Annotated in this window: 741 protein-coding genes, 4 tRNA genes and 17 pseudogenes (2 of these 762 running past the window's edge); 378 read left to right on the top strand and 384 right to left on the bottom strand. The window is 47.2% G+C overall.

The genetic code is table 11. From position 1 onward, the window contains the following. The 5 genes and pseudogenes from H3H32_RS08645 to H3H32_RS08630 form a co-directional block, all read right to left on the bottom strand. Positions 1-305: pseudogene (locus tag H3H32_RS08645) on the bottom strand (oxidoreductase); its annotated part reaches 592 nt to the left of the window's first position; the annotation flags it as partial. An 18-nt stretch (positions 306-323) separates the two neighbouring features. Further along, on the bottom strand, positions 324-446 hold the full coding sequence (locus tag H3H32_RS37800; RefSeq protein ID WP_256432983.1) for a hypothetical protein: 123 nt from the start codon (positions 444-446) through the stop codon (positions 324-326). Positions 447-536: 90 nt separating this feature from the next. Next, entirely contained in the window at positions 537-1,184 is a 648-nt protein-coding gene (locus tag H3H32_RS08640) for an NUDIX hydrolase (RefSeq protein WP_182462299.1), read from the bottom strand. A 12-nt stretch (positions 1,185-1,196) separates the two neighbouring features. Further along, complete coding sequence (locus H3H32_RS08635) at positions 1,197-1,868, bottom strand: DsbA family protein (RefSeq protein WP_182462298.1); 672 nt, start codon at positions 1,866-1,868, stop codon at positions 1,197-1,199. A gap of 107 nt (positions 1,869-1,975) precedes the next feature. Beyond that, a complete protein-coding gene (locus tag H3H32_RS08630; protein WP_182462297.1) occupies positions 1,976-2,863 on the bottom strand; it encodes a helix-turn-helix transcriptional regulator in 888 nt (295 codons plus the stop codon). Positions 2,864-2,998: 135 nt separating this feature from the next. Between H3H32_RS08630 and H3H32_RS08625 the strand changes: the two genes are divergently transcribed. From H3H32_RS08625 to H3H32_RS08585, 9 genes are all read left to right on the top strand, one after another. Then, positions 2,999-3,556: a TetR/AcrR family transcriptional regulator gene (locus H3H32_RS08625; RefSeq protein ID WP_182462296.1), complete on the top strand. Its 558-nt coding sequence runs from the start codon at positions 2,999-3,001 to the stop codon at positions 3,554-3,556. 123 nt (positions 3,557-3,679) lie between these two features. Continuing rightward, positions 3,680-4,054: a DsrE family protein gene (locus H3H32_RS08620; protein ID WP_182462295.1), complete on the top strand. Its 375-nt coding sequence runs from the start codon at positions 3,680-3,682 to the stop codon at positions 4,052-4,054. Positions 4,055-4,121: 67 nt separating this feature from the next. After that, complete coding sequence (locus H3H32_RS08615; protein ID WP_182462294.1) at positions 4,122-5,045, top strand: PNPOx family protein; 924 nt, start codon at positions 4,122-4,124, stop codon at positions 5,043-5,045. A gap of 2 nt (positions 5,046-5,047) precedes the next feature. Next, positions 5,048-6,109 carry a 2Fe-2S iron-sulfur cluster-binding protein gene (locus H3H32_RS08610; protein WP_182462293.1) on the top strand — a complete coding sequence of 354 codons (1,062 nt, stop codon included), beginning with the start codon at positions 5,048-5,050 and terminating at the stop codon, positions 6,107-6,109. Positions 6,110-6,112: 3 nt separating this feature from the next. After that, a complete protein-coding gene (locus H3H32_RS08605; protein WP_182462292.1) occupies positions 6,113-6,520 on the top strand; it encodes a nucleoside deaminase in 408 nt (135 codons plus the stop codon). A 30-nt stretch (positions 6,521-6,550) separates the two neighbouring features. After that, complete coding sequence (locus H3H32_RS08600) at positions 6,551-6,763, top strand: hypothetical protein (RefSeq protein WP_182462291.1); 213 nt, start codon at positions 6,551-6,553, stop codon at positions 6,761-6,763. Positions 6,764-7,181: 418 nt separating this feature from the next. Further along, positions 7,182-7,463: an SDR family NAD(P)-dependent oxidoreductase gene (locus tag H3H32_RS08595; RefSeq protein WP_182462290.1), complete on the top strand. Its 282-nt coding sequence runs from the start codon at positions 7,182-7,184 to the stop codon at positions 7,461-7,463. Then, complete coding sequence (locus H3H32_RS08590; RefSeq protein WP_182462289.1) at positions 7,390-7,977, top strand: SDR family NAD(P)-dependent oxidoreductase; 588 nt, start codon at positions 7,390-7,392, stop codon at positions 7,975-7,977. The genes H3H32_RS08595 and H3H32_RS08590 overlap by 74 nt, the downstream gene beginning before the upstream one ends. 11 nt (positions 7,978-7,988) lie before the next feature. Beyond that, on the top strand, positions 7,989-8,903 hold the full coding sequence (locus tag H3H32_RS08585) for a helix-turn-helix domain-containing protein (RefSeq protein WP_182462288.1): 915 nt from the start codon (positions 7,989-7,991) through the stop codon (positions 8,901-8,903). Between the two features lie 189 nt (positions 8,904-9,092). Here the strand turns inward: H3H32_RS08585 and H3H32_RS08580 are convergent, their stop codons facing one another. Then, positions 9,093-9,911: an NADPH-dependent F420 reductase gene (locus tag H3H32_RS08580; RefSeq protein ID WP_374191818.1), complete on the bottom strand. Its 819-nt coding sequence runs from the start codon at positions 9,909-9,911 to the stop codon at positions 9,093-9,095. A 152-nt stretch (positions 9,912-10,063) separates the two neighbouring features. On the opposite strand from H3H32_RS08580, the gene H3H32_RS08575 reads away from it, so the two are divergent. The 3 genes from H3H32_RS08575 (at position 10,064) to H3H32_RS37115 (ending at position 11,716) form a co-directional block, all read left to right on the top strand. After that, positions 10,064-10,438 carry a winged helix-turn-helix transcriptional regulator gene (locus H3H32_RS08575; RefSeq protein ID WP_182462286.1) on the top strand — a complete coding sequence of 125 codons (375 nt, stop codon included), beginning with the start codon at positions 10,064-10,066 and terminating at the stop codon, positions 10,436-10,438. 169 nt (positions 10,439-10,607) lie between these two features. Continuing rightward, entirely contained in the window at positions 10,608-11,069 is a 462-nt protein-coding gene (locus tag H3H32_RS37120) for a helix-turn-helix domain-containing protein (protein WP_220472550.1), read from the top strand. Beyond that, positions 11,066-11,716 (top strand): IS630 family transposase, encoded by a 651-nt coding sequence (locus H3H32_RS37115; RefSeq protein ID WP_220472671.1) that lies wholly within the window; start codon positions 11,066-11,068, stop codon positions 11,714-11,716. The genes H3H32_RS37120 and H3H32_RS37115 overlap by 4 nt, the downstream gene beginning before the upstream one ends. Here the strand turns inward: H3H32_RS37115 and H3H32_RS08565 are convergent. Both H3H32_RS08565 and H3H32_RS08560 read right to left on the bottom strand, forming a co-directional pair. Then, positions 11,713-12,126 (bottom strand): alpha/beta hydrolase, encoded by a 414-nt coding sequence (locus H3H32_RS08565; RefSeq protein WP_182462285.1) that lies wholly within the window; start codon positions 12,124-12,126, stop codon positions 11,713-11,715. The genes H3H32_RS37115 and H3H32_RS08565 overlap by 4 nt on opposite strands. 65 nt (positions 12,127-12,191) lie before the next feature. Then, positions 12,192-12,587 carry a hypothetical protein gene (locus H3H32_RS08560; protein WP_182462284.1) on the bottom strand — a complete coding sequence of 132 codons (396 nt, stop codon included), beginning with the start codon at positions 12,585-12,587 and terminating at the stop codon, positions 12,192-12,194. Positions 12,588-12,814: 227 nt separating this feature from the next. Between H3H32_RS08560 and H3H32_RS08555 the strand changes: the two genes are divergently transcribed. Then, entirely contained in the window at positions 12,815-13,234 is a 420-nt protein-coding gene (locus H3H32_RS08555) for a nuclear transport factor 2 family protein (RefSeq protein ID WP_182462283.1), read from the top strand. Between the two features lie 307 nt (positions 13,235-13,541). Here H3H32_RS08555 and H3H32_RS08550 read toward each other — a convergent pair whose 3' ends face one another. Then, positions 13,542-16,631: an ATP-binding protein gene (locus tag H3H32_RS08550; protein ID WP_182462282.1), complete on the bottom strand. Its 3,090-nt coding sequence runs from the start codon at positions 16,629-16,631 to the stop codon at positions 13,542-13,544. A gap of 152 nt (positions 16,632-16,783) precedes the next feature. On the opposite strand from H3H32_RS08550, the gene H3H32_RS08545 reads away from it, so the two are divergent. From H3H32_RS08545 to H3H32_RS08540, 3 genes and pseudogenes are all read left to right on the top strand, one after another. After that, entirely contained in the window at positions 16,784-19,291 is a 2,508-nt protein-coding gene (locus H3H32_RS08545; protein ID WP_182462281.1) for a cellulose binding domain-containing protein, read from the top strand. Next, positions 19,257-19,331: pseudogene (locus H3H32_RS38455) on the top strand (hypothetical protein); the annotation flags it as partial. The gene H3H32_RS08545 and the pseudogene H3H32_RS38455, both read left to right, overlap by 35 nt. Positions 19,332-19,340: 9 nt before the next feature. Next, a complete protein-coding gene (locus H3H32_RS08540; RefSeq protein WP_182462280.1) occupies positions 19,341-20,162 on the top strand; it encodes a cellulose binding domain-containing protein in 822 nt (273 codons plus the stop codon). A gap of 251 nt (positions 20,163-20,413) precedes the next feature. On the opposite strand, the gene H3H32_RS08535 is transcribed toward H3H32_RS08540, so the two are convergent. Beyond that, positions 20,414-21,418: an IS701 family transposase gene (locus H3H32_RS08535; protein ID WP_182462186.1), complete on the bottom strand. Its 1,005-nt coding sequence runs from the start codon at positions 21,416-21,418 to the stop codon at positions 20,414-20,416. A 384-nt stretch (positions 21,419-21,802) separates the two neighbouring features. On the opposite strand from H3H32_RS08535, the gene H3H32_RS08530 reads away from it, so the two are divergent. The 4 genes from H3H32_RS08530 to H3H32_RS08515 all read left to right on the top strand — a co-directional run bounded on the left by H3H32_RS08530 (position 21,803) and on the right by H3H32_RS08515 (position 27,099). Further along, a complete protein-coding gene (locus tag H3H32_RS08530) occupies positions 21,803-23,524 on the top strand; it encodes a right-handed parallel beta-helix repeat-containing protein (protein ID WP_182462279.1) in 1,722 nt (573 codons plus the stop codon). Beyond that, positions 23,451-24,398, top strand: a complete 948-nt coding sequence (locus H3H32_RS08525) for a PA14 domain-containing protein (protein ID WP_182462278.1) — start codon at positions 23,451-23,453, stop codon at positions 24,396-24,398. The genes H3H32_RS08530 and H3H32_RS08525 overlap by 74 nt, the downstream gene beginning before the upstream one ends. Before the next feature lie 26 nt (positions 24,399-24,424). After that, positions 24,425-24,592 (top strand): hypothetical protein, encoded by a 168-nt coding sequence (locus tag H3H32_RS08520; protein WP_182462277.1) that lies wholly within the window; start codon positions 24,425-24,427, stop codon positions 24,590-24,592. A gap of 434 nt (positions 24,593-25,026) precedes the next feature. After that, positions 25,027-27,099, top strand: coding sequence for an ANIS5 family metal-binding protein (locus H3H32_RS08515; protein WP_240543717.1), 2,073 nt, complete (start codon positions 25,027-25,029; stop codon positions 27,097-27,099). A gap of 124 nt (positions 27,100-27,223) precedes the next feature. Here the strand turns inward: H3H32_RS08515 and H3H32_RS08510 are convergent, their stop codons facing one another. Beyond that, a complete protein-coding gene (locus H3H32_RS08510) occupies positions 27,224-27,520 on the bottom strand; it encodes a hypothetical protein (protein WP_182462276.1) in 297 nt (98 codons plus the stop codon). A 353-nt stretch (positions 27,521-27,873) separates the two neighbouring features. Between H3H32_RS08510 and H3H32_RS08505 the strand changes: the two genes are divergently transcribed. Together H3H32_RS08505 and H3H32_RS08500 are read left to right on the top strand one after the other, a co-directional pair. After that, entirely contained in the window at positions 27,874-28,623 is a 750-nt protein-coding gene (locus H3H32_RS08505; protein WP_182462275.1) for an SDR family oxidoreductase, read from the top strand. Between the two features lie 56 nt (positions 28,624-28,679). Next, the gene (locus H3H32_RS08500) at positions 28,680-29,552 is read left to right on the top strand and encodes an RNA polymerase sigma factor (RefSeq protein WP_182462274.1); all 873 of its coding nucleotides are present in this window, start codon (positions 28,680-28,682) and stop codon (positions 29,550-29,552) included. Positions 29,553-29,891: 339 nt separating this feature from the next. Here the strand turns inward: H3H32_RS08500 and H3H32_RS08495 are convergent, their stop codons facing one another. Continuing rightward, positions 29,892-30,557: an ABC transporter permease gene (locus H3H32_RS08495; protein ID WP_182462273.1), complete on the bottom strand. Its 666-nt coding sequence runs from the start codon at positions 30,555-30,557 to the stop codon at positions 29,892-29,894. A gap of 372 nt (positions 30,558-30,929) precedes the next feature. Beyond that, positions 30,930-33,122 (bottom strand): catalase, encoded by a 2,193-nt coding sequence (locus tag H3H32_RS08490; protein WP_182462272.1) that lies wholly within the window; start codon positions 33,120-33,122, stop codon positions 30,930-30,932. Between the two features lie 515 nt (positions 33,123-33,637). Here H3H32_RS08490 and H3H32_RS08485 point away from each other — a divergent pair. From H3H32_RS08485 to H3H32_RS08465, 6 genes are all read left to right on the top strand, one after another. Further along, complete coding sequence (locus H3H32_RS08485; protein ID WP_182462271.1) at positions 33,638-35,878, top strand: CocE/NonD family hydrolase; 2,241 nt, start codon at positions 33,638-33,640, stop codon at positions 35,876-35,878. Between the two features lie 397 nt (positions 35,879-36,275). Then, the gene (locus tag H3H32_RS08480; RefSeq protein ID WP_182462270.1) at positions 36,276-37,469 is read left to right on the top strand and encodes a transposase; all 1,194 of its coding nucleotides are present in this window, start codon (positions 36,276-36,278) and stop codon (positions 37,467-37,469) included. A 157-nt stretch (positions 37,470-37,626) separates the two neighbouring features. Beyond that, entirely contained in the window at positions 37,627-37,944 is a 318-nt protein-coding gene (locus tag H3H32_RS08475) for a helix-turn-helix domain-containing protein (protein ID WP_182462269.1), read from the top strand. Between the two features lie 95 nt (positions 37,945-38,039). Then, positions 38,040-38,465 carry a transposase gene (locus tag H3H32_RS37110; protein WP_220472619.1) on the top strand — a complete coding sequence of 142 codons (426 nt, stop codon included), beginning with the start codon at positions 38,040-38,042 and terminating at the stop codon, positions 38,463-38,465. Positions 38,466-38,469: 4 nt separating this feature from the next. Then, on the top strand, positions 38,470-38,610 hold the full coding sequence (locus H3H32_RS37105) for a hypothetical protein (protein ID WP_220472587.1): 141 nt from the start codon (positions 38,470-38,472) through the stop codon (positions 38,608-38,610). Between the two features lie 200 nt (positions 38,611-38,810). Continuing rightward, positions 38,811-38,972, top strand: coding sequence for a hypothetical protein (locus H3H32_RS08465; protein WP_182462268.1), 162 nt, complete (start codon positions 38,811-38,813; stop codon positions 38,970-38,972). Between the two features lie 255 nt (positions 38,973-39,227). Here the strand turns inward: H3H32_RS08465 and H3H32_RS08460 are convergent, their stop codons facing one another. The 3 genes from H3H32_RS08460 to H3H32_RS08450 form a co-directional block, all read right to left on the bottom strand. Continuing rightward, positions 39,228-39,398 carry an IS3 family transposase gene (locus H3H32_RS08460; protein WP_182462267.1) on the bottom strand — a complete coding sequence of 57 codons (171 nt, stop codon included), beginning with the start codon at positions 39,396-39,398 and terminating at the stop codon, positions 39,228-39,230. A gap of 180 nt (positions 39,399-39,578) precedes the next feature. Next, positions 39,579-39,803 carry a transposase gene (locus H3H32_RS08455; protein ID WP_182462266.1) on the bottom strand — a complete coding sequence of 75 codons (225 nt, stop codon included), beginning with the start codon at positions 39,801-39,803 and terminating at the stop codon, positions 39,579-39,581. A 397-nt stretch (positions 39,804-40,200) separates the two neighbouring features. Continuing rightward, a complete protein-coding gene (locus H3H32_RS08450; RefSeq protein ID WP_182462265.1) occupies positions 40,201-40,602 on the bottom strand; it encodes a hypothetical protein in 402 nt (133 codons plus the stop codon). A gap of 84 nt (positions 40,603-40,686) precedes the next feature. Here H3H32_RS08450 and H3H32_RS08445 point away from each other — a divergent pair. The 3 genes and pseudogenes from H3H32_RS08445 to H3H32_RS08435 all read left to right on the top strand — a co-directional run. Next, positions 40,687-40,887: pseudogene (locus H3H32_RS08445) on the top strand (transposase); the annotation flags it as partial. Between the two features lie 78 nt (positions 40,888-40,965). Further along, positions 40,966-41,970 carry an IS701 family transposase gene (locus tag H3H32_RS08440; protein WP_182462186.1) on the top strand — a complete coding sequence of 335 codons (1,005 nt, stop codon included), beginning with the start codon at positions 40,966-40,968 and terminating at the stop codon, positions 41,968-41,970. A gap of 144 nt (positions 41,971-42,114) precedes the next feature. Next, positions 42,115-42,897: a transposase gene (locus H3H32_RS08435; protein WP_240543715.1), complete on the top strand. Its 783-nt coding sequence runs from the start codon at positions 42,115-42,117 to the stop codon at positions 42,895-42,897. A gap of 226 nt (positions 42,898-43,123) precedes the next feature. On the opposite strand, the pseudogene H3H32_RS37390 reads toward H3H32_RS08435, so the two are convergent. Continuing rightward, a pseudogene (locus H3H32_RS37390) lies at positions 43,124-43,237 on the bottom strand (IS3 family transposase); the annotation flags it as partial. 236 nt (positions 43,238-43,473) lie between these two features. Between H3H32_RS37390 and H3H32_RS37385 the strand changes: the two are divergent. Genes H3H32_RS37385 through H3H32_RS37375 form a run of 3 tightly spaced genes read left to right on the top strand, consistent with a single transcriptional unit; the run spans position 43,474 to position 44,513 of the window. Further along, positions 43,474-43,641 carry a hypothetical protein gene (locus tag H3H32_RS37385; RefSeq protein ID WP_240543714.1) on the top strand — a complete coding sequence of 56 codons (168 nt, stop codon included), beginning with the start codon at positions 43,474-43,476 and terminating at the stop codon, positions 43,639-43,641. Positions 43,642-43,669: 28 nt separating this feature from the next. Next, entirely contained in the window at positions 43,670-44,122 is a 453-nt protein-coding gene (locus H3H32_RS37380; protein ID WP_240543713.1) for an IS110 family transposase, read from the top strand. Between the two features lie 34 nt (positions 44,123-44,156). Further along, entirely contained in the window at positions 44,157-44,513 is a 357-nt protein-coding gene (locus H3H32_RS37375) for a transposase (protein WP_240543712.1), read from the top strand. Here the strand turns inward: H3H32_RS37375 and H3H32_RS08425 are convergent. Next, positions 44,427-44,753: a hypothetical protein gene (locus H3H32_RS08425; protein ID WP_240543869.1), complete on the bottom strand. Its 327-nt coding sequence runs from the start codon at positions 44,751-44,753 to the stop codon at positions 44,427-44,429. The genes H3H32_RS37375 and H3H32_RS08425 overlap by 87 nt on opposite strands. Before the next feature lie 135 nt (positions 44,754-44,888). Here H3H32_RS08425 and H3H32_RS08420 point away from each other — a divergent pair, with 135 nt between their 5' ends. The 12 genes and pseudogenes from H3H32_RS08420 to H3H32_RS08365 all read left to right on the top strand — a co-directional run bounded on the left by H3H32_RS08420 (position 44,889) and on the right by H3H32_RS08365 (position 58,100). Beyond that, a complete protein-coding gene (locus tag H3H32_RS08420; protein ID WP_182462263.1) occupies positions 44,889-45,053 on the top strand; it encodes a hypothetical protein in 165 nt (54 codons plus the stop codon). 83 nt (positions 45,054-45,136) lie between these two features. Then, a pseudogene (locus H3H32_RS38180) lies at positions 45,137-45,299 on the top strand (integrase core domain-containing protein); the annotation flags it as partial. 552 nt (positions 45,300-45,851) lie between these two features. Then, complete coding sequence (locus H3H32_RS08410; protein WP_182462261.1) at positions 45,852-46,712, top strand: M12 family metallopeptidase; 861 nt, start codon at positions 45,852-45,854, stop codon at positions 46,710-46,712. A gap of 418 nt (positions 46,713-47,130) precedes the next feature. Then, a complete protein-coding gene (locus H3H32_RS08405) occupies positions 47,131-47,874 on the top strand; it encodes a response regulator transcription factor (protein ID WP_182462260.1) in 744 nt (247 codons plus the stop codon). Positions 47,875-48,008: 134 nt separating this feature from the next. Beyond that, on the top strand, positions 48,009-48,260 hold the full coding sequence (locus H3H32_RS08400; protein WP_182462259.1) for a hypothetical protein: 252 nt from the start codon (positions 48,009-48,011) through the stop codon (positions 48,258-48,260). Then, entirely contained in the window at positions 48,220-51,759 is a 3,540-nt protein-coding gene (locus H3H32_RS08395; RefSeq protein ID WP_182462258.1) for a sensor histidine kinase, read from the top strand. The genes H3H32_RS08400 and H3H32_RS08395 overlap by 41 nt, the downstream gene beginning before the upstream one ends. Positions 51,760-51,805: 46 nt before the next feature. Beyond that, positions 51,806-52,171 carry a response regulator transcription factor gene (locus H3H32_RS08390; RefSeq protein WP_240543711.1) on the top strand — a complete coding sequence of 122 codons (366 nt, stop codon included), beginning with the start codon at positions 51,806-51,808 and terminating at the stop codon, positions 52,169-52,171. A 154-nt stretch (positions 52,172-52,325) separates the two neighbouring features. Continuing rightward, positions 52,326-55,733 carry a PAS domain S-box protein gene (locus tag H3H32_RS08385; RefSeq protein ID WP_182462257.1) on the top strand — a complete coding sequence of 1,136 codons (3,408 nt, stop codon included), beginning with the start codon at positions 52,326-52,328 and terminating at the stop codon, positions 55,731-55,733. A gap of 205 nt (positions 55,734-55,938) precedes the next feature. Continuing rightward, positions 55,939-56,295, top strand: coding sequence for a helix-turn-helix domain-containing protein (locus tag H3H32_RS08380; RefSeq protein ID WP_182462256.1), 357 nt, complete (start codon positions 55,939-55,941; stop codon positions 56,293-56,295). 62 nt (positions 56,296-56,357) lie between these two features. After that, the gene (locus H3H32_RS38175; RefSeq protein ID WP_182464284.1) at positions 56,358-56,699 is read left to right on the top strand and encodes an IS30 family transposase; all 342 of its coding nucleotides are present in this window, start codon (positions 56,358-56,360) and stop codon (positions 56,697-56,699) included. Between the two features lie 392 nt (positions 56,700-57,091). Continuing rightward, on the top strand, positions 57,092-57,568 hold the full coding sequence (locus H3H32_RS08370) for a helix-turn-helix domain-containing protein (protein ID WP_182462255.1): 477 nt from the start codon (positions 57,092-57,094) through the stop codon (positions 57,566-57,568). After that, a complete protein-coding gene (locus tag H3H32_RS08365; RefSeq protein WP_182462254.1) occupies positions 57,561-58,100 on the top strand; it encodes a transposase in 540 nt (179 codons plus the stop codon). Before H3H32_RS08370 ends, H3H32_RS08365 begins: the two co-directional genes overlap by 8 nt. 708 nt (positions 58,101-58,808) lie before the next feature. On the opposite strand, the gene H3H32_RS08360 is transcribed toward H3H32_RS08365, so the two are convergent. Further along, on the bottom strand, positions 58,809-59,336 hold the full coding sequence (locus H3H32_RS08360; RefSeq protein ID WP_182462253.1) for a GNAT family N-acetyltransferase: 528 nt from the start codon (positions 59,334-59,336) through the stop codon (positions 58,809-58,811). Positions 59,337-59,809: 473 nt separating this feature from the next. After that, the gene (locus tag H3H32_RS08355; protein ID WP_220472616.1) at positions 59,810-60,661 is read right to left on the bottom strand and encodes an SDR family oxidoreductase; all 852 of its coding nucleotides are present in this window, start codon (positions 60,659-60,661) and stop codon (positions 59,810-59,812) included. A gap of 176 nt (positions 60,662-60,837) precedes the next feature. On the opposite strand from H3H32_RS08355, the gene H3H32_RS08350 reads away from it, so the two are divergent. After that, on the top strand, positions 60,838-61,185 hold the full coding sequence (locus tag H3H32_RS08350) for a winged helix-turn-helix transcriptional regulator (protein ID WP_182462252.1): 348 nt from the start codon (positions 60,838-60,840) through the stop codon (positions 61,183-61,185). Positions 61,186-61,640: 455 nt separating this feature from the next. Here the strand turns inward: H3H32_RS08350 and H3H32_RS08345 are convergent, their stop codons facing one another. Beyond that, complete coding sequence (locus tag H3H32_RS08345; RefSeq protein WP_182462251.1) at positions 61,641-62,795, bottom strand: FAD-dependent monooxygenase; 1,155 nt, start codon at positions 62,793-62,795, stop codon at positions 61,641-61,643. Positions 62,796-62,903: 108 nt separating this feature from the next. Between H3H32_RS08345 and H3H32_RS08340 the strand changes: the two genes are divergently transcribed. Next, on the top strand, positions 62,904-63,773 hold the full coding sequence (locus H3H32_RS08340) for an AraC family transcriptional regulator (protein WP_182462250.1): 870 nt from the start codon (positions 62,904-62,906) through the stop codon (positions 63,771-63,773). 124 nt (positions 63,774-63,897) lie between these two features. Here the strand turns inward: H3H32_RS08340 and H3H32_RS08335 are convergent, their stop codons facing one another. Beyond that, entirely contained in the window at positions 63,898-64,851 is a 954-nt protein-coding gene (locus tag H3H32_RS08335) for a helix-turn-helix transcriptional regulator (RefSeq protein WP_182462249.1), read from the bottom strand. 91 nt (positions 64,852-64,942) lie between these two features. On the opposite strand from H3H32_RS08335, the gene H3H32_RS08330 reads away from it, so the two are divergent. Together H3H32_RS08330 and H3H32_RS08325 are read left to right on the top strand one after the other, a co-directional pair. Beyond that, a complete protein-coding gene (locus H3H32_RS08330) occupies positions 64,943-65,923 on the top strand; it encodes an FAD-dependent monooxygenase (RefSeq protein WP_220472615.1) in 981 nt (326 codons plus the stop codon). Between the two features lie 382 nt (positions 65,924-66,305). Then, positions 66,306-67,019: a hypothetical protein gene (locus H3H32_RS08325; protein WP_182462248.1), complete on the top strand. Its 714-nt coding sequence runs from the start codon at positions 66,306-66,308 to the stop codon at positions 67,017-67,019. 103 nt (positions 67,020-67,122) lie between these two features. Here H3H32_RS08325 and H3H32_RS08320 read toward each other — a convergent pair whose 3' ends face one another. Both H3H32_RS08320 and H3H32_RS08315 read right to left on the bottom strand, forming a co-directional pair. Beyond that, positions 67,123-67,461 carry a hypothetical protein gene (locus H3H32_RS08320; protein WP_182462247.1) on the bottom strand — a complete coding sequence of 113 codons (339 nt, stop codon included), beginning with the start codon at positions 67,459-67,461 and terminating at the stop codon, positions 67,123-67,125. A 241-nt stretch (positions 67,462-67,702) separates the two neighbouring features. Next, positions 67,703-68,707, bottom strand: a complete 1,005-nt coding sequence (locus tag H3H32_RS08315; RefSeq protein ID WP_182462246.1) for a TlpA family protein disulfide reductase — start codon at positions 68,705-68,707, stop codon at positions 67,703-67,705. Between the two features lie 613 nt (positions 68,708-69,320). On the opposite strand from H3H32_RS08315, the pseudogene H3H32_RS08310 reads away from it, so the two are divergent. The 6 genes and pseudogenes from H3H32_RS08310 (at position 69,321) to H3H32_RS08285 (ending at position 73,730) form a co-directional block, all read left to right on the top strand. Next, a pseudogene (locus H3H32_RS08310) lies at positions 69,321-70,500 on the top strand (IS256 family transposase). A 95-nt stretch (positions 70,501-70,595) separates the two neighbouring features. Continuing rightward, positions 70,596-71,081 carry a hypothetical protein gene (locus tag H3H32_RS08305; protein ID WP_182462245.1) on the top strand — a complete coding sequence of 162 codons (486 nt, stop codon included), beginning with the start codon at positions 70,596-70,598 and terminating at the stop codon, positions 71,079-71,081. A gap of 137 nt (positions 71,082-71,218) precedes the next feature. Next, entirely contained in the window at positions 71,219-71,434 is a 216-nt protein-coding gene (locus H3H32_RS08300) for a Tn3 family transposase (protein ID WP_182462244.1), read from the top strand. Between the two features lie 15 nt (positions 71,435-71,449). Further along, positions 71,450-72,175, top strand: a pseudogene (locus H3H32_RS08295) (Tn3 family transposase); the annotation flags it as partial. Between the two features lie 121 nt (positions 72,176-72,296). Then, positions 72,297-72,530 carry a Tn3 family transposase gene (locus H3H32_RS38170; RefSeq protein WP_182464281.1) on the top strand — a complete coding sequence of 78 codons (234 nt, stop codon included), beginning with the start codon at positions 72,297-72,299 and terminating at the stop codon, positions 72,528-72,530. Between the two features lie 174 nt (positions 72,531-72,704). Beyond that, positions 72,705-73,730, top strand: a complete 1,026-nt coding sequence (locus H3H32_RS08285; RefSeq protein ID WP_182462243.1) for a sensor histidine kinase — start codon at positions 72,705-72,707, stop codon at positions 73,728-73,730. Positions 73,731-74,158: 428 nt separating this feature from the next. On the opposite strand, the gene H3H32_RS08280 is transcribed toward H3H32_RS08285, so the two are convergent. Next, entirely contained in the window at positions 74,159-74,614 is a 456-nt protein-coding gene (locus tag H3H32_RS08280) for a hypothetical protein (RefSeq protein WP_182462242.1), read from the bottom strand. 218 nt (positions 74,615-74,832) lie between these two features. Next, on the bottom strand, positions 74,833-75,963 hold the full coding sequence (locus H3H32_RS08275) for a sensor histidine kinase (RefSeq protein WP_240543710.1): 1,131 nt from the start codon (positions 75,961-75,963) through the stop codon (positions 74,833-74,835). A gap of 301 nt (positions 75,964-76,264) precedes the next feature. Between H3H32_RS08275 and H3H32_RS08270 the strand changes: the two genes are divergently transcribed. From H3H32_RS08270 to H3H32_RS08205, 14 genes are all read left to right on the top strand, one after another. Beyond that, a complete protein-coding gene (locus tag H3H32_RS08270) occupies positions 76,265-79,273 on the top strand; it encodes a sensor histidine kinase (protein ID WP_182462241.1) in 3,009 nt (1,002 codons plus the stop codon). Next, entirely contained in the window at positions 79,270-79,959 is a 690-nt protein-coding gene (locus H3H32_RS08265) for a response regulator (protein WP_240543709.1), read from the top strand. The genes H3H32_RS08270 and H3H32_RS08265 overlap by 4 nt, the downstream gene beginning before the upstream one ends. 118 nt (positions 79,960-80,077) lie before the next feature. After that, entirely contained in the window at positions 80,078-82,621 is a 2,544-nt protein-coding gene (locus tag H3H32_RS08260) for a TonB-dependent receptor domain-containing protein (RefSeq protein WP_182462240.1), read from the top strand. A gap of 553 nt (positions 82,622-83,174) precedes the next feature. Next, a complete protein-coding gene (locus H3H32_RS08255) occupies positions 83,175-83,468 on the top strand; it encodes a hypothetical protein (protein ID WP_182462239.1) in 294 nt (97 codons plus the stop codon). Positions 83,469-83,525: 57 nt separating this feature from the next. Further along, the gene (locus H3H32_RS08250; RefSeq protein ID WP_182462238.1) at positions 83,526-84,002 is read left to right on the top strand and encodes a cupin domain-containing protein; all 477 of its coding nucleotides are present in this window, start codon (positions 83,526-83,528) and stop codon (positions 84,000-84,002) included. Positions 84,003-84,229: 227 nt separating this feature from the next. Continuing rightward, positions 84,230-85,042: a carboxypeptidase-like regulatory domain-containing protein gene (locus H3H32_RS08245; RefSeq protein ID WP_240543708.1), complete on the top strand. Its 813-nt coding sequence runs from the start codon at positions 84,230-84,232 to the stop codon at positions 85,040-85,042. Between the two features lie 49 nt (positions 85,043-85,091). Then, positions 85,092-86,450: a hypothetical protein gene (locus H3H32_RS08240; RefSeq protein WP_182462237.1), complete on the top strand. Its 1,359-nt coding sequence runs from the start codon at positions 85,092-85,094 to the stop codon at positions 86,448-86,450. Positions 86,451-86,497: 47 nt separating this feature from the next. Beyond that, complete coding sequence (locus tag H3H32_RS08235) at positions 86,498-87,973, top strand: PKD domain-containing protein (protein ID WP_182462236.1); 1,476 nt, start codon at positions 86,498-86,500, stop codon at positions 87,971-87,973. Between the two features lie 246 nt (positions 87,974-88,219). Continuing rightward, entirely contained in the window at positions 88,220-89,302 is a 1,083-nt protein-coding gene (locus H3H32_RS08230; protein ID WP_182462235.1) for a sensor histidine kinase, read from the top strand. Between the two features lie 167 nt (positions 89,303-89,469). Then, entirely contained in the window at positions 89,470-90,606 is a 1,137-nt protein-coding gene (locus H3H32_RS08225; RefSeq protein WP_182462234.1) for a sensor histidine kinase, read from the top strand. A gap of 178 nt (positions 90,607-90,784) precedes the next feature. Beyond that, on the top strand, positions 90,785-91,891 hold the full coding sequence (locus H3H32_RS08220; RefSeq protein WP_240543707.1) for a sensor histidine kinase: 1,107 nt from the start codon (positions 90,785-90,787) through the stop codon (positions 91,889-91,891). Further along, entirely contained in the window at positions 91,888-92,682 is a 795-nt protein-coding gene (locus H3H32_RS08215; RefSeq protein WP_182462233.1) for a LytR/AlgR family response regulator transcription factor, read from the top strand. Before H3H32_RS08220 ends, H3H32_RS08215 begins: the two co-directional genes overlap by 4 nt. Before the next feature lie 560 nt (positions 92,683-93,242). Next, positions 93,243-94,022, top strand: coding sequence for a hypothetical protein (locus tag H3H32_RS08210; protein WP_182462232.1), 780 nt, complete (start codon positions 93,243-93,245; stop codon positions 94,020-94,022). 217 nt (positions 94,023-94,239) lie between these two features. Further along, the gene (locus H3H32_RS08205; protein WP_182462231.1) at positions 94,240-94,431 is read left to right on the top strand and encodes a hypothetical protein; all 192 of its coding nucleotides are present in this window, start codon (positions 94,240-94,242) and stop codon (positions 94,429-94,431) included. A 196-nt stretch (positions 94,432-94,627) separates the two neighbouring features. Here H3H32_RS08205 and H3H32_RS08200 read toward each other — a convergent pair whose 3' ends face one another. Then, positions 94,628-94,936 carry a hypothetical protein gene (locus H3H32_RS08200; RefSeq protein ID WP_182462230.1) on the bottom strand — a complete coding sequence of 103 codons (309 nt, stop codon included), beginning with the start codon at positions 94,934-94,936 and terminating at the stop codon, positions 94,628-94,630. Positions 94,937-95,482: 546 nt separating this feature from the next. On the opposite strand from H3H32_RS08200, the gene H3H32_RS08195 reads away from it, so the two are divergent. Further along, positions 95,483-97,117 carry a S41 family peptidase gene (locus H3H32_RS08195; protein WP_182462229.1) on the top strand — a complete coding sequence of 545 codons (1,635 nt, stop codon included), beginning with the start codon at positions 95,483-95,485 and terminating at the stop codon, positions 97,115-97,117. 1,174 nt (positions 97,118-98,291) lie between these two features. Here H3H32_RS08195 and H3H32_RS08190 read toward each other — a convergent pair. After that, positions 98,292-98,540 (bottom strand): hypothetical protein, encoded by a 249-nt coding sequence (locus H3H32_RS08190; RefSeq protein WP_182462228.1) that lies wholly within the window; start codon positions 98,538-98,540, stop codon positions 98,292-98,294. A 105-nt stretch (positions 98,541-98,645) separates the two neighbouring features. On the opposite strand from H3H32_RS08190, the gene H3H32_RS08185 reads away from it, so the two are divergent. The 3 genes and pseudogenes from H3H32_RS08185 to H3H32_RS08180 all read left to right on the top strand — a co-directional run bounded on the left by H3H32_RS08185 (position 98,646) and on the right by H3H32_RS08180 (position 100,868). Then, positions 98,646-99,257 (top strand): DUF3575 domain-containing protein, encoded by a 612-nt coding sequence (locus H3H32_RS08185; RefSeq protein ID WP_182462227.1) that lies wholly within the window; start codon positions 98,646-98,648, stop codon positions 99,255-99,257. A 303-nt stretch (positions 99,258-99,560) separates the two neighbouring features. Then, positions 99,561-99,797: pseudogene (locus tag H3H32_RS38165) on the top strand (ELWxxDGT repeat protein); the annotation flags it as partial. After that, a complete protein-coding gene (locus tag H3H32_RS08180) occupies positions 99,798-100,868 on the top strand; it encodes a hypothetical protein (RefSeq protein WP_240543706.1) in 1,071 nt (356 codons plus the stop codon). It begins immediately after the preceding pseudogene. A 91-nt stretch (positions 100,869-100,959) separates the two neighbouring features. Here H3H32_RS08180 and H3H32_RS08175 read toward each other — a convergent pair whose 3' ends face one another. Both H3H32_RS08175 and H3H32_RS08170 read right to left on the bottom strand, forming a co-directional pair. Further along, positions 100,960-101,148, bottom strand: a complete 189-nt coding sequence (locus H3H32_RS08175; protein ID WP_182462226.1) for a hypothetical protein — start codon at positions 101,146-101,148, stop codon at positions 100,960-100,962. 129 nt (positions 101,149-101,277) lie between these two features. After that, the gene (locus H3H32_RS08170) at positions 101,278-103,044 is read right to left on the bottom strand and encodes an amidohydrolase family protein (protein ID WP_182462225.1); all 1,767 of its coding nucleotides are present in this window, start codon (positions 103,042-103,044) and stop codon (positions 101,278-101,280) included. A gap of 166 nt (positions 103,045-103,210) precedes the next feature. On the opposite strand from H3H32_RS08170, the gene H3H32_RS08165 reads away from it, so the two are divergent. The 7 genes from H3H32_RS08165 (at position 103,211) to H3H32_RS08135 (ending at position 108,736) form a co-directional block, all read left to right on the top strand. Then, complete coding sequence (locus tag H3H32_RS08165) at positions 103,211-103,432, top strand: hypothetical protein (RefSeq protein ID WP_182462224.1); 222 nt, start codon at positions 103,211-103,213, stop codon at positions 103,430-103,432. A 313-nt stretch (positions 103,433-103,745) separates the two neighbouring features. After that, on the top strand, positions 103,746-103,910 hold the full coding sequence (locus tag H3H32_RS08160; protein WP_182462223.1) for a hypothetical protein: 165 nt from the start codon (positions 103,746-103,748) through the stop codon (positions 103,908-103,910). Between the two features lie 328 nt (positions 103,911-104,238). Next, positions 104,239-105,024 carry an alpha/beta fold hydrolase gene (locus tag H3H32_RS08155; RefSeq protein WP_182462222.1) on the top strand — a complete coding sequence of 262 codons (786 nt, stop codon included), beginning with the start codon at positions 104,239-104,241 and terminating at the stop codon, positions 105,022-105,024. Positions 105,025-105,184: 160 nt separating this feature from the next. After that, the gene (locus H3H32_RS08150; protein ID WP_182462221.1) at positions 105,185-106,114 is read left to right on the top strand and encodes a ring-cleaving dioxygenase; all 930 of its coding nucleotides are present in this window, start codon (positions 105,185-105,187) and stop codon (positions 106,112-106,114) included. Between the two features lie 322 nt (positions 106,115-106,436). Further along, complete coding sequence (locus tag H3H32_RS08145) at positions 106,437-106,910, top strand: Dps family protein (protein ID WP_182462220.1); 474 nt, start codon at positions 106,437-106,439, stop codon at positions 106,908-106,910. A gap of 224 nt (positions 106,911-107,134) precedes the next feature. Then, entirely contained in the window at positions 107,135-108,028 is an 894-nt protein-coding gene (locus tag H3H32_RS08140) for an AraC family transcriptional regulator (protein WP_182462219.1), read from the top strand. A 174-nt stretch (positions 108,029-108,202) separates the two neighbouring features. Continuing rightward, complete coding sequence (locus tag H3H32_RS08135; protein WP_182462218.1) at positions 108,203-108,736, top strand: DsbA family protein; 534 nt, start codon at positions 108,203-108,205, stop codon at positions 108,734-108,736. A gap of 31 nt (positions 108,737-108,767) precedes the next feature. Here the strand turns inward: H3H32_RS08135 and H3H32_RS08130 are convergent, their stop codons facing one another. From H3H32_RS08130 to H3H32_RS08120, 3 genes are all read right to left on the bottom strand, one after another. Further along, positions 108,768-111,107, bottom strand: a complete 2,340-nt coding sequence (locus H3H32_RS08130) for a tetratricopeptide repeat-containing sensor histidine kinase (protein WP_182462217.1) — start codon at positions 111,105-111,107, stop codon at positions 108,768-108,770. An 80-nt stretch (positions 111,108-111,187) separates the two neighbouring features. Beyond that, a complete protein-coding gene (locus H3H32_RS08125) occupies positions 111,188-113,476 on the bottom strand; it encodes a tetratricopeptide repeat-containing sensor histidine kinase (RefSeq protein ID WP_182462216.1) in 2,289 nt (762 codons plus the stop codon). Positions 113,477-113,489: 13 nt separating this feature from the next. Then, complete coding sequence (locus H3H32_RS08120) at positions 113,490-115,550, bottom strand: sigma 54-interacting transcriptional regulator (protein WP_240543705.1); 2,061 nt, start codon at positions 115,548-115,550, stop codon at positions 113,490-113,492. Between the two features lie 428 nt (positions 115,551-115,978). On the opposite strand from H3H32_RS08120, the gene H3H32_RS08115 reads away from it, so the two are divergent. The 7 genes from H3H32_RS08115 (at position 115,979) to H3H32_RS38160 (ending at position 120,943) form a co-directional block, all read left to right on the top strand. Continuing rightward, complete coding sequence (locus H3H32_RS08115) at positions 115,979-116,446, top strand: nuclear transport factor 2 family protein (protein ID WP_182462215.1); 468 nt, start codon at positions 115,979-115,981, stop codon at positions 116,444-116,446. A gap of 16 nt (positions 116,447-116,462) precedes the next feature. Further along, positions 116,463-118,043, top strand: a complete 1,581-nt coding sequence (locus H3H32_RS08110) for a Na+/H+ antiporter (protein WP_182462214.1) — start codon at positions 116,463-116,465, stop codon at positions 118,041-118,043. A 149-nt stretch (positions 118,044-118,192) separates the two neighbouring features. Beyond that, positions 118,193-119,014: an alpha/beta fold hydrolase gene (locus H3H32_RS08105; RefSeq protein ID WP_182462213.1), complete on the top strand. Its 822-nt coding sequence runs from the start codon at positions 118,193-118,195 to the stop codon at positions 119,012-119,014. Between the two features lie 261 nt (positions 119,015-119,275). Then, positions 119,276-119,506: a molybdopterin-binding protein gene (locus tag H3H32_RS37370; protein ID WP_240543704.1), complete on the top strand. Its 231-nt coding sequence runs from the start codon at positions 119,276-119,278 to the stop codon at positions 119,504-119,506. A gap of 1 nt (position 119,507) precedes the next feature. Further along, complete coding sequence (locus H3H32_RS37365; RefSeq protein WP_240543868.1) at positions 119,508-119,891, top strand: molybdopterin-dependent oxidoreductase; 384 nt, start codon at positions 119,508-119,510, stop codon at positions 119,889-119,891. Continuing rightward, a complete protein-coding gene (locus tag H3H32_RS08095) occupies positions 119,892-120,632 on the top strand; it encodes a ferredoxin reductase (RefSeq protein WP_182462212.1) in 741 nt (246 codons plus the stop codon). A 158-nt stretch (positions 120,633-120,790) separates the two neighbouring features. Then, positions 120,791-120,943 (top strand): recombinase family protein, encoded by a 153-nt coding sequence (locus H3H32_RS38160; protein WP_374191875.1) that lies wholly within the window; start codon positions 120,791-120,793, stop codon positions 120,941-120,943. 892 nt (positions 120,944-121,835) lie between these two features. Here H3H32_RS38160 and H3H32_RS08085 read toward each other — a convergent pair. Both H3H32_RS08085 and H3H32_RS08080 read right to left on the bottom strand, forming a co-directional pair. Beyond that, positions 121,836-122,576 carry a LytR/AlgR family response regulator transcription factor gene (locus H3H32_RS08085; protein WP_182462211.1) on the bottom strand — a complete coding sequence of 247 codons (741 nt, stop codon included), beginning with the start codon at positions 122,574-122,576 and terminating at the stop codon, positions 121,836-121,838. Positions 122,577-122,638: 62 nt separating this feature from the next. Next, complete coding sequence (locus H3H32_RS08080; protein WP_220472613.1) at positions 122,639-123,607, bottom strand: sensor histidine kinase; 969 nt, start codon at positions 123,605-123,607, stop codon at positions 122,639-122,641. Between the two features lie 192 nt (positions 123,608-123,799). Between H3H32_RS08080 and H3H32_RS08075 the strand changes: the two genes are divergently transcribed. The 8 genes from H3H32_RS08075 (at position 123,800) to H3H32_RS08045 (ending at position 131,189) form a co-directional block, all read left to right on the top strand. Then, positions 123,800-124,606: a hypothetical protein gene (locus H3H32_RS08075; RefSeq protein WP_182462210.1), complete on the top strand. Its 807-nt coding sequence runs from the start codon at positions 123,800-123,802 to the stop codon at positions 124,604-124,606. A 38-nt stretch (positions 124,607-124,644) separates the two neighbouring features. Beyond that, on the top strand, positions 124,645-125,802 hold the full coding sequence (locus H3H32_RS08070) for an acetyltransferase domain-containing protein (RefSeq protein ID WP_182462209.1): 1,158 nt from the start codon (positions 124,645-124,647) through the stop codon (positions 125,800-125,802). A 68-nt stretch (positions 125,803-125,870) separates the two neighbouring features. Next, positions 125,871-126,299: a VOC family protein gene (locus H3H32_RS08065; protein WP_182462208.1), complete on the top strand. Its 429-nt coding sequence runs from the start codon at positions 125,871-125,873 to the stop codon at positions 126,297-126,299. After that, positions 126,296-126,673, top strand: a complete 378-nt coding sequence (locus tag H3H32_RS08060) for a nuclear transport factor 2 family protein (protein ID WP_182462207.1) — start codon at positions 126,296-126,298, stop codon at positions 126,671-126,673. The genes H3H32_RS08065 and H3H32_RS08060 overlap by 4 nt, the downstream gene beginning before the upstream one ends. A gap of 201 nt (positions 126,674-126,874) precedes the next feature. Then, complete coding sequence (locus H3H32_RS08055; RefSeq protein WP_240543703.1) at positions 126,875-127,900, top strand: hypothetical protein; 1,026 nt, start codon at positions 126,875-126,877, stop codon at positions 127,898-127,900. Continuing rightward, positions 127,863-128,300, top strand: coding sequence for a carboxylesterase family protein (locus H3H32_RS37360; RefSeq protein ID WP_240543702.1), 438 nt, complete (start codon positions 127,863-127,865; stop codon positions 128,298-128,300). Before H3H32_RS08055 ends, H3H32_RS37360 begins: the two co-directional genes overlap by 38 nt. 107 nt (positions 128,301-128,407) lie before the next feature. Further along, positions 128,408-130,333: a glycoside hydrolase family 97 protein gene (locus H3H32_RS08050; protein ID WP_182462206.1), complete on the top strand. Its 1,926-nt coding sequence runs from the start codon at positions 128,408-128,410 to the stop codon at positions 130,331-130,333. Positions 130,334-130,751: 418 nt separating this feature from the next. Continuing rightward, positions 130,752-131,189: a response regulator gene (locus H3H32_RS08045; protein ID WP_182462205.1), complete on the top strand. Its 438-nt coding sequence runs from the start codon at positions 130,752-130,754 to the stop codon at positions 131,187-131,189. A 201-nt stretch (positions 131,190-131,390) separates the two neighbouring features. Here the strand turns inward: H3H32_RS08045 and H3H32_RS08040 are convergent, their stop codons facing one another. The 5 genes from H3H32_RS08040 to H3H32_RS08020 all read right to left on the bottom strand — a co-directional run bounded on the left by H3H32_RS08040 (position 131,391) and on the right by H3H32_RS08020 (position 137,189). Further along, the gene (locus tag H3H32_RS08040) at positions 131,391-131,804 is read right to left on the bottom strand and encodes a hypothetical protein (RefSeq protein WP_182462204.1); all 414 of its coding nucleotides are present in this window, start codon (positions 131,802-131,804) and stop codon (positions 131,391-131,393) included. An 88-nt stretch (positions 131,805-131,892) separates the two neighbouring features. Further along, positions 131,893-133,170 (bottom strand): TlpA family protein disulfide reductase, encoded by a 1,278-nt coding sequence (locus tag H3H32_RS08035; protein WP_182462203.1) that lies wholly within the window; start codon positions 133,168-133,170, stop codon positions 131,893-131,895. 216 nt (positions 133,171-133,386) lie between these two features. Further along, positions 133,387-134,748 (bottom strand): thioredoxin family protein, encoded by a 1,362-nt coding sequence (locus tag H3H32_RS08030; RefSeq protein ID WP_240543867.1) that lies wholly within the window; start codon positions 134,746-134,748, stop codon positions 133,387-133,389. 666 nt (positions 134,749-135,414) lie between these two features. Next, positions 135,415-136,305: a helix-turn-helix domain-containing protein gene (locus H3H32_RS08025; protein ID WP_182462201.1), complete on the bottom strand. Its 891-nt coding sequence runs from the start codon at positions 136,303-136,305 to the stop codon at positions 135,415-135,417. 65 nt (positions 136,306-136,370) lie between these two features. Next, entirely contained in the window at positions 136,371-137,189 is an 819-nt protein-coding gene (locus H3H32_RS08020; protein ID WP_182462200.1) for an SDR family NAD(P)-dependent oxidoreductase, read from the bottom strand. Positions 137,190-137,405: 216 nt separating this feature from the next. Here H3H32_RS08020 and H3H32_RS08015 point away from each other — a divergent pair, with 216 nt between their 5' ends. After that, entirely contained in the window at positions 137,406-138,374 is a 969-nt protein-coding gene (locus H3H32_RS08015; RefSeq protein ID WP_182462199.1) for an HD domain-containing protein, read from the top strand. Between the two features lie 353 nt (positions 138,375-138,727). Here H3H32_RS08015 and H3H32_RS08010 read toward each other — a convergent pair whose 3' ends face one another. Both H3H32_RS08010 and H3H32_RS38155 read right to left on the bottom strand, forming a co-directional pair. Further along, positions 138,728-139,054: a S41 family peptidase gene (locus H3H32_RS08010; protein WP_182462198.1), complete on the bottom strand. Its 327-nt coding sequence runs from the start codon at positions 139,052-139,054 to the stop codon at positions 138,728-138,730. Beyond that, the gene (locus tag H3H32_RS38155; protein ID WP_374191873.1) at positions 139,009-139,188 is read right to left on the bottom strand and encodes a hypothetical protein; all 180 of its coding nucleotides are present in this window, start codon (positions 139,186-139,188) and stop codon (positions 139,009-139,011) included. Before H3H32_RS38155 ends, H3H32_RS08010 begins: the two co-directional genes overlap by 46 nt. A 275-nt stretch (positions 139,189-139,463) precedes the next feature. On the opposite strand from H3H32_RS38155, the gene H3H32_RS08000 reads away from it, so the two are divergent. Together H3H32_RS08000 and H3H32_RS38150 are read left to right on the top strand one after the other, a co-directional pair. Next, the gene (locus tag H3H32_RS08000) at positions 139,464-140,678 is read left to right on the top strand and encodes a carcinine hydrolase/isopenicillin-N N-acyltransferase family protein (RefSeq protein WP_182462197.1); all 1,215 of its coding nucleotides are present in this window, start codon (positions 139,464-139,466) and stop codon (positions 140,676-140,678) included. A 192-nt stretch (positions 140,679-140,870) separates the two neighbouring features. Next, complete coding sequence (locus H3H32_RS38150; protein ID WP_182464273.1) at positions 140,871-141,080, top strand: hypothetical protein; 210 nt, start codon at positions 140,871-140,873, stop codon at positions 141,078-141,080. Positions 141,081-141,587: 507 nt separating this feature from the next. Here H3H32_RS38150 and H3H32_RS07990 read toward each other — a convergent pair. After that, positions 141,588-142,190: a DUF421 domain-containing protein gene (locus H3H32_RS07990; RefSeq protein WP_240543700.1), complete on the bottom strand. Its 603-nt coding sequence runs from the start codon at positions 142,188-142,190 to the stop codon at positions 141,588-141,590. 458 nt (positions 142,191-142,648) lie between these two features. Further along, positions 142,649-143,272, bottom strand: a complete 624-nt coding sequence (locus tag H3H32_RS07985) for a hypothetical protein (protein WP_182462195.1) — start codon at positions 143,270-143,272, stop codon at positions 142,649-142,651. A gap of 1,406 nt (positions 143,273-144,678) precedes the next feature. On the opposite strand from H3H32_RS07985, the gene H3H32_RS07980 reads away from it, so the two are divergent. Together H3H32_RS07980 and H3H32_RS07975 are read left to right on the top strand one after the other, a co-directional pair. Continuing rightward, positions 144,679-145,056, top strand: coding sequence for a hypothetical protein (locus H3H32_RS07980; RefSeq protein ID WP_182462194.1), 378 nt, complete (start codon positions 144,679-144,681; stop codon positions 145,054-145,056). Beyond that, positions 145,011-145,979: an IS3 family transposase gene (locus H3H32_RS07975; RefSeq protein ID WP_374191872.1), complete on the top strand. Its 969-nt coding sequence runs from the start codon at positions 145,011-145,013 to the stop codon at positions 145,977-145,979. Before H3H32_RS07980 ends, H3H32_RS07975 begins: the two co-directional genes overlap by 46 nt. A 686-nt stretch (positions 145,980-146,665) precedes the next feature. Here the strand turns inward: H3H32_RS07975 and H3H32_RS07970 are convergent. The 15 genes and pseudogenes from H3H32_RS07970 to H3H32_RS07910 form a co-directional block, all read right to left on the bottom strand. Beyond that, entirely contained in the window at positions 146,666-147,814 is a 1,149-nt protein-coding gene (locus tag H3H32_RS07970) for a DUF885 family protein (RefSeq protein ID WP_374191871.1), read from the bottom strand. Beyond that, the gene (locus tag H3H32_RS07965) at positions 147,789-148,427 is read right to left on the bottom strand and encodes a DUF885 domain-containing protein (RefSeq protein WP_182462192.1); all 639 of its coding nucleotides are present in this window, start codon (positions 148,425-148,427) and stop codon (positions 147,789-147,791) included. Before H3H32_RS07965 ends, H3H32_RS07970 begins: the two co-directional genes overlap by 26 nt. A 164-nt stretch (positions 148,428-148,591) precedes the next feature. Continuing rightward, a complete protein-coding gene (locus H3H32_RS07960; protein WP_182462191.1) occupies positions 148,592-148,918 on the bottom strand; it encodes a hypothetical protein in 327 nt (108 codons plus the stop codon). 77 nt (positions 148,919-148,995) lie between these two features. Next, positions 148,996-151,098 (bottom strand): M13 family metallopeptidase, encoded by a 2,103-nt coding sequence (locus H3H32_RS07955; protein WP_182462190.1) that lies wholly within the window; start codon positions 151,096-151,098, stop codon positions 148,996-148,998. A gap of 40 nt (positions 151,099-151,138) precedes the next feature. After that, on the bottom strand, positions 151,139-151,333 hold the full coding sequence (locus H3H32_RS07950) for a DUF885 family protein (protein ID WP_240543699.1): 195 nt from the start codon (positions 151,331-151,333) through the stop codon (positions 151,139-151,141). Between the two features lie 13 nt (positions 151,334-151,346). Next, positions 151,347-151,553: a peptidylprolyl isomerase gene (locus H3H32_RS37985; protein ID WP_309547141.1), complete on the bottom strand. Its 207-nt coding sequence runs from the start codon at positions 151,551-151,553 to the stop codon at positions 151,347-151,349. Further along, positions 151,546-152,076 carry a peptidylprolyl isomerase gene (locus H3H32_RS07945; RefSeq protein ID WP_309547140.1) on the bottom strand — a complete coding sequence of 177 codons (531 nt, stop codon included), beginning with the start codon at positions 152,074-152,076 and terminating at the stop codon, positions 151,546-151,548. Before H3H32_RS07945 ends, H3H32_RS37985 begins: the two co-directional genes overlap by 8 nt. 60 nt (positions 152,077-152,136) lie before the next feature. Further along, the gene (locus H3H32_RS37960) at positions 152,137-152,313 is read right to left on the bottom strand and encodes a GDCCVxC domain-containing (seleno)protein (RefSeq protein ID WP_374191870.1); all 177 of its coding nucleotides are present in this window, start codon (positions 152,311-152,313) and stop codon (positions 152,137-152,139) included. A gap of 496 nt (positions 152,314-152,809) precedes the next feature. Further along, the gene (locus tag H3H32_RS07940) at positions 152,810-153,940 is read right to left on the bottom strand and encodes an FKBP-type peptidyl-prolyl cis-trans isomerase (RefSeq protein WP_182462189.1); all 1,131 of its coding nucleotides are present in this window, start codon (positions 153,938-153,940) and stop codon (positions 152,810-152,812) included. A gap of 85 nt (positions 153,941-154,025) precedes the next feature. Further along, positions 154,026-156,104, bottom strand: a complete 2,079-nt coding sequence (locus H3H32_RS07935) for a M3 family metallopeptidase (protein ID WP_240543865.1) — start codon at positions 156,102-156,104, stop codon at positions 154,026-154,028. Positions 156,105-156,193: 89 nt separating this feature from the next. Then, positions 156,194-157,975: pseudogene (locus H3H32_RS07930) on the bottom strand (DUF885 domain-containing protein). Positions 157,976-158,022: 47 nt separating this feature from the next. Further along, positions 158,023-158,391: a hypothetical protein gene (locus H3H32_RS38405; protein ID WP_445265557.1), complete on the bottom strand. Its 369-nt coding sequence runs from the start codon at positions 158,389-158,391 to the stop codon at positions 158,023-158,025. A 165-nt stretch (positions 158,392-158,556) separates the two neighbouring features. Next, complete coding sequence (locus H3H32_RS07920; protein ID WP_182462187.1) at positions 158,557-158,967, bottom strand: helix-turn-helix domain-containing protein; 411 nt, start codon at positions 158,965-158,967, stop codon at positions 158,557-158,559. A gap of 187 nt (positions 158,968-159,154) precedes the next feature. After that, on the bottom strand, positions 159,155-162,391 hold the full coding sequence (locus H3H32_RS07915) for a hybrid sensor histidine kinase/response regulator transcription factor (RefSeq protein ID WP_240543698.1): 3,237 nt from the start codon (positions 162,389-162,391) through the stop codon (positions 159,155-159,157). Positions 162,392-162,531: 140 nt separating this feature from the next. Then, positions 162,532-163,536, bottom strand: a complete 1,005-nt coding sequence (locus H3H32_RS07910) for an IS701 family transposase (RefSeq protein ID WP_182462186.1) — start codon at positions 163,534-163,536, stop codon at positions 162,532-162,534. Between the two features lie 960 nt (positions 163,537-164,496). Between H3H32_RS07910 and H3H32_RS07905 the strand changes: the two genes are divergently transcribed. The 8 genes from H3H32_RS07905 to H3H32_RS07870 all read left to right on the top strand — a co-directional run bounded on the left by H3H32_RS07905 (position 164,497) and on the right by H3H32_RS07870 (position 181,358). Continuing rightward, positions 164,497-167,784: a SusC/RagA family TonB-linked outer membrane protein gene (locus tag H3H32_RS07905; protein ID WP_182462185.1), complete on the top strand. Its 3,288-nt coding sequence runs from the start codon at positions 164,497-164,499 to the stop codon at positions 167,782-167,784. Positions 167,785-167,800: 16 nt separating this feature from the next. Next, complete coding sequence (locus H3H32_RS07900; protein ID WP_182462184.1) at positions 167,801-169,543, top strand: RagB/SusD family nutrient uptake outer membrane protein; 1,743 nt, start codon at positions 167,801-167,803, stop codon at positions 169,541-169,543. Between the two features lie 57 nt (positions 169,544-169,600). Then, entirely contained in the window at positions 169,601-171,274 is a 1,674-nt protein-coding gene (locus H3H32_RS07895; protein ID WP_182462183.1) for a carboxylesterase/lipase family protein, read from the top strand. 131 nt (positions 171,275-171,405) lie between these two features. Continuing rightward, positions 171,406-172,176, top strand: coding sequence for a ThuA domain-containing protein (locus H3H32_RS07890; protein ID WP_182462182.1), 771 nt, complete (start codon positions 171,406-171,408; stop codon positions 172,174-172,176). Between the two features lie 38 nt (positions 172,177-172,214). Next, positions 172,215-175,670: a ThuA domain-containing protein gene (locus H3H32_RS07885; RefSeq protein ID WP_240543697.1), complete on the top strand. Its 3,456-nt coding sequence runs from the start codon at positions 172,215-172,217 to the stop codon at positions 175,668-175,670. A gap of 121 nt (positions 175,671-175,791) precedes the next feature. After that, a complete protein-coding gene (locus tag H3H32_RS07880) occupies positions 175,792-176,793 on the top strand; it encodes a FecR family protein (RefSeq protein ID WP_182462180.1) in 1,002 nt (333 codons plus the stop codon). Between the two features lie 181 nt (positions 176,794-176,974). Then, positions 176,975-180,499: a SusC/RagA family TonB-linked outer membrane protein gene (locus H3H32_RS07875; RefSeq protein WP_182462179.1), complete on the top strand. Its 3,525-nt coding sequence runs from the start codon at positions 176,975-176,977 to the stop codon at positions 180,497-180,499. A 151-nt stretch (positions 180,500-180,650) separates the two neighbouring features. Beyond that, entirely contained in the window at positions 180,651-181,358 is a 708-nt protein-coding gene (locus tag H3H32_RS07870) for an RNA polymerase sigma factor (RefSeq protein ID WP_182462178.1), read from the top strand. A gap of 392 nt (positions 181,359-181,750) precedes the next feature. On the opposite strand, the gene H3H32_RS37795 is transcribed toward H3H32_RS07870, so the two are convergent. After that, positions 181,751-181,882, bottom strand: coding sequence for a hypothetical protein (locus H3H32_RS37795; protein WP_256433003.1), 132 nt, complete (start codon positions 181,880-181,882; stop codon positions 181,751-181,753). Between H3H32_RS37795 and H3H32_RS07865 the strand changes: the two genes are divergently transcribed. The 6 genes and pseudogenes from H3H32_RS07865 to H3H32_RS38400 all read left to right on the top strand — a co-directional run. Continuing rightward, positions 181,847-182,299, top strand: a complete 453-nt coding sequence (locus tag H3H32_RS07865) for an IS110 family transposase (protein ID WP_182462177.1) — start codon at positions 181,847-181,849, stop codon at positions 182,297-182,299. The two genes, H3H32_RS37795 and H3H32_RS07865, sit on opposite strands and share 36 nt — an antisense overlap. 20 nt (positions 182,300-182,319) lie before the next feature. Further along, positions 182,320-183,093 carry a transposase gene (locus tag H3H32_RS07860; protein ID WP_182462176.1) on the top strand — a complete coding sequence of 258 codons (774 nt, stop codon included), beginning with the start codon at positions 182,320-182,322 and terminating at the stop codon, positions 183,091-183,093. A gap of 42 nt (positions 183,094-183,135) precedes the next feature. Further along, complete coding sequence (locus H3H32_RS07855) at positions 183,136-183,579, top strand: hypothetical protein (RefSeq protein ID WP_182462175.1); 444 nt, start codon at positions 183,136-183,138, stop codon at positions 183,577-183,579. A 389-nt stretch (positions 183,580-183,968) separates the two neighbouring features. Continuing rightward, positions 183,969-184,403, top strand: a complete 435-nt coding sequence (locus H3H32_RS37355; RefSeq protein WP_240543696.1) for an IS110 family transposase — start codon at positions 183,969-183,971, stop codon at positions 184,401-184,403. Continuing rightward, positions 184,400-184,945 (top strand): transposase, encoded by a 546-nt coding sequence (locus tag H3H32_RS37350; RefSeq protein WP_240543695.1) that lies wholly within the window; start codon positions 184,400-184,402, stop codon positions 184,943-184,945. The genes H3H32_RS37355 and H3H32_RS37350 overlap by 4 nt, the downstream gene beginning before the upstream one ends. A 52-nt stretch (positions 184,946-184,997) precedes the next feature. Beyond that, positions 184,998-185,414, top strand: a pseudogene (locus H3H32_RS38400) (transposase); the annotation flags it as partial. Positions 185,415-186,098: 684 nt separating this feature from the next. Here H3H32_RS38400 and H3H32_RS07840 read toward each other — a convergent pair. Next, complete coding sequence (locus H3H32_RS07840; protein ID WP_508614202.1) at positions 186,099-186,923, bottom strand: transposase; 825 nt, start codon at positions 186,921-186,923, stop codon at positions 186,099-186,101. A gap of 104 nt (positions 186,924-187,027) precedes the next feature. Here H3H32_RS07840 and H3H32_RS07835 point away from each other — a divergent pair, with 104 nt between their 5' ends. The 3 genes from H3H32_RS07835 to H3H32_RS07830 are packed head-to-tail and all read left to right on the top strand — an operon-like array spanning position 187,028 to position 189,265. Then, the gene (locus tag H3H32_RS07835) at positions 187,028-187,612 is read left to right on the top strand and encodes an acetylxylan esterase (protein WP_240543694.1); all 585 of its coding nucleotides are present in this window, start codon (positions 187,028-187,030) and stop codon (positions 187,610-187,612) included. Between the two features lie 12 nt (positions 187,613-187,624). Next, positions 187,625-187,789: a hypothetical protein gene (locus H3H32_RS37345; RefSeq protein WP_240543693.1), complete on the top strand. Its 165-nt coding sequence runs from the start codon at positions 187,625-187,627 to the stop codon at positions 187,787-187,789. A gap of 33 nt (positions 187,790-187,822) precedes the next feature. Next, the gene (locus H3H32_RS07830) at positions 187,823-189,265 is read left to right on the top strand and encodes a family 43 glycosylhydrolase (protein ID WP_182462172.1); all 1,443 of its coding nucleotides are present in this window, start codon (positions 187,823-187,825) and stop codon (positions 189,263-189,265) included. A 341-nt stretch (positions 189,266-189,606) separates the two neighbouring features. Here the strand turns inward: H3H32_RS07830 and H3H32_RS07825 are convergent, their stop codons facing one another. The 7 genes from H3H32_RS07825 to H3H32_RS07795 form a co-directional block, all read right to left on the bottom strand. Then, positions 189,607-190,434, bottom strand: coding sequence for an IolE/MocC family protein (locus H3H32_RS07825; protein WP_182462171.1), 828 nt, complete (start codon positions 190,432-190,434; stop codon positions 189,607-189,609). A gap of 3 nt (positions 190,435-190,437) precedes the next feature. After that, the gene (locus H3H32_RS07820) at positions 190,438-191,499 is read right to left on the bottom strand and encodes a glycoside hydrolase family protein (RefSeq protein ID WP_182462170.1); all 1,062 of its coding nucleotides are present in this window, start codon (positions 191,497-191,499) and stop codon (positions 190,438-190,440) included. Positions 191,500-191,769: 270 nt separating this feature from the next. Continuing rightward, positions 191,770-194,262, bottom strand: coding sequence for a glucosidase family protein (locus H3H32_RS07815; protein ID WP_182462169.1), 2,493 nt, complete (start codon positions 194,260-194,262; stop codon positions 191,770-191,772). A gap of 54 nt (positions 194,263-194,316) precedes the next feature. Next, the gene (locus tag H3H32_RS07810) at positions 194,317-195,129 is read right to left on the bottom strand and encodes a phytanoyl-CoA dioxygenase family protein (RefSeq protein ID WP_182462168.1); all 813 of its coding nucleotides are present in this window, start codon (positions 195,127-195,129) and stop codon (positions 194,317-194,319) included. A 59-nt stretch (positions 195,130-195,188) separates the two neighbouring features. Continuing rightward, positions 195,189-197,639 carry an alpha-L-rhamnosidase C-terminal domain-containing protein gene (locus tag H3H32_RS07805; protein WP_182462167.1) on the bottom strand — a complete coding sequence of 817 codons (2,451 nt, stop codon included), beginning with the start codon at positions 197,637-197,639 and terminating at the stop codon, positions 195,189-195,191. Between the two features lie 120 nt (positions 197,640-197,759). Further along, positions 197,760-199,304, bottom strand: coding sequence for a RagB/SusD family nutrient uptake outer membrane protein (locus H3H32_RS07800; RefSeq protein WP_182462166.1), 1,545 nt, complete (start codon positions 199,302-199,304; stop codon positions 197,760-197,762). An 18-nt stretch (positions 199,305-199,322) separates the two neighbouring features. Beyond that, a complete protein-coding gene (locus H3H32_RS07795) occupies positions 199,323-202,382 on the bottom strand; it encodes a SusC/RagA family TonB-linked outer membrane protein (protein WP_182462165.1) in 3,060 nt (1,019 codons plus the stop codon). A gap of 427 nt (positions 202,383-202,809) precedes the next feature. Here H3H32_RS07795 and H3H32_RS07790 point away from each other — a divergent pair, with 427 nt between their 5' ends. Continuing rightward, on the top strand, positions 202,810-203,694 hold the full coding sequence (locus H3H32_RS07790; protein ID WP_182462164.1) for a helix-turn-helix domain-containing protein: 885 nt from the start codon (positions 202,810-202,812) through the stop codon (positions 203,692-203,694). 258 nt (positions 203,695-203,952) lie between these two features. Here H3H32_RS07790 and H3H32_RS07785 read toward each other — a convergent pair whose 3' ends face one another. The 11 genes from H3H32_RS07785 to H3H32_RS07735 form a co-directional block, all read right to left on the bottom strand. Next, positions 203,953-205,095, bottom strand: coding sequence for a glycerate kinase (locus tag H3H32_RS07785; RefSeq protein WP_182462163.1), 1,143 nt, complete (start codon positions 205,093-205,095; stop codon positions 203,953-203,955). Positions 205,096-205,127: 32 nt separating this feature from the next. Continuing rightward, a complete protein-coding gene (locus H3H32_RS07780; protein WP_182462162.1) occupies positions 205,128-206,021 on the bottom strand; it encodes an NAD(P)-dependent oxidoreductase in 894 nt (297 codons plus the stop codon). Between the two features lie 149 nt (positions 206,022-206,170). Then, positions 206,171-207,100, bottom strand: coding sequence for an IolE/MocC family protein (locus tag H3H32_RS07775; protein ID WP_182462161.1), 930 nt, complete (start codon positions 207,098-207,100; stop codon positions 206,171-206,173). A gap of 189 nt (positions 207,101-207,289) precedes the next feature. Then, positions 207,290-208,912: a carbohydrate-binding protein gene (locus H3H32_RS07770; RefSeq protein WP_182462160.1), complete on the bottom strand. Its 1,623-nt coding sequence runs from the start codon at positions 208,910-208,912 to the stop codon at positions 207,290-207,292. A 39-nt stretch (positions 208,913-208,951) separates the two neighbouring features. Beyond that, positions 208,952-210,721 carry an L-lactate permease gene (locus H3H32_RS07765; RefSeq protein ID WP_182462159.1) on the bottom strand — a complete coding sequence of 590 codons (1,770 nt, stop codon included), beginning with the start codon at positions 210,719-210,721 and terminating at the stop codon, positions 208,952-208,954. Positions 210,722-210,756: 35 nt separating this feature from the next. Continuing rightward, positions 210,757-213,060: a GH92 family glycosyl hydrolase gene (locus H3H32_RS07760; RefSeq protein WP_182462158.1), complete on the bottom strand. Its 2,304-nt coding sequence runs from the start codon at positions 213,058-213,060 to the stop codon at positions 210,757-210,759. 106 nt (positions 213,061-213,166) lie between these two features. Continuing rightward, the gene (locus tag H3H32_RS07755; protein WP_182462157.1) at positions 213,167-215,473 is read right to left on the bottom strand and encodes a GH92 family glycosyl hydrolase; all 2,307 of its coding nucleotides are present in this window, start codon (positions 215,471-215,473) and stop codon (positions 213,167-213,169) included. Positions 215,474-215,610: 137 nt separating this feature from the next. Continuing rightward, positions 215,611-217,050, bottom strand: coding sequence for a RagB/SusD family nutrient uptake outer membrane protein (locus tag H3H32_RS07750; protein WP_182462156.1), 1,440 nt, complete (start codon positions 217,048-217,050; stop codon positions 215,611-215,613). 28 nt (positions 217,051-217,078) lie between these two features. Next, the gene (locus H3H32_RS07745) at positions 217,079-220,564 is read right to left on the bottom strand and encodes a SusC/RagA family TonB-linked outer membrane protein (protein WP_182462155.1); all 3,486 of its coding nucleotides are present in this window, start codon (positions 220,562-220,564) and stop codon (positions 217,079-217,081) included. Between the two features lie 27 nt (positions 220,565-220,591). Further along, positions 220,592-221,605, bottom strand: coding sequence for a FecR family protein (locus H3H32_RS07740; RefSeq protein WP_182462154.1), 1,014 nt, complete (start codon positions 221,603-221,605; stop codon positions 220,592-220,594). A 37-nt stretch (positions 221,606-221,642) separates the two neighbouring features. Beyond that, positions 221,643-222,290, bottom strand: a complete 648-nt coding sequence (locus H3H32_RS07735) for an RNA polymerase sigma-70 factor (RefSeq protein ID WP_182462153.1) — start codon at positions 222,288-222,290, stop codon at positions 221,643-221,645. Positions 222,291-222,568: 278 nt separating this feature from the next. Here H3H32_RS07735 and H3H32_RS38145 point away from each other — a divergent pair. Further along, positions 222,569-222,834: pseudogene (locus H3H32_RS38145) on the top strand (xanthine dehydrogenase family protein molybdopterin-binding subunit); the annotation flags it as partial. Here H3H32_RS38145 and H3H32_RS07730 read toward each other — a convergent pair. After that, complete coding sequence (locus tag H3H32_RS07730; RefSeq protein ID WP_182462152.1) at positions 222,824-223,108, bottom strand: transposase; 285 nt, start codon at positions 223,106-223,108, stop codon at positions 222,824-222,826. The pseudogene H3H32_RS38145 and the gene H3H32_RS07730 sit on opposite strands and share 11 nt — an antisense overlap. A 349-nt stretch (positions 223,109-223,457) precedes the next feature. On the opposite strand from H3H32_RS07730, the gene H3H32_RS07725 reads away from it, so the two are divergent. Next, positions 223,458-223,700, top strand: coding sequence for a hypothetical protein (locus H3H32_RS07725; protein WP_182462151.1), 243 nt, complete (start codon positions 223,458-223,460; stop codon positions 223,698-223,700). Positions 223,701-223,819: 119 nt separating this feature from the next. On the opposite strand, the gene H3H32_RS07720 is transcribed toward H3H32_RS07725, so the two are convergent. From H3H32_RS07720 to H3H32_RS07710, 3 genes are all read right to left on the bottom strand, one after another. Then, the gene (locus tag H3H32_RS07720) at positions 223,820-224,113 is read right to left on the bottom strand and encodes a TIGR03643 family protein (RefSeq protein ID WP_182462150.1); all 294 of its coding nucleotides are present in this window, start codon (positions 224,111-224,113) and stop codon (positions 223,820-223,822) included. A gap of 101 nt (positions 224,114-224,214) precedes the next feature. Then, a complete protein-coding gene (locus H3H32_RS07715; RefSeq protein WP_182462149.1) occupies positions 224,215-224,916 on the bottom strand; it encodes an SDR family NAD(P)-dependent oxidoreductase in 702 nt (233 codons plus the stop codon). A 348-nt stretch (positions 224,917-225,264) separates the two neighbouring features. Continuing rightward, positions 225,265-225,582 (bottom strand): hypothetical protein, encoded by a 318-nt coding sequence (locus H3H32_RS07710; RefSeq protein ID WP_182462148.1) that lies wholly within the window; start codon positions 225,580-225,582, stop codon positions 225,265-225,267. Between the two features lie 211 nt (positions 225,583-225,793). Here H3H32_RS07710 and H3H32_RS07705 point away from each other — a divergent pair, with 211 nt between their 5' ends. Beyond that, a complete protein-coding gene (locus H3H32_RS07705; RefSeq protein ID WP_182462147.1) occupies positions 225,794-226,999 on the top strand; it encodes an FAD-dependent monooxygenase in 1,206 nt (401 codons plus the stop codon). A gap of 256 nt (positions 227,000-227,255) precedes the next feature. Then, the gene (locus H3H32_RS07700) at positions 227,256-228,065 is read left to right on the top strand and encodes a hypothetical protein (RefSeq protein WP_182462146.1); all 810 of its coding nucleotides are present in this window, start codon (positions 227,256-227,258) and stop codon (positions 228,063-228,065) included. Between the two features lie 129 nt (positions 228,066-228,194). Here H3H32_RS07700 and H3H32_RS38140 read toward each other — a convergent pair whose 3' ends face one another. The 4 genes from H3H32_RS38140 to H3H32_RS07685 all read right to left on the bottom strand — a co-directional run bounded on the left by H3H32_RS38140 (position 228,195) and on the right by H3H32_RS07685 (position 231,070). Further along, positions 228,195-228,371, bottom strand: a complete 177-nt coding sequence (locus H3H32_RS38140) for a DUF4113 domain-containing protein (protein ID WP_182462145.1) — start codon at positions 228,369-228,371, stop codon at positions 228,195-228,197. Between the two features lie 607 nt (positions 228,372-228,978). After that, positions 228,979-229,629 (bottom strand): IS630 family transposase, encoded by a 651-nt coding sequence (locus H3H32_RS37090; protein WP_220472671.1) that lies wholly within the window; start codon positions 229,627-229,629, stop codon positions 228,979-228,981. Next, the gene (locus H3H32_RS37085) at positions 229,626-230,087 is read right to left on the bottom strand and encodes a helix-turn-helix domain-containing protein (protein WP_220472550.1); all 462 of its coding nucleotides are present in this window, start codon (positions 230,085-230,087) and stop codon (positions 229,626-229,628) included. Before H3H32_RS37085 ends, H3H32_RS37090 begins: the two co-directional genes overlap by 4 nt. A gap of 107 nt (positions 230,088-230,194) precedes the next feature. Beyond that, a complete protein-coding gene (locus H3H32_RS07685; RefSeq protein ID WP_182462144.1) occupies positions 230,195-231,070 on the bottom strand; it encodes a pirin family protein in 876 nt (291 codons plus the stop codon). A gap of 167 nt (positions 231,071-231,237) precedes the next feature. Here H3H32_RS07685 and H3H32_RS07680 point away from each other — a divergent pair, with 167 nt between their 5' ends. Both H3H32_RS07680 and H3H32_RS07675 read left to right on the top strand, forming a co-directional pair. After that, on the top strand, positions 231,238-231,594 hold the full coding sequence (locus tag H3H32_RS07680) for a winged helix-turn-helix transcriptional regulator (protein WP_182462143.1): 357 nt from the start codon (positions 231,238-231,240) through the stop codon (positions 231,592-231,594). 241 nt (positions 231,595-231,835) lie between these two features. After that, positions 231,836-232,876, top strand: a complete 1,041-nt coding sequence (locus H3H32_RS07675; RefSeq protein ID WP_220472611.1) for a GNAT family N-acetyltransferase — start codon at positions 231,836-231,838, stop codon at positions 232,874-232,876. A 384-nt stretch (positions 232,877-233,260) separates the two neighbouring features. Here H3H32_RS07675 and H3H32_RS07670 read toward each other — a convergent pair whose 3' ends face one another. Next, positions 233,261-233,656, bottom strand: a complete 396-nt coding sequence (locus H3H32_RS07670; RefSeq protein ID WP_182462141.1) for a T9SS type A sorting domain-containing protein — start codon at positions 233,654-233,656, stop codon at positions 233,261-233,263. A gap of 456 nt (positions 233,657-234,112) precedes the next feature. Then, a complete protein-coding gene (locus H3H32_RS07665; RefSeq protein WP_182462140.1) occupies positions 234,113-234,787 on the bottom strand; it encodes a DUF429 domain-containing protein in 675 nt (224 codons plus the stop codon). Positions 234,788-235,136: 349 nt separating this feature from the next. Here H3H32_RS07665 and H3H32_RS07660 point away from each other — a divergent pair, with 349 nt between their 5' ends. The 12 genes and pseudogenes from H3H32_RS07660 to H3H32_RS07605 all read left to right on the top strand — a co-directional run bounded on the left by H3H32_RS07660 (position 235,137) and on the right by H3H32_RS07605 (position 247,951). Then, positions 235,137-235,874, top strand: coding sequence for a LytR/AlgR family response regulator transcription factor (locus H3H32_RS07660; protein WP_182462139.1), 738 nt, complete (start codon positions 235,137-235,139; stop codon positions 235,872-235,874). 517 nt (positions 235,875-236,391) lie between these two features. Next, positions 236,392-237,327, top strand: coding sequence for an NAD-dependent epimerase/dehydratase family protein (locus H3H32_RS07655; RefSeq protein WP_182462138.1), 936 nt, complete (start codon positions 236,392-236,394; stop codon positions 237,325-237,327). A gap of 51 nt (positions 237,328-237,378) precedes the next feature. Then, positions 237,379-238,485: a nuclear transport factor 2 family protein gene (locus H3H32_RS07650; protein WP_182462137.1), complete on the top strand. Its 1,107-nt coding sequence runs from the start codon at positions 237,379-237,381 to the stop codon at positions 238,483-238,485. A gap of 71 nt (positions 238,486-238,556) precedes the next feature. Beyond that, positions 238,557-239,096, top strand: a complete 540-nt coding sequence (locus H3H32_RS07645) for a nuclear transport factor 2 family protein (protein WP_182462136.1) — start codon at positions 238,557-238,559, stop codon at positions 239,094-239,096. Between the two features lie 59 nt (positions 239,097-239,155). Then, a pseudogene (locus H3H32_RS07640) lies at positions 239,156-240,215 on the top strand (proline iminopeptidase-family hydrolase). Positions 240,216-240,243: 28 nt separating this feature from the next. Continuing rightward, a complete protein-coding gene (locus H3H32_RS07635; protein WP_182462135.1) occupies positions 240,244-240,747 on the top strand; it encodes a RidA family protein in 504 nt (167 codons plus the stop codon). A 108-nt stretch (positions 240,748-240,855) separates the two neighbouring features. Further along, entirely contained in the window at positions 240,856-242,100 is a 1,245-nt protein-coding gene (locus tag H3H32_RS07630) for an acetyltransferase domain-containing protein (protein WP_182462134.1), read from the top strand. A gap of 14 nt (positions 242,101-242,114) precedes the next feature. Next, complete coding sequence (locus H3H32_RS07625; protein ID WP_240543692.1) at positions 242,115-242,732, top strand: GNAT family N-acetyltransferase; 618 nt, start codon at positions 242,115-242,117, stop codon at positions 242,730-242,732. Between the two features lie 31 nt (positions 242,733-242,763). Next, a complete protein-coding gene (locus H3H32_RS07620) occupies positions 242,764-243,324 on the top strand; it encodes a cupin domain-containing protein (RefSeq protein WP_182462133.1) in 561 nt (186 codons plus the stop codon). A 414-nt stretch (positions 243,325-243,738) separates the two neighbouring features. Then, on the top strand, positions 243,739-244,143 hold the full coding sequence (locus tag H3H32_RS07615) for a hypothetical protein (RefSeq protein WP_182462132.1): 405 nt from the start codon (positions 243,739-243,741) through the stop codon (positions 244,141-244,143). An 18-nt stretch (positions 244,144-244,161) separates the two neighbouring features. After that, positions 244,162-244,674 (top strand): YybH family protein, encoded by a 513-nt coding sequence (locus tag H3H32_RS07610; RefSeq protein WP_182462131.1) that lies wholly within the window; start codon positions 244,162-244,164, stop codon positions 244,672-244,674. Between the two features lie 28 nt (positions 244,675-244,702). Continuing rightward, complete coding sequence (locus tag H3H32_RS07605; RefSeq protein WP_182462130.1) at positions 244,703-247,951, top strand: histidine kinase dimerization/phosphoacceptor domain -containing protein; 3,249 nt, start codon at positions 244,703-244,705, stop codon at positions 247,949-247,951. A 342-nt stretch (positions 247,952-248,293) separates the two neighbouring features. On the opposite strand, the gene H3H32_RS07600 is transcribed toward H3H32_RS07605, so the two are convergent. From H3H32_RS07600 to H3H32_RS07530, 15 genes are all read right to left on the bottom strand, one after another. Continuing rightward, complete coding sequence (locus H3H32_RS07600) at positions 248,294-251,245, bottom strand: sensor histidine kinase (RefSeq protein WP_182462129.1); 2,952 nt, start codon at positions 251,243-251,245, stop codon at positions 248,294-248,296. Beyond that, positions 251,229-251,822 carry a ligand-binding sensor domain-containing protein gene (locus H3H32_RS07595; protein ID WP_182462128.1) on the bottom strand — a complete coding sequence of 198 codons (594 nt, stop codon included), beginning with the start codon at positions 251,820-251,822 and terminating at the stop codon, positions 251,229-251,231. The genes H3H32_RS07600 and H3H32_RS07595 overlap by 17 nt, the downstream gene beginning before the upstream one ends. 211 nt (positions 251,823-252,033) lie before the next feature. Next, positions 252,034-254,007, bottom strand: a complete 1,974-nt coding sequence (locus H3H32_RS07590; protein ID WP_182462127.1) for a response regulator — start codon at positions 254,005-254,007, stop codon at positions 252,034-252,036. Positions 254,008-254,304: 297 nt separating this feature from the next. Continuing rightward, positions 254,305-254,688: a response regulator gene (locus H3H32_RS07585; RefSeq protein WP_182462126.1), complete on the bottom strand. Its 384-nt coding sequence runs from the start codon at positions 254,686-254,688 to the stop codon at positions 254,305-254,307. Between the two features lie 15 nt (positions 254,689-254,703). Next, positions 254,704-256,854, bottom strand: coding sequence for a sensor histidine kinase (locus H3H32_RS07580; protein WP_240543691.1), 2,151 nt, complete (start codon positions 256,852-256,854; stop codon positions 254,704-254,706). Between the two features lie 11 nt (positions 256,855-256,865). Then, on the bottom strand, positions 256,866-258,941 hold the full coding sequence (locus H3H32_RS37955; protein WP_305791897.1) for an ATP-binding protein: 2,076 nt from the start codon (positions 258,939-258,941) through the stop codon (positions 256,866-256,868). A gap of 9 nt (positions 258,942-258,950) precedes the next feature. Continuing rightward, a complete protein-coding gene (locus H3H32_RS07570) occupies positions 258,951-261,110 on the bottom strand; it encodes an ATP-binding protein (protein WP_182462125.1) in 2,160 nt (719 codons plus the stop codon). A gap of 9 nt (positions 261,111-261,119) precedes the next feature. Further along, the gene (locus H3H32_RS07565; protein ID WP_240543690.1) at positions 261,120-263,624 is read right to left on the bottom strand and encodes an ATP-binding protein; all 2,505 of its coding nucleotides are present in this window, start codon (positions 263,622-263,624) and stop codon (positions 261,120-261,122) included. Between the two features lies 1 nt (position 263,625). Continuing rightward, complete coding sequence (locus H3H32_RS07560; protein ID WP_182462124.1) at positions 263,626-267,777, bottom strand: sensor histidine kinase; 4,152 nt, start codon at positions 267,775-267,777, stop codon at positions 263,626-263,628. Between the two features lie 242 nt (positions 267,778-268,019). Then, positions 268,020-269,849 carry a CocE/NonD family hydrolase gene (locus H3H32_RS07555; protein WP_182462123.1) on the bottom strand — a complete coding sequence of 610 codons (1,830 nt, stop codon included), beginning with the start codon at positions 269,847-269,849 and terminating at the stop codon, positions 268,020-268,022. Positions 269,850-269,897: 48 nt separating this feature from the next. Next, positions 269,898-271,373: a serine hydrolase domain-containing protein gene (locus tag H3H32_RS07550; RefSeq protein ID WP_182462122.1), complete on the bottom strand. Its 1,476-nt coding sequence runs from the start codon at positions 271,371-271,373 to the stop codon at positions 269,898-269,900. Between the two features lie 30 nt (positions 271,374-271,403). Beyond that, a complete protein-coding gene (locus tag H3H32_RS07545) occupies positions 271,404-274,670 on the bottom strand; it encodes a S41 family peptidase (protein WP_182462121.1) in 3,267 nt (1,088 codons plus the stop codon). 258 nt (positions 274,671-274,928) lie between these two features. Beyond that, a complete protein-coding gene (locus H3H32_RS07540) occupies positions 274,929-276,347 on the bottom strand; it encodes a DUF418 domain-containing protein (RefSeq protein ID WP_182462120.1) in 1,419 nt (472 codons plus the stop codon). A 19-nt stretch (positions 276,348-276,366) separates the two neighbouring features. Further along, positions 276,367-278,799 (bottom strand): outer membrane beta-barrel protein, encoded by a 2,433-nt coding sequence (locus H3H32_RS07535; RefSeq protein ID WP_182462119.1) that lies wholly within the window; start codon positions 278,797-278,799, stop codon positions 276,367-276,369. Positions 278,800-278,815: 16 nt separating this feature from the next. Then, the gene (locus tag H3H32_RS07530) at positions 278,816-278,953 is read right to left on the bottom strand and encodes a hypothetical protein (RefSeq protein ID WP_182462118.1); all 138 of its coding nucleotides are present in this window, start codon (positions 278,951-278,953) and stop codon (positions 278,816-278,818) included. Positions 278,954-279,063: 110 nt separating this feature from the next. Between H3H32_RS07530 and H3H32_RS07525 the strand changes: the two genes are divergently transcribed. The 3 genes from H3H32_RS07525 (at position 279,064) to H3H32_RS07515 (ending at position 282,190) form a co-directional block, all read left to right on the top strand. Next, a complete protein-coding gene (locus H3H32_RS07525; protein ID WP_374191869.1) occupies positions 279,064-279,228 on the top strand; it encodes an IS3 family transposase in 165 nt (54 codons plus the stop codon). A gap of 495 nt (positions 279,229-279,723) precedes the next feature. Continuing rightward, positions 279,724-280,896, top strand: a complete 1,173-nt coding sequence (locus H3H32_RS07520; protein ID WP_240543689.1) for an acetyltransferase domain-containing protein — start codon at positions 279,724-279,726, stop codon at positions 280,894-280,896. Between the two features lie 916 nt (positions 280,897-281,812). Next, the gene (locus H3H32_RS07515) at positions 281,813-282,190 is read left to right on the top strand and encodes an FEKKY domain-containing protein (RefSeq protein WP_182462116.1); all 378 of its coding nucleotides are present in this window, start codon (positions 281,813-281,815) and stop codon (positions 282,188-282,190) included. Positions 282,191-282,363: 173 nt separating this feature from the next. Here the strand turns inward: H3H32_RS07515 and H3H32_RS07510 are convergent, their stop codons facing one another. Further along, positions 282,364-282,819 carry a nuclear transport factor 2 family protein gene (locus tag H3H32_RS07510; protein ID WP_182462115.1) on the bottom strand — a complete coding sequence of 152 codons (456 nt, stop codon included), beginning with the start codon at positions 282,817-282,819 and terminating at the stop codon, positions 282,364-282,366. A 744-nt stretch (positions 282,820-283,563) separates the two neighbouring features. Further along, the gene (locus H3H32_RS07505) at positions 283,564-285,159 is read right to left on the bottom strand and encodes a glycosyltransferase family protein (RefSeq protein ID WP_182462114.1); all 1,596 of its coding nucleotides are present in this window, start codon (positions 285,157-285,159) and stop codon (positions 283,564-283,566) included. 242 nt (positions 285,160-285,401) lie between these two features. Between H3H32_RS07505 and H3H32_RS07500 the strand changes: the two genes are divergently transcribed. The 5 genes from H3H32_RS07500 to H3H32_RS07480 all read left to right on the top strand — a co-directional run bounded on the left by H3H32_RS07500 (position 285,402) and on the right by H3H32_RS07480 (position 288,176). Next, positions 285,402-285,551 carry a hypothetical protein gene (locus tag H3H32_RS07500; protein WP_182462113.1) on the top strand — a complete coding sequence of 50 codons (150 nt, stop codon included), beginning with the start codon at positions 285,402-285,404 and terminating at the stop codon, positions 285,549-285,551. Between the two features lie 257 nt (positions 285,552-285,808). Next, positions 285,809-286,309: an alpha/beta hydrolase family protein gene (locus tag H3H32_RS07495; RefSeq protein ID WP_182462112.1), complete on the top strand. Its 501-nt coding sequence runs from the start codon at positions 285,809-285,811 to the stop codon at positions 286,307-286,309. A 5-nt stretch (positions 286,310-286,314) separates the two neighbouring features. Beyond that, a complete protein-coding gene (locus H3H32_RS07490) occupies positions 286,315-286,629 on the top strand; it encodes an alpha/beta fold hydrolase (protein WP_182462111.1) in 315 nt (104 codons plus the stop codon). A gap of 225 nt (positions 286,630-286,854) precedes the next feature. Next, on the top strand, positions 286,855-287,250 hold the full coding sequence (locus H3H32_RS07485; protein WP_182462110.1) for a hypothetical protein: 396 nt from the start codon (positions 286,855-286,857) through the stop codon (positions 287,248-287,250). Between the two features lie 23 nt (positions 287,251-287,273). Then, positions 287,274-288,176 (top strand): IS3 family transposase, encoded by a 903-nt coding sequence (locus H3H32_RS07480; RefSeq protein ID WP_182462109.1) that lies wholly within the window; start codon positions 287,274-287,276, stop codon positions 288,174-288,176. 397 nt (positions 288,177-288,573) lie between these two features. Here the strand turns inward: H3H32_RS07480 and H3H32_RS07475 are convergent, their stop codons facing one another. After that, positions 288,574-288,972, bottom strand: a complete 399-nt coding sequence (locus H3H32_RS07475; RefSeq protein WP_182462108.1) for a hypothetical protein — start codon at positions 288,970-288,972, stop codon at positions 288,574-288,576. A 277-nt stretch (positions 288,973-289,249) separates the two neighbouring features. Here H3H32_RS07475 and H3H32_RS07470 point away from each other — a divergent pair, with 277 nt between their 5' ends. Then, positions 289,250-289,687 (top strand): hypothetical protein, encoded by a 438-nt coding sequence (locus H3H32_RS07470; protein WP_182462107.1) that lies wholly within the window; start codon positions 289,250-289,252, stop codon positions 289,685-289,687. A gap of 194 nt (positions 289,688-289,881) precedes the next feature. Then, positions 289,882-290,214: a hypothetical protein gene (locus H3H32_RS07465; RefSeq protein WP_182462106.1), complete on the top strand. Its 333-nt coding sequence runs from the start codon at positions 289,882-289,884 to the stop codon at positions 290,212-290,214. An 11-nt stretch (positions 290,215-290,225) separates the two neighbouring features. Here H3H32_RS07465 and H3H32_RS07460 read toward each other — a convergent pair whose 3' ends face one another. The 4 genes from H3H32_RS07460 to H3H32_RS07445 all read right to left on the bottom strand — a co-directional run bounded on the left by H3H32_RS07460 (position 290,226) and on the right by H3H32_RS07445 (position 291,469). Further along, on the bottom strand, positions 290,226-290,468 hold the full coding sequence (locus H3H32_RS07460; protein ID WP_182462105.1) for an IS3 family transposase: 243 nt from the start codon (positions 290,466-290,468) through the stop codon (positions 290,226-290,228). Between the two features lies 1 nt (position 290,469). After that, a complete protein-coding gene (locus H3H32_RS38135) occupies positions 290,470-290,646 on the bottom strand; it encodes a DDE-type integrase/transposase/recombinase (RefSeq protein WP_220472610.1) in 177 nt (58 codons plus the stop codon). Further along, a complete protein-coding gene (locus tag H3H32_RS07450) occupies positions 290,624-291,025 on the bottom strand; it encodes an IS3 family transposase (protein ID WP_182462103.1) in 402 nt (133 codons plus the stop codon). The genes H3H32_RS38135 and H3H32_RS07450 overlap by 23 nt, the downstream gene beginning before the upstream one ends. A gap of 225 nt (positions 291,026-291,250) precedes the next feature. Beyond that, positions 291,251-291,469, bottom strand: coding sequence for a transposase (locus H3H32_RS07445; protein WP_182462102.1), 219 nt, complete (start codon positions 291,467-291,469; stop codon positions 291,251-291,253). Positions 291,470-291,612: 143 nt separating this feature from the next. Here H3H32_RS07445 and H3H32_RS37075 point away from each other — a divergent pair, with 143 nt between their 5' ends. Together H3H32_RS37075 and H3H32_RS37070 are read left to right on the top strand one after the other, a co-directional pair. Then, positions 291,613-292,074, top strand: coding sequence for a helix-turn-helix domain-containing protein (locus H3H32_RS37075; RefSeq protein ID WP_220472550.1), 462 nt, complete (start codon positions 291,613-291,615; stop codon positions 292,072-292,074). Then, complete coding sequence (locus tag H3H32_RS37070; protein WP_220472671.1) at positions 292,071-292,721, top strand: IS630 family transposase; 651 nt, start codon at positions 292,071-292,073, stop codon at positions 292,719-292,721. The genes H3H32_RS37075 and H3H32_RS37070 overlap by 4 nt, the downstream gene beginning before the upstream one ends. 317 nt (positions 292,722-293,038) lie before the next feature. Here H3H32_RS37070 and H3H32_RS07435 read toward each other — a convergent pair whose 3' ends face one another. The 11 genes from H3H32_RS07435 to H3H32_RS07385 all read right to left on the bottom strand — a co-directional run bounded on the left by H3H32_RS07435 (position 293,039) and on the right by H3H32_RS07385 (position 303,569). Continuing rightward, on the bottom strand, positions 293,039-295,291 hold the full coding sequence (locus H3H32_RS07435; RefSeq protein ID WP_182462101.1) for a xanthine dehydrogenase family protein molybdopterin-binding subunit: 2,253 nt from the start codon (positions 295,289-295,291) through the stop codon (positions 293,039-293,041). Between the two features lie 9 nt (positions 295,292-295,300). Beyond that, positions 295,301-295,780: a (2Fe-2S)-binding protein gene (locus H3H32_RS07430; protein ID WP_182462100.1), complete on the bottom strand. Its 480-nt coding sequence runs from the start codon at positions 295,778-295,780 to the stop codon at positions 295,301-295,303. Positions 295,781-295,837: 57 nt separating this feature from the next. Further along, the gene (locus tag H3H32_RS07425) at positions 295,838-296,971 is read right to left on the bottom strand and encodes an XdhC family protein (RefSeq protein ID WP_182462099.1); all 1,134 of its coding nucleotides are present in this window, start codon (positions 296,969-296,971) and stop codon (positions 295,838-295,840) included. A 426-nt stretch (positions 296,972-297,397) separates the two neighbouring features. Continuing rightward, positions 297,398-297,892, bottom strand: coding sequence for a cupin domain-containing protein (locus H3H32_RS07420; RefSeq protein WP_182462098.1), 495 nt, complete (start codon positions 297,890-297,892; stop codon positions 297,398-297,400). Between the two features lie 42 nt (positions 297,893-297,934). Further along, positions 297,935-298,588, bottom strand: a complete 654-nt coding sequence (locus tag H3H32_RS07415) for a carboxymuconolactone decarboxylase family protein (RefSeq protein ID WP_240543688.1) — start codon at positions 298,586-298,588, stop codon at positions 297,935-297,937. A gap of 144 nt (positions 298,589-298,732) precedes the next feature. Beyond that, positions 298,733-299,860 (bottom strand): alpha/beta hydrolase, encoded by a 1,128-nt coding sequence (locus H3H32_RS07410; RefSeq protein WP_182462096.1) that lies wholly within the window; start codon positions 299,858-299,860, stop codon positions 298,733-298,735. 23 nt (positions 299,861-299,883) lie between these two features. Further along, positions 299,884-300,531 carry a flavodoxin family protein gene (locus tag H3H32_RS07405; RefSeq protein WP_182462095.1) on the bottom strand — a complete coding sequence of 216 codons (648 nt, stop codon included), beginning with the start codon at positions 300,529-300,531 and terminating at the stop codon, positions 299,884-299,886. Positions 300,532-300,546: 15 nt separating this feature from the next. Continuing rightward, on the bottom strand, positions 300,547-301,530 hold the full coding sequence (locus tag H3H32_RS07400; RefSeq protein WP_182464265.1) for an aldo/keto reductase: 984 nt from the start codon (positions 301,528-301,530) through the stop codon (positions 300,547-300,549). Positions 301,531-301,550: 20 nt separating this feature from the next. Beyond that, entirely contained in the window at positions 301,551-302,033 is a 483-nt protein-coding gene (locus tag H3H32_RS07395; protein WP_182462094.1) for a nuclear transport factor 2 family protein, read from the bottom strand. A gap of 175 nt (positions 302,034-302,208) precedes the next feature. After that, positions 302,209-302,676, bottom strand: a complete 468-nt coding sequence (locus tag H3H32_RS07390) for a nuclear transport factor 2 family protein (protein WP_182462093.1) — start codon at positions 302,674-302,676, stop codon at positions 302,209-302,211. A gap of 41 nt (positions 302,677-302,717) precedes the next feature. Next, positions 302,718-303,569, bottom strand: a complete 852-nt coding sequence (locus H3H32_RS07385) for an aldo/keto reductase (RefSeq protein WP_182462092.1) — start codon at positions 303,567-303,569, stop codon at positions 302,718-302,720. Between the two features lie 155 nt (positions 303,570-303,724). On the opposite strand from H3H32_RS07385, the gene H3H32_RS07380 reads away from it, so the two are divergent. The 6 genes from H3H32_RS07380 (at position 303,725) to arsB (ending at position 308,496) form a co-directional block, all read left to right on the top strand. Beyond that, positions 303,725-304,639, top strand: coding sequence for a helix-turn-helix domain-containing protein (locus H3H32_RS07380; RefSeq protein WP_182462091.1), 915 nt, complete (start codon positions 303,725-303,727; stop codon positions 304,637-304,639). Positions 304,640-305,222: 583 nt separating this feature from the next. Beyond that, positions 305,223-305,555, top strand: coding sequence for an ArsR/SmtB family transcription factor (locus tag H3H32_RS07375; RefSeq protein WP_182462090.1), 333 nt, complete (start codon positions 305,223-305,225; stop codon positions 305,553-305,555). A gap of 64 nt (positions 305,556-305,619) precedes the next feature. Further along, complete coding sequence (locus H3H32_RS07370) at positions 305,620-306,522, top strand: arsenite methyltransferase (RefSeq protein WP_182462089.1); 903 nt, start codon at positions 305,620-305,622, stop codon at positions 306,520-306,522. A 20-nt stretch (positions 306,523-306,542) separates the two neighbouring features. Next, positions 306,543-306,983 carry an arsenate reductase ArsC gene (locus tag H3H32_RS07365; RefSeq protein WP_182462088.1) on the top strand — a complete coding sequence of 147 codons (441 nt, stop codon included), beginning with the start codon at positions 306,543-306,545 and terminating at the stop codon, positions 306,981-306,983. A 2-nt stretch (positions 306,984-306,985) separates the two neighbouring features. After that, on the top strand, positions 306,986-307,435 hold the full coding sequence (gene arsN2 / locus H3H32_RS07360; RefSeq protein WP_182462087.1) for an arsenic resistance N-acetyltransferase ArsN2: 450 nt from the start codon (positions 306,986-306,988) through the stop codon (positions 307,433-307,435). Continuing rightward, entirely contained in the window at positions 307,432-308,496 is a 1,065-nt protein-coding gene (gene arsB, locus H3H32_RS07355; protein ID WP_182462086.1) for an ACR3 family arsenite efflux transporter, read from the top strand. Before arsN2 ends, arsB begins: the two co-directional genes overlap by 4 nt. 126 nt (positions 308,497-308,622) lie before the next feature. Here arsB and H3H32_RS07350 read toward each other — a convergent pair whose 3' ends face one another. The 4 genes from H3H32_RS07350 to H3H32_RS07335 all read right to left on the bottom strand — a co-directional run bounded on the left by H3H32_RS07350 (position 308,623) and on the right by H3H32_RS07335 (position 313,931). Then, entirely contained in the window at positions 308,623-309,822 is a 1,200-nt protein-coding gene (locus tag H3H32_RS07350) for a dipeptidase (RefSeq protein WP_182462085.1), read from the bottom strand. A gap of 286 nt (positions 309,823-310,108) precedes the next feature. Beyond that, positions 310,109-312,661 carry a TonB-dependent receptor gene (locus H3H32_RS07345; protein WP_240543687.1) on the bottom strand — a complete coding sequence of 851 codons (2,553 nt, stop codon included), beginning with the start codon at positions 312,659-312,661 and terminating at the stop codon, positions 310,109-310,111. A gap of 163 nt (positions 312,662-312,824) precedes the next feature. Next, entirely contained in the window at positions 312,825-313,280 is a 456-nt protein-coding gene (locus H3H32_RS07340; protein WP_182462084.1) for a PepSY-like domain-containing protein, read from the bottom strand. An 84-nt stretch (positions 313,281-313,364) separates the two neighbouring features. Then, positions 313,365-313,931 (bottom strand): sensor histidine kinase, encoded by a 567-nt coding sequence (locus tag H3H32_RS07335; RefSeq protein ID WP_240543686.1) that lies wholly within the window; start codon positions 313,929-313,931, stop codon positions 313,365-313,367. A 313-nt stretch (positions 313,932-314,244) separates the two neighbouring features. Between H3H32_RS07335 and H3H32_RS07330 the strand changes: the two genes are divergently transcribed. Then, complete coding sequence (locus H3H32_RS07330) at positions 314,245-314,919, top strand: phosphatase PAP2 family protein (protein ID WP_240543685.1); 675 nt, start codon at positions 314,245-314,247, stop codon at positions 314,917-314,919. A gap of 126 nt (positions 314,920-315,045) precedes the next feature. Further along, entirely contained in the window at positions 315,046-315,369 is a 324-nt protein-coding gene (locus H3H32_RS07325) for an SRPBCC family protein (protein ID WP_182462083.1), read from the top strand. Between the two features lie 108 nt (positions 315,370-315,477). Here the strand turns inward: H3H32_RS07325 and H3H32_RS07320 are convergent, their stop codons facing one another. Both H3H32_RS07320 and H3H32_RS07315 read right to left on the bottom strand, forming a co-directional pair. Further along, positions 315,478-315,966: an RES family NAD+ phosphorylase gene (locus H3H32_RS07320; RefSeq protein ID WP_182462082.1), complete on the bottom strand. Its 489-nt coding sequence runs from the start codon at positions 315,964-315,966 to the stop codon at positions 315,478-315,480. Beyond that, positions 315,966-316,382 carry an Xre family toxin-antitoxin system antitoxin gene (locus H3H32_RS07315; RefSeq protein WP_182462081.1) on the bottom strand — a complete coding sequence of 139 codons (417 nt, stop codon included), beginning with the start codon at positions 316,380-316,382 and terminating at the stop codon, positions 315,966-315,968. The genes H3H32_RS07320 and H3H32_RS07315 overlap by 1 nt, the downstream gene beginning before the upstream one ends. Positions 316,383-316,754: 372 nt before the next feature. Here H3H32_RS07315 and H3H32_RS07310 point away from each other — a divergent pair, with 372 nt between their 5' ends. From H3H32_RS07310 to H3H32_RS07300, 3 genes are all read left to right on the top strand, one after another. Further along, a complete protein-coding gene (locus H3H32_RS07310) occupies positions 316,755-317,054 on the top strand; it encodes an acyl carrier protein (RefSeq protein ID WP_182462080.1) in 300 nt (99 codons plus the stop codon). Positions 317,055-317,102: 48 nt separating this feature from the next. After that, positions 317,103-317,480: a hypothetical protein gene (locus H3H32_RS07305; RefSeq protein ID WP_182462079.1), complete on the top strand. Its 378-nt coding sequence runs from the start codon at positions 317,103-317,105 to the stop codon at positions 317,478-317,480. A 67-nt stretch (positions 317,481-317,547) separates the two neighbouring features. Further along, entirely contained in the window at positions 317,548-317,961 is a 414-nt protein-coding gene (locus tag H3H32_RS07300) for an EamA family transporter (RefSeq protein WP_182462078.1), read from the top strand. A 36-nt stretch (positions 317,962-317,997) separates the two neighbouring features. Here H3H32_RS07300 and H3H32_RS07295 read toward each other — a convergent pair whose 3' ends face one another. The 5 genes and pseudogenes from H3H32_RS07295 to H3H32_RS07275 all read right to left on the bottom strand — a co-directional run bounded on the left by H3H32_RS07295 (position 317,998) and on the right by H3H32_RS07275 (position 324,803). After that, positions 317,998-318,957 (bottom strand): hypothetical protein, encoded by a 960-nt coding sequence (locus H3H32_RS07295; RefSeq protein ID WP_182462077.1) that lies wholly within the window; start codon positions 318,955-318,957, stop codon positions 317,998-318,000. A gap of 29 nt (positions 318,958-318,986) precedes the next feature. Beyond that, positions 318,987-320,084 carry a DUF3500 domain-containing protein gene (locus H3H32_RS07290; RefSeq protein ID WP_240543684.1) on the bottom strand — a complete coding sequence of 366 codons (1,098 nt, stop codon included), beginning with the start codon at positions 320,082-320,084 and terminating at the stop codon, positions 318,987-318,989. Positions 320,085-320,148: 64 nt separating this feature from the next. Then, positions 320,149-320,919 carry a LytR/AlgR family response regulator transcription factor gene (locus H3H32_RS07285; protein ID WP_182462075.1) on the bottom strand — a complete coding sequence of 257 codons (771 nt, stop codon included), beginning with the start codon at positions 320,917-320,919 and terminating at the stop codon, positions 320,149-320,151. Further along, complete coding sequence (locus H3H32_RS07280; RefSeq protein WP_182462074.1) at positions 320,916-322,124, bottom strand: sensor histidine kinase; 1,209 nt, start codon at positions 322,122-322,124, stop codon at positions 320,916-320,918. Before H3H32_RS07280 ends, H3H32_RS07285 begins: the two co-directional genes overlap by 4 nt. A gap of 47 nt (positions 322,125-322,171) precedes the next feature. Then, a pseudogene (locus H3H32_RS07275) lies at positions 322,172-324,803 on the bottom strand (TonB-dependent receptor). 309 nt (positions 324,804-325,112) lie between these two features. On the opposite strand from H3H32_RS07275, the gene H3H32_RS07270 reads away from it, so the two are divergent. Next, on the top strand, positions 325,113-327,917 hold the full coding sequence (locus H3H32_RS07270) for a bifunctional aconitate hydratase 2/2-methylisocitrate dehydratase (protein WP_182462073.1): 2,805 nt from the start codon (positions 325,113-325,115) through the stop codon (positions 327,915-327,917). Positions 327,918-328,003: 86 nt separating this feature from the next. Here the strand turns inward: H3H32_RS07270 and H3H32_RS07265 are convergent, their stop codons facing one another. Beyond that, positions 328,004-328,912 carry a LysR family transcriptional regulator gene (locus H3H32_RS07265; RefSeq protein ID WP_182462072.1) on the bottom strand — a complete coding sequence of 303 codons (909 nt, stop codon included), beginning with the start codon at positions 328,910-328,912 and terminating at the stop codon, positions 328,004-328,006. Positions 328,913-329,014: 102 nt separating this feature from the next. Between H3H32_RS07265 and H3H32_RS07260 the strand changes: the two genes are divergently transcribed. Next, positions 329,015-329,437 (top strand): hypothetical protein, encoded by a 423-nt coding sequence (locus tag H3H32_RS07260; RefSeq protein WP_182462071.1) that lies wholly within the window; start codon positions 329,015-329,017, stop codon positions 329,435-329,437. A 44-nt stretch (positions 329,438-329,481) separates the two neighbouring features. Beyond that, positions 329,482-330,525: an EamA family transporter gene (locus H3H32_RS07255; protein WP_182462070.1), complete on the top strand. Its 1,044-nt coding sequence runs from the start codon at positions 329,482-329,484 to the stop codon at positions 330,523-330,525. A 56-nt stretch (positions 330,526-330,581) separates the two neighbouring features. Here H3H32_RS07255 and H3H32_RS07250 read toward each other — a convergent pair whose 3' ends face one another. From H3H32_RS07250 to H3H32_RS07230, 5 genes are all read right to left on the bottom strand, one after another. Then, positions 330,582-332,294 (bottom strand): tetratricopeptide repeat protein, encoded by a 1,713-nt coding sequence (locus tag H3H32_RS07250; protein WP_182462069.1) that lies wholly within the window; start codon positions 332,292-332,294, stop codon positions 330,582-330,584. 106 nt (positions 332,295-332,400) lie between these two features. Continuing rightward, complete coding sequence (locus H3H32_RS07245; RefSeq protein WP_182462068.1) at positions 332,401-333,498, bottom strand: peroxiredoxin family protein; 1,098 nt, start codon at positions 333,496-333,498, stop codon at positions 332,401-332,403. 426 nt (positions 333,499-333,924) lie between these two features. After that, positions 333,925-335,301 (bottom strand): DUF3748 domain-containing protein, encoded by a 1,377-nt coding sequence (locus H3H32_RS07240; RefSeq protein ID WP_182462067.1) that lies wholly within the window; start codon positions 335,299-335,301, stop codon positions 333,925-333,927. A 22-nt stretch (positions 335,302-335,323) separates the two neighbouring features. Further along, positions 335,324-335,971 (bottom strand): gluconate 2-dehydrogenase subunit 3 family protein, encoded by a 648-nt coding sequence (locus H3H32_RS07235; protein ID WP_182462066.1) that lies wholly within the window; start codon positions 335,969-335,971, stop codon positions 335,324-335,326. Further along, positions 335,968-337,713, bottom strand: coding sequence for a GMC family oxidoreductase (locus H3H32_RS07230; protein WP_182462065.1), 1,746 nt, complete (start codon positions 337,711-337,713; stop codon positions 335,968-335,970). Before H3H32_RS07230 ends, H3H32_RS07235 begins: the two co-directional genes overlap by 4 nt. Positions 337,714-338,091: 378 nt before the next feature. Here H3H32_RS07230 and H3H32_RS07225 point away from each other — a divergent pair, with 378 nt between their 5' ends. Together H3H32_RS07225 and H3H32_RS07220 are read left to right on the top strand one after the other, a co-directional pair. Next, positions 338,092-338,973, top strand: coding sequence for an SDR family NAD(P)-dependent oxidoreductase (locus H3H32_RS07225; RefSeq protein ID WP_182462064.1), 882 nt, complete (start codon positions 338,092-338,094; stop codon positions 338,971-338,973). Positions 338,974-339,063: 90 nt separating this feature from the next. Next, positions 339,064-339,984 carry a helix-turn-helix domain-containing protein gene (locus tag H3H32_RS07220; protein ID WP_182462063.1) on the top strand — a complete coding sequence of 307 codons (921 nt, stop codon included), beginning with the start codon at positions 339,064-339,066 and terminating at the stop codon, positions 339,982-339,984. A 179-nt stretch (positions 339,985-340,163) separates the two neighbouring features. Here H3H32_RS07220 and H3H32_RS07215 read toward each other — a convergent pair whose 3' ends face one another. The 3 genes from H3H32_RS07215 to H3H32_RS07205 are packed head-to-tail and all read right to left on the bottom strand — an operon-like array spanning position 340,164 to position 344,093. Then, positions 340,164-341,747 carry a TolC family protein gene (locus H3H32_RS07215; RefSeq protein WP_240543683.1) on the bottom strand — a complete coding sequence of 528 codons (1,584 nt, stop codon included), beginning with the start codon at positions 341,745-341,747 and terminating at the stop codon, positions 340,164-340,166. Further along, the gene (locus H3H32_RS07210; RefSeq protein ID WP_182462062.1) at positions 341,744-343,096 is read right to left on the bottom strand and encodes an HlyD family secretion protein; all 1,353 of its coding nucleotides are present in this window, start codon (positions 343,094-343,096) and stop codon (positions 341,744-341,746) included. The genes H3H32_RS07215 and H3H32_RS07210 overlap by 4 nt, the downstream gene beginning before the upstream one ends. After that, a complete protein-coding gene (locus H3H32_RS07205; RefSeq protein ID WP_182462061.1) occupies positions 343,089-344,093 on the bottom strand; it encodes an ABC transporter transmembrane domain-containing protein in 1,005 nt (334 codons plus the stop codon). The genes H3H32_RS07210 and H3H32_RS07205 overlap by 8 nt, the downstream gene beginning before the upstream one ends. Positions 344,094-344,523: 430 nt before the next feature. On the opposite strand from H3H32_RS07205, the gene H3H32_RS07200 reads away from it, so the two are divergent. The 3 genes from H3H32_RS07200 (at position 344,524) to H3H32_RS07190 (ending at position 346,934) form a co-directional block, all read left to right on the top strand. Continuing rightward, positions 344,524-345,495, top strand: a complete 972-nt coding sequence (locus H3H32_RS07200; RefSeq protein WP_182462060.1) for an NADP-dependent oxidoreductase — start codon at positions 344,524-344,526, stop codon at positions 345,493-345,495. Further along, positions 345,495-346,415, top strand: a complete 921-nt coding sequence (locus H3H32_RS07195) for a helix-turn-helix domain-containing protein (RefSeq protein WP_182462059.1) — start codon at positions 345,495-345,497, stop codon at positions 346,413-346,415. The genes H3H32_RS07200 and H3H32_RS07195 overlap by 1 nt, the downstream gene beginning before the upstream one ends. A gap of 354 nt (positions 346,416-346,769) precedes the next feature. Continuing rightward, on the top strand, positions 346,770-346,934 hold the full coding sequence (locus H3H32_RS07190; protein ID WP_182462058.1) for an isocitrate lyase/phosphoenolpyruvate mutase family protein: 165 nt from the start codon (positions 346,770-346,772) through the stop codon (positions 346,932-346,934). Here H3H32_RS07190 and H3H32_RS07185 read toward each other — a convergent pair. From H3H32_RS07185 to H3H32_RS07165, 5 genes are all read right to left on the bottom strand, one after another. Then, the gene (locus tag H3H32_RS07185) at positions 346,931-347,506 is read right to left on the bottom strand and encodes a dihydrofolate reductase family protein (RefSeq protein ID WP_182462057.1); all 576 of its coding nucleotides are present in this window, start codon (positions 347,504-347,506) and stop codon (positions 346,931-346,933) included. The two genes, H3H32_RS07190 and H3H32_RS07185, sit on opposite strands and share 4 nt — an antisense overlap. A 154-nt stretch (positions 347,507-347,660) precedes the next feature. Next, entirely contained in the window at positions 347,661-348,296 is a 636-nt protein-coding gene (locus tag H3H32_RS07180) for a DNA-3-methyladenine glycosylase family protein (RefSeq protein ID WP_182462056.1), read from the bottom strand. A gap of 208 nt (positions 348,297-348,504) precedes the next feature. Beyond that, positions 348,505-349,017 carry a methylated-DNA--[protein]-cysteine S-methyltransferase gene (locus H3H32_RS07175; protein WP_182462055.1) on the bottom strand — a complete coding sequence of 171 codons (513 nt, stop codon included), beginning with the start codon at positions 349,015-349,017 and terminating at the stop codon, positions 348,505-348,507. Between the two features lie 37 nt (positions 349,018-349,054). After that, positions 349,055-350,512, bottom strand: coding sequence for an MFS transporter (locus tag H3H32_RS07170; protein ID WP_182462054.1), 1,458 nt, complete (start codon positions 350,510-350,512; stop codon positions 349,055-349,057). A 1-nt stretch (position 350,513) separates the two neighbouring features. Next, complete coding sequence (locus H3H32_RS07165; protein ID WP_182462053.1) at positions 350,514-351,077, bottom strand: TetR/AcrR family transcriptional regulator; 564 nt, start codon at positions 351,075-351,077, stop codon at positions 350,514-350,516. A 201-nt stretch (positions 351,078-351,278) separates the two neighbouring features. Between H3H32_RS07165 and H3H32_RS07160 the strand changes: the two genes are divergently transcribed. After that, positions 351,279-351,692 (top strand): hypothetical protein, encoded by a 414-nt coding sequence (locus H3H32_RS07160; RefSeq protein WP_182462052.1) that lies wholly within the window; start codon positions 351,279-351,281, stop codon positions 351,690-351,692. 220 nt (positions 351,693-351,912) lie between these two features. Here H3H32_RS07160 and H3H32_RS07155 read toward each other — a convergent pair. The 13 genes and pseudogenes from H3H32_RS07155 to H3H32_RS07095 form a co-directional block, all read right to left on the bottom strand. Then, positions 351,913-352,557 (bottom strand): annotated as a pseudogene (locus H3H32_RS07155) (IS630 family transposase); the annotation flags it as partial. Then, the gene (locus H3H32_RS07150; protein WP_182458126.1) at positions 352,512-352,970 is read right to left on the bottom strand and encodes a helix-turn-helix domain-containing protein; all 459 of its coding nucleotides are present in this window, start codon (positions 352,968-352,970) and stop codon (positions 352,512-352,514) included. The pseudogene H3H32_RS07155 and the gene H3H32_RS07150, both read right to left, overlap by 46 nt. 146 nt (positions 352,971-353,116) lie before the next feature. Next, a complete protein-coding gene (locus H3H32_RS07145) occupies positions 353,117-354,322 on the bottom strand; it encodes a glycoside hydrolase family 88 protein (protein WP_182462051.1) in 1,206 nt (401 codons plus the stop codon). A 7-nt stretch (positions 354,323-354,329) separates the two neighbouring features. Continuing rightward, positions 354,330-356,186, bottom strand: a complete 1,857-nt coding sequence (locus H3H32_RS07140) for a glycoside hydrolase family 97 protein (RefSeq protein ID WP_240543682.1) — start codon at positions 356,184-356,186, stop codon at positions 354,330-354,332. Positions 356,187-356,329: 143 nt separating this feature from the next. Continuing rightward, on the bottom strand, positions 356,330-358,687 hold the full coding sequence (locus tag H3H32_RS07135) for a heparinase II/III domain-containing protein (protein WP_240543681.1): 2,358 nt from the start codon (positions 358,685-358,687) through the stop codon (positions 356,330-356,332). A 118-nt stretch (positions 358,688-358,805) separates the two neighbouring features. Beyond that, entirely contained in the window at positions 358,806-360,425 is a 1,620-nt protein-coding gene (locus H3H32_RS07130; RefSeq protein WP_182462049.1) for an alpha/beta hydrolase family protein, read from the bottom strand. Between the two features lie 37 nt (positions 360,426-360,462). Beyond that, a complete protein-coding gene (locus H3H32_RS07125) occupies positions 360,463-362,322 on the bottom strand; it encodes a glycoside hydrolase family 97 protein (RefSeq protein ID WP_182462048.1) in 1,860 nt (619 codons plus the stop codon). A gap of 6 nt (positions 362,323-362,328) precedes the next feature. Beyond that, positions 362,329-364,287 carry a glycoside hydrolase family 127 protein gene (locus H3H32_RS07120; RefSeq protein ID WP_182462047.1) on the bottom strand — a complete coding sequence of 653 codons (1,959 nt, stop codon included), beginning with the start codon at positions 364,285-364,287 and terminating at the stop codon, positions 362,329-362,331. Positions 364,288-364,476: 189 nt separating this feature from the next. After that, entirely contained in the window at positions 364,477-369,057 is a 4,581-nt protein-coding gene (locus H3H32_RS07115; protein WP_182462046.1) for a cellulose binding domain-containing protein, read from the bottom strand. A gap of 115 nt (positions 369,058-369,172) precedes the next feature. Beyond that, positions 369,173-370,921 carry a RagB/SusD family nutrient uptake outer membrane protein gene (locus H3H32_RS07110; protein WP_182462045.1) on the bottom strand — a complete coding sequence of 583 codons (1,749 nt, stop codon included), beginning with the start codon at positions 370,919-370,921 and terminating at the stop codon, positions 369,173-369,175. Between the two features lie 70 nt (positions 370,922-370,991). After that, positions 370,992-374,534, bottom strand: coding sequence for a TonB-dependent receptor (locus H3H32_RS07105; RefSeq protein ID WP_182462044.1), 3,543 nt, complete (start codon positions 374,532-374,534; stop codon positions 370,992-370,994). 288 nt (positions 374,535-374,822) lie between these two features. After that, positions 374,823-375,953 carry a FecR family protein gene (locus tag H3H32_RS07100; RefSeq protein ID WP_182462043.1) on the bottom strand — a complete coding sequence of 377 codons (1,131 nt, stop codon included), beginning with the start codon at positions 375,951-375,953 and terminating at the stop codon, positions 374,823-374,825. Between the two features lie 222 nt (positions 375,954-376,175). Beyond that, a complete protein-coding gene (locus tag H3H32_RS07095; RefSeq protein WP_182462042.1) occupies positions 376,176-376,769 on the bottom strand; it encodes an RNA polymerase sigma factor in 594 nt (197 codons plus the stop codon). A gap of 556 nt (positions 376,770-377,325) precedes the next feature. Between H3H32_RS07095 and H3H32_RS07090 the strand changes: the two genes are divergently transcribed. From H3H32_RS07090 to H3H32_RS07080, 3 genes are all read left to right on the top strand, one after another. After that, positions 377,326-378,369: an SDR family oxidoreductase gene (locus H3H32_RS07090; RefSeq protein ID WP_182462041.1), complete on the top strand. Its 1,044-nt coding sequence runs from the start codon at positions 377,326-377,328 to the stop codon at positions 378,367-378,369. Positions 378,370-378,467: 98 nt separating this feature from the next. Beyond that, complete coding sequence (locus tag H3H32_RS07085; protein ID WP_182462040.1) at positions 378,468-379,274, top strand: helix-turn-helix domain-containing protein; 807 nt, start codon at positions 378,468-378,470, stop codon at positions 379,272-379,274. A gap of 21 nt (positions 379,275-379,295) precedes the next feature. Next, positions 379,296-379,778 (top strand): GNAT family N-acetyltransferase, encoded by a 483-nt coding sequence (locus H3H32_RS07080; RefSeq protein ID WP_182462039.1) that lies wholly within the window; start codon positions 379,296-379,298, stop codon positions 379,776-379,778. 119 nt (positions 379,779-379,897) lie between these two features. On the opposite strand, the gene H3H32_RS07075 is transcribed toward H3H32_RS07080, so the two are convergent. From H3H32_RS07075 to H3H32_RS07045, 7 genes are all read right to left on the bottom strand, one after another. Continuing rightward, on the bottom strand, positions 379,898-380,512 hold the full coding sequence (locus tag H3H32_RS07075; RefSeq protein ID WP_182462038.1) for an HAD family hydrolase: 615 nt from the start codon (positions 380,510-380,512) through the stop codon (positions 379,898-379,900). Positions 380,513-380,524: 12 nt separating this feature from the next. Then, positions 380,525-380,914 (bottom strand): VOC family protein, encoded by a 390-nt coding sequence (locus H3H32_RS07070; RefSeq protein ID WP_182462037.1) that lies wholly within the window; start codon positions 380,912-380,914, stop codon positions 380,525-380,527. Between the two features lie 157 nt (positions 380,915-381,071). Next, positions 381,072-381,881 carry a helix-turn-helix domain-containing protein gene (locus H3H32_RS07065; protein ID WP_182462036.1) on the bottom strand — a complete coding sequence of 270 codons (810 nt, stop codon included), beginning with the start codon at positions 381,879-381,881 and terminating at the stop codon, positions 381,072-381,074. Positions 381,882-381,920: 39 nt separating this feature from the next. Further along, a complete protein-coding gene (locus tag H3H32_RS07060) occupies positions 381,921-382,892 on the bottom strand; it encodes an aldo/keto reductase (protein WP_182462035.1) in 972 nt (323 codons plus the stop codon). Between the two features lie 374 nt (positions 382,893-383,266). Next, positions 383,267-384,511, bottom strand: coding sequence for a hypothetical protein (locus H3H32_RS07055; protein WP_182462034.1), 1,245 nt, complete (start codon positions 384,509-384,511; stop codon positions 383,267-383,269). A 71-nt stretch (positions 384,512-384,582) separates the two neighbouring features. Then, complete coding sequence (locus tag H3H32_RS07050) at positions 384,583-384,885, bottom strand: winged helix-turn-helix domain-containing protein (protein ID WP_182462033.1); 303 nt, start codon at positions 384,883-384,885, stop codon at positions 384,583-384,585. Then, the gene (locus H3H32_RS07045; protein WP_182462032.1) at positions 384,882-385,505 is read right to left on the bottom strand and encodes a hypothetical protein; all 624 of its coding nucleotides are present in this window, start codon (positions 385,503-385,505) and stop codon (positions 384,882-384,884) included. The genes H3H32_RS07050 and H3H32_RS07045 overlap by 4 nt, the downstream gene beginning before the upstream one ends. A 338-nt stretch (positions 385,506-385,843) precedes the next feature. Between H3H32_RS07045 and H3H32_RS07040 the strand changes: the two genes are divergently transcribed. Further along, complete coding sequence (locus H3H32_RS07040; protein ID WP_182462031.1) at positions 385,844-386,662, top strand: helix-turn-helix domain-containing protein; 819 nt, start codon at positions 385,844-385,846, stop codon at positions 386,660-386,662. Positions 386,663-386,713: 51 nt separating this feature from the next. Further along, on the top strand, positions 386,714-388,258 hold the full coding sequence (locus tag H3H32_RS07035) for an FAD-dependent monooxygenase (protein ID WP_182462030.1): 1,545 nt from the start codon (positions 386,714-386,716) through the stop codon (positions 388,256-388,258). A 297-nt stretch (positions 388,259-388,555) separates the two neighbouring features. Here the strand turns inward: H3H32_RS07035 and H3H32_RS07030 are convergent, their stop codons facing one another. The 4 genes from H3H32_RS07030 to H3H32_RS07015 form a co-directional block, all read right to left on the bottom strand. After that, positions 388,556-389,983 carry an efflux transporter outer membrane subunit gene (locus H3H32_RS07030; protein ID WP_182462029.1) on the bottom strand — a complete coding sequence of 476 codons (1,428 nt, stop codon included), beginning with the start codon at positions 389,981-389,983 and terminating at the stop codon, positions 388,556-388,558. 2 nt (positions 389,984-389,985) lie between these two features. Next, positions 389,986-393,183 (bottom strand): efflux RND transporter permease subunit, encoded by a 3,198-nt coding sequence (locus tag H3H32_RS07025; protein ID WP_182462028.1) that lies wholly within the window; start codon positions 393,181-393,183, stop codon positions 389,986-389,988. Positions 393,184-393,330: 147 nt separating this feature from the next. Next, on the bottom strand, positions 393,331-394,503 hold the full coding sequence (locus H3H32_RS07020; protein ID WP_182462027.1) for an efflux RND transporter periplasmic adaptor subunit: 1,173 nt from the start codon (positions 394,501-394,503) through the stop codon (positions 393,331-393,333). A 215-nt stretch (positions 394,504-394,718) separates the two neighbouring features. Continuing rightward, complete coding sequence (locus tag H3H32_RS07015; RefSeq protein WP_182462026.1) at positions 394,719-397,055, bottom strand: TonB-dependent receptor; 2,337 nt, start codon at positions 397,053-397,055, stop codon at positions 394,719-394,721. Between the two features lie 289 nt (positions 397,056-397,344). On the opposite strand from H3H32_RS07015, the gene H3H32_RS07010 reads away from it, so the two are divergent. The 5 genes from H3H32_RS07010 to H3H32_RS06990 all read left to right on the top strand — a co-directional run bounded on the left by H3H32_RS07010 (position 397,345) and on the right by H3H32_RS06990 (position 403,669). Continuing rightward, positions 397,345-398,406: a sensor histidine kinase gene (locus H3H32_RS07010; protein WP_182462025.1), complete on the top strand. Its 1,062-nt coding sequence runs from the start codon at positions 397,345-397,347 to the stop codon at positions 398,404-398,406. Further along, positions 398,375-399,082 (top strand): LytR/AlgR family response regulator transcription factor, encoded by a 708-nt coding sequence (locus H3H32_RS07005; protein WP_182462024.1) that lies wholly within the window; start codon positions 398,375-398,377, stop codon positions 399,080-399,082. The genes H3H32_RS07010 and H3H32_RS07005 overlap by 32 nt, the downstream gene beginning before the upstream one ends. Positions 399,083-399,362: 280 nt before the next feature. After that, positions 399,363-400,847: an ankyrin repeat domain-containing protein gene (locus tag H3H32_RS07000; RefSeq protein WP_182462023.1), complete on the top strand. Its 1,485-nt coding sequence runs from the start codon at positions 399,363-399,365 to the stop codon at positions 400,845-400,847. A 4-nt stretch (positions 400,848-400,851) separates the two neighbouring features. Further along, positions 400,852-401,355: a DUF2271 domain-containing protein gene (locus H3H32_RS06995; protein ID WP_182462022.1), complete on the top strand. Its 504-nt coding sequence runs from the start codon at positions 400,852-400,854 to the stop codon at positions 401,353-401,355. A 118-nt stretch (positions 401,356-401,473) separates the two neighbouring features. Beyond that, the gene (locus H3H32_RS06990; RefSeq protein WP_182462021.1) at positions 401,474-403,669 is read left to right on the top strand and encodes a PepSY domain-containing protein; all 2,196 of its coding nucleotides are present in this window, start codon (positions 401,474-401,476) and stop codon (positions 403,667-403,669) included. Between the two features lie 251 nt (positions 403,670-403,920). On the opposite strand, the gene H3H32_RS06985 is transcribed toward H3H32_RS06990, so the two are convergent. Further along, complete coding sequence (locus H3H32_RS06985) at positions 403,921-404,907, bottom strand: FAD:protein FMN transferase (protein WP_182464260.1); 987 nt, start codon at positions 404,905-404,907, stop codon at positions 403,921-403,923. Positions 404,908-405,110: 203 nt separating this feature from the next. On the opposite strand from H3H32_RS06985, the gene H3H32_RS06980 reads away from it, so the two are divergent. Beyond that, entirely contained in the window at positions 405,111-406,688 is a 1,578-nt protein-coding gene (locus H3H32_RS06980; protein ID WP_182462020.1) for a DHA2 family efflux MFS transporter permease subunit, read from the top strand. 91 nt (positions 406,689-406,779) lie between these two features. On the opposite strand, the gene H3H32_RS06975 is transcribed toward H3H32_RS06980, so the two are convergent. Together H3H32_RS06975 and H3H32_RS06970 are read right to left on the bottom strand one after the other, a co-directional pair. Further along, positions 406,780-408,339, bottom strand: coding sequence for an MFS transporter (locus H3H32_RS06975; protein ID WP_182462019.1), 1,560 nt, complete (start codon positions 408,337-408,339; stop codon positions 406,780-406,782). A 46-nt stretch (positions 408,340-408,385) separates the two neighbouring features. Beyond that, the gene (locus H3H32_RS06970; RefSeq protein ID WP_182462018.1) at positions 408,386-408,727 is read right to left on the bottom strand and encodes a winged helix-turn-helix transcriptional regulator; all 342 of its coding nucleotides are present in this window, start codon (positions 408,725-408,727) and stop codon (positions 408,386-408,388) included. Between the two features lie 106 nt (positions 408,728-408,833). On the opposite strand from H3H32_RS06970, the gene H3H32_RS06965 reads away from it, so the two are divergent. Beyond that, positions 408,834-409,430, top strand: a complete 597-nt coding sequence (locus H3H32_RS06965; RefSeq protein ID WP_182462017.1) for a short chain dehydrogenase — start codon at positions 408,834-408,836, stop codon at positions 409,428-409,430. Between the two features lie 11 nt (positions 409,431-409,441). Here the strand turns inward: H3H32_RS06965 and H3H32_RS06960 are convergent, their stop codons facing one another. After that, a complete protein-coding gene (locus H3H32_RS06960; protein ID WP_182462016.1) occupies positions 409,442-409,780 on the bottom strand; it encodes a winged helix-turn-helix transcriptional regulator in 339 nt (112 codons plus the stop codon). Between the two features lie 114 nt (positions 409,781-409,894). On the opposite strand from H3H32_RS06960, the gene H3H32_RS06955 reads away from it, so the two are divergent. The 4 genes from H3H32_RS06955 (at position 409,895) to H3H32_RS06940 (ending at position 412,890) form a co-directional block, all read left to right on the top strand. Further along, positions 409,895-410,302, top strand: coding sequence for a DoxX family protein (locus tag H3H32_RS06955; protein ID WP_182462015.1), 408 nt, complete (start codon positions 409,895-409,897; stop codon positions 410,300-410,302). 30 nt (positions 410,303-410,332) lie between these two features. Beyond that, positions 410,333-411,247: a helix-turn-helix domain-containing protein gene (locus H3H32_RS06950; RefSeq protein WP_182462014.1), complete on the top strand. Its 915-nt coding sequence runs from the start codon at positions 410,333-410,335 to the stop codon at positions 411,245-411,247. Positions 411,248-411,352: 105 nt separating this feature from the next. Further along, the gene (locus tag H3H32_RS06945; RefSeq protein ID WP_182462013.1) at positions 411,353-412,240 is read left to right on the top strand and encodes an NmrA family NAD(P)-binding protein; all 888 of its coding nucleotides are present in this window, start codon (positions 411,353-411,355) and stop codon (positions 412,238-412,240) included. A 491-nt stretch (positions 412,241-412,731) separates the two neighbouring features. Beyond that, positions 412,732-412,890, top strand: coding sequence for a hypothetical protein (locus tag H3H32_RS06940; protein ID WP_182462012.1), 159 nt, complete (start codon positions 412,732-412,734; stop codon positions 412,888-412,890). 17 nt (positions 412,891-412,907) lie between these two features. Here H3H32_RS06940 and H3H32_RS06935 read toward each other — a convergent pair whose 3' ends face one another. Next, positions 412,908-415,808 carry an RCC1 domain-containing protein gene (locus H3H32_RS06935; RefSeq protein ID WP_182462011.1) on the bottom strand — a complete coding sequence of 967 codons (2,901 nt, stop codon included), beginning with the start codon at positions 415,806-415,808 and terminating at the stop codon, positions 412,908-412,910. Positions 415,809-416,059: 251 nt separating this feature from the next. Between H3H32_RS06935 and H3H32_RS06930 the strand changes: the two genes are divergently transcribed. Next, complete coding sequence (locus H3H32_RS06930; protein ID WP_182462010.1) at positions 416,060-417,343, top strand: MFS transporter; 1,284 nt, start codon at positions 416,060-416,062, stop codon at positions 417,341-417,343. Positions 417,344-417,356: 13 nt separating this feature from the next. Here the strand turns inward: H3H32_RS06930 and H3H32_RS06925 are convergent, their stop codons facing one another. The 9 genes from H3H32_RS06925 to H3H32_RS06885 form a co-directional block, all read right to left on the bottom strand. Next, the gene (locus H3H32_RS06925; protein WP_182462009.1) at positions 417,357-418,430 is read right to left on the bottom strand and encodes an alpha/beta fold hydrolase; all 1,074 of its coding nucleotides are present in this window, start codon (positions 418,428-418,430) and stop codon (positions 417,357-417,359) included. Positions 418,431-418,477: 47 nt separating this feature from the next. Beyond that, positions 418,478-420,433: an SGNH/GDSL hydrolase family protein gene (locus H3H32_RS06920; RefSeq protein ID WP_182462008.1), complete on the bottom strand. Its 1,956-nt coding sequence runs from the start codon at positions 420,431-420,433 to the stop codon at positions 418,478-418,480. A 136-nt stretch (positions 420,434-420,569) separates the two neighbouring features. Continuing rightward, positions 420,570-421,949 (bottom strand): enolase C-terminal domain-like protein, encoded by a 1,380-nt coding sequence (locus H3H32_RS06915; RefSeq protein WP_508614201.1) that lies wholly within the window; start codon positions 421,947-421,949, stop codon positions 420,570-420,572. Between the two features lie 284 nt (positions 421,950-422,233). Beyond that, positions 422,234-424,429: an outer membrane protein assembly factor BamB family protein gene (locus tag H3H32_RS06910; RefSeq protein WP_182462007.1), complete on the bottom strand. Its 2,196-nt coding sequence runs from the start codon at positions 424,427-424,429 to the stop codon at positions 422,234-422,236. 136 nt (positions 424,430-424,565) lie between these two features. After that, on the bottom strand, positions 424,566-425,534 hold the full coding sequence (locus H3H32_RS06905) for a hypothetical protein (RefSeq protein ID WP_182462006.1): 969 nt from the start codon (positions 425,532-425,534) through the stop codon (positions 424,566-424,568). Positions 425,535-425,695: 161 nt separating this feature from the next. Continuing rightward, the gene (locus H3H32_RS06900; protein ID WP_182462005.1) at positions 425,696-427,426 is read right to left on the bottom strand and encodes a RagB/SusD family nutrient uptake outer membrane protein; all 1,731 of its coding nucleotides are present in this window, start codon (positions 427,424-427,426) and stop codon (positions 425,696-425,698) included. Positions 427,427-427,467: 41 nt separating this feature from the next. Beyond that, entirely contained in the window at positions 427,468-430,929 is a 3,462-nt protein-coding gene (locus H3H32_RS06895) for a TonB-dependent receptor (RefSeq protein WP_182462004.1), read from the bottom strand. Between the two features lie 292 nt (positions 430,930-431,221). Next, positions 431,222-432,340, bottom strand: a complete 1,119-nt coding sequence (locus H3H32_RS06890) for a FecR family protein (RefSeq protein ID WP_182462003.1) — start codon at positions 432,338-432,340, stop codon at positions 431,222-431,224. 109 nt (positions 432,341-432,449) lie between these two features. Beyond that, a complete protein-coding gene (locus H3H32_RS06885) occupies positions 432,450-433,061 on the bottom strand; it encodes an RNA polymerase sigma factor (RefSeq protein ID WP_182462002.1) in 612 nt (203 codons plus the stop codon). A gap of 292 nt (positions 433,062-433,353) precedes the next feature. On the opposite strand from H3H32_RS06885, the gene H3H32_RS06880 reads away from it, so the two are divergent. The 5 genes from H3H32_RS06880 to H3H32_RS06865 all read left to right on the top strand — a co-directional run bounded on the left by H3H32_RS06880 (position 433,354) and on the right by H3H32_RS06865 (position 437,287). Beyond that, complete coding sequence (locus tag H3H32_RS06880; protein ID WP_182462001.1) at positions 433,354-433,749, top strand: hypothetical protein; 396 nt, start codon at positions 433,354-433,356, stop codon at positions 433,747-433,749. A gap of 11 nt (positions 433,750-433,760) precedes the next feature. Then, positions 433,761-433,910 carry a DUF5989 family protein gene (locus tag H3H32_RS37065; RefSeq protein ID WP_220472609.1) on the top strand — a complete coding sequence of 50 codons (150 nt, stop codon included), beginning with the start codon at positions 433,761-433,763 and terminating at the stop codon, positions 433,908-433,910. A gap of 3 nt (positions 433,911-433,913) precedes the next feature. Beyond that, complete coding sequence (locus tag H3H32_RS06875) at positions 433,914-435,776, top strand: carbamoyltransferase family protein (protein WP_182462000.1); 1,863 nt, start codon at positions 433,914-433,916, stop codon at positions 435,774-435,776. Between the two features lie 314 nt (positions 435,777-436,090). Then, on the top strand, positions 436,091-436,486 hold the full coding sequence (locus tag H3H32_RS06870; protein WP_182461999.1) for a hypothetical protein: 396 nt from the start codon (positions 436,091-436,093) through the stop codon (positions 436,484-436,486). 465 nt (positions 436,487-436,951) lie between these two features. Next, positions 436,952-437,287, top strand: coding sequence for a hypothetical protein (locus H3H32_RS06865; protein ID WP_182461998.1), 336 nt, complete (start codon positions 436,952-436,954; stop codon positions 437,285-437,287). Between the two features lie 78 nt (positions 437,288-437,365). Here H3H32_RS06865 and H3H32_RS06860 read toward each other — a convergent pair whose 3' ends face one another. Further along, positions 437,366-439,366 (bottom strand): FAD-dependent oxidoreductase, encoded by a 2,001-nt coding sequence (locus tag H3H32_RS06860; RefSeq protein ID WP_182461997.1) that lies wholly within the window; start codon positions 439,364-439,366, stop codon positions 437,366-437,368. A 63-nt stretch (positions 439,367-439,429) separates the two neighbouring features. Continuing rightward, positions 439,430-441,190: an FAD-dependent oxidoreductase gene (locus H3H32_RS06855; RefSeq protein ID WP_182461996.1), complete on the bottom strand. Its 1,761-nt coding sequence runs from the start codon at positions 441,188-441,190 to the stop codon at positions 439,430-439,432. A 403-nt stretch (positions 441,191-441,593) separates the two neighbouring features. Between H3H32_RS06855 and H3H32_RS06850 the strand changes: the two genes are divergently transcribed. After that, positions 441,594-442,595 carry an IS110 family RNA-guided transposase gene (locus H3H32_RS06850; RefSeq protein WP_182457633.1) on the top strand — a complete coding sequence of 334 codons (1,002 nt, stop codon included), beginning with the start codon at positions 441,594-441,596 and terminating at the stop codon, positions 442,593-442,595. Positions 442,596-442,727: 132 nt separating this feature from the next. On the opposite strand, the pseudogene H3H32_RS38130 reads toward H3H32_RS06850, so the two are convergent. The 12 genes and pseudogenes from H3H32_RS38130 to H3H32_RS06795 form a co-directional block, all read right to left on the bottom strand. Further along, positions 442,728-443,316: pseudogene (locus H3H32_RS38130) on the bottom strand (RraA family protein). A 181-nt stretch (positions 443,317-443,497) separates the two neighbouring features. Continuing rightward, on the bottom strand, positions 443,498-444,358 hold the full coding sequence (locus H3H32_RS06840; RefSeq protein WP_240543678.1) for an SMP-30/gluconolactonase/LRE family protein: 861 nt from the start codon (positions 444,356-444,358) through the stop codon (positions 443,498-443,500). Between the two features lie 3 nt (positions 444,359-444,361). After that, positions 444,362-445,618, bottom strand: coding sequence for a spinster family MFS transporter (locus H3H32_RS06835; RefSeq protein WP_182461995.1), 1,257 nt, complete (start codon positions 445,616-445,618; stop codon positions 444,362-444,364). A 2-nt stretch (positions 445,619-445,620) separates the two neighbouring features. Beyond that, positions 445,621-448,479 carry a glycoside hydrolase family 2 protein gene (locus H3H32_RS06830; protein WP_182461994.1) on the bottom strand — a complete coding sequence of 953 codons (2,859 nt, stop codon included), beginning with the start codon at positions 448,477-448,479 and terminating at the stop codon, positions 445,621-445,623. Positions 448,480-448,492: 13 nt separating this feature from the next. Next, positions 448,493-449,281 carry an SDR family NAD(P)-dependent oxidoreductase gene (locus H3H32_RS06825; protein ID WP_182461993.1) on the bottom strand — a complete coding sequence of 263 codons (789 nt, stop codon included), beginning with the start codon at positions 449,279-449,281 and terminating at the stop codon, positions 448,493-448,495. Between the two features lie 111 nt (positions 449,282-449,392). Beyond that, positions 449,393-450,583: an enolase C-terminal domain-like protein gene (locus tag H3H32_RS06820; protein ID WP_182461992.1), complete on the bottom strand. Its 1,191-nt coding sequence runs from the start codon at positions 450,581-450,583 to the stop codon at positions 449,393-449,395. Between the two features lie 29 nt (positions 450,584-450,612). Beyond that, the gene (locus tag H3H32_RS06815; protein ID WP_182461991.1) at positions 450,613-451,953 is read right to left on the bottom strand and encodes an endo-1,4-beta-xylanase; all 1,341 of its coding nucleotides are present in this window, start codon (positions 451,951-451,953) and stop codon (positions 450,613-450,615) included. Between the two features lie 122 nt (positions 451,954-452,075). Further along, positions 452,076-453,452: an endo-1,4-beta-xylanase gene (locus H3H32_RS06810; RefSeq protein ID WP_182461990.1), complete on the bottom strand. Its 1,377-nt coding sequence runs from the start codon at positions 453,450-453,452 to the stop codon at positions 452,076-452,078. 49 nt (positions 453,453-453,501) lie between these two features. Continuing rightward, positions 453,502-453,624, bottom strand: a complete 123-nt coding sequence (locus H3H32_RS37790; protein ID WP_256432978.1) for a hypothetical protein — start codon at positions 453,622-453,624, stop codon at positions 453,502-453,504. 100 nt (positions 453,625-453,724) lie between these two features. After that, positions 453,725-455,230, bottom strand: a complete 1,506-nt coding sequence (locus H3H32_RS06805) for a RagB/SusD family nutrient uptake outer membrane protein (protein ID WP_182461989.1) — start codon at positions 455,228-455,230, stop codon at positions 453,725-453,727. Between the two features lie 28 nt (positions 455,231-455,258). Then, positions 455,259-458,255 carry a SusC/RagA family TonB-linked outer membrane protein gene (locus H3H32_RS06800; protein WP_182461988.1) on the bottom strand — a complete coding sequence of 999 codons (2,997 nt, stop codon included), beginning with the start codon at positions 458,253-458,255 and terminating at the stop codon, positions 455,259-455,261. A gap of 189 nt (positions 458,256-458,444) precedes the next feature. Further along, positions 458,445-459,182, bottom strand: coding sequence for an IclR family transcriptional regulator (locus H3H32_RS06795; RefSeq protein WP_182461987.1), 738 nt, complete (start codon positions 459,180-459,182; stop codon positions 458,445-458,447). 223 nt (positions 459,183-459,405) lie between these two features. On the opposite strand from H3H32_RS06795, the gene H3H32_RS06790 reads away from it, so the two are divergent. The 3 genes from H3H32_RS06790 (at position 459,406) to H3H32_RS06780 (ending at position 461,733) form a co-directional block, all read left to right on the top strand. Continuing rightward, positions 459,406-460,074: a class I SAM-dependent methyltransferase gene (locus tag H3H32_RS06790; protein WP_182461986.1), complete on the top strand. Its 669-nt coding sequence runs from the start codon at positions 459,406-459,408 to the stop codon at positions 460,072-460,074. A gap of 105 nt (positions 460,075-460,179) precedes the next feature. Beyond that, on the top strand, positions 460,180-461,256 hold the full coding sequence (locus tag H3H32_RS06785) for a cytochrome-c peroxidase (RefSeq protein ID WP_182461985.1): 1,077 nt from the start codon (positions 460,180-460,182) through the stop codon (positions 461,254-461,256). Positions 461,257-461,358: 102 nt separating this feature from the next. Then, entirely contained in the window at positions 461,359-461,733 is a 375-nt protein-coding gene (locus H3H32_RS06780; protein ID WP_182461984.1) for a nuclear transport factor 2-like protein, read from the top strand. 21 nt (positions 461,734-461,754) lie between these two features. Here the strand turns inward: H3H32_RS06780 and H3H32_RS06775 are convergent, their stop codons facing one another. After that, on the bottom strand, positions 461,755-462,366 hold the full coding sequence (locus tag H3H32_RS06775; RefSeq protein ID WP_240543677.1) for a Crp/Fnr family transcriptional regulator: 612 nt from the start codon (positions 462,364-462,366) through the stop codon (positions 461,755-461,757). Between the two features lie 178 nt (positions 462,367-462,544). On the opposite strand from H3H32_RS06775, the gene H3H32_RS06770 reads away from it, so the two are divergent. From H3H32_RS06770 to H3H32_RS06760, 3 genes are all read left to right on the top strand, one after another. Then, positions 462,545-463,528, top strand: coding sequence for a quinone oxidoreductase family protein (locus H3H32_RS06770; protein ID WP_182461983.1), 984 nt, complete (start codon positions 462,545-462,547; stop codon positions 463,526-463,528). A 194-nt stretch (positions 463,529-463,722) separates the two neighbouring features. Continuing rightward, on the top strand, positions 463,723-464,544 hold the full coding sequence (locus tag H3H32_RS06765) for an alpha/beta fold hydrolase (protein ID WP_182461982.1): 822 nt from the start codon (positions 463,723-463,725) through the stop codon (positions 464,542-464,544). 408 nt (positions 464,545-464,952) lie between these two features. Then, positions 464,953-466,818, top strand: coding sequence for a glycoside hydrolase family 2 protein (locus H3H32_RS06760; RefSeq protein ID WP_220472608.1), 1,866 nt, complete (start codon positions 464,953-464,955; stop codon positions 466,816-466,818). 187 nt (positions 466,819-467,005) lie between these two features. Here the strand turns inward: H3H32_RS06760 and H3H32_RS06755 are convergent, their stop codons facing one another. The 4 genes from H3H32_RS06755 to H3H32_RS06740 all read right to left on the bottom strand — a co-directional run bounded on the left by H3H32_RS06755 (position 467,006) and on the right by H3H32_RS06740 (position 473,502). Beyond that, complete coding sequence (locus H3H32_RS06755) at positions 467,006-469,024, bottom strand: M13 family metallopeptidase (protein ID WP_182461981.1); 2,019 nt, start codon at positions 469,022-469,024, stop codon at positions 467,006-467,008. 184 nt (positions 469,025-469,208) lie between these two features. Next, on the bottom strand, positions 469,209-470,135 hold the full coding sequence (locus tag H3H32_RS06750) for a ketopantoate reductase family protein (RefSeq protein WP_182461980.1): 927 nt from the start codon (positions 470,133-470,135) through the stop codon (positions 469,209-469,211). Between the two features lie 32 nt (positions 470,136-470,167). Beyond that, on the bottom strand, positions 470,168-472,066 hold the full coding sequence (locus H3H32_RS06745) for a CocE/NonD family hydrolase (RefSeq protein ID WP_182461979.1): 1,899 nt from the start codon (positions 472,064-472,066) through the stop codon (positions 470,168-470,170). Next, the gene (locus tag H3H32_RS06740) at positions 472,063-473,502 is read right to left on the bottom strand and encodes an aminotransferase-like domain-containing protein (protein WP_182461978.1); all 1,440 of its coding nucleotides are present in this window, start codon (positions 473,500-473,502) and stop codon (positions 472,063-472,065) included. Before H3H32_RS06740 ends, H3H32_RS06745 begins: the two co-directional genes overlap by 4 nt. Before the next feature lie 315 nt (positions 473,503-473,817). Between H3H32_RS06740 and H3H32_RS06735 the strand changes: the two genes are divergently transcribed. From H3H32_RS06735 to H3H32_RS06725, 3 genes are all read left to right on the top strand, one after another. Next, positions 473,818-475,017, top strand: a complete 1,200-nt coding sequence (locus H3H32_RS06735) for an aminotransferase class V-fold PLP-dependent enzyme (protein WP_182461977.1) — start codon at positions 473,818-473,820, stop codon at positions 475,015-475,017. 253 nt (positions 475,018-475,270) lie between these two features. Further along, positions 475,271-476,191: an SDR family oxidoreductase gene (locus H3H32_RS06730; protein WP_182461976.1), complete on the top strand. Its 921-nt coding sequence runs from the start codon at positions 475,271-475,273 to the stop codon at positions 476,189-476,191. Between the two features lie 12 nt (positions 476,192-476,203). Beyond that, complete coding sequence (locus H3H32_RS06725) at positions 476,204-477,130, top strand: helix-turn-helix domain-containing protein (protein WP_182461975.1); 927 nt, start codon at positions 476,204-476,206, stop codon at positions 477,128-477,130. A 29-nt stretch (positions 477,131-477,159) separates the two neighbouring features. Here H3H32_RS06725 and H3H32_RS06720 read toward each other — a convergent pair whose 3' ends face one another. From H3H32_RS06720 to H3H32_RS06710, 3 genes are all read right to left on the bottom strand, one after another. Beyond that, complete coding sequence (locus H3H32_RS06720) at positions 477,160-478,608, bottom strand: glycoside hydrolase family 140 protein (protein ID WP_182461974.1); 1,449 nt, start codon at positions 478,606-478,608, stop codon at positions 477,160-477,162. Positions 478,609-478,861: 253 nt separating this feature from the next. Beyond that, complete coding sequence (locus H3H32_RS06715) at positions 478,862-479,986, bottom strand: FAD-dependent monooxygenase (RefSeq protein ID WP_182461973.1); 1,125 nt, start codon at positions 479,984-479,986, stop codon at positions 478,862-478,864. A 41-nt stretch (positions 479,987-480,027) separates the two neighbouring features. After that, positions 480,028-480,861: an AraC family transcriptional regulator gene (locus H3H32_RS06710; RefSeq protein ID WP_182461972.1), complete on the bottom strand. Its 834-nt coding sequence runs from the start codon at positions 480,859-480,861 to the stop codon at positions 480,028-480,030. Positions 480,862-480,994: 133 nt separating this feature from the next. Here H3H32_RS06710 and H3H32_RS06705 point away from each other — a divergent pair, with 133 nt between their 5' ends. After that, entirely contained in the window at positions 480,995-481,177 is a 183-nt protein-coding gene (locus H3H32_RS06705; protein WP_182461971.1) for a hypothetical protein, read from the top strand. Between the two features lie 205 nt (positions 481,178-481,382). On the opposite strand, the gene H3H32_RS06700 is transcribed toward H3H32_RS06705, so the two are convergent. The 5 genes from H3H32_RS06700 to H3H32_RS06680 all read right to left on the bottom strand — a co-directional run bounded on the left by H3H32_RS06700 (position 481,383) and on the right by H3H32_RS06680 (position 484,339). After that, positions 481,383-481,895 carry a putative immunity protein gene (locus H3H32_RS06700; protein ID WP_182461970.1) on the bottom strand — a complete coding sequence of 171 codons (513 nt, stop codon included), beginning with the start codon at positions 481,893-481,895 and terminating at the stop codon, positions 481,383-481,385. 39 nt (positions 481,896-481,934) lie between these two features. Then, positions 481,935-482,630 carry a hypothetical protein gene (locus H3H32_RS06695; RefSeq protein ID WP_182461969.1) on the bottom strand — a complete coding sequence of 232 codons (696 nt, stop codon included), beginning with the start codon at positions 482,628-482,630 and terminating at the stop codon, positions 481,935-481,937. A gap of 8 nt (positions 482,631-482,638) precedes the next feature. After that, positions 482,639-483,295, bottom strand: a complete 657-nt coding sequence (locus H3H32_RS06690) for a hypothetical protein (RefSeq protein ID WP_182461968.1) — start codon at positions 483,293-483,295, stop codon at positions 482,639-482,641. A 113-nt stretch (positions 483,296-483,408) separates the two neighbouring features. Continuing rightward, entirely contained in the window at positions 483,409-483,726 is a 318-nt protein-coding gene (locus tag H3H32_RS06685) for a DMT family transporter (protein ID WP_182461967.1), read from the bottom strand. Between the two features lie 415 nt (positions 483,727-484,141). After that, a complete protein-coding gene (locus H3H32_RS06680) occupies positions 484,142-484,339 on the bottom strand; it encodes a hypothetical protein (protein ID WP_182461966.1) in 198 nt (65 codons plus the stop codon). 378 nt (positions 484,340-484,717) lie between these two features. Here H3H32_RS06680 and H3H32_RS06675 point away from each other — a divergent pair, with 378 nt between their 5' ends. The 3 genes from H3H32_RS06675 (at position 484,718) to H3H32_RS06665 (ending at position 485,879) form a co-directional block, all read left to right on the top strand. Then, positions 484,718-485,041, top strand: coding sequence for a hypothetical protein (locus tag H3H32_RS06675; protein ID WP_182461964.1), 324 nt, complete (start codon positions 484,718-484,720; stop codon positions 485,039-485,041). 120 nt (positions 485,042-485,161) lie between these two features. Beyond that, entirely contained in the window at positions 485,162-485,506 is a 345-nt protein-coding gene (locus H3H32_RS06670; RefSeq protein WP_182461962.1) for a hypothetical protein, read from the top strand. A 37-nt stretch (positions 485,507-485,543) separates the two neighbouring features. Beyond that, positions 485,544-485,879, top strand: a complete 336-nt coding sequence (locus H3H32_RS06665) for a DUF6686 family protein (protein WP_182461960.1) — start codon at positions 485,544-485,546, stop codon at positions 485,877-485,879. 13 nt (positions 485,880-485,892) lie between these two features. Here the strand turns inward: H3H32_RS06665 and H3H32_RS37060 are convergent, their stop codons facing one another. Continuing rightward, positions 485,893-486,543 (bottom strand): IS630 family transposase, encoded by a 651-nt coding sequence (locus tag H3H32_RS37060; RefSeq protein ID WP_220472671.1) that lies wholly within the window; start codon positions 486,541-486,543, stop codon positions 485,893-485,895. Beyond that, positions 486,540-487,001 (bottom strand): helix-turn-helix domain-containing protein, encoded by a 462-nt coding sequence (locus tag H3H32_RS37055; RefSeq protein WP_220472550.1) that lies wholly within the window; start codon positions 486,999-487,001, stop codon positions 486,540-486,542. Before H3H32_RS37055 ends, H3H32_RS37060 begins: the two co-directional genes overlap by 4 nt. A 164-nt stretch (positions 487,002-487,165) precedes the next feature. Here H3H32_RS37055 and H3H32_RS06655 point away from each other — a divergent pair, with 164 nt between their 5' ends. From H3H32_RS06655 to H3H32_RS06620, 8 genes are all read left to right on the top strand, one after another. Continuing rightward, positions 487,166-487,312, top strand: coding sequence for a hypothetical protein (locus tag H3H32_RS06655; protein ID WP_182461958.1), 147 nt, complete (start codon positions 487,166-487,168; stop codon positions 487,310-487,312). Positions 487,313-487,879: 567 nt separating this feature from the next. After that, entirely contained in the window at positions 487,880-490,171 is a 2,292-nt protein-coding gene (locus H3H32_RS06650; protein ID WP_182461956.1) for a TonB-dependent receptor, read from the top strand. Between the two features lie 143 nt (positions 490,172-490,314). Beyond that, entirely contained in the window at positions 490,315-491,703 is a 1,389-nt protein-coding gene (locus H3H32_RS06645; protein WP_182461954.1) for an HmuY family protein, read from the top strand. A 69-nt stretch (positions 491,704-491,772) separates the two neighbouring features. Then, the gene (locus H3H32_RS06640; protein ID WP_182461952.1) at positions 491,773-492,648 is read left to right on the top strand and encodes a heme/hemin ABC transporter substrate-binding protein; all 876 of its coding nucleotides are present in this window, start codon (positions 491,773-491,775) and stop codon (positions 492,646-492,648) included. 6 nt (positions 492,649-492,654) lie between these two features. Then, the gene (locus H3H32_RS06635; protein WP_182461951.1) at positions 492,655-493,746 is read left to right on the top strand and encodes a FecCD family ABC transporter permease; all 1,092 of its coding nucleotides are present in this window, start codon (positions 492,655-492,657) and stop codon (positions 493,744-493,746) included. Positions 493,747-493,764: 18 nt separating this feature from the next. Further along, positions 493,765-494,562, top strand: a complete 798-nt coding sequence (locus tag H3H32_RS06630) for a heme ABC transporter ATP-binding protein (protein ID WP_182461949.1) — start codon at positions 493,765-493,767, stop codon at positions 494,560-494,562. Between the two features lie 20 nt (positions 494,563-494,582). Beyond that, positions 494,583-495,611, top strand: coding sequence for a hemin-degrading factor (locus H3H32_RS06625; RefSeq protein WP_182461947.1), 1,029 nt, complete (start codon positions 494,583-494,585; stop codon positions 495,609-495,611). 475 nt (positions 495,612-496,086) lie between these two features. Continuing rightward, a complete protein-coding gene (locus H3H32_RS06620; protein WP_182457633.1) occupies positions 496,087-497,088 on the top strand; it encodes an IS110 family RNA-guided transposase in 1,002 nt (333 codons plus the stop codon). A gap of 186 nt (positions 497,089-497,274) precedes the next feature. On the opposite strand, the gene H3H32_RS06615 is transcribed toward H3H32_RS06620, so the two are convergent. From H3H32_RS06615 to H3H32_RS06590, 6 genes are all read right to left on the bottom strand, one after another. Continuing rightward, positions 497,275-499,704, bottom strand: a complete 2,430-nt coding sequence (locus H3H32_RS06615; RefSeq protein ID WP_182461945.1) for a TonB-dependent receptor — start codon at positions 499,702-499,704, stop codon at positions 497,275-497,277. Between the two features lie 197 nt (positions 499,705-499,901). Continuing rightward, positions 499,902-500,177 carry a hypothetical protein gene (locus H3H32_RS06610; protein WP_182461943.1) on the bottom strand — a complete coding sequence of 92 codons (276 nt, stop codon included), beginning with the start codon at positions 500,175-500,177 and terminating at the stop codon, positions 499,902-499,904. A 67-nt stretch (positions 500,178-500,244) separates the two neighbouring features. Further along, complete coding sequence (locus H3H32_RS06605) at positions 500,245-501,216, bottom strand: Kelch repeat-containing protein (protein WP_182461942.1); 972 nt, start codon at positions 501,214-501,216, stop codon at positions 500,245-500,247. Positions 501,217-501,354: 138 nt separating this feature from the next. Beyond that, complete coding sequence (locus tag H3H32_RS06600) at positions 501,355-502,200, bottom strand: hypothetical protein (RefSeq protein WP_182461940.1); 846 nt, start codon at positions 502,198-502,200, stop codon at positions 501,355-501,357. A 262-nt stretch (positions 502,201-502,462) separates the two neighbouring features. Further along, a complete protein-coding gene (locus tag H3H32_RS06595) occupies positions 502,463-503,659 on the bottom strand; it encodes a DUF2252 domain-containing protein (protein WP_182461938.1) in 1,197 nt (398 codons plus the stop codon). A 77-nt stretch (positions 503,660-503,736) separates the two neighbouring features. After that, positions 503,737-504,789, bottom strand: coding sequence for a DUF2278 family protein (locus tag H3H32_RS06590; protein WP_182461936.1), 1,053 nt, complete (start codon positions 504,787-504,789; stop codon positions 503,737-503,739). Positions 504,790-505,110: 321 nt separating this feature from the next. Here H3H32_RS06590 and H3H32_RS06585 point away from each other — a divergent pair, with 321 nt between their 5' ends. Then, positions 505,111-506,139, top strand: coding sequence for a sulfite exporter TauE/SafE family protein (locus H3H32_RS06585; protein ID WP_182461934.1), 1,029 nt, complete (start codon positions 505,111-505,113; stop codon positions 506,137-506,139). A 137-nt stretch (positions 506,140-506,276) separates the two neighbouring features. Next, a complete protein-coding gene (locus H3H32_RS06580; RefSeq protein WP_182461932.1) occupies positions 506,277-507,125 on the top strand; it encodes an SMP-30/gluconolactonase/LRE family protein in 849 nt (282 codons plus the stop codon). A gap of 362 nt (positions 507,126-507,487) precedes the next feature. On the opposite strand, the gene H3H32_RS06575 is transcribed toward H3H32_RS06580, so the two are convergent. Genes H3H32_RS06575 through H3H32_RS06565 form a run of 3 tightly spaced genes read right to left on the bottom strand, consistent with a single transcriptional unit; the run spans position 507,488 to position 511,525 of the window. Next, positions 507,488-509,749, bottom strand: coding sequence for a CocE/NonD family hydrolase (locus H3H32_RS06575; RefSeq protein ID WP_240543676.1), 2,262 nt, complete (start codon positions 509,747-509,749; stop codon positions 507,488-507,490). Positions 509,750-509,774: 25 nt separating this feature from the next. After that, positions 509,775-510,473 (bottom strand): LytR/AlgR family response regulator transcription factor, encoded by a 699-nt coding sequence (locus H3H32_RS06570; protein WP_309547138.1) that lies wholly within the window; start codon positions 510,471-510,473, stop codon positions 509,775-509,777. Further along, positions 510,470-511,525 (bottom strand): sensor histidine kinase, encoded by a 1,056-nt coding sequence (locus H3H32_RS06565; RefSeq protein WP_182461931.1) that lies wholly within the window; start codon positions 511,523-511,525, stop codon positions 510,470-510,472. Before H3H32_RS06565 ends, H3H32_RS06570 begins: the two co-directional genes overlap by 4 nt. Positions 511,526-511,982: 457 nt before the next feature. On the opposite strand from H3H32_RS06565, the gene H3H32_RS06560 reads away from it, so the two are divergent. Beyond that, positions 511,983-512,681 carry an SDR family NAD(P)-dependent oxidoreductase gene (locus H3H32_RS06560; protein ID WP_182461929.1) on the top strand — a complete coding sequence of 233 codons (699 nt, stop codon included), beginning with the start codon at positions 511,983-511,985 and terminating at the stop codon, positions 512,679-512,681. A 141-nt stretch (positions 512,682-512,822) separates the two neighbouring features. Here the strand turns inward: H3H32_RS06560 and H3H32_RS06555 are convergent, their stop codons facing one another. Together H3H32_RS06555 and H3H32_RS06550 are read right to left on the bottom strand one after the other, a co-directional pair. Further along, the gene (locus H3H32_RS06555; RefSeq protein WP_182464253.1) at positions 512,823-513,722 is read right to left on the bottom strand and encodes an alpha/beta hydrolase; all 900 of its coding nucleotides are present in this window, start codon (positions 513,720-513,722) and stop codon (positions 512,823-512,825) included. A 126-nt stretch (positions 513,723-513,848) separates the two neighbouring features. After that, positions 513,849-514,820: a DUF4886 domain-containing protein gene (locus H3H32_RS06550; protein ID WP_182461927.1), complete on the bottom strand. Its 972-nt coding sequence runs from the start codon at positions 514,818-514,820 to the stop codon at positions 513,849-513,851. Between the two features lie 484 nt (positions 514,821-515,304). On the opposite strand from H3H32_RS06550, the gene H3H32_RS06545 reads away from it, so the two are divergent. Then, a complete protein-coding gene (locus H3H32_RS06545) occupies positions 515,305-515,805 on the top strand; it encodes a hypothetical protein (protein ID WP_182461925.1) in 501 nt (166 codons plus the stop codon). A 110-nt stretch (positions 515,806-515,915) separates the two neighbouring features. Here the strand turns inward: H3H32_RS06545 and H3H32_RS06540 are convergent, their stop codons facing one another. The 19 genes from H3H32_RS06540 to H3H32_RS06450 all read right to left on the bottom strand — a co-directional run bounded on the left by H3H32_RS06540 (position 515,916) and on the right by H3H32_RS06450 (position 537,871). Continuing rightward, on the bottom strand, positions 515,916-516,671 hold the full coding sequence (locus H3H32_RS06540) for a WecB/TagA/CpsF family glycosyltransferase (protein ID WP_240543675.1): 756 nt from the start codon (positions 516,669-516,671) through the stop codon (positions 515,916-515,918). Positions 516,672-517,571: 900 nt separating this feature from the next. Next, positions 517,572-518,594, bottom strand: a complete 1,023-nt coding sequence (locus H3H32_RS06535; RefSeq protein ID WP_182461921.1) for a glycosyltransferase family 4 protein — start codon at positions 518,592-518,594, stop codon at positions 517,572-517,574. Positions 518,595-518,917: 323 nt separating this feature from the next. Next, positions 518,918-520,309, bottom strand: coding sequence for a cellulase family glycosylhydrolase (locus H3H32_RS06530; RefSeq protein ID WP_182461919.1), 1,392 nt, complete (start codon positions 520,307-520,309; stop codon positions 518,918-518,920). Positions 520,310-520,328: 19 nt separating this feature from the next. Next, positions 520,329-521,513 carry a glycosyltransferase gene (locus tag H3H32_RS06525; protein ID WP_182461917.1) on the bottom strand — a complete coding sequence of 395 codons (1,185 nt, stop codon included), beginning with the start codon at positions 521,511-521,513 and terminating at the stop codon, positions 520,329-520,331. Between the two features lie 453 nt (positions 521,514-521,966). Then, the gene (locus H3H32_RS06520) at positions 521,967-523,280 is read right to left on the bottom strand and encodes an O-antigen ligase family protein (protein ID WP_182461915.1); all 1,314 of its coding nucleotides are present in this window, start codon (positions 523,278-523,280) and stop codon (positions 521,967-521,969) included. Beyond that, positions 523,267-524,406, bottom strand: coding sequence for a motility associated factor glycosyltransferase family protein (locus H3H32_RS06515; RefSeq protein WP_182461913.1), 1,140 nt, complete (start codon positions 524,404-524,406; stop codon positions 523,267-523,269). Before H3H32_RS06515 ends, H3H32_RS06520 begins: the two co-directional genes overlap by 14 nt. A 36-nt stretch (positions 524,407-524,442) precedes the next feature. Then, positions 524,443-525,876 (bottom strand): lipopolysaccharide biosynthesis protein, encoded by a 1,434-nt coding sequence (locus tag H3H32_RS06510; protein WP_182461911.1) that lies wholly within the window; start codon positions 525,874-525,876, stop codon positions 524,443-524,445. Positions 525,877-525,981: 105 nt separating this feature from the next. Continuing rightward, a complete protein-coding gene (locus tag H3H32_RS06505) occupies positions 525,982-526,710 on the bottom strand; it encodes an SDR family NAD(P)-dependent oxidoreductase (RefSeq protein ID WP_182461910.1) in 729 nt (242 codons plus the stop codon). Positions 526,711-526,713: 3 nt separating this feature from the next. Further along, positions 526,714-527,658, bottom strand: a complete 945-nt coding sequence (locus H3H32_RS06500) for a phosphoglycerate dehydrogenase (RefSeq protein ID WP_182461908.1) — start codon at positions 527,656-527,658, stop codon at positions 526,714-526,716. Continuing rightward, on the bottom strand, positions 527,655-528,338 hold the full coding sequence (locus H3H32_RS06495) for an acylneuraminate cytidylyltransferase family protein (RefSeq protein ID WP_182461906.1): 684 nt from the start codon (positions 528,336-528,338) through the stop codon (positions 527,655-527,657). The genes H3H32_RS06500 and H3H32_RS06495 overlap by 4 nt, the downstream gene beginning before the upstream one ends. Before the next feature lie 21 nt (positions 528,339-528,359). Further along, on the bottom strand, positions 528,360-528,998 hold the full coding sequence (locus H3H32_RS06490) for a cyclase family protein (RefSeq protein WP_182461904.1): 639 nt from the start codon (positions 528,996-528,998) through the stop codon (positions 528,360-528,362). Positions 528,999-529,210: 212 nt separating this feature from the next. Beyond that, positions 529,211-529,936 (bottom strand): glycosyltransferase family 2 protein, encoded by a 726-nt coding sequence (locus H3H32_RS06485; protein WP_182461902.1) that lies wholly within the window; start codon positions 529,934-529,936, stop codon positions 529,211-529,213. A 2-nt stretch (positions 529,937-529,938) separates the two neighbouring features. Continuing rightward, the gene (locus tag H3H32_RS06480) at positions 529,939-530,607 is read right to left on the bottom strand and encodes a sugar transferase (protein WP_182464252.1); all 669 of its coding nucleotides are present in this window, start codon (positions 530,605-530,607) and stop codon (positions 529,939-529,941) included. A 179-nt stretch (positions 530,608-530,786) separates the two neighbouring features. Continuing rightward, entirely contained in the window at positions 530,787-533,114 is a 2,328-nt protein-coding gene (locus H3H32_RS06475) for a GumC family protein (protein WP_182461900.1), read from the bottom strand. Between the two features lie 12 nt (positions 533,115-533,126). Further along, positions 533,127-533,933 (bottom strand): polysaccharide biosynthesis/export family protein, encoded by an 807-nt coding sequence (locus tag H3H32_RS06470; protein WP_182461898.1) that lies wholly within the window; start codon positions 533,931-533,933, stop codon positions 533,127-533,129. Positions 533,934-533,942: 9 nt separating this feature from the next. After that, on the bottom strand, positions 533,943-535,061 hold the full coding sequence (locus H3H32_RS06465; RefSeq protein WP_240543674.1) for a YjbH domain-containing protein: 1,119 nt from the start codon (positions 535,059-535,061) through the stop codon (positions 533,943-533,945). Between the two features lie 11 nt (positions 535,062-535,072). Beyond that, entirely contained in the window at positions 535,073-535,912 is an 840-nt protein-coding gene (locus H3H32_RS06460) for a YjbH domain-containing protein (RefSeq protein WP_182461896.1), read from the bottom strand. A 126-nt stretch (positions 535,913-536,038) separates the two neighbouring features. Further along, complete coding sequence (locus tag H3H32_RS06455; RefSeq protein ID WP_182461894.1) at positions 536,039-536,758, bottom strand: hypothetical protein; 720 nt, start codon at positions 536,756-536,758, stop codon at positions 536,039-536,041. Positions 536,759-536,812: 54 nt separating this feature from the next. Next, on the bottom strand, positions 536,813-537,871 hold the full coding sequence (locus H3H32_RS06450; RefSeq protein ID WP_182461893.1) for a hypothetical protein: 1,059 nt from the start codon (positions 537,869-537,871) through the stop codon (positions 536,813-536,815). A 978-nt stretch (positions 537,872-538,849) separates the two neighbouring features. On the opposite strand from H3H32_RS06450, the gene H3H32_RS06445 reads away from it, so the two are divergent. Next, the gene (locus H3H32_RS06445; RefSeq protein ID WP_182461891.1) at positions 538,850-539,182 is read left to right on the top strand and encodes a LytR/AlgR family response regulator transcription factor; all 333 of its coding nucleotides are present in this window, start codon (positions 538,850-538,852) and stop codon (positions 539,180-539,182) included. Between the two features lie 94 nt (positions 539,183-539,276). Here H3H32_RS06445 and H3H32_RS06440 read toward each other — a convergent pair whose 3' ends face one another. Further along, complete coding sequence (locus tag H3H32_RS06440; protein ID WP_182461889.1) at positions 539,277-539,942, bottom strand: hypothetical protein; 666 nt, start codon at positions 539,940-539,942, stop codon at positions 539,277-539,279. A gap of 4 nt (positions 539,943-539,946) precedes the next feature. Next, complete coding sequence (locus tag H3H32_RS06435) at positions 539,947-540,480, bottom strand: COG3415 family protein (RefSeq protein WP_182461887.1); 534 nt, start codon at positions 540,478-540,480, stop codon at positions 539,947-539,949. A gap of 275 nt (positions 540,481-540,755) precedes the next feature. On the opposite strand from H3H32_RS06435, the gene H3H32_RS06430 reads away from it, so the two are divergent. Beyond that, complete coding sequence (locus H3H32_RS06430; protein WP_182461885.1) at positions 540,756-541,097, top strand: LytTR family DNA-binding domain-containing protein; 342 nt, start codon at positions 540,756-540,758, stop codon at positions 541,095-541,097. A gap of 31 nt (positions 541,098-541,128) precedes the next feature. Next, a complete protein-coding gene (locus H3H32_RS06425; protein ID WP_182461884.1) occupies positions 541,129-542,700 on the top strand; it encodes a M81 family metallopeptidase in 1,572 nt (523 codons plus the stop codon). Positions 542,701-542,784: 84 nt separating this feature from the next. Here H3H32_RS06425 and H3H32_RS06420 read toward each other — a convergent pair whose 3' ends face one another. The 4 genes from H3H32_RS06420 to H3H32_RS06405 form a co-directional block, all read right to left on the bottom strand. Then, on the bottom strand, positions 542,785-543,951 hold the full coding sequence (locus H3H32_RS06420; protein ID WP_182461882.1) for an endonuclease/exonuclease/phosphatase family protein: 1,167 nt from the start codon (positions 543,949-543,951) through the stop codon (positions 542,785-542,787). A gap of 49 nt (positions 543,952-544,000) precedes the next feature. Next, on the bottom strand, positions 544,001-544,951 hold the full coding sequence (locus H3H32_RS06415) for a DUF8428 domain-containing protein (protein WP_182461880.1): 951 nt from the start codon (positions 544,949-544,951) through the stop codon (positions 544,001-544,003). A 174-nt stretch (positions 544,952-545,125) separates the two neighbouring features. Continuing rightward, the gene (locus H3H32_RS06410) at positions 545,126-546,502 is read right to left on the bottom strand and encodes a sensor histidine kinase (protein WP_182461878.1); all 1,377 of its coding nucleotides are present in this window, start codon (positions 546,500-546,502) and stop codon (positions 545,126-545,128) included. Then, the gene (locus tag H3H32_RS06405; protein WP_182461877.1) at positions 546,502-547,182 is read right to left on the bottom strand and encodes a response regulator; all 681 of its coding nucleotides are present in this window, start codon (positions 547,180-547,182) and stop codon (positions 546,502-546,504) included. Before H3H32_RS06405 ends, H3H32_RS06410 begins: the two co-directional genes overlap by 1 nt. A 224-nt stretch (positions 547,183-547,406) precedes the next feature. On the opposite strand from H3H32_RS06405, the gene porU2 reads away from it, so the two are divergent. The 3 genes from porU2 to H3H32_RS06390 all read left to right on the top strand — a co-directional run bounded on the left by porU2 (position 547,407) and on the right by H3H32_RS06390 (position 552,842). Then, complete coding sequence (gene porU2 / locus H3H32_RS06400; RefSeq protein ID WP_182461875.1) at positions 547,407-550,847, top strand: putative type IX secretion system sortase PorU2; 3,441 nt, start codon at positions 547,407-547,409, stop codon at positions 550,845-550,847. Continuing rightward, entirely contained in the window at positions 550,844-552,055 is a 1,212-nt protein-coding gene (locus H3H32_RS06395; RefSeq protein WP_182461873.1) for a hypothetical protein, read from the top strand. The genes porU2 and H3H32_RS06395 overlap by 4 nt, the downstream gene beginning before the upstream one ends. A 502-nt stretch (positions 552,056-552,557) precedes the next feature. Further along, the gene (locus H3H32_RS06390) at positions 552,558-552,842 is read left to right on the top strand and encodes a hypothetical protein (RefSeq protein WP_182461871.1); all 285 of its coding nucleotides are present in this window, start codon (positions 552,558-552,560) and stop codon (positions 552,840-552,842) included. A gap of 130 nt (positions 552,843-552,972) precedes the next feature. Here the strand turns inward: H3H32_RS06390 and H3H32_RS06385 are convergent, their stop codons facing one another. Continuing rightward, positions 552,973-553,233, bottom strand: coding sequence for a hypothetical protein (locus H3H32_RS06385; RefSeq protein ID WP_182461869.1), 261 nt, complete (start codon positions 553,231-553,233; stop codon positions 552,973-552,975). A 123-nt stretch (positions 553,234-553,356) separates the two neighbouring features. Between H3H32_RS06385 and H3H32_RS06380 the strand changes: the two genes are divergently transcribed. Together H3H32_RS06380 and H3H32_RS06375 are read left to right on the top strand one after the other, a co-directional pair. Further along, positions 553,357-553,935: a Crp/Fnr family transcriptional regulator gene (locus tag H3H32_RS06380; RefSeq protein WP_182461867.1), complete on the top strand. Its 579-nt coding sequence runs from the start codon at positions 553,357-553,359 to the stop codon at positions 553,933-553,935. 130 nt (positions 553,936-554,065) lie between these two features. After that, the gene (locus H3H32_RS06375) at positions 554,066-555,397 is read left to right on the top strand and encodes a ferredoxin reductase family protein (RefSeq protein WP_182461865.1); all 1,332 of its coding nucleotides are present in this window, start codon (positions 554,066-554,068) and stop codon (positions 555,395-555,397) included. Positions 555,398-555,425: 28 nt separating this feature from the next. Here H3H32_RS06375 and H3H32_RS06370 read toward each other — a convergent pair whose 3' ends face one another. Then, a complete protein-coding gene (locus H3H32_RS06370; protein ID WP_182461859.1) occupies positions 555,426-556,103 on the bottom strand; it encodes a porin family protein in 678 nt (225 codons plus the stop codon). Positions 556,104-557,217: 1,114 nt separating this feature from the next. Between H3H32_RS06370 and H3H32_RS06365 the strand changes: the two genes are divergently transcribed. Beyond that, entirely contained in the window at positions 557,218-557,427 is a 210-nt protein-coding gene (locus H3H32_RS06365; protein WP_182461857.1) for a YtxH domain-containing protein, read from the top strand. 975 nt (positions 557,428-558,402) lie between these two features. Here H3H32_RS06365 and H3H32_RS37330 read toward each other — a convergent pair. The 4 genes from H3H32_RS37330 to H3H32_RS06325 all read right to left on the bottom strand — a co-directional run bounded on the left by H3H32_RS37330 (position 558,403) and on the right by H3H32_RS06325 (position 565,471). Then, a complete protein-coding gene (locus H3H32_RS37330) occupies positions 558,403-562,128 on the bottom strand; it encodes a PAS domain S-box protein (protein ID WP_240543673.1) in 3,726 nt (1,241 codons plus the stop codon). 481 nt (positions 562,129-562,609) lie between these two features. Next, a complete protein-coding gene (locus H3H32_RS06335) occupies positions 562,610-563,692 on the bottom strand; it encodes a ligand-binding sensor domain-containing protein (RefSeq protein ID WP_182461855.1) in 1,083 nt (360 codons plus the stop codon). Positions 563,693-564,488: 796 nt separating this feature from the next. Further along, complete coding sequence (locus H3H32_RS06330) at positions 564,489-564,920, bottom strand: hypothetical protein (protein WP_182461853.1); 432 nt, start codon at positions 564,918-564,920, stop codon at positions 564,489-564,491. Beyond that, positions 564,917-565,471, bottom strand: a complete 555-nt coding sequence (locus H3H32_RS06325) for an RNA polymerase sigma factor (RefSeq protein ID WP_182461852.1) — start codon at positions 565,469-565,471, stop codon at positions 564,917-564,919. The genes H3H32_RS06330 and H3H32_RS06325 overlap by 4 nt, the downstream gene beginning before the upstream one ends. 113 nt (positions 565,472-565,584) lie before the next feature. Here H3H32_RS06325 and H3H32_RS06320 point away from each other — a divergent pair, with 113 nt between their 5' ends. Further along, positions 565,585-565,905: a hypothetical protein gene (locus H3H32_RS06320; RefSeq protein WP_182461850.1), complete on the top strand. Its 321-nt coding sequence runs from the start codon at positions 565,585-565,587 to the stop codon at positions 565,903-565,905. Between the two features lie 86 nt (positions 565,906-565,991). Here the strand turns inward: H3H32_RS06320 and H3H32_RS06315 are convergent, their stop codons facing one another. Beyond that, positions 565,992-567,659, bottom strand: a complete 1,668-nt coding sequence (locus H3H32_RS06315; protein WP_182461849.1) for a DUF3863 domain-containing protein — start codon at positions 567,657-567,659, stop codon at positions 565,992-565,994. 334 nt (positions 567,660-567,993) lie between these two features. Between H3H32_RS06315 and H3H32_RS06310 the strand changes: the two genes are divergently transcribed. Beyond that, positions 567,994-568,860 (top strand): DMT family transporter, encoded by an 867-nt coding sequence (locus tag H3H32_RS06310; RefSeq protein ID WP_182461847.1) that lies wholly within the window; start codon positions 567,994-567,996, stop codon positions 568,858-568,860. A gap of 107 nt (positions 568,861-568,967) precedes the next feature. On the opposite strand, the gene H3H32_RS06305 is transcribed toward H3H32_RS06310, so the two are convergent. Then, a complete protein-coding gene (locus H3H32_RS06305; protein WP_182461845.1) occupies positions 568,968-569,564 on the bottom strand; it encodes a Crp/Fnr family transcriptional regulator in 597 nt (198 codons plus the stop codon). A 64-nt stretch (positions 569,565-569,628) separates the two neighbouring features. Further along, complete coding sequence (locus tag H3H32_RS06300) at positions 569,629-570,120, bottom strand: hypothetical protein (protein WP_182461843.1); 492 nt, start codon at positions 570,118-570,120, stop codon at positions 569,629-569,631. A 408-nt stretch (positions 570,121-570,528) separates the two neighbouring features. Here H3H32_RS06300 and H3H32_RS06295 point away from each other — a divergent pair, with 408 nt between their 5' ends. The 6 genes from H3H32_RS06295 to H3H32_RS06270 all read left to right on the top strand — a co-directional run bounded on the left by H3H32_RS06295 (position 570,529) and on the right by H3H32_RS06270 (position 579,015). Continuing rightward, positions 570,529-572,394: an alkaline phosphatase gene (locus H3H32_RS06295; protein ID WP_182461842.1), complete on the top strand. Its 1,866-nt coding sequence runs from the start codon at positions 570,529-570,531 to the stop codon at positions 572,392-572,394. Positions 572,395-572,396: 2 nt separating this feature from the next. After that, a complete protein-coding gene (locus tag H3H32_RS06290; RefSeq protein WP_182461840.1) occupies positions 572,397-573,776 on the top strand; it encodes a purple acid phosphatase family protein in 1,380 nt (459 codons plus the stop codon). A 31-nt stretch (positions 573,777-573,807) separates the two neighbouring features. Beyond that, positions 573,808-574,077, top strand: coding sequence for a hypothetical protein (locus H3H32_RS06285; RefSeq protein WP_182461839.1), 270 nt, complete (start codon positions 573,808-573,810; stop codon positions 574,075-574,077). Between the two features lie 217 nt (positions 574,078-574,294). Beyond that, positions 574,295-577,504, top strand: coding sequence for a TonB-dependent receptor (locus tag H3H32_RS06280; RefSeq protein WP_182461837.1), 3,210 nt, complete (start codon positions 574,295-574,297; stop codon positions 577,502-577,504). A gap of 125 nt (positions 577,505-577,629) precedes the next feature. Next, positions 577,630-578,496 (top strand): glycerophosphodiester phosphodiesterase family protein, encoded by an 867-nt coding sequence (locus tag H3H32_RS06275; RefSeq protein ID WP_182461835.1) that lies wholly within the window; start codon positions 577,630-577,632, stop codon positions 578,494-578,496. Between the two features lie 135 nt (positions 578,497-578,631). Then, entirely contained in the window at positions 578,632-579,015 is a 384-nt protein-coding gene (locus H3H32_RS06270) for a VOC family protein (protein ID WP_182461833.1), read from the top strand. Positions 579,016-579,087: 72 nt separating this feature from the next. Here H3H32_RS06270 and H3H32_RS06265 read toward each other — a convergent pair. Further along, positions 579,088-579,161, bottom strand: a tRNA-Arg gene (locus H3H32_RS06265). 171 nt (positions 579,162-579,332) lie between these two features. Here H3H32_RS06265 and H3H32_RS06260 point away from each other — a divergent pair. Further along, the gene (locus H3H32_RS06260) at positions 579,333-579,668 is read left to right on the top strand and encodes a hypothetical protein (RefSeq protein ID WP_182461831.1); all 336 of its coding nucleotides are present in this window, start codon (positions 579,333-579,335) and stop codon (positions 579,666-579,668) included. A gap of 39 nt (positions 579,669-579,707) precedes the next feature. Here the strand turns inward: H3H32_RS06260 and H3H32_RS06255 are convergent, their stop codons facing one another. Then, positions 579,708-582,596 carry a glycoside hydrolase family 9 protein gene (locus H3H32_RS06255; RefSeq protein WP_182461830.1) on the bottom strand — a complete coding sequence of 963 codons (2,889 nt, stop codon included), beginning with the start codon at positions 582,594-582,596 and terminating at the stop codon, positions 579,708-579,710. A gap of 303 nt (positions 582,597-582,899) precedes the next feature. Between H3H32_RS06255 and H3H32_RS37785 the strand changes: the two genes are divergently transcribed. Further along, positions 582,900-583,028, top strand: coding sequence for a hypothetical protein (locus H3H32_RS37785; protein ID WP_256432974.1), 129 nt, complete (start codon positions 582,900-582,902; stop codon positions 583,026-583,028). A gap of 55 nt (positions 583,029-583,083) precedes the next feature. Continuing rightward, positions 583,084-584,934, top strand: a complete 1,851-nt coding sequence (locus H3H32_RS06250) for a beta-L-arabinofuranosidase domain-containing protein (RefSeq protein WP_220472607.1) — start codon at positions 583,084-583,086, stop codon at positions 584,932-584,934. 356 nt (positions 584,935-585,290) lie between these two features. Here the strand turns inward: H3H32_RS06250 and H3H32_RS06245 are convergent, their stop codons facing one another. Further along, complete coding sequence (locus H3H32_RS06245; RefSeq protein ID WP_182461828.1) at positions 585,291-585,647, bottom strand: nuclear transport factor 2 family protein; 357 nt, start codon at positions 585,645-585,647, stop codon at positions 585,291-585,293. Positions 585,648-586,058: 411 nt separating this feature from the next. Here H3H32_RS06245 and H3H32_RS06240 point away from each other — a divergent pair, with 411 nt between their 5' ends. Then, entirely contained in the window at positions 586,059-588,503 is a 2,445-nt protein-coding gene (locus tag H3H32_RS06240) for a TonB-dependent receptor (RefSeq protein WP_182461827.1), read from the top strand. Positions 588,504-588,646: 143 nt separating this feature from the next. Here H3H32_RS06240 and H3H32_RS06235 read toward each other — a convergent pair whose 3' ends face one another. The 5 genes from H3H32_RS06235 to H3H32_RS06215 form a co-directional block, all read right to left on the bottom strand. Beyond that, positions 588,647-589,318 (bottom strand): TetR/AcrR family transcriptional regulator, encoded by a 672-nt coding sequence (locus H3H32_RS06235; RefSeq protein ID WP_182461825.1) that lies wholly within the window; start codon positions 589,316-589,318, stop codon positions 588,647-588,649. Between the two features lie 158 nt (positions 589,319-589,476). Beyond that, positions 589,477-589,650 carry a hypothetical protein gene (locus H3H32_RS06230; protein ID WP_182461823.1) on the bottom strand — a complete coding sequence of 58 codons (174 nt, stop codon included), beginning with the start codon at positions 589,648-589,650 and terminating at the stop codon, positions 589,477-589,479. 192 nt (positions 589,651-589,842) lie between these two features. Next, complete coding sequence (locus H3H32_RS06225) at positions 589,843-590,040, bottom strand: hypothetical protein (RefSeq protein WP_182461822.1); 198 nt, start codon at positions 590,038-590,040, stop codon at positions 589,843-589,845. 43 nt (positions 590,041-590,083) lie between these two features. Beyond that, on the bottom strand, positions 590,084-590,422 hold the full coding sequence (locus tag H3H32_RS06220; protein ID WP_182461820.1) for a hypothetical protein: 339 nt from the start codon (positions 590,420-590,422) through the stop codon (positions 590,084-590,086). Between the two features lie 788 nt (positions 590,423-591,210). Then, positions 591,211-591,579: a hypothetical protein gene (locus H3H32_RS06215; RefSeq protein WP_182461818.1), complete on the bottom strand. Its 369-nt coding sequence runs from the start codon at positions 591,577-591,579 to the stop codon at positions 591,211-591,213. A gap of 526 nt (positions 591,580-592,105) precedes the next feature. Here H3H32_RS06215 and H3H32_RS06210 point away from each other — a divergent pair. Continuing rightward, the gene (locus H3H32_RS06210) at positions 592,106-592,285 is read left to right on the top strand and encodes a hypothetical protein (protein ID WP_182461816.1); all 180 of its coding nucleotides are present in this window, start codon (positions 592,106-592,108) and stop codon (positions 592,283-592,285) included. 294 nt (positions 592,286-592,579) lie between these two features. Here H3H32_RS06210 and H3H32_RS06205 read toward each other — a convergent pair whose 3' ends face one another. Then, positions 592,580-592,816 (bottom strand): hypothetical protein, encoded by a 237-nt coding sequence (locus H3H32_RS06205; protein WP_182461815.1) that lies wholly within the window; start codon positions 592,814-592,816, stop codon positions 592,580-592,582. Positions 592,817-593,120: 304 nt separating this feature from the next. Beyond that, a complete protein-coding gene (locus H3H32_RS06200) occupies positions 593,121-594,368 on the bottom strand; it encodes a DUF819 family protein (RefSeq protein ID WP_182461813.1) in 1,248 nt (415 codons plus the stop codon). Between the two features lie 170 nt (positions 594,369-594,538). On the opposite strand from H3H32_RS06200, the gene H3H32_RS06195 reads away from it, so the two are divergent. Continuing rightward, positions 594,539-595,567, top strand: coding sequence for a LacI family DNA-binding transcriptional regulator (locus H3H32_RS06195; protein WP_182461811.1), 1,029 nt, complete (start codon positions 594,539-594,541; stop codon positions 595,565-595,567). A 122-nt stretch (positions 595,568-595,689) separates the two neighbouring features. Here the strand turns inward: H3H32_RS06195 and H3H32_RS06190 are convergent, their stop codons facing one another. From H3H32_RS06190 to H3H32_RS06180, 3 genes are all read right to left on the bottom strand, one after another. After that, the gene (locus H3H32_RS06190) at positions 595,690-595,821 is read right to left on the bottom strand and encodes a RagB/SusD family nutrient uptake outer membrane protein (protein WP_220472606.1); all 132 of its coding nucleotides are present in this window, start codon (positions 595,819-595,821) and stop codon (positions 595,690-595,692) included. Positions 595,822-595,868: 47 nt separating this feature from the next. Next, a complete protein-coding gene (locus H3H32_RS06185; protein WP_182461809.1) occupies positions 595,869-597,947 on the bottom strand; it encodes a SusC/RagA family TonB-linked outer membrane protein in 2,079 nt (692 codons plus the stop codon). Positions 597,948-598,103: 156 nt separating this feature from the next. Then, a complete protein-coding gene (locus tag H3H32_RS06180; RefSeq protein ID WP_182461808.1) occupies positions 598,104-598,772 on the bottom strand; it encodes a DUF3826 domain-containing protein in 669 nt (222 codons plus the stop codon). A 507-nt stretch (positions 598,773-599,279) separates the two neighbouring features. Between H3H32_RS06180 and H3H32_RS06175 the strand changes: the two genes are divergently transcribed. Next, on the top strand, positions 599,280-600,167 hold the full coding sequence (locus H3H32_RS06175) for an AraC family transcriptional regulator (protein WP_182461806.1): 888 nt from the start codon (positions 599,280-599,282) through the stop codon (positions 600,165-600,167). A 131-nt stretch (positions 600,168-600,298) separates the two neighbouring features. Here H3H32_RS06175 and H3H32_RS06170 read toward each other — a convergent pair whose 3' ends face one another. From H3H32_RS06170 to H3H32_RS06160, 3 genes are all read right to left on the bottom strand, one after another. Further along, positions 600,299-601,228: a dihydrodipicolinate synthase family protein gene (locus tag H3H32_RS06170; protein WP_182461804.1), complete on the bottom strand. Its 930-nt coding sequence runs from the start codon at positions 601,226-601,228 to the stop codon at positions 600,299-600,301. A 93-nt stretch (positions 601,229-601,321) separates the two neighbouring features. Next, positions 601,322-602,911 carry a sodium:solute symporter family protein gene (locus H3H32_RS06165; protein ID WP_182461802.1) on the bottom strand — a complete coding sequence of 530 codons (1,590 nt, stop codon included), beginning with the start codon at positions 602,909-602,911 and terminating at the stop codon, positions 601,322-601,324. Positions 602,912-603,028: 117 nt separating this feature from the next. Continuing rightward, on the bottom strand, positions 603,029-604,582 hold the full coding sequence (locus H3H32_RS06160) for an MGH1-like glycoside hydrolase domain-containing protein (RefSeq protein WP_182461800.1): 1,554 nt from the start codon (positions 604,580-604,582) through the stop codon (positions 603,029-603,031). A 271-nt stretch (positions 604,583-604,853) separates the two neighbouring features. On the opposite strand from H3H32_RS06160, the gene H3H32_RS06155 reads away from it, so the two are divergent. Beyond that, positions 604,854-605,834, top strand: coding sequence for a hypothetical protein (locus H3H32_RS06155; RefSeq protein ID WP_182461798.1), 981 nt, complete (start codon positions 604,854-604,856; stop codon positions 605,832-605,834). A 107-nt stretch (positions 605,835-605,941) separates the two neighbouring features. On the opposite strand, the gene H3H32_RS06150 is transcribed toward H3H32_RS06155, so the two are convergent. Next, positions 605,942-606,454 carry an RICIN domain-containing protein gene (locus H3H32_RS06150; RefSeq protein ID WP_182461797.1) on the bottom strand — a complete coding sequence of 171 codons (513 nt, stop codon included), beginning with the start codon at positions 606,452-606,454 and terminating at the stop codon, positions 605,942-605,944. A 155-nt stretch (positions 606,455-606,609) separates the two neighbouring features. On the opposite strand from H3H32_RS06150, the gene H3H32_RS06145 reads away from it, so the two are divergent. From H3H32_RS06145 to H3H32_RS06125, 5 genes and pseudogenes are all read left to right on the top strand, one after another. Continuing rightward, on the top strand, positions 606,610-607,002 hold the full coding sequence (locus tag H3H32_RS06145; protein WP_182461795.1) for a hypothetical protein: 393 nt from the start codon (positions 606,610-606,612) through the stop codon (positions 607,000-607,002). Positions 607,003-607,199: 197 nt separating this feature from the next. Then, the gene (locus tag H3H32_RS06140; RefSeq protein ID WP_182461794.1) at positions 607,200-611,540 is read left to right on the top strand and encodes a CusA/CzcA family heavy metal efflux RND transporter; all 4,341 of its coding nucleotides are present in this window, start codon (positions 607,200-607,202) and stop codon (positions 611,538-611,540) included. 14 nt (positions 611,541-611,554) lie between these two features. Then, entirely contained in the window at positions 611,555-612,730 is a 1,176-nt protein-coding gene (locus tag H3H32_RS06135; protein WP_182461792.1) for an efflux RND transporter periplasmic adaptor subunit, read from the top strand. 80 nt (positions 612,731-612,810) lie between these two features. Beyond that, positions 612,811-613,695 carry a cation diffusion facilitator family transporter gene (locus tag H3H32_RS06130; protein ID WP_182461790.1) on the top strand — a complete coding sequence of 295 codons (885 nt, stop codon included), beginning with the start codon at positions 612,811-612,813 and terminating at the stop codon, positions 613,693-613,695. 174 nt (positions 613,696-613,869) lie between these two features. Then, a pseudogene (locus tag H3H32_RS06125) lies at positions 613,870-615,019 on the top strand (aldose epimerase family protein). 103 nt (positions 615,020-615,122) lie between these two features. On the opposite strand, the gene mtgA reads toward H3H32_RS06125, so the two are convergent. Further along, complete coding sequence (mtgA, locus tag H3H32_RS06120) at positions 615,123-615,986, bottom strand: monofunctional biosynthetic peptidoglycan transglycosylase (RefSeq protein WP_182461788.1); 864 nt, start codon at positions 615,984-615,986, stop codon at positions 615,123-615,125. 106 nt (positions 615,987-616,092) lie between these two features. Continuing rightward, the gene (gene hemW, locus H3H32_RS06115) at positions 616,093-617,229 is read right to left on the bottom strand and encodes a radical SAM family heme chaperone HemW (protein WP_182461787.1); all 1,137 of its coding nucleotides are present in this window, start codon (positions 617,227-617,229) and stop codon (positions 616,093-616,095) included. Between the two features lie 138 nt (positions 617,230-617,367). Here hemW and H3H32_RS06110 point away from each other — a divergent pair, with 138 nt between their 5' ends. Further along, positions 617,368-618,747, top strand: coding sequence for a hypothetical protein (locus tag H3H32_RS06110; protein WP_182461785.1), 1,380 nt, complete (start codon positions 617,368-617,370; stop codon positions 618,745-618,747). A gap of 468 nt (positions 618,748-619,215) precedes the next feature. Here the strand turns inward: H3H32_RS06110 and H3H32_RS06105 are convergent, their stop codons facing one another. Genes H3H32_RS06105 through H3H32_RS06090 form a run of 4 tightly spaced genes read right to left on the bottom strand, consistent with a single transcriptional unit; the run spans position 619,216 to position 621,323 of the window. Then, positions 619,216-620,046, bottom strand: coding sequence for a PhzF family phenazine biosynthesis protein (locus H3H32_RS06105; protein ID WP_182461783.1), 831 nt, complete (start codon positions 620,044-620,046; stop codon positions 619,216-619,218). Positions 620,047-620,077: 31 nt separating this feature from the next. Next, positions 620,078-620,767 carry a hexitol phosphatase HxpB gene (gene hxpB / locus H3H32_RS06100; RefSeq protein WP_182461781.1) on the bottom strand — a complete coding sequence of 230 codons (690 nt, stop codon included), beginning with the start codon at positions 620,765-620,767 and terminating at the stop codon, positions 620,078-620,080. 27 nt (positions 620,768-620,794) lie between these two features. Next, on the bottom strand, positions 620,795-621,007 hold the full coding sequence (locus tag H3H32_RS06095; RefSeq protein ID WP_182461780.1) for a hypothetical protein: 213 nt from the start codon (positions 621,005-621,007) through the stop codon (positions 620,795-620,797). A 28-nt stretch (positions 621,008-621,035) separates the two neighbouring features. After that, positions 621,036-621,323 carry a YciI family protein gene (locus H3H32_RS06090; protein ID WP_182461778.1) on the bottom strand — a complete coding sequence of 96 codons (288 nt, stop codon included), beginning with the start codon at positions 621,321-621,323 and terminating at the stop codon, positions 621,036-621,038. Positions 621,324-621,557: 234 nt separating this feature from the next. Here H3H32_RS06090 and H3H32_RS06085 point away from each other — a divergent pair, with 234 nt between their 5' ends. Next, complete coding sequence (locus H3H32_RS06085; protein ID WP_182461777.1) at positions 621,558-624,059, top strand: alpha/beta fold hydrolase; 2,502 nt, start codon at positions 621,558-621,560, stop codon at positions 624,057-624,059. 69 nt (positions 624,060-624,128) lie between these two features. On the opposite strand, the gene H3H32_RS06080 is transcribed toward H3H32_RS06085, so the two are convergent. Next, positions 624,129-626,432, bottom strand: a complete 2,304-nt coding sequence (locus tag H3H32_RS06080; protein WP_182461775.1) for a T9SS type A sorting domain-containing protein — start codon at positions 626,430-626,432, stop codon at positions 624,129-624,131. A 165-nt stretch (positions 626,433-626,597) separates the two neighbouring features. Continuing rightward, entirely contained in the window at positions 626,598-627,113 is a 516-nt protein-coding gene (locus H3H32_RS06075; protein WP_240543671.1) for a hypothetical protein, read from the bottom strand. Positions 627,114-627,523: 410 nt separating this feature from the next. On the opposite strand from H3H32_RS06075, the gene H3H32_RS06070 reads away from it, so the two are divergent. The 3 genes from H3H32_RS06070 (at position 627,524) to H3H32_RS06060 (ending at position 630,514) form a co-directional block, all read left to right on the top strand. Further along, complete coding sequence (locus H3H32_RS06070) at positions 627,524-628,264, top strand: proteasome-type protease (RefSeq protein ID WP_182461774.1); 741 nt, start codon at positions 627,524-627,526, stop codon at positions 628,262-628,264. 219 nt (positions 628,265-628,483) lie between these two features. Next, positions 628,484-629,896, top strand: coding sequence for a phosphoglucosamine mutase (gene glmM, locus H3H32_RS06065; RefSeq protein ID WP_182461772.1), 1,413 nt, complete (start codon positions 628,484-628,486; stop codon positions 629,894-629,896). A 255-nt stretch (positions 629,897-630,151) separates the two neighbouring features. Next, positions 630,152-630,514, top strand: coding sequence for a YtxH domain-containing protein (locus H3H32_RS06060; RefSeq protein ID WP_182461770.1), 363 nt, complete (start codon positions 630,152-630,154; stop codon positions 630,512-630,514). A 178-nt stretch (positions 630,515-630,692) separates the two neighbouring features. Here H3H32_RS06060 and H3H32_RS06055 read toward each other — a convergent pair whose 3' ends face one another. From H3H32_RS06055 to H3H32_RS06045, 3 genes are all read right to left on the bottom strand, one after another. Then, positions 630,693-631,241, bottom strand: coding sequence for a DUF2911 domain-containing protein (locus tag H3H32_RS06055; protein ID WP_182461769.1), 549 nt, complete (start codon positions 631,239-631,241; stop codon positions 630,693-630,695). 185 nt (positions 631,242-631,426) lie between these two features. Continuing rightward, positions 631,427-632,959 (bottom strand): glutamine-hydrolyzing GMP synthase, encoded by a 1,533-nt coding sequence (guaA, locus tag H3H32_RS06050; RefSeq protein ID WP_182461767.1) that lies wholly within the window; start codon positions 632,957-632,959, stop codon positions 631,427-631,429. A gap of 100 nt (positions 632,960-633,059) precedes the next feature. After that, positions 633,060-635,276, bottom strand: a complete 2,217-nt coding sequence (locus tag H3H32_RS06045) for an ATP-binding protein (protein WP_182461765.1) — start codon at positions 635,274-635,276, stop codon at positions 633,060-633,062. A gap of 128 nt (positions 635,277-635,404) precedes the next feature. Here H3H32_RS06045 and H3H32_RS06040 point away from each other — a divergent pair, with 128 nt between their 5' ends. Continuing rightward, a complete protein-coding gene (locus H3H32_RS06040) occupies positions 635,405-636,631 on the top strand; it encodes an ABC transporter permease (RefSeq protein WP_182464246.1) in 1,227 nt (408 codons plus the stop codon). Positions 636,632-636,654: 23 nt separating this feature from the next. Here H3H32_RS06040 and bla read toward each other — a convergent pair whose 3' ends face one another. Continuing rightward, entirely contained in the window at positions 636,655-637,551 is an 897-nt protein-coding gene (bla, locus tag H3H32_RS06035) for a class A beta-lactamase, subclass A2 (protein ID WP_182461763.1), read from the bottom strand. A 90-nt stretch (positions 637,552-637,641) separates the two neighbouring features. Beyond that, positions 637,642-638,475: an SdiA-regulated domain-containing protein gene (locus H3H32_RS06030; RefSeq protein ID WP_182461761.1), complete on the bottom strand. Its 834-nt coding sequence runs from the start codon at positions 638,473-638,475 to the stop codon at positions 637,642-637,644. 225 nt (positions 638,476-638,700) lie between these two features. Between H3H32_RS06030 and H3H32_RS06025 the strand changes: the two genes are divergently transcribed. Beyond that, entirely contained in the window at positions 638,701-639,462 is a 762-nt protein-coding gene (locus H3H32_RS06025; RefSeq protein WP_182461759.1) for a TssN family type VI secretion system protein, read from the top strand. Between the two features lie 66 nt (positions 639,463-639,528). Here the strand turns inward: H3H32_RS06025 and tnpA are convergent, their stop codons facing one another. The 23 genes from tnpA to H3H32_RS05910 form a co-directional block, all read right to left on the bottom strand. Next, positions 639,529-639,990 carry an IS200/IS605 family transposase gene (gene tnpA, locus H3H32_RS06020; RefSeq protein WP_182461758.1) on the bottom strand — a complete coding sequence of 154 codons (462 nt, stop codon included), beginning with the start codon at positions 639,988-639,990 and terminating at the stop codon, positions 639,529-639,531. A 254-nt stretch (positions 639,991-640,244) separates the two neighbouring features. Beyond that, a complete protein-coding gene (locus H3H32_RS06015) occupies positions 640,245-642,041 on the bottom strand; it encodes a type VI secretion system Vgr family protein (protein ID WP_182461756.1) in 1,797 nt (598 codons plus the stop codon). A gap of 3 nt (positions 642,042-642,044) precedes the next feature. After that, entirely contained in the window at positions 642,045-642,551 is a 507-nt protein-coding gene (tssD, locus tag H3H32_RS06010) for a type VI secretion system tube protein TssD (RefSeq protein ID WP_182461754.1), read from the bottom strand. 26 nt (positions 642,552-642,577) lie between these two features. After that, on the bottom strand, positions 642,578-642,952 hold the full coding sequence (gene tssD, locus H3H32_RS06005; RefSeq protein WP_182461752.1) for a type VI secretion system tube protein TssD: 375 nt from the start codon (positions 642,950-642,952) through the stop codon (positions 642,578-642,580). A gap of 19 nt (positions 642,953-642,971) precedes the next feature. Next, on the bottom strand, positions 642,972-643,517 hold the full coding sequence (gene tssD / locus H3H32_RS06000; RefSeq protein ID WP_182461751.1) for a type VI secretion system tube protein TssD: 546 nt from the start codon (positions 643,515-643,517) through the stop codon (positions 642,972-642,974). 19 nt (positions 643,518-643,536) lie between these two features. Next, positions 643,537-643,938 carry a type VI secretion system tube protein TssD gene (gene tssD, locus H3H32_RS05995; RefSeq protein WP_182461749.1) on the bottom strand — a complete coding sequence of 134 codons (402 nt, stop codon included), beginning with the start codon at positions 643,936-643,938 and terminating at the stop codon, positions 643,537-643,539. Between the two features lie 53 nt (positions 643,939-643,991). Next, positions 643,992-644,546: a type VI secretion system tube protein TssD gene (gene tssD / locus H3H32_RS05990; RefSeq protein ID WP_182461747.1), complete on the bottom strand. Its 555-nt coding sequence runs from the start codon at positions 644,544-644,546 to the stop codon at positions 643,992-643,994. Between the two features lie 27 nt (positions 644,547-644,573). Then, positions 644,574-644,954, bottom strand: a complete 381-nt coding sequence (gene tssD / locus H3H32_RS05985) for a type VI secretion system tube protein TssD (protein WP_182461746.1) — start codon at positions 644,952-644,954, stop codon at positions 644,574-644,576. 37 nt (positions 644,955-644,991) lie between these two features. Next, entirely contained in the window at positions 644,992-646,353 is a 1,362-nt protein-coding gene (locus tag H3H32_RS05980; protein ID WP_182461745.1) for a DUF5458 family protein, read from the bottom strand. Positions 646,354-646,480: 127 nt separating this feature from the next. Continuing rightward, complete coding sequence (locus H3H32_RS05975; RefSeq protein ID WP_182461744.1) at positions 646,481-646,927, bottom strand: hypothetical protein; 447 nt, start codon at positions 646,925-646,927, stop codon at positions 646,481-646,483. Positions 646,928-647,064: 137 nt separating this feature from the next. Further along, positions 647,065-647,367, bottom strand: a complete 303-nt coding sequence (locus H3H32_RS05970; protein WP_182461743.1) for a PAAR domain-containing protein — start codon at positions 647,365-647,367, stop codon at positions 647,065-647,067. 63 nt (positions 647,368-647,430) lie between these two features. Beyond that, positions 647,431-649,989 carry an ATP-dependent Clp protease ATP-binding subunit gene (locus tag H3H32_RS05965; RefSeq protein ID WP_182461742.1) on the bottom strand — a complete coding sequence of 853 codons (2,559 nt, stop codon included), beginning with the start codon at positions 649,987-649,989 and terminating at the stop codon, positions 647,431-647,433. A gap of 149 nt (positions 649,990-650,138) precedes the next feature. After that, positions 650,139-651,059, bottom strand: coding sequence for a hypothetical protein (locus tag H3H32_RS05960; RefSeq protein WP_182461741.1), 921 nt, complete (start codon positions 651,057-651,059; stop codon positions 650,139-650,141). Positions 651,060-651,211: 152 nt separating this feature from the next. Further along, positions 651,212-652,369, bottom strand: a complete 1,158-nt coding sequence (locus tag H3H32_RS05955) for a hypothetical protein (RefSeq protein WP_182461740.1) — start codon at positions 652,367-652,369, stop codon at positions 651,212-651,214. Positions 652,370-652,465: 96 nt separating this feature from the next. After that, complete coding sequence (locus H3H32_RS05950; protein ID WP_182461738.1) at positions 652,466-653,401, bottom strand: hypothetical protein; 936 nt, start codon at positions 653,399-653,401, stop codon at positions 652,466-652,468. A 42-nt stretch (positions 653,402-653,443) separates the two neighbouring features. After that, complete coding sequence (locus tag H3H32_RS05945; protein WP_182461736.1) at positions 653,444-655,312, bottom strand: type VI secretion system baseplate subunit TssF; 1,869 nt, start codon at positions 655,310-655,312, stop codon at positions 653,444-653,446. Positions 655,313-655,410: 98 nt separating this feature from the next. After that, positions 655,411-655,842: a GPW/gp25 family protein gene (locus H3H32_RS05940; protein WP_182461735.1), complete on the bottom strand. Its 432-nt coding sequence runs from the start codon at positions 655,840-655,842 to the stop codon at positions 655,411-655,413. Positions 655,843-655,857: 15 nt separating this feature from the next. Further along, positions 655,858-656,793 (bottom strand): hypothetical protein, encoded by a 936-nt coding sequence (locus tag H3H32_RS05935; protein ID WP_182461734.1) that lies wholly within the window; start codon positions 656,791-656,793, stop codon positions 655,858-655,860. Positions 656,794-657,949: 1,156 nt separating this feature from the next. Continuing rightward, entirely contained in the window at positions 657,950-658,747 is a 798-nt protein-coding gene (locus H3H32_RS05930) for a bestrophin-like domain (protein WP_182461733.1), read from the bottom strand. 264 nt (positions 658,748-659,011) lie between these two features. Further along, on the bottom strand, positions 659,012-660,166 hold the full coding sequence (locus tag H3H32_RS05925) for a glycosyltransferase family 4 protein (protein ID WP_182461732.1): 1,155 nt from the start codon (positions 660,164-660,166) through the stop codon (positions 659,012-659,014). 444 nt (positions 660,167-660,610) lie between these two features. Continuing rightward, positions 660,611-661,720, bottom strand: coding sequence for a DUF4249 domain-containing protein (locus tag H3H32_RS05920; protein WP_240543670.1), 1,110 nt, complete (start codon positions 661,718-661,720; stop codon positions 660,611-660,613). Between the two features lie 432 nt (positions 661,721-662,152). After that, positions 662,153-662,236 (bottom strand) — tRNA-Thr (locus H3H32_RS05915). 139 nt (positions 662,237-662,375) lie between these two features. Next, positions 662,376-664,649: a DUF349 domain-containing protein gene (locus H3H32_RS05910; protein ID WP_182461730.1), complete on the bottom strand. Its 2,274-nt coding sequence runs from the start codon at positions 664,647-664,649 to the stop codon at positions 662,376-662,378. Positions 664,650-664,732: 83 nt separating this feature from the next. On the opposite strand from H3H32_RS05910, the gene pdxH reads away from it, so the two are divergent. From pdxH to H3H32_RS05885, 5 genes are all read left to right on the top strand, one after another. Further along, complete coding sequence (pdxH, locus tag H3H32_RS05905; RefSeq protein ID WP_182461729.1) at positions 664,733-665,374, top strand: pyridoxamine 5'-phosphate oxidase; 642 nt, start codon at positions 664,733-664,735, stop codon at positions 665,372-665,374. Between the two features lie 143 nt (positions 665,375-665,517). Beyond that, positions 665,518-667,092: an MFS transporter gene (locus H3H32_RS05900; protein ID WP_182461728.1), complete on the top strand. Its 1,575-nt coding sequence runs from the start codon at positions 665,518-665,520 to the stop codon at positions 667,090-667,092. A gap of 100 nt (positions 667,093-667,192) precedes the next feature. Next, a complete protein-coding gene (locus H3H32_RS05895) occupies positions 667,193-667,414 on the top strand; it encodes a DUF6814 family protein (RefSeq protein ID WP_182461727.1) in 222 nt (73 codons plus the stop codon). Between the two features lie 134 nt (positions 667,415-667,548). Further along, positions 667,549-669,444, top strand: coding sequence for an acetate--CoA ligase (gene acs / locus H3H32_RS05890; RefSeq protein ID WP_182461726.1), 1,896 nt, complete (start codon positions 667,549-667,551; stop codon positions 669,442-669,444). 121 nt (positions 669,445-669,565) lie between these two features. Next, a complete protein-coding gene (locus H3H32_RS05885; protein WP_182461725.1) occupies positions 669,566-670,543 on the top strand; it encodes an ADP-ribosylglycohydrolase family protein in 978 nt (325 codons plus the stop codon). 18 nt (positions 670,544-670,561) lie between these two features. Here the strand turns inward: H3H32_RS05885 and H3H32_RS05880 are convergent, their stop codons facing one another. Then, positions 670,562-671,089: a hypothetical protein gene (locus tag H3H32_RS05880; protein WP_182461724.1), complete on the bottom strand. Its 528-nt coding sequence runs from the start codon at positions 671,087-671,089 to the stop codon at positions 670,562-670,564. Between the two features lie 216 nt (positions 671,090-671,305). Between H3H32_RS05880 and H3H32_RS05875 the strand changes: the two genes are divergently transcribed. The 4 genes from H3H32_RS05875 to H3H32_RS05860 all read left to right on the top strand — a co-directional run bounded on the left by H3H32_RS05875 (position 671,306) and on the right by H3H32_RS05860 (position 675,797). Further along, positions 671,306-673,078, top strand: coding sequence for an ABC transporter ATP-binding protein (locus tag H3H32_RS05875; RefSeq protein ID WP_182461723.1), 1,773 nt, complete (start codon positions 671,306-671,308; stop codon positions 673,076-673,078). 284 nt (positions 673,079-673,362) lie between these two features. Beyond that, positions 673,363-674,763, top strand: a complete 1,401-nt coding sequence (locus H3H32_RS05870) for a PQQ-dependent sugar dehydrogenase (RefSeq protein ID WP_182461722.1) — start codon at positions 673,363-673,365, stop codon at positions 674,761-674,763. A gap of 96 nt (positions 674,764-674,859) precedes the next feature. Beyond that, entirely contained in the window at positions 674,860-675,246 is a 387-nt protein-coding gene (locus H3H32_RS05865; protein ID WP_182461721.1) for a helix-turn-helix domain-containing protein, read from the top strand. Between the two features lie 167 nt (positions 675,247-675,413). Continuing rightward, a complete protein-coding gene (locus tag H3H32_RS05860; protein ID WP_182461720.1) occupies positions 675,414-675,797 on the top strand; it encodes a VOC family protein in 384 nt (127 codons plus the stop codon). Positions 675,798-675,851: 54 nt separating this feature from the next. On the opposite strand, the gene H3H32_RS05855 is transcribed toward H3H32_RS05860, so the two are convergent. After that, complete coding sequence (locus tag H3H32_RS05855) at positions 675,852-677,351, bottom strand: DUF952 domain-containing protein (RefSeq protein ID WP_182461719.1); 1,500 nt, start codon at positions 677,349-677,351, stop codon at positions 675,852-675,854. A 671-nt stretch (positions 677,352-678,022) separates the two neighbouring features. On the opposite strand from H3H32_RS05855, the gene H3H32_RS05850 reads away from it, so the two are divergent. The 6 genes from H3H32_RS05850 to H3H32_RS05825 all read left to right on the top strand — a co-directional run bounded on the left by H3H32_RS05850 (position 678,023) and on the right by H3H32_RS05825 (position 690,211). Then, complete coding sequence (locus tag H3H32_RS05850; RefSeq protein ID WP_182461718.1) at positions 678,023-678,463, top strand: hypothetical protein; 441 nt, start codon at positions 678,023-678,025, stop codon at positions 678,461-678,463. Then, the gene (locus tag H3H32_RS05845) at positions 678,393-683,984 is read left to right on the top strand and encodes an SdrD B-like domain-containing protein (protein ID WP_182461717.1); all 5,592 of its coding nucleotides are present in this window, start codon (positions 678,393-678,395) and stop codon (positions 683,982-683,984) included. The genes H3H32_RS05850 and H3H32_RS05845 overlap by 71 nt, the downstream gene beginning before the upstream one ends. A gap of 251 nt (positions 683,985-684,235) precedes the next feature. Then, on the top strand, positions 684,236-686,791 hold the full coding sequence (locus tag H3H32_RS05840) for a DUF7133 domain-containing protein (protein ID WP_182461716.1): 2,556 nt from the start codon (positions 684,236-684,238) through the stop codon (positions 686,789-686,791). A gap of 116 nt (positions 686,792-686,907) precedes the next feature. After that, a complete protein-coding gene (locus H3H32_RS05835; RefSeq protein ID WP_182461715.1) occupies positions 686,908-687,966 on the top strand; it encodes a sugar phosphate isomerase/epimerase family protein in 1,059 nt (352 codons plus the stop codon). Positions 687,967-687,975: 9 nt separating this feature from the next. Next, a complete protein-coding gene (locus H3H32_RS05830) occupies positions 687,976-688,761 on the top strand; it encodes an SDR family NAD(P)-dependent oxidoreductase (protein WP_182461714.1) in 786 nt (261 codons plus the stop codon). A 115-nt stretch (positions 688,762-688,876) separates the two neighbouring features. Further along, a complete protein-coding gene (locus H3H32_RS05825; protein ID WP_182461713.1) occupies positions 688,877-690,211 on the top strand; it encodes an MFS transporter in 1,335 nt (444 codons plus the stop codon). A 58-nt stretch (positions 690,212-690,269) separates the two neighbouring features. On the opposite strand, the gene H3H32_RS05820 is transcribed toward H3H32_RS05825, so the two are convergent. Next, positions 690,270-691,223, bottom strand: coding sequence for a hypothetical protein (locus H3H32_RS05820; RefSeq protein ID WP_182461712.1), 954 nt, complete (start codon positions 691,221-691,223; stop codon positions 690,270-690,272). A gap of 1,289 nt (positions 691,224-692,512) precedes the next feature. On the opposite strand from H3H32_RS05820, the gene H3H32_RS05815 reads away from it, so the two are divergent. Beyond that, on the top strand, positions 692,513-696,427 hold the full coding sequence (locus H3H32_RS05815; RefSeq protein WP_182461711.1) for a PAS domain S-box protein: 3,915 nt from the start codon (positions 692,513-692,515) through the stop codon (positions 696,425-696,427). A 353-nt stretch (positions 696,428-696,780) separates the two neighbouring features. On the opposite strand, the gene H3H32_RS05810 is transcribed toward H3H32_RS05815, so the two are convergent. Further along, positions 696,781-696,951, bottom strand: a complete 171-nt coding sequence (locus tag H3H32_RS05810) for a DUF1059 domain-containing protein (RefSeq protein ID WP_182461710.1) — start codon at positions 696,949-696,951, stop codon at positions 696,781-696,783. A 395-nt stretch (positions 696,952-697,346) separates the two neighbouring features. Here H3H32_RS05810 and H3H32_RS05805 point away from each other — a divergent pair, with 395 nt between their 5' ends. Continuing rightward, the gene (locus H3H32_RS05805) at positions 697,347-700,316 is read left to right on the top strand and encodes a glycosyltransferase family 117 protein (RefSeq protein ID WP_182461709.1); all 2,970 of its coding nucleotides are present in this window, start codon (positions 697,347-697,349) and stop codon (positions 700,314-700,316) included. A 408-nt stretch (positions 700,317-700,724) separates the two neighbouring features. Here H3H32_RS05805 and H3H32_RS05800 read toward each other — a convergent pair whose 3' ends face one another. Then, positions 700,725-702,965 carry a beta strand repeat-containing protein gene (locus H3H32_RS05800; RefSeq protein ID WP_240543669.1) on the bottom strand — a complete coding sequence of 747 codons (2,241 nt, stop codon included), beginning with the start codon at positions 702,963-702,965 and terminating at the stop codon, positions 700,725-700,727. A 499-nt stretch (positions 702,966-703,464) separates the two neighbouring features. Between H3H32_RS05800 and H3H32_RS05795 the strand changes: the two genes are divergently transcribed. After that, a complete protein-coding gene (locus H3H32_RS05795; protein WP_182461708.1) occupies positions 703,465-705,408 on the top strand; it encodes a hypothetical protein in 1,944 nt (647 codons plus the stop codon). A 37-nt stretch (positions 705,409-705,445) separates the two neighbouring features. Beyond that, complete coding sequence (locus H3H32_RS05790; protein ID WP_182461707.1) at positions 705,446-706,057, top strand: carbohydrate-binding protein; 612 nt, start codon at positions 705,446-705,448, stop codon at positions 706,055-706,057. A 17-nt stretch (positions 706,058-706,074) separates the two neighbouring features. Here the strand turns inward: H3H32_RS05790 and H3H32_RS05785 are convergent, their stop codons facing one another. Then, entirely contained in the window at positions 706,075-706,953 is an 879-nt protein-coding gene (locus tag H3H32_RS05785; RefSeq protein ID WP_182461706.1) for an N-acetylmuramoyl-L-alanine amidase-like domain-containing protein, read from the bottom strand. A gap of 63 nt (positions 706,954-707,016) precedes the next feature. Further along, entirely contained in the window at positions 707,017-708,744 is a 1,728-nt protein-coding gene (locus H3H32_RS05780; RefSeq protein ID WP_182461705.1) for an alpha-amylase family glycosyl hydrolase, read from the bottom strand. A 130-nt stretch (positions 708,745-708,874) separates the two neighbouring features. On the opposite strand from H3H32_RS05780, the gene H3H32_RS05775 reads away from it, so the two are divergent. The 3 genes from H3H32_RS05775 to pgmB all read left to right on the top strand — a co-directional run bounded on the left by H3H32_RS05775 (position 708,875) and on the right by pgmB (position 713,329). After that, on the top strand, positions 708,875-710,746 hold the full coding sequence (locus H3H32_RS05775; RefSeq protein ID WP_182461704.1) for a glycoside hydrolase family 13 protein: 1,872 nt from the start codon (positions 708,875-708,877) through the stop codon (positions 710,744-710,746). A gap of 66 nt (positions 710,747-710,812) precedes the next feature. Then, positions 710,813-712,396 carry a sensor histidine kinase gene (locus tag H3H32_RS05770; RefSeq protein WP_182461703.1) on the top strand — a complete coding sequence of 528 codons (1,584 nt, stop codon included), beginning with the start codon at positions 710,813-710,815 and terminating at the stop codon, positions 712,394-712,396. 276 nt (positions 712,397-712,672) lie between these two features. Continuing rightward, positions 712,673-713,329, top strand: a complete 657-nt coding sequence (pgmB, locus tag H3H32_RS05765) for a beta-phosphoglucomutase (RefSeq protein ID WP_182461702.1) — start codon at positions 712,673-712,675, stop codon at positions 713,327-713,329. A 110-nt stretch (positions 713,330-713,439) separates the two neighbouring features. Here the strand turns inward: pgmB and H3H32_RS05760 are convergent, their stop codons facing one another. Continuing rightward, the gene (locus H3H32_RS05760; RefSeq protein ID WP_182461701.1) at positions 713,440-713,976 is read right to left on the bottom strand and encodes an RBBP9/YdeN family alpha/beta hydrolase; all 537 of its coding nucleotides are present in this window, start codon (positions 713,974-713,976) and stop codon (positions 713,440-713,442) included. A 60-nt stretch (positions 713,977-714,036) separates the two neighbouring features. Next, positions 714,037-714,609 (bottom strand): hypothetical protein, encoded by a 573-nt coding sequence (locus tag H3H32_RS05755; RefSeq protein WP_182461700.1) that lies wholly within the window; start codon positions 714,607-714,609, stop codon positions 714,037-714,039. A 312-nt stretch (positions 714,610-714,921) separates the two neighbouring features. On the opposite strand from H3H32_RS05755, the gene H3H32_RS37780 reads away from it, so the two are divergent. The 8 genes from H3H32_RS37780 (at position 714,922) to H3H32_RS05720 (ending at position 722,660) form a co-directional block, all read left to right on the top strand. Further along, a complete protein-coding gene (locus H3H32_RS37780; protein WP_220472605.1) occupies positions 714,922-715,497 on the top strand; it encodes an NAD(P)H-dependent flavin oxidoreductase in 576 nt (191 codons plus the stop codon). Next, the gene (locus tag H3H32_RS37775) at positions 715,409-715,993 is read left to right on the top strand and encodes an NAD(P)H-dependent flavin oxidoreductase (protein WP_445265556.1); all 585 of its coding nucleotides are present in this window, start codon (positions 715,409-715,411) and stop codon (positions 715,991-715,993) included. The genes H3H32_RS37780 and H3H32_RS37775 overlap by 89 nt, the downstream gene beginning before the upstream one ends. Positions 715,994-716,310: 317 nt before the next feature. Further along, positions 716,311-717,276, top strand: a complete 966-nt coding sequence (locus H3H32_RS05745; protein ID WP_182461699.1) for a Kelch repeat-containing protein — start codon at positions 716,311-716,313, stop codon at positions 717,274-717,276. Positions 717,277-717,362: 86 nt separating this feature from the next. Continuing rightward, on the top strand, positions 717,363-718,259 hold the full coding sequence (locus H3H32_RS05740) for a 3-keto-disaccharide hydrolase (RefSeq protein WP_182461698.1): 897 nt from the start codon (positions 717,363-717,365) through the stop codon (positions 718,257-718,259). Positions 718,260-718,522: 263 nt separating this feature from the next. Then, positions 718,523-719,680 carry an acetyltransferase domain-containing protein gene (locus H3H32_RS05735; RefSeq protein ID WP_182461697.1) on the top strand — a complete coding sequence of 386 codons (1,158 nt, stop codon included), beginning with the start codon at positions 718,523-718,525 and terminating at the stop codon, positions 719,678-719,680. Between the two features lie 34 nt (positions 719,681-719,714). Continuing rightward, positions 719,715-720,470: an SDR family NAD(P)-dependent oxidoreductase gene (locus H3H32_RS05730; RefSeq protein WP_182461696.1), complete on the top strand. Its 756-nt coding sequence runs from the start codon at positions 719,715-719,717 to the stop codon at positions 720,468-720,470. Positions 720,471-720,648: 178 nt separating this feature from the next. Then, a complete protein-coding gene (locus tag H3H32_RS05725) occupies positions 720,649-721,839 on the top strand; it encodes a sensor histidine kinase (protein WP_182461695.1) in 1,191 nt (396 codons plus the stop codon). Between the two features lie 44 nt (positions 721,840-721,883). Next, positions 721,884-722,660 (top strand): LytR/AlgR family response regulator transcription factor, encoded by a 777-nt coding sequence (locus H3H32_RS05720; RefSeq protein ID WP_182461694.1) that lies wholly within the window; start codon positions 721,884-721,886, stop codon positions 722,658-722,660. 102 nt (positions 722,661-722,762) lie between these two features. On the opposite strand, the gene H3H32_RS05715 is transcribed toward H3H32_RS05720, so the two are convergent. The 3 genes from H3H32_RS05715 to H3H32_RS05705 all read right to left on the bottom strand — a co-directional run bounded on the left by H3H32_RS05715 (position 722,763) and on the right by H3H32_RS05705 (position 730,549). Continuing rightward, on the bottom strand, positions 722,763-723,830 hold the full coding sequence (locus tag H3H32_RS05715; RefSeq protein WP_182461693.1) for a CVP-CTERM putative sorting domain-containing protein: 1,068 nt from the start codon (positions 723,828-723,830) through the stop codon (positions 722,763-722,765). Continuing rightward, positions 723,808-726,447: an SdrD B-like domain-containing protein gene (locus tag H3H32_RS05710; protein WP_182461692.1), complete on the bottom strand. Its 2,640-nt coding sequence runs from the start codon at positions 726,445-726,447 to the stop codon at positions 723,808-723,810. Before H3H32_RS05710 ends, H3H32_RS05715 begins: the two co-directional genes overlap by 23 nt. Before the next feature lie 85 nt (positions 726,448-726,532). Next, positions 726,533-730,549 (bottom strand): beta strand repeat-containing protein, encoded by a 4,017-nt coding sequence (locus H3H32_RS05705; protein ID WP_182461691.1) that lies wholly within the window; start codon positions 730,547-730,549, stop codon positions 726,533-726,535. A 482-nt stretch (positions 730,550-731,031) separates the two neighbouring features. On the opposite strand from H3H32_RS05705, the gene H3H32_RS05700 reads away from it, so the two are divergent. Continuing rightward, the gene (locus tag H3H32_RS05700) at positions 731,032-731,955 is read left to right on the top strand and encodes an RluA family pseudouridine synthase (RefSeq protein ID WP_182461690.1); all 924 of its coding nucleotides are present in this window, start codon (positions 731,032-731,034) and stop codon (positions 731,953-731,955) included. 103 nt (positions 731,956-732,058) lie between these two features. On the opposite strand, the gene H3H32_RS05695 is transcribed toward H3H32_RS05700, so the two are convergent. Next, the gene (locus tag H3H32_RS05695; protein ID WP_182461689.1) at positions 732,059-732,742 is read right to left on the bottom strand and encodes a glycosyltransferase family 2 protein; all 684 of its coding nucleotides are present in this window, start codon (positions 732,740-732,742) and stop codon (positions 732,059-732,061) included. A gap of 28 nt (positions 732,743-732,770) precedes the next feature. After that, positions 732,771-734,234, bottom strand: a complete 1,464-nt coding sequence (locus tag H3H32_RS05690) for a glycosyltransferase family 39 protein (protein WP_182461688.1) — start codon at positions 734,232-734,234, stop codon at positions 732,771-732,773. A 393-nt stretch (positions 734,235-734,627) separates the two neighbouring features. Here H3H32_RS05690 and H3H32_RS05685 point away from each other — a divergent pair, with 393 nt between their 5' ends. From H3H32_RS05685 to H3H32_RS05675, 3 genes are all read left to right on the top strand, one after another. Beyond that, complete coding sequence (locus tag H3H32_RS05685) at positions 734,628-737,429, top strand: TonB-dependent receptor domain-containing protein (protein ID WP_182461687.1); 2,802 nt, start codon at positions 734,628-734,630, stop codon at positions 737,427-737,429. 176 nt (positions 737,430-737,605) lie between these two features. Beyond that, the gene (locus H3H32_RS05680; RefSeq protein ID WP_182461686.1) at positions 737,606-738,322 is read left to right on the top strand and encodes a DUF4405 domain-containing protein; all 717 of its coding nucleotides are present in this window, start codon (positions 737,606-737,608) and stop codon (positions 738,320-738,322) included. Positions 738,323-738,615: 293 nt separating this feature from the next. After that, complete coding sequence (locus H3H32_RS05675) at positions 738,616-741,150, top strand: DUF5686 family protein (protein ID WP_182461685.1); 2,535 nt, start codon at positions 738,616-738,618, stop codon at positions 741,148-741,150. A 196-nt stretch (positions 741,151-741,346) separates the two neighbouring features. Here the strand turns inward: H3H32_RS05675 and H3H32_RS05670 are convergent, their stop codons facing one another. Further along, entirely contained in the window at positions 741,347-744,088 is a 2,742-nt protein-coding gene (locus tag H3H32_RS05670; protein WP_182461684.1) for a carboxypeptidase-like regulatory domain-containing protein, read from the bottom strand. 95 nt (positions 744,089-744,183) lie between these two features. Next, entirely contained in the window at positions 744,184-744,645 is a 462-nt protein-coding gene (locus H3H32_RS05665) for an Lrp/AsnC family transcriptional regulator (RefSeq protein WP_182461683.1), read from the bottom strand. A 173-nt stretch (positions 744,646-744,818) separates the two neighbouring features. On the opposite strand from H3H32_RS05665, the gene ald reads away from it, so the two are divergent. Both ald and H3H32_RS05655 read left to right on the top strand, forming a co-directional pair. Further along, positions 744,819-745,952: an alanine dehydrogenase gene (gene ald, locus H3H32_RS05660; RefSeq protein WP_182461682.1), complete on the top strand. Its 1,134-nt coding sequence runs from the start codon at positions 744,819-744,821 to the stop codon at positions 745,950-745,952. A gap of 196 nt (positions 745,953-746,148) precedes the next feature. Continuing rightward, positions 746,149-746,631: a group II truncated hemoglobin gene (locus H3H32_RS05655; RefSeq protein WP_182461681.1), complete on the top strand. Its 483-nt coding sequence runs from the start codon at positions 746,149-746,151 to the stop codon at positions 746,629-746,631. Between the two features lie 7 nt (positions 746,632-746,638). Here the strand turns inward: H3H32_RS05655 and H3H32_RS05650 are convergent, their stop codons facing one another. The 5 genes from H3H32_RS05650 to H3H32_RS05630 all read right to left on the bottom strand — a co-directional run bounded on the left by H3H32_RS05650 (position 746,639) and on the right by H3H32_RS05630 (position 750,736). Then, positions 746,639-746,932 (bottom strand): hypothetical protein, encoded by a 294-nt coding sequence (locus tag H3H32_RS05650; RefSeq protein ID WP_182461680.1) that lies wholly within the window; start codon positions 746,930-746,932, stop codon positions 746,639-746,641. Between the two features lie 199 nt (positions 746,933-747,131). Continuing rightward, positions 747,132-747,923, bottom strand: coding sequence for a DUF3298 and DUF4163 domain-containing protein (locus tag H3H32_RS05645; RefSeq protein ID WP_182461679.1), 792 nt, complete (start codon positions 747,921-747,923; stop codon positions 747,132-747,134). Positions 747,924-748,007: 84 nt separating this feature from the next. After that, entirely contained in the window at positions 748,008-748,742 is a 735-nt protein-coding gene (locus H3H32_RS05640; RefSeq protein WP_182461678.1) for a LytR/AlgR family response regulator transcription factor, read from the bottom strand. Positions 748,743-748,840: 98 nt separating this feature from the next. Continuing rightward, entirely contained in the window at positions 748,841-749,950 is a 1,110-nt protein-coding gene (locus H3H32_RS05635; protein WP_182461677.1) for a sensor histidine kinase, read from the bottom strand. A 147-nt stretch (positions 749,951-750,097) separates the two neighbouring features. Further along, positions 750,098-750,736, bottom strand: a complete 639-nt coding sequence (locus H3H32_RS05630; protein WP_182464244.1) for a histidine phosphatase family protein — start codon at positions 750,734-750,736, stop codon at positions 750,098-750,100. Positions 750,737-750,918: 182 nt separating this feature from the next. Between H3H32_RS05630 and H3H32_RS05625 the strand changes: the two genes are divergently transcribed. The 9 genes and pseudogenes from H3H32_RS05625 to H3H32_RS05585 all read left to right on the top strand — a co-directional run bounded on the left by H3H32_RS05625 (position 750,919) and on the right by H3H32_RS05585 (position 759,726). After that, a complete protein-coding gene (locus H3H32_RS05625) occupies positions 750,919-751,335 on the top strand; it encodes a hotdog fold thioesterase (protein WP_182461676.1) in 417 nt (138 codons plus the stop codon). Between the two features lie 28 nt (positions 751,336-751,363). Next, the gene (locus tag H3H32_RS05620) at positions 751,364-752,392 is read left to right on the top strand and encodes a hypothetical protein (protein WP_182461675.1); all 1,029 of its coding nucleotides are present in this window, start codon (positions 751,364-751,366) and stop codon (positions 752,390-752,392) included. Positions 752,393-752,462: 70 nt separating this feature from the next. Beyond that, complete coding sequence (locus H3H32_RS05615; RefSeq protein ID WP_182461674.1) at positions 752,463-754,730, top strand: NADP-dependent malic enzyme; 2,268 nt, start codon at positions 752,463-752,465, stop codon at positions 754,728-754,730. A 109-nt stretch (positions 754,731-754,839) separates the two neighbouring features. Continuing rightward, positions 754,840-755,817 (top strand): tryptophan--tRNA ligase, encoded by a 978-nt coding sequence (gene trpS, locus H3H32_RS05610; RefSeq protein WP_182461673.1) that lies wholly within the window; start codon positions 754,840-754,842, stop codon positions 755,815-755,817. Positions 755,818-755,927: 110 nt separating this feature from the next. After that, positions 755,928-756,161, top strand: coding sequence for a response regulator transcription factor (locus H3H32_RS05605; RefSeq protein ID WP_182461672.1), 234 nt, complete (start codon positions 755,928-755,930; stop codon positions 756,159-756,161). A gap of 162 nt (positions 756,162-756,323) precedes the next feature. After that, the gene (deoC, locus tag H3H32_RS05600) at positions 756,324-757,091 is read left to right on the top strand and encodes a deoxyribose-phosphate aldolase (protein WP_182461671.1); all 768 of its coding nucleotides are present in this window, start codon (positions 756,324-756,326) and stop codon (positions 757,089-757,091) included. Between the two features lie 45 nt (positions 757,092-757,136). Continuing rightward, positions 757,137-758,050: pseudogene (locus tag H3H32_RS05595) on the top strand (sugar phosphate isomerase/epimerase family protein). Positions 758,051-758,052: 2 nt separating this feature from the next. Then, positions 758,053-758,637: a phosphatase PAP2 family protein gene (locus H3H32_RS05590; protein WP_182461670.1), complete on the top strand. Its 585-nt coding sequence runs from the start codon at positions 758,053-758,055 to the stop codon at positions 758,635-758,637. A gap of 81 nt (positions 758,638-758,718) precedes the next feature. Then, positions 758,719-759,726: a ComEA family DNA-binding protein gene (locus H3H32_RS05585; protein WP_182461669.1), complete on the top strand. Its 1,008-nt coding sequence runs from the start codon at positions 758,719-758,721 to the stop codon at positions 759,724-759,726. Between the two features lie 117 nt (positions 759,727-759,843). On the opposite strand, the gene rlmD is transcribed toward H3H32_RS05585, so the two are convergent. Then, positions 759,844-761,292: a 23S rRNA (uracil(1939)-C(5))-methyltransferase RlmD gene (rlmD, locus tag H3H32_RS05580; protein ID WP_182461668.1), complete on the bottom strand. Its 1,449-nt coding sequence runs from the start codon at positions 761,290-761,292 to the stop codon at positions 759,844-759,846. Between the two features lie 72 nt (positions 761,293-761,364). On the opposite strand from rlmD, the gene H3H32_RS05575 reads away from it, so the two are divergent. Then, a complete protein-coding gene (locus H3H32_RS05575; RefSeq protein WP_182461667.1) occupies positions 761,365-763,620 on the top strand; it encodes a T9SS type B sorting domain-containing protein in 2,256 nt (751 codons plus the stop codon). Between the two features lie 124 nt (positions 763,621-763,744). Beyond that, positions 763,745-764,554 carry an SDR family oxidoreductase gene (locus H3H32_RS05570; protein ID WP_182461666.1) on the top strand — a complete coding sequence of 270 codons (810 nt, stop codon included), beginning with the start codon at positions 763,745-763,747 and terminating at the stop codon, positions 764,552-764,554. A gap of 74 nt (positions 764,555-764,628) precedes the next feature. Here the strand turns inward: H3H32_RS05570 and H3H32_RS05565 are convergent, their stop codons facing one another. Beyond that, positions 764,629-765,372, bottom strand: coding sequence for a tetratricopeptide repeat protein (locus H3H32_RS05565; RefSeq protein ID WP_182461665.1), 744 nt, complete (start codon positions 765,370-765,372; stop codon positions 764,629-764,631). A 55-nt stretch (positions 765,373-765,427) separates the two neighbouring features. Here H3H32_RS05565 and H3H32_RS05560 point away from each other — a divergent pair. Beyond that, positions 765,428-765,500, top strand: a tRNA-Lys gene (locus H3H32_RS05560). A gap of 45 nt (positions 765,501-765,545) precedes the next feature. On the opposite strand, the gene H3H32_RS05555 is transcribed toward H3H32_RS05560, so the two are convergent. Next, on the bottom strand, positions 765,546-765,953 hold the full coding sequence (locus tag H3H32_RS05555; protein ID WP_182461664.1) for a DUF3127 domain-containing protein: 408 nt from the start codon (positions 765,951-765,953) through the stop codon (positions 765,546-765,548). 151 nt (positions 765,954-766,104) lie between these two features. On the opposite strand from H3H32_RS05555, the gene H3H32_RS05550 reads away from it, so the two are divergent. From H3H32_RS05550 to H3H32_RS05505, 10 genes are all read left to right on the top strand, one after another. Continuing rightward, a tRNA-Leu gene (locus tag H3H32_RS05550) sits at positions 766,105-766,186 on the top strand. Between the two features lie 508 nt (positions 766,187-766,694). Next, positions 766,695-767,564, top strand: a complete 870-nt coding sequence (locus H3H32_RS05545) for a hypothetical protein (RefSeq protein ID WP_182461663.1) — start codon at positions 766,695-766,697, stop codon at positions 767,562-767,564. Further along, complete coding sequence (locus tag H3H32_RS05540; RefSeq protein ID WP_182461662.1) at positions 767,521-768,432, top strand: SEL1-like repeat protein; 912 nt, start codon at positions 767,521-767,523, stop codon at positions 768,430-768,432. Before H3H32_RS05545 ends, H3H32_RS05540 begins: the two co-directional genes overlap by 44 nt. Before the next feature lie 221 nt (positions 768,433-768,653). After that, positions 768,654-770,141: a glycosyltransferase family protein gene (locus H3H32_RS05535; RefSeq protein ID WP_182461661.1), complete on the top strand. Its 1,488-nt coding sequence runs from the start codon at positions 768,654-768,656 to the stop codon at positions 770,139-770,141. 269 nt (positions 770,142-770,410) lie between these two features. Next, positions 770,411-770,590 (top strand): hypothetical protein, encoded by a 180-nt coding sequence (locus H3H32_RS05530; protein WP_182461660.1) that lies wholly within the window; start codon positions 770,411-770,413, stop codon positions 770,588-770,590. 146 nt (positions 770,591-770,736) lie between these two features. Continuing rightward, positions 770,737-771,429: a response regulator transcription factor gene (locus tag H3H32_RS05525; RefSeq protein ID WP_182461659.1), complete on the top strand. Its 693-nt coding sequence runs from the start codon at positions 770,737-770,739 to the stop codon at positions 771,427-771,429. Positions 771,430-771,668: 239 nt separating this feature from the next. Continuing rightward, positions 771,669-772,934: a TolC family protein gene (locus H3H32_RS05520; protein WP_182461658.1), complete on the top strand. Its 1,266-nt coding sequence runs from the start codon at positions 771,669-771,671 to the stop codon at positions 772,932-772,934. Positions 772,935-773,023: 89 nt separating this feature from the next. Continuing rightward, positions 773,024-774,103 carry an efflux RND transporter periplasmic adaptor subunit gene (locus tag H3H32_RS05515; RefSeq protein WP_182461657.1) on the top strand — a complete coding sequence of 360 codons (1,080 nt, stop codon included), beginning with the start codon at positions 773,024-773,026 and terminating at the stop codon, positions 774,101-774,103. A gap of 105 nt (positions 774,104-774,208) precedes the next feature. Beyond that, a complete protein-coding gene (locus H3H32_RS05510; protein ID WP_182461656.1) occupies positions 774,209-777,319 on the top strand; it encodes an efflux RND transporter permease subunit in 3,111 nt (1,036 codons plus the stop codon). A gap of 608 nt (positions 777,320-777,927) precedes the next feature. Then, on the top strand, positions 777,928-778,278 hold the full coding sequence (locus tag H3H32_RS05505; protein ID WP_182461655.1) for a hypothetical protein: 351 nt from the start codon (positions 777,928-777,930) through the stop codon (positions 778,276-778,278). Positions 778,279-778,382: 104 nt separating this feature from the next. On the opposite strand, the gene H3H32_RS05500 is transcribed toward H3H32_RS05505, so the two are convergent. Further along, entirely contained in the window at positions 778,383-778,646 is a 264-nt protein-coding gene (locus H3H32_RS05500) for a hypothetical protein (RefSeq protein ID WP_182461654.1), read from the bottom strand. Positions 778,647-779,504: 858 nt separating this feature from the next. Between H3H32_RS05500 and H3H32_RS05495 the strand changes: the two genes are divergently transcribed. Both H3H32_RS05495 and H3H32_RS05490 read left to right on the top strand, forming a co-directional pair. Continuing rightward, the gene (locus H3H32_RS05495; protein WP_182461653.1) at positions 779,505-782,384 is read left to right on the top strand and encodes a PAS domain-containing hybrid sensor histidine kinase/response regulator; all 2,880 of its coding nucleotides are present in this window, start codon (positions 779,505-779,507) and stop codon (positions 782,382-782,384) included. 37 nt (positions 782,385-782,421) lie between these two features. After that, the gene (locus H3H32_RS05490) at positions 782,422-782,829 is read left to right on the top strand and encodes a VanZ family protein (RefSeq protein WP_182461652.1); all 408 of its coding nucleotides are present in this window, start codon (positions 782,422-782,424) and stop codon (positions 782,827-782,829) included. A 41-nt stretch (positions 782,830-782,870) separates the two neighbouring features. Here the strand turns inward: H3H32_RS05490 and H3H32_RS05485 are convergent, their stop codons facing one another. Both H3H32_RS05485 and solA read right to left on the bottom strand, forming a co-directional pair. Next, positions 782,871-783,230, bottom strand: a complete 360-nt coding sequence (locus H3H32_RS05485) for a hypothetical protein (protein WP_182461651.1) — start codon at positions 783,228-783,230, stop codon at positions 782,871-782,873. Positions 783,231-783,335: 105 nt separating this feature from the next. Next, the gene (solA, locus tag H3H32_RS05480) at positions 783,336-784,499 is read right to left on the bottom strand and encodes an N-methyl-L-tryptophan oxidase (RefSeq protein ID WP_182461650.1); all 1,164 of its coding nucleotides are present in this window, start codon (positions 784,497-784,499) and stop codon (positions 783,336-783,338) included. A 271-nt stretch (positions 784,500-784,770) separates the two neighbouring features. Here solA and H3H32_RS05475 point away from each other — a divergent pair, with 271 nt between their 5' ends. Further along, entirely contained in the window at positions 784,771-787,209 is a 2,439-nt protein-coding gene (locus H3H32_RS05475; protein WP_182461649.1) for a PAS domain S-box protein, read from the top strand. 129 nt (positions 787,210-787,338) lie between these two features. Next, complete coding sequence (locus tag H3H32_RS05470; protein ID WP_182461648.1) at positions 787,339-787,782, top strand: response regulator; 444 nt, start codon at positions 787,339-787,341, stop codon at positions 787,780-787,782. Between the two features lie 48 nt (positions 787,783-787,830). Here H3H32_RS05470 and H3H32_RS05465 read toward each other — a convergent pair whose 3' ends face one another. Next, positions 787,831-788,028, bottom strand: a complete 198-nt coding sequence (locus H3H32_RS05465; protein WP_182461647.1) for a hypothetical protein — start codon at positions 788,026-788,028, stop codon at positions 787,831-787,833. Positions 788,029-788,317: 289 nt separating this feature from the next. On the opposite strand from H3H32_RS05465, the gene H3H32_RS05460 reads away from it, so the two are divergent. Beyond that, positions 788,318-789,019, top strand: coding sequence for a DsbA family oxidoreductase (locus tag H3H32_RS05460; RefSeq protein ID WP_182461646.1), 702 nt, complete (start codon positions 788,318-788,320; stop codon positions 789,017-789,019). An 86-nt stretch (positions 789,020-789,105) separates the two neighbouring features. On the opposite strand, the gene H3H32_RS05455 is transcribed toward H3H32_RS05460, so the two are convergent. Further along, a complete protein-coding gene (locus tag H3H32_RS05455) occupies positions 789,106-789,411 on the bottom strand; it encodes a putative quinol monooxygenase (RefSeq protein ID WP_182461645.1) in 306 nt (101 codons plus the stop codon). A 74-nt stretch (positions 789,412-789,485) separates the two neighbouring features. Further along, positions 789,486-790,010: a type 1 glutamine amidotransferase domain-containing protein gene (locus H3H32_RS05450; RefSeq protein ID WP_220472603.1), complete on the bottom strand. Its 525-nt coding sequence runs from the start codon at positions 790,008-790,010 to the stop codon at positions 789,486-789,488. A 455-nt stretch (positions 790,011-790,465) separates the two neighbouring features. Here H3H32_RS05450 and H3H32_RS05445 point away from each other — a divergent pair, with 455 nt between their 5' ends. Both H3H32_RS05445 and H3H32_RS05440 read left to right on the top strand, forming a co-directional pair. Further along, the gene (locus tag H3H32_RS05445) at positions 790,466-793,519 is read left to right on the top strand and encodes a SusC/RagA family TonB-linked outer membrane protein (protein WP_182461644.1); all 3,054 of its coding nucleotides are present in this window, start codon (positions 790,466-790,468) and stop codon (positions 793,517-793,519) included. A gap of 10 nt (positions 793,520-793,529) precedes the next feature. Further along, a complete protein-coding gene (locus H3H32_RS05440; RefSeq protein WP_182461643.1) occupies positions 793,530-795,215 on the top strand; it encodes a RagB/SusD family nutrient uptake outer membrane protein in 1,686 nt (561 codons plus the stop codon). Positions 795,216-795,728: 513 nt separating this feature from the next. On the opposite strand, the gene H3H32_RS05435 is transcribed toward H3H32_RS05440, so the two are convergent. Continuing rightward, the gene (locus H3H32_RS05435) at positions 795,729-796,379 is read right to left on the bottom strand and encodes a deoxynucleoside kinase (RefSeq protein WP_182461642.1); all 651 of its coding nucleotides are present in this window, start codon (positions 796,377-796,379) and stop codon (positions 795,729-795,731) included. Between the two features lie 194 nt (positions 796,380-796,573). Here H3H32_RS05435 and trhO point away from each other — a divergent pair, with 194 nt between their 5' ends. Further along, entirely contained in the window at positions 796,574-797,545 is a 972-nt protein-coding gene (gene trhO, locus H3H32_RS05430) for an oxygen-dependent tRNA uridine(34) hydroxylase TrhO (protein ID WP_182461641.1), read from the top strand. A gap of 327 nt (positions 797,546-797,872) precedes the next feature. On the opposite strand, the gene H3H32_RS05425 is transcribed toward trhO, so the two are convergent. The 11 genes from H3H32_RS05425 to H3H32_RS05375 form a co-directional block, all read right to left on the bottom strand. Next, entirely contained in the window at positions 797,873-798,832 is a 960-nt protein-coding gene (locus tag H3H32_RS05425; RefSeq protein WP_182461640.1) for a D-2-hydroxyacid dehydrogenase, read from the bottom strand. Positions 798,833-798,953: 121 nt separating this feature from the next. After that, complete coding sequence (locus tag H3H32_RS05420) at positions 798,954-799,865, bottom strand: sugar phosphate isomerase/epimerase family protein (protein ID WP_182461639.1); 912 nt, start codon at positions 799,863-799,865, stop codon at positions 798,954-798,956. Between the two features lie 19 nt (positions 799,866-799,884). Continuing rightward, positions 799,885-801,654 carry an L-lactate permease gene (locus H3H32_RS05415; RefSeq protein WP_182461638.1) on the bottom strand — a complete coding sequence of 590 codons (1,770 nt, stop codon included), beginning with the start codon at positions 801,652-801,654 and terminating at the stop codon, positions 799,885-799,887. 155 nt (positions 801,655-801,809) lie between these two features. After that, complete coding sequence (locus H3H32_RS05410) at positions 801,810-803,987, bottom strand: alpha-amylase family protein (RefSeq protein WP_182461637.1); 2,178 nt, start codon at positions 803,985-803,987, stop codon at positions 801,810-801,812. A gap of 18 nt (positions 803,988-804,005) precedes the next feature. Further along, positions 804,006-806,177: a beta-N-acetylhexosaminidase family protein gene (locus H3H32_RS05405; RefSeq protein WP_182461636.1), complete on the bottom strand. Its 2,172-nt coding sequence runs from the start codon at positions 806,175-806,177 to the stop codon at positions 804,006-804,008. Between the two features lie 146 nt (positions 806,178-806,323). Then, the gene (locus H3H32_RS05400) at positions 806,324-808,033 is read right to left on the bottom strand and encodes a GMC oxidoreductase (protein WP_182461635.1); all 1,710 of its coding nucleotides are present in this window, start codon (positions 808,031-808,033) and stop codon (positions 806,324-806,326) included. A 159-nt stretch (positions 808,034-808,192) separates the two neighbouring features. Further along, positions 808,193-808,753: a gluconate 2-dehydrogenase subunit 3 family protein gene (locus H3H32_RS05395; protein ID WP_182461634.1), complete on the bottom strand. Its 561-nt coding sequence runs from the start codon at positions 808,751-808,753 to the stop codon at positions 808,193-808,195. 213 nt (positions 808,754-808,966) lie between these two features. Then, the gene (locus H3H32_RS05390; RefSeq protein WP_182461633.1) at positions 808,967-810,418 is read right to left on the bottom strand and encodes a RagB/SusD family nutrient uptake outer membrane protein; all 1,452 of its coding nucleotides are present in this window, start codon (positions 810,416-810,418) and stop codon (positions 808,967-808,969) included. A gap of 169 nt (positions 810,419-810,587) precedes the next feature. Continuing rightward, entirely contained in the window at positions 810,588-814,046 is a 3,459-nt protein-coding gene (locus H3H32_RS05385) for a TonB-dependent receptor (RefSeq protein WP_182461632.1), read from the bottom strand. Between the two features lie 249 nt (positions 814,047-814,295). Beyond that, positions 814,296-815,426 (bottom strand): FecR family protein, encoded by a 1,131-nt coding sequence (locus tag H3H32_RS05380; protein ID WP_182461631.1) that lies wholly within the window; start codon positions 815,424-815,426, stop codon positions 814,296-814,298. A gap of 114 nt (positions 815,427-815,540) precedes the next feature. Continuing rightward, complete coding sequence (locus H3H32_RS05375; protein ID WP_182461630.1) at positions 815,541-816,158, bottom strand: RNA polymerase sigma factor; 618 nt, start codon at positions 816,156-816,158, stop codon at positions 815,541-815,543. 242 nt (positions 816,159-816,400) lie between these two features. On the opposite strand from H3H32_RS05375, the gene H3H32_RS38125 reads away from it, so the two are divergent. Together H3H32_RS38125 and H3H32_RS05365 are read left to right on the top strand one after the other, a co-directional pair. Beyond that, the gene (locus tag H3H32_RS38125) at positions 816,401-816,688 is read left to right on the top strand and encodes a DUF4160 domain-containing protein (protein ID WP_182461629.1); all 288 of its coding nucleotides are present in this window, start codon (positions 816,401-816,403) and stop codon (positions 816,686-816,688) included. Position 816,689: 1 nt separating this feature from the next. Continuing rightward, complete coding sequence (locus H3H32_RS05365) at positions 816,690-816,950, top strand: DUF2442 domain-containing protein (RefSeq protein WP_182461628.1); 261 nt, start codon at positions 816,690-816,692, stop codon at positions 816,948-816,950. 308 nt (positions 816,951-817,258) lie between these two features. On the opposite strand, the gene H3H32_RS05360 is transcribed toward H3H32_RS05365, so the two are convergent. The 4 genes from H3H32_RS05360 to H3H32_RS05345 all read right to left on the bottom strand — a co-directional run bounded on the left by H3H32_RS05360 (position 817,259) and on the right by H3H32_RS05345 (position 822,265). After that, positions 817,259-818,518 (bottom strand): threonine synthase, encoded by a 1,260-nt coding sequence (locus H3H32_RS05360; RefSeq protein ID WP_240543667.1) that lies wholly within the window; start codon positions 818,516-818,518, stop codon positions 817,259-817,261. Between the two features lie 3 nt (positions 818,519-818,521). Beyond that, positions 818,522-819,427: a LysR family transcriptional regulator gene (locus H3H32_RS05355; protein ID WP_182461627.1), complete on the bottom strand. Its 906-nt coding sequence runs from the start codon at positions 819,425-819,427 to the stop codon at positions 818,522-818,524. 76 nt (positions 819,428-819,503) lie between these two features. After that, positions 819,504-820,649 (bottom strand): alpha/beta hydrolase-fold protein, encoded by a 1,146-nt coding sequence (locus H3H32_RS05350; protein ID WP_182461626.1) that lies wholly within the window; start codon positions 820,647-820,649, stop codon positions 819,504-819,506. 629 nt (positions 820,650-821,278) lie between these two features. Then, complete coding sequence (locus tag H3H32_RS05345; RefSeq protein ID WP_182464242.1) at positions 821,279-822,265, bottom strand: phytanoyl-CoA dioxygenase family protein; 987 nt, start codon at positions 822,263-822,265, stop codon at positions 821,279-821,281. Between the two features lie 284 nt (positions 822,266-822,549). Between H3H32_RS05345 and H3H32_RS05340 the strand changes: the two genes are divergently transcribed. From H3H32_RS05340 to H3H32_RS05330, 3 genes are all read left to right on the top strand, one after another. Further along, the gene (locus H3H32_RS05340) at positions 822,550-823,395 is read left to right on the top strand and encodes an AraC family transcriptional regulator (protein WP_182461625.1); all 846 of its coding nucleotides are present in this window, start codon (positions 822,550-822,552) and stop codon (positions 823,393-823,395) included. Positions 823,396-823,497: 102 nt separating this feature from the next. Continuing rightward, positions 823,498-824,274: a 5'/3'-nucleotidase SurE gene (gene surE, locus H3H32_RS05335; RefSeq protein WP_182461624.1), complete on the top strand. Its 777-nt coding sequence runs from the start codon at positions 823,498-823,500 to the stop codon at positions 824,272-824,274. A gap of 80 nt (positions 824,275-824,354) precedes the next feature. Continuing rightward, positions 824,355-825,899 carry a GH3 family acyl-acid amido synthetase gene (locus tag H3H32_RS05330; protein WP_182461623.1) on the top strand — a complete coding sequence of 515 codons (1,545 nt, stop codon included), beginning with the start codon at positions 824,355-824,357 and terminating at the stop codon, positions 825,897-825,899. A gap of 80 nt (positions 825,900-825,979) precedes the next feature. Here the strand turns inward: H3H32_RS05330 and H3H32_RS05325 are convergent, their stop codons facing one another. Together H3H32_RS05325 and H3H32_RS05320 are read right to left on the bottom strand one after the other, a co-directional pair. Then, a complete protein-coding gene (locus tag H3H32_RS05325) occupies positions 825,980-826,618 on the bottom strand; it encodes a LysE family translocator (RefSeq protein WP_182461622.1) in 639 nt (212 codons plus the stop codon). A gap of 108 nt (positions 826,619-826,726) precedes the next feature. Then, positions 826,727-827,275 (bottom strand): NUDIX domain-containing protein, encoded by a 549-nt coding sequence (locus H3H32_RS05320; RefSeq protein ID WP_182461621.1) that lies wholly within the window; start codon positions 827,273-827,275, stop codon positions 826,727-826,729. Between the two features lie 250 nt (positions 827,276-827,525). Here H3H32_RS05320 and H3H32_RS05315 point away from each other — a divergent pair, with 250 nt between their 5' ends. The 3 genes from H3H32_RS05315 (at position 827,526) to H3H32_RS05305 (ending at position 831,985) form a co-directional block, all read left to right on the top strand. Continuing rightward, positions 827,526-829,088, top strand: a complete 1,563-nt coding sequence (locus tag H3H32_RS05315) for a M28 family metallopeptidase (RefSeq protein ID WP_182461620.1) — start codon at positions 827,526-827,528, stop codon at positions 829,086-829,088. A gap of 136 nt (positions 829,089-829,224) precedes the next feature. After that, the gene (locus H3H32_RS05310; protein WP_182461619.1) at positions 829,225-830,058 is read left to right on the top strand and encodes an alpha/beta hydrolase; all 834 of its coding nucleotides are present in this window, start codon (positions 829,225-829,227) and stop codon (positions 830,056-830,058) included. Positions 830,059-830,164: 106 nt separating this feature from the next. Further along, on the top strand, positions 830,165-831,985 hold the full coding sequence (locus H3H32_RS05305; RefSeq protein ID WP_182461618.1) for a M61 family metallopeptidase: 1,821 nt from the start codon (positions 830,165-830,167) through the stop codon (positions 831,983-831,985). A gap of 153 nt (positions 831,986-832,138) precedes the next feature. Here H3H32_RS05305 and H3H32_RS05300 read toward each other — a convergent pair whose 3' ends face one another. Then, positions 832,139-833,131 carry an amidohydrolase family protein gene (locus H3H32_RS05300; protein ID WP_182461617.1) on the bottom strand — a complete coding sequence of 331 codons (993 nt, stop codon included), beginning with the start codon at positions 833,129-833,131 and terminating at the stop codon, positions 832,139-832,141. A 303-nt stretch (positions 833,132-833,434) separates the two neighbouring features. Here H3H32_RS05300 and H3H32_RS05295 point away from each other — a divergent pair, with 303 nt between their 5' ends. After that, complete coding sequence (locus H3H32_RS05295) at positions 833,435-834,445, top strand: cation diffusion facilitator family transporter (protein ID WP_182461616.1); 1,011 nt, start codon at positions 833,435-833,437, stop codon at positions 834,443-834,445. Here the strand turns inward: H3H32_RS05295 and H3H32_RS05290 are convergent. Genes H3H32_RS05290 through H3H32_RS05280 form a run of 3 tightly spaced genes read right to left on the bottom strand, consistent with a single transcriptional unit; the run spans position 834,435 to position 839,371 of the window. Then, the gene (locus tag H3H32_RS05290) at positions 834,435-836,807 is read right to left on the bottom strand and encodes a TonB-dependent receptor (RefSeq protein ID WP_182461615.1); all 2,373 of its coding nucleotides are present in this window, start codon (positions 836,805-836,807) and stop codon (positions 834,435-834,437) included. The genes H3H32_RS05295 and H3H32_RS05290 overlap by 11 nt on opposite strands. Before the next feature lie 18 nt (positions 836,808-836,825). Further along, positions 836,826-837,923: a DUF4249 domain-containing protein gene (locus H3H32_RS05285; protein ID WP_182461614.1), complete on the bottom strand. Its 1,098-nt coding sequence runs from the start codon at positions 837,921-837,923 to the stop codon at positions 836,826-836,828. Positions 837,924-837,976: 53 nt separating this feature from the next. Continuing rightward, positions 837,977-839,371 carry a Kelch repeat-containing protein gene (locus tag H3H32_RS05280; RefSeq protein ID WP_182461613.1) on the bottom strand — a complete coding sequence of 465 codons (1,395 nt, stop codon included), beginning with the start codon at positions 839,369-839,371 and terminating at the stop codon, positions 837,977-837,979. 414 nt (positions 839,372-839,785) lie between these two features. Here H3H32_RS05280 and H3H32_RS05275 point away from each other — a divergent pair, with 414 nt between their 5' ends. The 5 genes from H3H32_RS05275 to H3H32_RS05255 all read left to right on the top strand — a co-directional run bounded on the left by H3H32_RS05275 (position 839,786) and on the right by H3H32_RS05255 (position 845,097). Next, positions 839,786-840,811, top strand: a complete 1,026-nt coding sequence (locus tag H3H32_RS05275) for a YheT family hydrolase (protein ID WP_182461612.1) — start codon at positions 839,786-839,788, stop codon at positions 840,809-840,811. A gap of 14 nt (positions 840,812-840,825) precedes the next feature. Next, positions 840,826-841,116, top strand: a complete 291-nt coding sequence (locus tag H3H32_RS05270) for a nucleotidyltransferase family protein (protein ID WP_182461611.1) — start codon at positions 840,826-840,828, stop codon at positions 841,114-841,116. Between the two features lie 54 nt (positions 841,117-841,170). Further along, a complete protein-coding gene (serA, locus tag H3H32_RS05265; protein WP_182461610.1) occupies positions 841,171-843,090 on the top strand; it encodes a phosphoglycerate dehydrogenase in 1,920 nt (639 codons plus the stop codon). Positions 843,091-843,172: 82 nt separating this feature from the next. After that, positions 843,173-844,246, top strand: coding sequence for an aminotransferase class V-fold PLP-dependent enzyme (locus H3H32_RS05260; RefSeq protein WP_182461609.1), 1,074 nt, complete (start codon positions 843,173-843,175; stop codon positions 844,244-844,246). A 155-nt stretch (positions 844,247-844,401) separates the two neighbouring features. Beyond that, positions 844,402-845,097: a hypothetical protein gene (locus H3H32_RS05255; RefSeq protein WP_182461608.1), complete on the top strand. Its 696-nt coding sequence runs from the start codon at positions 844,402-844,404 to the stop codon at positions 845,095-845,097. A gap of 28 nt (positions 845,098-845,125) precedes the next feature. Here H3H32_RS05255 and H3H32_RS05250 read toward each other — a convergent pair whose 3' ends face one another. Then, complete coding sequence (locus H3H32_RS05250; RefSeq protein ID WP_182461607.1) at positions 845,126-845,635, bottom strand: DinB family protein; 510 nt, start codon at positions 845,633-845,635, stop codon at positions 845,126-845,128. 102 nt (positions 845,636-845,737) lie between these two features. On the opposite strand from H3H32_RS05250, the gene H3H32_RS05245 reads away from it, so the two are divergent. The 3 genes from H3H32_RS05245 to H3H32_RS05235 all read left to right on the top strand — a co-directional run bounded on the left by H3H32_RS05245 (position 845,738) and on the right by H3H32_RS05235 (position 848,035). Next, on the top strand, positions 845,738-846,193 hold the full coding sequence (locus tag H3H32_RS05245) for a DUF4920 domain-containing protein (RefSeq protein WP_182461606.1): 456 nt from the start codon (positions 845,738-845,740) through the stop codon (positions 846,191-846,193). A 74-nt stretch (positions 846,194-846,267) separates the two neighbouring features. Beyond that, positions 846,268-846,678, top strand: a complete 411-nt coding sequence (locus tag H3H32_RS05240) for a hypothetical protein (protein WP_240543666.1) — start codon at positions 846,268-846,270, stop codon at positions 846,676-846,678. A 79-nt stretch (positions 846,679-846,757) separates the two neighbouring features. After that, the gene (locus H3H32_RS05235; protein WP_182461604.1) at positions 846,758-848,035 is read left to right on the top strand and encodes a metal-dependent hydrolase family protein; all 1,278 of its coding nucleotides are present in this window, start codon (positions 846,758-846,760) and stop codon (positions 848,033-848,035) included. A gap of 92 nt (positions 848,036-848,127) precedes the next feature. Here H3H32_RS05235 and H3H32_RS05230 read toward each other — a convergent pair whose 3' ends face one another. The 3 genes from H3H32_RS05230 to uxuA all read right to left on the bottom strand — a co-directional run bounded on the left by H3H32_RS05230 (position 848,128) and on the right by uxuA (position 851,814). After that, a complete protein-coding gene (locus H3H32_RS05230) occupies positions 848,128-848,991 on the bottom strand; it encodes an alpha/beta fold hydrolase (RefSeq protein WP_182461603.1) in 864 nt (287 codons plus the stop codon). Positions 848,992-849,000: 9 nt separating this feature from the next. After that, positions 849,001-850,413, bottom strand: coding sequence for a glucuronate isomerase (uxaC, locus tag H3H32_RS05225; protein WP_182461602.1), 1,413 nt, complete (start codon positions 850,411-850,413; stop codon positions 849,001-849,003). A 213-nt stretch (positions 850,414-850,626) separates the two neighbouring features. Continuing rightward, on the bottom strand, positions 850,627-851,814 hold the full coding sequence (uxuA, locus tag H3H32_RS05220; protein ID WP_182461601.1) for a mannonate dehydratase: 1,188 nt from the start codon (positions 851,812-851,814) through the stop codon (positions 850,627-850,629). A 168-nt stretch (positions 851,815-851,982) separates the two neighbouring features. Here uxuA and H3H32_RS05215 point away from each other — a divergent pair, with 168 nt between their 5' ends. The 4 genes from H3H32_RS05215 to H3H32_RS05200 all read left to right on the top strand — a co-directional run bounded on the left by H3H32_RS05215 (position 851,983) and on the right by H3H32_RS05200 (position 857,066). After that, entirely contained in the window at positions 851,983-853,359 is a 1,377-nt protein-coding gene (locus H3H32_RS05215) for an MFS transporter (RefSeq protein WP_182461600.1), read from the top strand. A gap of 98 nt (positions 853,360-853,457) precedes the next feature. Then, a complete protein-coding gene (locus H3H32_RS05210; RefSeq protein ID WP_182461599.1) occupies positions 853,458-854,450 on the top strand; it encodes a sugar kinase in 993 nt (330 codons plus the stop codon). A gap of 178 nt (positions 854,451-854,628) precedes the next feature. Further along, positions 854,629-856,167 (top strand): tagaturonate reductase, encoded by a 1,539-nt coding sequence (locus H3H32_RS05205; protein ID WP_240543665.1) that lies wholly within the window; start codon positions 854,629-854,631, stop codon positions 856,165-856,167. A 149-nt stretch (positions 856,168-856,316) separates the two neighbouring features. Next, complete coding sequence (locus tag H3H32_RS05200) at positions 856,317-857,066, top strand: hypothetical protein (protein ID WP_182461598.1); 750 nt, start codon at positions 856,317-856,319, stop codon at positions 857,064-857,066. Positions 857,067-857,111: 45 nt separating this feature from the next. Here the strand turns inward: H3H32_RS05200 and H3H32_RS05195 are convergent, their stop codons facing one another. The 3 genes from H3H32_RS05195 to greA all read right to left on the bottom strand — a co-directional run bounded on the left by H3H32_RS05195 (position 857,112) and on the right by greA (position 861,896). After that, positions 857,112-860,798 (bottom strand): M12 family metallo-peptidase, encoded by a 3,687-nt coding sequence (locus tag H3H32_RS05195; protein ID WP_182461597.1) that lies wholly within the window; start codon positions 860,796-860,798, stop codon positions 857,112-857,114. A 145-nt stretch (positions 860,799-860,943) separates the two neighbouring features. Beyond that, positions 860,944-861,333, bottom strand: coding sequence for an HIT family protein (locus H3H32_RS05190; protein WP_182461596.1), 390 nt, complete (start codon positions 861,331-861,333; stop codon positions 860,944-860,946). An 89-nt stretch (positions 861,334-861,422) separates the two neighbouring features. Continuing rightward, positions 861,423-861,896: a transcription elongation factor GreA gene (gene greA, locus H3H32_RS05185; RefSeq protein WP_182461595.1), complete on the bottom strand. Its 474-nt coding sequence runs from the start codon at positions 861,894-861,896 to the stop codon at positions 861,423-861,425. 306 nt (positions 861,897-862,202) lie between these two features. Here greA and fmt point away from each other — a divergent pair, with 306 nt between their 5' ends. The 3 genes from fmt to H3H32_RS05170 all read left to right on the top strand — a co-directional run bounded on the left by fmt (position 862,203) and on the right by H3H32_RS05170 (position 864,794). Next, positions 862,203-863,126 (top strand): methionyl-tRNA formyltransferase, encoded by a 924-nt coding sequence (gene fmt / locus H3H32_RS05180; RefSeq protein WP_240543664.1) that lies wholly within the window; start codon positions 862,203-862,205, stop codon positions 863,124-863,126. Between the two features lie 84 nt (positions 863,127-863,210). Then, positions 863,211-864,194: a polysaccharide deacetylase family protein gene (locus H3H32_RS05175; protein WP_182461594.1), complete on the top strand. Its 984-nt coding sequence runs from the start codon at positions 863,211-863,213 to the stop codon at positions 864,192-864,194. Between the two features lie 99 nt (positions 864,195-864,293). Continuing rightward, positions 864,294-864,794, top strand: a complete 501-nt coding sequence (locus tag H3H32_RS05170) for a dihydrofolate reductase (protein WP_182461593.1) — start codon at positions 864,294-864,296, stop codon at positions 864,792-864,794. A gap of 110 nt (positions 864,795-864,904) precedes the next feature. Here the strand turns inward: H3H32_RS05170 and H3H32_RS05165 are convergent, their stop codons facing one another. From H3H32_RS05165 to H3H32_RS05130, 8 genes are all read right to left on the bottom strand, one after another. After that, positions 864,905-867,004, bottom strand: a complete 2,100-nt coding sequence (locus H3H32_RS05165) for a beta-galactosidase (protein ID WP_220472602.1) — start codon at positions 867,002-867,004, stop codon at positions 864,905-864,907. Positions 867,005-867,016: 12 nt separating this feature from the next. Continuing rightward, complete coding sequence (locus tag H3H32_RS05160; protein ID WP_182461592.1) at positions 867,017-867,946, bottom strand: sugar phosphate isomerase/epimerase family protein; 930 nt, start codon at positions 867,944-867,946, stop codon at positions 867,017-867,019. 178 nt (positions 867,947-868,124) lie between these two features. Beyond that, entirely contained in the window at positions 868,125-870,464 is a 2,340-nt protein-coding gene (locus H3H32_RS05155; protein WP_182461591.1) for a glycoside hydrolase family 3 protein, read from the bottom strand. A 117-nt stretch (positions 870,465-870,581) separates the two neighbouring features. Further along, on the bottom strand, positions 870,582-872,123 hold the full coding sequence (locus H3H32_RS05150; protein WP_182461590.1) for a carboxylesterase/lipase family protein: 1,542 nt from the start codon (positions 872,121-872,123) through the stop codon (positions 870,582-870,584). Positions 872,124-872,234: 111 nt separating this feature from the next. Then, positions 872,235-876,380, bottom strand: coding sequence for a glycosyl hydrolase (locus H3H32_RS05145; RefSeq protein WP_182461589.1), 4,146 nt, complete (start codon positions 876,378-876,380; stop codon positions 872,235-872,237). Positions 876,381-876,484: 104 nt separating this feature from the next. Beyond that, the gene (locus tag H3H32_RS05140; RefSeq protein WP_182461588.1) at positions 876,485-877,360 is read right to left on the bottom strand and encodes an alpha/beta hydrolase; all 876 of its coding nucleotides are present in this window, start codon (positions 877,358-877,360) and stop codon (positions 876,485-876,487) included. Between the two features lie 207 nt (positions 877,361-877,567). Further along, positions 877,568-878,722: an esterase gene (locus H3H32_RS05135; RefSeq protein ID WP_240543663.1), complete on the bottom strand. Its 1,155-nt coding sequence runs from the start codon at positions 878,720-878,722 to the stop codon at positions 877,568-877,570. A 156-nt stretch (positions 878,723-878,878) separates the two neighbouring features. Continuing rightward, a complete protein-coding gene (locus tag H3H32_RS05130; protein ID WP_182461587.1) occupies positions 878,879-880,063 on the bottom strand; it encodes an esterase in 1,185 nt (394 codons plus the stop codon). Positions 880,064-880,323: 260 nt separating this feature from the next. Here H3H32_RS05130 and H3H32_RS05125 point away from each other — a divergent pair, with 260 nt between their 5' ends. The 9 genes from H3H32_RS05125 to H3H32_RS05085 all read left to right on the top strand — a co-directional run bounded on the left by H3H32_RS05125 (position 880,324) and on the right by H3H32_RS05085 (position 887,893). Next, on the top strand, positions 880,324-881,985 hold the full coding sequence (locus tag H3H32_RS05125; RefSeq protein WP_182461586.1) for a glycoside hydrolase family 28 protein: 1,662 nt from the start codon (positions 880,324-880,326) through the stop codon (positions 881,983-881,985). Positions 881,986-882,530: 545 nt separating this feature from the next. Beyond that, on the top strand, positions 882,531-882,767 hold the full coding sequence (locus H3H32_RS05120; RefSeq protein WP_182461585.1) for a hypothetical protein: 237 nt from the start codon (positions 882,531-882,533) through the stop codon (positions 882,765-882,767). Positions 882,768-883,218: 451 nt separating this feature from the next. After that, positions 883,219-884,466, top strand: a complete 1,248-nt coding sequence (locus tag H3H32_RS05115) for a hypothetical protein (RefSeq protein ID WP_182461584.1) — start codon at positions 883,219-883,221, stop codon at positions 884,464-884,466. Positions 884,467-884,788: 322 nt separating this feature from the next. Further along, positions 884,789-885,004: a hypothetical protein gene (locus H3H32_RS05110; protein WP_182461583.1), complete on the top strand. Its 216-nt coding sequence runs from the start codon at positions 884,789-884,791 to the stop codon at positions 885,002-885,004. Between the two features lie 485 nt (positions 885,005-885,489). Beyond that, positions 885,490-885,981, top strand: coding sequence for a hypothetical protein (locus H3H32_RS05105; RefSeq protein WP_182461582.1), 492 nt, complete (start codon positions 885,490-885,492; stop codon positions 885,979-885,981). A 123-nt stretch (positions 885,982-886,104) separates the two neighbouring features. After that, positions 886,105-886,422, top strand: coding sequence for an IS30 family transposase (locus H3H32_RS05100; RefSeq protein WP_182461581.1), 318 nt, complete (start codon positions 886,105-886,107; stop codon positions 886,420-886,422). Positions 886,423-886,470: 48 nt separating this feature from the next. Continuing rightward, entirely contained in the window at positions 886,471-886,683 is a 213-nt protein-coding gene (locus H3H32_RS05095) for a dihydrofolate reductase family protein (RefSeq protein ID WP_220472601.1), read from the top strand. A gap of 243 nt (positions 886,684-886,926) precedes the next feature. After that, positions 886,927-887,388, top strand: a complete 462-nt coding sequence (locus tag H3H32_RS05090; RefSeq protein WP_182461580.1) for an SRPBCC family protein — start codon at positions 886,927-886,929, stop codon at positions 887,386-887,388. Positions 887,389-887,590: 202 nt separating this feature from the next. Then, positions 887,591-887,893 carry a DUF1330 domain-containing protein gene (locus H3H32_RS05085; protein WP_182461579.1) on the top strand — a complete coding sequence of 101 codons (303 nt, stop codon included), beginning with the start codon at positions 887,591-887,593 and terminating at the stop codon, positions 887,891-887,893. Positions 887,894-887,924: 31 nt separating this feature from the next. Here H3H32_RS05085 and H3H32_RS05080 read toward each other — a convergent pair whose 3' ends face one another. Continuing rightward, on the bottom strand, positions 887,925-888,953 hold the full coding sequence (locus H3H32_RS05080) for a LacI family DNA-binding transcriptional regulator (RefSeq protein WP_182461578.1): 1,029 nt from the start codon (positions 888,951-888,953) through the stop codon (positions 887,925-887,927). A 279-nt stretch (positions 888,954-889,232) separates the two neighbouring features. On the opposite strand from H3H32_RS05080, the gene H3H32_RS05075 reads away from it, so the two are divergent. The 7 genes from H3H32_RS05075 to fbp all read left to right on the top strand — a co-directional run bounded on the left by H3H32_RS05075 (position 889,233) and on the right by fbp (position 898,545). Further along, positions 889,233-890,762, top strand: a complete 1,530-nt coding sequence (locus H3H32_RS05075; RefSeq protein ID WP_182461577.1) for a tagaturonate reductase — start codon at positions 889,233-889,235, stop codon at positions 890,760-890,762. Between the two features lie 99 nt (positions 890,763-890,861). Beyond that, the gene (locus H3H32_RS05070) at positions 890,862-892,517 is read left to right on the top strand and encodes a UxaA family hydrolase (protein WP_182461576.1); all 1,656 of its coding nucleotides are present in this window, start codon (positions 890,862-890,864) and stop codon (positions 892,515-892,517) included. A 94-nt stretch (positions 892,518-892,611) separates the two neighbouring features. Beyond that, positions 892,612-894,057 carry a glucuronate isomerase gene (gene uxaC / locus H3H32_RS05065; RefSeq protein WP_182461575.1) on the top strand — a complete coding sequence of 482 codons (1,446 nt, stop codon included), beginning with the start codon at positions 892,612-892,614 and terminating at the stop codon, positions 894,055-894,057. A 152-nt stretch (positions 894,058-894,209) separates the two neighbouring features. Then, the gene (locus H3H32_RS05060; RefSeq protein WP_182461574.1) at positions 894,210-895,241 is read left to right on the top strand and encodes a sugar kinase; all 1,032 of its coding nucleotides are present in this window, start codon (positions 894,210-894,212) and stop codon (positions 895,239-895,241) included. An 80-nt stretch (positions 895,242-895,321) separates the two neighbouring features. Further along, positions 895,322-895,990: a beta/alpha barrel domain-containing protein gene (locus H3H32_RS05055; RefSeq protein ID WP_182461573.1), complete on the top strand. Its 669-nt coding sequence runs from the start codon at positions 895,322-895,324 to the stop codon at positions 895,988-895,990. Further along, positions 895,987-897,306, top strand: coding sequence for an MFS transporter (locus H3H32_RS05050; RefSeq protein WP_182461572.1), 1,320 nt, complete (start codon positions 895,987-895,989; stop codon positions 897,304-897,306). Before H3H32_RS05055 ends, H3H32_RS05050 begins: the two co-directional genes overlap by 4 nt. A 222-nt stretch (positions 897,307-897,528) precedes the next feature. Then, positions 897,529-898,545: a class 1 fructose-bisphosphatase gene (gene fbp / locus H3H32_RS05045; RefSeq protein ID WP_182461571.1), complete on the top strand. Its 1,017-nt coding sequence runs from the start codon at positions 897,529-897,531 to the stop codon at positions 898,543-898,545. Between the two features lie 82 nt (positions 898,546-898,627). On the opposite strand, the gene H3H32_RS05040 is transcribed toward fbp, so the two are convergent. Continuing rightward, a complete protein-coding gene (locus H3H32_RS05040; RefSeq protein ID WP_182461570.1) occupies positions 898,628-899,182 on the bottom strand; it encodes a hypothetical protein in 555 nt (184 codons plus the stop codon). Beyond that, positions 899,179-899,352: a hypothetical protein gene (locus H3H32_RS05035; RefSeq protein WP_182461569.1), complete on the bottom strand. Its 174-nt coding sequence runs from the start codon at positions 899,350-899,352 to the stop codon at positions 899,179-899,181. Before H3H32_RS05035 ends, H3H32_RS05040 begins: the two co-directional genes overlap by 4 nt. A 230-nt stretch (positions 899,353-899,582) precedes the next feature. On the opposite strand from H3H32_RS05035, the gene H3H32_RS05030 reads away from it, so the two are divergent. From H3H32_RS05030 to H3H32_RS04985, 10 genes are all read left to right on the top strand, one after another. Beyond that, positions 899,583-901,661, top strand: coding sequence for a glycoside hydrolase family 97 protein (locus tag H3H32_RS05030; RefSeq protein ID WP_182461568.1), 2,079 nt, complete (start codon positions 899,583-899,585; stop codon positions 901,659-901,661). 64 nt (positions 901,662-901,725) lie between these two features. Continuing rightward, on the top strand, positions 901,726-902,304 hold the full coding sequence (locus H3H32_RS05025; RefSeq protein WP_182461567.1) for a hypothetical protein: 579 nt from the start codon (positions 901,726-901,728) through the stop codon (positions 902,302-902,304). Positions 902,305-902,438: 134 nt separating this feature from the next. After that, on the top strand, positions 902,439-902,861 hold the full coding sequence (locus tag H3H32_RS05020) for an OsmC family protein (protein WP_182461566.1): 423 nt from the start codon (positions 902,439-902,441) through the stop codon (positions 902,859-902,861). A gap of 115 nt (positions 902,862-902,976) precedes the next feature. After that, positions 902,977-904,332: a pectate lyase family protein gene (locus tag H3H32_RS05015; RefSeq protein WP_240543662.1), complete on the top strand. Its 1,356-nt coding sequence runs from the start codon at positions 902,977-902,979 to the stop codon at positions 904,330-904,332. A gap of 258 nt (positions 904,333-904,590) precedes the next feature. Continuing rightward, positions 904,591-905,292, top strand: a complete 702-nt coding sequence (locus H3H32_RS05010; protein ID WP_182461565.1) for an NUDIX hydrolase — start codon at positions 904,591-904,593, stop codon at positions 905,290-905,292. Positions 905,293-905,719: 427 nt separating this feature from the next. Then, positions 905,720-907,357 (top strand): ribulokinase, encoded by a 1,638-nt coding sequence (locus H3H32_RS05005; RefSeq protein ID WP_182461564.1) that lies wholly within the window; start codon positions 905,720-905,722, stop codon positions 907,355-907,357. Between the two features lie 108 nt (positions 907,358-907,465). Next, complete coding sequence (gene araA, locus H3H32_RS05000; protein ID WP_182461563.1) at positions 907,466-908,950, top strand: L-arabinose isomerase; 1,485 nt, start codon at positions 907,466-907,468, stop codon at positions 908,948-908,950. Between the two features lie 143 nt (positions 908,951-909,093). Continuing rightward, entirely contained in the window at positions 909,094-910,635 is a 1,542-nt protein-coding gene (locus tag H3H32_RS04995; protein ID WP_182461562.1) for an alpha-N-arabinofuranosidase, read from the top strand. Positions 910,636-910,725: 90 nt separating this feature from the next. Beyond that, complete coding sequence (locus H3H32_RS04990; RefSeq protein ID WP_182461561.1) at positions 910,726-911,424, top strand: L-ribulose-5-phosphate 4-epimerase; 699 nt, start codon at positions 910,726-910,728, stop codon at positions 911,422-911,424. A gap of 131 nt (positions 911,425-911,555) precedes the next feature. After that, the gene (locus tag H3H32_RS04985; protein WP_182461560.1) at positions 911,556-912,716 is read left to right on the top strand and encodes an aldose epimerase family protein; all 1,161 of its coding nucleotides are present in this window, start codon (positions 911,556-911,558) and stop codon (positions 912,714-912,716) included. Between the two features lie 333 nt (positions 912,717-913,049). On the opposite strand, the gene H3H32_RS04980 is transcribed toward H3H32_RS04985, so the two are convergent. Both H3H32_RS04980 and H3H32_RS37770 read right to left on the bottom strand, forming a co-directional pair. After that, on the bottom strand, positions 913,050-913,199 hold the full coding sequence (locus H3H32_RS04980) for an IS3 family transposase (RefSeq protein WP_182461559.1): 150 nt from the start codon (positions 913,197-913,199) through the stop codon (positions 913,050-913,052). Between the two features lie 280 nt (positions 913,200-913,479). Beyond that, a complete protein-coding gene (locus tag H3H32_RS37770; protein ID WP_256432973.1) occupies positions 913,480-913,602 on the bottom strand; it encodes a hypothetical protein in 123 nt (40 codons plus the stop codon). Between the two features lie 7 nt (positions 913,603-913,609). Here H3H32_RS37770 and H3H32_RS04975 point away from each other — a divergent pair, with 7 nt between their 5' ends. The 8 genes from H3H32_RS04975 to H3H32_RS04940 all read left to right on the top strand — a co-directional run. Then, entirely contained in the window at positions 913,610-914,041 is a 432-nt protein-coding gene (locus H3H32_RS04975; RefSeq protein ID WP_309547135.1) for a hypothetical protein, read from the top strand. Between the two features lie 19 nt (positions 914,042-914,060). Continuing rightward, complete coding sequence (locus H3H32_RS04970) at positions 914,061-916,310, top strand: DUF7133 domain-containing protein (protein WP_182461558.1); 2,250 nt, start codon at positions 914,061-914,063, stop codon at positions 916,308-916,310. A gap of 64 nt (positions 916,311-916,374) precedes the next feature. Further along, a complete protein-coding gene (locus tag H3H32_RS04965) occupies positions 916,375-917,208 on the top strand; it encodes a ceramidase domain-containing protein (protein WP_182461557.1) in 834 nt (277 codons plus the stop codon). Between the two features lie 385 nt (positions 917,209-917,593). Further along, positions 917,594-919,039 carry a sulfatase family protein gene (locus tag H3H32_RS04960; RefSeq protein WP_240543661.1) on the top strand — a complete coding sequence of 482 codons (1,446 nt, stop codon included), beginning with the start codon at positions 917,594-917,596 and terminating at the stop codon, positions 919,037-919,039. Positions 919,040-919,867: 828 nt separating this feature from the next. After that, complete coding sequence (locus H3H32_RS04955; protein WP_182464609.1) at positions 919,868-920,080, top strand: hypothetical protein; 213 nt, start codon at positions 919,868-919,870, stop codon at positions 920,078-920,080. An 11-nt stretch (positions 920,081-920,091) separates the two neighbouring features. Then, positions 920,092-921,159, top strand: a complete 1,068-nt coding sequence (locus H3H32_RS04950; protein WP_182461556.1) for a sterol desaturase family protein — start codon at positions 920,092-920,094, stop codon at positions 921,157-921,159. Between the two features lie 12 nt (positions 921,160-921,171). Further along, on the top strand, positions 921,172-922,287 hold the full coding sequence (locus H3H32_RS04945; RefSeq protein WP_240543660.1) for a formylglycine-generating enzyme family protein: 1,116 nt from the start codon (positions 921,172-921,174) through the stop codon (positions 922,285-922,287). Between the two features lie 225 nt (positions 922,288-922,512). Next, positions 922,513-922,746 carry the beginning of a SusC/RagA family TonB-linked outer membrane protein gene (locus H3H32_RS04940; protein ID WP_182461555.1) on the top strand. 2,838 nt of this gene lie beyond the right edge of the window, so the window shows 234 of its 3,072 coding nt (coding positions 1-234); the start codon lies at positions 922,513-922,515; its stop codon lies beyond the right edge, outside the window.

Here is a 922,746-nt window from a genome sequence, read left to right as displayed (position 1 = left end):
AACGCGCCGTGCACGGCAACCCCATCAAACCCCGCCTGTTGGGCTCTTTTGGCGGCTGCGATGAAGCTATCCCGAATTAGCTCCACTTCCTGGGTCGAAATTGCCTTGACGCCCGGTACGGTGTAACGCGAAGCAGGGGCTGGTATTCCCCCGATTAGCGGGTTAGCCCGGTGACCGGCATGGTGTAACTGCACCGCCGACAAGCCGCCCCCTGCCCGGATCGTAGAGGCCATCCGGATTATACCCGGCAAATGGTCATCACGATGTATGCCTAACTGACGCGCAAAGGCAATGCCGCCCTCTTCTACGGTTGTGGCACAGGTTTAGATTAAGGCGTATCCACCTTGTGCAAGCTGTTCGATCCAACTATAGTCGTATGGAGAGGCTGTACCGTCCAGTTCGCTTTGTTGATTGGTCAGCGGTGCCAGCATGAATCGATTTCTCATGGCTTGGCCATGCAAAAGGGTTAGTGGCTTGAATAAACCAGAAACTGACATTGTTCGTAAAATTTATTGGTAATCGCGTGACGACAGTTCCTACACGTCGTTTGTGAGCGGACGCTTTACATCCAGTACCATCAAGAGTTCGGCTATCATCTTGGCTGTGGCTCCCCACACTTTATGGCCTTCTACCTCGTAATACGGAGTAACGACCCGATCGCCGGGAATCCGTATTTCACTGGAGCGAACAAGGTTTGGGTCGCAAAAGTGATCGAGTTTACTTTCAAGAATTGCCTCTACTTCCCGATCGCTGGGTACAAAGTCTGGCCTGAATGGAATGTATCCGATGACGGGCAGGACAAGGAAATTGCTGGGGCCAATGTAGATTTCGGTCAGTGTCCCCAGGATTTTAACGTCATTGGGCTTCACACCGACTTCCTCCTGTGCCTCGCGCAGAGCCGTATGAATCAAATCGTTATCGGTCAACTCGTACCGACCACCAGGGAAAGCAACCTCACCCGAATGAAATCCCTCATAGGCAGGCCGGACAATCAAAGGGAAAGAGACTTCATCCTTGATTGGGTACAGGAGCATCAGAACTGCACTCCTCCGTGTCTTCTCATCAGGATTCACAGTCAGGTAAGCCGCTGACGAAGCCTCCATAACCGCGTGAGCCATTTCCGCAGGCAACGGTTTTTTCAACTGCTTACTCAAATGCTGAATGAATGAGGAAAACGGTTTCATGGCCTCGATTTTTCAGTATTCGCAAAAACCGTCAGCGCAAGCAGGTCCATGAGCTGAATCAGACAGGCTCATTTTTCTAATCAACCCATCGATACTCACTTTCAGATTCTCAAACGACTGGAATCCGCGCGTAACGACATTAACGGCACCATTTTCCATGGTCAGCAAGGTTGGAAAACCCTGAACACCTGCGTTTCGGCTACATTGAAATCCCCGGATTGTTTTCTGCTTCATGGCTTCTGAATTGAAATGCTTAAAAAAAACAGATTTATCAACGCCAATTCTCTCCGCCAATCCCGCCAGTACAATCCCATTAGTAATGTCCTTTCCCTTCACATAAAATGCCGTTTGCATCAGGCTCAGAAACTCAAAATCCCGCTCTGGCACGATTGTCTGGATAACGGCTAAGGCACGACTGGATGGTTCGGTATCATAATGAAATGCTTCCGTAGCAAACTTCATGGAATGGTCGAATGGCTGGCCGCTTCGGAGGTTTACATTTCGCCAATGAAATTCTAGAAACTCCTTGTACTCAGGAGTAATCGTTTGCTTGCTGAAGGGAGAAAATCCACCGGGAATAATTTCCAGCTCAATCTCGGGATAGTTCTCTTTTAGTTTTTTCAGCACTGGGCTGAATCCATAACACCACGAACACATCGGGTCCGTGAAATAGAACAGTTTCATTTTCGTATTGCTTGTGATTTAACAACACAAAATTAGCCCCTTGGCAAGAGGGGCTATTTCATGAAACGTTCTAAAAATGTTCTGTAAAGTTCAGGTAGCCAGCGCGGTCAAAACCGTTGCTGTACTTGCTTGGGCGTGTTCCTATATTTCTGCTTGAAGGAAGCGATAAAATGGGAGGGCGTCTCAAAACCTACCTCATAGGCTATTTCGGTAATGTTCTTTTCCGAACCTTGAAGCAATTCATAGGCCGTCTCTAACCGGCGCTGCATGATCCACTTACCGGGGTTCATTTTAAAGGTCTGCTGGAACTTTCGCTTAAACGTCGACAGGCTACAATTCGCCAGCGAAGCATATTGTTCAAGGGATATATTCTCTTTATAGTTGTTTTGCATCAGCACCATCAAATCGGGCGATATATACGAATCAAGGCTACGCAGCTGTCTTTCCAGATGATGCCCCTCCGGCGCAGAAATGAGTATCTGAAACAATTCCGTAATCTTGGCAGGCAATAGAAACCGCTTTCGTTCGGGATCGGCATTTCCCGTAATACAGGCTTTGAGCTGCAACGTTAATGCACTCATCAGGTCATCTGCCGGGAGTAATGCCACGCCTGCCGTGGGTTGCGCCAATTCGTCTGGCGGCACTACGCTCGTACAGGCAAATATGCTACCAGCCTGGGCACGTAACCAGGCTTCCGAAAACAGAATCGTAATTTCTTCATACGCACCCGTACGATCATCTACTTTTTCGGCAATACCATAAGCGCCTTTCTTCATAAAAAAGCCAGATCCAGCCGGAACAACCATTTGGCAATTACCCTCAACGATTTCCTTTTCCCCATTGATGACGATACTGATCATATTCATGTGCACAATAGTGTGGGTAGGGTTTATTTCCTGATGGTGGCGATGGTGCATCAGGTAAATCTCCTCATCCCAGGACAAGACGGCTGGACTTTCTTTGATCATCACGCTGCAATTACGGGTATTCGTCATGGTGCAACCGGGTTGTGTTCATTCAATTCATCAATTTTACCAAACGGTCGGAATAATTTGTTAGTTCCTTTAATTTTTCGATCTTCATGAACTAATAATTTTTACCGATCGTTCGGTATTTAAAAGAAACAAAAAGTGGCACACGCAAAAGTTGAACACGATGTCGTTATCGACAAACTAATGGAAGTCTTCCGATCATCTGGCTACGACGGTTCAAGCATGGCTACACTAGCGGAAGCGACGCAATTAAAAAAGGCAAGTTTGTACCACAGGTTCCCTCGGGGCAAAGAGGAAATGGCCCATGCTGTGCTGAGCTATGTTGCCGACTGGACACAGAACAGAATTGTCGATGTGCTTTTTTCAACCAACACGCCAAAAGAACGTTTAGAAGTGGCATTTAAAGCCATAGACGAATTGTATGATGGTGGTCGACTTGACTGTATTCTTAGGGCGTTGTCACACGGATCGGAGGCTAATGTTTTCCAGCAAGAAATTGCCGCGATTTTCCAGCTGTGGATCGATGCTTTCACTCATTTAGCGCTCGATTTCGGCCACAATCAAACCGAATCAGACCGGCTGGCAAAACTGGTGATCACTAAAATTCAGGGTACGCTTATTCTGGCCAGGGCCCTTCAGCAGCCTTCGCTGTTTCAAGAAGCGCTGGATGAATTGAAAACTTCATTTATCAGCTAGTAAATAGGAAATTGGCATGAGATAAATGCCTCTACCAGTTCGCATGAATACATAAGTATGCTCAAAGATTTTACCGAACGTTCGGTAATTATTTCAATAATTCATATAAACCAAACAAATGAGATGACGAATCCTGCAAAAACAGCCCTTATTATTCTTTCAGACCCCAATTCAGGCTCGGATGACGCAAATGGCAAACTATTCAACGCCCTGGCAGCAGCTTACGACTTTAAGCAAGCCAATCAGGAAGTAACTATTCTATTCCAGGGAGCTGGAACGCGCTGGCCAGCTCTGCTGGAACAATCTGATAATCCGTTTTATGGCTTATTTGCCGCTGTAAAGGATAAGGTACAGGGAGTTTCCAGTGGTTGTGCCACTGTTTTTGGCGCTGTTCCCACGGGCTATGATTTGATCACCACCAACGCAGTGCCGGGCACATCAGGACTTCCCAGCTTTGTTGAACTGCAACGGGAAGGGTATCAAATCATCACATTCTAGGAAACGATCCATTTTCCAGTCGTCATCAGGCTGTCTTGATGACGACTGTATCTCCCCTCTTTGTGCAATGGACACAACCCCATTTCATTCTGGCGAACGGCAAATACAGGCCCGTGCGGGCGAAGCGCATATAGCTACTCGAAACGGCAGGCTTATTGCCAACCGGATACCTTCTGGAGCGCTAAAATTCGTTGATAAACAACCCTTTGTGGTGGCAGCAAGCCTCGATGATCAGCAGGCTATTTGGGTATCAATGCTGGCCGGTCAACCGGGCTTTCTGAAGGCTGAAAGCCCAGAAGTTGTTCAGCTTAGCACCGACTATTTACTATCAGCTCCAGATGATCGTTTCTGGACAAACGTGGCTCAGCATCCAGTGGCAGGCCTACTTTTCATCGAGCTTAGTTCACGGAAGCGCTTGAAAGTAAACGGTACGGTGTCAGTTGCCTCGAATGAAGTCGGTTTAACTGTACGCGTACAGGAAGCCTTTCCACTTTGCCCCCGCTATATCCAACGACGGGAAGTGGCCATAACTGCTATCGATCAGCCGACTAATCAGGCCACTCTAACAGGTTCCCAACTAACTCCTGAACTGAACGCTTGGATTGCTGAGACTGACACCTTCTTTGTGGGTAGCGCACATGACGACGACCACCTGGATGTAGGTCACCGGGGAGGAAAACCTGGTTTTGTCCAGATCCTTGATAATCAAACTCTGCAAATCCCGGATTACAATGGTAACAGCATGTTCAATTCATTAGGAAACTTTTCGATCAATCCCCGAGCAGGTCTCCTGTTTGTCAACTTTGAAACGGGCGAAAGCCTACAAATCACTGGGCATGCTGATGTTCAATTTACCGAGCCATCCCCCGAAGACCCTACCGGCGGAACCGGTCGTTATTGGCAAATTCACATCCATAGCTGGCTTCGCCAATCGAGCTTATCGGGATTAAGCTGGACCTTTTTAGAATATTCACCGTTTAACGTTAAGTAAGCATGTTCACTCCCGTTCAAGTGATTGATAAAGTCAGGGAAAGCCAAACTATTTATTCCTTCTATCTGAAATCACTAGATGAAAAACCACTTGCTCCCTACCGACCGGGCCAACACGTACTGGTTCGACTATCGCTGCCCGGACAGGTGAATCCCGTCCTGCGTTCCTATATCTTATCGACTGCCCCCGGACAACCGCACTATCGCATTACCGTCAAGCGAGAAGGCAACCATACTTCACCAGGAATAGCTTCTGCCTTCTTACATGACCAAGTTTTTCCTGGCGATACGTTATGGATCAGCGAACCGCAGGGCGCATTTGTATTACCAACGGCATCACGACGACCTGTCGTTTTAGTAAGTGCGGGTGTGGGTATTACGCCCATGCTCAGCATGCTGGAAACCATTGCTCAGGAGCCTAACCCACGCTCTGTTTGGTTTTTTCATGGGAGCCGAAATAATGAGGTGCAACCAATGAGCAAGTTGGTTCGGGCGTTGGCTTGCGAGCATTCGCACATCCAGGTCTTCATCCATCACAGCCAGCCTTTCGAACATGAGATCATCGGGGAGGACTACGATACCAGGGGGCGGATCGATCTGGATTTTCTAAAACGTCATTTACCCACGGCTGACGCTGATTTTTACCTTTGTGGGCCAGGTTCCTTTGTTAATGTTTTAACGGAGGGACTAAAATTGTGGGGGGGTACCGATGCGCAATTGGCTTACGAATACTTTGGCACAGATCAATCAACGGCTGTACCCGATCAGGAAATCAACCGTATCCCTTCGGCAAATGTGCCGAACTCATTGATACGCCGGGTATCCTTAGTACGTTCCAACCAATCGTTTGTGTGGAATGATACCGACGGGAGTATATTAGACCTACTAGAGAGCCAGAATATCTTTCCACCCAGCAGTTGCCGACAGGGAACTTGCATGAGTTGCAGCACCAGTTTATTATCAGGAACGATACGTTATTCGCCAGAGCCGTTTGCGGAGCCCTTTGAGGGCGAAATTCTGATTTGTTGCGCCCAGCCCCAAACTGATATCGAATTAGATCTTTAAACCATGAATGAGCACTTGCGATTTATAGAACGTTGCCGTCAGTTGGCTAAAGAAGCGTCTGAAACCGGTAATACGCCCGTAGGTTCAGTCATTGTTCGGGATGGTGTCATTATTGGCGAAGGGCGCGAGGCCACCCGACCAGCCAATGATATTACCAGACACGCCGAAGTGGAAGCCATTCGAGATGCCCTTGCCCATTTGGGCTCGTCAAAATTAACTGGTTGTTTGCTATATACTACCCACGAACCCTGTATTCTTTGTTCGTACGCCATCCGACACTATCAATTAGGATGGGTTGGTTTCGAGACTAAAGTACCGACAGTTGGTGGCTTCAGCTCTGGCTGGCCGATTCTCACTGCCACCGATATTTCAATCTGGTGTCATCCGCCCATTGTGGAGGTTCTTGTCTAATTTTTCACTATCTAATTACCTACTAATTGCATGACTACCGAGAACAAATTTACTGACTTAGACGATGCTCCCTTTGTGAATGAAGAATGTGGGGACACCATGTGGGATGAATCTATACTCGATCGACTTACTGAATCCACAACCAACCAACTAGGCCCCAGTTTATCAATAGCTGTTTGTTCACCTTTAGATAATACGAGCAATGCCAAAACCGGCCAATCGAAACAAGACAATCAGGAATAGGGTGAAACAGATAGTCTTTGTGAAAGATGGCTGACTGTTAGTTGTTGGTCCTAACGATGTGATTTGGGTGATGTAACTGCTACTAGGCACAGTTTATCAGAAGTGATATGGTTTAATTTTCTTTTTGTTCAAAAATCCTCAAATTCTCAAGAAACGCTCCCCAAGATGAGACAATAGCACTTTATGTATAATTTGACTAAGTCGTTTAGGGCGGTGCAGTTTACTAATTGATTCTAGGTTGCCAATGAAGTTGCTTCCAAGGGCTGGTTAAGCCTTTCGGCAAACACCATACAGTACTTCTAGCGCCTTACCAATCGTAAAGTCCAGGATCATCGATGATTTGAACACAACCAACCGTTATTTGAACACGATTTTCAGTACGACCTATCTCAATTTTGCCCTATAAACAGAATAAGATATGGACGTAACCCTAATAACCGGAGCTTCAGACGGTATCGGTAAAGCCCTGGCTACCCAACTGGCCGAACGAAAACATAATTTGTTGCTGGTAGCCCGTAGTGCCGACAAACTCGACAGGCTTTGTACTCAACTCACTAAAACATACGGCATCCAGGCGCACTATATTCCAGCAGACCTGAGTAAGCCAGATGCCGCCGGGCAGGTTTATGAAGAATGTCAGAAAAAAAAAGCTGACAATTACGCTGTTGGTCAACAATGCAGGCATTGGCTCCAGTGGTGAGTTTGTGAAAAATGATTTGCAAGCTGAGTTGGCCATGCTGCACCTGAACAATGCTTCGTTGGTGGCGCTGTGTCACCTGTTTCTGCCCCAGATGATCGCGGCCAAAATGGGCGGTATCATCAACGTAGCCTCGCTAGCTGCATTTTTTCCAAGCCCGTATATGGCGGTTTATGCAGCTTCCAAAGTATTTGTCCGCTCGTTTTCGGAAGCCCTTACCCAAGAGTGCAAACCCTACGGCATTCGGGTACTTTTGTTTAGTCCCGGTTTCACCAGCACCAATTTTATGAATACGCCCGCCAACGATAATGCCTGGGGTAAAGCCCTGACCGATGGGGCTTATACCCAGACGGCCGAACAGGTTGCCACTGAGATGATACAAGCCTGGGAAAAGAACGAAACTTTTCACGTATCGGGCCGCTTAAATGCCTGGGGCGTACGGCTGGGAGCGTTAATACCCAATGCCACCATCGCCCGGTTGTTTGCCAGCCGAAAACGAAAACAAATGAACAGGTAAACTGCGTTGATATGCAAAAAGATAACCTGACAACCCTCCGGATAGAAACCATCGCCCAAAGCCATAAAGCCCTGGGCTTGGTCAAACCAAAGCATCCGTTGTTCAGCATTCTGCGGTTCGAGGATATGCCTAGAGTAAACAATGATGCGCGGGTGCGATTGATTTTTGATTTTTTCCATATTGTTCTAAAAAAAGATTGTCCCGGCAAACTTCAGTATGGGCAAACTCCATACGATTTTGACGAAGGCGTCATGTCTTTTTTTGCCCCCAGGCAGGTCAGTATTCTGGAACCAGGCGACGTATTGGCCAAATCCGGCTGGTTACTGATGATTCACCCTGATTTTTTCAGAACGTTTCCGGTAGGCAAAAAAATAAAGGACTATGCCTTTTTTGACTACGCGGTTAATGAAGCCCTGATTCTGTCGGAAGACGAGGAACAATCGATTGATAGCCTCTTTCAGCATATTGAAAAAGAGTACCATTTGCCTATCGATACGTATAGTCAGGATGTGGTCTTGTCGACTGTGGATTTGTTGCTCACCTACTGCAATCGGTATTACAACCGGCAATTTATTACCCGCAAACCCAAACACAGCGAGTTGCTGAACCGGGTTGACCATGTGCTGAATGAGTCGGTGCGAAACGCAGCCGAGCAGGGTCTACCCACCGTTAATGTCCTGGCCTCGCAGATGAACCTGTCGGCAAACTACCTGAGCGATTGTCTGAAGCACCTGACTGGACAAACGGCCCAGCAGTACATTCACGAAAAACTGATCGAGTACGCTAAAGATATCCTGGTCACCACCGAATTGTCTGTCAGTGAAATAGCTTACCAATTGGGGTTTGGTTACCCGCAGTCTTTCAGCAAACTGTTCAAGAGCAAGACCAATCAATCGCCCCTGGCGTTCAGAGCCTCCTTCAACTGACCAGCTACCAATCGGTGCGTCCCGCAGGACTTTTCACGAAAACGCTCCTTCCTAAGACGAAGTGAGATTTGTGGATTCGTAATTCGGGCGATTCAAGCGACAATATCATGCTGGCACTGGTACTAGCTGAAATCTTTTTGATGAAACAGCCGTAGCCCACATACGCAATCGCCAACGCTAATCCGACTGCTACTGCCGGGACCGTGGGGGCAAGCCATGGTACGCCCGGAAAATGTCTACACTGTGGTCCACAAAGTTGTCCGGGAAGTTGCCGCTCACTAAGCTGTGTATATACTCCTTGCCTTGGGCCATGACTTTTTGTATCAGAAAGTCATAGTTAGCCTGCGCGTCTTCTCGTATAGCCCCAGCTCGGGCGGATGGAGCCTCAGCCAGCGTCAGATTGGTGCAGTAAGCTGGCGTACCCGGCTGCTGTCGCCACGAATCGGCGAGGGGGCCAGCGTCGTACCCATCAAAACCCGTTTGGTTAACGAGCTCAATAATTGTTTGTTTGGCCGCTGCGTCTTCACCCGAGACGCTCAGGGCAATACGGCCGGACGTCCCAGCGGGCCTACCCTCAGCCATCAGGCTATAGGAGCCAATTGTGTTAAAAGCCTTAATAACCGGGTGACTAATGATTTGCGCCACCCAAGCACTATGAGGCAGACCCTGCTCAATGGCGTCAATCACGCCATCTCGAGCTGGAAGGTAGTTCATCGTTTCCACCACGATGGTCGCTTGGGGCACCTGCCGAAAAGCGTCTTTAATGGTCAAAACTTGGCCAAACGGGATCGTGAGCATAATCACGTCGCTCCCCTGCATGGCCTCGGCTACGGTCACGGCCGTGACGCCAGTTTCCCGAACGAAGTCTTGCAGCGACTCAGGGCCGCGCGAATTGGCCAGGCGCACCTGGTGCCCGTGGGCCTGTAGTTTACGGGCCAGGGTAGTGCCCATTCTGCCGGCCCCGATAATTCCAATGTTCATGTTTACGAGCGAGTTAAGTAATGGCAAAGAGGGGTGAATAGGTCGCAAATAGTCATCCGCAAAGGCCTTTAGGTAGTTGTCCGGAACACCATTTTTCGTAGTGCAAACCTAGGTATATTTGTTTTCCGATGAGTAGCGGTAAACAAAAGGTTAGTAGTAACCTCTAGATTAGCAACTGCATGAAAACTAACGCCTGTTCGTTCAATAAGAACCCTCACCCTTCGCCTAGCGCATCGCTAAAGGCAATCGCCGACACGATTTACGTGATCGGCGGCAAGTGGCGACTCCAGATCATCGTTGCGGTATCGGAGCGTCCAAGGCGCTTCAATGAGTTGCAACGATTGTTGACGGGTATTTCCGCTCGTGTACTGTCGAATGAATTAAAGGAATTGGAGCTGATTGGGTTTATTGTCCGCCGTGTTGACGCTCAAACGACCCCTGTGCTTATAAACTATACGTTGGCCGACTACAGCTTCTCTTTACATGAAGTTGTTCAAGCGATGATTCGTTGGGGGTTGAGCCACCAGGAACTCGTGAAACACAGCAAGCCATAAGGTTTTACAGGGAGATTGAGGGCAATACCCTCTTTGACCACTCAGCATGCCTGTCAACTCAGATTCGAGATTTGCAACTTAAACTCGCCCCCGTTAGAAGCCCTAACTAGTGTTACTTAAAGAGTAGTCTGGCGGCTTTTTGTATTTTTGATGCTGTAACTCATCTTCCATGACTAAGCATCGACTGACTCTAACGGCCACCGAACGTACAGAATTACTGGCTAAAGTCCAAAAAGGCAAAACAGCCGCTAAACTCATCCAAAAAGCACAGGTGCTTTTGGCCAGTGACGAGGCTGTCGAACGCCAGAGCCAAACTACGATTGCCGCCACCTATCATCTCTCCACACGCAGTGTTGAGCGGATTCGCAAAGAATTTTGTGAGCAGGGCATGGCGGTCTTTGATCCAAAGCCCCGCCAGCCCCGTTCCGACAAAAAGCTGACGGGGGAAGTGGAAGCTCACTTGATTGCCATTGCCTGTAGCGAACCACCAGTCGGTGAAAGCCGCTGGAAATTACAGGCTATTGCGGATCGACTGGTCGAACTCCAAGTAGTTGAAACGCTTTCTCACACGAGTGTGGCAACGGTGTTAAAAAAAACCAACTTAAGCCCTGGCGGGTCAAGGGATGGGTGATTCCGCCCAAGCAAAGTGCCGATTTTGTGTACTATATGGAACAGGTTTTAGCTGTTTATGAGCGACCTTATGATGAGCGGTTTCCCGTTGTTTGTGTGGACGAATCACCCAAACAACTAATCGAAATCAAGCAATATCGTTCCGCCGACGGCACACGCATCCAAGATTCCGAATACATCCGGCGGGGCGTAGGCGAGATTTATATGGCCTTTGAACCCTTGGCAGGGCAACGGTTTGTCGAAGTCAAAGACGATCACAAGGCCATTACGTGGGTGGGTGTGCTAGCCAATTTATTGGACGGCCCTTATACAGACTGTGTAAAAATGACGGTGGTTGGAGATAATCTGAGTGCCCATAAACCCAGTGCATTTTATACAGTTTTTGGGGCCGAGAAAGCCAAAGCGTATCTGGATCGATTGGAGTTTGTCTATACCCCCAAGCATGGCAGTTGGCTTGACATGGCTGAGATTGAGTTGTCCATCTTACAGCGTGATTGCCTGAATCGGCACATTGCGACCAAAGAGTTGCTGGTAGCAGAAATTACCGCCTGGCAAGCAAACAGAAATGCCAAACAAGCGAAGGCGAACTGGCAGTTTACCACCAAAGATGCCCGAGTAAAATTACATAAGCTATACCCGACAGTTTAATCTTTAGACAACACTAGATACCTGGCTGCCGCTACGATATCCTGCGCTTTGGCCATTGGATCTTCCATCGATCGGGGTCGCCCGGTGCTTTGGCCCCAACTGCGAAAATCGAATACCAAGGCTGCGTACCCCCGAGCGGCCATTTGACGGGCATAGCCAGCTGGCATCTGTTCTTTCACCGTTCGCCAGGCTCCCGTAATTATCAGCACCGGATAGGGTCCGGGTTTTGTGGGTAGATAGAGATCGCCGACCAGTGTTTCGGTCGAGGAAGGAAAGGTAACCCGTTCCATACGAACCGTTTGCGGACTGGCTACCGGTTGACAGCCCTGACTAGCTTGAGGCTGGGCTTGACCACTGGGGTCAGTGAGCAAAACGGTCGTAGTAAGCCAGATCGCTGATGTTGTGTTCATTGCGTTTACAATGAAGAGAATGATTCAATAAAGGGTATGTAAAAACTAGTGGTATTGGATTCCGCTTAGTTGGCCTCGTGCTGCATGTCCCACCACAAAGCACCAGCGATCAATAGCGCACCCGCTATTTCCCAAACGGCAGCAGCCCTATAGGTTTGGGGCATTCGGCCTATCGCCATTAAGCCTAGAAAGCCAACCCCCATCAGCAGGCGGGCACCGATCAGGTACCGTTTAACGTGCTTCCAGCGGTGTATGACGCCGACTATATATAGAATACCTACATAACTAGCGGACAAAGACGCGGAGCCTAAAAGAGCGGGGATGACATTGCCCAAGGCCGTCAATCCAAGCATCTTGTATTGAAAATGGGGGTTGAGTATCCCTTCGGCTCCCAATAAAAAGCCGACTACCCCCAGCAGGATGACGGTCCAGTCGGATGCCGTTTTGTTCAATGTTGCCATCTTCTTGATTTTTCTTGGAGCAAAATTGGGCATCGGTCCATGGATCGGCTAAGCCATATCGGGGAACGTCTTAGCCATTTTGAGGCTACCGCTACTGAACGTCAAGATTCACCGATAAAATCAGTGTACTTTGCTTCATGACCTACCCAGTGAAAAGCGATTGTGTGCCCTAGCGAAATCTGATCGTTCTACCTTAGCCTACTTAGTCTCAAAAAAGCCATCCAGTTATGTTAACGATAAACGATATGGAGACCAAACAGACAGTTCAACATTATTTTGATGCCATCATAGCCGGCAAGTTCGAGGAAGCCCAGCAATGGAAAGCACCGGATGAAAAACACTGGATAAGTGGAGAGGGCTCCTGGCCTTTTGGGGGGTGGCAGACTGCCGATCGTATGGCCCGGATCCATGAAACCATCCGAAGCCGGTTCCCTAAAGGGCTTCAGATTACGATCAACTCCATCCTAACCGAGGGGGAGCATGCTGCCGTGCACCTTAGAAATTATACCGAGCGTATTGATGGCCGCATCTACGACAATCAAATTGTCTTTTTGATGCGGGTGAAAAATGGCCTGATCGTCGAGGAAAAAGAATTTCTGGATACAATCCTGGTCAATGAACTCGTTTGTGGTAAACTTGATGAATAAGGCGTAGTATGCCGGCAAGATGGATAAAACGACAACGTGGACTTGACACTAAGTAACAATTGTCTGGAATTGGCACCACTCTAATCTCCTAAATCGCTCCTACCTGAGACGATAAATCTTTCATGTATCTGCTACTCAAAAAGGGCGTTTGGTGAGATAATAGTGGTTATTACAACAAAATTGACCACCGCTGGGCGGCCCCGCTTATTTCTCTTTTAGTAGGCACGGGAGCATCCGTTTGGTGAAATAGTAGCAGTGGCCACCGTGACGCGGTCAAACGACCAAAGTCTGCCCACAGTGTTGGCCCTTATCCCTTTCGCATAGTAGGTAGATAACCGGTCTGTTCCTGAAATATTTTCGTGAAATACGACTGCGAACCATAGCCAACCGCCTGGGCAAGCTGCGCCACGTTTAGCTCGCCCTGTTGTAAGAGTTCTACGGCCCGTTGAATACGAACACTGTGAATAAAGCGCGTGGTACTCATACCTGTCAGGGTGGTTAATTTGCGGTGAAGGTGGGTCCGACTCATACCCGCCTGTTTGGTTAGCCAGTCAACGTCAACCGCTTCGTCGGTCAGGTGGTCGAGAATAACGTGTCGTAACCGGGCCAGAAACTCCTCTTCTCGGACCAACTGGGGATCGGCGTAATCCGCGTTAGCGCTCCGGTCGGCGGCTAGATGCTGCATCAGCCAGCGTTGCCAGTTCTGACGGGTGCGCAGGCAGTTACCAAGACGTAGGGCAAGTTCAGCTAAACTAAAGGGCTTACCCAGGTAATCGTCGGCCCCCACGCTCAAGCCCGTCAGGCGGCTGTCAGCGGACGATTTGGCGGTGAGCAGTACTACCGGAATGTGACTGGTTCGCGCATCGGCTTTCAGGTGCTCCACCAGAGCGTAACCGTCCATCTCCGGCATCATCACGTCGCTCACAATCAGGTCGGGTACTTCAGCCAGGGCCAGTTCAAGCCCCCGCCGACCGTTTCCGGCAGTATACACTCGGTACTGAGCCGACAACGATTCGGCCAGGAACGACCGGAGTTCTTCATTATCTTCCACCACCAGTAACAATGGCCGGTTGGCCTCGTCGGCGGGTTCGCTATCCGCACCATTGTCCGGCTCCAGACGGTGCCGGACGGCCGATCCGGGTAAGTCTGGAACAGACAACTTCGCCCCGCCGGTAGCTTGGGCAGCGTCAGTCGGTGTAAGCGGTAACCTGAGGGTAAATACACTCCCCTGACCCACTGTACTTTCAACGGATACACTGCCACCGAGCCAGTCGGCCAATTCCTTGACCAACGCCAGGCCAATGCCCGTGCCAGAGTAGGCCCGCGTGGAGGAACTGTCGACCTGGTGGAAACGCTCAAAAATGCGCGCCTGCTGGTCGGCGGGAATACCAATGCCCGTATCGGCCACCCGCAGCAAGAGGGTAGCCGGAGCGATTACCCGGCATTCAATCTGTATAGAACCGTGCGCTGGTGTAAACTTAAGGGCGTTTGAGAGCAGATTATAAGTAATCGTTTCGAGCTTCTCATCGTCAAAGCGGTAGGGCTGTTGGCGGGTGGATTGATCCAGCCAGTCGAGCCGAAGTTGACGGTGTTGGGCCAGGCCCTGAAACTGCGCCACCACCTGCCCCACAAAGGCCACCGGATCGCCGGTTCGTTCCCGTCGGTCGAGTTTACCGGCGTCGAGTTTGGCCATGTCCAGGGTTTCATCAATGAGCCGGCTTAGCTGCTGGGCATTCCGTTGAACCGAGTGCACCCGTTGCTGATCCGACACGCCCAGGGGGGCTTGGCTCAACTGTTCAGTGGCGTTGAGGATGATGGTTAAGGGCGTACGCAGTTCATGGGTGATATTGGTAAAAAAACGGCTTTTCAACTCGTCTACTTCGCGCAACGCGGCCGCTTCAAACTCTCGGCGGGCCAGTTCCTGCCGCAGTCGGCGCCGTCGGGTCCAGTTCTGAAGAAACCCCGCCCCAAAGGCTCCGACAATGACCAGCACAACACTCCAGAACCAGCCGGTTTTCCAGAACGGAGGTTGCACAAGGATGGTTAGGGTCGAGACGACCTTCTCCCAGCCGGAGGGCCAAACAAATCGGTTGAGCAGGAGCGTGTAAGTGCCCGCCGACAACTCATAAGAGACGAGGTGGGTGGGATCTTCGGTCACCGTCCATTGGTCGTAGCCTTTCAGACGTAGCCGAAACGGCCCGGTCCGGTTTGCGGCCACGTAGGGCGAAACGGTTAGCCCAATCAGATCGCCCTCCTGTACCGTCAGGGTGGGGTGGCCGAGTGAGTCGCGCACCAACTGCTGGCGGGCACTGGCGGCCGTTAGCGGGGTGCCGTTGATCAACACATCCAACAGGCTGAAGGCGGGCACCGGGCGCAGGCGGGCCAGATCATACTCGATCAACGAGTGTCCCGCCGTTACCCAAAGCCGGTGATTGCGGCCGGGATAGAGAAACCCCACTGGATAGGGAATTCCCCCCAATTCAAGTTGCTCTAAATCGCCCCGATTCGTGTAGCGGTAATGCGCTTTGAAGGTTGAGAAATACGTGTTTCCCTGGGGATCGTCGTAAAAGTCATAGACCACTTGATTCGAATCGGCCTCATTCGAGAGCAGCTTCAGCCGAGTCACCCGGCCGGTAGCTGGCTGGATGACGGCCACTTCGTTGCTCAGGCCGACGAGAATAGTACTATCCCGCCGGGCGTGAATCCCGATGGCAAACTTGCCGTTGGCGGGACGGCGTTCGAATTCTTCGCGGTAGCGTTTGAGCGCACGCGAGACCGGGTTGTAGGCGTAAACAGCCTCGTTGGTGGTAAACCAGATGATACCCTGCTGATCCTGCGTAAGCCGACGAACTGCTTCGCCTTCCCGGTCGAAAATGGGCTCGATGGCGTAAGTGCGGGGATTAAACCGAATGAGCCCCTTTTGGCGCAGGCCGATCCACAGGTTGGCGTCGGCATCGGCAAAGAGGTAGTTACTCCGCCAGGGCACCAGATAATCCCGGACCAGGCGGCTCGAATCGGGCACCCGCACGATTTTATCTTCTTTGGAATTGATGTAGGACAGGATGCTGCCGCGGCCCTGTTTGCACCAGATGCGGCCATCGGGCGAGGGAACAACGTGGAAGTAATCGTCGCCCTGGCGCAGCACCGGATCGTGATAGGCCCGAAACTGCCGGCCATCGAAGCGAACTACGCCCTCCTGGGTGGCAAACCAGAGGTTACCCCTGGCGTCCTGGGTGGCGTCTACCGTGTTAAAGTTGATCGTTGAGGGCACCGGAATTTGCCGGATAAAGGCGGGCATCACCTGCTGGGCCTGGGCCAGGAGGCACATTCCCAACCCCAGCAAAGCTGCGAAGAACCGGATACGAAACAAGGAAAACATAGAAACATTACGAGCCATGACGGCCCGTCGAAGGTACAACGATCCGCTTAATCAGCAAAATGGAACAATGGTGCTAAAGATGGAACATATGTGATAGATTTTTAGGGGTGGCTTTCCCCAGTTTTACGGCGAAGTTTTCACCCATAAAATCATGTTAACTAACTCAGTTTATGAAACAATCTTTACACCCCCATCCCTCCATTAGTACGAAGGGGCGAAGTTACTGGCTGTTGTGGCTGCTGCTGATCCTGCCCTGGCTCGCTCAGGCCCAGTGCCCGACTGGCGACGTAACCTTATCGAGTCAGGCGGCCGTCAACGCCTTCCCACCGGGCTGCGTAAATTTTCCAGGTAGGTTAACCATCAAAGGGGATGATATTACCGACCTACGGCCTTTAGCTAAGCTGCAAACCGTGGGCTCAGACTTACAAATAGTCAGTAATGGGACGCTCACCAGCTTGCAGGGACTGGGTAGTCTGACTCGCGTCTATAACTTAGTCATCGACAACAATGCGCAACTCACCAGCCTGGCTAGCTTAACGGCCCTCACCCAGACGGGTAACTATTTAGAAATCACCAATAATGGCTCGCTCACCAGCCTGCAGGGACTGGAAAGCCTGACTCGCGTAGGCCATAGTGTACTCATCACCAACAATACGAAACTCACCAACCTGGCTGGTTTGACGGCCCTTACTCAGATAGGCTTTGATTTACAAATCGAGGATAATAGGGCGCTCACCAGCCTGCAGGGGCTAGGTAGACTGACTAGTATACCTGGCAACTTATCTATCAGTGACAATGCGCAACTCACCAGTCTGGCTAGCTTGACGGCCCTCACCCAGACGGGCCAGAGTGTACTAATCATAAATAATGGCTCGCTCACTAGCCTGCAGGGACTGAGTAATCTGACTCATGTAGGCGGCAGCTTAGCCATTAGTAACAATGCTCAGCTTACCAGCTTGGCGGCCTTAACTAAACTGACCCAGATCGGCGACGATTTGGACATTCTCAACAACCCCGTCCTGAGCGCCTGTGCCATTCCGCCCATCTGTCAGTACCTGACTAGCCCTAATGGCAGGATTACCATCTCGGGCAACGCGCCCGGCTGCCAATCCCGCCAGGATGTGCAGGCCGACTGTTTTCCGCTCAGCATCACCCAGCAGCCCGCCAGTTCGTCGGTGGTTTGTATAGCTACGCCCGTCTCCACCTCGGTTGGGGTAGCCGGCAATGCCCGCTTTTACCAGTGGTATCAGAACGGAACGGCCCTGACTAGTCAGACCTCCGCGACGCTGACGCTGCCCAGCCCCACCACGGCTGACGCGGGTCGTTATGTGGTGGTCATCAGCAACTCGGTAACCAGCCTGACCTCTACGGCCTTCAACCTGACGGTTAATGCTTCATCCGTCAGTCTGAGCAACAATGGCCCCCTGACCTGCACCCAGACCAGCGTCGCGCTATCGGCAAGTGGCACCACCGGAGCTACTTACGCCTTCCGGGGTGTAAATGGCGCCATCGCCAGCAGTGGCAATACCGCCAGTGTGAGCAGCCCGGGCACTTACACCGTCACGGCTAGTCTCAACGGCTGCTCCAGCACGACGACCACCACGGTGGGCAGCAACACCACTCCGCCGACGGTCAGCATCAGCCCCTCGGCGACGGCCATCTGCGCGGGTCAGAGCGTTACCCTCAACGCCAACGCCATGACTAGCGGGGGCACCTTGAGCTACCGCTGGAACACCAATGCCACGACCCACAGCATTTCGGTCAGCGCCACCGGTCCTTACTCGGTGAGCGTCATCCGCTCGGATAACGGCTGCGTAGCGACGGCCACTGCCAGCGTGACGGTCAACCCCTTACCCACGCCCAACATCCTCGGTCTGGCCAGCGCTTACTGCCAGAATGCCGGTCAACAGCCACTGGCCGGTAGCCCGTCGGGGGGCGTGTTCACCGTCGACGGCAGCTCGGCGACCAGCTTCAACCCGGCTGGCCTAACCATCGGTCAGCACACAGTGGTCTACTCCTACACCAACACCAGCGGCTGCTCGAATACAACTGCACAAACCGTCACGATTAAGGAAGTGCCCCCTGCGCCTACACTAGTGACCGCTAGCGGCTACCCCTACCCGGCGGGACAATCCCGTTTAACCACCTCTCAGAACGTGGGGCCCGTCAGCCTGACAGTTCTGGGCTGCTCGGGGGGTATGCTCATGGCCAACGGCAACGCAGCCAGCAGCTTCACCATCACTACGGCTATGACCGGCACTCAGACCTACACGGCCACCTGCACCAGCAACGGCTGCACAAGCCTGGCGGGTAGTTTTCAACTTACCGTGCTGCCCACCACGCTGTCGGTGCTGCACCGCGATGCGGATTACGGTAACACCCAGAATAACGTCATCAAGCCCTATCTGGAACTGGCTAACGCTGGTGGGCAGGCCATCCCCTATAGCGAGGTAACCGTGCGCTACTGGTTCACCACCGAAGGCCAGGCCCCGCCCACCAACCTGGCGGTATACTACGCCCAGTTAGGGGCAGTGAGTATGAGCTATGTGCCGCTGAACCAGCCCCGCCAGGGCGCTTTCGGCTACGTCGAATACAGCTTTCCCGGCGGGGGGGAGCCTGGCCGGGGGCGCCAACTCGGGACCCATCCAGAACGCCATCCAGAAAACCGATGGCAGTAATTTTAACGAAACAGATGATTACTCGTATGCGGCCAACTATCAAGATTACGTGCCCAACCCCCACATCACGGCCTATCGCAACGGCGTCATTTTCTATGGTCAGGAGCCGACTACAGTGATCTCTCAACCGGCGGTGCAGGTCTACTCGGCGGCCAAGGATAGCCCCAGGACGTCGCAGATTCAGCCCCGCCTGGAGCTGCGCAATACGGGCAACGTAGCCCTGGCGGTGGCGAATTTGAGACTGCGTTACTACTTCACCTCCGATAACAATCAGCCGGCCAGCGTCTACGTAGACTATGCCAGCATCGGAGCTTCCAACGTAGCCGCCCGGGTGGTCAAGCTGCCCTCGCCAGTGAACGGGGCGGACAGCTACGTGGAGCTGAGCTTCCCCGGCAGTACCATGATGGTCAATGCGCTGAGCAGTCTGGGCGTGATTGACTTCCGGCTGGTACGTTCGGACAACGGTTTGTTTGACCAAACCAATGACTACTCCTATGCCCCTAGCTATGGTAACGTGGGTTTAAACGACCACGTGACGGCGTACGTCAACAATCAACTGGTGTTTGGCACTCCGCCCTCGGGGGCTTCGGCCCGAGTTGGGGCCAGTGAGCCTGCCGCTGAGTTGGTCGTCAGGGTGCTGGGCAACCCGGTGGTGGGCAGCAGTGCCCAGGTCGAGATTCGGGGCGCTGAGGGGCAGGCAGTGAGTCTGCGCCTGGTGGATTTGCAGGGCCGGTCGGTGCATGAGCAGCGCATCGAGCAGGCGGGGGAGACTGAGCTGGTGAGTGTGCCACTGGGTCAGAGCCGGGGCCTGTTGCTGTTGAACGTAAGCACCCCCAGCCAGCAGCAGCGTTTAAAGCTGGTGCGGCCCTAGAGTCGACTGTATTTACATACCTATTCGGTCTATTAACTAATACCCACCTTGACTGAGGTGGGTATTTCTTTTACGAAGGTATTATCTCACAAAACGCTCCTATTGGTGAGATGGCTATTTATACAACTTTGGGTGTGTTTGCCGTTTCGTACAAAATCCGTCACTTGACTGATTTGATCGACTTAGCGGCTTTCAGAGGTTAAGGTTCAATAAGCAACACCTTTCTGAACCACAGGTAATTAGTATAGGACTTACGCAAAGGCAACTGAAGGATTCGCCAACTCTTGACGAAGGTAAGCATCTAATAAGCCTTGTTTGAGTTGGTAAACCGTTTTCTTAGTCTGATAAGCCAACTGTTTAAAACGTAACCAAGTCAGAGCCGCTAAGCCAATGTGATTGCGTTGACTACGAGCTAATCGACATTGACAACATTCCAGACCCGTGATCTGCTTATCTTCTCGATGAAACTGCTCAATTGTCCAACGAATACCACTTTTTTCTTCAGCGGCACTCGTCTCATTTTGAGCTAAATCGTTGGTGACGATATAGTCCGTCCGGTGGGTAGACACCAGTACGCGGAACAGTTTAAGATAGGTGTTTTGAGGCATCTTGTGTACTTTAACCAGCTTACCCTGCTGCACCTGTTGAGCTGACCAGCTCAGATAGCTGACAGGTTGATACGGTTCTTTGCCACCTGAATCATCGACCTTACGGTTGCTCTTGATAGGACAGTAAAACAGTTTTTCATTGGTAATGAGCCACTTGAAGAGGTCGGTCACAGCATACCAACTGTCCATTAAGACGATTCGATAACTGATCTGGCGGGGTGCTAGTTGGTTAAGCATGTCCAACACATGATCCAACTTGCTTTTTCCATCCTCATCGGGATTAAAAATACGGTAGTCAATGAGCCAGAACTGATTAATTTTAGGATTGAAGTAGACACAATTAACCACACCGATGCCTTTGATGATTCCATGAGCATTTCCACTGTATTGCCGACGAACCAGTTCAATTTTATGACTATGTTCTTTATTGAGCACGGTATCATCAAAGAGGATATAGCCATCGGTATCCAGTTGAATTTGGTGGCGGACATGTTGCCAGACCTGGCGAGGTGCCACTCGGCTAGCTTTGAGAAAGTACTGCACATTGTCATGGGTGATCCCTTCCAGGTGATCAGCCAAGTAGGTAGCCGTATAGTTGATCTGGCTACTCAGTAGAAACTGTCCGTAAAGTTGTGCGGTGACCTTCAAGCTATTTTTTATTTCAATTTACCACTTTTGCGTAAGTCCTATAGTAATTTAAATGCTTGAATTAACTCAAAAAATAGGTCCCCAAACTATTCTGGTTTTTATTTTATGAACCCGGCTTTCTAAATCAATTTTCTTGATAATCAGTTAGTTGTAAACTTGATGCCGCCCAAGTGACGGTTTTTGTACGAAACGGTAAAAATACCCTACCTATATATACCTGTAAGCATTCATTATTCTTCCGGCTCCAGACAATCAACTTTTCGGTTTGATTTTCTTAGATTCACCACAAATCTGCAACTTAAGATAAAGCGAATTTTAGTGAAAGTAACCACCATAGACCACAATCGTTTTCTCATTCTTATAGCATTGGTATGCCAAGCAGCCATGGGCTACGCTCAAACGACTTACTACGTAGCCAGCTCCGGCAGTGACTCCAACAACGGCCGCGCCAGTGATGCCCCCTTCCAATCTATCAACAAGATTAATTCATTAGCCCTGCAGCCCGGCGATCAAATCCTATTTCGACGAGGGGATACTTTCCGGGGAACCTTGCAAATTACCCAATCCGGTTCGTCAATGAGTCCAATTGTCATTGATGCGTACGGTGCAGGCAACAAGCCTGTACTAGCCGGCTCTTCGCTGGTAAGCAACTGGACCAATATAGGCAATAACCTATGGCAGGCTACCTGCTCCGCTTGTGGGGATCGGGTGACGGGTGTGTACCGGAACAACGCAGCCTTGCCATTAGGGCGATATCCCAACCTTGACGTCTCAAATAAAGGATACTTAACCGTTCAGTCCCATTCGGGTCGGTCATCCTTAACGAGCCAGCAGGCCTTAATCACAAACTGGACCGGCGCAGAAGCCGTATTCCGGCCGGTCAACTGGATTTTGAACCGGTCAATCATTAGAGGTCAGAGTGGTAACACATTACAATTAGATGGGTCGGGGAATTTTAATGTTAGTGACAATTGGGGCTATTTTATTCAGAATCATCCCTCAACACTCGATCAAGTGGGCGAGTGGTATTATAACCCAGCTACGAAAACGATTCAGTTATTTGATAATCAAGCCAATCCTAATAACTCCTCCATTACGGCTACAACCCGCGCTCAGTCGATTGTGCTGACGAGCGTAGCCTACATTACGATTCGCAACCTGCAGCTTGCCCAATCCGTAGCAACTGGCATTTTGGCTACGAACACGTCAAATTTAGTGTTTAGCAGTAATGATGTCGTGCAATCGGGCGAAGATGGTATATCGCTCCAAGGATCGGGTAGTCAGATTCTGATGGAGGGTAATTTAATTGAGGATGCCAACAATAATGGGCTTATCATTGGCGCTTATCAGAATTTCACGTTTCGGGGGAATACCGTTCAAAAGATAGGACTGCTTCCGGGGCGGGGCAAAAGTGGCGACGGAACGTACATAGGCATATTGATGGCGACAACCGCGAATACGCTATTTGAAAACAACATCATTGATAACATTGGCTATAACGGCATTACTTTCTCGACCAGTACGACTATTCAGCATAATCAGGTCAGCAATTTCTGCATGACCAAAAGCGACGGGAGCGGGCTCTACATCTGGAACGGCAATCAGCAGGTCATGGCCAATATGCACCTGCTGTCGAACGTCGTGTTTAACGGGATTGGAGCGCCTGAGGGAGCACCCAGTGACCAGCCCGCCGAAGCCAACGGGATTTATCTGGATGACTGTACAACTAACATTGAGGTAGCCAACAACACGGTCTATAATTGCGCCGGCATGGGTATTTATTTTCACGGCACGTCGAACAGTAAGCTGACGGGCAATACCCTCTTCAATAACAGCGAAGCCCAGTTTGTGATTCGTAACGTGAACGGCTGTCCCCCCCAAACCAATGTGATTAAAGGTAACCAGTTCGTCAGCCGATTAGCGACTCAACCCACGGCGAAGTATGAAGCGAGCAGTGTAGCAGAGGTGGCTAATTTTGGCCAGTTTGATAACAACGTATACGCCCGCCCTTTTGAGGATGTCAATAAAATTCATGTTTACTACGGCAACGTCACGGGGGGGGACGGATATCTCGTTAGCTCAGTGGCAGAGCCAATTCGGGCGTGACCTGAGCTCAGCCAACAGTCCAGTTACCTATTCATCGGGTAATCCGGATGACGATATCAAATTTACCGTGAACCCTACGGCAGCCAGTGGTCAGGTTTCGCTCGATGGCACTTATCGCGACCCGTTGAGTAACGTGTATTCAGGTCAGGTAACGGTTGGGCCTTATTCTTCACTAATTTTATTCAACGACGGATCGGCTGCTGCTTCGTTACGGACAGCCGACAACCCGGCTAACGCCATGCCGGGCTTGGACTATAAGTATTACGAAGGCAACTGGAGTCTGCTGCCTGATTTTAGTACGCTGACAGCGGTAAAATCGGGCAGTGTCACCATTCCCAATCTTACCCGCGAAGCCAATCGAACTTACAACTACGCCTTGACGTATACGGGTTACGTGCGTGTACCGGCGGATGGTAGTTATACCTTTTACACCGCTTCGGATGACGGCAGTAAGCTTTACATCGGTAGCACGCTGGTGGTCAACAACGATGGTCTGCAAGCGCTGACCGAGCGCTCAGGTACGATTGGGCTAAAAGCAGGTCAGCATGCCCTTACGATTCAGTATTTACAGGGGGGAGGTGATCAGGCCTTGACGATAAGTTATAGTGGGATTAGTTTAAGCAAACAGACCGTTCCCGCTTCGGCTTATTACCGGGTATCGACCCCTTGCGAGGGTATGTACACGCTGAAATCTGGCAATTGGAGTGATGTTAGCGTTTGGTCGTGTGGCCGACTTCCAACCAGCACAGATGTCGTCAGGATTATGAGTGACCACACAATTGTTTTGAATGTCGATGGAACGGTCAAAAATCTGGTCTATCTGGGTGGAACCCTTCACTATTCAGCTACTACGAAGTTGGTTATCAATGACTAATGAGGTAGTTTATGTAGCGGGGCGGTTTGACGAAAATACAGGGTGGTGATACCCTGACGCAGTTGGGTGGGAAAGGTATCCAGCTCACGGTCGACAAACTTGTTGTCATTGAGCATGGGCCGGGTGATATAGTGAGTGTCAATGAAAATAATATTCAGCCGCTCATGTACCCCCTTTCTTTGTGTTCAAGATAACAGTTCTGCCATGGTCGTTCCTAGTTTATTGTCCCTGTCTGACAATTCTCAGGAAAACGCTGATATTACCTGATACATCTTACGTTAGCGAATTTGGTCGTTAACAAACAGGTAGTATTGAGCGAATTATTAGCGAAAAGCCATTATACCTTAGAGTAAATTAGTGGGCTAAGATAGACAAGATCCAATCAATAAATATACCAAAGGACTTAATTGGTTTGAACGACATTCCCTACTCCTTTTTGTTTGTCGTCGATAAACGGCATTAGTCGATTTTTCTCTACATTTTAACCTATAATTTAGCCGTTGGTCGATTAACTGAACCTGCCATACAATAGATGACTAACTTTCCACAAATCTATTGAACGTCACGTATGAAGTTGAAGCTACTACCCTGCTGGTCACCATCTCGAAGGAGTCTGATTGTATGTCTGATGAGTGCCTTGTCCGGTAATTGGGGTTTAAGTCATGCCCAGAATTATGTCGTCACAACGCCCAACTCCGTTACCCCAGTTTATGGGAATACTTTCGTGGGGCCCTATGCCGCAGGGGCCAATGTAGTTTCTGGCACTTATAATACGTTTATGGGTTTTAACTCTGGCTATGCGAATACGTCTGGTTCAGGTAATGCTTTTGTTGGAGCGAATGCGGGCAATTCAAATACCTCAGGCAGCGGTAATGTCTTTATAGGTTCTGCTACGGGCTATTCCAACACAACAGGTACTGATAACGCTTTTGTCGGTGGAGCGGCAGGAAATGCCAATACGACTGGTGTGGAGAATGCTTTTGTTGGAACTTATGCAGGCTATCGCAATACGACTGGCAGTAATAATGCTTTTATAGGCTCTGGTTCAGGGAGTTTAAACACAACGGGGAGCGATAATGCCTTTGTTGGATTTGAAGCAGGACAGGCCAATACGACCGGTGGGCTGAACGTCTTTTTAGGCGATAAGTCAGGTTATTTTAATGATGTGGGGTCGCAGAATACGTTTGTAGGTGCCAGCGCTGGCTATTCCAACACATCAGGCGCGAGTAATATTTTCATTGGCAATTTTGCGGGTAACTCGAACACATCAGGAGGCTATAATGCGTTTATAGGGTCATCGGCTGGGTACTTCAACACGACGGGAACGAACAACGCTTTTCTGGGTAATTCTGCCGGTTTTCAAAATAGTTCAGGCTCGTACAATTCCTTCGTTGGAGACAATGCCGGAAGCAGTAATACAACGGGCCATCATAACGCCTTTATTGGCTCCACGGCGGGAAAATCGAACACATCTGGTGCATATAACGTGTTTATCGGAACTGATGCAGGCAATCGGAATACCATCGGTAATTACAATTCCATGATGGGCTATCATACTGGTTTTTATAACTCAGCAGGCAATTACAATGTCTTTATGGGTTATTCAGCGGGCTATAACAGCACAACCGGTAGCCATAGTGTCTTTATCGGTGTTTCGGCAGGAAATTTAAATACGACCGGATATAGTAATTTATACATCGGCAAAGAGTCAGGTTATTCGAATACAACCGGTCATAATAATGTAGCTATTGGTGATTCAGCCGGATACCATTCCGCCGTATCAAGTAGCCTTTTCGTCGGTTCTAAAGCTGGTTATGCCAATGTTAATGGGAAACTCAGCACGTATATTGGCTATCAAAGTGGCTTCAATGCCGTTGCCGACTCCAATACCTTTGTGGGCTATCAGGCAGGCTATCAAACTAGCTCTGGTCGAAGTAATACCTTCTTTGGTGTCAACGCGGGTCGCAACATTTCTACCGGCTCGCACAACACCATCATCGGGAATCAGGCTGGCCCAGCTTCGGTGAATGCCGATGACAATGTATTTATTGGTTATCACACCGGGCAGCATGACGAGGGTAGTCAGAACACATTGATTGGTAGCCAAACCGATGTTTTAACGGCCGATAGCGGTGGATTAGCCTTACATAATGCTACGGCTATCGGCTATCGAGCAACGGTAGCCATTAGCAACGCGGTTGTGCTGGGAAATCAGGCTAATGTGGGTATCGGTACCTCTACTCCAACGTCTCGCCTACATATACGAAGTGATGAGCCTAATACATCAGGCGTACGGTTTGAGCGCTTAAGCAGCCAGAGCCCAGCGGTGTTGCAAACTGATAAATTTCTCAGTGTCAGCACTCAGGGGGATGTTGTATTGGCCCGTTATCGACTTCAGTATAGCGACCTAAACGAATGGGCCGATAAGGTATTAGCCCCAGGATACCAGCTTCAGTCATTAGCTGAGGTAAGCCAGTATATCCGGGCATATGGCCATTTACCAGGTATTCCATCTGCCATTGAGGCAGTTAAAGATGGGGTTGACGCTGCCCAAATGAATGCCATCTTGCTCAAGAAAGTAGAAGAGTTGACGCTGTATAGTATCCAGCAGCAAACAGACATTGATCAGTTAAAGCAACGCCATCGACAAGAGATAGACGAGCTAAAAAAATTGGTGAAGCAGCTGCTAGAGAAAAAGTAATCAAAACCAGATCAGCTAAGCACTAATCAAGGAAGCTCTGACAGATGGTCAAAGCTTCCTTGGTAAAAGATTTTGTAGAAGATCATTTTATAAGTAGGGTATTAATTATCAAAATACCCTGCTTTTACCGACTGCGTATAGAGATGATTTCTATTCGCCCCGCTTTCCCTTGACAAGGGCCTGTATCGGCTTGGTACCGAATCCAAACGGGCGTGTTTGGTTTGTCGTAAGCGGCTGGAATGGTGTTGGTGTAATAATAGTCAGCATCAATTTGGATTCGATAGCCTGCACAGCAATTACAGTATACAGTTGGACCAGGCAGGGTTAGGTCGATAACTGTTGCCGGTTTCTCGGGTTGTTGCAGGGGCTGACAACCGGTCACGGATCCAATCAAGAAGCTGAGTAAAAGAAGCCACTTCATACGAATGATCTTTACCCATAAGACCCAGCCAGGCGTCTATTGGTTGGTTTTGCTTCTGGTTAACTGGGTTTATGCGAGCGACTCTGCTCAAATTTCAGGTGTTCTAGTGTGCTTTCATAGTCTCAAAAATGGCTCTCTTCTCGTTTCACTGTAACGACGGCCCAGCCCTTTTGTTCTCTTTCTGTTGACGATGTACAGTTGGATTGACCGTGCGGCAATCGCCAAGTTAGCGGAAACCCTGTGAGACCACAAAACCTACCTGTCCCAATAAATCACAAACTTTTGTAACACGCCCCATTTTCGCTTGTCCAACTAGTGGTAACAGTGAAGTTGCTCGTAAAGCATAGCTAAAAATGGACAAGTTAAAAAACAAAGTTGCCGTAATAACGGGCGGTGGTAGTGGAATTGGTTTTGCGACAGCCAAAGAATTTATCGCAAATGGTGCAACGGTTGTCATCTTTGAACGAAACAAACACTCGATTGACAAAGCAACACAAGAGCTGGGTTCTATGAGCTATGGAATACAGGGCGATGTAACTAATCTGTCAGATTTGGAAAAATTATTCACCGAAACTAAATCAAAATTTGGTGGAATAGATATTGTCTTTGTAAACGTAGGACAAGGAAAATTGGCCCCAATTGCTGACACATCAGAAACCTTTTTTGATAATATGATGAACGTAAATTTGAAAGGAGCGTATTTTTCTTTGCAAAAAGCAATTGCACACCTAAACCCAAACGCTTCTATTATTATTACTACTTCTTGGTTGAATGAAATTGGTTTTGCCGGAAGTAGTTTGTTGAGTGCCAGCAAGGCCGCACTTCGTTCCGTCGTACGTGTAGCCAGTGCCGAACTTGCCGCACAGGGAATTAGGGTAAATGCCGTAAGCCCGGGCCCAATAGGAACACCATTTTGGAGCAAAATTGGATTGCCGGATGATGTGTTACAAGGGGCTGCAGAAGCAATAACGAATCAGACAGCTCTAAAACGATTTGGACAGCCGGATGAAGTAGCGAAGGCAGTATTATTCCTTGCCTCAACTGATGCTTCGTATATTACTGGGCACGAAATAGCCGTGGATGGTGGTATAAATCAAGTTTAACCAATAAGGTCGCCAACTGCAAACGATTACGTTTGCAGTTGGTTTTATTTTAAAACATGGACAATCCTTTTCAACTTAATTATACTGACCAAGTGGATACAGACTTGGTACAATTAGCTGTTAGTGGCGATAAGAAAGCATTGCAAAATCTTATTATCAGACATCAACTGTTTGTCTATAATCTTGCTTTAAAAATGACAAAGTGTGTTGAGGATGCGGAAGATTTAACCCAAGAGGTATTTATAAAATCGATCACAGCGCTTTCTAAATTTGAAGGGAAGAGCAAGTTTAGGACTTGGCTTTATAGGATAACGGTTAATCATTTTTTAACTACTAAAAAGCGAAAATCAGAATTGGAAATAGTTGATTTTGAAACCTATTTTAATTCGATTGATAAAATGCCGAATCAGGAATTATCGAATCAGGAACAAACTGATTTGACAGATTCAATAGAAGAGTTAAGAATTAGCTGCACAGCCGGTATGCTACTTTGCCTGGACAGAGAGCAACGAATGATTTATATACTTGGCGAACTGTTTACCATAGACCATAATTTAGGGTCTGAAATTTTAGGCATTTCAGCGGGAAACTTCCGTATTCGTTTAATGAGGGCTAGGCAAGATTTGTATAATTGGATGAATGAACGATGCGGTTTAGTCAATAAATCTAACCCTTGTCGATGCTCAAAAAAAACGAAGGCCTATATAGAAGCCGGTTTAGTTGACCCTACTAATTTAAAATTCAATACGCGATACAAGAAAAAAATATACGAAATTTCAGAACAAAATTCAGGTGCAATTACGGACACAATTGAGGATTTAACTAAAAGCATATTCCAGCAACATCCTCTACAAGAACCCTTGGAATCGTCAAAGATAATTGGCGAAATTTTTAATAACAATCTGATAAAACTAATTTTAAATTCCTAAATTTTGCTTACCTAAACTCTTCAAGGGCTTTATGTAAGTGGGGCTACTGAAGTTCTAATCAGCATCAGTGCTAATATCCCAAAGGAGCGTTTGCAGCCCAAGCCGCTGGGTGTGTTAGTTACAAAGGCTAGTCAAAGTAGAATAAGCCATCATGGTAATAACACAATTCAACATCGACGGTCACTACTTCATCAAATTGTTCCTTATTGATTATTTATCAATAAGGAACAATCTCAAAAAAAGCTCTTGACTGAGACTAGGGCGTGTCTATAATTCGGGCGTTTTCTGCGATAAATTTAGTCATACTTATTCAGGGTCAGCAGAAGCCCCCCACCCACCTTACTCGCTCCGCAAACTCATGACCGGATTCATCAACGCGGCTTTCACACTTTGAAAGCTTATTGTTAGTAAGGCAATGCTGACCGCTAGACCACCGGCAACCACAAATGTCCACCACTTGATGGCCGTTTTATAAGCGAACCCCTCTAACCACCAACTCATCGCATACCAGCCCAGCGGGGAAGCTAGTAGAACAGCCAGACCGACTGGCTTGAGAAAAGCCTTGGCTAACAGCGTGACAATACTTTCAGTACTGGCTCCCAGTACTTTACGAATACCAATTTCCTTAGTGCGCTGTTTAGTCGTGAAGAGAGCCAGCCCTAAAAGACCTAAACAGGCAATTCTAATCGCTAACACCGCCAACCAACTCAACAGAGAGCCTACCCGCTCATCCGACTCGTATTGTTGCGGAAAATGATCATCCAAGAAAAAGTAGTCAAAGGCATTACCGGGAAAGCTTTGGTTAATGATCACCGCGTCGTTATCCAGCACTAACTCGTTATCAAAGTTACGCCCCGCTAACAACTTAATGTGACAGGTCGGAATAAAGTCTTCGTCAACGGCCAACATCCGGCACAGTTTATACTCGGCGGCTGGCTGATGGAACCGCTGCCATTCGTCGGTCCAAAAAATCTCTTGGCCCGGAACCTCGGAGGAAGCTGTCACCTGCTGAACACCCGTATGCGCCAACAGCCTATCCTTAAAATAGCGAATGTCATTAACCGATTGCGCCCACAGTTAAATAATCTCAAAATACCCCCTAACTGAGACGAGTGAGTAACTATAATTCGGACATTTAATGAGACGGTACGATTCAACTGAACAAACTGTTTTCCTCAAAGACCAATCGCTCCCTTAATTTTAGAAAATACGTCCGATTGCTCGTCGATCCTTCACCACATCACCCTTACCCAACAAGATCAGCAATTGTTTGATTTGATCCTAAATATCCGTACCCGAAGTTTATTAAGTTTCAGATACGGATATTTAGGACCGTATCAGGAGCGCCAATTATCACGAATAGGCGCTAAACTGACCTTACGCGGCTACCGTTTCTACCAGTGATCGCTGCCAGTACCGCTTCCCAACGGCCTTCACAAACTGCTCAATCGTGGCCTGCGCATTCTGGCCGGTTTGGGTCAGTACACCCGCGTTTGCGTCGATGGCTCCCTCGGGCAGGGAATTCTTCAACAGGGCAACGCTTTCGCCTATGGCTGCTACCGGCTTGCCGTGTTTGTAGGCTTGAGCCAGAAAAACGTGGGCATCCCCTTGGCGGGCCAGTTCGCTCATGCCCGAACCACCGGGGGCATAAACAGCGTCGTAAAGCACCGAACTGGTGTTGGCATAGGTCTTTTGGGCTGCCAGTTTGCCGCCTTTTCCGTCGATATCACCCAGGTGCGGACCAACCAGTTCGCCCTGTGCCCCGGCCTGACTAAGTGCCTCTTTGAGCGCGTTGACCTGTTGGCTGTCGACGCCATCGGTCACCAGAATCGCCACTTTCCGACCTTTAGCGCTGGTAGGCTGATGAGCCATACTTAGGGCGTCTGACCGCTGTACGCCCCCCGATGCCGTTGTTTCTGAGGTCGCATCGGCCAGCCCCTGCGCGCCCACGACCGAGTCCGCGGTACCGCGCGGTTTGGCCGAAACTTGCCCATTGCTGGTCGGTTCGCCCAGAGCTGCCGCCACCTGTCCGGCTAGCACCTCGTTAATTTTGTGCAGGTGTTCCAACATTCGCTGCCGAACCGCCCGGGTTTCAACCATACTCAGCTCAAACTGAAGAGCTTTGACGATGTGCTCCTTCTCGGGACCGCTCATGCTGTTCCAGAACAGTTTGGCCTGCCCGTAGTGGTCACCGAACGATTCGCTACGGGCGCGTACTTTGGGGCCGTTCACCGCGGCCGGGTAGCTGACGAACCCACCCCCGGCCGGCGTGGCTTCATCGGGCGAATGACCGTCGAGCGAAGCCGGTGCATACGAAACCCGGCCCTTGTCGATGGTGTGGCGCATCTGGGCATCACGCTGGTTGTTGGAGACTGGACACCGGGGGCGGTTGATGGGTAACTCCGTGAAGTTCGGGCTGCCGAGTCGACTCAACTGCGTGTCGAGGTAGGAGAAGTTACGACCCTGCAACAGTGGGTCGTTACTGAAATCGATCCCCGGCACTAGGTTAGTGGTGTTAAAGGCTACTTGCTCGGTTTCGGCGAAGTAGTTGTCCGGGTTGCGGTTGAGTGTCATTTTGCCAATCCGCCGAACCGGTAGCAATTCTTCGGGCCAGATTTTGGTGGCGTCCAGAATATCGAAATCGTATTTCTGCTCTTCGTCTTCGGTCAGGGTCTGAATGCCCAATTCCCACTCCAGGAAATTCCCCGCTTTGATCGAGTCCCACATCTCGCGCCGGTGGAAATCCGCATCCTTACCGGCAATATGCTGGGCTTCGTCCCAGACTAACGAGTGAACGCCCAGCACTGGTTTCCAGTGGAACTTAACGAACGTCGATTTACCCTGGGCATTAATAAGCCGGAAGGTATGCACCCCGAAGCCTTCCATCATGCCGAAACTGCGGGGAAGTGAGCGGTCACTCATAATCCACATGATCATGTGCATTGATTCGGGAGTGAGTGAAATAAAATCCCAGAACGTATCGTGGGCCGTGGCCGCCTGGGGAATTTCGCGGTCGGGTTCGGGCTTGGCCGCGTGGATCAGGTCGGGAAACTTAATGGCATCCTGAATGAAAAATACCGGGATGTTGTTGCCGACGATGTCCCAGTTTCCTTCCGGGGTGTACATCTTCACGGCAAAGCCGCGCACATCGCGGGCCGTATCGGCCGACCCCCGCGAGCCGGCAACCGTCGAGAAGCGCACGAAGACAGGCGTCTGCGCCGAGGTATCGGTAAGCACCGTTGCCGTCGTCAGGTCACTGAGCGATTCATAGAGTTCGAAATAGCCATGGGCGGCCGCCCCTCGGGCGTGGACGATGCGTTCAGGAATTCGCTCATGGTCGAAATGCTGCAATTTTTCGCGCAGAATGTAATCTTCGAGCAGGGTGGGTCCCCGTTCACCCGCCCGCAGCGAATTCTGGTCGTCGGCAACAGGCTGACCGACGTTGGTGGTCAGCGGACTGCGATTATCAGTCATCATCGGGTGCTCGGCTGGAATTTTGTTGGCCAAGCTTTGGCCATTTTGGCCTTCTGACGGAATAGTTGGTCCTGGCTTGTGATTGTCTTGCTGCATGTTTTGTTGAAAAAATAAACGGATCAGAATTGCTTTCTCCTTACGAACGCAGAATTACCCAAGCTGTTTATTAAGGTGGTGTCAGATCCAGAAAATTTAAGGGAATGGAGGCTATGACTTGGGCTGCGGTGGCCGATAGGGGTCGGCTTGCCGGGGATATTGTGACCACTGACAGCCACTAAATTTCAGAGGACGGATAAAAATGAATATTCTCCGGAAACGCTCTCATATGAGACGAAGGACTAACTATAATTCGGGCGTTTTATAGGACGTTCTATTAGGATCTGGACGATTTTAGGTTCTCGCTTACTTAAGCGACCTGCGGCTAGGCCGCCCATTGTCCGGGGCGCGCGGTTAGCGCAACTTAGGCTGTAACCTTTCGTCGAAGTGGGAGTTCCCACTCGAAATCGCTACACCCTTTAGGCCAGTAACTGCCTGCTGGTAGTTAGCGAGCGTTAGGAGATTTATCGACGTGCAAACTAGTTGCTAATCCGGAACAGCCAAACCAACTACCTATGAGTCAAATCTTTGTTAAGCTTCTTGTCATCAGCCTCCTCTTGGGGCCACATCATCTAAACGCGCAAGTGGCGTATAAAGTCCAGGATCATTATACTAAAACCGAGACCTACATTACCATGCGCGATGGTGTCAAACTGTTTACGGCTATCTATACCCCTAAACTAGCCACAACCACCCTCCCCTATCCAATCCTGTTGCAACGAACCTGCTATGGCATTGCCCCTTACGGTAACGATAGTTATCCCAACAGCTTAGGCCCATCGATGACGATGATGCAGGAGGGCTATATCATGGTGTATCAGGACGTGCGGGGCCGATACAAAAGTGAAGGGCAGTTTACCAACATGACACCCGTAACGATTTACAAAAGTAATACAGACGTGGACGAAAGCTCCGATACCTTTGACACCATTGACTGGTTGGTCAAGCACGTACCCAATAATAATGGCAATGTGGGTCAGTGGGGGATGTCTTACCCGGGGTTTTACGCAGCTGCCGGTCTGCTGAGTAACCATTCCGCCCTGAAAGCATCCAGCCCGCAGGCACCCGTTTCAGACTTCTTTTTTGATGACTTTCATCATAATGGGGCCTTTTTGCAGAGTTATTTTTTATTATTTCCCTGGTTTGGCGTTCCAAAGAAAGACACGACCACCTTTGATTGGTACGATAGCCCGCCGGTTAATACAGCCAAAGTTGTCCGGGATGGCTACCAAATTTACCTGGATCAAGGCCCGCTGACGTTTGCTGACACCTACTATAAAGATAACGTCTTTTGGCAGGAAACGGTGAATCATCCCAATTATGACGACTACTGGCGAAAAAGAGCTTTACTCCAGCACTATCAGCCCAATCTAAAAACAGCTGTTATGACCGTTGGGGGCTGGTTTGATGCCGAAGACCTGTCGGGGCCACTGAATCTTTACAAGACCATTGAGAAGAAGAGCCCCGGCACCTACAACACGCTAGTCATGGGGCCGTTTGGTCATGGTGGATGGGCCTATGAGACCGGCCATACCCTGCACTCTAACCTCTATTTCGGCGATAGCCTGGCGAGCTTCTATATGAATGAGATTGAAGCCAAATTCTTTCGTCATTTTTTGAAGGGCGTTGGTAACAGCACTGGTTTACCGGAAGCGTATATGTTTGATACGGGCCTGAAAAAATGGAATCAGTTTGATAAATGGCCCGCTGCTCGTATTCATAAGCAAAAGCTTTACCTAAATGCAGCGGGCACATTAGATCGGCAACCACCTAAAAAGATTGCGTCCGTATCTTACCCCAGCGATCCCATGAAGCCAGTTCCCCACACCGAGGATTTGACATCGACGATGAACTTTACGCCTTACAATTACATGAGCGAAGACCAGCGCTTTGCTGGCCGTCGGCCCGACGTTCTTGTGTTTCAAACCGGTGCTTTGTCTCAGGATGTGACCCTGGGAGGGGAAATTAAAGCTTATCTTAACGTAGCTAGTACAGGTACAGATGCTGATTTCTTTGTCAAACTGATTGATGTCTATCCCCTGGACGAACCCAATCATGCCTTCATGCCCAATAAAAACGTCACCTTGAGTAATTACTGGCAGATGGTTCGCTCGGAAATGATGCCCGCCCGGTTTCGCAACAGCTTTGAAAAGCCTCAGCCACTGCGCGCTAGTCAGAAAACGGCCGTCCATTTTCCGTTGCAGGATGTGCTCCATACCTTTAAAAAAGGGCATCGGATCATGATCCAGGTCCAAAGTACAGCCTTCCCTTTATTCGCGCGTAACCCCCAGACATTCGTGCGCAACCCCTATAAAGCGAAGTCCTCCGATTATGCGAAGGCCACCCAAACTGTTTTCAACGACAGTTTTATTGAGGTGGATTTGCTAGAAGGGGCTATTACTGAAGATGCCCAGCCATCTGTCTGGAATTTTGAGGACTACCGACCAAGAGTGATTGGCATGGCTCCATTCGAAAACGGAGCTCAATCGGTTAGCACGAGCACATCGGTGGTTACCCTTCGCTTCTCCCAAAAGATGGATACCCGATATTATAGTTTTGGCAAAGGTCCTTTGGGCATAGAAAGCATGGCGAGGGTGAAACGGTTACTAGGCTTTTCGGAGGATGCAAAATCGTTCTCCTTTGAACTTGAGGTGAAGCCGAATCTGCGTTGCCAGTTAGTGATCGGTTCAAGTTTTCGCAATGAGAATGGCGATCGACTCAAGCCTTACCTGATTGATTTTAAGACCAAAGACTAGAGGTTATTAGTCAGTACAGCCGTTCTGAACAGCTCTGTTGGGATTTATACGTTCCGGGTAGTGTATATCGCTAAAATGATTAAAAAAATTTAGGGCGTACAGGCGAGAGAAAAGATAAAATCTCTGTTGAGTATTCTCTCACAAAACCCTCATTTTTCTTACGAACAAATAAACTGGTAGATCAATCTATATGTATCAGATCCGCCATTTCGCCCGCATTGACGCCCTCCGTTTGCCACCAAAAGCCTTCTACTCTGCGACTTAACCCCTACTCCTGGGATGGTCCCGTTTAGCCGGACACTTTATTTATTAATACTGTGAGCAGTTTTAGGGCTTGATTTGGTCAAATGCAAAAAGGGTCGTAAGCTTGAAATCCCCATTTCATATCCTACGACCCATGAGCATCGAAGCGATTCTCAAGCCAATATTGGCTAAACTTTTCAACGTGAACAAGCATCAGCGCACTTTTCTATCCGAACTCTTTTCTGTCTTATTAGGCAGACAGGGACGTGCTACGTTTGAAAACGTGGCCCGCTACTCCCGATTTACTGAACTTACTTTTCGCCGACACTTTGCCACTTGCTTCGATTGGCTGGCCTTTAACAAGGCCTGTATCGATTTCACCCAAGGCCCTTTTATTGGGGTCGTTGATTGTATTTTCATCGCCCAAAGCGGCACCAAAACCTTTGGACTCGACAAATTTTGGTCCTCCTGTGCGGGCAAAGCCCAACTTGGTTTGGAAGTTAGTTTGTTAGCTTGTGTCAACACCCTGACCAAACAATGTTTCGCCCTCGAAGCCAGCCAGACACCACCTGACATCACCCAACAGGATGACAAACCTTACTCCCGGCTGAGCTGGTATCTGGAACAACTCGCCGATTGTCTGCCTCAGCTGCCCGCTCTTTTACACTGGGTAGCTGACGGCTACTACGCTAAAAAAGAAATCTTTACGCTCTTTGTTGGTCATCGTCGCCACCTCATCACCCGGCTGCGCCATGATGCGGCCCTGTATCATTTATGGACTAAAGGCCGCCAGCCTGGTCAGCGTGGCCCGACCCGTCGCTATGATGGCAAAGCTGTCTTTGATAACCTGAGCCGCTGGCAAGCTGAAGGGACTCATCCCATTCATGGTCACATCGAACTTTACAGTGCTTTGCTCTACTCGAAGCATTTCGAGCGTAGGCTGCGCGTGGTATTGTTAGTAGATACTCACCATCAAAAATATGTCTTACTGGCTTCAACCGACGAGCAACAATCGGCCAGCCAGATCGCTTACTATTATCACCTGCGTTTTCAAATTGAGTTGTTTTTCCGGGATGCCAAACAATTTACGGGTTTGAGCCAGTGTCAGGCACGCAGTGATGAGAAGCTGGACTACCACTTGAACGCGACACTTAGCATGGTGAATGTTGCTCGTTTGTTGTTGGCGGCTGATGCTTCATTACTTAAGTCAATGAACGCTTTGGTTCGACGGGAAACCAACCGTCGGGTGTGGAGACTGATATATAGCCAACTTAGTTCTGATGGCTCAGTTGATGTAAATCGGCTGGATAGCCTGAATTGTCAATTTTGGCAACGCAGGGCTGCTTAAAGCTAATTATAAACTGTTCACAGTATTAATTATGAGAGTTTAATAGAGAAACTGTTTGATAATAAGTAGTCTATAAGAAATAGTTTGCATTATTTTTTAACTTGCCCTCATGGGATGAGTAAACACGCCGATCCTGAGCGAGGAACAACGAATCGCTTTGGAATATGAACTAAAAACCAATGATAACCATAGCTTTCGAGCGCGCTGCCAGGCCATTCTGCTCAAAGCGGCCGGCCGCTCTTCAACAGATGTAGGCCAGCTTGTGGGCATGTGCCATGTCAGTGTCAATAGCTGGCTGAAACGATTCAAAACCAGTGGGTTAGACGGACTCAAGACTAAGTCCGGACGAGGTCGAAAGCCCATATTGACCAAGCAAACCGATACAGATGCTGTACTAGCAGCCGTCAAAGCCAATCGCCAACGAATCCAACTAGCCAAAGCTGACTGGGAAACAAGTCGTTCGGCTGGTAGCTAGCCCGTCAGTGAGAGTACGTTCAGGACTTTTTTAAAAAGCTTGATGGCCGATACAAACGCATTCGTCGACGAGTAAAAGGCCAACCAGACCCAGCAGTGTATGCTTACAAAAAAGAGCAACTCGCGGAACTGGAAGGCCTTGCCCAGCAGGGGCTCATTGAGTTGTTCTATGGCGACGAATCGCAGGTGTGTAGTGCGGGCTATGTGCCCTATGGTTGGCAATTTCCCGGCGAAGAGGTCTGTATTCGGGTTGAGAAGGGCTTTAAACTGAACTGTTGGGGCTTGATTAGCCGGCAAAACAAGTTGCATTGGGCCACCACCAATCAACGAATTACAGCCGCCTTTGTGGGTCAACAACTGGATAGCTTGTCGTTGTCGATTCATAGACTGACGGTGGTAGTGTTAGACAATGCCAGGGTTCATCGAGCCGCATCCATTCAGCAGATGCGTCCCCTATGGGAGGCCCGTGGGCTATACTTGTTTTTTTTTGCCGACTTACTCTCCTCACTTAAACATCGCTGAAACCTTGTGGCGACACTTAAAAGGAGGCTGGTTGAAGCCGGAAGATTATGCAACCGCAGATGATTTAGGGTATGCTCTCAATCGCTGTCTGGCAAACGTGGGCAAAAAACTGATCATCAACTTTAACCAATTTAATCCAAACTAATTCTCAAGGACTACTTATTGGTTTTCAAAGTCAATCGGTGAACGATAGCCTAGCGATGAGTGCAACCTACAGACGTTATAGTACCCTTCAATATAGTTAAACAACCGCACAGGCGGCCCTGTCATTGCGGGCATCTTCTAAGCTGATAAAACAGCCATCCTCCAGCAACTCAGCTTTTAAGCGGCCCCAAAAGACTCGGCATGAGCCGGTCCGCCGGTGCGGTTTTGGTAGGGATTATCGGTTTCCGCCATGCTCTGCCTACAGTGCCATTTATCGAGCCGCTTTCGGAAATGATGACCGAAATACTGACCACGGCACCGGCCGCCCGGCTCGGTCCGAGTGGACGATCAAACCCGGCTTAGGTTGACGTTGCTGGAGGGCCTGGTCAAAGGCCTGCACAACTAGGCTTTCTTTCATGTGCTTGTCGACCCACCAACCGACGATCCGACGAGAAAATAACGGGGGCGCCCGTGCGCTCCATCCAACTGGCTAAATAAGCCCAGTGTCCATCAACTAAAGGCAAATACGTAATATCGCCGACCCAAGCCTGATTAGGGGCAGTAGGTTTACCAAACTCAAGTAAGCGGTTGGGGCAAGCAATTAAACCATGCCTGGAGTTAGTCGTTTTGGGTACGAATCGGATCGCCGAAGCGACTACGGGGCTGAATGGCCCGCCAGTCCTGCTCTTGCATCAAACGACGTACCCGATGTCGACCAACCTTTACGCCCTGTTCTTTCAGAGCTTCCAGCACGCGACGGCTGCCATAGCATCGGGAGTTTTCCCGCACGGGCGGCCCCGCAGAAAATCTTGTCGATTGCTGTGGTCATGGCTAGATCGCTATCTGACGGAGTGAACGTTGTTCCATTACGATATGAGTAATATGCAGTCTTACTGACATTCAGTACTTTACAGAGTAGTCGTACTGGAAAATTGGTTTCTTCAAACTGAATAAACTGGTACGTTAGCGTCAGGTTTGTCGGCTGAAAATGGCAACAGCTTTTTTTAGAATCTCGCGCTCCATCTCGCTTTGCCGCAGTTGCTTACGTAGGCTATCGACTTCTTGTTGAAGACTTTGATCAGTTTTCTTTTCCCCTTTGTCATTGGTCTTCCGCCAAGCGTGAATCAGGCTATCGCTAATACCCATCTTACGGGCTACGGCCATAATGGGTTCACCATTGGCAACTAGCCGCAATACATCAGCCCGCGCGGGTGGCCCCGTTAAACTCGGCGGTATACTTTCGTTTTGGTTGTTGGGATTGGTTCATGGTACACGAAGTTAAAAAAGTTTCGTGTCCGGATATTTAGGACCATATCAACCGGTCCAACCCGCCGTAACGAGACTGACTAGGTTTCACCTGGTTCAACTAGTGGTTTTTCTAGTCATTATCATACTGGCTATCTTTAAATTTAGTTAGCCTGCGCTAAAGACTACCATCACCCGCCCTCAATTAGCTTTTCTGGTTTCACTATTTGGCCTGCTTAATTTGTGAACAGGTAAGCGGATTAACAATCAGGAATGCACTGTCATCTCTTAAATATATACTCACAATGGCCCCCTTATGAAACACTAGTTCGTTCCTTGACCCGGTTTATTGAATCGTGCTAAAATTGTGATTAGCTAAGTTCAACAAATTAAGCGCCATCAGATAGGGTATGATGAAGGGGAAAGCTGGGATGGATACTAGGTACGTCACAATTGCTAATGGGCCAACCGAAAACGAGGGTAGCACACTCAGTAAAGAGCCGACTAGATTGAATACCACATAAAGACGACAAGCCGTTGCCTTCAACCAGCCAACTAATTGTAAGGCTAACCTGAAAGCAGCCGTAGCTAATACAAAAGAGCTACCTCCACGCCACTGATCCAAGTAAAAAGCGCGCATAGACAAGTACCAATCGGGCCTTTTGGCCACTGAAGCTGCCGAAAAGTTGGCGAAAGATTCAGCTAAAAAGCTACCCCAATAGGCCATGTTGGCCATAAATAAAGGCATGGCGATACCTGTCCTGAACCCTTGAAAGTGAGCCAGTGAAAAGTAGGGCAAAAAACTTAACTTTCACTGTAATCGAAAAGGGAAATGAAAGTAACACGATTCACCGAATCGCAGATTGTCGCGATTCTTAAGCAACAGGATAGCGGACAAACCGTCGCACAGATCACCCGTGAACATGGCAGTAGCGAGGCTACCTTCTACAATTGGAGAGCTAAATATGGCGGTATGCAGGTTTCGGAAGTCAAACGGCTGAAAGAATTGGAGGACGAAAACCGGCGGCTCAAAAACGGGGCCGCCCGAGCGGATGTACGCCGAGCTAAGTTAGGACTTACGCAAAAGTGGTAAATTGAAATAAAAAATAGCTTGAAGGTCACCGCACAACTTTACGGACAGTTTCTACTGAGTAGCCAGATCAACTATACGGCTACCTACTTGGCTGATCACCTGGAAGGGATCACCCATGACAATGTGCAGTACTTTCTCAAAGCTAGCCGAGTGGCACCTCGCCAGGTCTGGCAACATGTCCGCCACCAAATTCAACTGGATACCGATGGCTATATCCTCTTTGATGATACCGTGCTCAATAAAGAACATAGTCATAAAATTGAACTGGTTCGTCGGCAATACAGTGGAAATGCTCATGGAATCATCAAAGGCATCGGTGTGGTTAATTGTGTCTACTTCAATCCTAAAATTAATCAGTTCTGGCTCATTGACTACCGTATTTTTAATCCCGATGAGGATGGAAAAAGCAAGTTGGATCATGTGTTGGACATGCTTAACCAACTAGCACCCCGCCAGATCAGTTATCGAATCGTCTTAATGGACAGTTGGTATGCTGTGACCGACCTCTTCAAGTGGCTCATTACCAATGAAAAACTGTTTTACTGTCCTATCAAGAGCAACCGTAAGGTCGATGATTCAGGTGGCAAAGAACCGTATCAACCTGTCAGCTATCTGAGCTGGTCAGCTCAACAGGTGCAGCAGGGTAAGCTGGTTAAAGTACACAAGATGCCTCAAAACACCTATCTTAAACTGTTCCGCGTACTGGTGTCTACCCACCGGACGGACTATATCGTCACCAACGATTTAGCTCAAAATGAGACGAGTGCCGCTGAAGAAAAAAGTGGTATTCGTTGGACAATTGAGCAGTTTCATCGAGAAGATAAGCAGATCACGGGTCTGGAATGTTGTCAATGTCGATTAGCTCGTAGTCAACGCAATCACATTGGCTTAGCGGCTCTGACTTGGTTACGTTTTAAACAGTTGGCTTATCAGACTAAGAAAACGGTTTACCAACTCAAACAAGGCTTATTAGATGCTTACCTTCGTCAAGAGTTGGCGAATCCTTCAGTTGCCTTTGCGTAAGTCCTAGTAAGAAAGACCGAGCGGGACCTGAATCGGCCCATAGGGCGCAAACCTGGCCGGAGACGTTAGGGAAGCCCGCTCGGTTGTCTGTCTGGCAAGCTACCCAAATCTTGGTTTCTTACCGGCCCTCAAACCTAAAGGCCGGTGCGGTCCAAGAACGATAAAATCGACGCCCAGGGCTTGTCCCGCATGGGACTTGAACAGCAAGTGCCGATCTGGAAACCGCTCTCTAAAAACCTGTATGCGTTGCGCTTGTTGACTCGCCAACACCAACGCCTGCAAGAACTGCGAACCCAGTCCACCAATCAGCAGCATGCCCTGGAACATAGTACTTTTGACAGCAGCTTCATTGACAAACAGTTAACCAAGTTGGTGTCCATCTACGAGGCACAGCTAGTTGCTTTGGAAACGGCAATCAAAGAGCTTATTGAGCAAGATCCAATACTAAAGCCCCGTATGGAACGACTGGTAGCCATTAAAGGTCTTGCTCTGTTGTTAGTAGCAGTACTGGTGGCCGAAACCAATGGCTTCGAGGGCTTTACCAACCAACGGCACTTGGTTAGTTATGCCGGCTACGACGTCGTGGAAAACCAATCGGGTAACCACTCGGGTAAAACGCGTATCTCCAAGAAAGGCAATAGCCGTCTACGTCGTATCCTGCATATGCCTGCTTTTAATGCGATTCGGTTCAATGAACCCACTTGCAAAGCCCTTTATGAGCGGGTCTATGAACGAACTCATATCAAGATGAAAGCCTACGTGGCTGTTCAGAAACGATTGCTTTTGATGGCCTACGCCTTGTGGCGTCACGGGGTCGAATACGACTCTTTGTATTTAGCGAACCGAGCCAGCAAGGACAAAAAAATAGTCCCGACCGGCGGGACTACACAGGATCAAGTGGCCGAATCCGAGTTGTCCCACTTGTAGTCCAAAGATATAAAAAAATCCTACCCCAAAACTTGACTTTCACGACAGTACCAGCCGTTCGATCCAACATAACTCAATCGTCTGATCTTTGCACCAATCTTGCAAAGCCTGACTAATAAATTCCGGTCGCAGTGGCGTACCACCCATTATCACTCCGAATCCGCTCCGGTTTACCGTATCGTTCCACTAGTTGATCCAATAATCGGATGACTCGGCGTGAAGGTCACGAGTAATCCACCTCGATACCCAAAGCTTTCCGATTGTAGTCGTCGACCACATTCAACGTCCGAAACTTACGTCCACCCGTTAAGCTGTCGGACGTAAAATCCAACGACCGCACCGGCCTTTAGGTTTGAGGGCCGGTAAGAAACCAAGATTTGGGTAGCTTGCCAGACAGACAACCGAGCGGGCTTCCCTAACGTCTCCGGCCAGGTTTGCGCCCTATGGGCCGATTCAGGTCCCGCTCGGTCTTTCTTACTTAACCTCGAATAGAAATTCGGGATAGCAGTCCCATTAGCAAGGTAGCGAGTGATGAGTAAGTAGTCTGATTGTCTAACCCTAAAATTAAGTACTCTAATGGACATTCGCCACTTCATTGGGATTGATGTTTCGAAGAACACGCTGGATTGGGCTGTTTACGCTAATAAAGGTATCGTCTGGCAGACCCAATCTGAAAACTCACCAACGGCTATCCGAGCAGTGATCAAACAACCGCTTCGGCGGTCCGATCCAGGCACTCCCTGACTTTGATCGCTCAAATTGCGTCGTTTGCATGGAGCACACGGGTCTTTACAATGCACACGCCTTGGACGTATTGTTTCAGGCTCAGTTACCGATCTGGCTAGAAGCTTCCCTCCATATTAAACAAGCTGGCGGGCTGCAACGAGGCAAGTCAGATAGTGTTGATGCTCAGCGGATTGCTGAGTACGCTTATCGCTTTCAAGACCGGACTCGGCTTTGGAAACCGGCTCGAGCCGTCATGAAAAAGCTGACTGAATTTACTCGACTTCGTCAGCGTCTGCAAGGTATGATTAGCCAGTTGAAAGTGCCTTTGGCCGAGCAAAAACGATTTGGTGACAAAGTCCTGACTACCCAACTAGGTCAGCATTGCAGTAGCTCACTGAAAGCACTGCTAAGTGATTTAAAAGGGGGCGAAAAGGCAATTAAACAGCTCATTACTGACGATCCTACCTTGAAAGCGCTCCGCTCCGGCGGCCCGGTTTGAGTTGGTTACGTCTATTCCTGGTGTTGGTCAAGTCGTGGCCACTGAATTAATCCTGGCCAGTGATGAGTTCAACGCTATTGATGACCCCAAAAAGCTGGCTTGCCATGCGGGCGTAGCTCCCTTCGAGCACTCCTCGGGCAGTAGTGTACGGGGTAAGACCCGGGTGAATCATCACGCTCGAAAATCGCTAAAAACCTTGCTTCATATGGCAGCCATGTCGGCTCTTCAAGTGCCCGGTGAATTACAGGAGTATTACCAGCGAAAAGTCAAAGAAGGTAAGAATAAGATGTTGGTTATCAACGCACTAAGAAATAAACTCATCCATCGGGTCTATGCGGTGGTCAAGCGGAGTAAAAAATATAACAAAAATCATACGCCAACCCTTGTTTGAACCATAGAAATCGGCCCGGTTATAGCCCAGGCTCTTCAGGTAGTATTTAGCCTTATTAGGCAGCAGGATACTAATGGGTTGATCTTGTTGATGCAGGTACCAGGCCACTGCTTCATGGTAGACGCCGGTGGATTCCATCAGGTAAGTTAGGGGCAACTCTAGCTTACGGTGGCGAGCCACCCAGTTCATCAATGCCGAGAAGCCTGCGGGCTTGTTAGCGACTTTGGTAGTAGCTTTCACCGTCACTCGACCCGTTGAGTCGATCACTGAAAGGCAGACTTGAAGCGAGTCTTTGCTGATCCGGGCCGCCGGTGCGGTCAAGTCCAACACAATAGCGCAGAAAAGAAGTCATAACAAAAGAGATAAAAGTAAAACATGTACCTGACTACTTTCCTGACTCTGGCACATCGATTGCAGATTACGGTTTTAAACCGCGTCTATGGGTACTGTCGGAGCTTTGGGAAAAGCGACAAGGGAGCCAGCACAACCAGCCTGTTCAAGATCACCGCAGGTGTCTCAGCGGCCGACCCGAGGTACTGACAACCCGTGTCAGGTCTTACTCAAAAATTGCACTTTTTCTGACAGAATAAACTCAAAACAAAGATATGAGCGGCCGACCGTCGGGTAAGCCCACGCAAAACGCATATATTGAGCGCTTCAATGCGGGGCCGCCCGTGCGGGACTTTCCGGCGGGAGGTTTTAAATGATTACGTTTTCACGTGTATCCGACAAGTACGGTGTGTGGTCAATGAGTGGCTAGTCAAGTATAATACCGAACGTCCTTATCGTCCTTATCAGGCCATGAAGTTTATGACGCCGGTTGAATATCGGCAGGCGGCTTAAATTCCAGTCAAAACTGGCTCACCAAACGGGGTAAGGACAAATAGAGTAGCCATTGAGGACGTAATCTTAATTTAAGCATCATTAATTTTACAAGGAGAACTGGTTTTGTAGCAGCTTTTTTTTAAAGTACTGGGCCGACCGCCGGGCGGTCATCCAAAAAAGTAGAATGCTATGGGCTTTGGCAGTCGTGGGGAGGATCGTTTTAGAAGCTCAAAAACTCTAAAATTAGCTACTGATTGGAAGAGTTGAACTGTCTCGTAACTTAATTCTAGAAACTTTCAAGAACAAGATCTTATCTCATTATCTAAAAGCCAACATTGCAGATAAATAATTTTAGGTCACTTCGTCGGGTAAAATGGTCAGTTCACGCATAGATCAGTTAACAGCAGTAGGCATTTAAGGCAGTGTATCTTAGGTTAGCCCATGTCAAACAGCACAACTTTTTGTTAGACTTTTTGACGTAGACCTATTTCATGGACTTTCTCTTACCTACCTATGAAGACTATTGCGATCTCCCCACTACTGTTTGCCTTTACCTGTAGTTTACTTAGTTGCACCCAAAATACAACGGAAAAAATATTGGAAATAACGCCAGTTGTAAAGGTAACACGGCCAGAAGAAGCATTCCCACTCCAGCAGGGGCCACTCAAGACAGGCATGTTGAACGGTGAGAAAATTACGTATTCCCTTATTAATGGACAGGCAGTTTTTCAAAGTGATATATTAGTAAGTCCAGATAGTATCAATGATTCAATGGACTTTCACACCCAAGCAATAAAAGGAACTGGACGCAAGAAGTTATACTCCCGCTGGCCCAATAAAACAGTTTATTATACCATCGATCCCGAACTCCCAAATAAGGCTCGGGTATATAATGCCATTGCACACTGGGAGGCTAATACATCTATCCGGTTCATGCTCCGTACGACTCAACGCGGTTATGTGCTGTTCCGCCTTGGGCCAGGTTGCTCCTCCAACATTGGTTATGCTGGAGGTCTGCAATACATAAACTTAGCGAACATTTGTTCTACTGGCAATACGATTCACGAAATTGGGCACACTGTTGGTCTATGGCATGAACATACTCGTACCGATCGTGACAACTATATTACAATCAATGCAGGAAACATTACTAATGGATACGAAACGGACTTCCAAACTTATGAGCAGAGAGGTATGGACGGGTTTAACTATGCCGGAGGATTGGATTTTGGCTCGATTATGCTATACGGCTCCTTTGACTTTTCAAGAAACGGTTTGCCCACTATTACGAAGAAAGACGGATCAACGTTTATAGGGCAGCGTCAGTCTCTGTCAGCGACAGACATTGCTACTGTTCAATCAATGTATCCTTGATTTAATGATTAGCATGTAACTTATTTGTCTACTGCTTTTATAAACGCTTTTAGATAAGTAATCTGACCATTAGGTTCTGTATATACAAAATGTTCTAATAATTAAATTAACGAACAACAAGGGCAATGAATTTATTTATATTATTACTTATTATTTTTCAATAATGAATTGTATAGATAAATTTGTCTCTTTATCCTAGTCTTACATAGAAACTAGGCGTCACTAAGTCAATCCAGGGGATTGTCTATTAGGTATTAGTTCGCCAAAATCTTTTCTTTTCACCATGTGCTATATGCTTCAATCATACTAGTATATAGTCAACTTTAGGTCCTCATACTCAACAATCTGTTTAATTGATGATAAGCACTCAGCAGCATTTTATTGCTGAGTGCATTGAGTTATTAGGTCTTATTCACACATGTTGAAGAAAATACTACTTATTGAAGACGTAGCGCAAATTCGGGAAAACGTAGCTGAACAATTGATCTTGAATGGGTATGATGTGCGAACGGCTGAAGATGGCGTAACTGGCCTGATTCAAGCCAAACAATGGCTTCCCAATCTGATTTTGTGCGACATAATGATGGGAAATATGAATGGTTATCAGGTTCTGGAAAATATTCGTGAAAATCCAGAAACTGCTCATATTCCATTTATTTTTTTAACAGCTAAAGCAGATATGGTGCATTTGCGAGAAGGTATGGAACTAGGCGCTGATGATTACGTGACGAAGCCTTTCCTATTACGTGATTTATTAAACGCCATTGAGAGCCGATTGAAAAGAAGCCAGGAACAGCAGGTTAATTCTAACTTGTCAAACACCTATTTAAAATCGATCCGTGGTAGAGACAGTAAAGGTTGTATGGTCCTTCGTACAGAAGAATGTATTTATTTCGGCACGCATAAAAGAGGGTATTTTGTTTACCATCCTCTCGGTAATTTTCAGATCGGTATGAGCCTGGATACGCTGATTGCTAAGCTTAATCCAGATCATTTTTTTCGGGTAAACCGACATGTCATATTGCATCGGAAAAGTATACAGAAATACGCTTATTGGGATAAAGGCAAGCACTGTCTAATGATTGACGTAGGTGGAAATCCCCAGGAAGTAATTTTACCGAAAGCGCGATACCGTTCCTTTAAAGACTGGTTAGCTAGATAAAGATTGGCCTTTGCGTTCCTACGATTTATCTTAATTTAAAAGCTAAATACGGCTTGTTAATGCTGGCAAAACAGCAATGAGTAGCTATGCATACAAGGAAATATTGGCATGAAAAGCATATATACGATTGACTAATGGAGAAATATGTAGAGCATTGGTTTAATACTTCTCCACAAGGGGTCGCTTTTTTAGAGCCTATCTGGAACCAGCAAAAAACCATCATTGACTTTCGCTATAAACTGGTTAATAAAGCATTTGCCCAAATTGTTCAGCAAACCCAGGAAGAGCTTATTGGCCAGATTGTTAAACCTGCGACCCAGCAGAATGATTTTTTTTTTACCGCTAGTGCAAACCATTCATACAGGCGAAACGCAGCGGATACTTAAGCGATATCAACGAAATAGCGAAAATATATGGCATGAAATTACGATAACCCGGATGGAAGATCAGGCCATAGTGACAATTCAGGACGTTAGCAAACAAAAGCAATCAGAATACGATCTGCAACGACGACTGTACATGGAATCGCTTATTTCAACCGTGGCAAATCGATTTGTAACACTTAAATCTGACGAAGCAAATAATTACATTGTTGAAGCCCTGGAGATAATAAGTGAATATGTAGATGCCGAACGTGCATCGGTATTTATGTACAGCGACGACTATCAGGAAGGGCGTTGTGTACATGAATGGTGTGCTCCAGGGCATCAATCCAGAAAGGACAAAATACAGACTAGACCACGCGAATGTTTTGACTGGATGCGACCGAAGCTGGAGAAGGGAGAGATGATTCGCTTACAGATCGATGAGCTTACAACAGAACAAGCCCAGGAGAAAACTTTTTTTGACTTTATCTCGGTGCGATCAATGATCGCCATCCCACTAATTCAGGATCGGAAAACACAGGGGTTTATCGGATTTTATACGATTAGTAAGCCGCCTGTCTGGGATCAAAATGACGTTTTGTTGTTAGGAACATTTAGTACGTTAATCGCTAACGTGCTGTTACGCTTGCAACAGGAAGCAGCTTTACAACGCGCAAATCATCGTCTAGAGGGCCTCCATGCCGTTGATCAGGCTTTACTCAAGTCCCGAATGGCTAAACAGCCTCCGCTGTCGATTGCTATGAAACATATGTATCGCCTGGTGCCCTGTAACCGAATTTCGGTATTTTACATTAATAGAGATTCAGGCCTAGCAGAAGCTAAATGCCGGGTTGTTGATGGAGAGTTAGATATTGCCCCCGCTATTACAGTCCCCGCACGTTATTTTGATGATCGGTTTCCACAAAACGAAGTGCCTGCAAAATTCATCTATTATCCTGATGTACAGTTAGACTCTACAGGTATACCTCCCCATTTGCTGACTAATCTAAACGGCTTTCGCTCGCAAGTTACCATTCCCTTATATAGCAAAAAAAAATGTATTGGAGCTTTCACGTTAATGTCAGCCATTCCCCATTTTTTCACTGAAGAGTATCTCCAAATCGCTCAGGAAATAGCCAGGCCACTGGCCATAGTTTTATATCAGCAACAATTAGATAAACAACTAAAACTGTATACAGAACAGCTGGAATGGCGGGTGGAAGAGCGAACGCGAGAGATCAGACGATTATCCACTTTGCACCAAGCAATTCTTAAGCATGCCGGTCAGGCGATTGTATCAACTGACGTTAATGGAGTGATTGAGACGGCTAACCAGGCTTGTGAGCATTTGTTAGGCTATCGACCTGACGAGTTGATTGGATGGCAGACCTACCTGGAAGTAGGGCAAGCCGATAATTCGGTGCCTGTTGTTGCCTATAGACCAGTTCAACAGGGAAATCGTCCAATCACTATTTTCACAGAAGCTTTAGCTTCCCAAGGTTATTTCTACTGCGAATGTATAACCATTACCAAATCAGGTGACCGAGTCCCAGTCTTGTTGGCTGCTAGTGCATTACAGGATGATGGCGGCACAGTTATAGGCTATATGGGCATTTCTACAGATATATCGGCCTTGAAAAAAGTGCAGGATAAACTTCAGCAAAAGAACCAGGCGCTGAATAGTTTTTTTGAAGGCGCGTTGGACATGCATTGCATTGCTGATAGTAAGGGGAATATATCGGCCGTCAATCGGGCTTTTCAGGCTACACTCGGTTATTCGGCAACCGAATTGATGAGTATCCCTTTTTTACAGTTAATCCACGCGGATGAGCAGAAGTTTGTTTATAAGAATCTGCTAGTGAACATTCTGGACCGACCTGTTCGCAATCAGATCAACCGAATGCGAAGAAAAGATGGTTCGTATCGGATCATTGAATGGAATGCGGTTGGCATTAATCAGGCCGTGTACGGCTCGGCACGTGACATCACGGAACGGCAGGAAACGGACATGCAGCTACGGAGCCTGAATCAGCGCCTACAAGTAGCTACCCAGGCGGCTGGTCAGGGCCTCTGGGAGAATGATTTAGTAACAGGGGCTTTATGTTGGGATGATCATTTATGGCAGATTTTTGGCGAGGAATATCGTCAGCCCGATTGGAGTTTTGAGAAGTTTCTAACCATTATTCATCCCGACGATCTGCCCAATTTTCTGAAGCGCTCTCATTTAGGGGTGCAAGAAAATAAGATTTCAAACGTAACCCGAATTTTCCGGCCAGATGGAAGTATTCGCTACATTGAGTCGAATGGTTTGATAACTCGGTATGAACAGGGGCGGCCCACACGAGCCATTGGTGTTGCCTGGGACGTAACCGAAAGAGAGCTTACCAAAGCTGCGGTGCAGGAAAGTGAGCAACGGTTTAGAGAAATCGCCGACAATGTAGATGAAGTCTTCTGGATTCATGCAACCGATCCCTTTCGACTACTTTATGTGAACCCGGCTTACGAGCGCATATGGCACCGGAGCTGCCAGAGCCTATACGACAATCCGCTTTCGTTTATCGAATCGATTTATGAGGAAGACAAACCTGTTGTTGCAAAAGCCAATAGCCAATATAGGTTAGGTGAAGAGGTAAACATTCAATTTCGGGGTGTCAGGCCAGATCATTCATTGTTCTGGGTATCGATCCGCACCTTTAGTATTCGCGACGAAACAGGAAAAACCATACGCCAGATTGGGCTTTCCAATGACATCACGAGCCAGAAAGAGACAGAACTGATTTTGCAACAATCCTTACAACAGGAACAGGAACTAAATCAACTCAAGTCACAGTTCGTGGCGACTGCTTCTCATGAGTTCCGAACACCTTTAGCTACTATGCAGTCGAGTGTTGATTTAATCAAACTTTACCTTGACAAGCCCATATCCAATGCGTACGTATCGATTCAAAAGCACCTGACTATCATTGAAAAAGAGATTGATCAATTCAATACGCTGCTTACCGACATATTGACAATAGGTAGAATCGAATCCCGAAAAGTAAATTTCTCTCCTAAACTGGTAGATGCCGTACTGATTTGTGAAGAGGTAATTAACACTCATTTTAGCCATCGAAATGATCACCGTGAAGTCGAATTTATTATAGAAGGCATGCCTCAAAACGTTTATTTGGACGATAAATTAATTAGTCATGTGCTGGTTAATTTATTGTCGAACGCTTTTAAATTTTCGAAAAGCAATCCTGTCTTACGTATAATTTTTAGGGAGCAAAGCCTTGTCTTCGAGGTGATCGACAAAGGAATTGGCATACCAAGCCAAGAACTCTCAGCCCTATTTCAGGCATTTTTTCGGGCTAGCAATACTAACGGTATCCCAGGCACAGGACTAGGCTTATTCATTGTCCGACAATTCGTTGAGTTACATGGTGGACATTTCGACATTCAGAGTGAAGAGAAAAAGGGGACCTTTTGTACCGTTTCTTTACCTGTTAAGTCAGCTAACCCAGTATTGATAAGCTACTAGTTGACGCTGAAGTCGTTGACAAACTATTCAAAAACGCAATGCATTCATGGCTACGCAAATTTTACTAATTGAAGATGACGTTCAGATGCGTGAGAATGTGGCAGAACTGCTGACGTTGCAGGGCTTCCAGGTGGAAACGGCGACCAACGGTCGGGAGGGAATCAGCCAGGCTTTAGTTCATTCCCCAGATTTGATTCTTTGTGATATAATGATGCCCGAAGTGAGCGGCTATCAGGTACTCGAAGTGGTCCGCTCAAATCGCCTGATATCGAAAGTTCCTTTTATATTTTTAACGGCCAAATCAGATCCGACTGATTTGCGTCGGGGTATGGAGTTAGGTGCTGACGATTATCTAACAAAGCCGTTTACGCTTCAAAATCTATTAAATACCATTGAAAGCCAACTGAAGTAAGAAGGCCTTCGAAAAGCTCATAAAAAAAACGATAGAGAATTTTCAGCATGTAATACCTAACACTGTACTTAGGTAAAGGAGTTTTTACTAACGGTTGACTACGCTTTTCTGAATATTCAATTTCGCGAACCTATTAGTTTCTAGTCTCATTTATATGGCTTATTCTAAGTTACTCACCCGTCAAATTTCCCGCTATTTAACCAGCGAATTTGATCAAGTGCCTGAAATGATCGAATTTCTGGAAGCAGTGGACCGATCCTATCTCGCTTTTGAACGGGATCGGGAACTGACCGAGCAAGCCTTTTCCATTAGCGAAAAAGAATATAGTGCATTACACACTACATTAAAACAGGAACTTGAAATCAAAAAACTCTCCGTTCAAAAGCTTGAAGAAGCGGTAAACGCAATCAGTGGGGTAAACCTACAAACCGAATCTAACGATTTATTATCGATCGCTCGCTTCCTTCATCAGCAAATTAACCAGCGAAAAAATGCCGAAAAAGTCTTTACATCGCTGATTACAAACATGGAGAATGGAATACTACTGGAAGATGAAAATCGAGCCGTTGTCTTTACCAATCAAGTTTTCTGCGAATTATTCAGTCTTCCCGTTTCACCGGAAGCCTTGCAGGGTGTTGACTGTACGCATGCCGCCGAAGCGTCAAAAGACTTATTTAACGAACCAGAACAGTTTGTTCGTCGCATTGATACAATTCTGTCGGAGAAAAAGCTGATTAAGGGAGAGATTCTGGAACTGGCGAATGGGAGTGTATACCAGAGAGATTACATTCCCTTATTCATCGACCATAATTACAAGGGTCATCTTTGGAGCTATACTGATATTACCCAACAGAAAAAGAGCCGGGATGCATTGGAGCAAAGCGAGTTAAAAAACCGGCTGATTATGAATGGGGCACTCGATGCCATAATTACTATAGATATAGAAGGAATAATCACGTTCTGGAACCCGCAAGCCGAAGAAATATTTGGGTGGACCAGCCAGGAAGCACTCGGTCAGAAATTATCGGATTTGATAATCCCAGCAGTGCACCAGGGTAGTCATATACAAGGATTGCGATCGTATACACAAACCAGGGAAGGACGGGTATTGGGGAAAACACTGGAATTGCCGGCACTTAACCGAGCAAAAAAAACCTTTCCAATTGAGTTATACATTATTCCTTTAAAACAGGGAGAAAATGAGTTCTTCTGTTCATTCATTCGGGACATATCCGAACGCAAAAAATATGAATCTGAACTCGAAAAATTATCTCTGGTAGCCAGCGCCAACAACAATGGCGTTATTTTCGTCGACCTCAGTGGTAAAATTTTTTGGGTAAATGAGGGCTTTCAAAAGCTTACTCAATACAATTTCAACCAAGTTTCAGGAAAGGTCCTCTTTGACATCTGCCAAGGCCAGTACACGGATGTCACCAGCCGGGTTACCATTGAAAAAGCGTTTAATAAAGGACAAAGTTTTACACTTGAGGGAATCTATTACAGGCAGGATAAAAGCTGGTTTTGGGCGCGCATCAGTGGCCAGCCCATTATCGATAAACAGCAGGCCATTACACAATATTTTTTTATCGTGGAAGATATTTCCCAGGAGAAAAGTGTGCAGCGTCAATTGAAAGAGTACGAAGAAAAGTTGCGGATGGCGCTGACTAACGTTGGCGATAATTATTGGGAACATGATTTTCGCTCTCAGAAAACCTATTTTTCTAATCCATCGAGTAAGGTACTGGGCTTTCCAATTGATGAGACAACGGATCTGGCCGGTTTATGGTGGCGTCAGGTTCATTCGGCCGACCGCTCTACGCTCGAAGAGAATGACAACCTGTATCGGGCTGGTTTACAAACCCACCATTCGCTTGAGTACCGAATGATCCATAAAGATGGATCGATCAGCTGGGTGCTTGATCGGGGGGTAGTTACTGAGCAGGATACGGCTGGAACCCCTCTAAAAATTATTGGCACCCACATTAATATTACCCATCAGAAAGAGCTAGAAATTGCACTCAAAGTGGCCAAAGAGGCCGCTGAGGAATCGACCCGTTCGAAAGAATTATTTCTGGCTAACATGAGCCATGAAATCAGAACACCCATGAACGCCATTATGGGTATGAGTAATCAACTTAAAAAAACCTCGTTAACTGAGCAACAACAATTCTATCTGAATACCATCCAGGCCGCTTCCGACAACTTGTTGGTCATTATTAATGACATCCTGGATCTATCCAAAATTGAAGCGGGAAAACTTACCATAGAACAGATTGGCTTCGAACCTCACCAACTAATAAAGAAAGTACTCCAAATCATGAGCCATCGGGCCGAAGAAAAGGGTTTGTTATTCACCAATTCATTACTCGATACCCAAATAGCGCCTGTTTTAATAGGTGATCCGCACCGGCTAACGCAAATATTACTTAACTTAATTTCGAATGCTATCAAGTTTACCGATAAGGGGAGGGTTGACATTCGATGTCAGGTTGTGGAGGAGGATGCCACCCAGCAAACGATTCAGGCAACCGTACAGGATACGGGAATAGGCATGGATGATGAGTTTGTCCGAACAATTTTTCAAACGTTCAGCCAAGAGGATACATCCATCTCCCGTCGATTTGGCGGCACAGGGCTGGGGATGAGCATCTGCAAAAATCTGGTTGACTTAATGGGTGGCAAGATTGAGGTAAAAAGTCAGAAACAGGTAGGAACCACTGTATCTTTCAGCATACCCTTCAACAAAGGAGAATCCAGCCATTTACCACAAAAACAGCCCGAACAGATTAATACGGATTTCCTTTCAGGGAGTAAGATTTTGGTGGTAGATGATAATGAAATGAATCGGTTACTCGCTTCTACCATCCTAAAGAATTATGGAGCGCTGATCGATGAGGCTCGGAATGGTTTGGAAGCTCTTGAAAAACTAAAAGCGCAACCGTATAATCTGGTTCTGATGGATGTTCACATGCCGATTATGGATGGCCTGGAAGCCACCAAACAGATTCGAGAAAAAATAAAAGCCCAATTGCCAATTATTGCCTTAACCGCCTTAGCTGTTTCTGGCGACCGGGAAAAGTTTATCAGGGCAGGCATGAATGATTATTTGTCTAAACCTTTTGATGAGTCAATTCTACTTGCCGTAGTGGCAAAATGGTTAGGGAAAGATAGTGTTTATCATAGCACTACTAGTGAAACAGAAATCCGGGATGGCCTATTTGATCTTTCTGGACTTCGATCAATTGCTCAGGGCGATGAGGAATTTGTTTGGGAAATGGTCAGCATGTTTATTGATCTGGTGCCAGCAGGCATTAAAGAAATGAAAACGGCTTATGAAGCAAACGACTTTAAAAAAGTTAGCCAAATCGCACATCGGCTACATCCTTCCGTGGCAACACTTAATATTAAGTCTCTAGCTGATGTATTGGTTGATATCGATAAAAACGCAGAAACTTACCAAGCTAACCAGCGACTGGAAGGATTAATTACAGGTCTTGACGAAGTGATTAAGGCGGTAGTCGATCAGTTAGTAACGAATGCTAGCACGAATAAATTAAGCTAGTTAATACCCGACTCGCTTGGTGTTAAGTTGAAGGTTTTCAAATACCTCTTGAATTCACATTTGGAATGCATATCACTTTTTCACCCTTTTTGTATCTTTCGGTAGCTGGCCCAAGCCTACTGGACCAACAAAAGTCAGCCGCTCAATAGATTCTCCCGTAGCTTTGGGATTCTCACCGCTCCGGCGGCCGGTCCCATCCAAAACTATGGTAAACTACAAACGGCTGACTCTCCAGCAAAGATACCTCATTCAGACCCTTAATCACCAACATAAAAACCAGCAAGACATCGCCCAACAGGTCGGGGTCAGTCAATCAACGATCTGGCGCGAGTTGGCCAAACATAACCAGCAGCATTCCAAACAAACCTACGAGGCTCAACAGGCCCAGCAACAATCAGCCACTGCAAAAAAACGCTTACCCTATAAACTCCAATGCTCATTGCTGACTACCGTACTAACCCGACTCATAGACCGTCTTTCACCGGAACAGATTTGCGGTGAGCTACAACGGATGGCTATACAAAAGGTGCTGCACCACGAGACTATCTACCGCTACCTCTAGCAACACCAAGGGAAACCTAATCAACAACCTGCTGGCCATGAGACACTTACTCAGTACTTGGTATCCGCCATCGTAAGCATTACAAGAAACGAGGTACGCCCGCCAAGCGGCAACTTATTCCTAACCGGGTCAGTATTGACCTCCGCCCGCCGATTGTAAATTCAAACACGGAAGTAGGTCACTGGGAAGCAGATACAGTCATTGGCAAGGGCCATCAGGGTGCGCTGTTAACTCTAGTCGAGCGGCTTACCACGTACGTACTGATTGTCAAATTAAACTCGAAAAATGCCCTTGCCCTGGCTAAGGCCGCTATAAAAGCCTTGCGCCGAAGCGGTTTGCCCGTCAAGACCGTCACCTTTGATAATGCGGGGCCGCCCATGCGGCTTGGAGTTGGCGCGTCATGAGTTGATAGCTAGCGAACTTCAAGCAGCCACATTTTTTGCCCACCCCTATCATAGTTGGGAACGTGGGCTCAACGAGAACATGAATGGGCTAATTAGTCAGTACATTCCTAAAGCCTGTCCCATTAATATTGTTCGTCCCACGGAAGTATCTTGAATACAAGATCAACTTAACTAACGGCCCCGTAAAACTTTGGGTTATCTAAGCCCGGCTGAATTCGCTCAGAAGGAGCTTTATGCACTGCAAATGTGAATCCGCGAAGCTGTTCCCAAAGAAAAAATTAATATAGAAAAGATCAATAAAAACCGCTTATTAATAGGTTTTGGCTCTCTACAAGATTATTTAACTTCAATGACTAATACTAAATTAGAATCTTTATGTCGTATTTTTTGGGATGGATTATAACACGAAAATAACCGAATCACTGGCAGAGTTGCAACAGCTTGAAAAGCAGCAAACCAATGCCACTCATCGCGATCATATCCGCTTCATTCGCCTGCTCAAAGAACAGAAAGCTAGCACCCAGCAACAAGCCGCCACCCTGCTCAATCTCTCTTTAAGGCAAGCACAACGTTTGTGGCGTACTTACCAGCAAGGCGGTTTATCGGCCCTCATACCCCCACCCAAAGCCGCCTACATAGGCAAGCTCTCCTTTGTCCAGATTAGTCAATTGCGCCAATTCCTGCTCGATGACCAAGCCCAGACACTGGCCGACATTCAGGCCTATCTGGCGGGCTCTCATGGCGTACAATATACCCTTGGGGGCCTCTGCGATTTATGCAAGCGACTGGGTATCAAACCCAAGACAGGTCGCCCTGTCCACTATCAACAAGCACCGGGAGCGCTGGAAGCCTTTAAAAAAAATGGTTGACGAGTGTGCTCAAATCGGCCCCAGCCAACTGCTCTACCACCATGAGCTACGCACCGGCACTCGCACCGAGTTAGGACGTAAGTGGTCACCTGCCGGGCATCGCCCCCACTCACCCATCCGCATTGGTTACGAGTTTACCTATTTATATCTGGCCTTGTGTCCCTTTGGCAACCAGGTGTACGCGGCCTTCTTACCGGCCTTAACGGGGGAGTGGTTCAGTTGGTTTGTGGCTCAGATTGACTCGTATCTACAAACGCCCTGTCTGTTTGTGGCTGATGGGGCTAAGGCCCATGTGGCCGGGGCCTTTGCGGGCACAAAGCTGCGATTTTGTCGGCTACCGGCCTACTGCCCGGAGTTGAACCCGGTCGAGCGAGTCTTCCAGGAGATTCGACGGGGCTTGAAGCATCGATTGTTGTCGAGTGTAGAGGAGGCTCAATGCCGGGTGAAAACCCTCTTGCAAGAGCTATGCAACGATGCGGTTGCCTTTACGAACTTGGTCTGCTTTCCTTACATTCAAAAGGCGACAATCTGATTCTAAATTAGTATAAGATCTATCAAGAAATGAATCCAAATTAGATTTAAACAAAAGTATTGAGGTTGGATGATATGGACAATTGTGTTTTACTTACATATATAATCGATGTTATTGAATGAGTATTGAAATTAGGATACTACCTAACGAATTTACCAACTACGTTTCTGATACCATATTCATACTAGCGGCACCATTCGTTTTTTCTTAGGCTTAGTGTTAATGCGCCAAATTCTACCAAATGATAATACATACTAGCAACCATAACCTGGTTGCTAGTATGTATTATCCTCCTGGTCTTTAAGGTGTTTAGAGATAATATAATTCAGTGGATGTATTAATAGCTATTCTGTTACATTGTATATTAAGTCTCTTCAAAGGCTCCCCAAAATGAGACGATATTCAAGAAATGAAAAAAAAAGCAAGACCCTGATACGTACTAAATCGACCTCTAACAGACTCACTATAAAGTGTGAGACGGGGAAATATCCTCTCATAATTCGAACATTTATGATAATTTCTTGTAGCTATTATCCAATAGCCTTATGTAAAAAGCATAAAAATAAATGGCCTAATGATTGGTTTATTTATGTACCGTCTAAAAAAATTCTATCTTTAGAAAAAGCAAATGCGATGGCATTTTGAGGTAAGTGTTTAACTCTATGGTTGCTAACTTAAAATAACTTAATGGTAACAATAGATCGAAAATTATCTAATATACAGCTGCATAACAACCATTCTTTTAAACTCGTCTATAATAAATGGATATGATAAATCCGTTTCGCCCGTAACCATGAAGCCTTGCTTTTCATAAAACTTAACGGCATCGGCGCCCTTCATTGCTTTTAGCCAGATAATCTTTTTGTTCCCATCTATCGCCAATTGCTTGACCATCTTGAGGGTAGATTTGCCTAAACCTTTGCCAGTTGCTGCTCTTAAAAAATAAATCCGTTCAATTTCTAAATAGTCAACGTCTTTTGATCCGTCAATAGATTTATTAGTATTAATTTTTAATACTCCTACAGGAAAATTATTATATGAAATAAGGTAAAACGCACTTTTATGAACATTCATTTCAGCTAATAATTTTCCTTCTGTAAAGCTGGTTTTTATGTAGTTTTTGCTTTCGTCACTCCATAAATAAGTATAATGTTCGAGATATGATTGTCTGTATATTTCTAGAATTCTCGATATTTCATTCGCTGAACAATTCTTGTAAGTAGGTGCTTTAATCATGATAAATAAATTCCAAATAATGAATACATAAAAACTGGTTTTTCTTAATCATAACAGACAGAACCAAATAGCAAATTGACGCTACTGCTAACTATTAAAGCTTGGTCACGCTACGCGTCTGTTATTGGAAATGATGTTTAAAATGACGATAGATACGATTAGAAACGCACCTATAAACAGCTTGGTAGTAACTGTTTTTGTTTAATTCAGTAAGGAATGGCCTTATTTGTATGTCGATAGCCGGATCAATTGATGCATCGATGATATTATTTGATGAATCATTCATAATTGTGTTTCTGATTCTTAAAATAATGTTTTACAATTTAGTTTTAATACGCGTTTATTTGGCGGAAAGCTGCTTTTAAAGATTTCCATACGGCTAAAACTTTATTAATTGCATTTTGCAATCCGGAAGTAGACATTGTACCGATTCGGATTAATGTTCATGCACGGCTAGACTTCCTACGCCAAACTTAGAAATTTGTAGACAGGCTACTTTTTTTATTTTTTTCCAATGCAACAAGCTGATTATGGTAGTAACTAGTTGCCTTCGCAAAGGCGTCTTCTCCCATAACTAAATGTAAAGGTGGGTCCGCCATTTTTGCTGTATCTACAAGTATCATTGCTAATTTTTCTGGATTACTTGGCTGTTGCCCATTGTACTGGGTCATTGTATCGACGAGCCTTTGGGTAGGATATCCATCAATTAAATTTTTAGCAGTAGTAAAAGATCCAGCGGCTAAAAAGCTAGTTCTGAAAAGACCTGGTGAGACAATTGTTACTTTTATATTAAATGGTTGAACTTCTTTTGCCAAAGCTTCTGAAAATCCGATAATTGCAGACTTTACCGCATTATAGCTTCCTGCACTCGCATCGCCACCATAACCCGCAGATGATGAATAATTAAAAATATGTCCGCTATGCTGTTTTCTAAAGTGCGGCATTATATTTCTAATGACATTTAAGAAGGCAAATACATTAAGATTCATGGATTGTTGAAATTCCGAATTGGAGACTTCTTCCAGGCTTCCTAATAGCATATAACCAGCATTGTTTACAACCACATCAATTCTACCGAAATGATCCACAGTTCCGTTAATGGCCTTAATAACATCGCTCTCATCGGTAAGATCAACCGTCAGGGCTAATAACCCTTTATGAAAGCCCGTTTCAGCTTCAATGCTTTTCTTGTCTCTTGATGTTGCTGATACTTTTTGGCCATTAGCCAATAATAGCTTTGTTAATGTTAAGCCGAACCCTTTCGAGGCCCCGGTGATAAACCATACTTTTTCATGTAGATCGCTCATAAATCTATTTTTTTTCAAAAGTAGGTTGAATTAAGTATCCTTTTAATACTTGTATACAAAAGGATACTTAATTTTAAATAACTAAAAATCCATTTGTCAACTCTCGGGTGGGGTAGCTAAAATAAAACCTCCTTTTTTCGCGATCATGCTGCCATTAATATACTTTCGATACTTATACACTAAGGGATACTAAAATGGAAGTCCAGGACGAGATAAACTTTCAAGAGAAGATAAAGTGGGTACAGGATACAATGTTTGTGTTAGGCGGAAAATGGAAACTGGCAATTATTATAGCTATGTATCACGGGAATAAGCGATTTAACGACATATCGATTTCGATACCAACTATCACCAACCGTGTACTTTCCAAAGAATTAAAACATTTAGAAGAAAATCTTTTGATAAAACGGGTAGTTGTCAGTGACTATCCTATCAAGGTAGAGTACCGTTTAACTGAATATTGCTACACAATCTCAGAAGTTTTAATTGCTATGGAAAATTGGGGCAAGCAGCACAGAGAAAAAATTAAAAAGAAAGAATAACCTCCAAATTTTCGATGAACCCAGAATGTGAACTTGCTACTCTTTACTGGACGGAAGTTTAGGAAACTAAGTGGAATGTCTACCAAAATTGTCAATAGCGACTATAGACGGTCCAGCTTTCCCGGCGGATGAAGCGGGTCCCTGACGTCGAATATTCACGTATTGGAAAGACGAGTTAGTCGTGATTCCCACTGAGCAAATCGCTTACTTTTACACGGCTCATTCGCTGATCTACATCTATTGTCAGGACGCCAGGGTATATACCAGCCCCACGAGCCTGGATGAATTAAGGGATTGGATGCGGACCATTTTTTTCGGGCTAATCGCCAGTTCCTGATCGCCATCCGATCTATCGACAGGATCTTCCAGTATGGCAAGAATCAGCTATAAATTTGCATTGTCCAACTGTTACTTAACGAATTTTCATGACAAGAGCCATTGCGAGAAGAGATGGATTAACGTAGGTTACCCGATTCCTGATACCCTTCATTCAGCATCCAATGGCTAAAGGTTGCATACGCACGGGCATAATTGAGGGCATCCTGGGCCAGTTCGACTGTCCGGGATAGCCGCCTTACTGTTTCGTAATGAGGTATGCGGTTGCCTTGGTAAGCAAGAAGGGCCTCCGATAGGGAGGGTTTTGCTAGTAATGCCTTAATTAGTATTCCTACATCCTCTATGCCTAAGGTGCCGCCGGCGGAAATGTGAGGTGATAGCCCATGAGCAGCATCCCCCAATAAAGCTACCCGACCGGAAACCCATCTGGGCAGTGCTGGCACATACATCACCTGGTTGTGGAGGATACGTTCTTCCGGTGTACGTTCGATCAGCCTCAGAAGCGGCTCACCCCAGCCAGCATCATTCATCTGAGCTGCGCGTTTTAAGGCTTCTTCTTTCTTGGTTCCCCTCGGGGCTTCGCTGTCAAATTGATTGACCATCCAGGTCGTTACCTGGCCGTAGGTTAAAAAATAGCCACCCCTGGTTTGTTGGTGACCAACTGTCAGCACACTCCCATCGGCCGGTTCATCGCCCGTTGGCACCAGAGCTCGCCAAACATGATGCCCTGTATGTTCCTGAGCGGAATAAGCGGGCAACAGCTGGTTTCGTACTTTAGAATAAATCCCATCCGCCCCGATTAGTAAGTCGGCCTTTAACTGGGTTCCATTTTCCAGCAAGATTGTCACTTCATCCGCCTGCTCATCAAAGCCAATCACTTTTGTCTGAAGCTTGATGGTTACCTGTCCCAGGGCTTGGGCCAGCAGGGTATTAAGCTGCGGACGCGGATACAACACAAAGGCGTGATCGTCCACACCAAATCCTTCCGCCCGAAATCGATGACCAGCCGCATCATAAAACCAGGTTTCAATAGGGGTACCCAGCTGGAGCAATTGCTCACTCAAGTTTAACTCGTTCAGTACATCGGTTGCGTTTTTCCATAAACCGATCGAGGCACCGGCAGCCCTTATCGCGGGTGCCTGCTCGCAGACGGTTACAGTTGCCCCTAACCGTTCGAACGCAATGCCGGCGGTTAAACCAACCAGGCCGCCACCCGCCACAACGACCCGCATTTTATGCAAGTCAACACCCTTTGCTTCCGTTACCTTTGTCATCTCTTTCTTCTTTATAAAAATTTATACAAAGAAAAAGGGAATCAAACTTGAAAAATGGACCATATCCCCGTATTAATACCTCAAATCGCAGATTAAGTCTATATCTTTATGGCTACTAGTAAAAAGGGTAGCATTCCCGAGTTTAGCCTGGCAGGCACCTCCCTGAACGGGATCGCCTTTAAAAAACTGGGACTTAGCCAACCCGTATTCCAGGAGCATAATGTCCAGTTAGCCCACCGGGACGATCATTATATGCTGGTCGTGCTTACGGAAGGCCATTTGACCTACTGCATCGATTTCGAAACTCACCAAATCCAGGCTCCCGGCCTTCTGATGGTTTTTCCGGGGCAAGTGCATCAACTCACCCCACAAACGCCCCTGTCGGGGTGGGCTGTCAGCTTCGAGGCCGTACTGCTTAGTGAAGACCTCAACGTTCTACTGGACAAGGTGTGGCGGGATCAGATTGACAATGCATGCGATATGCCCACGCCCTGGTTTAAGCAACTTGAAAACCTGCTTACAGTCATCGGTCAGTTAGTGGACAAACCACTAGCTACCTCGCAAAATGCGGTAACAGCTTTAGTGTCGGGGCTGCTTTTTATGCTCGCAGGTACAATCTCGGGGATGGGCCATCCGATTAAGTCTACCCCAAAACGGTCATCCCTGGTAAAGCACCAGTTTCTTCAGTTGCTTTACCAGCATTACAAAGACTGGAAGAAACCTTCTCAGTATGCCGAACGGATGCACATCACCACCGCCCATTTGAATGATACGATCAAGCGAGTTACCGGCCGGACCACCACCCAAGCGATCCAGGAGCAGTGCGTACTGGAGGCTCGGCGGTTGTTGCAGTACACAGATTTAGATGTAATCGAAATAGCCTACCAGATCGGCTATGTGACACCCAGTCACTTTATCAAACTATTCAAACTGGTAACTGGCCTGACCCCTTTCCAATACCGGCAAAAGCTAGGCTGATTTTGCCGCCTGACTAAAAGCAGGAAGAGGGGCTGGTTAATAAACAATGAACTATTATTTATTCTCGGCAGGGTTTCCGTAGCTAATTTCAAAAATTGCCCAAAAAACAGGACAGCTTTAGCGTTTATCCAACCAACGCCTTGCTATACTGTTTGGGCTTCTTGCCGATATACTTTTCAAAAATTCGGCTGAAATGACTCAGGTTTTCATAACCCAGTTGAGCGCCCACATCGGATACCGATTGATTCGCTTCGCGCAGCAGCCGGGCCGCTTCCTGCATGCGTGCATGTTGAAAGTAGTCATAAATACCCCGGCCGAAAACTTGCTTAAACAAGGTGCGCATTTTTAGTTCGTTCATGCCCGCCACTCGCTTCAAGTCGCTGATCGAACTGGGTTTAGCCAGGCAGGAAACCAATTGATCGCGTACCTGATAAATGGACACGATGTCCTGCTCACTGAAGGTCTGATGGGCTGTTTTTTCTCGCCGGCTTAACCGCTGAAACAAATAAAAGAGTAGTTCCATCGCCTTCAGCCGGTAATAATAAGCCGGTAGTGAACCGGGTGGCTGCTTCCGCACAATCGCATTCAGGGTGCTAATCATTTCGTCCGTCATCACTTCCTCAAGGAGAAAATCTGTGGGGTTCTCAAACAGAAATTGAAACTGGTCCGCATCGCCACCCAGGAAGCTTTTCAGATAATCCGCCTGGACCAGGACCGCCACGATCACCACCCGGGAATCTGCTTTAAAGAAACTGGTGTAGGTGTACGTCGATGGAAACACGCGGATAAAGGGTTTGTCATCCGATGATTTCCGGGTACTATCCCCAGGCCAATCGTCAGCAGCCGAGACCACATTTTTGAAAAAGAAGCAAATACTCCGATCAATGAATTTGGGTGCCGTCGTTTGGCGGGTGAACGTTTTGTTCACCCTATACGAAGCGGTGAACATGGCTAAGCCGGGCAAAAAGTCGAAACTTTTTTGTCCATACATGGTCAGGTTCTCGGTCGTGTTTGGCCCAATATCGTAGCCTATTTTATCAATAAACTGTAGGAACTGGTGCGGATCGTCTCGATGCATCTTCGTTTTACGACTATTTTTAGTCCTGATTGGGTTATTTTACCCCTAAAGATGCGCCTATTTTTGTGATCTACAGCAACCGATAATTGTCATGAAGAAGTCCGTTTTAATAGCGGGGGCCAGTATCGCAGGGTTAACGCTAGCCTATTGGCTCAACCGATATGGCTACCAGGTAACCCTGATTGAGGTCGCCAACGGCCTCAGGCGGGGCGGCTCGCCCATTGATGTTCGGGGCGATGCCCTGACCGTGGCCAACGACATGGGTATTCTGGACCAACTTAAGGCCAATCAATTGGTGCATACCGATGAGATCGTGAATGCCCATAATGAACCCATTGTGCAATTTTCCATCAATGCCCAAGCCGAGTATGCGGGTGACCTGGAGATTCACCGAGACGATTTGGTGGACATACTATACCAGGCTATCCCACCCAATGAGGTCGAATTTTTGTTTGAGAATCGAATTGAGACCTTGAGCCAGGATGACGATAGTGTGGCCGTCAGGTTTAAAACGGGCGAAGCACAACGGTTTGCCTTTGTAGTTGGCGCGGATGGCACCCATTCCACCGTGCGAAAACTCGTATTCGGGCCTGAAGCGCAATTTGCTCGCTTTTTTGGGGCTTACTTTGCCCTGGCTGAAGCCCCTTTTATAAAACCGAATCAGCCTAATTCGGCTACCCTCTACCAGGAGGTGGGCAAAACAGCCCTATTATATCCGTTTAAAAACGCCGTTCAGGCGGGCCTTCTTTTTCGCTCGTCGAGGCTACCCTATGACTATCGCAAGCAGGACCAGCACAAGCAAATTCTAATCGACCATTTCGAAAACGGCTTGTGGAAGATTCCCCAAATTCTAGCGGCTATGCTGGCTTCGAATCAGTTATACTTTGATGAAGTCGTGCAAATTCATATGCCCAGCTGGACAAAAGGTCGAGTGGCCCTGGTGGGCGACGCAGCTCATACGACTAGCTTTCCCACCGGTATGGGTACCAGTTTGGCTATGCAGGGAGCCGCTCGTTTAGCTACCGAACTTGCAACATGTAAGGGGAATTATTCAGCCGCCTTTGCCAGCTAGTATCAACGCTTCCATCCGTACGTGGAGCGTGTTCAAGCTCGGATTGAGCGAGGCTTGAATTGGTTGTTACCCCCAACAGAGGCAGCCCTTAAGGAGGCTACTAAACGATTTCAATGAACTTATACATCTTATCAAGCAACAAAGGTATGCTCATGAGATGCGCTCATTGGAGCGTATAGAACCTGCATGCATCCGCTGCAAAAATGGGCGTTTGGTAGAGCACTGTCGTTGGTCGCTAACTTGACCAAGATAGGATAGATTTGCTGAAACCTGTCATCTCGTCATCAACCGTTAGTTATCACCACGTTTGAGCTTCCACTTATAATGGTAGTGGAACACAACTATCTTGACCTTATTTATGAGAAGAGGACTGGTAATTTTTATGATCACTGTCGTCACCGTTGTTGCCGCTCACCATCTGATGGTCTTAGCGCATGAGTGGTCGCATAGTCTGGTTGGCTGGTTATTAGGCTATAAAGCGCAACCACTCGACATTAGTTATGGCGATTGGACTCTGTTTCACGCCGAAGAAGCTATTAACTACGAACCCATCTTTCGATCCTTCCCCTGGAAAGCCTCGTTAATTGCCGGGGCCGCTTTGGCAACGAATGTCTTGTTGTATCTGCTTTCCCAAGCAGGAGTACATCAATCAGCTACCCAACCAAGACCCTTTTTAACCCAAGCCTGCTTCTGGTTTGCCGTGTTTAATCTGGCCGAACTCTACAGTTATATACCTTTACGAGCCTTTTCGGCTAGCGGAGACGTTGGCCATTTTGAAACGGGTTTGAGCATCCCAGCTTGGGTTGGCTTCGTTTTGGGCACTCCCTGGATCGCCTGGCAACTGATCGTATTGCTAACCAAAAGTATGCCAATTGCATATAGCTCTTTAGGACTCAGCAGTACGGGGTCAAAGATGGCGTACAGCTTCCTAACGGCTTCCCTAGTATTTGGTTTATACGGGAGTGCCCCGATCTTTTATTACAGCTTAGTAGCTCCTCAAGCCAGGTGGTCGCTCTTTTCAGCCCTCGTTTGGATCGTTGTCCTTTTCCTGTTAACCCGTGGTCTACTCAAAAAGCGGTCAACTGCATTTCGTTAACTACGATACGGGTCCTTCGCTTTGCTGCTGTGGACAGTAAAGGACGAAAAAGTACCAAGCCTGTTAACAATCTATTGGTCATAGCATTAATCTCAAAATACGCTCACTTTTTACGTACAGTGATTAACTCTAGTAGACCTGGCAGGGCAATTAGGGATTCCCCTTTGTAGCAATTCGAGCGGGCTCGACCACTCAACAGAATGGTATCGCGGTCGGCCGCTTTCCCGGTGATAAAGTCAGGATTGCAACTCAATGTATAGAAACCATCAACTTGGCCGGTTTTGACATTAATGGTACTTACACCCCCTTTGTTGTAAACGCCCGTTTTTTCAGTCAACAACGAATAGCTTGTTGATTGGCAGTCGCAATCGGCTGGAGCGGAGGGTTGGCGACAAGCCAGTGCACTGAGAGAAATGGTAAGTACGGCTATGGAAGTTTTCATATTTAAAGGACCCGCGAACTGCGTTCTGGGTTGTATTTAGCCAAGCTTACTCACTAGGATCAACACCTATCAACCAGCACCATGTCTCCTAAAAACGCTGATTTCGCAAAACACGGATTTGGCAAGCTATTTCAACGTAATACTACACATAATTCGTCATTTGACCTTTACAACCGATCTACCCAGCTTTCTTTAACTGATGTTATCGTGAATCGCAGCTATTTACCCATTTGGCCCAACTTTAGTTGATTCGTTTGGCTATTTCTGCAAAGGATAAATCGGCTCCCAAAATCTTCCCTTGAGGAGAAATCAGAAATGTTCTGGGTACTCCAGTGATGTTGTAAGCTTGGGCCACTTGGCTTTTAAAGCCCTGTAGATCGCATAGGTTGAGCCAGTTGATTCCATCTTTTTGAGAGGCTGCCAGCCATTTTTGTTTGCTGGTATCCAATGACACACTTATGAGTTGAAGTTTTCCCGAAAGCTTTGTTGTTATAGTCGCCAGTTTTTTGTTTTTGACCCGACATGGACCACACCAGGAAGCCCAAAAATCCAGCAAAATATACTTTCCTCGTAAATGCTTGAGATTAATCACTTGGCCATTGCTTTTCGGTAGCTGAAACACAGGAGCGATTGAGCCCTGACTTACCTGTTGCTCCAAGTTCAAATACATGCTTGTCTTAGCACCATAGTAAGAGTCTATGACAGGCTCAGCTAATTGAGTATAAAGGTTTTTGATGATTAGGGGCGGTTGCAGCCGATCTGCCACAATCAGATCGTAAAGGGCCGTAACCGCTGCCAGATTAGTGCGATGGCTTACCAATTCCTTTGCGAAGCTGTTGGTATAAGCGGCATATACCCTGGCTCTTTCTCGGTAGAGCGAATCCTGAGTGGCAGGTTGGCTCGTTTCATAGGAAAGTTGGCCAATAGTCTTGATGAACGCTAAATGCTTGTGTCTAAACTGAAGATACCAATAGTTTACGGAATCGGTCGCTAAGGAAATCGTCAGGTCATACTGGGCATCGAACTGGATATGGGCTGCTGGGTAAAGAATGGCCTTTTGGGAATCTTTCCCAACATCTCTAAACCAAATAGTATAAAGAGTAAATGGTTGATAATGAGAAACTGTAAACTGGTGATTAGCAATAAGTGCTGAATCTGTTTTTAGGGCTTGGCCAGTGCCATGAGAAAGATAGACCATGCCACTCTGACTACCTTTTACCGGTATGCTAAGTGGAGGTTGTGCCAAGGCTATAAATGAGAACAAGCAACCAAGAAAGAGAATGAAAGGCGACCGCATTTAATCCGAGTTTAAGTAAATCAAATAGTTTCCTTAGTCATTCTATAAGTAGTCAATTACTTTTCATGTTTATTTATGCAATCGTTAATCGGAACGGTCTGGTAGCAAATTGGCTCATAGATGTAAGTAAGTTATTTAGTCAAGCAAAAGTTACAACACCTGCTATTACTAGAGAAACCATTAAGGTCTTTTAACAGGGGAGACGCTAAGGGCTATACGCGACTGATGGTAATTGTAAAATCATAGTCCCATAAAAAAGCTCCAACTTGAGACAATGAAGTATTCATAAATCTACTTGGGGAATTTGAAAAAATAGCCATAAGTAGAAGCGGATTCATTTATCCTAATATTATTCCGAGCGGGAGCAAGCGGGAAAACTAACTCAGGAAGTTACCGATCAAAGCCGAGAGGATCTCAAAGCGCTAACCCAAATTAAACAGGTCGGAGAGTGTTCAATAAAGTGTGTCAAGTTATGATTTGCTAACTTGACAATCAAATGGATATAAAAGGAGATAAAAATGGCTTCGATTATGAGGCCTTTCGGCAAGAAACTATCGCTAAAATGATGGCGGGCGAGAAGGAACTGACGGGCAAAGATGGCCTGTTGGCTCCCTTATTGAAAGATTTGCTCGATGCTGCTCTGTCAGGGGAGGTGCAGGCTCACGTGGAGCAAAACCGCCCTAACCGACGCAACGGTAGCCAAGTCAAGCGGGTCAAGACGGGACACGGTCCGGTTGAGGTGGAGATGCCGCGTGATCGGGAGGGTACCTTTGAGCCAAAGCTCATTGGTAAACGACAAACGACCTTGGGCGAAGGCTTAGACAACCGCATCCTCTCGCTCTATAGTAAGGGCATGTCTTACCAAGACATTCAGGAGCACCTGGAAGATTTATATGGCCTGGAAATCAGCTCAGGCCAATTATCAGCTATCACGGATAAAATACTTCCCCTGGTTGAACAATGGCGCTCTCGCCCGTTAGAGCCAGTTTATGCCTTCGTCTGGTTAGATGCCGTTCACTTCAAGGTTCGCCAGGACGGAAAAGTCATCAGTAAAGCCGCCTATAACATATTAGCGATTGAGCGCTCCGGCGCCCCGGTTACAGGGTCGTAAGGATTTGTTAGGGATCTACATTGGCGAGGCAGAAAGTGCTCGTTTCTGGTTAAGCACTCTGACTGATTTACAAAATAGGGGCGTAAAGGATCTGTTGATTTGCTCAATTGATAACTTATCGGGCTTTGGTGATGCCATTGAAACGGTGTTTCCTCATACTGATGTACAATTGTATCTGGTTCACCAAGTGCGTACCTCCTTAAGGTATGTAGTCTCCAAGGATCAAAAGGCAGTAGTGGCTGACTTAAAGCCGATTTACCAGTCAGTGAATCTGGTCGGAGCCGAACAAAAGCTGGCTGATTTTACGGACAAATGGGGTCAAAAGTATCCGTTGGTCGTTGAGAGTTGGAAACGAAACTGGTTGCGGCTAACGCGTTTCTTTGAGTACCCGCCTGCCATCCGCAAGGTAGTCTACACGACGAATACCGTGGAAGGATTTCATCGACAGATACGCTGTGTGACTAAATCGAAAGGAGCCTTTTCATCAGAAACGGCATTGCTCAAACTACTCTACTTAACGACCCAACGCATTATTGAAAACTGGAAACTGCCTTTACAAAATTGGGCGGCTACACTTCAGCAATTGACGATCTTGTTTGAAGACCGAGTCCGAAATCACATTACGATCTGAGGAAATGACACACTTCACTGAACATTCCCACAGGTCGTCCTAAACAATCAGTGATTGAGCAATTGGTTGACCAGTATTTATCTAACGGAGCAACATTGAATTCTCTTCAGCACCGACTCCAGGAGTTGGAAAAGCTCAACCATCGGTATCACCAGCAGGAAGCTTTCTACGGTTGGCCACACCAGAATTCAATTCGTTTACAACGCAAGGTGTCCAAGTTGTTATCCCTGTTAAACTTCGATGAGACGACTTCGACCAAAGACATGATGGATGCCCTACGTTATTTTCGTACGCACAATGATTTAACTGGCAGCCCACCAACAAATTTACTTTCACTGCTGCAACAGTGTAAAGTGTTGAACGCAAAAGGTAGCCTTCGGGTATCACTTTACAAAGTATTACTCTTCCATCATGCCACCAATCGCATCAAATCGGGGCGGTTGAACCTGCTTCACAGTTACCGATATCGGTCATTTGAGAGCTATCTAATCCCTAAAGAACAATGGCTAAAAGAGCGAGCGAACTTCCTGGAACTAGCTAACCTTACTGAATTTGCTGACAGTGCCGAGGTGCTGGTGTAATTCTAGGAAAACAATTACACCAGCAGTTGGTGACGACCAACGAACGTATCCTGACAAGCCATAACGTTCATGTAACCCAGAAATAAAGATAGCAAACTTGTGGTAGATACCCCCAAAACGGCCAGCGACTCATTGCATTGCTTGATCCTTATGAACTCTTCCCCTCCAGCAAGGTAATTTCGCTTCAGGAAGTGCTAGCCACGGTCAATTCGATCACTAACTTTACCGATTCATTGACCTACTGGCAACCCAAACATATCCCTAAACGGCCTGCCAATTCACTTTTCCTGACTGGTCTAATGGGGCTGGGGTGTAATGTAGGGATTCGGCAAATGACTCAGATCATCCGCTAGGCATCCGAAAAAGGTTTAGATGAGGTCGTCAAATGGTATTTCTCACTGGAGAATCTGAGGCAAGCAAGTGATGTAATCGTGGACTATACCAAACAACTGAAGTTACGGATTCACCTAAAAGATGATCCAGATCTAACCTATTCCAGTAGCGATGGACAGAAGGCAGAAGTGGCACAAGATTCGTTACTGGCCCGTTCATCATTCAAGTATTTTGGCAATCGAAAAGGTGTATCAGCCTATAACTATGCGGACGATACGCTATTATTATTTGATTCGCTGGTATTTAGTGCCGGTGACCGAGAAGCGACTTATCTGTTGAATGGTCTGATCAATACGCAAGTAGTCGATTCGGATGTTCATTCAACCGATTCCCATGGAGCCACCGAACTCGTATTTGCTGCCACCCATCTATCGGGTATTCGTTTTGAACCTCGTATCAAGAATTTCTTACGTCAACAGCTTTACAGCATTGAACCGATCAGTCACTATAAAGACCAAAACTACGTGCTAATGCCCAATGGACGCATCAATACTGAACGGATCATGGAGCAGTGGGACTCCATTCTACGGCTGATGGCGACGATACGGTTGCATTATAGCAGCCCCTCTGAGTTATTCAATCGACTCAATTCCTATGCTGCCGAGAATCCTTTATATCGATTTGGTCGCTTAATCAAGAGTATTTTTCTGATGCGGTATATCGATAACGTCAGGGTGTGTCAACGTGTTCATCGACAATAGAATCGAAGTAAAAGCCTCCATCAGTTAGTGAAGAGCGTTTGGTTCGGGCGTCATGGTCAGATGGGTTGGGTAAGTCGTCTGGATCAAGAGGTGGCGGAGACAGCGAAACGAGTTATTCTGAATTACATTATTTGTTATAAATTGCATTATTTGTTATAACTATTTACATCTTTCGGATCATCTTAGTCGACCTACAGATCGTGATGAACGTAGGAAGTTTATCCAACGACTCTCGAAGCTTAGCGTTCTAACGCACCATCATATCAATTTTAACGGAATTTATGATTTTGTAGATGGAATTGATTTAGCTGTTTTTCCATTTGGTTTGCCGGGTATTGAGAGCTTAGAGTTATAAATTTTATATTTCGGGTACAAGTGAAAGATTTACCCTGTTTGTTTGGTTATGCCCAAAGGTCTGTATGCAACATCTTTCTTTTCCAGCACGCCCCAACTGCCATCTTCAGAACTCCTGTTCGGCAGTTGGGTTCATTCGATTACCCTACCGACACACCTTTTCTAGCGCCCAATTATGATCCCGGTCAACGACTCTCGGCTGCGTTGGCTTGGGCCTATTGGCCTGTTTCTGTTCGGAAATATATTTTTCCGGCTCGCTTTCTGGTTACAGGCCAGTCCAATCGCTCTCATTCACTCCACGGTAGTTGGATTAGGAGCAGGCTGTTTATTCTGGCAGCTAAACCGCGCTATTTTCCGTTATTTCCAACAACAGCATCCAGGTCTGGAACGTACGGTCAGGCGCCTGCGGATGGTGTTACTATTGATTCCTTTACTCGTAAACGGAGCGGTCTTTTTCCGATTTGGTCTTCACGTTCTCTTAGGTTCGAGGCCAACGCTCTGGCTTGATTGGGTCGACTACGTTACCTCACTTGGTATTCAGTTGTTTTACCAGGTGGTGTACATCAGCATTTACGAAGGCGGATATTTATTAAGTCAATGGAAACGCACTTATCAGGAAAAAGAGGAGCTTATTAAAATTCAGTGGCAAACCCGCTTTAATTCGTTGAAGGGACAGGTCAATTCTCATTTTTTATTCAACTCGCTCAACGCTCTTTCTGCCCTGATTGAGGAGTCGCCAGCGCAGGCCAGCCAATTCGTGGATGAACTCTCCAAGATGTATCGGTATCTGCTTCAGGCAAACGATCAGGAGCTGGTTTCCCTACGCACGGAATTAGCTTTCATTGACTCCTATACGCATTTGCTCCAAACCCGCCACGGCAGCGGAGTGACCGTACAAACAACGGTTCCCGAAGATTATCTGGCTAGCCTACTTCCTCCTCTGACATTACAACTGCTGGTCGAAAACGCCGTAAAACACAACGTTGTTTTGGCTAATCGCCCGTTATTGATTGAAATTGGCACAACAAAATCCGGACAACTGCAGGTGCGAAATAATCTCCAGCGTAAGCACATACGCGCACTGAGTAATGGCGTTGGCCTCGCTAATATCATGGCCAAATACCGGATGTTAACCCCTCGAGAAATTATTGTTCAGACGGAAGGTGATCACTTCACGGTTCTGTTACCCTTGCTTAAATAACGTGAATTATGGGGGATTTACGAATAGAATTCCACTAGTTTTTTGTCATCCCTCCTGACGTCGGGATGACAAAAAATAACACCATAAATAGCTGACAATCAGTTGATCATTTCAGACTCTATCCATTATTCACGTTAAATAGGGAATAGTCTAAGCCTTCCAAACTCAATTACAACTGGCTAGATTTTTTGTCATTTCTCCTGCGTCAAAATGACAAAAAACAGTTTATCTTTTCTATAAAAGGGAAAGTCTAAACAGCTTCCGGGGATATCGCCAGGCAAAGTAAATTTCAACCAAAATCCTGATTTAAAGAAAGTTAACCTATTAAGCATCATTTAACTTTAAGTCTGAGTAAATCCTTAAACGTCAAACAGCCGATTCCCATAAAAACAAGGAATCGGCTGTTTGACGTTTAAAACTATCAGGTATTATCGCTTAGCAACAAAGGCCATTGTCGTCGTTTCGCTCGTAGCCTGATCAGTTTCTGAATAGTTAAAAATAACGGTAGTTCCTTCAGCATCGGCAATTCGGGTGGTGCCAGAAAACAGGCCGTATTCTGTACCTTCCTGCTTGATGTCCAGATCACCAAAGTCCTGATTGTAATCATCCAGGCCTGTGGTTTTCAGCAGAAGTTTCATGTTCACTTTCGTATCCGACACTTTCGTCAGGGTTACAGTACCTGATACCGTTTTCCCGTTACTGGTCGTCGGTAAAGTTGGCAAATCCAGATTTGTTTGCGAATCAGTGTACCGGAATGAGCTCAGTTTGTAGCTTCCCGCGAATTTATCGGCGAGAGCGCCTGCCGGTTGTGGAGCAACGTCGCTCCCTTTTTTACAAGCCGTAAACGCCACAGCAACAAGCAGAAACAAGAGTAATTTTTTCACCGTAATTTGTTGTTTTAGAGATTTATATGTGATTACAGATGCAAACCTAAGCGCATCATTCCTGGCTATTTAAGGCAACTTGTTTGATCTGTTATTTAGGCTATCTGAAGTGTTAAAATCTGGCTACCAATTATATTTTGCGGTGTACACTTCACAAGTTGAGCGCATAAAAAAACCAGACAATATATAGTCTGGCCAAACACCCAAATCTGATTTGATTAGCTACCGTTGCGCTTTAGCTTATAGGTTGCCGCTTGACACATTAGAAGAGGTAGCCGAACGGTAAACTGCTCCGCTGATTTGTCAACACTGGGCGGAGCCAAGTTTAACATCTGATACTTCGCCACAATGTTTGATAAACCTACCCCGTTCGAAAGAACACGAGTGGTTTTTCGCTGCAACGTATTGCCAACGACTAATCGTCCCTGTTCATCTACCGTAATCAGAATACGAAGTGGCCGCTTTGGCGATACCACATTATGTTTGACGGCATTTTCGACCAACAACTGTAATGTTAGCGGAGGCAATTGGCAGAGATGATAACCTTCATCAACGTTAACCGTTAGACTCAGGCCACTTCCGTAACGTGTCTGGAGCAAATGGTAATAGGCATCAATAAAGTGTAACTCAGCCTCCAGGGTCGTTAAATGCTGCTCATTTGCCCGAAGTACGTAGCGATACACACCGCTAAGCTTATCGACAAATTGCTCTGCCTGTTGGGCATCTTCACTGATTAGAGAAGAAAGTGTATTAAGTGAATTAAACAAAAAATGAGGATTCACCTGCTGCTTTAGTACATCGAGCTGGCTTTGCAGGTTGGCTATCCGCAACTGTTCTTTTTCCTGCTCCGATTGTTCCAGTCGCTTTCGGTACACAAATAAGTCCTGTACAGCTAATAAAACACCATAGACCAGATTATAGAACAATGCATTGATGATTCCCCGGAACCAATCGAGACCGTATCCATTCAGACCAAGCTTTACGTGATTGATCGTCAGTGAGACCGTATCTACCCCGGAAGGGAATCCGGCCAGCGATTTATGGATAACCGCAAATTTGGGGACTGCGATAACCCAGGCCAGTATTGTAGAGGCTATCACACAACTACCGAAGGTGATCAGTATTCGGTAAACCCGGCGGAACTGGCCAGGTAAAACAAGCCGACAATAGAGAATAATCGCTCGGTTCAGGTGCCATGTACTGATAATTGTGCTCAGATCAATCAACAACAAAACAAGTACCGTTCCAGTAATTGGTTGGTCGTAGGTATCGTCGCTCAGCAGCAGAAGCGCCATAAGAAAACTAATGCCCACAACCCGCAACCAGATATCATTGACGGTACGCTTCATTTACAGGCCCATTCTGGTGTTGAATTCGTCCAGTAGTGCTATCGGTTTCTTAAATCCAACACCACAACAATACATAAAAGTAGCTCCTCTCCTTTCCTACTATCGTGCCAGAACGGCATCAATTGGCAAATTACATGCGTGAATTGTCGATAAATGTGAATGTATTGTAGATGCACTCGGCATGACTACCGGCACTGCATTACCCGCCCTAATTGATCACATCTTTATGCTATTGGCCATTGTTGCACACCGCCTTTCGATGGCCGTATCTTTGACTAAACAATACAACTAATCTAGATCTATGCGTTTCTGGCGATGGCTGTTGTACTTAACTACACAGCTCCTGATGGTCCCTTTGAGCCTATTAGGTCAACCATCAGGTGTGTCGTTTCAGCACTATACTACGCAGGAAGGCTTATCGAACGATCAGGTTACGGCGATTCTAAAAGATCGACGTGGATTCATGTGGTTTGGTACCGTTAACGGTCTGAATCGCTTCGATGGAGTAAAATTTACAGTCTACAAACGGACTGAGCGGCCAGATGGGCTTCCCGGCAACTACATCGTATCCGACGGGCTGGCTGAAGATCGCGACGGATTTATCTGGGTGTCTACCAACCGAGGGCTATGCCGTTATGATCCGCAAACAGATCGATTTCTGACGATTCCTCTCCCTCAGCAACGCGATCAGGTAGCTGATAACGATTTCGTTTCGCCCGTTCATTTCGATCGAGCAGGAATTGGGTGGTTTGCATCGGTAGATCATGTCTACTGTCTCGAATCACGAACACACCAACTGACACCTTTCCCAATTCCAATGATCCATCCAGGTACGTATGCCATCCCACTTCCTGACCAACAGGGACACATTTGGGTGTGGCACTGGGGTGTTATTTATCGACTCGACCCAAAAACCAAGACCTATACGTATTTCCTGGGAGCTGACGCCAAACATCCGAATGAACACCAGTCAGTAGAACGGTTAACTGAGCAAAACGGGCACGTGTTTGCACTTTTGGAACAGGGGGAAGTACGTCAGTATGATAAAACCACTGATCGTTTCAATAAACTCTTCGAGCATTCAGAAGTTAGTACTGACCTGGTAGAAGATCAGCTACCGGATGGTCAGCTTTTACTCTGGCTGGGTGGCTACAACCGACTAACGGCCTACGTACCTTCAACGAAACGGTTTACAGAATTCACCCATGTTGCCGATGACCCGCTGAGCTATCCGGGTGGCTCGGTCGGCGTTATGTGGATGGATCGGCAGACGGGTATTATGTGGATAGGTACATCAGAAGGTATTGCGAAAATAGATCCGGTAGCGCTTAAATTTAGCCGAACGTGGTTGCCGAAGCGGTCAGCAGGACCGCCCGAGCCAGCGGAGGTTGTACGGCAGGATTATCGAAAAAATGATCAATACTGGATTCTGGGCCATCATACACTTTATCTATGGGATCGGCAATCTGGTTCGCTAAAGCCGGTGCCCAATGAGACAAATCTAACCATTCGTCGATATTACGCTATGTTGCAGGATCGACAGGGTCAGGTGTGGGTTGGCATGCAGGGAGGAGTTGCTATTTATGACCCGACTTCAACACAGTGGCAAATTCGCCATGATCTAGCCGTTAAGGATAAGCAAGCCAAACTCACCGTGCAGACTCTTTGTCAGGGTGCTGACGGGCGCATTTGGCTTGGCACTACCTCCAATGGCTTGTTCTGGTATGATCAAGCGACCAATCAATTTAAACCGTGGCTATCGCCGGGACCTGATCAATTGCCGATGGAAATTGGCCAATTACAAACAGACCTTCGTGGGTGGATTTGGGCAAAAACAAGATCGGGTCTGTTTCGCCTGAATCCGGCAACTGGGCAAACAAAACGGATTCAGTTACGAGGTTCTGAAAAATCGGTTCAGCCATCTGACCAAATTCATAGCACGTTTCTGGTCGACAGACAGGGAAAGCTTTGGGTATCGGGAATTGATTTTCTGGTTCAGGCCGATATAAATGGTCAGATTCAGCAAACCTATACCCTGACAAATGGCTTGCTGGCCGACCATGTATTCGGCATTACCGAAGATCAGCAAGGACACTTATGGCTGGCCAGTGACGAGCAGTTGCATGAGCTGGACCCTAAAACGAAGCGATTTCGGTACTATAATGAATCGAACGGCTTATTTTCCAATACGCAGTTCAAAGTAATCAGCCTAGATCGACAGGGTACGTTGTTCACAGGATTTTTCGGCGCGTTTGCTTATTGGAAACCAGAAAATCTTCGGCAAAATCATGTGCCGCCACCGGTGGTGATTACCCACATTCGGGTCAATAATCGGCCACGGGAAGTAACGTCTACAATTCAGCTTGAACCGGAAGAAACAACGCTGGCTGTCGATTTTGCCGCCCTCAGTTTCAGCCAGCCCGAAAAAAACCGTTATGCCTATCAGCTCGTTGGCTTCGATACTGACTGGATCATAACGAATGACCGTTCAACGACCTACACCAACCTTGAACCGGGAAATTATACCTTCTGGGTAAAGGCAGCCAATAACGATGGTGCCTGGAATGAAACCGGTACTACGCTGGCCATTAAGGTAGTGCCGCCCTATTGGAAAACTGCCTGGTTTCGATCGCTTCTGGTGCTTGTAATCCTGGGGATTCTGTACGCCATTTATCAATACCGCGAAAGGCAGCGGCAACATCTTGAACGTATTCGGGATCGAATCGCAACCGATTTGCATGACGATATGGGTTCAACGCTTAGTAGTATTCGTATTTTTAGTGATGTGGTGCAGCAACAGATTGCGCCCACAACACCTGAAGCGGTACCCATTCTACAGCGAATCAGCAATAGTGCCACGACCTTATCGGAATCGATGCAGGACATTATCTGGACTATTCAGACGAAGAATGACCGACTGGACGATGTTGTTACCCGAATGCGGGAGTTTGGACTAAAAATGGCTGAAGCAAAAGGGATTATGTTTCGAATGGACGTATCGGATCAATTCGAGAAAACCCGGTTGAATGTGGAGCAACGACGAAATCTATACCTGATTTTTAAAGAAAGTATTAATAACGCGGTGAAATACGCTGAACCCTCGCGAATTGATGTGTCTCTGACGATCAATGCAGGAAAGCAGTTGCGCCTGACCATCAAAGACGATGGACGTGGATTCGATCCGGACAGGGTTCAAGCAGGCAATGGTTTACCTAACCTACAGAAACGTGCCCTTGAAATCGGGGGTAGCCTAACCCTGAAGTCTAAACCAGGAGCCGGAACTGCCATAGAATTGCTGACAAAATTATGACTGACGCCATCAAACTAGTCTATTACGAAGACAATCGCGACCTCCGCGAAGGCATCTCTTTTCTGCTACAGGCCACACCGGGGCTGGAGTTACTTGGCGCGTTTGCTAACTGCCGGAATTTGACCGATGAGATGAGGTCGTTGCGTCCCGACGTAGTACTAATGGACATTGACTTACCCGGCATTTCGGGCATTGAAGCCGTGCCTATTGTGAAAGCAACCTCACCCCAAACACAGGTACTGATGCTAACGGTTTTCGACAATGAGGAGAAGATTTTTCAGGCGATTCGTAATGGAGCCAGCGGGTATTTGCTAAAACACACCCCGCCATCGGAAATTATTGCCGCCATTTTCGATGTTCACCGGGGTGGCTCACCCATGACCGCCAATGTTGCCCGCCAGGTACTCCGTTTCTTTCAACAACAAAACGCCCTGCCGACTGATACGCCTTCAACTAATGTAACAACACCCGCATCGCGCCCTACTACAGAAGACTATAAACTCTCGACACGGGAGCTGGATATCGTGAAGGGGTTGGTAGCAGGGTACAGTTACAAGCTCATTGCCGACGAACTTCATATCAGTATCGACACCGTTCGGTCGCACATCCGCCACATCTACGACAAACTACAGGTCAACTCCAAGACCGAAGCAATCCTGAAAGCCATGCGGGAAGGATTAGTGTGATAATAAGCCCACAAAATCACATCATTCGGGGCACCTTACAGCTCATTTTCACATGTTTGTGCGATTGATGGGCGTTCGGTAGACGGCCAACTTTGTAGCCACTAATGAACGCTACAAAATGAACCGTCAACTTTCCTCCAACAACCGAATGGCCAGCTTTTTTACCCTTACTGGTGTAGACCTGTTACTGATTGGCCTTATTTATCTGCTCAGCGTTAGCCTCATTGCTTCCGCTACCTATGCGCAACACTTGAGCCGAACCAAAGTCGTTGGCTCGGTTCGTGATGCGACCGGGAAACCGGTTGAATTTGCAACCATCCTTTTACTAAAAGCGGGGGCATCAACGTCAGGTTCGAGCCAATCAGCTTCAGCGGCTCAGCTAGTTAAAGGAGCTGTTGCCGATGTAAACGGACAGTATGTGCTAGACAATATCGGACCGGGAACCTACCAGATTGCAGCCCAACTGGTTGGCTACCAAAAAACAACCTCTGCTCCCTTTACCGTTGTGGCCGATCAATCGGAAGTTAACGTGCCGCCTATTGCATTACAGCAATCGGAACAAACGCTGGGTGAAGTAACGGTGGCTGCCAAGAAGCCCTTCATCGAACAGTTGCCAGACAAAACGGTGATCAATGTGGAGAACAGTATCGTTTCGGCGGGGGGCACGGCGCTGGAAGTGCTGGAAAAGGCACCCGGTGTATTTGTCGATAATCAGAATGATCGCATTACCCTCAAAGGGCGCGAAGGAACCCTGGTTATGATCGACGGCAAACCAACCTATCTATCTGCGCAGGAAGTTGTCAATCTGCTACGGAACACGCCGTCCAACGGTATTGAAAGTATTGAACTCGTGACCAACCCATCGGCCCGGTATGACGCGGCTGGTAATGCAGGGATCATCAATATTAGGCTAAAACGAGGGAGTCGTAAAGATGGAACCAACGGTAGTGCAACGGTTGGTGCAGGCTACGGCCGGTTTTCGAAAGCTTCGGCCGGTTTAACGCTTAACCACCGAGCGGGTGGCTGGAATTTGTTTAGTAACTACAACTACGATTACCGCGAAACATTCGGTTCTGTAGATGCCCTACGGAAATTCGGCACTGGCGACTCGCTAACGACGGTTAATAACCTTGGCTATCGCCCAAATACCGCTCAAAACCATACGTTCAAAATTGGGGCTGATTATGCACTGAGCAAACGAACTACGGTTGGTATCATGGCCAACGGTCTGATCAGCAACAGTCAGGCGATGATCGATAACAAGAATCTCGTTTATAATGCCAAAGGCCAACTGGAACAGACGCTGACCATGATCAATGCCTCCACCCGAAGTACACAACGCGTGGCGATCAATGCAAATGCCAAACACACCTTCGATTCGTTGGGACGCGAGTTAACCGTCGATCTGGACAACTCCCGCGTAAACATTCAGCCACAGGATAACATGCAGACGCGCTATCTGGGTGCGGGTGGTGAGCAAACACAACCTGAACTTATACAGCGGAATCTACCACCATCGACCGTAACGATTCGGGCCGCCAAAGCCGATTATGTGCATCCGTTACGGAGTGGTGGCCGACTGGAAGCGGGTGGCAAAGTTTCATACGTGACCTCCGATAACGACGTTCGCTTCGAGACACTTACCGCTAATGGTTACATTCCGGATCCGCAACGTACTAATCATTTTTTGTACGACGAAACCATCACGGCGGGTTATCTTAATGCGAGCCGGATTTGGGGAAAATGGTCGATACAGGCCGGATTACGCGCCGAGCACACGCGCTCACTGGGAAATTCGGTAACGCTGAGTAAAGTCGTAGATCGCAATTACCTCAATTTGTTTCCGAGCGCCTTTGTCACGTACAAGATTAACGAAGACCATCAATGGCGCGCTTCCTACAGTCGACGTATCGACCGGCCTAACTTCCAGGATTTGAATCCCTTTGTGTACGTTATGGACCCGTATACGTATTATCAGGGAAATCCATTTTTGCGGCCACAATACACGAATGCACTTCAGTTGGGCTATACCTACAAAAATGAAACGAACATCAGTCTGAGTTATAATCACACCACCGATGTTATTACGGGTGTGAACGAGCAACAGGAACGAATCATGCGGGTAACAACCGTAAACCTGGCCGCGCTTGACAATATCAACCTGAGCGTCAGCCTACCCTTAAAACCAACCAAGTGGTGGACGCTCCAGCCTGGTGTCAATGCGTTCTGGAATGCCTACAACGCCGAATTCGCCGGACAACGACTCGATTATCGGCAGCTATCGGCTAATGTAACCTTGAATCAGAATTTCATCCTGCCTCACGGTTTAACGGCAGAGCTGTCAGGTTTTTACAACTCGCCTTTAGTATATGGCATGATGCATTTTCGGGGAATGGGCCAGTTAAGCGTGGGCGTTCAAAAAAGTCTGTGGAACAAAACGGCTACCCTCCGATTAAATATCAGCGACGTCTTACACACGTTACAGTCGGGCGGCACAACGAACTTTGCAACGACAAACCTAAGCTTCGTCAATCAGTGGGAAAGCCGCGTGGCACGAGTAACATTTACCTACAATTTCGGTAATCGTAACCTGAAAACAACCCGCCAGCGCCGGTCAGGTGTCGAAGAAGAACAGAATCGCATTGGTGGGGGCAGCAATTAATTTCAGGTGTTGTCTAAACCCTCAAAATTCCATTAAAACTGACTAGATGGTTTGTCATGGCCGGATACATGACAAACCATCTACCTATTTCTACAGCAGAAGCGCCGTTACGTGGTGCCCTTTTGCTAACGCCTGCTTCACAGCCAATAACCCTATACCAGCCGATGCACCGATGATGGTCATTTTCATTCTCGAAGGGCATTAATGAGAATCCTGGATGCGAATAATAAACACGCCTGCCTTCGCCAACGGCGAAAGTTCGAACTGGCGGATAGTGTGTGGTTTTTTTTTCACTGGTCAAAAATAGAGAATCGAACCGAGTTCTTTTATAATACGCTTGCTCACCTGAATCAATTCAGCCATTAAGAATCGCGGTTGATACCGTTTTTGTGTCAGTTGGATCACCCGCTACTTTAACAGGCCTACTCAACAGCCAATCTTTGTATCACCAGGCCGAAAGCCACCCCAATCAACTTGGCGTTCTGACTCCCTTTTGTCAGAAAATTCTGTCCTGATGAATCTTCTCTTTTTAAACCAAAAACAATAAATACACATGAAATCTCTAAAAAAAATCACTGCACTGGCTTTGGCTACCCTTACATTATCCGGCTCGTTAACCAGTTGTGCAACCGTTTTCGGTGGGCGGATTACGGAGCATCAGAAACGCAAGCCGTTACCCGGTGAAATCCAGCGCGAAGTACGTGTAGGCGCACTGATCGCCGATGTTCTCCTCTTCTGGCCGGGTGCCGTTATTGACTTCGCTACTGGTGCCATTTACAAACCTCAACGGAATGTTGCTGTGCAGACCAAACCTACGGCCGCTAATTCGGTAAAAAGCCGTCAGTAGAGCTACATTCCCTTCGGCAGTCGACAATAATCCATTAACTATTTTTTACGTAAACACATGCTAACTGAACAACTTGTTACAAATCCACAAAACGGCCTCCGTTCCTACCAAGGTGGTATTCTTGACGTAATCGTTTCTCCTGAACAAACAAAAGGTGAACTAGCGATTTTCAAAATGACGACGGCATCTGGCTCGGAGCCCCCTCGTCATGTGCACACCCGTGAAGATGAAACATTTCACGTTATTGAAGGAACCGTACGCTTTCAGATCGGTGAGGAGATTATCGTTGCCGGACCAGGGCAAACCGTTTTCGCTCCCCGGAATATCCCGCATAAGTTCAACATACAAAGCAAACGTGCCAGTATGCTGACGATCCTAACACCAGGCGATTTTATCAATTACTTCCTGGATTGGAGCCACCCAATCGACGAAGAACCTGCTACAATCCAGGCGCCACAGGGTCCACCTCCCGCTGAACTACTGGCACAATGGGTCGAACTTTTGAATAACCGATACGCTGTTTATTTCGTGTAAACAGAGTTCTGCCCTTAACGTATACTCCTCATCGTTAGAAATTTCACTAGCGGTAAGGAGTATTTTTTTGTGGTCGTTGGAAGCAGATTGGCGCTTTACCCACCTTTCAAACCACTTGCACTTTTCCTCAATTGACCCATCGTTTCTACCAATCGATCCTTGTCGTTATTGAAATACGCCCTGCCGAAGGGACATTTTTGTGTCGTAAACAACGACAGACAAATACGATGAAAACGAATCAAACCCTCCGCACAGTAACTGGCACAGCTTTACTTCTATTAGTAAGCCTGTTTGCCCTGACGGCCTGCGACAAAAAACCGATTGACCCCAATGGCCCAATAACGGGCGACCCTGTTACACCCGGTCAGGCGGGTTATTTAGTAGGCAAGGTGACTGATCCGCAAGGCAAACCCCTCGCCAAGGCTACGATCTTCGTTGATCACACCGTGCTAACAGGCGATGGGCCAGAAGTTAAAACAGCCGCCGATGGAACCTATAAAGTTCAAATGACCGATTTCGCGGGCGAATGGATTGCCAAAGGCTATATGCTAAAACAGTATAATGACCGAGTCTATAAGATAGACCTCGACCCTGAAGATGACAGCCCATTTACGAGCAATGAAAAACCCGTTCGCAATTTCCAGTGGAAACTCACCGGTCACATTCCTGACCTTAGCCTGGATCTTTACTACGGAGGCACGATGGAAATGTCTCGCGATTTAAATGCCGATGAGCTTTGGGATAACGAGAACATCGAATTCACACTAACACCAGTTGGGCCGCTGATTGATGGATCGACAGGAAAGGTATTGAAACTACAGGCGAAGAAGCGCTATAATGATGCCATCAAAGATGTGCCAATGGGACGCTACAAAGTCACGGCCATCTATAAACCAACGGGCGAGCAACTGCTGGTTCGTAATGCCTGGGACTTCGACAGTGATATCGTTTACCAACAGTCGGTCACAATGGATTTCTTAGGTACCGAATCAGCCGTGCGTTTCAACAGCATGTGCGTGGGATACACCAATCGGCATTAACAACTCAATCCGAAGCATCCCAGAGAATGCTTCCACTTTCCTCTTAGTCATGAAACTTATTAACTATTTACCCATCCTGCTACTGGGTGTTGTTCTGGCCTGCCAGAAGCCATCGGATGCGGTTAATCCTGACAATCCATCCACAGGACAACCCGATACATCTACCGGAACACCCACAGAGGTAGGCAAGCCAATAGGAACACCTACAACGAAAACAATTGGCAAATCAGGCGGAACGATCTCAACGCCAGATGGCAAGTTAACCTTGACCTTCCCAGCCGGGGCGCTTTCGAAAGAAACAACTATTTCGGTTCAGCCGATCGAAAATAAGGCCATCAACGGTGTTGGAGTCGCGTATCAACTTGGTCCTGATAGCCTAACGCTGGCTCAGCCGGTTACCTTCGTTTATCATTACGAAGAGACTGAGTTAGTTGGTACAACACCCGATGCTATTGGGCTGGCCGGGCAGGATGATCGGCACATCTGGACGGTAAAGCAATCAGTTATCGTTGACAAAACAAACCGGACAATCACCAGCAGAACAAAGCGGTTAGACAGATGGGCCGCTCTCATCACATACTATCAGCTAACTCCTGTTCAGGATACAGTCTACTTGGGACAAGTACGGGAGTTGGCCCTCAATCGATGTACGGATAAAGAACCCTGGGGTTCAACTGAAATCAAGGACGTTAACGTTGAACTCTATAACCGCCCTGCCGAAATTAGAAATGTGCGGGATATTCTGTTAAACGGGAAAAGCTACTCACATCCAGAGCAGGCTAATCCTAAAGACGGGAAAATTGGATTTACCTACGACTCAAAGGCTTTCAAGGTAGTTTACACGGCTCCTAGCGATAAGGTACCAGCCACTAATCCGGTCGTTGTCACGGTTATGCTGGAGGGGCCAAACAACGCGCAACTGTTGCTATCTTCTGCGATAAAGGTGGTTAACGAGACTAATTTCGTCATCAACGGGCACTCATACCCCGATGCAGTTGCTAACGGCAGCCTCGTCTATGGTCACCTGATCGTTACAGCCGCAGGTGCTGATTCAACAGGCAAATCTGGTCAGGTAGCCATATTTGTGAATAGCCTGGCTATTGGAGCGCATCCATTTGTGAATACAATGGATATTGAGTCAAATACCCAGGTCTCGGCCCTCGACGGTGCTGGCAATGAAGATTTTCAGGCTGGCTGGTCATTTTACGAAGTATGTCAGGTGCCTAAAACTGAGTCGGGTGTTGTCCAGATCGTCAATGTTGAGCGCTCAAAAGGAACCGCCAAAATAACCCTTCAGGTAAGCGGAAAGGTAGTGACCCAGCATGGGTATAACCCGGAAAGCTGCGCCGTCACCCTTCATAAAACAATGAGCATAAATGGCCGATTCACGGTAGTCGTCCGAGAATAGAGTCGCCATTTTCACTTATCCATCACTTTACATTCTCTTTTTCAACCATGTATTTCACCCGAATAACCACAATCCTGTTTATTCTTCTTACGTACGGCTTAACCAGTTGTAAAAAAGAAGCCGACGTAACACCCGCTCCACAAACGCTTGTGGCGAATGCCGGTGCTGATCAAAATGTACTACCAACCGATGTCGTCAAACTCGATGGTTCGGCCTCGAAAGGGAACGGTCAACTTTCGTATCAATGGACTGTTGTACGGAAACCAGGCAACAGTACCCTTACGCTGGGAAATACCCAAACCGTTCAACCAACCTTCACGCCCGATATTGTTGGCTATTATGAGTTTGAACTGACCGTACAGGAACCAACGTCAACAACCAGCAACGCCAAAAGTCAGGACCGCGTTTTAATCAAGGCTGAATATCCTACACCCATAACCCTGGACAAAGATATTACGGCAAAAACGCGTCTTTTCGACCGGATCATCGATCCAACCAAACCCGACTATATTGTTGCCAGCAACATTCGCACAAAAGCAGAACTGACTATTGATCGGGATGTAGTGATTGCCTTCCAGCGCGATAAACAGCTCAGTATCGAAACCGATGGGACCATCAATGCCGTGGGCGTGTCTGATCAACCCATTCGGTTTACGGGCGTAGAAGCCCAGAAAAGTTATTGGGCTGGTGTCGTGCTATATTCATCCAGCACAGCCAATACACTCTCGTTTGTAAATGTTGAATACGCAGGTAGCCGAATCGCTTTCACCAGCACAAAAGCCGGACTGGCATTGTATGGTGCTACGAAAGCACAAGTCGCTCTATCCGATTGCCGGTTCAATAACAACGATGGCTATGGCCTGTACGTAGAGGATGGTGCTACCTTACGAACATTTGCCCGCAATAATTTCAAAAACCAAACCGAAGCCCCGATCCTGATCGATGCGTACAATGCCACGCGACTGGATGCAGCCTCAACATTTACGGGTAGCAATGGTCGGGATGTCATCGAAATTAGTTCGTCATCCATCACCGGGGCGCAGGAAGTAAAATGGCCTGCCTTCAGTGATAAAACACCTTATCGATTGCTTGGCAACTTGACCGTAGAAGCGGGGCTTACACTTCAACCCGGCGTCATTGTCGAAGCCGCCCGCGACGGTATGATCAGCGTCAACAAAACAGGGTATCTATCCGCAAAAGGAACCGCCGATCAAAAAGTGACGATCACGGGTGCTGGCCATACTTCTGCTTACTGGCGAGGAATTATTGTTTACTCGATTAGTAATCTAAACGTGCTCGATCAGGTTGAGGTCAGCGGTGGTGGCAGCGCCGTTATCGTTTCAGGACAGCGGTCGGCCTTAACGGTTTATGGCCGGGGCGCCACGCTATCGGTCAAAAACAGTCGCATTAGCAACAGCGGAGGTTATGGTATCATGTATACCTCTGATGCCACGCTCAACGCCGATGCCAATTCGGTCAATACCTTCGCGAGCAACGCGCAAGCTAGTCTTTACAAGCTGTAATCAGTCAAAATCAATCCAGCTCCGATCAGGTGACCGAAGCTGGGTTGATTTTGACTACTGTTGGTTTTGATTATTAATTCTATTTGTACAGGCTGTATTTTTATAATCTCACTCATTATTCTCCTGACAAATGGTCACTCCTACCGGATCAGCTTCTCAAAGCTGATATCACGTAATCACTTTAGGTAAACGTAACAGAGCTGTGGTTTTCTCGGATTTAGGCTTTATTTTCGGTTTTCATCCGATATGATATTGCCCAGTCTACTTCATAGATTCGCTCGTTTCGTTGAACGCTATCGCCCGGCCTTATTCTCCCGCATTGAGTGGTGGTTTCATCTGGCGTCGATGCCGGTCATGCTTCCTATTGGCGCTTACTTCATCATGGGCGAGCGCTACTTTCTGGACCCCATAACGTTCACAGTTGGTACGATCGTGAACGTGTTTGTTTACTGGTATACCGTACTGCTTTTCACGTTGGCCGTGCGTTGGGTCATTCGTCAGTTCCCGCTGATTCAGCATGCAGGCATCCGGTTGGTAAGTATGCTTTTATTGGTAGGGCTCATTATGGCAGCCACTGCCGTGCTCGATCTTTGGTTGTTTAGTCTGGTTCCCGGAACAGGCGTTCGATTCTCATGGGATGCACTAGTGCCGCTTTGGTTATTTGGGAGTGTGGCCAGCCCTATTTTTTGCCTGGCCCTGGGTATGTTTTATGTGTACTCGCAGTGGCATGATCGGCAAACCGAAAACGAACAGTTGAAGCGTGAGGCCATCCAGCAACAGTACGACGCCTTGAAAGATCGGGTCAATCCGCATTTTTTGTTTAACTCCCTAAACTCAGTGTCCTCACTAATCGGCGAGGACACCGCTCAGGCCGAACGCTTTGTCGATCAGTTATCGATGGTATATCGCTACATGCTTCGGGCCAATACGCAGGCTCTGGTTCCGCTAGAAGAGGAACTCAATTTTTTAGAAATCTATGCTGATTTGCTGGGTGTTCGTTACGGCAGTTCATTACGCTTGATGCCATGTATCTCCCCCGACTGTCGGCAAGGTCAACTTCCTCCCTTAACGCTCCAGACCCTTATCGATAATGCGATCAAATACAATAGCATGACACCGGTGCGGCCACTGATCATCGACATAAAAACGCAGGCAGATCGGTTGTTGATCAGTAATACGCTTCAGCGGAAAACGATCCGGGTAGCCAGTGGTTCGGCGGGTTTATCGACGGTAATTCTGAACTACCGTCGATTGAATTTACCCGAACCCATTGCGGAAGAAACTTCGACCCAGTTCATCGTTTCGCTGCCGCTTCTAACCGAATTATAGTCGAATTGGGTGTTTTAGCTCTTTACAATTCATACGTCATTTTTCGCAATTCAAGCATGATCTAATGCAGTTCATTCCGCAATGGCACAGCGAATGTAGCGTAGATAATTAATTTTAAAAATGATCCTGTCAAGCTGATCATATTTTACCGGACTTGCTTACCACTCATGTTCAACGAGTTGCCATCGAAACAACTATTTACCCGTCGCGAACTCTGGTATCATAGTCTCATGATGCCGGTTTTGTTTTCAGCGGGCAATTACCTGTTTCTACGCGAACGCTACTTTTCCGATCCGGTTATATTTGGCTGGGGTACGCTGCTCGTTTTTTTTCTCTATTGGTTATCATTAGTCGTTCTGACGGCAGCTGTCAAGGGTGTCTTTCGCCAATTTCCCGACGCCCGGCAGGTTCGTCAACGGAATCTGGTCGCCTTGCTGGTCGCCACAACGCTTACTATTGGTCTGGCGACTTTCGACGTATGGGCCTATAGTTTGTTCTCGGTATTCAATCGACCTTTTGACTGGAGCACTGTTCAGGCAATTCTACTGTTGGGATTTGTGTTCGACCTGCTGCTTTGCTTCATGTTGGGCATTCAATATACGTACACGCGCTGGCAGGAAAGTCAAACGGAAAAAGAGCAACTCAAAAGTCTGGTTGTTCAGCACCAGCTCGATAGGCTGAAGCAGCAAATCAATCCGCATTTTTTGTTTAACGCGCTCAATTCTATCTCATCATTAATCGCCGAAGACCCTAAACAGGCTGAAGTTTTTGTCGATGAAATGGCTAACGTATATCGTTATATGTTGCAGGCAGCCAATCAACATGCGTTGGTAGCGCTGGCCGATGAAGTGCAGTTTGTGCAATCGTACATCTGGTTATTGAGAATTCGCTATAAAACGGCTTTACAGACAACCATCCACATTGATGCTCGTTGCGAATGCGCCCAACTCCCTCCCCTAACCCTCCAGATTCTACTCGATGACATTATTCAGCATAACACGTTGAAACCCGATAAACCCTTGCATATCCAGATCAGCACTACGCCCGACCGATGGTTGCGCATCAGCCATAATCGCCAGCCACGTACGATTCTGGTCGATACCCGTTTACCCGGATTGGATACGGTTATCAACCGCTATCGGACGGTTAGCCTTGACATGCCCGTTCTGGAAAACCATCCGGAGGAGGCCAGTATATTGTTGCCTCTGGTAACCAGCACTTATTCAACGCAGCTCAATCTGACTATATTCCACTCCAATTCCAACACGAATTCAAACACCCCAGACAATCCAAATAACGGTTGATTCAGTTATGACTGGAAGCTTGAGAGCAACTATCGTAAGTTTCCTCGATTTTCTAAGTTAGGTATGTAGTTGTACGATTTGTATGATGTCAATTAATAGTTCCACCCTGTCTGATAACCAAACGCGACCTGGCGTAGCCCGGCCCTGGTATTGGCCATCGAAACAGCTCGGGTGGCAGATGTTACTATTATTTCCCTGGTTCATTCCATTGGTAACCTACCTGCTGCTGGGACCTCGTTATTTCAGCGACTGGTCTACGTTTGCAGGAGCCACCAGTCTGAATGTAACGCTGGGTGTGATTTGTCAGTGGTTGCTCGATCAGATTACTAAACGGGTTACCGATCGGTATCCGGGGCTGGGGCAAACTGCCACTCGACTCATTCTGTTGCTATTGGCCTTTATGAGTATCTCCTTACTGGTTATACTGAGTGGCTTGTGGCTTTATATTCATTTCAATCTATTTGGTTATATGTATCAGCCGGGAGTGGTGAGTCGAATACTACTTTTTAATGTTGTGGTCAATCTGATTTCGGTGGGGGCTTACGAGAGTATTTACTCCCTGACCAAATGGCGCGAGAATATGCTCGAAAAAGAGCAACTCAAAAAAGTAAATCTGCAAAGTCAGTACGAGAGCTTGAAAAATCAGGTGAACCCACACTTTCTGTTTAATACGCTAAATTCACTTTCTTCCCTGATTGCCGATGAGCCCGAGCGAGCCGAAGAATTTGTAAATGAGATGGCCAAAGTTTATCGCTATTTACTCCAGACGAATCGCGGCATGGAAGCCAACACAGATAGCCTACTACCCAACAGCCCACGATCTGACAGATCACGCTCCGACGTTTCGATTTCAGGGGACGGTGAACTAACGACTTTAGATACAGAACTTACCTTTATTCAGTCGTATTTCCACTTGCTCAAAACGCGCTACGGCCAGGGCATTCAGTTGGATATGGTTATTACTGAGAGCGATAAAACCCGGTTATTGCCTCCGCTTTCGCTGCAGATGCTGCTCGAAAATGCCGTAAAACATAACGTCATACACGCCAGCAAGCCCTTAACGATCGAAATTAAATCGAAGCCGGGTGGTCAGTTGCTGGTGCGAAACAACTTACAGCGAAAACCAACCCGCAGAGTTTTGAGCAATCAAATTGGCCTGAGCAACATTCAGGCCCGATACCGGCTGCTGGCTCAGCGATATACAACCCTACTGGAGATTGGTATCAACGAAACCGATGGCTATTTTACAGTTATCCTTCCCCTTTTAAACGCAACACGATCATGAACGTACTCATTATTGAAGATGAAGATTTAGCGGTTCGTAAACTCCGCAAACTAGTGGCCGAAGTAGATCCCTCGCTAACGGTGCAGGGTGTAACGGCCAGTATTGAAGATTCGGTGAGCTGGCTACAGGAAAATACGCCCCCCGATCTGATCTTTATGGACATCGAACTCGCCGACGGACAGAGTTTTGAAATATTCGAGCAGGTAGACATCCGCAGCCGGGTTATTTTCACAACCTCCTATGATGAATACGCCCTACAGGCCTTTAAAGTCAACAGCATCGATTATCTGCTGAAACCGATACAACGGGAAGATTTACAGCGAAGTCTGAAAAAGCTCCACGATCTGACCAGTGTTGGCGGGCATGCTACGTCATCACTGGAAGTACAGCCGCTGAATATTGAAAAACTCCTGCGCGAACTCCAGGGACAAGGTAACTTATCTTCGAAAGAGTATCGTAAGCGTTTTCTAGTGAAACAGGGGCAAAAACTCATATCAGTTGAGGTAGGCGACATTCTTTATTTTTACACCGATGAACGCTTCAGTTTTTTCCGAACCCGAACCAACCAGAAATTCCTGGTTGATTATACCCTCGATGAACTGGCCGATTCACTTGACCCTGTTCAGTTTTTCCGTCCGAACCGGGGGCTGATTCTGACTCATGGGGCGGTTGAGCAGATTCAACCCTACTTCGGAAATCGGCTTGCCCTAACGCTCAAGCCTGCTTTCGATAAAGAAGCGCTGGTGAGCCGGGAAAAGGTTTCTGATTTCAAAGTATGGATGGGCAAATAAGGCAGGTAGTCATTAGCTGCCAAAACGATTTAATCCAGCATTTTACCGATTCAATCACCAACAAAACCAACTCATAACCAATTACTCATCGGATCCATCATCAGCCATCTTTGTAGTGTACTTTAACAAACAACAAAAAGCTAATGAGAACGAACCTCCTCCACATTAATCGTCCGCCACGACCTAGAGTCATTGAAGTTGGCGGTCCACTTGTTGGACAGTATGGTCGCAGCGTCTACCGGATGCGTACTCGCTGAACCAGTTTATTCCTAGATATAAAAAGCCCCACCAAAAAGTTGGGGCTTTTTTATGCACTAACGCTCAACAGTCCTACTCTGTCCAGAAGTTGCGTTATGGCTCGTAAACCGCACAATTAAGCGTTAAACACAGTCATCTCCTAAAGGCTAAAACAGTTTATCTAGCGAAATAATCAATTCAGGTTTCCTTTCCGCTGCCTGAACCAGAATACCCTGTTTTACAGGCCAGTGCTGGCCTAAATTTGCTTAGGCGTTGACACAAACAGCCTACATTCTTTTACAATCCTCTTACAACAATCACTCATGAACACGTTTTTTACTTCTTCACGTTTTATTGCCATTCTCTTCGCCGTGAACTGTGCAACTACTCCAATCCTGGCCCAACAGGCCAATCACCGTACTGCCACTAAACGAACTACGGTAGCCCCTAAACCACACGTTACAGAGTCGAAACCGACAGTAGCGGCTAAGCAAACAACAGCTAATAACAAGACGGCAGTTAAACCAGCACAAACTGAAACGGCCCAGCCGGAGATAAATCAGCCCAAGCCTCAAGCCACAGTCGCTACGGTATCAACGGCTCAGTCAGCTCCTGTCAGACACACGAGTCAGAGCACGACCAGCCGAACGACACACTCACAAACATCGCCTGGCAGTTTACGTAATAAATACCTTAATGTTGGCGTCGGCGTGGCCGCTTATTATGGTGCCGGATTGCCCCTAGGCGCTTCGTTTGAAGTCGATGTGAAAAATAATTTTTCAGTAGGTGGCTCGTTCGACTACCTGCGCTATAGTGGCGGTTATACCTTTATTTATGTCGGTGGCCGGGCCTCTTATCATCTGGGAGACGTGCTCAATGTACAAGACAAAAAATTTGATCCGTACATCGGGGCTACGCTGGGATTCCGCCATACAGGCTACGACAATTCGTATGGATATTATGACTACGGCTCCTACAATAGTGGCCTGTATTTAGGAATTCATTTAGGTAGCCGCTATTATTTCAGTGACAAAATCGGCGGATTTGCTGAAGTAGGTTATGGTGTTTCGGCGCTGAAATTAGGACTGGCTGCGAAATTTTAACGGTACGCAATATAGGCTTATAGGTGCTTTTTCGTCTGATTCAGGGTGGCAATTTTAAGTGATAATTGCCACCCTGATCAGACGAAAAAGCACGCGTAAATTGAACAATCTATTTCACTCTTCAGCCGTATCTTTCCAAAATTCAGCTTCTTCGTACAATCTGATTAGATATCAACAGCTTTATCACTGAAACAGTGACGTTAAACTGTATCGATTTGTGAGAGAAGTCAATGATCGCTGGGTTCGTGTAGTATGGGTTGGCCTTCTATGGCTGCGGGACTCCTACACCAATAAGATCTTTATTCTGACTCCCAATTTAGTGACGGTTAAACATGCCATTGAACTGCTGATTCTGACGACGCTTACTTGGGAGTCGACCCGCTGTATCGCAGGGGTGCTTCTGCAATAATCGAAGATGAAAAAGGCAACATCTGGACTACTGGTAAAGTAAAACCCAATAAACCGAACATATGCAACGATTGGGTACTGTCTCGTTGTGATCAAAAATCCTTGTACAATAAAAAGCCCATTGTAACAGAAAGTCAAAATAGAAATGAAGTAAAGGAATCCTTTGTAGGATGTTAGAAGCTATTGACGAAAATATTTTACACTGATCTCTTTTTGGCGTGTATCGTTATGATGGAAAAACCGTCACCAACTTTACGAGTAAAGAGGGTCAGAAAAAAGGTGTATAGCTGTTTCTTAAAACGCCCGGGGTTGTTGCATAACGCAAATCGCTTCCATAGTCCCAAATTGAAATAAACAAAAAGATTCTCTGGCTTTAGAGCCAGTACCTGGGTAACGGCTTTGGGACAATCTTTCTTCACCAACCATTTCTTTAGGTTGTACGCCATAGCTACCATTAACATCCGTTTGTTGGCTTCCGATTGCCCACGGGCATTGCAGCGTCGCATTCAAAAATAGTTCAATAAACTCCCAACGCGACGGCGGACCGTTACTGGCTCAACCATCGAACTGCGCAACTTCTTCGGAACTACTCAATCGCTTCTGCATACGTTCGTAGCCTCGTAAACACCAACCTTTTGCGCGTCTTCTTGCCACAGCATTTTACTTTGATGGGACAGTCTTTGCACTCACTTTGGAGAAATAATAGTAATTTCCATAACCACCCATCATCCGAAGCCCATAGTTTTTTAAGACCGCTCCATACGAACACCGATACACATCCTCTTTTTGAGCATAAGTGAAGGATTCCCGAATGGGGTGTATTGCCCAAATAGGGACACAACACCCTCAATATTCCAGCTTTTCACTTCCTATCGTTTAATTGGGAGCGATTCGTAAGAATAGTTAGCTCACGATTACAATACCATTTTGAAGATGATAAGCGATCAAGCTGGTCAAGGCAAAATGAATTCGTTTAACATACTTTAACCAGCCTTATATAGCATCAATGTATCACTGTTCATAAGTTTGGACCTATAGCCAAACCCCTACCCATGCGGTATCTTTTCGCCCTACTTCTGCTATCATCAACAGCATTTGCTCAGCCCATCACCCAGACCCAGACGTTAGTGACTATCGGGAGGGTATGGGGGTTTCTTAAATACTATCATCCCCAGGTTGCTACAGGAAAACTCGATTGGGATGGCCAGCTCCTTCAACTCATTGAAGAATCACCTACCATCCGCTCTAAGGCTGACTTGTCCGCCCGACTGCTGAGCTGGGTTAACCAGCTTGGGCCGGTTAAACCTTGTTCAACTTGTTCACCACCCGACTCGGCTCGCTTTACCCGAAATTTGGACTTAAGTTGGCTGGCCGATTCGTCCCTGTTTAGCCCAGTCCTCTGCCAAAAGTTGGCCTACATTGCCGCCAATCGAAACCAGCGGACTAATCACTATGTACGCTGGGACCCTTTCCATAACCGATTAGCCTTCTCGGAAGCCGAATTTGCCGTTATGACCTTGCCTAGCTTACCGTACCGGCTGTTGGGTCTGTTTCGCTATTGGAACATCATTGACTATTTCCATCCCACCAAATACGCCATGACTCAACCCTGGCATCAGGTCTTGACCCAGTTTGTACCCCGCTTCCAACAAGCTACCGATACGCTGAGCTATCAGCAGGTGTTGCAGCAGCTAATTAGTGCCACTCACGACGGTCATGCCGAGCTGGTCATCCCCCCAGCGTATCGGCTTCCCTGTACCAAACCGTTTCTTCTTCCTCCCTTTGATTACCGGCTGCTGACTGACACGCTGCTGGTGACGGGCTTCCTAAATGACTCGCTCAGCCAACTCGATGATATTCGCCGGGGAGGCCGCCTGATCCGAATTGGTGACCGCTCGATTACTGAACTCATCGATCAGCGAGCGCCGGATTTTTCGGGTTCGAATCGGTCGGCATTGATTCGGCAGATCTTGCCGGTCCTGCTCACCGGCTCCCAGCCGGTGGTTGACATTGAGCTTATCCGGGATGGCCAACGCGTTCGAAAAACGATACATCGATATAAGTTCGAGCGTTTTGGCTTTCGCCCTTCGTTGCCCATCCAAACCCCAGCCGTTCCCCCAACCATGGGCTATGTGGACTTAGGTAAGCTCCAGGTGGGCGAGGTAAAGCAGGTCATGGAGCAATACCGAAACCGGCAAGGGATTATTTTCGATGTGCGGTCCTACCCGAAAAGAACCTTTCATCAAATTTGTGCCTATCTCAATCCAGCCCCCAAGGGGTTTGCGCGTTATACCAAACCTGATCTATCTTCTCCAGGACTGTTTAGCTGGAGTAAAGTGCAGTATGTTGGGCGAAAAAACGCGGATTACTACCGGGGCAAAGTCGCTATTCTCTGTAACAGCCGTACCCAAAGCGCAGCGGAATCGACGTGTATGGCCCTGCGTACGGCTCCCCGGGCCAAGATTATTGGCACGCCCTCGGCTGGTGCCAATGGCGATGTGAGCTATGTGACGTTTCCAGGTGGTTATCAAACTCGCTTTAGTGGCCTGGGTGTTTATACGCTGGAGGGGCAATTAATTCTGGGCCCCGGCGTCCCCATTGACATAGACGCAACACCCAGTGCTACCGACTATTTGACTGGCGTGGATCGGACCTTACAAGCGGCCATCGATTGGATCAGTCAATAGGCCTATGTCTCTAATGGCTGGAATTGATGGAGTAAAGGGTAGTTTCTGGGCGATAATTCGTCAATTGCTAGCCATCTCATTTTAGAGAGCGATTTATAATAATGAAAGATTATTCATTCTTCGCCACTATTTTTTTTATGATCTGGCCAACTTCATTGTCTAACATGGCTGATAATAAACGAGCAGCGACAAAGCCATCGCCAAAGATCCATTCCAGCTCAAAGGGAAGCACCAAAATAGAGGGGCAGATCGGGGCAGTGCATAACCAGGTCAAGCGCCAGTGACTGACTACCAACAGACCCACCAGGAGTACTCTGCGCCAGTTACAGCTATCAAACCGTAGGCAAGGCCCAATAATAGACCCGGTAGCACTTACGAAAACAGGCTGTGTGAGAAAGGATAGTACACGAAGGGAGAGGCAGCCAATAGGCCAGAGTGGCTTTCGACGCGTTCTACACCTACTAATAAAAGTATGGGCCAGCGTAGATCGGCCAGGTATGTAGCCAGAAACAGTGTACCCAGTGATACGCGCGGTTGCAGAGACTTACTCGCCAACCCGACTCCAAAATGACCTGGAAATGTGGTAGTAGTCCTGTGGGCGTTTATATACGGCAAAGTACTGGTCCTCTGGGATTTATTTTACTGACACATCACGAAAAGCAGAGTGACTTTTCGTGCAAACTGTCTAAAGGCATAAAAAAATGACATGCTGTAGGCCAACCTTTCGCCGATGCCAGTCCAAAATCTTATTCATGTTTTCATATAGCCTTTCAATAGATACTCTCCCTTTATTATTGGTTTTGGAAGCCCCCTGGCAGGATTTTGGCGATGTTTGGCTAATCAGAAATATGCTGACATGGGCTACTCTCATAACATATATTTACTGAAAGAATACATTAAGACATTCATCGCAACAGATTTTGTTTTTCCCGGTATTTTGCCCCGACAATGGGGCCATGAATTCACTAGCTCAGAATTGAAGGGTATCTACTTTGGGCTTAATTTTGTTCTTCTAAAGGCCCATCCGCTTCAGGATATCGATATGATTGATGCGTTTAATTATGTCGAAGAGTCAAATTTGGCGACCTTACACTGGTTTCTGTGTGATTATTGGGAAATGATTGTAGTACTACTCAAATTCTATCCAGACTTGGGAGAGGAGTATTTAACTAACCTAAATTAACCGAGAAAAACGCTGAACGCTGATACTTACGTCAGCGGTCTGAGCCTGGGTGATAAATCCCGTTTGCAGTAGCAGCAGACAGATTGGGGTAAACAGAGGCTTCATGCGTAAACATGGATTTAGTTTAGTAGATAAAACTACTCGTTCAGGCAACCCATTTTCCATGCCTGGCGAAAAGTGTTTAAATGGCGCTTTTGGTGAGAAGGCGCCATATTTATAGGTACCCTCATAAGCAATCATACGTTTATCCGATTGATTCACAGGGATTATATAAATACTATTGCGTTGCTTATTCAGGTCAACTAGCGCCTAATCACATCTTGCTTTTAATTCATCACCTATCAGATGCCTACTAGACTAAGATTAGTTGTCTATTCGCTGCTCCTCAGTGCTGCGACCAGTAACAGCTTATCTGCCCAGGATTCGACTCGGCGGTGGAGTCGACCAAACCTAGTAAAAACGAATCTATTCGCTCCCGTTTCCCTATTTTATGAACGCGCCCTCTCCGAGCGATTTGCCCTTCAGGGAAGCGTCCGCTGGTTGAGTTATTATGAGAGGCACAATGTGAATTTTGTCAATGTTGCTCTAGAAGCCCGATTTTATTTAAACGATAGCTACTGGCTTCAGCATAAAGACCATCCTGCCGGTCTTTACCTAAGCCCTTATCTAAAAGCCCGTTCATTGACTTATATTAATGAAATTGGGTATGGCTTCAACAAAGTTGGCGATCTGGATGAAGTAATCATCAAGTCCATTGGGTTTGGCGGCACGATAGGCTATCAATGGGTAAGCCGAAACGGCTTTACAGTTGATGCCTTTCTAGGAATTGGTGCTATGCCGGCTGGTTTAAGTAGCTATGAGCACACGATGCGTTACAGTACGGTCATCTCAACCAACGGGTTTACTTTTCACAGTTTGGATTCTCGGGCAGGAATTAGCCTGGGCTATTCGTTTTGATCGTATGACTAACTATATAAAAGCTCTCTGTTCAGTCTTAGTGCCAATATGCCTGGGGCTTTACTTTATTGATCCACGGCAGTTGAAGGTCGATAAAGGGTGGTTATTTTTCCTTTATGCCCTGCCCGGTCTCGTTTATTTCTGGAAGAAACAGCTCTTTTATCCCTCCTTTAGCGCGGTACTTTTAGGACTAATCCTCTATTATCTGCTTAGATGAGCCTACAAGCTCTTCCTTGCGTTTTCACTTCGTCAATTAATTCTCTCGTTTAACATTCCACTTGGCCATGCGGTTATTTTTTTTTCCTGCTCCTGTTCCTTTGTTTAGTCAACCGGCTACCGGCTCAAACGCTGATAAAAGACATTCAACCGGGTGCGCCTAGCTCCAAACCAAATCAGCTTATTAATGTCAATGGAACGCTTTTCTTTGTTGCCGACGACGGGAAACATGGTGCCGAACTCTGGAAGTCAACCGGTACGACTGCTGGCACAACGCTGGTCAAAGACCTCATACCCGGCCCTGCCGGATCAGATATTAACGAGATGACAGCGGTTAATGGCAAGTTGTTTTTTAGTGCGCTTAGCCCCAGCTCGAAAACCAGGCAACTATGGGTATCGAGTGGCTTTGCGGCCAACACCGTTATTCCTTATGATGGCCATAAAGAAGCCGAGGTACAAGATGCCAGTCAGTTAACGGGATTTGCCGTTGAAGTATACTATGTCAAACGAGGCTCTTTAGGCGGAACAGATCAGTGGCTCATACAACGGTCCGATGGCTCCCCATCAGGCACAAAAGCATTTTTGCAGTTTGGATTCGACCCCGTCAAGGAAGGCAAACAACCTCCAGCCTATTTCACTTATCTAACGGGTGCTACCTATTTCACTTATAAAGGAGACCTTTGGCGTACCAATGGGCAGAGTAACAAAACCAGTTCCCTGGTCGTCAAGGCGGGCATTTACCCCCGGTTTTTAGTCAATTACGGTTCTTCCCTATTATTTGTTGGTGGATCTTCGCAGTCTGAGTTGTGGATTAGTCAGGGGACTGAGGCCAGCACCAAGAAGCTATTGACTCCGGCTGGAGGAGGTGCTAAATTGTACAGCTTAACCCGAGCAGGCAAATATGTCTTTTTCTCATCAGGCCCACTAGGCAAAGAGGTATGGATAACGGATGGGACAAGTCAGGGGACGAAAAAACTAGCGACTATTTCGGGGCCAATTGGAAAGCTAGTCAATCTGTCTTCGCCTAATCCGTTTCAGCTAGGAAATTATAAGACCTATTTTACTACTGCCATTACTAAAGAACTTTATTTCACCGATGGTAAGAGCGTCACTAAAGTAACTGGCCCTTTCACTGGACCCGTTATTAGTCTGGTCAACTTTAAGGAGTCCCTCTACTTTACGACAGCTAGTGGCTTATTTCGGACCAGTAACACCCAGGCGGTACCTATATTTACCTCCAGCGTATCGAGTAGCCATTTAACGGATGTCAATGGACGCTTATTTTTTAGCCATAATGAGCCCGCGAGTGGGATAGAGCTTTATGGACTAGGCCCGTTTCTAAAGCCGAATCCGTTTCTCAAAGGCGCTGGTAAAGCCAGTCAGATACACAACTAGTTCTGCCCCCCGTTTTACAGAAATAACGAATAGTGGCGTCTTGCTGGATTGGTGCAAACATGGCTTACGTTCAGTAGTAGGCACACCAGGCTCAATAGCCTGAGCCTTTCCTATTCTTGAGGGGTAGTGCGGCCTGAATACTATTCCAGGCTTTAAGCTTTAGTTGATGATGAAGCGCCTTGTCTCGGGGAATAAACTTGGTAATACCCTGTTCAGATTTTGACTCCCAATAGAACGTATCGGAGGTATCGGGGATAGAGGTGTAGGTGGCTTCGCTCATGGCTTATGTCATTTTTTTACTCTCTATAACTACCCTAAAATAAAACTGATTAAAATGACGTAAGACTAATGACAAAAACGCCCTACCAAGGCCAGTAAGTCGTAAAATTATCTAACTCTAAATGGCTATTTACTGAGTGAAATACACTTTCTTGATCTTCCCGTTTTCAATTTTGTAGATGGCAACGGCCTCCCTGGGAGCTTTGTCAGCCACCACGGTAACCCGCTCGTGGTCTACGATGGTGTTGCCCACTACCAGCCGGTTGACTAATTCGCAGTGCAGCGCAGGTGCGTTGGCGAAAAATTTCCCGTAATCTTGCCGCATGGCGTCTTTACCCTTGCTGATCAGCTTGTTAGGTAAGCCATAGAGTTCTATGTCGTCGGCGTAGGGCTCCAGAAAGGCCTCGATGTCGTGCGCATTATAGGCGTTCAGCTGCCGCTGTGCCAAGTCTTCTGGCTTGTCGGCCAGAAGCTGCGCCGGAGTCGCCAAGAACCCCCGGTTTACGACTATTTCAAGGCGGGTCAGAGCGTTAAGGTCGGTCAGTGGATTCTGGGAAAGCACCAGTACGTTACCCCACTTGCCTTCGGTCAACGAGCCAATCTGACCTTCTTTACCTAGAATTTTAGCCGCGTTGATCGTTGACGCCTTTAACAGATCAGCATTGGTCAGGTCCGCCGTTTTCATCTTGCGCAGTTCATCGATATAAGACGTACCATGAAACGTACCGGGATTGCCCGCATCCGTGCCGGTCACTACGTTGATACCCGCCCGCCACACCCGGATCAGATTAGCCCATAGGAAGGAATTTCGGTTAGTCTGTGTGCGCTGATAAGCTGGACTAGTCAGGAAATCACCAAACTGTTTTTGCAGCGCTGCCTCGGGTAGGTGCTTCATGTCGAACAGCGTGCCCAGTACGTAGGGGTTGGCGCGCGTAAACTCGTAAGAAGTCAACTTACGCTTATTCGTGAAAAAACCGGTATAGCCGTCGGCCACGACCATTGTCGGACAATAGCTAACGTTCCGTTGCTTCATCAGTGCAATCAGTTCGTCATCGATCATGCCATCTTCGGGGCTATGAACCAGGTAATCGGCGCCGTATTTTACGCCTAATTTGGCGGCCAGCAATTCCTGCGTATGAATGGCCACTTTTAGTCTATTCTTATGACTTTCATCAATGGCAGCCTGAACCATTGCCTGCGCCTGTTCACCTGCACCAACGCCCCGTACGATGAACCAGATTTTGATAAAATCCGGCTTATAGGGTAACTGCCGGCGTACCTGCTCACGAGCTTCGTCGGGCGTATTGGCTTTAATAATCGGCGAATCCTCCATCTTAAACGCTTCGGGCTGGTAGGTTGAAATTAGCGGCCCCGTCATCAGAATCTGCGGACTGGTGTATCGCTGATTGTATCGGTCGCGATACGCGAATTGATAAAGCGGTCCACCGATGTCAATCACGGTCGTGATGCCGCAGGCCAGATACCGACGTAGTAAATCGCCCATGTTGTCGCGCAGCCATTTACGCTCGGTTTCATAGGGCCGGTATTTGGTCAGATCAACGCCATCAGGCCGGGTATATAATCCACCCGACTGAAACAGATGGATGTGGCTGTCGATCAGGCCCGGCATCAACCATTTTCCTGTTGCGTCGACAACCGTTGTGCCCGCTGTTGTCGACAGGTTTTTACCGATTTTGCGAATAATACCGTTTTCGATGAGTAAACTCATCCCCTGGCGAACCCGCCCCGTTTCTACATCTACCAGGTTGCCGTTGGTAATCAGCACCGGTCCCGGCGGAGCAATCGTTGCCGAATCGTTTGTTAGCGACTGATTTTGAGCTACGGCCGTAGTAGCGAAACATAAACTAAACAAAAAGGACGGTATCCAGCGAAGCATAGTCATAAAGGGGCATTTGGAGAAATCTTGTAGCAGGCAATCACTATATGCTGGGAGCAAATCCAGGGTGGTTACTACGAAATTGAAAACTAATCAGTCAAGTAGTTAGTAGTATATACATCACAGTCTTTATTAGGGCTAGTATACTGATCAAGTTCCAGTTGTTATGAAGCTATATGTCGTTGAAGCCGCCGAAACCCTTGAATTACTCGAATCGCAAGTGGTTGATCGGTTGTCCAGTGGTTATGAGTTAGCCGGTGGAGTATCCTATAATCCCGTGGATGTTGTTTATATGCAGGCCATGTACTTGCCCAAACTTGACAAGCAAGTCGATGCGTTGTTGAAAGACGAGAACGTGTATAGTGAACGGGGCTTGCTGGATGTTTAGGTTTTCGGTTTCATTCTTTTGGCTTTTATGTACGCCATGCGTTCCCTAAAAAGAGTCTTTTAAAGAGACGAACTAGTTTACTGCATTTATTGCAAAGAATGGAATAGTGTTTTGATAGGGTCCTAAAAATTCGGATACTAAACTTTTAACTTCGTATCTGGACTTTTAGGGCTTTATTTCGGGACTGTGTACGGTTAGCTAACAGATTTTTAGGACAAGAGGCATACGGGACGGCCCTTTCATTTATGGCTCACCAGCTCGCCCTGTTTGCTCAATCGGCGATAGATCTTTAGTACTCCCCTCCCCCCTGCTTATGCCGCCGAGCAAACTGCTCGATCCGGCTTGCCATCACTTTATCCTTGTCATTGATGACTGCTGGCTCACTAAGGGCATTGAGGCTAAGGCCCACTCAACGACAAGCTTTGCGTTGACTAATCTGTTTCTGATCAATCAGCCATCTACACCATCTGATCACTAATTCAATCAGCCACCGTTTTCTATAAGAATTACTGGTTTTATCAAACCAAGCCTTCTAATAATTGACCCCATTTCAACCTGTTTGAAATCCCCTCTTTTTACTGGAATACCATCTGTTTGTACCGCGTCTTACAGAGCGTCTCCCCATAGCTTTGTTCCAACAAAAGCAGTAGTGCAATTCAGATAATACGCTGAATTACACTACTGTACACGGATCAACTTAATACTAATTAGCTATGGATTTCTCTGTTAATCTAATACCGCCCTAGTTAGTTCTGATTTACCAAACCTATATCAATATATCCTATCATGCATAATCATCAATAATCATGAAGACAATAAACCGCGTCATTTGGAGCGCACTATTCACTAGTATCATAACGCTTTCATCAACCCAAAACGGTTTGGCTCAGGCATCAGCTGCCGGTGTAAAAAATATAGTACTCGTTCACGGCACGTGGGCCGATGGCTCAAGCTGGAATAAAGTAATTCCGTTGCTTGAGGCTAAAGGACTCAACGTCATAGCGGTACAAAATCCGCTTACCTCACTAGGCGACGATGTAGCAGCTACCAAACGAGCTATTGACTTAATGAATGGTCCGGTTTTACTCGTGGGGCATTCCTGGGGCGGGGTGGTCATTACCGAAGCAGGAAACCATGATAAGGTAACCGGGCTGGTTTATGTAGCCGCAGCTGCGCCGGATGAAGGTCAGTCGTTTTTAGAACTGGTCCAGACGGCAGCATCCACACCCGGCAATGACCAGATCAGACCAGATGCCTATGGCTTCGTCAGCATGTCACCCAAAGGGATCAACGAAGATTTTGCGCAGGATTTACCCGAATCGGAGCGGAAGCTACTGGTGGCGACTCAGGGGCCACAGGCGTTCACGGCATTGAAAGAGAAAATCGCCAAAGCAGCCTGGAAAACCAAACCTTCCTGGTACGTGGTGGCCGCGAATGACCGCATGATTAATCCGGATCTGGAACGGACGCTGGCCAGGAAACTAAAGGCTACTACCCTTGAATTAAAATCCAGCCACGTCGCCATGCTGGCTCAGCCGGAGAAAGTAGCAGCGTTCATTTTGGAAGCTGCCAAAAAAGTAAAGTCGATGTAACAATGTAACAATGGACAAGACTCCCGCTCTTAAAATAGGCAGAGTTTAGTTGGGAGCGGGAGCTTCGGTTTTTGGCAAAAGAACATGATCAGGCAATTAGAATTAGGTAAATCGTTTACGCAGAATCCGCTTATTGATTATTGAAATAGACTAAACAGGTATGGACAACCGAATTTTAGGACTTCATCACATCACGGCAATTGCCAATAACGCTCAACGGAATTATGATTTTTATACCCATGTGCTGGGATTACGGATGGTAAAAAAGACCGTCAATTTTGATGATCCTGGCACCTATCATTTCTACTATGGCAACGAAAACGGAACGCCCGGCACCATCCTTACCTTTTTTCCCTGGGAAGGCATTGGGCCAGGTATAAACGGGGTAGGTATGGCGACCGAAATCGGCTATTCAGTACCACCCGGCAGCCTGGATAACTGGGCAGGACGATTCAGGGAGTTCGGGGTGTCAATGGGGGAACAAGCCGAGCGATTTGGCCAAACCTATCTGCCCTTTACCGATCCGGATGGACTCTCAATTTCGTTGATTCAGCATGCAGATGAGCGAACAGCCTGGGAAACGGAAGATATTAAGCAGGATATGGCAACGCAGGGCTTTCATAGTGTTACACTGAGCCTACAAAAAATTGAAGCGACCGCCCGAGTCTTAACCGATATTTTTGGCTATACTTTACAAGCGCAGGAAGGCAATCGGTATCGGTTCAGTACGGATGCTATTTCCACAGCCTCAATTGTTGATTTACTCGAAGAACCAACTGGGGTTATTGGCCGAAATGCCGCAGGAACCAAGCATCACGTTGCCTTCCGGGTCGCCAATGATACCATCCAGATGGAATTTCGGGAGAAAATTCTAAGCAAGGGGTTGCAGATAACCCCAAAAATTGATCGGGATTATTTCTTCTCCCTTTATTTCCGCGAACCAGGTGGGGTTTTGTTTGAAATCGCTACCGATAACCCTGGCTTTACCGTCGACGAACCGTTGCAGGAACTGGGCAGTCACCTAAAACTCCCGAAGCAGTACGAATCCTCTCGGGAGCGTATTGAAAAGTCTCTTCCTATGTTAACGTGAATTATGGATAAAATCTGGATTTATTAGCTGATTTTTAGCTATTTATAGTATTGTTTTTTGTCATCCCGACGCCAGGAGGGATCTTCGGCAAACGGTTACTTACCGAAGATCCCTCCTGGCGTCGGGATGACAAAAAACGAGTATCATGCTATTTGTAAATCGGTCATAATTCACGTTATGTTAACATCACAATGAGTATGATGTATTCGACGCCTATAAAACGGCAACCAATCCGAACACCATTCCGGCGGAAATAATGAAAACCACCTCTAACGATTAGCAAATCAGTCTCAATTTTCCATTCATTTTAAAACCACCATTCATGAAAACCTCAATAGGTATCTCGGCTGAAAACCGGGAAGTTGTTGCCCATCAATTAGCCAAACTACTGGCTGATGAGTTTGTGCTGTACACCAAAACGTTAAACGCGCACTGGAATCTGGAAGGCATGGACTTCCATTCGGTTCATCTGTATTTCGAAGAACTTTATAATCAGTCGGCCGAGATTGTCGATGACGTAGCCGAACGCATTCGCCAGTTAGGGCACTACGCGCCTGCCACACTGAAAAATTTTCTCCAACTCACCCACCTGACGGAACAGGATGAGGATGGCAATGACAGCCGTAGTTTGATCAAAAAACTGCTGAATGACCATGAAAGTATCATTGACTTCATCCGTGCCAATATTGATGAGTTCGCCGAGGCCCATAAAGATGCAGGCACGAGTGACTACATTACCGGCCTGATGGAGAAGCACGAAAAAATAGCCTGGATGCTACGAGCGCATCTTAAGTAGCGATACAGCGGAACAGTAACTCCAAAGTCTACCTCCAAATAGTATGGACTCTCCAGTTTATTTGGAGGTAGACTTTAAAACTTACAAATAGACAAATATCTGATAATCATTAATTTAACTTAATTTTTACTGGTAGTAGTAAGGCGTTTCCAGATTGGCATTTTATTGGTATAGTAGTTCATAGTGGTTGATTCCATACACCTCCATCCAGAACTACTACCCTTATGAAACGTAACATCCAACATGAACTCCTGACTATTCAACTCCTTGAAACTAGCCAATGGTCTTACCCCATTCATGACCATAATCACTTTGAATTAATCCTGATTCGGAAAGGAAGTGGTCAGCACATAATTAATGGCAATCGATTTTCTTACCAGGCTGGCGATGTGTTTTTACTGGGACCTTTAGACAACCATTATTTAGTAGTCGACCAAAAGACCTGTTTTTGCTGTCTCTCCTTCACGGAGCTGTACATGGGCAGGTTAACCACACTAGGAACTGATTCCTGGTTACAGATAAGGGAAAGAGGCCAAACCACAACTCAGCATCTAGCGGGTAGTCTAATTACCGATCCTACAGAGCAGCAAAATCTGAATGCGCTGGTCGACATAATTTTAGCGGAACAGAACAACCTTCGGCAACTGGTTTCTAATCAAATCGTTGAGACACTGATGAAAACGATTTTGAGTTTAATTGATCGCCAGTTGGTTGAGCACCAGGGAGTCAGATCATCCAGCGTAATGGCGGCTTCACTTATGCAGCGAATTGGTACGTACATCAGCCATCATATAACGATGCCCGATCAGCTACGAATGGACAGGATAGCCGATGCATTCAACTACTCTCAAAGTCATTTGTGTGCGCTGTTTAAGCAACAGGCTGGCGAATCGATCAATCAGTATATTATCCGCTATAAGCTTCAGCTCGTTGAAACCAGGTTACGACTCAGTAGTATGAGTATCTCGCAGATTGCAGATGAATTTGGCTTTACTGATATCTGCCATCTTAATAAACTCTTCAAACGGTATTATCAAACGACGCCCACGGAATATCGACGACGCCTACTCGTACCAAGCCGCGTCAGAAGTAGCTATTTACAATCTTCCTTGAGTTAGTCAATTGCCTTATCCGATCTCTAGGAGTAGGGTTGTTTACAGTAGGTCAGGTGCATTTTCTGAGTTGAAACCAGTATGTCGCTTGGCAGAACGAATTCTCACGAGTTTAACTCATTGCTATCTTTATGGACGCTTCGCTTAACTTAATGGAAACTGGCCCTGTAACAGGTGCAGTTGAACTGGTCGAATTCGGGGATTGCTTATGCTACAGGAGCCAGGAAATTCGAAAGGTTATTGGCTCCATACTGGATCAGTTCAAGGGGGCACCCGATTGTCTATTCCTACCGTCACTTTCCTGATCTGGCAAGTGATCAATCGTTACTAGCTGCCGTGGCCACCGAAGCGGCAAGACGACAAGGAAAATTCTGGCCAATGTATTCAGCTCTATTTACCCAACCGCTCATTAATTGCGCTTCCCTGATAGGATTGGCATCAGCACTAGAATTAGAGCAGATCCAGTTTCTGCACGATTTGTTGGATGATCAACTATACAACCAGATCAAAACTGACTGGCGGCTAGGTCATTTGTCTGGTGTTCGCTCTTCGCCCACATTGTTCATTGGCGGGCAGCAATTTCACGGTAAACTCACGCAGGCTCGTCTTGCTCCTATCATTCAGTTTCACCTGAACCACTTTAGGCCATCCGTTCTAAATGTTGTCGATCAGAAAGGCGGGCTTGTGCATTGGAGTAGGAACGAATTTGGCTGATAGCCATTTCTTTACATGAGCAATGCTTTTATTAGGTACTAGCTAGACCTGTCAATCCAACTTTTTCTTCAGTAAATAGCAGACTAATCTCCACACCTGAATCCTGATTGATCTGAAGCTTTCCGCCAAGTTGTTTACTGAGCCCTCGAATTAGGCTCATGCCTAACGTACGACTTCGGTTGGGGTTTAAATCGGGGGGGAAGCCAATCCCATTATCACTGATCGTGAGTCGATATATCTGATTAGTCAACTTAACAAGCTCAATGCTAATGGTTCCTTTTTGACCGGCAGGGAAGGCGTACTTCAACGAATTGGTAACGACTTCATTGAGGATAAGGCCAAGTGGAACCGCCAGAATAACATCCAGATTGATTGGCACGACGGCTATTTTTTTCAGGACAGAATCCTGCCGGGCAAACGTTACCAGTAAGTAATCAACGATATCCTCGATATACTCAGCCATCGGAATCGTTGCCAGACGATCTGACTGGTAGAGATTTTGATGGATTAAGGCCATCACATGTACCCGGTTCTGACTCTCCTGAATGGCTGAAAGCGCGGCTTTGTCTTTCAAATAAACCCCTTGCGAATGGAGTAAACTCGTAATAATCTGTAGATTGTTTTTAACCCGATGGTGAATCTCTTTCAGCATCCACTCTTTTTCCTCCAGCAGGTCTTCCTTTTCTTTCAGCAGCGTATCTTTCTCGTTCAGGATCGATTGAAGGGATTCATTTTTTTGGTTGATTTCCAGCTGTTTAGCTTCCAGCAGTTTATTACTTTGTTGTTTTAGGCGGTACTGATTATAGCTTATACCCAGTAAGCCTAAAAGTAGCATTGCGCCTGCCAGTATACCATTGCGCATCGTCTCCCCTTTTTCCAGTTCAAGCTGCTGACGCTGAATTTGTTGTTCTTTTTGGGCCGTAGCATTTCGAACTTCCAGCTCCGCAAACTGCCTTGATTTAGTTTCGTTAAAAAGCGAATCATTTAACGCTTTATGCTGGCGAAAATGGCGAATGGCCGATAGGTAATTCCCCTCCGTGGAATCGACTTTAAAGAGCATAAAGTGAATATCCTTTAGCGTGGATGGGGCGTTTTTCTGGGGCGAAAAAGCGAGTGCTTTTCGCAAATAAAATCCCGCTTTTTTATAATCGTTATGATTCAGGTAAAATTCGCCGACCTCTTTGGGGGCTTTCTGTGCCATTTCAAAATCATTCCCCGATTGACTATACCAGCCAATTGCCTCTAGATAGTATTTCTCGGCCTGCTTATACGTACGCAAATCATCATAACAATACGCAAATGTTTGGGCAATACACCCTCGTTGAATGTTTGTAACGGGAGGAATTTCTTTAATAAGGTTTACAATTAAACGAAGGGCTTCCGGTGTTTTGTGGTGCTTGATCAAATCCTGTACAATCAGGCTTGCCGAATAATACAATGAATAGTTTGGTAGCTTTCCCAGTCGCCATTGCTGAAGCGTTTTTTTGAACCAGTAAATGCTTTGTTCCTGTTTTCCCAGCTCCATATAAACTTCAGCAATAGTTCCATAAAAGCTGGCGGCAGCCAATGTATCCTGGGTTCTGTTCATACTTTCCAGGCATTGAAACGAATAAAAAAGGCCTTTCTCAAAATTTCCTTTTAACCGACTAACACTAGCTAACCAACTATAGACGTAATGAAGTTTAGCATAGTTGATCGCTTTATACCGGTGCAAAACAGTCAGAAATTCGCCTTCAGCTACATCCAGCTCTCCCAGATCCGCATGGAGACCGGCAATCTGCTCAACCATCTGAATTTCTTTTTCTGGATTCTTCAGTTCTTTATAGATAGATGCTGCCTGGCGATATTGAGCAATTGCCAGGGGATAATTCCGGGTGATGTACCGCTGAGCAGTGGCGAATCTGTAGTGGGCGTCGGCTTCGGTTTCTTTATCTCCTGTTTGTTGGCAGTCAGTAATTAGTTTAGAAAAAATAGCCCTTGTCATCTTAAAATCTCCCCGCTCTATATAGGCAATGGTCAATAGACATTCTGACTGGTGCTTTTCTTTTACCTGGTGCAACGCATTACTTAACTCTTCTGCCTGCTGTAAATAGCGTATCGCACTGTCTAAATCAGTTTTTACCTCACCCGCTTTGTATATCTGAAATTTACCAAGTTCAAGTAGCGTAGAAAGTCGGGTTGTATCGGCTGTATTTTTTTGCAACCTGGTCATTAGCTGATTAGCCATGTGCCGGGTAATGTTTTGCGCTAAAGCAGGTAAAGGCGCTACCCATTGGCAACCAATCACCAATATGCATAAACAAGCGATTCTTGCCGAATGCTGGCCCATTAACTTATTAATTCGCGGCAAAAGAAATAGCTTGGTAGACATTACATGAGTTCGATAAAATCTGATGGCAACGCACGTAATTTTACGCTGGCTACTAATTCACGGTACACCTAATTAAAAAGTTAAGCGTCAACCAAATCCGGCTGCACGACTTTTTCTGCCGTAAAGGTCAGACTAATTTGAACGCCATTGAGTTGGCTAATTTGCAGCTCCCCGCCAAGTTGTTTGCTAAGCCCTCTTATCAGGCTCATGCCCAGTGTACGACTTCGGGCTGGATTCAAATTCGTTGGTAAGCCAATGCCATCATCGCTGATTAACAGCCAGTAACACTTATAATCCAGTTGTTTAAGTTCCACTTGAATGGCTCCACTCCGATCGGGAGGAAACGCATATTTCAACGAGTTCGTGATGGCTTCATTGATGATCAGGCCCAGCGGAACGGCCAAGGTAACATCCAGATCGACGGGAGTTACGATAATCTGTTTTTTAATGCTGGCATTTTGGTCAAATGTACCCATAAGGTAATCAACGATCTCATTGATATATTCAGCCATCGGAATGCTGGACAATCGATTGGATTGATACAGTTTCTGATGGATCAAGGCCATGGCATGCACCCGGTTCTGACTTTCGCGAATAGCCGCCAACGCTGCCTGATCTTTAAGAAAAGTAGACTGTGAATGTAGCAGGCTGGTAATTATTTGCAGGTTGTTTTTAACCCGGTGATGAATCTCCCGAAGCATCCATTCCCGTTCGCGTAGTAAGTGCTCCTGATCATGGACGGCTTTTTGAAGGGATTCATTTTTTTGGTTGATCTCCAGTTGCTTGGCTTCCAGGAGTTTATTGCTTTGTTGTTTGAGGTGATACCGGTTATAGCTAAGCCCCAACAGTAAAATCAACATGATGGTACCGGCAACAATACCATTTCGAATGGTTCGTGCCTGTTGTAATTGCGTTTGCTGCAATAGGCTTTGCTTCGTCAGGGCTTGAATACTCTGCTGGCTTACTTTTAAATTCTGGTCTTTCTTTTCGCTTTCAAACTCAATTTCTAATTGGGCAATCTGTCGGCTTTTCGTGGTGTTTAATAAGGAGTCCTGTAAAACTTTATAGCGTTCGTAATGCCGAATGGCTGGAAAGTAGTTAGCCTGGGTCGAGTCCAGTTTGAACCATTGTAAATGATTTTTGGCCAGCGCCATAATAGACCCATTTTGCTGGCACCGTGCTTCGTTGATCGCCAAATAGCGACGTGCCTGCTGAAACTGCCTGCTTTGGATAAAAAAGTTGATAACCGCCTGATAAATCCGGGCGCGTCCTAAACTGCCTATCCCCTTGTTGGCCAGTAAATCTAATGTCTTATCGCAGTACGCCTGGGCTTGTTTAAATTGCCCTAACTCGGCATAAATTGCCACCAGTCGAAAGTCGACTAAAAGCTCACTTTCGGCAGTTGTTGGTGGATACTGCTGGGATTTTTGCCGTAAAAAATGGAGGGCCTCTCTGGGTTTATGTTGCTGAAGAAGTAAATCAGATAAGTTACCCACCAGGTGAAGAATATAGGCGTTATTGTTGTGTTTTAAGGCAATTGCCAGCGATTTCTGGAAATAGATTTTTGCCTGTTTATACTGGCCCATTCCGTAATACGTAAGCCCAACCCGGTTGTAGATAGTACAAAGTGTCAGCGAACTATCCTGCGCGGCTTCAGCGGCTCGAACGGCCAGTAGGCCATAAGCCAGGCCTTCTTTGTAATCACCAAGTTTGGCCGATACGAAGCCGAGCAGATCATACACCGTAGCTAAATCGGTGTGGCCAATGGTACGAAATAACGTAAGTGCACTTTGTAATTCGCTCAGGGCTAAGGCATAATGTTCCTGTATTTGGTGGAGATCGGAAAGCTCTTTATACAAGTCAGCCATTTTCACTTTATCATCGGCCTTTGTAAAATAACTTAACGCTTTTTCATAAAATAGAATCTTCTGAGGTAGCTCGTTTCCTTCAAGCGTAAAAAAACGCGCCTGGTTCATGTACACATAGCCTAGCTGGTTCCACTTTTTAGCGCGTAAAAAATACTCAATGGCTAGTTGAGCATATCGCTTAGCCTTAGGGCTGTCTCCTTTTTCCAGCCAGATCAGGAATAAGGTATACGCAGCCTCTCCCTGGCAGGCGGAGTAATGCAGCGATTGAGCTAATCGGCTGCTTTGTAGACTCATTTGTAGCGCTGTATCTAAATCATGCGCTGTTTCTCCAGGTTTAAGGACGTAGCATTGACTCAACGCAAGTAATGCGTTCACGCGATGGGTATCCGCTTTGCTAGCGTTGACTACTCGCCGTAAGCTGTCAATCTGGTAGGTTGCCCATTGGGCTTTAGTCGATATCGCGACTAGCATCCAAATAGCCAGGAAAATGTACTGCTTCATGAGTCCCAGCGCCTTAATTAATCCCAGATGAGGATCCTGGTGGTTGAGCGGAAAGCACTTTTCGAATCCCCAGTTTTTCCATTCGATATTCAAGTGTTGTCGGCTTTAAGTTCATCAATTCAGCGGCTCCACCATTCCCCCGAATTCGACCGTTTGTTTGTTTTAGAATGGCCAGAATGTATTCCCGTTCTGTTTCCTGCTGAATCTGTTTAACGTCCTGTAAATCCTTTGGGGCTGAATTCCCTGGTTTAAAACTGGCATCTGAGTGAATCACAGGACTTGATAAAGTCGTGGAAAATAGGCTGTTGATCAATGGGCGGCCCAAGGTCAGCGGTGATTGGCCATCATTAATAATGACGGCCTGTTCAATCACATTTTCCAACTCCCGAATATTACCTGGCCAACTGTAATTGATTAGCTCATTTAATACCGTTTCACTGATACCGTGAAACGGCCTGCCTAGTTTACGGGCAGATCGCTGGGCAAAAAATTGGGCCAGCAGGGGTATATCACCCGGTCGTTCTCGTAAGGAGGGTAAGGTAATTGGAAACGTAGCTAATCGAAAGTACAGATCCATCCGAAAACGCCCTTCGGCTACTTCTTTTTCCAGATACCGGTTTGTTGCGGCTACGACGCGCACATCCGTTTTTATGGGGATCTTCCCTCCCACTCGTTCGATCTCTTTCTCCTGAAGTACACGCAGTAGTTTGGCCTGTAATTCCAACGGCATCTCGCCAATTTCATCCAGAAAAATAGTTCCTCCCTGCGCCAGTTCAAACTTGCCAATTCGCTTTTCAAAAGCGCCGGTAAACGCGCCTTTCTCATGGCCAAAAAGCTCCGATTCGATCAGGTTAGCTGGTAAAGCCGCACAGTTGATTTTAACCAGAATCTTGTCTTTCCGGGATGACAGGTTATGCAGCGCGCGGGCAATTAACTCCTTTCCAGTCCCACTTTCGCCTAATATAAGCACCGTCGTGTTGGTATTGGCAACCTGGGTAACCTGGTCAAAAACGCGCAACAGTCGTTGGCTACGACCAATGATCTCTTCAAAATTGGCTAATGTTTTTACCTCTTCCTGTAGGTAGTTGTTTTCCCGTTTGAGTTGCTCACTAAGTCGGGCCACTTCCTCGAAAGCAAGAACCCGCTCCAGCATCAAGACAATCGGTTGTTCTAGCCGCTCCAGTAGTCTAAGATGCCCGGATAGGTAAGCATCGGGCTTTCGACTCAGAAACGAGATAAAGAACGTGTCCACTAGTCCCACGTTCAGCGGCATGACCATGGCCGATTCAAGTCGGAAGTTTTTTGCCAGGAATTGGCATAAGCGAGATTGTTCACAGAAGGTAGGAAAGGTTTCTTCAGTATACCGTACAGGACCAGGAATGACAGCTCCCATTTCAACCAGTAGCAGGTGGTCGGGAGTTACATTCGTCAGTTGCTGGATATCAGCCAGGTTAATGATCTGATACTCGTCAAAGCCGACCCGATAGTAATTAAATAGCTTGCTCGTACCTTTCTTTTGGTATTGGATCGATAAGAAATCGAAGGGTACTAGTGACTGAAGTATCATCGCTGCATTCAGCAGTTTTTGCTCCCAACTTCCGGGAGCCGACAGGGCATCGGTCAGGGCAATTTGAAGAGCCTTTTCTTCCCGAAGTTTCATTTCTACGCTGTGCGCGTGACGATAGCGACTGATTTCCAGCGCAGTAAGAATATCTTTTTCCCGGAACGGTTTAACAATGTAGCCAATGGGCTGCGTGGCTTTTACGGCTTCCAGCACACTCTTATTATCGTTGGCCGATATATAAATAAACGGAATGCTGAGTTCCTCCAGCTGCTTGGCCAGATCAATGCCGGTTTCTTTTCCCTTCAGGTAAATGTCCAGTAAGACGATATCTGGTTTTTCCTGATCCATAAGCGCTAAGGCCTCGGCAACGGAGTCAGCAACGCCGATAACGGGGTAGCCTGCCTCACTCAGAATCAGTTCCAGATCATTGGCGATAATGTATTCATCTTCAACAATTAAAATCTTGCAGGATAAGGCCGAGGAAAGAGAAGGGTTACCAAGTGGTTGCATAGTCTGGATTGGTTAGAGGATAGCCTGCATAGACCGCATTTCCATCGGCTTACAAGAATTATTCCCATTCATGCTCGAGTTTGCCTGGGTGGGTATACAAACTCGTTTCTTAATTCTGTTAAGGGCTCAGAATAAGGAGAAACTAGGTGGTAATGGACTATAATTTACTGCGAATGATCCCTTTCTTCACTAGAGACCACCCTTCATCAGTAGATCATTAACTACGGAAAATACTGAAAACTCCAGATTTTTTGGAGTTCTCCAAAATAAAAAATGAGACTTCCCGAATCGACAAAACCGCTTGAGGTTTCCTTTCGGTTGACAATGAGGAAATTGATTCCGGGTCAATTCCTATTTTTTGACTAGTTCGATGGCTGGCACTTGCCTTGATAGATGGTCCTGGCAGGTAGTTTACCTATCTTATTACTATGGCCAATCCCAAGCAACTTATCGACATTGCTTACAGTGTTTTTGCGGACAATAATTTAAGTCGGATACTGCCCGTACTGGATGAAAAAATCGTGCTTTATATTGCTCAATATGGCCCTACTGGACGTGAATATCAGGGGAGAAGTGGCTTTTTAGCCATGATGTCAGAGCTATACACAATCTGTGAAGACCTGCGGGTGCATTCGCTTATCGATTTCACCCCGGATGATGATCAGCATCCAGATTCGATCATCACGACTGGCTTTTTTGAGGGTAAACTATTGATAGACAACGAACCGTTTAGTTTACCTTTTGTGCACACCTGGTACGTGAAGGCTGACCGAGTAGTTGAATTACGGGCTTTTTATTGGGATTCTGCCCAACTCTTCTACCGAATCCAGCAAGGTGTTAATGGACCTGATTTCCCGTCAAATGGACAACATCGTTCCAGTAATGGTACCCACTAAACCCTAGGCCCAGCCCATGCATCCACTTGAAACGGTTCTTCTGCTGCTGATTTTTGTGATTGGACTGGCGCTGATCGCCCGACGGCTCAACCTGGTCTTTCCGATATTGCTAACGGTTGGCGGTCTTATTATTGGTTTCATCCCCGGTTTGCCGAACGTTGGCCTGGACTCATCGGTCGTTCTCCTGGTTTTCTTACCCCCTATCCTATACAGTGCTGCCTGGTACACGAACTGGAGCGACTTTCGCCGAAATTTAGAACCTGTTGTGGTGCTTGCTTTGGGCCTGGTGCTGGCAACCAGTATCGGTATTGCGTATGTAGCCAACTGGCTTATTCCAGGCTTTACGTTGGCGACAGGCTTACTGTTAGGCGCTATCGTTTCGCCTTCCGATGCCGTTGCCGCTACAGCGATCATGAAGACACTGGCGGTTCCCCGAAAAATAGTCGCCATCCTGGAAGGCGAAAGTCTGGTTAATGATGCCACGGCTTTAGTGATCTTTCAGTTGGCACTAGCGACCATGAATTCGGGGAGTTTTTCCTTAACGGACTCCCTGCTGGAATTCATCCGGTTAGCGGGGGGAGGTATTGGGACAGGACTCGTTATTGGTTATCTATCGTTCTGGCTACACAAATACGGAAATCTTGAGGCCGCCCTGGAAACGGTACTGACGTTTGTGACGGCTTACTCGGCCTATATAGCAGCCGAACACCTCCATGTAAGTGGGGTACTAAGTGTAGTTACAGCGGGCCTGTTACTAGGCCATAAGCAATCGATGGTACATAGCCCAACCACGCGGATGCAGGCAGTTGCAGTCTGGGATTTTGTGGTTGTGCTCCTGAATGGCCTGATCTTTATTTTAATAGGCTTGCAGTTGCCGCACGTGGTAGCCTCCATAAAAGGTCAGTCATTAGGGCAGCTTGTTTGGTTTGGGTTACTCATCAGTTTAACGGCCGTCGTAATTCGCTTTCTGGGCATTTTTCTGGCCGATACGGTTTCTACCCGGATAAGAAAGGTATGGCACCTGCCTCCCGTATTTCCTTCGTTCAAACACACAACCTTATTAGCCTATATCAGCATGCGAGGTATTGTCTCACTGGCCGCTGCTTTATCGATCCCAGAGCGGCTGCCTAATGGCCTTCCCTGTCCAGGCCGAAATCTAATCCTATTTATTACGTTTTGTGTGATCCTGTTTACCCTGGTCGGACAGGGAAGTCTACTGCCTGTTGTTATTCGAGCTTTACACTTTGGGCAGCAGTCCACCGATTACCTTTCCCGACGGGAAATTCGCAAAAGGCTTTCTAAAAAAGCGCTGGCCATGATTCATCGCGTAGTCAGTAAAGAAGGACTTGTTGGAGACACAGTTCAGGAAATCATCGACCGGCATCAGGAGCGCGTTGACGAGCTTGACCGGGGCGATTCTGAGAAGACTCTATCTCAGCATCAACTCAGCCAGAAACTGACACTATCCTCCATTCAGGCGCAGCGGTCTGAGTTATTGGCCTTACGGGATGATCAACTAATCGATGTCGACTTGTTTCATGAATTGGAGAACGAGCTGGATCGGGAAGAGATTCAGTTGAAAGTCATCGACTCTTAGAAACCGCGGTTGCAATCCTTTCTTTTTACTGCAAAACCATCTGTTTTTACTGCCTGCCTCAACCGTTCCCCCAGTAGGTTTGTACCGACAAAAAACGAAGAATACTTATCGCTAACTTTCAATTACTCTCAACATTTAATCCAAAAACCATGAGCAAGTTCACTGTAAAAGACGGTACCGAAATTTATTACAAAGATTGGGGAACGGGTCAACCAATCGTTTTTCATCACGGCTGGCCTTTATCCAGCGATGATTGGGACGCACAAATGATGTTTTTTGTAAGCAAAGGATTTCGCGTTATTGCCCACGATCGCCGGGGTCATGGTCGTTCGACCCAAACATCTGAAGGCCATACCATGGAAACGTATGTAGCTGATGTGGCAGAACTTATGGAGTTTCTTGATATCAAAGATTCAATTCATATTGGCCACTCAACGGGTGGTGGTGAAGTGATTCGGTATGTAGCTAAACATGGTCAGGGCCGGGTAGTAAAAGCCGTTTTGATTAGTGCGGTTACACCCCTCATGGTTCAAACAGAAACGAATCCAGATGGTATTCCGATGTCGGTATTCGATGAAATACGGGAGGGTACGGCTACCCATCGGCCTCAATATTTCCAGGATTTTACCTTACCATTTTATGGCTACAATCGGGAAGGAGCCAAGGTGTCACAAGGCATCCGGGATAATTGGTGGCGCCAGGGAATGATGGGTGGCATCAAAGCCCACCACGACGGCATTAAAGCGTTTTCCGAAACGGATTTTACCGAAGACCTGAAGAGCGTAGATATTCCGGTTTTGGTATTGCATGGTGAGGATGACCAGATCGTTCCATTCCCTATTTCAGGTGCAAAGGCTATTAAACTGTTGAAAAATGGGAAGCTGATTTCGTATCCAGGCTTTCCACATGGCATGCCCACCACCGAAGCAGCCACCATTAATGCGGATATCCTGGCTTTTATTAAAGCGTAACTGATCTATAGCTTTAGCTACTACCTCACCAAAAAGCTGCCATTCGAAATAATGACAGCTTTTTGGTGATTGATCATGTTAAAGTTAAAAGTGATATTTGTGTATATTGGCTGGATAAAATGGGGATTGGAGACGTTTAGAGGCATCGTACTCGGTATGTCAGTAAACAAAAAGCCGACCTGAAATCGTCGCTGATCTGATAGTATTACCAATCATTATATCACTAAAAGGTAATCTGTTTCTTCAAAAAAGTAATCCAGTATGCCTCCATTTTTCAATCGGGGATTTGGTCGTAAGCACCCCGCCCCCAACGCCGAACGAATCCCCCCCGGCCAGTATGAAACGGTTGACTGGCCCGTACTTACGGCTGGCCCAACACCACGTCCGGCCCTGTCGTCCTGGACTTTCTCATTAGATGGACTAGTCGAATCCCCCACTAAATGGTTCTTGGGAGCAATTTACCAGTTTACCTCAGCAGTCATTTACGAGTGACATCCACTGCGTGACCAAGTGGACAAAACTGGATACCCACTGGCAAGGCGTTAGTATTGAAACCTTGCTGGAACACGTGACCCTCAAGCCAGAAGCTCGTTACGTCATGGCCTATTCCTATGGCGATTACACCACCAACATTCCGCTGGAAGACCTCCGACACGGGAAAGCATTTATTGGTCTGAATTTCGAGGAAAAGCCACTCGCAGCTGAGCATGGTGGACCTGCTCGATTAGTCGTCCCTCACCTTTATTTCTGGAAAAGTGCCAAATGGATCACCGGATTACGTTTTATGGAACATGACCAGCCTGGTTTCTGGGAGCGGGGTGGGTATAGTATGTATGGAAATCCCTGGACCGAACAGCGTTACCGAAGCGACGATTAGATGGCTCGAATTCAATGGCAGCTAGGGGAAGTAACCGATATTATTCAGGAAACGCCCCGTGTGAAGACCTTTCGCCTTAAATTGCCTCAGTGGATCGCTCATTTGCCAGGGCAACATTATGATCTGCGGCTGACGGCAGAAGATGGTTACCAGGCCGAACGTAGCTACTCAATTGCATCAGCTCCAGAGCAAACGGGGCAAATTGATCTGACCGTCGAATTGATGGATGATGGCGAAGTATCGGGTTATCTACACGAAGGCGTTCTAGTTGGTGATTTTCTTGAAGTGCGCGGCCCCATTGGCGGTTATTTTGTCTGGCATGATGAAATGGCCAATAGACCCCTGCTTTTGGTTGGTGGAGGTTCAGGGGTAGTGCCCTTAATGGCTATCCTGCGTCATCGCTATCTGATTGGAGGAAATTGTCCGACTCGGCTTATTTATAGTATTCGAACTCCGGAAGAAACCATTTATCAGGCCGAATTAGAAAAGCTGGCTAAACAAGATGATACATTCACGCTTGTATTAACCTTCACCAGGCAAACTCCTCACGATTGGACGGGTTACCATCGTCGAGTCGACAGGACGATGCTACAACAAGAAGTTAGCCAATTTACAGAACCACCCGTTTGCTTTATTTGCGGCCCTACACAATTAGTCGAATCAGTTGCTAACGAGTTGGCAGAGCTGGGATTGGTGCCAACTGACATCTACACTGAACGATTTGGTCCTACGGGAAGCTAAATCTGGCTCAACCAAAAAATCAACTGGACCTTTCTGAAAGGGCTAAGAATTTCTTTGATGAAGGTCCTCCAAAGTGTTTACTCTTAGCTGCCACACGTGCGTCAAAAAGCTATTTTCAAGTAGGCCGCCAGCACGACCCGAATTAAGCCACCCAGCGGCTGGGCCGCTCCTTAAATCATTCAACCGAGATCGTGACTCAGTTAGCCGATCAACATGTTGGTTTAGTCAGTCTGAACGATCCTATTGATACAACCACAGCCCAGGGCCGACTTGTTTTTCGATTTTTTGCTAGTCTAGCAGAGTTCGAATGAGAGGTGATACGAGAGCCAACATTGGCCGGACTTGCTTCCACCCGCCGACGGGGTTAAAAATTTGGACGTTCGAAAGGACTAACCAAAGCGGATGAGCAAAAAGCCTGAATTGCCGAAAGCCTATACAAAGAAGCCAAATACTCCGTGGAACAAATCGCACGAGAGCTACACATATTTAAAACAACTTTTTATAAGTACCTCTGCATACGAGGGGTAAAAATTGACTCTGCAGACCCTAATGCAATAGTTATAAATTAGGATCGACTTAGCGGCACAAGTATTTAAGTAGTTAAGCCAGTTTAAATTGGATATTTTCCTGTATTTCTAATGATTAACTTACTAAAATTAATCAAATAGGTTGAGCCATATTGTTTGAAAATTTGCAGGATCGCTTTTTTCAATGTCAACCACGTTTTGTAATGAGTTTTATCCAGCCATTTATACTTGTAAAATCGCCATAAAATTTCAATTGGATTTAGGCTTTATCGATCAGTTGGGTGTGAGTGGTATTCGTGGTACTCAAAATGAGTCACTATTTTCTTAAAACTCTTTCCAGAATGATTTAAGAGTAGACCTTGACATTTTTCACTAAAATCAGTTTAATGATGATGTGTTGCGCCTTCTCGCAAGGTCACCCGCTTACTTTCGGTCAATTCAAGGTACTTTTCTTTTCGGCTCATGAGGCTAAGATAATTAATCTAACCTTATTTTGAGAAATTACTTAGATTGACTCAGATAGGGTGTCAGTTGTTTTAGATTGGTCACCAAAATCAACATATTTTGAGAGTACACAACTTAGAGTCTCAATCTGTTTTTTTAATATAATCAGGTGACAGGCGAACTGGATTGTACTGACTGTCATCCCAGGCTAAGAATCATTAGTGATCTAACATTAATAGACGTCGGTTTTAAAGGCGGGTAAGCCGACATTGTCAACTTGGATCTTTCGAAAAAAGGCACCTTTATATAACCGGCCCAGCGGAAGTGTTTGGGTAACTAGTTTCACCTGATCTGCGTTGTAACTGAGGAGTTTGTCCCAGGCAATAATAAACGATTTGTGCACCCGAATGAACTTGTCGTCAGGGAGTTTTTCCGCCATGTACCCTAATTTTTCTGACACTACGTAGGTCTTTTCGTTCGTGTGCACCTTTATGTAATCAACAAGCCCCTCAATGTAAATAATGTCCTTCAGGAAAATTTTTAGTTGATCCCGGCCAACCTTAAAAAACATATACATCTTCTCATAACGACTGGCAATCTGGGAAGCTAACTCAGGGCTGTTTTGAGAATGCAGGTACTTTGAAATGGCTCGTAGGAATCGGTCCTGGGTGATCGGTTTAACCAGATAATCTAAAACATCCAGGTCAAAAGCCGTAGCCGCATACTCCCGGTAGGCCGTCGTTAGAATAACCTTCGGGCTGATCTTTACCGATCGTACCAAATCAAGACCTGACATTCTTGGCATCTGGATATCAATGAAGGCCAGGTCAACCGGATTTTTCTGCAAAAACGTGAACGCATCGACCGCATTGTCGAAGGAGCCTAAAACATGAAAATCGGTCAGTGTTGACAGGTGATGAATAAGTAGCTCCCTGGCCGGTGCTTCATCGTCAACGAGTAAGCAGTTCGTCATTTGTCAAGAGTTTAATCGTCAAACTAATCAGGTATGAATGCGGCTCGTCAATAATCGTTAGCTCATGCGCATCGGGATAGAGCAATGTCAGTCTTTTTTTTTACATTCGACAAGCCAATTCCCCCTAGTGTGGATACCGGGATTGGGCCTTGTTCGTCCTTACTGTTGGCGATCTTAATCGAGAATTGACCGGGCTGTCTGGACATATCGATCCGAATCCAGCTAAATCCTGGCGAGCAAGCCACGCCATGTTTAAAACTGTTCTCCACCAGAGGCAATAAGAGCAACGGAGCGATCTGGATTTCATCGATGGAGGAATATCTATTAATCGACACGTCCAATTTGGGACCGTATCTGTTTTTTTGTAGTTCGATATAATGTTCGATATAGGAAATCTCCGTTGCTAAAGGCACCATTGCCTGCGTTGATTCATATAAATTATACTCCAGAAAACCCGATAGATGTGCAATCAGCGATGCCGTTTCTGGACTGCTTTTTAAGGCCGTCGAATAAATATTATTTAACGTATTGAACACAAAATGGGGCTGAACCTGCGCTTTAAGCAGCTCCAGTTCGGCCGTTGTTTTCTGCTGCACCAATTGGTGTACGCGAAAGCGTTCCTCATACCACGATCGGATAAAATAATACAAAGCATATAAGCCGGTTATCGTGTACAGGTTAACTACCTCGACCAGCATTTTTCCGGCCGAAAGAAATGGCATATGCTGGGCTTGGGGAAAGTATTTCGGATAAAGAAGATAATAATTGATGTACCGCCTGACCAGGAGCAAGAAAAGCGAGCAGAGAATCAAGTACATCCAGTATTTTGCCTGGCTGGTTTCGGCCAACCGCTTCTTTATCAGAAAATGAACGGTCAGCCACGAAAAGAGGAAGGCGACCGGCAAAGCCATACAGGCGTTGATAAAGTAGTTGTTATAATTGCCATACAGCGACGCCAGGCCTAGCCATTGATAGAGGAAATATAGCCCCCAGAAAACAGCATTAAACGCAACCTCTCTAGTTAATTTCATGAGTTGGCCCTCCCAAACGAAGGTAAGCATTTGGACGGTCGTTGATCGACTGCAGTACCCGATTTTCGATCAACGACCTTTTTTGTCGGTGAACGGTGTATACCGATGAATTGGGTTGTGTACAGACAATAAGCCTGGGCGAAAAGACTTGTTTCTACTTTTGAGCTTCCATCCAGTAACGCCCAGATCACGATGAAACAACTAGTACAGATTGGCAGGTCTTTCTACGCGATCGCACTTTTTGTGTATGGTTGTCAACAAATTTATTTTGGGAACTTCCGGGATGTCTTTTTTTCGGTCTATCAGCAGCACCTTCCGTTCCTGAAGGTGTTCGCTTGGCTCTTCGGACTTTATCTGATCATCACCGGCATTTTACTGGTTCTACCCAGCGTCGGCAAAAAAGCGGCTCTCCTGCTGGGAGCTGTCTGGCTATCACTGCTCTTAGGAACTCATATGACCTACGAGCTTATCTCAGAACCCAATAAACTGTATCACTTAGGCTTGTGGACGGCACCCTTGAAGGAACTGGCTCTGGCTGGAGGGGCCTTTGTGATCGCCTACTCGTTTGAGACGCCACTAACGGGCAGGCTTGCGGTTTTAGAAAAAATCATGCCCTATGGCAATCTGTTTTTCCTCTACACCATAACCAGCTTTGGCATCTCACACATTATTTATGCTGATTTTCTGGCCAATACCGTTCCCGACTGGATGGCCAACCACCTGTTTTGGATCAATCTGACGGGCATCGCCTTAATTGCTTCCGGCATCGCCATTATCCTGGGCATACGAATCCGGATCATCGCCCTGTTACTCTCGCTGATGATCTTTTTGTGGTTTTGGCTGGTCCATGTCCCAGGCGCCCTGTCGAACCCAGTCGCCAATCGGGGAAATCTATTGGCCAGTGCGTTTGATGCGCTGGCATACAGTGGGGTGGCCTTACTGATTGGTCTCACCATGAAACAGCAGAAATGGGTGGAGGACATCGAACGTTGGCGATGATTCACAACCGCGGATTGATCAGAGAACTACCAGTTATCATGAAGAGAAACAACAGTATTGATGTTATGCGCGGTCTGGTCATGATCATTATGGCCCTGGACCACGTTCGGGATCTTTTACATACCACCTCGTTATCGCAGTCGCCTACGGACCTGACGACCACAACACCGGCGTTATTTTTTACCCGATGGGTCACATATTTATGTGCACCGACCTTCGTATTTCTTTCCGGAACTTCTGCTTTTCTGTCCATGAACGCTAAACAGGATCTGGTCGCTACAAGGCGCTTCCTGCTGTCAAGGGGCATCTGGCTGGTGGGGCTAGAGTTCAGTGTGGTCAATTTCGGCATGTGGTTCGACCCCCATTTCGATGTCCTGATCCTTGAGGTAATTGCGACTATTGGAATTGGCTTTCTGATTCTCAGTGTTTTGTTAAAATTACCTCCTCGAACGATCGGGCTGATTGGCGGACTGATAGTCGCTCTTCATGGGTTAATCACCTTGATTCCGGTTCCAGAAAACTTGCTTTTAAAAGTGCTGAGATCTCTTTTCTCACCAATGGTTTTCCCATATGGTACTGGGAAACTCCTTTTTGTCGCCTATCCGCCAGTTCCCTGGCTCGGCATTATGCTGATCGGTTACGGTGCCGGTCGTTTTTTTGAGTCAACTGAACAGAGCCAACGAAGGATTTTTCTGAAGACAGGATTACTATCGCTAGGCTTATTTAGCCTCTTAAGAGGGATGAACCTATATGGAGATCCGGTCAACTGGTCTTCACAAAAGAATAGGCTATACTCGTTTCTATCGTTCATCAACGTGACTAAATATCCTCCCTCGCTGCAGTTCTGTCTCCTTTTTCTGGGGATCATGTTTCTCATTCTTTCCCTGGTACAAGGTATAAATAACCGTTGGACAGGTATTGTGCGTGTGTATGGAAAAACACCCCTGTTTTATTTCCTGGTGCACTGGTATTTGATTCACCCGCTCGTTTTTGTCATGGTCTTCCTGCAAGGATTCAAAAGCTCTGATCTGGTATTCGGCTTTAATTTCGGTCGACCAAAAACTGGCAGCGGCATTGACTTATGGGCTGTTTATTTGATTTGGCTCTTCATTGTCCTGATGATGTACCCGCTTTGTAAATGGTATGGAGCTTATAAAGAGCGGCACAAAGAACAAACGTGGCTCCGCTATCTATGATTGATAATCCGTTCGTTAAACGCAGTTATTTATACCTAACTAACTCATTAACAAATCTGAAACAGACCATGATCCATTGCACCCCTTTTCTCTTATTTGATGGCAGTTGTGCCCAGGCTATGAGCTTTTACCAGCAATGTCTGGGTGGCGAGTTAACCCTGACCAAATTGGGGGATACACCCATGAAGGATCAGTTTCCTGTCGAGAAACACAGCCGTATTATCAATGCGCAGCTAAAAAGCGGTGCTATCGATATTTCGGCTACTGACTGGATGGCTTCCCCTATCCTGGAGCCCAAATCGGGCAATACGGTTAGTCTGTTCCTGATTGGAGACTCTTATCAGGAACTCAAATCGGTTTATGCTAAACTGGCCGAAGGAGCTGATTCAGACAAACGAACGTTTCAGGAACTCCATTCAGTGCCCTTTGGCAGCTATGGTCAGTTTACGGATAAGTTTGGCGTTGGCTGGGTTTTTAAAGCAGACAAGGCCATATGAATCAAGAACAAGCCTATCAATTTGCCGATGAATGGATCAGTGCGTTTAACGCCCATAATCTTGCCGCTATTTTAGACCATTATGCTGACGAGCTGGCATTTTATTCGCCATTCATTCCGCTGCTAAAGTTCAATGAGTCAGGTTGTATTACCAGCAAGCGCGATCTGGAACGTTATTTTCAGCTTGGCCTGGCTACCTATCCCAACCTACATTTTACCCTACACAACGTTTTTGTTGGTATTAACACGCTGTCTATTTACTACACGTCAGTAAATGACCGGCTGGCTTGTGAAGTCTTTCAACTGGATAAGCAGGGAAAAGCCGAGGTCATCTTTTGTCAGTATGCTAAGGCTATATCCCATTGCGGGGATTAGCGTCACTCATTTACGTTACCCTATATTGGGAAGTAAAGCGAGTTAATCACCTTGTTATCAGCGTTCATATATAAAAGTCCCTTCGTCTCACTTGGGAGCGTTTTCAGATATGAACAAACTAGCTTGTTAGACTAGTAAATCTCAGCCTAGTAGACCTTTGGTTCTTATCTCCATTCGGGATTAGATCCGATAATTGGCTTGATGACTAAAGAGTTCTACCAAAGTGTTTGTTTTAGCTTAGGGCTCACCCTGGCAGTTGGTTTGTTTCAAAGCTGGCTCCATTTTCAGCGGGGCGTTGACCTATATAGGCTGGCTTCGTTTCGAAGCTGGTTTCTGGTTGGCGACGTCATTGGACTTATCACGGCCGTTCTACTACTGATCTATTATCATCATAAACAGTATAAGGCGACTTTCTGGGCTGGGATGCTAGCTACCGTAGTCTCTTCTGTCGTACTTGTTTACCTCCTTGTAGCAACACTGTATCCGATTCTGGGTCAATATTACAAGGGAGCTATCTTGCTGGGTATCATAACCTATCTGGTTTACGGTGCTACGCTGGTTTTGTCTCGCGCGAGCAACAGACCCTGGTTAAAAAGAACAGGAATTCTTTTGGTTCTAGTATATGGAGCTCAACTGGTAGTTCTGGTCTGGTTTATGAATGCGCCCCCTTACCCCCCAAATACCAAACTGGATTTAATTCAACAATGGCTATTCCTGCCCGAACGAGTTGTTCCAGTTCTGCTCCTGCTTAATTTTATTGATGAGTTGCGTAGAAGTGCTAGCCTCACAGTGCCCACCAGTTTATCCCCTGGCTTACTTACTGCCAAAGGTATGACTGTTATTCTCGCTATCTGTTCGGTGGTGCTTGGTATCCAACTACTCGGAGATAACTATAACCATACCCATGCGTCGGCCCGAGAAATCGCTTTGGCTCAGCCTTTTGAACAGGGAAAGTATATTAGCCCCCAGGGAGACACGTTGCTATACCGGCTTTTGAAACCGCTTTACTACGACCCCAGTAAACGGTACCCCCTGGTAATTGGCCTGCCTTACTCCTGCCGGTTAGACAATATTCGCCAGATTGATGCCTGTCCGATGGCAAAATGGTTAGCTACCGATGAAAATAGGAAAAAGTATCCTGCTTTTGTTTTGGTCCCCCGTTGTCCGCCCTATTCCGGCTGGGGGAGGGGTGGCGAATACTCCGTCAGTAGCTTCCCTGGCCATTGAAGCCATCCTTTCCCTGGATAAGGTCTACTCGATTGACCCCCAAAGACGCTATGTGTCGGGGGTATCACGGGGAGGATATGGGTCCTGGCATATGATTGGCGAACACCCCGAGTTGTTCGCGGCTGCCATTCCTGTCTGTGGTGAAGGTAATCCCGACCAGGCTCAACGTATGAAATCCGTTTCGGTTTGGGCCTTTCATGGAGCAAAAGACAGGAATGTGCCCGTTAGTGGTTCCCGAGACATGGTTCGTGCGTTGAAAAAAGCGGGCGGAACTCCTCGTTACACAGAGTATCCAGAGGCTGATCATAGTATTTGGGAGGAAGTCATCAAGACACCTGGCTTGCTGGACTGGTTATTCGCCCAAAAACAGGCGAATCAGCCAATAAGAGCTAAAATCTAAGGGGTTTTATAAAACCCCTCTTTCTAATGAGAATAAGTACTGCTAGTTACAAACTATGTTTTTTCACAATCCGCCCCGCGTTGGCCCTAAGAAACCCAATCAATAGCATGAGAAATGGAGTGATTTACAAAGGCCTGCCTTTTTTAGCCAGCGCAATTTTTCTGTTCAGCAGCTTTAACGCAATAAGCCAATCAATGAGCCTGAGTTCAAAGCTTGGATCAAACAAAATCACCTTGTCTTTGACTAAAAGTGGAGAATTGCATTACCAGGTAACACGCCGGGATAAAACCATTATTGCCGATTCTCCACTTGGCCTGACTTGTGACGATCAGGACTTTACATCTGGGCTCTCCCTCGTTAAGGTTTCACCCATTGGAGTCAGAAGGGAGAACTATGATCTGAAAGTGGGTAACGTAAAAACGATAAACCAAGTTTTTGAAACGAAGAGTATAACGTTCAAAAATAAGCTGGGTGCACTCCTGATCATTGATTTGGTGACCGGAAAAGAAGGTGTTGCTTTCCGCTACCGGTTTCCGGACCAGGCTAAAAAAATACGGGTAATCAATACGGAAAGTACAGGATTTCATATTGAAAAAAGTGCGAAGGGCTGGTTACAGCCTTATAATAAAGCGGGAAAGGTTACCCCAGGCTACGAAGATTTTTACTTTAAAGTACATCCCGGCGACTCAATCAGTAATCCCCGTAACCCATCTGTGGGCTGGTGCATGCCTGCCCTTTTTCAGGTCAATGAGGGCAAAAACTGGGTTTTACTGGCCGAGTCCGGAACAGATGGCTCGTATCCAGGTTGTCATTTGCAACCCGATTCGCAGGGTGGGGTGTATAAAATTGCCTTTGCGGAACAAGACGAAAAATATACCCTTCCGTTGGGCAGCAATAATCATCCAACATACAACCTTCCCTGGACGATGCCCTGGCGGGTGATCATCATCGGTGAACAGGCCGGTGACATTCTACTGTCAAGCTTGATTACGGATTTGGCACCTGCTTCTAAACTAGACGATACATCCTGGATTGAACCGGAAAAAGCTACCTGGTCATGGTGGTCACATCCCGAGGATCGTTCAGCTGAAATCTATAACTCATTCACTGATCTTGCTGCTTCATTCGGTTTTGGCTATACGCTGTTTGATGCGGGCTGGGAGAAAGCCAATACAGAAAAAGGGATCATTGCCCAGGCTACTGCTAAGGGGGTCAAACCCATGGTGTGGGCCTATTCGGCTGCGTATTTCGACCCCGAAAAACGAAAAGCGAAGTTCAAAGAATTGGCGGCCATGGGTGTCAAAGGGGTTAAAATAGATTTTTGGTGCTCCGATCGGCAGGAGGTAATGGCCTGCTTCCAGTCACTTCTTGAGGATGCGGCCAAAGAGCATTTACTAGTTAACCTCCATGGCACGACTGTTCCCCGAGGCTGGCATCGAACCTGGCCAAATTTCATGACAGCCGAAGCTGTTTTAGGAACGGAACATTATTTTTATGAAGCTAGGTATCCGGATAAAGCCGCCGAGCAGAATACCGTATTGCCATTTACCAGAAATGTAGCAGGCCCTACGGACTACACTCCGTTTGCCCTAACCATCCGAAAATATCCCCGGTTGAACACGGCGGTTCATGAGCTGGCTACAGCAATGATCTATACGTCAGGAATTATTCATTTTGCAGATTCAAAAGAGATGTTTGAGTCGCTGCCTGTATTGGTTCGGCAATTATTGAAAGACATGCCTGCTACCTGGGATAAAACGGAAAGCCTAGTGGCTGAACCAGGAGAACAGATCATCCTATCTCGTCAGAATGGAAAGCTTTCTTATATTGTGGGCATCAATGGTACAGATAAAGCAATGCCTGTCAACCTAAATCTGACCAAGTATGCAAAGGGCTTTTCTAAATTTAGAGTCATTTCGGAAGGCGAAAATGCATTGATGACGTTTAAAACGGAAACGTATCCAATCACATCTACCTGGCAGCACGCTTTTGCTCCTAAAGGCGGCTTTATTATCCAGTTTATTAATGAGTAAGCCTGGTTGAGTTAGCCATATAGCCCGCCTTCTATAATTATCTCGTTGAACGCCCCATTTTAATAAGAAAGCTTTGCATGTTTATAGAATCGGATGTTTATAATGCGTATTTGCTACGCACAAACTGTGGGTTTAAGCCCACAAAATGGGGCAATAAAGCAACTACTTTTCTAGAACACAATGACTACTATTTAATCTATAGTATTGACTATTAATCATTTATGAGGACTCTATTCAATTGGCATGATTTGAGCTTAGCAAATGGTGAACAGATTTTTGTCTTCAGTTGTTCGCTGCCTCTTGAGCAGCTCTACCATAGATCGATCTCGTTTCACTCAACGTTAGAAAAACAGAAAAACTTGGAAAGCTCGGTATTGAACCGGGCTTTTATTTTACCCTACCCTTGTTTACTAGTAGCATGGAAGAGCACTCTATAATCTTTATTGACGCCGATGAGGATGATCATGACATGTTTAAAAAAGCTTTGTCAGAATTAGCTCTCTCCCATCCCGTAGTCGTTTTTTCTAATGGCCAAACCGCTCTGGATTACCTGAAGACGACATCGGAAGTTCCCTTTTTGATTATTTCCGAAATCAGTATGCCGGGGATGAGTGGCCTGGAGCTTCGCCAGCAAATCGATCAGCAGCCGAGCCTACGCAAAAAGTGTATTCCCTTCGTGTTCATGACCCATCCCGTCGAAGAACCAGTAGTCGAAGAAGCCTATGAGTTAACCATTCAGGGATTATTCGAAAAGAAGACCACGTACGCTGACTGGAAAGCGCAGTTAGCCGCCATTATTGCCTACTGGACGGAGTGCCATCATCCCAAACGCGTACCCGGTAATGAGCATCGATGAACATGCTCTACTGTAATGCTGCCCTATTGGTGATTTCGGAAAAATTGACACCCAATTCCGAAGTTGACTAAACCGTCTGGTGGAGAATAGTGAGTAAAGTCGATCCAGTCATGATTTACTAACTTAATCGACTTTACTCACTATTCCCTTTCACTATAGCCGCTTTGTCAACCTTAGCTCCCAACGATCAGGAAAAGCGATTCATCGAAGACGTTTCCAAACTTCATTCCAGGGATTACCAATCCCTTTTAAGTACATGGTATTCCCTTTTATTCGAACCGAGAATACAGTCGTTGTGCCAATGTAGTTAGCCGTACTGCCATTGGCGTACCCTATTTTTTCACTGTAGATGCTGTCTGCCAGTGTATAGCTGCCCCCATGATGAAATATGGTTACATGACTCATTGTATCCACTTGAGTCATGCTCCAATAGCCATTCATGATGAATTTAAGGCGACTCCCTGCCGAAGCGGTATCCGTGGGCTTGTCCACCAGCGCCCACACGCCAGTAATTTCTTTGGCTAGATTGGTTTTGGTCCGACCGGGTCTGGATTGGCCGAAACTCGATTGGCCCAATCCAAACAGTAGCAGGATAGCCATTACACGTATGCTCATAGTCAGAGGGTTTTAGTTAGTATAAATTTATTCAAGTTTAAGGGAAGTAACATTGTTACAAGCCCTACTACCAAGATTGGCAATACATTTAGAGCATTAACTCTTGAATAGCGGCCGCTACTTTCCCCGAGGAGGGGCGATCCGCATTGGCCTGGACTATGCGGCCTTTTTGATCAATGAGTATATAACGGGGGATGCTTATCAGTAAATAGGGTTTCCACAGCGAACCCGCCTGTTCCACCGAGGCTTGATTAATATGAATACCTGTCAGGTGAGTATCGTCCTGAAGCAATTTTTTCCAGGCTACCTGATTCTGATCGATGGATACATACAAAAATACCACCCCCGGAGTACTCGAAAATTGCTGTTGCAATTGATTAGCCTGGGGAAACTCCGCACGGCAGGGCATACACCAGGTAGCCCACACATCCACGTACACCACTTTCCCTTTTAACGAACTCAGCGCCAGGGTATCCCCCCTGGGCGTCACGCCATAAAAATCCGGAGCTGGTTGACCCGACGCCAGAGCTGACCATTTTTGATAAAGTTGGGCCAGCGTAGAAAGGTAGAACGAATTCGGGAAACTGGCTTTATACTGGGTGATAAGTTGGTCAGTAGCGGGAATAATGCCCGTGATTGTTAACCAATTGTAGCAATTCTTTGCCCTTAAATAGTCTTTTTCAGCCAGAGAATAGGGGCTATTTTGAATGAATCGATCGACGGCTAAAGCTGTTGAATCACTTATCATCTTAGGAGAAGAAAGCAGGCTACGGAGAATGTAACTAACATAGATATGGGCGATATCTGCATATTCAGACATCTTAAACCGCACAAATCGAGAATTAAAGAGAGGGGGTTGAACAACTGCTTTCAGTGGGTCAGGAACTTGGGATAGTTTTTCCCCATAATGAGCGAGCACATAATTCTGTTGTATAAATATTAAACTGACTTGGTTACGAGCGCTCAGTACTTCTTTTAGCGAGTCGGCCAGGTTGGTTTTGGCTAAAACCGTTTGATCAAGCCGCTCATACTGCCCCCTGACTGCGTTCAAATGAGTTGTAAATTCAGTCAGCGATAATTGAGTGTAATGCCTGCCGGCAGACTGCTCGGCCCGCTGGCGAATCGCATGAGCTTTCGCCAAGTACCCATTGGCTATGGCGCTTGGCCCCTCGAATCGAATGGATGTGGGGTCGGTGCTACCCATGTAGAGTTGCAAATCGCGCCTGGGCTCTAAATAAAGCGGCAGGAAAGTCCCATCAATCTCTAGAAAAGCGAATTGAGGGCCAGGAATTACTACCTCCAGAACAACTTGGTTTGTTTCCTGGTGCAGGACATGGCCAATGGAAATTGGTTCCGAGGAAATCATATCGATCGAGGTTAGATTAATTTTCGGCGTGGTCAGAAACGATCGATGGAGCGTTATGGTCAGGGTATCAGCTCCTTGGCTGCTAGTCAAACTAAACACTAAAAAAAAGAAAAGCGAATAAATATAGCACCTTAATGTACTCATGATGAATAGGTTATTGATAATGAAAGCCTCGAAAGTAAATATGCGTCATTACCTTCCGAACCTCTGCTCTTTTTACCAGTCGCGAGAAGATCGATCGAATTGGTCAAGTGCCGCTTGATAAGGCTGGCTATCTAACCCTCGTTTTTTAGCTTCATCCAGCGCCTTTTTCTGAATCAGGCTCGCTTGCCCTGCCTGACCCGTTTTGGCTAACAAACCCGCATAGGTGATTAGAAAATCGGGGTGTGGGGTTAAAGCGACGGCCCTTTTAGACCAATTGATCGCTTCGAGTAAATCATCCCGATTCGTCGCATAGGTTAAATACATGCGGGCCATATCACTTAAATCGAGCGCGATATAATAAACTTGGGTATCCGTTCGATCGGTTAGATAGGCCGCATAGTGCTGTTTTCGAATCGAGTCAGGTAAGGAGGCTATCTCCGATAAGTACCGGGTAAAATTCAGCGAATCCATTTTTCGAGATGACTCGTCGGGTAGGGTAAGGAGGTGCGTTAGATACGGTCTAATCGCCAATTTATACTTTGGGAAATTACTCGTTCGTTTATAAAAGTTGATCGTTTCGTGTCGGATGATTTGGGTTTCCCGTTCTGAGGTAGTTCTTTCCAGTAACTTGTTAAATTGAAGCTTTCGGTGAAGAACAACCCGAAATAAATCCTCATCATTTCGCTCAATAGCCTCCTGTAGGTCATGGTGTAAGGCGGTTGAAAAGCTAACGATGAGTTGGGTGTTTCGGTCTGGATCAATGGGTTGCTTTCCCTGGTTCCGTAAATACGTTTGCAACAAATCATACGTTTGGGAATGGGATGTCGATACCATCTGAGTCATGAGTCTTAACGTGGGTGGAGCATATACTCGATCACAGGGAAGCGTGGCGATATAGGCGTCAATCACATCGGCCCCATCAAGATCCACTTTGCCTAAGGCCTGTAAATAGGCATACAGAAAGGATGCCTGTCGATTGCCCCGGTTATAGCTGGCGGCAAATTGCGTTAAGGAGAGTCCCTGCTGACGCACCAATAGAGCCGCATCGAGTTGACTGGATAACGTAGCGATCGTGGTATAGCCTACCGTTTTCTGACGAAGGGTCCCATCCTCGTTTAGAAATAATAAAGTCGGATAGGCCGTTACGTGATATTTTCTGGTTATTAATTCTCCTTCTCCCTTTTCGGCATCGATTTTATAAGCGATAAAATGGTCGTTTATCTTTTGAGCAATGGATGGCGTATTGAACGCTTCTTTCTCCATTTTTTTACAAGGAACACACCAACTGGTTGATACGTCAATGAAAACAGGCCTATGTCTACCATTGGCTTGCGCCAAAATCTGACGAAAACTTCCTGAAGAAAAGTGAACTTTTGGCTCATCACCTACTTGAATCAAACTTAATAAACCTGTGATTAGTAGGGCAGAAAACATCATCATAACTAAACACTTTACGAATTGAAAAGGAAGACCCAACACTACTTCCATTGGTTGGAATGAATCAGTTTAAGAGAAAGATATGTATACCAGATTCTACTAAGGGTTTTAGGTTGAAACGGGACGCTATGGCATACCACGAAAATTATCGCTGATTCGCCGATGCGATTTTACATCATACGATCGGTCCGTTACACTTAGGAAAACCTGGCTGAAATTTTGGTTCGTAAGCCTTAATAAGTAAGCAATTTGGCTTGTGGTAAAAACGATTTCAGCTGAAGTACTTCCTGCTGGCGTTTAATACATCACTTAATTAATTCAAGTCTTGGGCTATCGATCGTAAGCATGTTGCAGACTCCCCTACTTTGCTGAGTCTAGTTACTGGATTGAGCGTCGAATTGATAAACAGCACGTCTATGTAGTCGGCAATCATCCCACCGATACGATCATTCAGGCAGGTGATGAAATTGTCGCCCTGTATGGGGTCAAGATCAGTCAGTGGCTGACCCGGATTTATTGCTATTTATCGGGAGAGAACGAGTATTACAAAAATATCCTGATTGACTTAGTAGGCTTTCCCCGCCTGTTCTGGATCGTCTTTTATCGATTACTTTCTATTGGGGACGGAACGATTTTTGTTCCGATGATCACTTCCCAGCCTGCCTATTGGACCAGTCCCTTTTTAAACCCGAGCGGGGTGAGGCCAACTTCTTTTTTAAAGACCCTTGAAAAATAAGACGGGCTGTCAAACCCTAGCGTATAGGCGATTTCCGAGATACTCAATTCGTTCTGCTTAAGCCGGTTTTTCGCTTCGTTAACCAGGCCAATGTGAATCAGCTCGATGGCCGTTTTTCCCGTCTCCTGCTTAAGCATATCGCTCAGGTAGCGGGGAGATACATGAAGCTGACTGGCCAACTGGCTTACTGTAGGTAATCCGTTTGTTTGTAGTACGCCATCCCTGAAATAGCCCCACAACGCTTGATTAAACTTAGACACGGTTTTGCTCGACAGCTCAGCGCGATTGATAAACTGGCGCTTGTAAAAGCGCTGGGAATAGGTTAACAGCGAGTCGAGGTGGGATAAGATGATGTGGCGACTATACTCGTCGGGATTACTGTAATACTCGGTTTCGATCTTTGTATACAGTTCCCAGATGATCTGTTCTTCCCGAGGGGAGAGATGCAGCGCTTCGCTCACTTCGTAATCGAAGTACGAGTAGTGTCGGATCTGCTCATGCAGCGGATGACCGTTCAGGTAATCCTCATGCATAAACAAAAGAAAGCTGTCTTCTTCCACGTCCAGATTCCGAAACTCGATCCGTTGCCGGGGTTTCACAAACGATAGCGAACCGTTCGTATGGTCATAGGCCGTGCGCCCATACAGCATGACACCGGACTTGAGTTTTTTGAACATGATCCCGTAACAATCGGTGCTGAAGGCCTCTCCATCCAGCGGACAGCTTGTCAAGCCCCGTTCCAGGGAAAGTAGGGGATGTTCGGCCGGGGGAAGGCCCAGTTCATGGCGCATCGTACCAAGGGTGTTGAAATGGCGCATAAGTCGTTGAACGGATAAATCTACAACCAAACGCGGTGGAGATTTATCCCGTTCCGTTTAATAGGTTAAAGTCGATGAGCCGCCCGGGCAACATCGTCCCAGGCGTCCCACTCGGCAAACCGATTGTTATAGCCTTGTTTCACCAGGGGATAGGCCAGTTCGCCCATCAGCAGTCGCAGCGGTGGCTGTTGGCTTTCGATCAATTGGAGGATCGCAGCGGTGGTGGCTTCGGGCTGGCCCATCGAGAGGTCGGCATATTGGGCCTGCAAACTCGCTTTCAAAGCATCATAAGCGGGTATCGGTTGGGTAATTACAGCTGAGGAGCCTGCATAGTCGGTGGCATAAGGAGCGGGCTCCACCAGGCTGACATGAACACCGAAGATGTTGACTTCCGAGGCCAGCGTTTCACTTAAGCCTTCTACAGCAAACTTGGAGGCATTATAGAGGCCCACATTCGGCCAGGTAATCAGGCCCAGCACGCTCGATACCTGGATAATGTGGCCCGCGCCTTGCTCGCGCATGATCGGCAGGACGGCCTGGGTCAGCCAGAGTAGGCCAAAAAAATTGGTGTCCATCAGCTGGCGCGCCTGTTGCTCACTGGTTTCTTCCACGCTGCCAAAGAGGCCATAGCCTGCGTTGTTGATCAGCACATCAATACGGCCAAACTGCTGGTGGGCTTGCTGTACGGTCCGGATAGCCGCCTGCCGGTCGGTCACATCCAGTTGAAGGGGTAACAGCTGGGCCCCAAACTCGGCTTTCAATTCATCCAGGCTAGTGAGATTTCGGGCGGTAGCCGCCACCTGATAGCCTTGTTGCAGAAAAGCTTTGGTCCACAAATGGCCAAACCCCCTGGAGGCCCCAGTAATCAAAATCGTTTTACTCATGAGATTTCGTTGCGTTAGTTGATGACGCAAAGTTGGGGCCGGGGCGGGGATGCTGACTAAAACAAAAGTGGGGAAAGCTGACACATTTTAACGTACCGTTGTGAACGAGCGGTACCGTCCGCTCAGTTAGTCCATCAAACCGTCTGTATCCATTGGCCAGGTAAGGCCTGACGTGCCTAGTTTTGTTGCTGAACGAATTGCTGATTACATTTTACCATGCACTACCTCGATGCGGTTTATGGACCGGTTTTAATTGACGAGCCCGTCCTACTCGATTTGATCAACTCCAGCGCGGTTCAACGCCTTCACCATATTTTGCAACACGGCATTACGGGCTTTCTGGGCCTGACCCAACCAATCACCCGCTTTCAGCACTCGGTGGGGGTCATGCTGTTGACGCGTCGGCTTGGCGCTAGCCTACCCGAGCAAATTGCGGCTTTACTGCATGACGTCAGTCATACAGCTTTTTCCCACGTCATCGATCATGTGTTTCCAGGCCAGCCTTACCACGAACGGATGAAAGCGGCTTACCTGGCGCAATCCGACATTCCACCCATCTTAGCCAGGTATGACTATACCTGGCAGGATTTCCTGGACGAGGCCGCTTACCCCATTCTGGAGCAACCTGCCCCGGCACTGTGTGCTGACCGGCTGGACTACTTTTTTCGCGATGGGATGGCCCTGGGTTTGCTGACCACCGAGGACGTGGCTCAGGCAATGGCTCATTTGATCATAGCTGATCATCAGATCGGTGTGGATGCGCTCAACACCGCTCAATGGCTGGCCTATACGTATATGAAAACCGATGAACTAAGTTGGTCGAATGTTCAGGCCATTGGTTTGTATGAGTTGATGGCTGAACTGATTCAAACCGGCTTACGGGTATCGGCCATTAATGAATCGGATGTATGGCTGACCGATCAGGCGTTCTGGGACAAGCTGGCGAGTTGCCCGGATCAGTTGTTGCAGGCTCAACTGGCTCAACTCAGGAGCCCCATTTATTTTATCGAATCGAAAACCCATCCCTGGCGCGAATTAAGGCCCAAAATCCGTACGATAAACCCGACGGTATGGGTCAAGGGGAAAGACATTCGGCTATCCGATCTGGATGCTGACTTTGCTCAAGATTTAGCCGCTTACCGAAAGCGAAGGCAAGGCGTTCTATCGCTAACCATAGCGTCTTGATCTCTCGTCGATCCTATAACCAGTTTATAGGCAAGAAAACCGTTTAACTTCCCCTTGCCCGGACAAGTACATCTCGTTTCAAAAACCAGCGATTAATCAGAATTACTATTCAGTGGCCGTCTAGTATTTAATACTTGTCCAACTCAATCCGTAGCATACGCTAAACAACTTACGCGAGCTCAACTAGCTGTAACTAGTCTTACAAACCCACTTTTTGAACTTAAGGATAACTTTAAGTTAGTGAAGCAGCCAAGCGACAGCATCCGCTTCGGCAGAATAGGATGATTCATCTGATTCAACCGACTGACCATAAGGCTTTTGACTACGGTCAGCCATCGTAGATTGTGTTAGCGTTAACTGGGCCCATCCCTGAGCGTAATCCCAATATTAGCGGTCGAAAGCCCACAGGTTGCACTACCAAAACTGCGCGTTTGGCTACGGCCCTTGAAGGCGATGGAAATGGCATTTCCTGAACTAGCCGTTGAACGGTTGGTAAGCACGGCCACTTTGGGATTCACTTGACGAAGTCGGTATGGGCGAGGTACGTTAACGATCGTTATTTGATTAATCAGCGAAGCGCCCTGCTGGCAGGACCAGCTGCTCAGTTTGCCGTCAGGATCGATAAAATACCCCACTATCCCTTCACCCAGATGGGACCAATGCCCGCCAGCATGGACCACATATTGCCCCCCGTATTTCCCCGCAAATCAACCAGCCACCCCCCAATTGAGTCCGAGTCGTCGGCTTTAATTTGATCCTGAATCGCTTGAGTAAACGACGTCTCGGCAGAGCCGGTTCCTGAAAAATCGGGGATCTTTATATAACCAATGGCTGATGAAGTGACAACGGGCCTGGGGACGAGTCACTGCAATTGAGGGAGGAACTCCCCCCATATTGAACTGCCCTGAGCGGATGTGTAAACGCTGTGATGATTCCCCAGTAGGATTAAGGCCAACTGAATTGCTGGATAGTTATTCATATTGGGTCAAAGTTTTTCATTCCCTGGCTGTAACCTTTACCTAAAAGCTGAGTTTCCCGCTCACTAACAAACCCGGGAACCAGATTTCTATAACAGTAGGCAACTTAACTATGAAAAAGACAGGATGGTTGGCCATTGGCTTTTTGCTACTTATCAAAACGGGGTATGCCTGCACAATTGTGTCGGCAGCCATGAAAGGCGAGGTATTTGCGGCCGCCAACGAGGATTATGACAATCCGTTTTCTAAAGTGTGGTTCAATCCTCCGGCTAAAGGGCGATATGGCACGATTTGCTTTGGATTCCCAGATTTACAGTCGCAGGCAGCGATCAATGAGTACGGTTTATTTTTTGACTTTACGGCCATCGGCCTCAACCCAGCTCAGTATTCTTTAAAAAAACCGTATTATGGTAGTCTGTTTCTGGATATTCTGGGTCAGTGCCGTAATGTATCAGAAGCACTTGAGTTCCTCCAGACCCATGACTATCCTTTCTCTTCTCAAGCCTTACTGGCTGACGCAGAAGGGAACTCCGTGATCATTAATGCAGGCTCAAAAGTAAAAAGAACGGGTCACTATCAAATTAGCACCAACTTTAATGTTTGTCAGTTGGCCACCAAACAGTATAGCTGCGGTCGCTATGACATAGCCGACCAAATGCTCAACCACGCGAAGTCGCTTTCCATGCCATTTTTTCGCCAGCTATTGAGCCTCACTCATCAGGAAGGGGGCGACCCAACCCAGTACTCAATGATTTGTGATTTAAAACGGGGCATTGTCTCTGTGTACCTGTATCATAATTACGAACAGGCTTACCAGATTGACATCAAGAGAGAATTGCAAAAAGGCTACCGGGTAGAGAACCTAGCGGACCATTTTTCCCCTTCCTTTGCTTATCAATCATGGGCTAAACGACATCCTGAATACGGACGGGAAATGTTGTTGAGCGAAGTCGCTAAACAAGGACTGGATCAGACGCTCACCTACTACCAGGGGTTGACAGCTAACCCAGCCATTAAAGACAGCGTAAACACGATGCTGATGGATGCGGGTATGGTTTTTCTCCGACGGTCTTACGGTCAATATTCGACAGGAAACTGGTGGCTATACCTGTACCAATTCCCTCAGAGCTACGCGATTTGGCATGCAACGGATGCCAATATCCAGGCCGCTTCCCGCTTATTTAGTTCGGTCGTTGAGCAAGGTTGTCCAAAAGGTCTCGAAGCGGTTACCTACGAGCTGTTTGCCTATACCAACCTGGTTCAAAACAAAGTAGCGTTGGCCCGGCAATATTACGAGAAGTCGTTGGCCATAGCCCCCCCCCGATAGTCCAACGTCTAAGCGAGGACGAGTAATGCTAGCCCAGTTCAACGAATAGGATCGAAGTTGATCTATCAGGCTATGGGTATCGAATCAACCCGATTATCATCAGACATACACCTGAGGAGCAAGATAGTATATAAGTTGCTTTCCGGAAAACCTACAGCCTTTTCAACAGATTAAGGTCAGGGCAATGCTACGATAACGTTACAAGGCAGCGTTAAGACTATAAATTTATCCAACTTAGCCAATGGAACGGTTCACGCTGAGAAACTGATTACCCAGAAAGCAGACGTAATTTTCCGCGCAAACGGTAGTGTTCGGGTCAATGCCAAAGATGTAAACTCGGTGAATACCGGTCGGGGCAGCGTCGTTAAGGTCGTGGATTCTGCCCAGAAAAATAACAAGTAAACTTGGTCACTATGATCCTGAATTATAGTAAAGTTGCCCGGCGCAACTGGTTCAATAACAAAGTATATTCGGACAGATAATTGATAATCTCAATAAAGGCTCCTATTTACAGTACGTTCTGCTTCTCATTAGCCAAGTGAGGGATTGCCTACTCGGCATCGCAGTGGCGCTCTCCCCGTCCCGCTCAACTACTTAGCCTTCAGCGATCGGTTCAGGTTGGTACGGGCCTGGTTTATCGTAAAAACTAAAAGCAGACCCATTACAGCTCCCGCCAGGAGAAAGGTTATCGACAGGTTCTTCATCCGTTTCCATTGATTAGTTAAAAAAATAACTCAAAACGGGGTTATTTGTTAGCGGTGCATCTCCTTAAACGCTCGTTTGGGGTGCAATGCAAAAATGAAATCGTCTCAGAAACGAGCGTTGTTTGGACGATCATGTTAATTTCTTTCCCATGCTATTCCTGGCATAAGGAGAGAAGGTCATAGTTTCTCCCGTAACGCAAGAACCCTAAGTTCTGCGCTGGGTCTGAACGGCTTGGACCCATTCCGTTTGCTGACAGCGCGGACACGTATGATGACTTCCTGTTATCTGCTCGATCTGGCCGCAAGTCGTACAGGCATATTGGCCCCTTTGACTTAATGAGTTGCTTTTTTTGTGGTAAAGTTTGGGCAGTACCGGTAAACCCGGCTGGACGTCTTCATCGGCGTAGTAAAAAAAACTCAGATTCCCGTTCGTCTCCAAAATAGCGGTTTTTACCTGCCCCAGGTGCTCAATGTTCTGTTGCCGCATCTCAGCAAAAAACTCGTCCTTGGCAAATGTAGGCTCCCCCGAACCCAAGACAAAGACACCTTCCTCGATGACATAGACCGGATCGCCTTCCAACAAGGTTTCAAACTTTTCGTTTCGGGAGGCCATCCAGGTGATACACCGATAAAACAGTAGAATAGTGGCAAAGACTATCAGGGCGGGCACAATAGCATTATCCGGATTGGCCATCGGATCACCTGCAGCTGAACCCAGCCCAATAATAATAGCGACCTCAAAGATTGATAACTGACTAACCCCTTTTTTGCCTGAGAGCCGTAAGAAAGTTAGAATGACTGAAAACATGATTAAGGTTCGCAGAACAATCTGTAGGGCTAAACTCCAGTCTAAATCAGCCAAGAACACGGTTTTGAAATCAATCATCATAAGGGTCCATAAAGTGCATAAGGTAGCGAATCTATTACAAGAAGAACGCTAGCGGTGTCCGCTACTGTTTAAACCTGTTAACCCCATAGGCGACTAGCTTAGTTTGACAGAAAGCAAAAAATAACCGTCTTCTAAAATCCTCCCCAAAGGGAGACGCGCGAATATTGGTTATGTATAAGCATCCTAAAATGGGGTATTTGTTTTAAATGCGACTCGTCAAGTCGTGACCGCAGCCGCGGACTGTGATTTGTGTCCTTTTTTTATCGCATCCAATGGTCTCTTGTATCGGTTGAGTCAACCCAGTTAGCCCATTTCCATACTGGTGAGTAAAAAATCTTATACGTGGGCTGAGTCTCAGACCTTACACGATCTCATCATCAAAACCGATAGCCCAAGGTCAGCCCAAACCGGGGAGTAAACCCTTTCCGGCTCATCTGTTCGGGCAGGACTGCCTTGAGAGGGGGGCTGCTGGTCGGTAGTTGATAGTGAAATCCCAGAAACAAATCCACCACCACTCGCGGTGTGCTTGTCTGTACGCCAGCCATAGCGCCGGGCATCCAGACGTAAAGCTGCTGGATAGACCTGACTAACTTACCGCTCGGGTCTCGAATAATAGTACCCTGATTGTCGAACTGATAGTCGTCGAGCGTGAGCCCGGAATAGCGACCGTATACCCCGGCGTAAAAGCCAGTGTGGGAAAAAGGACGCCGAGGGAAATAGTGCCGGTATTCCAATGTAACCCGCTTATAGTGAAATAATCTCGGCGAGGGGGTGTTGGCGTTGTGATATTCATACGTTTCCGAACCGAAGCCCACCCCACCCACCAGCGATGCACGTTTGGTCAGCATCCGTTCATAAAACACAGATACGTCGGCGACAATAAGACTCAGTGGGTTAATTCTCAGACTATTAGTCCGGTTGACGGCCGAGTCTGCCGTTGACTGTGCATAAGCCGTACACAGGCTGATGGCACTAAGTAAAACAAACAGGGATAGTTTCATTGCGAAATTTGGGTGTCCGTTATGGCCTGTCACCAACAAACTGACATCCGCTATTTTTTGCTGCCGTTGCCTGTTCTGCCATTGCCAGCCTGACGGCTTCGTACCAGTTGACAATATTACCAATTTTTGAAAGTTGGGCAACATTAACCTTCTTTAATATCAGCTCTATCCGTTGCGTGTGTTAAACAAGCGCCGACTGCGCCATGATGCGCATTGAACTAGCAGGTATAAGTTTGGGGAAATGTATATTGCTAGCTGTTCGCAGATGAATCCGTCTGGCAATGGGGGGTAGTCTGCCCTGTTGGCCATCTTACAGGGCGGCTTAAAAAGGGAGGTAGCCATTCACTATTTCGGCTTAGGATTCTAACGACTAAGCCCGGTTACTGTAATTGAAAAAAGCGTTTTGTAGGCCTATTCAGGTGGGATCGATACTGTCAGGTATCTAACTAGCAACACTTTACGGGGAAGTCTATTTTTCTGGGCGTACGGGCCGGTCCTTGTTCATGGACCGTACAGCTGGCTTACCAGGCATTAATCAATGCCGGCCACAGTTGACAAAAAATACAACTATAAGCCTTCATGTGCTAGATACCTCTTTAAAGGCCCTATTCGTGCGATAGCTATTTACTCCGCTTTCAGTAAATGACGACGAGGGCCGACCGTGAATTATCCGCTCGGGCGACCCCCTCCCATTTCGCAGGACTACCCTAGAGTAAAGCTTCCTAACCAGGGTAGGTTGGCGGGCCTTTACTCGCAGTTGCCGGGCTTGGCTTCTCCGCAAAACCAGAGAAGCTAAAAAGCGCTGATCAAGCAGCAGTAAGCCTAATTCGCTTTGTGCCAGTTGGTAACCAGGTATCCCCATTGCTCAAGTCAACAGTAATCGGTACACGGACTCAGCGCTACCGTCCGTGCGATTTTACCCGCCGATTCATCCCCGAGCTCGGCTAAGCTCGACCCTGATCGGCCCCTTAGCCGCTGCCTGATCTGGTTAGCCACTGAGGGTCAAGAAATTTTCCCAAAGCACAGCATACATCAACACCTGGAAAAGCAGAGCATCAATTGGCAGAAAAATATAGATCACATGCTGAGCAACTTGAGGAATACAGCTTTTATCGTTTTGCAACTACCTTAAGCCTCTTATGAGAGGGATGTAGAGCGGGAAGCTGCCAATGACTTAGATGATGCGTGGCGCTCTTAACTCTTAAATGGTTGAACTACTTCAGAATCGTCATAAACTGGATGTATTAACCATTAATTCGTCCAGAAAAAGCTCAGAACGTGTCAAACTTGCGGACTACTAAACTGAACGGATTTATTGAACGCAAAAAGTGCCGTTTCTAGCCCCTTCCCTCCTACCTGTCTTACACTGAAATAGGTTGTCAGATTTTCACCCAAAATCGACAACCATGCAAGACCACATTCGCGACCTGCTGAGTCGCTTTCAGTACAGCGAACAACTCCGAGAGACCGCCGTTTTTCGTATCCTCTTTGGCGGGGAAGAAGTAAGCCAGGTGATGGAAGATTTAGGTATTCACAGTGGCCATACTCTGCGCAGCGGGGTCCAACTCTATCGCCAGAAGTTGAAGACGGGCCTGCTAACTTTACCCGCCATGAAGCAAGCACAAAAGCGCGACATGGCCGCCTTAAAACAGCGAAATGAGGAGTTGGAACAGACTCTACAGCAAGCCAACTTGTTGATCCTGGCACTCAACACCATGATTGAGACCGCTGAAAAAGAATTAAACGTGCCGATCAGAAAAAAGTCTGGCACCAAACGGTCCTAAATCTTCGTGAAAACGAGATAGCAAAGGTGAGTGTCGGAAGCCTTTGCCGACTGTTTGGTGTGAGCCGACAAGCGTTTCATGCTAGAAAACAACGCGCTCAGCGATCGGTGAGCCATTCGATGTTAGTACTGGACTTAGTGACTGCGCTCAGACGAGATGTGTCTGGCTTGGGCACCCGGAAATTACATCTTCTGCTGGCAGAGCCATTAGCTAAAAGTGGTATCAAATTAGGGCGTGACAAGCTGCGCAAGATCTTGTACAATCATGCTATGGTTATCCGTCAGGGTCGACAGGTACCCCAGACAACTAATTCCAATCACCGTTTACAGCGATATCCTAATCTGCTTATTGATAGGGTGATAACAGCTCCCAGGCAGGTTTGGGTTAGTGATATAACTTACTTGTATATTGGGTTGGGATTTGGCTACCTATCGTTAATAACGGACGCTTATTCAAAGCTGATTGTGGGTTACTGTCTTCACCCATTCTTGACGGCGGAAGGCAGTCTAAAGGCCCTGGATATGGCCTTATCAACCCATTTGGAAAGGGAAGAAGAACTGATCCATCATTCTGATCGAGGCAGCCAATATTGTAGTTTTGACTACGTCCGCAAGTTGAAAGGGGCCAACATTTTGATTAGTATGACGCAGCAAGGCGACCCTTATGAAAACGCTATCGCTGAACGGGTGAATGGAATTCTAAAGACGGATTTCCGGCTGAACCGAGTGTTCGTTACTTTTGAGGAGGCAGAGAAAGCGGTTCATAAAAGTATTTATAATTACAACCATCTGCGGCCCCACATGAGCTGTGGATACCTGACTCCAGTGATGGCTCATCAGAGCGAGCACCCGCTGAAAAAGCATTGGAAACCGAAGGTATATAAACGGTCAAAAGTTGTCCGGGACCAAGGCCAATTGGGGTAAGTCCATCCGTTTTATCTACTTTGACAACCCTATATCAGGATTAAGATTAGCCAATATTTTCTGACCCAATAACTGACAACTTATTTTCAGGATCGGACAAACGGTCAACACTTTCCAGGACGGGTCAACCCGACCACCGTTCAATTAAACGTCCAAATAAATTATGTACAAGACAGTTGACTTAAACAGTTTTCGAGTTGATCACTGTAGTGGTAATCGCCCAGGTAAGAAGCAATTGCTGGATTCTGTTTTAAATAATCTTCGTAATAGGACGTCAACATAGGTTGAAAGCCGGCCGATGAGGGGGCAGCTGTTTGCCCAAAGGCCAGTGGAGATCAGGTGACTAAAAATTAATTTTTTGTATAGGTCGTGTCATTTGCCGGTGACGCCACGACCGTTCCTTCATACGCGTTGCCGCAGAGGTTTTGCAGCTCCTGCTAGAAAATCTGCTGATTCTTGGGCAATTCAACCGGCGACTGTACCAATCGCGTCGATGGTGTATAGGCTAGTAAAGACCCTAAAGCTAGACCGGTAAAAATCGCTTCTATCATATTGAACCTGGTTTCTACTTACCCTAGCTACCGCATTTATTGTGGCGTTTGGCCTGTACAGGATTTTCTTGTAAAATGGAGTTGAGTGGTATCGGATTCTTAGAATCCCACACCACAAATACAGAAATCTGAAGTTTACTGCATCATCCGCTCCCGTATGTATTTAACGGGTGAGCTGCCAAAACTCAGAAACATTTCATGAAAGTCTTTTAAATTATATCGATTACCCAATTTTCTTTTGTAATCATCACGAAGTATATGAATGGCCGAAGCACCGGTATAATATGAACAAAGCTGTACTTGGGAGACGGTTGCTCTGCGGTATTTTTCTTCTGCCTGTGCATTCGACTGAAAGCACTCTTTTGTTAAAAAATTCACAATGGACTCCTTTGATGCATTTAGACATTGAATTTCGTAGTCAATTAAAACATTGGAAAGTACTTTAAGCTTCCATTTATAGAAGGCTAATTCCAGTTCTGGCGCACCGCCACCCCATCCATTTTCCAGCATCATATCTTCTGCATACACAGCCCATCCTTCTATCATAGCGCCATTTTGAAAAACTGACCGGACAACATCCGGTGAATTCTTCTTATTATAAATGCCCTGAACACAGTGTCCGGGTACGGCTTCGTGTATAGACAATATCTGAGAACCATAATTGTTAAGTTCTCTTAACAAGCCATCTGCTTTTTCAGGTGAATACCTGGTGAGATCATCAATGTTGAAATAAGTAGCCCCCTGTTTTTGATAAGGGGGAACAAACTCCGCGCTGGCAGCAACACGACCCCGAGCATATTCCGGCATGAGTCTTACTATTATTGGCGTTGCTGCTGTATCGAGATCGAATAACTTTTTTTCAAGAATAAATTTTTTCAGTTTGTAAACTTGATTCGTAAGCGAGTCAAAAAAAACGCTGGGAGCCGCATGTTGTACCTCTACTTTATCCAATACCAGTTTCATTAACTGCTTGTCTTCAGCGGGCTTCGGCCGGCTGCCGTAATATTTTTGCCACAAACCATTAGCGAGAATAGTCATTTTTTGCTGATACATTTTTTTGTCTGTCAACGCCTTCTCATATATTTCTACAGGCGTAAAATTTGTAGTAAGGTCAAACTTAAATTTTGTCGCATATAAATCTTTACCAATTCTAAAACTTCTAAAGACGTAGTTTCTGTCCGCAACTATAGCTTTCAAACCGACTACATATGTATTGATTGCCTTAATTGTTTTTTCTACATTTTTCTGTAAACGAACTTTATCCGCTGCTCCTAAATGGGAAATGCTTATGGAGTCGCTTAACGCAGCTCCAAAAAGAGTGAGCCCCCCCCTGATTTTGCCTAATTGTCAGTTCAATATGTTCTTTTGTTGGCTTATGAAGCATATGAGTAGCCGCTTTGTAATAGTCATCCACATGTTGTAAATGATTAGTAAGAATGGCAAGCCTTTTTTCTAGCGGGGCATAGGGCTGATTAAGAATGTAGTCGCACTCAGCACTGATATTGTACAAGGATGCATCCCATTCCTGCCGCCTGAAAACAGACAGGTACCAGATATCACTTTGTAATTGATTTTTAATAATATTCAGGCTTATCTTATTGTTGTTACTAAGTCTCGAAACATTTACTTTATTTAAGGAATCAAGCCAACGTTTAGCGAATACAATGTCGCTGGCAACTGACGCGTTGCCGGGTATGATTAATTTATCATAATATTTGCCATAGCCGACAAATATGCCATCTGAAGGATGTTGTTTCCAGTAAGCATCTAAAAGACGATCTTCTAAACCTGCAAATGCTTTATTCGTGGTTGCAGTAGTTTTCTGTTTTGGTGGTTTAAAACCAAATGCAACTACAGATAGGGATATAAATAGATAGGTAAAATAGTTAATGATCATGTTTTTTTTAGTAAATGAATGAGCGGCTCAGGCTGGATTTACAACCCTACCTACCCTATTGAATATGGTTACGAACTCAATCGGATTAAGCTCATTTGACCCATACGTTCGTTCAGGAAAACACCCGGATGGTGACCTAAGCGAATGAGCAGTGCACATCGACGCTATTGATTGGGCTTAACAACCCAATGCCCCAGGCCGGGCGTATTCCGATCTCCATTCTTGACAATGAACACCCATCGGTAGCTCGAGGGCATTGGGGGTGGAAAACCGTAGGTTGCTTCAGCACCGAGTTGCTGGCTCTCCTCCATAAATGATACCGGTTCGGGTCCGGCTTCAGGGGATACATCGGCCACGATTTCGGCTGGTTGTTGACGTGATAGTTTACTTAGGCGGATGGACTGTAAAACGGGTGAACAGGCGACAAGACTGCTGAACGAAGCAGCCAATAAAAAACGAACCAATAAACCTGATGCGAAGGAAATTTTCATGATTGAAGGGGGTAAAAGAGGTTTGGATAGGTATTGATGGGCTAAAATGGTGTGGATAGATGACTATTTTTCTGCTCTTACCAGACCTTGATCCGCTGGCCAGGCGCCTTGTACATTTTCTCAGCCGGTTGCACATTGAACGCTTTGTACCAAGCATCAAAGTTGGTAAGTGGTCCATTGCAGCGAAACTGATCGGGTGCGTGCGGATCGGTTAATAGCCGTTGAGCCTGCGATTCGGTCAGCACGTTAGCCCGCCAAACCTGCGCCCACGACAGGAAGAACCGCTGGTCGGGCGTGAACCTGTCGATTTTGGTTTCACCCTGGCCTTGGTTGGTTTTCTTAAACGCGTCGAAGGCAATGGCCAGCCCACCGAGGTCGGCCAGATTTTCGCCCAGCGTTAGTTGGCCGTTTACCTTGAGTGAATCAAGTACCCTGAAGCCAGCGAACTGCTCTTTTACTTTATCGGCGCGTTTGGTAAAATTGGCGGCATCCTCTTTGGTCCACCAGTCGCGCAGGGTTCCATCAGCATCATATTGGCGGCCCTGGTCGTCGAAGCCGTGTGTCATTTCGTGACCGATCACCGTGCCAATACCCCCGTAATTGATCGCGTCGTCGGCCTCCGCATCGAAGAACGGAAACTGCAAAATAGCCGCCGGAAACGCGATTTCATTGTTTACGGGCATATAATAAGCGTTTACCGTTTGCGGGGTCATTAACCATTCTGTTTTATCAACGGGTTTGCCTAATCGGCTAATATTGTCGGTGTACCACCACTTACTGGTCGCTCGCACATTGGCGTAGAAATCGTCGCGCCGGATGGTTACGCCCTCGTAATTTTTCCACTTATCGGGGTAGCCAATCTTGCGCTTAAACGAGGCTAACTTGGTCAGAGCCCGTTTTTTGGTGTCGGCAGTCATCCAATCGACCGCGTTGATGTGGTCTTTGAACGAGGCCTCAAGATTATCAATCAGCACCAGCATCCGTTGCTTGGCTTCCGGCTTAAAGTATTTTTGCACATAAAGTTGCCCCAATAGCTCCCCCAGCGATCCGTCGATCAGGTTGCTCCTGCGCTGCCAGAGAGGTGTCAGTTGTTTCTGACCCGACAGCACCTTGTTGAACGCAAAATTCTGATTCACAAACGGAGTGCTCAGGAATGGAGCTGCGTTTTTAAGCAGGTTCCACTGCATATACGCTTTGAGGGCCTCTACCGGGGTTGCTGTCAGCAAACTATCCACAGCATGGTAGAACGGCAGGCTTTGCACCAGCACGGTGTCTTGTTCAGGAATACCCAGTTTAGGCATCCATTCGCGCCAGTTGATGCCGGGCGTTTGCTTCGAGAAATCAGCCACAGTCAGTTTGTTGTACGTTTTGATGGGGTCACGGGAGTCTACGCGGGTCATTTGTGCGTTGGCCAGGGCTAGCTCCAGCTTCAGGACTGCGTCAGCGTTGGTGGCAGCTCGGCTGGACTCTTCGCCAATCAGGCCAAACATTTTGGCCAGGTTATCCCGATAGGCATCCCGGATTTTCTGGCTGCGGGCATCGTTTTTAAGGTAATAATCACGGTCGGGCAGCGTGGTGCCTCCCTGCACAAACCGAACTATATACTTACTGACGATTCGGCTATCCTGCGTCACATACAGCGAGAAAAACATCGTGCTTCCCTGGGAACGTTGATACGCAATTTCGTTCATCAGTTCGGCTTTGGTTTTCACCTGCTCAACACGGGCAAGGTCGGCCTTGATGGGATCAAATCCTTTCTGCTCAATCGCTATACTATCCATGCCACTGGCGTAGAAATCGCCCACCATCTGGTGTAATCGTCCTTTGCCGGAGCTTTTGGCAGCCTCTTCGAGCAGTGATTTCATAGCATCGAGGCTTTTCTCGTACAGGATGCTCCCACTTCCCCAACTGGTTTTTGACGCCGGTACGGGGTTTTTCTTTAGCCATTCGCCGTTGGCATACTGGTAAAAATCGTCGCCGGGTTTTACGGTGAGGTTCATGTTCTGCCGATCGATGAAGGGCTTTTTCGGAGCTGCCGGTTTCGGAATAGGTCGGGTCGGGCTGCGATCAGTTGCGGTGAGTCGGGGCAGCCGCTTACCCGGCTTGCCGGTTGGGGGCGTAGCGGCCATCAGGCAAGCCATCAGCATCACTGCCGAAAGAAATGTAAGTTGTTTGCTCATTGGAGAATTGGAATTGAGTTGGTATGCTTTGTTCTATCTATTAGTTCTTTTTGGCGATGGTCTGCTGACTCTTGATCCAGCTATCCAGCTTGTTCTCAAAATTGGCCAGGGGCATCGGCCCGTCTTTCAGCACCTGATCGTGAAAGGCCCGGATGTCGAACCGAGTACCCAGGGCTTTCTCCGCCTTCTGGCGAATGGTCCTAATTTTCAACTCGCCAATCTTGTAGGAAACCACCAAAGAGGAATGACTAATACCTGTATCCGTACAGTTTGGTGATTTTCTTTTTCTTCATCCACTGGCCCGACATGGCCAATCGGCGGTCGGTCAGGGGGCGGTCGGCGGGGTTGCGGGTTTGTTTGGCAATGCTGTCGATGACGGCCAGATTGTCGATGAGTTCGCCGAAGACCGTAAAGGCTCCATCTAAATATGGAGTTCCGCCGATGGTTTTATACACTTGCCGCTGGGCTTGGGTAGGTGCCCGCCCCCCCCGGTATCCGACCCTCGCCCCATTTTAGCCCGTGTTCAAGCTGGTCGTTCAGCGACGAATCGGTCCAGACAATGCCCTGAACCAGGTAAAACTGGCTGTCACTCGAGGCTTTGTCGGGCCGTTTGGCGCGCGCGGCTCCGATGGCCCCCCGGTAGTGATACCGTTCGGGCCGAATCTCTGCCGGGATCAGCGTCCCGTTGTCGGCCTCGCCCAGGGCTTGCCCCGCTACGGCGGTACGTGAGGTAGGGTCGCCGGACTGAATCATAAACTGTGGGATGACCCTATGAAACAGCAGCCCGTCGAAATAATGCCGGTCGATGAGCTTGATATAGTTGGCCCGGTGCAGGGGCGTATCCTGAAAAAAGACCAGATGCACCGTGCCGAAATCGGTAGTCAGCGTGACCAGATAATCTTTCTTTTTCGGGTTCTGAGCCACTACCAGCGTTGGTAGTAACAAACTGAATACTAAAATTTTACAAGTTTTATTCATGGATAACCAGTAGTTAAACGATTGAGAGAATACACCCAGCCCGCCGACGGCTTGTCAGCGTCAACATAATTTTTGTTCCTGTGTGAGCGGCCATTTTATGGACCCATACGAACAGAACACGCAGCAATTACCCGACAGGGATCGTATTAATGACCCGCATCCGGCACAGTCATAGAAAAACTGACACGCATCGACTGGCATCATTTCCGTTTGTTGGTAGTCGCAGAACGGGCAGATAGACGGGTTTCATCTTCCGAAACAGGTTGCGAGACAGATGTATCGGCAATGGATGTGGTAGTCGATAACGTGTTAATGAGTTTGGAAGGTTTATTGGTTAGTTTTTCTTTTGGCTACGTAGGTTTGTTTCAGTACTTTGACTGGTTGGCAGATGGATAATCTGAGTGAGCCGATTGGGGCCAGAACAGAAGCTTAAACCTGCCAATACAGGAAACTCAGCTTATCGGTCAGGAATCGAAAAGGGAAGCGGTACATTGGTGAAATCGAGTTGCGAGATTGACTGCCGTTCACCCGGATAGAATGACGACTGTTAGTTCTTTTTGACGATTGCCTGCTGGCTCTTGATCCAGCTATCCAGCTTAGTCTCAAAAATGGCCAGAGGCATCGACCCGTCTTTCAGCACCTGATCGTAGAAGGCCCGGATGTTGAAAGCTACCCGTAAGCAGTACCAGGCACATCCATACTGTCTCGACCATATTTTTTGTCGTAAATTGAGTTAGTTGGTGGCCGGTTTTACGTCAAGCAATTCCACCTCAAAAGCAAGGGTACTATTGGGGTAAAACAAAGGACTATTCGTCGCTATATTGTAAGCATACAAAGACGGAATAACCAGCTTGATTTTGCTCCCAACTCGACAAAAAGGTAGGCCAATCTGGAACCCCTTGATTAATCTGGTCAATGGAAACGTGATTGGCTTGTCGAGTTGCTGCCAAAACACAGCCTTAGTATGAAACTGATACCCATTAACCAGCACGACAATAGAATCTGTCAGACTGACCTGTTTGCCCGTGCCTTCCCGCATCATGGCGTAATATATACCGTCTTTATAGGTAAGCTTTTCTGATTTACCCTCGGCAATGGCGTTCTCTATCTGCTTCGTTTCCCGCTTGTACTGCTCATCGCTATCAACGTAAGCACCCTTGAAGGTAATTACGGGTGCTGGCATAGCGGTACTCAACAGATTTTTCCAACTACGATTGGTTCGCCGGAGCCATACGGCTGTGAATCGGGCCGCTGAATCCGCTTCGGCGTTACCTGAAGCAAAGGTGGCTAGGTTTTTAAGTGGAGTTCGTTGTCCGTTAATCAGGCAACTACCAATTAGTTTCCACTTGTTCTCATCTGGCAGGAACAGATAGCCCGAGTAGAGCATTTTTTTGTCAGTCGTATCAGAGAGGGCTACGATCTGCATGAGTTGATAGGTGGTATTGGGCTTCCAGGCAAAATTCCAGGATAATTCTCCCCGACCTGATTCCTGTACACCGATTCCTTTGGCAACAACCTGTGCGCCAGCCGGAAAGCTAAAGGCGACGTTTTTCTGTTGGCCTCTGCCCTTTAAGGAGATTGTGCCCAAGCTGGATCGCAGACCAACTTCAAGAGGTTTGCGGCTCTGAAAATCGCCAACTGATACGTTTGCCAGTAAATGACTGATCTCAACACTGTCTGCCTGGGGATACTCGGTCACTACCGGGTTGGCTTGCGGTTGGGCCACCAGTTCTGTAGACAGGCAAATGAACAGACATTGGATAGCGAGTGTGACTGATCTCACTGGGTTTGTGGCGACATTGGTCAGCCCTAAACCGGCCTTCCTGATGAATCGGGAAATGAACATGGTGAATGGGGAGTACATAGTGAGTTGAGGGGAAGTCGGGCACGAAATGAGCGCCGACGCTATTGATTGGGGGTAACGACTCAATTTTCGATGGTACGACTCTTTACAGGATCAAACCGCTACGTCGCAGCATGGCTTTGGGCGATGGTTCGCGACCCCGGAATTTCTTATAGAGTTCCATCGGCTTTTCACTACCGCCTTTCTCCAGTACATTTTTACGGAAACTATCGGCGGCAGCTTTGTTGTCCAGGCCACCTTTTTCCTTGAAAAACTCGAAAGCATCGGCGTCCAGCACTTCGCTCCATTTGTAGCTGTAATAACCAGCCGAATAGCCTCCGTTGAAAATGTGCGTGAAAGACGGACTACTGGCTATCCCATCGACATGTGGAAACAGATTCGCCACCGAATCCACTTTATTTTCGACCACTCCAATGGACTCACCCGTTGGCTTCTGCCCGTGATAATATAGATCAATCAGGCCAAAACGAAGCTGCCTGAGGTTAGCCAGGCCCGCCAAAAAGTTCTGACTCGCCCGAATTTTCTCAATCAGTTCATTGGGGATTACTTCGCCGGTCTGGTAGTGTTTGGCAAACAGCTTGAGTGCTTCGGGATCGTAGCACCAGTTCTCCATCACCTGCGAGGGTAGTTCAACAAAATCCCAGGGTACATTCACACCAGATAAACTTTCATACGTACCATTCGCCAGCATACCGTGCAGGCCGTGGCCAAATTCATGAAACAAGGTAATGACTTCCCTGAATGTCAGCAGCGATGGTTTGGTATCTGTGGCACGGGTGAAATTACAGACGTTGATAATATGCGGACGAACATTTTCGCCGTTCTCAATTTTCTGACCCTGAATGTCATTCATCCAGGCTCCACTCCGCTTGCCAGCCCGAGGAAAATAATCGCCATAAAAAACAGCCAGGAACTTCCCATCCTTATCAAAAACGTCGAAGGTCTTCACTTCAGAATTATAGACCGGTATATCGGTACGTTCTTTGAACGTGATGCCGTAGAGTTTGTTGGCCACCGTGATGACACCATTCAAGACGTTTTCAAGCTTAAAATAAGGCTTCAGTACCTCATCATCGAGGTCATATTTTTCCTTTTTCAGTTTATCTGAATAGTAGCTATTATCCCAGTTTTGCAACTTATCGTCTGTAAATCCGTGGGCTCTGGCATAGGTCGTCAGTTCAGCCAGTTGGCGCTCGGCGGCCGGACGGGCATACGTAACCAATTCATCCAGAAAGCTTTGCACCTTTTCACGCGAACCAGCCATTCGTTCTTCCAGCACAAAATCAGCGTGAGTTTTGTAGCCCATCAGGTTGGCCCGTTCATAGCGCAGATTGACCATCTTGTCTATGATGGCCGAATTGTCGTTTTTATTGCCGTGGTAACCCCGTGCGTTAAAGGCCATGAATAGCTTCTGGCGGAGGGCGCGGTTGTCGGCATATTGCATGAACGGCCCGTAGCTGGGTGCCTGTAAAGTGAATAGGTATCCTTCCTGGCCCATCTTTTTAGCGGTTGCTTTGGCCGCATCACGGACGAAATTGGGCAAACCAGCCAGGTCTTTCTCATCCGATACGATCAGTTTAAATTCGTTGGTTTCGTTCAGCACATTTTCGCCAAACTGAAGCGACAACTGGGCTACTTCCTTATCAATAGCGCGAAGCCGTTCTTTCCCTGCTACGTCTAGATTAGCCCCATTTCGGGCAAACAGCTTGTATGACTTTTCGAGCAACATACTGCTTTCTTGATCCAGTTTCAGCCGGGCACGCTGCTCATAAACCGATTTAACCCGCGCATAGAGTATTGGATTGAGGGTAATGTCATTGGTATAGTCGGTTATCATTGGCGATGCCTGTTTAACAATCTTCTGGAGTTCAGGCGTTGTCTCGGCACTACTCAGGTTATACATGACCTGGGTAACGCGTCTCATCAAACTGCCGGAGCGGTCGAGGGCAACGATTGTATTGGCAAAGGTGGGCTTGTCGGGATTTTTAACAATGGCCTCAACCTCTTTCCGACCCTGAGCCAGTGCTTCACGAAGGGCAGGCATGTAATCGGCATTGGTTATCTTGTCGAACGGCACCGCTTGGTGGGGTGTCAGATAAGGAGACAAAAATGGATTCTGGCGTTGCTGGGTAACGGCTAATTGGGCGAATGACGTAGCGGCCATTAAGGAAACCAACAGCGTAATTGATGCAAGGAAGGTAAGTTGTTTGTTCATTGGAGAATTGGAATTGGTTGGTACGTTTTCTTCTGCTGTTAGTTCTTACCGGCGATGGCCTGCTGACTCTTGATCCAGCGATCCATTTTAGCCTCAAAAATGGCCAGGGGCATCGGCCCGTCTTTCAGCACCTGATCGTGAAAGGCCCGGATGTCGAACCGAGTACCCAGGGCTTTCTCCGCCTTCTGGCGAATGTCCATGATTTTCAACTCGCCAATCTTATAGGAAACCGCCTGTCCCGGCCAGGCAATGTAGCGCTCGACCTCCTGAATAGCCTCAGCCTCCCCGATGGGTTCATTAGCCAGGCTGTACTGAATGGCTTGCTCACGCGTCCAGCCTTTGTGGTGAATTCCCGTATCGACCACAAGCCGAATAGCCCGGTGAATTTCGCCCTGGTAGCGACCCAATGTCTGGAAAGGATCGGTGTAAAGACCCAGTGCCTTACCCAGACTCTCGGCATATAACCCCCAGCCTTCCGTGTAAGCGCCGTAATTACCAATTTTCTGAAAGGAAGGGAGAGCGGTGTTTTCGTTTTGAAGTGATATCTGGTAGTGGTGGCCTGGAATGGCCTCATGCAGAAACAAGTCTTCCATACCCCAGTAACTGAACTTGGCCGCATCGAGCACGGGGAAATAAAAAACGCCGGGGCGCGACCCGTCGGGTGTGCCAGGCCAATACTGAGCAGGTGACGAAGCAGCCCGGTACTTCTCGATCGGACGAATCTCGAAGGCTGTTTTCGGGACCATGTTGAACAGACTCGGTAACTGGGGCTTCAGGGTCTGGTAGATCGTTTGAAACCCATTTAATACGTCTTCGTCCGTTTTATACGGAAAGAATTTAGGGTCCGTATCGACGTAGGCATAGAACGCTTTCAGGTCGTCGGCAAAACCCACCTGCTGCCTGATGCTTTCTATCGACTGCCGAATCCGTTTCACCTCGCTCAACCCCAAGGCATGCACCTCATCGGGCGTCATGTCCGTGGTTGTCGACGATTTAACTAAGTACGCGTACTAGGCCTTGCCGTTAGAAACGGCTTCGATGCCAACCGTTTCGCGGCACCGGGGCAGATACTCGTTCTGGAGGAACGTATAGAGCCGACTATAAGCGGGCATAATCTGCTGCGTAATAGCAGTGGTATAGGCCGTCGTCAGTCGTTGTTTGTCCTCGGTCGAGAGGGTGGCGGGCATGTTTTGTACCGGCTTATAAAAGAGACTTTTCGTGACATCGTCAACGAGCATCGCTTTTATCTGGGGTAATACCTTCCCGATGACTACCTTCGGCTGCACATAATTCTGCGCCATACCGGTTCGCATGTTGGCAATGGCGGTATCGGTCTGAGCGACAAAGCCATTAATTCGCTTCAGAAAATCATCGTAGTCTTTCGCCGACTTAAACGGGTGAGCACCGGCCCCTGATCCTAACAGCGAAAAAAGTACATGAAAACCAAACATCTGACTCATTGGTGTCAGATAGTCTGTAAACTCCATGGATGCCAGATTGGTGGTTAGGTCGTAGCGCAGAATCTGGTAGTTGAGCTGATCCCGGTCACCCAGTTGCTGCTCATTGTAGGCTTTCAGCCCATCCAGGTACCGCGTGTACAAACGCTTCATTTGATCGCGGTAGAGCTGACTGAACGTGTTCTCGAGTTGATCATTGTAGCGGTAATCGCCCAGGTACGAAGCCTTCGTTGGATTCAAGATCAAAAAATCCTCGTAATAGGCTGTCAACAGGGAATGAAAGCCGGGGGACGCAGGGGCGGGTGTTTGCCCGAAGGCCAGTGTAGAGCAGGTAACAAATAACAGGAGCAGGCAGGTACGCATGGATGAACAGAGTTTTAAGTGAGGAGCGAGGGGTTCCTGTGTGCCGGTCAGAAAATAGGCGTAACAGCAATCTGGGGTGGCTTCAGGTTCGTGAGCATAAAGAGGGCAGCCGTAATCAGGGCGAGGCTAACCGCCAGTGCCAGCGCGGTACAGGCCAGAACCACCGTTGCAGTAAGCGGGGCGGAATGTTGTTGGTAAGGTTGCATGGTGTGGATAGAGTTAAGTAGGTGTAAAACGCATCGAAATTGGACAACGGACCGTTGACCCGGAATTGGACGGGCGAGTGCGGATTGGTGAGTACCTGCATGCGCAGTGCCTCCTGTCGTTGCCTGGTCCGTCAGATAGCCGCATAAACTAAAAAGAAACGCTGATCGGGTGTAAGGCCGTCGATTAGCTGGTTGCCGTCCGTTGAGCATTCATCAACAGGGTAACCATCAACAGGACTACAGGAAAGAGGATAAAGAATTTTACCATAAGGAGTGATTTAATTTCTGCAAAGCTCCGCCTTCGCCCACCGATGTTTTGTCAGATTCGGGGCAGATGTCGTCAGATTAGGGGCATTTTACCCGAAAAAGGGCTAATTAGCCCGGTTTAATACGAATGTCTACGTACTCAGTTGGCGTTTGCTGGTAAAACTCTTTGAACACCATTGTGAATTGAGAGGGTGTGTTGAAACCAACCAGGTAGGACGTTTCGGCCAAAGTGTAATCTACGCTCAACAACCTGACCGCTCTCTGCAAACGAAACTGATGGATCAGATCGGTTGGCGAGCGTTGAATCAGGTGCTTCAACTGTCGATACAGCGTTTTCCGATTTATACCTAATTGGTTAGCCAGCCAGTCGACATTGACCGATGGATCTTCCAGGTTTCGCTCCAACAGACTATAAATCCGCTTTAGAAAAGTATTGGGGCTTCGGATTGGTTGCATACAGCCAGCGGGCACCACCAAAGAGGGTTGATCGTAATCGCCAGTTTTATGTCGACTAATCATTAGGGGTGTAATTGAAGTGGAAAGACTGATATTCAAAACGGGTGTGGATAGAAACCAAAAAAGGTTTAGAGTGCTACACTTTTGATACATCAAAGGTCTCTTACTGTCCACCGATGCCCTGTCAGATTCGGGGCAGATGTCGTCGGGTTTGGGGCATTTTGCTTGTAGGAAGGAAAAAAAGCAGGAATTAGGGGTTTTTCACACGGCTGGCAATGTATTCAGTAGGCGTTTGTTGGTAGAAATCCTTGAATACTATCGTGAAATGAGAAGGTGAATTGAAGCCAACCAAATCGGCGGTTTCCGCTACATTATTCCCCGATCCCAGCAATTCAGCCGCTTTCCGAAGTCGATACTGACGAATCAGATCGGCCGGGGACAATTGAATCAGGCTTTGTATTTTTCGGTAAAGCGTCTTGCGGTTCATGGCCAACTGATCGGCCAGCCAGTCCACCCCAATCGTGGAGTCATCCAGATGTTGGTCTAGCAACCCATAAATCCGGATCAGAAAGGGGTCCTGAATCCGTTCAGGCACTACCTTCACCAGTTCCTGCGACTCCTGAACCGTCAGGGCAAACTGCTGCTGATAATATTCGCCCAGCTTCTGCTGGCGGGTAATCAAGTTAGCCACCCGCAGTTGCAACTCAGCCACACTAAAGGGTTTGGCTAAGTAATCGTCGGCGCCTTGCTGAAGTCCCTCCAGACGACTCTGCTGAGCCGTTTTGGCCGTCAGCATCACCACCGCAATATGGTTTGTGTCGGCATTGGCTTTGATAAGCCGGGTAAGTTCAAAGCCATCCATCCGAGGCATCATCACGTCTGTGATGACAATGTCAGGTAGTTCGGTCTGGATAATCTCCCAGCCTGCCTGGCCATCCTCAGCCTGAAATGCCTCATACAAGCCGGCCAGCTCACCTACCAGAAACGCCCGCAGTTCGGCATTGTCTTCAACGATCAGAATGCTGGGCATGGCCACTCCATCACCCAATCGGGTACTGAGTAGACTCCTCACGGGTGAAGTAAGGAGTTGGCCGACAATTGGTTCAGGAACCGACCAGCTATTTTCAGGTAGATTCGCTGTGGCCGAGACCGCTTCAACGGGCAGCATCAAGTGGAACGTAGTACCCACCCCAACTTCACTCGCTACCCGAATGGTTCCCCCCAGTAAGCCAACCAGTTCGTTGACCAGTGCGAGGCCAATTCCCGTCCCTTCGAAGGATCGGGTGCTGGAACCGTCTACTTGATAAAAGCGGTCGAAAACATGTGGTAACTGGTCGGCAGCCATACCGATGCCTGTATCGACCAGCTTAACCTGTACACCCACCATTTCGCCTGTCGCCCAGACAGGCGAGAGCGTCAGGGTTACCTGCCCGCCCGATGGGGTAAATTTGATGGCGTTGGCCACCAGATTAATTAAAATCTTTTCCCATTTATCGGCGTCGAAGATATATGCTCGCTGGGGTAGATCGTCTATATTAAACCGGAGAATGATGCCTTTCTGTTCAGCCGAACGCTGAAAGATAGCCACCATCTGTTGGGCAAATTCGGCAACGTCTCCCTGCATCAGGGAAACGGGCATGAAATTACCCTCCAGTTTGGCTAAGTCCAGGAGCTGGTTGATAAGTCGCAGGAGTCGATCAGCGTTGTGATGAACCAGTGTCAATAGTGTCCCATCGTAGCGTTTTTCTTCCAGCAGTTTAGCGACCGGGGATAGAATAAGCGAGAGCGGTGTACGAAACTCGTGGGTCAGGTTATTGACAAAGCGAGACTTGACCTGATCGAGTTGCCGAAGCTGATTGGCTTGCTGGTGTAATTCCTGAGTGCGCTCCGTAACCTGGAGTTCCAACTGTTCATTTTGCCGGGCAAGGAGTTGCTGTCGCTCAACCTGTTGAGCCAGATTCTGGGTTGATAGCGTTTCGACCTCCCGGAGCCGGTCAACCAGTTGTCCATTAATCCAGCCATGTTCCAACGCCAGCAGAATCGATAGCGTAAGGGGGAAGCACAGAAAACTAGCTAAATAAAAACCATGAAACAGCCATTCATGGCTATAACCTGGGAGATGCAGGTAAAATAAGATGGATGATAGAATCCATAAGCCCAGATTACAGAATGCGCAAATGGCAACGATGTTAGCTCCCCTTAACTCACGCTTGACCGCCACCAGAGAAAGGCGGATCAATTCAAGGGGCAGGAAATAATTAATAGGATAAGACAGCCACTGAAAGTCGGCCGACAACGGAATAAGCTTAATGCCAATACTGCCCATGGCCAGCCAAAACAGCCACCCACGGCGAAAATTGAATAGACCATAAAACGTCAGGACTACCAGGCCTGGCACCCACTGATCAATGCTAGATCCATAATAAACCAGAATCCGTAGGCCCAGGGAGTGAGTAAAATCGTTGGCAAACCGGGACAAAAGGCCTAGGTTCAGCAGCAGATACATGCCGGCCGCATAGAGATTAGCCCGCTGGCTACGGTGCGTAAAAAACAGGCTCAGATGCAGAATAAAGAGGATGAACGCGATCCCTATTCGGAATGTATTCAGGTAAATCGACTCGACATCAACCGGTTTGATGGCTGGTAGAACATGGGTTGGAAACAACCAGAACTGAACCGTTCCCGCATCCCAGTTGAGGTAGTTGGCGTAGTAAAATTGACTCGGCTGACAGGCAATCCGAAGGGCTAGTATATGATCAGAGTAGGTTGTCAGAGGGAAGCTATACGCAGCCGCAGGATTATACGCCTGTACGCTATCGGGGTTGGCACTGACCTTGCCGAAGCGATACAACAATCGGCCATCCAGATAAATTTCGGATGCAACCGACTGAAACAGCTTGATCATCAGGGGCGGCAAATCGGGTCCGGTATGGATATGCAACCGAAGCCAGCCGATACCCGCCTGCTGTAGCTGAGGCAACTCCCGAATATCTTTGGTTGGATCAATGCTAACCCAGTGTCGGTCATCCAGCTTAGGACTGGCTCCATTTGGGTTATCACCTGGCTGAAGTCGCCACCCTTCTTTGAGCAGAAACCCATCCTCGGGTACTTGGGTTAGGCTAACCGGGGTTGTTGCTGGCTGGGCCAGGGAAATCGTCAATAAGGAAATGGCTACGATGAGACCATGAATCAGCCGCTTCCATACCGGTGATGGTGAGCGGTTGAGCTGTTGTTGGTGAAGCCCTGCTAAAGTGGATTGTTCAGGTTGAAGGATACCCTCAGTTAGAGGCTGTTTCTGCCTGGAACCCATTGGGCGGATCTCCTGCTTTTTTTCAACGAACGGCAAGTCAGTTGGTCTAAAAGTCCAAGCAAGATCGAAAGAGGAATAGGGAAGGTATTTAGGTCCGGCAGCCATCAACCCAGCGCCTACCTGGCTCAAAAAACTTATCTGCCCAACACTCAGTGATTGGAAATGGATTAGTCGCACAGGTAGTCCATGGCAAAGCGGTGGTAGGATTATCTAAAACTAGGCAATTATACTGCTTACTCCTACTGCTTACCCCAAAAATCAATAAAACCTATGGATTATAGTTGATAAGTGCCAGGCTGGTCTAATATATATAGGACTTACGCAAAGGCAACTGAAGGATTCGCCAACTCTTGACGAAGGTAAGCATCTAATAAGCCTTGTTTGAGTTGGTAAACCGTTTTCTTAGTCTGATAAGCCAACTGTTTAAAACGTAACCAAGTCAGAGCCGCTAAGCCAATGTGATTGCGTTGACTACGAGCTAATCGACATTGACAACATTCCAGACCCGTGATCTGCTTATCTTCTCGATGAAACTGCTCAATTGTCCAACGAATACCACTTTTTTCTTCAGCGGCACTCGTCTCATTTTGAGCTAAATCGTTGGTGACGATATAGTCCGTCCGGTGGGTAGACACCAGTACGCGGAACAGTTTAAGATAGGTGTTTTGAGGCATCTTGTGTACTTTAACCAGCTTACCCTGCTGCACCTGTTGAGCTGACCAGCTCAGATAGCTGACAGGTTGATACGGTTCTTTGCCACCTGAATCATCGACCTTACGGTTGCTCTTGATAGGACAGTAAAACAGTTTTTCATTGGTAATGAGCCACTTGAAGAGGTCGGTCACAGCATACCAACTGTCCATTAAGACGATTCGATAACTGATCTGGCGGGGTGCTAGTTGGTTAAGCATGTCCAACACATGATCCAACTTGCTTTTTCCATCCTCATCGGGATTAAAAATACGGTAGTCAATGAGCCAGAACTGATTAATTTTAGGATTGAAGTAGACACAATTAACCACACCGATGCCTTTGATGATTCCATGAGCATTTCCACTGTATTGCCGACGAACCAGTTCAATTTTATGACTATGTTCTTTATTGAGCACGGTATCATCAAAGAGGATATAGCCATCGGTATCCAGTTGAATTTGGTGGCGGACATGTTGCCAGACCTGGCGAGGTGCCACTCGGCTAGCTTTGAGAAAGTACTGCACATTGTCATGGGTGATCCCTTCCAGGTGATCAGCCAAGTAGGTAGCCGTATAGTTGATCTGGCTACTCAGTAGAAACTGTCCGTAAAGTTGTGCGGTGACCTTCAAGCTATTTTTTATTTCAATTTACCACTTTTGCGTAAGTCCTAATATAAATATAGGCGTCATCCATAATAGTAAAGAATGGCCAAGTTGACTTCGAAAAGTCGCTCAACATGATTACGCACACAAGCGTTTTTTTATTGACATCTGTAGCTGATCGAGACAGCTTGGGCAGTTCTCAGGTGTGGCCTCCCTTTATGAAGTTGTACCGATTGTTCAATACGCCCAAATTTATCTTCTGCTTTTAAAGTCTCAATTTTTACGGTATAGAGTTGTCATAGTTATAACTCTTGTTCGCACAATCAGCGGATCCCAAGATCGAGAAAGGGCAACACTTTCCAAGACGGGTCATTCCAAAAATCGTTCACAAAAAAGTCAAGGATTCCTATTCTATGAACAATATAAAAAATTGTTAGACAGGAAATTAACTTCAACTTGAATATACAATAAAATCGTTCAAATAAACCTCCGGATAAATCAGGACTAGGCATTTCGTTGTTCAGCGATCGTTCAATAGACTATTCCTTGGGATAACTCGACCTGTACGTTACTCAGGGGCAAAGCTACTTTCCTTTCGGGCATACCTTTTCGATATAATTTTTCCTACTTGAAATAGATTGTTACACATTCAGGGTAAAAACTTCCCCTTACTTAAGCGGCATGAGACGCTTGTTGAATTGGGTCTCCGAGAGGTGCGGTTAATAGACTCTGCAATGGTGTATATGCGCCAAGGAAGTGAACCTGATTTACCAAAGTTTGATACCAGTCCAACTCAATCGATCGAATACGTTAAAAGAATTTTATTAAAATTTTGACTTGAAAAGGGATAATTCCAGCCCTTTCCTGCACTAGACAGATAAAACAGCTGAATAGGGGATGAAATTCATGTAGGCCTGCATGACTTCCGTTGCCTGAATCGCGCTTCGGACAGCTGTTCAATTCATGTTCTAAATCAAGTCAATATTCATGAAAGAATCGTTCTACAGAGTACTGCAGGCTACTTTTCTGGGTTCAATGCTGCTGCTATGGAGCCTCAATGCTTTCGCTCAGGATCGTCGGGTAACGGGTAAAATTACAGGAAGCGATGGCGCAATCCCAGGGGCCAATATCGTATTAAAAGGAACGCAAACTGGTACATCTTCTGATGCTAATGGCAATTTTGCCTTGACCATTCGGGGAGAAAACCCAGTGTTGATCATATCCTCAATTGGATCTAAAACACAGGAAATAATAATTGGCAACCGCATTTCCATTGAGGTAAAACTTGAAGATGAAGCCAATGCGCTGAGCGAAGTCGTGGTCACAGGTTACTCGACAGAAAACCGCCGGGACGTTACGGGCGCTGTATCGACGGTTAAACCAGCCCAGCTTCAACTAGTTCCCTCGGCTAACGTGGAGCAGCAGTTGCAGGGTCGGGTGGCGGGGGTTACGGTGATCACCAATGGACAACCCGGTACCTCCAGCCAGATTCGGGTACGGGGTTTTGGTTCGTTTGGCGGTAATCAACCGCTCTACGTGGTAGATGGTGTACCTACCCAAAGTATTCAGTTCATTAACCCCAACGACATTGAAACCACAACCGTCCTGAAAGATGCCGCTTCGGCTTCGATCTACGGCGCCAGAGCGGCAGCCGGAGTGATTGTACTGACTACGAAAAAAGGTCAGCGCAAGGCGCAAAAACTCAGTATTAGTTACGATGGGTTATATGGTGTGACTGATCCGGGTAAAGGCCCATCTATCCTGAATCCCCAAGAACAGGCAGACTGGACCTGGCAGGCGCGCAGGAATGATCTTTTTCAGTCGGGAACGGCTATTGGTGCGAATAGCTTCGCTGGTATCGCCAATGGTCAATACGGATCAGGGCAAACACCGGTATTGCCTGATTATCTATTAGTTGGCAAGAACGCAGGCGTTGTTGGTGCTGTCGATTTGACGGCAGAAGCGGCAAAATATAATGTCAATCCGGCCAATGGTGCGATCTACAGTGTGATTGCGGCTAACAAGCGAGGCACCGACTGGTACAAAGCCATTACACGAACTGCCCCTATGACGAGACATACGCTGGGATTTTCGGGCGGGACCGAAAACAGCCGATACTACCTGAGTCTGGGTATGCAACAGCAGGCGGGAATTATTACAAACAATAATTTCTCGCGTTACACCCTGCGGGCCAACACCGAATTTGATATCACAAAAAAACTTCGGTTTGGCGAAAATATCCAGGTGGCCTACGTATCGGCGACAGGGCTGCAGGGGAGTGTCGGGAACTCATTGGGAAATAGCACAAATAACAATGCCAGTGTATCGGGCGACGAAAACGACGTATTGACTGCATTTCGAATGGCGCCCATTATTCCGGTCTATAATGCGTTCGGAGGGTATGCGGGCACAGCCGCTCCGGGGTTCAACAATCCCCGAAATCCAGTGGCGAATCGCGAGAGTGTAGCCAATAATATCAACTACACTGTCTTCGGTTCGGGGAATGCTTACCTGGAATATGATGTGATTCCAGGCCTCATGCTACGTAGCAGCCTGGGCGGAACGTATTTCACGAATTACAACAATTCATACGTTCGATCTACTTACGAAAACTCCGAAAATATCGCGAACTACACCTATTCGGAGGCATCCAATGTAGGGCTGGCCTGGACCTTTACCAACACAGCGCAGTATAAGCAAACGTTCGGCAAACACGATCTGAGTGTGCTGGCGGGGCTGGAAGCACTCAACACGGGTAATGGACGGGGTATCGCAGGTTCGGGTATTAATCCGTTCTCCACCGACCCTAACTACGTAACACTGAACACCACAACGCCCGGTGCAACGCGTCAGGTGTCCAGCACGTACGGAAAAGGCAACAACTTTTACTCGATATTTGGGCAGGCCAAATACACCTATAACGATAAGTATATTGCTACGGCGGTGGTACGTCGGGATGGATCGTCCCAATTCGGCCCCGCCAATCGGTATGGCGTATTTCCAGCTTTCTCGGCTGCGTGGCGTATCTCGTCCGAAGAATTTATGAAGAATCTGCCATGGGTATCAGACCTGAAAATTCGGGGTGGTTATGGCTTGATGGGTAACTCCAACTACCTCAGTTCAACTAACCAGTTCAACCTGTTTGCTACTAATGCGGCCAACGGCTACGACCTTGGTGCAACGAACAACTCGATTGCCACGGGGTACTACCCAAGCCAGATCGGGAATGCCGATGCCAAATGGGAGACGAGCATTACATCCAACATCGGGATAGATGGTTCGTTTTTCAATAATCGCCTGGAAGTAGTTGTTGATTTCTGGCGAAAGGATACCAAAGACCTACTATATCAATTGGCCTTACCAAGCGTGGTGGGCGTTCGAGCCAATGCACCGTTCCTGAATGTAGCGAGTATGCGCAATCAGGGGATTGATTTACTGCTTACCACCCGGGGGAAACTTGTTGGCGATTTGAGTTATGAAGTGACCGGAATCGGCAGCTTCCTAAGCAACCAGATTACGGCCATTGCGCCGTTGGTACCGTATTTCACGGGCGGTGGTACGCGCATTGGTGGGCCGGTGGTACGTAACGAAGCGGGCCATACGTTGTCGTCATTTTATGGTTATCAAGTAGTTGGCCTATTCAACAGCAAGGAAGAAGTGGCATCGGCTGCGACCCAAACGGGCGCTGCTCCTGGCCGTTTTCGCTTCGCCGATTTGAATGGCGACAAAAAGATTGATGACAATGATCGAACGTATCTGGGCAGTCCGATCCCCAAATTTACGGGAAGCATCACGCTGGGCTTGAAATACAAAAGTTTCGATCTGAACACCAATTTATATGCTTCGTTAGGAAGCCAGATTTTCAATAACCAGCGGTGGTTTACAGACTTCTATCCCTCATTTACGGGGGCCGCTGTTAGCTCCAGAGTAAAGGATTCGTGGTTGCCTACCAACATGAACACGAACGTACCGATTTTCGAAAGTGCGGCTAATTTCAGTACCAACACCCAACCTAACTCCTATTACGTTGAAAATGGGTCGTATGGGCGCATGCAGTATCTGAACCTGGGATATACCTTTCCTAATGCACTGCTAAGTCGGGCCAACCTCAGCCGGTTGCGGGTGTCGGTGTCGGCAACGAATTTGTTTACGATCACCAAATACAGCGGTCTGGACCCAGCAGTAGGTGGCGGCTCGGATGCTACGTTCGGGATTGATGTGGGGAACTATCCAGTCACTCGGGGCTACAATGTAGGGGTGAGTTTTGGCTTCTAATCGACTAAACTGCAACATGAAAAATCTTACCAGTAAATTAATCATAGTGACCGCAACGCTGATGTTGTCGACTTCTGCCTGCCAGGATAAGTTTCTGGAGGTGGCGCCCACCGGCCAATTATCCAGCGACCAGTTAACATCCAAGGCGGGTATTGAGGGCATTCTGGTGTCGTCATATGCCCAGTTGAACGGGCGCGGCTTCCGGCGGGTAACCAGTTCCTTTAACTGGCTGCGAGGAAGTATATCGGGAGGAGAAGCCAATAAGGGCTCAAATTCAGGCGATTACGGCGACCTCGTTCCTTGGATGACGTATCAGTTATATCCCAGCCTTTTTGACATTGGCCAGAAATGGAGTGCCATGTTTGAAGGAATCAGCCGGGCAAATGCGGTGCTACGTGCGCTTCCATCGGCTAGTGTCGATGTAACGGCGACCGACAAACAGCGGATATCGGCTGAAGCCCGTTTTCTGCGTGCTCACTATTACTTCGATCTCAAACGGAGTTTCAATCTTGTGCCCTATGTAGATGAATCGGTGGGCTACGGAACGGGTGCCGAAAAAGTGCCGAACAACGTTGAAATATGGCCTAAAATCGAAGCCGATTTCAAATATGCAGTCGATAATCTGCCTGAAACCCAAACGCTGGTCGGTCGGGCGAACAAGTGGGCAGCTATGGCTTATCTGGCGAAAACCTACCTGTATCAAAAGAAATATACAGAGGCCAAAGCGCTTTTCGATCAGGTGATTGCCAACGGCGTTACATCAGGCGGAATGAAATATGGTCTCGTAGCGAACTATACCGATATTTTTAACGCGGCCAAAGAAACCAACGCTGAGTCGATTTTTGCCATTCAGAATGCGGCCAATACAGGTAGTTCGGATAATGCCGCCACTGACCTAGCCAATAATTTCCCATACAACACGGGCTCGAGTGGTCCGGCGGGTTGCTGCGGCTATTTCCCACCCAGCTTTGAATTAGCGAACTCGTTTCGGGTGGATGGCACTGGCCTTCCTTTGTTGGATGGTTCCTACAATTCGGATGCAAACCAGTTGAAAACGGATCAGGGAATTCTCTCAAATCAGCCATTTACGCCTGATGCGGGCCCAGTTGATCCCCGGCTGGATTGGTCGGTTGGTCGTCGGGGTATTCCGTATCTGGATTGGTCGATTCATCCTGGCTTTGCCTGGATTCGCGACCAGAGTTTCGCTGGGCCCTATTCGCCCAAAAAGTTTATCTACTACAAATCGCAGGACAAAATCCTGACTGATGCTAGTACGTCAACCGATGCGTATTCGGCCATCAATTACAACATCATCCGCTTTGCCGACGTACTGCTGATGGCAGCTGAGTGCGAAATTGAAATAGGAAGTCTGGAAACGGCTCGCAAGTACGTCAACATGATTCGGACGCGGGCCGCCAACGCTGATACGTGGGTAAAGATGCCTGATGGTAAGAATGCCGCGAACTACGTAATTGCCAACTACACAACGCCTTGGACTGATAAAGTCGCGGCCCGAACGGCGGTTCAATTTGAGCGCAAACTTGAACTTTCGGGCGAAGGTCACCGCTTCTTTGATCTGGTTCGTTGGGGAACGGCTTCTACTGTGTTAAATGCATTCCTGGCCTACGAATCAAAGAAGTTACCAGTTGCTTATAGTGGTGGCAAATACACCCCAGGTCGAGACGAATATATCCCAATCCCGCAAACTCAAATTGATTATCAGGGCAAAAGCGTTCTGACGCAAAATCCGGGCTATTGATAAGTAATGTGTGATGTCAGTTTTGAGAAACTGACATCACATCAAACGAATATAACCATGAGTAATAACCGTAGAGAATTCCTTCAAAAGCTTAGCCTTGGTGCTACCACTTTTGGCGTCTCCCCCATTCCGTTAGAAGTCGTTGCCAAGCCCACAGGTTTCAATCGGAAAGACAGCGTTGTCGCTTCGGAATCGAATGCAGTGGTGGAAACAACGGCGGGGAAAGTGCGCGGCTATACGCATAATGGCATTGTCAATTTTAAGGGAATTCCGTACGCAGCAACCACCGCAGAAGAGGCTCGTTTTATGCCGCCCGCCAAACTCGCTCCCTGGACGGGCGTTCGTAACTCACTCATTTACGGGCCGGTCTGTCCCCAGAAACCAAATGGCGGCTGGAGTTCGGAAGAGTACGCATTTCTATATCAGTGGAACGACGGCTTGCAGGGCGAAGACTGCCTACGATTGAATGTCTGGTCGCCGGGCGTTAACGATGGAAAGAAACGGCCGGTTCTATTCTGGATGCACGGGGGGGCTTTTTTCTCCGGCTCCAGTCAGGAACACCCTTCTTACGACGGCGAAAATCTAAGTCGATTCGGTGATGTCGTTGTTGTCTCGATCAACCACCGGCTTAACGTTTTCGGGTTTCTGGATATGTCTGATTACGGCAGCCAGTACGCTCAATCGGGGAACGTGGGTATGCTTGATTTGGTGGCGGCCCTCGAATGGGTACGCGACAACATTGCTCAGTTTGGGGGCGATGCGGGCAATGTAACGATTTTCGGGCAGTCGGGTGGAGCGGCCAAAGTAACGACGCTCATGGCAATGCCGTCAGCAAAAGGTTTGTTTCATAAAGGCATTTCGGAAAGTAGCTCAACGGTTCAGGTGGCAACGCATACCTACGCGGCCCAACTCGCTGAGCATGTGTTGAATGATCTGAAACTCAACCGGTCGAACATTGCTGATATTCATAAACTCCCTTTTGCGCGCATAACGGAAGCGGGAATGGCTGCCGAGAAGAAAATGGGAACCACAATACCGCCAGGCGTTGGTCGGGCGGGGTGGCAACCGGTTGTGGATGGCACTGTGTTGCCTGCCCATCCGTTTGAGCCTGCCGTTCCAGCCTATTCAGCGAATATCCCGATGATCATCGGGACAAACCGCAATGAAGCCTCGGCCAGTATTAACAACCCCGGTATGGAATCAATCGATGATGATGGGGTGAAAAAGAAACTGGCTGAGCGCTTTGGCGACAAGAGCATCCAGATTTATGAGGTGTTACGTAAGGTTCACCCAAAAGCGAAGCCCGTTGAACTGCTTTCCTACGTAGCTCCGTATAATCCAATGGCCTACCTACAAGCCGAACGGAAAGCAGCCCAAAATGCCGCCCCTGTTTATCTCTACCTTTTTTCCTGGCAGACGCCCGTGTTGGACGGCCGCCCCCGCTCATTCCATTGCAGCGAAATCCCGTTTGTATTTGCGAATACCGACCGTTGCGAAACGATGACTGGCGGAGGAGACGAAGCTCGGGAGTTGGCTAACAAAATGAGTCAGGCCTGGATAAATTTCGCCCGAACCGGCAATCCGAATCATAAAGGACTCCCCAATTGGCCCACCTTTACGCCCGACAAAGGCGCGATGATGGTCTTCAACAAAACCAGTGAAGTACGGAACGACCCTGACGGCGAAGCACGGAAAATGCTGGAGCCTCTTTACTATAAAAGAAGCGTTTAGTTCGTGGCAATACCCCCAATCTCCTGAAGGGGGCTAAAACCTCCGGCTGATGAGCCCCCTTCAGGAGATTGGGGGTATTGCCACGAACGGCATACAGATTTGCCTTGTCAATGACCTGAAACGAATAAAATATGAAAAAAATATTGCCCTTTCTTTTGGCCTTTTTACTAGGCATTTCAATGCTGAGTTTCGCCCAATCCGGCAAACCTAAAGTTCTGATTTTCAGCAAAACGCTACGTTACTATCATGAGTCAATTCCCGATGGTATAGCGGCCATTATACAAATGGGACAGCAGCATGGGTTCGCCGTAGACACAACAAAAAATGCAGATTTTTTCACCGACAACACTCTGAAAAAGTACGCAGCCATTATCTGGCTTAGCACAACCGGCGACGTACTGAATCCAGCCCAACAAGCAGCTTTTGAGCGGTATATTCAGGCGGGTGGCGGCTATGTAGGTATTCACTCGGCATCGGCCTCGGAGAAAGATTGGGAGTGGTTTGGCCAGTTGACCGGTGCCGTTTTCGTAAATCACCCGCCTGATCCGGTGGATGGCGTTGTGCAGGTCGCCGATGTGAATGACCCATCAACACGTCAACTACCTAAACGGTGGAAGCGCAAAGATGAATGGTACAATTTCAAAAAACGCATGACCGACGTACATGTACTGCTGACAGCCGATGAAAGTACGTATCAGGGCGGCACCGAAGGCGTGTATCACCCGCTTGCCTGGAAGCACAAATTCGATGGTGGCCGGTCGTTTTATACCGCGCTGGGCCACCTCAGCGAAGCCTACCGTGATCCCTTATTTCAGCAACATATTCTGGCGGGTATACAATACAGTATTGGCAAGAATGAACCCCTGGATTATACGAAAGCTAAAACAGCTCAAGTGCCCTGAGTGAACAATCGGGCTAGATGATTCCAACTTATTTCAAGATGACATTAATAAAGGCAAGACTTTATTTTATAGGGTTGATGGGCGCTACGTTCCTGCTCTATTCGGGAATGACAGTCAGACAGTCTGCTAATGCGCCCCGTATACTGGTATTTTCGAAAACCAAAGGCTGGAAACACACCTCCATTCCATTCGCTATTGCCGCGATTCAGAGGCTGGGAAACGTAAATGGTTTTTCGGTTGATACCACGACAAATGCGGCCTTATTTACCGACGAAAACCTGAAACAATACGCGGCCGTTATCTTCAACAGTACGACAGGCAATGTTTTGAATGGTAAGCAACAAGCGGCATTCGAACGATACATCCAGGCGGGTGGCGGTTATGTCGGTATTCACGCGGCAGCCGATACGGAATACGACTGGCCGTGGTATGGTAAATTAATGGGCGCTCATTTTTCCAGTCATCCGCACAATCCTAATGTACGAAAAGCAACCGTTGATGTGACCCAAAAAAACCATCCGGCAACGAAAATGCTGCCCGATCAATGGGAACGTACCGACGAGTGGTATAACTACCGATCATTCTATTCAGGTATAAACGTGTTGGCCGATCTGGACGAAAGTACTTATGAGGGCGGTACCAATGGCTCGAATCATCACATTAGTTGGTATCACGAGTTCGATGGTGGACGAGCCTTTTACACTGGTGGAGGCCATACCGACGAGAGTTTTAGTGAGCCGTTATTTCTGAGCCATTTGCTGGGCGGCATTAAGTACGCCATTGGTGATGGTAAACCGCTTAACTATAGGAAAGCCTACGCCAAAGTGACGCCCGAACAAAACCGCTTCGTAAAAACAGTGCTGGTCAATGATTTGAATTCACCAATGGAACTGGCGATTGCGCCCGATGGTCGGGTATTTTTTACAGAACTGTTCGGCAACCTGTCGGTCTTTGATCCGCGCACTGGAACGAAAATGTTGATCCACAAATTCCCGATCACGAACATGGGCGGCACGGGTTTGATAGGTCTGGCGCTCGATCCAGAATTCGCCCAAAATCGTAATCTTTATGTGTACTATGCCCCCGCTGGCCTGACTGAGGAGACACTGGCTTTTCAACTTTCACGATTCACCATGAATCCTGACAATACGTTGGATTTGGGATCAGAGAAAGTAATGCTGAAAGTACCGGTACAGAAAACTAGCGGGTCGCACCACGGCGGATCGCTGGCCTGGGATAAAGACGGTAATCTTTTTCTGTCTACCGGCGACAGTTCCGCCCCCTTTCCATCCGATGGATATTCTCCATTGGATGAACGATCAGGCAAGGAATTTTACAGTCTGGATTCGCAACGCTCGGCGGGCAACACAAACGATTTTAAAGGAAAAATACTGCGAATTCATCCCGAGACAGACGGCACTTATACCATTCCTGACGGTAATTTATTCCCGAAAGGAACTGATAAAACTTTACCAGAAATCTACATTATGGGCTGTCGCAACCCGTATCGAATTGCGGTAAACCCGAAAACATCGGTCTTATACTGGGGTGAAATTGGGCCGGATGCAGGTAAAGATGGCCTTCAGGGGCCCCGTGGCTACGATGAGTTTAATCAGGCCAGGAAAGCAGGCAATTTCGGCTGGCCTTACTTCATGGGCAACAACTTTGCGTATGCGAAATGGGATTTTGCAACAAAAACCGCTGGCCCCAAATTCGACCCGGCGGCACCCGTCAACAACTCGCCGAACAACACCGGCCTAAATCAATTGCCACCCGCCATTCCCGCCATGATCTGGTATCCATACGCGGCATCGGAGGAGTTTCCCGAATTGGGTGTGGGCGGACGGAGCGCAATGGCGGGGGCGTTTTACACCTTCAACAAAAATACTACGTCGACGAACAAATTCCCGGATTATTACGACGGCGCTTTATTTGTATTTGACTGGATGCGCAACTGGGTGATGGCGCTGCGATTCGACGAGAAAGAGAATTATGTACGTAGTGAATCGTTTATGGCTACCAACGGCGATTTTCGGCGTCCTATTGATCTGGCGTTTGGACCTGATGGTGTGATGTATATGCTGGAATACGGCTCGATCTATGGCGCTGATAATGAAGATGCTCGACTAGTGAAAATCGAGTACAATACCGGCAATCGGGCACCCGTTGCTCAGGCAAGCATCGCAGATTCTGCGACTGAAGCACGAGTCGATAAAATGGTCTTCCTGACGTCGGAGCGACGTAACTATCCCATTTTACGTGAAGCCGACGGGCAGGCTCCATTACGGGTGACGTTCAAAAGCCAGGGTTCACACGATCTTGACGACGATGATCAGGTGACGTATCAATGGCTGTTCGATGGCAAAACTGTAGGCGCTACAACCCCGACTGCTACATACACCTACAAAAAGCCGGGCGTTTACAAGGTCATTCTAAAGGCAACCGATCATGCTGGATTAGTTGGTGCTGATACGGTAACGGTGAAAGTAGGAAACACCCGGCCAACGGTGGCCATTACGAGCGCGGGCAACAAATCCTTTTTCTGGGAGAACAAGCCGTTTACATATGCTGTAAAAGTGAAAGACAAAGAGGATGTAGCAGTAGATCCCAAACGAGTTAAAGTCGTTTACGCCTACAATCCCCAGCCGAGCGCACCGGGCATTACGTCTCCTAACACGCCAATGCTCGCTGCTGAAACGAATTCGCTGGGCAAAACGCTGATAGCGGGTAGCGATTGTAAGGCTTGTCATACAGTCGATAAGGTGTCAGTGGGGCCGTCGTTTCTGGCGATTGCGCATAAGTACAAAGAGCAGGTTGGAACTGTTGAACAATTAGGCACCAAGATTATAAATGGTGGTGGTGGTGCGTGGGGAACCGAGCATGTGATGAGTGCGCACCCGCAGCTTTCGGTGCAGGATGCACAGGAAATGGTGCGCTATATTTTCTCCCTGACCGACAAGCAAAAAAGCCAGACACTCTTGCCAATCCAAGGTTCCTTATCGCTAAAAGATCATTCGAAAGATGACGTAAAAGGGCAGTACACAATCATAGCTTCCTACGCGGATAAGGGCGGTAAAGTAGTTGGGCCACTCACCGGTACAGACGTAGTAACGCTACGAAATGCGAACGTGAAACCCGCCTACGCAGACGCCCACGTTGGTTTTCCCCGCTTCCGGGATAACCTGTCGCCAGGTGGGCATAAGTCTTATATCTTGTTAAAAAGCATTGACTTATCCGGGATTAAAGCCTTTCTGTATGAGTACGCATCGGCTAATCAGACGGGAGAAATTGAGGTACGTATTGATTCGCAGGCGGGCCCAATTATTAGTACAACAGGCTATGGACCGACGAGGGGCTGGGATACGTTAAAAACGGTAAGGGGGCAGCTCAACAAACCGGTTTCTGGTCGTCATGACGTGTATTTTTTCGCCATCAAACCAACCAAACCAAACGACGAAATTCTCAAATTAACCAATATCCGGTTTGAGGAATGAGGTCTCTCTAGCTACACTCAAAGCAAGTTTACTGAGTCTGACAATTCAGTAAAGTTTCAGGATAAAGGGGTAATTTCTGGACGGCTCTGTACTTTAAGACTAGATATAACTACTACAGTATATGCGCTCGTACGAGCTATTTTCCACACAAGACTTTATTACCGACGATGCCTTTATCGCCTGGGTAACCAATCCTACACAAGCCTCTAATTCATTCTGGCTCGAGTGGGTGCAGAAACATCCCTACAAACAGGCAGAGATAGAAGAAGCCGCTCAGATTATCAGGCAGTTATCAGCTCAACCTGACGTATTTTCTGACGATGAGTTACAGCAGAACTGGAAGCTTATTCAGCAGCGGATCGCCCCCGACGTTCTGGAGCATCCGATGGGCATTGTGATTCCCCTCTGGCGACGCTGGTATGCCATTGCCGCATCGGTAGCGGTCTTAATTATGGTAGGTGCAGGCTTCTGGTGGTATCAGCAACCCGTTTTTTATTCAACTGCATTCGGCAAGATGCATACGGTGGTCCTGCCAGATAGCTCACTGGTCACGTTGAACGGCAATTCATGCATGGAATACAAACGGAGTTGGTCGAATCGGGAGGTAAAGCTAACGGGCGAAGCTTTTTTTCAAGTCAGGAAACAACGGCAACAAAATGAGCTGGTGAAGTTTACAGTCAAAACAGCCCGTCTGGACATAAACGTAGTGGGAACCGTTTTTAACGTGAACGACCGGCGGGGTAAAACGGAAGTGATGCTGGCGGAAGGCAAAGTGCAGTTGAATGAACGCAGCCGTACCGATCAGCATATGATTTTGGTGCCCGGCGAAAAAGCTACTTTATTACCCAAGACCAATTATCTGACGAAAGAAAAGGCAGACCCACGTATCTACACGGCCTGGCTGAACAATACGTTGATTTTTAACGGAGAAACACTAAATAACGTCTTTCAGAAATTAGAGGATAGTTACGGTATTCGCACCACGGTTAGTCGGCCGGAACTGCTTCGGAAACGATTTACAGGCTCGGTTGGCACAGACTCCATTCAGACCTTCTATAATCAGCTTCAAACAATCTACAATGTGCGTGCAAGAGCAACAAAAGGAGGCTATCTGATAGATTAACGACTTGTTTTTTATCCGTTTGCTGAACTTGAGCATGAGCCCATTTACCCTCAGAAAAATTAGATTGAGAACGCTTTTTTTTGCGGGACTTCTATTGCTTGGGCTTATAGGTAACGGCCAAACTGATACATATGGCCAGCAACTGCCTTCAAAAAAAAGAGGCTCACTTCCACCGTCTGTGATGACCGCATCGGCAAAAGCAAATTTGGGTCAGATCCTAAATGAATTAGCGCTTCGCCATCACGTTATTTTCAACTACGATACCGATTTGCTGGCGAATAAATTTATCTCGTCGGACGTATTGACCAACTTGCCAAGAAATTTAGACCGGATTCTAACCCGATTGCTATCACCGTTCAACATAAAATTTCAACGGACAAAACACACCTATATTCTTTACCAAGAACCGATTCGCGAAACTGCTTCCGCCCAGAAATACTCAACCAGCCTCTCCGCTACCAAGTCCACTAAATCAGCGTTGCCCGACGAAAAACAGCCTACTTTTCAACTCACCGGCAAAGTAGTAACCACAACTGGAGAGGCATTGCCCGGTGTTACCGTTGTACTCAAAAACACCACATCTGGCACCACAGCTTCGCTCAATGGTACATATAATTTATCCGTTCAAGAACGTGCTGGAACATTGGTTTTTTCCTACATCGGTTATACTACACAGGAGTATCCTTTTTTCGAAAACACAACAATTAATGTACAGCTGGCGGAGGATACGAAACTATTAAACGAGATCGTGATCACAGGTTACTCGACGGAAAATCGTCGGGATGTAACGGGCGCTGTTTCGACGGTCAAACCAGCCCAACTTCAACTAGTTCCTTCGGCAAATGTCGAACAGCAACTTCAGGGGCGCGTGGCGGGCGTTACGGTTATTACCAACGGGCAGCCCGGAACATCCAGCCAGATCCGGGTGCGGGGGTTTGGCTCCTTTGGCGGGAATCAACCGCTTTATATTGTCGATGGGGTGCCTACCCAGAGTATTCAGTTTCTGAATCCCAATGACCTTGAAACCACCACCGTTTTAAAAGATGCCGCGTCGGCTTCCATCTACGGGGCTCGGGCGGCCGCGGGGGTAATTGTCCTGACTACGAAAAAAGGTCAGCGCAAGGCCCAGAAACTGAGCATTAGCTACGACGGCTTGTATGGGGTAACGGATCCAGGAAAAGGGCTTCCGATTCTGACTCCTCAGGAACAGGCCGACTGGACCTGGCAGGCGCGCCGGAATGACATCTTTCAAACGGGAGGCACAGTAGGGCCAGATAGTTTCACCAGTATCGCCAATGGTCAGTATGGTTCGGGCCAAACGCCCGTATTACCTGATTATCTGCTAGTTGGCAAGATACCAGGCGTTATTGGATCCATTGACATAGCTGCTGAACAGACTAATTACAACGTTAATTCGGCCAATAGGGCGATCTATAACGTCATTCCCGCTAATAAGCAGGGAACTGTTTGGTATAAAGCCATTACCCGGGTGGCACCCATGACGCGGCACACGCTGGGATTTTCGGGGGGAACCGAGACTAGTCGGTACTACCTAAGTCTGGGTATGCAGCGACAGGCGGGTATCGTTCGTAACAATGATTTTTCGCGCTATAGCTTTCGCGCCAACACCGAATTTGACCTCAGCAAAAAACTTCGGTTTGGCGAGAATATCCAGGTGGCCTACGTATCGGCGACGGGCTTGCAGGGCACAACGGGGAATGCTCTTGGCAATAGTACCAACAATAATTCAAGCGTTGCTTCGGATGAGAACGACATTCTGTCATCGTTTCGGATGGCGCCCATTATTCCTGTCTATAATGCGTTCGGAGGGTATGCGGGCACAGCCGCTCCGGGGTTCAGCAATCCCCGAAATCCTGTAGCCAGTCGGGATGGACAGGCCAATAATTTGAATCATACGGTGACTATTTTGGGGAACATTTACGTAGCGTACGACCCCATTCCTGCTGTAACACTGAAGAGTAGTCTGGGAGGGTCATACTACACGAACTACGCCAATTCATACGTTCGATCTACTTACGAAAACTCCGAAAATATCGCGAACTACACCTATTCGGAGGCATCCAATGTAGGGCTGGCCTGGACCTTTACCAACACAGCGCAGTATAAGCAAACGTTCGGCAAACACGATCTGAGTGTGCTGGCGGGGCTGGAAGCACTCAACACGGGTAATGGACGGGGTATCGCAGGTTCGGGTATTAATCCGTTCTCCACCGACCCTAACTACGTAACACTGAACACCACAACGCCCGGTGCAACGCGTCAGGTGTCCAGCACGTACGGAAAAGGCAACAACTTTTACTCGATATTTGGGCAGGCCAAATACACCTATAACGATAAGTATATTGCTACGGCGGTGGTACGTCGGGATGGATCGTCCCAATTCGGCCCCGCCAATCGGTATGGCGTATTTCCAGCGGTTTCTGTAGCTTGGCGCATTTCTGCTGAGGAATTCATGAAGAAACTGTCCTGGATTTCGGATCTAAAAATTCGGGGTGGTTATGGCTTGATGGGTAACTCCAACTACCTCAGTTCAACTAACCAGTTCAATTTATTTTCTACCAACACGGCCAATGGTTACGATCTGGGAGCGACAAATAATTCCATCGAATCGGGTTACTATCCAAGTCAATATGGTAATCCAGATGCCAAATGGGAGACGAGCATTACATCCAACATCGGGATAGATGGTTCGTTTTTCAATAATCGCCTGGAGGTAATGATCGACATCTGGCGGAAAGATACCAAAGATTTACTCTACCAATTGGCCTTACCAAGCGTGGTGGGCGTTCGAGCCAATGCACCGTTCCTGAATGTAGCGAGTATGCGCAATCAGGGGATTGATTTACTGCTTACCACCCGGGGGAAACTTGTTGGCGATTTGAGTTATGAAGTGACCGGAATCGGCAGCTTCCTAAGCAACCAGATTACGGCCATTGCGCCGTTGGTACCGTATTTCACGGGCGGTGGTACGCGCATTGGTGGGCCGGTAGTACGTAATGAGCCGGGTCATGCCTTATCATCGTTCTATGGTTATCAAGTAGTTGGCCTATTCAACAGCAAGGAAGAAGTGGCATCAGCTGCGACGCAGTTAGGAGCCGCTCCTGGCCGTTTTCGCTTCGCCGATTTGAATGGCGACAATAAAATTGACGACAATGATCGGACGTTTTTGGGCAGCCCCATCCCTAAGTTCACGGGCAGTATTACACTGGGAATAAAGTACAAAGGCTTCGACTTGAGCTCCAATCTATATGTCTCATTGGGAAACCAGATTTTCAACAACCAACGGTGGTTTACTGACTTCTACCCCTCGTTCACAGGAGCTGCAATAAGTGAGCGGGTGAAGGATTCGTGGTTGCCTACGCATACCAATACAAACGTGCCTATTTTCGAGAGTGCAACCAATTTCAGTACGAACACGCAACCTAATTCGTACTATATTGAACATGGGTCCTACGGTCGGATGCAGTATCTAAATTTAGGTTATAGTTTTTCGAATGTGTTATTGAATCGACTAAAAATGAATCGGTTACGAATCTCGGTATCAGCGACGAATTTGTTTACCATTACTACATACAGCGGATTAGACCCCGCCGTTGGTGGCCTGGCTGATGCTACATTCGGGATTGATGTGGGGAACTATCCAGTCACTCGGGGCTATAATGTAGGCTTGAGTTTTGGCTTTTAGCGGTACAATCCCTTGCCTAGCTTTTGTTCGTTTTATTGAAATATTGTGCAATAAATCCGTACTTTAGTGCAAGAAATCTACGTTGCAATTCCTGCCTGATTTGACCTTAAAGACCATTGTCAATTGTTGAGAATACTTGGTTTTAGTTGATATGGAAAGTTATAAATTTCCAACTAATTCTCCTGAGGAGAAAGCTGGTTTTCCTATTGATAATCAATCGACTATTCTTTCAAATAGTGGGCTATCCCCTTTAGAACTTGACACGAATACCGTTGACCAACGGCAATGGCTATTATTACAGAGGAGTAATGCAGAAGCTTTATCATGTTTCTACCAGCGTTATGGCAAAATGCTGCATAACTACGGCTATCGCCTGGTTCCCGATAAAGAATTGGTCAAAGACACGGTGCAGGATTTATTTGTTCAGGTCTGGGACAGTGCGGCAAAATTGCCAACCGTTACGTCCCCCAAAGCGTATTTCATTGTGGCCCTACGTCGAGAGCTAATCCGGCGCATCACGAAGCAACGCCAATTTTCGGACGCTACACCCGACGAAGACAGTGAGCTTTCCGTTGAAGAACAACTCATTGCTACGCAAACCGATGACTCGATTACAGAGAGTTTAGCCCGTTTTATCAACCAACTGCCACCCCGTCAGCGCGAAATTATCTTCCTGAAGTATTACAGTTCTCTGTCAACCGAAGAAATCGCCGAAGTGATGCAGTTGACTTCGCCCTCGGTATATAAGCTCCTCTACAAAGCGCTGAATAATCTCCGGCAGCTTTGCTCGGGTTGGGAAGCCGTTTGGACATTCTGCTGTCTCACGTTTTCTACTCTATTTACTGAGTTTATCAACTAAAATCACTTCACCATAATTTACGAATCGTATCAGGATGGGTTGCGGCCGGTCTTGTCTAATTAAAGGTTATCTAATACTTGACTCGTCCTGAAATCGAATGATTGTGCGGCTACAATTGAATACCCAGCACAACAGGAGTAGGGAGATTTGTGCCTTTTGCTTATCTTGTTAAGACGTCAGAAATAAACCCATTAACTTTTATTGGTACGTATCAGTCCTTCCTGGAATCTGGGCTGGAATGGATAAGGCCTCCTCAAGAGGCACTTGTTGAATTCACTGGTGATCTCTTCCCGAGAATCCCGTATAAAAAATCCTGATTCACCCATCCATTTCCTGAAGTCAGTTTATGATGTTAATCAGCCAAAATGATGGGAAAGCCAACCGCAGTCTTATCAATCGTCAATCCGCATGTCGCTGGCATCGATATCGGCTCCCGCGAACATTAGGTAGCCATTGATCAGAACAAGGAAAACGTCCGATCCTTTGGGGTGTATACCCAGGATCACCAACAGCTCATTGACCATTTGCGGCAGTATGAGATTACTTCTGTAGCTATGGAAAGCACGGGCAGTTACTGGCAACCACTTTTTAATGCATTACAAGAAGCTGGCTTTGACGTACTCTTAGTGAGCGGTAGCCAGACTAAAAATGTACAGGGCCGTAAAACGGATGTCATTAATTGTCTGTGGATTCAACGATTCCACTCCCTGGGGTTACTGTCCGGTAGTTTTTTGCTGAGTGATACGCTCCAGGAACTTCGTACTTACTATTATCATCGCCATCACCTGATTGAGCAGCAAGCTGCTTATATCCACAAAATACAGAAAGCACTTCGGCTGATGAATAGTCGTCTGGACGTTGCCATTCGCGACATCACGGGCAAATCCGGCCTGGCCATTATCGAAGCGATTCTGGCTGGAACCGCGATCCGCATGAGTTAGCCTCCTTGGTAGATATTCGCATGAAAAAGTCTAAAGAGGAAATTGCCCAATCTCTTCAGGGTTGGTGGCGGCAAAAGCAATTGTTTGAATTGCAAGCGTCCCTGGGCTTTTATAAGTTCTACCAGAAATCCCTCCTGGAGTGTGACAGGGTCATCGTAGAGGCTCTACCTCGTAATGTGCCTGCGGAGTCCGTTTCGAAACCAGTTGAAAAAATACCGTCAGAAAACAAGAAGAAGAGTAGCAAGAATATGCCTGCATTCAACGTCTCCCAGCTTGCGCTGACTTATTTTCAAACCGATCTGTTTGCCATATCGGGTATCAGTCACAATACAGTTCTTTGTCTATTAACTACCTTGGGCAAGGATATCCATAAGTTTGCCAGCGCCAAAAGCTTTGCCAGTTGGATGCGGTTAGTGCCCAATAATAAAATCAGCGGTGGGCGTATCCTTAGTCATCGCACACCCGCCGGCAAATCCTATATCGCTACGGCCTTACGGCAGGCGGCTAACTCGATTGGCAATCAGGCCAATCATGAACTGAGTCCCTTCTTCAAACGGATTGCCTATAAGAAAGGGCGAGTCGCAGCTATCACCGCTACCGCCCGAAAACTAGCGATGATTAGTTGGAACATGATTACCAAAAGGGAGCCTTACAAGAAAACTCAGGCTAAAGACACGGCTCAAAAAAACAAAAAAGCTGGCATACGGCAAGTGCAACGGCGTTTAGCGGCTCACGATTTAAGTCGGAACGAGTTAATGAGCTTATTTTCAACACATTCAATATCAATATCTTAGAGAATTGTTGTATAGAAAAGTTGACCACAAACTGGCTAACTTATGGATCAACTCAATCTATCACCCACGCAGCAGAATGAACTCACCATGCGCCAAACGGTGGAGCAAATTCATCTTGGCAAGCTCAATCTGGACCAAGCCGCTGTCCAGTTCGAAGTCAACCGTAAGGCGGTTCGGCATTGGGTAGATAAGGTAGAGAAAGAGGCTGAAACAAACCGAGAAACAGGCGCTGAACTACCCAATCTGCCGCCCGTTCAAAATAAAAAGACTGCCCGTCGTGCCCCATTACAGAGTGAGGACCAACATGAATTGCGAGCCAAAGTTTATGCCCTCGAACAAGAATTAGAAGTGGCTAAATTCAAAGCCTTGTACTATTCGACCTTAATTAAAGTCGCGGAGCAGGAGTTAGGCGTTGATATCGAAAAAAAGCCGCTGTGGCCCGGTCCGTTAGCAAGCCATTCGATTCATGCTCATGAATTATCCTAAGCTGCACATTCGGCAGTTGGAAGGCTGGCCGCTTCGGCCTTTAGATTTGTCCCCTGTAAATATTTCAAGAATGCCCTACTTTGGAATGCTCTCAAAATGAGAGTACACCAGTGCCAGTGGAGAAGCCCTACCGTCTTCGGCTGAGTTGGCGACTCATGCCGGGCGGCCGGTGCCGATCGATTCAGGACCCCACTGGATTACTGAAACACAGGACTCAACCGGGTGGCCGGAGCCATAGAAATTCGGGCTAAAGACCCATGAGCAAGGTATCGAGTGTGTGACAGTTTACTGGCCTGAGTATTAGTATTAACTCATTCAAAAGTATGGAAAATTTTACGTTTTTTATTGGCATTGACATCTCCAAAGCCACCCTGGACTAGGCCCTTGTAGTGGCTAATAAGTTGCTGTTTCATTTCCAGTCATCGAATGATCAGAACGGCATTGAAAGCTTTATTAAACACTTAAAGCAGCAATGCCCAGAGGCTAGCTTTGTCAATTGCCTGTATTGCATGGAGCATACTGAAATATATAACAACCACATTATTAGCTTTTTACAAGCAAGCAAAGCGGGTGTCTGGGTAGAACACCCCATCCATATTAAAGAAAGTTTGGGGATGATTCGCGGCAAAAATGACAAGGTCGATGCCCAACGAATCGCTTTGTATGCCTACAAAAATCGCGAGGAAGCTCGTCTATGGACACCTAAGCGAGAGGTCATTCAACAACTGGACGGTTGGCCGCTGCCATCGGTTGACGGCCATCCGCAGCCGCTTGGTAAAAGTCCGCAAAATTCGGACCGCCGATGCGGCTCCAATCTCCTTTGACCGATTCAGACGGGTTCATCGCTAAGAAAGCGCATCACGAAGCTAAAAAATCCTGTCAGAAGACACTGGATGCTCTTGATAAAGACATTAAGCAAATTAAACTAGACATTGAAAGCACTATTCAGAATGACCCTTATTTAAAAGAACTTTACGCGTATGTAGAGTCAGTCAAAGGTGTTGGCCCAGCTATCGCTACCGAGCTGCTTATTATTACGAATGAGTTTAAAGACATTACAGATCCAAAAAAGCTAGCTTGTCACGCTGGTGTTGTGCCTTTTGTGTACTCCTCTAGCCAATACAAAGGCAAAGCGAAAACCAGCAATAAAGCCAATAAACCCTTAAAAGCACTCTTACATAACGGGGCCATGTCGGCCATCCAGCACACTGAGGAGCTAAAAGCGTATTATGTACGAAAAACCGCTGAAGGCAAGAATGAGATGTTAGTCATCAACAACATCTGCAACAAGCTGATTCATCGTGTTTTTGCCTGTGTACAGCGGAAGGAAAAATATAAAGATTTTTATACCCCAACTGTTGCCTGAATCATAGAAATCGGTCCGACTCAAATAGAAATGTTGCAGGGCCGCCTGAGCGGTCGAACGAGCCGCTCATATAAAAGATAGCTTAGGTTTATGCTGGGGTAAAACGGATAAACTCGATTCGAAGCGAATCGCTTTATTTACTTACAAAAACCGCGAAGATGCGAGGTTATAGGTGCTACCACGGCAGGTTATCAGTCAGTTAGATCGGCTCACTACCCAGCGGGCTCGGTTGACAAAGGCCATCAAGTTGTTAAAAACTCCGCTCACCAATACGGAAAGATTTGTCAATAAAGAAGATCGAAAAGCCAATCAGCAGGCTTGTATTCATTCACTTAAAGCTCTCAAAGCAGATTTAAAAGCGACTGATAAATCAATCGCGGGCGTTGTTGAAGGCGACCCTGAACTCAAGCATCTTTTTGAGCGGGTGACTTCCATTAAAGGCATCAGCCAAACCACAGCAGTCGAAGTGAAGGCTGAGCCGCCAGCGATTTCTATCGCTCAAGTTAAGAAGCGCCAAAGAAGGTCTGCTTTGGGGTACTATCCCGCCACAATCCTAATGTGGTAAAGCGGCTTATATCGTTCAAGAATACAAGCGTGGTTGTTGCACAACTCAAATCGCTTCCATAGCCCCAACTTGAAAGAGACAAAAAGATTCTCTGGATGGAGAGCCAGTACCTGGGTAGCAGCTTGGGGCCAATCTTTTTTCACTAACCATTTCTTTGGGTTGTAAGCCATAGCTGCCATTAACATCCGTTTGTGGGCCGCCGATTGACCACGGGCATTGGAACGACGCCTGCCAAAGTAGTTCAATAAACTACCAACCACGACGGCGAACCGTTACAGGTTCAACCGTCGACCTGCGTAACTTTTTCAGGCGTCTACCTCGGGCACTACTCAACCGCTTCTACATGCGTTCGTAGTGGTTGCGATACATTGTAAACACCAACCGTTTGCGCTGTTTCTTCCCACAGCATTTCACTTTGATGGGACAGTCTTTGCACTCACTGAATTTGGAGAAATAATAGTAATTGCCATAACCGCCCATCATCCGAAGCCCATAGTTCTTTAACCGCTCCATACGAACACCGGTACACATCCTCTTTGGGGTCGTACGTGAAGGGTTCCCGAATGGGGGTGTATTGCCCAAAAAGGGCTACAAAGCCCTCAATATTCCGGCTTTCCAACCCAGCGTAGTTATTACCTGAGCCAAACCGCATCGGCACTGAAGTGGTAAACCTAAGGTTCGTAAGTGAGCCGTGGCCTGGTCTACTAAGGTCAGTAAATAGCGTGAGTCTTTTTCATCAGCCGCATCAGCCTGAATATGGGTAATTACATGTTGAGCGGTATCAACTACCATACTAGCCGAATAAAATAAGCGAAAGGGCTTGCCGGGTTTGGTGGCTAGCCGAGCCTGCGGATCGGTTAGGCTTTGATGGGTTCGATTATTACGGGCCACCCGCTTGGGATTAACATATTGATCAGCCTTCACAAACGATACTTTCTGTGGGGCTGGCTGAGGAACTTCGTGGTTAACTTCCAGAGTCCAGTTTGCTATCTTTTTGGCCTCCAGTGTATCCAGGGAGGCATTGGCTTCCATATAAGCCGAATCAATGGCCTGGATTTGCCCATCAACTAAGCCTGTCTGAGCACACTGTTTAAGACTATATTGAAAGCATTCATCAAATACTCTGTCGGGTAAGCGGTGGCGAGTTCGTGAGAGGGTGCTGTGCCAAGGCATGGGCTGATCCAGGGCGTGATCTAGAAAAAACAAGATGTCCAACCGCAGCTGGCAATGGCGACCAAGGGCCCGATCCGAGGAAAGATTTTCCAGATGCTCGACCAGCATCAGCTTGAAAAACAGCACGGGATCAATCGATTCATGGCCGCACTTGCCGTAATAGGGAGCCACCAGTTCATAGAGGAATGACAGATTAAGATCTTGCGTCAATCTGTGGTAAAAATTAGTGGTTGGTACCACCTTACCGAGTAGGGAAAGCTTATTTGAGAAACATGAAATGTCCAGTAGAAGGTAACAAGTTCTGCTTTAAGTAGAAACAATACTTATTACAAATGGAATAGGCTATGAACAGAAAATACAATTACGTATTGCCGTTTATATCGTTTATCGTTTTATTAGGATTACAACTAAGTGGCTTTACTGCTTTTGCACAGGGCCCAGGTCCGGGGCAACGAATACCCCTGCCTCCTATCCCTATCAAAGGCGATACAACCCATACTCTTTCCAAACACTTCACGACAGCCTCTGCGGCCCAAAAAGCACCAGATGCACAAGGGTTTATTCAACGCTGGCTGGTACTGGAACCGGTAAAGAAAGATATTGTCCGGAATAATATTTTTACAGACAACTACCTCCGAACAGCCTTTTCAACCGATAATTTTTCTGCCGATTACACGGTCGTCCCACGCAATGGGGAAACGGTAAACGTAGGCAATCAGACACTGAAGTGGTATGCACTAGACAGCAAGGCATTCAATTTTAATTTATACCATTTTACCTACGCTCTTAACCAGCCAAAATTCGGAATCCTTGTCTGGCTGGTCACGGTTATCGATTGCCCGGAAGAAATCCAAAATGTCAGGCTGGCGGCTGGCTGTAATTCCGGTAGCATGTGGTGGTTGAATGGGCAGGAAGCCTTGTTGCTGTAGGGTGACCGCGATATGATTGCCGATAATGGCACCTCGGCCCGTTTAACGCTGAAAAAGGGAAAGAACATCATCCGTGGGGCCGTCATAAACGGACCGGGCATGGCTAATTTCTGTATGCGTTTTTTAGATGAAAAAGGATTGCCCGTAACAAATCTCAGTATTCGTTACCAAGATTAAGTAGCCGTCTGTTTACGCCAAACAAGCTCTTACATGAAAAGAATGAATGTATCTATCCTGACAACCTTATTCGCCTTATTAATAACTCAGACGGTACTCGCTCAGGTCGGAAGACCCTTTATCCATGATCCCTCAACCGTCACCGAATGCGACGGCAAGTATTACACATTCGGCACGGGCGGAGGGGGATTAATTTCCAACGATGGCTGGACCTGGTATGGTGGCGGAGTGCGACCGGGTGGTGGAGCGGCTCCGGATGTCATCAAACTTGGGGATCGTTACCTGGTGATTTATGGCGCAACCGGTGGTTCACCTAACCACAAAGGCGCTATTCTGACCATGTGGAACAAGACATTAGACCCCAAGTTACCTAATTTTAAGTATTCGGAACCGATTGTCGTGGCTACGTCAGATGGCTATGAAGAGAACGACGCCATTGACCCCGGTGTGATGCTCGATCCGACTACTGGACGCCTTTGGCTCACCTACGGCACCTATTTTGGCTTTACTCGCCTGATCGAATTAGATCCCAAAACCGGAGGACTTAAGCCAGGCAATAAACCCGTCGATGTAGCCATCGTTTGTGAAGCCAGCACATTAGTGTATCGCGATGGTTGGTATTACCTGCTGGCTACGCATGGCAGTTGCTGCGATGGTGCTAACTCGACCTACAATGTGGTGGTGGGTCGTTCAAAGAAAATAACCGGCCCTTACCTCGACAATGTAGGTAGAAGCATGTTGCAGGGTGGTGGTAAGCTGGTGGTGGCTACCCGTGGTGGATTAATAGGCCCTGGTCATTTTGGCCACATCATGCTGGAGAAAGGGGTGGAAAAAATGTCCATCCATTATGAAGCTGATCTGGAGCAGGGTGGTCGAAGCGTATTAGGCATCCTTCCCGTAGTCTGGAAAGATGGCTGGCCGGTTGCCGGAGAAAAGTTTAAAGAAGGCACGTATGAAATTGAATCCGTACGAAGAGGATACAGCTTAGAATTGGCCGTTGATTTTACACGAATGGCCGTTGGACCACGCGGATTTGGCCAGCCCAACAATGACCCCATAAAGCCCGTTCCGGCTCAGCAGTTAGCCGATGTGATGAAAAACTGGCCGACAGGAACTATTAACCTGCGAATCGGCGATTACATGTCCCGGCCTCATCAACAATGGACAATTACCGATGCGCCAGATACCACCGGGTATTTAGGTGGGCCCTATTATAAAATTGTACTGGCCGGAACCGACCGGGCTTTAGCGGCCACTGCCAGTGCCGAAGTAATTACCGTACCGGCCTTTACCGGTTCACCTGAACAGTTATGGCGAATCGATCAACTGACGGATGGCACTTACCGAATCATGCCTAAGCTCGTACCAAATTCGGGGAGGAAGCTAGCGCTGGTATCTTCTGGAGATAGCACACCATCCCTGGCAGAATTTGATTTTAACAGCGATAATTCGAAGTGGACTTTTAGGGCTCCCTAAGAGGGCATTGGACCGTTGATGATGTGAAGATCGTCTATTGAATTACCCACTTCATCATTCCATTCATTGTTGAGAGTTCATGGCGCTGATAAGGAGACGAATATTTTCTACTAACTAGTGAGGTCGGAGCATACCATTTACTGAAATAGCACTTCTCTGCCCGAGATATTACCAGAATAATTTCGAACTATAAAAACCTGGCTCTCATCTAAAACGCTACTAAACTAGTGCTTTACCAAACTAGACCCTGTTGATTCTGTTGGATTCTATTGACAGTATTATGCTGATAATCAATAGTTAATCTATAAGGTAGAATCAATAGAATCTAGTTTGGTAAAGTACTAGGTAGTCCTTGCAGTAATATATCTATTACTGATCAATTTCTTCATGAAGCAGTTGATGTCAAATTGACTGGCAACTGGCTTACTGGTGAAAGGAACCTGTGGCATATAGGGGAAAGGACCGAATTCCGTCGTGAATGTCAATACATCCCTTTGTTTATGGGTGTTTACTTCCACGATTGCATCCCACCAGGCTAAAAACTGGTTGAGTGCATACGCCCATACCGGGTCTCTGGGATCAGTTACCTGCGGCCCTTGCTCGAAACCTACGCGGGCATGAACATGGCGTGTTCTGGAAATTGCCTCATTAACAATAGGTTTAAAATGAGTTAACATACTTTCAGTGACACATACCCAGTGCGAAAAATCAGCCGTTATTTCCATCTCGGGTCGCTTCGAAAATAAATAGTCTGTGGACTGAGGTGAATAGCCCATTCGGCCACGATGGGTCTCGTGTACAATTGGAATATTCGTTATATCCGAAATCTCCGCAGCAATATCGATAAGGATGAGATTTTGTTCCGGCGTAAAGTAATCTCTACCCGTATGGGAATTGATGAGGACCGGATATGCTTCGGCACAGGCGTTTAAGTTTGTTTTGAAACTGGCCTGAAATTCGGTAAACGTATTGCCCGTTGCTTCATGTTGATGAGCGACAAAGACAAGCCCTTTTTTTTCGAGGCTATTCAAAAACGTTCTTTTGGTTTTCCGATCCGCTGGCAACCAGGTATCAACGCCATCATAACCAGCCTCAACGATTTTATCGATAAAGTCATCCACTGGCAGGTGTTCATGACCCCACTGCGGACTCAGTATTTTAATATCCATACGTTAATTGTGAATCTGTATAGGCAATGAAATCCAGGCTAGTCCAATATTCCGTCTCATATGGCTTATACTTTCGCCGGGTGCTGCGTCGTACAGTAGGGCAAGCCGATTCCCGACCTGAACGACCGTGGGCATGCCGATAGCTCCTTTGGACCAGTTGCAGTTTTGTTTGTCCAGAATAATGGCCTTATTATCTTTTTGCCAGTGGAGTATATCTTTTGTCCAGTATACCCAAATCGCGTCTGTGAACTCAACCCCTTCTTTGGTAATACCAATGTGATTGGTGAACAGATACCACATTTTTTGACTCTTGTCATAATAGAGACTTGAGTTTTCAATCTGTTCCTCCTGCGGGAAAACAGGCGTCTCAATAATGTTCCAGGTACTATTGAGATCCCTAGTTCTTGCCAGACCAATCGTTCGTTGCACAACCTTGTTTTTATTAGCCGAGCCACTGAAAAACTGTAAAAACTCTTGTTTATACCTGACAATAAATCCCGGACTAGCCGTTAAGGCGTAGAACGTATTAGGCTTTGTTGTAAATGGTTGCAGGTCATACTGTTTTATCCAGGGACCTTCAATCGACGAGGATGTGGCTTTCATAGTAAGGTATGGAAAAGAGGGAATCCGATCAGGGGCAGGGGTTGCATTTGGAGTACCCAGATAAAACATATGCCAGGTATTTTTATTGTTTATGACCCAGGGCGATGACGCGCTTTTGGCATCGTTTTTTGTCGAATCGCCAAGTTCGAGTACAGCGCCTTTTTTCGTCCATGTTGTCAGGTCTGCGCTGGTGGCCAGGCAGGCTTTCCAGCCGTCTTTTCCGGCTCCGTCATAAAACAAATAATACGTGTCACCAACTTTATTCAGTACAGCTTCTCTGGCTCCATACACATCGCAGCTGTCCTTTCCATCGCCATAATGCAGCACTATACCCTGATCATTACAATCAACTCGATGACGAGCCGCTGGTCTTCCATCAACGTAGCGCTCATTTTGAGAAAAGGCATTTTGTAACCCTAAAAAACAGACGAATAAACACAAAATGGGTAAGCGGTTTTTCATTTTAGTATGACATGTGATAAGGATCAACAAGCTCCATAATTGCTTGCTATATCCTACTGATTTTTAGGTTGTTTCTTTAACATAGCATGTTTTGCCTGATGCCTTTTTCGATCAGTCTGATGGGAATCAGGAGAAATTGTCCGACAGATTACCTGTCGGACATTTACGCAACCAACCTATCATTACTTAAAAAAAACGTACCGGACACCAATAAGTTTTAAGCTTCAAAAAGCGTTGCAAACGTCAATGAATCAGGTTAAATAATATGAATTAACCTTCTTTAGTCACATAAAATGTCGTTGTGTCTCGGCAATAATGTTTCAGGCTTATTTCGCCACCTGGTTTTGCTTTAATGACCTTGGTCTGGTTATTAATTTTGATACGGTAACGCACATTCGGACGCAGATCAGTGATTCTAAAGGTATGTTCAGCCATTGATCTGATTGTCCAGGCACGTGAATCGGGCTTCCAGGCTTTAATATCAACCTGCACAAACGTAGTAGCTGGGGTAGTGATCTGGAGTAGCGAACGATCTTCATTGTTGTGGAAGTAAGATAGTGTGTTGGCTACTTTGCTAACGCCAAACCCCTCGTGGCTGGTAACCGAAAAGCCATTGGTACTCAGCCGATAGTGATCAGCCCCTAAACCAACCTGATACGTTGTGTCTCGTAAGGTATAGGTAAATTCAGTACCATTGAGTGGTTCGCTCATATGCGGCTCAAGCCCCATCCGGTTCCACTTTGGCCGAATTCCGTAAATATCCCGGTACAATGCGGTTACCGTCGTACTGATTCCAGCCAGAATATCATCGCCCAGACCCTGTTGGGTTTTGCGACTATATCGCTGAGAGGAAAGCCCATCTTTTCGATATTGGGTAAGCAAATTGTTAATGTAGCGTAGAGCCGTCTGGTTATTATATATAGCATAAGCCCGGATTCCCAAGTACCCCCAGGTTGGGAAAATATCGCCATTCTCGTATTTAGGAAACGGCCAGTTTCCTCCCTGAACTTCCTCGCGTTTAAAGGAATCAAAGCAAAGTGGCCAGTGAAACAGCTTTTCGTTAGTCATACGCTGCTCTATCTGCTGAAGAATCTGGTTGATACGCTGGGGGTTATCACAGAGGCCAAAGGCGATAGCCGCAAAATTAACCGGAGTGACCAGGTTATCCCCATGAACTGAGCCATCCTGATCCCGCCAGTAAACGTACTGCTGGTTAGCCTCCGACCAGAAACCACCTTTTTCTACGGATTGGTTGAACGCCTTTTTCAAGCGGGCAGCAGTAGCTATGTAGTAAGCAGACTTCTGAGGATTACCCAACACCTTTTCGCAGTCCGCCCAGAGTGTAAGCGCTTCGTACATCTGTGCGTTGACGAACGCATTTTCATAACTGGCCCAGACAATATCTATCCAGTCACTGGCCTTCTGCTCGGCAATGCCTGTATTCATCATCTCAAAAATGCCATTCTGGTTGGCATCGCGCCGAATCAACCAATCCAGTGCTTTTTCGCAGCTGTTTTGGTGTGAACGGAGCCAGGCCAGATTACCCGTCTGAGCAAATTGCTCGCTGGTATTAATGACATAACCCGTCTGCGAGTCGACCGTATAGCCCCACATGGCTTCATAGTAACCTGTTTCTTTGTTATAGGTCCCCGGTATTTCGTCACCAGGCGCGTTATGCCACCGCGACAGCACCCGCCCATTGGTCAGCATTGCCTGATCCCGTTCCTGATCGAGTGTAGCGGCTAGATTTCTGGTGTAATTTGGATCATTCAACGCCAGTCCTATCTGGGCAAAAAAAGGTTCATGTAAGCATTTCCAGTTAGTCAGCCAGCCATTACCTCCGACGATGTTATTGTCGACAACTCCATAACGTCCTGTTGTATTGAGCAATTCGCGAACGGCCAGACTATCGATACCGGGAAGTCTGCCACGGGAATATTCTTTCGTATAGTCTACATACTGCAATTCGAATTGAACCGTCGCTACCTGATTTTGCGTAGTAAAGTCCGAAAAAATGTCTGCTTTACCGGCAACAAATCGGCTTAGTCCATACCTCGGTAGTAAGTAAGAAGGTGTTACCGAATGCGTGCAGGTGAATTCATCCTGCGGACTGTGAGCGTATTTCGTAGCGAGTGCGTTCTTCGAATTGGCCTGAATACGGAACGCGTTACCAGTTATATCATTCCAGAACGTAACACCACCCGTATGCACCCCATATGAATCATTGCGTTGTTTAAAGTATTTACACCAGACTACCCCTCCATTATCCAGTATCCCCCCCTTCCACTGGTCCATACGACTAAAATTCCATTGAGGAAAAGCTGTCTCCTGAAGTTCTAACGGCCTACTATATACGCGACTTATTGACCATATAATTTTGTCATCACGCAAACGGAAATGCCAGTCTTCGGTGACCTTATTTACCGAATCACCATAGATTATGCCCTGAACAGTAAGACCCGTTGACTCTTCACGAATTTGAGGCCGGACCAGTACTTTAGATGAGGTGTACTGTTTGTTTCCAGTTTTCATCCCTGTAAAAACCCCCGCTTTCGATAACGTATTTTCAGTATTGATCCTCAGTTCTTTCACAACACAGCCGGTAGCATAGTCAATCACCATCGACAGTTTCCTGTCTGGAACGGTAATCGTAATGGTACTGGTCGTACGGTTATGGTCAATACCTGGAATTTTAGCCTCCACGACCAACCACACCAATTGGAAAAAACTCAGCCAGATAAGAAACCACGGTTTTAAAAACATACACGGTTTATTTTGAATGAAGGGGCCCGCTGCACTGGTAAAAATATGTACGGACTATAAGTGGGAATAAATTAACGGGGTTAACGCATCATTATTTAATAAACTGCCGATTGATAATTTAGCTACTTCTTCGTCACTCAGGATATTCTGGGTACCATTAAACGTATTGCCATCCGGCATATACGCGCAGGTCATTGCCCGTCGGTAGCCGGGGGTCATATTCGCGTGCGCGCCATGGATAGTCAGCCCGTTGTGAAACGAGCAACTGCCCGCTTTCATGGGAACAGCTACCGATTTGGTTTTATAAAATTGTGGGTACGTTGTAAAAATAGCCCCCATATTCTTGCCGATACCAGGATTTTCGAAGGTGGTTTGCTGGTGCGACCCTGGAATAAAAAACAGGCAACCATTTTCCAACGTGGCGTCATCCAGCGCTACCCAAATTGATAACGCCCTCCGGTCCGTGAACGACCAGTACGGGGTATCCAGATGCCAGGATGTTGGATTTGCCCACGGTTTTTTGATAAGCGCCTGATCGTGCCAGATCCGTATTCCCTCTACACCAGCCAGTTGGGCTGCCATTTTTCCGATGCGCTCATCGAGCATGAGTTTTCTGATGCCCGGATTGTCCTGCCAGAGGTTAAGCAACTGATCAAATACGTTGTCGTAATAGGATTTATCGGCATCATCACCCTTGCCGTAGACCTCCTTCCGATCCGGCAATTTATTCCCTTTCCGGTTCGCTAAGGCTTCATCCAACGCATTGCGCCATTCGTCTAATTCCTGTGGAGACAGAAAATCATCAATGACAATAAACCCATCCTGTTGGTAGCGGGCAACCTCTTGGGGAGTAATTTCTGTTTTCATAGTAATGCCATTTGTTTATATGAATTCTATCGTTTTTTAGAAGGACTGATTTTTCTTAATTAGTTAAAAAAGAGGCCAGCTAATGCTGCGTTCGGTCCTCGTACATGATTCACCCGCACACGCACGGAACGATCCACTTTAAATCGCAGGTATTTACCGTTTCCGTAGTTGTCGATCACCTGAACCGGGGCTAGCAGTTCGAGCGTTTCAGCGTCGAACAATTCAATAGCCGAGCGCCTGCCTTTGCGGTCCCAGTCCAGAAAATAAAGCGTCAGGTAGTAGGGTTCGCGGGTGTGTTTAAAAATATCCAGAGTGAAGGTCTGGAGGGTGGCTTTAGGGTCTTGGGTAATGAAGGCACTGGCCCCTCTTGCCTTGGTTTCGTCTTGTTGCAAAGCGCGAGGGTCAGTAGTTCTATTTTCCCATGACTGATTGATCGCTCTGATTACCCGCACCGAATCGACGTACGCTGGCTTTTTCAGTGTGTTGTCTTCGCTTCTACTCCCCGCAAAAAAATAACCATCTTTCCCATATCTATTTTTCCAGTTCCCACCAGTGATTGAGTCGACAGTAAAATCGGTTACAGCGTACTGCCATTTATCTGTTTGGGTGTTTACGGATGGTAAGGCTTTTCCATAGCTTACCTTGATGACATAGCTGCCTGTAGAAAGGTTTTGAAGATAAGCGTACTGTTCATCTTCGGCCGCGAGCCTAACCATCTGGTTATTGACCGTTATACGGTTGATATACTTACCGTTCTTGGGAAGACCCAGCCTGGCCGCTGTTGTGCCGGCAGGAATACGTACCTCGCAGTCACCAGTGACTGAATTAAACGACGCCATTATTATCCCCCACGGCGTGGGCACCGACCCTTTCACGCTGAAAATCGATTTCGTCAAAAAGGGAATGATGCTGAACGTTTTAAAGCCAACAGAAACAGGCCGTATCCCCAGAATTTCATCGGATAGCCATCTTGATACGCCTGCCCCCCAGGGATGAGTTAAGCTGGTATAGCCGCACTGGTTGTTAATCGGAGCACTGTTCGGGGCTAATACCTCGTTCCAGGATGGCCGAAACACCTCAAAGAACGTAGTGCCGCCATACCTGACCTGCCCCCCCCATTGATCTATTATGGTTGTGATCGCTTCATTTTTGTAGCCAGCATGGGCCATTCCCTGCAGAATGAAATACTGATTGAAGGGCGAATAAGAAAGGCGGCCATTCCGATCATGAAACCATTTTTTTGCCAGTTCCTGAATACTCGCTGATTGATCCAGTCCGGCATTGAAGACTTCAGCCAGCGCGTGTACGCCATAATTCGCGAATTGATTAGCCACAAGCTGCTGTTTTTTGGCAGCGGCATACCGGCTGTATTTAGCGGCAAGGGCTGTGTCGCCAAGTGTTAGCACATTCTGAGAAAATTTAGACCATGCGTTAATGCATAACCAGCGGTAAGCCCGTTGACTTTCAGCGATATTCGGTCGCTCAAATCCCGCGCCCAGTCGCTCATCCCACCCCATAAAGCTCAGGTTAGGTAAGGTATCAAACTGCTGAAAGGCTTTATCCAGCCGCTTTGTAGCGTTGTCGAGGTAGTTTTTGAAAAAGGTGGTGTCACCGGTATACGTGAAGTAATCCAGTAATCCCAATACCCAATACATCGAATAAGCTGGAATTCCATTATCCTGCGAAGAGGTGAAGGCAATGTTTTTCCTGACAAAATCGAAATTACCAAAAGCCACTAGTGAAGCGGCCTGTGACGGGTAGGCATCGCCCGTCCAGGAATGCCGGTCGCTACGTTCCATCAGGATAGCCCCCAGATAATCCTGTAGCAGATTGAGCTTCACCGTATAAGCCCCCGTATACCAGATTCGATTGAGCAGTGTATTATTGCAGGAGAAGCTTCCGAGGTAATTAACGGGCTTGGTCTGGCAGATCAATCGGAAATTAGTCAGCTTCCATGGTTTGTTGAACGTTTTAACATGCAACCACGCAAACCGAACCCCTTCATACAGTTGATGATTCAGTTCGAGCCGGTACGTATTACCATATCGTACGGGTTTAAGCGTTTTTACCGGATGCTGAGCACCCGCGTTCAGGACCGCCGGTTCGTTATACTCACTAATGCTTAACAAAACCTCACCTTGCAGATCGTCTGAATCAAATTCCAGCCATCCCGCATTTACCTGACCAAAATCGAATTGCACGTCTCCCGTTCCCAGAATTGTCATAGCTGATTTCTCAATTCGAAAAGCGCGTGAGGGACGGGCAATGTGCTGGCGTGGAAGCAGCGGATAAATCTGTAAACTGTCGTCTGACTTTGGGTTGTTCCAATGGTAATTGATAATAGGGTCGGGAGAATTTTTTACCCGCACCGCCTTAAATGCACCATCATGTAAGGGCAGATACGGCTCTTTTATCTGCCCCTTCCCTGTCAGACTCCATAAGCAAAAGGTAAACACCAGTAACTGATTAGCGAAAATGGCGTTTACTTTTTTGCGCAGTATCCTTTCCATGTATATGTCAACGCTCTCTGATTTGACCTGATTTACTATCCTAATTTGTCCATCTGATCCAGCCTGAGCCTTGGTCTGGATTTATAGACAGTTAATTTCTTCCTTTTTTACGCCAACGACCTAATAACCTGGGTTCTGTACCAGTTTTGAGTTTATCTGCACCTCCCGGAATGGGATTGGGTCCAGCAGCTTTTGCGGAGTGACGTTGAAAGCAGATGGAAGAATCCAGCCGTATTGAGCCTTCAGCTGGTTCCCTTTGGCCGTTGCGACTTCAATGGCTTTGCCAATCCGGATCAGGTCCTGCCAGCGGTGATTTTCGAACGCGAGTTCGTGCCGCATTTCATTCGAAACTATATCCAGTGTAGCAGTCGTTGCTTCAGGCAAACCCGCTCTACGGCGAACCTGGTTCAGGTAGGGCAAAGCAGCGCCAGCTTTATTTTGCTGTACCAGGCACTCAGCAAGCAGCAGTAACACTCCTGAATAGCGGTAAACGGGAAAATTATCAGGCGTATTAAAGGCGATGTCGTAAGGCGGGTGAAAGTATTTACGAATCATGTACCGGTAAGTTTTTCCCGCTTTCGGTGTGTAATTGACAGGAGAACCAATAAAGTCAGCCGTAAAATCTTCCACACCACTAATGACGCCTTCAACAACGGCAATCGAAGCGGGTAGTCTTACATCTCCCTTCTCATAGGAAGCCACCATTTCATCCGTCGGTACATTCCAGCCGCTGAAGATGTTCATCCGTCCGCCATCAAAACCCATCAGAAATGTGGGATTCGTCATTTTAGGCATGAACTGCCAGGCAAAATCGCTTTGCTGTCCACTCACCCGATCCGCCATATACTGCACATCAAAGATAGACTCCTGGTGATTTTTATTGGCCGGGTCAAATACTTTCGCATAATCGGCCAGCAGCGCGTAATTCATTTTGGTAATGTCAACCAGTTCTTTTTCGGCAGCGGCATAATCCCGGCTTTCACCCGACATCAGCGCGTAAGCCAGCAGCATTTTAGCCGCTCCTTTCGTTGCCCGTCCGCTTTGCGGGAAAGTAGTGACCGTAGGAAGCAAGTCGATGGCACTTTTTACGTCCGTTTTGATCTGGGCATATACTTCAGCAGGTGTGTTCCGGGCTTGAAATGACTCTTCCGGATTCGCCACTTCTTTCAATTGAAGAGGAACTCCACCAAAATGAGTTACCAGGCCGAAATAATAATAGGCTCGTAAAAAATAGGCTTCTCCCAGAATTGAATTCTTCACGTCAGTAGACAAACTGGTATTGGCGGCCAGCCGGTCAATGATTGTGTTGACATAAGCAATACCCCGATAACTGGCGTTCCATCGACTACCGGGCGCATTTGGAATACTGGAAACGGTCGCATCGATGGCAAACTGCGGAAACGCTTCCCTTGATTTTTCCAGACCACGGTTTGCCTGATAGATGGTAAAGAAGGTATTATCTGAGCGCATTTCATCATCATATACGCCCACATTAGTCAATTCACGTAAGGGTGTATACGCTGCGTTAACTGCCTGTCTGAACTGATCCTCCGTTTGAAAGAAGGTAGCCGAACTTAAATTAGTTGGTGGCGTGAGGTCCAGAAAACTTTCTTTACAGCCTGTCAGTAAGAGGGCTACAACCCCAATAAAGATTATTTTTTTCATGATCGTCGGAAAGTCAGGTCAGAAGTTAACGTTAACGCCAAGGGTGTACACTCTGGCAATAGGGAAGGCGGTAAAGTCACGACCCTGATTGAGGCCGTTTAAACCGGCCAGACCAACTTCGGGGTTCATGCCCGGATACTTGGTAAACAGTACCGGGTTCTGTGTGCTGAAATATGCCCGGAAGCTTTTAATGGTCTTGTTGTTGCCGATTGGGATCAGATACCCAAGCGTAATGTTCTTAACGGCCAGATACGTTCCGCTGAAAACCTGACGGGTTGAAAAATTTCGGAAATCGGCCGTCGTGCCTGCCCGGGTTCTGGGATAAATGCCGTCTCCTGGATTTTCGGGCGAACGCCACCGTCGGGCCACGCCCTTGCGCACGTTAAATACACCATCTATGTTTTCGGTTGACTGAAATGCGTCATCGGCAATATCATTTCCAACGGTTCCGGCGATAACAATGGATAGGTCGAGCTTCTTGTAACTCAGCGTATTGGTCATTCCGTAGACAAAGTCGGGATTTGGATTGCCAATGTACGTCCGGTCATTGATGTCGATTTTTCCATCTCCATTGATGTCCGCAAAACGGGCGGTACCTATCATCGACGTAGCGCCATGCGGCTGGCTGTCAAATTCCTGCTGAGTCATATATACACCCGTATTAACGTAGCCGTAAAAGAGGCCGATCGGGTGACCCACCGCTGTACGGTTGTCATCCCAATACTCCTGATAGCCGCCAATAGGCGCATTGTTGGTACCGAGTTTACGAACCAGGTTACGGTTAAAGGAAATATTGAAACTGGTGCTCCAGTTAAACTTCCCTTCTATGTTTCGCGTGTCAATGGCAAACTCATGACCCCAGAAGTCAAACCGGCCAATGTTTGATGAAACGGCTGAGTAACCCGACTGTACGGGAATGTCGATGGCATACAGAAGACCGTCTGTTTTCTTGTAATAATAATCGTAAGTGAAATTAATACGATTGTTTAACAGCGAAAGATCTAAACCAGCGTCAAAGCCCGTAGTCGTTTCCCAGGTTAAATTGGAATTGCCAATACCCGACAGGACGCGTCCAGACGCTAACGCGTTATTAAACACATAGTTCGATGGGTTAACGCCGGCCAGGTACGTGTAATTACCAATGTTGTTATTGCCAACTTGACCGTAACTCGCTCTTACCTTAAGAAAATTAATGGATTTGTAGCGATTCATGAACTTCTCATCGGAAACCACCCAGCCAAACGAAGCTGAAGGGAATGTTCCGAATCGTTTATTAGACCCAAACCTTGACGAACCATCGCTACGGAAAGCCAGTGAAAGCAGGTAGTTTCCTTTGTAGTTGTAGTTCAGCCGTCCCAGATAGCTAATCAACGAATAGTCACTGGCGCCAACGTTACCGATTCGATTGGCAGCTACGTTTAACCATTGAACGCTGTTATCCGGGAATTGACTGCCGTTGATGTTGCTATTCTCCATTTTAACCTTCTGGGTCGTATAGCCAAGCAGTGCTTCCAGATTATGATTGCCGAAGGATCGGTTGTAGGTCAGCGTATTTTCGGACAACCAGGATAAATAATTTGCGGTATTGTAACTACCACTGGCCGACGCTGCCGGTGTTGGCCCGCCTAAAATTGTGGAGGGTTGGAACAGCCGGTTAATATCATTGCTGGTATTAATGTTGATACTGGATTTAACATTCAGCCCTTTGAGTATCTGATAATCAACATACGCATTACCGATGAGGACCATGTACTTAGCTGGATTCACCGTTTGCATCAATACCTGATAATAATTAGGCGTCGAGAACATGCCCGGTGGTGCAAACCCAATTGGATAAGTCCCGTCATCATTTTTATACTTCAAGGTCGGATCGGACAAATAAGCTACCTGAATGATGTTACGTCCTTCGCCCAAACCAGGGGTTATATTGGTAACATAGTGGGTAGCTGCCAGATTCATGCCAAGTCTGAGTTTAGGAGAGACCGAGAAGATATTATTGGCTCGAACCGTAAAGCGACTGGCTGAATTATTAAGCATGACGCCGTCCTGCTTATTGTAGCCTAAATGAACGACTGATTGAACGGTTTTGGCGTCGGTAGAAATGGAAAGATTATAATCCTGGATAGCTGCTGTTCGCAGCAAAACATTAAACCAGTTTGTGCCGTCGTTTGGACTGTATTGGGAAGGATTCTGGTACTGCTGAGGAACCCCGCCCTTATAGCCCTCATACAGAGCGGCATCCTCGTAATATTCCTTCTTGAACTGGGCAAATTCCGGAGCGTTCATCAAATCGGGTTTCCCGCGGTCTGAAACGGACTGTACCCCCACAAAGCTGCTGAACTGAACATTCCGTTGTCCATTCTTCGCCTGCTTAGTTGTCACTAAAATAACCCCATTGGCCGCCCGCGACCCGTAAAGCGAGGCCGCTGCCGCATCTTTTAATACCGTAATGGATTCGATGGCATCTGGGTTTATTACGTTCAATCCACTCGTTGTTGGAAAGCCATCAACAACAATCAGGGGGTTATTACCCGCATTGATAGAAGCGGCTCCCCGTATCCTGATGCTCAATTCGGCTCCCGGCTGGCCAGTGTTCTGGTTAATTTGTACACCTGCCAGTTTTCCCTGAAGCCGCTGGCTGATGTTGGTGGCAGGAATGTCTTTTAATTCAGCGGCTTTGATATTACTAATAGCCCCGGTCAGTTCTCGCTTGGTTTGGGTGCCATACCCAACGACGACCACCTCACTTAAGTTGGTCTCATCAGTAACCAGTTGAATATTCAGTACGTCAGCGTTAGCAATTTTTTCACTGAAAGGCTGGTAACCAACAAAGCTAAAGTTAAGTGTATTGCCTTTCGCTGCCGAAATAGAGAATTTTCCCTCGACATCGGTAATCGTACCGGTTGATGTACCGGCGACAACCACACTAACACCTGGAAGCGCAGCCCCCTGCACATCCCGGACAGTACCGGTGATTTTTTGAGTCTGTGCTACAACTCTGGAACAATTAAAAAGCAGTATAGCTATCGTTAGAATGATCGAACAATACGTCCAACCCCGATTGTAATATTGTCTCATAAGGCTAAGGTTTAAGGTCAAAAAACGAAGAACTGTTTCAGTAATTTTCTGATCCGAAATTACATTTTGCCAATATGGACAACCTATAAATAATCTATTTTTTTGTCAAAAAGTACAAAACAATGTTGAATCTTAACAATTCGCGCCTGGCTCAGATGAAGAAATAAGCCAGATTTACGCCAAGCGGTCAATGCATTGAATCAGAAAGTCAAAACTGTAATGGCTTTGACGGGGGTTTCTCCTGGCTATCATTTTATACCAATCCAGATACGTCAACTTCTATGTGCAAAAACACTCTGACTACTTCAATACGCATTATCCGTCAGATTATAAACAAGAGGAGATTTTTACATAGTTTGTACTTTTTGATATTTACTATCCTGTAAGCGATTTTTATTCCACAGGACTTTACCGCCAGACGAAGGCCATGTTGAACAACTTTTTCAAATACCTAACCGTCAGTAAGACCGAAGAGAGTTGGGGCCTGTATGTAACCACAGTTGGTTACTCAAAAGTTGAACCAAACCAGAACTACCCTAACGAGTCTCATCCTGACAGTCATAAACTGACCTGGAACAGAGGCAGAATCTTAAACGACTATTACATCATCTTTATAACCAGAGGTAAGGGTGTATTTGAAGCAGAAAATCTGCAACCTACCGAAGTGAGTGCGGGGCAATGCTTCTTTCTTTTTCCTGGTGTGTGGCATCGCTACAAACCTGATGTGAAATCAGGTTGGGAAGAATATTGGGTAGGCTTCAACGGCTATTATATACAGCAACTAATGAAGAATCTAAACTTTAATCCGGCCAGGCCATTTGTGGACATAAAGTCAAATAAAGAAATTCTGGTACTCTTACACCGGATATTTGATCAGGTGAAGGCTGCTAGTGTTGGCTATCACCAGCAAATTGCCGGGATTACTTTGCAGATATTAGGAGTATTAAATACAATTTCTAGATTTAAAGCTTATGATAACGACCCGGTCGGAAGATTAATCGCGAAAGCAGAGTTTATCCTGCAAGAGTCCTACGAAACGCAGGTTGACGTAGAAGAGTTAGCCAGTCAGTTACCAATGGGCTATTCTGCTTTCCGAAAAGCCTTTAAGCGTATAACCGGCGTCTCGCCCAATCAGTATCATCTTAATCTTCGCTTATCCCGCGCCAGAGACTTGCTCATTAACACGAATCTGAATATTAGCGAAATTACCAATCAGACCGGTTTTGAATCAGTATATTATTTTTCAAAACTGTTCAAGAAGAAAAATGGCCTTTCGCCCGTCGCATTTCGAAAGCAGGAAAGCATTATCTGACGTTTATCAATAACGAGCGCCACTTCATATGTTGCTAACTGGAGTTGCCAGTTAGCAAAAAAACGTCCTATAATTTTGGTAAACGAAAACATGGACTTGCTCTATTTTACTGGACACGACTCTGATTAATCTTAACGTAATTTCCAGTAGAATAGAACAAGTTCAGACGTTGAATGAATGATACCTGGAACAATTTCAAATTTCGTTACTCTGAGTGTTTTCAACAATTGTTGACTACAAACCGTGATATGTATGTTTTTAAAGAGACTTTATTGCTAACAAATTACCAAGTTGCCACGCGGTTCGTATCAGGTTTTGCTCAGTAAGCTGCATGGCTGTGCCGATGTCTGTCGGGCCATTACCAATAGCTAGTAAGACATTGAAATACTGATTTAATTCCTCATTCTGTTCCAACGGAATCTTGCCCGCCAGACCAATTACAGGTAGATTTTTGTGCTTTGCCTGAAATGCTACGCCAAATGGTCCTTTGCCGTGTAAGGTTTGCTCGTCGATACTGCCTTCGCCGGTGATAACGATATCGGCCTTATCCAGTGCTTTATCGAAACGAGTGAACTGAAGAAAAAAATCAATGCCGTTCACCAATTTTGCATTGCAAAACGTGTAGAGACCCGCAGCCACACCGCCAGCTGCACCACCGTGCTTCACCCGTATCATGTCAATACCCGTTTGCTTAAAGGCTATTTCGGCGAGCTTGTTCATACTGGCATCCAGTTTTTTTACTCCTCCGGACGTCGCTCCTTTTTGAGGTCCGAAAACGGCGGCCGACCCCTGCTCACCAATTAACACATTATCTACATCGCAAAGGATATTTAGCTCACAAGCCAGAATCCGCTGATCAAGTCCTGAAACATCAATTGTCGCTAACTCGGTCAGACTTTCAGGGGTGGTCAAAACGGTACCTTCAGCTGTTAAAAAGCGGATACCAAGCGCCCGCAAAATTCCCGTTCCACCGTCTACCGTAGCCGATCCGCCAATGGCCAGAATAATTTCTTTTACGCCTTTATCCAGTGCAAGTTTAATCAGTTCGCCGGTGCCGAATGATGTGGCTCGTAGTGGATCTAATTCAGCCGGTTTTACTAATTGAAGCCCCGATGCATTCGCCATTTCGATGATGGCTGTTTCTCCGTTATTAACCAGCCCAAACGACGAGCTTATCTGCCGGTCAAACGGGTCATTTACGTCTGCTGAAACAACTAATCCGTCGTATTTTTTGATCATCAACTCGCCCGTACCATCGCCCCCATCACCCACCGGAAAGCATTCACAAACGCAATTAAGACGGCTTTGCTCTAATCCTTTCTGAATCGCGCTGGCAATATCTATGGCATTCAGGCTATGCTTAAACGCATTTGGAGCAATAAGGACACGGATTGGTTTCATTCAATAACGCTAAAGGAAAGTTCAAGATCAGGTCAGTTTTTATTCAGATTCGATAGTTTCTCAAGCACAAGATATAAGGCCTGATTACCCAATGTGCCTTTACCCATTGCCTGGATGGATAAATAAAGTTGTTTGACTAAGGCAAGTCCTGGTAAAGACAACCGCATGGCTTCAGCTTCTTCCAGGGCGATGCCCAAATCCTTGACAAAATTATTGACGGTAAAACCCGGCGAATAATCACCCTTTGCGATTTTTGGGGCTAGAATATCCAGGCTCCAGCAGCCTGCTGCTCCTTTACTTATAGATTGCAGTAAAGTATTCAGATCCAGACCAGCTTTAAAACCATACAAAAGGCCCTCGCATACGCCAATGAGAGTTCCTGCAATCGTAATCTGATTACACATTTTTGTATGTTGTCCTGAGCCAGCAGGCCCCTGGAATACTATATTTTTCCCAAATGTCTCAAACAAGGGAAGCACAGAGTCCGCCACCGCTTTATCGCCCCCGATCATAATTGATAAGGTGCCATTGATAGCGCCTACTTCGCCACCCGAAACAGGGGCATCTATAAATTGGGCACCATGCATACCTGCTACCTCCGCAATCTTTATGGCAAGACTTGGTTTGGTCGTTGTCATATCGATCAAAATGGCACCAGACTTCATCCCATTGATTATCCCTTCCTGACCAAAATAACATTCCTCCACATCGGCTGGAGAGCCAATGATCGTAACGATTACGTCGGAATTAGCAGCCACCTCGGCAGGCGTGTCGAACCATGTACAGCCCAGCTCGATCAATTCAGTTGCTTTGCTTTTTGTGCGGTTCTGGACATTGACTTTGTAGCCTGCATTTAACAGGTGCTTGACCATCGGACTCCCCATGAGTCCAGTCCCAATCCATCCAATTGCCTTATCTTTAGTCATCTAACTAATTTTTAAAATAAAACCCCACCGGAGGATCGGCATTTTTTATGGTTGTCAGGATCAATTATAATTTCCAATATTATCCTTAACTTATACCGATCATGAAGATCTGCCGGTCCGACGGTGAGGTGCTATTTATTGGTTGAAATTTATTTAAAAATTCCTTTGTCTTTGAGAAACTGAATACTTCGGGCGTGATTGCTGAAACACTGTTGTTTGTCGGCAGCAGGGAGGAGTTCAATGGTAACGTATCGTATATTTTGCTTACCCATTAGCTCAATCACTGTATTGACCGACAAGGGATTGTCTGTAAGTATTGGCTGAGACTCCCCCAAATTCAGTGTTTTGAAATGAGATGTAATCCAGCGATTTCTCATCGTGGCTAAGTAGGTAGCTACTTTTTCAGGATTAGCTTTCACCTTTGATGAGTTCCGAAATGGATTGCCAATATCAAACTGAAAGCCTACATTGGTGGTACCTTTAAAAAAGTCCTGAAGGCCAAAATAGGTAGAGCCATTCCCAAAAAAAGGTTCATTCAAATTCTCAAGAATGAACTGTATATGTTGCTGTTTAGCCATGGCAGCACAACGGTCCGACAGCTTAATTAACTGAGTCAACTCCGCTTTAGTCCACCCCTTTTTTACGCTATCAGCTTCAAACTCTGATTTGGACAGTAATGCACGCAGAATACCCGGCTTTGGAAAAAACAGCGTATTGGCTAGTCCCCTTTTGAATACGTCGAAATAGCCTGAGTCAAGGACGTTTTTCTGGATTTCGTAGATTACCTCCAATTTGTTCTGCTGGGCTACTTTAGCTAATGCCTTACAGTCGGCAGCTGAAAGCATTGCCTGATCGTCTCGAAGCTCGATAAAACTGTATCCTTCTTTGGCTGCATATTCCATCAATTCGGTTAGGCTTTCAACAGTCATGGGCATGGCCTTCTGAAAGTTCTGCGTCGAGAAGCCAACTCTCAAATCTGGATAGTCTTTAACGACCAGTTGCTTTTTTTCTGGCTGGGCAATGGCAGAGACAACCAGCAGAAGGGTAAGCGCAGGAAATAAGAGGAATAATTTACCCATCTAGGTGTTTGTGAATTAGTCAAACGTAGTGGAAGAAATTAACTCATCAGGATAAAAAAGCATAGCGAAATATCCGCCATGCTTTCCAGACCAACCTATGATGCAAGGCAATATATTTAATGTACCCACGGGATTCATCCCGTGCTTTACGTCAATCAAACACGGGATAAATCCTGTAGGTACGATAGCTTAGTGCGTTTTTAACTTACCAGCTACGGGCTGTGCGATAAATTCAATAAAGTCAACTCGGGCCGTTTCAGTGCCATTTGCAACACCCGCTATCTCAATTTCATCGCCCGTATTGATTTTAACCTTAGGAATGGTTTTCCGTTTCCAGCAATCGACATCATCTGCCAGCTTCCACGATGCCTTCTGTTTACCAGCAACCGATAAAGCCAAAGTACCCTGTCCTCCTTTTTCGTCCGCATACGACACCACGATGTCATAAACACCGGATGGGTTCGTAAAAGCCGACCTTGCGGTCCCTTTAGTCGTTGTCTGTACGCATGGCTCTATCAGGAATTTATCAGCCGTATAGCCGCTCAACGTCATCGTTTCAACTTCCATACCCGTTATAGGTAAGAATCCAGCAACGCCCGCTTCGTTCAGGCCATTTCGGACAGCCCGTAGTAACGAATACGGTGAGCCATCATAGTGTTTAATGCCGATTCCTTTGGCACCCCCATCAACCGAAATTTTGATGCTGGATTTTACGATTTCAGGAGTCGTAAGTAAGCGGGTCGGAACGCCGGGAATGATCGGAATATAGTTGCCCATGAAATACTTGGTCGTGGCTATCCTGGACTTTCGATCTGACTTCTGATAGCCATTTTGCTCTGTGTGCGTGGATAAATGAACGGAATTAATGTTGTTTTTCAACTCTTCAAGGGCTAGTCCAGATGTCCTGTCATTCAGATCATTCAGCCTGAAATCAATTTTTGGATTTACCTCATGCAGCTTGTCGGTCACTAACTTATAGATTTCTGTGGTAGACGCTTTCCGGAAATTGCGCCAGTTATCCAACTGAGGTTGTGCGTATGGGTTGTCTTTCAGAACAGGAATTGCGGCTTCCATGTCGAATCCCATAGCTTTAGCTTTCAGCTTGCAGGACTCGCAGAAACAAGTACCACCTTTAACCGGATCGTCGGACCGGCTGAAGAGCAACATGCAGGTCTGCACATAATCGACATCGTAGTTTTTGGCTAAATCGCCGTAAAGAGCGACAAGATATTCCCGCACATCTGGATGGTTTGTGCAGGGTCTCTCAACGGGATTATTGTTAATATCCCGCTGTTTAAACTCTTCATGCTGATTGAGATACTCTACCGGAATATAGGTATGAGATACCTCAACCCCTGCCCGAAGGCCGCGTGCATGCGCTTTATCAAGAACCAGTTTCAGCCAATCGGTTTCATTCAGCCAGCTATACTTCGAGAACACAGGTTTAATTTTTCCATACGTACTCATAGTAGGCCGGAAATACGCCCTGGAATCTTCGGCATCCCATTCCCGACGAACCGGGTTATGGTTAAATGTAAATGTTCCGGGTAATTTGTCATTGTTGAAGGGCCGGTGCTCTTGATGCATTACCGCAATCAGGTAGACAGAATTTACCCCGGCTATACTTGTCATATTGTCGAGAATAAGATCCATACCCTCATCGTGCACTTCCCAGGGGTAAATACTCCCGGTAACTTCGAAATTGGGGGCAGGCACGTTGGACCGCTGGACGACCTGTGCATTCAAATTTGTGATGCATAGCAACCCAACGATTGCCAGCATACTTTCTTTAGGGAAAATGAATCGTTTCATCACGCTTAGATTAGTTGAGGATGGAATAGACGTATAAAATCAGCTCACCAGATTCGGTGTCTGGGGCTTCTTTTTCACCAGCATAACAATGGTTGATGCCAGAGTGACTAACAAAACAGCCAATCCCAGAAGGTACACGTATCCTCGTGATGCATCCAGACTAATAGTCGTTTTCGTCGTGCCGAGCATTTCGTACACAGGAATTGTCCACTTTAGTAAATAGGCCTGCGCCAGTACAATCAGGCAGATCAGGAGTAGCATGAAGAAACTATGCTTCACCGTAAAGCGGAATAATTCAGATTCTTGCCCTACCAGATTACCAGCTGCCGCGGCTACGGCGATGGATTGTGGCGAAATCATTTTGCCCACAACCCCACCCGATATGTTGGCCGCTACCGTTACCACCGGATCGACACCAATGGACGTTGCGGTAGCATACTGGAGCTTACTAAACAGGGCATTTGCCGACGTATCAGAACCCGTAATGAACACCCCTAACCAACCGAGCACTGGCGCGAAAAATGGAAACATGAATCCCGTATTGGCCAGTACTGCGGCAAGCGTTAGTGTAATACCCGAATCGTTCAAAATGTAGGCAAATCCTAATACGGCGGCAATTGTCAGAATGGGGAATTTTAGTTGGTTCAATGTGGCTCCAAAAACCTTTGCACCCTCCCGGTAGGTCAGGCCAATGAGCGGAATGGCGACAAGATCAGCAATGAGTATGGCGGTACCTGCTGCTGATAAATAATTGACTTTAAATAGTTTAGAGAGAACTGCCCCATCTTGTCCCTGAATGGCATTGTGAAGTCCCGGAAACTCAAACTGGAACATACCAATTGAGTTAAGTACATCCTTAATGGGTTGCATCCCCCAGGCAATCACCATAATAGTCAGTACAATAAACGGCGACCAGGCTCGAAGCATTTGTCCGCTTGTGTAGGTAATGCTGGCATCAAACGTAGGGGCAGGTTCGTTGGCAAAGCGCCATACGGCTTTAGGTTTCCAGAAGCGCAGGAAAACCATCAGGCAGACAATTGAGCCCAGACCTGCAATTACATCGGGTAGAGAAGGTCCTAAATAATTGGATGAAAACCATTGCAGAAAGGCAAATGAAACGCCGGATACCAATACCGCAGGCCATATCTCCCTGGCTTTTTTAAAACCCGCGATGATCATGACCAGATAAAACGGCAGCATGATGGATAGAATTGGTAATGTCCGGCCAACCATTTGTGAGATGGGCAACTCAGGAATGCCGGATACTTGCGAGGCTACTGTAATTGGAATGCCGATGGAGCCAAACGCAACGGGAGCTGTATTGGCAATCAGGCAAATCCCCGATGCATAGAGTGGATTAAACCCCAAACCTACCAACATAGCGGCTGTAATGGCAACCGGTGCGCCAAAACCAGCTGTTCCTTCCAGAAATGACCCAAAGGAAAAGGCAATCAACAGCGCCTGCAATCGCCGGTCGGAGGTGATAGACGCCATAAAATGTTTGATAATTTCGAACTGGCCGCTTTTGACTGTTAGGTTGAAAAGAAACACCGACATAACCACCAGCCAGCAGATTGGAAACAGGCCGTATAAAGCGCCATGCCCAATTGATAGAACCGCTAGTTTTATGGGCATTCCATACACCAGAATGGCAATAACTGTAGCAATGACAATAGCGATCAGACTTGCCTGATAGCCCCTCATTTTTTTGATGATCAGTGCCCAGAAAATGAAGATAATAGGCACGGCCGCGACCAGTACGGACAAAGCTATATTGTTAAGTGGATCAATAACCTGTATCCATTTCATAGAGTTGACTGCATTAATGTAGGTGGTTAAAAAAATCAGTTCTGCATCGCCCACTTCTTATCGGTTTTCTCACCCATGTCCAACACCAGCGTACCGCCATTCATCAGCTCATCGTGGGTAAACGAGAGTGATTTTAACGGCTTGCCGTTTAAGGTGGCTGACTGGATGTACTTATTTCGACGGGATGACTTAGGAGCCAACAGGGTGAATGTCTTGCCGTTAGGCAGGTTGATGCTCACTTTAGTGAATAACGGACTGGTGATGCTGTAACGGGGCAGGCCGGGCGTGGTAGGATAAAAACCCATAGCCGAGAAGACCACAAAGGAGGACATCGAACCACCATCTTCATCCCCCGGAACCCCGAAAATGGTGTCCTGGAACCAGGTGTCAAGCAGGAGTCGGGTGTATTTCTGGGTTTTCCAGGGCGAGTTGGTGTAGTTGAAGAGGTAGGGAATGAAGAAGGTCACCTGATTGCCCATCGCAAACTGACCGATCATGCCCGTTTGGTTTGGCCATTTTTCCCAGAAAACTGGCTTGCTACGGTCGAGGCCTTCCCGGAAAAGCTGGTCGAGTTTCTGCTCCATTATATCCGCTCCACCCAGTAATTCTCTCAACCCTTTAATGTCCTGCTGAACATTCCACAAATAACTCCAGCCATTATTTTCGTTGTAATAATCAAATCCATTGTGCCCACCGTCAAATTTAGGATCGATATCGATCCAGTTTCCTTTGGCATCTTTGGGCATAAAAAATCCTATTTTTTCCTGCCAGACGTTCTTATAATTCTGGGCGCGGGGGGCATATTTCTTATACACATCCTGATTGCCCAGTTCCTTTGCCAGTTCACTCAACGCCCAGCTATCATACGAATCGCCCAAGGTTATAGCCACCGCCGACCGCTTCTGACCTGGCTTCTGTGAGGCAAACGCATCCGTTTCTGTCTCACCGGGGTGGAGTGCCGGATAATAGCCTTTCGCGAAATAAAAGTCTTCCAGGTCCCCCTTGGGTCCATTTCTGAAAGGAAGCATGGTTGCCTGTTCGGCATTTTTGAGCATGCCTTCGAAAGCTGTTTTCACATCGAAATTCCGGATTCCTTTGCGGTACGCGTCCAGAAACATCACTGACGATTTGAAGCCAAACATGCCGGGACGGTCGCCGAAGGGCCTTGGGTACTCAGGCATCCAGCCGTTTTGCTGGTACATGGTTACGTAGGATTGTAGCATATCGGCTTCCCGTTTGGGATCAAGAATAGATCGCAAAGGGTGCAGGGCCAGGTAGTTGCCCCAGGTATAATCATCGTTGTAAAAAGGACGGGCAGTTTCGTGCACCTTCTTATCTGCGCCACTGAAATAGCTGCCGTTTTCGGAGAAATCAATCATACGAACGTAACAGCGGTAGAGGGCCGTGTAAAAACTGCGTTTCTGGGCGTCGGTACCGCCTTCCACGTTTACCTGTCCGATAACTTTTTCCCAGGCCGCTTTGCCTTTGTTTTTGAGCTGATCGAACGTAACGTTGGTCAGTTCTTTCTCAAAGTTTTTCTTAGCCTGCTCGGGACTGACAAATGAAACGGCGTAGCGGAATTCAACGACAGATCCATCCCTTTCACCGTAGCTGGCAAAGGCTCGTTCGCCAGCCATTTTCATCGGTTTCTCAGGCACGGCACTCACGGTGTATTTCCCCCAGTCTTTTTCACCGTCTTTTTTACCTGCCTGTGGCTTTCCGGTAAAAACGCCGTATAAATAAGCTGTCCCTTTTTGTTCATGAATGGCATCGACAACGAACTCGGTACCGATTAGCTGATTGCCATTCTGCAACTCGTATTTCCCGTTGGCGTAGTAATGCGAAAGCAAAAGATTTTTCTTGGCACCTACCGGAAAGGTAAACCGGTAGATACCCGTCTTTTCGCCAGCCGTATATTCCGTCAGAATATCACTATCCGTCAGTTTTACCGAATAGTACCAGGGCTGCGTAACCTCCAGATCGTGGTCGTAGGTCAAGCGGCTAAACCAAGCCGTATCCGCTACATTTCCGACAGATGGCTTTATCGCAAAAATCATCTGTGGGGTAATGATATTCTGGCACAGCATCGGGAAATCGGTGATCTGCATATCCAGATGATCCTGCCGATGGGGAAACACGCGTACCATCTGATTGGGCAGGTGGACAATAGGCCGATTGGTATTCAGCAAGGGCGCTACGTTCCCAATTGTCGGGTCAATATAGTTTATGCCCGTGCTGCTAATTTTGCCAGGTTGGGCTAAACTGAGTTGACACAAGCAAGTGGCAATAATCAGGCTGGCTAAAACTGTTTTAAGTAGGTTATGGTGTAAAAAGGACATATTTCGTTGAGGATTAAGGTGTTTCGATGTATATAGGTACCCATGGGCTTTAGCCCGTGTTTTTATTCCAATTCATACACGGGCTAAAGCCCATGGGTACATTCAATCAATACGTTATTTCCCATTTTTTGTCGGTTTTCTCGCCCATGTCCAACACCAGCGTACCGCCATTCATCAGCTCATCGTGGGTAAACGAGAGTGATTTTAACGGCTTGCCGTTTAAGGTGGCTGACTGGATGTACTTATTTCGACGGGATGACTTAGGAGCCAACAGGGTGAATGTCTTGCCGTTAGGCAGGTTGATGCTCACTTTAGTGAATAACGGACTGGTGATGCTGTAACGGGGCAGGCCGGGCGTGGTAGGATAAAAACCCATAGCCGAGAAGACCACAAAGGAGGACATCGAACCACCATCTTCATCCCCCGGAACCCCGAAAATAGTATCCTGGAACCAGGTGTCAAGCAGGAGTCGGGTGTATTTCTGGGTTTTCCAGGGCGAGTTGGTGTAGTTGAAGAGGTAGGGAATGAAGAAGGTCACCTGATTGCCCATCGCAAACTGACCGATCATGCCCGTTTGATCGGGGAATTTTTCCCAGAAAACTGGCTTACTACGGTCGAGGCCTTCTCGGAAAAGCTGATCCAGATTCTCTTCCAGTTTCTCAGGCCCGCCCATCAGCTCTGTAAATCCTTTAATGTCCTGCTGAACATTCCAGCGGTAGCTCCAGCCGTTATTCTCATTGTAATAATCGTTACCGGCATGCCCACCATCGAATTTTGGGTCAATCTCTATGAAGTTTCCCTGGGCATCTTTCGGCAGGAAAAATCCGGTTTTAGCGTGCCAGACGTTCTTATAATTCTGGGCTCGGGGCGCATACTTTTTATACACATCCTGGTTCCCCAGTTCTTTACCGAATTCACTCAATGCCCAACTATCGTAGCTGTTTCCTAATGTAATAGCAACAGCCGATCGACGTTGACCATTGCCATGTAGTTTAGCAACAGAATCGGTTTCAACTTCGCCAGGATGGAGTGCTGGATAATAGCCTTTTGCGTAGTAGAAATCGTCCAGAGCGCCTTTCGGGTCGTTTCGGTGCGGAAGCATGGTTCGTTTATCGGCGCTTTTCACCATGCCTTCCAGGGCGGTTTTCGTATCGAAATCACGGATTCCTTTGCGGTATGCATCCAGAAAAACTACCATCGATTTGAAGCCGAACATACCCGCCCGATCACCAAAGAATTTAGGATACTCTGGTATCCAGCCACTTTCCAGATACATCCGAACATACGTCTGGAGGATATCGGCTTCCGCCTTAGGATCAAGGATGGAGCGCAATGGGTGGAGAGCCAGGTAGTTACCCCAGGTATAATCGTCGGTGTAAAAAGGTCGCGTATCCTGGTGAACCTTCTTATCGTAGCCACTGAAGTATTTCCCCTCTTCCGACATGTTCACCATGCGGGCGTAACAACGATACAGAGCCGTATAAAAACTACGTTTCTGCGCGTCGGTGCCGCCTTCTACCTGCACCTGACCGATGGTTTTTGCCCAGGCGGCTTTGCCTTTCTCTTTAAGCTGATCGAACGTGACGTTGGTCAGTTCTTTTTCGAAGTTTTTCTTAGCCTGTTCGGGGCTGATAAACGAAATGGCGTAGCGAAATTCCTGCACAGGTGCATCCGATTCCGCATAACTGAAATACGCCCGTTCACCATCTACCTTTTTATGCTTTTGAGGAGGACCCAAAACTGTGTATCGACCCCAATCTTTTTCGCCCTGCTTCTTTCCACTTTCTGGTTTGCCCGACACCTTTCCATACACATAGGCAACGCCTTTTTGCTGGTGATTAGCATCGTCCACAAACTCTACACCTGTCAGGGTATTGCCATCCGTTAGGTCATACTTTCCTTTCGCGTAATAGTGCGAAAGGAGCAGGTTCTTCTTAGCCCCCGCCGGAAAAGTAAATCGGTAGATGCCCGTTTTTTCGCCAGCGGTGTATTCCGTCAATATGTTATCATCGGTCAGTTTCACGGAATAGTACCAGGGTTGTGTCACTTCCAGATCATGATCGTAGGTCAATCGTCTGTACCAACCCGTATCCGCCAAAACGCCAGCATAAGGCTTGATGGCGAAAATAACCTGTGGCGTAATGATATTCAGGGAAGACATTGGAAAATCGGTGATCTGCATATCCAGGTGATCCTGGCGTTTCGGAAACATCCGCACCAGTTGATTAGGCACCTGCACAATAGGCCGATTGGTGTTGTAGAACGGAGCCACATTCCCAATTGTTGGATCAATGTAATTCAGCCCAGTTACCGACTTTGCAGAAGAAGGATTCCTTTTTTGCTGACCAAAACCAATTTGTATTCCAGTTAGCGATAGGAGAATCGAGAAAATAAGTAAGCTATTAATTTTCATAATTGATGACAGAAAGGCTCAAGCGAATTAGTTTGTCTATGAATACCCCCAACCTCCTTAAGGAGTTTTTGCTCAACATGGAAATGAATACTCTTTAAGGGGTTGAGTGTATTTTATCAGGCAAGGGCAAATTCCCGTCAATTATACCCTGGATTTTGAGCCAATACGGATGGGTTATTGATTATTTGTATTTCGACCAGCGGAATTGGGAAAAGCGCATTAAACGCCTTAAAGCCAAGTGGCCCCATTACACTCGCCAGCCGATCTGTACGGGCCAGATCAAACCAGCGCACGCCTTCCATCGATAACTCATATATCCGTTCGTCGTAGATTTTGGTACGTAGCTGATCTTTTGTCAGGCCACTGAACGTAGGCATCTTGGCTCGGGTACGCACTTGATTTAAGTAGGTCAGCGCGACATCTATTTTGCCATTTTCGTTCAGCGCTTCGGCGTACATCAATAAGACATCAGCATAGCGAATCACCTTCCAGTTTGCTTTACTATCATTCAGTGAATTGGTGATAGCCAGGTACTTTTTGGTGAATGTCGCAATCTGTAAAAAGCCCTGAAAAACGCCGTTGTTATCCGTATAACCCTTAGCCACCGTGACGTCCCGTCTTGGATCGCTTGGGTCAAACGAGTCGAACAAAGCGAGCGTTGGCGTATTTTGCTCACCAGCTCCCCCTTTAATCCCGTAGAAAGTTTCCGCTAGAGAGTTGGCTGATTTTGGCAAAAACTTATTGGAGAAACCACTGCCCGCCCCGAGGTTACCATCCTGATACTCAATATCGAAGATATACTCACTGTGGTGTTCATCTTTGGTATAATCGAACAGGTCTTTGTAATTGGGAAGCAGTGAATAGCCCAGGGTCGTCACTTCCTGAAACTTGGCTTCTGCTTTTACAAAATCCTTCCGAGTCATGTATACCCGACCTAAAATCGCTTTAGCGGCTCCTTTCGTGGCTCGGCCTACATCTACACCTGTATATTTTGCTGGTAATTTTGCTTCGGCTTCCAGTAAATCCTTGATAATGACTTCATCATAAATCTTATCTACCTTTTCCCGCACTTTGGTGTAGCCTTCCTCAATAGTTGTCGGCTTGAGGTTTAAGGGAACATCACCATAGATACGCACCAGATCGAAATACGCCAAAGCCCGCAAAAACTTGGCTTCACCTACATGACGATCTTTATTCGTAACAACGGCAGCATCGGCGGCTTCTATTTTCGACAAAATAAGATTCGCACGGTTAATGGCACTGTAATAATTCCGCCAGGTGGAGATCATTAACGCGGCATCACTATTCATATTGAATTTATCCACCGAAATCAAAAAGGCGTCATTCCCAAGTGCGTGCCACGAATCATCGGCCCGCAGATCGCCGAATATCCAGAAATCCTGGTACTGGTTACGCAGCATACTATATACACCAACTACCGCATCCTGAAAATCTTTATCCGTTTTATAAACAGCTTCAACACTTACGGTAGATACCGGATTTAATTCAATAAAGCTCTTCTGGCATGACATGGTAAGCATGGAGACGAAGAGGATAAGGCAGGCTATTTTTTTCATGTTCGTAGTTTTTACGGAATGCCTTCGTTTAAAATCCCACATTTAAACCAATGAGTAAGCTCTTGGGCAATGGATAATCGTTAGCCTCTACGCCGGGCGTCAACGGATTGTCAGTTGTACTGACATCCGGGTTAAACGCTGTGTTTTTCGTGAAAATAAATGGGTTCGATGCATTTGCATAAATCCGAAGCGAGTTGAGCCCAAGTTTCCGCACAATGGTTCCGGGCAACACGTACGCTAGGGATATGTTGTTGACTCTGAGGTAGCTTCCTGTATCCAGGAATAGCTGGCTAGGCAACCGAACGCCACCCGTAGGTGTATCGTTGGGCCGGGGAGTTTTTCCATCACCGGGATCCTGCTCCGATTTCCAGTAGTTATTGCTGAACGCATAGCCTCTTACACGGGCGCGGCCGCTATTGCCTCCTCCTCGCGATGTATTGTAAACCTGGCTTCCCTGCGATCCCTGAAGCGTAAAGCTCAGGCTTATATTTTTATAGCTGACACGGTTCGTTACACCATAATAAAAATCAGGATAGGGCGAACCCATGATCGTTTTATCCGCATTCGTAATAACGCCATCGCCGTTGATATCCACGAATCGAATGTCGCCCACGTGAGAGCGATCACTGCCGGTTGGGTTATAAAACGGACCCTTGTCCAGCTCTGCCTGGGTTTTGAAAATGCCATCGGTCAACCAGCCGTAAAACATCCCGATAGGCTGGCCAATCTGGGTGACGTTGTTGCCCGAATAAATAGGGTCTCCCTGCGGCCCCAATCTCACTACTTTGTTCCGATAGGTCGACAGGTTGAAATCCGTTGACCATTTAATTTGCCGGTCAACATTTACAGTGCTTAGCACAAATTCCCAACCTGTATTTCGTACTTCACCAATGTTCTGTAAAGCCGTACTGAAACCGGTATTGTTGGGAATATTTACGTTCAGCAACAGATCCGTATTCTTGGATTGGAAATGGTCGATAGACGCGCTGATTCTGTTGTTAAAGAAGCTGGCATCGACCCCAAAGTTTATGGACGTTTGTTTCTCCCAGGTTAAGGACGGATTGCCGATGCGTCCGGGTGCAATAGCTGTCGCAACCGAATTACCCAGACCGTAATTTTCATAGGTAATGGTTCCGTACTGGTCGTAATTGCCTATGTTATTATTGCCGGTCTCCCCGTAGCTGGTCCGAAGTTTCAGTTCGTTGAGGGCACGTATATTTTTCAGGAAATCTTCGTCCGAAATACGCCAGGCCAGGGCTACTGAAGGAAATATGCCATATTTATTTTCGGTTCCAAAGCGAGACGATCCATCGGTACGAATGGAGGTAGTTACGTAGTATTTACTATTGTAATTGTAATTAACCCGTGCCAGATACGACAGCAACGACCACTCATAAATGCTTGACGTACCATTCGTGATCAGGCCACCAACTGCACTCAAAGTAGGTACTAAATTATTAGGAAACTTATTGCTGCTCAACAGGTTGGACTCGCCCCGTTCTTTCTGAACAGTGTAACCCGCCAAGGCAGAAATAGAATGTTTATTAAAGCTTTTGGTGTAATTCAGCGTGTACTCGGTGAGCCAGTTAGTAATCAGCGATGCATTGTCAGTACCTAATGCCAGTTCATTGGCAAAATAAATACGTTGCGGTCTGAAATACATGCCCTTTCCACTTATAAGGCTTCCTCCTATCAACACGTTGAATTTCAAACCATCCATGATTTGATAGTCGAGGTTGATGTTCCCCAGCAAACGAAGGCCCTTCTGAGAAGTAATGGTTTCCTGCGCCACGGCCAGTGGATTATAAATGTCAGCCATGTCAGCTAAACCCGCGTAGTTGAAGTAGTTGCCATTAGCATCTAATAAAGGCCGAAAATTATGAATCTGCAATGTAGACGCAACGATACCGAGCGTACTGGCCGTACCACCACTGACACCAGTTGAAGGGAGCGAACGCTGATCTGTATACGACGGATTGAAATTCAGTTTGAGCGTTAGTCGTTTCGAAAGCTGGGCATCAATATTGGTTCGTAACGAATACCGTTTGAAACCACTGTTGATGATAATCCCATCCTGATTGAAATACTCACCACTTACGGCATAGCGTATGTTTTCGGAACCTCCCGTGGCTGCTAATTGAATCTGACGCTGAGGTGCGGTAATCAATACTTTATCCAGTGAGTTTTCATCGGTCGTGTTCCGGCCTTCAATAACATCCATGATAATAGCGGGAACGGGTGTGAACCAGGCTGTTGGCGGTCCGGTCACGTCTTTACCTGCATCCAGATTTTTATTCCGCATGCCATCATAGTAGAACTGAGCCTGTTGGAGCGAATTCTTCATGATAGGCACTTTGGATACTTTCTGCCAGCCGTAATATGTGTCCAGGGTAATGTTGGCTTTACCCGACTTACCGCGTTTGGTATTGATAATAACGACCCCATTCGAGCCACGCGAACCATAGATAGCCGTTGCGGAGGCATCTTTCAAAATGTCCAGCGTTTCTATATCATTTGGGTTCAAGGTCTGTATGTTATCGGTTGGAAAGCCATCGACAACATACAACGGGCCAGCGCCTGCCGAAATACTACCGATACCACGAACCCGAATTTGTGGGGCAGCACCAGGTTCACCCGAAACGGCTTTCACCTGAACACCCGCCACCCGACCGGCCAACCCCTGTTCAATACGGGTTACGCCTAAATCTTTTACTTCCTTGCTGCTTATAACACCCACCGACCCCGTCAAATCCTTTTTCTTGACAGTTCCGTATCCGACAACAACAATCTCATCGAGTGTTTTATTATCTGTTTTAAGTGTTACGTCCACAACGGTTCGATTGCCAACAGTCACTTCCTGAGGCAGATACCCCACAAAGCTAAAGATCAGGATAGCTGCTGAGCTAGGCACATCCAGTTTATAAATCCCCTCCGCATCGGTGGTTGTTCCTTTCTGAGTACCTTTTACCACAATGCTTACACCGGGCAACCCTTCGCCCTTTTCATCGATTACTTTTCCCTGAACCGGCATATCGGCTGGTGCAGGCACATGCATTTCAGGCGAATTGTAGGCTTGTAAAGAAGTCCGATTTAGTGGAGTGGTTGGTAGGGTCTCGATACCTTCGGAGCCACCTGGGGAAGCCTGATTAATCGCGTTTTGATTCTTTCGGCTTTTCACAATTACGTAGACACCTTCCCGTATTTTTTTAAAGCGAAGGTCGTGCGGATAAAGGATTTTCGTCAAATTCTCTTCCAGCGTTGCCGTTGTTTCAATGATAGATGAATTCACGGATTGATTGACCAACCGATCTTCGAATAAAATATCGACATGATAACGGGCTTTAAATTGAATCAGGACGTCGCGCAGGGAAAGATTCGTTGTCGTGGGTACAGTTTGTGTACTCACTGCCGCAATTCTTGTGCTGGCTAATAATTGGGCAGGTGCCTGATAGCACACAAACAGCAATATACTGTTCAATAATACTTTACGAGTTACCCGTAAAAAGTATCTCATGGTTTAACGGGATTTAGAGGGTATGAATTAGTCTTTGAAAACAATTTTATTATCCTGGCGTGTCAAGTTTATATCGAATAGTTCTGTGATCATTTCAAGAACCTCATCGGCGTTACTAGCGCGAAAAGAGCCTGTGGCCGTCCGATTGGCCAGTTCAGGATCTTTTATCTCGACCTGAAATCCGTAATTTTCCTGTAGTATAGAGGCAATCTCGTTTAGGGAGGTTCTTTCTAACGTAAACCGCTGGTGTTTCCAGGCCGACTGGACTTCCGGATTAGCCGTATGGGCCCGGGTTAATTTGCCTGCGTTATCCATAGTTACCAGATCACCAGGTTTCATAATTATAGATGGCGCTTTGGGTGTCTGGCTCATTTGCAAGGCAACTTTGCCTGTACGAAGGGTAATCTGCGATCGTCGCTGGCGGGCAAAAACCGTAAATTGGGTGCCTAATACGGTCACCTGTAAGCCTTTAGGCGTAACAACCACAAAGCGCTGATGCAGAGGAGAATGCTGCACCTGAAAGTCAGCTTCGCCGGTTAGTTCAACAGTACGTGTTCCATCGCCGAAACCAAAACGCGGAAACCGGATCGAGGAATTCGCATTCAACGTAACCAGCGATCCATCAGTTAACTTAACCTGCTGTGTTTGTCCGTACCCAACCTGAATTGTCTTATAAACAATACTGTCCTTCAGGCCAAAAATGGTGGCCCCGAGTAGCGTAATCAGTGCAATAGAAGCCACCAGTTTATACGTATAACTCGACCACCAACTGTTATTGGTAGATACCGATAAAAACGGCTGACTTTCGGGCGTTTCCTGATTCACCAGTTCCTTTGTTCGAGCGAAGGCATCCTGCCAGGAAGTGGGTGCCTGTAAATGGGTTAACTCCCATTCATGCAGCCATTGATAATAGTACTCCTGATTAGCCTTATCCTGTAACCAGGCCTCAATTACTTTCTTTTGAAGCGGTGTAGAATGACCGGAGAAATAGTCAAATAATAGATTTTTTATGATAATATCTTCCATACGATAAGCAATCATTTATAAGGTTGACAGTGAAGGTGTGTTTTACCCTTAGTTAACTAACCAGAAAAAGAAGACCTATCACGAGAACAGCCTTTCGTAGATCGCTTAATGCACGGGCCATATGAGCCTCTACCGTCTTCAGAGCCAGACCGAGTTCTGTAGCGATTTCTTGGTTCTTCTTTCCTTCAAACCGACTCAGTAGAAAAACGCGCTGACATTGAGGAGGCAGGTTATGAATACTTTGCTCGATTCGTTGAAATAGCTCATCATACTCAATAAGTTGCTGCGGGCTTTCAGAGCCGGGCATATGCTCTGAAAATTCAGAGGAAGTCATACTCCGTTCCTCTTTGAGTTCGTATCGGATATAGGTGTAGGCTCGGTTACGAACGGCCGCATATAAATAAGAACGGTAGGTTCCTTCGATGGAATTAAAACTGTTGCTCTTCCAGAAATCATGAAAGACCTCGCAGACAATATCCTCAGCCTTCTCCTTTGTATAGACAAAGCGAATCGCATGGCTATAAAGAGCCTGATAATAGCTACGAAAGAGGGCTTCAAAACCTTTGTTTGTCGACTCCGCAAAGGCTAATCTGACCAGATGTTCGTTGTCTACAACTACTGATTGTCTATCATCATGTCTGAGAAAACTCCCTTTGTTGAAAGAAGTCTCTGAAATAGATTGATTTTCTATTGAGCGCATTGGCTAAAGGGAGTATTTACTAGGATGACATAGTTTTACGAATTTACCCTTAGTCAGAAGTAAAAAATATTTAAAAAAAACTTCACGAAGTTATATTTTGAAGTTACACAGTAAGCGTGTTTGACAGGAGACTGTTCCATTCAATAAGTTGAATTCTGCCAAATTACTTTGGATAAAGTTGACCTCTGAGGGCAAATTGATGGCAATGAGTTGGTCCTGAAAATTCGTACACGAAACTTTTTAAACTTCGTGTAAGATGGCATAGATTCAATTTCACGATGAAACTGATCTACAACTGCGAAGATGACATGACTTAGGGCATCATAGTCCGATGTATACTGCTACGTATCTGTCTGCGTTGGAGGCCAATAAAAACTTGATCGGGTTCAATGTGAAATGAGGTGGTGGTACACCAGAGCATGCAATCCATCCCAATCAGTTCCCGGCTGGAGCCGTTGATAACTGCCTGGCTGAAGGCTGGGAGATTCCTTCCAATAGTACTAGTGTAGCCTTCTGGGCTTTTCGCTTCAACTCTAATGCAGCTTACTGATTTTAAAATGTCGCGTCGCTTCGGCGGTTCGATCTAATTCAGCCTGTTTGAGTTCCTTTTTCAGCCGCGCTATTTCTTGTTGTTCCTGGCTTATCTGAGTTCGGCTGACGGCTGGGGAGCCTTGAGCAACTATTCGTTCACTCCGCCACCGGGTCAGAATTTGTGGGGTTATTCCCAACTCTTCAACAGTCGCTTTTAGCGATCCTTTTGCCACTGATAGCTCCACCGCCATCTTTTTGAATTCTTCCGGGGCCGCCCGTGCGGTCATACTGTCTCCTGGTTTTCATTGTTCACTAAGTTAGATGATGCTTAACTTAATGTCCAGTCAAATGTAGCAACTCCAGTATTTTGAGATTTTGGCTTTTAGCATACCAAGCTGGTGTTATTTTTATAGCTGTACAACCTAAGCAATAGCATACGCAATATAAGTGTCCCTCGACTCCAGCCAAAAAGGAGGTCGATTCTCCTCTCTTCTGCATGAGTCTATTTCTATAAAAAATACAATAGACAGAATTAACAAAGGCCATTTATCTACTCTTAGTAAGTGAATTAATCCTAGAGCTGTATTGTTTTTTTTATAGAACAGCAGCCGAAATTCCCCTGTTGTTTTACGCTACATGTTTGAGATGTTTGTCGGTGATGTGGTCTTTTATTGCACTGCCAACCAGACGCTAGCCAAAGACCGGATTAAAGCCATTTGTAGTACGAAAGTAAAGGGTAAAAGCAAGCACGTCTATACCCTTTACAATGGGTTGAGTAAGCTGGAGGATGAGTTATTTTTGAGCCTCAAGCGGGCAAAAAATCATTTTGAGCGAAGTAACATTACTCTTGAGATACCTAAAGAGTTGGATACCGACTAGTCATCTGCCCCACCTGAAAGCGATTCGTGTGGGGCTTTCATTTGACAGCAAAAAGTACTGGGAAATAAGACTCGCGCTCCTTTTATTCATGTTAAAACGCGATTATATTAACCAACTTCTTATCGTTTTGCGAGCTTGTTATGGGTTATTATTCGCTGCTGGTTTGATTTAAAGCGTGCATCATCGACCGCAGATAAAGTGGCGTGCTTGGTTTGTCGACCCTGTACCCGTGAGCGCCACCTTCGCCACGAAGAGGGCTTTAACTGGGTACGCATCAGTTCAATAACCATTTGCTCCGATAAGCCAAATTGAGATTGGATAGCCTCAAATGGAGTTCGGTCTTCCCAAGCCATTTCAACAATACGGTCTAGATCGGTTTCTGTTAAAAGGGGAATGAGTCGGTTTGTTTTCATAATTAGTCAATGCGTTGGATACTTGATTGTTAGGGCTCATTTTAGTGAGCCCAACTCTTGTAGTTAATCTCAATATACCAGTGCGTCAGAGCGTTCTGCCTTTATTTCAAGCTTCCCATCCCCCCATCAACCCCGATTATTTGCCCCGTAATCCAGCTTGCCTGGTCGGAGAGCAGATAAGCCGCCATACTGGCAATGTCGTCGGGAGTACCGAAGCGGCCCAGCGGGTGCCGTTTGTTGGCAGCCTCCCGTTTTTCGCCGTTGCTCAGCAGCGTCTGCGCCAATGGGGTATCGGTAAGGGAGGGGGCTACTGCGTTGACCCGAATAGAAACAGGAGCAAACTCGGCTGCCAGTGATTTAGTCATCCCTTCTACCGCTGACTTAGCGATGGAGACAGACGAATGCAGCCCCATTCCTAGTTTAGCAGCCACCGTACTGAACAACACGATGCTGCTGCCTTTAGCCTGTTTCAGCGCCAGATAGGCTGTATGAACAGCAGCCACAGCGCCTAATACATTGATGTTTAGATCCCGACGATAGTCATCAATGGTGAGTCGATGGAATGGTTTCAGATTGATGGTGCCTGGACAATATACTAGTCCATGCAGCACACTGGGAAGTTGATTGAGCGCGTCGGTTGCAGGTACCTGGGTGACGTCCCAACTCATATGCGTCGAGGTAATTCCCTGAGGTGGCTGTCGTCCCGCTGTAAATAAAGTTACTCCCTGGGTTTGGAGTTGTTTGGCAAGAGCGTAACCGATTCCCGAACTGGCTCCAATAATGAGCATATTTTTTCCATTCATACCTATAGTAGCTTAGCATCATCTAGGTGACTGGTTGTTTAATGAGAAAGTTTAAGCCAAAGTCTAAAAACAGAGTTAAAAGGAGCCTTATGTAAGATTAGGAGAGGAACTGTTGAGCCCATGACGAGTTGGTTGCTTTTTCATATACATGGCAATAAAGGACCAAACGGCCCCGTATCTGCCTGACTTTGAAGCGGCCCAGTAACTAAATAGAGAAATTACAAACTTGGGGCCTGCCCTAGCTCACTTTTCGCCCTCAGCGTTCCGCCAGCTTCTGGGGAACAATCGTATAACAGCTCATTGCGGGTTGAGAGCCAGGCTAAGGCACGACTTGTCGAAGGTAACCTGTTATTCTTGGTCGGTCAACGATTTACCGGTAAACATGTAGTACAAGTCCGACTCGGATAGTTTAGAGAAAGACCCCGTAGCGCCCTGATGCACCGGTGCGACCTGATAGAGGGGATTGTCGACTGAGTCGGTCGACAGCTTCTGGATGGCGTACGTGCGCATCTGGTCAGCGCCGATGGTTAGATCGATCTCGAACAGCAGGGGCTCTTCGGTGATAATGGTTAGGCGGCTCACACACGCATTGGCGTTGGCCATAACGGGCGTCTGCTCTCGGTAAGCCGTGGACAGATAGCGAAGGATCGGGCTTTGGTTTTCCATGGTGGGCCAATATACGCAGTAAAATCTTGGGCGGGTAGCAAACCAGGGAGTTGAATCTAAAATCTAGTGGTTTATGAAGAGCATTTTGTGATAGAATTTTACTTTGCTCTTTTAGACGAACCGATCGCGGTTGAGATTAAAACAAGATTTCACCAACTTATAAGCCGTTTTCCAGTTGAGTAGGCAGAGTTGATCAACTTTGTGCACGACTATGCCTATAAATAAAGAAAAAAGAATTCTTGTTGTTGGCGCCAGCATCGCTGGCCCTACGCTGGCGTTCTGGTTGACTCAATATGGTTTTCTCGTTACCGTTGTCGAACGGGCACCGGCCCTGCGCTTGGGTGGGCAGAACATCGACGTCAATGGGCCGGCCCGGAAGATAGTCCAAAAAATGGGCATCGAGGCTGCTATACTGGCCCAAAATACTACTGAAGTCGGTTTGCAGATTATTGGGCAGGATGGTGAGGTGGCCGGTGAGTTCCCCAAAGAGGCATCACTCACCGGAACCCGTGAACTAGAAATTCTGCGGGGCGACTTGGTTAGAATTCTGTATGATTGCTCGAAAAAGCACGTCGATTACCGCTTCGGCGATTCGATAACCGCCCTGGAGCAGCACCCCGACGAAGTATCCGTAATGTTCGCCAGCGGCAAAACCGAAACGTTTCAGCTGGTCATTGCAGCCGATGGGGTTCGGTCGAAGACCCGAAAGCTTATGTTTGGCGACGAACCCCAGTTCAAATCGCTGGGCCTCTACATCGCCTACATGACCATCCCCAGGCAGGAAAATGACAACGACTGGTGGCGCTGGTACACCGCCGTCGACCGCCGAGTGCTTATGCTCCGCCCCGACAATAAGGGTACTATCCGGGCGTCGGTGGCTTTTCTGGAAGACAACCGTGCAACCCACGAGAAACGCCCGACCGAAGAGCAGAAAAGCGTATTGAAGACCAAACTGGCCGGTGCGGGTTGGGAAGCCGACCGCATCCGTCAGGCCATCGACGGAACGGATGACCTGTATTTTGACGAAGTCGGGCAGATTAAAGCTCCGCGCTGGTCAACCGGGCGAGTGGCGATGATTGGTGACGCAGCGTATTGCCCCACGCCCATCAGTGGAAAAGGCACGACCCTGGCCCTCGTGGGAGCTTACGTTCTTGCCGGTGAACTGTCACGGCACAAGCGGCACGAGGACGCCTTTGCGGCCTATGAAAAGCTGATGCGCCCTTACGTAGAGGAGGTGCAGAAACTGCCGCCAGGCACCCCCAGACTGGTATACCCGGAAACGAAATTCGGCGTGTCGGTGCTTAATAGGGTGGCAGGGATTATGGCCAGCAAACCGGTTCAGAAGATGGTTGGTCTGTTTAGTTCTGACCCTGCTGAAGAAGAAAACAAAGGCATTGACCTGCCTGACTACCAGTAACGGTAGATTGCTGGTAGTCAGGCAGGTCGGGTGTTGGTGCTTGCTGCTCTCCCTTGTTGGCCTATTTCTGCTTAAGCAAGAGACGGCGTTTCCTCTCAGGTGGAAGAGTTTTGCAAGACATTGAATATTTGGCCGATCCAATTAGTAGCATCTGCAGCTAAAAGTCTGCTGAAGGCAGATTATGAACTTGTTAAACCTATGACCATTTACTCAATTTAACCTGTTTTTGGAAGGGAGATAGCACTATTTTTAGCCCATGACAACTTCCAATGCGCCCTGTCCAGCTGATTTTTTTGGTGTTCAGCCTGAGAATTTTGCCACCTGTTTTGCTTACTGGACAGCCAAACACTACTGGCCTGAGACCCTGTGGGCCGGCAATACTGTTGCAGGTTCCTTCCAGAAGGGCAGTGAGCGCCCCGTTTATATGTATATGACCCGCGATCAATTCCAGCAACGGTTCAATGCATTTTACCCGAAAGGGCTATGGCCCCACCAGATCAGCACCGTGGGCGGAGGAGTCATACCCAAAACTAAGTATTTCCTAGATCTCATTCCAGTGGACGTTACCTCCAGCCCCGTTCCCCTTTTGTTTACCTGCATTTGGAAGCCGGTCAACGGGCCCGCCGAGTCAGAGGTACTGTCGGTGTCTGACTTTACTAGTAAGAACCAGGTGATGGCCGATGGGGGCTATGTGCTGCATGATCTGTGCGCCTATTCGGAAGACCTTAGTGGCGCTGGCATTCGGCTGGCTGCTACCTGGACTAAACGACCGCATGGTGCTTTTACCCAGTTCGTCAACATGAATCATGACCAGGCGAAGGCCAAGTTTAATGAATTAGTTCCCAAAGGCTACCAAATCACTCGTTTCTGTGGATACGAGGCCGATGATCGTTTCTATTATGCCGCCATCTATGAGCAGTTGGCGGGGGAGTGGTATCATTTTTTCGATATGAGTGCGGCTCAATTTCAGGCTAAATACAATGAACTGGCCCCCCGCCAACTCCCTCTCCGGCACGTCTGCCACTACGGAGACTTGTATTCTGCAGTCTGGGGCCATATTGTGTGACCAACAGGCTGACTCACCTAAATAAGCTACCAAAAAAATTGAGCAGCTTTCTTAATCAGCTTAAGGGCTTGGGAGTCTCGTTTTTTGTCTTTCTGAATAGATGCCATTCGGCAGTACGTGTTACTTCCTTCACTTAGAGAATATCTTTCCTCCGAGTCGTATAGCAAGGGACATGAACTGCAGTTTGTGATGCCAGCTTGGCTCATACTGTGTACTGGCTAACCGCGCCTTATCCCGGCCATGCCTCCTGTTTATAGTATCCGTGACCTGCGATAACTTGGTTAGCCTCTTAGTCTGGACATTCAAAGAAACAAGCAGCCTGCTGATGCGTACTTGGCACTAATGCAGCTAGTATACTCCCCTTTTGAACAGCAGATTCTTACAGGCTCCATGGTCTCATAGGAGCGTTTGGCGGGACATTGATTTTTTACTAGCTGTCTAATTCGGCTAGTCGACTACTAGTACTGTTCCAATTTAGATTCTAGCGATTCTCGGGTTCGCCCGCGCGGTTTATTCTAATTGATGGTTTAGCTATTAATTATTAGTAGAATGTCCGCAATAGAATCCGATAGAATCTAGTTTGGTAAAGTACTAGTTTATCTCAATTACGTCATTCATCCCTAGAAAAAGCCTCTCTTATCGGTTCTATTGCTATTCCTTGCCTTTTGTCATGGTCAACACCTGTCTCGATTTTATCGTCTTTGAAGGCCGTATTCCAACCAGAAGTTGGCTCTAATATAGGTGTATGGCATGCGATTTACGCAGTGAATTTGGGTATCGTTCAATTAGGGACTCTTCGAGAAGACGACCAAACCCAGCTAGGTTCAGGGTGAACCCAATACCAGGGTATTTTGAGAATTAAAAAAATAGGGGTTACAAATCAGAAACAATCATTTCTAGTGTTGTCTAAAGATTAAACTGTCGGGTATAGCTTATGTAATTTTACTCGGGCATCTTTGGTGGTAAACTGCCAGTTCGCCTTCGCTTGTTTGGCATTTCTGTTTGCTTGCCAGGCGGTAATTTCTGCTACCAGCAACTCTTTGGTCGCAATGTGCCGATTCAGGCAATCACGCTGTAAGATGGACAACTCAATCTCAGCCATGTCAAGCCAACTGCCATGCTTGGGGGTATAGACAAACTCCAATCGATCCAGATACGCTTTGGCTTTCTCGGCCCCAAAAACTGTATAAAATGCACTGGGTTTATGGGCACTCAGATTATCTCCAACCACCGTCATTTTTACACAGTCTGTATAAGGGCCGTCCAATAAATTGGCTAGCACACCCACCCACGTAATGGCCTTGTGATCGTCTTTGACTTCGACAAACCGTTGCCCTGCCAAGGGTTCAAAGGCCATATAAATCTCGCCTACGCCCCGCCGGATGTATTCGGAATCTTGGATGCGTGTGCCGTCGGCGGAACGATATTGCTTGATTTCGATTAGTTGTTTGGGTGATTCGTCCACACAAACAACGGGAAACCGCTCATCATAAGGTCGCTCATAAACAGCTAAAACCTGTTCCATATAGTACACAAAATCGGCACTTTGCTTGGGCGGAATCACCCATCCCTTGACCCGCCAGGGCTTAAGTTGGTTTTTTTTAACACCGTTGCCACACTCGTGTGAGAAAGCGTTTCAACTACTTGGAGTTCGACCAGTCGATCCGCAATAGCCTGTAATTTCCAGCGGCTTTCACCGACTGGTGGTTCGCTACAGGCAATGGCAATCAAGTGAGCTTCCACTTCCCCCGTCAGCTTTTTGTCGGAACGGGGCTGGCGGGGCTTTGGATCAAAGACCGCCATGCCCTGCTCACAAAATTCTTTGCGAATCCGCTCAACACTGCGTGTGGAGAGATGATAGGTGGCGGCAATCGTAGTTTGGCTCTGGCGTTCGACAGCCTCGTCACTGGCCAAAAGCACCTGTGCTTTTTGGATGAGTTTAGCGGCTGTTTTGCCTTTTTGGACTTTAGCCAGTAATTCTGTACGTTCGGTGGCCGTTAGAGTCAGTCGATGCTTAGTCATGGAAGATGAGTTACAGCATCAAAAATACAAAAAGCCGCCAGACTACTCTTTAAGTAACACTAGTGATAACCCCTGTGAACTAGGCTTTCTAATTAGTACATAGCTGATTAGTATAGAATCCGTTGCCCTTTCGGAATGGTTGCAATATGGTTCAGCTTACCCTGTCTAAAGTCCTGATAAAGTCGACGAATGTCCTCCTGCGTATCGCCAATGAAGGGCCCATGGGATACAATTTCATCCCCCTGCCGTTCGCCAGCATAAAGAATGATGCGACTGCCCGTTTCACCAGCGGTTAATCTAAGTTCGCTCAGGACGTCATCATCCGCGAATCGGTCAAGCCAGCCCACCTGATCATGCGTTAACGGTTTCTTTGCGTCGCCAACTTCCACACTCCCGTCAAGCGCATACAAAAAGGCGGTGTAATGTGCAGGGATGTATTGTACGGTAGATGTATGAGGTGCCAACCGGATATCAGCCAGAATCAGGGGCGTATAATTCTGAACAGGCGACGTTACACCCGCCAAAGAGCCGCTGTAGACTTTGATGTCTATAGACCCATCGGTGACTTTGGGCACATGGTTTAAGGGCATATCCTGCACCCGTGGTGTTGCCCAGCGGTCTTTCTTAGGCAGCGTCAACCATAATTGTAAGAGTCGCATAGTCGCTTCCCGCTCGATAGTTTCGGTATGAATCACGCCACTCCCGGCCGTCATTAGTTGTAAATCGCCCCCACTCATGCGGTAAGCCTCGTCGCCCATTTCGCCTTCCAGCAATAAGGAAACTGTTTCAAAACCGGCGTGGGGGTGTGGGCCACCGGCTGGCTGTTCATCCCGTTTTTCGAGCCGATCATCCATCAAGACGATAAACGGATCGCTCTCCGAAAAGTCAACCTGAATAAGGGGGCTGGCCAGGTGACCCGCTCCCAAAAATCCCTGCTGGATCTGGGGTGTATATGTTTTTGCAAGATTTCGTTGAATGCTCATACCACTACCTGGTTAATAAAAGGTCAATGATTGCGTTCCCTTTTCTTTTGCAAATTTACTACATTTGCTATACTTTAGTAAGTAGTATACTAGAGTATAGTACTATACTCTAGTATAGCGACAATCTCAAAAAGAAAAGCAACCAGCATAGTACAAATCGATAGTCTATGGAGTCAACCAACTTACTACCTGAGGAATGTGGCCGTACGTTGCGCCCAATCCGAGATGCCCTAGATGTATTAAATGGGAAGTGGAAGTTGCCTATAATCGTGGCCCTTACTTTCGGAGAGAAGCGGTTTGGGGAAATCGCCAAAGAAGTTCACGGGATCACGGATCGAATGCTCTCCAAAGAATTACGGGATCTGGAGTTGAACGGGTTGGTCAAGCGAACTCTGTATGACACCTATCCAGCTAAGGTGACTTACACCTTAACTGCTCATAGCCAAACGCTACATGAAGTAATTGAATCCTTACGCAAATGGGGAGAGTTACACCGGAAAAAGATGATCTCAGGCGATAAATGAAAGACAGGAAATAAACTCTTATTTAGCTTTACCGTCCCTAAAAACGCCCGTTTCCAAGAGTAGACAAATGAAAGATTAGCCGTCTCATTGAGGAGAGTTTAAAGATATTATTAGCTCAGGAGTACTAGCCTATTGTTTCGTACTTTAGCTACCACAACGTCAGAAGATACAACAGTTTAGGCAACCTATTAACCTTTATTATCTTTGCTGCACTCTCTAAGCACGCTGTGAAGCTTCATCTATGCTAAACGCAAATATGTACCTTGAGTCCGTAGATACGACCACAGCACCCCAGACCACCCTACTCGCTATAGCTCGACATGATCAACTCATACATGCCGAGCGAGTTCCAGAAGATCCTCCTCTTAATCAGCTGGCACAGCTAGCTATGTTGCGCTATAAGAAAAGCAACTTCGAGAAACGTTATTTCTTGCTGTGGCATCAAAATCAAGTGGTGGCAAGCGCCACAATGGATGTGCCACTGGACCAGAATAGGCATTGGGCTTCGGTTTATCTAAGTGTGCTTCCTGCTTACCGTCGTCGTCATTTAGGCAAGCGGTTGATGGCTCAAATCGCAGCCTACGCGCAACAGAAGGGGTGTGATCAGCTGGTTACCAATGCTAGCAGCCGGTTACCAGTTGGAGAAACCGTGCTACGCCACGTAGGCGCGCACCTCACAAAGCAACAGCAGTTCATTCAACTCGATTTGAGTCAAATGGAGCCCACTTTACTGACCAACTGGATCCAGGAATGCCAGAACTTGGATTACCACCTGTGGCAGCATCAAGGGGCTTATCCTATCGACCGTTTAGCGGAGATCGCCTATCTGCGCAACATCATTAATACTGGCCTCACAGATGAGCGTGCTATCCACGACTGGCAGGCGACATCAGAATCAATTCAGGACGAAGATGATCTATTGAGCAAGAGCGAAAAACAGCGCTTAACGACTTTCCTTGAGCATAAATCAAGCCGACAACTCGTGGGATTAACTGAGTTGTATTGGGATACCCAACGAGCGAGTTTATTAGTTCAGCAGGCTACGTCCGTGCGCACTGAGCATCGTGGTCACTCATTAGGTCGCTGGATGAAGGCCGCTAATCTACAGGCGATCTTGACTCTAAATAGTGAGGCACAGTACGTACGAGCGGGGAATACGCCAGACAATATAGGTATGCTACGCATCAACCAGGTCTTGGGCTTCACCTCTTGGATGACCCATACCGACTGGCAGATTGATACGAGCCACCTACAGACTTATTTAAGGCTAAATGATAACTAAGAATCCTTAAACATATATATGTCAATAGGCCTGTAGACTTTGCTTTAGGGTCCTGCGTCAACCTAATTTCAGTGGTTGTTGCAAAAGGCCAGAAGTAATTAGAAATGCACCAAAAAGAACCATTTTTTTGTGGCAAAGTCCGCAGAATCAAACTCATTTACGGGGATGATTTATTTCGTAAATGAGTTTGATTCTGCGGACTTTATGTTAGCCAACGTACAAAACTTCAGGTTAAGTACCGTTCCAATAAACACCCAATTAAAGGAGCAAATTCATAGCACCTAGGAGCGATATGTAAGTCCTCCCGAATTTTGTGATTAGCTACTCAAAATTCGGGAGGACTTATAGTTATCGAAGGGTATGTCGAATAGTTCGGGCAGAAGGCTATTCGTTGATAGCTACCAATCGGCTCATATCCTGAGGTTTCTGAGTGCCCAGCGTTACCGTGTGCTGAGTGATGTTCTTGCCGTCTGTGATGCTCAATTGATAAGCCCCGTCAGGTAAGTCACTCATATCGAGTTGCATGCGAACGGTGGTTTCTTGTTTACCCACCCGTTTAACAAAAACCATTTGTCCACTGCCATCGGCCAGCCGAATCTGAAGGGAATGACCCGTTTGCTTATCCAGAGCAATCTGCAATTTCCCCGCTTTGTTGGTATAGATGCCACTTTGGAAAGCAGGGCTTGGTTGAGCGCTGGCAGGAGCTTGAGCGAACGTAGTATAGGCAGTGGCCATCATCAGGGCGATAGCAATGAGCAGGGGGTTGATTAGCGTTTTCATGACCTTATGTATTTGTATTTGTGTTTCGTTTTTGAATAGGTCAAAGGTCGGGTGGTTTTGGGGAAGGCATTATCTCAAATGAGTCAATTACTAGCACTTTTGAGATAAGGCGGCTCGTCGAGCTATTGAGTCAATTACTAGCACTTTTGAGATAAGGCGGCTCGTCGAGCTATATGGATAGGCCAATTACGAAGACCGATTGGGAAAAGGTAGGGCTACTACAATGCGTGTGGCTAAAGCGTTAAAGGGAGTGGTAGAGCGTATCACCCGTAAATAACCCAGCTATTGACCTCTTGATGGGTAGCAAATTTAAAGCTATGGCTACTAGTTCAATAGACGCTTTTTATAAGATTTTGTAATATGATCCTAACAAATCAGGAATGAATACTACAGCTTTTTTTACTATATACCCATGCAAACGGCCGTTCACTCGTGTTCAAAAACGCCTATCCTCGTTCAGTATAGAATAACATCCTGCGTACCGAACGGTCTATTTGCTGGCACACATTGCAGTGTACTCTCGCTGGCTCGTATCGCCAGAATCGTCGCGTCGATGACATCATCTGGTTTAACATCTTTCCGTTTCGTCATCTTTAATGTGTTGGCAATCACCTGAGGGTATCTATCGGCATACCGGGCAATGATTTCCAGCCTGTCTGTTGCTCCTTCAAGAGTTGATTTTCTCGACAGCAAGGGTTGCCTCTGATTGAGGTAGTAAAAGCTAAGCTCTGGATGGGCTTCGCGCAAGGGATAGGTCGGATGATCCCTCATAAACCGATTCGCTTCCTTTATTTTTCCGCATATATTCCAGGTTTGTTTTGACACGCCTTTGCCGATGTGAAGCCTATTGAGACGGTTTGCTTCCGCGTACGTGGTTGCGTATACGGCCCCCCAGTGTGGCGTAAAAAAAATAGAAGCTCGCTTTTTTACCCCCAGCAACGCTTGTGCCGCGACTTCGCAGCTACGATAGGTAGTATCAGCAAAGTGAAGCGGTATATCGATTAAGCATAGCTTAGGGGGGATAGCTGGTAGCTCATCTAAGTTTTGTATAATGCCATGATGCAGCCTAGTTTCTTGGTCAATACTGGCAACCAGCCAGCCAGCCCGGCACCCATCTATTCCTACATACATAGCTATCTAAATTTTATTCCTTACTAGATTGACTTAGCTAAGGCGTCAGTTGTTTTAGATCGGTCACCAAAACCAGCGTTTATGTAAGACAGTGATTTTTTAATATTTGTCCAATGTAATCCGTCGCATACGCAGGTTATAAAACTTAATCTTTATGATAGGTTTACTGAATGTCATAAATCCTTCTTTTTCGAACGGCTTCGCTTAATCAAGTTATTGGTTTTCATAACTATAAAATTTGAGTTTACTTCGTAGCGAATTTACAGTACTGATTACACGGCCAGCGCTACCAAATTCAACCTTCGGTACGCGCGCGTAATGATTAGTTGACGAATGATCAACAAATAGAATGGACACCCCGTTGAAGTTGCTCGTCGTGGAGGACGACATGATTATTGCCGCCACCATTGCCCTGCAACTCAGCAAGCTCGGCTATGAGGTGAGCGGGATTGTACCTAAGGGCGAAGAAGCCATCCTACACGCTGAAACCAACCGACCTGACCTGATTCTGCTCGATATTAGTCTCAAAGGCTCACTCGACGGTATCGACACGGCCCATGCGATCCATCAGCGGTGGAATATCCCGATTATTTACGTCACGGCCAATACTGACGAGGCCACCTTTGCGCGGGCAAAAAAAACGCATCCCTACGCCTACATCTCCAAGCCGATCCGGGCCATTGAGCTACAACGGGCTATCGAACTGGCCACCAGCCGCCTGGCCGACGAGCCTCCCACCTCTTTCAACCCTACCCCCGACGCTCCCTTTGTTCTCAGTGACCGGATTTTTGTGCGGCACCGCGAAAAGATCGTCAAAATTTTCATCGCCGATATTCTCTATGTGGAAGCCGACCGCAACTATTGCCACCTCTACACGGCCGACAAAGAATACCTGCTGACAACGACCCTGAAGGTGATGGAAGACAAACTCCCGGCCAACTTTTTTGTGCGGGTGCACCGCTCCTACCTGGCAAATCTGACGCAGGTCGATGAGGTAGGCGAAGGCCATATCGGAATCGGGGGTAAAACGATTCCGCTCAGCCACCTTCTGCGCGAGGCACTACTGAAACGAATCCAGACCATTTGAGGCCGCCGGGCGAAACCGGAATTACCGTTCACACATCCGGTAAGAAAATACCCCCTTTCGGACAGTAAAAGAATACGCTCGTCCGGGTGCACTAGGTTGGAAAATACGCTGGCGATAGTTTAGATCCGTTATCAGCCAAATCGCTTTGCCGGGCTGATTGGGCCGCTCCGTTTCTGACTACATCTAAACTATGTTTAACCATGCCGTTCCCGTTTACCACTATTCGTTCACCGGCTGTTTTTGCTTCACGTGCATCCTGCCAGCTGCCATCTTACAGGTTTACAGAGGCCTGGCGTGGCTACGATTACCGCTTATACGAACCACCGCATCAGGCTAATTTATACGCGCGGTTCCAAACGGAAACCCCTCATCTGGGGAATAGAATCGAGAACTGGTCACGTCCTGCCCGATTTGACGTATTCGGCCGCGACCTAATTACATCTTCCTCCTTAACCAAGTCTGTCCACACCCCCATCACCGGGCTATAAACGGCTCGGTGGTTTACACCCATAACGTTATGCAAACGGTAGGCATCCTTGGCGGAGCTGGCTTCATTGGCAGCTACGTCACCCAAAAATTTCTGAACGAGGGCTATGCCGTGAAAGTATCGGCTTCTGACCCGACAAATGCCGAAAAGTACGCTCACCTGAACACCCTCAACAGGGCCGAAAACCTGATGCTGGTGACCTGCGATGTACGCGATGTGGCTGCGCTTGAATCCTTTATGCAGGGCTGCGCGATTGTGGTACACGGCGGCACACCTTTTCAACTGGCGGTAGAAGACCCGCAACGTGACCTGCTGGACCCCACCATCCGGGGTACAGAAAATTTTCTGGCCATAGCCAATCGAACTGAGGGACTCAAACGTGTGGTGTTCATCGCGTCGGTGGCTTCCTATAATACTTCGTTTCCGATGCCTCATCCTAACCATCCCGCCGGTCAGGTGTTTTCCGAAGCCGATACGCCCTGGTTCAGTGCGGAGGACCATCCCTACGGACAAGCCAAGTTTCTGGCCGACCAGGTCGTAAGGAAATTCATCGAGGCAAACCCGGATTTACCCTTCGAGATTACTACCGTTTCACCCGTTTTTGTCATGGGCAATAGCTTGTCGCCCCGCGCCGATTCAACGTCTATGGGTATGCAATATCTGTTCAAGCACAAGATTGCCCCCAACCCATTTGTTGAAATGCTTTACGCTAATGATGTAGCGTTTTCGGTGGTGGATGTGCGGGACGTGGCCGAGGCCGTTTTTCAGGCAGCTACCCGGTCGGGCTTGCATGGCAAAAACTACCTCCTTTCGAGCGAAAGTTACCGCATCTCCGATCTGTCGCTCATGCTGAACCAGCAACCGCCCGCAGCCGAAGCCGCACTTGTATACAGCAACACCCTGGCGACCAATGACCTCGGCGTAGCGTTCAGGCCGGCGCAGGAAACGCTACAGCAGGCTGTGTAGCATTGCTGGCTCAGAAATTCACCCAATCAATCCAAATAACCATACAAACCCATGAAAACCAGTAACCTATATCACGTCATGGCCCGGCTGTTGACGCTGCTGCTCCTCCCGGCCTTCGCAGCCACCACCCTCGCTCAGGGCCTCAACCCCGAAGCTGTTGCCTTGACCAAAACCTACCAGACAGCCTACAATAAAGGCGACCGGCCCACGCTGATGACCCTTTTTGCTGACAATGTGGGCTGGGTAAACCCCGATGGCAGTGTAACGCCCGGTTCTAAAGCCGATGTTGAAGCCGACTATGTACGCGATTTCGGCGAAACGGCCGGGTCGTATATGGACTTTACGGTGGTCAGCACCGAGGCACAGCCCGATGGCAAGGTAAAAATCGGCACGACCGTCAGCGGCTACGATTTTGTGCGGAAAACCGGCGCGAAGCTCAACCCCACAGCGGGCATCTATGAGATGCTGATCGGCAAGGTTGGCGGACAGTGGAAAATCAGTCAGGTCAAGTGGAGTATGAACACGGTGGGGCTTGAGATGCGCGACCTGATGAAGCGGTTTCAGGATGCCTTCAACCGCGAGGAGGCAGCGACCCTGAAAACGATGTTCACCGCCGATGCCGTGCGGACGGCTACGGACGGCACCACCACAAAAGGGGCTGCAATAATTGACTTTTACACACAGGGATTTGTCGATGCCGACGTGACCAACGTCGTTTCGCTGGCCAATGTTAGCCCGCAATTCGATGGCAGCGTAATTTTCACGGGAACCTATCGGCTAACGGGGCGGTCGGCAAAAGGAGACCGGATCGTGAGGGAGGGGGCTTATAGCAACACTGCGGTCAAAGAGAACGGGCAGTGGAAGATCAGCCGCAACACACAATCCAAACTCGTCAAAGCGATGGTCTGTCATAAAGTGGCCGACTATGCCGCCTGGAAAAAAGGCTTCGATCTGTTTTATAACGAACGAATGCTGGCGGGCGAACTAAGTGCCGAAGTCAGTACGCTGGCCGACGACCCCAACACGGTTTGTATCATCAGCGAGTGGGCCTCGCCCGACGCACCGAAGGCTTTTTTTGCCCGCCCGGATTTGGCGGAAACGATGCGAAAAGACGGTGTCATTGGTAAGCCTACCATGCTGATTATGAACAAGAAATAACCGACCCTATCCCCACCACACTCTCCCGGTTTGTATTTCGCAGACCGGGCGAAACAAACCAACCCAAGTCAATGAAAACCAATCAATTTACCCCCACCCTGGCCATTTTTGCCGTCCTGCTTCTGTTTGCCGCCGGTTGCAATACACCCGCAAAGGATACGGATACAAAAATGACCGCCGTGTCGGCAATGACAACCGAACACAAGCAGGCGATTGAGCAGGAAATTTCTTCTCTTGTGAAAGAATTCTTCCAACAGGTCGAAAAACTGGATATTGAAACGTGCATGACGTACTTTGAAAATACGCCTGATTTTCAGGCCGTCAATCCCGATGGCACCTTCGGCGATTACAACGCCCTCAAAAAATTGAACGCAGACGGGTTTAGCCAGATGAAGACGTTGAGCGTCGTACCAACTAAGGAAGCGATTCGGGTTTTGACTGACTCGCTGGTGCTGTATACGTTCTCGATGGAACAGAACGCAACCCTCAAAACCGGCCAGAAATTAAAGTTTGAGCACGTAGCGGGAACAATGCTTTTCACCAAAATCAATGGCGCGTGGAAAGCGACGTTTTACCAGGAGTCTGCATCGCCACCGGTAGCCGTCAAGTAGCAAAGACTAATCGTCTATAAAACCTGTAGCCTCGCAGCCTTTTACTATTCGATAGATCCATGAAAATCAACCAATTTCTACCTTCGCTGTTACCGACCACTTTTGCTGTTTTGCTCATTGGCCTGACCGTTGTAGGCTGTGACCCAAAACCAAACGCCGACAAGGCTAACGAACTCCAAACCTACTTTGCTCCCGCCGATACGGGTATACAAACCGGGGGCGTGAAAATAATCCCGATCAAGACTCCAAAGGGCACATTCAACGTGTGGACGAAGCGGATTGGCAATAACCCAACAGTCAAGGTTTTGATTCTGCACGGCGGTCCCGGTGCAGGTCATGAGGCCTACGAGGTGTTCGAGAGTTTTCTGCCTAAAGAAGGCATCGAGTTCATTTATTACGATCAGCTCGGCGCGGGCAACAGCGACCGACCGACTGACAAGAGCCTGTGGGTGTTACCTCGTTTTGTGGAAGAAGTAGAGCAGGTTCGGATAGCGTTGGGGTTAAACAAAGACAACTTTTACCTATACGGTCAGTCGTGGGGGGGGCATTTTGGGTATTGAATACGCGCTTAAATACGGACAAAACATCAAGGGTTTAATTATTTCGAACATGATGAGTAGCGCACCCGCCTATAGCCAGTACGCCAACGACGTACTGGCCAAACAAATGGATCCGAAGGTGCTGGCCGAGATCAAAACCCTTGAAGCCAAAGGCGACTTCACCAACCCGCGCTATATGGAACTGTTGCTGCCCAATTATTACGAGAAGCATATCTGCCGGTTTCCAACGGCGCAGTGGCCCGAACCGCTGAATCGGGGGTTGGCCAAACTGAACCAGGAGCAGTATGTGACTATGCAGGGACCAAGCGAGTTTGGCATGGCGGGTGATGCTAACCTAAAGAACTGGGATCGCAGCAAAGACCTGCCCAAAATCACAGTGCCGACGCTTGTTATCGGCGCCACCTACGACACGATGGACCCCAAACACATGGCGATGATGGCCAGACAGGTCAAAAATGGCACTTTTCTGCTCTGTGCCAACGGTAGCCATCTGGCGATGTACGACGACCAGCAAACGTATTTCACCGGGCTGATTTCGTTTCTGAAAAAAGGGAATTGATCTCTTCCCATTAACCAACTAAATCCCAATGAAGACCAACCAATTCACCATGATGCTGGCCGCTTTTGCTGCCCTGATTCTGTTGACCGTCGGTTGCAATACCGCTCCCCAAAAAGCAGATGAGAAACCAGCGACTCAATCCGATGCACCGGAGTACTTTATGTTACGGCCCGAACTCGAAAAAGCGTATGGCTATTCCCATGCCGTTCGGATTGGTAATGAACTGAAAATATCGGGTGCGGTCAGTATGGACGAGAAAGGAAACCTGACGGCGAAAGGTGATCTGGGCCAACAAATGAAAAACTGCTATGCCGATCTGGACAAGATACTGAAGCACTATGGCTACAGTTGGGATGACGTTGTGGTAGAGAATATTCTGACCACGAATATGCCCGAATTTGTGAACCAGTCGGCTTACCGAAATACGATCTACAAAAAGCAGTTTCCGACCGGGTCGTGGTTTGGCGTAAAGGAATTAGCCTTGCCCGGCCAGTTGATTGAGATTGAGTTAGAAGCCTATAAAGTGCACTAATTTGTTTAACCGGATTCGATGATGAGCCTCATCGTTTTTGACAGATTCCTGCCTGAGGTTATCCAAACCATCCAGAACACATAGACGAGTTTTAGCTGCTATACCAAGATGGCCTTTCCGCTCCCCTATACATCGGCAACCGCAGGTAACATCAATTCAGCGCCTTCATTAATCAAAAGCCGCATCGAGTCCATCGACGTACTGCGGGGCCTGATTATGGTCATTATGGCGCTGGACCATACGCGCGATTTCTTTCATGCCCAGGCCAATATCGACGACCCGCTCAATCTCGATACCACCACGCCGGTCCTGTACGCCACCCGCTGGATTACCCATTTCTGCGCCCCTACGTTTGCCTTGCTGTCCGGTACGTCCATTTACCTGCAGGGTTTACGAAAATCGCGCAGCGAGTTGAGTCTGTTCCTGCTGAAACGGGGCCTATGGCTCCTTGTAGCCGAGGTACTCCTGATTGCGCCAGCAGATACGTTTACCCTGTTTAATACCATCACCCTGGCCGTTTTCTGGTCGCTGGGCATCAGCATGGTGTTCATGGCCGGGCTGACGTGGCTGCCGTTCCGGGCCATACAGGGCATTGGTTTAGCGATCGTTTTAGGCCATAATCTGCTGGATGCGGTGGAACAGGCACCGGGATTCACGTCGGGTTTTTGGTGGGCGCTGTTTCATGGTGGCGGTCACCGTGTGTTTGACTACGCGCCCGGTCGGGTCATTGATGTACTGTACCCGTTTTTTCCCTGGCTGGGGCTAATGATGCTGGGCTACTGCCTGGGCCGTTTGTTTGCCCCAACGGTTGCCGCCACGAAGCGTCAACAGGGGTTGTTTTATCTCGGTGCCGGAGCCATTGGGTTATTTGTGGGGGTGCGTTTGCTGAATGAATACGGCGACCCCTTCCCCTGGAGCATCCAAAAAGACGGCCTAACCACGTTCTTCTCGTTCATGAAGGTGCATAAATATCCACCATCGCTGCTGTACATGTGCATTACGGTTGGGCCGGGGCTGCTGGGGCTAGCGTTGCTGGAGAATGTACACAACCGCGTTACTGGCGTGCTCCGTACCTACGGACGAACGGCCTTTTTTTATTACACAATCCATTGGTATGTCCTGCATACCCTACGCATGATTGTCTTTTTTGCCGCTGGCCACACCATGACGGAGGCTGATAAATCGCTGCAAACCTTACCGATGCGGTTTGTGCTACCCGGCGATGGAGGCTACAATCTTGGCGTGGTTTACCTAATCTGGATAGCCGTTGTCGTGTCGTTGTATCCTCTGTGTCGCTGGTACGATGCATACAAGACAGCGCACAAAGAGCAGTGGTGGCTGAGCTATCTGTGATCAATCCATTCGGGATGAAACACCCCATGACTGAAGGCGTCAATTGGCGAATTAGCGGCAAGGCTACCACAGAAAGTAAACAATCAAAACCTAGTCAGGAAATGAACACAAGTGAAAAAGTAAAAACAAGAACTGTTGTTATTCCTGACGACCTGGAAGTCGTTAAAAAATTATGGTTTGATTATTTAGTTTGGGGTAACGACAAAATGCAAGAACTCTACGGCGTCCATCCCCATAATCCCCAAGAAACTGTTGAACAGGATATCCAACAGATTGACAAGTTTCAACCACCTTATGGACAGCTAATCCTGGCTAGTTATGAAGGTAAAGTATGTGGACTTGGAAGCCTAAAACGTATCAACTCCGATATCGGTGAACTAAAACGAATGTTTGTTGATCCAACCAGTAGACGAATTGGGGCTGGACGAGCTATTCTTGACCGACTTTTACTTGAAGCGAAAAAAGTCGGTTACAAAAAAGTTCGGCTCGACAGTCCGAAGTTTATGGAAGCCGCTCACGCCTTATATAGACGTTTTGGATTTCGTGACATTGATGCGTATCCGGAGATGGAAATTCCCGCAGAATTTAAAGACTATTTGTTATTCATGGAATTGGATTTAACTGACGACTAGTTATCAATTTAAAAATAAAAATCGATTCACTATGCAAAGACGAAAATTAGTTCAGTTGTTTCTTTCGATAGTACCGATTGCAACGATCACACCTTTTCTTACAAAGGCGCAAGAGAAACTCAGATTACTAAAAGGAGGATTTAAAGTAGAAGCTGATAAAGACCGATGGAATGAGGATACGATTTTTGGAAAGGAAAAAAATATGAAGTGTAAAGTTTCAGGTAAAGACACTAACAATAATTTATATGTCGTAGAGGAAAATGACCCCGTAGATGTTGGCCCATCTTTACATATTCATCCTAATCAAGATGAAGTGTTCTTTATCACAAAAGGAAATTACCTTGTAAAAATTGGGGATGAGGTATTTAATCTTAAGAAAGGCGACACTGCGTTTGCACCAAGAAATATTCCTCATTGTTTTCTTACAATTGGAGAAGGCCCTCACCAAATGATTCTTACCTACCAACCTGCGGGTAAAATGGAAGAGTTTTTTTACAATAGAAAAAATCCAGCATATACGGACGGAAAAACTCTTGAGCAGCAATTTAAGGAACATGACATGGAAATTGTTGGTCCTAAACTCTCTAAATAAAAACGGCAATTGAACTCTCATTTTCAGTTCATATCACTTTTTTCTAAAGAACAATTAAATCAACGCCCCCACAAAACTTTGGGTTATCTAAACTTGGCTGAATTGGCTCAGAACAAGCTTTATGCATTGCAAATGTGAATTCGCATTGTGCTTTAAAAAAAGAAGATAGAAAGTGGAAACTATTCAGGGACATTTTTCAACTCAAACTTACCTGCTTCAGCATCTAAATAAATAATCACTAAGTAGCTTTCTTTCGAATTAAGTCAATCAATAAACCTAAGAGAAACAACGTTCACTTTGCCCTTTTGTCAACAACATTATTGACACCTGATTCATAGTCGAGTAAAACAAATAAGCCCAGCCTACAATGCTGGGGAATCGATCTTAAAATAGTCAAACTAACCAATCAAATTCATGAAACAACTCCTGATTTCGCTATCTGCACTTTGGCTACTGGTTAGCCTCGGCATGTCGGCCTCTGCACAGGCTCAGCAAACGTCAACGCCCCAGCTCAAAAGTATCCACCTTTTCGATATGCCAGCCGGTGTAACGGAGGCCCAGCTGTCAGCGGTGATTGGCGAGTTGAACACGGTCATTAAACGCCTGGGGTACCCTAACGCTGGATACACACTCTACAAAGTAGCCGGAGAAGGAGCCGATAAATACCGCTACTACTTCGAGGGCAATTGGCCCAATGCCGAAGCGTACCAGAAAATCCACGACGACAAATCGTTTCAGGAAGCAAACAAAAAATTGGGTTTGGTGTACGAGAAAATAAAAGCCGTTGAACTCTACCGTCGCTTAGTGAGAGTACCCTAAATCGTTTAAACCAAAACTATGAAAACCAATCCATTTACTCTGATCCTGGCCGTTGTTGCCATTACGTCTGTCTGCGTTACTGGTTGCAACGCCCCCGCCAAAAAAGCAGAAGCTACCACTGAGCAGGTAGCGGCTAAACCCGATATGGCCGTCATCAAAACAGAAATACAGGCAATCGAAACCGAATGGGCCAACGCGACAACAGCTAAGGACATCGACAAAGTAATGGCCCTCTATGCAGACGATGCCGTAGAAATGGCCGACGACGAACCCATGTCTGTGGGGAAGGCTGCTATCCGGCAGGTGTTGCTCAAAAGTATGAAAGCGCGCAAGGCCGGGACTACGGTTTCCTACGAGACGATGGACGTGTACGGCGATGGCCACCTAGTAACCGAAGTCGGGAAGACAACGATCAAAGACGCGGCTGGCAACGTAGTAAGTGCCGGCAAATACATGGGCATTTTTGAAAAACGCGACGGAAAATTTATCTGCATCCGCGATATTAACAACGAGGATCAGAAAGACAAGTGAAGTAGCTTGGGCTAACAAACCGGTCAACATGAATGGATACGTTGTTTTTGGGTGGCTCCTCCTGCTATTGTGCCTGTCCGCGTCTGCCGGGCAGGCACAATCCACGGTGCTTTACTTCGACGAACCCCCCAAAGAGACGCTGGGCCGCAACCGAAATCAATTAACCATTAATCGATTCTTTGCCGACCGAGACGATTTTCTATGGTTCGTCACAGGTAGTGGCCTGAGCCGGTACGACGGCCATGAGATTGTCACGGTACGCTCTGATCCGGCGGATTTGAACTCCCTCTCCTCGGGGCGGGTGGCGGATATGATTCAGGATGAACGAGGCACGTTCTGGATAACCACTCGCGACGGGGGCCTTAATGCCTACAATCAGCAAACGGGCAACGTAACCCATTTTCAGCACCAGCCTAACAACAAAACCAGTTTATCATCCGATAAGCTCCGATTTCTTCAGCGCGATGAATCCGGTTATCTCTGGATCGGGAGCGATTGGGGCATGAATCGGTTCGACCCAAAAACGGGCCGTACTGTCCGTTTTTTGCCCAAACCAGGCGAGTCAGGTCAGTTGCAGGGCAACCCGCTGTCGCCTATTCTGGTAGCCCCCGGCCAATCCAGGCCGGGCCATATTTACGTTTGCACAACGGCTGGGTTCGAGCAGTTTGACCGAACCAGTAACCGTTGGCAGTGCTTTCCGATGGTAACTAAATCAGGTGCGCCCGTCATCAACGCCACAGATGGTCTCAATGTGATTAACGGCCTCTGCAAAGATCGTCGTGGCCTGATCTGGATGGGTGTTCCGGACCAAACCGGGCTGCGGGTTTTTAACCCCACAACAGGGCAAATCACTTGGTTCGATAGGCGAACGGCCGATGGCAAACCCATTCCGTTTCCAAACGTGATTCTGGAAGATCGGGCGGGGCGGCTTTGGCTTTGCTGCGATAATGACATCTTCCGCATTTCAGCCGACCGGACCGTCGTGGAGCAATGCTCACCCGTAGCCATCAGCAATGGGGAGCAACTCAAAGAATTGGTAACCCTGTACGAAGATGGACAGGGGTTGATCTGGCTGGAGAGGGCGAGCGACAAAAATCCGCTTTTTTTCGACCCCCGTCAGGAACGCCACCCCAACATTCCACTGCCAAAATTTACGAACACCGCCGGGGCGATACCGACCCGGCCTGGATTGGCCCGACCCGTCACGGAATCGCTCATGCCCGACTCGGAAGGGTTCCTTTGGATCAGTACCGATCTGGGACTGATTCGCTATAATCCGAGACGGGAAGAGATGAAGATTGTCCTGAAACAACCTCTCACCTATTTCACCATCCCGCTGCCAGGTGCGACCGGGGCCAGCCACGATCCATACCTGCTGTTTGGTGCGGAAGCTGGTCTGTTCGTTTACAACAAAAAGACGGGTCGTCTCACACCCGTCCGTTTAGATAAGACGGGAAGAAATACGATCCCGAATGCCATCGCTTCGGTTATTGACGGGGATGGTGACCTCTGGATATCAACCTGGGGGAAAGGGCTTTTCCGCATTCCAAAGGGCAGTTTATTGGTCGAGACGGGGCTGGTGAGTACCTATGAACAGTGGAAAAACGATCCCACCAATGCCAACAGCCTATTGTCGAACACGCTGCAAAAGATTGCGGTCGATGCCCAGAACACGGTGTGGGTGTGCGGAGCCGCTCACGGCCTTAGTCGGGTCAATAAACGAACCCGACAAGTGCAGCGATTTGTACTCCGGCAAGGCGACCCCGATGGACTGGCCAGCAACTACACCTTTGCGCCCGTGATCGATAAGCAAGGTGATGTATGGATAACGAGTGGGTATGCAGCGCCCTTACAGAAACTGTCGGTCAAAACGGGGCGATTCAAAAAGTATGGCATTACCAACGGGTTTACGGATGATTATTTTGCCCACGCCACCCTCGACAGAACCGGCAAAATCTGGTTCAACCAGAACCAGGTGGTATCCTGTATCGACCCCCTTACGGAGCGCGTAACCACGTTTCCACAGTTTGTAGGCACCTCGGTTTACTCGACGCCCATTACAGCACTGGCTACTACCGGCGAGATTTATTTCGGTTGCCAGAACAACTTACGGCGGTTTGGACCAAACGATACCATCCACAACATTCCTAAAGCCTCCTCACCGCTGCGGTTGGTGGGTGTTTCCTGCTTCGACATCGACGGAACGCAAACCATGCGGCCCATGCCCCCGGATCGCTGGCAAGCCAACGAGCTGGCCTTGTCGCACCGGGAAAACACGGTAGAACTAAAATTTGCGCTGTTGGATTACCGCAACACCAGCAGTCGTGCCTATGCTTATTCCCTGACCGGACCGAATGACGAGCCACAATGGGTAAGCATCGGCCCGAAAAACACCGTCGATTTTGCCCAGATGAAGCCGGGAACCTACCTGTTCCACCTGAAAGCCCGCAATAGCGATGGAATTTGGACAAATCTTGCGCCCCTCCGCATACACATCAGCCCACCCTGGTGGCAAACCCTTTGGGCCTATGCGGCTTATGCGCTATTACTGCTACTCGGCTTTTGGTACCTATTGAAGGTCCGTCTGCGTGAACAAGCCCGCGAACTGGCCCTGCAGGAAGCCGTCGTCATTAAACAACAGCGCGACGAGATTGCTCAGAAAAACGCCCAGAACGAACTCCTGCTGAAAGAGATTCATCACCGGGTCAAGAATAATCTGTCCGTGGTGTCGGGGCTGCTGGCCTTGCAGTCGGCTAAAGTGACTGACCCCAACGTACAGGAAGCCATACAGGCCAGTCAAAACCGGGTGCAGAGTATGGGCATCATTCACCAGAAACTCTACCAGGGTAAGCATTTAGGGGCTATTGAAATGCGCGATTATTTTCACAATCTGGGTGAAAGCATTCTCGATTCGTTCGATGCCGCCGACCGTATCACCATTAATTGTTCGATGCCCGAGCTAGTGCTGGACATCGACACGGCGGTTTCTATAGGATTGATAACGAATGAGTTAATCACTAACTCGCTTAAATATGCATTTATCGGGAAGGACAACGGCACCATTCGCATCAGCCTGACGCGGATGGGCGACGATTCGTTGCTGTTGATAGTAGCTGACAATGGTATCGGTAAACAGCCTGTAGAAACAGCCAATGAAACGGGCTTCGGCACCCAGTTGGTGGAACTGCTTACCCACCAGCTTGAAGGCACGCTGACCTACGAAAACCAGAATGGGACGTTGGTCAAACTCCGCTTCAACCGGCCAGCCATTGCCTAAGTCCAGTCAAAAATCAGAACTCTGTATTCGACCGTTTGCTTATCTGGTAACCAATTTCCGGCTTTCGATAGGGTCGTTTTTGTTATGTAACGAACCTGTTGATTAGCGTACCTTTTCGTCTCCTCCTTCGGGCCGTTTTCGGCCACTAAAAGGGTTGTCAATTTGAACTAAAATATAAGTAACATACTGTTAATGAATGATTTATGACAGAATAAGAAGCATCTAAAATCGTCCACGTAAACGTCCAATTCGGTCTGAAACTTCTAATTATCAGGCGCATACAATCATTTCTTATGCCCATCCACTACCCAATTAGGCATAATGATGGGGCAGATTCTTAGGTCAGTGAGCGGTTGGCAATTGAATGATAAACTCAGTCCCCACTCCTTCCTGACTCTCCACGAGCAATAAACCCTGATGCCCCTTGGTTACAATATCATAGGAGATTGATAATCCCAACCCAGTGCCTTCGCCCGTGGGCTTGGTGGTAAAAAAGGGATGGAAAATTTTGGCTTTGATTGAATCGGAAATGCCTGTACCGTTGTCAATTACCCGAATCTGAATATACTGATTAACCTGGGTGGTCTTTACAGTTACTATAGGTTCATAGCCATTCATCGTTGTTTTCTGTTTTTCGCGTACGGCATAGAACGCGTTGCTGTACAGATTCAAGAGCACCCGGCCAATTTCCTGAGGAACCACCTCGACCTTTCCAAATTCAGTGCCAAAGTCTGTTTTCAGTTCGCAGTTAAATCGGTCCCGCTCCGGCGGACCGGCCGGAGCGGGACCGGTTGAATCGACTTTGTCTTTAGCGCGAAGTCCCTGGTATGCAATTTTGAGATATTCATCGGCTAAGGCGTTGATGTCGATGAACCGTTTCTCGCCCGTTTCTGTACGGGAGTGTTCCAACATACCCCGCACAATACTCGACGCCCGATTACCGTGGTGACTGATCTTTTTTAGATTGCTGGTGAGGTCGCCCAGAATTTCACCAGCGTAGTCTTTTTCGGAGTCAGATAGTTTCAGCAATGGCCCTTCCTTCAATTCATCAATCAGATCGACACTCACTTCGGCGAAGTTATTGACAAAGTTCAATGGATTTTGGATCTCATGGGCGATGCCGGCCGTCAGTTCACCTAGGCTGGCGAGTTTTTCCCGCTGTATAAGCTGATCCTGCGTGTCTTTGAGTTCGTTCAGGGCGTCGGCTAGGTGGTTGCGCTGAGTTTCGATTTCCTGCTTTTGGTGGATCACCTCTTCCGTGCGCAGGGCTACTTTACATTCCAGCAGTTGGTTGGCCCGCAGCAGTTGCCGAGACCGGTATCGAATCAGAGCCCAGACGCCCAGAGCCGCCAGCAGGGTATACAGGGTGTAGGCCCACCAGGTGCGCCACCAGGGCGGCAGGACCACCAGTCGAATTGCGGTTCCTTTCTCGTTCCAGACCCCATCGTTGTTCGACGCTTTTACCCGAAAAACATAGTCGCCTGGTGCCAGAAACGAATAAGTGGCTGTGCGCTGTGCTCCACAGTATACCCACTCGCTGTTCGCACCTTCGAGCTGGTAAGCATAGCGGTTCTTCTCCGGCGCGATAAAGTTGAGGCCTACGAAATTGAACGAGATTTCGTTGGCGCTGTAGGCCAGCGTCAGGGGTAATTTTGGAAACAAACGGGTCGAATCCAGTACTTGAACCTGGGTGATGTATACGGGTGGTTTATAAGGATTAACACCCATTTCCGATGGCCGAAACACTACCAATCCATTCGTACAACCAAAGGCCAGTTCGCCCGTTGGCGTGCGGGTACAGGCACCTGTAAATTCCCGGCTCAGCATCCCATCGCGGTTGTCGAATACACGAAGTTTGCGCGTCACGGGGTTCAGTCGGCATAATTTTTCGCCGGTAGCCATCCAGAGCATGCCCGCCTGGTCGGTAACAAGGGCAACTACATGATTGTCAGGTAGTCCGTCATGGATCGTGAAGGTAGAAACGGCAGCCGTTTTAGGATCGATGCGGAATATCCCACCAATATTGGTCGATACCCAGATAGCCCCGTCGTGGGTTTCACAGAGCGCCGGCACATCCCGACTATACATAATTTTCTGATTTTCAGTATGCTTTGGGTGATAGCTTACAAATCTACCCGTACGGAAGTCTAGTTTGCAGGGGCCTACGCCCCCCACAGCTACCCAGACATCCCCGGCCCGGCTCACCAGAATGTCGTTGACCTGGCCTCCGCCCTTGCCGATGGGACTATCTTTATCGATTGGGTAACGTGTATACCGACCATTGGTTGGGTCGAACCGAGCCAGATTCGACTGACCGCCTACCCACAGGTTTCCGTGGTTATCGTCCTCGATACTAGTGATGGAAAAGCTGGCAGGATAGTGCCGAAACTGACCATTGGCATCCATCGTGTGTAGACCCGACGGGGTGGCCATCCAGATCCGTCCGCTCCGGTCGCAATGGATGGTCGAAATCAGATCGGCGGCAGCGTCCACGGCGGTAGCATCCACTGTGGACGCATTTACAACCATTTTTTTCGGGGTTAGCAGAGTAGGCGTGAGCAACTGCGACGTGTAATTGACGTACGTATGACGATCCGACAGATTCAGCCGAAACACACCCTCAGCGTAAGGTCGTTTGGCGTTACTGAACCAGATATTTCCCCGTCGGTCGGTCGATAGCGTGGTAACGTGGTTCTCGAACCGGGGCGTCACGTTGTGGTCTGGAATGGGCTGATAGAAAGCAAACTGGGGCATTAGCATGGAGTATCGATCGATGCCGTTTGCTGTCCCTATCCAGAATGTACCCCGATTATCGGCCAGCAACGCCCAGACTACGTTGTGGCTCAATGAACCCGCAATAGTCGGATCTGCCTGATAAGTGACGGATTTGCCGGTTGCGGGGTCGAGCTGGATCAGGCCCGAAAATGTTCCGGCTATCAGGTTATGGTGTTCGTCTTCCGCCAGGCCGTGCGGCAATATTTCCAGGTTATTCAGGTATACCTGACCAGTTGGCACGTACGTGGTAGCTGCATTTCGCAGGCCAGGCAATGGTGTTTTTCCCGGCAGCAACCGATAAAGCCCTCTGCGATGGGTCGCTACCCATAGGCTATTGTCGGCACCGAGGTACATCGACTCAATGATGGGTTGCTTTTCGGCGGGGTTGATGCCAAAATAATACGGGCTGAACTGCCCCGTGCGCCTGTTCAAGGTGAACAGCCCGGTGGAGGTACCTACCCACAAGGTACCAAACCGATCTTCCTGAATAGACCACACCCGGTCATCGGCTCCCTTCAACAGGTATGTCGTAGAATTGATACTGTTTCGTGTGGGTATCGAAGCGTGCCAGCCCCCCTTCTGAGCCAATCCAGAGAAAACCCTGTTTGTCTTCCATCATCGTATAGCAGATGTCGTAGGGTTTAAAACGCTCCGATCGATCCGGCCCTATCCGAAAGTAGTTGATCCGGCCTGTTTGCTTGTTGAGTCGGTGCAGCCCTCCGCCAGGCGTAACAAACCAGATCTCTCCCGACCGCGACTCCAGCATATCCCAGACCGTATTAAGGGCCATGTGGTTGTTCGGGTCAGCGGGGTCAGGTTTATACACCTTAAACGTGTACCCGTCGTAGCGATTCAGGCCGTCATCTGTGCCAAACCACATAAAGCCCTCCCGATCTTTATAGATACAGAAAAGTCTATTGTTCGACAACCCCTGAGTAGTGCCCAGGTGCTCGAACTTCAGTAGATGCTGCGCCAGTGGATGCTGCGCCACTGGACGCTGCCCCTGCGCGAAGGCAGTAACAATTGTAGACAGGATAACGACAAGCAACTGGCAGCAGTATCCAATGGGGAAGTATCCACTGGGGCGTTTATTCATGGGTTCAGGTGAGGAAAGAGGGGTTATTGTCGATAGAATTACAGCCAGGCGTTAAAGGATTAGTTTTTTGCACGTTGCGGGTGTTTCTAAAAAAATTGTCGATCAGGCTCAATGGTCATTTATCGGCTTCAATCGCCCTGTCAGATTTGGGTTAAATGCTGATAAATTTGGGTCAATCCATAAAAAAACGTTGATGGTTTGCCTTGGGTAGCTATTGCCGAATATAATCGGTAGGCGTTTGCTGGTAAAACTCCTTGAAGACCCTCGTGAAATAGGATGGTGATTCAAAACCCACCATATAAGCCGTTTCGGATGCATTATGACCTGCACGCAACAGGTCGATAGCTTTGCGAAGTCGGTACTGACGAATTAGATCATTGGGCGATACCTGCAACAGTTTATTTACTTTCATATAGAGCGTCTTGCGACTCAGCGCCAATTGATCGGCTAGCCACTCCACACTTAGCGATGAATCATCCAATCGCTCCTCCAGCAACTGATACAACCGACCTAAAAACTGATCCTGAATGGTTACCAACGGAGTTGATTGATCAGTCCGGGTAAATTGTTGCCGATATTCTTCCCGCAACTTTTCCTGACGGGTCAACAAATTCCGCAGTCGCAGGCGCAACTCGCCCAGGTGAAACGGCTTGGTCAGGTACTCATCCGCGCCCTGGTCCAGCCCTTTTAGTCGACTGTCGGCTTCAACGCTGGCTGTCAGCAGGATGACTGCAATATGATCGGTGGCCGGATCGGCTCTCAGTTGATGGATAAGTTCATAGCCATCCATGCGGGGCATCATCAAATCTGAAATGATTACATCGGGCAATTCTTCTTTGGCGACCATCCAGCCTTCGTAGCCATTGGCGGCCGAACGGATACGGTAGGTCGTCGCTAATTCGGCTACGATAAACTCCCGCAGTTCTGCATTATCTTCTACAACCAACACCAGCGGTGTGTTGTCGGACAGCGTTGCCGTTGTTGGGTGCGCCAATTCAGAGGGCACTATTGGTACATCGACCGAGAGCCGGGATTCTATTTTCTGCGGAGTCATGGCACCTGCCTGCTGAAGGGGGATTTCCACCCGAAAATGGGTTCCCGAATGCCCATTGAGCCCTGGCAATTGACTTTGTACGGTGATCGTTCCACCTAGCCTTACTGTTAATTCATGAACCAGCGCCAGACCAATGCCGGTTCCTTCGTAGGTGCGACTACGGGACGTATCGACCGAACGCGGCCCAACCTGGTAGAATCGGTTGAAAATATGCGGTAGTTTGTCCGCAGCAATACCAATGCCTGTATCGCTGACGGTCAGTTGAGCCATCGTTGGCGTATGGGTCAAGCTAACGCTGATGCTGCCTGATTCAGTAAACTTGATGGCATTCGACAGTAAATTATACAGGATCTTCTCCCATTTGCCTGCATCGAAGAGGTAATTTCCGGCTGGCAAATTGGTCTGGTAGGTAAGGACCAGCTGCTTAATGGTAGTCGATGGACGAAACAGATCTACGATCTGGCCAACAAAGCTGGCTAGGTCCCCCACCTCATTGACCAGATCCATTTGCTGGGCTTCAAGCTTGTTGATGTCCAGCAGTTGGTTAATCAGACGCAGCAATTGCCGGGCGTTACGCTGCACCGTCGATAACTGATTCTGGAAAGCCGTTGGCAGATTCGGGGTCTCCAGCAGGTTGTCGACTGGCGACACAATTAAGGTGAGGGGCGTACGGAGTTCGTGCGTGATATTGGTAAAAAAACGAGTTTTCATCTCGTCAACGGCCTTGAGTTCAACCGTTTCGCGGAGCTGACTGGCCGACCGAATTGTTTTTTCGAGGGTTAGCTCCAGATCCTTAAAGTTGATAGGTTTGGTAATAAAGTCAAACGCCCCCCGGTTCATGGCCGTTCGGATATTACTCATATCCCCATAGGCCGTAACGATTACGGTGCGGATAATGGGATTAATTTCCGATAGTTTGGCCAGCAAGGTTAGTCCGTCCATACCCGGCATATTGATGTCGCTGAGAACCACATCAATATCGAGCTGTTGCTCCAGAACCGTTAAGGCTTCCTGGCCATCGCGAACGAAGATAAACTCATAGGTGTGATTGTGAATCTGGCGTCGGAAATGTTGTTTGAAGAGGTCTTCTAAGTCGCTTTCATCATCGGCTAGTAGAATTTTTGTCTTCATACAGGGAAGGTTATTTTGTGGAGTGGTTAGCTCTACAAAAATAATTCCGTTGCCCAGGAATGCAAGCCATAATTTAATGGCTTGCAGAAGTTCATTGACCAATAGATCACTAAATAATCAATCTAGTAACCGTTTTGATAAATACTGATTATCAAGAAATTACCTACTAATTAGTCAGTAATCTCAGTACAGCCAGTCAAAAAGGTTTGACTGCCTCGAACGTTAATTGATCGTGCGTTGGGGACGAGGCTGTGGATCGCTGGCAACTGAATCGATCAGTTTGATTGACGGGTTGATTTATTGACCCACAAACGGTTGGAGTTTAGCTCTCAGCTGCTCAAAATCGATGGGTTTGCTCAGAAAATCATTGGCTCCTTCGGTCATCGCCTGCTGGTAACTGGGTGCATCGCCATAGGCCGTGATCATCATAATTACGGGTGGAGGAGGCAGGGGATAGTCAGACCGCACCCGACGCAGCAGGTCGAGTCCACTCATACCGGGCATGTTGATGTCGGATAGAATCAACACATCTTTCCCACCATGCTGGTTCAGATAATCCATCGCCTGCTGTGCTGAGTGAGCAAAGGCAAAGTGCAGCGTCTGGGAGCGGATTTCCCGGCGAAACCGTTGTTGAAACAGGTCTTTTATATCAAGCTCATCATCAACGACAAGAATGGTCATGGTGTATGGAGTTAGTTAAGTTAGTGGTAAGGCAATGGTAAAAACGGTTCCCTGATTGGGTTCACTTTCGGCGGTCAGGGTGCCCCCGTGTCCTTTGGTGACAATGTCATAACTCAAACTCAGCCCGAGCCCTGTGCCTTCGCTTGTGGGTTTAGTGGTGAAAAAGGGCTGAAAAATCTTGGCTTTCACCGACTCGGGCATGCCCGTACCGTTGTCGCTAACCCGGATCTGTAGTTGCCCATTAAACTGATGGGTGCTGACCGTGACGGTTGGTTGATAGCCTGACGGGGCTAGTTTCTGTTTCTTGATTACGGCATAGAAGGCGTTGTTGTACAGGTTTAACAGCACCCGCCCAATCTCCTGGGGAACCACCTCGATGCGCCCCAAATCAGTCATGAAGTTCGTTTTCAGGTCAGCGTTAAAGTCCTTGTCTTTGGCTCTCAAACCGTGATAAGCGATCTTGAGGTACTCATCAGCCAGGGCGTTAAGATCCGTAGGACGTCGCTCGCCGGATTCAGTGCGGCTATGTTCGAGCATGCCCTTGACGATACTGCTGGCTCGTCCGCCGTGATGATTGATCTTTTGCAGATTGCTGCTGAGATCGCCCAGGATCTCGTCCGCATAGCCTTTTTCAGAGTCAGGCAGTTTCTGGAATGGTCCTTCCTTAAGCTCATCAATCAGTTCGGTACTGACTTCGGCGAAATTATTGACGAAATTCAAGGGGTTCTGAATCTCGTGAGCTACACCTGCTGTTAGTTCGCCCAGGCTGGCCAGTTTCTCTTTTTGAATAAGTTGGGCTTGGGTGGCGCGAAGGTCGATGAGGGATTGGTTCAGTTGGGCCGTGCGCGTTTCAACCTGCTGCTCCAAACGCTGATTCTGGGTAGCTAAGAGTTGGCGTTTCTCTTCGGTTATCTGTACGACGGCGACTGCTTTCGCTCGATCTTCAGCTACAATTTCTTTGAAACGTAGTGCGATATAAACCAAAAAGGAAAGGGGAAGGGATAGAAAGAAACCCGTTGCTGCATAGCCAAGGTGAGGATTAAAGAAACTGGATAGTTGTAATATGGCATATCCCAGCGCAAAGGCAATCGTCAGAAAAGCGCCTGTTACAATAGCCCACAATGCCCCTTTTATTTTTTTCCTGGCCCATATCAACAGTGCAAAGAAAAAAAGGAACTGCAAAACAGTAGCCAAGGAACTAGGTAAACCAGTATTGGTATACGCTGTCAAGCTGCTTCCAAGCACTGAAATTCCAATGATAAAGCTATCGATTCGCCGGGATGAGGGATAGTTTAAGACACGTAGTAATGTGATGGGTAGAAAAGCAATGGCGACGCCCAATAATACACCTGATATACGGTAAACGATTACTTCATAGATAAACGCAGGTTCCAATACCTCCATCATTAACCCTATACTAGCAAATACAAGGAGAGTTTCGCCGATAGCCAGTAATCGGATTAAAGACCTTTCATACAAATTCTGAAAAACCAGTAGCCAGAACAGGGTGGCCAACAGAAACGATACGGTCAACCATATGGCAGAGTAAACAGGAGAAAGTCGGGCATTAACGTGTAGCCAATTAAATGTCTTAGGGCCAACGATTCGGATGATTTTACTGGTTCCACCCTCCAATTGAGCTTTCAATTGGTTTTTCGAGAAGGGGGAGACATAATCGACAACATGCAGCGCAATTAGGTGATCCTGTCCAGTGGTTAAGTCAAATGGAGCCGCTTTTTGATAATAGGGGTAGTGCTCGGCATAGGGTCTGCCGTTGGCGCCTGTGTTACCAAACGAGGTGATCAGCCGGCCATCGACATACAGGTCAACAGCCGCCCAGCAATAGCTGAATACGCCTAACTGCATGCCCTCAAAGGTGGAATCCAGCCGAATGCGGCATCGAAACCAACCTTCAGCCCGTCCGGTCTTATCGGCATCTTTGATCGATAAATCACTCGGTCTGCGTTTGGTCCAACTTGTGGTGTTCAGTGCCGGACTGGCCCAGCCTGGATTCTGCCCCGCTTTAAATACCCAGTCCCGCATTGTTGATAGATTGATGAGTTGATCCGACGAAAACATCCGATTAGTCAGGGTAAGGGTTGTATCCTGAGCCAAGCAGGGAGTCAGGCAGAGACTAACGAGTAAAAAAGCTACCAGAGTTTTCATAAAAGAAGGAGCTATCGGATAGGTAATTGAATGGTAAAAAGAGTTCCTTGCCCTGGCTGACTCTCGACAGCCATGCTTCCGCCATGCCCTTTAGTGATAATGTCGTAACTCAACGAGAGACCCAATCCTGTGCCTTCACCCGTGGGTTTGGTGGTAAAAAAAGGCTGAAAAATCTTGGATTTTACGGATTCTGGAATGCCTGTGCCATTGTCGCGCACACGAATTTCAATCCGCTCTTCGACCGATCCCATCCCGGTCGTTCCCAACCCGGAAGACTGGGTTAGCGATGACGCCCCTTCAGGGCTGCTATGGGACAGCAGTCGCGTACTGACCGTGACTGTGGGTTTGAACTCGGCTGGAGCTGTTTTCTGCTTTTCCGAAACAGCGTAAAAGGCATTGTTGTACAAATTCAACAGCACCCGCCCAATCTCTTGAGGGCCTACGTTCACCAGATCCAGACTTGGGTCAAAATTGTTCACTAACTCGCAGTTGAAATTGGATTTATCCTTAGCCCTAAGGCCGTGGTAGGCGATCTTGAGGTATTCATCGGCCAGGGCGTTGAGATCCGTAGGTCGTCGCTCGCCGGATTCAGTACGGGAATGTTCGAGCATGCCCTTGACAATGCTGCTCGCACGACCGCCGTGGTGGTTAATTTTGTGGAGGTTGCTGGTCAGGTCATCGGTTATAGCCATAACTTCATCTATATTACCCGCTTGAACCTCTTCCTTTAATTCTTCAATGAGTTCGGTGGAAACTTCTGAGAAGTTGTTGACGAAGTTCAAGGGATTTTGAATCTCATGAGCAATACCCGCTGTCAGTTCGCCCAGGCTGGCCAGTTTCTCTTTCTGGATGAGTTGATCCTGGGTGCTTTTGAGTTCTGTGAGGGTTTCTTCCAGATAGTCCCGCTGGGATTCAATCTCTTCTTTCTGCTGCTGCACCTCCTGATTGAGCGTCTGCAACTCTTCATTCGCCTTTTGCTTCTGTCGGTTATTCCGGTAAAACACCCCAGCCAATAACAACAAGACGGCGACCATACCTAGCAATCCATAGATTTTGACCCGGCTTTCAAACAGACTTTTTTCGTCCTGCAATTGCTGTACTCGCTGCTGTTCCTCTATCAGCGTGGTCTGGATCTGATTAAATTTTTGCTGACTAAACAAACTATCGCGGGCGATGATCATAATACTTTGGTACTTATAAGCACTGTCGGGTCGATTCAAGTCCTGATATAGGTTAGTCAGCAGTTGGCTGCTGGTAAGTATAGCCCTGTAGTTGATTAGCTTTAGGCTGATTTGCAGGCTGGCTTTCGCCAGTAAAAGGCTGGAATCAGGTTGATTATGCTGCTGCAAAAACTCCCCATATGCACCATAGGCATAGCCTAAACCGCGTAATTCGTTTTGTGCTTTGAAAACCTGAATACTACGACGATACAATTGAGCGGCCTGGGTGGGGTTAGTACCCTTTTCTACTCGCGCCCAATAAAGTACTTGAAAAGGATAAAGCCGTATGGGTGGGTATTCCTGTTCACTCAGCGTCAGATAGTAGCGGGCCGAGTCGACTTTATGCATCCTCCCGTAAGCTCCTCCCACTTCCGCACTTGCAAAGGATGCCAACTCCTGGTCATGTACCTTAAGTCCAATGGTATGAGCCTGTTTAAAGTTGTTAATTGCCAGCGGGGAATTTTCCAGAAAGCCATATAAGATTCCGATACCGTAGTAACACTGACCTTGATCATCAATCTGATTTGTTTGCTGAGCCAATTGCAAGGCTTGCAGATAGATTCGGATACTATGCGGAATGTCGCGTGTGGAATAACTTTGGCCCAATAGAACCCGGCTTTTCAATTCGCCCCGTAAGTGACCAAGCGTATGCGCCAGTTGAATTCCCTGCTCCGCATAGTATCTGGCCGAGTCGAAATTTCGCTCAAAATACTTAATGCTCAAATCGGTCATGAGCCACATGCGGGCAGTATCCGTTTTAGCTTCTGAGAGTTCTCTCCGCAGACTGTCAATGGCCCGACTAGTGGATTGGGCTATCGTCTGTATTGGGCTAAAAATCAATAGTAAAAGCAGATAATGACTTTTCATACTAAATGATTAGTTCGTAGAGAATCGAATGATAAACTCCGTTCCTTCACCCACTATACTTTCCATAGTGAGTGTTCCGCCATGCCCTTTGGTAATAATGTCATAGCTCAGCGAAAGCCCTAAGCCTGTGCCCTCGCCCGTGGGTTTGGTGGTAAAAAAGGGCTGGAAGATTTTGTCGGTCACCGACTCAGGGATGCCGGTGCCGTTGTCCTTAACCCGGATTATCACGTCCGATTCACTACGTTGTGTACTGACTTCAATCCTGGGCTGATAGTTGGAGTTGGCATTAGTACGTTGTTTAACCCTCTCATTCACCGCATAAAAGGCATTGTTGTAGAGGTTCAATAACACCCGACCCATGTCCTGAGGAATCAGGTCAACCTTTCCTACCGTGGCGTCAAAATCGGTGATTAACTCACAGTCAAAAGTTTTCTCTTTTGCCCGTTGACCATGATAGGCAATCTTGAAGTATTCATCCGCCAGGACGTTGAGGTTGGTGGGCTGCTTGTCACCCGAACTGGTACGGCTGTGCTCCAGCATGCCTTTGACAATACTGCTGGCTCTGCCGCCGTGGTGATTGATCTTTTGGAGGTTGCTGCTTAGATTCTTAAAAAGGTCAGCAATCAACTCGTCGTCGCGGTTGGGCTTGGCTTCTTCTTCGCGCAACTCGCTGACCAATTCGTTACTTACTTCGGCGAAGTTGTTGACGAAGTTGAGGGGGTTCTGAATCTCGTGGGCGATGCCTGCTGTTAGTTCACCCAAACTAGCGAGTTTCTCTTTCTGGATGAGTTGGGTTTGAGAGGCTTTTAGTTCAGCGGTGCGGGCTTCAACCTGGTGCTCTAAAAGCTGGTTTTGATTGGCTAAAAGTTGCTGTTTTTCCTGCTCCTGAGCGATATTTTTTTGAGAAAGTATTTCTAAATCAATCAGCTGTTTTTGGAGTAAGCGATTCGTATTAGCACGTTCCTGCGTGAGCAGGAGTGTGATGGTGAGGGCCAGAACCAGAAAACTAATCGTAAACAGATCGTCTCCTAAATCGCCTAGAATGCTGCGCGCCATGGGCACAAAGGCAACTAACGTGTATAGAATAAAGGCCGTCAATAGAATAGAGTGGGAGAAGCTAAACAGCTTTGCCCCTGCTTTTTGCTGTCTGGCAGCAACCAAACCCACCCGCAGGATGTCAGTCCAGGGGACAATAAAGCCCAGCACCCACATAAATGGCCCCGGAGCGTCAAGAAACGAAAACAAATAAGTGGGTATGGTCGCTAAGGTGAGCGTAGCGGTAACGAAAAATAAGGCTCGTTTAGGTTGGTTAAAATACACGTAAACGCCCAGCAGGTAGAAGATAGCGGAGAATGTAACCGCTAGACAAAAGACAATGTTAAAATAGTCGTTGAAAAGAATAATTCTTGTGACGGCTAAAAACGCAGGAGGACCGTCTTTGGTGAAGGCATCAAGGAAGTGAGTAGCTCCCTGAGCGATGAGGAATAAGCCAAAATATAAATGGGCAAACAGGGTAGGTGAAGAGACAAAGAAAATGAGTTGTAAAACGCCCAACACCAGAAAAATACCGAACAGGGTGTATTCCAATACATAAACACTTTTTAACAATTCTCTACGATTCGTTGCGTAGTCAACTGAACAAAGTCTCACACCAAAGAACGGCGTTGAATTAAGTCTATCCATGCTAAAAAGTCTGTCTGTTGCAAACGCATAACGAACGGCAATAACCTGCACACTATCTGGCCCTAATACAATGGAGGAAACGGGGGTAAATGTGGCTTCTTGAATTCTTTTGCTGGCCCCTATTTTTCCCTCCTCCGCTACTTGTGTTCCATTCAGAAACAGTTCAGTAGCCCCAACCTGAATAGTACTCAGACATACTATCTTCCCCCGAAGCAGCGGAACCACATGCAGGCGGATGCGAAGCCAACCAATTCCCTGCTGAGGCAGTTGGTGCAGCAGGGCTATTTCCCGAGTCGGGTTGAGTGTATCCCAGCGGGCATCATCAAAATCGGGTTTGGCCCAATCAGAATTATCGCCTAAATGCCATTTCCAGCCTTTATCCAGCAAAATACCATCTTGTGGTAAGCTATCGATACGAAAAGCAGACTGCGCACATGCAGTCATTATGATCAGAGAAAGGCAACCAATGAGTAGAATTGATTTCATCACGAACGGTTAAGCTTTAGTAGGTAAGCTAATGGTGAACTCGGTGCCTTGATTCTGTTGACTGTCCATTATCAGCATTCCCCCATGCCCTTTAGTAATAATATCGTAGCTCAGCGAAAGACCCAATCCAGTGCCTTCACCCGTGGGTTTAGTGGTAAAAAAGGGCTGAAAGATTTTGGCTTTCACCGAATCTGGAATGCCGATGCCATTGTCTGAAACCCGAATCTCAACCTGATCCGACCCCCACTTTGTTCGAACCTTAACGGTTGGTTTATAGTCAGGATCAAACTGCTTTTTTCGTTCATCAACAGCGTAGAATGCGTTGTTGTAGAGGTTTAACAATACCCGTCCAATCTCCTGAGGAGTTAGTTTGACTAGCCCCAAGGCCGGATCAAACTCGGTCACTAACTCACAAGTAAAGCTTTTTTCCTTTGCCTTTAGGCCATGATAAGCCAGCTTGAGATATTCATCGGCCAGCGCGTTAAGATTAGTGGGCCGTTTCTCGCCCGATTCGGTGCGGGAGTGTTCGAGCATGCCTTTGACAATGCTGCTGGCCCGGCCGCCGTGGTGGTTGATCTTTTGCAGATTGCTGGAAAGGTCTTCAGCAATAGCTTTGGCTTCTTCCGTATCTCCTTTAGCCAGGGCTTCTTTTTGTTCTTCAATCAGTTCGGCTGAAACTTCCGAAAAGTTGTTGACGAAGTTCAGGGGATTCTGAATTTCATGGGCAATACCCGCCGTCAGTTCCCCTAAGCTGGCCAGCTTTTCTTTCTGAATGAGTTGTTGCTGAGTGGTTTTGAGTTCGGTGAGGGCATTTTCGGCTTTGTCCCGTTGGCAGTCGATTTCTTCTTTCTGCCGATACAACAAGGTGTTTGCCTTTTGTTTGTGCAGGTTATTTCGATAAAATACGGCAGCCAATACTATTGCTGAAAACAGGGCAACGGCAATACTGAATAACCACCAACGTTGGTTCTGATTTTCTTTTTCTTTCAACAAACGCGCTTGTTCGCTTTTCTGAACAATTGACTGAATTTCCATTTCCGCCAAACGATTGGTCGCATTTTGTTCTTCGATGGCTTTCCGATATCCATATTCAATCTTTAAATAGTTGTAGGCCTGTGAAGTGTTACCCAAGCTGTCATAGTTTTCAAAAAGCAATCGGCACACTCTTGGTATAACATAATTCCCATCAGAGTTGGGATTGGCGACGGCATCTTCATAACTTACTAAACCATAGGAAATACTCTCGTTAAGGTTGCCCATCTTTTGATAACACTGGGCAATATACATGTTGAAGTAAATAGCAATGGTGGTAAAACTGCTGTCTATTTGGAGTGCCTGCTTAAAATTCGATATAGCTTCCCGGTATTTGTGGTTTCCCATCAGAATCTGCCCGAGTGCATCGTAGTGCTGTGCTACATCCTTTTTCTTCGAGAGAGATTCAGGGGAGCTGTCTATGATTTTTTTTGCTTTACCGGCATAATGGGCAGCCTCCTCAAACCGTTTTAATCTGATCAGCGTGAAAGCCACTTTATGATAGATCCAGGCTAAATTTTTTTGATCATGGATGGCTTCTGCCAGGGCCGTTTCCTTGAGATAAAAATCAAGGGCCTTATTAGGTATATCTAACCTATAAAAATAGACGGAGGCTAATCGTTCAAGAATAAGGATTCGAAGGTGCTGTTCGCCTAATCGCTCCAGTAGCAAATTCGCTTTAGCGTTGGCCTCAAAAGCCAAGGGTACATCTTTTTTTGCATAATAAAAATTAGATACCCCTGTATAAAGCAAGGCCGTTTCTTGATGATCCGGATTGGCAACTATAAACTTATTTACTTGCTGTTGGGCTAGTTTGGCTTCCTGTTTTTTACCTTTTGTCTCTAACAATTGACTTTTAAAAGCCAGTAGGTAATAGGCGTTCATGGGAAGCCTGGCTTGCAGAAATTTCGTAAATGCCTTGTCCAAATAACGTATACTTTCCTGCTCTTTATCAATATTTCGGTAATTGTAACTGATAAGCTGAAGAATATTGGCTGTTATTTCTGCATCAGGATGTCGTTCAAAGTAGGCTAAGGCAGCTTTTAACTCTTTAATTGACTTTTCAGGCTCTTTAGTTTGAGCCGGTGACGCAACGGAAAAGGTGATGGTAGAAACGGGCTCATGTCTATCGACATAAAACCAGGTTGCCTTAAAGTTATAGTAAAACCAAAAGAAAGAATCATCATTAAAGTCTCTCATGGTCATTAAAAAAAGGCCTTCTCCTTGCTCAAAATTGAGTTTTTTGGCCAAAGCACGGGCCTCTTTGGCGGCCAACAGCCCACGTTTAAATTGTAAATCCCTGAAGCAAACTTGCGCCAAGTCATTTAGTTGAATGACACGTAGTGTGTCGGTGGTAGGGCGTTTAGTCAATAATTGTTGAATACTATCAATTTTGGCGGTATAAGGATTGATAACCGTTTGTGCTTGTAGATAGCTCAAACAAAAGAAAACAAGCAAAAACGTGATGAGATAGGTTTTCATTTTATGAAATATTGATGGGTAGTCTTATAATAAACTCACTTCCTTCTCCTTCCATAGTCTCCACTGCCATTATTCCGCCATGCCCTTTAGTCACGATATCATAGCTTAATGACAGCCCCAATCCAGTCCCCTCACCAGTAGGCTTTGTGGTGAAGAAAGGTTGAAAGATCTTAGCCTTCACCGATTCAGGAATGCCCGTACCGTTGTCACGCACCAGTATCTCAATCCCAGTACTGATTCGTTTGGTACTCACCCAAACCGTTGGCTGGTAGGTTTCAGGTAGAGACAAGGCATGCCTTGTCTCTGCGATCTGTCGTTGGTGTACGGCGTAAAAGGCATTGTTGTAGAGGTTCAACAGCACCCGTCCAATCTCCTGAGGAGCCACTACCACCAGTTCCAGGGTCGAATCAAAATCAGTCACTAGCTCACAGTTAAATCGACCCGTCGAACCGCTCTTATCATTGGCTCTCAGGCCGTGATAGGCAATTTTGAGATATTCATCGGCCAGCGCGTTAAGATCAGTGGGTCGTTTCTCACCCGATTCGGTACGGCTGTGTTCGAGCATGCCTTTGACAATGCTGCTGGCCCGACCACCGTGGTGATTGATCTTCTGGAGGTTGCGGGTCAGGTCGTCGGCGATGGCCATAACTTCATCGGTGTTACCCGCTTGAACCTCTTCTTTTAATTCTTCAATGAGTTCGGTGGAAACTTCGGCGAAGTTGTTGACGAAGTTTAGCGGGTTCTGAATCTCATGAGCAATACCTGCCGTTAACTCACCCAGGCTGGCGAGTTTCTCTTTCTGGATGAGTTGGGTCTGGGTGCTTTTGAGTTCTGTGAGGGTATCTTCCAGATAGTCCCGTTGGGTCTCAATCTCTTCTTTCTGCTGCTGAACTTCGTTGGTGCGCTGGGCAATCCTTTCTTCCAATAGCTGATTTTCCCGACGCAAAGCTCTTGAACGGTAAGATATATACGCACGAAGCAGAATGGCAAAAACCAGTACATAAAAAAAATACGCCCACCAGGTTCGCCACCAGGGCGGTAAAATGGTGATCTGTATACGTGTTCCTTCTTCATTCCAGACCCCATCGGCGTTGGCCGCTTTGACGCGGAAGGTGTAGGTGCCAGGCTGTAAATCCAGAAAGCGGGCCTGCCGAGTGGCTCCTAAAGGCACCCAGGCCGTATCAATCGGGCTTAATTTAAACGCATATTCCGATTCACTACCCCGGTTATAGCTAAGCGCGGCAAACTGGAAAGCAAGATCGCTTTGATCATGAGGCAGGGTAATTTCTTTCGTGACCGAGATATGACTGGGTAGCTGGCCGTCAGAGCCAAGCGTAGCGGGCTGGCCATTGATGAGCAGGTCGGTCAGGACGATAGGTGGCGGTATCGGGTCGTCCTGAACCTGCTCCGGGAAGAACGCAACGACATCCCTATCACTGCCCGCATAGACTTCACCAGTGCTGGAGAACCAGATGGGCGTGAATAAACCCTTCAAACCGTTGCGCTGGGTAAAGTGGCGAATCTGATCGGTTTTTGGCGGTCCAGCGGTCTGGTCTAGCCGCACTAATCCGTTGCCCGTGCCAACCCATAAAATGCCTTGTTTGTCGCGATGAACACCAATCACGGTATTGTTTGGCAGGCCGTTAGTCTGGGTAAAGTGTTTCAGAACCCGCCCCTTGTCATTGATCAGAAATAGGCCACGGGTAAAATCACCCACCCAAAAACAACCCGGTCGGGTATCGGCTAACAGACACTGGACGCTGGAAAGGCCACTTTTATCGGTCAGGATGGTTGTAAATTGGCCTGTATTGGGGTCTAGCAACTGTACACCACCGCTTAGCGACGTGCCAATCCAGATTCGTTTCTGAGCATCTTCTGCCAGGGATAAAACATAGGTGCTATTTAGACCGGTGAACTGCCGTTTACGGGCTAACTGGGCCATAGCCTGACCTTCGGACGGTGAAAGAGCAATGCATTGGATGCCCCACAACTGGGGGTGATAGGGAGGAGCTACTTTCCACTGACTGTAGGCGTACGTGTCATTCGACCGATACCGCAGCCGATACCGTCCTGCTTTCAGGTGAATAACGTCTATCTGATTGCGGATTTGCCCCACTGGGCCATCGCCCGCGCTCTGCTTGTAGGTGGTAATCCAGATACGCTTGCCTTGTTCGTCTTCCAGCCAGCCATAATCGCGCTTCGTATCAGCCGTCCATTCGCCACCAACCACCAGCAGCAAATCGGTCGGCTGGTGTAAGCTGAAAGCCACCATTTGGTTTGTGTTGTTACCTGGTTGCCGGATAGCCGCCACGGGTTTCCGGGCTGTGGCCAGCGATTGGATGCGGGCGTATAGTTCAGGCGTATAGAGTGAGTCGGCCTGGTAATAGTGGGTAAACGCCTGACGAGCTGGGTCATAATGATCCAGTCCCTGAAAGGTACCAATCCAAAGCGTACCGTCAGAAGCCGGGAAAACCGCTCGTATATTATCATTCATCAGGCTATTGGCATTGGCCGGATCGTGCACCAACCGGGTAAACGTCCCGCGCTTCCTGTCGAATAGGTTCAGGCCCCCTCCCTGCGTTCCTACCCAGAACCGGCCCTGCTTATCCTCAGCCATGCCAAAGACATAACCTGTGCCAATAGACCGGCTGTTCCGATCGTCGTGGCTATACGTCGTTCGGCGCCCTGTTTTTCGATCCAGCCGCTCTAATCCGCCGTCAGTACCCAGCCAGATGACACCCGGCTCTGAGGGGGCCTCGTACATTCGAAAAATATACGAGATTGGTGCCGATCCTGGCATCCCCCGTTGGGTTACTTCAGGTTCACTGGTGATAGCCGAAAACTTAACCGCCCGGCTCTGTTTATACACGCCATCCTCAACCTTTCCCGCCCAGAATAAGCCAGTTAGGTCCACCAGAAACGAGATGATCTCCCCTCCGGCTTTTAGTCCATCCGGCTCATTACGTTTCTGATAACGCACAAACGATTGCCGACGACGGTCATACATATTCATCCCGTCGGTAGTTGCGAACCACAGATCGCCGTTGGGCGTTTCGGACAAAAACTTAAGCAGGCCCGGACTGGGGCTGTTGGGGTCGTTGGGCTTCGATACAAAATGCGTGAAACGTCCGGTTTTAGGATCCAGCCGATCCAGACCCTGGCTTGTGGGCACCCAAACGGTTCCATCCCGGTCTGGATGTACGCGTGTTACGGAATCGTCTCGAATCGAATAGGGATTTAGGGGGTCGTGTTTGAACTGCGTCACCTGCCACGTTTGGGGCGGTCGGGATGCCGCACCACCGGCGGTTCGGTTTACTAGAAATAAACCTTTACCCCGATTATACGAGGATACATAAAGCTGCCCCTGCCCATCCTCAGCCATGACCGTAATACGTTTGAAATCAGCCACTACAGCCGGGCTTGCCTTCGGTGTGATGCGGTTGAACCCATTTATTTTCGGGTCGAAGCGGTGTAGAATGCGTTCGTCCCCCGTTGTTGTTACCCAGATTGTGCCCGACCTGCCTTCTAAAAAAGCAAAATTATTAATGCTATTCGTATTGCTCAGATAGATCGAATTCGTCGCCAAACTGTGCGGATTGGCAGGGTTATGGCGAAAATAGGTCCAGGTCGCAGTTTTAGGATTTAATCGGTCCAGTAGGAAGAGATTGTCTCCGTAATTACCGGTGATCGTCCAGATATCGCCCCGCTGGTCTTTATGGATCAATCCGACGTAGTTCGCGCTTCGATTGCCTTCAGGCGCTTTCTGCGGATACTCGATAAATCGCCCGGTAGCCCGTTCAAAACGGATCAGTCGCTCACAACCAATCCAGATGTCACCGTTGTGGTCTTCATAGATGGACTGAACATTGCTTCCCCTAAAGGAATATTTATTTTTACTATCTTCTTGAAAGGCAATAATTTGCGTGCCATCATAACGGGCCAGGCCACCCTGAGTGCCCATCCAAATAAATCCCAGATGGTCCTGAATCATACAGGTGACCGAGCTTTCGGGCAGGCCATCGGCCACCGTCAGGTGCTCGAACCGGATGCGTTGAGATGGCAGGTCGACGGGTTGGGCGGGTTGCTGAGCCAACACACTGGATAGGATAGTCAGATTTAGCAGTAAGAGAAAGTATAAACGGGGGGTACGCATAGCGGTATGTATAGAAGAGGAAGGCCATTCACTACACTCGTATTAGCCATGCCAAAATAAGCAGCCTATCCCTGGAGAAGCTATCACATTTGGGACAAAAGTTGTCAGATTTGGGTCAATAGGCGGTGCTTCCAGAAAGACCCATTCCAAGTTATGATTAAAGCGGTAGTTAACCTCCGAAAGAATTAACTACCGCTTTTTCAAATACTCCAGCCATATTGACGACTACATTTCGCCGGGACTTAAGGTAGCATCACACTCAGTTCTAAGTGAGACGGATAGCTGGCCGACCGGAAAATAGAGTGCGTCGCTTTCTGGTAATCAGCCTCCGTTGCTTCGAAAATATTGGGTACGTATCGTTGTGGGTTCCGGTCGATCAGGGGGAACCACGTACTCTGCACCTGCACCATAATCCGGTGACCCTTCTGAAACACATGATCCAGCGAATGCAGATCGACGGTGAATGTTTCTACTTTATTGGGTTGCAGCGCCTGTGGTTTTTCGAAACTCTTGTGGAAACGACCACGCAGGATGTCGTTGGCCACCATGAACTGGTAACCGCCCATCTTTGGCTCTTTGGGGTAGCTTTCAGGATAGACATCAATCAGTTTCACCACCCAGTCGGCGTCGCTGCCGGTGGTGGCGGCAAACAGCTTAGCCAATAGGGTGCCTGTTACGGTCACGTCTTCGGTCAGCAGTTCGGTTTGCCAGCTGAGTACATCAGGGCGATTCTGCACAAATCGCTGGTCTTCAGTTAGCCAGGTAAACCAGCGCGAGCCGGGGCTATAGGTGGCTTCAATAGGCCGGGGTCGGTACGGTACGGGGTGAGCCGGATCCGAAATATACGTGTCTATTGCGGCTGCATCGTTGGGTTTCTCAAACGACAATTGGCCATTGGCCCGGAAATACAGATTTCGTTTCACCGATTCGGTGGGCGGCCATTGGTTGTAGGTTTTCCACTGGTTTTTACCCGTCTGAAAAGCGGTCACTTCGGGAAATTTACCGTCGCCCTTCCCTTTCAGGTGATAGGCAAACCAGGGCGCAAACATCGTCTGGCGAAACGTACTGGACGCCGTGGTATCGAAGTTGATGTTGCCCAGTTTACGGCCTTCGCCCCAGGCCCAGCCGCCATGATTCCAGGGGCCAACAATCAGGTGATTCTGCTGGTTAGCGTCCTCTTTTTCCCAGAGTTGGTAGGCTTTTATCGGCCCATAAAAATCTTCCTGATCCCACCAGCCCGCTACATTCTGAATGGCTACCTTAGGCTTCCCAATCCGGAACGACAGCGATTGCTTTTGCCAGAAAGGGTCGTAATTGGGGTGTTTGGCGAAGTCATTCCAGGTCGGCAGTTTACCCATGAAATACTTTTTATTGACGTTGGCCAGCGGCCCTAGTTTCAGATACCAGTCGTAGGTGTCGTAGCTGCTGAAGGCGAACATCGAATCGGTTTTAGTGGCTTCTTCCATAAAGGCGTACTCGAATCCGTAGCTCAGCCGGAAGGCTCCCTGATGGTGAAAGTCGTCGCCCATCCACATATCGGCTGGCGTGGCATGTTCCGAAATCGCTTTCAGTGCCGGATGCGGATCGATGGCCCCCATCACGCTCGTCCAGCCATCATAAGAGGTGCCATACATCCCTGCTTTCCCGTTGTTGTTGGGTACGTTTTTGAGCAGCCACTCAATCGTGTCGTACGTATCAGTGCTTTCGTCGATGGCTTTGGGGTCTTTTTTGTCGCGCGAAAATCGCTGCATTTCAAACTTTCCCTCCGATTTGTAGCGCCCACGAATGTCCTGCGCTACGAATATATACCCCTGGTCGGCCATAATTTTCGTGTAGGGAGACTGGTCGGGGAAGGGCGCGTGATCTACGCCATAGGGTGTCCGGTTAAACAGAAATGGCAACGGCTCATCGGCAGTTTTGGGCGTAAAGATGACCGTGTTTAGCCGAATGCCATCACGCATGGGAATCAGTACGTTCTGGCGAACGTAGCGGGTTTCGGTCGTGGTTTGGGCGACAATGGCGAAACAACTGGCCAGCCAGAAAACGAAGAGGAGCGTAAGGGTTTTGTTCATGGAGGTTAACGGACAATACTTGACAATTGACAGACAACAAATGACAATCTACTTTACCTTCCTGGCTTCGGTTGTCTTCCCGCCAGCGGTCATGTTTCGCCCAACAACTTTACCTGACGCATCACGGATAAATTCGAGTTGACCATCTGAATCTTTAAAGAAGAACCGGGCTTCAGTTTCGGGGAAAATTTTCGCCGTATTTCCATTTGTCCACCGGTAAAGCAACTGATTACCGGCGCGGGTGACAATATTTTTTCCCAAATCCCCCTGATATTCGCCTACATAAGATTCCAGAACCGTTTCTGGTAAGGCCACCGATTGCTTGAGGATGGGCTTATAAAAACCATTCCAGTTATAGACCGTGGCCACACTATTCGCTAGTTCGTCGAGAATGGCCCCGTTTTGCGAGTTGACCATAATCACCACGCCGTTGCCACCGGTCAGGCTTCCATAATACAGGCTCAGAAACCCCATATCGGATCCGCTATGTGAGAAATAGGTGTCTGCCCCTTTTTTAACAATGAATACGCCCAACGCTGCTGAACTATCCACGTAAGGTGTAAGCCTCAAGCGCGTCGTTTGCTGCGAGAGTACCTTACTGGATTTGCCCTGATAGGCCAACTGTGTTTCGATAATATACCGGCCTAAATCGGTTGGGGTTGTCCAGAGTCCAGCGGCTGCCTGTTCGGGGTAGATATGATGCTTTCCCGGAACTTCACTTCCGGATGCCCAGTAGCCCGTTGCCAGCGTGTTATCATTGACTGGCGGCTGCGTGTACGAACTGTTGACCATGCCCATCGGTTTCAGCACCCGCTCCCACATATACTGGTCATAGGGTTGATGGGTTACGTCCATAACCATAAGCTGGGAAATGGTTGTTCCGCCACCAGAGTACTGATACTTCAGGCCCGGTTCAAAGGCAGAACGAACCGCCTGAGTATTAGCCGGTTTTTGGCCATTAAGCACCTCCGGCAAGGTAGGAATGGCCTTATTGATCCCATAACCGGGGAAGCCGTGAATCGTCAGCCCCGCCGTGTGACTCAATAGGTTGGCCGTGTTGATTTTCCTGCCTTTGGAAACCGAATCATAGGGAAATTTCCAGGTGGTCAGGTAGTTGTTGATGTCGGCATAGAGGTCAATTTTTTTTGCCTGGACTAAGGCCAGTACACCCATGCTATTCAGCGACTTACTGATGGAGCCGGCCTGAAAACGGGTCTCGGTCGTGACGGGGTGGGCGGTTCGATGGTCTAATTGGGCCGTATCGGCCCAGCCGTAGGCTTTGGCCCACTCAATTTGATAGTTGTGAACAACGGCTATGCTGAGACCATGAATTTTGTAATAGCTCATGCGCTCTTGCAGTGTCCAGTCTTTGTCGTCGGGTGTACGGTTGACGTAGCTGGCTAAATGCTGCTCAACCTGCTGTATTTTTGACAGCACGTCTTTAGAATACGGAGCTGGTTGGGCGACAACGGCGAAGCTGCCGGTCAGCCAGCAAACGAGCATAATCGATACTAATACCTTCATAATGAATAAGTGATCGTTGTTTGGATATGTTTATGGCTTCCTGGCAGGAGTAGAATAGGGTGGATTGACTACCGAAGGGTGGGGCTCATTCTGCAGTAATTTCAGTGCTTCGTCAACTGCTTTTTCGAGTTGCAGATCATGACCTTTTGATACGGCATCGGCGGAGATTGTTTGCTCGATATCCGGCGAGACACCCGTGTTCTCGGCCACCCATTTGCTGGTCATGGGATCAAAAATGGCGTTATCAGGGGCGGTCATGGCACCACCATCGACAAAGGAATAATGCACCGACGATTTCACCAGGCCACCCCAGGTACGCGTACCGATCAGCGGGCCCACTTTCTGCTGACGGAAGATCCAGGGAAAGAAATCCCCTCCCGACCCTGCCAGTTCATTGATCAGGAGTACTTTGGGACCGAGTATGCCCGCGGGTAATCGCATGGCTTTACCGGCGGGCACTTCATTGGTAATAGACGCTCGTAGCCGACGTACCATCAGATCGACCATGTAATCGTCCAGCAATCCTCCTCCGTTAAAACGCTCATCGATAACGGCCCCTTCCTTATCCTGCTGGGCAAAATAATAGCGATTGAAACTGGTGAACCCTGCTCCTGATGTATTTGGCACCCACACATAGCCTAATTTCCCTTTCGACAATTCAGCTACTTTCCGCCGGTTATCTTCCACCCAAGCAAGCTGGCGCAGCGCATTTTCTTTGGTCGTAGGTTGCACCCGGATAGTCCAGGCACCTTCGGGTGTTGGTTTGGTATTCACCGTCAGGATGGTTTGCAACGTAGCAGTACCGTTCAGCGATTCATAGGGGTCTTTGTCGGCCGTCAGCGGTTGTCCGTTGATGGCCAGAATATAGTGGCCTTCTTCTACTTTCAGGTTTGGCTGAGCCAGTGGGGCGACCAGACCAGGGTTCCAGCTTTCGGTAGTATATATACGTTTGATTTTCCACCGTCCATCAACAGCAATCAAATCGGCACCCAATACGCCAACCCGTGAGGTATCCTGCTCCGGGAAATTGCCACCGAAAACGAAACTATGCCCTACCGATGTTTCTCCACCCAACTGGTCGAGCAGGTACGTCAGATCGGCGCGGTGTCTGATGTACGGAATCAATGGCGCATAGTCGTTCCAGACGGCCTGCCAGTCCCGCCCATGCATGTTTCGGTCATAAAAATAGTCGCGCTGGTAGCGCCAGGCCTCCGTAAAGATTTGCTTCCATTCATCGAGCCGGTTCAGTTCCATCCGTAGGTGCATCGGTACCGCTCCCGCCGTTGCACTTGGCGGTTTGGTTGTCGACACAACCTGCCAGTCTGTTCCGGATTTATACAATAGCTTTTCGCCATTGGCCGATACGGCAAACTCGGAACCTGATTTCACCAATTCGTCCAGTTTCTTGTCGGCAATGGTGTATTTGCTCAGTGTTTTACCCGTGGAGATGAGCAGGTGTCCTTTGGGGCCCGCCAGCAACGCTTCATAACTGCCTACCGGAATTGGCATCGCGATGATGCGCCGATCCAGATTCGTCCAGTCGATCCGGACGTTTTTGGCCGCCGTTGTGTCCTTTACGGCTACTTTTTTGCCCGGTTTAGGCTTGGTCGTCTCTTCTGGTTTGCTAAGGAGTGCAGGTTTACTGGTGCTATCAGGTTCTTCATCAGTTTTAAGCGGAAATGGGTTCGGGTCATCCTTACGCAGCAGGGTGATATAAGCCCCAAACGTTGGTTTAGCCTGTTGCGAACTGGTGTTGGCCCAGCCCGAACCCAGCGCGGCATTCGTACTCGCTAAAAAATACAGATAGCGTCCGTTTAGATCCCAGGCTGGCGACAAAGCATCGGCCAGGGGATCGCTCAGCGGTCGCGTTTTTTTACTGTCTGCCGACCAGACCATCACGTTTCTGAAATTATTAGCTGCGGATTTCGTGTAGGCCAGCCATTTGCTATCAGGCGACCAGGTGAGCCCCATATTATCCCGGTCTAAATTCATACCACCGGTATCGATGGTCGTAATAGCGCGGGTCGATAGTTCGAGTATCCTGACTCGTACCGCATTATCAGTGAAGGCAATAAACTTTCCATTAGGCGACCAGGTTGGGTTCCAGCCTAATTTACTCTCACCGATGGGGATTTTCCGTGGTTCCTTGATCCCTTCCTGATCAGCGATATACAGGGCATAACCCTCCCCGTCTTTATCCGAAAACCAGGCAATTTCTTTCCCGTCGGGCGACCAGACGGGCCTGCGGTCGGCTGCGCCGGAACTGCGGGTCAGGTTTCTGGGATCGCCGTTTTCAACGGGTACGGTAAATATATCGCCCCTGGCTTCTAATAAAATTCGCTTTCCTGTTGGCGACAGCGACGCATTGGTGGCCGATTTGGTTACCAGTTCTGTATGGGTCTCGCTCCAGGGAAAGTCGCCAATGACCGTTATGGCCAGTTGACTGCTTTTAGCCGTTGTGGGGTCAAGCAGGTGCAAATACCCATTGTGTTCATACACTAACTCGTTGCCATTGCCCTCCAGCCACTTGATGTCGCCATTGGTCAGTTTGGTTACCTGACGAAGAGCCAATGTTGTCGGATTATACGCCCACACGTTCATGATAAAGTCACGGTCTGAGAGAAAATAGATCTCGTCCTTCAACCAGATCGGATGGATATCAATGCTCCCCTGGGTGGGGATGGGTTGTTCAGTTAAGGTCTTTAGATCCAGTACTTGCAGGGGTGTATTTTGTCCACCCCGGTAATGCCGCCATTCGCTATCCCAGCGGCTTACCCGGTCAACGATGAGTTTAGTACCGTCTGGCGCATATCGACCGTCAAATCCCCACGGCGCTGGTAATAAGGCCGATGGCCCGCCTTTGGCCGAAACGGTCCACAGTCGATTGTAAGCCGTAGGCGCCGTTTCCCGGCTGGATGCGTAGAGCACCTGTTTGCCATCTGGTGTCCAACCTCGTGGATACGACGGGGCCGGGTACCAGGTAAGCCGGGTTGGACTTCCTCCCTGCGCTGGCACGATATACACCTGGGCTACACCCGACCGATTGGAGCTAAAGGCAAGCCACTTGCCATCCGGCGAAAAGTGGGGATTTTCTTCTGTGGCATCCGTACTGGTTATCCGTCTGGCTTCTCCCCCATTTTTGGGTGTTACCCAAATATCGCCACCGTATTCAAACGCGATTTGTGTGGCACTGACCGTGGGCTGTCTCAACAGGCGCGTCTCCGGTGTTTGTGCCCATACAGGTGCCCACGCGAGCAGCAAATTCAGGAAAACGAAGGCTATTTTTTTGGTTAACATCGTAGGAATGAGTTTTTTGAGAGGAATGAACAGGCAAACTACTTTATTTTCCTGGCTTCTGAGAATTGCCTATGCTTTTCATGAAAGAAGAAGTCTATAAAAAATTGGTTAGAGGATTTATTTCAGAAAATCCCACATCATTTTTCTCCGTCTCACTAGGGACGCTAGAGAAAGAGCAAAACGCAACTGAACGTGCAAGCGTGCAGAAAAAGAGGGCTGCTTTCACGGAGATTTTATGGTTAAAAAGAGGAATACTGATTAGGATGCGATGACTTGTCGGCGCATAAGCTGGCGTTCCCAGTAGGTCAGGCTCCGCCACACCCATTCGAGCGGACCAAACTGATAATACCGGAGCCAGATCGGGCTGACAATCAGTTGCAACACCCAGATAGCCCCCACCAGATAATAAAGCTGGTAAAACTGCCACTCAGCATACTGGTTCAGGCCATAGCCGTTGAACACGAATGTGCAGATCAGCGTGTGCATGACGTAGTTGGTAAAGGCCATCTGCCCGACAGCCGACAGTCGATTCAGGAACCCCTGCGCCCGACCCGACCGTCCGACGGCCCGGTGAATCAGCAGGATTAACAGGCTGGCATGGGCCATCACCAGCAGAATCCGCTGGAAGGGATAAATCAGGTCAATCCAGGAAATTGGATGTGTTTCAAAATAGACCATAAAGGCGGCTGTATTCGGGATGTTTGCGTAGCCGTAATAGAAGCTATAAGTTACCAAAGGGAGCCCTAGCCCGTAGCCTATCAGCATCGTTTGCCAATATCGTCGGCGCGACCATTGGCCTGTTACGAAGCCCCATTTATAGAGCGCCATACCCAGTAGCATCAGGGCCAGCGGATCCCAGAGGCCGAAAATCAGGTATACCGTTTGCTGTTCCAAAACCTCTTTCCGGTAGCGCTTAGCGACCGTAAAATAATCGTCTGATTTCATCATTCGAGTATGTTCGGCTATTTCCGCTTTATTGGGAAAAAATTGCTTTTGCGCTTCCTTCCAGTCTTTCACGATCTGCTGTTGGGCGACAGTCAGTTTCTGCCCTTGCTTCTGAACCGTTTGAATCGCCAAATAGGCCATGCGCTTGTTGCGTACATTCTGGTAGAAAAGCGTGCTGGCCACGAAGCCAATAATGGCTACCAGCGGTACGCCCATTGCCAGATAAGTTGGTTTCATCCTGCGGAACCAGAACGCTATTATACCAATGATGCCGTAGTAGTACAAAATGTCTCCCACCCATAGCAGCACGTGCGAATCGATCAGGCCATACAGCACCAGCCAGCCCATTCGCCGGAAAAACAAGGCCTTTCCCGACTGGCTATCGTGCCCCGGCCCGTCTTTCTCTTTGCGGCCCATAAACAGAATAATGCCTACGCCAAAAATCATGGAGAACAAAGCGCGCATCTTTCCTTCAAACAGGATGGTGATACCGGCGCTGACCCAGAAGTTAACATTGGTTGGGTCGCTTTGGAAGACTTCGCTGAAGCGCTCTGCCATAGAAAAGTACGGAATATTCATCAGCAGGATGCCCAGCAGGGCTACACCCCGCAGGATGTCGATGGTTTGGATGCGCTCAGCCTGCGAAATGGGCCGGTGGTCTGCGGTTCCCCGCTGGGGCATTCCGGATAGGGAAGCCTCAGCAATGGAGGAAGTTGTGGGTGAGAGATTCATAAAAGGGAGAGATTGAGGTTTAATTACTTTGTACTCGTCCGCGTTCTTCATCAGAGCCGGTGGCCCGGTTCCTGGCAGCTTTTATAGTCTTGCTGCCGAAACTGCGGGTGTAGGTCAGTCGAAATACACGCGGCTCAGTCAGAAATGTCATCGTTGTATTGATATTCAGAGCGGGAATCGTGCTGTTGTAGCGGCCAATGTTTGTCCAGAAAATGTCGCTCACCGTTAGCCGGAATGCGCCTTTATCCTTCGGCAGGAGTTTTTGCAACCCCAGTGTTACCTGTCCAAAACTCCGGCCCCGATACAGGCCAAACATAGTCGGACTGTAATAGAACCCCGTCAGTTCAGCGGTGAACTTGTTGGGCAACGTAAACGTGTGCGATGTGTTGATCTGGGCGTTCCAGAGCGTCCGGCTCACGGGGCTATCCTGATACAATGTTGTCAGGCTTTGCCACAGACCCGTCAGGTTGGTCTGACTTTTCCACCAGGGCGTTACCTGCCAGGGCAAACTGGCGGCTAAAGAGAGCGTTTGCTGGTGGTCGATGTTTTCGGCGTAATACTGAATCTGGTTCGTGACGGCATCGACGTGCGGCTGAAAACCGGCAATCACGTTCTGATCGAGGCTGTATTTGAGCGAAAAAACGTACGCATCTTTAAACGTATAACTCCCCTGCACGGCATCGGAAATGGTGGGTCGCAGCACCGGATTACCGGATGAAAAGGTGCTGAGGTCAATAAAACTCACAAAGGGCGCAATATCGTTGTAGGAAGGCCGGGTGATGCGCCGACTGTACGAGAGGTTGGCCGTATGGTTTTTCGACAGCTTCCGCGATAGAAACACACTCGGAAACAAGTTGCCATAGTCCCGGTTAAGTAGCGACTGACCATCGGGCCGATGAATATCGGTGCGGGTGTGTTCATAGCGCAGCCCTGCCTGGAGCGTAGTTTTGCTGTCTAAAGGCTGGTTCAGGCTTACATAGCCGGCCAGAATAGTCTCGGCTAATTGGTATTGCTGGGTATAGAACGAGTCAACTTTCCAGCCCTCGGCCATCAGCCTGTCCAGGTTTACGGTATTGTCCAAGCGGGTGGTAGTGGCTTTCAGGCCCGTTTCCAATCGACCTTTGGTACCGATTGGTTTGATGAAATCGGTTTTCAGCACCCAGGTCAGAATAGGCGTTTTTTTGCTGATCCGAATTTGCTCGTTCTCCTGAGTGCCGTTCGTAAAATCCTGCTTCGTGCTGTTGTAGGTATTGGGGTTGTCGTTGTGATAATACAGCCGGTCGAGGTCGATGCTCCATTCCTGTTTGTTACTGAAAACGTGCCGCAGGTTCAGGTTCAACAGCAGGTGCTGCCAGTGATTTGTTTCGGTATTGAGCAGGTTGCTCTGTTTTGATTGCGCACCATTGACAAGCGTAATACCCACATTATCAGCATTGTCCATGAAGTAGGTATTGTCGAACCCCGACACTAATCCGTTTAGCGTCGTTTGCGTACTCAGCGAGTAATCGAACCCCAGTTTAGCGTTGTAGTTAGTCGTAATCGGAAACCGGTTCGACTCCGTGTTTGTCGCCAGTGTCTGGCCAGGCTGCTCTACCACTCGATCAAATCTCAGATTCTGCCAGGTTTGGCTACGAAAAAACGACCCGTTGCCGTAGATATTCAGTTTCTGGCTACGTTGGTTGAGGTTGAGCGTTCCCGCCGGGCGGGCATACCAGCCATAGCCAAGCGTGGCCGAGACGTTGCCATTCATGCCGAAGTCACGGTTCTTCTTGGTAACGATGTTGATAATCCCTGCATCGCCTTCGGCATCGTAGCGGGCCGGGGGCGTAGTGATAAGTTCAATTTTTTCGATGTCGTTGGCCGCCATGCCTTCCAGCATTTGTACAACAGTAGCAATTGGCAGGCGGGTCAGTTTGCCGTTCATCATCACCATCACACCACCTTTTCCGCTCATGGTCAGACTGTTATTCTGTCGGTTTACAGTAATTCCCGGCGAGCGTTCTAAGACTTCGAGTGCCGTGCCGCCAGACGCCGTGATGCTGTTCTGGACATTTACCACCAGGCGATCTACCTGCTGTTCGTACATCGGTTTTTTGGCGGCCACCGTCACCTCGCCGAGCGTTTGGGTGGATTCACGTAGGGTCATATCCGGTAAGGCAACCGCGCTGGTACCGACCAGCACGACAGCCGACCGGTTTGTTACATAGCCGACCGCCGAGGCCACTAACCGGTACTGGCCCGGCCGGACGTTATCAAACGTGTAAACACCTGTTTCCTGGCTAATTGCTCCTTTCACCAAGGTTGAATCGCGAGCGTTGAGCAGGGCCACGGTGGCAAATGGCAGGGGTATGTTATGGAGGGTGTGGACAGAACCGGAAAGCGTAGTTTGGGCAATGCTAACGGTTGGCAGATAGGTAATGAACAGCGCAAAAAAGAGGTATAAAGTTTTCATGGAGTTGGGTGTGGATTTAGAAAGGATTAATCGTACTAGTAGATATCTGTAGGTGAGCGAACAGGAACCAGGCAGCGGCAATTAAAGCCAGGCTGGCAGCAAGGGTGAAGGCGATCAGGGCGAAGGCAAGGACGGTAGTGGAAAATTTAGACATGGCCATGGTGGTTTTGGTGACTGACTTTGAACAGTTCAAAGGTCACCTTACCCGAGTGGTATCGCTTTCACGTTTGAGTCAAAAACTGCTAAATTTGAGTCGATTCGACGATCCGATTCAGAAGCCTCAAGTCGGAGTTGGTGTATCAGCAGGATTTTCAAACGCAAGCCATGGCTAAACAGGCTGTGTTTGCATACATAGAGATTTGCGGGGCCGCCCGTGCGGTACAATCGCCAACGAAGGCATTCGGCGCTGGGGTATCTTTCCCCTTTTGACTATTATAATGGGCAACTACAAAATGTTGCTTAAAAAATTGTCCAGTGTTTTGTTGCAAGTCCCCTAGCTTACTACCTACAAGCTAGTACTTTACCAAACTAGATTCTATTGATTCTATCGGATTCTATTGCGGACATTCTACTGATAATCAATAGCTAAACCATCAATTAGAATCAACCGCGCGGGCGAACCCGGGAATCGCTAGAATCTATTGATTCTGATAATCAGGCATCTAGTATCAAAAGGATCTAGTAGAATCAAAAAAATCTATTTTGGAAGAGTACTTGCATCAAGTCATGGTACTAAACGACTTTAGATAAGATGCATCGGTCATTTTTTCTTTACGACTTAAGGTAAATAAATTCATTAAGTGAAAAATTGCGGACCTAAACGGGCTTGATTGTGAAGAAAAGTGGGTGCTCCATTGTTTCAGCGACAAGACGCACCTCCCTAGAGAACAGCACTGCTTTGTAAACCTATTAATAAGCTTAGTTGTGACAGCAAGAATAAAGAGCCGGATTGCATCCATCGATCTCTTAAAAGGATTCGTGATGATACTTATGGCACTTGACCATACCCGTGAATATTTTCATGCACCGGCTTTTCTGTTCGATCCAGCAGACCCTGTTCATTCGTCAGTACCCATTTTTTTTACCCGGTTCATCACCCATTTTTGTGCGCCTGCCTTTAGCTTTCTAGCCGGGATTTCTGCCTTTATGGCTGGCCAGGGAAAACCCAAAATGGAACTGTCCGCATTTTTACTGAAAAGGGGGGTGTGGCTAGTGGTTATGGAACTGACCATTGTGAATTTCGGATGGTATTTCGATGTGCATTTCCGAAACATTGACCTGCTGGTACTTTGGTCGTTAGGGATTAGTATGATGGCATTGGCTGGATTGATCTATCTCCCAAGAGGGTTGTTATTGGGGATTTGCTGCCTGTTGATCTTCGGGCATAACCTGCTGGATACGATCCATTTTGAAAACAGCATTAGCTGGAGTTTGCTTCATGAAGAGAACGTGTTTCCTGTTGCGGGCATTTACAATCTATATGTTGGTTATCCTGTTTTACCGTGGACAGCGGTCATGGCGTTGGGCTATTGGTTTGGCTTATTTTATGGGCCTCTATTCGATGGAACTAAACGAAGAAAGGTGTTTAATATAATAGGCGTTTTTGCCTGGCTCCTATTCATACTTCTTAGAATCACAAACCTATACGGTGACCAAAGCGCTTTTGTCCATTATCATTCGTTGAGTAAAGGCCTGATCTCTTTTTTCAATCCCACCAAATATCCTCCTTCCTTGTTGTATTTATTAATGACATTAGGGACCGTTTTTATTTTTTTGGCTAATGCAGAAAACGTACGGGGTAAGGTCGTTACTTTCTTATCTACCTTTGGCAAGGTGCCTTTTTTCTATTATATTCTGCATATATATATTATACATGGGCTAGCTATGTTATTGGCGCAATTGTCAGGTTTTGGCTGGCAACACTATCTGTTGACAGCCTGGACCAGTTTTAATCCTGACCTGCAAGGCTATGGCTACCCGCTTTGGGTGGTTTATGTAGTATGGCTAAGCATTATTGGCTTATTATACCCTTTATGTAAAAAGTTTGCGGCTTACAAACAAAGTCATAAAGAAAACTGGTGGTTAAGTTATTTATAACACACTGGTTTATAGATGTTAACCCTATAAAGCTGCTGATACTAGAAGGTTTTATCCTATGCTGGCTGATGAAACGCACCGCATCCTTAGAATTCTAGTAATCTTTAGTAAGCTAACTACAGACTGAATACGATTGTCATCACAGCAAAAAGCCGGAGCCTTAGTCTGCTCCGGGTGGCGTAGCTGTCGAGAGACGGGCAGCACCTCCCTCGGATGGTTGAGCTAAAACCAACCAAGGGCGAAAAGGTCGGAGCTATAGTTATTACGTGAATTTGGATGGCACTCCATCAATCTTGTGCTCGTTGGAGTAGCCAACACACATTACAAAGGTAAGTGTTTGCCATCTCACCATCGGCCGTCCGCCTATACGTTTGGTTGTGGACTAATTTGCTTTATCTCAGCAAAGGCTCCCAACTGAGACGAAGGAGTGTTCATATCTGCTCCTTAAACAGGACGTATTATAGAACGGCCTATTTTAATAACTGTCAACGACTATCCGTAGTATACGGGGTGTTACTTTAAGCTGACTAGAATTTATCTAACCGATTAATAAAATAGTCGCTGCAGCAAGCGTTTTTTTAGTTTTGTCTGTCAAGGTCCCATCATTGTGGCTAGATCGTATGCTACGAATGAGGAGAGATATAGACTAAAACAACAGACTAGCACTCAAAAGGTCATTCTCAAAAAATGCTTCCCAATGAAACGAGGGGGTATCAATAATTCTGGCGTTTTTGGAGACTATTCAATTCCAACGGATTTTGAGTTTTTGGGTCCTAATGAAAATAATTAACTCCCGAGTTACAACTGGATACTGACCCTTTGCGAGCAGCCTTCATGAGCTACCAGAAAGAAGACCCATGTAGGCCAACATCCCTTAGAAAATAATTTTGTGAGCATACCTACAACCTATACCAATATGATGAGGAAATTAACCACCCTAGTCTTTCTGAGCCTTTGCATGCTACAGGGTCTCAGTAGCCAACCCCTCCAGCCTTGTCCAGCCTTTAACCGACTCACAGCACAAGGGGACCTGGCTAAAGGAAAGCCTAAACTGTTTCTACCAGGCGGGATAGCCCCCCTTAGGCGGGCCAGCGATTCCGTCATGGAAAAACAATTAGGTTTTATCTATCAAGACTTGGGTTGTGTTAGGCCCGTTGACGATCGTTGTCTGCGCGAGTATAGCCAGGTGGTCTTTGCTTACTTAGACAAACTGCATGGAAAACAGTGGCGGGCGTACGTGCGCAAAGAGGTCTTATTTCTACTTCCTCCACCTAGTCTGGCTACTAATCGGTAGTCAAAAAAGTGGCAGTAGCGCAACCAAGTACGAACCCTCAGCCTATCGATTTTCGGATTGCTCGTCTCGGTAGGGCTCTTACCCTGGATTAATACGCGTTCCTAGTTATCAGACTTGGCGGTTACAAAATAAGTCCGCCTGAAACAAAGCCCCTAGGTTACCGATAAGGCAGGCTAGGGCGAACAAATGATCGAGGCATGCCTGCCGATCTGTTTCCACTGCCCATTTTTTTTCAGCCAGATATTGGTAAACCGACGTTTGGTCGGTTGGCCGGCCTTGGCTTCCTGCAGGTCATGCTTGGCTACAAACAATTCGTAGCCCATGGTAATGACCAGGTTTTCCTGGACTTGCATCTGTTCAATGACGCGCTCAAAGGAGCTGTAATCAATCAGTCCCTGCTTCTGATTTTTAAACACGGCCGCTCGATTGGGGGCAATGGTATTGCGGGGCGTAGTAACCATAAATTCAGGGGCCCAAATTTGGGTCAGTAAGCTGGTATCAGCGGTTAAAATACCTTTAACGCCAATCTGCTCTAAGTCTTGGATGGTTTTTTCAATGTCAGCTGTAGACTGAGCTTGACTGACTAAACCCTTCAGCAGAAACCCATAAAGAAGTACGTATTTAAGCATGGATGTCGTTTAATAAAAGCATAAAGCGGTCAGTGGGCTAATCCCTTACCAATGAATACGGTCTACCTGAACAACGGTTTAGGCATTCATTTACCTAAATATGGTCGGTGAAGTACCAGATAATAGAATTGACTTAGTAAACGGTATAAGGAAAGTCAACTATGCTTTAAAAGGGCTGTTAGCTTGTTTAAAGTAGAGCACGTCAGGCTACCTACTACTTTTTGTTGATCCCCTTAAAACGCTCCTTAAAAGGAGCTTGGGGCGCTCCTGTTTCTGCTTCTTGAATCGGCGCCATCAAGGAACGGAAATCTTTCCTGGACTTGCAATAGTATAGTGGAGATTTTTCTAAGCTGCCATTGAGGAAGAGAAAAAATAAGATTCCTGTTCACAGGGAGTCCGGTAGCCCAGCACCGAATGTTTCCGTTGGCGCAGGGCGGCCTGTGCCGTTATACCAACCTTCAATATACCGCACAGGCGGCCCTGTCGAACGTAGCTAATCGGGCCGCTGCTCGTGTGTCAAAGTGAGCATGGTTGACCAATCGCAACGGTGGACCGTTCACTCTTGATCGTCTTAAAAAACTTTCCGCTTCGGCATTGTCCCAGCAATTGCCCTTCCGCTTCGTCATACACGCACGGTTCGCCGTTGCGGTCGTTTAATCATAGTCAAATTGGAGTTAGCCCCCCAAATCTGCCTAAAAAAAGTCTCCAGTCAAATGTAGAAAGTCCAAGTAGGCCGTACCTCATTCATTGGAATGTACATTCTAAAATCCGATGACCAGCAATAGGGACTGGGATGACGTTCAAAACTTTAACCTGTTGGTTAGCAATGAAGTATTCGATCTGGTAACGACTCGACTCATCGATCACGTAAAAATGAGGAAAGCGCTCTTTGGTAAATTCGGTTGCTTTAACAACCCGAGGCTCGTTATATTTTTCCCGCATCGAGACAAACAGATTGTAGTCAGTCGAGGAGTTCTTCAAGTTGCCCGGTGTGAGCACTGTTTTGCGGTGCATCAGATAATACGCATTCGCCAGCTTATAGTGCCAGATGGGTAGAAAGTAGTCGGCGGATTCAAAAAAGACCGGATAACGCGCTTCATTATGGGGCAGATAGTCCAGAATACCGCTGGGGAAATGCACAATTTTTCGGTTCTGGTAAAACATGAAACCAATCAGTAGGAGTACATAAAGCGGCACGAAACGGGCGAGTCGAGCGGTAAACCGGACCTGAGGGGCTAGTTGGTAAACGGCAAAAACCAGCTGATACACTACCAGCAAATGAGTCGGCCATTGATAGCGACTCAGAAAAACCGATAAATAGGTATAAGATACAATCACAGTACCCCCAGCAGTAGCCATAGCCACCCAGCCTGTAAACAGGTAAAAACTAAAGGCATCCTCGTCAATAACAGCCTTCACGCCTTTTTTTAGCCGGGGCAGTGCGATATAGATAAACAAGCCTACGACAAGAGCAACCCGCAGGATAGGCAGTAAGGCTAAGGCTGATCGCTGTTCAAGCCGTGACGATATGGTCGGAATGACTTCACCAACCGTTCTGAAAAAAGAGAGAAACGTTGGCTCGGGAATCCAGGAGTAAGGTTTACCTGATAGGGACTGAATCTGGAAATTATGGTACCACAGGATCAGCCACACGCTGTAAATCAGAAAATGGGAGGCCGCTACCCACCAGTATGCCTGCCGTTTGGACCAAATGTAGAGAACAGCAAAAAAAGTTAGGGAAGCCGTTACATAAAATGAGCCAAAATTGTGGGTCATGACCAGCAATGCACCAGCCAGAAAATGCAACCCAAGCAGCCGGGGTTGATTGGGGTTTTTGATCAGGGGATGAGTGGCCATGAAATAGAGACAACTCATCAGCAGATACAAGGCGTAGGATCTAATCTGAGTAGACAGAGTATAATTCAGGTAAGTCAGGCTGATAATGAGAGTAAAGAGGATAAAGTTAATCAGGGGCGTGCCAACCAAACGCGTGGTGTAGCGATAAAACAGGCCGATGGCCGTAGCAAACAGGGCAATCGAAATAGCTTTTAAGAAGTATTCGTTCAGGCTAATGGCATGAGCTAAAGTCCAGACAAGGTTAAAATACAAGGGTGGATTCGAATCCAGGTTACTGACAATCGCCTGATTCATGTGGGCTCGTGAGGGGTCGGATAGCAGGATGTAGCTGAGTACTTCATCCATCCAGATCCAGGGTTGTTTGAAGAACAGGGAGGTTAGTAAGCTGCCAAAGATGACCAGACCAATGAGCACGCTAAACAATAGGGTTTGCCGCTTAAAGTTTTCACTGGGCAAAGCAGGGTTAGGCAAGGATTGATTCATAGAGGTTAAAAAACTAGTCCCATCATCCAATAAAAAGTTGACGATTTGAGCTAGCAACGGGCTTTAATTTACCCCACTTCAAACAACTATTTTAGACTAACCTTTTGCGATTTTATTGAGAAAGCGGTCCCCCAACTCACAAAAGGGCTTGGTAACAGGTCCATACATTTCAGAATCATCAAAAGGTTGCTGGATGCGGGATAAGTATTATTAGTTCTGTGCCGCCAATACCTATCCGGGTGATGAGTGAGAAACTGAGTACCGAGAAAGCAGATGTAGTTTCCCGCGCCAACGGTAGGATTCGGGTGAATGTCAAAGAAGTAAGCTCGGTGAATACGGGTCTGAGCAATATCGTCAACATCGCGGATTGGGCCCAGAAGAATAACCAATAACCCTGGCCATCATGATCTTGAATTATGTTAAAGTCACCTGGTGTAACCTTGTCAATAACAAAGTCTATTTGGGCAGATAATTGACAATCTCATAAATCGCTCCCATACGAGACGAGGTGATCTTCAACTAGATGCTGTGTAAAGGGGGCGTTTAGGGTGATTGATTAATTTCCTCTATTTTCCCACAGCAAACATGAACTTGGTGACACATGCGGTTTGGAATGATCCTTTCCCTACTATGTATAGGGGGGCCTTGCTTGGCCCAAACTCAACAAAGCGTCAGTTTTATCAACGATAATCATCTATTAGCTGGCACGCTCACGATGCCTCCAGGAAAGGGGGTTCATCCAGCAGTACTTATTGTCTTGGGTAGTGGCTCTAGCAATCGAGATGGGGAGATAGAGGGGCTTAAGCCCTTCCAGGCTTTGATGGCCGAACTGGTCAAAAAGGGATTTGCTGTGTTACGCTATGGTAATCGGTCTAAAGGTAGCTCACCAGGTAAGCCAATTGAAGAGTTTACTACTACAGAATTGGCTTCCGATGCTCAAGCGGCTTTTAGATTATTAAAGGGTCATAAAGAGATAGATTCCGAACGAATTGGGGTTATCGGGCATAGTGAAGGAGCGACCATTGCCGCTATTGCTGCTTCAAGGATTCCGAAAATCAGATGTTTACTCGCTCTTAATGGGCCTGCCAATATCCTAAACAGATGCTCCCTGCTGGTCAAACAAAGGAGGAGTTTTTTAAAAACCAGATAGACGCTATGTGTACGCCCTGGTATCAGTTTTTGTATAAAACTGACCCGGCTACTTACTTCGGAAAAGTGGCTTGCCCAGTTCTAGTGCTGAACGGGTCAAAGGACTTACAAGTGGATGCCAGTAAAAACCTACCGACTATTTCAAAAGCGGTGAAAGCGGGCGGCAATCCGCATGTGACGGTCAAAGAATTGGTTAAGCTAAACCACTTCTTCCAAGAAAGTGAAACTGGCCATCCCAATGAGTATGCAAGCCTCAAGGAAACGTTTTCACCGACTGCATTGACCGTGATGCCTACTTGGATTACGACTCAAATTAAGTGAAATCTTGGCTGTACTATAGTTGTTAGCGGAACGGGTTAGTAAGCTTAGGTGTCTCAAGAATACGCTCCCAGTTGAGACGAACGGACAATTACCATCTCCAACTCACGATTAGGGCATTTTTTGAAACATCATTTAGCCTGGCTTTTCGTACTTCGGCTAACATAAAATTAGTTATATACCTTAACGTATGCTACTGATTTCTGTGTACAGTAAATCGGTAAGCTTATGTATATTAGCGTATTACAACGAAATAAGAAAAGTAGAAAATCGCTTCATTTCAAGCGAAGGGTCGTTGAAGTCTTTCGAGCCGAGATTGCCGAAGCCCTTGACATTGAACGATGCCTGCACATTTCCCTGACCGAATTGCGTCAGTTGAACCGATGGTATTTCAAGCACCGATTAGCCCCTTATTTGTACCCGTATCGCTGTTACAAATCCATGAAAAAGCACGATCAAGATGCCTACGTCAAAGCGCTGGAACGACGTCTGGCTGCCACTGAAGAGGAAAATAAACTCCTTAAACTCAAAGCTGAGGCTTATCAGACGGCCATCCAAATTGCCGAAGAACAGTTTCAGATCCCGATCTTAAAAAAGTCTGGCACCAAACCCTTCAAAAACTGACTCGTCGCTATCCCCTGGTGGGTATGGAGCAGTTGTGCGGAGTGTTTGGGATGACAAGACAGGCCTGGTATGCGGCTACCCGGCGTCAGGAAAAACGGGGCTTTCAGGCAGCCATTGTTCTGGCTGAAGTCAGACGATTGCGTAAGCAAGTTGCGGGTTTGGGCACGACTAAATTGTATGAGCTGATGCAGGATTTTCTGGCTTCTCATCAAATCAAGTTAGGACGTGACAGGTTACATAAATTACTGAAAGACAATACTTTACTGCTTTCTAAGAAACGATCAAGAGTTAAAACGACCGATTCCGATCATGATTTAGAGAAGTATCCTAATCAGGTTAAAGAGCTCAAACCAGATCGAGTGGGTCAGCTCTGGGTCAGTGATCTGAGTTACATTCGGGTGGGGATTGGCTTTGCCTATTTATCGGTGATTATGGATGCGTATTCGCGTAAAATTGTAGGCTGGTCATTCCACAAAACGTTAGAAGCCAAAGGGCCAGTAGCGGCTTTGGAGATGGCCCTAAAAACGCGTGGTCAGCCGAATCAACCGCTGATCCACCACTCCGATCGGGGCGTTCAGTATTGTTCGGGGGCTTATGTGGATCGATTGCGTCAAGCTACAATTACCATTAGTATGACCGAGTCGGGTGATCCAAACGAGAATGCTTTAGCGGAACGGGTTTTCCGTACCCTAAAAGAAGACTTTCATCTGTGGGGGTTCCCTACTTTTGGTGTGGCTGAAACGGCTATCGAGCAGGCCATTGGTGCTTACAATTCAGTACGACCGCACGCGTCTTTAGGCTATAAAACGCCTGATCAGGCTCACCAGGGTCAAGGCTATCAACCACTAAAATGGTACCCTTATAAAAAAGTTCGGTACGGAAATGTGCAATATCAAGCTGATTGGCAGCCTTGTTCTCCATTGTAAACCTATACCAGTAGCATACGCCCCGTTCATAACTTAATTCGGTATACAAGTTATAATAGGGACCTCCTGCACTTGTACTAAGGTTATAGACATAGGTAATTTTAAAACTACCTGTTGGACTTACGGTATCATTTTTACAACTAGTAGCTGCCATGAGCAGCAACAGACAAAAGATCTTTCCCATGAAACGTTGCTTTTTTGATTCATTAACTACGAATCAGATTGAAGGTTTAGCAACGTGCATAAGTTGTCGGATATACATCCACTAAGACAATATGGTATTTTTTTAAAAATTGTATTATTTCCATTTAAGTCATAGAACTAATCATATGCAAAGGGAATAAATTAAGAAATCGCTCTTCATATCATAACTTCACATTCTTGGTGTACTAAAAAGTCACCTCGCTCGCATAGACACTATTTGAATCAATGGGGGTTGCCCACAATTTTCCACTAGAGTAGCTGGATTTTTATAACGAATCCATACCGAGACTGGAAGTTTAAGGGTATTGAAATCGTTGTAAGGAGTGGGAAGGTTTGTCGTACGAGCCATGTAAATTGCTTCTGTTTCAGACTTAATTGTGTAACCACCATCACAAACGTATCCAGTAGGTTCATAAGTCAGAATGGTTGCCTTCACTTCCGGCGGCTCAACTTGACTGTTATGACAACCTATTAAGCCAAGTAATAGAAAAACAGTCAGTTGCTTCATCAGAATAAAATCATAACAGCTTTCATGTATAAGGGCGTTTTTTGAAACAGCATTTAACCTGACTGTTTGTACTTTGGCTAACATAACATAGGTGGCTGTTGCAAAAGTCGATATCTGCTTGACAGGGCACGCCGAATCACCCATTTTTAGTCAATCAGTAATCACAACTTGATAGTCTAACTAACCCTTTTATCCACATTCGAGGCTTTTGCAACAGCCACATAGATTATACAACACAACCTGATTCGCATTACTTAACTTCAAGCCGCTAACTAAATTTATAGTTTTATGAGCTAGTTGGTATATAGAACTGTTCGCTGCCTTCGTTTCGTGGATAGGTTCTACTTAATCCTCCTACCTTATGCGTCCTAGACTCTTTTCTCTTTCACTGATGGCGATAGTTAGCCTGACAACTTCACTAGCTTGCTTGGCTCAAAAGCCAAGTTATGATGTGACAATAGTAGCGGATGGTAAGCCCCTTGATCTTAGCCAAGGCATCCCAGCGCATACCAGAACACTACAGTTGAGAGCCCAACTCACTCAAAACAGCCAGCAACAATATCCCCAACTAAAACCCACTGTATTAATCAACAAGGCTATTCTCAATTTAGTACGAGATACAAGACGAGTTAGCTTTGTTAACTGGCCAAGCGATGAGTCAGTAGCTAGTTTATTCAAGCAAGCTCAAGTAGGTGACCGCTTCTTGATTCAATTTGAGGATGTCGAGTCACAGACAAAAGGGGGCGTGGTGCAGAAAATAGACAATTCAAAAATTGTTCAGGTGACCGTGAAGAAATAGCACCATACATATAAATACCACTTTGCTTGCCATAACGGCAGTGGCTATTGCAAAAGTCTTGACAGGCATTAAGGTAGCCCGCAAAGAAGCCACTTTAGGGGTGATTCTTCCACCGAAAACAGGGGGCTGGATAAGGCTTTTCAGAATCCATTCAGACTTATGCAATAGCCACGGCACTTATACAACAAAATTTTATGTCTGATTTTAATGCTTTCTACAAAGGGCTATTTGAATCAAGAGATCCTTTCGACAATTATATAGATCAATATTCAGAGAATGGGAAAAAAGTCCACAAAGCAAAAATAATAGCTTTACTTAGAAGTAATATTCAACAAAAATATTTAGAAGGACTGGAGGCCACATTAGCTGTTGCTGACTTAAATGGAGTTGACTTGGATTATAGTGATATACTGCTAGAGTTACTAGCCCAAAAATGGCATACTAGACATGAAGATATAGTAATGCTTTTAGAAGAGGTTGAAGATCCTAAGAGTGTTCCTATTCTTTATGAAACTGCACTCAGTTGAGGTGGGCCGGTTTAGCCGGACACTTTGTCATTTAGAGTTTGAGTGAAATTAGCTTGGTAATACTGCTTCTCAAAATTAATCGGTGATTGATAGCCTAAGGCCGAATGCAAACGTCGGAGGTTATAATACCCTTCAATATAATTAAATAGCTCATCGTGAGCGTCTTGCAGGTTATCAAAGCAGCCATCTTCTAATAGTTCTGCTTTCAGACGGCCGCTTCGGCGGTCCGATCCACAAGGATTCCGCATGGGCATTCTAATAAGGGTTATCTTTCTCGGCCATGCTCTGGCGGCAAGCCCATTTGTCAAGCCGTTTCTGAAAAACTTTACCGAAATACTGGCCACCTTGGTCCGAGTGCACAATTAAGCCCGATTTGGGCCGCCGTAAGGCAGTAGCTTGATCGAAGGCCCTAATAATCAAGCTCTCTTCCATCGTTAAATCGACACACCAACCGACAATCCGGCGGGAGAACAACGGGGCCGCCCGTGCGGTCTAACCAACTCGCTAAATATACCCAATCTCCGCCAGTAAGCGGTAGGTATGTTATATCCCCCACCCAAGCCTGATCAGGCCGAACAGGTACGCCCAGTTCCAGCAATAAATTGGGGCAGGGACGCAAGCCGTGACTTGAATCGGTAGTGCGGGGAACAAAACTGCGGGGCTGAATCGCTTGCCAATTGTGTTGTTCCATAAGCCGTCTGATTCGATGACGCCCCAATTCTATCCCCTCTTCAAACAGCGCTTTCTGCACTCGACGACTACCATATCGCCGACGGTTTTCCCAGAAAATTTCCTGAATGTGCGTTGTCATCTGTTGATCGTTCTGGGAGACTTGAAAGGTTTGGCCGGATCGGTAAGCATAGTAACTACTTTTGCTGACTTCCAACGTGTTACACAACAATCTTATTGGAAAGTTGGGCTCTTCCTGTTTAATAAACTGGTAAACTAGTCTCAAGTCATTCGGCTGAAAATGGCGACAGCTTTTTTTAAAATCGCTCGCTCCATTTCGGTTTGACGGAGTTGTCGTTTGAGCGACTCAACCGCCACGGCGGACCGTTTCATCTTCCAAAGCGGATGATTGTTTTTCTTCCCCTTTGTTCTTTTTTTCAGCCGCCCGCCAGGCATGGATGATGCTATCGCTGATGCCCATTTTACGAGCTACGGCAAGGATGGGTTCGCCGTTGGCAACCAGGCGCAGCACATCGGCTTTGAATTCAGCGGTGTACTTTCGTTTGGGAGTTGAATGTTTGGCCATTTGACACGAAGTTAAAAAAGTTTCGTGTCCGGATTTTTAGGACCATCTCAAGTATACCCGATTGGGATGATGGGAGGTCGCTAGTGTTACTTAAAGAGTAGTCTGGCGGCTTTTTGTATTTTTGATGCTGTAACTCATCTTCCATGACTAAGCATCGACTGACTCTAACGGCCACCGAACGTACAGAATTACTGGCTAAAGTCCAAAAAGGCAAAACAGCCGCTAAACTCATCCAAAAAGCACAGGTGCTTTTGGCCAGTGACGAGGCTGTCGAACGCCAGAGCCAAACTACGATTGCCGCCACCTATCATCTCTCCACACGCAGTGTTGAGCGGATTCGCAAAGAATTTTGTGAGCAGGGCATGGCGGTCTTTGATCCAAAGCCCCGCCAGCCCCGTTCCGACAAAAAGCTGACGGGGGAAGTGGAAGCTCACTTGATTGCCATTGCCTGTAGCGAACCACCAGTCGGTGAAAGCCGCTGGAAATTACAGGCTATTGCGGATCGACTGGTCGAACTCCAAGTAGTTGAAACGCTTTCTCACACGAGTGTGGCAACGGTGTTAAAAAAAACCAACTTAAGCCCTGGCGGGTCAAGGGATGGGTGATTCCGCCCAAGCAAAGTGCCGATTTTGTGTACTATATGGAACAGGTTTTAGCTGTTTATGAGCGACCTTATGATGAGCGGTTTCCCGTTGTTTGTGTGGACGAATCACCCAAACAACTAATCGAAATCAAGCAATATCGTTCCGCCGACGGCACACGCATCCAAGATTCCGAATACATCCGGCGGGGCGTAGGCGAGATTTATATGGCCTTTGAACCCTTGGCAGGGCAACGGTTTGTCGAAGTCAAAGACGATCACAAGGCCATTACGTGGGTGGGTGTGCTAGCCAATTTATTGGACGGCCCTTATACAGACTGTGTAAAAATGACGGTGGTTGGAGATAATCTGAGTGCCCATAAACCCAGTGCATTTTATACAGTTTTTGGGGCCGAGAAAGCCAAAGCGTATCTGGATCGATTGGAGTTTGTCTATACCCCCAAGCATGGCAGTTGGCTTGACATGGCTGAGATTGAGTTGTCCATCTTACAGCGTGATTGCCTGAATCGGCACATTGCGACCAAAGAGTTGCTGGTAGCAGAAATTACCGCCTGGCAAGCAAACAGAAATGCCAAACAAGCGAAGGCGAACTGGCAGTTTACCACCAAAGATGCCCGAGTAAAATTACATAAGCTATACCCGACAGTTTAATCTTTAGACAACACTAGCTAAAAAATGCATTTGGGCCTTAGCTGCTATTAATACTTCAGAGGCAAAGGATAAAATAAGACTACTTTCGACTATAAATGATTGGATTATAAGTGAATTTGCTACTGAGCAATTAAATTATCTACTAAACAAAAAATAGGGTAGTCCTAAGTTTCTAATATGTGGTTTTTACTACAGCTGTTTAGAAAGTAAAGACCCCCTTAATTATGCGTGTGTAAATGATGCAGCAACCGCTAAAAAAGCAAAGAGTCGGAACTGATCAACCAGGTCCCGGCTCTAGTGCGTTAACAGTTCCAGTCTTAAATCCGCTTGTCTAATTCGGGCTTAAACGGCTGATTGTACTGTCGTTTGCCGGTAGTTTTATACAGTGCATTGGCCACCGCCCCAAACACCGGAGGGAAAGGCGGCTCACCCAAGCCGGTTGGGTCGAGGTCATTTTCAACAAAGTGAACCTCAATTTTCTTCGGGGCTTCGTTATGCCGAATCAGGCGATAATTGTTAAAGTTACTCTGCTCAGCAGCCCCGTTTTTATGGGTCAGAGCACCGTAAAAGGCGTTACCGATTCCATCAACCACCGCTCCCTGTACCATGTTGGTGGCCGCATCGGGATTGACCACGATACCACAATCCATTGCACTAAAGACCCGCTCTACATACGGACTACCGTCACGAGTCACCATATCGACTACATGGGCCGCGTAGGAATTATGGCAGAAATAAGCGGCCACGCCCCGATGGTATTTCTCATTCCCCGGCTTGTTCCAACCCGACTTGTCGCGTACCAGTGTCAGCACACCCGCATACCGGTCGGCATCGTACTCGTTGTTTTTGCCAACTGGATTTTCCTTCGCTCGTTTTAACAACTCTAATCTAAACTCTATGGGGTCTTTACCCATGGCCTCCGCCACTTCATCCAGGAAGGATTGCTCAGCGGCAGCGTTGAAGTTAGAACGAGGAGCCCGAAAAGCGCCAATGGTGATATTGGACGGAATCTCCCAGCCTTCGGCCAGGTAGTTATCTACTGCCCCAGCCGGGAACCGGTTCGCGTGAATGGCATGCTCGGGTATCCCCCCTCCTTTCACATGGAATCCAATCAGGTTTTTATTGGCATCCAGAGCCGCTCGGTACGTTGCCGTGTACATGGGGCGATAGATGCCATAGGTCATGTCATCTTCTCGGGTGTATATCAATTTGACCGGGGCTTTGACCTTTTGGGAAATGAGTGCCGCTTCCGTCATATAATGGCAATACGCCCGACGGCCAAAGCCTCCGCCCATCCGGGTCATCTGAATCTCAATCTTGTCGGCAGGCAGCCCAATTCGTTTTGCTAGTGAGGGTTCTGCCCAACCTGGTGCTTGCAAAGGGCCAGCCACCAGTGCTTTTTCGGGGGTCACATGCGCGAAGAAATTCATCGGCTCCATGGTATTGTGGGCGAGGAAGGGTGCATTGTAGGTGCGCTCAATGATCTGAGCCGCATTTTTAAACGCCGTTTCCGGATCGCCGTCTTTTCGTAACTGTTGCGCAGGCTTTTTAGCCCATTCCGCCATTTTTTCCAGTTGGGTGCTGGTCGTTTCAAGCCCTCCGGGTACCGTCACTTCCCGTTTACCTCCCCTACCCATCATGGTATCTTTGGTATCGCCGACAGGTTCCCACTCCACTTTTAGTTTTTTGCGGGCATTCATGACTTCCCAGGTGCTCTTACCCACCACAACTAACAAATCATTGAACGAACGGGTATCGAAACCAGCCTGCTCGAAACCGTCGTCGTATAACTTCAAGGTAAAAACATCGGTAATGCCTGGCATTTTGAGGGTTTGGGAGGCATCGAACGATTTGAGTTTCATGCCGAAAGCAGGTGGATGCTGAATCATGGCGATGAGCATCTCCTCCACCCGATAATCCAGCCCGAACAGTGGTTTGCCGGTAACTATTTTAGGGCCTTCAACATTTCGCTTCGATTTTCGGACGATAGCAAAATCTTTGGGAGATTTAAGCTTCATACCTTTGGGCACCGGAAGAGTCGCTGCTTTACTGGCCATCTCGCCGTAATTCGCCGATTTGCCACTCGCGTGCTGCAATACCCCGGCTTTAGTAGTCACTTCAGCTACCGGTACGCCCCAGGCTTGTGCGGCTGCTTCGCAAAGCATCTGCCGGGCGGCTGCTCCGGCTTCACGGAGTGGTTTCCAGTACATGCGAACTGAGTTACTGCCTCCCGTAAACTGAGGGCCCAATTTCGCGTTGTCGTGCGGCCCCATTTCAACCACCACATTCTTCCAATCCACATCTAGTTCCTCAGCCACCATCATGGGCAGGGATGTCATGACGTTCTGACCAAATTCTGGATTTGGGCAGATGAGTTTAATTCCGTTGCCCGCTGTAATGTGAATGTAACCATTAAGCTGAGCCCATTGCTGAGGTACGTTCAAGGCTTGTAGTTTATCGGCGGCCTTCGCGCTGGATAACCAGCTCACGCTGAGCATCATGCCCCCACCAGAGCGCAATGACGCCTTTAAGAAAGAACGCCGATTAAGGGTTGTTTTGCTAGTAGTCATGGTCAGGATTTATTTACGAGTGGACGAGCTGGTTCCTTCTTTAGCTGCCGATTTGATAGCCTCTTTGATGCGCAAATATGTTCCACACCGACAGATGTTCCCGCTCATGGCTAAATCGATGTCCTCATCTGTAGGCTTGGGATTCGTCTTCAAAAGCGAAGCTGCGCTCATCATTTGCCCGGACTGACAATAGCCACACTGGGCAACATCGTGTTCCAGCCACGCCTTTTGCACCGGATGATCACCGGTAGCCGACAATCCCTCGATGGTGGTGATGGCTTCTTTGCCGACGGTCGAGATAGGTAGCTGACAGGAACGAACGGCTGTTCCATTTAAATGAACCGTGCAGGCGCCACACTGAGCGATACCGCAGCCATATTTGGTGCCCGGCATGTCCAGATGATCGCGGAGTATCCAGAGCATGGGCGTAGCTGGATCAACATCCAGCTGCCTGATTTTACCGTTAATTTTTATGCTAAATTTTGCCACAGTGGTAAGAAGTAAAGGGTTTACAACTGAAAATACAGGTTGAGTATCAGGATAAAGTTAGACTATAAGTAGTTCTTCGTCAAGGGCTACCCGTTCATGGATTGGCCCCGGTCGTTCGGTTAGAAATCCACCGTTCCGCTCGCTGAAAAAGGCTTTAATTTCACTCAGGATAGAAAGCGCAATCTCATCCGGCGTCTCGGCTCCCAGATCTAAGCCAATCGGGGAATGAACCCGCTTTAGCATCGTTGTATCAAAAGACTTACCCAATCGATCCCAGTGGGATTTCATTTTTTCGTAACGCTTCCGGGGACCCAGAACGCCGATGTAGGGAACATCGGTCAGCAACAATTTCGTTAGTACAGCCAAATCGTAGTTATAGTTGTGGGACATGAGCACGGCGGCTGTCCGATCGGTGAAGGTAAGCTTATCCGTTACAGCCTCAGCATCGGCGTAGAGCAGGCAGGTCGCTTCCGGAAAGCGTTTGGGCGCTAAGTGGGCAATGCAGTCTTCGGTTACCGTAACTCGCCAGCCGATTTCGGTGGCCAGCCGGGTGAGAGGAATTGTATCATAGCCAGCCCCGAAAATTACCAACTCGATACCGGGGTCCAGACGTTCAATAAAAACCTCAACCACACCACCTAGTAAGGGAATTATTGCCGTTAAGTGTTTACCCACTTCCATGACCAGTTCCATATCGGGCAGAAGCCAGACTGGAACCTGATTTGTTGGTTGCTGTGTAAGTAAAAACCGACTACCCTCACTTATTTCTAAGCCCGGTGTTTTTCGGCAAATGGTAGCAATGACGCGCCGGTCCCGATGCTGGCTAAATTCACCTAACAGAGCAACAGGATTCATTGGATCAGCCGGATCAATTGGCTCGATGAACACATCGATAATGCCGTTACAACCCAGGCCCACGCCCAGGCTGTTGGCATCGTCGTCCATGGTATCGTAGCGCACGATCATTGGCTTACCATCCAGCATGACCTGACGAGCTTTACGCAGCGCGTCACCTTCCAGACATCCACCGCTGATGGCGCCCTCCCAGCGGCCATCGTCACTCACCAGCATACGGGCACCGGGTCGTCGGTAGGCTGATCCTTCCACGTACACGACCGTTGCCAGGGCCACCTTGCGTTGCCTATGATCGAGTTGATCATAAATAGCCAGTATACGGTTAATTTCTTTCATGCTCTATGACTACAGACCTATGTTGGATTCACTTGTTAACTTATCGATGGCAGAAAACTTTCGTCAGTTATATACATATCCTGCCCGCAGATTTGACAAATCAATAATCATTTTCAATATATCAATGATGTTTTAGACAAACGACTGTAATACTCCTTCACACTACACAAATTGAGCGCATTGCGCAGTTTGTCTAGAAATTTGGTCGTTTGTCGTGTAACATACCTGTTGGGTGCTTATAAAGCCTGTTTCTTCAAACTAAGCTAGCACGCTTCCAATTTAGATTCTAGCGACTCTTTTGATCCTAATTGACAGCTTATCCATTGACTACCAATAGAATATCGCCAATAGAATCCGATAGAATCCGATAGAATCAACCGCGCAGGCGAACCCGAGAGTCTACGTTGGTAAAGCACTAGTAGAATCTCACTTCCTGACATTGTTATATTCCTGATCAGTCACCGGCTTCATCCAGGTTACTCGCCCAGTTGCAGTATTCGGTGTAATAGCGACCTGCCTAAAGCCAACCGTTGGTGAAGCACCGTGCCAATGAGGCACGTTTGGAGGACATTTTACGGCATCACCTTTCTTAAGAATTTGAATTGGTTTCCCCTGCTCCTGATAATAACCAATTCCATCCAGGGCCAATAGCACCTGCCCACCGGCGTGACTATGCCAATACGAGCGGGCACCCGGCTCAAAGGTCACGTAGCCGACCGGAATGTTGAAGGCGCTGTCTGGCTCAATTAATTGCTGAACCCAAACCACTCCGGTAAAAGTACTGGTTGGTGCGCGCTTTCCTTTTGGGAAAATTGCGCCCGAATCGGTCACGGCTTCTGTATGAACCTGCCCGCTAACCTGTAAACGTATCAATACAGATAGCAATACAGTGAATAGTGCTGATATCGCGTTGTAATTCATAGAGTTGACGTTAAAAATCACTACTGGACCAGATAGTTCGGCTTACCGCCTTGATGCCATAACCTGTGCTAAAACCGTCCGACCGCTCTCAGCCTCTGCTTTGCCTATGTTTGTCTCGATCAACGACATAACCTGTTCAAGTTGAGTTTTAGTTAGACCCAGATGCAGGCAGATTCCCAGGTGCGATTGAAGCATCGGTTCCACACCACCAATACTGCTCAGGACCGATATGGTGGTCAGCTCCCGATCAGTGAAACTGAGTACATCCCGCTCAAAAATATCAGCGAACAAGTGTTCTTTCAGGAAAACGTCGATTTCTGGACTGAAAGCCGAGTATCCGCGCTTTGGTCCAGCTTCTGGTTGTCCAGTCAATTTTTCGAGCACTTTTTTACCCCGTTCATACTTGGGTTCACGGCTGGCAATGGGCGTAGCTTCCCGACCCATTTTGTCCGTGATGCCTTTTTTCTTTCGTTCGTCGAGCACCACCATTAACGTTTGTAACCCACGAATGCTCCGTGGAAAACCGCAATACGCATACAAGTGAACCAACACTTCTTTGATCTCATTGACAGTCATCTCCGCATCCAGACCAGTGTTTAAGGCAAGCGAAAGTTTTTGCAACTCTCCCTTAGCAGTGAGCGCTGCAATAGCGACAATGCTCTGCTGCTTTACTGATAAACTGGGCGATTGATCCATCTGATTTTGTGCGTTGAGGTGGTTAACTGAAATAAACCAGCCGACTAGCCAACAACTGAAAAAGATTCGGCTCGCATTCATACTTTAGTTGATTTTCAACCAATTACGCACTAACGATCATAGCCATACGGCACAACCACAAGTTTACTTATTCAGGTTATTTTGCCGGAGAAAGTCCGAGAGCAAATCGGCAATCTGAAGATTGTTCAGGTCGGAAAATGGAAAGTGCGTATTGCCCTTGATGCCTAGTTCAGGCAGATGGACCACCTTTGCATGACCACCACGTTTGTTGATAGTCGCGGCCCAGATTCTTGCCATTTCCAATCCAGCCCGCCAGTGATCTTTATTCCAAACAGTGGTTGGTTTATCGGCAATGTTATCGCCGTAGTAAATGATGATGGGTATCCTGGTCAGTTTTTCAAAATCCGAAAGCGGAATTTCAACGCCTTTCAACTCACCAAAAAGGCTGGCCGATTGAATCGGTTTGGGTAATTCGCCCGTTGGGAAAACGAAACTACTAAAAGGCTCGTAAGCGATAATCGCCTTTACTTTCGGGTTCTTGATCGCAGTAAACCAGCCTACCCCTCCTCCCTGAGAATGAGTAACCAGCACGCCCTCCCCTATGCGATCGAATACTTTTGAACAGGCATTCGAAACAATATTGGCGTCAAAAGCCCCCGTATTCGGTGTCATTTGCCTAAAAAACTGCTCCAGGGAAGCCGTATCCTTAGGAAACTGACTTCCGGGGAAATAATCGGGATAGTTACCAATCCTGAATTGGGTAAACCAGAACTGTTCATCCGGCGCTGGGGTGATTGTTGTTGCAACCGTACTTTTTCCAGCATCGCCCCGCCTTGGCTGGTCCAGTAAATAAACCCCATAACCACGTCGGAGGAAGATTGTCTGAAACCCTTCCCGCCCATCGGGCGTTGACTCCCATGTCTTTTTGGACTCTCCAGCCCCGTGCAGGAAAACCAGCGGGTATTTATGGGCTTTCACCGGAATCTGGTAAAACGCATAGGCATGATCGCCGTGAAGGGTTTGTCCTTGTGGTTTTAGGGCATTCGCCACATCAAATTTCCCCGACTCGGTTAGCGTTGTACCACCAACCAGAAAACTTCCCTGTTCCTGAATAATCAGAGGCTCTCGCTTTCCCTTCGGTTGCGCATTTACCCCGAACGAAAGGAGACTGGCAATCAATAGACTAACCAAATAACGGCTTATATATGGATACGTAGCATGGGAAAGTTTAACGGATTGAGGTGATGCCATAGGGTTTAGATTTTTCGACTGCCTTATAATACCTTTAGTTTTTTCAGCCAACTCTTCACTGCCGTTTCGGCTTCTGTGGCTTTTTCTGCCTGAATAACCAGCAACTGGCCATCTCGCTCCGATCCACCCCGCATCGTAAAGCCTTCCAGTACGTTGCTGGCAGGGCACAGCTCCTTCACTGTCTGGAACGTACTGCCGATACCATAGCCCCCATTGGTATTAAACGGAATGACGGTTTTACCGTTTAGCGGTCCGCCGTTGCGGGCGTACTGATGTAAAAAGCTTTTCATGGGTGGAGGCAGTTGCATACCCCAGGTAGGAAAGCCGACGAATACCAGATCGTACTGCTGGATGTTGTCGATCTTTGTTTTTAACGGTGGCAGATAGCCCGTTTCGTTTTCCTTAGCCACCTGTTGAACCGTAGCCTGATAATTTTCAGGATAGGGCTTCTCCAGCTCCAGGGCCACCATCGTTCCACCTACCTGCTTATGAATCAGTTCGGCAATAGCTTTGGTGTTGTTGGTTCTCGACAAATAGACAATCAATACTTTCTGAGCGGCCGACGTTGAATCAGCCGTAGAATAGATAGCGTCCGATTGGGAAGAGGAACACGCCCCTATCAACAGAAAAACTAATAAGATCAGATGCGTCGTCAACGTGAGTAGTTTCATGTCGCGTTTACCAGCCTAACGACCGACCATCTTTTGCATTTGTTCTGGATAGCGAGCCCCCTGCACATCAATCGTTGACAGCGCATCATTGATTTCGGCCAGATCATTCCCACTGAGCGTGATCGCGGCTGCACCATTATTTTCGGCCAACCGGTGTTGTTTTGTTGTACCTGGAATGGGGACAATCCAGGGCTTTTGGGCCAGAAGCCAGGCAAGAGCGATTTGGGCCGAGGTTGCATTTCGTTCACTAGCCAGCTTACCCAGTAAATCAACCAACGCCTGATTTACTTTGCGATTCTCTTCCGAAAAACGAGGAACAATGTTGCGAAAATCCGTCTTATCGAATGTTGTGTTCTCGTCAATTTTACCGGTAAGAAACCCTTTCCCCAGCGGGCTAAAGGGTACAAAGCCAATGCCCAATTCTTCAAGTGTAGGCAGTATTTCCTTCTCGGGTTCCCGCCACCAGAGGGAATATTCACTTTGTAGGGCCGCTACTGGTTGAACCGCATGAGCCTGACGAATCGATTTCACACCAGCTTCTGAAAGGCCAAAGTATTTTACTTTTCCTTCGTTGATTAACTCTTTGACGGTTCCGGCTACGTCTTCCATCGGAACATTCGGATCTACCCGATGCTGATAAAACAGGTCGATGACATCGGTTCGTAATCGTTTCAGAGAAGCTTCGGCAACAGCGCGTATGTTCTCAGGCCGGCTATCCGTTCCTAAGGTCGTTTTAGCTTCTTTGAAACCAAACTTGGTGGCGATCACCACCTCATTCCGAAATGGCTCCAGGGCTTCGCCTACTAGTTCTTCATTGGTGTAAGGGCCGTATACTTCAGCGGTATCAAAGAAGGTGACACCCTGTTCAAAAGCTTTCCGTATTAGTTGAATGGCATCCTGTTTGTCGGTGGCTGGTCCATACCCATAACTGAGTCCCATGCAGCCAAGACCGAGGGTTGATACCTCCAGGCCGTTTTTGCCTAATGATCGTTTTTGCATCATTTTCTTTGTTGAACTAGTTAATGCTTAATCACATGCGTATCCCGCACGCTGCTAAAGGTCAGGGCTAACATTTTCCAGGCATTGCCTTCTTTTTTATAGACTTCGGTAACGGTAAATTCGACCTTGGCCTCATTGCCCCGAACCGTAGACTCCAGCGTAATGCGGGACCAGATGATGGCGGTGTCGTCAAACAACTCAACTGCCGTATCGTGTACATCTGCTTTTCGGTACCAGATGCTTCCGGTTTTAATAATGTCGAGTTCTTCGTCCTTTTTCCAGGTTCCACTCATATGGACAAACTTTGCCTTATCATCGAAGAGTTGGGCCAGCTTCTCCACATTTTTGTCAGCCATCCACTGCCATTTTTGTTTGGAGAGATTAATGATTTCCTGTTGAGCTTTCGTGGGAGGTGGTATCGAAGTGTTGGTTTGGGCCGTTTGAGCGAACGATGCCTGCATTCCTATCAGCAGGAAGCACAGACTAAGAATTGATGTTTTCATAAAGGGATTGGTATAATGAATTGATTGCCTATATGGAATGATTCAAGAGATGTTGATGGGTTTGTAGAACGGAGTACCACTCCGTTCTACAGAATCACTACCGATTGCCTGTATGTTCACTGAAGCTGTTTGTACTGCGGCTATTCCTGCTTTCGTGCGAACAGCTTCCGTGTGTCTAGTTTTTAACGGGTCGCATTAGCCGGGAGAACGAGAGTTGTCCCATCATCCATTTTCCGTTTTCTTTCACATATACTTCGGTCACCATAAACGGATTCGTGACCTCGTTTCCGCCTACAACGGCCACCAGATCGAGGTCGCTTAACAGGATAGCTGTATTGCCAATCAGATGGAAGGTCGTTGAATAGACACTCGCTTTCTTGTACCAGATGTTCCCGCTTTTAATGACCTCTAGCTCCTGGCTCTTGCCCCAGCTTCCGCCCATGTGGACAAACATCGATTTTTCATCGAATAGCCCGGCCAGTTTGTCTACATTCTTGTCGGACATCCACTGCCATTTGTCTTTCGAAAGGGTAATGATTTCCTGCTCAGCACTCGTAGAATTGCTTGCCGACGAATTCGATTGAGCAAAGGCCAATACTATGCCAAGGGCAAAGACGCAAAGTCCTAAAATTGATGCTTTCATAATGATTTTTAAGGGTTTATATCGATCTGTTGTGTTTGTGATTAGGAACTGAGTTTTCGTTCGCCCAGCCATTTGACCATAGCTGGATCACGATGATCAAAGAAAAGACTTGCTTTCGTATCGAGGGTTTTGATGGCTTCCATATCGTCGGCACTTAACTTAAAATCGAGGCTGTTAAAATTCTCTTCCATCCGCTCCTTACGAACCGATTTTGGAATGGCCACAACACCTCGCTGGGTCAGCCAGCGCAACACCACCTGAGCGATGGATTTGTTATACTTCGCCCCAATTGAGCCTAGCAATTCATTATGAAACAGATCGTTTTTCCCTTCCGCGAAAGGCCCCCAGGATTCGATTTGTACGTTGTTTTCCTGAAAGAATTGCTGTGAATCGATTTGCTGATGGAACGGGTGCGTTTCAACCTGATTGACCGCCGGAACAATTTCGTTGTGAACGATCAGATCAATCAAACGATCCGGATGAAAGTTACTCACCCCGATGGCCCGAACCCGACCTTCTTTATAAAACTCCTGCATGGCTCGCCACTCGCCGTACACATCGCCCATCGGCTGATGAATCAGATACAGATCCAGATAGTCTAGTTGCAGTTTTTTCAAGGAAGCTTCGAAAGCTTTCTTCGTGCCCTCGTAGCCATCAGACTGTATCCAAAGCTTCGTTGTAATGAATAGCTCTTCTCTAGCTACTCCACTTTTTTTGATGGCTTGTCCTACAGCCTCCTCATTGCCATACGAAGCCGCCGTATCGATCAGTCGATAGCCCGTTGCAATCGCATCGAGTACACTGCGTTCACATTCTGCCGGGTCAGGCACCTGGAATACGCCAAATCCCAGGATGGGCATTTCTACCCCATTGTTCAAAACTACTTGTTGCATAGGTATTTACTAATTATGGGACAAAGGTCTCCTCATTTATTTATCTGAATGGTATACAGATTACAGGGTTTACTACCATTATTACTGATTACTATTTTTGCATCAGGCAGGCTGCCCGGAAAGCAGTAATTTCGATTCAGAAAACCAACCGTACTATGGATACGCTGCGACGATTTGAGACAATTGCCGAGTATAACGCCTTCAATAAAAACGAAACACTCCATCCACTGGTGAGTGTCGTTGATCTGTCCAAAGCCGATCCCCGACAAGGCTCCCGCATGTATTTTGGCTTTTACACGATCTTCTTAAAAGAAGTCAAATGCGGAGATATGGTGTATGGTCGGCATACGTATGATTACCAGGAAGGCACGCTGGTGTTTATAGCACCAGGCCAGGTGGCCGGTATGAATAGTAATGGAGAAACCTACCAGCCTAAAGGGTACGCGCTGGTCTTTCACCCTGATTTAATTCATGGTACTACGCTGGGGCGGCATATTCAGGAGTATACTTTCTTTGGCTACCAGTCCTTTGAAGCGCTGCATTTATCGAGTCGGGAACGGCAGATTGTGCTGGATTGCTTTTCTAAAGTCGAGTACGAACTAGAACATGCCATCGATAAACACTCTAAAAAGCTGATTGTCGCAACGATTGAGTTGTTTCTGGGGTATTGCACGCGGTTTTATGATCGGCAATTCATCACTCGGGAGAATGTGCACAAAAGTGTATTGCAGCGATTTGAGACGCTATTAAATACGTATTTCCAGACGGATAAACCACAAACCATTGGCTTACCATCCGTCACCTACTGCGCGGGTGAATTGAATTTGTCAGCCAATTATTTTGGGGATCTGGTCAAGAAAGAAACTGGAAAAACAGCTCAGGAATACATTCAGGCGAAGGTGATTGATCTGGCGAAAGAACGAATATTTGACCAGAGCAAATCCGTGAGTCAAGTTGCCTATGACTTAGGCTTTAAGTACCCTCAGCATTTCATGCGCTTATTTAAGCAACGGGTTGGCCAATCACCTAATGAATATCGCCGGGCCGCCGAAGCAGACGCTCCATTATAATTAATGGACAACTTATGGGTGCTTTTCCAAAATGCGACGCCAGTGCGGGCTACAATTTGACATAGCCTTTAACTCAGTAGGTGTTGCAGAGAGCAGGCGTGTAAAGAGTTAGTCGTTAGGGAGTACGAGTCGCACCGAAACGATAAACTAAACCACAATTAACGTGAATTATGGATAAAATCTGGGTTTATCAATTGATTGTTAGTTATTTATAGTATTGTTTTTTGTCATCCCTCCTGGCGTCGGGATGACAAAAAACTAGTATCATGCTATTTGTAAATTGGCCATAATTCACGTTAATTATTAGTTACCCCTTCCAAGAGATTGTCTAAGTTTCATAAAACAGTCTCGGTTTTACCCCTAACCCCCTGAAGGAGGCTTATTCCCACGATGAACTAAGCCCCCTTCAGGGGGTTGGGGGTAAGGTAAACAAACGAAACACTAATTTTTAGGCAGCATCTAAAAAACACACAATACGAAGAACCGCTCACGGCGTTGATCCCTACATGGGACGTTTAATAAAGGATTCGAAAATTATTCATCGCAATATTACAATTAATAAAAAACCTGCTACATTTGTGGCATGGGATTGACCAAAACAGAAATATTCACCGAAGAGCAAAATCGTATGGCAGATTTGGCGAAGGCATTTGCCCATCCTGCACGAGTAGCGATTCTGCAATTGTTAGTATCCAGGAAAGCGTGCGTTTGTGGCGACCTAGTAGACGAACTGAATTTGGCCCAGGCAACTGTATCACAGCATTTGAAGGAATTAAAACGTATTGGTATTATTCAGGGGGAAATCAACCCGCCCCGTGTGTGCTACTGCATCAATCCTCCCGTATGGGAAGAAGCCCAACGCGTGTTCGGAGCCATCTTCAACACGTTCGTACCTATGACTGTAACCTGCTGCTAATTATCAGCAACTATTTTTTTGAGCAAATCAATCGTAATATTACATTATACCAATAGATAAGTTTATGGAAACTGCTGAGCAAATCAAAGAAGTTGTACGTCAGAAATACAGCGCGATTGCCGAACAACCGTACGACGGCCCGGTCGATACCAATGGCTGTTGTGGCCCCACATCTTGCTGTGGGCCATCCAGCCAGGGGCCTGAGATGGTCGCCAATGTGGCTATTGATATGACCGTGGGGTATGACGAGTTGAAAGGCTATGTAGCCGAAGCTGATTTAGGATTGGGCTGTGGTTTACCTACTCAGTTTGCACAGATCAAACCCGGCGATGTAGTAGTAGACTTGGGATCGGGTGCGGGGAATGATTGCTTTGTGGCTCGTGCCGAAACCGGCGAAACGGGCCGAGTAATCGGCCTGGACATGACTCCCGCCATGATTGACCGTGCCCGCAAGAATGCAAAGGCACTGGGTTTCACGAATGTCGAATTTGTTTATGGTGACATTGAGGACATGCCATTGCCGAACAATCTAGCGAATGTGGTCGTAAGCAATTGTGTTATGAACCTGGTGCCCGACAAGCAGAAAGCCGTTGCTGAAACCTTCCGCATTTTAATACCGGGTGGTCATTTCAGCATCTCCGATATCGTGCTGAAAGGTGAGCTGCCCGCAGGCTTGCAACTGGATGCGGAACTCTATGTGGGTTGCGTTTCTGGCGCCATCCAGAAGAGTGAGTATTTGAAACTCGTGCAGGAGAGCGGTTTTACGAACATCGTTGTACAGAAAGAGCGAGAAATCGTTTTGCCGGATGATGTACTGAGAAACTATCTGTCAGCCGAAGAGATCGCCGATTATCGCCAGCAAGACAAAGGCAGTCCAGCCTGGGGTATTTATAGCGTCACCGTTTTTGCTCAAAAGCCCGAAGGAGAAGCCAAAGCAGCATGCTGCCCTCCCGGTTGCTGTAACTAAATCTCAAACACAAAACAGCCATGAAAAATATATTAGTGCTTTGCACTGGCAATTCTGCTCGTTCGCAGATGGCCCAAGGTTATCTGCAATATTTCGCCAATAGGTCGGGCCACGGAGATCAGGTGCAGGTTTATAGTGCTGGGGTTGCTCCCCACGGCGTAAATCCCCTGGCCATTCAGGTAATGAATGAGGATGGTATTGACATTTCACATCATACGTCGAACCATGCCGACGAATATCTGCATATCTCCTTCGATTACGTCATTACCGTGTGCGACAATGCCCGTGAACAGTGTCCAATTTTCCCATCGAGCGCGGAAAAGATTCACCACAGCTTTCCCGATCCGGGGCACACTCCAGGTGAAGACGCATTGACCTCCTTCCGGCGAGTGCGTGATTTAATTAAACCGTACAGTCAGGAATTTATCACCAGTCGATTGGGTGAATCCAAAACACAATAGCTATGGACATACACATTACAGCTGCCCAACCAGCCGATAGAGCGGCCGTCATTTCTCTGCTAGAGCAAGAGCAGTTACTAACCGAAGATTTGCCAACCGGCCTTCCTGATTTTGTCATCGCCAAAGAAGAAAGCAATTTAATTGGCGTGGCTGGTCTGGAACGCTTCGGCCCGGTAGGTCTACTACGTTCGGTGGTGGTTGACCCACAGTATCAGGGGAAACAGATTGCCGCCCAATTGGTCGGTCGATTGCTGGAAACTGCCCAGGCATCCAACCTGAAAGAAGTGTATCTTATCACCACGACTGCCGACCGCTATTTTGAGCGGTACGGCTTTCAACCCGTCAACCGTCAGGAAGTGCCTGCCGTTATTCAAAAGACGCAGCAATTCAGCAACTTATGTCCATCATCGGCCATTGTTATGAAGCGCGCACTAAGTCAAAGCCCCGCATGAGTGCCCCTCGCCTATCGTTTCTCGACCGCTTTTTAACCTTATGGATTTTCCTGGCCATGCTAATCGGAGTGGGTATTGGCTACCTTTTTCCGCAGTCGCAGCATTTCATTAATCAGTTTAATTCTGGTTCAACCAACGTACCACTCGCCATTGGTCTGGTGCTGATGATGTATCCCCCTTTGGCGAAGGTGCGCTATGATGAGCTGCCCAAGGTGTTTGCCAACACCAAAATACTTGGGCTTTCACTCGTGCAAAACTGGATCGTCGGCCCGCTACTCATGTTTGGTTTGGCCGTGATTTTTCTGCCCGACAAACCCGAATACATGACCGGTCTCATCATGATTGGCATTGCCCGCTGCATTGCGATGGTTATTGTCTGGAATGATTTGGCGGGCGGTGATCGGCTCTACGCTGCCGGCCTAGTGGCCTTCAACAGCATTTTTCAAGTACTGTTCTACTCGGTCTATGCCTGGCTGTTTATCACCGTATTACCGCCCTTGTTTGGACTACATGGCTATGAAGTAAGTGTTACTATCGGGGAAGTGGCCAAAAGCGTATTCATCTATTTAGGTATTCCCTTTTTGGCAGGGCTTTTCTCCCGAGTAATCCTAACCCGGTTATTCAGTCAGAGATGGTTTGAGCAAACGTTTTTACCCGCCATTAGTCCCCTTACGCTCATCGCCTTACTGTTTACGATTGTGGTCATGTTCAGTTTGAAGGGCCAACTCATCGTATCCATTCCGCTCGATGTACTGCGCATAGCCGTTCCACTGACGGTATACTTTGCTATCATGTTCTTTTCGGCCTTCTACCTCTCGAAACGGGCCGGTGCTGATTATGCTAAATCCACGTCGCTCGCCTTTACCGCAGCGGGGAATAATTTCGAGCTGGGCATTGCAGTTGCCATTGCCGTTTTTGGCATCAACTCGGGGGCCGCTTTGGCTGCTGTAGTGGGGCCACTAATCGAAGTACCAGTACTGATCCTGATGGTCAATTTTGCGCTGAAACAACAAAGCAAATTTGCTCCCTACCACAAAAAAACTCCCCAAAATCACGCCTGAGTAAATACTGGTCCGTGCTATAACTTTGTCTTGAATAATCTGTCGGAGTCAATTTGAATACCTAGGTAGCAAAATCTATTTTAGTCTTTGTTTGACAATGGGTGAAGGAAGGTAAGCCGCCACGGCTTATTTATGTCCGTTCGTGGCCGCGTCAAATACGCGGCAAAAGTTCCCCCCACCGATTTTACCAATTTCCTCTTTTGTGAAACCGGTTTTTAGTAGAGAATCCACAACGGTGTATAGAAATCCAGTCTGCTGATCGGCCCAGGCTTTGTTGGTTCGTTCACCGACGCGCTCACGATTCTGCCCTCCCCCCGGACCATTCTGTCCGTTGTTGTTCGGTGGGCCGCCGGGCCCCGAACCCGCATTGGGAGAACGGTAGGACGGAGTTAGTTTGGTATCGGTACCGATACAGACGTGATCAACACCGATGACATCGACCATGGCCCGAATATTCTGAGCGTAGTCCATTGGCGTATCGGCCAGGTGCGTCCAGACACCAATGAGTCCACCGGCATCAGCTATAATTTTCGCCTGTTCTTTACTGATGAGTCGAGGCCGCATCATCTTGGCCATCATAGCGTTACCACCCAATTGCGTATCCAGACCCGTGTGCGAACTAACAACTGGCTTTGTGGTTACCTTCAGAGCCGCATTGACCGTGTCATTACTGGCGTGCGTCAGATCGACCAGAATGCCCAACCGATTGCATTCTCGGATCACATCGGCCCCAAACGCAGTAAGCGCACCCCATTGGGGTGTTTTGGTGTAGATATCGCCCAGCGGTACCGACGCGTCGTTATCGTGCAGCAGACCAAGCTGCCGCAGCCCCCGATCATAGGCTTCCTTTACCCGCTCCAGTTTACCCTCCAGAAAATGTCCGCCCTCTACCGACTGGATGACGGTTGGCTGGCGTTTTTTATGGGCGGCTTGCAGATCGGCCAGATTCAGCGACCGCTTGATATTATTAGTTGCCAACGCCTTATCCATCACTGTCATGGCATTTTTAAACCGCTCATAGGCGTCGCCCGGATTGATTAATGGCTGGTAGTCGACGGCAAACGTCATGCAGATGGCTGACAGACCAGATTTTTTCATTTCACCCGCCAGATCAATGGCTGGCCCCGGCAGTTCGGCAGCAATGTTCGGTACGTCAATGTGGTTATGGGTATCAACGCCAATGATGCTGGCGACGATGGCCGCTACAGCTGGGTCAGGCTCATCGATAGCCCAGGCGAATAACGGATTGAGCATGAACGCTGTACCAGCACCGGTCATTGTTGCTACGAACGTCCGCCGGGAATAGAATTGTTTAGGATTTTTCATCGTTTTTTCCACAGTTTTATGAAGGTGGACTCCCTGGAGATTGCGTCAGGCACCGCTTTAACTACACAGTCATATACACTATGAATCTTTAGCAGAATGGGTGCGATTACTTTCTGGTAATAGCTGCAATTTTATGTACGCTATCTGGCAAGCAGGCAATCCAACTGGTTGAAACAGGGATCGGGCTAAGTGAATGCCCATTTTTTGGGGTTAAGTACCCAAAGCAGTTCGCTTTCTGAACCGATTTGATAAGCTCAATTTTATCAATGAACCTCAATTTAAGCAATCAATTCTCGTCGCTGAGGGATTTATTTTTCTTCACCTTAGCTCCGTTCAGACTACCAAATTTATAGCTGAATGTGGCCCGAACACTGGAATTATAAATGTATTGCCGAAAGTCCTGGTTAAACTGGGCTGAGTTCAGCACCGATGTAAAACCCATACCTCGAGTCAGGAAGTTCTCCGCTACGATGCCGATGCTGCCCCGTTTGTTGGTAAAGCTTTTCCGGGCCCCAAGCGAGTACTGAGCAAAACCAATTCGATAGCCTTGCAGGGCAATATCCTTACCCCGATAACCGATGTTGGCCTGCAATACCCACCCTTTATCGAACTGCATTTGCGTATCCATGCGCCCGCCCCAACGAAAGCCCTGATTGCTGATCGTGGTCGACAGACCATTAATATCTAAAGCCAGTCCCTGAATAAAGCGGTACATAATATCCAGGTTGGCATTTACGCTCCACCGGGGTGTAATGTTGATCGTCGCAAATAAATTCGTGCCATAATTGTATTCCTTACCCAGGTTGGTCACCCGCGTTACAACGGCACCCACTAACGTATCCGATCGCTGACTAATCGACTGAATATCATCCGTATTCAGTCGAGTGTAGAGCGAGAAATTCAGGTACGTTTTCTTTACCTGCGTACTGTAGCCGATTTCAATCCGATCAACGGTTTCAGGCTTTAGATACGGGTTCCCGACACGAATGTTGAGCGGGTTGGCCGTGTTGAAGTTGGGATTCAGGTCATCGATAAACGGTCGGCGGATACGGCGCGTATAGCCAAATTTGAGGCTGCTGCTCTCCCCCACTTTTTTGCCGATATTGATGCTGGGCAATAAGCGCCCATAATTGGGAATCGAAATATCGGTTGGTACGCCCGTACTCCCGCCAGTCTGCGCCTGAATACTGGTGTATTCATAACGAAAACCGGGCTTAATAACGACTCCACCGGGCAAGGTAAACGTGGTAGACAGGTAGGCCGCTGCAATGTTCTGGTCGTAATTAAGTAAACCCGACGGACGGCTGGGATCAACGGCATAGTCAGATGTGGGTCCTGCCAGCAGGTAGTTATAGTCACTGGTTACCCGACGAATCGTATTTTTAGCTCCGAACTCTACCTGGAGCAGTTTGCTGACCGGAGTCTGGTAATCGGCCTGAAGAATAAATTCCTGATTGGTGGCATCGTTCAGGTTTTGTTGCCGGGTTTTGATCAGCCCCAGCGCATCCAGATTGTTAGCCCCGAAATTATTGGTCAAATTACTCCGGCTATACTGTGTTGAAAAGCTTAACTCTTTCGATGAGCCCTCATAGGTATGCAGATAGTCGATGTTAACGTCGATTGAATTGGATAGATTCTGCGTGTTCACATCCCGCTTAGAGGGCGTAGCTATCTGTTCGCTGGAGAGTGTGTTGGTTAGTTGATGTTGATCCATGCTTAAATTCCGGATACCTAACCGAACTCCCCCCGTTAGGGATTGATTTTTCGCCAGATCATAATCCAGCCCTAACGCATATTGAGCAAAGGTGCCTTTGTCGAAAGCGTCGATCCGTTGATGAGTCTGAACGGGAGTTGCCCCGGCTGCCAGAAACGTCGTTTGATCCAGATCAGATGCCGATGGGTTATAAATGACACGACCATTACCATTGAGATTCAAGCCTAACTTTCCTTTTCGGAAACTGCCATTTAGGCCCAGCGTTGAATTGCGGTTACCCGTCCCCCCATCAACGTCGAGATGTAATCCCTGAAGCGTGTTCTTCTTGGTGATAATGTTAATAATTCCCCCGCTACCCTCAGCGTCGTATTTCGCCGATGGTGAAGTAATGACCTCCACCGTTTTGATCAAGTCGGCCGGAATTTGCCGGAGCGCATCAGCCAGATTCCCGGCCAGAATGGACGAGGGTTTATTGTTGATCAGCACCCGCACGCTGGTACTCCCCTGCAACGAGACGTTCCCCGTTGGATCGACCGATAACATCGGTACTTTTTTCAGAATGTCAGTGGCATCGCCCCCTTTAGCCGCCACATCATTATCAGCATTATAAATCAGCCGATCCACTTTATCCTCCACCAGTGCTTTCTTGCCTGCTACGGTTACTTCACCCAATGTACGCGTACTGGCGCTGAGTCGAATAACGCCAATATCTTTTGTTTGGCCCTTGCTTAAAACAATATTGTCAACAGTCTTGGATGTATACCCCAAAAATGAAATCAGTAGTTTGTAGGAGCCGGGGGCTAATTTGGTGAGGGTGAATTTCCCTTTTTCATCGGCCACTGCGCCATCAACTAATTTACCGCTAGTCGTTTCATACAAAGCCACGTTGGCAAATTCAACCGCTTTGGTCATGGTTGAATCAATGGCATAGCCCGTAATTTTGGCATTCCCTTTTGCTGAAGCGTCCCCAATTGCCGCAGGAGCTGATTGGCCCGATTGAGCCGGAACCGGTTGTGAAGGAGATCCGGTTGGTGTTTGGGCCAACGTGATACCCGTAGTCAATAAAAAAAGAAGACCCGTAGTTTTGAGCGACATAATGAGGAAATAATCAAGTAAAGTTTTCATTCGTAATAGGCCTTGGTTGCCTGTTAGTAACTCATTTTTTGTCATTCCGACGCCAGGATGAATCTCAAGTTTCATACAAGTCAAGCTTGAGATTCATCCTGGCGTCGGAATGACAAAAAACGCCAACTGCTATATGGAAAAGCGTAGATTACAGTGTATCTGACTACTTAATAAACTGACCTTTTTCGTCAAAAATCAGGTCTTTGCCACCCACTTCTGCTTCGTAGGTTTTTTTACCCTTCGCATCGACGATTTCGGCCGCTTCCTTAATTTTCTTACCCGCATGGTGTTTGGCTACATATGCCCGAACCGATGCAGGCAGGGCCGATTCAGTGATGGTCGTTTCGGTTTCGAGTAGATTACCCTTGGCATCAATCACCAGCGACAACTCCTTTCCGTTATGAGTCAGTCCCGCTTCATAATTTCCATCTTCTTTCTCCCATTTCACGGATTTAACTCCCGGATACAATCGGGCAACAGTAGCCCTGGCAGCCGCTGGCACATCAATCGTAAATATAGTTATAGCAGGCGTTGCCTTAACTATGTAGTTCGTTAGAGCAACTGAGGCAACGTGTGCCGACGTGAATATAACCAGGCCGCTTATCAATAATGTGTACATCGTTTCTACTAGTTATGTTTACGGATCAAACGTACGGCTCGATTCTAAAGCAATTTTGAAGTTGCAGCAGCCTGTTGCTATTCCTCAAAAATCAACCTGAAACATGTGCCGACGCATTGATGACGCGTAATCGTATTTCACCCTCATCCTGTATTGCCCCGCAATTTCCTTCACCAGGGCTAATCCAAGACCGGTAGACTGAGGCAGTGCCTGGTTACGAACAAACCGCCGAAAAAGTTGATCCTCCGGAAAGGGCAATGGATCGCCTTCGTTAGTGATGATAAAGCTGTTACTGCCCACCTGAACGAAAATAGAACTGCCCGCATCGCCGTGCCGGACGGCGTTTTTGATCAAATTAGAAAAAAGGACTTCGGCTAATTGCCGATTCATTGGTCTGACTGGCCCTTCTTTAATCATCCGGTTAATGGTTATGTCCCGGTGGGCCACATAATCCGCATAGTTGTCGATCAGTTGATTGACCAATTCGCTGATATTTACCGAATCATTGTGGGCAAACTGCTGATTATCAATTTTGGCCAGCAACAGCAACGATTGGTTCATGGCCGAGAGCCGCCTGATTTCCTGTTGCGATCGCTGAATCCGATTCAGGTCGGCTTCGTCTAAGCCTTCCGACTGTTGCAGGAGATCCAATCAGCGACGGTTCATCTTCAATCAGCAAAATTTTCATGGTCAGGCCTCTTTGGCTTTTTTTCCAAAGTACTGGCCCAAAACTGAATACATTTTGAAGTTGGGCTCATGCCCCAATCTGTATGACATCGTCAATCAGCTTCAGATTCTCTATAGTTTTCTACAGTTCCTTTACATCACTTATTCCCGAAATACCCCACCCTTTCGGCTTCTAATACGTAATGGCTAGAGAATACTCCCTATGAATAACCGAATGATCAATCCTAACAGACGACTCAATACTTCATTTCCCAGTTGGCTACTGAGCTGCTGGCTTATGCTGCTTCCCGTAATGGCAGCCGTTGGGCAACCGCTAAACACTGTTTTCCAGCGGGCCTCCTGGGACAGCATTCCTGCTCAGCCAACTACTTTCCGATGGGTAGCTCCGACTGTATTGATTCCCCTTGGGTTAGCCCTATTACCCGACTATCCAAACAGTAATTTCGACCGCTTTTATGTCCGAAGTCAGATTCAGGATAAAATCCATTTTCGTACCCACGCCGACGATTTCCTACAATATGGGCCAGCTACTGCCTGGGCGGGGTTGAGTCTGGCAGGCGTAAAAGGTCGCTCCCAACCCCTTGATCGGGTGCTTATCGGTGTGCTTGCTTACGGGATTAGTACAGGCATTGTGCTGGGACTGAAACACAGCACGAATGAGCTTCGGCCAGATGGTTCCAATTACCTCTCCTTTCCATCGGGACATACCGCCAATGCCTTTACCGGAGCGAGTTTGCTGGATCGGGAATTTAGGGGAGTCAGTCCCTGGATTCCGATTGGCGGCTACGCCATGGCCACCTCGACTGGAGTCTTACGAATGACCAATGATAAACACTGGATATCGGACGTCCTGGTTGGGGCGGGCATTGGGTTGCTCTCTACCGAAGTAGCGTATCGGGTCTATCCGTGGCTGAAGCGCAAATTGGGTCGGCACAAACCGACTGTCCATTAACTTATTTTCTTACGGGCGATGTAGCCTGGATTTTATTTCGCGATGGCTGAGCATCATTGGAGCTAATTCTTGCGTAATGGTATTGGGGTTTACTCGAACAAGAATTTACCTGTAAAACGAAGACTAATGCAGCAACGCGTCTTGTTAATGGTCATGCTACTGTCTTTTTGCAGGATTGGCTTTTCTCAACCTACCAACGACTGGCATCTTGAAAAAGATAAAGATGGCATTCGGGTTGTCGAGTGGTTCGCTACCTGGGAGGTACGCCCACAAGCGGATAAGCAGTTACTGATCGATTATCAATGTCACGTTAATCCTGGTGGAAGCCTACCTACCTGGCTTGTTAATTTAACGGCCGCCAATGGACCCTACGATTCCTTTAAATTGTTGAGAAAAACGGTACAGGAAGCACGCTATCAAGGGCATAGGTACAGTTTTTTAAACGAATAAGATAACCTCGACTTCACCAAACCTATCCGGCATTTCTTACTGCTATTCGTTTTAGCTCTTTATTGGTCAATCTAACTAGATACAGGAGAGTATTTTTCCTGCTGGAATTTACAGCGTAGCCGTCGGTAATCTTGGATCAACTGGATACGAGTCAATCCGAACAACGCGACATGCCGCCCGTAACGGATGCAATGGGTCTAGCAGCACATTGCGCGATGGCGATAGCGGAACTACTACAGATGGTAAAGCCAGACACAACGTATTGTGTTGTCGAAACTGCGCATCCGCAAATTGGGGCAACCCCATTGGCGCTATGTATGGGTGGTTCCAGCCAATCGGTAGTTGGTGCGCTTCCAGCCACACAATTGACTCGTCAGGAATTTCGATTTCGCAGAGAATCAGTGGGGGCAGATCGGCCAGGGGCGTTCCCTCTAAATGAACCATGTATTCCAGAAAACCCAGTTCGGGCGTTGTGGCTGTATACACCAATGGTCGCCCGCGGACGTTCCAGCGACCACCATGCAACTGTGCACCTATGCCATCTAAAATGGTATCCCGATGACTATCCGTCTGTACTCGATATAAGGTCGTCGGCATTAGCTAAACACACCGTATTCAATGCGGCCCAGAATATCTTCCACCAGTTGAACGCCCGTCGAGCTGTCCAGCAAATCTAAGGGTGGTCGATCATTCAGAAGTCGAAGGGGTCGACGAAGCCAGCGTGTAAACTTGCCTTTATCCTGAAAAACAGTGGTCCCATACGTAGCTAGTCGGGCCAGCAATAATAGTCGCTCGGATGTTGCGGCATCAAGTTGTTGAAGTTTAACCTGCCGGTGAAAGGTCGCTACCGATTGATTTAACAAGCGGGCCATTTCTTTATCAGTAACACTAAGCAATCCTGCCACTCGACTCGTTTCTACACCTGACAACCCCTGCCGTGATCGATCAATAAGTTGAAGAGGTGTGAGTGACCCAGTCGTGTATATACCTGCTGCGGGTGCTTGCGTCGCCATAAGTAGAGAATCATTTGATTGCAATATAACACGCATTTGCAACGAATCGTTACAGAGGTAAGATTTATCCGCACGGTATGTCCATTGCAATCACTTACTCTGTCGATAAATCACCTACAAATTCGCACAGATAGTTAATCGGTTTTGCAACAGGTTAATGATTATCTCCGTATTAGCTGGTAAAGCGTCTTTACCCCAAAACATGGTTCATCTCTTTTATGTGTAAGATGACTGTTTAAGATCCATTAGGTACAATCAGAAATGCCAGATCAGCTTGATCTGGCGTTTTTAACACTTGACTTCCCGAACTTACTAATGGTGCAACCTTGAAACCAGAAATTCACTCATTTATACACTCACAACCAATCGCTTATGACCACCTTCACGCACATTTGCCGGTATATTAACCAACAGTTTACTCTACCAATTTCGGGCATCAAATCGTATCACTGCCTACAAACCGATTTAGGCCTAAACGACATAGAGGTAACCGAAGTAGTTGTTTTCCTGGAATTACTATATGGATTAACCTTGCCCGATGAGCATCTTACACCTGCCCTCTCGGTGAAGCAACTTTGTACCCTCATAGAGCAACATAAGGATTATCCACAGGCCGATTCCGCATTTTTGATTTATCGAAATCCCCGACACGTATTCGCCAAAGTTGGTTAAGGCCGGGAAGCAATCCTGTGAAATCCTGCTCTATTTTTCGTCAAAAGAATGGTATTCAGCCTGCCTGTCCTTCAGCACTATTTGCTTACCAAACACGGCATTCTTCCAGAACGTGTTGACTGGAGCGCACGGTTACGGCAGGATTTGCGACTAACAGATGCCGATGTTCTGCGCTTGTTAAACGACATAATAAGTTTAAGAAATGTGTCAATTTCAGTGAATACCACACGTCATCTGACCGACGTATTTGACCTGATGGTTTTTGTGTTACTCCGCTCCATGGAAGAGTTGACCTGTCTATCCGATTTCGATCTGAATAATCAAAGTCTAATGGCTTCAGATTTCCCTCAGTTTTCTGTACTAGCTTGTCGGATGAAAGCGCATTCCATTTGCCGTTTTGGCAATAAATTGGAGAACGACTTATGAAACTCTAGGACATTCTGATGGTAGGTATCATTTTTATCAGGTCTACTGGTAATACTCGACTGAAATAATGTGGTGGATTTATGCATTACTCTCGGCCTTGTTTGCCGCACTGACAGCCATTCTGGCAAAAGTGGGTATCAAAGGCGTCAATACCGATCTGGCAACGGCCATTCGAACGGTGGTCATTCTGTTTGTTGCCTGGGGGCTGGTGTTCTGGCGGGGAGGTATCGATACATTGCCCACACTCAGTCGACAGAATTGGTTGTTTCTGATTTTATCTGGTATAGCTACTGGGCTGTCCTGGATATTTTATTTTAAAGCGCTTCAACTGGGCAAGGTCTCACAGGTGGCACCAGTCGATAAACTGAGTGTGGCCATTGCTATCATTCTATCGGTTGTGTTTCTGGGCGAAGTACTTACCTGGAAAGCCGCCCTTGGAGCGGTATTAATTATCGGTGGAACGCTGGTGCTCATTCTGTAAAGTGGCCGGAAGCTGCAACTACCTGCTGGCCAATTCTTATTTCCGTTTGTACCAGTAAATTGCCTGCAAGCTAGCATCGGGATTTTCACTGGTCGTGTAATAGCCCGATCCATCAATTGCCCAGCCAACGGCTTCTCCCTGTGGTTCACTGGCTAATGGGATCATTCGGGGCGTCCGTTTGAGCGCATCAGCAACGGACTCTCCCGCTCGGCGGGGGTAGTAAAACAAGTAGTCGTAGGTGCGAATCAAAATTTCCCGATTGTCCGGTGAAATTCCCGCCGAAGTCACCTTGTCGAAAGGCATCACCAGCAGACGGGTCATCATGATCGTCTGCGTCAACGACTGAGGGTATTTGGCCTGATACAATTCCGACTCATCGCCTTTCGAGAGGATGTATACGTCTTTCGTAGTTGGGTCAATCAGGATAGCTTCGGCATTTTGTGGACCATCAGGGAGCGTCAATCGAATGACATCAGCCTTGGTTATTGTACCCGCATAAGGTAATGTCTGGCCGGAAATGGCAGGTTCTGGAAAACGATAAATGATCTTTTCGGGATAACGTCGTTTGTTATCCCCAATTTCAGCCAGATATATGTAGGTTTCGCCCGCCACAGGGCCCGGTCCAACGGCTATATCTTCCCAGTCGCGGTTGATGGCTCTGTCAATGGTAAATCGAGCTGCTACACTTCCGTCCGGCCGCACTAGCTGAATCTGATTGGGATTTCCCGAATCCTCTTCCGTCCACAGAAAACCCGGATTCCGGCGGCTGGGTGCCAACCCCGACGCTTCAACCAGAGCGGGGTCGGTCAGCTTACCGATTTGTTTTGGCTGGTCAAATAGCGTCGTGTCACGTACGATATCATTGGCAGAATAATTTACCCAGGGCAATGAGTCTGACGGAGCAGTCGTACTGGTTTCAGTTGTTGATCTGCCCGTTTGATGACAGGAGTTCAGCAAGGCCAAGAACAGCACAGAGGATAGGAGGATATAGTTCATAAAACGGGCTAAAAATACTCCCCGATCATTTAATTACCACCATAGTCGCTTATTCTATCGCGCCAAACGGAGTGTGGGTGCACCGTGCCGGGAATATCACGACTGGCTTGCCCCGAATACTCAATCCAAACCCGCGGGCCGTCGATCCGCACGTAATCGCCGGGCTGGCTCATAGTACCGCTGCCTGAAAAGGCGATGTACGTATTGTCGAGATCGGTCGTGTACTGGGTCAATGTAGTAGCAACCATAGCTGGCTCTAAATCGTTGACGTAAAGTTTTATAGCGTTCAGTACGAGCTTTTTCTGCGCGGCACTCAACTCACCCACCTTGATACCCTGCTTGGTGTTGGGAAACTGACCATCCACTCCGGGTCCAAGCAAAACATCCCGAAACGTGCCCGATAACTTGGCCGTAGTCTGCTCGCTGGGACTCAGGCTACCCAGCATGTTGGCGAAGGCCTGCCGCTCCTGTTCCATTGATTGATGAGTACGCCCATTGATCGTGACAGGAGCGATTGGTTCAACACCCCGGAAAGAAGGCGTTAAACCAATCGCTTTGCCCTCTTTATAGGTGTTCGCAACGGCGAAATGGTGTCCGCCAAACTGCAATTCCCACAGATCTTTGGTGCTGGGTGTTCCCAGAAACGCCAGATAATAATTGCCCTGATTAAATGTGCTGGTTTTATTAATAAGCTTACCCAGATATTCGTCGGCAGCCAGATTGCCTTCCAGTTCATCGAACCCCTCGTTAGGTATAGTCTGCGCCATTGCCGCTGCCAGCAGGGTTTTAGCGGCTTTAAGCTGGGCTTCACTGAGCGATCCCAACCGAATGCCCACCCTCCGGGGACGTTCAGAAAATTCGGGAAAGTTGGACCATTTGACCGCATCGGTTTTTGAGTAAGGCCGCTGCACCGAGGCTATCTGATCGGACGTGAGGGTAGCTTTGAACGCTTCGGCCAGACAAACCACGCGTTCCACCCCTTTCGCCGATGCGCAGTCGGCTGTTAAGAGCAGGGCCTGGCGACTGATCTCCGGCGCTTGCCAGGAAGTCCGAAACTGGCGTTGACCAATAAAAATGGCAGGCAACATCAGCAGCCCAACACCAAATAAAAATGAAGGATATTTCATGGTGTTCATTTTTGAATGAGGATTACTTATGAAGGTGTTTGATGAGTAATTAGGCTCTAGCCGTTTATTTACCAAGCCAGGCTTTAAAATCAGTGACCCGATCGCCACTGACAAAGACTTCGTGCCGGGATATCGGCTCCAGATCAAGTTTGAGTTTACCGCTTGAATCGGTATGGATGGTTTTGATGGCATCAAACGTAATCAGATACGCTCTATTAATTCGAAAAAACTGGTTGGGATCAAGCAGGGTTGCCAGTTTTTCCAGACTGTACTCAACCGAAATGGGTCGGCCGTCGTGCGTTTGCAACCAGGTTGACTTTTCGTCGTAAAAGAAATAGGCAATCTGGTCGGTCTGAATACTTTGAATTTTCGTACCGATCGTCACCATGAACCGGTCTTTATAGACCGACGATGGTAGCCGAAGTGACTGAATTAAGGCATCCACATTGGCTGACGAGACCGCTTTATTGGCCAGGTGAACCCGCTTGAATTTATCCAAAGCAGCGCCTAATTCATCGGTGTCGATGGGTTTGAGCAGGTAGTCGATGCTGTTGGCTTTGAACGCCTGGAGCGTGTATTGATCGTAAGCCGTCGTGAAAATGATGGGCAACTCAAGCTGCGTCTCCTCAATAATCCGAAACGCACTATCATCTTCCAGGTGAATATCCATGAAGATCAAATCTGGTAGCTCAGCCTGATGCTCATTAAACCAGCGAAGGGCTTTAGTCACGGATGGCAACTTCGCCAGCACCTGAATGGTTGGATCATACTCGGATAGCATCTTTTCTAATCGCCTGACACTAAGCGATTCATCTTCAATAATGACGACGTTCATGAGAGTAGTGGAATTTTAACGACAAAAAATCCATCCTGTTCGGTGGCCTCAACGGCTTTGTCGGTCAATAGTCGGTACCGATTTTTAATATTTTGGAGTCCCATGCCTGTCGACCGCTGCGGAGTAGGTCGTAATAGAATGGGATTTGAGACGATCAAATACTCCCCTTCAACATAAATTAAGACCGTCAGAGGTTGCTCACTAGACATCTGGTTATGCTTCACCACATTTTCGAGCAGCAATTGAAGCGTTAAAGGTGCAATCGAATACCGGTTGGCCTGTTCATCGGTCACAGTCTGCATCACTTTTAGTTTTTCATCGAAGCGAATATTCAATAGAAACGTATAGGAATCTAAAAACTCCAGTTCCGTTTTCAACGCAACCAACTCGGTATCAGGATGCTCCAATACGTACCGAAATGCTTTGGACAATCGAGATATAAACTGAACCGACAACTTCTGATCAATTTCTACCAGCGACGACAAAATATTGAGGCTATTAAAGAGAAAATGGGGATTCACCTGGTTTTTCAGCGCCAGCATCTGCGCCTGTGCCGCTTCCCGTTTGAGTTGCTCCCCATTGACCCGTAATTCCTGAAGTTGTTTATAGCCCCGCCGGTTAGCAGCCAGATAAAACGCCGACAGCAAAGTGATCACGACCAGTCCGTTATTTAGCTTATCGCGCCGATGACGGTCATTGCCACGAAAATCATGCCCATGAGGGCCGTTGCCACGAGGGCCATGACCGTGAGGATCGTCTCCACGAGGGCCGTTTCCCGGAAAGTTGTGATGGTTTTGGAACGGTGGTTCGCCGTTACGGCCTATCAGTTCTGTGCCATCATGATTCAAGGCCCAGTCCAGCCGTCGCCACAAGGCACCATACCCAATGTTAAAAACAACGGCTAATAGCCCCGCTATCAGTAAAGTAAGCAATTGAGCGGGCAATTTGAATTCCACCAGAAAACCCGTTCGAAAGGAGCCCACAAACCGTTGTTCGATCCACTCCGTGACGCTCAGCCAAAACGTAAAATAAAGCACCGTCACCACCAGTTCGATCAGCCAGAGAAGCCAATTTTTCTGAATGATATCCCAATCTAAGTGATCCAGGCTTACATACTGACGGATAGGCCAGTAGATGGCAAAGACACTAAGCGCCAGCCGGATTTTTTGATTGAAGGATAAAAACTGAGCGTTGAGGGTATCCATACTGTACGATGATGACAACTGAGGGCAGAAGAAAGTACAAACTAAGCTTAAGAGCGAGGTCGTCCGCCACCAGCGGGAGCGGCCTGTTGTTGCTGGTTGTCGTTACCACCTCCTTCTCCGCCTTTCACATCGTCATTATTGATCGATTTCTTCTGTTTTGAATCGACAAACTTCATCTTGCCAAGTTTGTAAGTAAAGGTCAACCGTACACCCGCATTGTAAAAACTATTGATACTCGACTGACTCAGAATGGATGAACTGGATTCGGAGCGAACCGTAAAGGGGTGATTGAAGAAATTCTCCGCAACTAAGCCAATGCTGCCTTTTTTCTGGGCGATGTCCTTCTTGAAACCCAGATTATAGAACGCAAACGAACCCTGATAGCCCTGCAACTGAATGCGTCGGCCCATCATACCGCCCCCCCCCCTGAAGGCCCCAGCCGTTGCCGATGGTGTAGTTCCCAAATAATCGTCCGCCCACTACCCAGCCCGAATTCGAGGCCGAATAAATTGGATTGGCGTTGTTGTTGGTCAGATTCACGTGCATCAAATCCAGGCCACCATTAAGCTGTAATTTCGACGACAGGTTGATGTTGCCAAACAAATTTAGTCCATAGGTATCTTCATAGCCTACGTTCTGATAGGTAGTGCGAATGGCCGTTTGCGTTACATTGTTCACTAGCACCGATGCGGTATCGCGCACACTTGTGATTTCATTGTTGGTGCGTCGGGCAAACAGAGCGGCCGTCAAATAAACCGACTTAATAGGCATCGACAGGCTCAACTCGACGTTGTCGGTCAGCTCAGGCGAAAGGTACGGGTTACCCTGACTAATGTTGGTAGGATTGGAGGAATTGATGTTGGGGTTCAGGAACTGGATACCCGGCCGCTGAATTCGGCGATTATAGGCCAGCTTCAGCATTTTGTTGCCTTTCAACGATTTCGAGATATTGATACTCGGCACCAGATTTCCGTAGTTGGAAAGCGAAATAGGTGTACCTGTCTGTTCCGAACCGAACCGGGCGTTCAGGATCGTATATTCATAGCGAGCGCCCGCTTTAAGGGTGTATTTCTTGGGCAACGATGCGGTTAATGAGGCATAGGCACCTATGATATCCTGCTCGTAGTTCAGTGAGTTGTTCGATCGGGTATTGTCTACGGCGTAGTCGCCTGTTGCGCCCTGAGCTAGAAAATAGGTATAGTCGCTGTTTACCTGACGCATAATTCCTTTACCGCCAAATTCCAGAAGTTGTTTCTGTCCGATGGGCGTCTGGTAATCAATCTGAAGCGTCGACTCCCGGTTGGTGCTGGGGTTATCGTTGCGCTGCCGCGAAAGAATTGTTTGCATATCGGTTGTGCTCAGCAAGTCGGCGGTAAAGTTGTTTTGCCGGTTGTTTTGACTGAAGAGACCTAAGATGCTCAGTTCCTGTTGCGGTTTGTACGTTTTGGTATAGGTTACGTTGGCATCGATTGTTCCATTGATGTCCTTCGTTACCACATTGCGATCACTGAGAAGTGGGGCAGTAACACCAGGCAGATAGGTGGTGGTTAACAAGCCATTCTGGGTTGCATTGCCGTTCCGGGCTCCGTACCGAATGCTGGCCGTGAGCGATGTGTTTTTGTCGATGGTGTAATCCCAGCCTAATTGATAGTTACCAAATAGCCGTTCGGTGAGTGTACTGGCATTCTGAATGGTAGTCTGATCGCCAGCAGCCGTTTTCGTTGTCTGGGTATTCTGAAAATCGCCTTTCACGTTGTATTCAGCCCGACCAAAACCACTCAGGGAGAAACCCATTTTACCCGTTCGGTAGTTGGCATTCAGACCCAGCATCGAGCCTCGGTTGCCCACACCACTGTTCACATCGAGCGTCAGGCCCTGCAGCGTCGTCTTCTTGGTCACGATATTGATAATTCCACCCGACCCTTCGGCATCATATTTAGCCGAAGGGCTAGTGATCACTTCCACACTTTTGATCATGTCGGCCGGAATCTGTTTCAGGGCGTCGGCTACACTGGCCGCTACAATGGTGCTGGGCTTGTTGTTGATCAACACCTGAATGTTGCTACTGCCACGTAGGGTAAGATTTCCATCCAGATCGACGGTCAGCATCGGTACTTTCCGCATCACATCAGAGGCATCGCCCCCTCGGGTAGTCACGTCTTTTTCAGCATTATACACCAGCCGATCTACCTTCTCTTCAAACATAGCCGCCTGCCCCGTTACGGTAGCTTCGGCGAGTGTCTGAACATCCGGTGGTAAGTTCACAACGCCCACGTTGATGTCAGAGCCTTTTGCAATCGTGATTGGAGCCGACGTGCGATTTTTGTACCCGATAAAAGAATACTGAAGTCTATAGGTACCGGGGGCCAATCGCGTAAGCGTGAACCGCCCTTTATCATCGGCAGTGGTGCCATCGACAGGCTTTTTAGTCTGCACATTGATCAGCGCAATGGTTGCATATTCGACGGGCTTATTGGTGGTCGAATCCATTAGTATACCCGCTAGTTTACCATTGCCTTTCGGTTTGGTATCGGTATCGGTGCCAGGGATAAATGTTTTCTCCTGTTTCTGACCGAACCCATCATTACCTGGCCCGCCGGGTCGACCGCCAGGGCCACCGGGACCGAACTGAGCCACAGCCGTACCGGAAATAAAGAACAAAAGGAATATATATTTCATACGATTCATCTGCCGTGGCAGGTTGTTTAATGACAGGGCGAAATTGCCAGCCATCACCTGGGCCAGAAAATGAATCTTACTGAATGCCCGATTTAAGCGGGTAGATCAACCATTTTGAGGAGTGAAAATACGTAAACACAATTCACTAATAAAGTCGAAAAATCGGCAGCGTTATTGCCACAACTTTATTTATCAAACAGTTTTTCTTTATCGATAAACGCAATAAAGCCACCACCCTTTTTTAGATAAATTGCTTAGGTTTGTAAATTTGGGAAAATTATCAAACCTTCTTGAAATAAAGGTTCATTCATGAGCACATATAACGAGTATCAAAAGCAGATTATAGAAAGAGAAGCTCAGGGGCTTCATCCATTGCCGATTGACGGGGCTGAGTTGATGTACGAGGTCATTGAACAGATCAAAGATGGAGATCATGAGCACCGAGAAGATTCCCTCAACTTCTTTATTTATAATGTGTTACCGGGAACCACAAATGCGGCTCGTGTAAAGGCGAAGTTTTTGAAGGAAATTATTCTTGGTGAGTCTATCGTAAACGAAATCCCACCTGCCTTTGCTTTTGATCAATTATCTCACATGAAGGGAGGTCCTTCTATTGAGGTTCTACTGGATTTAGCCCTGGGCGAGGATGAGACGATTGCAAAAAACGCTGCAGAAGTACTCAAAACACAGGTTTTTCTGTACGAAGCGGACACCGACCGTTTAGCGAATGCGTATAAAAACGGCAACCCAATCGCCAAAGATATTCTCGAAAGTTATGCGCAGGCAGAGTTCTATACCAAGTTGCCGGACATCCCTGAAGAGATTGACCTAGTAACGTTCGTTGCTGGTATCGGTGATATTTCTACCGACTTGCTGTCTCCGGGAAGTGATGCGCACTCCCGCTCAGACCGTGAGCTTCATGGCCAGTGTATGTTTGAGCACAATAAAGCTCAACAGGCAGCCCTGAAGGCGCTGAAAGAACAATATCCTGACAAGCGGGTTATGCTGGTTGCCGAAAAAGGCACCATGGGTGTAGGTTCTTCGCGGATGTCGGGGGTGAACAACGTGGCTCTGTGGATTGGTAAGTCGGCCAGCCCTTTCGTACCGTTCGTTAACATTGCTCCGGTAGTAGCAGGAACCAACGGTATCTCGCCGATCTTTTTGACTACCGTTGGTGTAACGGGTGGTATTGGCTTAGACCTTAAAAACTGGGTTAAAAAGTTAGATGAGAATGGCAAGCTGGTAGTTGATGCCGACGGTCAGCCCGTTTTAGAGCAAACCTATTCGGTGGACACCGGGACTTTTCTTACCGTTAATACAAAGACCAAAAAGCTGTATAAAGATGGGCAGGAGGTAATGGATGTTAGTTCAGCCTTCACTCCTCAGAAGATCGAATTCATGAAAGCCGGTGGGTCTTACTCCATCGAATTTGGCAAAAAACTACAGACGTTTGCCGCTAAAACCCTTGGCATCACGGCTCCTCTGGTATTTGCCCCATCCAAAGAAATTTCTCATCCAGGACAAGGCCTTACTGCAGTAGAGAAAATTTTCAATAGAAACGCAGTTGGAACCTCCGGTGCTACGTTACATGCAGGTTCTTATGTTCGTGTAAAGGTAAATATTGTTGGCTCTCAGGATACGACAGGCCTGATGACGGCTCAGGAGTTGGAGTCGATGGCGGCAACGATAATTTCTCCAATCGTAGATGCCGGTTATCAATCAGGTTGTCACACCGCATCGGTTTGGGATAGTAAATCGCAGCAGAACATTCCCAAGCTGATGAGTTTTATGAATGACTTCGGTCTGATTACGGCTCGGGACCCAAAAGGTGTCTATCATGCGATGACCGATGTAATTCACAAGGTTCTGAATGACATCACGATAGATGATTGGGCTATCATTATTGGTGGCGACTCCCATACCCGGATGTCTAAAGGCGTTGCGTTCGGTGCCGACTCCGGTACGGTTGCGCTGGCATTGGCCACGGGCGAATCATCTATGCCTATTCCTGAATCGGTTAAAGTGACGTTCAAAGGCAAAATGCAGGATCACCTGGATTTCCGTGATGTAGTGCATGCTACCCAAATCCAGATGTTAAAGGAGTTTAAAGGGGAAAATGTATTCCAGGGACGGATTATAGAAGTACATATCGGAACCTTGCTTTCTGATCAGGCCTTCACCTTCACAGACTGGACGGCAGAAATGAAAGCCAAAGCAGCAATCTGTATTTCCCAGCCTGAAACCCTCATCGAATCATTAGAGATCGCGAAAGACCGCATTAAGATCATGATCGAAAAGGGCATGGATAATGAGAAGCAGGTACTGCAAGGCTTAATCAATAAAGCGAATCAACGGATCGAGGAAATCAGATCAGGCGACAAGCCGCCATTAGCACCTGATGAGAACGCTAAGTATTACGCAGAATTCGTGGTCGATCTGGATGCTATCAACGAGCCAATGATTGCCGACCCTGACGTAAATAACGTGGATGCCTCAAAACGCTACACGCACGATACCATTCGTGACCTAACGTATTACGACGGCGAAAAGCATGTTGACCTTGGTTTTGTTGGCTCCTGCATGGTCCATAAAGGCGATATCAAGATCGTTGCCAAGATGCTGAAAAACCTGGAGGAACAATCTGGAAAAGTTGAGTTCCAGGCTCCTTTAGTAGTGGCATCCCCTACTTATAATATCATCGCTGAACTCAAGGAAGAAGGCGATTGGGAGGTGTTGGAAAAGTATTCTGGTTTTGAATTTGACGATGCTGCTCCTAAAACTGCCGCTCGTACCAAATACGAAAACATTCTGTATCTGGAGCGCCCTGGTTGTAACCTGTGTATGGGTAACCAGGAAAAAGCAGAGCAGGGCGATACCGTAATGGCTACCTCTACTCGTCTGTTCCAGGGGCGTGTGGTGAAAGATTCAGATCGTAAGAAAGGAGAGTCATTATTGGCCTCTACCCCAGTGGTTGTTCTTTCGGCCATTCTGGGCAGAACTCCTACCATTGAGGAATATAAAGCGGCTGTTAAAGGGATTAAGCTAACTCAGTTTTCACCGCCTATCCAAAAAATGACGACGAGCCCTTCACCGGCCCATCAGCTTAATTTTTAGATTTCTCAACCAGTTAGCCTGTTCACTAATAGGGTGTTTAGATCAGTTAGAGTCCAACTGATCTAAACACCCTATTAGTGAACAGGCTAACTGGTTGTACAGGCATAACCATCCATTTCTTTCATATAACAGGCGAGTTGCTTAACAAAAGCGTCAGTAAACAGGGGCTGTTGTTTGTTCTTTAACGTGGCGGCATACCAGGTCCGAAGAATGCGTTTCTCGGTAATGCGCACAGTAGCTAATTGCCCCGATTGCACATAAGGCCGAACTACCCAGGTTGGCATAACAGCTACCCCCAGGTCTGCTTTGACCATCTCCAGAATCGCTTCGGTCAACGTGATTTTATACACTTTGGCTGGACGACAATTTTTGAAGATCATCATGAAATTGTCGCTCTCTTCGTCAGGAATATTATACATGATATAACTCTGACTGGCAAACTCGCTCAACTCAACCCAACTACGATCAGCCCAGGGATGATCAGGAGCCACAATCGCCACAAACTCATCCTGAAATAGTGGGGTATACAGAAACTTGGGATTGTCATCTCCTTCAGTGATTGCCACATCGATTTTGTTCGTTAACAAATGCTTAACAGCATCCTGCGTGGCAGCCTCCAACTCAACCTTAATATCTACTTTCGGATAAATTAACTGGAACTCCCGCAAAAAACCAGCCAGCCAGTGGTACGATGTGTAACATTGGGTACAAAGTCGGATCTCGCCAGCCTCCTCATCAATCAGCGTTCGAACTTTAGCCCGTGTTTCGGCTACTTCCTGAAGAATCTTCTCGGCTGCCTGTAAAACAATTGTCCCCGCCTGCGTCAGACGCATCTGCTTCTTGTCGCGAATAAAAAGCTGTGTATTAAAGTAACCCTCAACTTCTTTTAGCTGATGGCTCAGGGCCGACTGCGTCAAGAATAACTGATCGGCGGCTCTGGTCAGGTTTCCTGTGTTGGCTACCTCTTTCACCATTTGAAGATGTCGGATTTCCATGATGAATTTTATTCATGATTTCAACAAAAATAATTCGCTTTACTAATAATCCAAAAGGAATCAACTTTGCCCAAGACAATTAAACATAAATGAACACGCAAGATGAAACTACTAAAACATTCGCTCAGGGTTATAGCCAATCTAGGGTTGATACTGTTAAGCCTGACTAGCCAGGCACAGTCTACCGATCAGGAACCCATTGGATGGTCAGAAGAAAAACCGTTTGAGTTAGGCACTTACATGGGTGCCAATCGAACCGTTAATGTGATATTGCTGGTTAAACAAGTCAATGGTATTACACTCAAGATTAAGAACACGGATGAGTTGACCCTTCATGAGCTATTTATGAAAAGATCGCCGAGAGCTTACCATTGGAAGTTGAACTTTGAGGGCAGCAAATCAGGCACTTATAAACTGGAGATCAGCGATGGGCAAACAACCATTATTCGCCGGATTGAGGTAGTTGATGTGCCATCCATCGAGGCCCAGCGCTACATTACCTTTAGTTCGCCCTTGGTTCCGTAACGCCTGAACGTTGATCCTACTTATACTCATTATTTGCAGAAATCATGAATCAGAACAACTTGAAAGCCGCTAGTCCATTTTTGGTTGCTGTTGCCTTTGCGATCGTTTATGTTGTCTGGGGCTCTACCTATTTCTTTATCCAGATGGCTATTCAGGCCATACCGCCCTTGCTTATGGGTGCTATTCGTTTTCTGACCGCAGGGGCTTTATTGCTTGGCTGGTCGCTCATAAAAGGGGAACGGATTTTCATAAAAAGCAGCTTGGTTACCTCCGCCGTCGTAGGCTTCTTACTGCTGGTAGTCGGTAATGGCGTCGTTATCTGGGCGGAACAAACGCTTCCTAGCGCCTTGGTTGCCATCTTGGTATCCTCGGCTCCGATCTGGTTTGTGTTACTTGATAGGCCAAACTGGAACACTACATTCCGTAGTAAATCAACATTGGCGGGGCTGGCTGTCGGCTTTATTGGTGTGCTCCTTTTATTTGGGGAACAGTTAAGCGGGATGCTGGCAGAAAACGCAGACCGATCAAAAATTATCGGAATGCTGTTGCTCGTTGTTGGCGCAATTTCCTGGTCGTCAGGGTCGCTTTATTCAAAACACAACCCTTCCGAAGGTTCGTCAACCGTAAATGTAGCCTGGCAAATGGTCATCGCCGGACTGGTGTTTCTGCCCGCTAGCCTGTTGACTCACGAATTTGAGCAGGTCCGTTGGTCGCAAATCTCAACGCAGTCCTGGCTGGCCCTGGTTTATCTTATTTTGTTTGGGTCGATCATTGCCTACAGCGCCTACGTTTGGCTATTGCAGGTACGCCCGGCCACGCAAGTCAGTACGTATGCCTATGTGAATCCCGTGATCGCTGTTATTCTGGGAATTGTGTTCGCTCATGAAAGCATCTCACTCCTCCAGATCATTGGACTGGTTGTTATTTTAGGCAGTGTTTTATTGATTAATCTGTCCAAATACCGTACTGGACATTCAAATGCTCCACTGGATCATCAACGATTAGCGGATAAGCCTTCTAAACACGCTTCAATTAGTTCATCAGCACTTGAAAATAGGGTATTAGGATTGCCAACGGTGCTAATCTGAGCAGTTTGCCAGTAGTATACCTTCACAGCAATGGCCTATAACAAACGGCTGCTCACTTAATAGACGGAAGCTGTGGGAATATGCTCCGCTTTTGAAAAGGCAGAGCGATAACTAGCCTCAATCCGCGCCAGTTCCGGGCGCTTTCCCTGCAGACTAAGTGCCTTGTGAAGACCAACCAACGACCAGCCATTGCCCGGATGATGAATCAAGTCCTCACGGTACACGGCTTCGGCTTCTTTCACTTTATGTAGTTTCAGTAAATAAGCACCTAAAAACTGCCGGGCAGGTAAGGGCCAGTCACTGGGTTCGGTATAAATCAGGCGGTCTTCCAGACTAATCGCTTGCTGAAGACTGGCTACCGCTTGCTCATGCTTTCTGTCGGCAAAAAGAATAGATGCATCCAAAATATGGTGAGCGATTTGGGCGATGGGTAGCGGAGCGTTAAACGGAATGCGTCGCTTCTCAAGTATCGGATCGGTTAAGCGTTCGCCAAGCTGCTGCAATTGCTTTTGAGCTTCGTCGGGATGACCGGTGCTTACAAGCGCCATTCCCCTGGCAAAATGGTCCAGCAATGCAGCATAGGCCCACTTGTCATTAGGCTGTTCAGTGGCTAAAATCTCCTGCCATTTACCCATCCTGACCAGCGTAAGTGAAGGCAGCATGTACAAAAACTGGTCATATGCATTCTCGGCTACTGGAGATACCGACTTCCGGCAACGGAGGGCATCCCGTAAACCGGTTTCGTACATACCTCCACTTAAGGCGCAATACGTTTGCACGGCAAAGTAATGGGGCGAATGTTTTACTAATCCCAAATGGGCTACCAATGAATCGTACAGTAGCAGATTGTTATCGGCCAGATCATTGACGAGTACCCCTTCAGCAAAAAGGCCGTTGCGCTGGTATTCATGACTCGCCATGTGGACCATATGGGCAACACCAGGAAGATTGGTTTTAAGTTTATCAGCATTGGTCAGAGCCACCTCCGGATGTTTGGATGCTTCGGTCAGATGGATATGATAATGCAGGGCCGCTGGATGATCCGGGTATTTTTTAAGAACGGCTTCGGTTAGATCTACCACTTCCTGCGTCCAGGTTTTGGGGGTACCGTCGCTCGTCCAGAAATCCCAGGCATGGATCAACATAATAGCATCCACATAGAGCATTTTAACGTCCGGGTCATCAAACTCGGTGACGAGAGAGCGCATGGCAGATGCATAGGCCTGATTGAGCTGTTTGCGTTCCGAATCAGTCGGATCAGATGAATAGCGTGTATTCATCGCCTGGATCAGCTTTTTTTCCTGCGGACTGGCATTCGAAGCCAGTTCATTCATACGAGCTAGAATAGATGGCATATCTGCCGAAACCTTGTAGGTATGGGCCGCATTATAATAAGGACCACCGGTTAATGCCTGTCCCCACCAGGCCATTGGGCACATAGGGTCCAGCCTGGCCGCTTCTTTGAAGGAAGCCATAGCCTCCTTCATGTGATAGCTGTAATACAAGGTCAATCCCTGATCAAAATAATACTGAGCGCTATCCTGGCTGGTCGAAATCTTGTGGGTATAATTTCCCCATCCCGGCAAAGGGATTATAAACTTCCCGTTTTCCATTGGACTGATATACCCATTCGCCCCGGCACCGCAGAGTGCTATTTCGTTGCACCGTTCTCGTACAGCAGATTCCGGCTCTGGTCTAGGTGCTGGCGTAAAAATGAAGGAGGCCGCTAAAAGAAGGGGTACGATTAGAATCAGCCAAACGGTTTTCATATCAGTGTTTTCTGAAGTTAGCTAGGGAAATTGATAATGTAAAATGAATAATGAATAATGCAAAAAAAATGACTATCAGCTTATTATTCATTATTCATTTACCCAACTACTGGCCCATGAGTGCAATTAATTTAGCTTCCAGATTCTTTCCCCGCAGATTTTTGGCGATGATCTTACCGTCTTTATCTAGCAGAAAACTATTGGGGATAGCTGTAACCGTGTATAAGGCAGCCGTTGATCCCGAATAACCATCCAGTTCCGACACGTTCTCCCAAGTGTAGCCATCTTTTTTGATGGCATTCTCCCACCTGGCTTTATCGGTATCGATCGATACGCTTAAAATAGCAAAGCCTTTCTCTTTGTACTTCGAATAAAGCCGCACCAAGGTCGGACTTTCCTGTCGGCATGGTCCGCACCAGGAAGCCCAAAAGTCAACCAGGGTATATTTGCCCCGATAATTTTTCAACGCAACGGTATGGCTAGCGGTATCCTTTGTGATAAAGTCCGGCGCAATAGCCCCTAATGCAATGCGTTTGGTTGTCGTTACTTTGCTGACCAGCTGACGCGTCAGTTCAGCATGGGGGTATTTTTTCTGCAAGCTGGCCACCATCTGGTCCATTAGCTTAATGTCGTTATCCGAATGCCAGCGCATGCTGTGATGAACCGCAGCCAGCGAGTTGATAAAGAAAGGTTGCTCGACCCAGGTAGCTAGCTCAGCTTTATAATTTTCAGAGGCTTTCTCGTGCTCAACGTTCCAATACTCGATCCGGGCCTTGTCACCGCTTTTTACAGCTACAGCAGATGAATCGTAGGTGCGCTTCAGGTATTTGTTAAATACAATCCTGCGATTCCGCTCATAGTCGATCAGGTATTGTGTATCCTGCGAACCGGAGCACACGATTTCATCCTTTTTGAACTGCAAATTGATCGCATCACCTGGCTTAGCCAAGACCTGCACCAAACTCGAATCCGCAACGCTGATCGTATAAATAAGGGGTTCTTTAAGCGGTATCGTAAATTGAAATGTCCCTTTTGCATCTGTTAACACTTCCTGAACTTTCCGGTCCTTACGTGTTTCATAATTCATGAGGGTTAACTGCACCGGTTTTCCCGAAAATTTTGTCGGTAGAACACCCTTCACCGTAGCCGACTGCGAGAAGGCTACATTGATCCAGAAGCTACCTACTAAAAGGAGAAATCTCATAGAGCTATTGTTGATTGAGGTTGGTTGCCTGATTCTGAAATAAACTTACCACTGGCAAGCGTAGTAAAACTAGGCATTTCTGGCTCATTATACTGATCTTAAAGCGCATTTGACGACTGTCTGGCCGTATTGATTTAATCCAGGCCAGTCAAAACCAAGCAGATTAACGACAATCTGGCGGTCTTTCTTCCAGAACTGAAGCGGCAGTAGGTGTATGTGTCCTATCCGTTCACAAATCAGGTGTGCTACACAAATAAAATTTATAATCTATATATTAAATAGATAAATCACTTGAAAACAGAGCCAGAGTTTTCGCTCTGGCTTGATTCAACAAACGTCTACTAAAAATCTTTATTTACCAAACAACGACCTCCTAATTAGCCCCTTTCTACCCAAATCAAGTATCAGGTAATGGAATGGCCAGACTTAAAATCCCGTTAGTTGAAACAACTGTACATAACGCCCGGTATCAGTTGACACATAACGATTATAGGCGATTCTGTCTCCTTTGTTGGACCACACGACGCCATTAACTGGCCGCTGCTCATCGGTCGAGCGGGGTGTAAGCCGGCGGAACTCCCCGGTTGCTACATCGCTCACAAAAATGCTGTTATCAGCCGCGTAAGCAATCTTTTTCCCATCTGGGCTGAAGTTAAACGTTGTTTGTATGGCGAACGGCTGGTGCGTCAGTTGCCGGATCGGGCCACCATTGGGCGAAACTCCAAAGAGTTGGACCAGACCCGCGTCGTCTTTCGCTAAGAAACCAATGAGCGAGCCGTCGGGCAAGGTTCGTAACCAGTGCCGAGGGCCTTCAATTCCGTGTTTGGTAAAGGTAATCCGGTGCTGCGTAACGCCAGCGGGTGGATTAGGACGGGTCGTTGCGGTACCTTCCAGTGGTTGGCCGGGGTTAGCCTGCGTCAGATCTTCCGGCAAATCAACCACAAACACTTCCGTAACGAGTTGATTTTCCTGATTTCGAACATTCCCCTGAAACGCGATGGCCCGTTTTTGCCAGCTACCATCATCTTTACGGTATCCGTTAGTGCCAATCCAGGTTTCGTCAAAGGCTTTCTCAATCTCATCACTACCCTGCCGAGGCTGCTCAGTCACCCTGGCAATAACGGTAGCAAACCACTCGCCATCAAAACAGTCCGCATCATTCGAGTCATGCACTTTTACGGAATGAGATGGGGTTAAAATGCCCACTGTCCGAAGGTCTTTTACGGCTGGATTCGTTTGGGAAAGCCGCTCCATAACTTCATCGTTATAGGTAAAACTGATTCGCTGCCCATCGGCACTCCACTGATGGGCGTGCGTTCCACCGCGTAAAGCACCCTGCACAAAAGGAGCGTTAAGACATCGGCCATCCAAAAAATGGGGCTTCTGAGGCTGATCAACAGCAACCAACACACCAGTCCGCCGACTCATGGAATACGGATGGCGGGCATCGGCATTCCTAAGTCCATGCAGGAACACAACCTTCGACTCTTTGGGTGAAAAAGCAACAGCGCCCGCCCCTGGTCCGTATTGGGTCTGGTTGGTGGTTTGATAAAGCTGGCGTATTTCTTTCGTATTCACATCAACCAGTTCAACAGAACTGTTTTGGCCTAAACCTGTATCGATGTTGCGCGTATCATAGACAATCCAGCGATCGTCTGGTGAAAAAGCCTGGTTATTATTGATCGTATGGCCTTTGGCCTCGAAAGTCAGTTGTGTTTCAATCGGCATTGTTGGTTGTTCTCCAGTCAGCCAAAGCCCTAAAAAAGCCAGCCAACCCGGTATCAAGTGTTGAAGAGGGGACATACAATTCCTGGTTTTTAATGCATCAGCTCATATCCGCATAGTGCACATCTGCGTCAAAACTTAGCCCGAACTGATCCAATACCTCTTTCGGAGGGCCAGCCCACTGATGCGGAGTATTCCCCATATAGCCCAGGGCGGCAATACCCGCCTTGCTGGTAAAGTACCCGGCTGCCGTCAGGTTGCGCAGACGCGTAAAAAACGCTACGCCGGGCATATTTTCATGTTTTGCTTTAGCCGGATAGGCAATGTCATCTACTACGGCAATGCGTTGAGACACTGTACATTCCGCAAAGGGTTTCCCAAAACGGTTACGGCATTCATGATCCACCCAACTCAATCCGCCACGAATAGGAGTTTGCATATCGGGCTGGTCTTTCAGCATAAACTCAATAAACTGCGGAACACCCACCTGCGAAGCACTCGGTGTACGGGCATCGGCGGGTAGAATGATATCGCACAGCAACGTAACGGTCGCCAACTCATGGGCCGTCAGAAATCTTGCCGCTTGTAAAGCGCCGTCATGACGTTGCTCCTCGGGCGACTTACCCTGCTTAAATTCAGTTACTGCTGGTTTAGGCAATGGGGCTGTTGGTGCAGCATCGGGAGTAGCCGTGGACGGTATGCTTAGGGTAGTAAGCGGAATTGCTTTTAGAAGATCCCGGCGGTTCATATGGTTTTCTTTTTGAGTTGATCGATGATATAATCGGAGGTACGCATGGATGTGGCCAGAATGGTCCAGGTCAGGTTTTTATCGCCCTGCGACGGGAACGCAGCCGCATCGACAACAAACAGATTTTTCACCTCATGCGCCTGTTGAAATGGGTTGAGCGCGGACGTTTTGGGGTCTTTCCCCATCCGAACCGTCCCGGCTTCATGAATGATTTTCCCTGGGGCTTCCAGTCCATAGTTTCGGTCAGCGCCAGGTGCCGAACTAACCCGCTGACCACCCATCGCGTGAATAATTTCGTCGAAGGTCTCCTGCATGTGTTTGGCCTGTTTTATCTCGTAATCCGACCACTTGTAATGAAACCGCAATGTCGGAATGCCGTATTGGTCTACGCGATTTGGGTCAATTTCACAATAGTTACTTTCCAGCGGCACAGGCTCTCCCCGGCCAGCCATTGAGACAAATGCACCGTAGTACCGGAGGTAATCATCTTTTAACCCAGCGCCATACCCACCTGCTTCTTTCTTTTTACCACTGGTATCGGCAATACGACCATTATAGGCTTCAATACCACTCATGAAGTTATAATCGGGCATACGCATGCCACCCCCATATTCGATGTGGTACCCACGCGGGAAATCTAGTTTTTTGTTATCGAGCCACCAGGGTGTATAAATATGGCAGCTCTGGGCACCATCTTCATTATACCGTTTGCGGTTCATCAGGGCGGGTACGAAGCCAGTCATGGATGCTCCGGTTGAATCGTTCAGGTACTTACCAATCACCCCCGAACCATTAGCCAGACCTTGCTGGAATTGAGACGACTTCGAATTCAACAGGAGTCGGGCCGACTGGCAGGTGCTGGCGGCCAATATGACAATCTTGCCTTTTACGGTCTTTTCCTGTAAACTGGTCTTGTCGACATAGGAGACGCCTGTACATAGGCCACTCTGAGGATCAGTCAGCACTTCGCGGGCCATCGCGTTATTAATGAGCGTAAGCTTACCGGTTTTCAAGGCTGGAATCACCAGCGCCGACGACGACGAAAAATCGGCATAAGCCGAACAGGCTCGACCACATTGGGCGCAATAAAAGCAGGTCCCTCGTTCCTCGTTGATGGGCTTGGTCAATACCGCTAATCGGGAAGGAAATACAGGGACGCCGACGCTACGAGCTGCTTTGGTAATCAGCATTTCGTGCAGACGAGGTTTAGGGGGTGGCAGAAAAAAGCCGTCGGGTTCATTCGGCAAGCCAACATTGGTTCCAAAGACACCAATGAGTTTATCGACCCGGTCGTAGTAGGGTTTCATCTCATCGTAGCCAATGGGCCAGTCAGCGCCAATTCCGGAAAGGCTATAGCGCCGGAAATCATCTGGTCCAAATCGTAACGAAATGCGCCCCCAGTGGTTGGTTCGCCCCCCCAGCATTTGCGATCGAAACCAGTGGAATTCGGTGCCCGGTTGAGCAGAATAGGGTTCTCCATCGATTTGCCAACCTCCCCAGGCCGCATCGAAATCACCGAACGGACGAACGGTATTGGCCCCTCGCCGGGGCGATTCGTAGGGCCATTTAAGCTGCGTGATATACTTGGGTTCGGCAGGGTCAAAATAGCCCCCTGCTTCCAGGAGACAAACGTTGGCGCCAGCTTTGGTGAGCTGGTAGGCAGCCATGCCTCCACCAGCTCCAGAGCCAATGATGATTACATCATAGGTAGCCAGCTCTTTGCCATTCAGATTACAAGACATAAACAGTAGGGGCCCGATAAGGGAAGGCTTTAGGATTTAGGAATAATTCATCACCTTACTGTATAGTACTGTTGTACGGTGCAATCGTACCCTCCTATTGTCAAAAAAATACTAAACTGGGTGTTCTTCCCTCCTTTCGGTTTTTCTCTCTTTAGCATTCCTTGTTTTGATGTCCATCAACAGCTAGCGCTATCCTGATCACACAGCCTTTCCAATTACCCAGGTTAATCGACTTTATCATACCGTTTACAGAGCCATTCGTATAGCTTTTCTCCGTTTCGTCCTGTTTCTCATTTTGACTACAAATCCCCTCAATTAGACTACAGATGCCCCATTGTAGAAGCAGACCTTTGCCAAACAAATATCAACAGATAGAACATGGCACATCAGAATGAAAAGGCAGGCCTTCAAACGGTAGTCGCTCCAGTAAAGTCAAGTAAAGTATGGTTTATAACGGGCGCTTCCCGTGGGTTTGGTCGCGTTTGGACCGAGGCTGCCCTTGAGCGTGGAGACAAGGTGGCCGCCACCGCACGCAAATTGGAAAGCATCGCCGACTTAAATGAAAAATATGGCGAGAACGTGCTAACGCTGGAGCTTGACGTAACTCGGCCCGAACAAGCAAAAACAGCCGTAGAACAAGCTCATGCTCACTTCGGCCGACTCGATATTGTGTTAAATAATGCCGGTTATTCGCTGGTTGGAACTATTGAAGAAGCCAGCGCAGATGATATTCGTTTACTGTACGAAACCAATGTTATCGGTCCGGTTTCTGTTATTCAGGCTGCCTTACCCTTATTAAGACAACAGGGAAGTGGTCACATCGTCGGTACATCCAGCAATCTTGGTCAGGTAACCTTGCCCGTGATTGGCTACTATTGTTCATCGAAATGGGCGTTCGAAGCCATCCACGAAAGCCTGGCTACGGAGGTTAAACCGTTTGGCATCAATGTAACGATTATCGAACCGGGTGCTTATGCCACTGAGTTTGGTAGTCAGGAATCCCTGAAGTTCGCGCAGGGTCTCGACATCTACACAGATTTTAAAAACCAGTTCTTCGGTAGTTTGAGAGAACTAGAGCGTGGCGATCCGAAGGCAACGCCAGAGGCCATCTTTCAGATTGTCGATGCCGAACAACCGCCACTACGATTCTTCCTCGGCAGCCACTGTTTGCCTTGGGTACGCACGGCCTATGCCGAGCGACTAGCCACATGGGAAGCCTGGGAAGATGTGTCCAATTCGGCGCAAGGTTCATCAAACTAAGGAACCCACAAACCGGAAAATTGCTTTATCAAGCAATCCTGATAACCAATAGTGAACAGCCTATTGGTTATCATTTTTATCTACTGAGCGATGAAAAAAGAAGAAAATGGTCTAAAGAAAATGGAATCGCTGGCCGAAGCACATCGAGCCTTTGGTTTACAGAAGCCTCAGCATCCGCTAATCAGTTTGATCAATGGTGTCTACACGAAGGTCGACGGGACCGGGCTTCCCCATTATCATGTGCTGGGCTTTTATAAAATAGCATACAAACCAAAACTGAACGGCAAATTAAAGTACGGCCAGAGTTATTATGATTTTGATGAAGGTGGTTTGTTATTTGCCTCGCCAGGTCAGATCATTGGGGGCAACGACGTCGATGTTAGCGCATGTTCCGAGTATACGTTGCTGATTCATCCGGATTTCTTTTTAGGCTACCCCCTCGCCAAAACAATAAAGCAGTATGGCTTCTTCTCGTATTCAACCAACGAGACGCTGCACCTTTCAGAAGATGAAAAAGTGACGATTTTCGAGATCTTTAAAATGATCGAAAAAGAATTGTTCAGCCGGATCGACGACTTCAGTCAGGACGTTGTCATTGCTCAAATTGAGTTGTTCCTGAACTATGCGAATCGGTTTTACAAACGTCAGTTCATCACGCGTAAGGCAGTAAGTCATGACCTTCTCCAAAAACTGGAAGAAGTATTGGATCAGTATTTTGCGAATGAAACGTCGTTACGTCAGGGGTTACCCACGGTTGGCTATCTGGCCGAATGCGTAAACTTATCGCCCAGTTATTTAAGTGATATGCTGCGGTCGCTGATCGGGCAAAATGCGCAGCAGTACATTCATGATAAGCTGATTGAAAAGGCAAAAGAGAGTCTGTCTACGACTAATTTAACGGTACAAGAAGTCGCATACGGATTGGGGTTTGAGCATTCCCAGTCTTTTAGTAAGCTCTTCAAAACGAAAACTGACCTCTCGCCTTTGGAATTCAGACGGTCTTTCAATTAGCCCGATTGCGAACGGTTGCACTGAAGTACAGCAACGTGATGTCGGTTTTAAGAAACCGACACCACGTCAATAGTCTAATAAAACCCTAATCAGCCTTGTAAGCACCTTGGCTACATACCAAGAATGTCTCTTTTCATGAGATGATGAATTTGTCCTTTGTTAAAAAAGGTCTTTAGCCATTAATACCTTGTACTCAAATTGAAACCAGCCGTGTACCACAAACTGGCCAGAGCTTGCTGGTATTTCGAACGTAATTCTTCTTGCTTGATCTGGTAATCAATCAATTTCGTTTCCCGGCTGTTGACCAAGAACAGCGAACTTTCACCTAACTGAAATTTATCGACTTCTGCCTGGACCAGCCGTTGCTGATTAACGGTTGTCTGTTGCTGCGTAACGAGTCGTTGCTCCAGGGTAACTAGTTCATTCCAGGCACGTTGTACATCAATGGCAATGTCTCGGCTAACTTGTTGACGCTCCAGTTGTATCTGTTGATTTTTCAGTTGTACCTGTCGCAGTTTGCCCCGTTCGGCCCGTAGGAAAAGGGGAAAGGCAAAGTCAACACTAATTTTGTGATTGTCCGTTTGAAATCCGTACGGACTCGATCCAGCATAGTCGGCTTCTGATAAGGGTCCCCGACTAAGTAAACTCGCTCCCACATTCATTTTGGGTAAAAGCAACGACCGTCGATAGCGTTCTTCAATCGTTAACTGCTGTTGCTTGGTAGCCAGTTTAATCAGGTCTGGATGTTGCTGGACAGCCCGGCTTAGTAATTCCTGATACTGTGCCTGATTGGCCAGTCCCGATAAAGCGGCCTGTGGAACAACGCCATCCGGCAAATCAACCGGACGAGGATCGGAACCATCTTGACTGCTCCACAAAAAAGCGGTTAGATTGAGTCGGGCATTTTGCCAGTCTACTGCCGCCTTCTGAACCTGAAGCTCCCGCTCCTGAACGGTAATCAGGGCTTCGGTGGTATCAATGGGTGCCGCATCACCAATCAGCGCCCGTTGCCGAACGGCCAGAAATCGTGTCTGCGCCAACTGGTAGCCCCGCTCCGTCCAGCGAAACTGCTGGTGGGCCAGATACCAGTCCCAGTATCGCTTAGCCGCATCAAACAAGGTTTTATTGATCAACGAAAGTCGGTCGGCATCAGCCATCGTAACGGCCAAACGGGCCTGTCGCAAGGTGTTACGACGCGCATCGATCAACAAACCTTGGGTTATGGGTACACTCACCCCGAACGCCAGGAGACCGCTCGATGGTACATTATTTTCCGGATTCAGGTATTTGCCCGTATTCCGGTCATAGGTCATTTTCACATCAAGGCCGCCGGGCAATATTGGCACAGCCAACCCTGACTGCCACTTATCGTAATAGAGTGTGTTGCCAAAGTTTTTTCGATTGTAATCCGAAAATAACTTGGGGTCAAATGCTCCCCGCGCTAATTGTACCTGCGCCTGTGCTTCCTGATTCAACAAGGTGGCTTGCCGGACAATTGGGTGATGCAGGGCAACCGCCTGGTAAAATTCGTCGGCCGTAAACACAACGCCCGTATCAATGGGGGTTAGCTCACTGGTACTCGTCAGGGCTGTTCCGAGCGATGTTTCGGCGACGTTGATCGCGGTTCGGGATAAAACGTCGGTGGTTACCGGACTCATTGGCCGACGGGAAACAGCTGGCCGTTGAGCTGGTGCCTGACCGAAAGCCAAGCCTGATCCCAGACAAAGCATCCCGAACCAGAGCAGATAAATGAATGGCTTCATATCGTTTCGGGTTTGGTGGGTTCTTGCTTCAAACTGGGTGGGAACCCATTTAACTGGCGCCACAATTCGTACCAGATGGGTACATCGTCGAGCATAACCCAGCCAACAACGCCCGAGCCAATGCGTAGTTGCTTCGGCCAGGGTTGATCGCCCGCCAATCTGTCGGGAGTAACCAGAATCCGGTATTTTCCATTGGTGCTGTTAACCGCATCGATCACCGCTACTTTTCCGCCAAACGTACCCACGGCAACGGCTGGCCAACCCGAAAACTGAATCGCAGGCCAGCCTTCGAACTGTAAGCGGACCATCCGTCCACGCTGAATGAGTGGTATATCCATTGGCCGGGCATACAGCTCAATGGCAATGCTTGGGTTGGCAGGCTGCAAGGTGGCAATCGACTCTCCTTCTTTGATTGTTTCGCCAATCCCCGTTTTCAGGGATCGAACGATATACCCGTTTTGAGGGGCTCGAATAACATACATGCCCCGACGGACAACTACGTTGCTGATCTTATTCCGCATAACGGCAATATCATTGTTCGCACTGGCCCGACTCGACAGCGCTGAACTCCGGTCCGACATTGTTTTAGCTACATCCTGTTCATATTTAGCCTGGATCAATTGCAGATCGAGCCGCGCATTAGCTAGTTTCTGGCGCGATACATCCAGTTTATTCTCCTGCATGATCACTTTAGCATACTCCTGCTGAATGGTTAGTCGGCGGGTTTCTAGTTCGGTCAATGAGAACAGGCCGTCCTTATAGCCCTTTTCATAGCGCTCGAGCCGGGCAACGGCAATCTGATAATTTCGGCGAATAGCCACCAGATCGGCGCTGTCGATCCGAATCTGCAACTGACTCTGCTGGACTCGGTTCCGGGCCGAAGCCAGATCCACTTTAACGCCCGCGCTTAATGCGCTGATTTGCTCATCCAAGGCATTAATCTTGGCATCCGTTGCCTGTTGACTACCTTTCTTGGCGGCTAACTGTTCGCCCAGTCGCTGGGGTAGTTGTGGGTCAAAATAATCGTCTTTGATCTCCGAAATAACCAGCAGCGTATCGCCTTTTTTAACATACTGCCCTTCCTGAAGCGACCACTTCTCAATTCGACCAGCAATGGCGTTCTGTAGCGATTGGGGTCGATCCTGGGGCGTGAGCGCAGTTACGCTACCTGTGCCATTGATGGTTTGCCGCCAGGGCAAGAATAACACAATGGCAATCAGGAAAAGAAAGAAAAGCATCCAGCGGCCAAGTCGGCGACTACTGCGGGGATAAGGAAGTTTCTGTAATGTTTTGAGCGGATAGTCGGCGAACTTCTGCTCATCAATAGTTTGGTTCGATAAATTAAGCATGAGCAGGGGTATCAGTTTCTAGCGGTAAATCAGTGATGGCGCCAATTTTTTCGACACCAGCCAGCATATCAAAAACGGTATCGATACTGGACGTGAGCTTATCAACCGCTCCCGTGATTAATACGATAACCAGCTCTGATGCCACAAATTGACCCAGCGACATCTGGCGACTAACGACCAGCGATGTGCCCAGAATAAGTAACCCGCCCGTTACGAGGGATCGAAATGCCACGGAACTATAAAAAAAGCGCTTTAATACCCTGAAATGGCCGTTTCGGTGAGTTATGTAATCGGCCAGCCGATTGTCAATCTGGTTGATTGGATCGGTTGTATCCTGCCCTGGTCGTTGTTCGGTCAGGTGTAACGAATAGGTTTCCAGCCAATCGACCACCTTGTATTTATCACTTGACTCTTTGATACTCGTCCGGGTCCCTTCAGGGCCAAACAGGCGGATGACCAAATAAATCACCAGTAGCGTGACCAGGCCAAAGGCCAGAAAAACAGGGTGATAAAACGAAAGTAGAATAGTACCGAACAGAATCTGGATAGCTGCCGCCGGTACATCAATCAATACTTTGGTCATCCCTTTCTGAAGCGTCACCACATCAAAAAACCGATTCAGAAGTTCCGGCGGATAGTACTGGTTCAACGCATCTGGTTTGATGCGGGGCAGTCGATAGGTCACCTCAAAGGCCGCTTTCACAAAAAGTCGCTGCTGAATTATTTCCACCAATGTGTATTGAACGATGGTGAGTATACCGCCCACCAAAACCCCAATAATGACCAGGCCAATCAATACATAAATTGAACTAAAGAGCATGCCACTGGCTACCAGATTAAAGACGGCCTGAATACCCAGTGGCAACGTAAGACCAATCAGCCCTGTGATAATGGCAAATAAGAGTATATAAACAATATCTTTTCGCTCAGTCCCCAAAAGTCGCGTTAGTCGCTGTAAAGGTGTAGGTGGTGGCTGAGCATGTGTTGTAACCGACATACTTACTAAAGAAAGGTTAGTATTAAAAAGTCATTAAAAATCTATTTAATTAACTATTTGAAAAGTTTTAGGTTCACTTAACGAAATTTAACGCATATTCATTAGTAATCATTTATTCATTATTTTATAATAAAAATTAATACTATATACAGAATTTTATATACTTTAGCTATCTAAAATTTTAGAAAAAATAGTAAAAAGATAATTTTTGGACTAGATTAGAATTCAGTTAGAATGATGTTTATACATCAAATTGCCGAAAAAAGCGACTGCAGAACGGTTACCAAATACACACACCAGCCACTGTCTGAAGGCAAAGAATGCTAGGTAGCCACCAGACCCTATGCGACTTTTGACTAAGCGAAAGGGTGTTTCGGCTAAATCTGTTTTGGAAGAAGTGCAGAGCTTTGCACAAACAAAAAACAGAGCCATGAAAGCAATCAGAATTCATGAATTTGGGGGACCAGAGGTGATGCAGTTGGAAGAAGTAGAACGACCCGTTCCCGCAGCAGATGAGCTTTTAGTAACCGTATATGCATCGAGTGTTAATCCTGCCGATTACATTATTCGCGAGGGTGGTAATGATTTGCTAAGGCCTTACTTAAAATTACCGTTAGGGTTAGGCCTGGACGCTGCTGGCGTTGTTGCAGAAGTGGGCAGTGAAGTAACTGATTTCAGCGTAGGCGATAAAGTATATGGCGTTCCCAATTTCCCGGGAGATGGCAGTTATGCCGAATACATTGCGGCCAAAGCAAGCCAGTTTGCGTTAATGCCCAGAGGAATCAGTTTCAATGAAGCAGGTGCCATCCCTTCCTGCGCGCTTATTGCCTGGAATGGCATCATTGATTTAGGAAAGGCGCAACCAGGCCAGCGGGTGCTTATTCACGGAGCGGCTGGCGGTGTTGGCACACTGGCGGTGCAATTTGCTAAAGCCAAAGGTGCCTATGTGATCGGAACAGCATCGGCCTACAACATTGACTTTTTAACGAAACTAGGTTGTAATGAGGTGATCGATTATAAAAATCAACAGTTTGACGAACTGTTGCAAGACATCAATGTTGTATTTAATGCCTCCCCGGTTCGGGATAACAGCATACGATTGAAGTCTGTAGACGTTTTGAAACAAGGCGGCATTTATGTGTGTACTCACCTGGATAGCCCATTTACTGATGAGTTCCTGCAGGCATTGACCCAAAAAGGGGTGACTGGTCTATTCGTGGGTGGTGGTGGCCTTGGTTATGCAGCATCCCTGAGCGGAACTACCCAGCTGATTGAGGAAGGCAAAGTAAAAGCTATTGTAAGTGAAGTATATCCGCTAAAAAAAGTGGCAGATGCTCATCGTGAAAGTGAAACCAAGCACGTACGCGGTAAACTAGTAGTAGAAATCAGAAAGGAAGAGTAATGTCGGTGAAGCGTTTCAAAACGATAAGCGAATTTCAGCAGGCCAGGCAATTGCCTAAACCAGAACACCCGCTGATTAGTGTATTCCCAGTTGAATCTGTTGAGCGTCTGGCTATCCAGGAGCCCATAAGCTGGCTGTATGATTTCTACTGCATTGGCCTAAAACGAGTCGTTAATTCCAGACAGGTCAGCTTAAAATACGGGCAGCAAACGTATGACTTCAACGAGGGTATACTGTCTTTTGTGGCACCGAATCAGGTAGTAAGCCTTTCGATCGATAACGCTGACGTGCTCACACAATCAGGATGGATGTTACTCATTCATCCTGATTTTTTATGGAATACGCCCTTAGCGAAAACCATAAAGCATTATAATTTTTGGGACTATTCGGTCCACGAAGCATTATTCCACTCCGATAAAGAAGAACAAACACTCATTACGATTCTTCAAACGATTCAGCAGGAGTGCCATTCCAACATTGATCAGTTCAGCAAACGAATTATCATTTCCCATCTGGAAGCCTTCCTTAACTACGCAGACAGGTTTTATCATCGGCAATTCCTCACCCGCGAAAAAGCAAATCATCAGGTATTAGATCGTTTAGAACAGGTATTGGCCGATTATTTTAACCGCCATGACCTGCTAGCGAAAGGGCTACCAACGGTCCAGTTTCTGGCCGAATCCTTAAATCTATCCCCCAAGTATTTGAGCAGCCTGCTTAAAGTGCTGACAGGGCAGACTACCCAACAGCACATTCACGAGAAACTGATCGAAAAAGCAAAAGAAAAATTGTCTACCACCGATCTGTCCATCAGCGAAGTAGCTTACCAATTAGGCTTTGAACACCTACAATCGTTCAGTAAACTGTTCAAAACGAAAACGAAGTTATCCCCGCTGGAATTTAGGGCTTCGTTTACTTGACGGTGGGCACAATCCTTAACTGACATGACAGGACAGCCATAGTACTTTCTCAACTGTGACGCACATCACATAATTTAAGGTCGTCTCCAAATGTGATGTGCGTCACATAATCACCTCAGTCTTCCAGTTCACTTTTGTGTCGTAGTCGAAACAATGGCAACGCATTAGAAAGCAGAACGCCATTGTTCGAACCATCTTTTAACGACAGAAAATCAGACAACAATGGGAAAGACATCTTCATTACAGGCGCTTCAAAGGGATTTGTAAAATCTGGGCAGAAGCTTTTTTGAAACGGGCTGATTCTGTAATAGTTACAGTCCGGAATCTTAACACGCTGGACGATTTGGTTCAACAATGATGACTGCGGCATTAAGCGCACAGGTAGCACAACGCATAACGCGTGTCATTAGCGTACCTCTTTCCGTCGATTTTGAAAATGGGTATAGTGATGATCTGGCTATAGTAGCGGAAAACGTCAAGCCGCTGCTCGATCTTGGTGTTGCCGGGCTTACTACTTAGGCAGCCAGCGGCCCGACATACCGATACTTGTTTAAAAGTACGCCCGTCGACGTGGTCATTGTGCTGACAAAAGCCAGTTCGCGTGGGTTAGCCGTGTCCGAAAAGAAGCGTTTGCCCCGGCCCAGCAAGACCGGATACACGATCAGTATAATCTCGTCGGCCAATCCCTGCTCAAGCAACACGGCTATCAGTGTCGAACTTCCACAGACAATCAGATCGGGGCCGTCTGTGGACTTCAGGTCACGAATCCCCGCTATAATGTCCACGCCCAAGTCCTCAACCGGACCCCATTCGAGACTATCCGGCCTATGCGTGGCAACGTGTTTCGTGGCAGCATTCAGACCGTTTGCCATCGGATTATTCCCGGCCTTCGGCCAGTACTCGGACCAGTTATCGTAGGTCCGGCGACCAAGGAGCAGATCAAAGTTACTTCCGTATGCCTTAAGGACAGTTTCTAGTCCAGTCGGCGTCCGATAGGGTGTTGTCCAGGCACCATGTACGAAGTTCTCATCATTTTCGTGCTGGATTACGCCATCCAGCGAGATATGCTCCACGATTCGGATTGTTCTCATTTTGCTTGTTCTTCGTTTACTGTATATACAAAGTTAAACCGTATGAAGCATTTGCATAGGGGGCAATCATGACAAAATGAGGACGTTTTGCGACCATTTGCAACGGCCCAAAATGAGGCCAATTCTTTACAAACTCGTGACTAAACCAAGGGCGTTATTTTCTTCTGGGATTCGACAGGTAATAATGCCAAAGCATCATGCAGGCTACTGTTCGGAACGGCTCCCAGCCTTCACTGATTTCGAGAACTTCTTCTCTGGTACTGGAGGAAGCAAGCTGTTTCAGCCGTTTTAACGCATTGACGGCAGCCAGATCACCAATCGGAAAAATATCGGCTCGTTGAAGCGTGAACATCAAATACACATCGACAGTCCAGTTACCAATGCCTTTCAATTGTACGAGACGTTCGCGCACCTCATCGTTAGGCAGTTTGGCCAACTCGTTAAGATCGATCTCTCCATTTTTCAATGCCTGCGCCAGCCCTCTTAGATAACCCATTTTTTGTCGACTGACGAAACAGGCGCGCATCTCTTCGTCATTAAGGCGCAGAATGGAATCTGGCGTAATTTCGGTTGTTTTCTCTTTTAGTTTATTCAACGTAGCCAGAGCAGACGCCAGCGAAACCTGTTGCTCCAGGATGATATGCACAAGCGTCTCAAACGTATTTTCCCGCGTCCACATCGGAGGATAGCCGTGAGCATCCAGAATTGCTTTCAGATCACCATCTTGACTAGCCAGGTGCTCACATAACTCGTGATAGTTTTCAAGGTTGAACGTTGCTGGTATTGCCATCTGGGGCTATGGTTATGCTTTTTAAGTTTAAGTATTTTTCATTCTCGCCGGGTTAAAACCCGACGCAAAAACACAGGACGGATCAGATGCGCTGGGTTTTAACCCGGCGAGAATGAAAAATGAACAGTGATATTTTCCCTGATTATTTAATACAAATCAATTAGGGGATTCAGGAGTTGCGGAGTTTAATCTACAGTAGTTTTATGCCCTAAAAAAGCATTGGTGCCCGCTGGCTATTTTCCAGATCGAGAAGGGTGGATTTATTGTTCAGGCCACCGGCAAAACCAACCAGCTTTCCGGATGCGCCCACCACTCGATGACAGGGAACGACAATCGATATGGGGTTCTTATTTAAAGCACCACCAACCGCCCGAACCGCTTTTGTGTCGCCCAGCAAACGGGCAAGCTCACCATACGTTTTGGTTACGCCATAAGGAATGCCGAGGAGTGCTTCCCAAACTTTAACCTGGAATTCAGTGCCTTTTAAATCAAGCGGAATATCGAAGGTGGTTCTCTTCTTCTCGAAATACTCCGCCAGCTGTTGCTCCGTTTTTAACAATATCGGAGCTTCATCGTCTTTCTCGGGCGTTGGCAATTTTGTTCGTTTATAGGCTTCGCCTTCCCACAATATGGCGGCAAGACCGGTATCGGTAGCAATAAGTCGGATAAAACCGACAGGCGACGATACATCTTTATAGACCAGGTGTTGATACGCTTTCATTGGTTAGCTCAAGACGTTTTTTCATCGGCAGTCTTCATTACTCTGCGGGAATAAACTGGTCTTCAATATTTACAACCTCGGACGATCCATTAGCGTTCTGTGATTGACTCTGATTGGCTATTTTTCCATCGGGGAGCAGATACAACATGACACCTACTCCTGCTACGCAAACCAGTAAACCTAGTACGCCAGCATGATAGGCCGCTTGCCAACCGTCTTTGGCGTAATAGAAGAATATACCCCCTATGATGCTTACCCCCAGTGCCGAAGCCGTTTGCTGAAAGGTTGAATACACACCTGCTGCTGCACCGGCATATTGACCAGGAACGTTTTTTAGCGCAATATTCAACAGAGATGGCAGTACCAGCCCGTTACCAAGCCCCCAGATTCCCATTAATCCGATAATCAACCAGGTACTTATTCCCGGTGCCCAAAGTTCTATTTGCAGGTAAAACGCAACGGCTAATAGAACAACACCAACCTGCAGAACACGTTTCCCAAACCTGACAATCATTTTAGAGGCCACTACCGAAGAGGCAATGAACAAGATGCCCGGAACAATAAAATACAACCCAGAGTGTAAAGCGGAAACCCCGAGACCGTTTTGAAGATAGACCGCGCTCAACAGCAGATAGGCCGTATGTAACATGAAATGAAACAGTACCGCAACTAATCCGATGTTGAAATCTTTGATCTTAAATAGCCGTACATCGATCAGGGGATTCTCGTTTTTGGCAAGCTTTCTTTTTTGATTGGCAATGAAGTAGGCGAAAATACCGAACGACAAAGCCAGCAATCCGAAACTCCATAAAGGCCAGCCTGCTTCGCGACCTTGAATCAATGGGTAAATGAGACAAAACAGAGCTGCTGTCAGAATAAGTATTCCGGTATAGTCAAATTTTGAGCCGTGCGGGTTCTTCGTTTCTGTCACATACGTATGAGTCGCCCAGAGCGTCAGGATGCCGATTGGCAGATTGATAAAGAAGATCAGCCGCCAACCATCAATGGCCCAATGTGTGTCGGACAGGTAACCACCTAACACTTGGCCGATTACAGCAGCGCTACCGAGTGTAATTCCATACAGGCCAAATGCTTTTGCCCGCTCTTTTACATCTGTGAACAGTACTTGTATCAAGGCTATTGTCTGGGGCACCATAAACGATGCACTCAGACCCTGAAAGAACCTGGTTACATTGAGCTGCAAGGCGGAGGTCGATAAGCCGCATAAACAGGATGCCACCGTAAATGCAAACATTCCCCAGAAGAAGACCTTCTTCCGACCGAAATGGTCCCCTGCTCTTCCTCCGGTTATCAGAAAGGCAGCATACCCAAGTAGATAACCCGCTATAACAAGCTGGATTTCAGCGTCAGTAGCATGGACTCCTTTTTTAATGGTCGGTATGGCTATGTTAATGATGAATACATCAATTACGGAAAGTAACGGCGCCGACAACACAATGATCAACTCTAACCATTTGTTTTTTACCTCTTTCATTTTAGATAAGTTTTTGGATGATTCTTTTTGCCGATTGTAGTTCGGTAGGCTGTTTGAATACAGAAGCGGCTGTGATGGCACCTTCTAAAAGCAGGAAAATGGTCTCTGTCAATTCCTGATCCGTCAGTAATTGTTTATGGCCAGATTGGGCAACAAGAGTCCTGATAAAATCCAGGCTGTGCAGTTTAGTTAGTTGAATTTCGGCCAGTACGCGCGGATCGCTTGAACCGGCTTCATCGTTCGCCTTTATAAATGGACATCCACCAAAGGCCCGGACTTCCTGGCGCTCAATGTGATGATCAAAAATGGCCAATAGCTTCTCTTTCGGATCGGCCACATTAGCTACGGCAGCTTCAAGCCGGTTAAACCAGCGCTCATGGGTCCGCTGAATGTAAGCGACCAGCAGATCAGTCTTTGTTTCAAAATGTTTATACAAAGACGCCTTTGCGATATCAGCCTCCTCGATCACCTGATTAATACCAGTATTACTATAGCCTTGCGTATAGAAAAGCCGCTCGGCGGTATCGAGTATCCTGTCAGCTACAACTTGCCCTCTTTGTTTCATGAAACAAAGCTATACAATAAATAGACATATCTGTCTATTTATTGGAAATTATTTTTGTAGGCGATGGGACTCGCTTTTCTGAAAGCTTATTAAGAAAGTTGATGGTGGACATCGACGATGTGATGTGGATTAAACGGAAGCGGCATAACAAAAAAATCAGTGATTATCAATAAATTGCTTTCCAACAAGAAAGCCCTGATCATGAAAACCGCTCTAAACATTCTTCTTTTTTGTGGCTTGCTGATGCATCTTCCGGTAAAGGCTCAACAATTGGCAACTACGAAAATCTACTTTTTTAATGCATCTGGAACTATTCATAAGCACCCAATGACAATTCAATCAAGTTTGACTCGTGACAAACCGATTCGGATAATAAGTCAGGAATGGGCCTTACTAGAAACAGACGCCGATAGTTTACCGCTTCAAATCAATGACCAAACGGTTTCAATTGCTTTCGATAAAGGGCAGGTCTATTATTATATTGTATTGTCGGACTATAGCAGTGTATTCTCCGTTGCAGAAGTGAATAGTCGAGTATTTTGGTTGACTGCTCACTTAAATAAATCACAGAAACAAGCTAAGTACTTCCTAAGTAAGAAGCCTCTTACAGACTGAAGCTAATGAAAGATTTCCACCTGAATATTTCTAATATATTGACTCATATACAATTAAGTAGGTCGACTAAAATACATTAGATTATTTTTTGTCCTGCTGAGGAAGGAAGCATCTTTGGTAGCCGGATAAATAGCCTCACCCGAAGATGCCTCCTTCGTCAGCAGGACAAAAACGCCTTTCCAAAATAACCTAAGCTATTTATGCTTAAGTACTTAAGTAATCAGGCAGAATTAAATGGAATTATATTTTTGACTTGTAGCTCGGTAAAATCAATGTGGTAATCTTGGCCGAAGGCTTTGATGATGGCAAAGATGGCCTTTTTCAAGTGCCCCCATGATAGGTAGTTCACTTTCGTCAGCCAGCGGTACTTCATCATCCGCCATAGAATTTCGATGGGGTTCAGATGCGGACTGTAGGCCGGTAGAAAGAATAGATAAACGTCTTGCTCTTCCCACTCCGCTAGGTGGTCGTAAACCAATTGGCAGCGATGGATTGGGCCGTTATCAAGAACGATGACGATGGGTTTGGGCCGTGGCTGACTCACAAAATGAGTGAGTGACTCGACCACGAAAGCACCCGTTAAAGGCTTTTCGCTGTGATAAATTGTTAGGTGGTTATCTAATCGTAACAACCCCAGCAGGTTGAGCCGTTTGGTTGTTGTGCGGGCTGGTAGTAACCGGGGTTGGTGTTTTTTCTGCCATCCATAAGGCACATAGGGTTGCTGAGCGAAACCGGTTTCATCGGCAAAGTAGAGGTCAATCAGACCACAGACCCACAGGGTGAGTAAAATTTGCCAGCGAGCCAGCCCGTCGGCATAGCTTACCGGGTTCTGGTTGGCTTTGGTGCTTCGGCGTAAGCGATGGTAGGTGTAGTCGTTTTTTTTAGAAAACGTTTGACCGTATCGCGGCTCATAGGCTGGCCCAAGGCGGTCTGTAGGTGGGCTTGAATGCGGCCAGCATCCTGATAATGGGCGTCAACAGCCTTACTCAGTGCCTGTTGGTGGACGGTGTTGGTAATGGAGAGAATGGGTTTGCGGCCTTGTCCTTTCTGACGCATGAGCCCCACCAATCCGTCTTGCTCAAAAGCGGTCACCCAGTTGCTGACGCTTTGGGGGCAGACTTCCAATGCGACAGCAATGGTCTTGAGGACCCAACCCTTGTGGTTCCATAGCAGGGCTTGGCAGCCGCGCCGAAACTCATGCTTGGGATGGTTCTTAAGCCCTTCTTGTAAGGTGAGTTGCTCTAAATCAGTAAGTTGGATATGGCGTTTGCGTCCCATACCACCAAGTTAAAAAACTTAATCTAATTTTGCTTAATTACTTAAGTCGATTTAGTTTACGAAGTATCAGACCCCATTGTAGTCAGATGTTTATTGACTAAAACCTATAAGGTCTCAAAGACCTTATAGGTTTTAGTTTACATCCCCTATTTATTAGCCAGGATAGCCCTTCCTGCTTTCAACTTCTTTAACCGTAATAGCGCTTCGATGTAATAATAATCGGCGTAGTTAATGGATGCATCGACCTCACTGTTATTTGGTTTATGGCCCGTGCTGTGTAGCAAAAATGCACTATTCACGTTACGGCTCTGGTACTGTACCGACGATAGCACTTCCAGCATTTGCCCGGCTTTTGTTCGATAAAAAGTCGCTTTGGTTTTATCCTTTACCAGCGTTGAAAGCTCTAGCAATGCCGAAGCTGTAACAGCTGCAGCCGACGCATCTTTAGGCGCATTGGGTATATCAGGTGCATCGAAATCCCAGTACGGAATCAGGTCGTTGGGTAGGCGCCCTAGGTACACATCCGATACTTTCTGAGCGAAATCCAGGAACTTCGGGTCTTTGGTCTCGCGATACGTCATGGTGTAGCCGTAGATTGCCCAGCTTTGCCCCCGCGCCCACATGCTGTTATCAGCATAACCCTGATGCGTAACACCTTTGATTTTCTTACCCGTTTCCCGATTGTAGACCACAACGTGATACGAGCTATAATCAGATCGAAAATGATTTTTCATCGTTGTAGTAGCGTGCGAAACAGCGATATCGTACAGTCGTTTACCTCCCCCATTCTTCGACGCCCAGAACAGCAATTCGAGGTTGATCATATTGTCCATAATGGTATTGTGCTGTGGCCATTCCATGTTGGGAACCGAACGCGGCCACGACAAAATGGTACCTACTTTCGGGTTGAATAGTGTTGCCAACGTATCGGCGGTAGCCAACAGTATCTTTTTGTAGGCGGGATTACGGGTAAGTCGGAACCCGTTTCCGAAGCTGCAATACATCTGAAAGCCCAGATCGTGGTCAATTGCCTTCTGGTAAGCCAAGAGTGTTAACTCCCGCGAAAACGAATCAGCTTTTGCCAGCCACTTCGGGTCTTTGGTATACTCGTAAATATACCACAATGTACCCGGCCAGAAACCGCTCGTCCAGTCTTTGTAGCCGATGTAGTTCCAGGTCGTTTTTCCGGCGAGAATGTTTCGGGGCAGATTCGGTTGAGTGGCCGGCAAAGAAGCAGCCGTTTGGGTTGCCTGCCGAACGCAGTAATCAAGTTCGGCATCAACGTTGATGGCTGATTTTGGCAAAAAAGCCATCAGGAGTATCACAAGGCAACAGATAAATGAAGAACGCATGGGAAGATTAGTTCGATGTCGATGAGAGCCAAACAGCCTGACCACCACGAGGTAAGAGGGTCATATCCAGCGACTGGCCCGCCTTTATGCTTTTCGTTGTTACACGTATCTGCGTTTTTGTTTGTACAGTCGGATCGTCGGAATAGATGTGGGCCGTATAGGTTTTTCCTTTCGTTAGAAAATCCAGCGGTAGCTTTAACGTGCGACCGTCGTTGTTGGTTATTGTCCCGATAAACCAGTCGTTTCCGCTTCGTCGGGCAATGGTCACGTATTCGCCGATAGCATCGTGAATCACTTTAGTGTCGTCCCAAACAGTCGGCACTTTGGCAAAAAACTCGATTTCAGGCTCTCCATTATACGCGGACGGTTTGTCGTACCAGAACACCGATTGCAACGGGCTGTACGAAATCACATTCATGGCCAACTGATGAGCGTGGGTATTTTTCAGGCGTTTATCATAATAGCAGATGGTGTAATCGCCAGCCCCGGCCAGGTAGCGTGTAAACGGCAGAATCGTGTTGTGCGTAGCATCCGGGAATTCTTCATTGCCCCGAATGCCTTCCTGCGTCATCACGTTTGGATAAGTTCGACTGGTACCCGTTGGGCGATATTCGTCGTGAATGTTCACCAGCAGGTTATTTTCCATCGCCTTACGCTTGGCCTCAGTCAGCCAGGTCATCCAACGGTGCGAACCGACTTCTACAAACCCAAACTTCACCCCTTTAACGCCCCATTTTTTGTAGAGTGGAAAAATCTCGTCTATCTGTTTGTAGAGGGCTTGTAAGTTCACGTACAGAATCACGCCCACGTTCTTCGAGTTACCGTAGGCAATTATCTTCGGCATATCAATCGGGGCGACTACCTGCCGCGCATCCGAGTTGAACGTAAAGGCCGGACCATACCATTTCCAGTCGAAGAGAATGTATTGCAGATTATGCGCTGCAGCAAAGTCAATGCAGGACATGGCTCCCTCGCTTGTAAGCGTCACTTCCCGCATCATTTTTCCGGGTTTAATCCAGTCGGTGTTCTGAAGTGCTGTGGGAGGATTCAGATTAAGCAGGATATCGTTGTTTTCAAGTAGTTTGCCCGGTCGCTCGGCCACCATCACGACGCGCCAGGGCGTTCCCACATCCGACATCAAATCCGCGCTCTCGTACATCGACGTGACAATGGTATTTGGTTTATCGACCGAAAGCTTGAACTTGGTCATGGCATAGTCGGTCAACTGCGCTTCGGCTAAACTAGCATAAAGGCCATTGGGCAATGAAAGCGTAAGCGGGCGCTCGGACGTCTCGGGCCAGCCTGATAATGGTAACGTCGAATAAGCTCCCTGTGCCCAGGCCGTGTACCAGGCTTTGGTATCGGCAGGTAAGGTGAACTCGCTATTTTCGGCCATTACCCGGTAGTATAAGCCGTTAGGATGCTCGGGAAAGAAATACCGAAATGCAATCCCGGAATCATACGCCCGAAAAATGACATGCATGGTATAGTCTGGACTATCGGGTTTCTGAAGCTGAATGTCGAATTGATTGTACTGATCCCGAATCTGGCTCCGTTCGCCGTAAACGGGTTTCCAGGTGCTGTCTTTCGACGTTTTAACCACGTTTTTAATCACCAGATTGTCGCACCAGTTTACGCCCAGCGTCCCAGGTGGCGTAGTAACTTTGTGCGCCATCGCCTGTTCGAACACATGGTTGTCAATCTGCACCCCAAGCCCCGATTCGAGAATAACGGGCTTCTTCTGGAAATCGACATGGTAAGTCATCCGACGTTTACCAGGACTAATTTCGTTCTGCGTGAACACAACTTCCAGTTTCCCATCTGGCGATTGCAGCCGGGTTTCTGTCGGTTGACTGAAGGACATCTGTACTGGTAATAAGCAGAAAATCAAAAGATAAAAGCGTATCATGTTTATAGAAAAGATTGAACGCCGATTTTTATGATCGATATGATTAATTATGATCCGTGTAAATCATATCAATCATAAAAATCTGCGTTCCATAGCGATTATTTCGTTTCATCAATCTCAATCCGCAGTAGTTTGTCCGAGTCGTATTGTGGAGACACGATCTTCGTATTGACCGTTAGTTTCCCCACTTTCTCAAAGCCCAACGAAGCCTCGATCAACGGCTGACCCTGTAGCTGTACATCCAACTGATTTCCGGTTTTAGCCGCGTACATAAATACCTTAGAGAGAGAACTCAGGATCGGCTTTCCAGCTCGTCGTAGATAACTACCATTGCTGATAAAGAATGATGACAGTTGTGCTGGGTCCTGTCGGTCAGCGCCTTCTGGAAATGTTACCGCCGAAATGTAGGCGTCAGTTTCCCAATTGTTCATAATTGCATTCGCATTGCGGTGCATCAATCGACCGTCGGCCAATAGATTGATATACACTTCGGTAACCTGCTTGTTCTGCGTGATGCGAACACCGAGGTAATTTGTGCCTTCAAACTTCTCGATGATGGGTAAATTACTCCGCCCGGCTCCACCACTTGCCCCCGACGAACCCGTTGCGGTTTGGATCGATCGATTGGTTTCGTCCAGCAATAGAATGGCATTGACAAACTTGGTGCGGTCGGTTTTCTCCGGGGGCGACAGCACGTAGTACGGAATTTGCACATTGGTAGTCCGGTCTTTCAGGCCATATTCCGTCCGAAATTTCATTTTTTCGGGCAGATCGTGCGGATAACCCAGCGGCAGCATTTCGGGATACAGTGGCCGGAAAAGGATGGCTGCGCTGTCTTTCGTAATTTCGAAATCAGGGCCGCGCTTAACCGCTTTGTCGGCAAAATGGAGCAGGTAATCAAACTTGCCAATGTCGTAGGTTCTTACGTCATCGATCACCAGAATTACATTACCGATCCAGAGGAAATTACGGTAGTTCCGCAGAAAGTTTCGGGACGTCGGTCCAGTTGCGTCGGCCAGTAGGTACTTCAGGTTGTCCCCATCAATCAGGTTGTAAAGCCGTCCGGGATTTTTCACCGCATTATACTGATCACGTGAATCCTGAGCCTCCCCATTGAACATCAATACGTTGTGTGCCCAACTCGTTACAAAATAACTGCTGTATTCAGGATTACCGTAGCCTACGTCTCCCCCATCGATAAGCAGGTATTCGCCTTTGTGATACAGCACAAACGAACCCGCATCGGCATGGGCGTGATTCCAGGTACTCCCGCATTTTACACCTAGCAGGGTAGCGTCTGGTTTCCAGGAATTTCGGAGCATGCCCCAGCCCATTGAGGAGTACAAGGCAGCGGTTGGCAGACTGGGAATTGTAGGGATCAACTTCGATTCGGGCTGATAAAGCAAGCCCATAGGCGTATTTGGGCTTAAATCTTCGCCAAACCGACTTCTGGATGTCTGTTGTAAATACCAGTAATAATCATCGTTTCCCATCCCTAACGCAATCAGCAGTTTGGCAGGCCGATCGCCGTTGGCAAAGTCATTGCTATCACCAAAATTGAGCGACATCAGCGGTTTTCCAGCACGTGGATACGATGCATTAATGAACCAATCAACCGTTTTTTTCAGGAGGTCATCATAAGGCATTTTAACAGCACCTACTGCACTCGTATACGCTACCCGAAATAGTAGGTATTCCGATACGCCGTAGTTAGCATAATTGACACTTTCATAAAAGCCACCCGCCTGATCAAAATTGGCGGGTTTGTTTTCGAGCACACTACCCGCAAAGGCAAACCATTGACGGCTATCCTGCATGATATCGGCAGCCCATTTTTTAGCCTGAGGCACTTCGTTCATCACGGCCAGCGAGGCAATCCCAGCCTCAAAAACCACCGCTGCCCACCAGTTATGGCCCATGTTGTTGAGCGACTGGATGCGCTTATCCTTCGAAACCCAGTCGGCAATCGAAGGGTCGATACCCAGCTTTACGATGCGGTCGGCAATCGTTTTCCGCTCCTCGCTGGTCAACGCCGTATAAATCGCGTCGTAGGTAACCGATGCAGTCCAGTTGCTATGGCTGGTACCCAGCCCAGCGTTCCAGCGAGGTGTCCGGTCGTCCATACCATCCCAAAACGCACGTCCTACCAATTCATTGAGTAAGGTTCTCGCGCGATCAGCGTAACGTTTCTCGCCCGTCATGGTGTAGGCCAGCGCCAGTTGTTCCATGTTCCCCCCTTTAGGTTCTGAAAGCCATTGATCGCACCGTTTCCGGATGGCCTGCCAGCGATTGGCCAGCAATGTATCGGTTTTGATACGCTCTTTGAGTCGCTCAGTCCGTTGTGGGGTGTAGAAGAGGTAGGGATGAGCTTTCGGTGTTTGGGCTTGTAAGGATATGGAAGGCCACAACAACGAAAAAATTACGAGGAACAGGTAAGGTTTCAGGGGGTGATTCACTTGTATTTCGTTGGTTAATAGGTTTGTTGAGGTAACGCGGACAGGATGTCCGCACTGTCTTGGTCATATAGTCGTTAGCGACAACTTCGCTCACGAACTTGCGGACAGGATGTCCGCGTTACAACATCAAAAATGTTCGCTCTACTGGTGTTGCCGATTGTACCTTCGGCCCGATACTCGTTCCGTATTGCCAGGCAACTACCGTTACGTTTATTGGCCGTTTACTGTGTGGTGGAATAGGCGTAAAAATCAGTTGATTGCCTTGAACGATGGCCGGTCCTTCTTTCACATAATACTGCACAGGCATACCAGCGTCCGACACTGCCTTGAGGGCTACTGACTTCACACCTATTTTCTGATCAGGGATGGTCGGAAACGTAATCGTTTGTGGTTTACCTTCCTTATTGGCAACGGGGAAACGTAGATCAGCCTGTTGAACAATGCTTTTGTAGCGTTGATCACCATCATTAGAGGCTAGTAACCAGATGTCGTTTGTCCGTTTGGGGTTGTTGAAGCCCATGCGATAAAAGCTGAGCTGAAAAGTCGTGTCGTTCAGTTTGCGAACCGGGCCACAAATTCGGTCGATCGAGATGTGCGTATGGGGATGGGCCGATGCCGGGGATGTATCGGTAAACGCGCTTTTCAGGTGGAAGGTGATTCCGTCGGCATCGGGTGAAAACTGTAGCTGATAGTTCGCGTGTGTTTTCGTTGGTTTCAGGAATTGTCCGTTCTGTACGAATCCCAGTTGTTGCGATTGTTTAGCTCTCACCCGTGCATAAATCGCTTCGGTAGCCTCGGCCATTGCCTTATCGAAACACCAGCTCGCTACGTGTTTGTCTCCTTTATAAGCCAGATAAGGCGCAGGTGCCGCCGTAGCTACACTGTCCTTCCGCCAGCGATCCATCAGCCAGCCTCGCTGTGGGTCAATGGGTTTCAGGACAACAGAATCCTGCTGCCCCGTTTTTTGAGGCAATCGGTATGCGGCCGCTTTTTCAATGTACAGTGCCAGAAAGCGAACCATCGCATCCGAATTGTCGAAATGACCTCGGCCCGCATCGGCCAGTAGACTGAAGGGGGTTTTAGGGTGTTTGGCTACGTAAGCAAAAGCTGGAGTGAGTCGATCCTCCCACCACTCGTACTCGCCCATGACCATTAGGCCAGGGACTCCGTCAAGGGTATGCCCCTGCCAATCGGGATTGGGCCGACCGCTACCGGTCAACTTGGTTTGAGGAGCATCGCCATGTACCGAAATGACCGCCAACGTTCGCCCAGGATTCCAGGCGGCAAAATTCCAGGGATAGCTGGCTAGTGCCGAATGACCCAATGGAACAACAGGCGCAATTGTCAATTCCGAATAGCCCGACACTTGCGCTAATTGCATCATCATGTCGGTAAATTCAACACCTGCCCCTTTCGTCTTGCCCGATGCCTGCCAATCAAATGTCTGGTTAAACAGGGGCGTTACCCAAACGATAGCAAAGCCCAGTTTGGTCATGGTTTTCCGAAAGTCGGCGTGTTCAAAAATGCCTTCTTCGAGCATGTTATGCTGCCCAACAACAACCCCTCTCACGTAGGTACAATTGTCCGGAATCCATAAAAAAGCCTGTGGGTGATCGTTCGTCTCCGATGAAATTACAGTCTGAACAGGCACTGACCATTGCCATACCTGTGAATAAGCCGGGAACCCCAGACACAGCCACAGAACTACCCCTTTCAGAACAACTATATTGATACGCATACTTTTCTACTTGTTGGCCACAACGGATAAAATGAGGTTAGTTTTTTTCGTCAATGATAATCGCCTGACCACCTTTAGCCTTCAGACTAACCGGAATCGAATCTCCTCGTTTTACGTCGACGACCCGCTTGTGAACCCCTCCTACTGAATCGTCCTCATAAACGGTGGCCTGATACAACTTATCTGATTCCAGAAAATGAAGGGGTATCGTTCCTGTCCAGTCAGCTAAGCCAGCCGCCGAACCCACATACCACGTTTTGCCCTGTCGGCGGGCGACGCTAATATAGTTGCCGATTTCACCCGCCAGATAATGGCTTTCGTTCCAGACCGTTGGTACCCGACTGAAGAATTCAATCTCACCCTCATCATTGTAGTCGGTTGGATTGCCGTACCAGAAAATAGCTTGCAACGGACTGAAATACACGACCGATAAGGCAAGTTGCTGCCCTTTACTAACCTGTAGTTTGGTCTTGTAGAGATTGTCGGTGAAGTATCGATTCGTATTTGGGTAACAGAACGTGTAGTCGGCAGCACCCGCCAGAAAACGGGTAAATGGTAAAACAGTATTATGAAACGCATCAGGGTTGTTTTCGTTGCCCCGAATGCCTTCCTGCGTGAGCAGATTCGGATACGTTCGGCTGAGTCCGGTTGGTTTGTAATTATCGTGAATATCAAGGATAAAGCCGTAGTCGTACACTTTTTTAATGGCACCGGCCAGCCAGGTAATCCCTTCCTGCGTTAAACCGTCAACGAACCCAAACTTAAGTCCGGCAACGCCCCATTTTTTGTACAAAGGCAAAAGTTCGTCGAGCCGGGCCCGAAGCGCAACTCGGTTAACGTACAGAATCACACCAACCGGAGCGCCGGACCGTCCTTTCTCCTTTCCGTACTGAATCACTCTCGGCATATCAATGGCCGAAATTACCTGTGTTGGATCAGACGTCGTGCGAAACTCAGCTCCATACCAGCCCGCATCGAACATAATGTATTGAAGATTATGTTTGGCGGCAAAGTCGATGCAATTCAAACCTCCCTGCGTAGTGAGCGATGAGCGAATCAGTTTACCCGGTTTAATCCAATTCGGAACAGACGGTGCCATTGGTGCACAGAGTCGCAAGGGAAGATCGCTAAACTGATGCAACCCAATTGCCGATGTCGCTATACTGATCGTGCGCCAGGGCGTCCGAAAATCCGCCTTCGTTTTAACGGAATCCTTATGAAAGGCAACCGAAAGCGAATTCGGATAAACTCCTTTTGTCAGCACCGATTTCGCATAACTTTGATTATCGGCCTCCCCAATCGACAAAAAGAAACGGCCATTTGTGAGCGTCGACGGAAAATCCGACGTCTTTTGCAGGTCGGTAAGCACCGTTGGCGTAAACACAGTCTCTTCATTATACTGATAAATCGTGTACTTATCCGTCAGTACGAAAGTCGTATGTTCTTCTCGTATCAGGCCAACTTCGGTACCTTTCTGCTTCGGCAACACATACCGGAACGCCACGCTACCATCGAACACACGGGCAATGATCTGAAACGCTATAGCTCCCGACTGGCAATCGAGAATCAACTCGTTGTAGTTATTCTGAATGAGATCGTTTTCACCCAGTGGCCACGCAAACTGCTCTTTATGGGACCGAAGGCTCTGTTTTTTGATAGCTACGTTTTGACCAACAGCCTCACCGTTTAATTGAAAACCAAGCGACGACCAGTTCAGCACGGGTTCATTGGCGGATAGAATCCGATAAATCAATACCTTTCGATCACTAACGGCAACCTCTATACGCGTTTTCCCGTCAGGCGAATTCGACTGATAAATGGTAGGCTTAGGCGCTGCTGTTGTTAACGAAACAGCCAACAGGATAATCGATACAATCTGATGAAACGGAGCAGTCATTTTAGTTCATTTTAAATCCCAGTAAACTACATAGCGCTGCTGATGGACTTTGTAATAGGGTTCCAGTTCAATAGGTTTGTTAGCTGTAGCAGTTGCGGTTTGGAACGTTAAAGGTTTTCCAACGACTGGTTTTAACCAAGAAGTAACTGGCTTACCTTCCGTATCAATCGTGTGGGATACGGTTTCAGGAATGGTATAATCATAGCCATAGTACTGATACGGATCAGCCGGATCATGAAACGGCGCGGTACCCTTCATATTTTCCTTGCCTGCTTCACCCGCCAGCACGATTGGTCCGTAAGCAACAGCCGCTACATTCGGATTGTCATTTGTCTGTACCAGCCGAAGTGTCATTGGGTAGGTAAGCTCAACCTGGTCGCCAGCCCTCCAGACCCGATCGACGGTGATATAACTACCCGGCTGCTGCTTCACGGTTACGGCTTTGCCATTCACGTTTAGCGTAACGCCTGCCGTAGCCCAGGCCGGATACCGCAGATACAGTGGCATATGAATCGGCGCTTTTGTCTGAATCGTCAGGCGGGTCGTTGCTTCTTCCGGAAAGTTCGTATCCTGCACAATGGAAACGCCTTTCTCTTTCCAGGTTAGTTCGGACGGGATAAACAGATTGACAAAAACACCTGTATCGTTGTGGTAATAAATGGCTTCGCCAAATTTCGACTGGCTTTCAAATCCTGATCCAACGCAGCACCAGAACGACTGATCGGGCGTACTGTAGAGTCGATACGCACCCGGTTTCATGGGCGTGAAATAGCAAACCATGCCCGACTCTGGATCTTGCTGACCCAGAATGTGATTATACAGCGCCCGTTCGTAATACTCCGCGTATTTTTCCTCCGCCGACCAGGTAAACAGGTGCCGAGTCAGTTTGAGCATGTTATAGGTATTACAGGTTTCGCTGGTATTGCCAGTCAGGTGTTCCGAGATTTTATCTGGCTCAAAGAAGTGTTCTTTGTCGCTGTTGCCTCCGTGGGCGTAGGTGTGATGCTGAACGACTGTATTCCAGAAAAACGTAGCGGCCGTTTTGGCTTTCTCATTACCCGTTAATTCATAATCCCGTGCCTCGCCAACCAGTTTTGGAATAAACGTATTCGCATGGGCTTTATTCAGATTGTCTTTCCCGGCTTCCAGCGGTTCCAGAGCGGCTTTATGGTAGAAAAGCTGCGCCAGTTTCAGATGGTCGGGATTGCCCGTTAACGCATAGAGATTGAAAAAGGCATCGTTCATGCCGCCAAATTCGTTCCGAAGCATTTTCTGTAACTGCTCAGCTGACAGGGGGGAAAGTTTTTTGTTTGCCCAGGATGCCATCTTGCTCTCAATAGCCAACGCCTGCTGATTACCGGCATAGGTGTATTGATCTGTCAGACCAGCAAATAGTTTATGAAGGGTGTACCAGGGTGCCCAGACGGACGTCGCGGCAATATTACGATCGATGTACTGTTGTGGATAGGCGCTCAGGTAACCATCCTGATTTAATACGCTCTGAACTTCGGCCAGTGCGGTTACGAGGCTATCTCCTTTTTTCTTAAATACCTCGTTGCCCGTCGATGCGTGTTGCAGCGCTAATCCAGACAGGATATGACCGATGCTATGACCGCGCAACTCCATATCCAGCCCTTCCCAGCCCCCTAATGGTTTCGGCATTTTGGTCGGGCTTCCGGGCTTTGGCGTATTCATCCCTGCATTGACCCGAAAGCTGTGCATTAACCGATCGACTGGTAGTGAAAGCAGCCACTTACCTTCTCGCTCCATATTTTCCTTGAATGGTCCTTTCGTTACCCGAACATCCTGAAGATTGAAGCTGTAGGCCTTAATGGGTACCGTTACAGCCACCTTCAATTTGTCGGATGCCTGGCCGGGGTATTGAGCCTGTACCATAAACGACTGGCATATGGCCCCAAGAGCCATGAGCCATCGGAAGGTAAGGGTGATACTAAACTGAGTCATAAGAATTAACTAAGCATGCCTTTGCAAGACGCCATTTTCGCCATGAAGTAGACCGCCCCCAACGACTCATACTCTTTTTTTACCAATAAAAAGCTTGCCTATTTTTCAGGCTCTTTTATGAACACAGAGGGGCCGATGTGGCCCCTCTGTGTTCATACCATCAACAACGGCTTCGGACCACGGCTCGACTTACGGCTTGATTAGTTTGACATTCGCGCTTCCCCCAGTTGTAACCGCCCTGAGTAAATAAACCCCGGCCTGATAACGCATGGGAATACGCTGTGGCTGCTCAACCTCGGTTGGCTCAAGAATCAGTTCATGCAAGGATGTACCATTCATGTCTGTCAACGTTAGGGTAACTCGTTTTCCGGAAGCACCCTGAATGTCAATCAGCGCCTGATCGCCAATGACCGGGTTCCCCAACACCGTTAGTTTAAGCGGATTATCTGTATGGTCAGCCGCCAAACGAGCACCCGATGCGGGCTCTGTTCCGTAAATCAGTTGACCTTTGTAATAGATCGTTACGTTAGCGTTTTCAGCCATTGTGCCAGCCGGTTTATACGAAAAATCGTTCGTTTCGTTGAAGTTCGACCAATCGGCTTTGGCAATACGATATTGAATATTGCCCGTATTGCTTACTGGATACAGGCTGCCAATAATCGGATTTACCTTTAACTCGAAATAGGTATCGGCATTTGTGCGGCCCACATTTCGAACAAATTGTCCTGTCACAGCTGAATTACCCAGTTTGGCGTAATCGATCCAGTAGTTGAGGTTCTGCGTACCCTCGGCTGTAAACCAATATCGAACGGCAACATCACCGTAAGACACGGGCACATTTCCTTCATTCGTGATTTTCAGATACGTGCTGATCGAATTGCTACCGGTATTATAGTTTTTATTCTCAGAATAAACTTTCAGCTTGACCACCGGAGCAACAACAGCAGGCTCTGTCCCCCAAATCAGTGTTCCATTTCGATAGAGCGTAATACGATCATTTTCAGCATAGCTTGATTGAGCTTTAAATGAATAATCGTCGGTTTCGGTCAGGTCTGTCCAGTCTGTATTGGCGAATCGGGACTGAATGGGGCCGGAATTACCACCTGCTGCCAGATTACCAGCCGCTGATGTAAAACTATACTCGATATAGCCCAATGCACCATTTCGGGGCTGATCCAAAACCACGTACTTCAGTTGCACCGTACTATTACCCAACTGTGCATAATCGATCCAGGTGTTAATGCCCGCAAAATTCTCCGCTGTAAACCAGTAACGCGCCGTCAGTTCGCTGTAGGGAACAGGCGTAGACCCTTCGTTAACCAGCGTCAGATAGGGGCGAATTACGTTGTTGGTTGTCTGACCGTTATCGCCATCCAGCGATTTTACTTTTACCAGGGCCGCCAAGGTTACACTAAGTATCTGATCGACTGAGGCTGCAGCCGTATAGGTGGCGTCACCGGGCTGTGAAGCAGTAATAGTTGTTGACCCCGGACCAACCAGATGAATTTTACCATTGACAATAGTGGCCACGCCCGTATTCGAACTGGCATAACTAACGATTAAACCAGAACTGGCCGTTGCGGCTGGATCAACGTCCGCATCGCCCACTTTTTTAGGCAATAGTGTTGCAAAGGTGATCGTCTGTGTCTGTTTCGGTACCACTAAGGCAATATCGTTGCCGGTGCCGCCCTGATATGTTATCTGAAAACGAATGCTTCCGATCTGGATATCACTTCCTTCAGCCAGGCCATTGAATGTTCCCGTAATCGGCGCATCCGACGTGTTGTCAATAATAATATAGCTGGTTCCAACCGGGAGCGTACCTGCATTTCCTAAATCGCTACTGACCAAATTCCCTCCGTTGATTGTAACGCCATTGGTTACCAGTTTATCAGCCTGGTTGTCGTTGCTATTCAACTCCAACTGGTAGGTTGATCCTCCAGCCAGATTCAACGAAGCCGATGTGGTAAATGTACCTATGCCATTGCCGGGAGCCACAAACGCGCCACTGCCAATCGTAATGGATGAACTCGTATGACCGCCCCCCGTAAGCGTACCACCCGTAACCGAAACAGGACTTGCCAACGATCCAGTAACGACTAACGTGCCACTATTGACCGTTGTTACACCCTGATAGTCGTTGGCACCAGTCAACACCAGCTTTCCACTATTCACGGTTACGGTTGAGTAATAAGGCGTACCGTTGATCGTCGTGGTGCCATTCTTGATCGAGCCGGTGATAGTTTGCGTACCCGTTCCGGTCTTTTCCAGATTTACCCGCCCCTTATCCACGGCATCCGCTGTTGGGCCAGAACCAATAGTACCATCAAACGTTCCATCCAGATTGTCTACACCCACCACCAATGTAGAGGCTCCATTTGTCAGGTTGCTGCGTGAGATGATGTACGCATCAGACGTACCGTCGAGGGCGCCGATCGTTTGTTTATTGGCGTACAGATTCGCGCCGTTGTATACCAGCACAGCGGTGGCATCCGTCCCCATTGTCAGCCGGGTAGGTGGAAGCAGCACGTTGTTGGCATCCGTTAGGCTATTGGTTGTGTTGTGAAGTTCAATGGTCCCTTGCGACAGACTGATACCTCCCTGCAATCCACTCCAATCCATTGCAGCCTGTATGCGTAAGCCCGCGTACGAGCTGCTTCCTCCGTAGATGGGCGTCGTGATTTTAAGTCCCTGTGTTCCGGCAATTTTTAGCGGTGCTCGTGAATTGTTATTGGCATTGCCTAGGAAAAGTTTGCGAGCGCCCGTATTGATCATGTTGATACTCGGTGTACCCGACAGCGTTTGAAAGTTTAGTGTTCCGCCATTTTGACCGCTGGCCAGCGTCAGTTCCGACGTCCCGTTGGCCGCATAGGTCAGCGTACCGATCGTAATGGTGCCGTCCAGGGTTACACCCCCGATATTCGCATAGCTGGTTGCGCCAAACGTAGCGTTGGCTTGAACACCACTCGGAATCACCAAATTGCTCCAGTTGGCAGCCGTCGACCATTTCAGGAATCGGTTACCCGTTCCATTCGTGATCGATGTAGTCGCTACTACTGCTGTGCCACCCGGACGTAACGAAAGCTGAATCGACGAGCCATTGACTGCTACTACCGAATAATTTGTGTTCGTGACAAAACCACCGGGAATCATACCGGTTAGCCGCACCAGATCGCCCACCACGAATGTCTGACCCGGCCAGAGCAGATTAGCACTACCAGCGGTCGAAGAAATCGCAGTCGTGGTGATTCCTGCTGTATTCGTCCAGGTGCCATCGGTAACGCCCGGAATCTGATTGACCGTTAATGTCTGGTAAACAACGGGAGCCAGATTATACTGGCTGTCGCCCATTTGCTGGGCAATGATGGTTGTAGTTCCAGGCTTCGAGACATGAATGGTTCCATCGGCATTGACCGACGCGACGACTGGATTCGAGCTTGAATAAACGACGGGCAATCCTGAACTTGCCGTAGCACCCGGAGAGAAGTCAAGAGCTCCAAACTCTTTGTTAGGAATAGCCGGGAAAGTAATCGTCTGATTAGTAGGTTTTACTGGTTCATCGAGCGAAAAAGCTAACGTACCAAAACCCAACTGGTCGTACCCACCGCTATTGGGGCCAAAATTACCTCCTCCCCCTTCGGGCCGAACAATCTGTGCAAAGCGTGCTGTATAAGGAGCCGACAATCCCTTGCGATTTACGTAGTGATTATACACCAGTTCCCAGACCGGGCGAAGGTTTCCACGCTGATCTTCGGATACAATCGGCTGAACAACACCAATACAGTTGCTATAGGTTGAATAAGGAACTTCGTATCCCAGGTTATATTTGGCAATGTATTCAAACCCTTTCAGGAGTCGGTTGTCGTCGTACCCATATAGATCGTCGCCCTGATTCCAGGCCATTTCGCAAAATGAACCTGCCAGCGCTACGCCCAAAACCGTATGCCCCTGATCGCGGCCACTCTCCTGCCATTGGCCTAAATCGCCAAATACATACGGGACTACATTCTTGATGGAGCCCATCCCGGCCCCATTTTTAAAGTACTCGACAGCTTCGTTATAGATGTCGCGACGGTCGCAGAGAACCCCGATGCTGAGCATGGACGCCATATTGCACAGATCCCAGTTCGCATAATAATTGCTGATACAGGCCCCGTTGTGGTTAACCAGGAAATCGTGGTTCATGGAATACCATACGGTCAGCATCCAGTTTTGAAACCGCGCTAAATCGGCAGGAGCCCAGCCGCTGTAGGAGCGCATTATCTCGGCGGCATTGGCCAGTTGATACCCTTGAATACCCGCCAGCAGAAACCGGTCGGATGTACCGCTAATGGTTGTCATACTGGCCGACCATGCATTCAGAATAGCAATGGATTTTTCGGCATAGGCATCATCGCCCGAGATTTTCCACCGAAGCGCCGTCTGGTAAGCCGCCCCTGCATCGCGGAATAAGGACGCGTAGTTTTCCGTATTTGTCCCATCGAAACCACGGTAGATAATGGCAGGAATCGGATTGGTAAAGGCCCGTGTCAACGACGAGTTCGAATTGGCCGTCAATACATCCCAACCGGCTTTCCAGGGTTGAGCGTTTGCAGTCACTTTGGTTTTCATCCTGTTGAAATCACTCTGTTTATGCAACAGTCCGGGGTGAACAAACGACTGAGCCAGAAGCGAATCAGTTACTGATAAGAGCAGTAAAATAAGGCAGATGAGCTGTCGGAAGGCACTAAGCCCCCTACCCCAGCCGATGAAGGAGAAATGTAGATTCATGGTCGATTTAGGAAAGAAATTATTGAGGGAAGGGCATAGTTAAGGCCACCCAACATGAGGTTACTACATCACGGAATGGCCTTAACGAGAGTTATCTAAAAAAGGAATTAGTTGCTTACCAACCGGGATTCTGGGTAAGCTGTGCGTTCAACTGAATCTGCTGCGTAGGAATCGGGAGCAGGTAGTTTTTATCGCTAAATGAGCGGCTACCATCCACGATAATATTGCCATCCGCATCTTTCGCGGTCGAGGATTGTGAAGGCCAGAGTGTTTGATATTCTGTCCCCGTCCACTTAATGCCAACTAAGGGTTGTTTCATCAGGTCAGCAGCGGCCCATCGTTTGACATCATCTACCCGAAATCCCTCATAAAACAACTCTACGTTGCGTTCCCGACGAATTTCGGTGCGCATATCCAAGCCGTTCGTCTGAGCGAAGGCATTGCTCAGCTTAGGCATCGTTTTATTAACGCGTTGCCGAACCAGATTTAGTGATTTGTCTAAATCGGCATCAGTGATCGTTTCGTTCCGTTCAAATACCGCTTCGGCATAATTTAGCAGTACTTCGGCATACCGGATAACGGGGTAATCGTAGCCTTCTTCGTTATCAGCCACCGCCCGTTCTGAAATCCATTTCTGATGACCGTAGCCGCTAAGGCCGTTGGCATAGGGCTTAAACGGCGATGCATAAGCAGTTGCCCGATCAGCCGGTCCGCTGGTCCAGTCGACCCGAGGGTTGTTGACACCAAACCAGTAATAGCCATTTGGCACCTTGAGGGTATATTTCATCCGATTTTCCCGGTTCTGAAACTCCGAATTCATGGTTGCATAGCCTTTAAATAGCGGTGATTTCTCAATCGGCAACCCATCCTGACATAAAAACTGATTGACAAAGTTTTTAGTCGGTCCCAGTACCTGTGCCTGCCGCGATACGTTCTGGCGGATTTGCCGGAGCGTCCAGTCGTACCGATTGGCCAGAATATACTCGTTGTTCGCACTTTTGGTAAGGTTGGCCGGATTCGATTTCTGGTTCTCCAGAATAAACAGATACTTCTGTGCCGAATCGCCCAAAGTTGCTGGTGCAAACAGTTGGTATTGTGCTCCTGTAATAACGGCTCCACTGGCGGCAACCGATGCATCGAGTAGGGTATTGGCGCGGGCAGTGTTGTTCCGGAATTTCTGCCAGGTGCCTTCATATAAGGCTACCCGACCCAGGAATGCCTGTGCCGATTCTTTGTTAACCCGCCCCTGCTCAGTCGATACGTTCTGAGCTATTTTGGCGGGTAAAGCTGCAATGGCTTCGTTCAGATCTTTGAGGATAAAATCGACTACTTCATCCCGTGTATTCCTGGGTGCCTGTAGTTCAGGAGATGTAGTGCCCAGCGACTTACTCACAATGGGTACACCACCGAAAATCTGTAGCAAATCGAAATATACATACGCCCGAAAAAATTTAGCTTCCGCTACATACTTCGCAATTTCGGCCTGATTACCATAGGTAGCTGCTTTATCGAGCAAGTAGTTGATTGTACGGATTCTATTGTAGTTATTATTGTAATTGGCATCGGTTGTCGGCACGGTATTCAGTCCACGGCTATAGGCATTCTGCCCGGCAGCAAAGTCGCTTTTCAGGTCAGAATGGTAGTTTTGTGTGGACCCGTTTGCGTCGTAGAGCACATCAATAAACGAACGCTCGTAGACATAGAACTGATTGGCAGCCAGCATAAAGTCATTAGCCGTTTGCCAGTAAGCAGCATCCGAAAGCTGGTCGAGCGGATCTAAATCCAGGACTTTGTTGCAGCTATTTTGCGTCAGCATCAACGCACCCGCCAGCAAAGAGAGGTATAGTTTTCGAAAGAATTTCATCAGGATAAGAAGTTATTTAGGCTTTCAGCAGACCGGAATTCAACATTCTGATCTACGGCAACCGAGTACATTAAAAGGTCAGGTTTACGCCTACAGTATGCAACCGAAAGAAAGGGTAACGAGAAAACGTAGATTCACTGTTGGCCCGGCCTACGTTGCGAGTCGCTTCGGGGTCCCAACCATCACGGATATGGGTGATCTCCCACAAATCGTTACCCGAGTAATACACCCGAAGCCGGTCAACCTTAATCTTTTTGGTGATGCTCACCGGCAATGTATAGCCAACAACCAGATTTTTCAGGCGTACATAAGCCCCGTTTTCCACCGACCAGTCCGAAATCTGATAGTTGTAGGCATTATAGGTCGTTGCGTTTTGGCCCGTCGACAGAATCGGATAATAAGCATCCGTATTGGTCGGTGTCCAGGTTTTGCCAACCCAGAAATCAGTTTGTCCCTGGAAAATCGAACCAAAAGGTACCCGCCAGTTTCCTTCCCGGAAGATCGTCCGCTGACCTACTCCCTGAAAAACAGCCTGAAAATCAAACCCTTTCCAGTCGGCACCCAGATTCAGCGCAAAGCTATAGCGAGGGTCATCGCGTCCCAGGTATTTCAAATCGCCGGGTACGGTTAGTTTACCATCCCCGTTCAGGTCTTTGAACATATTGTCGCCAAGGCGAACACCGGGTAAGGTCGATGTCGTAAGGGGCATGCTGACGTTGTTACCGGGCGACAGCGCGCGTGCAGCCGCCAACTGTTCCGCTGTCTGGATACGCCCTGCGTATTCAAGTCCGAAATACGAGCCGAGGGCATAGCCTTCAACGTTTGCATTATAACCCTGATTTATAACGTTGGCTCCACCGAAATTGAGTAATATGTTTTGGTTGTCGGTCAAACTACCCCCAATTCGATAGCCAAACTGGCCAATCCGGTCACTCCATTGCAACGAGCTTTCCCAGCCCCAGGTTTTGAGATGCCCTATATTGGCATACGGAGCCGTAGCCCCCAATACGCCCGGGAAGGTTTGGGGCAGCAGCATGTTCCGGTTATGCTTGACGAAATAATCGAAGCTACCCGACAGACGCCGGTTCAGAAGCGAGAAGTCAAGTCCAAAATTAGTAGTTTCAACGCGTTCCCAGGTACGATTCAGGCTAATCAGCGAAGGGGTGGGTGCCACAATGACAGCGGGACTCGATCCGATGATTGGAAAGCCTGCACTGGTTGCTCCTGTAGTGGCTGATACATTCAGCAATTGAATATAATCGTATAAACCGATATTGCTCTGGTTGCCCACAGTTCCGTAAGACGCCCGCAGTTTTAAGTCGTTCAGGAACGAAATATCTTTCATGAACCCTTCCTGCGAAATGCGCCAGCCAGCCGATACACCATAAAAAGACTGCCAGCGATTTGACGCGTCAAACTTCGAAGAGCCATCATACCGGGCATTGACTTCAAGCAGGTACTTCTGTTGAAACGCGTAGTTGAACCGAGCAAAATAAGACCCAATCGCGTAGTGATTCTGTACCTGCGTTACACTTTTCGTAGTTGCATCGCCAATACCCAGATTGAGCGAGGGCACATTATCATTAGCGACATAGTTCGTACGGGCCAAGTATTGGTCCACTTCGTCACGCTCGTAGTTGGTACCGACAGTTACGCTGATGTCATGATTCTGAGCAAACGTTTTGGCATAGTTGAGATAGGCATTTAAGGTAGCGTAAGCATCTTTGTTTAAGCGTCTCCAATAGTAGGAATTGGGTCGTGTAGGGTTGTCTGCGGCCTGAATGGTGCCCAGGTAATTGTACCACGAAATCACCTTCTGCTGTTCTTTGATGTCAGTAGCCGTCCAATTATACCCTGCCTGTCCAACAAGAGTCAGGTTCTTGTTCAATTGATAACTCAGCCGAAAATTGGTAAACACCCGGTTGTTGTATTCCTTGTTTTCACCGCCCAGTTCGGCCTGCCAGTTTGGGCTATATTGGGTACCCCAGGCATAGGGTTTGCCATCAATGGTCGATACCGGGAAACCTGGCTGCTGGTACTGCCCCATCACAGAGCCGATCAGCGTTGGCTGAATGATGTCGTTCTTTTCGAGCGAAATATTTGATTCAAGTTTCAGCTTGTTGGTAAACTGATAATCGTGCGTCAGGCGAATATTGTATCGACTATTCGAATTTTGACCCCATTGGAGCAAGCTACCATCACTCAAATACCCAAGCGATACCCGGTAACCAGAGCGTTCGTTACGCCCCGAAATACTCAGGTTATGTTGCGTCGACGTGGCGTTCCCCCATAGCACGTCGACCCAGTTGGTGTTGAAAAACGTCTGGTCTTTTACGTCGCCAAATCCGGGATTTAACGGGTTATTAGCCGCCGACACCGTTCCGCCGTTTGTGTAGTCGATAAAGCCCGAAGCAGGCGGATTAAGCATCAGTTGACCAAATTTGTACCAAAGGAAAGACGTAGGTGGCACCCCATAATAATCGTTGGTCGTACCATCCACCAACCCTTGGCCAAACTGCTGTACATTAATCAGATGCGGCTGTAGCCCAGGCACTTTCTGCGACACTGAGCCATCGTACTGAATGGTCGTTTTACCCGATTTGGCCCGCTTGGTCGTAACCAATACAACACCACCCGCGGCCCGTGCTCCATAAATGGCAGCCGAGGCATCTTTCAGAAACGACATGTTTTCAATGTCATTTGGGTTAATTGAGTTCAGGGCAGCCTGACTGCTCACAGCTACGCCATCGATGAGAATAAGCGGTTCGGCCCCATTGGTTGACGTAGCTCCCCGAATCTGAAAGTTCCAGCTGGCCCGCCCCGGAGCTGCCGACGAACGAGTAACCATCACGCCCGGAATTTGACCCTGTAACGCAGAAAGTGGGTTATCGACAACACCTCTGTCCTGAAATACTTTGTTATCGATTGTAGCAATCGAGCCGCTAAGGGTAGCCCGCTTTTGCGTACCGTAACCAACAACAACAACTTCATCCAGACCACGAGCCTCGCCTTTTAGCTGAACATTTAGAGATGTTTGTTTTCCTACAACAATCTCCTGACGCTCGTAGCCAACAAACGAGAACACTAACACAGCGCTTTCGTCGGGTACGGCAATCGAGTATTTTCCATTGGCATCAGTGGTTGTGCCGCGAGTCGTGCTTTTGATTGCAACCGTTACACCCGGTAGTGGACTATTTTTTTCGTCCGTTACAGTACCCGAAAGCGTTTGGTCTGCGGAAGCAACGGCTACGCTAACCTCTTTATCGGGAACCTCTGTTTCGTTTTGGCTGCTGCTCGTATTTCTGAGGATTATTTGCGAACCAATGACCTCATACGTAACATGTAATGGGGTCAGGAGTGTGTTTAATACCGTTGAAAGAGGTTGACTCTGTACCGACAGATTCACTTTCCGATCAGACCGGATGACTTGCGGACTATAAATAAATCGTACTGAGGCTAGTTTACCAATCTGTTTGATAGCCTGTTCAACTCGTTGGTTCTCGAAGGAAACGGAAATCGGGCGATTGAGCACCTCCTGCCCCTTTCCGTCAAGGGCCAGTACCAGGCTGGAACACCAGACCAGGATAAAGACCTGATAGAATGCTATTCGCATGATTTTGGAAAAAAGCACTCGTGGTTTTGTATTGGTTCGCATAGATATAAAGAAAGATTCTCGTTTACAATTGGCACAAAAAATCCCCTTACCCAGAATACTTCCAGGTGACCATTCAGTGTATGAGGACAGTGATTAGCGCGTAGTCCCGTTCAGGCAGTAGTGAAATACCCTTACGGTTTCGGAAGACAGACTACGTAGGTAGCCGTGAAGGATTCAGTTGTGGCATACGTTTCATGTAGGTTTAGAGTAGTAAAATTCAATAGTCCACTGGCAGACCAGATGGTTTCATCGGCACCCTTTGCTATAAATAACCACCTGTGCATCAATCACTTCATAGCGTGATCCGGTAGCGCGACAAATCAAGTCCAGTTTCTCAAATAATGACTCCGGCCCAAACTCAGCGGTTAGTTCACAGCCCGTTAAGAGGTCGGCATCATAATTAATGACAATCCCATAGGCTACTTCTAGCTTCTTAAAAACGGTTACAACCGGTGTGTGCTCAAATACCATTGTTTGCGGCTGTCCTGTTGTTGTGGCAATCGGTTCAGGCAAGGCAACCAACGACCGCTCCAACCGCCGATCTTGCTCCTGAAATGTTACCTGTTGATTCGGCGTCAGAATAAGCGCAGGTTCGCTTTCACTCAATTCGCCCAGTTTCCCGGCAGGCGGTGTTTTAAAAACCGAAACCTTCCCCGTTCGAACAATCACTTTAGCTTCCTTATCGTTAGGATAGGCCCGCACGGTGAAACTGGTACCCAGCACTTTAGTGGTCAGCTGATCTGTGTAGACCATAAAAGGCTGTTTAGGGCGACGGACGATTTCAAAAAAGGCTTCTCCCACCAGAAAGACTTCCCGTTGATGTGTGGTAAACGAGCGGGGAAAACTAATCTGACTACCTCGATAAAGAGTTACCTTACTACCATCGGGAAGCCGAACCAATTGGCTGGCATTTGTTGTATTTCGAATTTCCCGTAATGCACCCGCCTGTTTTTCTATAGTACTCTGGTATACGGCAAGGGGTGTAGTGGGGGTGCGCCAGTAAAAAAAAGCGGCTGTTCCTAAGCCTACCAAAGCCACTACTGCCGCAATACGTAGCCAACCGATAAACCGGTTCGGCGTCGGTTGGGGTTGCTCTTCTTCCTGTTGTTCTGCTTCATTAGTATCCTGCAATTTCTCCCGATTGACACGAATACGGGATACCTCTGCGTCAAACTCTTCATCTGATAGCTCATCCTGCGCCTGATGCATCTGGCCAACAAATTGCCGGGCAGCCAGTACCAGATCGACTTTGTCAGGATTTGCCTGCAGCCAATCGCTCCAAAAAGCCTGGTCGGCAGGAGAGTTGGTCAGCACCCACTGACGAAACCGGCTATCCAGCACAAAGTCGTCGAATGTATACTTGCAATAATCAGGCATAGGTGCGGTTAATATTTCCCTTTTTTTGCATGGAAGTAGACCACCTTTTCCGGGCCATACTCTTTATTTCTATGAATTTTCTTGATTTTTTTTGCACACAGAGTAAATGTGCCTTAAATGGCTATAAATGCAGTTTTTCATGAAAGAGTCACGTACAAAAATGGCCCTCCCGAAAGTTAAAAACTCTCGAGAGGGCCATTTATTCTTTGCGTTATAAGATCGCTAAGAGAAAATACGAATGGGAAGTGAATCTCGTAGCTGGGTCATCGCTCGATAAAGAAAATTAGCGACGGTCTGTTTTTCAACCTCCATCACTTGAGCAATATCATCATTGGAAAGGCCTTCGTAAAATTTAAGGAACACCACTTCCTGCTGCCGCTTGGGCAGCTGCGCAACGGCCTGCCGTAAATTTTGCTCAGTGCTGATTTGCGTTTCTTCAGCTACCCAGCTGGCTTCAGCAGTCAGCTCATCTACGCTCTGACCGTCCAGGCTGGCACTTTCTTCAAGGGCAAGCGCCCAACCCCGTTCACGACGAAGCTTTCGAAACAAATTATTCCGCAAAGCTTTAATCAAATAAATGGTCACGTAAGGTGTATCGACAATGGCTTTCCGTCGATTCCATAGTTCCAGAAACAAATCCTGAACACAGTCCTTAATCAGATCGCGATCTTTTGTAAACCGGGTAGCGTAGTTAAATAATACGCGATACCTGGCCTCCACCAATTGATCGAACGCTTTCTCATCATCTGCCCGAAACCGAGTCCAGAGTTGCGCCATGAGTTGCTCATCCGCAGGAATTGACGACCGATTAGCCATACTTGGTTGCTCAATACGTTAAAGGAGTGTAGTCCCGAGACAATCTTACCAAAACGATCCTACCTTGCCCTATTAAGATCTTTCTTTTGAAAATACAATTTACCCATTGAAAATAACGATTACTATCGTTTATTTACTCAATGCATACCTACTGCGCTTTCTGAATATGTTCTACTAAACTACTCTATTAATACAAGATGTCAAGTATTTTTTTGCATTAAACTGGGTTTTTATTGTTAAAATTTCCTGCAAACGTTTGCGGAAGCGTTTGCAGCTTGGTGGAATCTCCTAGAACGATGATTTTTTTCTTATACAATTAAGCCAGCGATTATTAGCTGACACAACTACTTTCATCGCTTACGCCTAGGGCTACTTCTCATAAAAATACAATTCCCATCTATACTAATTCTACCTACTTTTACTCTCATACTCCCCACCTGCCGATTTGCCTTTCTTGACTATATCTTGGACTTCTCACGACAATAATTTTGGCCTTTTCAGGATAACACCCCAGCTTGTTCGTGGTTGAACTTTGCATCAACAAAACTCAACCACAATGGAACATTCAACCACAGTTCTTGTCACCGGCGGTACCGGTTTTTTAGGAACCCATAGTATTCTTCAGCTTCTGCAGAAAGGCTATACTGTACGAACAACACTACGCTCATTAACTAAGAAAAATGAAATCATTGACGCCCTAAAAATAGGCGGCATTACGTCTTTTGATAAACTTTCGTTTATTGAAACCTCGCTTACGGAAGACAAAAACTGGGCCGAAGCCATGAAAGACTGCACCTATGTATTGAGTGTAGCATCACCCGTTTTTATGACCTTACCCAAAGACGAAAATGAAGCCATTCGTCCCGCGTTAGAAGGCATTATTCGCGTGTTGAAAGCAGCACGCGATGCGGGCGTAAAACGAGTCGTCATGACTTCCAACTTTGGGGCCGTTGGGTTTAGCAATAAAAATCCCAATAGCGTAACAACGGAGGAAAACTGGACCGATCCGAATGAAAAGGATTTATCAGTCTACGAAAAATCAAAACTCCTGGCCGAGCGGGCAGCCTGGGATTTTATCAAGCGGGAAGGTGGTTCGTTAGAGTTTGCTACCATCAACCCAGTAGCTATTTTAGGTCCTTCATTAGGTAAGCACGTTTCAGAAAGCTTCGGGCTTTTGGTGCATTTACTAGATGGCTCGATGAAAGCATTTCCCCAGATTCCGTTGAATATCGTTGATGTTCGCGACGTAGCCGCTTTGCATATTCTGGCGATGGAAACGCCTGACGCAAATGGGCAGCGCTTCATTGCATCGGCTAATGGTCAGATTTCTTTCCCCGAAATAGCTAGGCTCCTAAAAGCAAAACGTCCTGATGTTGCTCAACATGTTTCGCCCCGAGTCCTACCCAACTGGGTACTTCGGCTAGCCGCTTTGTTTAACGAACAGGCCAAACATGGTGCGTCCTTATTGGCTATAAACCGAAATGTTAGCAATGAAAAAGTGAAGAACGTCTTAGGCTGGACACCGATTGCCACTAACGAGGAAGCCATTCTTGCTTCCGTAGACAGTTTGATCAAGTACGGAATCGTAAAGACGGACTAATTTTTGTCATCCCGACAAAGGAGGGATCTTAAAATATCCTATACTTCATTACCAATAAGCCAATTAGCTCATGATGTCTCGCTCAAAGTCCCATAATCATGGAATCTGACGTTTTCTTAGAGCAATTCATTCCCGATCATGTCTTTGTCTATATCCTGAAGGGCGGTTTTCACTGCTACGATGGCAGCAGAAGCCACGTGTTGCGGCATGGTGATTATGCCCTGTTCCGTAAAAATCATTTGATCAAATACGTTCGGGAAAAGGGAAGTGCTGGCGCTGAGTTTATGCGTCTATGCGTATTCGAAGGAACCGAGTTCATACGTTTGTGCCTGGAAGAAACCTTCCTGAAGACATTCCAGGAAAAGCACCAAACAGAGTTCGTCAAGTTTAAACCGCAGGATTCCTTTATTAAGCTCAAAAAGAATAAGCTGATTCCTGATTTCATTCGTTCGTTACATCTCATCTACCATCAGGGAGAAATTGACGAAGCGTTTACGGATGTCAAACAAGAGGAATTGCTGATCATTTTATTGCAACAGCAACCTGAACTCGCTGGCATTCTGTTTGATTTTGGCAAACCGGAGAAAATAAATATTGAAGAATTTATGCTCCGTAATTACAGGTTCAATATAGGCGTCGAGCAATTTGCCTATTTGACTGGACGAAGTTTATCGGCCTTCAAACGGGATTTCAACGCTATTTTTAACGAGACGCCCAGCCGTTGGTTGGTTCAAAAGCGATTGCAGGAAGCCTATTTCCTGCTCAACGAAAAGCACAAAAAGCCTTCGGATATCTATCTGGAGTTGGGCTTTGAGACCTTCTCGCACTTTTCGTTTGCCTTCAAAAAGCAATTCGGGTTAACACCCACCGACTTGACCGAACAGAAGCACAACATCCCCAGTTAAAAATTTTGACTAGTTTCGGGCATGACTATTCGAAATGCTACCCTGGCCGATCTGGAGGCAATCCATTCCATTGAATGCGTGTGTTTTCCCGAAAATGAGGCTGCTTCCTTAGCTTCATTCACGCGACGGCTTACCGTTTTCCCGAATCACTTTTGGCTACTGGAAACTGAGGATAAACTCATTGGCTTCATCAATGGCATGGTCACGGATTCTGACACGATACAAGATGACATGTTTGAGCAGGCCGAATTGCACGATGAACAGGGCCGTTGGCAGTCCGTTTTTGGCTTAGCCGTGTCTCCCGATTACCGAAAACAAGGTTACGCCGAACTATTGGTCAATCATCTGATCGACAGGGCAAAACAGCAAAATCGAAAAGGGATCACCCTGACGTGTAAAGCTCGGTTGATCCCTTATTACGAAAAATTGGGATTTTATAATGCTGGTCTATCCAAATCGGCTCACGGAGGAGAGGTTTGGTATGATATGAAACTAGATCTCTGAGCGAGAATGGCATTTGGCGATTTTGTGAAACGCAGTGTTATTACGTAGAGCTGATAGACTCTAAATTGCCCTGATGGGCGAACGTAGTGGTACTACGTTCTACAAAATCACGAACACGCTTAAGAATCGGCTAAGACGTCCCAATTCACTAATTGATCGCGTAAAAGAGAGGCCGATTGAAAATGAATAGCCTGAAAGCCCAACTCTCGGGCGGCCTCTACATTCATCAAATTATCGTCAATAAACACGCAGGTCTGGGCTTCCAAGCCATAACGCTCCAGCAACAACGTAAAAATGGCGAAGTCGGGTTTAATCAACTTTTCCTCGCCCGACACCAGAATGCCGTCAAACAAGCTAAAAAAATCGAACTTCTGGAGAGCGACTGGAAACGATTCGGCAGACCAGTTGGTGAGTCCATACAGCGGATAACCTGCTTGCTTTAATTCCTTCAGGATAGCCACCGAGCCAGGAATTGAATCGCCCAGCATTTCCTCCCAACGGCCATAATAGTGGGCAATGAGTTCTTTATGTTCAGGGAATTTCTCCTGGCGCTCTCTGGTGGCATCAGCAAACAAACGCCCCTTATCTTGCTGGAGATTCCAGTCGTTCGTGCAAATCGTGTCCAGAAACCAATCGATTTGGGCTTCATCGGGAATCAATTTCCGATACAGATGACGCGGATTCCAATCGACCAGAACTCCTCCGAAATCAAATACAATTGTCTTTATTGCCATCTTCAGTCCAGTTTAAGCAGTGATTTCGACGTAGTTTCCTTCCGGGTCCAGGACCACACTTTCGTAATAGCCATCGCCCGTTGTTCGGGGTTCGCTGGCAATGGTGTACTGATCCGCTCGTAAGCGTTCTGTCAATTCGTCGACCTGCTGTTTTCCACCGACCGAAATCGCAAAATGAGTTACGCCTTTGGAAAATCCTCTCGGGGAGGGTGTATCAGCGATATCAGGCCGATGCATAAGCTCAATCCGGGACTTTTCGGAACCAAACTGCAAAAAATAAGCCGTAAAATTTTTGGTTGGATTGGTGTATTTCTCCCCCGATGTGACCTCAAAGTAGGTCATGTAAAACGTACGCATGAGTTCTAAGTCATCAACCCATATCGCCAGGTGTTCAAGTTTCATGTTCAACTACAGTAGCTTTTCAACTGACAAAATACGGGAAGCGCTAAGCGAGATTTATTCACTGAGTTAGCCAAGACTGGTAGTAGATTACCCCATAGCCACAACCAGACTATACTCATTTGTCAATACGGCACTGACGGCACGAGGTTATTACCAACTAAACTAACTCGGAAGGGGCTTTACCAAACCTTTTTTTAAACGAATGCGAGAAATGAGAGAGGCTTTCAAAGCCTAAATCGAGGTAGATGACCGAGGGTTTCTGATGCTTTTTTTCGATAAGGTGACGAGCCTCTAACAGCCGCCGTTCCTGTAGCCAGTGCCTGGGCGATGTGCCGAATGTTTTTTGGAAATCGCGCTTAAAGCCCGCAAGACTTCGGCCGGTGAGCTGAGCAAACCTTTCAACCGGAATATTGAACTGAAAATTACTGAGCATGAATTTTTCCAGATCAATCTTATAAGGTTCCGAAAAGTCGAATAAAAATGTGCGGAGTTCGGGCATGACATGCAGGAGCAACTTCACTCCTTCCCGCACTTTCAGCATCCCCATCTCAGCCGGTATATTTTCGGCCGGATTCCTAACGTAGGGGATCACCGATTGAAAATAACCCCGTAAAAAATCGTTTCCGGGAATAAGCAGATTGGGTGGTCCAATGTATTTATGCTGGGGTTCTATCTGCTCTTCCAGCGCAATTTTTCTGAGCAGGTCTTCCTGTAAGGAAATCACAATCGTTTCATAATCCTCACCCGGCAGCGGAGTTTTGGTGATCTGCGCCAGTTGGTTTTTGCCAATCAGCAGCATATCACCGCTCCGCATCGAAATTGTCTGCTCAAACGTTTCCAACGTAAACAGTCCCGCGACCTGTAACACCAGCGTGTTGTGCTTCATAAAGCCCACTTTGTCTTTCCGCTGGGCCGAGAGGTACGAGTAAAAAATGACTCCCGGAATAATTTCTGTTGGATTCGTCATGGTGTAAAGGTAAGCACAGGCGGGCTTTTCTGAACCCGACTAGCGAACCAGATACGTACCTCCGGCTATGGCACCAGGTGCAAAGACCGTGTTCAGGGTATTCATTTCTTCTGGCGTGAAGACGACTTCCATAGCCTGACTGTTTTCTGGCAACCGCGCTCGGCTGCTCATGCTAACCAGAGGCATAATATGATCGCCCTGCGCATTTACCCAGGCGATGGCCAGCTGTGTTGGGGTATATCCTTTTTCGTTGGCCATCTTGGTTAATACCTCAACTTTTTCCAGATTCTTGACCAGATTCTCGCCCTGAAATCGCGAAAAATGATTCCGATGGTCATTGGCCGCAAGCGGAGCTTTCATATCACCCGTTAGTAAGCCCTCGGCTGTATTGGCAAACGCCACAACGCCAATACCTAATTCTTTCGCGGTAGGCAGCAGGTCCCGTTCGATCTGTCGATCCGCCAGAGAATAGCCTATTTCCAAAGCAGTTACGGGATGAATACTGTGCGCTTTCCGTAGTTGATCGGCGTTGATTTCTGACACACCCAGGTAACGAACCTTTCCCTCTTTGATCAGGTCGGCGACCGTTCCAATCACGTCTTCTATCGGAACGCTGTTATCTAGGCGGCATGGTTGATAAAGATCAATTGTATCAATTCCCAAACGCACCAACGAATAATTAATAAAGTTTTTGATGGCTATGGGGCGGAGGTCCAATCCGAGCCATTGACCACCATAGAAGATGGCGCCAAACTTAACACTGATAAAGGCGTCGTCTCGCCGACCTTTGATGGCTTTGCCGACCAGCAACTCATTGTGGCCGCTACCGTAAAAATCGCCTGTATTCAGAAAATTAATGCCATTGTCTAATGCCTCCTGAATGGTAGCCACGCTTTCCTGTTCGTCTCGTGCGGCAGATCCCCAAACGGGCGACATGCGCATACAACCTAATCCAAGTTTCGATACGAGGGGTCCATTGTTGCCTAAAGCAATCTTTGTTATTGTTGTCATACTGATAGTAGTCGATTAACAATACAAAGCTCAGCTTTTATGCCTTGCAGCCGATTTCGTTTATGGCTCAATTTACTTGTCTGAACGGCTCAATATCAAACCAGCCTTCTCCTCGTTTTATATACAGTATATACGTCTCTAGCACAAGCTAATTAGCTTTCTGGGCATTGAGCGCCAGCAGATAGGCATCGCAAACGCGCACCTGATGGGTGAATAACTCCCCTTCGTAATAGGCCTGTGCCTGCTCTACGGTTAGTCGGCTGCGATCAAGTAGCTACGCTATAGTGCTTTCTCACTTTGAAATTCAACGTATCTAGACAAATAGAGTGAATCGGGCTGTCTCTGGACAGCTTTAGGTCGAATGAGAAAAATAGTTAGCTGAACCCAAATAGCAGTGGAAATAAAAACGTTACGATAACGGCCCAGAGGGCATAAATGGGCAGGTAAATCGCGATGCTTTTCCCAACGCCGGGCAGACTTTTTTTCTTCGAAACCACTTTGAACAACTGTACGGCTACCAACAGCAGATTGATCAGAATCAGGACGTTACTCCCCAGAACGGCCGCTCTATTGGGCGTTATACCCCAGGTTGAAATTCTGAACAAAATAGCCGAGAGCGCAATACCGTTGACAACGATTGTGACAATGGACAGCAGAAAGAGAACCCAAATTTCCGGCAGACTTCGTACAGTCTTGCCCATTTCGGCAATTGAAAAGAAAATAATGGCCATCACCCCAATCAATAACCCATTGAACATCAGCAAAAACTCGCGATTGTTGTACGGGTCTTTATCCGAATAAATGATGGCAACAAGGTAAATGACCAGCATGACAAGCATCAGTGGACTGAAGAGCCGGGCAATTACCGGTGACACTTTACCGACTAGCTGCGGATTGGTCTGCGTAAGATAAGTACCGACAATGGGAGCCGCCGGAAGGCCAAAAGCGACAACATTCTCGAAATAAAACGTCTTGATGTCAATATCAATTAGTTGGAAAAGCCCAACGGTTATAGCCGTCATAATGAAACCAGCTATCAAAATGAGCCCTGTTATCACCACCAGATCACCATTGTAGCGCAAATAGCTGAGTCGCTTTTGGTCATTGTTACCTACCTCCCCAACAAAGGCAAACCCAAGTATCGACCAGAGAAACACGGCTAAATGAATACACGATAAAATCAGCGTATCGCTCTTTTTATCATTGGGAAGAAAGTTGATGAATAAGGCCCCAACCAGGGTTAAGCCAACAAGAATAGAAAGCTTGCTCGCAGGCAATTTATTTTTCCAGGCAAAGAAGGCCGTTAGCGCCGGGAAAACGATGAAACCGATATTTCTGGAATAAAAGAACTCTGGATCAATGTTCAAAATGGCTGGTAATTTGGCGATCATACCCGCTACCAATGCCGTAATGATAATGAACCTTACTTCACGACTTGAGCCCCAGTTCAGCTCATCCGTTTCGTAACTCAGCCGTTCGTGCCAGAAATCGGCAAGGGCGTTGCCTTTCAGTTCTGGATACAACGTGCCGAATGCTCGCTTGAAGGGCGCTTTGCTAGTTCGGTACAGCTTTTCGAGTTGTCCCGGATCATTCAGGTAGGTAATTATTTCGTCTTTCATGAGTTTGAATTTAAGCGTTGTCTTATGCACTTTGAATTTCAAAGCAGGTGGATAAAAAAAGAGAGTTTCTCTTACTCGCTAACGCCCTTAATTAGCTTTTCCAGGGCATTCAAATGGTCACTAAAGGCTGCCCGGCCCAGTTCTGTCGCGGCATAGCTTGTGTTCGATTTTCGGTCAACAAATGACTTTTCTACCTGAATAAACTCTTCTTTTTCCAACGCTTTCAGGTGGCTGGCCAGATTGCCGTCGGTCACATCCAGAAAGTCCTTCAGCGAATTGAAATCAAGCGTCTTGTTAACAGCCAGGGCCGCCATAATGCCAAGCTTGATTCTGCTTTCAAATGCCTTATGTAAACCATTGATGGATATCTTCACCGTTCGTACCTGTAATGCATATAAACACCATACATACTATGGGCTACCCCAAACCCTAACGCCCAGCATAGCACTCCGTACTCAACAAAATAGGCACTAAACAGCCCCAGCCCAATCTGGATGAATCCTAAGCTCCTGATTTCCTCATACGTAAACTGACTGGCGTTGTACAGGGCTATCCCATAAAATAACAGGGCAAATGGGGCCATCCAGCCAATCAATCCGTTGGCCATTACGATCAGGATCAGAAGTCCCCCAATAATGAGTGGCACCGACATATTGATCAACAGCCGCTTCACCAAGGCATTCCAAAGCTTCTCCCCTCGTTTACTCGCCTTTCGGCTGGAAAGCAGAATGGCGGTACCGATCGCCAAAATCAGGACAACAACAGCTAACAACACAATTTTCGGTAAGCTGGCCGCTACACTCGCTGACTTTGTGTCGTAAATGAGCTGGTTGGGGTTAAAGTTAAAAACGGCATACGCGATATAAGCACCAGCCAACGCATACACGCCAGCCATGATGCCCGCCCAACCAGCAAGCGAGAGAAATTTGGATGATCGCTCCATGATGGAACGTATCTGGGCTATATCCTGAACGTAATCTTGCTCTTCTTTCATTTAAAAGCACTTTGAAATTCAAAGTAATGATAGAAAAATCAGTTGTGCAAGCCTTATCCGAATTTATTTTGCTATCAGCCAGCTACTAACGAAAACAGATATTGAACTAAGGGCGTAACATTCCAGATTAAACGACTTCTCAATCCTGTTGCAAAGGCAAGGTAATTTCCGTAACGGTCCCTCCTGACGAGTCAGTAAGTTATTGAAAGCTTGCGCCAATACGCCCACTTCGTCCTGCATATTGTGCGCTGGTAGCGATTGTGTTTGAATATGTCCATTTTTCCCACGCAGCTCCTTTCCTAGTTGTGTCTAACAGCCCGAATCCATTATCTTTCAGCATGCAGCACCAGGAATTTGACGCTCCGCCAGAATTACAGGATACCATAAAGTGCTTTTGGTACAACCGACGGGATTCAGACGAATTGAAATCTGATTTTGAGGTCCAACCGGATGGCTATGCCGAAATCATTTTTTACGTCGGAAGTCTACAGCTCATGGCGAATAATGGAATCCTGCAACCATTGCCATCTCCGTTTTTGATCGGGCTCCTCAATCAGCCAGCGGTCTTTTACACCGAAAACCGCTTAGAGATTATTGGGGTCCGGTGCTTTCCCTGGACAGTATTCGATTTACTCGGACTGCCATCTACTAAAGTTAGCCTTCACCTAGTTGAGCATCCGATTGCTCAGCTTCAACCGGGTTTAGTGGAGTCGATTCAGGCGGGTAAGATAGCCGAAGCGCTGGACCAGGTGAAGCAGTATTTACTACAGGCAAGAATGGGCGTTGCCACAGACAGTATGCTATTCAAAGCCGGAGCGGCTATGCAGGCAGCAAGTGGCAATATGCCCGTAAGCCAGGTTGCCGAGGCTGCCCACGTAACCGTTCGGACATTGGAACGGAAGTTCAAGCAATCATCAGGGCATACGGTTAAGGACGTGTCGGGATTGATACGTTTTGAACAGGTACGAAACCACTTATGGATGCACCCTGATGCCAATCTGGCGGGTTTAGCGCATGAGATGGGGTACACAGATCAGGCCCACCTCAGTAAAGAATTCAAACGCTATAGTGGCGCTACCCCAGCGGCATTCGCCCGAAAAGCCAGGCAAGGCAAACAGCTTATCAGCGCCGATTTTGTCGCATTTATACAAGCCTAACCCAGGGGCGTTCCGGAATTTTGCGTCGTAATCAGTCTAAACGCAATTGTTATGGATACCCCATTAAACAACAAACTATCCGAACCCAATCAACCTAAGTACGATGTCATCATTTCAGGCGCAGGCCCTGTTGGCCTATTTCTCGCCTGTGAACTGGCCCTTGCCAACTGTTCTATTCTCATCCTGGAAAAAACGGAGAACCCGAACTCGCCCCTAAAGCAACTCCCCTTCGGCATACGCGGTCTCTCGACACCAACTATTGAATCACTTTACCGCCGTGGATTGCTCGATCAACTCGAGATACATAAACGGCTTAAAAATCCCCATCAAAACGCCGGGCAAGGGGTCCGTCGTCAGGTAGGGCACTTTGCGGGCATTCCATTCCATGAGGGCGATATAGATACATCTCAATGGACGGATCGCCTACCCAGCTCAACCGACACCAGTTTGATTTCGGAGATATCGGAGCTTGAAACGATTCTATTGCGTCGGGCAGCAGCGTTGGGTGTATACATCCAGCGTGGACTTGGCGTTACTGGCTTTAATCAAACCGACGATTCCGTAACTGTTTCGGCAGGCGATCAATCGTTTCAGGCTAAGTGGCTTGTGGGTTGCGATGGTAGCCGAAGCGTTGTTCGCAAGGCGGGTGGTTTTGAATTCGCAGGGACGGAGCCGGAATTTACGGGTTACACAACCCTGGTCGATATTGCTGATCCGGAGAAATTAAAGCCAGGCCGGAACATGACGCCAACGGGCATGTATTTACAATCTCAGCCGGGGTATCTTATGATTCAGGATTTTGATGGCGGGGCCTTTCACAGTTCCGAAAAGCCAATCACGTGTGAGCATGTACAGGAAGTACTACGGCGCGTCTCGGCCACTGATGTTACGATCACTGCCCTGCATACAGCCACCACCTGGACCGACCGGGCAAGGCAGGCTACAACCTATCGCAATGGCCGGGTCCTTTTAGCAGGTGATGCGGCACACATTCACGCGCCGTTGGGAGGTCAGGGCCTCAACCTTGGGCTGGGCGATGCCATGAATCTGGGCTGGAAGCTCGCTGCCACGATCCACAACAAAGCGCCCGAAGGCTTGCTGGACAGTTACTTTACCGAACGACACCCAATTGGCGCACAGGTTCTGGATTGGTCGCGTGCTCAGGTTGCGATCATGAACCTAAGCCCGCAAGCCCGTGCGCTCAACGCTATTTTCCGCGACTTGATGAATACGCGCGATGGTGCTACCTACTTTGCAGGACGGGTATGGGGCATTTTCACTCACTACAATCTCGGTGATGCCCACCCGCTGGTAGGCCATAGCGTTCCTAATTTTGCATTCGACGATGGTACGACAATTGGCGAACACATGCACGATGGTCGGGGCGTATTGCTTGATTTTGGCACGAATACTTCCCTCAAAACCTGGGTAAGTGAATACAGCGACCAAATCAACTATGTTTCAGGTCGGGCGAACGACCAGTTAGGATTGAGCGCTGTTCTGATACGTCCGGATGGCATTATCGCCTGGGCTTCTGATAACGATCCTGATTTCGGCGAACTCCAAAAAGCGGCCGCTCGCTGGTTTGTTCGGTAATGGAACGAGGATTATGAATTATTCTCCCTCGTCTAAGATGGCCTTTTGATTAAATAATCGAGCCATTCATCCCGTAGGGATAAAACAGCGCAGCGTCGGTAGAAAACAATTTTCAGGACTAGCTAAGCGTGCCTTTAGGTGCGCAACCAGCAAGGATTGTTGCGTACCTAAAGGCACGCCAACTACAGGAGAAACCATCAACTACCGACGCTACACTGTTAAGCCCCGAACGGGGCAAAAATCAGCAAGCTGTGCCACGATGTAAATAACTGTGGTACGGCTTGCTGCCCATTTTCACTACCGCCAGCCCCCGCCCAGCGATCGATAGACCTCAACCATCGCGCCCAACCGTTGTCGTTTGATGTCGGCCAACGCCAACTCTGCCTGAAGCGCGTTGCTTTGTGCGGTGATCACTTCCAGATACGTGGCCATTCCGCTCTTAAACAGGAGTTTAGCATTGTTAATAGCGCCTTGTAAGGTCTGGGCACGCGCTCGGGCAATCTGTTCCTGCTCCTGCAATTTTTCATTTTGGATCAAGGCATTCGACACTTCCTTCACGGCATTATTCAAACTCTGCCGAAACTGAATTTGTGCCGATTCTCGCTGAATATGAGCCACTTCGAGCTGTGTTTTGAGTTGGCCACGCTGAAAAATAGGCTGTACCAAACCAGCCGCCAGGTTATAAAACAAGGAATTCGGTAAGGCAAACCAGTTGCCAGCCTGAAAAGAGTTCAAACCAACACTTCCCGTTATGGTCAACGCAGGATAGCGATTGGCTTCCGCAACGCCCGCACGTGCATTGGCTGCCACCAGCACCAGCTCACTTGCCCGTACGTCGGGCCGGTTGGCCAGCAATTGGGCGGGCACACCCGTAAGCAACGTATCGGCTACGGGGTATGTTGAGAGTCGGTTGGTACGGGCAATCGCTCCCGGCCAGTCGCCCAGTAATTGCCGGATACTGTTCTGTTCGATGGCCAGCGCCTGTTCCAGTTGAGAACGCAATAAATCGGCATTCTGGCGTTGCGCTTCGGCCTGTTGAACAGCCAGTTCTGTCACATCGCCCGACTGTTTCTGAAACCGGACTAGTCGCACAATGGAGTCGCCTAGGGTCACGTTCCGTTTGGCGATTTCCAGCTGAGCATCGAGCAACAATACGTTAAAATAACTCGTCGCTACGTTAGAAACCAGATTTGTTCGAACCGCTTTAGCGGCTTCATCAACCTGGAGAAACGTGGCCAGTGTGGCCTCATTCTGGCGACGGATACGGCCCCAGATATCCACTTCCCAGGAGAGCGACAAGTTTGCCGAGTAATCTTCCAAGTGTCGGGTACCTATGAAGTTTTCCAGACTCAGTCCATTCAAACTATTGCGGGAAGGCGTCACGGTAGAGGCTGCCATTTGTGCGTTGACAGCAGGTAATAGTGCATAACGCGTCTGCCGAACATAGGCCTGATTTTCCTCAATCCGTTTGATGGCTACCTGCAAATCGAAGTTATTAGCCAGCGCCGTTCCAATCAGATTCTGCAACTCGGTATCCCGAAAAAACTGCCGCCACGGGACTTGCGCTACATTGAGTGTATCCGTTCCATTACGTTGACTGAATTGCTCGGGCATCTGCACCGTTGGGCGCTGGTAGTTTTGTCCAACTTTACAACTTGCAATCAGTAGGGTAAGCGAAAGCAGGCCCAGTGATAGGCGAGACGACAAAAAATAAGGTCGTGACATGATTAATTACGAGTTATAGGATTGCTGGCAAACGCTTCTTCGGCCAATGCTTTCCGTTCTTCGGCGGTTTTAGGCCGCTTGATTTTCTCCTGAATTCCCTGAAAAATGACAAATAGCACCGGAACGATGAACAGCCCCAGCAGTACGCCAGTCAACATCCCTCCTGCCGTACCGATACTAATCGAGTGATTCCCTTTGGCCGATGCTCCCGTGGCGCTCATCAGCGGAATCAACCCAACGATGAAGGCAAACGACGTCATCAGAATTGGGCGAAGTCGCAGTTTGGCCGCGTCTAAGGCCGACGCTAGCAGACCCATACCCGCCTGTCGTCGCTGAATGGCGAATTCGACAATCAGGATGGCGTTCTTGGCCAGCAAGCCGATGAGCATGATCAGTCCGACCTGCACGTAGATATTATTGTCGATGCCCGCCAGATTGATGAACAGAAAAACGCCCAGAATCCCCGTCGGAATGGACAGCAACACCGCCCACGGCAATACGTAACTTTCGTACTGAGCCGACAACAGGAAGTACACGAACACCAGACTAAGGGCGAAAATCAGGCTCGATTGACTACCAGCCGCGATCTCTTCACGGGTCATACCCGTCCATTCGTACGTGTAGCCAACGGGCAGTTTTTTCTTGGCCACCTCCTCTACTGCCCGGATGGCGTCGCCCGTACTATAACCCGGTTTGGCTTGTCCGTTAATGGCTACCGACGTAAAGAGGTTATTACGCGTAATAGCTTCCGGGCCGTAGACGCGTTTCAATGTAACGAACGTCGTCATCGGCACCATCTGGCCCGTCGCGTTTTTGACGTAAATGCTCTTTAGCGATTCGGGGTCAGCGCGATACGGCGCGTCGGCCTGGGCAATCACACGGTAGAATTTACCGAAGCGGTTAAAGTCCGACGCAAACGTACTGCCGTAATAGACCTGCATCGTTTGCAGAATATCGCTGGTCGAAACGCCGAGTTGCTTCGCTTTTTTCACGTCCAATTCTAACTCAAACTGAGGTGTTTCGGTATCGAAGGTCGTAAAGGCGGCTGCGATTTCGGGGCGTTTCTGTAGCTCTTCAATTAGGGCGTTCGCTGTGGCACTCAGTTTATCAAGCTTTCCACCCGTCCGATCCTGCAACAGCAATTCAAACCCATCGACATTACTGAATCCCGGAACGGTTGGCATGGTAAACACATCAACCCGTCCTTCTTCTACACCGGCCACCTGCTTACTAACCGAATCGACCACCTGTTGCAGGTCTTTCACGTCGCCCCGATCAGCATATGGTTTCATTTTCACGAAACCAGCCGCATAAGACGGACTCGATGAATTGGCAATCATGTTGAATCCACTGATTTCGATATGCTGCTCGACAGCCTGGGTTTTGTGCAGAATGCCTTCAATCTTATCCGCTACTTTCTGAGTACGCTTTAACGAAGCACCTGCCGGAAGTTTCAGTGAATAGGCAATAAAGCCCTGATCCTCTGACGGAATAAAGCCCGTTGGCGTCGTGCGCATCAGAAAAACTGTGACAGCCGTGACCAACGCCAGTCCACTCAACCCAACCCATTTGTTGCGAATCAGGAACCGAAGGCTCCCCACATACTTGTTCGTCAGCGAAGTAAAGCCCGCATTAAAGGCATCGAAGAAACGATTCAGAAAGCCTTTCTTCGCGTGGGCATTATCTGCCGGTCCGCCGTCGTGGTGTGGATTTTTCAGCAACAACGCACAAAGCGCCGGACTCAACGTTAATGCGTTAACCGCCGAAATCAGAATGGCAATGGCCAGCGTGAACGCGAACTGTTGGTAGAAAACCCCCGCCGGGCCGTTCATGAACCCTACGGGCACGAACACAGCCGCCATGACCAACGTAATGGAAATGATAGCACCCGAAATTTCCTGCATAGATTGAATCGTTGCCGACCGCGCCGATTGTCGACTTTTTTCCATCTTGGCGTGAACAGCCTCAACTACCACAATCGCATCATCGACCACAATCCCGATGGCCAATACGAGCGCAAAGAGCGTGAGCAGGTTGATCGTAAAGCCGAACAACTGCATGAAAAAGAACGTACCGATGATGGCAACTGGCACCGCAATGGCTGGAATGAGCGTGGAGCGGAAGTCCTGTAAAAACAGGAATACCACGATAAACACCAGAATAAAGGCTTCGATCAGCGTGTGGGTAACCTGGTCGATGGATTCATCGAGGAAGGTTTTGGTGCTGTAGCCGATGGTGTAATTGATGCCCTTCGGAAACGCCCCTTTGGCCTTATCCATGATCGACAGAATGGCCACCTGAATATCGTTGGCATTCGAGCCTGCCATCTGGTTAACCGCAATACCAACGCTGGGCCGACCGTTTACGCGGGTATCGCCACTGTAGGTAAACGAGCCGAATTCAATCCGCGCAACGTCCTTGAGCTGAATGGTCGAGCCGTCGGTATTAGCTTTCAGAATGATGTTTTCATACTGTTCCGGCTGGTTGAGTTTGCCCTTGTATTTGATCACGTACTCAAACGCTTCCTGACTTTTCTCCCCAATCTTACCGGGAGCCGCTTCCAGATTCTGCTCCCGAATCGCGTTCATTACCTCCTGTGGTGACAGGCCCAGTGCTACCAGTCGATCCGGTTTCAGCCAGATTCGCATCGAGTAATCCTTCACACCAAATACCATCACCTGCCCTACCCCATTCACCCGCTGAAGCTCTGGAATCAGGTTGATTTTGGCATAGTTCTGCAAAAACGTTTCGTCGTACACGTCCTCATCACTGTTCAGGTTGAGGATCATGATCATACTGTTTTGCTGTTTCTGCGTCGAAATCCCTGCCTGAATTACTTCGGTAGGCAGCAGGCTCGTCGCTTTGGCAACCCGGTTCTGTACGTTCACAGCTGCCAGATCGGGATTGGTGCCGAGTTTGAAATAAATGTTGATCGCCACCGACCCATCGTTACCCGACGACGAAGTCATGTAGGTCATGTTTTCGACCCCGTTAATGGCTTCTTCAAGTGGGGTAGCTACCGAGCGGGCCACGACTTCGGCGTTGGCTCCGGGGTACGATGCCGCGACCTGTACGCTGGGCGGAGCAATTTCGGGAAACTGCGTAACGGGCAGCGAAACCAGTGAAATGACACCCAGAATAACCAGCAGGATAGAAATAACCGTGGCGAGTACCGGGCGTTCGATGAATACTTTAAACATAAAATAACCAGAAGCGTCTCACCCAATATCTGGGTTGGAACGGTGAAAACGTGTATAGGTACCCACGGGCTTCAGCCCGTGTTTCTAGTCGATGCATATACGGGCTGAAGCCCGTAGGTACAACCCAACCAATACTAACTAAAAATCTTATTGCACGCTAGATACCGTCAGGCTATCAGCGGCAATCAGTCGCGGAGTAATTACGTCGCCATCGCGGAGTCGATCGAGGCCTTCCCGAACGATACGCTCGCCCGGCTGAATCCCTTTCGTGATCAGGTAAAAGTTGCCGCTCTTACCTGCAATCTGGAGCGGTTTACTAACCACTTTGTTGCTGTCGGCCAGAGCATAAACGAACACACGATCCTGCCGTTCGAACGTAGCTTCCTGCGGAACGACCACGGCCGACGGGTGTGCTTCTGGAATCCGCACGCGCCCTGTAATGCCGGAACGTAGCAATCCTTGCGCATTCGGAAAAACGGCCCGAAAGCTAATCGAACCCATCGTTTTATCGAATTGCCCCGACACCAGTTCAATCCGGCCTTTCTGGACATAAGCTTTTCCATCGGCCAGCACTAAATCGACAGGAGGTAGTTTCTTGATTTTATCAGCGATACTGCTGCCCGATGACTGCTCGGTAAAATGCAGAAAATCGACCTCACTCATCGAGAAATAGGCAAATACCTCGTGCACATCTGAGAGCGTCGTCAGCGGTTGAAGTTCGGTACGACCTACCAGACTCCCCACTTTGTAGGGCAATCGACCAATAAACCCGCTTGCCGGAGCCGTGATAAGTGTTCGGTTCAGATTAACATTGGCATTTCCTACTACCGAACGCGCCTGTTCGACGTTGGCTTTGGCAGCCGCATAGGCCGATTGAGCGGCTTTCAACTGCACATCCGACACAACGTTATTTTCGACCAAGGGCGTCAGTCGGGCGACTTCCAGCGCGGCCTTATCCAGATTGGCTTTCGCTGCCAACAGACTGGCACTGGCGTTCCCAACCTGCTCCTGATAGGTACGCGTATCGATGCGAAATAGCGGTTGCCCTTTGCGAACAGCAGCTCCTTCATCGACATAAATTTTTTCCAGATAGCCTTCCACCTGTGGCCGAATATCGACGTTAACCCGACCTTCCAGCGTGGCCGGAAACTCCTGATAGGTCGTAACAGAGGCCGTTTTGACCTGTACGACGGGTAATGTAGGAACCTCGGCAGCGGTTGTGGTTTCGTTGGTTGATGAAGTGCAGCCAAAGTGACTCAGTATAAGAAGAAAGGCCAAAGAAAGCGTACCTGACTTATAAGCGGTATTGAGGAATAACATGAGGTTGTAACAACAGTAGTTAAAAAGGAACAGCAATTCGGGCTGTTCTATTCCGGCTTCATTAAAAATTAATTAAAAAGAAACATGAGCATCGGGCTTAGTGATGTCAGCTACTCATAGCTGACACGTGAGGTTTCTCAAAACCGAACGAACCACACGAGGTTTTGAGAAACCTCTCATGTCGGTTATAAGTAACCGACATCACAGCAATACAATCACTTTGCCTTTGCATCATCGTTGGTTATTTTTCTGCCCGATTGCTCACTGCCCGCCCGAATCTGTCCAAACTGCCAGCTAAAGGTTAGTTTGACCGATCGCGTGAAATATTGATTGGCCGTGTGCGACTGAAATGAGTTGGATTGCGAATCGTTGTTTTGCCGAAATGGGTATGTGAAGGGATTATTAACGCCCAGTGTCAGACTGGCTTTTTTATCCCAGAACTCCTTTCGTGCCGCCAGACTATAGTGATACCAGGCCGAGTTTTTTCCTTGCAGTAAGACCCAGCCGGTACTGTACATGCCATAGGCTTGCAGCGAATAATTCTGGGGCAACTGATAGGCCATGTTTAAATTGAGTTGCCAGAGCCAGCCCGAATTCTGTACCTGCAAGGCTGTACTACTGAACTGCGTGTGATAAAACTCGCCCCCGCCGTTCACCTTCCAATTCCGGTTCAGTTGCCAGGCTGCGTTTACATTCAATCCCGTTCGCTGATTACGCGCTACGTTCTGCTTAATAGTTTGCGATACACCGGACGTATCCACCGTTCGCACTTCTTCGATGGAATTATCGGTTTGCCGACGGTAGAGCGCCAGATTCAGGTACGCCCCGTTCTTGGTTGTCAGGCTGTAGGAAATCTCGGCCAAATGCGTCAGTTCGGGACGTAATTGAGGGTTGCCAGCGCTCAGATTTTTGGGGTCGCTGGCGTTGATATACGGATTCAAATCCCAGATCATGGGTCTCGAAATCCGTTGGGTATAGCTGACCTTGAACGACTGCCGATCGCTGAGTTGCTTGCTCAGGATAATACTCGGAATGAGGTTATTAAAGCGAATCCGAAACGGTGGAATTGAATCGGCAAATCGACCTTCCATAACCGTATTTTCAAGACGAAGGCCCGACTGGAGTGTCCACTTGGTTTGATTTGCCAGCTTCAACGACGCATAGGTTGCCAGTACCTGCTGATCATAATCGAACGTATTGGATCGGCCTGCATTATAGGTTAACAGATCGACCGCGTCTAGGCTGCTGTTGTAAATCGCGTACGTACTGCCCACATCCCGCCGGATTGCTTTCACACCAAATTCAACCATCTGGCGGCCCGATGTCGAGAAAGGATGTGTGTAATCCAGTTGAAAAGTCAGCTGTGGATTCTGGCTTTTGTTCTGGCTGGTTTCCCGATAAATGGGAGCACCCCCCAGATTGTATTGATCGCTGGTATAACGCGTATTATCAAAGGTATAGCTGTACTGAGCCAGCACGGCAAGCTCCTGTTTCGGCTTTTTGAAGGTTCGGGTGTAGCCCAGATTAAACTCCACATTCCCAAACGGTGACTGCTGATCAACTTCCTGCGTGTACTCCTGCGAGACAACACCTTCGGCATTCCGGAATCGGTTATAGAGCGAATTGGAATTTGGCCAGGCTCCACCCCACGTACTGATCGAGAAATTCACCCGGTTCAACGTATCGAAAGCGTACTCCATACTCAAATCGCCAAACCAGCCCCGGTGGACATTATTGGCGCTCCGTCGCTGAAACAACTCACCAGCCGGTTGCCCATCTAACAAGGATACGCGGGTCATTTCGGATACGCTTTTCTCGCGTTCAGCATCGGCATTCCCGGAAAAAGTCAATCCAAACTTCTCCCGTTTGAACCCGTAACTGCCGCCAATCGACTGCATATAATTACCCGCCGTTACATCCAGATTTCCATTTGAGCCTTTCAACTGCTTCTTGGTGATGATATTAATCACCCCGCCCGATCCTTCTGCATCGTAACGAGCCGATGGGCTGGTAATGACTTCTACCGACTGAATGGTGTTAGCCGGAATCATCTTCAGGGCTTCGCTCAGGTTGCGAGCCAGCAAACCTGATGGGCGACCGTTGAGCAGCACTTTCAGGTTCGAGCTGCCGCGCAGTTGCACATTCCCCGTTACGTCAACCGTAAGCATCGGCGCCTTGCGCAACACATCCACCGCCGTTCCGCCTTTATTGGTCAGATCGTTAGCCGCGTTGTAAACCAATCGATCCGATTTCTCTTCGATCAGCGCTTTCTGTCCGGCAACAACCACTTCATTCAACTGACGACTCTCTGGCCGTAACAGCAGATTACCCAATTGGATAACTGGTTTCTGTGCTGCTAGTGTAAACGTCAAAACGGTTCGAGTCTGGTAGCCAACGAACGTCAGCTGAAGACCATACGAACCGGGATTTAAGCCCGAAAAGACAAAGGCACCCGTTTCAGACGTTGTTTTACCAGTGAGTACATTGCCCGACGAATTCAACAGGGCAACGGTTGCGAAAGGAACCGGCTGGCGGGTTACCGAATCCAGCACTGTGCCGCTTACCTGACCACCCGATTGAGCAGAAATTTGGTGACGTCGACTGAGCCGTAGCCACTCGTGCCAGTAGAATGAGAAGTGATAGGTAGTAGAGTATAGTGAATTTCATTACAGTTGAGTTTCTTACAGAAAGCCGGTGGAATGGTACAAAGTACGTTTTGGGGCTTCGTCCATTTCTTAAAAAAATGATAAACGGGGCCTTTTTGATGACGTATTGAGTTGGTCATTTTGAGTTGTAAAGCCCAACTGCTTTTGGTTGCTTTGTAAAGAATCCGTTAAAACTATGCATGTACCAAACTGGATTGGCGAGCGAAAATCGTGGGTACGGGAAAGCCTGTTCTTTACTGTATTGTTTGTGCTCATGTCGCTCAACGCCTGGAATCGCCTGACAACCTGGGACGACTTCTGGCGGGCGCTCGTCAATTTTCTAATTCTATACAGTCAAGCGCAGTTTCACCGCTTTTTTCTCTTTCCGTTGCTATTTAGCCAGCATATCAAGCGCTACGTAATCCTGACGAGTGTTGCGCTATTTGTAGGCAGTCTGATTGTGTATTGGGCTGACTTCTGGCTATGCCCTGAGTTTTTCGCTTCTCACGACTGGCGGGAAATGGGTCTTTTCCACCTGGCAACCTGCACGGTCAGCCTGATTGCAATCATGGCACTTTTTCTGATCCGGCGCTTTTATGAGCAACAGGAAAAGCAGAATGCCGATCAACTGCTGCTTCAGGAAGTACAAATGAAGTTTCTGCACGCCCAGCTTAATCCGCATTTCTTTTTTAACACGCTCAACAATCTGTACGGCATCAGTCTGCACCAACCCACCCGGATGCCTAATCTGATCATGCAACTCTCAAAGCTGATGCGGTATCAGGTCGATAGTAGTCGGCGGTCGTGGGTACTCCTCCAGCAGGAAGTCGAGTTTATAACCAGCTACGTAACGCTGGAGCAGGAACGCGTGGGCAATCGGTGCCAGATCGAGTATAGCTACCCAACCGATCCCTGTGTTCTGCAAGGCTACCAGTTAGCTCCGCTCTTACTCATCCCGTTGGTTGAGAATGCATTTAAACACGGCACGAGCGATATTCAGGGATGCTTCGTCTACATTTCGCTGACGCTGGATGGTGATGCGCTAACCCTACGCATTGAAAACTCTATGCCTGGCCACAAGGTCCCTGTTTCCTCAACAGGCTTAGGCTTGCAGAATACACGCCAGCGGCTGGAAATTCTGTATTCAGGCAAACATCAGCTCCGGGTTGATCAATCCGCGGGCTTATATAAAACCGAATTGGTTGTCCAGTTAACGCCTTTACACCATGCCCAACCCATTGCGGTGCCTGCTTATTGATGATGAAGTAGCCGCTCACTACGTACTACAACATTACATTGAGCAGGTAGATCGGCTGGAACTGGTTGGCGATTGTTATCATGCCCTGGAAGCGATCAATTTCCTCCATCGGCAACCCGTCGATCTGTTATTTCTGGACATCAATATGCCCCAAATGAACGGGCTTCAGATGCTGGAAACACTCACTCATCCGCCCAAGGTTATTCTGACAACGGCCCATTCGGAGTTTGCGCTGGAAAGCTACAATTACAATGTAGTCGATTATCTATTAAAGCCTATTGAGTTTGCCCGGTTCCTGAAAGCTATTGATAAAGTGGTGGTTGCCCAACCTGAAGAAGAAACTCCACGGGGGGCTTTATCTCCTTCTACTAACACCTCGTTCGTGGTCAAAGTCGACGGCGATTGGGTCCGGATTGCCTACGAAGACCTACTATATGGGCAGAGTTGGGGCAATTACGTCAAGCTATTTACGACCCAGCAGGTTTACCTGACCTCCATGACCATGACGGAACTGGAACAACGACTACCCTCCGATCTATTTATCCGCATTCATAAATCCTATCTGGTTGCTCTGAATACGATCAGGCGGTTAAGTGGCAACGAGGTCTTCATTGGCGAAACTCCCCTCCCCATTGGGTCAACCTATCGCCGGGAGTTGGTCGAGCGGTTACGGTAATAATTGATCGGCAATTGGGTTGTACGCCGGAGTGGTACTCCGCTGAGCCGTTAGGCTAAATTGTATCAAGCCAATTAGCTGCTAAGGCGGCTACGCCGGAATACCACCGCTCGGGCGGCCCCGTCCAGTGTATAATCACACAACCTAGTTTTCCATCCTTATCAAATTTAGTAGCAACACGACAGTCTTATTTAGATTCAATCTTATTAATTTGCAGCCCGTTTAGGTCCATGAGCGGCTTAAACGCATTGAATTAGCCTCTCAACTCGAGTGTATTCGCATGAAGAAATTAGTTATCGCCATTTTGGTGGGTGTTTCACTGTCTGCCCAGGCCCAGAAAAATGTGCTGCTTGACCAGTCGTTCTGGCAAAATAAGCCGGATGCCAGCCAGGTTAAAGCCGAAGTAGAGAAAGGAAATAGCCCTTCTCAATTCAACCCGAATAGTTTTGACCCTGTTGTGCTGGCCATCAACGCTCAGGTACCCAACGAGACGATCAAATACCTGTTGTCGCAACCCGGAAACGATGTTACCAAACTTACGCACGACGGTCGTATCTACCTGCACTGGGCGGCTTTGCGGGGCAATGTAGAGATTATGGAATACCTGATTGCCAGGGGTTCCAAAGCAAATCTGGTAGACAGTCACGGGGCTACTCCGCTGAATTTTGCCGCCGGGAGCGGTCAGCCGAATACGCAGGTATATGACTTATGTCTGCAAAATGGGGCCAATCTAAAAAAGGACTTGAATCATGAGGGTGCGAATGCGCTGTTGCTCGCGATTGCCAACGACAAAGACCTCAAACTAACGGACTATTTTGTCTCGAAAGGACTGGATTTGAAAAGCACGGATGCCGCTGGAAACAACGCATTTAGCTATGCAGCCCGAAGCGGCAATATCAACACCCTCAAAGCGCTTCAACAACGTGGCGTACCCGTAAATGCAACGGCTATGATTATGGCCAGTCAGGGTGGACGTCAGGGAGTTGCCCCAATCGAAGTGTTTCAGTACCTCGAAAGCCTAGGTATTAAGCCAACTGTAACCAGCAAGAGTGGCGAAAATGTGCTGCACGCCATTGCCCGCCGACCCAAGCAAAATGAGCTTATCCAGTATTTTCTGAATAAAGGTGTCGATGTAAATCAGGCCGACGAAGATGGCAATACGGTATTTATGAATGCGGCCGCTTCCAATCGGGATATTGCTGTGCTGGAGTTGTTACAGCCCAAGGTAAAAAACATCAATCAGGGCAATCAAAAAGGCACCACGGCTCTGGCGATGGCGGTTCAAAGCAACTCGCCCGAAGTGGTGGATTATCTACTAAGCAAAGGCGCTGACGTTGCAGTAACGGATAAAAAAGGCGACAACGTGGTTGCTTATCTGGTGCAATCTTACCGACCCAACAGTGGCCCCCAGGCGGGAGCTGATTTTGATGCCAAATTAAAAGAGCTGCAGGGCAAAGGACTGGATATTAAAGCGCCCCAACAAAACGGGAATACCCTCTACCATTTAGCCGTCGCCAAAAATGACCTTTCGTTAGTTCAACGGTTGGAACCCCTCCAGATTGACGTGAATAGCAAAAACAAAGAAGGTCTGACCGCCCTGCACAGAGCAGCAATGATCTCGAAAGATGATGCCCTGCTGAAATACCTACTGTCGATCGGTGCGAAGAAAGACATTTCGACCAACTTTAAAGAGACTGCTTTCGATCTGGCGAGCGAGAATGAATCGCTGACAAAAAACAATATATCTGTTAACTTCCTGAAATAAGACGATGTCCTGTTTATATAAAATTGGCGTACTGGCGCTGGCACTTACACTGGCCAAACCATCCGCATCAGTAGCGCAACAAGCTGGTACTGTGAAGTATAAGTGCATGATCCAGATGACCAACTACATGGGCGAAGGCGCTTATATCGTGGTATCGCTCATCAATGGCAAAGGGGGATATGATAAGACCTTATACGTGCTCGGATCTAACAAAAAATGGTATCCCGACATAAAAGAATGGTATAAGGCTTACGCCAAGAAAAAAACCGACATCAGTGCCATAACCGGGGCCTCGGTGGCTGGCGGTGACCGGAGCGTTACCGTACTGGAAATCGAAAGCGCGAAGATTGACAAGGATTACAAATTACGGTTTGAAAGTGGTGTGGAAGACAAACCCTACTACGTAAAAGACCTTGAAATCCCGCTCACAACAGAGGCTCTTTCAGCCAAGAGTGAAGGAACCGGCTACATTCGCTACGTGCGTTTTAGCCCCAACACAAGCAATTGAGATGATGGCAATAAATAATGGATAATGTAAAATGAATAATGAACAGTCGTCGATTAGCCATTATTCATTTTACATTAGTCATTCCCCCCCAGTTGCCCTACTTAAAGCAGCCTGATTTATGACCATTTCTGTTTGGAGATACAGCCACTTAGTCCTGGCTGTATCTTCTTTTCTTTTATTGACACTAGCCTCCATTACAGGTATTATTCTGACCTTCGAACCTGTAACGCAGAAACTTCAACCGTATCGTGTCGACAATTTCCATCAACTTACACTGGCACAAACCCTACCGGGTCTCAAAAAAAGCTATTCTGAAATTAGTGAGTTAAGCGTCGATGCCAACCAGTTTGTACAGATCAAGGGAAGCGATGCCGATGGTAAAAACCTGACGGTTTACGTTGATCCACAAACGGGCAAATCGCTGGGCGTACCAACCAAACAGAATGAATTTTTCGAGTGGGTCACGGCGTTGCATCGTTCATTATTTTTGCACGAAGCGGGTCGATTTTTTATCGGATTAACGGCGTTTCTGTTACTGCTCATTACGGTTTCCGGCACCATGCTGGTTGTTCAGCGGCAACGGGGCCTAAAACGATTTTTCACCCGAATTGTACGGGACAACTTTGCGCAGTATTACCACGTTGTATTGGGTCGCCTGTCGTTGATTCCAATTTTCGTTATTGCCTTATCGGGCACCTATCTTTCACTAGCCCGGTTCGACTTAATCGGAACGAAAAAAGTCTCTTCTACCATTGATTTCGATGCCATCCGATCAAAGCCGGAACGAAAACTGGCCGATTTTGATGTGTTTAAGAACACGCGACTGGCAGACGTCCAAAGCATTGAATTTCCATTTTCAGAAGACCCTGAAGAGTTTTACACGTTAAAACTCAATGACCGGGAGTTGACTGTCAATCAGATTACCGGCGACATTCTTAATGAGACGAAGTACCCAACGGCCGTCTTGCTCACCAACCTGAGTCTAGATTTGCACACGGGTCGAGGCAGTGTCATCTGGGCCATTATTCTGGCCATCGCATCTGGTAACATCCTATTTTTCATTTATTCTGGCTTTGTCATTACCTGGAAACGGCTGGCTAATCGTGTCAAGAACAAGTATACCGCCAACGAGAGCCGATTTATCATTCTGGTGGGTTCGGAGAATGGCAGTACGTACCGATTTGCCCAGATCATTCATCAACAATTACTCAAACAGGGCGAAAAATCTTTCCTGACCGAACTTAACAACTACGCCCTTTCCCCGAACGCAGAATACTTGATTGTGCTGACGGCTACTTACGGGCTCGGTGATGCCCCAACCAATGCCCAAAAATTAGCGGCATTGGTAGAAAAGTACCCTCAGAAACAACCGGTTCGCTATTCAGTGCTTGGTTTTGGGTCGCATGCCTATCCCGATTTCTGCAAGTTTGCCTTCGAGGTGAATCAACTACTGTCTCGACAGGCCTGGGCTGTTCCGTTTGTAGATATACATACGGTGAACGATAAGGCGCTGGACGAATTTGGGTTATGGGCCGAAGCCTGGTCACAACAGGCGAATATCCCCATTACTATTTCGTCCGACTTACTGAAATCGCCAACACGTCGTTTGGATACGCTAACCGTCGTCAACAACACCCGAACGTCTGAACCCGATGGTACATTTCTGCTCCAATTGCAGCCTAAATCTCGCCAGAGTGTGACGTCAGGCGATTTGCTGGCGATCTACCCCGGCAATGACCACCGGGAGCGGTTGTATTCAATTGGAATAGTTGATCAAGCCATTCAACTGAGTGTCCGATTGCATCCGGGCGGATTGGGGTCCAGCTTCTTGCATGCGTTAACACCGGGCGAAACCACTCAGGCACGCCTTGTCAAAAACGAGCATTTCCATTTCCCAGCAAAAGCCCCGGTTGTGGTTATGATTGCGAATGGGACGGGTATTGCTCCGTTTTTGGGTATGATCAGCCAGAATAAGCAGCAGACTCCCTGTCATTTGTACTGTGGTTTCCGGCAAAGCGCATCGTTTGGACTTTATCAGGCGTTTTTGACAGAAAGCCAGTCAGCTCAAAAGCTCACCAACCTGCACGTGGCTTATTCACGGGAAGGCGAAAAGCAGTACGTTAGCGATCTCCTCGCCAAAGATGCCGACTTCATTGCCAATACATTACTCATGAAAGGGGTACTAATGATCTGCGGCTCGCTGGCGATGCAAAAGGATGTCCTTGAACTACTCGAATCCATCTGCCAAACCAAACTGGGCCAAAGTGTAAGTGTCTATCAATCACACAGTCTGGTGCTGATGGACTGTTATTGAGCGATTTATCTTCACCGTGTCTTGTGTTCTATAGACCGATATTACAGCACCATAGGTGCGACCTGTTAATAGAAAAATAGATCTATTCCAACCAGTAAGCGCCGTAGGTGCGACCCATATAGAGACAATTAGGTCGCACCTACGGCGCTTCACGTTGGGGGTATGTGGTAGAACTATTGACAGGTCACCCCGCAGGGGTTACTCTGCCAGCATCCGAGATTTGTACTTACAGATAAAGGCACAATCTGCATCTATAACCGCTTCTTTTTCAAACCTAAATCTCTGGAAGAAATAACCTCACCATCATCGGCAATAAGGATGTAGCTGTATTCTGGGTACTTTCGAATCAGTTTTAATCCGGCTACTTTGCCCAATACCATGAGCGACGTACTGAACCCATTGGCCGTTTCGGCACTAGGCCCGAAGACCGTCACGCTACTCAGGCCGGTAGCGGGGTATCCTGATCTGGGGTTGATGATGTGAGCATACCGCTTCCCGTTGAAGACTACGAATTTTTCGTAACTCCCGGAGGTTACCACTGCGCTCTTCCGGAGCGGAACAATGGCGAATACGGTATCTTTATGCAATGGATTCGTAATGCCCACCGACCAGTCGCGCCCATCGGGTTGTTTCCCCCAAGTATTCATATCACCCGAACCATTGACAATACCCGCCTTGATTCCCCGAGCCAACATCATCTCACGGCAACGATCGGCAGCATAGCCTTCGCCTAAGGCTCCAAAACCAATTTTCATGCCTTTGCGCGACAGAAAAATGGTCGATTTCTCCCGATCCAGGATGATGTATTTGTAGCCAACTTTCTCGACCGATTTCCTGATGGCTTCAGCTGTGGGCATTTTTGTCATCGAGCCGTCGAATTTCCAGATTCGATCCATGGCCGCAAAGCTAATGTCAAAAGCTCCATTCGTGGTTTTGGAGAAATGCAATGCCCTTTCGGTTAGGGCAACTACTTCGGCATCGACCTTAACCGGGGCAATGCCAGCGTTTCTGTTGACTTGCGAAATTTGCGTATTTGCTCGCCAGTCCGAAATCAGGTTTTCAATCCGCGTCACTTCAGCAATTACCGTGTCAATATTCTGTTCGGCGGTTAGTGAATCGATAGCCACAATGGTAATGTCGAACCGGCTACCCATGAGTTTAACGGTTCTTTTTCGCAATACTTGAGCTGTAGCACTGAAGTCGATTAAAAGTAGAACGAATAGGAAGGCTTGTTTCATGCGGCAAAAATCGGCAAGCTTTCTCATTGTTTAGGTAGCTCCGTACACGCTTACCTTAAAATTAGGGGTGAGCCAATTCGGTTTACAACTGGTTATAGCACGGTTTCTAAGCGAATAGCCCACATTATAACCTCATTACAGTTTTCAATTGAGGGAAATTATTACGGCTGGGGATGGGTTATTCTAATGTCTCTATACGTACTATGCAACAACCATTAGCTGCTCAAGCGCCTGCCCTCCCAACAGGATTGCTTCGTGTTATTATCGTCGTCACGGCTATTACGGCCGCAGTGATGGAATTGATCGACGTTACCATCGTCAACGTAGCCCTGAATGAAATTGCCGGAGCCTTAGGGGCCACTATCGAAGACGTTGCCTGGGTGGTTACCTCCTACGCCATTGCCAACGTGATCATTATTCCCATGACGGGCTTTCTGGCCGAGTATTTTGGTCGTAAAAAGTACTATCTGGCCTCCATTGTTCTGTTTACGGCTGCGTCCTATTTCTGTGCCAGTTCAACCAGTTTATGGCAACTTGTCCTCTGGCGATTTATCCAGGGCATCGGTGGTGGGGCCTTGTTGTCTACGTCTCAGGGAATCATTTTTGATGCGTTTCCACCCGCCAAACGAGGAGTCGCTTCCGGTATTTTTGGCATGGGTATCATCCTCGGGCCAACATTAGGGCCATTTCTGGGAGGAGTTATTGTCGAAAACTACCACTGGTCTTACATCTTTTACGTGAACGTACCTGTCGGTATCGTCGCGACCATTCTTACGTTCCTTTACATTGCCAAGAAGCCCGGTGAGGGTACACGTAAGAGTCAAATCAAGATTGACTATCTGGGTATTACCCTGCTGGCCGTGGGCGTCGGTTCGCTACAATATGTGCTGGAAAAAGGGCAATCCGACGATTGGTTTGAGTCGAAAACGATCGTAACCTTTACGATAGCAGCTGTGGTTGGCATGGTTGGTTTCATCTGGCGGCAATTGACCACCGACCATCCCGTTGTCAATCTGCGTGTTCTCTCAAAAGGGACGCTGGGCGTAACGACCATTTTCAGTTTTGTTGCCGGACTTGGGTTGTTTACCTCTGTGTTCGTCTACCCAGTTCTGGTACAACGTATCAACGGCTTCACACCTACCATGACGGGGCTTTCTCTACTTTGGCCTACGTTGGTTGGTATTCCCCTGTTTCCGCTTATCGGTCGGCGTTTATCGACTGGGGCTTCTCCCCTGCCCTTTATCATTATCGGGATGTGTACATTTGTTGTGTTCGGCTTTTATAGTGGCACACTGAACGGGCAGGCGAACCAATGGGATTTTTTCTGGGCGCAAATGATGCGGGTATTTGGCGTCACGATGTTGCAACTACCCCTGATTAATCAGGCAGTAGCCGGACTACCTCCCCAAGATTTCCCGTCGGCCATTGCGCTCAACAATATGATTCGGCAATTGGGGGGCGCATTCGGTATTGCACTAGCCAACACCTTTGTTACCCGCAGTTATGCCCAGCATCGGGGCGATCTGGTGAGTAATCTGGACCCGAGCAACCCTCTACTTACCGAGCGACTCAATATGATGGGGGGCGCTAGTCAACGGGCCTATAAGCTGCTGGACCTTACCGTCGATAAACAGGCTTATCTATTGGCTTACCTGGACACGTTTCGGCTGGTGGGCATCTTCTTTCTCTTGATACTGCCCCTGGTTTATTTCTTGCGCACCAAAAAGAAATCGGCAGCCGAGATTGCCTTGGCCGCCAAAGCTATGTCGGAGGCTCACTAAAGAGTATTTTACGAGTGTACTATGTTGGATTATGCGAGATGCACGCTTCGGCAATCAGCAGGATTCGTAGCGCGTCCCCTCATCAAACTACTTATTGGTTAACGGGGGGACGCGGCTTTTTCTGGCGACGCTTCACCCAAAAAGCAGCCATGATGGCACTCAGCCACGCTAGCCCAGTACAGACCCACATAATCACCTGAAAACTATGCAGGAAAGCCAGTTGAATAGCCCGATGTACGGATGCTCGCCCTGATGCAGAAATTCCGGCCGGAATCGGTGTGCCTCCCAGCTGACTAGATTTGGCTTGTAAATCCTCAACAACAGCCGCAGGCAAAGGTAGCCCGTCGATTTGTAGCCTCAACTGATGTCGGAATGTCGCCAGAACCACCGATCCGGCGACTGCCAATGCTAATACGGCAGCGGCACGAGCAACGGCATTATTTATTCCCGATGCTGTGCCTGCATAATGATTCGGAACAGCGCCCATTACGGTATTGGTCAGTGGGGCTACCGTGAGTGTTAGCCCAATGCCCATTGTTAGCACGCACGGCATAAAAGTGAGCCAGTAGTCAGAAGCCCCTTTTGTAAGTCCTATCAGCGAGAGGCCTAAAAATCCCAGACCAGTAACGATAGGGCCCGAAATTAAAAGTTGCCGAGGGCCATACTGATCGGATAGCTTACCTACCCAACGAGAAAGTAAAATTAAGGGCAAGGGTAACGGCATAAACGCTAATCCCGCCAGCGCCGGACGGTAGCCTTGCAGTTGTACTAGATTCAGGGATAAGAAAAAAGAGACAATGCTGAGGGCACCGTATAAAAAGAGGGTCAATAAGTTAGTACCGGCAAACGCGCCTACGCTGAATAACGACATGGGCACCAGTGGCCGCGGTTGACGCATCTCATACCAGACGAACCCAGTCAGGCCGATAATCCCTCCAATCAGTGTTCCATATACAGCCGGTTGGGCAGGTCCCAACGTCGACCACATAGTGAAACTGTAGGTTAAACTGGCCAGACCCAGCGACGCTGCTCCTCCGCCTATATAATCGACGGGCCCGTTCGCCGATTCATCCCGGTTTTCAGGAACGCTTCGATAAATAATTGCCCATGCTGCCAACCCAAGTGGTATATTCAATAAGAAAACGACTCTCCATAGTCCTTCTCCAGCCAGCAATCCACCCAGCAAAGGGCCAGCCAGTCCTGTAAGGGCACCAGCCGCAGACCAGGTACCAATAGCTTTGCCTCGTTGCTTATCATCAAATAAGGCAGTAATAATGGCTAGACTTCCGGGTATGAGTAAAGCTCCCCCTAGTCCTTGTCCAGTACGTGCTGCAATAAGCCACTCGATGGAAGGAGCAACCGCACAGGCAGCCGAACACCCAACAAACAGACTGATCCCAACAAGCATTATTTTCTTCCGGCCCAGATGATCGCCCAGTGCACCGCCCACCAGAATTAGGGCCGCCAGCATGAGGGCATAGGCATTGACAACCCAAACCAGTTGTGTAGCATCGGCATTCAGGCTACGCTGAATAGCAGGTAGCGCTACGTTTAACGCAGACGCATCGATAGAGGCCATACTAGATGCCAGAATCATGGCCGCCAGCACCCAATTCTGCGATTGCGTTGAAAGACTAACCGATTTGGCCATATGATTTCAACAACGTTTTACTAATACGGCTTTTGCACAAAGTAGTTTATACTTTCTCCCCTAAAATATTCTTCCGGCTCCAGTCCGATAACATAAACATAACCGCTCTGAGCGTTTCGCCTTTTTCGCTCAACGAGTATTCTACCCGAGGGGGGACTTCTGGATAGGCTCTGCGAACCACAATACCATCGGCTTCCAGTTCTTTCAATTGTCTTGATAAAACCTTCAAGGCCATACCCGGAATCGTTTTATGAAGTTCGCCAAAACGCATCGGCCCTTTTAGTAATAGCCAGATAATAGGTGGTTTCCACTTACCGCCTATTACATCAATCGTAGCCGTTATCGGACATTCTTCTGCACTGTGGTAATTTATTTTCTCGGTTTCCATAGATCAGGCACAATTATCACTTTTTTGTCATTACTAGACAAAAAGGTAATTACTTGACAAAAGTAGAGTATTGGCCTACTTTCGCCTAACAAATTCACGAATCAGTATGAAAATTATCATTATTGGCGCTACGGGTACCATCGGTAAGCACGTAGTCAGCGCGTTAGAAAAAGACAATGAAATCCTGAAAGTAGGCTCAAAAAGCGGGGATATGCAGGTAGACATTACCAATCCTGATTCCATTAAAAACCTGTTCGAACAGGCTGGTCCGTTCGATGCGCTCATCAGCACGACGGGCGATGGTCATTTTGGCCCGTTACCCAAAATGACTGATGCTGATTTTAGAATTGGCTTAAACAGCAAACTAATGGGTCAGGTCAATCTGGTATTGATTGGTCAGCATTATATCAACCCCAAAGGATCGTTTACGTTAACATCAGGCAGTTTGGCCGACGACCCTATTGTACTGGGTGCGTCGGTCAGCACAATCAATGGGGCGCTGGATTCGTTTGTACGGGCGGCTGCCATCGAGCTTGAACAGGGTGTACGTATCAACACCGTAGCACCAGGTGTCGTTGAAGAATCACCAGGCTATTTCCCGTTTTTCCCAGGTCATATTCCTGTATCCATGCACCGCGTAGCGCAGGCCTATGTTAAGAGCGTATTAGGCGCACAAACCGGTCAGACGTATAAAGTGGTTTAGGCGGGAAGGAATTACGTTCCCATTATCTCTTTGCGATGCGCTAATCCCCAATAATGAAGTTCATCCATCACTTTCTCCAGTGATTTTCCGTGTTCGGTTATGGAATACGCTACCGTGGGTGGGAACGTATCGTGGACATCGCGTTGAATTAATTTGTTGGCTTCCAGGCTTTTCAATTCTTTCGACAGTGTTTTGTCGGTAATACCAGGCACTTCTCTCGAAAGCTGCTTAAAGCGCTTATCGCCTGTCGATAACGCAAATAATATGAGTAATTTCCATCTGCCTTCCAGCGCTTCTAAGGCATCCTTGATGGAAAGAGCTGTTTTTGGACATCCACCTTTGAGTAACATCGATTCCTGGGTTTACTGTACTTCCATTTTGGATAGTGCTATCCAAAATGGAAGTACTATCAATCGGATAGCAAACATAAATACTTTTGCGCCATTACTAAAAAATAGCGCAGTATGGCAAGCCAACAACCGTCAAAAGCACTACACATTTCCCTCTGGATTATACAAGTAATTCTGGCAGCTACATTCATTTGGGCAGCCGCCATGAAACTGTTTCAGCCTATTGATCAGTTAGCCAACATGTGGCCCTGGGTCGGTCAGATTCCGGTAGCCTTCGTAAAATTTACTGGCTTGGTCGACTTATTGGGTGCTGTTGGATTGATTCTGCCAGCATGGCTTCGCATCAAACCGCAACTAACGCCCATTGCCGCTTTAGGGACCGTAGTGTTAATGATCTGCGCCAGTATTTTTCACATTACCCGAGGAGAAGCATCGGTCATTGGTGTAAACATCGTTTTCGCCGTTCTTGCGGCTTTTATTGCGTGGGGCCGTTTTACGAAGGCACCGATCGCTGAAAAATGAAACGGGTTGATTTAACGAACTCACTTACGAATGAAAAACGTACAGCCTCAACGGATTAAAACCATAACTGACTATCATCAGGTTATGGGGCTTCCCAAGCCAGAGCACCCCTTAATCAGCGTCGTTCCTTTTGAAGCCATCAGGCGGCCATCGGGTGAAAAATCGTATGGTCAAATCCATAATTTTTACTCCATCGCGCTTAAACGGAATTTCAACGGCAAGCTGAAATATGGGCAACAGGACTATGATTTCGATGAAGGGATCATGGTCTTCATGTCGCCCGGACAGGTTTTTACGATTGAGGCTGACGGCGACCTACAGCATACGGGCTGGCTACTTCTCGTTCACCCCGATTATTTATGGAACACGTCGTTAGCCAAAACCATAAAGCAATACGACTATTTCAGTTATTCGGTCCACGAAGCCCTGCACCTTTCGGAAAAAGAAGAAGCGGTGGTTACTGGCATCCTGAAAAACATTGAGCAGGAATACCGAGCAAACATTGACAAATTCAGCCAGAATGTCATTCTCGCTCAGCTCGACTTATTGCTAACTTATGCCGATCGCTTCTATCATCGGCAATTCATAACCCGAAAGATTACCAATCACCAGCTCCTGAATCGGCTTGAGGCTACTCTTGACGCTTATTTTGCTAGCGATGCTTTAGCCGAAAAAGGGTTGCCTACGGTTCAACACATTGCCGAAGCGCTCAACGTATCGCCCAACTATTTAAGTGTTTTGCTGAACGTACTGACCGGGCAAAGTACCCAACAACACATCCACGATAAATTGATCGAGAAGGCAAAAGAAAAACTATCCACAACCGATTTGTCGGTTGGTGAGATTGCCTACGCATTGGGATTTGAACACTCGCAGTCATTCAGTAAATTATTTAAAAGTAAGACCAATACGTCGCCTTTGGTATTCCGCCATTCGTTCAACTAAGCCATTGGCGAATCAGTCAAGAAACGGCTACAACAATCGAAGATTCAACTACAAGGCTAAGGTCTACAGACCAGACCTTTGTGCTGTAAACAAAAACAGCTAGTTATGAACGTTGTAGTAACAGGTTCGTTAGGCCATATTGGCAAGCCACTAACCGAGGAACTCGTACAAAAGGGTCATCAGGTTACGGTTATCAGCAGTAAGCCGGAAAAACAAAATGAGATTACCCAGATTGGGGCGATAGCCGCCATTGGTTCCCTGGAAGACGTTGATTTTCTGACCGCTACCTTTGCTGGAGCCGATGCCATATTCGCCATGATCCCCCCAAATTATGCCGAACCCGATCAGTTAGCGTATTATCGTCGAATCGGCAGCAACTACGCGCAAGCCATTCAGAGGTCGGGTGTGCAGCATGTTGTTCACCTCAGCAGTTATGGTGCGCATCTGCCCAAAGGAACCGGATTTATCCTTGGCTCCCATCATACAGAAGGTATTTTGAATGAACTGTCGGATGTGGCCATTACCCACCTGCGCCCTGGTTACTTCTATTACAATCTGTACGGATTTGTGTCCATGATCAAAGAACAGGGCTTGATCGGCTCGGTTTACGGTGGCGATGACCGACTCGTGATGGTTGCTCCCAGTGACATTGCCACGGTTGCCGCAGAAGAATTGACAAAATCAGCTACAGGTAGAAACATTCGCTATATAGCCAGCGATGACCGCACCGCCAGCGAGGTCGCTCATGTGTTAGGGAACGCCATCGGTAAGCCTGATTTGCAATGGTTAGCCTTCAGCGAAGAGCAAGTAACGGACGCCCTCCTCAAGACTGGTATGCCTGCTTCACTGGTCGCCAACTTTGTCGAATTAGGTGCCTGTATACACAGTGGCAAATTGCGGGGAGATTATGACCTGCACAAGCCAACGGTAATAGGGAGTGTAAAGCTGGAAGATTTCGCGAAAGAATTTGCTGCGGCATTTAAAGATACCTAATTGCCTTTTGCTAAGCGGTTTCTTTTAAAAGGAAACCGCTTTTTTATGATTGTCCACAGAGGCACGGAGGGACTTGGCATCCTCGGTCTGTGTCCTCACGGACCGCTTTATAGTAGGCTACTCACAGGCGGTCTGTGAAAACACTTAGAGTATACACACATTTCTTGTGGAGACTAATCAGCCCTATAAGGGCGTCCTGTCAATAGTGATTCTTGCCTACTAAAGGCTAAAAGCGCCGTAGGTGCGACCTAATTCAGCCCATATAGGTCGCACCTACGGCGCTTTGGGCATGTCTAATCTTCTGTTTTCTATTAACAGGCCACTCCTAACGGAGTTTCGAACATCCCAAAAAGATATGTATATACTCTAGATGTCTCCACAGACCGAGGATGCAAAGTCCCCAATCGGCGATCAATTATTTTCAATCAAAAACCATTATAACCAATCCAACGTGACTTGGTTTACTAGATTAGGTAAACCAGACACTTTATATGAGAACACTTGGGCTTGTCGTGATCAGTTTGCTAGTTAGTTATGTGTTTATCGCTTATTTAAGTGGTGAGTGGAAGCCGTTTCATTGGAAAATCGAATCGCAGGCCTGGGCACTGGTAGGCGAATTAACCTTTCTTGTGCTCTTTCTTCTGTTCTGACACAAGCTAAATAAAGACTAGTCAACCACTAAACGATGCTGGCGGGTTTGACCGCGTTCCTCTACCGTCAGAATATACACCCCTGTGGCGAGTTTGCCTGAGGTTTTCAACAAGAGGTTCCTCGATTGAACACCCAGCTTCTGGAGCGGCATTACCCGGCCATCCGAATCATAGAAATTGATCAGGGCTGTTTCGGGCTCATCCAGACTTAGGGTAAATGATTGATCACTTACAGGGTTCGGGAATACGCCATAAGCGCCATCACGTAGTACCACCGAAACCGCAGGGTACACTGTAGATTGACCGTTGAGGTCGGTCTGGGTGAGCCGATAATAGCTTGTACCCCAGTAGGGTGTCAGGTCTGTCAGATGGTACGTTTTCAGGGAGTTGCTACTGGTGCCTAACTCCGTTACTGTCCCAACTTTCTCGAAGTGTTTGAGGTCTTTACTCCGTTCGATCAGATACCCTTTGTTATTCGTTTCCAGAGACGTTGTCCACGTCAGTTCGACGGTGCGATTTTCCTGTGCCTTGGCCGTGAAGGAAACCAGCGTTACTGGTAAGGGGTTTGCCTGAGCTATACCACAACTGAAGGTGTTGCTCTGCACCGTAGTGCCGTTACCCAACTGACCGCTGGTATTCAGCCCGGTGGTGCAGAGAGTTTGGCGACTTACGTCAATGATCACTGAATGATGCGCGATAGACCCTCGGAACAGACTAACGATGGGCGCTGACGTGGCAATGGTTACTGGACTGGTTTCAACGGGTTTGGTACCATCCCCTAATGAACCTTCGCCGTTATTGCCCCAGGCCCAGAGGGTTCCATTACTTTTCAATCCTAATGCGTGCGCATAGCCAGCAGCAACGCTAATCCAGGTATTGTCGGTGCCAATCTGCTCTGGGTTGTGTTGATCCGTGGTGGTACCATCGCCCAATGTACCAGCCGCGTTGTAGCCCCAGGCCCAACGTGTCCCATCGCTTTTCAGGGCTATCGTAAAATACTGACCGCCAACCATGCTAACCCAATTTTTATCGGTACCTACCTGAACTGGACTAGTTCGGCTGATGGTCGTTCCATCCCCCAACTGACCATAGCTATTGTCACCCCAGGCCCAGAGCGTACCGTCACTTTTGAGGCCCATCGAGTAATAAGCTCCTGCAGCAATGCTCACCCAATTGTTGTCCGTACCAACCTGTACTGGACTATATTGATCCTGTATGTTGCCATCACCTAACCCTAACCGCCCATTTTCGCCGTGCCCCCACGTCCAGAGCGTACCGTCACTTTTAAGGCCCATTGAGTGATCACCACCAGCAGCCATACTGACCCACTTGGTGTCCGTGCCGATCTGCACTGGGCTGGTGTGGGATACATTGGGGCCGTCGCCCAACTTACCATAACTACCATTTCCCCAAGCCCAAAGAGTGCCATCACTTTTTAGCCCCATCGTATTTTGATAACCAGCAGCCACGCCAATCCATTTGGTATCTGTACCGACCTGTGCAGGCGTGGTTTGTGCAGCGATTGTGCCAATACCTAATTGTCCATCGCTACTGTTGCCCCAGGCCCAAAGCGTGCCATCGCTTTTTACGCCCGCCGTATGGTCATCTCCCTCCGCTACGCTAACCCAGTTGATCAAGGCAATACTAGTGGCGATAGGGCTGCTTTGCAGCACGCCCTGACCAGCCCCAATACCCAACTGACCGTAATTATTAAATCCCCAGGTCCTGAGTGTACCATCGCTTTTCAGTCCGACCGAGTGATTGGCACCAGCAGCGATACTCACCCAATTATTGTCAGTTCCAATCTGCACTGGACTGAGTCGATCGGTGGTAGTTCCGTCACCTAACTCACCATCGCCATTGAATCCCCAGGCCCAGAGTGTTCCATTGCTTTTAAGCCCCAAGGAGTAATGAACTCCCACCGCAACTCTTACCCATTTGGTGTCGTTGCCAATTTGGATCGGGCTAGTGTGCTGGTCGGTGGTGCCATTGCCCAACGTTCCATATCGATTATCACCCCAAGCCCAAAGGGTCCCATCGCTTTTGAGTGCCAGCGAATGAGTTTCCCCCGCAGCAACGCTCACCCAGTTATTGTCGGTGCCAATTTGTACTGGACTGTGTTGTTCTGTGGTACCCGAATTGCCTAACTGACCAGCCGTATTTCGTCCCCATGCCCAAAGGGTTCCGTCATTTTTCAAAGCCAGTGTATATTGATAACCAGCTGAGATGCTGACCCAATTGTTGTCGGTTCCGATCTGCATAGGGCTGTTACGATCGGTTGTGGCACCATCACCCAATTGACCATTGGTATTGTCTCCCCAGGTCCAAAGGGTACCGTCACTTTTGAGCGCTGCCGAGTGATACGACCCTGTAGCGATGCTTACCCATTTCGTTTCATTTCCGATTTGTACCGGACTATGGCTCTCAGTGATGCCACTGGCGATGCCCAACTGTCCATCTGTGTTTAGGCCCCAGGCCCAAAGTGTACCATCGCCTTTGAGTCCTAATGTATGAGATTGCCCTGCAGCAATGGTGACCCAAGTATTATCGGCACCAATCTTTATCGGACTAAGGCGTTGCATAGTGGTCCCATCGCCTAATACGCCATAGGAGTTTGCCCCCCAGGCCCAGAGCGTACCATTTCGAATTTCGAACGTATTGACACTTTCACAACCTGTGGTTACGCGTTGGTAATTACCCCGATAAGCGTTCGTCAGTTTAGCTTGGGTGCGGCCAGTTTGGGCCTGGGCTGGTACGAAGCTACTAAACCAAAATCCTAAAAGGAGTTTCAGAAGAAGAGTGGCTTTCAATTTGAGCTTTCTTCTGTCGGCGGTTACTACGGCTGATGTGGATACAGGGAATGCATATCGCCAGTAACATAAAGCGGCTGGCGATACCTCAACGAAATCTGATGCCATTGATGGGTAGTTAGGTAGAAGTGGAGGACAACGTAGAAAAGCGACACCAATATAATCTTTTTAAGTAAATACTGAATATTACTCAGGATAACGACGAACTGGATTTCTTTTTTACCTCAGGATCAATCTATCGCGCAACGGTCATCAGATTCTACTATTCAGAAAAACAATTTCTTTAATCCATATTTTCGGAATATTATTTCGATATTCTATATTATTGTAGAATTATTAAAAACTACTTGTACCCTCACATGATTGTGACTACTACTTCATCAGACCCAACAGTCAACTCAACTCAAGCTGCTACAGTTAGCCTAGTTAGTTTGCCAATCATTGTGGCCGCGTTGGGCTATTTCGTTGATATTTACGACTTGCTGCTGTTCGGTATCGTTCGGGTGCCGAGTCTGAAAGATATGGGACTCTCGCCCGATCAGATCTCAACGGTTGGCGGGCGCATCATGAACTGGCAAATGGCGGGTCTGCTACTTGGCGGCATTGTGTGGGGAATTCTGGGCGACAAGCGCGGGCGACTTTCGGTGTTATTTGGCAGTATCATTACCTATTCCATTGCCAATATTGCCTGTGGCTTTGTGAAGCATATAACCTTCATGGACCCGGTTCAATACTATGCCCTGATGCGGTTTGTGGCCGGTGTCGGGCTAGCGGGTGAATTAGGGGCGGGCATTACCCTCGTCAGCGAAATTCTGCCGAAGGAAAAACGAGCGGTAGGGACTTCATTTGTGGCTGGAATTGGCGTTTTAGGCGCTGTAGTTGCCTATTTTACGGTTAAACTCTTCGATTGGGAAACGGCTTTTTTTGTCGGTGGAAGTTTAGGGTTTGGCTTGTTATTATTACGTTTCGGGGTGGTTGAGTCGGGCATGTTTACCAACATCATCGAGCAAAAACAGGTAAGCCGGGGTAATTTTCTCTCTTTCTTTACCAACACAAACCGACTCAGTCGCTATCTAAAATGCATCGGCGTTGGTATTCCCTCCTGGTTCGTTACCGGCATTTTGGCTTCGTTCAGCAACGAATTTGGGAAGGCCTGGGGCATTACCGAAGAAATTCAACCGGGCTTAGCCATTACGTGCTTATATATTGGCATGGCCATCGGCGATCTGTCCAACGGCTTCATCAGTCAGGCGCTGGCATCGCGTAAAAAAGCGATCACCCTCTTCATGGCCATTGCGTTTGTGTTCAGCTTTATCTGTTTATACCTCGGCATCAAAAGCGCCACCGTTTTCTATGTGCTTTGCCTGGGTCTGGGCTTTGGAAATGGTTATTGGGCCATGTTTGTGACTATTAGTGCGGAACAGTTTGGCACCAACCTACGTGCTACAGCCGCCACCACCATCCCGAATATGGTGCGCGCTTTTCTGATTCCAATGACTCTGGGTTTTCAAGCACTTAAGCCCTCACTGGATGTTGTCAATGCGGGTGCTGTTGTGGGTTTGGTTACGTTCTTAATCGGTTTTTACGCTATCCTGACCATCCCCGAAACCCACGACAAGGATTTGAATTACCTAGAAGAGTAACGAACCCTGTAGGTTACTTTAAACGGTTGAACGATTTTATTCGTCTGGCAAACGAAGCTACATCGTTCAGAAATTGAGCCGGACGCTCATAATGCACATTATGCCCTGTGTTCGGATACACTTTATGTTCAATAAATGCGGGATGCTGTTTTTGAAGCGCTGCATTCTCCGTTTCAAACGGGAACAAATCATCTGCACTCGTGGGGTCGATGATCAATAAGGGCACCGCCAGGTTTCGGTAGACGATTTTTGGCTCTAGAATCGACATCGATTCGGCAAAAAGCGGAACCCGAGTTGGGTGAAGAATATTATCCCGAAACTGCTCGGGCGTTTTCATATTAAACAACGCCAGCACACCGGGACTAATGGCCCATTTGCCATTCTGGGTTGGTCTAATCCAGGCCAGTAACTCAAATTGAGTTCCTTTTTGAGTTGTGTCATAGATGGAACGGTAAGCGTCAAATTCACTGTCAAAGATTGTTTCGGGCAGTCGGTCTTTGAACAATTCGCCAATGCGCTTATCCAGTTGAGACGGTTCCATTTCGTGGTAATGTGTATTTGGCGAAACCGAACCTCCATCTTCTAAAATCAATCCTAGAACGCGTTCAGGATACGCATCGTAGAAGGCCGTACTAATCATCCCTCCTCTCGACCAACCGCCAATTACCGCTTTTTTGATCGCTAACTTGTCCAGAATCGCTTTAATATCATCCGCCACATGATAGAGTGAAACGTCATGAGCCGGAATGGGCGTTTGGCCGTGCCCATAATAGTCGATCGCAATTAGATAATAACCTGCTTTCACCAGGCCATCCGCCAGCGACATTAATTCGAGGGCATTGGTCAGGCTACCGTGCGACCACACAAGCGGTATGCCCGAAGAGTTACCCAAGGTTATGTAATGAATACGGCCATTCGGGGTCGTAATAAAATGACCATGTGTTTTTTCGAAACGGGCGAATTCCACTTTTGCAGCCAGATAAGTCGCTTGTAACTCAGTCCGTTCAATACTAGATGGGTTCTGCTGAGCAAGTGCGTAAACACTGACCATCAGGGAAATTGCCAGCGGATAAAATGCCTTCAACAATGGATTAACTAATGTGGTAAAACCTAAAAGGTATGAACGACAAGCTGTTACTTTTGGATAGACCGAATCTTTTCCTTCAACTGTAGCGCAATGGCATTATGGCTATCCAGACGAAGCGTTTTTTCTACGTATTTGGTGGCTGCTGTGGCATTCGCAAATTTCAGATAACCTAAGGCCAGCTGATTGCTGAGATTAACATTAGTTGTATCTTGGGCAAATTGATTCTTTATCGCAACCAACTGCTGTACAAACGATTGCAACTCGTTCAGACTAAAGCCAGATTGTGTGTGAGCAGCAGCATATTGAAGGTAAGGCAGCGCTTCTTCTGGTCTATCCAGCTTAAGCAAGGTAATGAACAACGGTTGCGCTCGTTCGAAACTATTCTCCAGACGAAACGCCTTTTTTAGATAAGTGACAGCCTGTTCATTTTTAGTCAGTGCTAAACTGAGCTTAGCGGCCTGGTCGTAAAAGACAGGATTATACGGATACTCCAGCACCTGCGCTTCAGTCACCTGCAAGGCTTTAGCGAAGTTCTTTTGTGCCACATAATAGCCTACTAACCGATTCATGGCGTCGGGCCAGGAGATTTGCTTGACAACCAGCGCACCCGCCAATTGTTCTTCCTCAGTTTTTGGCCGTTTTTCTTCAGGAGGCATCGGCACATTGAACGGCCAGCCTTCTTTTAGAATCATCATCTCGTAGACTCCCTTGAGCGAATCGACAGTGGTGATGGGCATGCGTTGTCGTAATTCAGCGAGGGAGAGTTCATGCGTCCGATCACTGGGAAGTAATCGACTCTTTTTCAAGGCTTCGTAAAACGCATCCGAAAGAAGGGCATAGCCAAACAAGTTCGGGTGCACGTGTTCCAACAAGGTTTCCTGGCCTAGAATACCGTGGGGCGAGTGGGCTTCAAACGCCTGCTTTGTATCGACCAACGTAACAACTGGGTAGTTAGTCAAGACTTCCTGAATGGACTGATTCATGGCCTCCGGTGCCCGAAATCGCAACATATCCAACTCTTTCGCCCGAACAAAACCTTTTTTTGCTTCGGTAAAATTCCCGTTCGCATAGGCTTGATTGGCCAGTTGATATTGCGTCTGAGCCGACGTTGGCCCATTATCCGGACTGCTAATAAATGGCGTCAAATCTTTCTCATTACTGACCAGATTACTGATAAAAACTGGAATATGCCGCTCACTTAACTCCCGGCATACGTCATTCAGGTTCGTCTTGAATTGCTCGATACCCGCCTGATAGGTTGCGGAACCATAGACAATCTGCTGATCGGCGGCCATTCGCTTCATCAGATTCTCTCGCAAATCGACTTTTTGACCAGAAACGGCTTTTCGAATTCCGTTTATTGTATTGGCAAGCAGTTGCACCAGCCGAAATTGCCGGAGCTTGATCAACAATCGGATAAGTGTGGGACTGTGTGCCAGACTACTCGTCGAACCAACGCCTAATGCTCCATAGTATTCATTATGACCTACATAAACCAATACTGCATCGGGACTATAGTCGCCTAGTTGCTTCGCGAAATCGGCAACGGTGTAAGTATTAACGGCTGTCAGTGCCAGATTAATGATCTCAAACTCTTTATTCGGGAAGGTATGCATCAGCCGATATTGCAACCAGCGATGAAAAGAGCCGTTGTGCATGTACGGATAACCGATTGTGGTTGACTCCCCCAACACAAAAATCCGAAACGTACCCTCGGCTTTTTGCTTTCGAAACGGCTCAAAGTTACCAATCGTCGCATTTTCAGTTTCCGAGAAGTACTTCTCTGATGTATACTGATTCATGACAAGAAAGCCCTTATTCTGCGGGTCTTCTACAAACAGGTGGAGGTCATGGCCATAACTAAATAACCTGAGCAAGCCTTCGATAAGTGCCAGTAGCAGAAAAGGAAACAGTAACGCTATTCCCTTAAACAGCAACAGACGCTTTCGGCTTGGTGGCGTTTGCGGACTAGTTGGCGGAGGGGGCGTTACTGTTTTTTTCATAGTTTGTTTACACTGGCGCGGGTATTCACCCGTGCCTATAATTTCGTCAGTATTCACTGACACTTTACACAATCAAGTCTACGCAAGCAAATGCTTGCTATATATAAAGGCACGGGTTCAAACCCGCGCCAGATACTTAAGGTCTAATAATGGTACCGTCCATTTTACGTACCTGCCAGTTCGACTTGGTTGTGATGGGATATTTGGCGGCTTCTTTCTCGTTAATATCAACGCCTAAGCCCGGCACTTCATTGACCGACATATAGCCTTTATTCATTGTTGGGCAACCACTGAACACCTCTTTGGTTTTATCAGAAAACTGCACGGCTTCCTGAATACCGAAGTTCCAGACCGCCAGATCTATGTGGGCATGAGCTGCGTGACCCACTGGCGACACATCGCCCGGTCCATGCCAGGCGGTGCGGATGTTAAACCACTCGCCCAACCGCGCTACTTTCATGGCGGGTGTGATTCCCCCAATCTGCGAGACGTGTATCCGAATGAAATCGAACCATTGGTTAACCATCGGCTCTTTGAACTCGTTGATATTGTTGAATAACTCACCCATGGCGATGGGCACTGATGTCGCTTGTCGGAGTTGCGCAAACCACTTCATATTCTCTGGTGAGAAGGGGTCTTCAATGAAGAAAGGTCGATATTCTTCAACCCGCTTGATCATATTGATGGCGTCAATGGGTTGTACCCGTTCATGAATGTCGTGAAGCAGTTCGATCTCTTCCCCACACTCTTTCCGAACGACTTCGAACATTTTGGGCACCGATTTCAGATACAGTCGCTCGTTCATGTAGTTGTCGGTTTCACCCCCAAAACCAGCTACTTTGAAATCGGGCTTGTCGGCGGTGGCGCCCACGGCTCCGTAGCCTCCCTGCTGAATGCGAATGTACTTGAACCCATCGGCCATCAGTTTTTTCACACTGTCGGCAGCAGCTTCGGGCGTGTTTCCGCCTGCGTGCGTATAACAGGGAATAGCAAAACGGGCTTTGCCGCCCAGCAGTTGATAAACGGGCATATTGGCCCGCTTGCCTTTGATGTCCCACAACGCCTGATCCAATCCGCTGAGGGCATTGTTGAGCACGGGGCCATTTCGCCAATACGAGCTGACATAGGCAGATTGCCACATGTCCTCGATATTGTCTACATCTTTGCCGACGCAGAACTCATTCAGATAGGTATTGATGGCTACAATGACAGTAGCAGCCCGTTGCGTAAACGTAGCACAGCCTAGACCATAGAGACCCGGCTCAGTGGTTTCAACTTTAACAACGATGAGGTTAGACCCCTGGGGAGCCGTGGCAATAGCTTTAACACTTTTGATTTTGACAGGCGCTGTACCGACAGCGTATTGGGGCTTGCCCTGTTGTTCACGCGCTTCGGCTGTAGACAGGCCACCAAACATACTTAAAAGTCCAGCCGATGAGCCCATGCCCAACATTTTCAATGCGTTACGGCGGTTATGATCGAGTTGCTTTTCGAGGGATTCACGGTTTGTATTCATGAAATGAAGAGGTAAAGGATTAGTAATTTATAATGTTATGGAAAACACTAGGTGATTTTTTGTCATTCCGACGATAGGAGGAATCTCAAAGTCGTTTATTAATCAAGCTTGAGATTCCTCCTATCGTCGGAATGACAAAAAAACTGAGTTTAGGTATGTTAGGAAAATTTAAAACAACCTAGCTCATCACGGTTTCCTGTTTGAAGCCTTCTATTTATGCGAACTACTGTCTACCAACCTATTAAACATGGAATAGAAGACGTCAAACAGGAAACTGTGGTGAGCTAGGGTAATGCAAAAGCGAAGTAATATCCGCCCGGTTTGTGGCCATTTTTGACACCACCGACCGCAACGGCAACATACTGCTTCCCGTTGACCTGATAGGTAATTGGGGTAGCGAAACCACCCGCCGGAAGTTGATATTCCCAAACGACCTTGCCCGTTTTTCGGTCGAAAGCCCGGATGCGTTCGTCATAGGTGGCGGCAATAAAGACCAGCCCGCCCGCTGTTACAATCGGGCCACCGTAGTTTTCGGTACCAGTTAGTGCAATCCCTTTTTTTGTCAATTCCGGAAACTCACCCAACGGAACTTTCCAGAGGTATTCGCCTGTGTTGAGGTTGATTGCATTCAGTGTGCCCCAGGGTGGTTTTACGGCGGGATAGCCATCTGGATCGACGAAACGGGTCCAGCCATTGTTGATGTAAGGGGGAATGTACGGAAAGACAGGCTTCTCGGCCACCGCTACGGGAGCGGAAGCATTATGATGATCGTCAGTATTGCTGGCTTTGGTTTCGGTATTGAGCAAAAAACGGACAAGTGTGCTGCGATCCTGCTCCGAAATATGCTCGAACGAAGGCATCCGTCCACGACCCGTTTTCAAAATAGCCTGTATATCCTGCCCCGTGAGCCGTTTCCCAATATCGACCAGACTCGGGTAGGCATCTCCGCTCCCTTTCCGGTCGGCTCCGTGGCAGGCGGCACAATTTGCCTGGTACAGTGATTTTCCTTTAGAGGCTAGTTCGGCAGTGCGGGCCGCCATGTCCATCATCTTCACATCCCACACCATTTCGTTTGAATTCTGGTACAGAATACCGTCTGGGGCGGCCGCGTTGCCGCCCCATTCAGCTCCACCGCCGATGCCAAAAAATAGCGTTCCTTCCAGACTTGGCGGCATAAATTTATTTCCAGCGCGCGTTTTCAGGAATCGTTCTTTTACAAAAGCATGTGCTTCGGGCGTACGGTCGGTGATGTCTGCTTCGGTGAATACCTGACGGGCAAAGGGCGCAGGCTTTAGCGGAAACCGCTGTTTGGGCCAGGGCTGTTCGCCCGGCAGCCCCGTTGTTGGAACAGCCCGCTCTTCAACTGGAAAAAGGGACGTCCCCGTATCGCGATCAAGCACATACACCAGCCCATCTTTCGTGGATTGCGCCACTGCATCGACCAACTTTCCGTTGTGCTTCACCGTAACCAGATTGGGTTGACAGGGCAGATCCCGGTCCCACAAATCATGGTGGACGGTTTGGTAATACCACTTCAGCTTGCCCGTTTCGGCATTTAGGGCGAGGATACAATCAGCATACAGGTTTTGCCCGGCGCGGCTTCCACCATAGAAGTCAACCGCGGGCGAACCGGTGCCTAAATACACCATGCCCCGCTTTTCATCCAGTACCATACCTGCCCAGTTATTGGCTCCTCCTATTTTTTTGTAAGCGTCTTTGGGCCAGGTTTCATAACCTGCTTCACCCGGTTGGGGAATGGTGTGGAATATCCAGCGCATTTTGCCTGTACGCACATCAAAAGCGCGGACATGGCCCGGTGCCGCATCGCCATATTCGGAAACCGTGCACCCTAAAACCAGCAAATCCTTATGAATAACCCCCGGACTGGTCACGGTAACCGACACTTTTTTGAGGTCATAGTTTGGATCAGTCAATAGACCTTCGCGTAAGTCGACTTCTCCATTTTTGCCGAATTGTGTAACTGGTTCGCCCGTTAGTGCGTTGATAGCGAAAAGAGTCGGACCAGCTGTAAACAGAATTCGTTTGTCCACTCCGCCGTTACCTTCTTCCCAATACATGACGCCCCGATTTGGGTTAAAACGGGCGGTTTTATCTTTGAAGGGATCAAATACCCAGAGTTGTTCGCCCGTATTGGCCTTTACCGCAAATAGCTTAAGTTTCGGCGTTGTGCCATACAGAATGCCATTGACAACAATGGGTTGACACTGAATTTCGGGTTGACGCCCTCCTTCCCCATCGATTTTGGCCGCATTATAGGTCCAGGCTACCTGAAGGTTTTTAACGTTATCGAGGTTGATCTGCGTAAGGGGCGAATACCGATTACCGGCTTTATTTCCTCCGTAATTAACCCAGTCGGTGTTTCCTGGTTGGTCGATGTTAGAAATGATTTGATTTGGGCGGATGGCCGCAAATAGTAAACCTCCAACTCCAATCAACCCGAGATAAATGATGTGCTTCATAAAAAGTCGTTGATTTCTGTGGTGTCGGATTCTTAAATCCGACACATTAAGGTTTCTCAAAACCTTTGGAATACACTAGGTTTTAAGAAACCTCGCTTGTCAGGTTTAGAACCTGACACCACTAAGTTATCCTAGACTACTTCGTATAATAATCATACTGGATTTTCCAGCGAAATTCTTTACCGGGATCAGCTTTGATCTGGATATAGGGTTCCGGGCAAACAGTAACTGGCATTGACCAGTAAGCGAGTTGAACAATAGGCTGATCACAAGTGATGCGCACACCCGCGCCGGTTTTGCGGTTTTCAATACGTATATCGTAGTCTTTCGCCGTTTCGCCGAAGCCGGTCAGGTAGCAATGTGTGGTTTCACCTTTGCTAAGTTCTTTTAGGTAAGCGAGTTGGTTCGTGCGTAACTCAAACAGAGCCCCCATACCTCGGGGTGTTCCTTTGGTTTGTAAGGCAAAGGGAAATGTTACCGAAAAATCGGGGCCAGTTGGCTGCTTGTCGATCACGTAAAAGTTGTGATCATAGACCGTCGTTTCGATGGGTTTGGCGCCCGTGTTGGTCAGCGAATGTTCCAGCACCAGCGTCGGTTTGCCGGGTACTAATCGAATCGTTTTCCGGTACCGGTAGGAATAACCCGCAGCATCGGTCAACTCGTGGATAAACTCAACGGCATCTTTCTCTTTTTTGACGCTCCACTTGCCTGCATTAACCAACTCATAAGGTGTCGCAAATCGGTAAGGACCATCGGCAGATTTCCGAAGTGATCCCACCCCAATCTTCAGAAAATCTTCACCCGGCTTAGCCGTTTCGTAGCCAATGGGCGTAAACTCTTCAACAGGACCGCTAATGGCATCGTGTAATTTGGGATCATACTTCTCAAACCACTGGCCAAAATAGCTATGTCCTTTATAATCAAGGCTGGCAATCACACCCGACCAATCGAAACGCACACCCTGATAATACCCCTGCGCCGGATCAGGCAGGTACAATTTGGCCTGGATCACCCCATTCGAGATGTCTGCCTGGGGAAATGGGACCAACACAATAGCGCTGGTCAGGCCGAACAGCACGCCAAGAAAAACGAATGCCTGCTTCATGAGGAAAAGGGGGAATATAGGTAGCTATGGTGTCGTATCAACCCCACCCCAACCCCTCCCCTGGTTTCAGGGGAGGGGCTAAAAAGTGACCAGCATTAGCCCCTCCCCTTATTTCAAGGGGAGGGGTTGGGGTGGGGTAAATGCCGCAGAGCTTAATCGCCTTAATAACCCGGATTTTGCTTCATACTGAAGTTTGAGGTGATCTCGTTGATCGGAATGGGTTGGGCATAATCCGTTGGGTCCCATTGAATGGCGCCCCCACGAACCCGTTGATAATAAGCGGCTTCCTTATCGCCAATTTTCCATCGACAGACGTCAAACCACCAATGGCCTTCGCCGAACAGTTCGGCCCATCGCTCGTATTTGAGCGGGTCATTTTTGAGTACCGCGTCGGGTGCACTGGTCTGATCAGTTAGCGTTTTATAATCGACTGCCGACGCTGTGTTGACGGCATAGCCATACGCTCGCCTTCGGACCTTGTTGACATATTCTAACGCGGTTGCATTATCGCCGGTATGGGTCAGGGTTTCCGCGTAGAGCAGATATATGTCCGCGAGCCTGAGCCACAGAATGTTATCACCGTTCGCCATATTCACTTCGCCTTCGGTTCCTGCCAGATTGATGTATTTCCGGAAACTCCAGGCTTCCATATCGATTTCCGAAATGTCGAGGTAGTGCGAAATGGGTTGTTTAACACCGAGCACAATCATCGAATCGACATAGGGTTGCAGACAGGATACCCATAAGCGAGGGTCCACCGTTTTATTGGCTCTGGCCGCCACCGATTTTGTGATGTACGACTTGTCGACATTGGCGATATTGGCTGTAGCCGTTCCTGCCGGGAAGTAGTGCCCCAGATTGAAGCCAAACCGGGCTATGTTTTTGGCATGCGGGAATACATTGGACCAGGCCGACGCTGCCTGTCCACCGTTAGAACCAACGTAAGTCGGTGCAATGACCATACCGATACTAGACCCCATTGAGCGATCATCGGTACCCCGATAGGTCATGTCAATGTTCAGGTTAAGCTCAATCAATGACTCTGAGTTGAACTCATTTTGTGCATTGAACATGTTTTTGTAGGTATCGAACGGTACCAGCGATTTCCCGCTGTTCGCGACCACATCGCTCAGGTAGGTTTTCGCATTGGCCCAATCCTGCGTGTATACATACACTTTGCCCAGAAACGCTTTCACCGCCCAGCCACTCACTTTGTATTTATCGGTAGTACCTGTCCAGGTTTTGCCAGTCAGAATAGTTTCGGCAGCTTTCAAATCACTGATAATGAAATCCCAGCATTGCTTAACTGTAGCCCGCGCCACCTGCGTTTCGGGCAGGCTTGACGACGTTTTGGTGATAATCGGTACGCCCATTTTATCTCCCCCCTGCCCATCGACAATGAAGCTTTCACCCCATTGCGAAGTCAGGTAGAAATAGTACCAGGCCCGTAGGTAAAGCGTCTGTCCTTTAATAAGATTGGCTGATGCGGCATCCGCAGTGTTGGCTTTGGCACTGAACGTTTCAATTCCGGCCAGCAACGTATTACACCGCTGTACACCCCGCCATAAATCCTGCCAGGTTCCCTGCAAAAAACTATCGTTAACCTGCGAATTGTTCTGCGCCAGTTGAATCCAGGTGGTTGTTCCCTGCCAGCTTAAATCGGTGGTGTGATCCCACAGGTAGGTGTTTTTGGCCAGCATATTGTGCCCAAATAAGTTAGGGGCATGCTGGGTGGCATAAGCACCTGCCAGGAGCTGTTCCAGATCGGCCACTGTGCCGGGGTAATTGGCGGTAGAAATAGCACCCGGATTGTCTACATTCACGAAACTCTCTTTGCAGGATGCCATACCCAGAAGTAGGACAAAGAGGGAAAGTTTGACTAGTATTTTCATGATCGAATATCGTTTTGTGTTACTGTATCCAGTGAATGAGGTTAGAAAGTCACGTCAATGCCCATCGACATAAGTGTAGTGCGCGGGTAGGAATAAATTGTATCGATACCCCGCCCGGTAGAGGCTGCATTGGCTCCATTACTCCGCCCGACCACCTCTGGGTCAAGACCCGAATACTTAGTGAATGTCAACAGGTTTTGCCCTTGCGCGTATACCCGAATACCCGACATTTTCCACTGCTTCATGAGCGAAGCGGGCAGCGTGTAGCCTATCTGAATGTTACGCAGTTTGAGAAAGGCTCCACTTTCGACCGCAAAATCAGAAATACGCGTGTAGTTGGCGTTGGGGTCACGAACGTAGTTGCCAGACGCATCCGTGTAGCCTACACGAGGCAGGTTAGTAAGCCCGTTGCCATTGAAATAAGACGTGTTGAAAATGTCGCGGGTGGTGTTGTAATCGCCCACAAAAATTGATGTGTAATACTTGTTGGCATTGAACACATCCACACCGGCAATACCCTGGAACAGAGCAGAAAAATCAAACCCTTTCCAACCCATGCTAAGTGTAACGCCGTACGTCATTTTGGGCCAGGGATTGCCAATGAAGGTTTTATCGGCCGATGTAATCCGACCGTCGCCGTTTAAATCCTGGAATTTCAGATCACCCGCACCGGTGGCCGCTGCCTGATAATAAACGCCCGTTGTGGTGCCGCCTGCCGATGCGGCTGCTTCCTGCGCTTTTTGGTTCAGCGCCTGTACGTCGGCATCTGTCTGGAAAATGCCAGCCGTTTTGTAGCCGTAAAACTGGCCCAGCGGTTGACCTGCCTGCGTGCGCGACACAACACTTTCCAGGTAATCGCCAGCGGGGCCATCGTTAATCGGGTTGTTGTTCGTGCCATCCAGTTTCTTTACCAGGTTTCGGTTGAACGACGCGTTGGCGGCAATGCCATAGGTGAAGGCTCCTTTCTTGCCCCGATAATCGACGGCGATTTCCAACCCCTTGTTGCTCATCTGACCGATGTTGGTATAGACCGTTGAGTTCGCAAAACCGGCAGAGAGCGCAACCGGAACCTGATAAATCATGTCGTTTGTCTGACGACTGTACCAGTCAAGGGTGATGTTCAGGGCGTTACTCAGCAAGCCGATATCCAACCCGATGTCTGTTTGAAGAACAGATTCCCATTTAATATTCTGGTTCGCTAATTGGGCGGTTAACGCATAGCCTTTGAAACGCGAACCGTCGGGCAGACCCATACTCGTTGTTCCGCCCGTTCCGCCATAGGAGTTCTGGTAGGTATACTGCGGAATGTTACTGGTACTTCCCAGTTTTCCGTAACTAGCGCGGAGTTTCAGGTTCGAAACGTAGGTAAGATTATCCCGGATGAATGCCTCTTCGTTCAGCTTCCAGCCCACCGAAACCGATGGAAAAACCCCGAATTTATTGGCGGGCCCGAACCGATCCGAACCATCCCGACGAACAGTTGCTGTCAGCAGATATTTATTTGCATACGTATAGTTGATCCGCCCGAACTGAGATAATAAACGGGTTTGTGGGAGTTCGCCACCGCTGGCTACGTAGCTGCTGGGATTACTGGTCAGCGCCAGGTTGTAGGTCACATAAGGGAAGCTTTGCGCTTCGGCGTGTAGTGAACTCAGGTCTGATTTATAGGCTTCGTAACCTGCCAACACCTTGAACTCGTGCTCGCCAATGGTCTTCCCATACGTCAGTACAAAGTTGGCTGTCAGGTTTTGCTGATTGTTAATGTCCCGGCTCAGGAAGGCGTTGTGGTTGGCAACGGTACCGTAATCGTACGCTTCTGTAAACTTGTAGTTGTGAAAACTATAGATCGAAGCCCCGAAGGTTGAGCGGAGGTTAAGTCCTTTCAGAATTTCCCAATCGGCATACAGGTTTCCTTCCAGGGCATAGGTTTCATTCTGCATGTGGTTCTGATATTCCTGCCCCACTAGGTTTGGCCCCGTAAAAAAGGTCCCGGTTTTAGCCCAGCCGCCATACGAATTGGTTGGGTCGTAGATCGGAATGACTGGTGCCGAACGGAAGGGAAATGTGCTGGTGACCACCGGGTTGTTTCCCGTTTTCCAGGCGTACAGTGTTTCGCCGACCTTCAGTTTTTTGTTGATTTTGAAGTCCGCATTGGACCGAATCCCGTATCGCTCAAACCAGTTGTCGATAATAGTACCCCCTTCTCGCTGATAGTTGGCTGAGACATAATAGTTGGTTTTGGCCGTAGCTCCCGATAAGGACAACGAATAGCTTTGATCCGACCCATTGGTATACAGATCTTTAACCCAGTCGTTATCCGGTAAAGTACTAGGATCGCCCCAGCCGCTAGTGCTTACGCCAAACGCTTTTTTGGCCGTGATATAATCGGCCGTATTGAGCATCTTGTACAGATTTCGGGGTTGCCGAACGCCGTAATACGCATTGAAGTTGATTTTCATTTTATCGACACTGGTACCACGCTTGGTCGTCACGAGCACGACACCACCAGCAGCCTGGGCTCCATAAATAGCGGCAGCACTGGCATCTTTCAGAATTTCAATAGACTCAACATCCTGAAGGTTGAAGTTATTCCCTGCCGACATCCGTATACCATCGACGATATACAGTGGCGACATACCGCCAATAGAGCCAACCCCCCGAATAACAATATCGGAACTGGCACCGGGCGATCCATCATTCCGCGTTACCTGAACCCCGGCGGCACGTCCCTGTAGCGCTTCGTTCACACTTCGAACAGGGAGGTTTTTCACCTCTTCGGCCTTTACCGACGAAATAGAGCCGGTCAAATCTGAGCGTTTTTGCGTACCGTAACCCACAACTACTACTTCGCTAAGGTTCTTGGTATCGACGGCTAGATTGACGTTCACCGAAGTCTGGTTACCTACCGTTATTTCTTGCGATAGATAGCCTACAAAGCTGAAAACCAGCACATCATCGCCCGTTAGCAAGGTCATCTTAAACTGACCATTCGCATCGGTCGTTGTACCCCGATTGGTGCCTTTCACCACAATACTTACCCCAGGAAGGCGGGTTCCTGCTTCGTCCGAAACGGTGCCGATAAGATTCCGGTCGGTGGGGGCGGCATTCATATTGAAAGGCAATTCAATAAGAGGGGCTGGCGGCTCCTGATTCAGAATAATCTGCCGCCCTTTTACCTGATAGGCAAGTTGGTGGGCCTTCAACAAATTATCCAGTACGTCGGCCAGAGTTTGATTGGTCGTGTTTAGTGTAACGCGATCATTTAATTGGACAAGCGCCGACCGGTACGCAAAGCGTACATCGGCCTGGCGCCCCAACTGATTCAAGACGGTTTTTAACGATAGGTTATCGGCGCGAAGCGTCACGCGCTGCTCCATAACTCGCTGTGCTTCAACCGGGCGGGCCGCTGCCAGACCGGCTACAATAGCCGCCAGTAATAACTGATAGACGGTAAATTTCATAAGGCTGCGCAACAGGCTAAGCGGTTGTCGAAGTTCTTTCATACTTTTACTTGTTTTTTGGCTATTTGGATTTGGAAATGGACAAAAAATCCCCCTGCCTCATCCTGGATGAGGTCATCGAACAAGGGTGCGAGTAAAGTCAGTGATGCTGGTACCATCACTGGCTTTTTTTGTTAATTACGGGTTTATTGTGGCATAGGCGATCTGTAGAAAAAGTGGGGTTAGGAATAGGTAATGAATAATGTATGATGGACAATGAATAACGGATAATTTTAAACTTTTGATTATCAGGATAATTTCATTTTACATTATCCATTATTCATTCTTAATACCATCACTTACAACCTCTGCTACTGATTACAATCTGACCATCCAGCACTTCATAAGAAGCTCCAATCGTTTGGCAGACTATATCCAATCGCTCCAGCAGGTTTTCATTAAAAAAGGTTAAGTTGACCAGGCAGGCCGATAAATCCTCCTCGTTGTAAATAAGCTTCACCCCATACGTTCGCTCAATTGTCGAAAACACCTTTGCTACAGGAGCGTCCTCAAATACCTGCTCTCGGTTAAGTATTTCAGGCATTAAGGCCGTTGGCTTTTCAACAAGCGCTTTCTGTAATCGCCTGTCGATCAGATTATAGGTCATCTGCTGATTCGGTGTCAATATGACGCCTTCTGTTCGTCGAAGACCTGACTGCTGGGCTTTTTCGAAATCCTGCTTGGTGTATACCGATACGCGTCCGGTTCGCACGGTTACGGTTACTGCTTTTTCTTCTTCATAAGCCCGAACCAGAAAGCTGGTTCCCAGCACTTTGGTCACCGTTTGATTGGCATAGATCAGAAACGGTTTGGCCGGGTTTCGGGCAACATCGAAAAAGGCTTCTCCATTGAGGTAAACGGTTCGGCTCGTCTTCTTGAAATGTTGGGGATAGCTCAGTCGGCTTTTGGGACGTAGGGTAATAAGGCTACCATCGCAGAGCAGGACGTTAATGGGTTTATTGGTGGTATTAACTTTTTCCTGAAGGGGTAAAACCGCCGTTTTCGTGAGTTGAGCGTAGGAGTCAGGACTGGCTTTCGGAATACTTGTTCGGCTATATAGCCAGACTCCCAGACCGGCCATCAGAATAATAGAAGCGGCTGCGGCCCAGCGCCACCAGGATCGTTGTGGGAGCGCCTGAATTGGCGGCTCTATATCTGCATCCCGGCGCTCGGCGGCTAGTTGCATTAGCCGATTGAGTTCGCTGGTGAAGCGTGCATCGGTTGCGTCGTCTTGGTAGTGCTCATTTAAAGCCCGAACCAGTTCCTGTGCTTGCCGAACAACATCTGCACGGTCAGGGTTTTGGATTAGCCACTGCTCCCAGAAATCAGCCGCCTGAGCGGACGATCCACTTGTCCATTGGCGAAACGACTCGTCGAATAAAAAATCTTCGGCGTTGTAAGTCCTGTAATTCATAGCGGAGCAACTAGCAGACTGGTCCTTTTAAGCCTATAGTGCTATTCTTCGCCGGGCAATACTCAAAAAATATGAAAAATATTTTCGCCTAGAGTGCAATTCTAATGAACTACGCTTCTGATAGAGCGAAAATCAGGAGGCTCAGGAGCAAATCGGGCGACCATTGGCTCCGAAGTTCTTTAAACGTCCGGTAGAGCAGATTAGCCACGCTCTGTCGCTCCATACCCATAATCTGGGCAATTTCGTGGTTATCTAAATTCTGGTAGAAGCGTAGGTATAGGACTTCCTGCTGCCGTTTGGTGAGGGTTGCCATCAATTGATGCAACAAGCGAGCCTGTTCGCTATGCAACTCGTTGTCAATGATTTCCTCTTCTATCGAACCCGTAAACGGCATATTGATCGATTCCGATTCATCTAGATGAATGGCTGAGTGCTGCCCCCGGATTTTCAATAATTTGTAGCGGAGTGCTTTTAACAGGTATGTTTTTACAAAAACCGCATCCCCTACCGTCTCCCGGCGGTCCCAGAGTTCAAGAAATAAATCCTGAATGGTATCCCAAACGACTTCGGAATCTGTTGTCAAACGAAGACCATAATTATACAGGCTCGGGTAGTGCTTTCGCGCTAACTCGCCCAACGCTCGCTCGTCACCGGCTTTAAAGCGTTGCCAAAGCTCTTGAGGAGCTAAGTCCCGATAATCAGTTGTCGTAAAACTGCCCAAAGGAGTAGACTAAAAGTTTCCTAAAGATAAAGACCACGTCTATAATTTTATATTGATCGGATGGTGAATTTTTAATAAAATATTTAGAGGCCAGGTTTTATCATAAGCCTAACAGTTTTAAGCTTTCTGAAATACTTAACCGTTAAAGCAGGAAAAATGAGCTTTAGATAAAGCCAGTTTTAGTAACTTTTCTCCCTCCATTTTGACAAGGTGCGCCCAGTGAAGAGGATATTCTTGATGAGGCCCTCTTTTATTATTTCAACCACGATAACTCAACTGTATTACTGCATTTATGGCTAATTGGTTTAGCATCCCTATCATTGGAAAACGGCAAGTTCGTGAAATGGGTTTGCTGGTCATTGCCGGATGCCTGCTCGCAGGACTACAGCAAGAGCAGCTAATCTGGTATAAGGCCTCATTGGTGGCTACACTCATCACCTTATTAGTCCCCTGGGCATTTTTTCCCGTGGCGATAATCTGGTTTGCTTTAGGACAATTGTTGGGTAAAATTACGGCCAACGTGCTTTTAGTTTTACTCTTTGTGGTAGTCGTAATTCCTGTTGCCTGGCTCCGAAAAATATTGGGAAGCGATACATTCCGAGTAAAGGAGTTTAAGAAAAGTAGTGATTCTGTATTTATAAACCGGGAGCACACCTATCAGGCTTCCGATCTGAAATACCCTTTTTGACCGAACCCTCTATGGAATTTTTAAGCGAGTTTTGGCTTTTCCTACGAACCCGTAAACGCTACTGGTTATACCCATTGATTTTCCTTTTGTTGATTTTAGGGGCTTTGTCGGTCTTTACGGCGGGTTCAGCGCTAGCACCGTTAATTTACTCGCTGTTCTGAGTAATGGATAAACCACCGATTGTGCTGGGTATCTCCGCATTTTATCATGATAGTGCAGCGGCATTAGTCATCGGTGGTAAACTAGTGGCAGCCGCGCAGGAAGAGCGTTTTACCCGGACAAAACACGACCCAGCGTTCCCCCTTCAGGCAATTTCGTATGTACTCGCCGAAGCCGGAATACGGTTCGATGAGGTATCGATCATTGCCTTTTACGATAAACCTTTTTTGACATTTGAGCGACTCCTGGAAACGTATCATGCCGTTGCGCCAGCAGGCTTACGAAGCTTTCTGAAAGCCATACCTGTTTGGCTGACGGACAAGCTGTTTATGAAGCGACTAATTCGAAAGGAACTAGCACCGCTTGGTAAAATTAAAGTGCCTATTCTATTCTCCGAACATCATCTGGCGCATGCTGCCAGTGCTTTTTACCCCTCGCCTTTCGAAGAAGCCGCTATTCTTACCGTGGATGGGGTTGGGGAGTGGACAACAACGGCCATTGGACTGGGTTCTGGCAAATCGATCCGATTTCTTAAAGAGCTACAGTTTCCCCATTCATTAGGTTTACTGTACTCTGCCTTCACCTTTTACCTCGGCTTCAAAGTGAATAGTGGCGAATACAAGGTGATGGGGCTGGCACCCTATGGCTATGCTGATAGTGAGCAAACAAGGGTTTATCGCGAGAAAATAAAAAGCGACCTGATCGACATTCGGGCCGACGGTTCCTTCCTGCTCAACATGGCTTATTTCCGTTTTGCCAGTGATCTACAAATGACGGATGATGCAAAATGGGAGAGCCTGTTTGGTTTTCCTCGTCGGCAACCGGAGTCGACTCTCAGTCAGGCACACATGAATCTGGCTCTGGCCATTCAGGATGTGACCGAAGAAATTATGGTTAAACTAGCAGCCACGGCCAAACAACTAACTGGCTGTAACAATCTCGTACTTGCTGGTGGAGTTGCCTTGAACTGCGTTGCGAATGCCAAGATACGGCAAGCAAATCTGTTTACTGATATCTGGATTCAACCAGCGGCTGGCGATTCTGGCGGAGCCCTGGGAGCCGCACTGGCTGCTTATTACCTTAATCACGAGCGGGTTAGTCGGCAGATAGACAGTCCAGATTCCATGCAGGGCGCTTACCTAGGGCCTTCATTTTCAGATCAGCAGATCCGGGTGGCTCTCCAAAAATTTGCTATGGCATCCGAGTATCTGACTGATACTGAACAACTACTAAAACGCACGGCGACTAAGTTACAGGAAGGCAACGTGGTTGGCTGGTTTCAGGGCCGGATGGAGTTCGGCCCACGCGCTTTAGGGAATCGAAGTATTTTAGCCGATGCATCTAACCCGACCATTCAACAGCGAATGAATGTTAAGATCAAGTTTCGGGAAAGTTTTCGACCGTTTGCGCCCAGCGTTCGACTGGAAGATGCCGCTACTTATTTTGATTGGCAAGGTTCATCAGCTTATATGCTGTGGGTAGCCACGATCAAAAAAGACCGCCAGAAACCGATAACTGAAAAGCAATTACCGCTGGAAAATCGACTTGCCGCCGTTCGATCCGATATACCGGCCGTTACACACCTGGATTATACGGCTCGGCTACATACGGTTACGCCCGAAACAAATTCACTTTTTTATCGCTTGCTCACCGTTTTCGATGAATTAACGGGGTGTGGTGTTCTGGTGAATACCAGTTTTAATGTGCGCGGAGAACCGATTGTTGGTAGTCCGGAGGATGCCTTACAGTGCTTTATGCAAACCGATATGGACTATCTGGTCATTGGCAATTATTTTTTAGATAAACAGGCTCAACAAAACACAAATTTGACGGAAGATCATTGGGCAAAGCCACTTACGTTGGATTAGCCCAACGTTTTAATCCTACTTCTGGTAATCATTCGTAATACAATGAATTTCGTTGACTGGAATGCAATAGCAGCAGACAGTCCGTCGTCTTTGTGCTATACCGGTTAGACATAAAATCGGTTATCATTACTGCGTATGAAAATAGTATTGTCTCTACCTGTTATTGCATTACTAATAGCATTTTATCACCCAGCTCTGCCTGACAGTGCCGATGTGGTGTTGCAACGTACACTTGCTAAGCTAACGTCTCTCAAAACAGTGCAGTACCAGTAGTCCCCAACCAGCTAAAATGCCACTTTTCAACATAGATAAGAATGAAGACATTGATCGGAATTATAATCAGCATTTGTTTATTGAGCATTAATGGTCAGGCCCAAGTCTTGCCAGCTACAAAAATCCACTTCTTGAACTCAATGATTGGCATGAGTGCCGAACTAAAAACGACGATCGATCCTAAGAACCCGATCCGGATCAAGTCACGGACTTGGGTAATCATTCAGCCAGCGGGCGATAGTTTGGGCTTTATCATTGACAATAAACCCTATTTTCTACATTTTTCACCCAATAAACATTATTACTTTGTTATCCAGGTAGGTCATTTTTCACGTCCTGTTCTTACAGAAAAGTCCGAACAGGAGTTTATTTTAACTGCTGCGACGGAGTCTGCTAAAGGCCCCGAAGAATATATACTAAGTAAGGGAGCGAATTGATTTTTTTGTCGAATGTAAACCTCACCAATTCAGGTTCACTGATTTACATTTGGGGCATATTGTATTTCCTTCTGTCAATGTATCATAATTGCAGCGATGACACTCGTTCTGACGAGGAGTTAAATGGGCGACTATAGCTTTGGCCTGAACATGGGTTAAGCTACATGAGTCTAGTAGGTATTCGACTGCAAATAAACTTTTCCCTTCTCGATGAAGCATTAGCAAGCGGGTTCGCTGCGTGCTATTTAGTTCTGGTATGGCAATGTCATGACCACAGCGACTACAATGTAATATATCCATGTCACCTTCATATTTTTCAGATCTATTCACAACCAGACTGAAAGCTACCCTCGTTACACTTCCTTCCTGAGGCACCCGAAAAACAATCAACCAATGAAGGCGGTTATGTTTCCTGTACAATTAACTTATTGGGAGCACAACTCCGTTACTTACAGACAAAACGTTATGAAAACGAAAATGCTTTTATCGATTGTATTTTGTGCGGCTTTAGCAACAAGTGCCCTGGCTCAGGATGACCCAGCGGCTGTTAAAGCAGCCCGCAAAGAAAAAACCAGAGAAGACGTCAAGAAGGTCGGCGATAAAGTTGAAACCGGTGTTGCCGATGGCGCACACGCGGTTGGTACAGCTGGCCGAGCCACCGGGAAAGCCGTTGGAAAAGCTGGAAAAGCGACTGGCAAAGCTGTAGCAACTGGTGCGAAAGCCACCGGTCGGGCAGTGACCAAGGCCACTAAAGCTACTGGGAGAGCCATTAGTGGTGAAGCAAAAAAAGTCGACAATTAATAGTTGACTACCGAACGAAGCAAAAAGAGCGATAGCTTAGGACAGCTATCGCTCTTTTTGCTTTAGTACGCCTGAAAATCAAAACGTCGGAACAAACAAAATCGCATCAGCCGCCACGGGGCCATCCGCTTGCTTGACTACGATGTCAACCGATGATGTCTGTCCTTTAGGCAACTCATACGAACCCAATGAGACCCATTCACCGGAGGTTTGACCAACGACAACAATATCGGCGGGCCTAATCGGAATCGATTTACTGGTTTTACCATCCGAAACCGTGACGCCTAACTCAGAGGCCGTTTTGGCCAACCGGGGGAAGTAGGCGTAAATGTGGTAGTTACCCGCTTTTACAATCTCCGGCTTAAATTTAACAGAGGCCGCTTCCCCACCCTGTCCTTCGTAAACCAGATAAGATGGGCCATATCCACCTTTGTTTTTATTCTCAACCCGCCACGGTCCTGTTATCGTCGTTTGCGCCTGGTTTTCATTATCCACCAGAATTTCGGGCGTACTACCATCGCCCAATGGGTTTGCCTTTAGCGTCTGTTGTAGCTTCACTATATCCACTTTTTGCACACTGGTTTTCGCATCGATGGCCATAACAGCCGCTACCGCTGTCGACTGGCCCAGCACCATAAAAACCGGCTCCATTCGGATCGATCCATAGGCAATGTGTGAAGCCGACAAACAAACCGGAACCAGCAGATTCTGACATTCACTTTCTTTGGGAATTAACGCCCGGTAGGCGATTGGGTACGGCCCAAAGCCGCCAACTTCTACATTACCCTCATTTTTTGCCATTTTCTTACCATCTTTCTCGATCACAATACGTTGAATATTGTGCGAATCCATGGTATAAGCCGCCATGCCAACGCCGTCGGTGACCACTTCTTTTCCCTGACAATTGGCCTGCGTCATAACGTACGCGCCCACCATCCGACGCGCTTCCCGGACGTAAAGTTGTGGCGACCAGTTTCCGCTATCCGTGTATTCATCTTTAGGGTAACCCCATTTCAGCATTTGCTCCCGAAGCGCCTGTGGAACGCGAGTGTCATGTCCAAAGAAGTATAATAATCCTTTGGTATACAATTCATGATCCCGAATAATAGCGGCCCGTTTTGCGTAGTTCCCATCTGGATACTCGTAATTCATCCCGATCATATCGGTCGAAAAACCATTCCGATTGTTAATGTCGGTTTTACTATTGGGCATCCCACTCCAGATGAAATAGTCGTTGAGCGTTTGTTTCTGGGGCTGAGCCGCCAGCAGTCGCACAAGCAGTTCGTATCGAGTGGAATCATAGCCTGGAGGACGCGTAATAGGGACTTGATTAGCCGGATTAGACGAGAGACAAATTCGGTAATTGTAGGCTTGTACCTTAGTATCACCTGTTCCGTTCGGTTCTAGCTTCGCCGGACTGACGCCCCAAAGTAGGCCAGAATCTGGCTTACCCGCTGTTTTGTAAGGATCGATACCATCTGGAAGCTGGTGCCCGGTCATCAATTGTACGCCACTGATGGTTTCGTTGTAGTTGGAATTATCCTCCCGGCCAACCGTGTACGAAACGCCAGCTTTTGCCATTAAATCACCTTCGTAAGAACAGTCGATGAACATTTTCGCCCGGATGGTTCGTTTGGCCGACGGTTGATCCGAGTTTTCCAGAACGATTTCCTGAATCTGCCCACTGGTTTTCTTTACACTCGAAAGTCGATGAGAAAACAGAACATCCACCTTGCCCCGTTTGACATACTCGTTGAATAAATCTTCGGCAACATGGGGCTCAAAAATCCACTGTTCAAACTTACCGTAATGTTGGCCAATGCGTCGGTAATAATCGCGGGATATTCCAGTAATGGCGTATTTATTGCCAATATCCGTCAGCCCCAACCCACCAGAGGTCATGCCCCCTAAATGCTTGCCCGGCTCGATCAGGATTACCGTTTTTCCGGCTTTCCGAGCAGTATAAGCCGCTATGACCCCACCTGAGGTACCCCCATAAACACAAATATCGACCTGCTGCTGGGCCACAGCGGAGCAGGCGATTAAAAGACAAACACAACAATTGAGTATGTATCGCATAAACTAAGGGCTCGGGCGAGTTAACGAGCTGCCTTGATACCAAAGCAACTCCTTCCCGAAATCTCATTTTTCGGTTAAAAGCGCCAGTTGGTTAGCCTCAAAATTCGGATCTGCGGTCGACATCCCCTTACTATACACCAGAATTGCTTTTTGCTGAAGCAGAGCCTTCTGCAGTTCGGGAACCGCCAACGCATGCACCGATTGCGATTTCTGCACACAGATGGCAGCGGCCGTTCCGGCCGCCTGACCGAGCGCCATCCAGCAGGGCTCCATCCGAAGCGTGGAAAAACCGATGTGCGTGGCCGATGCCGGAACTGGAGCCAGCAAATTTTCCAATGGAGAATCCGGAACCATCACCCGAAACGGGACGGTATACACAGCCGACGGGTAACTAATAAACCCATCCAAATGAATTCGGCCTACTTCCCGTTTCCGAACCGCGTGCGAATCGAGCGCGTAGTGACTGGCCGTGATGCTGTCGGCATGAATTGGTGGTCGCCCTCCCGGCTTAACAGGTTGCGCGTCCTGCGCTTTGAAGATGTATTTTCCCTTCATCCGGCGGCCTTCCCGAACGTAGAGTTGCCGGGGGAAATGGCCATTGTCGGCGTATTCATCTTTGGCCCAGCCCCATTCAGAGCATTCTTTTCGGAACCATTCGGGCAAGGCCGGGTCGTTTTGCGCAAAATAGAACAAGCCTTCTGTATACTCCCGAAGCCGTTGGGCAAATCGATCACGCCATTCCCAGCCGGACGTTGGGTACGGCCAGTTTTCCTCCGGCAAGTCTGTCGAAATGAACGAATGGTGCTGATTATTACCATCGTTTTTACCATTCGGCAGCTTGACCATGTTCATCAGCCAGGCAATTCCTTTGGGCATACCGGGAATTTCAGGCGGCAAACCGGCTTTAACCCGACGCAGATTCTCTGCTTTTTGAGCATCCGTAAGCTCCATCATCGCCACACCGGTGTAGTGCCCCGATGTCACATCGCCAATCATCGACACATACTCTTCCCGGTTGTACCGGGCCGGTTTCTGAATCTTGACCAGAATCTTCGGATCATTAGTCACGCAGAGGCGGTAGTTGTACGATTGAACGGCGTTATCGCCCTGAAAAGTCGAACCAGGGCCTTCTGGCCCAGCCCAATATTTGTATACCCGTCCGGCACCCACTTCATTGTAGTCTGATTTGCCTTCCCGTCCAAGAAAAAATGGCACAGCCGCAGCCGCAATCAGATCGCCTTCGTAAGTAGCATCGATAAAGAACCGGCCCGTATAGGTCTCGGCCTTTTTCGTGTTTCGATTAGTTACCCGAATGCCTTGAATTCGATTATTCTGGATTGTCAGGTTCTCGGGTTCAAAGTCGAATTGGCGCATGGTCAACACAGTCGCATGGGGACTTTCCTTCAGGAAACCGTCGAAGATTTTGGCCGCTACCGATGGTTCGAAATGGTACCCATCCGAGCAATCCTTGGCCTGTTGCGAATCGGCCCCATATTTCTCGACGTAATGCGCTTTAATCCGATTAACAAACTCGACGAACAATCCTCCCGTAGCTCCCCGTGTGGCAATGTCCGTAGCTCCCAGACCGTTGGCAGGCAAGCCGCCAATATAGGCCGTCCGCTCCAGAATTAGCGATTTTTTACCTAATCGGGAAGCGGATACGGCCGCCATAATGCCACCGGGCGTAGCCCCCACAATAATGAGGTCATAGTCATTTTTGGCCAGTGGGCTATTACTACCAGCGTGGATTTCGGGAATTCCGGCAGTAAGGGCAAGGCTACTCAAGCCGGATACTTTCAGGAAATTTCGTCGGGTTGTCGGCATTTTACGGCTACAAAGTTGAAAGGTGCTGTTAGGGATCAGTGTTTTTGCAAACTAGATGCTATAAAATCTAGCTTGGACGAGTGCTAGTGAGCTTATCTAAACTTTCGATAATCGGGTCATAATTAGTTCTTTGTCATCCCGACGCAGGAGGGATCTTCGGTAGAGTCCATAAACTAACCCTCTACCGAAGATCCCTCCTGCGTCGGGATTGTAAGTTTGCTCTGAACAAATAATCTTTGGTTCTCCAGGTCATACCTACGTCGGGATGGTCTAAAAGACCGGTTGTCATGATCGGTAGCCTGGAGAGCCAATCTCATGGAACCCGGACAGTTCAGTGGGCATATAGCCCGTTTCACAATGATGTCGAGAGCATGAGTAGTATCCCGCTTTTTTCGTTTTTAGCATGAACCAACCAGCTATCTATTACGGGGTTGATGTCAGTAAAGAGACCTTACACATCAGCTACCAAATCGGAATCGATGCCAATGGGCAACCCCAATGGGCCTATCAAACCCTGCCCAACCAAGCGGACTCCATTGAGCAATGGGCTGCTGAACTGCCCGCCAATAGCCACCTCATTTTCGAGCATACAGGTACCTATTCGGCTCGATTAGCTTGGGTATTAGCCCTGCAAAATCGCCCCTTTAGCCTCCTTACGCCCAACCAAAGCAAAGGCTTTGCCGCCACTCTGAAGTCTATCAGCAAGACCGACCGGAGCGATGCGGCACTATTGGCGCGCTACGGACAAGTCTTTCAGCCCCAGCCTTCGCAACTGGCCGATGAGTCTCTACATCAGCTTCGCCAACAGCACAAACACCTCAACGACCTGCGAATCAGTCAGCAAGCGGTGGCTAATCAGCTTCATGCGCTGTCGTTCGACCCCCGGGCCAGTCAGAAAGTCAAGGCTAGCCTGCTGGTTCTCCAACAGAGCTACCTGACTCAGATTGCGCTCTTTGAAGAGGAACTGGATCAGCTGAGTCAACAGGAGTTGCAGGCCATTTCGGAGCGGATGCAGCGGGTCAAGGGGATTGGGCCGGCTTCCTCTCAAGCCTTGTGCACGGCCACCAATGGGCTGGCTGGATTCGAGTCAGCCAAAGCGGTAGCTAAGTTCGTGGGCATTGCCCCCAGTCAAACTCAATCGGGCAGTTCGGTTCGTCGGCGTGGTCGGATGGCCCGCACGGGTTTAGGGTATGTACGGGGCCTTTTATACATGGCAGCTCGTTCGGCCCGTAAATACAATTTGGGCTGTAAAGCGCTTTATGATCGGCTACGGGCCAAGGGTAAATGCCACAAAGTGGCGATGGTGGCGGTGATGAATAAGTTGTTGCATCAGGTGTTTGTGGTGGTGAAGAAGAATATTGAATTCGTCAATGGGTTCAGCCTATCCAAACAAAATTTGGCTTAAAACTTGTTTTTTGACACAGTTCATGACAAAAACACTCAACTTTATGCCTATTTATAAAAGTTTAAACAACTCTAGTATTTATGCAAAAACACTATTGGTCACGATTAGGAGCACATTCGGGTATCGTTCTACTCAAAAATAACCACCTTTTTCCGTGATTTCCTGAATCGTTTGTCCTTCGTGAACCCAATTAAAAATCATCTTTTCGTTCGCAATAATTTCCTCAGCCCGCATGAGTACGTTATACGCGATCTCGCGCGGAACAACCAGTACGCCATCAATATCGCCCAAAACCAAGTCGCCGGGTTTAATGGTTACGTCGCCAATCTGAATCGTGACCTGATAATGCGTAATGAGACATCGACCCAGACTACCGTTCGAGATTCGATACTTATAGAATACCGGTAGTTCGGCTTCCAGAATCTGGTGCGTATCGCGAATACCCCCATCGATGCAGGCCGCTTTCACCTTCTTGCCTTTGGCCGTTGCCGTCATAACGCCCCCCCCAAAGCGTAGCCTTGCTATCATTGGTGGTATCCCAAACGATAAAGGCGTCTTCGTGCATCTCTTCGAGCATTTGTGTACGGAATTCCATTTCACCCCGAATCATGGCGTTGGGTGCGCTTTTTACCGTGAAGGCAAAACCCGCCACCGTCCGGTACTCGCGTAAGGGTAAAATATGACCGGGCAATGCCTGATTCAAGAGACAAAATTCGCGCATGACGTCATTGACAGCCCCCGTATAGAGCTGCTCAAACCGTTGCAATAACTCTTTGTCGGGGATAGGGAACGTGGTGTCGGAAACGCCTTCACGCTTTTCGATCAACTTCTCCAGATTCATCAATCCGACTTCTTTCTTATACTGATCGACACTCATGATTTTTCGTTTAGATAGTTTATAATCAATTGAATAATGTGATTCCTTTTGTATTTATCGCTACAGTTTTTAACTGCCCTTTTTCTGCTTCGGTAACGACCAGACCGAGTTTGCCCGTTGGATCGAAGGCGCAATTCGTTGGGTTCTGGCCAGCGGTATCGATTTTTTGAATGACTTTTCCTTCGGGCGAAACGACGTGGATATAACCCGTTCCGTAGACGGCTACATATAGATTTCCATCTTCGCCAAACGCCATGCCATCGGGTCCACCCGGTCCCTGTGGGCCTTCAACCGTTGCCCATACAGCCGCATCAATCCACTCGCCGGTTGCCGCATTCCAGTTGCCTTTCCAGAGTCGATGTTTGTAGGTTTCGGCTAGCACCAGTGTTTTACCATCGGCGCTGAATGCCAGCCCATTCGGGAAGTATTTCTCTGTGGTAAATTTCTTCGCACTACCATCGTGCATTCGGACAACAGCGTAGCCAGTCGGTTCCTGACGCGATTCGCCGGGACAGGTAAAGACCAGATTACCTGCGGAATCGAATGCCAGATCATTGGGTTTGTTAAGCGGTTCACCATCTATGTTATCCAGAATGGTTTCCACTTTTTCGGTGACTGGATCGAAGCGCCGGATGCTGCGTTGCGCCGAATCGCAAAACCAGACCGCTCCCTGTTTATCGATGGCAATGCCATTCGGTCCTCCACCCACACGAAAGCGTTTTAGCTTTCCGTTTTTGTACTGAACCAGACTTTCGCCTTTCAATTCAACTGCCCACAAGCTTCCGTCAGCCGCAAACGCAGGACCTTCGGGAAAGTTAAGCCCGGTTGCCAACGTAGTCAGTGGGTCTTTCGTTGAAATAGCTGGTTTTGATAGCGTGTTCATCATAACTTATTGGCTAACTTCTTTATCCCGGTCGAAAAACAGGAAGGCTCCCGCCCAGAGAAACAGACTTCCCAGCACGTACACGCCCGATAAGCTAGCCAGCCCAGCTGTCAGCCCTAATGTTGGTTTTAAAACACCCAGTAAAAAGGGGGCAAACGAGCCGATCAGAAAGGCGCAGGCCAGCATAAGCCCGTAGGCCGACGACCGAATTTTAGGCGATACCACTTCGTAAAGCGAGGCTACGATGTTGGAATCATACCATCCCCGGAAAATGCCAAACAGAAACAAGGCTATGTAGGTAAGCACTTGCGTATTGCTCATGCTGATGCCGTAGATGAACGGCGCTCCCAGCAGCAACCCCAGTGCCTGCACAACCAGGCGACTTCGGGGGTTGGATTTAGCGTAATAATCTGAAATTTTAGCTCCTGACAGCACCCCTAAAAACGCCCCGAGATGATGGTAAAACAGGGACGAAAAACCTGCATCCGTCAAACTCATATTGAATTTATCGACCAGAAACGACGGCATCCAAGTTAGGTACCCGACGTTCACGAACACCATACAACCAAAGCCCAAGGTGAGCATGATCACGGTAGGTTTTCGGGCGACGATACGCGCTGTTTTACCAATTTCGGCCCACATCTGTTGCTGACTTTCGGCCGTCGATACAACAACATCTTTCGGGATTCGGGTAAAGAATACGAACGCCAGCACAACCCCCAGACTACCAAATAGATAAAACGCTTTTTGCCAGCCGTAGTGTTCGCCGATGTAGCCAGCAATAATGCCGCTTAGAATAATCCCGAAGTACACCGCTGTTTGGTGAATGGACAGCGCAAACGAGCGTTTTTCCTTGTAGGTTTCGCCTAACAGCGCATTCGCCGAAGGCGCGTAAAATGCTTCGCCACCACCCGTTGCCATGCCACGTAGCGCAATGAACTGGACTACGCTCGAACAAAAACCCGTCAGCAACGTAGCGCACGACCAGAACAGTAGACAAAAGCCGAGAATATTCCGGCGCGAAAATCGGTCGCCGATGAACCCGGCAATGGGAACCAATAACCCATAGGTCCAGACTAGCGCCGACGCAATCAGGCCGAGTTGGGCATCGGTCAGGCCAAGGTCTTTCCGAATGAGCGGTAATACGACACTGAAAATCTGCCGGTCGGCCTGGTTCAGGAAGAACGCCAGCCAGAGCAATGCCAGCAACTCCCAGCGGAAGCCAGTCGTTTTTTTCGTGAGCGAAGGAGGTGAGTCAACCATGATTAAGGGAGTTTAGCGGTTGTAGGGGCAGCATTCCAGGCACTGACGGTCAGGTTTGCGTTTGGTCGGGTCGTCGGTTCGCGCCAGATCACATTGAGGTCTATCTCCTGTGTTTCGCCGGGGGCAATCCAGGTAAAATTGTCGGATGCCACTATGGCCCGCTTCGTTCCTGTAATGTCCAGCTTGGCCATGAATGCGGGGACTTTCCCCGTATTGGTAACCTTCACCCGAAGCTGACTTTGATCTGCTCCGGTAGGTTTCTGACTCAGAACCGAAGCCGTCAGCGACGTAGTGGTTCGGGCAACGGTCGGTTTCAGAAATGGACCTTTTTCGAGCGTCGGCCAGGGAATTGGGTTGCTGATATATTTCTGATAAAATTCTTCGTTTTCGAGCATCGACAAACTGCGGGGATAATAGGTCGACCGCGATAGAAGCTTGCCCGAAGCGGTCCGAAGTTCGGCAACGATGAGTATGTATCGGTCGCGGTAGTCCGCTGGAATAACATACTCGCCCAGATTCGCAGAACTCACCGAGGTACCACCTGCTACATTCACTTTTTGCTCTTTCTTCCAGAGTTGTTTGAATGTATCATCGAGAACCTGTACGGAAATTGTTGCGCCGGGTATCGCCGGTGGTAACGAATGCATTACGTTGACGGGCAGCTTAATCCGTTCACCGGCTTTCCAGAGCAGACGCGGAATGTCAACTGCAATATGTGTAGGCTCGTAGGTACGTTTGAGAAAGTAATAGGGAGCACCCGCGTTGCCAAACCAGTCCATCATCTGAATGGCAATGACGGGCCAGTGGCGTTTGAATACCCACGGTAGCAACCCCGTCGTAACCGGATAATTGCCCTGCATTTTTTCGGAGAACACCTGATAAAACTCACCCGCTCCAACCTGCGACGCTTCGGTCACGGCTTCGATAGTCGGATCATTCATGTCGGCAATATGTGATGCCCGACTCAGCATGCGCGGTACGCGGCTGGGGCCGTATTCGGTAAAGTGGTGAATGAACTCTGGGTGGTCTTTGTAAAATTCCTTGTCCCACATGCGGCCCAATCCAGTAAACTCTTTGTTATCAACGGTTTCGTAGAACAAGTTGGCCTCAGGCATCGAGTGCATTCCCGTTTCTGATATCCAGGGTTCGTAGCGGTAGCCAACACCGTACCAGGTCGGGTCCATGTCGGGGTAAGTATGAAGGCTGCCATCGTCAGGCGTGGTACGGACGTAAAGTCGAGATTTATCGAAAATGTCCAGATTGCGCTCCAAAATGCCCATCGTGGCCGCGTTGCCGTAGGAATATGGATTAAATTCGTTGCCTCCGCACCAAACCGCCAGCGATGGATGATTCCGCAACCGAACGATGGTTTGTACAACCTGCGCTTCCCAAATATCCTGTGGATACAAAGGGGTATCCTGATTACCAATCGGGAAATCCTGCCAGACCATGATGCCCAACTCGTTACAGATTTCGTAGAAGTGCTCAGTTTCGAGTAGGCCACCGCCCCAGATGCGGATCAATTGAACGCCCATTTTTTTTGCGGCTTCCAGTGTCCATCGATAGCGTTCTTTCGAGGTTTCGAGCAGTACGTCCTGTGGAGTGAAGTTCATGCCTTTCACAAAAAACGTCCGGCCATTGACCACAAACTGCCAGTTTTCCCAGCGATCGGCAGTACGCGGGCCAGCCGACGCAACCCGCTCAATAGTACGTATGCCAAACGGAAATTGAATCTGATCGACAACCTGATGATCTTTTTTGAGCACCACTCGAACCGTGTACAGATTGGCTTCGCCCAGTCCGTTCGGATGCCAGAGCTTGGGATTCGTTACGGTTAACTCATCGTCAAACCAGGTACGCCCTTTGAAGGCTTTGAATGGTTTCTCCTGCGTAAAGGCAACTTTTCCCGCTTTATCAACCAGTTCGACTACTACGGATAAGCTGGCATTGGAAAGTGTAGTGCCCGGTACACGGCCATCGTAATGGTGCATCTGCGCGTTTTTCCACGGATGCAACTGGTAACCTAGTGAAGTGGTATCGACCAGTACTTCACTTGCGAAGTGGAGCGTTGCTTTTCCGTTCTGGATAGATGTCGTGGTCAGGTAAGGCCGTTCGAGGTGATAGGGTTGCACGATTTCGAGCCGAACATCCTGCCACATGCCCACGCTGAAAAACATCTCGCAACCCGAACTCCCCGAAATAACCCAGGGTTTGATAATCCGGCCACTGGCGCGTGGGTTGTAGCCTTTGCGCATCTCAATCATGTACTCCCCATTACTATTTCGGGGCAGACTTTCGTAATCAGTGGCTTTATTACCCCAATTGCCCGCCCGCACTTCCACCAGCAATTCGTTTTGTCCACTCGCTTTCAGCAGCTTACCGATTTCAACAGTTGGTCCGCCGAACATGCCTTCGTGCACGCCCACCAACGTACCGTTTAGCCAGACTTTTGAGAAGTAATCGACCCCATCGAAGCACAGGAAAACGTAGCTACCGGATTTCGCACTGGCGGGTGTCGAAAACGATTTGCGGTAGTACCACGCTTTCTCATCCATAAACTTATACTGGTCGGAGTTTTTGTGGTAATACGGATGGGGTAGTTTTCCAGCCTTGAAATACGACCAGTGCACCGAGTTCGGAATGCTGGTCTGAAACGCATCTTGACGAGGAGCCTTCAGGTCGGTTATGGGCGCATCGGTATGCGACAGTTCCCAACCATCGCCCGACAAGGATATATGTTGCGCTCCCGTTCGAGGGGTAATGCGATAAGGCTGCCAGAGCTTTGGAGCAGTCGTATCGGACTGAGCCGAAACGAAATTCGACAGCAGCAAACTGAGAATGAAAAGAGTAAGGTTCTTCATCGTATGATTGAGGTTAAGCGTCTCTGTAAGGTCCCAGTTTTCCATAGCCCCGCATCAGCAATAAACCGCCGTCGATGGTGATGGTCGAACCGGTCATGTAGCTGCCTGATGCAATTAAATCGACCAACACACCAGCGATTTCCTCAGGTTGCCCCAATCGCCCTGCGGGTATACCGTCATTCACTTCCTGAAGCAAAGCCGGGTTTCCCCACACTCCCCGATTGATGTCGGTCTGCACAGCGCCAATCGCTAGGGTATTAACCCGGATGTTGTGCGGTCCCAACTCCATTGCTACGCCTTTCATGAGTGTTTCAAGCGCCCCTTTTGTGGCTCCGTAGAGCGTCAGGCCCAGTCCCGGCCGAATGCCATTGACCGACGTAATAGTCCAGATGCTCCCCGTTACGTTGTGCTTCACCATGTTTCGGGCAACCGATTGTGTCAGGAACGTAGTGCTTTGGAAGTTGACGTTATTGAATTGCTCAAAATCGGCCACCGTTACGTCCAGAAAGTGTTTTTTGTACGAAACACCCGCATTGTTCACCAGAATATCCAAACCACCAGCCACATCCCAGGCTTGCTCGCCAAGCTGGATAGCCTCGGATGTTTTCTGCAAATCGGCTTGTAACAGATGCGCTGTACCACCTTTCTGTCGAATAGTGTCCGCAACGGTTTCGGCATCTTCCCAGTTTTCGTGGTAATGCACAACTACGTCGCAGCCTTCTTCGGCTAGTTGCAAGGCAATGGCTTTACCAATTCCCTGCGATGCCCCAGTGACGAGGGCTTTTTTATTTTTTAAGCGCATTTTGTTCGTCTTTTTTCTGACAGGATTTACAGCCGGGCCGACGTTCGGATAAACAGGATTTGTCTTCCGTTAGAAATCATGTCAATCTTGTAAATCCTGTCGAAAGAAAAATTACATTCCACCAACCGTCGGAAACCAATCGGGGCGGTACGGGTCCTGATGGAAACGGGCGTAGTAATCGCCTTTTTCTTCGTAATAGTTCTCGTAATGCTTCATCTTATCTTCATCCAGCGACACGCCTAAGCCGGGGCCCGTTGGGACTTTTATACAGCCATTTTCATACTTCATCAGTCCGCCTTCGATGATGTCGTCGGTGAGGTAATGATAATGTGCGTCGCCCGCGAAATTCATTTGGGGAATGGTCGAAGCGGTGTGAATCATGGCCGCCAGTTCGATACCGAATTCAGCCCCAGAGTGCATGGCAACGCCCAGATTGAACGTATTACAAACCGCAGCCAGATCTTTCACCCCACGAGGTCCTTCCCAATAGTGAATGTCAGTCAGCACAATATCGACCGCCCCCATCCGAATGGCCGGAGCCAGATCATCGAATTTGGCCGGATACATGTTGGTGGCAATTGGGATCCGTATCTGTTTCCGAACGGCCGCGTTGCCTTCAAGCCCCCACGATGGATCTTCAAAATATTCGATGTTGAGGTCTTCCAGCCGACGCCCGATCTGTACCGCCGTTTGCACCGACCAAAGGCCGTTCGGGTCGATGCGAAGGCCGAAGTCGTCGCCGAGTTTCTCCCGGCAAAGCTCCAGCACTCGTGCTTCTTCTTTCGGTGATTTTACCCCTGCTTTCAGCTTCATCGAATTGACGCCCAGCGTTTCGTGTAGTTCGACGCAGAAATCCGCCATGTCCTCTGGCGTTTCATCGTGCCCTCCACCGGGACGGTCGTAGCGCCAGAACAGGTAGGCGATAAAGGGTACTTCATCGCGAACGCGCCCGCCCAGCAAATCACTCAGAGGGCGATTTAGTACTTTGCCCTGGATATCGAGACAGGCCATTTCGATGGCTGCGTAAAGCCGGGCGTTCGACATGTAATAAATGCTGCGAAGTACTTTCAGCTTGATTTTTTCGAGGTGAAACGGGTCTTCGCCAACGATTCGAGGCTTCAGTTTTTGCAGCGCTCCCCGCTGATCGCCCCCTCCTACTTCACCTAACCCAACGAAACCTTCGTCGGTAATAACTTCGAGAATCGTGCGCAGAAAATAGCCGGGGTGCACGCCCGTGTTGTGGCGCAATTGAGCATTGAGGGGAATAGCGACGCAGCGCGTACGGATGTCAATGATTTTCATGAGCGAAAGAGCCTTTTCAGGCCTTCAGTTTATAGTTCAAGTTGTACTGTAGTAGGCTGATCTTTAGCCAGTTTAAATGTCTGTTCGATAGTCTTCTTGCCGACGGTCACTTTTACGGTATAGTCGCCATAAAAGCCCCGGAAGCTGATGGGTTTGCTGTCAGTTACTGATGTTTTGAATGACGTTTTCCATTCTTTGTTAATCAGATCGTTCAGCATAGTAAAAGCCGGTTTGGGCGAAAAATCGCGATTGAGCAATCCGCCGTTCCATTTGTCCTCACCAGCTACAGCCGTACCGTCTACTGTGTTCCAGTAAATAATCGCTTCTATTGCTGGATGACTAAACCAGATTCGATAGAAGTTCCGAGCCATTTTCGCCTGCTGTTGTAAACCCGTTTCGTTGTACGGCAGCGTCGGGAACGTAATTTCCGATACGTGCAGGGGTACACCGAATGAGCCAAGCAGATCCATAGCCCGAAACAATTCGGCAGGTGTGTGTGTCAGGCCCTTCACGGTATTATCGAACATGGGCTGTTCAAACAAATGGAACTGCATCCCAATGCCGTCAATGCGGGCGCCTTTCAGTTTAAGGTTTTCGATCAGTAGGTAATAGGGCGTGAATTCCCGACGATATGCCTGCCAGGAACTGGGTGTATTTTCATTGATAAATAGCCGTGTGCTTTTAGGGAAATACACTTGTGCTGCCCGAAATGCTTTACTAGCGTAGTCCGATGGCATAGGCACTTTATAACGGGAAATGAGCAATTCGTTCGTTACATCCCAGGTTTTAATGGCTTCGCCGTACCGTTGGCCCAGTTCCTGGATATGCCTCTCGATAATCGGCTGCATTTTCGATGTATCGGTCGGCATCCAATCCGGAATGCCAAACATAGCTTCGTCCCAAACAAGCGTGTGCCCGCGTGGCGTAATGGCATTCTGGCGACAAAAGTCGAGGGCTACATCAGTGGGCGGTCGGCGGTAAATGGGTTTACTATCAGCGGTGTAGCGCGGTTTCCCTTGCTCAGGTTCCAGCGTTTTCCAATAAAAAGGAATCGTAGCCAGATTGAACATCGACTTAAAAAACGACTCGTATTTTTCGTTTTCCTGTGCCGTCGGAAACCCCTTTAGCATAAAGATGTTAGCCCCAAACTGAAACAGATGGCCAGTCTGTCGAATTTCGACGGTTGCTTTTCGAATCGGTTTACCCTGTTTATCAATTAGTGTCAGCGTAAAATCACCCTTTCGGTGGGTTTCGATACCCTGTTGAATCCGGGCTTCAATGGTCGGGTCACTCCATAGCGAATCGTAGCGAGTCGATTGGGCCAGGCTTTGAACCGTAACGAACATAAAAAACAAACTCAGACAACGCATAGGCTTAGGTAAAGGGATAATGTGCAATGAAAAATGGATAATGAACCGTGAACGAACAAGGCACTATCATACTGATATACAATGCATTATCAATTTTACATTACTCATTTTACATTAAATTTTCAATCCAGTACTACTACTTGCGTGCGGGAACCGCTTTTGGGAAACTGAACTTCTTTCTCGTATTTCTTTCCGTTCCGCTGGGTGACCAGCTTATACGTCCCATAAAATCCGCGATAACTGGCCGCATCACTTTTTGGCGTAACGGTTAGGTTGGTGCGCCACTCTTTGTTAATCAGCCGGTCGAGTACATCGTAGGCAGGCTTTTTGGTGAAGTCGCGGTTCAACAGGCCACCTTTCCATTTATCCTCACCGGGAACGATGCTACCATCGGGTTTGATGGCAGCCGGTGCAGCTGTACCATCCAGCAGATTCCACCAGATGATGCCTTCTACTTTGGGATGACTAAACCATAGTTTGTAGTAATTTTCAGCCATGACGGCCTGATATTCAGGGCCTTTTTCTGATAAAGCAGATACTGTAATTTCGGTAATATGAATCGGCAAATTGAAATCTGAGTATAAGTCGAGCGTATTAAACAACGTAGTGGGCGTCATGGCTTTACCTTTCAAAATCTGCTCATATTCTGGCTCACTGAAGTTGTGAAACTGCATACCGATGGCGTTGATCTTGGCGTTACGTAGCCGCAAATTTTCGAGGAGCAGATAATCGGCACTGTATTCGCGTTTGTTGCTACGATTCCAGATACCCGTAGTGAAATTGAGTGTAAACACATTACTGTTCGGAAACAGCCGCTCGCTTTCCTTAAACGCCTTAAAAGCAAAATCTTTAGGCATCAGCACATCGGGGTGACGGTCGGTTACTTCATTCACCACATCCCAGACCTGAATAGCATGCCCATACCGCTCACCGATTTCCTGAAGACGCTTGCTGATTTTCTGCTCCATGATTTTTTCGTCTTTGGGTAGCCAGGTCGGAATTGACCAGCGCGGGTTGTCCCACACGAGCGTATGCCCTTTGGGGGTGATGTTATTTTTTCGGGCAAATTCCAGTACTACGTCGGGTGCCGGGCGACGGTAGCTATAGGGACTATCTTTCCCGAATCGCAGTTTACCCGGCTCTGGCTCTAGTTCGGGCCAGTAAAATGGAATCGTCACGAAGTTGAACAGCTTCGCAAAGTGTTCTTCGTAGAGCGCATCTTCTTTCGGATTCTTGAATCCTTTGGTCATGAAACCATTGGCTCCAAAGTAGAAATCATGGCGCGTTTGTGTCAGGGACACATCACCGGGCGATACCGGATTACCTTCTTTGTCGGTAAACCGAATCGTAAAAGCGCCCATCCGGTTTTCGCGGATGCCATCGGCAATGCGTTGCTGAACCGCTGGATCGCTCCATTGATTTTTATAGTCGTCGGAAAGCTGGGCTGACGCCTGAAGTGCCGACAACGCCAGTAGTGTAAAAAAGACAAGTCGCTTCATTTAATCTGTATAGAGTTTAACAATGATAGAGCGGGTGAAATCGGGAAATTTAAGTTTTCCCATCCGCCGTAGCGAAATAATGCGGGTTGGTTTTACTGACCTGCACGAAGTTTTGTCTCTGTGCGGTTATCGCCCAGACCATCATCGTCAGCCAAATAATCAGTTGCTTCATGAATTCGAGAAAATGAATGGATAATTACTAATGGACAATGGATACTATAGTCGACTAGCTAAATTCATTCTGCATTAGTAATTATCCATTGCCCATTCATTTAATATCCTGGATTTTGATCTTTATTGGGATCCAGCGCCGTATTGTAGTTCAGTTCCGATGTTGGAATGGGCCAGAGCAAATGCTTGTCGGCCACGTCTTTACCAACTGCGGCTTTAATGACGGCCTTCAGTTTGTCGGGGCCCAACCGTTTTAGATCATGCCAGCGCTTTGCTTCCAGCTGGGTTTCATAGCCCCGTTCTTTCAACACCAGATCGTTAAAGGTACTGGCCGTAAAATCGCTTAGTTTGAAATCCACGCTGGAAACGGCTGTCGGATTAAATCCATAGGCGCGTCGGTGTACCTGGTTGAGCGCATCCATAGCCGCGGCCGTTGGTCCGGTACCCGCCCGGCTTGCGGCTTCGGCATAGAGTAGTAACACATCGGCGTAGCGATACATGGGGAAGTCATTGCCGCATGCGTCCTGAAATGGTGCCAGCGGATCAATGAATTTTTTACTAAGCGTAGTGGTCTTTCCGAGGCCGAGATCCCAGACGTACCAATTGCCTTTTCGCAAATCCTTGTCATCCCAGGCCGCATAGACTGAATTCGTTAGATCCGAACTGATGCCATAGAATCCTCCCGCGCCGACTAATTTGGTGGCTGGGTGGTTCGGGAACATGACAAAATACATCCCCTGCCCTGCCTGACGGGTGTACTTTAGGTAAAAAACCTCCTCAGTCGTTGTTACTACCGCCGGTCCGAAAATATTCTGCAAATCATCGGTTTTTGTAATGGGTACGAGCGAATACTTACCCGATTGTATGACCTCACTAGCCTTGTCGCGGGCTTCGGCGTTTTTTCCCTGATAGAAATACACATCGGCGAGAACAGTTTTTGCTGACCATTTCGAGGGATGACCCGACTGAGCAGGCTTATCGGGTAGCGTTGTTTCGGCGTTCTGGAGATCGGCTATAATTAACTGATAAACGTCGTCGACAGAACTCCGCTTCACATTGGCTTCGTTCAGGTTTGTTTCCGTACGCAAGGGCACTGCACCCCAGTTTTTGACGAGCGTAAAATAGGTCAGCGCCCGAAGAAAGCGGGCCTCCCCTACATATTTCGCAATATCGGTGGCCGAAACACTTTTGGCCTTGGGCGCATTCTGAATGACCAAGTTAGCATTCCGAACGCTGAGGTATAAGACCGTCCACATGTTGCCCACCCGAACAATGTTCGTACTATTTAATCCCTGAAAATCGCTCAGGATAGCATAGCTGCTACCGGGCCGTCCGTAACAGTAATCGGTGTAGGCCTCCAGTTGAGCCGCATATTCGCCCCCAATACCACTGGCCGAGTTGCGCAGACCACTATAAACGGCAGCTACGGCAGCATCCAGTTCACTGGTTGTATTATAAAAGGTTTCTACCGCAATTGATTTGGGCTGTTCAGTCAGTACATCCGTGCAGGAAAAAAGTCCCGAAATAATAAGCAAGCCGGTCAGTGCTGGTCCAGCGATGGACCGGCCTCTACCGTAGAGATGAAAAAAAGTAGTTAAGAAATTCATTGTTCAGCAAGGCTTTGGTTTAAGATGATTAGAAGCCAATTCGCAACCCAAACGTGACCGACTTGGTGGTTGGGTACGTATAGTAGTCGATTCCCTGTCCAATGGAATTTGCGCCCCCCATTGAGTTAACTTCGGGGTCCCACCAGGAATAGTTGGTTATGGTTAACAGATTTTGCCCACTGGCATAAATTTGCACCTTGCGCAAATCACTAAGGCCCCACTGTTTTATGGGCAGTGTGTAGGCTAACTGAATATTGCGGAGCCGCATGAACGAGCCATTTTCTATATTCCGGTTCGAGAAGTTATAGGAGTTTTTACTCGAAATAATTGGGTACTTCGCGTCGGTATGTGTAGGCGTCCAATGGTTGAGGTATACCTCACGGGGCATGTTTAAGCCGTAATTGTAATCGAGTGTATTGCCAATGGCACTGAGGTTCGCCAGGTCATTCCCCTGAACACCCTGAATAAAAATAGACAGTTCCAGTCCCTTGAATGACACGGACGAGTTGAAGCCGTAAATAAACTTTGGGTTGGGGTTGCCAATAACGGTTTTATCGTTCTGATTGATGACACCGTCGCCATTCAGGTCCTGATAAACAACTTGCCCTTTATCGGAATAGCCTTTCTCGACGTAGCCATAAAACACACCGACGGGCAAGCCTTGTCGGAGTAGGTTGGCCGCATCGGAGATCAACGTAACATTAAAATTGCCACCCAGAATATCCTGCCCATTATAGAGTTTAATGACTTTGCTGCGATTAAACGCAATATTGGCCGAAACATCCCACTTAACAGCCTTGTCAATTACCCGTCCATCTACCGAAAATTCAAGTCCTTTATTCTGAATCTGGCCGACGTTTCGGATCGTTGTGGTATACCCAAACGAGCTGGGTAATTGGACCGTATTGAGCAGATCGCGGGTGTTTTTTACGTAATAATCGGCCGTTAAATGCAGGCGATTGCTAAAAAAGGAAATATCTGCACCCGCATCCGTTTGTTCGGTGGTTTCCCATTTCAGATCTCCAGGGAGAGTAGTACTAGGGGCAAATGTATTGTAGAGCGCATCGTCGAAAACCGTTTTACCCGATGATAGCATGTTGAGCGTTGCGTAGGCATTAATCGCCTGACTACCCGACAGCCCCCAGCTAGCCCGTAATTTTAGATCAGACAGAAAAGATACGTTCTTCATGAACGGTTCTTCTGATACCCGCCAGGCTAATGCGCCGGATGGGAAATACCCCCATTTGTTGCCAGTCGAATATTTCGATGAGCCGTCGGCCCGGAAGCTAACGGTGGCCAGGTAACGGTTATTAAAGCTGTAATTAACCCGGCCCAAATACGATAGTAAGGTGCTATAGCCATAACTCGAACCAGGAATACCGGGCGTACTGGCCGATCCCAGATTATAGGTCTGGGGAACGTTACTTAGAAAACCCGTACCCGAACCACTCAGGGAGGTACTGAGAAAATCCTGATACGTAAACCCAGCTACAGCTGCCAGACTATGTTTTTGGCCAATTATTTTGTTATAGCTAATGGTATTTTCGCTGAGCAAACTAGTGGTCCGGGAAACGCCCACACTGGCATTACCCACAGAGTTGATTAGCTTGGTTGTCTGATAGGCATCCGTCCGATCATCAGCGTTCTCAATACCGCCGGAAATTTTTATGGCCAGCCCCTCGAACGGCTTAAACGTTAGCGCTGCGTTAGCCAGGATTCGGTTCGCATCTAATTTGTCACTCGTTTCATTGATAACATTGATGGGATTGACAATACTATTCGAGATAAACGGATAAGCCGTTGTCAGTACCCGATAGCTGCCATCATCATTGTAAGGCGTCAGAGTTGGTGGGGCAGAAATGGCCGCCGAAATCAATGATGATCCCCGATTACCACCTGAGTTGTTCTGGCGATTGGAGGTGATTTTACTTAAGGTTGCCCCGTAGGTCAGGGAGAATTTAGAGCTGACATCGGTTATAAAGTTGGCGCGCAGTGAGTACCGCTTATAATCACTATTGGCAATGATACCCTGCTGATTCATAAGACCCCCGCCAATGGAGAAACGTGTTTTGTCGGTCCCCCCATTCACGGTCAGGTTGTGCGTTTGCATGGGTGCTTTCCGGAACACAAGATCCTGCCAGTCATAACCCGGCCCAAATCCATCAATCTGAGCCTGAGTAAAGTAGGGTGCTTTTCCATCGTTCACGGCTTGCTCATTGTAAAAAGCCGCATATTCTTTCGGATTCATCAGGTCCAGTTTCTTCCGAAGTGTCTGAATGCTATAACTGCCTTCATAGTCCACCTGCACTTTACCCACTTTCCCTTGTTTCGTCGTAATAATAACCACGCCATTCGCCCCACGCGATCCATAGATAGCAGTAGCAGAGGCATCTTTGAGAATTTCGATCGACTCAATGTCGTTGTTGTTCAAAATAGATGGACTGCTGCCCGCAATAGGGAAGCCGTCAATTACATACAGAGGCTCATTACTCCCCTGAACCGAGTTTGCCCCCCGAATTCGGACACTAATCGATGCGCCCGGCGCACCTGTATTTTGAATCACCTGTACCCCTGGCGCTCGACCCGACAAAGCCTGCAGTACGTTGGGAGCCGGAAACGAAGAGAGCTCTTTGGCTTTTACCTGGGCGAGTGAGCCGGTTAAATCGCTTTTACGTACCGTGCCGTAGCCAACCACAACAACCTCATTGAGTTGCCGTGTATCGACAGCCAACTCCACGTTGATGGCAGATCGACTGCCAACAGAAACTTCCTGGCTCAAAAAACCGACTGACGAAAAGACCAGGATCGCATTCGCCGGATTGGGAACCGAGATCCGATAATTTCCAGACGCATCGGTGGTAGTACCCGTAGTGCTACCCTTCAGTGATACAGTGGTACCGGGTAAGGGGCTCTTATCGCCCGCGCCGGTTATCTGACCCGATATAACGATTGACTGCCCCCATACTGTGGCGGCACTCCATATCGTCATACAGGCAAGCAGCCACGTAAACGTAAAATATTTCATGAGATTTAGGAATTAATTTTATATTATAAAAATCAATTTTATTCTATTGCAATAGTAAGGCCATTTATGGATTAACTCCAAATTCTTTCTTGATTTTTCATAAAAAATTCCATTTTTAGCTGATGGTAGTTTTTGAACAGGGCATAAAAAAAAGGCCGAAGCCTTTCTAAAATTTACTCATATATGCCTCTATACCAACTTGTTATTTATTTCGTCAGCACATTTTCGAAGTGATAGTACCAGTTTCCGTTTATCAATGGCCATATACCGATACTCGGGCAAATAGATGCTCAAGCTAGAGACGACAAGGCCGTGCTTATAAACGGGAACAGCCAGGCCAATAACATGCCGGTTCGGTATGGTTTGTAGCGCTAATTTTTCCTGACTTATTAGCGACAGGGCTTCATAGAGCTGATCTTCCGACAGGATTTCTGGCCAGGAATCGCCTACGGGAAGGCCGTATTTGCTGACAAAGCGCTGAATTTTTTCGTTGGGCAACATAGCCAGCAAGAGCCGCCCCGAGGCCGAATCATAGATGGGTTTTACGTCGGCAGTACGTACTTGTAAATCCTGTTCGGCAAATGTCCTATGGATTACAACTCGCTGATTATCTTTAAGTATAGCCAACAGACAGTTTTCGTTGACCGATTGCGTTAGTACATTCATTGGTTCGCGTGCTGCTTCGAGCAAATCTTTTTGATAAGCTTCATTTCCGGTTAGTCCGTATGATTTGGCGCCCAGAATGTAGCCTTTCTTCGTACCAATCTGTTCGACGTACCCGCGCGTTACTAAGGTTTTCAAAATATTGGCACAAGTCCCGTGGTTCAGACTTAATTCATCGGCCAATTCACCCAATGATTTTGGGTATTCAGGATCATTGGCGATTAGCTCCAGCAGGTCAAGTGCCCGGTTAATTACTTGAATCATCTAGTATAAATTTTATAATGCAAAATTATTCTAATAAACGACAAAATAAAGCAAATGCTATATCAACGCGAATTCCCTTACCAACAGAGGTCCAAATACATGACAGGTTTCTGCGTGCACAACGATGAAGTGATCGTCTGAGCGCAAATTCAAGACCTTTATTTAGAATCAGTATAAATAATTGCTACTTTTGCAGTCAGTCCCCAGAAGACGATTTATTACTATGAGCCAAGTAGAATTATTTGAACGAGAAAGAGCGACCAACTATAATCAATTTGTCGAAGCCTGGATACCCAACTATCAATATTTTCTAGATCGTTTGCCCAACTTGTTGCGTGAAGCGACCTCTAAAAACTTGCTGGTCGTAGGCTGCGGAACGGGCAACGAAATAAACCGATTTACTCAGGCGTCTGAGCATTGGGACATAACGGGTATAGACCCTTCTCCTGATATGCTGAATCAGGCCCATGAAAAATTACACGCTTATCAGAACGTTACCCTGGTTGAAGGCTTGGTATCAGACCTTGATCCGGCCCAAAAATATGGAGCAGCTACCCTTTTATTGGTCCTGCATTTCCTTGACGATCAGGGCAATAAACTAAGCTTACTCAAAGACATTGCCGAACGTCTAGAACCGGGTGCGTTATTGGTCATGCTGGATATTACGGGCGATAAAAAGCAGATCAAGCAAAATCTAGCCATTCTTCGACTCCTTTTGCCGAACGATCTAGACGATGACCAAGTAACGAATCGCTTAAACCGAATAGAAAATGAGCTTTATCCGGTTTCCGAAACAAGATTGGCCGACTTGTGTTTAGAAGCTGGTTTTGAATCACCGCTACGCTTCTTTCAATCAGCGATATACATGGGTTGGCTGACAAGAAAGAATTAGCCAGATAACAAGGTCTTGTCGGAAAATCTATTGAACTTTATTGGCGATACATAGGCCAGTAAACCGGGTTCTGTTGGCTTAGTGATCAATTACAGGCGATCAATTATGAAGGTAAAAATTACGATACTCGTTACGTCAATCGCGTTGCTGGTAATGGCGTTTTTCTTTTCAGCGAATCAGAAAGCGTCCCTTTTTAAGGTGCCAGCCCAGTTCCCAACCCCTGTTTATCCATTTGACAAAAACCCGTTGACCGAAGCGGGTATTGAGTTAGGTAAAGCCTTGTTTTACGATCCTCTCCTTTCGAAAAACAATTCCATCAGTTGCGGCAGTTGCCACCAACAGGCATCGGGCTTTACGCATCCGGGCCAGGCGCTTAGTCGAGGCATCAACGATTTATCGACCAAACGGAACGCAATGCCTCTGGTCAACCTGGCCTGGTCGAGTCATTTTGGCTGGGATGGTAGTGTCCATGATCTGGATTTGTTTCCGATGGTGCCCATTCAGAATGAAGCCGAAATGAATGAGTCATTGCCCAACATTCTGGCTAAACTGCGCCAAAAGCGCGATTATCCGATACTGTTTACGAAGGCGTTTGGAAGCCCCGACATCACAAGCGAGCGGCTTTTAAAAGCACTCTCACAGTTTATGCTCACTATGGTGTCGGCCAATTCACGTTACGATCGAGCCGTACGGAACGAAGGGGCGAAGTTCACCCCTGCTGAGCGGGCAGGCTGGATATTGGTAGAGCGGAAATGCAGCGGTTGCCATCCAGAGCCATTGTTCACGGATTTCTCGTTTCGCAACAACGGTCTTTCCAGTACGGCAAACGACGATCAGGGGCACTTCGATATTACCTTAAAAAATGACGATCGCTATACGTTTAAGGTGCCTACACTGCGCAATGTAGCCGTAACCGCACCCTACATGCACGACGGTCGATTTGCTACTTTAGAAGAAGTCGTAGCCCACTATGGTTCGGGCGTCCAGCATGGCGAAACCCTTGACTACCTCCTGAAAAAAGACCGCGAAACGGGCATTCTAGGCATTTCGCTCACACCCACCGAACAGGCCGACATCGTAGCCTTTCTGCGTACCCTAACCGACGACTCGTTTCTGCAAGACTGCCAGTTTGCCGAATCCAGTATACCTGCGAAGTCTGTGATTAATTCAAGGGATAAATAAAGCCAAAGGTCCATTGACATTAGTCAATTCGTTTTCGTGATATAGGTCAATGTATAGTCACGTATACACCTGCTACTTTTGACCTATCAAAAACAGGCAATTATGGACCTATCAGCAACACTTTTGGAAAACAGTCTGCTCGTCATTTGGAATGACCGGAACGCAGAAAATAGATTAGAAGCAATGAAAGCGATTTATGCCGCCGATATTGTCTTTTACGAAACAAACGAAGGTCCCGCAATTACCGGTTACTCGGCCATCAATGAGGTGATTTCAGGATTACAGGTCCAATGGCCATCAGAATTCCAATTTGAATTGACCAGCCCAGCTAAAGTGAACCATCAGGTGCAACATATCTCCTGGCGGCTTGGCATTCCGGGTCAACCTATGGTCGCTTCTGGAATGGATGTTGCCCTTATTGATAATCACAAAATAAAGTCGCTTCACCTTTTTTTAGACACTCCGGAAAACGCCTAGCCTGACAACACTTCAGGTCGTTTAATCCTTACCCGTGTACTGTTTTTTCCGGATGCGGCTTAGGGTCTCGGGCGATATGCCCAGGTAGGACGCAATCATACTTTGTGGAAAGCGTCGGATAAACTCAGGATATGTTTTGACCAACAACTCATATCGCTCTTCTGCATCGAGGCTAATCGACGATTGAAGCCGCTTCTGAGTAGCAATGGTTCCTTTCCGGTCAATTTCCCGAATCATCCGATCAATGGCAGGCACCACGTTCAGCAACTCCTGCAAACCTTCATTGGTCACCAGAAGAACATCCGAGTCTTCTGTCATATCGATATTGTAAAGCGATGGTGTCTGTAGGTTGTAACTCTCATAGTCGCCCAGCCACCACGATTCAATAGCCAGTCGAATAATCGATTCCTGGCTATTTTCTTTTATCGTATACATTCTCCCGGCCCCATTGACGATAAAGGCCATGTACTTACAGACGTCTCCTTCCTGCAACAAATACTGACGCTTTCTTACGTGTCTTTCTTTAAACGTTTTTTTGATCAGCTCTTTTTCTGAATCGCTTAGTATAAGTGAGGATTTAGATTCAATGTAGTCAAAAAGTGGTCCGTAAATAGTCATAGAAGGCGTATTCATCCGTCCGATCGTGAAACAGCAGCTTACGGGTAAAAGTAATCAAATCGTCAGCGACGCACAATTACGAATAGTTGATTGTACGGTACGTTGACAAATGTCAAGCCGAATTTGCTGCGTTTGTCAAGAGAGTTCCGTTTGAATAACCCCAATTTTGGCCTATCAAACCAAGAGCAAAAGAATGAAAACAATAGACGAAAGTGGGGTTGTTCGCATCAGCAGGCAAGGGTCGCCCGCTGTATTCGAGTATATCAGCGAAACCGTTGTTGCCCCCAAAGAATATGAAGTCTTAATCAGCCAGAAAGCTATAGCACTCAATTTTGTTGATGTCCTGTTCAGAAATGGCAGCTTTCCGCTTAACAAGCTCCCGGCCACCCTCGGTGTAGAAGCTTCGGGGATTGTTGAAGCCGTCGGTAGCCGTGTCACTGAGTGGAAAATAGGCGACCGGGTTGCTTATTACTTTTCTCTGGGTGCGTACGCAGAAAAGCGACTAATTCATCAGGACCAGTTGATCCGATTACCCGTAGATGTATCCTTTGACGAAGCTGCTTCGTTACTGGCGAAAGGCCTTACAGCCCGGATGTTGGTTAAAGAGGCTTATTCAATACAAGCCGGTGATACCATTCTGGTTCATGCCGCAGCGGGCGGAGTTGGGTCTCTCGTCAGCAGATGGGCCAAATCGTTAGGAGCTACTGTCATCGGCACGGTAGGCGTTGCGTCAAAAAAAGCTCTGGTACAAAGCCAGGGCGTAGACCTGGTCATTGCGCTCGATTCGGAGGATACGATTGAGAAAGTCAATTCCTTCACAAAAGACCAGGGAGTTCAGGCGGTATTTGATGGAGTAGGCAAAGCGACTTTCGGCATATCAGCTCAAGTCGTACAAAAAAGGGGCACTGTTGTTCTGTATGGCGGTGCGTCTGGTACACCCCAAATTGACACCGCTTATCTCGCAGCCAAAGAAATTAACCTTGTTCGCCCAACTCTTAGCCAATATCTGCCCGACAAACAAAGTCTGGATACAGCGGTCGAAGAGTTATTTGAGGCTTTTCGTCGGGGCGTGTTTGGGGAGATTAAGCCTACTAGTTATTCCTTAACGGATGTAGCCAAAGCCCATCAGGATCTGGAAGCGGGCCTAACAACCGGTTCAATTATATTTCACCCTTAACCATTTCAAAACCTTGACGTCCAATCGCATGTCAACATTAAGAAACAAAACGGCCTTGGTTACGGGTGGTAGTCGTGGTATTGGAGCTGGGAACAAAACGCCTAATGATAAATAGATAGGCAGCATTTTCATGCAGGAAGTGTATTTTGGCGGAATTAGTCATTTTTTAACCATCACAATCAAAACACAACGATATGAGCACGATTCGGGTAAAAGACGGAACCGAGATTTATTACAAAGATTGGGGCACAGGCCAGCCTATTGTTTTTCATCACGGATGGCCGTTATCTGGCGATGACTGGGATGCCCAGATGATGTTTTTTCTCAATAAAGGCTTTCGCGTAATCGCTCATGATCGTCGTGGACATGGTCGATCGTCTCAAACGGCAAATGGCCACGATATGGATACCTATGCTGCCGATGTAGCCGAGCTGACGACCTTCCTCGATTTACGTGACGCAATCCATATTGGTCATTCAACTGGTGGTGGCGAAGTGATTCGGTATGTAGCTAAATATGGACAGGGTCGGGTTGCGAAAGCGGTATTGATCAGTGCTGTTACTCCCATTATGGCACAGACCGCTGCCAATCCGGATGGCATTCCGATGTCTGTATTCGATGAAATCCGCGAAGGTACGGCCAATCATCGCCCTCAGTATTTTCAGGATTTCACCCTTCCCTTTTATGGTTTTAACCGGGAAGGTGCTAAGGTGTCGCAGGGCATTCGGGATAACTGGTGGCGTCAGGGAATGATGGGCGCTATCAAAGCGCATTACGATTGCATCAAAGCTTTTTCGGAAACTGATTTTACCGAAGATCTTAAGAGCGTGGATGTGCCCGTACTGGTGATGCATGGTGAAGACGATCAGATTGTTCCTTTCGCTCTAACAGGGGCCAAGGCTGTCAAACTGGTAAAAAATGGTAGCCTGATTTCGTATCCAGGGTTTCCGCATGGAATGCCAACAACCGAAGCGGCCACGATAAATGCTGACCTGTTGACGTTTATTCAATCTTGACCAACCTCAAGGTATAGATGTTCTTTAAACAAAAAGCGGCTTATTCTGGCCGCTTTTTGTTTAAGTATTGAACGTGTTTAAGCGCAAACTTTCTCTCCCAGAAAACAGTAGCAATCCAGTAGATCGCTTACAAAAAGCAGTTCTACTGGATTAATTTCACTACTAAAGCGAACAAATAATCCCATAGGGATCAAACAGCGCAGCGTCGGTAGATAAGACGATTTGAACACTTATTTAGCGTGCCGTCAGGTACGCAACCTGTCTCGTACCTAACGGCACGAAGGCGGTTAGGATCTTCCTTTTTGCTACCGACGCTTCGCTGTTAAACCCCTAAAGGGGTGTGAAAATTACTCGATTTAATACTAAAAATCAGTCCGACATACACGCAACCAACCTACTCTCCCCATAATGACCTATCAATCTGGCCTGAAACCTCGCTCCTATTCGTTAACGTATAGTCTAGCTGCCACTATTCCGCTTCTTTCGGCTATGCTTCTCTTCTGGGGGCAAACAGCCCATGCACAAAAGGCGGAATTACCAACGCCCTGGACTCAATCGGCCTTAGCCTCTCCCATACCACTTGGCGAATACCCTCGCCCCCAACTCCAACGGAATCAGTGGCTTTGCCTGAACGGCACCTGGAATTATCAGGGAGGGAAATCAGTTGCGTCGGCCAACAATCCGACAACGGCGGTTGGCTTCCCGACTAACGCAGAAAAAATACGGGTCCCCTATTGCCCTGAATCGGTCCTGTCGGGAATCAAGCGGAAGCAGGAAATTAATATGTGGTACCAACGGAAGTTTACGCTTCCTTCAACCTGGACAGGGAAACAGGTTCTTCTTCACTTTGAAGCCGTCGATTATAACGCTACTGTTTTTGTAAATGGCCAAAAAGCGGGCAGCCATTCTGGCGGGTACGATGCCTTTTCGTTCGATATCACGTCTATGTTAAAACCAGGGGAAAACAGCCTCATTGTGGCGGCTTATGATGCCAATGACGGCCACACTCCGTCGGGCAAGAACGGCCCACGTGGCGATTACACCTTCACGTCCGGCATCTGGCAAACGGTTTGGTTAGAGCCGGTTCAGCAAACGTACATTAAAAACATCCGTCTACTTCCCGATCTGGCAGGGAAACGGTTAAAGCTTGACGTAAATGCCAGTTCTACAGCCAACGTATCTGTGGTTGTGCTGGATGGCCAAAAAGCAGTTGCCCATGCAGAAGGAAATGCTGGAACGACGCTCTCTATTCCGATTGTGAACCCCAAACCCTGGTCTCCGGATTCTCCTTTCCTCTATGATTTAAAAATCACGTTGAAGTCGGCAAATGGAGAAATCACAGATAATGTGCTGAGCTATTTTGGCATGCGGGATGTAACGCTGGGAAAAGTCGATGGTGTTGTTCGACCCTTGCTGAATGGTCGATTTGTGATGCAGCTTGGCTTGCTGGATCAGGGTTACTGGCCTGATGGCATTCTAACAGCACCTACCGAAGAGGCCCTAAAATCGGATATGCTTTTTACCAAAAAAGCGGGGTATAACCTGATTCGGAAGCACATGAAAACCGAGCCGCAGCGGTTTTATTACTGGGCCGATAAGATGGGGTTGCTAGTTTGGCAAGATATGCCTGCAATCTGGTATCAAGATGAAGATACCCTAACCACCCGGTCGGCTTTTCGAAAAGAGCTTAAAACGCTCATCGATGACCATTATAACTCTCCGTCCATAATTTGCTGGGTTCCCTTCAACGAAAACTGGGGGGCTTTCGATGTGAAAAACATAACGGAATGGGTGAAACAGTACGATCCATCCCGACTAGTCAATGGCAATTCGGGATTCAACAACAACCCACCTTATCAAAAAGCGTACGGCGATCCCAAAAACGGTGATTTTGTAGACACTCACATCTACGTCGGTCCCACTAAAGCGTCTGTTCCGGATAGCCTACGAGCGGCTTCTCTGGGTGAATTTGGTGGGGTTGGCCTGTTTGTGCGCGGACATATGTGGCCAGTTGAAAACAATGCGTATGCGTACGAACCAACCAAATCGGCGCTGACCGATCGTTATATTTTTTTACTGGATCAGGTAGAGCAATTGATGCGTTACCGTGGGCTGAGTGTCGCCATTTATACCCAAACGACCGATGTCGAACATGAGGTAAACGGCTTGCTCACCTACGATCGCAAAGTCGAGAAAATGGAAGCAGAGCGCATTCGTGCCGTCAATCAGGCGGTTATCCAGGCAGGGAACAAGCTAACTTCCCCGAAAGAGTAAAAAGGCAGTTCTGCTGCAAGAGAGTTTCCTAAGATACCCCCTTACAGCAGAACTGTTAAGTTCTTCGACGTGGTGTCGGTTTCTCAAAACCGACACCTTCGCGTCAGCAATAGTGTCGGTTTTGAGAAACCGACACCACGCTTAGGGTACCTGCCTCCTTTTTAGTAAACGACACTGAAGCCAAACCTTACCAAACGCTTATCCTATCCTTTTCGGGTTTATACATTTTATCGCCGGGCTGAACATCAAACGCTTTATAAAAAGGCGTGAAATTCATCAGTGGCCCGTTCACCCGCCATTTAGCCGGTGAGTGTGGATTCGTATTGACGTACATACCCATATAGGCGTCTCTTGTTTTGACGCGCCAGATTCGGGCAATGGAAATAAAGAAGCGTTGGTCGGGGGTAAAGCCGTCCAGCTTAGTCGTGTCTTTGCCTTGTTCGGTCAATTTAAAGGCATCATAGGCGATGGCTACCCCAGCAATGTCGGCGGTGTTTTCGCCCACGGTTAACGCCCCTTTTACATGTACCGAATCCAGCACCGTAAACGAATTGTATTGATCGATCACCTGCTGGGTTTTCCCTTTGAATTTGGCATAATCACTTTTTGTCCACCAGTTGGTCACGTTGCCATATTTATCATATTGGGCTCCTTGGTCGTCAAACGAGTGGGTTATTTCATGACCAATCACCATCCCGATTCCCCCATAATTCAGCGCATCATCGGCATTTACATCAAAATAAGGGGGTTGTAAAATGCCCGCTGGGAAAACGATTTCGTTAAGTGGCGGATTGTTGTAGGCCGTTACTGTAGGCGGAGTCGTATGCCATTCCGTTCTGTCGACGGGTTGCCCGACTTTAGCCAACCGGTCCAGGTAATCATTTTTAGTCGCCGACAATCGGTTCTCAAAGTAAGCGGTTCGGTTAATGGCTACGTGCGAATAATCCCGCCATTTATCGGGATACCCAATTTTTTGTGTGAACGCATGCAGTTTGTCTTTTGCCTTGGCTTTGGTGGAATCGCTCATCCAGTCCAGGCGATTAATACGGGCTTCAAAGGCTTTTTTGAGATTATCGACCAGAACCGCCATTCGTTTCCGGGCCGATTCCGGGAAGTATTTTTTCACGTACAACTGCGCCAGCGCATCGCCGAGGGATCGATCAACGGCTTGTGTCATTTCTTCGGCACGTGTCTGCTTAACCGCTTGCCCGGTCAGAATCTTGGCATAGGCAAAGGACGCGTCGATAAACGGCTGGCTTAAGAAATTCGAATAGTTGGTCAGCGCACGGGCTTTCAAATAGACTTTCCAATCCTCAATGGGGACCGATGTTAACAGCATATTCAACTGGTCATAATACGCAGGTTGTCCCACGTTAACGGAATCAACCTGTAGTCCTAAGTCGGTTAGTAGCGTTGCCCAATGTAGAGCAGGTTGTTTGTTCGCCAACTCAGCAACGGCCTGTTTATTATAGTTTGCCTTTACGTCTCGAAGTTCAATGTTTGTCCGATGGGCAGTCGCCAATTGTTTTTCAAGGGCATACGCAACGGCTGCGTTTTTACTGGCCGTAGTTGACTCAGTTCCGATCAGTTCAAACAGGCGGGTCAGGTAGTTTTTATAGGCTGTTTGAATCCCCAAGGTCGACGAATCGGTTTTGAAATAATAAGCTCGTTCGGGTAGTCCAATGCCCGTCTGACGAAACTGAGCAATATTGATCGAACTCCGTTTTTGATCAGGCCCAACACTAAACCCAATGATCGAGCCATCCCCCGATTTCTGTTCGTCAACCACCAGCTTCAACAGCGAAGTAACATCGGTTATAGCGTCGATCCGGGCAATTATAGGCTTGATTGGTTCATAACCGCGTTTGTTTATGGCATCCATATCCATACCCGACGCATAAAAATCACCCACTTTTTGTTCCAGGCTTCCGGGCGCATTCTGGCCGGCCGAAACGCTGTCCAGAATGGCTTGCAGCCGTATCCGTTGTGGGTAATTCATGAAGGAATAAGAGCCCACGCCCGTTTGACTGGCAGGTATGCGGGCGGTATCGTACCAAATGCCGTTGGCATAGCTAAAGAAATCATCACCGGGCTTTTTGGCGGCATCGACTCCCGTAATGACCACCCGTTTTGTCATCGGAACAGACATTCGCTGACAGGCCCCTGCCATCAATAGTAGCAACGAAAAAAAGATTACTTGTTTCATAGTTTGTGATAAGTGCGGGTCAATCCTGGTCGACCGATTTTCTTTACGCTCAAAATTGGCTCAATTTACATTGATCTGAACTAAGTGCAGGACAAGTTTCTTTTTTCGACTGAATTATAGCCGGGATGACAAAAAAACAATTCAGTTTTAACGAAATCAGAGAAGTTTACTAAACAGCTTCACACTAAACTGGACTTTCTTTCGACCGTAATTGAATCAGCTCACCTAGCAAGCGAGTACGAGTTGCTAATTCTGGTTTGCCCAATTGAGTAGCCAGACGGGCCACTGCCAGATTTAGGGAATCTATTTCGGTTGGGCGGTTGTGTAGAATATCCACCAGCGTCGAGATAAGTTGTCCGTCAGACCGTTGACTAATTTGTATCAACCGATTCTCAACGTCTTGCTGATTTAAGCGAATACCTACTTCGTTCGCGACGGCAATACATTCGCCGATGACCTCCCGTGCTAACGCTAAGGCAGCCTTATTCCGATGAAAAAGACCATTATCGATCCCGAGCAACGGACAAATGGCGTTGAAAACACAATTCGTAATTACTTTTTCCCAGACAGTTTGCTGAATGGCCCGCTCAACCCGGAAAGGGAATTGCTCCGTGCTGAATTGTTCGACCAGATACGCCAATTTGGATTCTTGACCGCGCATTATGCCAATCGGAGAAGCAGCTACAGGTTTGTAGAGAACTTTATACGGTGCCGTTACCTGACTGGTTGCCAATAACACACACCGATAAATCTCAGGAAAACCGGCTTCCAGAAATGGGGCTTCAATACCCAGGCCGTTTTGCAGTAATACCAGGGGAGATTGGCCTGTCTTTCCCCACAGTCGCTGCGCCAGGTCCTGATTGCCGTATGTTTTGGTGGTCAGCAACACTACTCCATCCAATGATTCGATCTGCTCCAGCAATCGGATAGGGATAGTTTCTGTCACGGCAGCGCCATCGCCGTAGTCAACTGTAATGCTGGCGTCTTCATCGGGCAATAGCTGATTGGAACGACCGCGTATAAGCGTCACGTCTTTACCCACCTGCTTCAACAAAACGGACAGAGTCATGCCAATGGCACCAATTCCAATAATATAGATTGGGGGTTGCATGGGTGATATGGAAAAGGAATAGTTCGGTTGGTTCAGGGCAAAATGGTCATTTCAATTGCGGAATCGCTATAAACTCGATGACGAGCAGACTTAAAGTCGGCTTCACTGGCTTTATAGATAGTTGAAACGAACGTCTGCGGGTTTCGGTCGATCAATGGAAACCAGCTGCTTTGTACCTGCACCATCATTCGATGTCCTTTTTTAAACGTGTGCAACACGTCCTGAAGTTGAAAGGTCACCTCCGTAATCTGATTCGGAATAAAGGGCTCTGGTTTCTGAAAACTTTTACGAAACCGCCCACGCAAAACGTCCGCCCGAACTAACTGTTGATAATTAGCTAGCTGCGTTTGGGGATCGGTTATATAAGGATGATTCGGCTCGTCGGGTGGATAGACGTCAATGAGTTTGACCACAAAATCGGCATCAGCGCCCGTCGTACTTACCTTCAACCGAACCGTGATTGCCCCGCCAACTGTCTTGTTCCCAGATAATATGTCCGTTTGAAAGCTAAGTACGTCAGCTCGTTTACTGACAAATCGCTGGTCGGCCGACATATAGTTAAACAACGTACTGAAATCGGGTTCGGTCGTCAGTGTTGTTTCGATAAACGGTACCGGTTGGGCCGGGTCGCTGATATACTCCTGAAAACTGGAGGGGTCGTCCGCCTGCTTGCTTAACTGACCATTTGGGTTTAAATACCAGCGCTGGGTATGAGCGGAGCTTGCGGGCCAGTTTGAAAAAGTACGCCAGGTTTTCAGTCCGGTATCGAACAGACAGATTTTAGGCAGGCCCGTTTTCCCATCACCAGCGCCTTTCAGGTAATGATGAAAGAACGGCGCTTCCAGATTTCGTTGGTAGTACGTAGCCAGACTATCACCAAAATACAGATCGTTGTGCAGGGTATGGCCCGTCTCTTCCGACCAGCCCCGGTGACCAAAGGGCCCCATCACCAGCATTGGCCGTGCGCCTGGACTGTGCTGTTTAAGCGTTTTGTAGATACTGAGTGGACCGTACAAATTTTCGGCATCGAACCAGCCACCTACGACCAGAACGGCAGGCTTAATGTTCTTCAGATGAGGGAGAATATTCCGCTCCCGCCAGAAGGCATCATAATTGGGATGCGCTACTGTTTGTTGCCAGAACGTATTGTTGGGTAAATACCGTTGCGCATTGGCCAGTGGTCCCAAGCCCAAATGCCAGGCGAATTCCGTTTGCTTGCCCGTTTGAATCCAGTCATCTATAAACCAGGGCTTTGTAGTTGGCCCCGACGGACGATCCCCAAACAATGGATATGCCAGTAAAGCAAGCTGCGTGAAGGCCCCGTTGTGATGAATGTCTTCCCGAAAAAAATCGGCGATGGGTGCTTGTGGTGATGTGGCTTTAAGGGCAGGATGGGCGTTGATTGAACCGGCCATAGCATAAAAACCGGCATAGCTCATGCCCCACAATCCAACCCGGCCGTTGTGAAAACGTACATGTTTGAGAAGCCAGTCAATGGTGTCGTAGGTATCGGTGCTTTCGTCGGCAACAGTTACTGCTTTCTTCCGATCGCTGACAATCGGAGTCATGTTGGTCCAACGGCCTTCAGAAGCCCAGCGCCCTCGTACATCCTGATAGACAAAAATATAGCCATCCGCCTGAAGTGTAGGCGAAGGCCCCAAAGCGGCTTTGTACCGATCAGAACCATAAGGCATGGAACCAAAGCAGGTCCGCTGCATCAGGAAGGGGTACCGCTTGGTCGGAGAGGCATCATGTGGTAGATAAACAGCCGTGTAAAGCGAAACCCCGTCGCGCATCGGAATTCGATATTCAATCTTCTGATACCGTTCCCGCACCGCATCGGTTGCCTGCGCAGAAGCGCCCAATCCTACCAATAGGAATTCTATCAGTCCTGCCAGGGCAAGGATCGATGGCCACAGTCGATGGTTCATATCCCTACTTGCTGATGAATAAGTTGCCCGATTGTTTGCAAGCCCCACGCAACGCGCTCATCAAATGGCAGTCCATAGCTGAGCCGCATGCAATTGCCATACTGCGGTTGAAGGCTAAATAAACTGCCCGGCATAATGCTGATTTTATACGGAGCCAACTGATCCACCAGCTCCAGTGTATTCACTCGTTCATCGACCTCAACCCATAAAGTAAATCCACCCTGAGGTTCGCTGATACGCGTGCCCGGCGGAAAGTGAGTACGAATGGCTTGCTGGTACCGTTGGCAATTGCTTTTCAAAACTTGCCGAAGTCGGCGCAGATGCAATTCATATCGGTCATTAGCCAGAAAGGTGGCTACTGCCTGATGGGTTATCCCCGGCGAAAAACCAGCCTGATATCGCTTGACCTGAAGGAGCTTCTCGTAATAACGTCCCGGTGCTACCCAGCCCACTCGATAGCCGGGAGCCAGTGTTTTACTGACAGAGCCACACCATAACACAAACCCCTGCCGATCGAAAACTTTACAAGGCTGCGGGCGGTCAGGCGCGAAATGCAGATCACCGTAGAGGTCGTCTTCGATCAAGGGAATCTTGTACGTTTCCGTCAGTTTCACCAGCCGTTGCTTGCTGGCAATGGGCATACAGAAACCGAGGGGATTACTGAAATTGGGAACCAGTAAGCAGGCTTGTACCCGCCCTGCCTGCAAATGGCCTTCCAATACATCCAGATCGATACCTATAAGCGCATCGGTGGGCAATTCGAGCACCTTCAAACCCAGCGATAGAATCGTCTGAAGAATACCGAAATAAATGGGACTTTCAACCGCAACGGTATCGCCGGGTTGGGTAACGGTTTTCAGACAAAGAGTCAGCGCAGACGTGCAACCCTCAGTCGTAATCAGCTCTTCGTCGGTAAGGTGACTGCCCCAGAACAGGGCATAGCGGGCAATTTGCCGACGCAGGGCTACATTTCCGGCTATCAGGTCATATTCGATGCCACCGTGCGGAAGCTCACGCTGGGCCTGCTGAAAAGCTTTCCCTAATTTCTCAACAGGCAATAACGACGGGTCGGGCACACTCAGGGAGAACGGAAGCCAACCGGGTTCCCGTTGCTGGCGCATGAGCCGGGTTACTATCGGTTCGTGATCGGACAGGTCGGTTTGCTGGACCAATGCCTGGGGTTCAGACCGGCGCGGCACATCATCAATCCGCTTGCCGAGTGTGCGGACGTAGTAGCCCGATTGGGGTCTTGCCTCCACCAATCCCTCCGCTTCCAGACAGTAGTAGGCTTGTTGCACGGTGTTGATGCTCACCCCAAGTTCCTGACTGAGTGTACGAACCGACGGCAGTTTATCGCCCCCATTTAGTACGCCAAACCGCAACGTGTCGCCAAGCTGGCGAGCAATCTGCTGATACTTCGGAATGGATAACGTCATTGTTGGGCTGAGCTAGAGAGGTTTTGCATTGTCGAGCAAATGTAGTTGTCGAATCTGTACGCACTATCATACAGATTTCATCAAAATGAGCCGTACAGTTTAGACGCATGGGTGAACAGATAAAAAATAATAAGCCCGGTCGTTCTTCGCTAGCTTTTACCTCACCCCCGTCCCCTCTCCTGTTTTTCAGGAGAGGGGTGAAGACTCGGCATTTAGGTGGGAAAAACCAGATTATTAATGACAATAAAACTGTATGGTATATTAATCACAAAAGTGTATCTGTTTCCATACAGCTTAGTTTCTTTGTTTTGCGCCATGCAAATCCAAACGACTCCTTATCTCGATGTAGCTCAACTCCGGGCCGATACGCCGGGTTGCCAAGACAACCTGTTTATGAACAGTGCTGGTGCTTCGTTAATGCCTCAACCTGTCGTGGCCGCCATGATGGAGTATCTCCAGCAGGAAACCCAGGTGGGTGGTTACGAAGTCGAACGATTACGAATGGGGCAGATAGGTCGCTTGTACGACGAAACGGCTCAACTGCTGAATACTCAGCTCCACAATATTGGGTTTGCCTACAGCGCTACCGATGCTTATTTCCGGATATTATCGGCTATTCCTTTTCAGGAAGGCGACACGATTTTGACTACGTCCAACGATTATGTCTCGAATCAGCTTGCGTTTCTGTCCATGCAGCAGCGACTAGGCATTCGATTACTTCGGATTAATGATCTTCCCAACGGCGACCTGGATCTGACGCATGCCGAGGAATTGATTCGGAAACACCATCCAGTACTGGTGGCCATTACGCACATCCCCACGAACTCAGGACTGGTGCTGCCTGCCGAAGAGATGGGTAAACTTTGTCGGCAATACGACGTCTGGTACCTGCTCGATGTAGCTCAATCGGTGGGGCAACTGCCGCTCGATGTGAACCGCCTTCAAGCCGATTTTTTGGTAGCTACTGGCCGCAAGTTTTTGCGTGGGCCCCGCAATACGGGCTTTTTATACGTATCGGATAAGGCGCTAGAATCTGGGCTAGCTCCGCTGTACATTGATCGCCGGGCGGCTAACTGGACTGGTCCAGATTCATATACGTTGCAGACGAGTGCCCGCCGGTTTGAGCCACAGGAGATTTCGTTACTTAGTGTTGGTTTGGCCGAAGCCGTTCGGTATACCAATCAGGTAGGTCTGGAAGCAATTGTCCAGCAAAACCAGCAACTTATGCATCAACTCCGAATGGGTTTGGAACAGATTGATGGCCTGGTTCTACTTGATCGGGGAACTCAGCAAAGTAATATTCTGACCTTTCACACCATCCGTCAATCGGTGGCAGCACTAGAGACCGCTCTCCGCCGTGAACGGGTCGTCTTCACCATCCAGTATTCGAATTCGGCGGTCATTGATTTTCAGCGGAAGAGAGTCGATTGGTTGATCCGCCTTTCTCCACACTACTTTAATACGCTCGATGAAATCAACGAAGTGGTCGATTTACTGGGTCAAATTATTCACTAAATCGGATTGACATCTGCTCGTTGAGCGTAGTATGGACTACGTTCGAGCGTTATCCGGTCTCCGACCGGAGTGAACTAAGTTGGAAAACCGGTCGGAGATGGCAACGGCCACCCGGCGGAAACACCAGGGCGTAGTTCAGAGACTACGCCCAACAAAGGGCCATTGAATCGATTTCGGCTACAATAAAGCCTGATTTGGCTACAGCCTTTTTCAGCATTGGCGGGAGCTTTGCCTCCACAAAACACGATCAATTATGAAAAAGATTTTGGTTATTGGCGCATCCGGATTTGTGGGACGTTACCTGACCCGCCAATTACTCGCAGACGGTTATCAGGTACGGTGTCTTGCCCGTAATCCAGATAAAGTCAAAGACCTTGCGGAATCAGGCTGCGAAGTCGTTCAAGGAGACATAACGGACAAAGCCTCTGTTCAACAGGCGCTTGAATCAATAGATGCCGTTTATGTGTCCATACATACGCTGGCTCCCCAACATTCCAGCACGGCGGAACAGGGTTTTATGGACATCGAAATGAATGGGTTGCAAAACATTGTCGAGGGTTGCCAACGCCACCAGGTTCGTCGTCTGATTTATGTTACCTCCCTAGGCATTTCTGCACATTCAAAAGATGCCTGGACACGCGGGCGCTGGAAAGCCCAACAGTATTTGTTAAACAGTGATCTCGACGTAACCATCATCCAGCCGGGCATGATCGTTGGTATAGGTGGTCAGGGTTTCAATATGGTACTGGCAAATGCGCAGAAAAATCTGGCCTTTGTGATCGGGAGTGGGCAAAATAAGCACCGCAGCATTGCCATTGATGATCTTGTTTACAACCTTATTGGTGTCCTGAATGAACCGAAAGCTTTTGGGCAGTGCTATGAGGTCGGTAATGACGATGTCTTGACGAGTGATCAGTTGATCGATACAGCTGCTGAAGTGATCGGCCATTCCCACCCCCGAAAAATTCATATCCCCTTGGCCTTATTACGATTTGCAGCACCGCTGATTGAGCGCATGGCGAAATCACCAAAGGGAGCCATAAAAGGGGCATTGGATGGTCTTGGCGAGGATATGATCGGCAACCCTTCGGCTATACGAGCGTTATTAGCTCGAAAGCCACTTTCGTACAAGGAAGCCGTTTCCCGAGCCTTCGAAGTGTACAAACAACAATAGCTTACGGGCCTTATGGAAAGAAGCCAACCACATCTGATCAAGAGCATCAGCGAGTTTCATCGACTGCTAGGATTGCCCAAACCTGAACACCCCCTGATCAGCGTCATCGAAATTAAACCGGTTGACCACATACCTGACGATTTACCGGGGACTGTTGTTCATGGTTTTTATAGCATAGCTCTCAAAAAGCATTTTAAGGCTCCTATAAAATTCAAATACGGGCAGCAATCGTATGATTTTGATGAAGGCGTGCTCAGCTTTATGGCACCCGGCCAGATCACCGGATTTGAACCTCAAAAATACGCTACCCCTCAGCAAGCAGGCTGGATGCTGCTCGTTCATCCCGATTTTTTATGGAATACGACATTGACCAAAAAGATCAGGCAGTATGCGTTTTTTGATTATTCCGTCAACGAAGCCTTGTTTTTGTCGGATAAAGAGGAACTTACCCTGACGCAGATCATTAACAACGTCAGCCAGGAGTACCATAACAACCTGGATCAGTTCAGTCACGACATTATTATTTCCCAACTGGAATCCCTGCTCAACTATTCTGAGCGCTTCTACCAGCGCCAGTTCATGACTCGCCGAATAACTAACCATCAAATCCTGGAGCAACTTAATGACCAATTGGTCAGCTATTTTGACGATATGGATAAGATGCAGAAAGGCTTGCCGTCCGTTAGTTATCTAGCCAATCAGCTCAACGTTTCGCCTGATTACCTAAGTGGTCTGCTGAAATCGCTAACCGGCCTGACAACGCAGCAACACATTCATGAGAAACTAATTGAGAAGGCCAAACAGCAGTTATCAACAACCAATTTATCTATTGGTGAGATCGCCTATCAACTAGGATTTGAACATTCCCAATCCTTCAGCAAGTTGTTTAAGACCAAAACCAACCAGTCGCCAGTAGCCTTCAGGCGTTCGTTTAATTGATCCTACCGTACTGATTCTTTGCGAGATCATTACTTCGGAAATGGGTATTTTCGTGCAGCGTCGTCGATAACCAATACCCAATCGGTTGCCAGGGCGCTCGGTTGCGAAGGTGGGGTAAACGTAACAACCCCAGTAAACCGCCCCGACCGATCGGGGATAGCCTTGCCGGTTCGGGGGTCAAACCACCAGGCTTGTTTTTGGCTTCCCGGGATCGTCGTTACATCAACGGTGACAGGCGCGCGCTGAGGCAGGTAGACCATTATGTAAGTCCCGGCCGAATCACGCGCGGCCATCACCAAATCCCGATAGTCGGTTCCTTTGACTGAGCGAATCAGGCTTTGATCGGACACTCGGGAAAAATAGGGTCGCGAGAGCATCAATTGTTTCAGATACTGTATTTGCCCGGTGGCTTCGGCATGAAGCGCCTGTTTCCAGCCAATAATTGTATCGCCAACACTCAGCGGAATAAAGCGCGTTGTATCCAGAAACTGCCAGACCTGATGGTGGCCATAGGTAAACCCGGACATCCCGGCAAAAACACTTCGATAAAGCCGGGTACGAATATCATACGCATTGAAATACCCGCGCTGACGAGTCCATTTTCCGTCCCAGGGGTTAACGGGATGATCTTCATAACAGGGCTCCATATCGAGCGTAGGTTTCGTAGGTTTCAATGCTAAATCCCGCGTAACCCAATTCCAGGCATCTGTACCACGAGCGCCATGACTGGATTGAAATGCATTAAAATCCAGCCAGTTATCCTGTTGAAAGTATTCTGACGAAGACTTCCCCCCTTTCGGATGGAACGTCATCAGATGGTGTTTGGCTCCTTCCCCCTCTTCAATCCCTGCTGCCATTGCCCGCCAAACGGGTCGGTCGTCGTAGTGCCGCTTATCTTTCTCGTACACAAGTGGGCAGTCGCCCCCTAACACCCAAATGATATTCCATTGATTAGCGTAGCGGCTCCCCCAGTATTTTCCATACGAACGCGCATTCTGCTCATTAAAAATAACCCCTTTCGGACTCCAGTGAGGAGACACATGATCACCCCAAACGGGGCTCAGCGCAATATATAATCCTTTCCGGGCGGCAGTTTGAATCACAAAATCGACATGATCCCAATAGTCGTATTGAGCGGCATCGTTGGGATTATTACCCGGCGTAATGGCCAATTGATCGGGGTTGTCGTTGACAAATGGGAAGTCGCCGTAGCGGTTCGGTTTCTTATTATCGACTTCATTAGCAAAGGGCAAGGCTACCACCTGAATCACATTGAACCCCTGCCGACGACGTGTTTCCAGATAGGTTTCTGTTTCCTGACGATCCAGTCGATGAGCCAACTCCCAGGCCGTATCGCCCATCCAGAAAAAAGGCTTCCCCTTTTCATCCTGAAAGGACCGATGATTTGAATTAACTTTCAGTTGTGCGAGGGACACACGCCAGCTTAGGCAAAGGAGCAATAGAACTACCTGTTTCATTATGAAAAATACTAGAACGCTGATTTTTAGGACGATTAAGATTTACTGTGATTCCCTGTTCTAGATTAAACCAGGCTGCTTTTTGTCATGCTGACGAAGGAAGCATCTTAACGTTTCCAGATTAGATCATTAGGCCATTTTAAGATGCTTCCTTCGTCAGCATGACAAAAACAATCCATTAAGTTTAAACAAGTTCGGCATCTACTAATAACCTTAAGATCATAGCGTTCATAAAAATCAGCGTTCTATTATCCTAAAAAGACGTCGTTTGCGTGTTTCTAATGCGAATCGCTTCTTCGGTTCTTGGCACAAGGATGTCTAAGCCTACTCGAACCACATTTTCCTGGACTTCCTCAATATAGGGGCGAAAATTTCGATTGTACTCCTGAAAGGCTAAGTCAAAATCGTCGCCGTGTTTTTGAAAAGCATCCCCTAAGGCGGCAGCGCCATCTATAGCTAACGACCCACCCTTTCCGGCAGCTGGCGACGCACAATAACCGGCATCGCCCACTAATGCCACTCTACCTTTGGTCCAGGATGGCATTTTTACTTGACAGAGTTTATCGAAGTAAAACGTTGATGAATTTTTCACCTCCTCCAGTAACTCTGCAATTCGCCAGCTTTCCCCCTTAAACTGATCCAAAATAATTTTCCGTTGTTGGGCTTCATCCCGATAGTCGTACGGAATTTCTTCGTCTGAGCGAAAGCAAAAAACGATATCAGTCTTCTGGTTGTACCCATTCAGCATGACCGCCTTGTCGGGTACATTGTAGAATTGGGTGGTATTTTCTCTGATCAGCAATTTGTTTACGATGGTAATCGAAAAATACTGACCCAGGAAATGCAAGTAATCCGCTTCGTTTCCAAACCAAAGCCTTCGCACAGCCGAATGTATTCCGTCGCAGCCAAACACTAAATCGAACGTCTGTTGTGAGCCATCTTTAAAGCTGACGTCAATGGCATCGTTTGTTTCGGTTAGCGCTGTAATGCTGTTATTGAAAATGAAGTCGACATCGTTCTTGATACGGTCAACTAATAGGTGAAGTAATGTGTCTCGCTCAATTTCACAGTCCTCGGTTGGCAGTTCTTCGCCTTCATTTCTTAGGCTGATTTTCCCCTCCGTAACATCATCTTCATTTTTAAATTCCAGCATTTCCATAACCAGCCGATGGGCTTGAATTTGCTCAAAAATGCCCATCCGCTTAACGATGTCGACGGTATTCCCCTCTATATTAACAGGCGTTCCGCCCAGTTTAAGTCCGTTTGCTACTTCAACAACAGTTACTTTGTAGCCTAACTTGTTCATCCAGTAAGCGGTTGAAAGGCCAGCAAAACTTGCACCCGAAACGAGCACCTTTTTTTCAGTTAACGATTCCATTTGTATCCCGTTTTTTGACAAAATTCGGGAATACCACTGCGCTAGTCTTGAACAAACGCGACAAAATCGGCCTGCATTACTTGTTTGTGGTTCTTCGCTTCCCGAGCAAATACCGCTGGTGAAGTGCCACTATACCGTTTGAACTCTCGACTGAGGTGGGCCTGATCCGAATAACCTACCTCATGCGCGAGACCAGCCAGGCTCATCTCGGGATTAAACCATAACTGGTCGCGTACCTGTTCAAAGCGCATTAACGCAGACACGTCTTTAACCGAATAGCCGGACGACTGCTTGAATCTCCGTTCCAGGGTACGCACTGTGGCATGAGCCGCAGCGGCAACCCCACTTACCGGCATCGTTCCATTTGCCTGCCGCATCGCCGTTCCAGCTTTATAGAGCATACTATCTGTGGCAATTCCAATCCTTGCCTTCAGGAAATAGTGCTTAACCTGAGTCATTGCTTCCTCGATTTTACCAGACATAACCAACTCATTCAACGTGGCCTGAAGCCGGGCAATCGGATGCTCAAAAAAGTGAAGACCAACTTTTTTAGAGGGTAGACCAAGCAAATCGAACACTGTCCAGGGATAACACTTGATACCAATACACTCGAACTCCTTTTCCGCGTGTAACCGAACCGGTTGATTGAGCAGGCCCATCATAAACGGCGAGGGCAATGACTGCAAACCTGCGCTGGTAACAATACTACAGGGGCCTCCAAAATGAAAAATTAGCTCGGCATAGCCATCGGGTAGTACGTCAAAGCTGGATTGTTGTTCCTCGAGGTCAATTCTGGCGTACCAAAAATCCTTGATGGCATCTCGCAGCTCTTCAGGCGGCTCAAATCCCTGGTGGTGTTTTATGAATGGTAGCATAGTTGTAGATAGTCAAGTCTGCTGCAATAGTCCGGGGCATCACGATTTTGTACAGACATATCTTTAAATTTTTTTAAACCTTCACTTCGTTCATTAGTTTCTAGATAGTAATTCGCACGAAAACGAAACAGCTATGAAGACCGTTAGATTCTATTCGCCAGGAAACGAAGCAAATCAAGGAGGCAGCTCATCTGCCGACAGCAAGCCTGCTCAACATCAGGAAGAACAGCACGAACCAGGAAATACGCCGTTAGAAGATCAGGAAGAACTGCCCGGCGGCTACATTCATGGGCATGTTGAGGAAGACGAAGAATAAGCGAGCGGCTTCAGATTAGGAATGCTGTGTTTTAACAAGTATCCTAGTTAAGTTTTCCTATTGTGGCTAAAAATACCTGACTTTGTCATTCCGACGATAGGAGGAATCTCAAGCTTGACTTATGGGGGATTTTGAGATTCCCCCTATCGTCGGAATGACAAAAAATCTACCTGGTTTGAACAGAATCAGGAAAATCCAAACAGGTTCAGGTAAACACAAACCAGCAGAGTTCATTTCGCAACCGTTGATCGTCGAGCACAAGATCCAGAATGCTTTCAGGAAGTTGGTCACGTTGCCATTGACATTCCTGCGCTTTAGCTAACTCTTTTTTATCATCGGAAGCGGCTGCCATTGCCGCTCTGATGGCATAGGCCGCAGCGCCCAATTCGTGGGCGGCCACATGGGCTACAGCCACAGCCTGTCCAGCCGATAAAGCAGCAAACTTCGCGGCTCCCGATACTTCTTTAGCAGCTGCATTAGCTGTAAACGCAGCCATATGCGCCTGTTTCATGTTAATTTCCCCATTGACCCATGCCTGAGTTAATTCAAGGGCACGTCTTGGACGGTCATCATCCGGGCGCGCTTCTTCGAAATAAGGCAATACATGTTGGGCGCATTGAGCCGCCCAAATCGCCAACAGACGATGGTCTTCATCTGTCAATGTGCCCCCACGACGAATCGTAATAAACCGTTTATCCCGAATTTTAGGAAGTATCATATCATGTCAGTTTAGGCATCTCCAGCAGTGAGCTACCTACTACCAAAATACACCATACTTAAGGGTAACGTAAGCGGGCATGTACAAGGCATATTCTGATTTATGAAACGCCAGGGCCGATATTGGAACAACTACGTTCACGTCAAGGTAGTTGCTAGCCGACACTCTAAATTGCCCACCAACCATGCAATAACCAAACTGAAACAGGTTAAACCCTTCGTTGATAATGCCAACATTGGTTCGCTGCCTTAAAAATTGCCCCCGATAATACGTACTTGCTACTGCCCCCCAGGCAGATTCAGCATTGGCTCGCAGATTCGCGAAAAGCACGTTTTGGGTTTGGAAGGCGATATATGGATTAAAAAAAATAGATTTGTTACTAGCCAGTTGCTTTTTCTTCCAAATAGGCAGGTAATATTTTAAAGCGAGGGGCATCTCAACTGTAAACAATTGGGAACCAGGCCCGAAACCATAGTTGGTTTCAAGTCCGGCCGAAAAGACTAGTCCTGAACGTATAATTTTTTCATAAGAGGCATCAAGCCCAATTGTTTTCCATCCTGGACTAACAGAGCTTCCTCTGAACAGCGGTACGCCTACTCCAGCCTTTAGTAAGTGCGTATTTGTTGAAAATGGCGATGGGAGTGTTGAACCAGTTGAATCAAATTGATCAACTGCTCTTACCTGGCAAAAAGCTGGCAGCGAAACGAGCAGACAGAGGATGTGGAGACGTATCATCAATCTTATCAGATGTTTAATAAATAGACAAGTCCGGCCTGTAAGGTCTGATTATAAAAATCATGCTTAGCTGGTCCACCAGGCAGGTTAATATCTAAATGGTCATACCGGACAAACCCTCTGGAATAGCTAATTTCTGCCTTGATTTTCTGAAAGGAATAGACACATTTTACCGTTGGGCCAATGTCTAATGGGGTTACCCTTCCCCAGGCATTTTTATTGATGATCATCAGGTTAACTTCAGGGCCCGTGTAGATTGTCAGCGGCCCGGCCAATTGCAAACCAATCAGTGGAGCAAAACCTGCATAGTAATAGCTCATGGTGGCCGAGTACGAATTATACGGGTTTACTGTTTTGGTACTTTTTTGCTGCAATGTGCCATCCAATCGTAGACTCAATCGATTCGTGGCTAAATCTGTATAATAGCTAGCACCCACATAAAAGCCCATTTTAGGCCTTACTCCCCCAAGAATAGACAGCGGAATACTACCGTTGACATAATAAGCAGTAACCGTCGGTATGGTATAGTTTAAACCTGCTCTGAGCATAAACCCGTTGCCTTGTTTAACGGGCTTACGATAAAAATCTGGTCTTTCCTGCGCATGAATAGCCCAGGAAAGACTCAGACAAAGACACAAGAGATAATACTTTCGAATGCTCTGCATAGTAAATTGTTCGTTTACGATCGATTAATTACGCTAGCTGATACACTTCATCTATAAACCTAAAATACTATCATCCTACTGCAATACTTTTTTCATCAATGCTATGGGAATTTTTAGTCCGATGCGAGTTTCATGAGTAGAAGGCCCGCTATGATTAACAAAGCAGCAGCCAAACGGGCAGTCGTAATGGGTTCCTGAAACAAGACAATACCAACAATAAAGGCGCCTATGGCACCAATACCGGTCCAAATTGTGTAGGCTGTACCCAGAGGTAGCGTACGCATAGCGAGAGCCAGCAAGCTAAAGCTAGCGACCAGGGCAACGGCAGTAATTAGTGAGGGAATGAGTCGGGTGAAACCTGCCGACTGTTTCATGAAATAGGCCCAAACAACCTCTAAGAGGCCTGCGAAAACTAAATAAATCCAAGACATGGCGTTGACCATTTTAAATGGCCGGGCCGTCCCGAATCAGTTCCCACTCTGGGGGAGGTCGTCCTCCTGACTGACAATAGTCCTTTATGCGCTAAAGGATGTGTTTTGATCGTACAAAGATAACACTTTCTCCAAAAGTAAACTTTCGAGGGAACACGGCTATAGCTCTATATTTCAGATGAAATACGTTTAGGTAAAACAGGTACTTTCCTTCTGTTTTTAGTCAATTTACAGACTAAAACCCTGCCCCGATCTGGAACAGGTTCTCCGTAAATTGTCCACGTAAACCATCAATCTTCCGTCAACGATTAGGCATATACGTCAGGCGATTTTACGGGTTACCTCTTCTCTAATTACAAGCCCTGTATTATATATAGATGATCCGCATTATTGACTCTAGGTACACGCCTGTATGTCAGGCACAAATTCGCACTCTCGACAATCGAATATCTGAACGATTAAACTGCCGCTGCATTTCTGCGTATACCCAATCAATGGCTTCATCAGGGTCCGTAGCCGTAACCGCCAGATCTTCATCCGAACGGATATTTTGTTTCATCTCGTCGAGTACATCAAAGACAACGCGGATTAATTGTTTCTTTTTAGAGGCCATGGTCGTTAAAAAATCAGGTGTATTAATTGACTAGTAACTATAAACTCCTTATACATAATCGATTAGAAATCTAAACTAACAGCATATTGAGCTAATAGGCAAAATTTCAGTTGATTTGTTGGTTCTGCTCAGCAGGTATTTCTGGACCAAAATTAATGCATATAGACTACACATGTATTATATATAGCAAAATAATATCATAATCCTTTAGCAAACCTCTTCTACTCACTGTGTTCTTCATCAGGCAACCGATTTATTTAGAAAAAATCTAAATAATAATCTCACTTATTTGGAATCAATATAAACAAGACTTAGGTTTGCCTTAAATTAAGACAATGCGAAATGCCTAGCTCTTGTCATGTTCTTGCCAGAAGTACAATGGGTCATGTAATCTTATTTGGCGAGCTTACACCCGATACGTCAATGGTTACCACCTGTACCAATTTAGCTTTTCAGTACGGTAGTACTTCCCTCTGGTTAACCGGCCACGAACTGCGCTGGTTAGCGCAACGGGTCAGTCAGTATAGCTTGCGGGATTTGGTCTATCATAATCCCTATCAGGAACAAATTCAGTTCGAAATGCCACGAACCAACCTCAAATTCAGCTGTTTACTCGGCGATTTGGTCAGTCTAAATCAGCTATTGAGGAAAGCTGTAACGGGTCTGTACTGGCGTACTTTGCTGACAAAATCTATGAATTAAGTACCACTTAGTTCTTTTCCATACTCGATTGAGTGTACCAAGCCCTAAGCGTGGCGGTCGCTGTTCAGGAATTACTCGCAAAGCATCGGTCGCCCGCTCAGGCACAAAACAAGGATACTCATGAATAACCAGATAAAAAGCCCTTTATGCGTTGCGCGCACCCAGCAGGGAGAAATCATCTTGCATACGGATGCCGAATTTCAATACGCGTTCACGTTTGGTTCGTTACACCGACTCTTGACCGCCGAACAGTTCCATTTCCTGCATAACTCCGTATTAAGCATTGATTTGAATCAGAGTTCGGCTTACGCCAGGCAACTGACAAAGGAAACCCCATACACGGCGCTGATCATTGCCCTACTGGGCTCACTAACCCACTCCGAATTTCTGGAACTGCGAAATTTACTTAGTACCGCAGCGCTGTTGGTAACGAGCTTATCCAGAGCCTATAATCATGTAAATTAAGAAAAGGCTCCACAGATCAAGCACGCATACTATTGTTATGACGCATCATCATCAGTTTCGCACGATTGCACAGAACGAATTGGGCTATGTGGGTATTTGCGCGTCTTGCCGTACCGTCAACGTGGCCTTTCAAAATTCCCTCTTCTGCCTGACACTCGACCAGTTTGCATCGTTTGCCGAAATCATGCACGACCGGCTCGATATGCAACCATTCTGCACCACGCACGGAAAGGAGTTACTGCTGACCACACCCATGCCCAATTACTTTCTTTTATTCACCGAAGACGAACTGGACCTGTTCTGCGAATTACTCACCGAAGGAGCGCCGGTGCTGGAAGCCGAACGCATTTTAGCCTTGAATCTCATGAACTAGTGTTGTCTAAAGATTAAACTGTCGGGTATAGCTTATGTAATTTTACTCGGGCATCTTTGGTGGTAAACTGCCAGTTCGCCTTCGCTTGTTTGGCATTTCTGTTTGCTTGCCAGGCGGTAATTTCTGCTACCAGCAACTCTTTGGTCGCAATGTGCCGATTCAGGCAATCACGCTGTAAGATGGACAACTCAATCTCAGCCATGTCAAGCCAACTGCCATGCTTGGGGGTATAGACAAACTCCAATCGATCCAGATACGCTTTGGCTTTCTCGGCCCCAAAAACTGTATAAAATGCACTGGGTTTATGGGCACTCAGATTATCTCCAACCACCGTCATTTTTACACAGTCTGTATAAGGGCCGTCCAATAAATTGGCTAGCACACCCACCCACGTAATGGCCTTGTGATCGTCTTTGACTTCGACAAACCGTTGCCCTGCCAAGGGTTCAAAGGCCATATAAATCTCGCCTACGCCCCGCCGGATGTATTCGGAATCTTGGATGCGTGTGCCGTCGGCGGAACGATATTGCTTGATTTCGATTAGTTGTTTGGGTGATTCGTCCACACAAACAACGGGAAACCGCTCATCATAAGGTCGCTCATAAACAGCTAAAACCTGTTCCATATAGTACACAAAATCGGCACTTTGCTTGGGCGGAATCACCCATCCCTTGACCCGCCAGGGCTTAAGTTGGTTTTTTTTAACACCGTTGCCACACTCGTGTGAGAAAGCGTTTCAACTACTTGGAGTTCGACCAGTCGATCCGCAATAGCCTGTAATTTCCAGCGGCTTTCACCGACTGGTGGTTCGCTACAGGCAATGGCAATCAAGTGAGCTTCCACTTCCCCCGTCAGCTTTTTGTCGGAACGGGGCTGGCGGGGCTTTGGATCAAAGACCGCCATGCCCTGCTCACAAAATTCTTTGCGAATCCGCTCAACACTGCGTGTGGAGAGATGATAGGTGGCGGCAATCGTAGTTTGGCTCTGGCGTTCGACAGCCTCGTCACTGGCCAAAAGCACCTGTGCTTTTTGGATGAGTTTAGCGGCTGTTTTGCCTTTTTGGACTTTAGCCAGTAATTCTGTACGTTCGGTGGCCGTTAGAGTCAGTCGATGCTTAGTCATGGAAGATGAGTTACAGCATCAAAAATACAAAAAGCCGCCAGACTACTCTTTAAGTAACACTAGGTTTAGAATAGATCCTAGAAGATTCTAGCGATTCTTAGAGCGCATCGGCCAGTCGACACCAATAAATACGATGTCATAATCGATTACTATCGAACCAATTGATGCTTTGCCCACCTGGATCTGATGGCGAGGTGTTTGTCTTTACCTTCGATGAATTACTGGACTTACAGATTAAAATAAATGGCTCGCTCGCGATGGCGGATTTATACGATTTTCTGGACAACAATCAACTTCATCTTGACTCTTAACAGTCAGCGGTAGTCGTGTTAGTTTGCTTCCCACTCGCACGCGTATATACCTATTCGTTAGAAAGGAAATCTATTTAGTGATGGTCTACAATCAGTGAGCAGACTTTGTTAGGCGTAGTCTCTGAACTATGCTCAACGGGTTTAATTCGTGTGATCCTGAATTGGTTTTCACTAATTAACCAAGGAAAATGCCACTCTTTTATTTTTCAATCTCACCGGGTTAAAACCCGGCGCAGTTCATCCATTCTGTTTTTGCGCCGGGTTTTAACCCGGTGAGATTGAAGATAAACCTTAATCTGCATAGCTGCTTAGACTTTTCATACAACTACAATTACTTCCCCCACACCGCACCTTATGCCGTGCATTCGGCACTCGCTTTTCACATGAACACAAAAATATTATTCATATAAATTCTAAATAACACTTGCTCGAATCAGATGCTTTAGTACATTTGCACGTTGTTTTTATTTTGTCTAAATAAGAATCGCTACAATTTACCCATTCACTCTAGGCATTAACAGCTCCCGCTGAACAGCCTATTGGCCTTCAGAACGCTACCTAGTTATTATGAAAAAGACGTATACCTCTCCGCTGCTGGCAGCATGGCTTATCTCTCTGCTGATAAATACAACTACTCTTTGGGCTCAACAACCAGTCGGTAGCATTGAGGGAACAATTTTATTGGCAGATGGTACGCCGGGGGCATTTGCTACCGTGCAGATTAAAGGCGTGAAAAAGGCGACAATAGCCAATGGGTCGGGACATTTCAACGTAGCGAATGTTCCGGTTGGGAGCTATGAATTACAGGTATCGATGGTCGGGTATGAAGCTGTCAGTCAGCCAATTCAGGTTGAAGCCAATAGACCAACCGTTGTTTCCCCTCGACTAAAAGCAGGTAGTAATGCCCTCGATGAAGTGGTGGTAACAGGCCAATACGAACCGCAGTCGATCAAAAAATCAGTGTATCAGGTACGCGTTATTAGCAGTGAGCGTATCCGCTTACGCGGTGCGTTAAACGTTATGGGCGTTCTGAATAATGAACTTGGTTTCCGGTTCTCCAATGACCTGACTCTCGGCACAACCGATGTTCAGTTGATGGGGATGACGGGCCGAAGCGTAAAAATACTCCTGGATGGATTGCCTATGGTCGACCGGGGCGACACGCGGGAAAGCCTTAATCAGACAGATATCAACAGCATTGAGCGCATTGAGATTGTCGAAGGCCCTATGTCGGTTTCGTACGGCTCAGATGCGCTGGCAGGCGTTATCAATATCATCACCAAAAAACCAGGCGCTGAGCGGTTAGGCATCACGGCTCGTGTTCAGGAAGAAACAGCCGGTAGCGACTATAATTTTCTCAACAAGCAAGGTGTGCATCTACAAAATATAGGCGCTACCTGGCAAAAAAAGGGCTGGAACGTATCGGCGGGCGTCACGAATAATACGTTCGGTGGTTGGCAGGGACTTTCAGAAGGCCGGGTAAATGACTGGTTACCAAAAGATCAGCTATTTGGTCATGGCAAAGTTGGGTATCATGCGAAAAATGCGAACATCTATTATCGATTAGATGCCCTGAAAGAAGACCTGCTTAGCCAGGGGGCTGCCAATGTAAATACCAATCTAGCGCGTGATCAGAAATACATTACCAATCGGTATGTGCATCAATTGCAGGGCCTCTGGAAAGCAAGCGATCGTTTTCAGATCAACGGACAGGCTTCGTACACCGACTACCAGCGTCGGACGCAGACTACGATTCTGGATTTGACTACTGGCCTACGAACACTTTCGCTCGGCACGGGCGAACAGGATATATCGAAATTTGCGAGTCAGACGTACCGAGCTACGGCTTACTACACCGTTTCGTCAGCGTTCTCGCTACAACCGGGTTTCGACGTCAATCTGGACGGTGCCTCGGGAGACCGAATTTTAGGCTCTCCTACGATTAACGATTATGCCTTTTTTGTTTCATCAACAATAAGCCCCAGTTCCCGAATCAACATTCGTCCGGGTCTTCGCTTCATCAAGAATTCGGTGTATGACGCCCCACCTGTCATTCCTTCCCTTAACGCCAAATTTTCGCTCACGAACAAGCTCGATCTTCGGGTATCGTATGCGCGTGGATTCCGTTCACCCGCTTTACGTGAATTGTACTTCAACTTTTTCGATGCCAGTCACTCCATTCGCGGAAATCCTAATCTGAAAGCAGAAACCTCCAACAGTTTCAACAGCTCGCTGGTCTTACAAATCAGCTCGAAATTCAAATCAACGCTCGGAGTTTTCTACAATGACTTCAATAACCTGATCAGTTATGGTGTCGACCCAACGAACCCCAGCATCTCGATGACGATCAACATCGATAAGTTTAAAACAACGGGGTCCACATTGGAGAATGTCTTTACCTGGAAAGATCTTCAGGCAACGGTGGGCTTCTCCTACATCGGTCGCTACAACAGCCTGCTCTCGGATACGACCAACTATGGTTCGCTACCCACGTTTGTTTGGTCGACGGAGGTAAATACGAACCTGACGTATAACCTGAAAAAGATCGGAACGAAGCTGAGTCTTTTCTATAAATACACAGGACAACGACCCAGCTATACCGCAACGGTAACGTCGGACAATAAGGTATCGGCTACGTTAACGGAAATCGCAGCGTTCCATTGGGCTGATGCCACACTCACGAAAACGATCAATAAGTACCTGACTTTCAATGCGGGTGTAAAAAATCTATTCAACATCACCCGGTTAGCCAATACCTCAACCGATACGGGCAGTGCCCACAGTACAGCCGGTCCTGTACCCTACAGCTATGGTCGTTCGTATTTCGCCGGTTTGAGCTTCCAGTGGTATAAAAACTAATGATGAATGATGAATGATGAATGATGAATGATTAAAACCACAAGTCCCTAATTATAAAAATTCATTCATCATTCATCATTCATCATTCATTACATCAGCACACCCTATTAATGTCTTTTACCAAGTCAAACTCCCAAATTCCAATGAAAAAAGTAGTTATAATCATGTTCGCGCTGGTGGTAAGTACGCTAAATGCCTGTAAGGAAGCTGATCCACCGCTACCTGACAATTTAGTGCAGTTCGAAAGCGCAGAGCAAGGTATTGATGCAACCACTACCGAAACGACCATTAAACTGAAATTATCTCGGGCGGTTGATGCTGCTACCCCCGTAACGTTACAGGTTACGCCTTCTGGCATTACCTATGGTACCCAATTTACAACAACGCCAGCCGTCACGACAAACACCCTGTCTCTAACGGTTCCAGCGGGCGCCAGCGAAGCTTCGTTTAAACTGACTAAAGCGGCTGACCTTTTCCTCGCCGGAACAGAAACCGTTGCCTTCTCGATTGCCTCGGCAAGTAGTCCAGTCATTGTTGGAACCACGAAACAGCTTACCGTTAAATTCACCTCTATTGTTTCGTCGGGTACGACGCTGACCCTCGACGGCGGAACGGGCGGTTCCAGTGCTGTCAATGCGGTATTCGTCGATTTAAGCAACAATGCCCAAAATTCCGTGAAGCGGTCGAGCTGGGATTTAGGTTTCTCTACGAGTACCGATTTCCGGGTAATTATTAACAACATGACGGGTGCTGCCGCCATTAGCCTGTCGAAGAACGATCTGACCCAGGTAACAGCAGCCGATACAGTTGGTCTTGTTTTGAGCACCAGTGATTTCAGTCCATCAGGGTTGAAATTAGTAGATGATGTATCGGGCGATCTGACGAAAACCGTAATTCCAAGCATCTCGGCTACCGACACGGACAATAAAGTGTTTATTCTCAACCGAGGTACAGGTGGTAGTACAGCACCCAAAGGTTGGATAAAACTCCGGGTACTGCGTAATGGCACTACAGGATATACCCTCCAGTATGCAGGCATTAAAGAAACAACCTTTAAGACGGTTACGATTACGAAAGATGCTGCCTACAATTTCAACTTTGTATCGTTCGATACCGGCGCGGCTGTAGCTGTTGAACCTGCCAAAGCAAAATGGGATATTGAATGGACTGGCGGTATCTACATCACTAGCGATGGTACTAACAACATTCCGTACTACTTCTCCGATCAGGTGTACATCAACTATCTGGGTGGTGTAACGGCTGCTGAAGTTTTAACTAGCACAGTTACGTATGATGCGTATGTTGAAAGTAACATTGCGACAACAACCTTCAAGGCAGATCGCTCCGTAATTGGGTCAAACTGGCGGGTAACGCAGGGAACACCAATCGGTGTAAAAACCGATCGCTTCTACGTAGTTAAGGATGCTGCCGGCAACGTGTACAAACTGAAGTTCATTAGCTTCATCTCCAACGATGGTGGTGTACGAGGCAATCCAAAATTCGAATTCAAACTGGTTAAAAAAGCCAGCTAATCAGGCCAGCTACAAACAGGCAGTTTCCTCGGAAAAATGCCTGTTTGTGCGCATAAATCAAAAATCAGTATGATAAAATCAGCCCTTTCCACAACGCGGCTTATTGGCCTTTTGTGGATCTTACTTCTAGGAAATTTGTCGGTTCTTACGGCCAAACCAGGTACCGACGAGCCAGTTCGCATTGTATCGCTCGATGGCACGGTCAGTGAAATCCTGTGCGATCTTGGTTTGCAGCCACATTTGATTGGCGTCGATGTAACGAGTACCTATCCCGAGTCGTTGAAAAGCCTACCCAAAGTTGGCCACAACCGGAACATTTCGGCCGAGGGGGTTATTTCTCTCAAACCAACGCTGGTACTCACCACCGAAAATGCAGGTACGAAACCTGAAGTGGTTGAGCAGATAAAAGCCGCCGGTATCAAGGTTATCTCGTTTCAGCAGGAGTATAGCATTGCCGGTGCTAAAAAACTCATTCAGGACGTAGCCACAACCTGTCAGGTTGGCTCTAAAGCCAAACCTCTTATCAAGAAACTGGACGCCGATCTGGCGCTGGTCAAAAAGGCGATGAATAGCCCTAAAGTACTCTTCATTTATGCTCGTGGCACCGGCACCATGATGGTATCGGGCCGGGGAACACAGGTTGCCAAGATGATCGAACTGGCGGGGGGCGTCAATGCCACGCCTGACTTCGAAAATTACAAGCCACTTACGGCAGAAGCACTGGTTACGGCCAATCCGGATGTGATTTTGTTGTTCGATAGCGGGCTTCAAAGTCTGGGTGGCAACGAAGGACTATTGAAAGTACAGGGCATTGCCCAAACAAATGCGGGTAAAAACGGCTGGATCATCGACATGGATGGCCATTTGCTGAGTGGATTCTCCCCACGTTTAGGTAAAGCCTTACAGGAGCTTGCCCAGAAAATCACCATCAAACCTAAAGCCTAACCCGTCATGACCAGCGCCACAATCGACCCACCATCTGCCACAAAGGCAATCCAAAAATCGGTGCTCAAAACAACCATCAATCCGTGGTTAATGCCCGTTTTGGTCATCGTCTTACTGGTAACGATTGTCCTATCGGTTGGGATTGGGGCTGTATACATAACACCCAACGAGATCGGACTTATTCTTCGGAAACTATTGGGCGGAACGGTGGAGGTTGATGGAACAAAAGAGGCAATCCTGTTGGTGATTCGAATGCCCAGGGTTTGTCTGGCGATTTTGATTGGCGCAGGACTGGCTATTTCCGGGGCTGCTATTCAGGGGCTGTTCCGAAACCCGCTTGCCGATCCGGGTCTGATTGGCATTTCGTCGGGGGCGTCATTAGCCGCCGTGACGATGATCGTTCTGGAAGTATCGTTTTTTCAAAAACTCACGGGCGTTATGGGCATGTATGCCTTATCGGTGGTGGCGTTTCTGGGTGCCTGCGCAACAGCTTTTTTCGTTTATCGCATTGCTCGCGTAGCAGGCAAGGATCTGATTACAACCATGTTGCTAACTGGCATCGCTATTAATGCGCTGTCTGGCGCGATAACGGGCATTATGACGTATCTGGCAACCGACGAACAACTTCGGAACATCACATTCTGGAGCCTGGGAAGTTTGGGGGGCGCTAGCTGGACATCCGTACTAGCCATCCTGCCTTTTACGGTGATCGCTTTATTGGGTATTCCCCGCTTAGCCAAATCCCTAAACCTGCTGGCGCTGGGCGAAAGTCAGGCCAGCATGCTCGGAGTGAACCTAAAGAGCGTGAAGCGGCAGGTCATCATTTTTGCCACGATGGCGGTGGGTACATCGGTAGCAGTAGCGGGCATCATTGGGTTTGTTGGGTTAGTTATTCCGCACCTGATCCGTATCGGTGTCGGTTCCGACCATCGTCGTGTACTAATAGGCTCTGCTCTGGGCGGAGCCATTGTACTATCGCTGGCCGATTCCCTCGCCCGAACGCTGGTTGCTCCAGCTGAACTGCCTATTGGTATTCTTACCGCGCTGATCGGAACACCTGTCTTCCTGTGGATTTTGTTTCGAAACAGACGGCGGTGAGCCTAATTTATAACAACTATGCTAGACGTCAGAAACATATCATACCAGATACGAAATCGGAAACTGCTCGATGGGGTTTCATTCCAGGCAAAACCGGGCGAATTGCTGGCCATTGTTGGGGCTAATGGAGCAGGTAAATCAACGCTGCTCAAATTATGCACCCGTGAACTCATTAAGTTCACAGGTGAAATTCAACTCTTCGACCGGGCGATTCCGTCGTATTCAGACAAAGAGCTTTCGCAGTTTCGGGCCGTTTTACCGCAGCAAAACTCCGTTGTCTTTCCGTTTCTGGTCAGCGAATTAGTCCTGATGGGCCGGTATCCTCATTTTGAGTTTCATCCCTCCGAGCAAGACTTTGCCATTGCCGAATTGGCCCTAAAGAAAGTGGGTATGTGGGATTTTGCCAGCCGCATTTTTACAACGCTGTCGGGCGGTGAGCAACAACGGGTACAATTGGCCCGCGTACTGGCGCAAATCTGGGATGTGGAGCAGGGAATTCTATTTTTAGATGAACCAACCACCGGGCTCGATCTGCTGCATCAGCATCAAATGCTGGAAATTGCTCATGAATTCACTAAAAAAGGGTTCTGCGTCGTCGTGATTTTACACGACCTGAATCTGGCCGCCCAATATGCCGATCAAATCGTCATGCTACGCGCGGGGCGGGTCGAAGCAATCGGGACACCCCGAGAGATAATCACGGAAGAAACGATCCACCGCGTTTTTAATTTGAAAGTATGGCTCATTGAGCATCCCGAAATGGGCTGCCCCATGGTCGTCCCACAACACTACCAGTTTTCTTCTAACCAACAATAAAAATAAACTATCAATTATCCATGACTACAACACAAAGCCTCAAAGAGCGCTGGGCAGCCTTCACTCTGGAAAACCCAAAAACCCGAATCCGCGATGCCGCTAAACAACTGGGCACAAGCGAAGCCGAACTGCTGGCCACACAAGTTGGCGAAACCGTTCAGCGGTTGGAAGGTGATTTCCGGGATTTACTGAAAGACGTAACAAGCCTGGGCCATGTGATGGCGTTGACCCGTAACGATAACGTGGTTCACGAGCGTAAAGGCGTTTACGAAAAAGTATCGTTCAACGATCAGACAGGGCTGGTTCTAGGGCCGGACATCGATCTGCGCCTATTCATGTCGCATTGGCATTTTGGATTTGCCGTTGATGAAAATGGTCGCAAGAGCCTTCAGTTTTTTGATCTGGATGGCGCTGCCGTACACAAGATTTACCTGACGGATAAATCCGATGTAGCTGCCTATGACGCCCTAGTTCAAAAATACCTGGCGGCCGATCAGAACAGCCCGATCGTGACGGTAGCTTATCCCGAAAAGGCAGCGCTTACGCCCGACGAAGACATCAACGTTCAGGAGTTTCAGGCTGAATGGCTGGCCATGGAAGATACTCACCAGTTTTTTGGCCTGCTGCGCAAGCACAAACTTGACCGCGAACAGGGGCTCCGGTTTGCCCCCAAAGGCTATGCTCAATTGATCTCGTCCGAGCAACTCACCCAGCTTTTCGAAACGGTAGCTGAACGCGAACTACCCATCATGATTTTTGCAGCCAGCGCCGGTTGTATCCAGATCCATACCGGACCAGTTAAGAAATTGGTTGTCACAGGCCCCTGGTATAATGTGCTGGACCCGGAATTCAATATGCACCTGCGTTTAGATCAAGTTCATCACATATGGGTAACGCGCAAACCAACCAAAGACGGTATCGTAACCGGTCTTGATTTATTTGATAGCGAAGGCAACAACATTGCGTTAATCTTCGGCAAGCGGAAGCCAGGTATTCCTGAATTAAAAGAATGGCAGGATGTTGTTGGTGAAGTAGCTAGCGCAGCGTAGATTACAAATAAGAGTAAAAAGCGTAGGGTTGAATTGTATGTTTTAGATACAATTCAACCCTACGCTTTTTTGCATTAGGACTTATACGGCTCAGCTTCTACTGTTTCGTTATACTTTCCCTAGACAAGACTTGATAGACCTAAATTAACGTGAATAATGGATAGACTCTAAAATTATTGCTTGATTATCAACTGTTTGTGATTTTGTTTTTTGTCATCCCGACGCAAGGAGGGATCTTCGGTAAATAACCAGTTGCCCAAGATCCCTCCTGACGTCGGGATTGTAAGTTTGCTCTGAACAAATAATCTTTGGTTCTCCAGGTCATACCTACGTCGGGATGGTCTAAAAGACCGGTTGTCATGATCGGTAGCCTGGAGAGCCAATCTCATGGAACCCGGACAGTTCAGTGGGCATATAGCCCGTTTCACAATGATGTCGAGAGCATGAGTAGTATCCCGCTTTTTTCGTTTTTAGCATGAACCAACCAGCTATCTATTACGGGGTTGATGTCAGTAAAGAGACCTTACACATCAGCTACCAAATCGGAATCGATGCCAATGGGCAACCCCAATGGGCCTATCAAACCCTGCCCAACCAAGCGGACTCCATTGAGCAATGGGCTGCTGAACTGCCCGCCAATAGCCACCTCATTTTCGAGCATACAGGTACCTATTCGGCTCGATTAGCTTGGGTATTAGCCCTGCAAAATCGCCCCTTTAGCCTCCTTACGCCCAACCAAAGCAAAGGCTTTGCCGCCACTCTGAAGTCTATCAGCAAGACCGACCGGAGCGATGCGGCACTATTGGCGCGCTACGGACAAGTCTTTCAGCCCCAGCCTTCGCAACTGGCCGATGAGTCTCTACATCAGCTTCGCCAACAGCACAAACACCTCAACGACCTGCGAATCAGTCAGCAAGCGGTGGCTAATCAGCTTCATGCGCTGTCGTTCGACCCCCGGGCCAGTCAGAAAGTCAAGGCTAGCCTGCTGGTTCTCCAACAGAGCTACCTGACTCAGATTGCGCTCTTTGAAGAGGAACTGGATCAGCTGAGTCAACAGGAGTTGCAGGCCATTTCGGAGCGGATGCAGCGGGTCAAGGGGATTGGGCCGGCTTCCTCTCAAGCCTTGTGCACGGCCACCAATGGGCTGGCTGGATTCGAGTCAGCCAAAGCGGTAGCTAAGTTCGTGGGCATTGCCCCCAGTCAAACTCAATCGGGCAGTTCGGTTCGTCGGCGTGGTCGGATGGCCCGCACGGGTTTAGGGTATGTACGGGGCCTTTTATACATGGCAGCTCGTTCGGCCCGTAAATACAATTTGGGCTGTAAAGCGCTTTATGATCGGCTACGGGCCAAGGGTAAATGCCACAAAGTGGCGATGGTGGCGGTGATGAATAAGTTGTTGCATCAGGTGTTTGTGGTGGTGAAGAAGAATATTGAATTCGTCAATGGGTTCAGCCTATCCAAACAAAATTTGGCTTAAAACTTGTTTTTTGACACAGTTCATGACAAAAACTAGTATAATTCTATTCGTAAATCATCCATTATTCACACTAAATTATATTCCCTCCTGTTTTGGGGAGTTAATCTTATAGAGGGGTAAAAAGCCTCTCAAATGTCACCTCTATATTATCTATGTGCCCTCTTTACGTGAGCCGGTAAAACTGTTCTAGAACTTATAAGCAATACTCCCTACAAAATTCCGCAGCTTTTGAGCGTTCATCGTGGTATAACCAATCCAGTAATGCTGATTGGTCAGGTTATCAACTTTAGCTGATATCCGAAATTTGCGACGGTCATAGAAAGCCGAAGCGTTAAGCACCGTGTAGGCGGGTAAGCTGAATACGCCCATACTTACGCTATTCTGAATTTTGTTCTCACTCGCATAATTCCCACCGAAACCAACACCTAGTCCACGTAGCCCAAACGAGTTAAAACGATAGCTAAGCCATAGATTAGCCAGAACAGGTGAAGATGCCGTTGTAGGTCGACGGCCATCCACATCGGCATCCGCTTTGGTTAGTTTGGAGTCATTGTAGGAAAAGCCAGCCACTACGTTAAGCCCCGTAATTGGATTCGCAATCACGTCGATCTCAACACCCCGGCTTAGCTGCGTACCATCCTGCGTTTGGGCAAATTTGGCAGCTGCCAGCGGATTCGGATCGGTACGAAGCAGGTTTTTCACCTGAATATCGTAATAGCTAATGGTGGTTGTTAGGCGGCCACTCAAGGCGTTTAGTTTCACTCCTGCCTCAAACTGGTTCGCTTGTTCCAATTTGGCAAATTTCTGGGTCAGGCTGTCAGCGGAAGTCACGTCGTAGGCGTTGTAAATGCCCTGGTTATTGAAGCTATTCTGGTAGTTGGCAAATAGCGATACCTTGTCTTTAATAGGCTGAAAAACTAAGCCAAACTTGGGTGAAAACGCCGTTTGGTTAAAGCCAGCCACTTCGGTACCAACCATTCCACCCTTGTTATGGAAATTATCAACCCGCAGAGCCGCCAATACACTCAATCGGTCGGTTAGGTTAAGTACGTCGGACAAAAAGCCGCTGTAGGTGTCCTTGATACCCGAAAGAGGATACGTAAAATCGGGGGCTTTGGTAGCGTACAAAGCAGCCAAAGCCGCTCCACTAAACTGGCTGTAATCGTAGCCCGACGTGATGGGTGCAGTATCGTAGGTGCTACCAAAGAAGAGCTGATTCGAGTTGACATGCAGATAATCTAACCCAATTACGACACGGTTCCGTAAGTTGCCCAATCGAAAATCACCATTGAACAGTTGCTGGACTTCCAGAACATCGTTGGTACTGTTGCGGGTCGATTGATCAGCTCGCACTAACAGATTCGACCCCAATGTTTTGCCATCTGGAATTATGTAAAAATAGGGACCGAATCCATTCGAGAAACTGTGGCTGGTGCTGATATTAGTCGACGATCGGAACGATTGAGAAATCTGATAATTTACCTGACCAAAGAGGTTCGTACTGCGGGATTGCTGCGTCAGGCCAGGCCCCATGTACGAGTTACGGTAGTCGACAGTTAACTGATCGGCACTGGAAGCGCCGAGCGTACTGCCGGGTACGTAGAAAAAGAAAATCTGCTTACCCACGCCCTCAATCCGGTAAATTTCTGCGTCCAGTTGAATGGACAATCGATCGTTGGGTTTGAATAACAAGCTTGGCGCTACTGCAAGCCGACGGCTGAAACCCTGTGTTTGAAAGGTGCCTTCGTGGTTGAACGCTGTGTTTAAACGCAGCATCAAATTCCGGCTTTTGTTAAGGGGTGTATTTAGATCAAGGCTAGCGCGCTGAAAATCGTAGCTCCCCGCCGACAGGCTTACTTCGCCCCCAAAAGTTTCGTAGGGTTTCTTGGTCACCCGATTCACCAAACCGCCATAGGACGTAAGCGAACTTCCAAACAAAGTAGCCGATGGGCCTTTTATTGTTTCCAACTTTTCCAGGTTTGCCGCGTCGATGTCGCTGGTCACATTACCAGCCAGACCGTTCCGTAGCTGACTCTGAACAATGAAGCCACGGCTACTGTAATAGCTGCCGCCATCGCCCGCCCGGCCTGTAGCTTCCCACATTTTCTGAACGCCTGGTGCGTTACGCATCGCATCATCAACCGAAAAAACGAGCTGCTCTGTCAGCAACTCCTTACCGATTGTATTATACACCTGCGGATTTTCCAGATTTTTTAGGGGCATCTTCGAAACATAGTCGCTGGAAGAACGCGCAAACCGGTTGTTGCGGCTGGCATTTACGATTACCTCTGTCAACTGCGACGCATTTTCTGTCAGCGTGAAATCGACCGTAACCGTTTCAGTGCCGTTAGTGGTTATTGTTTGCTCTACAGTTTTTAGGCCAATGGCCGATACCTGGAGCTGGTACGTACCGGGTTTGATATGGCTGATCGTAAAGTCGCCTTTCGAGTTGGTAATGGCCCCCTGCCCTTTTCCTTTCAAACTGACAGTTACGGCCTCAGCAGGGTTTCCGTCTGATGTTTTTACAATTCCCCGGATAGTTCCTCCTGATTGAGCTTGTGCGGCTATGGCTACCGACACAAAAAATAACACATGTAGTAATTTGACAATATTCATTTGTACTATTATTTAGAAATATTCTAAAGAGCTACAAATGAACGGCAGGATTCGGTGAAATAAAAATTATTTTTATTGATTCTAAATAAATATCTCAGATTTAGTAGTCACTTGACCAATACGAATAATCATTATTATCTTATTTAGACAAATAAGCAATTACAAATAGCCAATACACACAAATTGAATACTACCCTTCAATCCGTATAGTCTGCAAATGAGCCACCCATAGCCAACAACGTCGTTAGCGTTGCCCCTAGCAAATCCGTCGTTGGGCCATCACTGATCAATACAATCTTATGCTTGCCCTCTTGATAAAGGCTAAACAAATCGACCTGATTGAACGGATTTGTCAACAACCATTTGTCAGCTACATAGCTAGCCGGAATCCCTGTTTGCCGACGAACACGTCCTACTATTTCGGTAATAGAAGGACAGGTACCCGCAAAATGTATTTCTCGAGTCGTAACCATGAGGAATTGTATGATTACAAACCTATAAGGTCTCAAAGACCTTATAGGTTTGTAATCAGCTAGCCTGTTAATTCGAGTCGGTATCCTGTTCGATGGTCGGGTCAAATTCCCATAAATCATCGTAACTGGTTGTGCTGTTGATACCTGTGGTGATATAGCCTTTACCATTAATGGCGAACCCAAACGCGTTTAAACGAGTACCGCCCTCAAAGACCCCAAACTCGGCCCAGCTGTCGGCATCGGGATTGTATTGCCAGACGGTCGCACTACCATCGCCAACCGTTATGTACCCCCGCGTACCAATGGCAAAACCTACGCCATAACTACGAGCCACGTATTCGCCATTGTCGGTATCGAATTCATCTTTTTCAATCCATAAATCCTGCGCCGGATCGTAGGCCCACACATCGGTTAAAGCCGACCCGTTTGTCCCCGTAGCCACGTAGGCTATATTGTTTATCACAAAGCTCACGGCGCCTATTCGTTTAGATCCGCCAAACGAGGTCGTTTTTTCCCAACTCGCCGTTTCAGGGTCATACGTCCAAAAATCTTTCAGGTAATTTCCATCGTAGCCTGTGCCAACGTAACCCTTGTCATTTACGGCAAAAGCCACAGCATTGCGTCGTGCCGTACCGCCAAAATCAGCGATTTGCACCCACGTATTAGCGGTTGGGTCAAACTCCCAAAAGTCTTTTAATCGAGTCGTGTTCGCATCGGCACCCGTGCCAACATACCCTTTGGTGCCCACAGCGAACCCGACTCCCGCGCTCCGGGCTACTCCGCCAAAATTGGCCATCTGGGTCCAGGCATTCGTTGACTGATCATAGGCCCAGAAGTCTTTCAATAACTCATTCGACGAGCTAACACCTGTACCGATATAGGCTACATTCCCAATGATAAAGCCCGTTGCGGCACTGCGGCTCACGCCATCAAGGTCAGACTTGGTTATCCAATCGCCCAACGTTGTAACATCTGAGGCAGAGCAGCCAACTAACAGTGCCGTCCAGCCAACACAGATAAAAAATAGAACTCGATTCATAACCTTGTGCGTGAGTAGAGTTGTTGATTGTTTCGAAGAGAGTGGTGTTCGAAAATGCATATGAAAAATAAATTGATTACGAGGAAGTTAGCCACAAAGCTGTACCGAGCAACTGGTGCTGATGCTCTGCTGAATGGGTCAGTGAATTGTGTTTACGGGTATGGTTATTTCAATTACCTCCGACTTCCTGTCGATAAATGACCCTAACGATGACAGGGTGCTCAGTGGAGGGACGGTGAAGGAGGTAACTGATAATTCTTCCCATATAGGCCCTAGTGCAGCATTTTGTAGCGCCTTATTTGTATCTCCTAGCAGGAGCCGATTGGGTGGTATTTCGACTACCGAAATAGAGCTATTTGTTGTATCAATCTGTCGCGGGTTGGCTAATAGCCTTACAGCAATTGGCGGTATATCCCCTTCGGTAGTCCATTCGCGACTCAAAATCGTATCGCCCGCGAGCGTGATGTTCAGGCCAACAATTAACACGCTATCTCCTTCCGTAGTATTTAGCTTCTGGACAAGTGAATCAGGAACCGAAAAGAGCAAATTGGCAATGACTGCGCTAGAATCTGAGGTGTTAAAGGCAAGGCTCTTTAGGTTGCCGGTCAAACTATCTTTCTGGTTAGGTTCCGTTTGGGCATACCAGGAAATGAAATCACCGTTCAGGTTAGTCGTAGCGGCCTGGGTAGACGAACGTGATTCGATGGCACTTTCGGTCGTTCTACTTTTGCCGAGAGTAGGCTGCACGGTTTCGGTATCCGCAACTACTTCGTGCAGATAAGTTGAAATCCATTTGTTGAGTGCCTGTTTCTCGTCGGGTCCGCTCGGTATCCGGTCAATATCTATATCCTTCTCTGTCTCATTCGAGCAACCTGAAAGAGATAGCATTACGCCCGCAAAGAGCAACCATTTGAGTGGCTCTTTCTGAACACTCCGCGCCTGAAAACGAACAGAGTCCGCAATTGTCAAAACGAGATTTCTCATCTTGATTTGGTTAAGTTAACCTTCGTTCGAATGATATATCTACTTCCGATACGAGGTTCCTAAACCCAGCGTTGCACTCTAAATGACCTGAACTGGCCTGTTTAAGCTATTTTAACAAAATGCAATTATGTAAACATAGGCGGTCCCGCCACTGATCAGTTGACGTCTATTTCCAACCCTAATCATTCTAATTTTCTGTCTGTCAGAAAATTAGAAGCCATTAAACGATCAAGGTCTTTTATTACTTCTTCGAAAAAACGGACTATTTAGTGAACCATCCGGCTTTAAAGGCGGCTTTAAATTGAGCATAATCCTGATATACCTGCAATGCGTAGGATTCTGCTCTTCCCAATAGCTCGGGAGCCCAGTCTGACTGATTCGCAAAATCAATCAATTGATCCGCGGTGGCCGATCCCTCCCGTCCCCCGCTACGAAGATGAGCGGAGGCCGTTAACTGTGCCATTGTTTCGATTAAAGGAAGTAGTTGCTGTATAGCCCGAATCCGTTTTGCTTTAAGCCGATCCGCTTGCGGTTGTAAATAACGCACCACAAAATATTCATCATTGGGACCTTTCATTGACCAAAGATTGGCGGGAGGGACATCCTGTAACCGATTTTGCAACGTAACAACCCGAGTGGCCTCATCTGACCAGGACGGTTGAGATATGCCCACATAAGGTTCCGCAACAGATGGTCGAGTGGCTTTTACATCGAGCAAATGCAGTTTGCCCGTCGGGCCTTTTGCCAACGCAACATAGCGGTTCAGCCCAATACTACTCGTACCTGCAATTCGGAGCGCCACATCGCGAAGCTCGTATCCGTCTTGCTCTCGCAAAGCAGTCGTGAGCCAATTTCGTACAGATTCACGTTCCTCGCCAACCAAAGGGTGAATCTGTTTATGAACGATTTTTCGTTTAAGTCCTGTGCCACGTGTATAACGTTCAATCAGGTCCGCCCGTGTTTGCTTAGCCACTTTAGCCAGAAATTGCTTCAGAACGCCATCCGCCGTTTCCCGTTCTATGGACCGAGGTTTTCCCTGCAACAGCATTTTTGTATAAGCTGCCAGAAATTGCTGCGCTAAAAACCGACTCGTTTCAACCGGATAATTTAATAATTTGGGCGCACCCGCCAAAAACAAACTGGTCACAAGTCGCCCAATATCGGCCGTGCAGGGCGCTAACAAAGCTTCATCGAAGTCATTAATATCGAAGTATACCAATCTATTCTGGCCTTTAAACGAGCCGAAATTTTCAAGGTGTAAGTCGCCACAAACCCAGGTATTTGGGTGTTCTTTCGCATAAGAGGCAATCGGCCAATCTTTATAAAACAAGTAGGGTGTAGCCCGGTAAAATCGGAATGGGCCCTCAGTCATGGCTTCATATTTAACCTTGAGGAGGTCCTTCCGCCGGTCCTGATTAGCCATCCGAATGCACTCCAGCAATTCATCAACACGGGTCATACAGTTTGTACTCTGGTTAAGCGAATGTACTTGTTCCTAAGTAAAGGCTAAGTTAAACGAGCGCTTAGTAGCTGCAATTAAAACCGAATTAGTTTGCCTTCCACCTGACCTTGTTGCTTCGTGTATTGAACCCCGCTGGTTTTTATACCCTGGCTATTGAGCAACGAGATGGTGCCCCCTTTATTGGCCAGATTAAAATTACTATCGGCTGTGATCTTGATTTCGGTAGTGCCATAAGCGCCAATAGTTACGTTATGAATCACAAACTCCTGCCGATTTCGATCGACCAGTTTCCAGCCATCGAGTGAGATGTCGGTATCGGTAACGTTAATCAGAATAACTTTCTCTTTACCGGCTTCGTTGCCTTTAGGATTTACTAAAGCGGCTACAATGACCACCTCGCCATCTAACTGCGTATCCACAACTGGCGGATTGTTATCTGAAGTGCCCGTAATCCGGTTTCCCGTCTGATCGTCTGTATGTAAGGTAGCCGGATTGAGCGTGTTAAACTGGGTCTGAAAAGCCAGCAGGATCGCCGTCCAGCGACTTAAGCTCGGATAGTAAATCAGCAAGCCACCATCCTGAAAAACGCCATTATCTTTTTCGAACGAGCCACGTGGATTTCCCTGGTTCATATGGATATCATGCAATCCCTGATCTTTCAGCTCATGGAAATAGGTATCGGGCTTGGTCGTACTTGGCCACTGCTCGCCAAAGGCAAAAATCCGGGCGTTCGGATCTGCCTTCGACCTGTCAAGCGCTGAGATTAGTTTATCTTCCAGATCGTTATCTAAACCCGGCAAATTATTGGGCAAAACGAGCATTTTGTTAAAATCGCCGACCATATTCCGCCGTAAAAAATCCAGTCCAAACTGCTTTCGTTTGGCCGTATCGTTGATATTGTAATTACCATTTTGCGGGAATGCCTCGAGCAAACGGGCGCATAATTCATGCTGATAATTATCGTCGACAAAGGCCATCAACATGGAGCCATCCTGCGAACGGACATTAACCGCAATTCGGTAAAACTCAGCGCCCGTATTAAGTTTTATCTCGAAGTGATTGGCATCTGGCGCCATAAGGCCCCGGTCGTAGCGACCCACAAACAGGTGATAGTTGGATAGTGACATCGTTATGCAGTTTTGAAAGTACACCGCAATCAATCAATTAGTTGACAACTATCTCGTAACTTCTTATTAAGCTTTTATTGCTCTTATTAAACGGTAGCGAGTACTTGTAGCTGTTGTATTGTCTGGGCCAAGCCGCTACGGCGGACCGTTCCAGCTTGGCCTGTGCAATTCTGATAACCGAAGGCCAAGCTGGAACGGTCCGCCGTAGCGGCTTGGCCCAGACAATAGGCTTTCCGCCGTCTACCAGCAAACTTCAAAATCGCTCCAGATTGCTTGCTTTAGTTTGCATCCAGTATCAATGGTCAGGAACTGACGTTATTCATGGTTTTATCTGGTTTGTTATTAGTTGGCTGTGCTCTGTTGGCGTTCTCCCTCAGCGCAGTTTGTGGAGGTGGAGCGGGGCTTTTACTTCTACCCATATTGGGTTCGCTGCTACCCGGTGCTCAGGTTCCGGCGGCCTTGTCGATTGGTACCGTATCCAGTTCTATTTCCCGTATTGTGGCTTTCTGGTCACGCATTCGCTGGGGAGTAGTTGGTTGGTTTGTGCCTCCTGCCCTACCCGCCGTATGGTTGGGTGCCCGATTGCTGAGTTATATAAATCCGCTTTATCTGGAACTCTTGATGGGCTTATTTTTAATGGCCAATCTGCCCTTGATTTTCCGTCCCAGCAAGGAATTGGCAGAAACGAATCCCTTACCAAAAGGCTATCTGGCACTCATTGGTTTGGCTGCGGGCTTCGTTTCGGGATTAACGGGCGCGGTGGGTTTACTTTTTAATCGATTCTATTTACGGTACGGCATGACCAAAGAAGAAATCGTAGCTACCCGAGCGGCTAATGAAGTCATGCTGCATGTGGTAAAACTGGTTCTATACGCTTCATTTGGATTACTAACCGGGAAAGCGCTGACATTTGGGGCCATGATCGCCTTGGCGGCCATGCTTTCTTCCTGGGGAATGAAATGGGTACTTCCTCGCCTGAGCGAAGGTCTGTTCCGACGGATAGGTTATACCGCTATGGTGGTTTCCGGTTTGAGTTTATTTACGGAAGCCGCCGGTCAGGTACTAACCAAAACACCCGTCGATATCGATTATTCGCCCGTGGCCAATGGTATGACAACGCAGCTTCAATGGCGGAATAAACTGTTTTCGCTGGAGTTTGAATACGATGAGGGCTTCGAGTTTGAACATACCATCTCCTTCAACGAACTCCCCTTAGCTAAGCAAACAAAGGTAACGGCTCTCAGTCGATGGGCCGATAAAGTGATGCTGGAAGAGGTATTTAGTATCGACAAGCATTCGTACGAGGCCTATGTCTATCGAAACGGGAAACTGGAAAAGTTCGATCTGTAAATACCAGCCCGCTCAACCTCATACGAATTTGATAACATAGGCCTCCGTGAGTAATTAGCTGGAATTATCTACTTTAGTCGAGGTATTACACGCCAGACGTAGTTCTCCATCTTTCATTAGCCCAAAACAAACAACTTATGAAAAGAGTATTTGCCCTTATTTTGGTCAATCTAGCAGCCGGTGCTATCGCATTCACGCAGGCCCAAACCGTTGACTTAAAGCCCGTTTGGGAAAGCGACACCACCTTAACGACGCCCGAATGTGTTTTGGTTGATCCAGCTAAAAAAGTACTTTATGTAGCCTGTATCAATGGCGGTCCCAAGCTCGAAAACAAAGGCAGTTTCATTGCTAAAGTGGGGCTGGATGGCAAGGTGATCAACTTAAAATTTACCGAAAACCTCAACTCGACCAAAGGCATGGGCATTTTGGGCGATAAGCTGTACGTTACGGAAATGAATCAGGTAGCCGAGATTTCGCTGGCAACCGGAAAGGTACTCAACCGCTACCCCATTGATGGCGCTAAATTCCTCAATGATATTGCCGTCGATACCAAGAAAAATATCGTATACATTTCGGACTCTAACGACAGTAAAATCTGGGCCTTGAATGGTGGAAAAACCAGCCTTGTCTTATCTGGCGATCCCCTAAAAGGAACCAATGGCCTTTATGTCGAGAACGGGCAGGTATTAATTGGCAATGGTGATGGTTCACTACTGTCGATGAATCCGGAAACCAAAAAACTGACCACGTTAGGCAAGGTATCGGGTGGTATTGATGGTATCGTTGCGCTGGGAAACAAGGAATACATCGTTACTGAATGGGCTGGTAAAATCTGGCACGTTCGCGCCGATGGCAGCACAGAACTGAAACTGGATAGCTCAAAAGAGAAAATCAATACGGCTGATATTGGCTACTACCCGGCCACGAAAATGCTGTTCGTACCAACTTTCTTCCATAATACGGTAAAAGCTTATTCGCTGAAATAAGTATTCCTTTATAAAAGAAGTACAAAGCCCTGAAAATTAAAACTTTCAGGGCTTTAGAGACTGTCTAAATTTCATAAAAACAGTCTCGGTTTTACCCCCAACCCCCTGAAGGGGGCTTAGTTCATCGTGGGAATAAGCCCCCTTCAGGGGGTTGGGGGTAAGGTAAGTAATTGAAAAATCTGATTTTTAGACAGCCTCTTATTATTTTGAATTTTTGAGCTGACTTAAACTGCTATTGATTGAGTGGTGTTTTTGTCATTCCGACCTTAGGAGGAATCTCAACGTTAGGTATTAGTCAAGCTTGAGATTCCTCCTAAGGTCGGAATGACAAAAACACGCCGATGTTTGATCAGAAAAGATATCTATTGATCTAGCTGAACGGGAATCTGGATATAGCTATCCGTAGACCACTGAATCGTCAAAGGCATCCCCGCATCCTTGACTGTCTCCTGACTTACGTCTTTTCCTGTGCCGTAATTGATCTGAGCAAACGGGTTCTTATCAATATTCAACACCACCAGCAAACGGCTACCCTTGCTTAGTTTCCGACTAACGAATCTCGTTTTTGAAAAGGGGATCGTCTCCAAAACCCCAGGGCGCAACAACTGTCGACGGCTCGCATCACGGGCATAACTGGCCCGGCCCAAAAAGTACGACAATTCGAAATACTCGCCCTGTGGGCTTACTTCATAGAGTACAACCCCGACATCTATATCTTTTTTGTTGATCATCGCCTTTAGTTCGCCCGAAAACATTCCACTGACGGCAGCCTCCTGATCGAAGGAATCGCTGATAAAAAATAGCCCGTTAGTCCGGTTCAAGGTTTTTCGGATGATCGGGTCTGGGTAGTAATCGTTGTTGGAGGTAGTCCGGTCGGCCAAATCAACTACCTGTTTTAGTGTTTTTGGCGTTTTCGCCCGTTGCTTACTGAGCCTATAATTTTCGCCTTCTTTTTGGTTTGTCAGGTAAAGTCGTAGGCTGGTTTTACCCATCTTGGCAAGCGAAGGAGCATGCCCCCAGGTGTTGCTCCCCATTACCTCATAGTTGATCTTATCCGTCAACAATGCTGGTTTCGTGCCCCCTTTCAAAATATAGTCCAGCCAATCGAAGGTGATTTTCCTGGTATTGATCAACGCGATGGGGTCCACCTGATAATCGCGCAATACGGGAATGCCCCCCTGCTGGGCACCAAAATGATCGTAAGGACCAATGATCAAATAATGTTCGGCGGTTGGGTTGTATTTATAATGCTCAGTAACGTATTGCATGGCCGAAATTTGCCCGTCATCATAATAGCCCGTAATACTCAAAATGGGAATCTTAATGGTCGAAAACTCAGGCCCATAGGGCACCATGCTCTGCCAGTAGGCGTCGTAGTCCGGGTGCTTCAACCAGCGTTGTAACCAGGGATTAGGCGTCCCGTCGATACTGTCGATCCGGTTATAAGCCGCTCCCGATTCGTACCATCGGTTACGCATCCGTCGCCAGCGTTGGTTGTCGTTATTAACCTCATTATCCAGATACTTCGTATTCGTCACATAAAACGCCCACTGATAATTTGCGTTCAGAAATACATTATTCTCCATCGGCAAACCCTGTCCTGGAATAGCCGCGACGTAGGGAACGATCGTCTTCAGCGCTGGATGTGGATATTTCAGGGCCGCCCACTGTGCAAAGCCTGAATAACTTCCGCCGTACATACCCACCTTTCCGTTGCTCCAGGATTGCTCAACAATCCAGTCAATGACCGAATTCACGTCTCTGGCTTCGTGCTCGTAAGGCTCTATCGGGTCTGGACTCAATCGTTTACCCCGCGTATCGGCCACAATTCCGACATACCCTCGGGTAGCCGAATACTTGGCTTCAGCCACACTCCTATCCGTATTGGAATAAATAAAGAATAACAGCGCCGTAGGTTGCGGAGTCTTAATGCCCCGTTTACGAACCACCACAGCTGAAATAGTAGCGCCTTCCTTGGTTTTGATCAGAACGCTATCGTCAATGATAAACCGACGCTCATCGTCAGCCTTTAAAATTGGTTTGGCCGTGTCTTCGATCTGCCGATAAACCTGCCATGTATTATAACTTGTACAGAGTGCAACGGCCTCTGCCAAATCTAGGTTATCGGTTTTATGTTTAGCCAATAGTGCAGCAAAGTCATTTTGAAGACTGGCTACGCCATTCCGGCTGACGAAAGCAGTAGAAATAGTCAACGCCCGCCGATCCGTTAATCCGGAGAACAACGTACTCAACAACGGTTTAAATTGCGTGGCAAAACTCCCTTCGTCCTGTAACTGACCTATACGAGCCTCGGCAAAAAGTTCATACTGTTTATAGAGCAGTTCCGCCAGTGAATCGGTTGACAACGAGCGCACAACCGTAATACTTTTCTTCGCTTCTGCGTATTGGCCCGCTACGAGTTGCAGCCGAAACTTTGTCTCGAAAAAGGCCTTTTGATCAGTTTGAGGTTGATAAGCGGTTAATACGTTCGTCGCTAACGTCTGCATCTTCTGCGCTAACCGGAGGCTATCGGCTGTATTTACTAGTGGCACCTGGAAGGACTGTGCAAGGCCCGCTGTGGTCAGGAAAAGGCATAGGAATCCCAGCATGAGTTTTTTGATCATGTCGTTTCGTCGTTTGTTGATTAACTTATAGTTTCCTCAGATTACGGAGTCGAACCGATTGGCGGTCCGAAACTGTTAGCGTTTGTCCGGTGGTCAGCGTAACGGTCAATCGTCCATGCTCGGCGGTATCGATCGTTTGGATGAAGTTTAAGTTGATAATCTGCGCCCGGTTAATCCGAAAAAATAGCGTCTCGTCCAGCGTTTTGACCAACTGGTTTAAGGAGCTTTTTAACCAGACGCTTTTCTCTTCGTAAAATAGGCGGGCATAATTATCCATGGATTCGATCAGGTGAACGCGCTCCCAGCGAACGAACTGATAGCGATCTTTATCCTTCACAAAAACTTGTTTGCTCTGAGCAGCGGAGGGTTGTTTCAGAACCAGTTTAGCGATGGCCTGCGCAAAGCGTTCGGCCCGAATCGGTTTCAGCAGGTAATCCAAAGCACTCACCTCAAACGCCTTGAGCGCATATTGATCATAAGCCGTGGTAAAGATCACGTCGGGCACCTCTGGCAAAGCCTCCAGCAAATCGAATCCAGAACGTTCGGGCATCTGAATGTCCAGAAACAATACGTCGGGCCGTTTCGCGTCAATCAATTCCTGGGCTTCGTCAGCATTTCTGGCTTCGCCAATACACTCCAGTTCCGGAAAACTGGCGATCAGGCGCTTAAGCTCCATACGAGCATGCCGTTCATCGTCGATAATCAGGACGCTTATCTTCTTCATCGGATTGGAAATCGTAAAACAGCCGACACAACCCCTTCTGGTTCATTTAGAAGTTTCAATGTTGCCTTGCCACCAAATGTCAGTTGCAGGCGCTCCGTCAGGTTCGTCAATCCCAGACCCGTTACGGGTATACGCGCATCGAGATGACCGGGATTTTGCACAACGATCTTACTAAAATCGCCTTCTTTACCAACCCTGATTCGGATATGGCCACCTGCCTTTCGGGTATTGATGCCGTGTTTAATGGCATTTTCAACCAACGTCTGAATGGATAATCGCAGCACTTGTGCCGATGCCAGTTCATCGTCTACGTCTATCTGGTACGTCAGCCGTTCTTCGAAGCGCAGTTTTTCCAGCTCCAGATAATCGCGAACCAGATTGAGTTCGTCGTTCACTGAAACGAGAACCTCATTTCCCCCATAAAGGCCTGTCCGCAACAAATCCGACAATAAATCGACCGCCCGTCTGGCCGATTCTGGCTCATCGACCACCAACGCTTTGATGGTATTCAGGGAATTGAACAGCAAATGCGGGTTAAGCTGAGCCGACAGGTTACTCAGACGAGCCTCTCTGTTCATGATTTCCAGCCGGGCCTTCTCTTTCGTGAACCGGACTTCCCGTTGGGCATAGTGATATAAATGATACGCCAGCAGCCAGATTGACATCAGCCGAATGCCTGCAATAAAAATAGCTTCGCCATTCAGTTGGATAAACACCTCAAAATTTTGCGGGGGACCTGTTACAAACCACCACCGGAACAATAGTATCTTAAGCACCGTAACCACCAGATAAGCAAGTCCCAGAACAAGCACGGTCGGAATCAGCCGCTTTAGTAGTGGGTTAATTTCCAGATCGGTCCAGTGGTGCCGCAAGGCGAAATTCCGGTACACATGCGTGATCAGGCTATAAACCGCCACATCGGTCACAAATTGAAGGATGCCCAACGCCACATTGAACCTCCCCCCCATCATGCCCGTATAGCCCCAATACAGCGCAGCCAGCGACCAGCCCACTACTTGGCATTTCCAGTAAAGCGATAGTTGGTTTTTCACGGGGGTGTTCGCTTAGGGTAGGCCAAAGCAACACAATCTATGCGCAACAATAAAATAAAGTACAGGAACGCGTCATTTTGGGGACAAGTGCGCCAGACAAGTTCTTTTTTGACAGGATTAACAGCCGAGCCGACGCTTCGGATTTTCAGGTTTTTTTATTCCAGAGGCTGTTTAAACTTTTGTTTCACTAGTGTTTTTGTCATCCCGACGCAGGAGGGATCTTCGGCAACTGCTTGAAAAAACCATAATGTCGAAGATCCCTCCTGCGTCGGGATGACAAAAATACACTGATTAGTATTTGATTTTAGAAAGCTCAAACAGCCTTCCAGTAAATAATCTTGTAAACCCGAAGCGTCGGTCCGGCTGTTAATCCTGTCGAAAAAAAAGTATTTACGATAAACCAAACTTGTCCTACACACAAATCGTTAAGTGGTCTTTTCATAAACTTCTCTTCCTAATGGCAACCTTATTTATTACCGGCGCAGCAGGTGGACTGGGGCTCTCCGTCACCCAAACGCTGTTAACCCAGGGTCATCGTGTTCTTGCCGCGATTCATTCCGCAAAAGACAAACAGCAACTACCGACTGAATTTCCGGATAATCTGTTCACCTACGAAATTGATTTGACCAACGAATCGGCGGTTACTGCCTTGATCGAGCAGGCCATTACAGCTCACGGGCCCATTGATGCGGCTATTCTGTTGGCCGGTGGTTATGCCACTGGCACGCTGGCCGAAACCGATGGCACGTTGATTGATAAAATGATGACGATCAACTTTAAAACGGCCTATACCACAGTTCAGCCAATTTTCACCCACATGAGTCAGCAGTCTACCGGTGGTCGGTTTGTGTTGATCGGTGCCCGACCCGCTCTGGACGCCCAGGCAGGCAAAACGGCGGTGGCGTATGCCTTGTCAAAATCGCTGGTGTTTCAATTGTCTGATCTGATCAACGCATCGGGCAATGGACAAAACATCTACTCGACAGTGATTGTGCCCAGCATTATCGATACCGCCCTAAATCGGCAAGCCATGCCCGACGCCGATTTCACAACCTGGGTCGATCCACAAACGATTGCCGACACGATTGCCTTCGTCTTATTTGGCGAAGGCCGCGCCTTGCGTGAGCCCGTGTTGAAGGTGTATAATCAGGCGTAGGCTCTCTACTTTTTCTCCCCTCTCCTGGTTTTCAGGAGAGGGGTCGGGGGTGAGGTGAATCGACCGAACTACCCTCACCCCCGGCCCCTCCCGCAACGGCGGACCGCCCAAAACGGGAGAGGGGAGAAAACCAAAGCCCCCCTACGGCATCAAGTCAATTTGCCGAAGCCAGTGCAGGCACCGACCAAACCATTCGTCGAAGGCAGGCGTCTTTAAATAGCCGTGCTCCCCTTTGGCATATAGGTGCATATCGGTGAGGATACCATTGCGTTGCAGGGCTTCGTAAAAAACCAGACTGTTGGCAACCGGCACTACCGTATCGTCGCCCGCATGGGTCAGAAAGGTGGGGGGTGTTGTTGCGTCGACATGCTCCTCGTTCGAATATAGGCGGATCTGCTCCGGACTGGGCGTGGAACCCAGCAGATTCGTACGTGTGCCCGCATGCCCAATCCGTTCCGTCAGACTGATAACCGGGTACACCAAAACCATAAAGTTCGGGCGCAGGCTGATGTCTGCTGGATTCTCAATTAACGACTTACCATAATGCGTTCCGGCAGTTGCTGCCAGATGTCCACCCGCCGAGAAACCCATAATCCCTATTTTTTGCGGGTCTACCTGCCATTCAGCTGCCCGTTGCCGAACCGTCTTTATGGCCTGTTGCGCATCCTGTAACGGGCCGATGGATTTGTTGAGCATGGTTTCGTCACTCGGCAATCGGTATTTCAAGACAAAGGCCGTTACGCCCTGTTTGGCAAAGGCCTCGGCCACATCGTACCCTTCCCGTTTGATCACCAGGACGCCATAACCACCGCCTGGACAAATGATCACCGCCGTACCATTGGCTTTCCCCTTGGGCGGCAAAAAGATGGACAGCGTCGGACGAGACACCTTGGACACAATAAAATCGGCCCGCCTGATTTCGCCGTCGGGAACGTCTTTGGCATTGGGGACTGGACCAGAATAGAGTGGAATTTCCTGCTGCGCCAGACACGCCGTTGAGAGAAGCAGGAACGCAATGGAGATACGAATGGATTTGATCATATTTTTTATCAGTTCGCTTTTTGTCATTCCTACGACAGGAGGAATCCGCTCCGGCGGCCCGGTCAAGTCCCTTATTAATCAAGTCTAAGATTCCTCCTAAGGTCGGAATGACAAAAAATGAGATAACTACTTCCCCCTCACCAACCTGTATTTCGTTTCCTCCTTCTTAACCACCGACCAGGCTGTTTTTCGCAACTGCTTTGCAAAGTCCTTGTCTACACCGTCTGGGCAGAACGTCAGTTTAACCGGCGACTCATTAAACAGGAAACTATACCAAACCAGGCCACCCAGATAGCAACCCGCGTTGTTGGCATGGTGTGAATCGAACGCCAGTTTGCCGTTGTCCCAGCGATACCCCATGTGCAACGAATGCGTTTGATTGGGCAAAGCCGGTGATTGTGGATGGGTAAAATCAAACGCGTGATCGGGATGATACGCCCAGTTGGCCGTTGTGTTCATTTTCCAGAACGCATCGCCATTCGGAATGATGGCAATGCCCAATTCGTCGGCGATGGTATGATAAGCTGCTCTTGACTTCTCCCACATTTGTTCGGCACTCTTCGCCGAGTCTCCTGAAGCGATCTGGCTAAAATCCTTTGAATCGGAGCGATACGCCCAGGTTTGGTGGAAGACTACCGTAGCACGCGGCTGTAGCTTCTTAACGTACTCGTATAATTTTCGGGCATAAGGCCGATAGGTATCCACATTGCCCGACAGAATCGAAGCCTGCTGGATGGTCACCACATCCCATTGCCCTTCCGAAAGGAGCATTTTCAGCGATTTCCCAGTATAGGGTTTCCCTTTTGGATCATCGGGGTTGCGCTCGGCAGCTTCCGCATGTTCCCAATGGCGCTGTAACGAACTCCCTCCTAGTTCGGCCCGCCCGATGATCAGCTCGTGACCGCCTTCTTTGCTTAACTCTGGCAAGAATTTTGACGCATTTTGCGAAAAACTATTGCCAATCATAAATAAATGGATGGGTTGCTTGCCGCTGTTTACAGCAGTTGGCGTCGACTGCGAAAAGGCAATTACACGAATAAAACAAAGTAACAACAGCAGACAAACCCGCTGTTGACCAATCGGACGGAGAATACGCATTAGCAATACGCGAATGAATAGATAAAAACCTTTGTATAGCAAAGAGAGGATCTGGTGAAATCTATCCACCGAAGGGGGCACAATGATCGAATCGATCCTCTTTTAGGACATGGGTCAGTCTATCAGAAGAAGTTAGGCCAAGCTATTTTTATCAAGATACAATGCCTTCACCACTCCTTTTTACCAAATCAGCAATAAACAACCGAACAGGTACAATCATCACTTCACACAGGATAGCACACAAAAGAAGTTCATTTTATCATTTATGATTTTTCGTTTGTGACTTTATCTAAAAACCGTAATCTAAAGGTCATACAAAGCTTAAGTAATTACCCATACGTTAATATACTATATCCTCCTGATAGTATGTTAGTTACCTCCAACTAATTATTGTTAAATTTTTATTATAAATACTCAACTAAGCCTCTATTTCTCGTGTAACTACATTAAATTTGTAATTGTACTTTACCTATACAACCGTACTATGTCTTCATCACGTAACCTCTACTTTTTTTTCATCGCCCCCCTACTAGCTCTACTACTAGCAAGTTGTAGCAGCGAATTAATTATTCAAAAAGACCCGGCTGCCCCTACAGCTGGCGATTATAAACTTACGGGAGTAGCATCTTATACGATCAACGGAGTTGTTTCTTCTGCCCCTGTATCTGGAACTTTATCTGTATTTGTCGGTGAAAATCCCCAGACATATTATTTTTTGGAAAAAGTTGGCACGTCTCAGCTTGGCTATCTCACTACTTGTGTAGGTGAGAAATTTACGGTCGAGTCTATTGTAGATGGAACAAAATATAATAATACCTGGTATTATGGTAGGCAAAATGGAAGTGGCACTATATCAGCCGGTCGAATTGAATTCGATCGTTATGCTAATACTAGCTCTGTATCACTTATTTCACCAAATACAGGGGAACGTATTAGCTTTACAATGCCTATTCAAAAACATATTCATGTTATAGCTATTAAATAATATATGCCTTCCTAGTGGACTTACACACACTTTTTTCACAACTCTTTTTTAATTTACTATTTACAAATATTTATTTTAATTCAAAGGAAATAAATCATTAAATTATCCCATTAGCTAAATTTTGCGAGTGATAGTAACCGGATAATCAATTGTTGGCCCATGTACCAAACATATAAACTATTTGTCACAGCATAGCGTTTGAACAAACGCTTTGGTTCTTGCATGAGCCGGAAGAACCATTCTAAACCCATTTTTTGCATCCAACTCGGAGCTCGAGTCACATCTCCAGCTAATACAGGTAAAGCACCTCCTATAGCTAGTAAAACTGCAGGAATACGTCCGCGCATGTTATTTATCCAAAGTTCTTGTTTTGGACATCCAAGTGCAACAAATACTAATTGTGCCCCTGAGTGAGAAATTGTAGAAATAACACTATTTTCTTCTTCTACGGTCAACTCCCTAAATGGTGGTGAATAAGTCCCAACAATATTTACTCCAGGAAACAAGAATTTACATTTTTCTACACTTCGTTTCAATACGTCCGAAGTAGAGCCGTATAAAAAAATAGCTAAATCTTCTTTAGCTGCTCGCTCTAGCAAGCTAGGCAGCATATCCATACCCGTAATTCTGTCTTGCCGAATTAAATATAGCAAGCGCATCGCCCATGTAAGTGGTAAACCATCAGGCAAAATCCAATCTGAACTGTTAACTGCATCTGCCACCTTGGGCTTGTGCTTAGCCTCAATCACCATATGAACATTAGCAAAACAAACAGTTCGAGATTCTCTTCGGTGTGCAGCAGCTAAAATCCAATCTTGCACATGACTGTAAGATCCTAATGTAATATTAAGGCTAATCACTTTCATAGCTTTTGGCCTAACGTAAGTATTAAGTGAAGGTTCTTTTATCAACATACCTTTAAGTACTTTATCAATGGCATTTATTAATATATCAATTTTTCAAAAAACATATTACATTACAATTTCAAAGCATATGCGAAACTAATAATAATATTATAATAAGGGGCTTTGGCACACGAATATCAGTTAAAATTCTCTTAAATTAAAGAAGCTCCAACGATAAATAATACAAAACATTATATTAACACTATAAAAATTAAAATACAATTCGAAAATGTCTTACATAAAGGCCTAAATGATTCAAAGTAAATTAAATGTTAGACCCGAAAGGTAACGTAAAAATTTACATAAACATTAATATACATTTTAATACCATTTAATAAATCATATGTATGGAATTATAATAATAATCATTTGGATAAAAACAAATATGACTTGTCAAATATTATTGTAATTCCAATCTACTTAAAGACACCTAAATTAATTTCTACCAGAGGAGTCCAATATTAAAATTAGACAAATTGATCGCTGCTATTTTATTAATTAAAAATACACTAAGGAACATTGAGTACAATAAAAAAGTCAATAACTTATAGCTCTATAATAGGGCTATAAGTCAAATTATATTAAAACTTTGTTAATAAGAAGTTATTAAAGTCTAAATCAGACCAAGTTGTATATCTGCAGCTCAGCGTTAGTAAGTATAAAGTATTATAATATTTATAAATTAATCTTTAAAATATTATTAAAATATCATCTTCAAAAACTAGCTACATATTAATCAAACTTACCTTTCAACAAATTTAACTCTAAGAATAAACATAATTGTCTAATCGTTTTAATCAGTTCAAGATTATGAGTATAATAAATTATAAAACATTAAATAAAAACCTATCGTTTTTTTACCTATAACAATGAACTATATATACAATTAATTTTTTCAAAAATAGCGTTTTTATTAAATGTAGTTTTTGACAATTCAACAGATTTGTTTGAAAGATTAAATCTTAACGAATCATCAATAATACAAGTATTAATACAATTAGCTAATGAATTAATATCTCCAGGGGAAAATATCAATGCATTTTTTCCATTTTCCAGAAAGTCAGGTATTCCTCCAACGGGAGTTGTAATAATGGGAAGTCCATAAGAGAAAGCATCTAATACTGCCATTGGTAACCCTTCAGCATAACTGGGTAAACAAAAAATAGATGCTCGCCTAAAAAGAGCATCTTTGTTTGCCCCACTAACCCATCCTACAAATTCAACGTTTTCTTGAATATTCAATTGCTTAGCTAACTGTATACCTTCTTTTATCTCTCCATTACCCGCAAAAATGATTTTCCATTTAGAATGCTTAGATTTAATAAGAGAAAATGCTGATAATAAGTCTGCATAACCTTTTCTAGAATTTATAGTCCCTGCATAAAGGATTATTTTTTCTCTGTTATGCAATAAAATATTCTCAACATTGTCACAAGGGTTATATATTACAGTCGTTTTCAATTTTAGATCAGGCCAGCGCTCATCTATCCACAACTTCCATTTTTTAGATAAAACGAATATAAAGTCAGATCCTTGAAAAACATACTTATAAATATTAGAAAAATCACTATTTATTGTTGTATCAACACTAAAAGAGTGAAAATGAACAACAATTTTTTTCCGAAATAACTTAGCTATTATAAAAAATAATAATTTACGCATCAAAGACATCGGTTCACTAAAATGAATATGAACTAATTTGGCTTGAGGGAGTTTGTAAATGTAAAGACAAAAAGATTTTAGAAAAAAACTGATTTTTTTTAATGGCCCCTTATCAATATGGGTTTCAATCCATAAAATATTCCAATTTCTCCAAATATCTGATCCTTTATAAGCGTTAATAACAGCAGATACCCCCCCCCCTTGTTTTACTACTAGTAGCAATTATAAGTACAGTATTAATCATTTAGTTTGTATGAACGTTAAAATTTCAAATAAATCAGGTACGTAAGTCTCTTTCCACATATTATAGGTCTTAACAAAAAATCTTCATTAATATTATAATTTAATAGACAAATTCTTTTTTAAAGTCTAGACAATAACAAAAAATCAATAAGACATTATAATAATAAAATATAATTACTGTAGCGAAATAAATATTCATAGTTTATAAACTTTTTTGCATATTTTAATGATTTAACATAATAAAACAAGGCATAATACATGATGTTTTATCTAAGAATTTAAGAATTTAAGAATTTAATAATTTATTCATACTTTGATAGCTTTAATACTAATGAACGCCTGAAATCAGGTAGAATTATTTTATTATCACGTATTGAAATATTAGTCCACTTATCAGTCCATGGGTCGTACGCTTGAACTAGTTTAATATCCTTCGAGGGCAAATCAACGATTCTGTTGTGGATTATTCTTGCAGGTAAATTATCTACAATTTCACTTTTCCAATTAGATGCATGATCTCTAATCCAGAATATTTCATTGTTTTTTCCTTTTAAACCATAAAAAGCCAAAGAATCAGAAACTGTAAATGAATAAGGCTGCGCATTTTCTTTAATAGGATCAAAAACTTGGATAACATTATTGAATCGTTTAAAATGCCACCATAAATTTAATTTGTTAATGTATTGATCCCAATGCCAAGAATGACCTGGCCCCGCAGCTCCAGAAAAATATGGTGCAAATAAAATATCATGCAATAGAATTCCAAGAGTATCTTTTAAATAATATTTCCAAGGTCCAGTATGACTTTTCTCCACAGCACCAGTTTCAGAAAGAAGGACTGGCTTATTTATATGGTAGGACCGTATATTAAAAATTGCCTGCCCACACACGGAGTCCATAAAACAACTACGGACTACTGGCCATCTTGCACCTGAATCCAAGTATCTATGAACTTGGGAAATTTTGTTATGGTTTAAAGACAAAATGTTTTTATAGGTGTTCTCTTTTCTAGCATCATCATAACTTCCTAAACTCTGGGTAAATAAAAGTTTAGGAAAATTATTAGAAAAATATTGAAGCATATAGGCAGTCCAATCTTCCCAAACAGTCCCATCAACTGTGTCAATTTCATTCCATAGTTCCCAAGCAATAATATTAGAGTCATAAGAAAATGTATTTAAAATTAAAGAAGCACGCTTAATATACAATTCCTTCCCCGTATCTAATGAAAAATATTCGTTTATGTTAGAAAACAAACTACTATAATTTACTTTATTGTAAAAGCTTCTTTGGGTTAAAGATATATTCCTAAAATGGTGTAAGCAAAACATTATATAAATATTGTATTTATGAGCTAATAAAAGTAATTTTTTAAGTCTATCAATTTTTGATTCATCATAACTCCCAGGAGTTTTTTTTTCAATCTCCCAAAATGGTGTGCTAAGCCAAATACGAACATAGTTTCCTTTATTAGCAGATAACTTCTGAAAATAATCTTCCATACTTTTAAATTCAGAATTATCATTAGTCTCAGGCCAACACAAATTGATTCCTATTGGAATAAATAATTTTTTATTTTTTTCAAAATAAAAGGGATTGTTGTGACTAATTACAACTGAGCTATCGCCAACTTGTTGGGCAAAGGAATTACACGAATAAATAATTTGAACAATTAACAAGAAAAGGAAAGGCATAGCTTAAATTATGTAAACATTAAACATACAATTCTGCAATAGTAGAAATATTATGACTAAAATCATTTCTAGTAGTGAATGATTTACTATCATTCTCTAAATAAGTAATCATACTAATAAAATTATTATTTTCCAATAATAATTTTATTTGATTGGCTAATTCTGCGCAAGTATTACTTGCCAGAACTATTCCATTTTTACTTTGCAAAATATACTCAGGTAAGCCACCTACATTCGTAACTATAACCGGCCGTCCAAGTGCGTGAGCTGTCATAATGACTCCGCTCTGCGTTGCTTCTGTGTAGGGACAAATAACTATTTTTGATGTTACAATAATTTCAACCATTTCAATAATATTAAGGTGTCTATCTATAACCTTTAGATTATCGAATAAATATTGTGGTTGATTAATATTATATCCTTCAACTGATTTTCCAGCAATAATAGCCTTAATAGAGTTATTTTCTTGCTTAAGTAACTGGATAGTTTCTAATAAAATATCTATACCTTTATAAGGAGATAACCTACCTACAAAAGCAATGTCATAGCAGTAGTTCGTATTATTTTCTTTTGAAATAAAAGATTTATATATACTATAAGGTGATAATTTAAGTTTAAATATTTTTTTTGACTTACGGATTTCTTTATGTAAAAGGTTTTTTGAATACTCAGAAAAAGTCACAAAAGTAGTTGTAACCGTAAATAATAGGAACCTATGAATTGTCCTTAAAATATAGAATTCACCCTTATGAGGTTTAGGATCGTGTACATTTAAAATACAAATTTTACGATTATGTAAAATAAATTTCAATAAAAAAAACTGTCGATTTGATGAGTCATCAAAATGAATATAATCTGGGGCTATTGCTTCAAACTTTTTTATAATTTTTTTCGACATCAAAAACGATTCAAAAAAAGCTTTGAAACCAGTTTTTTTTTTAAAAATAACAAAATTTACAGATTCACATTTTGTTAAATATTCATCAAAACGTTCAAGCTTCCAATCAGATTTAACTTCATTATAATTTGTAATAGGTGAAAAGTTTTCTAAATCTGCTTCAAGATCAAATATGTTAGCCTTAGTCGATCCAGGATATAATTCAATAAAAACACTTACTTTATAATAATTTGAAACAAATTTAATATATTCTAGAGAAGCATCTAGAAAATAAATTTGAGTATAAAATACAATCTTCTTGTTCATTTTCTATTTAGTAAAATTCTATTTTTGTTCTTTCAAATTAAGCATACTCCACAAAGACCAATTTGGTGCTTCTTTTATGCTTCAATCTTTAAGCTGTTTGAAACTATTACCTATACTCAAAGTGGCCAAATACAATAAATGCCCTTCAAAATCTGACTATGTAGTCCGTTACAATTTTAGTGCATGAATATTTAACAACATTTTTGTACTTTATCTTAAAAGCATATTTTATCATTGTTCACCTACTCTATGGAGGTCTGTACTATTAAAACAACCAGGCCATTAGAAAGATTAATTAGTCGAATATTTTTACTTCATGAAATATGAATTAACAAATTTAAGCAACAAACAGCTCTAGATAAAGTAATAGTCTTAATAAGGCTTATTTAGTAAAACAGAAATTATTTATTTTCATTCAAGAAAACATCAATTATTAACAAAATAAAAAAATAATTACTCTCTAATAAAATCATATTTATAGTCTACATATTTTTTTTTATATTCAGTTTTATCTATAAAACTTCGTTCAAAATATTCAACTTCAAAACATAGAGAGAGATATATAATTATAAAAAAAAAATTTAAAAACGATATTCCTCTTAATAGAGACTCTGTACCACTAATTGTCAAAAAAAATGTAAAGAGAATTGGAGAATAACACATCGATATAATTTTCAATGAAACCATTTTTTTTATATTCGAAATACATTTTAATATTATTATTGATAGTAATATTAAAGACATATAACCTCCCTCAACAAATAATTGCAAAAAAGTATTGTGGGCATGTGCATATCTACTACCATCTTCAGTATTCAAAAACCAATTCTGAGGCAACTCCCCCCAATATCCTAATATATATTTTGAATCAAATGATAAAATTAAACTTATTATCTCTTGCCAAGCAATTAATCTACCTGTTGCTGTTTTTATTTCGTCTAGATCATTGCGTGTAGTAAATATAGAGAAAAAGCCCATTTCTTGCATTATTACTAATGCGGGAGACAATATATTCCATAAAAAGGGCACGAATATTAACACACCTTGCCAATATACAGATATCTTAAACTTATTTCTTGAGACTATATACACATAAATAATACTTATTAAAGAGCTAAATATTAATCCACGACGGCTAAATAACAACAATTGGAAAATAGAAAATAAAATACAAATAGAGTAAAACCATTTCTTCTTATTTGTATTCTTTAGTACAAAAAAGTTTAATAATAAGCAAATTGCGACAATTGAAGGGGCTTCTAGTGTTCCATTAAATATACCTACTTCGTCCAATAGATTATAAAAATTCCCCAAGGTTAATGAATTCGTATATTTATAGTGTGGTATAAAAACAAAAAAAATACTTAGAATATTAAAGACTAGCACCAAGCTATTTTTAAAGAAAAATTCATTTTCATATAAAAAGTAACTTATTATGATAATATGAAAAATAAAAATAAAACTATTTAAATAGCCACTAAATATTTTCCCCTCTTTATAATAGAATGTAGTAAAATATATTATGTAAAAAAACATTAAGGCAGTAGAATATTTAAATACTACTTTTCTAAATTTCACATCAAGTAAAAGAGTTTTGAGTGCAGGTAATGCAAACAATAACGTATATTCAAACAAATAAAATGAATTTTGAAATTCAGTAACAAACCTACATGTGGGTATTAAAAGTATAATATAAACCATAAACATCAATGATTTAAAATTGATGCTATTATTATTTAAAGAACGAGTTTTATTAAACTGCTTCATTGAATCTTTTATTTAATGTCTCAGTAAATGACGCATGTAACATATTAAATTTATAGCCATCTTTTTCAGCCATTGTTAATAATCTTTCTAAAACATCTCCATGAACTCTTTTTACATATGTTTCTGGGGATTTTTTTGGTAAAAGCTCTTCAAAAAACGCAGGATGTAATACTTTCAATTCTTCTACATGCTCATTATAAAAATGTTTAGATGAATTTTTCCAAAACATTTTATCATCAGGAGCCCTACCATCAAAACCCCAAAAACCAATATTTACACTAAATGTACATGCCAATGGCAACAGTATCTGAGGTAATACATTTCCTAAATCTGGCAATTCATATAATTTTGATAAATCGTGATGAATAGTATTTACTTTACCATGAGGAATTGGTATTAATCGGTCTTTAAACTCAGAAAACATGCTTAAACAAAAAATATGAAAAATAGCTGGATACACAAAATAAGCTTGTGAATTTTTTAAACATTTTTTCAAATCTTCTCTAAAAGCTTCAGAAAATTTACTTATACCAAAATGATATATAGCATCACTTGCAACAATAAACTGAGGATTTATATGTTCCCATAACTCAAGATCTTTAACTATGGTATTGCTCACAATCTTTATTCCTGTTTTCCATTCTTTATCAATAGCTTTTTCCAAAGAGGGTCCAGTTCCAAATATATAAGCCTGATCAATTTTATTTTTTTGTTTTAATTCTTTAATTTTTTGTTTCCCATGTATTATTCCCTCTTTAACAATGTCTTGATTCATTCTTGATAAAAGCTTATGATACTCCCATCCGTCCAAATAATAATTATTGTAATTCAGTTTAAACACATCATTTTTTTTTATTTTGCTAAGGTTATTGTAGATAGATTTATTATTAACTAAACCAATTAATTCAAAATTTAGCATGTCTTTTATATTAATTTTTTCTATATCTTCAATATTAATATTTATATTGAAATAATTTAGTCTTCTTTTAACTTCTTGAGAAATAATATCAAGATTAGTATCATTAATTCCTGTCAATATTTTAATTGACTCAGGTTTATTATTTTCTCTAAAAAGAAAAGTTCTTAACCCTTCAATAATTTGATTAATTAGTAATTTCGCAGTCATTTTTCTTAGATTATTATAAATTAAATTAATACTTCTTTAAGTGAAGAATGTGAATAGTATTAGTATAAGTATAAATGGCAAAAAAGTATTCCATTCATATTGAAAAAAAGAAGTTTTTATGAATTTATAAGATTTGTATGGAGCATACCATGAATAACAAAGCACATATGCAGATAGCATACTAACTGGTAGCGCATATATCGCCATAAATGGATATAAGAAAATAGATAAACCTATCATTAGGACTCCGGTTATTCCATTAAGTGTATGCCAAATAATATGATTTGTTGTGCTATAAACTTGTAAATGCATTGCACCATATCTATCAACTAGAAAAGCTAATCCCATTAATCCCCACAAGCGTGGATCAGGAAATACTATATTAGAGTGAATTAATTTAAACAGCGGTTCATGTAAAAATGTAACTGAGAAAAAACCTATTGAAAAAATTAAATAAACTCTGAACATATTTCGACGAGCCACATTTTTCAACTGATCAATATCGCCTTTTCCAGTATAGGCAGCTAACTCTGGTAATCGACTATAAAAAGGTGCTTGCGCAAAATTACGAATCGCTTGAATAAGATTAAGTCCTAATAAATAAGATGCTAAGGCTGCTGGTGTTGCTAGTTGGGCATAGACGAATCCAGATAATTGGATGATTCCTTGAGACATTATTAGACCAAGCCCACTTTTTAACGCACTTGGAACTACATTCTTTCGAATTTCATTCATCTTATCGGTATCAGGAAGATTTTGTTTCAAAAAGGGATACTTATTAGCTACCAGTCGGTAGTTTCGATATACTGCCACCAACATCCAAAATTGCGTCACTATTACTAATATATATACATTAGGATATATTATAAGTAGTATAATACATGATGCCGAACTTATTAGATTAAATAATGTATCCCATCTACGAACAAGAGGCACATTATGAGTGCCTTGTAGTAAATTTAAGTATACATTTCCCCATAATATAATAGGAAAAGTAATCGAAAACATTCCCCATGTTAGCCAACCTAATTTTGCTTGACTAGATTCTTGAATAGGATGCATAAAAGCCCATGAACCTACAGTGATTAGTATTAACAGGCCAATTAAGCAAAGTAACTTGTACACTTTCATCATTAGATGGTAAACTGTAGTAATAAATGATTCATTAAATCCATCTTCATCAGAGGATAAAAATACTCCTGATTGAAGTTTTGTAAAATCATTAAACCCTACTGTACCATATGCTATAACTCGCACAAAAGCGGAACCAAATCCAGCGTCAAGTAAAATTTGTAAACTTATTACAGTTGCATATAAATACCATAAATTAACATCGCCTGTAGTAAGGCGACTTAATATAAGTGGCATTACTATTGTCACATTAAATGATTTTGACAAGAAACTCGCCCAAGTCGTTATAGTGGGCGAATTCCAAAGCTTAATAAAATAGGTTATATATTTAGTATTCATATGAGGCTAGGTTGGAGTTAAGTACCCAGCGATGTTAGTTCCAATGGATTTGATTGATCAATATTTTAGTAAAAACAACAATTTATAGTTTGATTTTTGTAGTTTCTATAAATCCTTTAATACAGAACTTATGCCTCCATCAAGTGTCAAGTTAGCTCCGTGAATGAAACCAGAGTTTTCGGAAGCAAGAAACAATGCCATTTTAGCTACATCTTTCGGGCTACCAATACGTTGTACTGGATGAATTTTTCGTAACTCATCTAATGCACCTTGGTTGCCGTCAAATCCAGCTAAAAGCATGTCTGTTTCGATAGCCGCCGGACTAATTGCATTCACCCGAACCCGGCCCTCTAAATCAACGGCTAGGGCTCTCGTTAACCCAATTAGTGCACTTTTTGATGTGGCATAACTAATAAATCGTCTTTTAGTTAGTTGTTGATGTATACTGCCAATATTAATGATACAGCCATTTACATCTTCTAATTGATCTAAAAAATTCTGAGAAAGTAATAACGGGCCTGTTAAGTTAACAGACATTGTATGATTCCAGTCGCTTAATTTCAGATCTGACAAACTGTCTAGTAACTGCACTGCGGCATTGTTGATCAAAACATGAACCTCAGGAATCAGTATATAAAAATTATGCTTCCATTCATTTCGATAATCTTCATCTGAACTAAATTGATGTAAATCGAACTGGATTAATTGATCAGCTTGATGGTTGTCTGATTTTTGAACGTCCAATCCGTATACATAATAGCCCGCTTCACGAAAGGCTAGCGCAAGCGCGCTGCCTATACCTCCTAAAACTCCTGTAATTAGGACTTTTTTCATATGCTAAGCATTTACACCAATTTCTAAAAACTTAAATATAGATCGAATAGCCTGGTGGCTAGCGCGACGAACCCCCTGAATTGTATTTGAACCATTATGCGTTCCGAAAATGCACAGATCAAACTGCCGAAGTTCAGATTCCATTGGCAGCGGTTCTATTTCAAACACGTCGAGACCTGCCGAATGTACTTTTCCATTTTTAAGTGCAGCTATTAGAGCCGCTTCCTCAATGATAGGGCCTCTGGAAACATTTACAATACGAACACCATCTTTCATTAATTGAATTGTTTCGGTATTGATCATGTGCTTAGTCGCATGAGTCAGAGCACAAGTAGTGACAACAAAATCGGCAGCCTCTAGCCCCTCCGGAAAATTCAGGAAACGATATGCTTCCTCATCGGCTTCAGTCCGGGTAGCAAAAGGATCGTATACATTAATATGCATATCAAATGCTTTCAAAAATCGAGCTGTAGCCTTTCCAATATCACCGAATCCAACTAAAGCGACTGTATGACCCGCTAATGACATCCCAGCTGGTTTTACCCAATTTCCTGCCCGAACTTCACGATCGATATAATAGGTCTGTCGAGCAAGACCTAAAACATACGATACAGCAATGGTGGCCACTTCAGCGCCAAACATCATTGGTGTATTAATAATCGGGATTCCTAACTCTTTACAGGCCTTAAAATCAACATTATCAACGCCAATACCCCATTTAACAGCTGCTTTCAATTTTCCAGCTTTCCCAGCACGAAAAATCTGTTCTGTTGCCTGATCATCCCCGATGATCCAACCATCAACAGTTGGAACAAGGTCAAGAAGTTCTTCTTCTGATAAAATTTGAATTACCTTGGGAGCAATTACTTCTATGCCAGCTTCTTCGAAAATAGGCAAAAATTCAGCAAGTTGCCCAAGCATAGGTGGGCAGGTAATTAAGACTTTCATACTACCAGTTCAGGATAAAGTTCAGTAAAGAGGAATTCAGCAACTTTAAAATTTAATTCAACATCAATATCCTGTGCTTCAATTTCAGCTATTTCATACATGTAAGGTCGATCACCAATTCGATTGCCTTTTTGTATAAGCGTTTCTTTTTTGAAGATGTACATACAGGAGTTTTCCATATATACAGGCGGCAAATCCTGGGTTCGGAGCAGAATATTTGCGTTATGATTGATTGCCCTAGCTAATTGGTCCCAAAGCCTTGTCTGCATTCGAGTTACGCCAAATAGCGTATCGTATATAGGATATTGGTTCAGGAATTGTTTAACTCCTTTTTCAACAGTTTCTGCTGACAGCAATGGGTTCGTACTATGAGTTTGTAGATAAAAGTCAGCTGGAATTTGCTCACAGGTATTTAGCAGAACGTTATTCATTGGAATAGCCCCATCACGTAAATGTTCTGGCCGCTCCAGAACTGTAATAGTGGGGTAATGAACTTGAGCCTGTTCAATGACCGTAGGACTATCTGTATCGATTACAATTTTTGTAATCGACGGGCATTCCAGTAATGTATCAATGATTCGATGAAAAAGGGGTTTACCAGCAAAATCTCTGTAATTTTTCCCTGGTACTCTCTCGCTGGAATGGCGCATGGGAACAATAGCAGCAACGGAATATGACATATCTATATTTAGTAATAATTATTAATTCTGATATAATATAGCTCGACAGGGAACACCTTCAATACCCTGAACCTTCAAAGGCAAGCATATCAACTGATATGTATTGGGCTCTACATGCCCAAGATAAATACCTTCCAAGATAATAATTCGATTGCGCAATAGAATTTGGTGCGTTGCTGGCGAATCGGCATATCGTTGAATTGATAGATAGTCAATACCTACTAGTTGAATTTGTTTTTCTACAATCCATTCAGCAGCATCAGCAGCAAGTGCTGTAAATGATTCTCGAAATGGCTTTGCTTCCCAATTAGAGAGAGAATTATCTGTACGTAGTAAGAGTCTCTTGGGAACATCTGCTCCTACATGATGTTCCAATAATTCACGGGTAATTGTATCTGTGTCTGGGATAGATACAACTCGGCATGCGCCAATCAGAGTCGTCAATAAAAAAGAAGATGTATCGGCACCATTGTTGACAAAATGTAAGGGGGCGTCAAGATGTGTACCTGTATGTACATCCATATCTAATCGACTAACATTCGCATCTGAATTAGGTCCAATAGTATGCAACGACCTGGTCTGTACACCTATACTACCTGGCCAGGTTGGCAACGAAGGGCATAAGGTAACCGAAATATCTATAGGATCTCCATTAATCATAAGCAATTTGTTTCATGAACGGCTGAATGGTGCGTGTAACTTTCTCACGCCGGAAAAACTCATTCGGGTAATAGAAGCGCTCACGTAACGTGCGATCAAGCGTACCTACGAAGCGGTAGCCTTGGTAGGTGCCCCAGAATTGTAATATTCGAAATATTGGAATATCAAGAAAATTTAACCAAAAAACGCCTTCCTGTATTGCTGCTATATAATCACTCAGAATATTCGAAACGGATAAATAAGCGAAGTTCCAGAAGATTAAATTGGGCACTCGGCTTAATACGTTTAAAAGCGATAGCTTCTCGATAATAACGGTTAAAAATCTTACGAGGAGTTTCTTCATGTACATGAACAATTACGGCATCAGCTTCATAGGCAATTCGATGTCCTTGTTGTTGAATAATAGCTGCCCAATGAAGATCTTCTAGCCCAGTCAATGACTCGTCATAATTAATCTGTTCCCAAAGTGAGCGCCGGATAGCCGTGTTGGCATTATTACAAAATGGGATTGATTGGTTGTAATTGGAAACAGTAGGAAACCATTTTGCAAATAATTGTCGCTCAGAGAATTTGCTAAGTTGATTCCCAATTTGACGCCCATATGTCAATCCAACCTTAGTATCTTCAAAGGGAATAAGCATCTGCTCTATCCAATTTGTATAAACTGGGTAAATGTGAGCACTGGCAAAAAGTAGAATGTCGCCAGTTGAACGCTGACAACCAAAATTGAGTGCACGACCAAAAGAGAATTCTTCCGGGCGAATTTTGACAACCTGAGCGCCTTTTTGCTCAGCTATTTGTATTGTATTATCGGTCGAGCCGGAATCAACTAAGATAATTTCTACTTCATGTTGAGATTCCTGATGAATAATACCATCTAGTAGCTTACCAATATGTTTTTCCTCATTAAAGGCTCTTATAATAATACTACACTTCATAATTACCAAGCATTTTTATTACCAGTCATCATAGCTTTCACTGTCAACCAGCAAATCCATACATCTAGGCAAGGCGTTTTTTTTCTATTATAAAATCTGTCATATTTCACACGATGTTGCATTTTCATTAATTGATCCGTTTCACCTCGACAACCACGTACTTGAGCCAAGCCTGTTATTCCAGGTTTTACTCTGTATCGTTTTCTGTATTCTGGCATACTATTCCAAAATTGGGCACTATGTTGTAAAGCATGTGGTCGAGGGCCAACGATACTCATATCACCAATTAATACATTTAAGAATTGAGGCATTTCATCCAAATTTGTTTTCCGCAGAAATTTACCAACGGATGTCACACGGTTATCATTCTTTGTGGCCTGATGAAAACTTGCCTGTGGGTTATAAGTCATGGTACGGAATTTCAGACAATAAAACCAGCTACCCCGATAGCCTGTTCGTTTCTGGATGTACAATATTGGCCCCCGTGATCCTATAGAGATAAGCAGTCCTATGATTGGAATTAACCAGGACAATACAAAAATTGTGACGAGTAACGAAAAGCAAATATCAAATATACGTTTTCCTAATTGCTGATAAGTAATTTCATTACGACGGGTCCGTGGTTCAGCATACACGTATAAGGTTTTATAGTGGGAGTCAAGACTTAGCATACCTCTAAAGTTTACATCCAGTTGGGTATAGTATGATTGATTTTGGATAGATACTATTCTGTAATTAAGCAGATTTAGTTTTTTATTAATCACAGAGACACGTAGAAGTCATACATCGTTTTAGATCACTTAAACTCCGTAATCTCCGTGTCTCTGTGATTAATAAATTTGTTTAATACCTATGCACCGCTATCTAAACGTTGCTTTTTATCAGAGCCACCATAATAGTCGCCGTAACTGTAGTTATAATAGTATGATTCACCTTCACCAACCCCATTTAAAATAATACTCAACTTCTGGAAGCGGTGTTCTTTAAATAAGGTGTCAACCATTTTAATATAGTTTTTAGGCGTGTGGTCGTGCCGTACTAAAAACATGGTCGCATCGGCATATGGGGCAATCAATTGAGAATCTGTCACCAAGCCAACAGGTGGCGAATCGACTAGCACATAGTCAAATCGAGCTTTTAACTCGTCAAATAACTGTGTTAAGAAGGGCGAGCTTAATAATTCGGCAGGATTTGGCGGTATAGGGCCTGAGGTAATGATAAAGTAATTATCATAGCCTACAATTGGCTGCAATAATTCGTCAATCGTAGCCCCACCAATTAAGTAATTACTCAATCCGGCTCGGTTTTCCATATGTAAGCTCTTGTGTAGCTTAGGCTTGCGCATATCCATCTCCAGAATAACGGTCGTTTTGCCTACAAGCGCTAAACTAGCGCCCAAGTTGAGTGATACAAACGATTTGCCTTCACCACTGATACTGGAGGTAAATAATAAGACCTGGCTCTTTTGCGGATCACTTCGCAGAAACTGTAGGTTTGTCCGTAATGCCCGAATCTGCTCACCAATGACCGATTGCATACGTGGTTTAAAGACAAAACTATCGGTACCTAATTGCCGCCCTTTCACGATCTCACCCAGAATAGGCACCTGCGTTGCATCTTCAACATCAGAACGACGTAAAACCCGATTATTCAATGCATCCTTTGCCGAAATAACACCTATTGGTACAAATAGACCAAAAACAGCAAATAAAGCAAAAATCATTATTTTTATCGGTTTGATAGGCTTACTGCCTGTACGCGCTGCATCAACCGTTCGGCTATCTGAAACTGTCGAAGCTGCCGATAAGGCCGTTTCTTCCCGCTTTTGTAATAAATAGGTATACAGAGCGTTTTTAATGGCCTGTTGCCGGGTAATATTTAATAAAGCCCGTTCTTTACCGGGCACTGTTTTTATAACTCCCTCTAACCGTTTGTTATTCGCCAGGAGCTGCTCACGATTGCTAATCAATTGTTGGCGAATGGTTTGTACGTTTTCATTCGTACTGGCTTTCATTGTCCGTAATTGACTGTCGAGCGATTGAAGTAATGGGTTATTGGGCGACATAGTTCGTGACACTTCTTCACGCTTCATTTCTAGTTCGGCCATTTTTGTCAGTAGTCCTGTTAGAATTGGGTCGCTCAACCCCATGGTCGCTGGTGCAATCCCTTTTTCGCCTGACTTATTTTGTATATACTTTTCAATGTCGGTTAAAGCTCCTAGCCGGAGATTGACTTCGTTCAACTGTGTATCATTTTCCTTCACAGTTGTTAAAAAAGCTTGTGCCTGTAAACTTAAATCGGTAATCCCCTGGGTTGATTTATAGAGCTCAACTTCCTTCTCGACAGTGGATAATTCCCCGGAAATCAGTGCTAGTCGATTTTCAATGAAATTAAGCGTATTACTAGCTTCTTTATTTTTATCGACAATGGCCTCTTTGTTATACTCATTAATCAACTGATTTAAGATAGCTTCTCCTTTATCCGGCACAGTTTCATCCAGACTCATTGCTAGTACTGTAGATTGTTTTGCCGTTGGCTCAACTTTCAGGTTTTTTAAATAATCCTCAACAGTCTCAGTGCGACTTAATACCATAGCGATTACCGGCGCAACGGTTTTGTTTAGTGCCTTCCTGGGGAATATTCGTAATTGCCCAAAGGGTGTTTTGATGCTTTGATTAATGGGATAAGGTTTCCCATTTAGAAAGATCGTTTTGCCATCCTGAAACGTAAATTCTAGTTTTTCAGCATACAGTTCAGATGTTGGCTTCTCGACCAACAAACGAATAGGTGATTCGGTATAAATTTCTTTATTAAACGTGTTGGTAGATTGATAATAGCGAACATCAAGGCCTAAATTGTTGACTACGCGGTCCATCAAGGTATAGGACTTAAGTATCTCTTGTTCATTCTCAACTACTTTACTTTCCGTAAAGATGTCCATCTCTTTCATCAGACTTTCGCCTGAAATACCTTTTTTCTCGTCTTTAACCAGTACACTAGCCTGTACTTTATAAACAGGAGGTTGATACAATAAATAGACATAAGCAGCGGCTAAGGCCAGAATCAACGTCAGCACAAACCAGGGCCAGTTGCGCACATACCGCATGAGCATCGCGCGCATATTTAACTGTGGCTCTATCTCGTAAGCCTGATAGGGTGTATATGGATTTGTAGTCATAGTAATGTGCTGTTAAAACCGGCTGACAATAATGGCGACAAAGGATAAAGCACTAATAACAATTGGCAAAAGTTGGTAAGTCCGGTCGGCATTTGTAATCCGTGCCTTTCCGGGTTCGATATAAACGACATCATTGGGGTGTAGATAGTAATAAGGTGATTGAAAGACATCGCGCTTGGTTAAATCAACTCGATTGAACGTTCGTTGTCCATTTTCTTCCCGGATAACCAATACATTATCTCGGCGACCATAGATTGTAATATCTCCGGCTAGCCCTAAGGCAGCAGGTAATGAAATCTCACCATTGGGAATAGAGAAGAGAGATGGGCGAGCTACTTCCCCAGATACTGCAATCTGGAAGTTTAGATTACGCACGTTTACGGTCGGTTCCTTTAGGTATTCAAGCAATTTCTGACGAATTAAGGCAGCTGCCTGTGTACTCGTCAATCCCTGAACCGTTTGTAGACCGATCAGCGGAAGCTCAATCTTCCCCTCTTCACTGACTACATAGCCTGGTGTGTAAGGCATGGGAGTTGTTGGCGTGACCATCTGTGGCGTCCCTCCTCTCTCTGCAATTGTAATGGCTGCATAGGGATTAAAGAAAGTGGTTGCTTCGGGACTAAGACTACTCACCTGTACAGACAGTACATCCCCTGCTTTAATTGTTGGGATAAACCGAGGAGCAAGTGCCAAAGTATCTTTCCCTAAGCCAGTGGCCTGATAAAGGACTAGTTCTTTACTGGAAATGCAACCCGACAGGCATAGGCATAATCCAATAATCCAATATCCTGCTTTAGTTTGCAATAAGCCAACATTCATAATTCAATTTCAATTAACTAATCGTACTTGATTCTGTAAATAACTCTGGTGATACTGCCGTAATAGGGCATCTAATTGATTTCCTGCCTTGTAGCGTTCAGCAATCCGATACCCTCTTGTGTAATTATACTCATACCGAAACTCCTCTGTACTCCGCAAACGAACGCGCTGACCTTGTACAATGCGTCCTGGCGGAATGGGAACAGCGAAATTAAATCCTCCTGTCGAGCCATTCCTGGTTGCTGTAGCAAAAAAGCCAATCTCTACATTGGTAAACTGGCGTATAAAATCCAGTCGTACACCCCGATCTTCATATAAATACTGTCCACCGGATAACTTTAGTGTAATATCTCGGGACGGAATTCGATACGCAACATCGGTTAGTAACATCAATTCGTCTAAGGGTTGATAATACAACCCATTGTTTGGAAAAAAATAAAAACCGGTCAATCCTGCTTCAAAACCAAACGACCAGTTTTTAGTCAGATCCATGTGGCGATATTGCCCATTGAATCCATAGCTATCGTTATAAAAAAAACCGGCTGACAGACTTAAATAATTTGCCTGGTCGAGCGCCAGAAATTGATTCAGAAAAATTGGCGCCGGACGAATATTTAAGGATTGATTATCCAGATCATTGACAATCGGAAACAGTATGCCCCAGTTTAATACTAATCCTCGATTTAGGTACAGCTGACTCTGTAAAAGTATATTTGTCTTACTCTGCACCACTTGTTCCCGGTAGCCAAAATTGACTTTAAAATCGGGCTGTATTCGAAAATCAAACTTATAGCGTCTGGCGTTAAATGGCTGTGATTTAGCAAAATCGGCCCGTTCTTTACGCGATAAGGTCGTTGTTTTAAGTTGTGAATCCAGTTTATACCGGGCAATAGGTACTCCTTGATAAAGTGGAACAAAATCAGTTACCTGATTGGTAGACAACACTTGTTTCAACTCCAGGATACCAACCATTGGGTTTCGGTACAAACGCTGCTCGTAATAGACTTGATGGTTACTACTGTCGATCGTTACATTTTCATAGTTGTTCAGGGTACGATTTATGGGTGACTGGCTAAAACACAGCTGAACAAAAGCAAATGGAAATATAATCGATAGCGTTTTAAGCACAATTAACTTGGTTATTCTACAGGTATACCCGACACTCGTTTAGGTAATTTGAACAGTGAAAATGCATAGGAAGTACCAAGGGTTACCTGATCAAAATTCAGAACACCACCTTGTAGCGTCCAATGTTTAAACAAGGTTGTATAGGCACCTAAATTCAGATGATGCGAATCCCATTCAACCATAACACCTGCTTTCTTGTTCACTCGAATATTAATACCTCCAAAAGGCCCTGTTAAATAGCGTTTAGGATCATTACTAAGCATAAAACCTGAAAATATTCCTGAATTCTGATCATTCTTAATATCCTCTCGAGCAATATGATAAGGTGTCCCTGTTCCAAGAGTAACTTCTGCATCAATTGTCTTAGTCAATTGGATAGTTTTGGTAGCGACCAGGGCATTCGTAATAAGCGAATTATCGATACCAAAGGGCATTGACAAGATCAAAGCTAGTGCAGGGCGTTTTTTCTTTTCAGTCAATAACAAATATTTCACATCAATCTGGCGATCACCAACCCCTCTATCATTAAAAGATATTTCACCATTTGGCCTTAAAAGATTTATATTTAATTCAAGCCTAGGCAGTACAACAAGATTTACATAATAAATATTTTCAGAATTTCGGGTTTTAATTCTGGGATCTATATTCGGATTAAACCTAAATGCATAATTAATGGGATTATAGCTTACACCAACATGTATTATTCCTTCATCAAGTACCCTCGCTGTTGGGATATACATAAGTCCAGCTTTACCCGAAATATTCACCTGCGCTCGAACTAGAATCGGCTGACCGAAGCTGAAGAGCATTAGCCCTATTCCAAAAACCTTTTTACCGGTCCACTGTAGCATTGAATAGCTGAACGTTTAGTCTATACGTTATCCTAATAGTGCCGTTTTGGATACCGATTAACAGTCCATCACAACTACGTTCTAAATACTAACAAGGCAGTTTAGAACGTAGTTGTGATGCGTTGATTACTTAAATTTAACGCGCAGCGAAAGGCCAGCTTCTAAACCATTCAAGCTTACTTTCTCGGTTGTACTGGTTGTGCTGGTTGATTCTGCGGACTTCACGACCTGGTTGTAGCTACCTAAGTGGTAACGTACATCAAGCCCTAAGTACAGTTTTTTGACGAGTTGCTTCTCTGCGCCAACAAACACCTGTACACCATAGTTGTTACCAGCCTGCGTTTCGCTAACAGAACCTGTGTTATTCACAACCGTACGATCGAATTTGTCGTTAATGAAATAACGAGCCACACTCACCCCAATGTAGGGAGTCAGGAACGGTTTTTTAGCAGTTTCATCGCCAGCAGTCTTGCCTTCAAAGGTGTACTTCAGATCAAGCGAAACGGGAATTATAGACAGCGTAAATTTTTCGTTCCGATTGATGCCCGCAATACTCAGATCACTAGAAACAGACTGTTTCCAGTAACCCACCCGGCCACCGATAGACAGTCCTTTTGTAAGGCCTATTTCAAGGGCGGCTGTTGGCATAACCGTTCCATTGAGTTTCGCGCCTGCACCAGCATTATAGCTGGTCAACATAGATCGGTCATTCCAATAATCCAGCGAGGGTTTCCAGTAGCTGGCACCAACGCTGATACTCTTCAGGTTAACTTGTGCCTGAGCCGATCGTGTCGATAGGGTACCAGCCAGGGCAATAACTGATAGGAAAAGATATTTCTTGTTCATGAGGTTTGGCATAATGAAGGTTAAATCGAAGAACAGGTGCGAGCCAAAAGGGAATTAATTTCCGTCAGCGCTTTTCCGTCCGCCCTGGTTGTGGCAACTAGCGATTGCGGTATTAAGCGCAGTCGTCAGGCTAGCCAGTGCTGAATTGTAGTTTCCCGTTACGCGGGCTAAATCGGCGTCACGAGCTACACCAGCAGCCGCAATTTTAGCGTCTTTCGTCAGCGTACAAACCGTCGACGAAGCCGTTGCTAATGCTTTGTAAAGTGCCATCGTTTGAGCTGCTGTTACATTGGCTAATGTAACCTGCAGTGTATAGCTTGTTTCACCCAGAATTGTCCGGGCAGCATCTAAGGCTGCCAAGGTAGTAGCTAATGAGCTTTGGGCAGCAGCAATTTCTGCGCTATACGTTGGCGCAGCCGCCTGACAGCTAGCCACTGCGGCATTGGCAGCCGCTACGTTCGCATCATAAGCCGCTGTGATGGGGGCTTTTAAGGGAGCAACCTGGGCATCCAGATTAGCCTTTGCGGTATTGAAGGCGGTATTGGCAGCTGCCTTACAAGCATCGGTACCGGCATCATTCGTCGTATTAACGGTAGCCACCGTAGCTGGGGCTGCTGTACGACCACCTACTGATTTACCGTTGACCGTTGGCGCTGTCATTTTAGGCAGGTAAGCTTGTAGAGCGGCATTACTCGTTAAAGCCGTAACATCAGCTTTTAAATTATCAGGCCATTGCCCCGTGCTGGCTATGCTAGCCAGTACCGCTGGCGTAATGGCGGCATTTAAGGCGGCTGCCTTATCCGCAGAAACAGCTTTGGCCATATCAGCAGAAGCCTGTTGTACAGCAGCTGGTACGGTACCTGTGGCTGTCATACTGGCTAGTCCTGAGGCAACCGCTGCAGCCTGTGCCGGCATGGCTACAGAACCAGCGGTTACCGACACAGCCGCCGGAGCCGTTGGCGTTACTGTTGGTAGCGTAACATTATCGATTCCTTTGAACGTGTAGGTAAACGGCGTCAGAGAATCGACATCTTTTGTCTTACAGTTGTACATGGCGGCTGCCACGCAAAGACCGTAAAAAAGTACCCTGATGTTTGATTTTGCAGTTCTCATGTAAAAATCTTGATAAGGTTGTGATATGAAAAGAAATTTGGTTTAAACTGATTAAAAGAAAAAGACACCCACTAGCTATACAGGTCAAAAAATTACGAGCTACACAATTTGCCTATAATGAAAATATGTTCATTTATATAAACACCTATCATCTGATTGATTCTGGAAAGGCTATGCAATTGAGTAGGTGAGTTAAAAAATCATTCCGATTTAAGTTGTCAGATTTATGGGTGTGTGTTGAGAACAACCCACCTAGAAGATCTACGACAGGCTAAACATCCACTTATGATTTTTCCAAGATAATTCATACTTTTAGAGACTCTCTAAAAATAATAGTTAGTACTTATAAATAGATAATAGGTTTACTTACGGTCTTTGCATTAGTCAAAAAGAACCGTTTTTGTCGTATGTTTACAAAATAGGTATAAGGGGATTTCAATCAATTTGTACGTAAGGTCGATGTGTTTCATAGGATGCAGATAGCTAGTTAATTAACAATAGTCAAACAAAAGTAATATGAAAATTTCAAACTACATTAAACAGATACAAAAGCAAATCAAAATACACATTTCCTGGACTAAGCCTAAGGCTGATAGCGCACTAACGCACAGTCTCAATATAATCTATTCCGTTTACTTATAAATTGCCAATGTTTCAATAAGTATAATTGACATAGGCTACTTCTCTATTCTGCTTATGCAATAATAGCCATGATTAGCGAGGTAACGGGCATTTAGCCTTTTGAATTTATTAAACGGCGAAACTTTAACGCTACTAAATAGTATACTCTACAATTGCCTCATTATGAGAACATAGCCATTTAATTTGTGTTCTTATTCAACATTCCAATAAACTATCAATTATACAAAATACTATTTATAGGCACATTTTATTAGTATTAATTATTTTCGATCAAAATATTATTATATTTAGTTTAGCCTCAATATTTTTGGGCATCTATCCCATACTATTGATCCAATGAAACGATTGGCGGCTGCCCAGCTTCAACACAATTTTGACCCAGACGATATTCTGTACTTAATCGGTGATGTAAATTACTCGTTTGTCTACCTTCAGAATGGCGAACAAGTACTTTCCAGCAGAACTTTAAAATGGTACAGCGATCGGTGGCCGCAGTTTATTCGAATTCACAAGGGCAGTCTTATTAACCCCCGGCATGTTCACCGCTGCGTACTGGTTTCAACAATCACGGCTTACCTCATTATGGGCAATGGCGTCCGGCTTCCCATTGGTCGACGCCGTATCAATGAGGTAGTCGACCAACTAGGCGGAGGTACTATGCCACACTGAGCCCGATAGTAATGAGATTTAACTTATTGACTACAAACCTATAAGGTTTTTGAAACCTGCTGTACGCCATAAAGATTGATCAAAGCTCGCGCCATTAAGTTTGGTGTTTTGTTCTTTGAAAGACGGTTAACTTTTGGATGCATTGCTCAGTCAGAGTGGTGGCCGCTAGTTCTTTGACCACCTTGTAGTCAGAGAGAACCTGCCAGCTTTGGCCATCAGCTCTCAGCCGTAGCTGAACCCACTGATGGCCAAAGGATAAGCCCACACTGTAAACCTTGCCAAAATGGACGATTTGCCCACTCACGGAGACTTTTCGTGTATAAAGTTTAGGCATCAGAAAACAGTACACACGCTCAATGGAGAAGTCGGCTGGGCTGTAAGCTCGACGACTTGTTTCCAAAGTAGGATAAGCGGCCAGTCGGCTTTTGCCTGCCAGCCGATGCACGGGATAACGAGTTCGCTGTAGAACCAGGCTAGCTTGCAAGCGTAGCTGCAAATCAGTCAGATCGGCGGCTTTATTGATCTCAGCCCAGCGAGCTGTGGTGTCCTGCATTTTCTCGACGCGCCCGTTTTGTTGGGGGCAGTGGGGCTTGTTCCAAATCATATCCACATCAATCCCAATGAGCCATAGGGCCAAGACAGGGGTAAGTTGGCCCGAAGGGGCACCTAGCGGTAAGCCATTATCGACGCGCATGGCCCCCGGCTTACCCCAGCGGGCAAACGTCTCAATGAGTCGTTGACGGACTTGCTCAAGGGGCACTTGGCTAATGCGTTTGTGGGGGGAAAACCAACGCTTCCAGACCGGCTCCGCTGTGTTCGTCGGTGATCGTTAGGTAACAGGCTGGCTGCCCGTCGACCAGGGTTAAGTTCTCTTTGGCATCCACCTGCCAAATATTATGAACCGCCTTCGCTTGTCCAATATGAACTTGGACTGGCTGCTGGCGGGGCTTGGTAAGGTGTTGCTGGCGAAACCATCGCTGGAGGGTACGTACCGAAGGCGTTCGCTGGGGTCCGTAGCGTTGAAGCAGTTGCTGGTGAATCAGGGGTGCTCCCCAGGTAGGATGATGGCGTTTGAGCCACAGACTAGCTCGCTCCAGAAGTCCTTCGCTCCGCCGTTGTTTAGGGCCGCAGTTGGCGTAGCCAACCTGTAAATGTCCCTGCCTCCTATAGCGAGCAGACAGATTACGTACTGTAGCAAAAGGCAGGTCGAGTTGCTGAGCGATTGTCGCCAGACTAAGTCCTTTTTGTTTAAGGGCCATAAGTTGCTCTCGCTGGCCCATTTCAATGGCGCGTCCCATACATGTTAACCGTCTTGTCAAAGAACAAAAATACTAAACTAAATGTCGCTATACACTACATAGCTTTAGGTCGTACAGCAGACCTTATAGGTTTAAACTTTTTAGTTATCCATCCACCTACCATTTAAAAGAAAAAAATTGATGTATTAGTCGCTTCATGCCATATTTATGGCCTTTTTTAGTATATTACTTTTCCAGTAAAAAGTAGGATCAATAAATTGCACGTACTAGTTGGTTTGCTTTCAAAGAGATTATCCACCAAACTCAACAAAACCATGAAACGACTTCTCGGCAAACGCGGAGAGCATCATTACGACCCGCAGACAGTGCTTTATCTCACAGGAAACATTAATTATTGTTATTTACACATGGCAAATGGAGCCGTTATCCTTTCTTGCCGAACATTAAAATGGTTTGCGGATCAATGGCCTACATTTCTACGCGTTCATAAAAAAACACTTATCAATCAGGCATATATTTCGTCCTGCAAACCAGCAGAAAATTCAAGAGATACGAATTACATTGTCATGGCCGATCAAACTCAGATTGAAATTGCCCGACGACGTGCCCCTTCTGTACTTTCTATTCTTGCTCAGCGGCAACTGGCAAACCAATAGGATGAGCTGGAAAAACGATTAACTTGGGGGTATGAAACATATCTTCCTGGGGCTTCTTGCCTGTTTTTCTGCCTTTACGCACGGTTTTTCTCAATCAAATGCTACTGCAACAACTTTACCACGAATCGCCATAGCGGGTTTGGGTATCGAATCCAGTACGTTCTCCCCTGCTCTCACACAGGAAGAGGCCTTTCATGCCCGCTATGGGCCAGAAGTGTTCAATGCTTACCCCTTTATGATGCCCATTTCGCCCCTGCGCAAACAGGCGATCTGGCTGCCAGCCATTGTTGGGAAATCGCTTCCGGGCGGGGCCGTAACCCGGCAAGCGTATGAGTCACTGGTCAACAAAACACTGGATTCGCTGAAGAAATACGGCCCTTACGATGGCTTATACTTTGACATTCACGGGGCCATGAGCGTTTTAGGGCTGGATGATCCGGAAGGGGATTTCCTGAACCGAATCCGGAAAGTCATTGGGTATAAAACACTGGTGTCCACCTCGATGGATCTGCACGGCAACGTCTCCTGGCGATTGGCGCAAAACTCCGATCTGATTACCTGCTATCGGATGGCACCCCACGAAGATGCCATGCAAACCAAGGAGCGGGCCGTTACGAATCTGCTTGAGCGTATCAAGACGGGTAAAGGGAAACCTGCCTATAAAGCCTGGATACCCGTACCGATTCTGCTTCCCGGCGAAAAAACGAGTACGCGCATCGAACCGGGTAAAAGTTTGTATCACGAGGTAGAACCTATTGCCGATCATAAAAACGGAATTGTCGATGCGGCTATCTGGATTGGTTACGCCTGGGCCGATGAGCCTCGCAATCATGCCGTCGTGATGGTAACCGGTGATGATAAGGCAAAAGTGACGCAGGCAGCAGAGAAACTAGCGCTCGATTTCTGGAACGTACGCAACCAATTCGACTTTGTAGCACCTGTCGGTTCGCTGGATAAATGCCTGGCGGATGCATTAAGTAGTACCAAGCATCCCTTTTTTATCAGCGATACGGGCGATAATCCGACGGCGGGTGGGGCAGGTGATGTAACCTGGACGCTCACTCAACTACTCGCCCGACCAGAATTTCAGCGGGCAGATGGTCCCTCCTTGATTTACGCGTCTATTCCAGCACCTGAGCTGATCAAAAAGGCAATTGCCGCTGGCGTTGGCGGTCATGTTGAAGGAACTGCCGGAGCAGCAGTCGATGCTCGCTTTGCTCCGCCTGTTCCCCTAAAAGGAACAGTAGAATCAATCGTTTACGGCGATAAAGACGCGGAGGTTGAAGCGGTTATTAAAGTGGGCAGTCTGCACATCATCACCACCCAAAAACGTAAGCCTTACCACAAGGAAATTGATTTTACCCGTTTGGGTCTTGCCCCTCGCAAAGCAGATATCGTCGTTGTGAAAATTGGCTATCTGGAGCCGGAATTGTATGCCATGCAAACTGGCTGGATTATGGCCCTAACGCCGGGCGGTGTTAATCAGGATCTGGCCCGATTGCCTTATAAACGAATTAAGCGCCCTATGTTTCCATTCGACAAGGACATGAAAACGCCTAACCTGTCTGCCCAACTTGTGCCTTTATCGGGGGAGTCGAAATAAGTTGTAGCCTGGACGTCCACGTCCGGGTAAATCCGGATAAAATCAAACGCGTTCAGACCCGGACGTGGACGTCCAGGCTACACATCAATTCTTCGCCACTAAATGGCTAATGGATTTGCGGTGGGCAAGTACTTCGGCAGGTACGGTTAATGATTTCTTTAATACATACTGCGCCAGCACTGGGAAATGATCGGAAAAGGAAATATCAGATAATGTCTGACAAGCTTTAATGTGCCAGTCGGAACTAACGAACTGCTGATCGATTCGGGCACAATAGGGGTGCCGGTTCAGGGTAAAGCCCAGTCCCTGACCAGCTTCTTCGAATGCATTTCTGAAGTTCTGACTTAGCTTTCCGTACGAATAGCCCATGGGCGTCTCGTTGAAATCACCACAAATGATGACCGGGTACCGACTACCAGCTACGTAGGTTTCTACTTCTTTAAACTGCTCATTCCGATTTGCGAAACCCTCTTTCAATTTGGTAAACGTGTCGACAAGGCCAGAAGCAAATTGGCTAAAATTGCCTGCCTTTAAGGCACTGATTGCTTCATTGGTACGCACACCCATTGACCACAAATGGACATTCACCACTCGAATGGTATCAGCTCCGTAGGCTATATCGGCACAGATGAATCCGTTAATGTCGGGCGCGAGTGTTCGACTCCAGATTCGACCGTACTGATTAACAATTGGGTATTTGGAAAATAACGCTAGCCCTATTTCTCGTCCCTGATCAAAGCAACTCAACTTTTTAACGTGGTCATCGTACTGATTTTCGATCTGCGCATTGGGCGAATATTCCTGAAAACAGGCAATATCGGCTTTCAGCGAAGACGCGTTAAATCCGTTTTGGGCGCTGGTAGGGAATGTTTCGCTGTTAAAGCTCAGCACATTCAGCGTTTGTGCCTGACTCATGGCCAGCTCGCTCCCATTTGATCCGACCAATCGTTTCATCACCAGAAACGAGAACAAAACCCAAATCAGTCCTGCCGTGGCGATCATCTGCTTTTGTTTGAAAAACAGGTAAATACAAGCGGCTAATCCGCAGGGAATAGCCAATGGTAAACTCATCATGATAAAGCCCGTCAGCCAATGGTCGACCATGGGATAGTAGCTAAATGCCATTGAGAAAAACAGATACACAATGACGGTATAGGCAAGTGGAAATTCCCGATATCTGCGAATCAGCTGTTTTCCTTCCGCTTTGACCCCTCTTGACAGTTGATCTATATGTTGAAAAAGTGCTTCCATATTCTGAACGTGGAGTTAATTTTTAAGGCTGAACAACTGGGCGAGTTTATTACTTCACGTCAAAGCGACCTCCGCCAATACGAAGCCCTTCCGAATACAACTCGGCTGTGTAAGTTCCTGGTTTGTAGACGCCATCACGCCGAAAAAAGATATCGACCCGCTGATCATTATTCTCAAATGGCACCGTTTGACGAATGCTGTAGCCAAGCTCATGACCTTCATAGAGCAAGATTCCGCCGACACCACTTTCGCTAACAACAGCGCCATTAGCATCCAATAAGCGCAGGTAGATTTCCTTATTTTCTTTGGTCGCTACAGGGTTGGAGGGCATGATAAACGTAACTTTCAGTCGGTCGATGCGCGATGCTTTGTAGCTTCCTCCCCGCCGTTCCTTACCATTGGCTGACACTGCAACTGTCTCAACATTAACGGCTTTCATGGCAGAGGCCATCGTTATTTTATTGGCCAGGTCGGCATTCTGAAGCGAGTAATCGACCACTGTTTTGGCTAATTCTGCTTTTTCATGCTTTAAGCCTTCGTTTTCGCTGAGGATCGTTTCTTTTTCTTCTTCAAGCGCGCGGGTGCGGCTTCGCAGTGAGCCATTTTCGTCTTTTAGTTTAAGAACGTCGGCTTCGTGCAGTGCCAGGAAGTTTTTGTAATCCCGAATTTTTAGGGTGTATTTCTGAATCGAGAAGCTGAGATCATACTTGAGTCTCTTTTTATCAGTCGCTAGTTGCCGCCGAATTCGCTCCAGTTCAGCCACATTACCGCCGAGCTTACGCACTTCAACAATTTTCTGATCGAGTACGGTTGAAATCGAATCGAGTTTCAGTTGTGTAGAGGCAAACTGCTCGACTTTGGACGTCAGGAGCTTTTGAACTTCGAGCGTTTCGTTTCGGGAGCCAAGGAACAGGTAGAGCAACAAGGCCAGAATACCAATTAAAGCACCTACTGCCATATTCAGTGCTCCTTGTTTCTCATTTGTTACCTGTACGTCCATTGCCCTGATTGAGTGGTTGTCTGCAAAGCAACGACACCCAACTTAATTAGGACTTAATCTCACTTTAAATTTACCTTAAAATGATAGAACGCTGATTTTTAGGATGATTATGAAGCAGTTATGATTTTAACCTATCCTAGTGATCATAAAAATCAGCGTTCTATCTCCTTAAAATCACTCGATGCAGGAAAGCGTAAGCGTAAAGGTAGTGCCTTTGGGCGTTGAGGTTACAGCAATATCTCCCTGATGAATCTGAGTAACTTGTGCGACAACGGCAAGTCCCACACCATGCCCCCGACTCGACATAGCCGTGGCATTACTTCGGAAAAATGGCTGAAATAGATAGGGTAGATCTGCCTGTGGTATCTGCGGCCCTTCGTTAAAAACGGTTATCGTTATTCTTCCTTCTTTAGATCGGAAGTTTACCGAAGCTGTTTTTATGGGCGAAAATTTACAGGCATTATCCAGTAGATTCATCAGCAAAACACTAAGCGACGCCCGATTACCCTGAACAATCAAAGCCTCTTCATCGTCCGGAAAATCAGTGAATGTGAGCTGGATTACGTAATCGTCATGCCAGGACTGCAACTGGGTTTTTGTTTCCCAAAGCAGTTCGTCCATCCGCACGGGTTCGAAGGGTAATTTATTGGCCTGAATAGACGTATTTGCCAGCTCTAACAAGGTATTGGTCAGTTGGGTTAGCGAACGCGCATCTTCCTGTAGTGATTGGAGCGTTCGTTCATAAGCTTCGGGGTTTCGTTTCTGAATAAGTGCCACATCGATCTGCGAATTGATCTTCGTCAGGGGGTTTTTCAACTCGTGCGATACATTGGCAATAAACATTTTCTGCGTTTTCAACGCTTGCTCAATGCGGTCGAGTAATTGATTGAAGGTAGCCACCAACACCCCTATTTCGTCGGACCGGTTTGGGTGCTCTACTCTCCGCTCTACGTTAGCCGGAAAGATCGTATTAACCTGCTGAACAATGCCCGACATGGGAGCCAGCGCCCGATCGGCAAATAGCCAGCCCGAGATACCCAGCAACAAAATGGCAACTAGAATCATGACGATCAGGATTCGCTTCAGATCCTCCAACCCTTCCCTACCTGCCTGATCAATTCCACTGACAACCACCCAGTTATTGCCGTTTCCGCTCGTCAAATGAATCGCCACAATCTGGTATTCATCTTTTTGCAGGTATAATGTCTGGGCTGTCGAATCCAGTTGGTTAATAAACTGCTCGTGAAACTGGGTATTCGCGGGATTTGTCGAAAATAGAATTTCCCTGTTTTTTCCGTTGTACACCGAAATGTTCTCATTGAGCAAAGGCTCCTTTCCACCCGCATCGATGAGCTTCAAAACCGTACTATCGGTTTGCTGTAAATCAAAAAGAAGCGTTGTTGTTGTAATGGCACGATCCTGAAGCCGTTTGTAAAATCGTTTTTCGAGGTAGAGTTTACTGAAGAAATAGACTCCCAATGAGAAAAACAGCAGGATTAGCGTGACCAGAAAGACAAATTGGTACGTGAGCCGGGTGCGAATATTGATCATTACGACAGTAACTTTACAACATAGCCCATGCCGATTTGGGTATGGAGCAATTTAGGCTCGAAATCTTTATCGACCTTTTTACGCAGGAAGTTGATGTAGACTTCAATGATGTTGGTACCTGTATCGAACGTCAGATCCCATAGTTTCTCTGCCAGTTCAACCTTGGAAATCACGCGTCCCTGATGGCGTAAAAAGTACTCAAGGAGCTGAAACTCTTTGGCGGTCAGTGCAATTTCTTTCCCGGCACGTATTACTTGCTTCGTATCAGGATTCAGCTCTAAATCAGCTATTTTCAGCAGATTCGTAACGGGAACCAGCCCATGATTCCGGCGAGTCAGCGCTCTGACCCGCGCCATTAGCTCCCGAAATTCAAAGGGTTTAACCAGATAATCGTCGGCTCCGGCGTCGAGACCCACAATTTTATCGTCGGTTGTTCCCAGAGCGGTCAGCAGCAGCACAGGAACCGAAATATTGGCTTCCCGAAGCTTTCGAACCAGTTCCAGACCATTCATGCCAGGCAGAATAATGTCGCAAATGACAAGCGCATAAGCCGATCGGGTAGCCAGTTGAAGTCCTATAGTACCGTCATACGCTATATCGACCTCCCATTGGTGCTCTTCGAGCCCCTGTTTGATGCTCTGAATCGTTTTAACTTCATCTTCAATGATCAGAATTTTCATAACGTTGCTCTTTCTCCGGCCGAATATATGGAAATAACGCAGCAGATCTGTACGCGCACCTACATCAATAAACAGACCCAACCAGGAAACCAATTTCGGTAACCAGGCACTTACGCTCAGTACTAGCCCCACAAACAATCATTTTTAATTACAGAGTGACATTACTTTGTAAATGCTTTGTACGTCTAAGTCACAAGTGCATTTAAGCCTACGTTTTGTCACTTATGACCCACCTTATTGATTTCCTTTCTCGAACAGCACAGGTTATCAAGCCTCTTGTTTATGCACTTAGTCTACTGGTTTATAGGCCAGTAAGCGCCCAAACGGAAAAAGATAATCCCGACCCAACACGCTGGATAGTTTATACGCAAACCTACTACAAAATTTCAGTTACCGAAGATGGCCTATGTCGACTCACCAAAGCCGACTTACAGCAGGCGGGGCTAGCAGTCGATCAACTAGATCCAACAACAATTCAACTGTTCCATCGAGGAATTGAACAGGCTATTTCCATTGCAGGCGAATCCGATAAACGCTTCGATGCCAACGACTTTATTGAGTTTTATGGCCGAAAGAATGATGGCACACAAGACTCATTACTCTATCGTATCGATGAATCGAGTCAACGTCGAGTACAACCTCACACCTACTACAGTCTCTTCAGCGATACATCCGCTTATTTCCTCACCTGGCGACTTGATGGCAAACCCGGCAAGCGTATGGCTACTTATACCGATACGGCCTACAACCATCTAACAGCCGAACCGTATCATTGGGAAGAAGAGCTGCGAATTTTTACGGATACCTACCCGGCAGGCTCGATTTACCCATTGGGTGCGCGTTATGAAAACGGGGCCATCCTCACAAATTACGACACGGGCGAAGGCTGGACGGGGCTACTCGTAAAAGCACCTGACCGATACGACCAAACCTTTTCGCTCACCAAGTTCAAGTCAGTTTCAGATCAGAATGGCAATCCGATTAAGCCTATACTAAGTTACCTACTGGTGGGAAGAAATGCGGGCGGGCATCGGGTAAGTTGTCTGGCGGGCTCATCAACAACAACGCTTAGAGCGCTTGGACAGGCAAGTTTTGGTGATTACGAAACGGCACAGCTTGAGGCTAATTTGCGGGCTACCGATTTAGATCCTTTGGGAAATCTGATAGTCAGTATTCAGCCACAGGAAACAGGCGAAGAAGTTTCGGTTTCTTATATACGAGTTCAATACCCACAACCTACCGATCTGACTGGCATGGAGCAGAAAGTCCTCCGACTTCGTACCAACGCCGAAGGTCGTTCTTTTCTCGACCTTACGACTGCCCCAACCGGAACTCAATTATTCGACATAAGCGATCTCAACAATCCAGTTAGGGTACAGGGAAATTGGGCGAATGACCATTGGCAGGGCGTCATCCAGAACGCTCAAACAGGCCGAACGTTGCTGGCAACGAGCCAGCCAAAAACTGTTTTGACAATAAGGCCCGTTTCGTTCCGCCAGATTGACCCAAGCAAGCCTAACTTCCTGATCATCACCCATCCATTACTCAGGAAACCAACAGCAACCGAAGCTGACCCCGTTCGGGCGTATGCTACCTACCGAGCTTCTGACGCAGGAGGCCAATATGACACCCTGACGCTCAATATCGACCAGTTGTTCAATCAGTTTAGCTATGGCGAACGTCACCCATTAGCTATCCGTCGATTTGCAGATTATATGTTGCGAGGAAGCTCCAGACCTCAATTTCTGTTTCTGATTGGGCAATCCCGCGATCCACAGAGCGTGCGAAAATTGCCCGATGCACCGCTACTGGATTTAATCCCGAATGCGGGTTGGCCGGGTTCCGATATAGGTCTGGTCGAAGGGTTGAACGGCGAATTAGCCAATGTACCAGCCATGCCCATCGGGCGCTTAAATACAGCTAGTTCACAAAGCGTGCTGGATTATCTGAACAAGGTTAAAGAACATGAAAACACCGCTGAAGCAGCACTTTGGCGCAAAAACGTTCTCCATCTGAGCGGGGGCCGCAACCGCTATGAATTACTGGAATTCCGTAGCTTCGTCGATGAGTTTAAGTCTGTTATCGAAGCGCCATTTGCGGGTGGTCGCGTGACAACCTTGTCCAAACAAACCGACAATCTGGTTGAGACGCTGCCCGTTTCGGAGATTATCAATCAGGGCATTGGCCTGATTACACTGTTCGGTCATTCGAGTCTGGATGTCGCTGATATCGACATTGGCTTTGTCAGTAATGATATCCTGGGCTACCGAAATAAAGGCCGTTATCCGTTTTTGCTAGTCAATGGCTGCGCGGCAGGTAATACCTTTTTCGGCAGGCCAACGTTCGGCACCGACTGGGTTCTCACCCCCAATCGAGGGGCGATACTTTTTCTGGCCCATACCTACAATGGATTCGCTACGCCCCTGAAAAGCTATTCGGATAAACTATACGAAGTACTTTCTGATAGTCAATTCGTTGGCCAGCCTATTGGCCTTATTCAGCAGGAAACTATCCGGCGTTATCTGAAAACAAACAACTCGATCTTCGACATCACCACGGCCCAGCAAATGACGTTACAAGGTGATCCGGCCGTGCGCGTTTTCCCTTATTCCAGTCCCGATTTTTCCTTTGCCACAGGCAGTTTGCACCTCCACAACAGCCGGGGCGATTCACTAACCAGCCAATCGGATTCGGTTCGTATTTCCGTCGTACTTGTCAACTATGGTCAGGTAACAGGCAGCCCATTACCAGTACGTATTCGGCAGTATGCAGCAAATGGGCAGTTGCTTACTGAACGCCTTTTCACTGAAAAATCACCCTTCTATGCCGACACCTTAAGCTGGTTAATACCTAATCGTCACGCGCCTACGCTTTCCTCCTATTTTGAGTTAGTCCTCGATCCTGAAAACCAGATCGCCGAATGCAATGAGTTGAATAACAGCGTCGAAATCAGCACCGATGGTTCGGCAAACGGGCTCCCTTTCAGCATCGACTCAACACCCCCACTGCTCGAAGTCGCCTTTGATGGAAAGCGCATCGGTGATGGCGACCTTGTATCCGCTCGCCCAGTGATCGATGTGTTGGTGCAGGATGAAAACCGACGTTTGCTGCGAACTGACACATCAGGAGTAGACTTATACCTGCAACGTCCCTGTCCGACAGGTGGTTGTCCTTACGAACGACTTATCTTTAGTGGTTCTGAAACCCACTGGGCAACCGCCGACAGTACCAACGCCTTCCGACTCAGTTATCAACCAGGCAAGCCGTTAGCAGATGGCCTGTATACGTTTGTAGCCACCGGGAGCGATTTAAGTGGGAATCGTGCGGCTCCTTACCGAATTCATTTTTCGGTCAAAAATCAGCCTGAGCTAATCGAAGTGGGCGCTTACCCCAATCCATTTACCAACCAAATCCGATTCGTCGTTTCGGTTACCGGTGCTACTGCCCCGACGAATCTGAGGGTTCGCATAAGCGATTTAGCCGGTCGCCCTATCCGCACGTTGCGTGGCTCCCCGCGAGTTGGATTGAACGAGTGGTTCTGGAATGGGACATCTGATGATGGCGCGAAACTTCCCAATGGTGTCTATCTCTACCAGATCGATGGTGTCGATTTACCAACTCCGAGTTCTGTGCATCTGACAGGCCGGATTATTCTAAATCGATGAGTCAGCGACATTTTCTGTTGGCTACGTATGGTAGCCTGGGTGCTGTAATGGCAAGCCTTATTCTGCTCAATCCAAACCGATTCACCAGCATTGATTCTGGTTATTATCTCCAATCGGCAGCCAATCTTCTGGCTGGCCGTGGCTACGTGATTACTGAAGAGGGAGAATTGATTTGGAATGGGATTTTTCCGATTGGCTATTCGGCACTGATAGCCATCGTATCTAGCTTGACAGGGTTACCCATTTTAGTTGCCTCAAAGCTGGTCAACTTTGCTGCAATTGGCACCTATGGTTACTGCTGGACTCGCAGGCTGGCCATAGCTCAGGCAGTCTGGGTATTGTCAATTTGGGCACTTGGAAGCTTTCTAAAAATCGCGGTTTATACCTGGAGCGAAACGGTATTTCTGGTCTTACTGGCCGAATGGGTTTGGGCATTTCATCAATTTTTGTTAAAGCCTATTGTCAGTCGGGTATTAGTTCTTTCGCTCATTGGGTATAGTTTATTCCTCATCCGGTATGTAGGTGGCTTTGTCTTTGGGATAACAGGGTTGCTAGCAATGTTGCTCAGGTTCTTCCCACGCCAAACCCAACCTCGTTTGGGATCATTGCCAGCGCGTTCAATAAGCCCAAAGCTGCTCTTGATCACCTTGATTGGCCTGAGTGGCCTAAGTGTGTATTTCTGGATAAACCAACAACTCTCGGGCTCGTATTTCGGGGGTGAGCGATTTGTTTCAACCGAATCAGCGTTCGAATTGACGAGAATTTTCGCCTGGGCACTTTTGAACGAATGCCTGCTCATCCGGGATTTTGCGCCTACTGATTCAACTAAACTGGCCTGGGTTGGTTTGGCAATTCAGGTCATACTGTTTAGCACTGCCTACAGAAAACTTCGGCGAAATCAATTACCCAACGAAAAGGCTCCACAACTCAACCGATTATCCGGGTTATTTATACTTACTGCCTGTTTGTATCTATTGACCTTATTTTCGTTACGAACCATGAGTCCTTTCAGCAACCCAAACTTACGTCTGATGGCTCCTTTTACTTTTTGTTTTCTAATGGCAAGTCTCCTTTGGATTGGCCAATGGCCTGTTCGATGGCAGAAAAATCTACTTCCTTACTGGCTTGCTCTACTGGCCTGCTCTTGGCTTCAATTGCTTCCACAAGCAGATTTACTCCACAAAATCAGTCTGTTACTGAATCAATAGTTTATCACTCACTCACCCAATACCGACACACGGCATATGACCGTGAAGCAGCAGAAGCGACAAAAAAGCGACAGCTACTGGTACTCATTAAACTAGATTCTATCGTTTCTTTTAACGCTATAGTTTCTGATTATCAATTCCATAGAATCGAAGGAATCGATAAAATCGATTTTACCAGGCCACTCCCCAGTAGATCATTGATCGATCTGTTTGCTGGCTTGATACACGGGAGGGAGAAGTCTTAGCTAAACATATTGTACTGAAATTAAGCAATTAATTGAGGCTAATCTCACCTGCCCTATCTCTCGTTTGACCTTTTTTAAGATGCTAGTAGTCATCACATGTTTATCCATGGGTCTACATGAATCTTTATCAATTTTTAATTTTTTCACGAAAACCAGAGGTTACAAATCCAGACTTTTAAAAAAATCGTATGTTGCTACCAGCCCATAAATCAGAAACAAGTAAACCTTAGTCACCATATGTAGATAACTTTACTACCATGAACAGTCAAACGAACACTGGCCTGCTCAAAGAGTACATCAAAACATTAATTGCTACTGAGGTAGAATTTCCGGGCGTATTGCCTCGTGGTTGGGGCAATGAATTCAGTCGGTCTGAACTGGATTCTATTCATTATACATTAAGTTTTGTCCTTACAACAGCTTCTCCCCAAACGGCGTCCTCGCTACTGTTTGCCTTCAGAGGCACAAACAATACCCACTGGATATTGTGTAATTACTGGCCAGAAATCGTCCCATTATTAACCAAACAAAACACGAATTAGGCGCAGTTTTATAGTTCAGCGGAGGGAAGCCGAAAAGCAACGTTTCTACTAACTATTGCCGGATATAAATGAAAAGGTCATACGTCAATCCATGGATTGGCGTATGACCTTTTCGCTTGTTATAGGGTACTTAACGATTGGGTGATTCCGTATAATTGCCCGTCAACACAGCCGCTTCATGCAACAAAGCAAGCCCCTGACACTCGTGATTAACTTCATTCAGCTTCTCCTGTACTTCAGCAAGTCGCACTTTATGTTCATTCACATAGTCGGTATGTCCCTGTATCTGAGAATGCTCAATGGTTCGATTCAATACCGAATCAACCAGCTTAAGTGTGGAGGCCAGTTGGGTCAATATTGACAGCTCGTTCGACCATTTGCTTGTTTTCATAGCTTAATTTACAAAATTGACTCCAGGAAGTCAGCCTGGTTGAATAACTTACAATATCCTAATCTGGTTGCGTATTATAGCAGATATTTAGTAGAAACAAGCTGGCTCCATTAATCTGTCGATATGCTTGAAAAATTTAGAACGAGGTTTCCGTTCCCACCCGAAAAATGGGACGCCTACGTAACGTGCTTTAACCGGATCGACGTGCCAGCCCGTACCATTCTGTTACGAGAAGGCGAGGTATCCCGAAAAGCCTACCTGATTGAAAAAGGTTGTTTACGCGTATGGTTTACCAACAAAGGCGAAGAAACTACCTTCCAGTTCTTTTTTGAAAACAATACAGTCTCTTCCATCGAAAGCTTTAAGAAGAGTATTCCCAGCCTGTTTGCCATCGAAACCGTGGAGCCCTGTACACTTTGGTGGATCGACAAAACAGATCTTGACTGGATTCTGGCCGAAGTAAGTGAACGGACTGATATACGGGAGCAAATCCTGGAAGCCATGTTTGATCGGACGCTGCACTACATGCAACATTTTCTGTCCTTTGTTCGGGATACTCCGCAAGAACGGTATTTGGCGCTGTTAACGCATCGCCCGCACATTGTGCAGCGCGTACCTCAGCATTATATTGCTTCTTATCTGGGAATTAGCCGGGTTCATTTGAGCCGGATCAAACAGAAACTCGCCCGGAAAAAATCGTAGACCTGCCCTATTTTGTAACAAATGTTATCGTCTGAAGGCTCAACAACGCCCTAGTTTTGTCGCAGCAAAACAACTAGGAAAGCCGCCGTCATGAATCGCGCGCAACTCTCCTACTCTCTTTTCATCACGTATGACAACAACAACTAAATGGATCGCTGGAGCTTTGGGAATCGCGTGCCTGATTTTTTCCCTATCGCCCGGCCCTGAGCACCTGATAGCCAATCCGACCAGCTGGGAGTTTCGGGAGCAATTTGTGTACTTAACCGGACTTTCAGCTATATCACTGATGGTGGTGTCGATGGTTATTTCAGTGCGTCTCCCAGTGGTCAATCACTGGATGCGTGGCTTAGATAAAGCTTATATCGTTCATAAATGGACCGGAATCGTTTCGGCTATACTCGTCATTCTCCACTGGCTCGGCGAAAAAACCCCGGAATGGCTAGTAGAATTGGGGGTTATTCCGAATCCGGGAGAGTTGACTGATGGCAGTGATTTTTCAGACCTGGAGATTGGCCTTTTTACGAGCGGTACATTTCTGGTAGAGTGGGTATTTTACGCCCTCATTATCCTGATACTAATTGCCTTATCTACAAGGATTCCGTACCACATCTTCCGAAAATCACACAAACTTTTTCCGGGCATTTTTCTGATCGCGGCTTATCATGGAGCAACTGCCCCGCTCAAAGAACGCTGGTTTACAACACCTTCAGGCTATTTACTGTTAATGCTACTGGCCATCGGTGTCGTGGCGGCTCTCATTGGGTTTTTCCAGCAAATCGGCGCAGCACGCAAAACAACCGCTGTTATTCAGCACATTGACGAACACCCGCATGGCATTCTGGAGATACAATTGGCAACTCTTAAAAAACCGTTGATTCATCAACCCGGCCAATATGCTTTTCTCCGATTTGCCCACGACAACGAACCGCATCCATTCACGATCGCTTCGTCGGGAGATGACCCAACTCGGCTGCGCTTAGCCATTAAAGAGCTGGGTAACTTCACAAGCAACTTACTTCATCAGCTTCAGGTTGGGCAGTCGGTCGACGTTGAAGGCCCGTACGGTGAGTTTACCTTCAACGATTCCAGCGAGCGGCAGATTTGGGTTGCTGGCGGCATCGGCATTACTCCATTTCTAGCCCGCCTGGCGTATCTAGCCAATCAGGGCGGTACTACACAACCAATTGATTTCTGGTATTCTACACGAAGCGGCCAGGAAACTTTATTTCCAGCTTCGCTGGCCTTGCTCTGTCAACAAAGTGGTGTTAATTTCTACCATTTGAACTCCATCCAAAAAGAGTATTTGACGGTCGATTCAATACAAGCTGTTGTGGGTAGTTTTAGTAACTGTAGTTTTTGGTTCTGCGGCCCGCCCGCCTTCGCGCAATGTTTACGAAAGGGCTTGAATTCCTACCAATTTGACCAGCGCCGATTTCACTACGACGACTTTAGCATGCGCTAGCCTTATCCAAACTCACGATCAGACAACATCAGAAATGATACATCAGCTGTGTCTGAAGGCTTAACTGATAGGTATGGGAGTACTCATAAGAAGGGCGAGATTGTACATCGTACTGAATGGTGGGCTGTACAATCAGCGAGATACGATCGTTAAATCGATAACTACCGCCCAAGCCCAACAACGGAGTAACGACCATAGCTTTGCCGAAACTTACGGGAATCTCCTGACCGTCTCCCAGTATCGCATACGTTTTACTTCTGATATCGCCAGTAGCGCCCGCCGACAAATAAGGCGAAAGTCGCGTGGTCAATGGCCGATAATTAATCAACAACGGTATTTTATAGGCAAACGTAAACGGGTGACTGTAAGGGTAGGTAAGTGTAAACGACGAACCATTCTCATTGACATCAATACTCGATGATAATGAATGAGTAACCCAGAGTCCTGTTGAGACAGACCATTTTGCCGAAAAATCGTATCGGCCCATTACGCCAAACGAATAGCCAACGCTATGTGCTTTAGTCACTACTTCTGTTGACGGTAACTGGGTAGCTGGGTCGGCAATAGGCACGACCAATTTAGCATCTGAATGGCTATAGGTCGGAGCCACGCTCACCGAAAGGGAGAATTTACGCTGGCCTAGCGAGGGAAGGTGGCTTCCGATAATCAGCATCAACGTTAGGATGGTATAACTTAATGATTTCATGACAGTTGAGATTTGTTGCTACTAAATTTCTATACGTTAGTCGACAAAAAAAAGTATAAACAATCGTTTCGGCAACTTGAGCGCACTCTTCACGCATTTTTATTCCCTGAAACCAGTTAACGGTAGTACTAGAGCCCGTGTATTGGTAGTAAAGAGTTACTATCGGAGAGCCCATGGGTATAGGTCAAATGTAAGCAGCTACCAATGTTAAAACACGTCTCCACTTCTGTTTTAACGAAAAATCGATATTAGCAAATCATATGCCAGTTCCCATAAACATAGTGTTTTCAACCATGAATAACATGATTTATGACTCAAATGGACACAATACACCAAAACCAGTAAGCATCTGGCACGAAACTTGACCGATATCCTCTCGATTGCACTATGCGGGACATATGCGCAAGCTTTGTAGATGTATAGAAAAAACGCTAATTCAGCTAGGGTTAGCGTTTTTTGTTGGCCAATACCCTGAATAGCGTTTTACCTTCACTGGCCCAGGTGCCATGCTTTTCGAAGATGGTGGACGACTTGCCCGAGTAATTCCAGACTAAGTGGTTTGACCAAAAATTTATTAGCTCCCAGCTCATACGCATGAGCCCGATCGCTGGCGTCGCTGGAGGTTATCAGAATGACAACAGGAGTCTGGGCATACAACGACGAATGACGTAGTATTTGCAGGGCACATTATAATAATAAGCGATCGTCCTCATCATCGTCGGCCTCGATTCACCCATGCAGCACGTATACTGATAAACAAAACAGCCGATACCTAACAGATAACGGCTGATTAACATTGCGTATTTTTATGACTAATCTTTTGACTATGCTAACCAGCAAAGAGTCACTTACGAAAAAAGTCCCTTCCGATCTGGTTGGGGCTTTGTTTTCATGGAAGTTACCATCATTACTGCACTGAGTTCCATATTTCCTGGAAATATCCCCACTTCTGGGCAACAAATACCACAAGCTGATGCCTGTGATTTCTGGCCTGTTAGCCAACAAAAATGCTTTTTTAGACTGTATATAGGGTTTTTAGGTAATTTCGATAAGACTGGCATGATTTTACAGCCTATGAGTTTGTAATACATTCACCACTAAAAGTTAATAGATCATGAAAAATTATTTGAAAGGTATACTATCGGGCATTGTTGTAGGATTAGCTGTTGGTTACCTAACGGCCCCCGATTCAGGTAAGAAAAACCGTAAAAAAATGGCAAAGGCTCTGGACAAAAAAACCAATGAATTAACCAAAGGCCTAAGCAAACAGTGGGATAAAACAGTAGCGCTGGCCGAAGATGCTGTTGCTACTGTACGAGGATAGTACCAGTTGGCACAATGACCTGAATTATGTCAGGTCACTTATTTTTAACGCCTTGATCATCTCTGATCAAGGCGTTGTCTTTTTACAAGTTAAGCTACAGATGTCTCCACTATTCAATAATTTACCCACGATTCAACAACAAATTCGCCCTACTAAGAAGGGTTATTGGATTAGATAGCTTCTTCTGAGCGTAAAACCACAACTAGATTTTATACGGGTAAAGCAAAAGAAGCTTGGTGATGACCAAGCTTCTTTCTTTCAGTTTTCTTAACGTTGAGTTGAGTATGTAATCTATAAATATGCTGCTTTTTGTTGCCTGCAGCCAGCTAATACGCTTTGTTGATTAATAGTAAACCTAAATTATGCCAAACTATTTAGCACAACACAATACATTGAAAATCAGAAAATTACACCTGCTTATTAATTTTATCACGCTACAACAAGTGTAGAAAATGGGGCAGTATTTCCCCGTAAATGAGGATGTGTAGATACTCCATACCTGTTATGTTGTAGAGTTTCTTTAATCCCGAAGGAATGCTAATATTGTAGAAAATGGAGTAATATCTGGTGGTAAAACCCTGAAAGGGTGACACCCCTTCGGGGTTTTACGTAATGACGTCCTACCAACTGCTATAATCCTGTCAACCCTTCGGGTTTGGCATAATTTCAGTTAAATAAGTATCACGTTAACAGACAAAGCCCCTTCCTTTCGGGTGGGGCTTTGTTTGTTAGGTTGGTTATAACGCTTATGAATGACTACGGTGGGTACTATTTCTTAGATAACGGAATTACCCAATAGTCACAAAAAATTTAGTAGTTCTTTTAAATTAGACTCTCCAAGAAAGACAATACACTGATTTACAGTCAACTATTAATCAAAATTCTAATCAATTAATTTTCGTAAAAGTGGTAAACGCCGTGCCAAAGTTCGAACCGTGGCACGGCGTTTACCACTTCAGCGAAAGATAATATGAATTATACGGGCAGGTAAACACTAAACGTCGATCCTTTCCCTGGCTGACTGCTGGCGGTAATGGCACCTCCATGATTGGCCGCCACTCGTTCACAAATTGCTAAACCGATACCCGTTCCGGCAAACGCGTTTTTGCTATGAAGCCGTTGAAAAACCTGGAAGATCCGATCCAGGTATTTCTCATCAAACCCTACTCCGTTATCCGCTACATCGATTCGATAATAGGCCCTGACCGCCTTAGTGGGTTTAATTGAATAAGGCAGCTCCGTTGCTAACACAGCCTGACAGTTAATCTGAATAACCGGAGCCAGCGTTGGCTGACGAAACTTGATCGCATTGGATAGCAAATTCTGAAAAAGCTGGTCCAGTTGTGAAGCATCCCCCAAAATAGTAGGCAACGAGCTAACATGAATCGTTGCGTTTGTTTCGGCAATACTCAACTCTAGTGTGGTTAGCACCCGATCCAGTATGGCATGGAGTGATACCGGCGTGCTAAGTTCAAGCTGGGTGGATATCCGCGAAAAGTCGAGCAAGTCCCGAATTAGGGTAGCCATTCGACTGGCGGCCGACTGCATCCGCTCGATATACATTAACTCTTCGCCCGACAATGACTTTTGTCGGATCAACAACAAGTCGCCGAATTGCTGAATTTTACGCAAGGGCTCCTGCAAATCATGCGAAGCTACGTAGGCAAACTTTTGCAGGTTATCATTCGAACGATTGAGGAGTAGGTTTGCTTCTTCCAGTTCCTCGTTGATGGCTGCGTACTCCTCATTGCTGGACTCCAGTTCCTCGTTAATGGCTGCGTATTCTTCATTGGCGGCCTCTAATTCTTCGGTCCGTAGCTGTACTTCGTTTTCGAGTGCTAGCTTGAGTTCCTGCTGAATGGTAATATCCTGAGCGGTACCATTCAGCCGAATGGCTATTCCATTGGCATTAAAGATGGCCTTTCCCTGAGCATGCAGGATTCGTTTCGTTCCGGTTTTGGGATGAATGACGGTAAAGATTTCATCGTACATCCCGTTTGATTCAGGATTTAAGGCCCGATTTATTGCCAGCGTGATCCGTTCCTGATCCTCAATCTCAAGAATTGGAATGACGTCTTTATACGATTGTTGCTGCGGGTCATACCCAAACCAATCAATCATGCGCTCCGAAAAAGTCAGCTGATCGGTGGCTACATCGATACTCCAGGTACCCAATTCTGCCAATTCGATCGCTCCTCGAAGACCGGCTTCTGCTTCCTCCAGTTTCTGATGGGCAATAACTTGTGAGGTTACATCGATAACCGTGCAAATAACCCCGTTAACATGTCCATCTATATCAAGCAAAGGCTTGAAGGTATAGTCATAAAATCCCCAATACGATTCCCCATTTCTGACTAATTCTATGTGTTCCGCCCAGGCTATAGAGGTTTGTGCCGTATCTAATACTTCCCGGTATTTATTCAGAAACTCAGTCCGTTTCAATTCGGGAACGGTTTCCATCACGGGCTTTCCAATGATCGAAGCATTGCGCCCAAAGATGTCTAACATCTTTTCATTGGCTTCCCGCAGAATCATATCCTGCCCAATAAAAACCAGCTTGGCAACGGGTGAATTGTAAAATACCGTTCGGGCAAACCGCTCACTTTCCTCGATTGCCTGGCGGGCTAGCACCTGTTCGGTAACATCAACAGCCATGTTTAAAATGGCATAAACTTCTCCTCGTTCATTGAAGACCGGCTGGTACGTGAAATTGAAGTAAAACGTGCGCAGCTGCCCGTGAATCACTAAATCGCAACGGTCTGCGGTTGCCTGATATGCTTTCCCTGTCGTATATACCTCATCCAGAATCTTAATGAACGGTTGATCCTCCAGCTCGGGCAATACGTGGGCAAAAGGTTTACCAAATACGGTATCACCCTTCCCCCAGAAACCAAGCATGGGTTCGTTCGCCAACTCAATAATAAGCTCCCGGCCCATAAGCAGACCTGTTGCCACTGGCGCCTGCTTAATTAGCGAGCGAAAACGGGATTCGCTTTGAAGGAGTGCTTCCCGACCCGATACAATTTCCTCAATATCAATACAGTATCCAGCGTAGCCCGCAAAACGACCATCTGCTTCATAATACGGATCACCAGCCGCGCGGCACCAAACAATGGTCCCATCGCCTTTTTGTAGCCTGAACTGAACATCATAATGCGAACGGGCAGCAATAGCGTCTAAAAAATCGGCTAAACTCCGCTGTCGATCGGCCTCAATGATGGCACTAATCCAGCCAATACCTAACAGCCTTTCATAAGCCATTCCTGTCCACTCAACCAGGGTTTTATTGAGATACGTTAACCCACCAGTCTCGTCAGACAGCCATAAGCCAGTCGGTGAACTGTTGGTTACATTCCGGAATAAATTCTCATTTTGGCGCTGAATCTGGTCTAATTGTTCTTCGACTTTCCGCAAAGCCTGGCGCTGATTTTCTGATTCGGTAACGTCTTTAACCGTCCCTGAAAACGTAATGGGTCGGCCCGTTTCATCATAGACAAAGCCGCCCGTCACATTCACGAAATGGAGCGAACCATCGTCCCAAATAAACCGTGCGGTGTAGTCAAGTTTGCCCGTTTTAAGGCCAGTTTTCGTAGCTTTTTCCCGTGCCTGTCGGTCATCGGGATGAACATAGTTTAAAAACTCATAACGGGTCCGCGCTTTCTTAGCTGGGTCTCCGCTAATGATAGCTGCATAGGCGGGTGTATAGTCAATTTGTTCGGTGAGCAGATCCACTCGAAACAGGCCAGCCCCTGAGCTTTTTATGGCCAGATCGGCCAACTGCTGCGCTTTTTTCTCTTTTGTAATATCCTGTAACGTGCCATTGAAGCGATAAGCCACCTGTTCATCCGTAAACGAAACTCGTCCTTTAGCTCTAACGATCGTTTCCTGTTGAGTTAGCGGATGGACGATGGTATACTCCACCTCATAATAGCCCCCCGAATCGTACGTCAATGCCTGCTGAATGGCCTCGCTCACCCGTTGGCGATCTTGTTCGGCAATAACATTGATGGCCGTCGGCAACTCAACTTCATCATCTGGTAGTAACCCAAACCACTCTTTTAAGCGAGCATTTGCCGTAAACTTATTCGTAACCGGATTTAAGTCCCAGGTACCTAACTCGGCAGCATCGATGGCAAATGTTAATTGATCCTTACTTTCCTGAAGTTGTTTGAGGTTTGTTACTTTCTCCGTAGTCTCAGAACAGGTGACAAATACGCCAGCAGGCTTCCCTGATTCATCGCTCACAGGGCTGTAACTAAAGGTCCAGTATACATCCTCCATCTTACCATTGCGGTAAATGGGGAGCAATTGGTCTTCATTCCAGGTAGCTCCCTGGCCCGTAAGCACCTGCTCAATCAGAGGCTTGATAAAGTTCCAGATTTCTGGCCATACCTCAGACCCAGGTTTGCCCAGCGCTTGTGGGTGCTTCCCTTCTTTACCTAAACTTGGCCGGTAAGCATCATTATAAAAACAAAGGTGTTGTTCTCCCCAAAACAGGAACATGGGGAATTTTGAATTTAGAATAATGCTCAGTGTGGTGCGCAGACTTTGAGGCCAGATATCGGGCGTACCCAAAGCTGTCTCCGACCAATCAAGAGCTCTGATCAAGGCTCCCATTTCGCCCCCGCCAGTTAGAAAGGGGTGACTATGACTAGACGTATGGTCGTTTTCCTGACTATCAGGCGTGTTTGTATCGGTCATGGAAGATTAGGAATCGCCTGGTAAATTTACAGCTAATCAGCTTGTTTATTCAGTCAATTCATGAATTGAGTGTATAAAAGAACGATTTAAGGCAATCAATTATCCAGTACTTGTTGGCTCAGTAACCCAAGCAACTACCTCCCCTAGTCTTTCAGCTAGACAGGTTCTGGCTAAAACTTAATACAGCTAAAACAATGGGAATTAGAATGCTTCGGTGGCGTAAAATACAATAGCTAGTCAACAAAAAAGTTAACTAGCTATTTATCAGGACGGTTCTGTTTTAGTTACAGAAAATTCCACAACACACTCACTATCAAAATATTACAATCACAATCTACGTCTATTATTGCTTGAATAGTCAGCTATTTTTTGGTCAGAATCAGGCATTTCATGACAATATCTACTCAGATAGAGCACGAAAGCGTACTGCATCGAAAAGTTAGGTAAAGAAAGTATCTGGTAAATCGGCTTCCTATTTTGGCTATTTCGAAAAACTGGTAAACGTTTTCCCATCATATCGGCTCAAACCCGTATTTCTGGTGCCGATCCAAAAATTGCCCGACTTATCTTCTAAAATACTCCAAACGGCAGGATGGCTCAAATCATCTTTCGTTGAAAGGTTTTGAAACACTTTACCATCGTAACGCCATACACCGCCCTCGGTTGCTCGTTTCGACTCATCGCCAGCCTCAGTGCCAAACCAAATATTCCCTAATTTGTCCTGTATGATTGAGAGCACCGTACAGGAATCAATACTGCCGTTTTGTACTATTTTGGTAAAGGCTTTCCCATCGTAGCGATAAATCCCCCTGTATCTGGTGCCAACCCAAATGGCCCCGCTTTTATCTGCTAAAAGTCCACGAAACCATCCTTCGTTATCAGGTTTGTAATTGATGATCGATTTGCCATCATACCGACAAACGCCTTCCAGCTTCGTCGTAAACCAGATGTTTCCCTGTTTATCTTCCACTATACATTGCACTAATTGGAGCTTAAGTCCATTGTTATTGATAACCTGTTGATCAGCTAAAAACCGTGTAAAGACTTTGCCATCGTAACAGTAAACACCATTGTCTGTACCAAACCAAAGCTTTCCAGTATGGTCCGCTAAACTACTGGTTACAAAATTTTCTGTGGCTATTTCAGTATTCGGTGAAGTAGCAGGATATACATACACTCCCTTTGTGAATGATAGTGGGATATAGGTAAAGGTTTTTCCGTCGTACCGCGATAAACCAGCATTGGTTCCGATCCAGATGTTCCCTTTTTTATCTTCTACCATCGAAAAAACGGCATTGCTATTCAGCCCATCGCGGGTTGTAAAATTGGTGAACGACTTTCCATCGTAGCGAAAAACTCCCTGGCTTGTGGTGCCGAACCAAAGATTTCCCTTTTTATCCTGCAAACTACAATGAACATTGCCCTGACTTCTCTTAATTGGGCTCGGTTGGCCGACAACACTAGTTGAATTGCCTTTGGTCAGGTTTGTGCTCAACTTCCCGTAGCCAGAAGTACAAAAAACAAACAGTTGCAACAAAGCACACACGAATGCAGATCTCATCATTTTTCTTTTTTACGCCAAAGAATGTCAACGAACCTACAAGTATTTTTGTCGGGTTATAATTAATGGCTAGTAAAAGAATGTTAACGAACTGTAAAAGCAGTTTTTAGTGGCTGCTGCGGAATTTTGGGTACTAAGTAACCACCGTGCCCCCAAAAAAGTAAATTCTTAATTAATAGACACTTACCAGAATACAACCAATTTGTTTTAGGGTTTAGAACTACCTTCAGATACTGGGGGTAAGGAGTCCGACTAAGGGTAGTCCCTCATAATCTTTACGGTCAATGTGGATAGGCTTTCTATATACGCCTGAGGCCGTAAAATAACCTATCCATGATTAGGATAACAATGTTGATTAGGGCCATTAAAGGGGAGAACGGCCTTGGCTCGGCCTTCGACAGTGGTAGAACTATCAGGTTTATGATCACCCATACAAATAGACCATATAAGATCGCATTGGCAAAGACCGTCCCACAAGGAAACACCCGTGGAAACTCAAAAAAGTACAACGCAGTCCAACAAAAAGCGATCAGATAATGGAAACAAAGTCCTCAAAACACCATTTCGTTACCCCCACAGAATGCCTTCGGCCCCAAAGCCGCACTGCTAATTGCTCTTAATAATAGTGAAGAGCAATTAGCAGTGCGGCCCAGTATCCGGCTCCGTTCTTCGCACCCAATAGGCCGTGATGTATTGGCGCCAATCGACACTGGGTATCAATTCGTTGAGACTCATGTCAGCAGCCGCACACTTTGGCGAATAAACACCTTACTACAGGCACTTATTTCGCACTTATCAATCAGGTCAGCTTAGGCAAAGACGGTCCGCGAATCAATTTAAAATCGAGCAGTTGAACGATTAGTAGGCTAAGTAGACCAAATGCTAAGGCCCATTTTATAGGATTTAACATAGCCAACACACTCATCAGGTCAGTCATGACCCCATCCATAGGTGCAAGTGCTAAGGCTGTAATTAACAGACAAATCGACAACCCAACCCATAACCAGCCATAGGATACCGATTTAGTTACTGCAGGCTGTAACCCCTCAATTCGATTCATAACCCGAACCGAAAAGTCAGCATCGGGCTGGACGGGCAACTCTTTTTTTAGCTCCGCAAATAATTGTTGATAGCGTCTGGCCTCCGTAAACTGTTTGGCCGAACTCCTATCTGGCAGAGATTTTCCCGCTTCCAACAGTTGTTGGATCTGTTCATCAGTAAGTTGGCTCATCGTAAATCATCATTTAAGGAGTTGGCAAGTTTATCTTTCAATAATTTACGGGCACGGAATAGGTAGTTTTTCACAGTGCCGGCAGGCATTCCGGTAATGTGTTCAATCTCACTATAGGAAAACTCATCCAGATGATACAAAGTTAACACGATCCGATACGACTCAGGCAAGCTATCAATCAGCTTCTGGACATAGAGCGTAACATCTGTTTGAATGAGAACCTGTTCGGGAGTTTCGTTCGTAAAGTAAACCTGATCAACGGCCTGCTCAGACTGCGTAATCTTCGGTTGAAACTTTCTCAAATAATCGATGGCGGTCAAATAGGCAATACGAGCGATCCAGGTGGCTAATTTGGAGTCAAAACAGAACGTATCCAGCCGTTTATAAACCTTGATGAATACCTCCTGACTAATATCTTCAACATCTTCTGGACTTGGGACAATCCGTTGCACAACATGGAACACAAGCCTCTCGTATTGCTTTACCAATATCGAAAATGCGTTATGATTACCCCGTTTTATTTGTTGCAGAATCTCCCTTTCGTTGAACATGCCCAGTAGACGAGCGTTGAGAAGTTAAAGTTGCAGTAAAGTTTAGATATGCTGCAACCTTTCTTGGCAAGCTACCGTCTACTGGCACAAACTCACATAAACGTATCTTAGCTATGGGCGGTCCTCACATTGTCGGCGTCATTTTGTTCCTAGTGATTGGCTTTATCATCAATAGCCTGTTTTCATACCTACTCAGGAAGCGCATTATCGATTCAGGGCAGATCGATAAAGAAGCACTTGAGGTACTTTTAAAACCAATTGGCTCGACCACAGAGTCCCTAAAATGGGGTTTGTTATTGCTCTTTGGCGGTTTAGGTTTGGTGATTCTGGAGTTTATCCCCTACGAGGTTCATAACTCGTCTTTGCCTTACGGCATCGAAGCAATCTGCCTGGCGCTTGGCTTTCTAACGTATTATCTGTGGATGCGTAAATAGACGATCTGTAGCCAGAGGGCTTGTAGCATAACCTTGCAGCAACCTCTCTGGCTATCATGACTCCGAATAGTCACGATATTGGCGGGTTATTGATCGACTAAGCTTAACTCAAGGCTATTGCCCTGGGGTTTTAACCGAAAAATGGCCCCATTTGCGGGTTTCTCAAAACTACCTTTTGTGGCCGTCAAGTGAAAAGGATGATTCTCAAACGTATAGTTGACCCGGTTAGCCTCTATCGTAGTTACTGGTGTTGTAACACCGTCGGCTACGGTCAGATCAAGATACCAGTTCGAATCGGGTTTGCCTTTGCGGAGTACCGTTAGCGATCGTTCGTTAATGTCCAGTTCAAAACTACCTTCACCCGCTGGCCACGAAACATGAACCGTACTCTTGTCAACATTGGTAAACGTTGGGTTCCCCCCTTTTACCGGCGTTTCTTTACCATTTACAAGGGTCATCAGGCGCAGGCCAGCTAGTTTGCCCCGTTTACTCCAAAGGTAGCCATCAACCACGGGCAGGGTAAAGAATGAACACTCGTTTGATTTGGCCACCTCCGTTGTGTACTTATCAGCGATCTTCTCATTAAACAGATGAATATCCCTAATGCGTAGCGTATTGTCCTCCCAAAGTAGATTTAGTCGGTAGAACCGGCTGTTGTACCAAATCGTTTTTTGATCGCTACCGGCTATATCTTTGGATACCGCGAAGGAGGTGGCTGGCGTTACGGCGTAGTTTTTCCTGAACCACAAGGCCGACTGCTCCATGGTTTCTACCCGTATTTTTCCTGCTTTCTTTAACTGAGCCATCAACGGCATTTGCAGTTCGAGCCCTTTCTGCATGGCTGGCCAGGTAAAGGAGTTCTCCTGCCCTGCCTGAGTATAGTTAAAGTTTAAAGCCGGATCATTGGTGAATGTCGTAAAGAACCATTTAATCCATTCTTCGCTACCGCCCGCTTTAGGATAGACGGGTTCGAGGGTGATAACCCCCTGCCTTGCCGAACTAACGCCGGTATCATACTGCCGGATAGGATCACTGCCCAGTAACCTGAATATGGGTACCGGCAGCTGTTTTTCGGCATGTTGAGCTGGCATGTATGAGTTGATGCGGCTTGGATAATAAGCCTGGTTCCAGTAGCCGCCCCATAAGGTATAGCCATCGGTACCATACTGATCCTTACAATTGGCCGATGCCACGATCTTATACTTATCGTACATGTAGTTCAGCGAATGGGCATCGATAAACCAGGACGCAACCGTACGCGGATAATAGCCAAATATGGTTTTAAAATCGGCCATGTAAACATCGATCAGCTTTTCGCGCTCAGCCGGTGTATAGCCAGTTGAGAAGCCTACATCGGCATGCCAGTCCCACGGATAGCGGCCCCGCCATTTCAGACCCGCTTTTTCGACCAACGGTTGCGGAATTTCCCACCAGCCTCCAATTTCAAAACTGCCTTTAGGTAGTTTTTTCAGCAATTGCTGATAGCGACTGTCCATCAGCGCATCATATTGTAATAAGAAAGTACCGCCAAGCTTGTACTGGTTCATGAGCTTGATCTGCTGGACAACAGTTTGATACAGTACATCCTGGGTTATTTTGGCATCGCGCGGCTCAAGCAAACGGATGAAATTAACAATGTTCACTATTTTGGGCTCAGTAGCCTGCGTAGCTTTGTTAGATTGCGCGTTGCCGGTAAAAGCCGTCAATACATATATGAGTATAAAAATGGACCGAAGGATCGTGTTCCTATGCATAAGTATAGTTTAAATAGGCAGGATAAGGATTTCAGGCAGCCTTTAGCTGGCTCGAGTTGACACTAGATTTCTTTTGAAAAGGAATTTATACGCCTAAATTACTTTCACTCAAAAAACACGCATAGCTGCAGGCCCGCTCCGGCATATGAATGTTCTGCCTACCTTTGCGAAAAGTATGGCCTATTATTTATGAACCGTAAGAGTTGCCTCCCCCCTCCAGCACCTTGAATTTTCGATGACATGGCGAGCTGATACTGCCCATTGCTTTGGGACAGAATTAGTATGCTCAAATTTTAGTGCATTGATTAGTCAATTCTGGATTTAGACAATTCTTATGAAAAAATCATACATAGTATTACACATTGCTGTAATACTGGCTGGCTTTACCGGTGTATTCGGTAAGCTTATTTCCCTCAATGAAGGCCTCCTGGTTTGGTATCGCGTTTTTTTCTCGGCGATCTGGCTTTTTCTTATTCTCAAGCTGTTCAAGATCAGGACAGACATTTCCCGGAAAGAGAAGCTGGCGATTGCCAAAGTCGGTCTGCTGATTACAACCCACTGGGTATTTTTTTACGCCAGTATCAAATACGCCAATATTTCAATTGGGGTTGTCTGTTATTGTCTCACCAGTTTCTTTACCGCCATTTTCAGTGGCTTGTTCCGAAAGAAATTGGTCGTTTCTGAACTGTTGCTAAGTTTGCTTACGCTGGTAGGCATTGCCTTAATTTTCCACTTTGATACATCTTATCAGCTAGGCATTGCTCTTGGCACGGTCTCATCCGCCTTTGCGGCCCTCTACACGCTCAACAATGAACGCTTAGTGCAACATTACGACAGCAAGGTGATCAATTTTTACCAGATGCTCGGCGGAACGATTGGCCTCGGGATTTTACTGCCGGGCTATTTATATGTATTTCCCGTACCTAGCCTGATACCCAGTCTGAACGATTGGCTTTACCTGTTGCTGTTGTCGCTGTTTTGTACGGTTGGCTTGTATGTGCTTTTCGCGGAAACCTTGAAAAGAATTCCGGCTTTTACCGTGAATCTAAGTTTCAACCTGGAACCGATCTATGCGATCATTATGGCTTTCCTGTTCTTTGGGGAAAGTAAAACGGTGAATGGTTCGTTTTACCTTGGTTTGCTGTTTGCAATGGCCTCCGTTCTTTTGCAAAGCCTTATTTCCAGTAGGCAGAAGGCCTAGAAAAATAGTAGGGATCAACCACTATGCAGGCTGATCCCTACTATATAACGAGTGTATAAGACCTACCTGTACTATCAGTACAATGGGCTTACTAAATAAAATCATGGCTAATGATTACTCTGTACGCGCTTCTTGATCCTGCTCAGCGATTGATTTTTTATCCCTAAATAGGAAGCGATATGAAAAGCGGCTATTCGTTCAACAATCCTCGGATGTTCTTTTACTAACTGTAGATAGCGTTTTTCGTTGTTGAATAACAGTAGATACTCAGTCCGTCCTTGTGATTGATGAAAAAAGTGTTCGGCCAACATTCGTCCAAAACGCTCCCAGGATTTATGGTTCAGGTATAAATTCTGCAAATCCGGGTAGGATACATACAGAACTTCGGCATCTTCCAAAGCCTCAATATAATACACACAGGGGCATTGGTAAAGGAAGCTTCGAAACGAAACAATGAACTGATTTTCCGAAAAAAAGAACATATTTTTTTCTTCATTAGTAATTGGATCACAGTAATACACCCTGAAAATTCCCTTTACAACAATCCCTAAATCCTGACAAACAATATTCTGCATGTTATAAAAATCGCCTTTGCGTATTTGCCGCTTTCGCCAAAAAGGAAGACTAACGGAAACATCTTCTTCCGTTAGCCCTGCAAAAGGAATTAATATGGATTGTAAAAATCTGGGGGTATCTGTATCCATTCCTATGACCTGCGTTAGCCTGTTTTCAGTTCGCTCCTTACGACTATTTATCGTCCAAAAGTACTTACAGAGTTAGTTTATTGACTTTTCGTTGTTGTCTAAATTGATAAATCGAACCGCTAACAAACAGGAGTAAAAGTACAAACAATGTTTGGCCGATCACCGGATCGGTAACGCCCTTAGCCCACGGATGCCCAACTGGAATACGAGTAAATGTTTCATTGACAGTAGGGATTAGCGACAGAAAAAAACTGAACGACAATAAGAAGGTTTCAGCATAACGGGCTCTGTTGTTTTCTTTAAGTCTAACAGAAAGGAAATAAGCTACTCCGACTAAAATCAAAATAAATAGGGAGAAAATATGCCCAGGATTAAAACCGCCATTCTTAGAAATTCCTAATGCTGTTAGCGACGTAATGACTGTGCCGTAAAAATATGATTTACCGCTTAGCTGTGTCAACTTAATTTTGCCATATCGCACAAATGATACAAGTGCAGCTACGATGGCAATAACACCAATGGCTGTATGAAAAATGCCTAAATTAGAGAGTCCCATAGTTTTTGTTTTTTGCAAACTTCTGAAGGAATACCCTACTAAAAATTCACTTAAGTTAATTTGGGCAAATCTTTGTTTAGTTAGGTGGTCGGCACTATACAGGATGAGTTGGGTAATTTGTACTCTATAAAAAAGGGATCGACGAATCTATAAGCCAACAGATTTGGGGCAACGTTATCAATCTATTAAGAATGCCCTGCCAACCATTCAGGCAACTGATCCCTGCCTACTTTTAGCCCCGCAAATGGTATAGAGCTTTAAATCACTTACCAGACTAACCGTCTACTCGCAACTCCAGCGTCACAAAGACGCAGGGGCTAGAGTCCTAGCGAATAAGTATCTATTGACCAATAAGTATTCCCTAAATGTTCGGCTGAATACCCTGTCAGGCATTTTTCGGACAATCCAATGAGAAAACAATTTCTTTCGATTCTTACCATCTGGATCACCCTGGTTTCGCTGGCTGGGGCTCAGTCGAGAATAGCTTATTCGCCCGCTCAGGCCCATTCGCATAACGACTACGAACAAACCATTCCTTTCTGGCAGGCTTATGATCAGGCATTTGGTTCGATCGAAGCGGATATATACGCTCGAAATGGGCAACTCTACGTGGCTCATGACTCCGCCAACATTACCTCGTCCCGAACACTAGAAACGCTATACATTAACCCTATTGTCGAGAAAGTTCGTGCTAACAAGGGTAAGCTCTATGTCAACTATGGCCTGCAATGGTTGATCGATCTGAAAACGCCTGCTCGCTTGTCCTTGCCTCTACTGGTCCGTGCGTTAAGTGCGTATCCAGATGTTTTTGGGGTTGGCGGGCCCGTAAACGTTGTCGTCAGCGGGAATGTGCCTACACCCGACCAATTTAGTAATTATCCAGCCTGGCTTCAGTTCGATGGGCGTCCCGACGTTGCTTATTCCCCCGAGCAGCTTGCTCATATTGGGTTGATTAGTCAGGCATTTCCAACTTATACCCGTTGGAATGGCAAAGGCCTGATTGTCAAGAAAGAGCGTGCGAAGATTCAGGCCGTTATTCAGCAGGTGCATCGACAAGGTAAGAAAATCCGGTTCTGGGCCACTCCCGATAATATCAACACCTGGAAAACACTCATGAATATGGGCGTAGATTACATTAATACCGATCAGATTGCTCCCCTTGGGCATTTTCTACGGCAACGACAAACGGCCGAGTACCAGAACCTAACTCCTCATGCGCTTTACCAGCCAACCTATCGTAATAATGATAGCCGCAGCCGGGTTAAAAATGTGATTTTACTGATTGGTGACGGCATGGGCCTTGCCCAGATTTACGCTGGCCTTACGGCAAACCGAGGTGATTTGAATCTGGCGAAACTGTTAAACATCGGCTTTTCTAAAACCAGCGCAGCCGATACGTATATTACCGATTCGGCAGCTGGGGCAACGGCGATGGCGACGGGGCAAAAAACGAACAATCGCGCTATTGGGGTCGATTCGTTAGGCAAACCAGTACCCGCTATTCCGAGCCTGATTAAGAAGTGGAATATGGTTAGTGGGCTGATTTCGGCAGGGCCAATTACCGATGCGACACCAGCCGCTTTTTATGCTCACCAGCCCGACCGGATGTTCGAACGAGAAATTGCGTCTGATTTTCTTCGTAATCCCGTTCAGATTCTGATTGGGGGTGGCTATCGCTATTTTAAGGAGCAGAACGTACTGGATACGCTCCATCAGCAAGGTTATCAGATCGGCACAAAATTCGATCAACTGGAAAGTCTAAAGCACCCGTTCGTACTACTCGATGATTCGTCGGTGGTGGCGATTAATAAAGGACGGAAAGACTTTTTGCAGCGAAGTCTTCAAAAAACACTTCATGACCTTGAGCCTAATAAAGCAGGCTTTTTCATCATGGCCGAAGGTGCTCAGATCGACTACGGTGGCCATGCCAATGAGATGCGCTATGTGGTCGAGGAAATGCTGGACTTCGATCGGACAATTGGCGATGCGATCCGATTTGCCGACTCAAACGGCGAAACATTGGTCATCATTACGGCCGATCATGAAACGGGCGGCTTGAGCCTGCTGGATGGTGATTTGAAACGGGGTTACGTCGATGGAAACTTCAGTACGAACGATCATTCGGGCATTATGGTACCTGTTTTCGCTTACGGACCCCATTCGCTCGACTTCCGGGGCGTCTACGAAAACACCGAAATCCAGCGCAAAATCATGGCTATTTTACAGAAATATCAATCGAAAGGAAGTCAGGCCACAAGCCGCGTTAATCACTAATCATGAAAACTATTTTCCAGATTTTCTGCCTTATCCTGCTGCAACTTTCGGCTCAGGGGCAGATTCATAAAGATTATCCAGCATCGAATTATCCCGATCGTGTTATTCTCGGTTGGCAGGGCAATCCCACTGCGTCGCAATCGGTTAACTGGCGAACTGATTCGACGGTCAATAAGGCGGTTGGTGCCATTTCCGAAGCAGACCCGTCGCCCGATTTAGAGAAGAAGGCTACACTTATTTCGGCTACAACCGAACGAGTTGCAATTGATGGAAAAACGGTGCTTTATCACTCTGTTCATTTCAACAATCTGAAACCCGCTACCAAATACAATTACCGAGTTGGCGACGGTACTCACTGGACCGAGTGGTTTCAGTTTACAACGGCCCAAGATCATCCGGCTCCGTTTTCATTCCTGTACTTTGGCGACGCTCAGAATGACATCCGCTCACTTTGGTCGCGAGCCATCCGTGGGGCCTATTCAAAGTTGCCCACTGCGAGCTTGTTGATTCATGCCGGCGATTTGATCAATAACTCAAACGTCGACTGGCAATGGGCCGAATGGTTTGGAGCAGGTAGCTGGATCAATGGCATGGTGCCTACGCTGGCCGTACCGGGCAATCATGAATATTTTAAAGATGAGCAGGGCAAAGTTCAGGTATCAAAACACTGGCGTCCTTCATTTGTGATGCCCGAAAATGGTCCAAAAGGATTTAGCGAGACAGCCTATTACTTCGATTATCAGGGCACTCGGTTTATTGGCTTAAACTCCCAACTCGCGCTGCTTGATACAGCCGCTATGATAACCCAGGCTAATTGGCTGGTCCAAACCCTGAGTAGAAACCCCAATCGCTGGACGGTGATCATGCATCATCACCCCATTTACTCAACCGCCAAAGGCCGGGATAACAGCGAATGGCGAGTGCGCATGGAGCCGATTTACAAGAAATATCACGTCGATCTGGTCTTGCAGGGACATGACCATACGTATGGCCGGGGACTGAACATGCCATTGGGAAAAAGCCGCAAACATCCTGATGGCCCCATCTATGTCGTGTCAGTCAGTGGCCCGAAAATGTACGACATTGGCCTACAGGACTGGATGGATCGGGCAGCCTCAAACACGCAACTTTACCAAACCGTAACTATTGATGGCGACAAGCTGACTTATCAATCCTATACGGTAACGGGTGAGAAATACGATTCATTTGAACTGCTTAAAGCCAGTAACGGCCAGAACACGTTGAACGATCAGGCGCCTGTTTTATCGCCCGAAAAACTGGAATTGCCTGAGGAGTATCAGAAGAAATACACGCCAGAGCAGTTAAACGAGTACCGAAATCGTTTTCAGGAATACAAAGCCCGTAAGCAGGCTAAGAAGTAATAAGGCACTATAGGCCGAGGATAATCCACACATGAAACCAATCCAACTTTCGGAACAACAGGTCCTGAAGAAGATTCAGAAAAGGCTAAAGAAGGTAATTAAATCGTACGAGAAAGTGATTGTTCAACTGGAGAGTCAATTGGAAAAAATAAACCAATTACCCGATCAGCAAGAGGTCGCTACGTTACGGGAAACTATGCTGATAGGGCTTAATCAATCCCGGAAATTCCTGGAGAAAGCAAATGAAGACCATAAAAAAGTAATGGCGCAACGGGCTAAATTACAGTTCATCGCCTACTAGATTTCGCTAAACCTGAATTGTTTTTTGTCATCCCTCCTTGCGTCGGGATGACAAAAAAACAGTCTAGACTTTTCTACAAGAGAAAAAGTTGAACAACTTCAATTACTAATTATGTCTTTATTATAGACAAATGATCATAATTTAACAACATTAAATTAACATTAAACCCGAGTAGTTCTACTCTCTTTGCAGCAGGCAAATTTTTACAACCTGCTGTATGAAAAAATATCTTCTTTCAACAATCTTACTACTTCTTATCGCTTGTCTGGCGATTGACCAAACAAGAGCACAAACTACCCAGGCTTCCATTTCGGGAGTTATTTCGGATAACAAAAAATCGCCACTACCAGGTGCTACAGTTCAGGTTCGCAACGAATCAACGGGCTTTACAACCGGAACGGTAACCAATGCCCAGGGCGACTATCTGTTCAAAGAATTACCATTAGGCGGGCCATACACCATCCGCGTTTCGTTTGTTGGCTTCGGCGATCAACAACGGACCGGCTACACGCTGAATCAGGGCGACGCTATCCGAGTAAACCTCAATATGGAGGAAAGCGGCCAATCGCTCGAAGTCGTGCAGGTGGTAGCCTCCGGTCTGAAGAATAAGACCGAGTTTTTGGGCGCAGCTACAACTATATCAGCCCGATCAATTGCTGCCCTGCCCGTTAATGGCCGGAATTTCACCTCCTTGACCGATCTGTCGCCATTGAGCCGTGGTACTAATCTATCGGGTCAACTGGGTTCGTCGACAAATTTTACCATCGACGGTACAACGGCCAAGAACCCAACCTCAGCTGGCCCAACGACTAGCCGCAGTGGAGCGCCCTACACCATTTCCATTGAGGCCGTACGCGAATTTAAAGTAGTTACCAATCAGTACGACGTTATTTACGGCCGCAGCGGTGGCGGCACCATCAGTGCCGTAACGAAATCGGGGACCAACAAATTAACGGGTAGTATTTTTAACTACACCCGTGCTAACTGGCTATCGAGCCGGTACGATATTCGGGGCAACGAGCGTAAGGTCCCCTTCTCGACTAATCAGTTCGGTTTTTCGCTAGGCGGTCCGATCATTAAAGATAAACTACACTTTTTTGTCGTCTGGGATCACCAACAGGATTCTCGTCCGTTGATTATTGCTGACGTACAGACACCCGCCGATGAAAGCCGGTTTCTGGTGACCAGAGCCACCCTAGACCGATTTGTGAGCATTGCCCAGACTAAATATGGCACAGCTACAACACCTCAGTATGGCACGTTTAGTAAAGTTCGGCCAACGGATGCTGGTTTTGCCCGGATTGACTGGCAGATAAATGAAAAAAACCTGCTGACTGTCCGCGACAATTACACCAACGACCGCAATAAACTGGGCCTGGCCGACAACACGGCGATTAATATCTACGAGTCGTACGGCAACGATTTCAACATCGACAACAGCTTGCTGGCAACCTTACGTACTTCACTCAGTTCGAAAACTACCAACGAGTTAAAGGTTCAGCATTTATACACCTATCAGAAAAGTGCCCCTGGCGATCAGCTACCGGCAGCTAACATTCCCCGTAACATCGTTGAAAACGTAACGTCGACCATCGATGGAACCAGCCGGGCAACCAGCATCCAGATGGGCGGGCATCGCTTTGCGCAGGAAGGCTTCACCAACAACGTAATCCAGTTGGTTGACAACCTGTACTACAACACCAACAAGGCACAGTTCACCTTCGGGCTCGACCTGATGTATACCCATGCGAAGTCGTTGTATGGCAGTGAAGTAAACGGACGATTCCACTACACATCAGAAGTTGTCAATAACGTTGCCGTGTCGGCTCTGGATAAGTTTGAGCGGCTGCAGCCTTACCGGTATTTCCGGGAAGTGCCTCTGGTAGCTGATCCAACGGTTGTTGGCAATACGCTCAATGCCGGTTTGTACGGCCAGATGAGTACGAAGCTGGCTCCAGGCTTAGACATGACCGCTGGTTTGCGGTTCGATTATGCCCTCTATCCGAAAGCGGCCTTCAATCAGGTGGTCTTTGATGACCTGAAACTACGCACCGATAACCAACTGAAATCATTTGTAGCCCAGCCCCGCTTGCAGTTAACGTGGGATGTCAACGAAGAGCACAAGGATTTCATTCGTTTCGGAGCGGGCGTGTTCGCATCGGACATTAACAACTACGTCATCATCAACAACCTTACTTTCGATGGCAAACATTACGGAACGGTAGACGTACGTGCTCCAAACATACCTACGCCAGATTTTGCCGCTTATCGGAATAATTACGCCAGCATTCCGTCGTTGGCGGCTTTTCAACTGCCAACAATCAACATGACCGGTGCCGATGCACGGACACCCATACTCTACAAAGCGAACTTGTCGTATACGCACTACTTGACGGATAAATTTAAAGTTAGTTTGACGGGTTATGCGTCGCTGGCCCGCCACAACTATACGTATGTTGACCGAAATATTGTGGAGCAACCGTTTTTCCGCTTAACGAACGAAGACAACCGTGGTGTTTACGTGCCTCTGAATTCAATGCCTTCAAACGGAGCGGGCGACTGGCAGCAGGGCCGGATCAGTCAGCGATTAGGCCGGGTGCTTGAGTTGGGTAGTCAGGGTAAAGTCAATCAGTTTGCTGTTGTGTTGGATGCAACGTACCAGTACTTCCGGGATGGCGAAATCTCGGCCAGCTATACCTGGAACGACACCAAAGACAACACCTCTTACAATGGTAACGTAGCGAACACGGCTACACTCGTACAGTTAGTCAAAGATGATCCACGCGATTTGAGCAAGATGACCTATTCGGATAATCAGTTCCGGAACAAACTGGTCGTTTATGGTACGCTGCCTTCGTTCTACGGCATCTCGGTAGGCTTCCGGTATTCGGGAATTGGTGGTACGCGCTATTCGTTGCTGTCGGGAGCTAACAACAACGGTGACTTTGTGACAACGAATGATTTGGCCTTCGTTTTCGACCGAAACAATCCAGAAGTGGCAGCTAACGTTCGGACTGGTTTACAGACGTTGCTGGACAGTCCCACGGCTAGTCAGAGCCTCAAAGATTACATCAATGCCTACTCGGGCAAAATTGCTGAACGGAATGGCGGTATCAACGGCTTCTACGGCGTCTTCGATCTTCGGGCTAACAAACGATTCCTGTTGTTCGGAAAAAGACAGTATATCGACTTATCCGTAGATGCGTTCAATGTGGCCAACCTGTTGAATCGGAATAAGGGCACCAACCTGTCTTTGGGAAATCAGGCTCTATATGCACTCGGGATTCCTGCATCGGGAGGCAATGTAGCCATTCCCGCTTTTAGCCAGGCAACCCAGCAGTATACGTACCGCGTAAACGCAACCGGTGCCGTGACACCATCAGGCGATCCGTTCCAGATTCAGATCGGGTTGCGTTATGGGTTTTAAGGATTAGGCTTTATTGTAGCGTGGACTTTAGTCCGCGTAGCCGAAGGCTAAAATAAGACTCGAAATAATTAGCCTTCGGCTACGCGGACTAAAGTCCACGCTACAAAACAAAAAAAGTAAACACCATGAAAATCAAGCTACTACTAAGCCTATTACTATTTAACCACGTTTTGCTGGCTCAATCTAAATTTGACAGACAGGGGCATCGGGGCGCCAGAGGATTGATGCCGGAGAATACGATTCCGGCGATGAAAAAAGCCATGGATCTTGGCGTTCAAACGCTGGAAATGGACGCCGTAATTTCGGCAGATAAGCAGGTGGTGGTTTCGCATGACACCTACATGTCGGCAGATTTTGTGCTAAAGCCGGATGGCACACCAGTTACCGCCGACGAGCAAAAAAACGTCAATCTGTATAAGCTGACTTATGCCGAGATAAAGACGTTTGACGTGGGCAGCAAGCCACATCCTCAATTTGCTCAGCAGCAGAAATTCAAGGCGTACAAACCGCTCCTTTCCGAACTGATCGACTCGGTGGAAACCTATGCAAAAGCAAAGGGGGTGCCTCTGCCGATGTACAATATTGAGATCAAATCAGCCCCGGCAGGAGACGGAATCGCTCACCCTGAACCGAAAGAATTTGTCGATCTGGTATTGGCGGTATGCCAAAAGAAGCAGTTAGGTAAGCGCCTGACCATCCAGTCGTTTGACGTCCGACCTCTGCAATTGATTCATCAGCAATTTCCGGATGTCGCTCTTTCCTACCTGACAGCCAACGCCAAAACGCTAGACGAAAACCTAGCTATTCTGGGCTTCAAACCCCGTACGTACAGTCCCTATTACAAAACAGTAACCCCTGACATGGTGAAAACCTGCCACCAGCAAGGCATGCTGATAATTCCCTGGACAGTTAACACCAAAGCAGAGATAGAAAGTCTTCAACAAGTAGGTGTGGATGGTATCATTTCAGATTACCCCAATCTGTTCAAGTAAGCTAAGAATCAAATACACAAAAATGCCCGATCAACGCTGAATCGGGCATTTTTGTGTTCATCAAATAACTACTGACATAAGGCTGTCAGTGAAGCGTGTTTGTTTTGCGACGATAAATAAACACGCTCCTACAACATGAATTTTTCCTCCATCCGGATTATTACCGCCGATATCAAGCGACTGATTGACTTCTATCAACAAATCACTCGTCAACCATTGACCCAGTACACGGCTGATTTCGCCGAATTACGTACTGATACAGCAACTTTGGCTATTGGCAGTACAAACACGTTGGCTCTTTTTGGGGGTGCCAAAGTTACCCAATCCACTCAAAATCAGTCCGTTATTATTGAGTTCCGCGTTGATGACGTTGACGCCGAATATAACCGTCTAGCTACGTTTATTGGTGACAGCCTGGTTCAGCCCCCAACAACTATGCCCTGGGGAAACCGTTCACTCCTCTTCCGGGACCCAGATGGGAATCTGGTTAATTTCTTTACACCAGGCGTAGTAATCTGAGTATCTAAAACTTATTGCCCCTTAAACAAAATCAGCTGGTCAGCAATAAAGCCAACCAGCTGATTTCCATTGTGATCCCGATTGGATTCGAACCAATGACCGCCTTCTTAGAAGGAAGATGCTCTATCCAGCTGAGCTACGGGACCGTCTTTGAAGCCGCAAAACTACGCCGATTACGACTGTTTTGCAAAAAACAGCCCATCAATGTTTGTCGTATACCATGATTTCAGCTAAGAGAAGGTGATTTCAGGCTAATAACATTTAGTCTATGTTGACGGTTAGGTACACATTAGCTCCCTTGATCTCACTACAAACACATGGCCAATCAATCCGAAAATCTGAAGATTATCTTTTTTGAATCTGCATCTGAAGACAAACCGAGCAAGGTGGTGGCCGATGGCTATTTCAGCTTTGTTCCTACGTTTAAAGAAGGCGATACTATCAACATGACCCTGGCCCGACGAGAAGCCAGCAACACGACGGTCCATAATCCAATCGGTCATAAAACGCACCGGGTCGATAAAATGGATTGGGTAATGATGGTCGATGAACGGTCGAAAAATGCATTGGCAACGCTTGTTGTGTCTATTTCGAAAATTGATCTTGTCGACAAAGTTGCCGATACGCCTGCCCTCACGGCTACGCACGGCTAATAGTCATCTGCTGCCTATTCGTTATTTCAGTTGTGTTTGTCAGTTGCCGAAATTGAGTTTGCCTCCGTTTACGTAGGTAATCTGCCCCTTCAAATCCAGTTTTTTGGCATTTACGGTCGCGTTGATCGTAATGGTGTGATTTTGTTGAATAACCACACGATCTGTACTCGATGGGATTCGCCCGCAGGCCCAGGTAAAGGGATCATTCCAGTTTCCGGATTTAACACTGGTAACCATATCGGTATAGCACATTGTTTGCGCGAGTAGTCGCAAATAAGCGCCCTGTGAGTAGATGGCTGGCTCATTCAGTTGCCAGGAATTTTCGGGATAACTGGTATTCCAGGCTTTGTACGATTTCTGAATCGGCTGGTTTTGCGGTGGACTTATAACTGGCCCTGAGTAATTCGCATCGGGCGCGTAGGTTGGATTGGCGCCCCCCATCAGATAGGCGGGTGGTGGGTTAAAATCAAATACGGTTCCATCACCAAACCAGGAATGATACATCGTCGGAGCCGAAAATTCACCTCCGTAAGCGCTCATATTGGTTAGGTAACAATAGGCCGTTGGATTCACGCCATGCAGGTAATGAATAAAACCCATGCCCGCATCTCGGTAGTTGGTTTTGTTGGCAGCATCCTGATTGTAGGTATTCATCGAGAAAAACATATTGCCTTGATGGGCTTTTGTTTCATTGCTTCCCCAGGTGTAATTATCATTTTTTAGAAACGCCCGATACGCATCGGATTGATTCAGATAACTAGGGAGATTGTCGCTGTTATTAGTTTTCAGACTAGCCGTATAAGCTGATAAAATCGCGTTTTTAACGCTGGTAGTGGCACCTGGCGCACGGGCATAATACAGCAACGCATCCTGATAGGTGGCTTCGAATGGAAAAGCAAAACCCCATTGTATTAGGTGAATCTGGCTGTAATTCGCATCAAAAAACGTCTTGTACGTATTATCGCCAGTGAGCACATATAGGAAAGCGGCTGCCGCTACTCGTCGTGCCATACGGTCATTATCGGTATAGGTAGCTGCTACACTTTCAAAACCTGTATTGTTAAAGAGAACCGCCGGGTTGCTGTTCGCCCAGTTGAACGCATTGATCGCTGCCGTTTGTAGGGTACTACCATACGTTTGCATCTGTGGGCTACTAAGCGACTTGAACTGAATGGCCGCCAGCGCAAATACAGCGGCCCCGGTAGCCGTAGCATCGGTACTGGCCGCTCCATACCGTCGAACGTTCGTATCGGCACTAGGCGGTGACGTTGCATTAAAGCTCGTTACCGAAACTTTATGCAGCAACGAACCATTCGGTTGTTGCATACGGCGCAGCCAGTCTAGCTCCCATTTCACTTCGTCTAACAAATCAGGAATTCCGTTCCCCGATTCGGGTATATTAAAATCATCTGTCCAGGCAACAGGATTTTCCTGATAAGCCAGCAACATATCAACCAGGGGGCCGTACGTAAAGGGCACATATTTGTTGTAATCGCCCGCATCAAACCAGCCGCCCTGTAAATCCAGCGAGGTCGATGCAGCGGTGTTGGTCACCAGCCGACAATCCTTATCCTGTTGAGTCCCCAGAAAAGCAGCGCCATCCGTCCAGGGAGCCTGTGCATAAGGTGTTTGCTTCGCGAAACCACTCCGTTGATAAAAAAATACGCGGGCTGCCTGCTTCAACACGGGCTGATATACTGTGTTGCTAATCTCAAAATCGTAGGAGCGCTTCCGCTGAAGTGAATCGTACACGTAATACTGACCTGACTCCTGAACAGCCGAGAAATCGAACCACCACGCCTTGTCGCCCGATTGTGTGTGGGTTGCTCCCCCACCCCATACCGTTGGCGCTCCCCGTAAAACAACGGCATTCGTACTTGATTTTCGGATTTGATAATAGCTCGATGGGGTAAAGGTTTCAGACGCATTGTACCCCGTTTGAGGACCACTGATAACGGCAACTTTCTTAGCAAGAGGCAAGTAGCCGAACTGATCGACTTTCAGGTGATTATCAAACTCGGGATAGCTGGTTAATTGGTATCCTTTCACGAAACTCCAGATCGTTTGGGCCACATTGAACAGTGAACTCCAGCCATGCGTAGCATCTTTCGTCATGAGCAAAACAACCTTTTTTCCCGACCCACAAAAAGTAAGCGAATCGACATTGGGGTTAAAGGCCGTTGTTGTGTACGAACTCCAGTTGTTACAATTCAGACCAGAGTAATTCGACAGTGGCCAGACATAGGCGGGTGTCTTTGGATAGGGAATAATCGGTGGATCGACCGTAGGGTCTCCTTTGCTGTGGATATGCAGAACGGGAACAGGCATATAGGTATTCGCCGAAAAGTACGTGTTCAAATAGGCATCATTTCCCCACAAACTAGCCGCAACGGGTGCAAAAGCCGCGATTTTGTTAGGCAGCGTCATACTCAAAAAGTAGCACATATAGCCTCCACCCGAATGTCCGGTAACATACACCCGATTTCGGTTGATGCGATACTTTTGCGCGAAATAGTCGATCAGATCGGAGGTAAACAGAACATCATCAGGCGCATTCGGGTCAGGTGGATTGGGGCCGTTTGTATCGCCTGCCTTCCCAAATCCGGGAGCGGTATCGGCATATTTATTGAATTGAATACTGCCCCCAACGTTTACAGCATCGGGGTAAGCAACAATGAAATTCTGAGTATTAGCTACGGCATCGAGTCCTGCATAAGCTTGAAAACCAGCGCCTGTTCCGCCATCGCCATGATACCCAATCACGAGGGCAAGGTTGTCTTTAGGAATATTGGTTGGTAAGTGGAACGAAAAGGTCCGGGTTCTGCCACCTGAAGTGAGACTACCGGTACCATTAACCGGCGCTTGTGCCCGTCCTGCATGAACAACTAAAATGCTTATTACCCAACCGAGTATCCTGATCCCCCTCATACCAATACTTTATTTACAAAAAATAAAAATCACAAACACACGTCGCCCATAAATAAGCAAATTGAAAAATCAGCCAACTTATTCAGTCATTTTTCTTGTGAACGGTCATTAAAACGATTCTAGGTCAGACATATATCAATGATTCAGGATTGTACTCATTTTATTCGGTAAATGGCCAATTCAACTATCCACTTAGGTATGGCCAATTTTCAGGTTCATTCAGTAGTATCGTCTGCTTATATCGCTTTACTGATTCTCGGTATACCTCTTAGTAGAAACAATTAACTCTGGTTTTACCCGCTTATGCGTCTATCTCTGTTGTGTCTGATTGGTCTGTTGATTGCCATTCAGGTGAGTACTCAAGCTCAGCCGATCAGTAAGGCACCCCCCCTCGCGAACGTATCTCAACAACCGAAGTCCGCTTCGCCCTAACCCATATATTGAACTACCACTTGGGGCGATTAAAGCACAGGGTTGGCTGCACGAAATGCTTATTCGGCAAAAAGAGGGTGCTTCGGGGCGTCTCGATGAGCTGTATCCATCGGTTATGGGTAAGCGCAATGGCTGGCTCGGTGGCGATGGCGATCAATGGGAGCGCGGACCGTATTGGATTGATGGTCTGTTGCCCCTGGCCTATCTACTGGACGACAAAGAGTTGATTGCCAAGACAAAACCCTGGGTAGAATGGGCCATCAATAGTCAGCAGCCCAATGGCTACTTTGGGCCATTGAAAGATTACCCGCATGAAGCCGGTTTACAACGCGATAATTGTCAGGACTGGTGGCCCAAAATGGTGATGCTCAAAATTCTGAAGCAATACCACTCGGCTACCGGTGACCCTCGGGTTATTAAGCTGATGACCAACTACTTCAAGTATCAGCTACAGCAATTACCCAAGTTTCCGCTCGATCATTGGACGTTTTGGGCACGTTACCGGGCTGGCGATAACCTGATGGTTGTTTACTGGCTCTACAACCAGACCGGCGATGCGTTTCTGCTCAAACTGGCGGATTTGCTTCACAAACAAACCTTCGATTATACAAATGGATTTCTGCATACCGACATGCTCTCGCAACCCGGAAGCATTCACTGTGTCAACCTGGCTCAGGGTATCAAAGAACCCTTGATTTACTACCAGCAACATACAGAACCTAAGTATGTGGAAGCCGTAACAAAGGGCCTGGCCGACATCCGTCATTACAACGGCATGGCGCATGGGTTGTACGGCGGAGACGAAGCACTTCATGGCAATAACCCTACGCAAGGATCGGAGTTGTGTACGGCGGTGGAAATGATGTTTAGTCTGGAAAGTATGATAGGCATTACGGGTAATGTTTCGTTTGCCGATCAGTTAGAGAAAATTGCCTTCAATGCGTTACCGGCTCAGGTTAGCGACGATTTCATGGAGCGTCAGTATTTCCAGCAGGCGAATCAGGTGATGCTTACCCGGCATACCCGCAATTTCGATCAGAATCACGGCGGCACCGATGCCTGTATCGGCTTGCTGACGGGTTACCCCTGCTGTACGTCCAACATGCATCAGGGCTGGCCAAAGTTTACGCAGAGCCTTTGGTACGCCACCACCGACCAAGGCTTAGCGGCTCTGGTTTATTCGCCTAGCCAGGTGAAAGCCTATGTTGCAGGAGGCCAGGAAGTGACGTTCACGGAAGAAACGACCTACCCTTTCGATGAACGCATTCGATTTACACTCATGACAGGAAAGGCCTTAAATCCGATCAAATTTCCTTTCCACTTGCGAATTCCAGCCTGGTGCAAACAGGCGACTGTTTTGGTAAACGGCCAGCCATTTAAAACATCGGCAGGGAATCAGATTGTGGTTATCAATCGTACCTGGAAGTCTGGTGACGTGGTTGAATTACGTTTACCCATGCACGTTTTCAAAAACCAGTGGCACGAGAATTCCATTTCGGTGGAGCGTGGCCCGTTGACCTACGCGCTAAAAATGGGCGAGGAATGGAAAACGGTACAAAACGATAAAGACCCCATTGCGTATGGAAATCAGTATACCGAGGTGCGCCCCACCACTCCCTGGAATTATGGATTAATCGATGTATCGGATACGAAACTGCCCCAAACGGCAAAGGTGACCAAGAAAGAGTCCGTAGCGAGTTATCCCTGGAATCTTGACAATGCCCCCTCTGAAATTCGGCTGACAGCCAAACGTATCCCATTCTGGCAGCTTTACAGTGAGATGACTGGCCCAATTCCCTTTAGTCCCATTTATACCCTGAAAGCCGAACCACAAGAAGAGATTATTTTAGTACCCTACGGTTGCACAACCCTCCGAATCGCTCAATTTCCAGTCATTCAAAACTAGATGAGCTGCTTGTTGTACACCAAAGCGAGACTCAGTGCGGTCGCCATAGCAGCCAACGAGCTGTGCTATAACTTAGCATACAGTATACATATCTTTTTGAGCATGTTTGAAACTCCGTTAGGAGTGACCTGTTAATAGAAAACAGAGGATTGGCCATAACCTCAAGCGCCGTAGGTGCGACCCATGTACCAAGAATTAGGTCGCACCTACGGCGCTTCGGGCTCTTACTAAACGACAATAACTATTGACAGGACGCCCTTACAGGGCTAGTTAGACTATGTCAGAGATGTTATATACGCAATAAATAACTTAGCCTGACGGCTCACTGAAGTATCACTTCGGTGTACAACTTATTTTCAAACCTTCCTGATATCCATTCGGCGGATCAACCCATCGTCAATTTGGTAGACGTGTTGTATCATCTCATCACCCAAAAGCGTTCCTGATAAATCTTTAATAACCTGATGGACATCAACAACAACCTGCCCCGTTGGATCGGTTTCGCAATGTACCGGTTCGACCCGCGGGTTTATTTCTGCCCATTGACGGGTCCAGTAATCGCGCACAGCCTCGTGGCCAATTACGCGGCCACCCTCCCAGCCATTTGGCCAATCTACATCGGGATGCATATTGGCAAGAACTTCATCAATGGCGCGCGCATTAAAAGCGGCATAAGTCGTCACTAATAGAATACGGGGATCAACTTTCGACATAGAAAAAGGGGCTTATTTCGCCTGTAAAGGTCTTCTTCTCACCCGTTTATGCTTGTCAGTTTAAGTTGAGAATAAATCGGAATTAAGATAGGTAGCGACCTGTTCAAAAGTCCTGAATAAAATTTACAAGAATTCTGTAACGCCGGGCGCGTTCAGTCGTCTTTGTCATAGAAGTACGCTTAGGGAGCATGCTTGTCGTTACGATCGAGCCATCGTCTCAACAAAAAATAGAGCGATTGGCAACTTATTTTAACGAAGGATGCAACATACGTAGGCGAACTTCCATCTTTAATTCAGAATTAACGGGCCAGCGCAAAACCGGATTACGCTCTCCGTTACTTATCCAAATTTAACCTCTGCTTCTATAGCTGCTCAATTCTAACAAGTTCCTCCTACTGACTTTACTTTTCAATGAAACATATTTTCACGCTGCTCTTGCTTGGCGTTGGGATGGCTAGTGCCCTTGCTCAAGCGCTTAATTCCGGAAAGCTCACTGGCTCATTAACCGATTCAACAACAACAAAAGCCGTTCCTTTCGCCACAGTGGCCCTTATGGATGGCACGAAACTGATTACGGGTACTACTTCCGATGGTGCAGGCACTTTCCTATTATCTAATTTACCCTTGGGTAGTTACCGGGTTGTTGTATCGTTTGTAGGGTACCGAACCAAAAGCCTTCCGGTTTCACTCACGGCGGAGACTCCATCTGTACAACTAGGCTCTATTCTGATTGCTGCCGAGGGAAAAACGTTGGGCGAAGTAACCGTAGCTGGCCAAAAAGCTATTGTTGAAGACAAAGGTGACCGGTTGGTCTACAATGCCGAAAAAGACATTTCGAATGCAGGAGGCACAGCCGCCGATGTTCTTCGAAAAGTACCAACCCTGAGCGTTGATTTAGATGGGAATGTTCAGATGCGCGGCAATGGCAACATTAAGGTGCTTATTAACGGAAAACCATCAGCAATGATGGCGCGAAATCTGGCCGACGCGCTACGTCAGATGCCTGCGAATGTCATTAAATCGATTGAAGTGATTACCAGCCCAGGCGCTAAGTACGATGCCGAAGGTTCGGCTGGGGTGATCAACATTATTACGAAGAAAGCGCTTCAGGGGTTCAATGGATCGGCATCGGTAACGGCCGGTAATTTAAACCGGGGCGTGGGGACCAATCTAAATTTGAGGAAAAAGAAATTCGGTCTGACGCTCTCGGCCAATGGCTATCAATTTCGCAATCAACGCGAAAGCCAATCTGTCCGGACAACATTAATGCCCAGTAGCGACGGACCAAGCCAACCGCTGAGTATCCTCACCCAAAACAGCGCAGCCGACAATACAGGAACAGGTGGTTACGGCGAAATGAGCGTTGATTACGATCCAGACTCCACTAATCACATCAACTTTGCCGCCAATGTATGGGGAGGCCGTTATCCGAATAACAGTAGCGTACAGAATCGGCTCACGAGCCCGACGGGAGTTGAACTGCAAGCGTTTCGGAACGACATTAAATTTGTGAACCCTTATGGCAATGGCCAGCTTGATCTGGGCTATACCAAATCGTTTAAAAAGCCGGGGCAGGAGTTTTCCCTGTTAACCCAATTCAGCCTGATGCCCGATAACTATTTTTACGACACTGATCGGTATTCAACTTCGGAGTCGCTGATTTATCGTCAGCATAGCAGCAACTATAGCCAGAACAAAGAATATACGTTCCAAACCGACTATACCCATCCGTTTACGGTAAATGGGCGAAAGGATACCACCTCTATCAAGCTTGAAATCGGGGCTAAGGGCATCCTGCGCGACATTAGCAGTGAATATCGGCTTACGCAGTCGATGGATGGGATAAGCCCGTTAATAGTCGACTCCACCCAATCGAACGATTTTAATTATACCCAACGGATCTATTCAGGCTATACCGCCTTACGGATCGACACCAAGCGGAAGTGGAATCTGAATGCCGGAGCCCGTTTTGAACACACGGATATCAAGGGTGATTTTCTAACGACGCAAACCAAATTGGCTAGCCAATACACAAACCTGATTCCGAGCATTACCTTATCCAAAAGCATCAAGACGCACACCTTGAAGATCAGTTATACCCAACGGATACAGCGACCAATGGTCTGGTATTTAAATCCCTGGCTCAATCAAAGTGATCCAAAAAATATCCAGACAGGGAATCCCTACCTTAATCCCGAACTAAGTCACGCCACCGAACTGTCGTACAATGTCAGTACCAAGCAGGGGCTTTCCCTGAACTCAGCACTGTACTGGCGACAAACCAACAATGCGATTGATTACATTTCAACGGTTGATGCCGCCGGAATTTCGACCAGTAAGCCGCAAAACATTGCCCAGCGTAAAGCCATGGGGCTAAATGTCAATCTAAGCAGTCAACCAGTTAAAAACTGGAACCTGAATGGCGGTGGCGATATTCGCTACGTGGATCTGTTTAGTCCAGCCTTAAATCAGGGCAATAATGGTGTGGTCTGGAGTATCAATATGAACACCAGCTACAAGCTCGGTCAAAGTTATACGCTACAGGCAAATGGCAATTATAGCTCTGGCTGGATTAGCTTACAGGGCACCAATACTGGCTTTTACTGGCACAGTATATCTGCCAAACGGGAATTCATGAACAAGCAGGCTAGCCTGACATTAGGATTGAATAATCCCTTCATTCGGGGTATAAGCCAAACCAGTCGGCAATCAGCGCCAACCTTTGAATCGGAATCTAATTTTTACATGATTCGTCGTTCGGTGCGGCTCACCTTTGAATGGCGATTTGGGCAGATGAGTGCGAATGGCGGCAAGAAAGGCAAGAAAATCAGTAACGATGATAAAGATGGACGGTAGGTCTTTAAGGCTTTATCCACTCTCAAATTGCCCTCAGGCAGCTCAACTCGACTAACAACAAGGGCGCTAACTTATCTGAAGTTAGCGCCCTTGTTATCATATACCAATTGCGGTAAAAATCGAAAATTACCTGTCGGTAGGCATTAGGCCCACTGATCTTCAACGGCATTCAGCACTTGACTGTCTAACGTTATTTTATCCGAATCCATCGATAACTTGTTAATCGCGGTATAGAGCAGTTTAACGGCCTCTTCGATCCGATTCCAATCCTGTTCATTTCGCAGATCAAGGCCAATTACTGAGCTATTATTTTGAGCCATGATGGTTAAATAAGACATGCCAGCCAGCATGACTGCTGATATAGCCTGACTATCAGCCCCCTGCACAAAAGAAAGTTGGTCCACTAATCGCGTGAGTTCTTCATCCACCGTTTGGCTAATGACATCAGCCCTTGGATTAGAGTCTGAAAGCGTGGCTTTGAGTAACTCCCGCGCTGGTCCAGAGGATCGTAAAGAGCGATAGGTTTGAATGACCTGTCGATACCAAATCCCGGCTAATTCTGATTTTTTCAGGGGACGAATATGGTCAAGAACCTGGGGCGTAAATGTCGGAAAGAATTGATCCGTTTTCAGATAATGCACTATAAGGCCTTCCACGCTGCCAAAATAACGGTAGATAAGTGTTTTACTAACACCAGCTCGTTGAGCAATTCGATTCAGGACTACGCCTTGCCAGCCAAAGTCATTGATTTCATCTTCTAAAGCAATTACAATTCGCTGAATTGTTTGAGTACGGTTCTTGGGAGGACTTTCCATACTTACTGAGTGAGTGTTTATGTGATTGGGAGGGATAAATACATCTGAGATTCTGGTAAAGTATCGGCCAAACCGAACGTTGCATGCACACTATGTTCCTCTGGCTTCCAGCGCTTTTTCTGTCAGTTCAGGAAATGAACCCCCTTAGTCGTTACTCATTAAAACAAACCTTGCCAGTGAAGAGATAGGTATCTAGCATTTGCCATTTGCTCCAGAACGTTTTTGAAGTTGAAGCGAATTGCCTGATCGATTAAATCACATTGATTGAATTGATCTCTTAATGCAGCGAACTTAAGACAAAGAGAAGCCACTAAATGATAGGCAAGGTCCATAGTGGTACCTGGGGGATGAGAGCCACAAAAATCTACCGCTCACACTTGGTCTACCACGGGAAAAATACCCTTTTTTTGGGGGAAATTTCCCGTATTACAAGTTGAGCAACACGGAATGGCTCCTAAACGTAAGAGAAGATATATCAAGCGTGTATAAGCAGAAGTCAGGACAGTAAACCACTCCATTGACAACTACAGTGATTTTGTCTGAACAGCGCAGTTGTTAAAAACGGCAAAAGCCTCTTCCTTACGGTCGAAGCTTTTGAGTAACAAAGAGGAAGGTCGCTTGAACTTTTTCAAAGCTACAAACCGATTCACAGTCTGCTGTTCAAATGTTGTGAATGCCCCTAATTGGATGGTGAGTAGCGTAAGTTTGTGTGTTAAGGCCACAAATAAACCCTAAGAAATGGGGAGCTTTGCCGACAAGCAAATATCAATTTAACGCATACTGAAGCGATGCTTTTCGAATAGGTGTATGCAATGGGCTTTTTACCAATAATGGCACAATGGTTTCCCAATGCAGATATAAGAACCAGTGTAGCGGCAAATCAGTTTTTTCAAACTGTTCCAATGCATCAACCAGTACTTTTGTGTTTTGCAGAATGAATCCAGTCTGAAGTACAAATTTTAGGGTATACTGGATTGTCTGCAATTCAGGCCTGGTGAATTCTTCTCCCCACCCGCGAGGTAAGATTCCGGGTAGTACAATCTGTGGAGACATGAGTGTTCTAATGTACTCTTTCAGTAGATCAACGTTGATATGCCGTTCCATGTATAGTAGTAAATGGGTTAATCAACAAATGACCATAATCTTGCCAAAATCGTAGTTTGATAGCTCAAAATCTATTATTCGGTCATACGAAGTAAAAAGTCAGCTAAATAGTCAATATTTTTTTGTGAATAGAATATTTTTATTCACGAAATAGCGGATTTTATTTACAAAGAGCAAGATTGAAGTTAATATCCTCTAAGAAAAAAACTTGCCAGACACGTCATTTCCAACAGTTGTAATTGTCATAAAACAGGCCTGATGATCGTTAGCAATACTTAATACAGCATTTTTCAGCAAACAGGCTATCCCCGATCAGTAATTGTCCCCAGCGCCAAAGGTGATGAAATTCATGGTCTTCTCATCAGGTTCATCTGGTAAAGATGAATGGTTACCCTATTAGATAAGGTCGACAAGTTAACTCTATATAGCCTGTCAAAACCAGCGTTTGCTGCTGCCATAAATCGACTAGTACTTTACCAAACTAGATTCTATTGATTCTATCGGATTCTATTGCGGACATTCTACTGATAATCAATAGCTAAACCATCAATTAGAATCAACCGCGCGGGCGAACTCGAGAATCTCCAGAATCTAAATTGGAAGAGTACTAGTAAGAACGCCTTTTGTCTAGGAGAGCACGTAAGCAGTTCCAGCATCATTAGTCGAAAAATAGTAAGGACACTCAACAGAAAAGCCCCAACCAATGGAAGGAGCTTTTCTGTTGAGTTTATGTCAAACTTCGGGTACCACAAGGCAAGTTTTTTAACCTTTCTGGCGCTCTGCAATTATTAGGCAGGCTGATACCAATGCCAACCCTGATAGGGTAGTTTAGTACTATAAGTAGTTGGATAACTGTCGCCTAAATCAGGATAGAGGTCCAGAATGAAAACTACTTCGCGCCAGTAATCATACAAAAACCAGTGCAAATCCATTGGAACCGACTCATGGATTTCTTCGAAGGCGGAAATCATAGCCCTATCCTGAAGCGGATGAGCCTTTCGAATCACAAATTTTAGTCCCGAGTAAATAGCATTCAACTCGGATCGACTGAACTCAACACCCCATTTTCGGGGTGGAGTACCGGGAAAGACTACGTCCGTTGCAATGAACGTTTTGATGTATTCTTTCACTAAGTGTACATTTTTGGGAGAGGACATATTGAGAATTAGTTGGATTGTACAAAATCTTACCAAAACCCTGCCAAAACCCCATTTTTCAGCACGAATGACCCAAAAAACACCATGAATTTATTTTGCAACAAAATACTGTATATCTGATATTTACTCCTTTTAATCAATGATAAACAAAGGCTTATCGTTTATATTAGATCGACCACATATTATCATCCAAAGGAATTATCCTTTTAGCGATTAAAGTCTGGCTATAAGCCGATTAATGCTTTATAAGATAACAGGACATTGTGACTGCCAATTGACATTAGGTAAAAAAATCAGGCTTATCTACAAGGGATTCCGCTGAATGCCGGCTCCAAACTGTGTTACGATTCACCGTGATGTCTTCCCTAACCGTGGTACGGCGTTGAACCAGCGTTCAGCAAAAGTCCTAATAAAAGATTTTGAATTGCTTCAGTTGGTGTTTAGTCTGGATGTCGTTACTTTAACGCAACCGAGTACGACAAATGAACTCAGTAATCCATTTCAGAAAACCTTAAACTGTTGTTTTATGGACATCAATCAGGTCGAATTAACGCTGAAATTTACAATTGAAGTTGATCAGGCGATATTGAGTAAACTGACCCAAGGTCTAGCCGAACAATACACTCGGTTGATAGCCGAAGAGTTGGCTAAGGACGGTGCTGATGTTGAGCGTACCTCTTATAGAATCAGCTTTGGGAAAGGTTAAGAATAAGCCCATGCCTTCTGCAGCTACCTTCCCTAAACAGCGAATAAGGTTTCAGCTAATAATCACGTATCCTCCAAGCAATCTGGTTTAGAGGCTACGCAACTATTTTCCCTCAATGGCTTTAAGCAGATTTAGTTGACGTTAACAGGCCCAGTGTTGTGCAGCAGAGCGAAGCGACAAAACTGCCACCACTAAAAAGAGGACTCTTATGCGTATAGAGCGAATAGACGCAAAAAATGATTAATATGAGAGCGACAAGCAGAAAAAGCCCGCTCAAGATTCGAATGAAGAGTTTCATGAAACGAGCGTTAGATTGTTATCGGCACCGATGTGGTAAAAGCGCTTTCCGCAGGCAGTACAGTGATAGGCTCGATAAGGAAGTCGTCGGAGTATTTGGGGACGCCGAGCACGATCAGGATGTGGATTGCCACATTTGGGACAATCGCTTTTAAAACGAAATGTTTGGATGAGGTAGTTACCTAAAAGCACGAAGCCGCCGAAAGCCAGCAAGGCTAGTATTTTAAGTTTCATAAAGCATGAGTTACGATGACAAAAAGTGCCTCTCCGCAATGGAAAAGCCATTTTCAGATCGCAAGTTAATATTAATAAAATTTAGTAAACATATTAAGCGTAATTTTTATAGAATAGTAACTAATCGGTAGGTAACCATAAAAAATCCCGGCTAGAATCATAGCCGGGATTTGGCATCAAGAAGAATCTACTGCGTGAGCGTCGGACACGGTACACTAGTGCGGGCTAAAGCTGTTCCGAGAGACTACATTGGACGAGTACTAGAAATCTACGGACAAACAAGCTACTGAACTAAATACATATGCTACATCATCAAACGCATCAGCCAGCCCGTAATCAACCCACCATATACGCCTAATACGTGGCTCAGCACTGCCAGCAATACACCTACGGGAGCCAGGGCCGGATGGAAAACCGAGGCTACAGCTGGCGCTGTCGATACGCCACCAATGTTTGCCTGACTCCCAACTGCCACAAAGAAATAGGGCGCTTTGATCATGCGAGCCGTCACTAACATAAACAGAACGTGAATAAGCATCCAGATAACTGCCACTAAGAACAAGCCCATATTCCCGCCCAGGTTGGAGAGGTCGAGCCGCATGCCGATGGTCATAATCAGGAAGTAGACAAATAACGTAGCCAGATCGGTGGTGCCGAGTTTTTCGAGTTTGCGCAATGGGGTGAATGAGAGAATGATGCCAAGCGACGTTGACAGAATAACGACCCAAAGAAAATTAGACGTGAATGGGTCTAAACCGTAGGCGGTTAATGACGCCTTGTATGGTTGCAAAGTGGTTGATATTCCGTAGGCCAGAGCGTGTGCCAAGGCTCCACCCCCGAAACCTAGTGCCAGAATCGTGCTTAAATCCAGTAAATTGGCTGGCCGATCGGCTTCTTCTTTATAAGCCAGAATTCGCTGTTTTACTTCCTCAATGGAGCTGTTATCGGCGTGGAGCCACTCATCAATTTTATCCCGATAAGCAGCTCCCCAAATTAGGCAGGCCGTCCAACTCGTTGATACAACCGCGTCGACGACCAGAATAATGGCAAACAACGCTTCGCTGCATCCATAAATCTCCTTCAAGGCCAACTGACTGCTGCTGCCGCCAATCCAGCTCCCCGAAATGGTTACCAGGCCCTTCCAGTATTCGTTGGCAATGGCTTGCTCCCGAAATCCGGGTATCAGCCACATGACTATAACGAAAGCGATTGGGGCTCCTACGATAATTCCTATCGTTCCAGATAAGAACGTGATCAGCGCTTTTTTGCCCAGTCGCATAATCGAACGCAAGTCGGCAGTGGAGGTGAGTAATACTAAAGCGGCAGGCAACAGGTAGTTTGTTGACAATTTATAAAGACTTGATTGCTCGCCCGAAATAATGCCTAAGCTATTCATCGTAGCCGGAAAAATGTAACACAGCAGCAAGGCCGGAACATAGGTGTAGGCCCGAACCCAGAAGGGGTGGGCCGACTGCGATGTTTTGAAAATCAGGGTCAGTACAACTAGAAAAATGCCTAAAATAATTGCGTCGTTGGTGATTAGTGGCTGCATCAATATATTCGTAGCGATTAACTCAAAGGGTTGAATATAAATTATTTATAAACCCTAACGACAGCTACTGATTTTTCCAGGCCGAAATAGTAGTATGGGTAGCCAGGCTGGCGCTTTGAAAATGTAGCCATTAAGCTGTAATCGCTTGGGTAGGGATAATTATTAGGCGAATGAAAACCACAACTATAAAAGATATTGCACTGGCGTTAAATATCTCGACATCAACGGTGTCGAGGGCGTTGCGGGACAGTTCGGAGATTGGTATTGAGACGAAAAGAAAGGTGTTAGAACTGGCTCATCAGCTGGACTATAACCCTAATCCGGTGGCCTTGAGCCTACTTAACAGCCAGAGTCACGATATTGGTGTAATTGTGCCGGAAATCTCCAATCCCTTCTTTGCTATCGCTATTGCGGGTATTGAAGATGTTGCCTTTGCGCAGGGCTATCACGTTGTGATTTACCAAAGTCATGAAGATTACGAGCGGGAGGTGTTGAATGTAAAACACATTGCCAATCGAAAAAAGGATGGACTTTTAGTATCAATTGCCACAGAAACGAAAGATTATTCACATTTCAAAAGCTTGCATGAGCGCGGATTTCCTATCGTCTTTTTTGACCGAATCTGCGAAGAAATCGATACGCACAAGGTACTGGTCGATGATTTTGAAGGCGCTTACATGGCTACCGAACATCTGATAAAACAGGGTTGTGAGCGTATTGCTCATCTTTCAGGACCGGAACACCTGCTAATCAGCCGACGGCGATTGCATGGCTATCGGGCTGCTTTGCTGGATTATGGAAAACCCATTAACGATGACTGGGTAATGGCGTCGCCCTACAATGCCAATAATTCATTGGAGGTTGCCCGTACATTATTGGCCAAACCGGACCGGCCTGATGGGATTTTTGCCTCCAGCGACAACATTGCCATTGGCTGTCATGCCGCTATTGTGGAAGCAGGCTTATCGATGCCCGACGAAATCGCCTTGATTGGGTTTTCGGATTTGCCGATCTCTGCCCTGTTGAATCCACCCCTCAGTTCGGTGTCGCAGCCTGCGTTCGAAATGGGCCGTTCTGCCGCCGAACTATTAATTAACCTGATCAAAAATCCGGGCAAATACACAACGCCAATCAGTAACGTATTGAAAACGAGTCTGATGGCCCGAAAATCATCATTGCGAAAGGGAGCTGTAAAATAAATGCAGCATTTACCCCGGCCGTGGCTACGAGGGAAACCGCCACTGGCATAAAAATCAACCCTGCTCACGTTAGTAGTAACTACACAAATAAGCAGGGTGAAAACAATCCGCTTAACCTGTACTTATTTCAATGGGTCGAAAGCACCGCCCCAGGTGTTATTCTGAATCAGTTTGGGGTTGTTATCGATAGCCGTTTGTGGAATAGCGAAGAAATAATACTCTGGTTTCCAGGCGACATCATACTTCGTATCCAATTGCTTGAACGTAATCGTAAAGTAGTCTGTATACGCCTTGTCCAGACTTACATTGCCGCGCTTGGTGGCATCGCCCCCATGAAACCAATCGAACCGCGCAGTTTCAGGTAGTCGATTCCGCGAACATTATTTTTGAAGAAAGGCTCCTCCGAAATTACCCAACCCGCCGAGAACGAAGGGAACAAGCCCCAGCGATATTCAGGTGCGAAATTGGTCGACGCATCGTAGCGAATGGCGCTTTCGAACAGGTACTTATTCGCATAGCTGTAGTTAATACGACCGGCGTACGACAGAAAGCCTGTCTCCGTTTCGGTTTCTGAGGTTGTCTGCGTGCCTGTTGCATAACGCATGTTGTCCAGCCCATCAACAATAACCCCTTCGGCCATTGCCGCTACCTGATCGGCGTGCGTTTCGGCCTGCTCGAAGAAGGCGATGGCCGTTATCTGATGTTTCCCAAACTGACGATCGTAATTCAGGTACCCATTGAACTGATAGGCATCAATGTAGCCGGGATTGATCCGAACCCGATCGCCATTATTCAGCAGGGTTGTTTTGATTACATCACCACCGTAAATGTGTTTGTGGTCGCCCAGCATCGAGAAACTATACACATTGTATTTTGTACCGTACTGTTTACCAAAGCTGTTATCGAACGTGCGACTGTAAAGTACACGGGCTTTCAGACCTTTTACCCCCGGAATGGCGTATTCCAGATTGGCCGTTACGTTGAAGCCTGTTGTTTTGGTTTGTGTATAGTTGTTCGAATTCTGAACCTCGAAGAAGTTAAAGGCATCGATGGTGTTGGTGTTGCTCGAATTTGAGAGTAAAACCGGCAGCCCATTCACGTAAGGCGGATTAAACTGCGACGTGTAAAGCAGACTCTTCATGTCGTTTTCTGGATTTTCGCCCCCTTGTTTCAGGAAATACATTTTCTTGTTACCGAGGTAGCTACTTAAGGAGATAGCCGCTTTCAGGCCCTTGGTCACCTGCATATCGGCGCTGGCCCGGAACGTCCATTTGCTATTATTGATGTTATCGAAGTTGGCGTCCTGCGCATTGTACGAAACCCCAGCGAAATAGGTCGCCTTCTCGTTACCACCGCTCACATTCAGAGCGTGCCGTTGAACCGTCGAAGGTTTCCAGGCTGTACGAAGCCAGTCCGTATTATGATCTTTAAAGTACGCTAGTTCGTCAGGTGTATAAATGAGGGGATCGGTAGCCAGTTTACCAGCGGCATAGTTCATGTCGTTCAGGTAAGTAGCCTGCTGTACCCCATTCATCATCGTGGGCAACGTAGCATCCGAAATACCGGTTGAGCCGCTATAACTAAACTTTGGCGCTCCCACTTTTCCACGCTTGGTGGCTACGACAATGACACCCTGGTTGGAGCGAGCGCCATAAATAGCGGCAGCGGCATCTTTCAGAACCGAAATCTGATCTACCTCCGATACATCAAGTGCATTGAAATCGTCGGCTGACCGGACAACGTTGTCAATAACATAGAGCGGTTGCAGCGTTCCTCCATCTTTCGACAAAATAATTGGGTTCCGAACCGTAATCACGGCATTATCGCCGGGTCGGCTGGTACCACCTGTAACCCCAACACCCGGCAGTTGCCCCGCCAAAACCGCCGACAGGTTATTCACCGGAAGATCCTGAACTGACTTCATATCAACCGTAGCCACTGCCCCAGTTAGGCTGGCTTTTTTCTGCGTACCGTAGCCAACCACCACCACTTCGCCCAGGGCAGCGGCATCCTCTTCGAGCTGCACCGTCAAGCCATTCTTACCACCAACTGGAACCTCCTGTGTTTTGAAGCCAATGTAGCTGAAAATCAGGGTTTCGTTTCCGGTGGGAAGGTTCAGGCGAAACATCCCTTTTATGTCTGTAATTGTTCCGGTTTTGGTTCCCTTAATCAAAACGTTTACGCCCGGCAACGGCTCACCTTTACCGTCTTTAACGGTCCCGGTAATATTTTCCAGCGGGGCTTTTGTTGGAGCCACGATTCCGAGCAGGCGATTTCCCTTTTCGGCGTAAACCTCCTCCGTTACCCCTCCCAGAAGTAGCGCACAGACCAGTTTTACAGCACCGGTGAGCAGTTTTTGTGTTCGTAAAGACGATAACATGCGTGTGTGATTAAGGATAAGATTGGTATTAAGCAGGATGGCAATTTTTAAGTGGGATTCTTGTTGGATTCTATAGATGCTATTGATTCTACGTAGGCCAAATTCCTATAACCAGCATCCGTAGAATCTCAGAATCAAGAGAATCCATTTCCTAATTCATTCTTTCGATTTTCCGGCTTCTTTTTCTTTGGCAATTCGTTCTTCCCATTCTTTGCTCGCCTTTTTCATATCGATTCCGGCAGCCGACAGGTAATTATTGATTCGCCCTTTATACTTGCCAAACATGGCGTGCTTTTTCTCCGATGTCCCTTCGTCCATTGCCCGCTCGCGTGCTTCGGTCAAATAGGCCAGGATTTGTGTTTTCTGAGCGTCGGTTAAATCGGGCAACATGGCCTGATAGCCTTTATAGGTAATCGGCAACACCCCGTAGGTCATTCCGTCTTTCACCATGTCAACTTGCTGCGTCGTCAAATCATGGGAAAGCTTAGTCAGGTAGTCTTTGTGCAGTGCCGTTAGCTTAGTGGCGGTTTCAGTCTCAAGTGCTTCTTTCTGGACTGGCTCAGTCAATTTAGCCAGCGCTTCTTTCCGGTTTTCCTGAATGTCATTCAGGCTTAGATACTGTTGCGCGATTTCCGTTTTCACGCGCTCGGCTACCTGCGAATTGGTCAACCCCAACGTTGCCACAATCTTTGCCGCCCGTTCGGTAACGACTCGTGCATAAGCCGCTTCTTTGCTTTCTATTGTCTGATCTTGCCCTACTGTAGACACCACCACCATGAGCATCAGGAGGCCGCTAAGCAAGAGTTTTTTCAGGATACTGACCATTGACAAATGGGTTAAACAGGTTCTTTTTAACGGTTTGTCGACTACTTAACTGGCCATACTCACGAAGGCTAAAAACTGCCACTAAGAGAGCCTCAAAAGCAGACAAAAGCATGATTAAACAATACTTTTCTATAACATGATACAAAAATATAGGACGTTTACGGGCAAGAACTGCATTTTTTTGCCAATTTATTATAGGAAATTATCATAGAATAAATATGACTTATCTACGATATTTCGTTTAGGTTTGTGTGTTGATGGCCTAATGGCCTCTACAGGCCTGAATAGAGGATATTGGCCCGATTGGAGTCGAAAGCATAGTCAGTAGGCAGAGCACTGGTTATGCTTATATACTATACAAATTAAGTACGTACAACAAAACGACGGCAACTCGTTGAATCGATTATCCGACCGGATAAGCTGCACTTGGCAGGTAGCAGACGTCCAGTCTGGTATTCGGCTACAACAATAAGCTGTTACCCTTATTGAATCGATTAGCCCCTTGCCATGAAACCATTATTCCGAAAAGTCACGGCCAATCTGGAGAGTTCGTATACGGTGCGGCACAACATCTTGCCCCATTTTAAAAATATATGGCATTATCATCCGGAACTGGAGTTGCACTATATTCTAAAAGGGGAAGGTGTCCGGTTTATTGGCGATAAAATCAGCAACTTTTCGCCTGGCGAGATCGTGCTGGTTGGCGAGAATCTGCCCCATACCTGGCGCAGTAATGAAGAATATTTCCACAATGACCCCGATCTCAATATTGAGGTGATTGTCATTCAGTTTTTACCCGACTGTCTGGGCGATCATCTATTAAAATTACCCGAAGCTTATCTGATTCCAAAGCTCTACGAAAAGGCCAAAAGTGGTATGGTTATCAATGGCCAGACCAACGCCAAACTGGCCGAATTAATGCGCAAAGCAATCGATGCCACAAACCTCGATAAATTAATCATCCTCCTGTCTATTCTGAAGCTGCTCTCCGAAACAGATGAATACGATATAATTGTGAATGGACGCGCGGTATTTTATCAGTCTAACGAAACGGATACCCTGCGCCTGAACAATGTGTGCAGCTATACACTAGAGAATTATAAAAAGGAAATTACACTGGAGGAGATCTCGGCCATCAGTAATCTGAGTGTTACGTCCTTTTGCCGGTATTTCAAATTAATGACGAACAAGACGTACTACGATTTCCTGATTGAGATCCGGATTAGTCACGCCTGTCGGGCGTTGATTGAAGATAAAACGCCCACCGAGATCATCTGCTTCGACTGTGGGTTTAATAACGTCTCCAATTTCTACCGCCACTTCAAAAAAGTGACGGGCCTCACTCCGCTGGAATACAAACGGCAATATTTAAAAAAAGGGAAGGTAGTTGCGTAACGATGGCGCGGGTATTCACCCGTGCCTTTTAATTTAGTCAGCATTCGCTGACACATAAAAGTTACCTGGCCAGCAAATGCTGGCTGTTATTAAAAGGCACGGGTGAATACCCGCGCCAGTGCTACAAAAGACTAAACTAAACTCAATTCCAGCTCATTCTGCAATTGGGTGTACTCAGCATAAAAACCCTCGACCTGCTTAGCGATTTCAGGAGTAAACGTACCCACGTTACGACGAGTAAAGGTGGTCATGTCGAAGCCACGCAGTTGTAAGAAATATTTCGAAACCGTCGGATAGACGTTGTGAATAACATCCATCTTGTCGATCAGGAATTGCTGAACTTTCGCTACTTCGGTTTGCAAATCAGCATTATTATAATTCTGACACAGCCACACGATCAACTCTGGGAAAAAGTTACCCTGAATGCACGACAACCCCGCTGAACCCGCCTTCAACGAATCCACTGCGTGAACCATATAGGCATCATACAAACCAAAGCCAGGACGCGATGCCAGCCGGATTTTCTCTTTGATCTGCGCCAGATCCAGCGATGTATCTTTATGGTAAATCACCCGACCTGTGTTCACGAATAACTGAAGCTGTTCGGGAGAAATCAGGCGTTTGTAGGGAACGGGGCACTCGTAAAAACCAACCGGCACCGATTCGGTCTGGTCTAACAACTGAAAAACTCGCTCATTGAAAACCGCATCCGACTCTGCTTCGTCGGCAAGCAAACCCGTAATCAGGATAACGGCCTGCGTACCTGTGTTATGTACGCGTTTAACAAAATCGGCCTGTTGCGCAATTGGCCCGCCAAAAGTGCCGGTAGCCACAACGGGAACGGCACCATTGACCACCTTAATGACGTGTTCGATAATCTGAATACGCTCAGACTCGCTCAATTCGAACATTTCACTCGACAGACAATTGGCAAATAAGCCAGCTGCACCAGCTTGCAGGTAAAGCTCGGTCAGGCGGGTCAGGGCGTCGAAATCAATCGCGCCTGTACCGGTAAAGGGAGTGAGCATCACGGGGATGAACCCCTTTTCAACTGTTTTCATACTAGTCAACTTAAAGTGTAAATGAATAATGTAAAATGGACAATGAATAACGAAAAGCAGTTAACCAGCAGCTCATTCATTATTCATTTTACATTATCCATTAACTATTACTTCTTTTTTGATTTGCTCTGAGGATCGGCCTTTGCTCTTTGTGACGAGCAGGCCAACCAGAAAAATGGTGAGCGTACCAATCACAATAATCATGTTGCTGTGAAGCGGATTGCGCAGGTAGCTAAACTGATCGGGCAGGCTACCGGAAAACGTCATCCAGACAATTACCAATACGCCAATACACGTGGCAGTCAGTGCTTCATGGCTATTCGTGCGCCGACTAATGAGGCCCAACAAGAACAATCCGAGCATGCCAGCCGCAAAAATACCCGAAAGTGTCCACCAGGTATCCAGAATACTTTTCACACCAATCATGGCCAAACCTGTTCCTAAACCTAATAAACCAACCACTACAGTAGTCAGGTGGAGTAGTCGCAGGAGTTTTTTATCTGAGATGTCGGCATTGATATACCGTTTGTAAATGTCTTCCGTAAATACCGTCGCCGACGCGTTCATCCCCGAACTGATGGTACTCATAGCTGCCGATAGAATCGCTGAAATGATCAACCCCATCAGGCCAGCGGGCACTTTGGTCACCATAAAATGAGGCATCACTTTGTCGCCATAATCGACAGGCTTCAATGTTGCCATAAGTTGAGAAACCTCAGCTGCCGAAGCCGTAGCCGGTAGTCGGTCCATCGCCACTTTTTGCTTGATGGCTTCAATAAATTCGGGGTGGACCTGATAATAGGCGAACAGGCAGGAGCCAATCACAAAAAACAGCAACGACGCAGGTACGTACAACCAGACACATAACCAAAGAGAATTTGCAGCCTCCTTAGCCGACGACGTGGTATGGTATCGCTGAATGTAGTTCTGGTCCATCCCAAAGTTATTCAGATTGATAAAGAAGCCATACAGCAGCACGACCCAAAAGGATGATTGCACGAAATCAGGGGAGAACGTACCAAGGCTGAATTTGTCGTGAGCAGCCCCAATGTCCACAATTTTCGAAACGCCCCCGGGCACCGAATCAACGATGAGGTATAGAATCAGCAAAGCCCCAAACGTTTTAATAAAAGCCTGTACCACTTCTGTCCAGATAACAGCCTCCATGCCGCCCATAACGGTATAAATAATGATACAAACGCCCATGACGATCATGATCATTTGCATCGAATAACCCGTAAGTGCCTGTAAACTAATGGCAATTCCCAGAAAGATAGACCCCATGCGGGCCAACTGCGTCAGTAAAAAACAGGCTACAGCATAGGTTCTGGCCCAGGGCCCAAAGCGATGTTCGAGGTGTGTGTACGCTGATATTTCGCCGGTTTGCCGATAGAATGGCACAAAAAAACGAGAGGCAACATAAGCCGCCAACGGCATGGACAGGCTAAATACAAATGAGTTCCAGTTGCCGCCGAATGCTTTGCCCGGAACGCCTAGAAACGTATTGCTACTCAGGAATGTAGCGTAAATTGACATCCCCAGCGCCCAACCGGGAATCTTCCCCGATGCTTTGGTAAACTGATCGGTATCATTGTTTTTTCGGGAAAAGTAAACGCCTACCAGCACCATTGCCACCAGATAGGCGGCAATCACGGCAAGGTCAAACAGGGGTAGGTTTTTCATGGAATAGGAATAGGGTAAACAATCGGTTTTAGGAAAGAATCATAGAACGCTGATTGGTATGATTCGATACTGATTAATCATGATCATCATAAAAATCTGCGTTCTATCTAGCCGTACTCAAAATGACCGGACAGTCAATGGAGCCAGCGTCTTATTCTGTATTACTCTCTTTCCATCAGAAAAGACTATGAAGCCCTTCCCTTTACCGTAATGTTTCCCGGTTTTATCATACAAAATGGTCAGCATTTTTCCATGATACAGCACTTTATCGAGGCAAAACCAATCCCATTTGCCATCGGGCACGAGCGGGTGAATTTCCAATACGTTATCGGCACGGGGTTTCAGGCCAACCAGATCGCTAATGATTAAGTCGGCAAAGCCCGAGTGATTGTAAAATTTGCTACGCGGATTATCACCTTTTAGCCACTCCCCTGTTTTTTCGTCCTGATATTCGCCCAGATAGATTTTGCCATTCATGGTGTGCGAATGGGCGTATTTCAGCAATTCGTCATAAAACACCGACTTGGTCATACTCCCCTGATTCCGGTATTTCGTGAGGAGGTTCGACAACCCTTTCAACGTTTGCGTTGTGGCAAACGGCCAGACGGGTCCATCCCACTCACAACCATGTCCCGAACCGTGCGTCCGAAAAAGTGGATGACGCCGTTCGGCGGTGGTGATGCCCCAGGGCGCGTTGAAACCCGTTGTATCAGTGAGTTGGTCCCACTGGCTGGCATAGACTGGCTTATCGTCGGGCAAGTCGAAGTACCAGGGAATAAAACCGATAGCTTCACGGGCGTTTGAAAAACCACCTTTTTCCAACTTCACCTCAAAAAAATGCGCTGAATCGTCCCACAGACTATCCAACGTTAGTTTTTTTAGTTGTGTGGCCTGCTGTTGGTATCGGCGCGCGAGCGTATCGTTTTGGGCGAGGGTAGCCATAGCTGCCAGTGCTTTAGCATTACCATACATGTAGCTATTGATCGACGGACGTCGGTTTTTCTCTTTCCTCGACCCACTGATCGACTCTTCCATCGCGTCTTTTACATCGAACTGCCAGAACAGCCCGCTTGGCAATTGCTTCTCCTGTTGCCACTTACGGTAGTCGGCATCCAAGGCCAGTAGATTTTTCTGAATAAATGGCTTATCCAGATTGACGAGGTAGCGATTGTACACTGCATCATCGACCCAGCTACTGAATCCATGAAATCGCTGGGCTACATGTTTGGGGTCAACGTAGAGCCAGAACGAAATGTAATCGTTGATATACTGCGGGTTATGCAACCAACGGCCTTCGTAAATATGATGCCCCAGGGCGCTGCTGATAGCGTTGTACTTGCCCGCATGGTTCACTTTGGTGATAAACTCCGTAAATACATAGCCTTCGGGCGTCTCCTTCAAATGCTTCCGAAACGCCCACCAGCGATAGTAATACACCTCCTGCAAGACTGAATCGGGGCAATCGAATAGCGGAACATTTTTGGAAAGCCAGTCAAATGACTGATCATTCGGGACGTAGTTTTTTACCGCTTCATCGTCGATGGAGTTGAAATAGGTAACGTAGTTTTTAAGGGTGTTTGTCGACAACACAGCTGTCGTCTGCGCGACCGAAAAGGTCGTTTGCAGAATACTGATAACGAATATGAGTGCACGATACGGTTTAGCCATCATAGGTAGCTGTATCTTCCCAAGGGTTTAGAGCCAGTTAGACCTTCCAAAATTAATAGGAATATATCGTTACAGAATATGCTATTTTCACAAGCCATTGTAGGATGTTAGCTTGTTGGGGGAAAGTTCTGATACATAGATCTAGAAGTAGATGCAGTAGAATTTAAAACCAATAGCTATTTTTTGTTGGTTTTACCTATTATTGCAATAGAACGTACAAATTTCAATTGTTCATTAGCTGGCAAAAATATAGGCTTATATTAAAATTAAAAAAATGGAAAATATTTTCAAATACACTACAGAAGGATTTATTGTTATGTATCTATCAAAATACCAAATACTTCAGCAACAAGAGTTGGAATATTTCGCAGAAAATCAAGATATTTTTAATGATCAATCAAAATGCCACATATATTTTATTCTCAAAAGACCTAGAACAACTATAAACGGTAGTTATTTCAAATTCAATGATGATTATTTTGAGTTAGAAGTAGAAATTCAAATTAAAAATAGATTTATTAATAGGCTCTTAAAAATAGACAATCCATATAAATCAAAAAACGCGAAACTAATTACAGATTATCCTTATAATTATTTCGAGATCCAAACAGAAGAACACAACTTCGCCTTTAAAACCGGAGCATTATTAGATTATATACAACAAATTAACCCTATTAAAGATGATCTTTTAGATTATGAAATTTTATATATAGGGCAATCATATGGAGAAGCTGGCAACAGAACCGCAATAGATCGGTTAATTTCTCACTCAACTTTACAAAAAATTTATAACGAGGCTATCATAAAGCATCCTGATTCTGAAATTTGGCTGATGTTGAGTTCATTTGCCCAAACAAATATATCATCAACGAATGGGCAGATTACTGCTAGAACAGAAAATGAGTCTTTAGATAGAGAACGATTTATTAATTTTATGGATACTAAGTTTAGTGAGCAGCAAAAAATTAATTTTACAGAAGCTGCTTTAATTAGAGCTTTTCAACCGAAATTTAACATAGAGTACAAAAATACATTTCCGAATCCAGCCCACAGTAGTTATAATGAATGTTACAAGTTAGATTTAAATGGTATTGCTATTGAAATAGACCTATCGTCTATGAACAGATGGCTGTATTCAGATCACAAACCAAGAGGGCTTAATGATGATCTTGTTAGATATTGGCAACATGACGTGTTTTATTTTGTAACAGATGACGATAGATACAAAATATTTAACAATGACTACATTGGTTGATTGAGTAAGCCTTCAACTGAAAGGCAAATCAATGCAGCAACTAAAAATCAAGTCGTCTTATTTATACGTAGTAATACTTGTACTAGCTATTTGGTTAAAATATTCGTTTATATCTCTGGGTCCTGCTCATAAATCGTCCACAATTGCGTCTGGGCGTCGGATTTCTTCGCCAGCGTTATGCGAGAGTTTACAGCGCCTTTGCTGTCGGCGGGTGTGATGTACAGGCTTGTCCCTTTCAACTTAATCCGATAGGTCGCTTTTCCGGCTGGTATAAATTCATATTCCTGATTGACCTGCGACGCCACTAACGGCTGCTGTTCCAGATTGACACCATCAGTAGGTGTACCGGCCTCTGGTTGTAAGGTTTTGCTCGTGAATAAATTCTGAAGTTGATAGGTATCCCCTTCTATATGTTTAAAATCCCAGGTAACACATTTCCAGTTGACGGGCGAATAGGCAACAATAGGCGTCCCATTTGCTTTCCGAGCATCCTGAACGCGTAAAAGCATGCCCGTCTGGATATTTTTAATCGCATAATGACCATGGATCGTCTGTGCGAAACTGGCAGTTTGAACTAAGCCAAGAACAATCAGTAGGGAAAATACGAGTCTGGTTTTCATTGTTATAACGTTTTTTTATACAAGGTAATACCAACATTAATAGAACGCAGATTTTTATGATCGTTATGATTAACAAAGCATGTTCTACTCAATAAATCATATAGATCATAAAAATCAGCGTTCCATTGTCAACTTGTACCCCCTATCTTTGCAGCATGAAATCCGTCACAGCTCTCTTTCTAGGCATACTGCTCTTTGTGGGTAGCCTGTTTCCGCAGACAGACGTGGAGGAAGTCTATAAAATACCGGGGTTAATTGCCCATTATCAACTTCATAAGAAGGCAGCCGGAAGTGGCTTCGATGTCTGGCAGTTCCTGGAACTACATTACAATGCCTCGTCGAAGCACGCCAAAACCCCGCACAAGGGCGTCAAAATTCCGCTTTACAATCATCTCTCAACGGGTTTTGTATTTGTATTGACCCAGCCGCATAGGCTCCCTGCTGAACTGTCGGTATTGATTCCCTGGCCACAGGTCCATTTCTCCTACGAGAACCTGTATTCATTTCTCACCGCTACGCTGCTGTTTCAACCTCCCCAAGTCGGGTAACTCTGCTGTATGTATTGGCTAATTGACTGACCGTGTGCCTGTGGCACATAGGCAGGTCATTTACTATTTATTCTCAACGAGTTATCAATCAATAGCCCGCTGATTTTTATGATTGCCATGATCTCCAAAAATCATAATCAATCGTAGAGATCATAAAAATCTGCCGGTCCGCCGGTGCGGGTCTATTATTCCATAATATGATCGATAAAATCATTCAGTTCAGCATCCGCCAAAAGCTGATGGTGGGGCTGGGCGTGGTGGCATTGATTGCCTGGGGAACCTATGCACTCCGGCAATTACCCATCGACGCTATTCCCGATATTACCAATAATCAGGTTCAGGTAATCACGCAAGCCCCTTCGTTGGCGGCTCAGGAAACCGAACAGTTCATCACATTTCCGCTCGAAACGACCCTGCGCAATGTACCGGGCGTTACCGAAATCCGGTCGATTTCCCGCTTTGGGTTGTCGGTCATTACGGTTGTTTTTGAAGAATCAACCCCGACGTTTCTGGCTCGTCAGCTAGTGACCGAACAACTCAAAGCGGCCGAGGGCTCGCTGACGGCGGGCTCTCCCCAACTGGCTCCCATTACAACGGGGCTGGGTGAAGTTTATCAGTATGTTATTCGGCCCAAAGAAGGGTTTGAGCATCGGTATTCCGCAACTGATCTTCGCACTGTACAGGACTGGCTGGTGAAACGGCAATTGGCTGGAGTCCCCGGTGTGGTCGACATCAGCAGCTTGGGTGGGTATCTGAAAGAGTACGAAGTCCGTATCAATCCCGAGCGTTTGCATGGTATGAATACCACGTTGACCGAAGTGGTTCAGGCACTGGCCGATAATAATGCCAACACGGGTGGAAGCTATATCGAAAAGGGACCCGAAGCTTTCTTCATCCGGGGTGAAGGTATGGTCAAAACGCCCGACGAGATTGGGCAGATTGTCGTAAAAAACGTTGGGCCCACCCCTATTCTCGTTCGCGATGTGGCGCAGGTGGGCTTGGGTCATGCTGTTCGGTATGGCGCCATGACCCGCAATGGTCGGGGCGAAGTTGTCGGCGGTATTGTTCTGATGCTCAAAGGAGCCAGTTCTGAAAAAACCATTGATGGTATAAAAGAACGAATTGCCGAAGTACAGAAAAGCCTTCCACCCGGCCTGATTATCGAGCCGTTTCAGGATCGTAAAGTACTCATCGACAAAGCCATTCACACCGTCGCCAAAAACTTGCTGGAAGGTGGGCTCATTGTTATGAGTGTACTCTTGCTGTTACTGGGCAACTGGCGCGCCGGTTTAGTGGTGGCATCAGTTATTCCACTTTGTATGTTGTTTGCGCTGGGGATGATGCACGTGTTTGGCGTATCGGCCAACCTGATGAGTTTGGGCGCCATTGACTTTGGCTTGCTGGTCGATGGGGCCGTGATCATTGTCGAGAGTATGATTTTCAGTATCGTCCATACGCAGGCCATCCGCTCGCAGTCGATGGACGAGATTGCGCTGGATTCGGCTAGTCGATTGATGCGCTCGGCCTTGTTCGGTCAGTTGATTATCCTGATCGTTTACGTACCGATTCTATCGCTGACGGGCATTGAAGGGAAGATGTTTCGGCCGATGGCGCTGACTGTAGGTTTTGCTATTATAGGCGCTATGTTGCTGTGTGTGACTTATGTACCGATGATGGCGGCCACCCTTCTGCGTAAAGACATCAAGGAAGAAGGCACTCTAGCTGATCGCATCATGAAAGCCCTCTATCGGGTCTACGCTCCACTACTGAACGGCGCGTTACGCTGGCGCAAAACAGTTTTAGCCACCTCTGTTCTTTTACTCGTTGGTGCGATTGGTTTGTTCGGAACAATGGGTGGCGAATTCATCCCCAATCTCGACGAGGGCGACATTGCGATCAGTCTGACGTTGAAACCCGGCTCGTCGTTGCGGCAAACCATTGAGACGACTGGACGAATGGAAACGATTCTAAAAAATGGTTTTCCGGAAGTGAAAGACGTGATTTCCAAGATCGGGACCGCCGAAATCCCCACAGATCCCATGCCCATTGAGGCCGCCGATGTGATCGTTGTGTTGAAAGAGTCAGGTGAATGGACGTCCGCGAAAACGAAGGATGAGTTAGTCCAGAAAATGGAACGCGCCCTGAGTGTGCTTCCCGGTTTAACTTACGAGTTTACGCAACCTATCCAACTGCGATTTAATGAATTAATGACGGGTGTCAAGTCCGACATTGCCGTCAAAATCTACGGCGAGGATCTCAAAACATTGTTCAGTAAAGCCAATCAGGCAGCGGCTAAACTCAAAACAATTCCCGGCGTAGCAGACCTGAAAGTTGAACAGATCAGTGGGCTTCCGCAGATGCTGGTTTCTTACAATCGGCCGAAACTGGCACAATACGGAGTGTCGGTAGCGGGTTTGAACCGGATTCTGAAAGCGGCATTTGCAGGCGAAACAGCGGGCGTAGTCTTCGAAGGCGAAAAACGGTTCGATCTGGTTGTTCGACTCGACAGCATGTATCGTCAGGACATCGACAACATCCGGCAACTCTACGTCGATTTGCCGAATGGACAGCAGGTTCCACTCGATCAACTAGCGTCGATTCGTTACGAAAACGCCCCCATGCAGATTTCGCGGGACAACGCCCGACGGCGTATTACGATCGGCATTAACGTGCGGGGGCGTGACGTGGAAAGTCTGGTGGGTGAAATGAAAGCCGTTCTGGAAAAAGACGTTCCGCTTCCGGCCGGATATAGCTATACCTATGGTGGTCAGTTTGAGAATCTGGTCAAAGCCAAAGAACGGCTGGCGGTAGCTGTTCCACTCGCGTTGGTGCTGATTGGCCTTCTGTTGTTTTTTACTTTTGGCTACTTTGGACAAGCGATCCTGATTTTCACCGCCATTCCTCTGTCGGCCATCGGCGGTGTATTGGCGTTGTGGCTCCGGGGCATGCCATTCAGCATATCGGCAGGTGTAGGTTTCATTGCGTTGTTCGGGATTGCGGTTCTGAATGGCATTGTCCTCATTAGCTATTTCAACCAGCTCGAAGAGGAAGGCGTAACCGATGTGCTTCAACGCGTAAAAGAGGGAACGGCGGTTCGGTTCAGGCCGGTTATCATGACGGCTGCCGTAGCATCGCTGGGCTTTTTGCCGATGGCGCTATCAAGCTCTGCCGGGGCCGAAGTGCAAAAGCCGTTGGCAACGGTCGTTATTGGCGGGCTGGTTTCAGCAACCTTATTAACGCTGATTGTTTTGCCGGTTCTCTACAGCTTAGTAGCCTCGCGCCGAAAACAAGCGTTGCAAGCAGCTGACGAAGAACGCAATAGTCCCACAATCGCGCATTGCATCGGAGGAATTTTGGTATTAGCGTTTGGAAGTTTATCTGCGTCTCAGGCGCAAACGCAACCGCTTACAATAGAGCAAGCCATCGAGCAAGGTCTACGTCTGAACGGCGGATTGCAGGCGACGGTGATGGAAGTGAAGATTGGCCAAAGTTTGCAAAAAACAGCCTGGGATATTCCCCGCACTACAGTCGATTACCAGCGGGGACAAATTCAATCGTATCCCATCGATCATAGTCTGACCATCATGCAATCGATGGCGATGCCGTCTGTCTATGGTGCGCAGAAGCGACTCTATCAGGCACAGCAGGGCATCGCCGAGCGGCAGGTGTCCGTTAGTCGAACGGAACTAGTTCGGCAAATTCGACTGACCTTCTATCAACTTCGGATTGATTACGAGCGGGTTAAGCTGCTTCAGGCGCAGGATAGTCTGTATCGTCGGGCGGCTCATGCGGCAGCGGTACGGTATCGAACGGGGGCGACCAATCAACTGGAAAGCGTTACCGCCGAAACCCGGCAGCGCGACATCCAGAATCGACTAGCTGTTCTGCAAACCGACATTTCGGTGGGTCGTCAAACGCTGGCTATTCTCCTCCAGCAAACAGATTTAGTCAGCATCGATACAACCGGTAGTTTAAAAGCAGGTTTACCGCAAACTCCCCCAAGTCTGGAGGCCAATCCGCAACTGGCCGTATTGCGTCAGCAGGTCGAAACCACCCGCCGGCAAGTCGATCTGGAGAAGCAGCGATTCTGGCCAGATTTTCGGGTCGGCTATCTCTCCCAATCCATCGAGCGGCAGGGCGGATTTGGGGTCTATCAGGTTGGCTTATCCCTGCCACTTATCATGGCTCCCTTGCGGGCAAGGCTGGATGTTGCCCGCCTGCAAGGTCAGATTGCCGATCGCCAATTGAACTATCAGTACCATCGACTACAGGGCGAACTTTCCATTCGGGGGCAACAGCATGCCCAGTCACTCAACACGCTGGCGTATTACGAAAACTCGGCGCTCCCGCAGGCCAATCTCATTCTTCGAACAGCGGAGCGCAGTTATCTACGTGGCGACATCGAATACCTCGAATTTGTGCAGAGTACTACCCAGGCCTGGCAGATTCGAGAACAGTATTTAGATGCCATCAGCCAGTACAATCAATCGCTCATTGAACAGGAAGCGCTCGCCGGATTTGCGCCCGTGGTTCCTTAACGTATACGATACTTATGAAAAAACAACAGAATCGAAATTGGCAAATCGTTGCCATTTCACTAGGAGTCAGCAGCTTACTCGGCTGTTCTCATTCCGAAAACAAACCGACCGATCAACCCAAAACAGATAAACCAACCGGTGCGCGCACCGTAACGATCACGGAGGCTCAGTTTCGGGAAACCGGGATTCAACTCGGCGGACCCGATACATTGACCCTAGGCGAAACGATTCAGGCAACGGGCAAACTGGAAGCGCCCCCCGATCATTGGGCCAGTGTTCATGCGCCAATGGGCGGCTTCGTCCGGTCGACCCGATTAGTTGAGGGTGATTTTGTCAAAAAAGGGCAGATTCTGGCCGTTCTGGAGCACCCCGATTACATCAAACTACAGCAGGAATATTTACAGGCCGTCGCCAAAAGTCGGTTTGAACGACAGGAGCTAGACCGACAAACCGAACTCAATCGGGAAGAAGTTGGTGCCCGTCGGAAGCTTGAGCAGTCAACCGCCGACTTTGAAACAACGAGAGCGTTGTTAACATCGCTGGAAGCTCAGTTATCGCAACTGCACATTCCACTCGAAGCTCTGCGAAAAGGCCACATCAGCCGTACCATTCCGCTTCTGGCTCCTATAAACGGGTATGTTGACAAGGTAAATTTACGGCTGGGCCAGTACGTAGGCACTACGGATGAATTAGTTGAAATCGTGAATAAAGAGCATCTATATCTCGAATTGCGCGTGTTTGAAAACGACATCCGGCAGGTTCAGGAAGGACAACAGGTTCGGTTTACGATCTCCCAGCAATCAGGTGAGTTACAGGCGAAGGTATACCGGGTAGGTCAATCGTTTGACCCACAGACCAAAACCGTTCCGGTACACGCCAATCTGCTTACCAAAGATGTTGAGCGATTGTTTGCCGGCTCCTACGTACGAGCCACTATTCTAGCTGATCCGCATCAGGTAATTGCCCTACCCGAAGATGCCTTAGTAAAAGAAGGTGATCAATCCTATGTATATGTTCGTCAGCCAACTGACAAATCAGATGCCTACCGATTTGAATTAGTCGCGGTTAAGACGGGCATTACTCAAAACCATCGGACCGAAGTCGTGTTACCCAAAGGACTGAATCAGTCGGCCATTGTTCGGCAAGGCGCGTATTTTATCAGTGCTGAACGAGCTAAACTGGCTGGTTAGTTGTAGTAGTACGGTGGTGTCAGGTGCTTACACCTGACGCCACTAATTGAGATAAATGACAACAATATATCATATCCTACATGGAACAACCAATAAAACCTCATCAGGCCGAGCGGGGCCAACAATCAACGCTGGTCGGCATCGCGGTTAACATCGGGCTGGTACTGGTAAAAGGGCTGGCCGGGTGGCTGGGGCACTCCTACGCCCTGATTGCCGATGCGATGGAATCGGGCACTGACATCGTGACGTCGATTTTTGTCTGGTTTGGCCTTCGTACCGCGTCCAAAGCTCCTGATCAGAATCACCCCTATGGCCACGGAAAGGCCGAGCCACTAGCCGCTATCGTGGTGGCGATGGCCCTGGTTGGCGCGGCTATTTTGATTGCCCTGCAAAGTATCCGAAACATTCAGTTACCGCACGAAACACCAGCTCCCTTTACGCTGGCCGTATTAGCGGGTGTTGTGATTGTTAAAGAAGTGCTGTTTCGGCGCGTTGCGAAGGTTGGCGATGAAACAGATAGTAGTGCCGTGAAAGCCGACGCCTGGCACCACCGCAGCGATGCCATTACGTCACTAACCGCGTTTGTGGGCATCAGTATTGCCCTGATTGGCGGCCCCGGCTACGAAAGTGCCGACGACTGGGCCGCGTTGCTGGCTTCGGTCGTTATCGTGTACAACGCCTACCACATTTTCCGGCCATCGTTCGGTGAAATCATGGACGAAACGCCCGCTGGCGACTGGCAAACTGAGCTTCGAACGCTTGCCTTAAGCGTCCCTCAGGTAAAAGGAATTGATAAATTTCGGGTTCGAAAAACTGGCTTCGAGTACTTCATCGATTTACACGTACTGGTGCCGGGGGAACTAACAGTCGCACAAGGACATGCTATTGCCCATGCCGTTAAAGCCGCCATTCTTAAAGAGAAACCGGCCGTATATGACGTGCTCGTGCATATTGAACCGGTTTAGATTAATTTCTTTATAACTCTGCGTTCTCTATGCCTCTGTGTTCATTAAACAACTATAGCTATGATTATGAGCGATTTGCTGATGCCTGATTGAAAATTGGGGTAAAATAGGGGCCTTTTCAGCTTACTGGTATGGATAAAGTACCTTTACTCCGTGCCTAAATCGGTTCATAGCATGAAACTTCTTACTCTTTCCCTATTCGGGTTGCTTTTATTGACTAGCATGACACACGCATCGACCAACGCCCAACCAACCGCTGACGCTAAAGCAGGCATTACCAAAACAAAGTTTGGCGACTTTCCAGATGGCCGCGTGGCAGACTTATTCACGCTCCGAAATGCGAAAGGGATGGTGGTTCAGATTACAAACTACGGAGGTTATATCGTCTCCTGGACTGCCGCCGACAAAACAGGCAAACAGGAAGAAATCATCCTTGGCGTCCCCACCTTTGCTGATTATCTGAAAGGTACACCTAGCTTAGGACCAATCATCGGGCGTTTTGGCAACCGGATTGCAAAAGGGAAATTTAGCATCGAATGGACAGGAGTATACCTTGGCGCAGAATACCAACGGCAACCACATTCATGGTGGCCCAATCGGTTTCGACAAGCAACTTTGGGAAGCCACAACTAAAGATGGTAATGAACCCGCTTTAGTCTTAAAATACCTCTCGAAAGATGGTGATCAGGGCTTTCCCGGCAATTTATCGGTAGAGGTGACCTACACGCTTCAAAAAGATAACGCGCTCCGCATCGACTACAAAGCCACAACTGACAAGCCAACCATCATTAACCTGACTAACCATACCTATTTCAATTTGAGTGGGTTGAAGCAGGATGTTTTGAATGAGGAATTAATGGTCAATGCGAGTCAGGTGCTAGTAACCGATCCCAAGCAAATTCCAACGGGCGAGTTGAAACCCGTAGCTGGAACTCCATTCGACTTTACGAAGCCAACAGTTATCGGTAAGAATATCAATGACACCACCGATACGCAAATCAAATATGGCAAAGGCTACGACCACTGCTGGGTGTTTACCAATCCAGCCAAAACGTTGAAGTTAGGCGCTACAGTCTACGAACCCACTAGCGGGCGTTTCATGGAAATGTTCACGACCGAGCCTGCCGTCCAGGTGTACACAGCCAATAATCTAAACGGTAGCTTCAAAAGTAAGGATGGGGTGGCATTTACTAAACGCTTTGGGCTTTGTCTGGAAACCCAACACTTCCCCGATTCGCCCAACCACTCGAATTTCCCTACAACCGTTTTACGTCCGAATGAAACGTACAAAAGCACAACGGTTTATAAGCTTTCGGTGAAATAGGGAAATAGTTTTCTGTATACAGTTTGCGGTTTACGGTGGGCTCACGCAAAGGTCTTGGACGCGTCAGCCCATCGTAAACCGCAAACCGTATACAGAAAACCTTTTATAAATTCCGAATATACTTCTGCCCACCTAGGTACCGCATTTGGCGGGAAATTTGGGTCGTTCGGCGTTGAATGTAGTTCGACGGATTTTTAATTGAAAATTGACGAGGATTGGGCAAAACGGCCGCAATTCGAGCCGCTTCACTGCGAGAGAGCGTAGCCGCCGAATGGCCGTAATATCGTTCCGATGCGGCTTCAACCCCAAACGTCATTGGGCCCGTTTCTGCCACGTTTAGGTAGACTTCCAGAATGCGCTTTTTCCCCCAGATCAGTTCGATCAGCATGGTAAAGTAGGCTTCCAGGCCTTTCCGAATGTAGCTACGACCATTCCAGAGGAATACGTTCTTAGCAACCTGCTGCGAAATAGTACTGGCACCACGAGGGCGTTTACGCGTCTGGTTCTCTTTCATGGCGTCTTTAATCTCATCGAAATCAAAGCCCCAGTGCGTTGGGAAATTCTGATCTTCCGACGAAACAACTGCTAAGGCAGCCTCCTTACTAACGTCATCGTAGGAGATCCATTTTTTATAGACATGACTGCTCTCGTCGGTGCCGAACGTATCCATCCAACGAGAGATGATTAGTGGAGTTAATGGAACAGGTACGTATTTCAGCACAATCACATAGCCAAGCGAGCCGAAAAACAGCCACAGAAAAACGCGTACGCAGAACCCATACACGGTTTCCAGCAAGGGCTGCTCCCGCATAAACTGCCGGATTTGCTGCCAGCGCGTTGAACGTGGCCGATAGCCCGAATTACGTTCCGATGCCCGGCCTCGCTGTGGAGCAGGCTGCGTTATTTTCGGACGTGGTTGCTGAGGAGGAGCCGTACGAAATGTATTGACTGGTCGTTGCGGATTCATAGGTGTAGGGGCATTCCGCGAAAATAATAGGATGGTCGATGTAAACCCGTTTTTTTACTAAAATCCCCGAAAAAAGCGGGGCCCTACGGCAGCGCAAACTAATCCCCTACTCGACAAACAACGTTGCCGCTACACGATCCGCAAACAGTTTCCCGGCATTCGTCAACCGCAATCTATCGCCTTCCTGCGTTAGCCAGCCCGACGCGTACATGGCCTTGAGATCGGAGGCCTGGTGCTGAGTAAAATCAGTCCCTAACAACTCGCTCAATTCGGGGAGTGAACACCCCCACTGCGTTCGTAATCCGGTCAGTAAATAGTCATTTACCTGATCGACAATCGTCAGTTCTTCTATCTCAGACGGTATTGTATTCTTCTGAATGTCTGCGATATAACGTGCATTATTAGCAATATTGTATTGTCGCGAATGACCATTATACGAATGAGCGCTCGGGCCAATACCCAGGTACGATTTGCGTTGCCAGTAGGCCGTATTGTGTCGGGCATACTGGACTAAATTGGTATGATCTTTTCTGGCAAAATTCGAGATTTCGTAGTGTTCATAACCGGCTGATGTTAATTCATGAGTTAGTTCCTCGAACTGATCGGCCGCCAGCGATTCATCGGCAGGAGGCAGTTTTCCTTTCTGCTGCCATCGCCCAAAAGCGGTGTCGGGTTCAATGGTCAGTGCGTAGGCCGAGAGATGTGACACGTTAAGTGCCAGCACCTTCTGCAAATCAAGTTGCCACAGGGCCGGGTCCCGATTCGGAATCCCGTAAATCAAATCGACACTCATGTTCTCAAATCCAGCTTCGCGGGCTAACCAGACGCAGGTCTCGGCTTCGGTAGCGGTATGAGCGCGATTCATCCAACGGAGCGTGGCTTCGTCGAACGTTTGAATACCGATACTCAGCCGATTCACATATTGGCACAGCATCCGAAGCTTTTCTGCATTCAGATCATCCGGGTTGGCTTCGAGGGTAACTTCAGCCGTCGGAGCAACGGTAAAATGGGTATGAATCGTCTCGAAAATCTGCCCTAGCTCACATTCAGTCAATATCGAAGGCGTTCCTCCTCCAAAATAAACGGTCTCTAACGTTGACGTTGGTAAGTAATCTTTCTGCAAGCGGATTTCGGTACAGAGCGCATCAACCAACGCTGCCTTCTGCCCCAGACTGGTACTGAAGTGAAAGTCGCAGTAATGACAGGCCTGCTTACAGAACGGTATATGTAAATAGAGATGCATGTGCCCTATTGACAACAAAATAGACAGATAGGTTTAACACTCGAAAAAAGAAAAGTGGAAAGGCTAAAAATGGGTTAAACCAATGCCGTATACGAACAGAAAACCCTTATTTTGCGACTATTCTCCAATGCAAGTAACATGTATCCACCAGAATTAGAGCCTGAAGAAACGCCTACACCCGCTACCAAAGAAGCTCAGGATAAACTTATTGAGCTAACCAATCAGAGCTGGAATCTTGAATTAGTTATTTCAGGGGCCGCTTTATTTGCTACCCTCAGTCTGCCCGAATTTCTGGATAGTGTACTCGTCTATTATCGCTACAACCTCATGACGGATACAGACTATATCCACGATGGGGTTCCATCACAGGTAATGGGCTTAATCAAAGGTGTATCGTACTCCTTGTTTGGTGCCTTTCTTGCCCATTTTATCATGCGGGCCTTTTGGGTCGGGTTGCTTGGGCTACTAGCCGTTTACCCGGATGGCATTCGGTATGATCATATATATAACCTAAGCCAGTATGCCCGTGAAAAACTTGCCAAAGAGATGGGCCCATTACCCGATTATATTATTCGACTGGATAAACGCTGCAATGTAATTTTTGCACTAGCATTCAGTATGGCCCTGTTTCTTCTCGGAATAGCGATTGTTTATGGTCTATTTCTACTTACCGAAACAGCGCTTCAATTGCTTATTCCTGAACATCTATACAAACCCGTCCGCGAGGTAGTAAGCTGGGTATTTGCAATCGGCTTTATTGGGATAGGGATTACCGTTAGCGTCTTAAATCGGCCTAAATTTCGCGACAATCCTCGATTTGCTCCAATAGTCTTCCAACTCAACCAAGTATTTTCAGTTTTATTTATGGGGCTATACAAGCCCTTACTTTACATTGTCTATACGTTTTATAGTCAGATACCCCAACCGGTTCTGAAACGGCGGTTAGTGTGGTCATTTGGTATCTTTATGCTAGCTGAACTGTTGTTTATATCTGTACAATTATTGAAAACTGAAGGGGCGACAGAACTATTGGATAGCCGGTCATACATCACCTTACGTGCACCCAACCAAAAGGTGGATGCTAATTCGTTTGACAATTTACGTACGCCAGATGAACTGATTGACCAGGCTAGTATTCAAAGCGATGTGATTCGGGAACCGTATGTGCGGCTGTTTATGAGTTATCCGAAATCGCTGGATGTAGAATTGGCAAAGCGGTTTCGGGAGCCCAAATGGCCGGATAGTCTTTCGCGGAAAGTTCGACGCGAAAAAAGAGCGATCTGGTATTTGAAGTCGTTTGAAACCTATTTTGGGGTTTATCTGAATGACTCCCTCTATCGGTCGCCAGATTTCCTATTTACCAAACGTGCCGACAATGGTCAGCAAGGCCTGACAACGGTGCTACTGACAGCGAATTTGAAACCAGGGCGAAATACCCTGAAAGTGATGGTACCTGACTCAGCCAACAAACCGACAGCCTATTGCCAGATTCCGTTCTGGTATGTACCTGAAAATTAGCGGATCAATCGGGGCACTTTTTGCAGCGTTTGCCCTTCTTATATTTCTTACAGCACTTCTTCAAAACACACTCATGACCCATAAATGGGTTGGTCTGAATAAGTTGCTTAGCCTCGCTCGAAGAAACAGAACAATCAGAAGTGAAAGATTCGGTAGTCATTAATACCTTTTGTTTACTTCTGCAAAGTTATGCTTGTTTAGATTAATTACAAACTAATACAATGAAATAATTTTCATTTGTCTAAACCTAAACAGCTGACTCTAAGCCGTAAAAACAAAAAAGTGGTCAGGAAGGCGTTTAAACGCCTTCCTGACCACTTTAAATACTTACCCTGTTTAGTTTTGTCATTCCGACGACAGGAGGAATCTCTAGTCTCATATCAGTCAAGCTTGAGATTCCTCCTGTCGTCGGAATGACAAAAAATCACCCAAAATTCTAATCAAAAACAAAAGTTTAAACAGGCTTGCCTACAACTTAACGTCACCAGTCAGATAAAGCTGTACCTGTCCCGAAATATCGACACGGGCCGGATTTACGCCATCGTCGTTCAGTTTGCACTTCAGGAAGCCTCCCCGTTTCGACAGTTGGCGAGCGGTGAGTTCTGTTTTACCGAGTTTCTCAGCCCAATAAGGCACTAATGTTGTATGGGCCGACCCTGTTACTGGATCTTCATCAATACCGGCCTGGGGTCCAAAGAAACGGGATACAAAATCAACCGAACCGTCGCCTGCATTACCTGGTGCTGTTACGATAACGCCCCGAGCCGGTACCGTATTCATTTCCCGAAAATCCGGAGCTAATGCTTCGATTTGCGCCTGTGTCTCATAGACAAGCATGTAATCCGTTTTCCCTTTAAAAATGGCGTAAGGTTTTTCGCCGACACTTGCCAACAAAGCCGGTGGCTGTAGATTGGATTTGTTTACGGTATCGGCCGGAAAATCGAGGGTTAGCCAGCCATTTTCGCCCCGGCAAACTTTTAATAAACCACTACGAGAGTTAAAGAAAATCTCGTCAGGTATTGCGCCCTCGTCTTGCTTCGATTCCAGAAAAAATACCACGTAACCAGTGGCTAAGGTCGCGTGACCGCACAAATCCACCTCAATCGTGGGCGTAAACCAACGAATATGATAGGTATTTTCGCCTTCTGTTTTTGTGTAAAATGCCGTTTCGGCCAAGTTATTTTCGGACGCGATCTGTTGCATTTGTTCGTCTGACAGCCATTCCGTTAATGGAATTACTGCCGCCGGATTGCCCGCAAATAATCGATCCGTAAACGCATCGAGTTGATAAATACGCATGAGGTTTAGGGTGCGCAGAGCGCTTAAGTTATTAGGAATAGTGTTCTGTTGTCTGCAATGTATCGAATGTATCCGATGTAAATTCAGTCAGCGAAGGCAAAATAACATCAGCAATAGCAAATTTTGGATCGTTGTACTCAAAAGCACCCGGTACGGCCACCGTTTGCATGCCCGCATCATAGGCCGATCGTAGACCGCTTCCCGAATCTTCAAACGCCACGCAATTAGCGGGCAAAACGCCTAGTTTACGAGCCGTGCCCCAGTAAACATCCGGAGCGGGTTTATTTCGAGCCTCTAAAGTAGCTGAATGCCAAAGTGTTAATGAATCACGAATACCGATCCGATCAATAACGACTTCAATCAAACTCATCGGCGAAGCCGACGCAATAGCCGTAGGAATTCCTCTCGAAACAAAAAAAGCAATGGTATCGAGGGCGCCGGGCATCGGTTCGGCCAGGTGAGCAATGCGCTCGTGAACACCATGTGTAATGGCATCGGCAAGATCTTCCAGCGTACGACCTTGTGCTGCCTGATCCGTCCAGGGAGCGCGGGCAAACCAATACCGTACAACTTCTAAAATTGGCAAACCCGTGGTCTGTTTACATTCTTCGTCTGTTAAATGTAAGCCAACCGTATCAAATACTTCTCGTTCCATAGCCCGCCAATGGGGTTCTGAGTCCACGAGAAGACCATCCATATCAAATATTGCTGCGTGTATCAAGGTGTATTCTATTGATTTTGAATTGAGTCAACGAGCGTGTTCCGTTTCAACGGCACGCTCGGTCTTTTTTAGTTTGGCTGCATTACCAACCTCAAGCGTATCATCGTCGAAAACAGTCGTATCAATGGGAACAGTGGCCGTTTTTGTCTTTGTACTAGGTCCACAGGCCGAGAGCAAACCCAGAGAAATCAGTAAACAAGCCCCAATAAACCTCCTGAAATGGGCTAGATGCGTACTCATCTTAAGCTGGCTTACTACCACGTTAAGGTCAAACATTGGCCTGGCGAAACGGTTTAACGTCAATTTTGTCCCAAACGCCCTGTACAATATACGGATCGGTTTCCAGATATGTACTTAGTTCGTCTTCAGTTTCCATATCCAGCATGAGCATCGAACCAATCATTTTCCCGTCGGGGTCTAGCAAGGCTCCGCCTAACAGAAATTGGCCCTTTTCTTTTAACTGACTAACATAGGCAAGGTGAGCAGGCCGGGCTGCCATTCGCCGGTCGAGAGCATCGGGACCGGTATGATCATACGCATGAACAACGTATTGCATGAATCTGGGGTAGAGGATTTTTTCTATTCCGAAAAGTAAGCGTTTCAGCCTTTTCTTCCTAATTTCAGATTTTTACCTCTTTCAAACACGTAAATAGAACGCTGGTTTTTATGATCGCACTGATTTTAAAATGATTTAAAGAAAAAACATTGTTTTTAACTTATGATCAGGCTGTTAGCTAAAAGCCATAATCAGTCTTAAGAAAAGCGCTTCCTATTGTCACTTCATTCCTCTATGAACTACATTTCCTGTTGGCCGCTTGCTCTGATTACAGCATCGGTTCTCGCCCAGCCTGCACCCAAACCTGCTGGCTCCGTGGCTCGCCCACAACTCACTGTCGAGACCATTATGCAGGACCCTAAAGTATGGGTTGGCACATCGCCCTCTAACCCATTCTGGTCCGACGATTCGCAAACGCTTTATTTTAGCTGGAATCCAGAGCGGGCACTGGGCGATTCGCTCTATAAAGTAACCTTTACCCGTCTGGCAAAAGGGAAATCGCTCACCGCTTCTCAGCCGGTAAAAGTAAGTCCGGTTGAGCGTCGGGCACTGGCTACGCCCCCCGTTGCCGCTTACAACCGGGCCTATACCCAACGGCTTTTCGATCGGCAGGGTGATTTATTTCTGCTGGATGTAAAATCGGGCAAAGTCCGTCAACTCACGAACACGGTGGACGTTGAGGCTGATCCTGTTTTTTCAGGTGATGAAAAGCAGGTCGTCTTTCGGCGGACGGGGGCAGGTGCCAATTTATTTAGCATTGACCTTCAATCTGGTGAACTCGCTCAACTCACCGATTTTAAGTCAGGCGCTAAAAAGCCCGATCCTAAGTTAACGGATGCCGAAAAATTTCTGAAACAGGATCAATTACGCTTGTCGTCGGTGCTGAAAGAGCGTAAAGAAAAAAAAGACGAAAGCGAACGCATCACCAAAGCCGACAAGCCCAAACGCCCGAAAGAAATTTACCTGGACGACAAACAATTACTTGCTCCGCAGCTTAGCCCCGATGGCCGTTATGTGACCTATCGGTTGAGCAAAAGCGCTACCAATGCCAAGACGGCGCAAGTGCCCAACTATGTAACGGAATCTGGTTATACCGAAGAACTGGCGGCCCGTACCAAAGTGGGCTCGCCGACAGCTACACAGGAGTTTTTTGTGTACGACAAGCTTAAGGATACCGTTCGGGTTGTTAGTACCAAAACCATTCCGGGTATTACTGATCAACCGGCTTATCTGAAATCGATGACCAGTGCAAAACCCGATACGGCAAAAAAAACGCGTCCTGTTGTCATCAATGGCCCTGTCTGGTCAGACGATGGCAAGTTGTGTGTGGTAGTAGTTCGGTCGCTCGATAACAAAGACCGCTGGATTATGCGGCTCGACCCGGAAACACTGAAGCTATCGCTTCTCGACCGTCAGCATGACGATGCATGGATTGCAGGACCTGGCATCAACTGGCAGGGTATGGGGTCATCGTCGGGCAATATGAATTTTCTGGCCGACAATCAAACACTCTGGTTTCAGTCAGAAGCCGATGGGTATTCGCATATTTACACGGTGAATGTCTTAACTGGCGAGAAAAAGCAATTGACTTCGGGTAAGTTCGAAGTGCAACAGGTGCAGCTATCGAAGGATAAAAAGTCCTTCTTTCTGCAAACGAATGAAGTCCACCCTGGCGAACAGCATTTTTATCGGATGGCCGTTACAGGCGGTGAACGTGTTCGGCTAACCAATATGACAGGTGCCAACGACGTAACCCTCTCTCCCGACGAAACCCGAATGGCTATCCGCTATTCGTCCAGTAATCAGCCTTGGGAGATGTATGTAGCTGACGTTAGCCCACAGTCGACAGTTGCCAATAAGGCTAGTTCATCTTCTCGATCTGTATCCTCACAGATCGTCGGCACCGCTCCCCTTAAGCTCACGGAATCACAGACTGATAACTTCAAAAGTTACCCCTGGCGCGAACCGACGATGGTTACGATTCCCGCCCGCGATGGACAAACGATTTACGCGCGTATGTATAAGCCAACCAAGTCGGACGCGACCCCGGCCACGGGAAAAGCGGTTGTTTTCGTTCATGGCGCGGGTTACTTGCAGAACGCCCATAAATGGTGGAGTTCGTATTTCCGCGAATACATGTTCAATAACCTCCTGGTAGACAAAGGCTACACCGTACTCGACATCGACTATCGGGCTAGCGCGGGCTACGGTCGCGACTGGCGCACGGGTATTTATCGGCACATGGGTGGTAAAGATTTAGAGGACCATGTTGATGCCGCAAAGTGGCTGGTGCAAACGCAGGGTGTGGACGAAAAGCGGATCGGTATTTACGGCGGGTCTTACGGTGGATTCATTACGCTGATGGCTCTTTTTACAACCCCTGATGTGTTCAAGGCTGGGGCGGCTCTACGGCCCGTAACCGATTGGGCAGCCTATAATCACCCGTACACGGCCAATATTCTGAACGAACCTCAATCAGATTCACTCGCCTACCGTCGTTCATCGCCAATATACTTTGCCGAAGGCCTCAAAAATTATTTGCTCATCTGCCACGGTATGGTCGACGTGAATGTTCATTATCAGGACACTGTTCGGCTCTTGCAACGGCTGATTGAACTCAAGAAAGACAATTGGGAAGTAGCGGCCTACCCAATGGAAGACCACGGTTTTGTTGAGCCATCCAGTTGGACCGACGAATACAAACGGATTTTGAAACTGTTTGAAGAAAGGCTGTAATATGTATGATATAGGATGTATGATGTTAGCGTTGATACATCATACATCCTATATCATACATATTACTTCTTATTCCACCGCCACCCTTAGCACCGATTGCCGTGAGTCGGCGGCTACTTTTAGTAAATAAGCTCCCGTCGAAATACCTTCTACTGGCCATTCGACTTGTTTTTTGCCCGTGAAGATTGGTATCTGATAAGACTTAATTAATCGGCCCGATACGTCCAGCAAATGTACTTGCACCGCCGATCGCTCGGGTTGCTCGATCTCCAACCGTAGCCGGTCTATAACTGGGTTGGGTACTACACGCACCGACAAAGGTGCAACTGGTTCATTCAATGCGGTGAGGACAAAATTTATCGCATCCGAAGGCGCCGAAGGACACCCATTAACTGTCACAATCACATAATACAATCCACTGGCAAAGGGCACCAACGCAGGCCCTGTTGCATTCGGCACCGCTGTACCTGCCGCATTACCTGTACTAAGATACCATTGTATACCCGCTGTTTGGTTGACCGTTAACGTACTATTAGCCACCTGTGTAACAGTTGGTTTTGCTGGAGTAGGGTTCACCGCCGTTAGAGACACGAATACGGTACTCGTAGTGCAGCGATTACTATCTCGAACACTCACTGTATACGTTCCTTCGGGTAGTGCAGTTTGCGTAGCGGTGTACGTTTTGAGGGTATCCTTTTGCGCAGTTTGCCAGTAAACCGTAAATGGTTTGGCTCCCCCGGCAATTTGAACCGTCGCTTCGCCATCTTTCCCACCCGAACAGGAAACATTTTTGACAGTGCCCTGCGAGAGCGTCAGTGCATTCATGTTCGTTACAACCGCTACGGTCGAGTCAGTACACCCTCCATTATCTACCACACGCAGACGATAGGTATTGGGAGGCAGTTTACTAATCTGACTTGCGGCCTGATAGGCCTGTCCAATAATCTGGTATTGCAGCCCTGTTCCTATGCCTCCTGTACTTGTTAAAGTAACGGAACCCGTGGGGCAATTACAACAGGTTGCGGGAAGAGTTGCAGCCTGAACTTTGAGTGGAGCTGCCTGACTAACAACTACTGACGCAAGGCCCGTACACCCATTGACATCTGTTCCAACAACTGTGTAATTACCAACTGGAATTCCACCAATTACGCTGCTACTTTGTGGAGTTGTACCAGCAGAAACCTGATAAGTCACGGCTCCTGTACCACCCGCAGATGTCACGATAATGGAACCACTATTCGGATTGACACAACCGACAGGCTTCGGGACAGCCGTTAACGAAAGTGCGGAGGGTTGTACAACTGTGGCGCTTTGTGTACCTAAGCAACCAAACCCATCCTGAACTGTAATCTGGTACGTAGTTGCTGCTAATCCTGTAAACTGAACTCCTGCCTGAAATGAGCCATTACCGAGTTTGTATTGGTAAGCTCCAGCTCCACCCGACGCCTGAACGGTTATACTACCATCTGCCGTACCAACACAGCGAGTTGGGGCAGGGGTCAGTTTAATTATGAGCGGAGTGGCCTGGCCTATCGTTACAGGGGTAAAAACCACACAGCTATTCTTGTCAGAAACGATCAGGGTGTAAGTCGTATTCGCGACCAGATTATTAAATATACCTACTGTTCGCGGCTCTGTAAGGTCCTGGATAAAATAACGAAAATCACCAACTCCTCCGGTAGCAGAGGCCACTAACGCACCATCTCCCCCACCTACACACTTAGTATTATAAATCGTAGTACTGACAATAATTGCCGGGGGTTGTTTTAACTCGACACTGGTTTGTGCGATACACCCTTTCGTATCTTTTACCGTAATAGGATAGGTCCCTCCTTTCAAATTACCAAAAATGTTGACGACCTTAAATGGCTCGTTATTAATTTGGTATTGTAAGGCCCCTTCTCCCCCAGTACTGTTAATATAGATTACGCCATCGTTTCCATTATTGCATAATGGTGATTGCGTATTAAAGGTTAGTACGATAGGAGAATACACCTGAACAGTAGCCGTAGCGGTTGTCGTCGTTACCGTTGTTGTGACCACAGTCGAACTGGTTGCGGTTGTGCTAGTCGTCACGTCACAGAAAGCGGTGTAGCTTGTTGGTTGGCTTGGGGTAACTGCAATCATGCTTCCCGTTTGTGCTGTATTCCAGCGAACAACACCAGCAGCAGGACACCCCGCAGCCGTTAGGCTAGTACTTGTACCCGCGCAAACAGTTGCCGAACTTACAGTAAGCGTTAAAGCTGTTGGTGCGGTAGGGCTAGTACCTTGAATTGCCCAGGCAGGACTTGAAAAGCCCATGAATCCTAGCAGGAGAAAACCAAGGCCTAGGTGCCCCAAAAACCAGAAATTCATTTGTATATACTTTTGCATATCCAGGAGATTATAGCCGACAAACAAATATAGTTTTATAAGCTACGAAATCTATCCCGCTGGCAAAGTATAATAGGTAAGTGAAGTACAATTTATCCTATGGATAAGTACAACTGTCGGCTGGGTAACCCAATAGTTGGGAAGAATGATGCCTATTAGGCTTACTTAATAAAACAGGCCCCAATCGTCTGGAGCATCGTTATCTTTATCAAATCCATTTACCCACTCAACAAATAAGACTCTAAACTGCTCGATCTCTTCACGAAGCACATTTAGATAGGCCGTAGCCGCTAGTTTTTCGGCTTTGCAGTAGGACGTCTGGGCCAACAGTTCGCGGGCGTGCATTTTAATAATCACGGCATTTTCCATACGCAGGGTGTATAAATCTCCCCCTTCGGCCCCAACAATTTTGGGAGCCAGCATCATGGCATTGGCCAGCATTTGTTCGTGCATCATCAGCACGTCTTCTTCTTTATTGATGGTTTCGACAATAGCCTGTGTCAGTTCCATCAATTCATTCGCTTTCCGCAGGATGGGCAGATTCTTAATACGGCGATTTTCTGCCTCCATTTCGGCACGCGCTTCTTCAGGATCGTAGTCTTCATCAAAGCCATCCCAGTCCAGGAAGCTATCGTCGTCGTCTTCGTCGTCAAAATTCATCGCAAAACGGGCAAAGGGCATGATCACCTTCTACATGCCAAAGTAACATAAACCTTTCCCAAAAACAAACCTTTCGTATCCAAAAAGCTGCGCATTGTTTCCAAATTAGTCTAGGATAACACTTCATTTTCCCTAACTCCACAGTCGACTTTACTCATCCAATCTATAGGGTGCATTCATGCTGATCTATGCCAGCAAAGGCATAAAAATGGCTTCTCAAAATTACCTGAGTACTTATATCGATTTTGCTTAAAAAGGCCATTCTAGTGCTATTGCTGGCTATTTCAGGATGAAAATTTGACAGGACCCCACAGTATTTTTTTAAGAAAAGCCCCCCTTAAATCGAACAAAAACGGGGGTAACCTGTATATTTGTCTGCTTAGTACCCAGATGCATCCCGACCTGGATGTCCTGATTTCCCACTGTATCGAATGACATATTGTTTAGGCGTAAAAGTTGCATCAGGCTTAGTGGCCATCGCCGACAGACGGTTGACTTCCGGCTCAGAAGTATCATCGAATCGAAAAATTTCGGTTCATGAAGTTGAGAATCACTCGTTGTTTATCATGACCTCGGGCCTGCGCTCCGTTCGCGATAAAGCCATCACTTATTTTAGTGAGGTGCTTACCGATCAGGATCGCTCATTCAACAAGCTCTATAAAGCGGTCAATGCGTTTGGCGAGCAAGTAAAGCGAGTGGCACAGGAAGATAAAGCCTCGATTATTGCCAATGGCCTTAACTTTAACCTGAACGCAATTGTGGGCGGTCAACTAGAAGACGACGCCGAACACAAACTCTATATGCTCTACCCTGAAGGCAACTGGGTTGAAGTTGACCAGGGATCTCCATTCAAGATTATTGGTAACTCGGGTTATGGTAAGCCGCTCTTATTCCGCAACTTATCGTATGAATCCAGTTTGCAGGATGCCCTCAAAATTGGCTTTTTGGCGTTCGATGCTACTCGTGTCAGTGCCAACGATGTGGATTATCCGTTAGATGTGGTCATCTATCCAAAAAACAGTTTCCATATGACGGAATATCGGCTTGAAAAAGAAGATATGGACGAAGTATCACACCAATGGAGTGCCTTACTCAGCAACTCCGTTCGAAAACTACCTTCCTATTGGATGGACCCCATTTTTGAAAAGGTTCGGGCCACAAAAAATGTATGATGTAGGATGTATGATGTAGTTACGCTATAGGCATATATCATACATCCTACATCATAAATAGTCCTCCCCAACGGCCAGAATTGTGATTGGTGCAAACTAGTTGCCAGTCAATAAACGTTAGTTGATTATATAGCCCCACTAACCCTGACGGCAACGACAGAGTGCTCTCCATTGACTATCTTTACAACCCTAACCAAAAACATTTATCCAACCCATCAAGTGGCATTAATTAAGTCTATTTCCGGTATTCGAGGAACGATTGGGGGGCGCAGTGGAGACGGACTCACCCCTTTAGATGTAGTCAAATTTACCGCTGCCTTTGGGCAATGGCTTCGGAAACGGAGTCCCGAACGGCAAACCGTTGTTATTGGACGTGATGGCCGGTTGTCGGGCGAAATGGTTTCCAAATTAGTATCCGCTACGTTGCAGGGCCTCGGCCTGAATGTACTTGATCTTGGTCTGTCAACTACGCCTACTGTCGAAATGGCGGTCCCAGCTGAGCAAGCGGCAGGCGGAATTATTCTGACAGCCAGTCATAACCCTATTCAGTGGAATGCCCTTAAACTTCTGAACGAAACAGGCGAGTTTATTTCGGGGCAGGATGGTGCCGAGGTATTAGCCATTGCCGAAGCTGAATCGTTTGATTTTGCGGAAGTCCGTAAATTAGGTCAATACCAGGCAGATACTACCTGGCTTCAAAAGCACATCGACCAGATTTTGGCGTTACCGTTGGTTGATCGGGATGCCATTGCCAACCGAAACTTCCGGCTTGTTGTTGACGCGGTCAATTCGACGGGGGGACTTGCCGTACCTATGTTACTCGAAGCGCTTGGTGTTGAGCAAATTACCAAGCTTCACTGCGAACCTACGGGCAATTTCGCCCACAACCCTGAACCCCTTCCTGAAAACCTCCGCGATATTATCAAAGAGATGAACAAAGGCAAGGCTGATCTTGGCATTGTTGTCGACCCCGATGTTGATCGATTGGCATTGATTTGTGAAGATGGCTCTCCCTTTGGTGAAGAATACACACTGGTGGCAGTAGCCGACTACGTTCTAAAAAATAATACCGCTGAAAGTGGTTGGGCTAATAACACTGTATCGAACATGTCGAGCACAGTTGCCCTTCGCGATGTGACCCAGAAGTACGGTGGGCAGCATTCAGCATCGGCGGTGGGCGAGGTGAATGTGGTTGAGATGATGAAAGAAACCAATGCCGTTATTGGTGGCGAAGGCAACGGAGGCATTATTTATCCTGAGCTTCATTACGGACGCGATGCATTGGCAGGTATTGCTTTGTTTCTGACTCATTTAGCCAAATCGGGAAAATCAGCATCGATGCTGCGCCGAACGTATCCCAACTATTATATCTCTAAAAATAAAATCGAACTTACACCCGACATTAATGTCGATGCGGTATTAGATCGGATTCAGGCAAAATATGCCCGCAACCCAATCAATACGATTGATGGTGTTAAAATCGAGTTCGATAAAGAATGGGTACACCTACGCAAATCGAACACGGAGCCTATTATCCGAATCTATTCGGAATCAGATACCCTGGCAACGGCTGATTACCTTGCCGGAAAAATCATCGACGATATCCGTGAAGTGATTTCAGAGAACCGATAAACGACTTATTTGACGACAGCTTATTTCACTGAGCCGCTACAGGAATAGCGGCTCTTTTTGTTCAACAACGACCAGCAACAGCCCCTAAGTTGTAGAATAAAATACTCAGAACCCATCTTAAATCTTAGCCAAAAAAAATCAAAAAAAAAAGACCAATGTTTTGATTATCAAATAGTTAATTCAAAAACAAACGATATGGCATGTTTTTTACACTGACCTAAGAAATCCCAGAACGAATTCAAAACAAATAAGACTATGAGCTTTCTTAGAGGAGTACTAGCAGGTTTAGCCATTGGTTATTTAACAGCACCCCGGAGCGGTAAAGAAACCCGCGAAAAATTGACACAGGGCGCTAACGACTTACAGAATCAATGGGAAGAGGGAGTTGATCAGGTGAAAGCGCAAATCGATCGCCTGACGGGCAAAGCTGAAGCAAAAGCAGATCAGTATGCGGGAAAGGCTGAAGAGATATTCGATAAGTACAAAAACGAAACGAAGTCTACAATTAACGAGAAACAAGATCGGGCTAAAACAGCATACAATAATAAAGTTAACGAGGCAGCATCCTCGGCCAAAACAGGTATCAACCATGCTGAAGATGCGCTGAAGCTTAACTAAACCCTGAAGAAAACCCAAGTTGGTTCTATTCACCCATTAACAGGACGAGCCAGTCAATTGACTGGCTCGTCCTGTTTTTAATTTTTGTCATCCCGACGCAGGAGGTATCTTAAATCATCCTTACTAGAAACTAAGAAGCCTTAAGATCCCTCCTGCGTCGGAATGACAAAGATTCATGTTACTTGATGGCAATGGGAACTTCTACATTTTCCCATTTTAACACCACTGCTTTGTTAGTTACGTCATACACCAGTTTCTCGTTCATTGACGACGATTTAGCTGGCTTTGCAGACACGGTCAACACATCGTTTGCTGGATCACGATTGGCTTCTCCTCCTCGCTTTATACCCCACTGGCCGGTTTGTGAATTGAAGATAAATTTCCACTCTTTCTGATCAGGAATAGCAAACAGGCTATATTTTCCGGCGGGTAATGCCTTCCCATCAACTTTAATGTCTTTGTCGGTTTCGAAGATGGTGGCTTCGTTGGCACCGGCACGCCACACTTTTCCATAGGGAGCAAGCGTACCGGCAGGGTCCCAAACTTGTCGGCCTTTCACCGATGGACTGCTGTAGTTAATGGTAATGGTAGCGCCATTGATTTTTCCAGAGGCTAGTGCCGGTGGGCTAGGTCGTGTCGATTTGTCTCCTTGGGCGAAGCTCATCATTGTCATGAATACACCGGCCAGCGTTAGCGCCACAATCCGGTTAATTTGTGTAGGTTTCATAGTAAATAAAAAGTTAGGCATTAGCTGCTAAAAGTAGGTAATTGGATTTTAAAACCTTGATTATCTACCTGCTTTTTTAGCGAATGACAACTACATCTGATCAAACTTTACATAAATAAAACGCCCAGCACTATTTCCAGCACCGGGCGTTTTGTAAAATCGTATTTCGTAGTTCAAAAATCCATTTACTCCCACTCAATGGTAGCAGGTGGTTTGGACGAAATATCGTAGACAACGCGGTTAACGCCTTTTACGCGATTGATGATTTCGTTAGAAATATCGGCCAGAAATTCATACGGCAAATGAGCCCAGTCGGCAGTCATGCCATCCACACTCGTTACAGCACGAAGGGCTACAACACGTTCATAGGTACGTTCATCACCCATAACACCCACCGATTGCACGGGCAACAGCATAGCGCCGGCTTGCCAAACTTTGTCGTATAAACCTTCGCGTTTTAAGCCATCAATGAACAGTGCATCAACCTGTTGCAGAATGTCCACTTTCTCAGGGGTAACATCGCCCAGAATCCGGATCGCCAAGCCTGGACCGGGGAATGGGTGACGGCCCAGAATAGCATCGGGTAATCCTAAACTTTTCCCTACCAACCGGACTTCGTCTTTGAAGAGCGTATTGAGCGGCTCTACAATTTTCAATTTCATGAAATCGGGCAGACCACCCACGTTGTGGTGCGATTTGATCGTTGCCGAAGGCCCTTTTACCGAAACAGACTCAATCACATCGGGGTAGATTGTTCCCTGTCCCAGCCACGATACGCCTTCAATCAAATGCGCTTCGTGATCGAACACGTCGATAAACGTTTTGCCAATGGCTTTCCGTTTGGCTTCAGGATCACTAAGACCAGCGAGGGCTGTGTAGAATTGCTCCTTGGCATCAACGCCTTTTACGTTCAAACCCAACGTTTTGTAGGACTCCAGTACGCCCGAAAACTCATCTTTCCGGAGCACGCCGTTATCGACAAAAATACAATACAGGTTCTTGCCGATAGCCCGGTGAATGAGCATAGCTGCTACCGACGAATCGACTCCGCCCGATAGCCCCAGCACCACTTTGTCGTCGCCAATTTTTTGCTTTAACTGCTCAACAGTCGTTTCAACAAACGACTCGGCAGTCCAGTCCTGCGCGCATCCGCAAATATCGACAACGAAGTTATGGAGTACCGTTTTGCCCTGGAGCGAGTGCGTCACTTCGGGGTGAAACTGAATGCCATACGTTTGTTCGCCATCAACCTGGAAAGCTGCTACCCGAACGGTGTCGGTCGAAGCAATGATCTTGAAATTGTCAGGAACGCTCGTAATCGTATCGGCGTGCGACATCCACACTTGTGAGTGTTGGTCGATGCCTTTCAGCAGTGGACTCTCGGTGTTAACAGTGCCCAGTTTAGCCCGGCCATATTCGCGGATGGCCGACGCTTTCACCTCTCCCCCACTAGTATGAGCCAGCAATTGCGCGCCGTAGCAAACCCCCAAAATGGGCAGTTTATGCCGAAAAGCAGCCAGGTGAACCTCAGGCGCATCGGCGTCACGAACAGACGAAGGACTACCTGAGAGAATGATACCCTTCACATCGGGCGTAATTGTGGGGAGATGATTGTATGGATGGATTTCGCAGTAAACGTTTAGTTCGCGTACCCGGCGGGCGATCAATTGGGTGTACTGCGAACCGAAATCCAGAATCAGAATTTGTTCGGTGGCCATGTATAGGTCTCTAAAATGCAAAGTTAGGGCATTTTTGCACATGCCACAAACAATGAGTGAATCAGCAAATGAGCGAATGAACGAAAAACGTATGCGATTTTCACTTGAATTTCTGGGAAACAGGCAACCGAATCAGAAATGTAGTACCTTCTTCGGAGGTTGTTTCGATCATAAATTCACCTCCGTGTCCTTTGGTTATAATGTCGTAACTAAGCGAAAGCCCAAGGCCAGTGCCCTGCCCGGTTGGCTTCGTCGTAAAAAACGGCTGAAAAACTTTTTGTTGAATGGCCGCTGGAATACCCGTTCCATTATCGCCTATCCGAATTTCGACAACTTTCTCCAACAGTCGCGTGCTCACCGTAATCCTCGGTTGGTAGCCAGCAGGAGCCGTCCGTTGGCGCTCTTGTACAGCATAAAAGGCATTGTTGAACAGATTGAGCAGTACACGACCAATATCCTGCGCCACAACCGTCACAGTACCAATGCCCGGTTCGAACTGGGTAATGAGGTTGGCGTTGAAATTTTTCTCTTTTGCCCGCAGCCCGTGATACGACAATCGTAGATATTCGTCGGTTAATGCGTTGATATCTGTAGGCTCTCGCTGGCCGGTACTCACCCGACTATGATCGAGCATAGCCCGAACAATGGAAGACGCACGGCCACCGTGATGGCTGATTTTTCCCAAATTCTGCTCCAGATCGGCTAAGATTTCTGATTCCAGCTCCTCATCGCGGGGCTCTTTTTCACGTTCCTCTTTTAATTCCTGAATTAACTCACCCGATACATCAGCGAAGTTATTGACGAAGTTTAGAGGGTTTTGAATTTCGTGAGCAATGCCAGCTGTCAGCTCGCCCAGGCTAGCCATCTTTTCGCGCTGGATTAGCTGTTGCTGGGTTTCCCGCAGATCGGTAAGCGACTGGCTAAGTTCGGCAGTTCGTTCTTTTACTTGTCGCTCCAGGGTTTCGTTTTGTTGGGTCAAAATACCTTCCTTCTCGGCCGAAAGCTGTTCTACTTCAGCGAGTCGATCTTCCAGATTGCGATTCGTTTGAGCATGTTCACGAGCCAGAATAATGGCAAAGCTAAAGGGCAATGTCAGGAAAAAGAGCAGATTAGTAATCTCAATGGCATAACCCGCATAGGCAACATACTCACCAGACAACCACCAGCTTATAAATGCCCCCAGAATCAAAATCAGTATCATCGCCAGAATACTGATCAACATGAACTGGGCATTCGTTTTGTGCGATCGTATGGCATCAATGCTAACGCGAATGCCATCGGCAAACAAGCCAATAACCGACACGATCGACAATAGCCCAACCAAGTTCGATGATTCGAAAATAAAGGGAATAAGCCGCGAAACGATGAGTAGAAAAGCAATGATCCGCAGAAACCAGGAAGTTGGCTGGCCCAGGTACTGATAGTATGTTATCAGCAACATGAACATAAATATTGAGACCGATAACGCCTGCCCCAACACAACCCACTCACGAATATTACTGTTCCTAATTAGCTCCAGCGATTCAATTAGTGTAACACTGAGCGCGCCGAACAGCAGTGTTAACCCGAAGATCAGGTTTACCCGTTTTCGACGGTATGCATAATACATAAAGTGAATGACACTCAGCATCAAAAAGATACCAATCAGCAGATAGTTACCGGGTGTCTGTATATACAGCTGCTTAATCACCCCATCCATAACCGACTGTGCCGGAAACAAGTTGATTCGAAATACCGACCGCTCAAAATACTGGATCTTGGGCATGTACCAGGGCGGTTGCTGTTGCGACAAACGAACTGCCAATAAATGCGGTCCTCTAGCTAATTGAGGCAATAGAAAAACCTGCTGGTCGGTTGGTGTGTAGGCTTCCTGCTGCTCATAGGTCGTACCAACCTGGCCTAACCGCTGCCAAAGCACTCCATCGATATAAATTTCCGATGCGCCTACCTGCCCAATTGTAGCAGCAAGCATCGGTTGTGTACGGGCCGAATCCAGTTCAAACGCCAGCCGGAACCAACCTATCGATTCGGCTCTAAAACGATCCAGATAAAGTATATTCCGACCAGGCCGAATGGTATCCCATCGACTATCATCGAATGAAGGCGCAGCCCAGGCCATATTGTCGCCGGGATGCCACCGCCAGCCAGTACGCATGGGAAAGCCATCGGCCTGTAAACTATCGGCACTGATATGTACTTGAGCATAACCCGACAGACTGGCGTTCATCAGCAAACCAGCCGTTAAAGCTATCCCGAGAACATGCAGTCGGAGCCAGTAAACGAGCCAAAATGTCCTATACGTCGGATATGGAGTCATTATTACTAAGTTAATCCCTGTAAAACTCTTATTTTTACGTTGTAGAACAAAATACGATCAATAGCTGGATCTGGGTAAGTTACCTGACCACCAACAGATACCTATTGACCACCGATAATCGACTTATCTTGAACGTTCCTGTTTTTCTGGCCCGAAAAGTTCGCCACGCACCCGAAGGTAGTTTTTCGGCCACGGTTACGCGCATCGGCATCGCCAGCATCGCCCTTGGCTTAGCCATCCTGATTGTAGCCTTCTCGGTACTATTTGGTTTTAAGGATACTATTCAGCAGAAGATTTTTCTGTTTGGGGCTCATTTGCAGGTGAGCAAATTCACGAATAATATGTCGTACGAAGCGCCTGCTCTCTCACTGAAAACCAATCTATACCGGGATAGCACACAACTACCAGGCATCAAGCATATTCAGGCAACTGCGCTAAAAGCGGGCATCCTGAAAACCGCCGACGAATTAACGGGCGTTGTGGTGAAGGGAGTAGGAAAAGATTACGACTGGAGTTTGTTTCGTGGATCGCTGGTAGCAGGAACGGTTCCGGTCGTTGGTGCCGATACGGGCTTGGGATCGACCCAACTGCTTTTGAGTCAGTATATGGCGAATCAACTGCAAGTCAAAGTTGGCCAAAGTATACCGCTCTATTTTCTGGGGAACCAACCTCGTGCCCGCAAAATGACCGTGGTAGGCATCTATGAAACGGGACTGGAAGAGGTGGACAAAACCATTGCGCTGGGCGACATTCGGCTCATTCAGCGTCTGAATCGCTGGGGGCCTGATTCGGTTGGCAACTACGAGATTTTCATTAAGGACTTCACCAAACTAGAGTCAACGGCCCGTAACCTAACCAACTTTTTAGATCCTGATATGCGCCTAACGCGGGTAACGGATCAGTACCGACCGCTGTTCGACTGGATGGTTTTGCTCGATCGGAACATGGTTATTTTGTTAGCCCTGATTGTCTTCGTGGCTTCGTTCAATATGGTGTCGGTTTTGCTGGTGCTGATGATGGAACGCACACCCATGATTGGTTTGCTGAAAGCACTTGGCGGCCGTAACTCTCTCATCAGGCGCATGTTTGTGTTCGTAGGATTGAACATGGTAATTTGGGGATTAGTCATTGGGAACGCCGTTGGGTTGGGCATTTGCTTCATCCAGGACAAATTCAAACTAATCCCGCTCGACCCTAAAAACTACTTCATGAATTACGTCCCTATCGTCTGGGACTGGCCAACTATTCTGGCGTTGAATGGCGCGACCATTTTACTGATTGCACTCGTGTTGTGGATACCCACCATTATTATCAATCGGATTCAGCCGGTGAAGGCATTGGCATTTAAGAAGTAAACGCTGGTCTATCATCCTGCCAATCAATTGAGTTTGGCGAAGTGATCGTACGCTACTTTAGCGATATCGGCGATAATCCGCTCATTAGCCCCGATGCCTTCGGTTGTGTTACTAATAAACACGCTAATAGCCAGGTGATTTCCGTTTGGCAATGTAATGAAACCTACGTCGTTGACAGCGCCCATCAGGCCATCTTTATTCGTTCCCGACGTACCTGTTTTGTGAGCGACTATCGTACCAGCAGGTAGCAATTTCTTGAGTCGGTCCGGCCCTGTTGTTGTTCCAACCATCACCTTCCAAAGGAAATCGTGGCTGCTGGCCGACAGAATTTTACGCTGGTAAAATAGCTTCAGCAAACTGAGCATGGCCGTTGGCGTTGTCCAGTTGGTATATTGAACGTCCCAATTTCCCTTTGCCTGCATCATTTCTTCGGTTTCCCGTATCGCCACATCCCGAATACCCAGCTTATGGATGAAGGCATCCACCTGTTTTGGCCCACCGAGCAATCGAAAGAGATAATCACAGGCACTGCCATCGCTCTCGGCAACCATATACCGAATAATATCGGCCAGGGGTAGATCGACTTCGCCCTTCGGATAGTCTTCACCCATCGGGCTATGCAGACCGGGCACGATATCGCTTTTTTTCACATGCATCTTCTGGGTGAGTTTCAAATGGCCTTTATCTACTTCGCTCAACACCGCGAGGGCAACGTGAAACTTATATACACTCTGCATGGGCATGTGCTTATCGCCATTGATGATCAGCGTCTGTCGGCTACCAAAGTCGTATATACCTACGCCCACAGTTGCTTTCTTCCCTTTAATGAGCTGGTCAATTTTTGTCTGCAACGACTCAACTTGGGCATAAATTGGCGAAAGAGTAAGTAGCAGCCCAACTAGCAGCAAAGCGGTTCTCATGATTGTCGTGAATGGCGAATACATTTGGCCTGCAAGGTAAAACGGGTAGAAGAAATCACCAGCATACGCTATGAGTTTACAGATGTTTTCTTATTTCCGATACGTAAACTTCATAATGTATCCCTTCTTACCGGCGCCCTCGCTGGAGATGTACATATCGCCGTTGGGCGCGAAGCAAATGCCTTCGGGTTGGCGAAATTGCTTAGTGTCGAGCGGTTCCGAATAGATAATTTTCGCCTGTCGACTTGTGATTAGCAGCCGCTTTCCGGCAGAGGTCAGGATGTACCACTCCCCTGTTATGGGATGCACGGCAATGCCCGAGGGCTTATAGGTTTTGGGGTCAATACCGGCGGCTTCGAGTTGTTCGTCGTTCAGACTCATGTCTTTAAACACGGCCTTGTTTATCAAATCGAACGAGTAAACGGCTTTATCGCTTGAGCCTTTTCCATCTTTAACCGCAATTAATAACCGCTTGGTTTTCGGGTCATAGCCCAATCCCTCTACTTCGGTTTTCTTGGGCAACTCGGTTTTGGTTTTACCAATCTGTTTCGACTCCGGCTCAAAGCGAAACAGGTTTCCATTGCTTTCGAGCACGTACACCTCATCGTTTACATACTCGATTCCTTCAAAATCGCCATACCCACCAAACCCAAAATCCTTCACCACCTTGCCTTTCTTCGTATCAAACACGTAGACCACAGCCTCTTCATCCTGAACACACAATAGCTGGTCGTTCTTGAAGTAAGTCAGGCCCGAAATTTCGGTTAATTCCTTCGGAAGTTTATATTCCTCTATAGGAGCACTCAGTTGGTAAGGGAGCTTAAACGGTGGAGCGATGGTTCCGGCTTCGGGCTTCTCATTTTTTTGCGATGATGTTCCGCAACCAGCAAGGATGAGCAGGATACCCAGGAAAAGACGATTCATATACGCAGCATGAGGTTTGCGCTAAAAGTAGGCGTTGGTTTTGGTATATCGTACAAACTTGTCGATTTTTCTGAAACAGCGCCTGGTTAATTGTTGAAGGCTCGAAGCCGATTTACCAGTTTTATTGCCCCTTCGTTGACTTTTTGGTGTGATCTTTTAATTTTTCGACCATATTGCAATACGAACAAAAAGAACTCCTCTTCGGTCAATAATTATTCGCCAATAATGCCCAATCTATCCTTCGTAAAACGAGTTCCGGGGCTTCTTTACGGTGTTGTGGTCGGTCTGTTGCTGGGCGCAGCAGGTTTTGCGGGCACACTCGATAGCGCCAATTTTCAATGGTATTATTTTCTGGTGCAAGTACTAGCCCTGGGTATAGGAATTCTTCACCTCTGGCTTAGTCCTCGCTTTGTTCCGGCAGTATTTGCGGCATTTGGCATGGGGCTGTTAGGTACTTTACTCGTACTGCTACTAGGTATGGCATTTACGCTGATTCTTTATCAGCAAATGGGGTTCCTGGCCAATCGTTGGCCTTTTGTGACAAGTCTGCTCCCTTTTCTGATTCCGTTTTTAGTTGTGCAGGCTTATCGGTACTACCGGGATATTCCGCCAGCTAATTATCGGAAATGGTATTACCCGGTTAATGGCGATATGCCGGATGTTGACTTGCTCGACCTATCGAAGATTTTAGTGATTCAGTTTGAGTTTCTGAAAACGCCGAGTGACCCAAACTTTACGAATTTCAAGGCCAAAGCACCCGTTGCCATGGCGCTGGGCGATCTTTTTCTGGTATTTATCAACGACTACAACGAGCGTACACCTGCCAGCCCAATTCATTTCGCCGATCCATCCGGGCGGCCTTTTGGCTGGGTATTCACTAAAAAATCGGCATGGTGGCAACGTCGTGTTTATCTGGACCCGGCACTCGATTTCAATCAAAATAACTTAGTTGACAACGCTACAATTGTAGCCATGCGGGCGGAGTAAAGAGCATTAATTAGACGAACAATAACAGCGAGGTGATCACTCTTATTCCCTCTCAGGAGGAAGTGTTTAGACCAATTCTCCGAAAATATATCGTTCATCGTAGGGCACGCCAAATTTTCTTAAAAAGTTTATATACTCCTCTCGAAACGTCTGTTTTCGGTGATGCTCTGCCTGGTTTTCGATATATCTGTACACGTTATCTATATGTGAGCGGCTATAGGAAAAGGCGCCATAACCTCCCTGCCATTCAAATCGCGAAGGCGTCAGAGCGGTTTCATTTATCCACTTTGATGATTTCGCTTTGATCGCTTTCATTAACTCTGAAATAGCCACCGTTGGCTTTAGCCCAATAAAACAATGGACATGGTCTGCAACCCCATTGACGATAATGGTTTGACAGCCCGTTTCATTGATCAAATTGCCAATCACAGCAAAGAGATCATTTTGCCAGGTTCTGTCGATGATGGCAGCCCGATATTTAACCGCAAAAACAGCTTGAATGTAAACCTGATGGTAGGTGTTTGCCATAATTTATATCGGTCATCCCTTCGGGATTGTTAGGTCATGTTATCGCTATGTCCCACCACTGAAGTGATGGGTTACAATATCGATCATCCCTTCGGGATTTTCAAATAATCCTGTATGGATGACCGATGTTGTAACCCACTACTTCAGTAGTGAGACATAGCCGATGACACAGAATAACCTAACAATCCCGTAGGGATGACCGATGTTATAACCCATCACTTTAGTGGTGGGACATGACCGATGTCGTAACCGACTTAGTTCAGTGTAATAACTCCCCCTTTCACCTCTACCATAGCATCGCCTTTAAGAGACGTTTGGGTACCTTCGAGCGACAGTTGACCGTTGGTTTTGATTTCGGCGGTAGCATCGGCCTCGGCGTTAATCTTTGCCCCTTTAATTTCGACGCTGGCTGTACCTTCAATTTTCACACCATTAGTAGCCTTCAGTTCAATATTGTTTTGAGCTTCGAGGGTTATATTGTTCTGCGCTTTTACTTCAACATCCCTGCCTTCGATGTGCACAACACCCTGCGTTTGAATGGTAATTTTACCATCACCATTGAACGACAGTACGATATGCGTATCGTCTTTGTTGACGTTGGTTATTTCAATTTTCTCGTCCCCTCTTTCATCGTACAAACTAATTTTGTTGCCCCCTTTGGTCTGAATCGTTTTCTGAACATTATCGTGCTGGGTATAATTGACGCTGTTGTTTTTCGGGTATAGGCTAGTTAAAACAAACGGATATTCAGCCAGATTCGACTCGTAGCCAACCATGACCTGGGCATCCACTTCGGGGATAAACACCATGCCTTCGCCATTGGCCGTGTACGGGTGGCCTACCCGTAACCAGTCAGATTCTTTAGCGTTGCCCGGCCACATAAACTCGACCTTTACCCGTCCTAATGATTCGGGGTCGTCATTATCAACCACTTTGGCCAGCTCTGGCTTGCCAATCGGGAGCTTGAAGGATGGATTGGGGGGCGGGTAGGTTACAGAATCAGGTACAGCCCGAAATGTATTGGAATAGTTGCCGCTGCCATCTAAGGTGTGCGATACATGCGTAACCCGGTAACTGCCAAAGTTTTCTTCCGATGTGCCTCGTTCGGTTATTCGGGAGCCTTTTACCGAAATAACCGTTCCGACCGACACATCTGGATTTTCGCCAAATCCCTGAAAATCAACCAATCGACTGGCCTCCATGGCCTTCTGTGTTTTGGCCACTTCGTCCAGTTCACCTTGGCCGTATACGAGCTTTGGTAAGGGGAGCTGCGATTCCTGGCTGAACATTTTCTCGGATTCATCCAGCGTAAAATCGCCCCATTGGCCCAAGCCGCTCACTTGCTGATCGCCGGAATGGCTTTGGTAAGTCTCGTCGGCAACATAGTCGTAACGAGTGTATAAAAATTTAGCGGGCAAGACTCGCAGGCTCATGGCAAAGGTTTGCATACCATCCACCTTGAAATCAACTTTTTGATCGTCGGGCTTTCCGAATACTAATTGCAGTCCATCGTAAAAACACCATTCGCCATATTCAGCAGCCAGACGGGCTAGAAACTCGAAGTTCGTTTCGTCGTATTGAACAACGTATTTCAGGCTTTCCGACGATTTGGGATCAACCGATCGCTTAAGCAGATTATTGGGGTAAGGCATTAAAACCTGATTGACAATATCGCTCAGGCTACACTGAAGAAACGTCCGGCGCAACCGGCTGTCTTCCAGCAAAATGGTAAGTCCGTAGCCCTTCAGCAGGAAAATATTCGACGTGTCGCTGGTGTTTTTCAGCGCCAGTTCGGTGATAATGCCTTTAAACTTGAAATCAAAAGAGCCGTCTTCGAGCAGAGGATCAAACGAAAACTGAACGGTTTTGCCAACTACATTTTTGTGCGATTCATGAAAAAATAACTCATTAGCGTCTTCCAGGTCTTCGAACGGCACAGACAATTCAAACGTATGGTGCCCGAATAAGTCCTGCTCAATAGACAGCCCTGAAACATTTTTCAGCTCTTTGCCGCCTTCAAGTTCTACATGCGTTACGACCTGCTTGGCCATTGATTACGTGTTTTGGTGTTCAATACCGTCGAGTTTGATTTTAGCCGCTGATATTCGGAGAAGAATGCAATTACTTACACCGGTTCGTTCCGTAAACTTCACTAATGTTTTTGTACTATCGATGGCCCTTACATTATCAGGGTCGGTTGTGCTAACCATATCTAGTTGGATCGACTCAATAATAGCATTGTGAACGCCTTCAGAATCGATGGTATCGGACGCCAGAAATTCCAGATAAACCGTTGCATACGCTTCCTGAAACTCAAGTTTTTGTAGCGACGATTTTTGATCAACCCGATCAAACGTAATTTCCCCATCTTTTTTTAGAGTAGGGCTGGTTGCCCAACTGCCTAGTAAATCGTCGTCGGTTCCGTCTATTATAACTTGAATGGCTCCTCCCCGTACGCCCGAGGTTGGTTTTCCCCGCTCATATTTCTGCGATAAACTGTGCTTACATTGCAGGACATTGAAACTTTTGCCCTCAATGGTTAATGTAGCCTGGAATGACATTGTCGTTTCTGTTGAAAGAAGTTGATTTATGTAACATGCAACGTAGCTTTATTGACCGTCACCTCTCCGCCAGTTATCATGATGATCGTATTTAGGTAATTGACATCTGCGAAAAACTCATCGAAGTAGGTTACACAATGCGCTTGTTTAAACTCAATTTCTTTAAACGTAGCCGATTCGTCAACGCGGCTCATAATGATCTTACCGTCTTTTTGCATATGTGGGTCAATCATCCAGCTCTTAATCGTACTATCGTCCATCGCGTCTAAACTAACAACGACTGCCCATGCAGGTCGGGAAGCAGGTTTACCTTTCTGGTCTTCCTTACGATATATGCGCAATAGCATCCAGTTAATTTTGTAGGCATTCCCGTCTACATTCAGGGTTGCATCATAAGCCATAGCTATATTAAATAAACGATTAACTGTCGATCCACTGATTATCTAGCGGGATGTCCCGCAGCTTTATTTTTTCGCAGGACAACGTAATAAATAAGACGTAAGCCATGTTCGTCCGTTCCTGAAACTGGCGAACACGTTTCCACATATTCCTGACCAGCACGCTTTCCTGTTTACTGAGCCGGGTCAAGTTGTAGCCGAACTCATAGGAGTCATCGGTTAAGTCTTCGGCCGAACTGATCCGGTTGAACTTGTTCTGAATATTGCCGTGGTCGTCGTAGAAACTTTCGGAAACATCCGTAACGAAGGCATTCTCAAACTCATACGTCAGAAAAACGGAGGGCTGATCATTCCGATACGTTTTGATATTGCCACTCTCTAGCCGATCTTCATCCGCCAGCCACTCCAGAAAGAAGTCGGAACCGCCTTCGGTGATGAGGTAAAAATCCCCCAGCATTACATCCGAAGCGGGGAGCCCTTTCTGATTGGACGCCTGTTTGAACGAAACCAGAAATTCCAGGGCTTTAATCTCCTGACCCGCTACTGTTAAAATTGCTTTATGCGCCATAGTTTTTGTTCGTTGCCGATTATTTTGCGTCTGAACCTATTGTCAACGTAGCATTTCCATTTGACAGGGATTTGCCCTTAAGAATTAAGTTCGTGGTCTCAAACGATGCATCGCCAACGAACAATTCAAGCAAACCGAAACAATTGGTAGCTTCCAGGGTCCACTCTTTTAATTTGGTTTCACCACCGCCTTCATCGTCGGTAGCATAAAAGGTAACCGTAACATTTTTTTTCATGTTCGAGTCGAACATCCACTCTGCAAAGGTCGATTGCTCCAGCACGTCCATGGCTATGTGCATGCGCCAGTTTATGCCCGATGCCGGTTCGCCTTTTCGGCTTCGTTTGCGCGAAGCCGTGAAAAAAATTCGGTTAAGCGCGAATAAATCATTGTCTACTGTCATCTCTGCACGAAGCGATGCCATAGCTGAAGTGGTTTAAGAGTAAAGAAGTTCACTAATTCGCTCACTACCAACGCTTAACGCCGTTGGGTTTCCCACTCGTTCTTGTGGGTAATTTTTCGGATCTGTACCTGTTCGCACGAGAGGGTGATCATAAGCACGTAATCAATGCCCGTCCGCTGCTGAAACTGCCGGGTCTTGGCTACTGTATTCGTCAGGATATGGCTTAGATCGACGGACTTGAACCCCGTACCTTCCATATTTGTCCACAGTTCAAAGCTTTCGCTGGAATCTTCGGCCATACTTATGCTATTGAAGGCATTCTCAATGCCCTCGTTGTCGTACAGGTTTTCCAGGATCGTGGTAAGAAAGCCCTGCACAAACGTGTATTCGACAAAAGGAGAGTCGCCTTTTTTATAGTAGACTTTAATCGACCCACTTTCCATACGGGTAGGGTCGCTGATCCACTCGAAGAAGATATCGCTCCCCCCTTCGATAATGAAGTAAAAATCGCCCAGGAAAACGCCCGAAGCGGGTTTGCCCAGGTTATTCGTCTTCTGCCTGAGATTGATATTGAACTCCAACAGGTCAAAATCTTCACCACAAACCGATAAAACTGCTCGTTTAGCCATTGTTCGTATTGGTTAAGTTCAGTATGTCTACGCCCATTGGTAGGTTAACGTCGCGTTTCCGTTGGTGACTGCCTGCCCGGAAAGCAGAAGAATGGTTTCCATAATGCCGAGATCCTGCACGAAATTTTCCTCAAACCCAACGCAGTACACATCTTTGAAATTCCACTTTTTTACGGCGACCTCTCCCCCTTCATTGAAGAAAATCTCCATGTCCCTTTTTTTGGTTGGATCAATCATCCATTCGGTAAACACAGTATCGCGCACGGCGTACATCGAGACCATAATGGTCCAGGCCAGATTTGGCACTGGTCGGCCTTTATCATCGCGGTCGCGCGCTACAAAAAAGTTAACCCGGTTGAGTCCGTACCCGAAATCACCGGTCATTAAAATTGCCTTGTAAGCAGACATATTGTTGTTGATTTAGAAGTCTGATGATTAAGTAAGTCTATTGCTGATCGTAGTCTGCTTTCCATTCGGCCGAATCCGGATCGTCGCCTTTCTGTCCGTCGAGTTTGAGCAGGAACGTCTTGGCCGGGAAATACGGCACCATATGGATATCGAGATAGATCCGATCTTTCTGTTTGGGGTCCTGTTCAAAGCGCAGTAGTTTGAACTTCTCGATCAGCTTTCCGGGCCCAGTTACGTTGTCCAGAAACTTCACAATCTGTTTCTGAATATCAGCTTTGGTATTGTAGTTGAAATTCTCAAACGCCCGACGGTTCAGGAAATCAATCAACACCTTGGTGATGTAATCGAATACCCGCACAACAGAATATGTTTGCAAACCCAGATTATCACCGTTAAACAGTGTTTTGGCAGAGAAAGGCATCACCTTTCCGTATTCGTTTACCATCGGAATCAGCCCCATTTTCTCCAGCGCCGAGATTTCGCTTTTCTTCAGTGGGAATCGGACACCATCCGCTTCGTTCAGCGCACCATGTTTGCGACCAGCCGACACCTGCGACATAACGGTGGCATAGAGTTTACCGGCTAAAGCACCTGCTCCGGGCACATAGAGGTCTTCTTCTTCGCCCACATCCTGGTGTTTACCTCGCCCAGCCAGCCAGTTACAGGTCATCATTACGTTTGAGAGATAGGCATCGCCCCCCGTCAAATCAGCCGATTCGAACAGATCGACCACGTCTTCGGGCGCATCCAGATGCCGGAAATCGGTCACCATCATGACCTTGTTTTTATGAGCGATCTGTGCCCATTTATCCACCACTTTCTTCGACCCTAAGTAGCCCGGAAGTACAAGCAGGGAGTAGCTGTCACGTAAGTCAAGCCGATCGAAGGTGCGGGCAAACTCTTCGGCCACCGCATCGATATAAGTTGTATTATCGAGGTCGGTCAGTTGCTCAGGTTCAGCGTTCATTATGTTGACATTCTTCGCTTTATCCTGTTCTGTATTGGCATAGAAACTAGCCACCGATCGGTATGATTGCTCCAGACTTCGGTTAGCCTCAAAGGCACGCAATAGATTTTGCGACAGGAGTTCCTGAGCAGCTTCGGCTTTCTTCTGCGCCGTTTCGGCCACTTCGCCCACGGTGTTGGCACTTCCTAACAACTCAAGCATTAGCTCAAGCCGTTTCTTTAATTCAGCTCGCTCAGCCGCTTTTGCCTCTTCGGTCAGAAAGATTTTTTTACGGGCTTTTTTCTCTGGGTTCATATTTTGAACCCCATCCAATGTGGTTTCCAGAATAGCAAAACCGCCGTATTTGGCTAATTTGGCGGCACTGGCTTCGAGTGAGGGAATATCTTCGGCGAGTTTTTCGCCCGTTTTCAAGGGTTTATTCTGTGCTTCCATGTAGATTTTTAGGGTTTGTGGTTTACAGTATTCGGTTTACGGTTGACTGGCGCGTCAGCATTTTTGACAGTCAGCCAGTTGGGCCAGCGATTAGCTACCGCAAACTAAAAACCATAAACAGAATACTTCATTTCGCTTCTTCCAGTTCGCGAATCATGGCTTGAATAGCCGCTATGTAGGCGGCTTTACCATCGGGATTTTCGAGCATGGTTTTCAGAATTTTATTCGACTTGAGTTGCTTGACATACTTCTGAAAATCTTCGAAGGTCATGTTCAACTGCTGTAAGTATTCGATTTGGGCGATGATACCTTTCTTACCAAAATCAGCGAGCGAGTTAAACCGGAGCGTTTCGCTGATGGTACTCCCATCTTCGGTGTCAAATTCTATTTCGTTTTCTGGCTTGAAATGGGCAAATACTTCACCTACCGTTTTCAGGCCTTCTACCACCTCCGGGCTGAATGATGGATCAGTGGTCAGTTTCTCAATCAAGAGGGTTTTGTTCTGGGGGATGTCAACGATACTCTCGCTAACGTTGAGCTTGCGCTCCTGTCCACCAATTCCGTAGTCAAACATAATTCATGCAGTTAGGTAAAAAATTAGAAATCAATTTGTTATAGTTTTCAGTTTACTGTTTTCGGTTTACTGTTGGCTGAAGCATCAATCCCTTTCTCATCAGCCAGCAGTAAACCGAAAACAGTAAACTGAAAACTTCACCCACCAATCAAAACCGTTGGACAACCGGCGACAATGCTGCCTCCGTGAGCCGTTGTGTCGCCCATTCGGGCAGCGGGTTTTCCACCAATCAGTACCGTTGCCGAGCCTTTTATAATCACATCGGGAGGCCCTACACAGGTGCACATATCGCCCATAACAGCGGCTGGTTGACCAGCAATCAGTACCGTTGGCATGCCGGGTCCCATGATGGGCCCACCTACATGCGGAATGGGCACTACAGCAGGCGTTTGCATCGGGCAAACGTGCATGTCCATTAAACGAGCGGCTGGTTGTGGCATAATTGGTTAATGCTCAGGTGTTGTCAGGGTTTGTCAGGTATAGTCAGGACAGTTAATAAGCTGCTATCCTGACAGTACCTGACCATTTGTGACTAACTCTGATAATACTTGTGAAGCAGGCGTTTCTTCATGGGTAATTGTCCATTGCAATTCCTCCCCCTGAAGGCCTACCTGAATCGTCGATCCTTTTGTCACCTCGCCCGCAATGATCATCCGGGAAATCGGCCGACGAAGCTGATTTCGGATAACACCTTTGAGCTGCCGGGCACCATATTGTGGGGTAAAACCCGATAACGCCAGATGGCGTTGTGCCTCAGTAGTGAGTTCCAGCGTAATGCCTTGTTTGGTAAGCTGATCGGTGAGGCCACGCAGGTGCAGATTGAAAATTCGAACGGCATTGTCTTCGGAAATCGGGGCAAAGGGTACAATCTCCGTCAGACGAGCCAAAAACTCTGGCCGGAAGTGGCGACTCATTGTCTCCATCAATTCGGAATTGGTCGGTATCTGCCCTTCCCCAAACCGCTGAATAACGAGCTGACTACCAATGTTTGACGTAAACAGCACAACGGCATCCGAGAAATCACCTTCCTTGCCCAATCGATCGTGCAATCGGCCTTCGTCCAGAATTTGCAGGAAAATATCGAATACCGATGGGTGCGCTTTTTCGATTTCATCGAACAGCACGACCGAGTACGGTTTTTCGCGGATTTTATTCACCAGCAAGCCACCTTCTTCGTAACCAACATAGCCGGGAGGGGCACCGTAGAGCAAAGCAGCCGAATGCTCCTCTTTGAACTCCGACATGTCGAACCGAATCAGGAATGACTCATCGTTGAACAGAAAATCAGCCAGTGATTTAGCCAGTTCCGTTTTTCCGGTTCCGGTTGGCCCAAGCAAAAAGAACGAACCAATGGGTTGTCCCGCTTTCGTCAGACCCGAACGAGCCTCCAGAATCGCGTCGGCTACAGCTTTCACGGCATGATCCTGACCAATAACTCGCTTTTTCAGTACCTCATCCATCGCCAGCAGTTTGTCGCGCTCCTGACTCTGTATTTTTCCCAGTGGAATACCGGTTTTGTGCGAGATCACAGCCGCTACATCATGGCGATCGACGTCGGTTTTCGGGGTAGCCACCTGATCGGCCAGGCGACTGAGCGTTTGCCGAATATGGTCAGCCAAGGTCGATGCCGACTCAAATGGATCGGGGGCCGATTCTTCATCAGATGTTGTATCGGCCAGCAGATTCGCCAGCAAAATCGGGCTGATCTTGTTTTCAAGTTCCTGATGTAAATAGCGCAGGTTACGTAGCGAATCAGGCCCGTTGGATACAGCGCTTAGCTGATCGAGTTGTTCGGTCAGTTTTGCGACTTCGACAGGTGTTCGCTCACTGATCATCCGAACTGCCGAGAGGGTCCGGTCGAGCAGATCGACGGCAGCATCGGGTAATCGACGATTGCGACTGTATCGTTTAGCCAGTATTACGGCCTCAGCCACAGCATCGGGCCCGACATTGAGCTGGTGGTGTTGTTCATAAAAAGGCACCAACCGTTGAATCATCTGGATGGCCGTGTCAACGTTAGGCTCTTCCACGCGCAGCACATCGAATCGGCGGCTAAAAGCCTCATCGGTTTCGATGTATTTCCGATATTCATCGAGCGTAGTAGCCCCAATGACGGTTAAATTCCCTTTGGCTAATTCGGGTTTGAGGAGATTGGCGACGCCAGTACCCAACGGCCCCCGACTATCGAGTAATTGATGAATCTCGTCGATGAAAAGAATGATCTTTGTGTCCTGTTTCAACTCTTTCAGGATACTTTTCAACCGATCTTCTACTTCTCCTTTATACGAAGCACCTGCCACCAATGCTCCCAGATCCAGCTCAAGCAATCGGGCATTTTGCAAATGATTGGGAACTTCACCAGCTACAATATTCAGGGCGAAACCATCAGCCAGCGCAGTTTTACCAACCCCTGGTTCACCTACCAGAATAACATTCGGTTTCGTCCGTCGGCCCAGGGTTTCGGTCATCATACGCACTTCCCGGTCACGACCAATAATTGGGTCTAAACGACCTTCGGCAGCCATCGCCGTTTTATCGACGCAGTAACGCAACAATGCCTGGCCCGTTGTACTAGACTGGGCGTTAGTCTTGGCAACCCCATTCGACTTGGTATCTGGTGCCACCGCTGTTTGTACATCAGCATCGGCCAGAGCGGCCTGCATTAGCTCTGCCTGCGTGATGGGAAAGCTCTTTAATTGTTCGGCACTGAATGCCACACCCGGTTTAAGCAGAGCGACCAATACACACACAGGGTCAGTTTGCGCTTTACCCAACTGCATGGCTACCAGATCAGCCAACTCCATAGCCGTCTTTACCTGCTCATCGCCCGGCGGGTTGGGCGACAAACGACTCGACTTTGGACTAGCCTCCAGACGTACTTCGGCCCATTCACGCAGATAGGGAATATCCTGCCCAATAACCGCCAGCCACGAAGCCATGCCGACTTCATTATGCAACAGCCCCATCAGCAAATGCGCCGGAGCAAATAATTCGTTCTGATATTCCTTAGACAGAGCCTGGGCAATCTGTATGGCTCGCTTCACTTCTTCCGTATACGCCATCAGAATTGGAGTTTAAAAATGAGTCAGGATGTGGTCGAGTGTTGTCAGATATTGTCAAGAGCGGTCAAAATTTATCAAGGCGAGATAACCATGTCTGACCACTCTTGACAATCCCTGACTACTCTTGACCATACCTGACAATTTATTCCTCAGTCAGAACCAAGCCGACGTAGTTTGTCATTGATTGCCGTAATCCGCTGTTTGGCGTCGGGGCGAGGGTTTTTCTCGAGCGTTTCCATCGCAAATTCATAGAGAGGTCGTCGCCAAAGCGGAGGACGATTGGTGGCATCGGCTTTTTTCTCACATCGATCCACAATATCCATTTCGACATCTGCCCGCGAGACGCCCGAAGCTACAGGAGCTGCAGCAGGTGCTGGTGTAGTACCGGCCGCTTTCAGTTGATCCTGAAGCTGTGTAATTCGCCGTTGCGCATCTACCATTTTGTTGGTGCATTCCTGAAACTGCGCCAGGTAGTTAGGTCCTCCCCCACCCGAAGGTGCTGGCGCAGCCGCTGGTGCCGACGTTTTAGCGGCCAGAAGCTTGAGCATTTCATTTTCCTGACGAGCCTGGGTAAGTGCTGCCGTCAGTTTATCGACCTGACTGGCATCGATACCTTCTTTTTCGAGTAGATCGCGCAGGTAGCTAATGCTATTGCGGTACGTCAGCACGGCATCATAGGCTCCAATAATGCCATACGAAAGTTGCTTGTTAAGTGGCTGTAACTGTGCGGTATCGGCCTTAAGTCCATTAACTTGTTGCTGAAGTCCGTTTTCTAAGCCTGAAAGCTGGTTTTTCAAACTTCCCTTCTCAATATCCGTTGCCTTCAGATAAGCCTGATCCGTCGTCTGGATGGTTTTGAGATCCGCACTTACCCCGTCCATACGCTTCATCAGTTTCTGGGTTTGTTCAGTCAGGGTTTCATTGAGTCGTGCGTTTTCCTGTTTTAGCACATAGTTAGGGGCACTAAATAAGAGATAAACTGCCAGTAAAGGCACACTCAGCGAAAGGCAATAAACGCCTAGAAAGCGGCTGAAAGCCTGCTGTCGTTCGGGTTTGTTGAGAGGTTCCATTGGTAAGCGGAGAGGATTGATAGAGTTAGGTTTTACCGTTAGTCAAGATTGAGGTCAGTATCCAGGAACTTGAACTATAGAACTTAGCAACTTAAGAGAATCAATGTTAATCTATTTTCGGACAGACACTGATTTCTACTTATTAAGCGGTTCTACCCCAGGGGACTCCAGCGTGAACGTGGTTTTTCGGGAGGGGTTTCTTTCACTTCATGTTCGATGATAAATACGTTTTGTCCTTTGCGTTTGCCAATGAAATCAAGCTGCGCCAGTTTGTAAAACACATTCGATAGGGTTCGATAAAACGTATCCAACGCCGTGAGCAAGTTGGTTAATTCGGTGTGTTCGTAAGGTAGTTGCAGGGTTGCATTGAGCTGTGCTTCCAGCGCTCCCGGTGTTAAATCGGCCCACTCGCCAATGTAACCGATGAATTCTTCGCGCTCACGCCCGCTCAACATAGTCATTACGACCCGCACTGCCTGAATAGGCCGAAGAAGTAATTCAGCCATTTGAACGGGTGGTTCATAAGGAATAATCCAGCTATACCGGGTACTGATGTCACCCAGAATAAAGGCGATCCGTTCGGCCATCAGTAGCGTACTGCTTTGCAGGCCATTTTTAGGGTCTCTCTCCTTTGTTCGTTGCAGGATTTTATAGGCATTGGTTTCCAGCGATTCGAGGTGTTTACCAAATTGCTGATGCCATTGCTGTAATCGGGGTAAACTATGAATCGATGTACAGGCAGGGAGATAATCGGTATCCTGCTGGACTTCTCCATTGCCATAGCGAACCCGGCCCACAATCAGTTGATGATTCAGTTCATTAGCGCGGACCTGTGTTGAGGGCACTACATCGAGCCGGTAGTCGGGGCGGGTGTGCGGATGACGCGGGGGCGCTTCGGTCAGAATGGGCTCACCCGTTGGAATGCGATTAAACGGGTCAACCGTCAGGAGTACGTCGAAGGTCTGCGGTTTTCCCGTTTGTAAGCCATAGGTTTCGGCCAACGATGCAAACGAGGTCGAACAAGTAAGTGAATCGGCTGGACTGTGGTAGTCAATCCGGCCACCATGCGGACTGATGGCCCGGCAACTGCGCAGTTGCACCCGGATTTGCTGGTTAAAATCACACTGGATCTGCACATCAAGCGCATTATCGGCAGGCAGAATGCCGTAGCGAAATCGGGATAGCCCCAATGCGTTGCTATCGCGCAACTGATCGTGCATGAAGTTTTCCCATTCGGTAAAATGCCGTCGGGCAATCTTCATTCCATCAATCCAGTTGACAGGTGGGTAACTAAGTTCAGGAACAGTCATGGTAGAGGGGGTCTTTTTTGATGTATGATGTAGGATATAGGATGTATAGAAAATGTCAATTGGAATGAAATACATCATACATCCTATATCCTACATTTATATTCGTGTTGTAAAATCCAGTCGACTCAATGAGTTATTGTCGGTAAATAAAAACGAATCGTTAAGCGTCGATGTGTCCAGATCGATCTGGACATCGGTATCTAAGGGTACTAAATAGCCGGTCAGCCATTCGATCAATCGAATACCGTTATGCCCTGGCATGTAATCGACTACCCGTTCGCTCCGGTCAATGTGCACGGTTATTCGAAGCAAGGGGTCCTCGTTATTCAGCCAGCCATCAAATACCGAGCTGTTGCCCAACTCCCACTGCCCCAACGCAGGCGTATTGGCCTGAACCAACGCCATTCCCGGCGAGTCGAGTTGCAGGCTCACGCGCTCTTCAACCAATTGCTCCAGACAGGTCGTCATAGCTGCTACATCGCCTGCCAGTTTATGCATTAAAGGCAATAGGTATAGCAGGCGCTTTGTCTGAGTTGGGGTCAGAAAATGTGGCAAATTCCAGAACCAAGCCAGTGGATCATCCGACTGTACTGGATTGGTATCTGACAGAAATGTCTGCTGCTCCTGCTCAATCCGAACCCGCTGCCGAAAAAACTCCTGCTCGATGGGCAGGAAAAACCGGCGGGCGGCCTGCTCGCGCTCACGCTGCACACTTATCTCGCGCAATACGGCTTCTTTCGACGCTGAGGCATCATTCGATGTTGGCTGATGAAAAACGCCCTCCGGCAACAAGTCATATAAGCCTGTCCGATTCAAGTCAATCTGCAACCAACGCTGCGATTTATGCTGCGCTTCAACCCAATTGGTTCGGACAATGTCACGCCCAAATGTTCGTTTGAATGCCCCCACCGGATTCAAAATCAGCTCATCGAGTGAGATTCCGGCTTCGAGCATATCCACCAGCACCATCTCGACCCGAAGGTCAATCGGAAGGTGCTTTAATTGGATGACATAATCGGCTAGTGGTTCCATTCGGTTATTCTCAATAATCACCGGGTTAAAACCCGGTGGCTACTATTTTATTGGTGCAACGATAACCTGATAAGGCAAGGCCGATACCGACTGTGCCTCTAAACTGCTCTGTAACAACTTAGCCTGCTGCGCCCAATCGGCATCGGAATAAATGCTCCTTGAAGATGGCTCCAGACTTACCCGAATGCACCGCTGAAAACCGTTTGTGGGCAGTGGATCTACACGAAAAGCCCGTTCTATACGAACCGACTGAAGGTGATGCCCCAGCTCAGCCTGACACACAACACGCACATCTTCAAGGGTTACAATTCGATTTCGGGTCAGTAATGCCCGTTTATACTGCGTAATCTTTTCTGATTCTTTCAAGCGCTCGCGACCACCCGTGGTTGCTGTCATCAGAAAACCAGAATCCTTACGCAATGTGCTATCGGAATAGGGAGCGAGTCGGCTCCCCACGGGCAGGCGATTGGCCGATTCACCATCGCAGGTCCAATACTCGATAAATACGGTCTCGCCCGCCTGTTTGGGTTTAATGATCAGATACGGAATCGAATCGCGCTTGCGCGTTTTCTGATCAACCTTTGTTTCGAGCCGGGCCAGTGCCTGATTCAGTTCCCGAATCACCGACGTCAGAAAATCCTCCCCCAATGCCGCAAATGATGCACTTTCATCACGTAGCAAATCCTGCATATTGATCAGCGCCTGACGGGCATCCCGGTCATCGAATCGGCTGACGCCATACTGAACAGTGTAGGTATCTGTGGCCAAATCCGATAAGTTACCAAGGGGAATCGATGTGAGCTGGCGATTCTGATTCGTTCGAACATCCCGCATGGCCAAAAAGCAACGATCGGTTTCGAGCGGAATGATATTAAGATTTTGCTGAAGTCGGTACGTGATTCGGTGAAGTCGTCGGTTCACAACCGGGAAACAGTTCAGCCCAACTAGCAGCCCCTCCAGCGCCTGCGAACTGACCGTATGCGATAACCGTAGTTCGACCCACCAAAGCGACTCCCGAACCGTACGCAACTCCCGCTCAGCAAACCATTGTCCGATCTGTGCCGGATACGCCTGCCGTTGTATGCCTGACGATTTAAAAGTTGGTGCTGTTTCGACGGTTACGAAATGACGCTCATAAGCAACTAATGCCTGTTTTTCAACCTTGTTCATGACATCGAATTCGTCTCCTAAAAGTCCATTCGACGAACTAGACGCTTTCTTTTCAGGTAAACCCGCCCGAACTCGTAGCTCCTGTCCGCCTAGCCACCATGAGCCGGTAGCCGGAAACGATTGATAAGCAGTCCGGTCCGTTTCAGACGACCAGTCGAAGAAGAACGTCAACCCCTCCAACGACGCAATATTCTCGTCCAGCTCTAGTCCTAGCCATACCGATTGGTAAGGCAGTACGGCTGGTAGTCCCTGACGCTGAGCGATGGGCGCTTTCTGCGTAGGCTCGTCTACTCGGTAGAGGGTATCGGTAGTGGCCATGTAGCGAATCGCTCCGTCGACAATTGAATAGGCATCAACAGGCGAAAAATAGGCTTCAAGTGCATTGGTGGAGTCGGTACGCGAGGCTCCGGCCCGTTTGTAAACGAGTTGCGTGGTTACAGACAATGAAGCCCTGGGCTCAACCGATCGAACCTGCGCAACGCCAAAAGCAGGCCGGGCAACATCAGGCTCAGGGTGCAGCACTTGCGCCAGTCGGTCGAGCAGTCGGGTTTGGGTATTCCCAATGGCCACCGACACTCGTTCAAACTCCACGGCACAGGCTTCTATCAACAACGTAACCAGCGGGTCGAAGCTATCGAGGTCTGTCTCGGCGTAACCCCATAAATCCGCAGCCCGACGCAGCATTCGGGCTTTGACCCGCTCGCGCGCAAAGCCTTCCGAAACAAGATCAGTAACAGCCATAGGTTAGGTTATTTCAGATTTCAGATTTCAGATTCCAGGTTTCATGTTCCAAATTCAAAACGCTGGCATATGAAACCTGAAACATTGCACTTGAAACGTTATTCGGTGGAAAGAGGGGCCAGAAACAGACTGCGCTGAAACGAAAATTGCTCATTGGTTCGTGCCAGCACCCCATCAATCCAGACACTGAGTCGTCGTTTAATCCGGCGATTTGTTCGGTCAAGTTGCATTTCCTGATCGGTCAGATCGACCCGGACCCGCACCTGGGTTAATCGCTTTTCATGTTTAAGCACCGATGCCTCAATCGATTGGCGTATATCTTCTTTCCAGCGGCTGCTCGCCAGATTGGAGAAATCTTCGTCCCACAAACTACACCCAAACGATTCATCAAATCGCGACTCGTTAAAATGAGTCGTTAGCATCAGATAAAGATTCTGGGCAATCGACTGCGGTAATGAGCAGGTTGGATGTGATTTATGTTGCAGCACTTCGTCCAGGCGTAGCGGCAATGCATAATAGGGCTGTGGCATACCTAAAACGTTGGTTTAGAACCGAAACATTAAACCAGCACCCACACCTATGCTATTCATGACCACATTATAACTGGCTGATTGATAAACATCTATACCATCTTGCTTGGTGGTCGTATATTCGCCCTCATTCTTGTATTGAGAGATGGTAGAGGATTTGCTGGTTACGACACCCGTTTTTGTATTTGTTGTGGTTGATGTATACAAAGACTCCTTTGGCTTGAACGACTGATTATAGGCAACGATCTCCGCAAATCCCCGTAAGCTCTGACTCAGGCGAAATTGAATCCCTAAAGCAGCCTGATAGCCAATTGCCAGTGAGTTCTGGCGATAGTCTGTTTCAGCAATTGTTGTGGTAGAAGTACCTGTAGTGGGTGCATATAAGTTGTTGGAATTCGTCTTATAATCCATAATAATCCCTCCAACGAGGCCCAGTCGATTGTATATATAATAGGCAGGCCGCGACAGCGCTTTGAAGGTAATATTTGGTGTTATCGATAAGACCTTCAAGGTTGTGGTCGTAGTACCTGTCGATGTATAGGTAGAGCTCTTACTGATATACTCCGTTGTTAAGGCAGAGCCAAACAACATATCGGCGTCAATTCCCAGATTAATAAAATCACTGACAATTACCCCAACACCGATACCGGCTCGTGGGCCAGCGCCTAAGCCGGAACTGTTATTTTTAAAACCCGAATTCGTCATGCCTGATAAGCCCGACGTATAACTAGTCGCCACCTGCGATCCTGGCGTTAACAGGCTATAGAACCCGTAAAGTTTTATATAGAAAGGCGCTTCCACCATTGCCTTTGGTTTGCGCGGGGCATTCACTGTAGTTCTCGATTCAGAAGAACGACTTACGGGGTTCAAAGAGGCTATCGATTGCGCTTGTACCGTCGCTGAACCGGCAACCAGGCAGAAAAGTAGAGTGAGGTAGCGATGAGTAGTCATTTGAGGTAGTATTAATCGAGGATATACAACACACAACTAGTCGCCCAAGAACCGAACAACTACTTGTTCACCGGAACTACAAAAAGACAAAGTTAAACCGTCTGCTAACCGGTCTCATAGCGTATAAATACGTGTATCAACGGGCATAAATCCGGGTTTTAACCGTCTTATTCCGAAGGCAATTAGTTGGGGAGTCTGATGAAGGGCAAGGGGCGACTAAAAAGACAATCTCCTGATTTACAATAACAATGGTATCTCTTATTTATCAGTATACTTTTTATATAGTTTATAAATATATACAATTTTACAGGAGTCTTTTAAGTGCATACTATCATATAACTAATAGTCCATTTTACGACTATAAAATCTCAATAATTTCTATCTATCGTTTTAACAGGAGGCTCCTATTATTTCCATTTTTAGCTATCAATACATCCGTCAGTATGGACGCCAGTTGGTTACCGAGTGGCCTACTCGCCGTCTAACAGGTCTCGATTGCAAAATCTCATTTTAGCAATCCGATATGGGTTATATATTAACGCTGGCTTCAATGAGGCCAGCGTTTTTTGTGGTTGTAATTTCGTAACCAGTTTTTAAGGCGTTACGAGTAAATTATAAGGGCTCCTGGTATTGAACAGGTTAAATCCTATAATCTTGCCATTATAGATAAAGCCTTTTGGGTAAAAGGCTTTGATGAAATCAGCTGTGACTAATTTAGGCGAGACAGTTTAAAGAAAGTCGGTTATGTTCCAGCATGTCGTTGTGGCACAACCAACAGGCCCGTATTAAGATCATACATTACTGAGGACTTACTGAGCATATGAGCCGCTGCCAAAAACTTCCTCGGGTGAATTTACGGGCAATCTAAAGGGAGTATCATGCTTTGATGTCGAGATGACGATGCGCCAGGCGTCCGGCCGATTAGGATTAACATCCCATTCCAGTGAATAATCAACGACTTTTTCCATCGATAGATAAATTAAGAATCAGACCCTTTTTAAGATTTGAAGATAGGGGAATGAAGACTAAGGCAGTCAGCGAACTGAGTTAAATTCTGATTAATAGCGAGTTACTTCTATCTACGGTCGCCAAACCATGTCCTACTACTGATTGTGTCGTGATTTGTCTATTAAGGTTCGAAAGCATGTTTAACCGTCTATTTGGGCGTAGTGGCGGGTAGCATTTGGCTAAGCACCTGTTCAAACGATTTGGCATCTACACTAAAGTCACCTCGAAAAGGATTATCCATTGCTACCGTCAAAAACAGTAAGGAGCCTAATAGAAGGGCTAACAAAAGTGTCAGTAACAGGTGATACCCTACATGATCACTGACAAAAAACCAGGTAATAATAATATTAATAAAGGAGCCCAGAATAATGACCCACCATAGAACAGCCGGTAAGCTACTGTTGCTGCCTTGCAATCGGTCCCGTCGCACCTTAGCTAGCTCGTTATATTGTTCCAGAGCCTGTTCATGGATTAAACGTAGCCCAGCATCGGTGGGTACAAAATTGAATAACTCTCGTTTAAACCGATACAGGATGTGGGTACTGGCTGTAGGCATGTTCCCCTGTCGAAGCTGGGGCCAATCCTGATTAATTACGGCTTTGACATAATCTTGTAGATGTTGCTGCAATAGTTGGCGCTGTGGCATTGGGTAGGCACTGATATCCTGATAGATTGCTGCCGTGATACCTGCTTCGTCATCAACTTCTCCGGATAAGGTTTGAAAATTACTCCAGACTCCAGCGGCCACTAACCCCAGGGCAATACCATAAATGACACCTGAAGCTCCCAAAAAGTAGCTCACCAAATCATTTTGCTGCTCATGTTGATCGGCATGTCGTCGCACCCATTTTCGGCTCGTCAACAGACCCAAGGCGGCAAAGGTCATGGAAGTTCCGGTACAGAATAGAAAAAGCAGCCAATTGGGTAAGGTATAAATCCAGTCCATAGCATCGACACAAATCAGTAAACGGAGCCAAAGCTATTCAAGCGAAGCTTATTTTAGGACCTTACTCAGTGGGCATTGGGTTAAATAAGGATTAAACTGATTCTCTGCATCAAAAATTTTATATAAGCCCGACTGCTACAGAGCAAGAATGAACGCAGTTAATGGCATACGGTTGTAACATTACGCAGCTGATCGTACAACTATAAAATTGGTTTCCTGATGAATGACAACAACAGGTAACATTTTCTGCCAATTAGTAGCCCATTATTGAGCAGAGTAGTGGGAAGGTACCTTTACATCGGCTTTTTCATTAAGAGCGAGTACTCGCCGATAAACTTCCAGAGTTTGATGAACCAGTTGCTCAGAAGAAAACGCTTCCTGTCGAAGATATCCTTTTTGACGCAAGGACTGGCGCAGCTCAGGATCGACTAAAATGGATTCAACCTGTTGCTGAATCGAGTGAGCAGATTCAGGATCAAAATAAAGGGCGGCATCCTGAGCTACCTCTGGGAAGCAGGAAGTATTACTTACTACTACTGGACAGCCAGCGGCAAAGGCCTCCAGAATCGGAATTCCAAATCCTTCATAAAGCGAGGGATATACGAACGCCAGAGCGTGCTGATATAAACGATACAAGATTGGGTCATTTATAGCATAATAAATGATCCGGTCGGTTAGTCCTAGCTGTTCAACAAGTTGATTTTCATCGACGGTGAAGGTTCCTCCACCGCCACAAACTAAGGTCAGGGATGGGTATTTTTTGAACAGAGGAGTAAGAGCCTGAAGAAACGGAGCAAAATTTTTGTAACTCTCCCGACCGCCTACATAAAGTAGATAAGACTGGGGCGTCTGGATTTGGAACGTGTCGGGTACGGTGAGTTCACGGAAATAAGTTGCATGATGAATAACCGTGATTTTATCTGCCTGAAGCTGGAACAACTCGATTAAATCAGCCTTCGTATTTTCTGATACCGCAATGATATGGGCAGCCCGGTTGAGTAAAAGCTGCTTTTGAGCCTTCGACGTATTATCGACATGCCCATATTTGTCCCCAAATTTATCTTTGATGGCATCATGATAGGTTAAGACGAAAGGCTTATTACCAATGAATTTTAGAAAATAGGGATGAAAAAACGTAGGATGAAATAAATCATACTGCTTCTGTAATACCTGCACCGAACTCCACAAACGATTAATTAGTGAAAAGAGCCGGTTAGTGAGTCTATAGCCCAAAAAATAACGAAAGGTTTGAGCGCGAGACCAGACGTTCTGATTTAAGTACTCATTATTGGAAAAAAGAATCGCTATTCGGGCTTCAATACCTTGCTGTCGAAGAGCACTCCTGAGATGGTAAAAGTAGCGTGATATTCCTCCAAATCGATTTGCGGTAAAGGCCTGGTAATCGTACAATAGTTTCATTGTGGGTGTGTGTATTTTTTACAAATAAAAGCGAAAAGAATAGCTTCTCAGGGTTCAGATGGCCGAAAATAATCGACTGGCGGTTTTACGTTATTTTTAGCCATCTATGTTCGTAAGACCCTAAAAGCGTACAAATAGTTGGATTCTCCCGTCCTTCTTCATCTGCTCGTGTGTTTCTAATCCCTTTTTAATAGCCGATGACGGAATTGACCGAATAAAAATGAATGCTACTTTGCTGGAGAAAGTAGAGGGATTAACTCTCTATAGCATTCAACAGGATTAGACTATTCAACGACAGAGCGAGGAGCTACTTTTTGCTTCTTCGGTAATACTACTATCATTTATACTGAGGAATTTACATGGTGATAAGCCAGCTATAGAATCGGTAGTGAAGCGTCTATTTTACCGGTAAGAGTAATCTTTTGCTCATCCTTACTACGAAAATCAATCCCGCCAGCCTTCGGGTTTATAGGGCGTTCGGGTATCACTCGAAACGCAAACCGCAGTAGGGGGACGGTCCCGACCCGATGGGGGTTCATCAACGGGTGGATGCCCATTCTGGGCTACAAATAAGCCAGGGGCAATCCCGGTCGCATCACTTCGGGTTAACCAGTACCGAACCGAAGAAACACTAGATACGGTGAAATAACCAACCACAGCTTCATTTGGCTCAGTCACATTGTGTACGTTGCCCACTAACAGGGCAGGTTGACCGCCTGCTACTCCACCCGTAGTCTGTGTATCTTCCATCAAGCGCTTCAGATAATCGTAAGCCTTTTTAGTTAAGGAGCTCTGCCTAAGTTCAACCAGGGAAGGTTCTTTTGAATACAAGGGAACCCGGCCAATGCGCAAGCCTTTGATCTGCTTCCCATTGCTATACTGGTCATCGAATACTACTAAGTCATGACTATACAGAATTTCCCAGCAAGCTGTTCGGCAATGGTAATCAAAAGAAGCCGTGAAAGATGAATTTAGATTCGTACTGACACAATCTTCGATTAGGTTGCCTTTCTCATCCTTAACTTGATAGAAGCCACGGTTGCAACTACGGCACCATTCCTGTCGCTCCCAATCTAACCAGTCCCACCGATAAGAATTAGGCTGATTAGCTGGGTCGGTAAAGTCCACGTAGAAATCATGAGCGGCTGTGTAGGTATTGTTTAAGCGTTCTGTTGAGCTTAAACTAGCGGAATTAAATAAGGCGCGAACTTGCCCGATGGGCGCCACAGGCTGTAATAGCTCTGGGGTTGATTCATATCGGGTACCCTCTGCTAAAGTGAACTTAAGTTGATAAACATGGCCAACTTTCCCCTTAAAATCAGCGGGTAGTTGATAACGGCCATCGGTAGTTTCCTCAGCAATTACTACCTCCACAGAATCCACTACGATCTGTACGTTCGCCTTAGTAACGGGCACATACCCAAATCGGCCGGTTAGCCGATCCGCCTGAGATCGGTTAAGCCGAATTACCTGGGTTTCTGCTTTATCGGTAATGGTCACATCAACAATCAAGACGTTCAGCGAGCTATTGATTGTTGATTCAAGGGGGTCCACACAGGTCAGTAAGCTTAGGCCAATGCATAAATAAATCAATAGTTTAACTGCCGAAGAGCGCATACCTAGCTATAAACTTTCCACCTTTCAAAGAAGAACAGTAAGCTAACCTACTTCTAAATGTCTCTTTTTCAGAAGCACTCAACTGTATCTAGCGAATAATCAGGTAAGCGTTAGGGCTCGATTCATCGGCTTTTGCTCCATCAAGATTACCCATCGCCATATTGTCGTCGCGAGTGGGCGTTGTATCGGCTGTAGTGGGTATACCAATTGCTTACACTTGTGTCGGGAACAGCTTAAAAATATTATGAGCCAAAGTCGTGTAAATCTTATCATCGTCAATTCTCACCTCCCAAAGCCAACCAACCAAACGCATTGCACATAAACGAAAAAAGCCACTCAACATTTCTGTTAAGTGGCTGATTTTCAGAGAGCCAGTGGAGGGATTCGAACCCCCGACGCGCTTGCGCATCCTGATTACAAATCAGGCGGAATCGACCGCTATCCGACACTGGCAACAATTCTCAACTCGTTTCCGAATCGTGATGCAAAAGTAGGCAATTTGATTTTTCTTTGCAAGACAGTTCCTAAAAAAAAATTAAAAAAGGTGGCCTGATTCTGAATCAGGCCACCTTTTTTAATTTTTCAAACTGTTTTATGCCTGAGCTACTCGTAACTGATGCCGCAGGTCGTCCAGTTGCTTTTCAGCCTCAGCGATTTTCTTGTCAATATCAGCACGGAGTTTGTCAGCATTCTTTGACCGCGCAAAGAATTCAATGTTATTCCGATAGGTAGCAATATCGTTTTCGATCGCCGTAATACGTCGGCGAATATCGCCTTCGCGCTTATTACCGGCGCTATCACCACCACCCCGATTGAAATCGCGGTCACGTCCGCCACCGTTACGGGAGCCGCCAGAGCGGGTAGCTTCAGCTTCACTTTGAAGCATAATCCGCTCTTTGTCTTTGGCAGGAATTTTACCCGTTGCGCCTACCAATGCATTAACTGCATTGATATACCGCTTTTGGGTAGACTGCATGTCTTTTTTGGGAACAAAGCCAATTGCATTCCACTCTTTCTTGAACTCGTTCAATTCCGATAGGTCAGCATTGGCATTGGCAGCCGCTTCAATGCGCTCGATGAGGGCAATTTTTTGCGCCAAGTTAGCTTCAAACTCCCGTTCTGTTTCCTGATTTTTCGAGCGTTTCTTATTAAAGAATGCATCGCAGGCAGCTTTGAACCGATCGAAAATCGTATTCTTTTGCTTCTCGGGAACCTGACCGATATTTTTCCACTGACGTTGCAGTTCAATAACCGTCTGCGTCAGTTCTGGAGATTCTTCGCCCGAAGCCAGGATTGCTTCAACCTGTTCGCAGAGTTGAACTTTCGCCCGGAGGTTTTCTTCCCGCTTGCTTTCGAGTTGACGGAAAAACTCGCCTTTGTTATGGAAGAACGTTTTTAATGCAGCCCAGAATTTTTTACTCAACTCTTTGCCTTCTTCACGAGGCATTGGCCCTTTGATCGCATTCCAGCGATCCTGCAAAGCCATAACTGCCTTCGTTTTGTCGTTCCAGTCATTAATACTGTTCGAGGCAAATGAAGTAATGGGTACTAATTCTTCATAAATCGCAGACTTCTCTTCGTATAATTGAGCCGACTCTTTCCGCTGCTCATTGGTTTGTCCCCGACGTTTGTCGTACAGAACATCCAGAGCGGCTTTCATCCGACCCCACAATACTTCCTGCTCAGCTTTAGGAGCCGGACCGATGTGCTTATATTCTTCGAACAAAGCGTTGGCCTCATCGATAGTCTGCCGGGTTACCGACGTTTCTTCCGATGCTTTTGCCATCGCTTCGACCTTCTCGATTACCTCCGTTTTCAGGCTGGTATTTCGTTTACGGTCGAGTTCTTTTAATTCAAAATAGATATTCCGGTTGCTGTAATACCGGTCAACCAGTGCATGATAAGTTGCCCAAAGCGTTGCATTGTGGGGCGAATTCATGTTTCCGGCCGATTTCCACTCGTCCTGAATTTTCTTGAATTCGTTCCAGCTTACTTTAGGATCACCTGCATTGTTTTCATCCGTTTCAACCAATTCCCGCAGGCGAGTCAGCAACTCTGTTTTCGAAGCAAAGTTGGTTTCTTTAGCCTTATCTAAATTCTGGAAGTAGGTATTCTTCTGACTCTTGATCTGTTTATATAACTCGTCGAAACGAGTAACAAACTCATCATATTTGTATTCAAAGCCTTCTTCGGCCTCTGTTTCAGCAACATAAGCCTGCAAAGCGGCTTCGCGCTCTGCCCGCTTCATCTGATCGAATAGCGGCTTGACTTCTTTCAGTACCAGATCGGCCTTCTTGAAATCACTAGGATTAACCGATGCTGTACTGATCGCAGCCAGTTGCGTTTCCAACAGATTAACAAAATCCTGCTTGGTAAACTGACTGTAATCAACGGCAGAATGAGTCACCGTTTCGTCTTCGACCTCTGGCACATCAGCATACTGCGCTGTGATTTCTTCACTGATTTCCGGTACATCGGTCGATACAGTTGAAGTTGGCTCCACTACAGGTATATCTGCAGGCTCGTCAACGGATACTGGAGCAACTTCCTCCGTAGAATCAACCTCAGCCGCTTCGGGCGTCTCGGCGATTTCATCCGAAGGAGTTACAGACGTACTACTTTCAACGGGTGTGGGTGTTGAGGGAGTCGCTATATCAGATTCACTCGCTTCCGCCGACTGCGTTTCGGCAGCTGGTGTGGTGTCGACTTCCGCCAATTCAGGCGTAGCCTCACTACCCTCGATTGATGCCTCGGGGGTGACCACAGCGGGTGTTGTGGTATCTTCGGGAATGTGCACTGCCAGCGATCCTTCAGCCTGTGGAGTGGTTTCTGGTTGCTGGTTAATTTCCTGCTCTTGGTTTGCCATGTTGGGAACGTACCGATTACTTTTGCAAAAGTACGATAAAATGCGAATTTTCTTGTAGTACAGCCTTTAAACAAGCCCACAGAATGTCATCAGCTATCAGTGATTTACGTAATGAATACACACTAAGCGGTTTAGACGCTGCTGAGGTTGCTCCAGATCCGATTATTCAGTTCCGGCAATGGTTCGATGCAGCGGTGCAGGCAGGGGTTCCAGAACCCAATGCGATGCATGTCAGTACCGTTACAGTTGAGGGTCGTCCAGATGGGCGAATCGTTTTACTGAAAGATGTATCAAACGGGGGCTTTGTTTTCTATACTAATTATGAAAGCCGGAAAGGGCAGGAACTTACGCACTATCCGTTTGCTACACTCACTTTTTTTTATCCCGAACTTGAACAGCAAATTCGGATTGAGGGTGTGGTGGAAAAAGTTAGGCCTGAAGAATCGGATGCTTACTTCAGCAGTCGCCCGCGGGGCAGTCAGATTGGGGCCTGGGTTTCGAACCAAAGTAATGTAATCGAAAGCCGCGATGTACTCGAAAACCGACAGCGGGAATTGGAAGCCCAGTTTGCAGGTCAACCTATTCCCAGACCGCCCTACTGGGGAGGTTTCCGGGTGTTGCCCGATGCCATCGAATTCTGGCAAGGTCGCCCAAGCCGATTACACGACCGAATTCGCTATAAAATCATAGATGGCAATTGGCAGATTGAACGGCTAGCGCCGTAATGGCGAAAGAGCGAAAGAGTGAAAGTGCAGACGGTACCTTGTGTATTTACGCACTTTCACTCATTCGCTCTTTCGCCACTCTATAAGGTAAATGCTACCCCTAAATCGCTTTGGTAAGCGAAATCTCTCCCTTCCTATTCTTTATGAGTGCCAAGCGAAACAAAGCGAAACCGAAATCAACGGTTGATAAACGTACCTTATTCAGTGTCATTTCGGCCTCATCGGTCGGAACGCTCATTGAATGGTACGACTTCTATATTTTCGGTAGTCTGGCGGCCATATTATCGTCGCAATTTTTCCCGAAAGATAATCCCACAGCTGCCTTACTCTCGACCCTGGCAACCTTTGCCGCAGGCTTCATTGTACGCCCGTTTGGCGCGCTGGTGTTTGGGCGATTAGGCGATCTGGTCGGTCGGAAATACACGTTTTTAGTGACGCTGGTGCTAATGGGCGGTTCAACTTTCGCCATCGGACTCATTCCAGGCTATGCAACCATTGGTTTCTGGGCTCCCCTACTGGTTTTATTGCTTCGGCTAATTCAGGGACTAGCTCTTGGTGGCGAATATGGTGGCGCTGCAACCTACGTGGCCGAGTACGCACCCGAAGGCCGACGGGGCTATTACACAAGTTTTATTCAGACGACCGCCACACTAGGCTTGTTTGTATCATTGGGCGTGATTTTACTAACCCGCGAATCGCTGGGCGTTGACAAATTTGCGGCCTGGGGTTGGCGGGTGCCGTTTCTATTATCGATTCTTCTAGTTGGCGTATCCATTGTTATCCGGCTACGGATGGCCGAGTCGCCTTTGTTTTCCAAATTAAAAACTGAAGGAAATCTCTCGAAAAACCCACTGGCAGAAAGTTTTGGCAAGAAGCAGAACCTGAAAATGGTGCTACTGGCACTGTTTGGAGCTACAGCCGGGCAGGGTGTTATCTGGTACACGGGGCAGTTTTATGCCTTATCGTTTATTCAGAAAGCCTGCAATGTCGAGTTTGTGCAGTCGAATATGATCGTTGCGATTGCCCTACTCGCGGCTACTCCTTTCTTTATTGTATTCGGTGGGTGGTCGGATCGGATTGGTCGGAAACCGATTATGCTGGCGGGTATGGCACTGGGGATTCTAACCTATCGCCCCATCTACGATAAACTATACAGCCTGAGCGATCTAAGTCAGAAACAGGAGTTTGTGGATGCCCAGACGATTGACCGCAAGTCGACCAAACAAGATGATGGCAGTTTATTGACTACAATGACCACCAACCATTTTTACGAAGGTGGACTCATAGCCAAAGACATCGAAAAAACGGTTACAGAGAGCCCAGGAGGCAAATCGTCTAAACCTGAACTGACCAAAACAATCATATTACCCACGGCTAGTTTCTGGTTGATGGTCCTGCTGGTATTCATACAAGTAGTTTATGTAACCATGGTTTATGGCCCCGTTGCAGCCTTCCTAGTCGAATTGTTCCCAACTCGTATTCGCTATACGTCCATGTCGCTGCCGTATCATATTGGCAATGGCATTTTTGGTGGACTAACCCCATTCATTGCCACCGCCTTAGTAGCAACGGCCACAAAAGCTAACGAAGTCGCTCCGGGTTCAGTGGCGAAACCCTATCTCGAAGGACTTTGGTACCCCATTCTGGTAGCGGGCGTATGTCTGGTCATTGGGTTGCTGTATTTAAATAATAAACCTTACACCACGGCGGAGGATTAAAAATTCATTAATGGATAACGGAAAGTGAATAATTAACAAGGACTGACCAGTTAACATTATCCACTTCCCATTAGCTATTGTACATCATGCATTAACTACTATGGAACTACTTAAGAAATACTTTGGCATTGTCTGGATTTTGCTTGGCGTTTACGTTGGTTACGAACGCATTACCGATAGCCTGACGAAAATTAGTAGTGATAAACTCGAAGATCGCGTATTTGGCTGGGTGATCCTTTGCGTACTCGTCCCCATCGTTGTCGGCGGACTGATCCTTTTCGGCAAATACGCCCTCAATGGAGAATATAAATCTAATGAGTGAATGAGTGATTGAGCGAATGAGTTAATAGATTTGCTTCCTTATTTCGTTTATCGATTAAATCCGTTACGACGGGATAGTTCATTCATAATTCACTCATTCGCACATCGGACCGGCGTCCCGGTCATTCATTGATTATGCGTATCCGAACCTTTGACGAGTACCAAACTGCCTACCAGAAAAGTGTTGACGACCCTGAGGAGTTCTGGGCCGAAATCGCTCAGAATTTCCTGTGGCGCAAACCCTGGACAAAAACCCTACAATGGAACTTCAACGAACCGAATGTTAAGTGGTTCATTGGTGGCAAACTAAACATTACCGAAAACTGTCTTGATCGGCACCTGGCCGAACGGGGCGATCAACCGGCTATCATCTGGGAACCCAACGACCCACATGAAGCGGGTGTTACGCTTACCTATCGAATGCTGCACGATCAGGTTTGTCGATTTGCCAATGTGCTGAAACGTAACGGCGTTGTCAAAGGCGACCGGGTCTGTATTTACTTGCCAATGGTTCCCGAACTAGCCATTGCCGTGTTGGCCTGCGCCCGCATTGGCGCTGTTCATTCGGTGGTATTTGGCGGTTTTTCGGCACAAAGTATCGCTGACCGGATTAATGATTCGCAATGTAAGGTGGTCGTTACAGCTGATGGTTCGTATCGGGGCAATAAAGAAATTCCGCTCAAAAGTACTGTAGACGATGCACTGATTGGCTGCCCAAGCGTTCAGAAAGTGATCGTTATGACGCGTACCCGCACACCAGTGTCCATGCTGAAAGGCCGCGATATTTGGTGGGAGCAGGAGTTAAAACAAGTTACAGCCGATTGTCCTGCCGAGGAAATGGACGCCGAAGACATGCTCTTCATTCTGTACACGTCCGGCTCAACGGGCAAGCCCAAAGGCGTTGTGCATACCTGTGGCGGCTACATGGTTTACGCAACCTATACGTTCCAGAATGTATTTCAGTACGAACCCAATCAGGTGTTTTTCTGCACCGCTGATATTGGTTGGATCACGGGGCATAGCTATATCGTGTATGGCCCATTAGCCTCGGGCGCTACTTCGGTGATTTTCGAAGGCGTACCAACCTACCCCGATTGTGGCCGTTTCTGGGACATTACCGATAAACACAACGTCAATATTCTTTACACGGCTCCAACCGCTATTCGGTCATTGATGGGCTTTGGTCTTGATAAGGTCGAGAACCACGACTTAAGTAGCTTACAGGTGCTTGGCTCAGTGGGTGAACCGATCAATGAAGAAGCCTGGCATTGGTACGACGATCACATTGGTAAAAACCGATGCCCGATTGTTGATACGTGGTGGCAGACCGAAACCGGTGGCATTCTGATTTCGCCATTGGCAGGTATTACTAAAACAAAGCCTACGTTTGCTACGCTTCCACTCCCTGGCGTTCAGCCAATTCTGGTGGACGAAAACGGGAAGGAAATCGAAGGGAACGGTGTTAGCGGAAACCTCTGCATGAAATTTCCGTGGCCGGGTATTTTGCGTACTACCTACGGCGATCACGAACGCTGCCGTCAGACGTACTTCGCGACCTATCCGGGTCTTTACTTTACAGGCGATGGTTGCTTGCGGGATGAAGACGGTTATTACCGAATCACAGGTCGGGTCGATGACGTGTTAAACGTATCGGGCCACCGCATCGGTACAGCCGAAGTAGAAAATGCGATCAACATGCACACGGGTGTAGTTGAGAGCGCAGTTGTCGGTTATCCGCACGACATCAAAGGGCAGGGCATTTACGCGTACGTCATTACCGATCAGGAACCGAACGGACATGATGCCGACCTAACCAAACGCGATATTCTGGCCACCGTTAGCCGGGTCATTGGTCCCATTGCCAAGCCAGATAAAATTCAGTTTGTAACGGGTCTACCCAAAACACGTTCGGGGAAAATCATGCGCCGAATCCTGCGCAAAATTGCCGAAGGCGATACGGGTAATTTAGGAGATACCTCAACGCTGCTCGATCCGGGCGTAGTGGATGAGATTAAAGAAGGAGCATTATAATACAAACCTATAAGGTTTTGAAAACCTCATAGGTTTCGGGAAGCGCCGGGCGGAGACGTCCGGCGTTTTAGTTTAGCCGACCACGTAAAATTTCAGTACCACTAATTTAACAATTAACCCAATGAACACATCTAAAACTTCATCAAACAATGTCCTAAATGCCCTTATGGGACTATGTGTAGGCGATGCCTTGGGGGTTCCTGTCGAATTTACCAGCAGAAAGATTTTACACAATAACCCTGTAACTGACATGCTTGGGTTTGGCACTCATAATCAGCCTATTGGAACATGGTCAGACGACAGTTCATTAGCTTTTTGTTTAGCTGAAAGTTTGTGTAAAGGCTATAACCTTGACGACATAGCTCTTCAAGCCGTTAAATGGTACAGTGCTGGCTTGTGGACGCCCCATGGTAATGTCTTTGATATTGGTATAGCAACGTCTACAGCTCTTCACAAAATAGCAACTGGAGTTAGCCCTAAAACTTCTGGAGGAGCGGGTGAATACGACAATGGAAATGGTTCACTAATGCGAATCTTACCTATTATTTTTTACTTAAAAGATAAACCTATACAACAACGCTATCAAATCATTGCTGAAGTATCAGGTATCACTCATCGACACATTCGGTCAATTTTTTCCTGCTTTATTTATTGTGAATATGCCTTGCTCCTACTAAATGGTTTGGAGAAATTTCAGGCACTCCAAGTTATGCAGAACACTATAAACGAATTCCTTAGGGCGAATTCTGTTCTGGACGATATCGAGCTTAACCGCTTTCATCGGTTATTAGAAAACCCAATCGATGATTACGAAATCCGACCAATTTATCAATACGAAGAGGTAGAAATTGCCTCATCAGGATATGTTATCCATACGTTAGAGGCCAGTCTGTGGTGCTTATTAACAACAAGTAGTTATGTGGAAGCGGTGTTGAAAGCGGTGAATCTTGGAGAAGATACCGATACCACAGGTTGTGTGACTGGCGGCCTTGCTGGATTATATTATGGATTTAACGATATACCCTCAACATGGATAAACGCTATCGCCCGAAAACAGGATATTTTCGATCTCGCCAATAAACTTAACGGCGCGTACTAGGGTAGGTTTACCAACTTCCTACTTCACCTTCACAATCTCCCCGAAGTAGTTCATAAACAACGTAAAATCCATTGTCTTTTTGCTGACAGGCTCCAGCAGATGCATCGTCAGGGTGATGTAGCGCTGGCCATTGAAGGTGGGTTTGTAGATTACTTTTTTCAGGATAGACTGCTTGATGGCATCATCACTTTTGGTAAAATACAGTAGATCGTCTTTGAGAAGCGTTCGTTTAAACAGCTGACTCCCGGACTTTTTCGTTGCCAACACCGTAATCGTATTATTAAAGTAGCAATTAGAACCCACTTGCGTCGAACTGGTGTCCTGATCTAATGTCAGCGAAACTTTAATGGATTTGCCCGACTCCTGGTACACATCGGCTTTACCCAGTTTATCGGCATCGACAACCGACTGGCAATTCTTAGGTTTTGGGGTTGCTGCGACAGCAGAATCTGTAGTGGTGACAGCAGTCTCCTGTTTTTTTTCAGTATTCCCACCACAAGCCGTTAGCAGACTGAGGATAAAAAGAAGTAAAACGGCATTTTTCATTGAATAAAGGGAGCTTAACCGCAGAGAGCGCAAAGGTATCGCAAAGATTGCAAAGAACTATTGCTCTGCAGCCTTTGCGATATTTCTGCGCTCTTCGCAGTTAAAACAGCTCTCTCCAAGCGACCTAAAATCCTCCATTTTGTGTTGTATTTATGAGGCCGTCGGGTATTAGGTACGCCTGGTTCATCAACGTCTTGTACTACTACTAACTTATTTATGCAACTTCTTTACAGTTATTTACGGCGCTATTGGGGCTTGTTGGCTCTTGCGCTGGTACTGGCGGCTATCAACCAGATTTTCTCGCTGCTTGATCCGTACATTTTCCGAAAAATCATTGACCAGTACGTCGTTAAGCCTGGTGGCACCCTGCGACCGTTAGGATTCTGGGACTTCCTGAAAAACGGGGCAGGTGTCCTGATTTTACAGGCGCTCGGTGTTGCTATGGTGAGCCGCATCGCTAAGAACTTTCAGGATTATTATGTCAATGTAATCACCCAGCGGCTAGGGGCTCGGCTCTATACTGATGGGCTGCGGCATTCGCTCGAACTCCCCTACCAGGTATTCGAAGATCAACGGTCGGGCGAAACGCTGGGCAAACTACAGAAAGTCCGTTCCGACGTCGAGAAACTGATTCAATCGTTTGTTAATGTGCTGTTTACTTCGGTTGTGGGTATTGTGTTTGTGATGTGGTATGCCGCTACGGTCTACTGGCCCATTGCTCCGGCTTACTTCCTCACGATTCCATTGCTGGGTTTTGTCAGTTCGTTACTCAGCAAAAAAATCAAGACTGTACAGAAAACGATTGTTGCCGAAACGACTGCGCTGGCGGGTTCTACCACCGAGAGTTTGCGCAACATTGAGTTAGTCAAAAGTCTCGGATTGGCTCAGCAGGAAACCGAACGACTGAATGGTACGACCGAAAAAATCCTAAAACTCGAACTCAAAAAAGTACGCTACATCCGATCTCTGTCCTTTATTCAGGGCACGTTTGTGAATTTACTTCGCAATGCGATTATGCTGCTTATGCTGTTTCTGGTAGTGCGGGAACAAATTACGGTAGGCGAATTTTTCTCTCTGTTCATTTATTCATTCGCCATTTTTGGACCGTTGCAGGAACTTGGAAACATCATCAACGTATATCGGGAAACGGAAGCCTCGCTGGCAAATTTCCAGCAGATTCTGGATACCCCTCGCGATGTTCAACCAATCCATCCGCAACCCGTGGAAACGCTCAAAACACTGGCCTTTGAGGATGTTCACTTCAAACACCTCACCGCCGACAAACCAGCGCTCGATGGGATTTCGTTCGATGCGAAATTGGGCGAAACAATTGCCTTTGTTGGCCCTAGTGGTTCGGGAAAAACAACTCTTGTTAAGTTGCTAGTTGGGTTATACAAACCGCTGCGTGGGCAGATTTTGTACAATCATATTCCTGGCTCCGAAGTCAATCTGGATGAGCTGCGGGAACAGATCGGTTTTGTTACGCAGGATACACAGCTCTTTGCCGGGACTATCCGTGAAAACCTTCGCTTTGTAGCGCCCAACGCTACGGATGAAGAATGCCTGACGGCTTTGCATCAGGCGGCTGCTGATTCGCTTTTGGCTCGTGCCCCACAGGGACTTGATACGGTCATTGGTGAAGGCGGGGTGAAAGTGTCTGGTGGCGAAAAACAACGGCTAAGTATTGCTCGAGCCTTACTCCGTAAACCGGCCTTGCTGGTATTTGACGAAGCAACCTCAGCTCTTGATTCGCTTACCGAAGAAGAAATTGGCCGAACGGTTCGTGATTTGTCTGGTTCCCGCCAACACATCACCATTCTCATTGCCCACCGCCTGAGTACCATCCTGCATGCCGATCGAATTTTCGTACTCGAGCAAGGCCATGTGGTTGAACAAGGTGGCCATAATGAGCTCTTAGCCCAGAAAGGATTGTACTATGCCATGTGGCGGCAACAAATCGGAGAACGCAAAGAATTGGTGGCTGTGTAAAAAGAGAGTAGGGCTTTCGCTTGGAGCGGTTCAAATCAATTAAGCCGGCGCACCCATTGTTGGGCGTAGTCTCTAGACTACGCCCTGGTGTTATCTGGTCTCCGACCAGTTTTTCGAGCTTATTTCCCCCGGTCAGAGACCGGATAACACTCGAACGTAGTTAATACTACGCTCAACATGGTACGCTATTTTTATTTTGAGTAGTTGTGAACTACTGCCAAACCGACTGAGTAGTAAAACATTGCCATATTAGGCTTCAATTTACAAACATCACCTTCTACCCTATGTTACGCTTTACGATCGGTGCCGCTTTCGTTGCTGTGTTTTTGCTCAGTAGCTTTTTTATTGAGCCGAAGCCAGCCGCAAAAACGGCTAGAGAGAACTATCAAACGTATTGCTCCTCGTGTCACGGCGAGAAAGTGGAAGCCTTTGTCGACCGGAAATGGAAGCATGGCAATACCAAGAGCGAGCTGATTACAAGCATTTCGGGAGGCTATCCCGATTTAGGCATGCCAATCTGGAAAGCAACCCTGAGCGCCACCGAAATCGACCAGCTAGCCGACTTGATTCTGGAAAGTCTGAAAAATGTGGATCAGTATAAGTTTGCCACTAAGCCTACCTCAAACGTGTTTTCGTCGGAAGGACAAACCGTAAAGTTAGACACTGTTGCTACGGATCTTGGCTCTCCCTGGGGATTAGCGTTCCTGCCCGACAACGAGCTGCTGATTACGGATCGCTCCGGTGATATTTACCGGGTGTCTAAAAACCACCAAAAAGTAAAGATTTCGGGTGGACCCACGGTTTTGGCCGAAGGTCAGGGTGGATTACTGGATGTTGTTCTGCATCCAGATTTTGCCAAAAACCAATTCGTTTACTTTTCGTATTCGGCGGTGAAAAATGAAGGCGACCAAAAACTGTCGACAACAGCCATCATGCGGGCCAAATTAGCAGGCAATGATCTGACGGATCAGAAAGTCATTTTTGAAGCGCTGCCTTATTCCAAAACGCGTCACCATTACGGTTCTCGAATGGAATTTGATAAAAAAGGCTATTTGTTTGTATCCGTTGGCGAGCGGGGAAATGAAAAAGAAAACCCGCAATCCATTGCCAATGACTTAGGCAAAATTCACCGACTCTACGATGATGGCCGTATTCCACAGGACAATCCGTTCGTGAACGACAAAAACGCCCATGCGTCTATTTATTCCTACGGTCACCGGAATCCCCAAGGAATGCTCTACAACCAGGCAACGGGCGAAATCTGGGAAACGGAACACGGCCCTCGTGGGGGCGATGAGCTGAATATTATCAAAAAAGGAGCGAATTACGGGTGGCCGGTCATCTGTTACGGCATTAATTATGATGGCAAACCCATCACCAATTTATCGGCCAAAGAGGGTATGGAACAACCCCTCACCTACTGGCTCCCCTCAATTGCCCCTTCGGGCATGACTTTCGTTGAGAGCACAAAATATCCAGGCTGGAAAGGCAATCTACTCATTGGCTCGCTGCGGTTTCAGTACCTGAACCGTTGCGTCATGAACGGCACCAAAGTGGTGAAGCAGGAAAATATCCTAAAAAATATCGGTCGACTTCGGAACGTCAAACAGGGTCCCGATGGGTATCTGTACGTATCGGTCGAAAACCCTGGTTATGTATTTCGTCTGATGCCGGTGGCGCAGTAAATGAAATCGATAAAATTGAACCCGTCGGATGGAAACGTTCGGCGGGTTTGGTATTATTGGATTATGAATCTGTGAGAGGTTGATAACGCTCCCATTATGACATTCTACCAGCAGCAAGTACTAAAATTCAAGAACGAACTCTACCCACACGAATCACTATGCCAGCAAGTCGTTCAGGCAAAACGATTCATGGATAGCCAGTTGGATAACAATCTGACACTCGACGCTATTGCACAGGAAGCATCGGTCTCGAAATTCCATTTTATTCGTCTTTTCAAGAAGCTATACGGCCAGACACCACACCAATACCTGATACTTGTTCGAATTGCAAAAGCAAAACAGCTCCTTCGAACAAACAACAGTATCAAAGACGTCTGTTTTGCCGTTGGTTTTGACAGCACCAGTTCCTTTACGGGTCTTTTCAAAAAGATTACGGGTTCGACACCGACAGTCTACAAAAACCGGCAAAACCTGCGTTCTTAGCTAGTGATTCACCGCCTTACTACTTCCTCATTTTCGCAGATATATCCAGAAAAATAGCAATTTTCGAGAAGTGCGTTTAGCAATCAGTATAGACCTTTGCCAAGACCATAAGTAAAGCCAAAGACCCTCGGCGAGATTGCCGATCAGAACTCATTTTAGCAGGGAATATGAAACTCAAAGTAACGAGCTTATTAGTCGACGATCAGGAGAAAGCGCTCAAGTTTTACACAGAAATACTAGGTTTCGTCAAGAAAACGGAGGTTCCTTTGGGCGATCATAAATGGCTAACCGTTGTCTCGAATGAAGAACGGGACGGCATTGAGGTACTCCTTGAGCCAATGGCCTTTGCGCCTGCTGCTGCCTATCAAAAAGCCTTATTTGACGCCGGCATTCCGCTGATGGCCTTTAATGTCGACAATATCCAGAGTGAATACGAACGACTGGAAAAACTCGGAGTCGTTTTTAGCATGAAACCAACGACAATGGGCCCGGTAACAATTGCCGTATTTAATGATACCTGCGGCAATAATATTCAGATTGTTCAGCTGTAGGCGTCATTTCTTATTTATCTAATCATACCTTCTGCCGAAAATTAAAATGGGCCTCTAGTGCTCTTTCGGGGCTTTATAAATCTCCCAGGAGCAGCTTTCCAGAAACATTCGACCGTCAAGCGTTTGGGTTGTTGAGCCGTCTGAGATGGAAAGAGTGGCTTCTCCTCCTACCGTTCCCCAAACCTGGCTTGGACTGGCAGAGGGAAAACAAACCAGCGTTTTGGCCGTAGAAGGGGCCATTTTGAGTCGAAACCTAAGGCTCTCGTGCTGAAACTGAATCTCCCCTCCCGTCAGCAATTTGGTATGATCGGGGCTTGAATAGGTACGATTTTGAAGCGTATAATTCTTGCTGATCAATTGAAAGCCTGCGCACAAAATCTGATCACCCTTTTGTAGATAAATGTAGCTACCCGGACTACCAAAAATATTCCAGCCATCACCCGCAAAGTGGTACCATGTCCAGCTTCCACCCTGACGCTCTGGCGTGTCGTTTAGTCGACCTTGCTCGTGGTAAGCCTGACCGCTGAAGTGAGCCTGATAATCGTCCCAGGCAAGCGATCCGGAAACAACGCCATTCGGAATCTGAGAAACGTAGCTAAAGCTTGGCGATCCCACAGGAGCCCCGCTCAATACCGTGCGCAATGGCCCCGGCATCAAGCCCGATGGGTAAGCCGCAAACGGAAGCTGAGTCGGGGTAATAAGAAACTCACCTTTGACTTCCGGGAAATTTACCTGAATCGAGAATTGATTGTCATCCCTTCCCTGAACAGCCCGAATAACCAAACGAGACGGAATTTCCAGATGACTGGCCGAGGTTTTAATCGTCGATTGAGGAACAACGGTCGTAAACCGCTTTGCAGCACCTTCTCGGGGTTTAAGCGCTATTGTAAATACAGCTTTTTTGTCGCTGGTCGATTCGGGTTTTTCCCACCAATGCTGGGGAATAAACGCCAGCGTAACTGAGCTCCCATCCTGAAGAAAAAAATCGAAATACCACCATTGCAACTGGACTTTAGCCCGCTGAAAGTTTCGGGTCTGAAGCTTATGAAAGCGTTCAGTATCCTGCCACTCCTGATAGCTAAGAAACTTATTAACAAGTCGTTTCGGGAGTAAATGGGCGCTAACCCGCTTCAGGAATGGCGCATCAGGCAGGCTAAATGTGCCATCTTTTTTGGGCTTCAGCGCATATACTTTCCTGATCAATATATGCGGAAGTTCGCCATAGTAACGTGGGATTGACCCGTCACGATCAGCCACTCGCTCCCATTTTAAGCGAGGATCGGCCGACGAGACCTTAAGTTTCACTAAGAGCAAATCGGTCTGATTTCGATGTAAGCCATTCGCCGTAAGCATTACCCGCTCTGGCGTTAAAAGAGAAATAAAACCATCGGTAGCCAAAGCAACAGGCCGGTAATGAGCAGTTGCCGATTGAGCTGCCCAATCAGCCTTTTTAACCAGATAGTAAAGAGTTTCGGAAGCTATCGACACGCCGATCGGCAACGTACTCAGGAGCGCAATTAGCAGGAAACGGGTAACGATATTTTGTCGATACATAGACGGGGAACAAATGCAGAAAAGTCTTACCAGAACCATCGGGCGTCGTTACGCTGACACAACTTACAGCGAAACGCCTGACGTGTATCAAGCTCAAAAGTATGTCAATAAAGACATTAAATACATGAATGGAAAATTCATCAGTTTTTCGTCAGTTCATCAAGAATGGCACTGATATTGATAGAAAACGGACATTGTTTTACTAACAAGTAATTCAGTAACTTGAAATAGTCGATAAAAAAATACAATTCACCATAACTTACTAATTTGTGTGTATATCTTAATACTAATACAAGTGGCATAGTCATTGCCAATGGTGACAATTATTGATTGGCGCATGATAGCACAGAAGCTCTGCGTGTAAATACAATTTATTAAAAACATGAAGAGTATCTACTATTCCTCATTCCACTGTTCTCCATCCAGACAGTTAGTCAGACCTAAAAAGTCTAGTTCACCCATTTTTCAGCTACGAAAGGCCTCCTCTCCTTTTTGGCCCCTCCCTAATCATATACCCAGGCAAGATAGGCTCTTGTAATCATGGCTGATTAGTCTGCCATACTAAAAATCTAACTGAGCTGACTACTGATGCACAGATGCCCGCAAAGGCACCTGAACGGTTGGCTACGTCCTATTTTTTCATCCACGTTGCGCTTAAACCGCTTTTTATTATGCTTCTATCATTTACTAAAACTCATCCAAAGACTGCTGCTCTGTTCTGGCTAGCCGGGTTGTTTCTGCTTAGCCTACAGGCAAAAGCACAGGTGACGGTTTCACTCCAGTACACGGAGAAAAACAATGCAACGACAGTAGCAGCTGGCTGGCAGTACTCCATGCAGCTAGATTATTCTATATCCAGTACTACGGGGAATGCCTCAGGAGTAAAGGCCGTTATCAATCTGCCCGATTATATCGTAAATGCGGGTAACTTCGTAGGAACCGTGCATGCTCCGGCGGCCAATTTTGTCTTTGATAATACGCCTGGAGCAAAAAAAAATAACCATCAATTTCATCGATCCTGCACCCTCGGGTTCTACGGGCGTGTTAGAAGCAGCGCTAACTGTAAACAATGGCACGATCCCCAACGGAACTGTAGTCAATACCACGGCTGAGTTAACGAGTACTGGGGGATTTACATCGGGGGTAAAAAGCCATTCAATAACCGTAACGGCAGCTCCCTATATCTGCACGAAAAAGGTTCTGGTGAGTGGTGGTGCGCTGGATAACGTGACGACTTATGCCATTCGCGTAACTGGCAATGATTTAAGCTATGGGTATGTGCCCAACGGCTACTTAACGGCCACAAATATTACGCTAACCGATAATTTGCCTGCTGGAGCACAATTCGTAAGCGCTCAATTAATCAATGCCAGTAGCGGCAATCCAGTCTCGACAACGATTACGCAAAGTGGGGGCGTCGTCACGGCTGTCATACCAGATTTGAACCCGGCTCCTTACTGGACAACTAATATCTATGAATTACAGATTAAAGTAAAATACAATTCTTCGGCAGGTTTCACAAGTGGACAAACCGTAACGAACACATCAACTTTAACATTCACGCCCTTTGGTGGTAGCCCGATTACCGTTACAGATGGCAGCCAGGTTTCTCCCGACGCTTGTGTCAACGATTTGAGTGAATCTACCGTTTTAAGTGTTCCAACTGCCAATGCAAGCCTTACAAAATCACCAGTTTATGGTTTGGGACCAAGCGTCTATCCTGGCCAAACGATAGCCTATTGTATTGGTTTTACGAATACAGGAAATGTTGATCTGAACAATGTTGAACTCATCGAAAGCATTCCATCTAATTTACGGTATGCAGGGAGAAACTTTTATAATGAGGCTAATGCCATTGATCATTTTGAATACCAGACTAACTTAAACAGCAACTGGACCCCAACGTCATTAACCAGTACTGCACCAGGGCCAAACCCCAATAACTCGGCAGAATATTACACCAAAATCAAAATAGTTCTGGTTTCGCCTTTTCCAGCTAACTCATCTCTGGCGGGTACAAACGGGAATGCCCCTTGTCCATCATTTAGCTTCTTACCAGCTACAGAGGTTACAACCGATACTCCCATTCAAAACTGTGTATCATGGACCAGTACTACACCCGGTATTCCAGCCAGTCGAACTGCTTGTGATGGTTCGCTCACCTTAAAACCTCGCCCTACTCAAGCTATTGTTGGTGTAAGAACCGATCATGCCCCCGCTTGTTCGGGGCCCTATTTAGCCGGCCAGGCATTAACAAATACGCTTACTGTGTCTACGGATCTTGGTGGAGCCGATTTGAGCAATCCAGTTCTGATGCTCTTCCCAAGTCCCGCTGGTTATTTTGAATACGTGCCGAATAGTGCCTCATTTATTGCAGGTACATCCAGTTTGACTGTAACGCCTACGTTTGAATACATTCCTAATTACGCAGGAACAGGCCGTTTCCTGTTGCGATGGACATTCCCTGCTGGCACTAAACTACCTTATGGCACCAGTATGTCGGTAAGTGCTCAAATGAAACTGACCAGTGCAGGTACATCAGGTCATCAACTACAAGGTTATGTTAGCGGAGATAATATTGGCTCCTTTAGTCATACTAATGGCGGGCCTCCAACATCTGTTACAGATCAGTATGATTTGAATGGCAATAGTAGCACAACCGACATACTTGGAACTCAGGAGTCATCCTATAATAGTTGTGCCATTACCGTTTCATCCTCAGCTTCTATGGAGTCTATCAAGTGGGTGAAAGGTCAGCTTGATACCGATTATTCCCGTTATCCGGCTTCGGGGAACACCGTACCGGGTGGCAAAGCCGATTATCGGTTGGTGGTCAGAAATACGGGCAATGTCCCCATGAAGGATATTGAAGTTCTGGATATTCTGCCATTTGTGGGTGATCATGGTGTGATCGACTTAAGTGCACGAAACACAGCATGGCGGCCTAATCTGGCAGATGCCATTGCAGCACCAGCGGGCGTAACAGTTTATTACAGTATTTCATCGAACCCGTGCCGTGATGAACTGAAATCGTCTTCAGACCCATCTCCATTTCCAACGGGCTGTACACCGGCCAATTGGTCAACGACTCTCCCGAGTGATATTACCAAAGTGCAGTCGATCAAACTGGATTTGGGCAGCATTATTATTCAACCTGGTGATTCTCTCGAATTTACCTGGCCGATGCGTGCCCCCGTCGATGCGCCAACCAACGGCGAAATTGCCTGGAATTCATTCGGTTTTGTTGCCACCCGGACCGACAACAACACCCCACTGCTCGGGGCTGAACCCATCAAAGTGGGGATCAAAGTAAACGCTGGACAACCTGGTTTTTATGGTGATTACGTATGGTTCGATAGCAACCACGATGGTGTGCAGGACGCGGGCGAACAAGGTATCGACGGCATTAAAGTGAAGTTGTTTAACCCAACAACCAACACCGCCAACCCAGCTACCGATCCACTCTGGGCGTTTACAATTACGGGTAACGGTGGTAAATATTTATTTTCGAACCTACCTCCAGGCAACTATTACGCCGTCTTCGAACTGCCAGCAGGCTACAGTATATCGCCAAAGGGAGGAACAGCGAATCCAGCATTAGATTCCGACGGATCACCGATCACCTATGATGGTGGTCCAGCTACTATCGTTTCCGTTACCGACATTACTGCGGGCGAAACCGATCTCAGCTGGGATCAGGGCATTTACTGTACGTTGGCCGCAAGTGCTTCGGCCACCCTAACAACTGTTCCAGTTGGGGGTACTATTAGCCTGTCGGCTTCGGGTGGTACATCTTATTTGTGGTCGGGACCTAATGGATTTAACTCAACGCTGCAAAATCCAACCATTCCCAATGCAACCACAGCCAACGCAGGTATTTACTCGGTATTGGTAACGAGCGGCAGATGTAGCGTACCGGCTACTGTCACCATTACGATTGGCAACCCCTGTTCGTTAAGCGCCACCGTTACACTATCGGTTTGTAGTACAGCAACAAATCAATACAGTATATCCGGTACTATTAAGCTAGCCAACAATGCTACTGGTGGAACAGCTACGATTACAGATGGGGCAAAAAGTACGACAGTTACAATAGCGGCTTCGGCAACATCGGTAGCCTACTCACTAACGGGCTTAACATCTGGGACAGGAAGCCATACCGTGACCGTGAGCCTGAGTGGTTGTGGCACCACGAGCCTTACGTATAGCGCCCCAGCATCCTGTACCGTAGCGCCTGCTTGTGGGTTAGCCATGATTGTGACACCTGGTTTGTGCCAGTCGGCCACCAACAGCTATGTGTTGTCGGGCACCATTACCGCTACCAACGTACCAACCAGCGGAACGCTAACCATTACCTCAGGCGCTTTTACTCCGCGAAGCTTAACCTTACCGGCAACGGCTAATGTATCGGGCACATTTAGTTATTCCGGGCTTGTTTCGAATGGCCAGGCTTACACAATAACAGCCAGTTACTCCAACTCGGCCTGTTCGCCCGCTAGTCAAACGTTCACGGCTCCGGCGAGTTGCTCGGTAGCTCCCGTCTGTTCACTCTCGGCTACGGCAACGACTGGCGTGTGTGCTACGGCAACCAATACCTACTCGGCAACAGTTGCGGTTCCGTTGACCAATGCAACTGCTGGTACCTTAACGGTGAGTATTCCAGGGTCAACGCCTATCAGTCAAACTATCGCTGCAGGCACGCCTTCGTTCACGGCCGTTTTTGCTGGTCTGGTTTCTGATGGAGCTAGTCATACGGCTACTGTTAGTCTCCCTGGCTGTGGCACCACGGCAGCTACATTCGCAGCTCCCGCATCCTGCTCAATCACTCCCGTCTGCTCCATTAGCGCAGTAGCCACGGCAGGGCTTTGCCAAACAGCGACCAATACCTATTCGTCAACAGTTGTTGTAACGGTTAAGAACCCAACCTCAGGAACCCTGTCAGTTACGGATGGTGCTCAAACGCTAACGTTCTCTACGACGGCAAACAGTCAGAACACATTCACGGCTGAATTTAATGGTCTGATCTCCAATGGAACCAGCCATTCCGTGACGGCTACCTTGCCAGGTTGTTCAACAACAACCACGACTTATAGTGCTCCGGCGAGTTGTTCGGTTACGCCAGCCTGTAACCTGAGCCTGACAGCTGGTGCCTCGGCCTGTAATCCGGCTACTAATCTCTATGTTCTATCAGGAACGATCACTGTAACCAACAGCCCCAGCAGCCAGACACTCACGCTGACTGATGGTAGCTATGTTCGTTCCTTGACGGCGGCTGCCGGAACTACCACCATCAGCTACAGCTATACAACGCTGCAGAGTGATGGAGCCAAGCATACCGTTACGGTAGTTAGCAGTGGTACTGCCTGCGGAACAGCTTCGGCCACGTATACAGCCCCAGCTAGTTGTTCGGTGGCACCAGTCTGTAGTGTTAGTGCAACTGCCACAGCAGGTTTGTGTGCCACCGCTACGAACACCTATTCGAATACTGTGTTGGTAACGATGACCAATCCGACAGCGGGCACGTTAACCGTGAGTCATGGGGTCAATAGTCTAACCTTCGCAGTACCCGCCACAGTAGGTACCGTCACAACCTCGGCCATCTTCAACGGGCTGGTTTCGGATGGTGCGAGCCACACAGTGACAGCTAGCTTACCGGGTTGTTCAACAACTACGACGGTTTATACGGCACCGGGTTCGTGTACGCAACCAGCCGGTACGCAGTTATCGCTGAACAAACTAGTCGATAAGTCGAAAGCTAAAGTTGGGGATGTACTCACGTACACCATCGTACTAACCAACAGCGGAACAACAACGGCGACCAACGTAGTGGTACGCGATTCGTCAACTACAGGGTTGGCCTATGTAGCCAATTCGGCTACAGCGCCATCGGGCACTACCTTTACCCAGGGAACGCCCATCAGCACCTGGAAGGTAGCGCCCATCAGTGCTGGTCAGAGTCTAAGCCTGACTTTCCAGGCAATTGCCGATAGCTCGGGCATTATGTATAACGTAGCCACCATTCCGGGCGATACAGCTACGGTTTGTACGTCTGTTCCGTTTGTGATGTGTGCTGGTGATTCATACCTGCTTCGATTAACGGCTGCTCCAGGACGGTCGGCGTACAAATGGTTCAAGGATAATGTAGAGATCACCGGACAAACTACGAATGTACTGGATGTAACAGCCCCAGGTACGTATAGTCTGGCTGTCGATAACGTATCGGGTAAATGTCCTGACTTTAGCTGCTGCCCATTTATTGTTGAAGAAGATACCTTGCCCACGTTCAAGGCGACAGCTACACCTGTTACCTGTATCGGTGGTACGGCGCAAACCAATGGCAAAATCGTTCTGAGTCAATTCCGTACGGGCTACACCTATCAGTACTCGTCAGGAAGTAGCTTTAATGCGGCTGCGTCCTTGTCGGGCAACAAACAAGTGATTCCTACCAATGGACTGATTGTGAACAACCTGGCAAATCCGACGGTGGCCACGGCTTATACCGTTCGAGTGTATAACAGTTCAGGTTGTTACACAGATGCAACGGTCATGCTGTTGCCAACCGTCTGCAATTGCCCAACAGATGCTTGTGTGCCGCTCGTTATCAAGCAAACCAAGGGCATTAAGCGTAGATAAACGCCCGGTTCCATACTAAACACAAGAAGGCTCGTCAATTGATGGGCCTTCTTGTGTTTAACCTAGTTCAGGAACTTCCCTTCGTTGGTTAATAACAGCTTTTGGTAACCCTAAAGGCAAGCTTCGTTGTTTTCAGTAGCCCACACATTAAATAGTATTTAAGTTTTACAAAAGCGGACAATATCGCTACCAAACGCAAGTAGTATCCTCGTAATAATGCTTTATCATGCTATAATGCCAATATATGCCTCATGGTTAAGCCTGTCTATGTTAGTAGCCTGATTTGTGCCAGTCTTCTGTGTTTGCTCAGCTTTAAAACAAACGTACGAACGACACTGGGGGAAGGCCCATCACCCGTAAAAACACCAGCCGAAGAACAGGCTACATTTCAACTCGAACCAGGTTTGAGCATTCAACTGGTTGCTTCTGAGCCAATGATTCAGGACCCGGTGGTCATCAACTTTGATGAGGATGGTCGTCTTTGGGTGGTTGAGATGCGGGGGTTCATGCCCGATGTTAACGGCGATGGTGAGGATAAACCCGTTGGCCGTGTGTCGGTCCTCGAAGATACGAATGGAGACGGCCAGATGGACGTCAGTAAAGTGTACCTCGACAGTCTGGTTATGCCCCGCGCCCTTGCCTTCGTACCAGGCGGTGTACTGGTCGCTGAAAATGGCGCTTTGTGGATGACCAAAGACCTGAACGGTGACCTGAAAGCCGATACCAAGACCGTTGTTGATGCCCAATATGTAGGCAGCGGCCTGCCAGAACATGCACCAAACGGACTATGGCGGGGTTTAGATAACTGGTATTACAACGCCAAATCGCGCCTTCGGTATCGTCTGGTGGGTGGAAAATGGGAGCGAGATAGTACCGAGTTTCGTGGGCAATGGGGCATTAGTTACGACGATAAAGGCCGTCTGTACTACAACTACAACTGGTCGCAGCTTCACGCTGATTTGGTGGCTCCGAACTACTTATCTCGTAATAAAAATCATAAAGCAACCACCGGCATCGACCATGGCCTGACCATCGATCGGCGCGTTTACCCAATCCGACCCAACCCAGCTGTAAACCGGGGCTACATTCCCGGAACACTCGACAAAGAGGGTCACTTGCTGGAATTTACGGCCGCCTGCTCACCCCTAGCCTATCGGGGAACAGCTTTACCTGCAGCCTATTATGGTAATGCATTCGTTTGTGAACCCGCCGGGAATCTCATTAAACGCAATGTAGTAGAGGAAAAGGGGCTGCTTATTACGGCACACGATCCTCATCCGGGTACCGAATTTCTGGCCTCAACCGATGAGCGTTTCCGTCCGGTTCATATGGCCACGGGTCCAGATGGTGCCCTATATATTGCGGATATGTATCGTGGCCTTATCCAGCACAAAGCGTATGTAACGCCCTATTTGAAAGAGCAAACCCTTGCCCGTGAGCTGGATAAACCCGTCAACCGGGGCCGTATCTGGCGCATTGTTCCACAAAATTGGAAAGCCCCAAAGGCGAAAAAGCTGGCCAGTGCTTCGTCAGATGAACTCGTTGCTGAATTGTCGAATGCCGACGGATGGCACCGGGATGTAGCCCAACATTTACTCATCGACCGGAACGACAAGCGGGTTGGTCCTGCTTTGACAACGTTGGCCACTAAAGGCGAGCAACCGCTTGGGCGATTCCATGCTTTATGGACACTGGACGGCTTGAAACTAAGCAACCCCAATCTGTTATCAGGATTAGTAGCCGACCCGAACCCGCTAGTTAGTTCAACGGCACTCCGGTTGCTGGAGCCATTTGCCAAAACGGATAAGACCATTCGGGCCAAACTCGGCGAGCAATTGCTGGCCAGATGGGAACAGGCACCCATCGAGCAAATTCTCCAGATGACTTTTACGGCTGGCGTACTCGACCAATCCGCTGCTCAGCCGCTACTCGCCAATATTGTCGGGCGTCATGGGGAATCGGCCTTGATTCGGGATGCGGCTATGAGTAGCCTTCAGAATCAGGAGTTTGCCTTTTTACAACGATTACTAAAATCGCCCCAATGGCAGGCGCACGAACCCGCCAAGGAAATTTTCATTGAAGTGCTGACAACAGCCATTATCAAAAAACGAAATCCTGCTGAGTTAACCTCTCTACTGGCGCTTTTAGATGCAAACAAAGAACCATTTAGCTGGCAGGAAAAGGCTGTAATCACCAGTATGTCGATTGCAGGAAGCAGCAAAATAAAACCTATAAAACTTGCTGCTGCCCCTAGCCTATTAGCCAAGTCCAGCCACAAAATCGATCCATCGCGTCTGGCTTCCCTGGAATCAATGTTTGAATGGCCCGGCCACGTTGCCGCAAAAAGCAGTTCCGCTAAAAAGAGCCTGCTGAACGATGAAGAGCAAAAGCTATTTGCATCGGGGCGCCAATTGTATCTGAATACCTGCTCGGGTTGTCACGGTACCGATGGAGCCGGATTGCCTCGCTTTGGCCCTCCTTTAGTTGGTTCGGATTGGGTGCTAGGCGACGAGAAACGATTAGCACTTGTCCTGCTGCATGGTATGGAAGGGCCTGTTGAAATTAACAAACGTGTTTACGACGCACCTGATATCCTCCCGGTTATGCCCGCCCACTCGACCCTGGACGATCAGTCAATCACCTCGATTCTGATGTATATCCGTAACGAATGGGGCAATAATGGGGGACCAATCGGCAAACGAACGGTGGGAATGACCCGCATTCTGGCGCAGGGACGCGTAGTACCCTGGACAGCCAAAGAGTTAAACAAATACATACAGGAGACACAAGCCACTAGTCCTAAATAAAGATGTTAAGAATGGTCAAGTGTAGTCAGAAGTAGTCAAGAGTAGCCATGCCTGACAATACCTGACCACTCTTGACAATAAACTCCTACCCTAAACAACTCTTGACCTTCACCCAAATGGATAGACGAGATTTCTTGCAACAAGCTGCAGCAGGTGCTATGGCTGTTTCTTTCCCTGCTGTTCCCGACTGGTTTGCCGATAAGCGGATGGGGATTGTTGTCCATTCGTACTGGAGCCGCTGGAACTCAAAAGTGGACAGTCAGAAATATCCGGCCTTTACCAACGCGATTCAACTGCTTGATCACTGCCACCAACTGGGGGCTGGTGGTGTGCAGGTGATTGTAGGTGGCTGGTCGTCCGATTTTGCCAAAAAGGTGCGCGATGTGCGGGAGAAATACGGTCTTTACCTGGAAGGCTCGATTGGATTGCCCAAGAAGGCAGATGAAGTCGCCAAATTTGAACAGGACGTTATCAATGCCAGGGAAGCGGGTGCGCAGGTGTTGAGAACCGTTTGCTCAACAGGCCGACGGTATGAAACCTACCATTCTCCCGCAGCTTTCGAAGAGTTGAAGAAAAACGCCCTGACCATGTTGCAATTGGCCGAACCCGTGCTACGCAAACATAAGGTCAAACTAGGGGTTGAAAACCACAAAGACTGGCGTGCTCCCGATTTAGTGAACCTCTTGAAACAGGTTAACAGCGAGTGGATTGGCGTCACCCTCGACTTTGGCAACAGCATGGCGTTGCTGGAAGACCCGATGGAAGTGGTCGAAACCCTGTCGCCTTATGTGTTCAGTACCCACGTAAAAGACATGGCTGTAGAGGAATATCCAGATGGATTTCTCTTATCGGAAGTACCAATGGGCAAGGGTATTTTAGACTTACCCAAGATGGTCGATCTCTGCCGAAAACATAATCCAACCGGAACATTTAGTCTGGAAATGATCACCCGCGACCCGCTGGAAATTCCCTGCGTAACCAATGCCTACTGGGAAACAATGGGTTCAGTACCCGGCTCCGATCTGGCCCGAATGCTCCGAACGGTACGGCAGCATAAATACGCCGGTGGCCTTCCTCGCGTAGCAAAACTAAGTAACGATGAAAAACTGGCGCTCGAAGAAGAGAACATCGTAGCCTGTCTGAATTACAGCAAGGATAAATTAGGAATGAAATAAAGCAACCTCATGAGTAAAGAAATACTACCTGGAGTCAGTCAATTTAACTTAACTGGAAAAACGGCCATCATTACGGGTGGTTCAAAAGGTCTTGGCCTGGCTATGGCGGCTGGTCTTGCGTCGGCAGGAGCCAACATCATGCTCGTCAACCGGAATACCGAAGAAGGCGAAAGTGCCGCTCAAGAGCTGAGTCAGGATTATGGTATCAAAGCTATTGCTTTCAGTGCCGACATTGCCAGCCCAGAACAAACAGAAGCGATGGCCCAAAAAGCGATCGACACGTTTGGGCAGATCGACATTCTGATCAATAGCGCCGGAATTAACATCCGCGGCCCAATCGACGAACTGACGCCCGCCGATTTTGCCAAGGTGATGGAGGTGAACGTAACGGGCACCTGGCTGTGCTGCAAGGCAGTAGTTCCATTCATGAAAAAAGCGGGTCGGGGAAGTATTATCAATCTGGCGAGTACACTTGGTTTGGTAGGCTTGTCCAACAGAACCCCTTATACATCCAGCAAAGGGGCGGTAGTCCAGATGACCCGCGCGCTGGCGCTGGAAATGGCCCCTTACAATATCAACGTCAATGCCATTTGCCCAGGCCCTTTCCTGACCGAAATGAACCTGCCCATTGCCGACACCGACGAAGGAAAGAAATTCGTGGTAGGGGCAACGGCCTTAGGTCGTTGGGGGCATTTGCGGGAGATTCAGGGAGCCGCCATTTTCCTGGCCAGCGACGCCGGAAGCTACATGGTTGGTTCGATGCTCACCGTCGATGGCGGTTGGACAGCCAGATAATTTATAGTTTACGGTTTGTGGTTTACGGTGGGCTGACGCATCAGACTTTTGCTGCGCCAGCCCACCGTAAACCACAAACCGCAAACCCAATACCTAAACCTCCTAAACCGAAACAATGGTACAATTAAGCGGCCAATCTAAACCAACCCGAGTACGGTATGGGATGTTAGCCCTCGTATTCGTCAATGTAGCGATTAGTTATCTGGATCGCACCAATATTGGCGTTGCTGCGTCAGCCCTTGGTAAAGACCTTAATCTGTCAAAAGTCGAGTTAGGCTATATTCTGTCCGCGTTTGGGTGGGCCTATGCCGCGTTACAGATTCCGGGCGGCTTAATCGCCGATCGATTTGGACCGCGCATTTTATATGCTTTCTGTTTAATTACCTGGTCTGTTGTAACCCTAGCCCACGTGCTTGTTCGAGGCATTGGCAGTCTGTTCTTTCTCCGACTGGCCACCGGTACCCTCGAAGCCCCTTCGTATCCGATCAATAATCGCGTGGTAACGCAATGGTTTCCGAATAACGAGCGAGCATCGGCCATTGCCATGTATGTATCTGGCCAATTTATAGGGCTGGCGTTTCTAAGTCCTATTCTGGCAATGGTTCAGGTGTATGCAGGCTGGAGAGGGTTATTTATTGGCACAGGTCTGGTTGGTTTGATTTGGGGTATTGTCTGGTATCTGTTCTATCGCGACCCACTCGATAGCGCCAATGTGAATAAAGCAGAACTGGATTATATTGAAGAAGGTGGCGGCTTATTACGAGGAAAAGAGCAAACAAAGGATCAGGTTAATATTTGGCACTGGTCGAATGTAAAACTGATTCTTTCGAACCGGACGTTATGGGGGGTTTATATCGGGCAATTTTGTGTTAATGCTACACTCTGGTTTTTCCTTACCTGGTTCCCAACTTATTTAGTGGAATATCGGCATTTAAGCTTTATCAAGTCGGGCTATCTGGCTTCTATCCCGTTTCTGGCGGCCTGTGCCGGTTTATTGTTATCGGGTTTCCTATCCGACTGGCTCATCAATCAGGGTAAATCGGCGAGTCTGGCCCGAAAAGCACCCATTATTATCGGGTTTATTCTTTCGTTAAGCATTGTTGGCGCGAACTACACCGAAAACGACACATTGGTTATCTTCTTCCTATCGTTCGCCTTTTTCGGAATCGGTATGGCCCTGATTTCGTGGATATTTGTATCGGTTCTATCGCCTAAACACCTAATTGGCCTAACGAGTGGCGTATTCAATTTCATGGGCAATCTGGCCTCAATCGTGGTGCCTATCTCAATTGGCTACCTGATTCAAGGCGGAAGCTTTAAACCAGCTCTGGCTTTTATTGGAATTATTGAATTTATCGGCGCCTGCTCCTATATCTTCCTCGTTGGTAAAATTGAGCGTATAGGTACGCCTACTCAGACCGATATAAATGAGGGCAAGCTGGTATCATAAATAGCCCCGGTTTTAACCCCAGAGCTATGCGCCGTTGCGACACCGCTCTGGGGTTAATCTACTTTAAAGCTTTCTTGCGCGTGAAGAAGGGACGGATTAGGATGAACGAGATAAGCCACAAAAACGCGGGCACTAAAAGCTGTTCATAATCAATCGAATAATCGGTAGACATCAAGTCGTTCATTGATGCATTGTAACGCGCTTTTAACGAGTCATTGGGCTTAAGCCTTTCAAAATCATCTTCACTAATAGGAATTACCCGCTCTTGCTGTTGGTAACGAATGGTTGCTTCATAGGTATACTCACGCCAGCTTCTTGATTTTGAATTACGGTACTTGGCGTGTCGCTGTGTATCCAATACCTTAACGATAACCTCCTGTCCGTGAGTCTTTAGCTGTTGGTAATACTGAAAATATTTCCAGGTATCATACGAAAAGAAGACCGCAGTCATCAGAAGCTCCGCAACAAGAAGAAAGCGGGCTATATCCTGTAGAAATGTAAGTGGAATAAGCGTTACAATAAGCCCTGTGATCATGAAAAAAGAAGCCGTTGCCAGTATTATGCAGAACAGCAACAACTGATGCTCCCTACTGAAATCGCGTACGGTACTCCAGTCAATTAATCGGGATTTTCGCGCGGATCTCTCAAACCGATTGTCGCTTCCCGGTTGCCGAAAGGCATCATACGCTGGATGATATACTAACTTAACCCGGTCGCCCGAACCCACATAGCCCGAATCCATAACAAAGCGGGTAGTGTAGGTTTTGCCTTGATAAGGAAAAGTTAGATAGGTGCTATTGCCGAATATATCCCGCCAGGACTGGTGCTTCCGACTGGTCTGCTCAACCGTCACCGAAACGAGTTTACCCTCTTTCGTAAACTGATTCTGAAGTCGTAAATCCTGATACTGCCCCCAGAATACCCAGGTCACGATAACTAAAATAATAGCTACGATCAACGCTATCAGGAAATTATAAACCTTACCTATTGACGAGAGAAGTGGTTTAAGCATGACTGGCTGGTGTAGATAGAGCGCATACTACTGATCTCTAAAGGTAATCGAATGAGAAATCCGATTGACGCCACAGTATGTAAACGGTACTGTAAATACCCTAAGCAAACGTTAAATCATTTGGCAGGATTTAGTAATAATGCCACAAACGAAATGCTCTCTGCGTACTAGATTATAGCGATTGTAGGTTAATGGTGGAACCTACATTTGGTGTGGATAGAACCTAAACGCTGGCTTTACTAAGGCCAGCGTTTTTTTATGGTAGTGTCTACCACCTAGTTATCAAGCGCATTTTTATGATCAGAGTCAGCATCTACATAGATCATATAGCATTGCCTAATTGTAAAACGACCTCACCAGAATTGGAGAGGCCGTTTTACAATTAGGCGGCTACACGACGAAAGAATAGCGGCTCCTACCAGAGCCACACACAGATGTTGAGTGAAAAACTTGATCATAGATTACAACTAGTGCTCTTCCAAAATAGATTTTTTGATTCTACTAGATTCTTTTGATACTAGATGCCTGATTATCAGAATCGATAGAATCTACAGAATCTCTAGAATCTAAATTGGAAGAGTACTAGTTAGAAAAAATCTAGCCCCCAATACATGCCTGGCGCTAGTTTAGCTTCGGGTGAAGTTCTCTTTCTAGTTATGACGTAGGATTAAAGTAACGTTAAATCACATCTCAATACAGCATCTCAAAAAACGATTAGACCAATTGCAGATTCAATCAGGCAGTGGCCAACAAAAAATGCTGCCCCTAAAAGAGTCAGCATTTCCGCTTCTATCCACACCATCCATTTGCCAAACAAACGGCAAATGGTAATCAAGAAATTAATATCTATAAGTTACCCCATCACGTATCCAATCAAGAAAATGGTAATGTCAGGCAACTACCTATAGCATTAGAAGCTCACAAACGAGTAAGATAGCCAGAAGGGTCAGGGCGACTAAAATATAGTTCAAAATTACTGACTGATAACTCTGGGCATTCATAATAATGGACAAGTTAGCTGAGTACGGTTTATAGATTAGATACAAAGACTAAAAAAAGACACAAGATATTTATTAAAAGGCAGAATATACCGCTGCGTGATTCAGAGAGATTTTCGCTACACATATAAACCATATTCATATATTATATAAACAAAATCACATTTAGTTTAAAGTATTCTTATAAGAGTATCTAATTGTTACCAATCAATAAATAAAACCAATATTATCAGCAATTGTATAGCGCGAATCTAGTACCTTAAATTCCCGTATGCATAGCTAATAAAATTTATGGTTTTCCCCCCTAATGAACATAAGCGATTAGAAGCATTACATCGATACCAAATTCTGGACACGCTACCCGACAAAGCATTCGATAGATTAACTGAATTAGCATCGTTGATTTGTGAAACCCCAATGTCGCTTGTAACCTTACTAGATAAGGAACGACAATGGTTCAAATCGCAAATAGGTATCGATGGATCAGAAACCAGCCGGGACGTTTCTTTTTGCCAGCACGCTATTCTGGATACGACCATTCTTGAGATAGAAGATGCGACAACAGATGTTCGTTTTAAAGAAAATCCGTTTGTTACAGCAGAACCCAACATTCGGTTTTATGCGGGCTATCCGCTAACTGATCCAGATGGCTATGCCTTAGGTTCCTTGTGCGTATTGGATCAAACACCCAGAAAGCTCACCGACAGTCAGCAAAAAGCATTGACAATACTGGGCGAAATGGCCACATCGCTCATTGTCGAACACCGCCAGAAACAGGAACTGGCTTATTTTGAAAATCTTTTTACACTATCCAATGATTTAATTTTTGTAGCTGGCATTGATGGATACCTCAAGAAAATAAATCCAGCCTTTCAGCAGCTACTGGGCTGGGACGAGCGCTATTTACTGTCAACCTCATTTTTCGAGTTAGTTCATCCCGACGATCGGCTGGCAACAGAACAGGAAATTAGTCAGTTAGCGGCAGGTAATACAGCCATCAACTTTACCCATCGCTTCCGATGTAAGGATGACACCTACCGCTATCTGCAATGGGTGGCGACACCTGAATCGGCTACGGGCTATCTGTTTGCAGTGGCTCGGGATGTGACCGCCGAAAAACAAAAAGAGGTTAAACTCTATCAATCGGAGAACAGGTTCCGCTCATTCTTCGAAAACTCGCAGGGTCTTATGTGTATCCACGACCTGGAGGGTAAAATACTGAGTGTCAATGCCGCGGGGGCGCAAGCGCTGGGTTATGAACCCGAAGAACTAATTGGGCGCCGTTTGCAGAATATCGTTCCAGAAGAGCAGCATCCTGGTTTTGAGGTGTATTTAGAAACCATTCGTAAAACCGGCAAGGCTAGCGGGCTTATGCATACGTTGCATAAAGATGGCTCGCTACATATCTGGCTCTTTGCGAATATTCTGGAGCATGAGTTAAATGGAGAAGCCTACGTTATTGGAAACGCCATCGACATTACCCGACGGCACCAGTTAGAACTTGATTTGAAATGGACCAAACAAATGCTCGAGCAAACCAATAAGGTGGCTCGCATTGGGACTTGGGAAGCCGACTTTACACAAGAAACCATGTATTGGTCGGCCGTTACCAAAGCCATTCATGAAGTCCCCGACGAGTTTGAGCCCATGCTCAACTCGGGTGAAACATTCTTCCGGGGCAAAAACCACGAGCAAATTGTTAAAGCTGTTGACCAAGCCCTTGCCGAAGGCACTCCATTTGATATAGAACTGCAGATTGTTACCGCAACCAATCGGGAAGTTTGGGTTCGCGTAGTAGGACAGCCCGAATGTGGCGAAGCAGGATGCACTCGTTTGTACGGTACGTTCCAGGATATTCACGAAAAGAAAGAAGCCGAGCGGGCATTGCTCAACGAAAAATTACGACTCGCAGCCTTCGTTGAGCATGCTCCGGCAGCCGTAGCCATGTTCGATCAGACCATGTCGTATCTGGCGGTCAGTAATCGGTGGAAGGAGGATTACAAACTCAAAACAAGTGTCATTGGCTTATCCCACTACGACGTATTTCCGACGCTTTCCGAAGACTGGAAGGTGACCTTCAGCCGATGTCTAAACGGAGCCATCGAGAAAAGTGATGAGTATGTATGGCGTCCTAAATGGAGCGATCATGATCGTTATTTATGTTGGGAAATTAGGCCCTGGTACCAGTATGACGGTTCCATTGGGGGCATCATGATGTTTACCCAGGACATTACTGAATCTTATCTACAACGGGAAGAACTGAAGAAGGCAAAGCAACAGGCCGAGCAGGGCAGTGTCGCCAAATCGGAATTTCTGGCGAATATGAGCCATGAAATCCGAACTCCCTTGAATGGGGTCATTGGTTTTACGGATCTGCTGCTCAAAACCTCGCTAAACGAAACCCAGCACCAATACCTGTCCATTGTCGATCAATCGGCGAATGCCTTATTAAGTATCATCAATGATATCCTGGACTTCTCGAAAATTGAAGCGGGCAAGCTGGAACTGGCCGCCGAAAAGGTAGATGTCTACGAAATCAGTAGTCAGGCTGCCGATATTATTACGTATCAGGCTCAGAATAAAGGGCTTGAAATGCTGCTCAATTTACCTGCCAATTTGCCACGCTTTATTTACATCGATTCGGTACGTTTAAAGCAAATTCTGGTAAACCTGCTGGGCAACGCGGTCAAGTTCACGCAGAAAGGAGAAATAGAGCTAAAAATCAAGCCATTAACGGACCCTACTCAGGAGTACGTCACGCTACGGTTTGAGGTACGTGATACCGGCATTGGTATAAAACCCGACATGCAGGAACGCATTTTTGATGCCTTCTCGCAGGAAGATGCTTCCACCACCAAAAAATACGGCGGAACCGGATTGGGCTTAACGATCTCGAATAAACTGCTCGGTCTGATGGGAAGCCGTCTGGAGTTAGTTAGCACGCTGAACGAAGGCAGCTGTTTTTCGTTCGATGTCCGCCTGAAAACCGAAGTTGGTGAAGCAATTAATTGGTTGGATATAAACCAGATAAAGAACGTTCTGATTGTTGACGACAATGAAAACAACCGTCTGATTCTGCGCCAGATGTTTTTGCTGCGCCAGATCAGCGTTGATGAAGCCAGCAATGGTTTCGAAGCGCTACAGTTGTTGGCCAAACAGAAACAATACGATGTGATTCTGATGGACTATCACATGCCGTACATGGATGGTCTGGAAACCATTGAGAAAATCCGTGCGAATTTCTCGTCGCCAACCGAACAACAGGCAATCATCCTTCTGCATAGTTCTTCCGATGACGAACGCTTGATTAAAGCGAGTGAGTCATTGGCCATCAACCAGCGATTGGTAAAACCGGTTAAAATGACCGACTTGTTCCGGGCGCTATCACACCTGGGTCAGCAAACCAGCAAACCCGCGTTTCAGGAAGTTCAGCAGTCTGTTCAGATTGCCCAACAAGCAGTTAAACTATTGCTGGTTGAAGACAATAAGATCAATCAGTTACTGGCTAAAACCTTTGTAAACAAGCTTATACCCAATGCGCAAATCATAGAGGCCATTAATGGGCAGGAAGCGGTAGACAATTACATAGAGCACCAACCCGACCTGATTTTGATGGATATTCAAATGCCCGTGATGAACGGATACGAAGCCACGCAACGTATTCGAGCTTTAGAACAGGATCGGCATATCCCAATTATTGCGCTCACGGCTGGTACGGTAAAAGGCGAACGGGAAAAGTGTCTGGCCGCCGGTATGGATGATTTTATAACGAAACCTATCGTCGAAAAATCAATGGCTTCGCTCTTCCAGAAGTGGCTGGAAACGCAATCTATAGATACACCTGAGGCTATTGACGTCGACGATCCTGATGCTCATTTCGACCCTCAACTCTTAAAAACCATATCGGGCGAAGACCTAGACCTTCTGGAGAAGCTCATGGAAGCTGCTGAAGATGAACTAACTAGTTCACTAGCCAATCTTTTGCGTCAAGTAGAAATCCGAAATCTAGCGGGCTTGAAGTCGGCGGGCCACAAGATGAACGGAACCGCGCTCAGTGCTGGTATGCCGAGTCTGGCTCAGTTGGCCTACAAACTGGAGCATTTAGAGCAATTTGAAGAAACCCAGGTTCGTACTTTGCTGGAACGCACACAATCGGAGATTAAGCTCGTCACGTCGTTGATGAGCGATGTTTTAAAAGCGGTTTGAACATAAAACACACTGTAAATTAGCAACTTGTAGAAAACAAATACGGTGTGACCCCAATGGAGTCACACCGAATCCTTGATCTGTGAGGGCACCTAGAATGTACACACATTTTTGACTCAGGCTAATCAGCCCTGTAAGGGCGTCCTGTCAATAGGTATTGATGCTTAGTAAGGGCCCGAAGCGCCGTAGGTGCGACCTGATCCTATCAATATAGGTCGCACCTACGGCGCTTCAGGGTAAGCTTAGTCCTCTTCTATTAACAGGTCACTCCTAACGGAGTTTAAACATCCCCAAAAATGTGTGTATACTCTAGGTGAGGACACAGACCGAGGATATGGGGTACAAATAAATCACTAAGCTTCCCGAATAAGGTGCTTGATTTGGGCGGCCATGTCGGGCGTAACCGTTACCTGATGCGCTTCCTGCGCATGTTGGGCAGCTAATTCTAACACTTCGGTTTCACTTTCGGCCTGGATCACACCGGGGCAATCGAAACCAACGTCTTTGCAGTGTAGTACTTTCATGATCGGAAGAATTTTGAGGGTGAAGTTTGAGTGGTTTTTAGTTTGTCATTTGTAGGATCGACGAAAGGTACTGCCTACCGAAAAAGCTAAGTTTAAGACTCGATGTAAGGCAGGATCGACTTTAAACGTGGGGCTTATGGAGCTATAAGTGGTTAAAGTCTTTTGGCAGGACGCTCTTCAATTGGAAACAAATTGTTGCTTTAAGCAATAGCTACCCAAGCTTGTAATAGCGTATTTCCACCGAGGTGTTATCAAGAAACCTATACAAATGTTAAATAACTATAAATCAATTACTTATTAACATTTCTTAACAGAAGCAGCAAGCTGGTAAAGCAGGTCAGACTGTAGTTTTGGCGAGTTCTTACACAAATACATATCGCTAAATCTCTACGTCTATGGTCTCCTTTAAACGCCTGAACAATTGGGTCGGATGGCTTGTATTTTCCATTGCTTTCATCACCTACGCCCTCACCGTGGAACGAACGGCCAGCTTCTGGGACTGTGGTGAGTTCATTGCCTCTTCGTTCAAACTCCAGATTCCTCATCCGCCCGGTGCACCCTTGTTTCTTCTGTTGGGTCGAATTTTCTCGATGCTATCTTTTGGCGACCTGACTCGTGTAGCGTACTGGGTCAACATGGGGTCTGTACTGGCCAGCGCCTTCACGATTCTATTCTTATTCTGGACAATTACGCTACTTACCCGAAAACTACTGGGCAATCGAGACGCCGACCAATCCAATGAAGCCTATACCCTTACCGACAAGCTGTTGATCCTTGGCACAGGGGCCGTTGGTGCATTGGCGTATACCTTCTCCGACACGTTCTGGTTTTCGGCCGTTGAAGCGGAAGTGTATGGCATGTCGTCCTTTTTTACCGCCATCGTTATTTGGGCAGCCTTCAAGTGGGAACGCATTCAGGATGATGCCGCAGCCAACCGTTGGTTAATTTTGACGGCTTACCTAATCGGTTTATCCATTGGGGTTCACTTGCTCAATCTGGTGATTATTCCCGCGCTTGCCCTTATTTACTACTTCAAAAAATACCCGCAGCCCACCTTTTGGGGAGGCACAGCCGCGCTGGGAATTGGGTTGGCCATACTCGGTATTATTAATGCGTCGATACCGGGTTTGCCGGGCATGGCTTTTTTCGTGGAACGCCTGTTTGTCAATACGTTCGGGCTTCCTTTTAATTCAGGTGTGATTTTCTTTACGCTGGCTTTATTAGGAGCCGTTGGGTACGGCATCGTCTGGTCTGCCCGACAAAAGCGGGTGACCCTGAACACGTCATTACTCGGTCTGGCGTTTCTATTGATTGGCTATGCCTCGTATATGCAGGTTTTGGTACGAGCGAACTTCAATCCACCTATTAACGAAAATAACCCCGATGATGTACTGAATTTCCGGTCTTACCAAAATCGGGAGCAGTATGGAAGCCGTTCGCTGTTGTTCGGTCCAATCTTTACAGCTCGACCAATCGATCAGAAAAAAGGTGCCCCGATGTGGAAAAAACAGGGCGACAAGTACGTCATTTACGATTACCAGCCCGACTATATCTATGCGCCCGGCTATGAAATGCTGTTTCCACGCGTGTATAGTAGTCACTTCAATCATCCACAATTATACCGGCAGATGTTAGGGCTCGCCGAAGGGCAAAAACCTACGATGGGCGACAATCTTCGTTTTCTGTTTACCTACCAGCTCAACCATATGTGGTGGCGCTATCTGATGTGGAATTTTACGGGTCGGGAAAGCGACGAAGAAGGCGCGGGTTACCTCCTACCCTGGTCATCGGATCAGAACGTACCCGACTTGTTGAAAGCGAATAAAGCCCACGACAATTTCTACATGCTGCCCTTTCTGTTGGGGCTCTTTGGTATGGTATTTCAGTACCTCCGTCGTCGTCACGACTTTCTTATCATTGGCTTCCTGTTTTTGATTACGGGTATTGGTCTTCAGATTTTCCTCAATTCCCCTCCTTCCGAACCCCGCGAACGTGATTATATATACGTTGGTTCGTATTACTTCTTCGCCATTTGGCTAGGCTTGGGTGTGTTGGCTCTTGTTGAATTTCTGCGCGCCTTTCTGGTTCGATTTAAATCGGTAACGTTCCGAAATGAATTCGTCATTGGCATGTGTTTGCTGGTGCCCGTTATGATGTGCGTTAAAAGCTGGGATAACCACAACCGCGATCATCGCTTTCATTCGGTCGATTTTGCCAAGAATATGCTCAACTCATGCGCGCCGAATTCCATTCTGTTTACCGAAGGCGACAATGATACCTTTCCGCTTTGGTACGTGCAGGAAGTTGAAAGTTTCCGACGTGATGTGCGGGTGTGTAACCTCAGCCTGTTAGGTACGGAGTGGTATATTCAGCAAATGAAGCGCAAAACGTACGAGTCCGATGCTGTACCGATGTCGCTAGAATTTGATCAGTTTAATAAAGGCAAAAATGATATTATTCCCTTTTACGAGGTAGCTGGTGTAAAAAATGGTATCGACCTGAAGCAGTATATTAACCTCGTTAAAACCAATAATCCGGCCATTCAGGTACCGCTGACAACGGGTGATATGACGAATATTCTCCCCTCGTCGGTGTTGTTTTTGCCTATAGACAAGCAGGCCGTCGATCAGGCGAAGTTCGTTCCGGCTAATCTACGGCCACTGCTGAAAGATACCTTACAATGGACGCTTGGCAATAAAGATCTCTTCAAGCCCGACCTGGTTATGCTCGATATGATTGCCACCAATAATTGGCAACGCCCTATTTATTTTTCGAGTACACTGGCCAATGAGCATTACCTGAATCTGAAGAATTACATGCAGCTAGAAGGTTATACCTATCGGCTGATGCCGGTGGCAATACCAGGGGCTACAGATGGCTACGTCAACTCCGACATTATGTATGATAACATGATGAATAAGACGTTCTGGCGGGAGTTTGATAACCCCGCTGTTTATTACGACGACACCTACAAAGGGCCACCTGTTATCTCGGCAAGAATAGCTTTCTTTCGGCTGGCCGATCAATTAATTCGGGAAGGCAAATCCGACAAAGCCCGCAAGGTTCTCGACTATTCGCTGAAAGTGATGCCCGATAAGAGCATTCCGTACGATCAGATCTCATCCAATTATGTACGGTTCCTGTTTGCGGTAAACGACACAAAAAAAGCCCTGACCATTGCCGACACCATGGCCACTCGTGCCGATCAGAACCTGGTGTACGCCAGAAATAACCAGAGTCGTAGTCCGAATGCGGATTTATACATCCTCCAAACGATAGTGGAAGCCTGCAAAGAAGCAAATCAGCAAACGGCTGCCCTGAAGTATGAAGCCATTTTCCAAAAGCACCTAAGCATCTTTGGTTGAGTCAGTTTAACCCATAATCATCCCATAGGGATAAAACAGCGAAGCGTCGGTAGTAAAGTAAGTTTTGTGTAGAATCAGTGTGCCGTTAGGTATGCAACTGGTCTCGTACCTAACGGCACGAATAGAAAAACTCTTGAATTTTCCTACCGACGCTTCGCTCTTAAGCCCCTATCGGGGCAAAAGCTTGATTAATTGATTAAACCCCGCTCCCTTCCTCTGAAAAGTCGAGGGGTAAACATCTAGTAAACAAAACAACAGCCCTACCAATCATGGTAGGGCTGCTTTCATAGGTTGGTAGTTGAAAAGCATTCTCCAAGGCATTCACCACACCCCTGAAGTAATGTACGCAGACAATTCTAAAATCGTTGCGTTGCATTCGGGCATTTAGAGAACTTTAATCTACCCACCCTACCGTTTATTGTTAACTGACATTTTAAGTTGATTTTCCAGCCTCTGAATCCGCCGGTTCTGCTGGTTTATTTGTTCGCTCTTTTGCTGATCCGCCTTTTTCATATCAATCATATACAAGGTCAGCTCTTCCACTTTCTCTAGCAATTTAGCGTTCATTTTTACCAGATCAACACCCTCGCAGACCACCTGTTCTGCCGATGGCACACCCGGTAAATGGCCATGTTCATTAATATAGGCAGCTACAGAATCCAACGATTTCAATACATAAGTAGACTCGAAGACTTTATCGCTCCATTCCGCAACATTATTAATACGCAGTTGATAACGAGCTTTCACCACATCACCTTGTTCATTTACCGTCAGAAATTGATCGGTAGATTGGGAAGCTGGACTACTGGCTGTCAGCTGAGTTAATCGAAAACCACTGGCATCGGGTGTTTCACCTACCACTTCCAGGCGGGTCATCGGCGTCGATGTACCAATGCCCACATTGGCATTATTACCCAGCACGATAGCATTGCTCACACCCACTTTTGCATCGGCCCCGATGGCCGTAGCGTGCGTTAAGTTCTGCGCCAAAACATCGGTTCCTGTACCCAGGAGTATATTGTGCGACCCCTTATCGAACTGCCCCGAATTATAACCTAAATAAACATTATCGTTCCCGTCCAGATTCGAAGGCCCCGCACCATTCCCAACAATGGTATTGCGGCTTCCGGTAGTATTTCCTCGACCAGTTCCTACGCCCATAAAGGTATTGCCTTTCCCCGTAGTCGTTGCAAAGCCCGACTGGTAGCCAATGAATGTATTTGAATCGGCAACGGCATTATAACCCGACTGGAAACCTAAGTATGTGCTTTTCTGCCCCGTCAGATTTGTAAACCCAGCTTTGGAACCAAGCATCACATTGCCATCGCTATTCGTGTTGAAACCTGCACTATCGCCGATGATTACGTTTTTGTTGCCCGTTTGAATTTTATTGGCTGCCCGAAGTCCAACGGATATATTATTCGATCCTGTCGTATTTCGCAGCCCCGCTGAAATGCCTAAAAATGTATTACCGGAACCCGTAGTGTTAAAGGAGCCTGTATTACCACCCATGAATGCATTACTGGACCCGGTAGTATTCTCATAACCAGCCGAATTTCCAATAAAGGTATTTGTCGCACCTATTGTATTATTATAGCCAGCATTGTTACCAATAAAGGCATTTTGAGAGCCAGTCGTCGTAGCTTGTCCAGCATATGAACCGACAAAGGCATTAAAACTACCCGTTGTGTTAGCCTGCCCAGCGTTGGTACCAATTAAGGTATTTCCAGCACCCGTTGTGTTGTTGTACCCTGCATTGCTTCCTAAAAAAGTACTGCCTCCACCTGTCGTATTTAAGTAACCGGCTGCATTGCCAATGAACGTGTTACCAGATCCAATAGTCGTATTAAACCCAGAATTATACCCCAAAAAGGTATTTTGAGAGCCCATTGTGTTGTTATTGCCCGACGAAAAGCCAACAAAGCTATTCTGCGTACCTGTTACGTTTAAGGTACCTGCACTGCTTCCTAAAAATGTATTATTGGCCCCAGTGGTCGTTACCTGACCTGCCAAACTACCCACAAACGTATTTCCGGAGGCCGTTGAACTAGTATAACCAGCACGGTAGCCTATGTATGCATTATTAGAACCAGCGGAGTTCGTATAACCGGCATCACTCCCAATGAAGGTGTTGAAATAACCTGTATTATTCGTATAACCCGAATTGTTTCCAACAAAGACATTATTGTAGCCTATGGTATTTAGTCGCCCAGCGCCATTGCCGATGAAAGCATTAAAACTAGCCGTGGTCGTCGATAAACCCGATTCATATCCGATAAATGTATTTCGATTTCCGGTGGTTGCCGCCTGACCTGACATTGAGCCTAGAAACGTATTATAATTCCCAGTGATGCTATTTGTTCCCGACCGGTGACCCATAAATGTATTATCGATCCCTGTAGTATTATACCTACCAGCCCCATTACCAATAAACGTATTTTCATAGCCTCCTGTAGTAGATATGCCACTTTGAAAGCCATAAAACGAATTAAAATAGCCCGTTAACGTACCGTTCCCTGCGGTAGGACCAACGATCGTATTATACGTACCCGGCGAATTCGCATTCGCAGAGGTAATAACGTAGTTCGTTTGTGCCAATACAAGGTTTGCGACGAAGCTAAGAAGCGCAGTTAGTACGGTTATTCGCATATAATAGAAGATAAAACTTACCGAGTATATATAGTTATAGATAAAAAAGAGTTAATAAAACGGTGGTATATGTTACTCTCTTAAACTAATAGCAAACACCTAGCCAAATCCATATTTTGAACGTATACGAACGACAAAAAATGGGCACAAATAAAAATAATCCTATTTCTCAATCGCTTGATTTGTCTAAAAAATAGGCCAACTGTATCTAAATCAGACAGAACAGATACAGATCGCAGAAGAAAGATCAAGTAAAATTTAAGTTTTAAATGGTAGCAGAAAGACGTTAGGGGACCAGCCCTTAACTATCCATGCAATTACCGTTCGCTAATAATATTGCACACTCCACTACTTTGGTCAGATTCTTGCTAAGTATCGTTTTTAGGAATTCCGATGATACTACTAGAAAAAAATCACATTATAGTCCATTCTAAAGGAGTCATTACCTTATATATCCACCGCTATAGACGTATCTATTTTATTCTAGTCTCTATGTCTTATGCTCAACGACACGTATGCTACGGCTTTAAATGCTGACTTTGTCCCTAATCCGGTAGCTCCAAATGAAACCTATGCAACAGCCTCAAATGGTGATTTTACCCTCAATCCGCCTGTAACTGTACAGACGATTGTGGCCAACCCTGAGGTATTTACTCCAGCGGTGGAGTGGAACTCAGCAGGGAAGGCCCGAATTGTCAACACGGTACAATTAACTACCCAAGGATCAGAATCTGTCTATTACTTTATAGGTGGCATGACGGCAGTAACCAGTCTGCCAACTACGTATGACTTTAATCCAGGTGATAGTATATCAATCATCATGGTAATTGCCTACCTTCCAACCAGCCCATATAACTGGACTCGGAAAGCGTTCGCTCACATCCTTTTGGGTGCAGACCCTCCTCCTGTCTACCAGTCTACGCTTCCTTACCGCGTAACCCGACCAGCCTGGCTTTCCCCAACCGATATCTGGATGGCTCGTGGTATGAAGGACGCACCTACCCTGTCTCTGCCCGATAACCGGATATTCACCATTGTTCGGAAACGAACAGATATTACCTCCGACAGCATTGTTACACTTCGTCGAGGAGGAGTACAGGCGGTAATGGACAACAATCTCCCTAATACGCAACGAATTAGCTGGACACATAGTCAAGACCTTCAAACACCGGGTGCTCCTGGTCCGTATACGGGAAGCGATGGCTATGGTGGACAAAGCCTAAGTAACGACGATATAGTTAGGGCCAGCAACAGCATACCATGCGCCTTGTTCGAGGCCAATGAGTTTCAGGAAGGTTCCTATGGAATGCCCGGTTATTCACCTCAGTATTTCCAATGGTATGCCGCCAGGCTACAAAAATACAGGAGCCCTGATTTCAATCCTGCCGGACTGCCCTTTCGTGATTTTGGAACCTATGGTGGTGATGCCAACTACAACGGCGACCCCTGGAATTATCAGGTACCTGGTGGTGGCAATAAAATGCCTAACGATACCCTGTTTAAACAGAAGATTACCAGTGTCGATGGCGCTCGCCAAACGTGCAATTATTTTTTCCCCAACGCAGGGCTCGAAGCCATGGGAGTTGGTGCCATCATAAAACACTATGCCGATCAGCCTGACTATGCCAGTCGTTATTATAATAAAGCTTTTGCGGCAGAAGTAATGGCTAAAGGTATCAATGACACTCCTGCTGGCATTCCTCCGTTTCAATTAATTTATCTGGACTGGGGCAAAGTAGAAGGACTTGGCAACGAAAATGGTGCCTTACACAACGGCTACTTTTTCACCCGTTCGGTAAGCAATCTGGGTACTCTTAAAACAGCTGTTCACCCTCAGGTTGATTATGACTGGCAGGTAGGCAATATCTTCGGCATTGGTTTTTGCCGTACCATTGGTTATATCATTTTTGATACCCGAAGTCAGTATGACCAATACGGCACTAATCCTAACGAAGTGAAGGCCAGAGACCCTAACGCGAATCCGTCAACCTGGCAATGGCAGCCGACAAGTGCCGGTACGCCCGCTCCTATAACTTCGGCGGGCTACCCTACCGAACCGTGCCGATGGCATGATGCAGGTTTCGAAGCTGCCTACTATTACTCGCAGTGTAGCCGAACGGAAGGGGCACCCTGGCAGTACTGCCGATATCAGTTTAAGGATTCCGGTGTTTGGGTTGAACCCCAAACCGATGGGACTACTATTCTGGAACATGCGTCAGCATTCGACGGTCCTTATGCCACGAATCCTACAGCCCGGCGCGGCCGTCCCGATGCTATGTTTCGAATTAAAGATAATGCCGTAGACGTTTGGGCATTCGACCCTAGCCGTGGTAAAAACAGTTATGAAACCATTATCCTAAACCCGGTTCCTAATGTCCAGATAGAAGTGAATTTGCAGGGGAGCAAGTTGGCTCTTTTCAACACGGTTCAATTTTTCTTCTGACAAGCTCACTATATAAAAACATAAATCATTAACAAACATGGCATTAGGCACGCAACTTATCCGAATTCGTCGTACAAGCGATGGGCAGGTGATTTACCTGGCAACAGCTCTACGAAACACCGCCGATTATCCGCTAAATAGCGCAGGACAAGCAGCTTTCGAAGCGGCTGTTGGTGCTGGAAGCTTCACCCTCACAGTCGACAACGGCGCCATTATTCCGGCAGGAACAATACCACCCCTGATCAAACCTGGCGCTGTAACCAGCCCGGCTTTCTCGCAAAAGATCCAGGCCGAAGATGCAGCAGGAACAGGAACCTCATCAGGGCCTGCTGCCGATAACAATGTACGTGGCCCCTATGCCACAAGCAGTGATTACCTGGTTTATACAGTAACAGGCATACCAACCACAGCGTCTAATTATACATTGATCGTACGATATCAATCAGTTGCACAGGCATCAGGCATTGCCAGCCTTATTATTAATGGAGCGGCTCCAATTGACTTTCCGATAGAAGGAACTGACGGGGGAATGCGCACCTACACGGCAACCATTTCGCTAACGCCAGGCAATAATACGATTCGGATTCAGGGGAAATCAGGTTCGCCTTTTTTTCAGGATTATATTCTTGTTACGCGACCTGCTGGTTAGCAATTATCGGCCGAAAATCACTCACCACTTGCCGTTGCTGCTATCGATGTGCTGACCGCACGTAAACGAGCTACCCGAATGCCTGAAAGCCGCTTATGCTCCAGCACATAATCGCTTATTGGATAGGGCGTAATGACTACCGCTCCCAGATCGGATGATGCGTGCAGAAGGTGCATTCGTCCATCCAGTTGCCGAATGGCAAGACCTACATGCTTCATGTCTAAACCAGGACGGGCGGCTGTCAGCATAATGATGTCGCCTTCACGAAGTTGCGCTTCGGCTTGCCGAATGTTTTTCTTTGGAATAAACGAGAAAGCCTTTTGACTAATTGCCGCTTCCGTTTGCGCAACCTGTTTGAAAACAGCAGGATCATTCAGATGCGGATATTTGTAAATTGAGGTGGTCATGTACGAAACTGGCTTAGCCACCGACAAGCTACCGGGCAACTCACGGGTCACATCGGTCACGAGTCCTTTACGCTCGTTGTCGCCAAGCCAGTCTGAGAAATAATGTAAACGACTGGCATACCCATCAATACGGCCATCCCGATAGCGAAGTTTGGTCAGGTACTTCCGAAATGTTTGCTCAAAAACAAATTGATTTTGCTTATCTGGTGTGTCCTGATAAGCTAATGAAAGCGCCAGTACAGTCTCCAGATAGGTTGTACAATCAAACTCACGAACATTCACCACCAGCTGTTCGGTTGGGTTTGCGTCCAGTGTATGCGGAACATAGGGTCGGCCTATGAATTGCTTGCCAATAGTAATGGTTGTTTCGGGGGCAGTTTTACCACCTACAAGGGTCAACGACTGTAGGTTTGTCGACAAAACAAGCTCCTGAGCCTGGCTCGTTATGGCTACCAGCAGCAGGCAAAATGTAGTAAACAGTCTTAGCATAGGTGGGTATTTGTTTTCAACCATACACTATTGACTACGTACGGCTTGAAAAGTACCATGAATCTACGATTTAATTTCGAGTACATATACAGCTCTGGGTGGCAATAAAACAGGAACCCCCGCCAACCCAACACTTTCAATCTGCGTATCGCTGAGGAATATATCACAGAACTGATAAGTACCGGTTGGGTCCAGTCCCATAGCACCAAAGGCCAGATTTGGTATCATAACCGTTGTTTCGTAGGTCGAGAAATTCGAGAAATTACAGATAATCAGCAACTTTTGCCGCTCGGTGTAACGAAGATAGCTATAGACCTGATGCGCATCGTAACCCGCACTTTGGCCCTGATCATTGACGTATTGCAAGTCATAGAAATACCCGTTTTGAATCGCATCAGATCCGCTGACCAGGTAGTTCAATTGTTGATAAAATAAGCGCAACCGGCGTTGGCCATCAGTTAAACCACCTCCGTCGTACTGCCCGTGGTTGATATACCCCTGCCAGTCGGGCAGTCCCCAATAGTCAAAGATGGTGGTCCGGCCATCGTCACCACTGAAACCTTCGGTCCCTTCGGCCCGCACGCCGATCTCCTGACCAAAATAGAGCAACATGGGACCCGTATGCATGGTGGCCAACAGCGTCATTCCGGGCACTGCGGCCCAGGGATCGTTGGTAAAGAATCGGGATGCAATGCGCTGTTCATCATGGGTTTCCAGAAACCGAAGCATGTGTTGCGCAAAATCGCCGGATTCCTGCTGCCATACCCGAGTGAGGTCGTAGCAGGAGCCATGATTTTCCATCAACCGCCGAACAGCATCGTACAGCCCGACTTTATCGTAGAGATAATCGAACCCACCTCCGAAAATAAACGAACGATACAAGCCAGGGTCGTAAATCTCGGCGATGAAAATCATCCGGGGATAACGCTGCTTAACCCGACTGATTGCCCACTGCCAGAATTCAACCGGTACCAAATGAGCCATATCGCATCGGAATCCATCAATGCCTTTATCCGCCCAGAACAGCAGAATATCGAGCATCTTATGCCAGGTCGTCGGCACAGGGTCAAACTGGGTCGTTCCGTCAAAAATGTTGTAGCCGTAGTTCAGCTTAACCGTTTCGTACCAGTCGTTGATATCGGGAGTTGCCGTAATCGACCCGCTGCCCGTCACTTTAGCTGGAAACTCATGCAACTTATTGACACTATTCTGTGGATATAAATGATCTTGCGGGCCAACAAAGGTTTGCCCAGGTAGATAATAAAAATTGTTCTGACCCGAAAAGATAACGGTCGTATTATCATTCTGGCCGAGGTCCTCAACGCCCGCGGGTTTCACATCGGACTGGTACTGGCGGGCCACATGGTTCGGTACAAAGTCGATAATAACTTTCAACCCATTGGCATGGGTACGCTGAACCAATGCCTCGAATTCGGCCATACGATCGGGTACGCTGACAGCCAGATCAGGGTCAACATCGTAGTAATCTTTAACCGCATAGGGCGAACCAGCTTTACCCTTCACCACAGCCGGATCGTCGGGATGTATACCATTGGCAGAATAATCAGTTTGGGTAGCGTGTTCAATAATGCCCGTAAACCAGATGTGCGACGCCCCAAACTGCCGGATCGATTTTAGAGCCGCATCGTTGATGTCGTTGAATTTTCCGACGCCATTTTCATCACGACTTCCGTTTGTCTGGTTCGTTGTATTCTGATTGCCAAACAGGCGCGTAAAAATCTGGTAAATAATCAGTTTGTCCATTACTGGAACAACAGACGAGGTATACATAGAACGGGTAAAAGTCAGGTTGTGGGAACACGTCAGGTTCGTAACCACAAAACTATGGCCTTTTTCAACGAAAATCTTGGGTTATTTTTACGTTCTTGTTGCATTATTTTTAGTTCTTCGACTGCTACCTATGAAACGATCTGTTTTTACGCTCCTAATCGCCCTATTCTCTCATTTTAGCGCATCGTATGCCCAGAATGCGCTGATCCAGCGGGTTAACCCAACCAACTGGTGGGTAGGGATGAAAAACCCGAATTTGCAATTGTTAGTATACGGTCCTAATGCCGGAACGTTGGCCTATTCGCTTACGTATCCGGGCGTAAAACTGGTAAAAACGCACACTGTCGAAAACCCCAACTACGCGTTCCTTGACCTCGTCATTGCCGCTACCGCAAAACCCGGCACTCTGAAACTGATCGGCAAACGGGGCAATCAGACGCTTACCCAACCCTTTGAGTTAAAGGCTCGCGATACCAGCCCGAAAGGCCAGGGCGTTACTTCTGCCGACTTTATTTATCTGGCAATGCCCGACCGCTTTGCCAACGGCGATCAAAGCAACGACAAGTTTGCGGATATGGCCGACCCCAACGCCGACCGTAGTAACCCTTTCTATCGGCATGGGGGCGATTTAGCTGGGGCAGCTCAACGGATCAATTACCTGAAAGATCTGGGGGTTACAGCCATCTGGTTCACACCTGTGATTGAAAATAACCAGCCCCTTACGAATGAAGGTGGCGCGATGCGGTCAGCCTATCACGGCTATGGCTTTACGGATCACTATGCCGTTGATCGTCGCTTCGGTGGTAACGAAGCTTATAAATCCTTTGTGAAGGAGGCCCATGCAGCCGGGCTGAAAGTAGTGCAGGATGCGGTGTACAACCATTGCGGCATCAACCATTGGTTTATTAAAGATATGCCCAGCAAAGATTGGCTCCATCAGTGGCCGACGTACACGAACACATCTTACAAGTACCAGCCCATAACTGATCCCCACGGTGCCGAAAGTGACCGTAAAGTGACCCTCGATGGCTGGTTCGTACCGTTTCTGCCCGACCTCAATCAGAGCAATCCGTTCGTCGCTAATTTCCTGATTCAGCACGCGGTCTGGTCGGTCGAGAACTTTGGCGTCGATGCCTGGCGTATTGATACCTACATGTACAACGATCAGCCCTTTATGAATCGCTGTAACCAGGCGCTGATGACTGAGTACCCAAAAATTCACATCTTCGGCGAATCGTGGGTTAATAATGTGGTGGATCAGGCGTACTATACGCGCAACAAAATCGATTTCCCCTTTAAGTCGAACCAGCCCGGTGGACTCGATTTTGTACTCTATGCTTCGATGAACGATGCCCTGAAACAGAAATTCAGCTGGGATGACGGCGTGAATCGCTTTTATCAGGCGCTTGCCCAGGATGCTGTTTATCAAGACCCCACCAAACTGGTGACTTTTCTGGACAACCACGACACCGATCGTTACCTGTCGGTCATTGGGGAGGATTTCGAAAAGTATAAAATTGGCCTTACCTGGCTGCTGACCACACGCGGTATCCCCTCCATGTACTACGGCACCGAAATTTTGATGAAGAATTTTAAAGACCCATCGGATGCCGAAGTTCGACGTGATTTCCCCGGTGGTTTCCCCGGCGATAAAGAGAATAAGTTTGAAACGGCAGGGCGTACCAATCGGGAAAACGAAGCTTTCCAGTTCGTGCGGAAGTTAGCTACCTACCGGCGAGACAATCCCGTAATGCACACGGGTAAGCTCATGCAATTTCTACCGCAGGAAGGCACGTATGTCTATTTCCGGTACGATGGGCGCAAAACCGTTATGGTCGCCACCAATACCAACGAAAAAGAAATTACGTTGAATACTGCTCGTTTTGGAGAACGCCTGAAAGGCTTCTCATCAGCAAAAAACATTCTGAATGATCAGGTAATCACCGATTTGAGCAATGTATTCCTCCCGGCAAAAACGGCCGTTGTGCTAGAATTGAACTAATTGTTGATTAAGTTGGCGTAAGTTATTGGGTCCAGACCGGTCTGGACCTAATTCTCAACGTATCTCATGACTCCATCAAGCTCATTTGGTCAGTCAAGTGACGATCGACTGTCATCGCCCGAGACTATACAGTTAGCTCTGGCTGCGTACGATGCATCGCTGAACAGCATTATTTCGATGGTCGCCATTCGGGATCAGGAGCGGAATATTGTTGATTTTCTGATCGAAACAGCGAACCCGATGACGGAACAGAGTTTGTCTATGCCTCCCAACGAACTGATTGGAAAGCATATGCTCGAACTATTCCCCAGAGCGATTGAGTTAGGGATACTTGCCTTGTTTGAACGCGTGGTCGAAACGGGTCAGGCGGTGCAACTCACCCAATATTACGCCGATGAGCATGTGCCGGAATCCTGGTTCGATTTATCGGCGGTTCGGTCGGAGTCCGAGCATGTGGTGGTAACTTTTTTGAATATTACTGCCAGTAAGCGGGTAGAACTGGACATGAAACGTCAGGCCGAACTGCTCAAAACGGTACTTGATCATACACAAACAGCCATTTCCCGACATGAAGCCATTCGGGACCAGACCGGAAAAATTATTGATTTCCGAGCTGTACTGGCCAATCGGCATTCTATTCGTATGTGGGGCGATCAGGCCGAAGCCATTCTAACGAAAAGCTTTTTCGAGGTTTCAACCGTCGACCAGCAACGCTATGATTTTCCGAAGTATGTACATGTTGTTGAAACGGGAGAACCCGACCTGACTGAATTTAACATTGGCGATCAATGGCTACTTCGGCTGACCGCCAAATCGGGCGATGGGGTGGTGATCTCGAATATCGACATCTCGGAAAATCGACGGTACCGACAACAGATCGAAGCGACGAATGCCGAATTAAAGCGGTCGAACGACAGCCTGCAGTCATTCGCTTACATTGCCAGCCATGATTTACAGGAGCCGCTTCGTAAAATAATTGCGTTTGGAGCCATGCTGAACGAACGCTACACAACCGTACTGGGTACAGAAGGCAGTGAAATGCTGGGTCGTATGCAGTCGGCAGCCGAACGAATGTCGGTTCTGATCCGGGATTTGCTGGACTATTCCAAAATATCGTCGCAACGCGATTCGTTCCACTCCTTTTCGCTGACCAACCTGATTGAGGATATTCTGGAAGATCTCTGGCACCCCATTCAGGATACCAATGCCCAGATTCAAATCGGTACCGACAACCCCTTGCCTAACCTAATCGGCGACCGGCCTCAACTGCGGCAGCTATTTCAAAACTTGCTATCCAACGCGCTGAAATTCCATAAAACCGACTCAGCAGGCGCTCCCATACCACCGTTCATTCAGGTATCGGCCAGGCGGATCACAAGCGCCAAATTACCCGATACAATCAGGCAGGAGTTAAAAGCGAACCAGGCCTATTGGGCCATTAGCATTGCCGACAATGGGATTGGTTTTGAGCAGAAATATGCCGAACAGATTTTCCAGGTTTTCCAGCGATTGCACAGCCGAAAACAATTTGGCGGAACTGGTATTGGGTTAGCTGTTGTCAAAAAAGTTATTGAACAACACGAAGGTGCGATTCAGGCAGACAGCGAGGCCGGAAAAGGCACAACGTTTACGGTTTACCTACCCGCCTGAGCTGGTGGTGTCGATTACTTATAACCGACACCACCAGTATACCATTTTGCAACTGTCATTCCCAACTTCCCGGTCTGGGGTTTAGCCAGCTTGATCGGTAGCACCCTTTGGCTGCTCTGGCTGGTGATCGTGGGAAATGGAATCTTGCTCCATTAATCAAAAAGTACTTACCGTGGCAAAGCGAATTGATTTCGCAATTTTTGGCGTAAGTTTTTTTTCAAACCACCAAGCAGTACCTGAATCGACTACTTTTGTCGTTTGCCAACCTGAAGCATTATGTCTATCAAAGCGTTCCTGTTCGACCTCGATGGGGTTATTGTCGACACGGCCATCTATCATTATCAAGCCTGGAAACGGCTTGCCAATGAACTCGGCTTCGATATTTCGGAAGAATTTAATGAACAACTCAAAGGTGTTAGCCGCATGGAATCGCTGGATCTGATTCTGGCGCATGGCGGATTAACCCTATCAGATGATAAAAAGAACGAACTGGCTACCCAGAAAAACCAGTGGTACCTCGAACTCGTCAGCCGCATGACTTCCGATGATATTCTGCCCGGTGTACCCGCTTTCTTCGCGCAGGTTCGTCAGGCAGGGTTGCTTACAGCACTTGGGTCGGTGAGTAAAAACGCGCCCATGATTCTGGAACGAATTGGTATGTCCGATGCGTTTGACGCCATCATCGACGGCACAAAAATCAGTAAAGGCAAGCCCGATCCAGAAGTATTTACCAAAGGAGCCGCTGAATTGGGCGTTAGTCCAGCCGAATGTGTTGTGTTTGAAGATGCAGTAGCGGGTGTCGAAGCGGGTAAGCGAGGTGGCATGTTTGTCGTGGGCCTTGGCTCGTCCGACGTACTCACCCAGGCCGACCTGGTTGCCCCTTCGCTGGAAACATTGACCGTAGAGCAGGTTTTGGAAAAGGCGTCGGTATAACAATGTAGCCTGGCCGGGCTGGCGCACCAGCGTCCACGTCCGGGTGTGAATGAACACAATTTTACCCGGACGTAGACGCTGGTGCGCCAGCCCGGCCAGGCTACATTGGGCTAATCTAATTTTTTCAGTAAAGCTAATCCCTCGGGCCAATCACCGTATCCTGAAGCTACATTGACGTGGCCGGCAGATCCAATATTCACCAATTCACTTCCCCACGCCCGAGCAAATAAAGTGGCCCGGCCCAGACTCACATAGAAATCATCGGTACTGGCGACAACAATCGAAGGGAAAGGCAATTTCGACAGCGGGACTGGCGAAAAACCAATAGTACCCGATGGATAGCTATCGGCCTCCGTATCGCTGGGAGCAACAAGTAAAGCGCCTTTTATCGGTCGCTGAAAGGTATTGGCCCAATACGCAATTGTTGAGCAGGCGAGGCTATGACCAACCAATAAAACAGTCGATGGATCACCAACCATAACGACCTGATCAAGTTTCGAAATCCAATCCTCACAAACTGGAGCGTCCCATTCTGTCTGTCCAACGCGCTCAAAATTGGGAAACTGTCGCTCCCATAGGCTTTGCCAATGTTGTTCGCCCGAGTTACCCAAACCCGGCACAATAAGTACCCTAGATGTAAAATCCATGTAGCAGTGATGGTCCAATTGGAGGCATAAGTTAGCAGGAGCTGGCTTTTTGCGAAAGGCCTACTTTGTCTTTTTCTGCGGAAAATAACTCTTCAGCACCTGGTTGCAATACCTCAGAACGGATCGATTTTTCGACTTAACATGTATGGTTTTCAATGCTTCTTCCATCAGTTTATCCAGCTGATCATTTCCAGTTAAACCAGGGGCAAAATACATTAACTGATACGGTTCAATAATGATCTCACAAGATATACCATCCGCAAAAAGTCTGTCGTCTTTCACCTTAGCCAGCCTTTCCCGATTAGCATACACATCTGCAAATGCGGTAAAAAGTTGTCGAAATTGATCCGCCTTGATTTTATGTCGGTCTGCAATAGAGGCCTGAAAATAGATAACTGGCTTTTTCGGATGCTCAGTTGCCGAGCTGTCTCTTCCCCATGAATAGGTTGGTTGATTTTCGTTATAAACATCCGTCTGCAAAAAGCTGAGGACTATGACCTTCTCGCTTTTTAGCTGAATCACTACAGAAGCTGATGGGCCAAAGGCTTGCTGAAATTTTAGAACGATCTGCTGCTGAGCTTGCAACGTGAAAGGCAAAATCCAGACATACAGAAAGAGGATCAGTTTAGTCATTCAAAAAAGGAATTAGGTGGGAATGAATTGGGGATCAGTACTCTAACGAAGTCCGGCACATTTTTCACATCAAGCTCATCCAATGTCAAACCGATTCGTCTATACGGATAGAATTGCCTAAAATAAATTACACATAGCCAAAACAACAGTGACTAGTAACGCGTTATATGAGTGTATTTCGCTCGAGATGGCAAAGTAGTGTTGAATTGCAGTAGAGTGTCCATCAAAAGCGAGACAAAAGCCAGGTGACTTCGGTCGTCTGGCTTTCTTTTTGGGCAAAATCCCGAATTTTACCCGAAAACCCATAGAACCATGACGACCTGGCCTGATAATCGCACCCAACGTTTACTTGGTATTGACTTGCCCATCTTACTGGCTCCGATGGCGGGAGCTGCCACCTCCGAAATGGCGATTGCGGTTGCCGAAGCTGGTGGACTCGGATCACTTCCCTGTGCGTTGCTTACGCCGGAACAGATACGGGCAGAAGTAGCGCATATCCGACAACATACAACTCGCCCCATTAACCTTAATTTTTTCTGTCACCAACCACCCCAATTCGATGTCGATCGGGAGAACAATTGGAAAAAGCGGCTGGAACCCTATTATCATGAACTGAATATCGATCCGCAAGCTCCCACGCCTATTTCGAATCGTGCTCCATTCGATGCCGCCTTATGCGATCTGGTTGCCGAATTAAAACCGGAAGTGGTGAGCTTTCACTTTGGACTTCCCGATAAAACCCTTCTGGCGCGTGTAAAGGGCACGGGCGCTAAAGTTATATCCTCAGCAACATCCGTTGATGAAGCGCGCTGGCTCGAACAGGAAGGCTGCGATGCGATTATTGCGCAGGGTTCCGAAGCTGGCGGCCATTCGAGGGATATTTCTTAGTCGGGATATCTCAACGCAAGCAGGCACAATGGCGCTTGTACCCCAGATAGTAGATGCTGTAAAGGTGCCGGTTATTGCTGCGGGTGGGATTGCGGATGCACGTGGCATTGTAGCAGCCTTTGCTCTGGGAGCCTCAGCAGTACAAATCGGGACGGCTTATCTGTTCTGTCCGGAATCAACGATATCACCTGTTCATCGGGAGGCCCTGCGAAGTGCCAAAGACAATACAACGGCCATAACCAATGTATTTACGGGACGTCCTGCCCGAAGCATTGTCAACCGCCTGGTTCGTGAAGTTGGCCCTATTTCTGATCGTGCACCCGAATTTCCATTGGCCGGAGGAGCCCTTGTCCCCCTGCGCGCAAAAACAGAATCAACCGGTTCGGGCGATTTCATGTCGCTTTGGTCAGGTCAGGCAGCCGCTTTAGGCCAGGAATTACCAGCAAGGGAATTGACCCGACAGTTGGCAGAAGACGCTTTAAAGCGATTTGGATGATATGGTGATGTCAGTTTCTTAAAACTGACAAGCAAGGTTTCTCAAAACCTCGTTAGGTGGACAGTTTATCCGTTAGGTTTTAAGAAACCTAATGTGTCAGTTTTAAGAAACTGACATCACGATAACAGCCAGTAAAAATCTTAAGCTGACGGCTATGGTCCCATACAGACCAAGGACACAGATACGTTTTCGAGAGTCGGGGAGTTTTGCCTGAAACCGTTTGGAAAATTGCCATTATCTTTAGAAACTGCGAAAGAGTAGGAACCGACGACTTTTCGGTTTTCAAACCAGACTCATTTATCTCTCCTTTTTATTCCATGCGAGCCTATTCTTTCATTTTTCTAAGCCTGATGAGTGCTGGTTTTGCAACTCAGGCCCAGACCTGGCAACCTGTAACTACCCAAAATTCGTGCTCCCCTCGTCACGAAAATGCTGCGGCTCTCATCGGCGACAGTCTGTACGCAGTGGGTGGCCGGGGAATTAAACCACTGGAAGCACTCAATCTCAAAACGCTGGTTTGGCAAACACTGCCAACTCCTCCCCTCGAAATGAATCATTTTCAGGCAATCAATTATAACGGGGAGCTTTATGTGATAGGCGCGTTTCAGGGAAAGTACCCCCACGAAACACCTATACCAAACATCTATATCTACAGTCCGAAGCAGGGTGCCTGGCGCATGGGACCCGAAATCCCCAAAGAGCGACTTCGGGGTTCGGCGGGCGTAGTCGTCTACAAGAACAAGATTTACATGGCCTGCGGCATCATCGACGGGCATTACGACGGGCACGTAGCCTGGCTGGATGAGTATGACCCCAAAACAAATACCTGGAAACGCTTGCCTGATGCACCCCGCACACGCGATCACATCAGCGCGGCTGTTGTAGACGATAAGCTCTATCTGGCGGGCGGTCGTAACTCAACGGCACGAATCAATAAAGTGCTGGAAACGACTATCGCCGAAGTTGATGTGTACGATTTCAAAACGGGAAAATGGACAACGCTACCCGCTACATCCAATATTCCAACACAACGAGCTGGTGGCACAGCTGTAACGCAAGGCGGCAAAGTCTGGGTTATTGGTGGCGAAACCGTACAACTTCTGGCGCATAACGAAGCCGAAGCCCTCGACCCAAAAACGAATCAGTGGACCAAAGGACCAACCCTGAAACAAGGGCGTCATGGCACACAGGCGGTTGTTTACAAAGACAAAATTTACATCGTAGCCGGGTCGGCCAATCACGGCGGAGGACCGGAATTGAATACGGTTGAAGTGATGAAATAAGTGATAACTGTTTCAGGTTTCATGTTCCAGGTTTTCGAAGCCACATGAAACCTGGAACATGAAACCTGAAACCCAAGACTTAAAGCATGAAAAAACTTATCCAAACGCTAATTCTTTGCCTGATAACCATCTCAACAATATTGGCCCAAAAAGCAGCTGACCGTCAGGAATGGGTTCAGCTTTTCAATGGGAAAGATCTCAAAAACTGGGACATCAAGATTGCGGGATTGCCGCTGAATGATAATTACAAGAATACCTTCCGCGTCGAGAACGGCATCCTGCGCATTGCCTACGATCAGTACAAAACGTTCGATGGCAAATACGGCCACATGTACTACAATAAGCCGTTTTCGTATTACCGGGTGCGGTTTACGTACCGATTTTTGGGCAACCAAACGCCCGGTGGCGATACCTGGAATGTACGCAACAGTGGCGTCATGGTCCACTCGCAATCGGCAGCAAGCTGTTCCATTGGGCAAACGTTTCCGGTGTCGCTGGAAATCCAGTTGCTGGGCGGCTTAGGCAAAGGGCCGCGTCATACGGGAAACTTGTGTACACCCGGCACCCAGGTATATATGAACGGCAAACTCAACCCCGAACATTGCATTGACTCGGACTCCAAAACTTACGATGGCGATCAATGGGTAACCGCCGAAGCTATTGTACTGGGCGACTCTATTGTTCATCATATTGTAGAAGGCGATACGGTACTAACCTATGAGCGCCCCGAAGTGGGTGGCGGTTTTGTTAGTGAAAGCAGTGACTGGAAAGTAGCGCACATCGACAATGCAAATTACTGGATCAGTCGGGCGAATACGCCCCTTGGCGAAGGCTACATTGCCTTACAGGCCGAAAGTCACGCCATTGATTTCAAGAAGGTAGAAGTGCTTGAACTAAAAGGGTGTACTGATCCGAAAGCACTGAATTATAAGTCTTATTACGTAAAATCGGACAACACCCAGTGCCGTTATAAGAAACGTTAACTATTCTGTTGTTTCAGGTTTCATGTTCCAATTCTGAAGCTGAGCTGTTTTTTTAGCTTTCCTTTTCTAGAAAATACTAGCTTGTTTTTTGTCATTTCGACGTCAGGAGAAATCTCAAGCTTGACTAATGAGGAGCATTGAGATTTCTCCTGACGTCGAAATGACAAAAAACCTATTCAGGTTTAATGAAATCTAAAAAGTTTAAACATCCTTGCTCTTTAAACCTGGAACATGAAACAACAGAACAATAGCCCCCTCCTTTCATGAAGCGCGTAACTGCCATTGACGTAACACGCGGTCTGGTCATGGTAATCATGGCGCTGGACCATGTTCGTGACCTATTGCACCTGCCCGCAATGAGTCAGAATCCGACCGATTTAACGACAACAACACCCGCTATTTTCATGACTCGATGGGTTACGCATTTATGCGCGCCAACCTTCGTGTTTTTGTCAGGAACGTCGGCGTATCTGTCGCTCAGGAAACGGAACGATGCCGCGGCCCGGCAGTTTTTACGGAAGCGTGGACTGGTTTTACTCCTGCTCGAACTAACAGTTATCAACTTTGCTTTCTGGTTCGATATTCATTTTCATTCCCTGATGTTACAGGTGATTTACGCCATCGGTGGGGGCTTACTAATCCTCTCCTTTGTTGCGAAATTACCCGTTAAATGGGTCGCCATCATTGGCTTCGTGATCGTATTTGGGCATAACATTCTCCAGATCGTGCCTACGTTTACCGACCCAACGGCCCGCCTGGCCTGGGCCTTAATTTTTCGCACCGACTTTTTTTCGATAAGTCCATCGTTTGCGTTATTAGTAGGCTATCCCATAATTCCCTGGTTAGGCATTATGCTCGTTGGCTTTGCCTGTGGGTCGCTGATGGAGCGGCCTGCCGAAGAGCGTAAGCCACTCCTGCTACGCATCGGTCTGGGCGCTTTAGTGCTGTTTGTACTACTCCGTTTCCTGAACCTCTACGGCGATCCGGCTCCCTGGTCTTCGCAGAAAGATGCCTTATTTACATTTCTGTCCTTCATGAACGTAACCAAGTATCCGCCTTCGCTACTGTATACACTGGTCACGATTGGCCTGATGCTGACCTTCTTATCGACAACCGATGGGATTACCAACGGCTTCACGCGTTGGCTAACGGTCTACGGAAAAGTGCCCATGTTTTATTACATTCTGCATTGGTATCTGGTGCACATCTCCATGCTTGTCATGAGTTTTCTGCAAGGCTACACGTGGGCCGATATTCCGTCCGGGCCTTTAAACTTTGGCCGACCTGATGGAGCTGGTATCTCGTTGGGAGGTGTTTATGCCGTATGGATTGGATTGGTTCTCTTGTTATATCCGGCCTGCAAATGGTATGGTCGATACAAAGCCGATCACCCTGAAATTGGGTGGTTACGCTATGTATAATGAATTTGTCTGCTGTTAAACCCACACACCAATTATGTTAACTCGATTTGCTGATCAAGTAGCCATTATTACGGGCGGTGCCGATGGCATTGGGAAAGCGATAGCCAGCCGCATTGCTTCTGAAGGCGCTACCATCGCCCTGTTCGATATTAACCATGTCCAGCTCAAGCGTACCGTTGCCGAGTTGAGTAAGCAGGGATTTTCCGTATCAGGTCATGTGGTCGACATTTCGCAGGAGAGTTCGGTTGAAAAGGCAATTCAGGTAGTCGCCGAAGCGTCAGGCCGCTTAGATATTATTGTGAATTCGGCGGGTATTGTGGGGCCAACCAGTACCAAAATCACCGACTATTCAGTAGCCGACTACGACCGGGTATATCATACCAATCTGCGAGGAGCTTTTCTGATGACCAAGTATGGCATTAAGGTCATGGAAAGCCGAAACTACGGGCGTATTCTCCACCTGGCTTCCATTGCGGGTAAAGAAGGAAACCCATTTATGACGGGCTACTCGTCTATGAAAGCAGGGGTTATTGGCTTAGTGAAGGGCATTGGGAAAGAATACGCTGAAACGGGCATTACGGTCAATGGATTAGCTCCTGCGGTTATCAAAACGGCCTTAAACAACGATACTGACCCCGAACAACTGGCCTATATGACGGCCAAAATACCCATGAAACGCCTGGGTACGGTGGAAGAAGTAGCGGCTATGGCGGCCTGGATTGTATCGGAAGAAGCCAGTTTCACTACAGGGTTCATCTTCGATTTGTCAGGCGGACGAGCTACTTATTGATTGGCGAAATCTGCTACCAGAACACCAGCCAATAGGGAACTATAACTAGATTAGTTAAACAGAGTCTTCTGCTCAAAAACCGAAACGCGTCACTCGCGCTCCTGAAACTGGCATTCCGCCGGTTTCTTTTTTGCAGTTTACAACTAGTAACTAGTTTTGTTTATAAACCTAACGTGCTATGTCCTATCGTTTAACGACTTCGCAAAAATGGCAGCTCGCCCTGAGCGTGTTCGTTATTTATTGGCCTGTTCGGCTGTACGTCAATGGTGCCACAGTGGATTGGTTGTTTTCGCCACGAAATATTCCGTTTTGGGTACTCGAAATCTGCCTGATCATTCTGTTTCTATATGCCTGGCTTACGGTAACAGAATGGCTACAGCAACGATTTGTTAGTCGTTTCGGCGATGGCTTCCTGATTGAGTTTAAAATCCCGGCTCAGGTTGCCACCCTACTGATTGCCAGCGCCTTGGCAGTTTTGTTTAATATCGGCTTTGGTATGCTCTGGAAGGGCCTGGATACTGTTTTAGAACAACAGTTTGGTTTCTACCGCGATCTGGACCCTCGTCCTCAACGCCCTGTTGGACCACCACGTACAGAAGAAGATAAGCGTAGAGGTCGTGAACAACGTCGGCGCGTGAACAACGGGTTGACCGTGATGTCGATGTTATCGGCCTTCTATCTGGCCGCGAACCGACGGGCCAATCGACGGCTGGAAGAAATTCAGGTACGGGCCGAACGGCTGGAAAAAGAGAATGTTCAGGCTCAGTTTGCCGCCCTAAAAAGCCAGGTAAATCCGCACTTTCTGTTCAATAGTCTCAGTATATTATCGTCTTTGGTGCATGCCGATGCCGAATTGTCCGAAAAATTCATCGACCAGTTATCGAGGGCTTATCGGTATATTCTTGAACAGAAAGACAATGAACGGGTTCTGCTTAAAACGGAACTGGAGTTTATTCAGGCTTACCGCTTCTTGCTCAACATCCGCTTCGAGAACAAATTTGATGTCATTATCAACGTGCCCGAGGCCGATCTAACGCGGTATAGTATCGCCCCGCTGACGTTGCAACTATTGGTAGAGAATGCGGTGAAACACAACCGAATGTCTGTCAAAGAGCCGCTGAAAGTGCATATTCAGCTTGAAGACGACTGTTTAGTTGTCAGAAATAACCTACAGCCACGTCCACAATCGGAAACATCGACCGGTGTAGGTCTGCAAAATATTATTACCCGCTATGCCATGCTTACTGAGGAATCGGTTTGGGTGGGTGAGAGTGATGGTAGCTTTGTTGTTAAGATTCCTCTATTACTTAATGAGCGCATGAATGACGTAGTGAATGAACGAGCCAACTTACTGATAAGTAAGTCATAAAGACCAATTATTCATTCGTTTATTCGCTCAGTAACTGATCAAAAATGAACGTAGTCATCATCGAAGACGAAAACCTTACCGCCAAACGACTTGAAAGTCTGCTTCATAAATACGATTCGGGCATTACCGTACTAGCCCGACTTCCATCGGTAGCCGAAGCGGTGGCGTGGTTTGACGAATCAACAGACCCTGTCGACCTGATTTTTATGGACATCCACCTCGAAGATGACCTGGGCTTCCGCATTTTCGAGCAAACGCAATTGATTACGCCGGTTATTTTCACGACGGCCTATGACGAATACATGATTCAGGCCTTTAAGGTCAATAGTATTGATTACCTGCTGAAACCCATCAATTATGATGAGTTGGTTGCCGCTATCGAAAAGTTCAAAGCCCTGAAAAAGCAATTTGGACAGAATACGTCTTCCTCGCACGACATTGAAACGCTGCTCAACCTGATTGGCAAATCGAAGCATACCGATTACAAAGATCGGTTTATGATTACGGTTGGCACGAAAATCAGGAGCATTGAAACCAGCGAGGTAGCGTATTTCTATCTGGAAGAAAAAGTAGTGTTTTTAGTGACCAAAGACGGCCTGACATTACCCGTTGATTACAGCCTGGACAAACTGACCCAGTTGCTGAATCCTCGTCAGTTTTTTCGAATTAGTCGTCAGTTCCTGGTTTCCCTCCCCGCTATCCAAACGATTCATACGTTTTCGGCGGGTAAACTTAAGCTCGACTTAAACCCCAAATCTCGCCAGGAGGTCTTCGTTAGTGGCGACCGCATGACTGAGTTTAAGGAGTGGCTGGGTAAGTAAATAACTAAGAGACGCTTAGACTCCCGATCTACATTGAGTTCAATAAACAGAAGACCCCGCTAGCTAATCTGGCGGGGTTTTCTGTTTATTGAATTTTACAATTTACCTGACTTTTCGAATAACGACAGGTACACATTTCGGTGCAGGGCACTCGCATTCAGCCGGACTCAGAACGACCGTTACATCGGTGAAGCAAGTACCATTGGCACTGTACAACCGAATCGTATAGGATTGTGCAGTGGCGGGGTTTGCCAAATTTGCAAAGGACACTACACCTCCGCTTACAACCTGATTACTAGGCGCACCATAAGCTGGGCCGGTGTAAGTGGTTCCGAGCGAAATATCAGCCCGTTCCGCATTCTGCAACGTTGTGAAGTCAATGTGCGCGTTGTTATTTGCCGCTGCCCCTGTACAAGTAGCTGCTACTACTGTTGGAGCCACATTGTACGTGGGCGCTGAATTCACAACGACGGTTGTCGCTATGGCAGCGGTACAGCCTGTGGGGAACGTACAGGTGGCCGAATAAGTCGTGGTGATTAACGGTGTAATCGTTAGAGACGCCGTATTATCGCCCGTAGCCCAGTTGAGTGTACCGCCAGCGCAACCATTAACCGTTAAGGTAGCAGTTCCTCCCGCACACAACGTAACCGAGTTAATAGTGAGTTGTGGTGCAGGATTAACGGTCACAGTTGTACTCGCAACAGCGCTACAACCCACTGAGCTATTTACGGTCACTGAATAGGTCCCGCTGGCAGTTACAGAAATCGTAGCAGTCGTCGCACCTGTTGACCAGAGATAGCCACTTCCTCCGCCTGCGGTGAGTGTCGTACTTTCACCCTGGCATATCGTTGAATTAGTAACCGTAATTGTCGCCGTCACTGACGGGTTCACCGTCACCGTGCCCGTGGCCACTGCTGAACAGCCGAAGCCTGAGGTCACTGTTACCGAATACGGATTCACTCCATTGATGGTGGGCGCTACCACTAAGGTGCCGGTGGTGTTGGTCGTGCTGGTCACCCCATCCGAGAAGCGGTAGTTGGTACCGCCACCCGCCACTAAGGTGCCGCTGGTGCCGTTACAGATCGTAATGCTCGACAAGGTGGCCGTCACTGACGGGTTCACCGTCACCGTGCCTGTTGCTACGGCACTACAACCGAAACCAGAGGTCACCGTCACTGAGTACGGGTTCGAACCGTTCACCGTCGGCGCTACCACTAAAGTGCCCGAAGGTATTATTGGTCACCGTAGTGCCATCGAAGAAACGATAGTTGGTCCCTCCTTCGGCGATTAGTGTGCCACTCGTGCCGTTACAGATCGTAATGCTCGATAAGGTCGCTGTTACCGATGGGTTCACCGTCACTGTCGCACTGGCCACCGCTGAACAGCCTACCCCCGAAATCACGGTTACTGAGTAGGGATTCGCACCGTTGGTGGTGGGCGCTACCACTAAAGTACCCGTCGTATTGGTTGTGCTGGTCACCCCGTCGGAGAAGCGGTAGTTCGTGCCGCCACCCGCCACTAACGTACCGCTGGTGCCGTTACAGATCGTAATGCTCGATAAGGTCGCCGTTACCGATGGGTTCACCGTTACTGTGCCTGTGGCCACTGCCGAACAACCAAAGCCCGAGGTCACCGTTACCGAGTACGGATTAGACCCGTTCACCGTCGGTGCCACCACTAAGGTGCCCGAGGTATTATTGGTCACCGTAGTGCCATCGAAGAAACGGTACGAACTGCCGCCACCAGCCACTAAGGTGCCACTAGTGCCGTTACAGATCGTGATGCTTGATAAGGTCGCCGTCACGGATGGATTCACTGTCACTGTGCCCGTGGCCACCGCTGAACAGCCAAAGCCCGAGGTCACCGTCACCGAATACGGATTTACTCCATTGATGGTGGGCGCTACCACTAAAGTACCCGTCGTATTGGTTGTGCTGGTCACCCCATCCGAGAAGCGGTAGTTGGTACCGCCACCCGCTACTAAGGTGCCGCTGGTGCCGTTACAGATCGTAATGCTTGACAAGGTGGCCGTTACCGATGGGTTCACCGTCACCGTGCCTGTTGCTACGGCACTACAACCGAAACCAGAGGTCACCGTCACTGAGTACGGGTTCGAACCGTTCACCGTCGGCGCTACCACTAAGGTGCCCAAGGTATTATTGGTCACCGTAGTGCCATCGAAGAAACGATAGTTGGTCCCCCCTTCGGCGATTAGTGTGCCACTCGTGCCGTTACAGATCGTAATGCTCGATAAGGTCGCCGTCACCGATGGGTTCACCGTCACTGTGCCCGTAGCCACTGCTGAACAGCCGAAGCCTGAGGTCACCGTCACTGAATAAGGGTTCGCTCCATTGATGGTGGGCGCTACCACTAAAGTACCGGTGGTGTTGGTCGTGCTGGTCACCCCGTCTGAGAAGCGGTAGTTCGTGCCGCCACCCGCCACTAACGTACCGCTGGTGCCGTTACAGATCGTGATGCTCGATAAGGTCGCCGTCACCGATGGGTTCACTGTCACGGTGGTAGAAGTTACGCCAGGACAGGTACCATACGCGCTTGGTGTACACGTTACAGAATAAACGGTTGTCAATGTCGGGGATACCAGAATAGTAGCTGTAGTGGCGTTTGAGGCATTTGCACTCCATAATAAAGCCCCTCCGGTACAACCAGAAACAGTCAAGTTTGTGCTTTGTCCCTGACAAATAGATGGGCTTGCAGGCGTAATCGCCAGTGTTGGAACCAGCCCGTCCTCGACAATAATTGGGCAACATCCATTAGCTGGGCAACTTACATTTGCCGTTGTTGTAAATGTATAGCTCCCCGACTGTACAATCGTAAAGCTATTACCAGTAGCAACGGGAGTCGATCCTCCATTTCTAAACCACTGGACATTCGTATATTGGGCAGGCAAACTAGCGACGTAATCATCACCGGCGCATAGTTTAATTGGGACGGTTACACAAGATCTTCCCGCATTATTTGCTACACTATTCTCCGTATCAGTCGTTGTGGCATAAGCGGTGTTATATAAAACCCCTTCGGCACGGGTGGTAGTCGTCACGGTCAGATTCGTTGTCGCCCCTGCGGTTAATGTACCCAGATTCCAAACTAAAATTCGAGTACCTCCGAAAGTCGTTGTAGTGGCTGCTGGCGATGACGATACATACGCCAATCCAGCGTCCAACGTATCACGTACTTGTACGTTTGTAGCCGCCCCACTCCCGCTATTCGTTACCTGAATCGTGAAGGTCGCATTACTACCTAATGTCGTTTGCGATACATCTGTGGTTTTAGCCACAATTAAATCAGGGTTTCCAGCCACGAAACCAATATCGTACGAGTTATCGGCGGTGTTGGTACTGTTCGTCGTCAGAAAAACAACCGCATTTCCACCAACTAGTTGAGCATCACTGTCCACTTCCTGGTTGCTCCCTTGATGGTAACTGGTCAATTTCAGGCCTGAAGGAAAATCGCCCGGAGCAATCCTGACTTCATAAGCTGTATTGGGCAACAATCCCGTTGCGAACGAATATTGACCACTACTATTGGTTGTAGTCTGCCCACGCTGTATCCCACTCTGATAGAGTCGAACAACTACGTTAGCAATACCCGGTTCTCCGGCATCCTGAATACCATTTCGGTTATAATCCAGGAATACAAAATCACCAATTCCCAAAAGTTTCGGAGCCGACTCCTTGTTAGGAGCTTCTGCCCGTACCAACTGAACTATCAGCAGTAAGCCAATAACCCAGACATGTCTCAACATCCTAAGTGGCAGAGGGATATTCATTTGTAGATTTTTTTTCATCAATTCAAGCGGTAAGATGTGAATCAAAAAAGGCACTTATCCATAAATTCGAAATAGCTAATTCATATTAAGGGGCAATCGTAACGATGACACAAGACGGTGATGGGCACTGACAATTCACGGGATCAAGCCGCGCACCAACATCGACAAAACAACTCCCCGATCCGCTGAACAATCGAATAGTATATGCCTGGCTGGAAGCTGGATTAGGCAGGCTACCAAAGCTAACCGCTCCACTAGTCACTACTTTATTACTTGGCGCTCCGTATGCCGCCCCTGAATAAGTTGTCCCTAAAGAGATATCGGCGCGCTCGGTATTCTGCAACGTCGTAAAGTCAATGTGAGCCGTGTTCGTAGCCGTAGCCCCATTGCAGGTAGCTGCTGTAACAGTAGGTATGCTTGTAAATGTGGGAGTAGGACGTATCGTTACAGTCGCAGAAACTGAAGCGATACAACCCGACGTGTTCGTACAAGTAGCGGAATAGGTTGTTGTGACAACTGGAGCGACGACAATAGACGTGGTATTGTCGCCTGTTGACCAAAGTAAAGTCCCACCCGTACAGCCTCCTACAGATAAGGTTGTAGATGAACCCGCACAGATTGAAACTGAGTTTAATGTCAAGACTGGTGTAGGAGGCTGTGAATTCACCGTCACGGAGGTAGCGGCAGACGTACAGCCATTGCTGTTGCGAACCGTTACTGCGTAGGTGCCGGCAGCAACGCCCGTGAACACACCTGTCGTATTTATGTACGTAGTGCCATTAATACTGTATGTAAGTCCTGTTCCCGTAGGTGCAGTAATGGTAATAGTGCCTGTAGCGGTAAGACAGTTGGGTTGCGAAGTCACGCTTACCGTTGGTGCTGCGGGCGTGGGCGGTTGGGCATTCACCGTCACAGAGGTAGCCGCCGAAGTACAACCACTGTTGTTGCGGACCGTTACCGCGTAAGTCCCGGCGGCAACACCTGCAAATGACCCCGTTGTATTCGTATACGTGGTACCATCAATGCTGTACGTCAAGCCCGTGCCAGTCGGCGCTGTAATGGTAATCGTTCCCGTGGCCGTCAAACAGTTGGGTTGAGCCGATACGCTCACCGTCGGAGCTGCGGGCGTGGGCGGTTGAGCCGTCACCGTCACGGAGGTGGCAGCCGACGTACAGCCGCTATTGTTACGCACCGTTACCGCATAAGCCCCTGCGACAACGCCCGTGAACACGCCTGTCGTATTCGTGTAACTCGTGCCGTCAATGCTATAAGTGAGCCCTGTTCCGGTCGGTGCCGTAACGGTAATGGTACCTGTGGCGGTTAGACAGTTAGGTTGAGCCGTCACGCTCACGGTGGGAGCAGTTGGCGTGGGTGGCTGGGCGGTCACCGTTACCGATGTGGCAGCCGATGTACAGCCACTGCTGTTACGGACTGTCACCACGTAAGTCCCGGCAGCAACGCCCGTAAATGAGCCAGTAGTGTTGGTGTAGGTCGTGCCATCAATGCTATATGTGAGTCCAGTCCCTGTGGGCGCTGTGATCGTAATCGTTCCTGTAGCCGTCAGACAGTTGGGTTGCGAAGTCACGCTTACCGTTGGGGCCACAGGTGTAGGTGGTTGAGCGTTCACCGTTACCGATGTGGCAGCCGAAGTACAACCGCTGCTGTTGCGAACCGTTACCGCATACGTGCCCGCAGCCACACCAGTGAACGTTCCGGTCGTATTCGTGTAGGTCGTACCATCAATACTGTAAGTCAGTCCCGTTCCCGTGGGGGCAGTAATAGTGATCGTTCCGGTGGCCGTCAGACAGTTGGGCTGCGAAGTCACGCTTACCGTGGGAGCCACGGGCGTGGAGGGCTGTGCATTCACGGTAACTGAGGTCGCGGTAGAAATACAGCCTAGACCATTTCGGTCAGTCACCGCATATACACCCGGAGCGACGCCCGTGAACACACCCGTCGTGTTGGTGTAGGTTGACCCATCGATGCTGTATGAAAATCCCGTTCCGGTGGGCGCTGTGATGGTAATGATACCTGTAGCCGTCAGACAGTTGGGTTGTGAAGTCACACTTACCGTTGGAGCTGGTGAGGCTAGTAAGGCTCCATTTACGCTTGCACTGGTAACCGCAGACGTACACCCACTGCTGTTGCGGACCGTCACGGCATACGTTCCAGGCGTAACGCCTAAAAATACTAGAGACGACACATAGTTTACACCATCTATGCTATACGTCAGTCCTGTCCCTATTGGCGCTGTGATAGTGATCGTACCGGTTGGCAGCGTACATGTTGGCTGAGTCGTTACAACCGTCGGAGCTGCCGGTGTTGCAGGTTGCGCAGTTATCGTTACCGACGTAGCGGGAGATGTACATCCACTACTTGTATTGCGAACCGTCACCGCATAGGTTCCAGCTGCGACACCCGTGAACACACCTGTTGTATTGGTGTAAGTTGTACCGTTGATACTATACGTTAAACCCGCCCCCGTGGGTGCTGTAACGGTAATGGTACCCGTGGCAAGCGTACAACTAGGTTGTATCAGACTAACCGTAGGAGTAGCTGGTGTAGCCGTATTGCTGACCACGGTTGTAGTGGCTACTGCCGTACAACCACTGGGCGTCGTTACTAAAACCGTATAGGTTCCCGGCTGCGTAACGACTGCTGTATTTGCCGTACCCGTCTGACTTAGACCTGGCCCGGTAAACGCATACGAAGTTGGGACAGTGCTGCTAGTTGCTGTCAACGTAACACTGGTTACTGCACAGGTTAGTGTTCCTGAATTAGTCAGTGAAACTGTAGGGGGAGCATCGACGGTTACTGATGTAACAGCTGTGCTGGTACAGGCGGTGTTTGAATTGAGAGAATTAGTGGTTGTAACACTAAAATTATATACGCCCGCTGCCAGTCCGCTAATAGTCACGGTGTTTGTAGTACTCGTTGAGCCAATCACACCATTCGGCCCTCTGAACGTATAATTTGTTACGCCTGAAGCACTTGTACCAGGCGTAGCCGTCAGACTAATCGTACTACCCACACAAACCAGCGAAGCATTAGCCGTTAAGAGTGGTTGAAGGACTCGAAACGTAACCGACGTTATTGCCTGATTACCAATATTATCCTGTGCATAGAACGACGTAACCGACGTTCCCTCGGTGGTAGGATTAAAACTAAAGGCAGAAGTTACCGTATTTGAACCTGTGACAGGCGAGAATGTAGCCCCCGATGGCAAACCCACCCCCTGAAGCGTAATGGTATTACTGGTTGGATCAGTGTCTGTTGCCCGAACATTAAAATTGATTGGACAACCTACATACGTCTGTATTGCCGAATTATTTGCGGGCGTAATGCCCCCATACACAAAGACGGGCGGATCACTGGCAGCAACGATTTTAATAATGAAGTCAACAATGACAAACGACTTGCCGTCGGATATTTTTATGATCGCATTGTATAACTGCCCAACTGCTTTCGGCGACCGCGTGTCGAATGTGGCTACGCCACTGGATGATATAGAAAAATTGGTTGGCTGAGTAAACGTATACGATGTTGCGCCCAGATCGGCGGCAGTTGCCAGACTGAACGTAAGCGGGTTGCCATCTGGATCAGTGGCGGGCACTGTAAACGTAGCCGCAGACTGATTAAACGGTAGATTGACAATTGGCGGTAAGGTTGATGCTGGTGGCAGGTTGGCATTGGCAGCACCGACGTTAACCAACGAGTTGATTCGATAACGGCCATCGCCATTATTCTGCAACGTACTAAGCCGTGCGCTTGCCTCAATAAAGGCGGTAAAGTTTCCTGTTGTTGAGTATGTCTTTGTTAATATAGCTTCAGCATAAAAATAATCGTCTGCTGTATTAACCGAAGTTACCGTAAAATTGAACGCTGTGGTCGTCGTGCCATCGCCATAGGTAAAGGCGGCACTTCCGTTGGCATTGGCATTACTAACGGTAGAACCAACGGTTGGTGTGGGGGAGAAATTACTATAACTCAGCCGGAACCCCATGGTGAGCTTAAACTCAATAGTTCGGCCGGTTGCATCAGACGGTAATTGTCGCCAACTAAGGTTGCCATACCGAAAGTGCGTTGCAGTAGCCGTAGGCATATATACAAGTTGCCCGAGTAGGCAGACCAGTATACATAGCCAAGCTCGTTTTAAGCAGCTTGGCAACGCCATAAATAAGCTATAAACATGCACCATACACAAACGTCAAGTAAACCAATACCTTCTAGTTAAAATCTGTTATAGAAGCTATTCCCTTATCTATAATATTATGTTTGAACTATTTGCGAAATCGTTAAACACAATAGCCAATTTTATGCCAGAATTGAACATCTTAACATGTAATAGAATGTTCAAATAAACGAGCAACTATAACTGCCTAATAATCAAAAAGAAGCAAAAAACATTATGAGCGAAAGGCCAAGGTTCGGGAAATTGGCACTCTATATTCAGAGCAAGTGGACACATATTTATAGTTAGAAAGGCGTCTGCTCCTTCATCCTTGTCGGCTAACAGATCAGCAGTTTTGTTTTAATAAGGAGCCATGACAAATAAGATCGCACAGGAAACCGTACCTTTGTCGTATGGAGAATACCGACAAGCCTCGCCGACAGCGCGGCCAACGTACTGATAGTAAACTGACTGTCGCAGAGCCGATTCAGCTAATGGCGTTTCTAATTGCCCAGTTACCTCATAAGAATCGGAACAACATCAAATCGTTGCTCAGTAACAAGCAAATTCTCGTTGATGGTAAAGTGTTCACGCAGTTTAATCATCCGCTGAGAGCCGGGCAAATTGTGACTGTAGCCGCTAATCGTGCCCCTCAAACCACGCAATACCGGGGATTGACCATTCTATACGAAGACCCAAGTATTATTGTCATTAACAAACAGGCCGGGCTGCTCTCGATGGCAACGAACAAAGAGCGGGACCGTACTGCCTATGGCATTTTGAGTGATTACCTCAAGAAAGAGAATCCCAAAAACAAAATATTTATCATCCACCGGCTCGATCGCGAGACGTCGGGCGTTATGATGTTTGCCAAAAGCGAGAAAGTGCAGAGGCTGATGCAGGAGTCATGGAATGCAACTACTAAGGAGCGGACTTACGTAGCTTTGGTTGAAGGCGTACCTGAACCACCAACTGGCACGGTTACCTCCTTCCTGCGTGAAAGTAAAGCGCTGATCGTCTATTCGAGCCAGAATCCCGATAACGGACAACTGTCCATCACGAACTACAAGGTTTTAAAATCCAACCAAGGGTATTCGTTGCTGGAGCTAGAGCTGGAAACCGGCCGAAAAAATCAGATTCGGGTGCACATGCAGGACATTGGCCATCCTATTGTGGGCGATGCCAAATATGGAGCATCTACCGATCCGATTGGCCGACTGGGTTTACACGCCGAAGTACTAGCCTTTGAACACCCGATAACGGGCGAGGCTATGCGTTTCGATGCTCCTATTCCCCGAGCTTTTGTAAATATGATGAAGGAGCGGATTGAGGAATAGTCAAGGATGGCCATAAATAGTCAAGAGTGGTCAGGCATTGTCTGGAGTCTATAAACAATCCTTGACAATACCTGACCACTCTTGACTATTCATAACCCTATAATTACTTCACAATTCGGTATTTCAGAAGTACCCAAATCGCTTCGATACCATCCAGCCACGAGATTTTTTTCCCTTCGGCAATAGAGCGGGGATAATAACTAATCGGTAACTCTTTAATACGAATGCCTCGCTTTGCTACTTTGGCGGTCACTTCGGGACAAAATTCAAAGCGAGTACATTCGAGCGGAATAGATCGCAGGAAGTTGGTGTCGAATACCTTATAGCAGGTCGGTTCGTCGGTGAGTCGTTGGTTGAAGAGAATATTGGTCAGCAACGTAACAACCTGACCTCCAATATAAAAACTATAATAGGAGTGTCGGTTTTCGGGTTTCAGAAATCGGGACCCATAAATTACCTTCTCTTTACCATCAACAATCGGCTGAATCAATGCCGGATAATCCATTGGTTCATACTCCAGATCGGCATCCTGAACAATGGCAATACTACCCGTCATATGCTGAATTGCCGTGCGAATAGCAGCCCCTTTCCCCTGATTATGCTCGTGAAAGATAACCTGAATGTTCGGTACTGATCGATACGTGTTCAAGCGTTCACGCGTACCATCCGTAGAGCCATCGTCAACAATAATAATTTCTTTCGCTAATGGAACAGCCTGAACTTTTTCGAGGAGTGTATCAATATTATTAATCTCGTTGTAAGCAGGAATCAAAACAGATAGCAGCATAAAGCAAATATAAGCGAAAACGATGGGTTTACTTTCTTCGCCAGTAGGGTAGCGGGAAACGGGGGTCTTCAACGCGCACAAAGTCTTTTTGCAGACCAGCGCGTAATTGCCCGATCGCGTGAACGTTAGCCGGAGTATTGAGCGCCGTACTATCATCTATCACACTCGATCGGTTGCCAAAAATGACAAATTTCAGACTGGTATCGGCCAGGGCCTTCCCGTAGGTGTCGGGATGTGATTCCAGATAATGCGTTACCTGCATTTCAGTAAAAATAAACGGTACATTCGGCTCCCGATCCGATAGATAATATAAAGGCATCGCCATATCGAAGATCAGCACGTGTCCATTTGGCCCTGCTTTCTCCCGAATAAATGCGCCAGCCGCTTCTTCATCCTGATAGTCTCTAATCGTTACCAATCGTTTGACGGTATTCGGGCGATAAAGCAACAAGCTCACCAATAAAAGTAAACCCATACCACCAACGCCTATGAGGGCTTGCCAGTATGAAACCTGCTGACGACGAGCTTCGTAGTGCGCCAACCATTGATCGGCCATGAAGCCCAGGTGTAGGACAAAAAATACGGAAGCCTGAAAAAAGTAATGACTTGCCTGCGTTTTCAACATCGTAACACAGGCAAAACCCGCTAACAGCAAAGCCAGCCACAAGGCCGGTGTCTTTTGATAGATTTCCCGATAAGGCTGTTGAAAAACGAGGATGAATGAGATCAGCAAAAGCAGAAGAAGCCAGCTTAACTTAATTAAAAACTTGGTCAGAAACAGCGTATGGGACGGATACCCGCCAAACGGATAAACATACGTCCACTCCAGGTGAGCCTCTAACCGATTGGTGGCGTAAAAATAGAGCATCGACAGGAGCAATGGCACAGCAAAACCAGCCAGTACTAACATGCCCCGGCCAACCATTTGCCAGAAGTTTATCCGACCTGTTAAACACAGCAGGAGTATAAACGCCCCAAAGCCTACCAGATAAAATGCCGCCACGCTTTTGAAACACATGGCCAAGCCAAGCAAAATACCTGCACTGAGCCATCGCCAATTCTGCCTGCCATTATTTTTAACGGCTATGGTAAAGGCATTCAGACCAAAAATAGCGACCCAACTTTCTGGCTCCAGGAAATTCATTTCCATAAAGCAGCAACAGGCGGCCGTTAGTATTACCGTAAATAAAGCGGTTCGCTCGCCAAACATGCGCGCAGCACGCCAGGCCGACACCAGCACGCCGGTTGCCAATAGTGTAATCAACGCCGACACACTCAGGTGATTATAGCCCCCTAACAGGTTCAGCAATAGACTGGTGGAGGAATACAGCAGGTATGATTTCGACGGAATGAAGTCGTACAAATTATAGCCTTCGTTGAGCGTTCGAGCAATAATTAAGTACTCATACGCATCGTATCCGTAGCCAGAATTATAAGCAAAAAGAAAAAAAATGGGGCAGAAAATAGCCAGGAATATTAAAAATCGCGTCATAAAACCGCCTACTGCGTTGAATCAAATTACGGATCAATCGACAAATGTACTGGTTTACGAACAAGCCACCACGATCACAAAAGCCTTTTTATAGACCGTTCGCTCAGTTCTTAGATACATAATCCGCACGAATTTATTTTTCGACAGGGTTAACAGGATTAGCAAAATGAGGTAGTAAGGGGTAAAAAAAACATCTTATTAATCCAGTCAATCCTGTCGAAAAAAATAGTCGTAAACGTTTTCACCAATTAGATGTTGTGTTAGGCAATCGACGGAGCTATTTTCTTCGCGAGGCTATTTTTTACATTCAACACCTAAAAACGGGCATTCCGCCAGATTGATTTCGCAGAGTAGGTAAGCTAGCGCACCTTTGATGCGTCAATTTCTAATCGTATGAAAACGTTATTACTTTCTTTACTCATCGTTAGCGCAACTACCTCATTCGCTCAGGTAACCGTTCCCGGCAGTACAACAGCACCGGCCAGCGCTGCTCCGAGTAGCACCCCAGTAACCCAACCAGCCGTTCCGGACCCGTTCGAAACAAAAACCCCGGCCCCGACGACTCCCGATACATTTACAGCTCCTGCTGGCTCGAAACCGAGCCTCATCAATTCGCCAGCCCCAACAGGCGTACAACCTCAATCGGCTCCTACCCCATCAGAGGCAGACCCTGTCGCACGTGGTAATGGTAAAATTAGCGGTACGCTAATAGATTCTACCACAAGCAAACCTGTCGAATTCGCTACGATTGCGCTATTAAACATCAGCACCAATAAACCCATCGATGGTACAACAGCTGATGCAAAAGGACAATTTACCATTGGCCGTATATCACCTGGTAAGTATCGTCTTCTGTACACATTTATTGGCTACAAAGACAAACGAAGCGCACTCATTACCGTCGATAAAGGCAGTACAATTACGTTGGGGGCGATAAAAATCTCGCCCGATGTTCGAACACTAAGCGAAGTGAACGTGGTTGGTCAGGCCGCTATGATCGAAGAAAAAGTGGACCGGATGGTTTACAATGCCGATAAGGACCTTGCTGCCAAAGGGGGCGACGCGGGCGACATTCTACGTAAAGTGCCGATGCTGTCGGTCGATCTCGATGGGAATGTGAGTCTGCGTGGAAGCAGTAACGTGACGGTGTTAATCAATAACAAACCGTCGACCATTGTGGCCAGTAGCGTAGCCGATGCCTTGAAGCAGATTCCGGCCGACATGATCAAAACCGTTGAAGTAATTACCTCGCCATCAGCCAAATACGACGCAGAAGGTTCAGCTGGGATTATTAACATTGTCACCAAGAAAACAACCCTGCAAGGGATGACCCTCGACGTAAACGGTGGTGGTGGTAACCGGGGTGCAAACCTGGGTATCAATGGTAACTACCGCACTGGTAAAATGGGTTTTTCGCTTGGTGGTTTCGGTCGTGCTGAGTATAACGTAAAAGGGACGTTCCTGAACAATCAAAGCACGCGCAGCTACGATCCGACTTCGAACACGTATTCGGCCTGGACTAACACCGTACAAACAGCCAATACGCTGAATCAACGTCTCTTTGGGAACTATCAATTGGGCTGGGATTATGACATCGATAAGCGGACTTCGCTGACAGCCAGTATCCGGTACGGTGCCCGGAACGGTTTAAGCAAGCAAAACAATCTGATGACAACGATCACTTCGCCGAACAGCTACTTCCCTTCTGTGAGCAATCGGAATGTAGATACCAAAGACTTGTCGGGAACAGTAGATGCCAACGTGACCTACACAAAAATCTATAAGCCTCAGCAGGAATTCAGCATTCTGGCACTCTATAGCCGCAACAACCGGACGAACAGCTTTGTCGCTGATATTATGGGCGGAACCGATTTCCAAACGATTACATCACGTCAGAAAAACGACAACCCCAGCTATAATCAGGAATCGACATTACAGTTAGATTATCAGACCCCGATTAAAACAAATCAACTGATTGAATTCGGTGGTAAAGGTATTTTCCGTCAGGTGAATAGTGATTATCAGTATTACATTGCTAACGGTTCTGACTCACCTTATGTAATTGATACGACTCGCAAAGGAAATGGTCTGGAGTATAATCAGAATATCGCAGCTACTTACCTGTCTTACACGCTGACAACCAAGAGCAAGTTCACCATTAAGGCAGGTGCCCGGTACGAATACACGTTTATTAATGCCAAGTTCGCCAATGAGTCAGCAGGGGCTAATCCAACGATCCCTAACTATGGGAATCTGGTACCAAGCATCAATATTTCGAAAAGTCTGAAAGGGGGTAAGATTATCAAACTGGCCTATAACCGCCGGATTCAACGACCTGGCATTCAGTTCCTTAACCCGAACAATAATACAGCCAATCCGACGAACACTACTACAGGTAACCCATATCTGTCGCCTGAATTGACTGATAACATTGAATTCGGTACCAGTGCAAATATCAAAGGACTATATTTGAATGCAACGGTGTTTGCACGTCGGACCAACAATGAAATCACCGCTGTTCGTGAAGTACAACAGTCGTTGATCAATAATGTACTACAACAGGTGATTAACACAACCTACCTGAACGTTGGTCATGAGGATGCGTACGGTATCAACCTGTTCGGAAACGGAACACTTTTCCGTAAACTACAACTTGGTGGTGGTATCGACCTCTATCATGTTAACCTGACCAACAATAACGCCAACCCAATTTATTCGGCATCTAATTCAGGTTGGGTACTGGCTGGTCGGATCATGAGTAGCCTGTCGCTGGCCAATGGCTGGGGCTTCCAGCTCTTCGGTGGTGGTCGTGGCAACCAGGTTCAGTTACAGGGACAACAAAGTGCCATGTATTTCTATAGCCTTGGCCTACGGAAAGAGTTCAATAACAAGAAAGCCAGCTTAGGTCTGGCGGCTGAGAATATCTTCAACCACCCGTTCAGACAGCATTCAGAGTTATCGTCGCCAATTCTGGTGCAGAACACACAAACGGGTTACTACAACGCAGGTGTACGTCTGACATTCAGCTACAAACTTGGCAAAATGAGTTTCGACGCCCCACAAAAACGTCGCAAATCGGTTGAAAACGATGACCTGAAAGGCGACGGTGGTGGCGACAACAATACAGGCCCACAACAACAACAGGCTGCCCCAAGTGGTGGTGGTCGTACTGGTGGTGGCCGTGGCCGTCCATAAGCAGTAGGCTTACCTGTCTAAAGGTATCCAGGGCGTTGACTCAATTGAGTCAACGCCCTCTTTATTAGTTGCCGTTTAAACCTATAAGGTTTTGAAAACCTTATAGGTTTGTAATCAAGTTTAGTTAGTTACTTATTTATCCGTATTTTGCCCACTCTTCCAACCCCACTAGTCTTATGAAATCTAAAAACCTTGTCAGCTTGTTTGTTGCCACAATTTTCTTTGTTTTAGCGATTACCGGTCTGCTCATTTACTTCGGGCAGGGTTCGCACATTGTCGATCATACGCATGCCTGGTTTGGTATTATATTCTTCATAGCCGCTGTTTTTCATATTGTTAACAACTGGTCGTCGTTGGTGGGGTACACCAAAAATCGCCGAACGGGAGCCATTCAAAAGGAATTGGTCCTGCCTGCTCTTATTGTCGTAATCTTTGCGGCAGGTATTGGATTCGACGTCCCCGTTTTCGACAAATTAGCGAACGCAGGCAAGAATCTGTTCCGTGGTGACCGCCCTCAAGGTGATTCGATGGCACAACCCAAAGTCGATTCAATTGCCAATGCCGTTGAAACAGCCTATGCCACGGCTTACACCAAAGGCGATACAGGCACGTTAGCCGCAATCATGCCCGTAAAAACGGCGCTCCTCACCGAAGCCGGGACTATTTTAAGTGGCTCCGATGTACAGAAAAACATACTGAAGCGAACGAGTCCTGAAGTTGTAAAGAATAAAGTTGACCGCGCTGAGGCTCTGGATGATCACCTGATTCTGGTGTACGGCACCTCTACCAACTCCACGACTACAGCACCGTCGGTTTACACGCACTTGCTCAAAGAGCAGAATAAAAAATGGCAGATTATTGCCGCCCAGCGAGCCTTTCCAGCCGTGCAGTAGCTCCATTGAAAATGTGACGATTACAATTCCCAAAAGATACGTCCAAACGTGCTTCGTTTGTTTTTTTACTAGCTAAGCTGATGCGTTGCAACGGAATCAGGTTATCTTACGTATTGATAATCAGATAGCAATCAAGCTAATTAGCTTAATACCATTATATCCTCTTTTGGTACTAAATCCTGATTATGCCGACTTGTTGCGGCAAAAAATAAGTTAATTTTTGCTCATATAGTAAACTCTATTGACTACTTTTTGATTACATCAAGTAGACTGCCATTTATATCACCATCTGAATGATTCAATTGCTACGAACCTTTATTGTCATTGGCTTTTTGTTCCTCGGGTGCACTTTACAGGCTGCTGCTCAACAAAAAGTCTATACAATTAATGGTCGGGTGATCGATAAAGCAACGGGAGAAGGAATACCATTTGCCAGCATTGCGCTAAAAGGGAAAACATCCGGTACAACATCAGACGTTGATGGGCGCTATTCGCTCAAAATCAGTGCACTCTCCGATTCATTACTGGTGCTTAGTCTGGGTTACCGTACCGGGGTCTACCCTATTCTGGCGCAGTCGACCCAAACCATCGATGCTCAGTTGGTAGCTGCTGCCACCAAACTTCAGGAAGTCAAAGTATACGCTAAAGGGGGTGATCCAGCTTATCGAGTCATGCGAGAGGCCATTCGCCGACGCGATCAGTACAACCCAGCCCGACTTGTTGCCTATCAGTACGATAGCTACACGAAGATTGAAGCCTATATTAATAACTTCGATCAGAAACGTAAAAACAATAAACGACCCGGTCCCATCGGGCGATTGTTAGGCAAGTTGCCTGCCATTATCGACGAGAATGGTAACGCGGCTGTACCCGTGTTTATCTCTGAAACATTCTCCAATTTTTACGCACGAACGAGCCCGGAAAAAACAAAAGAGGCCGTTCTCAAATCGCACGTGACGGGGGTCGGCGTTACCGATGGTGGATTGATTGCCCAGCTAACCGGAGCGTCATTTCAGCAATATAATTTCTACCGGAATTCACTCTACATTCTTCAGAAAGATATTCCGTCTCCCATTGGCAGTCAATGGGAAACCGTTTATACCTTCCGATTAAAAGATACCGTTTCGCTCAATAACGCGATCTGCTATTCTATTGAATTTACGCCCAAACGCCCCACCGATTTAGCATTCACAGGCACAATGCTGATCGATACGCTTCATATGGCTCTGGCGCAGATAGATGCCCAGGTCGACAAGCGGGCCAATATCAATTTTGTCGATGAACTGCATATTCAACAAGACTGGGAAACAACGGCTTCGGGGCTCCGTTTCCCGACCCAGACGCAGGTCACCATTGATACCGATGAACCTGCTCCACGAGCACCCGGGGCACTGATTCGTTTTTTCACGTTTGCCAACAACATTATTGAAAATAAGCCCAAGGAACTTCCATTTTATGATCCTGCTATCGAGCTAGCCGACGATTACAAAGAAAGTGATACCGCTTTCTGGCAGAGCGTACGTCCAAGTTCTCTCTCGCCCGACGAGTTGAGAGCCATGCATGTTGTTGATTCGGTAAGGAATGTCCCTTTAGTGAAGGTAGCTGGCGAGATCATTAAACTGGGTGTAATTGGCTACAAACCACTGGGCAAATGGAATGTTGACTTAGGTCCAATTTTGAATTCCTATGCCAGCAACAATGTAGAAGGGCACCGTTTTCGGCTGGGTTTACGTACCAATACGGGTTTCAGCAAGAAGTGGCTCCTTAGTGGGTATGTTGCCTATGGAACGCAGGATGAACAGGTAAAATACAGCGCCAACATCGAGTACATTGTGAGCCGCAAACCCTGGACAGTCATCGGCGTAAAGCGTAGCTATGATCTGGAGCGTATTGGTGTATCAACCGATAACATTGGCAATAATTCGCTATTTGCGGCTTATTCACGTTTTGGCAATATTCGGCGACCTTATTTTCAGGAAGAAAATCTGGTATATTTCCGGCGCGAAATGGGCCGTGGCTTCACGCAAACGCTGGCTGTACGAAATCGAAGTTTTGAGCCGCTGTTCCCATTTGCCTTTCAGCCGCAGGCCCACGACGATAATCAGACCGTCCGGAGCACTTACCAAACCACGGAATTGATTTCGGAAACCCGGTTTGCCCCGGATGAGCTAATTCTTCAGAACGACAATGTTCGGCTGAGCACAGGTGCTATTCGCAAGCCCATTTTCACATTACGCTATACCCTTGGCCTGCGCAATGTACTCGATGGCGATTTCACCTATCACCGTATTGCGCTAGGCATGAAACATTCATTCCGGATGGGTGTTTTGGGCCGAACTTATTATACGCTCGGGGCAGGAATTATTCCGTCTACCGTTCCGTATCCGTTGCTCTTTACACCCCTCGGCAACGAGTCGTCGTTTTATGTCGGGAACGCGTACAATCTCATGAACTACTTCGAGTTCGTTTGTGACCGTTGGGCGACCGTACAGTTCGAACATAACTTCAATGGTCTTTTATTCAATCGATTACCTTTATTACGACGACTAAAATGGCGTGAACTGGTTACGGCAAAAGTATTAGCAGGCAGTGTATCGGCCAATAATTTAGCGATGATTCCGACCACAAATGCTGCCGGACAAGCTGTAGAAGGGTTCAGTTCGCTCACCCAAACGCCTTATGTCGAAGTAGGGTATGGCATCGATAACATCTTCAAAGTGTTGCGCATCGACGCTATTCACCGGCTCACGTACCGTGATAACGTCAGTCGGACTGGCGTTCCTGTTACTCCTTTTGCCATCAAATTATCAGGCTGGCTGGCATTTTAAGAATACACTCATTAATTCAAGTTGCGAGATAGTCGCATAGCGACGAGATGTTTGTAGCAGAGTAGCTCTCTCAATGACCCGCGTGCCGTCAGGTACGCAATGATTGCGTACCTGACGGCACGCGGGTCATTGAGAGAGCTACTCTGCTACAAACATGCTGTCGCTACGCGACATACATAAAATTGCACAACTTGAATTACTCGTTAACAACAAACGTAGTTTCGGCATGAACTGGCGTGCCGTTGTTGGTAATGCCTTCCACAACAATACGATACCTACCCGACTGGTCGGATGTAAAGAAAGATAGCGTTGTAGGTGGCTGGGTAGCTTTTACATTAACCCTTGGATTCCAATATAGAGTTGATCGGTAATCTTTTGCGTCGGAAGTGGTTGATTGATAGGTATAATCAGGGGAACGGAATGTAGATTCCCGGTCGAAGCCCCGCACTTTCCCAAACGGCAACCCTTTCGATTTGGCATCATCGGATGGTCGTTTGGTATACACATTAATCAAACCATTTGAGCCAGAAGCTCCCTGATTGGAGGTAATCATACCATTGATTTCAATATGATCAATCAGAGTAGGACTTAACTGCATAAGTCGGCTACCCGCCGTTTCGCCTACAACCAGTACGTTGTTGATGTACAAATTCGGTTCGTGCGCAGATAGGTTGTTTTTGCTGGCAATATTCGGTTTTTGCGAGGACAGATCTCGACTGTTTGGTGTGCTGGCTCTGGCCCAGATCAGATACCAATCGGTCTGATCATAGACCAGTCTGAATGAAGGAAGTTTAGAGGCTATGGCATCGGCTATAGTCGCAAAACCTTCAATGCTCTCTCCTTTTATCGTAACATCGGCCTGCCCATACGAATTTTCTGACTGGATAATTTTCTTCGCCGACACCTTCACTTCAGCTAGCCTCTTTCCCTGGAGCGTATCGGCGGCAGCAATCATATGCAGCGCAGTTGAGGATACGATGTGGAGTGGCAGGTCTGGTAGTTTTTCGGGTAGCCTGGGTGGTTCTTTAGTCACTACCTGTATGCTCCCCTCCGGCGACTGCATGAAGAATTTAGTACTGTCGTAAAATGCTAGGTTGGCCAACGAAAACGTACCATCGTTGTGGGTTGTGGCTTGATAAATATGACTTAAATCCTCCGGCAATAGCGTCAGTGTCGACTTCTTCACTTTCCCTTTTTTGTCGGAGTAAATTCCGTCCAGCGTAATCCCTTTCTCAATGGGATAGTCATACACAAGCGGCATATCTCTGGGTGGTTCCAGAAAGTCGAATCCTGTTTTAATGCTGCCCGATTCCGCATTTGATAGGACATCGGCCTCATCAAGAACCGCCACCGAAAAACTCCCCGCCATTACACTAGCACTTTCGGTCGTGTCCAGACGAAGCGTCATTTTCACTTGATTTCTTGTTGGGTAAACGGGCTTATCAACTACAATTTTCAGCAGGCTGTCCGAAACTGGCCTGGTCGTTTTTTCGTCAACGCGCTGATTTAGGGCCAGCACCGCAATGGGTTTATAGAAAAAATGATCAATTCCATAGTTCTTCATCCATTGCGTATAAGCTCTGAGCACATACTTCCCGGGGGGCACAGTTACCGGAAACCTGAACGAACTGGCTGCTCTACCACTATCAAGCGGCAATACTCGGGATTGGCTAACCATCCGATTCGCATCGATCAGGTCGACATACAAAACGCGGCTAAGGGTATCTATGAGTTCTGGAAGCCGATAGGTCATATAGGCACTAAACCAGAGTTTATCGCCCGGATAATAATAAGGCTTATCGGTGTGCAGATACACTTTTTCCTGAAGCCGCCGGGCAGAATGATTGATTGGTTTCTGAGCTATAACAAAATCGCCCGGCTTGTAATCGAGTGGCAACATACCGGATAGCCGGGCATCGGTCATATTACCGGAAATTGCGACGTCGGTCGGATTAAGTATTGTACCTTCTTTATTGATCAGCACATAGCCACCCCGAACTTCCAGCCAGCTTACGGCATCACTTACATCGGCATAAAAACTAGGGTAAATAAACTCCTTTCTATAATGAACCTCGACTCGCTCTTTTAGCGCAATTCGATATTCATTCATAGCGGGCCCTGAAGTAACCAGCGAGGTTGTATCGACGGGTGCGAGATTGTGTTCAATCTCGAACGTGAAGGATTTGGTACGGGGTTTCGCTTTCCCTTTGTCTCTGTAAAGTCCAAATCCGAACAAACTAAGCTTTCGATCAAGGATTGATTTCATCAGGTGTTTTGCCGAACCTCCGTAAGCCTGTTCCCGTTCCTTCGTCCAATGGCGCGCTTCGGTTGCACTCGTCGTTTCCAGTTCGATAAATCGAGTTGTTCCGACAATAGAATATTCGGTGGTGGAGTACGTAGCGCTCTTTAGCTGGAAGAAAAGTTTGTACCCAAGCTTCCGATTGTCAATTTCTAGCGGAATCGAAGCTTTGGCTATTGTACTCCCTTTCTCGTCAACAAAGTCAATGGCCCACGGATTCAGCAATTTACAGTCCGCTGTATTCCCTAAAAAGACTTTCTCAAACCGCTTTAGCTGCTTTTCCCAGGCTTTGTCCCGGCCTGCTTTCACATTCACTTCGGCTACTTGCTGCGCATCGGCCGTTAACTGAATAGCCATTGGACTATTGGCCGTTGCTTTCACAGTCACCTTTACCTGCTGGGAGATATAGCCAATAAATGAGAAGACAATATCGGCCGTCCCCAGTGGTAGGTTATGCAGGACAAATTCGCCCGACGCATTGGTGACCACGCCCATCGTCGTATTGTTCACGTAGACGTTGGTAAATGGCAGTGGTTCCAGCGTTTTCGCATCGACAACGCGCCCAGAAATCGTACCTGTTTGGGCATACGAACCCAGACAAATAGAGACAAGAAGAACAGCAGCCATGAAAAATCTCATGCTGGTCAAGTTAACGAAAAATTAGTCGCTATTTGTAGGAAATGATAAGGTTTTACCCCACCCCCGTCCCCTCCCCTTGAACTAAGAGGAGGGGCTCACACCGGCACCACGGTCGAGTTTTTTATTTCGGACATAACGAAAAAGCTACTTATATGTAAGGTGCCGGGGATAATAGACAGCTGTTCCTGATAGAAATGGTTGTAGGTATCCATATCTCGGCTCACAATCTTGAGCAAATAATCGAAAGTCCCCGATACCCGATTGCACTCCAGCACATCGGGTAATTTTCGAACATCTACTTCGAAGGCTGTAAACGCGTCGCGCGTTTGCCGGTCAAGCGTTACCTGACAATAGACCAGTAGTGAGTTGCCCAGCTTTTTCTTATCAACAATGGTCACATAGCGTTCAATGATGCCTTCACGTTCGAGTCGCTTGATCCGTTCATGAACCGGCGTTTTTGAGAGATTAATTTTCTTGCCAATATCCTGAATGGTCAGGTGGGCATTCTGCTGTAATAAGTCCAGAATTTTTCGATCGGTTTGATCAACAATATCCATAAGCGGAATATTTACGGGATAACTCCTAGATTTAGCCAGTTTATAGAACTATTTCCTACTAACTTAACCTATACAGGCTAAATATCCTAAAAAAATAATAAGTAGTAGAAAACAATTACTCCTGTTTTAACTTTGTCGAATCAAAGTAACAACTTCCAACCACAGTCATCTTTATGGTTATTGGTGTTCCCAAAGAAATCAAAAACAACGAAAACCGCGTTGCGCTGACGCCAGCCGGTGTAACCGAGCTTCGTAAGCATGGCCATGTTGTTTATGTACAGGTTAATGCGGGTGAAGGTAGCGGCTTTGAGGATGAAGAGTACATTGCAGCAGGCGCTACTATGCTCCCTACCATTGAAGATGTGTATGGTATTGCTGAAATGATCATGAAGGTTAAGGAGCCCATTGCTTCTGAGTACAACCTGATTAAAGAGAACCAATTACTATTTACCTATTTCCACTTTGCTTCGTCGGAAGAACTGACGCAGGCAATGCTGGCGAAAGGTGCTGTTTGTTTAGCCTACGAAACGGTTGAACGCCCAGATCGCAGCTTACCACTACTCGTACCGATGTCGGAAGTAGCGGGCCGAATGGCGATTCAGGAAGGCGCTAAATATTTGGAAAAACCACTGAAAGGTCGGGGTATTTTGCTAGGCGGTGTACCGGGTGTTAAACCAGCCAACGTCCTCATTTTGGGTGGTGGTATTGTTGGCACTCAGGCAGCAAAGATGGCAGCCGGTTTAGGCGCTCACGTAACCATCATGGACGTTAGCCTGGCCCGTTTGCGTTACCTGTCAGACATTATGCCGCCGAACGTACAAACGATGATGTCGAACGAGTACAACATTCGGGAGATGATCAAAGTCTGTGACCTGATTGTTGGAGCTGTGTTGATTCCAGGTGCGAAAGCTCCTCACCTCATTACCCGCGAAATGCTGAAGCAAATGCGGGCAGGTACAGTGCTGGTCGATGTGGCTGTTGATCAGGGCGGTTGTATTGAAACGTGTCACCCAACTACCCACGAAAACCCGACGTTTATCATCGATGGTGTTGTTCACTACTGTGTTGCCAATATGCCAGGTGCTGTGCCTTACACAAGCACACTCGCATTGACCAACGCTACGCTCCCTTACGCGCTGCAACTGGCTAATAAAGGTTGGCAACAAGCTTGCCGTGACAACACCGACCTTAAGTTGGGGCTGAATGTTGTGGAAGGCAAAGTAGTTTACAAAGGAGTGGCCGAAGCTTTTGGGTTGCCATTAACCGATGTAAATACCGTATTAACTGAAGAAGAACTAGCTCAATAAGCTACTCAAAATATTACTTATTCATCGACAGACGCAGGTCGCACTTTTCGAAGTGCGGCCTTTTTTTTTGTCATTATGCACGAACAATAGCACGCTGATTTTCAAGATAATTAAGATAAGGTAAGATTTTATGAGTTGTGATTCAATTAGAATCTGCGTAAATCATATAAATCTTGACAATCAGCGTGCTATTAATATGGAAACTCAGCCAAAAGCAACAGTACCGACTTTATACGAGTGGGCAGGTGGTATGGAAAACTTTGAAGCCTGGACAGATCTATTTTACCAGCGTGTTCATCAGGACTCAATTCTGGAACCCGTTTTTCGGGGAATGGCCCCCGAACATGCCAAGCATGTCGCCCATTTCATTGCCGAAGTGTTCCGTGGCCCAGCCCGCTACAGTAGCGAAGAGGGCAGCCATTATACAATGATTCACAAACACTTAGGCAAATACCTAACCGAGAATCAGCGCAAACGCTGGATTGACTTAATTCTGGACACTGCCGATACAGTTGGACTGCCTGATGACCCGGAGTTCCGCTCGGCGTTGGTTGGCTACCTGGAATGGGGTTCTCGATTGGCCGTTATAAATTCCAACGCCGACTCTGTTGGCGAAGCAATTGATGCTCCTATGCCAACCTGGGGTTGGGGCGAAACTGGTGGACCTTACGTCCCTTAATTCCTGATTAGGCTTCCAACATCTGTTGAACTAACACCTTCCATTCGTCCTTTAAAGAGCCGTCAAAAAACGAAGCTCCTGCTCGACGGTACCAATAGTTGGCGTTGTAGCGATCGCCTTCTTTACGATGTAGGTATGCATGCAACCGATCGTAGACCTGAGTTCCCTCCCGGCTTTGAGCGATGTTATGAGCAGCCTCCCAATCGTCCTTCGCGTCGTACCATAAACCTTGCAGAATCGGGTGGAGGTCGGTGGGAGGCTGCTGTTGAGATAAGGAGAGAGTAAACTGCTCAAGTGTCATTTCGTTTCGAGTTTATACGTTATGTAGTGGCTAGCGTGCAAACCAGCTACTATTCATTACAAAGCAATGCCGATTAAGGAGGCCGTTGAAGCCTTCGACAAAGCCTTTTTTTCCAGCCTTGGCGATCAGACGGCCGATTTTAACAAAAAACTGCTGGCTTTACTCCAAAAGGGAAGCTAACTGAATTCGTAATCATCACTTACAACCAATCGTCGCGGAGGATACCGTTTAGCTTTTCGTACGGTACAGTTACCTGAATTGGTCCTACCGCGTAAGCCGCAATTTCATAGGGATTATAGTAGAAAACCATTCCCTCTCGACTGGTGCCTACGTTGGCGGGCAGAAAGAATCGTCCATCGCGCAGGAAGTAGCCCTGCTCTTCGAGATTTACTTTGGGCAACAAGTTTTGTTGCTGTCGAAACGCCTGTTCGAGCACGCCGAGCAAAGCCGTTGTGTCAGCAATCATGTCGTTCAGGGTTAATATTCGGCCTGTTTCGCGGTCAAATGTATAGAAAGCCAGGTTCGAATTAGGATGGGCGCCCCCTGTATAAGCGTAGGTCTCAATCTTCACCGTCAGCGCCTTTGAGCCCGCATGCACCGTGTCGGCTTTGGTTTCCAGCTCCCAGCAACCGCCAAAATTGCCCATTTCTTTTCGAACGGCTTCGTAATCGGAAGCGAAGAGTGAAGCCGCCTTAGCCAGATCTGTCCGGGCTTCTGGGTGACTTCCTACAGTGGCGCTATCGAGCCAGCCCACTACACTATTCACAGCCAGTAAACGCAGGCTATCATTAATTTTACGGGCCCCTTCGGAGTCGTCTTTTAACAAAATGTACGAAACGTCGACCCCTACCCCTGTATTACTGGTTGTATCACAACGAGCTGAGCCAGTAAAGGTATAATGTTGACGCTCTAAAACGGGCGACCCTGAATTTGTAGAGTGACAGGCAGAAAAGAGAAAAAGTAAGAATAACGTTGCAGCAAGGTACTTCATGAAGAGCAAGTATGGTAATTAGAAGAAACGGGCAGTTCATTAGCTATCAGACACATTTCTACCCATTTCACCTAACTACCCGCACTACAAACTTAACAAATCTTTAAACCGAATAGCCTGTCGACGGCTAATTTCGATTTTATCGCCCCCACGCAACGTCACCAGCAACCCTCCACTAAACCAGGGTTCAATTTTTTCGATCCATTGCAGGTTAATGATGTGTTTGCGATTAGCCCGGAAAAATGTAGCCGGATTGAGTCGATCTTCAAGCGCATTTAATGACTTAAGGACCAGGGGCTTCTGATCGTCGAAATAGAGTCGAACGTAGTTCCCCATCGATTCGAACAGGCGCACTTTGCCCAATTTCACAAACCAGCACTTTTCGCCATCTTTCACGAACACCTGATCATTCTCACCCAGAATTTTTGACGCGATTCCTCCTGTTGCCCCTGATGCTTCAGGCACATGAAGTTCTTCTTCTACGCGGTGAATGGCCTCCGATAAACGAGCCAGTTCAACAGGTTTAAGCAGGTAATCGAGTGCATTGAATTCGAACGCTTTGATCGCGTATTCGTCGAAGGCAGTCGTAAAAATAACTTCCGGCGTTTTGCCTTCGATGGACTGCAACAACTCGAATCCGTTTTTACCGGGCATCTGAATATCCAGAAACAGGAGTTCTGGCTCCAGTTCGTCAATCATGGGTAGAGCCTCATCCGCATTGGCCGCTTCGCCAATAATCTGAATTTTTGGAAAGTTTTCGAGCAGCCGACGAAGTTCATTTCGGGCTAAGCGTTCATCGTCAATGATCAGGGTTTTCATAGTTTAGTAAGGTAGTGAGACGTAAGGAAAGAGGAGTTAGGAGCGAGAAGTGAGGAGGGCGTGTTTCTTGTAAATACGTTCTCCTGGTTAACAACTCCTCACTCCCCGCTCCTAACTCCTAACGACTGTTTTTCGCGTCGGAACATGCCCTCCGACTGGGCAGGAATGGTAATTTCAGCACAAACAACGGGACCGGTGTCCTGATCATCATCTTCCTGAAAAATATGAAATTGAGCTTCTGAGCCGTACAGTAATTCGAGTCGTTGGGCCGTGTTCGCCAGGCCAAACCCACCCGACGCTTTTTTATCGCCCAGTACCCCCGTGTTACGGATAATGATATGCAACTTATCCGGTCCGTCATCACGAGATACAATACTGGAGCGTACATCCACAAAGCCCCCACGAATAGCCGTCGATACGCCATGCTTGATGGCATTCTCAACAAGGGTCTGCAACATCATAGGCGGCACCTGCCAGAAAAGGGTGCGGCCATCCAGATCGATATACGACGTAAGTCGGTCTTCGTAACGGACTTTTTCGAGGGCCAGATAATCCTCTACAGTTTTGATTTCTTCCCGTAACTCAACCGTTTTCCGTCGGTCGGCCAGCAGCGAATTTCGTAGTAGATTAGATAGTTGTGTAATACCCTGTTGGGCTTTAGTGGGATTTTCGTACACCAACGCCCGAATACTGTTGAGGGCATTAAACACGAAATGAGGATTCAGTTGGGAGCGCAACACTTTGGCCTCTGTTTCGCGAATATTTGTTTTGAGCAGAATTTTCTCAATCTCCGCATTCCGATTTTCCTCAACGTAATGATAAGCCGTGTAAGTTAGCACCCAGGTCAGCATGTTTTTGCCCCAGGTCATTATATAGCCAATTAAAGGCCAGGGTTCATCGATGAGGTGCTGCGGTACAATGAGACGATCCATCGGCAGATTCACCATCGTCATGATCAGCGCCAGCACGAAAACCGACAGCAACACGCGTGGGGCTAACCGAAAAAAGGGTAACCGAACCCAATTCCACCGCCGGATCATCAGTCGGTACAAATGGGTCAGGGTAATTCCCAGAAAAATATTGGCAATTGCTAAATAGAGTGTGTCAGGATCAAAGCCGTCTTGCAGCAAATAGGCCGTGTACTCCACCAGAATGAGGAGTGTCCAGCCAAAAAACTGACAAAACCAATATATTTTCTGCTTTGACATTCCCATTTCGTTACACCATGCCCTTTAGGCAGAAAGCGAATATACAGCCTTTAGCGAGCAGTTTCACAGTCCACAGTTATCAGTGGGTATATACGTGGATTATCGGCCGATGGTTGCTGATAACTGGTAACCTATACAAACAGTCAGTTACTGCATGAGTGCCAGCGATAACAGGTGAGCTGTATCGTTGGTCAATTCAATCGTAAACTGGGCTGTTGCGTAATCGTATGAGAGTTTATAAAGGCACAGGTTACTATGCTCGAAATGATCCATCTGCGAGAGCGGCAGATTCGTAAGCCAGCAAAGCAGGATACGCATAGCCCGCCCATGCATTGCCACCAAAACCAGTTCTTCTTCTGGATGCGAAAGGATCGTATCTATGGCTACTTTCTGGCGTTCAACGACTTGTTCAGGACTTTCTCCGCCATCGGTAGCCCGATCTGTTTGGCCAGACTCCCAGGCTTCGATTAGTGCCCGGTAATACTCATTGTCTAAATTACCGGGAGCCTTACCTTCCATAACACCCCAGCTAATCTCATTCAGACCTGTGAGTTTTTCGTATGGTAAGCCCAACTCGATAAATGGCTCGACGGTCTGGTAGGTGCGAATCAGTCCGGAGATGTAAATTTTGTTAAACGGTACGTGCTGGTAAGCCTGAAAAAACGCCATTGCCTGCGCCCGTCCCATCTCGTTGAGGTCCGAATTAACCCCACTACCCTGTACTATCCCCCGGCGGTTATAGTCGGTTTCGCCGTGGCGAATCAGATAAATTGTTTTTTGTGCCAAACCTTTCCGCTTGCCAATTGGCAATTTTTCCCAAATTTGAACCACAAAATTACATAAAACACGTCAATTTACTCGTTCAGGTTCCATGTTTCAAGCTTAATGTTACTGATTTCAGCGCCTTAGCGTAAAATTGACACATTAAACTTCTATTATGTAACCTAAACGTTTTAATCCTGATCACTATGAAAGCGGGCTTCGATCTAAATGCACTTGATTTTATCCATAACGACTCTATTGGCAAGCATCTTGGCATTGAGTTCATAGAAGCCGGCGAAGGCTATTTGATTGCCCGTATGCCCGTTGACAAACGGACACACCAGCCGTTTGGTATTCTTCACGGAGGAGCCTCGGTGGTGTTGGCCGAAACTCTGGGCAGCGTAGCTTCCTATATGTTATTGGATGACCCAACTACGCAACGTGCCGTTGGGCTTGAAATCAACGCGAATCACCTGCGGTCCGTACGCGAAGGCTGGGTTTACGGTCGCTGCACACCTATTCATACAGGGCGTACTACACACGTTTGGGACATCCGGATTGCCGATGAACAAGGTAAGCTAGTTTGTGTAAGTCGCCTTACGGTGGCAGTGATTAAGGCGTAAATGCCTTTTCTCACCAAAATTATTTCTGATGATCAGTTACAAGGCAGTATCATACACGGCGAGCAGGAAGCAGTTCTATCTGCTTGTGTTTTTGCTGTTTGTTCTGCTGGCTTCACTGGCTGGGATTCCTACCTGGATCGCTTTCCGGAGCTGGCCTTATCCAAATCTGGACTTACTGCTTTTCTTTTATGCACTAATTCCACTGTTATGGGTGGCCCTACTGGTCGATTTTGGTTCCCGAGCCTCCTCGATAGAGTTTCATGAGGATGGTTTCTCCGTAAAAAAAATAGCCCAAAAAACGAACTGGCATTTGTATGCGGACATTCTCACCTATAGCGAGCGTCTTGGTTCGAAACAAAACGAGCCGTCTCCTGAACTACGAGTTTATTTGTCGGACAACTGGTTCCTGATTCGCCCAAGCGACTTTATTAATTACGATTCCTTACGCGACAAATTTACTCAATACGGCCAGCCGGGGCCAGTACGGAAGGTACTTACCCTTACCGAACGGAATCGGTTCCGGTGGGCAATTGGTGCTTTTGCATTGATTATCGGGCTAAATATGCTCTTTGCTTACCTCGCCCATACTCCTGTCGATAAGGCTCCGGCTAAGCTCAAATCTGTAACGGCTATTGTCGACCGTATATCGACAAATAGCACTAAAGGCATCTTTAAAGGATTTACGCTAAAACTACACCCTTGGCCAGACCTTGAGTTTATCGTAAGTCGCAGAGATTTTGACACCGACATCCGTTCGCTTAAACAGCTTATTGCTGTTAACCAGCCAATTACAGTACAGCTTCGGGAAAGTGATTTTCGAAAAAAGTTGACCCAAACTGAGTCCCTTTCGTTCGGCGATAAATATGACAATTACGCACAGATTAGGGTTTTTAGCATCGATCAGGGCAAATTGGTTCAGTTGCAATCGACCAATCCCATTTATGAATCACGACACACCAACTTACTTCTACGCACAATCTTACTAAGTTTCCTGCTGCTGTTTTGTTGGGTTGGCTGGGTCTTTGTCGATAGTTACAAAGTTCTCCGGCCGAATTGATTACATAACCCAGCTAACTTTTTCCGTACCTTCGCGCTCCCAACAAATTGCCTTCAGCAACAATACCAGTATGAATCAGAAAATCCGTCGCGAAGATGCCCTTGATTACCATGCCAAAGGGCGTCCGGGAAAACTCGAAGTTGTTCCAACCAAAGAGTATAGTACCCAACGCGATCTTTCCTTAGCGTATTCGCCGGGTGTAGCGGAACCTTGTCTGGCTATCGAAGCAAACCCCGACGATGCCTTCAAGTACACTGCAAAAGGCAACCTTGTGGCCGTTATCAGTAACGGAACCGCTGTGTTAGGACTTGGTAACATTGGTCCTGCTGCCAGCAAACCCGTAATGGAAGGCAAAGGGTTGCTGTTTAAAATCTACTCTGATATCGATGTATTCGACCTTGAGCTGAATACCAGTAATATCGACGAGTTTGTTCGTACGGTCAAGATTCTGGAACCTACGTTTGGTGGCGTTAATCTGGAAGATATCAAGGCCCCGGAATGTTTCGAAATTGAGGAACGACTCAAGAAGGAAATGAACATTCCGGTTATGCACGACGATCAGCATGGCACGGCGATTGTCAGTGGGGCTGCCCTGCTCAATGCGCTTGAGTTGGTCGAAAAACCAATCCAGACGGCTAAATTCGTCATCCTGGGCGCTGGTGCAGCGGCTATTTCCTGTGCCCGTCAGTACGTCGCTCTGGGTGCTAAGCATGAGAACATGGTGATGTTCGATGTCAATGGGCCGCTTCGTACAGATCGAACCGACCTGAGCGAGCTGATGCTGCCCTTTGCGACCTCCCGTGATATTCACTCACTGGAAGATGCTTTTGCCGATGCCGATGTATTTGTGGGTTTATCGAAGGGAAATATTGTGAGTCAGGACATGATTCGCCTGATGGCCAAGAATGCTATTGTGTTTGCCATGGCGAACCCTAATCCCGAAATTAGTTACGACGATGCGATGGCCGCCCGGCCCGACATCATCATGGCAACTGGTCGCTCCGATTACCCGAATCAGGTCAACAACGTACTTGGTTTTCCCTATATTTTCCGGGGTGCGTTGGACGTTCGTGCTACGGAAATCAATGAAGCAATGAAACTAGCGGCCACGTACGCACTGGCCGACCTAGCCAAGAAGCCGGTGCCCGATCTGGTTAACCTGGCCTACGGCGAATCAAACATGGTTTTTGGGCGAACCTATATCCTGCCCAAACCCGTTGATCCGCGTTTGCTCTCGACAGTAGCTCCCGCCGTAGCTCAGGCAGCCATGACATCGGGAGTAGCCCGATTAACAATTACCGATTGGGACGCCTACGAACAACAACTAGCCCGACGATTAGGTCAGGACAATCAGATTTCAAGGGTTATTCTGACGAAAGCGAAAGCCAATCCGAAACGGGTTGTTTTTGCGGATGCCGAAAACCTGAAAGTACTCAAAGCTGCTCAACAGGTTCGGGATGAAGGGATTGCATTCCCGATTTTGCTGGGAGAACAAGCCAAAATTGAGAAGCTCATCGACGAAAACAGCCTTGACCTGGGCAATATTCCCATCATTGACCCTCGGTCGCCCGAGCAGGCTGCGCTGGTTGAACGATTTGGCGATCTGTTTTTCGAGAAGCGGAAGCGTAAAGGCGTCAACGCTACCGAAGCTCGGAAAATGATGAATGTCCGCAATTACTTCGGAGCCATGATGGTCGAAACCGGTGAGGCCGATGCGCTCATTTCTGGTTTGACCCGCTCCTACCCCGATACGATTCGCCCTGCCTTACAGATCATTGGCAAAGAATCGGGGGTAAAAAAAGTAGCGGGGATGTACATTCTGCTCACGAAACGCGGCCCCCTGTTTTTCTCGGATACAACTGTCAATTTTAACCCAACGGCTGAAGAGATTGTCGAAATAACCGAATTAACCGCCCAAACAGTCGAGCGATTCAACATTAAACCGCGCATAGCTCTGGTCACCTATTCAAACTTTGGCAGTGCGAAAGGCGATGATGCGGAGAAAATGAATCGCGCCGTCGAGCTGCTCCAACAGCGGAATCCAGACATGATTGTGGATGGCGAAATTCAGGCTCACTTAGCGTTTAATACCGAATTACTACAGCAAAATCACCCATTCAGTAAGTTAGTAGGCGAAGGGGCCAACACACTCATTTTCCCAAACCTGTCTGCGGCAAACATAGCCTATAACCTGATGGCAGAAGCCGCCGGTTTCGATGCCATTGGCCCCATTCTGCTGGGTATTCGCAAGCCGGTGTACGTGTTGCAGTTAGGCTCATCGGAACGTGAAATTGTGAATATGGTCGCCATCGCCGTCGTTGAAGCACAAGGGAAATGAATTATAAATTTTGAATGATGAATGATGAATGATGAATGATGCTTACGCTGACTACAACTCGCGCCAATATCATTCATCATTCATCATTCATCATTTATCATTCAACAAAATGTCACGAATCTTAACCGGTATCCAGTCCAGCGGACGTCCGCACTTAGGCAACATTCTGGGGGCTATCAAACCCGCCATTGAGTTATCGAAACAGCCTGATAACGAATCATTTCTGTTCATTGCCGATCTCCATTCGCTCACAACCATCAAAGATGGCCCTCTGCGTCGTGAGTTCACGAAAGCGGTAGCCGCCACCTGGCTGGCATTTGGTCTGGATACGGAGAAAAACACCTTCTGGCGGCAGTCGCGGGTGGCTGAGCATACCGAACTTGCCTGGCATCTGAGTTGCTTCACGCCATTTCCGATGCTCAACAATGCCACCTCGTTCAAAGAGAAATCGGATCGGGCTTCCACGGTCAATGCGGGCTTGTTTGTATATCCGGTTTTACAGGCTGCGGATATTTTACTTTATGATGCAGAGATCATTCCTGTTGGTAAAGATCAGCGCCAGCATATCGAGATGACCCGTGACATTGCCAGCGCGTTCAATCATCAGTACGATGAAGACGTATTTGTCTTGCCAGACGCCCGCATCGACGATCGGCTTATGACCATTCCGGGTATCGATGGGGCCAAAATGAGTAAATCCTATAATAACTACATCGATATTTTCCTGCCGGAGAATGAGTTGTGGAAGGTGATCAAAAAAATCAAATCGGATTCAACGCCCCTCGAAGAGCCCAAGAATCCAGATACGGATATTACGTTCCAATTGTATTCGCTACTGGCATCAGCCGAGCAAACTGCTGAACTGCGTAGCTTATATGAAGGTGGTAACTACGGTTACGGCATGGCGAAGAAAGCATTCTACGAACTCATTCTGGAACAGTTTGCTACGGAGCGCGAACGATATATTTATTACACTATCGAAAACCCCGATGCCCTCGAAGCTGAACTCCGGGCCGGTGAAGAAAAGGCCCGTGTTGTGGCTCAAAAAACCATTGCCCGCGTACGTGAAAAGTTGGGATTCAACTAACCGTTAACAAAAACTACCGTTAACTCATTTGATTTGGAATACGGGTGTGATTTTATTTACTTTCAAGGAGTTAGCTAAATTCCTAGTTAACTTCTGCATCACGCCATCAAATGAACAATCGACCACCGAAACGCCCTCTGAACGCTGTTCAGTTGAAACCCCGTGAACGGCATTTTCTCCAATTGGCCTGTTCCGAATTAACCTACGTCCAAATTGCCGATCAGATGTGTGTCAGCCCCCGCACAGTAGACGGCTATCGAGAAGCGCTATTTGAACGCTTTCAGGTAAAAAGCCGCGTTGGGCTGGTAGTATATGCCATGCGGGGAGGATTAGTTGTACTCTAAGAAACCTAAAAACTTTCCTACATACTGTCCTCATCCATACTAAAGTCCCGATCCAGAAAGCTTCCCAGCTAATTGTATCGGGACTATTCATTTGTTCATCCTCTACCCGAAACATTATCGTTTCACAATCTCGTATCTTAGCCCACTTATTTTTGCACGGCTATGAACCCACCTATCATTCGCGAGATTGCCAAATTAATTGATCACGCGCTTCTGCATCCAACCCTGACCGACGCCGAACTCCGCGAAGGCTGCGAACTGGCCCTAAAATACGACGTAGCCTCTGTCTGCATTAAACCTTACGCCATTCGTATGGCAACCGAGTTATTGGCGGGTTCTGATGTGCTGGTGGGCACGGTTATTGGCTTTCCACATGGTAGCAATAGCACCAGCATTAAGGTTGCCGAAACCGAACAGGCTTGTCAGGATGGCGCGGTTGAAATTGACATGGTCGTTAACATCGGTAAAGTGTTGAGCCAGGATTGGGAGTATGTAGCTGATGAGATTAGCGTCGTTCATAAAACCTGTCAGGTGCACGGGGCTATTTTGAAAGTAATTTTCGAGACTGATTTCCTGACCAATGATGCCCACAAAATCAAGCTCTGCGAAATCTGCACGGAAGTGGGGGCCGAGTTTGTCAAGACATCAACTGGCTTCGGTTTCGTCAAAGGCAGCAACAGGTCCTACGACTACCAGGGAGCTACTTCGCACGACTTACAGATCATGCTGAATCATGTTGGCCCTAGTGTTCACGTTAAAGCATCGGGCGGTATTCGAACCCTGGACGAATTGCTAACGGCTAAAGAATTGGGCGCGACTCGAATTGGTACTTCGTCAACGGCAGCCATTATCGAAGCCGCTTATCGTCGATTTGGCGTCGTACCAGCCGATTCACAGGCAATACCCATTCCGGATGCTAACGGGTACTGAACAGCCTCTATCTTTACGTTTATTTCACGCTTAGTTACTACTTAAATGCTCAACCTCGGCTTTGTATCGGCTATTCTGGCCGATTACGATCTAAATGGTGTTTTGAAATTTGCGTCAGAACACGACTTCAAATGTGTCGAACTTATGTGCTGGCCTTCTGGCAATGCCGATGCTCGTCGGTACGCAGGTGTTACGCACGTCGATGTCGACAATCTGGATGTTGCTCACATTCACTCCTTAACGAAGCTGTACAATATCTCTATTTCGGGCCTAGGGTACTATCCAAACCCGCTCGATCCCAATCCGGTACAAGCTGAGTTTTATCGGGAACACATCAAGAAAATTATCCGGGCCGCTGCCAAGTTGGGCGTTCCGGTAGTCAATACATTCATTGGTCGTAATCCTTCACTGAGCATTACAGACAACCTGAAATTGTATGCTGAGCATTGGCCTGCCATCGTAAAAGAAGCCGAAGAATGTAACGTGAAAATTGGCATCGAAAACTGCCCGATGTGGTTTACGGATGATGAATGGCCAGGGGAAAAAATCTCGCAACCACACCCGCTATCTGGGATCGGATGTTCGAGATCATTCCGTCGCGAGCGCTGGGGTTAAACTACGACCCAAGTCACATGATCTGGCAAATAATGGATGAAGTGAAGCCTATTTACGATTACCGCGACCGCTTGCATCACATTCACCTAAAAGATGTGAAACTGTACCGCGACAAACTGAACCGAGTGGGTATCATGGCGAATCCACTGGAATATCACTCGCCAAAACTTCCTGGCCTGGGCGATGTACGCTGGCGCGATTTTTTTGCGGCCTTAACCGACGTTCGTTACCGAGGCCCGATCTGTATCGAAGTTGAAGATAAAGCCTACGAAGGCAGCGCAGAAGACGTTCAAACGGCCATTTTAACGGCCCGCAATTATTTGAGTCAGTTTTTGGTGCTGTAAGTATGGTAGAGACACTCAACCGACTCGACACCGACCTTTTCCTCTGGCTGAACGGCCGCTATTTGCCCTGGCTCGACCCGATTATGATTTGGGTGACGGAGCGTAATAGCTGGATTCCTTTCTACGCCCTGCTAATTGGGTGGATGATCTATCGGTATCGAAAACAAACGATTGGACTGGTGCTCACCATTATTGCAGCCGTTGCCCTGGGCGATCAACTCTGTTCGTCGGTACTCAAACCACTTACCCATCGGCTCAGGCCCTGCCATGATCTTGCCGTGCAAAAATTGATGCACCCTGTTATGGAGTGTGGTGGATTGTATGGGTTTGCGTCTTCGCATGCGGCAACCACGTTTGCGCTGGCTACCACATTATGGCTTTTGCTGGGCAAACAGCATCCCTGGTTAAAATGGGGCTTTTTGTGGGCCTCTATCGTATCCTACAGTCGAATTTATGTGGCAGCTCATTACCCGCTCGATGTACTGGCGGGTACTGGGGTTGGCGTCTTATCAGCTATGCTTGCGGTGTATGTTTACCATTGGTGGAAGGCTCGCTCAGCGAATGCAGAGAATTATTTTGTCAACTGAAACAAGTAGTTAGGTTGCATATAACCACAATAACAGCTTAGTTTGCGGCAGTTACATACCCACCGCAACTAGCTGTTATTCATGTTCAATCGATTCCAATCGCTCATTCGCGACTACTTCGGATTTTCTCACAAAGAAGCTAGAGGTTTTGTCGTCCTACTTTTCCTAACCCTTCTCTTTCTGCTCGTTCCATTCGTGTATCGGTTCATTGGCGACCAAAAACCAGTTGACACATCCGCTGCCGATCAACGTAAACTTGACAGCCTGGTTGCGCTAATGCAGGCCGAAGAAGCGAAACAACCTCAATTTGGTAATCGCCCAGACAAGGATAAAACCACCGCAGAGCACTTCAGTGAACCCAAACTCTTTCGGTTCGATCCAAATACAGTTAGCGTTGCCGGGTGGCAGCAATTGGGATTACCGAAATGGCTCGCTGAGCGTATCGATAAATATCGAACAAAAGGTGGTCGGTTTCGGAAGAAAGAAGATCTCCTGCACATTTACGACTTCCCACCTGATCTCTATGATCAGCTCGAACCGTACATTGCGTTGAAAGAAGCGTCCTCTTCAGATCGATCAGGAAATGGGCCATCCGAAAATGCCAAACCTTACAATAACGAATCGTATAAATCCGCTGAAAGACAACCTTACAAAGAGCGCCCAGCGTATGCAGAACGACCGGCCAAGCCGATTTTGCAGCCGTTCGATATTAATACTGCCGACACCTCGCAGTTAATTGCGCTTAAAGGAATTGGGGCTACACTAGCCGGGCGCATCGTAAAGTTTAGAGACGCCCTCGGCGGCTTCGTTTCAGAAGATCAGTTTCGAGATATTTATGGACTCGACTCCCTCGCTCTGGACGAATTACAGAAGTTTGGTAAAATCCGGTCGTCAGTTCGTAAGATTCCGGTCAATACGGCCACCATTGAGGAGCTGGACCATCATCCGTTTTTATCCCGCCGACAGGCGCAAATTATTGTCAATTATCGGGAGCAACACGGCGCTTATACATCGGCTGAATCGCTCAAGCCAATTCGGATTCTGGATGCAAAAACCATCGAGAAGATTGCGCCATACCTTGAGTTTTAAAAGTAGTTGTTGGTCAATCGTTGAGCGTAGTATGCACTACGCCCAACAAAAGGTTTTAAAACGAGTCGTCAGTCCGTAATCATTAGTGATTGAAAACTATCGACTGTGACTAACAACTTATTCTCTCCTCTTCAACAACACCACATTTTCTACATGGTGCGTGTGCGGGAACATATCTACGGGCTGGACACTGACAACAGAATATCCTTCATCTAAGATGCCCAAATCGCGAGCCTGGGTGGCGGTATTGCAGCTTACATACACAATTCGGTCGGGGGCTGCTTTGAGCAACTGGCGAGTTACGGCCTCGTCCATACCTGCACGGGGAGGATCGGTAATGACCACATCTGGCCGACCATGCTGATCAAAAAAGCTCTCGGTCAGAATATCGCGCATGTCACCAGCAAAGAAGGTCGCATTCGTGATTCCGTTTACCTGAGCATTCACACGCGCATCGGCCACCGAGGCTTCAACATACTCAACACCAATTACTTCCTTTGCCCGACGAGCAACAAACAGGGCAATCGTACCCGTACCAGTGTATAAATCATAAACGCGCTCGTTGCCCGTTAGGCCAGCCCAGTCACGAGTAATTTTGTACAGGTTATGGGCTTGTTGAGCGTTCGTCTGGTAAAACGATTTCGGACCGATACGGAACGTAAGTACGGGCCCATCAGCCTCGCCCATTTGTTCCTCGATATACGGTTTTCCTCCCCAGTTGATTACTTCCTGATCCTGATAGCTATCGTTCTTTTTAGTGTTCAGAATATAGTTCAATGATGTGATCTGAGGGAACGTAGCCTGAAGGTGACCAAGCAAGCCATTTAACAGATCGGGGTTGTCCTGAGCAACCTGCAACGTTACCATAATCTGCTGCGTAGTATCGGCAGTACGGATAATGAGCGTCCGTAGAAAACCGGTATGTGCTTTCAAATTATACAACGTCATATCGTGCTGAAAAACGTACTCGTTTACGGCCTGACGAATGGCGTTGGATGGGTCTGGTTGAAGATAGCAGTGATGAATAGGCAGCACTTTATCAAATCGGCCCGGAACATGAAAGCCTACTGCCCGCTGGTCAATTGTGTGCTGTGTACTCACTTCCTGCTGAGTCAGCCAGCGACCTTCGGCACAGGTAAACTCCAGTTTATTTCGGTAGTACTGAGTTGGGTGCGCGGGCAAAATTGGCAAAATAGCGGGCAACTCGACTTTGCCAATACGCGTCAGATGATCGACCACCTGTTGGTGTTTAAAGCCCAGTTGTTCCGGATATTGTATGTGCTGCCATTTACAGCCGCCACATGTACCAAAATGTTCGCAAAATGGATCGGCCCGTACCGGCGACCACTCGTGAACCCGTTCGGCCACAGCCTCTCGATACTGCTTCTTCTTGTTAGTAATGCGCAGGTCTACTACGTCGCCCGGAGCTACACCCGGCCCACCGGTCGGGTTTTCAACAAAAATCACGCCCTCATCGGTACGAACAATGCATTTTCCCTCGGCAGCTACGGCATCAATTCGAACGCCTGCCAACCGTTCGGGGGTTTTGTGAGTCTTCCTACGCATAAAATAGTCCTAAAAAAACGCTAATTTAAGCAGCCGTTTTGGGACGGTCTCAATACCGAATCGAATCTACGTATGCCAAACCTGTACTGTCCGTTATGGAAAACCTTACTTATGACCTGCTTATTACTGGTTATGAGCCACTTTGCCCTGGCAACCCATATTGTTGGGGGCGAATTGGAGTTGCGTTATCTCGGCTCACAGAGCGCTTATTCCCATCGCATTAACCTGAATCTGTACTTCGATGCCATCAACGGAAATACGGGTGCCAATGATGCTGTCGTTAGCGTCGGTGTTTTTGCCAAACGAACAAACCAGCTTATTGGCTATGTTCCGCTGCCCCGCGTTAGTACCGAGCAGGTAGCCTATACGAGACCCACCTGCGCCGTGGCTGAGTTACGAACATTATTAATTCGATACAGTAACGACCTGAACCTCGACCCTAACGTTTTCAATGATCCTGGTGGTTATTATATGTCCTGGGAGCGTTGCTGCCGAAACGGAACAATCGTCAATATCACGGCTCCCGGTGCAGCCGGTTCTGCATTCTACCTGGAATTTCCAGCCATAAGAAACGGACAGGTTACGGTAGCCAATTCGTCGCCGATATTTACTGTTCCTAAAGGTGATTATGCCTGCGTGGGTCAGCCATTTGTGCTCGACTTTAGTGCCAAAGACGCTGATGGCGATAGTCTGACCTATAACCTGGTTACGCCCTATAATGGGTTTAGTACATCCATTTATCCAGATCCAGGCTCTGTCAATCAGGCGGCCCAACCCGTTTTCAACGCTGGCCCCTACCCACCTGTGCAATGGATCAACGGCATTTCAATCAGCAATGAGATTCCGGGAAGTGTACCCCTACGCGTAGACGCCCGTACCGGGTTGCTCACGGTAACTCCCGACAGAGTTGGCCTCTTCGTGTTCTCGGTTGAAGTTGGTGAATACCGGAATAAAAAATTGATCGGTCTCGTCCGACGCGATTTTCAGGTTTTGGTTGTCGACTGTAAGAAAAACAACCCGCCGACACTCCTTTTCAAGCCTGATGGACAGAAAGGCTTCTACAAAGAAGGAAACGTCATCACAATTGCCGAGAAAGACACAAACTGCCTGAGTTTGTACGTCACTGATATTGACCCGAACCAGCAAATTACCATCACTAACATGAGCGGGTCGCTACCCGGCCTGACACTCACACCCGGTACGTTGCTCACCAAGACCAGTAGCGATACCTTACAAGCTAAATTCTGTTTTGGGCGCTGCGTTGGAGCCGATGGAAAACCGTTTACCTTACTCATCCGGGCCACCGATGATGGGTGTCCGCAAGGATTGAGTGATACGATTAGTATCCGCCTGACAATTATTCCGTCATTAAATAATAAACCTGCAGCCAGCACCGATCTGTTAAATAACATAGGCAAAGCTACGGTTGGCTCATCGTTTAGCTTTACGGCCTTTGGCAACGATATCGATAACGATAATATCACGATTCAGGCTGTCGGGCGCGGCTTTACTCTGGTACAAGCGGGCATGAGCTTTAGTTCTGTTTCAGGTGCGGGAAAAGTCGCTCAACCGTTCACCTGGAAGCCAACCTGTACACAAGCCACACAACCTGAGTATGTAGTCGACTTTATTGTGACCGATACGCGCTGTAATCAAAACCTTCGCGATACTGTCACGGTGCGGCTCTCGGCTGTGGGCATACCCAGCCAGCCACCCAGTATACGCACAACACTGGCCCAGCCTGTCGTTGAACTCTCCGTGAGCCCCTCCGACTCTACCGGCCACACGCAATTCGATGTACTGGGCAACGACCCCGACCGCGACACACTTCGATTAACAGGTACAGGACGCGGATTTGATGTGAAAGCTGCGGGCATGAATTTCACCGACAAAACAGGTCTGCCCACGCTACAATCTGCCTTTAGCTGGACGCCTACCTGCGAATTGATGGCGGGCAAAAGTGAGGCCACATTCATTGTCGATTTCGTAGTTGATGATCGTTCCTGCCAGCCCAATCATACCGACGTGACTAGCGTTACATTCCATGTTAAAAACCCATCGGCTAACGCCGAGATCAAAGTACCCAATGTATTTACCCCCAATGGCGATGGTGCCAACGATTACTTCGCCGTAAAAGACATACCCGAAAATTCGTGTGATGAACAATTCAAACGGGTTGACATCACGAATCGCTGGGGGGCAACCATCTTCACATCGACCGACCCAAAATTTCGCTGGTATGGTAACGATGCTGCCGTTGGCACGTATTATTATCTCCTGCTCACGACCAAACGTACCTTCAAAGGAACAGTAACGCTCATTCGATAAGGAGTTGTTAGTGGCTAGTCGTCAGTTAGTAGTCGTTAGCTAACAGTTAATCATAAAAGCTGTTTTGTTACCGGCTGACAACTAACCACTAGCGACTAATAATGCCTTATCTTTGCCTTCCTCTATGAAAGATAAAATTGTACTTATTACCGGTGCTTCGTCGGGCATTGGTCGGGCATTAGCCTTTGCCTTCGGACATGAAGGAGCTCGTATTGTTATCTGTGGTCGTAAAGCGGATGCACTTCAGTTGGTTAGCGATGAACTTCAGCAGGCTGGCATTACCTGCTTTTCGCTTATTGCCGATGTAAGCATCGAAGCGGATGTAAAAAAACTGATAGACCAAACCATTGCCCATTTCGGCCGACTGGATATACTCATCAATAATGCGGGCATTAGCATGCGCTCTATGCTAATCGATACCGACCCGGCAGTTATCCAGAAAGTGATGGATATCAACTTCATGGGAACGGTTTATGCCACTCGCTACGCCCTCCCCTACATTCAGCAAACCAAAGGTTCTATCGTTGGTATTTCGTCGATTGCGGGTTACCGGGGTCTACCTGTACGGGCTGGCTATTCTGCGTCAAAATTTGCGATGAACGGATTTCTGGAAGCGGTTCGGACTGAATTGCTCCACACGGGCGTTCACGTGCTGACGGCTTGCCCAGGCTTCACAGCTTCCAATATTCGAGTTTCGGCACTAGATGCCCACGGCCAGGCAAAAGGCGAAACAATGCGCGATGAAAGCAGCATGATGAGCGCCGAGGAATGTGCCGATCATATACTCCGAGCCGTAAAAAGTCGGAAACGTGAACTCATTTTGACTGGCCAGGGCAAATTCACTGTCTTTATGAACAAATGGCTTCCTGGTCTGATGGACAAGCTGGTGTACAACACACTGGCCAAAGAGAAGGACTCGCCACTAAAAAAATGATTGAGTGATTGAATGAATGAGTGATTGAATTTCTGCTAGCTATTCAATCACTCATTCATTCAATCACTCAATCATTAAATGATCCACACATTATCTCGCCGGATGAAGTACAGCTCGTTGTGCCAGAGTACGCGTAGGTAGATATCTTTCGTACCCAGAATATTGAGTTTATGCCCCCGGCCGATCACCTCCACAACGGGAGCAGCTGCCGAAGGATCGGTACGTAACAAAACCCGGTCGTGGCTGGTAATACCAGATTGTACACCTTCGGGCAAGTTCGTGAAGATCAATAACAGCAACAGGTAAACGAAGATAATCCATTTCTGCCGCCCTGGAATGGCCTCCTTTTTCACGACTTTAAGCAGCAATACGCTAAACACATAGCCTGCCGGAATCAGCAAAAAAAGCAGAAAGTAGATACCGTATTTACGATAGAAAAGGTAGAAGTAATTTAGATCGTCGGTCTCGTAGCCACTCAGGTTATTAGCCCGAGCAATGTCGCTCATTCGGCGCAGTACCGCGTCGTCGGGATGCCGATCAAAATACACATCCAGGTAATATAACAGCTTCGGCACATCATTTTGCTGCTCATAAGCACTCGCTAACTTCAAAAGCATCGGGTCTGTAGCCGTATGCCCTTCGGCCAGGGCCGCTTCGTACAGACGAGCCGCATGTGCCTGATCGCCAGAAGCAAACAACGAATCGGCACGTCGTAATGAGTCCGGCGAAGCTGTTTGCGCCCAGGCGTTTACAGACAAAAAATAAAAAAATAGACTTATTTTAAGGGTAATGGCTTGCAATGAACGAATAAAGGCCATAATTTTGCACCACAATTACGGACAGCCCCCCTAAACGAGGAACCTTAATTGAACCGATTTGGTAGCTCAGCTGGTAGAGCAATACACTTTTAATGTATGGGTCCTGGGTTCGAATCCCAGCCGAATCACAAAAAAAAAGCCGCTTTAAAGCGGCTTTTTTAATTATAGTCATTTTAGAATGGCAGGTCGTTACTTTCTTCATCAAAAGCTGCATTGAACGACATAGCAGCACCCTGAGGAGCCGCTGGGCGAGACTGCGCTTGTTGAGGAGCTGCCGGGCGAGCTGGTGCCGCACCACCATCTCCTTCTGCTAATTCAATACGGAAAGCCCGCAATTCAGTATACCAACGCTCATTGTATTCCCGCGACTCAGCACTAAAGGTAGCTTTCAGGGTATCGCCCGTAGCGTATTGTTTCAAGTCTGCTACTTTATCGCCCCAAGCGGTTAAGCATACTTTTTTGGGATAGGAAGCATCCAGTGTTTCAATAACGAATTCCTGTTTGCTCCAAGGGCCTTTTTGACTTTGCCCCGATACTTCTGGCAGAACTTTTATGAGTTTTCCGATTAATTCCAGTGCCATATAAATTGGACTTTTAAACGTGATTTAGAAAGATAAAAGTACGAAATTTTAGCCACTTATGCCCCCTCTTTCACGAAAAAAGGAAAAGTTTCGGACTTCCGTTTGGGAAAAGAAAACTAGAATCTTATCTTTGCACCCGCATCACAGAAATGGCCACGTGGTGAAACTGGTAGACACGCCATCTTGAGGGGGTGGTGCTGCAAGGCATGGGAGTTCGAGTCTCCCCGTGGTCACATAAATAACTAAAAGTCAAGCACTTACACTTAACGGTAAGTGCTTTTTTGTTTCTTAGGCAAAGCATCAGGTAGTCATTTATCGAGCATCTGGTGATGGCTTTTCCTGAAAAAGTAGATTACAGTTCTGATTTGCCTGCTCCTTCTGGCACGTTATAGATACCTATAACTTCGCTCTACTCACTCGAACCAGAACGATTTATATTTTCCCAGGTCTTTCATCTCGTTTCTGTAGCAACTGTCCCCGCTATACAATTCCCTAAACAATTGTGTCCCAGTTATCAACAAGAACATATCTATAATTTTCAATGATTATTACAACTAAAAATATTTAGTTTACTATTTATCCATTTAATAAATATAAAGTAATACATATACACATAACTTAAACTACATACATCCCGAAATACACAAATACATATTTTTGCAAATAAGTCTATCTACAGCTTGGGAGAAGCTCAAGCTTACCTGACCGTAAATACTTGTCTTTAACACCATATTATTATTCATGAGAAAATATGTATTGAGTTTTACTCTTTTAATTGCGCTGACAGGCGTAGCACAGGCACAGGACAAAGCAGGCTCTTCCAGCGAGGCCGGTCTAGATTGGTCTAAAGCCTTAAAACGAGGTGACAATTCTTCCGTCGAAACGCTCACGCAACAGCTAAACTATTACCAGAAGAAATCCGTCTATCTATCCCGCCACTCGAAGACATTAACGAAAAAGCTATCGCAACTCGATCTTAAAAATAAGCGACTGGTTTTCAAAGTCGACGAACTACGCCGGGATAGCCTGCAATTGCGTAAGATTCTGCAGGATGCTCTCAACGATAACCAGCAATTGGTCAAATCTTACGAAACCCGAATCCAGGGTATGGCCGGTGAACTGCGCGCCCTTCATGACTCGCTATCTGATTTGCGCTTGGTGAAGCGTGACATGGACATGATCAAACGCTATTTTGACTCAGCTTTGCTGGCCAAGCGGGAATATACATTACCCGTCTATAAAGTCGTTCAAGCGCTTAATGATACGTTTAGAAAGGCCAACTCTCCTTATCAAATCAAAGGAGGAACTGGTCAAGAGTTGATCGTTACTGAAGATTTCAGCTTAAAGAGACCAGGCTTTCTTTTCCTAAAGTCAACTGTTCACATCCAGGGTGAGTATAAACTTAGTTTGAAGCCTCACCCGTTCGATGAAGGGAAGACGCTAGTGGACTGTCAGCCTAGTTTCCAGCGAAAACAGGGCAAGAGCTTAGTTTACGATAGCCAATATGGCGACAAAGTAGGCACTGAAAACCGACTCTTCAGCTACATCGATCAAGCTATCTACTCCAATGACTTACACGCTAACGTCTCTAGTCATAGCCTTCACAATTAATACCGCTTGCCTGGCAAAATCAGATGACTCGTTTAGCCATAAACGAGTTCATCGTCAGGATACAACCACCATTGCTTACCTACGGGCCCAAGTTGAGGATGGTTTATGCCATTGGAAAGCAGGTGAGTATAGTCAGGCTGAGCAGTACTTCCGAAAGGCGGCTACTCATAAATACAGTTGGGGCCAGTACAATCTGGCTCTTTGCTATTTCCACGGAAAAGGAATTTCTAAAGACTTAGTTAAGGCAGCTAACCTAATGCGCCTGGCGTCTATTCAGGGAAATTCAGAAGCGCAGGGGGCACTGGGTAGCATGTATTTCTATGGCATGGGAGTCGAAAAAAATTATACCGAAGCGCTAACCTGGTATCAATTAGCGGCCAAAGCCGGAAATATAACAGCCCATACATACCTGGGTTATTTATACGAAGCTGGGCTAGGCGTACCCAAAAATTATCAGATCGCCTATGACTGGTATCAAAAGGCGGCCGACGAAGGCTGTGGTGACGCTATGCAATGCCTTGGTAATTTATATGAACAAGGCAACGGCGTTGAAAAGAACACAAACGAAGCCCTAAAATGGTATCGGGCAGCGGCTGAACAGAGTATTCCCGAAGCCAGTTATCGGGCTTTTCGAATTTATTACTACGACCGATTAGATACCGTAAACAGCTATACATACCTGACAAGAGCAGCGGCTCAAAACCACGTTGCCGCCTTGTATGAACTTGCCGAAGCCTATTATTTAGGCCTGCTTGGGTGCACCATTGATAAGCAAAAGGCATTACAGTATTACCAGAAGGCAGCCAACTCAGGCAGTAATCTGGCTAGTATGGCCCTCAAAGTCAGAACGTTTCCTGAATCTGAGTAACTTTCATTTATCTAATTTTTTCGATAGGATTTACAGGATGAAACAGGATTTTTTTTTCACAACTCCAATCCTGTTTCATCCTGTAAATCCTATCGAAAAAACTTTAACAACACCCGTCAACAATCCCATTGAATTCGAAATCAGCAACTGCTTAGCCGTACATTTGCGGGCAGTTTACAGCCTACCACGATGGTAGCTAGCTCAAATTCCAGCGAATTTCAATGGACGTAAATTCATACCAGACGCTTAACGATACACGTTTACGATGGCTTTGGGGCATAGCCCTACTTGTTCAACTCTTTTTTTGCATTACACAGGTAGGCTTCTTTCATCCCGATCAACACTTTCAGTTAATTGAGTTTTCGTCCTGGCAGATGGGCGAACCTACCGGCGCTACCAGTGTCTGGGAGTTGACTAGCCATATTCGCCCGACGTTACAGGTTTATTTATTTTCAGGATTTGTAGACGTCTGCCGTTTTTGCCACATAAATGACGCTTATACACAACTCCTAATCCTGCGACTCCTATTTGGGGTATCTGGACTCCTTTTATTTAATGCAATCGGACTATATTATTTCAAGTCCGACAAAAAGCTGCTCTTTTTAGTCCTGCTACTGATCAATTTTTCTTGGGTACTCCCCTACACGCGTACCTTATTCAGCTCAGAGATGGCATCGTCGATGGTGTTTTTCGGGGCTATTTTATTGTATGAACGCAAAGGGGCTAAAACGCTATACGTTTTTCTGATCGGGTTCTTGTTTAGTCTGGCGTTCTATTTCCGTTTTCAGGTCGCCTTTGGTCTGATTGGTTTCGGTTTATGGATGCTGCTTATTGAACGGAAATACACCCGATTGTTACCGATGGCCATTGGCTTTGGTATCGGACTGGCCATCAATATGGTTTTAGATACCAACTTTTATCACCAATTCGTTTTTACGCCCTACGAGTACTACCGGGTGAACATTACAGAAGGCAAAGCGGCTGAATTCGGGACTGCGAGCTTTTTGTATTATGTGGTAATGCTGCTGCTGGTTATCGGTACGCCCCCGATCAGTATTGTCTTGTTTTATTACAGTCTGAAAGGTCTCCTGAAACAATACCGTCAGCCGTTAGCATTCGCTGTGGTGTTTTTTATTGTCGGGCATTGCTTGGTCGCGCATAAAGAAGAGCGCTTTTTATATCCAGTCGTCAATGTGCTGCCTATTCTGGCAGGCTGGGGCTTATCATCATTGCTTACCTACTACGAGCAGGCTAAAACGGGTGCTCGCCGTTTTCTAAAAAACGCCTTGTATGCCAGTATAGCCCTCAATGTAGTAACGCTCATTGCCTTGCTTTTAAATCCTATTGCGCAAACCGTTGAGTTTTCACGAAAGCTGACCAATACGTTTAAAGATTCGAATCCCACGATTTATTGTCTGGGTCGTACGCCGTTTGAAACAGAAAGCCATCTCCCGTTGACGTTCTATCGCCGAAATGCGCCCAATATGAAGCTGGTCAGGATTAATGATGCTGATTCGGCCCAGTACTTACACAATGCCTGGGTGGTTACGACCTACAACGACGCCAAGCCGAAGCTACCTCTCTTAGACAGCCTGGGATTTAAGCCCCAATTTTATTCATCCGCGGCTTTGTGGAACATCAATAAATTTCTACAGTCAAAGGAGATAGGTACTGTCAATGAAATCTGGGTGCTGTATAAAAAGGACTAACGGATCGTGGCCCTAAACAGGTAAGCAGGAAGAGACAAAATTCGTCTCTATAAATCGCGAACGGTCAATTCATTAGAATAAGATACCCTCACTTGTAAGCATAATCTAAGGAAAATCTAATGTTACTCTAAACCAGGCTTAATAACCAGGAAGTAGCTTTGTTGATGATTTGGTCATGTAGGGGATTATAATAAAAACACCAGACGTTTAAATCTGGTGTTTTTATTATTAAGACTTGACCTGGACAAGAATGCATCCGTTTGTGATTGATGAAAAAGCAAAACTACGTAATTCTGGAAGCGCATTGCCCGAAGGTTCTCCTCGATTCGATTGCCACGTTAAAGGCCGATGGCTATAAGGTATTGGCCACGAGTGCTAGTCCGAAAATTTGCCAGTTGGGAAGAACCCGGTTATACGTCCAGGCGATGATGCGGGTTTGCATTTGCTAACTATTCACGCTTTCTTGAGCGGCTTCAGATCGTCTGATAGGTTTGACCAGATCCTTAACTGTTTCCACTCCTCACGAAACTCACGCGAGTCGCCAGTCCACGGATTTAACACATTATCCCTTGTATTTTATCGATAGGGTGATTGCATGAAGAAAATAGTAATCATTGAAGACGACCGACGTATTGCCCAGATGATTAGCCGGGGACTTCAGGAGGAAGGCTATACAACTGAGGTCGTTTATGAAGGCATTAATGGCAGGCAGGTAGCTCTAAAACCAGATGTCGATTTATTACTTCTTGATCTCAACCTACCCGGCATCAATGGGTTCGAAGTTTGCCGTAGCGTACGGGCGGCTAAACCTTCGCTGCCCATCATCATCCTGTCGGCAATGGGAGAAATAGAAGATAAAGAAGAAGGACTGGCATTAGGAGCCGATGACTACCTGGTCAAACCTTTCGATTTTCGGGAGCTGGTTGCCCGCGTGAAAACCAGCCTTCGCCGGTCGGCGTACATGAGCGGGCTAAGCACCGAGTCGGAGCAGACTTGGCAGGTCGCAAATTTGACGGTAAACCTTATCACGAAAGAAGTTCGCCGGGGAGAGGTTAAAATAGATCTGACAGCTCGTGAATTTTCTCTGCTTGACTACCTGATGCGTAACCGGGGCAAAGTACTCTCCAAACTGGATATTGCCGAACATGTGTGGTCGCTCAATTATGACCCAGATTCTACCGTCGTCGAAGTTTATATTAATTACCTCCGCAAAAAAATAGATCGCGACTTTAAGCCCAAACTGATTCACACCCGACTCGGTATGGGCTATGTGTTGAAAGAGGAATAGATGGCTACGTAAATTTACTAAATACACATTTTCGCCATAACAATCTAGACGTCAATACATTCCAATTCATTTATTACAAACCTATAAGGTCTTTGATACCTTATAGGTTTCGACTGCCCACTTGTTGAAGCAATCAGCTTCTAATCTTTTTCTAATTGTTTTCTATAGATATTATAAGGTTAGCTTAAGCCTGCTGTAACCTTCACAATGGACCTTTGTAGCCATTCATTGGGTCTCTCATGCGGTTATCAATTTCGTTACTTTTTATTTTAGTCAGTGCCCGATCGCTTCAGGCACAGGTTACTACTGAACAGGATTCTATTCAGTTAACGCTCCGGCAGGCCGACAGTCTGTTTGTGAAAAACAACCTACTCTTACTGGCTGAGCGGTTTCGGATCGATGCCAGTCAGGCGCAGGTGTTACAAGCTCGTTTATACGACAATCCGACGGTTAGCCTCGAACTAAGTGCGTATAACGGCGATGAACGGCGGGTACTTGATGTAGGCAAACAGGGCCAGAAAATCGTTTCCATTCAGCAATTGCTCTACACAGCGGGCAAACGGAACAAACGAATCGCGCTGGCCTCCGAAGCGGCCCAACTGACTCAGTTTGAACTACTCGATTTAGTTCGCGGGCTACGTTTTGACCTGCGGAGTCGATTCTATTCCATTTATTTTCAACAGAAAACTCTGACTCGCTTCGATCAGCAACTGGCCACCCTCCAGACAACCGTAGCGGCTTATGAAATACAATACAATCGAAACAACGTATCGCTTCGGGAGCTACTCCGGCTGAAAGCCTTGCTGTTTCAACTCAACAATGACCGGACGGCTATTGTGTTTCAACTAGCCGACGATCAACGGGCGCTACGCACGTTATTATCGGTCGATCAGCCCATTAAGCCGCTGGTTATCGATGAAAAATTGGCCCGTTACAGCCTGCCCATCCAATCAGAAGATACGCTACAGCAAATGGCGTTGCGCAATCGGCCCGATTTAAAAGCGGCCGAATCGTTAACGAAGCAAGCCGAGTTGAATCACACACTCCAGCGTGCTTTGGCAACGCCCGATTTACGCGTAGGGGGAACGTACGATCAGGCCGGAAGCTACATTCAGAATTACGTTGGGTTGTCTGTTTCGGCCGACATTCCCGTGTTCAATCGCAACCAGGGAGCCATTCGGGCGGCTCGTAGCCAGATTCAGTACCAAAGTCAGTTACAGCGTCAAAAGGCGATTCAGGTGAATAACGAAGTGGCGACATCCCTGCAAAAAGTACGGGAAGTGGAACGAAGGGTACAATCGATTGAACAACAGTTTACTGATCAGTTCGATCAGTTGAACCGGGGCGTCATTACCAGCTTTCAAAAAGGGAATATTACCCTTCTTGAATTTGTCGACCTGATCGAATCCTATAACGATAGCATCAGCCAGCTCAATCGCCTGAAGGCCGACCGGGTGAGTGCTTACGAAGAACTCAATTACCTCATCGGCGAAGACTTATTTTAAGTAAGCCCGGTCACCTGTCTGGCCAGCACACCAGTAGCAAGCCTATTCTTCATACGCCCGAACCGACGATCTGGGCTCATCCAATAACCATGAAAATCAACATCTTACTATTTCTTAGTGGACTGACTATTATTAGTTCATGTACCCCCAAACCAGCAGCAGAAGAGGCCGGAGCCTTTATGCTTTCTGATACCATGATGCGCCGTATTCGTCTCGACAGTGCAGTAACGCAGCCTGTACGAAGCGAACTGACCCTGGTTGGCAAAGTTGTAGCCGACGAGAACCGGGTCATTAAGGTGTTTCCGCTGGTGGGTGGCAACGTAGAAGATGTTAAAGTTGAGTTGGGCGATTACGTCCGCAAAGGCCAAACGCTGGCGGCAATCCGATCGGGCGAAGTAGCTGATCTGGAACGCCAGTCAATCCAGGCCCAGTCGGATTTGCTGGTGGCCGAAAAAAATCTTCGGGTAGCGCAGGATCTGTTTGAGACCAAACTTACGTCGCAACGCGAAGTAGTAGCCGCTCAAAAAGAGGTGGAAAAAGCGCAGGCAGAAGCTACCCGAGTCAAAGAAGTATTCCGCATTTATGGCATCGGCAAAGCGTCGATGTACACCGTAAAAGCGCCCATTGACGGCTACGTCATCGAGAAGAACGTGAACCGCGATATGCAACTCCGCTCCGACAACGCCGACAACCTGTTTACCATTGGCCAGATTAGCGAAGTGTGGGTACTAGCCAATGTGAACGAAAGCGACATCGGCCGGGTACGAACGGGTATGGAAGCGACCGTGCAAACACTCAGCTATCCTGACGAACTCTTTAAGGGCCATGTTGATAAAATCTACACCGTGCTGGACCCCAATACCAAGGCGATGACGGTTCGAATTCGGCTCAACAACAAGGGGATGAAACTCCGGCCCGAGATGCATGCCACCGTAACCTTGCGCTACGAAGACGGCGGGAAACTGGCAACGGTGCCCTCTGCAGCTGTGATTTTCGACCGCTCAAAGCAATATGTCATGGTCTTCCGGAATCGGTCTGACATTGAAACCCGTGAAGTCAGTGTCCTCAAATCGCTGGGCGAAGTGGCTTATATCAGCCAGGGTATCAAACCCGGCGAAAAGGTTATTTCCAAAAATCAACTGCTGGTCTACAACGCACTCAACAATTAAAAAGGAGAAAGGAGGAAAGGGAGGAAGGAGTAAAGGAATACAGCATCAGAACTGTTTTCTCTTTTCCTCTACTCCCTTTCTTCCCTCCTCCCTTTCCTCCTTCTTATGAATAAATTCATTCGTAACATAGTCGGGTTTTCGCTTAAGAATCGATTCTTTATTTTCTTTATGACCCTGGGGTTGGTCATTGCAGGTATATACAGCTACCTACACACCCCGCTCGAAGCCTTCCCCGACGTCACCAACACCCAGATTATTGTGGTAACGGAGTGGAACGGCCGCTCTGCCGAAGAGGTGGAACGGTTCGTAACCGTACCCATTGAGGTGGCTATGAACTCCGTTCAGCGAAAAAGCAATGTTCGGTCAACGACCATGTTTGGGTTGTCGGTTATGAAAATCATTTTCGACGATGGGGTTGATGATTTCTTTGCCCGACAACAGGTCAATAACCTGCTCCGCAACGTGTCATTACCCGAAGGTGTCGACCCAGAAATACAGCCTCCTTACGGCCCAACGGGCGAAATTTTCAGGTATACGCTCGAAAGTAAAAACCGCAACAGCCGCGAATTGCTTACGCTGCAAAACTGGGTAGTTGACCGTCAGCTACGAAGTGTACCAGGTGTGGCCGACATCGTGGCGTTTGGTGGACGCGATAAGATTTATGAGCTGCGGGTCAACCCAACCCAACTGACCAAATATGATATTACGCCCCTGGAAGTGTACCAGGCCGTTACCCGCAGCAACATCAATGTGGGGGGCGATGTTATTGAGCGTAACAGTCAGGCCTATGTGGTACGCGGTATCGGGTTACTGACGTCGATTCAGGACATTGAAAATATTCTTATTGAGGAAGTTGGCGGCAATCCGGTGTTAGTCAAAAACGTAGCCGAAGTCGCGGAATCAAACCTGCCTCGTGTTGGGCAAGTAGGTCTGGATACCAACGACGATGTGGTTGAAGGCATCATTGTGATGCGGAAAGGCGAAAACCCCAGCGAAATTCTGGGTCGGGTAAAAGCAAAAATCGAGGAATTGAACACGCGCGTCCTACCGTCCGATGTGAAGATGGTAACGTTCTACGACCGCGACAACCTTATTGAGTTCTGTACCCACACTGTTTTGCACAACCTTACTGAAGGTATCGTTCTGGTAACGGTCATCGTTTTTCTGTTCATGGCCGATTGGCGAACTACGCTCATCGTGTCCATCATTATTCCGTTAGCGCTGTTGTTTGCATTCATGTGCCTGAAATTGAGGGGCATGTCAGCAAACCTGCTCTCTATGGGCGCGGTCGATTTTGGTATTATCATCGATGGAGCTGTGGTTATGGTCGAGGGGATTTTCGTCTCACTCGATCACATGGCCCATCGCATGGGCATGGAGCGCTATAATCGAATGGCTAAACTTGGCTTAATTCGAAAAACAGGTGGTGAATTAGGCAAGGCGGTGTTCTTCTCCAAGTTAATCATCATCACGGCGCTGCTCCCCATTTTTTCGTTCGAGAAAGTAGAAGGTAAGATGTTTTCGCCCCTCGCCTGGACATTAGGTTTTGCCTTACTGGGTGCGCTCTTATTCACCCTTACCCTGGTGCCGGTCTTGTGCTCCATGCTCTTACGGAAAAACGTTCGGGAGAAGAACAACCCCATTGTCAACTTCTTCAACCGAATTGTGATGGCGGGTTTTGGCTGGTGTTACCGTAACCGTCGGATTAGTCTGGTTGGGGCGATTGCCTTCATGATCGCTACATTTTTTTCGTCGACAATGCTTGGAACCGAGTTTTTGCCCCAACTCAACGAAGGCGCTCTGTGGGTAACTGCGGAGCTACCGATGAGTATGTCGCTTCCCGAAAGCGTCGATATGGCCAAAACCATTCGACAAGACCTGAATACATTCCCCGAAGTGAAACAGGTGCTCTCGCAGGTAGGTCGTTCCAACGACGGTACCGACCCGAACGGCTTTTATTTCTGCCAGTTTCAGGTAGATCTAAAACCGAAAGAAGAATGGTCGCGGAAGATCAGTACGGAGCAACTGACCGACGAAATGGATGCAAAGTTGAAGAACTATGCGGGCATTCTCTACAACTACTCGCAGCCGATTATCGACAACGTAGCTGAAGCTGTAGCGGGGTATAAAGCCAGTAATGGCATCAAGATTTTCGGGCCAGATGTGTATGAACTGGAAAAATATGCCAACCAGGCGTTGGCGGCTGTTCGAGATGTTGAAGGCATCAAAGACCTGGGCATCATTCGGAACGTAGGCCAGCCTGAACTCAGCGTTCTGTTTCACGATCACAAAATGGCTCTCTACGGCGTTTCGACGGCCGATGCGCAGGCCGTAATCGAAATGGCAATTGGCGGAAAAACGGCCTCGATTTTGTACGAAGGCGAACGCAAGTTTGATATCCGCGTTCGGTTTCTGCCTGAGTACCGTAAAAGCGAAGAGGACATCATGCGCCTAATGGTACCGACCATGAGCGGAGGCAAAATTCCTTTAAAAGAAATCGCGAGCATCCGGCAAATTACAGGCCCCGCCTTTATCTATCGCGACCTTAACAAACGGTTCATCGGCGTTAAATTCTCCGTACGTGGTCGTGATTTAGGCAGTACTATTGCCGAAGCGCAGCAACGAGTACTGGCCAAACTTCAACCCGCAAAAGGGTACTCGGTAGAATGGGTTGGTGAGTTTGAGAATCAGGTGCGGGCTACTGGCCGTTTAGGACAAGTCGTTCCGATTAGTATTGCCGCCATTTTCGTCATTCTGTTTATCACCTTCGGCAATGCCAAAGACGCTGGTCTCGTTCTGTTCAATGTCCCTTTTGCGTTGATTGGCGGTATTCTGGCTCTCCACGTAACAGGCATGAATTTCGGAATTTCGGCGGGGGTTGGCTTCATTGCGTTGTTTGGGATTTGCGTACAGAATGGGGTTATCCTGATTTCGGTCTTCAACCAAAACCGAAAAGACCGAATGCCACTCGACGAAGCCATTCGGGAAGGGGTTCGATCACGGATTCGCCCTGTCGTCATGACGGCCCTTATGGCAGCTATTGGTCTTTTGCCCGCAGCTGTTTCAACTGGTATTGGCTCCGAAACGCAAAAGCCACTGGCTATTGTCGTTATCGGGGGCTTGATTACGGCAACGGTGTTAACCCTACTCATTTTCCCAATTATCTACCGACTTTTTAATCGGCACCACATTCACCGACTGAGTGATTTAGACTAGTATAATTACGGACAAAGTAGTGCTTTTATCGTAGTTGTTTTCATGAATGAGGCTCTTGGGTTCCATGCAAAAAGCCAACTTCTCTGGAGATTGGCTTTTTGCATGGAATACTGTCGGCTTTACAAGTGGCCATTGCCCGATTTCCCTTAGGTAGTATCTGATCAATTCTGTTCTGTTTGTTCTAAATTTTCAGGCCACCCTACTGTTACCGATATTGCTAAAGTAATAACTAGACAACATTTTATACTTAGCTACTCTTTCGCCTAAACGTATCTTTAAAAAATCCTAGTCAACCAGTTAATATATAAAGAAAAACAGTTTTATAGTCACTTGTAACTAGGTTTCGCTACGCTCAATAAATTTCATGTCAGTACACATAACAAAGACATACCTTTGTCTCAACCATTCATCGTAACCTGCACTCATGAAATCAAACTACCTCCTGCCAGTCACCTGGCTAACCGTACTTTTTGTATCCTTCTGCCTCTTTCTTCTCGCCTTGAAGGGTCTTTGTCTTCTTATTTCCATGTAGATAAATTGGGTATAAATACTTAATCTTATTTTAATATATACCCAATTAACTTTATCGACTATTTCATCATACAGCTATGGAAATCTCTTATGGCCCCGGCCAATATTGTTCTTCATTACCTGTGAGCTGCACAGGTTCGCTTTGGAAAGGGTATGGTGGCTGGCTGCTTCATACTTGCTCGTTTTTAGTCGTAGAAGCTACTCGTCGACACAGCCGGGTAGTACGCACTGCCTGCCAGGCAGGCCCGATCTCTGTTGATCGCACAATACGAAACTACCAGTCTAACTCCGTTGTGAATTCCTGCGCACCTGTGTTTTCGGTGCGCCCAAAAGTATTTAAGTTAACGCATGCTGCCAGACTATGGCCTGTGGCAGTGAGTAGGTCTAATGGTGCATTTTTCCCGCGCCACCAGTTAATTGCTTCTTAGTAGTATTGCCAAATAGACATTGCCTCTCTACGTATGAATAGTATACGTAGAGAGGCAATGTCTATTTTATTAATATGGTATTCGATTAGGCCATTTCGCTCTGGCTACGGATGCCCCGATCTCAACAACTGCAGCGCTTCTACTAGCTCAATGCGCTTTCGGGTATAATACACCAACTCCTGAGCGGCATCGGTATGCATAGTCTCGTCATCTGGAGAAGCACCATCGAGGGTAAACAACTCGATAGTCTCATATAACTCATCGATTAGCGCATCGCACTGTTTTATCATATCCTCCAGTAGCTTTCTCTGCTGATCAGCATTCGGATTTATTGCGTCATTAGGCTGCCCCATAGCTTTAGTAATCATTAGGCCTTTCGTTTAGAGCCGTGCCACGGTTAGCCACATAGCCCAAAAGAACCGTGGCACGGCTCTAAGCGAAAGGCCTAATCATGCAAGCGTTCTTGTAGTGGCTATGTTAGTTTATACAACAGCACGAATGTTTATCGTGGTCAATTCATGCAAGCTCTCTAGCATTCATTCCTGGCGCAGATAGCCAGATAATTAATGTATAGTCCCTTGCTAGTTTACCGTAAAGGCAAGAAAATATGACCGACTGTTTCGGTTAAAGGACTAATTTAATGAATTTAAAATAGACTATTTACCAGAAGTTTAGTACTATTTCCAATTCCGTTCACAGCAGCGTTGAGGAGTCTACTTTTTGCCGATCGCAGCTATCGATATACTCAAAGGGGAGGTAGGGTCATGTAACAGTTGGCGGTATTGTGTCTAATTAGAGAAACCCGAAAATGGAAACAATGACACAAAACATAAACTTAAAAAGAAATAATATATCAATTAAAACACACAAAATTAAAGAACGGTCATTTTTATATATTTTTGGTAACAAAAAGAGCTACTTGCTTATTTTGCTACCTATTGGGGAGATCGTCAATTTTAAGTATCGAAAAGCCTGATAGACACGGCCATTCGATTTAAATCAATAGATGGGCAAATGACAACAATCAGGCGTGCCGAATAGCCATATCGATTACCATGACAACTATCAGGCAGTCAACACCTTTTTGCACGATTGAACGCACGAAACAATATCGTATTATCGCACACTCATTATCCATACTTTCGCGCCATTACCAGCATTGATCCGCACAGGCAGTTCCGAACAAGAGTTGCCCTCCTTCAATTTGTTAGTGTTAATGAATAAATATGAACTCGTTTGAACCTACCCAGCGCCGATTGAACCGTCTTAAGCGCCAGTTGGTCTGCCAGAAAAAGGAACAACGTCGGGTCGAGCGGCAGTTGAAACTAAAGTCGTTACGCCTTAGCCAATCGGAAGAGCAACAAAGGCTGCTGAACGATGCGTTGAATCAACAGCGAACTAGTAACCTTGAGCAAGGTCAGCAAAGCGAGTATCAGTACCGCCAGCTGATCGACTCGGCTCAGGATATAATCTTCAAAATTTCGCCCGAAGGCTACTTCACCTTTACCAATTCGATGGTGGAGAGCTTCTTAGGCTATACGCAAGCTGAATTACTTGGTCGACATTTTGTCCATTTGATTTTACCGGACTACCGAACTGAAGTGATCAACTTCTACCAGACAATGGTGCAAACCGGGCAAGAAGCTACCTATGTCGAGTTTCCGATACGCGCTAAAGATGGTACAGCCGTCTGGATTGGGCAGACAGTTGGTCTGGTAAAGAACGAGCAGCAGGTACCTGAACTGGTAGCGGTGGCCCGAGATATTACCCAACGAAAACTTACCGAAGATTCGTTTCAATTGACCCAGGCCCGCCTGGAATCGCTCATTACCAACCTACACAGTGGGGTGTTGGTGGAAGATGAGCACCGAAAAATTATCCTGACCAATCAACTTTATTGCGATCTGTTTAGTATCGACCAGTCGCCCAACGAATTGATTGGCAAGGAGTTCATTTCAGTAGCCATACCTCCCGCTCTTTTGTTTGCAAATGCCGAACAGTTCTTTGATCGGATGGACGAAATTGTTCACGATCGAGTCGCCATCCGGAACCAGGTAACTCATCTGGCCGACGGACGAGTGCTGGAATGGGATTATATTCCAATCTGGCTGGACGGACATTACCGGGGCCAACTTTGGAAGTACGGCGATATTACGCAGAAATACCAGGCAGATGAACGTATCCGACGAAGCGAAGAAAAGTACCGAACCATCATGAATACGATGGAACTAGGCCTGCTTGAAGTCGATAACGATCAGACAATTTTACGAGCCTACGATCGCTTTTGTCAGATGCTGGGCTATAGTCAGGATGAGCTGGTCGGCAAAAACGCGGCCAATTTGCTGGTTCACCCTGAGTTTAAAGAAGAACTTAGTCGGCAACAGGTGCAACGCGGACAAGGCCAGACTGGCTCCTACGAAATGGCCTTAATGCGGAAAGATGGCAGTCGTATCTGGGTGCTGGTTAGTGGTGTTCCTATCGTTGACGAAACTGGAACGCTGGTTGGGTCTATGGGCATTCACTTTGACCTGAGTGAGCGCAAGCGCCTTGAAGAAGAACTAGCCCTGGCCCGACAAATCGCGGAGGATGCCCGACATACCGAAAAGCAGTTTCTGGCCAACATGAGCCATGAAATCAGGACGCCCCTTAATGCCATCCTGGGCTTTTCAAATCTACTGGAAACGACGCCGTTAGATACGGAGCAGAAAGAGTTTGTCAGTTTCATCCGAACGGCAGGCAAAAATCTGCTCAGCATCGTCAATGATATCCTCGACATCTCCAAAATTGAAGCAGGCATGTTGCCGCTAGAATCCATTCCGTTCAGCATTCCTTCGCTGGCAGATTCGATTCGAACGATGCTTCATTCGGCGGCTACCGAAAAAAATCTGTGGTTACTTGTCGAAACCGACCCTACCCTACCACCGGTTGTTCTGGGCGATCCAACACGACTCACCCAGATTTTGGTCAACTTGCTCAACAACGCGATCAAATTTACGCAACACGGTGGTGTTCGGGTACGCATTGAAAAAAGAGCCATAACAGCCGACTCCGTACAGGTACGTTTTAGCGTACAGGATACAGGCATTGGCATGGCTGCCGATATCCTCCCCTTTATTTTTGAGCGATTCCGTCAGGCGAGCGATTTTACAACCCGTTATTACGGTGGCACAGGTCTTGGGTTAAATATCGTTAAATCGCTCACCGAAATGCAGGGCGGCTCCATTAGCGTTTCCAGCACGCTTGGCGAGGGGTCGTGTTTCACGCTGGAGATTCCTTATCGAATAGCCGCTACTCAAATCGATCTGATTGCCGAAAGGTCAACTGTTGCTCTAAATCCAGCGCTTTCCGATCTGCGCATTCTGATTGTGGAAGATAACCTGATGAACCAGAAATTGGCGCTTCAGGTCCTCAAACGATTGGGCTACGCTGCCCAGCTAGCTGAAAATGGCCAACTGGCTATTAACAGCCTGCAAATGAACGATTTCGATCTGGTGTTAATGGACATTCAGATGCCGGTTATGGACGGATATACAGCCACCCGCTATATTCGAAATACATTGCGCAAGAACGTGCCAATTATTGCGATGACCGCTCATGCCCTGGCCAGCGAACGAGAACAATGCTTACAGGCTGGTATGAACGACTTTCTGCCGAAACCTTTCCAGGTGGAGGAGCTACAGCGCATTTTACGAAAATACACGCCCCTGCATTATCCAGAGCAACATTCATCCGTTAAATCCCAGGAAGAGATAGCGCCCAAACCAAGCTTCTCGATGGAGGTCTTACTCAGCGCTTTAGACGATGACCAGGAGTTTGCCGCTGAAGTGATGGAGCTGTTTTTGGCGCAAACCCCAGGCGAGATTCAGCAGATTCGGCAGGCACTCGAAAAAAACGAACCGACTACGATTGGTGGAATTATTCACGCGCAAAAAGTAGCGTTTCAGATGTTCGGATTGACCGAAATGGTCCAATTAAGTCAAACTATAGGTACCCGAATAACGAATAAACAACCCGTTAGTGAAATTGAACCACTCGTTCATCAATTTATACGAACACTGGAAGCAGAACTACCGGCCATACAGTCTGCCTTAGCAGACATCGGTTAATTAGTAACGGGACGAACAACCTAATTATGGACTTTCTATGCGTTTAATTTATATAATGCTCATTATTGGTACGGCCCTAATTCTGTATTTAAGCTGGCAACCCAATTATCATTTTAAACACATCTGGTTTATTCCCGGCTGGGTATCCCGCTGGACCGATGTTCACGCCCACGGAAACATCCGTACCGCCATTCCCTTTGTTTTTATGGGCCTTGTTGCCGGTTTTTTACCCACGTCCACTCCCCGCTCTTTATCCAATTGGCTGGTATTATGGCTGATTCTGATCGGTATTGTCACCCTGGCCGAAATTGGCCAATTGTTGATCCCTTCCCGTTATCCTAGCTTTGAAGATATTGGTTGGGGGTCAGTAGGCGCTTTTGTAGGGCTGATTACCGCCTTTATAATGCTAAGCGGCATAAGAAAGTTAAAGTCACTGAATAGATAACCTAACAGACTTATCCTCAGCTGAAGAAGCCCGTTCACAGGTTACAATTCTCTCGTCATACGCTCATTATATAAATCGAGCGCTCGATCATCCTTAATAGCTGGTCCGTAGGTTAGGTCCATAAGGGCTGCCCATTTACGATCGCCAGTAGCGGCTGCAAATGCTTCAAATCGTAGTTCCGCCGAAAGCCAGGCAATAGGACAGGCCATATCTTCGGTCAAGGCAATAGCAACGAGTGAGTCGTAGACATCTCGGGCGTAGGCTTCGTTGGGCGTCGACGACCACAAGCTTTTGTAAGCCTCGTAAATATCCTTTACCTGACTGGCAGTTGCACCCCAGAAACCAATAAGTGGCTGGCTGATGGAAGAATAAACTGTTGTTGTCCGTTCGTCGAGAATCATAAATGACTTTTTCTTGAAAATACATCATCAATCATGCCAAGAACGTTCTTTCTGATGTGCTGTAACCTCATTTATTTTGTTAGTAAACCGTATTCAGAATAGTGCCTATTTGCCAGCAAAATGGGCTAATTGAAACGGCTGAATGTTAAACCCTGTTTGCCCCAGTAAGGCTAGTTCGGCTAGAATTTGCCCCACAGCGGCCGAGTGTTTAAATCCGTGCCCCGAACAGGCTGATGCCAGCAATACATTCGGATGAGTTGGATGTTGATCGATAATAAAATCGCCATTGGGTGTCATGGTGTATAAACAAACAACCGATTTAACGCACGCAGGACCAATACCCACAAAATTGGGGGCCACATGTTGTTCATACATGGCCTGCGTCTCGGCCTCACTCACCACGCGATTCACAGTCTGGGGTGAAGTTGACTGCGCGTATACTTCTGTGGCCAGTTTAAGCCCGCCAGTAGGGCCACCTATGGCCGGAAACCCATATACTTCCCGGTCGCTCAGAATAAACACCGGCATCCGGTCGGGCGTATACAGATGATAGTCAGATTGAATAGCAAACCAGTACAGAACCTGCCGATGCACCCGAAGGAGATCCTGGTAAGGAGTATTCCGAAAGGATTCGGTTATCCAGGAGCCGGTTGTTAGAATTAACTTTCGTGTTCGATAGGTCGCTTGATCGGTTTGAACGATTACCACATCTCCCTTCGATTCCATTGACAGCATTCGTTCATTGGTACGGATAGTAGCGCCATTTCTCTGAGCCTCAGCCAGCTGTGCCGATATGCAACGCTCTGGATTCAGGAATCCGGCTTCGTCTTCGTAATAACCAACGTCATTCGCACGAAACTGAAACTGAGGAAACTCTCGTCGTAATGAATCCGTATCCAACAGTCGATGCGCGATCCCAAATGACTCCGCAGCTTGTATAGTTGTTCGAAGAAAGTCGGGTTTATGATGCATCTGGCTATTAGACTGTGCGTCGCCAACAAACAATCCACCCGTTATGGTCAATAGGTTTTCGCCGGTATTTCGTTCGAGTTCCCGCCATAGTTCATAGGAGCGCAACGCGAGTGGAACAAAGTGAGCTCCTTCGCCAATTGCCTGCCGCGTAATTCGGGTTTCGCCATGCGTTGATCCGTGGGTATGGGGCGGAGCAAACTGATCAATTCCCAGTATATGTGAGGTTTGTTTGGAGAGTTGGTAAAGTGTAGCGCTTCCCATTGCGCCGAGTCCAACCGCCATTGCATCAAAAACCATAACTAAAACGTCTGCTTATATTGACTAACAAATCTGCATCGGGACACTTTTCGGCCCCGTTTTTTTCCACACTAACATCCGTTTTATTGACTCCTCTGGCCTTCCCTGGTTGTTATCAGTCATCCTTAAACACACTCCAATGGTGGTGTAAAAGGGTACTAAATCACTAATGCAGTAAGGAATATCGACCAGTTTTCTATAAACCTAAAACCTTCATTTGGTCTATCTGGTTAAAAGCTGCAATCAAGTATATGTAATCACCGATGAATCAATGACCGACGAGCAAAAGCCCTTCGATCAAGGTCTATCTGCCGAAATTGAGCGCTTACGATTTAGGCTACAGGCTGCCCGAATAGGCACCTGGGATTTTAACCCTGCATCCCAGCTTTTTTACGGGAACCGCCGTTGCCAGGAGTTATTTGGCTTCCTGGGTACGGAGACAGTTTCTCTTCCGCACGTGTTTGAACATGTTCATCCCGATGATCGGAAACGGGTAGACGAATTCATACAACACATGCTTACGGCACCGTCCGATGAACTCGTTGAGATTCAGTTTCGTGTTTCTGATACCAGCAATCCATCATCGCGCTGGTTGCAGTGCGCAGGGAAAGCTTATGTTGATCAGCAAGGTGCCCCCCTACGGCTTTCGGGCATTGTGCAGGATATTACGGCAGAGGTTCAGCAACGGGAAAATTTGGCCACCTCCGAGCGGCTTAATCAATTAGCCACCGAAGTAACTGATGTAGCAACCTTTCAGCTTCGGCTAGCCGATGGTCACCTCGTTTACCAGCCTCAACTGGCCAGAATTCTGACCGGGCAGGAAAATCGTCAGTTTGATCAGCATACGCTGGTTAATTTCATCCATCCCGATGATCGCCCTATTCGGGATCGAGCTTATGCCGACGGACTACGGACGGGTAAAATCCGGTTCGAGGTTCGGTTCATTTGGGCCGATGAATCGGTGCACTGGATTCGCATTCAGGGCATATATATCAACGATGCCTCCGGGCAGCCCCAGGAGGTAGTTGGCCTTGTACTCGATGTTACGGAGCAGATTCTGACCCGACAGCGCCTTGAAGACAGTGAAGCCAGGATGCGCAGTATCGTTGAGAGTGCACCCTTCCCTATTGGTGTTTATGTAGGTCGTCAAATGCAGATTCAACTGGCAAATCAATCCATTAAAGATGTATTTGGCAAGGGCGATGATGTCATTGGCAAACTATACCCGGAACTATTGCCGGAATTGGCGGGTCAGGAAATTTTTGAGCAACTGGATAGCGTATATACCACTGGCATTCCTTTCCACGCCAAGACCCAGCGTGTAAACATCATGGTAGATGGCAAATTGCAACCCTATTATTTCAACTATAGCTTCACCCCTCTGTACGATGCTTCGGGCAAAATATATGGGGTAATGAACAGCGCTGCCGAGCTAACCGATCTGGTTCTGGCCAAACAGCAGGTAGAAAAAACCGAAGCCTCACTGCGTGGTGCCATTGAGCTGGCCGAGCTGGCCACCTGGAGCCTTGACGTAAAAACAGGCATTTTCAGCTATTCTGCGCGGTTTATGGACTGGCTCGGCTTCTCCGAAGCAACAAAGTCGATGGATGAAGCGTATAATCCGCTGCCCGACGAGTATCGACAATCGGTTGCTGATGCGATAGCAGCTGTTATCCAACCGGGTTCATCGGGAGTTTATCGAAATGAGCATCCAATTATTAACCGACTAACAGGACAGGTACGGATTATAAGCGCACAGGCCCAGGTATTTTATGATGACGCTGGTGAGCCAATAACGCTCACAGGCACCGCCCAGGATATCACCGTGCAACGCCAGCTACAGATTGCCCTGGAACATCAGGTACAGGAGCGCACCGAAGAACTGGAAGCTGCGAATGAAGAGCTGGCGTCAATCAATGAGGAACTGGCTGCTACTAATGAGGAATATGCCGCCACCAACGAAGAATTGGAAGAAGCGAATCAATTATTTAGCCGCTCCAACGATAACCTACAGCGATTCGCTTACGTGGCTAGCCATGATTTACAGGAGCCTTTGCGCAAAGTGCAGCAATTTGGGGATCTACTGAAGAGTCAATATGCCGCTCAACTCGGCGACGGCATCGGTTATCTGGAGCGTATGCAGGCAGCCGCCAGCCGCATGTCGAACCTGATCAAAGATTTGCTAAGTTTCTCCCGAATTTCGACCAGACAGGATGCTTCCTCATTGGTTTCTCTAAACAGCGTACTCAACAATGTTATCAGTGATCTGGATTTGCGTATTCTGGAAACTGGAGCCCTGGTAACTGTTGACCCTTTACCCAGAATTCAGGGCGACAAATCACAGCTGGAGCAATTGTTCCAGAATTTATTGAGTAACGCCTTAAAATTTCGCCAGCCAAACGTTGCTCCATTAATTCTGGTCAGTACCAGGATGGTACCGGCAAATGAGTTGCCTCCTTCTGTAAAACCCACTCGTCAGACTCCGAATTATCATCAAATTGACGTTTCAGATAACGGAATTGGTTTTGATGAAAAGTATGTAGATCGTATCTTTCAGGTTTTCCAACGATTGCATAGTAAGAGCGAGTTCGCCGGAACGGGCATTGGCCTGGCAATCTGCGAAAAAGTAGTGGCTAACCACGGAGGGGCCATCACTGCTCATAGTAAACCAGGTCAAGGTGCTACCTTCAGCCTATATTTTCCAGTATAAAAACACGTTTAACGATACACAGACCAGAATTAGTTTGATACTACAAATACGCTAGGTTATAAATCACTAAAACCAAGAATAGTTAATCGACACGCATCGGTAGCCATCACATCTGTATCAATAGCTAATATGTCCAGCCAGTTCCCTATTTTATTGGTCGATGATGACCCTAATGTTGCCGATATTCTGAGTAAAGCCGCTAAAACAAGCTTCGCAGAGGCCTCGTTTATTCATGTAAGCACTTTCGAAGATGCGAAACGGTACATAGAGGTACTGGAAGGGAGAGGACCAAAAATTGTTTTACTCGATATCGACCTACAGGATAAGGTAGATGGCCTGGATTTTTTAGCCTTGTTACGGGCCCATCCCAAAGGTCGTGTCCTGCCCGTTATTGTTCTGTCGGCGAGTAAAACGGCTCAACTGGTGGAGCGGGCTTATACATTTGGGGCTTCTTCATTTACGGTTAAGCCGTTTAGCTTCTCGGACTGGAAGACGTATCTGAACAACTTAAAAATCTACTGGGCAGATACCGTTACCCTTCTGGATATCAGGCATTCTAATGACGAGCACTGACTCATGTTCACTTAACCGTCATTAGAACGCCCGATTATACCCTATGCACTAATCGTCATAGCTAATTTCAGACTCCAGACCAAAACCAATTTTTTTCAGGCTGTCGATCGCGTTTGTCATCGATTCTGTTGCGTCAGCAATCTGATGTGCATCGGGGTGATTGGCATCAACTTGCCCTAATAAACTGGTCCCTTTCTGGCGAAGCGCTTCCAGTTGAGCAATTAGCTCACTAAGTAGAGGTTTCATTTCCGGATTCATAGATTCTATTTGTAAGCGATTTGTTCGTCTTTCAATCAGGTTAACGTCAAACGGCGTTCGGGAGTTTTAGCCCGTTCTTTCTTGCGTAGTGTGGCTGAGTTGTCTGGCTCGTTAGGGCAACCAAAAAATCGGATTTGAGGTTATCCCTAAAATTAACATAAAGAATTCGGTCTGCCTTACACTGGTCTTGCTGAAGCCGTTTTACTTGCTCTCAGCGAAACTATTGAACGAACTGGGCCCGCAGTTAGCGAGCGCAGGCCGCCTAATGCTTATCAAGATGGACGTAGAAATATGGAGTGATGTCATGTGCCCCTTTTGCTATATCGGCAAACGGAAATTTGAGCACGCACTAAGTCAATTTTCGCACAAAGACCAGGTAAACGTTGTCTGGAAAAGCTTTCAGCTGAACCCAGATATGAAAACAGAACCAGGCAAAAATATTAATCAGTATCTGGCCGAGATCAAAGGCTGGAGCCTGGACGAAGCCAAGCGCATGAACGATCGGGTTACGGCAATGGCTAGTGAGGTTGGCCTAACGTACGACTTCGATAAAGCGGTGGTGGCCAACTCCTGGGATGCGCATCGGCTTATCCAACTCGCGAAACAACATGGGCTAGGTGATGCCGCCGAAGAACGGCTGTTCCGGGCTTACTTCACCGAAGGTCGCGATACCTCCGATCATGCCACACTCCTCGAACTAGGTACAGAAATCGGGCTTGCTGCTGCCGACGTTGAGCAACTGCTCCAAAGCAATCAGTTTGCCGAAGCCGTTAGCCGGGATATTTACGAAGCTCAACAGGTAGGGGCACGCGGTGTTCCGTTCTTTGTGCTGGATCGTCGGTACGCTGTTTCGGGCGCTCAACAGCCCGAAACCTTCTTAGGTGCCCTCAACACCGCCTGGACGGATTGGGAAAAAGCAAACCCTGTGGCGGTTGAAGCCACTGACGGACCAACCTGTACACCCGGCGAAATCTGCTGATCGTTAGCCAATAATCAATGCCGTGGTGTCGGTTATCAGTAACCGACACCACGGCAACGTATACCGATTGCAATCTCAGAGGGGAATTAGTCAAACACCAGCTCGCTGGCTATATCAACTTCTCTCTTTTCAAGTAGTGGCACAATTTGTTGAACGACCAGCTCCTGGAAATGAGCGGAGTTGCGGTGTTCGTTCATGGCCGCTTCGTCGGCATATCCTTCGAATAAAATAAGTGTATGCTGATCTGCCACACGTTGATGAATCTTATAGAACAGGTTCCCTTTCTCGGTAGTTGTCTGTTTCACCAATTCAGGTAGAAGTGCCTTTACGGCTTCTAGTTGACCTTCTTTCACTTGCCATTTGGCAACGATATAAACGGCTTTATTGTCCATGATAACTAGTTTTTCGACTAAGTAATGATTGCCTTTTCACAAGGAGCCTCTCTTATGAAAAGGCAAAGAAAGAGTTAAGCCTGAGCTTCAAGAATGTTGACAATTTTTTCGCCAACACCTTTGGCCGAAGCGGGATTTTGACCCGTAACCACACGGCCATCAGCAATACTGTTGGCAGACCAGGGCGATGCGGCATGAAAAATAGCCCCCTGATCGGTCAGGGCCGTTTGCAGATCGAAGGGCACATCGGCTCTGGCATAATTATCCTCTTCGTCCGTAGTAAACGAAGCGATATTTTTCCCATTGACCACATACGAGCCATCGCTCAATTTCACATTCAGCAGAGATACCGGTCCATGACACACGGCTCCAACCACAGCCCCACGTTCATAGGTATCGGCAAGCACTTGTTTCAGTAATGGATTTTCCGGCATGTCGACCATAGGCGCGAGACCGCCAGGCACAAACACCGCATCATAGCCACTAACGTCAACGTCGGAAAGTTTTTTGGCCTTTTGCATAGCCACCCATCCGTTGCCCGTCAGCTCTTCATCGGTAAGCGGGGCAACCTGCTCAATATGCTCTCTAAGCTTTTCCATTGAAAAATGTCTCTTTTACCGCAACTCTGATATAAATTTTGCCGAAAGCTAAGACCACGGATAACCCAAATATCACATCGACGGCGCATATCCTCAACAGAAGCATAAAGAATGCCTGGGTAGCCATTACGTCCCCCAACACATCTTATGTTGAATTTATCCAATTCACCGATTAATTAACCATACGGCTTCACTTAATATAATTTTAATATAGCCGCTTACCGAAAAACCAATTATTGATAACTAAAAAAATCATCAGTAGATAACTAGCAAAAAATAAGCAAGACAACCAATTAAATTACAGACAATTACAAACATATACTCGACAGGAGAAGGGGACAAATCATTTTAGAAATCCGACATACATACATTAATTTATTTTTAATACTTTGCTAGCTCAAAAGAGATCCAATCAGAAGGTTGGAGATTTGCACCCTTAATCAATTACCATCACTATGAAGACTTTTTACCCCTCTCCTCCTCCGTTGAGACGCAACTGGAGTGTATTATTTTGCCTTTTACTGGCTTTCCATTCCCTGGCAGTTTCGGCAAACAATCCCTTATTAGCTAGCCCAAAAACGTCTGTTTTCAAGGATGACAAGTCAAAGGCAGAGATAACCATTAGCGGGCGCGTTACCGACGCAACGACGAATGAAGCACTGGCTGGATGTACCGTCGTGTTGAAAGGATCACAAAAAGGAACGACTACCGATGCTAATGGCGATTACAAGATTGCTGTACCCGATGGTAATGCCGTTCTGGTCTTTGGTTTCATTGGCTTTATCTCTCAGGACGTTCCCGTGGGAAACCAGACGATCATCAATGTTTCCCTAAAAGCATCGGCATCAGAACTGGCTCAGGTTGTGGTCATTGGTTACGGTAGCGCATCCCAGAAAGACATGACGGGTTCGGTAAAGTCGATTAAAAGCGCCGATTTCAACCGAGGTATCATCAACTCGCCCGAGCAGCTTTTACAGGGTAAGGTAGCTGGCGTAAACGTAACTTCTACCAGTGGCGAACCGGGTGGTAACCAGAATATTACCATTCGTGGTCCGGGTGGCGTTCGTACAGGAAGTACTCCTCTTTTCGTGCTGGATGGTATTGCTTTGGATAACTCTAGTACGGGTGGAGCCACTAATCCGCTGAACTTCCTGAACCCACAGGATATTGAGTCGATCGATGTCTTGAAAGACGCATCGGCCACCGCTATTTACGGATCACGTGGAGCGAACGGCGTTATCTTAATTACGACCAAAAAGGGGAAAGCAGGTTCGTCTAACTTTACGCTTTCGTCTAGCTATGGCATATCGAATCTGACTCGCGCTTTGCCTGTGTTCTCGGCCGATGAATATCGCCAGCAGGTTCCGGCAGTCGGTGGTGTTCTGGAAGATTTCAAAGGATCGACCGATTGGCAAAAAGAAATCACCCAAACAGCCAAAACCCAAAACCACAATGTATCATTCAGTGGCGGGGCTAATAAGCTCACCTATTATGGCTCGGTAGGCGTTCAGAGTCAGGAAGGTATCCTGAAAGGTAGTAAGCTGGATCGGTATACAGGTCGTTTGAATGTGTCACAGAAATTTCTGGATGATCGGCTGACGGTTGATTTCAACCTCAATACGACCTACACCTTAAACAAACGGCCTCCAACCGAGGACCTGGTTGGTGGAGCGATCTCGACAAACCCAACGATACCCGCCTACGATACCGATGGAACGCCCTTCAAATACCAGGCGGGCACCAATCCGCTCATCACGCTGGCACTGAAGAAGGATATTGCAACCATCAACCGGACAATTGCCAATTTATCTCCCTCGTTTAAGCTCACGAAAGACCTGGTGTATAAACTGAATCTGGGCATTGATAACTCTACTGGAGCGCGGGATATCGAACAGTTGCCCAGTGCGGTACCGCTAATAGACGGGCGACTGGAGTCGATTTACACGACCAATCGGAACATTCTGGTTGAGAACTATTTCACCTACACGTTGGCGAAGCAGGATCATAACTTAACCGCGTTGCTAGGCCATTCGTATCAGAAAATTTTTGTGCAGGAACGCCGTTCCAGCATCAACAAATTCCCGATCTCTCCAATCGACCCAATTTATAATCCCGGTCTAGGTCAGGAACTTACGTTAGCGAACAATAGGCCCACTGGCTTTGCAACGGAGAATGAATTACAGTCGTTTTTCTCGCGGGTTAGCTATCACTACAAAGACAAATACCTGATGACGGCCACCGTACGGGCCGATGGATCATCCAAGTTTGGGGCGAATAACAAATACGGGGTTTTCCCATCGCTCTCGGCTGGCTGGCGGATTTCGGAAGAAGCCTTTATGAAATCCGGTCCATTCACCGACCTGAAACTTCGGGCGGGTTGGGGCCAAACCGGTAATCAGGAAATTCCGTCCAAAATTACCCAGGCCCTGTTTACCTCCCAGGTATCGGCATCAGCAAGTTATCCCTTATCGCCAACGGGTGCCTATCCAGCCGGAACGTCTTATACACGCCTTGCCAACCCCGACATCCAATGGGAAGTATCGACACAAACCGACTTAGGGGTAGATTTTGCCCTGTTTAAAGGTGGTTTGTCTGGCTCGGTGGATTACTTCCGGAAAGTATCGAACAACATTCTGCTCGAAGTTATTCCATCCGATCCTGTTCAGCCAGCGGGTACTTTCTGGACCAACGTTCCGAATATGACCATCACCAACCAGGGTGTTGAAGTGGATTTGAATTACCGATATGCGAGTCTGAGTGGCTTCCGATTCGATGTTGGCGGCAATATTACGTTCATCGACAATGTGGTTAATAACTCGCCCTATACCGTTATTCCTTCCGGGAACGCGTCGGGTTCTGGCCTGACATCGGCTACGATCAACGGCTATATCAACGGTCAACCCATCGGTACGTTCTTCCTAAAAAACTTCATTGGCCTTGATGATAAGGGAATCAGTAAGTTTCAGGATGTGGATGGCGACGGCATCATCACGGATAAAGACCGTCTGGCCGTTGGAAGTGCTCTGCCAACTAAGCAGTTCAACTTCCACACGAATTTTGCCTATAAAGGATTCGATTTATCGGTCAATTTCAATGGCGTATCTGGCAACAAAATCTACGACAATACCGCCAATGCCAACTTTTACAAGTTGCGGTTGTCGAAAGGGCTGAACGTTACGCCAGAGGCAATTGCTATGCCAAACGAGTCGATCAACAACTCGGCGCCCGTTTCGAGCCGATACCTGAAAAATGGGGCTTTCCTTCGGTTGAATAACCTGTCGTTAGGCTATAACCTTAGCCCAAAACTCATTGGTATGGGCAAGTGGATTCAGGGGATTCGCTTATCGGCTACGGGTCAGAATCTGTTCGTGATCACCAAATATGATGGCTATGACCCAGAGGTAAACGTAACTGACCGTAACATCAACGGGATTTCGTCGTACGGTATCGACTACCTCAGCTATCCGAAAGCGAAAACGTTTGTTTTTGGCCTGAACCTTACTTTTTAATTCTGAAGTCATGAAAAAGAAACTCATTTCCGCGCTGGCTCTGGTTGGCACGCTCTTTATATATAGTTGCACCAATCTGGCCGAAAACGTGCTGGACGAAGCCTCGGTTTCGGGACTTTCCGATCGGCAGGCAGCCGATGGCATTATCGCCCCTGTTTATGCCCGATTGCCGGATATCTTCCTGCATACCAACTACTTCAATATTCAGGAAATCTCCACCGACGAAGCCATTCTCCCGTATCGGGGAGGCACCGACTGGGGCGACAACGGTATCTATCTGGCTATGCACCAGCATACGACGATCAGTACCGATCCAAACCTGAACAGCACCTGGAATCTGATTTTGCAGGGTGTATCAAGATCCATTACGGCGATCAATACACTGCCTACGCTGAAAGATCCGGTGACGAAAACTTACCTGGCTGAAGCCAGAGGGATGCGTGCTTACTATTCCATGATGACGTTAGACCTGTTCGGACTGGTATTTGTGAAAGACGATCTGGGCGCTACATCAACCATTCTTCGGGGCGATCAGGCCGTTGAGTATATCAAAGCCGAATTTCTTGCCGTAGAACCCAATCTGGAAACAACTGTAGGACCTGGTCGGCTGACAAAAGGTGCGGTCTGGGGGTTGTTAGCTCGTTTGTACATGAACGCGGCCGTTTACCGGGATCGGTATGCAACCCAGTTTACGTTCAAGCCAGAAGATATGGATAAGGCGGTTGAGTACTGCGACAAGATCATTTCGTCAGGGCAATACGCACTGTCGAAAGACTTCTTCTCGATTTTCAACTCCGACAACCATGACAATAAAGAGCTAATTTTTGCCGTCGATCAACGGGCCGACCTGAATGGTACAAACCGGATGGCTTACTTCTCTATTTCGGGCGATCAGTTCCCCATACCCGCCTACCCGGCCGCTAACGGCACCGATGGGCCAGGTATTACCCCTGATTATTATCAGAGTTGGGCTACGGCTTATGCGCCCAAAGACCCTACAGTAGATCCTCGTTTCTACAAACAGAATCTGACGATCTACTCCAACCCGGCTGACTCTTGTGTGGCAGAAGCCGATTTTAATATTAACAGGGGTATTTTACGTGGCCAGCAATACGGCTTGATCCGGCGGAACGGTGTGTTTTTAAAATGTCCAGACGGTAAATATAAAGTAGGGACCCTCTTTTATGACACCCGGAACAAGCCCACGCTGCCCGTTAATTTTACCCAGCAAATTGACTTCACCGTTGCCGGAAGCAATTATAATACGGGCTATCGGGTTGAGAAATATGAGTTTAGCAAGAAATCAGCCAGTGGTCGGAATTTTGGCGATGCAGATATTGTGATTCTGCGACTAGCCGATATTTACCTGATGCGGGCCGAAGCTAAACTCCGCAAGAGTGGCGATGCGGCCTCTGCCTTAGCCGACGTGAATACGGTTAGAACTGCCCGGACAGTTACGGCTCCTGCCCCAGCCCTCACCAGCATGACCCTGGACCTGTTGTTTCGGGAACGTGGATTCGAGCTATACTGGGAATCCCTTCGCCGTACCGATATGATCCGGTTTGGCAAGTACGAGGGTACTTGGACAGAAAAAACGAACACTGACCCCAAGAAGCGTATTTTCCCAATTCCGCAAACAGCCATCGATGGCGCATCCAACCTACCCGGTTATCTGAAGCAGAACGATGGGTATTAGTTGTTCGCAAAAACGTTAAGGCTTAATAGAAATAGCCGGTCAATGACTGACCGGCTATTTCTGTTTTAATTAGACCACTGGTCTATCTTGTTCGCTCTATACCGATAACTCAGATTGAATACCATACACACACTAAAGTAAAACACAACCTCACGGAACAGCTATTTTATATCTATATCGACCGTCCATTAGTCTCGTCTTGCGTAAACCATCCGTCATAACCGTTCTAGCCGGTATCCTCATGATACTCTGCAGTGTCTATGTATTCTATTTATTAGAGTATCAGCACCCGGAAGTATTAATTTTTGCGGGCGTCGTTTTGATTATTTATATACTGTGTATCAGACAGCTAAAGTAGGGTCGCTCTATTCCTAAACAATCTTAAGCACTTATTAATGGTCATTTCGCAACGAAACAAATTGGCTTCGCGTATCAACTACATATAAGCTTTATTATGTAGTTCAAAAAAGCCGGACTTGATGAGTCCGGCTCTTTTTTGCCAATGAGCAGCGCTTATTTTTCAGAAGTGCTCAGCCAGTCATCAATCTGACGAATCACAGTCGCGAAGTCAGACGGCTTATTTACATAGTCCAGCTTGTTCACGTCCAGCACTAGCAGCGGACCGAGTTTATAAGCCCCGGCAAATTCTTCATATAGCTGGTTTAGATTGATCAAATACTCTTCGCTAATACCCTGTTCGAACGAGCGCCCCCGTTTCTGAATCTGTTTGCGAAGTTTGGGCAAATCGGCCCGCAGGTAAATCATCAGATCGGGTGGACGAACCATGCTCATCATATTCTCAAACAAGTGTCGGTAGGTAAAATAGTCGCGCTCGGGCATGGTTCCATCCTGGTAAAGATTACGGGCAAAAATGGCCGCATCCTCATAAATAGTCCGATCCTGCACCATCGTGTGGGCATGCGTCCCAAATGCAACCGGGTCCTCCTGGCGACGCTGCATGATTTTTTTCATCTGGGCGAAGCGGCTATTCAGAAAAAAGATTTGCAGATTGAATGCCCACCGGGGCATATCACCATAAAAATCAGCCAGATAAGGATTTCCGTCAACTGCTTCGTAAAGTACTTCCCAGCCGTAATGAGCGGCTAGTAATTCGGCCAGCGTTGTTTTGCCAGCCCCAATATTTCCTGTAATAGCAATGTGCATTCTAAAATCGTTAATCGACAGTTACGTGTTTGCAGGGCAGTTTTTAATCAATAAATGTAGGCAGTCAACGACTCCTGACCAAGATCAGGGAACTAATCATTGTTTTAATTTAATTTTGTAATTGAAACTGGACATCGGGCAACACAATTTCGCTCATTCATCGCAACGGCGACCCGGTCTTTCGCTCTTAAAAAATGAAACCGTACCGCGTTCTTCTGTACTATATTTATTCACCCATCGAAAACCCGGAGCAATATCGGGAAGAACATCATTTGCTTTGCCTACGGCTCAACTTACTCGGGCGCATCATTGTAGCCCCTGAAGGCTTGAATGGAACCGTGTCGGGCCTGACGGAAGACTGCGAAGCGTACATGGCAGCGCTTCAGGCCGACCCTCGTTTTGCGCATACCGAGTTTAAGATTGACGAAAGCGAAGGGCATGCGTTTCAAAAATTACACGTTCGGGTAAAGGCCGAGATTGTTCACTCCGATTTGGGTGTCGATCCACTCAAGCAAACAGGTATCCATCTCGAACCCGAGGAGTTTAAGCAACTCAAAAATGACCCGGATGTTGTGCTGGTCGATATGCGGTCAAACTACGAACATGAGGTAGGCAAGTTCAAAGGAGCCATTACGTTCGACATGGATAACCTGCGCGAGCTGCCCGAACACATTGCCGAAATCGAGCACTTGAAAGGATCAGGCAAAAAGATTGTGACGTATTGCACGGGCGGCATCAAGTGCGAGAAAGCTTCCGCTTATCTCCTTTCGCAGGGTTTTGAAAATGTGTACCAGCTTCATGGCGGCATTATCAAATACGGTATCGAATCGGGGGGCGAAGATTTCGACGGCGAATGCTATGTATTTGATAACCGTGTAACGGTGCCGGTCAATCACATCAATCCGGTTGTCGTATCGACCTGCTATCGGTGCGGCACATCTACCAGCCGCATGATCAACTGCGCAAGCCCTGTTTGTAACAACCACGTTACGCTTTGCGAAGATTGTGGTAATGAACACATTGGTACCTGTTCCGATGCCTGCAAGGAAGACCCAAACCTACGTCCTTATAACGGAACGGGTTATTACGGCAAACAAACCCAGAGCTACTCCCCTATTCAGGGCTACAAAAGCCGACAAGGGCAAAAGGTTGATGTGGCACTATAAGGTATAGAACGCTGATTTTTATGACCCGTATCCTAGAGTATATATACATTTCTGACATAGGCTAATTAGCCCTGTAAGGGCGTCCTGTCAATAGATATTATTGCTTAGTAAGGGCCCGAAGCGCCGTAGGTGCGACCTATTTGGATAGAATTAGGTCGCACCTACGGCGCTTTGGATTATGATCAACCCTCTGTGTTCTATTAACAGGACACTCCTAACGGAGTTTCAAACAACCCAAAAAGATGTGTACATACTATAGGTGTCCTCACAGACAAAGGATACGAAAAAAACTAGCATCTCTGTGTTCTCTGCGTCTCTGTGTTAATCCTACTTATTCACCACATTAACGGGCTGACCCTCCAAAAAAGCAGCCAGATTCTGGATGGTAATATCCATTAGGCGAGTTCTCGCTTCGATAGTTGCCCAGGCGATGTGCGGGGTTATCAGGCAGTTCCTGGCCGTAAATAATGGATTGTCGGCAGCGGGCGGTTCTTTTGAGAGTACATCGATACCGGCTCCGGCAATGACACCTGTATTCAAGGCATCAGCCAAATCCTGATCAACAACAATTGGGCCTCTGGACGTATTTAAGAGAAACGCCGTTGGCCTCATTAACGCCAGATTTTCTTTATTGATAAGCCCCTGCGTTTCAGGCGTCAACGGACAGTGAATACTTACAACATCCGATTGTGCCAGCAGCTCAGGAACATCGGCCCAACGGAAATTAGTCCGATGCGATTGGTCCGTTTGGTGTCGCTTTGAGCCGATGATGTTCATACCAAAGGCCGTAGCGATGTCGCCCACTTTCTCGCCAATACTGCCAAATCCAATAATCCCGATGGTTTTGCCAGCCAGTTCAACCAATGGGTAATCCCAGAAACACCAGTCTATCGATTTAGCCCATCTGCCTTCCCGTACGGCATCGCTATGATGTTTAACCTGTTGAGTCAATTCAAGTAACAGGGAAAAGGTCAACTGAACAACCGAAGCGGTTCCATAGCCAGGTACATTGCAAACAACGATTCCTCGCTGCTTGGCGAATTCTGTATTGATAATGTTATAACCCGTGGCGAGCACGCCAATGAATTTCAACGCAGGTAGCTGGGTTAACAGATCTTCGCCAAGGGGTGTTTTATTGGTAAAAATGATTTCAGCATCTTTTGCCCGCTCCACCACCTGATCGGCAGGAGTCCGGTCATATACCGTCAGGTCACCGAGTTTTTCTAAACCTTCCCAGGACAAATCGCCCGGATTTAGAGTGTAGCCATCTAATACGACAATCTTCATTATTAGTTTTTCTTTGTTTTATCGCTTCTTTTTTTGTCATTCCGACGACAGGAGGAATCTCAAATTTCCTAAACGAGAAGCCTGAGATTCCTCCTGTCGTCGGAATGACAAAAAACTAAAATCAAACTTGTGCCCAGGCTGCATTCAGCGTCCGTTTGGCGTTGGCAATTACGACATCCGGGTCTTCATCACCAAACGGTTTTACTTCAAAACTGACGATAGGTGGATTTTCGGTATTCAGATAGCCAATGTCCAGCAGGACTTTCAGATAATGCGCTACTTCGGGCACATCGTTTTCACCGTTTGGGAAACCGAATCGAGGATGAACATCACCATAAGCAGGCATGTCTGGGCTTTTGACGACGCAGTTGCCGATATGGGCGTGGGTGATGTAATCCTTAACGGGCAACAACGATTCCTCAATTGTTTCATGAATCAGGGGGATATGGCTTAAATCGACCATTAAGCCGAAATTGTCGTGTTCTTTCCGAACCTCCTTTGCATAGCGTAACGCTAAATCGGCAGGACCGATCAATGATTTTTTATCGACATCATAATCAAACACTTCCAGCGAAATCTTCATATCGCCTTTGCTTTTTGCATAAGCGCAGATTTCGTTTGTCGATTTTACAAGCAGGTCAAAAGCTTCTTCTTTCCGGGCTTCTTCATACTTTCCGCTCAGAAATGAATAGCCTGTAGCACCTAGTTCATAGGCCTCGTCAATACCTTCTTTTACATTGGCAAGCGCCCGTTGTCGGCCTTCTTCGTTGGTATCATTCAGATTCAGGCCCGTGGTTAATAGTCGGGGTTGGGCGGCATAGGCCACCGTCATGTGCGAAGAATCAAGTAAGCTTTTTACTTTTCGACGAACGTCAAGGTCTTTAACGGTCGTGATTTCTATAGCTGTGAAGTACTCATCCAACACAACTTTTTTAATGGTTTCCAACACGGGGCCTTCTCCTTTCATGGTCTCGGGAAATGCCATAAAATGGACCAGGCCCACTTTCATGTAGTTACAAAGCGGTGCATTCATATCAATTCAGGTGCAATCGTTAATTTACTAAATCGGGGGTTTGTACTTTTTTTCTGGCGGTGGTCAGTACAGAAATGGCTATCCCGGCCAGCAGTACGCCAAGCAGAATTAGATAGGTGTAACCTTTGGATAAATCAGGAGCGGCTGCAGCTTTCTTAGTCCCGAGCATTTCGTAGACCGGAATTATCCATTTGACCGCATAAGCCTGAGCCAGCACAATGAGGCAAATGAAACTTAGCATATAGAAACTGTGCTTGACGGTGAAGCGGAACAACTCCGACTCTTTACCGACCAGATTTCCGGCAGCCGCAGCCACGGCGATGGATTGGGGTGAAATCATTTTCCCAACAACTCCGCCCGATATGTTGGCCGCCACCGTCACAACCGGATCGACCCCGATGGATTGAGCCGTAGCATATTGAAGTTTACTGAACAACGCATTGGCGGAGGTATCGGAACCGGTAATGAAAACGCCCAGCCAACCCAACACAGGGGCAAAAAATGGGAACAGGTACCCCGTATTCGCCAGCACGTCGGCCAGCGTGAGGGTGATGCCCGAATCGTTCAGGATGTACGCGAATCCTAATACCGCGGCAATCGTCAGAATCGGAAATTTGAGTTGGTTCAATGTTGCCCCGAACACTTTAGCCCCTTCGCCATAGGTCAGGCCGACGAGTGGAATGGCCACCAGAGCTGCAATCAGAATCGCCGTTCCAGCGGCAGAGAAGTAGTTGAATTTAAAGATTTTAGGCAGCAGATTTCCATCTTCTCCCTGAATGGCATTGTGTAAGCCCGGAAACTCAAACTGGGTCATTCCTGCCGAATTCAGAACATCTTTAATGGGTTGTATACCCCAGGCAATGACCATGATCGTCAGCACAATAAACGGCGACCATGCCCGAAGAAGCTGCCCATTTGTATAGCTGATATCGGTGTTGAGCGTGGCCGCAGGTTCGTTGGCAAAGCGCCAGATGGTCTTTGGTTTCCAGAAACGCAGGAAAGCCATCAAACAAATAATCGACCCCAACCCGGCAATAACGTCGGGTAACGCTGGGCCTAAAAAGTTCGAGGAGAAATACTGAAGGAAGGCAAACGAAATGCCCGATACTAACACCGCAGGCCATATTTCCTGCGCCTTTTTGAAGCCAGCAATAATACTCACCAGATAAAAAGGCAGCATGATCGAAAGGATCGGTAAGGTCCGGCCAACCATCTGCGAAATGGGCAATTCGGGAATACCCGATACTTGCGAAGCAACCGTAATGGGAATCCCGATCGACCCAAAAGCGACGGGAGCCGTGTTGGCAATCAGGCAAATACCTGACGCATACAACGGATTGAAACCCAGCCCCACCAGCATAGCCGCCGTAATGGCGACGGGTGCTCCAAATCCGGCAGTTCCTTCTAGAAAGGACCCGAACGAAAACGCAATTAACAACGCCTGTAACCGCCGATCGGAGGTGATGGACGCCATGAAGTGTTTGATAATCTCAAACTGGCCGCTTTTCACCGTGACGTTGAACAGAAATACAGCCATGATCACCAGCCAGCAAATAGGGAACAGTCCGTACACAGCCCCATGTGTAGCTGACAACAAGGCCAATTTTACGGGCATGCCATAGACAAAAACGGCAATGATCGCAGCCAAGAGTGTAGCGATCAAACTAGCCTGATACCCCTTCATTTTCCGGATAATCAGCGCCCAGAATATAAACAGAATAGGCACAGCCGCTACGAAAACGGACAAAGCGATATTGTTAAGCGGATCAGTAACTTGTTTCCAAATCATGGGATGTATTCAGTTAATGAATTGATTTTCAATCCTCCGTGGCGTCGGGTTCTTAAACTCGACGAGTGAGGTTTCTCAAAACCTTCTGTGTGACTATAGGTTTTGAGAAACCTTACATGTCAGTTTTAAGAAACTGACAGCACAGTATTACTCACCTAGGCTAAATCCAGCGCAACAATTTCGTGGTCGAGAATCTTGGGCACAGATACGGTTACTTTACCACCTTTCAGCTCATATTTTGGTTTCTGATCGCTCATAAGCAATTTAACGCCAGTCACTTTGGCACCCGAAGGAACCGCAATACTCACCTGGGCCTCGACCGGAATTAGCTCCCGGAATGGCCCTTTCATCATCATTGGGTTTGTCAGGTTTACCAGGTGAACAGTCATGGAATTAGCCTGTCGCCAGACATTGACGTCGATTACACCCGGCCCCGTTATGGCGGCAATGGGTTCTTCATCGAGCGCCCAGTTCACAACATTGCTCAGCAGTTGTCCATGATCGGTACCCAGCATTTGCCAGAACGAACGATCCAGATCACCGGGAATGTAGGCCACGCGCCCTTTGCCAATCTGCCGTAGGTATAGCTCCCGCGTATCTGTCTCAGCGACACGCGGATACACATCTTCCATCGGCAAATCGGGATACGTAGGAATCAGTGTGATCGGACTTGGGAACGTGGTCGTTGGTTTTACATTGACCTTATAAATCGAATTGATAATACGCGGGGTATCGTCCAACCCTTTCAGAATCAATTGCGTCTGGCTGTTTTTGGCATCGTTGCGTAACTGCAAATAACTGTTTCGCATTGGCCCCTCTACTTTCTGATCGTACGACACACCGAACAGACTCGCCAGCCCGAAATCAGATCGTTGCTTGCCTTCTTCATCATATAACGACGTCTCGAAAGTCGACACAATGCTGCCGCCATTGTCTACAAACGCTTGAATCTGTTTGCATTGCGCGTCAGAGAGAGCTGCAATGTTAGGCAAAATCAGCAACTTGAACCGTTTTAGCGCATCGGGCGTCAGTAGCCGATCATTGACCATATCGAACGGAATGCGGCTCTCTACCAAGGCATGATACATGCCGTCCAGATGATCGCTGCTTTTTTGCTGCCAGGGTTTGCCACCGTAATTACGGTCGGTTTGTTCCGAATAGACGACGCCAACGCGTGACATCGACGCCGTGTTACGAAGGTATTTTTCGTTTTTATAATAACCTTCATAGAGCTTGGCTACAGCCTCCATCCAGCGCTTGTCGTAGATGTCGCCCCCAAACTTCACAAAACAGGGACGCATACCATTGGCTGTACCTTCGGCTGCCCAAATTCGAATTTCGGCGTCGCTCTGCACCGAATCTTTCCATCTGAACTCTTCTTCAATCCCAATACTAAATATCCCGATCAATGGCTTCATTCCCAGCGTAGAGCGCAGTTCCTTAGCCCCTTTTCCATTTGCCCAGGGAGCCGTAAGGCCACGTCGTGCCTGCTGATCGGCGAAGAACAGATCGGCTTCTTTGCCGGTCATTACTTTATCGGGGAAGCCATTGGGAATGAAGCGCGCTGTCGGTTTTTGTTTGCGGATACCCGCATCCCAAACCGCCCAGACTTCCCGTAGGCGTTTCATTCGCCAGTCGGCCCATTTGCGGTAAGTTGGGTCGAGTTTATCCGCCGTTTTGGGCAATTCAAGGCCGGATGCTTTTTTGAAGTTACTCGTACAATGCTCACAATAGCAGATATCATGACCATGCCAGCGATTCGAGAAAATTCCTTCGGGCTGAAATTTCTCCATGATTTCCTGATTCACCTGCGTCATGAAATCAAAGTTGTAAGGCCCAAGTGCGCAGGTGACCCATAACTCCGGGTTGGCCCAGTGACGGCGCGGTTTTCCATCAACGGTTACCGCAATCCAGTCGGGGTGTGCGTCGTAAACGTCCTGCCGGGCAGCATGCGGATCGGTGCGAAGCATGATTTTCATGCCCTGTTTTTTGCAGCCTTCTACCAGATATCCCAACGTATCGGAATTGCCCATGAAATCGCTGCGATGATGTAGCGGAATTTTAGTCGGATAAAAGGCGACAATACCACCCGCACTCAGCAGTGCCCCATCGGCATGAATCCGTTTAAAATAGTTGAGCCAGAAATCGGGGTCATAATGACCGGGGTCTCGTTCAACAAAAGCAAGCTGCGCCCATCGCATCGGGCCATCGAGCCAAAAGCCGTCAGTCGGAGCTAGTACATTGGTCGACGAATTCGCCAGAGCAGACGGTCCAGACAGGGCATAAGCGCTTCCTAGTATACCAGTGGTTTTAATAAAATCTCTTCGTTCCATAGTTAAGGAAGGATATAGTTAATCTTCTTGCGCGAGGGCAATGTCGTGCTCTACTTGCGGCAAATAGTTACTCCACAAGAAGCGTTGGGAATCTTTATAGGCAGTCTCTTTCGAGATATAGCCTTCAGTATAAGGCACTTCATGATAATGACTGCCCGTTATTTCGCTGACCTTCCGCCAGTGAGTTACGCATTGATTCAGGTAAGTGATTGCCTTCTGTTGATGCGTTTTATCCTTGGTAAGTCGGTAGGTTTGAAGCGATACAGCCGCGCGCAGTTTATCCGCAAAATAGCGACTCAAATAAGCCCAGGTTTCCAGATCAGCCAGTTCGCAGGTTAGGGTGGGTGAAGCGCCCGAACGTACTTGCTCTAGCCGTTGAAGCACCGTTTTGCTATCGGCATCCAGTAAATCAGCCAGTTTTAATGGACTAAGTTTGGCCTTTGGAATCCCCTTCTTTGCCAAAGTCTGGTTCACATATTCTTTGATCGACAGATAAGTCGGCTCTAAGGTCGAATGGTCGATTAGTTCGTTGATCGAAATAAAACTCGACACATTATCCTGAAAACCTTTGCTCGCCGAAAAGGGCGCTAGAAAACCTTCGGAATACAAGGTGTAATCCCAGGTTGAGCCGTAGAATGAAGCAAGACGCAATGGCATTTGACTAGCTGCCGAATAGGCTTCGAGCATCGGTTTTCCCGATTTCAGTCCATAGCGATTCGCGAAGGAATCTTCAAACACGGCGTCAGGTGTGGTTGGATCGTAAAGCAATCGACCCCAGAGTTGGTAAAAAAGCCATTGTTTCTCAAAGGCATAGTCCCAGGTCTGATGATCGCTTTTCACATGCGAATAGTCTTTCGCTGGAATATATCCCTCAGAACCAACAAAATAGCCATTGACATAAGGGGCCGTATTCTGCGCGATGTGCCGACGAATGAAATCGGGCTGTCCCCAGCGAAGAATGAAAAAAACCTCGTTCCGAATCATCCACTGAACACGGTAATTCGATGGCAGTGGATTCCAGTAGCCATCGTCACGCTTGCCTGAATGGGAGTCATGCGTTAAGGCCAATGTGGGTGTCGAGTGCCCGTGCGACCAGTTGAATTTTATCTCGACCAGCGTTGTATCGGGCAGTTGAGCGTCGTTAATCACGCGTCGCATTTCGCCCGGATCGGCGGAGAGCACCGAACGGTGAATGAGCTTCACAGGGCGTTTAGCTGCTTTAATACCCGTTATGATGGTTTCCTCCAACCAATCCTCACGATCTTTGGGCGTCATCTCCGGTAATGCCGAATTCGTCCCGCTGAAATTGCTCATCCAGTCGGCCAACGTAATACCGATGCCCGCCAAATCTGGATACTCGTTAATAACCTGCGTAACCACTTCGCGGGTGTACCGTTTCACAACTGCCGATGTATCGTTTCGTTCCTTCACATTATACGCCTTTGCAAACTCAGGCGATACAGCAATGTTCCAGTTTACAATATACGGCTCGATACCCCGCTCTTTCGCCATCCGAAACAGGGTTGTCCAGAAGTGTTTCCAGTCAGCCATTTCGCTAGCTGAGAAACTGTTCGCTTCCGGGAAATTCGTCGGCTTGACCATAAAGGAGAACGGATGGACATTCCAGAGGGACAGGACGTTAAACCGATTTTCGGCCATCTGATCCAACAATCGCTGCCAGTAGGCAAGGTCACGACATATCTCCCTATGCACCTCCATTGCCGGACCCGACCGATACGATGACCAGGGCAAATTGACTTTCAGCGCCCGAACAGTAAAGTGTGGATTTACGGCCTTAGGTGTCAGCGTTTTCCAACTTTTCCCCATCTGAATCTGCTCCGCTATGTCCAGCACGCCATACATCGCCCCGGCATCATTAACCGCCGTAATCAGCAGGCTATTATTCTGATAACTAATCCGATAGCCCTCTTCCCGAATAAACTGTTCACCTTGAGCGGGTTGAACCGAAACAAGGATACCCGTTGATTGTGTATTCGACCTAATCGGCTCTTTTTTAAGCGCTTGCCCAACTTTCTGAAGTGCTCTCTCTAAACGACTTACCCCAAATTGAATTGGCTTACTGGCCGTATCGAACGCAATAACAAGCTGGGGTTTCCCGCTTGTTAACTGCGCGAAGGCCGACTGACCGATCAGTATAAATAGCCAGAAAATAGTGTATTGTCGTTGCATCTGGAATAGCTTACAAGTGGTGTCGGGTTTAGAACCCGACACCAGCAAGGTTTCTCAAAACCTAATTAATAGGCTTAGAAAGAGGTTTTAAGAAACCTCATTTGTCAGGTTCAGAACCTGACATCACGCCATTGTATAATCTCTTATCAAAGACTCCGCGCTTTCAACTGATCAACAGCATACTTGGCGGCCCGAGCGGTAAGTGCCATATAGGTAATCGACGGATTTACGTTCGAGGCTGAGGTCATGGCAGAGCCATCGGTCACGAATACGTTTTTGCAGGCGTGAACCTGATTGAATTTGTTGAGTACCGATGTTTTCGGATCTTTTCCCATACGCGCCGTACCCATTTCGTGAATTCCAAGGCCCATGTGCGCCACGGCGTTGTCGTAAGGCACTACGTTTTTGAAACCAGCTGCTTCGAGCATTTCAGCGCCGTCGTTCATGATGTCTTTGCGCATGGCACGTTCGTTTTCACCGAAATCCGCATCGAACACCACAACTGGCAAGCCCCATTTATCGGTTTGGGTGTCGCTCAGGTAGAAGCGGTTATTCGGATCGGGAAGCACTTCACCGAAGCCACTCAGGTTGATTTTCCAGGGACCGGGTTGTGTCATTTTCGCTTTAAAATCAGCGCCAAAACCTGTTTCGGTACCACCCCGTGCCCAGTCGGCGCGAGAGGCTCCACCCTGATAACCAAAGCCACGCAGGTAGCCGCGCTTATCATTGCCCCAGTTTCGGAAACGTGGGATGTACAGAGCATTGGGACGAGCACCAAAATAATAGTCGTTTTCAAAGCCTTCGATGTCGGCCCGTGCGCCTACGCTGAGGTGATGGTCCATCAGATTCCGACCTAGTTGATCGCTATCGTTGCCTAGTCCGGTTGGGAAACGTGACGATTTAGAGTTCATCAGAATCGACGTGGAGCCAATCGTGCCTGCGTTCAGGAAAATGACTTTGGCATAAAACTCCCGAACCTCCATTGTGTTCTGGTCAATCACCCGAACGCCTTTTGCCTTCTGGCCCTGGCTATCCAGCAAAATCTCTTTCACTATGGCGTTATGCACAACCGTCAGACGGTTGGTTTGGCGAGCCGCCGGGATGGTAGCCGCCAACGAACTGAAATAGGCACCAAACGGACATCCGCGCGAACAGCGATTCCGAAACTGGCAAGAGGCCCGGCCTAAAGCCGTGTGCCAGGGTTGCGGCTTGGTGAGGTGCGCGACACGGCCAATCGTGATGGTCCGATTCAACTTTTGCATCACCGATTTTTTCAGGTGTTGCTCAGGAGCCGTCATGGCCATCGGTGGCAAAAACTGTCCATCTGGCAAAACATCCAGCCCTTCTGCCTGACCGCTAACGCCGACAAACTTTTCGACATGATTGTACCAGGGAACGAGGTCGTCGTAACCAATCGGCCATTCGACGCCAAGTCCCTGTTTGGCATTGGCAAGGAAATCCTCCCGATTCCAACGATAGGATTGCTTGCCCCATAACAATGACTTTCCACCGGTATGATAGGCCCGAATCCAGTTAAACGGCCGTTTCTGGATGTACGGATTCTCTTTGTCGTTGGTGTATAAATATTGCGTGCCTTCTTTGGCCGAGAAGTACATGCTGGCATAATGTTCTTCGGCCGCCACGTTGGTTATTTTACCCCGGTGCTCAAACTCCCAGGGGTCTTTCATGGCGGTTTTGTAATCTTCAACGTGTTTAACTTCATAGCCCCGTTCGAGCATTAATACTTTTAACCCTCGTTCGGTCAGTTCTTTAGCAGCCATCCCACCTGTCATGCCTGAGCCGACAACTATGGCGTCGTAGGTTTGTGCCTTTTCCGATTTTATGTTCAGATTCATATTTTACAATGATTGAATTAGAAATTGAATACTAGTGGTGTCAGGTTCTTCAACCTGACACAGCAAGGTTTCTCAAAACCTTTAAAGAGAGCTACACGAGGTTTTAAGAAACCTCAGTTGTCGGGTATAAGTACCCGACATCACATTCTCCAACCTGCTTCACACCTGATTTCCGTACATAAAATCTTTCTGGCCGGGTTTGATCTTAATAACCTCGAACCGGCCGGGAATCGGCTGATAATCGAACGAGGCTTTGATGCCTGCTTCTGAGGTAAAGTAACCTAGCAACGTAACCTCTTTAACAATCTGCCAGAACGACGGACTGGTAGCACTGGGCGTAGCGCTGGCTTCAACCTGCTTCAGAATCTCTGTCTGCTGATCGGGTTTAAGCGCCAGGAAGTTTTTGCTTTCCAGATTACGCACACCCGCTACGAAGGCATCTTGCGCAGGCTTTTTGTAGCAGTCACGGAGCATCACATCCATAAATGCGGGAACACCTGCATCAATCGCGCCCGGTGTGTCGGTTCGGGGAATGATGATGTCGGAAACGCGAGCTACAATTTCGCGCTGGCTATCATCCAGAAGCGAATCGGCTTTAGAAAGCCCACTCGATTGCTTGTCAGCAGTTTGTCCCCACTGGCTCATGGCCATTAGTGTTGGCGTCGACAGGGTCCCTCCCATCAACCAGGCCACTCTTGCTACGGCTTCCCGTCTGTTCATTTGCTTCTTAATTACGTTTGGCTACTATAAAAAAAGGGCCGTTTTCTTAGCGTGGTGTCGGATTCTCAAATCCGACATAGTAAGGTTTCTCAAAACCTATTGTGTCTGGCGTTCGGTTTTGAGAATCCTCGTGGTGTCAGGTTGAAGAACGGCTGCGGCCGACCGTCTGACACCACGTCAAATACAGTCATAAAAGGCATTAGCACTCATTATCTAATACCCTGGATTTTGCTTGATCTTGTCTTTGTTGACATCAATCTGCGCCTGAGGAACTGGAAAGACCAAATTATTCTCTGTCAATGCGTTGACTAACCGAATCTGATCTTTTTTGCCATTCAGGACGGGAATGGCCCGGCCTGTACGCACAAGATCATACCAACGGTGGCATTCAAACGCCAGCTCGACCCGGCGCTCCTGCTCTATAGCCAACCGGAATGATGCCTGATCAGGCGTATCGGTAGCTGTTTTCGCTTTCAGCCCGGCCCGAGTGCGAATCTGATTCAAGTAGGTAAACGCTTCGCCACTAGCCTGATACCCAACTTCATTTACACTCTCGGCATACATCAGCAACACATCGGCATACCGGATAATTGGGATGTTGTTTCCGTTATCATTATTCGTTGCGGGCGTATCGTAGTACTTCTTGACAAAATTCGCCGGAACAACCTGGCCGCTGGCATTAACGTACGAGATGGCCATCGAAATATCTCTACGGACATCGCCGGTTTCGTAAGCTTTGTAGAGGTCTTCAGTGGGTTGATTATTGCCCCCACCACTAAACGCAATAACCGAGTTACCAGAGCTTTGCGGGGCAAACAAGTTCGGCCAGGGGTTTCCTTCAGCGGCTCCACCCGATTTGTACTGCACATCAAACACCGACTCTTTGTGGTTTTTGTTGCTCACCTTAAACACGTCGGCATAGTTGGGTAAAATAGCGTACACATTCAGGTCGATCACCTCTTTCAGTTTGGCCACTGCCTGCGCGTATTTCTTCTGCGTCAGGTAAACTTTACCCAGCATAGATTTAGCCGCCCCCTTCGTTGCCCGACCTACATCGACGCCTGTATACGTAGCGGGCAAGGCAGCTTCCGCTTCCGACAAATCCTTTTCAATCTGGGTATACACTTCCGTTTTAGGGTTACGGCTATACGCGTATCCATCATCCGGGTTATTAATCGACTTGGTCACCAGCGGCACATCGCCGTAGGTCTGCACCAGAATAAAATAAATCCAGCCCCGCAAAAATTTCACTTCCCCGATGTAGCGGCTCTTGACGGCAGCATCCATCGTAATACCATCAATTTTATCCAGAATGGTATTAAAACGAGCAATAGCGGAGTAACAGTCATTCCAGCGACCCGAAATGTAGGGATTGGTTGTTTTGATGTAAAAGCGATCAAACTCGTCCTGGTCGGTGATGGAACCGGAGGCTACCGGAATTGTATTATCCGACGCGATATCGCCGAATACGTAGCTATTACCCGCAATTCCATCGGCTTGTAAGGCGGCATAACTTCCGCTGAGGGCATTTTTAATATCGTCAGCCGTTTTGTAGAAATTATCACTGGTGGCATTCGATATTGGTTTTAGGTCCAGGTATTGCTGGCTGCACGAACTGATCAAAACCAGCATCAGCACAGGCGCAAGGATTCTATATATCTTCATTGTTGAAACTGATTAAAACGGTTAGGTGATTGAATGGATAATGAAAAATGGAGAATTAATAATGACAGATAAGCAGAGAAAGATATCCCACAAAAACTGCTGATTCATTGGAACTTATGGTGCATTCCATTACTCATTATTCATTGTCCGTTATACATTTTCCATTTCCTCAAAATCCCACGTTTATTCCAAACGTGTAAGTTCTGGCGAGTGGGTAGGCACCGTAATCGATACCTGCCGATAAAGGACTTTCGTAGTTACTTACTTCAGGATTATAGTTCAGGTATTTTGTCCAGGTATAGAGATTCTGGGCCGATACATACACACGCAGTTGCTGAATCTTGATCTTGTTCAACAGCTTGGTTGGCAGTCGATACCCTAGATTGACATTCTGAATTCGCACATAACTGGCGTCTTCTACCCATCTTGACGATACGGCGTTGTTGTTTCCGCTAGTACGCTCATTAGCACGTGGGGTAATGCCATCGCCCGGATCACTGGCTGAGCGCCAGCGACGCAGCGCCGTTGTCAACTGGTTCTGATTCCCTTCCATATTGTCGTAATACCGGCGACCTATGTTAAGAATTTTACCGCCTTGTGTACCCTGAATGGAAACGTTCAGATCAAATCCTTTATAGCTAAACGAGTTGGTGATGCCGTAAATAAAATCGGGCTGGTTATTCCCCAAAATCGTCCGGTCGTTTGCCGTGATTTTACCATCACCATCAATGTCAGCATATTTCACATCGCCCGGCCGAGACGTAACATCGTGCGGATTCGCATCTAAATCGGCCTGATTCTGAAAAATGCCGAGCTGTTTATAGCCGTAGAAACTACCGATGGGTGCCCCAATTTGGGTAATGGTCAAATCCGCAAGGCTGCCACTAGCGGTACGGATAGGGTCACCGGTAGGGCCGAGTTCCAGCACTTTGTTTCGGTTGTACGATAGGTTAATTGTCGTATTCCAGATGAACCCTTTGGTCATGTTGCGAGTATTGAGAGCAAACTCCATCCCTTTATTCTCCATCTTCCCGATGTTCTTATACGCCGACGTGAAGCCCGTGAGCGAAGGCACGTTAACCGACAACAGCAGGTCTTTAGTGATCCGGTGGTAATAATCGACACTCAGGTAGATACGATTATTGATCAGACCGAGGTCGATACCCGCATCGAACTGCTGATTTTTCTCCCAACCCAACTTCGAATTCCCGAGCGACGACGGCGCTAACCCATTGACTAGGTTGTTGTTAAAACTGTAGTTATCAGTTCGCAACTGCGCTACGTAAGGATAGTTATCCGAGAAGGCATTGTTTCCAGACAAACCATAACTAACCCGAAGTTTGGTTTCGGAAATGGCCCGTACGTTTTTCATGAACGACTCCTCGCTCACCCGCCAGCCCAACGAACCCGCAGGAAACGTACCCCAACGATTATCGGGCCCGAAAACGGATGACCCATCCCGGCGAACCGACAGATTTACCAAATACTTACTCTTGTAACTGTAGTTGGCTCGCGCAAAATAAGAGACTGAGGCATTCGCTGTTTTGAACGACCAGGCTGTTGTTGTCGAACCGCTGGCGCTGGCATTCAACGTTTCAACAACGTCGTTGGCATACGAACTTCCCGACGCACTGCTCGACTGAAACTTGGTCGATGTGGCTTCCATCCCAATCAAAGCCTCGATATTGTGCGCTGAATTGATGTTTTTGGTATAGCCAACAACCTGATTGAAGAGCCAACTCATATTCTGGTCTGAATAAACCGTTCCCATCGCCGTTGTAGGGGGTAGCAGATTGCTCAGCGGCATTCTAGAACTTCGGTACGTATTGCGTCGGTTATCACTGAAATTCACATTGGCCGATGCCCGGTAATTGAAGTTTCTCAGGAAGCCATAGTCCGCATAGATATTTCCAAGCAAATTTCCCGACAGATACGGGCTGTTGTATTCTGTGATATTGGCCAGCGGATTCGTAACGCCAGGTAAATTATAAGGAGCCGCCAGCGCTAGTTGTGATGAATAAGACCCATCGGCTGCGTAAACAGGTGCCATCGGGACAGCCGCCAAAGCTGCTGTAATAATTCCCTGATTAAACCACTGGTTTTCAGCCGTAACCTCCTGCACATTCTTGAAAGACGGGTTCAGATTCATCCCAACTTTTAACTTCGGCAACAGGTTTACCTCAACATTAGCCCGAAAAATATACCGATCCAGCGATGATTTCAGAATGATACCGTCCTGTTTCAGATAACTCCCACTAATCAGATAACGCGCCTTTTCGTTACCACCCGAAACGGAAAGTTGATAACTGCTCATCTTGGCTCGTCGGAAAATCAGGCTCTGAAAATCGGTATAGGACAGGTTCGCCACTTTGGTCGGATCATCATAATTGAACCAGTCGAACAAGTCACCGCGTGGATACCGATAGCGAAGGTAACTCGCTGGTCGAACGCTGTTTGGGTCAGATGCGCTGGCTCCCGGCACATTGTCCAGATAAGCGGTATTCGATGCTTCTTTGGCAAATTCGGCGTACTGCTGCGAGTTCAGGAGATCTATCTTTTTCGTGATTTCCTGAAAGCCCGTATATACATCCAGATTCACGTTCATCCGCCCCGGCTTTCCGCGTTTGGTCGTGACCAGCAAAACGCCATTGGAACCCTTCGACCCATAAATAGCTGTTGAAGATGCATCTTTCAGCACATCGATGCTCTCGATATCAACGCTACTCAACAAGCCAAATACGCCCGACCCCACAATATTTCCGTCGACAACCACCAGCGGTGACGTACCGGCGCTAATCGAACCGAATCCTCTCACTTTAATGGCGGGCGTGCTACCCGGCGCACCACTAGTTTGTTGAATCACAACCCCCGGAATTTTCCCTTGCAAGGCCGTCGCTACGTTCGATACGGGCATATCTCTAATTTCGCCCATCGGAACGGAGGCAATGGCCGCTGTTACATCGGCGCGTTTCTGCGTTCCGTAGCCCACCACCACAACCTCGCCCAGTGCTTTTGTATCGGCAGTTAGCGTTATGGTCAGAATCGTTTCATTGCCAACAATCACTTCTTTAGGCAGATACCCAACCGAGCTGAAAACCAGCGTAGTTTCTGTATCGGGAAGTTCCAGTTTAAACTGCCCCTGTGCGTCGGTCGTGGTACCTTTTTGTGTGCCTTTGATCACGACGTTTACACCGGGAAGCGTTACGCCGGTCTGATCACTCACCGTACCGGATATAGATCGCGCAACCTGTTCGATTGGCGCCACGATAGCGGCCTGATCAACCTCGATGGGAACGGATTTAGCGGGCCGATCGGGTCGGATAATAATCATATTGCCACTCACTTCATACACGAGCTGGAGTGGTTTTAGCAACTTAATCAATACCTGAGAAAGCGGTTCTGATTGGCTTTTAACCGATATTTTGCGATCTGACTGAATAATTTGTGAGCTAAAAACGAAACGGGCATCAACCTGTTTTTCAATCTGATGCAGTACTTTTTTCACATTCTGACTCTCTACCGAAAGTGTAATCTTCTGGTCGAGAAGTTGTTGGGCTTTCCCATCACGTGCCCACGAAATTCCGGCTAGTGCACAGACCAGAAACCATTGGAGGAGGGTTATACGCATAATTCTTAAAAGCCTTTCATCTACAAAGCGTAGTTTTTGCATACATTTGTCATGTTTTGTTGGGTGAGCAAAAAAATTCAACAAAATCCCCCCAACCCATTCATTGTCAGTGAATGGCACGGCTTGTCAGGTCAGAAAATAAGGGGGACAATTCGGAGGTCAGCTATGCGTCAACATGGCTGATCTTTTTTACTGGAGGGGAGTAATCTTAAGCATAGGTTAGCAAGAGTTAAGCGTTAGGAATAGTCATTATTGGCAACGTTGGCCACCGGTAATCGTCACCTGATTGCCCTGAATAGCATATTGAGCTTCAAGTGCTTTGCAAACAATAGCCAGTTTATCATGAAAAGGCTGCCCCACCAGCGATGCCGATAAAGAGCATTTACCCAGCATTGTTTCGTCGTAAACAATGTGAACTCCGTATGCTTTTTCGAGCATACTAAATACCTCTGAAACAGGCGTTTCATCAAAATCAAACGACTGTTTCGCAACCACCTGGGTTTCGGGTTGTGTAAATACGCTACCCGGCATCCGAACCAGGCGCTTGCTTTCAACCGAGTATTCAGCGCCCTGATTCGGTGTCAACACAAGTCCCTCCAACTCGGGGTTACTGGCTTTTTGCCGAACCGATGCCGATTCCTCCAAAGCATATACCGCCACTCGACCCGTTTTTACAGCTACTTTTATGGGCTGGCCAGTTGCGGGCGCATCAACCATGAAGCTGGTTCCCAATACTTTAGTCGCAATGCCGCGCGTATATACCAGAAATGGGTGCGTAGGATCTTTAACAATTTCAAAAAAAGCTTTTCCTGTTAAATAGACTTCCCGTTGCTGAAACTTGTCGGGGTAGCTCAATCGGCTGTCGGGTTGAAGTACCACCGAACTCCCATCGCTCAGTAAAACGGTCAACGGTTTGTCGGTATCGTTCCGGGTTTCTTTCAAGGTCGTTCCAACCGAATTTGCCTTTTTAAACTGCTGATAACTTTCAGGCGGGACGCCCTGTGTTTGGCTATACCAATATGCTCCCAACCCAATACTTATGACCAGCGCTATGGACGCAGCCATGCGTAACCAGTTCCAATTTGTTCCAACTGTGCGCGTAAACGGAGTGGCGATTACTTCGCCCTTTTCGGCCTGAACATGCTTCTGAATGTACTGGCGCATCAGCTCGCTTTGGGCGGCCGTTGGTTGATGCTGCCCCGTTTGCTCAGCAAATATCAGAACGTACTGACGCGCCATCTCCACTACCAGCTTCTTCTCAGGATGAGCATCCAGAAACTGCTGCCAATAGGCATCCTGAGTTGTATCAGGATGCTTAACCCAGCGGATAAAATCGGGGTCTTCCAGGAAGTCTGTTAGTTCGTAGAGGGCTTGTTTCATAGCTGGACAAAAGAGTACCTACGCAAGAAGTAATAGAATTATTCCCTTTACTAAGAAAGAAGCAGCTAGCGGTTGTTTGACCTCTTTTTTTAGGGAAAATTTTTTCGAAAATTTCTACAGACTACATAACAGCCAGAAAATCAGCAATGAGCCGATAAGCCAGTTGCGATTCTGACGAAGCGATGTGATGGCCCTGTGAATGAAATTACGAACTGATTTCTCGTTGACATCCATCAGTTGGGCGATCTCACTTATGCTGAATTCGTCGTAGTAATATAAGGTAAGGGCTTCAACCTGGCGTTTAGGCAAGTGAGTGAGCAACTCCTGAATGCGCCGGCTCAACAAGTCTCGGGACTCCTGCTCAATCTGCGTCGTCTCCTCTGGGCCTGACGTTGGCGTTGTGTCATCATCAACTAGCCCGTCTATTGTTTCGCCAGTCTGGTATTTGCCCTGCATTCGGTGAATCCGGCGACGAAGGGAACGATATAGGTAAAATTTAATGGAGCCAATTTCTTCGGACAATGTGGCCCTCATTCGCCAAACATCGATAAAGACTTCCTGAACAGCATCTTCAACCAAGGTCGAATCAGTAACAAGTTTGCTACCGTAGTTATACAACGTTCGGTGGTACCGTTCGAAAATGGCCGTAAATGCCGACTCATCCCCTTCGCGAAGGCTTCGCCAAAGTTGCTGGTCGGTGGAATTGCTCCAGGAAGATTGTAGACTGGCCACTGTTAATTAAGTTCCCTTTACGGCATAAAGCTATAATTGGATAAACTTAATTATAGATACGCAAAATACAATTAGTTTGTATGAAAGAGTTGAGGCTAGAATCAGATGATAAACGTAGTCAACTTCCCTATAACGATAAACAGCTATCATTAATAGACAAAATATACCAATAAATACACTTAGCTATTGACTTTATAGAGCCTCATTCGTCATACTAGCACTAGGTCAAACCTGAGTATAGTATGCCTAAAATCGCTGTTTATCAGTTTTTAACGTTCTTCGCTTACATGTTCGACGCTGTAGGAGGTGAACCTCCACACCTGCACGTATCAAAAACTAAAAGCCGAAATACACGGTTTGCTAAAATATGGTTAGATTCGCTAACGTTCGCGGAAATTGGCGATTTTACAGAAAAGGAGTTAGCCTTAGTCAACAAGCTCGCTACTGAAAATCAGTCGGCTCTATTAGACTTATTTCACCGTGTTAGGGCTGGCGAAAAAATAAAGGCAATAACATTAAAGATAAAATAACATGGAAGGCTACGGCGGTACTACACCCGTTATAAAAAAAGTAACGTTCCCTAAACGGGGCAAATTTGAAGTTTCGCTTGAGGATGGGCGGTCTATCATGTTACCCGTATCACGCTTTCCTTCTCTACAAAAGGTGCCATTAGCACGACGTAACAAGTATACAATTGGGAATGGGAATACAATCATCTGGCATGATTGCTCCGAAGTGTATCATATACAGGATTTCTTCGGTTTCCCTGACGATTATCGTTATAAAGGTTAATTTAACGTGAATTATAGAGGATTTACGAATAGATTATACTAGCTTTTTTGTCATCCAGACGCCAGGAGGGATCTTCGGTAAATAACCAGTTACCGAAGATCCCTCCTGGCGTCTGGATGACAAAAAAATAACTTTCTAAATAGGTAACAATCAGCAGGTAACTTTAGGTTTTATCTATTATTCACCTTAATCTAAAGATCCAAATACAGACTACGCCCATGTGATGTCAGATGCTTTCATCTGACATAGGGGAGGTTTCTCAAAACCTTGGAGTGCCGGGTTGAGAACCCGACACCACTCACAATTCATCAACGAACCCACTTTCCTTTTATATTATCCAGATACTTTTGGCCTGAACCTGTATTCAGCAACAGAATATGTTCCTCTGGTTGAAGCCAGCCCTGATGCAGTAGTTTCTTGGTGGCGGCCCAGATGGCTCCGCCTTCTGGCGCGACAAAAATACCTTCGTGGCGGCAGAGTTCACTGACGCCTTCCAGCATGTCATCTTCCGAAACGGCAATAGCTGTGCCGCCTGATTCACGCAACACATTCAACATAAGCGGTTCGCCAATAGGGCGTGGAACGGCCAAGCCATTGGCCAGTGTAGGTTTGCCAACATACTGCCTGCTGTTGGCCTGTTTCCCCCAATAGGTATCGACAACGGGCGAACAGTTCTCGGCCTGTACAGCTACCATACGCGGTAATTTTTGGTTTTTAGAAAGCCATCCAAGCATTTTTAGTTCGTGGAAAGCCTTCCAGATACCAATCAGACCGGTTCCGCCACCGGTTGGGTACATGATCACATCGGGCAGTTGCCAGTTCAATTGCTCGGCAATCTCAAAACCCATCGTCTTTTTGCCCTCTAAGCGATAAGGCTCTTTCAGCGTAGACACATCGAAATAAGCACCGTTCTGATTGATCTCCTGCACTTTGGCTGCACAGTTATTGATCAACCCGTCTACTTCGACAAGGGTGGCATTGTAGCCAATGCATTCTTCCTTAAACGCATCGGGCGTATGACGCGGCATTACAACAACGGCCTCCAAACCTGCTCGGGCGCAGTAAGCCGCCATTGCGACGCCCGCGTTACCAGCCGTGGGAATAATACACGCCTTTTCTCCGTTTTCTTTGGCTTTCGACACCGCCAGACTTAACCCTCTGGCTTTGAATGAACCTGTCGGATTTAGTCCCTCGTCTTTCAGGGAAAGATGACGTAGATCGTATCGACTAGCCAGACGATTGAGTGCCAGAATAGGCGTGAATCCTTCGCCTAAGCTAACCTGATTTTCAGGCAGAATAACGGGCAGAAGCTCTTCATATCGCCACAGCGATTTAGGTCGTAGTAACAAATCGGATTTCTGGACACTACCAGGCCCAATAACGTATTGGCATAACAGGGGTGCATGACAACAGGTGGATATTGTTTGCCGAACTAGGGCGTCGTGAATGGAGCCGCATTGCGAACAGTGAAGATCTCCTAAGCGTGATGAAGTGATGGCAATGTTCATGGTTGTATTTTCCCGAAATGTCCCGGTTACCAACGCATGAAGCAAATACCGTTTTGGCATGAGTTATTCCGTAATGGAATAATGCCGTTTCGTAAACTGAATAAATGTAGAGACGAGTCGATTGTTTTCGGTTCCCTTTCGCTGGATAAAATAGAAGGTGCGTTGAAGGGTCAAACCGCGAATAGGCACTTCTACTAACTCACCTGCAGTCAGCTCTTTCAAAATAGCCCGCTTCGGCAGAAAGGCTAGACAAGTATCGGCCAGTACAAAGTTTTTCAGCGCTTCGGTACCTCCCAGCCGAATCAGAATCCGTAACGAGGAAATACCTATCCCTTTCTTGCTGAGTTCATCTTCAACTACTGCCAGTGTTCCTGAACCGATTTCCCGAACCGCCAAGGGAATCGTGGGCAAATCGGCTACGGTTAGCACCCGATCGCGTAAGGGACTCCTCGCCGAGCAGACCGCCAGGACATCATCCGTCATGAAGGGGGTATATACCAGCGTATTTAGTTGCGTTAGCCCTTCAACAATTCCGACGTCAATGTCGTGGGCCAGCAAGGCATTTTGAATATTGTTCGAGTTACGGTTCAATACGCTCACCTGAATGGTATCGTAGCGATGCAGATAGGCAGAAAGAACAGGTGGTAGAACGTACAAACTAATAGTTGTACTGGCACCAATGGCCAATTTGGTTGGCGGAAAAAAGTCTTCGTTAAGTTGCTGTAATTCCTGATACAGTTCGTTTTGTAACTGTCCCGCTTCGAGCAACTTGGTGTATAGGGCCTGCCCGGCCTGGGTTAAACTGATCGTTGTACCATGCCGCTCAAACAAGCCCGTTTTGTAAAAATATTCCAGCGATTTAATCTGCTTACTAATCGCTGACTGGCTCAGAAATAACGTTTGGCTGGCTTTGGTGAAGCTTAGTAAACGAGCCACTTCCATAAAAATCAGGTGGCGGGACGAAAGCATAATAGGAGCCTATTTAGGTATTACATAAGCCGTGCCATGGTTTTGAACCGTGGCACGGCTTAACCGAAAGCTTTTTTTATCGAAACAGCAGCGGAGCGAGATCGGTCAGATTTCTACGCCATACCATAAAGGTGTGGCCACCGGGTGTTTCGTGATAGGTAAACTTTACATTTTTCGAGCTCAGATATTCCCGGAAGTATTTATTATTCTGATACAGAAAATCATCGACCCCACAAGCAACCCATAACAGCTTAAGCTGAGAATTCGCCTTTTCGTCCAGCTTAGGGTATGTCTTGGCAAAAACATCCATCATAGCCGTTGCTTGCTCGGTGGAAGACGCCGTTGTGGCTGGACTGGACGTCGTCGATGCTGGCGGACGAGGGCCACCCATGCCTACAGCACTGCTCATGCCGCCTACATAGGCAAAGTGATCGAGGTGATTAAGACCAGTATAGTAAGCCGTTCCGCCCCCCATCGACAAGCCCACAATAGCCCGCTGGGTCCTATCTTTAGCTGCGTTGTAGGTTTTCTCAACCTGCGGGATGATTTCCTGAATCACCTCTGTAGCGTATTTATCATTGCCTCCATAACCCAGGGTATTTACCATAATCATGGGCTTGGCCTTGCCTTCCGCAATCAGGTTATCCAGAATGATATTGGCCTGCGCATTCACAATCCACGACAAAGCTGTGCCAGTAGCGCCATGCAACAGGAAAAATACCGGATAAGGCTCTTTGCGTTTCGGATCGTAATTCGGTGGTAGGTACACGTAGTAATCCCGATCTTCGCCCATAACCGCCGACCGATATACCTGATGATTGACTGCTCCACGCGGAACATCTTTAATCTCCCAGCTCAGTGAAGCAGGCCCTGGCATATGCGCCAGACTCTGCCCGTTGCATTGATAACACGGTTTGGCAACCGGATTGGCCGGATCGGGAATGCGAAGCCCGTCGACAACAAAAGCATAATCATAGACATCAGGATCAAGCTTTTTGGTAAAGCTCCAAACGCCCTGATCGTCTTTCACCATCGTCTCCTTCGAAATGCCTTCAATGTCCAGGATAACTTCTTTGGCATTAGGGGCTCGAAGCCGGAAGGTTAGTCCACCGTCTGCTACTTCCGGGGATTTGATGGGAGGTAGACGCTGCTGCGCCTGAAGCGTAAATGACAGGGCTAACAGGCAGAAAATAAGGAAAAAGCAATATTGTGCCTTCTTCATGGTTGATCTGTAGGGTCTAACAATGGTTGATAGCCTACAAAGCTTTACGGATTCCCTAAACTACTTTTCGTAGCTGTCCAGATTAAGAAGATATAATTTGGTATGCCCCTTCAGGGTATTTTCATTTTCACCAGATTAAAACCCGGCACAGTTTATCTGTTCACTATCCTCGGTCTGTGTCCGTACGGAACGCCCATAAATCAGCATCAATTAAAGCGTTCTGTGCGGACACAGACCGAGGATACACACATTTCTGACGCAGGCTACTCAGCCCTGTAAGGGCGACCTGTCAATAGGTATTCTCGCTTAGTAGGAACCCAAAGCACCGTAGGTGCGACCGATATGAACAGAATCAGGTCGCACCTACGGTGCTTTGGGGTACGTCCAATCCTTTGTTTTCTATTAACAGGCCACTCCTTACGGAGTTTCGAACATGCCGAAAAGATATGTATATTCTCTAGATGCAAACACAGACCGAGGATGCGTATGACCCCTTCAGGGTCAAATATTTATAGCACAGATTTAACTATAAACATCTGACCCTGAAGGGGTCATACACCCTAGATAGACCTGGTAACCTCACCATTTAATTCACGAATTACCACACGTATAATACCCGCAAAAAAATCTTACTCCCAACTATCCAAACCCAGCAGCTTTTTGCCCAACGGCGACAGCTCGGCGGTTTGATAACGCTCCTTTTCCCAATTGCGGGGGTCTCCGGGGAAGGCATACCCTTCGGGGGCCTGGCGATCGCGCCACGAGGTGATACGCCACTGACGCAACGCTTCGTTGTCTTCTTCAGCAGGCATCATCGAAATGTATTGGGCTATTCTGACTTTATCGGTTGATCGATTTGGACGGATGCCGTGTGGCTCGGTACTATTGAAAATCAGCAGATCGCCTGCTTCCATTTTCACCTTTACGAAATCGAAGCCAGTCGTATCAGGCTGAAACCGATTTCGGTCGGCAGGCTGGGTCAGTTTCCAGGTGTCATACGTCCGATAGAGTTCAGGAATGCACTGAAAGCCACCCATGTTTTCGTCAGTTTGATCGGCCAGTGCCAATACACCCTGTACATTTTGCGGACGCGTTTCAGGATCATAGTCCCAGTGAATGAACCCCTTGAATTCGTGGCCTGGTCGAACCGGAAAATTCAGATTGGCCCGATCGATGGTTACCCACAATTTCTCCGTGCCCCAGATATCGACGAAGGCATCGTACACACGCGGATATTGGCGATTATCCCACTCATATTGGTGATTGTAGAGTTCGACCATACCACTATTGGTCAACTCTTTCATTTTCATTTCGGCGCGAGGTGGTGCGTACCAGGTGGTTGGATCATTGGGGTCTTTTTCTTCAAACTCCCACAGGAAATTGGCGAGCCGGTCGGCCTGTTCTTTGGGCACAGCCTGCTTGATAACGATGTAGCCGTTGTGCTTCCAAAATTGCCAGTCTTCTTCTGACAAAACACGCAATTTGTTTCCGTTGGATCGGTCATTTAAACTGATTTTGCTACTGGTAGCTGTCGATGGATTGCCTGGAATGTCTTTATGCGCATTATCAGGAATCATGGTAGGGGCCATTGCGGCAGGCGTACCTGTGGGCTGCATCGTTTCCATATTCGTTAGGATGTTTTGCTGATTTTGTTGTAACAAAGATAGTTGACCCGATAAGCCTATTTCCACAACAATGATGTCCACTTTTTGCACTATATTGCTCTTGAATCATTAAGTTGATGACCTAAGAATAGAGTTACGAGCAAATTCGAGTATATTTTTTGTCATGCTGACGATAGGAAGCATCTTAAATTACCCCAACTTATTTAATAGGATACCTCAAGATGCTTCCTATCGTCAGCATGACAAAAACGCTTCGCTATTGAATCAAAACCCTTATGAAGATCGCTCTGGAACAAATCAGCCCTGACGCTGACAGTTCATTTCACATTCTGGAAACGCCCCGATTAAACGATGTTTTTTTGTGGCACTACCATCCCGAATATGAAATTGTATACATCACTGGGGCCAACGGTACCCGGCATGTAGGCGATCACATTTCGCGCTATGAGGGGAGCGATCTGGTCTTTATTGGCCCTAATATTCCGCATCTCAACTTCGATTATGGCGTGACAACTGAGCACCGAAAAGTGGTTGTGCAACTGAAAGAAACGTTTCTGGGTGACCTATTTGGGCAGGCACCGGAGTTTGCCGCGATTGCTCGCCTATTCGAGCTGGCACGCGCGGGCATTTCTTTTCATGGAGAAACAAAACGGCTGGTTGGTGAGCAACTGGAAAGCCTTCCGAATCGCCCGCCCTTTGAACGACTGATGGCCTTGCTACTCATTTTTCAGCAGTTAGCCACGAGCCAGGAAGCTGTTTCTCTACATGGAAAACCGATTACAAACGCGTATAATTTGAGCGAACAACAACGCCTGAAACGGCTGTATCAATTTATTGAGGATAATTACCAACGCAAATTTGAGCTGGCTGAAGTAGCTGCGTTAACAAACCTGACCACGGCCGCTTTTTGTCGTTATGTGAAACGGATGACTCGACTGACATTCACGCAGTTTCTAAATCAGTACCGCATCAATCAGGCTCAGAAACTACTACTGCTCGACCATAACGTAACCGAAGCCTGTTTTGCCAGTGGGTTTGAGAGTTTGTCGTACTTCAACAAGATTTTTCGGCGTGTTACGGGCGAAAATCCTCTTCAGTTTAAGAAGCGACATCGAGAGTGATCTGGACTTTCTCCCAACATCTTCACCCGTATTTGTGTAGTATTGCATAGGAAAAGTCGGAAGGATGCTCAACTTGCGACTGATGACTATTGACTTATTTTTATGTCTGATCAGAAGCCCTTAATATTAGTTACGAACGACGATGGCATTACTGCCCACGGCATTCGCACACTTGCCGAATTAATGAAACAATTGGGTTCGGTGGTAGTCGTTGCCCCCAACAGCCCACAATCAGGTATGGGTCACGCCATTACGATTGCCAACCCGATCCGCCTTTACCCATCCGATATTTACGGCGATATACCTGCTTATGAATGCTCTGGCACACCTGCCGATTGCGTGAAGCTAGCCAAACACCATATTCTAAAAGACCGTGCTCCCGATTTGGTCGTAAGCGGTATTAATCACGGCAGCAACTCGTCAATCAGCATTCTGTATTCGGGAACGATGTCGGCGGCTATCGAAGGAGCTATTGAAGGAATTCCGGCCATCGGATTTTCCCTCAACGACTTCACTCGTCAGGCCGATTTTTCGCATACGCATGAGCACATTCTGGCCATTGCCCGCAACGTACTGGAAAAAGGGCTAAAGCCAGGAACAGCGCTTAACGTTAACTTTCCGGCCCGTACGGCTGAGCCGCTGAAAGGCATCCGTATTTGTCGACAGGCGAATGCCAAATGGCAGGAAGTTTTCGATGAACGACGCGATCCGCACGGTCGTCGATATTTTTGGCTTGCCGGTGATTTTGTCAACTTCGACACCCACGCCGAAGACACGGATGAATATGCCCTGGCCAATAACTATACCTCAATTGTTCCATGCCAATATGACCTGACGGCCTACGGCATGCTAGACGAATTAACGAATTGGAAACTTTAACTATGTATCATATATGATGTAGGATATATAAAGTAACGTTACTGCCTACATCATACATCTTACATCATATATCAACAAACATGGCACTATTAGGTAGTATGCTCAAAAACGGCATTCGCTTATCGAATGTCGTTCGGCTTCGGCAGTTTAATCCGCTTCGCCAGCAACGCAAAGTTTTCCGTAAACTCATCCGAAAAGCGCAGTTCACAAAATTCGGAACGGCTTATCATTTCGATGAGTTGCTCCGCTCGGTTGAGTTTGGTAGTGAGGGCGAATTCTATCAGAAATACAAACAGCACGTCCCGATCCACGACTACAACAAAATGTTCGATGGCTGGTGGAAACAAACGCTGGCTGGCGAAAAAAACGTGGCCTGGCCGGGTAAGGTAAAATATTTTGCTCTTAGCTCGGGGACGTCTGAAGCCTCGACAAAGTACATCCCGGTTACGAAGTCGATGTCGAAGGCCATTCAACGAACGAGCATTCGGCAAATTCTAACCCTTGGTAAGTACCAGAATCTCCCCTCAACACTCTACGAAAAAGGCTGTTTGATGTTGGGCGGCAGTACCGATCTGAATGCACGAGAAGGTCACTACGAGGGCGACCTTAGCGGCATTACCGCCAGTAAAATTCCCCTATGGTTCGAACGATTTTACAAGCCCGGCCGCGACATTGCCCAGGAAAAAGACTGGGCGCTGAAACTGGATGAAATCACGGAACAAGCCGCAAGCTGGGACATTGGCTATGTTGTGGGCGTACCGGCCTGGATTCAGTTGCTGATGGAGAAAATTATTGCCCGATACAAGGTCAAAACGATTCATGATATCTGGCCCAACCTGATGGTTTTCTGCCACGGGGGGGTGTCGTTTGAGCCATATCGGGCGGGTTTCGAGAAACTCCTCTCCCACCCCATTACCTATATTGAGACGTACCTGGCCTCCGAAGGATTTATTGCTTATCAAACACACCCCAGTGCCGAAGGTATGCAGCTGGTCCTGAACAACGGGCTATTTTTCGAATTTATTCCGTTCAACGAACAGAATTTCTCACCCGATGGCGAACTGGTTGATAAACCTAAAACCCTGATGATCAGCGAAGTAGAAGAGGGTAAAGAATACGCTCTTCTGCTGTCGACCTGCTCCGGAGCATGGCGTTACCTGATTGGTGACACGATTCGATTCGTCAATAAAAAACGGGCCGAAATTGTCATTACTGGTCGTACAAAACACTTTTTAAGTTTGTGTGGAGAACACCTCTCGGTCGATAACATGAACAAAGCCATCGAGATGGTTTCGGAAGATCTGGGCATCTCGATTCGCGAGTTTACCGTGGCAGGCGTAACGCACGATACGTTGTTTGCCCATAACTGGTATATCGGTACCGACGATAAAGTAGATGCCAACGACCTCCGTAATCGTATCGATGCCAAGCTTAAAGAGCTAAACGACGATTACGCCGTCGAACGTCGGCACGCCCTCAAAGACATTACCGTGACTGTATTGCCCAACCAGACCTTTTACGCCTGGATGCAATCTAAAGGCAAAATGGGCGGTCAGAACAAATTCCCGAGAGTATTGAAAAAGGGCATGATTAAGGAGTGGGAGAATTTTTTAAAAGAGGTATGAAGTATGATATAGGATGTATGATGTATTGCTTTCGCGTCAGCTACATCATACATCCTATATCATACTTCATACCTCTTTCTCTACCAATTCAGTGCTTTCTGGAGCGGTTCCAGCAAACGAGTATAGGCAATATTAACGGCCCCGATGAGGAAGACGACGCCCGTTACGCGATTGAAGATCAAGACAACACGGGGAGTAAAGAGTCGTTTGAGTCGGTTGGCATAATAAGCCAGCGCGCTTTCGGTGGCAAATACCCCAACCAAAGCCGCAATCATGAATCCATATTGTTGCGCATCGGTGTAGTGCAGGTGCGAACGAATATAGGCCACAATAGCTACCCAGGCGACAAAGTTGACTGGATTGAGGGCGTTCAGAAAGAAGCCGGTTGTGAAATAATAGACAAAATTTCCGAATCGTGTTTTCGGATAGGCCAGGCGGGGCGTACCTTTCAGAATATTGACCAGTCCCATCGCGACCAGAAATATCACCCCTACCGCAGCCATAATATTCTCAAATCCCTGAACCTTGGGAATGAAAGCCGTACCCAGTAAGGCCGCCGTTACAAACAGAATATCGCCGACAATAACCCCAAAAACAATTTTCATCCCCGAGCGGAAACCGTTGTCGACACTGTTTTGAATCAGCGCAAAAAACACCGTCCCAAATGTCAGACAAAGGCCTACGCCTAATAAAAAACCAAATAGAATAGGTAAGAACACAGATTTTAAGTTATAAAGTTGTACAGTCCTTAACGTTATATAGTTGTTGACAAGTGGTAATTATGAACCCTTGCTCTATAACTTTACAACTATATAACTCTATAACTGTTAGATTCCCCGCAAACGGGCTACGATCATCAGGCCACTCACACTGAGTGAATCGGTAATTTGGCTAGTCATTACCATCTCAATCGCTTCGGCTAAAGGAAGTTTCCAGACGCGCAGATCTTCGGTTTCTTCGGGAGCGTGTTCGCCCTGAACTAAGTCCTCAGCAATGTATAGAAAACCTTCTTCGTCGGTGGCAGAGTTGGATGTGTGGATGCGGGCAATTTTTGTCCATTTCTGAGCCTCTAAACCTGTTTCTTCTTTCAATTCGCGTTTGGCCGAATCAAGCGGATCGGTTCCTAATGGCGAGCCACCTTCGGGAATTTCCCACGAATATTCGTTCAGTGGATAGCGATATTGGCCAACGAGATAGGTGTTACCGTCGGCATCGATCGGAATCACGCCTACAGCTTTATTTTTAAAACTAACGACACCATAAATACCGGGAGTACCAGCAGGCGTTACCACATCCTCGTGCCGAATAGACAGCCAAGGATTTTCATATTTGACCGACGAATTCAGCGTCTGCCAGGGGTTTTCAGTTGTGTTCATGTGTGCAAAAACGGTCCATTCAGGCTACCATTCCACCGTTAAAAAGCTGCTAAGTTATCATCTTTCAACTACACCCTACGATTACCTTCGTCTTTTCCCGTTCTCAGTCATTTGTCAATCAAGTGGTTGATTAGCAACAAACAGGATTTTTCTATGAATCCATATTGATTAATGTGAGAAATAAGGATGAAGAATCAACCACTTTCTGTAAATCGGTTAACTTCGGGTTCTCCCCTAACAATTAAAGCTTATGCATCACAAACTACTCTTAACCAGTCTATTCCTTGGCACTGCCCTGCTTAGCTACGGACAGGATGATAAACTGGATATGACCATGATCCAGAAAATTCGGACAGAAGGTCTGGAACACTCGCAGGTTATGGAAACAGCTTTCTACCTAACCGATGTCAACGGTCCCCGTTTGCAAGGCCCTGGTTTCCTGAAAGCCGCTAACTGGGCGAAAACAAAACTTAATAGCTGGGGATTACAGAACTCCCGTCTGGAAGCCTGGGGCGAATGGGGACAAGGATGGGGAGTGGAACATTCCTATCTGGCAATGACTGCTCCTTATTACAAAACAATCATCGCCGTACCACGAGCCTGGAGTGGCAGCACCAACAAACTACAGTCTGCCGATATTCTATATATCAGTTCAAACGACACGACAGCGCTGGAAAGCTACCGGACTAAACTTAAGAACAAGGTTATTCTGCTCGATCAATCGTTCAAGGGTATGCCTTCGTTCAAAGCGGATGCCGATCGGTTTACCGATGAAGACCTGCTGAAAATGGCGAATGAAGCGCCACCAGCCCAACGAGGAGCCAATGATACGACCTTCCGCAGTCGGATTATGGCGATGCGTACGCAGAATGCATTTAATCAGAAAATGCGGAAACTGGCGAAACAGGAAGGGGCAATTGGGATGCTCAACACAACACAGACTAGTAAAGATGGAACGCTGTTCGTCAGTGGCGATTATGCTAATGCGGCTCTGGGCGCAACTCCCGATGATCTTGCCGATCTCTCGATAGCCGTTGAAGACTATATGACGCTCTGCCGACTCATGAAAGCCGGTATTCCGGTAAAACTGGAGCTAGATGTAAAAACCAAATTTTACAAAGACGACACCAAAGGCTATAACGTACTGGCAGAAATTCCGGGCACCGATCCTAAACTGAAAGACGAAGTGGTCATGCTCGGTGCCCACCTCGACTCCTGGCATGCGGCCACAGGCGCTACCGATAATGCGGCTGGCAGTTCGGTCATGATGGAAGCCGTTCGGATTCTGAATACCATTGGCGCAAAACCCAAACGAACCATTCGGATTGCGCTCTGGAGCGGTGAAGAGCAGGGATTACACGGTTCCAAAAATTACGTAGCAAATCATTTAGTCGATAAGGCTACCAACAAGTTGACCAAAGAGGGTGAGAACATAGCTGCTTATTTTAACGTCGATAACGGTACAGGTAAAATTCGGGGAATCTATTTGCAGGGCAATCTGGCCGCTGGTCCCATTTTTCAGCAATGGCTGAAACCCTTTAACGATCTGGGTGCCACAACCATCACACCTGCAAATACGGGCGGAACGGATCACCAGTCTTTCGACCGGGTAGGCTTGCCAGGTTTCCAGTTTATTCAGGACCGAATTGAGTACAACACGCGTACGCACCACACGAACATGGATACCTACGATCACCTACAACCCGATGATCTGAAACAGGCCGCTACAGTTGTTGCCAGCTTTGTCTACAACGCAGCAATGCGGGATCAGAAAATTCCAAGAAAGGCCGTTGCTGCACAAGTAGCTAGGTAAATTAATAGATTACTGGCGCGGGTATTCACCCGTGCCTTTTTATATCGCCAGTATTCACTGGCGCACCAAGAATTCGTGGTCAGCGAATGCTGACTAAATTAAAAGGCACGGGTAAATACCCGCGCCAGACTTCGACATGACCAAATTCTTTCATTTTGTCTTTCTCATTTGCCTGTTCGCAGCTCTAGCCAACCCTTCGCTTGGGCAAAGTACACCAGCTACAAAGCCTTTTGTATTAGGAGTAATCGACGCCATTCAATCGAAGGAGTTAGGGGAAACCAGAACGCTGAACATCTACTTACCGGATGGCTATTCGAAAGACTCGATGGCCAACTATCCAGTCATTTACCTACTGGATGGTTCGGCCGATGAAGACTTCATCCATATAGCCGGGTTGGTTCAGTTTGCTAATTTCTCCTGGGTTAATTTACTTCCCAAATCAATCGTTGTCGGCATTGCGAATGTGGATAGACGACGCGACTTCACCTACCCGACCACTATTGAGAAGGATAAAAAGGATTATCCAACAACCGGACATTCGCAAAAATTTATCGCGTTTCTCGAGAAGGAACTACAACCGTACATTCAAAAGAAGTACAGTAGCAACCCCAATAAAACCATCATTGGTCAATCGCTGGGCGGGCTTTTAGCAACTGAAATTCTATTTAAGAAGCCTGATTTATTCAATCAATATATCATTGTCAGCCCAAGTCTGTGGTGGGATAACGAATCGTTACTGGCTCATCAGCCCGCCTTTCTCCAAGCTGGTTTTCACCAAAAGACAATGGTCTTTGTCGCTGTTGGGAAAGAAGGTAAAATTATGGAAACCGACTCGGGCCGATTGATGGATATGTTGAAAAAAGCACCCGTGGGCACCCTTAAATCCGATTTCCACTACTTTGCCGATGAAAACCACGCGACCATTTTTCATCTGGCCGTCTACAAAGCCTTTGAGCGTTTCAAAAAGTAACTGCGTTTTTTCGACTGGATTTACTGAATGAACAGGATTTTAGTATGCTCTTGAAATCCTGTTTATCCTGTAAATCCTGTCAAAGAAAATTTACCGTATCATCACTATGAAAACCCAATTTCTCCTCTTCCTTTCCTGTCTGTTTGTTCACTTCGGCAACGCCCAGACCATAAAGTACGACGTATCCTTTCCGAACGCCATCCACCACGAAGCCCAGATTACACTGACTGTTTCGGAATTGCCAAAGCAAGCGGCAACGTTTCGCATGAGTCGTTCGTCGCCTGGTCGGTACGCTACCCACGAATTCGGCAAGAATGTCTATAACGTTCGGGCAGTCGATGAACAGAATCAGCCGCTGGTCGTCACCCGAACCGATGGCGATGTTTATACGGTGGGCGTTCACAAAGGGACCATTAAACTTACATACACGCTATTCGGCAACTATCCCGATGGTACCTACATGGGTATCGATCCGCAAAGCATTCATATCAACATGCCTGCTACATTCATGTGGATCAAAGGCTTCGATCAACGTTCTATTGAGGTCAAATTCAACCTTCCCAGCGAGAACATGGGTGTGGTGGCTACTCAGCTAGTGCCCACGGCCGACAAGTACACGTACACGGCTCCCAACCTTCAGTATTTCATGGATTCTCCTACGAAGATTGGAAAGCTAGCCGTGAAGGAGTGGCAACGCACCAACACCGACGGCAAATCCATCACGTTTCGGGTAGCTCTGGAAGCTGCAGTAGCGGATTCTACTGCTGATGGCTTTGCGAAGAAAATAGCCCGTATCGTCGATCAGGCCAAGGCCGTTTATGGCGAATTTCCCAGTTACGATTACGGGAGTTATACCTTTCTGGCCAACCTGAATCCGTATGTTCGGGGCGATGGCATGGAGCATCGCAACTCGACCATGATTGCCGTCCCCATTGCGTTCACTGGTCCAGAGCACGTATTAGGGGTATTCGCTCATGAATTTTTTCACTGCTGGAATGTTGAGCGTATTCGTCCTAAGACACTGGAACCGTTCAACTTCGAGAAAAGCAACATGAGTTACGAGTTGTGGTTTGCCGAAGGGTTTACGCAATATTACGGCGAACTGCTACTGACTCGGGCAGGTTTCACCCCCGTTCCTGAGTACATGAATACGCTAACGGGAATCATTTCGAGCAAACAATTAACCCCAGGCGGCACCTATTATTCGCCGATTGATGCGAGTTGCCACGCTGTTTTTGTTGATGCCGGCACATCTATCGACCGCTCGAACTATCCCAACATGTTTACGTCATATTACTTCTATGGCGCTGCCGTAGCGCTGGCCTTAGACTTGGAATTACGTCAGCGGAACTTATCACTGGATGCGTACATGCAGGCTGTTTGGAAGCGATTTGGCAAACCTGAGCAACCTTATACTGTGGCTGGTCTGCAAAGTGTACTGGCCAGCCTGACGACGCCTGATTTTGCCAGTTCTTTCTTCAATAAATTCGTTTACGGACATGAATCGATTGACTATGCGTCGTTATTGGCGAAGGCTGGATTGGCCCTAAAAAAAGCGCAGGAAGGCAAGGCCTGGATAGGTAATGTCCGCTATTCTGAAGCCAACGGCGGATTAACAATCATGGCTAATACAGTTCGGGAAACCCCACTCTATGAAGCAGGATTAGATATTGACGATGTGGTGACGGCTGTAGATGGTCAGGCTGTTGCTAAGATTGCCGATATACAAAACCTATTAGGTCAACACAAACCCGGCGAAGCTATTCAGGTCGCTTACACCCATCGGGGAGATTCCAAAACAGCGTCAGTTACGCTGGTTGAAAACCCTGCCCTATCAGTTCAATTATACGAAAACGCTGGTCTTACGCTTACACCTGAGATGCAGAAATTCCGTGCGAACTGGCTGGATGCGAAGGTGGTAAAGTAGGGTTGCATAAACTTTTTTTGTCATTCCGACGCCAGGAGGAATCTCAACGTTCCGTATAAGTCAAGCTTGAGATTCCTCCTGGCGTCGGAATGACAAAAAAGCCTAATAGTTTTCCTTGTATAAAAACTATCAGGCTTTAAAGAAAAGTAAACTCTACTTAAACTTGCTCTCATCCAACCGGAAGAAGCGAACGGCATTGTTGAAAAAAATGTCGCGCTTCTGCTCGAACGATAAGAAGTCGGCATTTTCGATCACACTCATAGAGGTTTCAAATAACTTCGGCCACACCATAAAATCGGTGCCGTACAGAATCCGTTTGCCAAAGCCAGCCTGCACCAGACGTTTCAGATAGGCATGAATTTCGGCCTGCGGATAGCTCCAGATAAAACCAGCCAGATCGACATATACATAGGCATTCGCGCCCATTAACGCGATCATTTCATCGGCCATTGGATAACCCGCGTGCATCACCCATATTTTCATCTTAGGGTGGCGAGCCAACACATCTTCCAGCAAGAACGGACTCCCCAGTGAAGCCCGGTACTTGGCTTGTGTAAGGTTGGCCATGCCATTGCCGCCGGTTCCCATGTGAATCCCTACGGGAATATTCAATTTTTCGGCAGCGGCAAAATAACCATCCAGCGACATATCGCTAGGTGATAAGCCCTGATACTGAGGGGCTACTTCGCCCATCACCTTATAAAATCCCGACGACAATGAATCGGTAAAGGCCTGCACCGTCATGTCCTTAGGTGAGCTTACGCCAATTCCCGGAATAACTCGATTAGGAGCTGCTTTTTTCCATTTCCGTAGGATTTGGGGATCGCCATAAGCTACGATGGTCATGTTGAGCCGCTCCATCGTTTCCAATACTGCCTTCTCCATTTCTTCGTCCGACTTCGCCGGTTTCAGTGGATCGACACAATCTTTATTCAGAAAAGAGCTGGTCTGCAAATTCTGGGTCGGGTCGCTGCCTGGCATATCTTTCAGGAACCAGGGACACATTTCGACGGCAAAACCAGGACTTACTTTCATGGCATGCACATGCACATCAATAATAGGCAACGGTTTACGATTGACAGCCTGTGCCATCAACGCACCGACAGATACAACCAGGCAGGCAACTACCAGGACAAGTTTTTTCATAGGATAAATTGGGGAATTGGTAAGGGTAAAGCATTACGTATGTCTTTATGTCAAAAGTACATAAAGATAGTTTATCGCAAAACGAGATGATGCTTTTTATCCGGAATTTGTTAAAATTCGACTACGTATTATACTACGATCAAACTGTTTCATACAAGTACGGAAGCAGGGCGTTCAAGTTAATTTTAACGAATTTCCTTAAAAATGACTAGGCCTGAAAGGGCTTCATCACAGACCAGACACCAACATTCCGCGTCGAAATCGTTACCTTTGTAGCACCCACTTACTACCTGATATCACTTCATGAGTGCCAGTCAACAAACGAAATACCGATGGATGGGCATCTCGCTGGGGCTGAGCATTGTTCTGCTGATTCTCAAATTCACGGCCTATTTCCTGACTTATTCGACCGCCATCTTATCCGATGCCGTTGAGTCTATTGTTAATGTTATTGCCAGCGGTTTTGCTTTTTATAGCATCTATTTAGCCAGTCAACCTGCCGATCAAAACCATCCTTATGGACACGGTAAAATCGAATTCCTGTCGTCGGGTTTCGAGGGCTCCATGATACTGTCGGCTGGACTGGTCATTATCTGGCAAGCGATTCTCAGCTTTTTCGAGCCTAAACAGTTAAGCAATCTCGACTGGGGTCTGGTACTCGTTGGCATTACAGCGGGGGCCAATGCATTTGTAGGCTGGCGACTTATTCGATCGGGTCAGCAAACGGATTCGGCAGCCCTGACGGCCGACGGCAAACACTTACTGACCGATACCTTTAGCAGTATCGTGGTGATGGTTGGGGTAGCACTGGTAGCCCTAACGGGGAAACACTGGATCGATAGTGCCCTATCGGTTGTGCTGGCAGTCGGGATCATCTACAACGGGTTCCAGATTACCCGCCAGTCAATTGCCCGACTCATGGACGAAGCAGACATCCCGACCCTCCACCGGGTGGTCACCTTGCTCACTGTTCACAAGGACAAAAACTGGATTGACGTACACAACCTCCGTGTTCAGAAGTACGGCGCTGATTTACACATCGATTGTCACTTGACGCTCCCCTATTACTGGGAATTAACGAAAGTACACGATGAGGTGCATCATTTTGAAGATACGCTCAAAGACGGCTTTCAGGGCGAAGTCGAAATTTTTGTCCATACCGACCCCTGCGAGAAAGAATGCTGCCATTATTGCCGCGTAGCCGACTGCCCCGCCCGCGCCTTTGCTTTTGTCGAAGATATTGAATGGACAGCCGAGAATCTCCCGCTGAATCAGAAGCACTTTGTACCGGTATTGGCATCCGCTAATACGTAAAATTCCAGCTCAAGGACGGTATGATAGTGCCAAAAACCGATAGCTGATAGCTCTTGGTTGTGGTGTTAGCACGTTGAAAATAAATCGAGTACGGATTTTTGTGCGCGTAGACATTATAGAACGAGAACGACCAATTGCTATAATGTCGCTGATTCGGTGTCCGTCGACCATCTTTCGTAAACGACACATCTAGTCGGTGGTAATCTGGAATCCGGTCGGCATTTCGTTGCGAATAATCCAGGACTTTAGTGCCATTGAGCCGATACGTGCCATCGGGATAGGTGGTCGGGCGCCCACTGGTATAAACGAAATTTGTGCCAAAAGTCCACCCTCGGCTCCATTTCCACTGGGTTGCAATAGCCAGATTATGAGGACGATCAAAGGTCGACGGATACCATTCTCCGCCATTGATCTGTACACTCGGATAGGTACTTGGCACGCGCGCTAGTGTCCGGGAATACGTGTACGAAATTAACCCCGTCAGTATTCCACGTGTTTTCTGAACACTCACTTCAACGCCATAGGCCCGTCCCTGGGCTCGTAATAAGTCGGCATCCAGTGTTGGGTTCAGGAGTAATGTTGCGCCATTCCGGTATTCGACCAGATTTTCCAGCGTTTTGTGGTACACCTCCACCGAGGTTTCATACATATTATCACCGAGGTTTCGGAAGTAGCCCACCGCAAACTGATCGGCTACCTGGGGCGGCACCAGGGCATCACTCACTTTCCAGAAATCGACCGGCGAAATGGCGGTTGTATTCGAGATCAGATGGAGGAATTGCCGGGTTCGATTATAACTAACTTTTAGAGAGCTGGTTGGTGTTAGGTTAGCCCGTATTGTCAGCCGTGGCTCCCAGCCGCTATAGTGGGCCAATGCCTGCCCATTGGCGTAGTGGAGTGTATCGGTAATGCTCTCGCGAGTACGGGGTTGCCCTTCGGCATACTGGTAGGCCACGCCCGGCCCAACATTCGTAAACTGGGCATAACGGACACCTACCTGCACCGATAACACCCGAAATGGCGTCCATTCCTCCGAAAAATAACCTGCCAATTCGCGCGCTTGTTCGTTCGGTAAGGTTTGGGCATTAATGTTCGAGTTGTCGCCAGTAGGTGCAATGGCTCCCGGCAGTAAACTATAGCCCGTTAACGATCCTCCAAATTCAAGTTTATGCTTGGGCTTAGGCGTATAGAGCCAATCGAGTCGGGCGTCGCGCTGGCGAACGGTAGATCGATACCGATACATATTCGCCGTTGTAAGTCCATCTAAGAAAAAACGATAGTCACTCTGAGTAGCCGTCAGGTTAAATGACAATTGTGGATTTAATCGTTGACTCCAGCGCGCGGTTAGCAAGGTCGATTGGGTCGTATAAAGCGTATCCTGCGGAAATTTAAACGTATCGTAACTGCGATAAACAGTAGCCGATAATTGACTATCATTGGTTAATCGATACGTTAGCCGACCGTTCACGTCATAAAAAAAGGCGCGGTCTTTATTCGTTGGGGCCGGAAACAACCCAAGCATAACCGATGGGTAGGCAATGCGGCCACCGGCAAGAAAGGTTAGTTTTTTATTTTTTGCAATCGGCCCCTGAACCAGTATTCGACTCGTTATCAACCCAATACCTCCAGTAACACTAATCCGGTCGGTTTCACCCGCTTTCGTATTCATCAACAACAGCGACGACAGGCGTCCACCATAGGCCGCTGGAATACCTCCTTTATAGAGCGTTACATCCTGAATTGCATCAGCATTAAGGTTACTTAATAAACCCAATAAATGGCTGGTATTGAACAAGGGAGCACCATCCAGAAGCACTAAGTTCTGGTCTGTACGCCCACCGCGCACATTAAATCCGCCAGCCCCCTCGCCTACTGTGCTTACACCAGGCTGTAAAGTCAGCGCTTTCAGAATATCGACCTCGCCAAACACAACCGGAATGTTTCGTAAATTTTTCATATCCAGCCGTATCACACTCATCTGAGTCGCCGATACATTAGCATCGGGCGTGCGGCCCTTCACGTTGACTTCGTCCAGCTGACGCGTGTCGGGGTTGAGGGCAACTTCCATACGAATGTTTGTTCGTTCAATCTCCAGAAACCGACTGCGAGTGTAATAGCCTACCGCAGAAAAAGTCAGGTTATAAGGTCCTGGAAGCACCTGCATGCTAAAAGCACCTGTGCTGTCTGTTGTGGTCCCCGCTCCCTGTTTTTTGTCATAAACCGACACATTAGCCAGCGGTTTGTTCGTTACGCCATCCGTTACCTGCCCGTAAATACGAAACCGAATCTGGGCCTGCAAATCAGGCTTAAGGACTAACAGCAGAACAATTGCCAGGACACCACGAACGAGTAGAAAATGCATACAGGTGCTAAATGAAGGTTATTTTCCGTACGTAAGCCAATTGGAGGGTGGCGCAAGCTGAGCTTCCTCACGCACTAATCCCGGAACGATTGGCAGTGTACTGCCAAACAACACAGGACCAAAACGCGTCACGAATTTTCCATAGTTAATGTTGTCGGTGTTCATGATTATCCGTTGACGACTGACAGCCGAAGCTCCGAAATAACCAAGTGCCAGTTTATTGGTATCGGCCACAGCTCGCACATTGCCCTCGATGCTGGCAGGTTGAGGGTCGAAAATGGTACCCGTCCGCGCAAGTTGCTCCTGATAGAGAACCCAATATTGATAAGCCGTTTTCGATAACGAGTACTGCCGCACTTCCATATACTGAGTCCCTAAAGCAACCAATGGTGCGGTTAGTACCAGTTGTCCCTTGATCCGATTGCCATTAATAAGCTGATCACTTAATACATTGGTAAGAGCACCGTAAAAAGGCGCATACTCCCCCTCGCCCGACTTCAGCGCTGGATTGTAGTACCCCAGCGGATCATTAGCCCCACCCCAGATAGGCATGTAGCTCATCGCCTGCCAACGATAAAAATTACCTGAGGTCGGTGGATCTTTTGTATCAATCTGCACCAGAAACGTATTGAATAGTAGCGTATTCGGATCTGACTCATGGTAGGTGGCGTAAAGTTGTTCGATGGGGGGTACTGGCGCCAGTACTTCTGGACGAGAAACATACTGGCTACCATCGGGTAGCTTAACCCGCAGCGTATAGGCCCGACCACGCACTCCCTGTAAGCGAGCATCGCGCATTAAATAGTAAGCCGGATTTAGCGGGTCCTGCACCAGTGGAGCCCGGTTGCCCAGATTATCTTCTATGGTAGCCATAGCGCCATTGATAGCCAATTCATCTGGAATCAACAGGGATCGATTCAGGTTGCCCGAATACGTTAACTTAATGATGTAGGGCGGAGCCTCATCGGTAATCAGCCCATCTACTACCAACCGATGCTCCGTTTGCCGAATGGGTAGATCAACCGGATCGATACAACTCCATAAGCTAGACAGCAAGAGCCCCCAAACGATGTAATGTCGCCCTCGCCCGATCAATATGTATAGGTATAGAATCATCTGCTCAAATCGGTCAAATCCAGTAGCTAGTTTATCTACATCAACCTCCCACGTCAAGGAGTCAACTCCCACCAGTCGGTGCAGCCTACAATACGGACAACACCCGAACTTGTAGATTGGGCTTCGTAGCCCCATCCCAGATAGGCCCGTTCGGGCTTAGCCCCATCGGGAGCGCTGAATACCGCCATCAACTGATTTCCCTGACCTGGGTAGTCAGTTATATATTGCCACTGATCGGTGAGTGGATCATATCGCCACAAGTCCCGCAAACCAAGACCCTCATCCGTTAGCCCCAGGCCGAAATAACCATTACGGGCCAACGAGAAAGCCGTTCCCCGCTGGCGAACCATACCCGGAAAATCGGCCCGCTTTTTCCAGCTATCCGTAACGGGATCATACGCCCAGAGCCTCGTAGGCTGGCCCGGTCGCTGGTTGACTACGTAGCCGATGTTTCGGATGGAAAATGTAGCTAATGTGCCCGGTGGTTCGGGCAAGGGTGCGCGCACCGTCTGCGTAAATATGGCGTGAATGCTTCGCATGGCGGGCGATCCATTCTGGGTTAGAAAGTAGGCTTCCTCAGTCGTCGTAAAAAAGGCAACTTCACCATCCTCCCCACCGTATGGAGGATTCACCACACTTCCACTCACGGGGAAAATAGCGCTCATATCATGGTAATAGAAATACTTACTGGCTGCCCGCTCTTCGGCAATGAAGCCTAAACCCGAGAACTGGTATCGGTCTACATGCTGAAAAAACAAATTGTAGGTGATCATACCATGACGGGGAACTCTATAAGCGGTAGACGGATAGAATGGCCAGCTATCCGTTGCCCGGTCATAACGCAGAACGCTCATGTAATTTTGCAGCGGGCCTGCGTAGCGTAGCAACTGCACCTGATTACCAACGTACGCGCCCAGGCTGGGATCACCACAGCCGTTGAGCGGATTTGGCCCACAAATTCCATCTATGGCTACGGGACAGGCCGTGTAATCGCCCCCGCTAAATGATGCATGCGTCAGTCGTGTCCAATGAGGTGATGTATCGAGCCGATGCGTATACGTGCGAATGACCGTCAACGAGTCCTGGTCAGCAAAGCGGAATGCCAATTGAAACTGATAGGTGCGCCCGACAACTAAACCGGTGACTTGTACTGTAGTTAACTTAAAATCGGCGAGTGTTTTTGTTCCACCAACCGAAAGGCCAATAGCTCCACCCTGTTCGGCACTAGCTGTAATCCGCCATCCACCATCGTCAAGCCGAATGCTCTTGACAATGATTTCGGCTGACGTAGCACTTGTGGCCTGAACGCTCACCAGCGATGCCTGGGAAGCAGTAACGGGGTCATCGTCTAGTATAGGCGCAATAACGGCTGCCGTTTGGCAGGCTGCCCCTATTAGTAAAAGGGCAATTATGTTTAAGTAGGTGAATCGGTGTGTAAACGTATTCATTCATGCAACATAAGTGGCATAATCTGCTCTCGTCAAATACCAACGATCACATAGTAGGCTTATTAATTTGCAATTTATAAACAATGAATATAATTTATCATAAGTAGATCATTTTGTTTCTTTCAGACGAAACAGCCCCCTACTCGATTATCGGCTTTGTATCCGCCCGTTTTATGGAAGACTAATCACTAAAATCTTCTTTTTATTTTATCGAAATAGTTGTATTAATTCTTTTTATTTACCAATTTTGAATCACTTACTGCTTCGGCAGTAGCCAACATTGCTTTTTTCAATTCAGGTTGTATTCAACAGGAAAGGCTGGTCGCCCTACGACCAGCCTTTTTTTATTAGATATACTAACCTTCTAAGGATTGGAACTCGTACCTTTGCGGCTTCAATCGCCCGCGTTCGGTAATGCCGCTGATTGCCCCATCAAGTTATGAGCCACCCACGCGTTTGTGGAACGGCCACCTGCAAACCATCATTCCCTCGCTGTTCCGCAAGGTAGCAGTCTCCTACGTCCGCGAACGTATCGAAACACCCGACGATGACTTTCTTGATTTGGACTGGGCAAAGGCAATAAATAATGATCAATGGATAATGAATAATGGAAAAAGTACTTCCCAACATTCTCCATTTTCCATTCTCCATTCTCCATTAATAATTCTCTCCCACGGGCTGGAAGGGAGTTCAAAAAGCCCTTATCTGGTGGGTATGGTTAGGCATCTGACTCGATCGGGGTTTAATTGTCTGGCCTGGCATTATCGGTCGTGCAGTGGGGAAATGAATCGTCAGCAACGATTCTATCACGTGGGCGAAACTGGCGATCTGGATCTGGTTATCCAACATGCTCTCTCGAAAGGTTATGAAACCATCTATCTGATGGGTTTCAGTGCAGGAGGTAATGTAACGCTAAAGTATCTGGGTGAACAAGGAAAAGCATTGAATCCAGCCATTAAAAAGGCGGTTGTGTTTTCGGTTCCAATCTACTTAATGGGATCGGCACGACGACTCGAACAATGGGACAGTCTGGTTTACAATTACCGATTTAATCGTACCTTAAAACGTAAAGTACTGGAGAAAGCCGCGCTGATGCCGGGTATTTTTCCAGCCGAAGCTGTGAGTAAAGTGCGCAGTGTTCGGGAATTTGATAATACCTTTACAGCCCCAATGAATGGCTTCCGGGATGTAGAGGACTACTATACACGTAGCAGTTCACTACAATTTATACCTACAATTGCCATTCCAACTCTTCTCATCAACGCTAAAAACGATCCATTTTTATCACCCGAATGTTTTCCGGAAACATTGGCAAGGGAACTACCGAACGTCTGGATGGAGTTCCCAGAACAAGGTGGCCATTGCGGCTTTCCGGCAAAAGATGAAGGTATCCAGGGAATTTACTGGTCGGAGAAACGGGCAGTAAGGTTTTTAACTTAATGACTGTAAACAGTATGATACCACAGCAAGCAGCAATACAGCACTATTTTGGCTCGCAACCCGTCCAGAAAGCTTATTTGTTTGGTTCGCAAGCTCGTGGTGAAGCAACGACTGACAGTGATATTGATATACTGGTTGAGTTGGAACCCATGGTATCATTATTCGACTTCGTACGCATGAAACTTCAATTAGAAGATTTGCTTCATCTCTCCGTCGACCTTGTCTCAGCTAATGGCCTTTCGCCACATGTAAAGCCTTACATTGACCAGGACAAAATGCTGATTTATGAAAAAACAGCTAACTGAACTGGAATACGTATTACAACAATTTAATAAAGAGTCAGAATAGACTCTTCGATCATGCTCACCAAACAATCGAACGTCGGCCAGGCCGAACAAACGTATTACATTATCGATTTCGATAGCACCTTCACGAAAGTAGAAGCGCTAGATGTGCTGGGTGAAATCTCGCTGATCGGTCGCCCCGACCGAGACGATGTGCTCAATCAGATCAAGGCCATTACCGATCGAGGTATGTCGGGTGAAATTTCGTTCACCGAATCGCTTGTCTTACGGCTTGGCCTTTTAAAAGCCCACCGCGATCAGCTGCCTGCGCTCATCGAAAATTTGATGGGTAAGATATCGGATTCGTTTCAGCGCAATAAGCAGTTCTTGACTGAAAATGCGGCCAATATCTATATCGTTTCCAATGGCTTCCGCGAGTTCATTGTTCCCATTGTAACGTCGCTGGGTGTTCGGGCCGATCACGTGTTTGCCAATACGTTTGTGTTCGATGAAACAGGACTTATTGCCGGTTTCGATCCTAAGAATCCGTTGTCGGCGAATGGCGGGAAATCGCAGGTGATTCGAAATCTGAAACTTGATGGCGAAGTGTATGTTATTGGCGACGGCTATACCGATTATGAAATCAGAGCATCGGGTTTGGCCAATCGTTTCTACGCGTTTACCGAAAATGTACTGCGGCCTCGCGTCGTTGAAAAAGCCGACCACGTAGCCCCTTCACTCGACGAATTCTTATACCATAACAACTTGAGCCGTAGCCAGTCGTACCCCAAAAGTCGGATTAAAGTGCTGCTGCTGGAAAACGTTCACCCGGTAGCCGTTCAACTGTTTGAGCAGGAAGGATTTAACGTTGAAATTCGGAAAGGTGCGCTAGATGAGGACGAACTCATCGAAGCCATCCGCGACGTATCGATTCTGGGTATCCGCTCAAAAACGAACGTTACCGCCCGCGTTCTCGAACATGCCAACAAACTCATGACCGTTGGTGCGTTCTGTATCGGCACGAATCAGATCGACCTCGATGCCTGCACCCAAAAAGGAATCGCGGTTTTCAACGCGCCTTACAGCAATACCCGTTCGGTTGTGGAACTGGCGATTGGCGAGATTATTATGCTGATCCGAAGCATTGTGCCCAAAAGCAATATGATGCACCTGGGCGGTTGGGATAAATCGGCCAAAAACAGCTTCGAGGTTCGTGGCAAGAAACTCGGACTGGTGGGTTATGGCAATATTGGTACGCAGTTATCGGTCGTAGCCGAAGCCCTCGGCATGGAAGTTTATTTCTACGACATCGTCGATAAACTGGCGCTTGGTAATACCCGCAAATGCAAATCGCTGGACGAACTGCTGGCCATTGCCGATATCATCAGCCTACACACCGACGGCCGGAAGGAAAACAAAAACCTCATCAGCTATCGGGAGTTTTCGCTGATGAAAAACGGGGTTATCTTCCTGAATCTGTCCCGTGGGCACATCGTCGATATTCCGGCCTTAGTCGATGCCATCGAGCGCGGTAAAGTTGTGGGTGCCGGTATCGATGTATTCCCAGACGAGCCGAAAACTAATAACGAGGAGTTCATGAGCGCTCTTCGCAAACTACCCAACGTCATCCTGACTCCGCACATTGGTGGTAGCACCGAAGAGGCCCAGGCAAACATTGGCAATTTTGTACCGGCCAAACTGCTCGAATACATCAATAACGGCAGTACCTATGGCAGCGTAAACTTCCCCGAATTGCAACTACCTCTGCTGAAGGGAGCGCATCGATTGTTACACATTCATGCCAACGTACCGGGTATTCTGGCCAAAATGAACTCTATTTTTGCTAAATACCACATCAATATTCACGGTCAGTACCTGAAAACCAACGAGCAGATTGGCTACGTAATTACAGACGTCGCCAAAGAATACGCCGACGAAGTGGTTGAGGAACTGAAAGGGATCGACAATACAATCAAGTTTAGACTGCTCTATTAATTAGTGATTGAATGATTGAGTGATTAGCTGGTGTTACTAGTTATTCACTCAATCACTCAATCATTCAATCACTCAATAAATTATGAAAAACACCTACTTCACTCCCGGCCCAGCCGAACTTTATCCAACGTTCTATCAGCATTTGCAACAGGCGATGGATGAGCAAATTGGCTCAATTTCTCACCGTAGTCAGAAGTTCCGGGATATATATAAGTTCGCCGACGAACAGTTGCGAACGTTATTGAGTATTCCGGCCACACACGGTATTTTCTTTACGGGATCAGCCTCGGAGGTATGGGAGCGTGTTTTGCTCAACTGCGTCGAATTCGAAAGTTTTCATGCGGTGAATGGGTCTTTTTCCCAAAAGTTTTACGATTACGCCGTCTCGCTCAAAAAGCACGCGCAACTTCTTCAGAAACCTTTCGGTGAGGGTTTCGATGCGGCTGAAATAGAGGTGCCGGCTTACGCTGAACTGGTTTGCCTGACCCATAACGAAACCTCGTCGGGTGTGCAGATGAAGACGTCGGAGATCCACAAACTCAAGCGCAAGTACCCTAAAAAGTTGTTTTGCGTGGATATGGTCTCATCGGCCCCCTACCCAGACCTGGATTTTGGAATCATCGACTCGGCTTTTTTCTCGGTTCAGAAAGCCTTTGGTATGCCTGCCGGTTTGGGCGTCTGGATCGCCAGTCAAGCTTGTCTCGAAAAAGCAGAGCGTCTACAGAAAACGGACGACTTCACGATAGGTGCGCACAATACATTACCGATGCTCTGGAAGCATTATAAAGATTTCGAAACGCCAGCCACGCCTAATGTGCTCTTCATCTATCTGCTAGGTAAAATCGCCGAAGATTTCAATCGAATTGGGATCGATACCATTCGGAAGCAGACCGAGGAGAAAGCCCGTATGATCTATAAGTTTTTGGATAGTTCAGACGCCTACGAGCCGTTTGTGAAGAAAGAGCAGCACCGCTCCCAAACGGTAGTTGTTGCTACGACGAAGAAACCATCTGCCGACGTCATTGCTTCAGTCAAAAAGTCTGACATGATTGTGGGTAGTGGCTATGGCAAGTTCAAGGATTCACAGATACGGATTGCCAATTTCCCCGCCACATCAGCGGAACAGGTAGCAGCCTTGCTTGAGCAATTGGCGTAATACTGAGCTAATTCTGGTTATTTTTCAGGTACCGTCTTTTCCGATTGTGAGAAGACGGTATTTTTTTGTCAATCGACGCGCTGAGTGTAACCACAAACCTTATTTGGGGTTTATAGTTAATAGAACAAGTATTTATATATACTCACTCAACGACGATGAAAAAATTACTTACTCTCCTACTGGTATCGACAAGCGTGTCGATAGTTGGGCTGGCACAGAATCGGTCCGACTCAACAGAACGTTCTAAACCACTCGTGGATGAACGGACGAAACAGGACATGCGTCGCACGGTGAACCGGGCGGGCGACAAATTAGAAGACGAAATCGATAAATCGCTCAGTTATCAGGAAACACACCAGCTCAGCTGGTTCGATCCGGGGAACGTCTTTTTAGGGGGCGGCATCGGTTTTGGTGCAACTAGTGGCCAGGTCTACTTCGATGTCAATACACGCCTGGGTTACTTTTTCCAGCCAGGTTTTGCCGCAGGTTTACGCTATGATGCCGACCGACTGGTAGGCAATAAGTACCACGCCCGACAAGTGGGCGCCTTTGCCCGTTACTACCCCTTCCGGACACGAATCAGCAGTTTTGTAGGCGCGAGTATCAACAGCGGACGCGAATTTTCGGAAGTAATTCCGGAAGGTGTAAAAGCCAAATACACTAGTGTAGGCCTTGAAATAGGGGTAATGGCCTGGATTTTACACCGACTCGGTGCCGAGGTCTCTTATGAAAGTAACTTTTACAACAAAATTGATCCAACCGTCAGCCGGGGCAAAGGCGGTCGCCTGAAATTTGGCGTCAATTATTACTTTGGCCGAGTAGGGAATAAAGGACTGAAACTCGCCCGATAATAGTCAAATCTTGTCAGAGATTGTCTGACTATATCTGACCACCATACGGTAGTAGCTTCAAATGATGTTGCGTGTGAATACTCGTAAAGAATAACATCTCCCGAACAGAGAGTTTACCAAGCACCGGATGGGGCATACAATAGGTGTCTAACTCTGCGTCGGACCAGGTATTCGTGACATCGATCAGCGTCTGATATATACTGACGAACCGCTCTACAAGCTCGCTTTTTTCAGCCTTCATATCCTCCTCGCGAGGAGACATGGCGGCAGGTGCTTTGGCTCCTGTCGCCAATATTTTTTTATAGGTGGATGCTATTTCTTCGTATTCTCTTGCGGGCAATGGGGCCTCGCCCCACTGCTTCAGTACATCGCGCGGACCTGCCATCAACCGCGCTACGGGTCGAGCCGATAGGTATAGATGCTGCATCACTTCGGCAACGGACCATTTATCATCAAGCGGTTTACGAAATTGATCGTCTGATAAGGCATTCACAACCTCAATAAATTCGTTGCAGTCGGCTAGTAAGCGTTGTTGCATGGTTTTGTTTGATTGGGGTGAGGGTAAAGCAAAAATCACTAATTTTGATTACATCTAAATACCAGCCAGTCTAACGCAATTCACAAGTCAACCACGAAATCCATGAAAAGCTTCTTGTTTACACTACTCCTTAGCAGCGCGTCCATGATCGCCTTTGCCCAGAACGACGTCAGTTATCATGGCAAAAAAATCACCGAAAAAGGAGCAATTCCAGCTACACAATTAGCCGCAAAAATGACTGACAAGACCGAAATGCCCGCCAAGGTTGAAGGTACGGTTGAGTCGGTTTGCAAAGTAAAAGGTTGCTGGATGAAAGTAAAAACGGGCGATGGTCAAACGATGCGCGTCACGTTTAAAGATTATGGCTTCTTCGTTCCGAAAGACATTGTCGGCAAAACCGTTGTGGTTGAAGGTCTTGCAGAAACCTCCACAACACCCGTAGCCGACCTGCGCCATTATGCCCACGACGCTGGAAAATCGAAGGAAGAAATCGAGAAAATTACCGAGCCCGAAAAAGCGCTGACATTTGTGGCGGATGGCGTGATTGTGAAAAAATAAGCGTGTCTTTCCAACCTTTTTCGAGACAGGGGTGTCCTGATAGAAAACAAATTGCAAGTGCCATGTTAAACTCAATGAAATGGCTTTCTGGTTTTCTCATCGTTGGAACAACACTCTTTTCAGCCTGTAAATCGTCTGAAACCCGGCCCGCCGATCTTATCTCAGTCGGTCTGCATCAATCAGCCCGACTGGCCTCAGATGTAGTAGTTCGGGTTGATTCAATACAAGATAGCCGGTGCCCACCGACTTATAATTGTCTTGTGGCAGGTTCGGCCAGGGTAAAACTATTACTCTCAACTACAACAGACTCAAGTACTGTACGTCTGGCTTTAGGCGTATACGATAATCTTAAACGGCTTGATTCGACGGGAGTTTCCTTAAACAACCAGACGTATAAAGTGATTCTACGCGATGTTAATCCTTATCCTGGAACAGGTAAGCCAGGACAAGCGCAGACAGCAACTGTTCAGGTAACAAAATTATAAGGGTTCTTCCCTATCTTTTTGTATTTTGAAGGCAGTAACCAGTGGTTACTGCCTTTTTTGTACCCAACCAACTTCATTTATGAAAAAACTATACCTGCTGGCGGGTTTATCGCTGCTGGCCTCTCCTCTATTTGCTCAGCGGACACTCATTCACTGCGGAAATCTGTTCGATGGTACTGGCAACACCTTACAACCTCAAATGACGGTTGTTGTTGAAGGCAACAAAATTACCGCCGTTCAAAAAGGTTACACAACGCCTTCGGGTCAGGATAAAGTCCTGGACATGAAGGCAAAAACGGTTCTTCCTGGTTTGATCGATATGCACGTCCATCTGGAAAGTCAGACACGCCGTGGCGGTGCTATTGATGGCTTTACCAGCAATCCAGCGGATGTTGCCTATCGGGCAGCAGGTTACGCCAAAACAACGTTACTGGCAGGCTTCACAACAGTTCGCGATTTGGGTGGTTCGGGCGTAAACGTCTCGCTGCGTAACGCCATCAATGCTGGTCTGGTAGAAGGGCCTCGCGTACTAACCGTTGGCAAATCGATTGCCACAACAGGCGGCCACGCCGATCCTACGAATGGCTATCGGAAAGATTTAATGGGAGATCCCGGTCCGACTGAGGGTGTGATCAATAGTCCGGAAGATGCGCGTAAAGCGGTTCGTCAACGGTATAAAGATGGCTCTGACCTGATCAAAATTACGGCAACTGGTGGTGTATTGAGTAATGCCAAAGATGGCTCAAATCCACAATTCACGGAGGAGGAAGTAAAAGCGGTTGTCGATGCGGCCAAGGATTATGGTTTTGCCGTAGCGGCTCACGCACATGGCGCTGAAGGGATGAAACGAGCGATTCGCGCGGGCGTACAAACGATTGAGCATGGTACGCTGATGGATGACGAGGCCATTGAACTGTTCAAGAAACACGGCACCTACTACGTTCCAACCATCATTGCTGGTAAAACAGCCGCCGATTCAGCCCGGCACTTTGGCTATTATCCGCCTTTAGTCGTTCCTAAAGCCCTGGCGATTGGCCCAAAAATTCAGGCAACGTTTGGAAAAGCGTACAAAGCTGGTGTAAAAATCGCTTTCGGTACCGATGCGGGCGTATTTATTCACGGCTACAACGCCAAAGAGTTTGAATACATGGTCGAAGCGGGAATGCCAGCCGTAGAAGCCATCAAAGCAGCGTTGATGACTAATGCTAAATTGCTGGGAATGGATGCCGTAGTCGGTTCAATCGAAGCCGGTAAGTTTGCCGATATTATCGCTGTCGACGAGAACCCCATTCAGAATATCAAAACTCTGCAAGCCGTCAAGTTTGTCATGAAAGACGGAAAGGTGTATAAGCAGTAAAAGGGAGGAAGGGGAATAGGGGGAAGAAAGGGAGAGCAAACCGAGAAGGACCGTTTTTATACGCTCCATTCTTTTTCTTCCCTTTCTTCCTTCTACTCCCCTATTATCAACTCCGTTACGCGTTGGGCTTCTTCATGCTGGACCCAATGGGTGGCAGATTCGATAAACACAACGCGTCCGCTGTCGCAGAGGTCAATGCTGGGTTGAGCCATTTCCCGCTTAAGAAATTGGTCCTTTACGCCCCAAATAAGTAATGTCGGCACCCTGACGCGAATGTTGTTCCGTCGAATAGGCGGCTTTTGGAACGAAGCCCGATACCAGTTAATCATGGCTCTGGCGGCACCCGGCTGCGACCAGGCCGCTCTGTACTGCTTCAGGTCATCCTCGGCGAATGTGTTCTCGCGGCTGCTACGCGTCATGGTTTGGGCCAGGAAAGCCCAATTCCCTAATCGAACCACAACTTCGGGAAGCCAGGGTAGCTGAAAAAAGCCGATATACCAACTACGGAATAGTTGCCCAATATCGCGGCTGGCAAACCGCTTCATAACAATGGGATGGGGCACATTCAACGCTACCAACCGTTCTACTCGCTCCGGGTATGAAACGGCTGTCCACCAGGCCACAGCTGCGCCCCAATCGTGGCCCACAATCACCGCCTTTTCTCGGCCTGCGGCATTAATCAGGCTAACGACGTCGGATGCTAAGGTATCAAGCCCATACGCATCAACAGCCGTTGGCTTATCACTGATGTTATAACCCCGCTGATCGGGTACCCAAACCCAGAAGCCCGCTTCGGCTAATGCCTCAATTTGTTGCTTCCAGCCGAACCAGAATTCCGGGAAACCATGTAGCAAAATAATGAGTGGCCCCGTTGCCGGCCCCGCCTGAACGACATGCAGTCGGACCGGAGCGGAATCGGCAGTGGAGCCACTCGTGTTAACAAATGTGTGCGTCACAGTTTGATACTAAAACCCAAAATATCGTTCAGCATTGCGGTAGCAGATGTCCTGTATAATCTGGCCAACCCAGGCAACATCGTTGGGGAGTTCACCATTTTCAATTTCGTTGCCGAAAATATTGCACAGAATCCGTCGGAAATACTCATGGCGCGGGAATGACACGAATGAGCGGGAATCGGTAAGCATACCCACAAAAGCGCTTAACAGACCCATATTCGAAAGCGCGTTGATTTGCTTTTCCATGCCATCTTTCTGATCCAGAAACCACCAACCCGACCCGAACTGTACTTTCCCACGTATCGATCCGTCGTTGAAGTTTCCGATCATGGTAGCGATCACTTCGTTATCAGCTGGATTCAGGTTGTACAAAATTGTTTTGGCCAGTTGGTCCCGATCGTCCAGCCCACCCAGAAAGCGAGAAAGCGAAGCCGCCTGCGGAAAATCGCCGATACTATCCCAACCGGTATCAGGGCCCAGTTCACGTAGTCGACGGCGATTATTGTTGCGCAGGGCACCCAGGTGAAATTGCTGTGTCCAGCCTTTTTCATGATCCCACTCGGCAAACTGCACCAGCATAAAAGACTTAAATTTCAACACATCTCCGGCCGAAATAGCTACTCCCCTATTCAGGTGATCGAAGATCCATTGAACCTCACCGATGGTATACGGTTCTGCATAGATCATTTCCAGACCATGATCAGACAACCGACAGCCCATTTCGGCAAAATAATCATGCCGGGATTTTAGCGCGTCCAGATAATGGGTTAATGTATGAATTTCCGTATTGGTTAATACGGCTAGTTTCTGCACATAGGCCCGAAATGCATCGGCATCATCGGCCGCCATCGCTTTATCGGGCCGAAAAGCGGGCAGAACCTTTACCGTAAATCCATCCTCTATAATCTTCTTGTGATGCTCCAGGGAATCCAGGGGATCGTCGGTTGTGCATACCACCCGAACGTTGAAATACTGAAGCAGATCACGAGCCGACAGATTCGGTAGTTGTTCGTTGCAGGTATCATACACCGACCGCGCAGTTGATGGATTCAGTACATCCGTTATTCCGAATGGATTTTTTAGCTCCAGATGCGTCCAGTGATAGAGCGGATTCCGGAGGGTGTATGGAACCGTTTCGGCCCATTTCTCGAACTTCTCCCAGTCGCTGGCATTGCCTGTGCAGTAACGTTCATCAATGCCGTGGGTTCGCATAGCCCGCCATTTGTAATGATCACCGTAGAGCCAGAGCTGTGTAATGTTCTCAAAGCGCTTGTTAGCTGCAATCTGATCGGGAGGCAGATGGCAATGGTAATCGATAATGGGCATTGGTCGGGCGTAGTCGTGATAGAGTCGACGGGCCGTTTCGGTTTGTAATAAAAAATCGTCGGATAAGAACGTAGGAGCGGGCGTTACTGTAGTCATGCGATCAAAAGTAAAAGCCGGTTTCTTTCTCCCGGCTTTCGATTATTTTTTTACGGTTAATACTCCAAGGCTTTTTCGACGTGGAGTCAGATACTAACATCTGACTTCGTGAGGTTTCTCAAAACCTTGTGTAAAATCACAAAAGAGTAGGTTTTGAGAAACCTCGCTGTGTCGGTTAAAAGTAACCGACACCACACAAAGAAATCTCCGCAATCACAGCTTATTGGCCAGCAACCCGATCATCAGGCCGCGCAACTCGGCCAGGCCACGTAGACGTCCAATAGCAGTATAGCCTGGATTTGTTCGCTTACCCGAGGTGAGATCGTCAAGCATTCGATGACCGTGGTCGGGGCGGAAGGGCATCCGCAAATCCGTTCTACCTTCCTCCTCTCGTCGCTTCTGTTCGAGCAGTAAGGCTCGCATAACGCCCGGCATAGGCACATCGCCTTCGAGGTGGTTTGCCTCCTGGAAACTACCATCAGCATCGCGCTGTGTACTGCGTAAATGCACAAAATGAATGCGAGATCCCAGTCGTTCAACCATCCCAACCAAATCGTTATCAGCCCGAACACCATAAGAACCCGTGCAGAAACAAATACCATTGGCTGGCGAATCGGCCGCAGCGAGTAACGCCCGAGCATCCGCTTCGGTACTAACCACGCGAGGCAAGCCCAAAATTGGATATGGTGGATCGTCAGGGTGAATGGCCAACCGAACGCCTACCGACTCAGCAACAGGCACAATTTCGCGCAGGAATGCATACAGATTTTGGCGTAATTCCCGGTCACTCACATCAGCATACATGGCCAGCGCGTCCCGGAATTTCTCAACCGTGTAGCTTTCTTCCGAGCCAGGAAGACCCGCAATAATTGTCTTAACCAATCGCTTCAAGTCGCTATCGCTCATACTATCAAGCTTGGCCTTTGCCAGACGCTTCTGCTCGTCATTATACAAATATTCAGCACCTGGCCGTTGAAGAATGTACAGCTCAAAAGCGGCAAACTCCGTGGCATCGAAACGCAATCCTGTCGAGCCGTCGGGCATCGAAAAATCAAGATCGGTACGAGTCCAGTCGAGCACGGGCATGAAATTGTAACACACGGTATCGATACCCGCCTGCGCCAGATTTACAATCGATTCTTTATAGTTTTCGATGTAGCGTACATAATCGCCCGTGCGAGTTTTGATACCCTCATGCACCGGAATACTTTCCACCACCGACCACACCAGTCCCTGGCTTTCGATGTACGATTTACGCGCTAAAATTTCGGAGAGCGGCCATACTTCACCGTTTGGAATATGATGCAGGGCCGTTACAATACCGGTGGCTCCTGCCTGCCGGACGTCGTTGAGCGATACAGGGTCGTTAGGGCCGAACCATCGCCAGGTTTGTTCAAGCATATGTTAAATAGTAGTCTGTAGTCGACAGTCAATGGGATTTATAAGGAGCTAGACTATTAGCCGATTGCAAAGATTAACCACGATTCACTAACGACTGATAACTATTGACTTATTTTTAGAAAAAAAAGCGTTCTTTGCGGCTTTTCTCCCTAAACCTTTCAACCTGTTTTGCAAACGCCAACTACTTCGGGCCGTTTTCGGTGGCGGATTGTTGCCTTGCTATTTCTGGCAACCACGATTAACTACATCGATCGCCAGGTGCTGTCATTCACGATGACCGACGATCTGTTTCGGAAAGAAATGCTCGATTTAGCGCCTGATCACAGTGGTCACGCCGTTGTACTCACCAAAGAGGCTACCGACCGGTTTAAGGTTTTGTACGGCGATGTAGATGCGGCTTTCAAATTTGCGTATGCCATTGGTTTTTTGCTGGTAGGCTGGCTTATTGATCGAATTGGTACCCGACGTGGTTTCTCACTCGGCATCATTGTCTGGAGCATTGCCGCTGTTGCCACCACGTTCGTTGGCAACATGTCTGGACTTCGGTGGGCTCGGGCGTTTCTGGGCCTGGGTGAATCGGCCATATTTCCCTCCTCAGTTAAAACGGTGGCCGAATGGTTCCCTAAAAACGAACGGTCGTTTGCCCACGGGCTATTCAATGCCGGAACCAACGTAGGTATTATTATAACCGCACTTATTGCACCCTATTTGATTTTGCAGTTTGGCTGGCGGAGTTCATTTATGATAACCGGTCTTTTGGGATTTGGTCTACTCATTTTATGGTGGTTTACCTACAGCAAACCCGAACGAAGCGCCCAACTATCGGCCGAAGAGTTTGCCTATATCCGTAGCGATAACGAGAAAATAGCGCCCCGAACGGTATCGTGGGGGCAACTACTGGGCTATAAACAAACCTGGGCTTTCGCCGTTGGAAAACTACTAGCCGATCCGATTTGGTGGTTCTATATGTCGTGGCTACCCGATTTTTTCAATTCCAACGACGCCCTCGACCAGAAGCTCGATCTGAAAAGTTTTGGCATGCCCTTCTTAATTATTTACGTCGTGTCTGATGCGGGCAGCGTTTTTTTTGGTTGGCTCAGTACCCAGTTTATGCGACAAGGCTGGTCGGCCAATCGGGCCCGAAAAACCACGATGCTCATTTGCGCCCTTTGTGTTGTGCCCATATTTTTTGCGGCCCAAACCAGTAGTCTGGCCGTAGCCATTGCACTTATTTCACTGGCAACGGCTGCCCATCAGGGTTGGTCGGCCAATATGTACACGTTCGCATCGGATCTTTTTCCGAAAAACGTAGTCGCATCCGTCAGCGGGATTGGTGGGATGTTTGGAGCCGTCGGCGGTATTTTATTATCCTTACTAGCCGGGCGTATTATTACCGCTTTCGGTTATTTACCGATGTTTATCATTGCCAGTTGCTCGTATTTGATTGCTTTGGTGATAATTCATTTAGTATTACCGAAATTAGAGCCCGTCAAAGCCGAAGAATTAGAGAAGGGTGGCCATTGGCTAATCGGTAGCCGCTCCTAATTAACGTATTCGTTTCAAGGTCAATGTTTCACGTTTTGGGCTTTAGATTTGGAGGCCATGAGCACAACATTAAACCTGGAACCTGAAACCCAGAATTAATGAAAATTATCACATTTGGCGAAGTCATGCTCCGGCTCAGTCCACCGGGTGTCGGTCGATTTGTCCAGACCGATAGTCTAAGCATGCATTTTGGCGGTACCGAAGCGAATGTAGCTGTATCGCTGGCACAGTTTGGCTTACAGGCGGCCCATGTTACCCGTTTTCCAGATCATGCCCTGGGCCGATCGGCTGCGGGCTATCTTCGAAAATACAGCGTAGACACCCAACATATCCAATACGGTGATGGGCGGTTAGGGCTTTATTTCCTGGAGACCGGGGCCGGAAGTCGTGCCAGCCAGATTATCTACGACCGGGTCGATTCCGCTTTTTCTCGCATAAAAGCCGATACCATCGATTGGGAATCTGTTTTAACGGGAGCTGATTGGTTTCATTGGACGGGCATCACCCCCGCTCTCTCCCAAGGCGCTGCCGATTGTTTGCTGGCGGGTATTCAAACGGCCAATCGGTTAGGCGTTCCCGTTTCGGCCGACATTGTTTACCGGAGCAATTTGTGGCAATATGGCCGTAGGCCGCAGGAAATTATGCCTGCGCTAACCGAAGGCTGTACCCTTGTATTGGGCAGTAAAGGGCTTTTTTCGGAGCTTTACGATGTTGTAGGCAGCACATTTCAGGAATCAGGACGCGCTTTGATGAAGCGATTCCCGAACGTTCGCTATATAACCGATACCAAACGAACCTCCGTCAGCGCGTCGCATAATCGGCTAGGGGCTAAACTGTTTGACGGCGAGTCCGTTTATAAATCAAGAGTATACGATATTCAACCAATTACGGACCGGATTGGTACGGGCGATGCCTACATGGCTGGTTTGATTTATGGATTGCTGACGTTCAACGATCTGCAACGGGCAGTCGAATTTGGTGCCGCAGCATCGGCTTTAAAGCATACTATTCCGGGCGATGTAAATCTGGCGACAGTAGCCGAAGTTGAAACGCTTGCCAACGGCGACAGTTCGGGTAAACTGAAACGGTAAGTAAGTAGACTCCTGTTAATTCTTTAGATTTCGTAGCCGCACAATAGATTCTATAGAATCAACAGGATCAATAGATTCTAAAAAGCCCGGTTTCGCCAAGTAGTTCGTATAATTGCTGAATTATGACGTATCCAGCCATAAATTTCCTTATTAGATAACAGTAACGAATATCCAACTAATGACTGCATCGCAGATTGCCACCCACCCAACCATGGCTAAACTAACCCGTTCGACTCATCCCGCTCCTGTTTTCCCCGAAAAGATATTACAATTTGGTACCGGTGTTCTGCTACGCGGCTTACCCGACTATCTGGTTCAAAAAGCCAATGCCGAAGGCCAATTTGGTGGTTCTATTGTGGTTGTAAAATCGACGGATAGCCAAACCAATGAATTTTCAGATCAGGACAATCTCTATACGGTGGCGGTTCGGGGTCTTCAGAATGGCCAGGCCGTTTCTGAAAACACGGTTGTTTCGGCAATCAGTCGGGTACTGGCGGCTCAAACCCAATGGAAAGAAATCCTGATGCTGGCCCGAAATCCGAAACTTCAGATCATTATTTCCAACACGACCGAGGTTGGCCTGGATTATGTTGAGGAAAGTATTTTCCAACATCCTCCCCAGTCCTTTCCAGCCAAATTAACGGCCTTTCTTTATGAGCGATTCCGTAGTGTTGGCGGCTCACGCGCTAAAGGGTTGATCGTTATTCCAACCGAGCTCGTCACCGACAACGGCCTGAAACTTCGGGATGCGGTTGAAAAACTGGCCCAATTCAATGAGTTAGGGAAGCTCTTCACCAAATGGCTCAAGTTCCACGTTCGATTCTGCAATTCGCTGGTCGACCGCATCGTGACTCGTCCCACGGCAGAAGCCCAACAGAAGTTGCAGGAGGAAGTTGGCTACGAAGATGATTTGCTGACCTTCACCGAGCCTTATCACCTCTGGGCCATTGAAGGCGACGATCGGGTTCGGGAAACGCTGAGTTTTGCCAATGCGAATACTCCGCAAATCATCATCGACGAAGACATCAATTTTTACCGGGAACGCAAGTTGCGGGTTCTCAATGGTACTCACTCCTTAACAATGCCACTTGGCTACCTGCTAGGTTTGGAAACCGTTGCCGATGAGATGAATCATGCAAGCATGAGCAAATTCGTTGAGTCGTTGATGCTTACCGAAATTGTGCCAACTGTGCCCGACTACGGCATTCCGGGTATGGATAAAGCGGCTGTTGAGCAGTTTGCCCACGATGTACTGGATCGATTCCGTAACCCCAACCTCGACCATTTACTGCTGAATATTTCCCTTCAGGAAACGGCCAAAATGCAGGCCCGGAATGTGGCGACGATCCAGCGTTATTTCGAGCAGTTCAACGCTGTTCCCAAACATATAGCCCTGGGTTTTGCAGCCTACTTGCTCTTCATGAAAGCAACTCGTGAAGAAAAAGGCCAGTTCTTTGGTGAGATCGCCGTTAACGGGGGCATCCTGACCTACCCCATCCGCGACGATAAAGCCGGTTATTTCTACGGCGACTGGAAAACCGTTAAACCTAAAGATGCCTCCACCGTACAGGCATTTGTCAAGAGTGTTCTCTCCGATCAAATCCTATGGCAGACTGATTTGAGTTCGCTGCCCGGTTTTGTCGAAGCCGTAGCCCAGTATCTGAGTGAAATGTTAACCACCAGCGTAGAGAAAACGCTGGCCAAAGCACTGGCTTAGTCGTTAGGACACTCATTTATTCTTTGATATTCTTCACAAAACAGCTCCTGTCAAACATATTTTGGCAGGAGCTGTTTACTTATTATATCCTACATAATCATCCAAATATTCTATTTTTAAGCAATTCTTTTCCTTAACTACACCTTTAAATGAAAATACTTTCCTACTGGGCTAGACGGCATACGCGCCTTGCTATTTTCCTGATCGTCCTTGGCGAATTTACGAATGGATTTAATGGTGTTATATTAGGCGCAACTATACTGGACAAAATTCCACTCGCTGGCCTTACCGTATGTATGGTTTTGCTGATCGGTGTGGCTCTTTTCATTCAGCTTTACCCATCGCAAACGTCTGCATCGACCAATTACTGGGCGGGCCGTCGGTGGTTGTTCGTTGCTTTCCTGTGCAACTTTCTGCTTTTCGGTTTGCTGGGTGGAATATGGAATCAGCGTATCCAAGCGACGCACCCTACGAGCAGCGTTCTGGGTGGTCGACGTATTATTGTTGTGGGCGATTCGCTGTCGCTAGTAGATACTGTCCGGCGGGCAACTCACTCAGAAACTAAAGCGGCTTCTACTGACACGGAGCCTCCCTCCCGCGGATTGTACGTCGTCCTGGGAATCTTAGGCATTGCTGTTACCTATTTTATGGCTGCGTTAGCGTGTACGATTGCCTGCTCGGGCAGCGGTTTTCTGGCCTTACTGACTTTGTCTCTCGGTTTGGGAGGCCTGGCAGGCTCCGTATATTACTTCAGTAAGTTAGGGCAGAAACCACTGAAGCGACGTCGTGACATGACAGCTGATGAACGCCGACGTGATAGTGGACGCTTCTGGCGCCCGTGGGCTATTTTAATTGGTATAACGTCGGTAATTCTGCTGATAGTGGCGTTAAGAAACTAAGCGTTATACAGGGTGCCTTACAAGGAAATTATATATAAATCACTCTTACTGCTTAATCACTTTCCAATTAGCAGACCGACCATCCTGTGTTTCAATGTGTAAGATATACGTCCCGGTGGGTATTCCACTCATGTCCCATTCTTCCCTTCGGGAGCCTCCTACCAATGCTTTCTGGCGAATCGACCTCCCCTGCCCGTCCTGCAATTGAAGTCTGAGTAATGGGGCAATACCTGCTTTTAACTCAACCGTAAGTTGGCTGGTAATTGGATTGGGATAAACCGAAATGCCATCAGCCACAATTGGTTCATTAGCCAGCACCAATGCACTAATAATAAAGCTACTCTCTACTGTGCCTGCCGTGCAATAGTTGTCTTTCAAGTTCGATATAGCAATGCTATAATTTCTGGATTGAGTTGCCTTTAACGTAAACAAGTAAGGAGAATTGCTTGTCTGAATAGCTTGTCCATCCCATCGCGTAAATTGCCAGGGAGGTGTACCCGTTAATTCGATAAAGATACGCGTACTATCTCCCAGAGGAACCATCAGTTTGTCTGTAGAAAACTGAGCCGTTGGAATAGGGTTGACTGCAATTCGCACTGAATCGAGAGACCGCACAGTTGGATTTACAGTTTCGATAAAAGCCCAATAATAACTTCCCGGCAGCGTTGCAGGGATTTTCATACTCAATTGATTGTCCCGTAAAATGCCTGGAAATGAGGTTGTCTGTTTCGTATTCTTGAGTACAAAAGAGAATTGATTGTTTGTTGGCACTTTGCCCTGAAACTCATAGGTGGCTATTAGCGAGTCGTTCTGGCAATAAATGGATTTGTTTAATTTAGTCAGCCTTAACGTTGTACCAACACTTACCGTTAGACTTGCTTCACCTCCTGTACAGCCTCCGTCAACGTAACATCGGCTTCGATAGGTAGTATTGACTGTTGGTTGTACAATTAGCTGATTCGTGCCCTGTACCAGCTTATCATTCACAGTTTCGGTTTTGCTGCTCCACGACCAAAGTACATTCGAACAGCCACTCGCTTGCAAGGTTACGTTTTCCCCAGCGTCAATTACTTTACTAGATGCCGTAAGGTCGGGCGTAGGTAAATCAGGACAAGGAGAGTAACGCATGAGTTGACAATCGCCTGAAAACCAAATATCACCCCGACTATCGGCAGTCATATAGCCTAAATTATTATAAAGCTCTAAGTCAGTTAATTTCTTCCAGACGATACCATCATACTTATATAGTGCAGGCGAGGACGAATTATCTATAACATAGAGATTACCAACTCTGTCGGTTGTCATGCTACTTACATATGAAATAGGCATCGTCGAACTACGATTCATTGCTGTCCAGGTTTGGCCATTAAATTTGGCTAAAGGCGGAAATCCAGTAGTTGAACCTGATTGTGACACCCACAAATTGCCAAGTCTATCGATTGCCATATACTGTAAATATTTACCTAGTTGTGGTGTGTTATCAGCATTAAAGGTCTGCTTAGTGTGTGTAATAGTGTTCAGTTGTACAAGTTCGCTTCGAGCTGTTGTACTCGATGAATTTGATTGAATGATCCAGATTATACCCGACTGCGACAATGTATTATCGATGGATTCATTGCCAGGTGGCGTATATAGTTTAACTAAACTATCAGCTTCTATTCCATAAAGGCTTCCATTATAGGAATTATATAAACGGGGATTAACCAAAAAGTTGGAAAGCAAATTCGTACCACGAAAAGTTATTCGTTCGGTTAGCTCCTGCGTCTGGGCTAATATACGTCCAGACTGGTAGTATGGAACAGAAAAGCTATTTTTAAAAATGTTAACCGATATTCGGTTTGTCAACCACACATTACCATCACTATCACCTGCTAACAAAGCAGATAAATTACCTATTTTCCCTTTGCTAGTTTCTTGATTAAACTGTTGTAGCTTCAGACTATCTTGACTGATACGCACAGGACCATCAGTCGCTAAAGTCCAAACAGAATTAGTGCCAGCCACCAAAGGGCCGGTGCTTCCTTGTGGAAGTGTAGGATGTGTAACACTATTTACAAACGACCAGCGTGATGATAGGGGTGTATTACCTGTTCGGAATGACTGTATAAATCGGCTTATCGTACCAACGGGGTAATAGGGCGACCCGATATTGATTTCCTCTACTTTTAAATAATAAGTTGTGTTTGGTGATAATTTATCTAAATATCCTGTATAAGTACTAGAATTCTGAAACTCACTTACAGACAGAGGTTTTATAAACAAAGTATCAGTAGCGAGCGTTATTTGAACTTTTATCTGACTGCTAGAGGCAGAATAAATGTACGGAAACGAAAGGGGGGCAAGTCTATAGGAATAGAAAGAAAATTGTACAAAGGGTTTATTTACACTAAATCGCCGAATAGTTGACCAGGGGCCATTTTTGTCACCTGCTATTGCCCGCACACGCCATAGCATAGCACCCGATGCATACAAACTAAGACTGATAGATGTCGTACCCGAAATAGTTGAGGTCGGGTATCTAAACAGTAAATCGGTTGATGAGGCTGCCTGAAGTTCATACTTGGTAGCCCCTTCAACAGGTTCTACCAAAAATTCCCGCTTGTCCCCATTATATGGCATTTGCCGTTGATCTTGAATAGGAAATACTAACGTTGGGGGCAAGATACCATTCGTGCCTACTAATTGGACTTTCCCTACCGATGACCAACTTGACACACCAAATTTATTAACTGATCGAACCCGTACATAGTAATCTTTACCTAACGTCAAGGCACTCATATCATAACCATTGACGAGGGTGGTATCACTACTAATTTTTTGCATAAAATCAGGATCAGTTGCAATTTCAATAGCATAGTGTTCAGCTAAAGGCTGACCGTCCCAATAAAGAAATGGCGTCCCTGCTAGAAGAGATTGAGCGGGCAAGATTGGAGCCTTATCAGGTATGGCAAGTTTAGGCAAGTTTTTAACAGCAAAGTCAGTAATTAAAGCCTGACAAAGTGGGTGGAAAGTTAGATTAGCATTGTTGCTGCAATAACTCATTATGGTTCCCTTTATGGTTTGCAGTGATCCCGTATAGCAATCGCCTTCGATAGTAGAACAAAAATCAATTGGGCCTCCAGGCCAGAAACAAGAGTGTGTATGAGGAGAACCAAAACAATGCCCCAGTTCGTGAGCAATAGTACTTAAGTCAACTAAATTAGCACAGGTAGCCTGAACACCTCCACCCAAACCACCAGCCCCTGTCACTGCTTTTGTAGGGAAATAGATACGCTTATCATAGGCAATCTGATTGAACTTACTTGCCCAAGTTGTGCTAAAAATGGAGTGAAGCTTAAAAATATCCAGCTGATTTCGATACGGATCAGCATCAGTATCTTTCCAGATATGAAAATAAACCACTACAAGCTGGGTATTGATCTCACGTTCGAAAATCTTCGATACTAATTCTATTCTCTCTAGAAAGAAACTATGGATGCGGTTGGTATCTTTCTCAAATTCCAGATACGTATCCGAATCTATCTCAATGGCAAGTCGGCAAACGTTTCGTTCGCCAGCGGCTTTACGGGCTTTCTGATTGGCCATGAGTCGGGGTAATTGCCCCATGAGCCGAATGGTGCTATCTGGAAGGTGGCTATCATTAATACCACATTGGAGAGAAGTTTGAGCAACGGCGTAAGTCTCAAGGAAGAGTAATAGGCCTACAAAGGCCATAGTGTAGATTTTTTTCATCGAAGCACGGTGGTATAAATGTTTATGCCCATTCTGTATGATTAGAGTCAAATTTAATACCTCTTAGTCATACAGAATGGGCATAAAAATAGAGCAATAAATACTATTTATTGCTCTATAAAGTTACAATTTAAGTAACTATTATTTATAAAAACGCTCGGATCTTTTCTGCCGTCTCGGCTAGTTCGGCTTGCGTTGGCTTCAATTTATTGTGAAAATTCATATCCGCCATCGAATTGAGCGGAATTAAATGGACGTGTGCGTGCGGCACCTCCAGCCCGACAACCGCTACCCCAATGCGCTTACAAGGAATAGCTTTCTCGATAGCTGGAGCAATCTTTTTGGCAAATGCCATCAGGCCCAGATACAACTCATCATCCAGATCAAAAATATAATCGACCTCTTTTTTAGGAATGACCAGTGTATGCCCCGTAGCCGTAGGCATCACATCCAGAAAAGCAAGATAATCATCGGTTTCAGCGATTTTGTGAGCCGGTATCTCACCAGCAACGATGCGAGAGAAAATGGAAGGCATAGTTAATGGATAATGTAAAATGGATAATGAATAATGCAGGATAGGAGCCGTCCCCATTATCCATTTTACATTATTCATTATCCATTATTTTATCGGGCTATCTCGATCACTTCAAACTCCAATACGCCAGCGGGTACTTTGATTTCGGCGGTCTCGCCAACACGTTTGCCCAGCAGACCTTTTCCAATTGGCGAACCGACTGAAATACGACCCGATTTTAAATCGGCTTCTTCTTCAGAAACCAGCATGTAGGTCATTTCGGCACCGTTCTTCTTATTCTTGATCTTCACTTTCGACAGAACTGATACCTGCGAAGTATCAATCGTCGATTCGTCCAGAATCCGGGCATTGGATAGCACTTCTTCGAGCTTCGATATTTTCAGTTCGTGAAGACCTTGTGCATCTTTAGCAGCATCATATTCAGCATTTTCGCTAAGGTCACCTTTGTCGCGGGCTTCGGCAATCTGGCGGGCAATTGCGGTTCGCCCTTTCGTTTTCAGATCAACTAATTCAGCTTTCAGCCGGTTGAGTCCTTCTTCTGTGTAATATGAAATCTTTGCCATAATAAAATAATACGTACTCGTTATTCACATTGGTTTGGTGTGCTCCGTAAAAACAAAAAGAACGGTACACCGACCGTTCTGCAACCAAATTGGTTTTCTTTGCAGACGCGTCAGGGATGCCGTCGGGTTTCCGAAGCAAACGGTTCAGGGTTATAAAAAATTGTTAGTCGCATAGGCTGAGCTATTTACCGGCCAATTACATACTGACGCATTTGGAGCAACGCATTAGTGATACAAAAATAGAAATACTTCCCGGCTATATCAACATATAGCCGCCAGGCTTAGCAAAAACTGATTAACTGATTCATGCCAAATTCGCTTCGTATTGTGTTCATGGGTACGCCCGATTTCGCCGTTGCCACTCTACATCGGCTCCTTGGCGCGGGATGCCAGGTTGTTGCCGTCATCACCGCTCCCGACCGGCCGTCAGGTCGTGGATTGCAGTTAACACCTTCACCGGTAAAGAAAGCTGCCGAAGCGGCCAATTTACCCGTTTTGCAACCCGAAAAGCTTCGTGATCCTGCATTTCTGGAACAATTAGCCAGTTATCAGGCTGACCTTCAAGTAGTGGTTGCCTTTCGAATGCTTCCCGAAGTTGTCTGGGCAATGCCAACCATCGGGACCTTTAATTTACACGGGTCATTGCTGCCTCAGTACAGAGGGGCCGCTCCCATCAACTGGGCAATTATCAATGGGGAGACCGAAACGGGAGTCACGACCTTTTTTATTGAAAAAGAGATTGATACGGGGCAAATGATATTTCAGGATTTCGAGCCTATTTATCCCGATGACAATGCCGGAACCGTGCATGACCGACTGATGGAACGGGGGGCTAATCTGGTGTTAAAATCTGTGCATGCCATTGAAGCCGGAGAATACCCTCGAACCCCGCAACCCGTTGCCAGCGACTTAAAGCCAGCCCCAAAACTGAGTCGGGAAACTACCGAGATCAACTGGAATCAATCGGCACATGCCATTCGCAATTTCGTGCGCGGCTTATCGCCTTACCCATCGGCCTGGACGTTGATCAATGGGAAAGTGTTCAAACTCTACGATGTTTCCCTAGCCAACGAATCCCCGTTTGCGGCTGAACCTGGAGAAGCCTATACGGATAATAAGAAAACGATTCTGGTTCGGGCTGCCGATGGCTGGTTGCAGATTAACGCCCTACAAGCCGAAGGCAAACGACGCATGACCACCGAGGAGTTTTTACGGGGGAATCGTCTTTGAACCGGGATTTACCGGATTTAAATGATTTACTTGATTTCTAGTGTACTGCTTTTACGAACCTAAATTTCCCTAGATCTATCATCTATGAAACTATTCCTTACTTGCCTGTTACTCACAATACTCGCCCACTTATCTGTCAACGCCCAAACCGAAACCTACGCGGAGAAACTTGGCTTTCCGAAAGGCAAGAAAGTCGTTATTTTCCACGTCGATGATGCGGGGATGAGCTACGAATCGAATGCTGGAACGATTAACGCCATCGATAAAGGCATTGCCAATTCAACCAGCGTCATGATGCCCTGTGGTTGGGTGCCGCACTTTTTTGATTACCTCAAAAAACATCCAAACGTTGATGCGGGCGTTCACCTGACGCTAACATCCGAATGGAAAAACTACCGCTGGTATCCACTGGTAGGCCGCGATAAAGCACCCGGTTTGTATGATGAGCAGGGGAGTTTCTGGCCCGAAGTAGCTCAGGTGGTTGCCCATGCATCGGCCGATGAAGTAGAAGCAGAAATTCGGGCGCAACTGGCTCGGTATCGGTCATTTGGTGTTCAGCCAACGCATATGGATTCGCACATGGGAACGCTCTTTGATCCTAAATTTATTAGAACTTATGCCAAGGTAGCCATCGAAGAAAAAATTCCAGTTCTCTTTCCGGCTGGCCATGCGTCCTTGATATTTAAGGCCAACAACGTACCAGAACCCATGCAGAAACTGGCGCAGCAGGTAGGCAAGCAACTCTGGGACGCAGGCTTACCAGTTATGGATGATCTGGACGGTAGCATCACCAGTTATAACTTACCAGGTGCAACTGACGAAGCCTTACAGAAATTTAAAACGCAGAAATTCATTGACCTACTTAATTCCGTAAAGCCGGGTCTCACGTACATCATCATGCACTGCACAGCCCCTACACCTACGTTCGACCTGATTAGCTCGTCGGGCCAAAGCCGTAAGGGCGACATGCTGGGCATGATGGACCCCGCCTTGAAGGCCTATGTCGAAAAAGAAGGCATCATTGTTACCACCTGGAAAGAGTTGATGGAACGACGGAAAAAATTATGAATGAGTGAATGAGCGATTGAGTGACTAAAAACATTCGTCATTTATTCACTCAATCACTCATTCACTCATTCACTCATTCACTCATTCACTCATTAAATTATGAAAATCAGTCTTATCTCCGCCGTCGCAGAAAACGGCGTTATTGGTCGCGACAACGACATGCCCTGGCATTTGCCGGATGACTTCGCTTTTTTTAAGCGTAAAACCAGCCATCATCCCATCATTATGGGCCGCAAATCACTGGAAGCACTGGGCAAACCGTTACCAAAGAGAACCAACATTGTAATTACCCGCAACCCTGATTTTACCGCAGACGGTGTGACAGTTGTGCATTCGCTTGAGGACGCGATTGACAAAGCGAAAAAAGCCGACCGCGCAACCGATGAAATCTTCGTGATTGGTGGTGCTGAAATCTATGCGATGGCTCTTCCTGTTGCCACAACGCTTTATCTAACCGAAATTCATCAGGCTTTCGAAGGCGATACTTATTTCCCTACGTTTGATAAAGCTGAGTGGAAGGAAGTTAGCCGACGCCCGCATCCCACCGATGAACGCCACGCGGTGTCGTTTGATTTTGTGGAGTATGAACGAGTGGGGTGATTTTTTGTCATTTCGACCGTAGGGAGAAATCTCAAGCTTGATTATTGCGAAGCTTGAGATTTCTCCCTACGGTCGAAATGACAAAAAAATCCAACTGACAACACATTAGCCTAGTTCTCCTCCACGATTTTCACACCCCAAGGCTCCAGCGAGACTGACGCATTGGGTGCAATAACGCCATTGGACAGCAGCTCTTTACCCGCTTTATAGGAGTAAGTCAATGAAGCCGGAGTGGCTGAATAATTGAAGTAGTAATGAATAGCTTTACCCTGCTGATTGACGCCCGATTTGGTGATCAATGGAAACGCTAATTGCTGATCTGGACCCCATACGCCTGCTTTTTTCACGGCATCTTCCAGCACTTTTTTCAGGATCGCATCGCTGGTGATACAGCCGATATAGGTCGCAAAACCTTTTCCATACTTATTTTCGGTGATGGCTGCGTAGTTACCCCAAACCGGATGATCATAATAAGCTAACACACTGGCAGTAGTTGGAGTAATCAACTCCATCCAGGTCTTCACCGTATTTTGTTCTTTGCCTACTTTATACGGATCATCTTTTAACGAAACATGCTCGGGAAACGTAAACTGGCTATAGTAAATGCCACAGGCTTCGTTGATAATACCCGGTTGACGCGTTGATCTCACCTTTACATTTTCGTCTGAGAATCCGCTTTTAAACGTGTAAACAATATGCCCACCGTTTTTTACGAAATTGTTCAGTCGATTCAGTAACGCATCCGACGCGGCATATAAAGCCGGTACAATCAGCACTTTATAGCTTTCCAGATTCGTGCTGGTTGGATCGACGAAATCGACGCCGACATTCATCTGGTAGAGTGCATCGTACATGGGCCGCAATACATCGTTGTATTTTTCTCGGGCACCCCAGCCAAAACTAAACGCATTGAAGCCTGTCAGCGCTTCATTGCTGAACAGCATGGCCACGGAGTTCGTCTTTTTGAGATTAACCAACTTTGGGCTGAGTTTTTCAAAATCACGGCCAATAGTTTTAGCTTCGTCGTAGGTAGGGTTAGGCTCAAAATCATGGCTCAATAACCCTTTCCAGTACGTTTCGACAGAGTTGTGAATGGAATGCCAGTGCCAGTATTCCAGCATATTAGCCCCCGATGCCAGATGACTAAACGCCTGCAACCGCAGTTGACCCGGATACGGCACCCACTGCGGAAATCCCTGCGCTTCGGTTTCGAGCACCAGGTAATTTTTGCCACGGTTCGACGCATCGAGCTTCATAGAACGTGTGAGGTCACCACCTAACGAAATTTCAATACCCGTAAGCTTGTCCTGCGTCGGGTGGTAAATGTCGATGCCAGCAACATCCATCGCTTTAGCTGCTGCAAAATGATCGACATCGGCCTGAATACCATACGAATACCCCCGCCAATCAAGGTCAAAGTTTTGCGTAATAAATTGATCGGGACGTTTGTATTCTCTTACGAGTGCGGCCTGCCAGGCCAGGTAATCGGTGACGAGTTTCCGTTGAAATTTCGAAAACTCCGCACTCAAACTGGCATTGATTGTACCGACTGTCGAGGGAAAATCATCCCAGTTATTGATTCGGTTGCTCCAGTAATCCAGCCCATATACCTTGTTAATAACATCCAGTGTTTTGTACTTTTCCTTCATGTACTGTACAAAAAGAGCCTGTACGTTATCGCCCGTTGTATTGTAGTGCTTCGTTTCATTATCGACCTGATACCCAATAATAGCCGGGTGCGATTTGACGTGTTCCAGCATTTTCCGAATGACGCGCTCGGCATGAAACCGGAAGTGCGTATTGGTAATGTCCATATTCTGGCGAACCCCGTACCGATTGGGACCCTGTGGCGTAACGGCCAACACATCAGGGTATTTTTTGACCAGCCAGGTCGGCACGGCATAGGTAGGCGTTCCGATAACTACCTGAATACCCGCTTTGTGCATGGCGTTCAGAACCCGGTCGATGTGGGAATAATCAAACACGCCATCTTGCGGTTCGGCCGTGCTCCAGGTTGACTCGGCAATACGAACGACGTTAATGCCAGCCTCTTTCATCATCTGAATATCCTTGTCCAGACGTTCGTAGGGCATATACTCATCGTAATACGCTACGCCAAACAGAAGTTTATCCTGCTTAGGCGTTTGCGCCGATGCCCAACCAGTGAGAAGGGAAAGCGTAACGGCAAGAAGAAAATAGATTTTGGTCATGTAAGTTGTGTCTTACGCTAATTTGCTCCCCACCGATTCGAGCAGGGCTTTCGTCCGGCGAATCCCTTCATCTTCAGCCATGCCTTCGCCTTCAAATTCAACACCGATATAGCCGTTGAAACCTGAGGCTTTCACCAGTTTGAGCATGCGGGCGTAATCGATCTTCGTTTCCTGCCCTTGGGCATTGAAACCGTAACTTTTGGCACTAACTCCACCTTTAGCATACGGCAGCATTTCGGTCACGCCTTTGTAGCGATCGTATAGTTGATCACAGTTCTTTTCTGAACTCCCCCAATCGTGCGACTGGCAGAAATTACCAAAATCAGGCAAGAGCCCGCAGTTTGGTTTACCAACAGCTTTCGCCACGGAAGCCATCCAGCTTCCATCCGATGAATGCCCGCCGTGGTTTTCGGCTACGACATTGATACCCAAAGGGGCAATCTTTTCAGCGAGTCGGCCCATACTTTCGATGGCTCGTTTACGGACTTCATCGGCGGAGTCCTTACTTTGCAAATTCACCCGAATGGTTTTGCAGCCCAGGAATTTAGCCGCTTCGGCCCAGGCATAGTGGCGGGTAATGGCATCGGCTCGTTTGGCAGCCTCACCATCGACTAAATTGCCCGCCGTATCAATCATCAACAAATGATTAACAACACCTTCATCCCGGCTCCGTTTGAGAAGCTCTTTTAGATAAGCTGGTTCGTTCTTCACGAACTGATCAACGTACTCAACGGCCGTTATACCGAAATCACGCCGGGCCCTGACAGGAAAATCAAGGGTAGTGGTTTCCTTTTTTAATAACGCCCGATGCAGTGACCATTGAGCCAGGGAAATCTTAAAAAATAGAGGTTTGGGAGCCGCCATCAAGTCGATGGTTGGTAAGATCGGTAATGTAGCGAGGGTGCCTAGCTGCCCCAGAAAATGACGACGGGTTGTATTCATTGCTATGTTTTTGTGTAACGCGGACATCCTGTCCGCATAGCTTTATACCATCTTTTGTGGCGTCAGCTTCTTAAAGCTGACGCAGTAGGTTTCTCAAAACCTATGGTTCGTGGTTTTAGGTTTTGAGAAACCTAGCGCGTGTCGGTTGTTAGCAACCGACACCACACAGCTCAAACATTTACTTCAAACTTACAACCGCTTGCTTATACTTCGCGGTTCGGGCATCCTGAATAACCCCTTTCCAGTTCAGACCAAAGCCAAAGTCATAAACATGCCCTTCCGAATCGCGGTACGATGTCATGTCGCGAGGAACGTCTTCGGCTTGCGCTTCCACGGTTTTCATATCGGCGGGAAACTGCATAGGTAGCAACGCCGACGGTTCATATGCGCCCGTCAGAATATCCATAAGCGCCTGGTCCTGTACGCCAAAGTGAGCCAGAATCGCATTTGATTGAGCTTCAAACTCCTTAACGACTGTTGGATTAGACACTTGTAGCGCCACAATTACCGGCTTACCCTTCATTTGGGCAACGGTTTCGGTAACCATGCCTAGATCAGTCGTGTTAATGGTCTTGGCGGTTTTGCCGTTGTAGGTTCGGTTCGTGAATTTTTCGAGTGGATCGCCACCAGCGATACTTGGGTTACGGGCACCCTGAGCGGTATAGTCACCGTATTGCAGACTGACCGGAACATAGCCAGTGCCACCCGCTTTGGCATCGGGAATGCTGTAGCCCCCTCCCGAATCCGGACTTCGCATGAACACCAGTGCATAATCAGCTTCGGCGGGGTTATCCGTTACGGTAAAATACTTCTTCACGATGTTCAGGCTAACCGGATAGTCAAGTTTTTCGGGAATATCCATACCCAGAAAATTGCGACCAGCGGGGGTGAATTGCTTGGGGATGTAAACCGTTTTCCCTTTGGTGAGCGGTAGGGTTTTAGCCTTGTTTTTCAGCATCACTACCGATTCCAGTTGCGCCTGATAACCCGCCTTCATGAACTCAGGTGTGCCAACCGATTTTCCAGAAACCTGTGGGTCCAGGTAGGGGTTTTCAAACAAGCCCACCCGGAAAACATTCTTGAGAAGCCGAACCGCCGATTGTTCAAATCGCGCCCGCATAAACGCTTCACCGTGATCTTTAACGCCCATTTTATACGCTTCAAGAACCGGCCCCGATTCGTTATTACCGCCAAACTGATCGACGCCATTCATCAGGATTTTGTAGTGTCGTTGAGCAACCGATAACTTTTCGACACCCCACGACTTACCTGTCAGAAAGACATCGACCGCCGTTTCATCGGCCGTAATGAGCCAGTCGGTGCAGATGACACCATCGTATTTGTATTTGGTCCGCAGCAGGTCATGGATGATGTATTTGTTGTAGCTATTACCTACATTTTCTCCGTATTTTTTGTCCTGATCGAATGAAATCGTGTAATAAGGCATTACTGCTGAGGCCATTCCGGTTTTGCCACTCAATTTGAACGCACCATTTAAGAAGGGCATAAAATGCGTCTGGAAATTCTTGCCGGGATAAACCGCGTATTTACCATAGCCATAGTGTGCGTCACGTCCACCTTCGCCCGAACCGCCACCCGGCCAGTGTTTCACCATAGCGTTCACGCTGTGATAGCCCCATCCACCCGTAATTTCATTAGCACCGGTTGATGTCTGAAAACCATCCACATAGGCACGCGCCATATCGGTCGACAATTTTGGATCTTCGCCAAATGTACCACTTACCCGGTTCCAGCGGGGATCGGTCGCGATATCAATCTGGGGCGAAAGGGCCGTAGCAATGCCCAACGACCGATATTCTGTAGCAGCAATCTGTCCGAACCGTTGCACCAATTCAGGATTGAACGTTGCGGCCAAACCCAATGAACCGGGCCACATGGAAATGGTACCACCCGCACCGGCATTAAATTCGGCATTCGCACGCGTGCCGTGGCGCGGGTCCGAACTGCTGTTGATTGGAATTCCCAAACCAAATCCTTCGACTAATGCCTGTGCATGATTGTTCCATTCGGCAGCGGCTTCCGGGCTTTGCACCGATGTAATGAGCACGTGACGCACGTTATCTTTCGTCAAAAACTCCCGTTGCTGGTCCGACAGATCAGAAACTTTAGCGCCACTTTGAGCGAAGATTTTCCCGTTATAGGTCCCTGCAAACGGACCGCCAGCAGCTGCCGGAATGGGCTGGTGCTTACTGTACAGCATCAATCCGGCAATTTGATCGACGGTCATTTTGGAGGCCAGATCTTTAGCGCGTACGTCGGCAGGCAATCGCCAGTCTTCGTACTTATCCAGTTTGCCATTTTTGTTCAAATCTTTAAAGGCAAACCCTTTGTCGGTCAGAAGTTTTACACCGGACGTAGCGGTGTATCCCAACGTTTGGCCGCTCTTGTTCGTGACTTTTGTCCAGCTTCCAGACTTGGTTTCAGTCCAATTTTGACCCATCGCTATGGATACCGATAATAGGCTGAGGGCAGTGATGTAAATGTTCTGTTTTCTCATAGGTAGTCAATTATTAATCAAATTTGTTGGGCATTTTTGTCATCCCGACGCAGGAGGGACCTCTAGGCTCATACAATCTAGAGGTCCCTCCTGCGTCGGGATGACAAAAAACGCTTGTTACTTCCCAACTCCATAATACTGCTCCCAGAAAGCCAGTTGAGGTTTCGTGGGTAATGGACGGCTTTGAATGGTTTTATCCAGAATCAGTACGTTTTCGGCGGTGGATTTGTAGGCTGGCCAGTTGGGCAGATTCTTCCCGTTCGGATTACCCGTTTTGGCGAAATTCACCCAGTATGACGACATGGACTCGGCCAGTTGCTGATCGACAGGCTCCCAGGGACGGTGCAGTGTGTGCAGGTTGTTATAGGCATACACGATCTCGCCCGAATGAAATGCGCCAAATTGAGTTTCGGGTGTACCGGCCGGTAGTTTTCGATTAAAGTTGTACACATAAACGGGTGCCTTCCCGGATTTATTCTGCATTCTGGCCCAGGTATAATCCTGAATACCAAATGCTTCATCCCGGCTGCTGGCTTTCTGTGATTGCCCAGCTTCGTCTTCGGTTTGTGCAGGATAAACTTTCAGATAATCGTCAGCTTTATCGCCAAATCGCTTTTTTACCTGCTCCCGAAAAACCTCGGCTTTGGCGGGAGGGCCGGAGACCCGATCATCTTCGTTCCAGCCAACGATGATTGGAACATCGCTTTGCTGCCCATGTTTATAGATATCCATAACAGATTCCGGCACTACGTACCCATCCGTAATGGGTGCACTTAGTCCACCCGTTGCTTTAAGGATATCATCGGCTGATTTAGCCCGCAATTCTGCCAGGGAGCCAGCGCCCAACGATTTTGCAAACGTAACTCCCTGTTGCTCTGCACCCTGCAAGGTCAATTTAGGCCGAATTGGACTATCAACGAAGCTGCCACCACTTTCGGCAATTGCCTTTTGAAACAGCCCTTTGGCTAACGGCGATGCGGTCAGGAAATTAACGGCAAACGCACCTGCCGACTGCCCGGCAACGGTTACGTTTTGGGGATCGCCACCTAGTGCAGCAATATTTTTCTGAACCCAGCGGAGGGCCGCGATCATATCCATCAACGCATAATTCCCTGATGCCTTATGGCCCGACTCCTGCGATAATTCGGGATGGGCCAGGAAGCCGAAAACGCCGAGCCGGTAGTTGATATTGACAAACACGACGCCTTTCTTCGCCATAGCTTCTCCATCATAAATAGGGCACGCTCCTCCCCCGGATCGAAAACCTCCACCCGGAATAAAGACGATTACCGGACGTTTTTCGGTAGCCGATTTGGCCGCCGTCCAGACATTTAGGTACAGGCAATCTTCGCTAATGGGTTCGGCAGGAATTAGAAACTCTGTTGACCAGTACATAAACGGTGCAGGTTTACTCTGCATCGGACTTGGCCCAAACGCCTGACATTTCTTGACACCAGTCCAGTTAGCAACGGGTTGTGGCGCTTTCCAACGCAGATTCCCGACAGGTGGGGCTCCAAAAGGAACGCCTTTAAAGATTCGGACATCGCCCGCTGTGTTAACGGTGCCTTCGATTTGCCCATTGGCGGTTTTAATAATGGTCGATTGACTAAAGGCCGTGCTGAAAAGGAGAGTTAGGAAAAAGAGGAAGGTTTGTTTCATAAGAAAAGGGTATGTCTTGTTTTTGTCATGCTGACGAAGGAAGCATCTTAATGTATCCCATTGATTCTGTAAGGATATTTTAAGATGCTTCCTTCGTCAGCATGACAAAAATCAACTAATCAATTTCAATTCTGCCACACGCAAAACGACTGGCCCAATCAGGCCCGATTCCAGCAAAGGAGAATCTTTGTTGTAGTGTTTCCAGGTCGTAAAGGTCACTCGTCCGTCGGCAGGTTTAGGCTTACCTTCTTTATACCAGGCAGGCAATTCTACAATGGCGCCATTGCTAAGGCTCACAAATCCACCCGCACCGCCACCGGGCGTAAACTTATCAGGATCAGGCAACTGCTCATCGCCAATCAGGCGATTGGGCCACAGGTTCGTCACCTTAATTTCCAGCTTGTTTGCCCCAACGTTCACGGCATCAGTGATATCGATTCGGTACGGACGTTTCCAGAGCGTACCCAAATCTTTGCCGTTTACGATCACATTGGCAATCACTTCCACCTGACCCAAATCCAGGAACAACTGCTTTCCTTTCGCTTTTGCCGTAGCAGGTATAGTTAGTGTTTTAGCGTAGGTTGCTGTGCCCGAAAAATATTTTACACCATCCTGCGAATGCGTATTCAAAGGAATCAATTTAGAAAGCGTAATTTGCTCAGGAGCACCCATATTTGGCGGAAAACTCACCTGCCAGTCGCCGGCCAGTTCCGTTGGCGAATTGATACCAGACACAGTCAGGGACGTAGCATGGTCCGCCTTATCCTGTAACTCATACTGGCCATTTTGCCAGAAAAGCAGCGCTGATTTTCCATGCTGCGCCATCTCTACTTTGGGTAGTGAACTGGTCGGAAGTTTTGGCTGAGCCGCTAACTGCCGGATTCGGTCATCGGTCAATACCTCGGGAAACAATTCTGGCGATGTCATATCTCCATTATAAAACGATGCGCCATCGTTTAGATAGGCTTTACCGAATGAAGGAGAAGGATGGATAATATTTTCTCCACTTTTGCCTTCCTGAATCAATTTGCCATTGACAAATATTGATGGAATACCACTTTTGTAAACCAAAGCTACATGACTCCAACCCGAAATGGTCGTTGTTGCTGCCATTCGAAAAACGGGTTTACCTGTAGTCCGCTCCCAAACCGCCACCCCATTCCGCCCGATAGTTAGTCCACAAACGGCATGACCAGCTCCAAATACTGTCCCAGAAGATGGATAAATGGCGTAATAGTCTGTCCAGGGGTCTTTCACGTGCTGCATAAACCCAGTTGGCGAAAGCATGATGTTCAGCTCTGGCTTCGCCCAAAGGCTAATGGTAAAGTTGTTGGCTACTTTAGTCTCTACACTGCTAACAAATGTCTCAAATAGTTTTGTGGTCAGTAATGTTTGGTTTCCACTACTGATTGATTTTAATGATTTCTGTTTAGCTGGAGAGCGAAACACAATAAATATGGAACCAGCAGGTTCAAGAGAAATCGGCAGTCGAGTTTGGCTGGGCTTAAAATTCCCCGACCAGGTTTCATGTTCTACTGTTTCATAAAATGGTATCGGTGTTAGTTTACCCGTTGTAGCATCCCAGAGTTCGGGTTGTTTTCCAGCTACTCGAAATGTACAGACTAATTCTTCATTCGTCCGTCGTTGATTCGACAGGAAGTACATATGAGCATCACCAATACGTCGATGTATCCACATAATAGGCGCATCACCAGAGCGCGAGGTTACTTCGACATCTGGGTTCACCTCTAAGGTTTCGAGTACATCCTGAACCGATTTCCCCCAGAACACCCGCCCTTTACCCAGTCTATTTTCGGTAACGGTCGTCCCGTTTATGGACCCCCAAATCTCAGTAGCTAGCTGGCTGAATTCAGAACTTCCGGTTGTCTGTCCACGGAGGCCTAGTGAGGTAGCCGGTCTGGCACCAATCAGCATTAAACCACTGTTAACCAGCCCCCGCAGCTTACGCAATAGTTCCAGACTTAGCGCTTTATGATCCTGAAGTACCAGAACCCGGTAGCTCATGCCATCGGGCAGACTAAGGTTTCCGTTTTCGACTTTGGCCTGTCTGACAAGGGTTTCGCCGTTGATCAGGTCATAATCATACCCATGTGCCGGTGGCGTTGGGGTTAGTTCATGCGGTTCAACCTTTGTGTATTCGTTGCCTTCTTCGCCCGTGAAATAGGCAAGATCGGCCACGAAAAGTCCCTGCTGCAACAAGCTCTGACAACGTGCCAGATAATCCAGCCACGCCCGGCCTTGTTTCCACCAGGTTGTCGTTCGGTCGAAGTGAATGCCCCAGGGGCCCATTGTCATACCGGGTAAGGCAGTTGGGTGCGGCTGGTGGGCGTATCGGTGAAAAATAATTCGGTTTAAACCCTGCGTAAACATCTTGTCGCCCAGGGCTTTCATAGCAAACGGATACTCCTGCCAGCGCGACGATTCCGGTTCACCCGTGAAGGCTTCGGCCCCTACAATTTGCGGGTTGGCGGGCGTGCCTCCTCCTACCTGTTTGCCGTTGGTGTGTGCAATAGAAGCAGCCAGTTTGGTTGTCCGGCGCATGGTCAGATTATTCTGAAACAACGATGACAAACCATTCCAGAATTCGCCCATGTTTACATCGACCCGTGCGCCAATCTGCATTTCTTCCATTGGTCCACGGTCGTAAGGCTCGGCATAAGCAACGATTCCCTGTTGGTGGCACAACTCCCGGAATCGTCCGTAATAATTGTCGGCCATCAAATCAGCCTGCGTTCGACGGAAATCCCAGAGAAACCGCTCTGTTGTATCGATAGTACCAACCAGACGTCCCGTTAACGTTGGCAAATAAGTGAGCAGTGAATAGCCATTGCGTTGCCTGAACTCCTGGTCAAACTGTGGTGTCCAGTTCTGCATACCTACTTCGTAGCTGTCGATAAGCAGGCCAACTTTTCCTTTCTGGGTTAATGGCTTCAGGGTTGGCAAAAGATTTTCCATCATTTTATTAAAATGAAAATCGATTGCTGCCTGACTGTATTTATCGCATTCCAGTCCGATGCCTGTATCCGGTGCCGAGCGATTCAGCTCGCCATTGGGGGTATAACCTAGTCGCAGGATTGTCCAGTTGCCCGCTGGTGCGTTCCAGATGAGTACTCCATCTTTATTCATAAATGACGAGACATCGACAATTGAAGACAGGTTGATGGCAGCCTGGCCAGCTCCTTCCTGATCGTTCGATACGCCCATCACGCCAAAGTCCTTGTTGGTTTTCTTCTGCCAATCGGCTAGTCGAGCCGTTCCCGAAAAACTAAGTTGTGCAAACTGTCGGGCACCCAGCGATACAATTCGAAAATACTTTGCTTTCACAGGCGTAAATTCCGCCAGACTACGGGCATAGTCATTGGAACGGCCCGCACTGCCAGTTAGTACTTTTCGAAACTGAGTACCATCGTCTGACGCTTCGAGGGTTAGTTGTGGTCCACCTCCAAAACCGCCACCACCGCCTGTCTGTTTACCCACTGACTTACTCAGAAAGCTAATCGATCGGGCTTCGTACGGTTGTTTGAACTCAATGAGCAAATACGCTGGTTGTCCTTCGGAGGCTGGTTGTACCGTTACGCCTTCCGATCCCGCCAATGCAGCGGGTGTACTAGAACTCGTACTCCCACTGGCCGTAACCGTGTTGGCCAATGCTTCCAAAGAACCTTCGCCGGGCAGCGATGGGAAAGCCAGAACGGCAACATCGCGGTAATAATCCAGCTTGCTAAGCGGTTGGGGCAGGGTTATGGTTACAGCCTTCCCACCTGTTGCGTAAGCTTCGCTCCAGGTAATCTCCTGCATGGCCAATTCGGGCGTAATCCACGGCCCACCACTCGACGACCAGCCGGGACAGTTGTGCATCGTAAACTCCAGTCCCAACCGATCGGCCTCCTTCATGGCGTGCTGTTTCAGGCTGAGCCATTCGGGACTTAAATACACAACCGGGCCTTTGGGAATACCAGTACCCGCATCGAAATTCTGAAACCCACCAATCCCGATTTGTTGCATCGCTTCCAGATCGCGGGTGATGCCATCGGCCGTGACATTGCCGTTCATCCAGTGCCACCAGACCTGCGCCCGTGCCGACATCGGTGGATTTACGAACGCATCGACAAAGGCTTCGGTAGCTTTTATATCTGAGGAAGCTGATTTAGCAGAAACCTCAATAACTCCCGATGGCGTAACCAACGCTACGATACCAGCGGCAGAGGTGTTTTTCAGAAATGTACGTCTTCTCATTTAAGTAATAGAAACTGGGCAGTGGATAATGAGTAATGGATAATGTAAAATGGAAGATAGATTATTCATTTTACATTATCCATTACTCATTACCTATTCGCTTATTAAGGCGTCAGTGCGCCATTACCTTTCAAAATTTTGCTAAAAAACAGCACGTGGAAAGGTAGTGAGTTCTCCCAATATTCCCAGGTATGGCCGCCGGGATGTTCGGTATAATCATGTGGTGTCTGGTTATAGACCAATCGGCGATGCAACTCCCGATTCGGTTCAATCAAAAAATCATCGACACCACAATCAATGATCAGCGGTAAGCCATTCGCCTTTATCTTATCGGCCATATTGACTACCGAATTCAACGCATATAAATCAGGTGTTGAACCAACTGGTCCCAGAATCCGGGCAAATTGGGGAGCAATCTGTTTGGCAAACTCAGGGGTAATTTTCCAATGGGTTGCACTCAGATCCAATGCACCACTCATGCTACCAGCTGCGCAATACAAATCCGGGTGGCGGGTAGATAGATATAGGGCTCCATGACCACCCATACTCAAGCCCGTTATGACCCGTCCTTTCCGATCACGAATTGTCCGATAGGTGTTATCAATCTTCTCGATGACCTCCTTGGTGATGTAGGTTTCAAACAGATTGTCTTTCTGAATTGGGCTGTCTAAATAGCCACTCAACGGCTCTCCTTCTGGCGTCACAATAATCAGGTTGTACTGATCGGCCAGGTTATGCAACAGCATCTTGTCGGGTGTTTTGGCCAGCCAGTCGCTGAATTTACCTCCGCCACCATGTAGCAGATACAACACCGGATAAGTCGACTTGCTTTTCGCATAGGAGTTGGGAAGAATGATACCAGCCCGCAGGTTCTTCTGCATAGCCGCCGATGGAATGTCCAACGTATCGACTTTGGCCGCGAATGAAAAGGCAGATACGTTTAGGAAGGTAAAGAAGAGAAAGAGTCGAATTAAGTTCATCCAGTTGAAGTGGTTAATGGTAATGGTATAACATAGTTGCATAGCAGCGAAAGCAATCAGGCCAAACTAAATTAAAGTATTCTTGTGTGACCCCGCTGGGGTCAGATGTTTATAGAGACAATTGCCTTTCTATAAACTTTTGACCCCATCGGGGTCACACAGTATAATCTAAACTTGCGTAGTCAAATAACTCAAATCACATTTCGCCTACTTAAACAGCATAGGCGTGTATTCATTGAGGTACTGGCGCCAGTTAACCCAGGTGTGGCCACCAGATGTTTCTTTGTACTGGTATTTGATGTTGTGCTTATCGAGCATGGCCAGCGTTTTCTTGTTAGCATCCATCACAAAATCATCTTTACCAATGGCTACCCAAAACAGTTTTTTGCCTTTGTTGAACGAAGGATCGTTCAGGACTTTGGCGTATTTTGTATCAGCTTCGTCAGCGGTCGCGCCAAAGAAACCCGAGCTGAATACACCAACATAGTTGAACAATTCGGGACGTGTCAGGGTAAGGTCCAGCGTTTGGAAGCCGCCCATCGATAAACCAGCAATCGCTCTGCTTTCGGGCGTAGTTAATGTCCGATAGCTTTTCTCAACCGTAGGCATTACGTCTTTCAGTAATTCGCTGGAGAACAAATCCCGCATGCGATTCATCGTATTCGCATCGGGCATACCTGTTTGTGGGGGCAATGGCATACTACCGTTCGGCATTACAACGATCATCGGTTTTGCTTTCCCGGCTGCAATCAGATTGTCCAGAATAAAGCCCGACCGACCAATGGTATTCCAACCCGAATCGTCATCACCACCACCGTGCAACAGATAAAATACAGGGTATTTCGTGGTCCCTTTTTCGTAACCTGGTGGGGTATACACGTGCATCCGACGCATCATACCCAAGGTATTCGATGAGTACCAAACCTCCCGGACTTCGCCATGAGGAACCGCCTTATTGTCTTCAAAAGCGGTTTCCGGACCAGTGAGCGCCATCATATTTTCTAAACTGCTGATGCCCTGTTTGATCACCGGATTCTTGGGGTCCATCGTCCGCACGCCATCCACCATGAGCGTGTACGAATAATAATCGGGTTTCAGCGGTCCAATCAACACCGACCATACCCCTTGATCGTTTTTGGTCAGGCTAAGTGGTTTTGGGCTGGACAGGAAGTCCCCGCCTACCGTTACTTCGCTCGCTTTAGGAGCGTAAATCTGAATCATCACTCGTTTGTCGTCCAGCACCTTAGGCGATTTCAAGGTATCATTGGGCGTTTTCTGGGGCATTTGGGCCATTGCTCCCATTGAAACCAGCATTGCACAGAGGGTCAGCGCACAATGGCGGGCATTAGGTAAGGTTTTCATAAGGAATACAGTAAGGTTTGGTAAGACTGATGGCGCGAGGCTCCAGCCTCGTGCCTACTATTCGCTGGCCTCCGGCCAGCATTTTATTAAGCGTGTTAACTATCGGCAGAGGCCGATGAATAATAGTCACGAGGCTGGAGCCTCGCGCCATCTTCACTATTTCCGCCAGAGGTTTGGCAGTAATTTATAATACAGCAAATGCCGCCAGGTTCCCCAATCGTGGGCACCTTCTCCACCGACATAATACTCATGCTTGACGTTGTGTTTCTGCAAGGCCTCATGCAAGGCCACGGCCCGTTTGCCAATGGTCTCTACTTCGCCCGTCCCCTGCCCAACCAGTAAGTAATCTACTTTCTGATTAGCAGCCGGATCGTTCAATAAGGCCGCACTCACTTTCTCCGTCTCCAGATCACCCGCGCTCAAAACACCAAACGAGCTGAACAAATCGAGGTTTTTAAGCCCCACCAACTGCGTGTGTCGTCCACCCATCGACAGGCCCGCCAAGGCACGCCCTTTTCGGTCGGCACGAGTACTGTAGGTCTTGTCGACAAAAGGAATAATCTGCTTTTTTAGCTCTTCTTCAAACAGCGGAAAGGTTTTCTCGGTATGATTCGGGTCGGTGCGGTGAACAACCTGATTGTTGGGCATCGCAATCAGCATAGGGACCATTTTGCCCTCGGCAATCAGGTTATCTGCGATGAAATTGGCCCGTCCATCGAGCGCCCAACCCGATGCCAGTTCGCCACTACCACCGACCAGATACAGAACTGGGTATTTCTTTTTGGGCGAATAATCTGGTGGCGTGTAGACATAGATTTCCCGTTCGCCATTCAGCACATCGGAATGGTAAATATGCCGCGTTACTGCACCATGTGGTACCGGTTTGGCATCGTAATAGGCTGGACCATCGCCCTGAACGACTAGATTGCTATAGCCCGGTTGGTCATTGAAGCCCGTCAGGGTGTTGTTCGGATCAACAACCTGAACACCGTCGATGATAAATTTATAGACGTAAATATCGGGCTTGACTGGCCCAACGGTTAGCGTCCAAAGCCCGTCGTCGCCTTTTTGAAACGGAATAGGATCTTTCACTTTCAACGCCAGCAACATTGGTCCACCTGTTAGCATCACCTGCTTCGCATCAGGCGCTTTGAGCCGAAACGTTACGGTTTGATCATCGCGAACTTCTGGGGAGATGACGGCAGCGCCAAACGGAATCAGATTCTGGGTATTTTTTTGCGGATTCCAGTCCAGATTAACGTGCGCCTGCTGGGCCGTTGTATAGTGGCTTCCTGCCAGCAAAAGGGCAGCAAGCAGATAATTGACTCGGTTCGTAGTCATCGTTTTTCCTTTGCGTCAAAAGTACGTAAAGAATTTTAGCACCTATAAGCGTACGAAGATTTTTTTGCAGCTTTTCAGGATAGACCCATGTTCTCTCTTCAGATCGATTTACAGAGAAAACTATTCCTGATAACGTTCCCGGCAACGATTGCGTAAAAAAAGAGCCATCGTTACTTGAATGAACCCTCATTTTGAGGTCACTTTAGGGAAGAATTCAGCCATTTACGGCTGGTAGTTGGTCTTGTTTTTCCCAAACCCCAATGAAAATCCTAACTGGTTTAGCTGTACTCACTCTTGCTACTAGCTTTCGCATAGCTCCTGACCACCCATCGGCAAATGGCAATCCTACTGTATCGGGAGTTGATTTACCGAAAGTGCTCACACCATCCTTCCGAAAAGATACGCTTACCATCAGCAAATTTGGCGCAGTTGCCGATGGGTTGACCCTCAATACTATTGCTATCAACAAGGCCATTGAGCAATGCAATCGTGCCGGTGGTGGTGTGGTGCTGGTCCCTCGCGGCTTATGGCTCACGGGTCCGATTGCCCTGAAAAACAATGTAAATCTGCATCTGGCAAAGGGTGCACTCGTTCAATTCACCAATCAGCGGACTGCTTATCCGTTAGTAAATACAACCTGGGAAGGAGAAGATGCGGTTCGGAATCAGGCCCCTATTTCGGGCGTCGATCTGGAAAACATCGCCATTACGGGCGAAGGCATTCTCGATGGTGCCGGTGACGCCTGGCGGATGGTTAAGAAAAGTAAACTCACGGACGATCAGTGGAAAAAACTCGTTGCATCGGGAGGTGTATTGAACGACAAAAAGGATATGTGGTATCCATCGGCCCAGTCGTTTAAAGGAGCTACCATGACCGTCAAAGCAGGACAAGACCGTGCATATTACGAAGATATAAAGGATTTCCTGCGTCCGAATATGGTAAGCCTGACTCGATGCAAGCGGATTTTACTGGAAGGCGTAACCTTCCAAAACTCCCCCGCCTGGTGCCTCCATCCCCTCCTATGCGAGAACATCACCTTGCGCAATGTTACGGCTAAAAATCCGTGGTATGCTCAGAATGGTGATGGTCTCGATCTTGAATCGTGCCGGAACGGGCTGGTTGAAAATTGCTTGTTCGATGTGGGCGATGATGGCATTTGTATCAAGTCCGGGCGCGACGAACAGGGCCGAAAGCGGGGTGTACCTACCGAGAATATCATTGTGCGGAATTGTCGGGTGTATCATGCCCACGGCGGTTTTGTGATTGGGAGCGAGATGTCGGGCGGAGTCAAAAATCTGTACGTATCGAACTGCACGTTTATGGGAACGGATGTAGGACTCCGGTTCAAAACAGCTCGTGGACGAGGTGGCATTGTGGAGAACATCTTCGTAGACGGTATCGACATGACCGACATTGCGGGCGAGGCCATTCTGTTCGATATGTATTATGCCGCTAAAGACCCGGTACCGCAACAGGGAGAAAGCAACGAGCTACCCGTTATTCCAGCGCAACCGCTTTCCGAAGTTACCCCACAGTTTCGTGCGTTCCAGATTCGGAATGTGACTTGCAAAGGTGCTGAAACGGGTATTATGGTACGCGGGTTACCCGAAATGGCAGTTAAGGATATCCTGATTGAAAACGCGGTCCTGCAAAGTCGGAAAGGCTTTGTTTGTATCGAAGCCGAAAACATTCGACTGAAAAACGTTACGCTGATGAGCCCGGCAAAAACGTTGATGCAGATTCAAAATAGCCACAACCTAACGCTCGACAACATCCAGTACGCCGATAACACCGACCTGCTCATGCACATCTCCGGCAACCGCTCGAACAGCATCAAACTCCTGAATACCAACACCTCACACGCCAAGAAAACGGTGGAAACCAGCACTGGCGTTCCGGCCAATGTGTTGACAATGAAATAGATTCCATCCATACCTCGATTCGTGACTCAGTGCATGTTAAGGCGACTTACAGGCTCTGAGTTTTTTGTTTTTGAGGGATAGGTCCTTTGGTTTGTGATTGCTTCTAGAGAGTTTTATTAGTAACTATAAAACTAGTACATATAACCAATAAAGTATATATTTTAATTTATTTAGTTGCTTAATTTCTATTAATAATCTATTATTGCACATTAGTTGATTTACCCTTTACACGTTTAATGGTTTCTCTTTGATAATCAACAAGATATAATTAAATGAACCTTCGCCCTCGTATATGTTGGGTAATCGCTGTTTGGTTTTCTGTTTGGCAATTCCCCAGCGACAGGACAAACACCCCTGTTAAGACAATCTAGGTTTGTGGAGCAAGTTCCGGTTGACAAGCCGAATACCTGAGTAGGGCCAGTTGTGGGCTTGCAAGGTTGCCCTCTTGCGACAGGCCAGCCACCCCAATAAGGACAGCTTTGGGCTTCGCGTTCGATGTAAGAATCAAAAAGTGCGTTTTTCAACATTCCAAAATTTCAATCAAAATGGCTACCGTAAAAGAAGAATTAAGAGACCTAAAACGGGAAATTCTCAGAAGCTACAATTCTGGTGGGCAAGCTGACCTTGCCGACGGAACACGTGTAACGTGGAACCAGTGTGAGGATCCAAAGTACACAAGTCAAGGCGCAACACGGTTTGTGTATGTGAACGTGCACAACGACAGTACTGGATTGCATAAAACAGGGCATTGGGATACAGAAAACAACTGTTTTGTTGATTAATTCAACTGAGTTGCTCTGCATGGGCTGCCTGTCTGACGACAGCCCAACAAAAACAGGGATGTAAAGGCCGCAAGTCCTGCGCTTCTTTTGAGTAATTTGCTCGCCATCAACCCCTGGGGTCGTTGGATAGCGGGCCTGCAAAGTACTTATTTTTCAGCGTATTGGTAACAAAAAAGCGAACTTAAGAAGGATAGTTTTGGGCTTCCAGGTCGCCGTTCTGGCAAAGCCGCTTTTTTGCTCGTTGGGCAGGTTTCAGCTGGTAGAGTGAACTTACTGAGGATCAGGGTTTTGATTTGCGGGATAGTGTGACAGGTCAACCGCCCCATCAGAGAACAGCTTAGGAATACCGCAATTAGGCGTTCCATGCTTCGCACAAAAGTCTTGGTTTGCTGTATCAGCTTAATGGTTGATTATTGAATAAATCGAATCAGTAACATTCCGTAACAACTCCATGAACAAACTTCTTTACCCTTTATTTTACCTTTTTTTTTGTGGAATAAGTCTTATTTCTTTTGAGGGATGTACAACTTACACCCCAAAGTGGAAAGGAGATATTCTTTCTAACTATAAACGGTATCCTATATTGAACATACCAAATGCTCATTATGAGAAACGGTTCCGTATTGCACCTGCGCTAATTATCAATTATGGCATTTTTCCAATCGCTGGATATGCTGTAGCTAAATCAACAAAGTTTACCGAGCCAGGTTACGGTTTGGCAATTGGATTTGGTGTTGGAAGTTTACTTTCAGTACCCTTTGTAATGAAGCAATCAAAGACTTACGTACCTTTCGATAATGTTGAGAAGTGGACAAGTAAAAATGCTAAATTTTATGGTAATTACGGCTTAAACGGGAAAGGAATATTTTTCGCTCTAAAAAAGGATTACCGTTATGCAGGTGAAAGTGGTGATAAAGAAACTGATCTTTGGTTTGTTCATAATAATGCTTGGAAAGACTATGAGTTTAGTAGCTCAATGGAAGTTCAACTCTTTTATAACGCTTTTCCAGACAGAGACCCGACACAATATATTAGAGATATTCAAGGTAAATTTTCTCCTTATATCTCCGCATTATACCCTGTTGATGTGATTGAAAAATTAGAGAAAGTATATCCATTAAATCTACATACAAAACAACTAAGAACTGATTACGAAAAAAAGAGATTGGACGAAGCCACCAGTCGCGCAAGCGCAGCTTTTTTAGTCTCATCATGGTTACTAAGTGGAAACACTCCAGAATACACAAAGTCTGCTGCATCGTATATTGTTGATCATTGTTTTACTACTGAGAAAGCTGATAATTTTAATGAAGAAATTTATCAAAGCTCGGTAATCTATAAATGCAAAAATCGTTCAACGAATACCTCAACTCAACTTCCCTCTTTCACGTTGACACTAACAAAAAAGCAAGGTAAGAAACCTGAAGAATATAATCTCTATAATCCGAAGCAGAAAAAAAATTTTAACAGCGATGAGTTTTTAGAGCTAATTAAACTTCGTGCTAAAATTTGTGGGTGTGACTACAAAAAAGAGTTGGGCGAAAGTCTAAACAAAAATTATATAGAAGTTGGGCAACAAATACGTCAATTAGAAGATCCTAATGTCTCATTATTTCAAAAGATATTAGGAGCTAATCGAATTAATGATCTAAAACGTAAACAAACAGCACTTTATTCCGTTATGAACGACTTGAATTAAGATTAGTATTTGGTTTAATTTCTAAACATTGGAATCATGAATTTAACACTTTTGACAGGTCCATATCTAAAAAAGTTTACGGATAAGATAAGTCTTCAATCTGTGGAGGACTTCAAGGGTGATTATTGTGGTGGATATGTCTCACAATATGACCTATATATTGATAAGGACACAGACCTGATTTGGGTCTGTGATAAGGGAGGTGAAAATCCGAAGCCAACTGACATCAGCGTTCATTAAATTAAACAATTATCGCCTTATTGACTTGAAGTAAATAAGGCGTGGGATTTCACCCATCCCAATATGTGTAAATTAAAAATCAATGACAACAGGTTATAGAGACGGAAAACCGGAAATAGGGCAAGAACATTGCGCTTTTCGTTCGATTAATGCAGTTAAAGAGTTTCTAAAAATCATCCACGTAAAAGAAAGTGATGCAACTGATTTTTGGACTATTCATGGTGAACTTGTTAGAGACGAGGGTGGGCCTGATGGCCTTGTTATTAAAGTTGAGGCCTTTGAAAGACTAAAGCTTTAATGTTTCAAAAACGGGTCTCAGCTATAGAACAAATTCAGGTTTTGGGGATGTGCTTCGGCGATAAGCCAGCTAATCCGACAGGTGGGCTTTTAGGCTCATTTGGCGGCTCCCCTTGACAAGCCAAACGCCCAGTAATTTGGGCTTTGACAAGTTGGGCAGCTTCCTTGCGATAGGGAAACGCTCCGGTTAGGCAGGCTGAGCAAAGCGGTTTTCATTACGCTGTTGCTCTTCGCCAATCGGAGTAAAAGTTGGTTCGTTGCGTTTGTGTGCGCTTCGCGTGGGGTCGCTTTCCGGTGGCAGGGAGCACGTCCCGCAGGAAGGTCGCAGCCCAATCGCCACCGTGTTCGCGAGCGAACGAACCCAGAAGAACTGTTAAATCTTAGATTCTAAAACGAAATGCAACAGATAAGTTTGCTGCTATATTTTGCACTTTTCATAGAAAACCAGCGAGAAATCAACTCCTCGCCGGTCAAGTGTAAATGGCTATGTTTGCAGCAATCGCTAAACTGTTGCACCATGTCCCATTTAACACTCCCCAAAGATACCAAATTGGTGCCTTGCGCCACCTCAAACCCGCTCAGATCGCACGCAGAATCGGCAAGTATCGCTCCGTAGTCACTCGACAATTGGCTCGTAATGCCAACTCTATTATTGATTACCAGCCCCAAACGGTCCATAAAGCCTATCTGAACCGGCGCCCTAAAAACGCTACCAAAGCTACGCCTACCATTTACCAAACTATCCAGATCGGACTTAGCCAACAATGGTCACCCGAGCAAATTCAAGGCCGATGCCAGCAAACTGGCCAGTCCATGCTCTTCACCAGCACCATCTACAACTATATCTGGTATGATTACCGCCAGGGAGGTACCCTCTATAAGCACCTGCGACACGCCCATAAACCTTATCGGAAGCGCTATGGCAAGCCAGATGGGCGCCGAAAAGCGGTTAAGCAAGTCAACCGGCCTGGTATTTAGGAACGCCCAAAAATCGTTGATGAGAAGACGCGTTTCGGCGACTGGGAACTGGATACAGTCATAGGGCCCAACCACAAAGGTGTACTGGTCACGCTCACCGAGTGAAGCAGTAACTACTTATTAATGAAACGAGTAGAGGATAAATCGGCTCGCAATACAGGGCAGGCTATTATTGCCTGCTTGAAAGAAAGCGGCTTACCCGTTCATACACTCACTTCAGATAATGGCACAGAGTTCGCCGAGTATGAGCAGGTGGCCAAGACTCTAAAAACCTCTTTTTATTTTGCTCATCCGTATCATGCCTGGGAACGGGGCGCAAACGAACATAATAATAAATTGATCCGCCAATTTATTCCTAAAAAGATGGATTTTTCGCAGATGAATCATCAGGAGGTAAAACCTACCAAGAGCGGATCAATGACCATCCCCGCAAGAAATTGAACTATCCCCCCAACGAACACATTAAATCAATCCGTTCAACCCCAATTGTTGCATTTCAAACTTGAATCTGCGAATGACCTTGTCGACGAACTCAAACTTAAAATTCACCCCTTGACTTTAGGTAAAGGGAAAAAGTTTTTTGACAATGGTATGATCCCCGCTGCTTTTACTCTGCTTGAGAATATTGTCACCTCAACCGGAGTGATTATTGCCAGTTACAAACGAACGGGAGATGTCAAGACTGGTAAAGTCGGGGCTTAAATTTATTAACCACAGAGGTAGAGAGACTTAAAATACTGGCTTTTAGTTGGTTAAGCTCTGCGCCCTCTGTACCTCTGTGGTCAACAAACCTGTTATATTTTGTGTGACCCCGATGGGGTCATATGTCTATAGAAAAATCATCAATCCTATAAACATTTGACCCCATCGGGGTCACACAAAAGTATAGCTCAGTATAAATCTGTTTCCTACTAAAAACCTGAACACCTACTCCATAACCTACCCATGGCAACAGAATTTATTCCCACAATTCCTGACTGCGAAATTGTAACTTCACGAATTATACATGCACCCAGAAAACTCGTTTTCCGAGCCTGGACAGAGCCCGATCATCTAAAAAACTGGTGGGGGCCAGCCGGTTTCACCAATACGTTTACTGAGTTTGACTTACGGGTTGGCGGAAGATGGAGCTTTATCATGCACGGCCCAGAGAAAGGAAATTACCCCAATGAATGTGAGTTCCTGAAAATAGAAGAACCTGCCCTTATTGCCTGGAAACGATATTTAAAACCCCTGTTTCGAGTGGTTGCCACATTTGAAGAAATAACTCTGGAACAAACTAAAGTGACACTCAGACAGATTTTTGACACGGCTGAAGAACGTGAAAAAATAGAGAAATTCACTGTTGGCAAAAACGACGAGAACTTTGATCGGCTGGAAGTCGAACTAGAAGAAATGGCGGCCTAACAGCCTATATGAAATTCTAAATAAAAGCCGAAATGAAGAGTTTTTTGTCATTCCGACGCAAGGAGGAATCTTAAGGTTTCCTTACTCTCAGATAAGGACAATCTAAGATTCCTCCTTGCGTCGGAATGACAAAAAATGCCGTCTTTTGATCGAAAAAGTCTCTCTAGACTTCTCCATACAACAAAACACTACGTTCGACCTCATGCTCTACATCACGCAATTAATTTTCATCAAAGAAGGCCAGGAGCAGGTATTTCATCAGTTTGAAGACATTGCCATTCCAACCATCGCGAAATACAACGGACGGCTCTTACTGAGAGTGCGGCCAACAGACGACGCGTTTATCGAGCATCACATCAACAAACCCTACGAAATTCACCTCGTCGAATTTGACGCCGAGCAGGATTTTCAAAACTTTATGCAGGACGAGGAACGAAAGAAGTTTCTGCACCTTAAAGAGCAGTCGATTAAAGCATCAATTCTGATTAAAGGGACGAAGTTATAATAACGCCAATCAGACTTTGGCTCCCACAAAGTCACTCGCCCACCCTTAGTCCAACGGGCTGCGACGACTCGCGGATGATCATCCGGGTTGGAATCCGAATCATGTCGGGTTGCGCTGCTTTTTGTTTCCCTTCAATCTGATCGATAAGTAGTTCGGCAGCGGTCTGACCAATTTCAAGGGCGGGCTGCTCAACGGTACTCATGGGGGGAGCCAGTAAATCGGCTACGGGTGTATTCGTAAACCCAATCAGCGAAACGTCCTCAGGAATAGACACATTGCGTTTTTTCAGGGCAGCCAGACAACCCAACGCAAGTCGGTCGCCAGCGGCAAAGAAGGCATCGGGCGACTGATCCAGTAAATCGTTTACAACGGGCTCCACATTGTTCTGGCCAAATTCAGAATACCGGATCAGGTTTTCGTCATAGGGCAATCCGTACTTCTCAAGGGCGGCCCGATAGCCCGCCAATCGCTCCTGCGTGATGGAGATGTAAGACGGGATGGTTAAGTGTGCGATGCGCCGTCGGCCCGATTGAATTAAATGCTCCGTTGCGGCAAAAGCACCCGTAAAATTATCGGCAGTTACGGCCAGCGATTTAAGGTCTTTGGATACGCGATCGAAGAGAACGATAGGCAATTTCCGCTCCTGTAAAGCGCGTAGATGCGACACATCCGACGTACTGCCCGACAAGGAAATAAGCAAGCCATCTGCTTTTCGGGCAACCGCCTGCTGCACGGTCAATAACTCCCGCTCGTAGGATTCGTGGCTTTGAAAAATGATAACCTGATACCCTCGACTATAGGCAACGGCATCGATGCCATTGATGGCTTGTGAAAAATAATTATTGGCAATTTGGGGAACGATAACACCAATAACCCGGCTTCGATTCTCCTTTAAACTGAGAGCAATAGGATTTGGCTGGTAATTGAACCGCTCGGCGTATTCAACTACCAGCCGCTTGGTTTCCGGATTAATTTCATAACTATCCCGCAACGCCCGCGAGACAGTCGAGGTTGACAGGTTTAAGGCACGCGCAATATCTTTTATCGTAATAGTCTCCAAAGCAACATATTGGTAAAATACAAAAACACAGGCAATCCGTCAGGCGCTATGCGTATAAGTGTCGAGTCCTGGTCAACTACTCGTTTTGCGGCTTTCCAGCAATATACCCAGAACTCGGCAACGTTCCCGATAACGTTTGCGTGAATAAATATCCCGAAAAGTTTCTACTTAACAAATAGCCTGCTTAATCTTAGGAAAGCAAGTAGCTAAGCCGTACACCTAATAGCTCACCTGGTTTCCATAAAAAAGACAATTTTTCGATCAATCATATCCGGTATTATGAATTCCTTATCCCTGCAGTTGCTACCGCTGCTTCAATCCAGCACCGATGTCAGTCTTCCAACCGATCAACTCCTGCATTTACCTGAGCGCGTATTGCAATTTGGCACAGGGGTTCTGTTGCGCGGTTTACCCGATTATTTAATCGACAAAGCGAACCGTCAGGGTATTTTTAATGGCCGAATCGTAGTCGTAAAATCAACGGACGGGGGTGATATGTCGGCCTTTGCCCGGCAGGATAATTTATATACGCTCTGCATTCGGGGAATTGAAAATAAGAAACTCGTTGAAGAAAATGTCATTTGCTCAGCCATTAGCCGTGTGTTATCGGCCAAACAGCAGTGGGATGAGATTCTACAGGTGGCCACCAGCCCTGACTTACAGATCGTGATTTCCAATACGACCGAGGTTGGTATTCAGCTGGTTCAGGACGATATTCGACAGTCGTCGCCGGAATCGTTTCCGGGCAAATTACTGGCCGTTTTGTATGCCCGCTATGAGGCATTTAACGGCGACCCAACCAAAGGGCTTGTCATCGTTCCTACCGAACTTATTCCGAATAATGGCACCAAACTAGCCGCTATTTTACTGGAACTAGCAAATCAGAATGGACTGGAAGAAGCATTTATCCACTGGCTCACCACAGCCAATACCTGCTGCAATTCGCTGGTTGATCGCATTGTGCCCGGCCGACCCGATGCAGCCACCTATACGGCGATTAGTGAACAACTTGGTTATCAGGATGAATTGTTAACCGTTTCGGAAGTGTACCGACTCTGGGCTATCGAGGGTGATGAGCACGTACAAGAGGTGCTATCGTTCCATCAGGCCGACGAGAATATTTTCATCCGACCTAACATCGACCAGTTTCGCGAACTGAAATTACGACTGCTCAACGGCACGCACACATTAAGCTGTGGACTGGCTTATCTGAGTGGCTTCGAAACGGTTCGGGAAGCGATGGACGATGAGGTTTTGTCGGCTTTCGTTAGCAGTGTCATGCTGGCCGAACTGATTCCGGGCATCCCCTATACTGTCGACGATAAAATCGCTCAACGCTTTGGCTTTCACGTACTTGATCGCTTCCGTAACCCATTCATTGAACATCGTTGGATAGCCATCACCATGCAATATTCGGCGAAGATGCAGATGCGGAATATTCCAACGTTGCTTCATTATTACAAGCAATTGAACGTTACACCCCGCTACATAGCCTTAGGCTTTGCCGCCTATCTGCTGTTTATGCGGGCTAGCTCGCAACAGGATGGCGTGTGGTATGGTGAGCGCGATGGACAGAAATACCCGATTCAGGATGCTCAGGCTGGTTATTTTGCCGACTTGTGGGCACGCCTGAATCCGCAGGACTTAACCAATGCGGTGCTACAAAATACCAACTTGTGGGATGCTGATTTAACGCAGTTACCGGGCTTTGCCGATTCGGTAGCGAATCATTTGACGCAAATGGTCAACTCGAGTGTATTAGCGACAGTAGCTGCCCATTTCGATCACATTGAAACCGTAACAAAATGAAAATAGCCCGTTGATTGTTATGATCAGTATGATTAATAGATGATTTACATCGTAATGAGTCTTAAACAATCATAAAAATCTGCGTCCTATAAGATCAAAATGAAACAGAACGTTTTAAAAATACACCCTAACGACTCCGTGCTCGTTGCGCTTACCGATTTAGAACCGGGCGAACGAGTGCAAAACGATGGCAACTCTTTAATCGTTACAGAAGCGATTCCGGCCAAACACAAACTAGCCATTCAGGCGTTTGAGCCCGGCGATTCCATCACCATGTACGGTGTACTCGTTGGAAAAGCTAAACACGCTATTCCCGCCGGAGGTCGACTCACTACCTTCAACGTACAGCATGCGACCAATAGCTACGACCTTCATGCGGCTGCGTATCAATGGACAGCGCCTGCCGTTGATCAGTGGCAGAACCAGACGTTCATGGGTTATCACCGTTCTGACGGAAGCGTAGGAACGGGCAACTACTGGCTTGTAATTCCACTGGTTTTCTGCGAAAATCGGAACATTCAGGTACTGGAAGATGCCTTAGTTAACGACCTCGGTTATGGCCGCAAGAAATCCTATCAGCGGCAAACGGAGGAATTGAAGGCGTTGGTTCAGGCCGGTCGTACTGTTGAAGAGGTGCTACAAGCCGATTTACAAACCGCAGAACAGTCGCTCAATGGGCAATTACGGCTCTTCCCTAACGTCGATGGTGTAAAATTTCTCATACATGATGGCGGTTGCGGAGGTACCCGGCAAGATGCCCAGGCGCTCTGTGGTATGCTGGCCGGATACGTCACTCACCCCAACGTAGCAGGTGCAACCATCCTCAGCCTGGGTTGCCAGAATGCGCAGGTGAGCATGTTGCAGGAAGAAATTCAAAAACGGAGTCCACAGTTCGACAAGCCGTTCTTCGTCCTTGAACAACAGACTATTGGCACCGAAGAATCGCTGATTAGTCAGGCCCTCCGGCAGACATTCGCTGGGCTCATGCAGGCCAATACAACTGTCCGAAAACCAGCTCCACTAAGCAAACTGGTCATTGGACTGGAATGCGGTGGATCGGATGGTTTTTCGGGAATTTCGGCTAACCCTGCTGTGGGTCACGCTTCCGATTTGATGGTTGCATTGGGAGGAACGGTTATCCTATCAGAATTCCCTGAACTTTGCGGAGTTGAACAGGAACTGTGCGACCGAGCCGTTGATGCCGAAACCGCCAGTCGTTTCCGCGAATTGATGAACACCTACGCCCAACGAGCCCAGGAAGTAGGATCAGGTTTCGATATGAACCCATCGCCGGGAAACATCCGCGACGGTCTGATTACCGACGCCATGAAATCGGCGGGAGCATCTAAAAAAGGAGGTAGTTCACCGGTCGTGGCCGTGCTCGATTACCCCGAACCCGTTCGCAAACCGGGCCTTAATTTACTCTGCACACCCGGCAACGATGTCGAATCGACCACAGCCGAGGTGGCTTCAGGCGCAACGGTCGTGCTATTTACAACGGGATTAGGTACGCCAACGGGCAATCCAATTACGCCCGTCATTAAAATAGCGAGCAATACCACTTTAGCGAACCGGATGCCCGATATTATTGACATCAATACAGGTACAATTATTGATGGCGAGGAAACCATTCAGCAGGCAGGCGAGCGCATTCTGGAACACATTATCCGCGTAGCCAGCGGTGACCTGGAAATAGCCGCCGTCCGTCACGGTCAGGATGATTTCATTCCCTGGAAACGGGGGGTTTCCCTTTAAATGATTGAATGATTGAGTTTTGAATGATTGACTAGCTAGCAACTACTACTTCATCATTCAATCACTCAATCATTCAAAACTCAATCATTATCCCATGAAAAAGCCCTTTCTAAACGAAAACTTTTTGCTGCAAACCGAAACAGCGCAGCAGCTTTATCACGAGTTTGCCAAGCCGATGCCTATCATCGACTATCACTGCCATCTTCCGCCCGATCAGATCGCGGAGAATAAACAGTTTGAGAACCTGACGCAAATCTGGCTCTACGGCGACCATTACAAATGGCGGGCTATGCGGTCGAATGGCGTGAACGAAAGCTACTGCACGGGAAATCAGCCAGATTTTGCCAAGTTTCAGAAATGGGCCGAAACTGTACCGTATACCCTTCGAAACCCGCTCTACCACTGGACGCACCTGGAATTACAGCGGTATTTTGGAATTACCGAAACGCTCAACGGCAAAAATGCCCGCCAGATTTACGATGCCTGCACCGAACAACTGCAGTCGCCGGATTTTTCGGTTCGGAATCTGCTGCGCCGGATGAACGTTGAAACCGTTTGTACGACTGATGATCCTGTCGATTCACTGGAAAATCATCAAAAACTGGCTGACGAACGGTCCGTCGATACGGGTTTCGAGATCGGTGTCCTGCCAACCTTCCGGCCCGACAAAGCGATGGCGGTCGAAGATACGGCGGTATTCAACCAATACGTGGGGCGATTAGAAGCAGCCAGCAACCTGTCGATCAGCACCTTCGCTGATTTTCTGGCTGCCCTGCGCCAACGACACGATTATTTTGCAGCAATGGGCTGCAAACTCTCGGATCACGGTCTGGAGCAGATTTACGCGGAAGAGTATTCCGACGGTGAAATCAACGTTATTTTCGACAAAATTCGCTCGGGAGATGATCTGACCCATTTAGAAGTACTGAAGTTTAAATCGGCTATGCTTGTGCATCTGGCTGAGATGGATTGGGAGAAAGGCTGGACACAACAGTTTCACCTGGGCGCTCTCCGCAACAACAATAGCCGGATGCTTCGGCAGCTTGGCCCCGATACGGGTTGGGACAGCATCGGCGATTTTGCACAGGCACGCGCCCTCTCCCGTTTCCTCGATCGGCTGGATACGAACGACAAGTTGGCCAAGACAATTTTGTACAACCTCAACCCCAACGATAACGAACTTATTGCTACCATGATTGGTAACTTTAATGATGGGTCGGTGGCAGGAAAAGTACAATTTGGCTCTGGCTGGTGGTTTTTGGACCAGAAAGAGGGTATGGAGCGACAAATCAATGCTCTTTCCAATATGGGCCTGCTCAGTCGCTTTGTAGGTATGCTGACCGATTCGCGCTCGTTCCTGTCGTACCCACGGCACGAGTATTTCCGCCGGATTCTGTGCAACATGCTCGGCAACGACATTGAAAACGGTGAACTTCCCGACGACATCGACTGGACCGGTCAGGTTGTGCAGAACATCTGCTATGGCAACGCTAAAACCTATTTTGGCTTCAGCAATAAGCCGATGTCGCTGGCGGTTTGATAGGCTTCTTGACGTGGTGTCGGGTTCTCAAACCCGACACTGAGCGGTTTCGGGGACGCCAGTCCGCCCAAAATCGTCTGAATAAATGTAAAACGCGGTTTCTTAAAACCGCTCTATGTCAGGTTTTAGAACCTGACACCACAGGAGTTAATATGACTAAAGTCTGCTGCTTCGGCGAATTATTATTACGATTTTCTCCAGTTGCTAATGGCGAATGGATTCGGCAAACAGCCATGCCTGTATTTGTGGGAGGGGCTGAGCTGAATGTAGCAACCGCGTTAGCCAACTGGGATGTCCCGGTTAAGTACAGCACAGTATTGCCCGAAAACTCGCTGGCCGATGATATTATCGGGTACGTGTCCGACAAAGGCATCGACCCATCGGGTATCGTTCGATTTGGTCAACGCGTTGGAAGTTATTACTTGCCACAGGGCAGCGACCTCAAAAACGCGGGTGTCATTTACGACCGGGCACATTCGTCTTTTTCAGAATTAGCGGTTGGCAAAGTTGATTGGGAAGCCGTCTTGCAAGACACAAGCTGGCTTCACGTCAGCGCCATCAGTCCAGCCCTAAATGCCGATGTAGCCGCAGCCTGTCAGGAATTGGTTGCTGTGGCTTCGTCGAAAGGTATTACCGTATCGATTGACCTGAATTATCGGGCACGACTCTGGCAATACGGTAAGGCTCCTGCCGAAATCATGCCGGGCATAGTCCAGTACTGCGATGTCGTGATGGGAAACATCTGGGCGGCTAATTCGCTATTAGGTATTCCCGTTGATCCAGAAGTTCATAGTAGAGACCAAAAGGACGAGTACCTGGAGCATTCACTGGCAACGGCAGAAGCGATTCAACGGCAATTCCCACGCTGTAAAGTTGTTGCCAACACGTTTCGATTCGATACACCACCAACTGGCCTTCGGTACTATACGACCCTTTATACCCACGGTCAGCAGTACGTTTCGTCCGAATTGCTAACCGATTCGGTGGTTGACCGGGTGGGTAGTGGCGATTGCTTTATGGCAGGACTCATTTATGGCCTCTATAACCAACACAATCCGCAGGCCGTGGTCGATTTTGCCGCTGCCGCTGCTTTTGGTAAGTTGCAGGAACTTGGCGATGCGACTGGCCAGTCGGTAGCCGACATCATGAAACGACAACAGAATAGTATTCGGTTTTTGGTTTGAGGTTTACGGTTGGCTGGCGCATAGGTTGCTTCAGTCAGTAAACCTCTAACCAAAAACCAAAACCACTTAACCAAAAAAACATGCCCGTATTCTCGCCCGAAAAAATCCTTGACCTGGTTATCAACCACCCAATTGTACCCGTCTTTTACCATCCCGACGTCGACCATTCACAAGCTATTGTGCAAGCTTGTTACGATGGAGGTCTGCGCGTTTTTGAGTTCACCAACCGGGGCGATAAAGCACTGGCTGTTTTTACCCAATTAGTAAGCTACGTACGGGCAAACTGCCCCGAAATGGCGATGGGCATTGGTACAATTCTGACAGCTGATGACGCTAAAAAATTCATCGCTGCGGGTGCCGACTTCGTGGTGCAGCCCGTTACGACTCCAACCGTTGGCGATGTCTGCCGGAATCATGGAGTACCCTGGATGCCAGCCGGTTCTACACTAAATGAAATTTACCAGGCCACCTTATTGGGTGCTAATCTGGTGAAAGTGTTTCCGGGCAATGTAGTTGGTCCTGGTTTTATTAAAGCCATCAAAGGCCCAATGCCTTCGCTCAAACTCATGGTAACGGGGGGCGTTGAACCCACTAGCGAAAGCCTGAATGCCTGGTTCAAAGCGGGCGTTACGGCAGTCGGTATCGGTTCACAGTTATTCTCCGGCGACAGTGCCGATCCATCGGCCTTACGTGATCGTGTGGCTTCATTAGTCCAGATTGTTACACCCTTTATTCCTAAATCCGCATGAATAAACCAATAGGAAACTACCGCTGGACGATTGTAGCGCTGTTGTTCTTCGCTACAACCATTAACTACCTCGACCGGCAGGTGGTTGGTCTCCTGAAACCTACGCTGGAAAAAGAATTTAACTGGTCAGAACTGGACTATAGCCGCATTGTGCAGGTTTTTTCGGCCGCATATGCCGTTGGATTGCTGATTTTTGGGCGAATTATTGACCGAATAGGCACAAAAGTTGGCTATACGGTTGCCATCATTTTCTGGAGTATTGCGGCTATGGCGCATGCACTGGCAACCAGTACAGTTGGCTTTATCTTCGCCCGTATTGGGCTGGGCCTTGGTGAGGCTGGTAATTTCCCGGCTGCCATTAAAACCGTTGCCGAATGGTTTCCTAAAAAAGAACGGGCGCTCGCAACGGGGATTTTTAACTCAGGAGCTAATATTGGGGCCGTGGTTGCCCCTATTCTGGTTCCCTGGATTCTGGGTATCTGGGGTTGGCAAATGGCCTTTATCGTGACAGGAGCCGTGGGCTTTATCTGGCTTGTTTTCTGGTATGTTGGCTACGAAATTCCCGCCAAGCAGGCTAAACTTTCCAAAGCCGAATTTGATTACATCCACAGCGATAACGAAACAACGCCCGATGCCGTTGCGGATCATGGTGCACCTGTTTCCTGGAGTTTATTACTGGGCAAGCGTCAAACCTGGTCGTTTGTGTTCGGTAAAATGCTGACTGACCCCATCTGGTGGTTCTTCTTATTCTGGCTACAGGATTACTTCGCAACGACATTCCATCTCGATACAAAGAAACCGAATCTGTATCTGGCAGTCCTCTACACGCTGGTCAGCATTGGTAGTATTGGCGGTGGTTATTTGTCGTCGGCACTGATTAGCCGAGGCTGGAGTGTCTGGAAAGCCCGCAAAACAGCGATGTTCATTTTCGCCTTGCTGGTTTTACCCGTTATGGCTGTGCGTTTTGGTCCGGGCATTTGGGGGGCCGTAGCCTTGATCGGGCTGGCGGGCGCTGCTCACCAGGCATGGAGTGCCAACATCTTCACCACGGCTTCTGATATGTTTCCGAAACGGGCGGTTAGCTCCGTTGTAGGTATCGGCAGTATGGCCGGTTCGATTGGTGGCATTATTTTCCCGGAAATTGTTGGCCGAATTCTGGACAGCTACAAAAAAGCGGGTGATGTACAAAGCGGGTACGGCATCATCTTCCTGATGTGCGGTTCGGCTTATATGCTTGCCTGGCTCGTCATGCATTTTCTAACACCGAAGATGCAACCCGTTCAGCTGGAGACGCCTGAATCAGAACCGGTTAGCTAACAGCAATCTCAGAATTTGTCATGCTGACGAAGGAAGCATCTTAAAGTATCATTACTTAGGAATCCACAAGCCTTAAGATGCTTCCTTCGTCAGCATGACAAAAATAAAAATACAATTACCCCCAGTAAACCTATATAAAACGTCCAAAGAATCTTATTCCTACCCAATAATCCCACTTAATCTGTAAACTATCTATTCATTATTAATTCTTCTTCGATTCGTATGGACGTGCAACAAATCGACATTACGGCTTCCCACCCACTGGCTCTGCCTGTTGGCGTGACTCTCGACCGGTACATCATGCACCGGCAAACTGCTTTTCCCTATGCTACAGGGGAGCTTTCTCAATTACTGCGCGACATTGCGTTGGCCGGTAAAATCATTCACCGCGAGGTCAACCGAGCGGGTCTGATCGACCTGACAGGCGGCATGGGCATTCAGAATGTACAGGGTGAAAGCCAGCAAAAACTGGATATGATTGCGAATATCCGGTTCAAACGGGCGCTGACTAACGGTGGAGAAGCCTGCGCCATTATTTCGGAAGAAGAGGAAGATATTATTTATACGGGTAATAATAATGGTAAATATGTGGTGGCTATGGACCCGTTGGATGGCTCATCGAACATCGACGTAAACGTATCCATCGGCACCATTTTCTCCATTTACCGACGTGTAACACCTATCGGTTCGGAACCAACACTGGATGATTTTCTGCAAGGTGGCCGTCGGCAGGTGGCGGCTGGTTATATTCTCTATGGCTCATCGACCATCATGGTGTACACAACTGGTCATAGTGTGAATGGATTTACGTACGATGCGTCGTTGGGCGAATACATTCTGTCGCACCCCGACATTCATAGTCCTTGCACAGGTCAGATTTATTCTTGTAATGATGGTAATCTAGAAAGCTATGAAGATGGCGTTCAGGAGTATCTGACCGATTGCCGAAAAAAGCAATATACAGCCCGTTATATCGGCTCGTTAGTCGCTGATTTTCACCGAAATCTGCTTAAAGGAGGAATTTATTTATATCCGCCAACCCAAAAGAGTCCGGACGGCAAACTCCGCTTGCTTTATGAAGCTTTTCCACTGGCATTTCTGGCTGAAAAAGCAGGTTGTCTGGCCACATCGGGTCGTCAGTCCATCCTCGACATCAAGCCCCGTAGTTTGCACCAACGGACGCCCTTGTACATTGGTGCTCCCGTGATGGTCGATAGTTTGGTTGGGTTGTTGAAATAGTTGATTTTCTTCCTATGTGGTGTCAGTTTCTCAAAACTGACACCACATAGGAAGAAAATCTCTTAGTTAAAGGGTAATACAACTAGGGGATTAAATAACCATTCAATCCGTCCGAAACTATCCAGGCAGGAAGGTTTTCAGTATATTGTCGAGGTTCAACCATACTTGTATTCTGAACATCAATCAGTCGGATACTGGAAAACAACTTTTTATTCTGCTCAAAAAGCGGCAACGTACTGGCATACATCTCCTCAATAATTTCCGGTTTTACCTCATGGCCACCACTTAAATACCTGATCCTGGCCCGGTCAATACAAAGCGATAAATTATCGGTGAAGAAGAGCAGTAAATGAATCTGGTTTGCAGAATTGAATCCGGCAATGGATTGCAAATATTGATAATGAGAAGGAAAACCTAAATTTAATTCCAAAGCAAAGCTTTCCTCAGCAAACAAATACTCTCTGACTTTCTGCTGAGTGCTTAGTGAGGCTAAATCCTGATAATCTGCAAAACCCTGTTTCTTATATTGGTATCCCGCCAGATCCTGGTCAATGATTGGTGTTTTTCGGGGAATAAAGTTTTTGCCACTTGTGCTTTTACCAATACCAGGTGGTCCTGCAATTACATAGATGTTCATCGAACAACCAGCACATTTCCATCTTTATATTCGGCAACAGTATGACCATCTTCCCGAATATAAACTAATGGCTGGTTAATGGAAAATAGGTAGGTACGTGCACTCTCAGCACACTGTTTCTGCCAGATCACAAGCTCTTGATCCGTCATATTTCGAGGATCTTTCTCCATGATACCTTGTTGGTATCTGATTTTATCGGTCATAGCCAAATTCACTTTATACAAAGATAATGAAAATGGACACTACTGATTCCCCTATAAAACTATGGGTTATTAATACGTTTGCCAGCCAATATCCACCTGCGTTGTAAATAGCCCGCGCCAGAGTACCGAAAATCCCTAGTTTTATCCTATCCTAAAAACACGCTATCTTGTTGGTCTTATTACGCATTGACCAACCTATGCTATCAATCCGCTATTTGCTTGCTGCTTTTGCACTTGCTAGTCCACTATCGCTGTTTGCACAGCAGCCTATTTCAGTTTCCTCGCCCGATAAATCCATTACTGTTTCTGTTAGTAGTAACCCGACTGGCAATGTATTATATCGGGTTTCGTATAAAGGCAAGAAAGTGCTTGAGCCATCGGGGATAGGCTTTGTTCTCAGCAAACCCAAGGTATCCCTAACACAATTCACAATTGCAGCTGCGGATTCATCAACAAAAGATGAAACCTGGAAGCCTGTTTGGGGTGAAGTCAGTCAGATTCGCAACAACTATAAGGAGCTAGCGCTTATGTTGACTGATAAAGGCACTTCGGGCATCAAAGTATTAGTTCGCTTTCGGGTGTTTAATGATGGGGTTGGTTTCCGCTACGAGTTTCCGCAACAAAAGGCGCTAACCCATTTCGTTGTAGCCGATGAGAAAACACAGTTTGCGCTATCCGCCGACCATAAAACCTTCTGGCAACCTGGCGATTACGACTCCAACGAATACCTATACAATACTACCCGACTGAGTGAAGTCGATGCGACCACGGCCTCAAACAAAGAGAAGGACACGGCTCTAAAATCGCTCATTGGCCCCAATGCGGTCCAGACTCCACTACTCTTTAAAACGGGCGATGGCCTATATATCAGCCTGTATGAAGCAGCCTTGATCAACTATCCAGTCATGCATCTGCAACTAGACAAGAAAAAATTGACGCTCACTTCACAATTGGTACCCGACGCCGTTGGCAACAAAGCCTATTTGCAAACACCTGCTCAAACGCCCTGGCGGACCATTATTGTCAGCGATAAAGCCACCGACATACTAGCCTCCAAACTCATTCTGAACCTGAATGAACCCTCAACCATTGCCGATCCTTCCTGGATAAAGCCCCAGAAATTTGTGGGCATGTGGTGGGAGATGCACATCGGGAAAGCAACCTGGGAAAAAGCGGGTGGCAAACACGGAGCCAATACCCAGAACGTGAAAAAGTATATCGACTTTGCTGCGAAATACGGTTTCGATGGTGTGCTGGTAGAAGGCTGGAACGTGGGCTGGGAAGACTGGTTTGGCAACTGGAAAGAGAATGTTTTCGATTTCGTAACCCCCTACCCCGATTATAACCTCGATTCGTTGACAGCCTATGCCCAATCAAAAGGCGTTCGCATTATCATGCACCACGAAACGTCGGGCTCGGTCACCAATTATGAACGCCGGATGGATGCGGCCTTTCAGTACATGGTGAAAGAAGGCATCAATACGGTGAAAACGGGCTACGTGGGCCGGATCATTCCACGGGGCGAACACCACGACGGGCAATGGATGGTTGGGCATTATGAGCGCGTGGCCGAAAAAGCCGCTCAGTACAAGATCATGATCGACTCCCACGAATCGGCGCACCCAACCGGCTTGCACCGTACCTATCCGAATTGGATGGCAAGCGAAGCTGCACGGGGAAGCGAATTCAACAACGCGCCTACCCTCGGTATTACGCCCGAACACACGACAATTCTGCCCTTCACCCGGATGCTAGGTGGCCCAATGGACTTTACGCCCGGCCTGTTTCGCTTTAAGTTAAACCAGTTCGATAGCACCCGAACGACACGAGTTCGAACAACGCTGGCGAAACAGTTAGCGTTGTATATCACGCTCTACAGCCCGCTGCAAATGGCCGCTGATTTACCCGAAAACTACGAGAAACACTTGGATGCATTTCAGTTTATCCGCGACGTACCCGTCGATTGGGACGATACTAAAATCATAGCCGCAGAACCAGGTGACTACCTAATCATTGCCCGAAAAACCAAAGGAAAAAATAGCTGGTTTTTGGGTGCTATTACGGACGAAAACAGCCGCGACATCTCCATTGATTTTGATTTTCTGGAACCCGGACAAGCCTACGAAGCCATTATCTATCGGGATGCCGCTACGGCTGATTGGTTTGCCAATCCAGAAGCCTATAAAATTGAGACGATCCCGGTGAATAGTAAAACAAGGTTGCCTATCCATCTGGCTAAAGGAGGTGGCTGCGCCATTCAGATGAAGACGAAATAAACGAAGGCATTTCCAACCAGCTTGATTGTTGCAGGGTCTACCAGACAAATAAACGGCAACGGTCATGAAAAATGGAATACAGTTTCTTTGCCTACTGGTTTGCATCTGGGCTTGTTCACGGTCAAACAACGACTCGCCTATAAACCCGGAAGATAAGCTTAAGAATGCCACCGCTTTGCTGAATAATGAAGACTGGTACGGGAGTGGGAGCGCGTCTAAGATAGCTGCCACGATTGGAGATACTTGTCTGACAAATCGGTTCAATGTCTATATTTCAAACGAACTCCCTTATCCCAAAGGTGCCAGAAAAGCAGCGCCTTACGATTGCGTTGGTCCCTGTAACACAACTCAATACCTTGCTTTTGAGAAAGTGCCGTTAGCCGTTGGGAAATACAATGCGATCAGATTAACAAGCTGTACACCTGCTCCCATTACGGGCGCCAGTTACGGGTTGATTGTTGGGGGCGACGCCGTATTTGCCTCTTATCGGGCCCAGGGAGCCAATAGCGGCTGGATTGAAGTTACGCGGGCCGATACGATTGCGAATGTAATAGAGGGCAGGTTCGAACTAACGCTGACCTCGCAGGATGCCAAAACAGTTCAATTTCGAAACGGTAATTTCGCGCTTCCTTTGAAGAAATAAATCGAACGTCGATGAGTAGGTTGATTTCGTGAGTTGACTTATCAAACAAAGTGCTTCTATTTTGCCTTAGTTAACTACAGACAGAGTTCTATCTTTTCATTCACGTTCATTCATCTTTAAAACAGTAGCTCAGTATGCAAATCAAACGGAACGCTTCGGCCCATTGGGCAGGTTCAGGCAAAGACGGAAAAGGAACCGTTTCAACCGCCAGTACCGTACTTAACCAGTCGCAGTTCTCCTTCAACACGCGCTTTGCCGATGGCATTGGCACAAATCCTGAAGAGCTGGCCGGTGCGGCTCATGCCGGTTGTTTCTCCATGCAATTAGCGTTCAACATCCAGGGGGCAGGTTTCACTGCCGATTCAATCGACACTCAGTGCACCATAACCCTCGATACCGATAGTGCCAGCATCAGCGGCTCACATCTGGTGGTAAAAGCCAGCGTGCCCGGTCTTGATGAGGCTAAATTTCAGGAACTGGTTGAGCATGCCGAAAAAAACTGCCCTATTTCGAAGTTATTCAATACCAAAATCTCGGTGGATGCTACATTGGTGTAGTCTCGGTGATTAAAGAATAATGCAAAGGCGCAAAAGATTGGCGCAAAGAACGCAATGAAATACTCTTGGCGATCTTTGCGCCTTTGCGTTAAAAAGTAGAGCACACAATAAACCAATGCAACTACCTAGTCTTTTCAGCTATTTCAGCTTATTCGTTAGTTTCATAGCTAGTGCTATCAGCCCATTTTGTGCATCTGGTCAATCTGGCTTCGCCAAACCACTCGCGTTTCCGGGTGCAGAGGGTTTCGGCAAATACACAAGCGGAGGACGTGGTGGGCAAGTGCTCGTTGTTCGAAATCTGGACGATAGCGGCCCCGGCAGCTTTCGGGAAGCGGTTACAACGCGAGGACCACGGATTGTTGTTTTTGCGGTTTCGGGTACCATTGCCCTGAAATCAAAGATCCTGATTCGACAGAATAAGTTGACCATTGCGGGCCAGTCGGCACCGGGCGATGGCATTTGTCTGAAAAACTACAACCTGACCATTGAAGCCAACGACGTCATTATCCGATACTTACGCTTTCGTCTGGGCGACGAAGCCAAACAACAGGATGACGCCATCACAGGGCTTCGTCAGAAGCGAATTATCATCGACCATTGTTCCATGAGTTGGGCAACCGATGAATGCGCATCGTTTTATGATAACGAAAACTTTACCATGCAATGGTGCCTGATTGCCGAGAGTTTAAACAAGTCTATTCATGAAAAAGGCGCGCATGGTTATGGTGGAATCTGGGGTGGCATGGGCGCTTCGTTTCACCATAATCTGATTGCTCATCAGAATAGCCGGACACCCCGCTTCTGCGGATCACGTTACCACAAACAACCCCAGCGTGAACTCGTCGATTTCCGAAACAATGTCATTTACAACTGGGGAATCAATGATGTGTATGGCGGTGAAAAGGGAAATCATAATCTGGTTAGTAACTATTACAAACCCGGTCCGGCAACCCCACCGAAGCTCCAGAGCCGGATTGTAAACCCATCGAAGCCCTACGGTCAGTTTTTTGTCGCAGAGAATTTCGTGATGGGCGATAGTATCGTCAGTAAAAACAACCTGAGTGGTGGAGTCCAATGCGATGAGCCTGATTCGGCCATAGCTACTGAGCCTTTTATGGTCGAGACTCTTCCCGAGCAAACGGCACAGCAAGCCTACGAGCAGGTACTTGCAAAGGCCGGTGCCAGCTACCGACGCGATGCCATAGACGCTCGTGTTGTTAACGATGTTCGCACTGGAACAGCTTCGTTTGGATCGCAGAAAAGAGGAATTATCGATTCCCAAAAAGATGTAGGTGGTTGGGTAGATCTGAAACAGGCACCCGCACCAGTCGACACCGATGCCGACGGTATGCCCGATCAATGGGAAAACAGTCACGACCTCGATCCTAACAATCCTGCAGATGCTAGTCAATTTAAGCTCGACGACCAGTACACCAATGTTGAAGTCTATCTGAACAGTTTGGTTTTGTAACTGGATGGCGCGAACGACGGGATAGCGCGAACGTCTTCGTTCGTGCTGATTATCCCCGGCCTCCGGCCGGAAGTAGTTCATAACCAATCGGCCAGAGGCCGAAGAATAGTCGGTACGAGGCTGGAGCCTCGCGCCATCCCAAGTATTTGCAGCTAGTATAATCGGCTGATTCTTCGCTTAATCACGACAATAGCCATAAGCCGCTTTTCATCAATACCATTTTTGGCCTACATTGCAGCATCCTCTATTCGTTGCCCTATGGTTCATTATACTCACCCGAGTCGCATTCTTGTTGCGCTAGATTGTATCATTTTCGGTTTCGACGGAGAAGAACTCAAATTACTGCTGATCAAACGAAACTTTGATCCCGAACGCGGCAAATGGTCTTTGATGGGTGGATTCCTCAATGAGCAGGAAGATCTGGAAGAAGCCGCTCAACGTATCCTGTACGATCTGACGGGCCTAACTAACAATTACCTCGAGCAACTACAAACCTTTGGTGCGGTAAAGCGCGACCCCGTTGAGCGAACGATATCGGTCGTGTATTATGCACTGGTCAATATTCAGCAGCAGGACATCAACGCTATTAAGTCACATAACGCCTATTGGATTAATTTGTCCGAAAAACCCGATCTGATTTTCGACCACAACGCGATGGTGGATCAGGCATTACGGCAACTCCGGTATAAAGCGGCTCTACACGCCATTGGTTTTGAATTGATGCCCGACAAGTTCACCATTCCGCAACTTCAGAAGGTATACGAAGCGATCTATAATACTCAACTTGACCGGCGTAATTTCAGTCGCAAAATTATATCGACCGAACTCCTGATCGACACCGGAGAAAAAGACTCAAATTCAGTCACGAAGAAAGGGAAATTGTACAAGCTCAATGCCGACAAATACCAGCAATACCTTACCGATTATGTTGGTTTCTTCCCTGAGCTAACCCTTTCCTAATCATTCAAAAACAACCTTCTCGTCCAGAACGTGTTCGGCTTATCCTCCGTCTGTGTTCTCACCTAGAGCATATACACATCTTTAACACGGGCGAATTAGCCCTGTAAGGGCGTCCTGTCAATAGGTATTGCTCCTAAGTAAGAAGACCAAAGCGCCGTAGGTGAAGATACAGACCGAGAACGCTGACCCCTCAAAATCAGGTTGGTAGATTTCTAACAAAAGGCCCTTTTTAGGCCGTATCCTTCATTCAAAAGGCTTCCCTACTAAGTCCAGTAGAATTTTACAAGGAAAACAAATAATAATTTCATTTCTCGTTCAACTAACCTAAAAGTGTTGTAATATTGTGTCACAGATACACTATTCTAGAAATTACAAATTCCTACCCGCTAAACAACGGCTTATTTAGCCAATCCGAGTAACCTTATCTATGAATAATCAATACGTTATCGGCGTCGATTTTGGTAGCGATTCGGTCAGAGCCTTAGTCGTGAATGCGCAAACCGGCGAAGCTGTAGGAACGCACGTTCACGAATATACGCGTTGGAAACAGGGACTCTATTGCGATCCAGCCACGTCGCAGTTCCGACAACACCCGCTCGATTACCTCGAAGGGTTAACTGCCACCATTACTGGCGCTCTGGCCCAGGCCCCTGCCGATATTCGCCAACAGGTAGTCGGCATTTCGATAGACACTACTGGCTCTACTCCTTGCGCTGTTGATGAAACTGGTCTTCCGCTGGCGCTGCGCCCCGATTTTGCGGAGAATCCGAATGGTATGTTTATTCTCTGGAAAGATCACACCGCCAATGCTGAAGCCGAGGAAATCAACAATCTGGCGCATCATTGGGACACGGATTACACCAAATACGTCGGGGGTATTTACTCGTCAGAATGGTTCTGGGCAAAAATGCTACGGACGCTGCGAGTTGATGAAACCATCCGTGCGCACGCCTTCTCCTGGATCGAACACTGCGACTGGATTTCGGCAGTTCTGACGGGCAATACCAATCCACTGACACTCAAACGATCGCGTTGCGCAGCCGGACACAAAGCCCTTTGGCACAGCGAGTTCGGCGGTTTACCCTCCAATGAATTCCTGACCAGGCTCGATCCGTTACTCAGCGGATTACGCGATCGCTTATTTACCGACACCCACACCTCCGATCAATCAATGGGCCACCTCTCCCCAGAATGGGCTGAAAAACTGGGGCTTTCGACCAACGTTGTGATCGGTGTGGGAGCCTTCGACGCGCACATGGGTGCCATTGGTGCCGAAATTGAACCCTATGCGTTTGTCCGCATCATCGGCACCTCAACCTGCGATATTCTCATGGCCCCAAACGAGGAAATCGGACATCGACTCATTCGCGGAATTTGCGGGCAGGTAGATGGTTCGGTAGCGCCGGGAATGCTTGGTCTGGAAGCGGGACAGTCGGCATTTGGCGATGTCTACGCCTGGTTTGCCCGCCTGATTACAGGCCCTGTGCGCGAGTTGCTAGGACAGGAAGCCGCCGACGCGATGAACCAGCAGCTTATCCCCTACTTATCAGTGCAGGCCGCCAAGTTACCCGTTACCAAGAACGATGTGATCGCGCTCGACTGGATTAACGGACGCCGTACACCCGATGCCAATCATACACTTAAGGCAGCCATAGCCGGGTTAAACCTGGGCACCGATGCCTCTAAAGTTTTCAAAGCCCTGGTTGAAGCAACGGCCTTTGGTTCGCGGAGTATTGTTGATCGCTTTCTGGATGAAGGCGTCCCGATCAAGAAAGTAATCGCGATTGGTGGCGTGGCAAAAAAATCACCCTTTGTGATGCAAACCCTCGCCGATGTGCTAAATAAGCCCATTCAGGTAGCCAGTGCCGATCAGGCTTGTGCCCTGGGTGCGGCCATGTGTGCATCCGTAGCGGCTGGCGTTCACCCAACAATGGAAGCTGCTCAACACGCAATGGGTTCTGGTTTCGATGCCGTGTACACACCCCAGCCCGACAAAGTGGCTGTGTATGAAACGCTATATGCGAAGTATTTGAAGCTGGGATCTTTTGTAGAAAAGGAGTTATAAAGTATGTAGAACGGAGTGGTACTCCGTTCAGTCGCCTAAGCGACTAATTAACAGTTGAACAAATAGCCTGACGGCTGAACGGAGTACCACTCCGTTCTACATAAAATTATGCTCGATCTGAAACAATTTGAAGTCTGGTTCGTAACAGGAAGCCAACATTTATACGGCGAAGAAACGCTGAAACAAGTCGATGCCCACTCCTTAATTATTGCCAATTTCCTTGGCGATAAAATGCCGGTTCGGGTGGTGTTTAAACCCGTTGTGAAAACACCAGATGAAATTTACGCCATCTGTCAGGAAGCCAACGTAGCACCGAATTGCGTAGGGATTATCACCTGGATGCATACCTTCTCACCCGCTAAAATGTGGATTCGGGGATTAACGGTGCTGAAAAAACCGCTCCTTCACCTACATACGCAATTCAATCGCGACATTCCCTGGAATGAAATCGACATGGATTTTATGAACCTGAACCAATCGGCGCACGGCGACCGGGAGTTTGGGTTTATCATGTCGCGCATGCGGTTGAATCGTAAAATCGTTGTTGGTTTCTGGCAAGATCAGGCCGTTATCGACAAAATTGCGTCCTGGAGTCGGGTGGCCGTAGCCGCTTACGAATTGAAGACCATGAAAGTGGTTCGTTTTGGCGATAACATGCGGCAGGTAGCTGTAACGGATGGCGATAAAGTAGCGGCCGAAATGACCTTTGGTATGTCGGTGAATACGCACGGAATTGGCGATTTGGTGGCCGTTATCAATCAGGTGACCGACGCCGAAATAGACCTGCTGGTGGCAGAATACGCCGACAGTTACACACTGATGAATTCGCTGTTAAAAGGTGGCGCCCAACACAGCTCCCTTCGTGATGCGGCCAAAATCGAAATCGGGATGCGGGCGTTCCTAAAAGATGGAAACTTCACAGCCTACACCGATACGTTTGAAGATTTGCATGGCATGACGCAACTACCGGGCATTCCTTCCCAGCGCTTAATGGCTGATGGCTACGGATTCGGTGGTGAGGGTGATTGGAAAACCTCAGCGATGGTACGCACGATGAAAGTGATGGCGGCTGGTCTGAAAGGAGGTAACTCGTTCATGGAAGACTATACTTACCATTTCGATCCTGTGAATCCGTTAGTACTTGGCTCGCACATGCTCGAAATCTGCCCGTCAATTGCAGCCGGTAAGCCAACCTGCGAAATTCACCCATTAGGTATTGGTGGAAAAGCGGATCCCGTCCGCCTGGTGTTTAACGCTCCTGCTGGCCCTGCCATCAACGTGTCACTCATCGACATGGGTAACCGTTTCCGACTGCTGGTCAATGAAGTAGAAGCCGTTGAAGTGCCCGAAGCTCTGCCGAAATTACCGGTAGCACGCGCCATCTGGAAACCAATGCCTGATATGCAAACGGGCTGTGCAGCCTGGATTCTGGCGGGAGGTGCCCACCACACAGTCTATAGCCAGAACCTGACGACCGATCAGATCGAAGACTTCGCCGATATTTTCGGGGTTGAACTCGTAGTGATTGATCGTAACACGAACCTGCGTCAGTTGAAAAACGAGCTGCGCTGGAGCGAGGCTGCTTATCGGTAGCATTACAGAGCGATAGCACGAACGTCTTCGTTCGTGCTGATTATTCCCCGGCCTCTGGCCGGAATAAATTAATAGCCAATCGGCCAGAGGCCGAAGAATAGTCAGCACGAACGAAGACGTTCGCGCTATCCCAACCCTTCCCAATGAAAAAACAATTTATAACCCTCTTATTCGCCAGTAGCAGCCTACTAACGTTGGCTCAAAACAAAGTAACGATCAATGCCAGCGAGGGCAAGCACGTCATCAGTCGTCACATTTACGGCCACTTTGCCGAACACCTTGGCCGTAGCATTTATGACGGTTTTTATGTCGGGGAAACCAACACCAAAATTCCCAATAAAAACGGAGTTCGTCTGGATGTAGTTGCCGCATTGAAAAAAATGAAGATCCCTAACCTTCGTTGGCCGGGTGGTTGTTTCGCTGATACCTACCATTGGAAAGATGGTATTGGACCCAAAGCCAAACGCCCTAAAATCGTGAATACATGGTGGGGTGGTGTTACTGAAGACAATAGTTTCGGCACTCATGATTTCCTGAATATGTGCGAACTACTGGGAACGGAGCCGTATCTGGCCGGTAACGTGGGGAGTGGCACCGTGCAGGAATTATCGGATTGGGTTCAATATGTAAACTTCGAAAAGAACAGTCCCATGTCGAACCTGCGCCAGCAGAATGGCCGACAAGCCCCCTGGAATGTGCGCTATTGGGGTGTAGCCAACGAAGCCTGGGGCTGTGGCGGCAACATGAAACCAGATTTCTATGCCAACCTGTATCGTCAGTATAGCACCTTTATGAACAACCGTGTGGGCAAGGAGCGTATTTTTCGGATTGCCTCAGGCGCCAGCGACAACGATTACGTCTGGACTGAAACCCTCATGAAAAATATTCCCGGCAGCTTAATGGAAGGGCTGGCTATGCACCATTACTCGGTACTATCCTGGGGCGAAGGCAAGAAAGGTTCTGCCACGGAATTTACCGATCAGGAGTATTTCAAAACCATGCAGCAGGCGCTGTTGATGGACGAGTTGATTGAGAAACACTCGGCCATTATGGACAAGTATGACCCCGAGAAGAAAATAGCCCTGATTGTCGACGAGTGGGGTGGCTGGTATAATGTCGAGCCGGGCACGAATCCAGGGTTCCTGTATCAACAAAATACCATGCGCGATGCGGTTTTGGCCGGGGCTACGCTCAATATTTTCCATAAGCACTGCGAACGTGTTCGCATGGCCAATCTGGCGCAGGCCATCAACGTATTACAGGCGGTTATTTTAACCAAAGGCGACAAACTCCTGCTAACACCCACTTACCACGTACTGGAAATGTACAACGTCCATCAGGATGCAACAATGCTCCCTGTTGAGGTGAAGTCAGACGATTTTGTGGTCGATAAGGAAAAGTTACCCGCCGTATCGGTATCCGCTTCCCGCGACAAAGCAGGTAAAGTCCATATATCACTAGTCAACATCGACCCAACCAAACCACAGGCAATTTCGGTAGATTTAAAAGGTATCAAAGCGGCTGGCCTAACCGGGCGAATTCTGACCTCTGCTAACGTACACGACCATAATACCTTCGAGAATCTGACTAAAATCAAGCCGGTTGTCTTCAATGGCGCCAAAGTAGAAGGCGATAAGCTGACCGTAACGCTGCCGCCTGTTTCGGTGGTAGTCCTAGAAATCTAATGATAGAATTTTGAATGATTGAGTGATTGAATAGGTGCTGTTAATGAACTATTCAATCACTCAATCATTCGCCCATTCAACATTAATTCCATGTACACATCCTTAAAAGAAGAATGCTACGAGGCAAATATGCAACTGCCGAAGTTGGGCCTGGTGCTGTTTACCTTCGGTAATGTCAGTGCTGTTGACCGCGAACGGGGCGTTTTCGCTATCAAACCCAGTGGTGTTCCCTACGAGCAGTTAACGGCCCGCGACATTGTCATCTGCGATTTCGACGCCAAAGTGGTTGAAGGCACCATGCGCCCCTCGTCGGATACCAAAACGCACGCGTTACTTTACAAAACCTGGGATAAAATTGGTGGCATTTCGCACACACATAGTACGTATGCAGTGGCCTGGTCGCAGGCGGGTATGGACATTCCTATTTTTGGAACAACCCACGCCGATCACACCCACCAGGATATTCCCTGCGCCCCTGCCCTAACCGATGAGATGATTCAGGGCGATTACGAGCATGAGACGGGGCATCAGATTTTCAATGTGTTTGCCGAGAAAGGGCTGAGCTATAGTGAAATGGAAATGGTGCTCCTCCAAAATCATGGACCCTTTACGTGGGGTAAGACCGCCGAGAAAGCCGTGTACAACTCAGCCGTTCTGGAAGAAGTTGCGCGTATGGCGTACCTGACCTTACAAATCAACACGAACACGCCCCGCATCAAAGACACCCTGCGGCTGAAACACTACGAGCGCAAGCATGGGAAAGACGCGTACTATGGGCAAGGTTGTTAAGGGATTGATTCTATTTTTGTAGTAGTATCGACTGTAAACAGGCTTTGCTTGTGGTATTGGGTCGGGGGGTCAATGCCCTCTCAGACCCGGCATCATAGGCAAATATCCATTTCCCAAATCCTCATTAGTTCATGAAATTTTTGACTCAATTTTTATCTCTGGCCCTTTTAGCGGGTTGCGTGACCATGAATTCCTGTACGTCCAAAAAAGAAACGACCGAGCAAAAACCAGGTATTGAAAAAACAGCTTATGGCCAACTACCCGATGGTCAAACGGCTGATTTATACACGCTGCACAATGCCGACGGTATGTCTGCCAGCATTACCAACTACGGCGGAATCATCGTATCGCTAACGACGCCCGATCGGAATGGGAAGTTTGAAGACGTCACCCTGGGCATGGATTCGCTGGCGGGTTACGTTAAGGGAACACCTTATTTCGGAGCGCTGGTGGGTCGATACGGAAACCGGATTGCCAAAGGGAAATTTACCCTGGATGGCAAAACGTACTCGCTCGCAACCAATAACTTCGGCAATCATCTTCACGGTGGTCTGAAAGGGTTCGACAAAGTTCTCTGGACAGCCACCCCAGTTGAAGGTGATGAGCCCGCCCTTAAACTCACCTATACCTCGAAAGATGGCGAAGAAGGCTATCCCGGAAATTTAACCGTCGAAGTAACGTATACGCTACAGAAAGATAACGCATTAAAAATTGACTATCAGGCTACTACCGATAAACCAACGGTCGTAAACCTGACCAATCATACGTACTTCAACCTGACAGGTGGTGCCAAACGGGACATCCTGGATCACGTCGTAACTCTTTACGCCGACAAGTTTATCCCAATCGACCAAACGCTGATTCCGACAGGTAAACTACAACCCGTAGCCGGTACGCCGTTTGATTTCACCAAGCCAACGGTTGTTGGCACACGGATCAACGATTCAACCGATACCCAGATCAAATACGGCGGAGGCTACGATCATGGCTGGGTACTGAACGGTACTGGCGACTCATTAAAGCTGGCGGCTACCGTGTATGAACCCACCAGCGGACGAGTTATGGAAGTTCGGACAACTCAACCTGCCGTACAATTCTATACTGGCAATTTTCTGGACGGTTCTGTAACAGGTCGGGAAGGATTCCCTTACAAAAAACGGTACGCGCTGTGTCTGGAAACCGAACATTATCCAGATTCGCCTAACCAACCTAACTTCCCAACAACGGTTCTTCGTCCAGGTGAAACTTACAAAACCACAACGATTTACCAGTTCTCATCGAAGAAAGAGTAGTATAACGTGAATAATGGATAATTTACGAATAGAATTATACTAGTTTTTTGTCCTCCCAACGCCAGGAGGGACCTTCGGCAACTGGTTATTTACTGAAGGTCCCTCCTGGCGTTGGGAGGACAAAAAACAATATTATAAACGACTGATAATCAGCCAACAATTTCAGATTCTATCCATTATTCACGTTAGAGCGTGTTTGGAAATTGAAAAGTAGTGGTAGTGGGGTCAACTTTGTGGTCGCCAAACTACAGAGCCATGACCAAACAGTGGGGGCACTGACCGACTACCAGTGGAACGCAATTTTGGACTAGCAAGAGTACAGTGGATAGTTTTTTAAGCGGCCATTGCAGTAGTGAAAAAATAGGTTTCTTGTTGACTGGGTGTTCTGTGACGCAATGTCGAATGTTTCCGTCGACGGTTATACCAACTCTCGATATACTCAACGAGAGCTAACCGAGCTGCTACACGTGTGGCAAAATGCACACGGTTAACCAACCGCCACGGCGGACCGTGGGAAATAAGTGAGCGTTTCCCTTTATGAACTGGAGTATCTCTCGTCGGTCCTGGAGAAGATGCTGACGGCCTTCTTTACCATATCGCGTGGCTTCGGCCATCCGATCCAATTAAGCTTCTTACAGCTCTCGTTGCAATTGTCGGATCTGTTGCTGCTCAGGGGTAAGCGTGGAACTGGGGGGGGTTGGTTTGACTTGCTTTTTTGGAGCGTTGTGGTCACTTACTGATTCGGCCTGGATCGACACCCAGTTCACGGTCGGCCCGCCGATGCGGCCGCATCTTGGATCGAGCCTTTAGCATACGATAACTCGACAGCCATCTCTTTAAAGGCTTCGTCAAACACACACGGTCCGCCGTGCGGTCGTTTAGTCATAGTTACATTGGATTTTGCCCCAAAGCTGCCTAAAAGCAGTACCCAGTCAAATGTAGCATGTCCACTTGACGCCTTTACCCTGAATTTGCTCACCAACGACGAAGTCATCGCCATCGATCAGGACCCTCTAGGTAAATCGGCCCGATTGGTGCAGGAAGAAAATGGCATTCAAACCTGGATCAAACCGCTGGAAGACGGGTCATTTGCCGTCGGCTTATTCAATGTGGGCGACTTTGGAAAAACTCCAGAATCCTACTTTCGCTGGGGCGACGAAACGGCTAAATCATTCACAATGGACTTCACAAAAGTGGGCTTAAAAGGAGCATATCGCTTACGCGATGTGTGGCGACAAAAAGACGTTGGTATCTTTACTGATTCATTCAAAACCGAGATCAGGCATCACGGCGTTGTATTGCTTCGAATGTTTCCAGGAAAGTAACCCAAAATCAGTCAGAAACATGACTAAGAAAAGATCATTTAAAGTAGCATTTGCCTCATTAGTAACGCTTTCCATTTTCATGGCAGGCTTCAGAATCAGTACGTACAAAGCGCCCGGAATCTCACTCGAAAACTACACCATAGAAGATGGTTTTCAGTTGAAGTTGATCGCTTCTGAGTCATTACTAAAAGCCCCCGTCAGTCTGGATTTTGACGATAAGGGGCGAATGTGGGTGGTTGAAATGATCAATTATATGCCCAATCTCGAAGGAATCGGCGAAGACGAACCTACGGGCAAGATTTCTATCCTGGAAGATCTGAATAAAGACGGTGTGGCCGATCATGCCAAAGTGTTTTTAGACAAGCTCGTTCTGCCAAGAGGGCTGGCGCATGTTTACGGCGGCCTACTCTACGTAGATGGCCCCAAACTTTGGTTTGTCGAAATAAAAAATGACAAGCCGGGAAAAAAAACGCTGGTCGACCCGGTTTATGCCGAAGGAGGCAATGTCGAGCATTCGTCTAATGGCCTGATGATGAACGTCGATAACTGGATTTACAATGCCAATTACAATTTCCGGTACCAGTTAAGAAACGGGAAATGGATCAAAGAACCGACGTCGGCTCGTGGGCAATGGGGAATTACGAGAGACAATTTTGGGCGGCTGTATTACAATAACAACTCGGTCAATTTACAGGGAGATTATGTGTTGCCCAACAAAATCATCCGGAACAAGTATTTCAAACCGACTATCGCTGAAAACAAGCGTTTAGCCAGTAATCGGGTATTTCCAATCCATCAAACATCGGTCAATCGGGGTTATCAGGAAGGCATTCTGGATGACAAAGGCTATCTAGTAAACGTCACGGCATCCTGTGGACCCTTGGTATACCGGGGTGGAATTTTCCCGGAAGCCTACAATCAAAATGCGTTTGTCTGTGTTCCCGAAGCCAATCTGATCAAACGAAATGTGTTGCATTTTGACGGCCTTCAAACAACCGCCAGCCAGGCAATAGAAGGCAAAGAATTTATAGCGTCTACCGACGAAGGTTTCCGTCCGGTCAATTTGTTTACCGGTCCCGATGGAGCCATGTATATCGTCGATATGCACCGGGGTATCATTCAACACAAGGCCTACATTTCGCAATACCTGACAGAACAACTGGCCGCGAAAAAACTGGATACGTTACAAAATGCAGGACGTATTCTAAAAGTAACCAGCAAAACAATCAAGCCCAACACAGTCCCCGACTTATCGAAGGCTTCGAGCACCCAGTTAGTGGCTTTACTCAGTCACCCAAACGGTTGGTTAAGAGATCGCTCTCAACAACTGCTGATTCAAAAGAAAGACCTTTCGGTTGTCGGCCAGCTTACCAAACTAACCCGGATAACCAATTCGTTTGCAACGGCTATCCATGCTCTTTACGTGCTCGATGGCTTGAACGCCCTGTCGTTTGAAAGCCTGACAGAACTAATCAACCAATCGAAAAATCCAGAAACAATTGCTCATGCCTTAGGTCTTCTGGAGCGATTCGCCACAGCGCCACGCGTCGCTAAAATGAAAGCGATCAGCACGCAATTGCTGGCTCAGAATAATGAAACAATAGACCTATATCTGTCGATGTCACTAAGCTCCTGGCTCAATCTGTCGGAGACTAGTTTTCTGCCTATTCTGGCCGAAATCGACAAAAAGCACACGAGCCAGGGCATTTTTCAGGAGGCTATTACGAGTGGACTTAGCGGTAAAGAAGACGTGTATCTGGCATCGATGAACCCAGGCGATCAGCTCAAAAAGAACTTAACCTTGGCTGTAACTAATCGACAGAAAAAAGAGATGAACCCCATCTTTGTAGCTGAAAAAAATGACGTCGATCCCCGCACAAAAGGGTTGAAACTTTTCCGAAGTATTTGCGCGACTTGCCACGGTGCTGATGGCAAAGGCATTCAGGATTTGGCCCCACCGCTCAAAGACTCGGAATACATTAATGGATCGACGAAACGCCTGGCTGCCATGATTTTACATGGTGTGAGTGGGCCAATTCACGTCAACGGAAAGCTCTACCAATTAAACAACGAAATGCCCGCGCTGATCAATAACAAGGAAATCAGTGATCAGGATATTGCCGACATCATTCGATTTACCCAGAATGCATTTGCGAAGGAGGGAAAAGGGATTACGAATGAAGACGTCAAAAAAATGAGAGATAAAAAGCCGTCTGGCAACGGCATTTTTACCGAAAAGCAATTGCTGGAAGGCGATTTTGATAAGTGACGGTGGTGTCGGTTACTTATAACCGACACCACGTTCCGTAATGTTGCCAAAACATCAACCTCCTATGCCTACACCAGTTTTATATAAGCTCGTAGTACGCTCGTTTTTCGTGACGCTGGGCATGCTGGCTGTCTGGTGGGGCCTCGATTCATTTTTCAACGGCTCGGTTTGGGACGGCATGGTTGTCAGCAAATCGGCACTCGTGGTTGAATATTGCGAGTTCAATCATGTCGACAAATTCTTTCATCAACCCATGAATACGTATTCCAATCTGGCGTATTTCTTCTTTGGGGTGTTGATCGTACAAATTGCCTACGACGATTATAAAAATGATGGTTTGAAGCGCCAAAATCGGCTGGAATCGTTTCCGATGCTGTCGGCGTTAATGGGTATCTGCTTTATTTATTTAGGTTTTGGCAGCGCGTTTTTTCACGCATCACTCACCTACATTGGCCAACGGGTCGATATGAACGGCACTTACGGAATCACGCTGGTACTAGTCAGTATCGGACTCTATCACGTCTTATATAAAGTCAGGTTCACACAACCCGTCAAAACCATCTGGACTGTCTCGCTGGTGATCCTGATTATCCTGTTTTTGAAAATTGCCTTACTGATTCCAAGCTCCAAATTATTACCCGGCCTGATACTGGCTCTGCTGGTGTGCATCGCCATCAATTACTTCCAGTTCAGAAAAGAACGGTCAGGATTAGTTGGCATTGCAAGCCTTGTATTGATGGTAATTGCCGTCAGGTTCCGCACGTTGGATGTACAGAAAATTGGTTGCGATCCGCACTCGTTGATTCAAGGTCATTCCATCTGGCATTTGCTTACAGCTCTCAGCAGCGTTTGCAGTTATTCCTTTTTTCGATTTGCTGGCAGGAAAAGTAGTTTTTAAACCCAGAGTTACAGAGAACCTAAAGAAATGAATACAGAATTTATCGTGGCGTCGGGTTCTAAAACCTCTCTATGTCAAATGCTTACATCTGACACCACACGTTAAATCTGTTTGAGTCCTCTGTGGCTCTGTGTTCAAACAAACACTATAACCTCCCGCAGATGGCGATATCTTAAACAAACCTAATGATGCCATCTTGTATCTCCAGAAAAGTCGTGAGGTTTATAACGCCTTTCAGTTTGTATTTCGCTACAGCAAAACGAGCCTGATTCACGATGGCGATAGCACAACACAACCGCTAAATAATCCTCTTAGAAACATGGTCAGATCCATCAAATTAGCTATCGTCGCACTGATCGTCGGCAGTGGAATTCTTTGCCTCAGTATGGCAAATCAGAAACAGCAAGCACCCAACATTGTCTATATTCTGGCCGATGATCTGGGCTATGGCGATGTATCCGTTTATAATCCGACAGGGCAGATACCTACTCCTAACATTGACAAACTGGCCGCCCAGGGTATGCGCTTTACCGACGCTCACTCCCCATCGTCGGTCTGCACCCCTACCCGATATGCGCTCCTGACAGGCCGTTATCCCTGGCGTAGTCGTTTACCCGTGGGCGTTTTGCGAGGCTATAGTCGAACTTTAATTGAAGCCGACCGGGCAACCGTGGCTTCCTTCTTAAAAAGCAAAGGATACCAGACAGGTGTGGTTGGCAAGTGGCATTTAGGATTGGACTGGGAGCTAAAAAAGGGGAATGAAGGGCTTTTAGCCTCGGCAGATTATGGGATCAAAAATGAGATGGATACCGCCGTCATCGACTTCTCCCGAAAGCCCGCGCAAGGCCCGAATACGATTGGGTTTGACTACTCCTACATCCTTCCCGCTTCGCTGGATATGCCTCCCTACTGTTACCTTGAAAATCAGAAGCTGATCGAATTACCGACGGGGTATACCGATGGAAATAAGCTACAAACGGGGTATACCGGACCATTCTGGCGTGCCGGAAAAATGTCGCCCTCCTTCGATTTTTACGACGTACTACCCACGTTTATTAGCAAAGCCACCGATTTCCTGAAAAAGCAAACCCGTCAGAAACCGTTCTTTCTCTACTTGCCTTTGTCGGCACCCCACACGCCCTGGGTACCCTCCAATAATTACAAGGGTAAATCAAAAGTAGGCGAGTACGGTGACTTTGTGCAACAGGTAGATGCAGCCGTTGGCGAAGTAGTAAAAACGCTGGAACAATCGGGTTTGGCCGACAATACGATAGTCGTTTTTGCCAGTGATAACGGTCCTTATTGGCGGGAAAGCTTTGTAAAACAATTCAATCACAAAGCCGCTGGGGCGTTTCGGGGTATGAAAGGAGATGCCTTTGAAGGTGGTCACCGTATACCATTTATCGTCCGCTGGCCGGGTAAGGTAAAAGCGGGCGCGGTGAGTAACGCCACTACCACTTTAGCCAATCTACTGGCAACCTGCAAAGAGATTCTGGGCGACAAAACGCCAAATCCAGAAGACACATACAGTATTTTGCCCGTATTGCTGGGGAAAGCCCAACAGGTTCCGAATCAGCCAGCCGTCGTTCATAGTTCTTCCATCGGCTATTTTGCCATCCGAAAAGGCGATTGGAAACTCATTGAAGGGCTCGGTTCAGGTGGATTTACGGAGCCGAGAGATGTGAAACCTGTGGCGGGAGAGCCTACCGGGCAACTCTACAATCTGGCAACCGATCAACTGGAAACAACCAACGTATACCAACAAAATCCAGAGAAGGTAAAAGAGTTAACAGCGCTCTTAAATCAAATTAAACAAGGAAAAACGAGGTAGTACAAGGCTAGTTTTATCATCCCGACGCAGGAGGGATCTTAAGATCTCTTAGTGTTCAAACAAGTAGACTTTAAGATGCTTCCTACGTCAGCATGACAAAACTAGCGCCTATAATTCACGATCTATAAACTACTAAAGCCGATCTATTCGATCGAGAATTGACCGAAACCAATCTTCAAAAAATCCTATACGTATCTCTAGAGAACACTATACGTTACTACACAAAATTTAGTCAGTCAGCAAAAATTTTTGTGTGTTGTTTATGGCTAAACCCTTTTTCAAAAAGAGGATTTTAAGCATATACAATAAAATATTAAATTTTCAACTAGCTGTATATGAGCCTATTTGAAAATAAAATGATTTAAAAATTTGTTTTTATAAAATAATCGTTTCTACCTTTGAAGCACATTTCAATTACTACCTGCAAAGTAGTTGTTATTTATACAGATAAAGCTTTGGGCGAATGATTTCGGCTTTCTGTAGCGCCGTAACATTAGATCAGTGCTAATTTTCCAACCTATAAATAACCAGTTATATGCGAATGCATTTTACGCTTTGTTGTAGTATCTACAGGGAAAGTCCCCAGACCCTTTCCAGATTTCACTTCTGTTGACACGTTACTAGTTATCCATCAGTCTTGTCATTGCAGTTCGCCATCTCGCTTTGCTGCAACTCTTCATCAACAACATTTTTTTTCATCATATTACTATATAAAATCCATATAGTATATGTATTTATAGAAGCTAGAAACGCATGATAAATTATCCCTTCTGATTCTGTGGTGTGTGGCAATCTCTGTTTTCAAAAAGAAAGGCGTCTACTTTTGAAATGCAGGCTCTTCAGTCGACTACTATTCTTACTAAAAACAGAGGTGCCCACCCACGGAATCAGAAGGAACAAATTCTCCTAAAACAACTCATGGCTGCCGAAGACGTAAAAATTCTAGCAAAGAAAATTGGTGTAAGCCTGCTGGTTTACGCCATCCCACTAGCTATCCTAAGCGGTGGACTTTTGCTTATCAAATCACTACTATTCAATTAATTACCACAACAATGGCTCTCGATCAATCCTTATCAAAGAAGATTATTCGCGATGGGCTGATTAGCATAATCCTCTATGCACTGCCCGTCGTCGCGTTGGTTATCTGGTTTAGCTATACCGGCGAAACACCCTGGAAAAATCCGATCAAGGATTACGCGCATGTTTCAGCACCGGCCTTCCTGACATTCCTGGAACCCGTTTTCAAGAATCTGAAATCATGGGGTTTTATAGCGTTAGCCCTGGGTTTGGGCACGCTGGAATTCGCCCTGGGACTTTACGACAACAAGTGGACATCGACCGAGCGTAAAATCGATATCGTCTGTTTTCTGGCTCCCAAGTTTCTGATTCCACCGGTAGTTGCGTATTTCAGCCTAACGCTCTTGCCAACGCTACTCCCCGGCTACGCCAACATTTTCTCATGGGTACCTTTCTGGGGTGGCTTCTTCCTGATTGCCGTAGCCGATGACCTGACGCAGTATTGGTATCACCGGTTACATCATCAAATTCCGTTTATGTGGCGTTTCCACCGGACGCACCATTCGGCCCCTTACATGGGTATGGCAATGGCCAGTCGGCAGAACTTTATTTACACGATCTTCTTCTCCCAAACCTACCTGACAGCGACCCTCATTTACCTCGGATTGGGCTATCCAGCTTTGTTCGTAACGGCGATTAAAAGCTTAATTACCATGACGGCGCATAGCAGTATTGCCTGGGATAAACCCTTCTACAAATACCGGATTTTACACCCCGTCGCCTGGGTATTGGAGCGGCTCATTTCTACGCCAGCTACGCACCATGCCCACCACGCCGACACCACTGACGACGGCATTGGAAACTACAAAGGCAACTTTGGTAATATGTTTTTCCTCTGGGATGTCATTTTTGGCACCGGGCTAATCACTCGCCAGTACCCGACCTCCTACGGTATCAAATTTTACAAAGAGGAAGAATGGTACGCTCAGTTTCTGTGGCCAATCTTCAAATCGAAAAAAGAAGGTAGTGAGCTGGCAGCCGATGGCCCTGAGGTGGGCGATGAAGTAGTGGCAGAGCCTACCCCTAATCTGGTAAGTGCCTAACAAACAAGACCTATGTTCTCAATTCAATCCGTTATTCCCGCTACTGCTTTATTGATCGCCAGTGTGGCTTTCATGACAAAGCCGGGAGTAACCAATAAAAAGTCGGCCAAGGTTCCTCAGAAGTCGATGGCGCTCTGTGGTGCCTCAACGTGCAAGGTGCCATCTCGAGCCGTCGCCTTACGAACGAGCCTGGTATCAACTACATCCAAAGAATCGACTACTGCCGATATGGTGCTCATTAAAAGGAGTAATTTCCAGATGGGTACAGCCGATTTCCCGGATGCAAAACCCGTACATACCGTAACTGTAGCTAGTTTCTGGATGGACACCCACGAAGTGACCAACGCTCAGTTTGAGGCCTTTGTAAAAGCTACGGGTTATCGTACAGTAGCTGAACGCCCGCTAAATCCGGCTGATTATCCGGGCGTACCCGCCGATAAGTTAGTGCCCGGTTCGGCGGTATTTACCCCACCCACCCAGGCCGTTTCATTGCAAAATCCCTTGCAATGGTGGCAATACGTAGCAGGTGCCAACTGGCGGCATCCACTTGGTCCTCAGAGTAATCTGGTTGGAAAAAGCAATGAGCCCGTGGTGCAGGTGTGTTACGAAGATGCTGCCGCTTATGCCCGATGGGCGGGTAAACGCTTACCAACTGAAGCCGAATGGGAGTTTGCGGCACGGGCAGGCCGGAAGAACACAACCTACTACTGGGGCAATACCCTAAAGCCAAACGGGAAATGGGTAGCGAATATCTTCCAGGGATCGTTTCCCAACAAAAACTCACTGGAAGATGGCTTCAAAACAGTAGCTCCGGTTAAAACCTTTCCTGCGAATCCAAATGGTTTGTACGATATGGATGGTAACGTCTGGGAGTGGTGCAGCGATTTGTACCGACCCGATTATTACCAGAAAAGTCCCACAGCTAATCCGAAAGGCCCAAATGACAGCTACGATCCCGACGAACCTGGAACGGTGAAACACGTACAACGTGGCGGATCATTTCTGTGCAGCGACCAATACTGTACCCGCTATAAGGCAGGCAGCCGAGGAAAAGGCGAAACAACAAGCGCCAGTAATAATCTAGGATTCCGTTGTGTTCGTACAGCCTCAACCCCTCAGAATTTATAAATGAAAAATGAAAAATGGACAATGTTTGAGTTGCTGACCACTCAAAGAACCATTATACATTTTGCATTATGAATTGTATAGTTTAACAATTCCCATATAATAAAAAAGCCAGCTCTGTTGCAGCAGGGCTGGCTGGTCAAAACAAGGCTCGGAGGCAACCGAATTTGAGCAGTCGTTGGCACGACTAGCCCAGCACCTTATTGTTTATCTAACCAGTACAAAACAATGAATAAAAGTTTAATTTTTTTACTGTGGGTTTGGATTCTTACCCAACCTTCCTCTCTTTTTGCACAAGGTACAACACCCGTTATTAACTCTACCCTGACCGGTAAGGTCGTGGATGCCAAAACAAAAGAGCCCCTGATTGGCGCTACCATTCAGATAAAAGGCATTACCAATGGGGCCTCTACAGATGTCAACGGGAAGTTTACGCTGAAAACGGCCCAGACATTACCGTTT

It is taken from the genome of Spirosoma foliorum (assembly GCF_014117325.1).
GTDB lineage: Bacteria > Bacteroidota > Bacteroidia > Cytophagales > Spirosomataceae > Spirosoma > Spirosoma foliorum.
The sequence above is the reverse complement of the archived record's forward strand: the minus strand, read 5'-3'. Positions and strand labels throughout refer to the sequence as shown.

What these genes read in the sequence shown, in the direction of transcription:
- H3H32_RS05805 (WP_182461709.1), top strand. Translation starts at nt 697,347, where the DNA reads ATGGTCTCCTTTAAACGCCTGAACAATTGGGTCGGATGGCTTGTATTT.
- H3H32_RS05720 (WP_182461694.1), top strand. Translation starts at nt 721,884, where the DNA reads ATGAACGTAGTCATCATCGAAGACGAAAACCTTACCGCCAAACGACTT.
- H3H32_RS05575 (WP_182461667.1), top strand. Translation starts at nt 761,365, where the DNA reads ATGCCAAACCTGTACTGTCCGTTATGGAAAACCTTACTTATGACCTGC.
- H3H32_RS05570 (WP_182461666.1), top strand. Translation starts at nt 763,745, where the DNA reads ATGAAAGATAAAATTGTACTTATTACCGGTGCTTCGTCGGGCATTGGT.
- H3H32_RS07090 (WP_182462041.1), top strand. Translation starts at nt 377,326, where the DNA reads ATGGAACATTCAACCACAGTTCTTGTCACCGGCGGTACCGGTTTTTTA.
- H3H32_RS05120 (WP_182461585.1), top strand. Translation starts at nt 882,531, where the DNA reads ATGGCTACCGTAAAAGAAGAATTAAGAGACCTAAAACGGGAAATTCTC.
- H3H32_RS07020 (WP_182462027.1), bottom strand. Translation starts at nt 394,503, where the DNA reads ATGTTATTCCTCAATACCGCTTATAAGTCAGGTACGCTTTCTTTGGCC.
- H3H32_RS05350 (WP_182461626.1), bottom strand. Translation starts at nt 820,649, where the DNA reads ATGAAGAAGGCACAATATTGCTTTTTCCTTATTTTCTGCCTGTTAGCC.
- H3H32_RS07265 (WP_182462072.1), bottom strand. Translation starts at nt 328,912, where the DNA reads ATGGAAATCCGACATCTTCAAATGGTGAAAGAGGTAGCCAACACAGGA.
- H3H32_RS06170 (WP_182461804.1), bottom strand. Translation starts at nt 601,228, where the DNA reads ATGAAAACAGTTGAAAAGGGGTTCATCCCCGTGATGCTCACTCCCTTT.
- H3H32_RS06490 (WP_182461904.1), bottom strand. Translation starts at nt 528,998, where the DNA reads ATGATTAATGGAGATCCTATAGATATTTCGGTTACCTTATGCCCTTCG.
- H3H32_RS06645 (WP_182461954.1), top strand. Translation starts at nt 490,315, where the DNA reads ATGAAAAAAGTAGTTATAATCATGTTCGCGCTGGTGGTAAGTACGCTA.
- H3H32_RS07615 (WP_182462132.1), top strand. Translation starts at nt 243,739, where the DNA reads ATGAAACAACTCCTGATTTCGCTATCTGCACTTTGGCTACTGGTTAGC.
- H3H32_RS05140 (WP_182461588.1), bottom strand. Translation starts at nt 877,360, where the DNA reads ATGAACTTAATTCGACTCTTTCTCTTCTTTACCTTCCTAAACGTATCT.
- H3H32_RS08145 (WP_182462220.1), top strand. Translation starts at nt 106,437, where the DNA reads ATGAAAACCTCAATAGGTATCTCGGCTGAAAACCGGGAAGTTGTTGCC.
- H3H32_RS08620 (WP_182462295.1), top strand. Translation starts at nt 3,680, where the DNA reads ATGACGAATCCTGCAAAAACAGCCCTTATTATTCTTTCAGACCCCAAT.
- H3H32_RS07610 (WP_182462131.1), top strand. Translation starts at nt 244,162, where the DNA reads ATGAAAACCAATCCATTTACTCTGATCCTGGCCGTTGTTGCCATTACG.
- H3H32_RS06510 (WP_182461911.1), bottom strand. Translation starts at nt 525,876, where the DNA reads ATGAATACTAAATATATAACCTATTTTATTAAGCTTTGGAATTCGCCC.
- H3H32_RS06575 (WP_240543676.1), bottom strand. Translation starts at nt 509,749, where the DNA reads ATGATCAAAAAACTCATGCTGGGATTCCTATGCCTTTTCCTGACCACA.
- H3H32_RS05440 (WP_182461643.1), top strand. Translation starts at nt 793,530, where the DNA reads ATGAAAAAGAAACTCATTTCCGCGCTGGCTCTGGTTGGCACGCTCTTT.
- H3H32_RS06315 (WP_182461849.1), bottom strand. Translation starts at nt 567,659, where the DNA reads ATGCATAGGAACACGATCCTTCGGTCCATTTTTATACTCATATATGTA.
- H3H32_RS05510 (WP_182461656.1), top strand. Translation starts at nt 774,209, where the DNA reads ATGAATAAATTCATTCGTAACATAGTCGGGTTTTCGCTTAAGAATCGA.
- H3H32_RS07150 (WP_182458126.1), bottom strand. Translation starts at nt 352,970, where the DNA reads ATGGGACGCAAACGCCATATCCAACTTACTGATTTAGAGCAACTCACC.
- H3H32_RS05690 (WP_182461688.1), bottom strand. Translation starts at nt 734,234, where the DNA reads ATGACGCGATTTTTAATATTCCTGGCTATTTTCTGCCCCATTTTTTTT.
- H3H32_RS07295 (WP_182462077.1), bottom strand. Translation starts at nt 318,957, where the DNA reads ATGAACTATATCCTCCTATCCTCTGTGCTGTTCTTGGCCTTGCTGAAC.
- H3H32_RS08015 (WP_182462199.1), top strand. Translation starts at nt 137,406, where the DNA reads ATGCACTACCTCGATGCGGTTTATGGACCGGTTTTAATTGACGAGCCC.
- H3H32_RS06375 (WP_182461865.1), top strand. Translation starts at nt 554,066, where the DNA reads ATGACAACAACAACTAAATGGATCGCTGGAGCTTTGGGAATCGCGTGC.
- H3H32_RS07420 (WP_182462098.1), bottom strand. Translation starts at nt 297,892, where the DNA reads ATGAATTACAACGCGATATCAGCACTATTCACTGTATTGCTATCTGTA.
- H3H32_RS06640 (WP_182461952.1), top strand. Translation starts at nt 491,773, where the DNA reads ATGATAAAATCAGCCCTTTCCACAACGCGGCTTATTGGCCTTTTGTGG.
- H3H32_RS08365 (WP_182462254.1), top strand. Translation starts at nt 57,561, where the DNA reads ATGGTTGACGAGTGTGCTCAAATCGGCCCCAGCCAACTGCTCTACCAC.
- H3H32_RS06545 (WP_182461925.1), top strand. Translation starts at nt 515,305, where the DNA reads ATGTCTTCATCACGTAACCTCTACTTTTTTTTCATCGCCCCCCTACTA.
- H3H32_RS06045 (WP_182461765.1), bottom strand. Translation starts at nt 635,276, where the DNA reads ATGACTCCATATCCGACGTATAGGACATTTTGGCTCGTTTACTGGCTC.
- H3H32_RS06435 (WP_182461887.1), bottom strand. Translation starts at nt 540,480, where the DNA reads ATGGGACGCGCCATTGAAATGGGCCAGCGAGAGCAACTTATGGCCCTT.
- H3H32_RS04985 (WP_182461560.1), top strand. Translation starts at nt 911,556, where the DNA reads ATGAAATTTTTGACTCAATTTTTATCTCTGGCCCTTTTAGCGGGTTGC.
- tssD (WP_182461747.1), bottom strand. Translation starts at nt 644,546, where the DNA reads ATGGCTAAACGAGCAGTTTTATCGGTTTGTGGTGAAGATTTTGACCTG.
- H3H32_RS08155 (WP_182462222.1), top strand. Translation starts at nt 104,239, where the DNA reads ATGAAGACAATAAACCGCGTCATTTGGAGCGCACTATTCACTAGTATC.
- H3H32_RS08510 (WP_182462276.1), bottom strand. Translation starts at nt 27,520, where the DNA reads ATGAAGTGGCTTCTTTTACTCAGCTTCTTGATTGGATCCGTGACCGGT.
- H3H32_RS08325 (WP_182462248.1), top strand. Translation starts at nt 66,306, where the DNA reads ATGATCACTGTCGTCACCGTTGTTGCCGCTCACCATCTGATGGTCTTA.
- H3H32_RS07705 (WP_182462147.1), top strand. Translation starts at nt 225,794, where the DNA reads ATGCCTATAAATAAAGAAAAAAGAATTCTTGTTGTTGGCGCCAGCATC.
- H3H32_RS08480 (WP_182462270.1), top strand. Translation starts at nt 36,276, where the DNA reads ATGAGCATCGAAGCGATTCTCAAGCCAATATTGGCTAAACTTTTCAAC.
- H3H32_RS07935 (WP_240543865.1), bottom strand. Translation starts at nt 156,104, where the DNA reads ATGGCCGCTACGTCATTCGCCCAATTAGCCGTTACCCAGCAACGCCAG.
- H3H32_RS05755 (WP_182461700.1), bottom strand. Translation starts at nt 714,609, where the DNA reads ATGACTAAACTGATCCTCTTTCTGTATGTCTGGATTTTGCCTTTCACG.
- H3H32_RS06865 (WP_182461998.1), top strand. Translation starts at nt 436,952, where the DNA reads ATGAAAACGAAAATGCTTTTATCGATTGTATTTTGTGCGGCTTTAGCA.
- H3H32_RS06950 (WP_182462014.1), top strand. Translation starts at nt 410,333, where the DNA reads ATGAAAAACGTACAGCCTCAACGGATTAAAACCATAACTGACTATCAT.
- H3H32_RS06800 (WP_182461988.1), bottom strand. Translation starts at nt 458,255, where the DNA reads ATGAAATATTTTACGTTTACGTGGCTGCTTGCCTGTATGACGATATGG.
- H3H32_RS08630 (WP_182462297.1), bottom strand. Translation starts at nt 2,863, where the DNA reads ATGACGAATACCCGTAATTGCAGCGTGATGATCAAAGAAAGTCCAGCC.
- H3H32_RS37370 (WP_240543704.1), top strand. Translation starts at nt 119,276, where the DNA reads ATGCCTCCATTTTTCAATCGGGGATTTGGTCGTAAGCACCCCGCCCCC.
- H3H32_RS06395 (WP_182461873.1), top strand. Translation starts at nt 550,844, where the DNA reads ATGAGTCAGCGACATTTTCTGTTGGCTACGTATGGTAGCCTGGGTGCT.
- H3H32_RS05390 (WP_182461633.1), bottom strand. Translation starts at nt 810,418, where the DNA reads ATGAAGATATATAGAATCCTTGCGCCTGTGCTGATGCTGGTTTTGATC.
- H3H32_RS05125 (WP_182461586.1), top strand. Translation starts at nt 880,324, where the DNA reads ATGAAAATCCTAACTGGTTTAGCTGTACTCACTCTTGCTACTAGCTTT.
- H3H32_RS06165 (WP_182461802.1), bottom strand. Translation starts at nt 602,911, where the DNA reads ATGAAAAACCTACCCCTGTTTGACCTTGCCGTGATTGCCGCCTATCTG.
- H3H32_RS07280 (WP_182462074.1), bottom strand. Translation starts at nt 322,124, where the DNA reads ATGGATACCCTCAACGCTCAGTTTTTATCCTTCAATCAAAAAATCCGG.
- H3H32_RS07645 (WP_182462136.1), top strand. Translation starts at nt 238,557, where the DNA reads ATGAAAACCAATCAATTTACCCCCACCCTGGCCATTTTTGCCGTCCTG.
- H3H32_RS05865 (WP_182461721.1), top strand. Translation starts at nt 674,860, where the DNA reads ATGACATTCTACCAGCAGCAAGTACTAAAATTCAAGAACGAACTCTAC.
- H3H32_RS04955 (WP_182464609.1), top strand. Translation starts at nt 919,868, where the DNA reads ATGCAGGCTCTTCAGTCGACTACTATTCTTACTAAAAACAGAGGTGCC.
- H3H32_RS05625 (WP_182461676.1), top strand. Translation starts at nt 750,919, where the DNA reads ATGAAAGCGGGCTTCGATCTAAATGCACTTGATTTTATCCATAACGAC.
- H3H32_RS05255 (WP_182461608.1), top strand. Translation starts at nt 844,402, where the DNA reads ATGAAAAAATTACTTACTCTCCTACTGGTATCGACAAGCGTGTCGATA.
- H3H32_RS06920 (WP_182462008.1), bottom strand. Translation starts at nt 420,433, where the DNA reads ATGAAAAAAACAGTAACGCCCCCTCCGCCAACTAGTCCGCAAACGCCA.
- H3H32_RS05645 (WP_182461679.1), bottom strand. Translation starts at nt 747,923, where the DNA reads ATGAAGTACCTTGCTGCAACGTTATTCTTACTTTTTCTCTTTTCTGCC.
- H3H32_RS05115 (WP_182461584.1), top strand. Translation starts at nt 883,219, where the DNA reads ATGAACAAACTTCTTTACCCTTTATTTTACCTTTTTTTTTGTGGAATA.
- H3H32_RS05850 (WP_182461718.1), top strand. Translation starts at nt 678,023, where the DNA reads ATGCTTCTATCATTTACTAAAACTCATCCAAAGACTGCTGCTCTGTTC.
- H3H32_RS06810 (WP_182461990.1), bottom strand. Translation starts at nt 453,452, where the DNA reads ATGAAGCGACTTGTCTTTTTTACACTACTGGCGTTGTCGGCACTTCAG.
- H3H32_RS08545 (WP_182462281.1), top strand. Translation starts at nt 16,784, where the DNA reads ATGAAACAATCTTTACACCCCCATCCCTCCATTAGTACGAAGGGGCGA.
- H3H32_RS06945 (WP_182462013.1), top strand. Translation starts at nt 411,353, where the DNA reads ATGAACGTTGTAGTAACAGGTTCGTTAGGCCATATTGGCAAGCCACTA.
- H3H32_RS07990 (WP_240543700.1), bottom strand. Translation starts at nt 142,190, where the DNA reads ATGTTTTCAGTCATTCTAACTTTCTTACGGCTCTCAGGCAAAAAAGGG.
- H3H32_RS06785 (WP_182461985.1), top strand. Translation starts at nt 460,180, where the DNA reads ATGAAGGTAAAAATTACGATACTCGTTACGTCAATCGCGTTGCTGGTA.
- H3H32_RS08330 (WP_220472615.1), top strand. Translation starts at nt 64,943, where the DNA reads ATGAAGAAGTCCGTTTTAATAGCGGGGGCCAGTATCGCAGGGTTAACG.
- H3H32_RS05675 (WP_182461685.1), top strand. Translation starts at nt 738,616, where the DNA reads ATGATTCAATTGCTACGAACCTTTATTGTCATTGGCTTTTTGTTCCTC.
- H3H32_RS07115 (WP_182462046.1), bottom strand. Translation starts at nt 369,057, where the DNA reads ATGAATCTACATTTCTCCTTCATCGGCTGGGGTAGGGGGCTTAGTGCC.
- H3H32_RS08215 (WP_182462233.1), top strand. Translation starts at nt 91,888, where the DNA reads ATGAACGTACTCATTATTGAAGATGAAGATTTAGCGGTTCGTAAACTC.
- H3H32_RS05760 (WP_182461701.1), bottom strand. Translation starts at nt 713,976, where the DNA reads ATGGATTTTACATCTAGGGTACTTATTGTGCCGGGTTTGGGTAACTCG.
- greA (WP_182461595.1), bottom strand. Translation starts at nt 861,896, where the DNA reads ATGGCAAAGATTTCATATTACACAGAAGAAGGACTCAACCGGCTGAAA.
- pdxH (WP_182461729.1), top strand. Translation starts at nt 664,733, where the DNA reads ATGTCATCAGCTATCAGTGATTTACGTAATGAATACACACTAAGCGGT.
- tssD (WP_182461746.1), bottom strand. Translation starts at nt 644,954, where the DNA reads ATGTCTGCTTACAAGGCAATTTTAATGACCGGTGATTTCGGGTACGGA.
- H3H32_RS07820 (WP_182462170.1), bottom strand. Translation starts at nt 191,499, where the DNA reads ATGAAAAACCGCTTACCCATTTTGTGTTTATTCGTCTGTTTTTTAGGG.
- H3H32_RS08220 (WP_240543707.1), top strand. Translation starts at nt 90,785, where the DNA reads ATGTTACTATTATTTCCCTGGTTCATTCCATTGGTAACCTACCTGCTG.
- H3H32_RS05705 (WP_182461691.1), bottom strand. Translation starts at nt 730,549, where the DNA reads ATGCCTACGGCTACTGCAACGCACTTTCGGTATGGCAACCTTAGTTGG.
- H3H32_RS05315 (WP_182461620.1), top strand. Translation starts at nt 827,526, where the DNA reads ATGCATCACAAACTACTCTTAACCAGTCTATTCCTTGGCACTGCCCTG.
- H3H32_RS07955 (WP_182462190.1), bottom strand. Translation starts at nt 151,098, where the DNA reads ATGAGCAAACAACTTACATTTCTTTCGGCAGTGATGCTGATGGCTTGC.
- H3H32_RS06215 (WP_182461818.1), bottom strand. Translation starts at nt 591,579, where the DNA reads ATGTCCTCTCCCAAAAATGTACACTTAGTGAAAGAATACATCAAAACG.
- H3H32_RS07660 (WP_182462139.1), top strand. Translation starts at nt 235,137, where the DNA reads ATGGACACCCCGTTGAAGTTGCTCGTCGTGGAGGACGACATGATTATT.
- H3H32_RS05670 (WP_182461684.1), bottom strand. Translation starts at nt 744,088, where the DNA reads ATGAGATTTTTCATGGCTGCTGTTCTTCTTGTCTCTATTTGTCTGGGT.
- H3H32_RS06655 (WP_182461958.1), top strand. Translation starts at nt 487,166, where the DNA reads ATGCTTTGCCCACCTGGATCTGATGGCGAGGTGTTTGTCTTTACCTTC.
- H3H32_RS06430 (WP_182461885.1), top strand. Translation starts at nt 540,756, where the DNA reads ATGAAACGACTTCTCGGCAAACGCGGAGAGCATCATTACGACCCGCAG.
- H3H32_RS08420 (WP_182462263.1), top strand. Translation starts at nt 44,889, where the DNA reads ATGTACCTGACTACTTTCCTGACTCTGGCACATCGATTGCAGATTACG.
- H3H32_RS08410 (WP_182462261.1), top strand. Translation starts at nt 45,852, where the DNA reads ATGAAGACTATTGCGATCTCCCCACTACTGTTTGCCTTTACCTGTAGT.
- H3H32_RS07170 (WP_182462054.1), bottom strand. Translation starts at nt 350,512, where the DNA reads ATGAAAGAGGTAAAAAACAAATGGTTAGAGTTGATCATTGTGTTGTCG.
- H3H32_RS06330 (WP_182461853.1), bottom strand. Translation starts at nt 564,920, where the DNA reads ATGAGCCAACTTACTGATGAACAGATCCAACAACTGTTGGAAGCGGGA.
- H3H32_RS08390 (WP_240543711.1), top strand. Translation starts at nt 51,806, where the DNA reads ATGGCTACGCAAATTTTACTAATTGAAGATGACGTTCAGATGCGTGAG.
- H3H32_RS06335 (WP_182461855.1), bottom strand. Translation starts at nt 563,692, where the DNA reads ATGATGAGATCTGCATTCGTGTGTGCTTTGTTGCAACTGTTTGTTTTT.
- H3H32_RS07260 (WP_182462071.1), top strand. Translation starts at nt 329,015, where the DNA reads ATGAAACTACTAAAACATTCGCTCAGGGTTATAGCCAATCTAGGGTTG.
- H3H32_RS06975 (WP_182462019.1), bottom strand. Translation starts at nt 408,339, where the DNA reads ATGGCCAAATCGGTTAGTCTTTCAACGCAATCGCAGAATTGGGTGCTG.
- H3H32_RS05470 (WP_182461648.1), top strand. Translation starts at nt 787,339, where the DNA reads ATGTCCAGCCAGTTCCCTATTTTATTGGTCGATGATGACCCTAATGTT.
- H3H32_RS04945 (WP_240543660.1), top strand. Translation starts at nt 921,172, where the DNA reads ATGTTCTCAATTCAATCCGTTATTCCCGCTACTGCTTTATTGATCGCC.
- H3H32_RS05400 (WP_182461635.1), bottom strand. Translation starts at nt 808,033, where the DNA reads ATGAATCTGAACATAAAATCGGAAAAGGCACAAACCTACGACGCCATA.
- H3H32_RS05285 (WP_182461614.1), bottom strand. Translation starts at nt 837,923, where the DNA reads ATGATTCTATACCTATACATATTGATCGGGCGAGGGCGACATTACATC.
- H3H32_RS05730 (WP_182461696.1), top strand. Translation starts at nt 719,715, where the DNA reads ATGTTAACTCGATTTGCTGATCAAGTAGCCATTATTACGGGCGGTGCC.
- bla (WP_182461763.1), bottom strand. Translation starts at nt 637,551, where the DNA reads ATGAGAACCGCTTTGCTGCTAGTTGGGCTGCTACTTACTCTTTCGCCA.
- H3H32_RS07755 (WP_182462157.1), bottom strand. Translation starts at nt 215,473, where the DNA reads ATGAAAATTAATAGCTTACTTATTTTCTCGATTCTCCTATCGCTAACT.
- tssD (WP_182461754.1), bottom strand. Translation starts at nt 642,551, where the DNA reads ATGTCATTCCAGGCTACATTAACCATTGAGGGCAAAAGTTTCAATGTC.
- H3H32_RS05635 (WP_182461677.1), bottom strand. Translation starts at nt 749,950, where the DNA reads ATGTCAAAGCAGAAAATATATTGGTTTTGTCAGTTTTTTGGCTGGACA.
- H3H32_RS06060 (WP_182461770.1), top strand. Translation starts at nt 630,152, where the DNA reads ATGAGCTTTCTTAGAGGAGTACTAGCAGGTTTAGCCATTGGTTATTTA.
- H3H32_RS07770 (WP_182462160.1), bottom strand. Translation starts at nt 208,912, where the DNA reads ATGAAACGATTCATTTTCCCTAAAGAAAGTATGCTGGCAATCGTTGGG.
- H3H32_RS08605 (WP_182462292.1), top strand. Translation starts at nt 6,113, where the DNA reads ATGAATGAGCACTTGCGATTTATAGAACGTTGCCGTCAGTTGGCTAAA.
- H3H32_RS07035 (WP_182462030.1), top strand. Translation starts at nt 386,714, where the DNA reads ATGGATACCCCATTAAACAACAAACTATCCGAACCCAATCAACCTAAG.
- H3H32_RS07450 (WP_182462103.1), bottom strand. Translation starts at nt 291,025, where the DNA reads ATGACAACGCACATTCAGGAAATTTTCTGGGAAAACCGTCGGCGATAT.
- tssD (WP_182461751.1), bottom strand. Translation starts at nt 643,517, where the DNA reads ATGGCGCATAAAGCAATTTTAACAGTAGCGGGTCAGGAGATTAAAGCC.
- H3H32_RS04990 (WP_182461561.1), top strand. Translation starts at nt 910,726, where the DNA reads ATGTACACATCCTTAAAAGAAGAATGCTACGAGGCAAATATGCAACTG.
- H3H32_RS06325 (WP_182461852.1), bottom strand. Translation starts at nt 565,471, where the DNA reads ATGTTCAACGAAAGGGAGATTCTGCAACAAATAAAACGGGGTAATCAT.
- H3H32_RS05925 (WP_182461732.1), bottom strand. Translation starts at nt 660,166, where the DNA reads ATGAAACTATTGTACGATTACCAGGCCTTTACCGCAAATCGATTTGGA.
- mtgA (WP_182461788.1), bottom strand. Translation starts at nt 615,986, where the DNA reads ATGAATCCGCAACGACCAGTCAATACATTTCGTACGGCTCCTCCTCAG.
- H3H32_RS06410 (WP_182461878.1), bottom strand. Translation starts at nt 546,502, where the DNA reads ATGATCAATATTCGCACCCGGCTCACGTACCAATTTGTCTTTCTGGTC.
- H3H32_RS05745 (WP_182461699.1), top strand. Translation starts at nt 716,311, where the DNA reads ATGCGAGCCTATTCTTTCATTTTTCTAAGCCTGATGAGTGCTGGTTTT.
- H3H32_RS07270 (WP_182462073.1), top strand. Translation starts at nt 325,113, where the DNA reads ATGAGCACATATAACGAGTATCAAAAGCAGATTATAGAAAGAGAAGCT.
- H3H32_RS07195 (WP_182462059.1), top strand. Translation starts at nt 345,495, where the DNA reads ATGTCGGTGAAGCGTTTCAAAACGATAAGCGAATTTCAGCAGGCCAGG.
- H3H32_RS07635 (WP_182462135.1), top strand. Translation starts at nt 240,244, where the DNA reads ATGAAGACCAACCAATTCACCATGATGCTGGCCGCTTTTGCTGCCCTG.
- H3H32_RS05365 (WP_182461628.1), top strand. Translation starts at nt 816,690, where the DNA reads ATGGAAGGCTACGGCGGTACTACACCCGTTATAAAAAAAGTAACGTTC.
- H3H32_RS05385 (WP_182461632.1), bottom strand. Translation starts at nt 814,046, where the DNA reads ATGCGTATAACCCTCCTCCAATGGTTTCTGGTCTGTGCACTAGCCGGA.
- H3H32_RS07980 (WP_182462194.1), top strand. Translation starts at nt 144,679, where the DNA reads ATGCAAGACCACATTCGCGACCTGCTGAGTCGCTTTCAGTACAGCGAA.
- uxaC (WP_182461602.1), bottom strand. Translation starts at nt 850,413, where the DNA reads ATGACTACAGTAACGCCCGCTCCTACGTTCTTATCCGACGATTTTTTA.
- H3H32_RS06590 (WP_182461936.1), bottom strand. Translation starts at nt 504,789, where the DNA reads ATGTCACTATCCAACTATCACCTGTTTGTGGGTCGCTACGACCGGGGC.
- H3H32_RS06520 (WP_182461915.1), bottom strand. Translation starts at nt 523,280, where the DNA reads ATGAAGCAGTTTAATAAAACTCGTTCTTTAAATAATAATAGCATCAAT.
- H3H32_RS07540 (WP_182462120.1), bottom strand. Translation starts at nt 276,347, where the DNA reads ATGAATCTCTCACCCACAACTTCCTCCATTGCTGAGGCTTCCCTATCC.
- H3H32_RS05165 (WP_220472602.1), bottom strand. Translation starts at nt 867,004, where the DNA reads ATGACCAAAATCTATTTTCTTCTTGCCGTTACGCTTTCCCTTCTCACT.
- H3H32_RS05970 (WP_182461743.1), bottom strand. Translation starts at nt 647,367, where the DNA reads ATGCCACAACCAGCCGCTCGTTTAATGGACATGCACGTTTGCCCGATG.
- H3H32_RS04965 (WP_182461557.1), top strand. Translation starts at nt 916,375, where the DNA reads ATGCCTACACCAGTTTTATATAAGCTCGTAGTACGCTCGTTTTTCGTG.
- H3H32_RS05260 (WP_182461609.1), top strand. Translation starts at nt 843,173, where the DNA reads ATGAAAAACACCTACTTCACTCCCGGCCCAGCCGAACTTTATCCAACG.
- H3H32_RS05980 (WP_182461745.1), bottom strand. Translation starts at nt 646,353, where the DNA reads ATGGAAGCACAGAATAAACCCTTGAAAACGGGCGAAAAACTCGCCGAA.
- H3H32_RS06180 (WP_182461808.1), bottom strand. Translation starts at nt 598,772, where the DNA reads ATGGTCAGTATCCTGAAAAAACTCTTGCTTAGCGGCCTCCTGATGCTC.
- H3H32_RS06270 (WP_182461833.1), top strand. Translation starts at nt 578,632, where the DNA reads ATGAATTTTTCCTCCATCCGGATTATTACCGCCGATATCAAGCGACTG.
- H3H32_RS07960 (WP_182462191.1), bottom strand. Translation starts at nt 148,918, where the DNA reads ATGAAAATTTCCTTCGCATCAGGTTTATTGGTTCGTTTTTTATTGGCT.
- H3H32_RS05785 (WP_182461706.1), bottom strand. Translation starts at nt 706,953, where the DNA reads ATGCTAAGACTGTTTACTACATTTTGCCTGCTGCTGGTAGCCATAACG.
- ald (WP_182461682.1), top strand. Translation starts at nt 744,819, where the DNA reads ATGGTTATTGGTGTTCCCAAAGAAATCAAAAACAACGAAAACCGCGTT.
- H3H32_RS05085 (WP_182461579.1), top strand. Translation starts at nt 887,591, where the DNA reads ATGCTCTACATCACGCAATTAATTTTCATCAAAGAAGGCCAGGAGCAG.
- H3H32_RS06160 (WP_182461800.1), bottom strand. Translation starts at nt 604,582, where the DNA reads ATGATGGCTAAACCGTATCGTGCACTCATATTCGTTATCAGTATTCTG.
- H3H32_RS06220 (WP_182461820.1), bottom strand. Translation starts at nt 590,422, where the DNA reads ATGGAACGGCATATCAACGTTGATCTACTGAAAGAGTACATTAGAACA.
- H3H32_RS08045 (WP_182462205.1), top strand. Translation starts at nt 130,752, where the DNA reads ATGGAAGAGCACTCTATAATCTTTATTGACGCCGATGAGGATGATCAT.
- surE (WP_182461624.1), top strand. Translation starts at nt 823,498, where the DNA reads ATGTCTGATCAGAAGCCCTTAATATTAGTTACGAACGACGATGGCATT.
- H3H32_RS05340 (WP_182461625.1), top strand. Translation starts at nt 822,550, where the DNA reads ATGAAGATCGCTCTGGAACAAATCAGCCCTGACGCTGACAGTTCATTT.
- H3H32_RS05825 (WP_182461713.1), top strand. Translation starts at nt 688,877, where the DNA reads ATGGTACAATTAAGCGGCCAATCTAAACCAACCCGAGTACGGTATGGG.
- H3H32_RS07010 (WP_182462025.1), top strand. Translation starts at nt 397,345, where the DNA reads ATGCATGTACCAAACTGGATTGGCGAGCGAAAATCGTGGGTACGGGAA.
- H3H32_RS07700 (WP_182462146.1), top strand. Translation starts at nt 227,256, where the DNA reads ATGACAACTTCCAATGCGCCCTGTCCAGCTGATTTTTTTGGTGTTCAG.
- H3H32_RS06015 (WP_182461756.1), bottom strand. Translation starts at nt 642,041, where the DNA reads ATGGCCAAGCAGGTCGTAACGCATGTAGAACTTGAAGGCGGCAAAGAG.
- H3H32_RS05105 (WP_182461582.1), top strand. Translation starts at nt 885,490, where the DNA reads ATGTTTGCAGCAATCGCTAAACTGTTGCACCATGTCCCATTTAACACT.
- H3H32_RS05410 (WP_182461637.1), bottom strand. Translation starts at nt 803,987, where the DNA reads ATGGAACGAAGAGATTTTATTAAAACCACTGGTATACTAGGAAGCGCT.
- H3H32_RS07145 (WP_182462051.1), bottom strand. Translation starts at nt 354,322, where the DNA reads ATGCGTTCTTCATTTATCTGTTGCCTTGTGATACTCCTGATGGCTTTT.
- H3H32_RS07775 (WP_182462161.1), bottom strand. Translation starts at nt 207,100, where the DNA reads ATGGGTAAATTATTCCTCTTATTTCCTGCGCTTACCCTTCTGCTGGTT.
- H3H32_RS08040 (WP_182462204.1), bottom strand. Translation starts at nt 131,804, where the DNA reads ATGAGCATACGTGTAATGGCTATCCTGCTACTGTTTGGATTGGGCCAA.
- H3H32_RS07555 (WP_182462123.1), bottom strand. Translation starts at nt 269,849, where the DNA reads ATGAACAAAACCCTTACGCTCCTCTTCGTTTTCTGGCTGGCCAGTTGT.
- H3H32_RS08225 (WP_182462234.1), top strand. Translation starts at nt 89,470, where the DNA reads ATGTTCAACGAGTTGCCATCGAAACAACTATTTACCCGTCGCGAACTC.
- H3H32_RS07685 (WP_182462144.1), bottom strand. Translation starts at nt 231,070, where the DNA reads ATGAGCATTCAACGAAATCTTGCAAAAACATATACACCCCAGATCCAG.
- H3H32_RS07465 (WP_182462106.1), top strand. Translation starts at nt 289,882, where the DNA reads ATGTCTGATTTTAATGCTTTCTACAAAGGGCTATTTGAATCAAGAGAT.
- H3H32_RS06550 (WP_182461927.1), bottom strand. Translation starts at nt 514,820, where the DNA reads ATGCGTATTCTCCGTCCGATTGGTCAACAGCGGGTTTGTCTGCTGTTG.
- H3H32_RS05005 (WP_182461564.1), top strand. Translation starts at nt 905,720, where the DNA reads ATGAATAATCAATACGTTATCGGCGTCGATTTTGGTAGCGATTCGGTC.
- H3H32_RS07025 (WP_182462028.1), bottom strand. Translation starts at nt 393,183, where the DNA reads ATGTTTAAAGTATTCATCGAACGCCCGGTACTCGCCACGGTTATTTCT.
- H3H32_RS07310 (WP_182462080.1), top strand. Translation starts at nt 316,755, where the DNA reads ATGACCACCTTCACGCACATTTGCCGGTATATTAACCAACAGTTTACT.
- H3H32_RS07100 (WP_182462043.1), bottom strand. Translation starts at nt 375,953, where the DNA reads ATGCCTGATTATTGCAAGTATACATTCGACGACTTTGTGCTGGATAGC.
- H3H32_RS08025 (WP_182462201.1), bottom strand. Translation starts at nt 136,305, where the DNA reads ATGCGCCATTTCAACACCCTTGGTACGATGCGCCATGAACTGGGCCTT.
- H3H32_RS06405 (WP_182461877.1), bottom strand. Translation starts at nt 547,182, where the DNA reads ATGAAAATTCTGATCATTGAAGATGAAGTTAAAACGATTCAGAGCATC.
- H3H32_RS07515 (WP_182462116.1), top strand. Translation starts at nt 281,813, where the DNA reads ATGATGAGGAAATTAACCACCCTAGTCTTTCTGAGCCTTTGCATGCTA.
- H3H32_RS05160 (WP_182461592.1), bottom strand. Translation starts at nt 867,946, where the DNA reads ATGAATACAACCCGTCGTCATTTTCTGGGGCAGCTAGGCACCCTCGCT.
- H3H32_RS07075 (WP_182462038.1), bottom strand. Translation starts at nt 380,512, where the DNA reads ATGGCAATAAAGACAATTGTATTTGATTTCGGAGGAGTTCTGGTCGAT.
- H3H32_RS07620 (WP_182462133.1), top strand. Translation starts at nt 242,764, where the DNA reads ATGCAAAGACGAAAATTAGTTCAGTTGTTTCTTTCGATAGTACCGATT.
- H3H32_RS07395 (WP_182462094.1), bottom strand. Translation starts at nt 302,033, where the DNA reads ATGAAAACATCAATTCTTAGTCTGTGCTTCCTGCTGATAGGAATGCAG.
- H3H32_RS06075 (WP_240543671.1), bottom strand. Translation starts at nt 627,113, where the DNA reads ATGCCCTTTGCCCGTTTTGCGATGAATTTTGACGACGAAGACGACGAC.
- H3H32_RS06970 (WP_182462018.1), bottom strand. Translation starts at nt 408,727, where the DNA reads ATGGAAACCGAGAAAATAAATTACCACAGTGCAGAAGAATGTCCGATA.
- H3H32_RS06900 (WP_182462005.1), bottom strand. Translation starts at nt 427,426, where the DNA reads ATGAAAATACTAGTCAAACTTTCCCTCTTTGTCCTACTTCTGGGTATG.
- H3H32_RS05695 (WP_182461689.1), bottom strand. Translation starts at nt 732,742, where the DNA reads ATGCTGCTATCTGTTTTGATTCCTGCTTACAACGAGATTAATAATATT.
- H3H32_RS07480 (WP_182462109.1), top strand. Translation starts at nt 287,274, where the DNA reads ATGGAGCAGTTGTGCGGAGTGTTTGGGATGACAAGACAGGCCTGGTAT.
- H3H32_RS05870 (WP_182461722.1), top strand. Translation starts at nt 673,363, where the DNA reads ATGTTACGCTTTACGATCGGTGCCGCTTTCGTTGCTGTGTTTTTGCTC.
- H3H32_RS06635 (WP_182461951.1), top strand. Translation starts at nt 492,655, where the DNA reads ATGACCAGCGCCACAATCGACCCACCATCTGCCACAAAGGCAATCCAA.
- H3H32_RS07735 (WP_182462153.1), bottom strand. Translation starts at nt 222,290, where the DNA reads ATGCGCTCAATAGAAAATCAATCTATTTCAGAGACTTCTTTCAACAAA.
- H3H32_RS05055 (WP_182461573.1), top strand. Translation starts at nt 895,322, where the DNA reads ATGCCCGTATTCTCGCCCGAAAAAATCCTTGACCTGGTTATCAACCAC.
- araA (WP_182461563.1), top strand. Translation starts at nt 907,466, where the DNA reads ATGCTCGATCTGAAACAATTTGAAGTCTGGTTCGTAACAGGAAGCCAA.
- H3H32_RS08550 (WP_182462282.1), bottom strand. Translation starts at nt 16,631, where the DNA reads ATGGCTCGTAATGTTTCTATGTTTTCCTTGTTTCGTATCCGGTTCTTC.
- H3H32_RS08405 (WP_182462260.1), top strand. Translation starts at nt 47,131, where the DNA reads ATGTTGAAGAAAATACTACTTATTGAAGACGTAGCGCAAATTCGGGAA.
- H3H32_RS37795 (WP_256433003.1), bottom strand. Translation starts at nt 181,882, where the DNA reads ATGGTCAATGAGCTGTTGGTGATCCTGGGTATACACCCCAAAGGATCG.
- H3H32_RS06295 (WP_182461842.1), top strand. Translation starts at nt 570,529, where the DNA reads ATGAGAAAACAATTTCTTTCGATTCTTACCATCTGGATCACCCTGGTT.
- H3H32_RS05395 (WP_182461634.1), bottom strand. Translation starts at nt 808,753, where the DNA reads ATGAACAGACGGGAAGCCGTAGCAAGAGTGGCCTGGTTGATGGGAGGG.
- hemW (WP_182461787.1), bottom strand. Translation starts at nt 617,229, where the DNA reads ATGCATCTCTATTTACATATACCGTTCTGTAAGCAGGCCTGTCATTAC.
- H3H32_RS05875 (WP_182461723.1), top strand. Translation starts at nt 671,306, where the DNA reads ATGCAACTTCTTTACAGTTATTTACGGCGCTATTGGGGCTTGTTGGCT.
- H3H32_RS05155 (WP_182461591.1), bottom strand. Translation starts at nt 870,464, where the DNA reads ATGAGAAAACAGAACATTTACATCACTGCCCTCAGCCTATTATCGGTA.
- guaA (WP_182461767.1), bottom strand. Translation starts at nt 632,959, where the DNA reads ATGGCCACCGAACAAATTCTGATTCTGGATTTCGGTTCGCAGTACACC.
- H3H32_RS37770 (WP_256432973.1), bottom strand. Translation starts at nt 913,602, where the DNA reads ATGACTAAACGACCGCACGGCGGACCGTGTGTGTTTGACGAAGCCTTT.
- H3H32_RS05320 (WP_182461621.1), bottom strand. Translation starts at nt 827,275, where the DNA reads ATGAACACAACTGAAAACCCCTGGCAGACGCTGAATTCGTCGGTCAAA.
- H3H32_RS07885 (WP_240543697.1), top strand. Translation starts at nt 172,215, where the DNA reads ATGACATTAATAAAGGCAAGACTTTATTTTATAGGGTTGATGGGCGCT.
- H3H32_RS08565 (WP_182462285.1), bottom strand. Translation starts at nt 12,126, where the DNA reads ATGAACACAACATCAGCGATCTGGCTTACTACGACCGTTTTGCTCACT.
- H3H32_RS05070 (WP_182461576.1), top strand. Translation starts at nt 890,862, where the DNA reads ATGAAACAGAACGTTTTAAAAATACACCCTAACGACTCCGTGCTCGTT.
- H3H32_RS37085 (WP_220472550.1), bottom strand. Translation starts at nt 230,087, where the DNA reads ATGACTAAGCATCGACTGACTCTAACGGCCACCGAACGTACAGAATTA.
- H3H32_RS08200 (WP_182462230.1), bottom strand. Translation starts at nt 94,936, where the DNA reads ATGCGACGCTGCAATGCCCGTGGGCAATCGGAAGCCAACAAACGGATG.
- H3H32_RS07830 (WP_182462172.1), top strand. Translation starts at nt 187,823, where the DNA reads ATGAAAAGAATGAATGTATCTATCCTGACAACCTTATTCGCCTTATTA.
- H3H32_RS06960 (WP_182462016.1), bottom strand. Translation starts at nt 409,780, where the DNA reads ATGTTACTCAAAGGTGGATGTCCAAAAACAGCTCTTTCCATCAAGGAT.
- H3H32_RS05800 (WP_240543669.1), bottom strand. Translation starts at nt 702,965, where the DNA reads ATGCGAATAACCGTACTAACTGCGCTTCTTAGCTTCGTCGCAAACCTT.
- H3H32_RS06730 (WP_182461976.1), top strand. Translation starts at nt 475,271, where the DNA reads ATGAAAAAGATTTTGGTTATTGGCGCATCCGGATTTGTGGGACGTTAC.
- H3H32_RS06185 (WP_182461809.1), bottom strand. Translation starts at nt 597,947, where the DNA reads ATGTTATCGTCTTTACGAACACAAAAACTGCTCACCGGTGCTGTAAAA.
- H3H32_RS05090 (WP_182461580.1), top strand. Translation starts at nt 886,927, where the DNA reads ATGGCAACAGAATTTATTCCCACAATTCCTGACTGCGAAATTGTAACT.
- H3H32_RS05175 (WP_182461594.1), top strand. Translation starts at nt 863,211, where the DNA reads ATGAAACTATTCCTTACTTGCCTGTTACTCACAATACTCGCCCACTTA.
- fbp (WP_182461571.1), top strand. Translation starts at nt 897,529, where the DNA reads ATGGACGTGCAACAAATCGACATTACGGCTTCCCACCCACTGGCTCTG.
- H3H32_RS05830 (WP_182461714.1), top strand. Translation starts at nt 687,976, where the DNA reads ATGAGTAAAGAAATACTACCTGGAGTCAGTCAATTTAACTTAACTGGA.
- H3H32_RS07005 (WP_182462024.1), top strand. Translation starts at nt 398,375, where the DNA reads ATGCCCAACCCATTGCGGTGCCTGCTTATTGATGATGAAGTAGCCGCT.
- H3H32_RS06560 (WP_182461929.1), top strand. Translation starts at nt 511,983, where the DNA reads ATGGCAACCTTATTTATTACCGGCGCAGCAGGTGGACTGGGGCTCTCC.
- H3H32_RS08380 (WP_182462256.1), top strand. Translation starts at nt 55,939, where the DNA reads ATGGTAAACTACAAACGGCTGACTCTCCAGCAAAGATACCTCATTCAG.
- H3H32_RS08255 (WP_182462239.1), top strand. Translation starts at nt 83,175, where the DNA reads ATGAAATCTCTAAAAAAAATCACTGCACTGGCTTTGGCTACCCTTACA.
- H3H32_RS06605 (WP_182461942.1), bottom strand. Translation starts at nt 501,216, where the DNA reads ATGAATCGAGTTCTATTTTTTATCTGTGTTGGCTGGACGGCACTGTTA.
- H3H32_RS05880 (WP_182461724.1), bottom strand. Translation starts at nt 671,089, where the DNA reads ATGAAAAATGCCGTTTTACTTCTTTTTATCCTCAGTCTGCTAACGGCT.
- H3H32_RS06720 (WP_182461974.1), bottom strand. Translation starts at nt 478,608, where the DNA reads ATGAAACAGGTAGTTCTATTGCTCCTTTGCCTAAGCTGGCGTGTGTCC.
- H3H32_RS07860 (WP_182462176.1), top strand. Translation starts at nt 182,320, where the DNA reads ATGAAAAAGTCTAAAGAGGAAATTGCCCAATCTCTTCAGGGTTGGTGG.
- H3H32_RS07505 (WP_182462114.1), bottom strand. Translation starts at nt 285,159, where the DNA reads ATGAATCAATCCTTGCCTAACCCTGCTTTGCCCAGTGAAAACTTTAAG.
- H3H32_RS06765 (WP_182461982.1), top strand. Translation starts at nt 463,723, where the DNA reads ATGAGCACGATTCGGGTAAAAGACGGAACCGAGATTTATTACAAAGAT.
- H3H32_RS07670 (WP_182462141.1), bottom strand. Translation starts at nt 233,656, where the DNA reads ATGAAAACGCTAATCAACCCCCTGCTCATTGCTATCGCCCTGATGATG.
- H3H32_RS07080 (WP_182462039.1), top strand. Translation starts at nt 379,296, where the DNA reads ATGACTATTCGAAATGCTACCCTGGCCGATCTGGAGGCAATCCATTCC.
- H3H32_RS06495 (WP_182461906.1), bottom strand. Translation starts at nt 528,338, where the DNA reads ATGTCATATTCCGTTGCTGCTATTGTTCCCATGCGCCATTCCAGCGAG.
- tssD (WP_182461749.1), bottom strand. Translation starts at nt 643,938, where the DNA reads ATGGCATCGCTTCGTGCAGAGATGACAGTAGACAATGATTTATTCGCG.
- H3H32_RS06260 (WP_182461831.1), top strand. Translation starts at nt 579,333, where the DNA reads ATGGCCAATCAATCCGAAAATCTGAAGATTATCTTTTTTGAATCTGCA.
- H3H32_RS07475 (WP_182462108.1), bottom strand. Translation starts at nt 288,972, where the DNA reads ATGTTAGCCAAAGTACAAACAGTCAGGTTAAATGCTGTTTCAAAAAAC.
- H3H32_RS06420 (WP_182461882.1), bottom strand. Translation starts at nt 543,951, where the DNA reads ATGGAAGCACTTTTTCAACATATAGATCAACTGTCAAGAGGGGTCAAA.
- H3H32_RS07130 (WP_182462049.1), bottom strand. Translation starts at nt 360,425, where the DNA reads ATGCGTATCAATATAGTTGTTCTGAAAGGGGTAGTTCTGTGGCTGTGT.
- H3H32_RS05820 (WP_182461712.1), bottom strand. Translation starts at nt 691,223, where the DNA reads ATGCTTAAACCACTTCTCTCGTCAATAGGTAAGGTTTATAATTTCCTG.
- H3H32_RS06965 (WP_182462017.1), top strand. Translation starts at nt 408,834, where the DNA reads ATGAAAATTATCATTATTGGCGCTACGGGTACCATCGGTAAGCACGTA.
- H3H32_RS08400 (WP_182462259.1), top strand. Translation starts at nt 48,009, where the DNA reads ATGGAGAAATATGTAGAGCATTGGTTTAATACTTCTCCACAAGGGGTC.
- H3H32_RS07790 (WP_182462164.1), top strand. Translation starts at nt 202,810, where the DNA reads ATGTTGAACAACTTTTTCAAATACCTAACCGTCAGTAAGACCGAAGAG.
- H3H32_RS05860 (WP_182461720.1), top strand. Translation starts at nt 675,414, where the DNA reads ATGAAACTCAAAGTAACGAGCTTATTAGTCGACGATCAGGAGAAAGCG.
- H3H32_RS08170 (WP_182462225.1), bottom strand. Translation starts at nt 103,044, where the DNA reads ATGCTTCGCTGGATACCGTCCTTTTTGTTTAGTTTATGTTTCGCTACT.
- H3H32_RS05485 (WP_182461651.1), bottom strand. Translation starts at nt 783,230, where the DNA reads ATGATTCTCGACGAACGGACAACAACAGTTTATTCTTCCATCAGCCAG.
- H3H32_RS06910 (WP_182462007.1), bottom strand. Translation starts at nt 424,429, where the DNA reads ATGAAGCACATCATTTATCTCGGGTTGATTGGAGTTGGAGGTTTACTA.
- H3H32_RS07715 (WP_182462149.1), bottom strand. Translation starts at nt 224,916, where the DNA reads ATGAATGGAAAAAATATGCTCATTATTGGAGCCAGTTCGGGAATCGGT.
- H3H32_RS08640 (WP_182462299.1), bottom strand. Translation starts at nt 1,184, where the DNA reads ATGAAACCGTTTTCCTCATTCATTCAGCATTTGAGTAAGCAGTTGAAA.
- H3H32_RS06750 (WP_182461980.1), bottom strand. Translation starts at nt 470,135, where the DNA reads ATGCAACCCCCAATCTATATTATTGGAATTGGTGCCATTGGCATGACT.
- uxaC (WP_182461575.1), top strand. Translation starts at nt 892,612, where the DNA reads ATGAAAAAGCCCTTTCTAAACGAAAACTTTTTGCTGCAAACCGAAACA.
- H3H32_RS07760 (WP_182462158.1), bottom strand. Translation starts at nt 213,060, where the DNA reads ATGTCCTTTTTACACCATAACCTACTTAAAACAGTTTTAGCCAGCCTG.
- H3H32_RS08250 (WP_182462238.1), top strand. Translation starts at nt 83,526, where the DNA reads ATGCTAACTGAACAACTTGTTACAAATCCACAAAACGGCCTCCGTTCC.
- H3H32_RS05835 (WP_182461715.1), top strand. Translation starts at nt 686,908, where the DNA reads ATGGATAGACGAGATTTCTTGCAACAAGCTGCAGCAGGTGCTATGGCT.
- H3H32_RS05355 (WP_182461627.1), bottom strand. Translation starts at nt 819,427, where the DNA reads ATGCTTTCGTCCCGCCACCTGATTTTTATGGAAGTGGCTCGTTTACTA.
- H3H32_RS06210 (WP_182461816.1), top strand. Translation starts at nt 592,106, where the DNA reads ATGGACATCAATCAGGTCGAATTAACGCTGAAATTTACAATTGAAGTT.
- H3H32_RS08085 (WP_182462211.1), bottom strand. Translation starts at nt 122,576, where the DNA reads ATGACGAACTGCTTACTCGTTGACGATGAAGCACCGGCCAGGGAGCTA.
- H3H32_RS37075 (WP_220472550.1), top strand. Translation starts at nt 291,613, where the DNA reads ATGACTAAGCATCGACTGACTCTAACGGCCACCGAACGTACAGAATTA.
- H3H32_RS05650 (WP_182461680.1), bottom strand. Translation starts at nt 746,932, where the DNA reads ATGACACTTGAGCAGTTTACTCTCTCCTTATCTCAACAGCAGCCTCCC.
- H3H32_RS06860 (WP_182461997.1), bottom strand. Translation starts at nt 439,366, where the DNA reads ATGCGATACATACTCAATTGTTGTGTTTGTCTTTTAATCGCCTGCTCC.
- H3H32_RS08385 (WP_182462257.1), top strand. Translation starts at nt 52,326, where the DNA reads ATGGCTTATTCTAAGTTACTCACCCGTCAAATTTCCCGCTATTTAACC.
- H3H32_RS08160 (WP_182462223.1), top strand. Translation starts at nt 103,746, where the DNA reads ATGCCGCCGAGCAAACTGCTCGATCCGGCTTGCCATCACTTTATCCTT.
- H3H32_RS07120 (WP_182462047.1), bottom strand. Translation starts at nt 364,287, where the DNA reads ATGACTCAGTTTAGTATCACCCTTACCTTCCGATGGCTCATGGCTCTT.
- H3H32_RS06235 (WP_182461825.1), bottom strand. Translation starts at nt 589,318, where the DNA reads ATGGAAAGTCCTCCCAAGAACCGTACTCAAACAATTCAGCGAATTGTA.
- H3H32_RS05815 (WP_182461711.1), top strand. Translation starts at nt 692,513, where the DNA reads ATGGTTTTCCCCCCTAATGAACATAAGCGATTAGAAGCATTACATCGA.
- H3H32_RS05605 (WP_182461672.1), top strand. Translation starts at nt 755,928, where the DNA reads ATGAACAATCGACCACCGAAACGCCCTCTGAACGCTGTTCAGTTGAAA.
- H3H32_RS07595 (WP_182462128.1), bottom strand. Translation starts at nt 251,822, where the DNA reads ATGAATAAACGCCCCAGTGGATACTTCCCCATTGGATACTGCTGCCAG.
- H3H32_RS08105 (WP_182462213.1), top strand. Translation starts at nt 118,193, where the DNA reads ATGAGCAAGTTCACTGTAAAAGACGGTACCGAAATTTATTACAAAGAT.
- H3H32_RS06625 (WP_182461947.1), top strand. Translation starts at nt 494,583, where the DNA reads ATGACTACAACACAAAGCCTCAAAGAGCGCTGGGCAGCCTTCACTCTG.
- H3H32_RS06425 (WP_182461884.1), top strand. Translation starts at nt 541,129, where the DNA reads ATGAAACATATCTTCCTGGGGCTTCTTGCCTGTTTTTCTGCCTTTACG.
- H3H32_RS06890 (WP_182462003.1), bottom strand. Translation starts at nt 432,340, where the DNA reads ATGAATTACAGGACTTACAACGCCGAAGATTTTTTATTCGACGAGTCG.
- H3H32_RS37120 (WP_220472550.1), top strand. Translation starts at nt 10,608, where the DNA reads ATGACTAAGCATCGACTGACTCTAACGGCCACCGAACGTACAGAATTA.
- H3H32_RS06570 (WP_309547138.1), bottom strand. Translation starts at nt 510,473, where the DNA reads ATGAAGAAGATAAGCGTCCTGATTATCGACGATGAACGGCATGCTCGT.
- H3H32_RS06280 (WP_182461837.1), top strand. Translation starts at nt 574,295, where the DNA reads ATGAAAAAATATCTTCTTTCAACAATCTTACTACTTCTTATCGCTTGT.
- H3H32_RS07160 (WP_182462052.1), top strand. Translation starts at nt 351,279, where the DNA reads ATGAAAACCGCTCTAAACATTCTTCTTTTTTGTGGCTTGCTGATGCAT.
- H3H32_RS06795 (WP_182461987.1), bottom strand. Translation starts at nt 459,182, where the DNA reads ATGATTCAAGTAATTAACCGGGCACTTGACCTGCTGGAGCTAATCGCC.
- H3H32_RS05300 (WP_182461617.1), bottom strand. Translation starts at nt 833,131, where the DNA reads ATGAAAAAACTTGTCCTGGTAGTTGCCTGCCTGGTTGTATCTGTCGGT.
- H3H32_RS07630 (WP_182462134.1), top strand. Translation starts at nt 240,856, where the DNA reads ATGGCCTTTCCGCTCCCCTATACATCGGCAACCGCAGGTAACATCAAT.
- H3H32_RS07535 (WP_182462119.1), bottom strand. Translation starts at nt 278,799, where the DNA reads ATGAAAACTTTATACCTCTTTTTTGCGCTGTTCATTACCTATCTGCCA.
- H3H32_RS05240 (WP_240543666.1), top strand. Translation starts at nt 846,268, where the DNA reads ATGAAATGGCTTTCTGGTTTTCTCATCGTTGGAACAACACTCTTTTCA.
- H3H32_RS07290 (WP_240543684.1), bottom strand. Translation starts at nt 320,084, where the DNA reads ATGAAATATCCTTCATTTTTATTTGGTGTTGGGCTGCTGATGTTGCCT.
- H3H32_RS07560 (WP_182462124.1), bottom strand. Translation starts at nt 267,777, where the DNA reads ATGCGTACCCCCCGTTTATACTTTCTCTTACTGCTAAATCTGACTATC.
- H3H32_RS05565 (WP_182461665.1), bottom strand. Translation starts at nt 765,372, where the DNA reads ATGGCCTTTATTCGTTCATTGCAAGCCATTACCCTTAAAATAAGTCTA.
- H3H32_RS07175 (WP_182462055.1), bottom strand. Translation starts at nt 349,017, where the DNA reads ATGAAAGCGTATCAACACCTGGTCTATAAAGATGTATCGTCGCCTGTC.
- H3H32_RS06615 (WP_182461945.1), bottom strand. Translation starts at nt 499,704, where the DNA reads ATGAATATTGTCAAATTACTACATGTGTTATTTTTTGTGTCGGTAGCC.
- H3H32_RS05775 (WP_182461704.1), top strand. Translation starts at nt 708,875, where the DNA reads ATGAAACGATCTGTTTTTACGCTCCTAATCGCCCTATTCTCTCATTTT.
- H3H32_RS05965 (WP_182461742.1), bottom strand. Translation starts at nt 649,989, where the DNA reads ATGGCGTATACGGAAGAAGTGAAGCGAGCCATACAGATTGCCCAGGCT.
- H3H32_RS06830 (WP_182461994.1), bottom strand. Translation starts at nt 448,479, where the DNA reads ATGAAGAACCTTACTCTTTTCATTCTCAGTTTGCTGCTGTCGAATTTC.
- H3H32_RS05665 (WP_182461683.1), bottom strand. Translation starts at nt 744,645, where the DNA reads ATGGATATTGTTGATCAAACCGATCGAAAAATTCTGGACTTATTACAG.
- H3H32_RS08110 (WP_182462214.1), top strand. Translation starts at nt 116,463, where the DNA reads ATGCATCCACTTGAAACGGTTCTTCTGCTGCTGATTTTTGTGATTGGA.
- H3H32_RS07255 (WP_182462070.1), top strand. Translation starts at nt 329,482, where the DNA reads ATGAATCAGAACAACTTGAAAGCCGCTAGTCCATTTTTGGTTGCTGTT.
- H3H32_RS05740 (WP_182461698.1), top strand. Translation starts at nt 717,363, where the DNA reads ATGAAAAAACTTATCCAAACGCTAATTCTTTGCCTGATAACCATCTCA.
- H3H32_RS07665 (WP_182462140.1), bottom strand. Translation starts at nt 234,787, where the DNA reads ATGTATGTAGGAATAGATGGGTGCCGGGCTGGCTGGCTGGTTGCCAGT.
- H3H32_RS06675 (WP_182461964.1), top strand. Translation starts at nt 484,718, where the DNA reads ATGGGTCATGTAATCTTATTTGGCGAGCTTACACCCGATACGTCAATG.
- H3H32_RS07725 (WP_182462151.1), top strand. Translation starts at nt 223,458, where the DNA reads ATGTTTGAGATGTTTGTCGGTGATGTGGTCTTTTATTGCACTGCCAAC.
- H3H32_RS05275 (WP_182461612.1), top strand. Translation starts at nt 839,786, where the DNA reads ATGCCGCTGATTGCCCCATCAAGTTATGAGCCACCCACGCGTTTGTGG.
- H3H32_RS06500 (WP_182461908.1), bottom strand. Translation starts at nt 527,658, where the DNA reads ATGAAAGTCTTAATTACCTGCCCACCTATGCTTGGGCAACTTGCTGAA.
- H3H32_RS07625 (WP_240543692.1), top strand. Translation starts at nt 242,115, where the DNA reads ATGAAACACCCCATGACTGAAGGCGTCAATTGGCGAATTAGCGGCAAG.
- H3H32_RS06990 (WP_182462021.1), top strand. Translation starts at nt 401,474, where the DNA reads ATGACCATTTCTGTTTGGAGATACAGCCACTTAGTCCTGGCTGTATCT.
- H3H32_RS06935 (WP_182462011.1), bottom strand. Translation starts at nt 415,808, where the DNA reads ATGGCATCAGATTTCGTTGAGGTATCGCCAGCCGCTTTATGTTACTGG.
- H3H32_RS06690 (WP_182461968.1), bottom strand. Translation starts at nt 483,295, where the DNA reads ATGCAGAGCATTCGAAAGTATTATCTCTTGTGTCTTTGTCTGAGTCTT.
- H3H32_RS06245 (WP_182461828.1), bottom strand. Translation starts at nt 585,647, where the DNA reads ATGTCGAAAGTTGATCCCCGTATTCTATTAGTGACGACTTATGCCGCT.
- H3H32_RS06855 (WP_182461996.1), bottom strand. Translation starts at nt 441,190, where the DNA reads ATGCCGACAACCCGACGAAATTTCCTGAAAGTATCCGGCTTGAGTAGC.
- H3H32_RS05960 (WP_182461741.1), bottom strand. Translation starts at nt 651,059, where the DNA reads ATGGAACCTCTCAACAAACCCGAACGACAGCAGGCTTTCAGCCGCTTT.
- H3H32_RS05190 (WP_182461596.1), bottom strand. Translation starts at nt 861,333, where the DNA reads ATGCCTTCCATTTTCTCTCGCATCGTTGCTGGTGAGATACCGGCTCAC.
- H3H32_RS08210 (WP_182462232.1), top strand. Translation starts at nt 93,243, where the DNA reads ATGAACACGTTTTTTACTTCTTCACGTTTTATTGCCATTCTCTTCGCC.
- H3H32_RS05710 (WP_182461692.1), bottom strand. Translation starts at nt 726,447, where the DNA reads ATGAATATCCCTCTGCCACTTAGGATGTTGAGACATGTCTGGGTTATT.
- H3H32_RS05615 (WP_182461674.1), top strand. Translation starts at nt 752,463, where the DNA reads ATGAATCAGAAAATCCGTCGCGAAGATGCCCTTGATTACCATGCCAAA.
- H3H32_RS07655 (WP_182462138.1), top strand. Translation starts at nt 236,392, where the DNA reads ATGCAAACGGTAGGCATCCTTGGCGGAGCTGGCTTCATTGGCAGCTAC.
- H3H32_RS07000 (WP_182462023.1), top strand. Translation starts at nt 399,363, where the DNA reads ATGAAGAAATTAGTTATCGCCATTTTGGTGGGTGTTTCACTGTCTGCC.
- H3H32_RS07530 (WP_182462118.1), bottom strand. Translation starts at nt 278,953, where the DNA reads ATGTCTAAATTTTCCACTACCGTCCTTGCCTTCGCCCTGATCGCCTTC.
- H3H32_RS05475 (WP_182461649.1), top strand. Translation starts at nt 784,771, where the DNA reads ATGACCGACGAGCAAAAGCCCTTCGATCAAGGTCTATCTGCCGAAATT.
- H3H32_RS06740 (WP_182461978.1), bottom strand. Translation starts at nt 473,502, where the DNA reads ATGACGTTATCCATTCCGAAGTATCAGCAGATTGCTCGCCAGCTTGGC.
- H3H32_RS07110 (WP_182462045.1), bottom strand. Translation starts at nt 370,921, where the DNA reads ATGAAATTCTTTCGAAAACTATACCTCTCTTTGCTGGCGGGTGCGTTG.
- H3H32_RS07435 (WP_182462101.1), bottom strand. Translation starts at nt 295,291, where the DNA reads ATGACTACTAGCAAAACAACCCTTAATCGGCGTTCTTTCTTAAAGGCG.
- H3H32_RS38405 (WP_445265557.1), bottom strand. Translation starts at nt 158,391, where the DNA reads ATGCTCAACGGACGGCAACCAGCTAATCGACGGCCTTACACCCGATCA.
- H3H32_RS06255 (WP_182461830.1), bottom strand. Translation starts at nt 582,596, where the DNA reads ATGAGGGGGATCAGGATACTCGGTTGGGTAATAAGCATTTTAGTTGTT.
- H3H32_RS06450 (WP_182461893.1), bottom strand. Translation starts at nt 537,871, where the DNA reads ATGAGAACTGCAAAATCAAACATCAGGGTACTTTTTTACGGTCTTTGC.
- H3H32_RS07040 (WP_182462031.1), top strand. Translation starts at nt 385,844, where the DNA reads ATGCAGCACCAGGAATTTGACGCTCCGCCAGAATTACAGGATACCATA.
- H3H32_RS06820 (WP_182461992.1), bottom strand. Translation starts at nt 450,583, where the DNA reads ATGAAAATCATTGACATCCGTACGCGCTGCGTCGCTATTCCCCTCAAT.
- H3H32_RS06840 (WP_240543678.1), bottom strand. Translation starts at nt 444,358, where the DNA reads ATGATGAACACGCTATCAAAACCAGCTATTTCAACGAAAGACCCACTG.
- H3H32_RS05305 (WP_182461618.1), top strand. Translation starts at nt 830,165, where the DNA reads ATGAAAACCCAATTTCTCCTCTTCCTTTCCTGTCTGTTTGTTCACTTC.
- H3H32_RS05130 (WP_182461587.1), bottom strand. Translation starts at nt 880,063, where the DNA reads ATGACTACGAACCGAGTCAATTATCTGCTTGCTGCCCTTTTGCTGGCA.
- H3H32_RS06230 (WP_182461823.1), bottom strand. Translation starts at nt 589,650, where the DNA reads ATGGACCTTGCCTATCATTTAGTGGCTTCTCTTTGTCTTAAGTTCGCT.
- H3H32_RS08030 (WP_240543867.1), bottom strand. Translation starts at nt 134,748, where the DNA reads ATGTTTTCTGCCCTACTAATCACAGGTTTATTAAGTTTGATTCAAGTA.
- serA (WP_182461610.1), top strand. Translation starts at nt 841,171, where the DNA reads ATGCTCACCAAACAATCGAACGTCGGCCAGGCCGAACAAACGTATTAC.
- H3H32_RS07545 (WP_182462121.1), bottom strand. Translation starts at nt 274,670, where the DNA reads ATGTTAACCAAAAAAATAGCCTTCGTTTTCCTGAATTTGCTGCTCGCG.
- H3H32_RS06095 (WP_182461780.1), bottom strand. Translation starts at nt 621,007, where the DNA reads ATGAGTACGCATCTAGCCCATTTCAGGAGGTTTATTGGGGCTTGTTTA.
- pgmB (WP_182461702.1), top strand. Translation starts at nt 712,673, where the DNA reads ATGTCTATCAAAGCGTTCCTGTTCGACCTCGATGGGGTTATTGTCGAC.
- H3H32_RS06620 (WP_182457633.1), top strand. Translation starts at nt 496,087, where the DNA reads ATGAACCAACCAGCTATCTATTACGGGGTTGATGTCAGTAAAGAGACC.
- H3H32_RS37065 (WP_220472609.1), top strand. Translation starts at nt 433,761, where the DNA reads ATGGAATTTTTAAGCGAGTTTTGGCTTTTCCTACGAACCCGTAAACGC.
- H3H32_RS05445 (WP_182461644.1), top strand. Translation starts at nt 790,466, where the DNA reads ATGAAGACTTTTTACCCCTCTCCTCCTCCGTTGAGACGCAACTGGAGT.
- H3H32_RS06825 (WP_182461993.1), bottom strand. Translation starts at nt 449,281, where the DNA reads ATGCGCTTAAAAAATAAAAAAGCCCTCGTCACTGGGGCATCGCAGGGA.
- H3H32_RS06275 (WP_182461835.1), top strand. Translation starts at nt 577,630, where the DNA reads ATGAAAATCAAGCTACTACTAAGCCTATTACTATTTAACCACGTTTTG.
- H3H32_RS05145 (WP_182461589.1), bottom strand. Translation starts at nt 876,380, where the DNA reads ATGAGAAGACGTACATTTCTGAAAAACACCTCTGCCGCTGGTATCGTA.
- H3H32_RS05280 (WP_182461613.1), bottom strand. Translation starts at nt 839,371, where the DNA reads ATGAATACGTTTACACACCGATTCACCTACTTAAACATAATTGCCCTT.
- H3H32_RS08120 (WP_240543705.1), bottom strand. Translation starts at nt 115,550, where the DNA reads ATGCAACCACTTGGTAACCCTTCTCTTTCCTCGGCCTTATCCTGCAAG.
- H3H32_RS06915 (WP_508614201.1), bottom strand. Translation starts at nt 421,949, where the DNA reads ATGAATACAAACCGTGAATCCCTCGAAAAGCAACTCGATCATAACCGC.
- H3H32_RS06485 (WP_182461902.1), bottom strand. Translation starts at nt 529,936, where the DNA reads ATGAAGTGTAGTATTATTATAAGAGCCTTTAATGAGGAAAAACATATT.
- H3H32_RS07895 (WP_182462183.1), top strand. Translation starts at nt 169,601, where the DNA reads ATGAGTAATAACCGTAGAGAATTCCTTCAAAAGCTTAGCCTTGGTGCT.
- H3H32_RS07250 (WP_182462069.1), bottom strand. Translation starts at nt 332,294, where the DNA reads ATGAAAACCGTTTGGCTGATTCTAATCGTACCCCTTCTTTTAGCGGCC.
- H3H32_RS07680 (WP_182462143.1), top strand. Translation starts at nt 231,238, where the DNA reads ATGGAGTCAACCAACTTACTACCTGAGGAATGTGGCCGTACGTTGCGC.
- H3H32_RS06320 (WP_182461850.1), top strand. Translation starts at nt 565,585, where the DNA reads ATGGGCGGTCCTCACATTGTCGGCGTCATTTTGTTCCTAGTGATTGGC.
- H3H32_RS05010 (WP_182461565.1), top strand. Translation starts at nt 904,591, where the DNA reads ATGGTTCATTATACTCACCCGAGTCGCATTCTTGTTGCGCTAGATTGT.
- H3H32_RS08190 (WP_182462228.1), bottom strand. Translation starts at nt 98,540, where the DNA reads ATGATTGCTTATGAGGGTACCTATAAATATGGCGCCTTCTCACCAAAA.
- H3H32_RS07370 (WP_182462089.1), top strand. Translation starts at nt 305,620, where the DNA reads ATGGAAACTGCTGAGCAAATCAAAGAAGTTGTACGTCAGAAATACAGC.
- H3H32_RS05520 (WP_182461658.1), top strand. Translation starts at nt 771,669, where the DNA reads ATGCGGTTATCAATTTCGTTACTTTTTATTTTAGTCAGTGCCCGATCG.
- H3H32_RS06470 (WP_182461898.1), bottom strand. Translation starts at nt 533,933, where the DNA reads ATGAATGTTGGCTTATTGCAAACTAAAGCAGGATATTGGATTATTGGA.
- H3H32_RS07060 (WP_182462035.1), bottom strand. Translation starts at nt 382,892, where the DNA reads ATGACAACAATAACAAAGATTGCTTTAGGCAACAATGGACCCCTCGTA.
- H3H32_RS06415 (WP_182461880.1), bottom strand. Translation starts at nt 544,951, where the DNA reads ATGGACGTACAGGTAACAAATGAGAAACAAGGAGCACTGAATATGGCA.
- H3H32_RS07780 (WP_182462162.1), bottom strand. Translation starts at nt 206,021, where the DNA reads ATGACTAAAGATAAGGCAATTGGATGGATTGGGACTGGACTCATGGGG.
- H3H32_RS07375 (WP_182462090.1), top strand. Translation starts at nt 305,223, where the DNA reads ATGGGATTGACCAAAACAGAAATATTCACCGAAGAGCAAAATCGTATG.
- H3H32_RS05035 (WP_182461569.1), bottom strand. Translation starts at nt 899,352, where the DNA reads ATGGAGAAAGATCCTCGAAATATGACGGATCAAGAGCTTGTGATCTGG.
- trhO (WP_182461641.1), top strand. Translation starts at nt 796,574, where the DNA reads ATGAAACCGTACCGCGTTCTTCTGTACTATATTTATTCACCCATCGAA.
- H3H32_RS06780 (WP_182461984.1), top strand. Translation starts at nt 461,359, where the DNA reads ATGGACCTATCAGCAACACTTTTGGAAAACAGTCTGCTCGTCATTTGG.
- H3H32_RS07710 (WP_182462148.1), bottom strand. Translation starts at nt 225,582, where the DNA reads ATGGAAAACCAAAGCCCGATCCTTCGCTATCTGTCCACGGCTTACCGA.
- H3H32_RS06585 (WP_182461934.1), top strand. Translation starts at nt 505,111, where the DNA reads ATGGTTTTATCTGGTTTGTTATTAGTTGGCTGTGCTCTGTTGGCGTTC.
- H3H32_RS05930 (WP_182461733.1), bottom strand. Translation starts at nt 658,747, where the DNA reads ATGGACTGGATTTATACCTTACCCAATTGGCTGCTTTTTCTATTCTGT.
- H3H32_RS07570 (WP_182462125.1), bottom strand. Translation starts at nt 261,110, where the DNA reads ATGAAATCAATTCTACTCATTGGTTGCCTTTCTCTGATCATAATGACT.
- H3H32_RS07425 (WP_182462099.1), bottom strand. Translation starts at nt 296,971, where the DNA reads ATGAAAGAAATTAACCGTATACTGGCTATTTATGATCAACTCGATCAT.
- H3H32_RS07585 (WP_182462126.1), bottom strand. Translation starts at nt 254,688, where the DNA reads ATGACCATTCTTGTCGTTGATGATGAGCTTGATATAAAAGACCTGTTT.
- H3H32_RS07605 (WP_182462130.1), top strand. Translation starts at nt 244,703, where the DNA reads ATGAATGGATACGTTGTTTTTGGGTGGCTCCTCCTGCTATTGTGCCTG.
- H3H32_RS08610 (WP_182462293.1), top strand. Translation starts at nt 5,048, where the DNA reads ATGTTCACTCCCGTTCAAGTGATTGATAAAGTCAGGGAAAGCCAAACT.
- H3H32_RS06895 (WP_182462004.1), bottom strand. Translation starts at nt 430,929, where the DNA reads ATGAAAGAACTTCGACAACCGCTTAGCCTGTTGCGCAGCCTTATGAAA.
- H3H32_RS07400 (WP_182464265.1), bottom strand. Translation starts at nt 301,530, where the DNA reads ATGCAAAAACGATCATTAGGCAAAAACGGCCTGGAGGTATCAACCCTC.
- H3H32_RS07835 (WP_240543694.1), top strand. Translation starts at nt 187,028, where the DNA reads ATGAACAGAAAATACAATTACGTATTGCCGTTTATATCGTTTATCGTT.
- H3H32_RS06745 (WP_182461979.1), bottom strand. Translation starts at nt 472,066, where the DNA reads ATGAACCATCGACTGTGGCCATCGATCCTTGCCCTGGCAGGACTGATA.
- H3H32_RS06770 (WP_182461983.1), top strand. Translation starts at nt 462,545, where the DNA reads ATGAAAACAATAGACGAAAGTGGGGTTGTTCGCATCAGCAGGCAAGGG.
- H3H32_RS05790 (WP_182461707.1), top strand. Translation starts at nt 705,446, where the DNA reads ATGGCATTAGGCACGCAACTTATCCGAATTCGTCGTACAAGCGATGGG.
- H3H32_RS07300 (WP_182462078.1), top strand. Translation starts at nt 317,548, where the DNA reads ATGTGGTGGATTTATGCATTACTCTCGGCCTTGTTTGCCGCACTGACA.
- H3H32_RS06460 (WP_182461896.1), bottom strand. Translation starts at nt 535,912, where the DNA reads ATGCTACAGTGGACCGGTAAAAAGGTTTTTGGAATAGGGCTAATGCTC.
- H3H32_RS07740 (WP_182462154.1), bottom strand. Translation starts at nt 221,605, where the DNA reads ATGATTGCTTATCGTATGGAAGATATTATCATAAAAAATCTATTATTT.
- H3H32_RS06875 (WP_182462000.1), top strand. Translation starts at nt 433,914, where the DNA reads ATGGATAAACCACCGATTGTGCTGGGTATCTCCGCATTTTATCATGAT.
- H3H32_RS37780 (WP_220472605.1), top strand. Translation starts at nt 714,922, where the DNA reads ATGACGACCTGGCCTGATAATCGCACCCAACGTTTACTTGGTATTGAC.
- H3H32_RS07810 (WP_182462168.1), bottom strand. Translation starts at nt 195,129, where the DNA reads ATGAAAACAGAAATTACTCCCCAAGAGGTTGCCCGCTACCAACAGGAT.
- H3H32_RS05455 (WP_182461645.1), bottom strand. Translation starts at nt 789,411, where the DNA reads ATGGACAATAAAGCCGTTTATATCGTTGCCAAATGGCAAGTGAAAGAA.
- H3H32_RS08095 (WP_182462212.1), top strand. Translation starts at nt 119,892, where the DNA reads ATGGCTCGAATTCAATGGCAGCTAGGGGAAGTAACCGATATTATTCAG.
- H3H32_RS05780 (WP_182461705.1), bottom strand. Translation starts at nt 708,744, where the DNA reads ATGTATACCTCGTCTGTTGTTCCAGTAATGGACAAACTGATTATTTAC.
- H3H32_RS07030 (WP_182462029.1), bottom strand. Translation starts at nt 389,983, where the DNA reads ATGTCACGACCTTATTTTTTGTCGTCTCGCCTATCACTGGGCCTGCTT.
- H3H32_RS07765 (WP_182462159.1), bottom strand. Translation starts at nt 210,721, where the DNA reads ATGAAATGGATACAGGTTATTGATCCACTTAACAATATAGCTTTGTCC.
- H3H32_RS07565 (WP_240543690.1), bottom strand. Translation starts at nt 263,624, where the DNA reads ATGAAAACCTATCTCATCACGTTTTTGCTTGTTTTCTTTTGTTTGAGC.
- H3H32_RS05425 (WP_182461640.1), bottom strand. Translation starts at nt 798,832, where the DNA reads ATGAAGATTGTCGTATTAGATGGCTACACTCTAAATCCGGGCGATTTG.
- H3H32_RS07095 (WP_182462042.1), bottom strand. Translation starts at nt 376,769, where the DNA reads ATGGCTAATCGGTCGTCAATTCCTGCGGATGAGCAACTCATGGCGCAA.
- H3H32_RS06290 (WP_182461840.1), top strand. Translation starts at nt 572,397, where the DNA reads ATGAAAACTATTTTCCAGATTTTCTGCCTTATCCTGCTGCAACTTTCG.
- H3H32_RS07650 (WP_182462137.1), top strand. Translation starts at nt 237,379, where the DNA reads ATGAAAACCAGTAACCTATATCACGTCATGGCCCGGCTGTTGACGCTG.
- H3H32_RS08175 (WP_182462226.1), bottom strand. Translation starts at nt 101,148, where the DNA reads ATGAGCGAAGCCACCTACACCTCTATCCCCGATACCTCCGATACGTTC.
- H3H32_RS05170 (WP_182461593.1), top strand. Translation starts at nt 864,294, where the DNA reads ATGAAAATCAGTCTTATCTCCGCCGTCGCAGAAAACGGCGTTATTGGT.
- H3H32_RS06665 (WP_182461960.1), top strand. Translation starts at nt 485,544, where the DNA reads ATGACGCATCATCATCAGTTTCGCACGATTGCACAGAACGAATTGGGC.
- H3H32_RS05195 (WP_182461597.1), bottom strand. Translation starts at nt 860,798, where the DNA reads ATGAAAAAAATCTACACTATGGCCTTTGTAGGCCTATTACTCTTCCTT.
- H3H32_RS08530 (WP_182462279.1), top strand. Translation starts at nt 21,803, where the DNA reads ATGGGCTACGCTCAAACGACTTACTACGTAGCCAGCTCCGGCAGTGAC.
- arsN2 (WP_182462087.1), top strand. Translation starts at nt 306,986, where the DNA reads ATGGACATACACATTACAGCTGCCCAACCAGCCGATAGAGCGGCCGTC.
- H3H32_RS06145 (WP_182461795.1), top strand. Translation starts at nt 606,610, where the DNA reads ATGAAATCCGTCACAGCTCTCTTTCTAGGCATACTGCTCTTTGTGGGT.
- H3H32_RS06505 (WP_182461910.1), bottom strand. Translation starts at nt 526,710, where the DNA reads ATGAAAAAAGTCCTAATTACAGGAGTTTTAGGAGGTATAGGCAGCGCG.
- H3H32_RS07965 (WP_182462192.1), bottom strand. Translation starts at nt 148,427, where the DNA reads ATGATCATTAACTATTTTACCTATCTATTTATATCCCTATCTGTAGTT.
- H3H32_RS07460 (WP_182462105.1), bottom strand. Translation starts at nt 290,468, where the DNA reads ATGCCCATGCGGAATCCTTGTGGATCGGACCGCCGAAGCGGCCGTCTG.
- H3H32_RS07330 (WP_240543685.1), top strand. Translation starts at nt 314,245, where the DNA reads ATGCTGCTTCCCGTAATGGCAGCCGTTGGGCAACCGCTAAACACTGTT.
- H3H32_RS08560 (WP_182462284.1), bottom strand. Translation starts at nt 12,587, where the DNA reads ATGGCAACATTGAACAAAACGGCATCCGACTGGACCGTCATCCTGCTG.
- H3H32_RS07350 (WP_182462085.1), bottom strand. Translation starts at nt 309,822, where the DNA reads ATGAAAAATCCTAAACAATTCTATTCCCGGCGGACGTTCGTAGCAACA.
- H3H32_RS08230 (WP_182462235.1), top strand. Translation starts at nt 88,220, where the DNA reads ATGATATTGCCCAGTCTACTTCATAGATTCGCTCGTTTCGTTGAACGC.
- H3H32_RS05680 (WP_182461686.1), top strand. Translation starts at nt 737,606, where the DNA reads ATGAAATCTAAAAACCTTGTCAGCTTGTTTGTTGCCACAATTTTCTTT.
- H3H32_RS06595 (WP_182461938.1), bottom strand. Translation starts at nt 503,659, where the DNA reads ATGACCCGTGTTGATGAATTGCTGGAGTGCATTCGGATGGCTAATCAG.
- H3H32_RS05700 (WP_182461690.1), top strand. Translation starts at nt 731,032, where the DNA reads ATGGAGAATACCGACAAGCCTCGCCGACAGCGCGGCCAACGTACTGAT.
- H3H32_RS07240 (WP_182462067.1), bottom strand. Translation starts at nt 335,301, where the DNA reads ATGTCCCCTCTTCAACACTTGATACCGGGTTGGCTGGCTTTTTTAGGG.
- H3H32_RS05020 (WP_182461566.1), top strand. Translation starts at nt 902,439, where the DNA reads ATGCAAATCAAACGGAACGCTTCGGCCCATTGGGCAGGTTCAGGCAAA.
- H3H32_RS06110 (WP_182461785.1), top strand. Translation starts at nt 617,368, where the DNA reads ATGTATCCACCAGAATTAGAGCCTGAAGAAACGCCTACACCCGCTACC.
- H3H32_RS08525 (WP_182462278.1), top strand. Translation starts at nt 23,451, where the DNA reads ATGTTTACTACGGCAACGTCACGGGGGGGGACGGATATCTCGTTAGCT.
- H3H32_RS06685 (WP_182461967.1), bottom strand. Translation starts at nt 483,726, where the DNA reads ATGTCTTGGATTTATTTAGTTTTCGCAGGCCTCTTAGAGGTTGTTTGG.
- H3H32_RS08260 (WP_182462240.1), top strand. Translation starts at nt 80,078, where the DNA reads ATGAACCGTCAACTTTCCTCCAACAACCGAATGGCCAGCTTTTTTACC.
- H3H32_RS08150 (WP_182462221.1), top strand. Translation starts at nt 105,185, where the DNA reads ATGGACAACCGAATTTTAGGACTTCATCACATCACGGCAATTGCCAAT.
- H3H32_RS06680 (WP_182461966.1), bottom strand. Translation starts at nt 484,339, where the DNA reads ATGGCCTCTAAAAAGAAACAATTAATCCGCGTTGTCTTTGATGTACTC.
- H3H32_RS05250 (WP_182461607.1), bottom strand. Translation starts at nt 845,635, where the DNA reads ATGCAACAACGCTTACTAGCCGACTGCAACGAATTTATTGAGGTTGTG.
- H3H32_RS06250 (WP_220472607.1), top strand. Translation starts at nt 583,084, where the DNA reads ATGCTTATTCGGCAAAAAGAGGGTGCTTCGGGGCGTCTCGATGAGCTG.
- H3H32_RS08245 (WP_240543708.1), top strand. Translation starts at nt 84,230, where the DNA reads ATGAAAACGAATCAAACCCTCCGCACAGTAACTGGCACAGCTTTACTT.
- H3H32_RS05515 (WP_182461657.1), top strand. Translation starts at nt 773,024, where the DNA reads ATGAAAATCAACATCTTACTATTTCTTAGTGGACTGACTATTATTAGT.
- H3H32_RS05290 (WP_182461615.1), bottom strand. Translation starts at nt 836,807, where the DNA reads ATGCATTTTCTACTCGTTCGTGGTGTCCTGGCAATTGTTCTGCTGTTA.
- H3H32_RS07190 (WP_182462058.1), top strand. Translation starts at nt 346,770, where the DNA reads ATGATGACTGCGGCATTAAGCGCACAGGTAGCACAACGCATAACGCGT.
- H3H32_RS07945 (WP_309547140.1), bottom strand. Translation starts at nt 152,076, where the DNA reads ATGAATAAAACTTGTAAAATTTTAGTATTCAGTTTGTTACTACCAACG.
- H3H32_RS06070 (WP_182461774.1), top strand. Translation starts at nt 627,524, where the DNA reads ATGACATATTGTTTAGGCGTAAAAGTTGCATCAGGCTTAGTGGCCATC.
- H3H32_RS05025 (WP_182461567.1), top strand. Translation starts at nt 901,726, where the DNA reads ATGAAAAATGGAATACAGTTTCTTTGCCTACTGGTTTGCATCTGGGCT.
- H3H32_RS05840 (WP_182461716.1), top strand. Translation starts at nt 684,236, where the DNA reads ATGGTTAAGCCTGTCTATGTTAGTAGCCTGATTTGTGCCAGTCTTCTG.
- tnpA (WP_182461758.1), bottom strand. Translation starts at nt 639,990, where the DNA reads ATGGCAAACACCTACCATCAGGTTTACATTCAAGCTGTTTTTGCGGTT.
- H3H32_RS07795 (WP_182462165.1), bottom strand. Translation starts at nt 202,382, where the DNA reads ATGAGACAATATTACAATCGGGGTTGGACGTATTGTTCGATCATTCTA.
- H3H32_RS07180 (WP_182462056.1), bottom strand. Translation starts at nt 348,296, where the DNA reads ATGGCAATACCAGCAACGTTCAACCTTGAAAACTATCACGAGTTATGT.
- H3H32_RS06555 (WP_182464253.1), bottom strand. Translation starts at nt 513,722, where the DNA reads ATGATCAAATCCATTCGTATCTCCATTGCGTTCCTGCTTCTCTCAACG.
- H3H32_RS08080 (WP_220472613.1), bottom strand. Translation starts at nt 123,607, where the DNA reads ATGAAATTAACTAGAGAGGTTGCGTTTAATGCTGTTTTCTGGGGGCTA.
- H3H32_RS07550 (WP_182462122.1), bottom strand. Translation starts at nt 271,373, where the DNA reads ATGAAGGTATTAGTATCGATTATGCTCGTTTGCTGGCTGACCGGCAGC.
- H3H32_RS06815 (WP_182461991.1), bottom strand. Translation starts at nt 451,953, where the DNA reads ATGCGTTGTCTGAGTTTGTTTTTTATGTTCGTTACGGTTCAAAGCCTG.
- H3H32_RS07410 (WP_182462096.1), bottom strand. Translation starts at nt 299,860, where the DNA reads ATGGCATCACCTCAATCCGTTAAACTTTCCCATGCTACGTATCCATAT.
- H3H32_RS08350 (WP_182462252.1), top strand. Translation starts at nt 60,838, where the DNA reads ATGGAAGTCCAGGACGAGATAAACTTTCAAGAGAAGATAAAGTGGGTA.
- H3H32_RS06755 (WP_182461981.1), bottom strand. Translation starts at nt 469,024, where the DNA reads ATGAAACAAGTAATCTTTTTTTCGTTGCTACTATTGATGGCAGGGGCC.
- H3H32_RS07880 (WP_182462180.1), top strand. Translation starts at nt 175,792, where the DNA reads ATGCGCTCGTACGAGCTATTTTCCACACAAGACTTTATTACCGACGAT.
- H3H32_RS08590 (WP_182462289.1), top strand. Translation starts at nt 7,390, where the DNA reads ATGAAGAATGTCAGAAAAAAAAAGCTGACAATTACGCTGTTGGTCAAC.
- H3H32_RS08060 (WP_182462207.1), top strand. Translation starts at nt 126,296, where the DNA reads ATGAATCAAGAACAAGCCTATCAATTTGCCGATGAATGGATCAGTGCG.
- H3H32_RS06835 (WP_182461995.1), bottom strand. Translation starts at nt 445,618, where the DNA reads ATGGTTGACTCACCTCCTTCGCTCACGAAAAAAACGACTGGCTTCCGC.
- H3H32_RS05955 (WP_182461740.1), bottom strand. Translation starts at nt 652,369, where the DNA reads ATGACTGTTCCTGAACTTAGTTACCCACCTGTCAACTGGATTGATGGA.
- H3H32_RS08140 (WP_182462219.1), top strand. Translation starts at nt 107,135, where the DNA reads ATGAAACGTAACATCCAACATGAACTCCTGACTATTCAACTCCTTGAA.
- trpS (WP_182461673.1), top strand. Translation starts at nt 754,840, where the DNA reads ATGTCACGAATCTTAACCGGTATCCAGTCCAGCGGACGTCCGCACTTA.
- H3H32_RS06775 (WP_240543677.1), bottom strand. Translation starts at nt 462,366, where the DNA reads ATGAATACGCCTTCTATGACTATTTACGGACCACTTTTTGACTACATT.
- H3H32_RS05975 (WP_182461744.1), bottom strand. Translation starts at nt 646,927, where the DNA reads ATGTTTGACTACGGAATTGGTGGACAGGAGCGCAAGCTCAACGTTAGC.
- H3H32_RS06025 (WP_182461759.1), top strand. Translation starts at nt 638,701, where the DNA reads ATGCCCAATCTATCCTTCGTAAAACGAGTTCCGGGGCTTCTTTACGGT.
- H3H32_RS05620 (WP_182461675.1), top strand. Translation starts at nt 751,364, where the DNA reads ATGATCAGTTACAAGGCAGTATCATACACGGCGAGCAGGAAGCAGTTC.
- H3H32_RS06710 (WP_182461972.1), bottom strand. Translation starts at nt 480,861, where the DNA reads ATGCTACCATTCATAAAACACCACCAGGGATTTGAGCCGCCTGAAGAG.
- H3H32_RS06380 (WP_182461867.1), top strand. Translation starts at nt 553,357, where the DNA reads ATGCTTGAAAAATTTAGAACGAGGTTTCCGTTCCCACCCGAAAAATGG.
- H3H32_RS06200 (WP_182461813.1), bottom strand. Translation starts at nt 594,368, where the DNA reads ATGCAGCCACTAATCACCAACGACGCAATTATTTTAGGCATTTTTCTA.
- H3H32_RS05545 (WP_182461663.1), top strand. Translation starts at nt 766,695, where the DNA reads ATGAGAAAATATGTATTGAGTTTTACTCTTTTAATTGCGCTGACAGGC.
- H3H32_RS07285 (WP_182462075.1), bottom strand. Translation starts at nt 320,919, where the DNA reads ATGAACGTCGTCATTATTGAAGATGAATCGCTTAGTGTCAGGCGATTA.
- H3H32_RS08020 (WP_182462200.1), bottom strand. Translation starts at nt 137,189, where the DNA reads ATGAGTAAAACGATTTTGATTACTGGGGCCTCCAGGGGGTTTGGCCAT.
- H3H32_RS05110 (WP_182461583.1), top strand. Translation starts at nt 884,789, where the DNA reads ATGACAACAGGTTATAGAGACGGAAAACCGGAAATAGGGCAAGAACAT.
- H3H32_RS07185 (WP_182462057.1), bottom strand. Translation starts at nt 347,506, where the DNA reads ATGAGAACAATCCGAATCGTGGAGCATATCTCGCTGGATGGCGTAATC.
- tssD (WP_182461752.1), bottom strand. Translation starts at nt 642,952, where the DNA reads ATGGCTTATGATGCAACCCTGAATGTAGACGGGAATGCCTACAAAATT.
- H3H32_RS05945 (WP_182461736.1), bottom strand. Translation starts at nt 655,312, where the DNA reads ATGGCTGTTACTGATCTTGTTTCGGAAGGCTTTGCGCGCGAGCGGGTC.
- H3H32_RS05885 (WP_182461725.1), top strand. Translation starts at nt 669,566, where the DNA reads ATGAACACATCTAAAACTTCATCAAACAATGTCCTAAATGCCCTTATG.
- H3H32_RS05585 (WP_182461669.1), top strand. Translation starts at nt 758,719, where the DNA reads ATGTTCAATCGATTCCAATCGCTCATTCGCGACTACTTCGGATTTTCT.
- H3H32_RS08465 (WP_182462268.1), top strand. Translation starts at nt 38,811, where the DNA reads ATGAGCCGGTCCGCCGGTGCGGTTTTGGTAGGGATTATCGGTTTCCGC.
- H3H32_RS08195 (WP_182462229.1), top strand. Translation starts at nt 95,483, where the DNA reads ATGCGGTATCTTTTCGCCCTACTTCTGCTATCATCAACAGCATTTGCT.
- H3H32_RS05535 (WP_182461661.1), top strand. Translation starts at nt 768,654, where the DNA reads ATGGACGTAAATTCATACCAGACGCTTAACGATACACGTTTACGATGG.
- H3H32_RS05075 (WP_182461577.1), top strand. Translation starts at nt 889,233, where the DNA reads ATGAATTCCTTATCCCTGCAGTTGCTACCGCTGCTTCAATCCAGCACC.
- H3H32_RS08235 (WP_182462236.1), top strand. Translation starts at nt 86,498, where the DNA reads ATGTATTTCACCCGAATAACCACAATCCTGTTTATTCTTCTTACGTAC.
- H3H32_RS06695 (WP_182461969.1), bottom strand. Translation starts at nt 482,630, where the DNA reads ATGATACGTCTCCACATCCTCTGTCTGCTCGTTTCGCTGCCAGCTTTT.
- H3H32_RS04995 (WP_182461562.1), top strand. Translation starts at nt 909,094, where the DNA reads ATGAAAAAACAATTTATAACCCTCTTATTCGCCAGTAGCAGCCTACTA.
- H3H32_RS05465 (WP_182461647.1), bottom strand. Translation starts at nt 788,028, where the DNA reads ATGAAACCTCTACTTAGTGAGCTAATTGCTCAACTGGAAGCGCTTCGC.
- H3H32_RS05420 (WP_182461639.1), bottom strand. Translation starts at nt 799,865, where the DNA reads ATGAATGCACCGCTTTGTAACTACATGAAAGTGGGCCTGGTCCATTTT.
- H3H32_RS08615 (WP_182462294.1), top strand. Translation starts at nt 4,122, where the DNA reads ATGGACACAACCCCATTTCATTCTGGCGAACGGCAAATACAGGCCCGT.
- H3H32_RS07800 (WP_182462166.1), bottom strand. Translation starts at nt 199,304, where the DNA reads ATGAAAAAAATAATCTTTATTGGGGTTGTAGCCCTCTTACTGACAGGC.
- H3H32_RS06205 (WP_182461815.1), bottom strand. Translation starts at nt 592,816, where the DNA reads ATGAAACTTAAAATACTAGCCTTGCTGGCTTTCGGCGGCTTCGTGCTT.
- H3H32_RS05245 (WP_182461606.1), top strand. Translation starts at nt 845,738, where the DNA reads ATGAAAAGCTTCTTGTTTACACTACTCCTTAGCAGCGCGTCCATGATC.
- solA (WP_182461650.1), bottom strand. Translation starts at nt 784,499, where the DNA reads ATGGTTTTTGATGCAATGGCGGTTGGACTCGGCGCAATGGGAAGCGCT.
- H3H32_RS05360 (WP_240543667.1), bottom strand. Translation starts at nt 818,518, where the DNA reads ATGCCAAAACGGTATTTGCTTCATGCGTTGGTAACCGGGACATTTCGG.
- H3H32_RS06905 (WP_182462006.1), bottom strand. Translation starts at nt 425,534, where the DNA reads ATGAAGCAGGCATTCGTTTTTCTTGGCGTGCTGTTCGGCCTGACCAGC.
- H3H32_RS08130 (WP_182462217.1), bottom strand. Translation starts at nt 111,107, where the DNA reads ATGTCTACCAAGCTATTTCTTTTGCCGCGAATTAATAAGTTAATGGGC.
- porU2 (WP_182461875.1), top strand. Translation starts at nt 547,407, where the DNA reads ATGACCCACCTTATTGATTTCCTTTCTCGAACAGCACAGGTTATCAAG.
- H3H32_RS08595 (WP_182462290.1), top strand. Translation starts at nt 7,182, where the DNA reads ATGGACGTAACCCTAATAACCGGAGCTTCAGACGGTATCGGTAAAGCC.
- rlmD (WP_182461668.1), bottom strand. Translation starts at nt 761,292, where the DNA reads ATGCGTAGGAAGACTCACAAAACCCCCGAACGGTTGGCAGGCGTTCGA.
- H3H32_RS08335 (WP_182462249.1), bottom strand. Translation starts at nt 64,851, where the DNA reads ATGCATCGAGACGATCCGCACCAGTTCCTACAGTTTATTGATAAAATA.
- H3H32_RS07245 (WP_182462068.1), bottom strand. Translation starts at nt 333,498, where the DNA reads ATGAGATTTCTCCTTTTAGTAGGTAGCTTCTGGATCAATGTAGCCTTC.
- H3H32_RS08180 (WP_240543706.1), top strand. Translation starts at nt 99,798, where the DNA reads ATGACAGCGGTTAATGGCAAGTTGTTTTTTAGTGCGCTTAGCCCCAGC.
- H3H32_RS06790 (WP_182461986.1), top strand. Translation starts at nt 459,406, where the DNA reads ATGAGCCAAGTAGAATTATTTGAACGAGAAAGAGCGACCAACTATAAT.
- H3H32_RS06155 (WP_182461798.1), top strand. Translation starts at nt 604,854, where the DNA reads ATGGAAAATATTTTCAAATACACTACAGAAGGATTTATTGTTATGTAT.
- H3H32_RS07900 (WP_182462184.1), top strand. Translation starts at nt 167,801, where the DNA reads ATGAAAAATCTTACCAGTAAATTAATCATAGTGACCGCAACGCTGATG.
- H3H32_RS06670 (WP_182461962.1), top strand. Translation starts at nt 485,162, where the DNA reads ATGAATAACCAGATAAAAAGCCCTTTATGCGTTGCGCGCACCCAGCAG.
- H3H32_RS07815 (WP_182462169.1), bottom strand. Translation starts at nt 194,262, where the DNA reads ATGTTTTTAAAACCGTGGTTTCTTATCTGGCTGAGTTTTTTCCAATTG.
- H3H32_RS06105 (WP_182461783.1), bottom strand. Translation starts at nt 620,046, where the DNA reads ATGCGTATTTATCAACTCGATGCGTTTACGGATCGATTATTTGCGGGC.
- H3H32_RS37345 (WP_240543693.1), top strand. Translation starts at nt 187,625, where the DNA reads ATGATTGCCGATAATGGCACCTCGGCCCGTTTAACGCTGAAAAAGGGA.
- H3H32_RS08360 (WP_182462253.1), bottom strand. Translation starts at nt 59,336, where the DNA reads ATGATTAAAGCACCTACTTACAAGAATTGTTCAGCGAATGAAATATCG.
- H3H32_RS07825 (WP_182462171.1), bottom strand. Translation starts at nt 190,434, where the DNA reads ATGGATATTAAAATACTGAGTCCGCAGTGGGGTCATGAACACCTGCCA.
- H3H32_RS07230 (WP_182462065.1), bottom strand. Translation starts at nt 337,713, where the DNA reads ATGTCTTGTAATCTGAATGGCAAAGAGCTGGCTACCTATGATGTAATC.
- H3H32_RS05685 (WP_182461687.1), top strand. Translation starts at nt 734,628, where the DNA reads ATGAAAACGTTATTACTTTCTTTACTCATCGTTAGCGCAACTACCTCA.
- H3H32_RS06995 (WP_182462022.1), top strand. Translation starts at nt 400,852, where the DNA reads ATGTCCTGTTTATATAAAATTGGCGTACTGGCGCTGGCACTTACACTG.
- H3H32_RS08065 (WP_182462208.1), top strand. Translation starts at nt 125,871, where the DNA reads ATGATCCATTGCACCCCTTTTCTCTTATTTGATGGCAGTTGTGCCCAG.
- H3H32_RS05540 (WP_182461662.1), top strand. Translation starts at nt 767,521, where the DNA reads ATGACTTACACGCTAACGTCTCTAGTCATAGCCTTCACAATTAATACC.
- H3H32_RS07730 (WP_182462152.1), bottom strand. Translation starts at nt 223,108, where the DNA reads ATGACCGCACGGGCGGCCCCGGAAGAATTCAAAAAGATGGCGGTGGAG.
- H3H32_RS08035 (WP_182462203.1), bottom strand. Translation starts at nt 133,170, where the DNA reads ATGATTTCCTCGGAACCAATTTCCATTGGCCATGTCCTGCACCAGGAA.
- H3H32_RS06135 (WP_182461792.1), top strand. Translation starts at nt 611,555, where the DNA reads ATGAAAAAACAACAGAATCGAAATTGGCAAATCGTTGCCATTTCACTA.
- acs (WP_182461726.1), top strand. Translation starts at nt 667,549, where the DNA reads ATGCGTATCCGAACCTTTGACGAGTACCAAACTGCCTACCAGAAAAGT.
- H3H32_RS07580 (WP_240543691.1), bottom strand. Translation starts at nt 256,854, where the DNA reads ATGAAAACTCTGGTAGCTTTTTTACTCGTTAGTCTCTGCCTGACTCCC.
- H3H32_RS07875 (WP_182462179.1), top strand. Translation starts at nt 176,975, where the DNA reads ATGACCGCATCGGCAAAAGCAAATTTGGGTCAGATCCTAAATGAATTA.
- H3H32_RS06130 (WP_182461790.1), top strand. Translation starts at nt 612,811, where the DNA reads ATGGAACAACCAATAAAACCTCATCAGGCCGAGCGGGGCCAACAATCA.
- arsB (WP_182462086.1), top strand. Translation starts at nt 307,432, where the DNA reads ATGAGTGCCCCTCGCCTATCGTTTCTCGACCGCTTTTTAACCTTATGG.
- H3H32_RS06760 (WP_220472608.1), top strand. Translation starts at nt 464,953, where the DNA reads ATGACCTATCAATCTGGCCTGAAACCTCGCTCCTATTCGTTAACGTAT.
- H3H32_RS05900 (WP_182461728.1), top strand. Translation starts at nt 665,518, where the DNA reads ATGAGTGCCAAGCGAAACAAAGCGAAACCGAAATCAACGGTTGATAAA.
- H3H32_RS08285 (WP_182462243.1), top strand. Translation starts at nt 72,705, where the DNA reads ATGATCCCGGTCAACGACTCTCGGCTGCGTTGGCTTGGGCCTATTGGC.
- H3H32_RS07065 (WP_182462036.1), bottom strand. Translation starts at nt 381,881, where the DNA reads ATGACGAATCCAACAGAAATTATTCCGGGAGTCATTTTTTACTCGTAC.
- H3H32_RS08515 (WP_240543717.1), top strand. Translation starts at nt 25,027, where the DNA reads ATGAGTGCCTTGTCCGGTAATTGGGGTTTAAGTCATGCCCAGAATTAT.
- H3H32_RS05530 (WP_182461660.1), top strand. Translation starts at nt 770,411, where the DNA reads ATGAAAAAGCAAAACTACGTAATTCTGGAAGCGCATTGCCCGAAGGTT.
- H3H32_RS07380 (WP_182462091.1), top strand. Translation starts at nt 303,725, where the DNA reads ATGGATACGCTGCGACGATTTGAGACAATTGCCGAGTATAACGCCTTC.
- H3H32_RS07745 (WP_182462155.1), bottom strand. Translation starts at nt 220,564, where the DNA reads ATGAGATACTTTTTACGGGTAACTCGTAAAGTATTATTGAACAGTATA.
- H3H32_RS06735 (WP_182461977.1), top strand. Translation starts at nt 473,818, where the DNA reads ATGCAAATCCAAACGACTCCTTATCTCGATGTAGCTCAACTCCGGGCC.
- H3H32_RS07940 (WP_182462189.1), bottom strand. Translation starts at nt 153,940, where the DNA reads ATGTACTCCCCATTCACCATGTTCATTTCCCGATTCATCAGGAAGGCC.
- H3H32_RS08000 (WP_182462197.1), top strand. Translation starts at nt 139,464, where the DNA reads ATGAAAAAGACAGGATGGTTGGCCATTGGCTTTTTGCTACTTATCAAA.
- H3H32_RS07200 (WP_182462060.1), top strand. Translation starts at nt 344,524, where the DNA reads ATGAAAGCAATCAGAATTCATGAATTTGGGGGACCAGAGGTGATGCAG.
- H3H32_RS05205 (WP_240543665.1), top strand. Translation starts at nt 854,629, where the DNA reads ATGACTGCATCGCAGATTGCCACCCACCCAACCATGGCTAAACTAACC.
- H3H32_RS37385 (WP_240543714.1), top strand. Translation starts at nt 43,474, where the DNA reads ATGGACATTCGCCACTTCATTGGGATTGATGTTTCGAAGAACACGCTG.
- H3H32_RS07920 (WP_182462187.1), bottom strand. Translation starts at nt 158,967, where the DNA reads ATGATTAGTCGACATAAAACTGGCGATTACGATCAACCCTCTTTGGTG.
- H3H32_RS08320 (WP_182462247.1), bottom strand. Translation starts at nt 67,461, where the DNA reads ATGAAAACTTCCATAGCCGTACTTACCATTTCTCTCAGTGCACTGGCT.
- H3H32_RS06630 (WP_182461949.1), top strand. Translation starts at nt 493,765, where the DNA reads ATGCTAGACGTCAGAAACATATCATACCAGATACGAAATCGGAAACTG.
- H3H32_RS07985 (WP_182462195.1), bottom strand. Translation starts at nt 143,272, where the DNA reads ATGAAACTATCCCTGTTTGTTTTACTTAGTGCCATCAGCCTGTGTACG.
- H3H32_RS08505 (WP_182462275.1), top strand. Translation starts at nt 27,874, where the DNA reads ATGGACAAGTTAAAAAACAAAGTTGCCGTAATAACGGGCGGTGGTAGT.
- H3H32_RS06705 (WP_182461971.1), top strand. Translation starts at nt 480,995, where the DNA reads ATGAAGACCGTTAGATTCTATTCGCCAGGAAACGAAGCAAATCAAGGA.
- H3H32_RS07485 (WP_182462110.1), top strand. Translation starts at nt 286,855, where the DNA reads ATGTATATTAGCGTATTACAACGAAATAAGAAAAGTAGAAAATCGCTT.
- H3H32_RS06085 (WP_182461777.1), top strand. Translation starts at nt 621,558, where the DNA reads ATGAACTACATTTCCTGTTGGCCGCTTGCTCTGATTACAGCATCGGTT.
- H3H32_RS06715 (WP_182461973.1), bottom strand. Translation starts at nt 479,986, where the DNA reads ATGGAATCGTTAACTGAAAAAAAGGTGCTCGTTTCGGGTGCAAGTTTT.
- H3H32_RS06150 (WP_182461797.1), bottom strand. Translation starts at nt 606,454, where the DNA reads ATGAAAACCAGACTCGTATTTTCCCTACTGATTGTTCTTGGCTTAGTT.
- H3H32_RS05405 (WP_182461636.1), bottom strand. Translation starts at nt 806,177, where the DNA reads ATGCAACGACAATACACTATTTTCTGGCTATTTATACTGATCGGTCAG.
- H3H32_RS08240 (WP_182462237.1), top strand. Translation starts at nt 85,092, where the DNA reads ATGAAACTTATTAACTATTTACCCATCCTGCTACTGGGTGTTGTTCTG.
- H3H32_RS07500 (WP_182462113.1), top strand. Translation starts at nt 285,402, where the DNA reads ATGAGTGAGAAACTGAGTACCGAGAAAGCAGATGTAGTTTCCCGCGCC.
- H3H32_RS05795 (WP_182461708.1), top strand. Translation starts at nt 703,465, where the DNA reads ATGCTCAACGACACGTATGCTACGGCTTTAAATGCTGACTTTGTCCCT.
- H3H32_RS05855 (WP_182461719.1), bottom strand. Translation starts at nt 677,351, where the DNA reads ATGTATCGACAAAATATCGTTACCCGTTTCCTGCTAATTGCGCTCCTG.
- H3H32_RS07325 (WP_182462083.1), top strand. Translation starts at nt 315,046, where the DNA reads ATGCAGCAACGCGTCTTGTTAATGGTCATGCTACTGTCTTTTTGCAGG.
- H3H32_RS06515 (WP_182461913.1), bottom strand. Translation starts at nt 524,406, where the DNA reads ATGACTGCGAAATTACTAATTAATCAAATTATTGAAGGGTTAAGAACT.
- H3H32_RS06310 (WP_182461847.1), top strand. Translation starts at nt 567,994, where the DNA reads ATGAAAAAATCATACATAGTATTACACATTGCTGTAATACTGGCTGGC.
- H3H32_RS06530 (WP_182461919.1), bottom strand. Translation starts at nt 520,309, where the DNA reads ATGCCTTTCCTTTTCTTGTTAATTGTTCAAATTATTTATTCGTGTAAT.
- H3H32_RS07045 (WP_182462032.1), bottom strand. Translation starts at nt 385,505, where the DNA reads ATGAAAGAAGAGCAAGATTACGTTCAGGATATAGCCCAGATACGTTCC.
- H3H32_RS07785 (WP_182462163.1), bottom strand. Translation starts at nt 205,095, where the DNA reads ATGAAACCAATCCGTGTCCTTATTGCTCCAAATGCGTTTAAGCATAGC.
- H3H32_RS04970 (WP_182461558.1), top strand. Translation starts at nt 914,061, where the DNA reads ATGACTAAGAAAAGATCATTTAAAGTAGCATTTGCCTCATTAGTAACG.
- H3H32_RS37955 (WP_305791897.1), bottom strand. Translation starts at nt 258,941, where the DNA reads ATGAAAAGTCATTATCTGCTTTTACTATTGATTTTTAGCCCAATACAG.
- H3H32_RS06650 (WP_182461956.1), top strand. Translation starts at nt 487,880, where the DNA reads ATGAAAAAGACGTATACCTCTCCGCTGCTGGCAGCATGGCTTATCTCT.
- H3H32_RS06940 (WP_182462012.1), top strand. Translation starts at nt 412,732, where the DNA reads ATGAGAACACTTGGGCTTGTCGTGATCAGTTTGCTAGTTAGTTATGTG.
- H3H32_RS08275 (WP_240543710.1), bottom strand. Translation starts at nt 75,963, where the DNA reads ATGAAGCGTACCGTCAATGATATCTGGTTGCGGGTTGTGGGCATTAGT.
- H3H32_RS05490 (WP_182461652.1), top strand. Translation starts at nt 782,422, where the DNA reads ATGCGTTTAATTTATATAATGCTCATTATTGGTACGGCCCTAATTCTG.
- H3H32_RS07085 (WP_182462040.1), top strand. Translation starts at nt 378,468, where the DNA reads ATGGAATCTGACGTTTTCTTAGAGCAATTCATTCCCGATCATGTCTTT.
- H3H32_RS07320 (WP_182462082.1), bottom strand. Translation starts at nt 315,966, where the DNA reads ATGCCGACGACCTTATATCGAGTACAGACGGATAGTCATCGGGATACC.
- H3H32_RS06475 (WP_182461900.1), bottom strand. Translation starts at nt 533,114, where the DNA reads ATGACTACAAATCCATATACACCCTATCAGGCTTACGAGATAGAGCCA.
- H3H32_RS06030 (WP_182461761.1), bottom strand. Translation starts at nt 638,475, where the DNA reads ATGAATCGTCTTTTCCTGGGTATCCTGCTCATCCTTGCTGGTTGCGGA.
- H3H32_RS07675 (WP_220472611.1), top strand. Translation starts at nt 231,836, where the DNA reads ATGCTAAACGCAAATATGTACCTTGAGTCCGTAGATACGACCACAGCA.
- H3H32_RS05015 (WP_240543662.1), top strand. Translation starts at nt 902,977, where the DNA reads ATGCAACTACCTAGTCTTTTCAGCTATTTCAGCTTATTCGTTAGTTTC.
- H3H32_RS07165 (WP_182462053.1), bottom strand. Translation starts at nt 351,077, where the DNA reads ATGAAACAAAGAGGGCAAGTTGTAGCTGACAGGATACTCGATACCGCC.
- H3H32_RS05525 (WP_182461659.1), top strand. Translation starts at nt 770,737, where the DNA reads ATGAAGAAAATAGTAATCATTGAAGACGACCGACGTATTGCCCAGATG.
- H3H32_RS04950 (WP_182461556.1), top strand. Translation starts at nt 920,092, where the DNA reads ATGGCTCTCGATCAATCCTTATCAAAGAAGATTATTCGCGATGGGCTG.
- H3H32_RS06985 (WP_182464260.1), bottom strand. Translation starts at nt 404,907, where the DNA reads ATGAAACAAGCCTTCCTATTCGTTCTACTTTTAATCGACTTCAGTGCT.
- H3H32_RS06385 (WP_182461869.1), bottom strand. Translation starts at nt 553,233, where the DNA reads ATGAAAACAAGCAAATGGTCGAACGAGCTGTCAATATTGACCCAACTG.
- H3H32_RS05940 (WP_182461735.1), bottom strand. Translation starts at nt 655,842, where the DNA reads ATGCCACAGCCCTATTATGCATTGCCGCTACGCCTGGACGAAGTGCTG.
- H3H32_RS06930 (WP_182462010.1), top strand. Translation starts at nt 416,060, where the DNA reads ATGATTGTGACTACTACTTCATCAGACCCAACAGTCAACTCAACTCAA.
- H3H32_RS05270 (WP_182461611.1), top strand. Translation starts at nt 840,826, where the DNA reads ATGATACCACAGCAAGCAGCAATACAGCACTATTTTGGCTCGCAACCC.
- H3H32_RS05040 (WP_182461570.1), bottom strand. Translation starts at nt 899,182, where the DNA reads ATGAACATCTATGTAATTGCAGGACCACCTGGTATTGGTAAAAGCACA.
- H3H32_RS38135 (WP_220472610.1), bottom strand. Translation starts at nt 290,646, where the DNA reads ATGGAAGAGAGCTTGATTATTAGGGCCTTCGATCAAGCTACTGCCTTA.
- H3H32_RS06610 (WP_182461943.1), bottom strand. Translation starts at nt 500,177, where the DNA reads ATGGTTACGACTCGAGAAATACATTTTGCGGGTACCTGTCCTTCTATT.
- H3H32_RS05030 (WP_182461568.1), top strand. Translation starts at nt 899,583, where the DNA reads ATGCTATCAATCCGCTATTTGCTTGCTGCTTTTGCACTTGCTAGTCCA.
- H3H32_RS06080 (WP_182461775.1), bottom strand. Translation starts at nt 626,432, where the DNA reads ATGCAAAAGTATATACAAATGAATTTCTGGTTTTTGGGGCACCTAGGC.
- H3H32_RS05200 (WP_182461598.1), top strand. Translation starts at nt 856,317, where the DNA reads ATGAAAATACTTTCCTACTGGGCTAGACGGCATACGCGCCTTGCTATT.
- H3H32_RS08635 (WP_182462298.1), bottom strand. Translation starts at nt 1,868, where the DNA reads ATGAAACTGTTCTATTTCACGGACCCGATGTGTTCGTGGTGTTATGGA.
- H3H32_RS08125 (WP_182462216.1), bottom strand. Translation starts at nt 113,476, where the DNA reads ATGAAGCAGTACATTTTCCTGGCTATTTGGATGCTAGTCGCGATATCG.
- H3H32_RS05640 (WP_182461678.1), bottom strand. Translation starts at nt 748,742, where the DNA reads ATGAAAACCCTGATCATTGACGATGAACGCTTAGCCCGAAATGAACTT.
- H3H32_RS05935 (WP_182461734.1), bottom strand. Translation starts at nt 656,793, where the DNA reads ATGACTACTCATCGCTACCTCACTCTACTTTTCTGCCTGGTTGCCGGT.
- H3H32_RS05895 (WP_182461727.1), top strand. Translation starts at nt 667,193, where the DNA reads ATGGAACTACTTAAGAAATACTTTGGCATTGTCTGGATTTTGCTTGGC.
- H3H32_RS05655 (WP_182461681.1), top strand. Translation starts at nt 746,149, where the DNA reads ATGGAAACTCAGCCAAAAGCAACAGTACCGACTTTATACGAGTGGGCA.
- H3H32_RS05950 (WP_182461738.1), bottom strand. Translation starts at nt 653,401, where the DNA reads ATGGAACCACTAGCCGATTATGTCATCCAATTAAAGCACCTTCCGATT.
- H3H32_RS08485 (WP_182462271.1), top strand. Translation starts at nt 33,638, where the DNA reads ATGAGTCAAATCTTTGTTAAGCTTCTTGTCATCAGCCTCCTCTTGGGG.
- H3H32_RS05725 (WP_182461695.1), top strand. Translation starts at nt 720,649, where the DNA reads ATGTCCTATCGTTTAACGACTTCGCAAAAATGGCAGCTCGCCCTGAGC.
- H3H32_RS07870 (WP_182462178.1), top strand. Translation starts at nt 180,651, where the DNA reads ATGGAAAGTTATAAATTTCCAACTAATTCTCCTGAGGAGAAAGCTGGT.
- H3H32_RS08345 (WP_182462251.1), bottom strand. Translation starts at nt 62,795, where the DNA reads ATGACAAAGGTAACGGAAGCAAAGGGTGTTGACTTGCATAAAATGCGG.
- H3H32_RS05505 (WP_182461655.1), top strand. Translation starts at nt 777,928, where the DNA reads ATGGAAATCTCTTATGGCCCCGGCCAATATTGTTCTTCATTACCTGTG.
- H3H32_RS08070 (WP_182462209.1), top strand. Translation starts at nt 124,645, where the DNA reads ATGAAGAGAAACAACAGTATTGATGTTATGCGCGGTCTGGTCATGATC.
- H3H32_RS08555 (WP_182462283.1), top strand. Translation starts at nt 12,815, where the DNA reads ATGTTAACGATAAACGATATGGAGACCAAACAGACAGTTCAACATTAT.
- H3H32_RS05150 (WP_182461590.1), bottom strand. Translation starts at nt 872,123, where the DNA reads ATGAAACAAACCTTCCTCTTTTTCCTAACTCTCCTTTTCAGCACGGCC.
- H3H32_RS08370 (WP_182462255.1), top strand. Translation starts at nt 57,092, where the DNA reads ATGGATTATAACACGAAAATAACCGAATCACTGGCAGAGTTGCAACAG.
- H3H32_RS05100 (WP_182461581.1), top strand. Translation starts at nt 886,105, where the DNA reads ATGAAACGAGTAGAGGATAAATCGGCTCGCAATACAGGGCAGGCTATT.
- H3H32_RS06390 (WP_182461871.1), top strand. Translation starts at nt 552,558, where the DNA reads ATGAACAGTCAAACGAACACTGGCCTGCTCAAAGAGTACATCAAAACA.
- H3H32_RS08265 (WP_240543709.1), top strand. Translation starts at nt 79,270, where the DNA reads ATGACTGACGCCATCAAACTAGTCTATTACGAAGACAATCGCGACCTC.
- H3H32_RS05910 (WP_182461730.1), bottom strand. Translation starts at nt 664,649, where the DNA reads ATGGCAAACCAAGAGCAGGAAATTAACCAGCAACCAGAAACCACTCCA.
- H3H32_RS07415 (WP_240543688.1), bottom strand. Translation starts at nt 298,588, where the DNA reads ATGGATCAATCGCCCAGTTTATCAGTAAAGCAGCAGAGCATTGTCGCT.
- H3H32_RS06540 (WP_240543675.1), bottom strand. Translation starts at nt 516,671, where the DNA reads ATGAAAGTGATTAGCCTTAATATTACATTAGGATCTTACAGTCATGTG.
- H3H32_RS07405 (WP_182462095.1), bottom strand. Translation starts at nt 300,531, where the DNA reads ATGAAACTACTCACGTTGACGACGCATCTGATCTTATTAGTTTTTCTG.
- H3H32_RS06055 (WP_182461769.1), bottom strand. Translation starts at nt 631,241, where the DNA reads ATGAAACCTACACAAATTAACCGGATTGTGGCGCTAACGCTGGCCGGT.
- H3H32_RS08575 (WP_182462286.1), top strand. Translation starts at nt 10,064, where the DNA reads ATGAAAACTAACGCCTGTTCGTTCAATAAGAACCCTCACCCTTCGCCT.
- H3H32_RS08500 (WP_182462274.1), top strand. Translation starts at nt 28,680, where the DNA reads ATGGACAATCCTTTTCAACTTAATTATACTGACCAAGTGGATACAGAC.
- H3H32_RS05555 (WP_182461664.1), bottom strand. Translation starts at nt 765,953, where the DNA reads ATGGCACTGGAATTAATCGGAAAACTCATAAAAGTTCTGCCAGAAGTA.
- H3H32_RS07315 (WP_182462081.1), bottom strand. Translation starts at nt 316,382, where the DNA reads ATGGCGACGCAAGCACCCGCAGCAGGTATATACACGACTGGGTCACTC.
- H3H32_RS05135 (WP_240543663.1), bottom strand. Translation starts at nt 878,722, where the DNA reads ATGAAAACCTTACCTAATGCCCGCCATTGTGCGCTGACCCTCTGTGCA.
- H3H32_RS05380 (WP_182461631.1), bottom strand. Translation starts at nt 815,426, where the DNA reads ATGAAACAAGCCCTCTACGAACTAACAGACTTCCTGGAAGACCCCGAT.
- H3H32_RS06300 (WP_182461843.1), bottom strand. Translation starts at nt 570,120, where the DNA reads ATGGGACTCTCTAATTTAGGCATTTTTCATACAGCCATTGGTGTTATT.
- H3H32_RS08075 (WP_182462210.1), top strand. Translation starts at nt 123,800, where the DNA reads ATGAAACAACTAGTACAGATTGGCAGGTCTTTCTACGCGATCGCACTT.
- H3H32_RS05235 (WP_182461604.1), top strand. Translation starts at nt 846,758, where the DNA reads ATGAAAAAACTATACCTGCTGGCGGGTTTATCGCTGCTGGCCTCTCCT.
- H3H32_RS07345 (WP_240543687.1), bottom strand. Translation starts at nt 312,661, where the DNA reads ATGAAAACTTTACTTGATTATTTCCTCATTATGTCGCTCAAAACTACG.
- H3H32_RS08050 (WP_182462206.1), top strand. Translation starts at nt 128,408, where the DNA reads ATGAGAAATGGAGTGATTTACAAAGGCCTGCCTTTTTTAGCCAGCGCA.
- H3H32_RS07340 (WP_182462084.1), bottom strand. Translation starts at nt 313,280, where the DNA reads ATGTACACATTATTGATAAGCGGCCTGGTTATATTCACGTCGGCACAC.
- H3H32_RS08340 (WP_182462250.1), top strand. Translation starts at nt 62,904, where the DNA reads ATGGCTACTAGTAAAAAGGGTAGCATTCCCGAGTTTAGCCTGGCAGGC.
- H3H32_RS06140 (WP_182461794.1), top strand. Translation starts at nt 607,200, where the DNA reads ATGATCGATAAAATCATTCAGTTCAGCATCCGCCAAAAGCTGATGGTG.
- H3H32_RS06870 (WP_182461999.1), top strand. Translation starts at nt 436,091, where the DNA reads ATGAAGACATTGATCGGAATTATAATCAGCATTTGTTTATTGAGCATT.
- H3H32_RS07510 (WP_182462115.1), bottom strand. Translation starts at nt 282,819, where the DNA reads ATGCTTAAATACGTACTTCTTTATGGGTTTCTGCTGAAGGGTTTAGTC.
- H3H32_RS06090 (WP_182461778.1), bottom strand. Translation starts at nt 621,323, where the DNA reads ATGCAATACGTTGTTCATGCGTATGATCATACCGGTCCCGATGCTCTC.
- H3H32_RS05345 (WP_182464242.1), bottom strand. Translation starts at nt 822,265, where the DNA reads ATGCAGCCCACAGGTACGCCTGCCGCAATGGCCCCTACCATGATTCCT.
- H3H32_RS07220 (WP_182462063.1), top strand. Translation starts at nt 339,064, where the DNA reads ATGAAAAAAGAAGAAAATGGTCTAAAGAAAATGGAATCGCTGGCCGAA.
- H3H32_RS06175 (WP_182461806.1), top strand. Translation starts at nt 599,280, where the DNA reads ATGAAACCATTATTCCGAAAAGTCACGGCCAATCTGGAGAGTTCGTAT.
- H3H32_RS06285 (WP_182461839.1), top strand. Translation starts at nt 573,808, where the DNA reads ATGAAACCAATCCAACTTTCGGAACAACAGGTCCTGAAGAAGATTCAG.
- H3H32_RS08115 (WP_182462215.1), top strand. Translation starts at nt 115,979, where the DNA reads ATGGCCAATCCCAAGCAACTTATCGACATTGCTTACAGTGTTTTTGCG.
- H3H32_RS07720 (WP_182462150.1), bottom strand. Translation starts at nt 224,113, where the DNA reads ATGAAAACAAACCGACTCATTCCCCTTTTAACAGAAACCGATCTAGAC.
- H3H32_RS07235 (WP_182462066.1), bottom strand. Translation starts at nt 335,971, where the DNA reads ATGAACCGCCGGGATCTTCTAAAAGCAATTCCGCTTACTACCCTAAGC.
- H3H32_RS04960 (WP_240543661.1), top strand. Translation starts at nt 917,594, where the DNA reads ATGGCAAATCAGAAACAGCAAGCACCCAACATTGTCTATATTCTGGCC.
- H3H32_RS06700 (WP_182461970.1), bottom strand. Translation starts at nt 481,895, where the DNA reads ATGATACTTCCTAAAATTCGGGATAAACGGTTTATTACGATTCGTCGT.
- H3H32_RS07125 (WP_182462048.1), bottom strand. Translation starts at nt 362,322, where the DNA reads ATGACTGCTCCGTTTCATCAGATTGTATCGATTATCCTGTTGGCTGTT.
- H3H32_RS07205 (WP_182462061.1), bottom strand. Translation starts at nt 344,093, where the DNA reads ATGTCGGTTACAACACATGCTCAGCCACCACCTACACCTTTACAGCGA.
- H3H32_RS08185 (WP_182462227.1), top strand. Translation starts at nt 98,646, where the DNA reads ATGCCTACTAGACTAAGATTAGTTGTCTATTCGCTGCTCCTCAGTGCT.
- H3H32_RS08055 (WP_240543703.1), top strand. Translation starts at nt 126,875, where the DNA reads ATGACTAAAGAGTTCTACCAAAGTGTTTGTTTTAGCTTAGGGCTCACC.
- H3H32_RS06580 (WP_182461932.1), top strand. Translation starts at nt 506,277, where the DNA reads ATGAAAAGAGTATTTGCCCTTATTTTGGTCAATCTAGCAGCCGGTGCT.
- H3H32_RS06480 (WP_182464252.1), bottom strand. Translation starts at nt 530,607, where the DNA reads ATGCTAAGTCTTGACTCCCACTATAAAACCTTATACGTGTATGCTGAA.
- H3H32_RS08450 (WP_182462265.1), bottom strand. Translation starts at nt 40,602, where the DNA reads ATGCCTTTATTTATGGCCAACATGGCCTATTGGGGTAGCTTTTTAGCT.
- H3H32_RS05210 (WP_182461599.1), top strand. Translation starts at nt 853,458, where the DNA reads ATGAAAATTATCACATTTGGCGAAGTCATGCTCCGGCTCAGTCCACCG.
- H3H32_RS05810 (WP_182461710.1), bottom strand. Translation starts at nt 696,951, where the DNA reads ATGAAAGTACTACACTGCAAAGACGTTGGTTTCGATTGCCCCGGTGTG.
- H3H32_RS06365 (WP_182461857.1), top strand. Translation starts at nt 557,218, where the DNA reads ATGAAAAATTATTTGAAAGGTATACTATCGGGCATTGTTGTAGGATTA.
- H3H32_RS37790 (WP_256432978.1), bottom strand. Translation starts at nt 453,624, where the DNA reads ATGAAGCAACTGATTATTTGGCTGACGATGATGGTCTGGGCGATAACC.
- H3H32_RS08490 (WP_182462272.1), bottom strand. Translation starts at nt 33,122, where the DNA reads ATGCAGCAAGACAATCACAAGCCAGGACCAACTATTCCGTCAGAAGGC.
- H3H32_RS07805 (WP_182462167.1), bottom strand. Translation starts at nt 197,639, where the DNA reads ATGGAAAGGATACTGCGCAAAAAAGTAAACGCCATTTTCGCTAATCAG.
- H3H32_RS05770 (WP_182461703.1), top strand. Translation starts at nt 710,813, where the DNA reads ATGACTCCATCAAGCTCATTTGGTCAGTCAAGTGACGATCGACTGTCA.
- H3H32_RS06850 (WP_182457633.1), top strand. Translation starts at nt 441,594, where the DNA reads ATGAACCAACCAGCTATCTATTACGGGGTTGATGTCAGTAAAGAGACC.
- H3H32_RS05295 (WP_182461616.1), top strand. Translation starts at nt 833,435, where the DNA reads ATGAGTGCCAGTCAACAAACGAAATACCGATGGATGGGCATCTCGCTG.
- H3H32_RS07905 (WP_182462185.1), top strand. Translation starts at nt 164,497, where the DNA reads ATGAAAGAATCGTTCTACAGAGTACTGCAGGCTACTTTTCTGGGTTCA.
- H3H32_RS37330 (WP_240543673.1), bottom strand. Translation starts at nt 562,128, where the DNA reads ATGACCGATACAAACACGCCTGATAGTCAGGAAAACGACCATACGTCT.
- H3H32_RS06240 (WP_182461827.1), top strand. Translation starts at nt 586,059, where the DNA reads ATGAAACATATTTTCACGCTGCTCTTGCTTGGCGTTGGGATGGCTAGT.
- H3H32_RS06725 (WP_182461975.1), top strand. Translation starts at nt 476,204, where the DNA reads ATGGAAAGAAGCCAACCACATCTGATCAAGAGCATCAGCGAGTTTCAT.
- H3H32_RS08270 (WP_182462241.1), top strand. Translation starts at nt 76,265, where the DNA reads ATGCGTTTCTGGCGATGGCTGTTGTACTTAACTACACAGCTCCTGATG.
- H3H32_RS38125 (WP_182461629.1), top strand. Translation starts at nt 816,401, where the DNA reads ATGCCTAAAATCGCTGTTTATCAGTTTTTAACGTTCTTCGCTTACATG.
- H3H32_RS37380 (WP_240543713.1), top strand. Translation starts at nt 43,670, where the DNA reads ATGGAGCACACGGGTCTTTACAATGCACACGCCTTGGACGTATTGTTT.
- H3H32_RS08165 (WP_182462224.1), top strand. Translation starts at nt 103,211, where the DNA reads ATGAAGCTATATGTCGTTGAAGCCGCCGAAACCCTTGAATTACTCGAA.
- H3H32_RS05500 (WP_182461654.1), bottom strand. Translation starts at nt 778,646, where the DNA reads ATGATTACTAAAGCTATGGGGCAGCCTAATGACGCAATAAATCCGAAT.
- H3H32_RS05060 (WP_182461574.1), top strand. Translation starts at nt 894,210, where the DNA reads ATGACTAAAGTCTGCTGCTTCGGCGAATTATTATTACGATTTTCTCCA.
- H3H32_RS05450 (WP_220472603.1), bottom strand. Translation starts at nt 790,010, where the DNA reads ATGGAAAAGCTTAGAGAGCATATTGAGCAGGTTGCCCCGCTTACCGAT.
- H3H32_RS08600 (WP_182462291.1), top strand. Translation starts at nt 6,551, where the DNA reads ATGACTACCGAGAACAAATTTACTGACTTAGACGATGCTCCCTTTGTG.
- H3H32_RS05415 (WP_182461638.1), bottom strand. Translation starts at nt 801,654, where the DNA reads ATGATTTGGAAACAAGTTACTGATCCGCTTAACAATATCGCTTTGTCC.
- H3H32_RS06955 (WP_182462015.1), top strand. Translation starts at nt 409,895, where the DNA reads ATGGCAAGCCAACAACCGTCAAAAGCACTACACATTTCCCTCTGGATT.
- H3H32_RS37055 (WP_220472550.1), bottom strand. Translation starts at nt 487,001, where the DNA reads ATGACTAAGCATCGACTGACTCTAACGGCCACCGAACGTACAGAATTA.
- H3H32_RS05460 (WP_182461646.1), top strand. Translation starts at nt 788,318, where the DNA reads ATGGACGTAGAAATATGGAGTGATGTCATGTGCCCCTTTTGCTATATC.
- fmt (WP_240543664.1), top strand. Translation starts at nt 862,203, where the DNA reads ATGCCAAATTCGCTTCGTATTGTGTTCATGGGTACGCCCGATTTCGCC.
- H3H32_RS37800 (WP_256432983.1), bottom strand. Translation starts at nt 446, where the DNA reads ATGAGAAATCGATTCATGCTGGCACCGCTGACCAATCAACAAAGCGAA.
- H3H32_RS06880 (WP_182462001.1), top strand. Translation starts at nt 433,354, where the DNA reads ATGGCTAATTGGTTTAGCATCCCTATCATTGGAAAACGGCAAGTTCGT.
- H3H32_RS07215 (WP_240543683.1), bottom strand. Translation starts at nt 341,747, where the DNA reads ATGAAGCCATTCATTTATCTGCTCTGGTTCGGGATGCTTTGTCTGGGA.
- H3H32_RS06195 (WP_182461811.1), top strand. Translation starts at nt 594,539, where the DNA reads ATGAAAACCACAACTATAAAAGATATTGCACTGGCGTTAAATATCTCG.
- H3H32_RS06455 (WP_182461894.1), bottom strand. Translation starts at nt 536,758, where the DNA reads ATGAACAAGAAATATCTTTTCCTATCAGTTATTGCCCTGGCTGGTACC.
- H3H32_RS07210 (WP_182462062.1), bottom strand. Translation starts at nt 343,096, where the DNA reads ATGCTTAATTTATCGAACCAAACTATTGATGAGCAGAAGTTCGCCGAC.
- H3H32_RS05495 (WP_182461653.1), top strand. Translation starts at nt 779,505, where the DNA reads ATGAACTCGTTTGAACCTACCCAGCGCCGATTGAACCGTCTTAAGCGC.
- H3H32_RS06370 (WP_182461859.1), bottom strand. Translation starts at nt 556,103, where the DNA reads ATGAAATCATTAAGTTATACCATCCTAACGTTGATGCTGATTATCGGA.
- H3H32_RS07470 (WP_182462107.1), top strand. Translation starts at nt 289,250, where the DNA reads ATGCGTCCTAGACTCTTTTCTCTTTCACTGATGGCGATAGTTAGCCTG.
- H3H32_RS07055 (WP_182462034.1), bottom strand. Translation starts at nt 384,511, where the DNA reads ATGAAAGACGAAATAATTACCTACCTGAATGATCCGGGACAACTCGAA.
- H3H32_RS07385 (WP_182462092.1), bottom strand. Translation starts at nt 303,569, where the DNA reads ATGCAACAAGTAGTTTTGAACAATGGGGTAGAAATGCCCATCCTGGGA.
- H3H32_RS37775 (WP_445265556.1), top strand. Translation starts at nt 715,409, where the DNA reads ATGAAGCGCGCTGGCTCGAACAGGAAGGCTGCGATGCGATTATTGCGC.
- deoC (WP_182461671.1), top strand. Translation starts at nt 756,324, where the DNA reads ATGAACCCACCTATCATTCGCGAGATTGCCAAATTAATTGATCACGCG.
- H3H32_RS07445 (WP_182462102.1), bottom strand. Translation starts at nt 291,469, where the DNA reads ATGGCCAAACATTCAACTCCCAAACGAAAGTACACCGCTGAATTCAAA.
- H3H32_RS07890 (WP_182462182.1), top strand. Translation starts at nt 171,406, where the DNA reads ATGAAAAAAATATTGCCCTTTCTTTTGGCCTTTTTACTAGGCATTTCA.
- H3H32_RS05435 (WP_182461642.1), bottom strand. Translation starts at nt 796,379, where the DNA reads ATGCACATTGCTATTACAGGAAATATTGGGGCTGGCAAAACAACGCTG.
- H3H32_RS07590 (WP_182462127.1), bottom strand. Translation starts at nt 254,007, where the DNA reads ATGAAGACAAAAATTCTACTAGCCGATGATGAAAGCGACTTAGAAGAC.
- H3H32_RS06445 (WP_182461891.1), top strand. Translation starts at nt 538,850, where the DNA reads ATGAAACGATTGGCGGCTGCCCAGCTTCAACACAATTTTGACCCAGAC.
- H3H32_RS06980 (WP_182462020.1), top strand. Translation starts at nt 405,111, where the DNA reads ATGCAACAACCATTAGCTGCTCAAGCGCCTGCCCTCCCAACAGGATTG.
- H3H32_RS05330 (WP_182461623.1), top strand. Translation starts at nt 824,355, where the DNA reads ATGGCACTATTAGGTAGTATGCTCAAAAACGGCATTCGCTTATCGAAT.
- H3H32_RS05590 (WP_182461670.1), top strand. Translation starts at nt 758,053, where the DNA reads ATGGTAGAGACACTCAACCGACTCGACACCGACCTTTTCCTCTGGCTG.
- H3H32_RS06305 (WP_182461845.1), bottom strand. Translation starts at nt 569,564, where the DNA reads ATGGATACAGATACCCCCAGATTTTTACAATCCATATTAATTCCTTTT.
- H3H32_RS05050 (WP_182461572.1), top strand. Translation starts at nt 895,987, where the DNA reads ATGAATAAACCAATAGGAAACTACCGCTGGACGATTGTAGCGCTGTTG.
- H3H32_RS07070 (WP_182462037.1), bottom strand. Translation starts at nt 380,914, where the DNA reads ATGAAACTTGAACACCTGGCGATATGGGTTGATGACTTAGAACTCATG.
- H3H32_RS07225 (WP_182462064.1), top strand. Translation starts at nt 338,092, where the DNA reads ATGGCACATCAGAATGAAAAGGCAGGCCTTCAAACGGTAGTCGCTCCA.
- H3H32_RS06805 (WP_182461989.1), bottom strand. Translation starts at nt 455,230, where the DNA reads ATGAATTTCTTAACTACTTTTTTTCATCTCTACGGTAGAGGCCGGTCC.
- H3H32_RS07365 (WP_182462088.1), top strand. Translation starts at nt 306,543, where the DNA reads ATGAAAAATATATTAGTGCTTTGCACTGGCAATTCTGCTCGTTCGCAG.
- H3H32_RS07490 (WP_182462111.1), top strand. Translation starts at nt 286,315, where the DNA reads ATGTGTACGCCCTGGTATCAGTTTTTGTATAAAACTGACCCGGCTACT.
- H3H32_RS07305 (WP_182462079.1), top strand. Translation starts at nt 317,103, where the DNA reads ATGGTATTCAGCCTGCCTGTCCTTCAGCACTATTTGCTTACCAAACAC.
- H3H32_RS07390 (WP_182462093.1), bottom strand. Translation starts at nt 302,676, where the DNA reads ATGAAAGCATCAATTTTAGGACTTTGCGTCTTTGCCCTTGGCATAGTA.
- H3H32_RS07855 (WP_182462175.1), top strand. Translation starts at nt 183,136, where the DNA reads ATGGATCAACTCAATCTATCACCCACGCAGCAGAATGAACTCACCATG.
- H3H32_RS07105 (WP_182462044.1), bottom strand. Translation starts at nt 374,534, where the DNA reads ATGCGAATAGCATTCTATCAGGTCTTTATCCTGGTCTGGTGTTCCAGC.
- uxuA (WP_182461601.1), bottom strand. Translation starts at nt 851,814, where the DNA reads ATGCTTGAACAAACCTGGCGATGGTTCGGCCCTAACGACCCTGTATCG.
- H3H32_RS06600 (WP_182461940.1), bottom strand. Translation starts at nt 502,200, where the DNA reads ATGAGAAATCTCGTTTTGACAATTGCGGACTCTGTTCGTTTTCAGGCG.
- H3H32_RS08585 (WP_182462288.1), top strand. Translation starts at nt 7,989, where the DNA reads ATGCAAAAAGATAACCTGACAACCCTCCGGATAGAAACCATCGCCCAA.
- H3H32_RS05735 (WP_182461697.1), top strand. Translation starts at nt 718,523, where the DNA reads ATGAAGCGCGTAACTGCCATTGACGTAACACGCGGTCTGGTCATGGTA.
- H3H32_RS06525 (WP_182461917.1), bottom strand. Translation starts at nt 521,513, where the DNA reads ATGAACAAGAAGATTGTATTTTATACTCAAATTTATTTTCTAGATGCT.
- H3H32_RS37785 (WP_256432974.1), top strand. Translation starts at nt 582,900, where the DNA reads ATGCGTCTATCTCTGTTGTGTCTGATTGGTCTGTTGATTGCCATTCAG.
- H3H32_RS07140 (WP_240543682.1), bottom strand. Translation starts at nt 356,186, where the DNA reads ATGTCCTTCAGTCAACCGACAGAAACCCGGCTGCAATCGCCAGATGGG.
- H3H32_RS05310 (WP_182461619.1), top strand. Translation starts at nt 829,225, where the DNA reads ATGACCAAATTCTTTCATTTTGTCTTTCTCATTTGCCTGTTCGCAGCT.
- H3H32_RS07750 (WP_182462156.1), bottom strand. Translation starts at nt 217,050, where the DNA reads ATGAAAAAAATAGCCTGCCTTATCCTCTTCGTCTCCATGCTTACCATG.